The sequence below is a fragment of the Streptomyces violaceus genome, assembly GCF_036014075.1.
Taxonomy (GTDB): Bacteria; Actinomycetota; Actinomycetes; order Streptomycetales; family Streptomycetaceae; genus Streptomyces; species Streptomyces violaceus.
Window position 1 is genome coordinate 5923676 of sequence record NZ_CP107911.1, and the last position, 918954, is coordinate 6842629.

Genomic DNA, 918954 nt, shown 5'->3' on the forward strand with positions numbered 1-918954 from the left:
CACTGTCATCGGTTACGTCTGGGCCAACGACGAGGACGATGCGGCTGGCTGGGTCGTGCCGCCGGGGCTGTCGGCCAACGCCGTAAATGCCGGCGGTAGGTGGGTGCGGGCTCTGCGCGCAGGCAAGGACCGGCAGCTCGCTCCCACTGCCCTACTCGCCGAGCTGGCGCGCGGCGTGAAGGACGGCAAGCAGAGCCACGCAGTTCCGGGCTCTCTCTCTGAGGCCCCGACGCTTGCCGTTCTCAAGGAGCAGGCCTCTGGTGGCTGAGCCCGGCCGGTAAGGACGACGCCGCTGCTCATGAACTGCGGAACCCTCTGGATCAGCCGGTCGACGAGGGAAAAAGACACACCGGCCTTCGTCGAGACGTACGGCAACCTCCAGCCAGGCCCGAGCGCCGCTGCCAGCAATTCCCTTGCGACGGGCGACCAGCTGACCCGCCCGCTTCCGGATGAGAACCCATGAGACAACAGCGTGACCAACCCCGTGCACTACATCGCCGTCACCGCCCTCGACGGAGAGGTGATCGGATATGCCTGGGCGGACGCGGACGCCGGTGACGTCGAGTGGATCAACCGCAGTGCCAGCAGCACCAGTGCCTACGAAGCGGGCATGGAGTGGTACCGCCGGATCCGCGAGGCCCGTGACCGCGGGCTCACGCCCCTCGGCGTCCTCCACCTGCTCAGCCACGAACCCGGCGTCGGACCCGTCACCGAAGCCCTCGGCGCCGAAGCCGTCGAGGAACTCGCCCGCATCGTCACCCCGGCCGACGACCAGCGTCTCCTCACTCAGCTCGACCGTGACGACCCCGAGGCGTGGCGGGAACTTGCCGACGCCTTCGACGCGCTCACGGACGAGGACCGGGACGTGCAATGGGGCGGTGGGCAGAAGTCGCCGAGCGGTGCCCTCCACGTGCCGTTCCCCAAATACAGCAAGGGGGTGGACCGGGCCGTCCACGCCCTCCATCGCGTCGGTGCCGTCACGCCCGAGCACCGGTGGATGGACAACCCCATGCCCACGCTCCCGCCGCAGGGCGGACTGCGGCCCGCCGACGCCGTGCGGGCCGCCACCGCCGTGGTGCGCGGGGAGAAATTCTGCGACGGGATCATCGACAAGGCTCTGCAGAGCGGCCTCCTGGACGCCGTCGCCCATTCGCTGCGCGCCTGGTACACGGACCCTGCCGCCGCGCAGCCCCCTTCCCGGGTCGACGCGCCGGCGCCCGACATCGGCCAGGTCCGCCGCCTGCCGCATCCGGACCTTCCGGAACCCCCGGATCCGGCCCTCCCGATGTGCAGGTTCTGCGGAGGTTCTCCCGCCGCGGACGTCGCTTTCCGCGCTCACCGAGGCCTCGTCGTCCTCATGGGCTTCCGGAAGACGGACGGCCCGATGTGCATGACGTGCGGGCTGGCCGTGTACCGGGCGCTGACCGCTCACACCCTCGCCTGGGGCTGGTGGAGTCCCCTCTCCCTCTTCGTCTTCGCGCCGTTGACGCTGCTCCGCAACGTCCTCGCAGTGCGGAAGGTGAAGAAGCTCCCCGCGCCGGGACCGGGCACGCTCGGCCCGCGCTACGACCCCGGCGTGCCGGTACGCCGACGACCCCGCGCGTACATCGCCCTGATCCCTGTGCTGTGGGTGCTCTTCATGATCGTGACGGGGCTGTCCGGAGGGGTGTGAGAACACTCGGGGGCCCGTTGCACCCCGGTTGTACTCGCGCCACGTTCATGTCCTATGTTGCGAAAGCGAAGCTAGGGGGATCGGCATGCAGCAGATGATGGGTCTCGACGAGGTCGAGGCCGTCGCTCGCGCCGCGCACGCCGGACAGACGGACAAGGCCGGACGGCCGTACGCCGAGCATCTGTCGGCCGTCGCCGAGGGCGTTCGTGCCCGGGGCGGAAGCGACGAGCTGGTCGCCGCCGCCTGGCTGCACGACGCGCTGGAGGACGGCGTCCTCAGCGAGGAGTGGCTCGACGCGGCCGCGCTCACGCAGCACACCAAGGACGTCGTACGAGCCATGACCAAGCGGCCGGGTGAGGAACCGGAGGCGTACGCCCGCCGGATCCTGGCCACACCGGGCGCCCGGCTGGTCAAGTCGGCCGACCTCGCGCACAACGCCGACCCCCACCGCCTCGCCGCACTCGACGAGCACACCGCCCGGCGGCTCACGCAGAAGTACGCCGCCATGCGGAAGCACCTCGGTCTGGCCCCGGCCGACTGACCACGCACCAACAGAGCACAGGACGACTGAATGGCACGGGACTACGACAGCCAGCTGCTGGAGTCGGTGGCGGTGCGCCGGCGCCGGATGCGCGACGCACTGCTGTTCGGTGCGCAGCGCGCACGGCGGACGGCGGACGAGCGGTTCGGCAAGATGTTCGCGGGCATCGCGATCGCCGCCGTACTGTGCGCCGGCTGTATCGGCTGGTCCTTCCTGCAAGCCACGCTGGCGAAGCAGAAGGCGGAGGAGAGGAAGCAGCAACAGCAGCAGGAGCAGCTGTACAACCCGACGCCCAGCGCCTCCGCGAGCGGTGCTGGCGGCAAGGGTGCGGAGAAGCAGTGAACGGGGTGGGTGCGGTCGGCGCGACCGGATCGGAGCGCGGCCGTGGCCGAAACGACGCGATGATAGGTTCCGGCGAGTGGTGAGTGCAGCAACGATGTCCCGGACCCAGCTGAGCCGGGTCACCCTGATCGGCGAGCGACGACGAGCCGACCTGGTACTCCCGTCCGACACGCCGATCGGCCAACTGCTTCCCGACATACTCCAGTTGCTGGACGACCGGGCCGCCGCCCGGCCGACCACCCGGCAGCTGATCACCTCCGACGGCTCGGCGCTGCCCCATGACGCGACGCTGTCCTCGGCCGAGGTGCCCGACGGCGCCGTGCTCCGCCTCGTGCGGGCCCATGCCGCGCCGCCGGCTCCGGTCGTGCACGACGTCACCGACCAGGTCGCGGACGACCTCGACCTGCGGACCTGGCGCTGGCGCCCGGCCGCCCGCCGCATCAGCGCCGGCGTGGCCACCGTGGTGTTCGCCGTGGCCGCGGCCGTCCTGGCCCGGCAGGAGTTCTCACTGGAGTCCCTCACCACGGGGCTCGCGGTCGTCACCGTGCTGTTCCTTGTCGCCGGTGCGGCCATCGCCAGGATCGGCGACGGCAACCAGGGCCTGGCCACCGCTCTGCTGCTGGCCTCCGGCGGGCTCGGCCTGCTCACCGCCTGGACCGCCGCCGACGCCTACGACTGGGGTGGAACGGCCCGGCTGGCCGGGGTCGCCGCCGCACTCGTGATCACCCTCGTGCTGCTGTCCTACTGCTCGCCGCTCGGCAAGGGCGGGCTGATCGGGGCCGGGGCGATCGTGGTCATCGCCCTGGTGTGGGAGGCGGTCGCCCTCCTCCAGGACCGGGCGGACCGGATCGGCGCCGTGATGGCTGTGGTCTCCATCATCCTGCTCGGGCTGCTGCCCCGGTTCGCACTGATGGCCTCCGGACTCACCGCGCTGGACGACAAACGCTCAACGGGGACGTCCGTGAGCCGCCACCAGGTCGCCAACGCCCTCGCCGCCACCCACCGCGGGCTCGCCCTCGCCACCATCGTCACCGCGGCGTCGGCCGCCCTCGGCGGCTGGATGCTGACCACCGCGAAGGAACCGACGGTCTGGACGGTCGGCCTCGCCTCCCTCGTGGCCGTCGTGCTGCTGTCCCGGGCCCGGGCCTTCCCTTTGGTCGCCGAGGTCGTGGCGCTTTTCGCTGCGGTGGCGGTCCTCGTCGTGCGCCTCGCGGTGCTGTGGCTGGACCATGCCGGGGGCGCCGGAGCCCTGGTGCTGCTGGGTGCCGCGGCACTGTTGCCGCTGCTGGTTCTCGGCATCGAGCCGCCCGATCACGTACGGGTCCGGCTGCGCAGGTTCGCCGACCTGATCGAGTCCCTGGGCGTGATCGGGCTCTTCCCGCTCGCCATCGGGGCGTTCGGCATCTACGGGCAGTTGCTCAACAAGTTCTGAGGCTGCGAAGACCAGACGCGCACCAGCTGTCGCTCCCGCGGAACGGCAAGGCGGGGTGTGGCAGGAGAGAAGGGCGACATGCCGAGCGGGGACAACTGGCAGAACGACGTGCTGCGCGACCTGAGGGGCGGCCCGCCTCAGCAGCGTGCCGTGCAAGAGCGCGGACAGACACCACAGGCGACCCAGGAAGCGCAGGACGGCGCGGCCGGTCAGTACCCCCAGGGGCAGGGGCAAGGACCGACACCGGCCTACGGCTACCCGCAGCAGTACCAGCAGCCCGTCCCCTCGGACCAGCAATACGCGCAACAGCCGATGTACGCCGAGCAGTACGCCGCTCAACAGCAGGGCTACCCGCAGCAGGGCCGGCAGCCGTACCCCGACCAGGCTTATGCCCACCAAGCCCATGCGCAGCAGCAGGCCTACGCCGAACAGCAGGCCTACGCCGAGCAGTACGCCGCCCAGCAGCAGGCCTCCGGCCAGACGCAGACGCAGTCCGCTCAGCAGAACCCGAACCACAACCACAACCAGCCGCAGCAGTACGCGGAGCCTGCCCCCGCCCCGCGCGCCCGCACTTCACGCTCCGCCCCCGACAGCCGCCCGGTCGTCGAGAAGAAGCTCCTCGGCGCGGACAAGGGGCCCCGGCGCGGAGAGCCGTTCGCCGCCCGCGCCCTGCGTGCCGTACGCCGTATCATCGCGTCCTCGGCGTCCCGTGAGGTCGCCGAGACCACCGCCACCGCCGAGACACTGCAGCAGCCGGTCACCACCGGGCGGCAGATCGCGGTGACCTCCATCCGCGGTGGCTCGGGCAAGACGACGGTCGCCGCGCTGCTCACAGCTACCTACGCCCACTACCGCCAGGATCCGGTCCTCGCCATCGAGGCTGATCCCGCGCTCGGCTCGCTGCCCCTGAGGCTCGGCGCGGAGAGCCTGCGCTGGACCACCGGCGATCTCGCCGATGTCGTCGAGCCCCAGATGACGCTCCTCGACATCACCGGATACTTGGTGCAACTCCCCGAGAACGCCTGGCTGTTGCCCGGCAGTCAGGGGCAGGTCGGGGCCATGCTCGACACCAAGGGGTACGAGCGGATCATGGTGGCGATGCGCCGCTACTTCGGCGTGACCGTGGCCGACTGCGAGACGCTGCCCGCCGAGGTCGCCCGCACTGCCCTGTCCGCCGCCCAGGCCCGCATCCTGACCATGCCCGCGACACTCGAGGGAATCGCGAGCACGCACGCGGTCCTGGAATGGATGCGCGGCCTGCCCCGGGACATCACCACTTCCACCGTCGTCGTGCTCACCGAGACCGTGCCGCACACCGGAATCGACCTGGAGAAGGCTGCCGAGCAGCTGAAGGCGACCGGGGCGAGCGTACGGATCCTGCCCTACGACCGGCATCTGGCCGCCGGCGGCACCATCCGCACCGAGCTGCTCGCGCGAGACACCCGGGAGGCCGCCGCCCGCCTGGCAGCGGAGGCTTTCCAGCTCTCCCACAGGCGCCGCTGAAGTCTCCCGCGCACGAAGGGAACCCGAGGACTCAGAGGACAAGGCAACAACGATGAGCACCCGACTGATCCACCGGCCGGCCCGCACCACACGGCCCCCGGCCGCCCCCGAAGCGCGCACCATCGAGGCGCCACCCAACCTGCCGGACGGCAAATCCGGCTCGATAGCGACCGCGCTGCTGCCCGTCGCGGGTGTGATGTCCTCCGTCGTGATGATGACGGTCGTGCGCAACAGCCAGTTCGCGGGGCTGGGCGCGATCATCCTCGTCGTCACCATCCTCGGCTCCCTCGTCATGGTCTTCTCCCAGCGAGGAAAGGCCCAGCGCACGCGCCGTACCCACCGCGAGGCCTACCTCTCCTACCTGGAGGACCTGCGAGAGGAGCTGTCGAAGGAGGAGCGGGAGCGGCGTGAGAACACCCAGGTGCTCAGCCCCCCGCCGGACGCGCTCTACGACATCGTGCGTGACCCGGCCCGGTTGTGGGAGCGGCGCCGAACGGACGCGGACTTCCTGCGGGTACGCGTCGGCACCGGCGAGATGCCGGTGCGCGATCTGAAGGTGGCCCCGCCGGGATCGTCCGTGCTCACCCCGCCCGACGAGTTCATGCTGAACGAGGCATCCGCCCTCGTCGCCCGCTTCGGGAACGGAACCGAACTCCCGCTCACCGTCCCGCTCGACCGCGTCGGCAGCATCACCGTCATCGGCCACCGCGAGGACACCCTCCGGGTCGCCCGCGCGCTGATCGCACAGGCCGCGGCGACCCACGCGCCCGACGACGTGGCCATGGCGCTGGCCGTACCCGGCGACCGGATCGGCGACTGGGAATGGGTCAAGTGGTTGCCGCATCTGCTCGAAAGCGAGCAATTCGACGGCCCCGTCGCCGCTCGCCGGATCGCGCCCTCCCTGCCGCAGCTGGCCCGGCAGATCGGCACCGAACTGCGCCGCCGTGCCTCGTACGCGGCCGAGGTGCGCCGTGGCCTGTCCGACAAGGACGCCCTGGCCATGACCTCCCGGCTGCTCGTCGTGGCCGACGCGCACGGCGGCGACGCCGTGGACCTGCCGCGACCCGACGACGCGGTGGGCCTGCGCGATATGAGCGTCACCGTGCTGCACCTGCTCGACCAGCGCGTGCAGGAGCCCGGCAGCGTCGGTGTCCGCATCACGGTCGACGGCGAGCGCGTCGTCATCGAGGACCTGCGCGCGAAGGAGCCCATCAGCGCGCACGGGACGGTCGACGAGATCGGCGTCCCCTTCGCCGAGGGACTGGCCCGGATGCTCGCCCCGCTCCGCCTGTCCGCGGAGTCGATGGCCGACGCACCGCTCTCCGGCCCTGTCGACTTCGCCGAACTGCTCGGTATCGACGACGTCGCCGGACTCGACCTGAGCCGCCTGTGGGCCCCGCGCGGTGAACGGGCCTTCCTGCGGGTGCCGATCGGCGTGAGCGACGCCAAGGAACCGGTGCTCCTCGACCTGAAGGAATCCTCCGAACTCGGTATGGGACCGCACGGCCTGTGCGTCGGCGCCACGGGCTCCGGCAAGTCCGAGCTGTTGCGCACGCTGGTCCTGGCCCTGGTCGCCACCCACCCGCCGGAGGACCTGGCCATGGTCCTCGTCGACTACAAGGGCGGCGCCACCTTCGCTCCGTTCGCGAACCTGCCGCACGTCTCCGGCGTCATCACCAACCTGGAGAACCAGGCCGGCTTGGTCGAACGCGTCCACGCCTCCCTCGCGGGCGAGGTCAAGCGCCGTCAGCAGGTGCTCAAGGACGCGGGCAACGTCGCCGACATCGGCCACTACGCCGCGCTGCGCGCCGAGAGGCGTCCCGACCTGGAGCCGCTGCCCCACCTCTTCGTCGTGATCGACGAGTTCGGCGAACTCCTCACCGCCAAACCGGACTTCATCGACCTGTTCCTGTCCATCGGCCGTATCGGCCGGTCCATCGGCGTGCACCTGCTGCTCTCCAGCCAGCGCATCGAGGCGGGCAAGCTGAAGGGGCTGGAGACCTACCTGTCGTACCGGCTGGGCCTGCGCACCTTCTCCCCGGACGAATCGCGCACCGTCCTGGACACCATGGACGCCTTCCACCTGCCCCCGCTGCCCGGCTTCGGCTACCTCAAGGTCGACACCAGCCACTACGAGCGGTTCAAGGCCGGCTATGTCTCCGGCGCCTACCGAGGCCCCGTCCGGCGGGAGACCGAGGACACCGGGCCACTCGTCCTGGAGTACGAGGCCTACAACACGCTCGGCCGGGAGGACAGCGCCTCCCCCGAGGAGCCGCAGATGCGGCGCCGGGAGACCGGCCCCACGGAGATGGGGGTGATGATCGACCAGCTGGAGCGCTCCGGTGCCCGCTCGGTCCGCCAGATCTGGCTTCCGCCGCTGCCCGCCGCGGTCCCGCTCGACAAGGTCGCCGGTGCCGTCGAGGTGGGTCCGCGCGGCATGCAGTTCGCCCAGCGCCGCGGCCCGCTCCAGGTGCCCCTGGGCGTCCTCGACGACCCGACCAAGCAGTGGCAGGGCCAGTGGTACCTGGACCTGACGCTCGCCGGCGGCCATGCCGCGATCATCGGCGGTCCCCAGTCCGGCAAGACCACCCTGCTGCGCACACTCGCGCTCTCCCTGGCCATGACCCACACACCTCAGGAGGTGGGCGTCTACGGCCTCGACCTGGTCGGCGGCGGCCTGCAGGCCCTGTCCGGGCTGCCGCACGTCGGCGGGATTGCGGGCCGCGCGGACCGGGAGCGCGCCGCCCGCACCATCGACTCGGTGCGCGCCATGCTCGACCAGCGCGAGGAACTGTTCCGGATGCACGGCATCGACTCGCTGGAGCAACTGCGCCCCCTGCGGGCCGCGGGCCGGCTGCCCGAACTGGCCAGCACCGAGATCGTGCTGCTCATCGACGGGTTCGGCGCGCTGCGCGACGACTTCGAGGACCTCGACGACCCGGTCGTGGACATCCTCAAGCGGGGCAGCGGCTACGGCATCCACGTCGTCGCCGGCATGCTGCGCTGGAACGACGTGCGTATCGCCACCCAGTCCCAGTTCGGCACTCGAGTGGAACTGCGCCTGAACGACCCGGGCGAGTCCAGTATCGACCGCAAGCTCGGCGAGACCCTCTCACCCGAAGAGAAGGGGCGTGTCCTCCTCGACCGCAAGCTCTTCGCCCAGGTCGCCCTGCCCCGCACCGACGGCCTCGCCGACACCGCCGACCTCGGCGCGGTCCTGGAGACCACCGCCCGCACGATCCGGGCCACCTGGACCGGCGAGGTCGCCCAGCCCGTTCGCGTGCTGCCGCACGTCCTGGAGGCGCGCCAGCTGCCCGGCCCCGCCGCCGAACCGCGCCGCGTCCCGATCGGCCTGGACCAGACGAAGCTTGCCCCCGTCCTGCTCGACCTCTTCCACCGCGACCAGCACCTGCTGATCATGGGCGACAGCGAGTGCGGCAAGACCAACCTGCTCAAGGTGATCGCCCGGAGCCTGATCGAGCGCTACGGCGACCACGAACTGGTCTTCGGCGTCTTCGACCCGCGCCGTGGCCTGCGCGGCGTCATCCCGGAGGAGTACCGGGGCGGTTACGCCTACAACACCAAGCTGTGCGCCGGCCTCGCCGCCGGCATCGCCGCCGAACTGGAGAAGCGGCTACCCGACGAATCCGCCGACGGCGCCGACCTGGAACCGGGCAGCTTCTCCGGCCCGCGGATCGTGATCCTCGTCGACGACTACGACGTCCTCACCACCGCAGGGCAGCAGCCGCTGGCGCCCTTCGTGCCGTACATTCCGTCGGCCGTCGACATCGGACTGCACTTCGTCCTCACCCGCCGGGTCGCGGGGGCCTCCCGGGGCATGTACGAGCCGTTGCTGCAGGGTCTGCACGAGTCCGGCGCCTCGGCGCTGGTGATGGCGGGGGACCGCAGCGAGGGGCAGCTCTTCTCCGGCGTGTACGCCAGTCACCAGCCGCCCGGCCGCGGCGTGCTGGTCCGCAGGGGCGAACCGAGTCGGCTCATCCAGACCGTCTACGAGGGGACGAGGTAAACGCGTGACGAAGGATGTCATCGCCCTCACGAAGAAGATGCCCGACCCGCTCAGTGTCCTCGCGGGCCTGCTCTCCGGCGGCCCCGATCTGCTGGTGGGTACCGAGGGCGAAGGGGCTGTGGTGCAGCTCTGCGACCCACAGGGCCGGCCGCTCGTCTCCGTCGAGGCGCCGCTGCTCGTGCAGGTCAGGGGAGAGGCCGAGCGGCTGCTCGGGGCGCGCGAGCCCGAGGTGCCGTACTGGTGGACCGAGGCCCGTGCCACGACCGGGGTCAAGGAGGCCGAGGAGCTCGCCGGAACGTTCGCCGCCCGCATCGCCACGCTGGTCGGTGGCACGGCCTGGCCGCCGCAGACCGCGTGGTCGCTGGCCGTGGTCAAGACGGACGGGATGACGGTGGCGCCGGCTCCGGCCGCCGCCCAGCCCGCCGTGGACGTGCTCACCGACAAGGTCGCCGTCGTCATCCAGGACCGCCCCGTGGTCGCGATGACGGCCTGGCTGTCGGATGCCTTCCGGGCTGTCGCGAACGCAGGCCTAGGCCTGCAGATCGTCACCCCGGCGGGCACCCGCCTCTCCCCGGCGGTCCGGGGCAGCCTGCCGGGCTGGCCCTCCCGCTGGGTGGTGCAGGACGAGCGGGACGGCTACTACGACGGTCTGACCGGAGCGGTCCTGCGGTGGAGCAACGGCCTGTTCGTGACGGCCGATTCGCCGGAGGCCACCCCCGAGGATCCGCGTACGCCCATCGCCGCGTCCTTCCAGCAGGGCACCGGTGACACGGGTGAGCGCCAGCTGGCGATCTCCTTCCGCGCGGTCCACCCGGCCGACGACCGGCTCGTTCTCGGCGGTGCCGTGGAAGCCGTCTGGCAGGAGGTCACCGGTGAGCCTCCGGCCGGCTGGGGCACCGAGGAGCCCGCCAACCTCCCATGGTCCCTGCGGCAGTTGACCGATGTGGCCCATGAGCGAGCACCCGAGCCGACCTGGCTGGTGGTCGTCGGTACCCCGGAACGTCCCGGTCTCGCGACGGTTCGCGTCACCCGGACGCAGGCCGGTGTCGAAGAGGACGTCACGATGGTCTTCGGTTACGGACCGGGCGAGCAGGTCCCGACGGACGCCGTGGTCGCCGCTGCGGAGGCCCTGGCCACCCGGCACGATCTGCAGTCCATGCTGGTCCAGATCCGCCGGGCGCGCCGGGACCTGTCCGTCCCACCCCGCTTCGAAGGCCCCGGCGTGCCCTACGCCTTCGTCCTGGGCGCCGAGGAGGTCCGCGAGATGCCGGGCGACCGGGCCCGCCGCACCCCCCTTGCCCTGGCCCCGCGGGAGCTGGGCCCGAAAACGCGTCCTGCTCTGTACTACGCGTTTCCGGGCAACCCGTCCGACCTGTCGGGCTGGCAGGACTTCGAGCGCTTGATGAGACACCTGAAGGGCAGCTAGCTCCTCCGCCCCGCTATGTCGGCAAGCAGACGGCCCCGCACTCTCCGATGAGTGCGGGGCCGTCCGTACGTGGACAGGTGGGGTCAGCCCACGGCCACCTTCTCGCGCTCGCGCCGCTCGGCGCCCTGGCGCTCGCGGGCCAGCTCGGCCGCGTCCCGCTTGAAGGCCCACGCCATCTTCGGCTCCATCGCGAACCGGAACATGCGCTGCACCGGCTTGGTGCACAGCACCGTCACGACGGCGGCCGCGAGGACGGTCACGGCGATCTGCCCGGCCGGCTGGTGGAACCAGCTCGCCTCGAACCAGCCCTGGTAGTCGCCGGCCTTCACGAGGAAGCCGTGCAGCAGGTAGCCGTAGAGCGTGCCCGCGCCGAGCGCGGTGAACCACATGTGGCGACGCGGCACCCAGGCGAAGAAGCAGGCGGTCAGCACCAGGGAGCAGCCGAACATCGCGAGCACCATCACCGGGCCGGCCCACCACGGCGCGCCCAGCTCCTGCGCGGCGTCACGGTGGTAGAACCACGCGGTATTCATGCGCGGCACGGCCCACCAGCTGAAGGCCAGGGCGGCGGCGAACACCGGCACCGAGGCGATCCGTACCGAACGGCGGCGCACCATGTGGAAGTGTGCGGGCTTCATCACCAGGCCCAGCACGAAGAACGGCAGGAACTGCAGGACGCGCTGGAGGTCCAGGTCGTCACCGATCTCCGGGGTGACGGTGGCCAGCATCGCGAGGCCGAGCGCGAGCGGCAGCGGCCAGCGCACCATGTTCCAGATGGGGGTGGTCAGCCGCCAGATGAACAGCGCGACCAGGAACCAGGTCAGGTACCACGGGTCGAGGAGGCTGATGTCCTGGCCCGGGTCGTCGTCGATCCACCGCTTGAAGAGCGGGTAGGCCGTCTCGAAGATGATGTACGGCACGGCCACGCCGGTGATCAGGCGCTTGAGCCGGTCGGGCCGCATGTCGAAACTGCGCGAGAAGTAGCCGGAGATGAGGATGAACGCCGGCATGTGGAACGCGTAGACGACCTGGTACGCGGCCTCGAGTATCCGGCTGTCGCCCTTGAGCGGCTCCCAGGCGTGCCCCATGGCCACCAGCACGATCGCGAGGTACTTCGCGTTGTCGAAGAACGCGTCGCGCTGCTTGCCGTTCTGCTTCTTCTGGGGGCTCTGCGGCGAGCGCGGGCTCGGCACTCCGCCGGCCGGCGACTGTGCCGGGGGAAGTGGCGCCTTGCGGTCGCCGTTCGGTCGCAGCGAGTTCGTCACAGACCCTCCCACCAGGAACTCGGGGAGACGATCCGGGACCTCGCTGCGCTTGCGGGGGACGAGGCAGCGTGGAACATCTGAGGCACCCTAGCCTTCCCTGCGGCTATTCGTAAAACGCCGGACGTGATTCCTGGCTATTCGCTGTGGGTACCCCGGATTTCAGGTAGTTGACGTCACTGTCGGCGTGATGACCAACACATCTTCGATACCGGGTTGCGTCCGTCACAGGTGCCCTGCTTGTCGGGATACTTCCGGACTAAGCAGTGCATAAGACCAGCAGGCGACTCCAGTGGAATGTCCGCTTCCAGCGCTCTTCGGGAGCCTCTCCACAGGGTTGTTGAGGAGCCTTGGGCAATAATTCGAATTAGCTGCGAACGCGTTGTGTGGAGACGGAAACGATCCGGACGAATTCCCTGTGCGGGTGGCACTTCGAATTGCCGTACGAGTCACCGCCGTCGGGTCCCCTCCCGCACGCGACGTACACGGGCCCGGACGACACCGGGGCGGTCGATGCGTCACCGGCCGCATAGCCCGGCCTCGTTGGTGGCACGATGGTTCTGGCGGGGTGCGCGCAGTGGCGCCCCCGGCCGGTAGAGCGGACCGACCGAGGGTGTGATCAGTTGTGGCCATTTCACTGTCTGTGGTGCTGCTGTTGGCGATCATCCTTGTGGTGTTGCTGAGAGGGGGATCCATCAAGGCAGGCCCCGCGATCGTGGCGATCCTCTTCGGCTTCTTCCTCGCCTCGACCGGCATGGCCCCGTCCATCCAACGCTTCCTCAACTCGATAGCGGAGACGGTCAACTCCATCAGCTTCTGAACGGCCCGGAAACGCCCCTCCTGGGCCGGTGCCACGGGCCCGAGGGGGATGCGGATACCCTCCTCCCGACGGGGCAGTGCGTGACGGGGGGAACGTACGGGGATGGCGTTGCGCGATTCTGACCCGGCGGAGGTGGGCGGCTACCGCATCGAGGACCGCCTCGGCTCCGGCGGCATGGGTGTGGTCTACCTGGCCCGCTCGGCCTCCGGCCGTCGCCTCGCCGTCAAGGTGGTGCACGGCCAGTACGCCGACGACGACGAGTTCCGCGCCCGTTTCCGCCGCGAGGTGTCCGCGGCCCGACAGGTCAGCGGTGCCTTCACGGCCCCCGTCGTGGACGCCGACGCCGACGCGTCGCGCCCCTGGATGGCCACGCTCTACATACCGGGCGCGGACCTCGGCACCCACGTCCGCGAGCACGGCCCGCTCTCCGCACCCCGCCTGCGGGAACTCGCCGCCGGCCTCGCCGAGGCGCTGCGCGACATCCACCGCGCCGGAGTCGTCCACCGCGATCTGAAGCCGGCCAACGTGATGCTCGCCGAGGACGGCCCCCGCGTCATCGACTTCGGCATCTCCCGCGCCGCCGAGTTCGCCGCCGCCGACGTCCTCACCCAGACCGGGCGTGTCATGGGCACCCCGCCCTTCATGTCCCCGGAGCAGTTCTCCTCCCCGCAGGACGTCGGCCCGGCCGCCGACGTCTTCTCCCTCGGCTCGGTCCTCGCCTACGCCGCCACCCGCCGCGGCCCCTTCGACAGCCCGAGCCCCTACGAGACGGCCGTCCGGGTCGTCGAGGGCGAACCGGCCCTCGCCGGCGTACCGGACGAACTGCTCCCCTTCGTACGCCTCTGCCTGGAGAAGCACCCCAAGTCCCGCGTGAGTGCCGACGAACTCCTGACCCTGCTGCGCGACGGGGGCCCGGCCGCCCCGCCCCCGGCCGCCGACGAGCCGAGGACCGTTCCTCCCCGGCGTGTCCCCGCGGCCACGTCACCGCGCGACACCCCGCTCGCCGACCCGCCCCCCGAGCCCACCGGGCCGCGCGGCGCACGCAGACGCCGCTACCTCCTCACCGCGGCAGCCGGGGCGGCCGTGGCCGCCGTACTGGCCGCCACCACCGTGGTCCTCACCGTCGCCCTCTCCCGCGACAGCGATCCCGGCCCCTCGGCAGCGGCCCGCAGCGACCTCCCCGACGGCTGGAAGCCCTGGGCCACCGCCGCGAAGGCCCCCAAGGGCAGCGAGCGCATCCTGGGCGGCACCGGCAGCGCTCTCGCGGGCTGCGCGGCCGTCGACACCTCTCTCGTATGCGCCGGCTCCGGCCTCATGGCGACCCGCTTCGATCTCGCCGACGGCCGCACCACCTGGGACCGGCCCGTCGACCCCACACCCGACGGCTCCTCCAGCAGCAGCGAGGGCGCGCTCATCGGCACCACCGACGCTCACGTCTACGCCTACGAGGCCGAGGAGGGGGAGACGGCGGCCGGCCCCCGGTTCAGCTACACGGTGTACGCCCTGGCCGCCGACACCGGCAAGGAGCTCTGGCGGACCCGTACGGGCACCGGCGAGTCGGCGTCCGTCCCCGACAGCACGCAGGACGCCGCCACGGCCGTCCCCGAGGGCGTCGTCACCTTCTACGGCTCCCAGGGCGACCAGTACGCCCTGCTCGACGCCGAGACCGGCGACGTCCGCTGGAAACAACCGAAGCCGCACGCCCCCGACGCCCCGGCCGACTGCCTGCTGCGCTCGGCGGCCGACCACGCCTACCTCCTCTGCGTGATCGGCCTGTCGGAACGAGGAGCCTCCCGGACCACCGTTTCCCAGATCGACGCGGCCACCGGAAAGGCCGACTGGACCGTCGAGGCCAAGGGCGCCCAGTACCTGCTCGGCCGGCACGACGGACGCCTCGTACTCGCGGACACCTTCTCCACGGACCGCGGCCTGACAATGATCGACGTCTCCTCGCGCGTGGTCACCGTGCGACGGCTCGCACAGCCCCGGCCTGAGGACGCGCAGGCGTACCTGGTCCGCGGCACGGTCTACTTCACGCGCGAAAGCGGCGGCGTCCGCGCGGTCTCGCCGCGCACCGGCCGGACGCTGTGGGAATCCAACTCCACCGTGGAGCAGCAGGGGCCGCCGACCGCCTCCGCCACCCACGTGTACGTCGCGTCCCCCAGCGGCCGTCTGGCCGCCCTGGACGCGAGCACCGGCGAGGTCGAGGCCACCCGGGACGGCCGCGACGACGGCGGCAGAACCGACAGCATGCTCGTCACCACGGGCGCACCGCTCGTCCTGGTCGGCGACGCCCTGTACGTCCCGTACGGCGTCCGCTCCGTGTACACGGTGGACGTACGCGACCTGTCAACTACCCGTCGCTAAAGCATCGCTCAAGCGACGGGTTTGCTGCTCGGGTTCACCGATGGCTTCGGTGGTCCCGGCTGCGTCCAGCTCTCACACTCGTTGGTGTCGCCGGTCAGGCGATGAGGGTGAGGGCAGGGGCCTGTGACTGGGCCCCGCGGACCCACGCGTACCAGCCGCGGTGGCTGATGTTGTGGGACGAGTTGCGGTCGGCGTGCTCAGCGAAGCCGCAGGACCGGCAGATGAATACGGCTTGGGAGGGCCGGTTGGCTTTCTCGATGTGGTGACAGCGGGAGCATTCCCGGCTGGTGTACGCCGGATCTACGTACACCACCGGGAGCCCGGCGCGTTTCGCCTTGTAGGCGATGAACGCGGCGAGCTGGTGAAACGACCAGGAGTGAAGCGTGACGCGCTGGGGCTTTCTCAGCCGTGCCCGTTCGCGGATGCCCGTCAGGTCTTCCAGGGCGATTCCGCGACCGGTGCGTTGAGCCTCCGCCCGCGCTGCTCGTGCTGCCAGGACAGCATCCGGTCGTCATAGGGCTGCGCGGCGTCCGCGCGGAAGGTGACCGGCTTGCCAGCCGCCTTCTCGTACAGCGTGGAGCCGGGCTTTCCGCAGTTTCCGTTACGGAGGTTGGCACGCAGCGTGGTGTAGGCGTCGCAGGTCTTCTTGATCGCGTGCTGGGCGGCCTGCGCACCCAGATTCCACCGGGCCTTGATCTGCTGGTAGGTGTGCTTGCGCAGGGCCAGAGGTTTAGCCGCCTTCTCCTCGAAGGCCACGTGGGCGGCCCAGGTAGCGGCCTCGTTGCAGGCATGCAGGTTCGCCTCAAGTGCCGCCGCCTGCACGGGCGTCGGCAGGAGTCTGATCCGCACCACCAGCTTCATGACCACGAACGTATACACCCGTACGAGCAGCCACTATGCGTTCCCCTCGCCTCACCCGAACGAGCTACCAGCCCCGTCCCACGGCCACAGCGCCAAGCACGGCCCGGCCCGCCCCCAAGTCACCTGGCCGCTGCGCGGCCCTGTCGCCTCCGGCCCGATTCCGAGGTGCTCCGCACCGCCACCACCAGTTGCGGTTCCTCCCGGGGGTGAACTGAAGACCCGGGGTTCCTGGATCTTCGAATTCAGTGGGGGTGCGCCCGTCGACTCCGCCGAGTGGTTGCGCAGCGTGAGCGCAGGTGTTGGTTCTCTCGGTTCCTGAAGCAAGATCCAAAGCTGAAGGGGTACGTAGGGGACACGACGGACTGAACACAGCCCCAAGAAACGATCAGGGCCAGGCGGAGGAATGATCCTCTGACCTGGCCCTGATTCGTATGGAGCGGGCGACGGGAATCGAACCCGCGTAGCTAGTTTGGAAGACTAGGGCTCTACCATTGAGCTACGCCCGCACGGTGCGCGCCGCAGGTCGGGTGACCTCGGCACGCAAGCATCGTAGCGGGTTGTGGCCCCTCGTCGCACACCGCATTCGCATCCGGACCTTCCCGGCGCCGACGCAGCGGAAATGCGGCGGCCGTACGGCCTTGCGCCATGTACCCTACGTGTCGCACCAGACGGGGTGTGGCGCAGCTTGGTAGCGCGTCCGCTTTGGGAGCGGAAGGCCGTGGGTTCAAATCCCGCCACCCCGACCAGTCATCCGGTCATCTCGAGTCACATGAGTGATCGTCTCCCGGTCACTCACGTGATCGTCTTTTGGGCGGTGTAGTCGCTGCCGTTACTATGCAAGCTGCCGTCCGTGTGTCTCAGCGTCTGCAGTCCTCCGGACGGCGAAATCCGCCGGGCCGCTCTGGCCCCGGCAGAACCCAAGAAGTCAGCCACAAGGAGACCGAACCGTGAAGAGCGCCGTGGAGACCCTGAACCCGACTCGGGTTCGGCTCACTGTCGAGGTGCCCTTCGAGGAGCTCAAGGACAGCCTCGACGCGGCGTACAAGAAGATCAACCAGCAGGTCACGGTGAAGGGCTTCCGTAAGGGCAAGGTCCCGGCCCGCGTCATCGACCAGCGGTTCGGCCGTGGTGCGGTGCTGGAGGAGGCCGTCAACGACGCGCTGCCGAAGTTCTACACCGACGCGGTCAACGAGGCCGAGCTGAACCCGCTGGGCCAGCCCGAGGTCGACATCACGGAGCTGAAGGACGGCGAGACGCTGAACTTCACCGCCGAGGTCGACATCCGCCCCTCGATCGAGATCCCGGACTACTCGGGCATCGAGGTCGAGGTCGACGCGGTCGAGGTCACCGAGGAGGACGTCGACAAGGCGGTCGAGGAGCTGCGCGAGCGCTTCGCCTCCACCGCCCCGGTCGAGCGTGCCGCCGAGGACGGCGACGTCGTGACGATCGACCTGGAGGCCAAGGTCGAGGGCGAGATCCTCGAGGACGGCGTCGCGGACGGCGTCTCCTACACCATCGGCTCCGGCGAGCTGCTGGACGGCATCGACGACGCCGTGAAGGGCGTGGAGGCCGGTGGCGAGGCCACCTTCACCTCCGAGCTCAAGGGCGGCTCGGCGGCCGGCAAGGAGGCCGAGGTCACCGTCAAGGTCACCCAGGTCGCCAAGCGTGAACTGCCCGAGCTGGACGACGAGTTCGCACAGCTCGCCTCCGAGTTCGACACCATCGAGGAGCTGCGGGCGGACAGCCGTAAGCGCCTGGAGAACATGAAGCAGTACGACCAGGCCACGCAGGCTCAGGAGCGCGTCCTGGAGAAGCTGCTCGAGCTGGTCGAGGTACCGGTCCCCGACAAGCTGCTCGAGGACGAGGTCAACACCCGCAAGCACAACCTCGAGCACCACCAGCTCGGCCAGATGGGTCTCGACCTCGAGAAGTACCTCGAGATCCAGGGCAAGACGGTCGAGGAGTTCGACGCCGAGACCAAGGAAGCCGCGGTCAAGGGCATCAAGACGCAGTTCGTGCTCGACGAGCTCGTCAAGCAGGAGAAGCTGAACGTCAGCCAGGAGGAGCTCACCGAGCACCTCATGCGGCGCGCCGCCTCCTCCGGCATGTCCCCCGACCAGTTCGCCCAGGCCGTCGTCGAGGGCGGCCAGGTTCCGCTCCTGGTCGGCGAGGTCGCCCGCGGCAAGGCCCTGGCCGTCGTGGTCGAGAAGGCCGCGGTCAAGGACACCAACGGCGAGGTCGTCGACCTGGACGACGAGGACGAGGAGACGGAGGCCGCTGAGGCCCCCGAGACCGAGGCCGCCGAGTCCGCCGAGGAGAAGACCGAGGGCTGAGCCCCCGGCACCGACTAGGTCGTAGGAAGGCCCTGGGGTACGAACCCCAGGGCCTTCTTGCCGCCCGCGGGGGCAGCCCACCTCAGGGGCGCGGGGCTGTATCGATGTGCGGCTCCGCCGCGTGGGCGCGACAAGCCCCCACGGGCCCGCGGCCGCCCACAAGAAGGTCCACCCGCGGCGAGACCGTACGGCCCCCGGCGGGGCCCGTCGCGCTACGCCCCCGGCGAACACTCCCGTCTCCGGGATTCCCCGAAGGGACCCGCGCGTTAGGGTCCATGAATACGAGGGCAGTGGAGTCTGCGAACGGCTCCAGCCCCGCAGGGAAACGTGAGACGGCCCGGCGCCGTCGTAAGACGAGCAGGTGGATACGTGACGAATCTGATGCCTTCAGCCGCCGGCGAGCCTTCCATCGGTGGTGGCCTCGGTGACCAGGTCTACAACCGGCTGCTCAACGAGCGGATCATCTTCCTCGGCCAGCCGGTCGACGACGACATCGCGAACAAGATCACCGCACAGCTGCTGCTCCTTGCCGCGGATCCCGACAAGGACATCTACCTCTACATCAACAGCCCCGGCGGTTCGATCACGGCCGGCATGGCGATCTACGACACGATGCAGTTCATCAAGAACGACGTGGTGACGATCGCCATGGGGCTCGCGGCCTCGATGGGACAGTTCCTGCTCAGCGCGGGCACCCCCGGCAAGCGCTTCGCGCTGCCGAACGCCGAGATCCTGATCCACCAGCCCTCCGCCGGCCTGGCCGGCTCGGCCTCCGACATCAAGATCCACGCCGAGCGGCTGCTGCACACCAAGAAGCGCATGGCCGAGCTCACGTCCCAGCACACGGGGCAGTCGGTCGAGCAGATCACCCGCGACTCGGACCGCGACCGCTGGTTCGACGCCTTCGAGGCCAAGGAGTACGGCCTCATCGACGACGTCATCCCCACGGCCGCAGGTATGCCGGGCGGCGGCGGCACCGGGGCCTGAGAGGTCCCCACGGGGCCTGTGGCGCCCCGTGAGGCCCCCGGAGCCCTCCCGGGCCCCAGCGACCCCAGACAGCCCCAGCCGACCGCCTCAGCCCTTTTCAGGAGACACCGTGAACCAGTTCCCCGGCAGCGGGATCTACGACCGTATGGACGCCGTGCAGGACATGAGCGGCTCGCAGGGCCGCTACACCGGCCCGCAGGCCGAGTCCCGCTACATCATTCCGCGCTTCGTCGAGCGCACTTCCCAGGGCATCCGCGAGTACGACCCGTACGCGAAGCTCTTCGAGGAGCGCGTGATCTTCCTCGGCGTCCAGATCGACGACGCCTCCGCCAACGACGTCATGGCGCAGCTGCTGTGCCTGGAGTCGATGGACCCCGACCGTGACATCTCGGTGTACATCAACAGCCCCGGCGGCTCCTTCACGGCGCTCACCGCGATCTACGACACGATGCAGTACGTGAAGCCGGACATCCAGACGGTCTGCATGGGCCAGGCCGCCTCCGCCGCCGCCGTCCTGCTGGCCGCCGGCACGCCGGGCAAGCGAATGGCCCTGCCGAACGCGCGCGTGCTGATCCACCAGCCGTACAGCGAGACCGGCCGCGGCCAGGTGTCCGACCTGGAGATCGCCGCGAACGAGATCCTCCGGATGCGGTCGCAGCTAGAGGAGATGCTGGCCAAGCACTCCACCACGCCGGTCGAGAAGATCCGCGAGGACATCGAGCGCGACAAGATCCTCACGGCCGAGGACGCGCTGAGCTACGGCTTGATCGACCAGGTCATCAGCACCCGGAAGATGGACAACTCGAGCCTGCGCTGAGGCGAGAGGCTGTATCGTCTGCCGCCCCTTGGCACGGTTTGGCACGGTCCACGTCAAAGTGAACCGCGCCAAGGGGGGCCCGGACGAGGGGCCCGGCAAGGTACCGTCGGACATAAGGCAGCACCAGGAGCCGTTGGACTCGACGTCCAGTCGTCTCCCAGGCGAAGGGGAAGCACACCGTGGCACGCATCGGTGACGGCGGCGATCTGCTCAAGTGCTCGTTCTGCGGCAAGAGCCAGAAGCAGGTCAAGAAGCTCATCGCAGGGCCCGGTGTGTACATCTGCGACGAGTGCATCGACCTCTGCAACGAGATCATCGAGGAAGAGCTGGCGGAGACCAGCGAGGTCCGCTGGGAGGAACTCCCGAAGCCCCGCGAGATCTACGAGTTCCTCGAGGGGTACGTGGTCGGCCAGGAGGCCGCCAAGAAGGCCCTGTCCGTAGCGGTGTACAACCACTACAAGCGCGTCCAGGCCGGTGAGAACGGCGGGGCGAACGGCCGTGACGACGCCATCGAGTTGGCGAAGTCCAACATCCTCCTCCTCGGCCCCACCGGCTCCGGGAAGACCCTCCTCGCGCAGACCCTCGCGCGCATGCTGAACGTCCCCTTCGCGATCGCCGACGCCACGGCGCTCACGGAGGCGGGCTACGTCGGCGAGGACGTCGAGAACATTCTCCTCAAGCTGATCCAGGCCGCCGACTACGACGTCAAGAAGGCCGAGACCGGGATCATCTACATCGATGAGATCGACAAGGTCGCGAGGAAGAGTGAAAACCCGTCGATCACGCGCGACGTGAGCGGCGAGGGCGTCCAGCAGGCCCTGCTGAAGATCCTGGAGGGCACCACGGCCTCGGTCCCGCCGCAGGGCGGCCGTAAGCACCCCCACCAGGAGTTCATCCAGATCGACACGACGAACGTGCTGTTCATCGTGGGCGGTGCCTTCGCCGGACTGGAGAAGATCATCGAGTCCCGGGCGGGTGCCAAGGGCATCGGCTTCGGCGCGCAGATCCGCTCCAAGCGCGAGATGGAGTCCAAGGACCAGTTCCAGGAGGTCATGCCGGAGGACCTGGTCAAGTTCGGCATGATCCCCGAGTTCATCGGCCGTCTGCCGGTCATCACCTCGGTCCACAACCTCGACCGCGAGGCCCTGCTGCAGATCCTCATCGAGCCGCGCAACGCACTCGTCAAGCAGTACGAGCGTCTCTTCGAACTGGACGGCGTGGAGCTGGACTTCGAGCGCGAGGCCCTCGAGGCCATCGCCGACCAGGCGATCCTCCGCCAGACCGGCGCGCGTGGCCTGCGGGCCATCATGGAGGAGGTCCTCCAGGGCGTGATGTACGAGGTCCCGTCCCGCAAGGACGTGGCCCGGGTCGTCATCACGGCGGACGTCGTCCAGTCGAACGTCAACCCGACGCTGATTCCGCGGGATGCGCGGGGGCGGGGGCCGGGGGAGCAGAAGACGGCCTAGTCATCACCGACTGCACGCGAAGGCGCCCGGCACACTTGCCGGGCGCCTTTGTCGTTGCGGGTGTCAGGCCGCGACGCGGATTTCCGGGCGGAGCTTGGTGGTGATGTCGATCGCGACGTCCTTGGAGATGCTCCCGCTGACCTCACCCGGCGACACCATGGCGACCGTGCTGTAGTCGGCCCAGGCACAGAACCAGTCGGTCTTCTCCTTCTTGGTCGCCAGGTTCCGGCCCTTGGCCGCCTGGCACTTCATGACCGCGCCGTCGAGCTCCGCCTCCTCGGGCTCGCCGATCAGCTCGGTCTTGCTGCCGCTGCTGCCGGAGGAGCCCTCTTCCGCCGACTTCTTGAAGTTGGCGAAGAACAAGTCAAGCGCCGCCTCGGGGTCGGAGACCTCGCCGTAGACGCCGAGGAACGTGACGCCCTTGGCCGTTGCCATCTGGGCGGCGGAGGACGGGTCGTCGGGGTCGTACTTGCTCAAGTCCGCCGTGGAGTAGGCGCCCACCACGGACTTGCCGTTCTTGACGCCGCTCTTCTCCAGCTCCTTGGTCGTGTCGTCGCCGACGGTCTGCCCGTCCTTCGTGGTGCGCTTGTACTCGCTGAGCACCTTCGCCGGAGTGGCCAGCTTGTGCGGCCCGTCGTCCTCCAGGCCGCCGCCGGCCCCGCCGATCACGAAGTACGCGCCCACGCCGATGGCCGCCACCACGGCCACCGCGCCGAGGATGATGCCCGTCTTCTTCTTGCCGCCGCCCGGCGCCGGGGGCTGCGGGACGCCGTAGGGGGCCTGGCCGTAGGGCGGCTGCGGCTGCTGGCCGTACGGGGGCTGCTGGCCGTAGGGGCCGGGCTGCTGGGGCGGGACGCCCTGCGGGGCCTGCTGCGGGTAGCCGTAGCCGGGCTGGGGCGGAGGGGCCTGCTGGGGGTAGCCGTAGCCGGGCTGGGGCGCCTGCGGCGGCTGGCCGTACGGACCGGGCTGGCCGTACGGTCCGGGCTGCTGGGGCTGCCCGCCGTACGGGCCCGGCTGGTTGTAGCTCATGTTCTGGGTTCCCCTCCAGATGCTTATGTGTTCCAGACATCCTGGCGCAGACCCGTCGTGTGCATGGCATCGGGGCCCCCACCGTTACAAAGCAAACGCGTTTCGGGACAGGGGAGTGACACCTCTAAACTGACCCCCGTGACCGAGAACGCTCAGCAGCAGCCACCAGCGCCCAGCACCGACCTGCCGACCCAGTACGCGCCGGCCGACGTAGAGGGGCCGCTGTACGAGCGCTGGGTAGAGCGGGGCTACTTCGAGGCGGACGAGAAGAGCGACAAGCCGCCGTACACCGTCGTCATCCCGCCGCCGAACGTCACGGGCAGCCTGCACCTCGGGCACGCCTTCGAGCACACCCTCATCGACGCGCTGACGCGTCGTAAGCGCATGCAGGGCTTCGAGACGCTCTGGCAGCCCGGCATGGACCACGCCGGTATCGCCACGCAGAACGTCGTCGAGCGCGAGCTCGCGAAGGAGGGCAAGTCCCGGCACGACCTGGGCCGTGAGGCCTTCGTCGAGCGGGTCTGGCAGTGGAAGGGCGAGTCCGGCGGCCAGATCAGCGGCCAGATGCGCCGCCTCGGCGACGCCGTCGCCTGGTCCCGTGAGCGCTTCACCATGGACGAGGGCCTGTCCCAGGCCGTCCAGACCATCTTCAAGCGGCTCTACGACGACGAACTCATCTACCGCGCCGAGCGCATCATCAACTGGTGCCCCCGGTGTCTGACGGCCATCTCGGACATCGAGGTGGAGTACCAGGACGACGACGGCGAGCTCGTCTCCATGAAGTACGGCGACGGGGACGACACCATCGTCGTCGCCACCACCCGCGCCGAGACCATGCTCGGTGACACGGCAGTCGCCGTTCACCCCGAGGACGAGCGGTACAGGCACCTGATCGGCAAGCTGGTCAAGCTGCCGCTGACGGACCGCTCCATCCCGGTCGTCGCCGACGAGCACGTCGACCCGGAGTTCGGCACGGGCGCCGTCAAGGTGACCCCGGCGCACGACCCGAACGACTTCGAGATCGGCCAGCGCCACGACCTCCCGGCCTTGACGATCATGGACGAGCACGCGGTCATCACGGCGCACGGCCCCTTCCAGGGCCTGGACCGCCTGGAGGCCCGCTCGGCCATCGTCGCCGCGCTGCGCGCCGAGGGCCGGATCGTCGCCGAGAAGCGGCCGTACGTCCACTCGGTCGGCCACTGCTCGCGCTGCAAGACCACCATCGAGCCGCGCCTGTCCATGCAGTGGTGGGTCAAGGTCGGTCCGCTCGCGAAGGCCGCCGGTGACGCCGTCCGCGACGGGCGCGTCAAGATCCATCCGCAGGAGATGGAGAAGCGCTACTTCGACTGGGTCGACAACCTCCACGACTGGTGCATCTCGCGGCAGTTGTGGTGGGGCCACCGCATCCCGGTCTGGTACGGGCCGAACGGCGAAGTCGTCTGCGTCGGCCCCGACGAGGAGCCGCCCGGGACCGAGGCCGAGGGCTGGCGTCAGGACACCGACGTCCTCGACACCTGGTTCTCCTCCGGCCTGTGGCCGTTCTCCACGCTCGGCTGGCCCGAACAGACCGAGTCGCTCGCGAAGTTCTACCCGAACTCCGTCCTGGTCACCGGCTACGACATCCTCTTCTTCTGGGTCGCCCGGATGATGATGTTCGGCCTCTACGCGATGGACGGCACCCCGCCGTTCCACACCATCGCCCTGCACGGCATGGTCCGCGACCAGTTCGGCAAGAAGATGTCGAAGTCCTTCGGCAACGCGGTCAACCCGCTGGACTGGATGGACAAGTACGGCAGCGACGCCCTGCGCTTCACCCTGGCCCGCGGTGCCAACCCCGGCGTCGACGTCCCGATCGGCGAGGACTGGGTCCAGGGCTCCCGCAACTTCGCCAACAAGATCTGGAACGCGACGCGCTTCGCGATGATGAACGGCGCGACGGTGGACGGCCCGCTGCCGGACCCGGCGAAGATGTCGTCGACCGACCGCTGGATCCTGTCCCGGCTCAACACGGTCGTCGCCGAAGTCGACGCGTTCTACGAGGACTACCAGTTCGCGAAGCTGTCCGACGCCCTGTTCCACTTCGCGTGGGACGAGGTCTTCGACTGGTACGTCGAGCTGTCCAAGACGACGTTCCAGGCGGGCGGCGAGGCGGCCGAGGTCAGCAAGCGGGTCCTCGGTGAGGTCCTCGACGTCACGCTGAAGCTGCTGCACCCGGTGGTTCCCTTCGTCACCGAGACCCTGTGGACCACCCTCACCGGCGGCGAGTCGGTCGTCATCGCCGACTGGCCGAAGGACAGCGGCTTCCGGGACAACGACGCCGAGCGCGAGATCGAGAGCCTCCAGTCGGTCATCACCGAGGTCCGCCGCTTCCGCGCCGACCAGGGTCTCCAGCCCGGCCAGCGGGTTCCGGCCCGGCTGTCCCTGGACGGCACGCCGTTCGCGACCCACGAGGCGGCCATCCGCCAGCTGCTCCGGCTCCAGCCGGAGGGCGACGCCTTCACGGCGACGGCGACCCTCCCGGTCGCCGGCGCCGAGGTCGCCCTCGACCTCTCCGGCACGATCGATGTCGCGGCGGAGCGGAAGCGGCTGGCGAAGGACCTCGCGGCGGCTGAGAAGGAGAAGGCGCAGGCGACGGGGAAGCTCGGCAACGAGGCGTTCCTGGCGAAGGCCCCCGACCACGTCGTGGAGAAGATCCGCACGCGCCTCGCCAAGGCCGAGGAGGACATCGCGCGGATCCAGGCGCAGCTGGAGCGGCTGCCGCAGGGTTAAGGGTTCGTAGGTTCGTCAAGGCCCCGGTGCTGGTCGGCGCCGGGGCCTTGACGCAGTTCAGGGGCGCGGGGAACTGCGCGAGCAACCCCCACGGACCCGCGGTCGCCCATGGGCGCAAGCCACCGCAAGCAATGTCAGTCGGTCTCCGTAGACTGGGCCCCGTGAGCGAGCTCCCTCCAGACCACAGCGACGACCAGCCCGACCCCCTCGACAACTTCGACGAGATCATCGCGGAGGAGACCACCCGCGACCCCGACCTCGCGGTCATCGAAGCCGGCAGCCGAACCCTCCGCACCCAGGGCGGCCCGCCCGAGGCCGACATCCCGACCCGGCCCGCCGACCCCGAGGTGGACAAGGCCCTGCGCGAGGTCGAGGCGGAGCTCGCCACGCGCTGGGGCGAGACCAAGCTGGAGCCCTCCGTCAGCCGGATCGCCGCGCTGATGGACGTGCTGGGGGACCCGCAGCGGTCGTACCCGTCGATCCACATCACGGGGACGAACGGCAAGACCTCCACCGCCCGCATGATCGAGGCCCTGCTCGGCGCCTTCGAGCTGCGCACCGGCCGCTACACCTCGCCGCACGTGCAGTCGATCACGGAGCGCATCAGCCTCGACGGCGCCCCCATCTCCGCCGAGCGGTTCATCGAGACGTACCAGGACATCAAGCCGTACATCGAGATGGTCGACGCGCAGCAGGAGTACCGGCTGTCCTTCTTCGAGGTGCTCACCGGCATGGCCTACGCGGCCTTCGCCGACGCGCCCGCGGACGTGGCCGTCGTCGAGGTCGGCATGGGCGGCTCCTGGGACGCCACGAACGTGATCGACGGTGACGTCGCCGTCGTCACGCCCATAGACCTCGACCACACCGACCGGCTCGGCTCCACGCATGCCGAGATCGCCACGGAGAAGGCCGGCATCGTCAAGCAGGGCGCGACCGTCATCCTGGCGCAGCAGCCGGTCGAGGCGGCGCAGGTGCTGCTGAAGAAGGCCGTCGAGGTGGACGCGACCGTGGCCCGGGAGGGTCTGGAGTTCGGCGTCGTCGACCGGCAGGTGGCCGTCGGCGGGCAGCTGGTGACGCTGCGTGGCCTCGGCGGTGAGTACCCGGAGGTGTACCTGCCGCTGCACGGCGCGCACCAGGCGCACAACGCGGCCGTCGCGCTCGCCGCCGTCGAGGCGTTCTTCGGGGTCGGCGCGCAGCGGGCCGAGGCGCTGGATCTGGACGCGGTCCGCAAGGCGTTCGCCGCCGTGGCCTCGCCGGGGCGGCTGGAGGTCGTACGGCGGTCGCCGACCGTGGTGCTCGACGCCGCCCACAACCCGGCCGGTGCCCGGGCGGCGGCCGAGGCGGTCGGGGAGGCCTTCCAGTTCAGCCGCCTCATCGGGGTCGTCGGCGCGAGCGGCGAGAAGAACGTACGGGGGCTGTTGGAGGCCTTCGAGCCGGTGTTCGCCGAGGTCGTCATCACGCAGAACTCCAGCCACCGCGCGATGGACGCCGACGAGCTGGCCGGTATCGCCGTCGAGGTGTTCGGCGACGACCGCGTGCAGGTCGAGCCGCGGCTGCCCGACGCGCTGGAGGCCGCGATCACGCTCGCCGAGGAAGAGGGCGAGTTCGCGGGCGGCGGTGTGCTCGTCACCGGTTCCGTCATCACCGTCGGCGAGGCCCGACTGCTTTTGGGGAAGGGCTGAGACTTGTGCGTACGCTCTGTTCTTCGACCCTGATCGGCGAGTTCTTCGTCATCGGCTTCGCCGGTCTGGTCGCCATGAAGGACCCCGATCTGTCCATGGCGACGGTGTGGACGGTCAGCGGTGTCGCGATGTTCCTGTGCCTGGTGCTGTGCGGACTGGTGACGCGCCCCGGCGGGGTCGTGCTCGGCTGGGCGCTGCAGCTCGCGCTCATCGCGTCGGGCTTCGTCGTGCCGACCATGTTCTTCCTGGGCGCGATCTTCGCGGCCCTGTGGTGGGCATCCGTGCACTACGGGCGGAAGGTGGACGAGGCGAAGGCGAGGTTCGCGGCCCAGGCGAGCTCCTCCACACCTGACGCTGCGTAACAGGCGCCCCGACACGCCGGGTAATCTCGTCTTTCCGTAAAACCTTGACGCATAAGGAGCCCGTCGTGACCCAGCGCACCCTCGTCCTGCTCAAGCCCGACGCCGTCCGGCGTGGCCTGACCGGCGAGATCATCGGCCGCATCGAGCGCAAGGCGGGCTGGCGGATCACCGCGCTGGAACTGCGCACCCTGGACCAGGACACGCTGGAGCAGCACTACGGCGAGCACAAGGGTAAGCCCTTCTACGAGCCGCTGGTGGAGTTCATGGCCTCCGGCCCGGTCGTGGCGCTGATCGTCGAGGGCGAGCGTGTCATCGAGGGACTGCGCGCTCTGGCCGGCCCGACCGACCCGATCGCCGCGGCCCCCGGCTCCATCCGCGGCGACTACGGCGTCATCGTCCGCGAGAACCTGATCCACGCCTCGGACTCGGAGGAGTCCGCCGAGCGTGAAGTGAAGATCTTCTTCCCGGGTCGCGCCTAAAACGCGAAGGGCGAGCAAAGTCCGGGAGCGGCGCTCCCGGACTTTCCTGGCATATACGTGCCGATCGAGGGAACGATCGCCCCCGAACGCCCGTCTCCACAAGCGAACCCGCACAGCATCTGCTGACATTGGCGGAGACCCTCCCGCAGTGTTCGCGAAGGCGCGTCTACGATGGAAGCCTTCACGTCACAGCACCCACCTTTGCCTACCTGAAAAGCCCTCAAAAGCTAGTGGGAAGGCCAGACGAATCCTGATGGGGAACTCAATGTCGTTCATCGGCCGTGACATGGCTGTCGACCTCGGGACCGCCAACACGCTGGTGTACGTCAGGGGTCGCGGGATCGTACTCAACGAACCGTCCGTCGTCGCGATCAACACCAACACCGGTGGCATCCTCGCGGTCGGGGCCGAAGCGAAGAAGATGATCGGGCGCACGCCCGGCAACATCGTTGCCGTACGTCCTTTGAAGGACGGTGTGATCGCCGACTTCGAGATCACCGAGCGGATGCTCCGCTACTTCATCCTGAAGATCCACAAGCGGAGGTATCTGGCTCGTCCGCGGGTCGTCGTCTGTGTGCCCTCGGGCATCACGGGCGTCGAGCGCCGCGCCGTCATCGAGGCGTCGTCCCAGGCCGGCGCCCGCCAGGTGCACATCATCGAGGAGCCCATGGCCGCGGCCATCGGCTCCGGCCTGCCGGTCCACGAGGCCACGGGCAACATGGTGGTCGACATCGGCGGCGGCACCACGGAAGTCGCGGTCATCTCCCTCGGCGGCATCGTCACCGCCCAGTCCATCCGCGTGGCGGGCGACGAACTGGACAACGCGATCATCCAGCACATCAAGAAGGAGTACTCCCTCCTGCTGGGTGAGCGGACGGCCGAGCAGATCAAGATCACGATCGGTTCGGCGTACGACCTCGACTCCGACGAGCACACCGAAATCCGCGGCCGGGACCTGGTGTCCGGGCTGCCGAAGACCGTCGTCATCTCCGCCGGCGAAGTCCGCAAGGCGATCGAGGAACCGGTCAACGCGATCGTCGACGCCGTCAAGACGACCCTCGACAAGTGTCCGCCGGAGCTGTCCGGCGACATCATGGACCGGGGAATCGTTCTGACCGGCGGCGGGGCGTTGCTGCGGGGCCTGGACGAGCGGCTGCGCCGGGAGACCGGCATGCCGATCCATATCGCCGAGGATCCGCTGGACAGCGTGGCTCTCGGTTCCGGTAAGTGCGTCGAGGAGTTCGAGGCGCTCCAGCAGGTGCTGGACGCCCAGCCGCGCAGATGACATAACTCTTCGATTCCGCCGTACGGGACGATCTCCTCTCGTGCGGCGGATCGTTGATATTGAGGCATAAGCTCCCACAAAGCAGCCCCTTGGGTTTCCCTGGGGCTCCCCGAATTCCTATGAGGAAGGGCACGGCCGCCGCACGTGAGGGACACACGAGAGAGTCGGCTGCTCCTGGTGCTGCTGATCGCCATCGCGTTCGCTTTGATCACGGTGGACATCCGCGGTGGAGAGGACTCGCCTGTCGACGGGGCCCGGCAGGGCGCGGCGACGGTCTTCGGCCCGATCGAGAGCGGTGTCTCGGCCGCGGTCGACCCGGTCGGCAACGCGGTCTCCGCCATCCGTGAATCCGGCGAACGGCACGACCGGCTCGCCGTGCTGGAAGAGGAGAACGCGGCCCTGAAGGCGAGACTCGGCAGCGACGATCGCAGCCGCAGCCGCCTCAAGCAGCTCGACAAGACGCTGAAGGTCGCAGGCACGGGCCAGTACGGCATCAAGGGCGCCCAGGTCATCGCCATCGGAGCCGCGCAGGGCTTCTCCTGGACCATCACCATCGACGTCGGCGCCAACGACGGCATCAAGCGCGACATGACCGTCCTGAACGGGGACGGGCTCGTCGGCCGGGTCACCACCGTCGGGCCCAACACCGCCACGGTCCTGCTCGCCAGCGACCCCGACTTCACGGTCGGTACGCGGATGGAGGCCGGCGACGAGCTCGGCTTCGCCTCCGGGCAGGGCGACCGCCCGCTGCGCGTGGAACTCCTCAACGGCAAGGCCGAGGTGAAGAAGGGCGACCGCCTGGTCACCTTCGGCTCGCAGGCCGACCGGCCGTTCGTGCCCGGCGTGCCCGTCGGCGTGGTCTCCCGTGTCGACCCCTCCGGCGGCGGCCTGACCCGCACGCTCTATGTCACGCCGTACGCGAGCTTCACCAAGCTCGACATCGTCGGTGTCGTCGTCGAGGTCCCGAAGAAGGACCCGCGCGACACGGTGCTCCCGCCCAAACCCAAGCCCACCCCCAGGCCGACGGTGACGGTGACCGTGACGCCGTCCGCCGAGGCACCCGCAGACGGCCAGAACCAGCAAGAGCAGTAGGAGCTGTCACCTCATGCGCGTCAACCGGATCCTGCTCTCCTCCGCCCTGGTCGTCGTCGCCCTGGTGATCCAGGTGAGCGTCCTCGCCCGCCTGCACCTGCCGGGCGCCGTGCCCGACCTGATGCTCCTCACCGTCCTCGGCCTCGCCCTGGTGTACGGCCATACGGGTGGCGCCCTCGTCGGCTTCGGCGCCGGCCTGCTGGCCGACCTCGCCCCGCCCGCCGACCACGCCGCCGGGCGGTACGCCCTCGTGCTGTGCGTCATCGGCTATCTCGCCGGCCTGGCGAAGCCGGAGTCGGGCCGGCTGAAGTCCGCCACCGGCCCCATGGTCGTGGTGGTCGCCGCCGCCATCGGCTCGACCCTGCTGTACGCCGGGGTCGGCGCCCTCGTCGGTGACACCGCCGCCCGCCATGTGGGCCTGGGCAGCCTGCTGTTCACCGCGGCCCTGTACGACCTGCTGCTCGCCCCGTTCGTCGTGCCGGGGATCATGGCCCTGGCCCGGCGCGCCGAGAACGATCCGCTCGCCGATTCCGGCTCCGGTGCCAAGGCCACCGACATCTCCTCCGGCTGGCTCTCCGGCGGCACGGGCCTGAAGATCGGCAGCCAGCGGAACGGGCTGCGGGTCAAGGCGGCCCGGGCGCGGATGGCGCGGGCCGGGCGCATCAAGGGGGTCAAGCGGCTGTGAACGCAGGGGACTTCATCCCGTCATCACCGACACCGTCATCACGGACGCGTACGCGTACGCGTAGGGAGAGGGGGAGGCAGCACCCGTGACCAACATTCCCGAGACCGGCCGGAACACCCGGGTCCAGATCCGGCTCGTCGTCATCCAGGTTCTCGTCCTCTCCCTCCTGCTCACCCTCGGCGGACGCCTGTGGTACCTCCAGATCCGTGAGGGCGCGGCGTACGCCAAGGAGGCGTCGGGGAACCACGTCCAGCAGGTCGTCCAGCCCGCCGTCCGCGGTTCGATCCTGGACGCGCGCGGTGTGGCCCTCGCCGACAACGAGACCCGGCTGGTCGTCTCCGCCTCCCGTACCGACCTGCTGAAGATGCCGGACGACGGCAAGGACGTCCTCGCCAGGCTCGCGAAAGTCCTGGGCATGACGCCCAAGGAGGTCCAGGCGAAGGTCCGGCTGTGCGACTCCGAGACGCCCCAGCCCTGCTGGAACGGCTCGCCGTACCAGCCCATCCCCATCACCGACGAGGCCACCCCCAAGCAGGCCCTGCAGATCCGCGAGCGCGCCGAGGACTTCCCCGGCATCACCGCCGAGCCGGAGGCCATGCGCCGCTACCCGAGCCCCGGCAAGGCCAACACCGCCCAGGTCCTCGGCTACCTCTCGCCGGTCACCGACGAGGAGATCAAGCAGGCCCAGAACACCAACTCGCCGTACCTGCGCTCCGACCAGGTCGGCCGCTCCGGGCTGGAACGCCAGTACGACAAGCAGCTGCGCGGCAAGGCCGGCGTCACGCGCTACGAGGTCGACAACCTCGGCCGCGTCATCGGCCAGGCCGAGGCCGACCCGGCCCACCCCGGCGACAACCTCGTCACCAGCATCGACTCCCGCGTCCAGCGGATCGCCGAGTACCAGCTGAACGAGGCCATGAAGGAAGCCCGCAAGCAGCACGACCGGAACACCGGCACCAACTACAAGGCCGACTCCGGTGCCGTCGTGGTGATGGAGGCCAAGACCGGCCGGGTCGTCGCCATGGCGTCCAACCCGAACTACGACCCGAACGCCTGGGTCGGCGGCATCTCCGCCAAGGACTACGCGCGGCTCACCGGCAAGAGCTCCAACTACCCGCTCCTCAACCGCGCGATCCAGGGCCAGTCGGCGCCCGGCTCGATCTTCAAGGTCATCCCGACGGCCGCCGCGATCAACGCCGGCTACTCCTTCGACGGCCCCTACCAGTGCTCCAGCTCGTTCAACCTCGGCGGCCAGGTCTTCAAGAACTTCGAGTCCAAGGGATACGGCCCGATCAGCCTCGGCCGCGCCCTTGAGGTCTCCTGCGACACCGTCTTCTACCGGCTCTCCCACGAGGAGTGGAAGCGCGACGGCGGAGCCAAGCCGAAGAAGAAGGCCAACGACTGGTTCTACAAGACCGCCCACCAGTTCGGCCTCGGCAAAGAGACCGGCATCGACCTGCCCAACGAGGTCACCGGCCGCGTCCCCGACCGCCAGTGGAAGCTGGACTACTGGAAGGCCAACAAGGACGCCTGGTGCCGCACCGGCAAGCGCAACGGCAGCTACGCCGAGAAGATCGCCTACGAGAACTGCCTCGAAGGCAACCGCATGCGCGCCGGTGACTCCGTCAACTACTCCATCGGGCAGGGCGACACCCTCGTCACCCCGATCCAGATGGCCACCATCTACGGGGCCATCTCCAACGGCGGCACCCTCTACGACCCCTCCGTCGGCAAGGCCGTCATCAGCGCCGACGGCAAGACCGTCACGCCGATCAAGCCCACGTCGCACGGCAAGCTGCCGATGTCGAAGACGACGCGCGACCGGATAGACGATGCCCTCGCGGGAGTCGCCACCCGCGGTACGGCCGCCTGGAGGTTCGGCGGCTGGCCACAGGACAAGATCCCGATGCACGCCAAGACGGGTACGGCCGAGGTCTACGGCAAGCAGACGACCTCCTGGTTCGCCACCTACACCAAGGACTACACGGTCGTCATGACGATCGCGCAGGGTGGTACGGGCTCCGGCGCCTCGGGCCCCGCCGTCCGCAACATCTACAACGCGCTGTACGGCGTCTCCGAGGACGGCGAGATCAACAAGAAGAAGGCCCTGCTGCCCACCCCGCAGCAGGCCCTGCCGAAGGTCAGGACCGACGGCACCATCTCCTCCCCAAAGGTCTCCAAGGACCCGGCCAAGGACCAGCGGGCGAAGAAGAAGGACCCGAACGCCCCGGCCGACCCGAGCCAGCCGGCGACGGCGGCCCCGCCGACGCCGGAGAACCGTGACACCCGAAGGCGGCGGCGCCGGCGGGGAAGCCGGAGGTGGGCGGCATGACCGGCGGTGTGAACAGCTTCCAGGTCTCCGGCTACGGGCCCGAGCGCTCCGGCTGGACCCGGCTCCTGGCCCGTGACTCGGTGGTGCGGCGGCTCGACTGGCCGATCCTGCTGTCGGCACTGGCCCTGTCGCTGCTCGGCACGCTCCTCGTCTACTCGGCGACCCGCAACCGCACCGAGCTCAACCAGGACGACCCGTACTACTTCCTCGTCCGGCACCTGCTGAACACCGGCATCGGCCTCGCCCTGATGGCCGGCACGATCTGGCTCGGCCACCGCGCCCTGCGCACGGCCGTGCCCGTCCTGTACGGCCTCTCGGTCCTGCTGATCCTGCTGGTGCTCACCCCGCTCGGCTCCACGATCAACGGCGCCCACTCCTGGATCAAGCTCCCCGGCGGCTTCTCGCTCCAGCCCTCGGAGTTCGTGAAGGTCACGATCATCCTGGGCATGGCGATGCTGCTGGCGGCCCGGGTCGACGCGGGCGACAAGCAGTACCCCGATCACCGCACGGTCGTACAGGCCCTGGGCCTGGCCGCCGTGCCCATGGTGATCGTGATGCTCATGCCCGACCTCGGGTCGGTCATGGTCATGGTCATCATCGTGCTCGGCGTGCTGCTCGCCTCCGGGGCGTCCAACCGGTGGGTGTTCGGCCTGCTCGGCGCGGGCACCCTCGGCGCGGTCACCGTCTGGCAGCTCGGGGTGCTCGACGACTACCAGATCGCCCGCTTCGCCGCCTTCGCCAACCCCGAACTCGACCCGGCCGGCGTCGGCTACAACACCAACCAGGCCCGCATCGCCATCGGCTCCGGCGGCCTGACCGGCTCCGGCCTCTTCCACGGCTCGCAGACCACCGGCCAGTTCGTGCCCGAGCAGCAGACCGACTTCGTCTTCACCGTGGCGGGAGAGGAGCTGGGCTTCCTCGGCGGCGGCCTGATCATCCTGCTGCTCGGCATCGTCCTGTGGCGGGCCTGCCGTATCGCCCGGGACACCAGCGACCTGTACGGCACGATCGTGGCCGCGGGCATCGTCGCCTGGTTCGGCTTCCAGACCTTCGAGAACGTCGGCATGACGCTCGGCATCATGCCGGTCACCGGCCTGCCGCTGCCCTTCGTGTCGTACGGCGGTTCGTCGATGTTCGCCGTGTGGATAGCGGTCGGGTTGTTGCAGTCGATCCGGGTCCAGCGGCCGATGTCGGCGTGAACACGGGCGGGGCGGCACCCTGCCGCCCCGCCGCCGGGCCGACTAGATTCAGTTCATGGCGGACAGCAAGCGCGAGATCGAGCGCAAATACGAGTCCGAGGACAGCGGGCTTCCCGACCTGACCGGTGTCGCCGGGGTCGCGGCCGTTGCCGACAAGGGTGTCGCCCACCTCGACGCCACCTACTACGACACCGTGGACGAACGCCTCGCCGAGTCGTCCGTCACCCTGCGCCGCCGCACCGGCGGTTCCGACGCGGGCTGGCACCTGAAGTTCCCGGTGGCCCCGGGCGTCCGCGACGAGCTGCACGCCCCGCTCTCCGACACCCTCCCCGACGACCTCGCCGGGCTCGTCCGCTCCCGCGTCCGAGGCAGTGAGCTGCTGCCCGTGGTCCGGCTGCGCACCGACCGTGACGTACGCCACCTCCTCGACGCCGACGGCGAACTGCTCGCCGAGGTCGCCGTCGACGCCGTACACGCCGAGCGGCTCACCCCCGGCGGCGGCGAGACGCAGTGGACCGAGATCGAGGTGGAACTCGCCGACGGGGGCGATCCGGCCCTGCTCGACAAGGTGGAGAAGCGGCTGCGCAAGGCGGGTGTACGGCCGTCGGCGTCGGCATCGAAGCTGGCCCGTGCCCTCGCGGAGACGGCGCCGGCCAAGAAGCGCCCGTCCGCCTCCGCCGGCAAGCCGGTGACCGCCGGGGACCATGTGCTCGCCTACGTGCGCACCCAGCGCGACGCGATCGTCGAGCTCGACCCGGCCGTCCGCCGGGACGCCGAGGACTCCGTGCACAGCATGCGCGTGGCCACCCGCCGGCTGCGCAGCACCTTCAAGTCGTTCGGCAACGTCCTCGACCGGGCCGTCACCGACAAGATCGGCGACGAGCTGAAGTGGCTGGCCGGTGAGCTGGGCCTGGACCGGGACCGCGAGGTGCTCACCGAACGCCTGACGGCGGCCCTCGACGAGGTGCCCGCCACCCTGGTCCGCGGCCCGGTGTCCGAGCGGCTGCGCTCCTGGTCGAGCGCCGAGCACGGCGGCGCCCGCGGCCGCCTCCTCGGCGTCCTGGACTCCCACCGCTATCTCGCCCTGCTCGACACCCTGGACGCGCTGATCGCCGACCCGCCCCTGCGCAAGGCGGCCGCCAAGAAGCCCCGCAAAGTGATCGCCAAGGCCGTGAAGAAGGACTTCCGCAAGGTCACCGGGCTGGTCCAGCAGGCACGGGAACTGGAGCCCGGCACCGACCGGGACGTCGCGATCCACGAGGCCCGCAAGAAGACCAAGCGCACCCGCTACGCGGCCGAGGCGGGCGGACCGGCCCTCGGCAAGCCGGCCAAGAACCTGGTCAAGTCCATGAAGGCACTGCAGAACCTGCTCGGCGAGCACCAGGACAGCGTGATGACCCGGGGGACCCTCCGCGAACTGTCGGCGGTCGCCCACGCGGCGGGGGAGAGCGCCTTCACCTACGGCCTGCTCCACGAGCGAGAGGAGCAGCGGGCCCTGCGCGTGGAGGCCGAACTGCCCGGGTTCTGGGACGGGATCAAGGACCGGGCGGCGAGCCTCTGAGCCTCGGGCGTACGGAGACGCCCCGCGGTCGCGTTAGTCTGGATGGTCACCCCTGTCAGTACAGTCCAGCTCACGAAGGTGCGCGACATGCCTGCCGAAGTCGCTGCGTCGGTCTTCCCGCAGCTCGAAGCTCTGCTCCCGCACGTGCAGAAGCCGATCCAGTACGTCGGCGGAGAACTCAACTCCACGGTCAAGGACTGGGACTCCTGTGACGTCCGCTGGGCGCTCATGTACCCGGACGCCTACGAGGTCGGTCTGCCCAACCAGGGCGTCATGATCCTCTACGAGGTCCTGAACGAGCAGCAGGGCGTCCTCGCCGAGCGCACCTACAGCGTGTGGCCGGACCTGGAGGAGCTCATGCGGGAGCACGCCGTCCCGCAGTTCACGGTGGACAGCCACCGGCCGGTCAAGGCCTTCGACGTGTTCGGCCTGTCCTTCTCCACGGAGCTCGGCTACACGAACATGCTGGCGGCCCTGGACCTGTCCGGCATCCCGCTGGAGTCCAAGGACCGCGGCCTGGACGACCCGATCGTCATGGCCGGCGGGCACGCCGCGTTCAACCCCGAGCCGATCGCGGACTTCATCGACTGCGCGGTGATCGGCGACGGCGAGCAGGCGGTCCTCGAGGTCACCGCGATCATCCGCGCCTGGAAGGCGGAGGGCCGCCCGGGCGGCCGCGAGGAGCTGCTGTTCCGCCTGGCGCGGACGGGCGGGGTGTACGTCCCCGGCTTCTACGACGTCGAGTACCTGCCGGACGGCCGGATCGCCCGTGTCGTACCGAAGCGCAGCGGTGTCCCGTGGCGGGTCTCCAAGCACACCGTCATGGACCTGGACGAGTGGCCCTACCCCAAGCAGCCCCTCGTCCCGCTCGCCGAGACGGTCCACGAGCGCATGTCGGTGGAGATCTTCCGCGGCTGCACCCGCGGCTGCCGTTTCTGCCAGGCCGGCATGATCACCCGCCCGGTCCGCGAACGCTCCATCACGGGCATCGGCGACATGGTCGACAAGGGCCTGAAGGCGACGGGCTTCGAGGAGGTGGGCCTGCTGTCCCTCTCCTCGGCGGACCACACGGAGATCGCCGACGTCGCCAAGGGCCTGGCGGACCGCTACGAGGAGGACAAGATCGGTCTGTCCCTCCCCTCCACCCGCGTGGACGCCTTCAACATCGACCTGGCCAACGAACTGACCCGCAACGGCCGCCGCTCCGGCCTCACCTTCGCCCCCGAGGGCGGCTCGGAGCGCATCCGCAAGGTCATCAACAAGATGGTCTCCGAGGACGACCTGATCCGCACGGTCTCCACCGCGTACGGCAACGGCTGGCGCCAGGTGAAGCTGTACTTCATGTGCGGCCTGCCCACGGAGACCGACGACGACGTCCTCCAGATCGCCGACATGGCGACCAAGGTCATCGCCAAGGGCCGCGAGGTCTCCCGCTCCAACGACATCCGCTGCACGGTCTCGATCGGCGGCTTCGTCCCCAAGCCCCACACCCCCTTCCAGTGGGCCCCGCAGCTCTCCGCCGAGGAGACGGACGCCCGGCTGCAGAAGCTGCGGGACAAGATCCGCGGCGACAAGAAGTACGGCCGCTCCATCGGTTTCCGCTACCACGACGGCAAGCCGGGCATCGTCGAGGGCCTGCTCTCCCGCGGCGACCGCCGCATCGGCGCGGTCATCCGCGCGGTCTACGACGACGGCGGCCGCTTCGACGGCTGGCGCGAGCACTTCTCGTACGACCGCTGGATGGCGTGCGCCGACAAGGCCCTGGAGCCGTTCGGCGTCGACGTCGACTGGTACACCACCCGCGAGCGCACCTACGAGGAGGTCCTCCCCTGGGACCACCTCGACTCCGGCCTGGACAAGGACTGGCTCTGGGAGGACTGGCAGGACTCCCTCGACGAGACGGAGGTCGAGGACTGCCGGTGGACTCCTTGCTTCGACTGTGGGGTGTGTCCGCAGATGGACACGGAGATCCAGATCGGCCCGACGGGGAAGAAGCTCCTGCCCCTGTCGGTCAAGAACGCCGGCCCGGCGCCTGCTTCGAGTGGGCACGCGCACTGAGTGTGTCCTCGGCGGCTGCCTCCGCCAGCAGGAGGTAGCCGGCGGCGGTCCAGGTGTAGGCGCGGTCGCGTAGGCCCGTGCCGGTCAGGGCGTCGAAGTTCTCGGCGAAGCCGTGGGTCTCGCACAGGGTGCGGAAGCGGGTGCTGATGTCGGCTGCCAGTCGGTGGTGGCCGGCACGGCGCAGGCCGTCTTCGATGAGGACCGTGGCGGGGGCCCAGATCGGGCCGCGCCAGTAGCCGTCGGAGAGGTAGTGCGGTGAGGCCGGCAGCTCCGTGGCCAGGCCGTGGGGGGTCAGGTGGGCCGCGATGCGGTCGGCCAGCTGTGTGCTGATCTCGGGCGGGAGGTGCTCGCCCAGCACGATGGGCATCAGGTCGAGAAGGCTGGAGCCGGCCCAGGTGTTCCCGCTGTGGACGCCTCGGGTCGTGAATCGGTCGCCGGTCCAGAGTTCGTCCAGCAGGGCCGCCTGGGTCGCCTCGGCGGTTCGTGTCCACCGTGCGGCGTCGTCGGGTCTGTCCAAGTGTGCTGCCAGGGCGGCGAGTTCGTGCAGCTGGAGGATGAGGAAGGCGGCCAGGTCCGCGGTGACGACCACGCGTTCGGGGTCGAACGTGGTGGCGTTGTCCCAGCCGCTGTCGTTGCCGTGGTGGTAGTGGGGGAGCGCCGCGCCGGGGGTGCGCCGGGCGGTGAGCCAGAAGGTCGTCCAGCGTTCCAGCCGGTCGTATGTGCTTGCCAGTTCCGTGCGGTCGGGGGGTGTGGGCAGGCGGCGGCGCAGGTGGCCCAGGGTCCAGCCGTGGATGGGCGGTTTGACGAAGTTGTGCAGGACCTCGGAGTGGGTGACCGAGTCGGGCAGGGCCCCGGTCTCGTCCTGGTGGTCGAAGGGCAGCTGGTACTGGTCCCAGGCCAGTCCGGGGCGGCCGGGGGCCAGGGCCAGGGCGTTGAAGCAGTGGTCCCAGCTCCAGACCTTGTCCATCCAGTGCTTGGACATCAGGACGGCGGGCCGGGGGACCAGCCCCGCCGGGCGTACGGTCGCGGACCACACGACGTAGGCGGCGAGTTCGGCGGCCGGGGTGGCCGAGGAGCGCCAGGGGGCCACCGCGTCGACGAAGTCCGCGAAGGCGTTCTGCGCCGCTTCGACGATCATGCCGAAGAGTGACGTCGATACGTAGGGCGGGCGGGCCGTGTCGAGTTCCTCGACCGCGATCTCCCAGGAGTCGTCCGGGTCGGCGGTGACCGTGAGGCCGCGGTCGGCGGTGCCCAGGGTCTGGTCGCCGTGGGTGTGGGTCACCGTGCCGGACAGGACGGTGACGCGGTAGTGGCGGCCGGTCTCGTACGAGGTGAAGACGTAGGCGTCGGTGGCCGCGTCGCGGAAGAAGTACGTGCCGCTGAAGGGGGTCAGGGTGCGGGCCGCCGCACAGACGCGCAGCGGCAGTGCCGTGCCGCGCAGGCGTACGGTGTCCGGCGACTCGTAGGCGAGGTCGACGCGGCCGGGACCGCTGACGCCGATCCAGCTCAGCAGGCCCGGGGTGGCCTCCACCCGGGTCCCGGCACGCTCGCCCGTCGCCCGGTCGAGCGGCGTCAGGCTCAGGACGGCGTGCATGCCGTTCTGGTGCGAGACGAGGTGGAGGTCTTCGGCGTACGTCTTCTCCGCCACCACGGGGGAGATGTCGAACCAGGACCCGTACGTGCTGAACGGGATGTCCTGGACGGAGAAGGCCGGGCCGGAGCGGTCGGCGGTCATGAAGGGGCACTCGTTTCTCGAGCAGGGATCGTGTGGAGGTCGGTCCTTGACCGCACTGGGGCAGTCCTTGGCCACACCGGGTCAGTCCTTGACCGCGCCGGCTGTCACGCCGGCGGCGACATAGCGCTGGGCCAGGACGAGGATGACCGCGGCCGGCAGCGAGGCCACGACGGCGGTCGCCATGATGGCGTTCCACTCCTGGTTGTTGTTGCCGATGTAGTGGTAGATGCCGAGGGTGATCGGCTCCCGCGCGCCGCCGTTGACCAGGGTGCTCGCGAAGACGAAGTCGGACCAGGACCACAGGAACGCGAACAGCGACACGGTGACGACGGCGTTGCGGCTCATCGGCAGGACGATCGACCGGAAGGTGCGCCAGGGTCCCGCACCGTCCGTCCGCGCCGCCTGGAGCAGTTCGTCGGGGATGCCGGACATGAACGCGGTGAAGATGAGTACCGCGAAGGGGACGGCCAGGGTGGAGTCGGCGACGATCAGGCCGGGGACGGACTGGAGCAGGCCGAGCTGGAGGTAGATGGCGTAGAAGCCCATCGCCATGATGATGCCGGGGATCATCTGGGCGGCGAGCAGGACGAAGTTGAGGATGCCGCCGCCGCGTGGGCGCAGCTTGGCCAGCGCGTAGCCGGCGGGGGCGGACAGGGCCACGGTCAGGGCGACGGTGCCCAGGCCGATGACGAGGCTCGTGCCGAGGTAGGGCAACTGCTCGGCGAGGACGGTGCGGTAGCCGGCCAGGGTGCCGTGCACGGGGAACAGGCCCGGCGGACTCTTGCGCAGGTCCTGGGGACGGGTGAGGGACACGTTCAGCATCCAGTAGACCGGGAAGAGCATGATCCCGGTCAGCAGGACGCCGAGGGCCGTCTTTCCCGCTGTGGTCGCCCCCGTGCGCTTGCCGTTCCGGCTCATGAGAGTGCCTGCTTTCTCTGCACCCGGACGTAGACCAGGCCGAACACCAGGGCGGCCACCACCAGCAGGTTGCCGACGGCCGCGCCCGGGCCGAAGGCGGGCAGCAGATTGCCGAAGCCGAGTTGGTAGGACCAGGTGGCGAAGGTCGTGGACGCTCCGGCCGGGCCGCCCTTGGTCATGATCCAGATGATGTCGAAGACCTTGAGCGTGTAGACCAGCCCGAGCAGCAGGGTGATCGCGGACACCGGCCGCAGCAGCGGGAAGGTGATGCTCCAGAACCGTCGCCAGGGGCCCGCCCCGTCGAGGGCGGCGGCCTCGTACAGGCCGGCCGGAATGGACTGCAGGCCGCTGTACAACACGACCAGGTTGAACGGGATGCCGATCCAGATGTTGGCGATGATCACGGAGGTGAGCGACCAGGACGGCGAGGTCAGCCAGTTCACCGGGTCCATGCCGACGGCGTTCAGGAAGGCGTTGACCACCCCGGAGTCGCTGTTGAGCATCCAGGACCAGGTGGAGGCCGATACGATCAGCGGCAGCAGCCAGGGCACCAGGAACAGGGCCCGCAGGGTGGCGGAGAGCCGGAAGTGCTGGTTGAAGAAGACCGCGAGTGCCAGGCCGATGACGTACTGGAAGACCAGGCACACGGCGGTGAACACCACGGTGTGGAGCAGGGCGGGGGTGAAGGCCGGGTCGTCGAAGACGGTCCGGTAGTTGTGCAGGCCGGTGAAGGGCGCGTCACCCTGGACGAAGGAGCGGACGGTGTAGTCGCGCAGGCTCAGGTCGATGTTGCGGTAGAGCGGATAGGCGTAGAAGAGGACGAGGTACAGCGTCACGGGGGTGAGGAAGGCCCAGGCGGCCCACTGTCTCGTGTGGATCGTCACAAGACTCCGGTCCATGGTCACTCGGCCGCGGACTGGGCGGTGGTGAGCGCGTCCTTCGGTGACTTGGAGCCGCTGAGGGCGGACTGCACGGCCTTCCACAACTGCTCGGAGATCTTGGGGTACTTGGTGCCGAGGTCGTCACTGGTGCGGCCCTTGGCCGACTTGACCGCGTCCACCCATGGCTTGAGTTCGGGGTCGGCCGCCACCTGCTTGTCCTGGACCTCGCTGGTGGGCGCGACGTAGGAGAGGGTGGTGTCGGTGTCGTACAGGTTCTTGGTGCTGGTCAGGCAGGTCGCGAGCTTGCGTGTGGTGGTGTAGCGGCCGGTGTCGCCCTGTACCGGGACGGTGACGAACTCGCCGCCCGTCGGGGCCGCGGCGCTGCCTCCCTTGGATGCGGGGACGGGCAGGACACCGAAGTCGAAGCCGGCCTTCTTGGCGGCCGCGAGCTGCCAGGTGCCGTTCTCCGCGAAGGCGTAGTCGCCGGTCGCGAACTCCTGCCAGCTGGTGGTCTGGGTGTTGTTGAGCACCGAGTTGGGGGCGTAGCCCTTGTCCAGCCAGTCCTTCCAGAGGGAGAGCGCGGAGACGGCCGCGGCCGAGTCGACGTCGGTCAGCTCGGCGCCGGAGCCCCAGAACCACGGCAGGAACTGGAAGCTGCCCTCCTCGGTGCCGATCGCGGAGAAGGTGATGCCCTTCTTCCCGGCCCGCTCGACCTTCGCCAGCGCGGCCGTCAGCGACGTCCAGTCCTTGACGGTGGCTATGTCCACCCCGGCTTCCTTCAGGACCTTCTTGTTGTAGTAGAGGGCGAGGGTGTTGGCGCCGATCGGGGTGCCGTAGGTCTTGCCGCCCGACTGGCCGGCCGCGAGCAGGTTGGGGTCGACGCCCGAGGTGTCGAGCTTGCTGTCGTCGGTGGTGGTGAGCACGCCCGCCTCGGCGAGGGTCGACACCACCGGGTTGTCGACGATGAGGACGTCGGGGGAGTTGCCCTGCTGGGCGGCGAGCAGCGTCTTGTTGGCCAGGTCGCTGGTGTCGAAGCCGGTCCGCTTTATCTTCACTCCGGCCTCGCTGCCGCAGGCGTCCAGCAGCTTCACCCAGGCGGAGCCCTTGGCGAACTGCGGGTACGGGTCCCAGATCGTGTACGTGCCGTCGTCCGCCGCCTTCGTCCCGGTGCCCGCCGAGCCGGATCCGCAGGCGGTGGCGCAGGTGGCGACGGCCAGGGCGGTCAGGGCCGCGGCGGTCAGGCGGCGCCGTCTGGAGAAGCTGTTCATCGCGGGGTCCTTCGTGTCGGGCATGCGGGTGCCGGTGTGGCGGGCATGCGGGTGCCGAGGCATGCGGTGCTGAGGCTGTTTCCGGCATGGGGATGCCGAGGCATGTGGTGCCGAGGCGAGGGCGTCGCCGGGGGAGCGGGCACGCCGGACGGCACCGCCGTCAGGGCGTGTGACGGGATGAGGAGAGGTGGGTGTTGATCAGGGCGTGCCCACGGTGGGCGGGACACCCGCGGGCCCGGTACTGGCCCGCAGGGAGATGGGCGGGGTGAGGAGGTGGTGCCGGGGCGGGGCGCCGGGGTGGTCGAGCCGCTCCACCAGCAGGTCGACGGCGAGCCGGCCCAGGTCGGCTGCGGGTACGTCCGCCGCCGTGAGCTGCGGGGTCATCGTCTCCGCCCAGCGGGCGGCCACGACCCCGGTGACGGAGAAGTCGCGCGGCACATGGCGGCCGGCCTGGGCCAGCCCCCGGTACAGGCCGCCCAGCGCGGCCTCGTTCAGCGTGACCAGGCCGGTGGTGGCCGGGTCGTCGTGCAGGATCCGTTCCACACAGGTCTGGCCCGAGGCGGCGTCGTCCCCGCAGCAGTAGGTGCGGACGGTCAGTCCGCGCTCGGCCGCGGCCTTGGTGAATCCGTCGAGGCCGCGGTGAGCGGACTCGTACCCGGCCCGCAGCAGCTGCTCCGGACGGTTGACGAAGGCGATCCGGCGGTGGCCGAGATCCGCCAGGTGATGGACGCACGCCTCCACGAGCGCGACGTGGTCCAGGCCCACCCACCAACTGCCCTCGGGGCGAGCGGTACGGCCGATGGCGACGGACGGGAAGTCCAGGGCGGCCAGATGGTCGGCCCGGTCGTCCTCCAGCCTGATCTCCATCAGGATGGCGCCGTCGACCCGCCGCTCACCCAGCAGCCGCTGGAAGGAACGGTCGCTGTCCACGCCGCTGGGGGACAGCAGCACGTCGTAGTCGTAGACCGCGGCGGCCTCCACCACGCTGCCGATGAAGTCCAGCTGCATCCCCGTGTAGTGGTTTCCGGCCGGCGGGAAGACCAGGCCGAGGGTGCTGGTCCGCCCGTTGGCCAGGGCGCGGGCACTGGCGCTGGGCCGGTACCCGAGTTCGTCGACGACCTGCTGGATCTTCCGGCGGGTGTCGTCCGACACGGGTCGCTTGCCGCTCAGCGCGTAGGACACGGTGCTCCGCGAGACACCGGCCCGGCGGGCGATCTCACCGATGTTCACGGCAACTCCTTGCTCGAACGTGCTCGAACCGGTTCGTCGCTGACCGGTCGTCGTCGAACCGGTTCGCATGGAGGGAACGTAGGAACTGCCCGGACGCCTGTCAACACCCGGACCGAACTTCGCAGGCCGGGCGCGGCAGCCGACAAGATCCCGGTGTCGAAGGGATTGCTGGCCCGAGGTACCGGTGCTAGCTTCCCGAACCGGTTCGACACGGCGATCCCGTTTCCTCAGGCCTGCCCTCCCTCTCCCCGAGCCCACCACCGTCACCCCCGCCGCGTCTCTACGCGCAGCCTGAATCGAACCGGTTCGACGATCCCCGACGATTGAGGACGCCATCCATGCCATCCGCTGACAGATCCACACGGCGCCGGGCCCCGGCCGCCGTGGCGCTGACCCTCGGTGCGGGCCTGCTGGCCGCACCGGTCGCCCCCGCGCACGCGGCGGAGCCGCCCCGGCCCGCCGCCCGGTACACCTTCGACCAGGACGACATGGCCTCCGGGAAGATCGCCGACAGTTCCGGCAACGGCCTGACGGCGGACCTGGTGAACGCCTCCACCGCCCGGTCCGTCGAGGGCACGGCCGGGGGCAAGGCCCTCGCCCTGCCCGGCGGTGCCGCCGACTCCAGCGGCGCGTACGTCCGCCTGCCCCGTGACGTGGTCGGCGACGCGGCCGACCTGACGGTCTCCGCGCGCGTGAAGTGGAGCGGCGGCAAGTCGCCCTGGCAGCGGATCTTCGACCTGGGCACCAACACCACCAAGTACCTCTTCAGCACCCCGTACAACGGCAGCGGGCTGCTCCAGACCTCCGTGACCACCGGCGGAGGGGGAGCGGAGGCACAGGTCCGCGGTTACGCGCCGCTCCCGGCGGAAGAGTGGCGGACGGTGACGGTCACCCTCGACACCTCCGCGGGCCGGCTCACCACCTACCTCGACGGCGCGGCGGTCTCCTCCGCCGAGACCGGCATCAAGGCCAAGGACCTGCTGGAGAGTTCGGCCACCGCCGCGGGCTACATCGGCAAGTCCCTCTACCCGGACCCGCTGCTCAAGGGCGCGATCGACGACTTCACCGTGTGGCACGCGGCACTGAGCGCCGAGCAGGTGGCCGGTACGGTCGGTGCCGTGCCGACCGTCCAGGAGCTCTCGAAGACGTCCTTCGAGGTCCGTACCACCACCGGGACCGCCCCGTCCTTCCCGGCCGCCGCCCGCGCCTCCTTCTCCGACGGCTACGACCGCGACATACCGGTCACCTGGGACGCCGTACCGTCCGAGAAGTACGCGAAGCCCGGGACGTTCACCGTCGCCGGGACCGCGGCCGGACGCGCGGTGCGGGCCACCGTCACCGTGGTCCGCGAGGGACAGCTCACCGTCGACCTCGGCTCGGACACCGGCGCGTTCCACGGCGGCGCCTCCGGCACCCTCTACGGCGTGTACGGACCGGACGTGCCCACCAACAACCTCATGGAGGGCATGGGCCTGCGCACGGTCTCCACCAAGGCACAGGACGGCCCGCAGCACCCCGGTGCCGACGCGCTGGAGGTGGTCAAGCCGCTGGCCGACTCCACCGACGGCGATGTGTACATCTACATGACCGACATCCACCGCGGCTTCCCGTACCAGTGGCCGGGCGACACGCCCGAGGAGAAGCTCAAGCTCTACCGGGAGAAGGTCGCCCAGCAGGTAGACCAGGTCCTGAAGCTGCCGAAGCAGTACCAGGACAACGTCGTCTTCGTGCCGTTCAACGAGCCCGAGGGCAACATGTTCGGCACCGGCGAGTGGAGCTACGACAAGGTCAGCTGGCTCGACGATCCCGACGACTTCTTCGCCGCCTGGGACGACTTCCACAAGCTCATCAAGGGCAAGATGCCCGAGGCCCGCATCGCCGGCCCCAACACCAGCGTCCTGTACGACCAGGTGAAGGGCTTCCTCACCCACACCCTGGCCGCCGGCACCCTCCCGGACGTCATCACCTGGCACGAGCTGAGCCACCCGGAGGCGGTGCGCGACAGCGTCGCCAAGTACCGGGCGTGGGAGAAGGAGCTGTTCAAGGGCACCGACAAGGCGGGCACCGAACTGCCCGTCAACATCAACGAGTACGCCTTCAACTACCACACCTCGGTGCCCGGCCAGATGATCCAGTGGGTGTCCGCGATCGAGGAGTCCAAGGTCGACGCCGACATCGCGTACTGGAACATCGACGGCAACCTCTCCGACTCCGCGGTGCAGTCGAACCGCGGCAACGGCCAGTGGTGGCTGCTCAACTCGTACGCCTCGATGAGCGGGCACACGGTGAAGGTGACCCCGCCGTTCCCGGGCGAGAACTACACCATGCAGGGCGTCGGCACGCTCGACGAGAAGCGGAAGCAGGCCCGGCTGCTCTTCGGCGGCTCCACCGGCAAGGGCCACATCACCTTCGCGGGCGTCCCGAAGAAGCTGTTCGGCGACCGAGTGCACGCCTGGGTGAAGGAGATCGAGTGGAGCGGGCAGGTGGGCGACCACTCCGGCCCGAAGCTGCTCGCGGAGCAGAACCTGAAGGTCGCTGACGACGGCACGGTGGTGGTCGACTTCGGCGACGGCGCGCTGCCGAAGCTCAAGGAGTCCTCGGCGTACGAGATCGTCCTCAGCCCGGCCGGGAAGGCGAAGGGCACCCAGTCCCCGCCCGTGCGCTGGCAGGGTTCGTACGAGGCGGAGGACGCCGCCCACACCGGGTCCGGCTGGTCGAAGAACGGCCCGGAGGGCTCGCCCCGCGACGTGTCGAAGTTCTACACCTCCGGCGGCTACGACGTGGGCGGTCTGCGCACCGGCTCGGACGTCACGCTGGACTTCACCGTGGACGTGCCCGAGGACGGCACCTATGACCTGAGCGTCTTCGCCAACTCCCTCAACACCTTCGACAAGGTGAAGGAACAGGGCCCGACCAATGTCTTCCTGCGCGTGGACGGCAAGGCGGACAGTGAGCGGCAGCTGCACTTGCCGCTCGGCTACAAGTGGGTCGTCTGGGACCACACCGACGCCAAGGTGAAGCTCACCAAGGGCAAGCACACCCTGACGCTCGCCGCGAAGAGCCTCGACGGCAAGCGCGCCACCCAGGGTGACGCCATCGTCGACCGCCTCACCCTGTCCCTGCCGGACGCCTCGGCCCGCACCCAGGTGTACGAGGGCGAGCTGGCCTGGCCGGCCGGCGGGGCACGGCCCGTCCACGACCTGCCGAAGCAGTCGGGTTCGGGCGCGCTCCGGCTCGCGAAGGGCCAGACGGCCACGTTCTGGGTCTACTCGCCCGCCGACCGCGAGGCCACCCTCAGGGCCGACACCCTCGGCGGCACGGGCGCCCGGCTCGCCGTCAACGGGCACGACGTCCTGCGCCTGGCCGGGAACCGGAGCAGCGTGGCCGTATCCCTCTCGGGCGGTGTCAACAAGGTGACCGTGACCGGCGGCCAGGCCACGACCCTCCTCGACCGTCTGACGGTCACACCGACCGAGGGCAAGCTGCCGACGCGTACCTACGAGGCCGGCGACGCCAGGCTCGCGGGCTCGGCCACGCTCACCCCGCTCTCCCTGGCCACCGACGGGACGGCGATCACGGGCATCGGCGGCGACCCCGGCAACGGCAACACCGCGACGTTCACGGTCACGGCCGACCGGGCCGGCCTGTACGCGCTGCGCGTCCGCTACTCCAACCCGGAGCAGTCGGAGGCCACGCACTACAACCCGGACCCGCTCGCCCGCCACGCCGACATCAGCGTCAACGGCGGCGCGCCGCGGCGCGTCGGCTTCCCGCACAGCTTCCACCAGAACAACTTCTGGGAGCTGACCGTCCCGGTGCACCTCAAGAAGGGGAAGAACACGATCGGCTTCCGCTCCGAAGAACTGCCGAACTACGACGGCACCACCTACGCCTCGGACACCTTCCCCGGGGTGCTGCTCCGCTCCCGCTACGCGCCGCTGATCGACCGGATCACCGTCGTGCCGTACGCGCGAGAAGACTGAGCGGACCGAGGGGTGAGACCGTTCCTCCGGGGGACCCGCTGAGCAGGCGGGGTCGGTGACGCTCCCCTGGGGGACCGGCCCGGCCCAGGTTCCCCCAGTTCAGCCATGTGCTGGGGGAGCCGTCAGGCGAGGCGGCCCTCATCGCAGACCCGCCGGGCCACCTCGCGGAGCTTGATGTTCTTCTCCTGGGAGAAGCGGCGCAGCACGTCGAAGGCCTCCTTCTCGGTGAGGTGGTGGCTGCCCATGAGGATGCCCATGGCCTCGCCGATGACGTGACGGGTGGCGACGGCCTGCTCCAGTTGGGCGTGACTGCGGGCGCTGGAGAAGGCGACGGCGGCGTGCGAGGCCAGCAGCCAGCCCGCCGTCTCGCTGTCCTCCGTGAAGGCCCCCGGGCGGCTGGAGTAGAGATCGAGGGCGCCGAGTTCCTCGTCCTCGGTGTACAGCAGGAAGCCCATCATGCTGCCCACGCCCAGGTCACGGGCCTGCTCGGCGTACGCGGGCCAGCGCGGCTGCTCGTCGGTGAAGTCGGTGATGCGGAAGACCCGCTCCGCCGTGCCGCTGCGGGCCGCGTCGAAGCAGGGGCCCTCCGCCAGGCGCTCCTGCAGCTGGTCGCTCTTGACGACCAGGTCGGAGGTGGGAGCGAGCGTCTCCACCCGTTTTCCGTGCAGGAGGAGGATGCCGGCCGCGTCGCATCCCGCCACGAGCTTCGTGGCCGAGTCGGTGATGTGCTCGAGGGTGGCGTCGACCGACTGCTGAGCGAGCAGGTCCCGTGCCATGGAGGCCATCTGCTGCGCGAACACGCGCCATTCCACAGTGGTTCTCCCTCGGTCGTCGCCTCGGCGTGCTCTCTGCCCACGTTGCCACGTTTCCCCGGGCAGAGCCGCTCCGTTGCGTCATCTATCGAGTTTCGATAGATTTCCATCGTAGCTCGATCGAGGGAGTGGTAATGGGGAAGCTGGCCGTGGCGACGTTGCGTGGAGTGCTCGTGGTGCTGCTCGCCGGGTCGCTGTTCGTGCAGGCGGTGATGGTGCCGCTGCTGGCCGTCGATCTGGACGGCCTGAACCCGGATCACGCGTACCTCCGCACCCCGATCCTCGTGATCACGATCCTCGGTATCGTGACGGCCCAGGTCGTTGTGGTCTGTGTGTGGCGGCTGGTGACGATGGTGCGCCGCGGGACGGTGTTCTCCACCGCCGCCTTCCGGTACGTGCACATCGTGATCGGCGCGTTCGTGGCGGCCGCCCTGCTGGTCTTCGCCCTCGCGGTCGTTCTCGCGCCCGGCGAGGCCGTCGCTCCCGGGGTGGTTCTGCTGCTGTGCGGGGTCGTCGTGGCCGTGCTGGGCGTCGCGCTGGTCGTGCTCGTGCTGCGCGTGCTGCTCGCGCAGGCCGTCGCACGGGACATCGAGGCGGCCCGGATGCGGGCCGAGTTGGAAGAGGTCATCTGATGGCGATCGCCGTCGACATCGACGTGATGCTGGCCAAACGGAAGATGTCCGTGGGCGAGCTCGCGGAACGCGTCGGCATCACCCCCGCCAACCTGGCGGTCCTCAAGAACGGCCGCGCCAAGGCGGTCCGTTTCTCGACACTCGCCGCGCTCTGCGAAGTACTGGAGTGCCAGCCGGGGGACCTGCTGCGCTGGGAGGCGGACGGGGCCGCCGACCCGACAATGTCCTGATGGAGAACATCAGCGTCCGCCCGGCCCGGTCCGGCGAACTGGCCTCCGTGGCCGCACTCCGATGGGACTGGCTCGTCGAGAACGGCGGTGAGACCGTCGGCGAACGCGAGGAATTCGTCCGGCACTTCGTCGGCTGGGCCGAGGAGAACGCCGGGTCGCACCGGTGCATGGTGCTCGTGCGTGACGACGTGGTCATCGGCATGGCCTGGCTCGTGGTGGTGCAGCGGGTGCCCACGCCGCGGGCGCCGAGGAGGGCCTCCGGTGATGTCCAGTGCGTGTACGTCGTACCCGAGGCACGGGACGGCGGGCTCGGCGGGCAGCTCATCCAGGCGGTTCTGGACCGGGCCCGGGAGCTCGGGCTGGAGCGGGTGACCGTGCACTCCAGTTCGCGGGCGATTCCCGCGTACGCCCGGCGTGGTTTCCAGGAGTCGCCCCGGCTGCTGCAGGCTCGGGTCGCGAGCGGGTGACTCGTATGATCATGGCGCCAGGTGGAGGATCTGCGGGAGAACGGGGCGGGACTGTGCGGTGCTGGATCCGGACGGGCTGCTGAGGCGTCTTCGACGGTATGGATGTGGAGAAGCCGGCCCGCGAGGGTTCCGAGGCGCGGGTCGACCTGCGCAAAAGGGCGCCCGAACCGTCGGCGCCGCCTGTACGTGAGGGCACCGCGCCCGAGGGGTGCCTCGCCGTCGCGATCCGGATTCCCGTGCGGATCGTGGTGCTCGTGCTGGTCGTCCCCGTGCGGATGGTGTGGGACGCGCTCGTCGTGGCCGGGCGCTTCCTGAACGACGTGCTGTTCCGGCCGGTGGGGCGGGCGCTGCTGTGGCTCGGGCGGGCGGTGTTCGTCTGGCCGTTCGTGGGGCTGTGGCGGTACGTCGTCGTGCCGGTGGGCAAGGCCCTCGGGTGGCTCGGGAACGTACTGGTGGTCGTGCCCCTGGTGTGGCTGTACCGGTATGTGCTGACGCCGGCCGGGCACGCGATCGCGTGGGCTGCCAAGGGGGTCGGGGCCGCGCTCGGCTGGGTGTACGCCCACCTGCTCACGCCCGTCGGGCGTGCCGTGATGTGGATGCTCAAGGGGCTCGGCGCCGTGCTCGCCGCGATCGGGATCGGCGTGTGCACGGTCCTGGCATGGCTCGCGCGGTACCTCGTCGTCGTACCCGCCCTGTGGCTGTACACCTGGGTGATCGCACCCGTCGGGCGCGCGATCGCCTGGTGCGGCAAGGGGCTGGTGTGGCTGGTGAGCGCGATCGTCACCGGCATCGGAACGGGCCTCTACTGGATCACCCGGATCCTGCTCGTCCTGCCCGCGCTCGCCCTCTGGCGCTGGGTTCTCGCCCCCGTCGGGAGGGTCCTCGCCGTCATCGGACGAGAGATCTGGGACGCCCTCGGGCACGCGTGGCGCGTCGCCGGGTACATCTCGCTCGCCGTCGGGCGGTTCCTCGGCACCCTCTTCCGGTGGATCTTCGTCGAGCCGGTGCGGTGGGTGTACCGCAGCGTGCTGACACCGGTCGGACACGTCGTGCGTGACACCGTCCTGCGGCCCGTCGCCGAAGCCGCCCGCAGCGTGGGGCGCGCCACCCGGCAGGCCCTGGCCGCCGCCCGGGAGTCCGTACGGCAGGCGCGTGCCGACTTCCGGCGAATGCTCTTCGGCGAGCCGAGGCAGCCGCGGCCGGTCGACCGCGGGGAACCTTCGGGGCGCGAGACACGTACTCTTGGTAGCAGTACGACCGCTCTCACGAAGGACTGAACGACACTGGGCAAGCGACAGCCCGAAGGCCCGCCGCCCGCACCCGCGGTGCAGCGCATCCGACTGCGCTACACCAAGCGCGGCCGCCTCCGGTTCACCAGCCACCGTGACTTCCAGCGCGCCTTCGAGCGTGCGTTGCGCCGTGCCGAGGTGCCGATGGCCTACTCGGCGGGCTTCACACCGCACCCGAAGGTGTCGTACGCCAATGCCGCACCCACCGGCACGGGCAGTGAGGCGGAGTACCTGGAGATCGCGCTCACCGCACCGCGCGATCCGGAGCAGCTCAGGGCCCTTCTCGACGCGTCGATGCCCACCGGGCTCGACATCGTCGAGGCGGTCGAGGCCCGCACCTCGGGACTCGCCGACCGGCTGACGGCTTCCGTGTGGGAGTTGCGGCTGGACGGTGTGCATCCGGAGGAGGCCCGCCGCGCGGCGGACACCTTCAAGGCGGCCGAGACCGTCGAGGTCCAGCGCCAAGCCAAGAACGGCGTCCGCACCTTCGACGCCCGCGCCGCCGTGGTGAGCCTGGAGATCCCAGACCTCACGGAAACGCACAGTTCCCAGGCTGATAGGCCGACCGACCAGCCCTGTGCGATACTGCGGCTGGTTGTTCGGCACGTGACGCCTGCCGTACGACCCGACGACGTCCTGTCCGGTCTCCGCGCCGTGGCCGACCTGGCGCCGCCGGTCCCCGCAGCGGTGACCAGGCTGGCGCAGGGGCTGTTCGATGAAGAGACCGGCACGGTGACCGACCCGCTCGCGCCCGACCGCGAGGCAGCGGAGGCCCTCTCAACGGCCGAACCGACTGCCGCCGCGACGGCGCCGGCGTAAGGAAGGTTCCGCGAAGGGACGGACGTCGTAGCGCCGCCCTCGGACTCGGGAGCCACCTGGGTCGGGCAGCGTACCGACCAGAAGACTTTCGCCAGGCCGTACGCATTCGGCGTACGGAACCGGCGAGACAGGACACAGAGAGCTCCCGTGCGGCGCCCGCGCCCCGGACGGCGGCGACGCGCACAGCGCGAGCCGCGGACGTCACCGGCATCGCCGGACCAGGCGCGGCGCCCGGGAGCCTGACGGGAGAAAAGCCCGCATGCTCGAACCGACCGAACCCATCGAGGGTTCCGAACAGAACACTCCCAGCGACACCCTGCCGCCCCGTCGGCGGCGGCGTGCCGCGTCCCGCCCGGCGGGTCCCCCCGTCGGCGGCACCTCCGACGCCCCGGTCGAGACCGTCGCGCCGGCCATACCGGCCGCCGATCCCGACGAACTCGCGGCCGAGGTCGTAGACGCCGGCGAGGAAGCCGCGGACGAGACGTCCGAGGCCGCGCAGACCGCCGAAGCCGTCGAGAGCGCCGAAGAGGCCGCGCCCGCCGCTCGCAAGCGGCGCCGCGCGGTCCGTCGCGCATCCGCACCTGCCGGGACTCCGGAGGCCACGGAGGCCGCCGAGACCGTGGTCCCGGTGACCGCCACCGCTCCGGCCGACTCCGAGGCGTCGGAGCAGGCCGAGGTCTCCGCCCCCGCCGCGTCCGCCGCGGTGTCCGAGGACGCCGCTCCCCGGCGTACCCGGCGTCGTGCGACGCGCACGGTGACCTCGCCTGCTGCGGCTCCGGCGGAGACGTCCGGGACGGCGTCGGCACCGGCCGCGTCCGGTGACGCGGAGCCGGGGGCCGCAACCGGTGGGCCCGCCGAAGAGGCCGAGGCCGCCGCATCCGCCGAGGTCTCCGAGGACGCCGCTCCGCGTCGGACCCGTCGCCGTGCCTCGAGGCGGGCGTCCGCGCCCGCCGGGGCGCCGGAAGGCAACGCCGAGGAGGCGAAGGCACCTGTGACCGAGAACCCCGCCGCCGAGCCCGCCCGCGCCACCGAGGCCCCCGCCTCCGAGGCCGCGCCCGCGCCCGAGGCCCCCGCCGAGGCCACCCCTGCCGCGGAACCCGCCGAGGCCGCCGAGGACGCCGCCCCGCGGCGTCGTCGTCGGGTCGCCCGCAGGGCCGCCGGCGGTTTCGCCGAGCCTGCCCAGACCTCCAAGTCCTCCAGGTCCTCGAAGTCCGCCGCCGCGGCCACCGACACGGCCGCGGGTGAGAGCGAGTCGGCCGCGCGCCCCGCGCGTCCGGCCGTCGCCGTGTTCCAGGCGCCCGTGTTCACCGAGCCCCAGTTCCAGACGCCGGAGCGGGCCGCTGCCGCTGCCGCCGCCGAGGCGGCCGTGACCGAGGAGCCCGAGGAGCCCGAGGAGTCAGCGTCGGCTGAGGCCCCCCGGGAGGAGCAGCCCGGCGGGTCGCGCCGCCGGCGTCGCCGGCGGGGTGCAGGCGACGAGCCCGAGGCCCCGGCCGTCGAGGCCGCTGCCGCGCAGAGCGCCGACGACGAGTCGGAGGACGCCGAGGACTCCGCCGACGGCGATGAGCAGGACGAGTCCGAGGGGAGCGGCTCGCGCCGCCGCCGTCGCCGGGGCGGTCGCCGCCGTCGGCGTGGCGACTCCGCAGACTCCGACGAGAGCACGGACGACGAGTCCGAGCAGGCCACCGGCCAGGACGCCGAGGACACGGCCGAGGAGGACGAGGAGTCCGACGAGGCCGCCGACCGTGACGAGTCGTCCGGCGGGGGCGGCTCCGCCAGCAGCCGCCGTCGCCGTCGCCGCCGTCGCCGTGCCGGTGACAGCGGCACCGAGGCCGAGCCCTCCGAGGACGACCCGGAGCGCACGGTCGTCAAGGTCCGCGAGCCCCGTCCCCCGCGGGAAAGGGGTGCGGAGCCGTCCGACGAGGTGCAGTCCATCAAGGGCTCGACCCGTCTGGAGGCCAAGAAGCAGCGCCGCCGCGAAGGCCGCGAGCAGGGCCGCCGGCGCGTCCCGATCATCACCGAGGCCGAGTTCCTGGCCCGGCGCGAGGCCGTCGAGCGCGTGATGGTCGTCCGCCAGCACGGCGACCGTACGCAGATCGGCGTCCTCGAGGACAACGTGCTCGTCGAGCACTACGTCAACAAGGAGCAGTCGACCTCGTACGTCGGCAACGTCTACCTGGGCAAGGTCCAGAACGTGCTGCCGTCGATGGAGGCCGCCTTCATCGACATCGGCAAGGGCCGCAACGCCGTGCTGTACGCCGGTGAGGTCAACTTCGAGGCGCTGGGCATGGCCAACGGGCCGCGGCGCATCGAGTCCGCCCTGAAGTCCGGCCAGTCCGTGCTCGTCCAGGTGACGAAGGACCCCATCGGACACAAGGGCGCCCGTCTGACCAGCCAGGTCTCCCTCCCGGGCCGCTACCTCGTGTACGTCCCCGAGGGCTCCATGACCGGCATCAGCCGCAAGCTGCCCGACACCGAGCGGGCCCGGCTGAAGACCATCCTCAAGAAGATCGTCCCCGAGGACGCGGGCGTCATCGTGCGCACCGCCGCCGAGGGCGCGAGCGAGGACGAGCTGCGCCGGGACGTCGAGCGGCTGCAGGGGCAGTGGGAGGACATCCAGAAGAAGGCCAAGAACGGCGGCAGCTCGAACGCACCGTCGCTGCTGTACGGCGAGCCGGACATGACCGTCCGGGTCGTGCGCGACATCTTCAACGAGGACTTCTCCAAGGTCGTCGTCAGCGGTGACGAGGCCTGGTCGACCATCCACGGGTACGTCTCGCATGTCGCCCCCGACCTGGCCGAGCGGCTGTCGAAGTGGACCTCCGAGGTCGACGTCTTCGCCACGTACCGGATCGACGAGCAGCTCGCCAAGGCCCTCGACCGCAAGGTCTGGCTGCCCAGCGGCGGCTCGCTGGTGATCGACCGGACCGAGGCGATGATCGTCGTCGACGTCAACACCGGCAAGTTCACCGGTCAGGGCGGCAACCTCGAGGAGACCGTCACCAGGAACAACCTGGAGGCGGCCGAGGAGATCGTGCGCCAGCTGCGGCTGCGCGACCTCGGCGGCATCATCGTCATCGACTTCATCGACATGGTGCTGGAGTCCAACCGGGACCTGGTGCTGCGGCGCCTGCTGGAGTGCCTGGGCCGGGACCGGACCAAGCACCAGGTGGCGGAGGTGACCTCGCTGGGGCTCGTGCAGATGACCCGCAAGCGGGTCGGGCAGGGGCTGCTGGAGTCCTTCTCCGAGAGCTGCGTCCACTGCAACGGCCGCGGTGTCATCGTGCACATGGAGCAGCCGACGGCCGTCGGTGGCGGCGGCAAGCGCAAGAAGCGCGCGCGTGCCGGTGCCGCCGAGCAGCCGCACGTGCACGAGGCGGCGGCCGTCGAGACCGCCGAGCAGGAGGCGGAGACCGAGGCGGAGGTCGGTGCCGAGATCGCCGAGCCGATCGCCCTGCCCGAGCCGTCCTTCGAGCCCGACGAGGAGCTGTTCAGCAGCGCCGCCGAGGCGGAGGCCGCGGCCTCGCGCGGGCGTACACGGCGCCGGGCCAGCCGGCGGGCATCCGCTCCGGCGGGTTCGCCGCGCGGTGAAGCGGCGGAGCCGCAGGCCAGGAAGGGCAGGAACAAGGCCGAGCAGGCCGAGGCCGAGGTGCCGACGGCTCAGGACGTGACCGTCGCCGAGGAGGTCGTACGTCCGGTGCAGCCCGAGCCGGCCGCCGAGGCGCAGGCCGAGCCGATGGCCGTCGAGGACCCGGTCGTCGAGGCCCCGGCCGCCGAGGAGGCCGCGCCCAAGGGCCGTGGCCGTCGGCGGGCGACGCGCAAGGTGTCCGCGCCGGCCGGTTCTCCGGCGGGGGCGGAGGCGACCGTGGTGACGGTCTCCGAGACCGCACCCGCCGCGCCCGAGGCCACGGAGGCGCCCGAGCAGGACGGACAGCCCGAGGCGCCCGCCGAGAGCGCCGCCCCGGCCCGCCCGCGGCGCCGTGCGGTGCGCAAGCCCGCCGCGTCCACCGCGTCCGAGGAGACGGCCGTCGTGGTCGTGTCGTCGGCCGCGGAGGAGCCGTCGGACGCCGGAGCCCCGGCAGCCGAGGCGACCGCGGAGACCGCCGAGGCCGCCGAGGAACCGGCTCCGGCCAAGAAGACGGCCCGCAAGACGGCCAAGAAGGCCACGGCGAAGAAGGCCGCCACCAAGAAGACCGCGGCGAAGAAGACCGCGGCCAAGAAGACGACGGCCAAGAAGGCGGCGACCACCAAGACCGCCGCCAAGAAGACCGCGTCGAAGAAGACCGTGGCGGCGGAGCAGTCCGTGTCCTCCGCGGCCTCCGTCTCGGCCTCCACCGACGAGGGCTGACATCCCGCCCCTGTGCGACCGGCGTGACCGGTCGCACAGGCGGCGGACCGGCCTCGGTTTGACCCCCTTGGCCGGGGCCCCGTAACCTTGACCGTCGGCGTGTCGACTGACACGTCACATCCCCGTAAACCTCATCCTCCGGGCGCCCGGCGCCCAGGAGAGGCTGCTCGCTGAGTCGGGCGGCTGGCCTGCGGGGGTGCCGTTTCCCGAGCGAGAGAGAGTTCCGCGTGTACGCCATCGTGCGCAGCGGTGGTCGCCAGCACAAGGTTGCTGTCGGCGACATCGTTGAGGTTGACAAGATTTCCACTGCCCAGGTTGGCGACACGGTCGAGCTCTCGACCCTGCTCGTTGTCGACGGCGACTCCGTGACCAGCGACCCGTGGGTGCTGGCCGGCATCAAGGTCCAGGCCGAGGTCGTGGACCACCACAAGGGCGTCAAGATCGACATCCTTCGCTACAAGAACAAGACCGGCTACCGCCGTCGTCAGGGCCACCGCCAGCAGTACACGGCGATCAAGGTCACTGAGATCCCCGCGGCTGCGAAGTAAGGGACTGAGGAGACATGGCACACAAGAAGGGCGCATCGTCCACCCGGAACGGTCGCGACTCCAATGCCCAGCGGCTCGGCGTGAAGCGCTTCGGCGGTCAGGTCGTCAACGCGGGTGAGATCCTGGTCCGCCAGCGCGGCACGCACTTCCACCCCGGTTCGGGCGTCGGCCGTGGCGGCGACGACACGCTGTTCGCGCTGAACGCCGGTGCGGTGGAGTTCGGTACCCACCGTGGCCGCAAGGTCGTGAACATCGTTCCGGTCGCCTGACCGGAACGCTTTCGCGAGGCGGACCTCACTTCCCTCACGGGAAGCGGGTCCGCCTTTCGCGTGTTGGCCAGAGAACAACCCCGTACAACCCGTACGGATACGTACGCACAATGGAGGCACACACCATGACCACCTTCGTGGACCGCGTCGAGCTGCATGTCGCCGCGGGTAACGGAGGCCACGGCTGTGCCTCCGTCCACCGCGAGAAGTTCAAGCCGCTGGGCGGACCGGACGGCGGTAACGGCGGTCGCGGCGGGGACGTGATCCTCACCGTCGACCAGTCCATCACCACGCTTCTCGACTACCACCACTCCCCGCACCGCAAGGCCACCAACGGCAAGCCCGGCGAGGGCGGCAACCGCTCCGGCAAGGACGGGCAGGACCTGGTGCTGGCGGTGCCGGACGGCACGGTGGTGCTGGACAAGGCGGGCAACGTCCTCGCCGACCTGGTCGGGCACGGCACGTCCTTCGTCGCCGCGCAGGGCGGCCGGGGCGGGCTCGGCAACGCGGCGCTGGCCTCCGCCCGGCGCAAGGCGCCCGGTTTCGCGCTGCTCGGCGAGCCGGGGGACCTGCGGGACGTCGTCCTGGAGCTGAAGACGGTCGCCGACGTGGCGCTCGTCGGGTATCCGAGCGCCGGTAAGTCGTCCCTGATCTCCGTGCTGAGCGCCGCCAGGCCGAAGATCGCCGACTACCCCTTCACCACGCTCGTGCCGAACCTCGGAGTCGTCACGGCCGGTTCGACCGTGTACACGATCGCCGACGTGCCCGGGCTGATCCCCGGGGCCAGCCAGGGCAAGGGGCTGGGCCTGGAGTTCCTGCGGCACGTGGAGCGGTGCAGTGTGCTGGTGCACGTCCTGGACACCGCCACGCTGGAGTCGGACCGCGACCCGGCCTCCGACCTCGACATCATCGAGGAGGAGCTGCGGCAGTACGGCGGGCTGGACAACCGCCCGCGGATCGTCGTCCTGAACAAGACCGACGTACCGGACGGCAAGGACCTGGCCGAAATGGTGCGGCCCGACCTGGAGGCGCGCGGGTACCGCGTGTTCGAGGTGTCGGCCGTGGCGCACCTGGGGCTGAAGGAGCTGTCGTTCGCACTCGCGGAGCTCGTGGCCAAGGGCCGGGCGGCGAAGCCGAAGGAAGAGGCCACCCGGATCGTGATCCGGCCCAAGGCCGTGGACGACACGGGCTTCACCGTGACGCGCGAGGACGACGGCCTGTTCCGGGTGCGCGGTGAGAAGCCCGAGCGGTGGGTGCGGCAGACCGACTTCAACAACGACGAGGCCGTCGGGTACCTGGCGGACCGGCTCAACCGGCTCGGTGTCGAGGAGGCGCTGGTGAAGGCGGGCGCCCGGGGCGGCGACGGCGTCGCCATCGGGCCCGAGGACAACGCGGTCGTCTTCGACTGGGAGCCGTCCCTGACGGCCGGGGCGGAGATGCTCGGCCGACGGGGTGAGGACCACCGGTTCGAGGGGGAGCGCCCGGCCGCGCAGCGCCGTAAGGACCGGCAGGCCGAGCGCGACGAGGCGCAGCAGGAGTTCGACGACTTCGAGCCGTTCTGAGTTAACAAAGAGCAAATTCGCGACCGACTTTGATGCAACCAAGTCGCTCGTCAGTGAGTCGTACAGGGCAGCGCGGATGAGGATCTTGTGCCTCGTCGCGCAGTAACTGCCCATGCGATCAACGGAGTTGACGTACGTGCCCCAGTCCACGAGCAAGCGCGGGATCGGCCGAGGCATCGGAGTCGTGGCGGCGATCGCCGTCGCTGCCGCCGTCACCGCCCCGGTGGCCGCCCAGGCCGCCGGGGCGGCCGACGCCACCCCGGCCGCCTCCTCGAAGCTCCACGACGACTTCAACGGCGACGGCTACGCCGATCTCGCCATGGCCGCCCCGACCGCGACCGCCGGCGGCAAGAAGGGCGCCGGCCATGTCGCCGTGCTCTACGGCTCGGCGAACGGGCTGAGCACGACGAAGAGGCAGGTGTTCAGCCAGAACACGGCCGGCGTGCCCGGCACTGCCGAGACGGACGACGCGTTCGGCAGCGCGCTCTCCACCGCCGACCTCGACCGCGACGGGTACGCGGACCTGGTGGTGGGCGTGGGAAGCGAGGACACGGCCGACGGCGGTGAGGAGTCCGGACTGGTCGAGGTCCTGTGGGGCGGTGCGAAGGGCCTGTCCGGCGGGGCCGTCCTGGCCACCGGGAAGGCGTACGACCGGCTCGGCGCCCAGGGGCGTCTGACGGTCGGGGACATCGACGGCGACGGCGCCGAGGACCTGGTGACCGTGGAGAACCAGTTCAATCTGCGCGTGCTGAAAGGCCCGTTCGGCAGGGACGGCTCCACGGCCAACGGCGAGCAGCTCGTGACGGACGAGTTCGACAGCCGCTACCTCGACCTGGCCACCGGTGACGTCAACGGCGACGGTGTCACAGACGTGGCAGCCACCCAGCACGACGGCGACGAGTTCGACGCCCGCCGGGTCGTGTACTGGCTGGGCACCGAGCAGGGACTCACGCCGTACACCACCGTGAAGGGCGCCGACGGCTACCGGCTCCAGGGCGGCGAGAGTCTCGACATCGGGGACGTCGACCAGGACGGGGTCGACGACATCGTGGTCGGCCGGGCCGTCACCGGGTACGACAGCGACCTCGACACCCCCGCCGCGAAGGGGGGCCGGGTCACCTGGATCCCGGGCACCTCGGACGGGCCGGACGGCACCAAGGCCACACACCTCAACCAGGACAGCCCCGGCGTGCCCGGCAGCGCCGAGGCGGGCGACGGCTTCGGGACCGATGTCCGGGTCGCCGACGTCAACGGTGACGGATACCCGGACGTGGCGACCGGGCTGCCCGGTGAAAACCTGGGCAGTGTGGCCGACGCGGGCGCGGTCGTCGTGCTGCGCGGCAGCGCGAAGGGGCTCACCGGCACCGGCGCCCAGGTGGTCACGCAGAACACGCCCAACGTGCCGGGCGCCGCCGAGAAGGGCGACGCCTTCGGCAAGGCCGTCCACCTCGCCGACGCCAACCACGACGGCCTGGCCGACCTGGCCGCCGGCGCGCCGGGGGAGAACGGCAACGCCGGGTCCGTCTGGTACTTCAGGTCCGGCCCGACGACCGTCGTGAGCCCGAACGGCACGACGGCCTTCGGCAACACGCTGCTCGGCACCACCCCCACGGACGCTCGGCTCGGTAGCGTTTTCGCCGACTGATCATCCGTCAGACCCGTCCCGGCAACGGCTTGTTCCGGTGCTGGCGGCGGGTCTCTTTTTGTCTGCTTAGTTGTCATGTACGTGAACCCCGACGTTCAGCGGGCGGACCGCCCGCGAGCGTGAAGCTTCCCAGTGTCCAAGTGGCCAGCGAGGTAAGGGAGTCAGCCGATGACAGCAGGATCGCCCGATCGACGACGCTTTCTGACCGCCGGCGCCGCGGTGCTCGGTGCCGCCGCCTCCGCCCAGCTCTGGCTTCCGGCCGCCGCCCGCGCGGCCGAGACGCCGCTGCCCGATGGTGTGTTCAGCCTCGGCGTCTCCTCAGGTGACCCGCTGCCGGACGGCGTCGTGCTGTGGACCAGGCTCGCCCCCGACCCGCTGAACGGCGGCGGCATGCCCGACCGGGTGGTGCCGGTGGAGTGGCAGGTCGCGGAGGACCACCGGTTCAGAAAGCTCGTCCGCCGGGGCACCGCCCAGGCCCGGCCCGAGTACGGGCACAGCGTTCACGTGGACGTACGCGGGCTGCGCGCGGACCGTACGTACTGGTACCGCTTTCGCACCAGCGGGCAGCTCTCGCCCGTCGGCCGCACCCGCACCGCGCCCCACCCCTACAGCCCCGGTGGCTCCCTGCGCATGGCCCTCGCCTCCTGCCAGAACTGGCAGCACGGCTATTTCACGCCATACGCAGACATGCTGGATCAGGACCCGGACGTCGTGGTGTTCGTCGGCGACTACATCTACGAGTCCACGCCGTCGGCGACGGGCGTACGGCGGCACGAGGGGGCCGGTGAGCCCTTCAGCCTCGCCCAGTACCGCAACCGGTACGCCCAGTACCGCACCGACCCGGACCTCGCGGCGATGCACGCGAACGCGCCCTTCGTGGTGAGCTTCGACGACCACGAGGTGGACAACGACTTCGCGGGCGAGATCCCGCAGGACCCGGACAAGCAGTCGCACGACGCGTTCGTGGCCAGGCTGACGGCGGCCTACCAGGCGTTCTACGAGCACATGCCGGTCCGTGCCACCGCCGTCCCGAACGGCCCGCACATCCGGATGTACCGCCGCCTGGAGTTCGGCCGGCTGGCCCGGCTCAACGTCCTGGACACCCGGCAGTACCGCAGCGACCAGGCCAAGAGCCAGGCCGGTGCCCAGGACCCGTCGCTGACCATGCTGGGCGCGGGGCAGAAGCAGTGGCTGCTGAACGGGCTGCAGGACTCGCCAGCCCGCTGGAACCTGATCGCCTCGCAGATCATGATGGCCGAGACGGACCTCCAGGTCGGTGAGGGCAAGCTCTGGTTCTACGACGCCTGGGACGGCTACCAGGCCGAACGCAACCGTTTCCTCCAGGAGTTCAAGCAGGTCCGCAACCCGGTGGTGCTCTCCGGCGACCGGCACCTGACGATGATCAGCGACCTCAGGGAGGACTACGCCGACCCGGACTCCGCGGTCGTCGGCGCCGAGTTCGTCGGCACGTCCATCTCCAGCAACGGCGACCAGGACCAGGAGGCGTTCCGCAGGGAGTGGGACCCGCGGCGCCCGGACAACCCGCACTGGAAGCTGCTCGACGCGCACCGCGGCTACCACCTCTTCGACGTCCGCCGTGACGGCATCGACGCGCAGGTGAGGGTGGTCGACACCGTACGGCAGCCGACCTCGACACCGAGCACGGTGGCCAAGCTGCGGGTGGAGGCGGGCCGGCCGGGCGTCGAGGTGGTCTGACCCCTTTCCGTACGATGCGGCCCGGGACTCGACGAGTCCCGGGCCGCATCGCGTGCGTTCCGCACCCGGCCAATCGCTCTCTTGCTCCGACCGAGACCGAAATGCTGCGCAATCTTTACCGCGAATTCCGCGGCAATGGGCGGCTGAGTGAGCGGTATTCAGGACGTGCCCGCGACGGCGCGGCGACGCTTATGAAGAACGCGTGCCGTCCCGTGCCCGGGGAGGTGAAGAGCGGCCCGCGGTCAGCGGTCCGTGACGACTGCCACGGCGATCGGGCGCCACGCGACACGACCAAGGCGCGTACCGTGCACCAGACATCGTCCCAGACATCGTCCGAGGAACTGGTGAAGGCCCCGGCCGCCGCTGTCACACGCGGCTCCGACGTCGCTGTGCTTCTGTGGAGTTACTCACAGCGCATTTCGAGGGCGTTCACGGAGTCGTCTCACCAATCACCCGCACCCCCAGGTGAATGACAGGTTGCGCGCACATATGTGGCGAAGGTCGCTCACCTTGCACTGCGGTAACCACAAGTGGGACCATTTCCAAGTTCCCTGTTGCCCCGAGGTAGGTCACCTGTGTCCCAGCACATAGCCAAGCCCCGTACCACCGCAGTGATCCTGGCTGGTGGTACCGGTCAGCGCGTGGGTCTGTCGATCCCCAAGCAGCTGCTGAAGATCGCCGGCAAGGCAGTCATCGAGCACACGCTGACCACCTTCGAGAACGCCGACTCGATCGACGACGTCATCGTGCTGATGGCGCAGGGCTACGTGCCCGACATCGAGAAGATCGTGGCGAAGGCCGGATTCAAGAAGGTCTCGAAGGTCATCGAGGGCGGCTCCACGCGGAACGAGACCACCGAGCGCGCCATCGCCGCGCTGGGCGAGGGCCTGGCCGAGGGCGAGGACGCCAACGTCCTCTTCCACGACGCCGTGCGCCCCCTGCTGTCGCAGCGCGTCATCGACGACTGCGTCGTCGCGCTGGAGCGCTTCCAGGCCGTCGACGTGGCCATCCCGTCCGCGGACACCATCATCGTCACGCGCACGCACGGCGAGGACGGCGAGTTCATCACCGAGATCCCGGACCGCTCCCGGCTGCGCCGCGGCCAGACCCCGCAGGCCTTCAAGCTGTCCACGATCAAGCGTGCCTACGAGGTCGCCTCCAACGACCCCAACTTCCAGGCCACCGATGACTGCTCCGTCGTGCTCAAGTACCTGCCGGACGTGCCGATCCACGTCGTCGCGGGTGACGAGTACAACATGAAGGTCACGCAGCCCGTCGACGTCTTCCTCGCCGACAAGCTCTTCCAGCTCGCCTCGACCGCCGCGCCGGAGCAGGTCTCCGAGGAGGCCTACCGCGAGCTCCTCACCGGCAAGACGATGGTCGTCTTCGGCGGCTCCTACGGCATCGGCAAGGACATCGGCGAGCTCGCCGAGTCCTACGGCGCCAAGGTCTACGCGCTGGGCCGCTCCACCACCGGCACCCACGTGGAGAACCCGGAGGAGGTCGACGACGCCCTGTCCAAGGCGTACGCCGAGACCGGCCGCATCGACTACGTGGTCAACACCGCCGGCGTGCTGCGCATCGGCAAGCTCGCCGAGACCGACAACGCCACCATCGAGGAGGCGCTGAAGGTCAACTACCTGGCCCCGGTGCAGATCGCCCGGTCGTCGTACAAGTACCTCTCCGAGACCAAGGGCCAGCTGCTGCTGTACACCTCCAGCAGCTACACCCGCGGTCGCGCCGAGTACAGCCTGTACTCCTCGACCAAGGCCGCGATGGTGAACCTCACCCAGGCCCTCTCCGACGAGTGGGCCGGCGACGGCGTCCGCGTCAACTGCATCAACCCCGAGCGCACCGCCACCCCCATGCGCACCAAGGCTTTCGGCCAGGAGCCCTCGGGTTCCCTGCTGTCCTCCGAGGCCGTGGCCCGCACCTCGCTCGACGTGCTGCTGTCCGAGCTGACCGGCCACGTCATCGACGTCCGCCAGCAGGACCCGACGGCCGGCGCGGCCCGGGCTTCGGGCTTCGAGCAGGCGCTCGCCACGGTTCTGGACCGGCAGGACGGCGTGTAATAATTGGCGCCAAATAGACTCCGGTAATTCAGGCCTCTGCGCTCTCCCGTTAACGAAGTTCGTCAACGGGAGTGTTCGCAGGGGCCTGAATCCATACCGTCCCGCGAAATATTCACAGACCAGCCGCAATTCCGAACCAGACCGGCACACCCCTCCCAAGAGCAGGTTTCTCCGTGATATCCACCGCTATTCGCGTCGCCCGGGTGGGCAGTGCGGCCCAGCTGGCCGCGGCGGTCCTCATGATGGCGGGCTACCCCGCCCTCATGCTGGCCGCGCTCGTCCCGAGCGTTCCCGCCTTCGCGGCAGCGGCCGCCGTGACGTACCTGGCGGACCACTATCTGCACCGCAAGGGCAGCTACCTGATCAACCGTCTCAGCAAGGTGCGGGCCGGCCTGTCGATCCGCTTCCTGATCAGGCAACTGCTCCTCGTCCTGCTGCTGGCCCGGCTGTCCCTCGCGGACAACCTGATCTACTACGGGGCGATCGCCTGCTTCATCGCCTTCTACGGTCTTCAGGCCCCGCACGGCGCGCTGGTCCAGCTGATCCGCAACCGCCGCCGCATGCCGGTCGCCACCCGCAACGTCGACCTGAAGTCGCGCATCCGCATCCCGGACGCCCCGCCGCGCAAGCTGCTGCACCGCTCCGCCGAGAAGATGCTCCACATCGACCTCTTCGCGGTCGCCGGCATCCTGCTCGCCGCGCAGGTGAAGTCCGCCCTCGTCGGCTTCGTCGGCATAGGCGTCACGGTGGCCCTCGGCACGCTGTACGTGCTGGCGCTCGTGCCGTACGTGCGCGGCCGGAAGATCCCGCCGAACGCCGAGCGGGTCCTGGCCGCCGTCGACGACTGGCTGGGCGAGTACCAGCCGGAGACGGTCCTGTACTTCTCCGGTTCGAAGGACTCCGCCTACCAGGTCAACATGTGGCTGGACACCATGGAGAAACTGGACTCCAAGCCGCTGATCATCCTGCGTGAGCGGGCCATCCTGAACAACCTGGCGCCCACCACGGTCCCGGTCATCTGCGTGCCCGGAGGGGTGCACCTGATGAACATGGACCTGTCCACGGTGCGTGTCGCGCTCTACGCGGCCAACGTCGGCAAGAACATCCACATGCTGCGCGTGCCCACGATCAAGCACGTCTTCATCGGCCACGGCGACAGCGACAAGCTCGCCAGCGTCAACCCGTACAGCAAGGTCTACGACGAGGTGTGGACGGCAGGCCGCGCGGGCCGCGACCGCTACGCCATCGCCGACGTCGGTGTCCGCGACGACGACATCGTCGAGGTCGGCCGCCCGCAGCTCGCCCCGATCCAGACCTGGCAGGGCGTGCCCGACGGCCGGATCCCGACCGTGCTCTACGCCCCCACCTGGGAGGGCTGGGACGGCAACCCGGGCAACACCTCGGTCGTGCTGGCCGGCGAGAACATCGTGGAGCAGCTCGTGCAGGCCGACCCGCCGGTCCGCGTCCTGTACAAGCCGCACCCGTTCACCGGCAACGTCAGCAAGGAGGCCGGCGCCGCCCACCAGCGCATCACCGCCCTGGTCCGCAAGGCCGCCGCCGAGCGCGCCATCGACACGCGCTTCGTCGCCGACACGGCCGTTCAGGCCGACGCCAAGACCGAGCTGGCCCGTATCGAGGCCCGGCTCGCGCAGCTGTCCGGCTCCGGCGGCGAGCGGCGCGACGAGGCCGAGGCCACCCGTGACGGCCTGGTCGACGTCGCCCGGCACGAGGAGGTCGCCCGGCTGCGCGCCGAGTGGAACGACGCCTACTGGCGTTCCTTCCCCGCCTGGGAGCACCGGGTCATCACCGGCGCCGACCCGCGGCTGTACGACTGCTTCAACGTCTCCGACGCGATGGTCTCCGACATCTCCAGCGTGGTCTCCGACTTCATCGCGAGCGGCAAGCCGTACGCGGTCACGGACTCCGCCGAGGTGGGCGTCGAGGAGTTCAAGCGGAACAACACGGCGGTGCGTGCCGCGGTGATCCTGTCCAACAGCGCGGCCGAGCTGGGCGAGTTGCTCGGCGCCGTCCGCGACCAGGCCGCCGATCCGCTGGCCGAGGACCGCAAGGAGCTCAAGCGGTACCTGCTGGGCCCGGACGAGCCGACCTCACTCGTCCAGTTCAACACCGCCGTCGCGAATCTCGCGCTCAAGGCCGAGACGCGCAACGTCGGCCAGGAGTCACGGGTGGCGGCCGCCCTGGCCGATGCCGAGGTCGACGCCGAGGCCGATGCCGAGCTGGCGAACGCCGTGCCCGGGCAGCGGGCCGCCGCGGCCGGTGACACGGACGGTGTCGGCGCGGGCTGACCCGCCCCGCCTGATTCAGGGCTCGGCCCCCGAGGAGCGCCTTCCTCGGGGGCCGAGCCCTTTCGCGTGCCCGTTTCCTATCGATTCATTGTGTGACGTGTCCCACTAACACGTGTGTGTGAGGCAACCGCTTGCCTCGATCATCCGTCTACCAAGTAGCGAATGAGGCGATACGGGGGGAATATCCCATTGACTAGGGGGAAACGTGACCGTTGCGCAGCCTGATGTGAGTGTGATCATCGGGGCGTACGAAGCGATGCCGTATCTGATCGAGTGCCTCTCGTCCGTCGAGGCACAGACCATCGGTCCAGAGCGCGTCGAGGTCATCGCGGTGGACGACGGATCGACGGACGGGACGGGGGAGTACCTGGAGGAGTTCGCCGAGCGTGCTCCCATGCACGTCCTGGTGATCCGGCAGGAGAACTCCGGCGGCCCCAGCGGCCCGCGCAATGTCGGCCTGTCCAAGGCGACCGGGCGTTACGTCTTCTTCCTCGACGCCGACGACCGGCTGGGCCCCGAGGCCCTGGAGCGGATGGTCGCCATGGCCGACCGCGCGGGCACGGACGTCGTCCTCGGCAAGGTCGAGGGCGTCAACCGCTCGGCACCGAAGTCCATGTGGGGCAAGACGGTGGAGCGGACCGACGTCTTCTCCTCCAACATCAAGTTCACGCTCAGCGCGCAGAAGCTGTTCCGCCGCGAGTTGCTGGACCGGCACGGCATGCGGTTCGACGAGTCGCTGTTCACCGGCGAGGACGCGCTGTTCACCATGGAGGCGTACCTGCGGGCGAACGGCGTCTCCGTGGTCGCCGACCACACCTGCTACTACCTGGTCGGCCGCGACGACGGCAAACACGTGACGAAGAGCGGCAGTTACGCGCTGCGGTTCGACTCGGCGCGGGCCCTGATGAACCTCATCGCCGAGCACGTCCCCGCGGGCGGCCGGCGAGACCAGCTGATGGTCCGGCCCTTAACCGTCACGCTGCTGCCGCAGTTCGGGCCCAAGTACCTCACGGACAGCGAGGAGGTACGCCGCCACAAGTTCGAGCTGGCCAAGCCCCTGCTGGACGCCCACTGGACCGAGGGCGCCGCCCAGCGCCTCAGGGTCCACGAGCGGCTGCGGCTGCACCTGGTCGCCGAGCAGCGACCCGAACTCCTCATCGAGGTCGTGAAGTTCGTCAAGGCCAAGAAGCAGGCGGCGGCTCTCCTGGAGAGGAAGGGCCGCCGCGTCTATCTGGCCTACCCGCACTTCCGCGACCGGGCCGCGGGCATCCCCGACTCGGTGTACCTCGCCGAGCCGCGCGAGGCCCGCGCCTTCCCGGGCTACCGCGAGGGCGGCACCCACACCTTCGTACGCCGGGCGGTACGCAAGGCGCGGCGGGTGCTGACGTCGCGTGAGGTGCGGTCGGCGGCGTGAACGCGGGCGCGGGGGCCGGCTTTCGCACGGCCCCCGCGTTCGTCCCCCCTGTACCGCCGCTCAGCGCGGTGCGGTCGCTCAGCGCGGTGCGGCCGGGAGCGCCGTATCCGTGCGCTGGCCGGGCAGATCCGCGGCAGGCCGCTCCGCCGTCAGCCGTTCCGCCACCCGTGCCCGGTGTTGCCGGGCCGTCTCGCACAGCTCCCGTACGGCCGTGTTGAAACGCTCCTGCGACGACGGCTCGGCCGGGCCCAGCAGACGCAGCTTCAACGCGGCGCGCGCCTCGGCCAGTTCGTCCTTCTCCGGGTGCCGTACCGCCTCCAGCAGGGCCGGCACCCCGGCGGCGTCCGGCGTCAGCACCGTCGCCGCCACCACCGTCGGGAACGCCGTACGGAACGCGTCCTCGCTCAGCCCGCTGGTGTTCGCCACCGCGTGCGGCTTCTCGCTCGCCAGGAAGTCGCTGATCACGCTCGACACATCACTGACCAGCAGGTCGGCCACATCGAAGCAGGAGTACAGCGCGGGCCGGACGTCCGTGATGATCTGGTGCTCACCCTCCGGCAGCGAGGCCCAGTACGCCTCCTCCCAGGCCGCCGTCGCCCGTGCCACCGCCTCGGCCCGGCCCGGCTCCGGCGCCGACTGCACCCGCATGCGCTCCACCGTGTCGGCCCCGGCGCGGAAGTCGGCCGTGGTGAGGCGGTCCAACTCCTTCGTGAGGCGGTCGAGTTCGGCGGCACTCGAGGGGCGCGCCCCGGTCCGCTCCCGGTTCGCCGCCCGGACCAGCTCCCGGATCCGCAGATCGGCCGCGCCCGCGCGCGGGTCCACCGACCCCGTCAGCGGATGCGGCTTGTACAGCAGCCGCACGCCCGGGTCGGCGAGCAGCGCCCGCACCAGGTTCTCGCCGGCCGCGATCACCGAGGTGTTGCCGGGGTTGCCGTCCCAGCCCTCCCAGGTCGGCGCGTACAGCACGGTCGTCCACACACCGGTCGGCGGGCCCGTGTACGGCCGTACGGCGTCCAGCTGCGGGCGGCCGGTCTCCACCACGTCCTTGTCCTCGACTCCGACCTCGGCCAGCGCGTACCGCTCGCGCGCGGCTGGCCCGGCCACCCACACCTCGTCGTAGGCCTTCGCGTACGGGTTGCACGAGGACAGCTTGTCGCTCTCGCCGTGATTGACGAAGGTGTGCTTGATCGTGGGGATGCGCAGCACCTGGGAGGTCTTGCCGGAGTTCGACGGGTGGACGAGGACCTGCAGCGTGGAGTGCTCCAGCCGCATCAGCGTCGACACCTTCGGCAGGCAGACGATCGGGATGTCCGTCGCCGCGATCTTCTGCACCATGAACCGCTCGCGCAGCACGATGACCGGCCGGCCGTCCACCCGCGCGAGCGGCTCCAGCCACATGTTCGCCTGGTAGGCCGAGGCGGCGCCACCGGAGAAGTACAGGCCGACGGTCGGCCGGTACGCGGCCAGCCACGCGTCGAACCACTCGAGCACCTCCTGCTCACCGGCCGGGCGGCGGCCAGGCAGCAGCCGGAGCAGCAGCGCGCCGAGGCCGGTCAGCGCGAGGGCGAGGGAGAGCGCGATGCCCGCCGCCGCGTACACCGGCTCGTCGCCCAACGCGGCGGCCAGCAGCCCGGCCGTGGCGGGCAGGCCGAACGCCAGCAGCCGGTGGCCGGGGCGGCGCAGCAGCACGGCCGGGGCCGGGGAAAGCCGCAGCACCGAGGCGTCGATGTTCCGGGTCACCACCGGCAGGGTGCGGGTACGGCGCACCAGTACGGAAACCGCCTGGATCGCGCAGTGCAGGACGTAGAAGGCGAGCAGCCCGGCCACCAGCGGGGCGTACACCGTCTCCCGGTCCTGCTCGCCGAGCCGCAGCAGGCCCACGACCAGCAGCAGATCGCGCAGGACGTGCCGCACGGTGATGTCCGCGTGCGACTTGGCGAACAGCGACAGCACCCCGCGCTGCCACCGGTACAGGGCGCCCTCGGTGGCCAGGGAGACGGCGGTCGCGGCGAGCAGCAGCGGTACGTGGGGCAGCAGCGCCGCGACCGCCTGAGCGGCGAACGCGGCGGCCAGGACGACGGTGACCAGCCCCTTCAGCAGGGCTGGTGGACGGGGAAGAGGTACGGGCACTGCGGTCACTCCAGGAGCGTCGGGTGTCGGCGCAGGTCGGCCGTCCGGGTTAACGCGCGGCGACCTCCTGACGACACGCGCGTGTCGTCAGGGTGTGGGGGCGGCTGCCGTCCCGTGTGCCGTCGGACCGTAGCGGAAGATCGCGTTCCTGTCTTGGGGCGGGACAGAACTGCGCACGACCGTCGTCCGTGACGCGGGCGGCACCGTCCGTAGCGTGGACCGGCGCCGTGTCGGGCCTCGCCGTCCCGTAGATTTCCTGGTGAGGGACCGAATCGACGCGAGGGGCGGACGGGACGTGGCAGGGGCAAGGCAGGCCGTGGGCGAGGCCCGCAGAATCGTCGTCAAGGTCGGTTCCTCCTCGCTGACCACCGCCTCGGGCGGCCTGGACGCGGACCGCGTGGACGCGCTGGTCGACGTGCTCGCGAAGGTCCGCAGTGGCGGGGAGCGCGAGATCGTCCTCGTCTCCTCCGGCGCCATCGCCGCCGGCCTCGCCCCGCTGGGCCTGCGCCGCCGCCCCAAGGACCTTGCCCGGCAGCAGGCCGCCGCCAGTGTCGGCCAGGGCCTGCTCGTCGCCCGCTACACCGCCTCCTTCGCCCGCTACGGCGTCCGCGTCGGCCAGGTGCTGCTGACCTCCGACGACATGAGCCGCCGCGCCCACCACCGCAACGCCTCGCGCACCCTCGACAAGCTCCTCGCGATGGGCGCCTTCCCGATCGTCAACGAGAACGACACCGTCGCCACGGACGAGATCCGCTTCGGCGACAACGACCGCCTCGCCGCCCTGGTCGCCCACCTCGTCCACGCGGACCTGCTGGTCCTGCTGTCCGACGTGGACGGCGTCTACGACGGCGACCCCGCGAGGCCCGGCACCTCCCGCATCGCCGAGGTGCGCGAGCCGTCCGACCTCGCGCACGTCGAGATCGGCAGCGCGGGCAAGGCCGGCGTCGGCACCGGCGGCATGGTCACCAAGGTCGAGGCCGCCCGGATCGCGGCCGCCGCCGGTGTCCCCGTCGTGCTCACCAGCGCCATCCACGCGGCCGACGCCCTGACCGGCCAGGACACCGGCACCCACTTCCACCCCACCGGCAAGCGCTCCGCCGACCGGCTGCTGTGGCTCCAGCACGCCTCCACCCCGCAGGGCGCGCTGACCCTGGACGACGGTGCCGTCCAGGCCGTCGTGGACCGCCGCAAGTCGCTGCTGCCGGCCGGGATCGCCGCCGTCGAGGGCGAGTTCAGCGCCGGCGACCCGGTCGAGCTGCGGGACGGCACGGGACGGGCGGTGGCCCGCGGGCTCGTCAATTTCGACGCCAAGGAGATCCCCCGGCTGATCGGCCGCTCGACCCGCGAACTGGCCCGCGAACTCGGCCCCGCGTACGAACGCGAGGTCGTACACAGGGACGACCTGGTGGTCCTCCACCCGTAATGGGCCGAAACATCCGCCCGCGGTGGTGGACGTTCCGCAAAACCGCCACGCGATCCCTTGCGGCCTGCTGAACTTTGTCTCAGGGCAATATTCCGCAGGAGCACCACTGTGCAAAGGAGGCCGTCGTGAGACGAGTGCGCCCTGGGGCCACGGCGTCCCGTGGTGGTGCCGGCTCCCGCGCGGCCGGTGACGAGCGCGCCCTGACCAGCGTGGCGGCCGGGGACCGGTTCCAGGGCGAGGAACCCGGGGACATCCCGCGCCTTTGGCACGTCACGCTCAGCGTCTCCGGCCGGGAGGCCCCGCTCACCGAGGTCCGGCGCGCCCTGGAACAGCTCGCCCACGACCACCCCTTCCTCCTGACCAGCCGCTACGCGGTCGACCACGCGGAGATCCGCTACTGGGAGGAGGCCCGCGACCTGCACGACGCGGCCGCCGTCGCCCTGCGCCTGTGGGGCGAGCACCGGCAGACCGCCGGGCTGCCGCCCTGGGAGATCGTCGGCCTGGAGGTCATCGACCGCGCGACCTACCACCAGCGCATCGCCGAGGGGTACGGACCGCCACCGGCGTCCCCGGTCGGAGTTCACCCGTTCTGACTCCGCCCGGGGAGTGTCTCGGGGGTGTGTCGGGGGTGTCTCGGGGTGTGAAACGAACGATGAACGGACCCGCCCGGCGCACTACGCTTCTTTCATGACCACGCTTTCGCCGTACGACTCGATGTCCCCGGTCACCGAGGCCGCCTACCGCGCCAAGGCCGCTGCCGCGAGCCTCGCGCCGCTGCCGCGGGCCGACAAGGACGACGCGCTGCTCGCCATCGCGGACGCGCTGGAGGTCCGTACGAGCGAGATCGTCGAGGCCAACGCCAAGGACGTCGCCAAGGCCCGTGAGGCCGGCATCAGCGAAGGCATGATCGACCGGCTGACACTCACCCCCGAGCGGGTCCGCGCCATCGCCTCCGACGTGCGCGACGTCGCCGCGCTGCCCGACCCGGTCGGCGAGGTCGTCCGCGGCTCCACGCTGCCCAACGGCATCGACCTGCGCCAGGTCCGCGTGCCGCTCGGCGTCGTCGGGATCATCTACGAGGGCCGGCCGAACGTCACCGTCGACGCCGCCGCCCTCTGCCTGAAGTCCGGCAACGCGGTCCTGCTGCGCGGCTCCTCCTCGGCCTACCAGTCGAACAGCGCCCTCGTGCGCGTCCTGCGCGACGCCGTGGGCGGGGCGGGGCTGCCCGCCGACGCCATCCAGCTGGTGCCCGGCGAGAGCCGCGACAGCGTGCGCGAGCTGATGCGTGCCCGCGGCCTGGTCGACGTGCTCATCCCGCGCGGCGGGGCCTCGCTGATCAACACGGTTGTGCAGGAGTCGACCGTCCCGGTCATCGAGACCGGCACCGGAAACTGCCACGTCTACGTCGACGCCGCCGCCGACCTCGACATGGCCGTCGAGATCCTGATCAACTCCAAGGCCCAGCGGGTCGGCGTGTGCAACGCCGCCGAGACCCTCCTGGTCCACCAGGGCATCGCCGCCGAGTTCCTGCCCCGCGCGCTGGAGGCCCTCGCCGGCGCCGGGGTGACCGTGCACGCCGACGAGCGCGTGCTGGCCTTCGCCAAGGACTCCAAGGCGACCGTCGTCGAGGCGACGGCCGAGGACTGGGAGCGGGAGTACCTGTCGTACGACATCGCCGCGGCCGTGGTGGACTCCCTGGACAAGGCAGTCGAGCACATCCGGCTGTGGACCTCCGGCCACACCGAGGCCATCGTCACGACCTCCCAGCAGGCCGCCCGCCGCTTCACCCAGCTGGTCGACTCGACCACCGTCGCCGTGAACACCTCCACCCGCTTCACCGACGGCGGCCAGTTCGGCTTCGGCGCGGAGATCGGCATCTCCACACAGAAGCTGCACGCCCGCGGCCCGATGGGCCTGCCGGAGCTGACCAGCACGAAGTACATCGTGACCGGGGACGGGCACGTGCGCCGCTGAGCGCCTGCCGCGTGAGTATGGGAAGCGGCGCATATGCGTGCGGCAGGGGCGGACCGGCCGGGCGTGCGCCGTGCGCAGCCCCGTGAACGCCGTCTCAACCAGCGGATGAATTTCCATACCGTCTGCCCAAAATGACCCCCCAGGTCTACTCTGGATCCGTGCCGGAGGACGTGGGGGGCACGCCGTTTCCGGACGGCCGGGAGCCCGACGACGACCACGACCGCGGGGTGTCGGACGAAGAGTTCGCCTCCGTGGTCTTCGACGAGGCCTTCGTGAGCGCGGCCGTGGTGCACGAGCCGACCGCCGTGGAGCGCCTCCTTGCCGCCGCACAGGCGAGAGCCGAAGCCTCCGAAGCGGAGGCGCGCCGCGCCCACCCCAGACGCGAGCGCTACGACGACGGGTACGGCCCCGAGGGGCACGGCGATTTCGGTCATGATCCGGACCTCGACGAGCTGGACGACCCCGACGTCCTCGAGGACCGGTACGGCGGCACGGGCCCGTACGGCAAGCAGATCCGCTGGCACCGCCCCGTCGCCTGGCTGCTCGCCCTCGTGATGGGCATCGGCATGGTCGCGCTGGCCTTCACGGCGGTCTACCGGGGCGCGTCCTCGAACCGCCAGGAGCCGGTGCCGACGCCCACCTCGACCGGGCTGGAACAGAGCGGCGGCCCGACCCCCTCCGCGTCCGCCGACTACACCGGGCCCGCCGTCTCGGTGATCCCGCGCACCCCCTGACCGGAACCCGCCTGTCCTGGTGAGAACCTGTCAGAACTTGTCATGGAGTGGGGCGTTTACCTGACCTTCCGGCGACCTACCCTGAAGATATGGGCGGGCCTGGCGACCCACCTGAGGGGCCCCACGAGGGCGCTTCCGGAGGTGGAGAGGACGAGTATCGATCCGTCGTCTTCGACGAATCGTTCATTCGTGCTGCCCGCCTCCAGGAATTCTCCGCCCAGGAGCGCATCGCCGACCACGCGCCCGCGGTGCGCCGCCGCCCGCCGCTGCGCCGGGGCCTGTCCCGGCAGGCACTGGTCCTGGTCCTGCTGATCGCCATCGCCTTCGGCACCGCGATCTACATGGGTGTACGGCACCCCTACCAGACCCCCGCCGCCCAGGAGCCCGCCGAGCCGCTGCGGATGACCGTCATCCCGCTCGCCCCCGAGAGCAAGGTGCCCGGCACGGCCGACACGGCCTATCTGTACGAGCACAGCCCCGCCGCACAGTTCAAGAGCGGCGCGGAGGGCGTGCCGCTGCCCGCCTCGCGGCGCACCGCGCACTTCTCGGACAGTCAGGTCGTGACCGCCCTGTCCACCGCCAAGGACTACATCGTCCGGTCCGCCCTCGACCCGGACGTGCTCACGGGCGGTGAGGTCCGCGCGGTCCGCGTCCTGCTCGACCCCGATCAGCTGGGTCAGTTCGACCAGAGCTTCTCCCGTCCCACCGCGGACGGACGCCACGCGCCCACCGGCTGGCTCGTCCGCTTCGATCCCTCCCGCGCGGAGCTGGCCGACCGCAAGGTGCGGGTGCAGGGCACGCTGCAGGCGGCCGAGGCCGACTCGTCCACGCTCGAGGTCACCGCGGACCACACGTTCGTGTACGCGCTGCGGCCGGCCGGGGCCGACGGCAAGGACGAGGTGTCCCTGTTCACCGTCCGGCGAGAGCTGCACTTCCGCTTCGACCGCGACGACCTGCGCCTGCACCAGGGCCAGCTCGTCGTCTCCTACGTCCAGGCCGGACCGCTCTCCTGCGCCGAGGACTCCACGAACCACCTCCGCCCCCTCCTGGCCGGCCAGACGGCCAAGGAAGGCGGCCCCGCCGGCACGGACCCCTATGCCACGGGCAGTGCGACGGCCCTGTGCGGGTCCTTGGCGACGAGCGCGCAGCCGAAGGTGTGAGACGGCGTCCCGGGTGCCTCAGCCGTTGTCGCGCGGCGGCTCGTCGTCACCCGTGGAGTCCGACGTGCCCGGTGTCTCCGGGCCCTGGGGCGGCTCCGGGGACGAGTTGGTGAAGCCGCCGAAGCCGCGGCGGACGCGGTCGCCCAGGTCACCGGCGCCGCCGGCGAGGTCCGTGACCAGCTTCATCAGCGGGTCCTTGGAGCTCTTCACATGGGTCGTGTAGTGGTTCGCCGAATCCCGCCAGGAGTCCCTGACCGAGGTGTCCTTGTCCTCGTCGCGCCGCGGGTAGTGGCCGTCCATGATCCGCTGGTAGTCCCGCGACTCGGCCCACTTCTTGAGCTCGGCCGCCCGCACGGTGGTGAACGGGTGGGAGCGGGGCAGCACGTTCAGGATCTTCAGCACGGAGTCCCGCAGGTCGCCCCCGGCCTCGTACTCCTCGGCCTGCGCGAGGAACGCGTCCACGTTCATCTCGTGCAGATGGTTGCCGCCCGCGATCTTCATCAGGCCCCGCATGGAGGCCGTCAGGTCCTGTCCGACCAGCAGGCCCGCCCGGTCCGCCGACAGCTCCGACTTGCGGAACCACTCCCGCAGCCCGGTCACGATCGCCATGATCGCGAGGTTGCCCAGCGGGATCCAGGCGACCCGGACGGCGAGGCTGGTCAGGAACAGCAGGATCGTCCGGTAGACCGAGTGGCCGGACAGCGCGTGGCCCACCTCGTGCCCGACGACCGCCCGCATCTCCTCCTCGTCGAGCAGCTCGACGAGCCCGGTCGTGACGACGATGATCGGCTCGTCCAGGCCGATGCACATCGCGTTCGGCTGCGGGTCCTGGTTCACGTACATCGGCGGGACCTTCTCCAGGTCCAGGATGTAGCAGGCGTCCCGCAGCATCACGTTCAGATGGGCGAACTGCTGGTCCGAGACCCGCACCGAGTCGGACAGGAACAGCAGCCGGAGACTGCGCTCGGGCAGCAGACCGCTGAGCGCCTTGAACACCGTGTCGAAACCGCTCAGCTTGCGCAGCGCCACCAGGGCGGAGCGGTCGGCGGGATGCTCGTACGTACGCGAGGAGATTCCGGGGAAGCGCCTGCGCTGCCTGCTGGGCACGTGCTCGTGCCCGCTGTGCTCGTGGCCGTCGGACATGTCTTCCCCCATGCGTCTGTGTGACCTTTGCGGCCCCTTGTGCGGCCTTTTGCTTCCCCGAGGCAGAGCCCAGCCTAGGCGGAGTTACGGTGGTCGGGCAGTACAGCGAAGGGAACCACCGTCATGGAGCACCACCCCGCGTCCACCTGGCTCGCCGAGGCCGCGAGCGCCGCCGAGCGGCAGGGACCGGGGATGCTCCGGATCGTCCTCGTCGTGATGATCCTGGGCTGTGCGCTGACCGCGTGGTTCCTGCTGCGTGGCTACAGACGGAAGGACGACTGAGGCACCGGGAAGGTTCCCCGCCGGGCCCCCGGGACCGGGTCCGGCGACGGCACGCGCCGCCTCCGCGTCACGAACATGCGGAGTCGGGGTGATCGCGCTCGGGGCGCCCGCTTACGATGAGCCGACGTCTTTTATGCCGCCCACACGCGATAGGTCCTGCCGAAGATGAGCTTCCACAGCACCGCTGCCCAGTTGGTCACCCTCGCCGCCGAGGGCGAGGAGCACGGCGGAAACCACGAGAGCCTCAGCCCCTACATCACCGGTGGCGCCGCCCTCTTCATCCTGCTGCTCCTGCTGTGGATCACCACCCGCTTCAACCGCGACCGCTGAGCCCGGCAGGGTGCCCCGCGCAGGGCATCCCGGGGATCACGGGGGCGGCCGGAGCCCTCAGGCAGGGCCGGTAGGGTCTGCACGCATGGGAGAGCAGGACATGCCTACCGGTCCGGCGAACGAGACGCCGCGCGACCCGGCACAGGACACGGCGAGCGGCACCGAGCGACACTCGGAGCCCCGCCGTGCCGCCACTGAGCCCCGCCAGGCCGCCTCGGAGCCCCGCGGCGCCGACGGCCCCGGGGACGGCCCGTCGCGGCCGGGCAAGCGCCGCCTCGGCGTCATGGGCGGCACCTTCGACCCGATCCACCACGGGCACCTGGTCGCGGCCAGCGAGGTCGCCGCGGCGTTCCACCTCGACGAGGTGGTCTTCGTCCCGACCGGCCAGCCCTGGCAGAAGAGCCACCGCAGCGTCTCCCCGGCCGAGGACCGCTATCTGATGACGGTCATCGCGACCGCCGAGAACCCGCAGTTCTCCGTGAGCCGCATCGACATCGACCGCGGCGGTGCCACCTACACCGTGGACACCCTGCGCGACCTGCGCGCGCTCAACCCGGACACGGACCTCTTCTTCATCACCGGCGCAGACGCGCTCGCCCAGATCCTCACCTGGCGGGACAGCGAGGAGCTGATCTCCCTCGCGCACTTCATCGGGGTCACCCGGCCGGGCCACCACCTGAACGACCCCGGGCTCCCGGAGGGCGGCGTCTCCCTCGTCGAGGTCCCCGCCCTCGCCATCTCCTCCACAGACTGCCGTGCGAGAGTCGCCAAGGGCGACCCGATCTGGTATCTGGTGCCGGACGGAGTCGTGCGCTACATCGACAAGCGCGAGCTGTACCGCGGCGAGTGAGCCGAGAGGGGCACCGGTGAACGACCGATACGACCCGGGGTACACGGGTGACCAGTACGAGCTCGTCGGCTACGACGAGTACGGCCGGCCTGTCTACCGCCAGGTCCCGGCACAGCAGACCCAGACCTACGACCCGTACGCCCAGCAGGGACAGCAGGGGCAGCAGGGACAGCAGCAGGGCTACGGCTACGACCCGTACGCGACGGCCGGGCAGCAGCCTCCGTCGTACGACTACGGGACCGGCCGGCAGCAGCCCGGCCCCTCCTACGGCTCCTTCGACCCGTACGCCACCGGCACCCACCAGGGCGGCCCCGCGGCCCACGATCCCTACGGCCAGAACGCGGCCGGCGCCGGCACGGCCCAGCAGCCCCGCGTCGCCGAGCAGACCGCGCACATCCCGCAGCAGGCGGGCCCGGCCGACGAGGAGGCCCCCGGCCGGCCGGAACCGGAGTACCACACCGAGCAGTTCGCCTTCGTCGAGGAGCCCGACGGCAACTCCGAAGACGTCATCGACTGGCTGAAGTTCACCGAGAACCGCACCGAGCGCCGTGAGGAGGCCCGGCGCCGCGCCCGCAGCCGGATCGTCGCCCTGGTCGTCGTCCTCGCGCTCGCCGCGGCCGGCGGCGTCGGCTACCTCGGGTACGCGGGGAAGCTGCCCAGCCTGTCCTCCGACGACTCCACGACGGGAACCGCGACGGCGGCGGGCGCCCAGAAGCGCGACGTGATCGTCGTCCACCTGCACGACACCAACGGCGGCGCCACCTCCACGGCCCTCCTCGTGGACAACACCACCACCAAGCGGGGCACCACCGTCCTCGTGCCCAACTCCCTGGCTCTGACCAGCGACGACGGCACCACGACGACACTCGCGAAGTCGGTCGAGGACGACGGCTCCGACGGCACCCGCGCCGCGCTCGACTCGGCCCTCGGCACCGACATCCAGGGCACCTGGCGCCTGGACACCCCCTATCTGCAGAACCTCGTCGACCTCGTCGGCAACGTCGACGTCGACACCGACACCGACGTCCCCGACCCCGGCGCCAAGAAGAAGGGCACGGCCCCCCTGGTCAACAAGGGCCAGGACCAGACGCTCAGCGGCAAGATGGCCGTCGCCTACGCCACCTACCGCGCCCCCGGCGAGGCCCAGAACGCCCAGCTGGAGCGCTTCGGACAGGTCATGCAGGGCGTCCTGCGCAAGGTGTCCTCCGACCCGCAGGCCGCGACGACCACGATCCAGACCCTCGCGCAGATCCTGGACCCGTCCCTGACCGACAAGGACCTCGGCTCCTTCCTCGCCGGGCTCTCCGACCTCGCCAAGGGCGGCGACTTCAAGACGGACCTGCTGCCCGTCCAGAACGACGGCACGCTCAGTGCCCAGGCGAGCGCGGGCGTGGTCAGGAGCGTCCTCGGCGGCACCGCCAAGAGCCCCGACAAGGACGCCGCAGTCAGCGTCTCCGTCCAGAACGCCACCGGTGTGAAGGACGACACGGAAAAGGCCCGCGTCGTGCTCCTCAACGGCGGCTTCACCTTCTTGGAGGGCGGCACGGCCGGCGCCGCCCAGGCCACGTCCAAGGTCGTCTACGCCGACGCCGGCGACAAGGCGAACGCCGCCGAGGTCGCCAAGACCCTGGGGCTGCCCACCAGCGCCGTCGGCAAGGGCAAGATCTCCGCGAACGCCGACGTCGCCGTGGTCCTCGGCCAGGACTACAAGCCGTAGTCAGACCAGGAGGCAGGGCTCCGCCCCCCACGTGATCCCCGTAATCACGTGGGGGGCCCACGGCGGTCCGTGAGACCCTTGGTGGCAAGTGTCCGCCGATCGAAAGCCTTGTAGTGACCGCGACCGACCGCTCTCACGAGCTCATCATCACCGCCGCCCAGGCGGCCGCCGACAAGCTGGCGCACGACATCGTCGCCTACGACGTCAGTGACGTGCTGTCCATCACGGACGCCTTCCTGCTGGCCTCGGCTCCCAACGACCGTCAGGTCAAGTCGATCGTCGACGAGATCGAGGAGCGGCTCCAGAAGGAACTCGGCGTCAAGCCGGTGCGCCGCGAGGGCGACCGCGAGGCCCGCTGGGTCCTGCTCGACTACGTCGACATCGTCGTCCACGTCCAGCACAGCGAGGAGCGCGTCTTCTACGCCCTGGAGCGGCTCTGGAAGGACTGCCCCGAGCTCGAACTGCCCGAGGACGCCAAGGCCACCCGAGGCAAGGCCGAGGAGCACGCCAAGCTGCAGGCGGACGAGGAGGCGGCGGAACTGGACGGAGACTGGCGGTGAGTTCCTTCAGTGAGGCCGGCAGGCCGGGCCGGGGCCGCCGCGTCATCCTCTGGCGGCACGGCCAGACCTCGTGGAACGTGGAGCGCCGCTTCCAGGGCACCACGGACGTCGAGCTCACCGAGACCGGCGTCGCCCAGGCCCGCCGCGCCGCCCGGCTGCTGGTCGCCCTGAAGCCGGACACGATCGTCGCCTCCGACCTGAAGCGGGCCGCGAACACGGCCGCCGAACTCGCCGCGCTCACCGGCCTCGACGTGACCCACGACGAGGCCCTGCGCGAGACCTACGCGGGCGTCTGGCAGGGCCTGACGCACGAGGAGATCATCAGCCGGTACGGCGACGAGTACGCCGCGTGGAAGCGCGGCGAGCCGGTGCGCCGCGGCGGAGGCGAACTGGAGACCGAGGTCGCCGACCGCGCCGCTCCCGTGGTGCTCCGGAACGCCGAGAAGCTCCCGGAGGACGGCACGCTCGTCGTGGTCAGCCACGGCGGCACGATCCGGACCACCATCGGCCGCCTTCTCGGCCTGGACCCCCGGGACTGGGAGAGCCTCGGCGGGCTCTCCAACTGCTGCTGGTCCGTCCTCGGCGAAGGCGCCCGCGGCTGGCGCCTGCTGGAGCACAACGCCGGCACCCTGCCGGAACCGGTGCTCGGCGACGACGACTGACCTCGGATTTCACTTTCCGGCAGGTCGCAGGCTAAAGTTCTTCTTGTTCGCCCCGCCAGCGGGGAAGGAACATGAGGGGCTATAGCTCAGTTGGTAGAGCGCCTGCATGGCATGCAGGAGGTCAGGAGTTCAATTCTCCTTAGCTCCACGTCAAGATCCCGTTCCCGTCCTGGGGGCGGGATTTTTCGTGCCCCGGGTTGAGTCACTCGAGCCTGCTGAGGCGTATACCTCTACGGCCACGACGCCTGCCGTGTCCGGACTGGTGCTGAGGCGTCGCTGACCGTATTGGTCCGGCCGTGGCAGAATCATACGGCCGGAAGGGAGCGCGGCCCGACGGGAGGAGTAGCGATGCCTGCGAGCATCCTCGAGGAGGTCGACCACCTCCTCGGAGCAGCGTTGATACGGCAGATGTCCACCCGCCTCAGCTGCCCTTCCTGCGGTTCCGGGCATGTGGCCCAGATGCTCGGCGACAACGGCGGGATCTCCTACGTGTGCACGGCCTGCGGCCACAGCTGGAGCTGATCGATGGGTGCACACAGGCGGAAGTGCGACTGGTGCGGGAGCGGGACTCCGATCGTCCGTGACATGGAACCGATCAATCCCGACTACCAGTACTGGTGCGAGGAGTGCGCGCGGGCGCTGATCATAAAGGGCGACCCGATCGAGACGTACCGCGAGCTGGAGGGCGAGCCGATCTACGGCCGGCTTCTGGAGGAGCACTGCACGCTCAAACGGTTCTATTCGTTCGTCACGGCCTGAGGCTCGCACAGTCGGTACAAAACCGGCATCGTGGGCATCTCTGTACGAGGTGAAATCGATTTGGTGTTGGGCCCTGAGGACCAGTAATGTTGGCGTCGCCGCCAGGGAAACCCGGCGGAAACGTCACACGGGGCTATAGCTCAGTTGGTAGAGCGCCTGCATGGCATGCAGGAGGTCAGGAGTTCAATTCTCCTTAGCTCCACAAGAGATGAGAAGGCGGGCCATCCGATCGGATGGCCCGCCTTCTTCGTGTATCCGTGACGTCAGCATGCCTACGGCGGGCCGCCCCTAAAGGGGAGGCCCGCCGTACGGGTTCTCAGCGGCCGAGAGCGCGCCGTCCGCGGCCCTGGGAGAGGACCGGGAGGTTGCGGGACGACGGCGCGCCCTGGGAGCGGGTGTCCTCCTCCAGACGCAGGGCCAGCGCCGGGCAGCGGCGCACCGCGCGTAGAGCCTTGGCCTCGGCGTACCGCGGTACCTGCGCCTGCGCCACGGTGGGGAAGCCGTCGGCGCCGAGCTGGAACACCTCGGGGAGGATGTCCGCGCACAGGCCGTGGCCCCGGCACAGCGTCCAGTCGACGTAGATCTTCTGGCGGCTGGGGCCGTTCTCCTCGGACTCGCCGCCGCCCGGGATGCCCGTAGGGGCCCTGCCACCCTCGAAGAGCGGCAGAACGCCCTCCACGGGCCTGCCGCAGCCGTTGCCGAGGACATGGGCGGCCAGGTCGTCCGTGAACGCCTTGATGGTCGACTCGAGGAACATCGCGGAGCCGTCCGGGTGCGAGCACGCGCCGCGCCGCTTCACGTTCTTGGCGACCTGCTTGACCGCCTCCAGGGCGGCCGGTCCGCCGCCGTTGAGGATGTCCTCCAAGCCGCGTGCGGCGGCCGGCAGGCCGAGGTAGCAGGGGCCGCACTGCCCCGCGCTCTCCTCGGCCAGCCACTGGGCGACCCGCAGCGACTCGCCCAGCGGGCAGGTGTCCTGAGTGATCGGCAGGATCGCTCCGGCGCCGAGCGCGCCGCCCACCGCGTCCAGGGAGTTGCGGGAGACGATCGCCTCGTTGACCGTCGCCGCGTCGATCCACTTGCCGTGGTAGCCGCCGGTGAGCACGCCCTGCGGCACCGGCGGTGCGCCGGCGAGCTGCAGGACGTAGCGCAGCGGCACGCCCGTCGGGACCTCGATCACCATGGGGCGGGCCACCGCCCCGGAGACCGTGAGCATGACGGTGCCCGGCTCGTCGTACAGGCCGGTGTTGCCGTAGCGCTCCGGGCCGATGCGGGCGGCGATGGCCAGCTGGGCGAAGGTCTCGGCGTTGGACAGCAGCGTGGGGGCGCCGCCGACGCCGTTCTGCGAGGCGCTGACCTTGCGGCCCGGAGGGACGGCCGGGCCGCCGTCGATCGAACGGATCAGCGACGCGGCGGCACCGGTGACCATACGGACGGGGTTGCGCTGCACACGCGCGCGTAGTGCCGACCGGCGGCCGTTGTTGAGACCGCGTTCGGCGAGCGCGGCCTCCATGGAGCGCTGTGTCGACTCACGGGTGACCCCCACCACGAGCGTGCGGGCACCCAGAGCTTCCGCGCACAGCAGCGCGCCGTCCAGGATCAGATGCGGGGCACGGTTGATCAGCACCGTGTCCTTGCGGCAGGCCGGCTCGTCCTCGCTTCCGTTCACGACGACGACCGGCCGGATGCCGCGCTTGATCGCCGACTCGGCGACCGAGCGCAGCTTTTTGTGGAAGGGGAAGCCCGCGCCGCCGCGGCCCTTCAGGTTGATGCGTTCGGCGAGTTGCGCGAGCTGCTCGCCGCCCATCGGCTCGAGCGGCCCGTGCACCTTCAGATGCATGGGCAGATCGAGCCGATCGACAAGGTCGAAGCCCGACGTGAGCTGAGGAAGTCCGACTACACGGACTTCGGGTACGTCGGGCAGAGCCTCGTTCACTTAAAGCCTCCGGAAGGCGTGTTCCAAGGTTCGCCCGATCCCGGTGCGTCGAAGTCGTAGGACGCACCGGGCAGTGTTTCAGTGGCGGGACCGCTGTTGTACGTGTCGTTCGGGTAGTACGTGTCGAAGGCGGCATTCGACTCACCCGTGTCGTACACGTCACTCGATCCATAGCCGGAGGAGCCTGGATTGCCATAGGCCGGGATGCTTTGTCCGGTGTCCTGGAGGGGGTCGTAGGGCGGGATGTTGAAGCCTGTGTCCTGGAGGGGGTCGTAGGCCGACGGCGGGGCCTCGCCGACCGGGGGCGGGGACGGGATCGGCCAGTTGCCCGAGGTGCTTGAGGGGCCGTCCACGAACGGGATGCTCTCGGTGGGCTGCATGTCCAGCGGCAGTTCCATGCGGGTGCTCGGCCCCGGCGCGAAGGCCTGCTGGCCCGATGGAGGGCCCGAGACGGCCCGGTAGGCGGCCGCGAATCCGTTGGCGGGCTCCTTTGCCGCGGGGCGTTCCGCCTTCTCGTACAGCGGCCCCGACGGGGACGCCGCGGCCCCCCGGGGCGCGTCCCGGCTCTCGTAGCCGGGCAGCGTGGCGCCGCCGGTCGCCCGGGCCCGGCTCTCCTCCAGGTCCCTGCGGGCCGCGGGCTCCCCGGGGCCTATGAGGCCGGCGAACTTGTCGGCGATCTTGCGCTTGACCGGGCGCGGAGCGGCGCGCAGGGCGAGGGCGCCGGCCACTGCGACCAGGGACAGGCAGTACAGGATGACGAAGATCGGCTTGGCCGCGCGACCCGCGTAGAGCCCGTGGACCAGGGCGGCGCACCAGGCCGGGTAGGCCAGCATGTGCATGGCCCGCCAGCGGGCGGCGACGGGGGCGGGGGAGGCGAAGCGGTTACGCAGTGCGCCGGTGACGCCCACGAAGATCATGAGCATGCTGGCCAGGGTGCCGAGGCCGATGAGGAACGCCCTGCCCGTGACGGCCTCTTCACCGGTCAGGAGCAGCCCGAAGGGGACCACTGCGGCGACCCAGGAGGTGTGGGACAGCGCCAGCTTCACCCCGATGTGCACCAGGAGGAAGACGATCGAGGCGACCGCCGTGGTCCGGTGCACGGCCTGCGCCAGGATGCGCCTGCGCGCGTCGAGGAGGACTCGGTCCTGGGCGACCAACCCCCAGATCACCGAGCAGGAGAGGCACACGAGGGACAGCACGCCGGCGCCGAAGTTGAGGAACTCGGCGAACGAGTCGTCCGCAGTGGAGTCATAGGGGTTCACGGCCTGCCTCCCCACATCCCGGCGACCGGGGGTAGCGAGGTGTTACTGCGATGAGGGTTCATGGGGGCAACTCCGAGCGGTTCGGGAAAGCGGTCCCGCTGCCGCACTCTAAGCGGAGCCATACCGATGGGTACGAGGTTTGAGTTATTGCGTTGTTATCAAAGGACAATATGGATGTTGTGATGTCCCTTAGTGACTATTACGCGAAGTAACCTTTGACCCTGGTTCAGCTTTTCGGGCACCGAGCGGCCCTCCAGAAGCGCGTCGCGGCTTGCTGGGGGCCTGCGGTACCCTAACGCCATGCGTGCCGTACGCCTTCTGCTTAGCGGGCCGCGCTGATCAGTCCCGGCCACCGGACGAGTCGAGTGGCCGGAATCGGCGCGGCGTCCCCTCCTGTGCGAGGGGATTTTTCGTTTCTCGAACCCACAGCCGCAGGCAGAGACGATCGATGGAGCTTTGAGGATCATGAGCGAGACGAACCCCGCTGCCGCCGCCGAGGTGGCGGCGCCGCACCGCTACACGGCCGCCATGGCAGCCGAGATCGAGGCACGCTGGCAGGACATCTGGGACGTCGACAACACCTACGGCGCGCCCAACCCGAAGGGTGACCTGGCGGGCGAGACGGAGACCGTCGCCAAGCCCAAGAAGTTCATCATGGACATGTTCCCGTACCCCTCCGGGGCGGGCCTGCATGTCGGTCACCCCCTGGGCTACATCGCCACGGACGTGTTCGCCCGCTTCCAGCGGATGACCGGCCACAACGTCCTGCACACCCTGGGCTTCGACGCCTTCGGCCTGCCCGCCGAGCAGTACGCGGTGCAGACCGGCACGCACCCGCGCGTGTCCACCGAGGCCAACATGGAGAACATGAAGTCCCAGCTGCGCCGGCTGGGCCTGGGCCACGACAAGCGCCGGTCGTTCGCCACGATCGACCCGGACTACTACAAGTGGACCCAGTGGATCTTCCTGCAGATCTTCAACTCCTGGTACGACCACGACGCCGGGCGGGCCCGCCCCATCGCCGAGCTGATCGAGCTGTTCGCCTCGGGTGAGCGGCCCGTTCCGGGCCACACGCGCGCGTGGAGCGAGCTGAGCGCCGCCGAGCAGGCCGACGTCCTGGGCGAGTTCCGGCTGGCCTACGCCTCCGACGCGCCGGTCAACTGGTGCCCCGGGCTGGGCACCGTGCTGGCCAACGAGGAGGTCACCTCCGAGAACCGCTCCGAGCGCGGCAACTTCCCGGTCTTCAAGGCCAAGCTGCGCCAGTGGAACATGCGCATCACCGCCTACGCCGACCGGCTGCTGGACGACCTGGACGCGCTGGACTGGCCCGAGGCCATCAAGCTGCAACAGCGCAACTGGATCGGCCGCTCCGAGGGCGCGCGCGTCGACTTCCCCATCGACGGCGAGCGCATCACCGTCTTCACCACCCGCCCGGACACCCTGTTCGGCGCCACCTACATGGTGCTGGCCCCCGAGCACCCGCTGGTCGAGAAGTTCACCCCGGCGGCCTGGCCGGAGGGCACCCACGAGGTGTGGACCGGCGGCCACGCGGCCCCCGGTGAGGCCGTCAGCGCCTACCGCGCGCAGGCCGCCTCGAAGTCCGACGTGGAGCGGCAGGCCGAGGCCAAGGACAAGACCGGCGTCTTCATCGGCGCGTACGCCACCAACCCGGTCAACGGCGAGCAGGTCCCGGTCTTCATCGCCGACTACGTGCTGATGGGCTACGGCACCGGCGCGATCATGGCTGTCCCCGCCGGCGACCAGCGCGACTTCGAGTTCGCGCGCGCCTTCGAGCTGCCGATCCACTGCGTCGTCGAGCCGACCGACGGCCGTGGCACGGACACCTCGACCTGGGAGAACGCCTTCGGGTCGCACGACGCGAAGATCATCAACTCGTCGAACGACGAGGTCAGCCTGGACGGCCTGGGCGTCGCCGAGGCCAAGGCGCGCATCACCGAGTGGCTGGAGCGGTCCGGCACCGGCGAGGGAACCGTAAACTTCCGGCTGCGCGACTGGCTGTTCAGCCGCCAGCGCTACTGGGGCGAGCCCTTCCCGATCGCCTACGACGAGGACGGCATCGCCCACGCGCTGCCCGAGTCGATGCTGCCCCTGGAGCTGCCCGAGGTCGAGGACTACTCGCCGCGCACGTTCGACCCGGACGACGCCGACACCCAGCCCGAGACGCCGCTGTCCCGCAACGAGGACTGGGTCAACGTCACGCTGGACCTGGGTGACGGCCGTGGTCCGCGCAAGTTCCGCCGCGAGACCAACACCATGCCCAACTGGGCCGGTTCCTGCTGGTACGAGCTGCGCTACCTGGACCCGCACAACAGCGAGAAGCTGGTCGACCCGGAGATCGAGCGCTACTGGATGGGCCCGCGCGAGGGCCAGCCGCACGGCGGTGTCGACCTGTACGTCGGCGGTGCCGAGCACGCCGTACTGCACCTGCTGTACGCGCGCTTCTGGTCCAAGGTGCTGTACGACCTGGGGCATGTTTCCTCGGCCGAGCCGTTCCACAAGCTGTTCAACCAGGGCATGATCCAGGCCTACGTCTACCGCGACAGCCGCGGCATCGCGGTGCCGGCCGCCGAGGTGGAGGAGCGCGACGGCGCGTACTGGTACCACGGCGAGAAGGTCTCCCGGCTGCTGGGCAAGATGGGCAAGTCCCTGAAGAACGCGGTCACTCCGGACGAGATCTGCGCCGAGTACGGAGCCGACACGCTGCGCCTGTACGAGATGGCCATGGGCCCGCTGGACGTCTCCCGGCCGTGGGACACACGCGCGGTGGTGGGCCAGTTCCGGCTGCTGCAGCGGCTGTGGCGCAACATCGTCGACGAGGCGACCGGCGAGGTGACCGTCGTCGACGCGGAGGAGGCCGACATCGACGCGGAGACGCTGCGCGCCCTGCACAAGGCGATCGACGGGGTGCGCGGTGACCTGGAGGGCATGCGGTTCAACACCGCCATCGCCAAGGTCACCGAGCTGAACAACCACCTGACCAAGGCGGGCGGTGCCGTCCCGCGTCCGGTCGCGGAGGCCCTGGTGCTGATGATCGCCCCGCTGGCCCCGCACGTCGCCGAGGAGCTGTGGCGCAGGCTGGGGCACGCCGACTCGGTGGTGCACCACGACTTCCCGGTGGCCGACCCGCAGTACGTGGTCGACGAGACCGTGACGTGCGTCGTGCAGATCAAGGGCAAGGTCAAGGCGCGGCTGGAAGTCTCGCCGGCCATCTCCGACGACGAGCTGGAGAAGATCGCGCTGGCGGACGAGAAGGTCGTCGCCGCGCTGGGCGGGGCCGGGATCCGGAAGGTGATCGTGCGGGCACCGAAGCTGGTGAACATCGTCCCGGCGTAGGCGCGGGGCCTGACAGGCCTCCATCGGGGTGCTCCCCTACGGGCAGGTTCGGGGTTCTTCCGGAACTCCGGACCTGCCTGTTGCGTTTACCGTTGAAGAGCGACGTGAGGTGTGCCGCGATGTCCTGAGGAGGAGCCGGTGGAAGCAGTGATCGCAGTATTCGCCCTGCTTTTCGTGCTCTTTCTCGGGCTCGGCGTCTACGCGACGGTGAAGGTGGTCGGTGCCGCCAAGCGCGGTGTGGACCGCGGTCTCACCCAGGCCCGCCGCACCGTCGAGGACCACACGCTGCGGGCCAAGTCCTTCGCCCAGCCCGGCGCGGCGGGTGAACTCGCCCAGCTCCGGCTGAGACTGCGCACCTCGATGCGTGCCACCCAGGACGCGCTGCAGGCGGCCGTCGCCGAGGACGCGTCCCTGAAGGAGTCCATCGGCCTCTTCGAGCGGCTCAGCGCGCACGGCCACGAGCTGGACGCCGAGCTGAAGCGCCTGGAGGCCGAGCCGGACCGCGGTGCGCTGACCGAACGGCTGCCCGGGCTGCGCGAGCGCACCGAGCGCATCACGCAGTCCGCGGACGCTCTGCGCTGGGCGGCCCGAGACCGGTCCCGCCGCTTCGCCGAAGACGACCTGGACACCCTCAGCGCCCAGATCGACGTGGAGGCCGGGGCGCTGCGGCATTGGACGACGCCGGAGGGCGAGCCCGCCTCGCAGCCGTGGCCCGAAGCGCCCGCCGCCGATGCCGCCACAGCCGGGCAGACCTGGCCGGAAACCCCGCAGCCGAGCCCCGAGCAGGAGTCGGCACGGCCCGCCATCACCCCGCCGGGACCGCGCCCCACCTACTCCTGGCAGAAGAAGGCCCGCCCCGAGAGCACCACTTGATCCGGCCACTCGCGCCACGGGGCACAGGGGCCGGGCTGCCGCACGGGCACTACGGCAGGTAACCTCCAGCTCATGTCCCGCCATGTCGCGATCGTCACCGATTCAACGGCCTACCTGCCGGCCCGGACGATGGAGCGCCACGGCATCACAGCGGTACCCCTGACGGTGGTCCTCGGTGACCGGGCGCTCGAAGAGGGCACCGAGATCTCGACCCGCGCTCTCGCCCAGGCTTTGCAGAAGCGGCGCCCGGTGACCACCTCGCGGCCGAGCCCCGCCGTCTTCGAGGAGACGTACCGCAAGGTCGCCGAGTCCGGCGCCACCGGCATCGTCTCCCTCCACCTCTCCGCCGAACTCTCCGGCACCTACGACGCGGCCGTCGTGGCCGCCCGGCAGGCGCCGGTGCCGGTGCGGGTGGTGGACACCGGCATGATCGCGATGGCGCTCGGATTCTGCGCGCTCTCCGCCGCCGAGACCGCGGAGTCGGGCGGCACGGTGGACGAGGCCGTCACGGCCGCGGAGAAGAGGGCCGCCGGCACGTCCGCCTACTTCTACGTCGACACCCTCGACTACCTGCGCCGCGGCGGCCGTATCGGCGCCGCGCAAGCCCTGCTGGGCTCGGCGCTCGCGGTGAAGCCGCTGCTGCAATTGGCCGACGGCCGCATCGAACCGCTGGAGAAAGTGCGGACCGCGTCCAAGGCGATCGCCCGCCTCGAGGAGATCGCGGCCGACCGGGCGGGCAGCGCGCAGGTCGATGTCGCCGTCCACCATCTCGCCGCCCCGGACCGGGCGTCGGCCCTCGCCGACCGGCTGCGGACGCGGTTGACCGGGCTGGCCGATCTGCATGTCAGCGAGGTCGGGGCGGTGATCGGCGCGCATACGGGGCCCGGGCTGCTGGGAGTTGTGGTTTCGCCGCGGTGAACGTTGCTGCGGGGCTTTGAGCACCGGCTCCGATCACCCGTGTGAGTGGCGCAGTTGTCCACAGCCGGGCGGTTGTCCCCGGGAATCGACCAAGATCATCGCGAGTGGGCCGAGGTGGCCGATCCTCGTCGCATGGCACTTCGATCACGTTCACGTACAGCGACTGCGACCAGCGGCCCGGGGCGTGGCCCCATGTCCGACGGCCGCATCCGGCACCGTCGCCGCCGCCCGCCTGTCGCACGCGGCCGGGCCCGGCACCGCCACGCTTCCGCGGAGGAACTGCGCCGGCGGGCGGAGGTGCTGTTCGGAGAACATGGCGAACGGGCTGAGCGGGCTGAGCGAGTCGAGCCTGCCGAACGGGCCGGGGAGCGGCGGGAGTCGGGGCAGGGGCCGCCCGGCCGACGGCGGCCTTCCTGGGCGCTCGGGGAGACGGCTGTCGGGGATCGCGTGGGGGAAGGGCCCGATCGGCACGAAGCTGTGGTGGAGCCCGGAATGGAACCCGTCGCCGTCCCCGCCGGGCCGGACAGTGGGGTCGGCCGCGTCGAGGCAGGGGCCTGGCGGGAGCGGGCCGGACTCGCGCTGCGGGAGCGCTTGCCCGTGTGGTTGCAGGCCAGGTGCGGGCTGGAGCGGCGGAGCGTACTTGCTCTGACGGTCCTGCTCGTCGTCGCCGCGGGGTTCGCCGTGCAGCACTTCTGGACCGGCCGGACCCAGTCCGTGCGGCCGCCCGAGGTGGTGCGAGCGGCGGCGCCGTTCGGGGAGCGGGACCAGGGCGGACAGGTGCAGGAGGAGCGAGAGCCGGGCGCGCCCGCCGGGGCGGCGAGAACGGCAGGCGCCACGGGAGCGCCCGAGATCGTCGTGGACGTCGGCGGCAAGGTCCGTGATCCAGGGATCCATCAGCTGCCGGCCGGCTCGCGGGTCGCGGACGCCCTGCGCGCGGCGGGCGGCGTGAAGCCCGGGACGAACACCGACGGTCTCAACCGTGCCCGCTTCCTCGTGGACGGCGAACAGGTCGTCGTCGGCGGACCGGCCCCCGTCGCGGGAAACGGGGCGGGCGGTACGGCCGCCGGAGGCACGGCCGGTGGGGCGGCGGGCGGCGCGATGCCGGCGGCTCCGGTCTCCCTCAACACGGCCACCAGCGACCAGCTCGACACCCTGCCGGGAGTGGGCCCGGTGCTGGCGCAGCACATCATCGACTACCGCACCCAGCACGGCGGTTTCCGTTCCGTGGACGAACTGCGCGAGGTGAACGGCATCGGCGACCGCCGCTTCGCCGACCTGCGGAATCTCGTACGGCCATGAGGGCGGCCCCTGACCCGCCGGTGCGGCGGGACGACGCCGTTCCCGGGGCCGGCCTCGCCGTGCCGGGCGGCGAAAGCCCGGCCGCGCGGGGAGGGGCCGGCGCGCCTGAGCCGGCCCGGTCGTCCGTACACGCCTCCTCCGGGCAGCGGCTCGGCACCGCCCGCCCACGGCAGGAAGGGCCCACGGACCTGCGGCTCGTGCCCCCCGCCCTCGCGGCCTGGGGCACGGCGGCGCTGGCGCTGGGCGCATCGCCGTGGTGGGCCGCGGGCATCGTGGCCGGCTGTCTGCTCGCCGTCGGCCTGCTGCCGCTGGCTCGGAGTTCCGGAACGGCGTCGTGGCCGCGCGCCTCGGCCGCCGCCGTGCTGCTCTGCGTCGCCGCTGCCGCCGCGTCGGCCGGGCTGCACGGGGCGGATCTGCGCCGAGGGCCCGTGCCCGGCCTGGCGCGGGAGTACGCGACGGTGACCGCCGAGGTCGAGCTCACCTCCGACCCCCGGCTGACCCGTCCCAAGGTCCGGGGCGATCACGTGGCTCCCACCGCCGTACTGGTCGATGCCGAGGTGCGGCGGGTCCACGAGGCGGGTGGCACGACAGTGGTGACGCGGGCGCCGGTGCTGATGATCGTCGACGTGAGGTCGGCCCGTGGGGGCACCGGGGGTGGGCTGCCGCGGTCGGCGGCCGGCGAGCGGGTGCGGTCGCCGTGGCTCGGGCTGCTGCCGTCGACGCGGCTGAGGGTGAGCGCGCGGCTGGCTCCCGCGATGACGGGCGGTGACCGGGTCGCGGCCGTGCTGCGCGTCCGCGATCAGGGCGTACCGGAGGTGGTGGGAGAGCCCTCGGGAGCTCAGCGGCTCGCCGGGCGGCTGCGTGCCGGGCTGCGGGAGGCGACCAGCGGGCTGCCGGCGGATGCTCGGGCCCTGTTGCCGGGGCTGGTCGTGGGGGACACCTCGCGGATCACCCCGGAGCTGGAGGAGGCCTTCAAGGAAACCGACCTCACGCACACGCTCGCTGTGTCAGGGGCCAACTTCACGATCCTCCTCGCCCTGTTGCTCGGGCCGCCGGGCCTGGCGCAGCACGTCGAGCGGCGGGGCCTCGCGCCTCGTCTCGGTATCTCCCTGCGGGGGACGGCGGTGCTCGGGGGTGCGCTCTCCCTCGGGTTCGTCGTGGTCTGCAGACCGGATCCGAGCGTGCTGCGGGCGGCGGCCTGCGGAGCCGTCGCGCTGCTCGCCCTCGCGACCGGCCGGCGGAGGTCGCTGATCCCGGCGCTGGCGACGGCGGTCCTGCTGCTGGTGCTGTACGACCCGTGGCTGGCGCGGAGTTACGGGTTCCTGCTGTCCGTCGTGGCCACCGGGGCGTTGCTCACGCTCGCGCCGCGGTGGAGCGCCGGGCTGCGGCGGCGCGGGGTGCCGCCCAGGCTCGCCGAGGCGCTGGCCGCCGCTGCCGCCGCGCAGGCGCTGTGCGCGCCCGTGGTCACCGTCCTGTCGGCGCGGGTGAGCCTGGTCGCCGTGCCGTGCAATCTGCTCGCGGAGTTCGCGATCGCGCCCGCCACCGTGCTGGGCTTCGCGGCACTGGCCACGGCACCGGTGGGGATGCCGGTGGCCAAGGCCCTGGCGTGGTGCGCGCAGTGGCCCGCCGAGTGGATCGCGGAGATCGCCCGGACCGGAGCGGCGCTGCCGGGGGCGGGGGTGGACTGGCCGGGCAGCTGGGCGGGCGCGGCGCTGCTCGCGGCCGTGACCCTGGTGGTGCTGCTCGTGGGGCGGCGGCTGCTCGGACATCCGTGGTGGTGCGGGGTCTGCGGGCTGCTGCTGGCGCTGGCGGTGGTGCAGCCGCCGCCGCTGACCCGGGTGATCACGGGCTGGCCGCCGCCGGGCTGGCGGCTGGTGATGTGTGACGTGGGGCAGGGCGACGCCATGGTACTCGCGGCGGGTGAGGGCGCCGGAGTGGTGGTGGACGCCGGGCCCGATCCGCAGCTCGTCGACCACTGCCTGCGCGCGCTCGGCATCACCAGGATCGCGCTGGTCGTGCTCACCCACTTCCACGCCGATCACGTGGCGGGGCTGCCCGGTGTGCTGCGCGGACGGGCCGTGGGCGCGATCGAGACGACGGGCTTCGAGGAGCCCGCGGACCAGGCCGCGTTCGTGCGGAGACAGGCGGAGGCCCGGCGGGTGCCCGTGACCAGCGCCGCCGCCGGGGAGCAGCGCCGCGCGGGCGGGTTGTCCTGGCAGGTGGTGTGGCCGCCACCGAGCCCGCCACCGCCGTCAGCGAGCTCTCCACCGGGCTCGCATCCGCAGGTGCTCCCGGCCCACCCGGTGCCGGAGGGGCCGAACGACGCCAGTGTGGCCATGCTGGTCCGGTCGGCGGGGTTGCGGCTGCTGCTCCTCGGGGACCTCGAACCCCCGGCCCAGCGGGCGCTGGCCAGGTCGCCGGCGGCCGAGATGCTGGAGGGCGTGGACGTGCTGAAAGTCGCTCACCACGGCTCGGCCTACCAGGACCCCGGTCTCATACGCCGGGCGGCTCCGCGGCTGGCCCTGATCAGCTGCGGGGCGAACAACACCTATGGGCATCCGGCGCCCGGCACGGTGGCGGCGCTGCGCGCCGGGGGTGCGACGGTGCTGCGGACGGACCGGGACGGCGCACTCGCGGTCGTAGGAGGGGGCGGGGAGCTGAGGGTGGCGCGAGACTGAGGCATGAACACAGCACAGGTTGATGCCTATCTCCGCCGCCTGGGGGCCGAGCCCCCGGCGTGGCCCACCGTGGACGCGCTGCGCGAGCTGCACCTGCGGCATCTGCGGACCGTGCCGTTCGAGAACCTCTCGATCCATCTCGGCGAGGAGATCGTGCTGGAGGAGAAGCGGCTGCTGGACAAGGTGGTGGGCGCCCGGCGGGGCGGGTTCTGTTACGAACTCAACGGAGCCTTCGGGGCGTTGCTCGCCGCACTGGGCTACGAGGTGGCGCTGCTCGCGGGGCGGGTCTACGGGGACGAGGAGCGGCTCGGGATCCCGTACGACCATCTCGCGCTGCGGGTGCGGACGGTGGACGGGGGCGACTGGCTGGCCGACGTCGGGTTCGGGGCGCACAGCCACCTTCCGCTGGAGTTCGGGGAGCGGGGAGAACAGGAGGACCCGGGAGGCACGTTCCGGATCGTGGAGGCGGGGCCGGACGTGGCCGGGGTGCGCGGTGGACACGACACGGTGGAGGCGGCGGACCTGCACGTGATCCGTGACGGCAGACCGCAGTACCGCCTGGAGGTGCGGCCGCGGGCGCTCGGTGACTTCGTGGCCGGGGCCTGGTGGCACAGCACGTCGTCGGTGTCGCACTTCACGCGGTCGCTGGTCTGTTCGCGGGTCACGGAGGACGGAGGAAGGATCACGCTCAGCGGACGCAAGTTCACGGTGACGGCGGCCGACGGGACGCGGGAGGAGAGGGAGCTGGGGACGGACGAGGAGGTGCTCGGGGTGTACCGGGAGCGGTTCGGGATCGAGCTCGGCGCGGTGCCGGTGGTCCGGGGCACCGGCCGGGAGAGCTGATCCGGCCCGGCCGGTAGGGCTGATCCGGACCAGAAGGGGCACATCGTCCACACATGGTTCACATGGTTCTACTGGTGCGTAGTCCCATCACATGTGCTGGATTCCCGTGATGTGGTCGCGTGTTGCCTCGAAAGCCTCATCGGTGGTCGAATGCGTCCTCGGTGAACAGTGATCAAACCGCTGACTTCGAGTCGCACGAGGGGTCCAGATGATCGGCCGCTGGCTGGGAAGCCGAACCAACCGGGTGCAACGGGCGAGCCCCCTGGCGGCGGTGCCGACGCCGCCGAGTGCGGGGGTACTGAGCTGCCGGGTGCTCGACCCGGTCAACGAGCCGGTCAGACACGCTGAGTTCGCGGTCACCGACGCCATGGGGCGTTCCGTGGTCAGCGGGGGAGCGGATCCGTTCGGGTCGTTCGTGACGACGGTGCCCGCGGGGGAGTACCGGCTCGCGGTGTCGGCGGAGGGGTATACGCCGTACCGGGCGACCACACAGGTCGCCGAGAACACACTCGCCTCGCTCGGCGACGTGACGTTGCAGGTGGCCCGGCCGCCGGAGCTGCCCGAGCCCGGCGACTGGGAGATCGAGTCGGCGCACTCATCGCTCGCCTTCACCGCACGGCACATCGGACTGGCCCGGATCCATGGGCAGTTCAAGTCGTTCGCGGGTGTCATACGGGTCACCGACCCGCTGGAGCGGTCGGCGATGCATGTGGTGATCGACGCGGCGTCCATCGACACCAATGTGAAGATGCGTGACGACCATCTGCGGTCGGCGGACTTCCTGGACGTCGCGAAGTTCCCGACGCTCGAGTTCTACAGCGACCGGTTCGTGCACAAGGGTGCGAACCGGTGGGCCGTGACGGGTGCGCTGTCGCTGCACGGCGTCACGCGGACGGTCACGCTGGACACGGAGTATCTGGGGCTGGGCAACGGCATGGAGGGCGAGGTGCGGGCGGCCTGCCGGGCCACGACCGAGCTGCACCGGGACGACTTCACCGTGAGCTGGCAGACGATGCTGGCGCGGGGCATCGCGGTGGTCGGGCCGAGCATCAAGATCGACCTCGATGTGCAGGTCGTGCGCAAGGGCTGAGCCGGCGGATCCGGCGGCTCGGGCCGCGAGGCGGTGTCGGACAATGTCCGGCGTGAGTGATGTGCGACATGTGCTGGTGCTGCCCGATCGTGATGCCGCGGAAGAGGTGGTCGAGGCGCTCGGGGAGCGGTTCGGGGTCGGCGAGGAGCCGCGGCTCGTGCGGGACGCGCTGGCCGGTGAGGACGACGCCGAGGACGCGCAGTGGCTGGTCGTCCTGAGGGACGAGGACGGGCGGCTGGACGCGGGGGAGCTGGACCGGTTCGCCGGGGAGTGGGACGGCTGGCGGGAAGAGCCGTAGGGTCCCGGGCCGCTGTCGGCGTACGCCTCCGTCCGCGCACGCACCTGCCCGTCCGAGTACGCCTCCGTCCGCGCAGGCATCTGTCTGTCCGAGCCGGCCGCCGTCCGTCCGGCCCCGTTGTCAGTGCCGCGTGGGATGCTTGTCGCGATGGCCAGGAAGAATGCGAATGACGACCCTCTCGCCCCCGTGACGCTCGCCGTGGGCCAGGAGGACCTGCTGCTCGACCGCGCCGTGCAGGAGGTGGTGGCCGCGGCGAAGGCCGCCGACGCCGACACGGACGTACGGGACCTGACCTCGGACCAGTTGCAGCCCGGCACGCTCGCCGAGCTGACGAGTCCGTCGCTCTTCGCGGAGCGCAAGGTCGTGGTCGTACGCAACGCGCAGGATCTCTCGGCCGACACGGTCAAGGACGTCAAGGCGTATCTCGGGGCGCCCGCCGAGGAGATCACCCTCGTGCTGCTGCACGCCGGAGGGGCCAAGGGCAAGGGGCTGCTCGACGCGGCGCGCAAGGCCGGGGCGCGCGAGGTGGCCTGTCCGAAGATGACGAAACCGGCGGACCGGCTGGCGTTCGTGCGGAGTGAGTTCCGGGGGACGGGACGGTCCGCCACGCCGGAGGCGTGCCAGGCGCTCGTCGACGCGATCGGGAGCGATCTGCGGGAGCTGGCGTCGGCGGTCTCGCAGCTCGTCGCGGATGTCGAGGGGACGGTCGACGAGGCGGTCGTCGGGCGGTACTACACCGGCCGGGCCGAGGCGTCGAGCTTCACGGTCGCCGACCGGGCGGTCGAGGGGCGGGCGGCGGAGGCGCTGGAGGCGTTGCGCTGGTCGCTGTCGACCGGGGTGGCGCCGGTGCTGATCACCAGCGCGCTGGCACAGGGCGTCCGGGCGATCGGCAAGCTGTCCTCGGCGCGCGGAGGCCGGCCTGCCGATCTCGCGCGCGAGCTGGGGATGCCGCCGTGGAAGATCGACCGGGTGCGGCAGCAGATGCGCGGGTGGACTCCGGACGGGGTGTCGGTGGCGCTGCGGGCGGTGGCCGAGGCGGACGCGGGCGTCAAGGGCGGCGGAGACGACCCGGGGTATGCCCTGGAGAAGGCGGTGGTCGCCATCGCCCGGGCGGCCCGGTCCAGGGGACGAGGGTAGGGGCCCTCCTCAGCGGACGGGCTCGCCGATGCCCAGCATGTTTCCCTCGCTGTCGCGGAACCAGGCGCCGCGTTCACCCCGGGCGCCCTTGCTCGGATAGTTCCCCTCGATCTCGGCGATCCCGTCCCGCGTGCGGAAGCCGGGCAGGTCGACCTCCTCGAACACCACACCGCGCCCCTTCAGCTCGGCCACGGCGGCGTCGATGTCGTCGACCTCCAGCGCCATCTGGGTGAAGGTGCCGGGTGAGGCACCCGTCGAGCGGAACAGGACGAACTCCCCGCCGCCGCACCGGTAGAGCAGCCCGCCGGGCCGTTCGTCCACGGGCTCCAGACCGAGTTTCTCGGCGTAGAAACGCCGTGCCCGGTCCAGGTCCTGGGTGGGCAGCCGGGTCGCCACGCGTGCCCGGGCCAGCACGTCTGAGTCGTCTCCGTTCATCTCTCCACCATGCCGCGATCGACGGCCGGAGGGAGAATCGGAGGTATCAGCCGTACGTCGCCAAGAGACGGAGAGGTGGCGAAGGTCATGGCTGAACACCCGCACGCAGCGCTCGTCCGCAGGGGATTCGAGGCCTTCTCGCGAGGTGACATGGACACCTTGCGCGGACTGATCGCGTCGGACGCCACACACCACGTACCCGGAGATCACCCGTTGTCGGGTGACTTCAAGGGAGTGAACGCGATCATCGAGATGTACGAGCGGCTCGGCATGGAGACCAAGGGGACGATGAACGCCGAGCTGATCGGCATCTGTGTCGACGGCCGGGGCCATGCGGTCGGGATGACCCGCTTCACGGCCGAGCGCAACGGCAAGCACCTCGACGACACCGGCTGCATCATCTTCAGGATCGTCGGCGACAAGGTCACCGACCTCGACGAATGCGTCGAGGACATCGACGTGAACAACGCGTTCTGGTCCTGAACAGGCCGAAGGCCGGATGCCCTCCCATGGGGAACAGGAGAGGCACCCGGCCTTCGGTGCAAGCTGCTGGATCCGCGCCCGCGTGGCGAACGCAGGCCGCGCGCGGATCCGAGGGGTGCCGGAAGGGAGCGGATGAGAGAGGGCCCGCTCGATTCCCCCCGGCGTCACATCAGATGTCAGCCCTTGAGCGCGGCGACCTTCTGAGCCAGCGCCGACTTCTTGTTGGCAGCCTGGTTCTTGTGGATGACGCCCTTCGAGACGGCCTTGTCGAGCTGACGCGCGGCAACGCGCTGGTACTCGTTGGCCTTCTCGACGTCACCCGCGGCCGCAGCCTCACGGGCCTTGCGGATCGCGGTCTTGAGGGAGGACTTGACGGCCTTGTTGCGCAGCCGCGCCTTCTCGTTGGTCTTGATCCGCTTGATCTGGGACTTGATGTTCGCCACGAAGAGCCTTTTCAGGTTCTGGCACGGGACCGCACGGGACCCGCACCGATGATTTCTTGAGGTTGTGCCTCCTGCTGAGAGGGCATGAGGCACAGCCCCCCACGGTACCAGCGGGCCCATCCACGGCCCAAACCCGTCCATGCTCCCCACCCGTGGGACCATGGAGGCTACGTATCGATCCGACCCGAGACCGCAGACACTGCGGACGCCTCAAGAATCAGGACCCTGCGTGCCCGCGATCCCTAGCCATGTGCCCGAACCGAGCCGTACCGACCCGGCTCTGATCCGCAACTTCTGCATCATCGCGCACATCGACCACGGCAAGTCCACGCTCGCCGACCGGATGCTTCAGCTGACCGGAGTGGTCGAGCAGCGGCAGATGCGCGCTCAGTACCTCGACCGCATGGACATCGAGCGTGAGCGCGGCATCACGATCAAGTCCCAGGCGGTGCGTCTGCCGTGGGCTCCCACCGAGGAGCCAGGCAACACGCACATCCTCAACATGATCGACACCCCGGGCCACGTCGACTTCACCTACGAGGTCTCGCGGTCGCTCGCCGCCTGCGAGGGCACCATCCTCCTGGTCGACGCGGCCCAGGGCATCGAGGCCCAGACTCTCGCCAACCTCTACCTGGCGATGGAGAACGACCTCAAGATCATCCCCGTCCTCAACAAGATCGACCTGCCGGCCGCGCAGCCCGAGAAGTTCTCCGAGGAGCTGGCCAACCTCATCGGCTGTGACCCGGACGACGTGCTCAAGGTGTCCGCCAAGACCGGCATGGGCGTCGAGGCGCTGCTCGACCGGGTCGTCAGGGAGGTCCCGGCGCCCGTCGGAGTCAAGGACGCGCCCGCGCGCGCCATGATCTTCGACTCCGTGTACGACTCCTACCGCGGTGTCGTGACGTACGTCCGTGTCATCGACGGCCAGCTCAACAAGCGCGAGCGGATCCGGATGATGTCCACCGGCGCCACGCACGAGCTGCTGGAGATCGGCACCAACTCGCCGGAGATGAAGGCGGCCGACGGTATCGGCGTCGGCGAGGTGGGCTACCTGATCACCGGCGTGAAGGACGTCCGCCAGTCCAAGGTCGGTGACACCGTCACCAGCATGCACAAGGGCGCCGAGGAGGCGCTCGGCGGCTACAAGGACCCGAGGCCCATGGTCTTCTCCGGTCTGTATCCGCTGGACGGCTCGGACTACCCCCTGCTGCGCGACGCGCTGGACAAGCTTCTGCTCAACGACGCCGCCCTGGTCTACGAGCCGGAGACCTCCGCGGCCCTCGGTTTCGGCTTCCGCGTCGGTTTCCTGGGCCTGCTGCACCTCGATGTGATCCGCGAGCGGCTGGAGCGTGAGTTCGGCCTCGACCTGATCGCCACCGCGCCCAACGTGGTATATCGCGTGATCATGGAGGACGGCGTCGAGCACACCGTCACCAACCCGAGTGAGTTCCCCGAGGGCAAGATCAACGAGGTGTACGAGCCGGTCGTGCGCGCCACGATCCTCGCGCCGACCGAGTTCATCGGCGCGATCATGGAGCTGTGCCAGACCCGGCGCGGCACCCTGCTCGGCATGGACTACCTCTCCGAGGACCGGGTGGAGATCCGCTACACCCTTCCGCTCGCGGAGATCGTCTTCGACTTCTTCGACCAGCTGAAGTCCAAGACCCGGGGGTACGCCTCGCTCGACTACGAGCCCACCGGCGAGCAGACCTCCAGCCTGGTCAAGGTCGACATCCTGCTGCACGGCGACAAGGTGGACGCCTTCTCGGCGATCACCCACAAGGACCAGGCGTACGCGTACGGCGTACGGCTCGTCGCCAAGCTGCGCGAGCTCATCCCGCGCCAGGCCTTCGAGGTGCCCATCCAGGCCGCCATTGGCTCCCGGGTGATCGCCCGCGAGACCATCCGAGCCATCCGCAAGGACGTCCTCGCCAAGTGCTACGGCGGTGACATCTCCCGTAAGCGGAAGCTGCTGGAGAAGCAGAAGGAGGGCAAGAAGCGGATGAAGATGGTGGGTTCCGTGGAAGTTCCGCAGGAGGCGTTCATCGCCGTCCTGTCGAGCGATGACAGCGCGGGGTCGGGCAAGGGCAAGAAGTAATCACGGTTACCGTGGGTCACACCGCAAACCGGGTAGAACAGGGGCCCGCCGCGCGAAAGCGCGGCGGGCCCCTGTGCATACGGGGGGTAGCTCTCGGTACGAAGTGACAGGCCGCAGACCCTTACGCAGGGGGCGGTCGCCCTTTACTCTGATCCCTGCTCGATAGTTACTCGCGAGTTAAACAACGGCTCGCCAGTAAACCCAGCCGCACCTGAGCCAGCCGCCTGACGCGGGCCCCGGAGGATGTCGTGAGCGACACACAGACCCTGATCGAGAACCGTCCGCCGTCGGTGGCGGGCCTTTTCCTGGAGCGCGTGGCGGCCACGCCGGACGCCGAGGCCTATCGGTATCCGGTCCCATCGTCCTCCGGGCAGGGGCCGGAGGAGTGGAAGTCGCTGAGCTGGGCGCAGGCAGCCGAGCGGGTCTACGCCATCGCGGCGGGACTCATCGAGCTGGGCGTGCGGTCCGAGCAGCGCGTCGCGCTCGCATCGAGCACCCGGATCGAGTGGATCCTCGCCGACCTCGGCATCATGTGCGCCGGCGCCGCGACCACCACGGTGTACCCGCAGACCAACGCCGAGGAGTCCGCCTACATCCTGTCGGACTCCGAGAGCCGGGTGCTCATCGCTGAGAACGTCGACCAGCTGGCCAAGGCGAAGGAGAAGCGCGCCGAGCTGCCCGAGCTGACCCATGTCGTGGTCGTCGACCCGGCGGGTCTGGCGAACGAGGAGAGCGCCGACTGGATCCTCACCCTCGACGAGCTGGAGAAGCGCGGCGCGGCCCGCCTGGAGAAGGACCCCGACCTGATCAAGGAGCGGGTCGGCGCGATCACGAAGGACCAGCTGGCCACCCTCATCTACACCTCCGGCACCACCGGCCGCCCCAAGGGTGTGCGCCTCCCGCACGACAACTGGTCGTACATGGCGAAGGCGATCGCCGCGACCGGCCTGGTCAGCAGTGAGGACGTGCAGTACCTGTGGCTGCCCCTCGCGCATGTCTTCGGCAAGGTGCTCACCTCCGGCCAGATCGAGGTCGGGCACGTCACCGCCGTGGACGGCCGCGTCGACAAGATCATCGAGAATCTGCCGGTCGTACAGCCCACGTACATGGCGGCCGTGCCGCGCATCTTCGAGAAGGTCTACAACGGCGTCGCCGCCAAGGCCCGTGCGGGCGGCGGGGCCAAGTACAAGATCTTCCAGTGGGCGGCCGAGGTCGCCCGCGAGTACGCCAAGGTCGCGCAGGACAACTTCCGGCGTACCGGCACGATGTCCGTGCCGTTCGGTCTCGGCGCCAAGCACAAGGTCGCCGACGCGCTGGTGTTCGCCAAGATCCGTGAGGCCTTCGGCGGCAACCTGCGCGCCTGTGTCTCCGGGTCGGCCGCCCTCGCGCCGGAGATCGGGTACTTCTTCTCCGGCGCCGGCATCCACATCCTCGAGGGCTACGGCCTGACCGAGTCCTCGGCGGCTTCGTTCGTGAACCCGGGCGAGGCCTACCGCACCGGTACGGTCGGCAAGCCGCTGCCCGGTACGGAGGTGCGGATCGCGGACGACGGGGAGATCCTGCTGCGCGGCCCCGGCATCATGGAGGGCTACCACGGGCTGCCCGAGAAGACCGCCGAGGTGCTGGAGTCGGACGGGTGGTTCCACACCGGGGACATCGGGGAGCTGTCGGCCGACGGGTATCTGCGGATCACCGACCGCAAGAAGGACCTCATCAAGACGTCGGGCGGCAAGTACATCGCGCCGGCGGAGGTCGAGGGGCAGTTCAAGGCGGTGTGCCCGTACGTGTCCAACATCCTGGTGCACGGGGCCGACCGGAACTTCTGCACGGCGCTGATCGCGCTCGATGAGCCGGCCATCGTCGAGTGGGCGAAGGAGAACGGGCTCGGGGGGAAGTCGTACGCCGAGATCGTGGCCGCGCCCCGGACCGTCGAGATGGTCGACGGGTATGTGAAGCAGCTCAACGAGGGGCTTCAGCGGTGGCAGACCATCAAGAAGTTCCGGTTGCTGCCGCGGGACCTCGATGTGGAGCACGGTGAGATCACGCCGAGTCTGAAGTTGAAGCGGCCGGTTGTGGAGCGGGAGTACAAGCATCTGATCGAGGAGATGTACGAGGGCTCTCGCGAGGCGTAGGTGTGGTCCGGGAGCGCGGGCGGCCGCGGGTTGTTCGTGGTCGCTCGCGCCCACGCGGTGGAGCCGCAGATCGACACAGCCCCGCGCCCCTAGAGGGCATCGCCCACCCGGCGTCGCAAGTTCTGGATCTCCGTGCGCAGGCGTTCCACCTCTCTGCCCTTGCGGTAGAGGTCCAGGAAGACGCTCACCTTTGCCCGCAGGACCCATGGGTCGAAGGGCTTGGTCAAATAGTCGGCGGCGCCCGTCGCGTAGCCGCGGAAGGCGTAGCCCGAGTCGTCGTCCGCTCCTGTCAGGAAGATGATCGGGACGTCGCGGGTCTGGTCGAGGCGTTTGATGTGGGCTGCTGTCTCGAAGCCGTCCATGCCGGGCATCCGGATGTCGAGCAGGACCAGGGCGATCGGCTGCCGCAGCAAGGCCTTCATCGCCTCCTCGCCCGAACGGGCGCGCACCAGCGGTTCGTTGAGGGAGGCGAGGACGGCCTCCAGGGCGGTCAGGTTGTCCTCCATGTCGTCGACCAGGAGGATTCCGGCGCGGTCGGTGCTCATGACGGTCGGGTCTCCTCCGCCGGTTCCTCTGCGTCCTCTGCGTTCTCCGGGTCCAGCAGTTCGCATACGACCGTCAGCAGCCGGTCGATGTCCACCGGCTTGGGCACGTAGTCGTTGGCGCCGCGGGCGATGGACTTCTCCCGGTCGCCCGGCATCGCCTTGGCGGTCAGCGCCACAATCGGCAGGCCGGTCCAGCGGGGTGTGCGACGGATGGCGGAGATGGTCTCGTAGCCGTCCATCTCCGGCATCATGATGTCCATCAGGACCAGTTCGACGTCCGCGCTGCGCTCCAGGGTCTCGATGCCCTCGCGGCCGTTCTCCGCGTACAGCACGGTCATGCCGACCCGGCCCAGGACATGGGTGAGGGCGAAAACGTTGCGGATGTCGTCGTCGACGATCAGCACCCGGCGCCCGGCCAGGATCCGGCCCGGCCTGCCGGACGTCCACGCCTCCAGTTTCGTCGGCGCGGGCCAGGCGTCGTCCGTGTCGTGCGCGGCCGGGTACGGTCCCACCGTCGGCTGGAGGGGCAGAGGAAGCGCCGCGCGCTCCTCCGGGCCCGGAGGCGGCGCCGTGTGGCCGGGGCTGACGACCGGTACGTACAGGGTGAACCTGGAACCCCTGCCGGGCTCGCTCTCGGCGATGATCCGGCCGCCGAGCAGGCCCGCGATCTCCCGGCTGATCGACAGGCCGAGGCCGGTGCCGCCGTACTTGCGGTTGGTGGTGCCGTCGGCCTGCTGGAACGCCTCGAAGATCACCGGGAGTTTCTCCGGCGCGATCCCGATGCCCGTGTCGGACACGGCGAACGCGACCACGTCGTCGGTGTCCCGAATATGGCGGTGCTCGGCGTCCTGCACCCGGTCGACCCGCAGCTCGACCTTGCCCGACGCGGTGAACTTGATGGCGTTGGACAGGAGGTTGCGCAGGATCTGCTGGAGCCGCTGTTCGTCCGAGTACATCTCGCGCGGTACGTCCTCGCCGACCGCGACCTCGAAGGCGAGCCCCCGGTCGATGGTGAGGGGGCGGAACGTGGCGTGGACGTAGTCGAGCAGCTTGATGAGCGGGAGCCGCTTGGGCCGTACGTCCATCCGGCCGGCCTCGATCTTCGACAGGTCGAGGATGTCGTTGATCAGCTGGAGCAGGTCCGAGCCCGAGCGGTGGATCGTCGTCGCGAACTGCACCTCCTGGTCGGAGAGACGGCCGTCCGGATTGTCGGAGAGCAGCCGGGCCAGGATCAGCAGGGAGTTCAGCGGGGTGCGCAGCTCGTGCGACATGTTCGCCAGGAACTCCGACTTGTACTGGGAGGACGTGGCCAGCAGGGCGGCCTTCTCCTCCAGTTCGGCGTTGGAGCGCTGCAGCTCGCCCTGCTGCTTCTGGAGTTCGTCCGAGCGTTCCTGGAGCTGCATGGCGAGGCGCTGGGACTCGCCGAGCAGGGACTCCGTGCGGGAGTTGGCGATGATCGTGTTGATGGCGACACCGATGGTGTTGACGAACTGGTCGAAGAACGCCAGGTGCACATCGGAGAAGCGGGAGAAAGAGGCGAGCTCGATGACACCGAGGAGCTTGTCCTCGAAGAGGATCGGGATGATGACGATCGTCGTGGGAGCCGCCTCGCCCAGGCCGCTGTTGATCTTGATGTAGTCGGGCGGGGCGCCCTCCACCAGGATCCGCTTCTTCTCGCGGGCCGCCTGAGCGACCAGGCCGTGCACGGGGAGGGCACCGGTCTCGACGGTCGCGTCCTGGGCGGCGCCGTAGCCGGCGATGAAGGCCAGGCCCTTCGTCGGCACGGCGGTGCGCAGGGCCGCGCCGTCCTCGTCCGGGTCGGCCAGGTAGAACGCGCCGTACTGGGCGTTCACCAGCGGGGTCAGCTCGCGGAGTATCAGGTCGGCGACCTCCATCAGGTCGCGGTGGCCCTGCATCAGGGAGGCGAGGCGGGCCAGGTTGGACTCCAGCCAGTCCTTCGCGCGGGTCGTCTCGCGCAGGTTGGCCACCATCAGGTTGATGTTGTCCTTCAGCTCGGCGACCTCGCCGCGCGTCTCGACCGTGATCGAGCGGGACATGTCGCCCTGGGCCACCGCGGAGGCGACCTCGGCGATCGCGCGAACCTGGGTGGTGAGGTTGAGCGCGAGTTCGTTGACGTTCGTGGTCAGGCGCTTCCAGGTGCCGTAGACGCCCTCGACCCGGGCTTGGCCGCCCAGTTGACCCTCACTGCCGACCTCGCGGGCCACACGGGTGACCTCGGAGGCGAAGGAGGACAGGGTGTCGACCATCGTGTTGATCGTGGTCTTCAGCTCCAGGATCTCGCCGCGCGCGTCCACGTCGATCTTCCGGGACAGGTCGCCCTGCGCCACGGCCGTCGCCACCTGGGCGATGTTGCGCACCTGGGAGGTGAGGTTGTCGGCCATGTAGTTGACGTTGTCCGTCAGGTCCCGCCAGACGCCGGAGACGCCCAGCACCTGGGCCCGGCCGCCGAGCCGGCCGTCGGTGCCTACCTCGCGGGCCACGCGGGTCACCTCGTCGGCGAAGGCGCGCAACTGCTCCACCATCGTGTTGACGGTGTCCTTCAGCTCGAGGATCTCGCCGCGGGCGTCGACCGTGATCTTCTTCGACAGGTCGCCGTTGGCGACGGCGGTGGTGACCTGGGCGATGTTGCGGACCTGGGAGGTCAGGTTCAGCGCCATGAAGTTGACGTTGTCGGTGAGGTCCTTCCAGACGCCGGAGACGCCCCGGACCTGGGCCTGACCGCCGAGATTGCCTTCCGTGCCGACCTCGCGGGCGACGCGGGTGACCTCGTCGGCGAAGGCGGAGAGCTGGTCGACCATCGTGTTGATCGTGGACTTGAGCTCCAGGATCTCGCCCTTGGCCTCCACCGTGATCTTCTTGCCGAGATCGCCCTGGGCGACGGCGGTGGAGACGAGCGCGATGTTCCGCACCTGGGAGGTGAGGTTGTCCGCCATGAAGTTGACGTTGTCGGTGAGGTCCTTCCAGACGCCGGAGACGCCCCGGACCTGGGCCCGGCCGCCGAGGTTGCCCTCGGTGCCGACCTCGCGGGCGACGCGGGTGACCTCGTCGGCGAAGGCGGAGAGCTGGTCGACCATCGTGTTGATGGTCGACTTGAGCTCCAGGATCTCGCCCTGCGCCGCGACCGTGATCTTCTGGGAGAGGTCGCCGTTGGCCACGGCCGTAGTCACCTGAGCGATGTTGCGGACCTGCGAGGTCAGGTTCGACGCCATGAAGTTGACGTTGTCGGTGAGGTCCTTCCAGACGCCGGAGACGCCCCGCACCTGCGCCCGGCCGCCCAACTGGCCCTCGGTACCGACCTCGCGCGCGACGCGGGTGACCTCGTCGGCGAAGGCGGAGAGCTGGTCCACCATCGTGTTCACGGTCAGCTTCAGTTCCAGCAGCTCGCCGGTCGCCTCCACCGTGACCGTGCGGGTCAGGTCGCCGCGCGCCACCGCCGTCGTCACGGCCGCGATGTCCCGCACCTGGGCCGTCAGCCGGGACGCCATGGTGTTGACGGCCTCGGTCACGTCCCGCCAACTGCCCGACAGGCCCCGCACATTGGCCCGGCCGCCGAGCCGCCCCTCGGTGCCGACCTCGCGCGCGACCCGCGTCACCTCGCCCGTGAACAAGGAGAGCTGGTCCACCATCGTGTTCACGGCCCGGCCGAGGTGACGCAGATCGCCGCGTAACTGCCGGGTCCCGTCGTGCAGATCGACCCGCTGGGTCAGATCGCCGCCGGCCACCGCGTCCAGTACCCGCGTGGCGTTCGCCGCCGGGGCGACCAGGGCGTCGAGCAACTGGTTCACGTCGTTGACGCGGGAGGTCCACAGGCCCTGGCCCGGGCTGGCCGAGAGGCGCTCGTCGAGCCGGCCGTGCCGCACCAGCTCCCGTCTGACGCGCTGCACCTCGGTGGTGAAGTGGACGCTGCGGTCCATGATCTGGTTGAAGACCGCGGTGAGTTCGGCCACCATCCCGTGGCCGGTTTCCGGCACCTTGGTGAAGTCGCCGTCGCGTGCGGCGGTCATCGCGGCGAGCAGTGGACGCAGATCGGATGTACGAATCTGACCGTCTTCGTACCGGTCTTCGACCACAGGAGTAGCACTGTTCTCACTCATGGCGGCCCACTTCGGTAACTCGGCGCTTATGGGCGTGGTCAGTCTGTCACTCTGTCGGCATCGACTGTGGCGTATTCGTACGAACTGCCCGGGGAGCCGTCCATGGGGGCCATTCCGACGCAACGGGAGACCGCCTCCCGTGCCTCGCAGGCGCCTGCACACGCTTCGGAGACGCCTGCGTCCGGTGAGGACGAGCTTGTTTCCGAGGAGCCCGCACCGACCGCCGAGACGCTCACGCCCGACGCGGGCGCCCCGGCCTGCGCGGCGCCCGCCCCCATATCCCAGGCGCCCGCACAGGAGTGCGCGCGGGCGCACGCGACCCTGTCCGGCAGCTCACTCGCGCCGGGCACCGCACGCGCCCTTGTGCGCTCGGCGCTCGCAGAGTGGACCCGGCTCGGCCTGCCCGGCACCGAGCACCTCACCGACCGCCTCGCCGACGACGCCACGCTCGTCGTCAGCGAACTCGTCACCAACGCCGTCGTGCACGCCGGCACCGACATCGAGCTGGCGTGCCGGCTGGAAGGCGCCGACGGACTCGACGGCGACGACGGCGACGGCAACGAGACGGTCGCGCTCGTCGTCGAGGTCTGCGACCACCACCCCTCACGCGCCCCGCGCGGCGGCGAGCCGGAGACACCGCACGACATGCCCGAGTACGGGCGCGGCCTGCGGCTCGTCGGCGCGCTCTCCGAGGCCTGGGGCATCACGTACCGCACGGGCCGCAAGACCGTGTGGGCGCGGTTGCCCGCCAAGGGGTGCGCGGCGGGCGAGCAGATCGAGGCGTACGCCGAGGAGCAGGCGCTGGCGCGCGGGCTGCGGGTGGCGGAGATCCTGGCGCCGGAGCCCCGCAAGGGCCGGGAGGCCGGGGAGCCTGGTGAGGCGGACGCGGGAGAGTCGAGGGAGGCCGGACGGCGCCGGCGTGACGGGCGGGATCGGCAGGACGCACAGGACTCTCGCGGCCTACGGGACCGGCAGGGCCCACAGGCCTCCCGCGCCCTGGCGGACCGGCAGGACTCCCGCGGCCTACGGGACTGGCGTGACTGGAACGACGTACGGGACTGGCGAGACCGTTACGAGGGCGGTAGCGACGGATGCGACGGTGCCTGGCTGGGCCGCGGCGCCCTCTCCTTCCTCGCGGAGGCCTCCGACCTGCTCGCCGGGCAGCTCGACGAGGACCTGGTCGCCGCCCTCGCCGGGCAGCTGATCGTGCCAAGGCTGGCCGACTGGTGCGCGGTGTGGCTGGAGGACGAGGCCACCGGCGGCGGCTGGGGCGGCGGGGCCGGAGCGGGCGGGCCGCGCCTGGCCCGGGTCTGGCACGGCAGCGAGAACCGCATCGAGGAGCTGCGCCAGGCCCTGGAGAAGGACCCGCCACACCCGTCCGACCCGCCCGGGTCCTGGCCCGTCGACTACCCCTGGCCGGGCGAGGCGCTCGGTGACGCGCCGGGCGAGCCGGGGTCGGCACTCGCGTACCGGCTGGTCGCCGGGGGACGCCCGCTGGGCACCCTGGTCATCGGCCGGTCGGGGGCCGCCGGCTTCCCCGACGAGATCACCGGCCTCGTGGAGGACCTCAGCCGCCGCGTCGCCCTCGCCATCGGAGCCGCCCGCCAGTACGCCCGCCAGGCCACCATCAGCGCCGTACTCCAGCGCGGACTGCTGCCCGGCGCCGTCGCCGAGATCCCCGGGGTGCGCAGCGCGCTCGTCTACGAGCCGTACGACAAGGGCGGGCCCAGCGGCGATTTCTACGACCTGTTCCCGGCCGGTGACGGCCGCTGGTGCTTCGCCGTCGGCGACGTCCAGGGCAAGGGCCCCGAGGCGGCCGTCGTGATCGGCCTGGCCCGGCCCTGGCTGCGGCTGCTGGCCCGCGAGGGCTACCGGGTCGCCGACGTCCTCGACCGCCTCAACCAGCTCCTGCTCGACGACGCCACGGAGGCCGCCGACGCGGCGGCCCGGGCGCTGGTGGCGGCGGGCGCCCGGCCGACCCCGCCCGGCGACGGCCCCCAGACGCGCTTCCTGTCCCTGTTGTACGGCGAACTGGTCCCCTTCGACGGCGGTGTCCGCTGCACCGTCGCCTCCGCCGGGCACCCGCTCCCCCTGCTGCTCGGGGCGGGCGGCGAGGTCCACACGACAGCGCAGCCGCAGACCCTCCTGGGCGTCGTCGAGGACGCCACGTACACCAGCGACACCTTCGAGCTGCGGCCCGGCGACACGCTGCTGTGCGTCACCGACGGCGTGACCGAGCGTCGCTCCGGCACCCGCCAGTTCGACGACGAGGACGGGCTCGCGGCGGCGCTGGCCGGGTGCGCGGGGCTGGACGCCGAGCTGATAGCCGAGCGGATCAAGCGGTTGGTGCACGAGTTCGGGGCGCGGCCCCCGGCCGACGATCTCGCGCTGCTGGTGCTCCAGGCGGAATGAGCAGGCGGAGCGAGCGCGCGGGTGCTGGACAATGGAAGGCATGCCTTCCGCACTTCCCGACGGCGAGCCCGTCCCCGACGACGGCGCGCTCCCCGCGTCCGCGCTCGCCGGGGCCACCGGCCGTCCGCTCGGGTTCTATCTGCACGTCCCGTACTGCGCGACCCGCTGCGGCTACTGCGACTTCAACACCTACACGGCGACCGAGCTGCGCGGCACGGGCGGTGTACTGGCCTCCCGCGACAACTACGCCGAGACGCTGGTCGAGGAGGTCCGCCTGGCGCGCAAGGTGCTGGGTGATGATCCGCGGCCCGTTCGTACGGTGTTCGTGGGCGGGGGGACGCCTACGCTGCTGGCCGCCGGTGATCTCGTACGGATGCTGGGCGCGATCCGTGACGAGTTCGGGCTGGCGCCGGACGCCGAGGTCACGACGGAGGCGAATCCGGAGTCGGTGGACCCGGCGTATCTGGCCGCGCTGCGGGAGGGCGGCTTCAACCGGATCTCGTTCGGCATGCAGAGCGCTCGGCAGCATGTGCTGAAGGTGCTGGACCGTACGCATACGCCCGGGCGTCCCGAGGCGTGCGTGGCGGAGGCGCGGGCGGCGGGCTTCGAGCACGTCAACCTCGACCTGATCTACGGCACGCCGGGGGAGAGCGACGACGACTGGCGGGCCACGCTGAGCGCCGCGCTGGGCGCGGGGCCGGACCACGTCAGCGCGTACGCGCTGATCGTCGAGGAGGGTACGCAGCTGGCCCGCCGTATCCGCCGGGGCGAGGTGCCGATGACGGACGACGATGTCCACGCCGACCGCTATCTGATCGCCGAGGAGGCGCTGTCCTCGGCGGGCTTCGAGTGGTACGAGGTGTCCAACTGGGCGACCTCGGAGGCGGGGCGGTGTCTGCACAACGAGCTGTACTGGCGGGGGGCCGACTGGTGGGGGGCCGGGCCTGGGGCGCACAGCCATGTGGGCGGTGTGCGGTGGTGGAACGTGAAGCACCCCGGTGCGTATGCGGGGGCGCTGGCGGTGGGGCGGACGCCCGGTGCCGGGCGTGAGGTGCTGTCGGAGGAGGACCGGCGGGTCGAGCGGATTCTGCTGGAGCTGCGGTTGCGGGAGGGGGTGCCGTTGGCGTTGTTGCGGGAGGAGGGGCTGGCTGCGTCGCGCAGGGCGCTGTCGGACGGGCTTCTGGATGCCGGGCCGTATGAGCAGGGGCGTGCTGTGTTGACGTTGCGCGGGCGGTTGCTGGCGGATGGGGTGGTTCGGGACCTCGTGGACTGAGGGGCTCGGGGTTGGTGCTGAGGCCGGGGGGTTTCGCAGCCCGGCGTAGCGGGGTGCCTCTCCCACTCTCGGCTTCGCTCGAGCGGGGGGACCCCCCACCGCCCACCCGTGCCGCCCTGGGGGGCACCTCCCAGGCCCTTAAGGCACTGGGGGAGGCACGATTGCCCGCAGCTAGGACGTGACGAAGTCGATCAGTTCCTCAACCCTGCCCAGCAGCTCCGGCTCCAGGTCCCTGTATGAGCGGACCCCCGACAGGATTCGCTGCCAGGCCGCGCCTGTGTTCTGCGGCCAGCCGAGGGAGCGGCACACGCCTGTTTTCCAGTCCTGGCCGTGGGGGATCCGGGGCCAGGACTCGATGCCCAGGGACGTCGGCTTCACCGCCTCCCAGATGTCGATGTACGGATGGCCCACCACCAGGGCGTGCTCGCTCGTGACCGACTCGGCGATGCGCCACTCCTTGCTGCCCGGGACCAGGTGGTCCACCAGGACGCCCAGGCGGGCGTCCGGGCCGGGGGCGAAGGACTCGACGATCGACGGCAGGTCGTCGACGCCCTCCAGGTACTCCACGACCACGCCCTCGATGCGCAGGTCGTCGCCCCACACCTTCTCGACCAGCTCGGCGTCGTGCCGGCCCTCGACGTAGATGCGGCCCGCGCGGGCCACACGCGCACGTGCGCCGGGGACGGCCACCGAACCTGAGGCGGTGTGCGTGGGGCGGGCGGGGCCGGACGACGGGCGGACCAGCGTCACCGCCCTGCCCTCCAGCAGGAAGCCGCGCGGCTCCATGGGGAACACACGGTGCTTGCCGAAGCGGTCCTCCAGCGTCACCGTGCCCGCCTCACACCGGATCACCGCGCCGCAGAAGCCGCTTCCGGGCTCCTCGACCACCAGGCCCGGCTCCGCCGGAACCTCGGGCACCGGCTTCGGCTTCTTCCACGGCGGAGTCAGGTCCGGAGAGTACTGGCGCATTCGAATGACGATAGGAGAAGGCGTACGGCGATCACCGCGACACGCCGAAACGCGCCGCCAGCGCGTCCCGCTGGGCCCGGACGAACGCCGCGTCCACCACCGCTCCGTGACCGGGCACGTACAGTGCGTCCTCGCCACCCAGGTCGAGCAGCCGGTCGAGGGCGGCAGGCCAGTGGGACGGCACCGCGTCCGGCCCCGCCTGGGGCTCTCCGGACTCCTCGACCAGGTCCCCGCAGAACACCACCTCCGGATCACCGGGCACCAGCACCGCCAGGTCGTGCGCGGTGTGCCCCGGGCCGACGTTCGCCAGCAGCACCTGGCGGCCGCCGCCCAGGTCGAGCGTCCACTCGCCGGAGACCAGGTGGCCGGGCGGGACCAGCCGCTCCGCCGCCTCCTCGGCCGTGGACGCCGCCAGGCCCTGGCGCACCCCGTCCTCGCGCAGTTCCTCGCGGTCCCGCACCCGTGTCAGCAGCGCGTCCACGCCCACCGCGCCGAACACCTCGGTGTCCGAGAGCGCCGCGGCGCCGAAGACATGGTCGAAGTGTGGGTGGGTCAGCGCGAGATGTGTCACACGGTGACCGGTGAGTGCCCGTGCCTGCGCGTCCAGTTTCGCGCCCTCGGCGAGGCTGGACCCCGCGTCGATCATGAGGACCGCGCCCTCGCCGGCGACGAGCCCGATCGTGCAGTCCCACACCGGCAGCCGGCACCGCCCCACACCGGCGGCCACCCGCTCCCACCCGAGCTCTTCCCAAGTCACGTTCATACGGCGACGCTAGCGGTGACACTCGTTCTGAGCACGACAGCGCACGACCAGCCTTGCCGGGGGTGCACCCCACCGCCGTACACTGGGCCGGGGAATGCTGGCACTCGCACGCGCAGAGTGCCAGGCCGGACAGACAGGGCAGCAGGCGGACGACATCTGGAGGTGTGCGCGATGCTCAGTGAACGCAGGCTTCAGGTGCTGCGCGCCATCGTCCAGGACTATGTCGGCACCGAGGAGCCCGTCGGCTCCAAGGCCCTCACCGAGCGGCACAGCCTCGGCGTCTCCCCGGCCACCGTCCGCAACGACATGGCGGCCCTCGAGGACGAGGGGTACATCGCCCAGCCGCACACCAGTGCCGGGCGCATCCCCACCGACAAGGGCTACCGGCTGTTCGTGGACAAGCTGGCCGGCGTCAAGCCGATGACCGCGCCCGAGCGGCGCGCGATCCAGAACTTCCTCGAGGGCGCCGTCGACCTCGACGACGTCGTGGCGCGTACGGTACGGCTGCTCGCGCAGCTCACGCGCCAGGTCGCCGTCGTGCAGTATCCGTCGCTGACCCGGTCGACCGTGCGGCATGTGGAGTTGCTCTCCCTCGCGCCCGCGCGGCTGATGCTCGTGCTGATCACGGACACCGGCCGGGTCGAGCAGCGTGTGGTCGACTGCCCGGCGCCCTTCGGCGAGGCCTCGCTCGCGGATCTGCGCGCCCGGCTCAACAGCCGTGTCGCGAACCGCCGTTTCGCGGATGTGCCGAGTTTGGTGGAGGATCTGGCGGAGGCGTTCGAGCACGAGGACCGGGGTACGGTTTCCATGGTGCTCTCCACGCTTCTGGAGACGCTCGTCGAGGAGAACGAGGAGCGGCTGATGATCGGCGGCACCTCCAACCTCACCCGCTTCGGGCATGACTTTCCCCTGGTGATCCGGCCGGTGCTGGAGGCGCTTGAGGAGCAGGTCGTGCTCCTCAAGCTGCTCGGCGAGGCGAAGGATCCGGGCGTGACCGTACGTATCGGTCATGAGAACGCCCACGAAGGACTCAACTCCACGTCCGTCGTGTCGGTCGGCTACGGTTCGGGCGGCGAGGCAGTCGCCAAGCTCGGCGTGGTCGGACCGACCCGCATGGACTACCCGGGAACGATGGGAGCGGTACGCGCAGTGGCACGGTACGTCGGACAGATCCTGGCGGAGTCGTAGTGGCCACGGACTACTACGCCGTACTCGGCGTGCGCCGCGACGCGTCGCAGGAAGAGATCAAGAAGGCCTTCCGGCGGCTCGCACGCGAGCTGCACCCGGACGTCAACCCCGATCCGAAGACCCAGGAGCGGTTCAAGGAGATCAACGCCGCTTACGAGGTGTTGTCGGACCCGCAGAAGAAGCAGGTCTACGACCTCGGCGGCGACCCGCTCTCGCAGGCCGCCGGCGGCGGTGCGGGCGGCTTCGGAGCCGGAGGCTTCGGGAACTTCTCCGACATCATGGACGCGTTCTTCGGCACGGCGTCGCAGCGCGGTCCGCGCTCGCGCACCCGCCGCGGCCAGGACGCGATGATCCGTATCGAGATCGAGCTCGACGAGGCCGCCTTCGGTACGACGAAGGACATCCAGGTCGACACGGCCGTCGTCTGCAACACCTGCAGCGGCGAGGGTGCCGCGCCGGGGACGAGTGCGCAGACGTGTGACATGTGCCGCGGTCGCGGTGAGGTGTCGCAGGTCACCCGGTCGTTCCTCGGCCAGGTCATGACGTCCCGGCCCTGCCCGCAGTGCCAGGGCTTCGGGACCGTGGTGCCGACGCCGTGCCCGGAGTGCGCCGGTGACGGCCGCGTGCGCTCCCGGCGGACCCTGACCGTGAAGATCCCCGCCGGTGTCGACAACGGCACGCGCATCCAGCTCGCCGGCGAAGGCGAGGTCGGGCCCGGTGGCGGTCCCGCCGGTGACCTCTACGTCGAGATCCACGAACTTCCGCACTCCACCTTCCAGCGGCGCGGCGACGACCTGCACTGCACGGTGACGATCCCCATGACGGCCGCGTGCCTCGGCACGAAGGTGCCGCTGGAGACGCTGGACGGCATGGAGGAGGTCGACATCCGCCCGGGCACCCAGTCCGGCCAGTCGATCCCGCTGCACGGCCGGGGCATCACGCACCTGCGGGGCGGCGGACGCGGCGACCTCATCGTCCACGTCGAGGTCCAGACCCCGACGAAGCTCGACCCCGAGCAGGAGCGGCTGCTGCGCGAGCTGGCCAAGCTGCGGGGCGAGGAGCGGCCTACGGGGCAGTTCCAGCCGGGGCAGCAAGGGTTGTTCTCGCGGCTCAAGGACGCGTTCAACGGGCGCTGAGGCGGGTGGTCCGGCTGCTGCTGGGAGTCCGGGGGGCGGGCCCCCGGGCAGGCACAGTCAGCCGGGGCAGCAGGGGTTGTTCTCGCGGCTGAAGGATGTGTTCAACGCGCGCCGAGGCGGGTGGTCCGGCTGCGGTTGAGGGGCCGGGGGACTGCCCCCGGATGGGCCCAGTCCTCTGGTCTATGCCACACGGCAGGCCGGTTTCGGGGTTGTTCGGAGGACGTGACAACATGCGCTCATGTCCTCCGCGCTGACCGATCTCTTCCCGCACCCGATCGTGCAGGCCCCCATGGCGGGTGGCGTTTCCGTACCGCAGCTCGCCGCCGCCGTGTGCGAGGCGGGCGGGCTCGGATTCCTCGCCGCCGGGTACAAAACCGCCGACGGGGTGTACCAGGAGATCAAGCAGCTCCGGAGCCTCACGAGCAGGCCCTTCGGCGTGAACGTCTTCATGCCGCAGCCCGAGTACGCCGACCCCGCCGCCGTCGACGTCTACGCCCACCAGCTGGCCGGCGAGGCCACCTGGTACGAGGCCGAGCTCGGCGATCCCGACAGCGGCCGTGACGACGGCTACGAGACCAAGCTCGCGGTGCTGCGCGACAACCCTGTGCCGGTGGTGTCGTTCCACTTCGGCGTGCCGAGCCGTGAGGTCATCGACTCCCTGCACCGCGTCGGCACCTTCGTCCTGGCCGCCGCGACCACCCCCGACGAGGCCCGGGCCGTCGAGCGGGCGGGTGCGGACGCGGTCATCGCGCAGGGCGTCGAGGCCGGCGGCCACCAGGGCACGCACCGGGACATCCCGGAGCTGGACGGTTCGGGCATCGGGCTGCTGTCGCTGGTCGCCCAGATCCGGGAATCCGTGAACATCCCGATCGTCGCCGCCGGCGGTATCATGCGCGGCGGCCAGATCGCCGCGGTGCTCGCGGCCGGCGCGAGCGCCGCCCAGCTTGGCACCGCGTTCCTCGCGACGCACGAGTCGGGCGCGAACGCCCTGCACAAGCAGGCGCTGACCAACCCCCTGTTCGTGCGTTCGGAGTTGACCCGGGCCTTCTCCGGGCGGCCGGCGCGCGGCCTCGTCAACCGTTTCCTGCGCGAGCACGGGCCGTACGCGCCGCCCGCCTACCCCGAGATCCACCACCTGACCTCGCCGCTGCGCAAGGCCGCCGCCAAGGCGGGGGACGCTCAGGGCATGGCACTGTGGGCCGGGCAGGGTCACCGGATGGCGCGGGAGCTGCCCGCCGGACAGCTGGTGGAGGTGCTGGCCGGTGAACTCGCCACGGCACGCGCGGTGTTGTCGGGCGGGGGCATCCAGGGCGGGGGCGGCGTTCGATGACCGCGCCGGTGTTCGTGGTCGAGCACCTCGACGCGGGCGGCGGTGGCCGGTACGTCCTCGACGGCCCGGAAGGGCGGCACGCCGTCTCCGTGAAGCGGCTGCGACCCGGCGAGGACATCGTCCTCACGGACGGGACCGGCCGCTGGGCGGACTGCGTCGTGCTCGACACCGAGGGCAAGGACCGGCTGATCGTCCAGCTGGACTCGGTGACCGAGGAACCGGTGGAGCGGCCCCGGGTCACCGTTGTCCAGGCGCTGCCCAAGGGCGACCGTGGGGAGCTGGCCGTCGAGACGATGACCGAGGTCGGTGTCGACGCGATCGTGCCGTGGGCGGCGGCGCGTTGCATCACGCAGTGGAAGGGCGAGCGCGGGCTGAAGGCGCTGGGCAAGTGGCGGGCGACGGCCAGGGAGGCCGGGAAGCAGTCACGCCGCGTGCGGTTTCCGGAGGTCGCGGATGCGGCGACGACCAAGCGGGTCGCGGCGCTGCTGGCCGGTGCCGACTTCGCCGCCGTGCTCCACGAGAGCGGGGACGAGCCGCTGGCGACCGCCGAACTGCCGTCCTCCGGTGAGATCGTGCTGGTCGTGGGGCCCGAAGGGGGCGTGGCGCCCGAGGAGTTGGCGCAGTTCGAGGAGGCGGGGGCGAAGGCGTACCGCCTCGGACGCAGTGTGCTGCGCACCTCGACCGCCGGGACGGCTGCCGCTGCTGTACTCCTGGCCCGCACCGGCCGGTGGTCCTGAGCCCGATGCGGGGGTGCGCGTCTGCGCCTGGCGCCGGGTGGTGGGTCGGGGCCGCGCCGGGGGGTGTCCGTCCTCGGAACGGCGCGATGGGGTGAGACCAATTAACAAGCGCTATCCGGACTGCCGGCCTGTCGAGGGCAAGTGATCCGAAGTCTGTCCGCGCGGCGTCGTCCCTGCATAGGGTGATCGGGTGACTCAGTCCCCATCGCCTGCATACCTCCGGTTCCCCCACGTGCGCGGTGACCTGGTCGCCTTCACCGCGGAGGACGACGTGTGGCTCGCCCCTCTCGACGGCGGCCGGGCCTGGCGGGTCAGCGCCGACAACGTGCCGGTGACCCAGCCCCGTATCTCGCTCGACGGCACCACCGTCGCCTGGACCTCCACCCGCGACGGCGCCCCCGAGGTGCACATCGCCCCGGCAGACGGGGGCCCCGCCAAGCGGCTGACGTACTGGGGAAGTTCGAAGACCCAGGTGCGCGGCTGGACCCCGGACGGCGAGGTCCTGGCGATCAGCACCCAGGGCCAGGCGAGCCTGCGCCGCAGCTGGGCGCGTGCCGTTCCGCTCGACGGCGGTCCGGCCACCACCCTGCCGTACGGGCCCGTCGGTGACATCGCCTACGGGCCGAGTGTCGTCCTGCTGTCCGCGCCGATGGGGCGCGAGGCCGCCTGGTGGAAGCGGTACCGGGGTGGTGGCGCGGGCAAGTTGTGGATCGACCGGGAGGGGGACGGGGAGTTCGTACGGCTGCATGAGGAGCTGGACGGGAACGTCGAGTATCCGCTGTGGGTCGGTGAGCGCATTGCCTTTCTGTCCGATCACGAGGGCACCGGGGCGCTCTACTCCTCCCTCGCCGACGGGTCCGATCTGCGGCGGCACACGCCGCTCGACGGCTTCTACGCCCGGCACGCCGCGACCGACGGCACCCGGGTCGTCTACTCCAGTGCCGGTGAGCTGTGGGTGCTCGATGATCTGGACGGGGCCGAGCCGCGTCGGCTGGACGTGCGGCTGGGCGGGCAGCGCGTCGATCTTCAGCCGTTCGCGCTGAACGCCGCCCGGTCGTTCGGGTCGGCGTCCCCGGACCACACCGCGCGCGGCAGTGCCGTCTCCGTACGCGGCTCCGTCCACTGGGTCACCCACCGCGCCGGCCCCGCCCGTGCCCTCGCCGCGACGCCCGGCGTGCGGGCCCGGCAGCCGCGTGCCTTCCGCGCCGACGGTGAGGAGTGGGTGGTGTGGGTGACGGACGCCGAGGGCGACGACGCCCTGGAGTTCGCGCCCGCCACCGGGCTCGCCCCGGGGGCGACGCCGCGCCGGCTCGCCGCCGGGCAGCTCGGACGGGTGCTGGACCTCGCCATGGCGCCCGACGGCAGCCGCGCTGCCGTGGCCTCCCACGACGGGCGGCTGCTGCTCGTCGAGCGGGAGACGGGCGAGGTGCGGGAGGTGGACCGGAGCGAGGACGGTGATGTGTCGGGGGTCGTCTTCTCGCCCGACTCCGCCTGGCTGGCCTGGTCCCACCCCGGACCGCGCCCCCTGTCCCAGCTGAAGCTCGCCAACACCACCGACCTGTCGGTCACCGAGGCGACCCCGCTGCGCTTCCAGGACTACGCGCCGGCGTTCACGGTGGACGGCAAGCACCTCGCGTTCCTTTCGACCCGCTCCTTCGACCCGGTCTACGACGAGCACGTCTTCGACCTGGCCTTCGTGGAGGGCGCCCGGCCGCATCTGATCACGCTCGCGGCCACCACGCCCTCCCCGTTCGGGCCGCAGCGGCACGGCCGTTCCTTCGAGACGCCCGACCGGGAGGAGACCCCCGACAGCGAGGGCACCCCCACCACCCGCATCGACCTCGAAGGCCTCGCCGACCGCATCGTGCCCTTCCCGGTCGAGGCCGCCCGCTACTCCAACCTGCGCGCCGCCAAGGACGGCGTCCTGTGGCTGCGCCACCCGGTCGCCGGTGTGCTCGGCGCCTCCCGGGCCACCCCGGACGACCCCGATCCCAAGTCCGAGCTGGAGCGTTACGACCTCGCCCAGCAGCGGGTCGAGCATCTCGCCGTCGACGCCGACCACTTCGAGGTCAGCGGCGACGGCAAGCGGGTGCTGCTGTGGACCGACGGACGGCTGAAGGTCGTCCCCAGCGACCGGCGCGCCTCGAACGACGACGACAGCGACTCCAACATCACCGTCGACCTCGGCCGCGTACGCCAGTTCATCGACCCGGCCGCCGAGTGGCGGCAGATGTTCGACGAGAACGGCCGCATCATGCGGGACCACTTCTGGCGGCCGGACATGAGCGGCGTCGACTGGTCCGGCGTCCTCGACCGCTACCGCCCGGTCGTGGAGCGCCTCGCCACCCACGACGACCTGGTCGACCTGCTGTGGGAGGTCCAGGGCGAACTCGGCACCTCGCACGCCTACGTCACCCCGCGCGGCGGCTACGGCCGCGGCGCCCGCCAGGGCCTGCTCGGCGCGGACATCTCCCGCCACGAGGACGGGAGTTGGCGCGTCGACCGCATCCTGCCCTCGGAGACCTCCGACCCGGACGCCCGCAGCCCGCTGGCCGCGCCCGGCGTCGCGGTACGCCCCGGGGACGCCGTCCTCGCGATCGCCGGCCAGCCGGTCGACCCGGTCGCCGGCCCCGGACCGCTGCTGATCGGCACGGCGGGCAAGCCGGTGGAGCTGACCATCTCCCCGTCCGGCGGCGGCGACCCGCGGCACGCCGTCGTGGTCCCGGTCGCGGACGAGGAGCCGCTGCGTTATCACGCCTGGGTCGCCGACCGGCGTGCCTACGTCCACGAGAAGTCCGGCGGCCGCCTCGGATACCTGCACGTCCCGGACATGCAGGCGCCCGGCTGGGCCCAGATCCACCGTGACCTGCGTGTCGAGGTCGCCCGCGAGGGCCTGGTCGTCGACGTCCGGGAGAACCGCGGCGGCCACACCTCCCAGCTGGTCGTCGAGAAACTCGCCCGGCGCATCGTCGGCTGGGCCGTGCCCCGTGGCATGCGCCCCTACAGCTACCCCGAGGACGCCCCCCGCGGCCCCGTCGTGGCCGTCGCCAACGAGTTCTCCGGCTCCGACGGCGACATCGTCAACGCCGCGATCAAGGCCCTGGCCCTGGGCCCGGTGGTCGGCACCCGCACCTGGGGCGGCGTCATCGGCATCGACAGCCGCTACCGCCTCGTCGACGGCACCCTCGTCACCCAGCCCAAGTACGCCTTCTGGCTGGAGGGCTACGAGTGGGGCGTCGAGAATCATGGGGTGGACCCGGATGTGGAGGTCGTGCAGCGCCCGCAGGATTACGTGGCGGGCAGGGACGCCCAACTGGATGAAGCAATCCGACTGGCACTGGAAGCGCTGGAGGCAGTGCCGGCGAAAACGCCCCCAGGCCTGCCAACTTAAGGGGCGCGGGGAACTGCGCGACCAGCCCAAACGCACCCGCACCCGACGACGATACGATGCCCGAGTCGGACCCACATTCGGCCAACCCCCGGAGGAAACATGGCAGGGGAGCCCCAGGAAGACTGCCTGTTCTGCAAGATCGTCGCCGGCACCATCCCGGCGACCATCGTCCGCCAGACAGACACCACCGTCGCGTTCCGCGACATAAACCCCCAGGCCCCCACCCACGTCCTGATCATCCCCAAGGCGCACTACGAGAACGCCGCCGCCCTGGCCACCGCCAACCCCACCCTCACCGCTGACGTGGTCCGAGAGGCCCAGGCCGTCGCCGACGAGGAAAAGCTCGACAGCTACCGCCTCGTCTTCAACACCGGCAGCGGCGCCGGCCAGACGGTCTGGCACGTGCACGGCCACGTACTCGGCGGCCGCGGCCTCGACTGGCCCCCGGGGTAGTCCGCCTTGTCCGTACGTGAACTCGTGGTCCTCGGCACCGCCAGCCAGGTGCCGACCCGGCACCGCAACCACAACGGCTATCTGCTGCGCTGGGACGGCGAGGGCATCCTGTTCGACCCCGGCGAGGGCACGCAGCGGCAGATGCTGCGGGCCGGGGTCGCCGCGCACGACCTGAACCGGATCTGCGTCACGCATTTCCACGGTGACCACGCCCTGGGCCTGCCCGGGGTCATCCAGCGGATCAACCTCGACCAGGTCCCGCACGAGATCACGGCCCACTACCCGAAGTCCGGGCAGCGCTTCTTCGAACGGCTCCAGTACGCCACGCCGTATCGCGCGACCGTCCTCATCACGGAGGGTCCGGTCGCCGGGGACGGCGTGCTCGCGCAGACGCCGTCGTACACGCTGGAGGCCCGCAGGCTGTCGCACTCGGTCGAGACGTACGGCTACCGGATCGTCGAGCCCGACGGACGCCGCATGCTGCCCGAGCGGCTCGCCGCGCACGGCATCAAGGGCCCGGACGTCGGCCGGATCCAGCGCGAGGGCTCGCTCGGCGGGGTTCCCCTCGACGCCGTCAGCGAGGTGCGGCGCGGGCAGCGGTTCGCGTTCGTCATGGACACCCGGCTGTGCGACGGGGTGTACGCGCTCGCCGAGGGCTGCGACATGCTCGTCATCGAGTCGACCTTCCTCGACGAGGACGAGCAACTCGCCGTGGAGCACGCCCATCTGACGGCGGGACAGGCCGCGCGGGTGGCCCGGGACGGTGGTGTGCGGCATCTCGTGCTGACCCACTTCAGTCAGCGTTATACCGACCCGGACGAGTTCGAGCGGCAGGCGCGGGCCGCCGGGTACGAAGGCGAGCTGACCGTGGCACACGATCTACTGAGAGTGCCGGTTCCGAAGCGTCGGTGAAACGGCCGTACGATGAATTGATGTCCCTCCCCAAAGCCGAACTGCACCTTCACATCGAAGGCACCCTGGAACCGGAACTCGCCTTCGAGCTCGCGGCGCGCAACGGCGTCACGCTGCCGTACGCCGACACGGACGAGCTGCGCGAGGCGTACCGGTTCGAGGACCTGCAGTCCTTCCTGAATCTGTACTACGAGCTCATGGCCGTCCTGCGCACCGAGCGGGACTTCGAGGACCTGGCGAACGCCTACCTCGCCCGCGCCGCCGCCCAGGGTGTGCGGCACGCGGAGATCTTCTTCGACCCGCAGGCCCACACCAGCCGCGGGCTGGAGATCGGCACGGTCGTCGAGGGGCTGTGGCGGGCGCTGGGCAGCAGCGAGGCGAACCACGGCGTCTCGACCAGGCTGATCCTGTGCTTCCTGCGCGACGAGTCCGCCGAGTCGGCCCTGGCGACCCTGGACGCGGCCAAGCCCTACCTGGACCGGATCACCGGCGTCGGCCTCGATTCGGCCGAGGTCGGGCATCCGCCGGTGAAGTTCCGCGAGGTCTACGAGGCCGCCGCCGCGCTCGGGCTGCGGCGGGTCGCGCACGCCGGTGAGGAGGGGCCGCCGGAGTACATCACCGAGGCGCTGGACATCCTCGGCGTGGAGCGGGTCGACCACGGTCTGCGCTGTGTGGAGGACCCGGCACTGGTGGAGCGGCTGGTGCGGGACCGGGTGCCGCTGACGCTGTGCCCGCTGTCGAACGTCCGGCTGCGGACCGTCGACACCCTCGCCGACCACCCCCTGCCCGCCATGCTGGACGCCGGGCTCATGTGCACGGTGAACTCGGACGACCCGGCCTACTTCGGCGGCTACGCCGGAGAGAACTTCGACGCCGTGCGCGCCACCCTGGGCCTGAGCGAGGAGCGGCTGCGGGAGCTGGCCCGCAACTCCTTCCTCGCCTCCTTCCTCGAGGACGACGAGGAGCTGCGGGCGCGGTATCTCGCCGAGGTGGAGGCCTACGAGTTCCGCTGAGGCGCACACCACCTCACAGGGCCTCGGATCCCGCCTTGTCGTAGGCGCGCTGGGCCGGGACGGCCGCGGCCTCCACGGCGATCTGCACGACCGGCTGTTCCGGGGCGCCGATCTCGGGGACCGTGCCGGTGGGTGTGCCCGTGGCGGCGACCAGGGCGGCCGGGTGGCCGCCGCGGCGGCGGATCGCGCCGGGCAGCAGCGGGCGCCCGCCGGTGTGCAGGGCGACGGCGGTCATCGGCAGGGCGATCACCAGCAGACCGGCGCCGAGGACCGCGCCCATGGCCGGGAACCCGGCCTGCGCCGACAGCACACTGCCGGTGAGCGGTCCGGCGGCCGTGCCCAGCGAGGACGCCGAGCCGACGAGCACCGCCCAGCGGCCGCGCGGGTCGAGCGAGGCGGCGAGCCCGATCAGATACGACAGCACCACCGGGTACAGCGTGTTCCAGGCGATCTCGCCGGTCGCGAAGCTCGTCAGGTCGGTCGAGGAGGCGCTGAGCGCGATACAGCCGGCGATGAGGACCGTGCCGGCGCCGATGGGGACGGCACGTCCCAGCCGCGCGCCGAGCGCGCCCGCGGCAAGGACCCCGGTCAGTCCGGCGCCCAGTCCCAGGGCGAAGACGGCACCGACGGTGGCCTCGCTCAGCTGGGCCTGGTCAAGACCGATCCGTCCGCTCACGCCCCACAGGGAGTTCTGGGCGAGCGACCAGCACAGCATGGCGGTGGCCAGCACCAGTCCCGAACGGGCGTGCGGCAACCGGGCCTTGTGGTGCCGTGTGGGGGCGGCGGGCACACCGTCGGGGAGGCGGCCGGTCAGCGGCCAGACGACCAAGGCGGTGAGGGCGATCGCGGCCAGCGGCAGGCCGTGCCCCGGGCCGAGGCGCGGGACCGTCAGATACACGGCGCCCGCGAGGGCGGAGACGGTGAGCAGTCCGGCGGTGGAGGCCCGGTGCGGATCCCGCTGTCCGGCGATGAGGGTGGCGGCGACGGTGGTGGCCGTGCCGGATCCGAACCCGCCGAGGACGGCCCCGGCGACGACGGCCGGGACAGCGGTGGTGAGCGCGGCACCGCCGTAGCCGAACAGGGCCAGGGCGAGCCCGAACCGGGCGAGGGTGCGGGTCCCGATGCGTTCGACCCGTGAGGCCAGGACGAATCCGGCGGCGGCCGAACTCAGCAGCAGCGCACTGCCGACGGCGCCGGCTTGGGTGGCGGAGAGCGGAAGGCCCGAGTCGAGTCGGCCGACGGTGGTCGGCAGCAGATACGGGGCGAGGTACCCGGCCGTGAAAAGGGCGACGAGGGGCCAGGGGGTGGTGCGGGGGGCAGACACGGGCGTTCCCAGGGCATGCGAAAGGAGCGGAGAAGAGGGGGGATTGGGCGACGACCGTCGACGGACAGGAACGCGCGGGCAATTTGTATCAAGCAAGTAGTCGAACGCGTGAACCCAGAAGGTGTGATCTGGGGCACGTTGTGTTTGAGGCAGGGAAGGTCGGGTAGAGGTGCGCTTTTTGCTCACGCCGGTAGCCCCTCACCGGCGGGTTTCGGCTAACGCCAGTGCACCGATCCGGCGCCCGTCGGAACCGTCGCCTCGGCCTTCGCCCGGATCTCCCGCATCACGGCGACGATCCGCTCCTCGTGCTCCGGAGTGAGCCGGGCGACCGGAACCGAGCAGCTGATCGCGTCCAGAGCGGGGGAGTCGTAGCGCAGCACGAACCCGAAGCCGACGATCCCGCTCACGCCCTCCTCCCGGTCCACGGAGTGGCCACGGGCCCGGACCCGTGCGAGGTCGGCCGCCAGGGACTCCCGGCTCGTGTGCGAGTTCGGGGTCAGCGCCTCGTACGGCCCCTCGGGCAGCTCCTCGTCCGGGCGTTCCGCCAGCAGTGCCTTGCCCAGGGCTCCGGCGTGCGCGGGCAGCCGGCGCCCCACCCGGCTGATCGTGCGCAGGTACTCGTGCGACTCCCGCGTCGCCAGATAGGCCACGTCCCGGCCGTCGAGGCGCCCCATGTGGATGGTCTCTCCCAGCGCCTCGGACGCCTCGTCGAGATACGGCCGCACGGCCCGGACCCGGGGGTCGGAGTCGAGGTAGCCGGTGCCGGTGAGCAGGGCGTGGATGCCGATGCCGTACAGGGAGCCGGTGACGTCGGTGCGGACCCAGCCGCGCGAGATCAGGGTCTGGAGCAGCGCGTACATCGAGCTGCGCGGCACGCCGAGTGCGTCGGCCAGCTCCTGGAGCCGGGCCGGGCGGTCGCCGCGCGCCGCGAGGAGTTCCAGCAGCTCGACCGTGCGCGCCGCGGACTTCACTTCGCGGACGCCCCCTGTGTCTGACATGAGCCGATCTTGACGTGCTCTCTGGACTGAAGTCCAGGGATTCCGGCCTGGGTCGACTGACCCTTCCGGTGGCTTCCTGCTTCACAGCGCTGTGCGGGCACGTGTGCCCGTCTTACCGGCGCTCCACAGGCGTTTAGCGTCTCCGCCCGTCCGGCGGCGACGATACGGCGTCCTTCGACGAGGACGTTACGGGCTGCGTTGTGATCGCGGTCGTGCACGGTGCCACATCCGCTGCACGTCCATTCACGGACGTGCAGCGGCTTGGGACCGTCCCGGAATCCGCAGGCCGAACAGACCTGAGAGGACGGGAAGGCCCGGTCCACCTTGGCGAAAGTACGGCCGTGCTTGACCGCCTTGTACTCCAGCATCCCGACGAACGCGGACCATCCCGCGTCGTACACGGACTTGGCGAGCCGTGTGCGGCCGAGACCGGACACCGCGAGGTCCTCCACATACACCGCTTGGTTGTCGCGAATGATCTGTGTGGAGCCTTGTGGTGGAAGTCCCGGCGCCGGTTGGCCACCTTGGCGTGCTGGCGTGTGACCTTGATGCGGGCCTTGGCCCGGTTCTTCGATCCTTTGGCCTTGCGGGACAAATCCTGTTGAAGGCGCTTGAGTTTCTTCTCCGCCCGGCGCAGGAAGCGAGGGCTGTCGATCTTCCGCCCGTCGGACAGGACCGCGAAGGCGGACAGGCTCAGGTCGATTCCGGTTTCCGCCTCCACCTCGGGGAGGATGTTCGGCTCGGTGTCCACGACGAAGCTGAGGAAGTACCGGCCGCAGCTGTCCCTGGTGACAGTGAGGGACGTGGGTGCGGCCGGAAGCCGACGAGACCACGTGACCTTGAGGTTGCCGACCTTGGCCACGTATACCGTGCCGTCGCCAGGGAGGGAGAAGGCGGTGTCGAGGTCCCGCAGGGACTGTTGCAGGACGACCGCCGATACGTCGGCGAGCCAGGCGCGTTCGGCGGCGTGTTTGGCCTGGGTGACGCGCAGCCGGGACAACTCCGCCGACTTCACATACGGCAGCCCCGCCGCGTGCGCTTCCTTGCGGTCGCGCAGGCAGTCGTTCCACACCACGCGAGCGCATCCGAACGCCCTGGCCAGCGCGCGGCGCTGCGGGGCGTCCGGGTAGGCCCGGTAGTTGTAGCGGAGCTGCATGCCGATCACCGTGGGGATGCTTCATGGCCGCTCGCGGCGAAAGATCACATCCAACCGGAAGTGCAAGCGATGTGGACAAATGCGTTCGGGTCGACACTCGCGCCTGTACAAAGGCCGCCCTGAACTGCACGTCGGAGCGGCCTTGGGCCGCATTCATCCCCGGCGTGAACGCCGATCTTTCTATAAGGGTTCCGGTAATCGGGCGGCCTCGGGCGGTTGACGTTCGCGTATCCAACCGCCATTCTCATATATAGATGACGTCTACATAAGGAGATGACCGTGAGCGCTGGCGCTGGACCGGAGGCGGTCGCGCAGCGGCTGCGGGACGGCATGGCCGGTGGCGTGCTGTCGTTCCCGCTGACGAGCTTTTGCGACGACGGCACCCTCGACCCGGACGGCTTCCGCGCCTACGTCGCGCAGCGGCTCGCCGCCTCGCCCGGCGCCGTCTTCCCCGCCTGCGGCACCGGCGAGTTCTTCTCGCTGGACGAGGACGAGTACCGGCAGGTCGTCACGATCACCGTCGAGGAGGCGGCGGGCCGCGTACCCGTCGTGGCCGGGATCGGGTACGGCTGGGCGCAGGCCGTCCGGTTCGCCCGCATCGCCGAGGACGCCGGTGCCGACGCGCTCCTCGTGCTGCCGCACTACCTCGTCGCCGCCCCGCAGGACGGCCTGGTCGCCCAGCTGGAACAGATCGCCGCCCGCACCCGGCTGCCGCTGATCGCCTACCAGCGCGGCCAGGTCGCCTTCACCGCCGAGTCGCTCAGGCACATCGCCGCCCTGCCGAACGTCATCGGCCTCAAGGACGGCCACAGCGACCTCGACCGGCTGCAGCGCCTCACGTTCGCCGCCCCGGAGGACTTCCTGTTCTTCAACGGCGCCGCCACCGCCGAGATCCAGGCCCGTGCCTACGCCACCGTCGGCGTCCCCGCCTACTCCTCCGCCGTGCACGCCTTCGCCCCCGAGATCGCCGACGCCTTCTTCACCGCCCTGCGCGACGGCGACCACGGCACGGTCGACAAGCTGCTGCGCGACTTCTACGTCCCGCTCGTCGAACTGCGCGACCGCGTCCCCGGGTACGCCGTGTCGCTGGTGAAGGCGGCGGCCCGGCTGCGCGGCCACCGGGTCGGGTCGGTGCGCGCCCCGCTCACCGACCCCTCAACGGCCGACCTGGCGACCCTCAGGACCGTACTCACCGCCGGCCTCGACCTCGTGGGAGCCGCCCTGTGAACCTCGCCATCACGGACGTACGGCTGACGCCGATCCTGGTCGCGGACCCGCCGCTGCTGAACACGCAGGGCGTGCACCAGCCGTACACGCCCCGGCTGATCGTCGAGGTCGTCACGGCCGACGGGATCACGGGCGTGGGGGAGACCTACGGCGACGCCAAGTACCTGGAGCTGGCCCGCCCCTTCGCCGAGCGGCTGAAAGGGCACCAGGTCAGCGATCTGAACGGCCTGTTCACGCTCGCGGACCAGGTCGCCGTGGATCGCTCCCGGGTCGAGAACGCCGTCGACGTCGGCGGGCTGCGGGGCGTGCAGACCGCCGACAAGCTGCGGTTGTCCGTCGTCTCCGCCTTCGAGGTCGCCTGCCTCGACGCCCTCGGCAAGGCCCTCGGACTGCCCGTGCACGCGCTGCTGGGCGGCAAGGTGCGCGACGCCGTCGAGTACAGCGCCTACCTGTTCTACAAGTGGGCCGGCCACCCGGAGGGCGTCCCGGCCGAGAAGGACGACTGGGGCGCCGCCGTCGACCCGGCGGGCGTGGTGGAACAGGCCCGGCGGTTCAAGGAGCGCTACGGCTTCACCTCCTTCAAACTCAAGGGCGGCGTCTTCCCGCCCGACGAGGAGATCGCGGCCGTCCGGGCGCTCGCCGAGGCGTTCCCCGGCCATCCGCTGCGGCTGGACCCCAACGGCGCCTGGTCCGTCGAGACGTCCGTCAAGGTCGCCGGGGAACTCCGCGACGTCCTGGAGTACCTGGAGGACCCCGCACTCGGCACCCCCGCCATGGCCGAGGTCGCCGAGCGGACCGGCGTGCCGCTCGCCACCAACATGTGCGTGACGACCTTCGCCGAGATCAAGGAGGCGTTCACCAAGGGCGCCGTTCAGGTCGTCCTCTCCGACCACCACTACTGGGGCGGACTGCGCAATACCCAGCAGCTCGCCGCCGTCTGCCGCACCTTCGGCGTCGGCGTGTCGATGCACTCCAACACCCACCTGGGCATCTCGCTCGCCGCGATGACCCACGTGGCGGCCACCGTCCCGAACCTCCACCACGCCTGCGACTCCCACTACCCCTGGCAGTCGGAGGACGTCCTCACCGAGCGGCTGACCTTCGAGGGCGGCAAGGTCGCGGTGCCGGACGCGCCCGGGCTCGGCGTGGAGCTCGATGGCGAGCGGCTCGCCGTACTGCACCGGCGGTGGCTGGACGACGACGGCGCGCTGCGGGACCGCGACGACGCGGCGGCCATGCGGATCGCCGACCCGGAGTGGGTGACGCCTTCGATGCCCCGCTGGTAGGGCATGTCGGAGGGGGCGCGCGGGGCCCGGCGCGAGCTGACGGAACGGGTGGGTCCGGCGTGATCGGCGTCACGCTGTCGGTGGTGTGGTGCAGACTGGCCTGATCCGCACCACGTCAGGGAGCGCACCGTGATCGCGTCCACCGCCCCGGCCGGAAAGGGCCCGAGAAAGGGATCGCACCGCCAGACCCAGGTCGATCCCCTCGCCCCGCTGCGCGTGCCGGACGACCCGCCCTGGGACGTCTATCTCACCGGCACCGTCTTCCTCGACATCATCTTCACCGGGCTCGACTCCGCCCCGGTGCGCGGGACCGAGTCCTGGGCACGCGGGATGGGGTCGAGCCCCGGCGGCGTCGCCAACATGGCGACCGCGCTGGCCCGCCTCGGCCTCAGGACGTCCCTCGCGGCGGCCTTCGGCGACGACCACTACGGCGACTACTGCTGGGACGCCCTGGAGCACGGTGAGGGCATCGACCTCTCCCCGTCGCGCACGGTGCCCGGCTGGCACTCCCCGGTGACCGTCTCCATGGCGTACGAGGGGGAGCGCACGATGGTCTCGCACGGCCATGAGCCGCCCCCCGAGGAGCCCGCCCCGGAATGCCCGCCGCGCGTCCGTGCCGCCGTCGCCTCCCTCGCACCGGGCATGAGCGCGCCCTGGATCGCCGAGGCCGCGAGCAAGGGCACCCGGGTCTTCGGCGACGTCGGCTGGGACGACACCGGCGCGTGGGACCTGGCGGCACTGCCCGACCTGCGGCACTGCGAGGCGTTCCTGCCGAACGCGCAGGAGGCGATGCGGTACACGGGCGCCGACTGCCCGCGGGCCGCGGCGCACGCCCTGACCGAGTACGTGCCGGTCGCGGTGGTCACGCTCGGGGCGGACGGGGCGTACGCGGTGGACCGGCGTACGGGGGAGACCGCCGAGGTGCCGGCCATCGAGGTCGAGGCGCTCGATCCGACCGGGGCGGGGGACGTGTTCGTCGCCGGGTTCGTGACCGGGACGCTGGCGGACTGGCCGCTCGCGGACCGGCTGGCCTTCGCCGGGCTGACGGCGGCGCTGTCGGTGCAGGAGTTCGGGGGGTCCTTGTCGGCGCCGGGGTGGTCGGAGATCGCGGGGTGGTGGCGGAAGGTGCAGTCGGTCCAGGGGCAGTCGCCGACGGCGTTGCGGCGGTACGGGTTCCTGGCGGGGCTGGTGCCGGAGAAGTTGGTCAGGCCCTGGCCGTTGCGGCGTGCTGTCCCCACGATCGGCTTCCGGCGCTCGGCGTGACGTCCTGGCCGACCAGGGTGCTCCGCCCCCTGGACCGGACCTGTGCTCACCCACCACCCGAACCGGTCGGTCAAGGGGAACTGTCGAACCCGTTTCCAACCCCACCCCTAAAAGCCCTACGGCGTTGTCAGTCCCCCGTCGTACCCTTGGAATCGCGAGGCCGCCCTCAGCTACGCGGCCGTGACGAGGAGGAACCGCAGGCCTTAAGCGCCGGCCCATGACTCAGACACCCACAGCTCACACCCCCGCGCAGGAGCAGGCGAGAGCGCAGTTCACCGTCCCCGCCCAGCACCCCATGGTGACCGTGCTGGGGTCCGGCGACAGCCTCCTGCGCGTGATCGAGAAGGCCTTCCCGGCGGCCGACATCCATGTCCGGGGCAACGAGATCAGCGCGGTCGGCGACCCAGCGGACGTCGCCCTCATTTCGCGCGTGTTCGACGAGATGATGCTCGTGCTCCGCACCGGGCAGCCGATGACGGAGGACGCAGTGGAACGCTCGATCGCCATGCTCAAGGCGAGCGAGAACGGGGAGAGCGACGGCCAGGAGACCCCGGCCGAGGTGCTCACGCAGAACATCCTGTCCTCGCGAGGCCGCACGATCCGCCCCAAGACGCTCAACCAGAAGCGCTATGTGGACGCGATCGACAAACACACCATCGTCTTCGGCATCGGCCCCGCCGGCACCGGCAAGACGTACCTGGCGATGGCCAAGGCGGTGCAGGCCCTGCAGTCCAAGCAGGTCAACCGCATCATCCTGACCCGCCCGGCGGTCGAGGCCGGAGAGCGGCTCGGCTTCCTCCCGGGCACGCTCTACGAGAAGATCGACCCGTATCTGCGCCCGCTCTACGACGCGCTGCACGACATGCTCGACCCGGACTCGATCCCGCGGCTGATGGCGGCGGGGACCATCGAGGTGGCGCCGCTGGCGTACATGCGTGGCCGGACCCTCAACGACGCCTTCATCATCCTGGACGAGGCCCAGAACACGAGCCCCGAACAGATGAAGATGTTCCTCACCCGCCTCGGCTTCGAATCGAAGATCGTGATCACGGGTGACGTGACGCAGGTCGACCTCCCGGACGGCACGAAGAGCGGCCTGCGGCAGGTGCAGGAGATCCTGGAGGGCCTGGACGACGTCCACTTCTCCCGGCTGTCGTCCCAGGATGTCGTCCGGCACAAGCTGGTGGGCCGTATCGTCGACGCGTACGAGCAGTACGACACCAAGCACGGCACCCAGAACGGCGGGCACAAGAGCCGCGGCAAGTCCGTGCACAAGGGGAAGTAGACAAGCACCACACCATGTCGATCGACGTCAACAACGAGTCCGGTACCGAGGTCGACGAGCAGGCGATCCTCGACATCGCCCGCTACGCGCTCGCGCGGATGCGCATCCACCCGCTCTCCGAGCTCTCGGTCATCGTCGTGGACGCCGACGCCATGGAGCAGCTCCACATCCAGTGGATGGACCTCCCCGGCCCGACGGATGTCATGTCCTTCCCGATGGACGAGCTGCGCCCGCCGTCCAAGGACGAGGAGGAGCCGCCGCAGGGGCTGCTCGGCGACATCGTGCTCTGCCCCGAGGTCGCCACCAAGCAGGGCGCCGAGGCCGACACGCAGCACTCCATGGACGAGGAGCTCCAGTTGCTCACCGTCCACGGGGTGCTGCACCTGCTGGGCTATGACCACGAGGAACCGGACGAGAAGGCCGAGATGTTCGGCCTTCAGGCGGCCATCGTGGACGGCTGGCGCTCGGAGCGGGGCCTGACCGGCCCGTCCCCGGCACCGACGGTCTCGTAGAGTCACCGCCGATGAATCCGCAACTCGCCCTGGGCGCGGTCGCCCTGGTCGTCGTGGCCTGGCTCGCCGCCTGCGCGGAGGCGGGCCTCGCCCGGGTCTCCAGCTTCCGCGCCGAGGAGGCCGTACGCGGCGGCAGGCGCGGCAGCGCCAAGCTCTCCCAGGTCGCCGCCGACCCGACCCGCTATCTGAACGTGGCGCTGCTGGTGCGCGTCGCCTGCGAGATGGCCGCCGCCGCGCTGATCACCTACGGCTGCCTGATGGAGTTCGACAACACGACCGAGGCCCTCCTGATCGCCATCGCGGTCATGGTCCTCGTGTCGTACGTCGCCGTCGGCGTGTCCCCGCGCACCATCGGCCGCCAGCACCCGCTGAACACGGCGACGCTCTCGGCGTACGTCCTGGTGCCGCTGGCCAGGATCATGGGCCCCATCCCGTCGCTGCTCATCCTCATCGGCAACGCGCTCACCCCCGGCAAGGGCTTCCGCCGCGGTCCCTTCGCCTCCGAGGCGGAGCTGCGTGCGCTCGTCGACCTCGCCGAGAAGGAGTCCCTCATCGAGGACGAGGAGCGCCGCATGGTGCACTCGGTCTTCGAGCTGGGCGACACCCTCGTGCGGGAGGTCATGGTCCCGCGCACCGACCTCGTGGTCATCGAGCGTTTCAAGACCATCCGCCAGGCCCTCACCCTCGCCTTGCGCTCCGGCTTCTCCCGGATCCCGGTGACCGGCGAGAGCGAGGACGACATCGTCGGGATCGTGTATCTGAAGGACCTGGTCCGCAAGACGCACATCAGCCGTGACGCCGAGTCCGAGCAGGTGTCCACGGCGATGCGCCCGGCGTTCTTCGTGCCCGACACCAAGAACGCCGGCGACCTGCTGCGCGAGATGCAGAAGCAGCGCAACCACGTCGCCGTCGCCGTCGACGAGTACGGCGGCACGGCCGGCATCGTCACCATCGAGGACATCCTCGAGGAGATCGTCGGCGAGATCACCGACGAGTACGACCGCGAGCTGCCGCCGGTGGAGGACCTCGGCAAGGACCGCTTCCGGGTCACCGCCCGGCTCGACATCGGCGACCTGGGCGAGCTGTACGGCCTGGAGGCGTTCGACGACGAGGACGTCGAGACGGTCGGCGGCCTGCTGGCCAAGGCCCTGGGCCGGGTCCCCATCGCGGGTGCGTCGTCCGTGGTCGGCCTGCCCGACGGCCGGGAGCTGCGCCTGACGGCGGAGGCCGCGGCCGGCCGCCGCAACAAGATCGTGACGGTGCTCGCGGAGCCGGTGGAGCCGGCGGACGCCGCTCAGGAGGAGAAGCCGGAATGACCCCGCAGGAACTGCGCGCCTTCTGCCTGTCCTTCAACGCGGCCGTGGAGGACTTCCCCTTCAGCCCGGAGATCTCGGTCTTCAAGGTGCGGGGAAAGCTCTTCGCCCTCTCGCACCTGGACGCGCGTCCCCTGAAGGTCAACCTCAAGTGCGACCCGGACGACGCGATCCGGCTGCGCGGCGAGCACGAGGGCCTCGTCGTCCCCGGCTGGCACATGAACAAGCGCCACTGGAACACGGTCACGGCCGACGGCGGACTCCCGGACCGGCTGGTCCGGGAGCTCATCGAGGACTCGTACGACCTCGTGGTCGCGGGCCTGCCGCGGGCGGACCGCCTGCGCCTCGACCGTCCGTGACGCTTACGTATGCTCGGATCATGACCGACAGCAGCGCGCTCGACCCCGAGGACCGCAAGATCGTCACCCTGGCCCGTTCCGCGCGGGCCCGCAACGGCGTGCCCGAGGGGGCGGCCGTACGGGACGAGACCGGACGTACGTATGTCGCGGGGACCGTGGCCCTCGACTCGCTGAAGCTCAGTGCCCTTCAGACGGCGGTGGCGATGGCGGTGGCCTCGGGGGCGACGTCCCTGGAGGCGGCGGCGGTCGTGACCGAGGCGGAGACCGCGTCCGCGGAGGACCGGGCGGCGGTACGGGATCTCGGTGGAGCGGGGACGCCGGTGCTGGTGGCGGGGTTCGACGGGGTTGTCCGGCTGACGGTCTCCGCGGGCTGAGGACCTGGGGGCTGCGCCCCCAGACCCCCGTCGGCCAGAACGGCCTCGCCCTCGAACCGGACGGGCTGGTTGGTGCAGACCAGCCCCGTCCGCCGTCGGCGCTGGCCGAACTTCGCTGTAACCGGCGGTAATTAGGCCAGATTTCAACCTTGCCGCCGCCTGCCCCCCACGCATCAATGGAACCGTCAGTTCCGACGGACCGTCAGGTTCGACTCTCGGCAGTGTGTCCGCATCCAGGTGCCGAGCGGTCCATCCCCCCACGGAAACGGAGCCGGAATTCCATGAGATGCAAGCGAATCGGAGCAGGTGCGGCACTGGCGGCCGGGGCCCTCGCGGTCAGCGGGCTCGCCTTCGCCCCCACCGCTCTCGCCGTCACCCCCCAGGCGGCGACGATCAGCGCGGACTGCGGCACCTTCGGCAGTGGCGAGGCCACGCTCACGGCCACGCAGAACGGCACCGCCGCCACCGTCACCGTGAAGTCCTCGGCGATCACCGCGCCGATCGCGCTCGGAGAGGACTCGATCGCGTCCACGCTCACCCTGGTGAAGGCCGGCGGCGGCACCGTCGACTTCACCGGTACGGAGAACCCGGCGATGGCCGCCGGTGCCCCCGTCGAGGTCGGCCCCCTCAGCGGCACCGTGGCCTCCGGCGACAGCCTGGAGGCCTTCGGCGGCTCGCTGAAGATGACCGTCTTCGGCATCACCATCACCTGCACGGCGGCCGGGCCGCAGTCGCCGGGGCCGTTCGTGTTCGACTGAGACCGAAGCGACGCGGCCCCGGTGTCAGAGCGCGTCGGGGCCGCGCTCGCCCGTCCGCACCCGCACCACGGTGTCGACCGGCAGCGCCCACACCTTCCCGTCGCCGATCTTGCCGGTGTGCGCGGCCCTCACGACCGCGTCGATGACGGCCTCGGCGTCAGCGTCCTCGACGACGACCTCGATACGGACCTTCGGTACCAGGTCGACCTGGTACTCGGCGCCGCGGTACACCTCGGTGTGGCCGCGCTGCCGGCCGTAGCCGCTGGCCTCGCTCACGGTCAGGCCGTGCACGCCGAGTTCCTGCAGGGCGTTCTTGACCTCGTCGAGGCGGTACGGCTTGACGATCGCGGTGATGAGCTTCATGCCTGGGGGATGACCTTCTGGGCGTGGGGGACGACGGAGGAGGAGACCGGGGCGCCGTGGCCCAGGACCCCGTGATCGTAGGCCGTCTCGGCGTGCACCGTAAGGTCCAGGCCGGTCTGCTCCTGCTCCTCGCTCGCGCGGAAGCCCATGGTGACGTCGATCAGCTTGCCGATGCCGTACGTCACGGCGAACGCGTACACCGCCACCACGACCACGGCCAGCAGCTGCCTGCCGAGCTGGGCGAGGCCGCCGCCGTAGAGGAGGCCCTCGGCGCCGCCGGTCATCGACTCGACGGCGAAGACGCCGATGAGGAGCGTGCCGATGACGCCGCCGACCAGGTGGACGCCGACGACGTCCAGGGAGTCGTCGTAGTTCAGCTTGAACTTCCAGCTCACGGCGTAGGAGCAGACGGCACCGGCGGTGAGGCCGACGACCAGGGCGCCGAGCAGGGAGACCGAGCCGCAGGACGGTGTGATCGCGACCAGGCCGGCGACCGCGCCGGACGCGGCGCCCAGGGTCGTGGGGTGGCCGTCGCGCTTCTGCTCGACGAAGAGCCAGCCGAGCAGCCCGGTGCAGCCCGCGGCGAGGGTGTTGAGGAACGCGGCGGCCGCGAGGCCGTTGGCGCCGAGGGCGGACCCGGCGTTGAAGCCGAACCAGCCGAACCAGAGCAGACCGGCGCCCAGCATCACCATGGGCAGGTTGTGCGGGCGCATGGAGTCCTTCTTGAAGCCCATGCGCGGGCCCAGGACCAGGCACAACGCGAGTCCCGAGGCGCCGGAGACGATCTCGACGGGCAGGCCGCCGGCGAAGTCGAGGGCGCCGAGCTTCTCCAGGATCCAGCCACCCGGGCCCCACACCCAGTGCGCGACCGGAACGTATACGAGCAGCGCCCACACCGGCACGAAGACCAGCCAGGCCCCGAACTTCGCCCGGTCGGCGACCGCGCCGCTGACCAGGGCGGCCGTGATGATCGCGAAGGTGAGCTGGAAGGTGGCGAAGAGGAGGGTGGGGACGGTCCCCTGGACGCTGTCCGGGCCGAGGCCGCTCATCCCGATGTGCTCGAGCCCGCCGATGAGTCCGCCCGCGGCGTCCTCGCCGAAGGTGAGGGAGAACCCGGCCGCCAGCCACACCACCGTCACCAGGGCGATCGACACGAAGCTCATCATCAGCATGTTGAGCACGCTCTTCGTGCGGACCATGCCGCCGTAGAAGAGAGCCAGGCCGGGAGTCATCAACAGGACGAGGGCGGTGGCGGCGAGCAGCCAGGCGGTGTCGCCGGTGTCGGCGCTTGCGGCGGCCAAGGACACGGTGTCTCCAACGGGGTGGGGCTCCGGGGGCTCGTCAGAGGTTCACCGGCCCCCGTTTCCGGTTGCGTACGGGTGTGTTTCCGTGACGTTTCGTTGCGTGAGGGTTTCCGGGAGCTCACGCGCCGGCCGGTGTTCGGGCGCCTGTGCGGCGGGGCTCTGTGGATCAGGGAGAATGGCGCCATGAGCGTTCGTACCCAGTCATCCGAAGAGCCGGCCGAAGCTGTCCACAGGGCTGGCTTCGCCTGCTTCGTGGGCCGTCCCAACGCGGGCAAGTCCACCCTCACGAATGCTCTGGTCGGCCAGAAGGTGGCGATCACGGCGAACCAGCCGCAGACGACGCGGCACACCGTGCGGGGCATCGTGCACCGCCCGGACGCGCAGTTGATCCTGGTCGACACCCCGGGGCTGCACAAGCCGCGCACGCTGCTGGGTGAGCGGCTGAACGACGTCGTGCGCACGACGTGGGCCGAGGTGGACGTGATCGGCTTCTGCCTGCCGGCGAACGAGAAGCTCGGCCCCGGCGACCGCTTCATCGCGAAGGAACTGGCGTCCATCAAGAAGACGCCGAAGATCGCGATCGTCACGAAGACCGACCTGGTGGACGGCAAGACGCTCGCCGAGCAGCTCATCGCGATCGACCAGCTCGGCAAGGAGCTCGGCTTCGAGTGGGCGGAGATCGTCCCGGTGTCGGCGGTCGGAGACAAGCAGGTGAGCCTGCTGGCCGACCTGATCGTCCCCCTCCTGCCGGAGGGTCCGGCGCTCTACCCCGAGGGCGACCTGACCGACGAGCCCGAGCAGGTCATGATCGCGGAGCTGATCCGGGAGGCCGCGCTGGAGGGTGTCCGCGACGAGCTGCCGCACTCCATCGCCGTGGTCGTCGAGGAGATGCTGCCCCGCGAGGACCGCCCCGCCGACAAGCCCCTCCTCGACATCCACGCCTTCGTCTATATCGAGCGCCCCAGCCAGAAGGGCATCATCATCGGCCCCAAGGGCAAGCGCCTGAAGGACGTCGGCATCAAGTCCCGCAAGCAGATCGAGGCCCTGCTGGGCACGCCGGTCTTCCTCGACCTGCACGTGAAGGTCGCGAAGGACTGGCAGCGGGATCCGAGGCAGCTGCGCAAGCTGGGGTTCTGAGGAGCGGTAGCTGTCGCGTTTGCGCGTGCAGGGGTTCGGTATCGCGCGCCGTGAGGTGGACTGCTGGGGACTCCGGCCGCGCGGCGCTAGCCGCATATCGATGCAGCCTCGACCTGCACGTGAAGGTCGCGAAGGACTGGCAGCGGGATCCGAGGCAGCTGCGCAAGCTGGGGTTCTGAGGTTCAGGAGCGCGTGGGGCGCGTTATAACGGCGTCGCCAGGCTCGCCCACACGGCGTTGCCGCCCGTGAGGGTCGAGCGGGTGATGCCCCAGCTCTCCGCTATCTCCCGGACGAGCAGCAGGCCGCGGCCGTTCTCGTCGTCGAGGCCGGGGCGGCGGTCGGGGATGCCGCGGCCCGAGAGGTCGCCGTCGTGCACCTCGAGACGGAAGCGCTCGTCCCGCATCAGCCCGACGCCGCACAGGATCCGCTCACTGAGCGTGTGCAGCACGGCGTTGGTCACCAGCTCGGACACGAGCAGGACGGCGTTCGCGCACGCCTCGTCGGGCACCTGCCACGAGTCCAGCCGCGCGCGCATGGCATGACGGGCGCTTCTGACGCTGGTCCGGTGCGCCGGCAGTTCCAGCCAGTGGGTGCGGCCCGGGCGCACCGCGTCCAGGAACCGGGGGGTGGATGTCGTGTGGGGGGACACGGCAGTCGCCTTCCGTGGGGGGTGGGAAGGGGCGAGGCGGACAACGGACCGGCCGGAAAAGGGGAGTGGGGGGTTCCGGCACCCTGGTCACACAAGTAACTATGCTCGCAGAGCAGTTCACGCTGCAACCATCTCCCTGATAATTTCAAACGGAACGCATCGCCCCGCTTGGATGTCCGGCAGAACGATCAAGTCCGTGCCGACCTCGCGCCGGTGACGACCCCTCAGGAGGTACGGCGTGAACGACGCGCGATCAGGCACCGGCGCCGGCGCACCCACCGTTCTCCGCATGATCCTCGGCCGTCGGCTCCAGGAAGCGCGGCAGAGCGCGGGCCTGTCCCTCGACGACGCGGCCAAGACCCTGCGCGTGACCCCGCTGACCATCCGCCGCCTGGAAAAGGCCGAGGTCGGCCTGAGGATCCTCTACGTCGAGAAGCTGCTGGAGACCTACGGCGCCGGTCGGCAGGAGATCGACGAGTTCGTCACCCTGGCCGAGCGGGCCAACGAGCCCGGCTGGTGGCACCCGTACCGCGATGTGATGCCGTCCTGGTTCACCGCCTACGTGAGTCTGGAGAGCGGCGCGAGAACGCTGCGCACCTATGAGCCGCAGTACGTCACCGGCCTGCTCCAGACACCCGGGTACGCGGGTGCCGTGCTGGGCGGGGGCTTCCCGAACGACAACGAGGAGGACCTCCAGCGGCGCGTGGAGCTGCGGCTGCGCCGCCAGGCCCTGCTCACCAAGGAGGACGCGCCCACGCTCTGGGTGGTGATGGAGGAGGCCGTACTGCACCGCGTGGTGGGCGGCCCCGAGGTGATGCGGGAGCAGATCGACCGGCTCCTGGAGGCGTCCGAGCTGGAGCACGTCAGCGTCGACGTCGTGCCGTTCGCCGCGGGTGCCCACGTCGGGGCGTGCGCACCCTTCACCTACTTCCGGTTCGAGGAGCGGGAGCTGCCCGACATCGTCTACAGCGAGATCCTGTCCGCCTCCGTCTACCTCGACCAGCGTGCCGACGTGGTGGCCCACCTGGAGGCGCACAACCGGCTGTCTCTGAAGACCTCGTCCGCGGACAGCAAAGCGCTGTTGAACCGCATGCGGAAGGAGTACTCATGACCATCGCCGAGGGCACCGTCTACAACGGGATGCCCGCGTCGGACCTGGGGGAGCAGGGCTGGGAACGGCCCTGGAGCGGTCCGAACGGGGGGCAGTGCGTGGAGGCCAAACAGCTCGCCGACGGCCGCGTGGCGGTCCGGCAGTCCACGGATCCGGCCGGTCCCGCGCTGATCTACACGCCCGAGGAGATCACCGCGTTCGTCGCGGGGGTCAAGCAGGGCCTCGCCGACCATCTGACGGCGCACTGAAGACCTGGTCGCATCTCGCACCACCACCCCCCACCGAGAGGCACAGCATGACCCAGTCGCAGGCCGCGCGGGATATAGACACCAGCAGGCCCCACTCCGCCCGCATGTACGACTACTACCTCGGCGGCAAGGACCACTTCGAGGTCGACAAGCAGGCCGCCGAGCGGGTCGCCGAGGCCTACCCCGCCATTTTCGTGTGCGCGCGGGAGAACCGGTCCTTCATGCACCGGGCCACCCGGGTCCTCGCGCGCGAGCACGGCATCCGCCAGTGGCTGGACATCGGGACCGGCATTCCCACCGAGCCCAACCTGCACCAGGTGGCCCAGTCCGTGGTCCCCGACGCCCGGGTGGTCTACGCCGACAACGACCCCCTCGTCCTCAAGTACGCCGAGCGCCTGATGCGCAGCTCGGCCGAGGGCCGTACGACGTACATAGAGGCGGATGTCAACGACCCCCAGACGCTGCTGAACGCGCCCGCGCTGGCCGAGGTCCTGGACCTGAGCCGCCCCGTCGCGCTGTCCCTCAACGCCCTCATGCACTTCGTCACCGACGCCCAGGACCCCTACGGCATCGTGCGCCGCCTGCTGGACGTCCTGCCCTCGGGCAGCGCCCTGGCGCTGAGCCACTGCACGCCCGACTTCGACGCCCCCACCTGGCAGAAGGTCACCGACATCTACACCACGGCCGGGACCCCGGTGCGGTTCCGCTCCCGGGAGGACGTCGCCCGCTTCTTCGACGGCCTGGACCTGCTGGAGCCGGGCGTCACCGTGGGCCACCGCTGGCGCCCGGACCCCTCCGACGGCGACGCCCCGACGGACGCCGAGGTCAGCCTGTGGACCGGCGTGGGCATCAAGCCGTAGCGTCCTGGGCCTTCAGCAGCTCCCGGTACCAGCGGTACGACGACTTCGGGGTCCGCTCCTGGGTCTCGAAGTCCACATGGACCAGGCCGAAGCGGCGTGCGTAGCCCTCCGCCCACTCGAAGTTGTCGAGCAGGGACCAGACGAAGTAGCCGCGCACGTCGACGCCCGCCTCCAGCGCCCGGTGCAGGGCCCGGACGTGGCCGTCCAGGTAGGTGACGCGCTCCTGGTCGTCGACGCCCGGGTACGAGCAGCCGTTCTCGGTGATGACGACGGGCGGGAGCCGGTCGCCGTAGCGCTCGCGGAAGCCGGTGAGCAGTTCGGTGAGGCCCTCGGGTACGACCGGCCAGCCGAAGTCCGTGACCGGGTGGCCTTCGATTTCCCGGACGGAGAAGGGCAGTTCGGCGGGCATGGAGACGCCGCCGAACTCGATCTCCGTGCCCTGCGGGGCGCCCACCCGGGTCGGCGCGTAGTAGTTGACGCCGTACCAGTCGAGGGGCTCGGCGATCACCTTCAGGTCGGCCTCGACGTCCCCGGGCATCAGCTCGCCGATGCCATCCGGGTACCGGCCCAGCAGCAGCGGGTCCGCGAAGAGGCGGTTCAGCAGCAGGTCGTAGAACTCGGCCGCCTCCACGTCCGCCGCCTCGGTCGACGCCGCCCAGGTCGGGCCGTGCGAGTTGGCGACGCCGATGTCCGTGGCACCCGAGGCGCGCAGGGCCCGTACGGCGAGGCCGTGGGCCAGCAGCTGGTGATGCGCGACCGGCAGCGCGTCGAACAGCAGCTTCCTGCCCGGTGCGTGCACGCCCAGGGCATGGCCCAGCAGGGTGTGCTCGGCGGGCTCGTTCAGGGTGATCCACTTGGTCACCCGGTCACCCAGGCGGTCGGCGACCAGCGACACGTACTCGGCGAAGCGAGCGGCCGTGTCCCTCTCCAGCCAGTCCAGGTCCGCCGGCAGGTCCCAGTGGAACAGGGTCGGCACCGGGCGGACGCCCGCCGCGCACAGGTCGTCCACCAGCCGGTCGTAGAAGTCCAGGCCCTTCTCGGAGCGCACCCGCGGCCAGGAGACCGAGAAGCGGTACGCGTTCACGCCCAGCTCCGCCAGCAGCGCCACGTCCTCGGGGTGGCGGTGGTAGTGGTCGCAGGCCACCGCCGCCGTCGAGCCGTCCTTCACCCGTCCCGGTTCGGCCGTGAAGGCGTCCCACACGGACGGCTCGCGTGCGTCCGCCGCGCCCTCGATCTGGTGCGCCGAGGTCGACACGCCCCAGAGGAAGCCGGCCGGGAAGCGGGGGATCGGGTTGCCTGCGTCAGTCGCCATGCGCTGGATCATCCGTACCGGCGGTAACTCAAGTCAACAGGCCGCCGCCCGGGACCTGTTAAGCCCCCTCCTTCAGGACCCGCGAGATCAGCTTGCGCTGCTCGTCCGTCAGCCGGGGATCCGAGCAGTAGACCGTCTTGCCGTCCACCGTGATCTGGTAGCTGAAGCCGTCCGGCACCCCGATCGGCGGAGTGCCCCGGCCGGCGGCCACGGCCTGCTCGGCCAGGGCGTGCCACTCGGCGGCATCGGGGCGGCCCGAGGTGTCCACCTCGGCATGCCGCTCGATACCGGCGAACCCGCCTGTGCGCCTCACCTGAATCCGCATGGCACCTGTCTAGTACGGAACTACAGGGTCCGCACCCCGACCTGCTCCCAGGCCTTCGACACGGCGTCCAGTTCCTCCCCGTCGCCGAAGCGCTCCCGCGCGGCCTTGACGGTGAGCGTGGCGAAGTCGGTGAACATCGCCTTCTCCTTCAGCTCGCCGCCGGTCAGCACGTCGTACCAGACCTGTCCCGCGCGCTCCCAGGCGTGACCGCCGAGGGCCGTGGCAGCCAGGTAGAAGGCGTGGTTCGGGATGCCCGAGTTGATGTGGACACCGCCGTTGTCGCGGCCGGTGCGGACGAAGTCGTCCATGGTCGCGGGCTGCGGGTCCTTGCCGAGGACGTCGTCGTCGTACGCCGTGCCCGGCTCCTTCATGGAGCGCAGCGCCACGCCCGTCACCCGCGGGGCGAGCAGGCCCGCGCCGATCAGCCAGTCGGCCTCGGCGGCGGTCTGGCCGAGCGTGTACTGCTTGATCAGCGCGCCGAAGACGTCCGACACGGACTCGTTCAGCGCGCCGGGCTGGCCGAAGTAGGTGAGGTTCGCGGTGTACTGCGTGACGCCGTGGACGAGCTCGTGGCCGATGACGTCGATCGGGATGGTGAAGTCGAGGAAGATCTCCCCGTCGCCGTCCCCGAAGACCATCTGCTCGCCGTTCCAGAAGGCGTTGTTGTAGTCGCGGTCGTAGTGCACCGTCGCGTCCAGCGGCAGGCCGTTTCCGTCGATCGAGTCGCGCTGGTACGCCGTGAGGAGCAGCTCGAAGGTGGCGCCGAGGCCGGCGTAGGCGCGGTTGACCGTGGCGTCCTTGCCGGGCTTGTCGCCCTCGCCGCGGACCTTGTGTCCGGGCAGGTCGGTGCCGTGCCGGGCGTCGTGGATCGTGCGCTGCGGCCTGCCGTCGGCGACCGAGGCGACGGCGGTCGCGCCGAGGACCGTGGTGAGGCGGCGCTGGGTGCGCTCGAAGGCGTCACGCTGGAGGGTGCGGCGGGCCGGGCCGGCCAGCGCAGGGTCCTCGGCCTGGGAGAGCTTGTCGAGGACATGGGGCGGAACGATGGTGCAGAAGACGGGCTCGAAGCCCCCGTGCGTCGTCATGACCGGCACACTTGCACTGCGTGACGAGACTGTCACTAGTCGCCACCATGATTGGTGAAATACGGGGACAAGCGCCCTCACTCTTCGTGGCGAAGTGGTATGGCGCACTTTTTGTCCCGTATGTTCGCCCGGTCCCGCATACTGATACGGACCCGCGCACCTGAAGGGCCTCGGCTAGCATGCTGCGCATCATGCGTTTCGGGCTGCTTCTCCTTAGCTGCCGCGGCGAGGGCCTGTAGTCGAGGCCGACTCCCTCCCCGCGGAGCTTGGTGCTGCGTCGTCGGCCGTCCTTCCGGACATCCTGAGGAGCCCCCGCATCATGGCGAACCGCCAGCAGCCCAGTTCCATGCCGATCCACAAGTACGGCCGCTACGAGCAGGTCGACATCCCGGACCGCACCTGGCCGGCCAACCGGATCACCACCGCCCCCCGCTGGCTCTCCACCGACCTGCGCGACGGCAACCAGGCCCTGATCGACCCCATGTCGCCGGCCCGCAAGCGCGCCATGTTCGACCTGCTGGTCACGATGGGCTACAAGGAGATCGAGGTCGGCTTCCCGGCCTCCGGCCAGACCGACTTCGACTTCGTACGCTCCATCATCGAGGAGCCCGGGGCCATCCCCGACGACGTCACCATCTCCGTACTGACCCAGGCCCGCGAGGACCTGATCGAGCGGACCGTGGAGTCCCTGAAGGGCGCCAAGCGCGCCACGGTCCACCTGTACAACGCCACGGCCCCCGTCTTCCGCCGGGTCGTCTTCCGCGGCTCCAAGGACGACATCAAGCAGATCGCGATCGACGGCACGCGGCTGGTCATGGAGTACGCGGAGAAGCTGCTGGGCCCGGAGACGGAGTTCGGCTACCAGTACTCGCCCGAGATCTTCACGGACACCGAGCTGGACTTCGCGCTGGAGGTCTGCGAGGCGGTCATGGACGTCTGGCAGCCCGGCCCGGGCCGCGAGATCATCCTCAACCTGCCGGCGACCGTCGAGCGCTCCACGCCCTCCACCCACGCCGACCGCTTCGAGTGGATGGGCCGCAACCTCTCGCGCCGCGAGCACGTCTGCCTGTCCATCCACCCGCACAACGACCGGGGTACGGCCGTCGCCGCCGCCGAGCTGGCCCTGATGGCCGGCGCCGACCGCGTCGAGGGCTGCCTGTTCGGACAGGGCGAGCGCACCGGCAACGTCGACCTGGTCACCCTGGGCATGAACCTCTTCTCCCAGGGCGTCGACCCGCAGATCGATTTCTCCGACATCGACGAGATCCGTCGTACGTGGGAGTACTGCAACCAGATGGAGGTCCACCCGCGCCACCCGTACGTGGGCGACCTGGTCTACACGTCCTTCTCCGGCTCCCACCAGGACGCCATCAAGAAGGGCTTCGACGCCATGGAGGCCGACGCCGCCGCCAAGGGCGTCACCGTCGACGACATCGAGTGGGCCGTCCCCTACCTGCCGATCGACCCCAAGGACGTCGGCCGCTCCTACGAGGCGGTCATCCGCGTCAACTCGCAGTCCGGCAAGGGCGGTATCGCCTACGTCCTGAAGAACGACCACAAGCTGGAACTGCCGCGCCGGATGCAGATCGAGTTCTCCAAGCTCATCCAGGCCAAGACGGACGCCGAGGGCGGCGAGGTCACGCCGAAGGCCATCTGGGGGGCCTTCGAGGACGAGTACCTGCCCAACCCCGAGAACCCGTGGGGCCGGATCCAGGTCAAGAACAACCAGTCGACCACCGACACCGACGGCGTGGACACGCTGAAGGTGGAGGCCACGGTCGACGGCCAGGACACCGTGCTGACCGGCTCGGGCAACGGCCCGATCTCGGCCTTCTTCGACGCCCTGCAGTCCGTCGGCATCGACGTACGCCTGCTGGACTACCAGGAGCACACGATGAGCGAGGGTGCCTCCGCGCAGGCCGCCTCCTACATCGAATGCGCCATCGACGACAAGATCCTGTGGGGGATCGGAATCGACGCGAACACAACGCGCGCCTCGCTGAAGGCGGTCGTCTCGGCCGTCAACCGCGCGACGCGCTGACCAGTCGTAACGGGGATTGTGGGGCTCTGCCCGCCGTTGTCCGGCGGGTGGAGCCCCGTCACATACCGGCCAATCCCTGTGAGGGTCACGGAAAGGTCTCCTCCGGGGTGCTGACTCCTCCTCATGGATGTGGCTAACATCACGCAAGCGCGGCGACGCTGCCGTGCGGCGTGACGGAGGTGCGACGTGCTGCCAGGACGGGGACGAAACGGCCATGCCGCCAGGTTTTCCAGCATCCTGGGCACCCGTATCGCATGGACCGCCGCCGGTGACGGGGAGTTCTTCTGCCCCGGCTGCGGCGGCGACCGCAACTACCAGCGGCTGACCGGACAGCGCCGCTTCACCCTGCTCGGCCTGCCCGTGCTGCCGCGCGGCGAGACCGGCCCGGTCGTGGAGTGCGCCGCCTGCCGCCGCCACTTCGGCACGGACGTCCTCGACCATCCGACGACCACCCGCTTCTCCGCGATGCTCCGCGACGCCGTGCACACCGTCGCCCTCGCGGTACTGGCCGCGGGCGGCGCCGGTTCCCGTACGGCACTGGAGGCCGCCGTGCTGGCCGTGCGCGCGGCCGGCTTCGACGACTGCACGGAGGAACAGCTGGCCGCCCTCGTCGAGGCGCTGGAGGCGGACACCGGCCGGATCACCGGCGAGCCCTGCGGTGCCGGGCTGGCCATAGAGCTGCACGAGGCACTGGACCCGCTCGCGCCGCACCTCGCCACCGTCGGCCGCGAATCGATCCTGCTCCAGGGCGCCCGCATCGCCCTGGCGGACGGCCCGTACACCCCGGCCGAGCGGGACGTCCTCGCGACGGTGGGGGCGGCGCTGACCATCTGCTCGGACGACGTGACCCGGCTGCTGGCGGCCGCCGCGCGGACACCGTCGTAGGACACGTCCCCGCGTTACTCCCCGGGGAGTAGTCCGCGGCCCGGGCCGCCCCGGGCAGTACCCCTCAACTCGGTCTCGCGCCCGACGAACCCGCCCCCGCGCGCCGGGAGTCTGGAGAGCGTTCCAGACACCCGACCCGGAGGGAGCCCGGCTGATGGGGGACACAAGGACACGTACGGGGCGGCGGCGGGCCGTGCCCTGGGTGGTGGTCGGACTGTGGCTGGCGGCCCTCGTCCTGCTCGGGCCGCTCGCCGGGAAGTTCTCCGGCATCCAGCAGAACCGCGCGGTCGACTACCTGCCCGACAGCGCCGACTCCACCCAGGTGGCGCGCATCCAGGACCGGTTGCCCGGCGGGGAGTCGACCGACCTGGTGCTCGTGTACCACCGGGGCGGCGGTCTGACCGACGCCGACCGGCGCACCGCCGCCGACCAGGTCGACGAGGTGAGCGGCGCCTTCGACCTGACGGGTGAGACGCGGGGCGTCCCGTCCGAGGACGGCTCCACCCTGATGTACCCGGTCTCCAGCACCCAGCCGGGCCAGGACGAGGAGGCCCGGGACGCCTTCGTCGACGGGGTGCGCGACATCGCCGAGGGCGGCGGCGGGCTGAGCGTGGAGGTCGGCGGGCCGGGGGCGCTGAACACCGACATGAACAAGGTGTTCGGGACGCTCGACGCCACTCTGCTGCTCGCCACGCTCGGCGTCGTCACCGTGCTGCTCATCCTCATCTACCGCAGCCCCTTCCTGTGGCTGGTCCCGCTCGCCGTCGCGGGCGTCGCCGCCGCCACGGCCATGGCCGCCGGATACGGACTCCACGAAGTGTTCGACGTCACCGTCACCGGCCAGAGCGGCGGCGTGATGACCGTGCTCGTCCTCGGCGCCGGCACCGACTACGCGCTGCTGCTCATCGCCCGCTACCGCGAGGAACTGCGGCGCCACGAGCGGCCGTACGACGCCATGCGCACCGCCCTGCGCGGCTGCGGGCCGGCCATCCTCGCCTCCTCGGGGACCGTCGCGGCCGGGCTGCTGTGCCTGCTCGCCGCCGACCTCAACAGCAGCAGCGGCATGGGGCCGGTCGGCACGGTCGGGGTGCTCGCGGCGCTGGTCGCCATGACGACCCTGCTGCCCGCGGTGCTGGTCCTGCTCGGGCGGCGCGTCTTCTGGCCGCTGATCCCCGCGTTCGGGAGTGAGCCGAAGACCCGGCGGTCGCTGTTCGCCGCGATGGGCACCTCGGCGACGCGGCGGCCCGCCATGGTCCTGGTCGGTGGGGGCGTGCTGCTGGGTGCCCTCGCGCTCGGCACGCTCAATCTGTCCGGCAGCATCAAGCAGGAGGACTCCTTCACCGAGCGGCCCGGGTCGATCACCGCGATGCGGACGCTGGCCCGGGAGTATCCCGAGCGCAGCAGCCGGCCCGTCACCGTCATCGCTCCTGCCGACCGTGCTCAGGCGGTGCTGGACCGGGCCCGTGCGACCGACGGTGTCGCCGACGTGGCCCCGGGGCGCAGCGGGTCGGGCTGGACCGAGATCGCCGTCTTCACCAGCGCCGCGCCGGAGACCGCGGGTGAGACCCGGGCCATCGGGGCGCTGCGTGCCGGGCTCGACCCCACGGGCGCCTACGTCGGCGGGCCCAGCGCCCAGCGGATCGACCTGGCCGACAGCGAGTCCCGGGACCGCAAGGTGGTCGTGCCGTTGGTGCTCGCCGCCGTGTTCGTCATCCTGGTCGGCCTGTTGCGCAGCCTCGTCGCGCCGTTGCTGCTGCTGGCGGCGGTGGTCGCGGTGTGGGGTGCGGCGCTGGGCATCGGCGGGCTGGTGTTCGAGCCGGTGCTCGGGTTCGGCGGTACGGATCCGGGGCTCGGGTTGCTGTCCTTCGTGTTCCTGGTCGCCCTCGGGGTCGACTACGGCATCTTCCTGATGCACCGGATGCGGGAGGAGTCCGTGCGGGGGGCCGAGCCGGAGGCGGCCGCGCTGACCGCGCTGCGGATGACGGGTGGGGTCATTGCCTCTGCGGGGGTTGTGCTCGCGGCGACGTTCGCTGTGCTGACTACGCTGCCGATGGTCGGGCTGGTGGAACTCGGGTTCGTCATCGCGGTGGGGGTGTTGCTGGATACGTTCCTGGTGCGTACGTATCTGGTCACTACGGCGAGTGTGTTGCTGCGGCGCAGGGTTTGGTGGCCGGGGCGGCTCTCGCGTGCACCGGAACTGCCTGTTGAGGCTGAGGCGGGGCGGGTGCGCAGCCCGGCGTAGCGGGGTGCCTCCCCCACTCTCGGCTGCGCTCGAGCGGGGGGACCCCCACCGCCCACCCGTGCCGCCCCTAGCGGCACGACTGCCCGCAGCTGAGCCAACGAGGCGCCCTTCCTCTCCCGGAGGGCGCCTTCTGCGCCGAGGATGTGACCGTGCAGGCACCCACCACTGGCAACCGGATCATCGCGGCGATCAATCGCGATCCCCTGACCGCCCCTCACGCCCTCCGCAACGACGCGCTGCTCGCCGTTCTGACGGCCGCGCTCGCCGTCGCCCTCGCACTGCTCGTCGACGACGGCCGCAGGCCCGACGCGCTCGGCTGGGCCCTGCTGCTCGTCTCCCACGTGCCGCTGGTGTGGCGCCGCCGCCGTCCGGTGCTCGTCCTGCTCGCCGTGGTGGCCTGCGTCTTCCCCTACCACTTCCTCGGCTACACGCACACCGCGGCCACCCAGGCCGCGTACGTCGCCCTCTACACCGTCGCCGTCACCGGCCGGGCGCTGCGCACCGTCCTGGTCGGTATCGGCGTCATCACCCTGTCGGTGGGCGTGATGCTCACCATCAGCGCCCAAGAGGCGCTGGGGCTGCTGAAGGCATCCGGCTGGGTCGTCGCCGTGCTGTTCCTCGGCGTCGACGTGCGGTTCTACCGCCACTACGTCGCCTCGATAGTGGAGCGTGCCGAACGGGCCGAACGGACCAGGGAGGAGGAGGCCCGGCGGCGGGTCGCCGAGGAGCGGCTGCGGATCGCCCGGGATCTGCACGACCTGCTCGCCCACAGCATCACCCTCATCGGCGTGCAGACCTCCGTCGCCGCCCATGTACTGTCCGCCGACCCCGAGCGGCTCGACCGGGAGACGGTCGCCAAGGCCCTCGACGACATCGCCGAGACCTGCCGCAGCGCCCGCGGCGAACTCCGTACGACGCTGGAGGTGCTGCGCGAGCACGGCCCGCCGGAGGCCCGCGGCCCGCTGCCCGGCCTCGACGGCCTGCCCGACCTGGCTCAGGTCGCGCGGCTGGCCGGTGCCCGGGTCGAGCAGGCCGTACGGATACGGCACGCACCGCCCGCCGTCGGCGCCGCCGCCTACCGCATCGTGCAGGAGGCCCTGACGAACGCGGTCCGGCACGCGGGACCCGATGTCTCGGTCCGTGTGGAGCTGGAGGAGCGGCAGGGCGCACTGCATCTGTCGGTCAGCGACGACGGCACCGGACCCGCCTCGGGCGGCACCCCGGGCTTCGGACTCGTCGGAATGCGGGAGCGGGCCCGCAGTGTGAATGGCACACTCGACGCCGGACCGCGCCCCGGGGGCGGATTCGAGGTGGCCGCGGTCCTGCCGCTGACCACGACGGGGAAGAGGACCGGATGACCATCCGAGTGCTGCTCGCGGACGACCAGACGCTGGTGCGGGAGGCGTTCGCGATGCTCGTGGAGTCGGCCCGTGACATGCGGGTCGTCGGCCAGGCCGCCACCGGCCGTCAGGCCGTGGAGCTGGCCCGCACCGGGCGCGCCGACCTGGTGGTGATGGACATCCGCATGCCCGACCTGGACGGCATCGAGGCGACCCGGCTCATCGCGGCCGACGACGACCTCGCGGGCGTCCGCGTCCTGGTCCTCACCACCTACGACACCGACGAGTACATCGTGGACGCCCTGCGCGCCGGCGCCTCCGGGTTCCTGGTCAAGGACACCAGGCCGGCCGAACTCCTCGACGCCATCCGCACGGTCGCGGCCGGTGACTCCCTGCTGTCGCCCGGGCCCACGGCACGGCTGATCGAGCGGTTCCTGCGCAGCCCCTCGGCACCGGTGACCGGCGGCCCGGAGTGTCTGTCCGAGCGCGAGCGGGAGGTGCTCGCCCTGGTCGCGCGGGGCCTCAACAACACCGAGATAGCCGAGGTGCTGGGCCTGAGCCCGCTGACCGCGAAGACCCACGTCAGCCGCATCATGGGCAAGCTGTCGGCACGGGACCGGGCGCAGTTGGTCATCGTGGCGTACGAGTCGGGTGTCGTGACACCGGGGAGCATCTGACGGACAGGCACGGTCCGACGCCACCGTTTCAGGAGCAGGATGAGACGTCTCAACCGCACCCTCCTCGTCACCACGGTCCTCCTCACCGCCCTCACCGCGACGACCACCGCCTCGGCAGCCCCCGGCTGCACGTCCTCCGTCCCGTACGTCTCGGGCGTGGGCGGCTATGACACGTACCGCATCCCGGCCGCGATCACGTCCCGCGAAGGCACCGTCCTCGCCTTCGCCGAGGGCAGACGCGGCGGCGCGGGGGACACCGGCGCCATCGATGTCGTCCTCAGGCGCTCGGCTGACGGCGGCTGCACCTGGGGGCCGCTCACCGTCGTCGCCGCCGGGAAGGGCGACACCCGGGGCAACCCGGCGCCCGTCGTAGACCCGCGCACCGGCGCGGTCGTGCTCCTCACCTCCTACAACAGCGGAAAGGTGACGGAGGCCCAGATCATGCGGGGCGAGGTCACGCCCGAGCAGAGCCGCCGGGTGTTCGTGCAGCACAGCCGGGACGACGGCCGGCACTTCACCGCACCCCGTGAGATCACCGCGCAGGTCAAGCGCCCGTCCTGGCGCTGGTACGCGACAGGCCCCGGCCACGCGATCGCACTCACCCGGGGCCCGTACGCGGGCCGGCTGGTCGTCCCCGCCAACCACTCGGCGGCCCCGCCCGCAGGCTCCCCGGACACCGGCCAGGAGCCCCGCTACTACGGCGCCCACGCGCTCCTCAGCGACGACGGCGGCAGGACCTGGCGGACGGGCTTCGTCGACGACTCCTACGACGGCGTGAACAACGCCAACGAGTCGATCGCCGCCCAACTTCCGGATGGCAGGGTGTACTTCAACGCACGCGACCAGCACGGCACGAGCACCGGCAATCGCCTCGACAGCCATTCGCGCGATGGCGGCCGGTCCCTGGACCGGCCGTACACCGTGCAGCCCACCTTGAACGACGTGCCGGTCGTCCAGGGCAGCGTCCTGCAACTCTCAGGCCGCCACGGCCCGTTGCTGTTCTCCGGTCCGTCCGTCCCCACCGCCCGCCGGGCGATGGCCCTCTGGCGCAGCACCGACGGCGGCGCCGGCTTCACCAAGGTACTGACGCTCTCCCAGCAGCCCGCGGCCTACTCCGACCTGGTGCCGCTCGGCCGGAAGACGGTGGGAATCCTCTACGAGACGGGAGTCCAGGGAACCTACGAGACGATCGAGTTCCGCCGCCTGCGGACCGGCCGGCTCTAGAGCAGCCCGGCCGCCGCCAGGTACTTCCCCACCCGCTCCACCTCGTCCGGCGACAGCGGCACCTGCGGCTCCGCCGTCGCCGGGCAGTCGATCACGCCCCGCAGGTGCAGCGCGGCCTTGAAGGCGCCGATCGCCGAGGAACCGGGGCCCATACGGGCCGGGTCGCCGACCGTCACCATGCCGAACAGGGCGCACAGCCGCTCCTGTTCGGCACGGGCCTCCTTCCAGTCCCCGGAGCGGCACAGGCGGTCCAGGCGGACGTAGCCGTGCGGGTCGACGTTGCCGAGGCCGGGCACCGTCCCGTCCGCGCCGAGCGCGAGCGCCGCGTCGACGACCAGCTCGGAGCCGGTCAGCACGCTGAATCCGGTGATGCCCTGGTGGTTCCGGGCGCCGGTCAGGACCTGGCGGAAGGCGGCCAGGTCGCCGCTGGAGTCCTTCAGCCCGGCCAGGACACCGTCGGCCGCCAGTTCCAGGACCACGTCCGCGGGCAGCTTCGTGTGGACGGCGACGGGAAGGTCGTAGGCGATGACCGGGACCGGGCTGCCGGCCGCGACCACGCGGTAGTGGCGGGCGATCTCCGCCGGGTGGGTGCGGGCGTAGAACGGGGCGGTGACGACGACCGCGTCCGCTCCGGCCGCCGTCACCGACGCGACGTGGTCCAGGACCCGGGCCGTCGTCATGTCGATCGCCCCGGCCAGCACCGGGAGCTGTCCGCTCACGTGGGCCGCGACCGACTCGACCACCAGCCTGCGCTGCCGGTCCGGCAGATACGCCGCCTCGGACGTCGAGCCGAGCACGAACAGTCCGCTCACCCCGCCGGCCAGCAGATGGTCGACCAGCCTGAGCAGCGAGGGGACGTCCACCTCGCGGTCCGGTGTCAGGGGCGTGCACACGGGCGGGATGACACCGGTCAGCGGGGTGAGGGTCATGGAGCCTCCATCGGGTCGCTCTGGCGGACGAGGTCGCGGGTCGACTCGTCCTCCTGGACAGGATGGTGGCAGCGGAAGCGGTGCGCGGGGGCCGACGCGGCCGAGAAGTCCGGCATCGCCGCAGCGCAGGTCCCGTCCGCCTTCCAGCAGCGTGTGCGGAACGGGCAGCCGCTCGGCGGGCGGGTCGCCGACGGCACCGGACCGACCAGTGGGATGGGGTCGATCGGGTCGAGCAGGCCGGGCGTGGCGGAGAACAGGGCGCGGGTGTACGGGTGCCGGGCCCGGTCGGTGACCAGGGCGGCCGGGGACTCCTCCACGATCCGGCCCAGGTACATGGTGATCACGCGGTCGCTCATCCGCCGCACCGTCTGGATGTCGTGCGAGACGAACACCAGGGCCAGGCCCAGGCGTTCCTTCAGATCCAGCAGGAGGTTGAGGATCTGCGCCCGGACCGACACGTCCAGGGCGCTCGTCGGCTCGTCCGCCACGACCAGGTCCGGGTCGAGCGCCAGCGCCCGGGCGATCGCGACGCGCTGCCGCTGCCCGCCCGACAACTGGCCCGGCAGGGCGTCGGCGAGGGCCCGGGGGAGACCGACGAGTGACATCAACTCCCGCACACGATCCTCGCGTTGGCTCCTTGTGCCCCGGTCGTGCACGTCCAGCGGGTCCCGCAGGATCTGCCGGACGGGCAGGCGGCGGTTCAGGGCCGTCGACGGGTCCTGGAAGATCATGCCGGTACTGCCGCCGACGGCCCGCCGGCGCTCGGCGGCCGGCATCGCCCACAGGTCCCGGCCCCGGAACGACACCGTCCCCCGCGTCGGCCGCTCCACTCCCACCAGCACCTTCGCCAGCGTCGACTTCCCGCAGCCCGACTCGCCGACCACGCCGACGGTCTCGCCGGGCGCGATGGCAAGGTCGGCGCCGGTCAGGGCGTACACCCGGTCCCGGGTGAACAGGCCGCCGCTGCGGGCCTTGTGCACGACATGCGCCTGTGCCAGCTCCACCAGGGCGGGACCGGGCGGCTCGACCAGTTCGCTCATGACACCGCCTCGGTCTCGGTGACCGACAGCTCTATGGCCGGGTGATGGCAGGCCGCCGTGTGCGCCTCGGGGCCGGTCAGGACCGGAGCCGTCGTACGGCAGATATCGCTCGCGCGCGGGCACCGGTCGGCGAACCGGCAGCCCGCCGGGAAGTCGGCCGGAGACGGCACGACGCCCCTGATCTGCGTCATCCGCTCCTGCGCCGACTCCAGCGACAGCACACTGCCGAGCAGGCCACGCGTGTAGTGATGGGCCGGTGCCTCCACCAGGTCGGCGGTCACGCCCGTCTCCACGATCTGCCCGCCGTACATCACCACCACCCGGTCGGTGACGTCCGCGATCAGCGCCAGGTCGTGCGAGACGAGGATCAGCGCGAAGCCCAGCTCCTCGCGCAGCCGCAGCAGCAGCTCTATGACCTGGGCCTGCACGGTGACGTCGAGGGCGGTCGTCGGCTCGTCGGCGACGATCAGCTTCGGGTCGCGGGACAGGGCCATGGCGATCAGGACGCGCTGGCGCTGCCCGCCGGACAGCTCGTGCGGGTAGCTGCGCAGGGTGCGTTCGGGGTCGAGGCCGACCATCGTCAGCAACTCGGCCGGACCGCGCCGCCCGCCGCGCCGGACGACCTGCTTGAGCTGGGCGCGGATCGTCATCGCCGGGTTCAGCGACGACAGCGCGTCCTGGTAGATCATCGCCATCTCGTGGCCCAGGAGCCTGCGGCGTACGCGCATCGGCTCGGCGATCAGATCCCGCTGCTGGAAGCGCACCTGTCCGCTGACGCGCGCTCCCTTCGGCTGGAGGCCCATGACCGCCAGCGCGGTCAGCGACTTGCCGCAGCCCGACTCGCCTACCAGGCCCAGCACCTCACCGGGATGCACCTCGAAGCTGATGCCGTCCACGATGTCCACGCCGCCGTGCCGCTGGTCGAAGCCGATGGCGAGGTTCTCCACCGCCAGCACCGGCTGCCCGTCCCGGGGCAGACGGCGCGCCCGGGCCCGCAGCCGCCGGGCCGCCTCCGCCAGGCCGGGCAGCCGCACCACCTCCCCGCTGCCGGGCTCCGGCGCCTGGAGCCGGTCGTCGCCGGGCGCTTCCACCTCCCGCGCCGACGGGGCCGCCCACGCGTCGGACACGCCCTCGGACAGGATGTTCAGCGACAGCACCGTGACCAGCATCAGCAGCCCGGGGAACACGGTCGCCCACCAGCCCCCGGTCAGCACCATGTTCTTGCCGTCCGCGATGACACTGCCCCAGGACGGGTCGGGCGGCCGTACACCGGCCCCGATGAAGGACAGCGACGCCTCGAAGACCACCGCCTCGGCGACCTGGACCGTGCAGAACACCAGCACCGGCGCGGCACAGTTGATCGCGACGTGCTTCAGCACGATGTGCGGGGTCCGGGCGCCGATCACCCGTTCCGCCGTCACATAGTCCTCGCCGTACTGGTCGAGGACGTTCGCCCGGACCACCCGTGCCACCGGCGGGGTGAACAGGAACGCGATCGCGCAGATCAGCACCGTGATGCCACCGCCGAACACCGCCACCAGCACGGCGGCCAGGGCGATGCCCGGGAACGCCATCACGACGTCCAGACAGCGCATCAGCGTCTCGTCGACCGCCTTGCGCGAGGTGGCGGCGACGGCCCCGAGCAGCGCGCCGGCCACCAGCGCCAGACCGGTGGCGCCGAGCCCGATCGCCAGCGACCAGCGCGCCCCGTACATCAGCCGGCTGAGGATGTCCCGGCCGAGGCTGTCCTGGCCCATCCAGTGCGCGGCGGACGGATGCCCGGTGCCGTCGACCGGCGGCTGCTGGTCGAGCGGATCGTGCGGGGCGAGGACCGGCGCGAGCAGCGCCATCAGGACGACGACCGCCAGGAAGCAGACGGCGACCTTCGACAGCAACGGCAGCCGGCGCAGGCCGCGCAGCCGCACGCCGGGCCGGGACAGCGCCTCGGCGAGGCTCTTGCGGGACATCATGCGGGTCATCACGTGGTCGCATCCCTCAGTCGCGGGTTGACCAGCAGGTAGAGGACGTCGATGACGAGGTTCACGACGACGAACCCGGCCGCAGTGGTCAGGACGACGCCCTGGACGACGGCCGGATCGCCGTTCTTCACGGCGTCGATCATCAGCTTGCCCATGCCGGGCAGCGAGAAGATCGTCTCGATGACGACCGCGCCGCCGAGGAGATAGCCGACGCGCAGGCCGAGCACGGTGAGGGGGTTGATCAGGGCGTTCCGAAGGACGTTTCGCCCGACCACCACCCGCGGCGGCAGCCCGCTCCCGATCGCCGTCCGTACGTAGTCCTTGTCCAGTTCCTCCACCACGGCCGTCCGCACGATCCGGGTCAGCTGCGCCGCCACCGGAAGGGAGAGCGCGAGGGCGGGGAGCGTCATGGTCTTCAGCCAGCCGGTGAAGGAGTCGGCCGGGTTGATGTAGCCGCCGGTAGGGAACCAGCCCAGCTCGACGGCCAGGTACTGGATCATCAGCAGGGCCAGCCAGAAGCCGGGCGCGGCGACGCCGGTCAGCGACACCACCCGGATGATCTGGTCGGGCAGCCGGTCCCGGTAGATCGCCGCGGTCACCCCGCCCACCAGGGACAGGACGACCGCGACGCCCAGCCCCAGGAAGGTGAGCTGGAGGGTGAGCGGCAGCGCGGTGGTGACCTGGTCGATCACCGGCGCCCGGGTCAGCGCGCTGGTGCCCATGTCGCCGTGCAGCACGTCGGCGACGAAGTCGACGTAGCGCACGGGCAGCGGGTCGAGCAGGCCGTGTTCCTCCCGGAAGTCGTGCAGCTGCTGGGGTGTCGGGTTGGCGCCCTGGAAGAACGCGGACGCCGGGTCGACGTCCGAGAACCGCATCACCAGGAACACGAACAGCACGATGCCGAGCATCAGCGGCACGAGCAGGGCGATACGGCGGAGCAGAATCCGTACGACGGCGATCACGTGGCGAAGGCCCTCCTGTCCGTCAGGCCCACTTGGCCTGGAGGAGGTTGATGCCGGGGTACGGCTGTGGCCTTATCCCGCTGAGCCGCTTGGGGTTCCAGGCCGTCATCAGCTCGTTGTGGACGACCGGGTAGAGCACGGCCTGTTCGGCGACGACGTCGATGTAGTCCTGGACCATCGTCTTCTTCTTCCCGGCGTCCGGCTCCCGGGTGGCCCGGTCCATGTCCCTGAAGAGCGCCTTGGCGACGGAGTCGCCAGCCCAGCGTGTGTACTGCATCCACAGGTTCTCGGGCCCGTAGTTGTAGTGCATGATCAGATCGGCGTCGAGACCGAACTGGTTGGGGTTGGAGGCGGCGGCGACCACTTGGTAGTCCTGCTTCTGGTCCATCTTCGTGAAGACGGCCGTGGTCTCCTGCGGCGACAGGGTCGTGCGGACCCCGATCGCGTCCCAGGAGGACTTGATGGTCGGCAGGCAGTCCACGATCCAGCTGACGTTCACCGCGAGGATCTCGATGCTCAGCCCCTTGACCCCGGCGGCCTTGAGCAGCGCCTTCGCCTTGTCCGGGTCGTAGTCGTAGACGGCCTTGGCCCGGCGGTAGGACGGGTTGCTCTCGTCGAGGAAGGAACTCGCCGGCTTCCCCCGCCCCTTGAGCGCGACCTCCACCATCTTGCCGGTGTCGATGGCGTAGTGCAGGGCCTGGCGCACCCGTACGTCGTCGAAGGGCTTGTGCTTCGTGTTGAACATCAGGAACAGGTTGTTCATCCCGGCCCCGCCGGCGACGGTCAGACCGCCGCTCTCCAACTGCCCGATGTTGGCGTACGGGATGTTGTCCGCGATCTGGGCCCCCGCGCTCGACCCCGAGATCTTCGCGACGCGGGGCGCCGCGTCCACGATGGTCAGCCAGTTCATCTTCCGGAAGGCGGGCTTGCGCGGCCCGTTGTAGTCGGCGAACGCCTCGAAGGTGGTGTTCGACTTGGGGTGGTGCGCGGTCTGGCGGTACGGCCCCGACCCGACGGCCAGCCCCTTGATGGCCTCGTCCCAGCCGCCCGGCTTGGAGAACACGTGCTTCGGCATGATCTTGGCGAGCGTCAGCCGTGCGAGCCCGTCCGGGAACGGGAACTTGAGCACGAGCTCCACGTTCCGCGCGTCGATCTTCCGGACCTCCTTCAGCCAGCTCGCGAAGAAGCCCTTGGCGAGGGTCTGGGTGTCCGGGTCGAGGATCCGCTCGAAGACGAACACCACGTCGTCGGCGGTCACGGGCTTCCCGTCGTGGAACTTCGCACCGGCCCGCAGCGCGAACTTCCAGGACGTGCTGTCCGGGTCCTTGGGCACCTCGGTCGCCAGGGCCGCGTACGGCTCTCGGGAGATCGGATCGGTGTCCAGCAGACCCTCGTAGATGTGGTTGTTGGCGGCCATGCAGAACGCGGACGCCGTCTGGGTCGGGTCCCAGCTGCCGTCGTTGCCGTAGCCGATCACCGCGGTGAGCGTCGGGTTCTCGCCGTCGCCCCCGCCGGTCTCGTTGGTGGACTCCGGCCCGGACGAACAGGCCGACAGCGACGCGGAGACGGCGGCGGCAGCGCCCAGCGCGCCGGTGTACTTCAGGAACGTCCGGCGGTGCGGCGCCGGTACGTCATGGGTCACGTCGCGCACGGGTCCTCCAGAGGGAGAGGTCTGGAAAGGTGTGAAGGAGGGAGGGAGATACGACGTCCTACGTCCGGGCGGTCAGCGCGACGATAGGAGGGGGCGTGAGGGCGGTCAAGGGGTCGCACACGAATGGCGTATCTGCCAGAGGTCGCACCAATGGCACTGTGAAATGGCGTGAGTTGACGGCCTATCAGGGCGGGCCCGGCACTGGGTACCGCCAGAGGTGGGACGTGGGACGTCTGGGGCGCGTACGATGCGGCGCATGTCCGAGGAGCCCAGGACCAGCCGGATACAGCGCCAGGTCGTCCAGCTCATCCTCGACCGCAGACTCACCGCCGGCGCGCCGCTGCCCACCGAGGCCGAGCTGATGGAGACCCTCGGTGTCAGCCGCAACTCCGTCCGCGAGGCCCTCAAGGCCCTCCAGGCCCTCGACATCGTCGAGATCAGACACGGCTACGGCACCTATGTCGGCAAGGCCTCCCTCACCCCGCTCGTCGACGGCCTGACCTTCCGCACCCTGGCCCGGCACGACGACGACACCGGCGCCCTCGCCGAGATCCTTCAGGTCCGCGCGGTGCTGGAGGAGGGCCTGATCCGCCGGGTCGCCGCGACACTCACCGAGGCGGAACTGGACAACCTGGAGGGCGTGGTGACCCGCATGGAGTCCGCGGGCGGCACGGGCCGCATGGGCAGCACCTTCCCCGACCTCGACCGAGAGTTCCACGAGGCCCTGTACGCCTCCCTCGGCAACGCCCTCGTCCCCCAGCTCCTCGGCGCCTTCTGGACCGTCTTCCGGCGGGTCTCCGGCGCCCGCGGCTGGACCGACGACCCGACCCCCGAGATCACGGTCCGCCGCCACCGCGACATCGTCACCGCCCTGCGCGCCCGCGACGTGGAGGGCGCGCAGCGGGCGATGGCGGTCCACTTCCGGGGGATCGAGGCGCGGGCGGCGGAGGAGTCGCGGGGGGTGGGGTGATTCCGCTCCGGGGTGATTCGGCTCCCTGCCGAGCGGGCGCGGAGCATGATGAGGGGCGTGACCGAGCTGTGGAACGAGAGTGACGCCGGCGTCCTGAGACTGCCTTCCGGCCGGTTGGTCCGCGGGCGAGGCCTCCGCCGCCCCCTGGAACCCGGCGCGCCCGTACCCACCCACGGCGTCTACCTGCTCGGCAGGCAGCCGCCCGAGGTCCCCTGGGAGTCGGGCTGGATCCGCTGGCCCGACTTCCGCCTCCCGTCGGACCGGGCCGCCGCCCGCGCGGTGCTGGCCGACGCCTGGGAACGGGCCGCCGGGGAGCGCGTGGAAATCGCCTGCGGCGGCGGACGCGGCCGCACGGGCACGGCCCTGGCCTGCCTCGCCGTCCTGGACGGCGTACCCGCCGAGGAGGCGGTGGCGTACGTCCGCCGGCACTACGACCGGCACGCGGTGGAAACGCCCTGGCAGCGGCGGTACGTACGCCGGTTCGGCGAGGGACGGGCCTGACGGGCCTGACGGGCCTCTCCTTCGGCGCGGCACCTCATACCTTGGTCGCGCCGCCGTAGACCGACGGCCGACAGCGGACCCGGCACCCGCGTCGGCACAGTGAACGGCATGGAAGAGACCAAGGGGAACAAGCAGACGAACGGGATCAGCCGGGCGCGGTTCCTGGCCGGGGCGGCGGCGGTGGGGGTCGCCGGAGCGGTGGGCCCGGCGGGGCAGGCCCTGGCGACGGAAGCCGGGCACGGCCGGGGGCTGCGCCGGCAAGGCGTCGTCTACACCGTCGGGGCGGGGGAGACACCGGGCACCGCGTGGAGTGCGCGCCGGATGCGGGCGGATGTGCGGGCCATCCGTGACGACCTGCACGCCGACACCATCGACGTCACGGGGGACGGCGTCGAACGGCTCACCGCCACCGCCGCCGAGGCCGCCGAACGGGGGCTGCACGTCTGGCTGCAGCCGACCCTCGGGGACGCCCCGCAGCGGGACATCCTGGAACACCTGGCCGAGACCGGCCGGTTCGCGGAGCGGCTGCGGCGGCAGGGCGCGAGTGTCGACTTCAGCGTCGGCTGCGAGTTCTGGCTGTTCGTCCCCGGCATCCTGCCGGGCGAGACGGCCCTGGACCGCATCAGGCACCTCCAGAACGGCACGGTCGACTGGCCGCGTACGCTGCGCCGCCTCGCCGAGTTCACGGCGAAGGCCGCCAAGGTCGGCCGCTCCGTCTTCAAGGGCAACCTCAGCTACGCCGCCGCCCAGAGCATCGACGACCCGGACTGGAGCCTCTTCGACATCGTCGGCATCGACTACTACTCGTACTTCGAGAAGCGGTCCGACTACGTCCGGGAGCTGAAGCAGTACCTGCGCTGGGGCAAGCCGCTCGCCATCACCGAGTTCGGCACGTGCGCGTACGTCGGTGCCCCCGAGGCGGGCGGCATGGGCTGGGACGTCGTCGACTATGACAAGGAGCCGCCGGAGATCAAGGGGGACCTGGTCCGCAGTGAGCGCGTCCAGGCGGACTACGTGGGCGAACTGCTGGACGTCTTCGCGTCGATGGGCCTGTACGCGGCGATGACCTTCGAGTTCATCAGCGCGGACGCCCCGCACCGCCCGGACGAGCCCCGTCTCGACCTCGACATGGCGGCGTACGCCATCACCAAGGCGATCAAGGACCGTCCGGACGACCCCGCCTCCGGCTGGCACTGGGAGCCGAAGGAGGCGTTCCACGCGGTGGCCCGCCGTTACGCCCGACGCGCGCGGCCCGGGACGCGGAGGGACCATGGCTGAGGAGGTGCGCCTATGGAATGGACCCTCGAGGTGGTCGCCGTACCGGTCACCGACCTGGACCGGGCCAAGGCCTTCTACGTGGACCGGTGCGGTTTCCGCGCCGAGATCGACGCCTCGTTCTTCGAGGGCGTGGGCCGCTTCGTCCAGCTCACGCCGCCCGGCTCCCGCTGCTCCATCGTGCTGGAATCCGGCATGCCGGACGCACCGGGGCAGCCGCCCATGACCCCCGGGGCGCTGCGGGGTCTCCAGCTCTGTGTCACGGACATCGAGAAGGCCAGGGCGGAGCTGGTGGGACGCGGGGTGGAGGTATCGCCGGTCCTGCACGTGAGCGCGTCCGGCTGGGCGGAGGGCCGGGGCGAGGAGGGCTGGAACTCCTTCCTCTTCTTCCAGGACCCCGACGGCAACGGCTGGGCCATCCAGGAGGCCCCGGCACCCCTCGCCCAGCGTTGAACTAGGCGCAGTAGGTGTCCCGGTCCGGGCGCTCGCCCGTCGCCAGGAAGCGGGAGACGGTCCGGTCGCCGCAGGCGTTGCCGTTGGCGAGGTAGGCGTCGTGGCCGGTGGAGTTCACGGTGACCATGACGGCCCGGCCGCCGAGGGCCTGGCGCAGCTTCCGGGCTCCCGCGAGCGGGGTGGCGACATCGCGCTCGTTCTGCACGAGCAGGATGTTGGAGGGCCCGCGGTCGGTGACGCGTACGGCCGGTTCCTTCGGCTCGTAGGGCCAGGCCGCACACACCATCGGTCCGCGCGGCATGCCCGCGGTCAGCGGGTACTTGGCCCGGCTGTCGTCGACGCCCTTCTGGTACGCGGAGGCCGACTCGGGCCAGTCGACGTCATTGCAGATGGTGCCGACGCCGACCGCGGCGACGTTCTGGAGCACCGACTCGGGCGGGGCCTCGGGCACGGGTGGCACGGTGCCCTTGCGGGCGGCCAGGATGGTCTTGGCCAGGGTCGGGTAGTCGTCGGGGTCGTAGAGGCTGGACAGCATCGTCTGGCGCAGGACATTGCCGTCCAGCCGGTCCGGGTCGGCGCCGGGCCAGGGGAGGGGATGGCGGTCCAGCCGGGCGGCGAGGCGCAGGAAGCCGGAACGCACCTCGGCGGGCGTAGCGGCGACCCGATGCGGGTTGCCGGGCCTGGAAGCCCACTTGGCGAACTCCGGGAAGTTGTCCTCGACGCCGACCTCGAACGCGGCGAGCCAGTTGCGGGTCACCCGGGTGGGGTCGGGGTTGTTGTTGCTGTCCAGCACGATGCGGTCGGTACGGTGCGGGAACAGTTGGCTGTACACGGCGCCTACGTAGGTGCCGTACGAGACGCCCCAGGCGGACAGCTTGGTCTCGCCGAGGGCGGCCCGGACGCGGTCGAGGTCGCGGGCCTCGTTGGCGGTGCTGATGTGCCGGATGAGCTCTCCGCCCTTGCGTGCGCAGGCCTCCGCCGTACGCCGGGCGGTGGCCATGTTCTCGGCGACGGATCCGTCCGGGGCCGGCCAGGGAAGGAGCTTCGTCATGCCGAGGTCGGCGGGGTCGAGCTTACAGTCGGCGGCGGTGGAAGGCGCCATGCCGCGAGGCGCGAACCCGACGAGATCGTAGGCGTCCCGCACACTCTGCGGCAGCTTCCGCCCCTTGCCGGAGGGGTCGGCGAGACTGTCCCCACCGGGGCCACCCGGGATGAGTAACAGCGCGCCTCGGTGGGCCGAGGGCTTCTCACCGGGGATACGGGAGACGGCGATCTGGATCTTCCTGCCGTCCGGATCGGAGTAGTCCATGGGCACGTCGACGGTGGCGCACTGCTGACGGGGGTCGAGGCCGGTGCCCTCGCACTTGGTCCACTTGAGGGGGCCGGCGGGAGTGGCGGAGGCGCCGCCAGGCCCGGCCAGGCCGAGCACGACACCGACGGCGGCGGCCAGCGCCGCGTACTTCGTGATCTGCTTCATGTCCAGCAGCCTGGCGGACCTGGACACACGGTCACATCCGGGTAACTCCCCGATGTTCCAGGGGGATTACCCCCAGGGGGTCGCTCGCGGACTCTTGCCGGGCCGGCGCACCATGAAGATGTCGACCGGGTCCTGGGTTTCCACCGTGAAGCCGTGGCGTTCGTAGAGGCGACGGGCCGGGCTGCCTTGGAGGACGTTCAGGCGTACGAGTTCGGCGTCGGCGTCGGTTCGGGCCAACAGGGTTCGCAGGACCGCCGAACCAAGGCCTCGGCCCTGGACGTCCGGGCTGAGGTAGAAGTGCTCCAGCCAGTGGCCGTTCTCGGAGGGGCGCAGCGCGACGCTGCCTACGAGCGTGCCGTCGGCCTCGATGACCGACGTGTGCTCCGGGCAGAAGGCATCCCGTAGACGCTGCCTGACCCGGTACTCGTCGTAGCGGCCCAGCCGTTCCAGGTCCGGGCGCATGACCACGGCCCGTATCTCCACGATCGGCTCGAGGTCTGCCGGCTCGGCCGGGCGCATGGCCCATCGCGCGTCCACGGCCGGATTATGTCAGCGGCGGTGGTGACGTATGAACTCCGCCCAGGCGCTGGCCCCGACGAGGACGACAGGGCTGTCGGCCAGCTTGCTGTCGCGGACGGGGACAGCGCCGGGGACTCCGTCGGCGATCTCGACGCAACTGCCGCCCTCGCCGTTGCTGTAGCTGCTCTTTCGCCAGCAGGCGTTGCTCAGGTCGTCCTCGTGCATCGTCTGTAGTCCTCAGCCGCGGATTCGATCAGGGCCAGGGACGCCTCTGGAGACAGTGCGGCGACCCTGAGCAGATCGTAAGCGCGCTGTGCGTTCTTCACCACGCTCGGGTCGTCCACCAACGTCCCCGAAAACGACGTCTCTGTATAGGCGACGGGCGGTGCGTCGTCGAACCGCATGAGCGTCAGCATCCCACCCATGGAGGGGTGGGCACCTGCCGAGTACGGCAGCACCGTCACCATCACTTGACGCTCCCGCATCAGGCGGGCGATGTGGTCCAGTTGGGCAGCCATCGCCTCACGACCGCCGACCGGCATCCGCAGCACGTTCTCGTGCAGGATCACCCAATACTCGGGCCTTGTAGCGTCCGCGAGGATCTGTGCCCTTTCCAGACGGGCCGTGACCTTCTCCTCGATGTAGTCGTCTGTGACGAACGGGTTCGCCGCCACGGTGACTGCCCTGGCGTACCCGGCCGTCTGTAGAAGCCCCGGCACAAGCGTCGGTGCGAACTCGCAGATCTGCGCTGCCTGCCGCTCAAGCTCCACAACCCTCGCGAAATAATCCGCATACCGCTTATCGTCAATCAGCTTCCTGCACAGCCGCTCGAAAATACCGTCGGTTTGCAGCACCCCGTCGATGCGCTGCGCCACATCCAACTGCGGCTTGCGAATGGCCTGTTCGAACTGGCCGATGTATCCGCCGGAGACAAAAACCCGCGACCCCAGCTCCACCTGGGTGATCCCCGCGTCCTCCCTCCGCCGCTTGAGCTCCGTGCCGAAGAACTCCCATGCCGCCTGCCGAGAACCGTTGGCCATTGCCGAACCCCTTTGTGCTGCCCCGCAGTTGTAGGGCACAGACCTCTCCCGAGTGTAGGCGCGGAGCGTCACCGTAGGGATGCGAAGAGTGAAACTGCAAAAGGAAGGGGAGCACCGTGGAGGCACGACACTCGGCGCACTGCGTCGAAGAAGCGGAGGACGCGGTGAAAGAATTGCGGGCAGAACTCGCCAAGGCGGGAATTACCCTGCCGTCACTGGGTCTGGACCCGGTGAGTCTTGCGCGGGAAGCACCCTGTCCGCTCGTGGAATTGGGCCGGTGTTCCGTGGAGACCGCCCGGCGGCTCGCGGCGGTGCTGCGATGAAGCCCCCGGTCGGCGCGTATGTCGTGGACACCCGTAGCGGACGCATCGGCATCGTCATGGGGCATGAGGGGCCCTACGTGCAGCTGCGGCCGTACGGGGGCGGGAAGGAATGGGACGTGGACCCCGGTGCCGTCCGGCACGCCACCCCGGCCGAGCGGCTGAGCGCGGCTACGGCGTACGCCAACGCCCGCAGCAGGGGTGAGGTCCCTTGACCCGGGCGACCCGGTGACCCTGCGAGAATGACGTCATGAGTCTGTTCCGCGACGACGGCATCGTGCTGCGCACCCAGAAGCTGGGTGAGGCGGACCGGATCATCACGCTGCTCACACGCGGTCACGGACGAGTACGGGCCGTGGCCCGGGGCGTGCGCCGGACTAAGTCGAAGTTCGGTGCGCGCCTCGAGCCCTTCTCGCACGTCGATGTGCAGTTCTTCGCGAAGGGGAGCGAGCTCGTCGGGCGGGGACTGCCGCTGTGCACGCAGAGTGAGACCATCGCGCCGTACGGCGGCGGGATCGTCAGCGACTACGCGCGGTACACCGCCGGGACCGTCATGCTGGAGACCGCCGAGCGGTTCACCGATCATGAGGGGGAGCCGGCCGTGCAGCAGTATCTGCTGCTCGTCGGCGGGCTGCGCACCCTCGCCCGGGGAGAGCACGCCCCGCATCTCGTGCTCGACGCCTTCCTGCTGCGCTCCCTCGCCGTCAACGGGTACGCCCCGAGCTTCACGGACTGCGCGAAATGCGGGATGCCCGGGCCCAACCGGTTCTTCTCGGTCGCCTCGGGCGGTTCCGTCTGCGTGGACTGCCGGGTGCCCGGCAGCGTCGTACCCTCGCCCCAGGCCCTCGAACTCCTCGGCGCGCTGCTTACGGGAGACTGGGAGACCGCGGACGCGTGCGAGGCGCGGTACGTCCGCGAGGGCAGCGGGCTGGTGTCCGCGTATCTGCACTGGCACATGGAGCGCGGGCTGCGTTCCCTGCGGTACGTGGAGAAGTAGGCGCGCCCGTACAGACGTATTGCAAGCAAGCACGAGGAGCGAGAGACACATGGCCGTACGCGGGATCCTGGGGCGCCAGCGCCGGGAGTACAGGACGCCGGAGCCGCACCCGTCCGGCGCACGGCCGCCGAAGCTCGGAGAGCTCGTACCGAAGCATGTGGCGATCGTCATGGACGGCAACGGACGATGGGCCAAGGACCGGGGGCTGCCGCGCACCGAGGGTCACAAGGTCGGCGCCGAGCGGGTGCTGGACGTGCTCCAGGGCGCCATCGAGATGGGTGTCGGCGCGATCTCCCTGTACGCCTTCTCCACCGAGAACTGGAAGCGGTCGCCTGACGAGGTGCGCTTCCTGATGAACTTCAACCGGGACTTCATCCGCAAGACCCGCGACCAGCTCGACGAGCTGGGCATCCGGGTGCGCTGGGTGGGCCGGATGCCGAAGCTGTGGCGTTCCGTGGCCAAGGAGCTGCAGATCGCCCAGGAGCAGACCAAGAACAACGACCGGCTGACCCTGTACTTCTGCATGAACTACGGCGGACGGGCCGAGATCGCCGACGCCGCGCAGGCGCTGGCCGAGGACGTGAAGAGCGGGAAGCTCGACCCCTCCAAGGTCAACGAGAAGACCTTCTCGAAGTACATGTACTACCCGGACATGCCGGACGTGGACCTGTTCCTGCGCCCGAGCGGTGAGCAGCGCACCTCCAACTACCTGATCTGGCAGAGCGCCTACGCCGAGATGGTCTTCCAGGACGTGCTGTGGCCGGACTTCGACCGGCGCGACCTGTGGCGGGCGTGCCTGGAGTTCGCCTCGCGCGACCGGCGGTTCGGCGGGGCCATCCCGAACGAGGAGCTGCTGGCCATGGAGGGCAAGCAGGACTAGGTCCCACCGGCATCCCTGGGCCCGGCAGCCCCTCCGGTGGCAGCCGGGCCGTACCGCCGCTGTGCTGGTGGCATGGGTGTGGATTCCAGCGGCGTCGTCCCCCTCGCCTCCGCCGCCCTGTCGCTGCTCGAGAGCTGCTTCAAACGAAGCTGAACGCCACTGACCTCAGGGGCGCGGGGAACTGCGCGAACGACCACAGCGCACCCGCAGCCGACGACTCACCGGTCAGAAGCTGCACATTCCGCACAGGTCCCGAAAATCTCCACCGTATGAGCCACGTTCACATACCCGTGCTCCGCGGCGACGGCCTCCGCCCACTTCTCCACGGCCGGACCCTCGACCTCGACGGCCTTGCCGCAGGTGCGACACACGAGGTGATGGTGATGGTCGTCGGTGGAGCAACGCCGGTACACGGACTCACCGTCCGCGGTGCGCAGGACATCGACCTCACCGGCGTCGGCGAGGGACTGCAGCGTGCGGTAGACCGTGGTGAGCCCGACCGAGTCGCCCTTGTGCTTGAGCATGTCGTGCAGGTCCTGCGCACTGCGGAACTCGTCGACCTCTTCAAGGGCCGCCGACACGGCGGCCCGCTGCCGGGTGGCGCGGCCCTTCACGGACGGTCCAGCGGTCGTCACCGTTGCCTCCTCACGTCTGCCTTGCCCGGGTCATTGTGCCAGCCCGGGGTGGGGGCGGTCAGACGCCGACTTCGTCGGCCGCCCCCCGAGTACCCGGAATCGCGCACTCGGCGGGGTCATGGGCGGATTGCTCGGAAGCTCGGGCGCGGGCGCGGCGCCGGGTCAGCGGAGCCGCGAGTGCCGTCAGCACGATGAACGCGCCGATGGTCAGCAACACGATCGTCGCACCGGGCGGGACGTCCTGGTAGTACGAGGTGACCGTGCCGCCGATCGTCACGCTCACGCCGATGGCCACGGCGATCGCGAACGTGGCCGCGAAGCTGCGGCTGATCTGCTGGGCCGCCGCGACGGGCACCACCATCAGCGCGCTGACCAGCAGCAGGCCCACCACGCGCATCGCCACCGTCACCGTGACGGCCGCGGTGATCGCCGTCAGCAGGTTCAGGGCGCGCACCGGCAGGCCCGTCACCCGGGCGAACTCCTCGTCCTGGCTGACCGCGAACAGCTGCCGGCGCAGGCCGAGCGTGACCAGGACGACGAAGGCGGCCAGCACGCAGATCGCCGTGACGTCCGACTCGGACACCGTCGACAGGGAGCCGAACAGGTACGACGTCAGGTTGGCGTTGGAGCCCGTCGGCGCGAGGTTGATGAACATCACACCGCCGGCCATGCCGCCGTAGAACAGCATCGCGAGGGCGATGTCGCCGCGGGTCTTGCCGTACCAGCGGATCAGCTCCATGAGGACCGCGCCGAGGACGGAGACGAGGGTCGCCATCCACACCGGGGACCAGGTCAGCAGGAAGCCGAGGCCGACGCCGGTCATCGCCACGTGGCCGATGCCGTCGCCCATCAGGGCCTGGCGGCGCTGGACCAGGTAGATGCCCACCGCGGGGGCCGTGATGCCGACCAGGACGGCGGCGAGCAGCGCCCGCTGCATGAAGGCGTAGTCGAGGATCTCCATCAGCTCAGCAGTCCCGTGCGGATCGGTTCGTGGCCCGCGGGTGCGTGCGGGTGTACGTGGTCGTGGCCGGGCAGGGCGTGCTGCCCGACCGCCTTGGGGGGCGGGCCGTCGTGCACGACGCAGCCGTCACGCAGGACGACCGCCCGGTCGATGAGGGGCTCCAGGGGGCCCAGTTCGTGCAGCACGAGCAGCACGGTGGTGCCCTGGGAGACCTGCTCGCGCAGCGTGTGCGCGAGCACCTCCTGGCTGGCCAGGTCGACACCGGCCATCGGCTCGTCCATGATCAGCAGTTCCGGCTCGGAGGCGAGCGCGCGGGCTATCAGGACGCGCTGGTGCTGGCCGCCCGAGAGGGCGTCGACCGAGTCCTTGGCCCGGTCCGCCATGCCGACGAGCTCCAGGGCCGCGCGCACGGCCGCGTGGTCCGCCTTGCGCAGCACGCCGAAGCGGGCCCGGGACAGACGGCCCGAGGAGACCACCTCGGTCACCGTGGCGGGCACGCCTCCCGCTGCCGTGGTGCGCTGCGGGACGTAGCCCACGCGGTGCCAGTCGCGGAACCGCCCGCGGTCCGTGCCGAACAGCTCGATCTCGCCGGCGCCCGTCTGCACCTGGCCGATGATGCTGCGCACGGCTGTGGACTTGCCGGAGCCGTTCGCGCCGAGCAGCGCGACGACCTCACCGTGGTGCACGGTGAGGTCGATGCCGCGCAGGACGGGGCGCGAGCCCAGGTCCGCGCGGACGCCGCGCAGGGATACGACGGGCTCGTTCATGCCGTCCTCCGATGGGTCGATCACTTGGCTCCCAGGGCCGCCTGAAGGGCCTTGAGGTTGGCTTCCATGACCTGGAAGTAGTCGTCGCCGCGGGACTTGTCGGTGATGCCCTCGAGCGGGTCGAGGACGTCCGTCTTGAGCTTCGCGTCCTTGGCGAGGGTCTTCGCGGTCTTGTCGGAGACCAGTGTCTCGTAGAAGACGGTGGTGACGCCGTCGGCCTTGGCCTCCTGCTGGAGCTCCTTGACCCGGGCGCCGCTGGGCTCGCTCTCGGGGTCGAGGCCGGAGATGGCCTCCTGGGTGAGGCCGTAGCGCTCGGCGAGGTAGCCGAAGGCGGCGTGGTTGGTGAAGAAGACCTTGGTCTTGCTGTCCTTCAGGCCGTTCTCGAACTCGCCGTTGAGGCCGTTCAGCTTCTTGACCAGGGCCGCGGTGTTCTTCTTGTAGTCGGCGGCGTGGTCCGGGTCGGCCTTCTCGAAGGCCTTGCCCACGCCCTCGGCGACCTCGGCGTACTTCACCGGGTCCAGCCAGATGTGCGGGTCGCGGGCGTGCTCCTCCTCCTCGGCGTGCCCCTCCTCGCCCTCGCCGGCGTGCTCGTGCTCGGTGCTGCCGTGGTCCTCGAGGGTGGTCAGGCCGGCCGCGTCGATCTTCGTCTTGATGCCGGTCTGCGAGACGGCCTCGTCGACGGCGGGCTGGAGCCCCTTGAGGAAGAGCGCCGCGTCGGCCTCCTCGAGCTGGGCGCGCTGCTGGGTGCTGATCTCCAGGTCGTGCGGTTCCTGGCCGGGCTCGGTCAGACTGGTGACGTTCGCGTGGTCGCCGCCTATCTGCTCGGCGAGGAACGCCATCGGGTAGAACGACGCGACGACGTCGAACTTCTCCGTGTTGCCCGTCGCCGCGCTGTCGCTGGAGCAGGCGGTCAGAGAGCCGAGGCCGAGAGAGGCGGCCGCGGCGGCGGGTATGAGGCGTCGTCGTACGTTCATGACACTCATTTTCAACAAATATGGAAACCGTTGTCAACAAACGTCCTGAACGGGGCCCGGAGACAGGGCCCACGGCCCTCTGGCGGTCGCTCAGGGGGGAGCGATTTGATTGGAGGGGCGTCCCCGCCGGTAACCTGAATCATTCGCTGGAAGCAACTCGCTTCGTCGCCCGTCGTCGTAATGAAGAGAGCACCGTGGCCGCCGACAAGATCGACACCATCGTCAGCCTGAGCAAGCGCCGTGGCTTCGTATTCCCCTGTAGTGAGATCTACGGCGGTCAGCGCGCCGCCTGGGACTACGGACCGCTGGGTGTCGAGCTCAAGGAGAACCTCAAGCGCCAGTGGTGGCGCTACATGGTGACGTCGCGCGAGGACGTGGTCGGTATCGACTCGTCCGTCATCCTGGCCCCCGAGGTCTGGGTCGCCTCCGGCCACGTCGCCACGTTCACCGACCCCCTCACCGAGTGCACCTCCTGCCACAAGCGGTTCCGCGCGGACCACCTGGAGGAGGCCTACGAGGAGAAGAAGGGCCGCGCCCCGGAGAACGGGCTCGCGGACCTCAACTGCCCCAACTGCGGAAACAAGGGCACCTTCACCGAGCCCAAGCAGTTCTCCGGCCTGCTGTCGACCCACCTGGGCCCGACGCAGGACTCCGGCTCCGTCGCCTACCTGCGGCCCGAGACCGCGCAGGGTATCTTCACCAACTTCTCCCAGGTGCAGACCACTTCGCGTCGCAAGCCGCCGTTCGGCATCGCCCAGATGGGCAAGTCCTTCCGCAACGAGATCACGCCCGGCAACTTCATCTTCCGCACCCGCGAGTTCGAGCAGATGGAGATGGAGTTCTTCGTCAAGCCGGGCGAGGACGAGAAGTGGCAGGAGTACTGGATGGAGCAGCGCTGGAACTGGTACACCGGCCTCGGCATGAGCGAAGAGAACATGCGGTGGTTCGAGCACCCGAAGGAGAAGCTCTCCCACTACTCCAAGCGCACCGCCGACATCGAGTACCGCTTCCAGTTCGGCGGCAGTGAGTGGGGCGAGCTGGAGGGTGTCGCCAACCGCACCGACTACGACCTCGGTGCCCACTCCAAGGCCTCCGGCCAGGACCTCACCTACTTCGACCAGGAAGCCGGCGAGCGCTGGACGCCGTACGTCATCGAGCCCGCGGCCGGTGTCGGCCGGGCGATGCTCGCCTTCCTGCTCGACGCCTACCTCGAGGACGAGGCGCCCAACGCCAAGGGCAAGATGGAGAAGCGCACCGTGCTGCGCCTGGACCACCGCCTCGCGCCGGTGAAGGTCGCGGTGCTCCCGCTGTCCCGGAACCCGGAGCTGTCCCCGAAGGCCAAGGGCCTCGCCCAGGCGCTTCGCCAGAACTGGAACATCGACTTCGACGACGCCGGCGCCATCGGCCGCCGCTACCGTCGCCAGGACGAGATCGGCACGCCGTTCTGCGTGACCGTCGACTTCGACACGCTCGAGGACAACGCGGTCACCGTCCGCGAGCGTGACTCGATGAAGCAGGAGCGGGTCTCCCTCGACCAGATCGAGGGGTACCTGGCGGCCCGCCTGGTCGGCTGCTGATCGCTTCTCGCGTGCACGTCGGTGCCGGGTTCCTCTTCGGAGGGGCCCGGCACTGTCGCGTTCACGGGGGTGGTGCGAGGGCGAGTGGTCCTCCAGCGCCGCAGCCGATTGGACCTGTTTCCCGGGGTGGCGCCGCGCCAGGGTGAGCGCATGACCATCGCGTTTCTGCTGACCACCCTCGTCGTCGTCGCCACGCCCGGCACCGGCGTCGTCTACACGCTCGCCGCCGCGCTCTCCCGGGGCCGCCGCGCGAGTGTCGTCGCGGCCGTCGGCTGCACCCTCGGGATCGTGCCGCATCTGCTGGCCACGGTCACCGGCGTCGCCGCCCTGCTGCACGCCAGCGCGACCGCCTTCGAGGTGCTGAAGTACGCCGGCGTCGCCTATCTGCTCTACATGGCGTGGGCGACCGTGCGGGACAAGGAGGCGCTCGTGGTGGAGGAGCGGGCGGCTCCGATGTCGGCGCGGCGGGTGATCGTGCGGGGTGTGCTGATCAACATCCTCAACCCGAAGCTGACGATCTTCTTCTTCGCGTTCCTGCCGCAGTTCGTGAGCCCGGGGGAGCCGCACGCGGTGGTGCGGATGCTGGGGCTGGGCGGGGTGTTCATGCTGGCGACCTTCGTCGTGTTCGCCGTGTACGGGGTGCTGGCCGCGTCGGTACGCAGTCACGTCATCGGGCGGCCGCGGGTGATGGCGTGGCTGCGGCGGGGGTTCGCGGGGTCGTTCGTGGCGCTGGGGGCGAAGCTGGCGTTCACGGCCCGGTAGCCGGTAGCCGGTAGCCGGTACCAGGTGGGGGTAGCCGGTGGGGGGGTGACAAGTATTGACTGACAGATATTGAAATATGTCAGCTGTCATGGCATGGTGGTTGGCATGACGATGCGAACCCGCCCCCTCGGAACCACCGGCCCCCAGGTCTCCGCCCTCGGTCTCGGCTGCATGGGCATGTCCGCCCTGTACGGCGAGGCGGACCGGGCCGAGTCCGTCGCGACCCTCCACGCGGCGCTCGAAGCGGGCGTCACCCTGCTGGACACCGGCGACTTCTACGGCATGGGCCACAACGAATTGCTGATCGGAGAGGCCCTGCGCAGCGCTCCCGCCACCCGGCGGCAACAGGCCCTGATCAGTGTGAAGTTCGGCGCCCTGCGCGACCCGGACGGCGGCTGGTCCGGCTACGACGGCCGGCCCGCCGCCGTGAAGAACTTCGCCGCGTACTCCCTCCAGCGGCTCGGCGTCGACCACATCGACGTCTACCGCATCGCCCGCCTCGACCCGGACGTGCCGATCGAGGAGACGGTCGGCGCGATCGCGGAGCTGGTCGAGAAGGGCTATGTGCGGCACATCGGCCTGAGCGAGGTCGGCGCCGAGACCATCCGCCGGGCCGCCGCCACCGCGCCGATCTCCGACCTCCAGATCGAGTACTCCCTCATATCGCGCGGCATCGAGGACGAGATCCTGCCGACCACGCGTGAGCTGGGCATCGGCGTCACGGCGTACGGGGTGCTCTCCCGGGGCCTGATATCGGGCCACTTCACCGCGGACCGGCAGCTCGGCGCGGGCGACTTCCGGGCGATGTCGCCGCGCTTCCAGGGCGAGAACCTCCGGCACAACCTGAACCTCGTGGAGGCGCTGCGGAAGATCGCCGAGCAGAAGGGCGTCAGCGTCGCGCAGACGGCCATCGCCTGGGTGCTCTCGCGCGGTGAGGACATCGTGCCGCTGATCGGCGCCCGGAGCCGCGACCGGCTCACGGAGGCGCTGGGCGCGCTGGACGTGACGCTGGACACGGCCGACCTGACCGCGATCGAGGAGGCCGTGCCGGCCGGAGCCGCCGCCGGTGACCGCTACCCGGCGGCCCAGATGGCGCACCTCGAGAGCTGACTGGGCTCCGGGTACGGTCTGGGCATGGCACCGACCAGCGAGACCCTGACCGCCGAGCGTATCCTCGAGGCCACCGAGGAGGTGCTGCGGCGCCACGGCCCGGCCAAGGCCACCGTCGTGGACGTCGCCCGGGCGCTCGGTGTCAGCCACGGCAGCGTCTACCGCCACTTCCGGACCAAGGCGGCGCTGCGCGAGGCGGTCACCAAGCGCTGGCTGGACCGCACGTCCGGGGAGCTGTCCGGCATCGTCGCCGGCGGCAGCGCCCCGGAGGCCCGGCTGCGGGACTGGCTCGCCGCGCTGTTCGCCGCGAAGCGCCGCAAGGCCGGCGACGATCCGGAGCTGTTCGCCACGTACATGGTCCTCACGGACGAGGCCGGTACGGCGGTGGGCGAGCACATCACCGACCTCACCACTCAGCTGGCCCGCATCATCGAGGCCGGCGTGGAGACCGGCAGCTTCACCGCCACCGACCCGGAGGCCTCGGCCCGCGCGGTCTTCCAGGCGACGGGGCGTTTCCACGACCCCTGTTATGCGCGGGAGTGGGAGCAGCCCGGTGTGGAGGGGGAGTTCGAGGCTGTGGTGGAGCTGGTGGTGCGGGGGTTGCGAGCGCCCTGATGCCGGACGGCACTCACCCCGTAGTGCCGGTAAAGTGCTTGCCTCGCGGACCAGGTGGCTGGCGCGATGTCACTAGGGGGCCGCATGGTTCGACCCGGTCAACACGAGCGCCTGGGAAGAGCGGCGGAAGCCAGAGCCAGGGCGAGGGACGCGCTGCGCCGACGTCGCCGCCGCCTCATCATCGCTTCCTTACTTGTATGGGTTGCATCGGGGGTGGTGTTCTGGATTGCAGAGCCATGGAAGCTGGCACAACGCCCCCCTCCGTGTTATGACGGGGCGACATGCGGCCAGCCGCCGGCGAGCGGTATGGACGACGACTTCTTCCGCGAACTGGACCGTGCGCGGAAGCAGCTTTTCCAGGCGCGCCTGGAATACACCAAGCCGGAGAAGCTCCGCCTTACTGTCGGCCAGGCGGTCTACTTTCGCGCCGCGATTTATGGTCGCTGGAGTCACGTCGACAAGGAAACGGCAGGCGTGAGCGTGATGACCGGCGGCCAAGTCGTGGTGCGTCTTCACTGCTCAGGTGCTGTGACCTGCACTCCCATCTCCTCGAAACGGCAACATGTCACCAACAAGCTGACTGACCAAGCGGTGACCTGGGTCTGGGAAGTGCAGGCGAAGAAATCCGGCAAGGCGAACCTCGCACTCACTGTGACCTCGTATTTCGAGGACACGGAAACCGTGCTCTACGAGAAGCCACCGATCATCTCCCACGCCGAGGTGAAGGAAAAGCCCCAGGAGGAAGGGGGTTTCGCGTGGCTCGCGGACGCCTATGACTGGGCCACGAAGATGATCGAAGAGCTGGCCCTCATCGCCACAGCCCTGGCGGCCATCCTGGGCCTGGTGGTCGCGTGGAGGAACCGGAATCTTCCCGCCCCGACGGTTCAGCACTCCCCCCTCGCCCTGCCGCCCGGCGCGGCACAGCAGCACCAGCCCACGCAGCCACAGCATGACTCAAGCACCCCGCCCCTGGGCGGACCACCAGGCGGAAGCAGTACGACAGGCGGAAACAGCACGACGGTCTGATCTCGCACAGACTTCTGCAGGGTCTGGTTCACGGCATGGTGACGGTCAGGCGCCCGGCAGCAGCACCGAGGAATCCGGCTCCAGTCCGGCGGCGAAGTCGCCCACGACGGTGAACCGGTCCAGATCGACGACGGCGACCCGGTTCGTGCCCAGTTGGGACACGTAGGCCAAGGGCCTGCCCGGGTGCAGTGACACGGCGGACGGGGTTCCGTCGAGCTGGAGGGAGCGGAGCGGTCGCAGGTCGGTGCTGAACACGGTGAGGGTGTTGGCGACGATGTCCGTCACCAGCAGCCGTTCGTCGTCGAGGGTGTAGACCCGCAGCGGGTCTCCGCCGATCTTCCGGCTCCGCCGTACCTTCAGGGTGCGCGCGTCCATGGCGACCAGGGAGGAGCTCTTCCGGGCCCCGACGAACAGTGTCTTCTCGTCCCGGCTCAGACAGCTGCTCTCGGGCAATTGGCCGGGAGTGGCGAGGAGCGGTGGGGCGGAGGCGTCGTGGGGGCGCACGAGGCTCACCGTGTGGGACAACAACCCGGTGACATAGGCGCGTTCGCCGTCCCGGCTGAGAGTGAACAGATGGGTCTTCACCCCGTGCGTGGGCACCGCCCTGGACGGCGCCTGGTCCGTGGCGGGGGTGTCGAAGCCGAGCAGGACCGCCTTCTCCTCGCTCAGGGCGTACAGCCGGTCGTGGTGGTCGATGCCCATGCCGTGGACACGGTTGAACGGCCGGGTGTCGATGGTCCGGGCCAGGGACCGCTCGACGAGGTCGATGACGAAGACCGCGGCGCCGCCCTCGCCGACGGTGGAGGACATGCGCACTCCGTAGTGCCCGACGTAGGCGAATCGCCGGCGTGAGTCGACGACCATCTCGTGCGGGTAGTCGGGCAGTCCGACGGTCCTCAGACGCCGCCCCGAGGAGACGTCGTAAAAACTGACGGCGTGGCTGCTCTTCTCGACCACGACCAGGACGTCAGCGGCCTCAGCCGCCCGGGCGGCACCCAGGGCGGACGCGCTCACGCCGCCCGCTAACGCCCCCGCGCCCGCCGCCTTGATCACCGAACGACGCGTCACCACAGTTCCCTCACCTCGACTCTCGAGATCACGCTGCTGTCGGGTCCACCGTTGCCTGGTGGGCCTCCGCCAGATGCTCCTCCGCCTTCAGCCAGGGCAGGAACTGGGCACCTCTTCGCCAGCCGCAGGTGCCGCATCTGATCGTGCGCTGCACGCCGGTGCGCTCCACCCGCACCACGTGTTCGCGGCCGTGCTGGTCCCAACGGCTGACCTTGCTCGTGTCGATCTGCGCCATGACGCCTCCCGCGTCCAGGAATCCGGCGGATCCGGTCTGTTCCCAGCAAGGAGTGTGCAGCATGACCAACATCAACAGGGCTTCGCCCGGCAGCGAGTTATCCGGCTGTGAGGCACCTGGAAGCATGGTGAATGATGGGGACCCTACCGTTCGGGCAGGTCCGGCCAAGGCACACCGGTCCGGGCCCGGAACAGCCACCTAGGGCGTGTAGCGAAAGTGGCTGGTTGTGACTCTGTGGCCTGTGTTTCTATGCCCGAGTGAACATCGAGAACTCCGGGGTGCCTGACGAGAGGCCGAGCCGCTGGGTCCGGCAGAGGGTTGATGGCGATGTCGAGGAGTGCGTGCGGGTGCTCGCAGAGGTCCATGCGCGCGATGGCTATCCGGTGAACTGGCCGGATCAGCCCGGCGAGTGGCTGTCACGCGGTCCCCTGCTGGGCTCCTGGGTTGCCGAACTCGAAGGCGGCCTGGTTGGGCATGTCAGTTTGTCGCAAGGCGGCGAAGGCGATCTGGCCCCGAAGTTGTGGAGCGAGCGGAACGGGGCGACGCGGGATATGACCGCCGTGGTCAGCAGGCTGTTCGTTGCCCCGCAGGCGAGGGGACATCGGATCGGTGCACTGCTGATCGGTCAAGCAGTGGAGGAAGCGCGACGTCGTGGCCTGCATCCGATGCTCGACGTCGTCACATCCGATACCGCCGCGGCAGCCCTGTATGAGCGGCTGGGCTGGGAGCTGATGGCCACAGTCGAGCAGCAGTGGAGCCCGCACCAGACAGTGGCCATCCGCTGTTACGCAGCGCCATCGTGACGTGGCCGGTCATAGCCACTCGTTGATGGCCGCGACGAGGACTGTCGCCTCGTAGCGGACCGCGAGCTTGTCGTACCGGGTGGCCACGAAGGCGATTGATGCCGCACCCGGCCGCGTGCCGCGCCTCGTAGTCCCGCGGGGCGAACTTCGGTGGCCGGCCGCCGCGGAAGCCGCGTTTCTTGCGGTTGCGGGCCTGGTCGGCCCTGTCCGGAATGGTGCAGCGGATACCCGGTGCGGACCCGGAACCGTATGCCGTCGATCAGCTGCCAGCTAGCCCACGTCGGCGGCCGTCCGGGCTTCTTGCCCTTCGGCAACAGCGGTTCGACCACTGCCCATTGCGTGTCCGTCAGATCTCCACCTGCCGCAAATCAAGATCATCCCACGTTCAAGATCCAATTTCGGTACACGCCCTAGGCCCGCTCCGCAGCCACCACCACATCCCGTACCTCCGCCGACTCCAGCCGCTCGGCTGTCCGATCGGCCGTACGTCGCGCCCACTGTCCGCTCGTGACCGCCCCCAGCGCCAGCACCGCGAAGCCACATGCCGCGATGATCCACCAGCCCGGCCGGGCGGCAGGGACGAACAGCTCGCGGTACGAGGACGCGCCCACGCCGGAGGCGAGCACCGCTCCCACCACCGCGACCCCCAGCGTCTGCCCGAGCTGCCGGCTCGTGGAGGCCACCGCCGCGGCGACACCCGCCTGCGCACGCGGCATCCCGGACACCGCCGTGTTGGTGATCGGAGCGTTGACGAACCCGAAGCCGATGCCGAAGAGGACGTACCCGGCGAAGAGCGTGACGTTCGAGGTCTCGGCCTCGAACGCCGCGAAGAGGATGCCGCTCGCCGTCATCGCGCAGCCCGCGATCAGCAGGGACAGACGCGGGCCCCGGCTGCCGACCAGGCGGCCGGAGAGCGGGGCGCACAGGAACGTCGGGGCCGCCATCGGCAGCATCCACAGTCCCGCCTCCAGGGCGGTCAGGCCGCGGACGTTCTGGAGGTACAGGGTGGACAGGAAGAGGAACCCGCCGAGCGCGGCGAACGCGCTGACCGCGATGACCGTGGCCCCGCTGAACGGCGCCGAGCGGAAGAACCGCAGGTCGATCAGGGGCTCCGCCCGACGGGGCTCGTACCAGAGCAGGCCGGCTAGAGCGGCCAGGGCCACCACGGCCAGCGGGGCTGTCGAGGCGAACGGCGTGCTCGGCGCCTCGATGATCGCGTACGTAAGAGAGCCGAAGAGGGCGACCACCAGGAGCTGGCCGACCGGGTCGGGGCGGCGGGCCTTGGCGGCGCGGGACTCGGGGACGAAACGCAGGGTGAGCAGCAGGGCGGCCAGGCCCACCGGCAGGTTGATCCAGAAGATGGAGCGCCAGCCGACGGATTCGACGAGGAGGCCGCCGACCAGCGGGCCGGCGGCCATCGATATGCCGACGACCGCGCCCCACGCGCCGATCGCGCGGGCCCGCTCACGTGGGTCGGTGAACGTGTTGGTGATGATCGACATGGCGACCGGGTTCAGCATCGAGCCGCCCACCGCCTGCACCATCCGGAAGGCGACCAGCGCCTCCAGATTCGGTGCGAGGGAGCAGAGCACCGAGCCGAGGGTGAAGACGACAAGGCCCGCCATGAAGACGCGCCTGCGGCCGATCCGGTCGGCCGTGGAGCCCGCGAGCATCAGCAGCGAGGCCAGGACCAGGGTGTAGGCGTCGATCGTCCACTGCAGACCTGAGGTGCTCGCGTGCAGGTCCTGCTGCATGGAGGGCAGGGCCACGTTCAGGACCGTGTTGTCGAGGCTCACGATCAGCAGGCTCATGCAGCAGATCGCGAGCACCAGCATGCGGCGGCGGGGGCTGAGCTCGGGCATGCGGGCCATCGTACGCCGATTTCGATAGTGTGGCTAACTAATGAATTTACCGCCTCATTGCACGGCACAATGGAGGAATGTCCACGCCCCTCCGCATCGGCCCGCACACCGTCCAGCCCCCCGTCGTCCTGGCCCCCATGGCCGGGATCACCAACGCGCCCTTCCGCACCCTGTGCAGGGAGTTCAGCGGAGGGAAGGGCCTGTTCGTCAGCGAGATGATCACCACCCGGGCGCTGGTCGAACGCAACGAGAAGACCATGCAGCTCATCCACTTCGACGAGACGGAGCGGCCCCGGTCGATCCAGCTCTACGGCGTGGACCCGGCGACCGTCGGCAAGGCCGTCCGCATGATCGCGGAAGAGGACCTCGCCGACCACATCGACCTCAACTTCGGCTGCCCGGTGCCGAAGGTCACGAGGAAGGGCGGCGGCTCCGCGCTGCCGTACAAGCGGAACCTGCTGCGGGCCATCCTGCGCGAGGCCGTCAGCGGCGCCGGCGATCTGCCCGTGACGATGAAGATGCGCAAGGGCATCGACGACGACCACATCACCTTCCTCGACGCCGGCCGGATCGCCGTCGAGGAGGGCGTCACCTCCATCGCGCTGCACGGCCGCACCGCCGCCCAGCACTACGGCGGCACCGCCGACTGGGACGCCATCGCCCGGCTGAAGGAGCACGTGCCGGAGATCCCGGTGCTCGGCAACGGCGACATCTGGTCGGCCGAGGACGCGCTGCGGATGGTGCGCGAGACCGGGTGTGACGGTGTCGTCGTGGGGCGTGGCTGCCTCGGGCGGCCGTGGCTGTTCGCCGACCTGGTGGCCGCCTTCGAGGGGCGCACCCAGGACATCGCCCGCCCGGCGCTGCGCGAGGTCGCCGACGTCATGGTCCGGCACGCCACGCTGCTCGGTGAGTGGATCGGGGACGAGGCGCGCGGGGTCATCGACTTCCGCAAGCACGTCGCCTGGTACCTGAAGGGCTTCGCGGTCGGGTCCGAGATGCGCAAGCGCCTCGCGATCACCTCCTCGCTGGAGGAACTGCGGTCCGGTCTGGACGAGCTGGACCTCGACCAGCCCTGGCCCGCCGACGCCGACGGGCCCCGGGGCCGTACGTCCGGCAACAACCGGGTGGTGCTGCCGGACGGCTGGCTGAAGGACCCGTACGACTGCGCCGGGGTCGGCGAGGACGCCGAGCTCGACACCTCCGGCGGCTGATCAGCCTCCCGAGCGGTGCGGCGTGGAGCCGTACGCCTTGAGGAAGCGGTCGCGGAACGAGCTCATCTTCCACACCGGTGCGTCGCGGCCGGGCTTGAGTCCCTCCGTCCAGTTCCAGTCGGCGACCTTGTCGAGGACCTTCGGGTCCTTCGCGACGATCGAGACCGGCACGTCGCGGCTGGCGCGGGTGCCGCTGACCCGGGCCATGGGCTGGTGGTCGCCGAGGAAGACCAGGACGGTGTCGTCGGTGCCGTAGCGCTCCAGCCACTGGGTGAGGCTGGTGACCGAGTACTGGATGGACTTGCCGTACTCCTGCCGGGACCTGGCGGTGTCGGTGATGATGTCCGACGCCTTGTTGCCGGCCTTCTCGATGGCGTCGAAGCGTGAGCCGTCGCCGAGTTCGTCCCAGCCGACCATCTTCGGGAGGGGCGCCCAGGGCTGGTGGCTGGAGGTCAGGATGACGAACGACATCAGCGGCTTGTCGCGCTTCTTGCCGTGCACCCGGCGCTGGAACGCCTCCAGCGCGTACTGGTCGGGCATCGTCGACCAGCTGAACTTCGGGCCCTTGTACCCCAGGTCGTAGGCGTCGTAGAGCTTGTCGAGGCCGTACCACTTCTCCTCCGGCCAGCCCTTCTGCACGCCGGGCATCACGCCGACCGTGTCCCAGGCGCCGCTCTTGCGGAACGCCTTGGTGAGGGTGAGATGGTCGCCCGCGGTGACCGTGCGGTAGCGGCGCTGGTTGTCGATCCACAGGCCGGACATGGTCGTGGAGTGGCCGAGCCAGCTGCTGCCTCCGTAGGTCGCCGAGGTCAGCCAGCCGCTGCGGGCGGCGAAGCCGGCCTTCGCCAGGGCCTTGCCACTGGTGTCGAGGGTGCGGTCGACGCCGGGGGCCATGATCGGGTCCTCGACGGCGCTGCGGCCGTAGCTCTCGATGAACGTGAAGATCACGTCCTTGCCGCGCAGGTCGGGCAGCAGCTGGTCGGGCGGGGTGTTCCCGAAGGTGTCCGCCTGGGCGTGCTTCGCGAAGGCCGCCTCGTCGCGCAGGGACTCCACCGTCCGCTGAGCATGCACCCGGAGGGCTCCGGCGCCACGCTCGGAGGCGATCGGCCCGCCGAAGAGCGTCAGGCCCAGGGCGGAGCAGGTGATCCAGACGACGCCGGCGATCAGCGCGCCCCGGGCCGCCCGGGGCCGGTGGCGCACGAGCAGGTCGCTGAGCCGGACCGTCGCCGCGACCATGACGGCCGCCAGCAGCAGGACCAGCACGATCGCGCCGACGGCGGCGGCGGTCGCGACGCCCCCGCCCAGCGTGTCCCCGACGTACGCCTGGGCGTCGGGCAGCAGGTCCCAGTCGAGCGCGGCGTTGAAGCCCCGGCCCAGATACTCGTTGAACCCCATGTCGAGCAGGTTCACGGCGGTCAGCGCGGTCAGGCCGAGCCCGTACAGCACCGCCGCGACCAGCCGGGGCCGACGCGGCAGCCACAGCACCACGACGGCCCCGATGACCGCCTCGGCCGGTATGCGCGTGAAGCTCTTCGGCCCCACGGCGGGGAGGGTGTTGGGCAGCAGCAGGGCACCGAGGATCAGGGCGGCGGCGAGGGTGGTGGTCGTCCAGCGGAGGGTGCGGGCGGCGCGGGGGTGACGGGTGCGCCAGGTGCGGAGGCGGGTGAGGCGGGCGAGGCGGGATCTGCCGCCCGGCTCCCTCTTCCCCTCCCTTTCCTCTTCTGCTCTCTCGTCATGCCGTGTCTCGGGTTCGGCCTCGGACAGGCCGCCGACCGGCCGCGATGACTGGCGCAAGCGTGTGAAGACAGGCACCCGGAGGTCCTTCCAGTACGAAACCCGGTGGGGTGGCGGACCCGCGTGGGGGTGGCGAACAGCTGGGCGATGCAGGGCAGTAGAGCGTGACTCGGCACGCATATGTGAGTACCTGGGTGGTGGCAGGCACTGACCCCCGGGTGGGGAACGGGAGTTCTTATATCGAATGCGTGACCTTCGCCGGTGGTGGTCGTTGGATGTCGCGAGAAGGCTTGCTGCGGTACCGGGGCGGGGGGTGACAGGGTGGGTGGGCTGCGGGAGGTGGCTGCGCTGTTCGTGGTGCCCGGTCCCTCGGGGGTGGCGATCCGTACCCGCCTCAAGCACCTGAGCGGTGCGGACGAGACGGTTCTGCGCCTGGTCGGGGGCCATCTGGGCATGCTGGCTGCCCGTGATCTGAAGACGCGGTGTGCGGCCGGACTGGAACACGACAGTGAGCAGTGGGCGCAGCGCAAGCGCATCCTGACGCCAGAGTCTTCCTCCCGTTGGGCGGGGTCGGTCACGAAGGCCAGCCATGATCAGTGGGCGCTGGCCCGGCGCGGTCAGCACGCACACATCAAGAGCCTGCAGGCCGGGATCGCCATGATCACCCACCGGCTGTCGCTGCCGGTGGGTGAGAAGAGCAGCAAGCGGGCGCCCGGCGGCTACGGCTCCCGGCGGGAGTGGCATGCCAAGTCCCGCCGCCTGCACGTGCTTCAAGACCGGCTTGAGAAGGTGCGGGCCGACTGGGAAGCCGGGCGGGTACGCGTCGTGCGTGGCGGCAAACGGCTGCTGAACACCCGCCATCACCTGGACCAGGCTGGGCTGAGCGAGCCGGAGTGGCGCAAGAGGTGGCAGGCCGCACGCCGGTTCCTCCAGGCCGACGGCGAGTCCGGCAAGAAGTTCGGCAACGAGTCTGTCCGTGTCACACCCGACGGCGAGGTCTCGATCAAGTTGCCCGCGCCCCTGGCCCGTCTGGCGAATGCCCCGCAGGGCCGCTACGTCCTGGCCGGCCGGGTGAGCTTCGCGCACCGCGGCGAGCAGTGGGCCGACCGCGTCAGCGCGAACCGGGCTGTGGCCTACCGCATCCACGAAGACGTGCAGCGTGGCCGCTGGTACCTCACCGCGTCCTGGACCGTGCCCCCGGCCCCGGCTGTCCCCCTGGCGGCGGCCCGTGTACACGGCATGCTCGGCGTGGACACCAACGCCGAACACCTGGCCGCCTGGCGCCTCGACCCACACGGCAACCCCACCGGCGCGCCCCTGCGCTTCGGATACGACCTGTCCGGCACCACCACCCACCGCGACGCCCAGATCCGCCACGCCCTGACCAGCCTGCTCCACTTCGCCAAACGCCACTGCCTCGCCATCGCGATCGAGGACCTCGACTTCGGCGCAGAGAAGACCCGTGAGAAGCACGGCCGCCGCACCCGCTTCCGCAAGCTGATCTCCGGCATGCCCACATCCAGGCTGCGGGCCCGGATCGTCAGCATGGCCGCCGAACTCGGCATCACCGTCGTCGCGGTTGACCCGGCCTACACCAGCCGCTGGGGCGCCCAGCACTGGCGCAAGCCCCTCACCACCACAACCAGGAAGGCCACCCGCCACGACGCAGCCGCCGTGGCGATCGGAAGACGCGCCCTGGGCCACACGATCCGGCGACGGACGGCACCGCCCCGACACGACCGGTGTGATCGTGCGAGGCATCGGACCGTCCAGGCCCGACCGGGCACCCCAGGGCGTGAGGGACCCCGCCCCCGCATCCCCGGACCACGGACCCGATCCGTGCCGCCGGACGCGGAGCGAAAGCGGGCGACCAGGACACCCAACACCGTTCGGGATGTCCGCAGTGACCACGAATGGGTCCAAGACTCACTCCTGCCCACTGAATAGGAACGGTTCGGGTCCGCCTCAGTTCCGTACGGGGTGTCCTCCAGGTGCGTTCAGCTCGCCGGGCCAGCGCTCGGCAAACACCCGGCAAACGCTAGGTGTGCAGCCAGTCGGGGAACGCGTCGCGTCGTTCGCTCTCCTCGTCTGCGTGGACCTCGTTGTAGGCGAGGCGAGAGTGGTCGTCGAGCCGCAGGAACCGTGTCGCAACACCAGACATACCCCGCAACAAGTACCGCGGCCCGCTGCTGGGAACCGCATTCGTCCACACCGTCGTCGACGACCACTCCCGCGTCGCCTACGCCGAGATCCGCAACGACGAGACAGCCGACACCGCTGTCGATGTCCTGCACCGCGCGGTGGCCTGGTTCGCCGCCCGCGGCGTGACCATCGAGCGGGTCCTGACCGACAACGGCTCGGCCTACCGCTCCCGGCACTGGAACCGGGCCTGCACCGAACTCGGCATCACACCGAAGAAGACCCGGCCCTACCGGCCACAGACGAACGGCAAGGTCGAGCGCTTCCACCGCACCCTGGCCGACGGCTGGGCCCTCGGACGCTTCTACTCAAGCGAATCAGCCCGCCGCAAAGCCCTGTCAGCCTGGCTCCATCACTACAATCACCACCGCCCCACACCGCAACCGGCGGCAAACCGCCCGTCACCAGGTTGACCAATGTCCCTGGGCAGTACACCTAGGCCAACCGCCCCTCAGACGCCCCCGACCGCCGTGAGCAGCGCCAACGGGGCCGAGGCCGAACGGGATTCACGTACGCACGCGTGCGGGTACGGGACCGGCTCCGGGTGGGTGTCGCGGCCGTAGCCCGCGAGGACCTCGGGGAGCCGGTTGCCGGTCGCGGTCGCCGCGTCGACCAGGCCGCGGGCGATCGCGCGGGCCTCGTCGTGCAGTCCGTAGCGGGCCAGGCCCAGCGCGATCAGCGCGTTGTCGTGCGGCCAGACCGAACCGCGGTGGTAGGAGAGCGGGTGGAAGGCCGGCTGGCCGGCGGCCAGGGTGCGCACGCCCCAGCCGGAGAAGAAGTCCGGTTCGAGGAGGCGCCGGCCGACCTGTTCGCCGTACTCCTTGTCCAGCAGGCCCGACCACAGCAGATGCCCGGCGTCGGAGGCCAGGGCGTCGACCTGGTCGCCCCGGCCGTCGAGCGCGAGCGCCGGGAAGGAGTGCTCTTCCATCCAGAAGTCCCGCTGGAAACGGTCGCGCAGGTCACCGGCCGCCTGTTCCAGCAGGTCCGCGTACGTCCCGTCCTGCCACACCGTGCGCGCGAGCCACGCCGTGCGGCGCAGCGCGTCGTAAGCGTAGCCCTGGGCGCCCGCGGCCGTCACCGGCCCGTGGGGGCGGGTCCCCTCGGCGGAGCAGATGGCGCCGGGGGAGTCCTTCCAGTTCTGGTTGGCGAGGCCGCCCTGGTCGGCGCGGTAGACGAGGTAGCCGCGCGAGGTAAGGCCGCCGTGGTCCAGCATCCAGCCGACCGCGGCGCGGGCGTGGGGCTCCAGGCGGCGGGCCAGGCCGGTGTCGCCGGTCTGCTCCGCGTAGGCGCCGAGGAGGACGAGGAACAGCGGCGTGGCGTCGACCGAGCCGTAGTAGCGGCCGTAGGGGACCTGGCCGAAGTGGGCCAGTTCGCCGTGCCGCACCTCGTGGACGATCTTTCCCGGCTGGGCGACCTGGCTCGCGCCGGTGTCCGTGGCCTGGGCCGCGGCGAGCGCGGGCAGGGTGGCGGCGGCCAGCCGGGGCCGGTAGGGCAGTGCGAACAGCGACGTGAGCAGGGCGTCCCGGCCCAGCAGCGTCAGGAACCAGGGGGCGCCGGCCGCCGGGACGCGCAGTTCCTCGCCGTCCGGTCCCTTCGCCGGGACCTGGAGCGCGGCGAGGTCGGCGAGACCCCGGGAGCAGGCCGCGGCCAGGTCCGGCCAGCCGGTCGGGAAGGCCAGGCCCTCCACGAACTCGCCCTCCCGGGCCAGCAGTCGCTCCCTCACGGCGGCCGGGGAGCGGGGTACGCGCAGGGCCCGCTTCTCGCCGTGCGGGCGTGCCATGACCCGCAGGACCAGCTCGGCGGTGCCGTGCGGGGCGAGCTCCAGGGTCCACACCAGGCGGCGGGCGCCGGTGCCGGTCTCCTCCACGGCGTCCGGCTGGGGCTCGGCCGTCACGGTCGTACACGAGCGCCACTCGCCGCGCCGGTAGGTGAACTCCACGCCGTGGCCGAGGACCTGGCGGGAGCGGACGGCACCGGCCTTGGCGTAGGTGCGGTGGTCGGAGCGCAGCTCGAACTGGTCGGTGAAGTCGGCGTCGGCGGTGACCGCGAGGCGGACCGTCGTCGGCGCCGGGCGGTTGCTGGTGATGCGCAGCGACTCCACGAAGGAGGCGTCGCCGACGGCCTGTTCGCGGAAGAGGGTGTAGGCGGGCGGCTCGTTGCGGCCGCCGCGCGGGACGAGGACGCAGCGCGCGGTGTCCGCGTCGGCCACCGGCGTCAGCGTCTCGGGCACGGCTCCGTCCACGGTGAGCTGCCACCGGCTGAGATGCCGTGCGTCCCGTACGAACATGCCGTCCGGGGCGCTGCCGCCCCGGTAGCCGCTGATGTCGCCGCGGTCGCCGACGGCGGCGAACGTCCCGCCGTGCACTAGCAGATGATGCCGGTCCGTCATCGGGTGTTCCCTTCGTGGATACCCCGGTCTTCAGCCCGGGGAGGAAACGCTGCTTCTGCGGAGCAGGGCAGGGCGTGTAACCGCCACTGGCGACACCCGCCACTCACACGGGAGCTGATAGAATGTGAGGTGTGATGCAGCAGGTCAAGCGGGCGTTCAAGTACCGCTTTTACCCCACGGACGGGCAGGCAGCTTAGCTGTCGCGCACGTTCGGCTGTGTCCGTCTCGTGTACAACAAGGCGCTGGAGGAGCGCACGAGGGCCTGGTACGGCGAGCAGCGCCGCATCTCCTACGTGCAGTCGTCCGCCGCGCTGACGGAGTGGAAGAAGACCGAGGAACTCGCCTTCCTCTCGGAGGTGTCCTCCGTCCCGCTCCAGCAGGCGCTGCGTCATCTTCAGACGGCGTTCGGGAACTTCTTCGCCAAGCGCGCCAAGTACCCGCGCTACAAGTCGCGGAAGAAGTCCCGGGGGTCGGCCGAGTACACCCGCAGCGCCTTCAAGTGGTGCGACGGGCAGCTCACGCTGGCGAAGATGAGCGAGCCCCTGGACATCCGCTGGTCGCGCCCTCTGTCTGAGGGGGCGGAGCCAACGACGGTGACAGTGTCCCGTGACAGCGCGGGCCGCTGGTTCGTCTCGATGCTCGTGGAGGACACCATCACCCCGGCCCCCGCCACCACAGCGGCGATCGGCCTGGACGCCGGGATCACCTCCCTGGTGACCCTGTCCACCGGGGAGAAGATCGCCAACCCGAAGCATGAGCGCCGCGACCGCGCCCGCCTCGCGAAGGCACAGCCGGAACTCTCCCGGAAGGCGAAGGGTTCCGCGAACCGGGAGAAGGCCCGCCGCCGCGTGGCCCGCATCCATGCCCGGATCGCCGACCGGCGCCGGGACTTCTTGCACAAACTGACCACTCGGCTCGTCCGTGAGAACCAAACGGTCGTGATCGAGGACCTCACCGTCCGCAACCTGCTGAAGAACGGCAAGTTCGCGCGCGCCATCTCCGACGCGGCCTGGACGGACCTCCGCATGATGCTGGAGTACAAGTGCGCCTGGTACAGGCGCGAACTCGTCGTGATCGACCGATGGTTCCCCAGCAGCAAGCTGTGCGGAACCTGCGGCACGGTCCGCGAGAAGCTGCCGCTCAATGTCCGGGAGTGGACGTGCGACTGCGGCACCGTGCATGACCGCGACGTGAACGCGGCGCACAACATCCTGGCCGCCGGGCTGGCGGCGTCTGCCTGTGGAGACGGTGTAAGACCTCAACGGGAGTCCTCCCGGACGGGGCGGTCGTCGGTGAAGCAGGAAACCCAGCGGGCGACCGCTGGAATCCCCCGCCTTCAGGCGGGGGAGGAAGTCAACCCCGGTCCCCTCCCTTGATCGCCGTGACGCCGTTTCCGCCCCCTGCGGGCCGGTCGTGCAGCAGGTCGAGCGTGAGCGCGGCGGTCCAGCCGAAGCCGGTGGTGCCGCAGGCCTGTGCCGTGTACGGGTCGACGTACTCCGCGAAGCCGGAGGCGTCGGCGGTGTGCAGGATGCCCTTGCGCAGGGCGTCGGCCCGGCCGCGCTCGCCGTGCAGCCGCAGGCCGCCCTCCAGGAGCCAGTTGGTGTTGATCCAGGCCGGGCCGCGCCAGTAGCGGTGCGGGTCGAAGGCCTCGCCGAGCAGGTCGTAGCTGGGCACCAGGCGGGTCGTGCCGCCGAGGCCGAAATGCGGGCCGCACATCGTGCGGACCAGGGTGGCCGCGAGGTCGCGGGGCAGGGTCGGCAGCAGCAGGGGGATCAGCCCGGAGACACCGCGCTCGGGGATCAGCTCCCCGGCGCGCACGTCCCGGCACAGGAACATCCCCGCGGCCGGCTCCCACAGCCGCTCCACCAGGGCGGCGGTGAGCCGCTCGGCGCGGGCCTGCCGGGCCGTCGAAGCCGCGCCCAGCTCGTGGGCGATCCGGGCCAGGGCGTACTCGGAGGCGATGAGCAGCGCGTTGAACGCCGGGTCCTCCACGGCGAACTCCCCTGCCCCGTCGGCGTATCCGCGGTCCCGGTAGTCGCTCGCCAGCCGCACGTACCGCCCGTAGTCCAGATCCGTCGGACGGTCCTCGGGGGAGCCGTGGTCGAGGTCGGCGCGGCGGAAGGAGCGGGCCGGGGCCGGGGTGACCCGGGAGAGCGGACGGTCCCAGCAGGGGCTGTTGTCCATACCCTGTTCCCAGGGGTGCACGACGGAGACGAGACCGCCCTCGCCCAGGTCGCGCCGGTGCAGCAGATATCGGTGCCAGGCCGCGAGGCGGGGATACATCCGGGTGAGGAAGCCGTGGGCCCGCGACAGATCCGGGTCGGCCAGGTGCACCAGCCACGCGGCCAGCGCGTGGACCGGTGGTTGCACGATCCCGGAGGTCTGTACGGTGCGCGGGGCGCCCGCGGCCCGCCCCGCGGTCGAGGAGCGCCAGAAGTCGGGGCTCGGGAAGTACGCGTCGAGGGGGACGGAGGGGTTGAAGACGATGTGGGGGATCCGCCCGTCCGCCCACTGGGCCGCCAGCAGCGTGGCCAGTTCCGTCTGGGCGCGTAACGGCGAGACGTGCCGCAGGCCGATCGCGATGAACGCCGAGTCCCACGACCACTGGTGCGGATACAGGCTGCGCGAGGGCACGGTGGACGAGCCGGTCCAGCCGGCCTCCAGCACGGCGGCGGCCCTGACGTGCAGGGGCGGCGCGGTACCGGGCGCCGTACGGGACGGATCGTATGCAACGGTGCGTCCCGCGGGGCGGGGGGCGCGTTGGGCGGTGCGGTCCACTCGGGGCTCTCCGAAAAGACGTCCGGCCGGCCGGTTCGGCTGCGGCTACCGTGGGGTTACGTCTATTTAACACGCAAAACCCACTATGTAAGGCAAGGTTGAGAAACACAAGGGGGTGTGCATGACCGGACAGCCCGGAAGAACGGGACGAGGTGCCGGCCAGGCGAGCGCCGGCGAACTGCTCGAACTGGTGCGCAGTCGCCGCGCCGTGACCCGGGGTGCCCTGCAGCAGGCGACCGGACTGTCCCGGGCCACCGTCGGGCAGCGGCTCGACCGGCTGTTCCGCGCGGGCTGGCTGCGCGAGGGCGCCGGGGGGCCGGTGGACTCCCCGCTGGGCGGACGCCCCTCCATCACCCTGGAGTTCGACGACGAGCACGCGGTCGTCCTGGCCGCCGACCTCGACACCCGGCACGCGCGGGCGGCCGTGCTGTCGCTGAGCGGCGAGATCCTCGCCGAGCACTCCGGCACCCTGGCCGTCGAGGACGGGCCGGACGCCGTGCTCGGCGAACTCGGCCGCTGGTTCGCCGAACTGCTGGAGAAGGCGGGCTGCCCGGCCGAGTCGGTGTGCGGTGTCGGGCTCGCGGTGCCCGGCCCGGTCGACACCGAGACCGGCCGCGTCGTCCAGCCGCCGATCATGCCCGGCTGGGACGGCTACGGCATAAGGGGCCGGCTGGCCCGGGCGCTCACCGAGCACACCGGCGCCGCCGCCGTGCCCGTGCTGGTGGACAACGACGCCAACCTCATGGCGTACGGCGAACAGCGCACCGGCTATCCCGACTGCTCCGCCTTCGTGCTGGTCAAGGTCTCCACCGGCATCGGCGCCGGGGTCGTGGTGGACGGTTCGGTGTTCCGGGGCATCGACGGGGGCGCCGGGGACATCGGGCACATCCGGGTGCCGGAGGGCGCCCAGGCGCTGTGCCGGTGCGGTTCGTACGGCTGTCTGGCCGCCGTCGCGAGCGGTGGGGCGGTGGCGCGGCGGCTGGCGGAGGCCGGGGTGCCGGCGGCCTCCGGCTCGGATGTGCGGGACCTGCTGGCGTCCGGGCACCCCGAGGCGGTCGGTCTCGCCCGGGAGGCCGGGCGCCGGGTCGGGGACGTACTGGCGACCGTCGTGACCCTGCTGAACCCCGGCGTGCTGATGATCGCCGGGGATCTGGCCGGAACTCCCTTCCTGACAGGTGTGCGCGAACTGCTCTACCAGCGGGCGCTGCCCCGCTCCACGGCCCACCTGGACGTGGTGACCTCACGGCTGGGTGAGCGGGCGGGGCTGGTGGGAGCGGGTGCGATGGTCGTGGAGCATCTGTACGCCCCCGAGCGGGTCGAGGAGCGGCTGCGGGCGCTCGGCGTGTGACAGGGACATTTCGACCCCGAGACGCGTCCGCATGGTGAAATCCGGCTGGCTGTGGCAGCGTGATTCTCGCCACCCCTGATAAGGGTTGCGCTCAGATGAGCGGATCATGAGCGGCTGCACTTCTCCAAAGAGTGGCACTGAGTGCCACCCTTTGATCGTTCATCGAGCGAACTCAGGCGCGCCGAACGCCGCTCAGACGAGCGCTCAGAGCGCTCAATGGAGATTCATGCGTTCAAGAAGTGAAGACATGCGGCTGTGATTGCTTGCCAAGCCTTGACTTTCGATCCGCTGGCGGACGAGTGGTTACAGGCGCATGACGCGCGCATGGACGTACCCAGAAGCCTTTGATCTGGGTATGTTCCTCGCCGTCAGGGCAGCCACCGCGTCCTCGAGGAGTCGAGACCCGTGTCGGAAAACAAAGATCCCCACGTAGCTCAGCACGGCAAGAGCGTTGAGGGCGTGAAGTTCGTTTACGACTTCACCGAGGGCAACAAGGACCTCAAGGACCTCCTCGGTGGCAAGGGCGCGAACCTCGCCGAGATGACGAACCTGGGCCTTCCGGTCCCGCCCGGTTTCACGATCACCACCGAGGCGTGCAAGGTCTACCTCGACAGCGGCGAGGAGCCGGCGGCACTGCGTGACGAGGTGAGTGCGCACCTCGACGCCCTCGAGGCCCGTATGGGCAAGAAGCTCGGCCAGGCGGACGACCCGCTGCTGGTGTCGGTGCGCTCGGGTGCCAAGTTCTCCATGCCCGGCATGATGGACACCGTCCTCAACATCGGCCTCTCCGACAAGTCGGTGCAGGGCCTCGCCAAGCAGGCCGGCGACGACCGCTTCGCCTGGGACTCCTACCGCCGCCTCATCCAGATGTTCGGCAAGACCGTCCTCGGCGTCGACGGGGAGCTCTTCGAGGACGCGCTGGAGGCGGCGAAGGCGGCCAAGAAGGTCACGGTCGACACCGAGCTGGAGGCGGCCGACCTCAAGAAGCTCGTCACCAAGTTCAAGAAGATCGTCAAGACCGAGGCCGGCCGGGACTTCCCGCAGAGCCCGCGCGAGCAGATGGACCTCGCCATCCACGCGGTCTTCGACTCCTGGAACACCGACCGGGCCAAGCTCTACCGCCGCCAGGAGCGCATCCCGCACGACCTGGGCACGGCCGTCAACGTCTGCTCCATGGTCTTCGGCAACCTCGGCCCCGACTCCGGCACCGGCGTCGCCTTCACCCGCGACCCGGCCTCCGGCCACCAGGGCGTCTACGGCGACTACCTGCAGAACGCGCAGGGCGAGGACGTGGTCGCCGGCATCCGCAACACCGTGCCGCTGGCCGATCTGGAGCGGATCGACAAGAAGTCGTACGACCAGCTGATGCAGATCATGGAGACGCTGGAGAACCACTACAAGGATCTCTGCGACATCGAGTTCACCATCGAGCGCGGTGTGCTGTGGATGCTCCAGACCCGCGTCGGCAAGCGCACCGCGGGCGCGGCCTTCCGCATCGCGACCCAGCTGGTGGACCAGGGCCTGATCGACGAGGCCGAGGCGCTCACCCGCGTCAACGGCGCCCAGCTCGCGCAGCTGATGTTCCCGCGCTTCGACGAGGACGCGAAGGTCTCGCAGGTCGGCCGGGGCATCGCGGCCTCGCCGGGCGCGGCGGTCGGCAAGGCGGTCTTCGACTCCTACACCGCGGTGAAGTGGTCCCGCTCCGGCGAGAAGGTCATCCTGATCCGCCGCGAGACCAACCCCGACGACCTGGACGGCATGATCGCCGCCGAGGGCATCCTGACCTCGCGCGGCGGCAAGACCTCCCACGCGGCCGTCGTCGCGCGCGGCATGGGCAAGACCTGTGTCTGCGGCGCCGAGGAGCTGGAGGTCGACACCAAGCGCCGCCGGATGACCGTCCCGGGCGGGCACGTCGTCGAGGAGGGCGACGTCGTCTCCATCGACGGCTCCTCGGGCAAGGTCTACCTCGGTGAGGTGCCGGTCGTGCCCTCGCCGGTCGTGGAGTACTTCGAGGGCCGGATGCACCCGGGTGCCGACGACGCCGACGAGTTGGTCGAGGCCGTCCACCGGATGATGGCCTTCGCCGACCGCAAGCGCCGGCTGCGCGTGCGCGCCAACGCGGACAACGCCGAGGACGCGCTGCGGGCCCGCCGCTTCGGCGCCCAGGGCATCGGCCTGTGCCGCACCGAGCACATGTTCCTCGGCGACCGGCGCGAGCTGGTGGAGCGGCTGATCCTGGCCGACACCCAGACCGAGCGCGAGGAGTCCCTCAAGGAGCTGCTCCCGCTCCAGAAGCAGGACTTCGTCCAGCTCTTCGAGTCGATGGACGGCCTCCCGGTCACCATCCGCCTCCTCGACCCGCCGCTGCACGAGTTCCTCCCGGACATCACCGAGCTGTCCGTCCGTGTGGCCCTCGCCGAGTCCCGCCAGGAGCCGCACGAGAACGAACTGCGCCTGCTCCAGGCCGTGCACCGGCTGCACGAGCAGAACCCGATGCTGGGTCTGCGCGGGGTCCGTCTCGGCCTGGTCATCCCCGGCCTGTTCACCATGCAGGTCCGGGCGATCGCCGAGGCCGCGGCCGAGCGCAAGGCCGCCAAGGGCGACCCGCGCGCCGAGATCATGATCCCGCTCGTCGGCACGGTCCAGGAGCTGGAGATCGTGCGCGAGGAGGCCGACAAGGTCATCGCCGAGGTGGAGGCGGCCTCGGGCGCGCGGCTCAAGCTGTCCATCGGCACGATGATCGAGCTGCCGCGGGCCGCCCTGACCGCCGGTCAGATCGCCGAAGCCGCAGAGTTCTTCTCCTTCGGCACGAACGACCTGACGCAGACGGTGTGGGGCTTCAGCCGGGACGACGTGGAGGCCTCGTTCTTCACGGCGTACCTGGAGAAGGGCATCTTCGGCGTCTCCCCGTTCGAGACGATCGACAGGGACGGTGTCGGCTCCCTGGTGAAACTCGCCGCCAAGGCCGGCCGCGAGACCCGCCCCGACCTCAAGCTCGGTGTCTGCGGCGAGCACGGCGGCGACCCGGAGTCGGTCCACTTCTTCCACGAGGTCGGACTCGACTACGTCTCCTGCTCCCCGTTCCGCATCCCGGTGGCCCGTCTGGAGGCCGGCCGGGCGGCGGTCCGGTCCGAGGGCAGCGACCACCGGTAGGCCCATGGCCGGTGGCCCGTGCGGGGCCACTCAGGACCCGGAGCCGTCGTCGGTCCCCGACCCTCACCGATCGCGGCGGCTCCGGTGCACGGAGAAGAGCGGGGGCGGCACCTTGTGCGGAGGTGCCGCCCCCGTTTCTCGCACGTATGCGGGTATGCCGCCCTATTGGGGCAGGCCTTCCCGCAGGCATACGGCCGTGCCGGTCAGCGCGGCGGTGTGCAGGGCCGTCAGGGTCGGCAACTGGTTCGTCAGTGGAGTGGACTCCAGGTCGCTCAGGGCGAACAGGCCGTCGTCGTCGTGCTCCGCGCTGCGCCTGACGGACAGCTCGGTCGGGAGACGGCCGCCGTGGAAGTAGAAGTCGATCACCGGGCCCGTGCCGTTCACGTCGGCCCGGTGGTCGTAGCCGATGAGGCGGGGATCCCGGTCGAGGAGGATGCCGGTCTCCTCGTAGAGCTCCCGGCGCGCGGCACCGAGGGGGTCCTCTCCGTGGTCGAGCATGCCGCCCGGCAGCCCCCAGAGCCCGGCAGCGGGCTGGCACCCGGCGTAGCGCAGCAGCAGGATCCGGTCCTCGGCGTCGAGGAGCAGGACGCAGGACGCGACGATGGTCTGCGGCAGCGTCTTGACCCACTCGGCGCGCGGCAGCACGGGGTGTGCGTCGGGGGCGGGCACGGTCGTGTCCACGGTGATGTTCCTTCCGTCGGCCGGGCAGCCCGTACGAGCTGCCCAACCGGAGGAACGGCCGGACGCACCGATGGTCACCGGCCGGCCGGGTCACGTGTCGCAGGCGACCCCGTCGTTGTCACGGTCCAGGTGGGAGGCGTACCCGGGTTCGCCACGACTGATGGGCGCGGCGCCTGCGGCACGGACGGCACTGCAGTTGGCGTAGTAGACGTCCGTGTCGCCGGAACCGCTGCCGCCGGAACCGCTGCCGCCGGAGCCGCTGTCGTCGGAGCCGCCGCCCGCCGCCGGCCGGGCGGTGACGGTGGTGGTGGCCCTGACGGTCTTCGTGGCGGTGACCGTGGGGGCGGGTTCCGGCTTCTTCGCGAGCGGTGTCGCGGTGGTCGTCGCCGTCGCGGTGACCGTGACGGTCGGCTGCGGCTTCGCGGCCGCGGGCTTCGCGTCGGTGGTGGTCTCCCCGCCGCCGGCGCCGATTCCGGCGCCGATGAAGAGGGCCAGGCCGAGCGCGGGCAGTACGTAGCGCTTACGGGCCCAGCGGGGCGCCGGCCGCCCGGACCCCGGCATGGGCGGCGGGGCAGGGTACGGGTTGTTGTGCGGGCCGGTGTGCGGATTGGCCATGGTCATCCCCCCAGAGGTGGTACGTGAGGGGATGACCGTAGGACCACGCGGCCCTGGATGAGGGAGAGGTGACCATTTTGTGATGGTCACGTGAAGGCGGGCGGTGTGGCTACGAGCGGAACGGGCCCGTCACCTCGTACGTGATGCCGCCCGAGGAGCTGCCGGTGGTGCCGCGCTGGCTGGAGAAGTACAGGCGCGTACCGTCCGGGGAGAACGCCGGGCCCGTGATCTCCGAGCCCGACTGGCCGTCGATGCGCAGGAACGAGGCGACCACGTCGTCCGGGGTGATGACGCAGATATCCATGGTGCCGCCGTCCTCGGCGACGAAGAGGTCACCGGAGGTGGCGCCGGTGATGTTGTCGACGCCGGTGAGGGGGGCCGTGCCGTTGACGAGGGAGTCGTCGTAGGCCAGTTCGTACGTGTTGTTCAGCAGGTTGAGCTGCCAGACGCGGTTGTCGCCCTTGGTCGTGAACCAGACGGTGTCGTTCGCGTAGTGGCAGCCCTCGCCGCCGTTGAAGGACTTCGAGCCGGAGACCTGGGAGCGGGTGGCGGTGGGGGAGCCGTCCGGGTCGGGGACGTCCCTCCAGGTGAAGGAGCCGCTCGTGGCGCTGCCCGCGACCATCACCTGGAGCTTGCCGGACGACAGGTTGCCCCAGGTCGTCGGGACGAAGCGGTAGAAGCGGCCGTTGGTCTCGTCCTCGGTCAGGTAGATCACCTTGCGCACCGGGTCCGCGGCCGCCGCCTCGTGCTTGAAGCGGCCCATCGCCGGACGCTGCACCGCCGCGCTCGTGCCCCACGGGTCGGTCTCGTAGACGTAGCCGAGGGACACCTCCTCGCAGGACAGCCAGGTGTTCCACGGCGTCTTGCCGCCCGCGCAGTTCTGGCGGGTGCCGGACAGGATGCGGTACGCGCTCGTGATCGCGCCGGTGGAGGAGAACTTCACCGCGCTCGCGCCGCCCGAGGGATTGATCTCGGAGTTGGAGACATAGATCCAGCCCGTGCCGTCGGCGTAACAGGCGCCGCCGTCCGGGGCGTTGTGCCAGGTGTACGAGGTGCTCCCGACCCGCTGGCCGGAGCGGGCGATCACGCGGCTGGTGAAGCCGCTGGGGAGTCTGATGCCGTTGGCGTCCGGGGAGCCCAGCGCCCCGTAGGGGCCGGTGCCGGGCTGGGCCGGGGCCGCGTAGGCGGCGCCGCGCCACAGGGTTCCGCCCAACGCGGCCGAAGTGCCGCCGATGACGGCCGCACGCAGCAGGCTACGACGTTCCACTCTCACTCCAAGAGGTGCCGTACCGCCCTGCCGACGGTCGCCGGCAGGGTTGTGCGTGGGGGGAGGCGGAAGGAACGCTATGGGGGCAGTGTTGACGGGGCGTGGACAACTCGTGGCCGCGGGGCGGCGTGCTGGGTGCCGCCTGTGGGCCCGCCTCGCGATGCCGTCCGTGTGTCCGGCGATGCCGCTCGCGCGTTCTCACGCGGGCAGCGCCGGTGCCTCCCGTCTCGGCCTTCTCGACCGGTCGCCGCCCGGTCCGGGCCCCTCGACCGGCGGGCGCACGGACGGGAGGCGGATCACCACGTCCAGGCCGCCCGTGGCCGCCGCGTGCAGGGTCGCCTCGCCGCCGCTGGCATGGGCCAGCCGCTGCACCAGGGCGAGGCCGAGGCCCGTGCCGCCCTTGGGAGCGCCCGGGGCGCGCCAGAAGCGGTCGAAGGCGCGGGCGCGTTGCTCCTCCGTCATGCCCGGGCCCTCGTCGGTGACGTGCAGGTCGACCCAGCGGGGGCGGCTGTCCCGCAGGGCCCGGCGGGACGGGGCGTGCAGGCGCAGCTCGATGGTGACGGTGCTGCCGGCCGGGGACGCCCGCAGAGCGTTGGAGAGCAGGTTGTCCATGATCTGCTCGACGGCTCCCGGCACCGCGAGCACCGGGCCCACGCTCCCCGCGAAGAGCACGAGGGAGACGTCGTCCCGCGCGAACAGGGGCTGCCAGGTGCGGTGCCGTTCCGTGCAGACCGCGCCCAGGTCGACGGTGGCGGGGATGGCCGCGTGCTCCTCCAGCCGGGCCATCGCCAGCAGGTGCTCGACCATCCGGGCGAGCCGGTCCGTCTCCGTGACGGCGGCCGTGAGGCTGCCCCGGGCCCGGGCGGCGATGTCCGGCTCCAGGTTCTCCAGGCGCAGCCGCAGCGCCGCCAGCGGCGTCTTCAGCTGGTGCGAGGCCTCGCCCGCGAACGCCCGCTGGGAGGCGAGCAGATGGGCGAACCGGGCCGCGGTGTGGTTGAACGCGGCGGCCAGACTGCGGACTTCCGGCGGGCCCTTCGTGATCGTCACCGGGGTGAACCGGCCGCCGCCCTCGGCCAGCTCGTGTGTGGCGTTCTCCAGTTGGCGAATGGGGCGGCCAGCCCACCGGGCGAAGGCGAAGCCGACCACGGTGACCGCCGTCAGCACGGCGAAGCCGCCCAGGGCGAGCAGCAGCCACACGTGGTGGACGCGCTCGTGCACCATGCGCGTGGGCACCGTCAGCCACACCGCGCCCACCGGCCGCGCCTCCTGGCCGACCGGCGCCGCCACCGACAGGTACTCGACGCCGCCGATGGTGGAGGTGCGGACGTCCACCGTCGAGGTGCCCCGCAGTGCCGCCGCGATGCCCGGCCGAGCGGCCAGATTGCCGGACATCGCGGGGTCCGTCGGGTGGGAGGTGGCGAGTGACGCGCCCGAGGCGTCGACGATCACCACCTTCCCGCCGATGCGCTGCGCGCAGTGCGCCACCCGCGTGGGCAGATCCCGCTCCGCCCGCCCCGCCGCGAGGGACAGCGCGGCGTACGCGGAGACCGACTCGGCCTCGTCCTTCGCCGCGTTGACCACCCGCTCCCGCTCCCCGCGCGAGTAGACGAAGCCCAGCGGGATCTCCAGGCAGAGCAGCACCAGCGCGGCGAGGCTGAGGTAGCTGAGCAGCAGCCGCCGGGTCACGGAGAGGCCACCTGCGGGGCGTTCGGCCCGGTGTGCACGGACAGCCGGAAACCGACGCCGCGAAGCGTCCGGATCCACGCCGGATGCCCCAACTTGCGGCGCAGCGCGGCCACATGGACGTCCAGCGTCTTGGTCGGGCCGTCGTAGTGCGGGTCCCAGACGCGGTCCAGGATCTGCTGGCGTGAGTAGACCGCCCCCGGATCCTCGCTGAGGAGCGCCAGCAGGTCGAACTCCTTGGGGGTGAGCGGGACGGGGACCTCGCCGACCCAGACCTGGCGGGTGCGGCGGTCCACCACGAGCGGGCCCGGGTCGTGCGGGGGGTCGGGGGCGGGGTCGTACGAGGCTGCCGCGGGAGCTTCGTAGGACATGGCCGGGGCCGGTTCGTACGGGGGCGGCGGTGCGGGGGTGGGGTCGTACGAGGGCCGTGGCTGCTGTTGCTGCGGCCGTGTATCGGGGGTGCCCGGTGTGCCCGGTGCCTCGGGAAACGCCTGGTGGGTGCGTTGCGTGCGCCGGGTCACCGCCCGGACCCGGGCCACAAGCTCCCGTACGCTGAAAGGTTTCGCCAGGTAGTCGTCGGCGCCCAGTTCCAGGCCCAGTACGCGGTCGGCCTCCTCGCCGCGTGCGCTGAGGATGACGATGGGGACGTCCGAGACCTGCCGGATGCGCCGGCAGACGTCGATGCCGTCCATGTCCGGCAGCCCCAGGTCGAGCAGGACGACGTCGTTGTACGGGCCTCTCAGTCCGTCCGTGCCCGTGGCGACATGATCGACCGTCAGTCCGAAGTGGCCGAGGCCTTCGGTGAGCGGCTCGGCGATCGTCTCGTCGTCCTCGATGAGCAGCACTCGTATGCCCATACGTCCTGTCTCTCCGTGAGCCGGCATGAATCCGGGCAGCGCGAATTCCCATTCTCTGCCCTGGAGTTCACACGCTACAAGATGACCGTTGGTAAGGGTATGCCGACAAAGAATGTTCAATTCCTGGCCGGGCTCTGGAGTTCGCTTAACCTTCCGCTGTAGGTCGGCCGTCTACGGTGTGGTGCAGAGTAAGAAACACCAGTTCAGGAGGCGGAGTTGAAGACACTGCTCGATCGGGCCCGCACGTTCAGGACGCGCGTCGATTTTGACAGCGGCGAATACCGGAAACTGGCTGAAGGGCAATATCCGGAGGTGTTGTTCATCACCTGCTCGGATTCTCGGGTCATACCCGCACTGATCACCGGTGCGCGCCCCGGTGAGATATTCGAGCTGCGCAACGCGGGCAATATCGTGCCGCCCTACGGGCGGCCCGGGGCCTCAGGCGAGGCGGCCACCATCGAGTACGCACTGGAGGTGCTCGGGGTTCAGGACATCGTGGTGTGCGGTCACTCACACTGCGGTGCGATGGGCGCGCTGAAGTCCGGCGACGACCTGTCCGGACTGCCCGGCGTGGACGCCTGGCTCCGCATCGCCCGCCCGGAGCTGACCTCCGTACTGGAGACCGCGCCGGACGACCCGTCACTGCCGGAGGTGTCCCAGGGCAACGTCGTCAACCAGCTGGCCGCACTGCGGAGTTACCCGGTCGTACGGCAACGGCTCGACTCGGGCCGGCTGCGGCTGCACGGCTGGTACTACGAGGTTGACACGGGGTTCGTCTACGAACGCGGCGACGACGGCACGTTCCAGGTGCATGCCGCATGAGCGGGGCGCATGCGCGGGGACGGGCACGGGGTGCTGCCGCACAGGGTGGCCGGGCGGCCGGCCCGGGGGGAGGGATGGCGGACCGGGGGTCGGCTGGGGTCGAGGGGGGTGTCTCGGACTGGGGGGCCAGTGGTCCGGGGCAGGACACGGGGGGCTGGCGGTCGGGCGGGTCCGCGGAGAGCGTCGCTGACTGGGGCGCGAGCGGTCCAGCGGGGGGTGTCGCGGACTGGGGGTCCGGTGATCCGGGGCAGGACACGGGGAGTTGGCGCTCGGCTGGGTCAGCGGAGGCCGCTGCGGGCTGGGGTTCGAGCAGCCCCGGGGAGGACACGGGGAGTTGGCGGTCTGCCGGCCCTGCTGAGGCCATTTCTGGCTGGAGGCCGGGCGGTTCGGCCGGGGATCCTCCGGGCTGGGGGCCCGGTAGCCCCGGGGAGGGCACGGGGAGCTGGCGGTCCGCCGGGTCTGCGGACGCCGTCGCGGACTGGGGGGCGGGCGGTCGTTCCGAGGGTGGCGGCGGCGGATGGTCGGGTGACTCCGCAGGGGGTGCTGCCGCAGATTGGCGGGCCGGTGTGCTGGGCGGGCCGCCGGGAGGCGCGGCGGGGGAGCCCGGGGGCCGTCCGGCGGGTGGGCCTCCCGGAGGTCCGGCACGGGGCGGTCCTGCCCAAGGCCCGGCAGGGCGTGGCTCTGCCGCGGGTCAGGCAGAGCGTGCCGGCGAAGGTGTGCTGGGCGGGCTCGTCCGCAAGGTGACGGGTGGCGGGCAGGGGATGGGCGGCAAGGCCGGGGGCAAGGGACATCTCGCCACCGACGTCACCGCCTCGCTCGTCGTCTTCCTCGTCGCGCTGCCGCTGTGCATCGGTGTGGCCGTCGCCTCGGGGGTTCCGGCCGAGCTCGGGATCATCTCCGGGGTGATCGGCGGCCTGGTCGTCGGCGCGGTCAAGGGCAGTACGCTCCAGGTCAGCGGGCCGGCCGCCGGGCTCGCCGCACTCGTCGCGGAGACCGTCGCCGACGTCGGCGTGGCCATGCTCGGCGTGATCGTGCTGTTCTCCGGCATCCTGCAGATCGTCCTGGGGCTGGTGAAACTGGGCCGGATGTTCCAGGCCACCTCGGTCGCCGTCGTCCAGGGCATGCTGGCCGGCATCGGCGTGCCGCTGATGTTCAGCCAGGTCTATCCGATGGCCGACGCCAAGGCCCCCGGCACGGCGATCGAGAACATGGCCGGGATCCCCGGGCTGCTGGCCGGCATCCTGACGAACCCGCAGGCGATGATCGCCACCCTGCTCGGCATCGTCACGATCGTGCTCAGCTTCGTGTGGAAGAAGGTGCCGGGGCCGGCCGGGAAGATCCCGGCCGCGCTGGTCGCCGTCGGCATCGGCATGGTGGTCGCCTCGCTGCCCGGCGTGGACGTCAAGACGCTCCAGGTGGGCAACCTGCTCGCGTCCGTGAACCTGCCGGGAGCGACGCAGTTCGCCGCGCTCACCGACGGGGCGATCATCACCGCCATCCTCACCTTCACGGTCATCGCGTCCGCCGAGAGCCTGTTCACGGCCGCCGCCGTGGACCGTATGCACAGCGGCCCGCGCACCCGCTACAACACCGAGCTGATCGCCCAGGGCGCCGGCAACACCGTCGCGGGCATCCTCGGCGCACTCCCGATCACCGCGGTCGTGGCCCGCAGTTCGGCGAACGTCCAGGCCGGGGCCAAGACCCGGCTCTCCCGCACGCTGCACGGCCTGTGGCTGCTCGCGTTCGCGCTGCTGCTGCCGCAGGTGCTCGCGCTGATCCCGATCTCGGTGCTCGCCGGTGTCCTCGTGCACAGCGGCTGGAAGCTGTTCGCGCCCGCCGAGTTCCCGAAGATGTGGCGGCAGGACCGGGGCGAGTTCGCGGTGATGACGCTGACCACGCTGGTCATCGTGGCGACCGCGCTGCTGGAGGGCGTGCTGTTCGGTGTCGCCGCGGGGATCGTGCTGGCCGCGCTGCGCATGTCGCAGACCGTGATCCGCCAGCACCTGGAGGAGGACACGGCCAAGGTCGTCATGGCCGGCAACGCCACGTTCCTGCGCCTGCCGAAGGTGATCGAGGCGCTGGAGGCGGCCGCCGCGTCCGGAAAGCCGAGGATCCGGCTGGACCTGACCGGCGTGACCCACCTGGACCACGCCTGCCGCAACCAGGTCGAGGAGTTCACCGCCCAGCAGCGCGGACTGGGGCTCCGGGTGGAACTGCTGATGCCCGGGGAGGCCAAGCAGGCCGAGCCGGCCGGTTCCCGCACCGCCGCGCCCGTCGGGGAAGCCCCGGCTACGGCGCCGCTGCCCAGGCGCCCGGTCACCGCCATGGGGGAGGAGCCGGCCGGAGCGGGGGAGGCGTCGCCCTGGCCCACCGCCGACGCCGAGTGGTTCTACCTCGACACGCGGCCCCTGCCGGAGGAGCAGTCGCGCTCACCCCTCGTGGGCTGACGCCCCGCGCAGGACACGCCGCGGTGGCGTGCACGCCCGAGCAGGCGTGCACGCCACCGCGTTCCCGCTGACCGGGTGGGTCAGCCGCAGCTGCCCGAGATCCACTTGTGGGAGCGGACCTTGTACGTACCGGCCAGGTTGCCGCCGTGCTGCTGCCGGGTGCAGCCCACACGGTCGGTGTAGTTGGCGCCCTTGTAGTAGGCGACGCCGCTGTAGTCGCCGGTGCCGGCGTTCCACACCGACTTCACGTTGGTCGTGGCGGCCCAGGAACACTTGATGGCGCCGTTCTGCCAGTCGGGGTCGGCCGCGTCCCACGCGCACTTGCTGCCCGTGAAGTTGGCGCCGGTCCAGAAGCAGATGTCCCCGGTCGCGCAGTTCACCGCGGAGGGGGCGGCCGGTGCCGCCGTGGCGGAGGTGGGAACGGTCAGGACGGTGGCGACGGCGGCGCTGACCGCGAGAGCCGCGAACAGCGGCTTGGTGCGGTGGGGACGGCGTACGGAAAGGCGCATGGGCCTGGTCTCCTCGAAAGGTCGTGGGCCGGTCGTTCGGACGGCCCGACGCTGGCAAGGCACGACGTGGCCGGGCAAGGACGGCGGGGCCGGCTGGGATGCCGGGACGGGTGGGACGCCGGTCAACTGGCCCGTTCCGGAACCGTTGGGACGGCCATGGGACGCCTTTGGTGGCACAGTGGCGGTCCGAGACGCCCGACCAGCGTCCGTGGGGGTATCCGAGGGGGGAACCCGATGTCCGTATGCCCGGAAACGGAACGGTTCGCCGCGCTGTTGCGTGCGCTGAAGAGCCGGTCCGGGATGAGTTACGAGGCACTCGCCAGGAAGTCCGGCCTCGCCGGTTCGACACTGCACCGCTACTGCCGGGGCACGTCGGTGCCGCAGGACTACGGCAATGTCCACCGGCTGGCCACGGTCTGCGGCGCGACCCCGGAGGAGCTCCGCACCCTGCACCGCTTGTGGGCCCTGGCGGACGCGGCGAGAACCGCGGCGGCCGGGGCCGAGGAAGAGGCGGCGGCAGCGGAAGCGAGGCAGGAAGCCCGACAGGAAGCGGAACAGGCGGAAGAGGCGAAAGAAGCGGAAGACGAGGAAGAAGAGAAAGCGGAACCGGGGGGAGAGGGGCAAGCGGTCCCTGACATCGCCGGGGAGCCGGACCCCGAACCGGCCCCCCGGCCCGCCCCCCGGCTCGCCGGCCGGTCGCGCCGGCGCCGCCTTCGCACCTCCGTCGTCACCGCCGCGATCCTCGCGGCCCTCAGCGTCTCCGCCTGGGCGCTCTACAGCGCCCGGACGCCGTCCGGCAGCGGCGGTGGCGGGCGCGGTTCCGGTGACGAGCGGCCGTTGTTCTCGGCAAACTGCCCACCCGTGATCGCCATGGGCGAGCACGACGAGTGCGTGAAGGAGGTGCAGCGCCTGTTGCACGCCAAGGGCGCGGACATCGGCGTCGACGGGAGCTTCGGGCCGCAGACCCTGCGCCGCGTCACCGCCTTCCAGGTGCTCGCCGGGATCCAGCCCAACGGCGTCGTCGAGGAAGCCACCAAGAAGGCGCTGTACGCCTCGAGGGTCCGGATGAGCGTGTGGTCGCAGGAGAAGGTGCGGCAGCGGGTCCGTGAGGTGTTCCCCGAGGTACCGGACAAGGCGGTGGCCATCGCCGACTGCCAGTCCTTCCTCGACCCGCTGCACATCCTCCCCAACACCAACGGGACCCGGAACTGGGGCCTGTTCCAGATCTCCGACGCCCGGCTGCGCGAACTGGGCGGTACCCCGCGTCAGGCCCTGGACCCGGAGTGGAACATCCAGGCCGCGCGCCGGCTGTGGAGCCGGGACCGCGACTTCGGCGACTGGCCGCACTGCGCACGAGCCGCCGAAGCCACACCGCTCACAGCGACACGGCGACCGCGTTGAACGTCGTCTCCGGCGTCTGCGGGCTGGTGAAGCGGGCGTTGACAAGGTAGAGCCGGTTGCCGAAGCGGGCGGCGGTGGTGGGGACGTCGAAGCGGGGGTCGGTGATCGTCCTGCGCAGGGTCGCCGTGGTGGCGTTCCGGTCGAGGTCCCAGACAGTGATCTTGTTCAGGCGGTTCTGGACGACGTACAGGGTGCGGCCGAGACGCACCAGGCCGTCGCCGTTGGTCACGTCGCTCGCGCCCACCAGCGCGACCCTGGTGGCGTGACCGGTCCGGATGCCGACGTTGTACAACCGGCCCGCGTTGACGACGATCAGGCCGCGTCCGTCGGGGGTGGCGACCAGGCCGTTGGCGCTGTTGGTCCCGGCCGGCGCCTGTACCCACTCGCCGGTGAGCGGGAGGGCGCGGACCTCGTCCTCGCGGCCGCGCGGGACGCCGTAGAGGATCGCGGCGCGGGAGTCGGTGAACCAGGCGCGGTCCCGGTGCAGGACGACGTCGTTGATGAAGGGGGCGGCGTCCTGGGTGAGCTGGTACGTGGTGAGCAGCTCGCCGCTGCGCGCGTCGACGACCTTCGCGGTCCCTCCGGCGCCGCCCGCCACGTACAGCAGGCCGTCGCCGTCCAGCTTCAGACCGATCGACGCGAGGCCGGTGGCGCCCTCGTGCAGGACACCGCCCTCGCCGGTGCGCAGGTCGGTGCGGTAGATCGCGCCGTCGGCACGCGAGCCCATGTACGCGTACGGCCTGCTCCCTGTGGTGATCCCCTCGGGGAGCCACCCGTCGGGCAGCGGGAACTCGCTCGGCCAGGCGGCGGCCCCGGGAGCGGCCTGCGCCGTGCCGGTGCCGGCGACCGCGAGCGCGGCGACGGCCCCGCCGAGCACGGTCCGCCGGGACGGCTGGAAGTGGTTCCGAGTCATGATCGCGCCTCCGTGGGAGGGAAGGTGGGGGTGTGCCTCGATGAAACGCGAAGTACCCCGTGAACCGAACCCGGTTGGCGAACTCGACAGGAACCCGACAGAAGAAGCAGAGGAAACAGAAGAGACACCCCTCCGGAAGAGGGGTGTCTCGGTCCGACGCTCCTAGGCGGTGCGCACCTGGTACGCCGTCACACGTACCTCCTCGTCGTCCAGGCACTGCCCGGACGCCAGGTCGAAGCGCTGCTTCAGCAGCGGCGAGGCGACGAACGGGCGGCCCTGGTGGGTGCCGGTCAGGCCGCGGGAGAGGACGGCCGCGCCGGTGAAGGGGTCGCGGTTGTCGATGGCGAACAGTTCGCCGGAGCGGTCGCGGAAGATCGCGGCCTGGTGGCCGTCCGGCAGCAGTGCCGCCACCCCGCGGCCCGGGAGCAGCGTGCTCAGGTCGCAGACCGTGAACCAGTCGCCGTCCAGTGCGAGTTCGATCTTCAGGTCGGTGGTCTCGGGTGCCAGGGTCATCGCTGGGCGCTTCCTTCCAGAACGTCGGCGGGTCGCATACCGATGGACAGCAGCGGCAGGTCGGGCTTCATCTGGTCGCGCTCGGGCACGAAGGCGACGACCGGGTCCGGGGTGTCCGGCGCGTTCACGAAGGACACGAACCGGGACAGCTTCTCGGGGTCGTTGATGGTCTCGGCCCACTCGTCGCGGTAGTGCGCGACGTGCGCCTGCATCAGCTTCTCCAGCTCGTCGCAGATGCCGAGCGAGTCGTGGACGACGACGTCCCGTACGTGGTCGAGGCCGCCCGGGATCCGGTCCAGCCAGGTCGAGGTGCGCTCCAGGCGGTCGGCCGTGCGGATGTAGAACATCAGGAACCGGTCGATCAACCGGACCAGTTCGGCGTCCGACAGGTCCTGCGCGAGCAGGTCCGCGTGGCGCGGCGTGGCGCCGCCGTTGCCGCCGACGTACAGGTTCCAGCCGTTGGCCGTGGCGATCACGCCGAAGTCCTTCGACTGGGCCTCCGCGCACTCGCGCTGGCAGCCGGAGACCGCCGACTTGAGCTTGTGCGGCGACCTGAGTCCCCGGTAGCGCAGCTCCAGGTCGATCGCCATACGGACGGAGTCCTGGACGCCGTAGCGGCACCAGGTCTGGCCGACGCAGGACTTCACCGTGCGCAGCGACTTGCCGTAGGCGTGGCCGGACTCGAAGCCGGCGTCGACCAGGCGGGCCCAGATCACCGGGAGCTGCTCGACGCGGGCGCCGAACATGTCGATGCGCTGACCGCCGGTGATCTTCGTGTAGAGGCCGAAGTCGCGGGCGATCTCTCCGATCACGATCAGCTTCTCCGGGGCGATCTCGCCGCCCGGGATACGCGGCACGACCGAATAGGAGCCGTTCTTCTGCAGGTTGGCCAGGAAGTGGTCGTTGGTGTCCTGCAGCGAGGCCTGCTCGCCGTCCAGGACGTAGCCGCTCGCGCCGATCGTCGGGGCGAGGGAGGCGATGATCGAGCCGACGGTGGGCTTGCAGACCTCGCAGCCGTCACCGCCCCGGGCCTCCTCGCGGCCGTGGCGGTCCAGCAGGTCCTGGTAGGTGGTGATGCGCAGGGCGTGGACGATCTCGTACAGCTCCTCGCGGGTCTGCCCGAAGCAGCCGCACAGGCCCTTGTCGACCTCGATGCCACTGGCCTCCAGCTCGGCGTTGACGAGCTGGCCGAGAACCTTGACGCAGGAGCCGCAGCCCGTACCGGCCTTGGTGCACTTCTTCACCTCGGGCACGGTCGTGCACTGGTGGTCGGTGACCGCGCCGCGGATCGTGCCCTTGGAGACGTTGTGGCAGGAGCAGACGATCGCCTCGTCCGGCAGCGCGGACGGGCCGAGCTGGACGGACTCCCCGGCGCCGGCGGGCAGCACGAGCGACTCGGGGGAGACCGGCGGGACCGAGCCGGTGAACGCCTTCAGCGTGCCGTACGCGTCCGCGTCGCCGACCAGGATGCCGCCGAGCAGCGTGCCGTCGCGGCCGATGACCAGCTTCTTGTACAGGCCGGAGCGGGAGTCGGAGTAGACGACGTCCAGGCAGTCATCGGCGGTGCCGTGCGCGTCACCGAAGGACGCCACGTCCACACCGAGCAGCTTCAGCTTGGTGGACAGGTCGGCGCCGGTGAACGTCAGTTGCTCCGTCTCGTCCGCGGCGATGGTGGCGGCGGCCGTCTCGGCCTGCTCGTAACCGGGGGCGACCAGGCCGTACACCCGGCCGTCGGAGGCCAGCGCGCACTCGCCGATCGCGAACACGTGCGGGTCGTTCACCGTACGGCACTGCTCGTCGACCGTGATGCCGCCGCGCTCACCGACCGTCAGACCGCAGTCGCGGGCCAGCTGGTCGCGGGGGCGGACACCGGCGGAGAACACCACCAGGTCGGTGGCGAGTTCGGAACCGTCGGACAGCTTCATGCCGGTGACGGCGCCGTCCTCGCCGACCACGACCTCCTGCGTGCCCACGCCCGTGTGGACGCTCAGGCCCATCTCCTCGATGGTGCGCAGCAGGGCGGCGCCGCCGCCCTCGTCGACCTGCACCGGCATCAGGCGCGGCGCGAACTCCACGATGTGGGAGGTGAGCCCGAGGCCCTTGAGGGCACCGGCCGCCTCCAGCCCGAGCAGACCGCCGCCGACCACGGCACCCACCTGGGCGTTCTTCGCGTACTCCTCGATCGCGAGCAGGTCCTCGATCGTGCGGTAGACGAAACAGCCCTCGGCGTCCTTGCCCGGGACCGGCGGCACGAACGGGTAGGAGCCGGTGGCCAGGACCAGCACGTCGTAGTCGACGACGAGACCGGAGCGGGCGGTGACCCTGCGGGCCTCCCGGTCGACGGTCTGAGCCGGGTCGCCCACGTGCAGCTCGATGCCGTGGTCCTTGATGAACTCCATGTCCGTCATGGACAGGTCCTCGGGCGTCTTGCCCGAGAAGTACGAGGTGAGCTGGACGCGGTCGTACGCAGGGCGCGGCTCCTCACAGAGCACGACCACGCGGTGCGTGGCGGTCAGGCCGCGCTCGGCGAGCGCTTCGAGGAAGCGCTGGCCGACCATGCCGTGGCCGACGAGCACGATCGTGGGGGTGTCCGTGGACATCAGGAGCCTCCATCGTTGGTAAGCAGGTGGAGCAGAGGGCCGCCGTCGGAGGGGAGCGGCTCTGCTCCCTCCCAGGCGCGCGCGAGCGCGCCGACGGTGCCGAGTTCGCCGACGAGGACCCCGCCGACCAGGCGGTCGTCGCGGACGACGACCTTGCGGTAGGTGCCGCGGGTGGCGTCGGCGAGCTGGACGACGTCGTCGCCCGGGAGCGCCTCGGTCTCGCCGAACGCGGCGAGGTCGAAGGGGCTGTCGTGTCCCGTGAGCGTGAGCCGGGTCAGCGAACGCGTGCCGGTGTACCGGGCGGTCGCGTCACCGGCCAGCGACTCCGCGAGCGTGTCGGCCTGTTCGAGCGCCGGGGTGGCGAGGCCGTAGAGCACGCCGTCGTGCTGGGCGCAGTCGCCGATCGCGTGGATGTACGGGTCGGAGGTGCGCAGCTCGTCGTCGACGACGACGCCCTTGCGGACGTCGAGGCCGGCGGCCTGCGCGAGGCCCACCCGGGGGCGGACACCGCAGGCGACGACCACCAGGTCGGCGTCGAGCGCGTACCCGTCGGCCATCTCCACCGAGCGGACCGCGCCGCCGACGCAGCGCACGTCCCGTACGCGGCACTCGGTGTGCACTTCCACGCCCAGGTCGGTCAGGTGCCGCTTGACGAGCTTCGAGGCGGCCGGGTCGAGCTGGCGCTCCATGAGCCGCTCGGACTGCTGGGCGAGCACGACCTGGGCGCCGCGCAGGGCGAGCGCGCGGGCCGCGGAGACCCCGAGGAGCCCGCCGCCGATGACGACCGCACGCGCTCCCGGCCGGACCGCCTTGGACAGGCCCAGGCAGTCGTCCATGGTGCGGAAGGCGTGTACGCCCTCGGGCAGTTGGTGGTTCTCGGTGAACAGCCCGCGCAGCGGCGGCAGTACGGGGTTGGAGCCGGTGGCCAGCACCAGCCGGTCGTATGCGATCACCGCACCGTCCGCGCAGGCGACGGTGCGCGCGTCACGGTCGATGCCGGTGACCCGGCCGCGGGTCAGTTCCGTAGGCGCGGGCAGGGCGATCACCTCGGGGCTGTACCGTCCGGCCAGCACCTCGGCGAGCAGCACCCGGTTGTAGGGCCGGTGCTCCTCCTCGCCGATCAGCAGCGCGGGCGTGCCGAGCTCACCGAGCCGCCGGGCGAGCCGTACGCCCGCGAGGCCGGTGCCGATCACCACCACACGCTCATTCGAGGTCATGTCCTTGAGCGTGCGGTGCCGGTGTTACCCGGCAGCATCACGTCTGTTTCCCGCGGGGAACGCTGCCCTCAGCGGGGGCGGGGGGCGGATGTGAGGGTTCCTGGGGTGCGGCGACGATGAGCTGTGAGGGTGGCGTCGCACAGGCGTCGCATAAGGTCTCGATCATGCCCGACATATCGCTGACCATGATCGTCCTGCTCTGCCTCGCGGCGCTCGCCGCCGGATGGATCGACGCCGTGGTCGGCGGCGGCGGGCTCCTGCTGCTGCCGGTGCTGCTGCTCGGGCTGCCTTCGCACACACCCGCCGCGCACGCGCTCGGCACCAACAAGGCGGTCGCGATCGTCGGCACGACGGGCGCGGCGGTGACGTACGCCCGCAAGGCCCCGGTGGATGTGAGAACGGCCGTGCGCATCGGCCTCGCGGCCCTCGCCGGATCGTCCGCGGGGGCCTTCTTCGCGGCCGGGATGAGCACCGACGTCCTCAAGCCGGTGATCATGGTGGTGCTGCTCGCCGTCGCGGCCTTCGTGATCCTGCGGCCCGCCTTCGGCACGGCCCCCGCGACCGGACCGGCCACGCGCCGCCAGATCCTCGCGGCGATCGGCCTCGCGGGCCTCGGCATCGGCTTCTACGACGGTCTCATCGGCCCCGGCACCGGCACCTTCCTGGTCCTCGCCCTCACCGCGGTCCTCCACCTCGACCTCGTCTCCGCCTCCGCCACGGCCAAGATCGTCAACTGCTGCACCAACGCGGGCGCCCTCGCCACCTTCGCCTGGCAGGGCGCGGTCCTGTGGCAACTGGCCGCCCTGATGGCCGTCTTCAACCTGGCGGGCGGCACCCTGGGCGCCCACACCGCCCTGAAGAAGGGCAGCGGTTTCGTCCGCGTGGTGCTGCTGACGGTGGTGTTCGCCCTGGTGGCGAACCTGGCGTACGAGCAGTGGCTGGCCTGATCGGCAGCGCCCTACAGGGGTGCGGGGAACCGCGCGACCGGCCACGACGGTGCCGCAGACGAACGGCGGCACCGGCGAATCTGGCGTACGAGCAGTGGCTGGCCTGATCGGCAGCGCCCTACAGGGGTGCGGGGAACCGCGCGAACGGCCACGACGGTGCCGCAGGCGAACGGCGGCACATCGCGGCACTTCCAGCGGAGCGCTCGGCGCTGGACGCGGGGCCGGGCGCGCGCGTCACTCGCGCCGTCCCGCGCCGTCGGCGGCGAGACGGGCCTCGAAGCCGTCGAGGAGGGACCGGAGCCCGAACTCGAAGGTGCGGTCGGGTGCCGCGGCGTACTCCGTGGCGGCCTTGGTGCCGAGGCGTTCGCGCAGACGCGGGAACTCCATGGCGGTCTCGGTGGCGCGTGCCACGGCGTCGGCCAGCAGTTGCTCGGCGTCGGCGCCGTTCCTGCCCAGCCGGCGGTTCAGCGAGACCTGGGCGGCAGGGCCGAGCGTGCTGCCGAGCACGAAGGTGAACACGGTGCCGGCCGCCCGGTCCGCGTCGTCGGCGGCGAAGCCCGCCTTCTCGTAGACGGCCAGGCTGACGTCGTTGTACCGGGCCTGGCCGGGCCCGTACAGGAGATGGCTGCCGAACGCCTGGACGAGCCAGGGGTGCCGGGTGAGCATCGCGTGCATGCCGTCGGCGTGGGCGGTGGCGGCCGTGCGCCAGTCGGTGGCGTCGAGATCGGGCGGCTCGACCTCGTGCCAGACCGTGTCGCTGGCGAGCCGGACCAGGTCGTCCTTGGTCTTGATGTGCCAGTAGACGGCCGTGGCGGCCGAGCCGAGCCGTTTCGCCAGGCTCCTCATGTTGAGGCCGTCCAGCCCCTCTTCGTCGAGCAGCTCGATGGCCGCGTGAACGATCCGGTCTGCGGTGAGTGTGTCTCGCGGCATGGCCACCACCCTACTTGCACTTAGTTCATGAAGTTCCATGGCGAGCCTTGCACTTTGTTCAAGTCCGCCCTAGGCTCACACTCGTACTTAGTTCAAGTGCCCGGAGGGGGAGCCATGCCGCAGAAGAAGCTGTCGGATTTCGTCACCACGCAGGCCATGGAGTTCGGCGTTCCAGGTGTCGCCGTCGGGGTGCTCCTGGACGGTCAGGAGAGCTACGCCTCGCACGGCGTGACCAACCTCGGCAACCCGCTGCCGGTCGACGAGAAGACGCTGTTCCCGCTGGCGTCGGTGTCCAAGACCTTCACGGCGACCGCCCTGATGCGTCTGGTCGCCGAGGGGAAGGTGGACCTGGACGCCCCCGTACGGCGCTACGTGCCCGAACTGCGGCTGGCCGACGAGCGGGCCGCGGAGCGGATCACCGTCCTCAACCTGCTCAACCACACCGCGGGCCTCGACTGGAACCTGATCGACGACGGCGAGGGCGACCGCTCCCTGGCCGGGCTCGTGCGGAAGCTGCCCGCGCTGCCGCTGATCGCACCGCCCGGGACCCGGGCCTCGTACAGCCAGGCCGGATACAACCTGGCCGGCCGCGTCGTCGAGAAGGTCACGGGCCTGCCCTTCGAGCAGGCCATGGCCTCGCTCGTCCTGGAGCCGGTGGGCCTGCCCGACACCGTGTACGGGCTGTCGGAGGTGATGGTCCGCCCGTACGCCGTGGGCTACAACCGCGGCGACGACGGCGAACTGCGGGCGGCCCGGCCCTGGGGAGCCTTCAGGGAGGGCGCCCGTGCCGACAACCCCGGCGGCGGCCTCGCCTCCTCGGTGAGCGACCTGCTCCGCTGGGCGCGCTTCCAACTCGGCGACGGCGACGGCGTGCTGCCCGCCGCGGACCTGCGTCGCATGCGGGAGCAGACGGTCGCGCTGCGGGGCAGCACGCTCGGCGACGGCTTCGGCATCTGCTGGTTCCTGCACGACCTGGACGGCCTGCACGGCATCGGCCACGGCGGCTCGGGCAACGGCCACTTCGCCGAGCTGCTCATCGTGCCCGAGCGTGACTTCGCGGTGGTCTCCCTGTCCAACGTCGGCCCGGACGGCTACCCCTTCAACCAGTCCGTCGTGCGGTGGGCGCTCGAGCACTACCTCGGCGTCGTCGAGAAGCCGGTGGAGCCGCTCCCGTACGACGAGGGACGGGCCCGGCAGGTCGCCGGCCGCTACGAGATCGACGCCATGAACCTCGACCTCGCCACCGACGGCACCCGTCTCACCCTGGCGGTCGGCATCAAGCCGGAGATCCGCGAGGCATCGGACCAGGAGATGCCGCCGGACTACCCGGCCGCGGACATCGGCTTCCTCCCCGGCGACGGCGACGAGTACATCGTCACCGAAGGCGGCCTCAAGGGGCAGCGCGGCTACTTCTCCCGCGACGAGGGCGGCGCGGTCACGGGCATCGACCTCGCGGGGCGGCTTTTCAAGCGGATGCCGGGGGCGTCCTGAGCCGGCCGCGGCAGGGGGCGGACCTCGAACGGCCAACGGCCGCCCCGCCGCCCCCGCCGCCCCCGCGAACCAGTCGTGCCCGCGCGCCGGATCTCAGAATCCCCCCTGAGCCAGCAGCTCGACGATCCCCGTCCCGTCCTCGTCGCCGTGCCCCTGGGCGAGCCGCCGCTCCATCAGGGCCATGTACGGGGTCAGCAGCTCCGGGCTGACCCGCTGCTCCTCGGCCGTGCGCAGCAGTGTGGTGTTGCCCGCGACCTGCATCGCGAGGTTGGAGACGACGTTACTGGTGTAGTCGCCGCTCTCCAGCTGGTCGGCCGTCTGGTGCGCGGCCGGCGCCATCGCGGTCAGCCAGTCCACGAGCAGCGGCGCGAAGTCCTTCGGCGCGATGTCCTCCGGGCGGATCAGCGCGAAGGCGTGCGTGATGCCCGCGAACATGCCGCTCATCGCGCTCAGCAGCGCCACGTCGTGCAGCGCGGCGAAGCCCGGATCGGCCCCGGCCCAGCGGGTGCCGACCGGGACGGCGAGGGTCTCCCGGTGCTCCTCGAACAGCTCGTAGGAGCCGCTGTAGAAGACAAAGCCTCCTGATTCCGGCTGCCCCACCATCGGCGGTACGGCCATGATCCCGCCGTCCAGGAAACGGGCGCCGCGGGCTCGGGCCCAGGCGGCGCGGGTACGGCCCTGGGCCGGGGTGCCCGTGGTGAGGTTCACCAGGTCCCGCCCCGCCAGGTCGGCTCCTTCCAGGGCCGCGCCCACGGAGGCGTCGTCGAGCAGGCAGGCGACCACGAGGCGGTTCGCGGCCACCGCCTCGGCGGCACTCGCGGCCACTGTCGCGCCCTCGGCGGCCAGGGCTCGGGCGCGGGCGGGGGTGCGGTTCCAGACGGTCACCGGGTGACCGGCGGCGAGCCAGGCCCGGGCGAGGGTGGTGCCCATGGCGCCGGCGCCGAGGAGGGTGAGGGGCGTACGGGGAACAACGGCGTTGTCAGTCATGGCGTTTAGGCTCGTCGGAAGGAACGGCCTGCTCAAGTACGTACTTCGGAGTGGGTGGTTACCTCGGGGGAAGCGTGCAGGCGGCAGCAGGGGAAAGGGCTCGGGCATGGGGACGACGGGGCGGCGGCCGGGGGCGTACATCTGCGGGATCGACGCGGCGATGGACGTGATCGGCGGCAAGTGGAAGGTGCTCATCCTCTGGGCGCTGAACGAGCGGCGCTGCCGCTTCGGCGAACTGCGCCGGGAGCTGCCGGGCGTCACCGAGAAGGTCCTCGCCTCGCAGCTGCGGGAGATGGAGGCCGACGGCCTGGTGCATCGCGAGGCGTACGACGAGGTGCCGCCCCGCGTGGAGTACTCGCTGACGCCGCGGGGCGTGTCCCTGAACGAGGCCCTGGAACCGCTGGGGGCCTGGGGGAAGGCCAACGTCCTGGGCGGGTCACCGACTCCCGGTCAGGTGCGCGAAGACGACCACGTTGCCCTGATAGCCGGTGGTCCGTGAGTAGCCGCCGCCGCAGGTGATGACCCGCAGCTCGGGGCGGCGGGCGGGGCCGTAGACCTTCCGGTCGGGGAAGTCCTTCGCGGCGTACGCCTCGACGGCGTCCACGGTGAACACGGCGATCCTGCCGTCGCGCCGGTCCACCTCGATCGTGCTGCCCTTGGTCAGGGCGCCCAGGCCGTAGAAGACGGCGGGGCCGTCGGCGTTGTCGACATGGCCGGCGACGATCGCGGTGCCCCGCTCGCCGGGGGTGGTGCCGGCCTCGTACCAGCCGGCGAGGTTCCCGCGCGCGGCGGGCGGTGCGTCCAGGCTTCCGGTCTTCGTCAGGCCGAGCCCGGTCAGGGGCGCGTTCACGCGGATCGCCGGGATGCGGATGCGGTCGGGCGGCGAGGGCGGCAGCGCGGGCGCGGCATGCCGCTCACCGGCCCGGCCGGCCTGCCCGGCCCGGCCCTCCTGTCCGTCTCGCCCCTCCTGCCCGTCCTGCCCGTCCTGACCCGCGCGGGCCTGCGCGATGGACGGCTGGGGCGGGGCGTGCGTCTCGGCGCCGTTGCGCAGCAGCCACGCCCCGGAGCACAGGGCGAACACCGTGACGGCCGCCATGGCGGCGTTGGCCGGGTTGCCGAACGTGCTGCCGTACCTGGGGAATCTGCGCATGGCCCACCCTTTCCTGTCTCCCCTCGGCGTTCCAGGAGCCCCACGGGCGCCCCGTACCCCCCTCCGGGCCGCGAGGGGCGTCGGACCCGGAGGGGGAGGGGACATGCGGTACCGGCGACGGACAGCGGAGGGTGTCCGTCAGATCCCGTCGCCTCTCGCCCGGCGATGCAGGAGCCAGGTACCGCCCGCGGCGGCGACGGCGAGGGCCGCCACACCGGCCGCGGTCTGCACGGGATCAGGGCCCAGGGCGCCGCCGACCCCCGTCTTCACACTCCCCCTGGGATGTACCCGCTGGCGCACGGACGTCAGCGTGACCACCAGGTCACCCGTGACCAGCCGGCCGCTCCCGGTGCACGTCGCGGTGATCTCGTACGTCCCCGGCTGCGCGCTCGGCGGCACCCTGAACCGCCCGGTCGCGTCCTGGTCGTCCGGGCGCGGTGCCAGGCTGAGGGAACCGGCCCCGACCGCGCTGGCGTCACCCGTCGCCGTGCCGCCGTCGCCGCAGGCCGCCGTGCGCACGGTGACCTGCCCGCCCGGGACCACCGACGAGGGGGAGACCTCCAGGCCGCCGGCGGCGCCGTACGCGGGGGCCGCGGCCAGGGCCGCGGCGGCGACGGCGAGCGCGGTGCCGGTCAGCGGCCGGGCGGTACGTCGCATCGGTGCTCCTTCGAGCGGTTCGTTCGTGCACCTGCCCTTCCGAGGTAACGGGCAGCGCGCCGACCGCGCTTTCTGAGGGAGCGTCAGAATTGGGGTGAATGGGTGTCAGGGGGTACTTGGCCCGACGGCCTCTCGGGGGTGTTTGGGCAGGTCAAGGGCTTTCGATGAGGAGGTCCCGGAAAAGCCTGACGAGCGCGTGTGAACGGGTGACCCGGCTACGGAGCATGTCCGGGCTTGACCTCAACATAAGTTGAGGTATGAGGCTGTGCCGCATGAACACAGCCGCTACTCACGCACCCACCGCTGCCCGGTCCGCGACCGAGCCGCTCCATGTGACCCTCGTCGTCGGCAGCAACCGCCACGGCCGCTTCGGTCCCGTCGTCGCCGACTGGCTCCTCGGCCATCTCCGGGACCGGGACGACCTGGTCGCCGATGTCGTGGACGTCGCCGAGGCCGAGCTGCCGACATCCTTCGAACCGACCCCCGAGGCGACCGCCGCACTCTCCGGCATCACCCCGAAACTGGCCCGCGCGGACGCCTTCGTCGTCCTCACCCCCGAGTACAACCACTCCTTCCCGGCGGGCCTGAAGAACCTCGTCGACTGGCACTTCGCCGAGTGGCGGGCCAAGCCGGTCGCCCTCGTCTCCTACGGCGGACTGTCCGGCGGTCTGCGCGCGGTGGAGCACCTCCGCCAGGTCTTCGCCGAACTCCACGCCGTGACGGTCCGCGACACCGTCTCCTTCCACAACGCCGGCGCGTCCTTCGACGACGAGGGCACCCTGCGGGACCCCGCGGGCCCGGACGCCGCGGCGAAGACCATGCTGGACCAACTGGTGTGGTGGGGCGAGGCGTTGCGGGAGGCGAGGGCAACCCGCCCGTTCGCGGACTGACGGGCCGCCGCTACCGACCCCGGGGCGTGACCTGCCTCGGCGCCCTTGCAGCGCGTGCCGCACCCGTCTGCCCCGCTGCTGCCGAGGCCGCCGCGCTCTCGCCGCGCCCAGGGGTCCATCCGCGTGCGCGGCCTGTCTTGGGCGGGCTGCCGACTCCGGGCCGGTGATCGCGACTGGCCTCGGCGCCCTTGCAGCGCGTGCCGCACCCGTCTGCCCCGCTGCTGCCGAGGCCGCCGCGCTCTCGCCGCGCCCAGGGGTCCATCCGCGTGCGCGGCCTGTCTCGGGCGGGCTGCCGACCCCGGGCCGGTGATCGCGACTGGCCTCGGCGCCTGGATGGCTGCATCGCCCGCGTCGGCCCGCCCATGCCTCCGGGCGCTGCGGTCGCGACCCGCCCGGCGCCGCCCGACTCGCCTGCGATGGGCCGTGTGCGGCGCGGTCTCGACCTGCCTCGGGGTTCGTTCGTGTCCGCGGCCTGCCTCATGCGCTGCCTGCGTCCGACCCGCTACCGCGCCATGGGCGTCGCGGCCACGACAGGCCCCGGTGTCTGCGCGCCCATCTCGCCTGTGTCGGCCCGCCGCTGTCCTTGGGAGTCGCGGCCACGACAGGCCCGGCGTCTGCGTGCCCACCTCGCCTGCGTCGGCCCGCCGCTGCCCCTGGGCGTCGCGGCCACGACCCGCCCGGCGCCCTCACCCTCGCGCCGTCGCCCGCCTCCGCCCGCTACCGACGGAGGACATCGCGGCCACCGCCACCCCGGCGCCCCCGCACATCCACCGCCCGCATCCCTTCACCCCCGCCCCCGCCAATCCCCGCCCGCGATCCGCCTCCCCCCGGCCCGGAGCCGCGAGGTCACGGCCGGTCCGGCGACGTACACCCAGGCCCGGACCGTCGCCCCGTCCGCGTTCCTCACGATCTTCCGTTCGACGCGTACATACAGGCTGCGGGGATCCCCCGGTACATAGTCCTCCAGCCGGTCCAGCTCCCCGAGCAGCGCCCCGTACGACTCCGGCAGCGCGGTGACCAGCTCCCCGTTCACCTCGCCGCCACCCGGCTCCTCGACCGCGTAGGGATAGCCCGGCCCGGCGTACAGCACCGCGTCCGCGAGCCGTCCCGGTTCCTCGGAGCGGGTGCGGCCGCGCAGGAAGAGGTCGTGGTTGACCTCGCCGGGGCGGAGCGTGCCGTAGACGAAGAAAGGCAGGGTCACAGGAACGATTCTGCACCCACACACACCTGCACAACGGGCCTATGGACACGCCAGGTCCGAGCCGCATTAACTCGCGGTCAACATCAACGCCGCCCCCGGTCGACCCCACGCGACCGGGTGCGCCCGTATGAGGAGACCGATGAGTCGGATACGTCCCGTCCGAGGTTCCCGTCTCGCCACCGCAGGCGTGGCCGCCACCGGCATCGGCGCCCTGGTGGCCGCCGTACTCTCGCCCACCGCCCAGGCGGACGACCGGCCGGCCCGGTCCGACGCGATCGAGAGTGCGGAGACGGTCCTCGCCGACCGGGCCGCGGAACTGGGCCTCGGCTCGGCCCAGGAGACGAAGGTCCGGGACGTGGTCGTCGACAAGGACGGTACCCAGCACGTCCGTTACGACCGCACCTACCACCGACTCCCGGTCCTCGGCGGCGACTTCGTACTCCACCTGAACCCGGACGGCACGTACCGCGGCGCGAATCGCGCGACGAAGTCCGCGCTCTCCATAGCCGACGTCACCCCGAAGGTGACCGCCCCGAAGGCCGCCGACCTGGCCGCGAGCCTGCTGCGCGCCGCACACCTCGGCGAGACCCTGAAGAAGCTGACCGCCAAGCCGCGCCTGGTCGTCGACGCCCTGCACGGCACCCCGAAACTGGCCTGGCAGACCGACGCGGTGGCGCACGACGAACTCGGCAACCCCGTCGGCCGCACGGTGCTGACCGACGCGACCACCGGCGACCGGATCGACGCCTGGGACACCCTGGAGTCGGCGTCGGGCGACGGCAAGTCCCTCTACGGCGGCACGGTTCCGCTGGACACGACGAAGTCCGGGTCGTCGTACCAGCTGAAGGACGCGACACGCGGCGGTACGTACACGGGCGACGCGGAGAACAAGACGGACAAGTGCCTGCTGACGGTCTGCCTGACCCGCGCCCCCGCGACGCTCTTCACCGACGCGGACAACCACTGGGCCACGGGCACGACCTCCGACCGCGCCACGGTGGCCGTGGACGCGCAGTACGGCACGGACGTCACCTGGGACTACTACAAGAACGTCCACGGCCGGAGCGGCATAGCCGGCGACGGCAAGGGCTCGTTCAACCGCGTCCACTACGGCAAGAACTACAACAACGCCTTCTGGGACGACAACTGCTTCTGCATGACCTACGGCGACGGCGACGGCAAGCAGCTCGGGCCGCTGGTGTCGCTGGACGTGGCCGGGCACGAGATGTCCCACGGTGTCACCTCGAAGACGGCGGCACTGACGTACTCGGGCGAGTCCGGCGGACTGAACGAGGCCACGTCGGACATCTTCGGCACGCTGGTGGAGTTCCACGCGAACAATTCCAAGGACCCCGGTGACTGGCTCATCGGCGAGAAGGTCGTCCGCTCCGGGCTCGGCCGTGAGTCCCTGCGCCGCATGGACAAGCCGTCGAAGGACGGCAAGTCCGCCGACTGCTGGAACGAGAAGGTCGCCGACCTCGACGTGCACTACTCCTCGGGCGTCGGCAACCACTTCGCGTACCTGCTCGCGGAGGGCAGCGGCGCCAAGACGATCAACGGCGTCAGCCACACCTCCCCGACCTGCGACGGCACCACGGTCAAGGGCATCGGCAAGGCCAGGCTGGGCAAGATCTGGTACCGCGCCCTGACGGTCTACATGACCTCCTCGACCGACTACGCGGCCGCCCGCAAGGCGACCCTGAACGCGGCGAAGGACCTCTACGGCAGCGGCAGCACGGAGCAGAAGGCGGTGGCCGCCGCCTGGAGCGCGGTCGACGTGGGCTGAGCCGCCCCTCACGACCCTCGGTGGTGTCCGCGGTTCGGGTGCGGACACCACCGAGGCCTGTCTCGGAGCGTCCCGCTCCGTTACTCCCAGACCACCACGTTTACTCCCAGACCACCACGTTGCGCCGCACCGGCACGGACGAGGCACCGGTGGCGAATAGCTCGGGCGAATGGGCCCGGATGCGCTCGATGTCGCTGAAGACGGCGCGCAGGTGCGTACGCATGGCGGTGCGGGCCAGTGCGAGGTCGCCGCTGACGACCGCGTCGAAGATCTCCTGGTGCTGGTCGGCGAAGACCGCCGGGGAGACGTTCTCGTGCAGGCCCAGCCGCCGGGCCCGGTCCAGGTGGCCCTTGGCCGCGGCGACCGTGGTCCACACGTTGCCGTGGCCGCCCAGCCGCATCAGGCCCTGGTGGAAGGCCTCGTCCAGTTCGAAGAACTCCTCCAGGCTCAGCCGCGTGCGCTGCTGACGCCCGAGGTTGTCCCGCAGTTCCGCCACGACCGACGCGTCCAGCTCGGACGGCAGGGCGTCCAGTGAGGCCAGCTCGACGGCCTCCCGCAGGAACTGCGCGTCCGCGACCTGCGCCGGGTCCACCCGGGACACGAACGACCCGATCTTGGGGAAGATCTGCACCAGCCCGTCCTGGGCCAGCAGGATCAGGCTCTCCCGTACCGGCGTGCGGCTCACCCCGAGGGACGCCGCCAGCTCGTTCTCCGACAGAGCGGCGCCCGGGGGGAGTTCGAGGGTCAGCACCATCTGACGGAGCTTCAGGTAGATGGAGCGCCGGCTGGGCCGCCGGTTCGTCTGGGTCATGTGCACATCCTACGTATCGAAGCGAGGGTATTGCTCCCCTGCGCGACAAGTGCTTGTATACAAGCACTGCACGACAAGGGCCGTCGCCGTCCGCCACCGTCACCGCCCCGGTCCGAGCCGCCGTAAGGAGAGCCCTCAGTGAGCACCATCGAGCGCGTCGAGGTCTTCGTTGCATCCCCGGGCCGCACGTTCGTCACCCTGCGCATCACCACCTCGGACGGGGTGACCGGGCTCGGCGACGCCACGCTCAACGGGCGCGAGCTGGCCGTGGCGAGCTATCTGCGCGACCACCTCGCCCCGCTGCTGATCGGCCGCGACCCGGCGCGGATCGAGGACACCTGGCAGTACCTCTACAAGGGCGCCTACTGGCGGCGCGGCCCGGTCACCATGACGGCCATCGCCGCCGTCGACACGGCCCTGTGGGACATCAAGGGCAAGACCGCCGGACTCCCCGTGTACGAGCTGCTCGGCGGCCGGTCCCGGGACGGCGTCCTGGTCTACTCGCACGCCAGCGGCACGGACGTGCCCTCCCTCCTCGACGACGTCGAGCGCTATCTGGAGCTCGGCTACAAGGCCGTGCGCGCCCAGGCGGCGGTCCCGGACGTCGGCGGCACGTACGGCGTCCGCAAGGGCAAGGTCTACGAACCGGCCGCGACCGACCTGCCCGACGAGCAGCCCTGGGACACCGAGGCCTACCTCGGCTTCGCCCCGACCTACCTGGAGGCCGTACGGGAGCGCTTCGGCTTCGGCTTCCACCTCCTGCACGACGTGCACCACCGGCTGACGCCGATCGAGGCGGCCCGCTTCGGCAAGAGCGTCGAGGCCTGCCGGCTGTTCTGGATGGAGGATCCGACGCCCGCCGAGAACCAGGAGGCGTTCCGGCTGATACGGCAGCACACCACGACGCCGATCGCCGTCGGCGAGGTGTTCAACTCCGTCTGGGACGTCCAGCACCTCATCACCGAGCAGCTCATCGACTACGTGCGCACCACCGTGGTCCACGCGGGCGGCATCACCCACCTCCGCCGGATCTTCGACCTGGCCGCGCTCTACCACGTACGCACCGGCTCGCACGGCGCCACCGACCTCTCCCCGGTGAGCATGGCCGCGGCCGTGCACCTCGACCTCGCCGTGCCGAACTTCGGCATCCAGGAGCACATGGGCCACCCCGACGAGGCCGCCGAGGTGTTCCGCACGGGCGTCACCTTCGCCGACGGCATGCTGCACCCCTGCGACGAGCCGGGCCTCGGGGTCGAGTACGACGAGAAGGCCGCCGAACGCTTCCCGTACCAGCGCCGCTATCTCCCGGTCGCCCGCCGTCTCGACGGCTCGGTGCACGACTGGTGAGCGCCGTGAACCAGCTGAACCGCGCCGCGCTCGACGCGCTCCCGCCCGCCTCGCGCCCCCGTGTCGACCCCGCCGGACTCCGCACTCGCGTCGTCCACTTCGGCATCGGCGCCTTCCACCGGGCCCACCAGGCCGTCTACACCGAGAACGCCGTCGCGCACTCCGGCGAGCCCTGGGGCATCGCCGCCGTCGCTCCCCGGTCGGCGGCGACCGTCGACGCCCTGCGCGCCCAGGACTGCCTGTACTCGGTGACCGAGCGCCGTGACGAGGGCGGCGTCCCCCGGGTCGTCGGCGCGCTGACCGGCGCGTACGCGCTCGGGCGGGACGGGGCGGCCGTCGACGCCCTGCTCACCGACCCCGAGGTGACGCTGGTGACGCTGACGATCACGGAGAAGGGCTACCGGACCGCCGGGCCGGACACGGTCGTCGGGCGCCTCGCCGCCGGGCTGGCCGCGCGGATGCGCTCCGGTGCCGCCCCGATCACCGTCGTGTCCTGCGACAACATGGCGGACAACGGCGCCGTGCTGCGGACCGCGGTCCAGGACGCCGTGCGCGCCGCCGGCGGGCGCGACCCGGATCGGACCCTGGACCTGCTCGACCGGCATGTGGCCTTCCCCGCCACCGTCGTGGACCGGATCGTCCCCGCCACCGCCCCGGGAGATCTCACCGCGACGGCCACCGCGCTGGGCGTCCACGACGCCCTGCCGGTGAGCGGCGAACCGTATCGGCAGTGGGTCCTGGAGGACCGCTTCGCGGCCCCGCGTCCGCCGTGGGAGCTGGACGGCGCCCTCCTCGTGCCCGATGTCGCCCCCTACCAGCTCACCAAACTGCGGCTCCTCAACGGCTCCCACTCGGCCCTGGCCTTCCTCGGGATCGCCGTGGGCCGCACCACCGTCGCCGACGCGATGGCCGACGGCTGGGGCGAGCGGCTCGTCAGGTCCCTGTGCGCCGAGGTCGCGCCCACGCTGCCGGACGGCGGCCCGGACCCCGGCCGGTACGCCGACGACCTGGTCGCCCGCTTCCGCAACCCGGCCATGCACCACCTGTTGCGGCAGATCGCCTCGGACGGCTCGCTGAAGATCACCGAGCGCTGGCTGCCCGCCCTGCGCGTCCTGCGCGAGCGCGGGGCCGCCACACCGGTGTTCGAACTCGCCCTGGCGGGCTGGGCGCACCTCACCCGGGACCACGACATCCCGGACCCCGCGCGGGACGAGCTCACCGCCTGCTGGCGCACCGGAGCGGACGACACGGCCGTCGTCCGCGCGCTCCTCACCACGGTCGGCGCGTCCGACCTCGCCGGCGACTCCGGGCTCGTCACCGCCGTCGTACGGCGGCTCCCGGCGCTGCGTGCCGGACACGTGGACATCTGAGCCCGTCCACTCCACCCGTCCCCGGAACAACGGAGTTCGCGATGAAGGACACCACAACCACGGCCGAACAGGCCGGCGGCGTGCGCCGCACCACCCGTGACCTGACCAAGGCCGCCGTGTCCGGCTGGCTGGGCACGGCCATGGAGTTCATGGACTTCCAGCTGTACTCGCTGGCGGCCGCGATCGTCTTCAACAAGATCTTCTTCCCGGATGTCAGCCCCGCCATCGGCCTCATCGCCGCGATGGCCACCTACGGCGTCGGCTATGTCGCCCGGCTCGCCGGCGCGGTCTACTTCGGGAGAATGGGCGACCGGCTCGGCCGCAAGAGGGTCCTGACGATCACTATCCTGCTGATGGGCGCCTCGACCACCCTCATAGGCGTCCTGCCCACCTACGCGACCATCGGCATCCTGGCGCCCGTCCTGCTCGTCGTCCTGCGGCTCGCCCAGGGCTTCGGCGCGGGCGCGGAGATCGCGGGCGCGACCGTGATGCTCGCCGAGTACGCCCCGACGAAACGGCGCGGACTGGTCGCCTCGCTGGTGTCGCTGGGCACCAACTCGGGGACGCTGGCCGCCTCCGGGCTGTGGGCGGTGCTGCTCGCCGTGCTCAGTGAGGACCAGCTGCTGTCCTGGGGCTGGCGGCTGCCCTTCCTGCTGAGCTTCGGGCTGCTGCTGTTCGCGGTGTGGCTGCGGCGCAACCTCAAGGAGAGCCCGGTCTTCGAGGAGCGGCCCGACGTCGTGGACGGCGTGGCGATGAGCCGGCGCGAGGTGGAGACGGCCGTCACGAAGGGGGCGGACGACGACGCCGGGCTGCTGGAGGCGGGCCTGAAGCAGCGCAAGGGCAAGGCGTTCTTCCTGGCGCTCGGGCTGCGCTTCGGGCAGGCCGGCAACTCCGGGCTGATCCAGACGTTCCTCGTCGGCTACATCGCCACCGAACTCGCGGCCGAGCGCTCCGTGCCCACCGACGCCATCGTGTACGGGTCACTGCTGGGCTTCCTCACCGTGCCGGCCATCGGCATGCTCGGCGACCGCTTCGGACGCCGCCGGATGTATCTGGCGCTCACCTCGCTCACGGCCCTCACCGCCTTCCCGCTCATGATGCTGATCACCTCGGGCAGCACGCCCGCCCTGATGCTCGGCATGGTCCTCAGCCTGAACCTCGGCGTCCTCGGACTGTTCGCGCTGGAGAGCGTGACCATGGCCGAACTCTTCGGCTCCCGCACCCGGTTCACCCAGCTCGCGCTGTCCAAGGAGATCGGCGGGGTCCTCGCCACCGCGATCGGGCCGGTCCTCGCGGCGAGCCTCACCGCCGCCACCGGAAGCTGGTGGCCCATCGCGGCGATGCTCGTCGCCTACTCCCTCATCACCCTCGTCAGCGCGCTGCTCTCGCCCGAGACGCGCGGACGCGACCTGGTCCGGCTGGAGGACGCCGCATGACCCCTGTGACCGCTATGAAGGCCGTCGTCGTGCACGGCGCGGGCGACGTCAGGATCGACGAGCGGCCCCGGCCCGAGCCCGGGCGCGACGAGGTGCTGCTCGCCCTGGAGTGGGGCGGCATCTGCGGCTCCGACGTCGCGTACTGGAAGAAGGGCGCCTCCGGCACGGCCGCCCTCGCCCATCCGCTGGTCCTCGGCCATGAGTTCGCCGGCCGGATCGCGGCGCTGGGCTCCGGGGTGACCGGCCTGTCGGAGGGACAGCCCGTCGCCGTCCACCCGGCCCAGCTCATCGGCGAGCCCCCCGAGCGGCTCGCCGGGCGCACCAACCTCCACGCGCGGGTCCGCTACTTCGGCTCGGCGGCCCTCACCCCGCACACCGACGGCGGCTTCAGCGAGTTCCGTACGGTCCGTGCGGCCCAGGTCCGGCCGCTGCCCGAAGGCGTGGACACCGAGTCGGGGGCCCTCGCGGAGCCGCTGGCGGTCGCCCTGCACGCCGTGGGCCGGGTTCCGGCGCTGCGCGGCCGTACGGTCCTGGTCAACGGAGCCGGTCCGATCGGCTCGCTGGTCGTCGCGGCCGCGAAGCACCACGGCGCGGAAACGGTGTGTGCCGCCGACCTGTCCTCCGCGTCGCTCGCCGTGGCCCGTCGGATGGGCGCGGACGCGACGGTCGACGTCTCCCGGGGCGAGGAACTGCCCCACGACGTCGACGTCGTCTTCGAGGCGTCCGGCGCACCGGCCGCGCTGGGGGCGGTCCTTCGGGCCACGGCCCGCGGCGGCACCGTCGTACAGGTCGGGAACCTGCCGGGCACGGCCGCGCCCGCCGTCCTGGGCGACCTGGTCACCCGGGAGATCGCCTGGATCGGCTCCTACCGTTTCGTCGACGAGATCGACGACGCCCTGACCGCCCTGCGCGACGGCCTGGACATCTCACCGGTCATCAGCCACCGCTTCCCGCTGGAACAGGCCGAGCAGGCCCTCACGGTCGCGGCGGACCCGGCGAGCGCGAGCAGCAAGGTGATGCTGCGGCTCGGCGGGGGAGCGCCGGTCACGGCCTGACAGCACACCTGTAGCCCCACCGTTCCTGTGTCCCACCGTTCCTGCAGGAGAACTCCGTGCCCGACTCGACCGCCGTATCCCCCGAGCACCCGCCCGCGGACGTCGTGTGTCTCGGCGAGACCATGGCCGTGCTCAGCCCGCCGGACGACCGGCCGCTGGCCGACCAGGCCGCGCTCCGCCTCTCCGTCGGCGGCGCCGAGTCCAACGTGGCCTGCGGACTGGCCGCGCTCGGGCATCGCGCGGCCTGGCTGAGCCGGGTGGGCGACGACGCGTTCGGGCGGCGCGTCCGCGCCGAACTCGCGTCCCGGGGTGTCGAGGTGGGCGCCGTCGCCGTCGACCCCGCGCATCCGACCGGCGTGTACTTCAAGGACCCAGGCCCGGACGCCACCCGGCCGCTGTACTACCGGAGCGGATCGGCCGCCGCCCACATGGGACCGGAACTGGCCGGCGCGCCCGAGTTGCGAGGGCCGCGGATCGTGCACGTGTCGGGCATCACAGCGGCGCTGTCCGGCAGTTGCGCCCGGCTGCTGGAGGAGATCGTCGTACGCCGCACCCCGTGGGGCGCGGCGGGGCGTCGGCCGATCGTCTCCTTCGACGTCAACCACCGCCCCGCCCTGTGGAGCGGGCGGAACGCCGACGCGGCGGCGGCGCTGCGGGACCTGGCTCGTGCCGCGGACCTCGTGTTCGTCGGGCGCGACGAGGCAGAGGCCCTGTGGGGCACCGCCCACCCCGACGACATCGCGAGCCTGCTCGCCCCCGCGCCGCTCGTCGTCGTCAAGGACGCCGAGCACGGCGCCACGTCGTACGCGGCGGGCGAGGCCACCTTCGCCCCCGCCCCGGCCGTCGAGGTGGTCGAACCGGTCGGCGCGGGCGACGCCTTCGCCGCCGGGTACCTGTCCGGTGTCCTGGCGGATCTCGACGAGCCGTCCAGGCTGCGCCTGGGCCACCTGACGGCGGCGACGGCGCTGCGCAGCCGGGACGACATCCCCGACCTGAGCGAGTCCCTGGCCCTGACCCGGCGCTAGCACTCGGGTGCTCAGGGCCGCACGGCCTCCAACCGCACCGCGCAGGCCTTGAACTCCGGCATCCGGGAGGTCGGGTCGAGCGCGGGGTTGGTGAGGGTGTTGGCGCGGCCCTCGCCCGGCCAGTGGAAGGGCATGAAGACGGTGTCGGGGCGGATGGCGTTCGTGATCCTCGCCGGCGCCACGGCCCGGCCCCGCCGCGACACGACGGCGACCGGATCCCCCTCGGCCGCCCCGAGCCGCGCCGCCAGCCGCGGATGCAACTCCACGAACGGCCCGGGCGCGGCGGCGTTCAGCTCCGCCACGCGCCGCGTCTGCGCCCCGGACTGATACTGCGCCACGACCCGTCCGGTGGTCAGCAGCACGGGGTACTCGTCGTCCGGTTCCTCGGCGGCCGCACGATGCGAGACGGGAACGAACCGGGCACGTCCGTCGGGGGTGGCGAACCGGTCGAGGAAGAGGCGGGGGGTGCCGGGGTGTGCCACGTCGGTGGTGTCACCCGTGACGGTCGGGCGGCGGGTCGCGCTCCGTTGCGCGACCGCGCCCCCTGCCGCGGCTTCGGGTGTGGCCGGGCCTGCCGTTGCGTGTTCGGGTGCGCCCGGGCTACCCGCCGTCGCGCCGGGCGTGCCGCCCGCCGGGCTTCCCGGCGCCGTTGCCGTTGCCGTCGCCGGGTCAGTGGCCGGATCCCCGGACTCCGTCGCCGATGCCGGGGCGTCGACCCGCACCTCGCCCTCCGGCTCCACGGCCTCCGCACCCCCCGGGCAAGGCCAGAACACCCCGTCCTCCTCAACCAGCCTGCGGTACGTGATCCCCGAGTAGTCCGCCGGGCCGCCCGCGCTCGCGCGGCGGAGTTCCTCGAAGACCTCCTCGGGGTCGGTCGGGAAGCCCTTCTCCACGCCCAGGCGGGCCGCCAGCTCGTGGAGGACCTCCAGGTCGCTGCGGATGCCCTCGGGCGGGGTGATCGCCCGGCGGCGGAGCAGGACCCTGCCCTCGAGGTTCGTCGTCGTACCCGTCTCCTCCGCCCACTGCGTGACCGGCAGGACCACGTCCGCGAGCGCCGCCGTCTCCGACAGCACCACGTCACACACGGCCAGGAAGTCCAGCGACCTGATGCGCTCCTCGATGTGCGCGGCACGCGGCGCCGACACCACCGGGTTGGAGGCCATCAGCAGCAGGGACTTGATGTCCGTGCCCAGCGCGTCCAGCAGCTCGTACGCACTGCGCCCCGGGCCGGGCAGCGACTCCGGGTCCACGCCCCACACCTCGGCGACATGCCGCCGCGCCGCCGGATCGTCGAGCTTGCGATAGCCCGGCAACTGGTCGGCCTTCTGCCCGTGTTCGCGTCCGCCCTGCCCGTTGCCCTGCCCGGTCAGGCAGCCGTACCCGGACAGCGGACGGCCGGCCCGGCCGGTCGCCAGGCACAGGTTGATCCACGCGCCCACCGTGTCGGTGCCCTTGGACTGCTGCTCGGGCCCGCGCGCCGTGAGCACCATCGCCGACTCCGGCTCGCAGAACAGCCGTACGGTCTCCCGCAGTTCGGGAACGGACACCCCCGTGATCCGCTCCACGTACTCCGGCCAGTGCGCCATCGCCGCGGCCCGCGCGTCCTCCCAGCCCGTCGTGCGCTCCTGGACGTACTCCGCGTCCACCCGCCCCTCGGCGATCACCAGGTGCAGCAGGCCCAGGGCCAGGGCCAGGTCCGTGCCCGGCCGGGGCGCCAGGTGCAGGTCCGCCTGCTCGGCGGTCTTCGTGCGGCGCGGGTCGATCACGATCAGCGTGCCGCCGTTCTCCCGCAGCTCGTTGAAGAAGCGGAGCGACGGCGGCATGGTCTCCGCGAGATTCGACCCGACGAGGATCACACAGCCCGACTTCGGGATGTCCTCCAGCGGGAACGGCAGGCCCCGGTCGAGCCCGAACGCCTTGATGCCGGCGGCGGCCGCCGACGACATGCAGAAACGGCCGTTGTAGTCGATCTGGGACGTGCCGAGCACGACCCGCGCGAACTTGCCGAGCGTGTACGCCTTCTCGTTCGTCAGACCGCCCCCGCCGAACACCCCGACCGCGTCCGGCCCGTGCTCCGCGCGCGTACGGCGCAGTCCCGCGGCGATCCGGCCCAGCGCCTCGTCCCAGGAGGCGGGCACCAGCTCGCCCCCGGAGCGCACCAGCGGCGAGGTCAGACGGACGTTGGAGGCCAGCACCGCGGGTGCCGTACGGCCCTTGCCGCACAGCGCGCCCCGGTTCACCGGGAAGTCCGCGCGCTCGCTCACCTCGACGGTCCCGTCCGGCGCGGGCGTCAGGTTCATCCCGCACTGCAGGGCGCAGTACGGGCAGTGCGTGGGCGTGGCGGTGTTCTGCATACCGTTCAGCGTGCTTCGGCCGTGTTACGCGCGGCACGGTTCCCTGTTACGCGGCCGGGACGGGGACCTCCCCGCCGCCGCCCGGGCCGCGTGAGGCACACGGGCCCGTCCGCGTGAGGCACACCGGCCCGGCCGCGTGAGGGACACGCCTGCCCGCCTTCAGGTCGCCGCCGACCGGCACGGACGTTGCCTGTGTGACGAAAAACGCCACATGTGGCTCATTGCGTTCCTTTCTTGTCCGATCTTCCCTTGTTGAGAGTTGAACCAGCCGCACTACGCTCTCGCTACGCGCAGCGCTCGCACGACTCCGCACGGCGTTCGACACCCGGGCATGCCCGCCACTCACGGCTGCATCCACCTGCGGCTCCGCCGCCGGTGGCAATCCGACACTCGAAACAGCCAGGAGGCCACCCGATCATGCCTCTGCGCCACTTGAGCCCCCATGACCAGCACCTCTTCCGCCAGTTCGGCCGGGGCCCGACCGTCCCCGTCCCCGACCCGCTCCTGCACCACGCCGTCGCCCGGCACGCCGCCGCCACCCCGCACGCCGTGGCCGCCGAACACCAGGGCGCCCGCCTGACCTACGGCGAGCTCGACCGGTACGCCGACGCCCTCGCCACCCGCCTGATCCGCGAGGGCGTACGCCCCGGCGACCACGTCGGCCTCTTCGTCCGCCGCTCCATCCCGATGCTCGTCGGCCTGCTCGGCATCCTGAAGGCCGGCGCAGCCTACGTCCCCCAGGACATCGGCCTCGCGCCCCCGGCCCAGCTCACCCACGTCATCCGCACCGCCCGCACCCGGGTCGTCCTCACCGTCGCCGAACACGCCCACCGCGTACCGCTGCCGGCCGGCCACCTGCTGCTCCCGCTCGACGACCTGCTGATTCCGCTCGACGAGCCACTGCCCCACGCCCCGGCCCCGCGCCCGCGCGTCACCGGCGACGACGGCTGCTACGTCCTGTTCACCTCCGGCACCACCGGCCGCCCCAACGGCGTGAAGGTCACCCACCGCAACGTCGCCAACCTCCTGCTCACCGAACCGGGCGGCCTCGGCATCCGCCCCGGCGACCGGGTCGCCCAGCTCCTCAGCATCGCCTTCGACATGGCCGCCTGGGAGATCCTCGGCTGCCTCACGCACGGCGGCACCCTCGTCATCCGCGGCAAGGACATCGCCGCGGCGGCCCGCACGGCGGACGTGATCATCGCGACACCGACCGTGCTGTCCGGCCTCGACCCCGCCGCCTGCCCGCGCGTGCGCACGGTGGCCGTCGCGGGGGAGCCCTGCCCGCGTCCGCTGGCCGACCGGTGGGCCCGGCAGGCCGCCTTCCACAACTGCTGCGGCCCGACCGAGACCACGATCGTCAACACGATGAGCCGCCACGACCCGCACGCCCCGCTGCTCACCATCGGCCGCCCCACCCCCAACAACACGGTCTACGTCCTCGACGCCGACCGCCGCCCCCTGCCCGTCGGCGAGACCGGCGAGATGTGGGCGGGCGGCGACTGCGTCTCCGCGGGCTACCTCGGCAACGACGCGCTCAACGCCGAGCGCTACGCCCCCGACCCGTTCCTCGGCGGCGGCCGCCGCATGTTCCGCACCCGCGACCTCGGCCGCTGGACCCCCGACGGCCGGCTCGAACACCTCGGCCGCACCGACGACCAGGTCAAGGTGCGCGGCTTCCGCGTCGAGCTGGACTCCGTCTCCTCCGTGCTGGAGGCCGCCGGCTGCACCCGCGCCGTCACCCTCAAACGCGACGCCCGCACCCTGGTGTCCTTCGTCTGCCCGGCGGACGTCGACCCGGACGCGGCCCGCCGCGCGGTCGCGGACGCCCTGCCGTACTACTGCGTCCCCGAGCAGGTCCTGCCGCTCGCCGACCTCCCCGGTACCGACCGCGGCAAGGTCGACAAACAGGCGCTGCTGCGCATGATCGAGGAGCGCCTGGCGGTGGCCCGATGACCACGTCCCCGCCCCGCACCCACCAGGACACGGGCGAGCTCCCGCCGCTCCTCCCCGCACCCCGCCGTCTGCTCAAGCACCCCCGCCTGATGCACTACAACCGCCTGGCGGCCCTGGTGCTGCTGTCCAACTCGGCGTTCCTGTGGGCCGCCTGGCCCCTGGCCGCCCCCACCCTCGGGCACGCCGCGCTCGCCAACCTCGCCCTCGCCGTCGTCGTACGCCAGCAGTACGTCATCAACCTCTTTTTCCGGCTGGCGACCTCGGCCCCGACGCACTGGCCGCTGAAGGTCCGCTGGGCGCTCGGCAAGGTGTACCACTTCGGCGGACTGCACGTGGGCGGGGCGCTGGCGGGAACGGCCTGGTTCCTGGCGCTGACGATCACGACACCGAACGGCCCCCTCATGGCCGTCGGCTGGGCCCTCCTGGCGCTCCTCGCGCTCATCATCGCCACCGCCCTGCCGCCCTTCCGCTCCCGCCGTCACGACCACTTCGAGAAGATCCACCGCTTCGGCGGCTGGAGCGCCCTCGCGCTCTTCTGGACCCACACCCTGCTCTCCGGCCAGGGCCCGGTCCCGCTCGCGGTCCTCGCGGTCGTCACGTTCAGCGTGGCCCTGCCCTGGCTGCGGCTGCGCAAGGTGGACGTCCGCACCGAACGCCCCTCGCCGCACGTGGCACTGGCCCGCTTCGACTACGGCGAGACGCCCTTCGCCGGCTCCTCGACGGCGATCAGCCGCAGCCCGCTCAAGGAGTGGCACTCCTTCGCCAACGTCCCCGCCCCCGGCCGCTCCGGCTTCCGGCTCACCATCTCCCGCGCCGGGGACTGGACCGGCTCGTTCATCGACGACCTGCCCGAGCGGGTGTGGGTCAAGGGCATCACCACGGCCGGAGTCGCCAACATCGAGGTCCTGTTCAAGAAGGTGGTGTATGTGGCGACCGGCAGCGGAATCGGCCCCTGCCTGCCCCATCTGCTCGCCGCCGAGGTGCCCTCCCGCCTGGTCTGGGCGACCCGCGACCCCCGGGCCACCTACGGCGACGCCCTCGTCGACGAGATCCTCGCCGTCCAGCCGCACGCCCTGGTCTGGGACACCTCCCGGCACGGCAAGCCCGACATGGTGCGCCTCGCCCACGACGCCTACCGCGACTTCGGGGCGGAGGCCGTCATCTGCATCTCCAACAAGCGGCTGACCTGGCAGGTGGTGCACGGCCTGGAACGGCGCGGCATTCCGGCGTACGGCGCGATCTGGGACTCGTGAGCCCGCCTCGTAACCCTCCTGAAGGAGACGGAAGATGAACAACCTGAAGGTCGAGCGGGACGGCCGTGTGGTGACCGTCCGCCTGCACCGGCCGCACGCCCTCAACGCGCTCAGCTCGGAGCTGCTCGCCGAACTCCTCGGGGTGCTCGGCCCGTTGGACCACGACCCGGACGTGGGCTGCGTCGTCGTCACCGGCTCGGAGAAGGTCTTCGCGGCAGGCGCGGACATCAAGGAGATGGCGGCGAAGTCGGTCGTCGACATGCTGTCCGAGGACTACTTCGCGGCCTGGGAGGACTTCGCGGACCTGCGCACCCCGAAGATCGCCGCCGTCAACGGCTACGCGCTCGGCGGCGGTTGTGAGCTGGCCATGATGTGCGACCTCGTCGTCGCGGGCGAGTCGGCCCTCTTCGGCCAGCCGGAGATCAAGCTGGGCGTGATACCCGGCATCGGCGGCACCCAGCGGCTGACCCGCCTGGTCGGCCGGGCCAAGGCCATGGACCTGGTGCTCACCGGCCGCACGATGGACGCCCGGGAGGCCGAGCGCTGCGGCTTGGTCTCCCGTGTGGTCCCCGACGACCGGGTCCTCGCCGAGGCCCTGGGAGCGGCGGCGGCCGTCGCCTCCTACGGCCGTACGTCGGTCAGGGCGGCCCGCGAGTGCGTCGACCGCGCCTTGGAGACGGGCCTCAGGGACGGCATCCGCTTCGAACGGCGGGTGTTCCACGCCCTGTTCGCGACCGACGACCAGAAGGAGGGGATGGCGGCGTTCCTGGGGAAGCGCACGCCGCGCTTCCACGGAAGCTGACCGCTACGGGAAGGGCCGGGGACGGGACACGCGGAGCGCGCCGGCCGCGCTTCCGTCCCCGGCCACGTTCAGGGGCTGTGCCTGGTCAGGGCACGGCCCCGGTCAGCACTCGTACGCGTAGTACGGCTCGTCGCCCACGTCCAGACCGATCCTCCCGACCCCGCTGGGGCCGATCTGGATACACGAGGGGTCGAAGCCGTCGACTTCCACGCTGGCGGAGATGGTGTGCCCGCACACGTTGTGGATGTCGGCCCACCACTGGCCGGAGGCGCCGAGCTTCGCGCAGCCCGGCTCCGGGGCCTTGACCGCCGCGGCGGCCACGGGCGCCGCCGAAGCGGTCCCCATGGCGGCCGGCACGGCCAGCAGCGCGCCCGCGGCGGCCATCACCAGCGCGGTGCGAAGTCGAGTCATCAGATGTCCCTTCCCCCAGTTCGCGGCGGCGGCCCGATCCGCCACCGCACGGAAAAGACACCAAGCGTGTCCGCGTGAACATGGAGAGCGCCCAAGCCGCATTTCATACCCTGGGGTGAAATGTGCGCGTCAAACCCACTCCGGCGGAACGTCCTGATTCATCCGACAGGCTATTCGGCCGTGGCCAACGCCCTTTCCACGCCCGGCTCTTGAGGCCCGAGGAACCGGGGATCCGGCCGGAACACCGCGTCCAGCGCCGCCTTCCCTGCGGCGAAGATCTCCCGGGCACCGCCGTAGTACCAGGTCGCGTCGTGCACCGCGTCCACCCCGACCCCGTACGACTCGACCCCCGCCGCCTGGCACAGCGCCACCGCCCGCCGGATGTGGAAGCCCTGGCTGATCAGCACGGCCTCGTCCACACCGAAGATCTTCTTCGCGCGCACGCAGGAGTCCCATGTGTCGAACCCCGCGTAGTCGCTGACGATCCGCCCGTCGGGCACCCCGTGCCGCGTCAGATACCCGCGCATCGCGTCCGGCTCGTCGTAGTCCTCGCGGCTGTTGTCCCCGGTGACGAGCACCACCTCGACCCGCCCCGTCCGGTACAGCTCCGCCGCCGCGTCCAGCCGGTGCGCGAGGTACGGCGAGGGCTCCCCGTCCCACAGCCCCGCCCCGAACACCACGGCCACATCGGTACGCGGCACGTCCGCCGCCGTACGCAGCCGGTCACCCGCCACCGCGTACATCCAGGTCGCCGGAAGCAGCGCGAGCACGCACCCGGCCATCACGGCCTGAACCAGCCGCCGCTGCCCCCGGCGGGTACGCGGCAACCTCGGTCTGCGGAACTTCGGAGCACGCATCGGACAGGTCCTTCCCCAGGTCGGTCTGACATTCGAGGACGTCCGATCAGCCCGTCCGGTTCACCGTACGGAAGGTGACCAGCTTCACGCGCGACCCCGAATCCCCAGGTCAAGGGCGCTCACACCCGCCGTGTCCCCCATGGTGAACCGCCGGAAAACACCTGTGACCCCCACGCAACGGGGAGGCAACGTGCTGCGGCGACCATCGGTACATGCCCAGCCAGCTCAGCCTCGTCCCGCCGACCGCGGCCCGCCGCCCGGTCCCGCCCGCCCTCGTCGTGGTGGCGCACGGCAGCCGCGACCCGCGCGCGCTGAGCACGGTCCGCGCCCTCCTCGACCGGGTCCGCGCGCTGCGCCCCGGCCTGCCGGTGCACCTCGGGCACATCGAACTGAACGCCCCCCTGCTCCCCGACACGCTCGCCGCCCTCGAGGACAGTGAAGCGGTCCTGGTCCCGCTCCTCCTCAGCCGCGGCTACCACGTCAAGCGGGACATCCCCGAGATGGCCGCGGCGGCCCGGGCCCGCACCCACGTGGCGGCCCCTCTGGGCCCGCACCCCCTCCTGGTGGACGCCCTCCAGTCCCGCCTGACGGAGGCCGGCTGGGGCCGCACACCCCGCAGCAGCAGCGCGGTCGTCCTCGCCGCGGCGGGCTCCCGCGACCCGGACGCGAAGAGGGACACCGCCCGCACGGCCCACCTCCTGGCGGCCCGCCTGGGCGTCCCCGTCCTCCCCGCCTACGCCTCCGCCGCGACCCCCACGGTCCAGTCGGCCGTCCGCACCCTCCTCGCCAGGGGCCGCCGCCACATAGCCCTGGCCTCCTACTTCACGGCCCCCGGCCGCTTCGCCACGGAGTCCACCCAATCGGCCCCCTGGATCGCCGCATCCCCCCTCGGCACCCACCCGGCGATGGCCCAGCTCCTCCTCCACCGCTACGACGAGGCCTTGACGACGTCGCCCGCTGTACCGGAGCTGGCTTCGGCCTGAAAAGGGGCAGTGGGGCTATGCCCTAAGGGGCACGGGGAACTGCGCGACAAGCCACACTCCACCCGCACACGCCCGAAATCAGAACCCGGCACACGCAGACGCGCTTACTGTCGTCACATGGACGGCACCGCACAACACCCCCCGGCCTACGACCCGACGTCAGTCGACCGCTGGGCCCAGGAACCAGACAAACGCCCCGGCCGCACCGCCTTCCAACGCGACCGCGCCCGAGTCCTGCACTCCGCCGCCCTCCGCCGCCTCGCCGGCAAAACCCAAGTGGTGACGCCCGGCACCATGGGCCCGGCCTGGGACGCCAGCCCCCGCACCCGCCTCACCCACTCCCTCGAATGCGCCCAGGTCGGCCGAGAGCTCGGCGCGGCCCTCGGCTGCGACCCGGACCTCGTGGAAGCCGCCTGCCTCTCCCACGACCTGGGCCACCCGCCCTTCGGCCACAACGGCGAACAGGCCCTCAACGCCTTCGCCGCGGACTGCGGCGGCTTCGAGGGCAACGCCCAGTCCCTCAGACTCCTCACCCGCATCGAGCCCAAACGATTCACCCCCGAGGGCTCCGTCGGCCTCAACCTCACCCGCGCCGCCCTGGACGCCGCCACCAAGTACCCCTGGCCCCGAGGCGCCCACCCCACCGACCCGGCATCACCCAAATTCGGTGTCTACGAGGACGACCGCCCCGTCTTCGACTGGCTCCGCAAGGACGCCCCCGGCACCCGCACCTGCTTCGAGGCGCAGGTCATGGACTGGTCCGACGACGTGGCCTACTCGGTCCACGACGTGGAGGACGGCCTGCACGCCGGCCACATCGACCCGAACTGCCTGCACGCCGACCCCGAACGCCACGACGTCTTCGAGGTCGCCCGCGGCCGCTACGTACCGTCCGACACCGATCCCGCCGAGCTCGCCGAGGCCCTGGACGGGCTCCTCGCCCAGGAGTGGTGGCCGCACGGCTACGACGGCACCGCCGTCGCCCAGGCCCGGCTGAAGGACGCCACCAGCCAGCTCATCGGCCGCTTCTGCCTGGCCGCCGAGACCGCGACCCGCGCCGCGTACGGCACCGGACGGCTCACCCGGTACGCCGCCGAACTGGTCGTGCCCCGCCGGGCCCGGATGGAGTGCGCCGTCCTCAAGGCCGTCGCCGACCTCTACGTCATGCAGCGCGCCGAGCAGGAACGCCTGCGCGCTGACCAGCGCATCGTCGTGGCCGAACTGGCCGAGGCGCTCACCGCCCGCGCCCCGGACGGTCTGGACCCGCAGTTCCGCGCCCTGTTCGACCAGGCGCCGGACGACCGTGCGCGCAAGCGGGTGATCGTCGACCACATCGCCTCCCTCACCGACACGTCGGCCCGTTCGCTTCACGCCCGTCTGACGGGGCAGGCATGAGACTGACGCGACGCTCGGGACCTGAGCACCCTCGAATGTGACCCTCCGTGGCCTGATCGGGTCACTCCCTCTTCCCCCATCACGCTCCGTGCGGGACGCTCGCAAGTGGCGACATCGTTACGAGGAGGCATCAAGTGGTCGACGCGGATCAGACATTCGTCATCGTCGGAGGCGGACTGGCAGGCGCCAAGGCAGCCGAGACGCTCCGCACGGAGGGTTTCACCGGGCGCGTGATACTGATCTGCGACGAGCGTGACCACCCCTACGAGCGCCCGCCCCTGTCCAAGGGCTACCTCCTGGGCAAGGAGGAACGCGACAGCGTCTTCGTGCACGAGCCGGCCTGGTACGCGGCGAACGACATCGAGCTCCACCTCGGCCAGACCGTCGACGCGATCGACCGCACGGCGAAGACCGTCCGCTTCGGCGAGGACGGCACCGTCGTCCGCTACGACAAGCTGCTCCTGGCGACCGGCGCCGAGCCCCGCCGCCTCGACATCCCGGGCACGGACCTGGCGGGCGTGCACCATCTGCGCCGCCTCGCCCACGCCGAGCGGCTCAAACACGTCCTGACCAACCTCGGCCGCGACAACGGCCACCTCGTGATCGCGGGCGCCGGCTGGATCGGCCTGGAGGTCGCGGCGGCGGCCCGCGAGTACGGCGCGGAGGTCACGGTCGTCGAGCACGGGCCGACCCCGCTGCACGGCGTTCTGGGCCCGGAGCTCGGCGGGCTCTTCGCCGAGCTGCACCGCGAGCACGGCGTCCGCTTCCACTTCGGCCGGCGGCTCACCGAGATCGTCGGCCAGGACGGCATGGTCCTCGCGGCCCGCAGCGACGACGGCGAGGAGCACCCGGCGCACGACGTCCTGGCCGCGATCGGCGCGGCCCCCCGCACCCACCTCGCGGAGGCGGCCGGCCTGGAGATCGCCGACCGTGCCCACGGCGGTGGCATCGTCGTCGACGAGCGGCTGCGCACCTCCGACCCCGACATCTACGCGGCCGGCGACGTGGCCTCCTTCCACCACGCCCTCTTCGAGACCAGCCTGCGCGTGGAGCACTGGGCCAACGCGCTGAACGGCGGACCGGCGGCCGCCCGCTGCATGCTCGGTCGCGAGGTGACGTACGACCGCGTGCCCTACTTCTTCAGCGACCAGTACGACCTGGGCATGGAGTACTCCGGCTGGGCGCCCCCGGGCACCTACGACCAGGTGGTGATCCGCGGGGACGCGGGCAAGCGCGAGTTCATCGCCTTCTGGGTGAAGGAAGGCCGGGTCCTGGCCGGGATGAACGTCAACGTGTGGGACGTCACAGACAAGATCCAGCACCTGATCCGCACCAAGGCCCAGGTGAACACGGAGTCGCTGGCCGACCCGCACGTGCCGCTGGACAGCCTCGTCTCCTAGCTGTCAGGGCTGTCGGTCCGCCCCCGTAGAATTCACGCGTGGCAGGACGGATCAACGACGAGGACGTGAAGGCGGTACGGGACGCGGTCCCGATCGACGCCGTGGTGTCCGAGTACCTCCAGCTGCGCAACGCGGGCGGCGGGAACCTGAAGGGTCTGTGCCCGTTCCACGACGAGAAGTCGCCGTCCTTCCAGGTCAGCCCCAGCAAGGGGTTTTTCCACTGCTTCGGCTGCCAGGAGGGCGGCGACACCATCACGTTCGTGATGAAGATCGACCACCTCTCCTTCTCGGAGGCGGTCGAGCGCCTGGCAGGCCAGGCGGGCATCACCCTGCGCTACGAGGAGGGCGGATACAACCCCTCCCACCAGCGCGGCGAACGGATCCGCCTGGTCGAGGCCCACAAGATCGCGGCGGAGTGGTACGCGGAACAGCTCGCGACGTCCCCCGAGGCCGACACCGGCCGGGTCTTCCTCGCCGAGCGCGGCTTCGACCAGGCGGCCGCCGTCCACTTCGGCGTCGGCTACAGCCCGCAGGGCTGGGACCACCTCACGCGCTTCCTGCGCGGCAAGGGCTTCACCGACAAGGAGATCCTCCTCTCCGGCCTTGCCCAGGAGGGCCGCCGCGGCCCCATCGACCGCTTCCGCGGCCGTCTGATGTGGCCCATCCGCGACATCGGCGGCGAGGTCGTCGGCTTCGGCGCCCGCAAGCTCTACGAGGCGGACAACGGACCCAAGTACCTCAACACACCCGACACGGCGATCTACCGGAAGTCCCAGGTCCTCTACGGCATCGACCTGGCGAAGAAGGACATCGCGAAGTCGAGCCGCGCGGTGGTGGTCGAGGGCTACACGGACGTCATGGCCTGCCACCTGGCCGGCGTCACCACGGCCATCGCCACCTGCGGCACGGCCTTCGGCGGCGACCACATCAAGATCCTCCGCCGTCTCCTCATGGACAACGGCTCGGCCCGCGTCATCTTCACCTTCGACGGCGACGCCGCCGGCCAGAAGGCGGCCCTGCGCGCCTTCGAGGACGACCAGAAGTTCGCCGCCGAGACGTACATCGCGATCGCCCCGGACGGCATGGACCCCTGCGACCTGCGCCTCGCCAAGGGCGACGAGGCCGTGGCCGACCTGGTCGAACCGCGCACCCCGCTCTTCGAGTTCGCCCTCCGCCAGATCGTCGCCCGCTACGACCTCGACACCCCGGCGGGCCGCGCCGCCGCCCTGGACGAGGCGGCCCCCATCGTCGCCCGCATCAAGAACAGCGGCGCCCAGCACGAGGTCGCCGTCCAGCTCGCCGGCATGCTCGGCATCCTCGACACGCAGTTCGTGGTCAAGCGCGTGGCCCAGCTGGCCCGCTGGGCCCGCGACCGCGGCGGCAAGGGCCCGGCCCCGGACCGGCACCAGGCGTCACAGCAGTACGCCTCCGCCCAGCCGTCCGCCGCCCCCCGCGGCCCGGCCCTCAACCTCCGCAACCCCGTCTACGCCACGGAACGCGAACTCCTCAAACTCGCCCTCCAGCGCCCGGAACTGGTCTCCCCGGCCTTCGACGCCTACGGAGCCGACGAGTTCACCGCCCCGCCCTACGCCGCCGTACGCCTGGCCATCCAGGACGCGGGCGGCGCCGAACTGGGCGTCGCGGACCCCCAGGACTACCTGGTCAAGGTCCGCGAGGCCGCTCCCGACGACGCGGTCCGCGCGATGGTCACAGAACTGGCCGTCGAGGCGATCATGCTCCGCAGAGCGGTCGACGAGCCCTACGCCGGCGCCCAGCTGGTCACCGTCCGCCGCCGCGCCGTGGAACGCCGCATCCGAGACATCACCGGCCAGCTCACCCGCCTCGGCACCCAAGGCGACCCGGCCCAGCTGGCCGCCGTACAGAACGAACTCTGGGTCCTCCAGCAGTACGACCAGACCCTGCGCGAACACGGCGCCGCCGCGCTCTGACGTCACCACCCGGTGACGTCCCGGACGCAAAAAGTCATCGCACGCCCCTCGTGGCGACGATGTGTCTTCCCCCACACTGGGTTGCGGTGCCTGAGTCCTCGGAGCGCGGCCGATCCGTCACCGACGGGTCCCAGACCCCCGCGGTTCCGCTCATCGCGTACGGGACGGAATGCGGCGAGGCCGTCGACTCCGCCCCCGAAGTACCGCTGCCGCACACCTTGGCAGCGATCATCCTGGAGGTCGCCCCCGTGCAGACCCAGACCCTCACCCAGACCGACGCCGGTGCCGCGCCGGACGCGGAGGCCGACACCCTCCCAGCGGTTCCGGCACAGAGCCTCGTCGCGCACCACCCCGAGACGGAACCGGAGCCGGAGGAGCCGCCCGCCGAGGCCATCGAGACGGCCGAGGCGCCCGAAGTCGTCGTACGGCCGCCGGCCCGCACCGACACCGGCAGTCCCTCCTCGGACCTGTTCCGCCAGTACCTGCGGGAGATCGGCCGCATCCCCCTGCTGACCGCGGCCGAGGAGGTCGAACTCGCCCGCCGTGTCGAGGCCGGCCTGTTCGCGGAGGAGAAGCTGAGCAACGCGCCCGATCTGGACAGCCAGTTGGCGCTGGACCTCGACCGGCTCGTCGTCATGGGCAGGGTGGCCAAGCGCCGGCTCATCGAGGCCAACCTGCGGCTCGTCGTGTCCGTGGCGAAGAGGTACGTCGGGCGCGGGCTGACCATGCTCGACCTCGTCCAGGAGGGCAACCTTGGCCTCATCCGGGCCGTCGAGAAGTTCGACTACGCCCGCGGCTACAAGTTCTCCACCTACGCCACCTGGTGGATCCGCCAGGCCATGTCCCGCGCCCTGGCCGACCAGGCCCGCACCATCCGGGTCCCCGTCCACGTCGTGGAACTCATCAACCGGGTCGTGCGGGTGCAGCGGCGGATGCTCCAAGAACGGGGGTACGAGCCGACGCCCGAGGAGGTCGCCGCGCAACTGGACCTGACGCCGGAGCGGGTCAGCGAGGTCCTGCGCCTCGCCCAGGAGCCGGTGTCGTTGCACGCGCCCGTGGGCGAGGAGGACGAGGTCGCCCTCGGCGACCTCATAGAGGACGGCGACGCGACCAGCCCCGTGGAGTCGGCCGCGTTCCTGCTCCTCAGGGAGCACCTTGAAGCGGTCCTGTCGACCCTGGGGGAGCGGGAACGCAAGGTCGTCCAGCTCCGCTACGGGCTGGCGGACGGCCGCCCCCGCACCCTGGAGGAGATCGGCCGCATTTTCGGTGTGACGCGGGAACGGATACGGCAGATCGAGTCGAAGACCCTGAACAAGCTCAGGGATCATGCCTTCGCGGATCAACTGAGGGGCTATCTGGACTGATGCCGTCCGCGGGCCCGGTGGGGGCCGATCGCGCAGTTCCCCGCGCCCCTAAAGGGGCGCGAGCTGCACGTCCTTAAGGGGCGCGGGGCTGTATCAATGTGCGGCTCCGCCGCGTGTGCGCGACCAGCCGCAACGGACCCGCAGCCTCAGTCCACTTCCGCCACCGCCTGCGCGAACTGCGCCTTGTACAGCCGCGCGTAGGCCCCGTCCGAGGCCAGCAACTCCCCGTGCGTCCCCTGTTCCACGATCGCCCCGTTCTCCATCACGAGAATCGCGTCCGCGTCCCGGATCGTCGACAGCCGATGCGCGATGACGAACGACGTACGCCCGTGCGCCAGCTTCGCCATGGCCTTCTGGATCAGCACCTCGGTCCGGGTGTCGACCGAACTGGTCGCCTCGTCCAGCACCAGGATCACCGGGTCGGACAGGAACGCCCGGGCGATGGTGATCAGCTGCTTCTCGCCCGCGCTGACCCCGGCCCCCTCGTCGTCGATCACCGTGTCGTAGCCGTCCGGCAGCGTACGGATGAACCGGTCCGCGTGCGCGGCCCGAGCCGCCTCCTCGATCTCCCCCCGGGTCACCTCCCGGGACGCCCCGTACGCGATGTTCTCCGCGATCGTGCCGCCGAACAGCCAGGTGTCCTGGAGCACCATGCCGATCCCGGCCCGCAGTTCGTCCCGGGACATCCGCGCGATGTCGACTCCGTCGAGGGTGATGCGCCCGCCGGTGACCTCGTAGAACCGCATCAGCAGATTCACGAGCGTCGTCTTCCCGGCGCCCGTCGGCCCGACGATGGCCACCGTGTGCCCGGGCTCGACCTTCAGCGACAGGTCCTCGATCAGCGGCGTGTCGGGGTCGTAGCGGAACGACACGCGCTCCAGCGCCACCAGCCCGCGCAACTCCTCGGGCCGAACGCCCGGCACCGGATCGGCACCCTGCTCCTCCGCGTCCAGCAACTCGAAGACCCGCTCCGCCGAGGCGACACCCGACTGCACCAGGTTCGCCATGGACGCGACCTGCGTCAGCGGCATCGAGAACTGCCGCGAGTACTGGATGAACGCCTGCACGTCGCCGATGGACAGCGAGCCGGAGGCGACCCGCAGGCCGCCGACGACCGCGACCAGCACGTAGTTGAGGTTCGACACGAACATCATCAGCGGCTGCATGACCCCGCTGTTGAACTGCGCCCGGAACCCGGCCTCGTACAGCGCCTCGTTCTGCTCGGCGAACTGCTGCGCCGACTCCTCCTGCCGCCCGAACACCTTCACCAGGGTGTGCCCGGTGTACATCTCCTCGATGTGGGCGTTCAGCTTGCCCGTCGTACGCCACTGCTGCACGAAGTGCGGCTGCGACCGCTTGCCCACCCGCGTGGCGATGACGAACGACAGCGGCACGGTCACCAGCGCGACCAGCGCCAGGATCCAGGAGACCCAGAACATCATCGCGAGGACACCGATGATGGTCAGCACCGAGTTGATGAGCTGCCCCATCGACTGCTGGAGCGTCTGCCCGATGTTGTCGATGTCGTTCGTCGCCCGGGACAGCACCTCCCCGCGCTGACGCTTGTCGAAGTACGACAGCGGCAGCCGCGACAGCTTCGTCTGCACGTCCTCGCGCATGCGGAACATGGTCCGGTTCACGGCCCGGTTCACCAGCCGCGTCGCCACCGCCATCAGCAGCCCGGCCACCGCGAACACGCCCAGCGCCAGCAGCAGCACGTTCCCCACGGCCGTGAAGTCGATGCCCTTGCCCGGGGTGAAGTCGGTGCTGCGCAGCATGTCGGCGACGTCACCGTCCCCGCGCTGCCGCATGGAGTCGAGGACCTGCTCCTTGCTCGCCCCCTGAGGCATGCCCCGCCCGACGATGCCCGCGAAGACCAGGTCGGTCGCCTTGCCGAGGATCTTCGGCCCGACGACGCTGAGGCCCACGCTCAGCACCACGCACAGCAGCAGCACATAGATGGTCAGCCGCTCCGGCCGGAACCGCGCGACCAGCCGTTTGCCCGACCCCTTGAAGTCCAGCGAGCGCTGATCGGGGCCGCCCCCGGCCATCATCCGCCCCATCGGCCCCGCCATCAGGCAGCCTCCGCTTCCGTGAGCTGGGAGAGCACGATCTCCCGGTAGGTCTCGTTGTCCGCCATCAGCTCGTGGTGCCGGCCGGTGCCGACGACCCGGCCCTCGTCGAGGACGATGATCCGGTCGGCGTCCCGGATGGTCGCCACCCGCTGGGCGACGATCACGACGGTCGCCTCGGCGGTCTCCTGCGCCAGCGCGGCCCGCAGGGCGGCGTCCGTGGCGTAGTCGAGCGCGGAGAAGGAGTCGTCGAAGAGATAGATCTCGGGCCGCTGCACCAGGGTCCGGGCGATGGCGAGGCGCTGCCGCTGACCACCGGAGACATTCGTCCCGCCCTGCGCGATCGGCGCGTCGAGCCCGCCCTCCAGACGCTCGACGAACTCCTTGCCCTGCGCCACCTCCAGCGCGTGCCACAGCTCCTCGTCGGTGGCGTCCGGATTGCCGTAGCGCAGGTTGGTCGCCACCGTGCCCGCGAACAGATACGGCTTCTGCGGCACCAGCCCGACGGTCCGCGCGAGCAGCACCGGATCGATCTCCGCCACCTCGACGCCGTCCACGAGCACCTGCCCGTCGGTCGCGTCGAACAGCCGCGGCACCAGCCCGAGCAGCGTGGACTTGCCGCTGCCCGTCGAGCCGATGACGGCGGTCGTCTCACCCGGCCGCGCGAGCAGGTCCACGGCCCGCAGCACCGGCTCCTCGGCACCCGGATAGCGGAAGCCCGCCCCGCGGATCTCCAGATGCCCGTGCCGGCGCAGCTCCCGTACGGGCGAGGACGGCGGCACGACGCTGGAGGAGGTGTCCAGCACCTCCTGGATGCGCTCGGCGCACACCTCCGCGCGCGGCACCATCATGAACATGAAGGTGGCCATCATCACGGACATGACGATCTGCATCAGATAGGCGAGGAACGCCGTCAGGTCACCGATCTGCATCCCGCCGCTGTCGATGCGGTGCGCGCCGAACCACACCACCGCGATCGACGACAGGTTCACCACCGTCATGACGATCGGGAACATCAGCGCGAGCAGGTTGCCGGTGCCCAGCGCGAAGTCCGTGAGATCGGTGTTGGCCTTCCGGAAGCGCTGCTGCTCGTACTCGTCCCGGACGAAGGCGCGGATGACGCGGTTGCCGGTGATCTGCTCCCGCAGCACCTGGTTCACCGTGTCCAGCCGCTCCTGCATCGCCCGGAACAGCGGCCGCAGCCGCCGCACGATCAGCGTCACGCAGATGCCCAGCACCGGCACGACCGCCACCAGCACCCCGGACAGCGGCACGTCAAGGCCGAGCGCCAGCACGATGCCGCCCACACACATGATCGGCGCCGACACCAGCAGCGTGAACGTCATCAGCGCCAGCATCTGCACCTGTTGGACATCGTTCGTCGTACGGGTGATCAGCGACGGCGCCCCGAACTGACCCAGCTCACGCGCGGAGAACGACTGCACCCGGTCGAACACGGACGCCCGCACGTCCCGCCCGAGCGCCGAGGCCGTACGGGCGCCGTAGTACACGGCACCGATGTTGGTGACGACCTGGACCAGCGAGATGCCGATCATCAGGCCGCCGTAGCCCACGATGTAGCCGGTGTCGCCGTTCACGACACCCTGGTCGATGATGTCCGCGTTCAGCGTGGGCAGGTAGAGCGTGGCGCAGGTCTGCAGGAACTGCAGCAGCACCAGCAGGGCTATGGGTTTCTTGTAGGGCCTGAGATAGGTCCGCAGAAGTCGTATGAGCACGCTGCTTCTCTCGGAGTGGGCGAGGGGGGCGGTTGGTTGCCCCTGGCCCCTATCGTCGAACACTCCACCCGCGTTACCTCAACTGAATTAACCCAACAGGCGGTCAAAACGCCCGGGGCTCCATCGGATCTTCAAGACCCGCCGCTACTGCCGCAGCGCCCCCGGATGGGTCTGTTCCCGTACCGCCACGAACTGCTGTCGCACCGCCTGCCCCACGGCCAGGTCCTCCCCGGGCTCCAGCACCTGGGCGACCGCCCCCTGCCAGGCCGGCGGGGTCCGCGCGTCGAGCGCGCCCTGCGACGCGCCGAGCGCCCAGGCGGCCTGGCGGGCGGCGCCGATCGCGGCGTAGTCCGCGGGCTGCGGCACCACGACCTGCGTCCCGAACAGCGAGGGCGCGGCGGCCTGCACGGCGGGCAGTTCGGCGGCCGACCCGAGCAGGAAGACCCGCCGCACCTCCACACCCCGGCCGCGCAGTACGTCCAGCGCGTCCGCGAGCCCGCACAGCATGCCCTCGAACGCGGCCCGCGCCAGATGCTCCGCCTTCATCGACTCGCGCCTCAGCCCCGCCAGGGTCCCGGCGGTGTGCGGCAGATTCGGCGTCCGCTCACCCTCCAGATAAGGCAGCAGCACCAGCCCGTGCGACCCCGGCGTCGACTTCATCGCCAGGTCGGACAGGCTCTCCAGATCGGGCAGCCCGAGCAGCTCGGCGGTCCCGCGCAGCGTCCGTACGGCGTTCAGCGTGGTGACGACCGGCAGGTGCATGCCGGTCGCGTCGGCCAGCGCGGTGATCATCCCGGAGCCGTCGACCAGCGCCTCGGGGTGTACGGCCATCACGGACCCGGTCGCGCCCAGCGACACGACCGCGTCGCCGAGGCCGATGCCCAGGCCGAACGCCGCCGCCATGGTCTCGCCGGTCCCGACGGAGATCAGCAGCCCCTCCGGCGTCCTGCCGGCCGCGTCCGCCGGGCCGATCACCTCCGGCAGCATCACCTGCTGCCCGAGCGCCAGCTCGACGAGATCGGGCCGGTAGCCGCCGGTCGCCGCCGACCAGTACCCGGTGCCGGACGCCCCGCCCCGGTCGGTGGTTCTCCTGACCGGCCGGCCCAGCAACTGCCACACCAGCCAGTCGTGCGCCTGCAAGAGGATCGCGGTGCGCTGCGCGTTCTCGGGCTCGGTGCGGGCCAGCCAGCGCAGCTTCGTCACCGGCTGCGCGGCCTGCGGCACACAGCCCACCGCCTGCGCCCACGCCTCGCGCCCCCCGAGCGCGTCGACCAGATCGGCCGCCGCGACCTGTGTCCGCTTGTCGCTGCCGACCATCGCCGGACGCACGGTGTTGCCCTGCGCGTCCAGCGGCACGACGGCGTTCTGCTGCGCCGACACGCCGATGGCCTGCACGCCTTCGAGGAGCCCGCCGCCCGCCGCCTCGCCCAGGGACAGCAGCCAGGCCTGCGGATCGACGTCGGACGGCCGGCCGCCGCCCTCGGGGCTCTCCACCGGATGCTGCGCATATCCCTGCCTGAGCACGGCTCCGGAGTCCGTGTCACAGACGACGATACGAGTGAAATCGGGCGAACTGTCCAACCCGGCGACTATCCCCATGGCCAAAATTCTGCCGTACCGCTGCGCTGGCTGGGGCCGTGGGCGCCTTGGGGGTGTGTCGCCGGGTGTCGGGTGCGGGTGTGCTGCGGCTGGTCGCGCAGTTCCCCGCGCCCCTTGAGGGGCGTTGCCGTGCTCGACATCAGAAGATCACGTGTTGGTGGTTCCCCAGTCGTCTTCACCGCCGTTGTGGGTGGCCCGGTCGCGGAGGTGGCGGACCCGGTCGGCCACCGACTCCGGGACGCGGTCCCCGACCTTGTCGCTCACCACGTGGTACGCCTTGCCCGCGAACTCACGGCCCTGGTGGGCCGCCGACTCGGCGGTGTTGCGGACGGCGGGGTTCTGCGCGAACTGCTGGGCCGTCTTCTTCAACTGTTCGTAGCGCTCGCGTCCGGCCTTCGTGCCCAGCACGTAACCCAGCACGACTCCGGCGACGAACGTGAGCCGGTAACGCATGGCGGCCACCCTTCTCTTGCGTAGGTCTCCGGTGGGGTGTTGGCGCCCCGCCGGGTACCGATTGGCGGAGCACCCCCCTGCTTGCGCTAATGTATGTGTCGCAGCGAGCGAGCGCCCCCTGGCGAATACCCAGGTAGGTACGTTCGATGCAACGAGGCATTCCTCGGTAGCTCAATTGGCAGAGCAGCCGGCTGTTAACCGGCAGGTTACTGGTTCGAGTCCAGTCCGGGGAGCTCGGTCCTCCGTAGCTCAATTGGCAGAGCAGCCGGCTGTTAACCGGCAGGTTACTGGTTCGAGTCCAGTCGGGGGAGCATGGTGAACGAGGACCCCTCTCAGGGGTCCTTTTTCATGTCTGTTCCGATGTCCTGGGAACCGCGCGGAGCCCGGCGAAGTCCTCATGGTCACGAAGGCCGTGCGAAGCCGACCATCCGAAGCAGGAGATCGTATGAGCGGCTATGCTGCGGCAGACGGCGCGCACACATGTACGCGACACGCCGCTATGGGGCGGTAGCTCAGCCGGTTAGAGCAACGGACTCATAATCCGTCGGCCGTGGGTTCGAGTCCCACCCGCCCCACCACGCGCTACCCGCGCAGGAACGATCTGACCTGCGGAGAGGCCAGTGTCCTGAGGGTACCGCCGCGTTGTTCGCCACACGGACGCCACACCGTGACCCGTACGGTTTCTTCCGCCCGGCCAGTCCACTCGACCCCAGGCGAACCCGCCGCCGCAGCCGGGCTGCTTCGCCGGCGTGGGCGTGCACGCGCGGGCGGCGCAGGGGGACGATGGGATAGCCGGGATGCCGGCGCCGGCACATGGTCCGACCCGGCAGGACGGCAGCCTGACCGGCATCCGGAAGGAGCCTGGGTATGGGTGCGACCGAACCCTTCCGGGGCGGGCCCGGCACGGCGGGTGTGGTTGCGTCCACGCCGGGTGGTCTGCTGGAAGTACTGAACGTGGCGGCAGTACTCCTCAACGCCGAGGGTAGGATCGACCTCTGGAGCCCGCAGGCCGAGATCCTTTTCGGCTACAGCGCCGAGGAGGCGCTGGGCCGGCACGCGGGTTGGCTGCTGATCGACGAGGAGCACCTCGACACGGTGCTGGCGCTGTTCGACCAGGTCATGCGGGACGGCAAGAGCTGGGCCGGGGTCGTTCCCGTCCGGCACAAGGACGGCAGCTCGCGCATGGTGGAGTTCCGCAACATGCGGCTGCAGGACGACCAGCGCGACTTCTGGGCACTGGGTCTGGCCACCGACCAGGCGACCCTGCGGCAGGTGGAGCGGAACCTGGCCCTGTCCGCCCAGCTGGTGTCCCAGTCGCCGATCGGGCTGGGCATGCTGGACACCGATCTCCGGTACATCTCCGTCAACCCCGCGGAGGAACGGATGAACGGCGTGCCGGCCGCCGAGCACATCGGCCGCCACATCCATGAGGTGCTGCCCTTCCTGGACCAGTCCTTCGAAGGCGCCATGCGTGAGGTTCTGGCCTCCGGGACACCGGTAGTGGACCAGTACGTCGTCGGCCGCACAGCGGCCGACCCGGACAACGATCACGCCTGGTCGATCTCGTTCTACCGGCTCGAGTCCCCAAACGGGAAAGTGCTGGGTGTGGCCACCTCCAGCGTCGACGTCACCGACCGGCACCGTGCCGTGGAAGAACAGCGTCGCACCGCCCTCACACTCCAGCGCAGCCTGCTGCCCCACCCCCCTCCACAGCGACCTGGTCTCGAAGTCGCCTGCCGCTACCGCCCCGCCCAGGCCACCATCGAGATCGGCGGCGACTGGTTCGACGTCATCCCCCTGAGCGGCGACAAGACCGCCCTCGTGGTCGGCGACGTCATGGGCAGCGGCGTCACGGCCGCGGCCACCATGGGACAGCTGCGCACCGCCACCAGAACCCTGGCCGATCTGGATCTGCCCCCCGACCAGGTCCTGCACCACCTCGACCACATCACGGACGGCCTCGACACCCTCGCCACCTGCGTCTACACCGTCTTCGATCCCCACACCGCGCGATGCCGCGTCTCCCTCGCCGGGCACCTGCCCCCCGTCCTCCTCCGCCCGGACGGCACACGCGAGCTGCTCGACCTGCCCACCGGCGCGCCCTTGGGAGGCTGCGGCATTCCCTTCGACTCCACCTCCATCGGCTTCGGACCGGGGGACCAGCTCGTCCTCTACACCGACGGCCTCGTCGAGACCCGCGACCAGCCGATCGACGCCCGCCTGGACGCCCTCCTCGATGCCCTCGACGACCCCGGTCGCCCCCTCGACGCCACCTGCGACCTGCTTCTGCACTCCCTGCGCGCCGAGGGAGACCTCGACGACGTGGCCCTGCTCATCGCCCGGGCCGGATGAACGGTACTGACCGTGCATTGACGCCCAAAATGGATCAAAATAGTCGAAAGGTACGCCAAAACGCGGAGGCGTGGCGATGGGCGGCAACTCCGAGAACGACGAGGGCTCCGTCGAGGAGTACGAGGGGTACGACGACGAGCACGGTGACGCACTCGACGCCGAGGACAGTGACGAGTACGCCGATGCCGAGGCCTACGACGAGGACGACGCGGACGGTGCGAGCCCTGACGTCTTCCTCGACGTTCCGGTCCTGAAGGTCGACGAGATCGACCTGGACGTCGAGGACCTGCGGGCGCATGTCTCGCTGCAGGCCGAGGTGCTGGACCTGCTCAAGCTGAATGTGGGCGCCGACGTCACGCTCGGCCGGGTGCACCTGGGTATCTCGGGCGTCGAGGCACAGGCCCAGCTCAAAGTGCGTCTCCACCACGTCGCGAAGATCATCGACCGAGTGCTCACCACGCTCGACCGCAACCCGGAGATCCTGCACGAGCTGGCCCGTGGAGTCGGGTCCGCCGTGCAGGATGTCGGCGGCGGAGCCCGTCAGGCCGTGGGGGAGCTGGGTACGGGTGCCGGAAGGGCCGTTCAGGAGGTCGGCCAGGGGGCGGGGACCGCCGTGCGGGACGTGGGCCAGGGTGCCGGAGCCGCCGTCCAGGATGTGGGGCAGGGCGCCGGGGCCGCTGTCCAGGACGTGGGCAAGGGCGTCGGCTCCGTGGCGCAGGATGTCGGTCAGGGAGCCGGGCGGGCCGTTCAGGACGTGGGCGGTGGTGCCGGGCGCGCGGTGGAGGACGTCGGCCAGGAGACGAGCCGAACCGTCGGACGCGCCGGCGAGGGGGTGGGCGGCACCGCCGGAAGGGTGGCCGAACAGGCCGCGGGAGTGACGGAAGCGGCAGGTGACACGGCACGGGGCGGCGGCCACGCCGTAGCGGGCGCCGCGGAGACGGCGAAGGCCACCGCGGAAGGGGCCGAGCCGGCCGAGCCGCGTGCGGCCCGCAAGGGCGCGGAGGGAGAGCGGGGCCGAGCCGCCCGGAGCCAAGGCGGCACCCGCAAGCGCCGGGTGCGCGGGGAGGACGGGAAGCTGCCACGCAGGTCCAGTCGCCCTCATGCCGCCAGGGAGCCGGAGGAGCCGCCCTGAACGGGGGACATCTCGTTCCGGTCGACGGTCCACGCCGAACGGCTCCGCTTCACGGAGGAACCCCGGACAGCCGTTCGCTTCTCCGGCACCGGGGAGCGACAGTCGACGAGCCTCAGCGAGCGCACCCATCTGCCGGACCCGGTCGTCCCCGGACGGGACTACGAGGACGTCACCGTCGCCTACCGCCTTGCGGCCCGGCTCACCGGGGAGCCGGAGTCGTGCCGTGGCGGCGTTGGCGGTGGGTGTAGGTGGTGACGGCCTGCCAGAGGTCACGGCGGTCGGTGTCGGGCCAGAGGCCGGGGGTGAAGTGCAGTTCGGCGTAAGCCGTGTGCCAGGGCAGGAAGTTGGAGACGCGGTGTTCGCCGCCCGTGCGCCAGAGCAGGTCCACGTCCGGCAGGTCCGGGCGGGGCAGGTGCCGTGCGAAGTCGTCCTCGGTGATCAGGTCCGGATCCAGGTGGCCGGCCCGGGTACGGCGGGCCAGGGCGGCGGCCGTTCGGGTGAGTTCGTCCCGGCCGCCGTAGTCGATGCACATCGTCAGCGTCAGACCCGTGCGGGTGCGGGTGGTGCGCTCCCGGAGGTGGAGGAGGTCGACCAGGTCGGGCGGCAGGCGGCCGGCGCGGCCGTGCCAGCCCAGCCGGACGTCGAGGTCGCGGAAGGGGTCGTCGACCAGTTCACGGCGCAGGAGGTCGATGATCGCCTCGACCTCCGCGGCGTCGCGGTGCCAGTTCTCGGTCGAGAAGGTGTACAGGGTCAGGTGTCGTAGGCCGATGTCCAGGGCGCCGTGGACCACCTCGCGGAAGGCGGTGGTGCCGGCGCGGTGGCCCTCGTGCCGGGGGAGGCCCCGCTGCCGGGCCCAGCGGCCGTTGCCGTCCATGATCACGGCGACGTGGGCGGGCAGGTGGGCGGACGGGATCTCCGGTGGCCGCTCGCCGCTGGGGTGGGGCGGCGGGGAGCGGAAGGCCGCGGTGTGGGCCGGGCGGGTGAGGGCGGGGCGTCTGCCGTGGGCGTGCTGGTGTGCGGGCGGCACCGTCAGCGGGGTCAGGCTCCAGGCCAGGGTCGCGCGGGCCCGGGCGGGGGCGAGGATCCGGGCGCGGGTGAGGGGCGCGGGCCGGGGCGGGGCCTGGAGCAGGGCCGGCCCGGCGGTGTCGATGGCGTCGAGCTGGGCGCGCAGCAGGGCCGCCATCGTGTGCAGGACGGTGGCGGGTCCGGGGTGCATGCCGCGACTGAGGGTCTCCTGGGTCACCCATTGGCGGGCCAGGCCCGTCAGGTGCGTGATCAGGGCGGACACGGCGGGGCTCCAGCGGGCGTGCGCCAGGTCGGCGGCGGACCCGGGGTGGTTGTCGAGGGCCTCGTCGGGCAGGAGCAGGTCGCCCTGGGCGAGGTCGGCGGACAGGTCGGTGAGGATGTCCGTGAGCCGGACGCCGTCGAGGAACTCCTCGTAGGTCTCCCGGGTGTCCAGCCGGAGCGCCACGGGTACGCCGGCCCGGTCGAAGAGGGTGCGGACCTGGCCGAACCAGGGCAGCAGGTTGTCCCGGCCCCAGGTGCGCCACGCGGTCCAGTCGGTGAAGTGCCTGCCGTGGGTGTCGTCCTGGACCTGGGTCATGGCGGCGTCCAGTTCGGACAGGTCCAGGCGCCAGCGGGCCGCGGTGTGCACGAGGGCGTGGCGGATGGGGTCCGGGCTGGTACCGGTGGGCAGTTCGCGGTGCAGGGCGGTGATCCACTCCTCGACGCGGTTGGCCCGTTCGGCGGCGGGGGCCGTGCGGTCGTCGCCCAGGTCGTCGAGGGCGTTGGCGGCCGCCCACAGGGCGTGCAGCGCCGGGCGCAGCGGGGCGGGCACCAGCTGGATCAGGGCGTACTCCGCGGGGTCCTGTCGCCTGGTCCGGAGCCGGCACAGTCGGTAGGCCGCCCGCAGTGCCGGGTCGTCGCCGATCACCGCCCGTGCGGTGGTCGTGCGTCGGTCTGCCGGGGCTGGGGTCGCGGGAGGCACATCGCTGACAACGAGAGCGGTACGTCCAGCGTATTGCGCTGATCAAGTGGGTTGCCTCGGGGCAGAGGGGCGCCGGGGTGGTGCCTCCTGTCGGCGGCGTCGGAGGCCGGCCGGAGCGCGGTCCGGCTGTGCCCGGCCGAGTACCCCGGTGGGCTGCGGAAGAGTGGGGCCGGGGCGGTCCGCGGCGTATCGCCGGTGGGGCGTTCGCCCTGCGCTCGGTGCCACTGGCCGGCCGCCCGGCAGGGTAAGGGCGATCCTCGACTGAGGCCGGCGGGGCCGCCGCCGAGGCCGCCCGGGCCCGGCGCCTCACCCGCCGCCCTGCCTCGAGCCGCATCCGGGCGGCTCCGGATCGTCGGCCGGCCGCCGCCCGGAGTCGTGCCCGGGCAGCCCCGAGCGGACGGGTCCGGTGCCTCGGGTCGCCGGAATCGTGCCCAGGCAGCCACGAAGGGGAGGGTTCCGGTGACCTCAGGGGCGTGCCCGGGCCGGCGGTTCAGCTGTGGTGGCGGCGGGCGAGGGCCTTGTTCAGGGCCGTGCGCAGTTCGGGAGGCGGAGGAGGGCCGTCGGATTCCGCGCTGGCCGTGACCGCGGCGGCCACGTCGCGGAGCTTGGTGTTGGAGAGCTGGGACGTTTCCCGGAGGATGTGCCAGGCCTGGTCGGAGGTGCAGCCGTGGGTGGCCATGAGGATGCCGCGGGCCTGGTCGATGACCGGGCGGGAGGCGATGGCCTGGCGGAGCTGCTCGACCTCCGACTGGAGGACGTGCAGACGCTCCGCGCGTTCCAGGGCGACCGCCGAGGCGGCGGCCGGGGCGGGGTCGTGGTCCGCGGGGCGCAGCGGATCCGTGGTGTCCAGGCCCGCCAGCTCCAGGATCCGGCGCGGCTGGCCGTTCCAGTTCGTGGTCGTGACCGTCGTCGCACGCTCCCGGCCGTAGTCGCCCAGGACGTCCAGGAACCGCAGTCCGGCCGTGTCCATGAAATGCACGCCCCCCATGTCCAGGTCGACCCGGGTGATCGTGGCCGGCAGCTCCGCCAGGGTTCTGGCCAGGATGTCCGCGCAACCGTGAACGAGCTCACCACGCGGGGTGAGCTCGGCACGGTCCGCGTCGACGCGGCCACTGATGACCAGGGTGTTCAACCCTCCTGTGAGGTGTGGTGATGCCGCTGACGTCATGTCACCGCCTTGTCGGTCCTCGTCGGTCGTCATCGGTCCCAGCCGGACTGCGCAACGCTCACGTCGCCCCCCGGTGGACGTCGGTGTGAGGTGCGCCTGCCCGCCTTACGGCGTACTACACCCGATTCGGGGGAATGAGCTTTTCCCGGGCGGGTACGAGCGCTGTGGTCCGCAAGCGTGGGGAGAGGGGCTTGAACACTCGATATCAGGTGCCGGCCGCGGGGCCCCGCGTGCCGGGCCTGGCGGTGTTTCCGCTGGCCGGGCGGCAGGGGGTCCGGGCGGCGGGAGAAGTCGGCCTGACGACCCGTGTGATCTGGGAAGGCGTACTTGAGCAGGCTGTTCGCGAGGATGAGGACGTGTACTACCTGGAGCTGTCCGACGTGACGTTCGTCGACGTCGCGGGCGCCGGTGCGCTCGCGGCCGCGGCCGGGCAGCTCCGGGACGGCCGGCGGTTCGTGGTGCGCCGGCCGCCGCCGGCCCTGCGAAGGACGCTGGATCTGCTGTGGCCGGACCAGGCGGGGATCGAGGTGTCGACATCATGACCTCTGCCGTGACCGAGCCCTTCGGGCCCCTCGACCCCTTCGTCCACCCGGCGCTCTTCTACCGGGACGAGCAGGAGTACCTCGACGTCACCGTGCCCTTCGTGCGCGACGGCCTGGCGGCCGGCGAGCCCGTGGCGGTCGCGGTGCCCGGCAAGAACCTCGCGCTGATCCGGGACGCCCTGGGCGACGCGGCGGGTGCCGTGAAGCTCATGGACATGCGGGAGGCAGGGCGCAACCCCGGTCGGATCATCCCCGGCGTGCTACGCGCGTTCGCCGACGCCCAGCCGTCCGGCCGTCGGGTGCGGATCATCGGCGAGCCCATCTGGGCCGGGCGCTCCGACACCGAGTACCCCGCCTGCGTCCAGCACGAGGCGCTCATCAACGCCGCCTTCCGGGGCCGTACGGCGACCATCCTGTGTCCGTACGACGTCGAGCGGCTTCCGGAGCACGTCCTCGCCGACGCGTACGCCACCCATCCCACCGTCATCCCCTCCGGCTCCCGGGCGGAGCAGAGCAGCGACGCGTACGCCCCCTGGGCCGTCGTCGACCGCTACAACGAGCCGCTGCCGCCCGTGCCGGACGCGCTGACGTTCCCCTTCGACTCCGACTCGCTCTCCCCGGCCCGGCATGTGGCCGTCGGTGAGGCGGCACGGCTGGGTCTCACCGGCGTCAAGCTGGACGACCTGGCCCTGGCCACGGCCGAGCTCACCACGAACAGCGTGGTGCACGGGGGTGGTTCGGGTGTGCTGCGGATGTGGACCGAGGACGGGTACGTGGTGTGCGAGGTGCGCGACGAGGGGCGGCTCGCGGACATCCTGGCCGGGCGCCGGCCCGTGCCCCGCGACCAGCGCGGTGGGCGCGGGATCCTGCTGGTCAACCTGATCGCCGACCTGGTGCGGGTGCACCGGAGCGACGGCGGGACGACGGTGCGCTGCTGGTTCGCTCGCTGAGGGCCTCGCCCCCCCGGGCGGCTCAGGCCCCCAGTCGATCCAGCGCCAGCGGTTCGATCTTGCCCTCCAGCATGGCGCCGAGGCCCTGTACGGCGCACACGTCCGGGCGCTCGGCGATGCGCACGGGCATGCCGGTCGCCTCGCGCAGCATCTGGTCAAGGCCCGGCAGCAGGGCGCTGCCGCCGACCATCATGATCCCCCGGTCGGCGAGGTCGGCGACCAGGTCGGGCGGGCAGTCCCGGAGTACCTTGCCGATGCCGTCGAGGATGGCGGTGAGCGGCGTCTGGATGGCGTCCCGCACGGCGGCGGTGTCGACCTGGACCGAGCGGGCAAGGCCCGTGGCGACGTCCCGGCCGTGGATCTCCGTCGAGGCCGGGCCGTGCGGGGTGAGGCCGTTGCCGGACAGGGCGAGCTGCAACGGCCGTACCGACTGGCTCGGCAGCATCAGCTCGTGCTCGTGACGCAGGTGCTGCACGATCGCGTGGTCGACGGCCTCACCGCCCACCGGGATGCGCTCGGCGGTGACGATGGAGCCGAGGGACAGCACGGCCACCTGGGTGGCCGCCGCCCCGCACACCATGATCATCGTGGCCTCGGGCTGCTCCACGGGCAGCCCGCAGCCGACGGCGGCGGCGATCAGCGTGTCGACCAGTTCCACACGGCGGGCCCCGAGACCGACCAGCGTCTCGATCGCGGCGCGCTGGGCCAACGGGTCGGCGTCGTGCGGGGTGCAGGCCGCGGCGCGCAGGATCGGCTTGCGGCGCAGGCTGCGGCGCATCTTGTCGCCGAGCAGGTGCCGCAGCATGCGCTGGGCCATCTCGATGTCCACGACCGTGCCGCCGGACACCGGCCGTACCACCCGGATGTAGTCCGGCGTACGACCCGTCATCTTCTCGGCGAGTTCGCCGACCGCGATCAGCGCGCCGGTGCGGGTGTTCACGGCGGCGGCGGACGGCTGGTCGACGACGAGCCCGGCGCCCTTGACGAAGACGCGGGTGCGGGCCGCCCCCAGGTCGACGGCGAAGTGGCAGCGGCGCAACTGCTCCAGACTGGCGGTCATGGCAGGTCCTCCCGAGAGCACAGACCGTGGAGGGCCGCCAGATGGCGGGCCTCCCTCGCATCGTGCGCGGGAGGGCACGGAGCCGCCTTTCCAAGGGGGCCGGGTGGGGGGCCGCCGAACGGGGGTTCGGCGGCACCGGCTAGGACGGGAGCGAGCGTGCGGCCTCCAGTAGGGGGGCCAGGGATGTGACGGTGGTCTCGCAGCCCGCCTCGCGGAGTTGCCGGGCGGCGGTGGTGTTGCGGGCAAGGCCGATGAAGCGCAGGCCGGCCTGCTGGGCGGCGGTGAGTTCGGCGACCGTGGAGCCGATGAGTACGCCGGTCGCGGCGGCGGCGCCGGAGGAGTGCATCGCGCGCAGGAGGCAGTCGGGGTGCGGGGTCAGCAGGGCGAGGTCCTTGCCGCGGCCGTGGACGCCGGCCAGGGGGAGGCCGTAGGGCTCCAGGTAGCGGTGGACGGCCGGTGTGCCGACGTCCGTGACCACGCTGACACGGCGTCCGGAGTCGTGCAGGGCGCGGACCAGCGGCACGCAGTTGTGCGTCGTCGGCGCGGCGGGGAGCGCCAGCAGTTCGAGTGTCTCCAGGCGGTCCCGGAGCAGCGGGCCGAGCCGGTCCTGGGCGAACGCCCGCAGGACGTCCAGCGGATGGACGAACGTCTCCCGCCCCGCCGCGGCCACGGTGTCCTGCGGCTCGCGGTGCTCGGCGACCAGGGCGAGCAGGTCGAGGGCGGCCTCGCGCGCGGTGGTCGCGGAGAACAGACGGGCCACCGGGCCGTCGAAGCCGAGCAGCACGGTCTCGGCGTCGCCGAGGAGACCGGACGGCGGGCGCGCCGACGGGGCCGGGCCCTGCGGTCCGGGAAGGGGCGCCCCTTCCGGGGCCAGCCGCACCGACGCCGTCACCGACAGCCCCGGCACGGGCCACCGGCGCAGCCCGGCGTTGACCGCGCGCTGGGCCGCGCCCGCCCGGCGCAGCGGATGCCGGCGGGTGATCCGGGCCGCCTCCTCCAGCAGATGGCCGAGCAGCGGCTCGGACACCCGGGCGACCTCACCGCGGACGAAGGCGACCGGGTCGTCCACGTGCCAGGACAGCTCGACCGCGGCGGCGAAGGCGCCCTTGCCGGAGCTCGGCAGGGAGACCCGGTGGTGGGACTGGTGCGTGGTGAGGTCCACCTCGTAGTACGTGACGTGCCGCGGCGGCCCGTCGCCGCGCGGCTGGGCGGGGTTGAGGAGGGTGAGCGGGCCGTCCGGCTGGGTGTGGACGACGGCGGTGCGGCCCGGGGCCGGTATGCCGAGCCGGCGCAGATCGTTCGTGATGAGGGGCCCCCGCACCAGGTCGCGGACCTCGGGTTCGGGGCCCGTGGAGGGGGACAGCGGGCAGTACCAGGCGACGGGCGGGGTGTCCGTGGCGCCGCCCTGGTAGAGGGGCTGGAAGCGCTGCGGCCCCTGGGCCGCCGAGCTGCCGGCGAACTGCTCGTACACGGCCGGGGAGACGATCACCTGGACGTCGGCGGGCACGGGCGCCGCCACCGCCGGCGGGGTGGGCCGGTCCCAGAACGTCACGGTGAGGGGCGGCGGGTCCACGAGCCCGGTCAGCACCTCGGGGAGCCCGCGCACCACCGCGACCAGCACGGGGAGGACGTAGGTGCCGGGCTCGGTGTGGACCACGTACCCGTTGCCGCGGACCCGGACGTCGAACCGGTGGGCGGCGAGGGCGCCGCGGGAGAGCATCTCGTGCACCGCGTATTCGAGGGTGATGCGTGCCTCGGGGTGGCCGGTGAGGTCGTCGGCCTCGAAGAGGATCGTGGGGCCGGCGGCCTCTTCGGACGGCCTCCGGTCCTGCTCGGCCAGCGTGGTCTCGAGGTCCAGCCTGAAGGCGCGCAGGCGGTCCCGGGTGGCCGCGGCGGCGGGGCCGGGGATGCCGTCGAGGGGGTCGCCGTACCAGAGGTCGAGGACCTGCCGGAGCTCAGCGGGCCCGCGCATCGTGTCGCCGAGGAGTTCCTCGCAATGGAGCACGTCGACGTACACGTCCGGCATGTGCACGGCGTAGGCGTGCGAAAAGGAGACGAGCCCGCCTGGGGGCAGCACGGGCCGCACCTCCGCCGCCAGGCGCTCGAGGCGGCCGGCGGCCTCGTTCTCCGGCAGCGGCTCCTCCCACAGGCCCCTGGCCAGCTCGGTGTGGGTCACGCGCCGTCCGTGGTCGAGGAGCAGCATGCACAGCAGCGCCTGGGCGTACGGTGAGGGAGGCTCGATGGGGTCCGTGCCGTCGCTGATGCGCAGCGGACCGAGCAGGGTGACGTGGCGCGGCGACGGCCACGAGGCCATCGCGAGCAGGCGTGCGGCGTGGTCGGCGGCTTCGGACAGCCGGTGCTTGTCGACCAGGTCGAGCAGGCGGCCGTGCTCGACCGGAACCGACATGCCCGCGGTCAGCTGCTTGAGCAGCCACCGGAACTCGGCGACGTCCGACTCGGGGTCCTTGCCGTAGGACTCCTCGCCCAGGGCGAACCGGCTCAGCAGCACGGTGCCGTCGGGCCGCAGCAGCAGCCCCGCGGGGCCGCGCTCCCCGCGCACCAGACCCTCCGTGTGGAGGGCTTCGAGGCCGGCCAGCCCCTGGCACACCAGGCGGGCGAACGTCCGGAAGGAGATACCCGACAGCACTTCGGACAGCGACAGGCCGTCCACGAACTCCGTCACCACGTACGGCGCGTCGTCCTCCACCCCGAAGTCGAGCACCCGCACCACATGCGGATCGTCGATCCCGGCCAGCGCGCGCGCCTGCCTCAGGAACCGCTCGTGCGGAGCGCGCTGGTCGCGGTACCGGCGGACGACCACCCGCTGGCCCGTGCGGACGTCCACGGCGATCGCCATCCGCCCGTTCCACCCTCGCCGCCCGGCCAGCCGGTACCGCCCGGCGAACAGAGGCTCCGGCTGTCCCTCCCCGCCCAGCCGCCGTACCGTCTCCTCGCTCACCGTCGCGAACGCCGGCCCCGAGCCGTTGCCTCCGCCGTCCGTCTCGGCCCGGAACTCCCCGGCCGCGAGCCCCGCCCGCTCGTCGATCAGACCGCCGACCCGTTCGAGGAACTCCCGGGTCCGTCCTCGGGCCGTGCGGGGCAGGGAGCGCAGCAGCAACTCCCTTACGCCGGGCCGGAATTCATAGGAGCCGGGAGGCCCGGGAGCTGCGGCGAGCATGCCGCTGAGGATCACCTCGGCGAGGTGCCGGGGGTGCGGGTCGCGGTCCACGGTGCGCTGGACGAGGCGCATCACCGGGACCGAGGGGACCGCCAGGGCGAGATGCCCGGCGAGGCGGAAGGCCTCCGGGGACGCGGTCGCGCGAAAGCGCAGCACCAGATCCTCCGGGGACACCGAGGCCAGGTCGGGGACCGGTTCGGCGGGTGGTGCGGGGGCGGGCGGCAGCCAGGCCGCCGCGCCCGGAGTGCGGGCGCCGCCCGGGTCGGAGACCAGGGCCGCCCAGTGGGCGAGCCAGGGGGCGCCCGGTTCCAGGACCGGCAGGGGCAGGGCCCGGTCGGGGGGTGGCGTGGCTTCGTACGGGGCGAAGCCGAGTGCCGCCGAGGGCGCCGCCGTGGACGGGGCGGTCAGCAGGCCCGGTTCGGCGGGGAGCGCTGTGGTGGGCCAGAGGTGTTCCGGCAGGGGCTGGACCACGGCGAGCGGCATGTGGCGGGCCCAGTGGCGCAGGGTGCGGTACCAGCGCTCGCCCGCCTCGCCCGGGCGCCACTGCGGGCCCATGCAGTCGCTGACGACGAGGGTGACCGTACGGCCGTCGTCGAGGACGGGGACCTGGCGGGCCCGGCCGTCGGGCGTGGCCGGATGCAGGGTGACCGTACGGAAGATGCCCGACTGGGCGAGGGCCGTGTGCAGTTCGCTCACCAGGGGGCGCCAGACCGGCATGGTGGGGCCCGTGTCGTGCACGAGGTTCAGCCGCAGCCAGCGCTCGGGGGCCGGGCGCAGCACCGGGAGCCACGCGTCGGGGTGGGCGCCGAGCCGCGCGATCCGGTCGGCCGTCGCCCGTTCGTCCAGCACCCGCAGCTGCGGGGAGGGCACCTTGCGCTGCAGCGGGCGCAGGGCGCGCTGGAGTGCGAGGGGGTGGGTCAGCATCGGGGGCGCGGGGGCGAGAAGGGGGGAACCGCCGCCTGCCGCTTCTCCCTCGGTGTGGCCCGGGGAGCGTGGTGCGGGCAGGCGCAGGGGGACGCGGTCGGGTGTGGGCGCCGGGGCCGTCGGAGGCGGCACGGGAGCGGCCGGGGTCTCGCCCTCGGACTCGGTTCCCTCCTCGCGGGTGTCCCGAACCTCCTCCTCTGGCGTGAGGGTACGGCCGGGCCGGGGCCCCGCCGCCTGCGGCTGCTCCTCGTCCGCCTCCAACCGGCCCGCCAGCCACAGCAGTTCCGCCAGCTCCCGGGGTGTCGGCGACGCACCCGCGGCGGACAGCGCCGCGGCCAGGCGGGCGACGGGGGACTGCCCTGCCTCGCGATCAGTGTGTGCGTGTCGGGCCCCGGCCGCGCGGCGGCTGATCGCCGGCAGGCCGCCACCGGGGGCGTTCGAGTCGGCGTCGTCGGCCGACGGCGCGGCGGCCGGGGGGACGCGGCCCGCGCCGCGAGCGCCTGCCCGGTCTGCCCGAGGGCGCTCCCACTCGTGATCAGAAGCCATCGCCGTCGGCCGTCGTGCTGAGGTACGGCATCAGCTGCTCGGCGAGGTCGTCGCGGGACTCGGCGTCCAGGCCGGAGACTCCGGTGAGGTAGAGGGCGTTCAGGAGCTGGTCGGTGGCCAGTTCGCCGCCGCCCGCCCGCTCCAGGAAGCGGGTGATCAGACGGTCCGCGGCGGCGTCCGGGGTGTCGAGGTGGGCGCGGACGATGTCGGTGAGCTGGTCGCGGTCGGGGCGGCGCAGCTTCAGCCGGACGCAGCGGCGCAGGAAGGCGGGCGGGAACTCGCGTTCGCCGTTGCTGGTCAGGACGACGAAGGGGAAGGCCCGGCAGCGGACCCGGCCGCGGTGGACGGCGACCGGGGTGTCCGTGCCGTCGGCCAGGACCTCGGCCGCGCTGTCCTCCGAGTGGCGGGCGGCGCGTACCAGTTCGGGGATCTCGTACTGGCCCTCCTCCAGGACGTTCAGCAGGTCGTTGGGCAGGTCGAGGTCGCTCTTGTCGATCTCGTCGACGAGCAGGGCCCGGGGCCGGTCGTAGGGGAGCAGGGCCGTGCCGAGCGGGCCCAGGCGCAGATGGTCCTCGACGTCGCCGGCGGCCGGCCGGTCCGGCCGCTCCCGGGCCGCGTACAGCCGGGACAGCGGGTCGTACTGGTAGAGGCCGTCGGCGAGAGAGCTGCGGCTGGTGATGTTCCAGCGCAGCACCGGGCCGAGGCGCAGCTCGCGCGCCACCGCGTACGCCAGTGAGGACTTGCCGGTGCCGGGCGGGCCGGTGACGAGCAGGGGGCGGCGCAGGCAGAGCGCGGCGTTGACGAGCCGGACGCTCTCCGGGGTGGCCACGTACGACTTGGCCCGGTGCACGCGGTCGGGTGAGACGGCCGTCGCGTCGTCGGTGTCGCCGGGCGGCGGCAGGGCGGGCCCGCCGTCGAAGGCGCGCCAGGGCGGTGGGACGGGGAGGTCGTCGATGCCGTCGTGCGGCTCGTTCCTGCCGGTGTAGACCGACCAGTGCGGCATGGGGGGTCTCCGCTCTCCGTTTTCGTGCTGGTGTTTCTCAAGGCGCCCCGGACCGCGTCCGGGTGGTCAGGACACCGGCGACCCGGCGTGCGCGGCGACGACCGCGTGCGGGTCGGCGAAGACGCGCGGGTCGTCCCACAGCAGCTGGATGCCGTGGGCCCAGTGCTCCTCCTCCGCGTCCGCCTCCTCGCGCAGGGCCAGGATGTGCCGCGGGAGTTCGGCGGGCGGTACGGCCGCCACACAGGCGTCGAGCGCGTCGAGGAAGGCCTTGCCGGTGCAGCCGTCCGCTCCGGCGCACTCCTCCTGCCCGGAGTCGCAGCCGCCGCGCGACCACACGATGACCGGGGCCGGCGCGGTGAGCGAGGTGTCGAAGTGCGGTCGGGTGCGGGAGGCGGCCGGGGCGGTGCCGAACCCGGCGAGGCAGGCGTCGGGCCGCCGCAACCGCATCCGCAGCCGCCCGGGTTCCTCCGGGCCGCCGCACTCCACGCGGTGTATGGGCGCGCCCGGCAGGGAGTCCAGGCGCTTCCACGCCCGGGTCAGGAGGTGCCGGGTGCTGGCCTTGCGGCGGGCGTGGTCGGTGACGACCAGCGGGTAGACGCAGCCGAGCGGGGTCGGGTCGTCGGGGGCGCTCGCCCAGAGGTCCACGGGCCAGTCCAGCCAGTCCCGGGGCAGCGCGAACGCGACGAGCTCGTCGGCGCCGGGCGTCAGATACCGGAAGGCCGCCTCGATCCGGTCCCGCACATAGGCGTGCAGCCGGTGCTGTTCGACCGTGCCGGAGTCCACCGGGTGCCGTCGGCCCTCGCTGTACGCGGACACCTCGACACGGACCAGGCCGTCGCCCGCTCCGCTGTGCCCCAGTTCGACGAGGATGGGCGACCAGTCGGGCGCCGACGGCTCCACGGCCGGGGTGTGCAGCAGGGCTTCGAGCCGGTCGGCGAACCGGGACACGGTCCGCGCGGCGCCCGGGCCGTCGAGTTCGCACAGCACGAACAGGGCCGCCGACCACAGCGAGTCGAACCCCTCCTCGGGCGGCGGCGGGTCGAACGGGTCGGCGGCCGCGGTGTAGAGCCGGACCGGGTCGCAGTCCACGCCCACCCGGGCCGCCCTCTCGACCAGGGCGCGCAGCCGGGCCCGGTCGGCGCCGGCGTGGTCCGAGGTGGGGACGAGGCTCTGCAGGTCCGGCCAGTAGCGGGCCATGACCTGGGTGGGCATCATCCGGCCGTTGCGCACGTCCCGGCTGCCGGCCGCCGCCGTGACCATGCCGACGACCTCGCCGGTGTCGGCCAGGGTGACGGCCGCCCCGCTGAAGCCGGGGGCCAGGGCCTGGCCTGCCGGGTGCCAGGCCTCCAGCTGGAGCCACTCCCGTTTGATCAACTGCGGTGCGGTGACGCGGTACTCGGCGAGGGTGCCCTCGTCGAAGCCGGCCGGGAAGCCGTAGACGACGAGCTTGCGGGGGCTCGTGCCGAGTGCGGCGTCGACGGGCGCGAGCGCGGCCGGGGCGATGGGCATCTCCCGGTCCAGTTCCAGCACGGCGAGGTCACCGAGGTCGGTGCTGGAGCCGGACCAGCCGCCGTGGGCGACGACCCGGGCGGGCACCGCAGGGGAGCCGGGCCGCTCCGTGAAGGTCACCATCGGTCCGTCGCCGTCCTGGACGACATGGGCGCAGGTCAGCACCGTGCGGGGGGCGACCAGGAAGCCCGCTCCGGCCACCTGGCCGCGTAACTCGATCCGGGCGTGCCACTCGGCGCTGTTCATGAGACTGTGCCGGCCTCCGGCGCGGACGGGGACCAGGACAGCTTGACCACCAGGTGGCCCTCGGCGGTGCCCTTGGCGATGAACGCGCCCGTCTCGGCGGACAGTTTCACCCCGAACTCGATCTCCACGCCGTCGGGCTTCAGCGAGCCGTCCCGGAAGACGCGCAGTGCGGACTCCGCTGCGGCGCGCACTCCGTCCAGGGCGCCCTCGAAGGTGCGGGTCGCCTGGACCGTCCCGTCGCCGCGGGAGACCAGGCGGGAGCCGGAGCGCTCCTCCACCCCCTCGACCGCGACCACGGCACCGTCACCGGTCCTGAATTCGACCAACCCGTCCACGGCACCCCCGTCGTCCCACTGCACTGAGCATTTCCGTTGTTACGGAAGGTACTTGATGTTGCGTGGGGCATCCACCGGACTCACGGTTGTACGGTCCCCCGGATCACCCCCAGCTCCACCAGATCCTGCGGCCGGATGCGGAGCTGGTCCGCCGTCGGCTCCACCTCGCGCGGCGGCCGCTTGAGGATGGCCGCGGCGAGTTCCGGGGCGATCACCGAGAAGTAACTGTCGGCAGTGGCCCAGGTGTTGCCGGGCGCGGCCAGGGCCAGCGCTCCGCCGGAGCCGCCCTCGCCGATCACCAGCGTCGTCACCGGCGTACGGGCGCCCGCCACCGACACGAACAGGTCGGCGATCGCCGCGCCCGCGCCCTGCCGCTCCGCCTCGGCGTCGTTGGCGGCGCCCGGGGTGTCGACGAGGGTCAGCACCGGGATGCCGAGCCGGTCCGCGAGGCGGATCAGACGGGCGGCTGTGCGGTAGCCGGCGGGGCGGGTCGCGGTGCCGGTCTGCGCCGCGTACGCGACCGTACGGCCCTCGTGCTCACCGAACCCGCACAGCATGCCGTCCGGGTCGGTGCCGCCGCAGCGGTCGCCGCTGATCGCGACCCGGTGGGTGAAGTAGGCGTCCAGGTAGGCGGCGGCGCGCGGGCGCCGGGGCGAGCGGGCCCGCCGGACGGCGTCCCAGCCGGTGCCGGGCAGACCCGCGCTGTCGCCGAGCGGTTCGGGCGGCGGGGCTGGCGTGCCGGACGGGGACGTCAGCAGCGGCAGCCACCGCGCCAGCGCCTCGCGCAGCTCCTCCGGCCGTACGACCGCGTCCACCGCCCCCGCCGCCAGCTGCGCCTCGGCCGTGTAGGCCGCCGGGTCCGCGTCCGCCGGCCGCACCCGGGAGCCGGCGAAGCCGATCTGCGCCCCGGGCAGCGCGAGGACCACGTCGGCGCCCGCCCCCAGGGTGGCCCAGCCGCCCCCGGTCGTCGGGTCGCGCACCACGGCGACCTGGGCCAGCCCGGCCTCCCTGGTGAGCGCCGACTGGCGGGCCACCCGCTGGAGCTGGGTCAGCGCGAGCATGCCCTCCTGCATCCGGCTGCCGCCGGTCGCGACCAGCGGCACGACCGGGAGGCGGTGCTCACGGGCGTACGTGTACGCCGCCTCCAGCAGGTCGCCGGTGCGCTCGCCGAGGGAGCCGCCGAGGAAACCGAACTCGAACGCGATCAGCACGGCCCGGGCGCCGCCGATCCGGGCGGTGCCGCAGACCACGGACTCCTGCTCGCCGGTGCGTTCGGCGGCTCGGGCGCGGGAGGCGTCGTAGCCCGGCCACGCGAGCGGGCCGTCAGGCCTGGGGTCCCTTATGGATGCGGGGAGTTCGGCGAAGGTCGAGTCGTCGGCGACGAGGGCGGCGATCTCGCGGGCGGAGTGCCGGTCACTCATGGGTCAGCGCCCGCTTCATGATCTTCCCCATGTCGTTGCGGGGCAGCGCGTTCAGGTGGTGCACGACCCGCGGGCGCTTGTGCGGTGCGAGGCGCTGGGTCACGTGATCGGCCAACTCGGCAAGGGCGGGCGGTGACTGGGGATCCGCGGGCACGATCCACGCCACGATCCGCTCGCCCAGGTCGGGGTCCGGCTCCCCGGTGACCGCGGCCTCCCGCACCCCCGGGTGTTCGAGGAGCGCGTTCTCGATCTCACCGGCCCCGATCTTGTAACCGCCGCTTTTGATCAGGTCGGTGGCCTTGCGGCCGACGATCCGGACGTAGCCGTCGGGGTCGCGCACCGCCATGTCGCCGGTGCGGAACCAGCCGTCGGCGGTGAAGGCGGCGGCGGTGGCGTCGGGCCGGTTGAGGTACTCGGTGAACAGGTTCGGGCCGCGCACCTGGATCTCGCCGACGGTCTCCCCGTCGTACGCGGTGACCTCCGAGCCGTCCTCCTCGACCAGCCGCAGCTCCACGCCCGGCAGCGGCACGCCGACCGTGCCCGGGCGTGCCTCGCCGTCGGCGCGGACGCTGGTGTTCATCAGCGTCTCCGTCATGCCGTAGCGCTCGATCACCCGGCGTCCCGTCGCGGTCGCGATCCGCCCGTGGTCGTGCACCGGCAGCGCGGCCGAACCGGAGACCAGCAGCCGTGCCCCGGTCAGTGCCTTCACCAGATCCGGGTCACTGGTCACCACCTCCGCGATCCGGTGGTACATCGTCGGCACGCCGAACAGCATGGTCGCGCCGCCGGCCAGCTCACGGGCCACGCCCTGCGTGCTGAACCGGCCCAGGTGCCGGACCGACCCGCCGCGCCGCAGCGGGCCGAGCGTGCCCAGGACCAGGCCGTGCACATGGAACAGCGGCAGTCCGTGGACGAGGACATCGTCTCCGGTCCACTGCCAGGCGTCGGCCAGCGCGTCCAGGGTCGAGGTGATCGCCCGGCGCGGGATGACGGCACCCTTGGGCGGGCCGGTGGTGCCGGAGGTGTAGACGACCAGGGCCGGGTCGGCGTCGTCGCCGTGGTCCTCGGGGAGGGGACCGGTGGCGTGCACATCGACGTCGAGGCGCGGCAGGTCCCCTACGGGAGCGGGGAGTTGGTCGTCGGGAGCCGTGAGCACCAGGTCGGGGGCACTGTCGGACAGGATGTGCCCGAGTTCCTTCTCGCCCGACTTCGGGTTGAGCGGCACGGCGGGCACGCCGGCCAGCAGCGCGGCGACGACGGCGACGGCGGTCTCCATCGTGGGCGTCGCCCAGACGGCGACCCTTCGGGCACTCCGGATGTGTCCGGCGGTCGCGCCGGCCGCGGCGGCGAGTTCTCCGTACGTCAGTGAGCGCTCGCCGAACCGCAGGGCGGGCCCGTCGGCAGGGCCGCTGGTCAGGGCCGGGAAGAGAGAGGTCACGCGTCACATCTCCTTAGCTTCTTGCATGTCCACGGGGCGTCGGCCGGCTATCCCCAGCCGGGCACGACCATCACCAGCCACGCCGCCGCCGGCACGACCGCCACCACGATCCCTCCGTACACCATCAGCTGCCGGAAGAAACGCTCGCGGTCGACGTCCGGCGCGGCGGCCAGGACCAGGGCGCCGTTCGTGGAGAACGGGCTCACGTCCACGACGGTCGCCGATACGGCGAGTGCGGCCACCATGCCGATCGCGCCGATCTCGCCTCGCTCCAGGAAGGGAACGGCCAGGGGGATCAGTGCGCCCATGATTCCCACGGAGGAGGCGAAGGCGGAGACGAGCGCGCCGATGTAGCAGAGCAGGACGGCGGCGAGGAGGGGGATGCCGATGCCGCCTACGCCCTCGCCGGCCCAGGTGATGGTGCCCATTTCGTCGAGGACGCCTACATAGGTCAGTACGCCGCAGATCAGCAGGACGGTGGGCCATGCGATCTCGCCCACGGCCTTGCGGCTGTCGTCCGGCCAGGCGGTGCTCAGGACGACGGCGAGGGTGATGGCGGTGAGGCCTGCGTCCAGGTCGAAGACGAGGACGGCGACGACGAGGGCGAGGAGGGAGGTGAGGGTGGCTATGCGGGAGGGGGTGAGGCTGGTGGTTTCCTCGCTCAGCGTGGGGGTCGCTGTGGGGGCGGTCCGCAGCTCGGCGGAGCCAGGTGCTGCTGCGCCCACCCGTGCCGCCCCAGCGGCACGATTGCCCGCAGCTGAGTCCGAGTCCGCTCCCTGCGCCCACAGCTTGAGACCCCCGCACACCACGAACACCACCCCGGCGATCACCAAGTTCGCCGCCAGCGATGCCAAGAAGAGGACGAGTTCGTTGCCGGGGAGTTTTTCGCGTTCCACGAGGCCGTTGACGATCGAGCCGTAGATGCTGATCGGGGAGAAGCCGCCGGCCTGGGCGCCGTGCACCACCATCGCGCCCATCAGGAGCGGGCTGATCCCGTATCGCGTCGCGAAGCTCAGTGCGATCGGGGCGACGATCGCGACCGCGGCCGGGCTGACCGCGCCGATCGCCGTGAGCGCGCCGGTCAGCGCGAACATCACCCAGGGGATGAGCGCCACCCGCCCCCGCACGAGGCGGACGGCGGCGTGCACCAGCCAGTCGGTGGTGCCGTTGGCGCGGGCGATCGCGAAGAGGTACGTGACGCCGACCAGGACGACGAACAGGTCACCGGGGAAGCCGGCGAAGATGCCGTCCGCGTCGAGATCGGCGACGAGCCCGCCGACCCCGAAGGCCGCGGCGAAGGCGAGCGCGCCCATGTTGACGGAACGGGTGGTGGCGATGACGAACACCACGACGAGGACGAGGATCGATATGAGTTCGGGGGACATACGGGCTCCCGTCGTTGGGCCCCGGAGCGGCTGGGAGCACCTGGAAGTGGCCGAGTGGCTGAGCCACTTTGAGGTGCGTTGGCTGAAAGAGTGGGTGCGGCCCGGCCGCCCGTCAAGGGGTCGCGCGAGAATTGGTTCAGCCACTCGGCCATGGGGAAGGCCGGTGTTACGCTCCCGGCGAGAGGGGGACTCCGTGACCGACGCCCTGCGTCCCATGACGAAACAGCGCCTCTACGAACAGGTGCTGGAGCGGCTGCGCCAGTACGTCGTCGAGGGCGGGCTGCGCGCCGGCGACCGGCTGCCGCCCGAGCGTGATCTCGCCCAGCGGCTCGGGGTCAGCCGGGCCTCGGTGAAGCAGGCGATCGTGGTGCTGGAGGTCCAGGGCCTGGTGGAGGCCCGGCACGGGGGCGGTACGTACCTCGTGCGGGACAGTCTCGACACCGAGCCAGTGGAGCGGATGGTCGAACGCCGCCGGCGCTTGCCCGACGTACTGGAGGCCCGGGAGGCGCTGGAGACGAAGCTCGCCGAACTGGCCGCCGAGCGGCGCACGGAGGACGACCTGGCGGCGATGCGCTCGGCGCTCGCGCACATGGCGGAGGAGATCGAGGCGGACGGTCATGGTGTGGAGGGCGACCGCTTGTTCCACGCGGCCGTGACGGCGGCGGCCCACAGCAGTCTGCTCGCGGAGTTCATGCGCTCCATCGCCGAGCAGATCGCCGAGAGCCGCACCGAGTCCCTCCGCCAGCCCGGCCGCCCGTCCCGCTCCCTCTCCCAGCACCAGGCCATCCTCGACGCGATCGCCGCGGAGCAGCCCCGCCAGGCGGCCACGGCCATGCGCCGCCACGTCCGCACGGTGGCGAAGGTGCGGCTGCTGGACTGGGAGCCGGGCGAGGACGAGTAGGGCGGGTCAGGCGGCTGCCCGCTCCACCACGTCCGCGACGACACAGCTGACGTTGTCCGGTCCGCCGGCCTTGTTCGCCGCGCCGACCAGGGCCTTGACCGTCTCGTCCGGGCCGATCGGCGAGGTGAGCAGGTCGTGGATGCGGTCCTCGGGGACCACACTCGACAGGCCGTCGGAGCACAGCAGGTAGCGGTCGCCCGGGTGGGCGTCGTGCAGGCGGAGGTCCGGGACCACGGTGGCCCCGCCGCCCGTCAGGGCCTTCAGGAGGAAGGCGCGCTGGGGGTGGGAGACGGCCTCCTCGGTGGTCAGACGTCCCTCGTCGATCATCGACTGGACGACCGTGTGGTCGTGGGTGATGAGGAACAGTTCGCCGTCGCGCAGCAGATAGGCGCGGGAATCGCCGATGTGCACCAGGGCCAGCCGCGAGCCCGTCCACAGCAGGGCGGTCAGGGTCGTGCCGTCGTCGGCGTCGCCGGCCACGTCCTGGACGGCCTGGGCCGCGCCCCGCACCGCGTCCTCCAGCAGGTTGAGGACCCCGCCGGCCGGGGTCTCGTCCGTGTCCAGGAAGCGCAGTGCCTCCACGGCGGCGCTGCTCGCGGGCGCGCCGGCCGGTCCGAAGCCGTCGGCGACGGCGAGCAGCCGGGTGCCCGCGTAGGCGGTGTCCTGGTTGGCGGGGCGGACGCGTCCGGTGTCCGAGTGGGCGGAGTAACGCAGTTCCAGCATGGTGGTGTCCTTTCCTGGCTCTCGCGAGTCCGTCGTCAGGTGATCGACCAGGAACGCGGCGAGGTCCCGCCGTACCGCCGTCTCCGCCTCGATGCGCGCCCAGTAGGCGCGGATCTCCCGGGCGGCGGCCGTCGAGTCGCGGTCGTACAGCCGGCCCACCTGACGGATCTCGGCCAGCGGCATGCCCAGCCGCCGCAGCCACGCCACCAGCCGGGCCTGCTCCAGCTGGGCCGCCGCGTAGTACCGGTATCCCGTGTCGGGGTCCACCCGGGCGGGCCGCAGCAGGTCCAGCTCGTCGTACAGGCGCAGTGCCTTCGGCGAGAGCCGGCACGCCTTCGCGAACGCGCCGATCGTCAGCATGTCCATGCGTCCCCCCGCCTTCCCCGCGCTCGTCACGCTCGTCGCGCTCCTCGGTTCCGCCACCGATGCTGGGGCTTCACCGAAGGTGAAGGTCAAACAGGGTGTCGCGGTTCCTTCGAGGATTGTTAGCCTGCGCCGGACCGGATTTCGATCGTTCGTGCGAGACATTCGTACGGGAAATGGAGTCGCCGTGGCTCGCACCCCGCGCATCGCGCTCGTCACCTACGACCCCGGTGGCGAGGTGAGCAAGGACCGGGATCTGCCGGTGCTGGCGGACGCGCTGCGGGAGGCCGGGGCCGAGGCCGCCGTCGTCCACTGGGACGACCCCGAAGTGGACTGGGCCGGGTTCGGCCTCGTCGTCATACGGTCCACGTGGGACTACAGCTGGCGGGCCGAGGAGTTCACGGCGTGGGCCGAGCGGTGCGCGAAGGCGACACGGCTCGCCAATCCGGTGGACATCGTGCGGTGGAACGCCGACAAGAGGTATCTGGGCCGGCTCGCGGAGGCCGGAGTGCCGACCGTGCCCACCCGCTACTTCGCGCCCGGCGACCCCGTCGACCTGCCCGACGACCACGAGTACGTCGTGAAGCCCACCTCCGGCGCCGGCGCCCGGTACGCCGCCCGCTACCCGGCCGGAGAGCGGGACGCCGCCTCGCGCCAGGTCGAGCGGATGCACGCCGAGGGCTTCACCGTCATGCTCCAGCCCTATCTGACCAGCATCGACACGCACGGGGAGCGGGCCCTGCAGTTCTACGGCGGACGTCTGCTGCACGCCAGCCGCAAGGGCGCCGTCCTCGCGCCGGGTACCCCGTACGACGCCGACAAGGTCGCCCACCCGGATCTCCAGCCCTGGGAGCCGACCCCCGCCGAACGGGCCGTCGCCGAGCGGGCCCTGGCCGCCGTGCCCGGTGGCCGGGAGCTGCTGTACGCGCGCGTGGATCTCGTCACCGGGCCGGACGGGGAGCCGTGCGTGATGGAACTGGAGCTGATCGAGCCGAATCTGTTCCTGTGGCTGCACCCGGATTCCGTGCCGAGGGTGGTGGAGGCGGTTCTCGCCGCCGCCGGCTGATCGCGGCGAAGCGTGGGCATACGTCCCGCGGTGAGGCTTTTGGTGTACTGGTAGGGCCATGCCCTCCGAGCGACGGTCCTGGGCACCGCTGCTGGCGGTGTGTGCCGGGTACTTCATGGTGATCCTGGATGTGACGGTCATCAACGTCGCCGTGCCGGTGATCGGGCGGGAGCTGTCGGCCTCGCTGACCGGCATCCAGTGGATCACCGACGGGTACACCCTGGTCTTCGCCGGGTTCCTGCTGACGGGCGGAGCGCTGGGGGACCGGCTGGGCAACCGGCGGGTGTTCTGTTCGGGCGTGGCGGTGTTCACCGTGTCCTCGGCCGCGTGCGCGCTGGCGCCCAGTGCCCCGTTCCTGGTGGTGGCCCGGCTGGTGGAGGGGCTCGGCGCGGCGCTGATCGTGCCCGGTTCCCTGGCTCTGCTCCAGCAGGCCTATCCCGAGCAGGCCGTACGCTCGCGGGCCTTCGGGCTGTGGGGCTCGATGGCGGGCATCGCGGCCTCCGCCGGGCCGCTGCTGGGCGGGCTGCTCGTCTCCACGGTGGGCTGGCGCTGGGTGTTCCTCATCAACCTGCCGGTCGGCGCGGCCTGCCTGGCGCTGACCCTGCGGCACGTCGGCCGCTCGCCCCGGCGCGCCGACCGGCCCCTGGACTGGCCGGCGCAGTGCGCGGTCGTGGCGTCGGTGGCCCTGCTGACGGGGGCGCTCAACGAGGCCGGACGGCGCGGCTGGTCCGACCCGGCCGTGCTCGCCGGAGTGGGCCTGGCCGTACTGGCCGCCGCGGCCTTCGCGCTGCGCGAGCGGCTGGCCCGCTCCCCGGTGCTGCCCCTAGGCCTGCTGCGCTCCCGCGCCATGAGCGGCGGAGCCGTCATCGGCCTGCTGTTCAACTTCGGTTTCTACGGCATGGTGTTCACCGCCAGCCTGGAGTTCCAGCACCAGCGCGGCTTCAGCGCCCTCGGCACCGGGCTCGCGCTGTTCCCGGCGGTGGCGATGACCATGTTCGCCTCCGTCCTGTCCGGCCGGATGACCCGCCGCACCGGGGATCGTCCGCTGGTGGTCTCCGGCATGCTCCTGGCCGCACTCGGGCTGGCCGGCTGGGCCGCGGCGGGCGCCGACCCCGCCTACGCGCTGCTGGTGCTCCCGATGATGGCCGCGGGATTCGGTACGTCCTTCGCCCTCACCGGCTCGACCGCCACCGTGATGGGTGCCGCCCCGGAGGCGTACTCGGGGGCCGCCTCCGCCCTGTTCAACACCACCCGCCAGGTCGGCAGCGCCACCGGCGTGGCACTCGGCGGCAGCCTGCTCGCCTCGGCCGGCGACTACGGCACCGGCATCCGCACCAGCATGTTCATCGGCGCGCTCGCCTATCTGGCCGCCGCGGTCCTCGCGTGGCGGTGCGTGCCCGCGAAAGGCGCGGCCCCGGGGCCGGAGCCCTTCAGCTCCGACGGCCGGTGACGGCCACCCGCTGCAACAGCCCCCACGTGAACTCCGCGACGGCCTCCCGCCGCACACCCGCCGCGTCCGGCGCCGTGAACGCCAGCCCCCACCGGGTCGGAGCCGTGCCCTCCAGGGGGCGGGCCGGGGCGAAGGCGCGGGCCGCCTCGTCGACCGTGCAGGACCAGGGGGTGAGATCGTCGAGGGTGTGCAGCTCGGGGACCTCGGCGCCCGGGGCGCGGACCAGCCACTCGTTCCACACGGCGCCGTTCGGGGCGGTCAGGACCTCGAAGCGCAGGGCGGGCCAGAGCGGGACGGGCCACAGCCACGCCTCGCAGTCGAGGTCGCCGATCCGGCGGGGCGTACGGGACTCCGCCGCACCGAGGACCGACCGGTAGCGGGACAGGGGCGGGCGGGAGCGCGGGGAGCGGAGCATCGCCTGCCAGCGCTTGTTGACCTCGCGCATGTCCGCGAGGGAGACTCCCAGCTCGTGCCGGGCGTCCTCCACCAGGCCGGGATTGTGGTCGGCCATACGGCGCAGCAGCACCAGCTGGAAATCGAGCGGGGTGAAGGGGCTAGCGGGGCGCTTTCCGGAAGGCATGGGAACCATCGTCGCCCACCGGGGCCTTGCCGGGGCGGCGGCCGTCGGGCAGGAACAGCACCGAGTTGACGTAGCGCGGCCCCCTGAGCAGGGGGGAGGGCAGGACACGGCGGAGCAGGCCGTGGGAGACGACGTAGGAGGCGTTGGCCTGGTGGTCCTCCAACGGGAACTTGGCCAGGGGCACCCAGGTGTCGCCGGGCAGCACCCAGCCGTCGTAGCCCAGCAGGGCCAGATAGGTCACCACCGGGGCGATCGGCTGGATGCGGGACTCCAGCTCCACGAACAGGGCCGGGCGGTCGCGGGCCAGCAGGCCCGTCGCCCCGCGCAGGACCGCCGGCTCGTTGCCGTCCACGTCGATCTTGATGAAGCCGACGTCGCGCAGCCCCAGTTCGTCCAGCGTGACGCAGGGGACGTCCAGCGCCCGGCCATGGATGTCACGGCGGACCAGCGAGGACACGCCCCGGTCGCCCGAGTCGTCCGACGGCAGCCACAGGCGGGCGAGGCCCGGGCGGTCCGAGGCCGCCGCACGGATCACGCGCACGTTCGGCGGGGTCGCGGCGGCCAGCAGCCGGGCCAGATGGGGCACCGGCTCGATCGTCACGACGTGTTCGGCGCGGCCGGACAGGCGGTGCGTCCAGGGCCCGTACCAGCCGCCGACATCCACCGCCGTACCGCAGTCCGGCGGGCACAGTTCGGCGAGCCGGGCCAGCTCCGGTTCGAACCGGGGATACAGGGCCCGGGCCGTCGCGGCCACCAGACGGGTGGGCAGGAGGGGAGCGAGGCGGGCTGCCAGGCTGGTCACGGTGCCATCCTCTTGAGCAGTTCCTCGTGCTCGTCGTCCGGCACCTGTTCCCCGGACGAGGGCAGCAGCTGCGGAATGCCGTCGAGGATCGGATAGCGGCGGCGCAGCCGCGGGTTGTACAGGGCCTCCTCCTGCTCGGCCTCCTCGGCCAGCAGATGCAGCGGGCCCTTGTCGAGCGGGCACGCCAGGATCTTCAGCAGTGGGTCGTCGGGCTTCATGGGGATGCCAACTCCTTGGCTGGGGCAGGCTCTTGGGGAGCGGAGTCGTGTTTGGGCATGGTGAGCAGTACGGCGACGGCCAGGGTCGTGCCCGCCACCCGCAACGCGAGCCGCAGTGGCTCGTCCGGCAGGGCCTCGCCGAACGACAGCGTGCCGAGCACCGCTGTGAACAGGCAGGTCACGGTCGTGCACACCGGCACGATCAGCGAGGCCCGGCAGCGCTGCAGCGCCGCCTGCGACATCACCAGGCCGAACGCACCGGTGAACAGCAGCAGATACGGATACGGGGAGCTCAGCAGGTCCAGGACCGCACCGCCGATCCCGCTGGTCGTGAGGTGGCTCGACACTCCCTTGATGGCCAGCGAGCTGACGCCGTACAGCAGGCCCACCGCCACGCCGTACTCGACGCCGGTCGTCGGACGCCGGTGCCGGTTGCGGGCGCGCCGCTCGGCGGAGCCGTACAGCCAGACCCCGGCCGCCAGCGACGGCACGCACACCAGCAGGATCAGCGGGTAGGGCGCCTCCTGGCTGACGGAGTCCGAGCCCTCGCGCAGGGACAGCACCACCATCAGCAGCGCGAGCAGGATCGCGCCCAGGGCGTACCGCTCCCGGCCGGTCGTCTCCTCGCCGAGCAGCCGGGCCGACAGCAGCACGAGCAGCACCAGGCCGGAGACGAAGATGCCTTGGGCGGCGGCGATCGGCAGCGTCCGGTACACGGCGAGCTGGGCGGCGAACCCGGCCGCGAGCGAGAGGGAACCGCCGATCCACAGCGGGCTGCCGAGCACCAGGCGCAGCAGCCGTGCGGGCTGCCGGATCGTCACTTCCGGCAGGGCGGCGAGCGCACGTTTCTCCAGGACGAATCCGGTGCTGTACAGGACGTTCGCCAGCAGGGCCGCGGTCACTCCCCACCACATGGGCTACGTCCTCCTGGCGTGCAGCAGCAGGATCGACGCCAGCGGTGGCCGGGCGCAGGCGAGCCGGTCCAGCGGGCGCAGCGGGCGCGGTACGCCGTGGAAGGGAGCGCCTTCGAGCCGTACGACCGTGAATCCGGACGCGGCGACGAACTCCCTGAGCGCGCGGGCGGTGTAGAGGCGCAGGTGTCCCACGACCTCCTTCCCCGGACGGCCGTGGATGCCGCGCAGGCTGACCTCCGAGAAGACCGGCTGCACACCGGCGAGCAGCAGGGCGCGGTTGTACCAGGCCGCCAGGTTCGGGGTGGACAGCATGAGATGCCCGCCGGGCCGCAGGATCCTGCGGATCTCGTCGAGTGCGGCGTCCGGATCGACGAGGTGCTCGATCACCTCGCTGAACAGCACGGCGTCGGCCGACTCGGAGCCGAACGGCAGCCCGCCGTCGGTGAGTTCGCCGCGGACCGCGTACGGAATGCGGGTGCGGGCGCGTCTGAGGGCGTCCTGGGACCAGTCGACGCCGATGACGCGGTGGCCGGGCAGGAGGGGCGCGGCGGTCGCGGCGGCGGTGCCGTCGCCGCAGCCGATGTCGAGGACGGTGCGGGGGTGGCCGGCGGCCGGTCCGAGGGCTCGGGCCAGCATGCGGGCCTGGCGGAGGCTGCGCGGGGTGCCGGACGCCACGGGGACGGCGGGGTTCTCGTAGAAGTCGCGCAGGTCGCGGGGCGGGGATGCGGGGGTGGTGGTCGTCGTGGGCGTCGGCGTCACGGGGTCACCTCCGTGGTGTGCAGATAGTGCTCGAAGAGGTCGCGGAGGTGGGCGCCGTCGCTGTGGCTGAGCAGGGCCCGGGACCAGCGCAGGGCGAGGTGGAGGCGGCCGGCCGTGGAGGCGGTGGTGACGGTCAGGCCGCGCGGCATCCGGGCCGGGGCCGAGAACCAGACCGCGTGCGCGCGGCCCGCCTCCTCGCCGAAGTCCAGCGGGTACGGGATGCGGCCGATGTTGCTGAGCAGGGTCGTCGACGTCCAGGGGGCGGCGGCCCTGCGCAGGGCGCGGGTGAGGGCGGCGCGGGCGGCGACCGGGGCCCAGGGGGTGGTCAGGAGCGCGGCCCCGTGGCCCAGTTGGGGGCGGGGCAGGGCTTTCAGCGCGCGGGTTCGCTCTGCGGTCCGGCGGAGCAGGGTGGGCATCTCCGCCTTCAACTCCCCTGGTGTGAAAGGTACTTCGACCAGACGGGTGCCGTTGCCGATGGGCATCGTGGTGTCGCGGGGGCGGTCGTCCACGGGCATGGTGATGCGAAGGGGGCGAGGGCGTGCGCCGTGTTCCCTGTTCCAGTGGGCGATGGTCAGGGCCGTGGTGACCATGAGCTGGTCGTTGACGGTGTAGGGGGAGCCCTTGGGGCGGTGCGGGAGGGGGAGTTCGGTGACGAGCATGCCGTTGCCGGGGGAGGGGTCGGGCGTGCCTTGCGCTACCCGCGCGGGGGGCGACCAGGTGGTCGGGGTGTCCGGGGGCTCTTGTGCGGGTTCCGCGGGGCGGGTCGGGGGTGCGGCGGGGTTGTTGTCCCTGCCGCCGTAGAGCTCCGCGGCGGTGGCGAGTATGCGGAGGCAGGCCGGGCCGTCGAGGGCGGTGTGGTTGATGGTGAGGAGGAGGACTGTGCCTTGGGCTGTGCGGGCGTGGGTGTCCGGGGCGGGTGGGGTCGCTCGCCGGCGCCGGCCGGGTGCCGCTGCGCCCACCCGTGCCGCCCCAGCGGCACGAATGCCCGCAGCTAGGCCAACTGCTTCAAGCCGTATCGGCGGCGACAGCGACAGGGGTGGTGCCTCTGCGAGCGCCCTCGTCCTGGCGTCCTGCAACGCCCTCGGGCCCGCCGGCGTGAAGGTCACCACCTCCGTGTCCGGCTCGCCCGTCAGCTCCCACTCGTAGCGGCGGCGGAACCACGGCCCCCCTGCCTCCCGCATCAGGATGCGGGGATGCCGGTGCAGGGCCTCCGTGAAGGCCTTGCGCAGGCGGGGCTCGTCGAGGGGGCCGGGGAGGTGGACCTCGATGTGGACCGTTTCCGGTTCCTCCTCCTGGAGGCAGTGCCGGGACACCTCGTCCACCACCGGGAACGGGATGCGGGTCGGACGGGTCATACGGGCTCGGTCCTCTCCGGGGCGGGCTCGCGCCGGCTCACCAGGCCCGCGAACAGGCCGATCAGTGCCAGCAGTTGGGCAAGACGGCCGAACGCCCCCGCGCCCGCGCCCACCGGCTCCCCGGCCCCGATCGCGGCAGCGACCCCCGCTCCCGCCAGCGCCACGAACGCGATCGGCACCAACAGGGCGTGCCGTCGCGAGGCCAGCAGCGCCAGTACCGGGACCAGCAGCGCGAGCCAGCCCGCGATCACCGCTCCGACCAGCGTCAGCGCCACCGTGCCGAGCCACAGCCCGGGCAGCGGCGGGACCGGCTGAGGCGCGTCGGGGTTGGGGGCGCGGCGGCGCCAGAGCGCCAGGCCCAGCAGCACCGCGATGCCGGCGCCGCTGCCGATCAGCCCGGCGTCGTACGTGGTGGCCGGTTCGTACGACAGCTTGACCGCGCCGCCCGCTCCGGCCGGGACCCGCCAGCCTTGCTGCCAGCCGTCCAGCCGCACCGGGGTCAGCTCCTTGCCGTTCAGGGTGGCCTTCCAGCCGTCGTTGAAGTTCTCGTACGTGGTGAAGTACGAGGCGGCGCCCGAGCCGACCGTCACCTCGCGCCGGTCGCCCAGCCAGTCCCGTATCTCCAGCTCACGCCCGGCCGCCGCGGCCTCCGGGACCGTCCCGCGGGTCAGAGTCACGTCCGTGAGCGCGAGCGGGCCCGCGTCACCGCCCTCCAGCCGGTGTTCGCCGGCCGGGAGCCGCACCTCCGAGTCGCCCCGGCCCTCCTGGCAGAGCGTCACCGCCACGCCCCGCCGCTCCACCAGATCCCGCACCGTCCCCTTCACGCTCGTCTGGTACAGCTCGCCGTCCAGTGCCACGTCCGGCCCCTTCCCGCACGGCAGCGAGAACTTGCGGGTGCCGTCCGGCTGCGGGGTGCGGTACTGGTCGAGGGCCGGGAGGTACGCCTCCGTCAGGCCCACCGGGAGGCGCAGGTCCTCGTCGGCGACCGGGTTGTGCAGGGTCAGCGGGGCGGTCTCGGTGACCGTGATGTCGAGCCGGTCCGTGGTGATCGGTGGGAAGCGGACCCAGCCGTTCTCGTCGACTCCGGCGATCGTCGCGCCGTCCGGCGAGCTGATGTGCACCTGGGAGGCGCGGCTGGACAGACCACCCGCGGGGGCCAGCACCAGCTCGCCCACCGCCTGCTTGCCCTCCCAGCTCAGGTGGATCGCCGGCCGGTCGCCCGCGATCCACGCCGTCGTCAGATCGCCGTCGGTGAGGTTGCGCGCCGTCAGGCCCGCGCCGAGGCTCGCCGTGGAGTCGGCGGTGGCGACGATCCTGGTCTGCTGTTCGGGCGCGACCTCGTAGAGCAGCCGGTCGAGTTCCTCGCCCGGTACCGGCACCGCGCTCGCCTTCACCTCGTAGGTTCCGGCGGCCGGTGTCGTGAAGCGGCGGTGCAGGCCGGCCTCCGTGCCGGCCGCGGACAGGCCGGTCGGGTCGGAGGCGCGGTGCAGGGAGACCATGGTGGCGGGCGCGGTGGCGTTGTCCGCGTCCGTCGGCAGCTTCAGCAGCCGGGTCACCTGGATGTCCGGCAGGTCGATCTCGGAGAAGCCCGCACCCGTCAGACCGGCCCGGCGCTCCACCGAGTCCACGATCGTCAGCTTCATCCACCGGCTCGTGCCCTCGGGCGCCTTGATCCGCTGCGTCTTGCCGTTCGGCTGGAGGAAGCTCGTCTTCGAGCCCTTCTCGGTCTCCACCCGCACCTTCGTCGCCGCCGCCCGCACGCTCTCCTGCGGCAACGGCGTGACCTTGAAGGAGGACGGCATCTCGTAGGGGCCGGTGAAGCCGACGCGCAGCCACTGCCCGTCCGGTGTGTCCGGCGCGCCCTCCGCCCACGCGGTGTCCGGGTTGCCGTCGAAGGCGTTCACCGGGTCGTACTGCGGCAGGTGGAAGAGCCAGTTACCGTACGACGACGCCGTCACCGAACGGGCGCCGCGAAGTTCGGCCACGGTCTGGTGGTCGGTTCCCTCGGAGGGCAGGATCTGGCGCGGCCGCTCGCCCGGGTCCTGCTGGGCGTCGGGCGCGTTGCGCTCGTCGCGCGTGTACGTGTACGACGTACCGGCGTTGACCAGGCCGAACCGGGTGTCGGCGCGCCGCATCCCGTCGCCCACCACCTGCACGGCGGGGGTGCCGAGCCCGGGATGGTTGTCGCCGGTCAGGACGGCCGCCCGCCCGCGCAGCCGGGACGCCAGCGGCAGCAGCGCCTCCGGGCCACCGGACACCACGGCCGTGTCGGAGACCGGGGTCAGTCCCGCCTGCCCGGGCCGGAGCACGTCGTCCCCGGCCGGCCGGTAGATCTCCACCGCCCGCTGCCGCGCGTACAGGCCCTCGACCTGGAGCGGGGCGTCCTGCGCGATCCGGCCGCCGGTCATCACAGGACCGAGCCCCGTCACCCGCTCGTACCCGGACTGCTCCAGCGTCCGCTTGACCGTCGCGGTCGGCACATGACCGATCTGGTCCGGATCCAGATCGTTCCGTACGACGACGTAGTACAGCCCCGCCCGGCTCAAGTAGTCGGCGAGGCCCGGCACTTCGGACCCGGACAGCAGCGCCTGCTCGACGGCGTCCATCGCACGCCGGTTGCCGGGTGTGCCGAAGGGAACGTAGTCGCGCTGCGCCCAGCGCGACTCGGCGAGCACGTCGAGCGGCTGGTCGATGGGGGAGCCCCAGGTGTACATGCCGTGCGCGGTGGCCGGGACGACCAGGGCACGGGAGTCGGGGGAGTACTTCTCCAGCCAGTCGGCCGTGGCCTGCCAGTAGGTCGGAAGCTTCTGGAAGGAACCCGGGTTGAGGATCGAGCCGTTGAGGTACGGCAGCAGCAGCCCCGGCAGGATCAGCACCGCCGCGACCAGCGGGGCGAGGCGCCGGCCGCGCACCGGGCGGGCCCCGCGCGGCTCGGCGGCCACACCCACCAGATGGACCAGGCCCAGCACGAGCGCCAGCGCCATCCCTGCCTGGAACTTGTAGATGTTCCGGAACGGCGACAGCCACCCGTCCAGCCAGCCCTGCACGACCCCGTGGAACGGCGCCCCGAACGCCCCGCCGTACCCGGCGAGCAGCACCAGCGCCGCCACGAGCACGGTCAGCACGAGCCAACGCCGCTCGGGCAGGTCCCGCCGGGCGAGTCCGGCGAGCCCCAGCCCGGCCGCCAGGGCCGAACTCACGATCACGACGACCGACGAGGCCACGGCCCAGCCCGCGGGCAGCCACGCCTCACCGAAGTGCAGATAAGCGACCCAGTTCCCGGCACCCCGCAGTGCCTCGGTCGCCGACATGGTGTCCGTCGTGGTCTGCGCGGTCTCGATATAGGGCAGGAAGTTCTCGCCGTAGACCCCGAGAAGCAGCAGCGGCACCCACCACCAGGCCGTCACGACGATCACGGCCGGTGTCCACCAGGCGATCAGCTTGCGCTGCCGGGGCCCGGGCGGCCGGGACAGCAGATAGAGCCCGACCGGCAGGAGTGAGGCCAGGGTCGCCGAGGCGTTGACCCCGCCCATGAACGGCACGAGCAGCGCCGAGCGCAGAGCCGCGACCCGGGCGGCGTACCGCTCGTTCGTCAGCGGCAGCAGCACCCACGGCAGGAACGCGCCGGGCAGCGCGGCGGCCGACGTCGACCCGATGACGGTCGTGAACACCGGCCACAGCGCATACGCCACGGCCCCCAGCAGCCGGGAGGTGCCACTGCCCACCCGCAGCCGCTCGACCAGCCGCAGCGCACCCCAGAAGGCGACCGACACGACGACCGAAAGCCACAGCCGCTCCGCCAGCCACACCGGCAACTGCACGAGGTCGCAGAGCCAGTAGAACGGCAGCATCGGCCACAGATAGCCGACGTACTGGTCCTGGATCCCGCCGAACCCGGCCCGGTCGTGCCACAACTGGCCCAGATCGGCGAGGAACTGCCCCGGGTCGACCGTGACGCCGAGCTTGGTGTCGAATGTCTGCCGCCCCGGCTGCACCACCAGGAACAACACGAACACCACGGCCCAGAAACCCAGCAGCCAGCGCCGCGACCGCGGGCCCTCGGGGGGACCCGCCGCGGTGGCGGTGGTGGGAACGGCTGCCGGGGGAGGAGCCTGGACCGTGGTTGTCATGTAGGACACCGCCGCAGAATGAGGAGGAGGTTCCAGGTGGCGAACTCGCGGATCCCGGGCGCCTTGACGACGGTCTCCGCGAGGAAGGGCCAGTAGCGGGAGCGCGCCGAGACGACCGTGACGTCGTCGCGGGCACGCACCTGCCGCAGGGTGGAGCCGATGTGCACCGCGAACAGGTTCTCGCCGAGCGTGTGCTTGGCGGGCCGGCCGGTCCGCCGCAGATAGCGGGCCCGGGCCCGCTCGGCACCGAAGTAGTGCCACGGGGCCCACTCGTGCCCGCCCCACGGCGACAGCCAGTTGGTGAACGACACATAGATCAGCCCGCCCGGGCGCGTCACCCGGGCCAGCTCACTGAGAAAGGTCTCCGGATCGGCCACGTGCTCCAGCACGTTGGAGGAGAAGGTGACGTCCGCGATGCCGTCCCGCAGGGGCAGCAGATACCCGTCGGCGACCACCGCGCTGTCGGGCGGCTTCTCACCCAACTCGGCCATGTCCGGCTCGAACAGATAGGCCTGGGCACCGCGGCGCCGGAACTCCTCGGTGAAGTAGCCGCTGCCGCCGCCTATGTCCAGGACGGTACGCCCGGCGACAGGCCCGTCGTAGGCCTCGACCTGGTCGACGGCGTCACGGGCGAGCAGCGAGTAGCAGGCCTCGGGATCGTCCTGCTCATGGAGAAAGGCCTGGAACAGCGCAAGAGATCTTCGAAACGAGGGGTCCCTCAACGTAGCCAAGGGGCGCGGGGCTGTGACATGTGCGGCTCCGCCGCGTGGGCGCGACAAGCCACGACGGACCGTACGCCGCCTCACGGCCCCCAGCCCCTCACCGCCTCCGCGGCCACCACCCGAAACTGCCGCACCGTCCGATCCCACCGAAACTGCGCGGCCCGATCCCGAGCGGCCTTCCCCATCAACTCCCGCTCCCGCCCGGCCAGGGCCAGCGCACACCACGCCGCGGCGAACGAGGACTCGCCCTGTGCGAGCACCCCGGTCTCACCATCCACCACGGAGTCCTTGAGCCCGGGCACATCGAAGGCCACACTCGGCGTCTCCCGGGCCGCGGCCTCCGTGACGACCAGGCCCCACCCCTCCACGGCGGAGGGATGCAGCAACAACCAGGCCGCACACAGCAGCCGGTGCTTCTCGGCCTCGGAGACATACCCGGTGAACTCCACACCGGGCCCGGCCAGCCGCTCCAGCCGCTCGCGCTCCGGCCCGTCCCCGACGATCACCAACCGCCCGCCGGTCACCGGCCGCACCCGCTCCCACAACCGCAGCAGCAGATCGATCCGCTTGTACTCGACGAGCCGCCCGACGGCGACGAACAACGGCTCGGCCGAGCGCTCGGCTCTGGGCCCCGGCTCCTCGACCCCGTTGTGCACGACCCGGATACGGTCCCGCTCGACCCCGATCGCATGCAGCGCGTGGGCCGTCGAGGAGGACACGGCGACCATCAGGCTCCGCTGCTGCGCACCGGTCAGCGCCCAGTGTTCGAGTCTTCGGCCGATCCGCGCCGCCGGGGCCAGCGGCCCGCCGAAGCGCATCTTCCACAGATCCGTATGGACGTGGTTGACCAGACACAGGGTGGGACCGCGATGCCACAACGGCGCCAGGTACGGCATGCCGTTGCACACCTCGACCAGCAGATCGCAGTCGCCGACCTGGCGGGCGAAGGCGGAACGGGCGCGCAGATAGTGCCCGTACGGGCCGCCCGCCGACACGACCCGGTAGTCACGGAAGGCCGCGGGGCCTCCGCACAGCAGGGTCACCTGGTGGCCCAGCCGGGTCAGCCCGTCGGCGAGCTTGTCGACCAGCAGCTCGGAGCCGCCGGCGGACGGGTTGTCCAGGTCACGATGGGCGAGGAAGACGATCCGGCGCGGATGTGGGGGGAGCGCCGGAAGGGGTCGCTGCGCGCCTTGGGACGCGGGGCGCAGCGAGGACGGTACGTGCTGGGGCATGGGTGCTCCAACTCGTCTCGGGGTGCGGAACTCAGCGTGGGGAAAAACGTGGGGGTCTGTCCGAAGGGGAGTCTGAGGGGAGTCTCGGAAAAGTCGGCCTGTGGGGGGCCTGAGCTCTTCCTGGGAGGGGAGTGTGGACGGGATGTGCTCGGGTGGGGTTGGACAGTTTTCGCCCGGACGTTCGCCACGGCTACTCACCGGCGTGACAATTTCGGGCTTTGTTAGAGCTGACGTCACATCACATCGTGAGGGTGGGCTGGGGTGTATCGGGCGTTTCGGATGGAACAGGCTGCTCCGGCTCCTTCCGCCCACGCGCCACGAGAACACCACCCACCACCACGAGCACAAAGCCGGATATCGCCGCCCCGATCGGCAACGTCTCGCCCACCAGCCGCAGTTGGCCGCTGTCCCGCTTGGCCTGCCGCACCGCTTCCTTCTGGGTGGCGGTCGTGAACGAGACCTTCCGGCTGTCCAGCAGCACCGCCGCGTCCTTCTTCCCGCCCGGCGCCCGCAGGGTTCGCCTGGGCCCGGTCTGCGCGTAGATCACGCGGCCGGTGGCCTGGTCGACGACCAGCTCGAACCCGTGGTTGGAGTACCACTCCTCGGCCAGCACCTGCGGGCGGTCCGGCTGGTCGACGATGCTGCCGGGCACCATCCGCGTTCCGGTCCTGGTCGGCGGCACCGAGCCGGTGAACTTGTAGCCCGTGTAGCCCTGGACCTTCTGGGTGCCCCGGTAGCGCAGGACGACGGTGTCGCCGAGGGTGTTGTCCCACCACTGGTACGAGCGTTTCTGCACGTTGAAGGGGAACTTCAGATAGGCCTCGCCCTCGATGTACGGCTTCTCCCCGCAGCAGTGCACCGGCCGGGTGGTCTTCCGGTCCATCACCCAGCGGTGCGGCGTGAAGTCCAGCGCGTCGTGCGGATCGGCGGCCGGCAGCGACTTGTCGGTGTCGACCGTGGTGATCACGTCCCAGACGGCCTTGCCGCTGCGTTCGCTGTCCTCGACATTGCCCCGGACCCGCTGGGTCACGGTGATCTTCCGGTCGGGCACCGTCTCGATCCGGTCAGTGTCGAAGACGCTGCCCCGCCCGGTGTAGACGGCGGTCGTGTCGATGTCGGTCGGATTCACCGCGGCACGCGGCTGCACGTACCAGGCGAGCAGGGGCGCCAGCACCAGCAGGAACGTGCCGAGACCCAGCAGGACCAGGGAAAACGGAGAGGTTGTACGGCGCATCCGGGCACTCCAGTGGCTTGGGACGGCTCGACGTACGAGAGGGCCGGCACGGCGGAGAAAACAGCGCGTGCGGCTGGGCCGGGAACCGTAGGCGCCTCTTGACGGGGTGTCAATGCTTGTTGAAACTGGGCGCGACAGGCAGGGACGGGGTGCCGGGGTGGGGAAACCTCCGGACGATCTCCGGACGAATCCGGACAGAGAGGCTGACCCTGCGATGTCGAGACTGCTCGCTGCCGCGCTGACCGTCGCGCTCGCCGCCGCCCTTGCCGTGGGCGCCGCGCTGGGCGTGGTCGCGCTGCTCCAGGCCACACCCGACCAGCCGAACACACCCCTGATCACGTACGAGCAAGCGGACCAGGGGAGTTGACGGTGACGGCCGCCCGCACCGGAACCGTCACCACGCGCTCGGCCTGGCACGACGTACCGCGCTTCCAGGTGCGCCGGTTCGCGGCGATCGCCATGGCCGAGGCACCCGCGCTCGCCGAGGAGATCCTCTGCGAGATACAGCGCGAGTACCCCCATCTGCCCGTCGTCCTCGACGACTCCGGCGAGCCCATGGCCCTGGTCGGCATCCGCCGCGCCATCGAGGTCTTCGTGCAGCACCTGGAACACTCGGAGGGGCGGCCCACCGTCCCGCCCGGCGTCTTCCAGGACTTCGGCCGCGGCGAGGGCCTGAACGGCCGCTCGCTCGACTCCCTCCAGGCCATCTACCGCATGGGCGTACGCCTGGCCTGGCGCCGCTTCGCCGACATCGGCCAGCGCGTGGAGATCCCGCCCCCGGCGATGTACGAACTCGTCGACGCGGGCTACGAGTACCTGGACGGCCTCGTCGACCAGTCCGTGCGCGGCTACGCCGAGGCGGCGGCCCGCCAGGCCGGTGAACGCCTGCGCCTGCAGCGCCGGTTGATGGAACTGCTCCTCGCCGAGCATCACCGCGGCGACCCCGCCGAGGCCCTCACCGAACGGGCCGCCCGGATCGGCTGGCCGCTGCCGGCCAAGGTCGCGGTCGGAGTCCTGCTGCGCCCCGCCCGGGAGGCCATGGCCCCCGCGGTCGGCCAGGGCGTGCTGCTCGACATGGAGTACGAGCAGCCTCGCATGGTCGTGCCCGACCCGGGCGCGGCAGGCCGCCCCGAGCTGCTGCACCGGGCCCTGGCCGGCTGGTCCGGCGCGATCGGCCCGCCCGTACCGCTCGCCGACGCTGCGAAGTCGCTGCGCTGGGCCGAGGCGGCGGTACGCCTGATGGAACGGGAGCTGCTCCCCTCGGGCGAGGTCCTCTACTGCACCGAGCACACCGAGGCGCTGGTCCTCCTCCAGCCGGAGGAACTCATCGAGGACCTGGCCCTGAGATGCCTGGCCCCCCTGACCCACTGCGGCCCCACCCACGGCCGCCGCCTCGCGGAAACGCTCCTGGCCTGGCTGGAGACCAGGGGCGGAGCCCCGGAGGTCGCGACCCGCCTGGGCGTCCATCCCCAGACGGTCCGCTACCGCCTGCGCCAGATCCGGGAACTGTGGGGCGACGAGATCGACAACCCCGACCGCCGGTTCGAACTGGAACTGGTGCTGCGGGCGCAGCGGCTGCGAGGGCAGTTGGGGGCGATGCGCGGGCGACGGTGAGCCCTCCGGGCGGCACACCCGGCGATGACGACCGCCGCCCGGCTCTCACACCGCGGCCCGCTCCTTCGCCGCCGTACGCCCGGATGCCGGAGCGTCCAGGTGGACCACCACGGAGGAGTGGAACCGCTGCACGGCGTCGTCGACACTGCGGATGAAGCCGGACTCGGCGCTGCCCCGGCCGCTGCCCATGCCCCGAAGCGTGCTCCCTCGTAGCGGCTCGCGGCCACGACGATCCGCTCCACATCGGCCGGGACCGCCGTCAGGTCGAAGCTGATCCGGTCCTCGCTGCCGTCCCCCGTCGGCTCCTTGCCCAGGAGCTGCACGCTGCCGTCGGCCGCCACCGGGTTGTTGTAGAAGTAGAAGTCGGCGTCGCTGCGTACCTTGCCGCCGGCGTCCAGCAGCAGGACGGACACATCGGCGTCGCCCTCCCCGGTCGGGCTGGACCAGCCCAGGCTGATGATCGCGGAGCTCACGTTCTCGCTCAGGGCCGACAGGGACGCGTTCGAGCCCTTGGTCATGTCGCGCACAGATATCCCCCCGCCTCTGCGGCACCTGTGACGTGCCGCACATACGGCACTTTAATGTGCACGCAACGTGCTCGTGGGGTGCTCGTGGGTATCCGCCCGCTGTGCCTCTGCCTTGTCTGCCCATTGCCCGGCCAAACCTCTATGGCTAGCCTGTGTTCGTCATGCCGATCGCCTGTTGAAATCTCGAACACAGGCGCCTGAGACACATAGGGAGGGGCCGGTCGTGGGACGACTCGTACCAGCCGTGACCCGGGCTCTCGACATTCTCGAGCTCTTCCTCGACGGGGACGGGACGCTCTCCGCCCCCGACATCGTGCGCAAGCTGCAGCTGCCGCGTACCACCGTGCACGAGCTGGTGACCACGCTCGCCGCCCGGAAGTACATCGTCCCGGTGCCCGGCCAGCCGGGACGCTACCGGCTCGGCGTACGCCCGTACCAGCTCGGCGCCCGTTACGCCGAGCAGCTCGACCTCGCCGCCGAGGGGCAGCTGGTCGCCCGGTCCGTCGCCGAGACCTGCGACGAGACGGTACACGTGGCGATCCTCGAGGACACGGACGTCATCTACATCGCCAAGGTCGACTCCACGCACGCCGTGCGGATGGTGTCGGCGGCCGGCCGCCGGCTGCCCGCCCACTGCACCTCCGTCGGCAAGATGCTGCTGGCCTCCCTTCCCGAGCAGGAACTCGCCACGCGGATCCCCGACAACGCCGCGCTGGTCGCGATGACTCCCAACAGCATCACCGACCCGGCCGCCCTGCGCGAGGCCCTGACCGAGATCCGTGAGCGGGGCCTCGCCGTGGAGAGCCGCGAGTCCAACCCGGACGTGAGCTGCGTGGCCGCGCCGGTCCGCGACCGCACCGGCCAGGTCGTCGCCGCCCTGTCGATCTCCGTGCCCATGATCCGCTGGAGCGAGGAGCGCCGCGCCGAGCTGGAGCAGCTCGCCGCGAAGGGCGCCGCCGAGCTGTCCGAGCACCTCGGCCACCGGAGCGTGGCATGACGACGAAGCCGTACGAGGTCGCCGTACGGGCCGAGGCCGAGCTCGGCGAGGGCCCGACCTGGGACGCGGCGACCGGCCGCCTCCTCTGGATCGACATCCTCGGCTCCCGGGTGCACACCTACGACCCGGCCACCGGCCGCCGCACGGTCCGCCGCACCGAACAGCACGTGGGCGCGGTCAAGCCACGCGCGGGCGGAGGGCTGGTGCTGAACCTGCGCGACGGCATCGGCCTCCTCGACGGTGACGCCGACGGCGGGTTCCGCTGGCTGCATCACGAGCCCGTGCCCGGCCGCCGCGCCAACGACGCCGCCGTGGCGCCCGACGGCACGCTCTGGGCCGGCACGATGCGCTACGACGAGGCCCCGGGCGGCGGCACGCTGTCCCGCGTCGGCGGTGACGGCACGGTCGACGTCGTCCTGGACGACGTGGCCGTCAGCAACGGCACGGGGTGGAGCCCCGACGGGCGGCTCCTGTACTACATCGACTCCCCGACCCGGCGGGTCGACGTCTTCGATCACGCGGACGGTCGGCTGTCCGGCCGGCGGACCCTCGCCGAGATCGAGGACGGCGCGGGCTTCCCCGACGGGCTGACGGTCGACGCCGACGGTTGTGTGTGGGTGGCGCTGTGGCAGGGCTCGACGGTACGGCGGTACACGCCGGACGGTGAGCTGGACCGGGTGATCGAGCTGCCGGTGCCGTTGGTGACGGCGTGCGCGTTCGGCGGGGCCGGGCTGAGCGACCTGTACATCACGACGGCTCGTGTGGGCCTGACGGAGCCGCCCGCGCTGGCGGGGTCGGTGTTGGTGGTGCCGGGGGCGGGGAAGGGCATGGCCCAGCCCGCGTTCGCCGGCTGACGAGGGACAGGGGCGGCGACAGACGGGGGACAGGGGCGGGCGACAGACACGGCGGGACGGGGGCGGGCGACAGACAGGGCGGGACGGGGGCGGCCGGCCCCCGAGACGCCCGCACGTGAGTACGCCGACGGGGCGCGGACCGGACCCGGTCGCCCCTGTCTCAGCGTCCCGTCCGGTCCAGCCGCCGCAGGACCGTCCGCTCATCCTCCGTCAGCGGCGCCCCCACCGCCGTCGGCAAAGGCGGCCCGCTCAGCGTCGCCAGTACCGTCGAGGGCCGTAGCAGCCGCGTCGGCCCCGTCGTCATGCTCATCACGTCCCAGACCGCCGTCGCCGCCGTGTACGAGCCGGTCGCCGTGCGGATCATGCGGCGGGTGTAGGCGGTGACCAGACGGTTGGCGACCCCGGGCGAGCCTCCACGCGTCCCGGGGTACCAGACGTCCTGGCTCACCGCCATCGTCCACGCGGCCTCCACCGGTCTGGCCGCCCGCCGCTGCACACGCCGGGCGAGCCCGGGCTCGCCGAGGCCGGACCTCCGCAGCTCCCGGCCCAGCTCTCGGGCGCCCAGCGCGGCCACCGACATGCCTTGTCCGTAGGCGGGGTTGAACGTGGCCAGCGCGTCACCGAGGACGACGAGGCGGTCGGGCCAGGAGCGAACACTCTCCAGGTACCGGCGGTGATTCCTGGTACTGCGGCTGACATGGACCTCCGTGAGCGGTTCCGCGCCGGAGATCAGCCGGCCCACTATGGGGTCGGGCAGGTCCAGGGTGTACCGGAGGAACGCGTCCGGGTCGGACGGCGGTTCACCGCCGCCCCGCGTGCCGGCGAGACTGACCATCCAGCGGTCGCCCTCGATCGGCAGCACCATGCCGCTGCGGCCGGGCCGTCCCTGATACGGATCGGCCTGCACCATGGTCAGGGGGAAACGCCCGGCTCCCTCGGGAGTGCGGTAGAGACGGGTGGCGTTCACCAGGCCGGCGTCCACCGTCTTCTCGCGCACGTCGTCGACGCCCAGCCGCTCCAGCCAGGTCGCGATCCGCGAGCCGCGTCCGCTCGCGTCCACCACGAAGTCGGCGGCGAGTTCCTCCTCCCCGGCGGCGGTCGAGAGGCGAACCCCGGTCACCCGCTGCCGCGACCCCGTCAGCTCCAGCACCCGCGCCTTACGGATCACCACCCCGGTGTTGTCCAGCACAGCGCCCCGCACCGCCCAGTCGAGCAGTGCCCGGGTGCAGGTCAGCATCCGCGGTCCGGGGTGACGCCAGCGCCGGAGCCAGCCTTCGGGCGTGAGGGCGACCATGCCCGAGCCGAGCGGGATCTCGTGCGCACCGGCGGCGAGCAGATGCTTGCGCATGCTCACGCCCGGCACCAGGTCCTCCATGGAGGCCAGGCCGCCGGCCATGAGGAGATGCGCGTGACGTCCCTGCGGCAGGCCCTTGCGGTGTTCCGGCCCCTCGGGCAGATCGTCGCGGTCGAGCACGACCACCTCGTCCGCGACGGCGGACAGTGCCGCCGCGGCCAGCATGCCGGCCAGACCGGCACCGATGACGACAGCTCTACGCGACATGCGACTCCTCGCACTCAGCCATGAAGGCTCCCCCGCCCTGAGGGCTTTCCCCGACGTCCGGCCACAGCCGTGCGGTGGACAACACCGGCCGCCGGCACCGGTTTCGAGCCATGCGGGCCTCGTCCCGGACGGCTCTCACCGTACCTTCACGTACCGTGCCCGTGGCCCCCCGCGCGGGTCTCGTCCGCGAATCGGCCGGGCGCGACGGGCACAGGCCGCGCTGGGCACGGCACCCGTGGCCGCCGGGGGCAACCCCGGGGACATCAGCCGGTGAGCGACTTGCCGTCCGTGTGGTCAGGTGCCAGGGCGCGGATCGCCCGGAGGTCCTCCGTGCGGCGCAGGGCCCGGGACACGGCGCCGATCTCGCGCAGCAGGTCCGTGGTGTCACGGGCACCGGTGCCGTCGTCCTCCCGTGTCCGGTTCCTGGCGTCGATCGCGTCCAGGATCGCCGCGGTGGCGCCGAGTGCCCTCGCCAGGTCGGGCGGGTGGCCGAGGGCGAGGGCGGCGTCGTGGAACCGTTCGCGCCGGTCCTCGTCGATGTGCCGGGCGAGCGGCAGCAGCACATCGCGGATGAACGTCTCCCGGCGGACCAGTCGCAGCTCCGGCGTCGCACGCAACAGGAACGGGACCCCTGTGCCGTTGACCGTCTTCATCAGCAGGTACAGCGGCCGCAGTTCGTGGTGGGCGAGCCGGACGTGCCAGCGGCCGTGCAGGTACTGCCCGGCGTGCGGGAGGATGAAGCCGACCGCGATGAGCACGGCGGACAGGCAGGCGAGCGGCGGGGCGACGGCCGTGCTCAGCCAGTCCACATTCCGCCCGGACCAACGGGCCGCCACGGCGCTGATCTTGGCGGCGTCGAAGAACAACTGCGCCGTGTAGCCCACGCCGAGGAACTTCAGCCCCCAGCGCAGCAGCGAGTCGAGCCCGTCCGTGCGGACCCAGTTCCAGATCAGCCCGTTGGTGACCAGTGCGGCCACGGTGTGCGCGAGCAGGTAGAGCACGATCACTTCGCGCATGTACGGGGTGTTCGCGTAGTACGTGTCGAGATCCCGCAGCCGCTCCACCGGCACGTCCGCGAGGGTGAACAGCACCCACATCGCGACGACCACACCCGAATAGACCGCCACGACCCCGCGCATCGCCCGCCGGGTGCGGTCCGAGCGGTCGGACAAGCCGTTGCGCCAGGAGATGATCAGCAGCAGGCAGAAGGCGCAGAACGCGGTGAGCAGCGAGTAGACCCAGGGGCCGGAGAAGTTCGCCACCCCGGTGAGCCGGTTGACCCGGGCGATCGTCGACGGCGCCACGAAGACGAACACCGCGCAGGCGAGCAGCAGCAGTCCGCCGACCGCGCGCAGCATCGGGTCCTTCCAGAGCCGGATGATGCTCGGCAGCTTGATGGCCAGGGCGGCGGCCAGGACCCCCGCGGGGATCCACCAGAAGTTCGGATAGAACTGGTTGACGAACTCGACCGGGGTCAGCGCCACCGTCGTCACGGTGCCGCACCTCCTCGGGGCCCCCGATAGCCCAGCGACCGCTGCACGGGTTCGAGGGGTACGTCCGGCCCGCGCCCACCCGGCAGCAGTGCCCGGCACCCCGCCGCCAGCCGAAGTCCGAAGGCATCGGCATCGGCCTCGTCCCGTTCCCGGGAGCCGTTGCGGGCCGCCATCGCCAGCGCGCCGTCCTCCCACCCCGGCCGGTCGGCGAAGGCATGGGCCGCCGCCGCACCCGCCCCCTGGTGATGCCCGTGACCCGCGTGCAGATGCCACAGCTCATGACCGAGGATCACCAGTTGCTGCACCGCCTCGGCCCGCTCCTCGACGATGACGAGGTCGAAGTCCTGGAACTCGACCCACAGTCCGGTCACTTCGATCTCGTCGGGAAAGCGCTCGAAACGCAGCTCGACGGGACGCCCGCCGCGCCGCGCGCTCATCTCCTCGCACAGCGCCCGGCACAACGACCGTACGTCGGTGGGGGACTGCTCTCTCGCCCGGACCTTGGCGGCGAGCTCGGTGGCCAGGCCGCGCATCGCGGAACCTGTGCGCGAGCGCCTCAGCGCGGCCCTGACTCGGGCGGCCCTGATCCGCGCGCCCGCGATGTCCATCGCTCCCCCTTCTCACCGCCGGCCGACGGCTTGGCAGCGGTCCGAGACTAGCCGCCCGAAAGTGTTCGCGTCATGCGATCCGAGGGCCGTTGTTCAACGGAGAACGACCGTTCTTGCCCGGAACATCGTGTCCAAAGTCCGGCCACACCATTGACGCGGAAGCGCTTCGATTTTACGGTCCCGTTCGAAGTAACGAGCATCTTTCGAAATACCGAACATGCACGCCGAACATGCCGACCACTGGACACCGACAGCAAGGGCAGGGAATGGGACGACCTGGCCTGAATCGCAGGCAGCTTCTGGGCGGGCTCGGAGGACTCTCCGTCGCGGGCGGCTTCGGCTTCGCCGCACTCGGCACCGGCGCCGACGCACTCGCCTCCAGCGCGAACACCCGCGTCCGGTACTGGAACCTCTTCAGCGGCGGCGACGGCTCCAACATGATCGCCATGCTGGACGCCTTCCGTAAGGCCAACCCGGACATCGCGGTGAAGGACTCCACGCTCCAGTGGGGCAGCCCCTTCTACACCAAGCTCGCCATGGCCGCCGCGGGCAACCGCGCACCCGACCTCGGCGTCATGCACCTGGGCCGGGTCACCGGCTTCTCGCCCGGCCGCTTCCTGGACCCCTGGGACGTCGGACTGCTCGCCCAGTACGGCGTACGGGAGGAGGACTTCAACCCCGCCCTGTGGAAGCGCGCCGTCATCGACGGCAAGCTCTACGCCCTCCCGCTCGACATCCACGTCCAGCTCTGCTTCTACCGCAAGGACGTGCTGAAGAAGGCGGGCCTGCTCGGCGACGACGGCCGGATGGTGCCGGTCACCTCCCCCGACGAGTGGTTCGACGTGCTGAAGGAGGCGAAGCGGGCCACGAAGAAGGGCCTGCAGACCATCGGTATGTGGTCCAGCGACCAGAACTTCCAGTGGTGGTTCTTCGTCGCCTTCTACACCCAGCTCGGCGGCACCTGGTTCAACGGCCCGAACACCGAGGTCACCTTCGACACCGACAAGGCCACCCAGGTCCTGGAGTTCCTGCGCCGCCACATCGCCGACGGGTACGCCAACCCGGGCTTCGCGGGTGCGGCGGGCGCCGAACAGTTCGTCAACGGCGCGCCCTTCGTCTGGGAGGGCAACTGGTCGGTCCCGGTCTACTCCGGAGCGAAGCTCGACTACGGCGCGACCCCGCTGCCACCCGTCTTCGGCAAGCAGGCCACCCACGCCGAGTCGCACGCCTTCGTCCTGCCGCACCAGTCCGACCGCGGCGGCGCCACGAACGAGGCCGCACACCGACTCGCCGCCTACGTCGTCACCCACGCCCGGCAATGGGCGGCCGGCGGCCACATCCCCGCCTACACGCCGACCCTCTCCACCACCGCGTACAAGGACCTGAACCCGCAGAGCGAGTACGCGTCGGCCATGGACCACCAGGCCACCGAACCGAAGGTCTGGTTCGCGGGCTCCACCGGCATCCTCGCCCAGCGCGTCGGCCCCATCGTCGTCTCCTCGACGATGGGCTCCAGCAAGCCGGAGACCGCCGCCCGCCGGATGAAGAGCGCGCTCACCCAGCTGCTCGCCATGAAGAACCCCATGGACGGCCGGACCGCCGCACAAGGAGGTGCGGCCGCATGACGGCGACCAGCGCCCAGACCATCGCCGCACCCGCACGTGCGAAGACCGCCGCCGCCAGCGCCGGCCTCCGCCGTGGGCAGGGCTTCCAGCACGGCGGCTGGTTCGTCGCCCCGTTCCTGGCGCTCTTCACCCTGTTCGTGATCTGGCCGCTGCTGCGCGGCGTCTACCTCAGCTTCACCGACGCCAACATCTCGGGCGAGGGCGCGAGCTTCGTCGGCCTCGACAACTACCGCGAGGCCCTCAAGGACCCGCTGGTGTGGGACTCCCTCGGCCACAGCGCGTACTTCACGCTCCTGGTCGTCCCCTGCATCACGGTCCTCGCGTTCCTCCTCGCGATGCTCGCCCACCACATCGAGCGCGGCAAGTGGCTGTGGCGGCTGTGCTTCTTCGCCCCCTTCCTGCTGCCCTCCACCGTCGCGGCCAACCTGTGGCAGTGGCTGTTCAACCCCGGCACCGGCATGATCAACCACGTCTTCGGCATCGAGACACCCTGGCTGACCGACAAGTCCTACGCGATGCTCGCCATCGTCATCCAGACCCTCTGGTGGACGGTCGGCTTCAGCTTCCTGCTCTACCTCGCCGCGCTCCAGGGCATCCCCGGCCACCTCTACGAGGCCGCCAGACTGGACGGCGCGAACGCCTGGCACCGCATGGTCCACATCACCCTGCCGATGCTGCGCAACATCACGGGGCTCGTCATCGCGCTCCAGATCCTGGCCTCGCTCCAGGTCTTCGACCAGGCCGTCGTGATGATGGACTTCCTCCCCGGCCCCGAGGGATCGACCCGCACCTTCGTGCAGTACACCCTCGAAGAGGGCTTCACCAGCTACCGCGTGGGCTACGCCTCCGCGATCTCCGTCATCTTCTTCGTGATCATCGCGGCCGTCGCCCTCGCCCGGATGTGGCTGCTGCGCAACCGTGAGGAGGCCGCCCGATGACCACAGCCGCGCACCCCCGCAAGCCGTGGACGCCCAGCCAGATCGTGCTCACCCTCCTCGGCACCGCCGTCTCCGCCGTCTTCCTGGCCCCCTTCGCCTGGGGCCTGTTCACCTCGCTCAAGTCGGAGACCGAGGCGGTGGAGGTCCCCCCGCACTGGCTCCCAAGGGACTGGACGGGCCAGGCCTGGAATGCCCTCTTCGAGACCGGCAACATCACCAACTGGTTCGTGAACTCCCTGGTCGTCTCGGTCTGCGTGACATCCGTGGTCCTCCTGACGAGCGCACTCGCCGGATACGGCTTCGCCCGCACCGAGTTCCGCGGCAAGAACGCCCTGATGGGCCTGGTCATGGCGGGCCTGATGATCTCCCCGGCGGTCCTCGGCGTGCCGCTGTTCACCACCGTCCAGCAGATGGGCATGGTGGACACCTACTGGGGCATGATCCTGCCGCAGTGCGCACCCGCCGCGATGGTCTACATCCTCTACAAGTTCTTCCAGGGCATCCCGCGCGAACTGGAGGAGGCCGCGTTCATCGACGGCGCGGGCCGCTGGCGGGTCTTCTTCACCATCGTCCTCCCGCTCTCCCGCCCGTCCCTCGCGGCGGTCGGCATCTTCACCTTCATCGCCTCGTGGAACAACTTCCTCTGGCCCTACATGGTGACCAACAACCCGGACCTGATGACCATGCCGAACGGCATCGCGACCGTCATGAACTCCTACGGCATCCAATGGGCCCAACTCATGGCCGGCGGCCTGATGGCGGGCCTGCCCCTGATCATCGTCTTCGTGTTCTTCCAGAGGCAGATAGTGGCGGGCGTCGCCCATACAGGCCTGGCAGGGCAGTAAACGCCCCTTCTTCAGGGGCGCGGGGAACTGCGCGACCAGCCCCCACGCACCCGCAGCCGCCACCGAACAGAACGACCCACCCCGAAAGGCGAAAATGCAAAAGGCCCGCTTCACCCTCGACCCCGCATTCACAGTCGGCGAGGTCAACCCTCGCCTCTTCGGCAGCTTCGTAGAACACCTCGGCCGCTGCGTCTACACCGGCGTCTTCGAACCCGGCCACCCCACAGCCGACGAAGCCGGCCTCCGCCAGGACGTCCTGGACCTCGTGAGGGAACTCGGCGTCACCGCCATCCGCTACCCCGGCGGCAACTTCGTCTCGGGCTACAAGTGGGAAGACTCGGTCGGCCCGGCCGAATCCCGCCCCCGCCGCCTCGACCTCGCCTGGCACTCGACGGAGTCCAACCGCTTCGGCCTCTCGGAGTACATCGCCTTCCTCCGCAAGGTCGGCCCGCAGGCCGAACCCATGATGGCCGTCAACCTCGGCACCCGCGGCGTCGCCGAAGCCCTCGAACTCCAGGAGTACGCCAACCACTCCGAGGGCACCGCCCTGTCCGACCTCCGTGTCTCCCACGGCGACAAGGACCCCTTCGGCATCCGGCTCTGGTGCCTCGGCAACGAGATGGACGGCCCCTGGCAGACCGGCCACAAGACGGCCGAGGAGTACGGCCGGGTCGCCGCCGAGACGGCCCGCGCCATGCGCCAGCAGGACCCGAAGGTCGAACTGGTCGCCTGCGGCTCCTCCAGCCAGTCCATGCCGACCTTCGCCGAGTGGGAGGCGACGGTCCTCAAGGAGACGTACGACCTCGTCGACTACATCTCGCTGCACGCCTACTACGAACCGCACGACGGCGACATCGACTCCTTCCTCGCCTCCGCCGTCGACATGGAGTCCTTCATCGAGAACGTCGTCGCGACCGCCGACCACGTGGGCGCCCGGCTGAAGTCCAAGAAGAAGATCAACCTCTCCTTCGACGAGTGGAACGTCTGGTACCTCTCCCGCTGGGAGGCGCACGCCAAGACCTTCGAACAGGACGACTGGCCGGAGGCCCCCCGCCTGCTGGAGGACAACTACAGCGTCATGGACGCGGTCGTCTTCGGCTCGCTCCTCATCGCCCTGCTCCGGCACGCCGACCGCGTCACGGTCGCCTGCCTCGCCCAGCTCGTCAACGTCATCGCGCCGATCATGACCGAGCCGGGCGGCCCGGCCTGGCGGCAGACCACGTTCTTCCCGTTCGCGCAGGCGAGCCGGTACGGCCGCGGCCAGGTCCTCGACGTCCGCGTCGACTCACCGACGTACGAGACGAAGAAGTACGGCGAGGCCGACCTGCTGCACGCCACCGCCGTACGTGCCGAGGACGGCACGGTCACCGTGTTCGCCGTCAACCGCAGCCGCACCGAGGCGCTTCCGCTCGAGGTCTCCCTGAGCGGTCTCGGCCTGTCGTCGGTCGTCGAGCACAGCGCCCTCGCGGACGCCGACCCCGACGCCCGCAACACCCTCGAAGACCCCGAGCGGGTCGCCCCGCACCCGGTCGAGGGCACGGCTCTCCAGGACGGCACGCTGAGCACCCTCCTGGAGCCGCTGTCCTGGAACGTGATCCGGCTGGCGTAGAAGAGCCGGACAGGTCAGCGTTCGATGCGGGGCAGGGCGGACGAGGATGGCGAGGTGGACGTCGTGCCGACCGCCCAGTAGCCGCCCGAACCACCTGAACCGGGCACGGACGCGATGGCGTTCATGACGACGGGGGTCGTGGCCACCGGCCCCCGCTCGCTCACCCAGGCCGTGCCGTCCCACCGCAGGTAGTGGGCCCGGGTCTGGTCCCAGAAGTCCCAGCCCGCGATGCGGTCGGGGCGGCCCCGCGCGTCGCCCACGATGCCGGTCAGCATGCCGACGCCGAACGGTGCCGTCACGCTCTCCCAGCCGTTGCCGTCCCCGTGCAGCAGCCGGACGCCCGGAGGCTTGCCGGGCGGGCCGCCGACGCCGTAGTCGTAGCCCGTCAGCCAGATGTCGTCCGGGGCGACCGGGAGCAGCCCGGTGAAGGAGGCACGGATGCCGCCGGGCGCCGGCAGCACGGTCCAGGCCCCACCGGCCCAGCGGGCGACGAGCTCATGGCCGTAGACGTAGAGGTCGCCGCACGGTGCGCGGTGGACGCCGGTCGGTGCGACGGTGGTCGTGGCCGGGGGTGCCGGCAGCCAGGTCCAGCGGCCGTTGTCGCCGTGCAGCAGCACCGAGCCGTCGCTGTTCCGGCCGGAGACCCAGACCTGGCCCGAGGGGCCGGTCGCGACCCCGGTGAGGGAGGTCCCGGCCGCCCCGCGCCCGGGGAAGCCGGCCTCCTGCCAGGCCGTGCCGTTCCAGGCGAGAAGCCGGGCGGTGCCCGCCGTATCGGTGCCGACGGCCCAGGCGGAGCCGTCGGGCGTGGCGGCGACGGAGCCGAGATGGCCGCCGAAGCCGGGGCCGGTGCGCCGCCAGGACGTGCCGTCCCACAGCAGGGCCAGCGCCGTCCCCCGAACGCTGCCGCTGCGGCCCTCCTCGCCCACGGCCCAGGCCAGTGAGGGCCCCGAGGCCGCCACGTCGATCAACTGCGCGGCCCCGGTGGCCTGCGGGGCGGTGACGGCCCCCCACTCTCGTGGTGCGCCGCTGTCCCGGACGCTCGCGGCGGCCGGCCCTGCCGAGGCGAGTCCGAAACCCGCCCCGGCCCCCACTAATCCGCTGATGAAACGCCGTCTTCGCACGAGGTTCCCCTCCCTCTTCGGCGGATGCGGTGCAACACGTTGGCCCAGCCCGCCGGAGAAGGCAATGCGCGCGGACGCCTCGATCCGGTCACACCGGGGTGACCGGCACCCCTCCGGCAGCCGCGCCCAGCAGGGTCAGCCGCACATCCCCCGGACCGGAAGGCGTGGTGCCGTCCGACAGCACCGCCAACGCCAGTGTGTTGGCACCACGTGTGCGGAGGATCCCGTTCGGCAGCACGAAGGTGTGCTGCGGCCCCACGTCGTTGATGTACTGACCCAGGTTCCAGCCGTTGAGGAAGATCTGCGCGCGGTAGGCCCGGCCCGGGTCGTCGTCGAGGACGAGCCCGATCGAGGCGTCGACGCCCGGGTCCACGTCCAGCCGGAAGTCCGTCCGGTACCAGGTGACGCCCTGCCGCCGGTCGGCCCGGGGGAGCGCGGCGTCCTTCCAGTCCTCGTCGTCGTGCTCGGGCAGATGCCAGCCCTCGCGCTCCCCGTGCAGCCCGCCGTTGTTCATCGGCCCGCGCACGGAGTCGGGCGTGGACGCGCCCTGGACGCGCCACTTCACCTTCGGGGAGGCGCCTTCGAAGGTGACGGCGGTCAGGCCGCGCGCCGCCTTGTGTGTGTCGAGCGCCTTGCCGTCCATGTCGTGCTGCATCGGCCGGACGAGCACGGACAGGACGTGCCGGTCACCGCTCTCGCGGTCCTCACGGAACTTCTTCCGCAGTTTCTCCGGCAGGGCGAAGACGGCCTTCGCCGTCCACGTCCCCTGCCGCGCCCGGCTCTTGTCCGGTACCGGCATCCGGTGCGTGCCCAGCGGCTCGCCGTCCAGCCAGGCCATCAGCAGGCCCTGTGTGCCCGTGCTGTACGCGAGGGACACGGAGCCCAGGCCGTTCGCGTCCGTCCACTCGCCCCGGTACCAGACGTCGCCGTAGTGGAAGCCGTAGTCGTCGGCGAACAGGACGGGCTGCCCGTCGGGCACCGGCGTCGTGCTGAACGAGGTCGTCTTGTCGGCCGCCGTCCAGCCGGAGTCGTCGAATCCGGGCTCGGCCTCCGGGTTCTCGGTCCGCCGCCGCCAGCCGTCGAGCGCGGGCAGGGCGGGCCGGGTCACCCCGGGGAGCGGCCGGAGCGCCAGCAGGCTGCCGGAGGCGCTGAGCCGGACGGGCACCGGGCGCCCGTTCCAGGTGACGTGGGTGATCCCGCGCGGCCCCCACACCTCGAGGCCGGTCGCGCCGGTGGTGTCGCCGGTGAGGTGGACCGTGGAGCCGCGCAGGGTCGCCGACCGCAGCAGGGCGGGACCGTAGACGAGGAGCGCGCCGGACGGCGTCTCGTAGGGCCACAGCCGCAGGGCGGTCGCGTCGTCGGCGAACAGCACCAGCATCGGCGTGTCCACGCCGTCGCCCTCGACCCGCACCCGGCTCAGCCCGCCGGCGCCGAGCGGAGCGGTGATGTTCAGCTTGTTGAGGTTCCAGGACCATGCGGGCTCCGCGTCCAGCCGCATGGGCGTCGGCTCGTCGGGGCAGTCCAGTACGACCTGCGCGAGATCGCCCCGCCGGCCCGCGAACACGGCGATGTCCTGCCGCCCGGCGGTCAGGCTCAGCATCGGCTGCACGGTGGCGTGCACCAGCGTCCGCTTCCCGAGCCTCAGATCGGCGGCGATCAGCTTGGCGTCCCGCGCCGGGACCATGACCGGCACATCGATCCCGGCGTCCGGCAGCGTCACCGAGACCGCCTCTGCGGAGTCGTTGCGCAGGACGTAGAAGTGGGCGCCGGTGTCGGGGTTGGTCAGGGGGTAGACCTTGACCCGCTTGTCGGTGGCGCGCACGGCCTTCGCCCGGTTCAGCTTGGCGAGGTCGGGCAGGTGGCGCACCAGCTGCCCGATCTGGTGCATCGGGGCGAGCTTGGGGGTGGCGTTGCGGGCCTCGTCGAAGGCCGCGCCGTAGTCGTACGACGTGTAGACGGCCGGCGCGGGCAGCCAGCCCCAGGAGGTGCCGCCGAACGTCATGTAGACGTTGTGCAGCGTGATGCCGTTGGCGAGGTTGGTCAGATAGAAGCGCCGCTCGTACGCCGCGTCCCGGGTCCGGCGCGACTCGGCGTACCCCTTCCCGCCGAACCAGGACCCGCCCCACGGGTCGAACCAGCCCCCGCCGAACTCGGGCACGAACCCGGGCGTCCGAGGACTGGCCGTGGCCCCGCCCTTCGCCCCGCCGGGCCCGAAGTGCCCCCAGTCGGACGGCACTTCGGCCGGCTCCGGATACCCGTCGAACCCGTACAGCCAGCGCCCCTTCTCCCCGCCGGTGCCGAACGAGCCCGGGGCCCAGTGCCCGTTCCGCCCCTTGTCGTTGTGGAACAGCGGTACGTCGATGCCGTCGGCGCGGACCTTCTCGTACAGGTACGACATGTAGGCGCGCCCGGCCGGCTCGTCGACGTGCGCGTCGTACTCGTTCTCGATCTGGTACAGCAGGACCGTGCCCGTGCCCCGGGTGAACAGGCGCTTGGCGACGATGGCGTTGACGGCGGTCAGCCACTCGTCGACATACTTCAGATACGTCGGGTCGGACGTCCGGGCCGTGCCCTCGGTGGCGGTCAGCCAGCCGGGGAAGCCGCCGGCGTCGACCTCCGCGTTGATGTACGGGCCGGGCCGCAGGATCACGTACAACCCGGTCTCGGCGGCCATCCGCAGGAACAGGTCCAGATCGCGCACCCCGGTGAAGTCGTACCGGCCGGGGGCGGCGGAATGGTAGTTCCAGGCGACGTACACGCTGACGGCGTTGTAGCCATGAGCACGCATCTTCTCCAGCACGTCCCGCCACAGGGACGGGCTCGGCAGCCGGAACGGGTGCATCTCGCCCGACCAGAGCACCAGGCGGCGGCCGTCGACCAGCAGCGAGTACCGGTCGAAGCCGATCCGGTGCCGCTTGCCGTCGGCGCTCGGCACCGGTGGCGGCGGGCCCGTGGGCGCGGTCCGTGCCGTATGGGCGGAGGTCGGCGACCCGCTGCCGGTCAGCGCGAAGCCGAGCGCCGCCGTGCCGGCGAGAGCGTGGAAGGTACGCCTGCTGAGCTCCAAGGGAGCGCCTCCTGTTGTGCTGCCGTGCCGTGCGTGGTGCTTACGTGTGCGTGGTGCTGACGTGGTGCCTGGGTGGTGCTGTGCGTCATTGTCCACAGCCCGACCGCGACAATGGTCCTATGAGGATCTCGGCACGTGCGGACTACGCGGTACGAGCGGTCGTGGAGCTGGCCGCCCGCCAGGAGGAAGGGCCCGTCAAGGCGGAGGCCGTCGCCACCGCGCAGGACATCCCCCACAAGTTCCTGGAGGGGATCCTCGGCGATCTGCGGCGCGGGGGTGTCGTCGACAGCCGGCGGGGCGGGGGCGGCGGCTACCGGCTGGCCCGGGAGGCCTCGGAGATCACGGTCGCGGACGTGATCCGGGCGGTGGACGGACCGATCGTCTCGGTGCGCGGCGAGCGGCCGACCGGCCTCGCCTACAGCGGCACCGCCGAGCCGCTGCTGCCGCTGTGGATCGCCCTGCGGGCCAATGTGCGCAGGATCCTGGAGGGCGTGACGGTCGCCGACCTCGCGGCCGGCGCGCTGCCCGAGCAGGTGGAGCGGCTGGCGGCGGAACCGGCGGCCTGGGAGAACCCCTGACGGTCCGCGGCCGCGCGTGGTCCGGGGGACGGGTCCCTGCGTGATCCTCATCGCGTCCTCGGGGTGTCCTCGGTCTGACGCTCTGGTACCGCACCTTATGCGTCCGCCGGTGCCCGGTGCGAAATCCCGCCACTGTGAATGGCCGGAGGGCGCCCTGGCCGACCTCTCCCGCCCTGCGTACGATGCGACCGCTCCCGACCTTCACAGCAACTCCATGGAATGGTCACAGGCCGGGGGTGCGTGCGCGGTCACGTACTGTGATCTTGACATGCGCATGCCCATTTCATGATCCACCCCCCACGAACCGATGGGAGAACCATGGCCGGTGGCCTGCTCCTGAGCGGCGCGGTAGCCGCGCTCCTCACCAGCGCACTCCCCGCAACATCCCCGTCCTCCGGGTTCGACGACCCGCCCCCGGACAAGATCATCATCCAGGTCGCCACGGTGAACGGCTCCGGCTGTCCGCAGGGCACGGCAGCGGTCGCCGTCTCCGAGGACAACACCGCCTTCACGGTGACCTACAGCGACTACCTCGCCCAGGCCGGCGGGAACTCCGACCCGACCGCCTTCCGCAGGAACTGCCAGCTCAATCTGAAGGTCCACGTCCCCGGCGGCTTCACCTACGCCATCGCGAGCGCGGACTACCGCGGCTTCGCCGCCCTCCAGCGCGGCGCGAGCGCGTCCCAGCGAGCCTCGTACTACTTCCAGGGCTCACCGAGCACGGTGTACAAGAACCACCCCTTCACCGGCCCCCTCAACGACAACTGGTCGGCCACCGACGAGACGGACTGGGCCCAACTGGTCTACGCACCCTGCGGAGTCCAGCGCAACTTCAACATCAACACCGAACTCCGGGTCAACGCCGGCAGCCAGTCGGCCGACAAGGTCAGCTTCATGACGATGGACTCGACGGACGGGGACATCAGCACGGTGTACCACCTGGCGTGGAAGGAATGCCCGTAGTCCTGACGGGGTGAACGGGGGCGGCCTTCCGGCCTGGCGGGCCGCCCCCGGAGCCTCAGTCGCGGCGGCCCGTGCCGGCCCCGGCCAACGCCGTACCGAGAAGCACGTATGCGGCGAGGGCCAGTACCGGTATGTGCCCACCGGCGCGGTCGATGTTGTCGGTGAAGTATCCCGAGACTCCCACCCAGACCAGCCCGCCGACGACGACGAGCACGGAGTTGCCGGTCTCCCGCAGCACCAGCATGCCGAACCACAGCAGCAGGGGCATCAAAGCCCACGAAGCGGCCATGGTGAAGAGGAACTCGAAGGCGCCGGAGAACATCGAGTCCCCGCTCGCGCGTGCGCTGTCGCGGGCCCACGCGTAGCCGCCGGACATGACGGCGTGACAGGCCGCCGTGGCGGCGACGACGGTCAGGGCGCCCTTGGCATGTCGTACGTACCGAATGACGGAACTCCTCGCTCTCGCAGGCCGATGGGCCCCAACACGGCTGTGTTGGGGCCCACGGATGTGTGCGGACGGTGACCACGGAGTGGCCGGTCCTTCAGGTGCTACAGGGAGCGCTCCAAGGCGTTGGCGTAGAGCCGGGCGCCGGAGATCTTCGGGTGGAACGACTTCATCGACGGGGCGGGCGAATCGTTGTCCGCCTCGGACCGGCCGTCGGTGACGATACCGTGGATCGATTCGGGGTCACCGCAGATCGCCTTGTCCTTGAAGTCGGACGCGGGGTCGACGAACGTGGCTCCCGCCGACGTCGCGGCGGCCTTCATCTCCTGGCTCAGCTTCGGAGCGACCTCGTCGTTCAGCCACGGCGCCTCCTCGGTTCCGATACCCGGGATGCACTGGCCGTTCCCGGACAGCAGCGGCGGGTAGCCCACGAGGTAGACCTTGGCGTTCGTGGCACGGGCCTTGATCTGGTCGAGCACCTTGGCGATCCGCGGCTTGACCTGGTTGGCGAGCCAGCTGGGCATGAAGTCCTTGAGCGGACCGGTCATCTCGCCGGTCTTGTCGCCCGTGTCAGGGTTCCGCTTCTCGATCTCGGCGTTCTGGCAGAGCTTCAGGCCGGCTGCCCAGACGCATTCGTTGAACACGTCCGTGAACAGGGAGTCGTTACCGCCGATGGCGATGGTCACGATGTCCGTGTTCTGGTCGAGGTAGCCGAGGTCCATCTGCGGCAGCGAGTTCCACTGGTTCTTGCCGCCCGTCCAGATGTTGTAGGTGCGGGCGCCCGAGCAGGCGATGAAGCTCAGGTCGACATTGCCGTGGTCGTCGGAGATCGTACCGATGGACTGGGACCTGCCGGGCAGGGTCGCCTGCCGGATCCAGGCCTGCTTGGAGCGGTGGCACTTGTTGAGGACCTCGCTGTCGCCGAGGTCCTCCTTGTAGTCCGTCTCCCGGAAGTAGTCCTTGCCGCCCTCGTTGTCGGCGCCTTCGCCGGAGGCGAAGGAGTCGCCCATGCCGACCACGTGCGTGGGGTTGGCGCCGAGCGTCTGGAAGGCGACGGCGTCCCAGGCGATGTCGACGCCCGGAGCCTCATCGGTGATGTTGGACAGGGCCACCGACGGGGTTCCGGTGAAGTTGAAGACACCGAGCGAGCGCCACTCGTTGCTGCGGATCCGCTGCGGGGCGACACGGTGCGGAGAGGTGCTGTTGGTTCCCGACACCGTGTACTTGGCCTGCTGGGACCGTGCGGCCACGTTCGGCATGTGGACCAGGACCCGGGTCCAGCCCTTGACGGCGCTGGGGCCGGTCCAGGTGCCGGTGGCCTTCAGCCGCTGGTCCGTCCCCGGGGAACTGGCCTTACGGGTGGTGGAGAACCACGTGTGGTTGCCGTACCCCACACCGAGTTGATGGGTGTCCATCTTGGCCGAGGGTGTGGCGAAGTCGAACTTGAACGATCCGGCCGACTGGCCGGTGTCGAAGCAGCGTCTGCCGTCCTTGCCCGCGATCCGCTGACCGGAGTTCACGTTGTCGACGATGTACGTGCCGCTCGGGAGACCGGAATCGCAGCGGGGCGGGTGGGAGTTGCCGTCCGCCTCCTCCGGGTAGGTGTTGTTGAAGCGGAAGATCTCGTTGCCGCAGGCACCGGCTGGGCAGTTCTTCCACTCCACCTTCTTGTTCCACCAGCACCGGAAGTCCGAACGCTGGCAGGGACCCGACGCGGGCGAGTCGTTCGACGCGCCTTCCTTGATCTTGCCCGGGTCGCACTCGATGGAGCCGTCACAGAACAGTGCGACCGGCGGCTTGGCCAGGGTGCGGAACATGGGCTCGGTCCACCAGGCCGGCCGGAAACCGTGGACGAGGGTGCCCGGCGCCTCCAGGGCCTCCAGCGGGCGCGCGGCCCACCCGATGACCTTCTCCGGGTACGGCCAGAACTGCGGCTTGGCGGCGTGGGAGTAGTCGTCGCCGCCGTTCTCGTTCTCCAGGAACGGAGTCCGGTTCGGCTTGTAGGTGGGGTTGGCCGGGTTGTTGGCCCAGCCCACGCCCCACTTGCCCGCGTTCTTGCCCGCGTCCGCCTGCGGGTAGAACCCGGAGTTGTAGGCCCACAGGGCGAAGAACCAGTTCTCGATGCCCTTCGGGTCACCGTTGTTCACGGTGAGGCCGGCGTTGCGGGTCTGGTTCCACTTCTCGGCGAGGATGTTCACGCCGGCCGCGACGTTCGCGGTGTAGTCCAGCGCGACGGCGTCCTGGTAGGCGCGCGGCTTGGACGGCCGCACCTCGCCGTTCTGGTACGGCTTGCCGGGCAGCCGCATGCCGTCGGTGACCTGGGTGATGCCGTAACCGCAGTCCGCGGCACGCCAGTTGATGGCCCAGGGGTCGTCGACCTGGCCGTGCTCGTCGTGGACGAGGCCGTAGTAGTTGCCGATGAGGCTGTTGGCGGTGGTGCCCGGTGCGGCGAAGCGGGTGGCCTGCCACATGTTGGATTCCTGGGCGGTGATGCCGAGGAACACCTGGGCCGGGATGCGCCCGCCGCCGGACAGCGGGGTGAGGCCGCCGATGAGGGCCTGCGGCGAGTAGGCGCCCATGCCCATGTTCTTCCAGTTGGCGGCCCGCTTCACGTGCTGGTCCATGGTGCCTTCGATGGCCCGGTTGACCGCCCACTCGATCTGGCGCGGCTTGGGCTGGAAGGCCTGCTTCTGCGGGTTGCCCCGCTCCACGGCGCAGGTGCGCTCCGACTCCGGCTCGGCGATGTTCAGCAGCGACGTCTTCTTGCCGCCCACGGTGCCACCGCTTGTGGTGGGCGCGGCGCCGAGGGCCGGGGAGCGGTTCGCGCCCTCGGCCGGGTCCGAACCGACCGGGGACGCGGCCGGGTTGGCCTCGAACACGGGCTTGCTGCCGGTCGGCAGGTGCTTCATCTCGATGCGGGCCGTGCGCGCCGTCTCGTATTCGGAGGGCCGGATACGGGTGTCCTTGCCGTCGGCCCACGCGGCGTTCACGACGGCCCGGGCCTTGGTGGAGACGGTGGCGTCCTTGTCGATCCCGCCCGGGTTGCGCACGTCCTCGGGCAGGGTGCCGACGCTCCTGGCCACGCCGGTGACGACCGCGGTCCCGTCGGCGGCGCGGGTGAGGTCCATGCCGGTCAGGTCGCCCTCGGTGACCGTACGGGCCTTGACGGCCTTGCCCTTGAGCTGGCCGCCGGTCAGGTACTTGACCGCGGAGGTGGTGCCGGCCGACGCGACCTCGGCGGGCTTCGCCTTGGCGGCCCGGGCCCGCACGTCCTTCGCGGCCCGGGCGCTGTAGGCGCGGTCCAGGAAGGCGATGCCGCCGTCCTTGGTGACGGACAGGCTGTAGGGCGCGTTGTCCGTACGCGTGACCAGCTCGGTCTTCCCGCCCGCGGTGACCCGGACGATCGCGTTGCCCTGCGCGGCGACGATGCCGCCTCGGGTCGGGACCGCGGAGGTGACCTGGCCCTTGACCGTGATCTTGTTCTTCGTCTTACCCGTGCGGGCATCGACGGTGATCAGGCGGGTCTCGTTCCGGTCCGACATGTTCTCGTCGGTGAACTGCGACAGCACCGCCTGCTCGCCGTCGCCGCAGCCGGGCGAGAAGTACGCGAGGCTCGCCTGGAACGGCAGCTTCGTGACCTCGCCCGAGTTGAGATCCACGGCGGCGGCGAACGCGCCCCGGGCCATCAGGTCGGGCTTGTTGGTGAAGGTGCGCGGCGCATAGGCGACCAGGGCGCGGTCACCGGAGGCGGTGACGCAGGCGTTGCCGATCCAGGTGTCGGTGTCGGTGAACCCGGGTTCGACGAGGGTCGCGGCGGTCTTCCAGCGGTAGCCGTCGGCCTCGTCGGCGGTCATGAGGTGGAAGCCGGTGGCGTCACCGATGGTGGTCCACGAGGTGTCGGAGGACTTGGCGTAGCCGCTGCCGAGCACCTTGCTGCGCTTCTTGGCGGGAACGCGGTCCTTGTCGCCGTTCTCGTCCGCCTTCATCCGGGGCGCGGCCGGGTCGGACCACCCGTCAGCCGCGTTCGAGGGCGGCGTCGGTGCCTGCTGCGGGGCGGTGTGCGCCTGGGTCGCGGTTCCGAACGCGATCGCGGTGGCGATGGCGCAGGTTATGGGAACACGCGCGTACGTGTGTCTGCTGGCCCGTCTCAAAGAACGTCTCCATGAGTGAGAGGTGGGGGCATGCTCGTGCGCGGGCGCAACGGAGCCCGGCACGTGGGTGGATGCGTTGAAGGGGGCGGAAGCGACCGCGACGGCAGAGGAAAACGGCACACCGGCGTGCCCATCGCTCTGTCGTGTCGCAGTGGGAGTCGTCGACCGTCGCTGTGCTCGGTCGGAGAATGAGCCAGGCTCTCTACGGCTCAGAAGTGCTGTGCGCGGCGGACTCGATGGCCGAAACAGCGCAGGCCACAGTGGCGGCCCTCGCAGCAGACGTCAGACATTCCGGTTCCTCCCCCGTTTCGACGCGACGGGAAGAACCTGGTCATACGGGTGCTGTGGCAACAGCACCTGCTCCCCCCGAGCGGCACACGGAGACCGGGTGATGAGACCAGGTCGCCTGAGTGCGTGGTCACTGTAGACGCAAGGCACCGCCAGAAATAAGCACTGATCGGGGACATGGCAAAAAGAAGGTCATCTCCGGGAGGCCGCTGGGCAGGGCGTGCCGTCTCCTGATCTGTGAATTTCCTGAGGAGCCGGAACGGGTGACCGAAGGGAGGGGCTCGGCGTGTTGGCTGATTCCCGACCCCCGCGCTGACATGCAAAAACCTTTGCCCGCTTGCGTGTGCGATGCGCTACGGTCTGTGCGACACGATCATCCGACCGTCACTCATAGGGGGAAATTGTGAAGACCGGGATGCGTCTGACCGGCGTCTGTGCCGTCCTGCTGGCCGCGACGGTGGTGACGCCCACCGCGTCGGCCGTCGACCAGACCGACCTGAAGGCGAGCGCAACGATCCAGACCGTGGACGTCAAGGGAGTCAAGGTCGCCAAGGAGGCATCGGCCGAGACCCGGCGGATCATCGAGGCCGAGGCGGGAATTGCCGCGGCCGCCGCGAACGTGTGCGGGGCCGGCTACACCATCTCGACCGGGGCCGCCCGCTACGGCACCAACGGCACGACCTACACGTGGACCAACGGCACCACCTCGGGCGACCGGTACTACGACAAGCCGATCTGCGCGGTGTTCTTCAACGACACCGGGTCCGCGCGCTACATGGGCATCCGGCTGAAGGACAACTACACCGACACCCCTCACACCGAGGACTTCGGCACGTTCAGCACCTACGCCGGACCCGTCTACCAGAAGCGCGGCTACTGCGGCGAGGCGTACTCCTACATGAAGTCCGGAAGCAAGGTGGTCGTCGACAACATCCTCACGGTGGGGTCCTGCAACTGACGCCATCCCGCAGCGCGTTGCGCCCGCACCATGCGGGCGCAGCACTGCTTTCGGTCCGGGTCGCGGTCGGTGAGGGCCGGTCAGTCCAGCGGTGCGAGTGCCGCGGCTGTGGCTTTCACGAAGGCCTCCGGGTTGTCCAGCATGATGTTGTGGCCGCAGTCGGGGATCCCGACGACGGAGACGCCTGACTCCGTGAGGGCGTCGGTGCCCGGGAGGGGGCCGTCGGACTCGGGGAGCAGGAACGTGCGGGGGACCTCCAGGTTCAGGAGGAGTTCGCGCATGGTGGGGGTCGTGCCGCGGGTGAGGTGGAACGCGCTGCGGTGCAGGGCCTCGCGGCCGGCCAGGCGCATCGTGGACCACCAGTGCGGACCGACCCGGTCGCGGACCTCCTCCCATCCGCCCGCGAGGAACTCCTGCTCGGAGTAGGAGGCGATGCCGCTGCTGCCCGATGAGCCGGGCGTGCGCGGGACCGGGTCAAGGTTGGCGTCGATCAGCACCAGCCGGGAGACCAGGCGGGGGTGGCGGGCGGCCAGGACGATCGACACGGAGCCGCCCATGCTGTGCGCGATCAGTTCGGCGCCCTCGGCACCGGCGTGGGTCAGGACGGTGGCGAGAGCGTCGGCGTGCGATTCCAGCGTGTAGTCGAAGTCCGTCGGCCGGTCGCTGATGCCGTGACCCAGCAGGTCGACCAGCAGTGACCGGCGTCCGGCCAGCAGCGGATCGACCGCGACGTGCGTGAAGTAGGCGGGCGATGTGGCTCCCAGCCCGTGCACGTAGACGCGCGACGGCTCCTGCCCCGGCAGCTCGACCCAGCGGATGTGATCGCCCTGGGGCGTTACGGCGACGCTGCGCACGGTGGGTCCTCCTGGGGTCACGAATCGGTGGAGAGACGAGAGTAGCCAGCGGTTGTCGTGGCTGAGCTGGAAGGGTCTGGGGCCATGGAGTTCTTCTGTTATCACCGTGATCGGGTCGGCTCCCTGCCCTTGCGTAGGGAGCTGGGGGAGGCGCACTGGGCCTATATGGACCAGTACGAGGCCGAGTTGATCGCCCGTGGGCCGACCTTCGCGGCTGATGGGGAGACGCCCACCGGCAGCGTGCACATCGTCGACCTCCCCGATTCGGCCGCAGCTCGGTCCTTCGCCTTCGACGAGCCCAACTACCAGGCGGGGGCGTACCGGGACGTGCTGTTGCGGCGGTGGCGGAATCTGCTGGGGCGGACCATGTGGGAGTTTCCCGGCGGGCGGACGGACGGCAACCGCTACCTCGTGATCGGCCTCGGCCCGGGCCCGGAGGCGGATCTCCAGATTCCCGACGACCAGGACGAACTGATCGCGTACGGGCCGCTGCTGTCCGACGACGGTGAGGTGTGGCTGGGCACGGCGGCGCTGGTGCGGATGCCGGAGGTGGAGGCGGCTCGTGGGGTTCTGACGGAGGGACGGTACGCGGACATCGAGGTGCATGCGTGGGAGTTCGGCGGACGGAGGTGACCTGCGGCTCCGATGAGAGCCGTCACGGCGCACCCCCGCCCGGCGGCATTCGCCGTCGAGCGGGGATGCGGTGGTGAGGGAAGTCGTCGGCTCCCTCAGGCGATCGTCCTGATCGCCTGCCAGCCCCCCTTCCCGACCACGACGGGCGGACCGTGCAGGCCGGTCTTGCGGCCCGGCACGAACTCCAGGCCTGCCGTGGTGTTCGACGTCGTGGTCCACAGGTCGGGGACGCCGTCGCCGTTGGAGTCGCCGGACGCGGTGAGCAGCGGGCGAGCGGCCGGGGTCCAGCCGGTGGCGTACGCCGTGCGGTTGGCGGGCGATGCCAGCGACGCCGGGTCGGTGCCGCCGTCCGGGATCCCGTCGGCGTCCGCGTCACCGGCGCTGCGGCCGTGATACAGCCAGACCTGACCGGTGCTGCTGTCACGGGCGATCAGGTCGGTGAAGCCGTCGCCGTCGACGTCGCCGGGGGAAGCGAGGTGCATCTTGCTCCACCCTGCTGTGCCGATCAGATAGCCCGATTCGAGGGTCTGGCCGAAGTACCCGGGCAGGAACCAGAGTTGATCCCCGATGACCGCGACGAAGTCTGGGTAGCTCGCCTCGGAGTCGTTCGTGATGTCCCCGACCGAGACGATCTGGTCGATCTCCGTGGTGTTGGTGACGCCACCCGTCTCGGCATCGCCGAGAACCGCCACCTCTTGCCGGGTGTCGTCGGTGAACTCGCCCTGGCCGTTGTTCGGGTAGAACCACAGCTTGCCGTCACGCAGGGCCACCAGATCCTCGTACAGGTCCTCGTCCCAGTCGCCCCGGTGGGTCAGCCGCGCGCCGCTCCAGCCGCCGCCGGAGGACAGCGGCACCATCGTCGCCACCGCACCGCTGCCGGTCCCGCCGTACAGGCGCAGGTTGTCGGCGCCGTCGACGGCGAGCATGTCAGGCTGGCCGTCGCCGTTCACATCGCCAGGCTTGTCGGTGACTCCGGGGCTCTTGACGTAGAAGCGGTAGGGGTAGACCGGCCCGGGGTTGCCGCCCACGTCGTAGGCCCGCACGTAGAGCGTGTGGGGTCCGGGTGTGAGCGGTGTGATCCTCTGCTTCACCGAGCCGCCCTTGACCGGGGTGTCGTCCGTCGGCATGCTCGGCGGGGTTCGGTCCAGGCCCCAGGTGTACCTCACCGTGTCGGTCACGCCGTTGGCGCTGAACTCGAACACGGCCTCCGTGCGGGCCAGAGCGCCCTCCACCGGCTCGTCGCCGGGCGGCGTCTCGGGGTACAGGCCGTCCGCCGAGGTCACCTTCGGCATCACCGTCGGAGCCTGCGGGTCGAAACCGAAGCGGCACCCGGCCGCGCCCATGGTCGGGGTCCAGTCCGAGGCCAGCGAAGCGTCGGTGGTGTCCTCTGCCTGTGCCTTCCAGGAGAACTGTCCGTTGCTCACGCCCTTGTACGGCAGCCGCACGCTGTACTTCGGTGAGGCGGAGCTGACGGTCAGTGCCGACAACATGACGGCGAAGGCGGAACGCTTCTACGCACACCCCGACGGCATGACCACGGTCCGGGCGACCGGCGGCGTACGCGAGCTCATGATCTCCGACCACCACGGCACGTCCCACACGGTCGTGGACATGGTGGACCCGGCCATGGGTGTCACGCGCCGCAAGTCGATGCCGTTCGGTGAGGCACGGGGGCAACAGCCCACCGACTGGCCGGGGCAACGGGGCTTCGTCGGTGGCACGGTCGATCCGGACACGGGGCTGACCCGTCTGGGCGCCCGTGACTACGACCCGGTGACGGGCCGGTTCGTCTCGGTCGACCCGATGGTCGACTACGGCCAGCCGGCCACGATGAACCCGTATGCCTCCAGCAACAACGCACCGGCGACCTTCTCCGACCCGACGGGCGAGTTCTTCCCGGTCCTGATCGGCATCGCGGCGCGTATCGCCATCCAGGCGGCTATCCGTGCGGCCGCTCGGCGTGCGGCGATCATCGCGGCACGCAAGGCGGCCCAGGCCGCGGCCCGGCGGGCGGCGGCACTGGCCCGCAAGCGGGCGCTCGAGGCCGCGAAGCGCGCGGCGGCGAAGGCCCGCCGGGAAGCGGCGAGGAAGGCTGCCGCAGCCAAGCGGGCGGCGGCGAAGAGAGCGGCGGCCCGTGCTGCTGCGAAACGCGCGGCTGCCCGTCGCGCGGCGGCGCAGGCTCGTGCCCGCGCGGCACGTGCGGCGGCCCGCAAGGCGGCAGCTCGCCGAGCGGCGGCCCGCAAGGCGGCGGCCCGGCCGAAGCCCCGTGCCAAGCCGCGCTCGCAGCCGAAGGCGCGTCCGAAGCCGTCGCAGGTGAAGCGGGCGGTGAAGAAGGTCGCACGGGAAGTACGCGACGAGGCCAGGGAAACCGTCAAGGACGAGGCGCAGAACATCGGCTGCGAGTCGGCGAACAGCTTCGTACCCGGCACCCGCGTCCTGATGGCCGACGGCTCGACCAAGCCGATCGAGAAGGTCGAGGTCGGCGACAAGGTCGTCGCCACGGACCCGAAGACGGGCCGTACGTCGGTCCAGACGGCTACGGCCACGATCCTCGGCAAGGGCACCAAGCGGCTGGTGAAGGTGACGCTGTCGATACACGACGGCTCGTCAAAGTCCTCCACCAAGACGACCACGATCACAGCAACCGCGGGCCACCCCTTCTGGGTCCCGTCCCTGCGGGAGTGGATCGACGCCGGCGAACTGAAGCCGGGGCAGTGGCTCCAGACGTCCTCGGGGACGTGGGTGCAGGTCGGGGCGGTGGAGGCTTGGACTGCCGCTGGGGCGACGGTTCACAACCTGACTGTCACTGAGTCACACACCTACTATGTGCTCGCGAGGACCACTACCGTCCTCGTCCACAACTGTGGTGATGCCCAGGCTCTGGCGGCACGTGCATCCGAGATCCATGGCCAGGCTGGAAGCGACATGGCTAGGGAGAAGTCGACTGTCGCCGTGGTGAGTGCCCAGACCCCTCGGGGCGTGGTTCACGTGGTTGCGGGCAGCGGTCGTGGCCTGAATAGGGCACAGAAGGCGATGCTCAGTGGGGTGGAGTTGCCTGCTCGTAACATCCCCGGCGCCCATGCGGAACAGAATGCGCTCCTGTTCATCAATCAAATGGGGTGGTCTCCAATTGCGGGAGGGGCCTCTAGGAGCGTGTGCAGCCATACATGTGCGCCGCTCATTCGGGCAAGTGGTGGTAGAATCACGGGCCGTGCGTACCAGAATGAATCGGGGACAAAGGTGAGGACGTTCAAATGGTGAGCCCCGAGCCAGTCATCGCTGAGTTCATTCAGAGGGCGAGTTCAGGTCAGATCCGGGCCTTCGTTGCATCGTGCGCGGAGCGGATGGCCCAGCTCTTCACCGGCGTTGTCGGGACGGACGTTACGCGATCACAAGATGTGGACTCGGCGATTCACTGCTTGGACCTGCTTTGGCAATCGCAGCCTCAGGTCTCCTGGGGAGAGATTGTTGCAGACCTCGGTTCCTTGCCGGAGTTGGCAGGTGACGAGGAGCCACCAGGATTGCTGGCGTACGCGTATGACGCAGCGGCCACGTTGTACTACGCGGCAAGGTACAGGGAGACTGGAAGCGTGGTGGATGCGGTCAGCTGCTCAAACCATGCACTCAACTCCGCCGAATACATCTCCGAAGAGCTGGCTGACGGGATCGACAGGTACGACCTCGAGCTCGGAAACCAGCGAGCCGACATCGTCGCTGTGACTGGGACTGGCGACCCCGGTGACCGCGATCTCGTTCAGTTTCTGAGGGCGCGTGCGCAGAAACAGGCACGAGCAAGGCTGGCTGAACTAACTTCGGCGTGATTTCCTGCTGGTGTTGATCGCGACCTGTGACAGGAGAGGTCTTTGCCAGCACTGACTGAATGACAGCAGATGCCCCACTGGGATCCATGGTGGGGCATCTGCCGCTTTAGTGGCAGGCGCTCAGGCTGAATGTTGGACTACCCAGTGTGGTACGCAAGCAGTGGGGTTAGGCCGGATCATTGCCAATGACTTCTTCGTGGCGGGCTGTGCGGAGCGGATGGTGCAGCTCTTCACGGGCTTGTCCGGCCCTGACCCCACGCGAGTCAGTGACGTCGACACCGTCGTCCGACTCCAGGAAGATCTGTGGAACCTCGATACTCCGGCCGATTATTTCCAAGAGGTACGTCGACTGTCTGGAGAGCTTCCAAGAACTCCTGCCGTCCGACGAATAGCTTGCCGATGTGGCGGGAATCTATTCCTTCTATTCAGTGCTCTCGCTGCGCTACGCTGCCCTGTACCGCTGCAGCCGCCTCGCCCTGCGACAAGGGCCGCCCGTTGGGCGAGCGGCCCCTGCGATACCTGCTCGACGTCAGCCCTGTTCCACGCCCAATGTCAGCGTGCCGGCGTAGCCGGACGATGCCGTGCTTCCGAGGGGTGTCAGGGTGAGAAGGCCCGAGGCCGCGCCTCCCTCGTCGTAGATGGAGTCCTGGGCCAGGGTGGTGCGGGGGACCGTGTTGACCGCGTACTGGGAGAGTCGCGCGACCTTGGCCGTGATGGTCTCGCTGAAGAAGAGCTGGCCGGTGTGGAGTTCCTCGCCGCCGGTGAAGGAGCCGTCGGGGGTCAGGGTGACGTTTGTGTGGACCTTGATGTGGATGTGGACGCAGCGGCCTCGGTACCAGCCGGGGTAGATGGTGGTGATCTTCGCGACGCCGTTGGAGCCGGTGAGGACGCCGCCGCGCAGGAACGTGCCGTTGTCCGGCTCGTCGTGGCCGTTTTCGCCCACGAAGCCGGAGTACTCGCCGAGCGCGTCCGAGTGCCAGATCTCGACCAGGGCGCTCTTGAGCGGGACGCAGGTGTCGTCGTCCACGACCGTGAGCGTCAGGTTCAGGGGGATGCCCGTCTTGTCCTCGCTGATGTCGGAGCGGACGTACTGCCCGTCTAGGTAGTACGGGCCTTCGGTCAACTCCTTCGTGAGGGTGCAGACGGCGGCTGCGGCCACGGGGGCCGTGCTCGGGCCGGTGGCGGTCGGGGTGTCCTGTGCGGCTGCGCCTACGGCCAGGGCAGCTGCGGTGGCACCTCCCGCCAGCAGTACGGTCCGGCGGCCGACGGGGTTGAGTGTGTGTTCCTTCGGTGTGTCTGTCATGAACACGGCACCGTAAGGAGGCTTGCTGTTGGAGAGCTGTGTGTTCGGTAAAATGACGAGTCGTCAAGTGCGTTGTGAGACACCGGATTCACCTGGTGCTGTCGGGGCCGCCCGCTTCTTTGCAGTGTCGTGCTTCCACGGCCTGCCTCAAGGGCGCTTCGCGTCGCCTTCGGCGATCGGCCTGCGGCCGCCCCTTGACTCAGTCCGTTCCAGCACGGGAGAGAAACGAGCGAGCGGCCAGGGAGGAACGGGTGGCCAGGGGCGTCGGCCCCTTCGGCCGGCGGCGTGGTTGTTCGGCGTTGCGGGACGCGCGAGGGGAGTGGCGGCACGCCGGGCGGGCTTAGCGGCCACCGGCCGGTGGGTGGGTGTGCGGGCGCGCCGTGTGGTGGTCGGGGTGGGCGGGGTGGCTTGAGTGTGGCGATTGGAGCACTTGGGTCGCCTGTGAGGAGCAATGCCCAGGTCAGGTGCCTCGGAGTGGGGCGCGGGAGTGCCCAAACGCTCCACTGGCAGGCGGTGCTCCTGTGGAAGGGGTCAGGTCCCACCGGCCGGTGGTCGCTTGGCTCGCCCGGCGTGCCGCCTACCCGCTGGTGCGTCCCGCACCGCCGGATGGCCATGGAGTCGGACCGAAGGGGCCGACGCCCCTGGCCACCCGTTCCTCCCTGGCCGCTCGCTCGTTTCTCTCCCGTGCTGGAACGGACTGAGTCAAGGGGCGGCCGCCAGCCGATCGCCGAAGGCGACGCGAAGCGCCCTTGAGGCAGGCCGTGGAAGCACGACACTGCAAAGAAGCGGGCGGCCCGACAGTTGCTACTTGGTGGCGTGGGTGAGGAAGGCTGCCTACCGCATCTGGAGCATGCTGACCACCTTTTCGGTCAGCGATGAACTGCCCGCTTTCCTGCCCTTCGCAGTACGCGAACCACTTGTTCTCCGGGGTCTCCAGCAACTGCATGGGTCCGTCCAGTCCCGCGTGTGTGTCCTGCTCCGTCGGCATGATCTGGATCTCCACGTTACGCAGTTCGGCGATCTCCAGCACGTGGTCGATGAGTTCCCGCGTGACCTCCACTCCGCCAGTGCGCCGCCGGAAGAGGTGCTCTTCCAGGATGAAGCCAAAGGCCGTGTTCGGCGTTTCGCGCAGCAGCCGTTGCCGCTCCGCCCGAGCCACCCACTGCGCCTCGATCTGCTCGTCGCTCAGTGGCGGGAGCTGGTTCGTGAACAGCGTTCGCGTGTACGTCTCGGTCTGCAGCAGGCCCGGCACCAACCGGCATTCGTACGTGTACAGCGTGATAGCCATGGCCTCCAGTCGAGCCCACCGCCGAAACCAAGCCGCCAACCCCGGCTGCCGCTCCAGACACCCCGCTGCCTTCCGCAACGCCCCCGTCCTCCCGAACACCTCCTCCGCCCGCGTCACGAACTCCGGATCCGGCATCCGCCTCCCGAGCTCCACAGACGCCACCGTGTGCTTGGAGAACCGCACCAGCTCGCCGAACTCCTCCCTGCTCAGCCCCGCATGTTCGCGTAAGCCCTGGACCACCGCCCCGAACGTCCGCAGACTGTCCGACGACTCCGGCTCGCCATCGACCATGGTCGATCACCTCCCGGAGGAATGGTTACGGGCCGTCACCAGTACTGTCCATTCCGTCACCGCGTACGCTCCGGCAGCGTACGCGGCGCCGGCCTGGAGAACTCCGTCTCCGACCCGCCACATTGGGCGCATGACAGCACCGACCGCCTCCACAACCCCCCAGCACCCGGTCACCGTACGTGTGTTCAGTCAGCCCCTCAGTGCCACCCCGCGCGCCCGCCTCGCTCGGCGCCTGGCCGCTCACCAGCTGCACGACTGGGGCGTCCCCCACGGCACGGACGCCTCCGATTCCGTCGCCCTGATCGTCGCCGAGCTGGCCGCCAACGCCGTGACACATGGCCGCGTACCGGGACGGGACTTCGAGCTGCGGCTCACTCTCGTCACCGGTGGCGTGCGCATCGAAGTCAGTGACGCGCGTGCCGGGTCGCACCCGCCCGGGCCGGGAGAAGTGCACCCCCCATGCTCTCTCGACGAAAGCGGTCGCGGCCTCCTTCTCGTCGACGCGCTCGCCGACCGCTGGGAAGTACTCCGGAGGCAGCCCGGCAAGACCGTTCGCGCCGAGGTCGATCTGCCGGCCACCCCGGCCCCGTAGCCGCTCAACATTTCCTCAATCCCCCTTCCACGCGAGCGGAGAAGAGTCCTCCCGCAAGACGCTCCGCACGTACTCATGGGGATTGCAGGATCAATGAGCAAGTCATCCACCGAAGCCCGCGGCACGTCGTTCGACGAGGTGTTCTGCGGGATGTTGCCCAAGCTGTACGCCCGCGCGGCCGCCCTCAGCGGGGCCGCGCAGGGGGGTGAGGACGCCGTTCACGAGGTGTATCTGAAACTGGCCTCGCGGCCGCGAAGGTTCCTCGAGCATCCGGAACCGGCCGCGTACGCCTTCTCCGCGCTGGCCAGTACGACCCGCGACACCTGGCGGCGTGAGCGCAGGCAGGTGCCGACCGCAGAAGAGGGAGGCGACCCGCACCGGAGCGCCCTCGGCGTCTGGGACGGCGGCGTCGAGCAACGGACCGCCGAGATCGAGGCCGTCCGGCTGCTGGATCAACTGCCGCGCCAGCAGGCCAGCGTGGTGATCCTCGTCGATCTGGACGGTTACACGACCGAGCAGGCGGCGCGGATTCTCGGGATAGGGCGGGGGACAGCGGCCCGGTACCGGACGCGGGCCGTACGTCGGCTCCGTCGGCTGCTCGGCCGCGACGCCGGCACCGGCAGGCGCCTCACGAGTGATGGGCGTCACAGCAATGCCTGACATGCGGGGCGGCGGCCCCATTCGTGTACCCGGTGAAAGCCCGACACGACTACGGGGAGCTGAACATGATCAAGCGTCGGATTCTGACTGGAACCCTTGCCGCCGTCGCGGTGGCGGGTCTGGCGACCCCGATGGCCGCGGCCGCGCCGTCCTCGGCGCAGGCCTCCGCACCGCAGACGAAGGTGAAGGCCTGCGAGCTGTACGCCGACAACGTGGTGCAGACCGGAAACGACCTCTCCGGCGCGGGAGGCCGCCGGGGCTGTGCCGGTGACGACTCCCAGACCGTCACGGTGACCACGTACAAGTGGGTCAACAACGGATCCGACGTGAAGGTCGGCTCCGCCACCCAGTCCGCCGCCAACGTCGATCTGACCGCGCGCGGCACCTGCAAGGGCAAGGGCTTCTACTACACCTACACGCAGGACAGCGCGGGCGGTGAGAAGTACAGCCCTCGCGTCGAGATGTGCTGATCGGCCGGCGGCAGCCGACAGGGGTGGTGGCTGGTGCCGCCGCCCCCACCGGCGTCACATGAGGTCGTCGGGCGGGCGGGCGCCGGTGTCGAGGTAGATGGCCCGGGCCCGCCGCCGCACCGAATCGGCCATGGGGTCGTCGACGGCGCGCAGGGCGCGGGCGAGGGCGACCAGGGCTCTGGCTTCGCCCAGGCGGTGGCCGGTGCGGCGGTTGAGGGAGAGCGCGGAGTGGGCCCGTGCCCGGGCCGGGGACGGGTGTCCGCGCGCGGTGTGGACGGCCGCGAGCTCCGTAAGTGTCCTGGCCTTGACGACATCGAAGCCGCCCCGGTGGGCGAGGGCCAGCGCTTGGCGGGCGCAGTCCAGCGCCTCGCGGTGGCGCCGGCGTACGCGGTGGGCCTCGGCGAGGCCGAGCAGGGTCTCGGCCTCGGTGCGCTGGTTGCCCACCTCGCGGGCGATGGACAGGGCGCGCGCGTGGGTGCGCGCGGCTTCCTCCGCGTGGCCCGTCCGCAGATGGGCGTCGGCCAGCGTCGTGAGGGCTATCGCCAGTAGCCGGCGCCGGCCGGTGTTCTCGGCGAGGAGGAGCGAGCGCTCGGCGTACGTCAGGGCCTTCTCGTGGTGGCCGAGGTCCAACTCGATCCGGGCGGCGATGTCGAGAGTGGTGGGGTTGGCGTTCCGCGGCTCGGAGAGCACCGCTCCGGAGTCCCCGGCGTCCCCGTCCTCCGCCGCACCCAGCGCCCTCGCCGCCTCCCGGAGCCTGCCCTGCTCCCAGTACACCGCGCTGAGCGCGGGCAGGCGGTGGGTCTCGTCACCGGCACCGGCCCTGCGGAGGGTGCGCAGCGCCTCCTCCAGGTGCCCGGCGGACAGCTCCAGCCGACCGCGGTCCCGGTATGCCAGGCCCAGGCCGATCAGGGCCTGGGCCTCGGCGTCCAGGCGACCGGCCTCGCGGGACAGTTGGAGTGCCTCGGTGAAGTGCTCCAGGGCGTCGTCGAGGCGGGCCGCCTCCGCGTCCACCAGGCCCAGTCCGCCCAGGGCCAGGGCCTGGCCGAGTGGATCGCCGGTCTCGCGGTGCAGCCGCAGGACACGGGTGTGGTGGTCGATGGCCTGGGGATGGTGGCCCATGTCCCAGTGGGCGATGCCCAGGCTGCGGTGCATGGCGGCCTGGCCGAGCTTGTCTCCGTCGGCCTGCGCCGCTCGCAGTGCGGCTTGGGCGGCGGACTGCCAGACGCCGCGCGGCAGGTCGAGCCAGCAGTAGCGCAGGAGTGCGGTCATGAGGCGCCAGGCGAAGGGGCGTGTGCCGGAGTCGGCGGTGTGCTCCACGGCCGCCAGCAGGTTGGCCCGTTCCGATTCCAGCCGGTTCCGGGCTTCGGTGATCTCGTCCGGCGTGGCGGCGGGGGCTCCGTCCGGGCCGGCCGGGTCCTGGGGGAGCTGGGGGTACTGCCAGGGGAGGGCGCCGCCCGCCGTCTCGGCGGTGCGGAGGTAGGAGGTGAACAGCCGCTCCTCGGCCGTCGCCCGCTCCGGCGGCGGCTCCTCGGCGGCGGCGCGCTCACGGGCGTAGTCGCGCAGCAGGTCGTGGAAGAGGTACCGGTCGGGTGCGGGGGACTCGATCAGGTGGGCCGTCGCCAGGGTGGTGAGGAGGGCCCCGGCCCGGGACTCGGAGGTGTCGAGGAGCGCCGCCGCGGCAGGGCGGGTGAGGTCGGGGCCGGGGATCAGGCCGAGGAGGCGGAAGAGCCGTTGGGCATCCGGGGCCAGGGCGCGGTAGGAGAGGTCGAAGGCGGCGCTCACGGCGGAGGAGCGGTCGTCGTCCAGCTCCAGCGTGGCCAGCCGGTCGCCGTCCGCCAGCTCGGCGACGAGGCCGGCGAGGGGCCGGTGTTGGTCGCCGAGCAGGTGCGCGGCGGCCACTCGCAGGGCCAGGGGCAGCAGCCCGCACCGGCGGGCCAGTTCCTCGGCAGCCTCCGGCTCGGCGGCCACACGCTGCTCGCCGAGGACAGCGGCCAGCAGCGCCCGTGCCTCGTGCGGGGCGAGGACGTCGAGGCGCAGCGGCTCGGCGCCGTTCTGAGCGACCAGGCCGGTCAGCCGGTGGCGGCTGGTGACCAGCACGCGGCAGGTCGGGCTGCCGGGCAGGAGCGGGCGGACCTGGCGGACGGAGGCGGCGTTGTCCAGCATGATGAGCATCCGCCGCCCGTCCAGCAGGGAGCGGTAGCGGCGGGCCTGCTCGTCGGGGTCGGAGGGGATCTGCTGAGGCGTCAGGCCCAGGCTGCGCAACAGCTGGCCGAGCGCCTGCTGTGGGTCCATGGGTGCGCTTTCGTGGTCGTAGCCGCGCAGGTTGACGTACAGCTGGCCGTCGGGGAACCGGTCCCGCACCCGGTGGGCGACGTGCACGGCCAGCGCGGTCTTGCCGACCCCCGCCGCGCCGCTGATCACCGAGATCACGACCGACGCCCTGGCCGGCTCGTCCCCCGCCAGCAGCGCGGCCAGCCGGTCCATCGACTCCCCGCGACCGCTGAACCCCGCCACGTCGTGGGGCAGTTCGGCGGGCACCACGCGGGAACCGCCGACGGGATCCGGCGGTTCGGCCGGTCTCTGGAGGATCTGCCGGTGCAGGGTCCGCAACTCCGGTCCGGGGTCGACGCCCAGCTCCTCGGCCAGCCGGCGGCGGGTGTCCTCGTACGCCTCCAGCGCCTCGGCCTGGCGGTCGCCGCGGCAGAGCGCGGTCATCAGGTGCCGTACGACCCGCTCGTCCAGCGGATGCGCGGCGGCCAGGTGCCGTAGCCGCTCCAGTGCATGGGGGTGACGGTCCAGCCGTAATCCGAGTTCGTGGTACTGGAGTTCCGCCGTGAGGTGCTCGTCGCCCAGCCCGGCCCGGGCTTCCTCCGCCCAGGGACCGACCAGGCCCGACAGGGCCTCCCCGTGCCACAGGCCGAGGGCGTCGCGCAGCAGGTCGGCGGCCTGACCGGCGTCGGCTGTGTGACGGGCCTCGGCCACCAGCCGGCGGAAGCGGTGGACGTCGACCGACTCGGGGTCGATGTCGAGCAGATAGCCGCCGGAGCTGCGCGCCAGGCGGACACCGCGGGCCCCCGCGGCGCGCAGGGCCGTACGCAGCCGGCCGACGTACCCCGACAGGATGTTGCGGACCGAGCCCGGCGGGTTCTCGCCCCACACCCGGTCGATCAGCCGCTCCGCCGAGACCACCAGGCCAGCGTCGTACAACAGCACGGCCAGCACGCACCGTTGCTTGGCATGGCCGAGATCCGCCGGACGCGCACCCAGGTGGGCCTCCACGGTCCCGAGCAACCGGAACTCCACAGGGCGTCCTCCCTTCGCGCCGAAGCCCTGGTCTCCCCCTTCCCGTACTCCAGTCTGCATGCGCTGTATTGCGGTGGACACAGGTGGGGACGGGTACGGCCACCGCGTGATCGTCATCGGCGGCTCCGCACCGAGTCCGGCTCCCTGATCGACGGGATCGTCCGCCGGAGGCCGGGGCGGGCACCGCCGCCGATGCCCGGCCGGGAGGGGCGCCCGGTACCGCTACGGGTGCCGGCTGCCGACGGTGGGATCGCCCAGCAGATCCTCCAACCCGGCCGAAATCCCGGCTATGAGATCACGCCGCGGGTCGATGAGCCACTGGAGCTGGAGCCCGTCCCACATCGCGACAAGAGCCGCCGCGATCAGTTCGGGGTTCCTCCGGTTCGAGATGCGACCCAGGTCCTGGTCCCGGCGTACCGCGGTCGTGAAAGCGGTGACGACCCGCTCGTACCTGTCACGGAACCAGTCGTGCGCAGGATGGTCGGTGGCCGAGGCCTCCGCGGCCAGCAGGGCGAGGAGCCGCAGCATCTCCGGTCGTGCCAGATTGCGGCGGACGTACTGCAGGACCGCGTAGGCCACACCCTTTCCCCGGCTGTCCGACTCGAAGGAGTCGATGCTCGCAGAATCGGCGTTCTCGAGGACGGCCACGAGGAGCGCGCTCTTGCTGGGGAAGTGGTGCACGACGCTGGTCAGGCTCATGCCGAGCTGTTTGGCGATCTCCCTCAGAGATCCTCCGCGGTAGCCGCGCGCCGCGAACACGGCGGTCGCCGAGGCGACGATCTCGGCCCTGCGCTGTGCGCTCTTGGCATAGGGGCCTCGGCGAGTGGCCGGACGGGCTGCCGTCTCTTCGGTCATACCCCCAGCCTATGCATGCCCCCGAGCCCAGATGGGCGGTGTGCGGTGCGGCCACTCGCCCGACGGCACTGCCCTTGCTGAAACTATGGCATGTGTTCTGTTTTCGCTGTACGGTCTCGCTCACCCACACCGCAGCGTGCGGTAGAGCCGCTCACCATCCATCGGGTGGAGAGGAGACGGACAATGATGTTCCGCTCATATATTCCCAAAGCACTCATCGGCGGCCTGGCCGTCACACTGCTCCTGACCGGGTGCGGCCGGTCCGATACACGAAAAGGCGGGGACGCCGCGGGCGCTCCCGTCGGCACCTCACAGGCCAAGGGCCACATCAGCGTCTGGGCCATGGGCACCGAGGGCGAGCGCCTGCCCGAGTTGGCCGCCCGCTTCGAGAAGGCAAACCCGGACGCGAAGGTGCAAGTCACGGCCATCCCGTGGCAGGACTACCCCAAGAAGGTCGAAACGGCGATCGCCTCCAAGGACACGCCCGATGCCACCCTCGTCGGAGCCGCCGACCTGACGAACTTCGCCTCGACGGGCGGACTCGAGCAGGTGCCGGCCGGTCTCGTCGACACCTCGTCCTTCTACCGGGGCGCGGCCCGGAGCACCACCTTCGACGGAGGAACGTACGCCGTCCCCTGGTATGTGGAGACGCGCTCCCTCTTCTACCGCAAGGATCTGGCACGGGCTGCCGGAGTGTCCGCGCCGAAGACCTGGCAGGAGTACGGCCCGTTCCTCAAGGCCCTCCAGAAGGAGGGTGCGAAGTGGGGCCTGTCGCTGCCCACGGGCGTGGCGCAGAGCTGGCAGAGCGTGCTGCCCTTCATGTGGCAGGCCGGTGCGCACCTCATGAACGAGGACGGCACCGAATTCACCCTCACCACGCCCGAGGCCCTCGAGGGGATGAAGTTCTACCAGTCGTTCTTCACGTCGAAGACCGCGAGCCGCAACGGGCCGGTGAGCCTCGGGGAGATCGAGCCGCAGTTCGTCGACGGTTCCACCGCCGCACTCATCGCGGGCCCCTGGGAGACGGCCCTGCTGAAGGAGGCGGGCGGAGCGGACTTCGTCAAGGACAAGGTGGGGGTCGTCGCGCTCCCGAAGGGGCCGGAGTCCAACGCCGGCTACATCGGGGGAGGGCACTGGTCGGTCTTCAAGGAGGCGAAGAACCGCGACGGTGCCTGGAAGCTCATCCGGTGGCTCTCCCGGCCCGACGTCCAGCAGGACTGGTACGAACTGTCCGGGGACCTTCCCGCCGTGCAGTCGGCCTGGAGTGAGGGGAAGCTCAAGTCGGATCCGACGCTGGCCGTCTTCCGGTCCCAGCTGGAGACCGCGCTGCCCACCCCGAGCGTCACCACGTGGAAGCAGGTCACCGCGGTCCTCGATGCCGAGATCGAGAAGGTGGCCAAGGGTGTCTCATCGCCCGAGGCGGCTCTGGAACGGGTCCAGGCGAAGGCGTCTTCGATCGGAACGGGGCAGCCTCGATGACCACGACCACCTCCGTGGAACCCGCACGCGAGAGGTCTTTCACCAGGCGGCGCCCCCGGGGGCCGAGGGGCGGTTCCGGACGCCTGCGGCGCACACTGGTCGCCTGGGCCTTCTGCTCGCCCTTCGTCCTGCTGTTCGCCACCTTCGGCCTCTGGCCGGTCCTCTCGTCCCTGTCGATGAGCGTCACCGACATCACCAGCAAGGACGTGGAGACGCCCTTCAGCGTGAACTTCGTCGGCCTGGAGAACTACGCCACGCTGTTCGCCGATCCCACCTTCGTCCGCGCCGTTCTGAACACGCTCTACTTCGTCGCTGTGGGCATCCCTCTGACGATGGTGATCTCCCTTGCGATCGCCGTCGCACTCAACTCCGGGATCCAGCGGGCGAAGGGCTTCTTCCGGGTCGCCTACTTCGCCCCGGTCGTGACGAGCATCGTGGCGATAGCGGTCGTATGGAGGTATCTCTACAAGCCCGACGGGATGATCAACTCGGTCCTGTCGGTCGTAGGGGTCTCGGGGCCGGACTGGCTGAACGATCCCAACTGGTCCATGCCGGCCCTCATCCTCATGGCGGTCTGGCGGCACTTCGGCATCCCCATGGTGATCTTCCTGGCCGGACTGCAGTCGATACCTCCCGAGCTGCACGAGGCGGCCGTTGTGGACGGCGCGTCCCCCTGGCGTGCCTTCCGCAGCGTGACCTTGCCGCTGCTGCGGCCCACCACGCTGGTCGTCGCCGTTCTGCTCAGCATCAGCTACCTCCAGTTCTTCGAGGAACCGTTCGTCATGACGAGCGGCGGCCCCTTGGACAGCACGACGTCGATCAGCTACTACGCCTACGAACAGTTCGGCTTCGGGAACTACGGAATGGCCTCGGCCGCGTCCTATGTGCTGGTCACCGCGATAGCTCTGCTGAGCCTCCTGCAGTTCCGCATCTTCCGAGCGAAGGCCTGACATGACCGCCCCCACCGCAACGACCGCTCCGTCTTTCCGGGACCGGCGTCCGTCCCGGCGCGTCCCTACGGCTCGTATCGTCCTCTACTGCGCCCTCGTGCTGGGGCTCCTCGCGACGCTGGCGCCGTTTGCCTGGATGTTCCTCGGCTCGGTGAAACCGACGGGTGAGATCGTCGCCCATCCGAGTTCCTGGCTCCCCCGGTCCGCGACCCTCGCCAACTTCGAACAGCTGCTGTCGAAGCAGAACTTCGGACTGTACTTCCTGAACAGCACACTCGTCGCGGTGGCCTGTGTTCTGGGAAATCTGCTGTTCTGCTCGATGGCCGGATACGCCTTCGCGAAGATCGAGTTCGCGGGGAAGCGTCTGCTGTTCGGCCTCGTCCTCACCATGCTGATCATCCCCGGCGTCACGACCTTCGTCCCCCTGTTCGTGCTCGTCAGCAACATGGGCCTGGGCAACTCCTACCTCGGACTCGTCCTGCCCTTCCTCGTGACACCGTTCGGCGTGTTCATCATGCGGCAGTTCATCCGGGACATCCCTGACGCCCTCGTCGAGGCGGCACGCCTCGACGGTGCGGGCGAATCCCGGATCTTCTTCAGGGTGATCCTCCCCCTGACCCAGCCCGCGCTGGCGACGCTGGCGATCCTCACCTTTCTCGCGCAGTGGAACAACTTCCTGTGGCCGCTGGTCGTCGCGCAGACCGAGGACTACTACACGCTGCCCGTCGCCCTAGCCCTCTTCTCCGTGGGAGCCAACGGCACCAACTACGGCCTGCTGCTGGCCGGGGCGGTCACGGTCGTCACTCCGATCATCCTGCTCTTCCTCGCCCTGCAACGGCACTTCATCCAGGGCATCGCCAACACCGGTATCAAGTAGACCTTTTCGACCGTCGCGTCTTCGACCGTCGCGTCGACACGCACACAACGAATTCGGGAGAACCAACCATGCTTCGTCCTCAGGACGGTCCCACTCGTGAACGCCGATCCTTGAGCGGCCTGTGGAGCTTCCGCCTGGACGCGGAGGGCGTCGGCCGTACCGAGGGCTGGTGGAGTTCGGCACTCGCGGGCGCCGTGGACATCCCCGTGCCGGCCAGCTACAACGACATCTTCCCGGACGTGAACGTCCGTGACCACGTCGGCGACGTCTGGTATCAGACGCACGTATGGGTTCCCGCCCGGTGGGCGGGGGAACGGACGGTACTCCGCTTCGACGCCGCGACGCATCGCGCCACCGCCTGGGTCAACGATGTGGAGGTCGCACGGCACGAAGGCGGCTACACCCCCTTCGAGGCCGACGTCACGGCGCACATCCGGCCGGGTGCGGAGAACCGCGTCACCGTCGTGGTCAACAACGAACTGACCTGGGCGTCGATACCCCCCGGCCAAGTGGAGGAACGCGAGGACGGCCGCCGGGTGCAGAAATACTTCCACGACTTCTTCAACTACGCGGGCCTGCACCGGCCCGTGTGGCTGTACACCACGCCCCCCGCCCACATCACCGACATCACCGTCACCACCACCTTCGAGGACACGACCGGCCTCGTCACCTACCGCGTGGACGGCACCACGCAGGCCGAGGAGCACGAAGTGCGGGTGTCGCTGCGCGATGCCTCCGGGGTCGAGGTCCAGACCGCCACCGGGGCGGCGGGGATCCTCAGGGTCGCGGACGTGCACCCCTGGGCGCCTGGCGACGGCTATCTCTACGAACTCGAGGCCACGCTGTGGAGCGGCTCCGGCGAGCTCGTCGACAGTTACCGGCAGTCCGTGGGCGTGCGCACGGTGGAGGTACGGGGCACAAAGTTCCTGATCAACGGAGTTCCGTTCTATTTCAAGGGCTTCGGCAAACACGAGGACGCCGCCGTGCGCGGCAGGGGTCACGACGACATCCTGATGGTGCATGACTTCGCCCTGATGGAGTGGACCGGCGCGAACTCGTTCCGCACCTCGCACTACCCGTACGCCGAGGAGGTCCTGGACTATGCGGACCGACAGGGCGTGGTGGTCATCGACGAGACCGCGGCCGTCGGCCTGAACCTCAACATCGCGGGAGGTGTCTTCGCCTCCGGCCGGAAGGTCTCCACGTTCTCGCCCGACACCGCGAGCGAGAGCACCCTCAGTACGCACCTGCAGGCGGTGAGGGAGCTCGTGGCGCGCGACAAGAACCACCCGAGTGTGGTGCTGTGGTCCATCGCCAACGAGCCCGACAACGTAGCGCCGGAGGCGCGCGACTACTTCGCACCGCTGGCGACCGAGGCGCGCCGGCTGGATCCCACCCGGCCCGTCGCCTACGTCAACGCGCTCATGGGGGACCCGGACCAGTGCGTGGTCAGCGACCTGTTCGACGTTCTGCTCCTCAACCGCTACTACGGCTGGTACTTCGGCCCCAACGACCTGGGTGGGGCCGAGACGAACCTGGAAGCGGAACTGCGGCAGTGGGCCGCGTACGACAAGCCCATCGTCATCACCGAGTACGGAGCGGACACCTACCCCGGACTGCGCAGCGTCGTATCCAGCCCGTGGACCGAGGAGTACCAGACGGAGCTGCTCGACGTGTATCACCGGGTGTTCGACCGTGTCGACGCGGTCGTCGGCGAGCAGATCTGGAACTTCGCCGACTTCGCCACGGCGCCGGGAGTCTTCCGTGTCGACGGGAACAAGAAGGGAGTGTTCACCCGCGAACGCCGGCCGAAGAGCGCGGCGTTCAGTCTGCGCGCCCGGTGGTGTAAGACCGGCTAGTCCTCGCCGGACGCACCTGTTGCTGCGCGGACCATTGACGCGCAAGGGGTTCGATTCTACGGTCCCGTTCGAACTTGCGATCACTGTTCGAGATATCGGTCAGTGCTCTCACCCCCACCGCAAGCCCCCACCGCAAGGAGGACCCGCATGAGTCGCTCCACCCTGCGCAAGAGAACCGCCCTGCTCGCCCTCCCCGCCGCGTTCCTGCTCGCCCTCATCCCGGGCACGGCGTCCGCGTACCCCAACCCCGGCCGCGTCACCGGCGACATCGTCACCCATGACCCGTCGATGATCCGCACCTCGTCAGGCCAGTACCTGCTCTACGCCACCGGCGGCGGCATCAGCAACAAGACGTCCGGTGACCGCACCGCCTTCAGGAACGGCGGCGACGCCTTCTCCAGCAGGCCGAGCTGGTGGCGGAACTACTCCTCCGTGCCGGAGGCCTGGGCGCCGGACATCTCGTACCACGGCGGCAAGTACCTGATGTACTACTCCGTCTCGAAGTTCGGCTCGAACACGTCCGCCCTCGGCCTCGCGACCTCCAGCACCGGCCAGCCGGGCAGCTGGACCGACCAGGGGACCGTCTACACGTCGAACTCCGCCAGCGACTTCAACGCCATCGACCCGAACCTCTTCGTCAACGACGACGGCAAGTGGTGGCTGTCCTTCGGTAGTTGGTGGACCGGGATCAAGATGATCCAGATCAACCCGTCCACCGGGAAGCAGCTCTCCTCCAACACCACCCGCTACTCGCTCGCCTCCCGCCCCACCGGGACCAAGGCCGTCGAGGCGCCCTTCATCGTGAAGCGGGGCGGGTACTACTACCTCTTCGCCTCCTACGACACCTGCTGTGCCGGCACCAGCTCGACGTACAAGGTCAAGGTCGGGCGTGCCTCCAGCGTCACCGGGCCGTACCGCGACAAGAACGGCGTCGACCTGATGAAGAACGGCGGCACGCCCGTCCTGGAGTCGCACGGCAGCGTCATCGGCCCCGGCGGGCAGTCGATCATGAACGACGTCGACGGCGACCTGATCGTCTACCACTACTACGACGGCAACGACAACGGCACACCCAAGCTGGGCGTCAACCTCCTGAACTGGAGCAGCGGATGGCCCGTGGCCTACTGACCCTGTGATCGGCCGTCAGGGGCGCGGGGCTGTGTTTGACGTGCGGCTCCGCCGCGTGGGCGCGACCAGCCACAACGCACCCGCACCCGCCGCACTACCCGGCCTGCCCCATCCCCGCCGCGTTGGGCCAGGCCGCCTGCGCCCCCGGCCACCCCGTAGCCGGCGCGGGCGAAAGCCCGTTCGTCCCCCTGACCTGCGCCGCGGTCAGCCCACCCCGGGCGGGAACACCCGGCGGGGTGGGCCCGGTGGCGGCAGGCGCCGGGGCAGGAGTGGGCATGGGAGCCGGCGCCGGAGCAGGGACCGGCGCCGGGGCTGGGGCCGGCGTGGGGAACGGTGCCTGGGCCACAGGCGCCAGCGGCTGCTGCGCCGGCGCGGCCATGCGCTGCGGAGCGGGCTGCGGCACCGGCTGGGGCACGGCCTGCGGCATCTGCTGCGGCAGGCCCTGCGGCACAGCTTGCGGCATCTGCTGCTGCCCCATCTGCCCCATCTGTGACATCTGCGCTGCCGCCGGCATCGGCATCCCACCGCCTGGCCCCGTGGGCACGGCACCCGCACCCGCCGGCACGGCGGACGCGGCGGCGGGGAGCGGCATGCCGGTGCCGGCGGCAGCCGGGGCCGCGGCGGGCACCGGACCACCGAAACCGGTGGCCTGAGCGGCGAGCCCCCGCATGCCCGACCCGTTGGTCTCGCTCACCAGACGGTCCACGGCCGCCGTACCCGAGCTGTAGCTGGTCCCGTTGCCCAGCTCCGGTACGGCGGCTCCCCTCCTGGACGTCCCGTAGAGCACCTGTTCCAGGCCGGACACCAGGCGACGCACGTCCACCTGGGGGCGCACCACGAGACGCAGGAAGCGGCTGGACGAACCGATCTTGTTGCCGCACTCGCGGACCAGGATCCGGTGCTCGGTGAGCATCCGATCCCGGACCACGGTGCCCTCGGCGCCCACGGGGAGGCGCACGAAGAGGAAGTTGCCCTGCGACGGGTAGACCGTCAGCCCCGGCAGGGAGGAAAGCTGGCTGGCCATGTCGAGCCGGTCGCGGCGCACCTGCTGGAGGCTCTGCGCGTACTCGGAGCCGTGCTCCTTGAGCATGAACACCACGTGCTCGGCGAAGGAGTTGAGGTTCCACTTCGGCAGCATCGACCGGACGCGGCCCGCGAGCGCCGGGTTGGCGACGAGGTAGCCGAAGCGGATGCCGTGCAGGCCGAAGTTCTTGCCGAGGCTGCGCAGCACGATGACGTTGGGCCGCAGCATGGCCTCCTGGACGACGGACGGTTCGGCCTCGGCGTCCGCGAACTCCAGGAAGGACTCGTCGATGACGACCAGGTCGAGGTCGGCCATGGCGTCCATGAACTGCACGATGGCGTGCTTGTGCAGAAAGCCGCCGTCGGGGTTGTTCGGGTTGCAGATGACCGCGACGCGCGTGCCCCGGGCGCGGATGAACTCGGCGTACTGCGCGAGGTCGAGGGCGAAGCCGCTGGACTCCTGGAGCGGGAACATGTCGACCCGCTTGCCGGTCTCCATGGGCTGGTCGGTCCAGCGGCCGAAGGTGGGGACGGGGATGGCGAGGGACTCGCGGACCAGCAGGTGATCGATCCAGGTGATGAGCTCGGTGGAACCGTTGCCCATGGCCACGCACTGCGGGGGCAGCTGGAGCAGGCTGCACAGTTCGGCCGTGATGGTGTCGGCGCCGCTCGGGTAGTACGTGATGATGTCGCGCAGTCTGGCCGACATGTCGTCGAACATGGCCGGGGTGGGGAAGTACGGGTTGCAGGGGATACAGAAGTCCACGGGCCCGGCGCCTTCGCCGCCCTCACGTGTCAACGCCGCCATCGACGGGCTGTGCGCCGCGGTGCTGCGGAACAGCGACGTGACGTTGTCGGCCATGGAACCTCCGTATGAGGCGGGTCCGTTGGGGGCGGCCGGACCCGACGTTTAAGGGCGGCCCGCGCGGGGGAGCGCGGGCCGCCCATACATACGGAGACTGTGGTGACACTGTTCAACCGTTGGGAACCCGGTCAGAACTTGTGTTCCACCTGTGAAGACTTGTCACCGGTCCAATCTTCAGCAGCCGAACGTGTGGATCGTCGTCGTCCGGTACGTCTGCCCGGGCCGCAGCACCGTCGACGGGAACTTCGGCTTGTTCGGCGAGTCCGGGAAGTGCTGCGTCTCCAGGCAGAGCGCGTCGCCCTGCCGGTAGGTGCGGCCGGACGGGCCGGTCAGCGTGCCGTCGAGGAAGTTGCCGGAGTAGAACTGCAGGCCCGGCTCGTTCGTGGCGATCTTCATCGTGCGGCCGGAGGCCGGGTCGCGCAGGGTGGCGACGTGCTCGGGGCGGGCGGTGATGCCCTTGTCGAGGACCCAGTTGTGGTCGAAGCCCTTGGCGGTCACCAGCTGCGGGTGCGAGACGCGGATGTCCCGGCCGATCGGCTTGGCCTTGCGGAAGTCGAAGGGGGTGCCCGCGACCTTGGCCAGCTCGCCCGTGGGGATCAGGCCCGAGTCGGTGGGCGTGTAGCGGGAGGCCGCGATCTGGAGCTCGTGGTCCTCGATCGTGCCGCTGCCCTCGCCGGCCAGGTTGAAGTAGACGTGGCTGGTGAGGTTGACGACGGTGGCCTTGTCGGTGGTGGCCTCGTAGTCGACGCGCCAGTCGCCGTGCCGGGTGAGCGTGTACGTCACCTTCGTCTTGAGCGTGCCCGGGTAGCCCATCTCGCCGTCGACGCTCGTGTAGTACAGGTGCAGACCGACGTCGGAGCCCTTGGTGAACGGCTCGATGTCCCACACGCGCTTGTCGAAGCCCTTGGCTCCGCCGTGCAGGCTCTGCTCACCGTCGTTGACGGAAAGCTGGTAGTCCTTGCCGTCGAGGGTGAACTTGCCCTTGCCGATGCGGTTGCCGTAGCGGCCGATCAGGGCGCCGAAGTACGGGCTGCTGGCGACGTAGTCCTCGACGTTGTCGAAGCCCGCGGAGACGTTGGCGTAGCGGCCGCGGCGGTCGGGGATCTCCAGGGACTGGACGATGCCGCCGTAGGAGAGGACCTTCAGGCGGGTGCCGCCGTTCTCGAGGGACCAGCTGTAGATCTTGGTGCCGTCGGCGAGCTTGCCGAAGAGCGTCTTCACCGGCTTCCTGCCTCCCGTGGCGTGCGCCGTGCCGCCGAGGGTGGTGGCGGCTATGCCCGCCGCCGCTGCTCCGGCGATGACCGTGCGTCTGTTCAGTTCCATGCGTGCGGCTCCCGATAAGGAGAGGGCCCCGCCTTTCCGGCGGGGCCCCGATCTGACTTACGAACCGACCTTGCGCTTGTTCCACACGTCGAACCCGACCGCCGCCAGCAGCACCATGCCCTTGATGACCTGCTGCCAGTCGGTGCCGATGCCGACGAGGTTCATACCGTTGTTCAGCACGCCCAGGACCAGGCCACCGATGATCGCGCCGAGCACGGTGCCGACACCGCCGCTCATCGACGCACCGCCGATGAACGAGGCCGCGATCGCCTCCAGCTCGAAGTTGAGGCCGGCCTTGGGAGAGGCCGCGTTGAAGCGGGCGGCGAAGACCAGACCCGCCAGGGCCGCGAGCATGCCCATGTTCAGGAAGACCAGGAAGGTGACCTTCTTGTCCTTCACACCCGACAGCTTGGCCGCGGGCAGGTTGCCGCCGATCGCGTAGATGTGGCGGCCGATGATCGCGTTGCGCATCACGTAGCCGAAGCCGACGAGCAGCACGCCCAGGATGAGCAGCACGATCGGGGCGCCCTTGTAGCTGGCCAGCAGCATCGTCAGCGTCAGCACGGCGGCGCCGATCGCGACCAGCTTCAGCAGGAACAGCTTGGCGGGCGGGACGTCCAGGTTGAACTCCTGCTGCCGCTTGCGGTCACGGACCTCCTGGAAGATCACGAAGGCGATCATCGCGAAGCCCAGCAGCAGGGTCAGGTTGTGGTAGTTGGTGTTCGGGCCGACCTCGGGCAGGAACCCGTTGGCGACCTTCTGCAGGCCCTCCGGGAACGGGCCGAGCGTCTGGCCCTCCAGGAAGATCTCGGTCAGACCGCGGAAGATCAGCATGCCCGCCAGGGTCACGATGAACGACGGTATGCCGCCGTACGCGATGAAGAACCCTTGGACGGCGCCCGCGACCGCGCCCACGGCCAGGCACAGCAGCACGGCGAGGGGCCAGGGAATGTCCTGTTTGACCATGAACACGGCGGCCATCGAGCCGACGAACGCCGTCAGCGAGCCGACCGAGAGGTCGATATGGCCCGCGATGATGACCAGCATCATGCCGATCGCGAGGATCAGGATGTAGCTGTTCTGCAGCACCAGGTTGGAGACGTTGCGCGGCAGCAGCAGGTCGCCGTCGGTCCACACGGCGAACAGGACCACGATCAGGCCGAGGGCGAACAGCATGCCGTACTGCCGCATGTTGCGGCGCATACCGTCCAGCATCAGCTGCAGCAGTCCGGTGCCGGTGGCCTCCCCTCCCTTGCCGGTCGGCGCCGGGGCCGGCGTCTTAGCGGTCACGTCCGTGCTCATCGGGATACCTCTTTGTCCTTCGTCATCTGACGCATCAGCGATTCCTGGGAGGCCTCGGCCTTCGAGAACTCACCGGTCAGCCGCCCCGCGGCCATCGTGTAGACGCGGTCGCACATGCCGAGCAGTTCGGGCAGCTCGGAGGAGATGAAGACGACCGCCTTGCCCTGGGCGGCCAGCTGGTCGATGACCGTGTAGATCTCGTACTTGGCGCCGACGTCGATACCGCGGGTCGGCTCGTCCAGGATCAGCACGTCCGGCCCCGAGAAGATCCACTTGCTGAGGACGACCTTCTGCTGGTTGCCGCCGGACAGCTTGCCCACCGGCTCGAAGACGGTCGGCGCCTTGATGTTCATGGACTTGCGGAAGCCCTCGGCGACCTGGCGCTCCTCGTGCTCGTCGACCACACCGCTCTTGGCGACCTTGCCCAGGGCGCTCAGCGAGATGTTCCGGTTGATGGTGTCGATGAGGTTGAGGCCGTAGTGCTTGCGGTCCTCGGTGACATACGCGATGCCGTGCTTGATCGCCTCGGGAACGGTCTTGGTACGGATCTCGGTGCCGTCCTTGAGGACCGTGCCGGCCGCGTACCGGCCGTACGTCCGCCCGAAGACGCTCATCGCGAGCTCGGTGCGGCCGGCGCCCATCAGGCCCGCGATGCCGACGATCTCGCCGCGCCGGACCTGGAGGGACACGTCGTCGACGACCTTGCGCTGCTGGTCGATCGGGTGGAACACGGTCCAGCCCCGGATCTCCAGGGCGGGCGCCACGCCCTCCTCGGGCTGGTGCGGCGACCGCTCCGGGAAGCGGTGCTCCAGGTCGCGGCCGACCATGCCGCTGATGATCCGGTCCTCGGTGGTCTCCGGGGCCTTCACATCGAGGGTCTCGATGGTCTGGCCGTCGCGGAGGATCGTCACCGAGTCGGCGACCTTGCGGATCTCGTTGAGCTTGTGGGAGATGATGATCGAGGTGATGCCCTGCTTCTTCAACTCCAGTATGAGATCCAGGAGTTTGCCGCTGTCCTCGTCGTTCAGCGCGGCGGTCGGCTCATCCAGGATGAGTAGCTTCACCTTCTTCGACAGGGCCTTCGCGATCTCCACGAGCTGCTGCTTGCCCACGCCGATGTCGGCGACGCGGGTGTCCGGGTGGTCGGTGAGACCGACCCGGCGCAGCAGGTCGGTGGCGTGCCGCAGGGTCTCGGTCCAGCTGATGATCCCGCGGGTGGCGTGCTCGTTGCCGAGGAAGATGTTCTCCGCGAGGGAGAGGTAGGGCACCAGGGCCAGTTCCTGGTGGATGATCACGATGCCGCGCTCTTCGCTGGCTCGGATGTCCTTGAACTGGCAGACCTCTCCCTCGAAGAGGATGTCGCCCTCGTAGGTGCCGTGCGGGTGGACGCCGGAGAGGACCTTCATCAAGGTCGACTTGCCGGCGCCGTTCTCCCCGCAGATGGCGTGGACCTCGCCCTGCCGGACGTTCAGCGTGACGTCCGAGAGCGCCTTGACGCCGGGAAAGGTCTTGACGATCGAGCGCATTTCCAGGACGGGTCCCGCCATGGTCGTGCCTTCCAATCAGTGGTGAATCGTCGGTCGGTGGCGGGGACTACTTGACGTCGCTCTCCTTGAGGTAGCCGGAGTCGATGAGCTCCTTCTGGTAGTTGCTCTTGTCGACGGCGACCGGCTCCAGCAGGTAGGCCGGGACGACCTTCGAGCCGTTGTCGTAGGTCTTGGTGTCGTTGACCTCGGGCTTCTTGTCCTTCAGCAGCGCGTCGACCATGTTCGAGGACACCTTGGCGAGCTTGCGGAGGTCCTTGAAGACGCTCATCGACTGCTGGCCGGCGATGATCGACTTCACCGAGGCGACCTCGGCGTCCTGGCCGGTGACGATCGGCAGCGGCTTGCTCTTGGAGCCGTAGTCGTCCGACTTCAGCGCCGACAGGATGCCGATGGAGATGCCGTCGTAGGGGGAGAGAACCGCGTCGACGCGCTCCCTCTTGTAGGCCGAGGTCAGGATGTCGTCCATGCGCTTCTGGGCGGTGCCGCCGTCCCAGCGCAGGGTGGTGACCTGGTTGAGCTTGGTCTGCTTGGAGCCGACGACGAGCTGCTTCTTGTCGATGTAGGGCTGGAGGACCTTCATCGCGCCGCCGAAGAAGTAGCGGGTGTTGTTGTCGTCGTTGGAGCCGGCGAACAGCTCGATGTTGAACGGGCCCTTCTTGGAGCCGTCCTTCAGGCCGAGCTTCTCGACGATGTAGGTGCCCTGGAGCTCGCCGACCTTCTCGTTGTCGAACGACGCGTAGTAGTCGACGTTCTGCGTGCCGAGGATCAGGCGGTCGTAGGAGATGACCGGGATGTTCGCGTCCTTGGCCTGCTGGAGCACGTTGTTCATCGACTTGTTGTCGATGGCGGCGACGATCAGCGCCTTGACGCCCTGCGTGATCAGGTTCTCGACCTGCGATACCTGCTGGTCCGGGTCGTCCTCGCCGTAGACCAGCTTGGTCTTGTAGCCCTTGGACTCCAGCTCCGTCACGACGTTCTTGCCGTCGGCGATCCAGCGCTCGGAGGACTTGGTCGGCATCGCGATGCCGATGGTGCCTCCCTTGGCGTCCCCATCGCTCTCGTTGCTGCCGCCCTCGCTGTTCTGGCCGCAGGCGGACAGGGTCAGGGCGAGGGACGCGGCTCCGGCTATGGCGGCGAGAGCGGCTCTGCGGTTACGCATATTGATCATCCTTGATCTGTGTGCAGGGCTCGGTCTGGGAGGCGCGAAGTCGCTCCGGGTGGTCGTGCCGGAAAGACCGAGAAGAGATGTGTCGGATTGTGGTCGGCTGTGTCTTCTTTTGTGAAGCCGAGTTTCCGGAACGTTATGCCGAGATTTCGAACCGTTGTAGATCGCCCGGCAGTCGCGAGCCGAGCGGCGCCATGTCGCCGTCCGCCCCGTGGCGCGCCAGGAGGTCCAGGGCGAGCCGGCCGCGGCGCACGCGTTCCTTGGCGGTGGCCAGGGTCAACTCCCGCATGTGGTGCCCGTAGGGGTAGATCCCGGGCGCCTTGGACAGGCCGAACTTCAGGTACAACGGGGCGCCGCGCCGGATGAGTTCGGCGACCTCGTACATCCGGACGTAGCCGCCGAGGTCGTCGGGGGCCTCGATGTACATGTCCATGGGAGCGCCGGACACCCGGCGGATCTCGGTGAGATGATCGAGCGTCAGGTCGCTGGGCACGTTGATCGAGTCGGCGCCCAGGTTCTCGTACACCGCGTACGCCGCCGGGTTGACCGGCCCGATGAGCGCACTCACCTTGAGGGTCGTGTCGGCCGGGATGATGCCGGCCGCGCGCGCCCGGTGCAGGGTCCACAGCACGCCCTCGTCGGCGACGAGCAGGCACTTGACGCCCAACTCCGTGGCCCGGACGGCGTCTTCGACACATCCGGCGACGGCGTCGTGGCCGCGGGCTCTGAGGCCGCCGCCGCGCGAGTCGGTCCGGGTCGAGCCGCCGATGTCCCAGGTGCCGCGCGGGCCGGTGAACAGGCAGAGCTCGATGTCGCGTTCGCCGGTCGACTCGACCATCTCGGTGATCTCGGCGTCGGTCAGCATCCAGACGCCGCTGCCCTGGCTGATCCGGTGGATCGGCACGTCCAGCCGCGAGGCCTCCTTCAGGACCACCGCCAGCGCCTCGGGACCCTCGCAGGAGGGGATCTCGGTGCGCCAGCGGCCGCCGCCGGGGAAGGAGTGCGGCGAGGCGTCGGCGGGGTCGAGGGCGGGCGCCTTCAGGCCGAGGTCGGCGAGCGCCTGCTCACCGGGCCTGCGGGCTGCCGTGGCGGAAGCGTCGGTCACAGGAATGTCCTTCGGTTCGATATTTCGGACGAGGTTCGCGGCTCTGGGTACGGCAAGGTGAGGTCGAGGTGGGGTACGCCGGTACGGGAGCCGTCAGGTTGCCCCCGTACCGGCGTACGTCTACGGGCGGAGCAACACCTTGCCCACCTTCGGATCGCCGGCTCCCACCAGCTCGATGGCCTGCGAGAACTCGGCGAGCGGCAGCTCGTGCGTCACCAGCGGCAGCGGATCGAGCAGACCGGCGGCGAACACCCGCACCGTGTACGCCCAGGCGTCCGGCGGAGCACCGAAGACGGTGTGCACCTCCAGCTGCTTCACGACGAGGTCGGTCGGGTCGAGACCGTCGGCACCCGGGGCCGGGATGCCGGTCAGGGCCAGTCGGCCGCCCCGTCGCAGTAGGGCCGCGGAGATCCGGGCGGCGTCCGCGGACCCGGCCGTCTCGATCACCACGTCGATGTCGTCCGGGAGTTCCTCGTCCTTCGTCCGGAAGTCCGTCGCGCCGTACTGCCGCGACAGCGCCTCACGGTCCCGGCGGGTGCCGACGACCAGCAGCTCGGCCGGCGAGTTCGCCTTCAGGAACTGCACGGCGAACATGCCGAGCGTGCCGGTGCCGACCACGGCGACCCGCTCGCCGGGCTGCGCGTTCGCCTTCAGCGCGGCGGCCGCGATACACGCGGCGGGCTCCAGAAGGGCCGCGGCGGTGAGGTCGCAGTCGTCGGGGAGGGTGTGGAGCAGACGGGCGGGGAGCGTCAGTGTCGTCGCCATCGCGCCCGGCTGGGTGAACCCGGTCTCCTCGTAACCGGCCGTGCACAGCGTCGTGTCGCCCGCGTGGCAGCGGTCGCAGACCTGGCAGTTGCGGAAGCCCTCGCCCACGACCTTGCGGCCGACGAGGGCCCCCGGGACACCCGCGCCCACGGCCTCGACCGTCCCGGACCACTCGTGGCCCGGCGTGAGCGGGTAGCGCACATAGCCCTCGGGGCGGTTGCCCTGGTAGACCTCACGGTCGCTGCCGCAGATGCCCGAGGCGTGGACACGGACCAGCGCCTCGCCGGCCTCGGGCTGCCGGGGCTCGTGCGGGACGAGGCGGTGCTCGCCCGGGGCGTCGATGACTACCGCGGTGCTCACGTCGCTCCTCCGGTTTTCGAAGGTTTCGGTTGCCGGTTCCGGGTTTCCGGGGGTCGGACGGTCACTGGCTGCCCTTGGGCTTGCGCTGCTCCCAGCCCTCCGCCCAGAGGTCGAAACGGGCCTGCTGCTGCGGGAACTCGGCAGCGGCGTCCACGTCCAGCTCGACACCCAGTCCGGGGGCGTCGGAGAGGTGGAAGCAGCCGTCCTCCGGGTTCACCTGCGGGGCGCCCTTGACGACCTTCTTGATCTCCGCGTCCGCGAAGTCGTTGAAGTGCTCCAGGATCTTGAAGTTCGGGGAGGTGAAGCCGACCTGGAGCGACGCGGCGGTGAGGACCGGGCCGCCGACGTTGTGCGGGGCCACCAGCACGTAATGGGTCTCGGCCGTCGCCGCGAGCTTCCGGGTCTCCCAGATTCCACCGATATGGCCGACGTCCGGCTGGATGATGTCGACGGCCTGGCTCTCGAACAGCTCGCGGAACTCGATCCGGTCGTGGATGCGCTCACCGGTGGCGACGGGCATGTCGACCTTGGTCGCGACCTTCTCCAGCGCCTTGAGGTTCTCCGGCGGGACCGGCTCCTCCAGCCACGCCGGGTTGAACGGGGCCAGCTCCCTGGCCAGGCGTACGGCCGTGGCGGGGGAGAAGCGGCCGTGCATCTCGAGCATCAGCTCGGCCTCGGGGCCGATGGCGTCCCGGACCGCCTCGATCAGGGAGACGGCGTACAGGGTCTGCTGGTGGTCCAGCTCGAAGTGGCCCGTGCCGAAGGGGTCGATCTTGAGCGCCCGGTAGCCGCGCTCCATCACGCCCTGAGCGGCCTTGTGATACGCCTCGGGCGTGCGCTCCGTGGTGTACCAGCCGTTGGCGTACGCCTTGACCTTGTCGGTGACCTTGCCGCCCAGCAGCTGCCAGACGGGGACGCCGAGAGCCTTGCCCTTGATGTCCCAGCAGGCCATCTCGATCACGGCGATACCGGACATCACGATCTCGCCCGCGCGGCCGTAGTCGCCGTACTTCATGCGCTTGACGAGGTCCTCGACAGCGAAGGGGTCGGAGCCGAGAATGTGGTTGGCCTCGGCCTCCCTCAGGTAACCGAGCAGGGCGTCGGTGTGTCCCAGCATCCGGGTCTCGCCGACTCCGGTGATCCCCTCGTCGGTGTGCACCTGGACGTACGTCAGGTTGCGCCAAGGCGTCCCGACCACGTGTGTGCTGATTCCGGTGATGCGCACGGCGGTTGTCCCTCGCTGCTTCGTCGGCTCAGTTCCGTCAGTCATTCGGTTCAGTTCGACGTGTTCGAGATTTCGGCACACGTTCGAAATGCTGGCGTGACAGTAAGGACGGGGCGGTCGGGGTGTCAATGGGTCGCGCGCATAACGGTTTCGACAGTTTCGAAACCAGGGGTGTGGCGGGTTCGTGCAGAACCTTCACAGCTGGATCTAGGAACGTGACCGGCGTGGAACTTAATCTTCCCGCGTCATGGACTACTGCGACCCGTGCCGACGGCACCTCAACGGCGCGCTGGCGTGCCCGGGGTGTGGCACCTCGGCGGATGCGCTGCGCTGGCGTGAGCGTGAGTACGGCGATCACGATGACTCCGGCGAGTTGCGTGGGTCGGGCGAGTCGCACGGGTCTGGTGGGTCGGGTCAGTCCGACGGTGAGCGTGACGACTACGACGATGGTGAGCCGCTGGGGCGTGCCGCTCGTCGGCGTGGACGCGGGCGTGAGCACGGGCCGGTCGCTGACGGTCCGGGCGGGGCGAGCCGGCGGGACCGGAAGGCGGCCGCGCATCGCCGGCGGCGGCGTCGGGTCCTGTTCGTCGCGGCGGGGTTCGTGCTCGCGGCGGGTGGGCTGAGCCTCGCCGAGCTGGGCATGGACGCACCGAAGTCGACGTCGAAGCCGGCGGAGGCCGAGGGTGAGCCGGCGGAGGCGGGCGAGACGGTCCGCCCCGCGGGCGACAAGGCCGGGGTCGAGGGAGCGTCGAGGTCCCCTTCCCCAGGGGCGTCTGACTCCCCGTCGGCTTCCAGATCCCCGAAGGACGAGAAGTCGAAGGACGACGAGCCGACCCGGTCTCCCACGGCTGAATCCTCCCCGAGCCGCCCGACCTCGGCCCCCACGGCCGCCCCTCCGGCCCCGGCGCCGACACGAACCGCGGACCCGACGACCCCGGCGCCGACACCGACGCCGGAACCGCCCCCGACGAAGACGTGCAACCGCTTCCTGTGGTGGTGCGCGTAGCGCGCCTACGCGGTGGGGGGTGGGTCGGGGCCGCGCCGGGGGGTGTCCGTCCTCGGAACGGTGCGATGGGGTCTCACGCCGACTAGCTGTTCGTTGACGCGCCAACCGCTGCGGGCGGACACCCCCCGACACGTCCCCTTCCGTGCGTCGGCGGCTGCGGGTCCGCCTAGCTGCGGGCATGCGTGCCGCTGGGGGCGGCACGGGTGGGCGCAGCGGCACCCCGCTACGCCGGGTTGCGCACCCCACCCGGCACCGGCACCGACGCCGAGCACCTCGCCGCGCCGAGCTGTGCAACGCCCCGGCCTCAGCGGAAACCCCGAGCACCGATCCGGATCAGCTCGTCACACAACCCCCAGCATCCCCCTCAGCGCATCCCGCAACGCCACCCTCTCCCCCTCCGAGAGCCCGGCCAACGGCTCCCGCGCGAACCGCAGGGACTCCCGCAGGCTCCGAGCCACCCGCCGCCCCTCACTCGTCGCCGCCGCCACCTTCACCCTCCGGTCCGCGGGATCCGGCCGCCGTTCCACCAGCCCCCGCGCCTCCAGTCGGTCCACGATCCCCGTGACATTGGACGGCTCGCACTTCAGCCGCCGGGCAAGTCTCCGCATGGGCAGCGGCTCGAGGCACAGCAGGCTCAGCAGCCGCGCCTGCGCCCCGGTGAGGGAGTGTTCCGCCGCCGCCTCCTCGTAGTCCTCGTGGAACCGGGCCACGACCTCCCCGATGAGCTCGACGACCTCGAGGGTCAGCGCGTCGGGGTGGTGGGACTCCGGGGGCGATGTGGTGGAAACCATGGAATCGAGGGTACCCGGTTGTTTGACAACCTCAAATATTGAGGAGCATGGTTGTTTCAGTTACTGAAGCACCCCGCGAGCCAGTGAGGACAGGCGCATCATGACCGACACCCCCACCCTCCCCGCCGTCAGCCGCGAGTGGCACCTGGCGAGCCGCCCCGTCGGCTGGCCGAAGCCCGAGGACTTCGCCTTCGTCGAGGCGGAGGTTCCGCAGCCGGGCGAGGGGCAGGTCCTCGTGCGGAACAAGTACCTCTCCGTGGACCCGTACATGCGTGGCCGCATGAGTGACGCGAAGTCCTACGTCGCCCCCTTCGAGCTGGGCAAGGTCATGCAGGGCGGTGCCGTCGGCGAGGTCGTGGCCTCCAATGTCGAGGGGCTGGCCGTCGGGGATCACGTACTGCACTTCCTCGGGTGGCGTGAGTACGCCGTCGTGGCCGCGAAGAACGCCGTCAAGGTGGACCCGGACGCCGCGCCGCTGTCGACGTACCTCGGTGTGCTGGGCATGACCGGGCTCACCGCCTACTCGGGTCTGCTGCGCGTGGCCTCCTTCAAGGAGGGCGACACCGTGTTCGTGTCCGGTGCCGCCGGTGCCGTGGGCGGCCAGGTCGGGCAGATCGCCAAGCTGAAGGGCGCCTCCCGGGTCATCGGGTCCGCCGGGTCCGACGAGAAGGTGAAGCTGCTCGTCGAGGAGTACGGCTTCGACGCCGCCTTCAACTACAAGAACGGCCCCGTGGGCCGGCAGCTGCGCGACGCCGCCCCGGACGGGATCGACGTGTACTTCGACAACGTCGGTGGTGATCACCTGGAGGCCGCCCTGGGGTCCCTCAACGAGGGTGGGCGGATCGCTGTATGTGGGATGATCTCCGTCTACAACACCACCGAGCCCGCTCCCGGTCCGAAGAACCTCGCCCGGCTGATCGCGACCCGCGGTCGTATGGAGGGCTTCCTCGTGAGCGATCACTACGACCTTCAGCCGGAGTTCGTGCGCGAGGTCGCCCCCTGGGTCGCCTCCGGTGAGCTGAAGTACCGCGAGACCGTCGTCGAGGGCATCGAGAACAACCTCGAAGCCTTCCTGGGTGTGCTGCGCGGTGACAACACCGGGAAGATGATCGTCAAGCTCTGACGCCTTCTGTTGGTTTCCGACATGCGGTAAGTTTTTTCCGAATCCGCTCGGCCCGGGCGCGAGCCGCGGCGGACGACCGAAGGAACACAACCGCATGCCGATCCAGCAGTCCGACGTCCTGTACACCGCCGTCGCCACCGCCGAGAACGGGCGCGACGGGCGCGTGGCCACCGATGACGGCCGGCTCGACGTCGTCGTCAATCCGCCGCAGGCCATGGGTGGCAGTGGCGCCGGCACCAATCCCGAGCAGTTGTTCGCCGCCGGCTACAGCGCCTGCTTCCAGGGGGCCCTCGGTGTCGTCGCCCGTGAGGTGGGGGCCGACCTCACCGGGGCGACCGTCACCGCCAAGGTCGGTCTCGGGAAGAACGGGGACGGGTTCGGGATCATCGTCGAGATTTCCGCCGACATACCGAAGGTGGACCGGGGTGCCGCGCTGTCGCTCGTCGAGAAGGCCCACGAGGTGTGCCCGTACTCGAAGGCGACCCGCGGGAACATCACCGTGACTCTGGTCTGACCACAGTCGTTGCGTACGCGGAGGCCGCACCCTTGGACGTGGGGTGCGGCCTCCGCTCGTGCCCGGGGTCAGTGGGCGAGCGCCGCCCTGTGGATGGCCTGCGCCAGGCGGTTGTTCTCCGGGGCCGCCCCGCCCGGGAAGGCGAACCGGCGGCGTGTGTAGCCGTAGGCGAGGCCGCTCCACGGGTCCGCGAAGGACTGCGAGCCGCTCGCACCGCTGTGCCCGATCGTCCCGGCGCCGAGGAACGGGTGCCACGTGTCAGCCGTCGTCTGGAAGCCGAGGCCGAACGACTTGTGGGCACGTGCCACCAGGTCGTAGCCGACCGAGTGGAACTGGCCGAACTCCGCCACCGTGTCCGGCTTCAGCAGCGGCGCCTGCTCGCCCACCCCGCTGATCGCCGCCGCGTACATCCCGGCAAGACCCCGCGCGGACGCCACTCCGCCCACCGACGCCGGGCCCTTGGCACGGATCAGCGGCATGTTGGGGAGTGTGGCCAGGTCGGTCGGTTCCGCCGCGTTGCGGTTGAAGGCGATCGAGGTGAGCGTGTGCGGGCCCGTGGGTGTGGCGTCGAGGAGGGTCTGCTGGTCCGGGGTCGGGGTCATCGGCTGGGTGCTGCGGAAGCGGAATTCCTGGGGAGCGGGCAGGCCGAGGTGGAAGTCCAGGCCGTACGGGGTCCGGACACGCTCCTGGTAGATCTCCTGGAGCGTGCGGCCCGTGGCGCGGCGTACGACCTCGCCGGTCAGGGCGCCGCTGACCAGCGCGTGATAGCCGAACGCCGTGCCGGGGCGCCAGAACGGCCGCTGGTCGGCGAGGCGTTCGGCGAGCTGCCGGTCGTCGGCCAGCTCCGCCAGGCTGAAGCCGGTGTCCGTGCCGACCACACCCGCCCGGTGCGCGAGCAGATCGCGCAGGGTCAGGTTGCCCTTTCCCTCGGCCCCGAACTCCGGCCAGTAGTACGTCACTTTGCGGTCCAGCTCGAGCGTGCCGTCCTGGACGAGGAGAGCCACGACCAGGTAGGCGGCGCCCTTCGTGGAGGAGAACACGCCGTAGAGGGCGTCCGCGTCCGTGCCCGCCCACAGGTCGACGACCTTGCGGCCGTGGACGTAGGCGCACAGCTGGCCCTCGTAGTCGGGGCGTTCCCCGGCCACGAACGCGGCGAACTCCTCGCGCACCCCCTCGAAGCCGTCGGCTACGGTGCCGTGGATCTCTTGCGTCATCCGCTCTCCTCATCTGAACCGCTGTGTGCCACTGTGAACAATGCCCTCGCCACCTGCGGGAATTCCCCCTTCGGATGGTCCCGGAAGAGGGGTTCGGTGCCGAACAGGACCGTCCTGCCGCCGCTGACCACCGAGGCCTGTCCCGCTGCCGCCGCGGGGCCGCCGGTGCCGCCCCCCAGAGGGCGCCAGTGTCCGGAGACGAGCGGGTTCCCGATCGCGTACGACTGCTCCTCGCGCACACCGGGGCCGAGGTCCGTGAACCACAGCGGGGCGTAGACGAAGGCGTGGGCGGGAGCGTCGTGCGTGATGCGGCCCGTGTTCCTTGTTCGTACGACGCCGTTGGCGTCCGGGTTGCCCTCGACCGGCTTGACGGCCAGCAGATCCGCCGCCGCGTTCAGAGCCGCTCCCGTCGCGCCCCGGCCGACCAGGCCGTGATCGTCGAGGAAGGCGTCCATGGCCTTGCGGGCGGGGGCCGTGAGGGAGGCGTGGTCCAGGCCGACGGAGACGAACAGCACGTCCGTGCCGGACCAGTCGAAGCCCGCGTTCAGCACGGCCGTCGAGACCGGCGTGACGTCGAAGCCCATCTCCCGCAGGGCGAACAGCTCACCCGGGGTGACGGCGGCGGCGACGCGGAGGCGGTGCAGGGGCGTGCCGCCCTTGAGCCGCGTCGCCGTGAAGGAGACGTCGTGCGTGCGGGCGGCTGAGAGCGCCTTGCGGCGTGCCGACGACGGCACGATCGCGCTGCCGTCCGGTGCCTGCCGTACCGCAACTCCCTGCCGGAGGAGGGTGTTGAGGGCCGCGATCTCGCGTGGGTCGGTCAGGCGCAGGCGGAGGTTGCCGTGATCCGCCACCCGGGCGACGGGTGCGGCCTCGGCGACCGGGCGCAGGGGCGCGCCCCGCAGGCTGCCCGAGGTCACCTGCTCGACCGTGGCGCCCCACAGACGGCCCAGGCTCCAGCCGGAGATGTCGTACATCACCGACACCTTGTCGCTGATGTCCCGGCCGTCGGCCAGCAGGACGTTCGCCATGCCGCGCTTGGGCTGGTGCAGGTCGACGACGTACGCGCCCTTGGGGTACGTCCGTCCGGCGAGGCGGAAGGTGCGGGTGGCGCGGGTGACGCGGACGTCGTTGGCGAGGAGGTGGTCGACGAGGCGGGCGGCGGCCGGGGCCGAGCGCTGGGTGCGCGAGCCGCCCGGCGGGATGACGTAGGCGCGGGGGAAGCGGGTCGTGTACACGTCCTCCGGGCCGATGCCGGGGACGCCGGGGACCGTCCGCGGTGACACCGGCACCTGCGGGGCGCCGGCCGAGCCGCGGCGGAAGGCCTCGATCTGGTCGGCGACGAGGGCGGTGCGGTGCTCGCGGACGTGGTTCAGGGTCGCGCGGACGGCGGCGCCCGCCACGGCCGTGTTGACCGCCGAGCGGCGGCGCAGCTCCGGGACGGGGAGCGTGTCGTACTCCTCGTTGTTCACCGCCAGCGGGATCTCCACCGTGTGCGCGGCCACCGTGCCGTGGAAGGCCGCGTACTGCGGGGTGAAGATCGGCGGCCAGTCGTCCCAGCCCTCCTCCTGGTCCCGGAACGGGATCTGGGCCGGCTCCACACCGTCCTTCGCGGGCGTGTAGCCCAGGGCGTTGACGGCGGACTCCATGCCGAGGGCGTTGGCGTAGGAGTTCTTCAGGAAGAGGTCGTACTCGTAGTTCTCGCCGTGCGGGGGAGTGGTCGGCTCGATGAGCGTGCCGTTGACGTAGCCGTGCAGGTCGAGCAGGACGGTCGGCTGCTTGTCGAGCTGGATCTGCCGCATCGCGCGGGTCTCGGGCTGAGAGGCCGTCACGAAGTCGCGGTTGAGGTCGAAGCCGTTCGCGTTGGCGCGGGTGCCGGCGATACGGCCGTCCGGGTTGGCCGTGATGTTGAAGTACAGGCGGCTGTGCGCGAGGAGGTCCCTGGTCCTCGCGTCCTTGGCCTTCGCGAGCTGCTCGATGAGCTTGAGGGAGGCGTCCGTGCCCTCCCACTCGTTGCCGTGGATGTTGTTGTTGACGAAGACCGGTGCTTTGTACGTGTGCTTGATCTCGCGGGACTTCGCGGCGGACGCGGGCGCGTTCTCGATCAGTTCGCGCATCCGCTCCTGGGCGCGGGCCTGGCGGGTGGTCTCCGGGGCGGTGACGGTGACCAGGTAGAGGCGGTGGCCGCCGGCCGAGCGGCCGGTCACCTCCACACTGACGCGGTCGCCGAGGCGTTGCAGGGTGTTCAGCTTCGGGGCGATCGCGTGGTAAGGGGTGAGACCCAGCTTCAGGGACTTGTCGCCCGGGTTGTGCGGGTCGGGGGAGAGGACCTGGCGGCGGGGGTAGCCCCGGGTGGGGGTCGCGGGGCCGGTGGAGGTCTCGGCCGTCAGGGCGCGCCTGGCCGCGCTCTCGGGTGCCCGGGCCGCGCGGTCGTCGACGGCGGCGCCCTCCCGGGTGACGGGCTTCGGGTCCGCGCCGGCGGTGTGCGGGGTGAGCAGGAGTAAGCCCGCCGTCGCGAGGCTGAGGGTGACGATCAGTACAGGTCTCGCGGGAACGGTTCTCGTGGTGCGCACGCGTACCTCCTCGGGCTTCCTGAGATCGGTACGGCGAGGTGTACCGGTTCGACTCAACGGCAACAAGGCCGCGTTGGTGTCACCGGTGACCCGGATGGCCCCGTACCGGCCTGGTTCTGCCTGCACCGATAGGGTTTGCCCATGCGCGATCTCGGGGCGGGGTTCCGGTACCTCCTGAAGGGCCAACGGTGGGTGGCCCGGCACGGCAAGCAGTACGGCTTCGGGCTGGTCCCGGGCCTGATCACCCTGGTCCTGTACGCGGCGGCGCTGGTCGCGCTGGCGCTGTGGGGCGAGGACGCCGTCACCTGGGCGACGCCGTTCGCCGACGACTGGTCGAGCCCGTGGCTCGGGCTCTTCCGCGGCTTCCTGACCGCCGTGCTGTTCGCCCTCGCCCTGCTCCTCGCCGTCGTGACGTTCACCGCGGTGACGCTGCTGGTCGGGCAGCCCTTCTACGAGAACCTCTCGGAGAAGGTCGACCGGGACGTGTCCCCGGACGGCCACGCCCCCGAGTCGGGCCTGCCGCTCTGGCGCGAACTGTGGATCTCCGCCCGCGACAGCCTCCGCATCGTCGTGCGCGCCGCCCTGTGGGGCGTGCTGCTGTTCGCGTGCGGCTTCATCCCGGTCGTCGGCCAGACGGCCGTACCGGTGCTCGGGTTCTTCGTCACCGGGTTCTTCCTGACCGAGGAGCTCACCGCCGTCGCCCTCCAGCGCCGCGGCGTCGACCTGCGCACCCGCCTGACCCTGCTGCGCTCCCGCAAGACCCTGGTCTGGGGCTTCGGCACGCCGCTGGCCGTGGCCTTCCTGGTCCCGCTCGTCGCGGTGTTCCTGATGCCGGGCGCGGTCGCGGGCGCCACCCTCATGGCGCGTGAACTGCTCGGTGAGGAGATCCGAGAGGGTGGCGAGGACGGCGAAGGGGCCGTCACCGCTGTTCCGCAGCCGCCTTCAGGATCGCCCGCACCTGGGCGATGATGTCCAGCCGGTTCCGCATGAACTCCGGGTCGGTGACCTCGGTGGTGTTCCCGGCGCCGAACTGGAGCACGGGCGTGTGCACATGCCCGCCCGGCAGCCGGTCGTGCAGCCCCAGCCGGTCCCGCAGCAGCGTCGCGCGGTAGGCGATCTCGTTGGAGAGGTAGTCCCCGCCGCCGCCCTGCCGTGCGGTCGAGCCGGGGGTCGGCCCGTCCGGGCGGACGACGGACTCGGTGCCGCCCGCCGGGATCTCGGTGACGCTGGTGTTGTCGTACACGGGGAAACGGCCGGTGTCCGCGGCGACGATCGCCCGGTACGGCAGCGTGGTCGTCGTCCACTGCGGCTGGGAGGCCGGGTCGGTGACGGGGACGGTCTCGGTGCGGCCGATGTTGTCGTTGTCCCCGAAGCCGCCCCGCCAGGCCCCGTTGGTGCGCTCGATGTCGAACCGCCCGACCCGGCCCTGGCTGACCGTGGTGAACAGGTCGACCTTCGGCAGATACGGCCTTAGCGTGCGCTCCACCGTGCCCTGAGTGAAGTCCTGCCAGCGCACCGGGAACACGGCCGTCTCGATCCGGGCCGGACCGTCCGCCGTCTCGATCACCGTGCCGTCGAGGGCCAGTGCGGTGGCGCCGGACGGGTTGGAGATCCGGATGTCCCGGTCCAGGGTGAACGGGTCGAAGCCGGTGAGCAGGATCCGCTTCAGGCCCTTGCCGTGCGGATATCCGATGGCCGTCTGGCCGCGCGAGGTGCGCTCCAGTTGGTCGAGCAGCGCGGCTCGCTGTCGGGCCGTCAGGCCGAAATCCGGCTCCCAGGTGCGCACTTCACGCGTCATGCCGAGTCGCGCCCAGTACAGGGGGCGGTCGTCGTCCCGGCTGAGGTCACCGCCCGCCGGTCCACGCCCCTGCGCCCGGTCCACCGCACGGCGCCACAGCCGCGCCCCCTCCTGCGCGACGGCCTGGCGGGCCTCCCCGTAGGAACGGGCCGCGTCCAGTGCCCGGGCCAGCCGCGGGGCCACGGTGTCGAACCCGGAGCGGCGCAGTATCTCCTGGGGGGCGGCTCTGTCGAGCCGCTGCTCCTCGACGGTGGGGGAGGGGGCCTTCTCGGCGGCGCTCGCCGGGGTGGGAGTGGTGAGGCCCGTCAGCAGGGCGAGGCCGAGGACGCCGAGGCGAACACGTATGGAGTTCAAGGAGGTTCAGGCCTTCCGTCGCGGTGGGGGGTGCTGCGGTGACGTGGTGCCGGACGGCGGCAGTATGGCCTGACAGGAGCGATCTACGCCATGGGGGCTCAGTCGGGGCTCTCGCCGAGCAGGGTCAGGAAGTCCCGGAAGGCGGACGCCATGTCCACCGACTCCGGGTCCAGCAGCCACTGGTACTGGAGGCCGTCCAGGATCGCCACCAGAAGGGGCGCGGCCCGCTCGGGCGTGAGGCCGCTCGGCAGGCGGTCGCCGTACTCGGCGCGCAGCACCTCGGCCATGCCGGCGCGCACCTCGACGTAGCGTTCCGTGAAGTACGCGCGGGCCGGATGGTCCTCCGTGACGCTCTCGCCGAGCAGTGCCGAGAAGGTCTGGATGATGGCGGGCCGCATCGCGTTGTACTCGACCAGCGAGGCCAGCAGGTCCAGCCGCAGCCGCCCGGCGGGCATCGCGTCCCAGCGGTCCCGATCCTGGAGCACCGCGACCAGCAGCGCCTCCTTCGTCGGGAAGTGGTGCAGCAGCCCCTGCTGGGTGAGCCCCACCCGCTCGGCGACCGCGGCCAGGCTCGCTCCCCGGTAGCCGCGCTCGGCGATCACCTCCAGCGTGGCCCGCACGATCTCCGCGCGCCGTTCCCCGCTTCTCGCCCTGGCCGTCATGGCGTCACCGTACGACATGACGAGCGATCGATTGTTTCGAGAAGATAACGAAACCTACCGCATTACAGGTAACGCGGGCACGATGTCAGCATCCAGCGGCTTTCGACGTGGAGGTGCCGACGTGACGGAGACAGCGGAAGTACGGCGTGAGGCGGCGGTCGAGGCGGCCCTCGGCAAGCTCGACCTGGACGCCAAGGCACGGCTGCTGGCCGGCCAGGACATGTGGAGCCTGCCCGCCCTGCCGGAGGCCGGGCTGGCGTCGCTGGTCATGTCCGACGGCCCGATCGGCGTCCGCGGGGTGAAGTGGAGCGCCGACGACCCCTCCGTCGCCCTGCCCTCACCGACCGCCCTCGCCGCCACCTGGGACCCCGCACTCGCGCACCGGGCAGGCGTGCTGCTGGCCCAGGAGGCCCGCCGCAAGGGCGTCCACGTCCTGCTCGCCCCCACGGTCAACCTGCACCGCTCCCCGCTCGGCGGCCGCCACTTCGAGGCCTACAGCGAGGACCCGTACCTCACCGGCCGGATCGGCGCCGCGTACGTGCGGGGCGTCCAGTCCGGCGGTGTCGGCACCACCGTCAAGCACTTCGTCGCCAACGACGCCGAGACCGACCGCCTCACGGTGAACAACCTGGTCAGCGAACGCGCCCTGCGCGAGCTGTATCTGGCCCCCTTCGAGGCGATCGTCGAGAACGCCCACCCCTGGGGCATCATGACCGCCTACAACTCCGTCAACGGCCCGACCATGACCGAGCACCACTACCTGGTCAACGAGGTCCTGCGCGGCGAATGGGGCTTCGACGGGATCAACGTCTCCGACTGGACCGCCGCCCGCTCCACCACCGGCGCCCTCGCCGGCGGCCTGGACATCGCGATGCCCGGCCCGCGGACCGTCTACGGCGAGGCCCTCGCACAGGCCGTCCGCGACGGCGAGGCCGACGAGGCCCAGGTCGACGAGGCCGTCCGCCGCGTCCTGCGCCTGGCCGCCCGGGTCGGCATCCTGGGGGGCGCCGAACCGGTCGTCACCGCACCGCCCGCGACCGTCGACGGCGAGGCGCTCGCCCGCGAGATCGCCCGCCGCTCCTTCGTCCTCGTCCGCAACGAGAACGGCGCGCTGCCGCTGAAGCCCGGCCGCATCGCGCTGATCGGCGCCGCCGCCCGCGACGCCCGCGTCCTCGGCGGCGGCTCCGCCACGGTCTTCCCCGCCCATACCGTCTCCCCGCTCGACGGCCTCACCGCCGCCCTCCCCGACGGCAGCCTCAGCTACTCCCTCGGCGCCGACCCGAACACCGAACTCCCCGTCGCCGACCCGGGCTTCGAACTGCGCGCCGTCTGCCGCGACAGCGCGGACCACGTCCTCGGCACCCGCTCGGCCCCCAACGGCCACATCCAGTGGATGGGCGACGACCTGCCCGACGGCGTCACCCACGACACCCTGCACAGCGTCGAACTGACCGGCACCTTCACCCCGCGCGAGACCGGCACGCACACCTTCGGCTTCAAGGGCCTCGGGCCCTTCAAGCTGACCGTCGCGGGCACCACGTACTTCGACGACGTCCAGCGCCCCGCCGAGGACGGCGACCCCTTCGCCGCCTTCTTCGGCGCCCCGGTGCCCCACGCCCGCGTCGAACTCACCGCGGGCGAACCGGTCGAGGTCTCCCTCACCTACACCGTCCCGCCGCCCGACGGCCACCCCATGCGGGTCATCGGCTTCACCCTCGCCCACCAGGACCCGCAGCGCGACGCCGACGAGCTGATCGCCGAGGCCGCCGCTGCCGCCCGCGCCGCCGACACGGCCGTCGTCGTGGTCGCCACCACCGACCGCGTCGAGTCCGAGGGCTTCGACCGCACCGACCTGCGCCTGCCCGGCCGCCAGGACGACCTGGTCCGCGCGGTCGCCGCCGCCAACCCCCGCACGGTCGTGGTGGTCAACTCCGGCTCCCCGGTGGAGCTGCCGTGGCGCGACGACGTCGCCGCCGTGCTCCTGAGCTGGTTCCCCGGCCAGGAGGGCGGCGCGGCCATCGCGGACGTGCTCACCGGCGCTCAGGAGCCGGGCGGCCGCCTGCCCACCACCTGGGGCTCCCTGACCGATGCCCCGGTCACCCAGGTCGTCCCGGAGGGCGGCGAACTCCCCTACGAGGAGGGCGTCTTCATCGGCTACCGCGCCTGGGAGAAGCAGGGCCGCACCCCCGCCTACCCCTTCGGCCACGGCCTCGGCTACACCGACTGGGCCTACGAGTCGGTCGAGGTCGCCGGGAGCACCGAGGAGACCACCGCGAAGGTCCGCCTCCGCAACACCGGCGACCGCCCGGGCCGCGAGGTCGTCCAGCTCTACCTCGCCCCGAGCGAGCCCGACCCCACCCGCCCGGCGCGCTGGCTGGCCGGCTTCGCGAGCGTCGAGGCCGCACCCGGCGAGACCGCCGAGGCGACCGTCGAACTGCCGCGCCGGGTTTTCGAGATCTGGGACGAGGCGACGGCCTCGTGGTCGTTTGTGAAGGGTTCGTACGAGATCCAGGTGGCGCGCTCGATCACCGACTGCAGGATCACCGCGACGATTAACGTCTGAGCGGGACGAGTTCCCCACTGAGCAGCCCCGGTCCGGGACCTGACCCCTGGACCGGGGCTCGTGGGTTTACGGGCCCGCGACTCAGCGCGTGCCGAACCCGTACACCGTCTCCGAGCGGAACACCTCTCCCGGGCGCAGCACCGTCGTCGGGAAGTCCGGCCGGTTCGGGGAGTCGGGGAAGTGCTGGGTCTCCAGGGCGATGCCGTCGCCGGGCGCGAAGGGCTCGCCCAGGTGGTCGGCGGTGTACAGCTGGAGTCCGGGCTCGGTCGTCGCCACCGTCAGCACCCGCCCGGACGCCGGGTCGTGCAGTTCGGCGACCTCCACGGGGACGTCCGCCACGCCCTTGTCGAGCACGAAGTTGTGGTCGTAGCCGGAGCCGACCTTGCGGGCCTCGCGGAAGTCGAAGCGCGTGCCGGTCACGTCGTCCGGGCCGCCGGCCGGGATCAGGTCCGCGTCGACCGGCGTGTACCGGGAGGCGGCCAGCCGCAGTTCGTGGCCGCCCGCGTCGCCGGAACCGCCCAGGTTGAAGTAGCTGTGGTTCGTCAGGTTCACCACGGTCGGCGCGTCCGTCACTGCCTCGTACGCGATCCGCAGCGCGCCGCTCTCCTGGAGCGTGTACGTCGCCGAGACCTCCAGCCGCCCCGGGAACCCCTCCTCGCCGTGCGGACTGACCCGGGTGAGCCGCACACCGTGCTCGACCGGGGCCGCGTCCCACACCCGCTTGTCGAAGCCGTGCGCTCCACCGTGCAGCGAGTTCGGCCCGTTGTTCGGTTCCAGGGCGTACGTCCGACCGTCCAACGGGAAACGGCCGCCGGCGATCCGGTTGGCGTACCGCCCGACCAGGGCCCCGAGGTAGGGACCGGGGTGGGCGAGATATCCCTCGAGGTCCGGGAACCCCAGCACCACATTCCCGGCCCGGCCCGCCCGGTCCGGCACCTCGACGGACTGCACGATCCCGCCGTACGACAGCACCCGCACCCGCACGCCGGCCCGCTCCAGGGTCCAGCGGTGCACCGGCGTGCCGTCGGAAAGTGTGCCGAAGAGTTCGTTCATGTGCGGAACTCTAAGTCAGGGGCCCTTCGCCGTGACGGTGCGGTACGCGATCTCCGCCAACCGGGCCTGTCCGTTCACGCTGGGGTGGAAGTAGTCCCAGCGGCTCAACTGAGCCGTGCCGAAGCGGTAGTCGTAGACCGCGCCCCCGTCGTACCGGCACCGCTTGTCCTGGGCGCAGACCTCCTTCAGGACCTTGTTGTAGTCCTCCACCCGCTTCTGCACCGTGTCCCGCCTAAGGGTCGCCGCCGAGTCCAGGGCGTCCGCGTCGCCCAGCATCGACGGGCAGATGCCCAGCTGCCACACCTGCTTGCCCAACGGGCTGTTACGGCCCTGCGACCACAGCCGCTTCAGGTTCGGCACGCTTGCCACGAACACCTGTGCCTTGGGCAGGGCCTCGCGCAAGGTGCGCAGCGCGTCCTCGAAGTCGCTGCGGAAACCGGAGACCGGGGTCATCGCCGCCGTAGAGGCCCGGCACGCGTCGTTCGCCCCGGCCATCACCGTCACCAACTGCGGTTTCCGCCGCACCGCCTGGGTCATCTGCCCGGGCAGATCGGCCATCCGGGCCCCGGTCACGGCGTAGTTCCAGCTCCGTTCGGCGGCCTTGGCCCGCCCCAGCAGCCGTACCGCGAGAGAGTCGACCTCGGGGCTGGCGCCGGTCGCCCAGGACGCCTCCGGACAGTCCGTCAGCACGTCACACGCGTCGAAACCACGCGTGATGGAGTCCCCCACGGCCGCGACGGAGCTCGGGCTGCGATCCCACAGCGGCGTGGGCCTGGGCGACGGCTCGGCGCTGGCGGACGGGGCGGGGGAGTTGTCCCCCACGGCATCACATCCGGCGACACCCAGGGCGGTCGCCACGGCCACGGCAACAACGACTCGTGAGCGGTGGCTTCGCTTCCGCATGCCTGTTCCATCTCCTCGCCGCGCCGTGACTGTCTCCCCATCCCATAACAACGCACGAGGGTTCCCGGCCGATCAGGTGCAACGGCTCACACCCGTACAAGCGTCCCCCTGGGTGAATGACGAGCGATTCCCGGCACCGGGACCGACCGTACGTCACACTCCTCGCCCCACCGCACGGTAGCCTCGCCATCAACGTGACCCTCCCGGTCACAGCCGTTCCGCCCGTTCAAAGATGGTCCGCTCTGCCCGGAGGTTCCGGTGACGACACGTGGAGTTCTGTACATGCACTCCGCGCCGCGCGCGCTGTGCCCGCACGTCGAGTGGGCCATCGCCGGGGTGCTCGGCACACGCGTCAGCCTGGACTGGATCCGCCAGCCGGCCGCACCGGGCACCTGGCGCTCTGAGTTCTCCTGGCAGGGCCGACCGGGCACGGCGTCGAAGCTGGCCTCGGCTCTGCGGGGCTGGCACCTGCTGCGCTTCGAGGTGACGTCCGAGCCCTGCTCCACCGCCGAGGGTGAGCGCTACAGCTGCACCCCCGACCTGGGCATCTTCCACGCCGTCACCGGCATCCACGGCGACATCCTCATCCCCGAGGACCGCCTCCGCGCGGCCCTGCAGCGCTCCCAGCGGGGTGAGACCGACCTGGAGGCCGAGCTCAACAAACTCCTGGGCAAGCCCTGGGACGACGAACTGGAACCCTTCCGCCACGCAGGCGAAGGCGCCCCGGTCCGCTGGCTCCACCAGGTGGTGTAGACGCCTTCAGGGGCGCGCCCCCAGGGGCGCGGGGAACTGCGCGACCAGCCAAAGGCGACCCGCACCCGCCCCACAACGCGACACAAAACGGCGAATGGCCCGAACCCCACCCAGGGAGTTCGGGCCATTCAAACGCTCAGCGATCAAACCGTCCGGAACGCCAGCACCACGTTGTGCCCACCGAACCCGAACGAGTCGTTCAGCGCAGCGATACGCCCATCGACCGGCAGCTTCCGAGCCTCACCACGAACGACATCGGCATTCGCCTCGGCCTCCGGGTCCAGGTTCTCGACGTTGATGGTCGGCGGAGCGACCCGGTGGTACAGCGCGAGCACCGTCGCCACCGTCTCGACACCACCCGCACCACCGAGCAGATGCCCGGTCATCGACTTCGTCGCGGACACCGCGAAGTGGTCGGCGTCGTCACCGAACACCTTCCGCAGCGCCTTCAACTCGGCGATGTCACCGGCCGGCGTCGACGTGGCATGCGCGTTGACATGCACGATCTCCGCCGGGTTCAGGTCGTTGCGCTCCAGCAGGTGCTGCAGGGCCTGCGAGATGCCACGCCCCTCCGGCTCCGGCTGCACGATGTCGTGGCTGTCGGCCGAGATGCCCTGGCCGACCGCCTCGGCGTACACCCGCGCACCGCGCTTCGCGGCGTGCTCGGCGGACTCCAGGACGACGACACCGGCGCCCTCACCGAGGACGAAGCCGTCGCGGGCCACGTCGTAGGGGCGCGACGCACCCTGCGGGTCGTCGTTGTTCTTGGACATCGCCATCATGTTGCCGAACGCGGCGATCGGCAGCGGGTGGATCGCCGCCTCCGTGCCACCCGCGACGACGACGTCGGCGCGGCCCGTGCGGATCATCTCGATGGCGTAGCCGATGGCCTCGGCGCCCGAGGCGCAGGCGGAGACCGGCGTGTGCACGCCCGCCCGGGCACCCACGGCCAACCCGACGTTGGCCGACGGGCTGTTGGGCATCAGCATGGGCACGGTGTGCGGGGAGACGCGGCGAACGCCCTTCTCCTTGAGCACGTCGTACTGGTCGAGCAGGGTTGTCACGCCGCCGATGCCGGAGGCGATGACCGCGCCGAGCCGGTCCGGGTCGACGTTCGGGTCCTCGTCGGCGCTCGCTTCGAAACCGGCGTCGGCCCAGGCCTCCTTGGCCGCGATCAGCGCGAACTGCGCCGAGCGGTCCAGACGGCGGGCCTGCGGCCGGGGGATGACCTCGGTCGGTTCCACGGCGACCGGGGCCGCGATACGGACCGCCTGCTCGGCGGCCCACTCCTGCTCCAGGGGCTTGACGCCGGAACGTCCGGCGATCAGGCCCTCCCAGGTAGAGGCTGCGTCGCCACCCAGCGGTGTGGTTGCGCCGATACCGGTGACGACCACGGTGCGATTGGTCGGGCTCACGGGAATTCTTTCTCCAACGGATACGAGGATTAAGCGGCGCCACCGCCGGGTGGCGGGGCAGTCGGCCCAGGGGCTGGTCGGTCGATCAGCCCTGGTGCTTGAGGATGTAGTCGGTCGCGTCGCCGACGGTCTTGAGGTTCTTGACGTCCTCGTCCGGGATCTTGACGTCGAAGCGCTCTTCGGCGGCGACGACGACCTCGACCATGGACAGCGAGTCGACGTCCAGGTCGTCGGTGAAGGACTTGTCCAGCTGGACGTCCTCAACCGGGATGCCGGCGATCTCGTTCACGATCTCGGCGAGACCGGCGACGATCTCTTCCTGAGTGGCGGCCATGTTGGCGCTCCTTCGTAGATATCCAGAGGGTGTGGCAGGTGTTTCCTCCCGTGCCGGACGCTTGATCCGGCACGGAGTGCCTAGGGGAGGGTAACGACAGTCGCGGCGTAGACGAGACCCGCCCCGAAGCCGATGACGAGCGCGGTGTCGCCGCTCTTCGCCTCGCCGGTCGCCAGGAGCCGCTCCATCGCGAGCGGGATCGAGGCGGCCGAGGTGTTGCCGGTGGTGCGTACGTCACGTGCGACCGTGACGGACTCCGGCAGCTTGAGTGTCTTCACCATCGAGTCGATGATCCGCTCGTTGGCCTGGTGCGGAATGAAGACGTCCAGGTCCTCCGCGGAGATGCCGGCGGCGTCCAGCGCCTCCTTGGCGACCTTCGCCATCTCGAACACGGCCCAGCGGAACACCGCCTGGCCCTCCTGCGTGATGGCGGGGAACTTGGCGACCTCGCCGGAACGGTAATCCGTCCACGGCACGGTCTGCTTGATCGTCTCGGACTTGTCGCCCTCGGAGCCCCAGACCGTGGGGCCGATGGCGGGCTCCTGGGCCGGGCCCACGACGACCGCGCCGGCGCCGTCGCCGAACAGGAAGGCCGTCGCGCGGTCCTCCAGGTCGGTCAGGTCGCTCAGCCGCTCCACGCCGATCACCAGGACGTACTCGGCGGAGCCCTCGACGATCATGCCCTTGGCGAGCGTGAGGCCGTAGCCGAAGCCCGCGCAGCCGGCCGAGATGTCGAAGGCGGCCGCCTTGTTCGTCCCGAGCTTGTCGGCGATCTCGGTGGCGACGGCCGGGGTCTGCTTGAAGTGCGAGACGGTCGAGACGATCACGCCGCCGATCTGCTCGGCGGAGATCCCGGCGTCGGCGATCGCCTTGCCGGACGCCTCGACCGACATCGCGGCGACGGTCTCCTCGTCGTTCGCCCAGTGCCGGGTCTCGATGCCGGAGCGCGAGCGGATCCACTCGTCGGACGAGTCGATCGTCTCGAGGATCACCTCGTTCGGCACGACCCGGGTCGGGCGGTACCCGCCGACGCCGAGGATGCGCGCGTACGGGGCGCCCTTGCTGGGCTTGATCTTCGCCATGCGGACGGCTCCTTGGGGGCGGCGGTCAGGCGTGCTCGGCGATGAGCTCGCGAGCCGCGTCGAGGTCGGCGGGGGACTTCAGTGCCAGCGTCTTCACACCGGGCAGAGCACGCTTGGCGAGACCGGTGAGGGTACCGCCCGGGCACACCTCGATCAGGGCCGTCACGCCGAGCTCCTTGAAGGTCTCCATGCACAGGTCCCAGCGGACCGGGTTGGCGACCTGACCGACCAGACGGTCCAGCACCTCGGTGCCGGCGGCGACGGACCGCCCGTCCTTGTTCGAGACGTAGGTGACCTGCGGGTCGCCGGGCGTCAGGGCCTCGGCCGCCTTCGCCAGCGTGTCGACCGCGGGGGCCATGTGGTGGGTGTGGAAGGCGCCGGCGACCTTCAGCGCGACGACCTTGCGCACGCCCTCGGGCTTGTCCGCCTCCAGCGCGGCGAGCTGCTCCTTCGTGCCGGCCGCGACGATCTGGCCCGCGCCGTTGATGTTCGCCGGGGTCAGGCCCAGCTTCTCCAGGTGCGGAACCGTCACTTCCGGGTCGCCGCCGAGAAGGGCCGCCATGCCGGTCTCGGTGACGGCGGCGGCCTCGGCCATGGCGAGCCCGCGGGTGCGGACGAGGCGGACGGCCTCCTCGTGCGGGAGCACACCGGCGAGCGAGGCCGCGGTGAACTCGCCGACGCTGTGCCCGGCGATGGCGCCGACCTTCCGCGGCAGCTCGGCCGGGTCGTCGAACAGCGTGTACGTGGACGCCAGTCCGGCCGCGACGAGCAGCGGCTGCGCCACCGCGGTGTCGCGGATCTCCTCCGCGTCGGCCTCGGTGCCGTAACGGATCAGGTCGAGGCCCGCGGCGTCGGACCATGCCTCGAGGGCACCGCGGACACCGGGGAAGTCGAGCCATGCGGACAGGAAGCCGGGCGTCTGGGCGCCCTGGCCGGGAGCGACGAGTACGAGCACTCTCACACTCTCTCTTGGAGACGGGCACGGCCGCCCGTGGGGACAGGGACGAAGAACACGAGGGGGTTTTGTCGGGCTCCGACAAAACCTTAGGGCTGGAGATCTCCATCGACCAGACGCCCCAGGATCAGAGCGATCCGCAGCGTGAAGGCAGAGCGTACATCGGAGGGTGACCAGCCGGTGACGTCAGTCACACGTCGAAGCCGGTAGCGGACGGTGTTGGGATGGACGAACAGCATGCGGGCCGCGCCCTCGAGACTGCTCGCCTGTTCGAGATAGACACTGAGGGTCTCCAGGAGCGCGGCCCCGGCCTCCTCCAGTGGTCTGTAGATCTCCTCCACCAGTTGCTCACGGGCCGAGGGGTCACCGGCGATCGCGCGCTCCGGGAGCAGGTCGTCCGCCAGGACCGGGCGCGGGGCGTCCTGCCAGGCAGAACCCGCCTTCAGTCCCGCCGCCGCGGCCTGCGCGGACCGGGTCGCGGCCAGCAGGTCCGGCACCACCGGGCCCGCCACGACCGGCCCGGCCGCGTACGGGCCGATGAGCGACTTGGCGACGGCCAGCGGGTTGTCGCTGCCGCCCGCGATGACGACGAGCCGGTCCCCGAGCACACCGGTCAGCACCTGGAGCTTGGCGTGCCGGGCGGCCCGCCGGATCGCCTCCACGGTCAGTTCGGAGTCGCCGTCGGGCGCGGTGCCGAGCACCACGCACACATGCTCGGGCGAGTTCCAGCCGAGGGCGGCGGCGCGGGACACGGCGCCCTCGTCGGCCTCGCCGCTGAGCACGGCGTTCACGACCAGGGACTCCAGCCGGGCGTCCCAGGCACCGCGTGCCTCGGCGGCCTGCGCGTACACCTGGGCGGTGGCGAAGGCGATCTCCCGGGCGTAGACGAGCAGCGCCTCGCGCAGCACCCTCTCGTCGCCGGGGGCCGCGACCTCGTCGATCGCGCTCTCCATGACCTCGATGGTGGTGCGCACCATCTCCACGGTCTGCCGCAGCGTGATCGCCCGGGTCAGCTCGCGCGGCGCGGTTCCGAACACGTCGGTGGAGATGGCCTGCGGGGCGTCCGGATGCCGGAACCACTCGGTGAAGGCGGCGATACCCGCCTGCGCGACCAGGCCGATCCAGGAACGGTTCTCCGGTGGCATGGCCCGGTACCAGGGCAGCGTCTCGTCCATCCGCGCGATGGCCTGCGCGGCGAGCGATCCGGACGATTCCACCAGGCGCTTCAGCGTCGCGGCATGGGGGTGGACGTCGTGTGCTGGGGCTGCGTTCTTGCTGGTTTCGGGTTCGGGCACGGGGACAAGACTGCCTTATCCGGACGGGAGGGTGCGTCGCAGGGCCTACGGTGGACCTCGTGATGGACGTACGGCGCGCTCACGAGCGCTACCCCGGAGGGGAACCGGCCGCGGGGATCGAGACCTGGCACGCCTTCTCCTTCGGGCCCCACTACGACCCGGACAACCTCCGCTTCGGCGCGGTGATCGCCTGCAACGAGGAGCGGTTGGACCCGGGGGCCGGCTTTGACGAGCATCCGCACAGCCACACCGAGATCGTGACGTGGGTCGTGGAGGGCGAGCTGACGCACCGGGACTCCACCGGGCACGAGTCGGTGGTGCGCCACGGGGACGTGCAGCGGCTCAGCTCGGCGGGTGGGGTTCGTCACGTGGAGCGCAACGACGGCCCCGATCCTCTGACGTTCGTGCAGATGTGGCTGGCCCCGCTCCGGCCCGGCGGCGACCCCTGCTACGAGGTCGTCCACGGCATCGCCGACTCGACGCCGTACGCCGTCCCGGAGGCCGGCGCGATGCTGCACGTGAGGCGCCTGGGCGCGGGGGAGCGGACGGCGGTGCCGGACGGGGCGTACGCGTACGTGCACGTCGTACGGGGTGACGTACGCCTCGACGGCGAGGAGCTGGGTACGGGCGACGCGGCCCGCATCACGGACGCCAAGGGCCTTGAGGCGGAAGGCGTGACGGAGTCGGAGCTGCTGATCTGGGAGATGGCCTAGAACTCCGCGAGTACGGCGTCGGTGAACGCCGGCCACGCCTCGACCGCCCACGGCCCGAACGCCCGGTCCGTCAGTGCGACGCACGCGGCACGCGCGTCGGGGTCGATCCACAGGAACGTGCCGGACTGCCCGAAATGCCCGAACGTGCGCGGTGAGGACGAGGACCCCGTCCAGTGCGGCGACTTGGAGTCGCGGATCTCGAAGCCGAGCCCCCAGTCGTTGGGGTTCTGGTGGCCGTACCCCGGCAGGACGCCCTTGGTGCCCGGATAGTGCACGGTCATCGCCTCGGCGACCGTGCGGGGATCCAGCAGACGCGGTACCTGCACCTCGGCCGCGAACCGCAGCAGGTCCTCGACCGTGGACACCCCGTCCTTGGCCGGAGAGCCCTCCAGGGTCGTCGAGGTCATCCCCAGCGGCTCCAGCACGGCCTGCCGCAGGTACTCGCCGAAGGGAATGTCGGTCGCCTTCGCGATGTGGTCGCCCAACTGCTCGAAACCGGCGTTCGAGTACAGCCGCCGCTCCCCGGGCGTCGCCGTGACCTTGTGCTCGTCGAAGGCGAGGCCCGAGGTGTGCGCGAGCAGATGCCGGACCGTCGACCCGGCCGGACCGGCGGGTTCGTCGAGCTCCACCGCCCCCTCCTCGTACGCGACGAGCACCGCGTACGCGGCGAGCGGCTTGGTCACCGACGCGAGCGGGAACCGCCGCCCGGCCGGTCCATGGGTGCCGAGGACGGTGCCGTCCGCCCGTACGACGCCCGCCGCAGCGGTGGGAACCGGCCAGTTCTCGATCAACGCGAGGCTCTTGAGCGACATGCGTTCGACCCTATGCGCTCAGAGCGTCAGCTCCAGCAACGGGTCGGGCTTGGGCCGGAAGCCCAGGGAGACGTACAGCGGCTCGGCCTCCGGTGAGGTGGTGAGCTGTACGCGCCGGGCGCCTCGTGTGCGGAACCACTCCAGCAGGGTCTGCATGCACGCCCGTGCGTACCCGCGGCGCCGGGCGTCCGGGTCGGTGGCGACGCTGAACACGAAGCCCACCTTGCCCTGGGGGTCGCCCGGCTTCCCGATGCGGTAGTCGATCGTCCCGGCCACCAGCGAAGCCAGCGCCCCGGGCCGATCCGGGTGGTCCACGACGAACGCCACGAAGTCCGCCTCCGGCTCGCCGAGTTTGGTTTTCAGCGTGGGGAGGGACTCTCCGTGCCAGCGGGTGGACGGGTCGCTTGCGAACAGCGAGTCGATCATGATTTGGCGCAGCCGCAGGACTTCCTCGGCGTCCTCGGGCAGGGCACGGCGTACAGAACTCATGACTCCGTACGCTAACCAGACGGATCAAGAAACGTCCTGCCCATTTCTTACCGTCGGAGCTTGCTTGGAGTGCACTCCAAGGTTCTAGCGTTGGGGCCATGACGGTGATGGAAACCACGGGGACCAGGACCGACACCTGCGCCGGCCCTCCGCAGTACGACCGGCGCCCGGACGGTGAGGACAGGTACACGATCAGCGAGGTCGTCGCCTTCACCGGCCTGACCGCGCACACCCTGCGCTGGTACGAGCGCATCGGCCTGATGCCGCACATCGACCGGTCCCACACCGGCCAGCGCCGCTACACCAACCGCGACCTCGACTGGCTCGACCTCGTCGGCAAACTCCGCCTGACGGGCATGCCGGTCGCCGACATGGTCAGGTACGCGGAACTGGTGCGCGAGGGCGACCACACCTACGGCGAGCGCTTCGAGCTGCTCAAGACGACCCGTGAGGACGTCCTGGCCAGGATCGACGAACTCCGCGACACGCTCGCCGTGCTCGACCGGAAGATCAGTTTCTACGCGGACGCCGGGCGTGCCCTGGCGTCGGAGAGGTCCCGATGACGGACGGCAGGATCACAACGGCGAAGCTGGGCGACGACGGCCCCGAGGTGGGCGTCCAGGGCCTCGGCTGCATGGGCATGAACTTCGGCTACGGCCCCTCGGACGCGGACGCCTCCCGGGCGACCCTGGAACGGGCACTCGAACTCGGCGTCACCCTCTACGACACGGCCGACGCGTACGGGGCGGGCGAGAACGAGCGGTTCCTGTCGCCGTTCTTCAAGGCCCACCGCGACGAACTCGTCATCGCGACCAAGTTCGCCCTGTCGATCCCCCCGGATGACCCGACACGCCGGGTCATCCGCAACGACCCGCCCTACATCCGCCAGGCCGTCGAGGCGAGCCTGAAGCGCCTGGACGTCGACGTGATCGACCTCTACTACATGCACCGGCGCGATGTGAACGTGCCGATCGAGGAGAGCGTCGGCACCATGGCCGAACTGGTCCGCGAGGGCAAGGTCAAGCACCTCGGCCTGAGCGAGGTCACGGCCGACGAACTCCACGCCGCCCACGCCGTCCACCCCATCGCCGCCCTGCAGTCGGAGTGGTCGCTCTTCAGCCGCGACATCGAGACGAACGTCGTCCCGGCGGCCCGCGACCTCGGCGTGACCCTCGTCGCGTACTCGCCGCTGGGCCGCGGCTTCCTCACGGGCTCCTTCGCCAGTGCCGAGGACCTGTCGTCAGGCGACTTCCGCCGCCAGCAGCCCCGCTTCACCGGGGACAACGCCGCCGCCAACGGCGCCCTGCTGGAGCCCATCCGCGCAATCGCCGAGACGCACGGCGCGTCCGTCGGCCAGATCGCCCTGGCCTGGGCCCACCAGCAGTCGTCGGTCCACGGCCTGCCGGTCATCCCGATCCCGGGCACCCGCAAGCCGTCCAGGGTGGAGGAGAACACGGCGGCAACCAGGATCGTCCTCACCGACGACGAGCTGGCCCTCCTGGACCCGATCGCGGCCAAGGTGGCGGGCGACAGGTACGCGGACATGACCTTTACTTCCGCCGGACGGGAGTGAAGCTGGCATAAGGGGCGCGGGGCTGTGTTGATATGCGGCTCCGCCGCGTGGGCGCGAACAACCACGCACAACCCGCGCCCGCCAACGCATCGATCCCGGCAGACGCTAAAGCTCCGCCAACAACTCAGCCTTCTTCACAGAGAACTCCTCATCAGTCACCAGCCCGGCCTGATGCAACTCCCCGAGATGCCGAATCCGCTCGGCGATATCCGCAGGGTCACGGCGGGGCCCGCCCGCCGTGACGGCCGCCACCGGACTGGACGTCCGCACCGCGGCCAGCACCGCCGCCGCGAACGGCAGCGACTCGTGCACGGGCCCGTACCCCAGCCCGAACACCACCGCGGCCGGATCCTGGTCGGCCTGCGCGGCCGACGCGCCCGTGTCCCGGTGCAGCAACCGCAGATGCCCTTCGAACACCTCGGGCGAGCGCCACTCGACCCCGTTCAGCTCCCCGACGGGGAAGTTCTGGTCCCCGGCCTTCCACTTCGCCGACGACGCCCCCGTCCAGAACCACCGGAAGTTTACGGTCCGCCCGTCGAACGAGGCCTTGCCGTCGTACGCCTTGAACGACAGCGGTCCCTTCGGCGGCTCCACGAGGAACCGATCCGCCGGTCCGGACTCCGTCAGCAGCGCCCGCAGTTCGTCGGCGTAGTACTCCGCGAGAACCTCGCGTTCGGCGGGCAGCACCAGCCGGTAGGGATCGCCGCTCTCCTTCAGCTGCCCGGCGGCCGCCTCCATCAGAGGGTCCGCACCGGGCCGCGGCTCGACGCGCAGCACGACCGTGCCGCGTTTCCCGCGCGTCAGCGTCACCCCGGCGATCGCGTCCAGGGGGACCCGGCGTTCCCCCAGCGCCTGAAAGAGCTTAGGTGTTCGAATCCCCCGTTCGTAGCGGATGAGCACGGAGTCGGACTCGAACTCCCAGGCGGCATGAAATCCGGCCAGTACGTCACCCATGCGGCTCATCGTATGCGGCACGCGCTCCTCCGTCCCCCTCCCGAGCAGACCGCAATTTCTTCGCCTCTACGCGCGTCAGGCGGCCGCCGTGCCGGACAAACCGGTCCGGCAGACGCCGTCTTCGTGCGCGCAGTGCACCGAGCGGTATGCGCCAACGCCGATCTCTGCGAAATTCATCAGACTTGCCGTACCCGGCTCGAAGTAGCCGGCGTGCCCCTTCGCGCCCTGCGCCGACAGCACTCGCGCGCCGAACCCGGCGGACACCGGGTCGGCCCCGTGGCCAAGACCGCCGACCTCCAGGTACGGCACGTCCTGGATCCAGTCGTCGGCGTCCCGCATGGCCCACACCCGGGCGGTGGTGTGCAGTTGGGCGGCCTTCTCGACGCGCATGCCGGGGCTGCCGGCCACCGCGATGTCGGCCACCCGGTCCGGCAGCGAACGCGCCGCGACCCCGCACACCACGGAGCCGTAGCTGTGGCAGAACAGCGAGACCGGCTTGTCGCCGGGCAGCGCCCGCACCAGCGTGTTCAGTCGTGCGGCACCTTCCACGGCGCGCATCGCCGTGGCCGAGTCGATGCCGAGTCCGCTGGGTGCCGTGTAGTCGGCCCAGGCGATCACGGCCGTACGGGTCGAGGGGCTCGCCGCCCGCTCGGCCGCGTGCAGCGCCTCGGCCATGCCGACGGGCGCCGAGTACTTGCGCTGGGTGCGCTGGAAGGTGAGCAGGTCGGTGTCCACGCCGGGCACGACGACCGAGACCCGGTCCGCCCTGCGCAGATTGCCGAAGACCTCCGCCACCCGGCCCGAGCCCTCCGGGTCGAACGCGAGGATGTGGCGGCCCTGCTCCATGAGGTCTTCGAAGCGGTGCATCCTTCGGCCGGCCTCTTGCTTCCCGGCCGCGGTGAGGCGGCTGTCGCGCATGCGTTCCCGCTCGACCTTGCGTGCCTGGTCGAGCGCGACACGGTTGGCGCGATAGCGCAGCTCGGGCGGGGCGCCGTTCATATTGCCGAGCGCGAGCGGATACTTGCGGACCAGGCTCGAGCGGTCCTGCGCGGTGAGGGAGGCGAAGAAGCGGGCCAGCTTCGTCGGCTGGGCCTGCGGGTCCGGCAGTCCGTGACCGCCTATCCGGCCGTGCTCCCAAGCGGAGAGCGAGGCCTGGAGCGGCGTGTCGCCCCGCTGATTGCGCAGGGCCGTCCAGCCGGTGGTCGCCAGCATCACGAACACGACGGCCAGAGCGAGCAGTGCGCGCCAGACGTTCAATTGCGGGGAGGTGTCGAAGGAAGTCACTGAAAGGACACACTAGGAGAACGAGAGGGTCTCGCGTTAACCAAGTGACCGGGATCACGTTTTGGTGGATGTGTTAGGGGGACTGTTCTGCACGCCAGTTCCCGGCCAGCGCCGGACCCACCTGATCCAGGTATGTCGTGGTCAGTTGGCGCATTCCCGCGAGGCTGAGTTCATCGCCCGCGGACCACAGTCGCTCGGTGACACGAATCACGCCGCCGAAGAGGGCCACGACGATCCTCGGCCGCGGATCCGCGTCCACGTCCAGCCCCTCGCGCTCGGCGATGATGCGCGCGAGCTGCTCCTCCAGTTCCGCCGACCGCCGCAGATGGGCGGCGAACAGCGCGGGCGTCGACTCGATCACCCGGTAGACGCGCAGATGGAGGTCGATCGGCACGATCTCCTCGACGGCCTCGCTGATCGTGTCCCAGCTCTCCAGCACGGCCCGGCGCAGCGCCTCCAGCGGGGCCTCGTCCGGCGGGCGCACCTGCAGGGCCTGGACGACGAGACCCTCCGCGAGCCGCGGCACGAAGAACGCCGTCTCCTCCTTGCCGGCGAAGTAGCGGAAGAAGGTGCGCTGCGAGACGTCGACGGCGGCGGCGATGTCGTCGACGGTGGTCTCGTCGTACCCGCGCGTGGCGAACAGTTCGAGGGCGGCGCGCAGCAGCGCGTCCCGGGTGCGCTGCTTCTTGCGTTCACGCAGGTTCAAGCGGCTCTCTCTCCTCCGACTCTCTTCCGACTGTTTTCGCAGTTCAGGCTATATGAGGTTGTCCTGTCAGTTACCGACTTGTGAATTGGTTTGTCAATTGTCAGTGGCTGTCATTAGCCTCGGGCGCATGACTAGTCAGACCACCATCGACACGACGGGGTCGGGGGGCAAGGCGCCGGCGGCGCCGTCGGACGCGACGCCGGGCAAGGGGCTGCGGGGACACCCCTGGCTCACCCTCATCACCGTCGCTGTGGGGGTCATGATGGTGGCCCTCGACGGCACCATCGTGGCCATAGCCAACCCGGCCATACAGAAGGACCTCGGCGCCACCTTCGCCGAGGTCCAGTGGATCACCAACGGATACTTCCTCGCCCTCGCGGTCTCCCTGATCACCGCGGGCAAGCTCGGTGACCGCTTCGGCCACCGGCAGACCTTCCTCATCGGCGTCGTCGGCTTCGCCGCCGCCTCGGGCGCCATCGGCCTGTCCGACAGCATCGCGTTCGTCGTCGTCTTCCGCGTCCTTCAGGGCCTGTTCGGCGCGCTGCTGATGCCGGCCGCGCTCGGCCTGCTGCGGGCCACCTTCCCGGCCGAGAAGCTGAACATGGCGATCGGCATCTGGGGCATGGTCATCGGCGCGTCCACCGCGGGCGGCCCGATCCTCGGCGGCGTGCTCGTCGAGCACGTCAACTGGCAGTCGGTGTTCTTCATCAACGTGCCGGTCGGCGTCCTCGCCGTCGTCCTCGGCGTGCTGATCCTGCTCGACCACCGCGCCGAGAACGCCCCGCGCTCCTTCGACATCCTGGGCATCGCCCTGCTGTCGACGGCCGTGTTCTGCCTGGTGTGGGCGCTCATCAAGGCCCCGCCGTCCGAGTGGGGCTGGGGCGACGCCAAGACGCTGTCGTTCCTCGGTGCTTCCGTGCTGTGCTTCGTGCTGTTCGCCTTCTGGGAGACGAAGGTGAAGGAGCCGCTGATCCCGCTCGCGCTGTTCCGCTCCGTGGCGCTGTCCGCGGGTGTCGTGCTGATGGTCCTGATGGCCATCGCCTTCATGGGCGGCCTGTTCTTCGTGACGTTCTACCTCCAGAACGTGCACGGCATGAGTCCGATCGACGCGGGTCTGCACCTGCTGCCGCTCACCGGCATGATGATCGTCGGCTCGCCGCTCGCCGGCGCGATGATCACCAAGTTCGGTCCCCGTGTCCCGCTCGCCGGCGGTATGGCGCTCACCGCGATCGCCATGTACGGGATGTCGACCCTGGAGACGGACACCGGCAGCGGCATCATGTCGCTCTGGTTCGCCCTGCTCGGCCTCGGCCTCGCGCCGGTCATGGTCGGCGCGACCGAAGTCATCGTCGGCAACGCCCCGATGGAGCTCTCGGGCGTGGCGGGCGGTCTTCAGCAGGCCGCCATGCAGATCGGCGGCAGCCTCGGTACGGCCGTGCTGGGTGCGGTGATGGCCTCCAAGGTCAACAGCGACCTCGCGGACAACTGGACGAAGGCGGGGCTTCCGCCGCTGACGCCGGAGCAGGAGCACCAGGCGTCCGAGGCGGTCCAGGTCGGTGTCCCGCCGCTGGCGCCGGGTACGCCGGACGCGATCGCCGCGAAGATCACGGGCGTCGCGCACGACACGTTCATCTCCGGGATGAGCGCGGCGTCCCTCGTGGCCGCCGGGGTCGCCGTGGTCGCGGTGCTGGTGGCGTTCCTCACCAAGCGTGGTGAGAACGCGGAGGCCGGCGCGGGAGCGGCGCACATCTGACGGCCCCTGACGGGGCGTTCGCCTATCAGGGTGAACAAGACCGTCGACCCCTCCCCTCCGGCGGGCCTCGCAGGTCACAGTGGGTCAAGTCCTCCGCAGGGCATGGGGGACGGACGCTGCGGCGCGCTGCCGGAGGGGGGCAGCGCGCAGGCAGCGTGATTGAAAGCCGCATGAGGGGTACTCGCCAAGCCGTATCCGAACCGAACCCCAACCGATCGAGGGTTTACGGGAGTTGAGATGGCGAGCTTCGGACACGGTACGCGCAGGCACCCCCGCTCACGTGGCCGGACGTGGTCACGGACCGGGCCGGATCGCGCGACGCTCGGAATCATCGGAGTCATCTGCGCTGTCGCCGGATTCTTCGCGCTGGGGATCATCCTCGGCCCCGTGGCGATCGTCTGCGGCTGGCTCGCCATGGGCCGCACCTGGGCGGGTTCCCGCCCCATGACGGCCGTGGTCGCACTGGTTCTGGGTGCCATCGACACGCTCCTGGCCATCATCTGGCTGTCAGGAGCGGCCACACCGGGCGTGGGCATGTTCTGACCCGGGTGGAGTGAGGGAAGGGCCTTTGGCGGTCAAGCCGGAGGCCCTCCTTCTTGTGCCGGCACTACTCGACCGGCGTCCCCTTCAGCGCCGCCAACTCCCCCCGCAGCGCCCGCACCTCCTCCGTCAGCTCCCGTATCGCCTCCGTCTGCCGGCGCTCCTCCACGTCGTCCTTCTCGAACCGGGCTATGAACCACGCCGCGATGTTCGCCGTCACCACACCCAGCAGCGCGATCCCGGAGAGCATCAAGCCCACCGCCAGCATCCGTCCCAAGCCGGTGGTCGGCGCGTGGTCCCCGTAGCCCACGGTCGTCATCGTCGTGAAGGACCACCACACCGCGTCACCCAGCGTCCTGATGTTCCCGTCCGGTGAGTCCCGCTCCACCGACAGCACCGCCAGGGAGCCGAACATCAGCAGCCCGACCACCGCGCCGGCGACATACGTCGTGAGCCTTATCTGCGAGGCCATCCGCGCCCGCTGCCCGACCAGCAGCAGGGTCGACACCAGCCGCAGCAACCGCAGCGGCTGAATCGCCGGCAGCAACACCGCGCCCAGGTCGAGCCAGTGCGTCCGTACGAACCTCAGCCGCTGCTCCGCGAGCGCCAGCCGGATCAGGTAGTCGAGCGCGAACGCCCCCCACACCACCCACTCCACCGCGGTGCACACCTCCACCACGTCCCGGCTCGCGTCCGGCCGGACGATCGGCACGGCGTAGGCGACGGCGAAGGCCAGGGCCAGGCCCAAGAGGGGCCGCTGCGTGTGCTGTTCCCAACGGAGTCGGGCCGACTGCTGCTGCATGGCCGCATCGTAGGAAACGTGAAGGGGTGGTGTGCCCACGGTGTACCCGTGATGCGCACCACCCCTTGACAGGATGCGGCAGGTTTCCGGGTGCTACGCGTCGCCGCCCGCGGCCCCCGGGTCGGCCGCCGCCACGTCGAGCAGCTGGTACCGGTCGATGGCCTGCTTGAGTACCGACCGGTCGACCTTGCCCTCACGGGCCAGCTCGGTCAGCACCCCCACCACGATCGACTGCGCGTCGATGTGGAAGAACCGGCGGGCCGCGCCACGCGTGTCGGCGAAGCCGAAGCCGTCCGCACCGAGCGACTGGTACGTCTGCGGCACCCAGCGCGCGATCTGGTCCGGAACCGATCGCATCCAGTCGGACACGGCCACGACCGGCCCCTGCGCGTCGGCCAGCTTCCGCGTCACATACGGCACCCGCTGCTCCTCCTCGGGGTGCAGCAGGTTGTGCCGCTCGCAGTCCACGGCCTCGCGCCGCAGCTCGTTCCAGGAGGTCGCCGACCAGACGTCGGCCTTGACGTTCCAGTCCTCGGCCAGGATCTTCTGCGCCTCGACCGCCCACGGCACCGCGACACCGGACGCCATGATCTGCGCCGGGATCGAGCCGCCCGTGCCCTCGCTGAAGCGGTAGACGCCCTTGAGGATGCCCTCGACGTCCACGTTCGCCGGCTCGGCCGGGTGCTGGATCGGCTCGTTGTAGACGGTCAGGTAGTAGAAGACGTCCTCGCCGTGCGGGTGCTCCTCGGAGCCGCCGTACATCCGGCGCAGGCCGTCCTGCACGATGTGGGCGATCTCGAAGCCGAACGCCGGGTCGTACGCCACACAGCCGGGGTTCGTGGAGGCCAGCAGCTGGGAGTGGCCGTCAGCGTGCTGGAGGCCCTCACCGGTCAGGGTCGTACGGCCCGCGGTCGCACCCAGGACGAAACCGCGCGCCAGCTGGTCGGCCATCTGCCAGAACTGGTCGCCGGTGCGCTGGAAACCGAACATCGAGTAGAAGACGTAGACCGGGATCAGCGGCTCGCCGTGGGTGGCGTAGGCCGAGCCGGCCGCGATCAGCGAGGCCGTGCAGCCCGCCTCCGAGATGCCGTCGTGCAGCATCTGGCCGTTCGGCGACTCCTTGTAGGCGAGCAGCAGATCACGGTCGACCGACTCGTACTGCTGGCCGAGCGGGTTGTAGATCTTCGCACTCGGGAAGAACGAGTCCATGCCGAAGGTGCGGTACTCGTCCGGCGCGATCAGCACGAACCGCTTGCCGAGCTCCTTGTCCCGCATGAGGTCCTTGAGGAGCCGGACAAAGGCCATCGTCGTCGCGATGGACTGCTGGCCCGAACCCTTCTTCACGGTCGCGTACGTCTTGTCCTCAGGTAGAGGCAGAGGCTTGGACCGGACGACACGTGTCGGGACGTAACCGCCGAGTCCCTTGCGGCGGTCGTGCATGTACTGGATCTCCTCCGAGTCCCGGCCCGGGTGGTAGTACGGCGGGGCGCCGGACTCCAGCTCCTTGTCCGGGATCGGCAGGTGCAGACGGTCGCGGAAGCGCTTGAGGTCGTCGACCGTGAGCTTCTTCATCTGGTGCGTGGCGTTGCGGCCCTCGAAGTTCGGGCCCAGCGTCCAGCCCTTGATCGTCTTGGCGAGGATCACCGTCGGCTGGCCCTTGTGCTCCGCCGCCGCCTTGTACGCCGCGAAGATCTTCTTGTGGTCGTGACCGCCGCGCCCCAGGTGCAGGACCTGGTCGTCGGTCATGCCCTCGACCATGGCGCGCAGCCGGTGGTCGTCGCCGAAGAAGTGGTCGCGGATGTACGCGCCGGTCTCCGTGGCGTACGTCTGGAACTGTCCGTCGGGCGTGGTGTTCATCTTGTTGACCAGCACGCCGTCGCGGTCCTGGGCGAGCAGCGGGTCCCAGCTGCGGTCCCACACCAGCTTGATCACGTTCCAGCCGGCGCCGCGGAAGATCGACTCCAGCTCCTGGATGATCTTGCCGTTGCCGCGCACCGGGCCGTCGAGGCGCTGCAGGTTGCAGTTGACGACGAACGTGAGGTTGTCCAGGCCCTCGCGGGCGGCGATGGACAGCTGGCCCAGCGACTCCGGCTCGTCCATCTCGCCGTCGCCGAGGAAGGCCCACACCTGCGACTTGGAGGTGTCGGCGATCCCGCGCGCGTGCATGTAGCGGTTCATCCGCGCCTGGTAGATCGCGCCGATCGGGCCGAGGCCCATCGACACCGTCGGGAACTCCCAGAAGTCCGGCATCAGGCGCGGGTGCGGGTACGACGACAGGCCGTAGGGCGCCTTGGACTTCTCCTGGCGGAAGCCGTCCAGGTGCTGTTCGCTGAGCCGGTCCAGCATGAAGGCGCGGGCGTAGATGCCCGGCGAGGCGTGGCCCTGGAAGAAGACCTGGTCGCCGCCGTCGCCCTCGTCCTTGCCGCGGAAGAAGTGGTTGAAGCCCACGTCGTAGAGCGAGGCGGAGGACGCGAACGTCGCGATGTGGCCGCCGACGCCGATGCCGGGGCGCTGGGCCCTGGAGACCATCACGGCCGCGTTCCAGCGGGTCGCGTTGAGGATCTTCCGCTCGATCTCCTCGTTGCCCGGGAAGAACGGCTCGCTCTTGGTCGGGATGGTGTTGACGTAGTCCGTGCTGCGCATCTCCGGCACGGCCACGCGCTTCTCGCGGGCCCGCTCGATCAGCCGCAGCATCAGATAGCGGGCGCGCTCCCGGCCGCGCTCGTCGACAGCGGCGTCGAGGGAGTCGAGCCACTCCTGCGTCTCTTCGGGGTCGAAGTCAGGAACCTGACTCGGAAGGCCGCCAATGATGATCGGGTTGCGATCGGATGCGGAAGCCACGCTGTTCCTTACCTGTCGGAGGGCCGTGCCGGGGCCGCTGCTTCGCTGGGGTCGCTGGGCGATGTCGCTGGGCTGCGCCGCCACCCATGGTCTACCTCGGGGCCGTAAACGTCATCTCTACCGAGCGGTAACGCGGGAGGGAGATCGACTCCATGGCGACTCCGTGACGTATGGGGTGAATACATTCGAGTCTCGTACCCACAGACGATTCCCAAACGCCCAAACAGGGCAGAAAGGTGTGGTGTGCGTCACCTCGGACCATGATGGTGTGCCTGGAGTTGCGGTGACACCGCCAGGATCGTCACCGTTTCGGCGGTCTGAACGGCCGGGTACTTGCGCGATCCGTCCCGCCCGTGTGGACTACGGCCAATGCTTCGCGCACGCGCGTGGCTGAGACATTCCCAAAACATGATCAGGAGGCAACCCGTGAGCGCGACCGCGGACCACGCGGAGGAGCGGACGAACCCTGCCGCCAGGCTGGGGTTCCAGCCCGGGCAGGTGGTCCAGGAGATCGGCTACGACGACGACGTGGACCAGGAACTCCGCGAGGCCATCGAAGGCATTGTGGAGAGCGACCTGGTGGACGAGGACTACGACGACGTGGCCGACGCCGTTGTGCTGTGGTTCCGTGACGACGACGGCGACCTGACGGACTCGCTGGTCGATGCCACCACGTACATCGAAGAGGGCGGCGCGATCCTGCTCCTCACGCCGAAGACCGGCCGTTCGGGCTATGTGGAGCCGAGCGACATCTCGGAGGCCGCCACTACGGCGGGTCTGACGGCGTCCAAGAGCGTCAGCGTCGGAAAGGACTGGAGCGGCAGCCGGCTGGCCACGCCGAAGGCCGCCAAGTCCAAGCGTTAGTCGTTCGGACGGGGCGGGCCGACGCTGTCGGCCCGCCCATCGGCCTGTCCCGGTGCCTGCGTAGGGTGGTCCCACCCGTAAGGACCCCTAAAGCCGCACGAAGGGACACCCACCACGATGGCGATCCAGGTCGGCGAGAAGGCCCCCGACTTCGAGCTCAAGGACAACCACGGCGCGACCGTGCAGCTGTCCGACTTCCGCGGCGAGAAGAACGTCGTGCTGCTCTTCTACCCCTTCGCCTTCACCGGCGTGTGCACCGGCGAGCTGTGCGAGCTGCGCGACAACCTGCCGCAGTTCTCCGACCGCGACACCCAGCTGCTCGCCGTCTCCAACGACTCCATCCACACGCTGCGTGTCTTCGCCGAGCAGGAGGGGCTGGAGTACCCGCTGCTGTCGGACTTCTGGCCGCACGGCAACGTCTCGCGGGCCTACGGCGTCTTCGACGAGGACAAGGGCTGCGCCGTGCGCGGCACCTTCGTCATCGACAAGGAGGGCGTCGTGCGGTGGACCGTCGTCAACGGCCTGCCGGACGCGCGCGACCTGAACGACTACGTGAAGGCGCTCGACACCCTGTGACGCCGGTCGGGCGTCATGCGCCCGACACCCGCTGAATTCCCGGCTTCAGGGCCTGGGTGGTGCGGGAACCCGTCACTAGGATCGACTCGTTGATCCGACATCCGAGCACAACGGGGCATCCCGCCCCAGAACACCAATGGAGGACTCGTGGGAGTCAGCCTCAGCAAGGGCGGCAACGTATCGCTTAGCAAGGAGGCGCCGGGCCTGACCGCGGTCATCATCGGTCTGGGGTGGGACATCCGCACCACGACCGGCACCGACTTCGACCTGGACGCCAGTGCGCTGCTGCTGAACAACTCCGGCAAGGTCGGCAACGACCAGCACTTCATCTTCTTCAACAACCTCAAGACGCCGGACGGCTCCGTCGAGCACACCGGCGACAACCTCACCGGTGAGGGCGAGGGCGACGACGAGCAGATCAAGGTCGACCTCGCCACCGTCCCGGCCGACGTAGAGAAGATCGTCTTCCCGGTCTCGATCTACGACGCCGAGACCCGCCAGCAGTCCTTCGGCCAGGTGCGCAACGCGTTCATCCGCGTCGTGAACCAGGCCGGCGGCACCGAGATCGCCCGGTACGACCTGAGCGAGGACGCCTCCACCGAGACCGCCATGGTCTTCGGTGAGCTCTACCGGCACGGCGCGGAGTGGAAGTTCCGCGCCATCGGGCAGGGCTACGCCTCGGGCCTGCGCGGTATCGCGCAGGACTTCGGCGTGAACGTCTGAGCCGACCTCAAGGCCTCACCATCCGGCGCCGCACGGTTTACGTGCGGCGCCGGACGCGCAGGACAGCAGAGAAGTATCACTTCGGGGAGGGACAGCATCATGGGCGTCACGCTCGCCAAAGGGGGCAACGTCTCCCTGTCCAAAGCCGCACCGAACCTCACTCAGGTGATGATCGGGCTCGGCTGGGACGCGCGCTCCACCACCGGAGCCCCCTTCGACCTCGATGCCAGCGCCCTGATGTGCAGCGGCGGGCGCGTGCTCGGGGACGAGTGGTTCGTGTTCTACAACCAGCTCAAGAGCCCGGACGGCTCGGTGGAGCACACCGGTGACAACCTCACCGGTGAGGGCGACGGCGACGACGAGTCGCTCCTGATCGACCTCTCCAAGGTGCCGCCCCAGTGCGACAAGATCGTGTTCCCCGTCTCCATCCACATGGCCGACGAGCGCGGCCAGACGTTCGGCCAGGTCAGCAACGCCTTCATCCGCGTCGTGAACCAGGCGGACGGCCAGGAACTCGCCCGCTACGACCTGAGCGAGGACGCCTCCACGGAGACCGCGATGATCTTCGGTGAGGTCTATCGCTACCAGGCCGAATGGAAGTTCAGGGCGGTGGGACAAGGGTACGCGTCGGGCCTGCGCGGCATCGCGCTGGACTTCGGGGTCAGCGTTTCATAACGCGATATGAGCAAAATCCGGGGCCCGGTGGGGTATGGAGGGGGCCGGACTAGACTTCGGCTTCAAAAGTTCGTAAAGCCGGGTACGGCGCGGGGGAGCCCCGTACACACACGATTGGGTAGCCAGTGGTTCTGAAAACCTTCGGGTGGTCGTTCGCGGTCACCGCGCTCGGCCTGGTCGCAGCGGTTCTCTACGGAGGGTGGACCGCGTTCGGCGTCGTAGCGATCCTGTCCGTCCTCGAGATCTCGCTGTCCTTCGACAACGCGGTGGTCAACGCCGGGATCCTGAAGAAGATGAATGCCTTCTGGCAGAAGATCTTCCTCACGATCGGCATCCTGATCGCCGTCTTCGGTATGCGACTGGTCTTCCCCGTCGTGATCGTCGCGCTCAGCGCCCAGCTCGGACCGCTCGAGGCCGTCGACCTCGCGCTCACCGACAAGGACCAGTACCAGCAGTACGTCACCGACGCCCACCCGTCGATCGCCGCCTTCGGTGGCATGTTCCTGCTGATGATCTTCCTCGACTTCATCTTCGAGGACCGGGACATCAAGTGGCTCGGCTGGCTCGAGCGCCCGCTGGCCAAGCTCGGCAAGGTCGACATGCTGTCGGTCTGCATCGCCCTGATCGTCCTGCTGATCTCCTCGATCACCTTCGGCGCCAACGCCCACCAGCACGGTGGCACCCACGCCGACAAGGCGGAGACCGTCCTGCTCGCCGGTATCGGCGGTCTGATCACCTACATGATCGTCGGCGGCCTCTCCGGCTACTTCGAGGACAAGCTCGAAGAGGAGGAGGAGCGCGAGCACGAGGCCGAGGAGAAGGCCGCCCGCGAGGGCAAGCCCAAGTCGGCGGTGAAGCTGGCCGGCAAGGCCGCGTTCTTCATGTTCCTCTACCTCGAGGTCCTGGACGCGTCCTTCTCCTTCGACGGCGTGATCGGCGCCTTCGCCATCACCAACGACATCGTCCTGATGGCCCTCGGCCTCGGTATCGGCGCCATGTACGTCCGGTCGCTCACGGTCTACCTGGTCCGCGAGGGCACCCTCGACGACTACGTCTACCTGGAGCACGGCGCGCACTACGCGATCGGCGCGCTCGCCCTGGTCCTGCTCGTCACCATCCAGTACGAGATCAACGAGTTCATCACCGGCTCCATCGGCGTCATCCTGATCGGCGCCTCGTTCTGGTCCTCCGTGCGCCGCAACCGCGCCATCGCGGCGGCCGAGGGAAAAGCCGGCTCGGACGAGAAGACTGAGGTCTCGTCCGGGGTGTGACACCCCTCCGGGTGAGGAACGCTCTGTGCGGGGCGGCTGCCGAGGCGAGTCCTCGGAGCCGCCCCGTCGGTCGTCAAGGCCGTGGGTCATGCGATGACCTGCGGTCTCCAAGTGAACGTGGGGGGCGGAATGGGCCTGTTCGACGGACTTCGGCGCGGGCACGATGTGCAGTTCGACTCGGGCCACGCGGCGACGAACGCGATCGAACTGACCAAGCGGCGCGCACAGATATCACTCACCAAGCAGGACGCGGCCACCGGCCATCTGCGCGTCAACCTGAGCTGGCGGATGCGCACCTCCGACATCGGCGGTCCGCAGCGCGAGAGCCTGCTGCGGCACCCCTTCCGGGCCCTCAAACCACCGGAGGTCGTCGGCCACAGCCAGAGCATGGTCAACGTCGACCTCGACCTGGGCTGCCTCTACGAGCTCCAGGACGGCACCAAGGGCGTCGTCCAGCCCCTCGGCGGCTACTTCGGCGACGTCAACGCCGCGCCGTACGTCAAGCTCAGCGGCGACGACCGCTTCGGCTCCGGGTCCGGCGAGACGATGTACATCAACCTCGACCACCGCGAGAACATCAAGCGGCTCCTGGTCTTCGTCTACATCTACGACCAGACACCCGCCTTTGACCGCACCCACGCCAGCGTCACCCTCTACCCGAGCAGCGGCCCGCGCATCGAGATCCACCTCGACGAACGCCAGCCGCAGGCACGCTCCTGCGCCGTCGTCATGATCGAAAAGATCAAGAACGACGAGATCATCGTGCGCCGCGAGGCGAAATTCGTCTACGGGTTCCAGGCCGAGCTGGACCGGCTGTACGGGTGGGGGCTGCAGTGGGGGCGGGGCTACAAGACTAAGGTCGAGCGCTGAGGGGCCGCCCTTGCGGGTGTGGGCCCGAGGCTTCTCACCGTCCGATGAACTGCGGGCCCTGCGGGGGCAGGCGGAAGTCCGGGTCGGGGGCCGCGGTGACCGGCGGCGGGTAACCGTAGCCGCTCTGCGCCCCCGTGACGCCCGCCGCGGCCGGAGCCTGGGGGTAGCCGTACGCGGGCTGGCCCGCGGGCTGCGGGTAGCCGTACGCCGGCTGGGTCGGCGGGGGCTGCTGGGGCGGATAGCCGTACGCGGGCTGTGCGGGGACCACGGTCGGCTGCTCCGGAGGCAGCGGCCGGGACACCTCGGGGGAGGGCTGAACCGTGGCCGTGGGCTGCTGCGTGGTTCCGGCCGTGGTGGGCAGGCCCGTCGTCTCCTGGGCGGCCTCCGACTCGTCCACCGAGATGCCGTAGTCGGTCGCGAGCCCCTGCAGCCCGTTCGAATAGCCCTCGCCCAGGGCCCGGAACTTCCAGCCCTCGCCGCGCCGGTACAGCTCGCCGCAGATCAGCGCGGTCTCCTCGCCCGTCTCCGGCTTGACGTCGAAGTACGCCAGGGCTTCCGCCTCGGTGCCCGCCGCGTCGTACAGCAGGATGCGCAGCGCCTGTACGCGGTCGAACGGGACGCCGTCCGCCGATGCGACCAGCAGAATCCGGCTGACTCCCGACTCGACACCGGTGAGCTCTGTCTGGATCGTGTCGGTCAGGCCCTCGGCGACCCGCTTCTTGCCGAGCCGCCACACCTTCCCGGAGGGGTGCCGGGGCTGGTTGTAGAAGACGAAGTCCTCGTCGGAGCGCACACGACCGTCGGGGCCGAGGAGCAGCGCGGAGGCATCGACGTCCGGAACCCCCTGTCCGGTTGTCCAGCGCAGCACGGCGCGCACCGTGGTGGCTTCCAGCGGGACGTTCGACCCCTTCAGCATCGCGTGCGTCATGCGGTCATCCTGCCTTCTCGGTCCTGCTCACGACAACGCGGGGGCCGGGGGCCACGAGCGGCGCCGACGGCCGTCGCGGACTACCGTCGTCATGGCCGGGCCTGGCTGTGCTTGCCCGCGTTACCTGAAATTCATGCCTGACGGGAACCTCTGCCATGGACTTCTACGTACTATTACCGGCCACCTTTCGACGATTCGCAGGCAGCACGACCACCACGGGGGAGTTCCATGCGTCATTTCGGGCAGATCGCCCCTGAGACGCGGAAGCGTCTTTTCCACCGCGAGCCGTGCGTGTTCACGCCGGGCTCCCCGGCCCGGCTGCTCGCGGCGGCCCTGGGCGCCACGCTCTACAGTCCGGCCACCCGGCCGCGCCTCGCCGACGATGTCCTCAAGCAGGCCGGGCGCGGTGTGGTCTCGATGGTGGTGTGCCTCGAGGACTCGATCGACGACGCGGACGTCGGCCCGGGCGAGGAGAACCTCGTCCGCCAGTTCAGGACCCTCGCCGACCTCCCGGACACGGACCTGCCCCTGCTGTTCATCCGGGTCCGCGTCCCCGAGCAGATCCCCGACCTCGTGCGGCGGCTCGGTCCGTCCGCCCGGCTGCTGTCCGGATTCGTACTGCCGAAGTTCACCGAGGAGCGGGGCATCCCCTTCCTCGAGGCGCTGGCGACCGCCGAGGCCGAAAGCGGCCGCCGTCTTTTCGCCATGCCGGTGCTGGAGTCGCCGGAGCTGCTCTACCGGGAGTCCCGCGTGGAGACCCTGGAGGGCATCTCCCGGGCCGTCGACAAGTACCGCGACCGCGTGCTGGCCCTGCGCCTCGGCGTGACGGACTTCTGCTCCTCCTACGGGCTGCGCAGAGGCCCCGACATGACGGCGTACGACGTGCAGATCGTCGCCGCCGTGATCGCCGACGTGGTGAACATGCTGGGCCGCGCCGACGGGACCGGCTTCACCGTGACCGGGCCGGTGTGGGAGTACTTCCGGGTCCAGGAGCGCATGTTCAAGCCGCAGCTGCGGCAGAGCCCCTTCCTTGAGGTGCAGGCCGCGGAACTGCGCGAGAAGCTGATTGAGCACGCCATGGACGGCCTGCTGAGGGAGATCTCCCTGGACCACGCCAACGGCCTGCTGGGCAAGACCTGCATCCACCCCTCCCACGTGCTTCCGGTGCACGCCCTGTCGGTCGTCAGCCACGAGGAGTTCTCGGACGCCCAGGACATCCTGCGCCCCGAGCGGGGCGGCGGGGGTGTGCTTCGATCGGCGTACACGAACAAGATGAACGAGGTGAAGCCGCATCGGGCCTGGGCCGAGCGGACCCTGCTGCGTGCCGAGGTTTTCGGCGTGGCGAACGAGGACATCGGCTTCGTGGAACTGCTCGCCGCCGGTCTGCCCGGCTGAACGCACGGCATCCTAAGAATTCGAACGGTTGGTGGAGAAGGCAGTGAACGAGGGGGTGCACGGCGAGGTGCGCGACGAAGCCGGCGGTGTCTGGTCCGGCAGCTGGGTCGCGGAGCGGCTCGGCGTCGAGCTCGTCGGCGAGGACCGGCTGACCGACCTGCTGGGGCTGGCGCTGCGGCGCAATCCCAAGCGGGCCCATCTGCTGGTGTCGAACGTGCTGGGCAAGCACGTGCCGCAGTCGCCGTCCGTCGTCTACGGCCACGGCGTCGAGCTCGGCCGCCGGGTGCGGGAGCTGCTGGGCGCCGAGGAGGCGGGCCGGGCCGTCGTCCTCGGCTACGCGGAGACGGCGACCGGCCTCGGCCACTCCGTCGCCGACGGGCTGGGCCTCGCGCCCTACCTGCACTCCACCCGCCGCCCCGTCGCCGGTCTCGCGGCGGCCGGCGGCTTCGAGGAGGCCCACTCGCACGCGACCTCGCATCTGCTCCTGCCGGAGGATCCCGCGCTGCTGACCGGGGACGGGCCGCTGGTCCTGGTCGACGACGAGTTCTCCACGGGGAACACGGTGCTGAACACCGTGCGGGATCTTCATGGGCGGTATCCGCGGCGGAGGTATGTCGTGGTGGCGTTGGTCGACATGCGGTCGGCGGCGGATGCCGGCCGGCTGGAGGAGTTCGCCCGCGAGATCGGGGCCCGTGTGGACCTGGTCGCGGCGGCCTCGGGGACCGTGCGGCTGCCTGAGGGGGTGCTGGAGAGGGGGCAGGAGTTGGTGGCGCGGTACGAGGCCGAGAGTGCGGCGGAAGGTCGTACTTCGGCTGTGGCGCCGTCGTGGCCCGTCGCGCAGTTCCCCGCGCCCCCAAACAGCGGCGTTGCCGTCGAAGCCGACCAGGAGGCCAGCTCCCTAGGGGCGCGGGGAACTGCGCGACCGGCCCCCACCGGCCCGCACCCGGACGACAACCGGATAGACCTGCACTGGCCCGCCGACCTGCCGGACGGCGCCCGGCACGGGTTCACCCCGGCCCATCGGGAGCGGCTGGAGGCCGCTCTGCCCGGCATGGCCGCCCGGATCGCCGACGCGCTGCCCACAGACGCACGCCGCGTGCACCTCCTGGGCTTCGAAGAGCTGATGTACGCCCCGCTCAGGCTCGCCCACGAGCTGGAGCGGACCGCCGGCGTCGAGGTCCGTTACTCGACCACCACCCGCTCACCCGTCCTGGCCGTGGACGACCCCGGCTACGCGATACGTACCCGCCTCGCCTTCCCCGCCCATGACGACCCCGCCGACGGCCCCGGCGAGCGGTACGCCTACAACGTCGCCGGCGCCGGATTCGACGCCGTCGTCGCGGTGGTCGACTCGGCCGGGGACACTCCCGCGCTGCACGCGCCCGACGGTCTGCTGGCCCGGCTCGCCGCGCACACGCCGCGGGTCCTGCTCGCCGTCATACCGTCGTACGCCCCCGAAAGGCCCTCCATGCTGCCCGAGCCCCTGCGCGGCCCCGCCTTCTCCTCGTACGCGCCCGAGGAGGTCGGCTGGCTGCTCCAGGACCTCTCGGACGTGACACTGGAGGCGCCGACCGAGGAACGCGAGGAGGCGATCCAGAGCGGCGGCGCGCACTACGCGGAGTCGCTGCCCGTGGAGTACCAGCCGAACGAGCGGTACCAGGAGCTCTTCCACGCCGCGCTGGACGACTCGGCGGCCCGTATCGCCCAGGCGACCGGCGTGGTCACGGAGACGGTCCTCGCCGAGCGCGGCCCCCGCCCGGTCCTGGTCTCCCTGGCCCGCGCGGGAACACCCGTCGGCATCCTCATGCGCCGCTGGGCCCAGCACCGGCACGGCCTCGACCTGCCGCACTACGCCGTGTCGATCGTCCGCGGCCGGGGGATCGACGCCAACGCGCTGCGCTGGCTCGCCGCGCACCACGACCCGAGGGACGTCGTCTTCGTCGACGGCTGGACCGGCAAGGGCGCCATCACCCGCGAACTCGCCCAGGCCCTGGAGGAGTTCGAGAAGTCCGACGGCATCACCGGCTTCAGCCCCGAGATCGCGGTCCTGGCCGACCCGGGCTCCTGCGTACGGACCTACGGCACCCGCGAGGACTTCCTCATCCCCTCCGCCTGTCTCAACTCCACCGTGTCCGGCCTGATCTCGCGGACCGTGCTGCGGGCGGACCTGGTCGGTCCGCACGACTTCCACGGCGCGAAGTTCTACCGCGAACTCACCGGCACCGACGTCTCGGTGACCTTCCTGGACGCCGTGTCCGCCCGCTTCCCCGAGGTCGAGGACGCGGCCTGCGCCCAGGCCAAGGAACTGCTCGCCGCCGACCGCTCGCCCACCTGGGAGGGCTGGGCCGCCGTCGAGCGCATCTGTGCGGAGTACGGCATCCACGACGTGAACCTCGTCAAGCCCGGCGTCGGCGAGACCACCCGGGTGCTGCTGCGCCGCGTGCCCTGGAAGATCCTGGCCCGTGCCGGAGCGGGCAGCGACCTCGACCACGTACGCCTGCTGGCCGAGCAACGCGGCGTGCCCGTCGAGGAGGCCGCCGGCCTGCCCTACACCTGCGTCGGGTTGATCCACCCCAAGTACACCCGGGGCGCGACCGGCGCCGACGGCAAGGCGGTGTCGGTCTGATGCCCGCACTCGTCGCGAGCGACCTCGATCGCACCCTGATCTACTCCGCCGCCGCCCTGGCGCTGACCATGCCGGACGCCCGGGCGCCCCGGCTGCTGTGCGTGGAGGTGCACGAGAGCAAGCCGCTGTCGTACATGACGGAGACGGCGGCCCGGCTCCTCACCGATCTGGGCGACGCGGCCGTGTTCGTGCCGACGACGACCCGGACGCGCAAGCAGTACCAGCGCATCAACCTCCCGGGCCCCGAACCCACCTACGCGATCTGCGCGAACGGCGGCCACCTCCTGGTGGACGGGGTCTCCGACCCCGACTGGCACGCCCAGGTGACCGCACGGCTGGCCGACCAGTGCGCGCCGCTGGCCGAGGTGCAGGAACACCTGCTGAGGGCCGCCGACCCGGTCTGGGTGCGCAAACACCGCGTCGCCGACGACCTCTTCGCCTACCTCGTCGTCGAGCGGGAACTGCTCGACGAGGACTGGGTGAAGGAACTCGCGGTGTGGGCCGAGAACCGCGGCTGGACCGTGTCCCTCCAGGGCCGCAAGATCTACGCGGTTCCCAAGCCGCTCACCAAGAGCGCGGCGATGCGGGAGGTCGCCCGGCGGACCGGGGCCGATCTCACGCTCGCCGCGGGCGACTCCCTGCTCGATACCGACCTGCTGCTCGCGGCGGACCAGGGCTGGCGGCCCGGCCACGGGGAGCTGGCCGACACCGGCTTCACGGCTCCCTCGATCAGGGTGCTTCCCGACCGGGGTGTCCTCGCCGGGGAGCGGATCCTGCGGGAGTTTCTGGGGGCAGTAGGGGGCGCCTGAGGACTCGGGTGTCCTGGTCCTCGTGCGGGTGCGGCGTTGTCGTGGCCGTTCGCGCAGTTCCCCGCGCCCCTTGGGGGCCTCGTAGCAGCCGCACGGCGATGAACGCCACCACCGCCACGGCCGCCACGGCGAGGACCACCTTCGAGTAGGTGGAGACGATGTCCGACACCTGGTGCCAGTTCGCGCCGAGGAAGTAGCCCGCGAGGACGAACACCGCGTTCCAGATCGCGCTGCCCAGGGTGGTCAGCCCCAGGAACACCGGCAGCCGCATGCGCTCGACACCCGCCGGGACGGAGATCAGGCTGCGGAAGATCGGAATCATCCGGCCGAAGAACACGGCCTTCGTGCCGTGCCGCAGGAACCACGCCTCGGTCCGCTCGATGTCCGAGATCTTCACCAGCGGCAGACGGCCCGCCAACGCCACCGTCCGGTCACGGCCGAGCAGCGCACCGATCCCGTACAACGCGAGGGCGCCGATCACCGAGCCGGCCGTCGTCCACAGCAGGACGGCGAGCAGGCTCATCCGCCCGCTGCTCGCGGCGAACCCGGCGAGAGGCAGGATCACCTCACTCGGCAGGGGCGGGAACAGGTTCTCCAAGGCGATGGCGAGACCGGCACCCGGCGCGCCCAGCGCGTCCATGAGGTCGTTGACCCACTGCGGTCCGGCGTCCGCAGCAGCTGCGATGGCTGTCATGCCGCAACGCTAGGAAACCGAAGCTGAAGAACTCCTGAGGAAGGGCGTCAGCCGCAGCAGCCGCCACCGCAGCAACCGCCGCCACCGCCCGCGCGGGGTGCCGGGGCCGGGGCGGAGGCCGAGCCGGCCACCGCGACCGTGGAAAGGAGCTTCACCGTGTCGTCGTGACCCGACGGGCACGCCGCGGGAGCGGAGGACTCCACCATGGGACGGCTCAGTTCGAAGGTGTCGCCGCAGGTCCGGCAGCGGTACTCGTAGCGAGGCATGCGAACAGACTAATCCGCGGCAAGGGAAATACCGGCCTTCGCGATTGCTTTGGATCATTCTTGCCCGAACCAGTGTGGAGGAAATGTAAAGGTCGCTGGTAACTTTCGATCGTCGCGAGGAGCCGTGAGGCCGGGGGAATGTGGGGCGCGCTGCCGTTGACCGCGGCAGCCATGCCCTTCCGCGCGAGCACCACAGTGAGCGGGGAGGGGAGACGCAGCCGTGACCGAGGCTGGGTGGGAGCCGGACGAGACCGTGCAGTTGAAGGTTCCCGCTTCCTTACACGCGGACGAGACCATGCAATTGCGCATGGCCGAGGTGGCCGCATCCAACAGCGCGGACACGTGGTCCGGTACGGCCTCAGGCAGGCATGGATCCGGCGGGTCGCGCCGCCGGCGCAGGGCACCCCGTCCTTCCCTCCTGTCCCGTCTCCGCGCCGCCGGCGGCCCCCGGCTGATCCCGCTCATCGCCCGCGTCGCGCCCTACGCCCGCTGCCTGCGGCCCCGGTACCCGCACCCCGGCCGCACCGGCTGGCGCCGCTGGGCACCCTCCTGGCGGCAGTGGCTCGGTGCCGCGCTGACGTGCACCGGCCTGGCCCTCGGTTTCCTGGGCGTCGCCTACGCCGCGACCGACATCCCGGGGAACCTCAACTCGTACGCCACCCAGCAGGACAACGTCTACTACTGGTCCGACGGGACACCCATGGCACGCACCGGCTGGGTGCGGCGGCAGGCGATGCCGCTGAAGGACATTCCCGAGGACGTCCGCGACGCGGTGCTGGCGGCGGAGAACGCGAGCTTCTACAGCGATCCCGGCATCTCCTTCAGCGGCCTCACCCGCGCCCTGTGGCGCACCGTCGGCCAGGGAGACACCCAGGGCGGGTCCACCATCACCCAGCAGTACGTCAAGAACGTCTACCTCAACCAGGACCGCTCGGTCGGCCGCAAGTTCACCGAGGCCATGCTCGCCCTCAAGCTCGACAACGGGATGAGCAAGGACGACATTCTCGAGGGCTACCTCAACACGAGCTGGTTCGGCCGCGGCACCTACGGCATCCAGCGCGCCGCCCAGGCCTACTACGGCAAGGACGTCGGCGAACTCGACGTCGGCGAGGCCGCCTTCCTCGCCTCCCTCCTCAAGGGCGCGGGGCTCTATGACCCGGCCCTGAGCAAGGCCAACCACGCCCGGGCGGTGGAACGTTGGTCATGGATCCTCGACCGCATGGTCGAGAGCGGCACGCTGTCGAAGTCCGAGCGGGCCCACTACAAGCAGTTCCCGGAACCGCTGAAGCAGGCGCCGGGGTACGACACCGGCAAGCAGAGCGACTACCTCGTGGAGTTGGCCGCCCAGTACGCCAAGAAGGCCGCGCGCATCTCGGCCAAGGAGTTCGACCTCGGCGGCTACCAGATCTACACGACCTTCGACCGCAAGCAGGAGGCCGCGCTCACCGACGCCGTGGCCAAAGCCCGCGAGCGGGCGCGGAAGGACGACGCCGCCAAGGCGAAGACCCTGCACTTCGGCGCCGCCTCGGTGGACACCGACGGGCGGATACTCGCCGTCCACGGCGGCCCCGACCACCGCACGCAGGGCTACAACGAGTCGAACGCGACCACCGTGCCCGCCGGTTCGGCATTCCTGCCGTTCGTCTACGCCGCCGCCCTGGAGAACGGCGTGCGCAAGACCCGTGAGGGCGCCGCGACCGAGGTCACCCCGCAGACGCTGTACGACGGGGACGACGGCATCCCCGTCATGACACCCGAAGGGCCCTACTGGGACCGCAGCGGCAAGCAGGTCACCGCCCACAACGACGGCAGGAGGTCCTACGGGCGGATCAGCCTGAGCCGGGCGCTCGCCCTGTCGGTGAACGCGCCGTTCATGCAGCTCGGCATGGACACCGGCCTGGACGAGGTGCGGGACACCGCTCAGGCGGCGGGCCTGCTCTCCTCCAGCTTCGGCCCGCAGGCGCCCGGGATGTCTCTGGGCAGCGCCACGCCCAGCGCGATCCGCATGGCGAGCGGATACGCCACGTTCGCCGCCGCCGGCACGCATGTCGAGCCGTACTCGGTGGCCAGGATCACCCGCAACGGCTCCGAGACCACGCTGGCGGAGCCCGCGTCCCGCCGTGCGGTGAAGGCGAGCGTGGCCGAGGCGGTCCAGTCCGCCCTCACGGACGCCTTCCGCATCGCCCACCCCGAGGTGGACGCGCCCGCCGAGGTGGCCGGGAAGGCCGGCACCGTGCAGAACGACACCGCGGCCTGGTACGTCGGCACGGCCACCTCCGTGTCGACAGCCGTCGTGGCCTACCGCATCGACCTCACCAAAAGCCTCGAACCACTGCCGTTGCAGGGGATCGCGGGCGACAGCGTCGCGTACGGCATCTGGTCCGGTGCCCGGGGCCTCGGCTGACCTCCGCGCCCGGCACCACCCCGACACCCCCACCCCCTCGCAGAATGAGCCGCGCATGAAGTCACCGTCCGGCCGCCGCCGCCGACCCCGCGCATCCCGCCGCACCACGGCCCCGGGGATGCTGACCCTGGCGGCCCTTCTCGTCGTCGCATCCCTGGTCGGGGGCTATCTGGTCCTCACACGCCCGGACACCACCACCCCCACCGCCTCCTCCGGGGCGCGCAAGGGACCCTCCGCGAAGCCGAACCAGGAACCCCGGTGGGACGGCAGGGCGAAGGTCCTCGGGGACGGCTCCACCTCCTACACCGGCCCGCAGAAGGGACAGCTGAAGCCGGTGCCGCTCAGACCGGGCGAGAAGCCGCCCCAGTTCGTGGTGTTCTCCTGGGACGGCGCGCTGCAGGGCGATGACGGGCTCTTCCGGCACTACCGGGAACTGGCCGAGGAGTACGACGCCCACATGACCTTCTTCCTCACGGGCATCTACCTGCTGCCCAAGAGCAAGAGGGACCTCTACTCCCCGCCCCGCCACCCCAGGGGCTCGGCGGCGATCAGCTTCGCCACCGACGAGCACATCCGCACCACGCTGGAGCAGCTCGGCAGGGCGTGGCAGGACGGGAACGAGATCGGTACCCACTTCAACGGCCACTTCTGCGGCAAGAAGGGCGGCGGCGACTGGAGCGTCGCGGAGTGGAAGAGCGAGATCGACCAGTTCTACGACTTCGCCGAGAACTGGAAGACCAACACCGGCTTCCAGGACGTCGACCCGCTGCCGTTCGACATCAGGAAGGAGGTCACGGGCGGCCGTGCGCCCTGCCTGGAGGGCCAGGAGAACCTGCTGAAGGCCGCCAAGGGCTACAGCTGGCGCTACGACGCCAGCTCCGCGGGTGACTTCCAGATATGGCCCGGCAAGAAGAACGGCATCTGGGATTTCCCGCTGCAGCTGGTCCCGTACGAGGGTGGCAAGTACCAGGGCCTGTCGATGGACTTCAACTTCCTCTACAACCAGTCAGACGGCGAGACCGAGGGAGACCCGGCGAACTACCCGCAGTGGGAGCAGCAGACCGTCGCCTCCTACATGTCCGGCTTCAACCGCGTGTACTACGGCAGCCGGGCCCCGCTGTTCATCGGCAACCACTTCGAGGACTGGAACGGCGGCATCTACATGAGGGCCGTCGACGAGGTCATCAAGAGCGTGTGCACGAAGAAGGACGTCAAGTGCGTGTCCTTCAGGGAGCTGGCCGACTGGCTCGACGTGCAGAAACCCGAGACGCTGCAGTGGCTGCGCACCCTGGACCCGGCGCAGTCGCCTGCCTGGTCGACGGTCGTGGAGTAACAGGAGCAACACTCTTCACAACAGCCACACATTTCATGCGAAGATCTCCTACCCCCGCAACTCCTGGCGGGGGCAAGAGGGGAAAACATCAGTGAAATCAAGGAAGTTGAACGGGACCCGACGCCGTCTCCCGATACTCGGCGCCGCGGCGACCTCGGTCGTCGCCGGAGTCGCCCTGCTGCCCAACTGGAGCGCCGGCGCGGCGGTTCTCGACGGCCCGACGGTGGACGCGCAGACCGAGGCCACGTTCCAGCGGCTGGCGGACGCGGTCTTCACCGACCGCACCGACGCCTTGGTCGACGGCGGCCAGGGTGATCGGGACAAGCCGCTGACCGACGGCTTCTCCGGCGACGTCAAGCTGTCCTCCGGCATGGCCCGCGCCGAGGACGCCACCCTGTCCGCGCTGGAGCAGCGCAAGGAGAAGCTGGCGAAGGCCGGCGAGAGGTACAGCAAGGCCGGCACCACTGTCACCCTGAACGACACGCGGGTGACGGGCCGTACGGCCAAGGTGGCGGTCACCGAGACCACGACTCTGACCTACGCCCGGGCCCGTGGCGACGCGCCGAGGACCACCGGCTTCCAGGCCCGGCACGAGCTGACCTTCAAGGCCGACCGGCAGGGCGACTGGCAGCTGACCGCCATCCGAGACACCGAACCGGGTGGGCTCGCGGTGAACACGCTCTCCAGGCCGGCCCCCGTCAAGGTGACCACCGCCGACGACACCATGCCGAACGCCCCGCGCGCGGCGACCACCCGCAACCCGGCCGCCGTCCCGAAGACCGCCACGACGTACGACTACAAGGCCATGGCGGCCTACGCGGAGAAGCACTGGAACGTCTACAACAAGGACTACCCGGACTTCAACGGCCAGGGCGCCGGCGGCGACTGCACCAACTTCGTCAGCCAGGCCCTGAAGGCGGGCGGCTGGAAGCACGTCCCCGGCTACGTGTACGACTACACCAGGTGGTTCGGCAACGCCGACATCCAGTCGCACTCGTTCATCGGCGTCAACGAGTGGTCCTGGTTCGCCCAGAACTCCAAGCGGACCAAGCCGCTCGCCAACGTCTACCAGCTCGAGGTCGGTGACGTCCTCCAGGTGGACTTCGACAAGGACGGGTCCAAGGACCACACGATGATCGTCACGTACAAGAGCGGCGGCGTGCCGTACGTGACCTACCACTCGAACAACACTCTCCGCAGGTCGGTGGCGAGCCTCGTCGCGTCGTACCCGAACGCGTACTACTACGCCTACCGCTCCTGAGGCCGGACGGGGGCCGGGCTCAGTGGCCGGCCCCCCGTTCCTCGCGGATCCGGTCCACCACACGCGCCACCGACTGCCGGATCGCTTCCGTCTCCGTGAGGAAGTGCCAGTAGTCGGGGTGGCGGCCGTCGAGGGTGGCGATGGCGCGTTCCAGGCGGGACACGGCGTCGTCCAGGGGCCGGGCGTGCTGCGGGTCGGGGGTGTTGCGGCCGGCCATGGCCAGGCGCTGGGCGTCGCGGATGGCGAAGCGCGTGCGCTCGATCTCCTGCCGGCGGTCCTTCTGCACCGCGTTCAGGCGGTGCAGGCGGTCGCCGGCGGCCGAGACGGCCTCGTCGGTGCTGTTCAGCAGGGCCCGAACGGTCGACAGCAGGGCCGTCGCGTCGGCCCAGCGCTGCTCGACGCGGGCGGACTGGGCCTCGGCCAGCTTGGTCTCGGCCTGGCGGACGTGCGCGGCGGCGTCCTCGGGGACGCGCTGGAGGTCCTGCCAGCAGGCCGCGGTGAAGCGGCGGCGGAGTTCGCTCAGGATCGGGTCCACCTGCTCGGAGCGGGTGGTGAGGGCCTGCGCGCGGGTGCGCAGGGAGACGAGACGGTGGTCGATCTCGGCGGCGCGGTCCGGCAGCCGCTCGGCCTCCACACGGATCGCCTCGGCCTCGCGTGTGACCCGTTCGGCCCGCTCCAGGGTCTCCGGCACGCCATGCCGGCCGGCGCCCTGGTTCAGCTTGGTCAGCTCCGGGGAGAGGGCGGCGAGACGGGCGGCGAGGTCGTCCGCCTTCAGATTCGACGCTCGTACGGCGTCGAGGGCGTTGGAGGCGGCGAGCAGGCCCTGGCGGGCGCGTTCGACGGCGGGTGCGAGGCGGGCCAGCTGGGTCTCGGCCTTGCCGAGCAGGGGACCGAGGCCGTCGGTGAACCGGTCCAGCTCCTGCTTGACCCGGTCGAGTTCCTCCTTGGCGGCGGTCAGCTCGGTGCGGGCACGGGAGGCGGTCGAGGCCTCCAGGTCGTCGCGGTCGAGGTCGTGGGCGTCGACGGCGTTGATGTACCGGTGGCTGACCTCGTCGATGCGGCTGCCCAGGGCGTCGAAATCGGCGACGGCGCGCCGGGCGGCGGGGGAGTCGTCGACAGCGGTGATCGTCTCTATCGAGATGCGCAGGTCGCGCTGGGCGGTGTCCAGCTCGTAGAAGGCGGCTGCCGCGGCGTCCTTCGCCGCCTGGGCCTCGGCCCGCTGGTTCTCGGCACGGCCGCCGAACCAGCGCCGGGTGCCCCCGCCCGCGAAGGCGGCGGGCAGCGCCAGCGCGGCCACCAGCGGCAGCACCATCAGGGTGAGCGCGTCCCGGAGCGGACGGCCCGGGGTGCGCAGGAGGGGGCGACGCGGGCGATGTGCGCGCGGAACCGACGGCGAGTACGGCTGCCCTGGTGTCGCCGTCACATCCCTCTCCCGTGCTGTTGTCCACCCTGCCCGGTCTCATTCTCCCACCGGTTAAGGACGAACACACGGGCTGGTCAGTTCGCTGTTCGGACCGTCACTTTGCCGTCGCCGGTCCGGGCGGACACCACATGGGAGCTGCTCTCGTCGCGGGGCACGGACACATCCACGCCGCCATCGCCGGTCTGGGTGGTCACGCGGTAGGTGGCCTCGGGCAGCGCGATGGTCACGGAACCGTCGCCGCTGCGGGACTCCACGCGGTCCGGTACGACGCCGATTTCGAGGCGGGCCGAGCCGTCGTCGGTGTGGGTGCGGATGTCACGGGAGGAGACCTCCGCGCGGATGGACCCGTCGCCGGTGCGCAGCTCCAGGGGCCCGGTGGTGTCGGTGACGCGGACGGAGCCGTCGCGGGTACGAATGCTCAGGGGGTCCCGGAAGCCCCGGGCGCGCACGCTGCCGTCGTCGTCCCGGACCTTCACGGTGACGCCCCGCGGTACCTCGATGCGGTGCTTGGCCGAGCAGTCGACGACGACGCCGGAGCACTTCAGCCGCAGCACCAGCCGGTCGTCCCGCATGGACCAGGTGGCCTTGGGGTCCTTGCCGACGACGACCGAGCCCTGGAACCACCGGGTGACCTCGATCTTGCCCGCCCGGTTCTTGTCGGCGGCGACGATCTCGAGGGCGGAGTCGTCGGAGTCGACGGTCAGGGTGCGGCCCTGGAGGCCGAAGGACCGGTGGTCGGGGTCGGTGTCGTCCCCGGCGGACGCCCCGCAGGCGCTGAGCCCGGCGACGAGAACGGCCACGGCACCGGCGACGGCGATCGCGCGGGTGGAAGCGGTGCGGGTGGTGCCGGTGGTGCGGATGGTGCGGGCCATGACGGTCTCCCCCTGGGCCGACGACGGGCGCTCTCGTGCGCTCTACGACCGTATGGTTCCGGGGCCCGCCGGGGGATCCGGGCCACTCCCGGATCAAGGGTGGGGTTATCCCCCGGGCTGACCCACGGACCGGGGTTTGCGGGACGGTGCCCCGGGCGATGTAGGCTGTCGACTCGTCCTGGGCGCGTGGCCTGGGAGCCGGGTGCGTAGCTCAGGGGTAGAGCGCCTGCCTTACAAGCAGGATGTCGGCGGTTCGAAACCGTCCGCGCCCACCGGATCATCGAAAAACGCCCCGGGCCCATATCGGCCCGGGGCTTTCTCTACGATGGGCACCGTGAACAGCCCCGTCCAGCGCGCCTCGCGACCAGCCGTTCGGCGGTGGCGTGTGTGGTGTGTGCTGGGGCTGTTGGCGGGTTTGCTGGGGATGCACGGGCTGGCGCCCGGTGGTGGTGTCCCGCAGGGGACGCACGGGCAGCAGTCGCACTCCTCCCACAGTCACGTAACCCAGACGCACTCCCAGGTCATGCCGTACGGGCACTGCGGTGGCGGGTCCGTTCAGCATGCCGACGCGACCTGTGCTTCGGGTGCCCTGAGCGGGGGGCCGGTGTTGCCTCCGCTTGTTCCCGACCCGGTCCCCGGGGGCGTAGGGGAGGGCGTCGTACGGGTGTTGGCGGTCGCGGAGGCGGAGGACGCGCGTGCCCCGCCTTCCCTCGCCGAGCTTCAGCTTCTGCGGATCTAGACACCGCGCACGCATCGCGCCGGGGCCGAGGCCCCTACCGGTGTGGTGCGTCGACGTGTCCGGAATCCCATTTTCTCTCCTTGCAGAAGCAGGAGTTCACGCATGAACAGCACGAAAAGCACGAAAAGCGCGACCAGCACGACCAGCACGTACAGCCTCCGCACCCTGACCCGCCGGGCCGCCCTCGTGGCGGTGGCTGGTGCCGCCGCGTTCGTCCTCGCCGCGTGCGGCGGCGACGGTGACGGCACAGACAGCGGCAGCGGTGCGCACAACGCCCAGGACGTCTCCTTCGCGCAGGGCATGATCCCGCACCACCGGCAGGCGCTGGAGATGGCGCGGCTGGCTGACGGCCGGGCCGCCTCCGAGGCGGTCAAGGACCTGGCGGCGCGGGTCGAGAAGGCCCAGGACCCGGAGATCAGGACCATGACCGGCTGGCTGGAGCAGTGGGGTGAGGACGCCCCCGAGTCGGCGGACGGCATGGACCACTCAGCAAGCCACTCCGGTATGCCCGGGATGATGGGCGGCGAGGACATGGCCGAGCTGGAGAAGTCCGAGGGCAAGGCCTTCGACACGAGGTTCCTGGCCCTGATGGTCGAGCACCACGAGGGTGCCGTGAAGATGGCCGGTGTCGAGAAGAGCAAGGGCCGTTACGGCCCGGCCACGGCCATGGCCGATGACATCGTCACCGCGCAGAACGCCGAGATCGGCGAGATGAACAAGCTCCTGGGCAAGAGCCGCGGCTGACGCCCCCGCGGCTACGAGGCTCCGTCGGTCTCCTCCGGCGGAGCCTCGTGCGCGTGTTTCAGCCGGGAGCGGGCCGTCACCCGCTCGGGGCCGGTGAGTTCGGCCCAGTAGCGGTGGGTACTGACGAACACCGCGAGTTCGTGCTCCCGCCGGCGGAGCTTCTCCACCTCGGCCTGTTCGTCGGCGCTCCAGCCGGGGGAGGCGGGGCGCTCGACCTTGCGCCAGCCGTTGTCGTCGCTGAAGCCGTCCACCGGCTCCACCGACCAGGGCAGCCGCTTCAGCAGGGCCGACAGCTCGGCCCGGACCTGATGGAGTTCCTCCTGACCGGCGAGGAGGTCACTCGGAAAGTCATAGGTCGTAGCCACGACCCAATGATACGCCTGTTCGAATTTGAGTAGCGAGTCTCTTCCCGTGGTTCACGCGAACGTGTGTTCCCTCTCCAGAGCGCCCACCACCCGCGCCGTCACCGGGGCCGACACCCCGTGCCGCTCGGCCGCGCGGAGCAACGCGCCTCCGATGGCGTCCAGTTCGAGCGGGCGGCCCGCCTCGGCGTCGCGTTGCATCGACGACTTCGTCCGCGGCGGGAAGGCGTCGTAGCGGGCGAGGGACTGGGCCGGGTCGGCCGGGCCGCCGCACGCGCGGCTGATCGCGGCCGTCTCCTCCACCAGGGCCGTCAGTTCGTCGCGGTGGCGGGTGCGGATCTCGCCGAGGGGGAGGGAGTGGTGCGTGGTGAGCAGGGCGAAGGGGGCCAGGAACGACATCTTCGCCCACAGGGTCGCCGTCTCGTCGTCCTGGACGCGGGTGGCCGGCCCGGCGGCGGTGAGGGCCTCGGCGAGGGTGTCGAGGCGGGGCCGGGGTGCCGCCGTGCCGGTCAGGTCGATCTCGGCGAAGGGGCTGCCGTGCTCGATGACGCCCGGGGCGACACGGGTCGACTCGACGCGGATGACGGCGGGGGCGACGCGGTCGGGGCGGTAGCGGGCGCGCAGGGCCGCCGGGTGTTCGACGCCGTTCAGGAACGGCACGAGGAGGCCGTCGGCCAGCGCGGTCGCGGGGACGCGCGCCAGGGCGGCGTCCAGGGTGGTGTGCTTGACGGCCACCAGGCACGCGTCGACCGGTTGGCGCAGCTGCGTGTCGGCCTCGACCGGGGCCGTGAAGTCGCCGAAGGGTGTGCTGCGGACCCGGATGCCCTCCGTGCGCAGGGTCCGGGCCGTCTCCTCACCGGACAGGCAGATCACGCGGTGGCCGGCGCGGGAGAGCAGCGCGGCGAGCAGGCCGCCCACGCCGCCGGGGCCCAGGACGGCCACGGTGAGTTCGTTCCCCATGTCTGGTTCCTCTCGTCGGTCGGCCCCACAGTGGTGGCCGCCTCGTGGAGATCATGGCAGTCGTCGCTGTCGCACGGGAGCCGAAAGGGTGAGACTGGGGGCATGTGCCGGAGTATCAAGACGCTTCGTCCCCCTGCGATGGCCGAAGAGGCCACGGCGGACGACATTCGGGCTGCCGCGTTGCAGTACGTGCGGAAGGTTTCGGGATTCCGTGCCCCCGCCGCTCACAACCAGGAGGTGTTCGACCGCGCTGTGGAGGCCATCGCGCGGGCCACGGAGGAGTTGCTGGACGGGCTGGAGATCCGTGGAGCCGCCAGTCGCCGAGCTGAGGCTCCAGCTCCTACGACGTAGCTGCCACGACCTAGCTGCCACGACATGGCTCCTACGACGCCTCCGACGCCCGCGGCTCTCTCCGCATGACGTAGGCCGCCCCCGCCCCCGCCCCGAACAGCGCCCCCACCGACACCGCCGTCGCCAGCCAGCTCGCGCCCAGCCAGTGGGCGCCGAACCAGCCGAGGGCGACGCTGTACGCGGCCCAGGTCAGGCCGGCCAGGGCCGACCAGGGGAGGAAGTCGCGGGCGCGGCGGTGGGCGGCGCCCGCGCCGAGGGAGACCACCGAGCGGCCGGCGGGAGCGAAGCGGGCGAGAACCACGAGCGCGCCGCCGCCCCGCGCCAGCGCCGCGCCGAGACGTTCCTGCGCGGTGGTCAGGCGCCGGGAGCGGGAGATCGCCCGGTCCAGACGGGCGCCGCCGCGCCAGGCGAGGCGATAGGCGACCAGGTCACCCAGGACGGAGGCGGTGGCCGCGCAGAGGGTCAGCGCCAGGATGTCGGGCACATCGGTCGCCGAGCCCGCGGCCGCCGCCGTGGCCACCGTGATCACCAGGACGCCGCTGGGCAGCACCGGCAGAAACACGTCGAGCAGGATGGACAGGGCCACCACCGCGTAGATCCATGGGCTGCCGACCAGCGACCCCACCTGCTCCAGCACCGCGACTCCCCGTGATCCCCCGTGGGCCAGACCGTGCCGCGATGTCGCGCGGGGAGCGGCAGGAGAGGCCATGACAGCCATACAGCGTACGCCTGGGGTGTGACGGGCGGTTCACGGGGGGCTCGTATGTTCGGTACCGACTGTTCACGTCGTGTCTCAGCTCGTCTCCTCTCGTCCCGAGTCGTCACTTCGCCCGAGCCGTCACCCGGCTGCCGTGTCCCGGAGGGCGGTGGGCGCGGGTGTCCCGTAGCAACAGAAGGGGCTGAATCAGACACAAGGTGAGGAACGGTACACACCATGCTGGCAGGAATCTGCGCGAGCGCCGTCGCGACCGCTTTGTTCGCCGGTGGTCCGGGCGGTGTCGAGGCTGTCGAGAGCCACTCCGTGCGGGCGGAGGCCCGGTTCGACGTGCCCGGGGCGGCGGACCGATCGGCGGCGCTGACGTACGACAGGAGGCTTGTCCCGGTGGGCTCGTGGATCGAGGTTCGCCAGCACACCGCGCCCGGTGGCGCGACGACCGTACGGCTGAAGGTGGCCGGCATGAAGCCCGGGCACGCCTACGGCGTCCATGTGCACCAAAAGCCCTGCGGTGCCGACCCGGAGGCCGCCGGCGGGCACTACCAGCACCGGCCGTCGAGCGATCCGCGCCACGTCGGCCCGGACAACGAGGTCTGGCTGGACTTCACCGCCGACCGGCGCGGTGCCGGTGCGGCGAGTGCCCGGCACGACTGGGGTTTCCGGCCGGGTGAGGCGTCCTCGGTCGTGATTCATGACGTGCCGGGCGGCGCGGGGGCGCGGGCGGCCTGTTTCACGGTGCCGTTCGGGCCGGTGGACAGGGACGAGTAGGCGCGCCCCACGCGCCGGGCAGCGGAACGGCGCCTCCCCGAGGCAGGGAAGGCGCCGTTCTCCGTGGTGGTGTCCGGGCGGCTCAGGCAGCCACCGGCGTCTGCTCCGTGGACCGCTGCCCCTGTGCGGAGGTGCGCCGCGCCAGCAGCCGGTCCACGCCGAACGCGCCGGAGCCCGTGAAGATCAGCAGGAACATGGACCAGCAGTACATGGCCGCGCCCTCGCCGCTGTTCTCGATCGGCCACAGGCCCTGGGGCTGGTGGACCTTGAAGTACGCGTAGGCCATCGCGCCGGAGGAAATGAACGCCGCGGCGCGGGTGCCCAGGCCCAGCAGCACCAGGATGCCGCCGACGAGTTCGATGACGGCCGCGTACCAGTTCGGCCAGGCGCCGGTCGCCGCGGTGCCGCCCTTGCCGTCCACACCGCCGAGGACACCGAAGAGCGCGACGGCGCCGTGGCAGGCGAACAGCAGCCCGATGACGATCCGGAACAGTCCGAGAGCGTACGGCTGGGCGCCGTTGAGTCGTGCGGTCATGTGGGGGACTCCTTCGGGCGGCCGGCCAGGGGAAGGCCGGTCGGGGGACAGAACCGATGAGTAACCACGTTAGGTGCGCCTAATTGATGCTTGCAAGTTCAACATTTGGCCACTGGTTTACCTCTGCTTGGGTGACTTCTTCGGCCACAACCGCACGTAGAGCGGCTCTCGCCACCGCATCCGCGTCCGAAAGCGTGACCGAATCCACACCTGGCCGGGCCCCCGCCGCGGTCACCCAGTGCACGCCTTCTGTCGGCACTCCGAACGCGAACCGCCTTGTGTGTGCAACTCCTTGACGGTCGATCAGATGATACGGGCGTTCCGTGACGTCCAACCCCCCTGTCTCGTAACCATCGGCGGTGTGCGGGCGGCACTGGCCCGTCCGCAGCAGCCCGGCGAGGAGCCCGTCGGCCGTGCTCCGCAAGTCGGCTTCCGGCAGGCGGGCCTCTATGAGGGTGGTCACACGGACGACCGAGCCCGGCACCTCGGGTGAGCAGGCCGCCCAGGCTCCGTCCTCCTCCGCCACCTCCAGGCCCGGCCCGAGCACCTGCACCACACCCGCCTCCATCAGCGCCGCGAGCTCCTCGATGCGACGCCGTGGCGGGCCGATGGACAGGAAGGCGTTGAGCGGGGTGTACCAGCGGTCCAGGTGGTCCCGGCGGGAGGCGCCGGCGAGGCCCCCGTGGTCGACGATCATCCGGAGTTCGTTGCGCAGGTCGCGCAGCACGTCGAGGGCCGCCTTCAGCGGGCCCCGGACATTGCCCAGGGCGGCCTGCGCGGCGTCCTCGCGCAGATACGACAGCAGCCAGTCGCGCCACTCGCCGAGATGCGCGAAGTCCCGTCCCGCGTGCGGGCGGGACACCCGCTCCCAGCACCAGCGATCGGCGCCGGGCACCCCGAACTCGTCCAGCAGCGCCGCCTCTCGGGAGTCGCCGTGCGGCACCGCCAGGAAGAGATCGGTGAACTCGCGGCACCGTCCCGCGAAGTCCGTGGGGTCCCCTGCCCGGAGCAGCGTGGAGTAGTAGACCGTCTCGACCTCCTTCGCCACCAACGGCCATATCTCCGCGAGGAAGTCGGGCGCCTCCCCGGAGTCGGCGCGCTTGCGGAAGCCCGCGATCGTCTCCGGCGTGAGGACGAGCGGGACGTGCCGCCCGAACGGCCCCTTCGCGTTGTCGCCGCGCGCCTGGTACGGGATGCCGCGCCGCGAACCGGCGTACAGCCGTGGTTCCCGGCCGGAGGGGAGATAACGCAGGCCGCCCCGGGGGCCCCGGACGAAACGGCCGCCGCGGCTGGTCGTCAACAGGGCCGTGTGGTCGAAGAAGTTGAGGCCGAGGCCACGCAGCAGGACGGGCTCGCCCGCGGGGATGGAGGGCAGGTCGGCATCGGCCGGGTTGGCGGGCGGGATGTGGCGCAGGCCGTGACGGGCGGCGTGGGCCGCGAGGCGTCGCTGGGCCGGGTCCGCGGTCGTCGGCAGGTGGCCCTGTGCCAGCACTACCGCGGACAGGCCGGTCAGGGTGTGGCCGTCGTCGAGGGTGAGGGCCTGGTGGCCGCCCGGCGTGTCGTCGAGCCGGACCGCGCGGGCCCGGTGCGTCTCGACGCGCACGTTCGGCGGCGCGTCCCGTACGGCCCTGGCGAACACCCACTCCAGGTAGCGGCCGTAGTCGGCCCGGGTCGGGTACTCGTCCGGGTCCAGCGTGCCGCGCGCCCACTCGTACAGGCTGGGCCCCGGGCGGATCGGGCCCGAGCAGTCCACGCTGTCGTCGGTGAACAGGGTCACCTGGCAGGCCACGGTGTTCATCAGCAGCTCGGGCGACTGGGCGGTGCGCCAGACACGGCCGGGTCCTGGCGGGTGCGGGTCGATCACGTGGACCGTCAGCCGGGCACCGGGAGGGAGGAGTTCCGGGGCGGAGGCGCAGAGGCGTTCCAGGACGCTGGTGCCCCGTGGCCCGGCGCCGACCAGGGCGACGGAGACCGGTGGGGGTGTCTCGGCCGGTGCGGGTTCCTCGGTCGACGCAGACAAGGGTGGTACTCCCGGGCGTGTGGGGCGCGTGTCGGCGGTCCGCCGGGTGGAAGCGGACGGTCCGCCTCATCATGCCGTCGCCGGGAGCGGGAACCGAGGCTCGTGGGGAAGGATTGACGCTCGCTGTGGGATGCGTCACTGACATCGCGGGACACGCCGGTCACAAAGGGGTGGAACGGGTGTGTTGCGGGGCAAGTTCGGAGTCCTGGAGCGTGGTCAGACGGGGGCCCGCCCCCTGCCGTGCCTTGGCCTGCTCCAGGCGCAGCCGGGCCGAACGGCCGTGCAGGGTCAGGGTCATGAGCTGGTTGCCGAACCAGGGGCCGCCCGTCTTGCGCCAGGTGACCGGCGGGCGGGGGAGGCGGCCGTGCCGGGCGAGGCAGCGTCCGAGGGTGCGCGCCACCGCGGTCCAGCCGATCCGGAAGCCCATCCGGATCGACAGCGGGACGGAGTTGTGGACGGGGGAGCAGACGAGCTGCACCACCCGGGCGTCGGGCCCGCGGCCGGGCCACGAGGGCTCGGCTACGTAGGCGTGGTGCACATCCCCGGACAGCACGCACACCGTCGCGGGCGCGTCCCGCCCCGAGCCGGCCTCGGCGATCAGCTCCGCCAGCCCGGCGAAGGACTCGGGGAACGCCGACCAGTGCTCCAGGTCGGCGGCCCGCCGCACCTTCTCCCCGACCCGCGCCCAGCGCTCGCCCCGTTCACCCCGGCACAGCGCCGCGTTCCAGCCCTCGGCGTCGTGCACCAGATGCGGCAGCAGCCAGGGCAGCGAGGTGCCGATGAGGAGGTGGTCGTATGCCTCGGGTGTGTCCCGTACCTGCTGGCGCAGCCAGGCATCCTCGCCCGGGTCGAGCATCGCGCGGCTGTCCTCGGCGAGGACGCGGGCCGCCCGGCTGTCCACCATCAGGATGCGTACGCGCCCGAAGTCGCGCCGGTAGCTCCAGCGGGCCGTGGTCGCGTCCTCGTCGGCCCGGGCGGCGAAGGCGCGCAGCACGTCGGTGCCGTCGGGGACCTCGCGGACGCCCGCGTACACCGGGTCGGCCGCCAGCTCCTCGAGGGACAGGTTGCCCAGGTGCTGGTGGACCCAGTACGACATCAGGCCGCTCAGCAGCCGCTCCTGCCACCAGTCGGTGGCCCGCATGTCGGTGAGCCAGGCGGCGGAGGTGTTCCAGTCGTCGATGACGTCGTGGTCGTCGAAGATCATGAAACTGGGCACGGTGGACAGCAGCCAGCGGATGCGCGGGTCGAGCCACGACTCGTAGTAGAGGTGCGTGTATTCCTCGTAGTCCGCGACCCCGTTGCCCGGCGGTTCGTTCAGGTCGCGGCGGGCCGCCAGCCAGCGCTCGGTGCTGTCGGAGGTCTCGTCGGCGTACACCTGATCGCCCAGCAGCAGCAGGACGTCGGGCCGCTCACCCTCCGGGTCGGCCGCGAGACGGGTGGCGAGCGCGTCCAGGGCGTCCGGGCCGACGGGGTCGTGCCCGCCCGCGGGTGGTGCGGCCCAGCGGCAGGAGCCGAAGGCGACACGGAGGCCGTCCTCCGGGCCCGGCGCGTGGATCGCCGAGGGCGGGAAGGGGGAGCCGGGCAGCGGCCACACGCGGGTGCCGTCGAGGAGGACCTCGTACGTCGTGGTCGTACCGGCCGTGAGGCCGGTCACCGGGATCAGCGCGTAGTGGTGGCCCGCGATCTGGAAGGTGCGGGCCGAGCCTCCGGCGCCGTCGGCGCAGCGCACCTCGGTGGAGCACGGACGGCTCGTCTCGACCCATACGGTCGCGGACGAGCCGTCGGTGTACCTCAGCAGTGGTCCGAGGCGCAGTCCGGCCATGGTGTTCCCCTCTCCGTCGCCCCGTACGGTACGGAACGACGGAGGTCAGCGGGGAGATCCTGGCCGGAAATACCTGGTGTCAGCAGCTCGCGAGATAGTTCTGGAGCGCGGACTTCTCGGCGGAGTCGACCGAGAGGCCGTAGTAGTACTTCACCTGGACCCAGGCGCGGACGTAGGTGCAGCGGTACGCCGTCCGGGAGGGCATCCAGGTGGCCGGGTCCTGGTCGCCCTTGGCCTGGTTGACGTTGTCGGTGACCGCGATGAGCTGCGGGCGCGTCAGGTCGTTGGCGAAGGACTGGCGGCGGGAGGTCGTCCAGGAGTCGGCGCCGGAGTCCCAGGCCTCGGCCAGCGGGATCAGGTGGTCGATGTCGACGTCGGAGGCGGCGGACCAGGTGGCGCCGTCGTAGACGGAGTACCAGCTGCCGCTGGTGGCGGCGCAGGAGGAGTCCTGCTGGACGTTCGAGCCGTCGCGTTTGAGGACGACCTCGCGGGTGTTGCAGGCGCCGGACTGGGTGATCCAGTGCGGGAAGAGGTCACGGTTGTAGCCGGTGCGGTCCTCGGTGGCCACGGTGAGAGAGGCGAGGTAGGTGCGGGCCGTGGAGGCGCTCACGGGGGTGGGGAGGGCGGCGGAGGCAGCCGGACCGTTGATCAGTCCGGCCGAGGCTATGAGGCCGGTGAGGCCCGCGAGTATGCTGAGCCGTCGACGCGCGTAGAACTTCGGCATACGAACTCCCTTGTGGGGTGGGGGTGTTGGGCGGCGAGCGGGAGAATGCTCGCCGCGCCGTGTTGCGGGGAGATGTGCGTGAGGTGAGAAGGTAGTGACGAGTTCATGACATGACAAGGGTTCGAGGCGGAACTGCCGGTTCGGGGGCGTCGCGTACGATGGACGGCGCAGAAGGGGAGTAGCTCTTCGCCGGACCGTCGACATACTGCTCAGCTCGCCTGAGCCGGCGCCCGGAGGCAGGTCCTTTCCCGGACCGGCCAGCGAGACCTTCGGCAAGCAGTGCACGCCCGTGCCGTACGGCACGGGTGCCGCGTGTGCTGCCGTGCCGAGGTGTGTCGCGTGAAGGTTCAGCACTCTCGGTGGGGCAGCCCCGACCGATTGAGGAACCCTTGATCAGCCTGACCGTGACGGCCGTCGTCTTCGGCGTCGTCTTCCTCGCCGAACTGCCGGACAAGACCGCCCTCGCCGGCCTCGTCCTCGGCACCCGCTACCGCGCCTCCTACGTCTTCGCCGGTGTCGCCGCCGCCTTCGCGCTGCACGTCGCGCTCGCCGTCGCGGCGGGCAGTGTGCTGACGCTGCTGCCGCAGCAGATCGTGCAGGCGCTGACGGGCGTGCTCTTCCTGGGCGGGGCCGCGGTGCTGCTGCTGAAGAAGGCCGAGGACGAAGAAGAGGTCCGCAAGCCGGAGAACCAGTCCTTCTGGAAGGTCTCGGGCCGGGGCTTCATGCTCATCCTGGTCGCCGAGTTCGGCGATCTCACCCAGATCATGACGGCCAACCTGGCCGCCCGCTACGACGACCCGCTCTCCGTCGGTCTGGGCGCGGTGCTCGCGCTGTGGGCGGTGGCCGGGATCGGCATCGTCGGCGGAAAGGCGCTGATGAAGAAGGTGCCGCTGCGGCTGATCACACAGATCGCGGCGCTGGTGATGCTGGCGCTCGGGGTGTGGAGCCTGTGGGAGGCCGTGAGCGGATGAGCCGGGGCGAGCTGAACGGTGGATGAACGTCTGCCGGGGGGTCTGGCGCGAAGCGGGGATTGTTTTGTACCGTGGGGGAACAAAGTGGCCCTCGCCCGTTTTCCCTGACCGGCGGGCGGGGCCGCCTTGTCCCTCCGGGGGCGACGGACGCGATCCGTCGTCTGCCCCCTCTTCCGCGCTTGACGTGCCGGAGGCGCAGGCCGCGTCTCTCACGCCCTGAGCCTTGGAGCAGCCGATGACGGCCACCGCCGTGCTCACCGCCCGCGCCCTCCTGCTGGACATGGACGGCACCCTCGTCAACTCCGATGCCTCGGTCGAACGCGTCTGGCGGCGCTGGGCCGAGCGGCACGGGCTCGACGGGGACGAGGTCATGAAGGTCGTCCACGGGCGGCAGGGCTACGCGTCGATGGCGCTGTTGCTGCCCGGCCGGCCGATGGAGCAGAACTACGCCGACAACGCCCGGATGCTCGCCGACGAGACGGCGGACACCGACGGTGTCGTCGCGATCCCCGGGGCGCCGGAGTTCCTCGCCTCGCTGCGCGGGCTGCCGCACGCGCTCGTGACCTCCGCCGATGTTCCGCTCTCGACGGCGCGGATGGCCGCGGCCGGTCTTGAGCAGCCCGAGGTGCGGGTGACGGCGGAATCCGTCGGGGCGAGCAAGCCCGACCCCGAGGGCTTCCTCAAGGGCGCCGCCGAGCTGGGCGTGGCGCCCGCGGACTGTGTGGTGTTCGAGGACTCCGGGGCCGGGATCGCGGCGGGGCGCGCGGCCGGGATGACCGTGGTGGGCGTCGGGCCCCGGGCCGCGGCCCACGAGCCGGACGTGGTGGTGGAGGACCTCACGCGGGTGCGTGTGGAGGCGGTCGGGGACGGGACGGTCCGCCTCCACGTCGGGTAACCGGCCCTGGGACTGGTGAACTCTCGCATGTTGAGGTGTCGCGTCATCCCGGACGGGTGCGGGTCGCCGTCAATCTGAGTCGACCACACTCATTCAGATCGGCGCGTTCCGGCTCGGGCGGCTGCGGTCGGCGCGGATCCCGCCGGACCGACCCCGCCGGACCCATCCCGCCGGACCGGTCCCTCTGCCTGGCCCGGACGTCGTAGGGCTGGACGACGCTGACGGCGGCCGTGAGGACTGAGCCGCGCTTGGGCCGACGTCGGTCATCGATGACGCAGCCGGGCGGCAGCGGCCAGGATCGGGGTGGTCACGGCGGTAGCGGCGGCGCCGAGCGTGGTGTCGGTGGCCAGGATCAACCGGACCGTTCTCATGGCAAGGCCGAGGACCTCGCTGCCGCGCCGGCGCATGCCCGCCTCGAATTGGTTCACGGCCTCGGCCGTCGTCGTATCGCCGTCAGTGACGTTGCCCAGGTGCTGAAGCAGGGCGGCAGCATCGCGGATTGCCGCGCCGGCCCCCATGCCGGCGGTGGGTGGTGTCGCGTGGACGGCGTCGCCGAGCGCGGTGATGCGGCCCGCAGGCCATGGCGCGAGCTCGGTGGCACGGGTCGAGGCGGCGTTGAAGCGGTACGCGGCCACGCTGCGCGGGTCGGCGCGGGCGATGACTTCAAGTGTGTGCTCGGCCCAGCCCTGCTCGCGGAACCGTCTCGACAGCGCGGCCTGCAACGCGCTGTCGCGTAAGGCGCGCAGGGAGTCGGTCGCGGGGGATTCGGGGAACATGGCGCCCCAGATGTAGGTGGGACCGGTGGTGATGGACATCCGCAGCTCGGGGGCGTCGAGCGCGACGTTGCCGACCGGGTCGAGGAAGCCGATGTACAGCGCCGCACCCCGTGGGCCGATCGCCAGCCCTGATCGTGGTCCGAGCCGTTCCTGTTCACCGGGACTCAGGTCAGTGCGGAGGGTACGGCCGGAGAACCCGGTGATGCCCGCCGGGCTGTTGGTCCGGCCTCCCGCCAGGCGCTGGGCAACCAGGGAGTGGGTGCCGTCCGCGCCCACCACCAGATCCGCCGAGACAGGTGCGGCGTCGGTGAACAGCACTCGGGGTGCGCCGTCCTCGCCCTGGCTCACGTCGGACACCGTCCGCCCCAGATGCAGGGCATCGCCGACCTCCTCGGCGAGCAGCATGCGCAGGGTGATGCGATCGACATCGATGCCGGCGTCGCCGCTGAGATCCGGCCCACGGCCGAGCAGCCGGCCGCGACGGTCCCAGAACGCGTCGCGGTCGCGCAGCCGAAGCGCAGAGGCCGACGCCAGCAGCCGCCGCATGGTCTCCGGGGCCACCATCCCCCGCAGCGCCGACTGAGCCCGCTCGTCCAGGGTGATGTGGTAGCCGCCTGTCGCCGCCACGTCGGTGTCGCGGTCGAACACCGCCACCTCCCATCCCCTGCGGCGCAACCCCGCCCCCAGCGCGAGTCCACCGATCCCGCCACCGACCACGACAACACGCATACTTGTCCGTCCTTTTCCGCCGTTTCTTGCCTGCACGGGCATTTCAACAGTGGCACCGGTAGTGGTCACCGAGTGGCCATTACCGGGCATGATGGGGCGATGGCGAGCACCTCACGACGGGCATTGCGGCTGCTGTCCCTGTTCGGATCGCGCCGCCGGTGGCCACTGCGCGAGCTCGCCTCCGGGCTTGGGGTCAGTGAGCGCACCGTCCGCCGTGACATCGAGACCCTGCGCCAGCTCGGATACCCGATCACCACCGTCCACGGGCCCGATGGCGGTTACCAGCTCGGCACGGGGCACACCCTCCCTCCGCTGGTGTTCGACCACGATCAGGCCCTTGCGGTCGCGGTGGCCCTCCAGGCCGCGCCCAGCACGGTGTCAGGCCTGAGAGACGACGCGGCGCGGGCGCTGGTCACCCTGGAACAGGCCATGCCCGCCGCGCTGCGGGAATCGATGAAGTCCCTGCGCCTGACCAGGTTGCGGAACTACTGGGAGTTCCCGGCGCCCCCCATCGACTCGACCGCGCTCACCGCCGTGGGGGCCGCGGTGCGCCACCGCCACGTGCTCGTCACCGAAACGCTGCGTGCCGACGGCTCACGCCCCGAAAGCGGCGATGACGACTTCCTGCCCGCCCGCCGCATCGAGCCCCACCATCTGGTCGTCTGGGCCGGCCGGTGGTACCTGGTCGCCTACGACCTCGCAGACCACCAGTGGCGAGTGCACCGTGTCGACCGGCTCCGCCCTCGCCCCACGACACACCGCTTCAGTCCGCGCGAACTCCCCTACGACGACCTCGCTCACTTCGTCATGAGCAGTCACGATCGCGGCGACACCCCCGCCGCCTGGCCGTGCACCGGCACAGCCCGACTCAACCTGCCGGCCGGCGTCGTCGCCCGCTGGGCACCAGGCGGTTCGGTCGTCGAGCACCTCGACACCGAGCATTGCCGCATCACCCTCGGCGCCTGGTCCTGGGCCGGTGTCGCCGGGATCCTCGCCACCTTCGATACCGAACTCGCCGACCTCCACCCACCCGAACTCGCACACGCTTGCCACCGAATTGCTGATCGATTGGCCGTCGTCTCGGACACCGAAGGAAGACCGTAGAGGACGCCTGGGCCGGTCCCCCCGGGGCCGGCAGGTCAGCCGATGTGGGCGGCGATGGTGCGGGCGCACTCCAGGGACTCGGTGTGTGTCGTGTCCACCTCCAGGTCGTACCTCACGCCCTCGTGCACGAGCTGTGCCTGTGCCGCGGCCATGCCCCGGACCCGGTCTCCCCGGGCGATCTCACGGGCCGCGGCGACCGCGCTGTCGCACCTGACGCCGACCCACAGCACGGCGAGTCCGGCCAGGGCCTTCTGCCACCGCTGCTGGGACGCCGGTCCGCCGAGGAAGACGTCGTCGATGATGACCCTGGCGCCGGCGCGGGCCATGGCGGCGACGCCCTCGGTCCAGGCCGCGTCCAGGGCCCGGAAATCCGCGCCCACGTTCACGCCGCCGTCGGGCGCGAAGGTGATCCCGCCGTCCGCGCCTTTCATCCTCGCGGGCAGCGCCTCGACGAACGAGTCGACGCCGAAGGCCGGCCATGGATCCGGCAGCACCTCTTGCAGGCACCGGACGAGTCCGGACTTGCCGGAGCTGGAGCCGCCGTTGAGAACGATCACCTGAGTTGTCACGGCGTCACCGTACGGCGCGCGGGTGGTCTACGGCTCCTGGGTTTCCGACTCCAGCTTCGCTCGGGTGTCCCGGTCGTAGACGCCGAGGTCGTCGACCTGGATGCCGCGTGAGTACTGGTAGTTGCGGACCGCGTCCTGGAGCCGGTCGTCGAAGGTGCCGTCGGTGTCGTCGTCGTAGAGGAACAACTGGCGCAGGCGCGACTGGAGTTCGGTGACCTCCGGGCCGCGGTCGCCGAGGCGCAGGACGGTGGGGCTGCCGTTCTGGCGGGAGTTGTCCGGCGGCGACTTCCCGGGGCCGGTCGCCGTCGCGGACGTCTCGGGCGCCGACGGGGAGGCCGTCTGTGAGGGGCTCGGCGAGGCGCTCGGCGCGGACGGTGACGGGGAGGCCGACGGGCTCCCGGTGCGGGACGGGACCGGCGGCGGTGCCGCGGGGGCCGACGGTGTGGCCGGTGCGCTCCGCGTCGGTGACGAGGACGCCGGGCTGCTCGACGGGGCGTCCGGCACGCTCGCCCGGATGCCGTCCGGCAACGCGGTGTTCCGGGAGGGCCCTTCGTAGAAGAACAGTCCGCTCGCGTACCCCGCCGCCGTCACCACGGCGACACATGCCCCGGCCGCGGCGAGCAGGACGATACGACGCCGCCGACGGGGCCTGCCGCCGGACTCGGACTCGAACTCGGCCGACTCCGGCCTGCCCGGTGCCACGGCCGACGTCCCGGTGCTGTCGAACAGCCGCAGATCGGTCACGCTCGGCAGGGCCCCGTCGGGGGCCAGGGGCGTCGGGAGCACGGAGGTCGCGTCCGGCGCGGGGGCGGAGGCGGGAGCGGCTGGGACGGCCGGCAGAACGGTGGTCGCGTCCTGATCCGAGGCGGCCGCGTCCGGGCCTGGGGTGACCGGCGGCACGGTGGTCGAGTCCGCGGCCGGGGTGGTCGGCGGCACGGTGGTCGCGCCCGTGGTCGGGGTGGTCGGCAGTACGGTGGTCGCGTCCGGGTCCACCGGGCGCAGGGGCATGGTCGTGTCGGCGGGGGAGGGCGGCGGGGCTACGCTCCCGGAGCGCGGGGCCTGAGCGTGCGTGCGTGCGGGCGGGGCGTCGGGCGCGGGCGGTTGCGGGGCGGCTCCCGCAGGGTCCGTGAGCCGCCGGCGCGGGGCGCCGTCGGATGCCTGGGCGGGGGCTCCGGCATGCGGGGGCGTGGTCGGCGTGGCGGGCGAGGGCAGCTGCGCGGCCCCCGCGGTGTGCGAGGTCTCCGCCGGGTTCGTCCCGGGCTGCCGCGGGGCCCTGTCGGACGGCCGCGCGGGGTTGCCGATGGCGTGCGGGGGCGCGGTCGGGAGGTCGGGGGAGGGCGGCTGCGAAGCTCCCGCAGGGTCCGTGAGTGGCTGTCGCGAGGCGCCGTCGGCCGCCTGTGTGGGACCTCCGGGGTGCGGGGCCTGGGCGAGCGGGCGGACGGTCGGAGTGCTCGACGGGGGCGGTTGTGCGGCCCCTGCGGTGTGCGAGGTCTCCGCCGGGTTCGTCCGCGGCTGTCGCGGGGCCCTGTCGGGCGCCTGTGCGGGGCCTCCGGGGTGCTGGGCGAGCGGGCGGACGGTCGGGGTGACCGCCGAGGGCGGTTGCGTGGCTCCCGTGGTGTGCGGGGCCTTCGCCGGGTCCGTCCGGGGGTGTCGCTCGGCCTCGTCGGGCGCCTGCGGGGGGTTTCCGGTGTGCGGGGCCTGCGTGGGCGGGGTGTCCGGCGAGGCCGGTTGCGCCGCTCCCGCGGTGCGCGAAGCCCCCGTGCGCAAAGCTCCCGTGCCCGGAACCCCCGTGCCCGGAACCCCTGTACGTGAAGCTTCCGTGCCCGGAACCCCCGTACGTGAAGCCCTCGCGCCCGGAACCGCCGCAGGGTCCGTCAGACGCCCTCGCGGGGTGCCTTCTGGCTGGGGAGTCGTCGCCGGTGTGTCCTGCCCGGCCGGGTCCTCGGGCCCCGAGGGACCGGCTCCGCCGTCGAGTTCGACGTACGGGCGGATCCGTAACGGGTCGAAGTCCTCCGCCGCCGCGGCCTGGGCCGTGCGGGCGTCGCGCAGGGCCTCGGCGGCTCGGTCGGTGCAGGCGCAGGAAGGGGACTTGTCCCGCTGTCTGGGCGCGCCGCACTCCGGGCACGGGTGGCCATTAAGCGGTTCCACGCGTTCCTCCCTCCCCTCGCGAACTCCAGAGATTATCCAGATCTTCTCCACAGTGCGGTCGAGGAGCCCCCGGAATGAACGCTTCCAAAAGGACTCGGCAGGCCATACCCCGTCACACCGGTCACGATGGAAAATGTCACAGGACCCTCGGGAGGTCTCATGGCCGGGGATGTGCACGACACAACACCCTCACCCGCGGAAACCCTCGCCCCGGAGCAGGTACCCGGGAACGTACTGGTCTCCATCGGTGCCCTGCTCCTCGGCATGCTGCTCGCCGCGCTGGACCAGACCATCGTGTCGACCGCGCTGCCCACCATCGTCAGCGACCTCGGTGGCATGGATCACCTGTCCTGGGTCGTCACCGCCTACCTGCTGGCCGCGACCGCCGCGACCCCCCTGTGGGGCAAGCTCGGCGACCAGTACGGCCGCAAGAGGCTGTTCCAGACGGCGATCGTGATCTTCCTCGTCGGCTCCGCGCTGTGCGGCACGGCGCAGGACATGACCCAGCTCATCGCCTTCCGGGCCCTGCAGGGACTCGGCGGGGGCGGGCTGCTGGTGTTGTCGATGGCGATCGTCGGGGATCTCGTGCCGCCTCGCGAACGCGGTCGGTACCAGGGGCTGTTCGGGGCCGTGTTCGGCGCGACCAGTGTGCTCGGGCCGCTGCTCGGCGGGCTGTTCACGCAGCATCTGAGCTGGCGTTGGGTGTTCTACGTCAATCTGCCCGTCGGCATCGTCGCGCTCGCCGTGATCGCGGCCGTCCTGCACATCCCGCGCCGGTCGCGACGGCACGTCATCGACTACCTCGGCACCTTCCTCATCGCGGCCGTCGCCACCTGCCTGGTGCTGGTCGCCTCCCTCGGCGGTACGACCTGGGGGTGGGGGTCCGCGCAGCTCGTCGGGCTCGCCGTCCTGGGCGTCGTCCTCGCCGTCGTCTTCGTGGCCGTCGAGCGGCGCGCCGCCGAACCCGTGCTGCCGCTGAAACTCTTCCGCGTCCGCACCTTCACGCTCGCCGCCGTGATCAGTTTCGTCGTGGGCTTCGCCCTGTTCGGCGCGATGACCTACCTGCCGACCTTCCTCCAGGTGGTGCAGGGCGTCAGCCCGACCATGTCCGGCGTGCACATGCTGCCGATGGTGGCGGGCCTGCTGCTGGCCTCGACGGCCTCCGGGCAGATCGTCAGCCGCACCGGCCGCTGGAAGGTGTTCCCGATCGCCGGCACCGGCGTCACCACGCTCGGGCTGCTCCTGCTCCACCAGCTCGACGAGAACAGCTCCACCCTCGAGCTGAGCGGTTTCTTCCTGGTCTTCGGGCTGGGCCTCGGCCTGGTGATGCAGGTCCTCGTGCTCATCGTGCAGAACGCCGTCCCGTACGAGGACCTGGGCGTCGCCACCTCCGGCGCGACCTTCTTCCGCTCGATCGGCGCCTCGTTCGGCGTCGCCGTCTTCGGCACGATCTTCGCGAGCCGGCTGGGTGACCAGCTCACCGACGCCTTCCGGGGCGCACAGCTGCCGCCCGGCGTCTCCGTGGGCGCGCTGGAGGCCGACCCGCGCGGCATCGCCGCCCTGCCGCCCGGCCTGCGCCCACCGGCCCTGCACGCCTACGCCGTCTCCATCACGGACGTCTTCCTCTACGCCGCCCCGGTCGCGCTCGTCGGCTTCGTACTGGCCTGGTTCCTGAAGGAGGACCGGCTGCGCGGCTCGGTCACCGCGCCCGACGTCACCGAGACCCTGGCCAGCAACCCCGTCGAGCGGTCCTCGCGCGACGAGGTGTGCCGTGCGCTGTCGGTGCTCGGCACCCGCGCGGGGCGGCGCGAGATCTATCGGAAGATCACCGACCGGGCGGGCTACGACCTGCTGCCCGCGGCGAGCTGGCTGCTGCTGCGGATCCGGAGGTACGGCGAGGTCGAGCCGGCCATGCTGGCCGAGAGCATGCCCGTGCCGCTGACCGTGATCATCGAGGCCGCCCGCCAGGTCGAGGAGCGGCGGCTCGCCGTGCGCGAGGGCCTCGGCCTGATCCTCACCGACCGGGGGCGCGAGGTCGCCGATCGGCTGGCCCAGGCCCGCGAGGAGTCCCTCGCCGAACTGCTCGGCGACTGGTGGGGCCCCGACCGGCCGACCGATCTGGTCCAACTCGTGCGGGAGTTGAACGGCGAACTGTGCGGGTCGCGGCGCGAGCGGCCGTACGGCGAACGGCCCTACGAGGAGCGGCGGGCGGCGCGGACGGGCTGAACGGGGGCCGTACGTCCGGTGGTTCAGGTGACGTGGTTCAGGTGAGGGACTTGGCGAACCAGTGCTCGGCGTACTGGTCGTCGTTGTACGGCTCGGTCTCCGTGTAACCGAGCCGGGCGTAGAGGGCACGGGCCTCGACGAGGTCGCCGCGGGTGTCGAGGATCAGTCGTGCGGCGCCGAGCGCGCGGGCGGCGTCCTCGGCGGCCCGGACCAGGAGCGGGGCGCCGCCTCTGCCGCGCATCGGGCGGTGCAGGAACACCCGCTTGAGCTCGGCGGTCGTGCCGTCGTACAGCCGTACGCCCGCGGTGCCGACCGGCTCACCGCCGTTCCGGGCGACCAGCAACCGCCCGCGCGGTGGCGCGAGGTCGGCACCCGGCTGGGCGGCGATCTCCCGCTCCAGCTCGTCCGGGTCGGTGCGGCGGCCCTCGTGCAGCAGGTACCAGCGGTCGCTGACCTCGGTGTAGTACGCCCGCCACAGAGCGGCGGCGACGGGGGAGTCGTACGGTTCCGGGGTCACGGTCCAGGTCATGAGCGCATTCTCGGCGGGTGCCCTACCGCGCCCGCAACCGGATATGTGTGACCGCCGTGTGCCGTTTGGGGGCGGGTTTCCGGGCTACCCGGTCGGCGAACCGGCTCGCGAGGAAGGCCGGTTGGGCCGAGAACCCGGAAGGCATCCATGTCCACTGGCCTGATCATTGCTCTGATCGTGATCGCGGCGGTCGTCGTCATCATCGCGGCAGCCATGACCCTGCGCGCCCGCGGGCCTCGTCGCGGCCCGAGCCTGAAGCGGCGCTTCGGACCCGAGTACGACCGGGCCGTCGCCCGCCACGACGGCGACGCCAAGGCCGCCGAGCGTGAACTCACCGAGCGCGTGCACCGCCACGGCGACCTGCGCGAGCGGGCGCTGGAACCGGCGCAGCGCGAGCGGTACGAGGCGCGCTGGACGGCCGCCCAGGAGCGGTTCGTCGACTCGCCGCGGGAGGCGGTCGCCGAGGCGGACCGGCTGCTCGCCGAGCTCGCCGGCGCCCGGGGCTTCCCGGACGGCGGCCAGTACGAGGAACAGCTCGCCGCGCTGTCCGTGCACCACGCCCCGCACGTCGACGGATACCGGCGCGTGCACCGTGCGGCACATCTGCGCGCGGAGGACGCCCGCGACGGCGGCACCGGTACGGAAGACATGCGGGAGGCCATGGTGGCGGCCCGCGCCCTGTTCGAGGAACTGATACGGCCGGCCCGCCACGACGGCGGAGCCGGACGGCACGAGGACCGACGGCACGAGGACCGACACCGCCGTGCCGGACTGAACGGCGGCCGCAAGGCCGCGACCACCCGCGGCGGGCACATGCCGTGGGCGATCAACCGACGTCAGGCGAAGGAGAGTTGAGACAATGTCCGACGTGACCCGACCGCCCGGCGAGAACACCGCCGCCGCCCCCGACGCCCGAGGCGAGAGCGCCCTGGGCACCGGCCACGGCACGCCCCCGCGCCCGGCCCGCACCGAAACGGGCCTCACCGAAACGGCCCGCGGTGACGCGCCCGGCACCGGCGCCGACGCCGAGCGCGCGACCGGCACGAACGCCCTCGGTGCCGAAAACGCGACCGGCACGAACGCCCTCGGTGCCGAAAAGGGGACGTCCGCCGGCGCCCGAGCCCACCTCTTCCCCCACGAGGAGACCGACAAGCTCGGCCTGCGGCTGCAGCACGCCGTCGCCGGGTTCGTCGACGGGCCCCGGGCCTCCGTCGAGGAGGCCGACCACGTGCTGGAGGAGATCGCGGCCCGGTTCACCGAGGCCGTGGCGCAGCGTCGCCGCACCCTGCGCCACTCCTGGCAGTCCGTCGAGAGCGGCGAGGGCAAGCCGGTGTCGAGCGCCGACACCGAGCAGCTCCGGCTGGCCCTGAAGGACTACCGCGAGCTGGCGGAGCGGCTCCTGCACGTGTGAGCGGCCCCGTTCACAGATCCGCCCGGCGCTCCCGCCACTGCCGTACGACGTCCTCGACGTCGTACGGCTTCTTACCGAGCGGGGGGCCGGGCGGCGGCTTGAACATCATCTCGCGGATCTTGTCGTTGATCTCCGTGATGATCTTCCGCGTGATCCGTTCCGAGGGCGCCGCGAGGGCCGCGGGCAGCGCGTCCTCGACCTCCTTGCGCAGCGCCAGTGCGGGTGGCAGGACGGAGAAGCCCTCGCGGGCCATCTTCCGCTTGATCCACCACAGTTCGTCGTAGGTGGCGTCCACGTCGGCCGGCAGCGGCTTGCCCGCCCCCGGCAACCGTTCGAACTCGCCGCGGGTCTCCGCATCGCGGATCTGTCTGTCGACCCAGGACTCGAAGTCGACGCCGGGAGGCTTTCGCTCGGTCATGAGGCCATTGTGCCGGACAGCGCGCAGTCGGGCGTTCTATCATGCGGCGGGCTCGGTGCCTGTCTGACACACAGGCCCTGACAGACCCACCAGGAACGTCTCAGGAGGAGCGCACGTGCTCGAACTCACCATGGCCGCCGTGTCCCCGGCGGAGGAGGGTGCCACGGCCGGCATGCTCATGGCCGACGCGCCCAGCGAGCCGGGTGCCGTGCTGCGGGTGGGCCGCGACAAGTCGGTGTGCCGGCTCTCGACGCCGGACGACTGGCTGTTCGTCTCCCGCGTCCATCTGGAGTTCCTGTGCGGACCCGAGGGGGCCTGGCAGCTGACCTGGCTGCGCGGCTCCCAGCCCGACCCGTCCTCCGAAGTCCGGCTGACGGTCGGGGAGTACGCCCAGCCCCTCGCCTACGGCGGCACCGTTCCGCTCCCCAGGGGCGGCAGCGGCGAGGTCATCATCCATGACCGCACCGCCCCGCGCAGCGTCAACGTGGGCTTCTACCACGAGGTCTGACCACGCCGAGAGGCCCACCCGAAGAAGGGCCTACGCCAGCACCCGCGCCACCGCGAACCCGTCGTAGCCCTTCGTGCCGACCGTCTGGATCGCCGTCCCGCTCAGCCTCGGATGGCTGCCGATCAGTTCGATCGCGGCGCGGGTGCCCACCACGTCCGAGGCCGTGCTGCCGGAGTCGGTCACGCGGCCGCCGCGGACGACGTTGTCGAGGACGATCAGGCTGCCCGTGCTGGTGAGCTTCACGGCCCACTCGACGTAGTGCGGGTTGTTGGCCTTGTCGGCGTCGATGAAGACCAGGTCGAACGGGGGCGGGTTCTCGTCGGCCAGCTTGGGCAGCGACTCCAGGGCCGGGCCGACCCGTACCTCGACCAGCTGGTCCAGCCCGGCGCGGGCGATGTTGCGGACGGCGACCTCGGCGTGCACCGGGTCGTACTCCAGGGAGACCAGCCGCCCGTCGGCGGGCAGGGCGCGGCCCAGCCAGATGGTGCTGTAGCCGCCGAGCGTGCCGATCTCCAGGATGTGGCGGGCGCCCTGGATCTGGGCGAGGAGCTGGAGGAGCTTGCCCTGGTTCCCCGCCACGTTGATGTGCGGAAGCCCGGCGGCGTCGCTGTCGCGCAGCGCCGCCGCCAGGTCTTCGTCGTCCGGGGCGAGGTGGGTGGTGAAGTAGGCGTCGACCTCGTCCCAGACGTGCGACTCGCTCATGCGCCACTACCTTTCGTACGCATAGTTAGATTCCCTAACTACTGGCGCTGTCGAAGATAGTTGGTGCGACGATCCGCTGCCAGGGGGATCTCACCCGGCGTGTCTCATCCCGCCACGGACGGTGCCGAGCCCGGCAGCGGGCGCCCCGCCGACTCCGTCATGCGCCACACCGCGAAACCGCCGATCACGGCCGCGGCCATCATGTAGTACGCGGGCATCATCATGTTCCCGGTCGCGCCGATCAGGGCCGTCACCACCAGCGGGGTCGTGCCGCCGAACAGCGACACGGAGACGTTGAAGCCGATGGAGAGCGAGCCGTAGCGGACCCGGGTCGGGAACAGCGCCGGGAGCGCCGAGGGCATCGCCGCCGTGAAGCACACCAGCAGCATGCCCAGCGCGCCCATGCCGAGCCCGACCGCGAGCAGACTGCCCTCGCGGATCAGCAGCAGGGCCGGTACGGACAGCAGCAGGAAGCCCGCACACCCGGCGGCGATCACCGGGCGGCGGCCGACGCGGTCGGTCAGCGCGCCCATGAACGGCTGGGCGATCATCATCAGCGCCATCACACCGAGGACGACGAGCAGACCGTGTGTCTCGTCGTAGTGGAGCTCGCTGGTCAGGTAGCTCGGCATGTACGACAGCAGCATGTAGTCGGTGACGTTGAAGACCAGCACCAGGCCGACGCAGAGCAGCAGCGCGCACCACTGGCCGGTGATCATCTCGCGCAGCGGCACCTTGGGCCGGTTCGTCTCGGCCTTCTCGACCTCGGCCGCGAACGCCGGGGTCTCCTCCAGGCGCATCCGCAGGTAGAGGCCGATGATGCCCATCGGGCCCGCGATCAGGAACGGGACGCGCCAGCCCCAGGAGGTCAGGTCGTCGGCGGAGAGCAGGGCGGTCATCAGGGTGACCAGGCCCGCGCCGCCGATGTAGCCGGCGAGGGTGCCGAACTCCAGCCAGCTGCCGAGGAAGCCGCGCCGCTTGTCGGGGGCGTACTCGGCGATGAAGGTGGAGGCGCCCGCGTACTCGCCGCCGGTGGAGAAGCCCTGCACGAGGCGGGCCACGAGGAGCAGGATCGGCGCGCCGACACCGATCGTCGCGTACGACGGGATCAGACCGATCGCGAAGGTGCCCGCGGCCATCATGATCATGGTGAGCGCGAGGACCTTCTGGCGGCCGACGCGGTCGCCGAGCGGGCCGAAGACCATGCCGCCGAGGGGGCGGACCAGGAAGGCCGCGGCGAAGGCGCCGAACGTGGAGAGCAGCTGCGCGGTGGGGTTGCCCGACGGGAAGAAGACCTTGCCCAGGGTGACCGCGATGTAGCTGTAGACGCCGAAGTCGAACCATTCCATCGCGTTGCCCAGCGCGGCCGCCTTCACGGCGCGCTTGACGAGCGCGGGGTCGGTGACGGTGGTGTCGTGGGCCTTCGCCGTGCGGCTCTTGAGCGCGGACGTGGGAGCAATGACTGAGGCAGTCACAAGACTCGCTCGCCTACCTTTCGACGGGGACGGGGACACGGTCCGCGCGGCGGCGCTGTCGAACGGGCCGAAAAAGCGACGATAGGCGGAAAACGCCCGCTCACGGGCGGTACGCCTTTCGTTGCAGGGGGCATCTAAATGCCCTGTACGCAGGCACGTATGCCTGGCTGGGAGCGGTCCCCGCGTGATCTTGATGTGATCCTTCTCGCGTCCACGAGAGGCAACCGCGCGTCTCGCGCACTATCGTCAACCGGATAAAGGGGGCATACAGGGTAAAGGCCGACGAGGCGTGACGAATGCGGAGCGCAGCGGACGACCGACGGAAGCCTTCGGAGCGACAGCCGTCGGCAGACCTCACGCACGCCTGCGCGTGGTGTGCCTCGGGCTGTGGCTGATCGTCGCCGTCCTCGCCGCACGGCAGGTGGCCGTCGTCCTCGGCACCCCGCGCGGGGAGCGGCTGACGGACCTGGAGACCTGGGTCGGGCCGAACGGCGTCCTGCAGGTGAACGGCTCGCTGTACGACTCGACCCGCTTCACCGGCACCCCCTTCCACGGGCTCGTCCTCAAGCCCCTCGCCCGTTCGGCCGAAGAGGCCCTCGGCTGGGGCTGGACCTTCGGCACGCTGCTGCTGGTCGCCGCCCTCGGCCTGATCGCCGCCCGCGCCCTGCCCCAACCCATCGGCCGCCGCACCGCACTGCTGGCCGCGCCCGTCGCCATCGGCCTGCTCATGCTGTCCCTGCCGGTCCGCAACACCCTGTGGCTCGGCCAGTCCAGCATCATCCCGGTCCTGCTCGTCCTGCTGGGCTGCTTCGTCGCCCACGGCCAGCGGACCAGCGGCATGCTCATCGGTGTCGCGGCGGCGCTCCAGCCCACACTGCTGCTCTTCACCCCCCTGCTGTGGTTCACCGGCCGCAGACGCGCCGCGCTCTCCGGCGGCGTCACCTTCGCCGCCTGCACCGCGCTCGCCTGGGCGGCGATGCCGCACGACTCCTCCGTCTACTGGGTCCACCACCTCGCCGGTGCCGGCCTCGGCGGCCGGGCCGGCGACCTCGGCAACCAGTCCCTGCACGGCGCCCTGCTGCGGCTCGGCCTGAACGGCCCCCTGGAGGTCGCGCTCTTCCTGGCCCTCGGCGCCGCCGTCGCCGTCCTGGCCCTGCGCCGCGCCGTGCGGTTCTTCGCCGACGGCCAGCTTCTCCTCGCCGTCGCGATCACCGGCTGCGCCGCCATCGCCGTCTCACCCACGGCCTGGCAGCACCAGCTGCTGTGGGTGCTGCTCGCGGTCGTCGGCCGGGCCGGCAGACGCGCCCGTGACCGGTACGTATGGCCCGTCGCCGTCGTCCTGGTCATGACCCTGCCGAGCAGGATGCTGCTGCCGGACATGGCGTCGCTGGACCCGCTGCGCACCGACCTCGTCCTGCTGGCCGCCCTGGCCGCCGCCGTGGCCGTTCCGTTCCTGTCCCGCGCCTCGCCCACCTACCAGTCGCCGATACCGACCGAGTACGCGCCCGCCGCCCCGGCCCGCTTCCGGCACGTGCCGCTGGTGCCCTTCCTGCGCCGGGTCCTCACCCGGCCGAACCTCCTTCTGGAGCTGCTCCTCCTCCGGGTCGCCTACGCCGCCTACTCCCAGGTCCGGCTCGCCGCCACCGGCGGCAGCGTCTCGGCCGGCCGGGCCGAGGCCGAGGAGCACGCCTGGCAGATCCTCGGCCTGGAACGCGCCCTGCACCTCGACATCGAGCACTGGGCCAACCACGCCGTGGTACGGACCGACTGGCTGCGGGCCTTCTCCGACTTCTACTACGAGTCGTTGCACTTCGTCGTCCCGCTGGCCGTCCTCGCCGTCCTGTACTGGCGCCGCCCCGCCGAGTACCGCTGGGCCCGCTCCGCCATCGGCTTCGCCACCCTGCTCGCCCTGGCCGGCTTCTGGCTCTACCCGCTGGCCCCGCCGCGGCTGATGCCGACGCTCGGCTTCATCGACACCGTCCACGGCGTCCAGGACTTCTCCCAACCCGACTACGGCACGCTCACGGACGTCACCAACCAGTACGCGGCCATGCCGTCGCTGCATTTCGGCTGGTCGCTGTGGTGCGGCGTCGTGATCGCCGTCCTGGCGCGCCGGTGGTGGACGAAGGCGCTCGGTCTGCTGCATCCGCTGCTCACCGGCTCCGCGATCGTCGTGACGGCCAACCACTGGGTGCTGGACGCGGCCGGGGGAGCGGTGGTGGTCGGGGCGGGCTTCGCGCTGACGTATCTGCTGTCCGGGCCCAGGGCGGCCACCGCCGTGCGCCGGGCGTCCCGGGCGGCGGATCCGAGCACCGGCCGCTCGGCCAGTTCCGTCGGCTGACGCACCGCACCGGCCGGATCAGCGTGTCGGAAAACCGTCGAAAGCGCCCTCCGCATGTCGGTTTTCCGCACCCGGGCGGGCCCTGGCTGGCTCTCGGCGGCGTGTGGCTGAAAGGTGTGCCTCGCTGTCCACCCGAACATCGACATGGAGGGTTTTGTGAACCTGGCAACGACGGCTGACGGACCTCGGCGGAGTCCGAAAGCCACACTCCTGATGGCCTGCATCGGGGTGTTCGTCGCCTACCTGCCGGTCACCACCGTCTCCGTGAGTCTCCCCGCGATCCAGCGGGACCTGCACGCCTCGACCTCCCAACTGTCCTGGGTCTCGGACGCGTTCGTGCTGCCCATGGCCGCGCTCATCCTGACGGCCGGGGTCGTCGGAGACGTGCACGGCCGCAAGAAGGTCTTCCAGGCCGGCCTGCTCTTCTCGGCCGCCGGGGCCGCCGTCGCGATGAGCGCGCAGTCCGTCCAGGTGCTGTGGGCCGGCCAGGCGCTGGCCGGGACGGGCGCGGCGGCGCTGCTGCCCACCACACTGGCGCTGATCAGCCACGCGGTGCCCAACCCCCACGAACGCGCCAAGTTCGTCGGACTGTGGGCCGCCGCCCTCTCGCTGGCGCTGGCCGTCGGCCCCCTCATGGCGGGCGTGATCCTCGACCACACCGCCTGGCACTGGATCTACCTGCCCGCCATACCCGTGGCCCTCCTCACCATGGCCCTCGCCGTGCCGCTGGTCGCCGACTCGCGGGCCCCCGGCTCGCGCAAGCTGGACTGGCCCGGCCAGTTCACCGCCGCACTGACCATCACCGCGCTCGTCTACGGCGTGATCGAGGGCGGCGCACAGTCCTTCTCCGAGCCCGAAGTCATCGTCGCCCTGGCCCTCGCGGCCGTCGGCGCCCTCGCCTTCGTCCTGGCCGAACGGTGCAGCCCCAGCCCGATGCTGGACCTGACGCTGTTCCGCAGCGCCGCGTTCAGCGCGACCACGCTCATCGCGATGATCAGCTTCCTGGGCCTGATCGGCTTCTTCTTCGTCCTCAGCCTCTACTTCGGCATGGTGCAGCGGCTCGACACCCTGGACGCGGGCTACCGCATGCTGATGGTGACGGCGGTGAGCCTGCTCGTCGGAGTCGTCGTCGGACCGCTGATGCGGCGCATCCCGGCCCGCGCCCTGATCACCACCGGCCTCCTGGCCGCCACGGCCGCGCTGCTGTCCCTGACCGCGCTCGACGCGCACACCGCGTTCGGGCCGCTGGCCTGGCGCCTGGCCCTGCTCGGCCTCGGCATGGGCCTGGTCATCACCCCCATGACCGCCACCGCCGTGGCGTCCGTGCCGCATCACCTGGCCGGTATGGCGGCGGCGGGCAACAACGCCTTCCGGCAGGTCGGCGGCGCCCTCGGCCCCGCCGTCCTCGGCACGTTGCTGACCACCAGGGCCACCGACGCTCTGCCCGGTCACCTCGCCGACGCCGGCGTGAACGGAGCGACGGCCCATCAGGTCACCGCCGCTGTGGACGCCGCCGGACTGGGGGCGGTGGCCCAGCTGGACCTGGGAGCCGACACCGGCCGCGCCCTGGGCGCCCTGTCCGAGTCCTTCCTCGACGGCCTCCAGCTCTGCCTGATCGTCGCCGCGTCCCTGGCGCTGCTGGCGGCGCTGGTCGGGGCGGTGCTGCTCCGCAAGCCGAAGCCGAAGCCGAAGCCGGAGCCGGTGTCCGAGCCGGAGCCGGTGTCCGTGCCGGAGCTCGCGTCCGAGTCCGCGTCCGAGTCCGCGTCCGAGTCCGCGTCCGAGTCCGCGTCCGTGTCCGGGCCCGCGCATGCCGCCGCGCACGGCCCGATGGTCACCGGCCGGGTGAGCGACGGCGCCGGTAACGTCATGGAAGGCGCCACGCTCACCCTGATCTCCCTGGCCGGGCGCCAGGTCGGCCGGGCAGTGGCCCACGACGCCGGCCGCTACCGGCTGACCGCCCCCCGGGCGGGTTCGTACGTCCTGATCGCGGCGGCGGACGGTCACCAGCCCCAGGCCACCACGCTCACGCTCGGCGAGGAGCCGCTGCCCCACGACGTGGTCCTGTCCGGCGGCAGCGGCCTCGCGGGCACGGTGGCCACGGCCGACGACAGGCTGCCGGTGGAGGGCGCGACGGTCGTCGTGACGGACATCCGCGGCGACGTCCTGGCCACGGCCATGACGGACATGACCGGCGCGTTCGGCTTCGGCCACCTGCCCGCCGGCGACCTCACGATCGCCGTGAACGCCCCCGGCTACCGCCCGGCCGCGCTCCCCGTGATGTCCGGCGCCCCGACCACCGGCCTCGAGGTGCTGCTGCAACCCGGCGCGCGGTTGCAGGGCGTCGTCCGCGCGGGGAACGGCAGCAACCCCGTGGCCGACGCCCGCGTCACCCTCGTCGATGCCGCCGGGAACGTCGTGGGCACCGCCATCACCGGCACGGACGGCGCCTACGCCTTCACCGACCTGGACGCGGGCGACTACTCCCTGATCGCCAGCGGATACGGGCCCGTCGCCACGACCGTCACGGTCGACGGACGGAGCCCGAACGACGTCCACCCGCAGCTGGCTCATCAGGACAACTGACGGCGTCTCTGGTTACTCCCTGGCCGGGCGGCGTTTCCGGGTCCGGTCATGGCCGGGCACGGACGCCGGAATCCGTTGTCGGGTGCTTCCCGGCACGGAAGTCTTCTCCCCTGTGACCAGTGCAGAGGTTGAAGAGGCCATGCGTGCCCCGCTCATACGTTCCTTCTCGCAGCTCGGCTCCCTGGACCCGGACCGCCCCGTCGTGACCCTGTTCAGCGGCGGACTCGACAGTTCGTATCTGCTGCTGCGGCTGCGGCGGATGGGCATCCGCGAGGTGCACGCCGTGAGCGTCGACATCGGCGAGGACGAGTCCAGCACCTACAAACGCCAGGTGGCCGAAGCGCTCGGCGCGACGATCCACATCCTCGACCGGCGTGCCGAGTTCGCCGACCGGTACGTGGCTCCCGCGATCGCCGCCCAGGCCGTCTACCTCGGTATCCACCCCGTCAGCTCCACGCTGAGCCGCCCATTGATCGCCCACAGCGCGGTCGGACTGGCCCGTGCGCTCGGCGCGCAGGCCGTGCTGCACACCGCCAACCGCTCCCAGAACACCCTGCGCCGCCTCAACGGGGCGCTGGCGCTGCTCGGTTACAAGGGCGCGTTCGGCAGCCCGTACGATCTCGATCCCGTCACTCGCGACGACAAGCTCGTCGAACTGCGCGCCGCCGGCATCGATCTGCTCGCCGGGCGGATCGTCAGCGGCGACTCCAACCTGTGGTGCCGCGAGTTCGAGTCGGGCATCCTCGACGACCCCGAACTCCACGAGGTCCCCGAAGAGATGTACACCTGGAGCCGGCCGACCGCCCGACCCGGCGACACCGACACCCTGACCGTCACCTTCGAACACGGGCTGCCCGTCGCGCTCGACGGCGAACCGCTGCCGCTGACCGGGCTGGTCGAGCGGCTCAACCGGCGGGTCGGGGCGTACGGACTCGGCCGCTACTCCGGCCTCGAGCACCTCGATCACGGCGAGAAGGTCCTCGAGATCCGTGAGATGCCCGCCGCCTGGCTCCTGCTCAGCAGCTACCGGCACATCGAGAGCGCCTGCCTGGACGCCGAACTCATCCGCGAGAAGCGGCATCTGGAACAGGTCTGGACGCGGGAGGCCCTCGAGGGCCGCTGGTTCGGCGAACTTCGGCTCGCGACCCAGGTGTTCATCGACGCCTGCGCCGCCCGCACCACCGGGTCCGTGACCTGGCGGCTGCGCACCGGAGGCGCCGACACGCGCTCCATCGCCGTCGGATCACCGCTCTATCTGCGTGACCGGGAGCAGTGGGAGGAGCGGGCGATCAGCGCGGAGTCGGCGCCGTTCGTCCCTGCGGCGGAGTCCGTTCTCGCCACCGTCTGAGTGCCCTCCCGCCCTTCTCATCATCTCCCCCTCCCCGCCTCGTCCCCTCGTCCTCTCTCCTCCCATGGAGTACGCCATGACCACTGCCGCCATCCATCACCCCGCCGCCGTCGATGCCGTCAACGCCCTTGCCGGGCCCGGCGGTCATCTGATGCCCGCCGCACAGCTCTCCGCGCTGGCCGGTGTCGGCGCCGCCGACTGGGCGCGCTTCGCCGCCCACTGGGACGAGCTCACCCTAGACACGTACATGGCCGACGGAGGCACCTACCGGTTCCGTCGCTACGGACAGTTCGAGCTCGACCCTGCCGAGGGCGAACTCACCCTGCTGCCGCACGCGCCGTACCGTCAGGAGTCGGACATCAATCCGCTCAACGGCGGCGTCGAGCGCGTATTCGACCCGCTGACCGAGTCCTTCGCCGGTGACCCGCTGTTGCGCTCCGTCCTCGTCGAACTCGGCCGGATCTTCACCGCAGTCGACGGCACAGCGTCGTGGAACGTGAAACTGCACCCGTACCGCATCAGCGCCTCCACGGACCAGCAGGGCCAGCCGGCGCCCGAGGGCCGGCACCGTGACGGCGTCACCTTCATCACCTCGCTGCTGATCGGCCGCAGCAATGTCACCGGCGGTGAGAGCGGCGTCTACTCCGACGAGGGTGAACACCTGCTCACGGTTACCCTGTCCGAGCCCGGTGACCTGCTGCTGGGCGACGACCGCCGCACGCTGCACTCGGTGACCCCGGTGCAACCGGTGGACCCCGAACTCGCCGCTCACCGCGACGTCCTGGTGATCGCCTACACCGCGCGCTGAGCCCGCTCCAGCCCCACACCTCATCGTCCGCCGCCCTAGGAGTCCCCATGACCGTCAACGCGGCCCGCCGCGCCTGGCTGACCGATCTGCCCGTCCTGCTGGTCGCGGTGGTGTGGGGCTCCAGTTATCTCGCCGCCAAGGACATCACCACGACCCAAACCGTCCTGGCCGTGCTCGTTCTGCGGTTCGGGGTGGTGCTGCCGGTCCTGGTCGTCACCGGGTGGCGCAAGCTGCGGGCGCTCGACGGGGCACAGATACGGGGCGCCGGCGTCCTCGGGCTGATCCTGTCCGGGATCTTCCTCCTGGAGACGTACGGCGTCGTGCACACCTCTGCGACCAACGCCGGTCTCATCATCAGCCTCACCATGATCTTCACGCCGCTCGCGGAGAGCCGGCTCACCGGCACCCGGCCCTCCCGGTCGTTCGCCGCGGCAGCGGGGCTCTCGGTGCTGGGTGTCCTGCTCCTCACCCAGGGCGCCGGGTTCAGCGCACCGTCCCTCGGCGATCTGCTGATGCTGGGCGCGGCCGTGGCCCGTACCGTGCACGTCCTGGCGATGTCGCGCATGCGGTCGGTGCAGGGTGCGGATGCGCTGTCGATGACCACGGTGCAACTGGGCAGCGCGGTCATGGTGTTCGCGCTGTTGTTCGCGGCGCCCGGTACCGGAAGCACCCCGTGGGCGGCCGCGGCGGACTTCGACACCGGGGACTGGCTCGGACTGCTCTACCTGTCGGCGTTCTGCACCCTGTTCGCGTTCTTCGTGCAGATGTGGGCCGTACGCCGGACATCGCCCTCCCGGGTCAGCCTGCTGCTCGGCACCGAGCCGGTGTGGGCCGCCGTCTTCGGAATCGCACTCGCCGGGGACCGGCCCGGATGGCTGGGGCTGCTGGGCGCGCTCCTCGTGCTCGCGGGCACGGCATGGGGCCGCAGCGCGGCCGCCGTGCGGCAGACGTCAGTCGTCGAGCCAGCCGAGCCGGACGGCGCAGACACCGGCCTGGAATCGGCTGGCCGTTCCTAACCGTTCGGTCAGTTCGGAGACGAGGCGGCGGACCGTGCGCTCGGAGACCCCGAGCTTGCGGGCCATCGCCTCGTCGGTGAGTCCGCCCCCGAGCATCCGCACCAGCTCGCGGTGGCGGCCGGTCGGGTGCCAGTCGCCCTCGGGGCTGTCGGTCGCGGACTCGGTCAGCACGGTGGCACTGGCCCAGCAGTGCTCGAAGATCCCCCGGAACACCCCGACCAGCGTCTCGCCGCGCAGCACTACGGCGGCGATCTCCCCGTCCGATGTCTGGGACGCGGGCACGATCGCCAGCGAGCGGTCCACCACGATCAGCCGCAGCGGCAGGGTGTGCGCGGTGCGGACCTGGGCGCCCGCGCCGTTCAGCCGCCGCAGATAGGCCGTCATGTGCGGAGCGGTGGCCGCCGAGCTCAGATGGATCGTACGCATCCGTACGCCGCGGCCCAGTACGATCCGGTCGCGTTCGAGTCCTGCCTCGACCATCCCGGCGGGCAGCGCGCGGCCGGGGTGCAGCGAGAGAACCTCCTCCTCCGCCCGCCGCGAGGCGTCCTCCAGGACCGCCGACACGTTGGCCATACCATTCACCACCTCCATCTGCGCGGAGGCCAGGTCACGGGCGTGCACCGGCTGGAAGTCCGCTAAGACCTGGGCGAGCGAGGAGCGTGTCTGCCGGACGGTGGTCAGCAGGGCGTTCGTGTGCTGTTCCTCGTCGAGGAGCAGCTTGCGCAGCGCCGTGTCCGGGGCGAGCGCCGTCCAGCCGTTGCGGTTGTCCGAGGACGGTACGAACAGGCCGAGTTCGCCGAGCAGCCGGAGCGCCTCGGCGAGTTCCGTCCCGCTCCAGCCGCGGTTCTCGGTGAGAGTCTCCGGGCGCCAGGCCGCGTTGTCGAGAGCGAGCCGGTAGAGCTCCTGTGCTCGGGCGCGTGCGTCCACGTGGAATCGTCCCCCTACTGATTCACGAGCGCCATCCCCCTGACGCTCCGTCGGGGATCTTAAGAACGGTTCCGCCCATCGGAAAAGCCGCGGTCCGCTATACGGACAGCCGGAGGGTCCCACGCCGTGCCCCGGCCGTCGTCCGCCCCTGGCCATGGCCGGTCCCGGAACTCCCCTCGCCGTAGCCGCGAACGGCCTCGCCACAACATGCTGAGCCCCCGGCGTTCGCCGCCGACCACACACCCGACGACCGTCGAAAACGACGACCTTTCGGACGACAATCCAGGGGGACCCTCATGTCTGCTCCTTCTCACCTGCTCCGTGGCCTGTTCGCGGTGCTCGCCACGGCCCTCGTCCTCGGTGGCGCGCCGAGCACCACGACGAACGGCACCGAGGCCGTGGCCGCGAGCAGCGACTCGCTGATCTGGGGATGAGCCGATGGCCGGACCGAGAGTCGCCGTCGTCGCACCGCTGACCGGTCCGCGTACGGACTGGGGAGCGGCCCTTCTCGGCCATCTGGAACGGGTCAGAGCGGCCCGCCCGGACGCCGCCGAGTGGCATGTGTATGACGAGGCGCCGGAGGTCGCCCGTACTGTCGCCGCTGCCGGTTATGCGGCGGTCGTCGGTCACGCCGACGCGGAGGGGGCCCGCCGAGCCCTGCCGGTCTACCAGGCCGCGGGGCTGACCTGTCTGCTGCCCTTCGTACGGGTCGGGGCGCCCGCACTGAGCTGGGCACCCGACGGGGACGCGCTGGCCCGCAGGATCGTCGAGGGAGCGCTGGCCCTGGGGGTGGACGCGCTCGCCGTCGCCCAGGACGAGGAGCCCGGCTGGGCGGCGCTCGGGCTCGCGGTCGGCGAGGAGGCCGGGCGGGCGGGGCTCGCGCCGGGCCCCGGTGGCGCGCTGGCGGTGCTGGCACCACAGGACCGGTTCGCGCGCTTCGCACAGGGCGCGGGTCCCGTCCTCACCCCGACGGACTGCGGGCTGGTCTCCTTCGCTCAGCTGCGCCACGCGGCATCGGACCGCGAGGTGTGGGCCGTCCACCCCCAGATGTGCGCGGCACGCCGGGTCAGAGCCGCCGTCACGGCACTCGCGCAGGCACTGTCCGAGGCTCCAGCGCTGCGCGGTAGAGCACTGATGGATGCAGTACGAGTCCGCTCGGGAACCCTGCTCAGCGCCGAGGGAGCCCCTCTGGGCGACGGCTGGCTGATCTCCCGGCTGCCGTGGGCGTGCAGGGCGGGTACCCCGCTCTGACCCGGCACGGGGGCCTGCTCGGGATACACTGCGCCGCTCCACCCTGACTGGAGGTCACCTGAGTGTTCCCCGCACGGGTACGTGCCGGTGCTCCGTCGGCTCTGGCGATTCTCGCCCTGTCCGGCTGCTCTGCCGCCTGGGGCTGCACCGACACGACTGCGGAGCGCGGTGAGGCCGGTGTCAGGGTGCAGGTCGAGGACACGTCCGGGCGGCTTCTCGGCGTCACCGCCGAGGTCGTCGACTGGCGTCTTGAGCCCCACCCGCAGGTGCCCTCCGGGGGAGACCAGGTCCACTTCCGCTACCGCTTCGACGGCGCCGACGAGATGTCCCTTGCTGCGGTGGACGCCTGCGCGGTCGATGAGGAGCGCGTGGCGTTGGGGTGTCAGACGGTCTATTCGTCCGAGGCGATCGGGCCGGTCGGTGACCTCAGGGGCGACGACTGGCTCGCCGTCGAGCACCCTGAGCGGGTTGCCGAAGTGCTTTTGATCCCCAATGACCAGTCCTACGTCGGACGAACCTGCGAGCAGGACATCAAGGACGGTGGTGGGCTGCATCCTCCGGAACCAGCCGGCGTGGGGGACCAGCTGTAAGCCGTCCTTCAGTTGGTGAGCCGGCGGTGGCATTGGAGCCCCTCTGTTCCGCACTCGAACCACACGGTCTTCCCGCCCTCACTCCACACCGACACGCCCCACTTGTCGGCCATCGCGTCCAGCAGGAGCAGTCCCCGGCCGTTCTCGGAGTCAGGATCCACTCGGGGCGGGGAGACGGGCAGTCGGTTGCTGCCGTCCGTGACCTCCACCCGTACGCCCGTCGGCTGCCGCAGCAACAGCAGCGCGCAACGCCGGTCCGGGACATGCCGTACGACGTTCGCGAGCAGCTCGGTCACGCCGAGTTCGACGGCGTCGGACAGCTCGGGCATGCCCCACTCGCCGAGGAACGAGCGGACGATACGGCGGATGTGCCGAGCGGCGTGCGAGCCGACGGTGAGGCGGATCGTGTACTGGGCGGAAAAGTATTCGTTCACAGGACAAGGCTGACGTGCGGTGACTACTCTCGGCTACGGAACGGATACAACCGGTCTTGTAGTGGGCCGTGTTGCGTGAGAGGGGCTTCTGCCGTGACCCACATCAACGCCCTTGACCCGGGTGCGTCGCCGCTCGACTACTACGGCTTCGAGTTGCGGAGATACCGGGAGGCCGCCGGGCTGACACAGAAACAGCTCGGGGAGATCCTCAACTACACCGGCTCGCTCGTCGGCCAGATCGAAACGGCCCGGAAGCTTCCGACGCCGGAGTTCAGTCAACGGGCGGATGCGGCGCTGGAGACGGGAGGGCAGCTGTACCGGCTGGTCGATCTGGTGTTGCGTAGTCAGCTTCCGGCCTGGTTCCAACAGGTGGCGGAGTTGGAGGCGCGGGCCACCGAGATCTGTACGTTTCAGACTCACGTGGTGCATGGGCTCCTCCAGACGCGGGAGTACGCACGTGCCGTGCTCGGTGTGCTGGATCAGGCCGACCTCGACGACCGCACGGCCGTCCGGCTGGCCCGCCAGCGCATCTTCGAGAAGGAGGAGCCGCCGGTCCTGTGGCTGGTCATCAGTGAGGCGGCCCTGTACCAGGAGATCGGTGGCTCAGAGACCATGCGAGGTCAACTGGCCCATTTGTTGTCCTTCGCGCACAACCCTCGGATCAACATCCAAGTGCTCCCATTTTCCGCCGGGGCGCACGCGGGTCTCCAAGGCGCATTCAACCTCTATCGGTTCGATCGCGACCCGGACATTGTCTATACCGAGGGGTATGGCAGCGGGCATCCGACCGCGAATCCGGACACCGTCAAGGACTGCTCGCTCCGTTACGATCATCTTCAGGCCGCCGCGCTCTCCCTCAGGGATTCGGCGGAGTTGATCCGGCGACTGATGGAGGAACGCTATGGCGAGCAACGCGGTTCCGGAGGGGATCCTGTGGCGTAAGTCCAGCTACAGCGGTGACCAGGGCGGTGATTGTGTAGAGGTCGGCGAAGCCTCTGCCACCGTCGCTATACGCGACTCCAAGACCCCGGCGGGACCGATCCTCACCCTCGACCCCGCCACATTCACCACCTTCATCAACTGGACGACGACTACAACCGCTGAATGATCGTGCCGGTGGCCAAACCGCCCCCCGCACACATCGTGATCAGCGCGAACTCCTTGTCCGCGCGCTCCAGTTCATGAAGCGCCGTCGTGATGAGCCGGGCCCCGGTGGCTCCCACCGGGTGCCCGAGCGCGATCGCGCCCCCATTCACGTTCACCTTCTCCAGGTCCTGCTCGAAGACCTGCGCCCAGCTCAGCACCACGGACGCGAACGCCTCATTGATCTCGACGAGGTCGATGTCCTTGAGGGACATCCCGGCCTTGCCCAGCACGGCGTTCGTCGCGTCGATCGGTCCGTCCAGGTGGAAGTGAGGGTCGGAACCGACCAACGCCTGTGCCACGATCCTGGCCCTGGGCCTCAGCTTCAGGGCCCTGGCCATCCTCTTCGACGCCCACATGATCGCCGCCGCCCCGTCGGAGATCTGCGACGAGTTGCCGGCCGTATGCACCGCCGTCGGCATGATCGGCTTCAAGGAAGCGAGCGCTTCCGGCGACGTGTCGCGCAGACCCTCGTCCTTGTCGACCAGCCGCCACATGCCCTGCCCGGCGTGCTGTTCCTCCTCGGTCGTGGGGACCTGGACGGCGAAGGTCTCTCGTTTGAAGCGTTCCTCCGCCCAGGCGTGCGCGGCTCGTTCCTGGGAGGCGAGGCCCAGCGCGTCGACGTTCTCCCGGGTGAGGCCACGGTGGCGGGCGATCCGCTCGGCCGCCTCGAACTGGTTCGGCAGGTCCACGTTCCACTCGTCGGGGAACGGCTTCCCGGGCCCGTGCTTCGAGCCCGACCCCAGCGGCACCCGGGACATCGACTCCACGCCGCACGAGATGCCGACGTCGATCACTCCGGTGGCGACCATGTTGGCCAGCATGTGCGAGGCCTGCTGCGACGACCCGCACTGTGCGTCGACGGTCGTCGCGGCCGTCTCGTACGGCAGCCCCATCGTGAGCCAGGCCGTGCGCGCGGGGTTCATGGACTGCTCGCCGGCGTGCGTGACCGTACCGCCGACGATTTGTTCGACGCAGTCGGCGGGGATGCCGGTGCGGCCGAGGAGTTCGCGGTAGGTCTCGCCCAGCAGGTAGGCGGGGTGCAGTTGGGCGAGCGCGCCGCCGCGCTTGCCGATGGGCGTGCGTACGGCTTCGACGATCACGGGTTCGGCAGCCATGGGTGCGGGTCCTCTCCGGGAGGCTACGCGGAACTAGTACGCGTTCTAGTTCTGCCAGCAGTGTGCTGACGGTCACTCCGTGACCGCAAGGGTTGTGCGGGCAATTGGGGGGCCCATGCCTCTTGCTAGTTGTAGAACCCGTTACTACCGTCACCGCAACTCCGCACAGCTGATGGGCCGTCAGAACAAGAGTCGGTACGAGTGGTGGGAGCCGCCCATGCCCTGTCCCGCGCTGCCCGACGGGTTCGACTTCACCGACCCGGACCTGCTGCATCAACGCGTGCCCCTGCCGGAGTTCGCCGAGCTGCGCCGGGTCGAGCCGGTCTGCTGGGTGCCGCAGTCGGCCAATGTCGCCGGTTTCCAGGACGAGGGGTACTGGGCCGTCACCCGGCACGCCGACGTCAAGTACGTCTCCACGCACCCGGAGTTGTTCTCGTCGTACCTCAACACGGCGATCATCCGCTTCAACGAGCACATCGACCGGGACTCCATCGACGCCCAGCGGTTCATCCTGCTCAACATGGACCCGCCGGAGCACACGCGGGTCCGGCAGATCGTGCAGCGCGGGTTCACGCCCCGGGCGATCCGCGCCCTGGAGGAACGGCTGAGGGCCCGGGCCCTCGCGATCGTCGCGAACGCCCGCACGCACACCGGGCCGTTCGACTTCGTCACCCAGGTCGCCTGCGAACTGCCCCTCCAGGCGATAGCGGAGCTGATGGGCGTCCCGCAGGAGGACCGGGACAAGATCTTCGACTGGTCCAACAAGATGATCGCGTACGACGATCCCGAGTACGCCATCACCGAGGAGGTCGGCGCCGAGTCGGCCACGGAGATCATCGCCTACGCGATGAACATGGCCGCCGACCGCAAACAGTGCCCCGCCCATGACATCGTCACGCAACTGGTCGCGGCGGAGAACGAGGGCAACCTCAACTCGGACGAGTTCGGCTTCTTCGTGCTGATGCTGGCCGTCGCGGGCAACGAGACCACCCGCAACGCCATCACCCACGGCATGCACGCCTTCCTCACCCACCCCGAGCAGTGGGAGCTGTACAAGAGGGACCGCCCCTCGACGACGGCGGAGGAGATCGTGCGCTGGGCGACCCCGGTCGCCGCCTTCCAGCGCACCGCCACCCAGGACACCGAGCTGGGCGGCAAGCGGATCCGCAAGGGTGACCGGGTGGGGCTGTTCTACGCCTCGGCCAACCACGATCCCGAGGTCTTCGACGAGCCGGACGACTTCGACATCACCCGCGATCCCAACCCGCACCTCGGTTTCGGCGGGGGCGGTCCGCACTACTGCCTGGGCAAGTCCCTCGCCGTGCTGGAGATCGACCTGATCTTCAACGCCATCGCCGACGCCATGCCGGGGCTGCGGCTGGTCGACGACCCGCGCCGGCTGCGGTCGGCGTGGATCAACGGTGTGAAGGAACTCCGCGTGAGCACGGGCTGACGAGGCTCGGCGGGCAGGGCGAAGGCGACGGCCCCGGGGATCAGGGGGCCGCCGCCTTCGGTCTTGGGGGGTGGGTCCGGCTCAGTACGAGTGGTTGGACTGCCAGTGGTCCCAGGCGCCGCAGGCGCTGCCGTAGCGGTCCTTCATGTAGTCCAGACCCCACTCGATCTGGGTGGCCGCGTTGGTCTTCCAGTCCGAGCCTGCCGAGGCCATCTTGGCGCCCGGCAGGGCCTGGACCAGGCCGTAGGCGCCGCTGGAGGCGTTCCGGGCGTTCACGTCCCAGTCGCTCTCGTGCTCGACGATCTCGGAGAAGCACTGGTACTGGGCGTCGTCGCCGATCATCTTCTTCGCGACCGCCTTGGGCGAAGAGGCCTGTGTCGTCGCACCCTGGGCGGGCGCGGCGGCGATCAGGGTGCCACAGGTGGCCGCGGCCAGGGCGGTACCGGCGAGAGCGTTCTTCGGGGTGGCGGCACGGCGGAGGACGGAAGCGGCGGACACGCGTGACCTTTCGTCGTGGACGGGGCAGTCGCCCACAGAAACAGTCTTCGTGGATGCCCGCAATGCCCCCTTTTACTAGGTGTGGCCGCATGTGGGGCGACGGTCCGCCCCGTGACCGGGGGCGGTCCCTACGGCCTCGCTTCGTATGTGACCTGAGTCACGTGGGGCGCCTCACGGTCGGTGAGGTGTCGAACGTGACCGGCGTCTCGAAGGCCGCCCGGCGCGTGGCGCGGCGCAGCGCCCTGAGCACCGCCGGACCGAGGGTCAGCGTCAGGACGACCGTGACGACGGCCCGGCCCAGGTCCCAGCCGAGCGAGGTGGCCAGGCAGTACGCGAGGAAACGGGCCAGGTTGGCGGGGGCCGCCGCCTGCGGGTCGAAGGCGACGTTCGAGGCGAGCGCGCTCATGAAGGGCCAGCCCGCCATGTTCATCACCGTGCCGTAGGCGAAGGCGGCGAGGAAGCCGTAGCCGGCGAGCATCACCAGCTCCGTACGGCCGCGCAGCCGGTCCGGGCCCGGCAGCAGGCCCGCGCCCATCGCGAACCAGCCCATCGCCAGCATCTGGAACGGCAGCCACGGGCCCACCCCGCCCGTGAGCAGCGCGGACGCGAACATCGTCACCGAGCCGAGGACGAACCCGAAGCCCGGGCCGAGGACCCGGCCGCTCAGCACCATCAGGAAGAACATCGGCTCGATCCCGGCGGTACCGGCGCCGATCGGCCGCAGGGCGGCCCCCGTGGCGGCCAGCACGCCGAGCATCGCCACCGCCTTCGGGCCGAGCCCGGACTCGGAGATCGCCGCGGCCACCACCGCCACGAGCAGCACCAGCAGGCCCGCGAAGAGCCAGGGCGCGTCCTGCGCGTGGGCGCTGAGCTGCGAGGTGGGCGGTGCGAGGAAGGGCCAGGTGAAACCGACGACACCCACCGCACTGACCAGGGCCAGGGCGGCGAGGGAGCGGGGGCCCATGCGGACGGCGCGGGCCTGGCGCTGTGCACCGGTCATGAGCCGGCCCCGGGGTGGAGGGCCGCGCGGACCTCGGAGACCGTGAGCCAGTGCTGCGGGGCCAGGATCTTGGTGACCTGCGGGGCGAAGGACGGCGAGGAGACCACGACCTCCGCGGTCGGGCCGTCGGCGATCACCTCGCCCTCGGCCAGCAGCACCACGCGGTGGGCGATCTCGGCGGCCAGTTCCACGTCATGGGTCGCCAGTACGATGGCGTGTCCCTCGGCGGCCAGTTCGCGCAGCAACCCGACCAGCCGGGCCTTCGCCGCGTAGTCCAGGCCGCGGGTGGGCTCGTCCAGCAGGAGCAGTGGGGGCCGGGCGGTCAGCACGACGGCCAGGGCGAGGGCGAGGCGCTGGCCCTCCGAGAGGTCCCGGGGGTGCGTGTCGTCGGTGACGCCCGGGAGCAGCTCGGTGACCAGGGCACGGCAGGTGCCGGGCTTGGCTCCCGCGTCCTGGTCGGCCGCCGTGCACTCGGCGGCGACGGTGTCGGCGTAGAGCAGGTCGCGGGGTTCCTGGGGGACGAGGCCTACCTTGCGGACGAGGTCCTTGGGGGCTGTGCGGTGGGGTGTGGCTTCGCCGAGTCGGATGGTTCCGGAGGTGGGGGTGACCAGGCCGACGAGTGCGTTGAGGAGGGTGGATTTTCCGGCGCCGTTGCGGCCCATGAGGGCGATGGTTTCGCCGGGGGTGATGGTGAGGTTGATGTTGGTCAGGGCTTGGATGCGGGCGCGGGTTACTGAGAGCGCTTGGACTTTGCCTAGGGGGGTGGGGGGTGTGGAGTGTTGGCGGGTGCGGGTTGTTTGTGGCTTGTCGCGCAGTTCCCCGCGCCCCTTTAGGGCGATGCCCTCTTGTGCCTCAAGTCGTTGCCGTAGGTCTGTGGCCCGGCGGCGGGCGTCTCGGACCGTCAGGGGCAAGGGCGTCCAGCCCGCCAGGCGGCCCAGGGCCACCACCGGGGGGTATACCGGGGACACCGTCATCACCTCTGCCGGGGTGCCCAGGATCGGAGGCGCGCCCGGGGCCGGGAGCAGGGCGACCTGGTCGGCGTACTGGATGACGCGTTCAAGGCGGTGTTCGGCCATGAGGACCGTCGTACCGAGGTCGTGGACCAGGCGCTGGAGGACCGCCAGGACCTCCTCCGCCGCTGCCGGGTCGAGGGCGGAGGTCGGTTCGTCCAGGACGAGGACGCTCGGGTGCGGGGTGAGGACCGAGCCGATCGCGACGCGCTGCTGCTGGCCGCCGGAGAGCGTGGCGATCGGGCGGTTGCGCAGGTCGGCGAGGCCGAGGAGGTCGAGCGTCTCCTCTACGCGGCGGCGCATCACGTCCGGGGCGAGGCCCAGGGACTCCATGCCGTAGGCGAGTTCGTCCTCGACGGTGTCGGTGACGAAGTGGGCGAGCGGGTCCTGCCCCACCGTGCCGACGACGTCGGCGAGTTCGCGCGGCCTGTGCGTGCGGGTGTCGCGTCCGGCCACCGTGACCCGGCCGCGCAGGGTGCCGCCGGTGAAGTGCGGCACGAGTCCGCAGACAGCGCCCAGGACCGTGGACTTGCCGACGCCGGACGGGCCGGCCAGCAGGACGAGCTCGCCCTCCGGGACCTCGAAGTCGACGCCCTGGACGGTGGGTTCGCGGGCTCCGTCGTACGTCACGGAGACATCCTCGAAGCGGATCACGACGGCTCCTTGGGGTCGGGGGCGACGAACGCGGGCAGCAGACCGAGGAGGATCGCCGCCGCGGGCCAGACGGGGAGTGTGGGGGCCACGAGCGGCACCACGCCGGGGTGCAGGGCCGTGGGGTCACGGACGGCGGCGAGCACGAGGAGCGCGGCGACCGCCACACCGGAGGCGACGACCAGCAGGGCGCGTACGTCCCAGCGGTCCGGGCGGTACCGGGTGCGCAGTGACCGCCGGCCGCCGAGCCGGAGACCCGCGAGGGCGGCGACGAGGCCGACGAGCAGGACCGGGAAGCCGTAGGTGGCGCCCTCGGCGGTGAGTAGCCCGTACGTTCCGGCGCACACACCGAGCAGGCCGCCGAGGGTGAGGGCGGCGGTGGTACGGCGGACGGCGGCCGGGACCTGGGCGGTACGGCCGTAGCCGCGGGCGTCCATCGCGGCGGCCAGGGACACCGAGCGCTCCAACGCGCCCTCCAGGACCGGGAGACCCACCTGCAGCAGGCCCCGGACGCCCTTGTCCGGACGGCCGCGCAGACGGCGTGCGGCGCGCAGACGCTGGACGTCGGCGATGAGGTTCGGCGCGAAGGTGAGGGCGACGACGACCGCGACACCCATCTCGTACAGGGCGCCCGGGAGGGACTTGAGGAGTCGGGAGGGGTTGGCGAGGGCGTTGGCGGCGCCGACGCAGACGAGCAGGGTGGCCAGTCTCAGACCGTCGTACAACGCGAAGGTGAGGGCCTCGGCCGTGACCTCGCCGCCGAGGCGGAGGCCCTGGGCCCAGTCGGGGAGGGGCACCTCGGGGAGGGTGACGAGGGTGTGCGTGCCGGGGATGGGGGAGCCGAGGACGATCGCGAAGAGGAGCCGGATGAGCAGGACGGCGAGGGCGAGTTTGACGAAGGCGCCGTAGGAACGGGACCAGGGAGTCGGGCGGCGGCAGGTCGCCACGACGTAGGCGGAGACCGCGATGAGGAGGGAGAGGAGCAGGGGGTTGGTGGTACGGGTGGCCGCGGTGCCGAGGGAGAGGGACCAGAGCCACCAGGCGCCGGGGTGCAGGGCTGCCCGGCGCGGGCGTTGGGGGCGTGCCTGCCCCTGGCTGGGCCGGTCCACGCTGCGGAGATCCATCGAAAGGCCCCTAAGCCTGGTCACGCCGCCGTACCTGCCAGATCGCCGCCGCCCCCAGTGCCGTCACCACGGCGATGCCCGCCAGCAGGCCCAGGGACGGGCCGTTGTCGTCGGACGTGTCGTCGTCGGAAGTGTCCTTCTGCGCTGCCGGTGCCGACTCAGTCGACTTATGGGAGCTCGCCACCTGCTCTCCGCAGCCCTTCTCCGGGTACCCCGCGATCGCGCACAACAGGGCGTTCGTGTCGTAGCGCAGGGGCTTGGCCACCGTCGCGAGGGCCTCTGCCGTGGTCGCGTCGGGGGAGACCCGGGCGCAGGCCGTCCGGGCAGGGGCCGGGGTCTCGCCCTGGGGGGCGTCGGCCTTCGTGCCGGAGTCGATGACGAGAGCCACCCGCTTCTCGCCCTCCCGCGCGGGCGTCTTCGCGCAGATGGTCCCGAAGTCGGCCGTGCCGCGCGGCCGGGCCGCCTCGGAGGAGTCCTCGCTCACCGCGAAGCGGAAGCCCTGCACGTCGCCGTCCGAGGGACGGGCCATGGACGGGCCCTGGGTGGCGTAGACCCAGCGGTCGCCGTCACGGTCCCAGAACGACCAGTACCGGTAGCCGGCGGCCTGGGCCTGGCCCGCGCCCGCGCACAGCAGGAGCGAGGCCAGGAGGAGAACGGCCCGGCGGATCACGACTGCTGCCTCTTCTTGCGGCCGGTGAAGAGGAAGCCGATGCCGATACCGGCGACGAGGCAGACCCCGACGTACCACCAGACGCCGAAGAAGCCCGACTCCGAGTCGTCCTTCTCGTCGGTCGCCGAGGGCTGTTCGGGGGCCTTCGGGGCCGGGCCCGTCGCGATGAGCTGCTTCACCAGGTCCGTGCCGCCGAAGTCACGCGGGTCCGTGCCCGTCGCGTGCGCGGCGAAGATCAGCTGGGCGTAGGCGGCGGGGCCGCCCTGCTCGGCCCAGGTGGCGGAGTTCTTCTCCAGCCACCGCACGGCCTTACCGGCCTGCTCCGTGTCGCCCTGCGCGGCGAGCGCCACGACCGCGTCGGCGGTGTTGCCGTGGTCGGGCTGGGGGTCCGAGCCGGCGAGGGCGGACGTGAGGTGGTCGTCGTCCTTGGCGAGGGTCTGGGTGAGGTAGGCGGCTCCGTTGGCGGCGGCCTGCTGCGGCGTGGAGGGATCCTCCGTGCACGTGGCGTCGGACTTCTTGCCCGCCTCCACCACCATGCCCTGGCCCAGGGCGCCGAGGACACCGGCCGCCGTGGCGTCCGCGTTGGCGGTCAGCTCGCCCTTCTTGTCGGGCTGGAACGCGAAGGCGCCGTCGTCGTCCCCGCTGCAGGGGAGGGCGAGCTTCAGCAGGGCGTCGTAGGGCGACTTTCCGCCCTTCTCGACCTGGTCCGGCTTCGCACCGGCGGCGGCGAGCGCGCCGATGACGACGGAGGTGGAGTTGGCGTCGGTGGGGCCGCCGGGCGCGTAGCCCCAGCCGCCGTCCTTGTTCTGGACGGACTTCAGCCAGCCGACGGCCTTGTCGGCGACGGCGTCGTGCCCGCCGAGCGCGGCGAGGGCCTGGACGGCGGCGGCCGTCTGGTTGCTGTCCACCATGGTCTTGGCGTCGCACGCCGTGGCCGGATCGGCACGGTAGGGGGCGAACCCGCCGTCCGCGCACTGCTGCCGGACCAGCCACTCCACGGACTTGGCGGCCGGCTTCTCACCCACCGTGTCCTGGGCCAGCAGGGCGAGCGACTGGCGCCAGACGCCGTCGAACTTGGGATCCTTGTCCCCGTACAGAGCGGAGGGGAACGCCTGGGACGGCGAAGGAGACGGCGCGGCGACGGCCGGCGTGGCGGCGCCGATCACGGTGACGGCGGCCAGGACCGCGGCGCTGCGGCGGACGTTCATGATCGGCGAGTGCCTCTCCCTGTGAGGGAGCCGGGCAGCACGGGACACCCCGGCGGCTCGGCTCCGTATACCTCGACGGTGCCGTGCACCGGCGGGCGCCGGGCACGTGAGCCGGTCACGATCCGTACGGGGCGATCCGGCTCACCGCCTGCCTCGGCGGGCGGTTCACGGTTGCGGGTCAGCGCCGGAATTGCACCGGCTTCTCCCTGTACGGGTGATGACGACCCGCCTACTGTACCCGCACGTAGGAAAACGCCCGGGAGCGGTTCCCGCCCTCCGAGGACGGGCCGGGTGGAGCGCTGACCTACTGGCCTGGTGAGAAGTCGAACTGCTCCACCACGCCGAGGAGTTGATCCTGTCCGTGGGGCAAACCGGTTAACGTGAAGCTCCACGACCACACGCAGGAGCGTCCATGACTGACCAGGTGGAGAACTCCGAGCAGGAGCCGCTCTCCAAGATCGATACCTCGGTTCCGCACTCGGCCCGGATCTGGAACTACTGGCTGGGCGGGAAGGACAACTACGAAGTCGACCGTGTGGCCGGTGACGCGTTCCGCGAGATCTTCCCCGGTATCGAGACCGGGGCCCGCGCCGCCCGCTACTTCCTCGCCCGCGCCGTCCGCCATCTGGCCGCCGAAGAGGGCATCCGCCAGTTCCTGGACATCGGCACCGGGCTGCCCAACGTGGACAACACCCACCAGATCGCCCAGCGGGTGGCCCCGGAGAGCCGGATCGTCTACGTCGACAACGACCCGCTGGTGCTGGCCCACGCCCGCGCGCTGCTCACCAGCACACCGGAAGGCGTCACCAACTACGTCGACGCCGACCTGCGCAAGCCGAGCACGATCGTCCGGGAAGCCGGGAAGACGCTGGACTTCGACCAGCCCGTCGCGCTCATGCTGATGGGCATCCTCGGCCACATCGAGGACCACGACGAGGCGCGCTCGATCGTGTCGCAGCTGGTGGACGCCCTGCCTCCCGGCAGCTATCTCGTCCAGTACGACAGCACCGACACCAGTGAGGACTACGTCAGGGCCATCGGGCAGTACAACGACGGCGGCTCGATCCCGTACATCCTGCGCAGCCCCGAGCAGATCGCCCGCTACTTCGACGGTCTGGAGCTGCTGGAACCGGGCGTCACGTCCTGCTCGCGCTGGCGTCCCGACGCCGAGGCCCTGGGCCTGCCCGCCGAGGTGCACCAGTACGGCGGTGTCGCCCTCAAGCGCTGAACCTCCCCGGGAGCCCCGGGGGTCCTCGCTCAGGTCTCCTGAAGTATGCGGTGCAGGATGGTCGGAGTCTCGTCCGGTGACTCGGCTTCGACCACCAGCCGGTTCATGGCATCCCAGTAGCGCTCGATGTCGGCCGGCCGGTCGGGATAGAGCGCGGTGGTGAGCTGCTCGAGGTAGACCACGTCGGGCAACTGGCCGCCGGGCAGCCGCAGGATGGTGACCGGACCGCCCTCCGCGGCATGCCCGCCGGAGAGGAACGGCAGGATCTGGACGGTGACCTGCGGCAGCCGGCAGATCTCGATGAGATGTCTGAGCTGGGCGCGCATCACGGCCGGCCCGCCCACCGGGCGCCGCAGCGCCGCCTCGTCGATCACGGCCCAGAGCTGGGCCGTGCCCGGCTGCCGGTGCAGGATCCGCTGCCGGGTCATCCGCAACGCCACCCGGCGGTCGACCTCGCGTGCGCCGGCGTCGACGTGGGTGAGCTGGACGGCGGCACGCGCGTAGTCGGGGGTCTGGAGCAGCTCGGGAACGCGCTGTATCTGGAAGCAGCGGATGACGCTCGCCGCCTGTTCCGCACCGAGGTAGGACTGCGTCCAGGAGGGCACCACGTCGCTGTAGTACTGCCACCAGGCGTGGGTGTTGGCCTGTTCGGCCAGCGCCAGCAACGTGGCGCGTTCGGCCTCGTCCGTGACGCCGTAGAACGTGAGCAGGTCGGCGACGTCCCGCAGTTTGAACCCGTGGCGGCCGGCCTCCATGCGGCTGATCTTGGAGGGGGAGGCGCGGATGACATGACCCGCCTCCGCCCTGCCGATGCCGCGCGCGTCCCGCAGCCTGCGCAGCCGGGCCCCCAGCGCCAGCCGAGGCACCATGGGCCCGGCCGACCTCCCGTCCAGGACTCCGCTGAAGGGCGACGTTCGAGCGGCCTCTTCGGTGCCCATGGGCATGTCTCCTTGCGGTGGTACGCAGCACCGCACGCGTGGGGGCGTCACGGCTCGTTCATCCTAGAGGCCCTGCCCTGACCCCATCCGGCTTATGCCGAAGGCGAGTTCGGCCGCGGAGTGGGACCGCCGCAGAGTGCCCGGCCCGGACAGCCGTGTACGCCACCTACGCGGCCATGTACGCCACCTACACAGCCACGTACGTCACCGGTTCGCTCCCCGGCACCGCCTCCGCCCGGCCCAGCTTGACCAGGCGGCGCAGATGGGCCTCGGCCTCCGAGACCGCGATGTTCCGGGAGCCGTACGGGATCTGCTCCCAGGGGCGGTTCCACTCCATGCGTTCGGCGAGCTGCCAGGGCGTGAGCGGCTCGGCGAGGAGAGCCCGCAGGGCGGTGAGGCGGGCCTCGTGGTGGGTGAGCAGCTCGCGCACACGGGCGGCGGCGTCCGGGAACGGGTGCTGGTGGGCCGGCAGCACCTCAGCGGGGGTGAGGCGGCCGACGCGTTCGAGGCTGTCGAGGTAGTCGCCGAGGGGGTCGGTGACGGTGGCGTCGTCCGGATCCTCGTAGAGGCCGATGTGCGGGGTGATCCCGGGCAGCAGGTGGTCGCCGGAGAACAGGCGGCCGTGGCCCGGGAGTCGGGTGGGGTGGGTCTCCTCCAGGTGGAGGCAGACGTGGCCGGGCGTGTGCCCCGGGGTCCAGATCGCGCGCAGGCGGCGCCCCGCGAGGTCGAGGAGTTCGCCCGGGACGATGTCGCGGTCGGGCAGGGCGGGGGAGAGGCCGGGCAGGGCGCGGGGCCGGGGTGTACGCAGCGGGGCGACGTGCTCCTCGGGCGCTCCGGCGGCGGTGAGCTTGGCGGTCATGTACGAGAACCAGCGCTCGGGCCGGGCCTGACGGGTCCGTCGTACGACCGCGGTGTCCGCCGCGTGCATCGCGATCCAGGCGCCCGACGCCTCGCGGACCCGGCCGGACAGGCCGTGGTGGTCCGGGTGGTGGTGGGTGATGACCACGCCGTGGATCTCGGCCACCGAGGTGCCGCACGCCGTGAGGCCGTCCGTGAGGGTGTCCCAGGACTCCGGGTCGTCCCAGCCGGTGTCGATGAGGACCGGCCCCCGGTCGGTGTCGACGACGTACACGAGGGTGTGGCCGAGGGGGTTGTCCGGGATGGGGACCCGGAGGGAGCGGACGCCTCCGCCGTGGTCGTGCACGGGCCCGTTCTGGCTGCTCTTCATCTGTCCTCCGCCCGCACGCCCCACGGCCATTGCCCACTATAACTAGAACTGGTATCAGTTCTGAAATACCGTCAGGAACGGGCCCCGTCCCCGGGAGGCATGCGCCATGACCGAACTCGTGGAACACGGACAGCTGTTCATCGGCGGGGAGTTGACCGACCCCCTGGGCGAGGACGTCATCGAGGTGGTCTCACCGCACACGGAAGAGGTCATCGGACGCGTCCCGCACGCCTCGGCCGCGGATGTGGACCGGGCGGTGGGGGTGGCGCGGCGGGCTTTCGACGAGGGGCCCTGGCCGCGCATGAGCCTCGACGAGCGGATCGAGGTCGTGAGCCGGATCAAGGACGGGATCGTCGCCCGGCACGAGGAGATCGCCCGCGTGATCTCCGGCCAGAACGGCTCGCCGTACTCCTGGAGCGTCCTCGCCCAGGCCTTCGGCGCGGTGATGGTCTGGGACTCGGCGATCACCGTCGCGCGGAACTTCACCTACGAGGAGCGCCGGGACGGCGTGCTCGGCCGCATCCTCGTGCGGCGCGAGCCCGTCGGGGTCGTCGCGGCCGTCGCCCCCTGGAACGTCCCGCAGTTCGTCGCCGCCGCCAAGCTCGCCCCCGCCCTGCTCACCGGCTGCACGGTCGTGCTCAAGCCGTCGCCCGAGTCGCCGCTGGACGCGTATCTGCTCGGCGAGATCGCCCGGGAGGCCGGGCTGCCCGAGGGCGTGCTGTCGATCTTGCCCGCCGACCGGGAGGTGAGCGAGTACCTGGTCGGGCACCCCGGCGTCGACAAGGTGTCCTTCACCGGGTCGGTCGCGGCCGGGAAGCGTGTGATGGAGGTGGCCGCCCGCAACCTCACCCGTGTGACGCTCGAACTGGGCGGCAAGTCGGCGGCCGTCGTCCTGCCCGACGCGGACGTCGAGACGGCCGTGGCGGGCATCGCCCCCGCGGCCTGGATGAACAACGGCCAGGCCTGCGTCGCCCAGACCCGCATCCTGCTCCCGCGCTCCCGCTACGACGAGTTCGCCGACGCCCTCGCCGCGGCGGCCGGCGCGCTCGTGGTCGGCGATCCGCTCGACCCCGCCACCCAGGTGGGCCCGCTCGTGGCCAGGCGGCAGCAGCAGCGCAACCTCGACTACATCCGCATCGGGCAGGAGGAAGGCGCCAAGATCCTGACCGGCGGCGGCCGCCCGGCCGGCCTGGACCGCGGCTGGTACGTCGAGCCCACCCTCTTCGGCGACGTCGACAACTCGATGCGCATCGCCCGGGAGGAGATCTTCGGCCCGGTCATCTGCCTGCTGCCCTACGACGACGAGGCCGACGCCGTGAAGATCGCCAACGACTCCGACTACGGACTGAGCGGCAGCGTCTGGACCGCGGACGTCGAGCACGGCATCGAGATCGCCCGGCAGGTCCGCACGGGCACGTACTCGGTCAACACCTTCAGCCTGGACATGCTGGGCCCCTTCGGCGGCTACAAGAACTCGGGCCTGGGGCGGGAGTTCGGGCCCGAGGGGTACGGGGAGTACCTGGAGCACAAGATGATCCATCTCCCGGCGGAAGCGTAGCGATGGGCGACCGCTGGCACGTCGAGGTCGACCGCTCCCTGTGCATCGGCAGTGCCCAGTGCGTTCACCACGCCCCGGACGGCTTCCGCCTGGACCCGGCCCGCCAGTCCCATCCGGTCGCCCCGGACACGGACGCGAACGAGCGCGTACTGGAGGCGGCGGAGAGCTGTCCGGTGGAGGCGATCGTGATCACGCTGGGGGGTGGCGGCGAGGCGGTGTTCCCGCCGGAGGAATAGTGCCCGAAAAATAGTGTTTCCGGGGGGTTCATTCCCGGCCGAATGTTCTATTCTGGAAGTCGGCCTACGAGGCGAGTGAGGGAGTCCGACCGGAGTAGCCGACGGTGGCAGGAAGCCGGAAGTCTCGGTTTCCGCCGGTGCCGACTGCGACGGTAGGGCTGAGAGGCCGGAAGGACGCAAGGCCGAAAGGCCGGGCGACCGGAAGGCGACCCCCAGCACCTGATCCGGACCATGCCGGCGAAGGGAACCCGTCTCGTAGGTCCTACTTCTGCCCGTCCGGCTTCTGCCCCTCCGGTTTCGTCAGGGCGATCAGCCGGCACACCGTCTCGATGTCGATCCGCACCTGGGCGATGGAGGCCCGGCCCGACAGCCAGGTGATCAGCGCCGAGTGCCAGGTGTGCTCGATGACCCGCACCGCCGAGAGCTGCTCCGGGGTCGGGTCCTCAAGCCCCATCGCGTCCAGGATGATCGCCGTCGTCTGCCGGGAGACCTGGTCGACCTCCGGGCTCACGCTGCGGTCGGCGAAGGTGAGGGCGCGGACCATCGCGTCGGCCAGATGCGGTTCGCGCTGCAGGGCGCGGAAGGCCCGCATCAGCGTCTCCGCGACCCGCTCGGCCGCCGACTCGCCCTGCGGTGGCTTCTTCCGCAGCGTGCCGTGCATGTGCTCCAGCTGGTCCTGCATCGTGGCGACCAGCAGATGGATCTTGGAGGGGAAATAGCGGTAGAGGGTGCCGAGCGCCACCTGTGAGGACTCCGCGACCTCGCGCATCTGCACGGCGTCGAAACCGCCCCGGCTGGCCAGTTGCGCGCTCGCGTGCAGGATGCGGCGACGGCGGGCCTCCTGTCGCTCCGTGAGGGGAGGGGAGGCGGGGGCTGCGGCTCTGGCTTCCACCTTGGCCACTGTGTTCACCTTGGCTTCCGCGGGCATGGGTCCCGTTCCGTGACGGTCCGTGAGGGTAAGTGATCAGACAGCATGGCACGGCACCGGCCGTGGCGTGAATCACCTGATCCACTGGTCACAGCGCCCCTACCTGCCGGTAGATTCAGAGCCTCCGAACGATCAAGTCTGAAACTTGTTCTAGATTAGCGTCCCGGCGTAATCTCGCGGGACAGTGCAGGGAGAAGGGGGCCAGAGTGACCGCTGAGGCCAGGGAGGCCGGGCCCTCGGAGGACCCCGCCGCCGACGGCTTGCGACCGCTCCACATCGCGCTCCTCACCTATAAAGGGAACCCGTTCTGCGGCGGCCAGGGCGTCTACGTCCGGCACCTCTCGCGCGAACTGTCCCGCCTCGGCCACCGTGTCGAGGTCATCGGTGCCCAGCCCTACCCCGTCCTCGACGAGGGCTACGACGGCCAGAGCCTCACCGAGCTGCCCAGCCTCGACCTCTACCGCCAGCCGGATCCTTTCCGCACGCCCGGGCGCGACGAGTACCGCGACTGGATCGACGCGCTCGAAGTGGCGACCATGTGGACCGGCGGCTTCCCCGAGCCCCTGACCTTCTCGCTGCGCGCCCGCCGCCATCTGCGGGCCCGCCGCGGCGAGTTCGACGTCGTCCACGACAACCAGACGCTCGGGTACGGGCTGCTGGGAGACGTGGGCGCGCCCCTGGTGACCACGATCCACCACCCCATCACCGTCGACCGGCAGTTGGAGCTGGACGCGGCGGACGGCTGGAAGCGGCGCTTGTCGGTGCGCCGCTGGTACGCCTTCACGCGCATGCAGAAGCGCGTCGCCCGCCGGCTCCCCTCCGTGCTCACCGTCTCCGGCACGTCCCGCCAGGAGATCGTCGACCACCTCGGTGTACGCCAGGACCGGATCCACGTGGTCCACATCGGCGCCGACACCGACCTGTTCTCGCCCGATCCCTCGGTGCCGGTCGTGCCGGGCCGGATCGTGACGACGTCCAGCGCGGACGTGCCGCTGAAGGGCCTGGTCCATCTGGTCGAGGCGCTCGCCAAGGTGCGCACGGAGCAGCCCGGCGCGCACCTCGTCGTCGTCGGCAAGCGGCCCACGGAGGGGCCCGTCGCCCAGGCGATGGAGCGGTACGGCCTCGCCGGCGCCGTCGACTTCGTCAAGGGCATCTCCGACGCGGAACTCGTCGACCTGGTGCGCTCGGCGCAGGTCGCCTGCGTGCCGTCGCTGTACGAGGGCTTCTCCCTGCCGGCCGCCGAGGCCATGGCGACGGGCACGCCCCTGCTCGCCACGACCGGTGGCGCCATACCCGAGGTCGCGGGCCGTGACGGGGAGACATGCCTGGCGGTGCCCCCGGGGGACGCGGGCGCGCTGGCCGCCGGTCTGAGCCGGCTGCTGGACGACGCCGAACTGCGGGCACGGCTCGGCGCGGCCGGGCGCGAACGCGTGCTGCGGCACTTCACCTGGGCCAGGGCCGCGGAAGGAACGGTGGCCAGGTACCGCGAGGCGATCGCCAGGTCCGAGGGCGCCGCCACGGGCCGCTCCACGGCGGGCGACGGCCGCTCCGCGGCCTCGACAGGCGCTGAGCCCGCGGCTGTCACGGGTGCTGTGTCCGCAGCCGCGGCCCCCACAGATGTAGAAGGCGTCAACTCCGAAAGCAGGGCCACGTGCTGACCGTCGACTTCTCCCGGTTCCCGCTCGCCCCGGGCGACCGCGTCCTGGACCTCGGATGCGGTGCCGGCCGGCACGCGTTCGAGTGCTACCGGCGTGGCGCACAGGTCGTGGCGCTGGACCAGAACGGCGAGGAGATCCGCGAGGTCGCCAAGTGGTTCGCGGCGATGAAGGAGGCCGGCGAGGCGCCCGAGGGCGCCACCGCGACGGCCATGGAGGGCGACGCCCTGGCGCTGCCCTTCCCCGACGAGTCCTTCGACGTCGTCATCATCTCCGAGGTGATGGAGCACATCCCGGACGACAAGGGCGTCCTCGCGGAGATGGTGCGGGTGCTCAAGCCCGGCGGGCGCATAGCCATCACGGTCCCGCGGTACGGCCCCGAGAAGGTCTGCTGGACCCTGTCCGACGCCTACCACGAGGTCGAGGGCGGCCACATCCGCATCTACAAGGCCGACGAACTCCTGGCGAGAATCCGCGAGGCCGGCCTCAAGCCCTACGGCACCCACCACGCCCACGCGCTGCACTCGCCCTACTGGTGGCTGAAGTGCGCGTTCGGCGTCGACAACGACAAGGCGCTGCCGGTGCGGGCGTACCACAAGCTCCTCGTCTGGGACATCATGAAGAAACCGCTGGCCACCCGGGTCGCCGAGCAGGCGCTGAACCCGCTGATCGGCAAGAGCTTCGTGGCGTACGCGACCAAGCCGCACCTGCCGCGTCTCTCCGCCACCGGGGCGGACGCCCAGTGACCACTCCCCGGACGGAACATCTGGTCCTGCCCGGGGTCCTCACCGCAGGGCAGGCCGCCGCGACCGTCGCCGGCATCCTCGCCGTGCAGCGCGAGGACGGTGCGATCCCGTGGTTCCGTGGGCACCACCTCGACCCGTGGGACCACGTCGAGGCGGCCATGGCCCTCGACACCGCCGGCGAGCACGAGGCCGCCGAGCGGGCCTACCTGTGGCTGGCCCGGCACCAGAACGAGGACGGCTCCTGGTACGCGGCCTACGCCGACGGGGAGTTCGGCGACGTCACCGACCGGGGCCGCGAGACCAACTTCGTCGCCTACATCGCCGTGGGCGTCTGGCACCACTACCTCTCCACCGGCGACGACACGTTCCTGGAGCGGATGTGGCCGGCGGTCTACGCGGCGGTGGAGTTCGTGCTGCGCCTGCAGCAGCCGGGCGGCCAGATCGGCTGGCGGCGCGACGACGACGGCACGGACACGGCGGACGCCCTGCTGACGGGCAGCTCCTCGATCCACCACGCGCTGCGCTGCGCGCTGGCCATCGCCGAGCAGCGGGAAGAGGCACAGCCGGACTGGGAGCTGGCGGCGGGTGCGCTGCGGCATGCGATACGGCGGCATCCGGAGCGGTTCCTCGACAAGAACCGGTACTCGATGGACTGGTACTACCCGGTGCTGGGCGGTGCGCTGACCGGGGCCGAGGCCAAGGCCCGTATCGAGGAGGACTGGGAACGGTTCGTGGTGCCCGGGCTCGGGGTGCGGTGCGTCGTGCCCAACCCGTGGGTGACGGGTGGGGAGTCGGCCGAACTCGCCCTCGCGCTCTGGGCGATGGGCGAGTCCGACCGGGCGTTGGAGGTGCTGCAGTCGATCCAGCATCTGCGGGATGCGGAGAGCGGACTGTACTGGACGGGGTATGTCTTCGAGGATGACGCGATCTGGCCGCGGGAGCTGACCACGTGGACGGCCGGGTCGTTGTTGCTGGCCGTGGCCGCGCTGGGTGGGCATGAGGCCACGTGCCAGGTGTTCGGTGGGGATGAGTTGCCCAGTGGGCTGGACTCGGACTGCTGCGCCTAGGAACTCGGGGCGTTCGGCGGTTTTGCGGGCGCGGGTTGTGTGTGGCTTGTCGCGCCCACGCGGCGGAGCCGCATGTCGACACAGCCCCGCGCCCCCGAAAAAGTCAGTGACGGTGGGCCCTGTTGGCTATCGCGTGGCCCACGAACAGGTAGACGACCGCTGCCAAGCCGTAGCCGCAGACCACTCGGGCCCAGGCCTCGTCGAAGGTGAAGAGGTCGTGGGACCAGCCGGCGAGCCAGCGGGCCGCGTCGTGGATGAACTGGACGAAGCTGTTCGCCTGGTTGGCGTCCAGCAGGTACATCAGGATCCACAGACCCAGGATGAGAGCCATGATGTCGGCCACGACCGCGACGATCGTGCCGGCCTGATTCGCACCGTTGCGATATCGAGGGGACATGTCCTTCGGGTTGCCCTTGAACTCTGGATGAAACCCGGGGATTCGCTCAGGCGTTCAACTCGGCGAGTACGCGCAGCGTGTGGCGGTCGGGGCTGAGCACCAGCAGGTCCGTCACCGGCCCCTTGCGCCACGACTCCAGTCGCTCCGCGATCCGTTCGCGCGGGCCGACCAGGGAGATCTCGTCGGCGAAGGCGTCCGGGACGGCGCGGACGGCCTCCTCGCGGCGACCAGAGAGGAACAACTCCTGGATGCGGCGGGCGTCTTCCGCGTAGCCCATGCGGGCCATCAGGTCGGCGTGGAAGTTGCGGGCCGCGTGTCCCATGCCGCCGATGTAGAAGCCGAGCATCATCTTGACGGGCAGCAGGCCCTCGGCGACGTCGTCGCAGACCCGGGCCTGGGCCATCGGCGCGACCAGGAACCCTTCGGGCAGGTCGGCCAGGGCCGGGCCGTAGACCTCCGGCCGGGTCGGCGACCAGTACAGCGGCAGCCAGCCGTCGGCGATCCGGGCCGTCTGGGCGACGTTCTTCGGCCCCTCCGCCCCGAGCAGGATCGGCAGGTCCGGGCGGAGCGGATGCGTGATCGGCTTGAGGGGCTTGCCCAGGCCCGTGGCGTCCGGGCCCTGGTACGGGTGGGAGTGGAAGCGTCCGGACAGTTCGACCGGGGCCTCGCGGCGGAGCACCTGCCGTACGACGCCGACGTACTCGCGGGTGGCGGTGAGCGGCGACGCGGGGAACGGGCGGCCGTACCAGCCCTCCACCACCTGCGGGCCGGACAGTCCGAGGCCCAGCATCATGCGGCCGCCGGAGAGGTGGTCCAGCGTCAGCGCGTGCATCGCGGTCGTGGTCGCGGAGCGGGCCGCCATCTGGGCAACCGCCGTGCCCAGGCGGATCGTCGAGGTGTGCGCCGCGATCCAGGTGAGCGGTGTGAACGCGTCCGAGCCCCAGGACTCCGCCGTCCACACGGAGTCGTAGCCCAGCCGTTCGGCCTCCCGCGCGAGCGGCACGTGGTCGGGGGAGGGGCCCCGGCCCCAGTAGCCGAGTGCGAGACCGAGCCGCATACCTGCCTCCTGACGGTACGTCAGCTAACTGGGGCGACGACTGTACGGCAACGGCCCCCCGCCCGGAAGGGCGAGGGGCCGTGAAGGAGGCGTGGGCTCAGCCGCGCTGGATGCCCGACGTGTCCTGGAGGACACCGCGGCGGCCGTCCTGCGTCTGCGCGACCAGGGCCGGGCCGCGCTGCTCGACGGCCAGGTACCAGGTGCCCGGCGCGAGTTCGGCGATCGGCGTCGGCGAACCGTCCTCGGCGAACAGCGGGCGCGGCACCGGCACCGCGAACCAGAACGGCGAGAAGTCCCCGGCCGGGGCCTGCGGCGCCTGCGCCTGCTGCGGCTGGGGCTGACCGCCGAACGGCTGCCCCTGCTGGGGCTGTCCGGGCTGACCCGGCTGCCCGGGCTGCGGGTGACCGTAGCCGCCGGGCTGCTGGGCGCCCGGGTAGCCGTAGCCACCGGGGGGCTGGGCGCCGTAGGGCTGCGGGGCGGCCGGGCGGGGTGCCGGGAGGAGGGCGCCCTTGAGGACCGGGACGAGGGGGGTGGCGACGGCGGCTGCGGCCATGAGCAGCGTGGCGACGAGGGCGAGGATCAGGCCGATGCCGGGGCTCGGGGCGCCATCGCTCGCGTTGTCACCGATGTTGTCGAAGCCACCCGGCACGTCGACGATGTTGCCGAGCGCGCTCCACGCGGCGAACACCGTGAAAGCGGCGCCGAACTGGCCGAGGTCGATGCCCGCGACCTTCGGGGCCTGCGGCAGGCCCCGGGCGACGACGACGAGCGCGGCACCGATGACTCCGGCCAGCACGACGCTGAACACGACCGGGCCGCTGCCCCACAGCATGGGGAGGTCGACGCTGTCGGGGACATTGTCGAACGAGTAGAGGTCGAGGAACGACGCGATGAACAGCAACACCGCTGCTCCGATCACCACGCCGTCGCCTCGAGTGAGGGAGCGGATATTCACTTCAGGTCCTTCGTAGGTCGTCTCATCGTCGGTAGAGGCGTCGCTGTCACCATGTCGGCTTCCGGACTCGGTGTGAAAGCGCGGGGGTGGCCCCTCATCGTAAGGAGGACCCTATCGTCCGGCCTATCAGGGTGTCCGCCGGGATCAGCCGGTCCGGAACTACCCGCGCAGGAAACTCACGATTCCCTCAGAGATCCCTTGCGCCGCCTTCTGTCGCCATGCGCCGCTGGTGAGCAACGCCGCGTCCTTGCTATCGCGCATGTTGCCGCACTCGATGAACACCTTCGGAACCGTTGACAGATTGAGACCGCCCAGGTCCTTACGCGTGACGAGGCCGGAGCCGTCGCCGATGTAGTTGGACGGCGCGCTGCCGGTGACGGCCACGAAGCGGCCCGCGACGCGCTCGCCGAGATCGCGGGAGGGGGCGACGATCGCGCGGGTGTCGGCGGAGCCCGCGTGGACCGCGCCGGGCAGGATCACATGGAAGCCGCGGTTGCCGGCGCCCGAGCCGTCCGCGTGGATCGAGACCACGGCGTCGGCCTTCGCCTCGTTGCCGATCCGGGCCCGCTCGTCGACGCACGGGCCGTACGGCCGGTCGCCGTCCTGCGTCAGCTTCACCGTGGCGCCCTGCTCTTCGAGGAGCGTGCGCATCCGGTGCGCGACGTCCAGGGTGAACTTGGCCTCGGTGTAACCGTCGTTGCTGGACGTACCCGTGGTGTCGCACTCCTTCCAGTTCGTCCCGATGTTCACCTTGCGGTTGATCTCGGACGGGTGCTGGAAGTTGTCCGGGTTGTGCCCGGGGTCGATGACGACGACCTTGCCCTTGAGCGGGCCGGAGGCGGCGGGCGCGGAGGTCGAGGACGCGGTGGGCGTGGGGCCGGCGCCCGGCTTCTTGCCGTCGTCGGTGGCGTCGTCGGCGGACGGGCTCGACGCGGCGGGCGGGGAGGACCGTACGGTCGCCTGATCCGAGCCGCCTCCGTCCCCCGAGCCGCCCACGGTCGCGTACACCAGCCAGCCGAGCAGTGCCCCCGGCACCAGCGCGGCGAGCGCGACGGTCAGGGGGCCGCGGCGGGAGCGGCGGGGCTGGGGAGGTTCGAAGTCAGGGCCTACGTACGACACGTCAGCCACCCTAGCGGCCGTCCCGGGGCGGCAGCGGGCCGAGGACGGCCGGGCGGGTGGCGGCTACCTGTCGTTCCCGTCGGGGTCCTCGCGCTGTACCGCCTCCTTCACCTCCGCCTCGACCTCCTGGCGGGGTGTGTCCTCCTGCCTCGCGTACGCGGTCACCGCCGCCTGCAGGTCACGGGCGAGGTCGCGCCAGGCGCGCCAGGCGGTCTCCCACGTCGTGGTCTGCTGGTCGCTCCACTTGGTCTGGGTGGGCGGACCGTAGGCGTCCCGCAGTTTCCGCATCCGGGCGTGCGCCTCGTCCGCCGCGCGCTGCTTCTCCACGAGCTCTGCGAAGGTGTGTGCCACGCGGCCGGATCCTCGGGCAGCGGCCGTCGCCCGCCGACTCGCCACGCCGCCCGTGGGCCGACCGGGAGGGGTGGAGGGGGTGCGGTTCACCCGGCCGGCCGTTCTCCTAGATGCCCGGGCCGGTGCGCCGCAGCACGCGCAGTGAGTGCGTCGCCGAGACCTCGGTGAACGCGCCGGAGGCGAGGGCGCGCAGGTAGAGGCGGTACGGGGCCTGGCCGGTGAACTCGTCCCGCGGGTCGGGGAAGACGTCGTGGATGACGAGCAGGCCGCCCTCCGCGACATGCGGGGCCCAGCCCTCGTAGTCGGCGGTGGCGTGCTCGTCGGTGTGGCCGCCGTCGATGAAGACCAGCCCCAAGGGCGTGCCCCAGACCGCCGCGATCTGCGGGGAACGGCCGACCAGGGCCACCACATGGTCCTCAAGACCCGCCTTGCGCAGGGTGCGGCGGAATGTGGGCAGCGTGTCCATCAGGCCGATCTCGGGGTCGACCGTCTCGGAGTCGTGGTACTCCCAGCCCGGCTGCTGCTCCTCGCTGCCGCGGTGGTGGTCGACGGTCAGCGCGACGGCCCCGGCCTCGCGGGCCGCGTCGGCGAGCAGGATCGTGGACCGGCCGCAGTACGTGCCTACCTCCAGCAGAGGCAGCCCCAGCCGCCCGGCCTCCACCGCCGCCGCGTACAGGGCCAGGCCCTCGTCCACGGGCATGAACCCCTTCGCCGCCTCGAACGCGGCCAGGATGTTGGGCTTCGGGTCTATGGGCATGGGGTTCCTTCCGGACGGTACGGTTCGGCGCCCATGCTGCCGTACCGTTCCTGGAGACTGAGCTGGAGTGAGTTCTGTTGCCAGAGCTCATGCTCAGCCGGACGCTCCGAACGGTGTTGGGCGTCCTGGTCCCCCGGGGGCATCGGACCGCCCAGGCCGGTCAGGCGGGAACCGTCGCGCCCGGCAGCGGCAGGTCCAGGTCGACCGGGCGGTCGTCGCCCGCGTGGGTCGCGGACGAGGCGAGCGGGGCGTGGCCCGGGGCCCGGACGGCCACGACGTAGGAGCCCTGGGAGGGGACGGTGAGCGCGTAGCCGCCGTCCTCGGCGGAGAGGGTCGCGCCGGCCTGGCGGCCCCGGCGGTCGATCAGCGTGACCTTGGCACGGGCGACCGGGGCGCCGTCCGCGTCCAGGACCCGGCCGCGGAAGCCGCGCAGGACCGCTTCCGCGTGCTCCAGGTTGGCGTCCTCCTCGCTGCTGGCCCGCAGCTGCGGGTGGGCGGCCGGGCGGCGGCCCGGCAGGAAGAGCGCCAGGAGCAGGCCCACGGCGACGGCGGCGGTCGCGATCAGGAAGGAGACCCGGAAGCCGTGCATGGTCGGGATCGCGACCCCGCCGACGTTGTTCGCGGTGTTGGCCAGCACCATGCCGATCACGGCGCTCGACACCGACGTACCGATGGAGCGCATCAGGGTGTTGAGGCCGTTCGCCGCACCCGTCTCCGAGGCCGGCACCGCGCCCACGATCAGCGCGGGCAGCGAGGAGTAGGCGAGGCCGATGCCCGCGCCCAGCAGCACCGAGATGACCAGGCTCTGCCAGGCGGCGCTCATCAGGCCGAGGCCGGCGCCGTAGCCGATCGCGATGATCAGCAGACCGAGGATCAGGGTGACCTTGGGGCCGTACTTCGCGGACAGCCGGGCGTAGACGGGCGCCGTGAACATCATCGTCAGGCCGAGCGGCGCGACGAGCAGACCCGCGACGACCATCGACTGGCCGAGGCCGTAGCCGGTGGACTTCGGCAGCTGGAGCAGCTGCGGCAGGACCAGGGAGACGACGTAGAAGGAGACGCCGACCATGATCGAGGCGAGGTTGGTGAAGAGGACGGCCGGGCGGGCCGTGGTGCGCAGGTCCACCAGGGGGGCCTTGACGCGCAGTTCCATCACGCCCCACAGGAGCAGGACGACCGCGGCGGCGCCGAACAGGCCGAGCGTGGTGCCGGAGGTCCAGCCCCAGTCGCTGCCCTTGGTGATCGGCAGCAGGAACAGCACGAGGCCGGCGGACAGGCCGAGCGCGCCCAGCAGGTCGAAGGAGCCCTCGGCGCGCATCGGGGACTCCGGTACGACGAGGAGGGTGAGGGCGATGGAGAGCACACCGAGGCCGGCGGCGCCGTAGAAGAGGGCGTGCCAGTCGGCGTGCTGGGCGACCAGGGCGGCGGCGGGCAGGGCGAGGCCGCCGCCGACGCCTATGGAGGAGCTCATCAGGGCCATCGCCGAGCCGAGTCGTTCCCGGGGCAGCATGTCGCGCATGAGGCCGATGCCGAGCGGGATCGCGCCCATCGCGAAGCCCTGGAGCGTACGGCCGGTGATCATGAGCAGCAGATCGCTGGTGAGCGCGCTGACCAGGGCGCCGACCACCATCACCGCGAGGCTGAGGATCAGCATGCGCCGCTTGCCGTAGAGGTCGCCGAGGCGGCCCATGATCGGGGTGGCCACGGCACCCGAGAGAAGGGTCGAGGTCAGGACCCAGGTCGCGTTGCCGGGGTCGGTGTCCAGCAGTTGCGGCAGATCCTTGATGACCGGGACGAGCAGGGTCTGCATCACCGCGACAACGATGCCCGCGAAGGCGAGCACCGGGACCACGGACCCGCTCGCTCTGCCGGCGGGACGGTCTGTCGTCGTCTGCGTCATTGAGAGGGGCCTCCAGGCCGGGAAGGTATGCGGGAGCTATGGATCACAGGGTTACGTGGTCCCTGAACCCGTATGTGCAGGCAACTATTCCGTTGCTTTGGCACTCTAACGAATTCTTGACCTTCTCTTGGGGGAGGGGCCTGGGAGACATGGGGGGCCTAGGCCCGTCCGCGCCAGGCCCTAGGCCGAAATCCCGATGCCAGGAGCGTGGATTGGTTGAGAGCATGACACCCATGCTCGAAACCGCCGAAAGGACCCGTACCCCGCGCCGTGCGGCGCCGCCCACCTGGCTCGTGGTGACGCTCACGTGTGCCGGGCAGTTTCTCGTCGTGCTGGACGTGTCCGTCGTCAATGTGGCGCTGCCCTCGATGCGGACCGGGCTCGGGCTGAGCGAGCAGGGCCTGCAGTGGGTGGTGAACGCCTACACCATCGCCTTCGCCGGTTTCATGCTGCTCGGCGGGCGGGCCGGAGACCTCTACGGCCGCAAGCGGATGTTCCTCGTCGGGCTCGGTGTGTTCACCCTGGCCTCACTGGCGGGCGGACTGGCGCAGGACGACTGGCAGTTGCTGGTCGCACGGGCCGTGCAGGGGCTGGGGGCGGCGGTGCTGGCGCCCTCGACGCTGACCATCCTCACATCGTCGGTGCCGGAGGGCGCGGCCCGGGCCCGGGCCATAGGGACCTGGACCGCGGTCGGGGGCGGTGGCGGCGCGGCGGGCGGTCTGGCCGGCGGCCTCCTGGTGGAGACGCTGTCCTGGCGGTGGGTGCTGCTGATCAACGTGCCCGTGGGGGCCGCGCTGCTCTGCGCCGCCGCCTGGTTCCTCGTCGAGGGCCGGGCCGGGGACAGGCGGCGGCTCGACCTGCCGGGCGCGCTCCTCGTGACGACCGGGCTCGGCACGCTCGCCTACGGCATCTCCCAGACGGAGGCGGAGGGCTGGACGGCGGCGGCCACGCTGCTGCCGCTGCTCGCCGGGCTCGCGCTGATCGCCCTGTTCCTCGCGGTCGAGGCCCGCACCGCGAGCCCGCTGATGCCGCTCGGGCTGCTGCGCCTGCGGTCGGTCGCCTCGGCGAACGTCTCGATGTTCCTGTGCGGCTTCGCGATGTTCTGCATGTGGTTCTTCATGACCCTGTACGCGCAGAACGTCCTGGGGTACACGCCCCTGGAAGCCGGACTGGCCCTGGTTCCGAGTTCCCTGGCCGTGGTCCTCGGCTCCAAGCTCGCGCCCCGGCTGATGCGGGCGGCCGGCCCGCGCACCGTGGCGGTGCTGGGCACGCTGGTCGCCGTGGCCGGCTTCGCCTGGCAGTCCAGGATGACCGCCGAGGGCTCCTACGCGACGACGATCCTCGTCCCCGGCGTCCTCATGATGCTCGGCGCGGGCCTCGCGTCGACACCGCTCGCCGCCCTGGCCACCTCCGGCGCGGCCCCCGGGGAGGCCGGTCTGGTGTCCGGCCTCGTCAACACCTCCCGCACGATGGGGGGTTCACTGGGCCTGGCCGTCCTGTCGACCCTGGCGGCGGCGCGGACGGCGGGGAGCGGGTCGCCGGAGGCGCTGACTGAGGGCTACGCGCTGGCGTTCCGGGTGGGGACCGGGGTGCTGGTCGCGGGTGTGCTGCTGATGTGGGTCTGGCTGCCGCGGACGCCGCGGCAGCGGTAGGGCCGTCAGATGCCTGCCGACGGCGGGAATCAGCGCGGGTCGCGTTGCCGGGGGTGGGGGCGTCGTGGCCCCCTGACGGCGTCCCGCCGGTGTTTCGGACGGGGGGTGAAGTGGGGGGTCGGCGGGGTGTTTCCCGGTGGCACTGAGGGCCGCTGAGGGCGGTTCGCCGATGCCCGGAAACCTGCTCTGACCTGGGGTTTTGCTACGTCCCGGCGTACGATTGGCGAATGCGGAAGGAGGGCCGGATGGACCGGAACACACGTACCGTCGACGACGTACTCGCCCTGCTCGACGGGCTGTTCGCACCCGAGGCCGATCGGTGGACGAGCCAGGGTGCCGACTGGTGGGACGGCTTCTACGCCGACCGTTCCCGGCCGGTGCCGTTCTTCGTGGCGAAGCCGGACGAGAATCTGGTGAGTTGGGTGGAACGGGGGGTGGTCAGCGCGGGGCGTGCGCTGGAACTCGGGTGCGGTCCGGGGCGCAACGCGCTGTATCTGGCGGCTCAAGGGTTCGCGGTCGACGCGGTCGATCTGTCACCGGCAGCCGTCGACTGGGCCGGGGAGCGGGCCCGGGAGACGGGAGTGGAGGGCGTGCGATTCCACTGCGGTGACGCGTTCGCGCTCGCCGGTACGGAACTGACCGGGCCGTACGACCTCGTCTACGACTCCGGCTGCTTCCACCATCTGCCTCCGCACCGGCGGGTCAGCTATCTGGCGCTGCTGGAGAACGTCCTGGCTCCCGGGGGCCTGTTCGGGCTCACGTGCTTCGCCGCCGGTGCCGGGGGGATGGGGTCGGAGCTGTCCGACGCGGACTTCTACCGGGAGGCGACGGCCGGACTGCGGGGCGGACTCGCGTACACGCCCGAGTCGGTGCGGGGGATCTTCTCGGGCCTCACCGAGGTCGAGCTGCGGAGGATGCGGGACGAGCCGGAGGAGTCGGGGTGCTTCGGGGAGAGCTTCCTGTGGACGGCCCTGTTCCGCGGGGCAGGGGCTCGGGGCTCACAGCAAGCCCTGGCCGCGGGCCTCGCGTAGGGCCTCCATGCGGTTTCGGGTGCCCGTCTTGCCGATGGCGGAGGAGAGGTAGTTGCGGACCTTCACGACCTCGATGTCGTCCTCCATGCCGAGCAGCAGCGCGAGCGCGCCGCGCATCATGCCCTGGTCCTCCGCGAGCAGCACGCGGATGGGTCTGCCGGTCACGCGCCCAGGGTAGGGCGGGAGGTGGCGAGCAGCGAGGCCAGCGTCTCGGTGAAGGCCGCCGCCGAATGGTCGGCGTGCTCGCGGATGCGGCTCGCGACGGTGTCGGCCCCGCCGCCCTCCACGAGCCGCACGATCCGGTCGACGTCCTGCCCTTGCCCTTCCCGGGTGGAGAGATAGAAGTCCGTCGCGTCGTACGCCATGTGGAAGACGTGCTTCTTCACATCGCTCAGCGTCAGGTAGTCGTCGTGCGTCTTCGGGGTCGGCTCGGGCGCGCCGACACACACCGCCGGGGTGCCGGCGCCCCAGGCGTTGACCGCCAGGTGGTAGGTGTCCGTGATGACCAGCCGGTAGCGGGGGAGGACCCCCACCAGGTCGCCGATGGTGTGGTCGCCTGGGCGGGCCGCGATGTGGCCGACCGGAGCGGGGACGTCCCGGTCGAACCAGGGCAGCCACTCCAGCGGAGCGCCCAGGCGGTCGGACAGCTCCTGGCAGGAGGCGGGCAGCCACGCGGGGACGGGCGTACGGGCGCCGAGGAACACACCGATCGCACCGCCGTCCGGGACCGACCGGGACCAGTCCGTGGTCGGGAGGTGGTCGAGGTCGCCCGGGCGGGACAGCAGCGCCGCGTCCGAACCGAAGTGGTCGGTCGTACGGTCCCCGCGCAGGTGCGCGATCTTCGCCGCGGAGAGCGGGTCGCGCACCCAGGTGCGGTGGCCGCGCGTCACCAGACGTGAGAACAGGGGGCCGTACTCCTTGTCCTCGTAGTCGGACTGCGTGTTGTGCAGGATGGTCCCGCCGTAGCTGAGGGTCCGCGCGAGGAGCTCGTCGGGCTGGTCCGCGAACAGCAGGGTCCGGTTCAGCAGGTTCCGGGCGGCGTCACGGTCCGCGGCGATGCCGAAGTCGAGCAGACGGTTCGTCGCGTCCTGCGCCAGATAGTGCCGGGTGTGCAGGAAGTCGCCCCAGAAGACGACCGCGTCGTGGTCGCGGAGCGTGTCGAGGTGCTCGGCCAGCGGATGGAAACGGAACGGGAAGTCGGTGCCTTGCGCGCACTCGCGCAGCGGCACGGTCTCCGGCGTGTGCAGGGTGAACCAGGTGGCGTCGACCTCGTCGCCCCCGGTGGTCATCCGCCGCCGCAGGGACTCGAACGCCAAGTCGACGGTCAGCATGCCGGTGTTGCGGTACCCGATGTTCGGCGCGGTGATGACGGCGACGCGTGCCATGTGCTCCATTTCCCCCAGCCGTTGCCCACGCCGCCGAGGTACGGCGCGACCCCCCGGCCAACGTACACGGCGCCGTCCCGCCGCAGAGGTCCCGCCCCCTGAGGGCGGAGGGGGCGGTGGGCGGCTGGTCCCGGACCCTCCCGAACCCCGTGATCTGACATGGCGTCAGGAGGCTTCACAAGTGTGGGGGCCTGGGCTATACAGAGGGCGCGGGACTGGAACGCGTTCCAGTTGGATTCGGTCCGTTCCGGTCCGGTCCCAGACGGCCTCGGTGCGGCCGACGGTGCGGACGGCCGTGCCGAGGTCTTCCCACGGCGATCAGGAGCCCCATGCCCATCGACGCAGCCAAGGCGCTCGCCGCCGAACCCCGGACCGGCGAGATCACCTGGGACCACAAGGACGTGCAGCTCTACCACCTCGGCATCGGCGCGGGCATCCCAGCCACCGACCCCGACGAGCTGCGCTACACCCTGGAGTCCCGGCTGCACGTCCTGCCGAGCTTCGCCACCGTCGCGGGCGCCGGAAAGCCCGGGGTGACCGGCGGGCTGTCCATGCCCGGCATCGACGTCGACCTCGCCCGTGTCCTGCACGGCGGCCAGAGCCTCGTCCTCCACCGGCCCATCCCGGCGACGGGCACCGCCACCGCGACCAACCGGATCGCCGCCGTGTACGACAAGGGCAAGGCGGCCGTCCTCGTGCTGCGTACCGAAGTCGGCGATGCCGACGGCCCGTTGTGGACCAACGACGCCCAGATCTTCATCCGCGGCGAGGGCGGCTGGGGCGGCGACCGCGGCCCGTCCGCCCGGCTCGATCCGCCCGCCGGTGAGCCGGACCGGGTCGTCGAGCGGCACGTCCGCGAGGACCAGGCCCTCCTCTACCGCCTCTCCGGCGACTGGAACCCCCTGCACGCCGACCCCGAGTTCGCCAAGGTCGCCGGGTTCGAGCGGCCCATCCTGCACGGGCTGTGCACCTACGGCATCACGCTCAAGGCCGTCGCCGACGCACTCCTCGGCGGGGACGTGACCCGGGTGCGGTCCTACGCCACCCGGTTCGCCGGGGTCGTGTACCCGGGCGAGACCCTGCGCATCCGCATGTGGCACACGCCCGAGGCCACCAGGGTCGCCGTCAGCGCGGAAGAGCGGGACGACGCGCCCGTCCTCGCCGACACCATCGTCGAACACACCTGAGTCCCAGAACGCCGTACGAGGGGAGCCGCACCATGCGCGCAGCCGTACTGCACGAGATCGGCCAGGACAAACTGGAGGTCCTCGACGACGTCGAGGCGGTGGGGTTCGGACCCGGCAAGGTGCGGGTCAGGGTGCGCGCCACGGGGCTGTGCCACTCGGACCTGTCCGCGATGAGCGGGGTGCTGCCGCAGCCCGCGCCGTTCGTGCCCGGGCACGAGGGGGCGGGGGAGATCGCCGAAGTCGGCGAGGGTGTCGCCCACTTGAAGGCCGGTGACCGGGTCGTCGTGTGCTGGCTGCCCTCCTGCGGCGCCTGTCCCGCCTGCAAGCGCGGGCAGACCGAACTGTGCCTCGCCGGGTTCATGAACGCCGGCACACCCAACTTCAAGCGCCCCGGCGGAGACGTCTTCGGTTTCGCCGGCACCGGCACCTTCACCGAGGAGGTCGTCGTCGACGCCGGCTGCGCGGTGCCGATACCCGACGACGTGCCCTTCGACATCGCCGCCCTCATCGGCTGCGGCGTGACGACCGGGCTGGGTGCCGCGCTCAACACGGCGGATCTGGAGGCCGGTTCGTCCGTGGCGGTCATCGGGTGCGGGGGCGTCGGCATCTCCGTGATCCAGGGGGCCCGGCTGCGGGGCGCCGCCGAGATCGTCGCCGTCGACCCCATCGCCTCGCGCCGCGAGAGCGCGCTCAAGTTCGGCGCCACCAAGGCCGTCTCCCCGGACGAACTGCCCGACGCCAAACAGCAGGTCACCGCGGGCGAGGGCTTCGACTACGTCTTCGAGGTCGTCGGCAAGTCGGCCACGGCACGGACCGCGTACGACACCACCCGGCGCGGCGGCACCCTCGTCGTGGTCGGCGCGGGCGCCATGGACGACTTCCTCCAGCTCAACATGTTCGAGCTGTTCTTCGACGAGAAGCGAATCCTGCCGTCCATGTACGGCGGCGGAGACGTCCTGCGCTCCTACGAACGCACCATCGCCCTGTGGCGCGCGGGCCGGGTCGACCTGGCCGGCCTGATCACTCACCGGGTCCCGTTCGCCGACGTCAACGAGGCCCTGGACCAGATGCGGACCGGGACAGCCCTGCGTACGTGCATCGAGATGTGAGGACACACACCATGCCGCTGCCTCTCCAGGGACTGTCCGCCGTCGTCACGGGCGCGGGCCGCGGGCTCGGCCGGGCCGAGGCGCTGGAACTCGCCCGGCTCGGCGCGGCCGTGGTCGTCAACGACTACGGGCAGGCCGGCCGCGACGGCAGCGGCGAGGCGTCCGCCGGGCCCGCCGAGGAGGTCGCCGCCGAGATCCGGGCGGTGGGCGGGGCCGCCCTCGCGCACACCGGGGACGTCTCCGACTTCCGGCAGGCGGGCGAACTGGTCGAGTCGGCCGTCGCCGAGTTCGGCAAGCTCGACATCCTCGTCAACAACGCGGGAATCCTGCGCGACCGCATGGTGTTCTCGATGGCCGAGGAGGAGTGGGACGCCGTGCTCCGGGTGCACCTCAAGGGGCACTTCAACACCACCCGGTTCGCCGCCGCCCACTGGCGGGAGCGGTCCAAGCGGGCCGGGGAGCCGGTGTTCGGGCGGATCGTGAACACCTCCTCGGAGGCGTTCCTCGCGGGTTCCGCCGGGCAGCCCAACTACGCGGCGGCCAAGGGCGGGATCGTCGGCCTCACCACCTCCACGGCCCTCGCCCTCGGCAAGTACGGCGTGACGGCCAACGCGATCTGCCCCCGCGCCCGCACCCGGATGACCGAGGACGTCTTCGCGGGCGTCGAGCGCGGTTCGGGAAACGGCCTCGACCCACTCGCCCCCGAACACGTCGCCCCGCTCGTCGGCTATCTGGCCTCACCCGCCGCCGCCCACGTGAACGGACAGCTCCTCGTGGTGCACGGCGGGATGGTCGCCGTCGTCGAACGGCCGCGGGTCGCCGCCAAGTTCGACAGCAAGCAGGAGACCTTCACGTACGACGAGCTGGAAGCCGTCCTCGGGCCGTACTACGCGGACCGGCCGGACGGGGAGACCTTCGCGGCGGCGGAGGTACTGGGGCTGAAACGCGGCTGAGGAACGCTGAACGGCCCTACCCGTCGTGCGAGGGGTGGGGCCGTTCGCTGTTCGGCCACTGACGTTCCGTCAGGCCGCCGTCTCGGTCTGCTCGCTCTCCGCCGCCGGTTTACGGTGGCGGCCGCGCGGAGCCGTCTCGCCGTCGTGCGTGGAGACCTCGCCGCGGTGCCGGCCGTGGCCGGTGGAGGTCTCCTGGACGTCGGCAGCGTGCAGCTGGTTCGTGCTGGCGTCGCTCATCGGATGGAATTCACCCCGTCAACATGATCTTTTTTACAGCCGGGTGAGTGTATCCGGCACCCCGCACCCGGCATCCAGGCGGCCACGCCAACCGGCACTAGTTCGTTACAAGCCGTCCCAATGGCGCTTGCTGCAGGGGGACCGGACGCGGGGCGGAGGGGGTCGGGGGCGCTGGATCCGCCGCCCGCTCCGGTTCCGGTTCCGGTTCCGGTTCCGGTTCCGGTTCCGGAGGGTGCCCCGGTGCGGCGGTCGTGCCGGCGGTACGCGCGTCCGCCTCCCGCCCTGTCTCCTGCCCCGCCTCCTTGCCCGGCTGTGGACAGGGCGGCGGCGCTGCGCCGGGATCCGGCACCGCGGCCGCCGGCGGGCTCAGCTGTGCCACGCCGCACGGTACGACCTCCGTCGCGTACGGCAGCCGCAGCACCCCGTCCGGTGTCCACAGGCCGGTGCCCGCCAACCACCCCTCGGGCGCCGGGAGATGGTGCACCCGCCGCTCGGCCGGCCGCCACACGGCGACCCAGCTGCCCGCAGGCCCGTCCACCCGCAGGGCCACCGCGCAGCTCTCCGGTGTCAGCACCTGCCCCGGCTGGATCGCGAACGGCGTGACCGCACAGTCCCGCAGCCGCAGGCACTCCGGGAAGCGCACCGGAAGGGTGCTGCCCAGGACACCCCAGCCCAGCCGGTCCTGGCCCGGCGAGGGCGCGTCCGAGCGGACGATCAGCAGCCCGCTGTCGTGGTCGGCGAGCAGCAGCCGGTCGTCGCTGTCGGCGGCGATCTGCAGCAGCGGCGACACCTCGCCGCCGCGCTCCAGATCCACCACGACGGCCTTGGTGCGCCCGCCGGCCTCCCGGTCCAGGGCCAGTAGCCGCCCCGTCGGGTCCAGCCAGACCCCGCCCGAGCAGCGGCCGGGCAGCTCGGCCAGCTGCTCGGGCCCGAAGGGGCCGCCCGCCACCAGCCACACCGCCGTCGAACGCCGGCCGACCGCCAGGGCATACGCCCGCTCGCCGCCGGGGGCGGGCGGCAGCAGCCGCATCCGGGCGGCCACGTCCGGGCACTCCACCGCGCCCAGGGGTACCTCGCCGGTGCCGGGCCCGGTCGGATAGAGCAGCGAGAAGGCGTGCCGCCCGGCCACCCGACGGTGGATGAGGACCCGCCCGTCGGCCATCGGCTGCACCTCGGTGCCCGGCTCCTCCGGCTGGTTGCGGGGCAGCGGCACCGCGTACGGCTCGGGGCCGTCCAGGGTCCAGCGCTCCGGGAACCAGGAGTCGCCGGCCGACGCCAGGCGTGCGGCGTAGGCACCGTCCGCGGAGAGGGCGCAGCCCGCCGGCCCCGCACCGTCCCCGTCCTCGTGTCCCGCCGAAGGCTCGATCGCACAGGCAGTCATCGTTCGGTCACCTCCAGTGACGAACGTAGTTTTCGCACGCACAGGCGGGGAGGCCGCACGCTCCGGCTTCACGCATAAGGGTGTTCCAGGAACGATTCGCCTGAGGAAAAGGGTGCATTTGTGCTCGGCGGGGCGACAGGTGGCCGCCGGGGCGGTGGCAGGGGTGGGGGCGGTGACGGTGGCGGTGGCAGGGGCAGTGGCAGTGGCGGTTCAACGCCACAGATCAGACGGGTAGCCTTGCTGTCGTGCCCCGTCTGTCTGAAGTCATCGCCGCGCTCGAGAAGCTGTGGCCCGCCGAGCGGGCCGAGTCCTGGGACGCGGTCGGCACCGTCGTGGGGGACCCGGACCAGGAGGTCACCCGGGTCCTGTTCGCCGTCGACCCGGTCCAGGAGATCGTCGACGAGGCGGTGAAGCTGGGCGCCGGCCTGCTCGTCACCCACCACCCGCTCTATCTGCGGGGTACGACGACCGTCGCGGCGACGCACTTCAAGGGCCGTGTCGTCCACACCCTCATCAAGAACGACATCGCGCTGCACGTCGCCCACACCAACGCCGACACCGCCGACCCGGGTGTCTCCGACGCCCTCGCGGGCGCCCTGGACCTGCGCGTCACCGGACCGCTCGTCCCCGACCCCACCGACCCCGAGGGCCGCCGGGGCCTGGGCCGCGTCTGCGCGCTGGACCCCCCGCTGACCGTCCGCGAGTTCGCCGCCCGCGCCGCCGAGCGGCTGCCCGCCACCGCGCAGGGCATCCGCGTCGCCGGCGACCCCGAGGCGCTGCTGCGCACGGTCGCCGTCAGCGGCGGCTCCGGCGACAGCCTCTTCGACCAGGTACGCGCGGCGGGTGTCGACGCCTTCCTGACCGCGGACCTGCGCCACCACCCGGTCTCCGAGGCCCGCGCCCACAGCCCCCTCGCGCTGCTCGACGCGGCGCACTGGGCCACCGAGTGGCCCTGGTGCGAGCTGGCCGCGAGCCAGCTCGACGAGATCTCCGACCGGCACGGATGGGACCTGCGCGTCCACGTCTCGAAGACGGTCACCGACCCCTGGACCGCGCACGCGGCCTCAACCACTTCTGACCCCCTGGGAGCCCCGAACTGAACGCCGCGCCCGCCGACCAGATCCGACTCCTCGACCTCCAGGACCTCGACGTCCGCCTCCAGCAGCTCGCGCACAAGCGCAGGTCGCTGCCCGAGCACGCCGAGATCGAGTCGCTGACCAAGGACCACACCCAGCTGCGCGACCTGCTCGTGGCCGCGCAGACCGAGGAGAGCGACACCGCCCGCGAGCAGACCAAGGCCGAGCAGGACGTGGACCAGGTGCGCCAGCGCGCCACCCGCGACCAGCAGCGCCTGGACTCCGGTGCCGTCACCTCCCCCAAGGACCTGGAGAACCTCCAGCGCGAGATCGCCTCCCTCGCCAAGCGGCAGGGCGATCTGGAGGACGTGGTGCTGGAGGTCATGGAGCGCATGGAGTCCGCGCAGGAGCGGGTGGCCGAGCTGACCGAACGGGTCACCTCCGTCCAGTCGAAGATCGATGACACGACCGCACGCCGGGACGCGGCCGTCGAGCAGCTCGACGGCGAGGCCGCCACGGTGGCAAAGGAGCGCGAGGTCATCGCCGGGTCGGTGCCCGCCGATCTGCTCAAGCTCTACGAGCGGCTGCGCGAGCAGCAGGGCGGCGTCGGCGCGGCGAAGCTGTACGCGCGCAGCTGCCAGGGCTGCCGGCAGGAGCTCGCCATCACGGAGCTGGCCGAGATCCGCAAGGCGGCGCCCGACACGGTGATCCGCTGCGAGAACTGCCGTCGCATCCTGGTGCGCACGTCCGAGTCGGGTCTGTAAGGGGCGACAGGGGCGGTGGCCGTGCGGGAGTTCATCGTCGAGGCCGACGGCGGGTCGCGGGGCAACCCGGGGCCCGCGGGCTACGGGGCCGTGGTGAGCGACGCGGCGACGGGGGAGACCCTGCGGGAGGCGGCCGAGTACATCGGCGTCGCCACGAACAACGTCGCCGAGTACCGGGGCCTCCTCGCCGGCCTGCGCGCCGCCCATGAACTGGACCCGGCCGCGACGGTCCACGTCCGGATGGACTCCAAGCTCGTCGTCGAGCAGATGTCGGGCCGCTGGAAGATCAAGCACCCCGACATGAAGCCCCTGGCGGCAGAGGCGGCACGGGTGTTCCCGCCGGGCCGGGTCACGTACGAGTGGATCCCGAGGGAGCGGAACAAGCACGCGGACCGACTGGCCAACGAGGCGATGGATGCCGGGGCCAGGGGAGAACAGTGGTCGGAGTCCGCGTCGACGGCTGAGCTGGACACTTCTGCCGGGGCCGCTGCCTCGTCCGGGCCGCCCGGGGACGCGGCGGCCGGGGCGGCGCGCGTGCGCGGGGCTCTGGCGGAGGGGCGTGCTGCGGCGGGGGCTGATCATCTCGCCGAGGCGGCCGATACCGACACGCCTGCCGCGCAGGCCGAAGCCGATACACCGGGCGTCCGTGCCGCCGCCGGTGCGCAGGGCGTCCGAGCCGACGCCGAGGCCGACGCACGCTCGGTGAAGGCTGAGGCCGACGCTCGCGCCGCCAAGGCCGACGCCGACACCCGCGCCGCCAAGGCCGACGCCGACGCTCGCGCCGCCAAGGCCGACGCCGACACCCGCGCCGCCAAGGCCGACGCCGACACCCGTGCCGCCAAGGCCGTTGCCACGCCCGGCTGGGCGCCCGCCGACATGGGTGCCCCCGCCACCTTCGTACTCCTGCGCCACGGCGAGACCCCCCTCACCCCGCAGAAGCGCTTCTCCGGCAGCGGCGGTACCGACCCCTCCCTCTCCGACGTGGGCCGGGAACAGGCCGAGCGCGCCGCCGCACTGCTGGCCAGGCGCGGCACGATCCAGGCCGTCGTCTCGTCGCCCCTCACCCGGACGCGGGAGACCGCCGGTATCGTCGCCGCCCGGCTCGGGCTCGACGTGAGTGTCGACGACGGGTTGCGCGAGACCGACTTCGGCGCCTGGGAGGGACTCACCTTCGCCGAGGTGCGCGAGCGCCACCCCGACGACCTGAACGCCTGGCTGGCCTCCCCGGACGCCGAACCCACCGGCGGCGGCGAGAGCTTCGCGGCGACGGGCACCCGGATCGCCGCCACCCGCGACAAGCTGGTCGCGGCGTACGCGGGCCGCACGGTCCTGCTCGTCACCCACGTGACCCCGATCAAGACGCTCGTCCGGCTCGCCCTCGGGGCCCCGCCGGAGTCCCTGTTCCGCATGGAACTCTCGGCCGCGTCCCTGTCGGTCGTGGCGTACTACGCGGACGGCAACGCCAGCGTCCGCCTCCTCAACGACACGTCCCACCTGCGCTGAGCCCCGCCGCCGCACGGGCCAGCGCCTCGACACGCCCCCAGTCGCGGGCCGCGACCGCCTCCTGCGGGAGCATCCAGCTCCCGCCTACGCACCCGACGTTGGGCAGCGCGAGGTAGTCCGGTGCGGAGGCCGGACCGATCCCGCCCGTCGGGCAGAAGCGGGCCTGCGGCAGCGGCCCGGCGAGCGACTTCAGATACGCCGTACCGCCGGCGGCCTCGGCCGGGAAGAACTTCATCTCCCGCACCCCGCGCTCCAGCAGCGCCACGACCTCCGACGTGGTCGACACCCCCGGCAGGTACGGCACTCCGGACACCCGCATCGCCTCCAGCAGTACGTCCGTCCAGCCGGGACTGACCAGGAAGCGGGAGCCCGCGGCCACCGACTCCTCGACCTGCCCGGGACTGATCACCGTCCCGGCACCCACCACCGCCCCCGGTACCTGCCCCGCGATCTCCCGGATCGCATCCAGCGCCGCGGGCGTCCGCAGCGTCACCTCGATCGCGGGCAGCCCGCCGGCCACCAGCGCCCGCGCCAGCGGTACGGCGTCGCTCGCATCCTCGATGACGACGACGGGGATGACGGGCGCGAGGTCCAGCACGGAGGCGGGCAGGGGAGAGACCATGGCGGTATCCTGCCGCCGAACCAGCAACATGCGCAAAGCTCATTGCGTATGCTGCAACGCGTGACGAGCAACGTGTGACGTGTGGCGTCGTCCGCTGGTCAGTGAACCTCGTCCACCAGCACGTCCAGAGCCCACGCCTGCCCCGCCTTGTCCGGCGCCTCGGCCTCCACGACGTACCCGAGCTCCCGCAAGGCTGTGACCAGCTCGGCCGGGCCCTTCGGATCGGCCCCGGCGGTCAGCAGGCCGCGCACGATCCGCCCCTTGGTCGCCTTGTTGAAGTGGCTGACCACCTTCCGCGTCGGCGCGTGCAGCACCCGTACCGACGCCGTCCGTCCGGCGATCTCGCCCTTCGGCTTCCAGGCGGTGGCGTACGCGGCGGACCGCAGATCCAGCACCAGCCCGTCCCCGGCCACCTCGGGAAGCACCGACGCCATCGGAGTACGCCAGTGCGCGCCCAGCGCCCCGAGCCCCGGCAGCTTCACCCCCATCGAGCACCGGTAGGACGGAATCCGGTCCGTCACCCGCACGGCACCCCACAACCCGGAGAACACGAGCAGCGAGCGCGCCGCCCGCCGCTTGGCGGAGGCGTCCAGGGTCGCCAGGCCGAGGGCGTCGTAGAGCACGCCGGTGTAGATCTCCCCGGCCGGCCGCGCTCCCGCCGTCCGCAGCTCCGCGTTCTTGGCGACCTCGCCTCGCAGCCCCTCACTGAGGCCGAGCACCTCGCGTGCCTTGTCCTCGTCGCCGGCGCACAGCTCGACCAGCTCGGTGAGGACGGCCTCCCGGGCGGCGGTCAGCCCCGGCAGCGACAGCGACTCCGGCTTCAGCGGGGCACCGCGGCCGGAAGAGGCCTTGCCTTCGGACGGCGGCAGCAGGACAAGCACGCGTACTCCTTCGATCGAACTCCGCCGACAGCGTACGGGGACCCGCGTCGACCTCAGACTCGCGCCCGGCCGAGGGCGCGGACGAGGTCGTCGGCGTCGTCGGCGTGAAAACGGACGACACGGACCGGGCGCCGGCGCCCGAAGAAGCCGAGATGGGTGACGGGTTCCGTGAGTTCGATCGTGACGGTCGTCTGGGAGCCCACCTCGACATCGAGCTCGCCGTCGGCCCGCTCGTGCGTCATCCGCAGCTCGCGCCGCACCGAGGCGATCCGCTCCAGCGGCACACGCAGATCGACATGGACGTACCGCCGGATCCGCAGCTCACCACCGACCGGATCCAGTACGTGCGGACGTACGACGGACGAGGCGTGCAGCCCGACGACGAAGACGACGCTGTACACGTCCAGGAAGAGGAAGACGGCGTGCACGGTCGGCCAGTCCCGCAGCAGCACGGACAACGCGACCGTCTCGATGAGGCACACGAACGCGAAGCCGAACATCATCGCGCCCTGCCCGCGCGCGTACCCGAACGCCTGACCACCCCTGGCCCCGTGCGTACGCCGTGCCACCCACAGCACGAGACTCTCGAGCAGGCGCACCTCGTGCCGGACCAGCAGCCGCGCGATCCTCACCTTCGCTCCTCGGTGACGAGACGCGCCAGCGCCCACACCTCAGGCCGGACCAGCAGCCAGGGGATCCTCATCGTCGCTCCTCGGTGAGAAGGTGCAGCGTCCGGCGGATCGCCTCCGCCTGGGCCGGGGCCAGGTCGGCGTAGAAGGCGCGCAGGACGCTGTCGTCGTGGTCGAGATCCCCGACCTCCGGGAACAGCCCCGGGGGAATGCAGTCGGCCAGGGCCCGGGCGGCCTCGGCGACGCGCGGATCGTCCGGCTCCGCCTCGGCGAGCGCGTCGAGCAACGCGTACGCCTCATGGGCCCGCGCCACGGCCTCGGGCGCGCCGAGCACCTCACCCAACGACGACACGAGCTGCTTCCGTGCCTCGTCCGGCATGGCCGTCTCCAGGAAGGCCATGATCTCGCGGTCCTTGGCGGCCATGGGCGAGTCCGAGAGCCGGGCCGACCCGGCGAACAGCGCGGCCAGCTCGGGCGACACGGGCCCTTCGGCGGGCAGCCCGCCCTCCGCCTCCAGCAGAGTCCGCAACCGCCCCCGCCGCTCCCGGATGGCCTCCTCCTGCCGCGCCAGATCCTCGTCCAGCTCGGTCAGCACCTCGACCAGGTCCTTCCCGGCCTCGTCCGCCAGCACGTCCCGCACCTCCGCGAGCCCGAGCCCCAGCTCGGTCAGCCTCCGGATCCGCGCCAGCACGACAGCGTGCCGAAGGCCGTACTCCCGATACCCGTTCGCCCGCCGCTCCGGTTCGGGCAGCAGGCCCAGCTGGTGATAGTGCCGCACGGCCCGCGTGGTGACGCCGACGGCGACGGCGAGTTCTCCGATCCGCATGGGACCAGTGAAGACGTTGACGTCGCGGCAAGGTCAAGCTCCTAAGCCCTGGACACCACCGGCTTCCTCTGGTCCCCTGTGCGCCGGGGGGTACGAGGTGAGCACGCAAGCGCACATGAGAGAACAGGCCCGCTGGACCAGGGCACGGCTGGGCCGCTGCGGCCCGCCCCTCGACCTCCTCACCGCCCACTTCGACCGGCACGTCTACGCGCCGCACGCACACGACGAGTTCACCATCGGCGTCACGGTCGGCGGCTCGGAGGTCATCGCCTACCGGGGCGGGCGGATCCACTCCTACCCCGGCTCGATCGTCGTCCTGGAGCCGGGCGAGATGCACACCGGCGGCCCGGCCGCCTCCGAGGGCTACGCCTACCAGGCGCTCTACACCGAGCCGTCCCTCCTCACCGACGGCACGCTCGGCGGTCTCCCGCACTTCCGGGACGCCGTCCTCCACGACCCGGAGCTGGCCACCGCCCTCCGCCGCGCCCACACGGACATCAGCGCCTGCCCCGACCCCCTGGAGGCCGAGTCCCGGCTGCCCTGGCTGCTCACCGCCCTGGCCCGCCGCCACTCCACGGCCCGCGCGAGCGACGACACACTGCCCGGCGCCGACCACATCGCCAGGGCCGTACGCGACCGCCTCGCCGACGAACTGCTGGACCCTCCCTCCCTGGCCGCCCTCGCCACCGACCTCGGCCTCTCCCGCTACCAGCTCCTGCGCGCCTTCCGCACGACCACGGGCGTACCGCCGTACGCCTGGCTCGCCCAGCACCGGGTAGCCAGGGCCCGCGGACTCCTGGACTCCGGCCTGCGCCCCGCCGAGGTCGCCGGACTCGTCGGCTTCGCCGACCAGGCGCACCTCACCCGCTGGTTCCGCCGGGTCCTGGGCGTGACCCCGGCGGCGTACCGCAACAGCGTTCAAGACACGGCGGGGTGAGGCGGCCGAGACTCGCCACATGACTGCACGCGGCTGGTTCCTGTTCTCCCTGATGGGAGTGATCTGGGGCGTCCCCTACCTGATGATCAAGGTGGCGGTGGACGCCGTGTCCCCGTCCATGGTGGTGTTCACGCGCTGCGCGCTGGGCGCCGCACTCCTGCTCCCCTTCGCGATACGCCAGGGCGGCCTGCCCGGCATCGTGCGGACCCACTGGCGCCCGATGCTGGCCTTCGCGTGCATCGAGATCATCGGCCCTTGGTGGACCCTGACCGACGCGGAACGCCACCTCTCCAGCTCGACGGCGGGCCTGCTGATCGCCGGCGTCCCGATCGTGGGCGTGGCCCTGGCCCGCTTCTTCGGCGAGACGGAGAGACTGGGGATGAGGCGGATGACCGGACTCGCCCTGGGCCTGGCCGGCGTAGGGGTCCTCACGGTCCCGCACCTGACGGGCGGCGACGCGAAGTCGCTGGCCGAGATCCTGGTGACGGTGGTGGGCTACGCGACGGCGCCCCTGATAGCGGCCCGCCACCTGAAGAACGTCCCGACCCTCCAGCTCATCGCCCCCTGCCTGGCCCTGGCGGCGCTGGTCTATGCCCCGGCGGCGGCGATGACCTGGCCGTCGGCCATGCCCTCCCCCTCGGTCCTGGCCGCGCTGGCGGCCCTGGGCGCCGTCTGCACGGCCATCGCCTTCGTGGCCTTCCTGGAGCTGATCAAGGAGGCGGGCCCGACCAGGGCGACGGTCTTCACGTACGTCAATCCGGCGGTCGCGGTGGCGGCGGGCGCGATCTTCCTGGACGAGCAGCTGACGGCGGGCATCGTGGCGGCGTTCACGCTGATCCTCGCGGGCTCGGTGCTGGCGACCGCCGCCGGTCCGCGGCCCCGCTCACGCCCGGTACCATGGTCGACACGGCAGACGAGCCGGGCGGACGGCCGCGTGGAGTCCCCCTGACGGGGAGCTTCCCGAGGAACGTCCGGGCTCCACAGGGCAGGGTGGTGGCTAACGGCCACCCGGGGTGACCCGCGGGACAGTGCCACAGAAAGCAGACCGCCGGGGACCTCGGTCCTCGGTAAGGGTGAAACGGTGGTGTAAGAGACCACCAGTGCCCAGGGTGACCTGGGCAGCTAGGTAAACCCCACCCGGAGCAAGGTCAAGAGGAAGCACCTCGGTGCTTCTGCGCGGACGACCGAGGGCTGCCCGCCCGAGTCCGCGGGTAGACCGCACGAGGCCGGTGGCAACGCCGGCCCTAGATGGATGGCCGTCGCCCCGGCTCCCGCGAGGGAACCGGGGAACAGAACCCGGCGTACAGCCCGACTCGTCTGCCTCTTCCTGCGGCTTTGCCTGAGAAAGGGCCTCTGATCTGGGACGGAGGCCCTTTCCTGGCTTTCAGGGGCTCGCCGCTGTCGGCCCGCCATGAGGCGAGGGCGTCTCGCACGTGTGCTCCGAAGTCGGTGGTGAGGCGGTGGGTGCGGTGGTCGTAGGCGTAGCGGGCGATGGTGCCCGGGGAGAGCGGCGAGTTGTTCGCTGGTGCGGGCTCCGGTGTTGCGCCAGTGCCGGAAGGGGCCGTTCATGTCGAGGAGCAGGCCGCTGATCTGGTTGGTCATGGGTGTCAAGCTCCTGGGCGGTGGCGTAGGGCGGTGAGGTAGTGGTCGGCCGTGCGGTCCAGCTGTAGGTGTCTTCGACGTGTGTGCGTGCGTTGTCGGCGCGGTGGGTTCGCTGGGCTGTGTCGCGGAGGGCGGTGGTGAGGCTGTGGGCGAGGGCGTCCGGGCCGTCGGGTGGGACGAGCCATCCGGTGGCGGTGGCGGTGGCGGTGGCGATGGGCGGGACGGCGCAGGCCATGGCTTCGATGTAGACATCCCGATGGGCTCGTTCACGGCCGGGGCGACCATGAGGTCGGCGCGGTTCAGGCCGGTGGAAAGTTCGTCGTGGCCACGCCAGCCGATGAAGAACACGTCGTCATGGATGCCGAGTTCGGCGGCGAGGTCTACGGGGGCGCCTTCGCATTCGCCGGGGCAGTCGCCCCACATCAGCAGGGCGGGGGCGGGGTCGATCTGGGATCGGGCGGCGGCGAAGGCCCGTAGCAGGACGGGGACCTTCTTGAAGGCGAGGTAGCGGTGAGCTTGTTCCGCTTTGACGGAGACCATTGGTGTGGTGGTCAGGCTGCGAGTGGGGTCTCGTATTCGGCGGGACTGCGGTAGCCAAGGCTGCTGTGCAGTCCACAACCGAGCTGGTGCGCGGTGATGGGGACCACCGCGTTTCAGTGATCCCGACGAAACGCCGGCGGCCGGGACGAGGGCAGTCCGGGTACCGGTCAGACAGTGGCTTCGGGCTGCTGAGGGCTGAGGTAGTGGACGCCGGTCCGCTCAGCGTGGGGAGCGAGCAGGGCGATCAGCTCCTCGGCCGCGTTCTTCAGCAGGCCGCCGTCCTCGGTGGCGCGCAGGGTCTCCAGAGCGAAGGCGACGCGGGTGGAGTCTTCAGTGACACGGGTCTGGTGAGCGTCGCGATGGTTCCAGTGGCGCGTCAGGACGACATCGGCATCGGCGTAGATGATCTCGTCGGCCCTGGGAGTCTCAGTCGTGCCGGGCTCGCCGAGCGGGGTGAACTCCTCACTGCCGTTCGCGTGGCGCAGGTCGACGTCGCCAGTGACGTTGTCGAGGTCGAAGGCGCCCGCGGGCAACCCGTGACGGACGGACACGGCGTTGTAGGAGTCGACAGCCGGATTGATGCGCGGCAGCGTGCCCTTCTTGGCCATGCGCCGGCCGAGGGCATCGACGCTGGGACGAATGCGGCGCGGGTTGGTCCCGAAGGAGCGGTAGGCCGTGTGCCACGCCTCGATGCGCGGGTCACTCTCGTCGGCCGGGGACCAGCTGCCGTCGGCCAGCCGTTGTTCGAGGTCGGTGAGCGCCGCCGTGGTGGCGGGCCAGGGCTCGTGCCCCCGCAGGCCGGTGGCTGTCACCACGGCGATGAGGGTGTCGGGAAAAGCGGCGGCGATGGCGGGCGCGATGCGAAGGGTGGTCATGAGAAGGGTCCGTTCCCGTTCGGTCCGGTGCTGGTGGGTGGGGTTCAGGGGGGGGGCAGGGGTGCGGGGCCATGCGAGCCGGGAGGCCGCACTGCCGACGTTTCGCGGGTCGCGCTACCCGACGGGCTCGTGACCGTCGTACCTGAACTTGGCCTTGGCCTCGGTCACGTTCAGAATCAGGCCGCGGACTCCGGACAGCAGGCGCGCATACGGCGGCTGGTCGGCCGCGGCAGAGCCGTGGCTGCCGTCGGGCCGAAAGTGGGCCGTCTGCCGGCGCAACAGTGCCGCCTTGTCCTCGGGACCGTCGACGATGTGGGCTTGGCAGGTGAACTGGACAACCGCGTAATCGCCGCTGGGCCCACCGTCGGTGGGCTCGATGCCGGTGGCCGCGTGCCAGGGGCCGGGGGTGCTGTCGCCCAGCACCGTGAAGGTGACGTTCGGGTCGTACTCGAGCACGGCCCAAACCGGGTTAGGGCGGGCCAGTTGTATCAGGAGCCGACTGCCGTCTGCGACGAAGTGGGTGGGCATGGTCGTGGGCGCGTGCCCGAGCAGCCCGTTGACGCTGAGCAGCCCGACGTCGTGCCCATCGGCGATCCAGCGCTGCCAGTCGGCCTCCTCCAGGACCGCACCCCAAAGCTGGCTGAACATGCGCGTCTCCTTGTCTCCTCATGGGAAGGGAGTTCAGACAAGCATGAGGAGACCGATGGCGATCGCGGCGGCCTCAGGCCCATCAACTGCCCCTGCTGGATGCGCTCGGAGGGTACACCGCAGGCGCCCGCCCGCTGCCGGTCGGGTGGGTCCCGTCTCCGGGCCAGCCCTTGGCCCCGACGCACCGGTGAACTTGGCGAAACGTCTCCGTGCGCCCAGCACGAACACCCTCCCCGTCCCGCGATCGCACCGGACCCCGAGTACCCTGAGATGTCTCCCGGTAATGCCTTGCAGGTCTGGGAACGCCACGGAAAGAATGCAGCTCATGGGACATCTTGAGGTTGCGCACGTGGAGCACTACCTGCCGGATGGGAGGCTGCTGCTGGGCGACGTGTCGTTCCGTGTCGGCGAAGGGGCAGTAGTGGCCCTGGTGGGCGCCAACGGAGCGGGCAAGACCACCCTGCTCCGGCTGATCTGCGGGGAGATCCAGCCGCACGGCGGGTCGGTGACCACGAGCGGTGGCCTGGGCATCATGCCTCAGTTCGTCGGGTCGGTGCGCGACGAGCGGACCGTACGGGACCTCCTGGTTTCGGTGGCCCAGCCGCGCATCCGCGAGGCCGCCCTGGCCCTGGACGCCGCGGAGTTGGCGATGATGGAGCGGGACGATGAGGCCGCGCAGATGTCCTATGCGCAGGCGCTCAGCGACTGGGCGGAGGCGCACGGGTACGAGGCTGAGGCGCTCTGGGACATCTGCACCGCGCAGGCCCTCGGCATTCCGTACGAGAAGGCCCAGTGGCGCCAGGTGCGGACACTGTCGGGCGGTGAGCAGAAGCGGCTGGTACTGGAGGCGCTGCTGCGCGGTCCCGACGAGGTGCTGCTGCTCGACGAGCCGGACAACTACCTCGACGTACCGGGCAAGCGATGGCTCGAGGAGCAACTCAAGGAGACCCGTAAGACCATCCTGTTCGTGTCCCACGACCGCGAGTTGTTGAGCCGGGTCGCGGAGAAGATCGTCAGCATCGAGCCGAGCCCGGCCGGGTCCGACGTGTGGATGCACGGCGGCAGTTTCGCCACCTACCACGCGGCGCGTGCAGAGCGGTTCGAGCGGTTCGAGGAGCTCCGGCGGCGCTGGGACGAGAAACACGCGCAACTCAAGCGCCTGGTCCTCGACATGCAGCAGTACGCGTCGCGCAGCGACGAGATGGCCTCGCGCTACCACGCCGCCAAGACGCGGCTGCGCAAGTTCGAGGAGGCCGGCCCGCCGCCCGAGCCGCCGCGCAAGCAGGAGATCACCATGAAGCTGCGCGGTGGCCGCACTGGCGTAAGAGCCCTGACCTGCGAGGGGTTGGAGCTCTCAGGGCTGATGAAACCCTTCTCGCTGGAGGTCTTCTACGGAGAGCGGGTCGCGGTCCTCGGTTCCAATGGATCGGGCAAGTCGCACTTCCTACGCCTGCTCGCGGGCCAGGAGGTGGGCCACACCGGTCTGTGGAAGCTGGGCGCACGCGTGGTGCCGGGGCACTTCGCGCAGACCCACACACACCCCGAGCTGCTGGGGCGCACCCTGGTTGACATCCTGTGGACGGAGCACGCGAGGGACCGCGGCGGCGCGATGTCCGTGCTGCGTCGCTACGAGCTGGAACGGCAGGGCGACCAGCGTTTCGAGAAGCTGTCCGGCGGCCAGCAGGCCCGGTTCCAGATCCTGCTCCTGGAGCTGGAAGGCACCACGATGCTGCTGCTCGACGAGCCCACCGATAACCTCGACCTGGAGTCGGCGGAAGCCCTCCAGGAGGGTCTGGCGGCGTACGAGGGCACAGTGCTCGCTGTCACCCACGACCGCTGGTTCGCCAAGTCCTTCGATCGGTACCTGGTGTTCGGCGCGGACGGCGTGGTCCGCGAGACGCCCGAGCCCGTGTGGGACGAGCGGCGGGTGGCACGCGTCCGCTAGCCGGCCGTTGCCGTCGTGTGGTGGGGCGCGCTGACCGACACACCACGACGGGTGGTCCCTCCCAGCGGGAGGGACCACCCGTCGACAGGGGGCCCGGGTGGATCAGGAGGTGGCCGAAGCGAACAGGTGCGGGAGCGCCCGGTGAGCACGCAGAAGCTCGACCACTTCGGACACGTCGCCGGCCACCGAGATGTTGTCCAGATAGCGCCGGTGGATGAAGCCCTCGACGGCGGCGTGGCGCAGGAACGCGAGCAGCGGCTCGTAGAAGCCGGCCGTGTTGACCAGGGCACACGGCTTGTCGTGGAAGCCGAGTTGGGCCCACGTGGCCACCTCGAAGAACTCCTCGGCGGTGCCCATTCCGCCGGGCAGGCTGACGAAGGCGTCGCCCAGTTTGGCCATGAGCGCCTTGCGTTCGTGCATGGAATCGACGACGTACTGACGGGTCAGACCCGGATGCGCGACCTCGTGGGCGACGAGGTCGCGGGGGATGACGCCGATGACCTCGCCGCCGTGGGCGAGTACCGCGTCGGCCAGCGTGCCCATGAGGCCGGTGGAAGCGCCGCCGTAGATCACACCGATACCGCTCGTGGCAAGGCGTCGGCCCAACTCGGAAGCCGCGCGGGCGTATTCGGGGCGGGTGCCGTCGGAGGCCCCGCAGAAGACGGTGATGCGTCGCATGCGAGGCTCCTCAGTCTCCGTACGGGGCCGAGGTGACACCGAAGTGCCTGCGGCCGGTGGAAACGCCGAGGTCCTGGACCGCGAACGCTGTCATGTAGTACGCCTGCGCGGGCGTGTCCGAGTGGACCGTGACCTTGAAGGAGGCCTCGACCTCCTTGCCGGGGACGGCCTTCACCTTCTGCCGGTCCGGCTCGATCGTGCAGTCCGAGCGCAGGTAACGGGGAACGAACAGGCTGATGCCGACCGGTGCCCTGCGTCCGGCCCGCACCCGGACCCGCACGTCGAGGGTGCCGCCTGCGGCGACCTCGTCGGCTGCCTCGATCCAGACCTCGGGCGAGCCGGGCACCTGGAAGGACACGTCGCCGCAGCGCAGACAGATCACCGTGACCGTGTCGAGTGCGGTGTGGACGAGCGCCTTCTTGGTGAACTCCTGGGCGGGACGGCCGCAGTTGCACTCGACAGTGCGCACCGACGCCGGGTCGAGGACACTGCGGACGCCGAAGTACCCCGGGTAGTCAGCGAGTTCGTTCTCCGGATCGTTGGCGAGCGCAGTGGCGATGGTGTGGTCGAGTGACTGGAGGTCGGCGGTGAGGTCGCTCATGATCCGCTCGGGGCCGCGGGCGACGGGCTCCTGGCGCGCCACCCACTGCTCGACCTTGTGGGCGAGCTTCTCCAGTCGGGGGCGCAGCACGTTGTTGTGCGGCAGCAGATCACTCGCCAGGTAGGCGGTGAGACGCGCGGACGTGGTGAGCAGCAGCGGATCGGGCTGCTGGGGCACCTGCTCGGGTGCGGCCCCCGGGTCATCGGCGAGACCATAGTGCAGGAACGCCGGGTAGGGCTGGGCAGTGCCGATGCTGGCGTTCAGGGTCGGGGTGGAGGGCGCGCCGGCGAGGACGGCGCGCATCCAGGCGTCGTTCTCCGGGCGGTCGGAGTCGTGCACGGTAAGGGCGGCGACGACGTCCTTGGCAGTGCCGTCGATCGCGTTCAGCATCAGCTGGTACTTGGGGTCGTAGACGACCGCGTCGGCCAGCGGGGCGCTGTTGCACGAGCTGAGCACGATCTCGGCGGCGCGGACCTCGTGCAGCGGGATCAGCTTGTCCTTGGGCTTGTAGCAGTCGGGCCCGTAGGCACAGCGCGGCCCGAGCAGGTCGGGGTGGCGCGGGGCCGCCTCGCTCAGGCCGCACAGCGTGAACTCGGCGAGGTTGATGGAGTCGTCCTTGCCGTGGCCCTGAAACATCACCCGGCGCCACAGCGGGTCGAGCACCTGCGGCTGGATGTCCTCGGCTTCCAGGCGGCGTTCGTCGAAGACCCGCACCCCCTCGATGGCGACCGGCCGGTCGGTGGCGGTGAACAGGCCGAGCTCGGCAACACCGGGAGCGGTGACCGCGTATTGCTTGGCCGTGAACCAGGCGAGCGAGGCGGCGTCGCGGCCGGTGAGCAGGGCGAGGTTGAGGCCGGCGTGAGCATGGGCGGCCAGCGCGGTGTCGCGGACGTGCTCCAGCGTCAGCTGTTCGTAGAGGCCCACGATCAGCAGTGAGCGGGGCCCGGGGTCGGTGGCGAAGAGTTCGGGGCCCAGCGTGTCGGCGGGCAGCCACTCGGAAGCGAGCGGTCGGATCAGTTCGACGAGCCCGGCGGGCAGGGCGTCCGCGCCGAGCAGCACACCGCGGGTGTACGGGGTGGGTCTGGCGACCGTCGTGTAGAGCGCGGAGGCCTGCTCGGCGGAGGCCGCCAGATCCGCACGCGAGCTGACCCAGACCGGGACGGCCGTGGGTGTCCCGGCCCCGAGAAACGTGCCGACGGCGGCTTGGTAGTCCGCCTCGTCGGAGTGAACGGAGAAGACCGGGGGGCCAGATGGCGCGGAGGACATGGTGGAGCTGCTCCTAGAAAAGTGGGTGGGGCGACGGCAGGACGGTGCCGGGCGCGATCGATCCGCCTGCCACCACCCTGCCGATCCTGCGGGTCACAGCTGGCGTAGCACCTCGGCCAGCGCCTTCGCGGCGGCTTCCTGCTCGGGGACCTCCAGTTCCGGGGAGAGCGGAAGGCACAAGATGCGGCCCATGCGCTCACGGGTGGCGGCGAAGTTGTCCCGGCTCAGGAAGCGAGGGCTGTCCTCGCCTGCCAGGTTCCACGGGAAGTTGTCGCCGTACAGGGAGCGGCGACCGGCCAGCACGGGGTGCGCGGGCAGGTCGTACTTGTCGAGGGTCCAGCTGGATATCCCGGCCTCGGTGACGGCCTTCAGCGCGCGGTCGCGAAGCTCCCGCGAATCGAAGCTGACACGGATGCTGACCCGGGTCTCGCCGTCACGGCGCGGCAGGACCACCATGTCGGGCCGCTCGGTGATCGCCTCGGCCGCGTACCGGTAGTGGCGCTCCAGACCGGCGAGGATCTCGTCGAGGTGGCGGAACTGCTGGAGCTGGATCGCGGCGATTCCCTCGCTGGTCACGAAGTTCTCGCCGTAGAAGGCGTCTTCGCCCCAGATCGGATAGCGGCCGGGAATCCGGATGGAGCCGTGGTCGTGGTAGGAGCGCATGACCTCGTACGCCTGCTCGTCATTGGTGGTGAGCAGACCCCCTTCGCCAGAGGTGAGGACCTTGGCGTGGTGGAAGCTGAAGGTGCCCGCGTAGCCGACGGTGCCCGCGTGGCGGCCGTCGGGCAAGCGGGCGCCCATGGCCTGCGCGGTGTCCTCGATGACGTACGGGACGTGCTCGGGGACATCGGCGACCGAGCCCTCCATGTGCGCGACGATGACGCGCTGGGCGTCGGCGGGCAGCAGACTCGTGTCGAGCATCAGGCGCTCGTCCACATCGACGGGGACGGGGATGAGGCCGCAGGACAGGACCGCGCCGGCCACCGCGACGAAGGTGACGGCCGGGATGTAGACGAGATCGCCGGCGGACGGCCGGGTGGAGATGAGGGCGAGGCGCAGCGCCTCGGTGCAGTTGTGCACGCCGAGCGTGCGGGCGGCGCCGAGGCGCTCGCTGACGGTGCGCTCCAGGGTGACGGCGACCGATTCGGTCTCCGTCTGGTAGCGGAAGAGGATCCCGTTGTCGATGGCCTGGCGCAGCTCCGACATGTCGGCCCAGTTGAGGTAGTTGGCGCCGAAGGGGAGCATGCGCAGCCCAAGCCGCTTCTCAAGACTACTCACGACGTTCACATTCCTTATGTACGAAGAAGCGAGTGCGGTACCGGAACGAGCCGAGGCGATCAGACCGGGGCCAGGACCAGTTGGCGGAGCTTGCGGGCGACACGCTGGGCGCCGCTGAGGTCGTCGTCGGAGTCGGCCACGGCCCACTCGATGCCGGCGGCGGGCGCCCAGGTGTCCGGTGCGTCGAGCACCGGCACCGGCGCCGCCTTGATGACCCGCTCGAGCAGGTTCTGCTGTGCGTCGTCCAGCGCGGGCAGCAGCGTCAGGGGGGCGTTGCGGGCACGAGCGGTGGTGAGGGCTGCGAGGGTGGGGGTGGCGAGAAACACCCGGCACGCGGAGTGGAGTTCGTCCAGACCCGCGTCGGTGGCCGCGAGCACGGTGGTGCCCTCGACCGCGCCGAGCAGTTCGCCCAGGGCGTCGACCGGACCGTCCGTGAGAACGGTGACGGGGCCGTCAGCGGCCTCCGCGACAGACGGCAGCAGGGGCAGCAGGGTGTCTCGTGCCGAGGCCAGGACCGTGTCGGTGTCAGCGGTGCCGGTACCGAGGGCGACGAGGGCCCCCCGGCCCTTTCCGGTCCAGCCGCGGCGGGCCGGGGCGAACGACGCCACCGGGATGACGCCGCGCGGCAGTCCGGCCTCCTCCTCGTACCACTGCGGTCGGTGCGCCATCCTCAAGTCGGCGTCAACGAGAGGGACGTGAGGAACCACGGCTTCGGTGTAGGCGTGCAGGACCGGGATGCCGGCGGCGCGCAGCTGGTTTGTTGCCCACGCCTCGTCGCAGACGAGCGCGGCGCCCACCTGGTGGCCCTCGGTGGCCGCCCGCAACTGCTCGAGCCCCTCGGCGTTGACCGAGGCCACCTCCATCTCGGTGATGTGGACCGCTGCTCGGCGCGCCGCGGTCTGCCCGTCCAGGCTGCGTCCGGCGACGACCAGGACCTTCCACGGGGACGCCGCCCCGTTCGAGCCCGGTGTGTTCAGTGGCGTGCTCATGATTCTCCGACTTCTCGCTGCGCGCGGGCCGTGGTTCAGAACTGCCACTCGGGCACGTTGCCGAGGCGGGCGACGTCATCGCTGTAGCCGGCGGCGGTGGTCGAGCAGCCGGTGCAGACCGTGGGACCTTCGGTACGGAAGTAGTCCTGGTGCTTGCGGAACCGGGGGCTGTCCAGCCACACCGTTCCGTCCTCCTGGACGACCGGGGCGCCGCCCATGACCTCGTCCTCGGAGCGGTGCGGCAGGCAACTGCAGCCGAAAGCACGGTTGTTCTTGGCGTCGAGATAGATCACGTCGTCCACGAGGTGGCACAGCGGCTCGCTGGCGCGCGGGGTGACGGAGGAGTTGAAGTAGCGTTCCTGCTCCTCGGCGTTGTCGCCGTAGAAGCGCCGCCCGAGCGGGATGAGGTGAGTTGCGGGGTCGGCCTCGTAGATCGGGTCGCAGACCTTGCGCACGTCGTCGGGGTCGGGATAGGCGATGTGCCGGTTGAGCTTGATGGCAGAGAGTTCCCACTGCTTCACACCGGCCTCGGTGAGGGTGGCCTGAAGGCGGGGCATCTCGGCGTAGTTGTGCGGGCCGACCACGGTGTTCACGCGGGGCAGAATGCCCAACTCGGCGGCCATTCGCAGGCCTTGGAGACCGTTCTCGAACATTCCGGGGCTGCGGCGGAAGACATCGTGGGTTTCCGCGGACGCGCCGTCGAGACTCACGATGACCTGGGCGAGCCCGGCCGCGTGCAGTTCCTCGATCTTTCGCGGGAGTTGCATGCCGTTGGTGATGATCGACATTTTCATTCCGTGCTCGGTGCCGAGCCGGACGAGTTGCACCACATCGGCGTGCATGAGGGGCTCGCCACCAGTGAAACGGACGTAGCCGATACCCGCCCTCTTTGCCTCCGGGAGGATCTCGGCGAAACTCTCGACGGAGTAGCGGAAGCGGTCGCGAGAAAGCCCGTATTCACACATGAAACAGTCCGCATTGCAGGCTTCGAGAATGCGGATAAAAAGATATCGGTCACGCCCAGACAAAGTGCTGCCCTCCACGGAATAAGGCAGGCGAATGACGCCCTACTGGTACTCTGCGAATCCCCCGGCGCGAATAACAATGAACGTTGAGCGCCCCCGGGGGCCGTCGGTTGACACACCTCTGAACGGCCCCGTCGATCCAGCGACGCTATCCCTTCGACCCGACGGGAGGCAAGGTCTTGAACCGGTTCAGGCTTTCGTCTAACGTGCAGCGGGTCCTGCCTGGAGTTGCCGGCGTTCCGGCCAGATCAGGCGGGACAACGGGGGGATAGCACACAGGCGCCGGACGAATTGAGTGACGGCCGTCTGCCGTTGCGCGCCCCATGTCAGAACCCGTTTTGGCAGTGGAGGCGATTTGATACCGCACGAACATCGGGTGGTAAGACCTAAAACGCCTGGCGAACTGCACTCCGCCTTTGCTATGGGAGCGCGGGTCATCGGGGGCGGCGCCGGGATCATGTCGGCAGCGATGCCCGCCGAGCCGCCCGCGCTGGGCATGGACCTCGGAGCCCTGGGCCTGCACACGGTCGCATCCGATTCGGGCCGGGTGGGCGCGCTGGTCCGCCTCGCGGAGCTCCAGCGCACCCGCCTCGACGGCCACAACGCCGTCGCCGCGGCGCTGGCCGCGACCGCGACACCCGCCGTACGCCGGGTCATCACCGTCGGCGGAGTGCTCGGTGCCCGGATGCACCGCAGCGACCTCGTGCCGGCGCTCGCCGTGCACGGGGCGCGAGCCCACGTGGTCACCGCCGCCTCGCCGGAGCCCCGCTGGCTTCCGGTGCTCGGCCTGTGGGACCTGACGGACGCTTTCGCCGTGCTGCACGTGGACCTCGGGGCGCCCGGCCACAGCGCGTTCCGACGGCTCGCCGGGCATCAGACCGTGGCACCCGCCCTGGTCACGGCGGCGGGGCTGCGCAGAGCGGACGGGAGCCTCGTCGTGTGTCTGGGCGCGGCCACTCCACGTCCCGTACTGCTCGACGCGGACCAACTGCCGCCCGCCGGTTTCTTCTTGGAGGACCACCGGGCGTCGGCGCAGTACCGCAGGGAGATGGCGGCGGTGCTCGTCGCCGAACTCGCAGAGGAACTCAGCGTTGTGGAGGCGGCGTGACCGAGCCCGTCCGGCCCCGGTCCATTGAGGTCGACGGGGAGCGCGTGGAGGTCACCGCGCCCCCCTGGGAGCGCACGGCCTGGTGGCTGCGCGACCGGGGACACACGGAGGTGAAGGTCGGCTGCGAGGAAGGGGTCTGCGGCGCCTGCATGGTGCTGGTCGACGGCGTTGCCACCCCGTCCTGTCTGCTGCCCGTCGGCCGACTGGCCGAGGGAACCCGCATCTCCACAGCACGAACACTGCACAACTGCCCGGAGGGTGCCCCGCTGGTCGACGCGCTGGCGGAACACTCGGCCGTCCAGTGCGGCTTCTGCACCCCCGGGATTCTGGCCAGTTGCGTCGCGGCGCATCGCGACGGACAGGATCTGGGCGACTCCGAAGTGGTACGGGACGTGCTCAGCTCGCACATCTGTCGCTGCAGTGGCTACACCGGCCTGGTCAGGGCCATCACGCGGAAAGGTACCGCGGCAGTGTCCCAGCAGAAATGAGCGACCAATCATGTCGGCGACTGACTCCGCCGCTGCGTCCCCGAGCCACAGCGGCGAACACCCCCGGAGCCGGGAGACCGCCAGGAAGGCGGCGGGCGAGCCCCTGTTCGTCCTGGACCGGCTGCCCGACGACGTCCTGTACGCGCGACTGCTGCGGGCCCGTGGCCCGCACTCCACGGTCCGGGTGGACCGCGACCTGCTCGCCCTGATGCCCGGGGTGCTCGCGGTACTCGGCCCCGAGGACGACCCCGGGGTGCGCTACACCGCCAACCCGCACGGAGGGCGCGAGGACATGGCGGTGTTCACCGCCGAGGCCAGGTTCGCCGGGGACGTGGTCGGTGCGGTGGTCGCGCGCACCCGGACCGAGGCCCGCGCCGCCGCAGCGGCGGCCGGAGCCGTTCTCGAAGAAGAACTGCCAGCCGTTCTGACGGTCAATCAGGCCCGGGCCGGCGGCGCACCCCCCGCCCACCGGGACTTCGCCGCGGAGGGCAATCTTCTGGCCGCACTCGCCTTCGGCGTACCGGAGGAGCAGGTCGAGGCGGCGCTGGCCGCCAGCGCGCATGTCTTCGACGCGACGTACCACTCCGACGCCACGGCCCACGCCTTCCTCGAACCGGTGGCCGCTGCCGCCGAGTTCACTGCGGACGGCCGCTGCCGGGTGTGGTCCAACACCCAGTGCCCGGTCCTCAGCCGGGGTATCCTCGCCCGCCTCCTGGGCCTTGCCGACGACGACGTCCACTACGAATCGGTCGCCATCGGCGGCTCGTTCGGAGGCAAGGAGGAGTTCCTCGTCGATGCCGTGGCCGGACTCTGCAGCCGCGCGGTCGGCGGCCGGGCCGTGGTGGTGGAGACCGACCGGGCGGAGATGACCGGAGCCTTCCGGCTGCGCCACCCCTTCGCGGTGCGCGTGGTCACCGGCTGCGACCGGGCCGGACGGATCACCGCCCGGCGCATCCACGCGGTTTCCGAGGGCGGCCCCTACTCCCTGCACAGCCCCGCCGTACTGGCCAACGGCCTGACTCTGGCTCTGTCCATGTACCCCGTTGCCGACGCGCGCGCCACCGGCGAGTGCGTGACCCTCAACCGGACGCCGGGAGGCGCCTACAGGGGCTACGGCGCCCCCCAGGTGATCTTCGCCGTCGAGTCGCAGCTGGACGAGATGTCGTCTGCCCTCGGGATCGACCCCGTCACACTGCGGGAACGCAACTCCCTGCGGCCGGGCGGACTCGACCCTGTGCACGGCTGGCCCGCCGCGTCCTACAACGTACTCGGATGCCTGGCCGAGGTCCGGGCGCTGCCACCGCTGGACCGGCGCACCGACAGCCCACGGCTTCGGCGTGGCCGCGGGGTCGCGTCGCTCGCCAACGTGTCTGGTGTGACCGGCGCCGCGGGCATCGACGAGGCCACCGCGCGCTGTTCGGTGCGCGGTGGACGCCTGGTCGTGACAACCGCCTGCCCGGACGTGGGCCAAGGCCTGCACGCCCTGCTGGCGGGAGTCGCGGCGGAGGAGACCGGGGTGCCCCTCGCCCTGGTGGACGTGGAGCTTGATGCCCGCGGCCGGGACCGCGGCATCTACGCCTCACGCGGAACCTACCTCAGCGCCAACGCCGCCGCGCTCGCTGCCCGCGAGCTCATGTACCAACTCCCGCAAGCGACAGGCCCGATGAAGTTCGTGCCCGCCGAGTGGGAGGGCTACTGCGCCGAGGCCACCTTCCGGGCACCTGACAACGCGCTGGTAGCCGGGGCCCAGGTCGCCGACATCGAGGTGGACACCGCGACCGGGCGGATCCGCGTGCTCAAGGTGACCTCCGTGCACGACCTTGGCCGGCTGATGCAGCCGGATGCGGCGCGTGAACAGGTCGTGGGCGGGGTCGTGCAGGGACTGGGCAGCACGCTCACCGAAGCCCTCCCGTTCGCCGCCGACGGTTCCCCGTGCGAGACGACGCTGTTCGGGCTCGGAGTGCCTACAGCGACCTGGCCCGTCGAGGTCGACGCCGTCTTCCCACAGGAACCGCACCACCCGTCAGGCCCACTCGGAGCCAAGGGCGTCGGCGAGTCACCGCTCATCGGAATCGCCGCGGCCGTCTCGGCGGCCGTGTACGACGCGGTGGGTGTACGGCTGCGGCAGACCCCGTTCACACCGGAGAGGATCTGGCGCGCCCTGCGCGAACAGGACCCGACCGCCTCGCCGGGGGCCCGGGTGGCCGACCGTACGGAAGAGACAGGTGCAGGGAGTATGGAAACAGTGCGGCGCAAGCCGTTCGGTCTGGTCGTCCACGGCAACCCGTTCGGCTGGGGCAGCATGGGCAAGATCTGCCATGTGCTCGACCGGCTGCCCGAGGCGCGGGCGGTACTGCTCGGAGAGAGCCTGGGCCACGAGATCGTCCGGGAGGGCGCCCTCGAAGGCTCGTACCCCGGAGTGAAGGATCTGGGCGGGCCCGACGCGGCAGAGATCCTGGCGCGCCACGACATCGATGTGGCGCTGGTCGCCAACGATCCCGAAGGCGCCGACCGGCTGGCCTCTCTGGGGATCCCCGTGGTGTTCATGGACAGCCTGCCGTTCCTGTGGACGGCGGCGGATCCGATGCCCGCGAAGGCCGCCGCGTACTGCGCGCAACAGACCCTCGAACTGCCTGTCGCCGCCGGGGAACCCCTGCGCCGGGTCCAACCCATCCATTGGGTGGGAGCGATCCTGCCGAGCAGGTCACGCACGGTGGAACGGGACCCGGACCGGGTCGTCATCAATGTGGGCGGCCTGGAGTCGCCGTTCGGCAGCAACCTCGGCCACAGCTATCTGCGGGCCGTTCTGCCACCGTTGCTTGAGGCGCTGACCGAGCAGTCGGACACCGCCGAGATCCACCTGTGCGGCAACGTCAGTTGGGAAGGGCTCAAGACCCTCGGGATCAGCACCGACCGTCTCACCTCGGTGGGCATCCGCACCGCCGACGAGTTCGACCGACTGGTCGCGGGCAGCGGACTCGCGATCACCTCGCCCGGGCTGACGACCCTCCTCCAGCTGCTCGCACACGGCACACGCGTGGTGACGCTGCCGCCGCAGAACGTCAGCCAGGTTCTCAACGCCCGTACGTTCTGGACCGGTCAGCCCCGCTCGTGCCACATGAACTGGGCCCAGGGCGTCATCGACTGGCCCCGCTTCCAGGACCTGCGCGCCCAGGGCGAGGAGGCCACGGTCCGGTACATGTACGAGCGGATCCGCGCCGCCGCCGACGACTTGTCCCTGCACCCGCTCCTGAGCACAGAGGCCCACAACGCGGTGCGCGCCGCCCAGTTGGGCGCCCCCGAGCCGCTCCTGCTCGACCTGCTCGGGGCCGAGGGCGCCACCGAGGTGGCCGACACCATCCGGGCTCAGGTGGACGCCACCCGGAGCAGCCGCACCCCATGAAGCCCACCCGTCGCGACGCCCGAGCAGGGGCCGGTGCCCAGGTACCGGCCCCTGCCCGGGGTGCCACCGTATGGCTAGGTCCGGTCGTCCTTCGCCTCGGCGGCCTCTTCCGCCTCGGTGCCGGACTCCTCCGCTTCGGCAGCGGCCTCATCCTCTTCGGCGGCGGGCGGTTCCACGAAACGATCGCGGACCAGGTGCCCGAAGACGGTCACGGCCAGGGCAGCCACCGCTGCCGTGCCGAATATCGCCGAGGTGCCCAGAGGCTCGGCCATGAGTCCGGCCACCTGGCTGCCGGCCGCCATGCCGATGGCGTTGGCAGTCATCACCCAGGTGAAGGCCTCGGCCAGAGTCCGCTTCGGCGCCAGCCGGCCGACCAGCATGAACTCCATGGCACTCAGCGGCGCGATGGAAACACCGCCGACCGCCAGGGCCACGCCCAGGCTCCAGTTGTCCCACGCCAGAGCGGCGATCCCGAGGCCCACCGCGAAGGCGAGCAGACCCCAGGTGAGCTGGTGCTCGACGGGAGCGGTGAACTTGCGCCGCCCGTACCAGACCCCGCCGAGCGCGCTGCCGATGCCGGAGCAGGCGTACAGCACACCGGCGGCGTTCGCGGAGCCGTAGTCCTCGGCAGCCGCCGGAACGGCCAGGTTGAACATGCCGAGGGCGAACGTACAGCCGGCGAGGACCACGAAGAGCAGAACAAGACTGCGCGATCGCAGCGGTCCCGCCCAGTCGCGTTTGACGTCACCAGTGACGGCCAACTCCCTTCCGGCCTTGGTGAACGAGAGGCCGACCGCACCGAGGCAGGCGATCACGGCGCCGACCAGGATGGCGGTGCCCGCGGAGAAGTAGGCGATCAGCAGGCTCAGCAGCAGCGGGCCGGTGATGACGAACACCTCGGCGAGCACCGCCTCCATGGCGTACGCCGCCTGGCGCTCGGACTCCTTGGTCAGCCATGTCCCCCACAGCGCCCGGATCGCGCCGCTGACCGGCGGGATGGCGCCGCCCGCGAGCAGCGCCCACACCAGCGTCACGCCGATGCGGTCGGGCAGGCTGTACACCAGGCCGACGAGCAGCACGGGGAACAGCACACCGGTGATGGGCAGGACGATGCGCTGACCGCGCCGGTCGACCTCGCGCGCGATGAACGGGCCGAACGCGGCGCCACCGACGGTATAGGCGGCGAGGACCAGACCGGCCGTGGCGTAGCTGCCGGTGCGGTCGGCCACGTAGAGCACCAGGCCGAGACTGACGAGGTACAGCGGCATGCGGCCCAGCGCACTCCACACGACCGGGGCGCGGACGTCAGGGTTGCGGAAGAACGCCGCGAACCCGGCCGACTTCTGCCCTTTTTCTGTGTCGCTCATGGGGCTTTCTCTACCTCGAATTCGAATTCGCCGAGCACGTTCTCCATGCGGCTCGCGGTCTCCTCGACGGTTTCACCCTCCACATGCACATACCCTGATGACGCATTGGATGCACGGCGTGGATCGACAACATCACCGACGGCGAACCTGAGCTTTCCGCCGAGGACACCGGGCATGCGTTTCAGTTCGTCCAGTCCCGTCATACGGGTAATACGTCCTGCCGAGATGGGGAGCAGCAGGTCACCCACACAGCGCTTCTGCGTGTAAGGAAGTTCCGGCGAGCGCCCCAGATAAGTGTCAAGTGTGACAGAGAAAATGTCGAAGCCGTGCGACAATCCGTGATTGGTCGGAATCTCGCAACCCGCCAGACGGGCTCCTATTTCACTCATGTGGAAAGAGCCGTCCATGGAGAGGAAAAACTCCATGTGTAGATAGCCGTGATCGATACGCATGCCATCGACCAACTTCTGGGTGATTCTCTTGACATCCACCGGAAGTTCGGTCGGCTCCGCTATCGTCACATTCGCATTCATGGCGCCGGCCACGGTCTCCAGCAATGCGGCAGGCGTCCACGAAGGCCATGCATCGAGCACCACGCCACCGGCGACCACGGCACAGAGCTGGTATTCCTTGCCGGTCAGGAACTCCTCGACCATCCATTCCCGTCGCCCCAGATCGGGCAACTGCGACAACTCCTCCGGCGTTTCCAGCTTGTAGGTGTCGATGGACGCGAAGGAATCGACCGGCTTCACGATGAGCGGCCAGCCGTACTCCTCCCCGAACGCCTCGATCTGCTCGAGTGTGGCGACCTCCCGGTACTGCGCACAGGGGATCCCGAGCTCCTGGAAACGTGCCTTCATCTGCGGCTTCCTCCGGACCCATCCGACCTGCAGGTCGTCAAGGTGCGGCAGCCCGACCAGGCCGGCAAACCGCTGGGAGACCTCCTGGAGCGGTTCATGAGGATTGCAGAAGTAACCCGGAGGGCGCTCTTGAGTTACGACCCATGAGCGATAGCGAGCGGCTTCCTCCTCCAGCGGAACATCCGCCCGCACGACGAAAGTCGGCAGATGTTTCGTGCCATCGAGATAATCCTTCGGCAGGGCGTCTGCCCACGGCTCGAAACGCAGCAGGAAGACATCCACATCGGTGCGCGAGATGACGTAGTCGGTAAAGCTCCCCGGGCGGTCGTCCACGAGCAGCAGACCCGGTCTTCCGATGGCTAGTTCGCCCATTACCCCCTCCTTCTCACTCGCCATCCGTCAGCAGTCCTGGCGAGCATCAGCACATTCTGCCCGACCCTACCGGAGATTGTCACCCTCCAATCCACGCGCCCGATGTGGTGGAATTCTGGGACGACTTGGACATCCGGCGGTACAGCCCTCCACGCGCACGAGGTACGACCCCATCCGGAGCGATAAGTCAACCCTTGCCGAGAGGGCTTTGTGGACGTATCTTGACATCGCTTCCCGCCGCTTCCGCGGGACGGCGGGCGCGCCGCAACCGACGAAGAAGTCAGGTTCAAGATTTCTGGGGGGATCGAAAGTGCCGCAGCATGCTGCCGTTATAAACTACGACCTTTCAAGCGCTGAGGTCACGCAGATAGAAGAGCTCGTTGCGGACTTGATCAGCGACGGTTCCGCCCCAGCGTCACCCGAATTCAATGACAATATCTGGCGCCACATTAACTGTCTCCCTGACGGGCTCCGTCAATTCTTGCAGAACTTCCGGCGCAACGAGCCGGCCGCAGCCTGCATCGTGGACGGCTTCCCCGTGTCCGATGTCGCGGTCGGACCCACCCCCCTGCACTGGCGCGACGCCGCGGCCGGCGACTCCACTCGCCGCGAGGAGTGCTACCTCGCCCTGCTGACCGCCTGCCTGGGCGATGTCTTCGGCTGGTCCACACTCCAGGCCGGTCGGCTGCTGCACAACGTGCTCCCCGTCCCGGGCGAAGAGAGCCAGCAGAGCGGCCACGGCAGCGACGTGCTCCTGGAGTGGCACACCGAAGACGGGTTCCACCCGTACCGCTGCGACTATTTGGGCCTGTTCGGCGTGCGCAACCACGACAAGGTGCCCACCACCTTCGCGTGCGTCACGCACGTGGAAATCTCCGAGGCGGACCGCGCCGTCCTGTTCGGCAAGCGCTTCCTGATCCTTCCCGACGAGGAGCACCTGCGGCAATTGGAACAGACCGACCCCGACTCGGCCGCGCTGCGCCGACTGCGCACCATGCGGGACGAACCGGAGCCGGTGGCCGTCCTGTTCGGCGCAGAGGACGATCCGTACCTGCGGATCGACCCGTACTTCATGTCGTGCGTCAGCGGGGACGACGAGGCCGAACAGGCCCTGAAGCGGCTGGTCGCCGAGTTGGAACGAGTCCAGCAGGACATCGTGGTGACCGCGGGTGCCACCCTGTTCATCGACAACTACCGGGCCGTGCACGGCCGCAGATCCTTTGTCTCGCGCTACGACGGCACCGACCGCTGGCTCAAGAAGTCAGTCTCGACGAGAGACTTGCGCCGCTCGCGCGACATGCGCCGCTCGGTCACCGACCGCGTCCTGGCCTGACCCCCGGCCGCCCCATCCCGACGTCTTTGTGAGGCCCCACAGTGCTGCCCGACTGGACCGCTTGGCACGACGACTGGAGCGCCCCCGGTGCGACCGCCTCGGCGACCTTCCGCGGGCTGCTCGCCCTGGTCGTCCTGCTGGCCGCCTTTGAACCGGTCAAGGAGCTCAACCCGCAACTGAGCTGGCGCGAAGGCACATTCGGGTTTCGCTTCGGTCGGCGGATTGTCACTCCGGGAGCACGGGCCGCGCTGGCCTCCGTACTCGTGGTCGCCGCCGCGCTGTTCACCGCGGACCTGTTCACGGTGGCCGCACTGGTGGTGATCACGGCCGTGTTCACCGTCCTCGCGGTGGTCTACCTCTCGCAGGAGTTCGCAGGGTACGTCACCGAAGAGGACGACGGCACCAAGAAATTCAAGGTGCACCACCATCTGCACCTGCTGGGCATGGCGTTGCTCTCGGCAGCCGCCTGCGGCGTCGTGGCGCTGCTCGAGGGCCACGCAATGGAGCCCCGCATCGTCACCCTGCGGATCGCGCAGGGCATGTGGGGAGCCATCGCGGCGCACTACTTCGTCTCCGCGGTGTCCAAGGTCCGCAAGCGAGGCCTGCGGTGGCCCGACCGCAGGCTCTTCCCGTTCTACATCACACTGTTCGCCCGCTACCGGGCCGGCGACGGCAAGTCCGTCGAGGAGAAGGGGCTGCCCTGGTTCCTCGTGCGCAACCCCAAGTGGGGCGTGCTGCTGCTGTGGATCGCGCTCCTGATGGAGTTCAGCACCCCGCTCATCCTCCTGGGGTCCGGGCCACGCCTGGTCCTGTGCGCCTGCCTGGTGCTGTTCCACCTCAGCACACTGTGGTTGCTCGCGGTCGACTTCCGCGAGAACGCGATGATCGCGGCGGTGGCCCTGCTACCGGTCCCGTACCTCGCCGACAGTCTTACCAGCCTGAGCCTGGCCCCGTTGCCCTGGGCGGTCTTCGCCGTGTGCGTCGTGCTGTCGCTGGCCTTCGACGACCGGATCTATCCGTTCTCCAACCTGCCGATGTTCGCCGCGGCCTACCGGCCGATCTCGGTGGTCACGCTGCGCTCGGCCGACGGCAGCGTTCGCTACGACACACCCAAGTACGCACACTGCCCCACCACGGGCCTGTCCCGCGAGTACGCGGCGGCCGAATCCGAGGGACAGGGGCTCGGCGAGTTCCTGGAACGGGTGCGCGAGCGAACCGCGCACCAGAATCCGCCGCTCCCCGCCGACGCCTTTCTGTGGGCCGAGGTCGTTGACGTGACTCCGACAGGCCGGGTCGTCACCTCTGAGGCACCTCTGACACGAGTGCAACCCGAAGCCCGTGCCCACTAGGCACGGGGCGACACAACTGGCTTCTTGGCCCTGCGGTTCGTGTTCGGCCCCTGCGGCTACTGACAAGAACTGTCGTGTGACGACTCAGGACTTCCTTGGCGTGGCGTTCTCGGGACAGTCCCGCCTGTGGGGTCTCCTCGGCTCTGCGATCGTGGCGAGGGGCGGGGATGGCCGGCGGCTAGGACCGGCTGGTCGACCAGCGGAACTGGTGGTCGAGGTCGCCGGGTGGGACAGGGCGCGTCAGTCGATCTACGCGTGGAAGGACAGGCATGCCGTAGGGCATTGGGTGCCGGCCTAGCGTAATGGACCGTCTTGTAATGGACAGATTCCGCTACTGAATTTATGGCGTATTTGTGGCCATTTTTAGGAGTATCTTCCGGGCCAGGGGATGCGCTTCTGAATCCCAAGCCTCCGAGCGTCAGACCGCGTTCGAGATCTGGCGTGCCAGGTGGGTGCGTGGTCGTTGAGCCTCTCGTGAGCGGTGCTGGGGGAGAATTATCCGTCGGACTTGACGGACGGGCAGTGTGGGCGTTGAACCCCGGATACCGCGCCCGCTCCACCTCCACCGCGACGGACCCACCGCCCTCCCCCGTAGAGCAGACGACAGAAAGCTCACAGGGAGGGGAGAGCAGGAAGTGGCAGGGCACAGGGGCGGGCGTGTCAGAGGTGCGGCGGCCGCAGTGGTGGCGATGGTGGCGCTCACCGCGTCGCAGGCGCCGGGGGCGGTGTCGGCGCGGGCCTCCGTACCGGCGGCCGGTCAGGCGCTCGCCGAGGACGGACCGAGCGTGTCCGGGGACGCGCCGTACCAGGCCGAGCTGCCGCCGCTGCGGACCGGGAAGCGTGCGGGAGCCGAGGCGGCGGCGCAGGAGGTGGGCGGTGCGCTGCCTGCGAGCGTGTTCGCCGCCTATCGGCGGGCCGAGGAACGGCTCGCGCGCGAGGCGCCCGGCTGCCGGCTGCGCTGGCAGCTGCTGGCGGCGATCGGGCAGGTGGAGTCGGGGCAGGCGCGCGGTGGCAGGGTGGCGTCGGACGGTACGACCGTCGCGCCGATCCTCGGGCCGCGGCTGGACGGCGTGGCCTTCGCGTTGATCCGGGACACCGACGGCGGCGCCCACGACGGGGACTCGGCGTACGACCGAGCGGTCGGGCCGATGCAGTTCATCCCGTCGACCTGGGCCCGCTGGGGCGCGGACGGCAACGGCGACGGGCGTACGGATCCGAACAACGTCTTCGACGCGGCACTCGCCGCCGGACGGTATCTGTGTGCCGGTGGCCGGGACCTGTCCGTTCCCGCCCAGCTGGACAGCGCGATCCTCGGCTACAACCACTCGGCGGCCTATCTGCGCACGGTCAGGGCCTGGTACGCGTACTTCCTGGAAGGACACCGGGTGGTGCCGGACGGCTCTGCCGGGGCCGTCCCCGGGTCCTCCTCCGCGCGGCCTGAGCCGTCGCGGTCCCCCTCGGAGTCGAAGGAGCCCTCGCCGACACCCTCCGCCCGGCCGAGTGCCCCGCCGTCTCGCACTCCGGCGACCCCTGCCTCCCCGGCTCTGACCAGAACCCGCCCGGCCACCGACCCCGAGAAGCCGGACGAGCCACGACTCCCCGCCCCCGACCCGGACTTGGAGCCCCCCCGCCCCCGACCTGCTGCCCAGCGGCGCCCCGCTCACCAGTAACAGCGCGGACTCGATGACCGTCTCCCCCTCCACAACCGCCGATACTGGGCGGTAATGTCGCCCCCCGCCGGACAGCACGAGACCGGTGGGCGAGCGGCGAAGGGGCTCTCATGGCGACGGACATGCCTGTGGACATGGCCGCAGAGACACCTGCGGAGGTGACCGCGGCCGACGAGCGGTGGCGGCGCATGTGGAGTCACCGCGAGCACTTGCTCAAGGTGGCCCGGCGCAGGTCGATGAGCCCGGAGGATGCCGAGGACGCGGTGCACGAGGCGATGCTGCGCGCCGCCGAGCGGCCCGACCTGGACGAGGAGCGGCTCGCGGCCTGGCTGACGACGGTGACGATGCGGCTGTGCGTCGACCGCTACCGGCAGGTGAACCGCGAGGCCGAGGTGCGCACCAGCCCCACGCTCATCGCCCCCGGTCCGGTGCCCGTCGAGGAGGCGGTGTGCGACCGGGCCGAGGCGAAATGGCTGGCGGTGCGCAGTGGTGAGCTGCCCGCGCGGCAGGCCGAGGCGCTGCGGCTGAAGTCGGAGGACCTGGACGTCGGACAGGTCGCCGTCCGGATGGGGCTCAGCTACCGGACCGTCGAGTCGCTGCTGGCCCGGGCCCGGCGGACGCTGCGGCAGTCGCTGTCCGCCACGCTCGGGTTCGCGCTGTTCCTGATCGGGTGGGGACGGCCGCGCGGAGTCGGCAGGGCGCAGACCGTGGCGGTCGCCTCGACGGCGGCGTCCCTGGCGGTGGCGGGGTTCGTGCTGCCGTACGCCCTCGACGGCAGCGGAGGCGGGGGCGGTGCGGCGCCTCGGCCCGCCGTCGCCTCTCCGGGTGCGGAGGCGGTGCGGCCGGACGGGAGTGGCGGGGATCGTACGCCTCGGGGGGAGGGCCCCACGGCTGCGGCAGCCGAGCGCGGAGCGGCCGAGGCCCCCGCTGGCGAATCGTTCCTCCCACTGTCGGTCCCGTCGGTCCCGTCGCTGCCGGAGGTGCCGGGCGTTCCGGAGGTCCCAGTGGCGCCGCTGCCCGCGCTGTCCGCGCCGGAGGTCCCGCACGTGCCCGGCCTCCCGACGCCGCCCGACGTCACCGACCTGCCGGTGGAGCCCTCCGCCGTGTCGACGGACACGGCGGTCCCGGCGCCCCCGGCGGTCCCGGAGACCCCGGCGTCTCCGGACGCTCCCGCCACACCGTCCCCCTCGCTCCCCGTACCCACGCCGAGCCCGCTTCCGTAGCGCCCGGAAACTCGCCCGGAGACCTGTCCGGCAACCCACCCGGAAACCCGCCCGAAAAAAATCCCCCACTCGAGCGACGGACCCCCCACCCCTCCCCGTAGAGCAGATGTCAGAGCTGCTGGAACTGCTCCACGGGCTGAAGGGTGGACCGGATGGGTGTCGAGATCTGTGTGGAAGGGCTGACCAAGTCCTTCGGTCACCAGGTCATCTGGCAGGACGTCTCGCTGACGCTGCCCGCCGGGGAGGTCTCGGTCATGCTCGGCCCCTCCGGCACGGGCAAGTCGGTGTTCCTCAAGACGCTCGTCGGCCTGCTCAAGCCGGAGCGCGGCTCCATCACGATCCAGGGCCGGGACATCACCAGGCTCCGCGAGCACGACCTGTACGAGGTGCGCAAGCTGTTCGGCGTGCTGTTCCAGGACGGGGCGCTGTTCGGCTCGATGAACCTGTACGACAACATCGCCTTCCCGCTGCGCGAGCACACCCGTAAGTCCGAGAGCGAGATCCGGCGCATCGTGCTGGAGAAGATGGACATGGTCGGGCTGATCGGCGCGGAGGGGAAGCTGCCCGGCGAGATCTCCGGCGGGATGCGCAAGCGCGCCGGGCTGGCCCGGGCCCTCGTCCTCGACCCGGAGATCATCCTCTTCGACGAACCCGACTCGGGCCTCGACCCGGTCCGCGTCGCCTACCTCAACCAGCTCATCGTCGACCTCAACGCCCAGATCGACGCGACCTTCCTGATCGTCACGCACGACATCGCCTCGGCCCGCCAGGTGCCGGACAACATCGGGCTGCTGTTCCGCCGCGAGCTGGTGATGTTCGGGCCGCGCGAGGAACTGCTGGCCAGCGACGAGCCCGTCGTACGGCAGTTCCTGAACGGCCGGATGCAGGGCCCGATCGGCATGGCGGAGGAGAAGGACGCGGCGCAGGTCGAGCAGGAGCTCGCGCAGATCGACGACAGCGCGCCCGTTCACGAGCCGGCTCCACGCCTGCTGCCGGGGCCGGGCATCTCCCGATCACCCCGCTGGGAGGCCATCGCCCGGCGCGAGGCGGCGCTGCTCCAGAAGGAGGTGGCCGGCGCGTGAGCCTGTCACCGGTGGGAGCGCTGCGGCACTCGGGCAGCCTCTTCGCGATGGCGCTGGACGTTGTCCGGACGATTCCGCGACGGCCCTTCCAGGCGCGGGAGTTCATCCAGCAGACGTGGTTCGTCGCGAGCGTCACCATCCTGCCGACGGCCCTGGTGTCGATCCCCTTCGGAGCGGTGATCGCGCTGCAGATCGGCAGCCTGACACGGCAGCTCGGCGCCCAGTCCTTCTCCGGGGCCGCCTCCGTGCTCGCCGTGCTGCGCGAGGCCTCGCCGATCGTCACCGCGCTGCTGATCGCGGGCGCCGGCGGCACGGCGATCTGCGCCGACCTCGGGGCGCGGAAGATCCGCGACGAGATCGACGCGATGCAGGTGCTGGGCATCGACCCCATCCACCGCCTCGTCGTCCCCCGTGTGCTGGCGTCGATGCTGGTGGCGGTGCTGCTCAACGGCCTGGTGTCGGTGGTCGGCGTGGCGGGCGGCTACTTCTTCAACGTCGTTCTCCAGAACGGCACCCCGGGCGCCTACCTGGCCTCCTTCACCACGCTCGCCCAGCTCTCCGACCTGTGGGCGGCCGAGGTCAAGGCGCTGGTGTTCGGCGCGATCGCCGGGATCGTCGCCTCCTACAAGGGGCTGACCGCGAAGGGCGGACCCAAGGGTGTGGGCGACGCGGTGAACCAGTCGGTGGTGATCACCTTCATGTTGCTGTTCGTGACCAACTTCGTGATGACCGCGGTGTACTTCCAGGTCGTCCCCCAGAGGGGTTAGCCGATGAGACTCGTCGACCGCCCACTGAAGTCCCTGGAGGCGCTGGGCAGCCAGCTCTCCTTCTACGGCCGCTCGCTGGCCTGGACCGGCCGCACGCTGCGGCGCTACAAGAAGGAGATCCTGCGGCTGCTCGCCGAGGTGAGCTTCGGCCGGGGCGCGCTCGCCGTCGTGGGCGGCACGGTCGGGGTGATCGCCTTCCTGTCGTTCTTCACCGGCACGGAAGTGGGGTTGCAGGGCTACGCCGCGCTCAACCAGCTCGGCACCTCCAACTTCGTGGCGTTCCTCTCGGCGTACTTCAACACCCGTGAGATCGCCCCGCTGGTGGCCGGGCTCGCGCTCTCCGCGACCGTCGGCGCCGGGTTCACCGCCCAGCTCGGCGCGATGCGCATCAGCGAGGAGACCGACGCGCTGGAGGTCATGGGCGTGCCCTCGCTGCCGTTCCTCGTGACGACGCGGATGATCGCCGGGTTCGTGGCCGTCATCCCGCTGTACGTGATCGGCCTGCTGTCCTCGTACCTGGCCGCCCGCACCATCACCACCGGCTACTACGGGCAGTCCACGGGCACCTACGACCACTACTTCCAGCAGTACCTGCCCCCGGTGGACGTCCTGTGGTCCTTCGGGAAGGTGCTGGTCTTCGCCGTTCTGATCATCCTGGTGCACTGCTTCTACGGCTACTACGCGAGCGGCGGCCCGGCGGGCGTCGGCGTCGCGGTGGGCCGTGCCGTGCGCACCTCGATCGTGGCGATCAACGTCCTGGACTTCTTCCTGTCGCTGGCGATTTGGGGCGCCAGCACGACCGTACGGATCGCGGGGTGAGCCGCCATATGAGGGTGCTGAGACTGCGGTTGTACGGCGTCGTCTTCCTCGCCGTGCTCGCGTTGCTGCTGTCCCTGTCCGTCGCCGTCTACCGCCAGGCGTTCACGCCGGTCGTGCGGATCACGCTGGAGGCCGACAGCCTCGGCAACCAGCTCGATCCGCGCGCCGACGTCAAGCTGCGCGGGCTGCTGGTCGGCGAGGTGCGCGAGGTGCGGGCCGATGGCAGGAAGGCGACGCTCGGCATCGCGCTCAAGCCGGAGCACGTCGCCCACATCCCGTCCGACGTGCACGCACGCCTGCTGCCCAAGACGCTGTTCGGCGAGAAGTACGTCGACCTGGTCGCACCCGCGGGCACTGAGCGGTCCTCGGCCCGCCCGATCCGTGCCGGTGACGTCATCACCCAGGACCGCACCCGCGTCGGCATCGAGGTCCAGCAGCTGCTGAACGACCTGCTGCCGCTGCTGCGGACCGTGCAGCCCGGCAAGCTCAACGCCACGCTCTCCGCGTTCGCCACCGCCCTCGACGGACGCGGCGACCGGATCGGCGACAACCTCACGCGAGTGGAGGCCTACCTGCGCCGCCTCAATCCCCACCTGCCGTCCCTGAAAGAGGACATCGCACGCTTCGCCGACGTCGCCGAGGTCTACGGCGACGCGGCGCCCGACCTGATGGAGATCCTGCGCAACACCGTCACCACCAGCCGCACGATCGTCGAGGAGAAGGACCGGCTGGCCGCGGCGCTGAAGAGCACGGCCACCGTCGCGGGCACCGCCGAGGACTTCCTCGACGCCAACGGCGACCGGCTGATCACCCTCGGCCGGGTCTCCCGCCCCACGCTGGAGCTGTTCGCCCGCTACTCACCCCAGTACCCCTGCCTGCTGGCCGGCCTGGTCCGGCAGGAGAAGGCGTCCGAGGAGGCGTTCCGGGGCGGCAAGATGCACATCACGCTGGAGGTCGTACGGGCGCAGGGTGCCTACGAACCGGGTGAGGAACCGCGCTACGGCGAGCGGTCGGGCCCGAACTGCCGTGATCTGCCGCATCCTCCGGTGCCGGCGCCCGGCGCCCACCTCAACGACGGTTCCACGGCTGCGAGTTCGACCTCGGGCGGTCCGCTCGGCGCCTCCGCCACCCGGGCCGAGCAGCGGGCCGTCGGCTCGCTCGTGGCGCCGGTGCTGGGCCTGCCCGCGGACGAGGTGCCGCCGGTCGCGACCCTGCTGTTCGGGCCGATGGCGCGCGGGACGGCGGTGAGCGTCGCATGAGCACCACAGGAGCCCGGCAGACCGCCGCCCCGCTCATCAAGTTCAGTCTCTTCGCACTGGTGACGGTGGTGGCGACGGCCCTGCTCGCCGCCACCATCGTGAACATCTCCTTCACCCCCGAGCACGAGTACCGCGCGGTCTTCAGCGATGTCACCGGCCTGGAGGAGGGCGACGACATCCGGGTGGCCGGAGTGCGGGTCGGCGAGGTCGAGGGCATCCGGATCAAGGACCGGACGCTGGCCGAGGTCACCTTCACGGCCAGCCAGGACCGGCCGCTGCTCACCAGCACGGGCGCCGTCATCCGCTACCGCAACCTGGTCGGGCAGCGGTACGTCGCGCTGACCGAGGGCGCCGGTGACGGCACCCGGCTGCGCCCCGGCGGCACGATCCCGCTCGCGCGCACCCAGCCCGCCCTCGACCTGAACGCGCTGCTGAACGGCTTCAAGCCGCTGTTCGCCGCGCTCAGCCCGAAGGACGTCAACCAGCTCGCCACCGAGATCATCAAGACCCTCCAGGGCGAGGGCGGCACGGTCAACAGCCTGCTGACGCACACGGCGTCGCTCACCACGACGCTGGCCGGCCGCGACAAGCTGATCGGCTCGGTGATCGACAACCTCAACACCGTGCTGGAGACACTCGACAAGCGCGGCGCCCGCTTCTCCGGACTGCTCAAGCAACTGCGCCGGGTCATCTCGGGCCTGTCCGCCGACCGCAAGCCCATCGGGAAGTCGCTGGTGAGCATCGGCGATCTGACGGAGGCCACGTCGGGCCTGCTGAAGGACGCGCGTCCGCCGCTCAAGGACGACATCGCGGAACTGACCGACCTCACCGGGACGCTGAACGACAACGAGAAGACCGTGGAGGGCGTGCTGAAGCGGCTGCCGAACAAGCTCACCGAGCTGACGGGGACGGCGTCCTACGGCTCGTGGTTCAACTTCTACCTGTGCGACTTCGACGGCCGCATCGTGCTGCCGAAGACGAAGCAGGTGCTCACGCCCGAGATGCACGTGGCGAGGGCGAGGTGTGGGGCATGAGCCGCCGGAAGCCTCCGGAGCCGCTGTTCAAGGTGCGGGTGGAGCCGCCGAAGCTGCCTCGCGTGCGACTGCCGGAGGTGCGGCTCCTGCCGCGCCGCAAGCCGCGTCCGCAGCCGCTGGTCAAGGTCCGTGTCGAGCCGCCGAAGCTGCCGAGGATACGGCTCCGCCGTCCGCGCCTCGGCCCCTTCCGCGAGCGGAACCCGATCGTCATCGGCGCCGTCGGACTCACCGTCCTCGCGCTGCTGACCGTGGCCGCGTTCAACGCCGACCGCCTGCCGGTGATCGGCGACGGCGAGACGTACAGCGCCGCCTTCGCGGAGGCGGGCGGTCTCAAGCCGGGCGACGAGGTGCGGATCGCCGGGGTCAAGGTCGGCAAGGTCGAGGAGGTCGACCTGGACGGCGACCACGTCAAGGTCGCCTTCAAGATCAAGGATGAGCCGGGGTTCGGCACCGGGACCGGCGCGTCGATCAGGGTCAAGACGATCCTCGGCGCCAAGTACCTCGCCCTGCACCCCAAGGGGCCGGGCCGGTTGGAGCCCGGCAGCGAGATCCCGCTGCGGCGGACCGTCCCCGCGTACGACGTCGTACAGGCGTTCAGCGATCTCACCACCACGTCGGAGAAGGTCGACACCGACCGGCTGGCGAAGGCCCTGGACACCATCTCGACGACCTTCGAGGACTCACCGGAAGAGGTACGGGCGTCCATCAAGGGCCTGTCGAAGATCTCCCGGACGGTGGCCTCGCGCGACAAGGCCCTCAGGGAGCTCCTCGACCACGCGAACGGCGTGACGGGCGTACTCGCCGACCGGTCGGGCGACTTCACCGCCCTGGTCGAGAACGGCGACAAGCTGTTCAAGGAGATCAGCAAGCGGCGTGCGGCGATCCACAAGCTGCTGAAGACCTCCGCCGCGCTCGGCATCCAGCTCTCCGGCCTGGTCCAGGACAACGAGAAGGAGATCGGGCCCGCGCTCAAGGGCCTCAACACCGTGGTGAAGATGCTCGAACGCAACCAATCAAGCCTGGACCGGAGCATCAAGCTCCTTGCCCCCTACGTGCGGGTCTTCACCAACACCCTCGGCAACGGCCGCTGGTTCGACTCCTACGTCCAGAACCTGGTCGCCGCCCCGGTGGTGCCGCGGACGCGGACGGGAGGCGCGCAGTGAGCAACCGTTGGAAGAAGGGCGCTTCCCTGCTGACCGCCCTGACCCTGGTCGCCGCGCTCACCTACGTCCTGTGGCCGCGGACCGAGCCGGCCCGCGTCACGGCGTACTTCCCGCGCACCGTCGGCATCTACCCAGGCTCGGACGTCCGCGTGCTGGGCGTGCGGATCGGTGAGGTCAAGAAGATCACGCCGGAGGGCGGCCGGGTGCGGGTGGAGCTGGAGTACGACGCGGACCGCAAGGTCCCGGCGGACGCGCAGGCCGCGATCATCAACTCCTCGGTGGTCAGCGACCGTTACGTGCAGCTGCTGCCGGTGTACCGGAGCGGTCCGGTGCTGCGGGACGGCGACGAGATCCCCGAGTCGCGTACGGCCGTACCGGTCGAACTGGACCGCGTCTTCGACAGCCTGCACACCACGGCCGAGGCGCTCGGCCCCGAGGGCGCCAACAAGGACGGCGCCCTGTCACGGTTGCTCGGCGTCAGCGCCGACAACCTCGACGGCCAGGGCGGGAACCTCCACCGGACGGTCGAAAACCTCTCGGAGGCCGTCACGACTCTCTCCGACGGCCGCACGGACATGTTCGGCACGGTCCGCAACCTTCAGGTGTTCACGGCGGCGCTGGCGGCGGACGACAAGAGTGTGCGGTCGTTCAACAGCAGCCTCGCCAAGGTCGCCGAGCAACTGGCGGGCGAGCGCAAGGACCTGGCGGCCGCGCTGAAGCACCTCGGCACGGCGCTCGGTGACGTGTCCGCCTTCGTGAAGAGGAACAAGAAGTCGCTGACGTCGAACGTGGAGGGCCTGAGCAAGGTGACCAAGGTGCTCGTCACCCAACGGGCCGCGCTGGAGGAGCTGCTGGAGGTCGCGCCGACGGGCATGTCGAACCTGAACAACGCCTACAACCCCTCCGCCGGCACCCTCGACACCCGCAACAACCCCGACCATCCGCAGGACCCGGCCTCACTGTTGTGCTCGATCCTGAAGACAACCGGGGAGAAGAGCGACTGCAAGGACCTGAGGGACCTCTTCGACTCCCTGCCCGAAGTGCCCGAAGTACCCGACGGCACCGCGGTCACCGGCACGGTCGACCGCACCCTCGGCGGGATCCTGGGGGCGAGCGCATGAGGTCACTGCGCAAGGGTGGGGCCGTCGCATGGGCGGCCGTCGGGACGCTGCTCCTGTCCGGCTGCGAGGTCAACGGCTGGTACGACGTCCCGCTCCCCGGCGGAGCCGCCGCCGACGGCCACGCCTACCACGTCACCGTCGAGTTCCGCGACGTCCTCGACCTGGTGCCGCAGTCGGCGGTCAAGGTCGACAACGTCACCGTGGGCGCGGTGGAGAAAGTCGAGCTGGAGGGCTGGCACGCGAGGGTCCGCCTCCGGGTCGCCGACTCGGTGAGGCTGCCCGCCAACGCCATCGCCGAACTGCGGCAGACCAGCATGCTCGGCGAGAAGTACGTGGCGCTGTCCAGGCCGCCGGAAAGCACACCGGTCGGCCGGCTCCGCGACGGTGATGTGATCCCCCTGTCCCGCAGCGGCCGCAACCCGGAGGTCGAGGAGGTTCTGTCCGCGTTGTCCGCCCTGCTCAACGGCGGCGGCGTCGCCCAGCTCAAGACCATCACCACGGAGCTGAACAAGGCCCTGGAGGGCCGGGAGAACCGGGTCAAGTCCCTGCTCAAGGAACTCGACACCTTCATCGGCGGCCTGGACGACCAGCGCCAGGACATCGTCCGCGCGCTGAAGGCCGTGGACCGGCTGGCCAAACGGCTGGGCAAGGAGAAGAGGACGATCGCCGAGGCCGTCGACGCCATGCCGCCCGCCCTGAAGGTCCTGGCCGACCAGCGCCGTGACCTGACCAAGATGCTCACCGCCCTGTCCAAGCTGGGAAAGACCGGCACCAAGGTGGTCAACGCCTCGCACGACGACACGGTCGCCAACCTCAAGCAGCTGCGGCCGATCCTGCGACAGCTCAACAAGGCGGGCAGCGACCTGCCCAACTCCCTCGAGCTGCTGACGACTTACCCGTTCCCGCGCAACGTGGTGGACGCCATCAAGGGCGACTACGTCAACCTGCACATCACGGCGGACCTCGATCTGGCCGGGATCTACGGCAACCTGACGGGCAAGCCGGGCGGCGGGAACGGCGGGGACAGCGGGCCCGGGCTTCCCGAGACCCCGGACGTGTCGGACGTACCGGACCTCCCGGACGTGCCGGAGCTCCCGGACGCACCGCGCGTGCCGAAGCCCACCGCGCTGCCGAGCGGTCCGAGTGTGACGTCGTCCCCGTCGGCCCCTGCTGGCGACGGCGACCCGCTGTGCCCGCCGGTGTGCACCGCCGGCTACGGCTCCCACGGCTACCGCACCGGGGGCGACTGGCCCGAGGGGATCGACCTCGAACTCGCCGAGCTGATGCTGAAGGGGGTCCAGCCGTGATCACCCGTACGGTCAAGGCGCAACTGATCGCCTTCGCCACCCTCACCGCCGTGGGTGTGTCGTACGTCGGCGCCGAGTACACGGGCCTGGTGGACGAGGTCCTGGACCGCGGCTACACCGTGAAGGCCGACTTCGCCGACTCCGGGGGCGTCTTCCCCGGCGCCGAGGTCACGTATCGCGGGGTGCCGGTGGGCAAGGTCGGCGCACTGCGCCTGGCCGGCCCGGACGGGGTCTCGGTCACGCTCGACATCGAGGACGGGGCGCCGCGCATCCCGGCGGACACGCTGGCCGTGGTGGCGAACCGTTCGGCGGTGGGCGAGCAGTACGTCGACCTTCAGCCCCGCACCTCCCACGGCCCGTACCTGCTGAACGGCAGCACGATCCCGCGCGGGAGCACGCGGGTGCCGCTGTCGACGACGGACATGGTCCTCAGCCTGGACCGCCTGGTGAACTCGGTCGGCAAGGACGACCTGCGGGTCACGGTCGACGAGTTGGGCCAGGCCTTCGCCGGCACCGGCCCGAACCTGAGCCGCCTGGTGGACTCGGGCAACACCCTGGTCGAGTCGGCGTCCGAGGCGCTGCCGGAGACGATCGCCCTGATCGAGGACTCGCGGAAGGTCCTGAAGACGCAGGCCGACCAGGGCTCGTCGATCAAGTCGTTCGCCCGCGATCTGGCGGCGCTCTCGGCCCAGTTGAAGACCAGCGACGGGGACCTGCGCAAGCTGATCGGCAACGCGCGGCCGGCGGCGCAGGAGCTGAACTCGCTGCTGAAGTCGACCGGGCCGGAGCTGTCGGTCCTGCTGGCCAACCTGATCAGCGGCGGCCAGGTCACGCTGGCCCGCCTCCCCGGCGTGGAACAGGCCCTGGTCACCTTCCCGCTGATGGTCGCGGGCAGTTACACGGTCGTCCCGGGCGACGGCACCACCCACTTCGGCCTGGTGCTGAACGCCGACGACCCGCCGGCCTGCACCCAGGGCTACGGCACGGCACGCCGCGACCCCGCGGACACCAGCACACGCGAGGCGAACACCGACGCCCGCTGCACGCTCCCGCGCGGCAGCGAGTCGTCGGTACGGGGCGCGCAGAACGCCCCGGGCGGGTCGAGCACCGACGGCGGCGCGAACCAGGCGACGTACGTCACCCCGTACGACCCGGAGACCGGCACCACCACCGGCCCGGACGGAAAGAACGTCGAGATCGGCTCGACGGGCGGCCAGCAGGCCGTGTTCGGAAAGGAATCGTGGCAATGGCTGCTCGTCGGCCCCATGGCATGAAGCCGGTGCGACCCGCAGTGCTGACGGCGGGACTCGTCGCGGCGACCGTCCTCACCACAGCACTGACACTCTGGCTGGCCCTCACCCTCCACGAACAGCGCGAGGCGGACCAGCGACGCCAGGGCATCCTGGCCGCCGCCCGCCAGTCGGCGCTGAACTTCACGTCCCTCGACTACCGGCACTACGACCGCGACAGCGCGAACGTACTGGCGGGCGCGACCGGCGACTTCAAGAAGCAGTTCACCGCACAGACGGACCAGTTGACGCAGCTGGTGGCCCAGAACAAGTCCGTGTCGCAAGGCCAGGTCCTGGAGGCGGGCATCGTCCGCTCCGACGAGGACTCGGCCCGTGTGCTGGTGGTCGCCGACAGCAAGGTGACCAACACCGCCGCGCCCGAGGGGGAGGCGCGCACGTACCGGCTCCAGCTCGACCTCGTGCACAAGGACGGCCGCTGGCTGACGTCCGACGTCGAGTTCGTCGGCTGATCCACGGGCCGATCCGCCGACCGACAAGCACCGACGAGGAGTACGAGGAGTACCACCATGCCGAAGACGACCACCGGCCGCGCCCCCGGTCCCGGCACCCGCCGCACCATGACGGCGGCCGCCCGCGCGGCGGCGAAGCGCGCGGAGCGCGGCCACCGCGAAGCGGGCGCGGCGACGGCCACGGCCACGTCCGGCGACGAGGAGTCCCCGCGCCGGTCCGAGCGGCCACGCGCCGGACGCACCGTCCTCGTCGAGGCCCCGAAGGACGGCTGGGACGACCCGCCGGAGCCGTCACCGGAGTCGTTCGAGGAGGACGGGCCGCGAGAGCGGAGCCAGCCCGGCCCCGGCGGCCGCCGGAGGCTGCTCACCTCGGTCCTGGCCGTCCTGCTCGTCGCCGGCCTGGTCGCGCTCGCCGTCCTGGGATGGCAGTACCGCGACGGCCGCCTGACGGAGACCGCCCGGACCGAGGCGCTCGCGGCCGCGCGCAAAGCGGCGCCGATCGTCCTCTCCTACGACTACCGCCACCTGGACAAGGACTTCTCGACGGCCCGCGCCCACCTGACCGGCGACTTCCGCGACGAGTACGGCAAGACCACGAAGACCGTGGTCGCCCCGACGGCCGGGAAGTACCGCGGCGTGGTGAAGGCCACGGTCGCCGCCCCCGGCTCCGGTGCCGCCCCGGCCGCCTCCGTCGTCTCGGCCTCCCCCGACAAGGTCGTGGTCCTGCTCTTCGTCAACCAGGTCACCGAGAGCACCCAGGTGTCGGGGTCCCGCGTAGACCTGAACCGGGTGCGGATGACGATGGACCGCGCGGGCGACGGGTGGAAGGTGAGCGCGGTGGACGCGCTGTGATGGCAGCTCCGCGCTACCGAGACGGACTGAACGACGGCGCTGATGGTCTGTGCCGTTCTCAGGCCCCGCTGATCCTCCGCCCGCGACGTTCCGCCCCCAGGCGGGCGTAGTACTCGACGAGCTCGGGAGCGTCCACCGCCGCCCGGTTGACGACCTGCTCGGCGGGCGCGCCCTGGAGGAGGCGTTTGACGGGGACTTCCAGTTTCTTGCCGGTGCGGGTGTGCGGGATGGCCGGTACCTCAAGGATCTCGTCGGGGAGGTGGCGCGGGGAGGCGCCGGCGCGGATCGCCGTCCTGATCTTCTCGCGGAGGGTTTCGTCCAGAGTCACCCCCGCCGCCGGCACCACGAACAGCGGCATCCAGTAGCCGCCGTCCGGTTCCTCCGCGCCGATGACCAGGGCCTCGGCGATCTCCGGCAGGCGTTCGACCACGTCGTGGATGTCTGCGCTGCCCAGGCGTACGCCGTTGCGGTTGAGGGTGCTGTCGGAGCGGCCGTGGACGATCACCGAGCCGTGAGCGGTGAGGGTGATCCAGTCGCCGTGGCGCCAGACGCCGGGGTAGGAGGAGAAGTAGGCGTCCTGGTAGCGGGTGCCGTCGGGATCGTTCCAGAAGTGCAGTGGCATGGAGGGCATGGGGCGGGTGATGACCAGTTCGCCTACCTGGCCGGTGACCGGGAGGCCATCGGCGTCGTACGCCGTCAGGGCCACGCCCAGGTGGGGTGCGGACAACTCGCCTGCCCAGACGGGGGTGGTGGGCGCGCTGCCGGCGAAGCCGGAGACGACGTCCGTGCCGCCGCTGATGGAGGCGAGCAGGACGTCGCCGCCCACGTGGTCGCGGACCCAGGGGTAGGCCGAGGCCGGGAGGGCGGAGCCGGTGCAGCCCACCACGCGGACGGACGACAGGTCGTGGGCCGTCGGGTCGATGCCGAACTTGGCCATGCCCAGCAGGTATTGGGGGCTGGTGCCGAAGACCGTGACCCGGTGGCGGGCGGCCAGTTCCCACAGGATGTCGGGCTTGGCGAACGGTGCCGGGCTGCCGTCGTAGGTGCAGGTCGTGGCGCCGGTCAGCAGCGTCGAGGCGACCAGGTTCCACATCATCCAGTGCGTGGTGGTGTACCAGAGGAGGCGGTCGCCGGGACTCAGGTCCGAGTGCAGGCTCAGGGTCTTGAGGTGTTCCAGCAGGACGCCACCGTGGCCGTGGACGATGCCCTTGGGCAGGCCGGTGGTGCCGGAGGAGAAGACGACCCACAGGGGTTGGTCGAACGGCACTGGAGTGCAGACCAGTTCCTCGGTGCGGGTGGACGCGTCCTTCCACGGGATCGCCAGGGTGGTGTGGCCGGTGTCGGGCCAGGGCAGGCCCACGTGGTCGACCAGGAGGGTGGCCTTCAATGTCGGGAGTGATGCGGCCAGTTCATCGGTGGCTTCGCGGCGGTCGTGGGTGGTGCCGTTGAAGAGGTAGCCGTCGGCGGCGATCAGGACCGTGGGTTCGAGCTGGGCGAACCGGTCGGCGGCGGCTTGGGGCGCGTAGTCCTGGCCGCACAGCGACCAGACCGCGCCCAGGCTCGCGGCGGCCAGGAACGCGACGATCGCGTGCGGGGTGTTGGGCAGGTAGCCGACCACCCGGTCGCCCCGTCCCACCCCCAGGTCGCGCAGGGTCGCGGCGAGCGAGGCCACGTGGGCGCGTAGCCGCTGCCCGGTCACCTCGTATCCGGAGCCGGTCTCGTCCAGGGCGATGATCGCCACGTCGTCGTCGGTGAGGTTGCGCAGGGCGTGGTGGGTGTAGTTGAGGGTGGCCCCGGGGAACCAGCGGGCACCCGGCATGGTCTCCTCGGCCAGCACCTGCTCGTACGGGGTCTCCGCCTCGATGTCGAAGTACTCCCACACCGCGCCCCAGAAGCCTTCCAGGTCGGTGACCGACCAGCGGTGCAGGGCGGCGTAGTCGGCGTCGGCCGCCAGGTCCCGGTGCCGGGCCGCCGCCCAGCGGGTGAAGTCCGCGATGCGGCTGGTCGCTGCGGTCTTCGGATCGGGGGTGAAGAAGGGGTCCGGGTACTTCATCTCGGTGCTCCTCAGCGGGCTTCGCGTAGTGGTGGTGTGCGTGCGGTGTGCAGCAGGGGCGACCAGGCCGTGGTTGCCGTGAACTCGACGCCCCCGCGCGGGACCACGTCCATCACGACCCGGTCCGGTCGCAGGAGTACGGCGTCCGCCCGCCCCGCGCGCAGCCAGGCCGCGAGTCGGCCGTCGTCGCCGAGACCGGTCAGGGGTCCGGTCACGAGCACGGTCCGGGCGCCTAGGGCTTCGGCGATCGCCCGGAGGGAGGGGGAGGGTGGACCGGCCGTCAGGACCGCGAAGGAGTCGCCCAGCATGTCGTCCAGGCGGGTGCGGTGTCCCTGGGGTCCGGCCGTCACCCACGGCTGCGGGCAGAAGCGGCCCACGAGACGACGGCCCGCACCGTGGGCCCGGCGGCAGACGAGCGGGCCCGCGGTCAGGGCCGGGCTGAGGTCGCGGGCGGCGGCCGTACCCAGCCCGGGGATGCGGACGGCCGCGTTCAGGGCACCGCGCCGGAGTGCCGCGGCGCCGTCCTGGCCGCCGGTCATCGCCCAGCCCATGGCGACCGCGAGCCGGATCATGTGGCGGGCGTGCGGCTTGCGTTCGCTCTCGTACGTGTCCAGCAACCGCTCGTCCGCGCCCCGCCGGAGGACAGCGGCGAGCTTCCAGGCCAAGTTGTGGGCGTCCCGCAGGCCCGCGCACAGCCCCTGCCCGATGAACGGCGGGGTGAGATGGGCCGCGTCGCCCAGGAGAAAGACCCGGCCCCGGCGCCAGCGGTCGGCGATCCGTGCCCGGAAGGTGTACTGAGCTTGGCGCAGCACCTCGAAGTCGGCGCCGGGCGCCAAGTCCACCCATGGGGCGACCAGTTGCCGGAGACGCTCGGGGGTCGGCTCCGTGTCGTCCCTCAGGCGGAACTCCCAGCGGTAGCGGTCCTCGCCGACGCGCATGAACGTCGCCGGCCGCCGTGGATCACAGATCTGCTCGACGCCTTCCCAGCAGCGGACCGGGAGGCTCGTGCGGACGTCGACGACGGTCCAGCGTTCCTCGAAGCGCAGGTCCTGCCAGGTGGCGCCGATGGCGTCGCGCGTGAGGCTGTTGGCGCCGTCGCAGCCGAGGACGGCGTCCGCCCGCAGCCGGTGTTCGCCCGTGTCGCCGCGGTAGGTCACGTGGACCGGACCGTTGGCGTCCTGCTCTACGCCGACGACCTCCACCCCGCCGCGCAGCTCGCACTCCGGCGTGCGGGCCAGGGCCTCGCGCAGGACCCGTTCCAGCTCGGGCTGGTCGAACATGCTGGTCTGCGGGAAGCCGTGGGCGCCCAGCGCGGCGCGTGGGAACTCGGCCAGCACCCGGTGCCGGGCGTCCAGCAGCCGTAGCCCGCGTGCGGGGCGGGCGATCGCGGCGAACTCCGCCTCGACTCCGGCGGCTTGGAGTATGCGGCGGACCTCGTCGTCGGTGGCGACGGCACGAGGCAGGGGGTAGACGCCGTGGTGGCGTTCGAGGACGACGGTACGCACGCCGCGCCGGGCCAGGAGGAGGGCGGCGGTCACGCCCACGGGTCCGGCTCCGACGATCACCACGGGTACGTCGGCCGAGATGTGCTCGACGGTCATGTGCGGCTCATTCAGGTCTCAGGGCTGAGCAATCAGGTCTGGGGAGGGGGCGGTTCGCGCGGTCATTCCGCGTGGGACACGGGCGTGCGCTGCTCTCCGAGGTCGATGCGTCCGTCCGGGGTGGCGATGGTCGCGGTCACCACGTCGCCGTGGCGCAGGTAGCGGGGGTTCTTCGCCTGGCCCTTGAAGAACGCCTTCCACTTCATCGCGGGCGGCAGCAGCGCGGCGATCTTCTCGACGGGCTTCGGCGGGGCCTTGAGGGCGGTGCCGCCGGGTGTGCCGGTCAGCAGCAGATCGCCGGGATCGAGGGTCTGGAACCGGGAGAGCAGGGTGAGCGCCCGCGCCGGACGGACGATCATGTCGGCGAGGGTGCGGTCCTGACGCGGCTCGCCGTTCACCGACAACCTCAGCCGCAGGTCGGGGAGATGGGCGAAGTCCTGCGGCTCCAGCAGGCAGAGGACGGGGCCGGTCGGTGTGAAGGTGGGGTACGACTTGCTCTCGTAGAACTGTGTCCTGGTCAGCTGTACGTCCCGGGCGCTGACGTCGTTGGTGATCACGAGCCCGGCGATGTACGACGGCAGGTCGCCTTCCTCGACGACGGTGCCCACGGGCAGGGGCGCACCCATGACCAGGCCGAGCTCGATCTCGTAGTCGAGGAGCCGCACATGCGGCGGCCTGACGATGGTCTCGTGCGGGCCGCTGACCGACCCGGACGCCTTGCGGAAGAAGGCGGGCGGGATGTCGCCGGTGAAGCCCGAATCGCGGGCGTGACTGCGGTAGTTGACCATCTGGGCGACCACCCGGCAGGGGATGGTGACCGGGGAGAGGGGCGCCAGGTCGGCGACGGGTGTGCCCGCCTCACCGGAAAGAGCCGCCTCGTGTACGGCGGCCCGGTCGGCCAGCAGTTCGGCCGTGGTGACGGCCTTGGTGTCCACGGGGACGGCGCGGTCGCCGAGGACGACCCACCAGCCGTCGGCGGTGCGCAGGACGTTGGTGCTCATATCGGTTGCCTTTGGTGAGAGGAGGGTTCAGGGGAGGGGTGGTCAGGAGTTCGTGGCCCTCAGCAGGCCCAGCAGGCGTGCCGGGTCCAGCTCGTTGTCGCCCCGCAGGGCCTGGACGACATCGCGGACCCGTTGCGGGGAGGGGCTCGCGCCGAGGAAGTCGCGGGTGGCCGGCGGGCCCCACTGGGCCAGGCCGCTCGTCGACATGGGCGCCCAGCCGGGCTCGATGTCGCAGGAGAACAGGTCGCCGTCGGCGTAGTGCTCCAGCATGAAGCGGTCGGGGTCGCGCCAGTAGTCGAAGAGCTGGCTGCCCTGGATGTGCCGGCCGATGCCCCAGCTGCGCCGGTAGCCGCGCTCGGCCAGGTACTCGCCGCCGGCGGCGATCGAGTCCAGGTCGGTCACCTGGTAGGCGGAGTGGACGTAGCCCGTGCCCGGCCCCAGATGCATCGCCAGCGTGTGGTGGTCCACGGCCAGGCCGCCCTGGTCGCAGCGTATGAACGCCATGGTCGGCCCGCGGCCGCGCTGCCCGTCCAGGAACAGGAAGTCGGACACGATCATGCCGAGCGTGTCCAGGTACCAGTTCAGGGCCCGGGTGAACACGCGGGTCTCCAGGACCACATGGCCCAGCCGCTGGATCCGGGACGGTTCGCGCGGGGGCCGTTGCGTGGCGTTCGTACGGTGGCGCCCGGTGCCGGAGTTGAGGAGGAGCGGCCGCTGCTCGGGCAGTGCCGGCAGCTCGTCGCCGCAGTGCACCACGCGCACGGGGAAGCCCGAGGGGTCGAGCAGATCGACCGCCCTGCCGCCGCCGGGCACATCGGTGTCCCGTACGGCCGTGCCCGTCGCCCGGGCCAGCCGGTCCAGGTCGGCCCGCTCCGCCGTGCGGAAGGCCGGGCCGATGAAGCGGGACGTACGACCGCGCCGGATCACCATGCACGGTGAGCCCGCGAAGGTGCCGCGCAGCCACAGCTCCCGCTCGGTGCGGGAGGCGATGGCGAAGCCGAAGTCCCGGGCGAAGACCTCGGCGCGGTCCAGGTCGGGCTTCTCGAACTCCAGCCAGGCCAGGTCGGCCACCTTGATCACCGGGTTCCGGGAGCGACCGGGGTGCTCGCCGCGTAGGGCGCCCTGCTCGCTGTGGAGCTCCTGATGAGCCGTCTTGGACATGACGTCCTCCAAGCAACATCGTCGTATTGAGGAAATCATCAGCTTTGACTCTTCGATCGTCAATAGCCGGCCTCAGGTAAACTGAAGATTTCATCAGGACTGGAGGGACGTTGCTAGAATCACGCCCATGCCGTCGTCAGCCCCGCCCCGTAACCGCTTCGAACGGCGCCGTGCCGAGACCCGTCAGGCACTCGTCCGCGCGGCGCGGCAGATCCTCGCCGAGACCGGGGACACCAGCGCGAGCATCCAGCTGATCGCCGAGCGCGCGGACGTCGGCTTCGGCTCCTTCTACAACCACTTCGAGTCGAAGACGGAGCTGTTCGACGCGGCGGTGCGGGACGCCCTCGAAGAACTCGGCCAGGCCTTCGACGAGCATCTGCGGGGCGTCGACGACCCGGCGGAACTCGTCGCGACCGGCTTCCGCCTCAGTGCGCGCCTGGCCGACTCCCGGCCCGAGCTGATGCAGGTGCTGCGCCACCGCGGCCTCGGACACATCCATTCGGAATCGGGCCTGGCGCCGCGCGCGGTGCGTGATCTGGAGGCCGGTATCGCCTCCGGCCGGTTCGCCATCGCCGATCCCACCGTCGCCGTGACCGCCCTGGGAGGCTCGCTGCTGGCGCTGGTGGAACTGCGGTTCGCCCGGCCGGAGCTCGACGGCGACGAGGCCGCGTCGAACCTGGCCGAGATGCTGCTGCGCATGCTGGGAGTGCCGCCCGAGGACGCCCGTGACGTCGCCCGCCGCCCCCTGCCCGACCTCGACTGACAGGGGCTTGAGTGCCATGACCAAACCCGTCGTCCGCGAACCGCTGCGCCGCAACTCCCGCTCCAACCGGGCCCGCATCCTCGCCACCGCCCGGCAGGAGCTCGGCCGGAACCCCGATGTGACCCTGGAGGAGATCGCCCGCGCCGCCGGGGTGGTCCGCCGTACGCTCTTCGGGCATTTCCCGGGGCGCGCGGCCCTGCTGGAGGCGCTCGCCGAGGAGGCGTCCGAGACCCTGCGCGGCATCGCGGCCGGAGTCCCGGACACCGAGGGGGCACCGGAGCGGGCTCTCGCCCGCTTCGTCCTGTCGATCTGGCCTGTCGGCGACCGCTACCGGCTGCTCCTCGCGCTCGCCCGTCAGGATCTGGGCACGCAACGGGTGTCCGAGACCCTCGCCCCGGCCCGCGACGAGGCCACCGCGATCCTGGAGCGCGGCCAGCGCGCGGGCGTGTTCCACGACCATCTGCCGGCGGCGGTGCTCAGCGCGGCGCTGGAGGCCGTCACGCTCTCCCTGCTGGAGAGCGTCAACTCGGGCGCGTGGGAGGACGACGGGACCCGGACGGCGGTGGCCACGCTGGTCGCCGCGGGTGTGTCGGACGAGGCTGCGACGTCGATCGTCGGGGACGTGGCGTCCCAGATGCGGGCCGAGACCTCCGACGGCTGATCGGGACAGTGCTGGTAAGTCGTTGACCTGCGTCTGAGGCGGCTCGCTCACGCGGAGGGGCTCGCTGTCCTCGCGGTCACGCGCTGCGCGGAACCTCCGCTCCCACCGCGATCAGCGCCGCCCTCGCGCTGCGTGTGCCGTCGTCGCTCCAGGTGCCGGCGTTCACGCAGTCCAGGAGGGCCAGGAGGAGTTTCTCCAGTGCTCTGCCGAGCGGGGCCGGTGGGATGCCCGTGCGGAAGACGCCCTGCCGCTGTCCGTGTTCGATGATCGCCGTCGCCATGTCGCGGGCGGGGGCGAGGATCTCGTCGACCTGTGCCGCCTCCAGGTCCTGCGGCGCGAGTCTCAGCAGGATGCGATAGCGGTCACCGACGGGCCAGAGCGCCAGGACGAAGCGCCGTAGAGCGGTGGCGGCGTCGTCGGGACCGGGTACCGCCACCGCCGTCAGGGCGTGGCGCAGCGCCTCCGCGGCCTCCGTGGCGAGGCCTTCCACCAGCGCGGACCGGCCTGCGAAGTGGGCGTAGACGGTGCGTCGCACCACCCCGGCGGCTTCGGCGATGTCCGTGAGGCTGCTGTCGGGGTCGCGGCTGAGTTCCCGTCTCGCCGCTTCCAGGATGCGGGCCCTTGTGGGTCGTGCCGGGCGGCGTGGACGGGTCATGCGGATCGGACCTCCGGTCGACGGGGGAGGGTGGCTCGATATTTGCACACCGGTGGGCAATAAACTAGTCTGCACATCGATGGGCAATTAACTGCCCCCGTCGCTTCGCCCCCCGAGGAGCCTCCGATGCCGCTGCTTGCCGACACACCCGCCGAGAAGATGACAGCTCCCTATCCGCGGCGCTGGTGGGCCCTGCTGGTGCTCTGCCTGAGCCTGCTGATCGTCGTCATGGCGAACACGTCGCTGATCGTGGCGGCGCCGGACATGACGAAGGACCTGGGTTTGACCAGCAGCGACCTGCAGTGGGTCGTCGACGGCTACACCGTTCCCTACGCCGCGCTGATGCTCGTCCTGGGCGCGATCGGCGACAAGTACAGCCGTCGCGGGGCACTGATCCTCGGTCTGCTGATCTTCGCGGGCGGCTCGGTGATGGGCGGCATGGTCGACGAGACCACGCTGGTCATCACCGCCCGCGCGATCATGGGCATAGGCGCCGCCGTCGTCATGCCGGCCACCCTGTCCCTGCTGGTCGCGATTTTCCCGAGGGCAGAGCGGGCCAGGGCCATCACGGCCTGGAGCGCCACCTCGGGCCTCGCCATCGCCGCCGGCCCGCTCGCCGCCGGCTGGCTGCTGGAGAACCACGCCTGGGGCTCCACCTTCCTGATCAACGTCCCCATCGCGGTCCTCGGCGTCGTCGGCGCCCTGCTTCTCGTACCGCCGTCCAAGGCGGAGCGGATGGGCGCGATCGACTACGTCGGCGGCCTGCTCTCCATCGTCTCCATCGGCTCCCTGGTCTACGCGGCCATCGAGGGCCCGCACTTCGGCTGGGGCACCGGCCCGGTCGCCGCGGCCGTGGTCGCCGGCGCGGGCCTGCTCGCCTTCGTAGCCTGGGAGCTGCGCCACCCCAACCCCATGCTGGACGTGCGCAAGTTCAGGGAGCGCCCCTTCAGCGGGTCGATGCTCGCGGTGCTGTTCTTCTTCTTCGGCACCTTCGGCTCGATCTACTACTCCACCCAGTTCCTGCAGTTCGTCCTCGGCCACAGCGCGCTGGAGACCGGCGTACGGCTGCTGCCGCTGGCCGGAGCCGTCTTCGCCGGTGCCGCGGTGACCGGCCGGCTGGCCCCGAGGCTGGGCGTGAAGCTGGTCGTGGGTACCGGGATGGCACTCGGCACGGTGGGCGTCCTGCTGCTCACGCGGATCGAGTCGGGCTCCACGTACACCGACTTCCTGGCGCCGCTGCTGCTGCTCGGCTTCGCGATCGGCCTGAGCCTGTCCCCGGCCACCGACACCATCATGGGCTCCTTCCCCGAGTCGGAGCTGGGCGTCGGGGGCGGCGCCAACGACACCGCCCTGGAACTCGGCGGCGCCCTCGGTATCGCCGTCCTCGGCTCGCTCCTCGCCACGTCCTACAAGGACAAGCTGACCGACCTGGCCGGCGGCCACCTCCCGGCCACCGCGATGGACACCGCCCAGGACTCGGTGGGCGGCGGCCTCGAGGTCGCCGGGCAGGTCGCGAAGACCCCCGACGGCGGCGCCCGGCAGGCCCAGGCCCTCATCGACGCGGTCCACGAGTCCTTCGCCCACGCCATCGCCCAGACCAGCCTCGTCGGCGCCCTCATCATGGCCGCCGGAACCATGATCGTCATCGCCGTGCTGCCCGGCCGCAAGGCCACGGGCAAGCCCGGCGACGACGAGCCGGCGGCGGAAGCCGAACGGGCCGAGGAGTACGCGGAGTCGGCCCAGCGGTGACGCCGCCCGGCGGTCACGCCGGGCCTACCCCCGCAGGAACCGGGTGAAGGACCTGGCCCACCCCTCGACGGTCTCCCTGGTGAACAGGTCCGTCGAGTACTCGAAGGTGATCGTGAGGGTGTCGGCCTCGGGGGCGATCACGACGTACAGCTCGTTGCGCGCCACGCCCTCGAGGGGGAGGGCGCGTACGGCCGTCGACACGCCTTGGAGGTCCAGGGCCGGTGGCTCCGTGGTGACCACCGTGAACAGGACCGTGGGGAACAGGGCGCCCTTCAGGTCGGGTGACACCAGGGACACCACGTCCGTCAGGGGGAGTTCCTGGTGGTCGAGGGCCGTGAAGAGGGAGGCGCCCAGCTGCGTGACCAGATCGGCGAAGGTCTCGGCCTCGCCCAGTCGGGCCCGCAGCAGCACGGCATCACCCAGGATGCCGACGATCTCCGAACGGTCGCGCCGGACGCGGTTCGCGCTGGACGCCGCCAGGACGATGTCGTTCCCCTCGCCGCACAGGTCGCCCAGCCACCTGGCGAACATGGCCGCGAGGACCGTGTAGGTGGTGGTGCCCAGGCGGGTCGCGGTGTCGGCCAGGATGGCGGGGGTGTCGTCGTCGATGACCCAGGTGTGCAGGGCGCCCCGGCCGGACAGCGTGCCGGGGCGCGGATGGTCGTAGGGGAGGGACGGGCGCAGGGGGACGCCTTCGAGTTCCGAGCGCCAGAAGCGTTCCAGGGCCGTCCTGCGTTCCTCCGGCAGTGCGTGTTCCGATCGGGCGAAGTCGGTGAACTGGGAGATTTCAATGGGCAGTTGTGGAGTCCTTCCCGCCCGTCGGGCGTTGTACAGCTCCGCCAGGTCGCGCCGGATGATGCCCAGGGACCAGCCGTCGCAGACCGCGTGGTGGAAGACCGTCACCAGGATCCAGTGGTCGGGGGCGACCTTTGCCAGACGGAAGCGGTGCAGTGGGGCTTGGTCCATCGCGAACGGGGTGGACACCTGCTCGTCGCACCAGCGGTCCACCGCGTCCGCTGCCGCCCTCGTGAGGTCGGTGAGCGGCAGCGGCACCGGGATCTCCGCCAGGACGTCGACCTCGTAGCGTCCGTCCGGCCTGCGTACCGGGCGGCTGCGCAAGGCGTGATGGCGGGCCACCAGGTCGGTGAGGCCTTGGTGCAGGGCACGCGGGTCCACATCGCCGCGCAGGTCCATGCGGTGGGCGATGTTGTAGACGCTCGGGTCGGTGAGCGCGTGGTGGCGGCGCCACAGACGGCGCAGGGTGGACGGCATCGGTGCGGTGTCCACGACACGGCTCCGTGCGGCGATGCCCCGGATGGTCGGATCCAGGAAGAAGCCGGCCATCGTGAGGTCGACGCCGGCCTCGTCCCGCATGCGGTTCAGCAGCCTGATCGCGCTCAGGGAGTGGCCGCCCAGTTCGAAGAACGACGTGGTGACCGGGACCGGGTCCGCGTCCAGTTCCTCGCACCACAGATCGTGCAGCGTCTTCTCCAGGACCGTGGCCGGCACGGCGGCCGGCGTCGCGTCGGAGCCGTCGCCCGGCTCGGGCAGGGCGGTGCGGTCCAGCTTGCCCGAGGCGTTCACCGGGAGGCGGTCCAGGGGCACCCAGCGGCGGGGCACCAGGTGGTCGGGGAGGTCGGCGGCGAGCGCGGCCCGCAGGGGATCGAGGCCGCTCGTCGGGTCGGTGGGGACCACGTACGCGACCAGTTCCGTGTCGCCGTGGCGGTCGCGGCGGGGGATCACCGCCGCGTCCCGGACCCCGCGCATCGCCGTCAACGCCGCCTGGATCTCGCCGGGTTCGACCCGGTAGCCGCGGACCTTGACCTGGTCGTCCGCCCGGCCCAGGTAGTCCAGGGTGCCGTCCGTACGCAGGCGACCCAGGTCGCCCGTGCGGTACAGCACCCCGTCCGTGCCGTCGTCGAGGAAGGCCGCGGCGGTCTCGGCGGGGCGGCCGTGGTAGCCGTACGCCACCGGGACCCCGCCCACGTGGATCTCGCCGACCGCTCCGACCGGGACCTGCCGGCCCGTGCCGTCCAGCAGCAGGACGCGCGCTCCCGGCACCGGGGTGCCGATCGGCGGCCACTCCTCGCCGTCCGGGTCGACGCGGTGCGAGGTGACGATGACCGAGGTCTCCGTGGGGCCGTACTGGTTGTACAGCGTGCAGTGCGGGTGCGTGGCGAGAAAACGCCGGAAGGCGGTGGTGAGCTGGAGCGCCTCGCCGGCCGAGAACAGCTCGCGCAGGGACGGCAGTTCGGGGGCGGTCTCCATCAGGTACTTCAGCGGGGTGCAGGGCATGAACATCCGCCGCACCTCATGGCGGCGCACCGCCTCGGCCACCGCCGCCGGGTCGTGCCGTACGGCGTCGTCGACGAGGACCAGCGCGGCTCCCGAGGCCAGCGTCGTGAAGATCTCCTGCACGCTGACGTCGAACGCCGGTGACGTCCACTGCAGGGTACGCAGGGCCGGGTGGCGGCTCAGATGCCCCTGGACCAGGTTCGCGGGGCCCCGGTGGGGTACGACGACGCCCTTCGGGCGGCCGGTCGATCCCGAGGTGTGGATGCAGTACGCCGGGTCCTCCGGCCGGGCTCCCTCCGGTACGGGGCCGGTGGGGAGCGTCTCGTCCACCTGTTCCACCCGCTGGACGGGCAGCCCCGTCGCCAGCTCCGGGTGCCCGGCCAGGGCGGCGTCGGAGGTGAGCAGGACGACGGGTGTGCCGTCGGCAAGCAGCAGTGAGAGACGGGGGGTGGGCAGGGACGGGTCGAGGGGGAGGTAGGCCGCCCCGCTCTTGAGCACCGCGAGCAGGGCCGTGATCAGGTGCGGGCCGCGCGGCAGGAGCACCGCCACCCGTTCCCCGCGTGCCGCGCCCCGGGCCCGGAGCTGCCGGGCGAGGCGGTCGGCCGCCGCGTCCAGGTCCGCGTAGGAGAGCCGCTGTTCCCCGCTGATCAGCGCTACGGCGTCCGGGGTGCGGCGGGCCTGCCGCTCGAACAGGCCGTGCAGGGTGCCGGGGGACGACGCGTCGTCCACGCCGGCCGGGTGCTCCCAGCGGGCCAGGATCTCGCGGTCGGCGGCGGTGAGGGCGGTCAGTTCGGGGAGTGGCGCGTCGGGGGCGGCCAGGGCGCGGCGCAGCGCCTGCTCGACGTAGTCCACGAAACGGCGCACCGTGGTCTCGTCGAAGAGAGCCGTGTCGTACTCGACCATGAACCGGACGCCGCCCGCGTGATGGGTGAGGTAGACGCTCAGGTCGAACGGGGCGCGGGCGCTCGGCACGTCGAGCAGGGTGGCCGTCAGACTCGGCGGGTCGAAGGGGACCTCGCCCTCGTTCTCGTACTCCACCATCACCTGGAACAGCGGATTGCGGCCCGGGTCGCGACGCGGGTTGAGCGCGCCCACCAGCTCGTCGAAGGGGACGCCCCGGTGTTCGTACGCCGAGGTGCTGCTCTCGCGGACCCGGTGCAGCAGGGCCGGGAAGTCCGGGTCTCCGGTGAGGTCCAGACGCAGCGGCACGGTGTCGAGGAACAGGCCCACATGGTCCTCGGCGCCGACGGGCCGCGCGGCGACCGCGGTACCGATCACCATGTCCCGCTGCCCGCTGAACCGGCCGAGGACCGCGCCGATCGCGCTGGTCAGCGTCATGAAGAGGGTGGCGCGCTGCCGGGCCGCGAACGCCCGCAGCCCGCCGGTCAGTTCGGCGTCGAGGGCGTGTGTGAGGCTCGCGCCCGCTCCCGACCTGACCGGCGGACGGGGACGGTCGGTGGGCAGGGCCAGCTCCGGTGCGCCGTCGAGTTGCCGTCGCCAGAAGTCGAGCGACGCGGGATCCGGCACGGCGGCCGTCGGCGGTTCGGACAGGGGACCCGGTGCGGAACCTCCGCCCCGCCGGGCGCGGTAGTACGCGGCCAGGTCGCGGGCCAGGACGGCCGTGGACGACGAGTCGAAGACGATGTGGTGCGCCATGAGGAAGAGCAGGTGGTGGTCCGGAGACAGCCGGAGCAGGCGGGCCGCGACCAGAGGGCCCGAGGCGAGGTCGAGTCCGTGGTCCGCCGCGAGCGTCGCCCGTAGCGCCTCGTCCTCCGTCGACCCCGTGTGGTCCTCCACCGGGCAGTCGAGCGGCATACGGTCGCGTATCTCCTGGTACGGGACACCGGCCGTGTCACCGAAGACCGTGCGCAGCGCCGGGTGCCGGTCCGTGACGCGGTACAGCGCCCAGCGCAGCGCCGGTACGTCCAGGGGGCCGTCCAGCCTGATCGCCTTGGGCTCGTGGTACATGGCGGTGCCCGGGTGCAGCTGCTCCAGGAACCAGATACGGCGCTGGGCGGGGGTGAGGGGGGTGCGGGACGTACGGCGGGGCTCGGGCAGGGCCCGCGCTGCCGTCTTGGGTGTTGTCCGCCTCACCCGGTCCAGGACCGGCAGCGCCGCCAGCACCTTCTCCTTCGGTACGCCGAAGTCCACGAAGCAGGCGATCTCGTCCGCTCCGGCGGCCAGCAGCCGCGCTACGGTCTCCGCCGCCGTGTGCTCGTCGCCGATCAGCGCCCGGGAGTCGCAGTAGCGCTCGTAGGCGCGTCCGAGGAGGAACTCCACGTCCTCCTCCGGGGTGTTCTCCAGGTCCACCTGGAAGCCGAGACTGTTGGTGACCTGGTCGAAGAGGGAGAGGGAGGACCGCAGATACGACAGGAACGGCCGGTACGCCTCGGCCCGCGCCCGCTCCGCGTCGTCCTCCAGGTACGTGTGCACGAGCACCACGACCCGCCCCGCCGCCGGGTCCAGGCCGTGCTCGGCACGGCAGCGCCGGTACAGCGCGATGTTCTCGGCCAGTTGCTCCACCGTCTGCGTCATCAGATTGGTGACCACGCCGAGGTCCTCGGCGGCCGCCCGGCGGTAGCTGTCCGGGTTCCCGACGACGGCCACGTACATCGGCGGCCGTTCCTGTACGGGCCGCGGGTGCAGGCGGATCTCCACCTGGGTGCCGTCGCCCGCCGTCGTCTTCAGCGCCTGTCCCGACCACAGCTCCCGTACGGCCGCCAGGTGCTCGTACATCACCTCACGGTGCCGGCCGAAGTGCTGTGGGGCGAGCGCGAAGTCGGTGGCGTGCCAGCCGCTCGCGAAGCACAGGCCCGCCCGGCCGCCGGAGATGTTGTCGACGACCGACCACTCCTCGGCTACCCGGGCGGGATGGTGCAGCGGCAGCACCACCGAACCGGCGTGCAGCCGGACCCGGCTGGTCCGGGCGGCGAGGGCCGCGGCCAGGACGGAGGGGTTGGGGAAGAGCGCGCCGAAGGAGTTGAAGTGCCGTTCGGGGAACCACAGGGCGTGGAAGCCGTGCTGGTCGGCGAAGTCGGCGGCGTCCATGATCAGGCCGTATTTGTCGTGGTCGGTCTGCTGGGGGTAGTCGCCGAAGAAGTAGAGGCTGAAGTCGACGGCTCCCGAGGGGGTGGGCTCGGGGACGAGGCGCGTCGGCACCTGTTCCGGAGCGGCTGGTGCCGTCGTGGTGCCGGTCGCTGTCGCGAGCACGTCCAGCTGGCGGGAGATCATCTCGCCCACCTGGCCCACCAGTTGCTCCGCCAGCCGTAGCTGCTGACCGAACAGGGCGTGGAGGTCCGGGGAGGCCGCCTGGGGAGCGGCGGGCGCCGCCGGTTCCTGGGCCGGGGGTTCCTGGGCCGGGGGTGCCTGGACCAAGGGTGCCTGGACCGAGGGTGCCTCTGGTGCCAGGACCGCGGGTTCTGGCACCAGAGGCGCGTCGCCCCGCAGTCGCGCGACCCGTTCCGCCAGCCGACGCGGTGTGTCGGCCGAGTCGAACACCTCCCGGACCGGGACACGGACGCCGTACCGCTGTTCCAGCTCCGTGGTCATGCTCATCAGGGAGAGTGAGTCGGCGCCGAGTTCGAAGAAGGAGCTGTCGGGGGTGACGTCGGCGACCGAGTGGCCCAGCTTGTCCGCCGTCAACTTCCGTATCGTGTCCACGACTTCATCAGCGCGAGGTTCCGGCCTCTCAGGTGTCGCCACTGGGGCTTCGGTACGGTACGGCACCCTGCTCCGCCGCAGGGGATGCCCGGGCAGCGGCACCCGGCCACCGTCGTCGCCGGTGAGCGTCCGCCAGTCCAGGTCGGCACCCCCGCGGTACAGCGAGCCGAGGGCCGTCAGGAACCCGTGGGCCTGCTCGGCGGCCCCGTCCCCTTCGCCCTGCCCGCTCAGCCAGCGGCTGTCGGGAACGCAGTGCCGGCCGAGCCCGGTGAGGGTCCGCCCGGCGCCGATCTCCACGAAGTCCCGGAACCCCTGTGCGGCGGCCGTGTCCATGGCGAGGTCGAAGCGGACCGGCTGCCGGGCCTGCCGGCAGAGGTAGTCCACGTCGACCGTCCAGCCCACCGGGCGCGGCTCGCCGTCGGCCGTGGTCACCAAGGTGGTGTGCAGCGGCCGGTACGTCACGTCACGCGCCCGGGTCCGGAACTCGTCCAGGGCGCCGGCCATGTCCGCGGAGTGGAACGCCCGGTCGACCGGCAGCGCACGCCACCGCAGGCCGTCCAGGTCGAGCAGCCGTGCCGCCTCCCTCAGAGCCTGAGGCGGGCCCGAGAGCACCTGGGCGCGCGGGCCGTTGACCGCGGCGAGTTCCGCACCGGCGGCGTCCGCGACGCGTCGGGCGGTGGCCTGGTCGGCCCGGACGGCGAGCATGCCTCCGGCCGGGCAGCGGTCCTGCATGAGACGCCCGCGCCAGGCGGTGAGCCGCAGCCCGTCCTCCAGGGTCAGGGCGCCGGCCGCGTACAGGGCGGCGTACTCGCCGACGCTGTGGCCGATCAGAAGCCCGGGGCGTATTCCGGCGGCCCGCCAGGCGTCCGCCAGCGCCGCCTGATGGGCGAAGAGGGCGGCCTGCGCGGTCTCGGTGGACCAGATGCAGTCTTCCGTGGCGAGGCCGGCGACATCGGCGAGATCTGTGAGATCGGTGAGGCCGGGGGCGGCCAGGAGCGGTTCCAGCAGGCTGCCGCCGAACTCCCCGGCGTAGAGCTTCTCGCACCGGTCGAGCGTGGTCCGTGCGGCCGGGTGCGTGGCGTAGAGGCCGCTCGCCATGCCGCGGCGGGCGCTGCCCTGGCCCGGGAAGGCGAAGGCGACCGGGCCGGGAGGGGAGGCCTCGGGGCGGTTGTCTTCCTCCAGCGCGCGGGCGAGTTCGCCGGCCGTGCGGCCGACCACGGCGGTGCGTGCCGCGCGGTGCGGCCTGCCGAGGGCCAGGGTGGCGGCCACATCGGCGGCCTGGAGGTCCGGCCGGGCCAGCAGCCGGTCGCGGAGCGCGGCCGTCAGCTCGGCGAGGGCCTCGGTGTCGCGAGCCGACACGGGGACCAGGACCGGCGGCTCCTCAGCGGAACGCGGGCGAGCGAGCGGGGCCTCCTCCAGCACCACATGGGCGTTGGTGCCGCCGACGCCGAGCGCGCTGACCCCGGCCCGGCGGGGCGCACCGTCCGGCACCGCCCAGGGCCGCAGTTCCATGGCCAGAGTCAACGGTCCGTCGGCCAGCGGGAGTTCCGGGTTGGGCCGGGTCAGATGCGGTGTCGGCACCAGGGTGCGGTGGCGCAGCATCAGGACCGTCTTGATGAGCCCGGCCATTCCGGCACAGCTGTCGAGGTGCCCGATGTTGGGCTTCACCGAGCCGACGACACAACCGCCGGAACGGCCCGAGCGCCCCGCGCCCTCGCCCAGCACCCGGGCCAGCGCCGTGAGTTCCACCGGATCGCCGAGCCGCGTCCCGGTGCCGTGCGCCTCCACGTACGAGATCGTCTCCGCGGGTACGTCGGCCCTGCGCAGGGCCTGCCGTACGACGTCGGCCTGTCCGTCGACGCCGGGGGCGCTGAAGCCGACCTTGGCGGCGCCGTCGTTGTTGACCGCGGAGCCCAGGATCACCGCGTGCACGGTGTCGCCGTCGGCCAGTGCCCGGTCGAGGCGCTTGAGCAGGACGGCGGCCACGCCGTTGCCGCCGACCGTGCCGTCGGCCTCCGCGTCGAAGGCGCGGCACCGTCCGGTGGGGGACAGGATCGACCCGGGGTGGCTGTGATAGCCGCTCTCCTGGGGCAGATGCACGGCCGCGGCGCCCGCCAGCGCCAGGTCCGTGTCACCGGTCAGCAGCGCCTGGACCGCCAGGTGCACCGCGACCAGCGACGTGGAACAGGCCGTCTGCACACCGATCGCCGGGCCGGTGAGACCGAGCCGGTAGGCGACCCGCGTGGCGAGGAAGTCCGGCTCCTGCCCGATGGCCGTCTGCATTCCGGCGGCCGGGTCGGCCGGGTCGTACGGCGAGCTGTCGGCGGAGGGCTGCTGGTGGTCGTAGAGGTTCATGCCCGACCCGGCGAACACCCCGACCCTGACGCCCGGCGCGGTCGCCGCGTGGCCGCCGTCCTCCAGCGCCTGGTGGCAGCACTCCAGGAACAGCCGGTGCGCGGGATGCGTGAGCCCGGCCTCCTTGGGGCTCAGCCCGAAGAAGTCCGTGTCGAACTCCTCGACGCCGTCGAGGACTCCGGCGACGGGCACGTGGCCGGATGCCATGAGCTGCGGCTCGCCGAAGACCCGGACGCTGTCCACGCCGTCCCGCAGATTGGCCCAGAACTCCTCCGCCGAGTTCGCGCCGGGGAAGCGCAGCGCCAGTCCGATGACGGCGACCCGTTGATCGGGGGATGTGGACAGGGTCGTGCCGTGGTAAGTCTCCGTGTCCGGCGCGGCTGCCGCCGCCGGCCGGCTCGTGAGATGCGCGGCGAGCGCCGTGACCGTCGGATGCTCGAAGAACGCGGTCTGCGCGATCGGCATGCCGAGACGTTCCGCCAGCCGGTTCCGCAGGCGCACCAGCAGTACGGAGGTCAGGCCGAGTTCGTAGAACGGCACGTTCACGTCGACCGGGAGGCCCAGCACGGCGCCCAGTTCCTCCCGGACAGCGTGGGCCACGGTGTCCGCGTCCGGCCCGGCATCAGGGGCCGTGCCGCCGAAGCCGCCGTCGATCAGCCTGCTCTGGAGTTCCGCGCGGCGCACCTTGCCCGCCGGCGTGCGCGGGAACTCGTCCACCGGCACGGGCAGGACGTACGCGGCGGTGAGCCTGAGGCGGGTGAACAGCGCCGCCTTCAGCTCCGTGGCGATCCGGGTGTCCTCGGGAGCGCCGCGGCTGACGAAGAACACCGCGAGTTCCTCCGTGCCCCGCTCCGGATGCGGGATGCCGCAGGCGGCGATCTCGCCCTGCCGGACGCCGTCGACGGTGGTGGCGGTCTCCTCCACCTCGTGGCAGTACACGTTGTGGCCGTTGAGGATGATCAGGTCCTTGCGCCGGCCCGTGATGACGACCTGGCCGGAGTCGAGGAAGGCCAGATCGCCCGTGTCCAGCCAGTCCCGCCCGGCGGGGTAGGCCGCGGCGTCGGCCTCGGGGTTGTCGACGTAGCCGGGGGTGAGCCGCGCGGGGGAGTGGACCTGGAGCCGGCCGATCCGGCCCGGCGGGGCGAGGTCGCCGCGGTCGTCGACGACGCGCAGGGTGACGCCGTGCGCGGGATAGCCGGACGCGACGAAGGTGACGCAGTCGGCGTCCGGGGCGTCCGCACCGGCCGGGACCAGGTCCTCGCCCAGGCTGCTCTTGAGCAGGCGGTGCACGGTCCCGGGCCGGTCGAGCCGGCCGTAGGTGACGGCCGTGACCGTCTCGGCCATGCCCCAGACCGGGGCGATGTGCTCCTCGCGCACCCCGTACGGGGCCGTCGCGTCGAGGAAGCGGCGCAGCACCGGCAGCACGACCCGCTCGCCCCCGCACAGCAGGGACTTGAGGCCGCCCAGGTCCCAGTGGCCGTCGGGCCGTTCGGCGAGCGCGTCCGCGACCAGCCGGTAGGCGAAGGTCGGTGCCCAGCTGTGCCGCGCCCGGTGTTCGTGGAGGAGGTCGAGCCAGCGCAGCGGGTCGGCGAGCACCCGCTCGGTGGGTGCGTGGACGTTGGTGCAGCCGGTGAAGACCGCGAGCAGGTGGTAGAGCAGGAAGGCGCCGCTGTGGTCGACCGGCAGCCAGTTCACCATGGTGTCGTCCGGGCGGACGTCGAGGATCCGCCGGCTGCTCGCCGCGAAGTCGGCGAGCCCGGCGTGCGTCAGCCGCGCCGCCTTCGGTACGCCGGTGCTGCCCGAGGACAGCATCAGCAGGGCGGTGTCGGACGGGTCCGGCTCGACGTGGTCCTCAGAACCGTCCTGGTCGTCCGCGTGCGGCGCGTTCAGGCAGTCCCCGGCGAGGGCGACGCGCGGTGCGGGCGTGGCGTGGGCGAGCGCCGCGGCGCCGGACGCGTCGGTCAGGACCAGTGGCCGGTCGAGTAACGCGCAGGCCTGCCGCAGGCGTTCGAAGGCCGGGGAGCCCGGCGCGGGATGCTCGGCGATGGCCACCGGCAGGGCACCGCCGAGCACACAGGCCCAGAAGGCGGGGAAGAACTCGGCGAGCGGCAGCCCGCACAGCACCACCGTGTCGCCGCGCCGCAGCCCGTGGGCCCGCAGGCCGGTGAGCATACGGCGGGCCGCGTCCAGCAGTTCGGGATACGACCGCGAGGTCGTCGGGCCGTCGGCGGCGACGGTGACGACGGCTCCGCCGGAAGCGGACCGGGCGGCGCTCAGCAGCGCCCGCACGGCGTCGACCGGATCGTCTTCGGTGCGTTCGGGTTCAGGGCCCTGGCAGACGACTTGCCCCCGTAGACGTTCCATGCGTGTCCTCTCCCTTGTCTCCGCCGGTGGACGAACGGTCTTCTCCGGCGGCGGACGAACGGTCTGCTCCACCGGTGGACGAACGGTCTGAACGGTCCTCGGCGCTACGCGCGTCGCGCCGCCGGACGGTGAGCAGCAGCAGAACCAGCGCCCCGCACGCCGCGGCCCCGTGGAAGACACCCACGACGGCGAGCGCCGGCAGGGCCTCGAGCGCGGCCGCGGCGGCGATCGTGCCCAGGGCGAACCCGGACTGCTCGGCGGTGGCGGACAGTCCGAACAGCCGGCCGCGCTGCCGGTCGGGGGCCGCCTGGAGGCGCGAGGTGTAGACGATCTCGGTCCAGCCGTCCGCGAACCCGGCCGCCACGGCCGCCGCGATCAGGGCAGGGGCGGGCGGGCCGGTGAACGCGGCCACGAAGCAGAGCGACATCGCGCAGGTGCCGACGGCGAACGCGCGCTCGCCCCAGGACGTCCCGTGTGACCGGCGTTTGAGGACCTGGTGGGCGAGCAGGGTGCCCACCGCCCACGCCGCCCAGAACCGGGCCATGAACACCGCCGGATCGGACGGCTCGGCCGCGTGCGCCGCCAGCGGAAGGGCGACGTTGTGCGACGCGGACGCCAGCGCGTCGAGCCCCCGCAGCGCGATCAGGCCGAGCAACGGGCCCGCGAGGCCCGCCACTCGGCGCCGCAGTCGCCCGCCACGCCCTGGTGAGGACCCCTCCCCGCCGACCTCCGCGGCCCCCGGGTAGCTCACCGCGTCGCCGCCGGTGTCGCCGTCGCGGTCCGTGTCGCGGTCGGTGTCCGTGCGCGGCCGGAGCACCAGCACCGCGGCGGCGGACACCGCGAAGCTCGCGGCGTTGACCCCGAACGCGACACCGAAACCGCCGAGAGAGATGACCGGCGCGGCCGAGGCGAAACCCAGCACCGTGGCGACGGACCGGGCCGTGACCAGCACCCCGTTCGCCCGGGCGCGGTCGTCCTGCCCGACCATGACCGGAACCGCGCTGCGCAGGGCGACGTTGAAGAACGTGTTCCCCGCGCCCAGCACCACCACCGCCCCAAGCAGCACCCACAGCGGCGTGCGCGACGCCCAGAGGGCGAGCACCACCATGGCGAGGGTCTGGGCGAGGTCCGTCACCACCATGAGGGTCCGGCGCGTGAGCCTGGCGGTCACGGCCCCGGCGGCGAGACCGGCCGTGACGCCGGACAGCAGCCGCACCGCCATCACCGCACCCACGCCCAGGGCGCTACCGGTGACCTCGTACGAGAACAGGCTGAGCGCGATCAGATTCAGGTAGGTCCCGTAGGCCGACACGGCGTGCGCGACCACCAGGGACCGGAACCTCCGGTCCACCCCCGTCACCGAACTCCTCACCCCTGGCCGGGCCAGGCTTCGGCCGTTCGGCGTCTCCGTCGCAGCGTAGCCTGACGTGGTCAAGTCATGTGGGGCGTTCGGATCAACGCGGTGCCGAGGCCAGCGACCGCTTTGTCACCCGCTCCAGATGCCGCCCGAACACCTCCCGCGCCTCCGGCGTCAGCGTCCGCAGGGCCACCAGCGCCGTGATGACGACGTCGCACAGCTCCGCCTGCACGTCGTCCCAGGTGTGCGTCACACCCTTGCGCGGGTTCTGCCCCGTCGCGCCGATCACCGCCTCGGAGACCTCGCCGACCTCCTCGGAGAGTTTCAGGATGCGCAGCAGTACGCCCTCGCGGCCCTCGACCGGGCGGTTGGCGTCGAGCCACTCCCACAGGGTGTCGATGGTGGCCCACAGTTCGGGTGCGGGGGCATGCGGCGTGTGATCGGTCATGGGGGCGCAGCCTGCCACGTGGGTCTGACATCGCCCCGCCCGCTACTCCAGGTACTCCTCGTCGAACAGCGGGTCCTGCTCGCCTTCCTTCGCCTTCCGCAGGCGCTTGTTCCGCGCCCCCACCACCAGCGCGGTCCCGGCCGCCGTCGCGGCGAACGCCGCCGGAATCATCCAGCCCCGGTTCACCGCGTGCCCGAGCAGATGGTCCAGGGAGAGCCGCCCCGGGCCGGTGACGGCCAGGCCGGCGGCCGTCAGGCCCAGCGTCGCCGCGTACTCGTAGCCGCCGCCCTGGTTGAAGAACCCGTTCGGTGTGTGCACCGCGGCCGCCCCCGCCATCGCACCGGCCGCCGCGGCACCGGCAGCGGGAGTGGCCAGGCCCAGGGCCAGCAGTGTGCCGGCGCCGCTCTCCGCGAGGCCCGCCGCCGTCGCGCTCACCTCGCCCGGGACGTAGCCGACGGACTCCATGAACTGCCCCGTGCCCTCGATGCCGCCTCCGCCGAACCAGCCGAACAGCTTCTGCGTGCCGTGGGCGGCCAGCACACCGCCCGTCCCCAGCCGGAGCAGCAGCAGGCCCAGATCACGTCGGTCGTAAGGCCTCACGTCGTCTCCCGGAGCAGGCAGCAGGAACTTCGAGGGCTCTCCTCGTCGCGCTTCCACCGTCGCACCCCCGACCTCCCGCGACACCCGGCGGAGCCGCCCGGGACGCCGTTCGGGTGGTACGGGTGGCGTGGCCCGCCGACCGGTACGAGGCTGACTGGCATGACGATTCAGACCACGCGCCTCAGCGACCCGGCCGTCCGAGCCTTCGTGACCGCCGTGAACAACCACGACCGCGAGAGCTTCATGGAGCTCCTCGCGCCGGGCGCGACCATGGCGGACGACGGCTCCGACCGCGACCTCGCCGACTGGGTGGACCGGGAGATCTTCCTGTCCCACGGCCATATGCAGGTCGACAGCGAGTCCAACGACGGCCGTTCCCTCGTCGCCCACTACAACAACGACACCTGGGGCGAGATGCGCACCCGGTGGAGCTTCACGGTCGACGACGACGGCAGGATCTCCCGCTTCGAGACCGGCCAGGCCTGAAACAGCGCACTCCGGGGGTCTTGCCTTCGAGTGGACTCCAACTCGTAGCGTCCCCGGGCATGGACACCACACGCACACTGGGACGCAGCGGCATCGAGGTGAGCGCCCTGGGCTTCGGCTGCTGGACGATCGGCGGGGAGTGGCAGGCGGCCGACGGGCTGCCGCTCGGCTGGGGGAAGGTCGACGACGAGGAGTCGGTGCGGGCGGTGCGGCACGCCCTCGACCTGGGCGTCACCTTCTTCGACACGTCCGACAACTACGGCACCGGGCACAGCGAACGCGTGCTGGGCCGGGCCCTCGGCAAGCGCAGGGCCGACGTGGTCGTCGCCACCAAGTGGGGCTACCTCTTCGACGAGCGGACGCGGACCGCCGACGGCAGCGACGACTCCCCGGCCCACCTGCGCCGCGCCCTGACCGCGTCCCTGCGCCGCCTCGACACCGACCATGTGGACCTGTACCAGTTCCACATCGGGGACGCCGACCCCGAGCACGCCGCCCTCCTCCGCGATACCTGCGAGGACCTGGTGCGCGAAGGGCTGATACGCGCCTACGCCTGGAGTACCGACGACCCGGCCCGCGCCGCCGTGTTCGCCGAGGGCCCGCACTGCGCCGCCGTCCAGCACGCCCTCAACGTCCTCCAGGACGCGCCCGACATGCTCCGGCTCTGCGAGGAGAGGGGCCTGGCCAGCATCAACCGGAGTCCGCTCGCCATGGGGCTGCTCGCCGGGAAGCGCCGGGCCCGCCAGCCGCTGGAGAGCGGGGACATCCGCAGCAGGCCGCCGGCCTGGCTCCAGGGTTTCGGTGACGGATCGGGCGCCGACCCCGAGTGGCTCGCCCGCGTCGAGGCCGTCCGCTCCATCCTCACCAGTGAGGGCCGGACCCTCGCCCAGGGCGCCCTGGCCTGGCTGTGGGCCCGCAGCCCCGCCACCGTCCCCATCCCGGGCTTCCGCTCGGTCGCGCAGGCGGAGGAGAACGCGGGTGCGATGGCGAAGGGAGCACTGACCGGCGGGCAACTGGCCGAGATCGACCAGCTGCTCGGGCGGTGACGGGGTCGATCTACGCGGCAGTCGTTCCACGCACCGGTGCGTACTCCGCGGTCCCTCGCGGGGTCCACCCCCACCCGGTCCGTGGAACGACTGCCGCCTCCCCCCAGAAGGTGGCCAATGGAAGCTCTTTGCTCCAACTGTGAAGCTTTGGTGTAGGAGATTTGAGCATAAGCGCCCTACCGGCCGCAATAGTGCGGACGTTGCAATTCCGCTTGTGCAGGTTGAGGAGTTGACGACCGCGGGCTCGGCGCTCAGCCGCGCCCGACGTACGGCATCGCCGTAGCGAGTACGGTCGCGAACTGCACGTTCGCCTCCAGCGGCAGCTCCGCCATGTGCCGCACCGTGCGGGCCACATCGGCGACGTCCATCACCGGTTCCGGAGCCACCTCCCCGTTCGCCTGAAGCGCTCCCGTCTGCATACGGGACGTCATGTCGGTCGCCGCGTTGCCGATGTCGATCTGCCCCACCGCGATCCCGTACGGCCGCCCGTCCAGCGACAGTGCCTTGGTCAGGCCGGTCAGCGCGTGCTTGGTCGCCGTGTAGGCCACCGAGTGCGGCCGGGGTGTGTGCGCCGAGATGGACCCGTTGTTGATGATCCGCCCGCCCCGCGGATCCTGCTCCTTCATCTGCCGGTACGCCGCCTGCGCGCACAGGAACGCCCCGTTGAGGTTGGTGTCCACCACGTGCCGCCACGCCTCGTAGGGCAGCTCCTCGACCGGAACGCCGCCGGGGCCGAACGTGCCCGCGTTGTTGAACAGCAGGTCGACCCGCCCGAAGCGCTCGACGGCGGAGGCGAAGAGGGCGGACACGTCCTCCGGCCGTGAGACGTCCGTCCGTACGGCGAGAGCCGCGCCCTCGGGCGCCAGGGCCGCCGTCTCCTCCAGTGCCTCGACGCGCCGGCCCGCCAGCGCCACCGACCAGCCCGCGCGGAGCAGTTCCACGGCGACCGCCCGGCCGATGCCGGATCCGGCCCCGGTCACCACCGCGACTGCATTTTCCTTGGCATTCATGGGCCCGCAGCGTACGGGAGGCCCCGCCATGCGGAACTCATCCGTCCGTCACGTGCGTGCGGTGTTCACGTCGACCAGGTGTCGCCCCCGGCCACTCCAATGCCCCGTGCAGCCATTCGCCAGGGGAGGACCGGATGACACCCGCAGCACGCCCGTCCCAGCACGCCCCCGAACTCCGCGCGGCCGCCCGGCACATCGGCCGACGCCGCTTCCTCACCACCACCGGAGCCGCCGCCGCGCTGGCCTTCGCGACCAATCTGCCCTCGGCCGGAGTCGCGGCCGCCGCCGAACTCGACGCCGCGCGGATCACCGAGAACCCGTTCACGCTGGGCGTCGGCTCCGGCGACCCCCAGCCCGGCTCCGTGATCCTGTGGACCCGCCTCGCACCCGCCCCCTTCCAGGCCGACAGCGGACTGCCCGCCGAGCGCGTCACCGTCCAGTGGGAGCTGGCCCACGACGAGCGGTTCCGCCGCATCGCCCGGCGCGGCACCGCCACCGCGCACCCCGAGTTCCACCACACCGTCCACGTCGAGGTGGGCGATCTGGACGCCGGCCGCGTCTACTACTACCGCTTCCGCGTCGGCCGTTGGGTCAGCCCGGCCGGCCGCACCCGCACCGCCCCGGACCCCGGCAGCCGCGTCTTGGGCCTCACCCTCGCCGCCGTCTCCTGCCAGGCCTACCACGACGGCTACTACACGCCGTACGCCCATCTCGCCGACGACGACGTCGACCTCGTCTTCCACCTCGGCGACTACCTCTACGAGTACGCCGTCAACTCCGCCGGCGGCCAGCGCAAGTACACCGACCGCACCCTGCCCGACCTGTTCAACCGCGAGACGCTGACCCTGGAGGACTACCGCCTTCGGTACGCCCTCTACAAGTCCGACCCGGACCTGAGCGCCGCACACGCCGCGCACCCCTTCGTCGTCACCTGGGACGACCACGAGACCGAGAACAACTACGCCGACGAGATCCCCGAGAACGACGTCCCGCCGGAGGAGTTCCTGCTGCGCCGCGCCGCCGCCTACCGCGCCTACTGGGAGAACCAGCCGCTGCGCAGCCCGCAGCGCCCGGCCGGCCCGGACATGCGGCTCTACCGCCGCCTGCGCTGGGGCCGGCTCGCCCAGTTCGACGTCCTGGACACCCGCCAGTACCGCTCCGACCAGGCCTACGGCGACCAGGCGCACGTCCCGGGACCCGAGTCCGACGACCCGGCGCGCACCATGACCGGCGCGACGCAGGAACGGTGGCTGCTCGACGGCTGGCGCTCCTCGCGGGCGCTGTGGAACGTCGTACCGCAGCAGGTCATGTTCGCCCGGCGGCACATGGACGCCACCACCCCGTCACGGGTGTCGATGGACGCCTGGGACGGCTACAGCGCCTCACGCCGGCGCGTCCTCGACGGGGCGAAGGCCGCCGGCGTCGAGAACCTGATGGTGCTCAGCGGCGACGTCCACTCGGCGTACGCCTTCGACATCAAGGACGACTTCGACGACCGGTCCTCGGCGACGCTCGGCACGGAGATCGTGGCCACCTCGATCTCCAGCGGCCGGGACGGCGCCGACAAGCCCGCGACCTGGGACACCTACATGTCCGCCAACCCCCACCTGAAGTTCTTCAACGGGCGGCGCGGCTATGTGACGGTCGCGCTGGGGCAGGAGTCGGCACGGGCCGACTTCAAGACCGTGCCGTACGTGACCACGCAGGGGGCGCCCGTCACGACGGCCGCGTCCTTCGTGACGGAGGTGGGGGAGCAGGGGCTCAAGCCGGCGTGAGGTGCGGCTCGCCCGTCTCGCCGGGGTGCCCGTCCGTCTCGCCGGGGTAGCTGACGCCGACGCGGTCCCGGATCGCGTCGAGCGTCCGCATCACGGCGAGCGTGCCGTCGAGCGGGACGAGCGGGGACTCGGTCTCGCCGGCGCGCAGGGCGCGCATCACCTCGGCGGCCTCGTGGCGCAGGCTGTTGCGCGGCCCGTCCCCCGGATCGGCCGTGAACTCCTCGGCGTCACGGCCGTCCCGGTGCAGCACGAAACGGTCCGGGAAGAAGAACCCGTCCGGGATGTCGATACGGCCCTGCGAGCCGGTGACCGAAGCGGAGGTCGCCGTACCGCCGACGATGGAGCAGTGCACCGAACCAAGAGCGCCGCTCTCCCAGGAGAGCAGTGCTCCTGTCTGGAGATCGACGCCCTCCTCGGAGAGCACCGCTCGCGCCGCGATGTCCGACGGCTCCCCGAGCAGCAGCTGCGCGAACGACACCGGATACACGCCGAGATCCAGCAGCGCGCCCCCGCCCAGCTCCGGGTTCCGCAGCCGGTGCGACGGCGGGAACGGACCGGCCAGCCCGAAATCGGCCTGCACACTGCGCACTTCGCCGATCACGCCGTCGTCCACCAGCGACTTCAGCCGCCGCACCAGCGGATTGCAGTACATCCACATCGCCTCCATCAGGAAGCGCCCGTGCTCCCGCCCCAGCGCCACGAGTTCCGCCGCCTCGCCGACGTTCAGCGTGAACGGCTTCTCGCACAGCACGTTCCGCCCGGCCGCCAGACAGAGGCCGGCGGCGGTCCGGTGCGCCGTGTGCGGAGTGGCGACGTAGACGACATCGATGTCCTCGTCCCGCGCCAGCGCGTTCCAGTCGCCGTACGCCCGGGGTATCCCGAACCGCTCCGCGAACGCCTTCGCCGACTCCTCGGACCGCGACGCCACCGCCACGACCTCCGCGTCCGGCAGGTCGATCAGATCCGCCGTGAACGCGCCCGCGATCCCACCGGTCGCCAGGATGCCCCACCGCACCGTGTCCGCCGTCATTACCGCCCCGCCTTCACCTCGTGACCCCGAGCAGTCCGTACGAGCTGAGAGCATAGGGGGCGATCGAATCGAACAGGGAGGGACTCATGCCCGAGGGTGGGGCGTCCATATCGAACACCGAGCAGGGGGCCGCAGCAGTCGAGGAGGGGGAGCGGCCCGACCTCACATCGCACCGCCGCACCGGGCTCCTGGTCACCTTCCTCCTCGGGAGCCTGACGGCCGTACCGCCGCTGGCGATGGACATGTACCTCCCGTCGCTGCCTGAGGTCACCCGCTCCCTGCACGCGCCCGCCGCGACCGTCCAGCTCACGCTCACCGCCTGTCTGGCCGGCATGGCGCTCGGGCAGCTCGTCGTCGGGCCGATGAGCGACCGCTGGGGGCGCCGCCGCCCGCTGCTCGCCGGGCTCGCCGTCTTCGTCGTCGCCACCGTCCTGTGCGCCCTCGCCCCCACCGTCGAGCTCCTGGTCGCCTTCCGGCTGGCCCAGGGCCTCGCGGGCGCCGCCGCGATCGTCATCGCCCGGGCCGTCGTCCGCGACCTCTACGACGGCATGGCCATGGCCCGCTTCTTCTCCACCCTCATGCTGATCTCCGGGGTCGCCCCGATCGTGGCGCCGCTGATCGGCGGACAGGTCCTGCGCGTGACGGACTGGCGGGGCGTGTTCGTCGTCCTCACCGTCATCGGCATCGCGATCGGCGTCCTGGTCTGGACGAAGCTGCCCGAGACCCTGCCGCCCGCCGAGCGCCACAGCGGCGGCGTCGGTGAGGCACTGCGCGCGATGCGCGGCCTGCTCGCCGACCGGCCCTTCGCCGGCTACACCCTCACCGGCGGCTTCGCCTTCGCCTCGCTCTTCGCCTACATCTCGGCGTCCCCGTTCGTCATCCAGGAGATCTACGGAGCCTCCCCGCAGACGTTCAGCCTGCTGTTCGGCGTCAACTCCGTCGGGCTGGTCCTCGTCGGCCAGATCAACGGCAAGATCCTGGTCGGCCGGGTCAGCCTGGACCGGGTGCTGGGCATCGGACTGACGATCGTCATCACCGCCGCGACCGCGCTGCTGCTGATGTCCACGGGCGTGTTCGGCGAGGTCGGTCTCGTGCCCGTCGCCGTCGCGCTCTTCGTGCTCATGTCCGCGATGGGCATCACCCTGCCCAACACCCAGGCCCTCGCCCTGATGCGCACCAAGCACAACGCCGGCTCCGCGTCCGCCCTGCTCGGCACGTCGTCGTTCCTCATCGGCGCGATCGCCTCCCCGCTGGTCGGCGTCGCCGGCGAGGACACCGCCGTCCCGATGGCCGTCGTCCAACTGGCCGCCGCACTGGTGGCAGTGGCCTGCTTCATGGGAATGTGCCGACCTTGGAAGGTCTCGAAGGACTCGAAGGCCTCGAACACCTCGAAGACGGAGAGCAGGACCGCGAGCGCGGAGGGAGCGGACAGCTGAGCGCACCGAGACTGCGCGACGGCACGCCGGAACGGGCCGGACTCGACCCCGCGGAACTGCGTCATCTCGTCCGGGAGGTCCACGTCCTCACCACCGGGCAGCGCCCCTGGGCGCCGGGTGCGGTCCTGGTCGTCGGGCGTGGCCCGGTGATCGCGGTGGAGGAGGCGGCGGGCTGGGCCGTGCGCTACGCGGCCTACGACGAGGACGCCGACGCCGGTGTGGAGCTGCCCGCCGAGGACCGGGTCCCGATGACCGTCGGCACACCCTTCGACCTGGCGTCCCTGACGAAACTGTTCACGTCCGTGGCCGCCGTGCAGCAGATAGAGCGCGGCACGCTGGGCATCGACGCGAGGGTGGGGGCGTATCTGCCCGACTTCACGGGGGTGGCCCGGCACGGCGTCACCGTGCGGCAGCTGCTCACCCACACCTCCGGGCTGCGGCCCGAACTCCCGCTGTACGACTGCGCCGACGCCGCGCACCGGCTGGCGATGCTCCAGGCGGAGCCGCCGGTCGGCGTGGCCGGCTCGTACTGCTACTCCGACCTGAACATGCTGCTCCTCCAGTACGTCCTGGAACGCGTCACAGGCCGCACGCTCGACGTCCTCTTCCGCGACGGCATCACCCGGCCGCTGGGCATGACGGCGACGGAGTTCGGGCCGTGCCCCGGGGCGGCGGCCACGGAGGACCAGCGGCGGCCGTGGGCCAAGGCGGACCGGGGGATGCTGCGGGGCGAGGTCCACGACGAGAACGCCTGGGCGCTGGGCGGCGTGGCGGGCCACGCGGGCCTGTTCTCCACGGGCCGGGACCTCGCGGTGTTCTGCCGCACCCTCCTCGCCGGCGGCTCCTACGGTCCCGCCCGCATCCTCGGGCCCGACTTCGTCGAGCTCCTCTTCACCCCGCCCGGCCTCGGCTTCTCCCTGGACCAGCCGTGGTTCATGGGCGACCTGGCCGGCCGGGGCGCGGCCGGCCACACGGGCTTCACCGGCACGTCCCTCGTCCTCGACCCGGCGACGGACACGTTCCTGATCCTCCTCACCAACACGGTCCACCCACGCCGCCGCCGCCCGGACAACGCGCCCAGGGCGGCGGCGGGGGCGCGGGTGGCCCGGGCGGTACGGGGGATCTGAGAGCGCTGCTCTCCCAAGAGGGCAGAACTCTCGGTGGCGAGCGGCGCTCTCTCCCTCGCCCCCTCGTAGAATCGCCGGGTGAACGCCCCCGCACTCCCGGCCGAAACCCTCCGCGCCGCACTCGCCGGTCTGCTCGACGGGCTGCCGCCCCGGCAGGCCTCGCGGGCGGTCGAGCGGCTGATCGCCAGCTACCGCGGGGCCACCCCCACCGACGCTCCCATCCTCCGGGACCGGGCCGATGTCGCCGCCTACGCCGCCTACCGGATGCCCGCGACCTTCGAGGCGGTGCGGTCGGCGCTCGAGGCGTTCGCGGACGCCGTGCCCGGGTGGGCGCCCGGCGGGCACCTGGACCTCGGTGGCGGTACGGGCGCCGCGGCCTGGGCCGTGACCGCGACCTGGGACGGGGAGCGGCCCGTCACCGTGCTCGACTGGGCCGAGCCCGCGCTGGCCCTCGGCCGGGAGATCGCCGCGGCCAACCCGGCCCTGCGGAACGTACAGTGGCAGCGCTCTCGGATCGGAGCGGCGCTCACCCTCGAGAGCACTGATCTCGTCACGGTCTCCTACGTCCTCAACGAGCTGACCGCCCCCGACCGCACCGCCCTCGTCGACGCCGCCGCGGCCGCCGCCCGGGCCGTCGTGATCGTCGAACCCGGCACCCCCGACGGCTACGCCCGTGTCATCGAGGCCCGCGACCGGCTGATCGTCGCCGGCTTCCACATCGCCGCCCCCTGCCCGCACAGCGCGGACTGCCCCATCGTCCCGGGCACGGACTGGTGCCACTTCTCCGCCCGGGTCAGCCGTTCCTCCCTGCACCGCCAGGTCAAGGGCGGCTCCCTCCCTTACGAGGACGAGAAGTTCAGCTACGTCGCCGCCGCCCGCTTCCCCGCCGAACCGGCCCCCGCACGCGTCGTACGCAAGCCCCAGATCCGCAAGGGCCAGGTCCTCCTCGACCTCTGCGAGACCGAACCGTCCCTGAGCCGCGCCACCGTCACCAAGCGCCACGGCGACCTGTACAAGGCCGCACGTGACGCGGACTGGGGTGACGCCTGGCCGCCCGCACCCTGATCACCGGCCTCCTGTCAGGTACGCCTAAGATCAACTCGCGCACCAAGTCGACCATCCTGCGCCTCTGGTACAAGGGCACCAAGGGCTGTGACATCAAGGGTGTCGACGGCGGCTCGTACAAGAACGCCTGCGGGATCAAGAGCTACCACTACTGGCGCAAGGTCAACTACCGCGGCACCGTGGGCTACGTGCCCAACGTCTGCGTGAAGTACTCCTGACCGGCCCAGCGGGACAACGTGTCCTCCGCCGACGCCCGGTCGGTGGGGGACAGGTTCGCGATGTCGACGCTGTGATTGCCGCCCGGCACCCACAGGAGCCGTGAGTCGGCGCCCCCGGGCCGGAAGTGCTCGGCCACGGCCGGGTCCTGGGCGCCGTTGACGAACAGCATCCGGCTCCCGCGACGGCGGACCCAGCGGTCGATGTCCGGCATGGCGGTCGTGTCGAAGGCCATGGGGATGTCCCGGGGGACGAAGTTGCGCGCCGCGATGCCGTCCGGGTGGCGCAGCAGGTCCGCCACATGGGCGGTGGGGACCTCGCCGTACCCCAACTGCGTGCCGATCTGGTACCAGTACGGGATGAACCGCCCGGCCGTCGTGTCGGCGTACAGGGACAGCCCCGCCCAGCGGTCCAGCCACGTGTACAGCTCTTCGGTCGTCGCCTCCGGGCCGGGGATCGCGCCGGTGTCGGCCGGCGTCGCGCGCTGCCAGAACATGAACAGCACACGCAGCACGGCGATTTCGAATGCCTTGTCGGCGCTGCCGATGATGCGGAAGGTGTCACCGGTGGCGGACGCCCAGGCCTCGTAGCGGGCGACCAACTCGGCCCGGTGCAGCAGCATCCGGCGCTGGGCGGCCTTGACGGCCTCGCGGTCGGGGGCGGAGCCGACCGTCTCCAGGAAGCGCAGGCAGGCGGAGTCCTCGCGGTCGTCGACGTTGTTCGGGGCCGAGTAGACCACCGTGCCGTCCACGTCACCGGGGTGGAAGCGGCGGTGGTAGACGCTCGTCATGCCGCCCTTGCTGCTGCCGGTGGAGAGCCACGCGCCGGGGTAGACCCGGCGGAAGAGACGGACGACGCGGTGATGGTCGTCGGCGGCCTGGCGGATGGTGAGGTGGGTGTAGCCGGAGCCCGCAGGGCGTGAGGTGCCGAAGTAGCGGTGTTCCACCTGGAGTTGGTTGGCGCCCAGCAGTGTTGCCGGTTCCGTCCGCCGCGGGGTGGGGGCGGCGTGGTAGCCGGTGCTGAACAGCACCGTGGGCCGGTCGGCGGCGGTGTGGAGCAGGGTGAGGCGCTGCTCGAAGGTGCCGGCCGCGGGGTCGGTGTGGTCGACCGGCTGGCGCAGGCCCAGGACGAAGTGGCGGTACCCCGGTTCGGCGTCCTGCCGCTCCTCGATCAGCCGCAGTCCGGGCAGCGCCCGCAGGATGTCCGCGATGTCGGCGTCCCCCGGCCGGGGCCTTCCGGCCGCCGCCCGCGCGGGTACGGCCGCCGTGGCGGCGAGTCCCGCCGCAGAGACCGCCGAGGCCGCCGAGGTGAGCAGCCGTCGTCTCGTCCACACGCTCATGGTGTTTCCTCCCGGGTGTCCGTCGGTGGCGGTTCCGTCGCGGTGTCACGACCGCTTCAGTACATCCGCCGGACGTCCCGGGAGGATCCCGCGCGCGAGGGGACGGTCTCCCCCGGGCGGGGGAGGCTCACGACGACCGGTCGGTCGTACCGCCCTCCTGTCCTTCCCGTTGCTGCTCCCGCTTCTCCTGGAGCTTGCGCAGCAGCTCGCGCTTCTGGGCCTGCGGATCGAGACCGCCGCCGATCCGGCCGCCCCGGCCGCCGCCGCGCAGCGCGTTGCGGCCGAGGTTCTTGCGAGCTCCGCCGACACCCAGCATGTTTCCGGCTCCGCCTCGGGTCATTGCCGGGACTCCTCTCGTGAGTGTGATGATGCGACGAGACGTTTCGTCTCGTTCCTTCCTCCATACTGTCCGACGAGACGCACCGTCTTGTCAACCTGATAAGTTCGAGCCATGAGCCTGAAAAAGTCCGCGCAGCCCGCCCCCGACTCCACCCGGCGCAGCGAGAGGTCCCGTCGCGCCATCTACGACGCCGCCCTCACGCTCGTCGCGGAGGTCGGCTACCCCAGGACCACCATCGAGGGCATCGCCGCCCGGGCCGGTGTCGGCAAGCAGACGATCTACCGCTGGTGGTCCTCCAAGGCCGACGTCCTGCTGGAGGCCTTCCTCGACCTGAGCGAACAGGCCTCCCGGGACGCGGGCCCGGAGTACGAGTTCGCCATCCCGGACACCGGCGACCTCGCCGCCGACCTCAAGGCCGTCCTGCGCCTCACCGTCGACCAGCTCCGGGACCCCCGCTTCGAGGGCCCGTCCCGCGCCCTGGCCGCCGAGGGAGTGGTCGACGAGCAGCTGGGCCGCATCGCCGTGGCCAAGCTCCTCGAACCGTCGCTCCAGATGTACGCCGACCGGGTGCGCTCCGCGCAGGAGGCCGGCCAGGTCCGCCCGGACGTCGACCCGCGCATCGCCCTCGAACTCTGGGTCTCCCCCCTCGCCCAGCGCTGGCTCCAGTACACCGGCCCGATCTCCTACGAGTACACCGACACCCTCGTCGACTACGCCCTCTACGGCCTCGCGCCCCGCTGAGCGGCCCGCGCCAGCCGCCCCGGCGTGTCCGTGATGACCCCGGTGCACCCCAGCGCCAGCACCCGGTTCCGCTGCGCGTCCGTCACCACCGTGTGCGCCCACACCCGCGCGATCCCCGAGTTCACCGCCCGCACCAGGTCCGCGTCGCGCGCCCGGTGGTCCACGTCCAGCAGGTCGACGTACGACCGCCAGCGCTCCGGGCGGTCCGTGCGCAGCTGCCGCGCCGAGCGCCACACCTGTGTGAGCAGGCCGAGGCGGTGGGCGCGCCGGGCCACCCCGGGGTCGTTGGAGTTCACGAAGACCGAGCGGGTCAGGCCACGCGCCCGGATCAGGCCGGCCAGCCGGTCCAGACTCCGCGGATCCTTCGCCTCCAGCATCAGCACGATCCGCCCGCCGAAACGGTCCAGGACCTCCGCGACCGTCGGCGGTCGCTCGGACCGCCAGCTCCCGGGCAGTACGTCCCTCGGGCGCAGCCGTACGCCCTGCCACTCCAGGGCGTCCAGGCGGCGCACCTCGCCGCCCAGGTAGGTGGTGCGGTTCAGGGTCTCGTCGTGGAACACGACCGGCGTGCCGTCGCGCAGCAGCCGCGTGTCGAAGTCCAGTACCTGGGCCGTACCGCGCCGGTAGGCGGTCATCAGCCCCGACATGCTGTTCTCGGGGACCTCGTGGGCGCCGCCGCGGTGCGCGACGTACGTGATCCGGGGGAGTGCCGCCACCGTCAGCGGGCCGCTGCCCCACTCGAGCGGCATCGGGGCGGTGCCGTGTCCCGTGAGGGTCAGCGCGACCACGGAAGCCGCGGTGGCCAGGCCCGTCAGCGCGATCGTTGTGACCATGGCGATACGGTAGGGCGCCATGTCAGGTCAAAGCGGGCAATGACACCGATCTCGGTGCGGCATATGCCTCGCTCGCCCCACCGGTACCCGTCTCATAGCTCCTGCCCCGGATGTGGGCACTGGCCCCCCGGTGCGAGGGAAGATGGGACCATAGGGCATGCTGTTCCGCACGACAGCGAGGCGAGGGGATAGATGAGCGCGGAGTTCGGCGGTCGGACCGGCCTGCAGGGCAAACTCACCCAGTGGCTGCGCGCCGGGCGCCGGCCGAAGGAGACCGCCGGTGACGGCGGGCGTGAGGCCCTGCTGCTCGCCGCCGCCGGCGCGGGACTGCCCCTCGCGCCCGCGGCCCACCCGGCCGGCTACCGCTGCTCCTGCGACCGCGTCGGTTGTCCCACCCCGGCCCGGCACCCCGTGTCCTTCGCCTGGCAGACGCAGTCCACCACCGACCGCGCCCAGATCGAGCGCTGGGCCCGCCACCAGCCCGAAGCCAACTTCATCACCGCGACCGGCATGGTGCACGACGTCCTCGACGTGCCCCTGGATGCCGGTCGCGACGCGTTGGAGCGGCTGCTCGCGGAGGGTGTCGAGGTCGGGCCGGTCGCCGAGAGCGACGACGGCCGCATGCTCCTCTTCACCCTCACCCGCGGGACGCCCGAGGACGAGGACGAGTGGTGGCCGTGCGAACTGGACTGCCACCCCGAGACGGCGGACGAGCACCCCGGGCTGCGCTGGCACTGCCGTGGCTCCTACGTCCTCGTGCCGCCGGCCCGGCTGCCCGGTGACGGCCGGGCGGTGCGGTGGGTGCGCGGGCCGGAGCATGAGCTGCCGGACCCGTTGAGCCTGCTGGAGGTGCTCACCGAGGTCTGCGGCCGGTACGTCGACGCCGACTCCGCGGGGTCGGCGTGGCCTTCGCGGCGCTGAGGCCCTGAGCCGGTCGCGGCTTTGAGCTGGCCGGGGCCCTGAGCTGGCCGGGGCTTGAACTACGAGCCCTCCGCGGAGGTCATTCCCTGGATCCGGCCCAGGATCGTCACCTTGCCCTGGCCCTTCGGGTCCAGCGCCACCTCGTTGGAGACGAACTCCAGCATGAGGGACTGCTTGATCTCGCCCTTCGTGAGGGCGAGCACGTCCTTGTTCGGGGTCGGGAACGTCGTGCCCGCGTAGGCCGTCTGCTTCTCGTAGTGCCGCGTGGTGAAGAACACCAGCGCCCCGCCGTCCGCCGTGCGCAGCGCCAGCGGCCCGTAGTCGCCGTTCGTCAGCGGCTCGTCGATGTACTGGGTGACCAGGCCCGGCCTCTTGGTGTTCTTCTCGCGCAGGGCACGCCACTGGCTGGTGTGCGGGCCGTCCGCGAAGGCGGCCCCGCCGTTCTTCAGGTACGTCGTGTAGGTCTGGCTCAGGTCGCCGGGCTTCGCCGCCAAGCTCGTCGAGTTCACGGGGACCGACTCGGCCCAGCCGTCCGCGTCCTTCTTGAACTCCGGGACCTTGCCGGGGGCGACGAGGGTCAGGTACGCGACCTGGAACGGGTCGTCGAGGCTGCTGCGGGTGAACACGAGCAGCCAGCGGGCGGTGCCGCCCTTGTTGCCGGCGGCGTCGACGACGAACCAGCGGGGCCAGCCGGCCTTCTTCGGGATCGTGAACTTCGCGTCCGTCAGCTTCAGCGGCGTGTGGTTCGGGTTGCCGCCCGGGTTGTTCTTCTGGCCGGCCTCAAGACGAGCCGAGTCGATGTCGGCGAGGGCGCCGGTGGTGTGCTCGGCGTCCAGGGAGGCGTCGTAGGCCTTGTCGGCGTCGTTGTACGCGGTCGTGAACTCCTGGAGGGCCTTGGCGGCTTCGGCGCGGGTGGTCGACGGGAGGATCTCCCGTTCGCCGTGCACGACGACGCATCCGCTGGCCGTCAACGACAAAGCGGTCACCGAGGCCGATATGAGGGTCCTCCGGCCAAGCGTGCGGAGTGTTCGAGGGTCGCGATCCCTGATCATCGGGTGCCTTCACCTTCCCCTTTCCGGAGGCGAACCCTACCGGGTGCCTCCGGCGGTCGGGGCGGGGTGGGTGCGCCTGCTCGCCGGTGGTGGTGGGTCGGGGCCGCGTCGGGGGGTGTCCGTCCTCGGAACGGCGCGATGGGGTTGCATACCGACTAACTCCCCGTTGACGCGCCAACCGCTGCGGGCGGACACCCCCCGACACGTCCCCTTCTCGCCGTACGCGGGTGCGGGCGCGTTCCGCCCCAGCTGCGGGCATGCGTGCCGCTAGGGGCGGCACGGGTGGGCGCAGCGGCACCCCGCGCCGCCGGGTTGCGGACCCACCCGGCACCGGCACCGACGCAGAGCACCCCGTCGCGCCGAGCTGTGCAACGCCCCGGACTCAGCTGTCGCTGGTCGCCGTTGTCGGTGTCCGGCGTTGTCCGAGGCCGGTCGGTGCCAGGAACAGCACCAGGGTCGGGATCAGGTACAGGAGCCACACCGTCACCTGGAGGACCGTCGGGTCCGGCTGGAAGTTGAACACGCCCTTGAGGAGCGTGCCGTACCAACTGTCCGGAGGAATCGCGCCGGAGATGTCGAAGGCCTTGTTCGTGAGGCCGGGCAGAAAGTCGGCCTCCTGGAGGTCATGGAAGCCGTACGCCAGTACGCCCGCGGCCACGACCACGAGCATGCCGCCGGTCCACGTGAAGAACTTCGCCAGGTTGATGCGCAGCGCGCCCCGGTAGAACAGCCAGCCCAGAGCGACCGCCGTCGCAAGACCCAAACCCACGCCCACCAGCGGCCGCGGCGTGCCGTCGCTCGCCGCCTGGACCGAGGCCCAGACGAACAGGGCCGTCTCCAGGCCCTCCCGGCCCACGGCCAGGAACGCCGTGGCGACCAGCGCCCCCGTGCCCATCGCCAGGGCCGCGTCCAGCCTGCCGTGCAGCTCCGACTTGAGATGGCGGGCGGTGCGGCGCATCCAGAACACCATCCAGGTCACCAGACCGACCGCGAGGATGGAGAGGGAGCCGCCCAGCGCCTCCTGGGCCTGGAACGTCAGCTCCTGGGAGCCGAATTCGAGCGCGCAGCCGAAGCCGAGCGCGAGGGCCACGGCCACGCCGATGCCGGTCCAGATCGGCTTCAGGGCGTCCCTGCGGTCCGTCTTGACCAGGTAGGCGATGAGGATGCAGACGACCAGGCTCGCCTCCAGCCCCTCGCGCAGGCCGATCAGGTAGTTGGAGAACATCGGGTCTACGCCTCCCCGGAGAACAGCGCCCGGCCCCACCAGTCGTCCTTGTCGCGGACGCCCGGCGGGATCGCGAAGAGCGCCGAACCCACGTGCTGGATGTACTCGTTGAGCGCGTCCGCCGCCAGGCTGCGCTGGATCGGGATGAAGCCCTCGCGGACGTCCCGCTGGTAGGCCAGGAAAAACAGGCCCGCGTCCAGGCGGCCCAGGCCGTCCGTGCCGTCGGTGAAGGAGTAGCCGCGGCGCAGGATCGTCGCCCCCTGGTTGGAGTCGGGGTGCGCGAGCCGGACGTGCGCGTCGGGCTTCATCGCCTTCAGGAACGGCTTGTCGCGCTCCTTCGCCTTGCCGACCGGGGCGCCTTCGCCCTTGTCGCGGCCGAAGATGTCCTCCTGCTCCTGGAGGGAGGTGCGGTCCCACGTCTCGATGTGCATGCGGATGCGGCGGGCGACGAGGTAGGAGCCGCCTGTCATCCAGGCCGGGCCGGCCTTCTCGGACACCCAGACGTGCTCGCGCAGGCGGTCCGTCTCCGTGCCCGCTATGTTGCGCGTACCGTCCTTGAAGCCCATCAGGTTGCGCGGGGTCTGTGCCTCGGGCGTCGTCGACGACGTCTTGCCGAAGCCGAGCTGCGACCAGCGGATGACCACCTTGCCCATTCCGATGCGGGCCAGGTTGCGGATGGCGTGCACGGCCACTTGCGGGTCGTCCGCGCAGGCCTGGACGCACAGGTCGCCGTCGCTGCGGGTGTGGTCGAGGTTGTCGCCCGCGAACTTCGGCAGGTCGGCCAGGGCTTCGGGCCGGTGGTCCGCGAGGTCGAACTTCCTGAAGAGGGACGGGCCGAAGCCGACCGTGAGTGTCAGGCGGGAGGGTTTGAGGCCCAAGGCCTCGCCCGTGTCGTCGGGGGGTGCCTCGGGCAGGCCGCCGTAGGCGCCCTCGCCCACCGGGTGTCCGGCCGTCATCCGCCGGGCGGCCTCCGTCCAGTCCTTCAGCAACTGGACGAACTGCGGGCGGTCGTCGGTCGTCACGTCGAACGCGGCGAAGTGCAGGCGGTCCTGCACAGGGGTGGCGATGCCCGCCTGGTGCGCGCCGTGGAAAGGGACCGCGGCTCCGGCGCCTGCCGGGGCTTCGTCGTCGCCGCGGGCCATCGCGACCGCTCCGCCGGCCGCGGCGGCGCCGAGCGCGAGGCCCGCGCCGCCCCAGCCGAGCAGCGAACGGCGGGAGGGGGAAGGCGAGTTGGTGTCCGTCATGGTGCCGTCCTGCTACTTCGCGACCGCTGCGGCGAGCTTGGACAGGGGCTCCGCCAGGGCGTTCACCGCGTCCGAGAGTTCCTTGCGGTCCGCCTTGCCGACCTTGTCGTACGAGGTGAAGTCGTAGGACGTGGTGTTCGGGCGGTACTTGTCGAGCAGGGTGTTGAGGGCGGCGAACTGCTTGTCCAGTTCGGTGACGAGGGCCGCGTCGTTCTCCTTGGCGACCGGCTTCAGCAGCTCGTACGACTGCTGCGCGCCCTCGACGTTGGCCTTGAAGTCGACCAGGTCGGTGTGCGAGTAGCGCTCCTCCTCGCCGGTGACCTTGCCGGTGGCGACCTCGTCGAGGAGTTCCTTGGCGCCGTTGGCCATGGAGGTGGGGGTGATCTCGGCCTTGCCGACCCGCTTCTGCCAGTCGTTCAGGTCGGTGATGAGCGTGCCGGCGAGTTCCTTCTCGCGGTCGCCGATCTTCATGTCCTGCCAGAGGGCCTTCTCCAGGCGGTGCCAGCCGGTCCAGTCGGTGGCCGGGTCCTGGCCGTCCTCCAGGCCGTCCTCACGGACGTCGACCTTCGGGTCGATGTCGCCGAAGGACTCGGCGACCGGCTCGGTGCGCTCCCAGCCGATGCGGGAGGGGGCGTACGCCTTCTTCGCGGCGTCGAGGTCGCCGTCCTTGACGGCCTGGGCGAACGCCTCGGCCTTGGGCAGCGTCTCGTCGGCCTGAGCCTGGACGTAGGCGCGGTAGGCCGCCACGGCCTTGTCCAGGCGGGGGTCACGCTTGACGGTCTTGCCGCCGGTGGCCTTGACGGCCTGGCGGATGCCCTTGCCCTTCATGCCGGGCTTGCAGGCGATCTGGTAGTCGCCGGCCTTCACCTCGGCGGTGACGCGCTGCTTGGTGCCGGGGCCTATGTTCTCCCGCTCGGTGACCACGCGGTCGTCGGGGAAGAGGATGTAGACCTCGGTGACTTTGGAACCCTTGTTCTCGACGGCCAGCTCGACGTGTCCGGCCGGGAACTCCTTCTTCGACACCTCGCACTTGTCGTCCGTCGCCGTGACGTGGACGACGTGGTCGCCGTCCTTGGCGTTGCTCTTCTCGGTGCAGCCGGTGACGGCGGTCAGGGCCGCCGCGACGGCGATCGCGAGGGAAGCGGGTCTGGCGGGTCGCATGAGGGCTCCAGGGAAGGGAAGGTGAGGCTCACCTAAGGGCCACACAAGGATGACCTGAGTGGCTCAAAATCGCCGTCACGAATGAGTCAAGGAGGGGTCAAGGCTCCCGTAGTGGGTGCACCAGAAGCGCTCCCGTCCTGGGATGCGGGAGGGCCTCGACTGGCTGGTCGTAGACCTCGGACAGCAGTCGTTCGGAGAAGACCTCGGCGGGCCGGCCGTCCGCTGCGACGCGACCGGCGCACAGAAGCGCGACCCGGTGCGCGTAGGCCGCGGCAAGCCCCAGGTCGTGCACCACCATGACCACCGCGTCACCGGCGTGCGCCCTTGGCCGGCACAGTCGCAGCACCAGTTCCTGGTTCCGGAGATCGAGCGCCGCGGTCGGTTCGTCGAGCAGGAGGAGAGGGGCGTCACGGAGGCGAGGACATCAGCGACCGGGACGGGATAGCGCCGGTGTCGGCGGCGACCGGGGCCAGGACGAGAGGGGCTGCGACCAGTACCGCGGTCAGCAGCCACGTCGTCGTACGGCGTCTTCGGGGCGGGCTCTTCGGCCGGGGCGCTCGTGGTGGGCCTCTCCAGGACGGTCATCCAGCCTTGCCTTCGCTCTCTGGCGGTCGTCGTGGCGGTGAGGAGTTCAAGGCAGAATGCCCTCGTGACTGACTACGACGTACTCCGTGTCTTCTGCGGGCCGCGCGGTGGATACGGCAATGAACTCGGGGTCGTCCGCGAGGGTTCGGTGCTGCCCGAGGAGAGCGAGCGGCAGGAGTTCGCCGCGAAACTCGGCTTCAGCGAGACCGTGTTCGTCGACGATCCCGAGCGCGGCGTGATCGACATCTACACACCGACCCTGCGGCTGCCCTTCGCCGGGCATCCCTGCGTCGGGACGGCGTGGCTGCTCGACGTGCCCGAACTGGTCGTCCCCGCCGGGACGGTCGGCGCCCGGCAGGACGGCGAGTTCTGCTGGATCGAGGCGCGTGCGGAGTGGGTGCCGCCGCGCACCCTGCGGCAGTACGGCAGTGCCGCAGAGGTCGACGATCTGGCGGTACCGCCGCCGGGGGAGTGGGTCTACGCCTGGGCCTGGGAGGACGAGCCCGCCGGCCGGGTCCGCGCCCGGGCCTTCCCGGGCCGCGGCGACGGCATCGACGAGGACGAGGCCACCGGGGCGGCTGCCCTGCTGCTCACCGACCGGCTGGGCCGGGCCCTCAACATCACCCAGGGCGCCGGCTCCCAGCTGCTGACCGCGCCCCAGCCGGGCGGGTGGACCGAGGTCGGCGGCCGGGTGCACCTTGAGCGCTGAACCAGGCGGTGGCCTCCGGGCTCACGCCGACAGCGGGAACTCCGCGCCCAGCGCCTGGAACACCGCGTTGTTCAGCGCGTACGCCCGCTTGCACTCGGCCACGGCCCGCTGCCGCTCCAGCTCGTCACCGGGCACCGCGTCCAGCAGTGCGCAGTAACTCCGCTTGAAGGCGGCCGGGTTGGGGATCTGCTCGAAGACGTAGAAGCGGACCCCGTCGCCCTTCTTCGTGAAACCCCACGCCTTCTCGGCCGTGTCGCGGATGATCTGCCCGCCGGAGAGGTCGCCGAGGTAGCGGGTGTAGTGGTGGGCGACATAGCCGGCCGGCCAGGCGCGGGCGCACTCGGTGATCCGCTCCGCGTACTCCAGCGTGGCGGGCAGCGCGCTGATGCCCGACCGCCAGCCGGGGCCGCGCAGATACTCCAGGTCCTGCTCCAGCGAGGCCATACGGAACAGCTCCGGGCGGACGAACGGGCCGGCCACCGGGTCCGCCGCCAGCCGCGCGGCCCCCGACTCCAGCGCCCCGTACACGAACCACAGCTGCTCGGTGTAGCGCGCGAACGCGTCGACGCCCAGTTTGTGCCCCAGCAGGTCGCTCATGAAGGTCGAGCCCCTGACCTCCTCGTGCTGCTCTCGGGAAGCGGTCCGAATGAGGGTCGAGAAGGATTCCATGGCGACACTTTCTATGGTTAGGCTAACCTAAGTCAATGCTCTTTCCGACCTGTTGTCGGTAAACTTCCCGACCTGGTGTCGGTAAAAACCTGCCCCGAGGATCCCGTGCGGAGTCCGGATCCGAAAAAGCGGCCCGCCCTCCGAGGAGAGCGGGCCGTTCGACGGTGTGCGTGCGGTGGTGCTACGGCAGCGTGAGGATCTCCGCGCCCGTGTCCGTCACCACCAGCGTGTGCTCGAACTGGGCCGTCCGCTTGCGGTCCTTCGTGACGACCGTCCAGCCGTCGTCCCACATGTCGTACTCGTGCGTCCCGAGCGTCAGCATCGGCTCGATCGTGAACGTCATCCCGGGCTGGATGACCGTCGTCGCGTGCGGGCTGTCGTAGTGCGGGATGATCAGGCCCGAGTGGAACGAGCTGTTGATGCCGTGACCGGTGAAGTCCCGGACCACCCCGTAGCCGAAGCGCTTGGCGTACGACTCGATGACCCGGCCGATGATGTTGATCTGCCGGCCGGGCCGGACCGCCTTGATCGCGCGCTCGAGGGACTCCCGCGTCCGCTCCACCAGCAGCCGCGACTCCTCGTCGACGTCGCCCACCAGGTACGTCGCGTTGTTGTCACCGTGCACGCCGCCGATGTACGCCGTCACGTCGAGGTTGATGATGTCGCCGTCGCGCAGGACGGTGGAGTCCGGGATGCCGTGACAGATGACCTCGTTGACCGAGCTGCACAGCGACTTCGGGAAGCCGCGGTAGCCCAGCGTCGAGGGGTAGGCGCCGTGGTCGCACATGTACGCGTGCGCCACTCTGTCCAGCTCGTCCGTGGTCACCCCGGGGGCGATCAGCTTCGCGGCCTCCGCCATCGCCCGGGCGGCGATCCGGCCCGCGACGCGCATCGCCTCGATCGTCTCGGGGGTCTGCACCTCCGGTCCGGTGTACGGAGTCGGCGCGGGCTTGCCGACATACTCGGGGCGGCGGATGTTTCCGGGCACGGAACGGGTGGGGGACAGCTCCCCCGGTGCGAGCAGCGACTGGCCAGACATGCCAGCGAGTCTAACCAGCGCCCACGGGGGAACATGTCGGTGGCGAGAGGAGCTGGTCATGGCCCTGTTCAAGAAGCGCACGGTCGGCAAGCCGGGTGAGTGGTACTACTGCCTGGAGCACAAGAAGGTCGAGGAGGGGCCGGAGTGCCCCAACAAGGACCGGTTCGGGCCGTACGCCTCCCGCACGGAGGCCGAACACGCGATGGCGACCGCCCGGGAGCGCAACCTCCAGTGGGAGAACGACCCCAAGTGGCACGACGCCCCGGCGGGCGGCCGGGACGAGGACTGATCACGCCTCGGCGGCCAGAGCGGCGGCTGCGCGTTTCTCGCGCAGCCGCACCGCGTGCTCGTTGCTCCGCACGTCGTACGTCATGAGCCTCGGCAGGCACACCGCCAGCAGTGCCACCGCGCCCACGCACAGCAGCCCGCCGGACCAGACCGAGGTCCGCACCCCCAGCCAGGCCGCGAAACCGCCGCTGCGCATCTGACCGACCGTCGGTCCGACCGAGTACGACAGCAGCTCGATCCCGGCGAGACGGCCGCGCAGCTCGTCCGGGATCGTCTGGTTCCACATGGCCGCGCGGAAGACACCGCTGACCATGTCGGCGCCGCCGGCGAGAGTCAGGAACAGCAGCACCAGCCACACGTCGCCGACGACCCCGGCGCCCGCGATGGCCAGACCCCACAGAGCGGCCGCCAGCACCACCATCCGGCCGTGCCGGTGCACCCGCGAGGTCCATCCGCTGGTCAGGCTCACCAGCAGGGCCCCCGCCGGGACCGCCGCGTACATCAGCCCCAGTGACCACTCGGCGTCCAGCTCGCCCGCGAGGAACGGCAGCAGGGCGAGCGGCATCGCCAGGAACATCGCGGCCAGGTCGACGGCGTAGGTCCCGAGGAGTTCCTTGCGGCTCCACGCGTAGCGGGCGCCCTCGGCGATAGCCCGCAGCGAGGGCTTCACCGCCTCGTGGGAGGCCGGGGAGGCCGCGATGCGCGTGATCAGCACCACGGACACGACGAACGTGGCCAGGTCGGCGCCGTACGCCCAGCCGACGCCGGCGTAGGCGACCACCACACCTGCGAGGGCCGGGCCCGCGACGCCGCCGACCGTCCAGCGCAGCGAGTTCAGGGAGGCCGCCGCCGGCAGGTGGTCGTAGGCCACGATCCGCGGCCACAGCGAGTCGAGCGCGGGCCGTTGCACGGACACCAGGGCGGAGGACAGGGCGGCGACGACGTACAGCGGCCAGACGGCGGGCCGCGGAAGCAGTGCGTTGGCCAGCAGCACCACGCTGAGCAAACCCTGCCCCGCCTCCGTCCAAAGGATCAGCTTCCGCTTGTCCCACGCGTCGGCGAGAGCCCCGCCGTACAGACCGAACACGACCAGCGGCACCAGTTCCACGGCCCCGATGGCCCCGACCGCCGCGGCCGACTCCGTCAAATCCTTCAACTGCACGGGCAGTGCGACGAACGTCAGGAACGTCCCGAAGTTGGAGATCAGCCCCGAGATCCACAGCCGCCGGAAGTCGGCGGAGGCCCGCCACGGGGACAGGTCGGGGAGCATGGCACGGAGGCCGGAGGAACGTTCGGGGATGTCGTCGGTCACGAAGGGTCATGGTCGGGGGAGGGGTGGAGGCGGGCAACTGCTTTTCGGCACCGGAGGGCCGGTGCCGTGGCGGTGGCCGCTCAGGCTTGGCTGCTCATCCGCGGGATCGTCACCAGCGTGCCGGAGGGGGCGCCGTCAGGTCGTCCGCCAGCCGGGACAGCCTGTCCCTGAGACGCCGGCGTCCGCGCGCGGGAGCCGGCAGCGCGTTCTCCCCGGCCGCCGCGCTGACCAGGTGCTGGACCGTGTCCAGGTCCAGTTCCGAACCGGCGGGGACGGCCAGGGACTCGTGGGCCATCGCCGGCAGTTCCCCCGCGCCGGGGCCGAGGGCGAGGACCGTCGCCCCGGCGCGCCGGGCGTCGTACACCCGTTCAAGGAGTGGCGCGGCAGGGCCCTCGGGGGACACCACCAGCAGCGTCTCGCCCCGCCGGGCCGCCTCCAGCCGCCCGAGGCCGACCGCGAGATGCGCCGGGTCGCAGGGGCGCGCGTCGTGCCGTACCAGCGTCGGGGCCAGCTCCGGCGTGCCCGACCACGCGGCCTCGTCCACCAGGTGCGCCGCCAGATGCCACGGCTCGTACTGCGGCGTGCCGACGAGCAGCAGCCCGCCCCCGTGTGACACCACCGATCCCCGCAGCGCCACGGCGAACCGCCGCGTGGCGCCCAGCCACTCGGTCCCGGCGAGCACTTCCCGCAGCAGCGCGACCCGTACGGCATCCATGCGACCGCATCCTGCCCGAGCCGGTCGCGGGTGAGGAGGAAGTCTCTACGGAATCGCCCGGCCCGGGCAGTTGGGTCGCTCACCCGTGCCATGAGGGAACGGCTGGGGGAGACATCGGTGCCACCGGCGCGGACGTAGAGTCGGGGCCATGACCTCTACCGACAGTGCTGCCACCGACAACGCCCAGAAGGCCCCCGCCAAGGACCCCTGGGACCTGCCCGACGTCTCCGGACTCGTGGTCGGGGTGCTCGGCGGAACCGGGCCGCAGGGCAAGGGCCTGGCCTACCGGCTCGCCCGGGCCGGCCAGAAGGTGATCATCGGCTCGCGGGCCGCCGAGCGCGCCCAGGCGGCGGCCGGGGAACTCGGCTACGGCATCGAGGGCGCCGACAACGCCGAGACCGCGCGCCGCAGCGACATCGTGATCGTCGCCGTGCCGTGGGACGGCCACGGCAAGACCCTCGAATCCCTGCGCGAGGAACTGTCCGGCAAGCTCGTCGTTGACTGCGTCAACCCGCTCGGCTTCGACAAGAAGGGCGCCTACGCGCTCAAGCCCGAGGAGGGCAGCGCCGCCGAGCAGGCCGCCGCCCTGCTGCCGGACTCCCGCGTCACGGCCGCCTTCCATCATCTGTCGGCCGTGCTGCTCGAGGACCCGGAGATCGACCAGATCGACACCGACGTGATGGTGCTCGGCGAGGTCCGGGCCGATGTCGAGATCGTCCAGGCGCTGGCCGGCCGTATCCCCGGGATGCGCGGCATCTTCGCGGGGCGGCTGCGCAACGCCCACCAGGTGGAGTCGCTGGTGGCGAACCTGATCTCCGTGAACCGCCGCTACAAGGCGCACGCCGGGCTTCGCGTCACCGACGTGTGAGCGGGTGAGGCGGATGGGGGACACTGGTCGTCGTAGCAGTGTCCCCTGACAGGAGTCGACCGAAATGCCCCGCCTTGCCGTTTACGCCCTGATCGTCTGCGTCCTCGCCGTGGCGGCGGCCGTGGTCTCCTTCGTGGAGGGCAGCTGGCTGGGGATCGTCTGGGTCCTGCTCGCCGGGCTGTCGTCCAACATGGCCTGGTACTACCTCAAGCGCGCCAAGGCGCGGAAGTCGGTCACGGGCTGACCGAGCAGAACTCGTTGCCGCCCTGCCAGAAGCGGTACAGCTCCTGACCGCAGTACGTTTCGAAGTCGCTGATCTGGAGCGACTTCAGGATCGTGTCGATCACGTCGAAGAACACGCCGTTCACCGCGGGCAGCCACAGCAGCGCGAACACGAACAGCAGGCCGAAGGGCGCGAACGGCTCCACCTGGCGCCGGATCTTGTACGACAGCCACGGCTCGATCACGCCGTAGCCGTCCAGGCCCGGCACCGGCAGGAAGTTCAGCAGCGCGGCCGTCACCTGGAGCAGGGCGAGGAAGGCCAGGGCGAACCGGAAGTCGCTCGGCACGCCGTCCAGGGCGTCCAGCCAGAACGGAGCCGTGCAGACGATCGCGAACAGTACGTTCGTCAGCGGACCCGCAGCCGAGATCAGACTGTGCCGCCAGCGTCCCTGGATCCGCCCCCGCTCGATGAACACCGCGCCGCCGGGCAGGCCGATCCCGCCCATGATCACGAAGATCACCGGGAGCACGATGCTCAGCAGCGCGTGCGTGTACTTCAAAGGGTTCAGGGTCAGATAGCCCTTCTCCCCGACCGAGAGGTCGCCGCTGTGCAGGGCGGTGCGCGCGTGCGCGTACTCGTGCAGACACAGGGAGACGATCCAGGCCGCCGTCACGAAGAGGAACACGGCGACGCCGGGCTGCTCCGCGAACCCGGTCCAGGTCGCCCATCCCGTGACCGCCGTCACGGCCAGAATCCCGACGAACACGGGACTGATCCGGCGCTCACTGTGGCGGCTGGTGGCGGTGGTCATGGGACTCCCTGCACTCTTCGGACACGCGGTGGGACTGCCCGACCGTACCGGGCGCACCGGGAAAACGTCTCGCGCGGGGCGGTCGGTTCCGGAGAGGGTGGGGGCATGGGGCTCTGGCACGTGTTCTACGCGGACTGGCAGATGGAGTGCTGCGGCACGCCGCGGCTCCCCGGGCCCGGCGACCCGGCCGGCCACGGCCCGGCCGCCCAGCTCGGCGGCCGGGCCAGCCGGCCTCGGCCCGGCCACCTCATCCCGGCCACACCGTCCCGGCCACCCCGGCCAGCCGCCCGCCGCGCCGTCGAACGTCGTGACCCGTCCTCGTACCACCGGAGACAATGGACCCCGTGCGCTACCGCATCCTCGGCACCACGCAAGCGCTCCGCACCGACGGCACGGTCGTTTCGGTGGGCGGGGCGCGGTTGCGTGCGCTGCTGACCGTGCTCGCTCTGCGGGCCGGCCGTACCGTTCCCGTGCGGCTGCTCGTCGACGAGGTGTGGGACGGTGCCCCGCCCGCCGACGGGCCGGCGGCGCTGCAGGCGCTGGTCGGGCGGTTGCGGCGGGCCCTCGGGGCGGACGCGGTCGCCTCCGTCGAGGGCGGGTACCGGCTCAAGGCCGCGCCCGACGACGTCGATCTGTACCGGTTCGAGCGGCTGGCCGGCGAGGGACTGCGGGCCCTGGCCGACGATGATCCCGCCAAGGCCGCCGTGATCCTCGACGACGCCCTCGCCCTGTGGCGCGGCCCGGCCCTCGCCGACCTCCCCGACCGCACCGCCGAGGCGGCCCGCCGGGACACCCGCCGCCTGGACGTCCTGCGTGCCCGCCACACCGCCGCCCTCGCCCTCGGCCAGGCCGAGCAGTCCCTGCCGGAGCTGACCGCCCTGTGCGACAGCCACCCCCTGGACGAACCCCTCCAGACCCTGCGCCTGCGCGCCCTGCGTGACACGGGCCGCAGGGCGGAGGCCCTGGACGCCTACGAGGAGGTCCGGCGGCTGCTCGCCGACCGGCTGGGGGCCGACCCGGGGCCGGAACTGCGTTCCCTGCACGCGGAGTTGCTGAGTCCGGGGGACAGGCCCGTAGCCCCGTCGGCCGCCGAGTCTCAGCCCGTCGGCAACCTGCGGGCCCGGCTCACCTCCTTCATCGGCCGCGAGAGGGACATCGAGACCATCCGCGGCGATCTCACCACCGCCCGGCTGGTGACGCTGCTCGGGCCCGGCGGGGCCGGCAAGACACGGCTGTCGCAGGAGGCCGCCGAGACCGTACGGCCCACCATGGCCGGAGGTGTCTGGCTGGCCGAACTCGCCCCGGTCGACGACCCCGCCGCCGTCCCGGAAGCCGTGCTCACCGCCGTCGGCGCCCGCGAGACCGTGCTGTACGGCGCGGGCGCCGAGGGCATCCGGGCCGCCGTCGCCGACCGGCTCGACGACCCCGTCGAGCGGCTCGCCGAGCACTGCTCCAGACCCCGCATGCTGCTGATCCTCGACAACTGCGAGCACGTCGCCGACGCCGCCGCCCGGCTCGCCGAGGAACTGCTGGAGCGCTGCCCGGGACTCACCGTTCTCGCCACCAGCCGTGAACCCCTGGGCGTGCCGGGGGAGTTGCTGCGGCCCGTGGAGCCGCTGCCCGAGCCGGTCGCGCTGCGGCTGCTCGCCGACCGTGGCGCGGTGGCCCGGCCCGGCTTCCGCGTCCAGGACGACCCCGAGGCGTGCGCCGAGATCTGCCGGCGCCTCGACGGCCTGCCCTTGGCCATCGAACTCGCCGCCGCCCGGCTGCGGATGCTCACGCCCCGCCAGATCGCCGACCGGCTCGACGACCGCTTCCGTCTCCTCACCTCCGGCAGCCGCACGGTCCTGCCCCGCCAGCAGACCCTCAGAGCCGTCGTCGACTGGTCCTGGGACCTGCTCGACGAGGACGAACGGGACGTCCTGCGGCGGCTGTCGGTGTTCGCGGGCGGCTGCGACCTCCCCGCCGCCGAGGCGGTGTGCGGGCCGGTCGCCCTGGAGGCGCTCGGCTCGCTCGTCGACCGGTCCCTGGTCGTGGCCGCCCCGCCCGGCGAGTCGGCCGGCGGCGGGATGCGCTACCGGCTGCTGGAGACCGTCGCCGAGTACGCCGCCGAGCGGCTGGACGAGGCCGGACAGCGCGCCGAGGCCGAGCGCGCTCACCTGACGTACTTCCGCGAACTCGCCCGCGTCACCGACCCGTTGCTGCACGGGCCCGGTCAGCTCGCCGCCATCCACCTGCTGGAGCGGGAGTACGAGAACCTGCGCACCGCCCTGCGCCACGCCGTTGCCCTGCGCGACGAGCAGGAGGCGCTGTGCCTGGCGCTGTCCCTCGTCTGGTACTGGCAGATGCGCGACCTGCGCATCGAGGCCCGCAACTGGTGCCGCGAGGTCATGGCCCTCGGACCCGACCCCTTCACCGAGCCCGTCCGCCGCGCCACCCCGGTGTGGCGGCGCTGCACCGACGCCCCGCCCCCGATGACCGGCGAGGTCCTTCTGGAGGCCCGGCGCGGGATCCACCTGGCCCACCTCGCCTGCATGGACACCGAACTGGACGCCTGGCAGACCCCGCGAGCCCAGCAGAAGCTGCAGATCATCGCCGAGACCTACGAGCCCGGCCTCCCGCAGAACTGCCGGCTCCCCGGCATGCTCTGGTTCTTCGCCGTAATGCTGACCGGCGACATGGACCGGCTGCGCCTCGTCATGGAAGCGTCCATCCGCACCTGCCGGGAGACCCCCGGCTTCGAGTGGGAACTGGCCTCCGGTCTCCAGATGCGGGCCAACTTCCTCGCCAACCGCACCGACTGGGCGGGCGACGCCGCCCGGGACGCCGACGAATCGCTGGAGATCTACCTGAGCCTCGGCGACGCCTGGGGCACCGCGGAGGCCCTCTCCGCCCGCGCCGAGACCCACGAACGCAGGGGCGCCTACGCCCTGGCCGCCGCCGACTACGAGGCGGCCATCGCGCACGCGGAACACCTCGGCGCCCACGGTCAGACGGCCGTGCTCAGCGCCCGGCTCGGCAACGCGCTGCTGGAAGCCGGCGAGGCCGAGCGCGGCGAGCGGCTGCTGCGCGAGGTGATCGCCGAGCGCGGGGACTCGATCAGCGAGGCCATGCCCGCCGCCCGCCTCTTCCTGGCCGTCTGGCTGGGCTTGACGAGCCGTGTCCCCGAGGCACGCGAGCAACTGCGGCGGCTGCGCCAGGACTTCCGTATCGCCCACTTCATCGTCTTCGACGCGTTCATCCTCGGTGCCGAGGCCTGGCTGTACGCCGTGGAGGAGCGTCACGCGGAGTGCCTGGACCTCATTCGAAAGGCGCTGGAGCGCGCCGCCGACCCGCGCTCGCAGGTCATCGCACCCCATATGCGGTCGGTGTACCTGACCATCGGGGCCGGAGCCCTGGCCTGCCTCGACGGCGGGCACCGCGCCGGGGACGCGGCCCGCTGCCTGGGCGCCGCCGACCGCCTCCTGCCGCCCGGCCATGTCGCCGCGCGGCAGGAGCGCGAGAACCGCGAGCGGGCGGAGCGGCGGGCCCGGGCGGTGCTCGGCGACCGGGCGTACGAGACCGCGTACGCGGAAGGCGGCGGTCTCTCTCCCGAGGAGGCCACCGCCCTGGTCTGACGCGAAGGCGACCCCTCCGGTCAGCTCTTGGTGCGGAACTTGTGGATCGCGATGGGCGCCATCACCGCCGTGATCGCCACCGACCAGCCGAGCGTCACCCACAGATCGTGCGCGACCGGTCCGCCGACCATCAGACCGCGTGCGGCGTCCGCCAGCGTGGACAGCGGGTTGTAGTCGGTGAAGGCCTGCAGCCAGCCCGGCATCGAGGTCGTCGGCGCGAAGATCGACGAGCCGAACTGGAGCGGGAACAGCACCAGGAAGCCCATCGCCTGCACGGACTGCGCGTTCTTCATGATCACGCCCAGGGTGAGGAACACCCACATGATCGACGACGCGAACGCGGTGGACAGGGCCACCGTCGCGAACAGACCGGGCCAGTTGGTGATGTCGAACCCGACCGCGACGGAGACGATCATCAGCACGGTGGTCGCGAACAGCATCCGCAGCAGCTCCACCGAGATCTTCGCGAAGAGCACCGAGCCGCGGCCGATCGGCAGGGACCGGAAGCGGTCCATGACACCGGAGTTGAAGTCCTGGCTGAATCCGGTGCCGACGCCCTGGGACAGCGTCATGCTCATCATCGCGATCATGCCGGGGATCACGTACTGCACGTACTGGTCCTGCCCGCCGCCCAGCGCCTGCCCGATCGAGCCGCCGAACACGAACACGAACAGCAGGGTGAAGATGACCGGCATCAGCAGCGCGTCGGCCATCGACTCCGGGTCCTTGCGGATCCACAGCAGATTGCGGCGTATCAGGGCCCCGGTGTGGCGCAGGTGGGCGCGCGGCGAGATACGGGCGTCCGCCTCGGCTGCGTGGACGGTTGCGGTGGCGGCGCTCATACGGCGACCTCCTGACGGTCGTCGGCGGGCGTGGTGTCCTGCGGGGCACTGGCCCGGTGGCCGGTGAGGGACAGGAACACCTCGTCCAGGCTGGGCAGTTCGGTGGTGATGGAGGAGAGCGTGATGCCGCGCGAGGTGACCGCGCCGACCACGGCGGTCAGCTGCTCGTCGCTGAGGATCGGCACGAGGACGTCGCCCCGGTCGGTGTCCACGGTCGTGGTGGCGAGCCCGGTGATCCCCAGCTCGTCCAGCGCGGCGGCGAGGGGCCGCAGGTGCACCGGGTCGGCGGGGCGTATCCGCAGCGCACGGCCGCCGACCTTCGCCTTCAGCTCCTCGATGGCACCGCCCGCGATGACCTGTCCGCGGTCGACGACCGTCAGCTCGGTGGCGAGCTGCTCGGCCTCCTCCATGTACTGGGTGGTGAGCAGCACGGTGACGCCGTCGCCGACCATGCGCTTGACCTCGTCCCACACCTCGTTGCGGGTGCGCGGGTCGAGCCCGGTGGTCGGCTCGTCCAGGAAGAGCACGGCCGGCCGGCCGATCATCGACGCGGCCAGGTCCAGACGCCGCCGCATGCCTCCGGAGTACGTCGCCGCGGGCCGCTTGGCGGCCTCGGTGAGCGAGAAGCGCTCCAGCAGTTCGTCGGCCCGGGCCCGGGAGCTCTTGCGGGGCAGGTCGAGCAGCCGCCCGATCATGTACAGGTTCTCCCAGCCCGAGAGCTTCTCGTCCACGGAGGCGTACTGTCCGGTGAGCCCGATCACCCGGCGCAGCTGCCGGGGCTGCCGTACGACGTCGTAGCCGACGACGGTGGCCCGGCCCGTGTCGGGAGCGAGCAGCGTGGACAGGATCCGCACCAGGGTCGTCTTGCCGGCCCCGTTCGGGCCGAGCACCCCCATGACGGTGCCTTCCCGTACGTCCAGGTCGACCCCGTCCAGTGCCTTGGTCTCGCCGTAGTGCTTCACCAGCCCCCGCACGGTGACCGCGGCGCCGCCGGCTTGTGTGTCGATTCGCGTCATGAGACAGAGAGTCTCAGGGCCCACCGACAAACCACCGACAAGCCACCGACAGACCGTGCCGGGGCCTCGACACGGGAACGGCCCGCCGACTGGGGGAAGGTCGGCGGGCCGTCCGTGGTACCGCTGTGGCTCTAGTGGACGGAGTGCTCCTCCTGCGGGAACGTTCCGCCGACCACGTCCTCGGCGAACGCCTTCACCGCGTCGCCCATGACCTCACGCAGGTCGGCGTACTGCTTCACGAACTTGGGAACGCGCCCGCCGGTCAGACCCAGCATGTCGGTCCACACCAGCACCTGCGCGTCGGTCTCGGGCCCCGCCCCGATCCCCACCGTCGGAATGTGCAGCACCCGCGTCACCTCGGCCGCCAGCTCCGCCGGAACCAGCTCCAGCACCACCGCGAACGCACCCGCGTCCTGTACGGCCTTCGCGTCCCGCAGCAACTGCTGGGCCGCCTCCTCGCCCCGCCCCTGCACGCGGTAGCCCATCGCGTTGACGGACTGCGGGGTCAGGCCGATGTGCGCCATGACCGGGATGCCGGACTCGACGAGCAGCCGGATCTGCTCGTGCGACCGCTCGCCCCCTTCCAGCTTCACGGCCTGTACGCCCGCCTCCTTCACCAGCCGGGTCGCCGAGCGCAGCGCCTGCACCGGACCCTCCTGGTAGGAGCCGAAGGGCAGGTCGCCGACGATCAGGGCGCGCGAGGTGCCCCGTACGACCGCCGCCGACAGCATGGTCATCTCGTCGAGGGTGACGGGCACGGTCGACTCGTACCCCAGGTGGCAGTTGCCCGCCGAGTCGCCGACGAGCATGACCGGGATGCCGGCCTCGTCGAAGACGGACGCGGTCATCGCGTCGTAGGCGGTGAGCATGGGCCACTTCTCGCCCCGCTCCTTGGCGGCGGCGAGGTCGCGCACGGTGATACGGCGGGTGCCCTTGCCCCCGTACAGCGTCCTGCCGCTGTCGGAGGTCTTCTTCTGAGCAGTCTGGGCAGCCGGAAGCTGCGTCATTGCACGGCTCCTAACACGTCATCTCGAGGCGCCCTGACGGCGTCCCCGGACCACGTCCATGGTGGCACCTCGTGTCATCCAGGGCTAGGGGAGCCCCTGTGAGTTCCGCCCGGATGCCCCGAAGCGCGGCGTGCGTAAGAGCTCGGTAAAGGTATTCCGATACGAGACGGTCTCGTATCGAAATTGTCCTACGCTCGACGCCATGACTACTCCTGCCGACCGCGCCGCCCCCGCCGGCCCCCGGATACCGGAAGCGGTGCACCGGCGCCGCTGGGCGATCCTCGGTGTGCTGATGCTGAGCCTGCTGATCGTCGTCCTCGACAACTCGATCCTGAACGTCGCCATCAAGACGATCTCCACCCCGGCCCCGACCGGCCTGGGTGCCACGCAGAGCGAGCTGGAGTGGGCGATCAACGCCTACACCCTCGTCTTCGCGGGCCTGCTGTTCACCGCCGGGCTGCTCGGCGACCGGATGGGCCGCAAGAAGGTGCTGCTCGGCGGCCTCGCGGTGTTCGGCATCGGCTCCGCGCTCGCCGCGTTCTCCGGCTCGCCGGGGGAGCTGATCTCCTTCCGGGCCGTGATGGGCCTGGGTGCCGCGTTCGTCATGCCCGCCACCCTCGCCGTTCTCATGAACGTCTTCGAGCGCGAGGAACAGCCGAAGGCCATCGGTATCTGGGCCGGCGGCGTCGGCCTCGCCATCGCCATCGGACCCATCACCGGCGGCGTGCTCCTCGACCACTTCTGGTGGGGCTCGGTCTTCCTCATCAACGTGCCGATCGTGCTGCTGGCCCTCGCACTGATGCTGTGGCTGGTGCCCGACTCCCGCGACCCGAACCCGGGCCGCCTCGACCCCGTCGGCGTCGTGCTGTCCGTCGTCGGCCTGGTCCTCCTCGTCTACGGCATCATCAAGGGCGGCCAGCTCGCCGACTTCACCGACGCCACCGTGCTGTCGACGATCGGCGCGGGTCTCGCCGTCCTCGTCGCCTTCGTGGTGTTCGAGAAGCGCAGCGACCACCCGTCCATCGACGTCACGTACTTCAAGAACAAGGTCTTCTCGGCCGCCATCGCCGCCATCGCGCTGGTGTTCTTCGCACTGATGGGCGTGACCTTCTTCTCGGTCTTCTACACGCAGAGCGTGCGCGGCTACTCGCCGCTGCAGACCGGCCTGCTGATGCTGCCGCTGGCCGCCGCCCAGCTGATCTTCGCGCCGCGGGCCCGGCTGCTGGTCGACCGCTTCGGCAACAAGGCCACCACGACCGCAGGAATGCTGGTCATCGCCGCGACGCTGGCCGCCTTCGCCACCCTGGACGCGGACACGCCCATCTGGATCCTCGAGGTCATCTTCTTCCTCATGGGCACCGGCATGGCGCACATCATGACCCCGGTCAGTGTCGTCATCATGCAGGCCCTGCCCCGCGAGAAGGCCGGCTCCGCCTCCGCGCTCAGCAACACGTTCCGGCAGGTCGGCGGCGCCCTCGGCATCGCCGTCCTCGGCTCGGTGCTGTCCACGGCGTACCGCACCGGCATCGAGGACAAGCTCGGCCCGCTGCCGCCCGCCCTCCGCAACACCGCGGGCGAGTCCATCGAGGCCACGCTCGGCGTCGCGGCGAAGCTCGGCCCGCAGGGCAAGGCCCTCGTCACCCCCGCCTACGACGCCTTCCTGCACGCGATGCACACCACCGCCCTGTGGGGAGCGGGCGTCGCGCTGATCGGCACGGTCGTCGTGGCACTGTTCCTGCCCGGGAAGCCCCCGGCGCCCCAGCAGGGGGAGGAGGAGAAGGAGTTGTCGGACGCGCGGTCGTGACCCTGCGCGACAATGCATCTCACCAGCCCGGCCACGGGCAGCCCAGCAAGGGACGGAGCGACGTGAGCCTCGCCGAACGGCACCCCCAAAACGACGGCCCCCCGAGGGGCCGCCCCAGAAGCGAGGCCGTCGAACGCGCCATCATCGAGGGCGTGATGAGGCTCCTGGAGGAGGGCGTGCCCCTCGCGGAGCTGTCCATCGAGCGCGTCGCCCGCACCGCCGGCGTCGGCAAGGCCACCATCTACCGCCGCTGGAGCGGCAAGGAGGAACTCTTCGTCGACGTCCTGCGCTCCGCCGAACCCCCCGACCCGCCGCTCCCCGGCACCTCCATGCGTGACGACCTCGTGGTCCTGCTCGAGCAGGTGCGGCGGCGCGGCCTGGCCAGCCGCTCCTCGGCGATCCTGCACAACGCGCACGCCCAGATGAAGAGCAGCCCGAAGATCTGGGCGGCGTACCACTCCACCGTCGTCGCACCGCGCCGCCGGCTCGGACTGGAGGTCCTGCGCCGCGGCCAGGAGAACGGCGAACTGCGCACGGACGTCGACCTCGACCTGCTCAACGACCTGTTCGTCGGCCCCCTGCTCCTGCGCGCCGTCCTGCACCCGGACGCCGACCTGCCGGAGGGCCTCGCCGAACAGGTCGTCGACACCCTGCTCGAAGGGCTGCGTCCCGGCAGCTCATCGCCCGTCAGTTCGGTAGCGCGGCCGTCCTAGTGTGCGCGTTTCGTCACAGCACGCGCTTTCACCGGCGGTGACCGGAACTCGCCGCGCGGACTCGATCGTCCTCGCCCCCGTACGGCCGTCGACGGACGGCGGGGACGGAACGGATCATCCCCTAGGGTCGTAATGACACGGGGGCGATGGTGTGCACGGCAGGCAGTGAGGCGACGGTATGGCGCAGCAGGCATACATGACGGAGACGGACAACGGCGGCTCGGGGCCCGAGCGCCGGGGAAACCGGCTTCGGCGCCTGTTCGACCGTATGGCCGACGGCCGGCGGGGTGACCCGCGGATGTGGCGGCGCGGTCTGTTCGTGGCCATGTGCGCGGTGCTGCTGGCCGTGGTCATGCTGGTGCACTCGCACATCCCCAACACCGTCGGCAACCTGGGCAGCCTCATCGAGACGTTCCTGCCCTGGCTGGGGCTCCTCGTCCCGGTGCTGCTCCTGCTCGCCTTGGTCCGCAGGTCGCCGACCGCGCTGATCGCGCTGCTGCTGCCGTCGCTGGTCTGGCTGAATCTCTTCGGCGGCCAGCTCAGCGACAAGACCGCCAGCGGCGGCGACCTCACCGTGGCCACGCACAACGTCAACGCCGACAACCCCGACCCGGTCGGCACCGCCCGTGACGTGGCCGCCTCCGGCGCGGACGTACTGGCCCTGGAGGAGCTGACGGCGTCCGCCGTCCCGACGTACGAGAAGGCGCTGGCGTCGACGTACCCCCACCACTCGGTGGAGGGCACGGTCGGGGTATGGAGCAAGTACCCGCTGACCGACGTGCGGTCCGTCGACATCAAGCTGGGCTGGACGCGAGCGATGCGCGCCACCGTGACCGCACCGGCCGGGCAGGTCGGGGTGTACGTCGCCCATCTGCCGTCCGTGCGCGTGAAGATGGAGGCCGGGTTCACCGCCCGGCAGCGCGACAAGAGTGCCGACGCGCTGGGCGAGGCCATCTCCCACGAGCCGCTGAGGAACGTCGTGCTGCTCGGCGACCTGAACGGCACCATGAACGACCGCGCGCTCAACGCCGTCACCTCCCAGATGCGCTCCACGCAGGGCGCGGCCGGCAACGGCCTCGGGTTCAGCTGGCCGGCGTCGTTCCCGATGGCGCGCATCGACCAGATCATGGTCAGGGGCGCGAAGCCGGAGAGCTCCTGGACCCTCCCGCAGACGGGCAGTGACCATCTGCCGATCGCCGCACGTGTGAAGGTCGCCACAGAGGGCTGAGGAAAGCAGCAGGTCAGGGCCATTCGGGCAGATGTCGGCAACCGAGCCTTCACCTCTCGGCGACCTCGTGGAATAGTCGGCCTGCGAGACTTTGTTCCGTACTTGAACATACACGTACGGATCTCCAAGCAAGTCTCGAAAGGCTCCCTCATGCCCCTGGCCCTGCTCGCCCTCGCCGTGGGCGCCTTCGGCATCGGTACCACCGAGTTCGTGATGATGGGGCTGCTGCCCGAGGTCGCGGACGACCTGCACATCTCGATACCCAGCGCCGGCCATCTGGTGTCGGCGTACGCGCTGGGCGTCGTCATCGGCGCCCCACTGCTGGCCGCGGTCACGGCCCGGATGTCCCGCCGCACGGTCCTGATCAGCCTGATGGGACTGTTCGTCGCGGGCAACGCCCTGTCGGCCCTCGCGCCCGACAACGGCTGGCTGCTGGCGGCCCGCTTCCTCAGCGGCCTGCCGCACGGCGCCTTCTTCGGCGTGGGCGCCGTCGTCGCGACGAACATGGTCGCCCCGGAGCGCAAGGCGCGCTCGGTCTCCCTGATGTTCCTCGGCCTGACGGTCGCGAACGTCGCGGGCGTGCCCGTGGCGACCCTCATGGGCCAGAACCTCGGCTGGAGGGCGACCTTCCTCGGCGTCAGCGCCATCGGCCTGGCGGCGATCGCCGCACTCGCGTTCCTGATCCCGCACGACCACGAGCACACCACCGCACAGGGCCTGCGCGGCGAACTCGCCGCCCTGCGTTCCCTCCCGGTCTGGCTGTCGCTCGGCACGACGGTCGCGGGCTTCGGCGCCCTCTTCTCGGCGTACAGCTACATCACGCCGATGCTCACGGACGCCGCCGGCTACGCCGGCGCCAGCGTGACCCTGCTGCTGGCGCTGTTCGGCGTCGGCGCGACCGCCGGCAACCTGCTCGGCGGCCGGCTGGCCGACCACTCCCTGCGGGGCACGCTGTTCGGCGGCCTGGCCTCCCTCGTGGTGGTGCTGGCGCTCTTCCCGCTGCTGATGCGTACGGAGCTGACCGCGGCCGTGGCCGTGATCCTGCTCGGCATGGCGGCCTTCGCCACCGGCTCCCCGCTCCAGCTGATGGTCATGGAGAAGGCCGCCTCGGCCCCCTCCCTGGCCTCCTCCGCCAACCAGGCCGCCTTCAACCTGGCCAACGCGGGGGGCGCCTGGATCGGCGGCCTCGCCCTGGCCGCGGGCTTCGGGGTCACCTCCCCGGCCCTGGCCGGCGCGGCCCTGGCCGTCCTCGGCCTGGCCGTGGCGGCGCTGGCGTACACGGTGGACCGGCGCAGGGTGCCCGCGGCCGGACGCGAGCGGATCGTGGCGAGCCACGTCCCGCAGGAGGCGGAAGCGGTGCACCACTGACGGTTGCCGGTGCCGGCGCGGTGACTCGGGCGGCAGTCCGTGGGGCGGTCCCACGGACTGCCGCTCTGTTCATCGAGGGTCTGGCGCCGCGCCGCGACGACCACCGAAGCGAACGAGGTGGTCAGTCGGCCGACGGGGTGAAGTGGGACGCGGCTCTTCTCGAACCCGGCTCGTCTCGAACCCGGCCTCGGCGGCGAGACGCTCCGCGAGTGCGGCAACCGCGTCAAGGCGGCGGCCTATCGGGCTCGGAGACGAGGTGCCGGGTAGGGCCGACCCGAAGGTGGATTCGGGGTGACAGCCCCGGTGATCTCGGGCTCGAAGAACGCTGAGGTTTCCTCAACGCTCTGCACCGAGGAGACCCCTGATGCGTTCAGCAAAGCCACGACCGTGGAAGTCGACAGGACGACGAGGCGTGCCCGCAGCCGCCACAACCGTGCTCACCGCGCTCGTCGCTCTCGGCGGCAGCCGTGGCACACGGGGACACACGGCAGCAGCCGCGCGCCGCCGAAGGCCCGGCTAGGACGGGGGCGTTGGGCTCGCCATCGCCTCAGCCGTGGACCTCGACGCCCTCTGACCCTTCCGTCAGACCGACTCCCGCCACCCGTTCGTGATCGGCAGCCGTCGGTCCTTCCCGAAGCCCTTCGCCGAGATCTTCGTGCCCGGCGGGTACTGGCGCCGCTTGTACTCCGCCGTGTCGACCATGCGCAGCGTCTTCGTGACCAGCTCCCGGTCGAAGCCGGCCGCCACGATCTCGTCCGCGCCCTTGTCGTGGTCGACGTACAGATCGAGGATCGCGTCCAGCACCGGGTAGTCGGGGAGCGAGTCCGTGTCGACCTGGCCCGGGCGGAGTTCCGCGCTCGGCGGCTTGGTGATGGAGTTCTCGGGGATCGGCGGGGTCTGGCCGCGCTCCTGGGCGGCCCTGTTGCGCCACTCGGCCAGGCGGAAGATCGACGTCTTGTACACGTCCTTGATGGGGCCGTACGCCCCGACGGAGTCGCCGTAGAGCGTCGAATAGCCGACCGCCAGTTCCGACTTGTTGCCGGGGGCCAGGACGATGTGGCCCTCCTGGTTGGAGATGGCCATGAGGAGCGTGCCGCGCAGGCGTGACTGGAGGTTCTCCTCCGCCAGGCCCGTCAGGCCCAGCGAACCCATGTACGCGTCGAACATCGGCTCGATGGCCACGGTCCGGAAGTTCAGGCCCGTGCGGTGGGCCATCTCCGCCGCGTCGTCCTTGGAGTGCTCCGAGGAGTACTTCGACGGCATCGACACGCCGTACACGTTCTGCGCGCCCACCGCGTCGCACGCGATCGCCGCGACCAGCGCCGAGTCGATGCCGCCCGACATGCCGATCAGGACCGACTTGAAGCCGTTCTTCGCGACGTACGCCCGCAGGCCCACGACCAGCGCCGAGTAGACCTCCTCGTCGTCGTCCAGGCGGTCCGCGTAGCCACCGGGCAGCTCCCGCTCGTAGGGAGCGAGCGGCTCCTCCGACAGGACCACCCGGTCGATCCGCAGGCCGTCGTCCACGACACCGGTGGGCGCGTCCGCCGACGCCGCCGGCAGGTCCAGGTCCAGGACCACGCAGCCCTCGTCGAACTGCGGCGCCCGCGCCACGACCTCGCCGTCCTTGTCCACGACGATCGAGTCGCCGTCGAACACCAGCTCGTCCTGGCCGCCGATCATGGCCAGGTACGCGGTCGTGCAGCCGGCCTCCTGGGCCCGCTTGCGGACCAGTTCCAGGCGCGTGTCGTCCTTGTTGCGCTCGTAGGGGGACGCGTTGATCGAGACCAGCAGGCCCGCCCGCGCCGAGCGCGCCGCCGGGACCCGGCCGCCGTCCTGCCAGAGGTCCTCGCAGATGGCCAGGGCGACATCCACGCCGTGGACGCGCAGGACCGGCATGCTGTCGCCGGGCACGAAGTAGCGGAACTCGTCGAAGACGCCGTAGTTCGGCAGGTGGTGCTTGGCGTAGTTCAGAACCACCTCGCCGCCGTACAGCACCGCCCCCGCGTTCTGCGGCGCGCCGGCCGGCTGGCCGTACTTCGGCTGTGCGGTCGCGCTGCGGTCGAGATAGCCGACGATCAACGGCAGCTCGCCGAAGCCCTCGTCGGCCAGGCGGGTGGCGAGGCCGCGCAGCGCCGCCCGGGAGGCTTCCACGAAGGACGACCTGAGGGCCAGGTCCTCGACGGGATACCCGGTCAGCACCATCTCGGGGAACACCACGAGATGCGCTCCCTGCTCGGCGGAGTGCCGGGTCCAGCGGACGATCGACTCGGCGTTCCCGGCGAGGTCGCCGACGCTCGAATCGATCTGGTTCAGGGCGAGACGTAGTTGAGGCACGGGCCCAGTGTAATCGTCAGAGCGACGCAATGGGGTGGCCTGGGTCACGCCCAGGCCACCCCGATCCCCTTGCGGTGGTCAGCGGCGCCGGTACGACTCGACGTAACCGTTCGCGGGCGTGCCCACGCCGGTGACGTCGTCGTAGCCCTTCACGGCCGCGAGCGAGCTGTCCTTGCCCAGGCCGCGCACGGACGTGGCCAGACCGTCCGTCGTGTCGTAGCCGTTCACGAAGTCGACGCGGGCCACGGCGAGGCCGGAGCCCGTCGGGTTGTCGGTGACGTCGTGGTAGACCTTCGAGCCGGCCTTGGCGTAGATCGCCGGATTGGCGAAGCCGATCGGCTTGCCGCCCCCGGCCTCCTGGGCCAGTGCCTGGATGGCCGCGACGGTCGGCGCGGCGAGCGAGGTGCCGCCGATGCGGTACTCGCCGTACGCCTGCGTCCTCCCGTCCGGCTGGGTCTGCGTCTGGCCGACCAGGAAGCCGGTGTTCGGGTCGGCGATCGCCGCGATGTCGGGGACGACACGGTTGCCGGCCGCGTTCTCGGCCTTGGCCAGCGCGTCCGGTACGACGCCCCGCTGGTAGTCCGGCTCCGCCACCGTCTTGCTGGTGCCGCCGCCCGCGCCGGAGGTGAAGGCGCCGGGGAAGTCCGTCCAGCTCTTGCCGTCGGCCGACAGGCCGGCTTTCTCGGTGCCCCAGCCCGTCTCCCAGAGGTACTGGTCGCCCTTGCCGACGGCCAGCGAGGTGCCGCCGACGGCGGTCACCCACGCCGAGTTGGCCGGGGAGTCGACCTGCTTCGTCCCGGAGCTCGCGACCTCGTCGCCGTCGTCGCCGGAGGAGAAGTAGAAGCCGATGCCCTCGACCGCGCCCAGCTGGAAGACCTGGTCGTAGGCCGCCGCGAGGTCGGGAGTCTGCGCGGCCTCGACCTCGCCCCAGGAGTTGGACACGAGGTCGGCCAGGTGGTTGTCGACGACCTTGCCGAGCGCGTCGAGCAGGTCGGCGTCGGTGCAGGAGGCGGCGCCCACGTAGGTGACGTCCGAGGCGGGCGCGACCGCGTGCACGGCCTCGACGTCCAGGGTCTCCTCGCCGTACCAGCCGGAGGCCGAGCAGTCCTTGGTGTTCGCGTAGTGCTCGGGCAGCACCTGGTGCAGCTGACCGGCCTTCCACGCCGCGTCGCCGTTGCGCTTGGCGTAGGTGCCGGCGTCGTAGGCGATGGCCGGCGAGGCGTACGCGTCCGTGATGGCGACCCGGACGCCCTTGCCGGTGCGCGTGCCCGCGCCGTAGGCGGCCCGCAGCTGCTTGCCGGTGTAGCCCTTGACGGCGTACGGGATCTTCGTGCCGTAGGCGTCCGGCAGCGTGCTCGCGGTCTTCGAGCCGTAGTACGAGGAGAACGGCCCGGCGTTGCGGAACACGGTGTCCGGAGGCGGCAGCTGGTCGTCGTGCGTGACCATGTGCGGCGCGTTGTCCAGGCCGGTGACGGTGAGCACGGCGTCGGCCAGGCTCGCCGGGACGGAGGCGGTGCTCGCCGGGGCGCGGTAGGTCTTCGCGCCCTGGGCGAAGTTGTGGAGCTGGGTGCCGAAGGCCTGCTCGGCGGCGGCCACGTCACCGGTGACGGAGACGTAGTGCCGCGTGACGCCCGTGACCTTCAGGTCGGCGGCCGTCAGCCAGGCCTTCACTGCCGCCACCTGGGCCTTGGTCGCGCCGAAGCGGGCCTGCGCCTGCTGGGCGGTCAGGTACTTGCCGTACGAGGCCGACACCGGGTCGGACACGGCCTTCGCGTAGGCGGCGAGACCGGCGGCGTCGCGGCCTCGGAGATACACCCGGGCCGACATCCGGGCGCCGTCGGAGGTGGCGCCCCTGTCGGCCTTGGCCGTGGCCCAAGCGGGCCGGGTCCCGGCCAGCAGGTCGCGGAGCGGGTGGTCGGCGGCGTGCGCCGCGGGTATGCCGAGCGCCAGCGCACCGGCGAGCATCGGCAGTGTCGCCGCGATGCTCACACCAGCGCGCACCTTGGCGCGGTTGGATCTCATGGAACCCCCTGTGCGGTTCGTCGCGAGTGGATCACTCGACGGTCGCCACTCTCGCGACGAACCGTTCATGTCAGGGGAATGCGCAACCCAAGAAGCGCCCTGCACAGGCCAAGAAGTGCCCAAGGCGCCGTAAGACAGGGCGCTTTGAGGCTTACGCCCCAAGGGGTTCTGCACTAGGAGCGCGGCGCGGCGCCCCGCTCCTTCAGCAGGTCCGTCATCAGGCCGATCTCCGACTGCTGCGCTTCCACCATGCCCTGGGCGAGCCGCTTCTCGACGCCGACCGTGCACTTCTCCACACAGCCCTCGGCCATGTGGACGCCGCCCTTGTGATGGCCCGTCATCAGCTGGAGGTAGAAGATCTCCGCCTTTTTGCCGTTCAGCGTGCCGAGCTTCTTCAGCTCGGTGTTGGTCGCCATGCCCGGCATCAGCGCGCCGTCCTCGCCGGAGGCCATGCCTCCCATGTCCATCCAGGCCATCGGCTCGGAGGACACCTTGGGCAGCCCCCACAGATCGAGCCAGCCGATCATCATGCCGCGCTGGTTGGCCTGCGTCTGTGCGATGTCGTACGCGAGGCGCCGCACGTCCTCGTCCTCGGTGCGGTCGCGCACGATGTACGACATCTCCACGGCCTGCTGGTGGTGCACCGCCATGTCCCGCGCGAACCCGGCGTCCGCGGACTCGGCGGAGGGGGTCCGGCTGCTGCCGTCGTCCCCGGCGACGGCGTAGGTGATCGCACCGGCCGCGACGAGCGCCGTCGCCGCGGCCCCGGCGATCAGACCGACATGCCTCACTGCGACAGCCCGTTCGTGCAGGCGGCACCCGGCTCGGGTGTCTGCTCGCCCTGCACGAACTTCTCGAAGAACGCGTCGACGTCCGGGTCGCTCGCGCCCTTCACCGTGCGCTGGTGGCCCCACGCCGAGAGCATGATCGGGTCCTTCTGGTCGTCCATCGGGCTCATCAGCGTGTACGGCGTCTTCTTCACCTTCGCCGCGAGCGCGTCGATGTCGGCCTTCTTCGCGTCGGCGTTGTACGTCACCCACACAGCGCCGTGCTCCAGCGAGTGCACGGCGTTGGTGTTGTCGAGCTCATCGGTGTAGACGTCGCCGTTGCAGTTCATCCAGGCCTGGTTGTGGTCGCCGCCGACCGGGGGCTCGGAGGCGTACTTCACGGCCTTGGTCACGTGGTTGCGGGCCAGCTTCCCCTGCCAGGTCCTCACGCCGTCCTTGCCCGTGACGAACTTCCCCTTGGCCGAGGAGTCGCTCGCCGCGGTGTCACTGCCGCCGTCGTCGGACTGGGACCGCACGAGCACGACACCGCCGACGACCAGACCGCAGACGATCACCACGCTGGCCGCGATGGTGAGGATCCGGTTGCGGCGCTCACGGGACTGCTCGGCGCGCCGCATCTCCTCTATTCGCGCCTTGCGAGCCGTGCTGTCCTTCTTGGCGGAGCCCATGAGGTGTCCTTCGTGGGAAAGGTGGGACGGTCGGGTCGCCTGATCGTAATGGGGGGAACGGGGCGCCTCGTAGAGCGGCGGCGGGAATGGGCTGAATCGATACGGCACCGACAGGTGCCCGACAGCTTCGAGTCCGTTCCCCCCTCCTCCCTCCGGATAATTTGAACCGCGGATTCCCATTACCTACGCTGCGTACATGCGGCTGCTGCGCTCCACCGACCTCGCCCTGCGGGTCCTCATGCGGCTCGCCGTCGCGGGCGAGTCGAGTCCGACGACCCGGGAGGTCGCGGACGGCATGGACGTGCCGTACACACACCTGGCGAAGGTCGTCGCCGAGCTCCAGCACATGGGGCTGCTCGACGCCCGCCGCGGCCGCGGCGGCGGCCTCACCCTGACGGAGCAGGGCCGCACGGCGTCGGTGGGCGCCGTGGTGCGCGCCTTCGAGGGCGACGGCGACGTCGTCGACTGCGAGGGAGCCACCCCCTGCCCCCTGAACTCCGCCTGCCGGCTGCGCGGCGCCCTGCGCCGGGCCCAGGAGGCGTTCTTCGCCTCACTGGACCCGGTCACGGTCGGGGACATCGTGGCGGAGCCGACCGGGGCGCTGCTGCTGGGGATCTCGAGGGGAAGCTAGGGGGCTTCCCCTAGGACCGCCCCGCCAGCCACAGGTCCGGCCCGAACACCTCGTAGTGGATGTCGGCCGGGGCCACGCCCTTCGCGATCAGCTGGGTCCGTACCGCCCGCATGAACGGCAGCGGCCCGCACAGGTACGCGCGCGTGCCCGGCGGGACCGGGACGCCGGCGAGGTCGACCAGCCCGGAGTGGGTGCCCGCCGGGGCGTCCTGCTCGTACCAGAGGTGGACGGCCGAGTCCGGCAGCTTGGCCGCGTAGGCCTCGTGGTCGGTGCGCAGGGCGTGGCCGGCGGGGGAGCGGTCGCCGTGTACGACGGTGACCGGGGCGCGGTGACCCGAGCCGGCGAGGTGCGCCAGCATCGCGGTCATCGGGGTCACGCCGATGCCCGCCGAGGCCAGCAGCAGGGGAATGTCGCGTTCGGCGTCCAGGACCAGGTCGCCGTACGGCTCCGACAGCTCCAGGACGTCACCCTCCCGCACGCGCGCGTGGAGGTGGTTCGAGACCTCGCCGTCGGGAGCGCCGTCCCCGTGCACGCGCTTCACGCTGATCTGCCGGAGCGGTCCCGCCGCGCCGGAGAGGCTGTACTGCCGTATCTGCCGGGCGCCGTCCGGGAGGGCGACGCGGACGGAGACGTACTGGCCCGCGAGGAAGTCCCGCACGGGAGAACCGTCGGCGGGCCGCAGCCGGAAGGTGACGACGTCCGCTGTCTCGGTGACGCGCTCGACGACCTCCCAGGCCCGCCAGCCGGGCCCGCCGCTCTCCTCGCGCAGCCGCTTCTCGACGGCGATCAGGGCGTTCGCCATCAGCCAGTAGACCTCGTCCCAGGCGGCGGCGACCTCGGGCGTCACGGCCTCGCCGAGCACCTCGGCGATGGCGGCGAACAGGTGCTCGTGGACGAGGTGGTACTGCTCGGGCGTGACGCCGAGCGAGGCGTGTTTGTGGGCGATGCGGTGCAGCATCGCGTCCGGCCGCTGCTCCGGATGGTCCAGTAGGTGCGTCGCGAAGGCGGCGACGGAACCGGCGAGCGCCTGCCGCTGGGTGCCGGCGGCCTGGTTGCCCCGGTTGAACAGGTCGCGCAGCAGCTCGGGGCGGGCCGCGAACAGGCCCGCGTAGAAGCGCTCGGTGATCGCGCCGAGGGCCCCGCCGACGGCGGGGAGTGTGGCGCGGACGGTGGCGGCGGACTGCTCGGACAGCATCGGGGCTCCTCGGTGCTCGATTGCGTGCACGATATTTAAAGTTGCATCTGAGATGCAAATTAAGCGGGTGGGGCAGCGAAGCGGACCGGCCGTTACGGATGTCGCCGCGAGCAGGCACTATGGGCGGAAGAGCAGTTCACCTGCCGTACGTGAGGCGTTCGGCCCCGGGCCCGCCGGGCGATCATGGTGCGCAACGCGTACGAAATGGTGGTGTGGTGGGATGCTCAGGTGCCCGACCGCCTCCCGTGGTACGGAAGAGAAGGCGGCCTGACCAGCAAGGATGGGGAAGCGGAAGATGGACAAGCAGCAGGAGTTCGTGCTCCGGACGTTGGAGGAGCGCGACATCCGGTTCGTACGCCTGTGGTTCACGGACGTGCTGGGCTTCCTCAAGTCCGTCGCCGTGGCCCCGGCCGAGCTGGAACAGGCCTTCGACGAGGGCATCGGCTTCGACGGCTCCGCGATCGAGGGCTTCGCCCGGGTCTACGAGTCCGACATGATCGCCAAGCCGGACCCGTCGACCTTCCAGATCCTGCCCTGGCGTGCGGAGGCCCCGGGCACGGCCCGGATGTTCTGCGACATCCTCATGCCGGACGGCTCCCCGTCCTTCGCCGACCCGCGCTACGTCCTCAAGCGCGCCCTGGCCCGCACCTCCGACCTGGGCTTCACGTTCTACACCCACCCGGAGATCGAGTTCTTCCTGCTGAAGGACCGGCCGCTGGACGGCAGCCGTCCGACGCCCGCCGACAACTCCGGCTACTTCGACCACACCCCGACCAACGTCGGCATGGACTTCCGCCGCCAGGCGATCACCATGCTGGAGTCGATGGGCATCTCGGTCGAGTTCTCCCACCACGAGGGCGCCCCGGGCCAGCAGGAGATCGACCTGCGGTACGCCGACGCGCTCTCCACGGCCGACAACATCATGACGTTCCGCCTGGTCATGAAGCAGGTGGCGCTGGAGCAGGGCGTCCAGGCGACCTTCATGCCGAAGCCGTTCTCCGAGCACCCGGGCAGCGGCATGCACACCCACCTCTCCCTCTTCGAGGGCGACCGCAACGCCTTCTACGAGTCGGGCTCCGAGTACCAGCTCTCGAAGGTGGGCCGCTCCTTCATCGCGGGCCTGCTGCGGCACGCGGCGGAGATCTCCGCGGTTACCAACCAGTGGGTCAACTCCTACAAGCGCATCTGGGGCGGCGCGGAGCGCACGGCCGGCGCGGGCGGCGAGGCCCCGTCGTACATCTGCTGGGGCCACAACAACCGCTCGGCGCTGGTCCGCGTCCCGATGTACAAGCCCGGCAAGACCGGCTCGGCCCGGGTGGAGGTCCGCTCCCTGGACTCGGGCGCGAACCCCTACCTCGCCTACGCCCTCCTCCTCGCCGCCGGTCTCAAGGGCATCGAGGAGGGCTACGAACTCCCGCCGGGCGCCGAGGACGACGTCTGGGCCCTCTCCGACGCCGAGCGCCGTGCGATGGGCATCGAACCCCTCCCGCAGAACCTCGGCGAGGCCCTGACCCTGATGGAACGCAGCGACCTGGTCGCCGAGACCCTCGGCGAGCACGTCTTCGACTTCTTCCTGCGCAACAAGCGGCAGGAGTGGGAGGAGTACCGCAGCGAGGTCACGGCGTTCGAGCTGCGGAAGAACCTGCCGGCGCTGTAGGGGCGACTCAAAACCGCAGGGGGCCGACGGTCGCGGACCGTCGGCCCCTCGGCCGTTCCTGCGGCGCCCGGCAGCGTCAGGCCCCCTGTCGCTTCAGTTCCGCCAGAAGCAGGTGCAGCGGCTTCTCCGCCCGCTGCCGGTACTCCTGGATCGCCCAGCCGTTGCCGTCCGGGTCCTGGAAGTGCATGAACGTGGCGCCGTCGTCCGGCGCGTACTGGACCGGCTCCGAGACGTCGAGGCCGCGTTCGACGAGCTCCGCGTGGGCCGCCTTGATGTCGGCGACGCACAGTTGCAGGCCCTGGTAGGAGCCGGGGGCCGGGGTGGGGCCCGGGGTCATCTCCCAGATCGACTCGCCGAGGGCGATCGAGCAGCCGGAACCCGGCGGGGTCAGCTGGATGATCCGCATCCCGGGCATGACCTCCTGGTCGATGTCGACGTGGAAGCCGACCTTGTCCCGGTAGAAGTCCCGGGCACGGTCGATGTCCGTGACGGGCAGCGGGATGACTTCGAGGGTGAAGTCCATGGCGTGACTCCTTCGTCGGGCATGGGACCGTCGGGCATGGGACCGTCGGGAATCGGACTACGGCTCAGGCGAACCGCCACCTCGTCTGGCTGAACGGCTCCCCCTTACCGAAGCCGAAAACCGTGCGCGGCGCCACCGCGTAGACAGCCGCGTGTCCCGCACCGTGGTGGAAATACCCCTCCTGTACCTCGAAGTGCCAGAAGCTGCCGTACTTCGCCTCCCACGCGGCGGCCAGTTCGCGTAGGCGGGCGTCTTCGCTCACGCGCGTCGCCTCGCCCTCCACCACCAGGTCGTAGCCCTTGTTCCAGGTGTTCGTGCCGGTGGTGAGCACGACGTGCGGGTTCTCCGCGAGGTTCCTCGCCTTGCGTTCCTCCGGGCCCGTGCAGAAGTGCAGGGCGCCGTCCGACCAGATCGCCGGCAGCGGGGTGACGTGCGGGCGCCCGTCCGGTCGTACCGTGGTGATCCAGAACAGCTCCGCCGCCGTGAGCCGCGCTTCGGCCTCCTGCCAGTCGGTCGCGGTGGCCGTCTCGTCGCTGTAGCGGCGGTCCAGCCTGGTGTCGGGTCGCATGGTGGTCATCAGCCGTCCTCCTGAACTCTCGCCTGACAGAGCGCCCCGAGCGCCCCTACAGGACAGACCCCGTCCGCCTGCCGAACTCATCGGAGCCCGACCGGAGGTCTGCGACTAGGCTCGAGGCCGTACGACCTTGATCCGAAGAAGTCCTAAGCAGTACGAAGCACGTCCGAGGCGAGTCCGAGGGAGGCCCGGGATGACGGCGGCGCCGGGGCGCAGGAGCAGTACCTTCACACGGCTGCTGCGGCACGGTTTCACCGACGCCTCCGCCGCCGAACGGCTCCTGGACAGTGCCGAGCTCGTGCTCCTGCGCGACGACCCGGTGCTGCTGGAAGCGCTGGGCGGGACCGCCGACCCCGATCTCGCGCTGCTCGGGCTCGTCCGGCTGCTGGAGGCCCAGCCGAACCCCGGCGCCCGCCGGGAACTGCTCGACACGCTGATCGCGGCCAAGCCGCTGCGCGACCGGCTGCTCGGTGTGCTCGGCGCCTCCACCGCCCTCGCCGACCACCTCACCCGGCACCCGGACGACTGGCAGGCGCTCGTCATGTACGAGGCGTACGACCTGCACCCCGGGGTGGAGGAGTTCGAGGCCGGCCTCGCGGAGGCCACCGACCCGGTCTCCCTGCGCGTCGCCTACCGGCGCTGTCTGCTGTCCATCGCCGCCCGGGACGTGTGCGGCACGACCGGCGTCGCCGAGTCCGCGGCCGAGCTCGCCGACCTCGCCACCGCCACCCTGCGCGCCGCCCTCGGCCTCGCGCGGGCCGCCGCGCCCGCGGACGCCGCCCTGTGCAGGCTCGCCGTCGTCGCGATGGGCAAGTGCGGCGGCCACGAGCTGAACTACGTCTCCGACGTGGACGTCATCTTCGTGGGGGAGGCCACCGAGGGGGCCGACGAGACCAAGGCCGTGCGGGCCGCGACCCGGCTCGCCTCGCACATGATGCGGATCTGCTCGGAGACCACGGTCGAGGGCTCCATCTGGCCCGTGGACGCCAACCTCCGGCCCGAGGGCAGAAACGGTCCGCTCGTACGGACCCTCTCCAGCCACCTCGCCTACTACCAGCGCTGGGCCAAGACCTGGGAGTTCCAGGCGCTGCTCAAGGCCCGCCCGGTGGCCGGCGACCTCGACCTCGGCGCGGAGTACGTCGCCGCCGTCCAGCCCCTGGTGTGGAAGGCCGCCGAGCGTGAGAACTTCGTCCCCGACGTGCAGAAGATGCGCCGCCGGGTCGTCGAGAACATCCCCCTCGCCGAGGTCGACCGCCAGCTGAAGCTGGGCCCGGGCGGCCTCAGGGACGTCGAGTTCGCCGTGCAGCTGCTCCAGCTGGTGCACGGCCGGACCGACACCTCCCTGCGCAGCGGCACCACCCTCGACGCGCTCAAGGCCCTCGCCGCCGGCGGCTACGTCGGCCGTGCCGATGCCGCCCAGCTCGACGAGGCCTACCGCTTCCTGCGCTCCATGGAGCACCGGATCCAGCTCTTCCGGCTGCGGCGGACCCACCTCGTCCCCGAGGACGAGGCCGAGCTGCGCCGCATCGGCCGCTCCCTCGGCCTGCGCGCCGACCCGGTCGCCGACCTGCACCGCGAGTGGCGGCGGCACGCCACGGTCGTACGCCGGCTGCACGAGAAGCTGTTCTACCGTCCGCTGCTCGACGCGGTCGCCCAGCTCGCCTCTGGAGAGGCCCGGCTCAGGCCCGAGGCGGCCCGGGAGCGGATGGTCGCCCTCGGCTACGCCGACCCGGCCTCCGCCCTGCGCCATCTGGAGGCGCTGGCCTCCGGCGTCACCCGCAAGGCCGCCATCCAGCGCACCCTGCTGCCCGTCCTGCTGGGCTGGTTCGCCGACTCCGCCGACCCGGACGCGGGCCTGCTCAACTTCCGCAAGGTGTCGGACGCCCTCGGCAAGACGCCCTGGTACCTGCGGCTGCTGCGGGACGAGGGCGCCGCCGCGCAGAACCTCGCCCGTGTGCTGTCCGCCGGGCGGCTCGCGCCCGACCTGCTGATGCGCGCCCCGGAGGCGGTCGCGCTGCTCGGCGACGGGGACGGCGGCGGTCTCGAACCGCGCTCCCGGGCTCATCTGGAGCAGGAGATACTGGCCGCGGTGAAACGGGCCGACGGCGCCGCCCAGGCGGTCACCGCGGCGCGCGGTGTGCGCCGCCGAGAGCTGTTCCGTACGGCCGCCGTCGACATCGTCGGCTCCTACGGCACCGAGGAGCAGCCCGCCGAGGCCGACCAGGGCGCGCTGGTGGACCGGATCGGCGGCGCGGTGTCGGACCTGACGGCCGCGACGCTCGCCGGCACGCTCCGGGCCGTGGTGCGGGAGGGCTGGGGGGACAGTCTGCCCACCCGGTTCGCGATCATCGGCATGGGCCGTTTCGGGGGGCACGAGCTGGGCTACGGCTCCGACGCGGACGTGCTGTTCGTGCACGAGCCGCGTGACGGCGTCGACGAGCACGAGGCCGGGCAGGCCGCCAACAAGGTCGTCTCCGAGATGCGCCGCCTGCTCCAGATCTCCAGCGCCGACCCGCCCCTCCTCATCGACGCCGACCTGCGCCCCGAGGGTAAGTCCGGGCCGCTCGTACGGACCCTCAACTCGTACGCGGCGTACTACCGCCGGTGGTCACTGACGTGGGAGTCGCACGCGCTGCTGCGGGCCGAGCCCGTCGCCGGGGACGAGGACCTGGGCCGCCGGTTCATCGAGCTGATCGACCCGCTGCGCTACCGGGCGGACGGGCTCGACGACGAGGCCGTCCGCGAGATCCGGCGGCTCAAGGCCCGGATGGAGTCCGAGCGGCTGCCGCGCGGCGCCGACCCCAAACTGCACGCCAAGCTGGGCCCGGGCGGCCTGTCCGACGTGGAGTGGACCGTGCAGCTGCTGCAACTGCGGCACGGCTCGGCGGAGCCGGGCCTGCGCACCACCCGCACCCGTGAGGCCCTGGCCGCCGCCCGCACGGCCGGGCTCATCACGGAGGAGGACGCCGCGACCCTGGACGAGGCCTGGGTCCTGGCGACCCGCGTCCGCAACGCGGTGATGCTGGTCCGTGGCCGGGCCGGTGACACGTTCCCCACGGAGTCCCGAGAACTCGCTGCCGTCGGCCGCTACCTGGGATACGGCCCCGGCCACGCGGGCGACATGCTCGACGCGTACCGGCGCACGGCGCGCAGGGCGCGGGGCGTGGTGGAGGAACTGTTCTACGGGGTGGCGGAGCGGTAGGCCGACGGCCTGCCGCCGGTCCGTACGGGCACGCGGTGCCCGGGCGAGGTCAGGGTCTCGCCGGCACCAGGCGCGGCAGCGCGTATGGCTGTGTGCCGTACCAGAGCCTCGCCACCGCGAATCCGAAGGCCAGGCAGAGCATGCCGCCCACCGCGTCCAGCCAGAAGTGGTTCGCGGTGGCGACGATGACGACCAGGGTCAGCGTCGGGTACAGCAGGCCCAGCACCCGCACCCAGGGGATCGTCGACAGGGCGAAGATCGTCAGGCCGCACCACACGGACCAGCCGATGTGCATCGACGGCATCGCGGCGTACTGGTTGGACATGTGCTTCAGGTCGCCGGAGGCCATCGATCCCCAGGTCTGGTGGACCATGACGGTGTCGATGAAATCGCCGCCGTTCATCAGCCGCGGGGGCGCCAGCGGATACAGGTAGTAGCCGACCAGGGCGACGGCGGTGGTCGCGAACAGCACCAGCCGGGTCGCCGCGTACCGGCCGGGATGCCAACGGAACAGCCACACGAGCACACCCAGCGTCACCACGAAGTGGAGCGTCGCGTAGTAGTAGTTCATGCCGATGATCAGCCAAGTCGCCGCGTTCACGGCGTGATTGATCGACTCCTCCATGGCGATGCCCAGATGGTGCTCGGCCTTCCAGATCCAGTCGGCGTTGCGCAGCGCCTCGGCCCTCTGCTCGGGTACGGCGTTGCGGATCAGCGAGTACGTCCAGTAACTCACCGCGATCAGCAGGATCTCGAACCAGAACCGGGGCCGGCGCGGGGCGCGCAGCCGGTGAGGTGAACCCGGGCCGCTCTCGGCCGTAACGGTCTGCGGAAGGGCCGATTCCCGGCCTTCCGGCTTCGTCACGGTCGTGTCACTCATAGGCGCAAAGTCTGCCAGAAAAGGACTTCCCCACCGATCATCCCCCGGCGGGGCCCGGGCCGCATGTTCTCCCTACGGCTAGATCAGGCCACGACGTCAGGAACGAGTGCGTTCCCCGGGTGCCGAAGCGGTCGAACCGCGCACCACCAGCTCCGGCATGAACACGAACTCGCTGTGGGGGGCCGGTGTCCCGCCGATCTCCTCCAGCAGCGTGCGAACGGCGGCCTGGCCCATCGCCGGGACCGGCTTGCGGATCGTGGTCAGCGGCGGGTCGGTGAAGGCGATCAGCGGCGAGTCGTCGAAGCCGACGACCGAGACGTCCTTCGGCACGTCCAGGCCCAGTTGCCGCGCCGCCCTGATCGCGCCCAGCGCCATCATGTCGCTGGCGCACACCACGGCCGTGCAGTTCCGCTCGATCAATGCCGTGGTCGCGGCCTGGCCGCCCTCCAGGGTGTACAGGGAGTGCTGGACCAGCTCCGTCTCGACGGCCTCGGCGCCCAGGCCCAACTGGTCCTGCATCGTGCGCACGAACCCCTCGATCTTGCGCTGCACCGGCACGAACCGCTTCGGCCCCAGGGCCAGCCCGATCCGCTGGTGCCCCAGGGACACCAGGTGCGTGACCGCCAGGCTCATCGCGGCGCGGTCGTCGGGGGAGATGAACGGCGCCTGCACCTTCGGCGAGAAGCCGTCGACCAGCACGTACGGCACGCCCTGCGCGCGCAGCCGGTCGTAGCGCTGCATGTCGGCTGTGGTGTCCGCGTGCAGCCCGGAGACGTAGATGATGCCGGCGACCCCACGGTCGACGAGCATCTCCGTGAGCTCGTCCTCCGTGGAGCCGCCCGGCGTCTGGGTGGCGAGGACGGGCGTGTAGCCCTGCCTGGTCAGCGCCTGGCCGATGACCTGGGCCAGGGCCGGGAAGATCGGGTTCTCCAGCTCCGGGGTGATCAGGCCCACCAGGCCCTCGCTGCGCTGGCGCAGGCGCACCGGGCGTTCGTAGCCCAGCACGTCGAGGGCGGCCAGCACGGACTGGCGGGTGGTGGCGGCGACGCCCGGCTTCCCGTTGAGGACGCGGCTGACCGTCGCTTCGCTCACCCCCGCCTGAGCGGCGATGTCGGCAAGCCGTGTGGTCACAGCACCGGACTGTAGCGGCCGGGGATCTCCTTGCACACCGACGGGACGCCTGGTGCGTGCCGTCGCACGGCCGGCTGCGGGCTGCTGGGTCATCGCGGTCCCCAAAATGTCGAGAAAGGGTCGTGGACGGCGTCCGATCCGCAACGGATGATTCCCCCGACGGAAGCGGATGGCAAGTGCTTGCAGAGTCTTGCACAGCTGTCCGACTCCCCGTCGAACAGCCGGAAATCAGGGCTGCGGGGCGGTCGAGGGGAGGTCACGGCGGGATAACCATCGGCACCGCTTGCAACTTTTTGCTGCAAGGTCTTTCGCAAGTCCTTACAGCGCGGCTAATCTCACCGACGCCCGGCGGCCAACGGCGCAGTCGGCAGCACGAACGGGCTTTCACCCTCAAGGAGAACTCATGCGGCGTGGCATAGCGGCCACCGCGCTGGTGGCGTCCCTCGCCCTGGCGGCGACGGCGTGCGGCGGGAGCGACAGCGGCGACGAGGCCGACGGCCCGGTCACCATCACCTGGTGGGACACCTCCAACGCGACCAACGAGGCGCCGACGTACAAGGCCCTGGTCAAGGAGTTCGAGGCCGCCCACAAGGACATCAAGGTCAACTACGTCAACGTCCCCTTCGACCAGGCGCAGAACAAGTTCGACACCGCCGCCGGTTCCAAGGGCGCCCCCGACGTGCTGCGTTCCGAGGTCGGCTGGACCCCGGCCTTCGCCAAGAAGGGCTTCTTCGCGCCGCTCGACGGCACCGAGGCCCTCGCCGAGCAGGACAAGTTCCAGCCCAGCCTGATCGAGCAGGCCAAGTACGACGGCAAGACCTACGGTGTCCCCTTCACCACGGACACCCTCGCCCTCGTCTACAACAAGGCCCTGTTCAAGAAGGCCGGCGTCGAGGCCCCCAAGACCTGGGACGACCTGAAGAAGGCCGCCGCCACCATCAAGGACAAGACCGGCGTCGACGGCTACTGGGGCTCCACCCAGGCCTACTACGCGCAGAGCTTCCTCCACGGCGAGGGCGCCGACACCGTCGACGTCGACGCCAAGAAGATCACCGTCGCCTCGCCCGCCGCCAAGAAGGCCTACGGCACCTGGCAGGGCCTCTTCGACGGCAAGGGCCTGCACAAGGCCGACACCACCGCGGACGCCTACGCCCACATCCAGGAGGCCTTCGTCAGCGGCAAGGTCGCCTCGATCGTCCAGGGCCCGTGGGAGATCACCAACTTCTACAAGGGCTCCGCCTTCAAGGACAAGAACAACCTCGGCATCGCCACGGTCCCGGCCGGCTCCAGCGGCAAGGCGGGCGCCCCGACCGGCGGCCACAACCTCTCCGTCTACGCCGGCTCCGACGCGGCCCACCAGAAGGCCTCGCTGACGTTCGTCAACTTCATGACCTCGGCGAAGGCCCAGGAGACCATCGCGCTGAAGAACTCCACGCTCCCGACCCGCGAGGACGCCTACACCGCCAAGGTCAAGGCCGACCCCGGCATCGCCGGCTACCAGGGCGTGCTGTCCTCCGCCCAGCCGCGCCCGGCGCTGCCCGAGTACAGCTCCCTGTGGGGCCCGCTGGACGACGAGCTGATCGAGATCGCCGGCGGCAAGGAGTCCCTGGACAAGGGCCTCGGCGACGCCGAGACCGCCATCACCAAGCTGGTGCCCGACTTCTCCAAGTGACCGCCGCGTGGCCGCCGGATCCCCCTGGCACGGGCAAGGGGATCCGACGGCCACCGGCCCGCGCCTGCGCCTGAACCCGGGCAGCTCCCCTTGACCTCCTTGAACCTCCAGAAGGTGTCGAACCATGACAGTCGTCATCGACCGAGCGACCGGCAAGCGGCGCGGTGAGCGGGAACCGCGCCCCGGGCCGGCCCAGCGGCTGAAGAACGGCTTCCACAAGCACTGGTACGCCTACGCGATGATCGCCCCGGTGGCGATCGTCCTCGGCGTCCTCGTGCTGTACCCGCTGGCGTACGGCCTGTACCTCACGCTCACCGACGCCACCAGCCTCAACACCGCCCGCACGATCGGCGTCAACGAGATCGACGCCACCTACAAGTTCATCGGCCTGGACAACTACGCCGACATCCTGTGGGGCCCGACGGCGTACGACCGCTTCTGGTCGCACTTCCTCTGGACGGTCTTCTGGACGGCGGCCTGTGTCGCCCTGCACTACGGCATCGGCCTCGGCCTCGCCCTGCTGCTCAACCAGAAGCTGCGCGGCCGCACCCTCTACCGGATGATCCTGGTCCTGCCCTGGGCGGTGCCGACCTTCGTCACCGTCTTCGGCTGGCGGTTCATGCTCGCCGACGGCGGCATCATCAACTCCGGCCTGGACTTCCTCCACCTGCCGACGCCGCTGTGGCTGGAGGACACCTTCTGGCAGCGGTTCGCCGCGATCATGGTCAACACCTGGTGCGGAGTGCCGTTCATGATGGTCTCGCTGCTCGGCGGACTGCAGTCGATCGACGCGAGCCTGTACGAGGCCTCCGAGATGGACGGCGCGGGCGCCTGGCAGCGGTTCCGCTACGTCACCCTGCCCGGCCTGAGGTCCGTCAGCACCACCGTCGTCCTCCTCGGCGTCATCTGGACCTTCAACCAGTTCGCCATCATCTTCCTGCTGTTCGGCAACACCGCCCCCGACGCCCAGATCCTCGTGACCTGGGCCTACCAGCTGGGCTTCGGGCAGCAGCCGCGCGACTACGCCCAGTCCGCCGCCTACGGAATCCTGCTCCTGTCCCTCCTGATCGTCTTCACCTCCTTCTACCGCCGCTGGCTGAACCGCAACGAGCAGCAGCTCGCGATCTGAGGCAGGAGCAACCATGAGTACGACCACCGTCGAGACCTCCGCCGCGGCCACCGAGCGGCGACCCGCGGGCGACCCGCGCAAGGTCCGCCGCCGTGGCGAGCAGAGCCGCGCGGGCTCCCTCGCCTCGCACGCCGTGCTGATCGGCGCGAGCCTGACCGCGCTCTTCCCGATCGCCTGGCTGGTCTTCCTGTCCCTCGGCCCGGACAAGGACGACTACCTCCACCCCGGGCGCATCTGGAGCAAGATGACGCTCGACAACTACGCGTTCGTCCTGCAGGACACGGGCTTCTTCGACTGGCTGAAGAGCACGCTGGTCGTGGTGCTGGGCACGACGCTCATCGGCGTCATCGTCGCGGCGTCCACCGGCTACGCGGTCTCCCGCATGCGCTTCCCGGGTTACCGGAAGCTGATGTGGGCGCTGCTGGTCACCCAAATGTTCCCGATCGCGGTACTGATCGTGCCGATGTACCAGATTCTCTCGGATCTCCAGCTCATCGACAGCTACCTTGGTCTCATCCTTGTCAACTGCACCACGATCGTGCCGTACTGCGCCTGGCTGATGAAGGGCTATTTCGACACCATCCCGTTCGAGATCGACGAGGCCGGGCGCGTCGACGGGCTGACCCCCTTCGGCACGTTCGCGCGGCTGATCCTGCCGCTCGCCAAGCCGGGCCTCGCGGTCGCGGCGTTCTACAGCTTCCTCACGGCCTTCGGTGAGGTCGCGTTCGCCTCGACGTTCATGCTGAGCGACGACAAGTACACCTTTGCCGTCGGTCTGCAGACCTTTGTGAGCGAGCATGACGCTCAGCGGAACCTGATGGCCGCGACGGCTGTGCTGATCGCGATACCGGCTGCCGTGTTCTTCTATCTCGTGCAGAAGAACCTGGTGACCGGGCTTACCGCCGGTGGCACGAAGGGGTGACCCTCGTTTCGGCCTTCGGCTGCGGCTTTCGTCGTGGCCGGTCGCGCAGTTCCCCGCGCCCCTGACCGGGCGGCCGTGGTGCCCATCCGACCCCGCTGTGCCGCGGCCGCCCCAACACCCCACCCACGCCTTCCATGACCGACATCCTGTTACGCATCAAGGACGACATGAGCCAGCAGCACTCCGCCGCCCCTGCCATGACCCCCACCGCCGCCAAGCGCCGCGACTGGTGGCGGGACGCGGTGATCTACCAGGTGTACCCGCGCAGCTTCGCCGACAGCAACGGCGACGGCATGGGCGACCTGGAAGGTGTCCGCACCCGTCTGCCGTATCTGCGCGACCTCGGCGTGGACGCCGTGTGGCTCAGCCCCTTCTACGCCTCGCCGCAGGCCGACGCCGGCTACGACGTCGCCGACTACCGGGCCGTCGACCCCATGTTCGGCAACCTCCTGGACGCCGACGCGCTGATCCGCGACGCCAAGGAGCTGAGCCTGCGGATCATCGTCGACCTCGTGCCCAACCACTCGTCCGACCAGCACGAGTGGTTCAGGCGGGCCGTCGCCGAGGGCCCGGGCTCCCCGCTGCGGGAGCGCTACCACTTCCGCCCTGGCAAGGGGGAGAACGGCGAACTGCCGCCCAACGACTGGGAGTCGATCTTCGGCGGCCCGGCGTGGACACGGGTGCCGGACGGTGAGTGGTACCTGCACCTCTTCGCCCCTGAGCAGCCCGACTTCAACTGGGAGCACCCGGCGGTCGGCGATGAGTTCCGCTCCATCCTGCGCTTCTGGCTGGACATGGGTGTCGACGGCTTCCGTATCGACGTCGCCCACGGTCTGGTGAAGGCGGAGGGCCTGCCCGACCTTGGATCCCACGACCAGGTGAAGCTGCTGGGCAACGATGTCATGCCGTTCTTCGACCAGGAGGGCGTGCACGAGATCTACCGGCAGTGGCGGCTCGTCCTCGACGAGTACGCGGGGGAGAGGATCTTCGTCGCCGAGGCCTGGACGCCGACCATCGAGCGCACCGCCCACTACGTCCGCCCGGACGAGCTGCACCAGGCCTTCAATTTCCAGTACCTCAGCACCCACTGGGACGCCGAGGAGATGCGCGAGGTCATCGACCGCACCCTGGACGCCATGCGCCCGGTCGGCGCACCCGCCACCTGGGTCCTGTCCAACCACGACGTGACCCGGCACGCCACCCGCTTCGCCAACCCGCCCGGCCTCGGCACCCAGATCCGTCTGGCCGGCGACCGGGCACTGGGCCTGTGCAGGGCCCGGGCCGCGACCCTGCTCATGCTGGCGCTGCCTGGCTCGGCCTACGTCTACCAGGGTGAGGAGCTCGGCCTGCCCGACGTCGTCGACCTGCCGGACGAGGTGCGTCAGGACCCGGCGTACTTCCGGGGCGCCGGCCAGGACGGCTTCCGCGACGGGTGCCGGGTGCCGATCCCGTGGACCCGGACCGGGTCGTCGTACGGCTTCGGTGACGGGGGAAGCTGGTTGCCGCAGCCGGACGGATGGGGCGAGCTGAGCGTCGAGGCGCAGACCGGCGACCCCGCCTCGACCCTGGAGCTGTACCGCGCCGCGCTCGCCGTGCGCCGCGAGCAGCCCGACCTGGGTGCCGGCACGTCCGTGGAGTGGCTGCGGGCGCCCGAGGGCGTGCTCGCCTTCCGGCGCGGGGAGTTCGTGTGCGTCGCGAACACCACCGGGGAGTCGGTGGCGATGCCGGCCTACGGCAGGGTGCTGGTCGCGAGCGGCGAGATCATCGAGGTCGACGACGAGGCGAAGGTGCCCGCCGACACGACGGTGTGGTGGACCACCGCGGTCACGGCCTGATTTTTCCTTTGAATTTCGTACGGCCCGCTGCCCTTTCGGGTGGCGGGCCTTTAGCATCTGCGTCACCGCAAGATTTCTGAAGCTTGCAGCAAGAACCTTCAACGAAGAAGGAAACCCCACATGGCACGCAGACACCTCTCCGCCGCCGTCGCGCTCGCCGCGACTGCGGTTGTCATGAACCCGACGAGCGTGCAGGCCTCCCCACCTGGCACCAAGGACGTCACCGCCGTCCTCTTCGAGTGGAACTTCGCCTCCGTCGCCCGCGAGTGCACCAACACCCTCGGGCCCGCCGGCTACGGCTACGTCCAGGTCTCCCCGCCCGCCGAGCACATACAGGGCTCCCAGTGGTGGACGTCGTACCAGCCGGTCAGCTACAAGATCGCCGGCCGGCTCGGCGACCGCACGGCCTTCCGGAACATGGTGAACACCTGCCACGCGGCCGGTGTGAAGGTCGTCGCCGACACGGTCATCAACCACATGTCGGCGGGCAGCGGCACCGGCACCGGCGGCTCGTCGTACAGCAAGTACACCTACCCCGGCCTCTACTCCGCGCCCGACTTCGACGACTGCACGAGCCAGATCGGCAACTACCAGGACCGCTGGAACGTGCAGCACTGCGAACTGGTGAACCTCGCCGACCTCGACACCGGCGAGAACTACGTCCGCGGCGCGATCGCCGGGTACATGAACGACCTGCTCTCCCTCGGCGTCGACGGCTTCCGCATCGACGCGGCCAAGCACATGGACGCCGCCGACCTGGCGAACATCAAGTCGCGTCTGAGCAATCCGTCGGTGTACTGGAAGCAGGAGGTCATCCATGGCGCCGGCGAGGCCGTCCAGCCCAGCGAGTACACCGGCAACGGCGACGTCCAGGAGTTCCGCTACGCGTACGACCTCAAGCGGGTCTTCAACAACGAGAACCTCGCCTATCTGAAGAACTACGGCGAGGGCTGGGGCTATATGAGCAGCGGTGTCTCCGGCGTCTTCGTCGACAACCACGACACGGAACGCAACGACAGCACACTGAACTACAAGGACGGCGCGAACTACACGCTGGCCAACGTGTTCATGCTCGCTTGGCCCTATGGTGCCCCTGACGTCAACTCCGGCTACGAGTGGTCCGACACGGACGCGGGTCCGCCCAACGGTGGGACGGTCAGCGCCTGCTGGCAGGACGGCTGGAAGTGCCAGCACAACTGGCCGGAGATCAAGTCGATGGTCGCCTTCCGCAACGCCACGCGCGGTGAGTCGGTCACCAACTGGTGGGACAACGGGGGCGACGCCATCGCGTTCGGGCGGGGGAGCAAGGGCTTCGTGGCGATCAACCACGAGTCGGGATCACAGACCCGGACGTACCAGACGTCGCTGTCGGCGGGGTCGTACTGCGACGTGCAGAACAACACGACGGTGACCGTGAACTCCGGTGGTCAGTTCACCGCCACCCTCGGAGCGAACACCGCTCTCGCCCTCCATGCGGGCCGGCCCAACTGCTGAGCGCCCTGAACGCTGTTCAGTATCTGGAACACTCGCCCCTCGGAAACCCCGAGGGGCGATCTCTTGAAAGTTCTTGCCGACTGTTTCAGGACTCTTGCTGTAAGCGTTTCGGCGGCGATACGGTCGCGCGGGGTCGGACCCGTGAGAGCCGCAATCGCAAGGAGTCCACGTCAGTGATACCGAGATGGCGTGCGCCCTCAAGGCGCCGAACCTCCCGTGCCGGACGGGTCGCCGCGGTCACCGCCACCGCGCTGGCCGCAGCACTCGTCCAGCCTCTCGCCGCCGGAGCGGCCACCCCACCGGCGCCCCCGTCCGACGCGAGGCTCGCCGCCGAGCCCGCCCGGCACGACGCCACCCGTGAGCAGTTCTACTTCGTGCTGCCGGACCGTTTCGCCAACGGTGACGCGCGCAACGACAAGGGCGGCCTGACCGGCTCCCGCCTCGCCACCGGATACGACCCCACCGACAAGGGCTTCTACCAGGGCGGCGACCTCAAGGGCCTGATCAAGCGGCTCGACTACATCAAGGGCCTGGGTACCACTGCCCTCTGGATGGCTCCGATCTTCAAGAACCAGCCCGTCCAGGGCACCGGCGCCAACGCATCGGCCGGTTACCACGGTTACTGGATCACGGACTTCACCCAGGTCGACCCGCACTTCGGCACCAACAAGGACCTCGAGACCCTCATCGACAAGGCCCACGCCAAAGGCATGAAGGTCTTCTTCGACGTCATCACCAACCACACGGCCGATGTCGTCGACTATGAGGAGAAGTCGTACGACTACCTCTCCAAGGGCGCCTTCCCGTACCTGACCAAGGACGGCAAGCCCTTCGACGACGCCGACTACGCGGACGGGCGGCGGGACTTCCCCGAGGTCGACCGCGACTCCTTCCCGCGCACGCCCGAGGTCACGCGGAACAACAAGGTCCCGTCCTGGCTCAACGACCCGACGATGTACCACAACCGCGGTGACTCCACCTTCGCCGGTGAGAGCTCCGCGCACGGCGACTTCTCCGGCCTCGACGACTTGTGGACCGAGCGGCCCGAGGTCGTGCGGGGCATGGAGAGGATCTACCAGCGCTGGGTGCGGGACTTCGACATCGACGGCTTCCGGATCGACACCGTGAAGCACGTCAACATGGAGTTCTGGACGCAGTGGGCCACGGCCCTCGACGCCTACGCGGCCAGGCAGGGCCGTGACGACTTCTTCATGTTCGGCGAGGTCTACTCGGCCGACACGGACGTCACCTCCCCGTACGTCACCCAGGGCCGCCTCGACGCCACCCTCGACTTCCCCTTCCAGGACGCGGCCCGCCAGTACGTCTCCCAGGGCGGCAGCGCGCAGAAGCTCGCGGGCGTCTTCGACGACGACTACAAGTACACGACCGGCAAGGCCAACGCGTACGAGCAGGTCACCTTCCTCGGCAACCACGACATGGGCCGGATCGGGTACTTCCTGAAGCAGGACGACCCGAAGGCCACCGACGCCGAACTGCTCAAGAAGGACACGCTCGCCAACGAGCTGATGTTCCTCAGCCGCGGCAACCCCGTCGTCTACTACGGCGACGAGCAGGGCTTCGCCGGCGCGGGGGGCGACAAAGACGCCCGGCAGAGCATGTTCGCCTCGCGCACCGCCGACTACCTCGACGACGACCGGATCGGCACCGACCGCACCCACGCCGAGGACGCCTACGACACGAGAGCACCGCTCTACCGCCAGATCAGTGCTCTCGCCAAGCTCCGCAAGGCCAACCCCGCGCTCACCGACGGCGTCCAGCAGGAGCGGTACGCGGCCGACGGCCCGGGCGTCTATGCCTTCTCGCGCACGGACGCGAAGCGCGGCACGGAGTACGTCGTCGCCTTCAACAACGCCGCCGACAAGAAGACCGCGACCTTCGCCACCGGCTCGGCGGACAGGGCCTTCAAGGGCGTCTACGGCACCGACGACTCCCTGAAGAGCGACGGTGACCGAAAGCTCACCGTCACCGTCCCGGCCGGCTCGGCGATCGTCCTCAAGGCGGCCGGCAAGCCCGCCCGGCCCGCCACCGAGCCGACGATCACCCTCAAGTCCCCGGCGGCAGGCGCCACGGGCACCGTGGAGCTCTCCGCCGACGTCGACGGTGGCCGGCTCAACCGTGTCGTCTTCGCCGCCCAGACCGGCAACGGCAAGTGGCGGACCCTCGGCTCCGCCGACCACGCCCCGTACAAGGTCACCCAGACCATCGCCGCGGACGTCCCGCCCGGCACCGCGCTGCGCTACAAGGCCGTCGTGGTCGACTCGGCCGGCCGCATCGCGAGCGCCCTGGCCGCCTCCACCACCGGCACCCCGCCCGCCGAGGAGCCGCCCAGCGCCTCCTCCCGGGACCACGCGATCGTCCACTACAAGCGAGCCGACGGGAACTACGCCGACTGGGGCCTGTACGCGTGGGGCGACCTGGCCGACGGCGAGGCCACTCCATGGCCCGAAAGTCACCCCTTCACCGGCCGGGACGCCTACGGCGCCTTCGCCTACGTCAAGCTCAAGCCGGGCGCCTCGAACGTCAGCTTCCTGGTCATCGACAAGGACGGCGACAAGGACGTCTCCGCCGACCGCACGATCGACGTCACGAAGACCGGCGAGGTCTGGATCGAGCAGGGCGAGGAGACCGTCCGCACGGAGAAGCCGGGCGCCGACTACCCGGTTCCGGACAAGACCAAGGCCGTCCTGCACTACCACCGCGCCGACGGGAACCACGACGGCTGGGGCCTGCACGTCTGGACCGGTGCCGCGAACCCCACCGACTGGTCGAACCCCCTCAAGCCGGTGAAGACTGATACCTATGGTGCGGTCTTCGAGGTACCGCTCACCGACGGTGCCACCAGCCTCAGCTACATCCTCCACAAGGGCGATGAGAAGGACCTGCCCTCCGACCAGTCGCTCGACCTCAAGGCGAACGGCCACGAGGTGTGGCTGTTGAGCGGCCAGGAGAAGTACCTGCTCCCGCAGCCGGTGGGTGCCGCTGCCGCGCTCGACCTGACCACGTCCAAGGCGGTGTGGATCGACCGGAACACCCTCGCCTGGAACGGCTCCGACGCGGCCGCCTCCACCCAGCTGCTCCACGCCCGCGACGGCTCGATCGAGGTGAAGGACGGCGCCCTGACCGGTGACGCCAAGTGGCTGCGCCTGGCGAAGACGGAGCTCACCGACGCCCAGAAGGCCAGGTTCCCGCATCTGAAGGCGTACGACGCCTGGACCGTCGACCCGCGTGACCGCGACCGGGTGCGCGAGGCCCTGCGCGGCCAGGTCGTCGCCACGCAGCACGCCGGGACCGGTGCCGTGCTCGCGGCGACCGGCGTCCAGATCGCCGGTGTCCTCGACGACCTGTACGACGCCACGAAGGCCGAGCTGGGGCCCACGTTCTCCCGGGGCCGCCCCACGCTGTCCGTCTGGGCACCGACCGCGCGGCGGGTGTCACTGGAGATCGGTGACTCCACCGTGCCGATGAAGCGCGACGCCGCCACCGGCGTCTGGTCCGTGACCGGTCCGAAGTCCTGGAAGGGCGAGCCCTACCGGTACGTCGTAGAGGTCTGGGCCCCCAGCGTCCGCAAGATCGTCACCAACAAGGTCACCGACCCCTACTCCCTGGCCCTCACCGCCGACTCGGAGCGCAGCCTCGTCGTCGACCTGGACGACAAGGCCCTCGCGCCGAGCGGCTGGAGCTCTCTGAGGAAGCCGAAGGCCGTGCCCCTCCGGGACGCCCAGATCCAGGAGCTGCACATCCGGGACTTCTCCGTCGAGGACCGCACGGCGAAGCACCCCGGCAGCTACCTCGCCTTCACCGACAAGGACAGCGACGGCTCGAAGCACCTGCGCGAGCTGGCGAAGGCGGGCACCTCGTACGTCCACCTCCTGCCCGCCTTCGACATCGCCACCATTCCGAAGCGCAAGGCCGACCAGGCGAGCGTCGACTGCGACCTCGCCTCCTACCCGGCCGACTCCGACCAGCAGCAGGAGTGCGTCGGGAAGATCGCCGCGAAGGACGCCTACAACTGGGGCTACGACCCGTACCACTACACCGTCCCCGAGGGCTCCTACGCCACCGACCCGGACGGCGCGGCCCGCACGGTCCAGTTCCGGAAGATGGTGAAGGCGCTGAACGACGACGGCCTGCGGGTCGTCATGGACGTCGTCTACAACCACACCGCGGCGAGCGGCCAGGAGAGGACGAGCGTCCTCGACCGGATCGTGCCCGGCTACTACCAGCGGCTCCTCGCCGACGGCTCGGTCGCGAACAGCACCTGCTGCGCCAACACGGCCACCGAGAACGCCATGATGGGCAAGCTGGTCGTCGACTCGATCGTCACCTGGGCCAAGCAGTACAAGGTCGACGGCTTCCGCTTCGACCTCATGGGCCACCACCCGAAGGCCAACATCCTCGCGGTCCGTGAGGCCCTCGACGCGCTGACCGTGGAGAAAGACGGCGTCGACGGCAAGAAGATCGTCCTCTACGGCGAGGGCTGGAACTTCGGGGAGATCGCCGACGACGCCCGGTTCGCGCAGGCCACGCAGGAGAACATGGCCGGCACCGGCATCGCCACCTTCTCCGACCGCGCCCGCGACGCCGTGCGCGGCGGCGGCCCCTTCGACGAGGACCCGGGCGTCCAGGGCTTCGCGTCCGGCCTGTACACCGACCCCAACTCCTCGCAGAACAACGGCACTCCGGCCGAGCAGAAGGCCCGCCTGCTGCACTACCAGGACCTGATCAAGGTGGGTCTCTCCGGCAACCTCGCGGGTTACCGGTTCACCGGCACCGACGGCAAGGAGGTCACCGGCGCCGAGGTCGACTACAACGGCCAACCAGCCGGCTACGCCGACGCCCCGGGCGACGCCCTCGCCTACGCCGACGCGCACGACAACGAGTCGCTCTTCGACGCCCTCGCCTTCAAGCTGCCCGCGACGACGAGCGCGTCCGACCGCGCCCGTATGCAGGTCCTCGCCATGGCGACGGCCACCCTCTCCCAGGGCCCGGCCCTCTCCCAGGCGGGCACGGACCTGCTGCGCTCCAAGTCCCTGGACCGCAACTCCTACGACAGCGGCGACTGGTTCAACGCCGTCCACTGGAACTGCGCCGACGGCAACGGCTTCGGCCGCGGTCTGCCGATGGCGGCCGACAACAAGGACAAGTGGCCTTACGGAAAGCCCCTGTTGAGCACGGTCAAAGTCGGCTGCGAGCAGATCGAGGGCACCTCGGCCGCGTACCGGGATCTGTTGCGGATCCGTTCGACGGAGCCGGCGTTCTCCCTCTCCACGCCCGACCAGGTTCAGTCGAAGCTCTCCTTCCCGCTGTCCGGCAAGGACGAGATCCCCGGCGTGATCACCATGCGGCTCGACGACCTCGTCGTCGTCTTCAACGCCACACCCGAGCGGCAGGAACAGCGGGTCACCGCGGTCGCCGGGACCGGCTACCGGCTGCACCCGGTGCAGGCGGCGGGGGCGGACCCTACCGTCAAGTCGTCCTCCTACGCGGCTGAATCGGGCACGTTCGCCGTTCCGGGGCGCACGGTCGCCGTCTTCACCCGGGCCGCCGAATAGCGCACTACGTTGGATGGGGCGGGCCGCGACCGACGGTCCGCCCCCACCACGTAGGCCCCGAGGTGCTCCTCGAGATGAACGGCAACGGCACGCAGCACACCCCCGGCACCACCGTGCTGGTCGTGGACGACGTCGCGGCCAGCCGGTACGCCATGGGCGCGGTGCTGAGCCGGGCCGGCCACCAGGTCGTGCCCGTCGCCAGCGGCGGCGAGGCGCTCGTCGAACTCGATGTCCGGCTCCGCGACGGCGCCCTGCCCGACGTGGCCCTCGTCGACGTGGGCCTGCCGGACATGAGCGGCTTCGAACTGTGCCGCCGGCTCCGGGCCCTGCCGCCCATGGCCGCCCTGCCCGTCGTGCACTTCTCGGCCGCCGCGACCGCGCCGGGCGACCGGTGCCGGGGGCTGGACGCGGGCGGCGACGCCTACCTGACCGTGCCCGCCGAACCGCTGGAGATCCAGGCCGTCGTCCGGGCCGCCGTGCGCGGAGCGCGCCGCACCACGGGCGCCGAGACCGTCGTCCACCGGCTGACACTGCTGTCCGAGGCCATCATCACGGTGCAGACGGCGCGCTGCCCCCGGGAACTCGCCACCGCGGCCGCCGAAGGCACCGCCCGCCTCACCGGCTCGCCCGCCGTGGTGTTCGTGATCACCCCGGACGGCGAGCCCTACCAGGGGACGGCCCGAAGCCGCCCCGCACCGGCGGACGACGGCGCGCACCAGGCGGCGGCCCGCCTGGCCGCCCGGCTCGCGGAAGGCCGTACGGGCGTGCACAGCACCGTCGTCCCCGCGCCGCTGTGGCCGGCCGGGATCTTCCGGGCGGGCGTCGAGGAGGACGCCCTCCTGACCGTGGCGACGGCCCAGGACGGCCGCACGGCCGTGTGCCTGGCCACGCCCGTACGGCGTGCGGCGATCACCGGCCCCGCGGACGACGGGCTGCTCGCCCGGCTCGCCCAGGCCGCCGCGCTCGCCGCCGAACCGCTGCTGCGGTACCAGGTGGAGCGGCACGTCGCCCTCACCCTCCAGCACAGCTTCCTGCCCCGGCCGCACAAGCTGCCCCACGTGCCCGGCGTCGACATCGAGGTCCGCTATGTGCCCGCCTCCCGCCAGACCGAGATCGGCGGTGATTTCTACGCCGCCCTGCGCACCGGCGACGGGGTGCTCACCGCGGTCGGGGACGTGGTCGGGCACTCGCTGGACGCCGCCACCGTCATGGTCGAGATACGGCACGCGCTGCGCGCCTACTGCGTGGACGAGAGCGACCCGGTCGTGCTGGCGGCACGGCTCGACCGGATGCTCCAGCGGTACCACCCCGACATCACGGCCACCGTGTGCCTGGCCCTGGTCGACCCCGGCAGCGGCCGGGTGAAGATCGCCAACGCCGGTCACATTCCGCCGCTGATCCTGCGCGACGGGGGCGGCGCGCGGTACGTCGACGCGTGCGGTCCGCTGCTCGGCCTCGGCCTGGAACGCCCCCCGGCGACCGAGCACCACCTGACCCCCACCGACCGCCTGCTCATGGTCACCGATGGCCTCATCGAAACCCGTGGCATCCCCCTGGAGACCTCCCTGGAACAACTCCGCACAGCCGCCGCCGACGCCCCCACCGCCCTGGACACCCTCTGCGACGTGCTGCTCGGCTGCTTCGGCCATGACAGGGAGGACGACATCGCCATGCTGGCCCTGCGGTTAGGGCCTGTCTAAGGTGATCCCGTTGGCCGCCCAGGACTGGAGTACTGATGCCGCAGATCACCGTCGACTATTCCGCCGACCTCGCGGACGGCTTCGACCGGTCCGGATTCGCGAAGGCGCTGCACGAGGCGACCGTCGAGATCGCGGCCGCCAAGCCGCCGGCGTGCAAGAGCCGGTTCCGCCCGACCGAGGACATCGTGGTCGGACCCGACACCGAGGGACATGCCCATGTGCACGTCCACATCGCGCTGCTCGCCGGCCGCACCGAGGAGACCAAGGCCCGGCTCACCGAGGCCGCGCTGGAGTTGCTGCGCACGCACCTGAAGACCGCCGACGGGATCGTGGTGCACGCCTCCGCCGAGGTGCGCGACCTGGACGCCTCCTACCGGAAGTTCGAGGGCTGAGCAGGCTGAGCAGGCTCAGCTCGCCAGCGTCAGGAGCCGGCCGGCCAGGTCGGCGAACGGGCCGTCGGCCGGCTCCTCCTTGAAGACGCGGCGCAGCAGGGCACCCATCTCCTCGTCGTAGGCGGCGCTCACGGAGGCCAGCGCGGCGAAGTCGTGCACGAGCTGGCTCTCCAGCTCCGCCCGCGGGATGCGCCGGCCGTCCAGCCAGATCAGCGCCGTCGACTCGGCGAGCGAGATCCACGAACGGACGACCAGTTCCAGACGCGCGGGCGGATCGGTCACGCCCAGGTGCGAAAGGATCTGGACATAGGCGGCCTGCCGTACGGAGTCGATGAGCGCGTTGGTCGTCGAGACGGTGCTCATCGAGCAGGTTCCGCCCGCGGGGACCGCGGGCCCGCCGCGCATGAGGGCGGAGAAACCCGGCCCGTGCTCGTCCACGAAGTCGAAGTAGCGGCCCATCACGCGCAGCAGCCGCGCTCCCAGCGGACCCTCGTGCGGCTCCACGAACCGAGCCGCGAGATCGTCCGCCGCCCGCTGCAACGCGGCCTCGTACAGGCTGAGTTTGCCGGGAAAGTAGTGATAGACCAACGGGCGTGAAATGCCCGCGGCCGACGCTATCTCGTCGATGGAGACCTCGTCGGGCGAGCGGCGGCTGAACAGTTCGAGGGCGACGCCGATCAACTGCTGCCGCCGCTCCTCGACTCCCAATCTGCGGCGAACCCCGGTAGTCATGCGAACACCTTACCGATCGATTCCAGCCTCGAACGGACCGGATCGATCGCGGACGTTCACTCGGGTTCACCGGGCGGGCACGAGAACGGGCCGGTCAGCGCAGCCCGCCGAGGGAACGCCCGTCCCGCAGTGTCCCCTTCAGCTCGGCCCGCGCCCCCTGTTCGGCCGGCACGGTCAGCACACTGCTCCGCGCCGACCCGCTGACCCCGCCCGTCGCCCGGATGGAGGCGGTCTCCCGGCTGCCGGCGGCCAGCAGATACCAGTCGCCCGCCTCCGACTTCCACAGCACCCCGGTCAGCACATGAGGGTCACGCGCCCCGCACGCCGGGACGTTCTCGGCCTTCGCGGCCACCGCTCCGTACCGCGCGCCCGGCGTGTGGAACTGCGCCAGCACCCGCGCCCCGCCGCCCCGCCAGGTCTCGGCCCGCGTGCACACCCACGCCGCCGACCCGCCCCCACCCTGCGGGCGGGGGGACCCCCATCTCGCTTCGCTCGCGTCCGGCAGCGGCTGCTCGTTGAACGCCCAGGCGTTGACACTGCGCACGCCCGCCGAGCGCACCGTGCCCAGCGAGCAGGCGTACGGCTGCCAGGTGCGCAGCGCCTTCGCGCCGGACGCCTCTCCCGGCGAGCCGGGCCGGCCGCTGGTGAGCCGGGCCGGGACCAGTTCGCCGAGGTCGCTCAGCAGCCGGGTCCGCTTGCCGTCGGCCAGTTGCAGCACGTTCCACGACGTGCACGGACCGGACCGCAGGGCCGGGCTGGCCAGCGGCGCGGTCACACCGTCGGTGAGGGCGAGGTCCATCGCCCCGGAGCCCGGCTTCAGCAGATCCCGCTCGCCCGCCTTCGACACCCAAGGGGCCGTCAGATAGCGGACGTTGCCGTCGGTCCGGCCCAGGACCACCGCGCTCGCCTCGGCCCGGCCGGCGCCGTCGACCCGGGCGAAGTCGAGGGCGGCGGCGTGCGTGCCGTCCTTGGGCTCGGCGTACCGGGCGATGCGCAGACCGTCGTAGAGGAGCACCACGCGCGCGGCGTCGACCGTCCCCGCGTACAGCAGCTGGGGCGGTCCGGCCGGGCCGCCGGACAGGGTGCCGGGCGTCGCCGACACCTGGACCCTCTCGCCGGGGCGGGCCCAGACGGCCAGGGCGCGGCGCAGCAGGGCCCTGTCGCCGGTGAGGTCGCCGCGGGCCGGCCACACGGAGAAGTCGATGCGCGCCGAGCTCTGCCACGCGGCGGGATCGACCCGGGTCAGCTTCGCCGGGTCGAGGGCGGCCTGGGCGGCCGGATTCCGTGCGTACGGGGGTGCGGCGGCGCCGTCGGGACCCCAGCCCTCGCCGGGCAGACCGAGCAGTGCCCCGCACACCAGCAGCGCCGCCCCGGCGGCCAGCGCGGCCTTCAGGTGCTGGCGGCGCCGCATCAGATCGGTGGGGCGGGCCTGGAGCGAGCAGGGATCGAACTCGGGGGAGTCGAGCAGCCCGTACTGCGCGGCGACCCCGTCGGCCTCCAGCAGCGCGCCGTCCGCGTCGGCGACACCCGCCCCCGTGAGCGCCTCGCGCACCCCGTCGTCCGCGAGTCGCTCCAGGCCGCGCAGCGCGTACGCGGCCCGCGCCGGTCCCGACAGGGTGGACAGCCGCTGGTCCAGGGCGAGTTCGTCGGCGCCGCCGGACCGCGGGAACAGCTTCAGGCCCCACACCTGCGGCAGCAGCGGCGGCAGCTGGGACCGCTTGGGCCATGCCCTGCGCCGCAGCGGCAGCCCCGCCTCCAGCGCCGTGCGCAGCACCTGGAGGCGGACCAGGGCGTAGCCCGGGTCGCCGTCACGCCCGGTCGACTGGGCCGGGATCACCGGTGCCGGTGTGCGGTTGCGGGGGAGTGCGCGCTGGGTGAGGGCATGTGCGGTCACGACGCGCCTGCTGCGGCCCAGGCCCGGTGGCAGCACCAGGTAGGCGAGCCGCACGAGCCGCGGGTAGTGCTCGACGAGCGCGGCCTCGGCCTGCTCGACGTCGACGACCGGTCCGGCGGGGGAGGAGGGTGCGGGGCGCTGGGCGACATCCTGTGACTGCACGTTCAGCAGAACGAGCGAATGGTTGGATGGTCACCTGACCACGGAGCTCACGCCCGCGGCTGCTCCTGCGGCTCCACGAGCAGCCGGGCGTAGTTCGCGATCGATCGCTGGTAGCGGGGCAGGTGCGGGGCCAGGGCGCCCAGGGCCAGCGACAGTCCCTCCCGGTCGCGGCCGAGGCTGGACAGGCAGAGCGCGAGCGTCGCGCGTACGGGGTCGTCCAGCTCGTCGGACGGGGCCACCAGCTCGGGCGCCAGCAGCGCGAGGCCCTCCTCGGCCCGGCCGATGTTCCGCAGCGAGCTGGCCAGCTGGATCTTCGTCCGGCGGGCCTTGTAAGGGCTGGCGTCGGCGAGTCCGCGCCGCAGCGCCTCCCGGTAGAGCGGGACCGCCTTGTCCGAGCGGCCCGTGGAGTCCCAGGCGCAGGCCTGCTCGAACGGTCCGAGCGGGCTGCCGTCCGGCAGCTCGGCGACGAGGGCGTCGACCTCGGCACGGAAGCGCGCCTCGTCCGCTTCCTCTTCGGCGTGGTCGTCGAAGCGGGCCCACAGAGCGGCTACGCGATCTTCCCAGTCCTGGTTCACCGTGCCACCCTCGCACAGGCGTGCCTGAGGAGGCAGCGGAATTTGAGCGCTATGGGCTCCGCAGCCGTATCGAAGGCGAGAGCCCTTGCCGGGGCTCCGTGCGGCATGCGTCCGGACCGTGCCGTGACAAGGACCGGAGGAACAGATGAGGGTGACCCGACCGATGCTCGCGCTGAGCGGCGCGGTGGCGATACTGGCGCTGGCCGGCTGCGGATCCGGCGGCAAGGACGAGGCGGCCGTGCCCGAGGCGGTGACCGGCAGCCTGGAGCACATCGCGGCCGAGGCCAAGTGCAAGCCGAACATGCAGACCGACGCCGACGAGATCCGCCAGGCCCTCTGCAAGAAGGGCAAGGAGAAGTACGTCCTCGCGACCTTCTCCACCGACCGCGGCCAGCGCGAGTGGCTGAACGGCGCGAAGGACTACGGCGGCTACTACCTCGTCGGCCGCAAGTGGGTCGCCGTGGGCCAGCAGAAGACGGTCACGGCGCTGCAGAGCAGCCTCGGCGGGACCATGGAGGAAGGGTCCGAGCACATGAACCCCGGCGGCAGCCACAACAAGGGCGGTCACGACGGTGGCAGCGGCCACCACGGCTGAACCACGCGGGGCCGGACAGAGACGGACAGACGAGAAAGCCGGCGGTGGGAATTCCCACCGCCGGCTTTCTGCTGGCTGAGAACTACTGGCAGTTCTCGCCGTTGTTGATGCACTGGACCATCTCGTTCATCGTGTTCTCGTCGAAGAAGTTGATGAAGTCGTTGTGGTCAGTGATCGGCTTGTGCAGCTGCTCCGGGAAGGAGTCGACCGCGAACGCGCCCTGCACCTGCCCGTTGTTGATCTGCGGCGCCGGGATGTTGTCGTAGACCAGCTTGACCTGGAGCTGGGGGATGGCCTGGAAGCCGTTCGAGCAGCTGCCGTCCGCCTCCACGAAGTCCACGTGGGTGCGGTGGTTGGCGCTGTCGGTGTTCTGGCCGTCCCAGCAGCTCTGGAAGTTGCTCGTCCGGACGATGCTGCTGCCCTCGGGGCAGATCGGGTACTTGTCCGTGGCCTGCCTGTCCTCGAAGCCGGTGCAGCTCCAGGAGGTGTTGGCGTTGTTCAGGCCGTTGGTGAAGGACTTGGCGTCACCGGTGATGATGCGCAGGGCCTCCGGCATCGCGACGACATCGCTCGTCCGGTTGCCGACGAACTTCAGCTCCGCCTGGCTGGGCGCGACGATCTTGCCGACGTTGCCGTCCTGACCGCCACCGGGCTGACCCTGGTCGGCTTCCTGCGTGCCGTCCTGGATCCGGAGGACCGGCCAGAAGTAGGTCGACTTGTCGCCCTGGTTCTGGCAGCTCGTCTGGCCGTTGGCCAGGTCCTCGTCGCTGGCGAAGGCGTTGTTGTTCTGGTTGCCGACGTAGTCGTGCATGTGCTGCGCGCCGTTGGAGACGCCGGGCGCCGCGATCACGTTGTCCGAGTTGCGGTTGCCGTTCTCGTTGGTACCGCAGTTCGTGGTGAACGTGCCCGTGGAGCCGCCGTCGCCGTTCGCCGCCAGACCGTTCGGCAGGTTACGGGAGTTGGGCTGGACGTCCTCGATGTTGACGAAGTCCGCGGCTGCCGGGCCGTTGCCGCCCTGACCGCCGTTGCCGCCCTGGCCCTGGTCCTGACCGCCCTGGTCCTGGCCGTCCTGGCCGTCCTGGTTCTGGCCGTCCTGGTTCTGACCGTCCTGGCCGTCCTGGTTCTGGCCGTCCTGGTTCTGATCGCCCCCGGCCTGGCCGTCGTTGGTGTTCGCGTCGGCGGCCATGCCCTGGCACTCGGCCATCTCGGCGAGGTTGTCCGGAGCCTGGCCACCAACCCGCTTGATGTTGATGCCGATCCGGTCAATGACCGCGGTCCGCTTCGACTTCAGCGGGCCGAGGATGGCGTTGTTGACGAAGCCGGAGTCACCGGCCTGGGCCTGACGCGTGGAGGCGAGCCGGGTGTAGGCCTCGCTGATCTGCTTGTCGAGGTTCGCCAGCTCCTTGTCCACGCCCTGGCGCGCGCCGTCCGGCACGTCGGTCAGGCTCTGTCCTACGTCCGGGCACTGGATCGTGGCGACCTGCGCACCCGCGGACTTCGTCTGGTTCGCCGAGTTCTCCTCATGCGCCGAGGCATAGAAGTTTGCCCAGATCAGCCCGCCCCCACCGAGCGCTAGGGCCGCCGATGCGGCTATGGCCTTGGTGGCCATCGGCGTCCGGCGTTTTCTTGTGTTGCGTCCCATGGAACTCCTCTGACTTCCTTTTTCGGGGGCATCGAGGCGCCCGACAGGAGTGAAGCGGCTCCCATCCATACGGAGGTGGTCCCACGGGTGTTCAGAGGTCCCGGAAATTGATGCGAGATTCGTGAGAGCTCTGTGTTCTCAACCACCCATTTCGTACCAGGAGTTGTTGATCCCCGACGGTCGGTGAACCGGCGAGTCCGGTTTCACCGGCCGTGGTCGAGATATGCCAGAACCGCCAGCACGCGGCGGTTGTCGTCGTCCGAGACCTCCAGTCCCAGTTTGGCGAAGATGTTCGCGGTGTGCTTGGCGATGGCCCGCTCCGTCACGACCAGCCGGCCGGCGATCGCCGCGTTGGTCCGGCCTTGCGCCATCAGCTCCAGCACCTCCCGCTCCCGGGGCGTCAGCCGCGCCAGCGGCCGGTCGTCGCCCGACCGCCGCGCCAGCAGCTGCTGGATGACCTGCGGATCCATCGCCGTACCACCGGCGGCGACCCGCCGTACGGCGTCCACGAACTGCTCGGCGTCGAACACCCGGTCCTTCAGCAGGTACCCGACCCCGCCGCTGCCGTCGGCGAGCAGCTCTCGCGCGTACAGCTGCTCCACGTGCTGGGAGAGCACCAGCACCGGCAGACCGGGCCGCTTCCTGCGGGCGTCGAGCGCGCACTGGAGCCCCTCGTCGGTGTGTGTGGGCGGCAGGCGTACGTCGACCACGGCGACGTCCGGTTCCAGTTCGGCCAGCGCTGCGGCCAGTTCGGGACCGGACTCGACGGCCGCCGCGATCTCGAAGTCGTGCGCCTGCAGCAGCCGGACGAGCCCGTCGCGCAGCAGGAAGAGGTCTTCGGCTAGGACAACGCGCAAGGGATCTCCATGGTGACCATGGTGGGACCGCCCGCGGGGCTGCTGACGGCCAGGACGCCGTCGAATGTACCCAGCCGCCGTTCGACCCCGGCCAGCCCTGAACCGGCCTCGATCACCGCACCTCCCTTGCCGTTGTCGGTGACGGACACCCGCAGCATCCCGTCGGCGTGGTGCAGGTCGGCCCAGATCCGGTCGGCTCCGGAGTGCTTCACCGCATTGGTGAGCACCTCGCTGACGGCGAAGTACGCGGCGGACTCCACGGGCGCCTCCGCCCGCCCGGGCAGGTCCACGCTCACCTCGGTGGTCACCGGCAGCCGCAGCGCCAGGGCCCGTACCGCGTCGCCGAGGCCGCGCTCGGCGAGGACCGGCGGATGGATGCCGCGCACCAGCTCGCGCAGTTCGGCCAGGGCCTCGACCGAGGACGTGCGGGCCTGCGCGATCAGCTCCTTGGCCTTGGCCGGGTCCTTGTCGAGGAGCGCCTCGATGGTGCCCAGGTCCATGCCCACCGCGACCAGCCGGGCCTGGGCCCCGTCGTGCAGGTCCCGCTCGATGCGCCGCAGTTCGGCGGCGGAGGTGTCGACCGCGTCGCGCCGTGTCTCGGTCAGGACCCGCACCCGCTCGGCCAGTTCGCGCTGGCCGGAGCCCAAAACGGCCTGGGTGAGCCGGAAGTGGACGTCCAGCAGCCGCGGGGTGAGGAAGTGCGCGAAGAAGAGGAGGACCAGGCCCAGCGCGGCGGCACCGAGCGCGGAGCCCTGCCCGGTGACCTTGACGAACCCGTACCAGTACCCCTCGGGGAAGACCCGCCACAGCCCGGCCGCGAGCGCGAAGCCCTCCAGCGGGTACAGCCACAGCGCGGCCGGCAGCAGCGCGGTGAGGAAACCCGCCGTCATGTCGACCGGCAGCCACATCAGGTCCCGCCAGGTCGCCGGGTCGCGCAGCATCCCGAACGTGGCCGCCCACGGATTGGCGTCCTTCGGCAGCGGCCGGTACGCCGGCGGGATCCGCACCCCGCCCCACTCCGCCGCGAGCACCCGCCGCCAGTTCGCGAACGTCCGCACCCCCCTCAGTACGTACGGCGTGGTGACGAGCCCGATCCCGATCGGGATGAGCGCCATGGACACCAGGGACAGGGTGAAGCACAACACCGCCCCCGGTAACGAGACGAGGGCCACCCCCAGCCCCCGTAGCGCGGCGAGCGCGACGCCCCGCCCCTTCGCTGCCCTGTAGCCGCTCTTCGTTTCGATGGTCATGGCGTCAGTCTCGCCGAGCGGGGGTGCGGGGTCACTGGGCCGGGACACCCGGTCAGGGGGTGGTGCTACGTACACCCTGGAGCCGATGCGGCGGTGCGGTGGTTCACACGCCTCCGCCGGCCGCGAGTACCTTCGCCTCCACCTCCGGGTCGAGCCCCGAGCGTGGCCGGTCCGGCCGCTGGGGTGCCGTGCCGCCGATGTCCTGGAGCCAGCTCCAGGTGTCGGCCACGGTCTCCGCGACGGGCCGGCAGGCCAGCCCCGCCTCCACCGCCCGGGAGACGTCCGCGCTGTGCAGCGCGTCGTGCAGGTCGCTGCCCGGCGGCACCCACACCGGCAGCTGGGTCCACGGCTCGACGCCCGCCTCCAGGATCACCTCGGGCTCGGTCCACCGCAGTTCGGCCGCACCGCCGGTGACCCGCGCACACGCCTCCAGCAACGCGCCCGTCGTGGTGTGCCCCTGCGGACTGGCCAGGTTGTACGGCCCGCTCAGCTCCCGCTCGGCCGCGTGCAGGATCCACTCGGCCAGGTCACGGACGTCCACGTACTGCAGGGGCAGCTCGCGCGGGCCCGGGGCGAGCACCGGCCCACCGCGCGCCGTACGGCCCAGCCACCAGGGCAGCCGGCCGATGTTCTCGTACGGGCCGAGGATCAGCCCGGCCCGGACCAGCACCGACCGGTCCTCGCCGAACGCGTCCAGCACGGCCAGTTCACCGCCGCGCTTGTCCTGCGGGTACGCGGTCTGCTCCGCGTCGGCCGAGGCGCCCTCCACCAGGGGCGCGTCCTCGCCGTACCCGGCTGGCGGGGCCCACGCGTACACCGAGCAGCTCGACACGTACACGTACCGGTGGGCGCGGCCCCGCAGCAGCCGCGCCGTGTCGCGCACCGCGCTGGGCGCCGCCGACCAGGTGTCGACGACGACGTCCCACTCGCCCGGGGCGTCGGCGAGGGCGGCGAGACCTTCGGGCGCGGTGCGGTCGCCGAGCAGCGACCGCACGCCCTCCGGCGCCTCGTGCCGCCCTCGGTGGAAGACGGTCACGTCCCAGCCCCGCCCCAGGGCCGCCTCCACGACGGCCCGCCCCGCGAACTCCGTACCACCCAGCATCAGAAGCCTCATGCCGCTGACTCTGCCGGGTGGGGCGGCGGTACGGAACGGGGATCTGCCGTCAGCAGAACCGTCAGCGGAGCCGCTGATCCGTCGCCGGACGGGTGGGGACCAGAGGCTCAGTGGCCCACGGGAGGCACGTACTTGTATCCGACCCGGCGTACCGTCCGGATCGTGTCGCGGTGCTCCGCGCCCAGCTTGCGGCGCAGCCGGGCGACGTGGACATCGACCGTGCGGCCGTCACCCACGTGCCCGTAGCCCCACACCGTGCCGACCAGCTGGTCACGGGTGTGCACCCGGCCCGGGTGCGCCACCAGGTGGGCGAGCAGCTCGAACTCCAGATACGTGAGGTCGAGCGGCCGGCCGGCCACCCGGGCGGTGCGCTGCACGGTGTCGACGCGGATCAGCTGCTCGCCGCCCGGCTCGGCGCCGGCCTCGGGGCCGGCGGGCTCCGGCCGGTCCGGCACCGCCACCGGGAACGGCGGCTGCTGGTCGGCCGGGACGAGCACCAGATAGCCGATCATCGGCGGCCGGCCCGGCAGCGTGGGCAGCGTGTGCTGCGGCGCCGGCAGCCAGGTGGCACCCGGCGGCAGCAGATCCGCGACGGTCACCACCTCGTCCCGGTCGACGGCACGCAGCCGATGCCGGGCGGTGTTCGCCGGAGGGGTGTCGAGGGCGGCGGTGGACAGAGAACGAGTGGTCGCCATGAGAGGTCAGCTCTTTCGCGCGAGGAGTTCGTCGGAGAGGTCGACGGCCGCGAGTTCGTGGTCGGGGTCGCCGAGGGACGTACGCGGTTCGCGCTGGCCGAAGGCCGGGGTGTACGGCGTTAGAGGGCCGGCGCGTTCGTCGCGCGGCAACACACCCGGTCGAAGTCGTGGTCCTGACGGGACGGCCAGAAGGGCTCGAGGTCATGACGACCCGTCGCGGTGTACTTCTGGTAGCTGGCCATGGGCCCATTGAAGCAGACCTGATCCCGCGAGGGGACCCTCCTCTCACTGCGTGGACACGTGCCCTGAAGGGGCGCGGGGAACTGCGCGACAAGCCACGACGTCGCGGCAGACGAAAGGGGGCGCCCACCGCGAACGGTGAGCGCCCCCTCAGGAACTCGCGGGCGGATCAGACCTGGCCGGCCTTCTCCAGCGCCGAGCAGCAGGTGTCGACGAGCAGACGGGTCACCACGTACGGGTCCACGTTGGCGTTCGGACGGCGGTCCTCGATGTAGCCCTTGCCGTCCTTCTCGACCTGCCACGGGATACGGACCGAGGCACCGCGGTTGGAGACGCCGTAGGAGTACTCGTTCCACGGGGCGGTCTCGTGCAGACCGGTCAGGCGGTCGTCGATGCCGGCGCCGTAGTTCTTGACGTGGTCGAGCGGCTTGGAGCCCTCGCCGAGCGACTCGGCCGCGGTGATGATCGCGTCGTAACCCTCGCGCATCGCCTTGGTGGAGAAGTTGGTGTGCGCGCCGGCGCCGTTCCAGTCGCCCTTGACCGGCTTCGGGTCGAGGGTGGCGGCGACGTCGAAGTCCTCGGCGGTGCGGTAGAGCAGCCAGCGGGCCACCCACAGGTGGTCGGAGACCTCCAGCGGGGAGACCGGGCCGACCTGGAACTCCCACTGGCCGGGCATGACCTCGGCGTTGATGCCGGAGATCGCGAGGCCCGCCTTCAGGCAGTTGTCCAGGTGCGCCTCGACGACGTCACGGCCGAAGATCTCGTCCGCGCCGACACCGCAGTAGTAGCCGCCCTGCGGGGCCGGGAAACCGCCCTTGGGGAAGCCGAGCGGGTAGCCGTCCTGGAAGAAGGTGTACTCCTGCTCGATGCCGAAGATCGGCTCCTGAGCGGCGAACCTTTCCGCGACCTCGGCCAGCGCGGCACGGGTGTTGCTGGCGTGCGGGGTGAGGTCGATGTTCAGGACCTCGCACAGCACCAGGATGTCGTCGCCGCCGCGGATCGGGTCCGGGCAGGTGAAGACCGGCTTGAGGACGCAGTCCGAGGCGTGGCCCTCGGCCTGGTTGGTGGACGACCCGTCGAAGCCCCAGATCGGCAGCGCGTCGAGACCGGCGGGCGAGCCCGCGATGATCTTGGTCTTGGAACGCAGTTTGGCCGTCGGCTCGGTGCCGTCGATCCAGATGTACTCAGCCTTGAAGGTCACGGGCCACATCCTTCGGGGTGTGTCTGGGCGCGTATCGCGGGTGCTGCGGCGCTGCGGCACCGGTGCGCCGCGTCAACTGTCCGGCAGCCTGTCAACAGGCGATTTCCCGGCCATTGCTCGAATGTGAACCCCGTGTTACCTGGTGTGCCCGTGGCGTGGTTCACGCCGAGAGGTGTTTCCGCCCGGGGACGGGGCCGGTCACCGGCTTCCCTCCGTCAAGCCGGTGACCGGCGCCCGCGTCCCGGACGTGCCGGTCCTGCTGCTCCTGGCCGGGAGCAGCAGGACCGGTGACACGTACGAGGGGGCGGCCGAGGGGTGGGCCGCCGCCTCAGTGACCCGTTCGGCCGTCCGGCATCACCCCACCTTCTCGATCACGGCCCGGCGGATCAGGAACTTGCCGGGCTCACGGACCTGTTCGAAGGCCGCGTTGTTGAGCAGCGCACAGCTGCCGGAGACCGAAGTGACCTCCACCGTCGTGGACTTGTCGTTGTCCAGGTTGGTGACCTTCAGCTTCGTGCCGACCGGGAACTGGTTGCTGGACGCGGCAGGCGCACCGCCCTCGCCGGAGAGCGTGACGGTGGAGCCGTTGCACACCTGCTGCCCGGAGGCCGCCGCACCGTCGCCGGCATTTCCCGCGGGGGCGGACTCGGCGGGCTCCGACGCCTCCGCCGACTGAGCGGGATCGGAAGGCGCGGCCGACTCAGCGGGCTGCGACGGCTGTGCGGTCTGGGAGTCCTGAGCCGACTCCCCGACGACGCACCCCGACGCCTCCTGCTTCCGCTCGATCTCCGCGACGACCGCCTCGCGGTTGGCGATCCGCGCCTCGGACTGAGCGTCGGGCTTGGCCCGCTGGTCCGCGATGAACTTCTGGTTGTTGGACAGGGCGGTGGCGAGCCCCAGGCAGACCGTCGAATCCGACGCCGACTTGGGAGTCGGCGCGGCGTTCGACGTGGTCGCCATGACGAAGGCCCCGCCTCCCGCCACCGCCGCCGCGCTCACCAGCAGCGCGATCTTCTTCGTTGTGCCGAGAGTTCTCCTACGCGACATGCGCGCCTCCTGAAGAGGTAGGGGAGCGTACGCCGCTATGTACGAGATACCGAACGAAGTTACTCAGCGGTTACAGGAGTCATCGAAGTGACCTGTGCCACATGCGCTGAGGGTGGTGGTCAGCGCGACAGGGCGTCGCGAACGGCCTCGTCGGTGCGTCCCACCACGGCCGTGCCGTCGTCCGCGGTGATGATCGGGCGCTGGATCAGCTTCGGGTGCTCGGCGAGCGCCTTGACCCACCGGTCACGCGAACCGGCGTCCCGCGGCCACTCCTTGAGCCCGAGCTCCTTGGCGGCCGCCTCCTGGGTGCGGGTGATGTCCCAGGGCTCGAGACCGAGGCGCTCGAGAACCCCGCGGATCTCGTCCTCGCTCGGCACGTCCTCCAGATAGCGGCGGACGGTGTAGTCGGCCCCCTCGGCGTCGAGCAGCGTCATGGCGCTACGGCACTTCGAGCAGGCCGGATTGATCCAGATCTCCATGCGTCCCACGGTACGCGCTGCCGCCGTTGTTCGAATTTCTGCCGACTCACACGTCCCTCGCGGACCTGTCGTGTCTCGACGCCAATTTCCTTCTTCACCTGGGCATTTGCCGGACTGGGAAGCCTCCCCGTTGTCAGTGCCCGGCGGTAGACTGTAAGCAGTGTTCGAGGGTGGCGCCGGGGTCGCAGAGGACTCCGGTGAGCGCCCGATCGCGACAGGAGGATGCCTGTGCCCGCTGCCGCTCTGAAGTCGAAGCCGTTGCCCACCCAGTCCACCGCGAAGCGTCCCGTCCTGCTCGACCTGCCGTACGCGCCCGTGGAGAAGCGGCCGCTGCCGCCGGGCCGGCCGCGCGAGTGGTACGTCACGCACAACCGTCGCCTCAAGGCGATGCGACTCGCCATCGCCCTGCTCGACTCCGGCGTCTACATGCCGAACCAGGCCCGCAACGAGACGATCCGCGGCGCGGCGGAACAGATCGGCGTCCACCCGCCGTCGGACACGACGTGCCACATGGTGAGGGCGTTCATGCGCTACGCGCGCTGAAGCCGTCCCACCGGTGTTCCCGGCGCGGGGAACACCGGTGGGTTCAGCCGGGCGAAGCCCTCCTGGCGCTGACCCGCCCTGCCCCGGGATCGCCCGCGCCCGGCCTGCGTGCCTCAGGCGTACCGTTCCATCAGCCCCGTCACATACGCGTCCAGGCGCCCGGCCAGCAGCTCCGGCGTCAGGTCGGTTCGCCCCAGCTCCCGCCAGGGGACCGCCAGTTTCGCCGCGTCGGGGACGTAGGCCAGAGCGTCGAGCAGCCGCCAGTACAGATGGTCCGGGCCGTCGGCCAGGTGCCGGCCGCCTTGTGTCTCGTAACGCTCACGGAAGCCGAGGCCGTACTCCGGGCCGTACAGCAGCGCGAGCGCCGTCGAGCAGTGGGCTACGTCCAGGTCGGCGGGACCCCACGAGGTCTCCACCCAGTCGACGACACCGCCGATCCGCAGACCGGTCCCCGAGCCCGTGAACAGCACGTTCCCGGGGTGGAAGTCCCGGTGCAGGAAACAGCCCTCGTACGGCGGGGGATCGCGGCGGATGAAGTCCACGGCCCGCTCCCAGCCCGGGGGGACGCCCGTCGGCGACGTCCACGCCTGGTACGCACGCGGACGCTCCTCGGGGACGACCCGGTGGATCGCGGCCAGTTGAGCCGCGAGCAGCTCCACGCGAGCGTCGAGGTCCTCCGCGTCGACCCGGACCCGCCCCGGCAGTACGGACATCAACAGGGACGGGTGGTCACAGCGCTCGGCGGTCGCGTCCACGCCGATCAGTTGGGGGGCCGGCACGCCCTCCTGCCCGGCCAGCAGCGTGAGCACGTCCGCCTCGCGGGCCAGCAGCCCGGGGGCGTGCCGCCGGAAGAAGGGCTTCACGAAGGTCCGCAGGGCGAGGGCGGTGCCGTCGTCGAGGGTGAGCCGCCGCATCTGAGCGCTCCAACCACCTTGCAAGAAAGACGACTTGTCGACCGTACGGCCCTCCGGGAGCTGCTTGGCCACCCACGCGCGGGTCGCCGTCCAGCCCTGCTCGCCTAGCCCGGTCAGCACGGCGGTGACGAACGCCCGCCGGTCGTCGGGACGCTCGCGGAACCACAGGCCCAACCGGTGCTCCGCCTCGGGAAGTTCCCAGTGCGTGAACTGGGCGCGCCGGGCCAGCGCCTCCGAGACGGCCTCCGTCACGGCGGGCGGGATGACCTCGTCCGTGCCCGGCACCGCGAGCACCGCCCGTCCTTCGTACGCCCGCAGCACGTCGAGCGCGGGCGACGCACGCCAACTGCCGGGCCGGCGGATGATCTCGCTGAACCGCCCGTCACCCTCCCCGAACGGCACGTCCCACGCCTCGGCCGCGTACACCGCGGGCGCGCACAGCCCCAGGGCCACCACCCGGCCCCCGTAGTGCCGGGCGAGATCGGCGACCGTCTGACCGCTCATGCTGAACCCGACCAGGACCAGCGGCCCGTCCCCGCGCGCGTGCGCGTCGATCACGGACACGGCCTGCTCGAAGCGGCGGCGCAGGCTCAGCTCCCGCAGCAGGCCGGTGCTCTCCCCATGACCCGAGAAGTCGAAGGCGAGGGCGTGGCAGCCATGTGCGGCGAACTCCGACAGCAGGGGCACCAGCCGCTCCTTGCTGCCGTTGCCCGCGCCGTGCAGGACCACGGCAGTCGCTCTCGCCGACGCGCCGGCTCCGCCGTACAGCCCGCTGAGTCGTTCACCGCCGATGGTGTGCGTGAAGTCGGTGATGTGCGTGAAGTCGATGGTGTGCGTGAAAGGGATCAGCTCACTCATACGGTCATTCACTCACGCGGCGCAGGCCCGTGAGGGGTGGTCCGTGAGGGGTGATCAAAGACCGGGCGCTCCCCACACCGGGAACCAGCGGCCCAGGTCCTGTTCGATCCGCAGCTCGTCGGCGAGCGCCGCCCGCACCTGGAGTTCCAGCGCGTTGTCGCGCCGTTGCGCCTCGCCCGGCAAGGGCCCGAACGGGTAGAAGGTGCCGCGTTTGTAGAGGTAGACCAGGGCGAGCCGCCGGCCGGCCCGGTCCCGGAACCCGGCCAGGGAGCACAGCAGCTGCGGGCCGAAGCCGTTGACCTCCATCTGGCTGTTCACGGCATGCAGGTCGGTCACGAGCGCGTGCAGCTGGTCGGGGGCGCGGTGCGAGACCAGCCAGGAGTAGCCGTAGTCGTCCTGCCGCAGTTTTACGGGTGGACCGTCGCGGCCGGTGTCGGCGTCCAGCAGGGCCTGCACCTCGCGGTGGGTCTGCTCGAAGGCCGCGCCCTCGACCGTGGCGAAGCACACCGCGCCCTGCCCGGTCGGGGTGAAGCCCGCCGCGGCCTCCAGGGTCACGGCGGCCGACGGCAGGGCGAACAGCCGGTCGAGATCCGCCACGACCGGCTTGGTCCGGCCGAGCAGGATGTCCAGCAGCCCCATGTTCACACCCCTCCGGGTGTCGCCGCCTCGCCCAGCTCGGCGGAGATCCGGCCCAGTTGGTCGAGGCGCTGTTCCAGGCTCGGGTGGGTCGAGAAGAGCCGTGCGACACCGGGCTCGCGGCCCAGCGCCGGGGTGAAGTAGAAGGCGTTGAAGGCCTGGGCCGTGCGCAGGTCCTTGGTCGGGATGCGGGCGATGTCGCCGGAGACCTTGGTGAGGGCGGAGGCGAGCGCCGAGGGCCGGCCGGTGAGCAGCGCCGCCGCCCGGTCGGCGGCCAGTTCCCGGTACCGGGACAGAGCCCGGATCAGCAGGAAGCTCAGCGCGTACACGGCCGCCGACACACCCATCACCGCCGCGAAGATCACCGCGGTGTTCTGGTCCCTGCGGCCCCCGCCGAACAACTGCGAATAGAAGGCGAACCGCACGATCAGCCCAGCGATCACACCGAGGAACGAGGCGACCGTGATCACTGCGACGTCCTTGTGCGCCACGTGCGACAGCTCGTGCGCGAGGACCCCCTCCAGCTCGGCCGGCTCCAGCCGCCGCAGCAGCCCGGTCGTCACACAGACCACGGCGTGGTCCGGGTTCCGCCCGGTCGCGAACGCGTTCGGCATGTCCATATCGGACACGGCCACCACCGGCTTGGGCATGTCCGCGAGGGCGCACAGCCGGTCCACGACCCCGTGCAGCTCGGGAAACGCCTCCCGCTCCACGACCCGCCCGCGCATGGCGTACAGCGCGATCCGGTCCGAGAACCAGTACTGAGCCCCCAACAGCCCCGCCGCGACCACCACGACCAGCACCCAGGACTTCAGCAGCACGATCAACGCTGCCACGAACCCCACGTACAGCAACCCGAGCAGGAACAGTGTGATCCCCATACGGGTGGTCAACCGCCGGTCACTCCGGAAGCGGCTGTGCATCTGCATCACCCCGCAGTCAGGCACTCGTCCCACTGCCAGTGTGCACCCGGCCCCGCCCATGAACGGGTCGTGATCGACCCCAGGACAAGCAAAGACGTCAGCCCCCCGCACTCACCGCGAACCCGGGCACGGACGGCCACCGGACGGCCAGCACTCCTCCTCCGCGACCACAAACGGGGGGCAATGGATCACCCCGACCCGCTCTCCGGGTAACGTCGAGGTATGAGTCATCCGCACCCCGAGCTCAAAGCCGCCCCGCCCCTTCCCGCAGGAGGGCTGCGGGTCGTCGCCCTGGGCGGTCTGGGTGAGATCGGCCGCAACATGACCGTCTTCGAGCATGCGGGCAAGCTGCTCATCGTCGACTGCGGCGTGCTGTTCCCCGAGGAGACCCAGCCCGGCGTGGACGTCATCCTGCCGGACTTCACCTCCATCCGGGACCGGCTGGACGACATCGTGGCCGTGGTGCTCACCCACGGCCACGAGGACCACATCGGCGGCGTGCCGTACCTGCTGCGCGAGCGGTCCGACATTCCCGTCGTCGGCTCCAAGCTGACGCTGGCGTTCCTGGAGGCCAAGCTCAAGGAACACGGCATCCGGCCGCGCACGGTGCGGGTGCGGGAGGGCGACCGGCGCGGCTTCGGGCCCTTCGACTGCGAGTTCGTGGCGGTCAACCACTCCATCCCGGACGGCCTGGCGGTCGCGATCCGTACCGGAGCCGGGATGGTGCTGCACACCGGCGACTTCAAGATGGACCAGTTCCCTCTGGACGATCGCATCACCGATCTACGCGCCTTCGCCCGCCTCGGCGAGGAGGGCGTGGACCTGTTCCTCACCGACTCCACCAACGCCGAGGTCCCCGGCTTCACCACCTCCGAGCTGGAGCTGAACCCGGCGATCGAGCAGGTGATGCGCACCGCGCCACGCCGGGTCATCGTCTCCAGCTTCGCCAGCCATGTGCACCGCATCCAGCAGGTCCTGGACGCCGCTCACCAGCACGGCCGCAAGGTCGCCTTCGTCGGCCGCTCGATGGTCCGCAACATGGGCATCGCCCGCGACCTGGGCTATCTGAAGGTCCCCTCCGGTCTGGTGGTGAGCACGAAGGAGCTGGAGAAGCTCCCGGACCACAAGATCACTCTGGTGTGCACCGGCTCCCAGGGCGAGCCGATGGCGGCTCTGTCCCGGATGGCCAACCGCGACCATGTGATCCGCATCGGCAAGGGCGACACCGTCCTGCTCGCCAGCTCCCTCATCCCGGGCAACGAGAACGCCATCTACCGGGTGATCAACGGGCTGACCCGGTGGGGCGCCCATGTCGTCCACAAGGGCAACGCCAAGGTGCACGTCTCCGGGCACGCCAGCGCCGGCGAACTCGTCTACTGCTACAACATCGTCAAACCCCGCAACGTCATGCCCGTGCACGGCGAATGGCGCCACCTGCGGGCCAACGGTGACCTCGCCATCCGTACCGGCGTCGACCCCGACCGGGTTGTCATCGCCGAGGACGGCGTCGTCGTCGACCTCGTCGACGGGCGCGCGTCCATCACCGGCAAGGTCCCCGCCGGCAACGTCTACGTGGACGGCATGGAAGTCGGCGGCGCCACCGAAGCGTCTCTCAAGGACCGCCTCACCCTCGCGGAGGAAGGCGTGGTCACGGTGGTGGCGATCGTCGACGCGGACACCGGCGCCCTCGCCGAAGCCCCCGACTTCCTGGCCCGGGGCTTCGTCCACGACGACACCACCTTCGAGCCGGTCATCCCCGTCATCGAGAAGACCCTGGCCACCGCGGCCGAGGAAGGCGTCGGGGACGCACGCCAACTCGAACAGCTGCTCGCCCGCGCCGTGGCGAACTGGGCGTTCCGGACCCACCGCCGCAAGCCCCTCATCATCCCCGTCATCATCGACGCCTGAGCCACAGCCGGGCAGGTAGGCGTTCTCTTCGAGGGACGGCAACGGGGGGCGCGCCGTCGCCGGGCGTCATCGGATGTGCTTCGCCGGCCTGGTGGCGGCGTTGAGCAGATACTCCAGAGGGCCGCGGCGGAAGAAGCGGGACCAGATCGCGGCGAAAAGGATCGCCCCGAGGACGAACATGAGCAGCGGCACCGAGGACTGCTGGCTGCTCTTCCCGGTCGGTATGGACAGCGCGGACTGGGGGACGAAGTGGCCGACGTAGGCCGTCAGGGACATGGTGCCCACGGCGATGACCGGTTCGGCCAGGCGGCGCAGTCGCGGCAGGCGGTCGTCATCGCGGTCGGCTCGATGTCACTGACGGCATACGTCTACCACATCGTCGCCATCTGGCTCCTGAACACCGAGGAACTGACCGTCCCGCCCCTGTTCATCCTGCTCGGCTTCATCGCGTCCGTCACCGTCCTCGCCACCATCTGGTCCCGCTTCTTCCAGCGGGGTCCGCTCGAATGGCTGATGGGCAGGGCGACGGGGATCGCCCGGCGCATTCAATGAGACGCAAGACACACCGTCGTGCTACGGCGCCCGGAAGTTGATGTACCCGAGCAGCACGATCACCGCCGCCACACAGCCGAACACCACGGCTGTGGAGATCCACGACGAGCGGGAGCGGCGGCCGGACGAGCGGTGGTCGGGATCGGGGCGGAACGGCACGGGACCGGGAGGGTTGTGCTTCCAGCGCGCGGCGAGCATACGGGCCCGGGCCGAGGGCTCCTTGTGCTCGGCGTCGTCCGCCCATCTGAGGTCGAACTCGCGCTCCTGGCCGTCTTGTTCGTGCTCGGACATTCCCACTCCACCCCCGTGCGGTCCTGCCAGCAGAATAGAACATACGACCGCGCCCCCGCTGCCGGTACGGCAGCGGGGGCGCGGTCGTGATGCCTCGATCAGGCGTCGATCACACGTCGAAGTACAGCTCGAACTCGTGCGGGTGCGGACGCAGCTGCAGCGGCGCGATCTCGTTCGCGCGCTTGTAGTCGATCCACGTCTCGATCAGGTCCGGCGTGAAGACGTCGCCCGCGAGCAGGAACTCGTGGTCGGCCTCCAGGCGGTCGAGGACGGCCGGGAGGGAGGTCGGGACCTGCGGGACGCCGGCGTGCTCCTCGGGGGCGAGCTCGTAGAGGTCCTTGTCGATCGGCTCGGCCGGCTCGATCTTGTTCTTGATGCCGTCCAGGCCCGCGAGCAGCAGCGCCGAGAAGGCCAGGTACGGGTTGCCGGAGGAGTCGGGCGCGCGGAACTCGACGCGCTTGGCCTTCGGGTTCGAGCCCGTGATCGGGATACGCATGGCCGCGGAACGGTTGCGCTGCGAGTAGACGAGGTTGACCGGCGCCTCGAAGCCCGGCACCAGACGGTGGTACGAGTTCACCGTCGGGTTGGTGAAGGCCAGCAGCGACGGGGCGTGCTTGAGGATGCCGCCGATGTAGTAGCGGGCGGTGTCCGACAGGCCCGCGTAACCGGCCTCGTCGTAGAAGAGCGGCTGGCCGCCCGTCCACAGCGACTGGTGGACGTGCATGCCCGAGCCGTTGTCACCGAAGATCGGCTTCGGCATGAAGGTCGCCGTCTTGCCGTTCTGCCACGCCACGTTCTTCACGATGTACTTGAAGAGCTGCAGGTCGTCGGCCGCGGCGAGCAGCGTGTTGAACTTGTAGTTGATCTCGGCCTGGCCGGCGGTGCCCACCTCGTGGTGCTGGCGCTCGACCTGCAGGCCGGCCCGGTCCAGCTCCAGGGAGATCTGGGCACGCAGGTCGGCGAAGTGGTCGACCGGCGGGACCGGGAAGTAGCCGCCCTTGTAGCGGACCTTGTAACCACGGTTGTTCTCGAGGGCGCCGGTGTTCCAGGCGCCGGCCTCGGAGTCGATGTGGTAGAAGGACTCGTTCGCGCTGGTCGCGAAGCGGACGCTGTCGAAGACGTAGAACTCGGCCTCCGGACCGAAGTACGCCGTGTCGGCGATCCCGGTGGAGGCGAGGTAGGCCTCGGCCTTCTTCGCCACGTTGCGCGGGTCACGGGAGTACTGCTCACCCGTGATCGGGTCGTGGATGAAGAAGTTGATGTTGACCGTCTTGTCGCGGCGGAACGGGTCGACGCGCGCGGTGGACAGGTCGGCGCGGAGCGCCATGTCGGACTCGTGAATGGCCTGGAAGCCGCGGATGGAGGAGCCGTCGAAGGCGAGCTCCTCGGCCGGGTCGAAGGCCGTGGCGGGGATCGTGAAGTGCTGCATCACGCCCGGCAGGTCGCAGAAGCGGACGTCGATGAACTTGACGTCCTCGTCCGCGATGAACTTCTTGGCCTCGTCGGCGTTCTGGAACATCCAGCTCCTCCTACTCCCGACCGTCCCGCCGGGGTGGTAGTTCGTTCGTGCTGCCAGTGCGGGTGGCACACGCTGACGTAAACCCTAGGGACGGGTGGTTTCTCTGGCGTGACTCATTTGTTTCGCACAAGTTAACCGGCTCATCCACCACCGTAGCCCGACCACACCCCGCCGTGCCCTGGTCATTTAGGGGCGCAGTACCGTGGACGGGTGGACAACAGGCAAGCACTCGGATCGTGGCTTTCCGGGCCCCGCGCGGCCGCGGAAGAGGCCGGTGTCGACTTCGGATACCGGGGCGAGCAGCTCGGTCTGCCCGAGGAGGGACCCGGCTCGATCGCCCGTCCGGGGCGTCGGCTCGGCGCCCTCGCCGTGGACTGGGGTCTGAGTCTCCTGATCGCATACGGTCTTATCACGCAGAGCTACAACGAAGCGGCACAGATCTGGGCGCCGCTCATCCTGTTCGCCCTCATGGTCCTCACGGTCGGTACGGTCGGCTTCACCCCGGGCAAGCGGCTCCTCGGCCTGCGGGTGCTCGCCCTGGACACCGGCCGCGTCAGCCCCTGGCGCACACTCCTGCGCACGGTCCTGCTCTTCCTCGCGATCCCCGCCCTGATCTGGGACCGCGACGGCCGCGGTCTGCACGACCGGCTGGCGGGCACGGTCGAGGTCCGCATCTAGCCACCCGATGAGCATGCGCTGACGACGAAGGGGCGCCCGGTGATCCGGGCGCCCCTTCGTCGTCAGCGTGTGTGGGGTGTCAGCGGGCCTTCGGCCCGCCCTTCGGCAGCTTCATGCCCTTCGGCATGGGCCCCTTCGGCAGCGGCATGTTGCTCATCAGGTCGCCGAGGGCGCGCAGCCGGTCGTTCGTCGCCGTGACCTGCGGGCCGGTCAGCACGCGCGGCAGCTTCAGCATCGTCGTGCGCAGCTTCTTCAGATCGACCTGGCCCTCGCCCGTGCCCACGACCAGGTCGTGCACGGGCACGTCCGCGACGATGCGGTTCATCTTCTTCTTCTCGGCGGCGAGGAGGGACTTCACCCGGTTCGGGTTGCCCTCGGCGACCAGGACGATGCCGGCCTTGCCGACCGCGCGGTGCACCACGTCCTGGTTGCGGTTCATCGCCACCGCGGGGGTCGTCGTCCAGCCCCGGCCGACGTTGTCGAGCACCGCCGCAGCGGCGCCGGGCTGTCCCTCCATCTGCCCGAAGGCGGCCCGCTCGGCCCGGCGCCCGAACACGATCGCCGACGCGAGGAAGGCGAGCAGGAGGCCCAGGATGCCGAGATAGATGGGGTGACCGATCAAGAAACCGATCGCGAGGAACACACCGAAGGTGACAATTCCGACTGCCGCGAGTACAAGACCGATCTTCTTGTCGGCCCTGCGGGTCATCTTGTAGGTCAGAGCGATCTGCTTCAGTCGCCCGGAGTTCGCAGCGTCCGCTGCAGGTTCCTTCCTCGCCATGGCACGAAGTCTACGTGGCCCCACAAGCGCCGACGACGGCAGTGCCCGCGGGGGCCCATGGGGGAGGGGCCCGGGATCAGGGACGGACGGAGACGGACCGGGAAACCGACTGGTCGAGGACGCGCTGCGTCTCGACCCGGTCCTTGGCGCGACGGCGGTCCTCCAGCACGGAGGTCCACGCGTTGCGGCGGGCGGTGCGCTGACCGCTGCTCATCAGCAGCGACTCGACGGCACGCAGGGCGGTGGTGACGGACGGGATCGCGGTGGCGCGAACGGGCGCGGCCTGCATGGGTGAGGTCCCCCCTCGGTAAGGGTGTACGTGCTGTGAGTTCAGCGTCACTGATTGGTGTTACCAGGGCATGACCGGCCGGTCAAACACCCATGAAGCCCCGGCGGGGACTGGTGAAACGCCGACGCGGTCCTGACATGTGCCCTCATCTGCGAGGACGGTCAGGACCGCGTCAAATCGGCCGCTACTGGCGGGTAGCGTCTTGTGCGGGAATTCACACGCTTGTCCCGCCCGCTGGCGGGCGGGGTGGTGACGATGTGTCAGACGGCCTGGGCCGCGATGCGCGCGTCCCGCTGCTCCATGGCCATCCGGTAGAGGCGCCCCGCGCGGTACGAGGAGCGCACCAGCGGGCCGGACATCACACCGGAGAAGCCGATCTGCTCGGCCTCCTGCTGCAGCTCCACGAACTCGTGGGGCTTCACCCAGCGCTCCACGGGGTGGTGGCGCACGGAGGGCCGCAGGTACTGCGTGATGGTGACCAGCTCGCAGCCCGCGTCGTGCAGCTGCTTGAGCGCGTCGCTGACCTCCTCGCGGGTCTCGCCCATGCCGAGGATCAGGTTCGACTTGGTGACGAGGCCGTAGTCGCGGGCCTCGGTGATGACCTTCAGGGAGCGTTCGTAGCGGAAGCCGGGGCGGATGCGCTTGAAGATCCGCGGGACCGTCTCGACGTTGTGCGCGAAGACCTCGGGGCGGGAGGAGAAGACCTCCGCCAGCTGTTCGGGGACGGCGTTGAAGTCGGGCGCGAGCAGCTCGACCTTCGTCCGGCCGTCCTCGCGGTCCGCCGTCTGCTGGTGGATCTGGCGGACCGTCTCGGCGTACAGCCAGGCGCCGCCGTCCTCCAGGTCGTCGCGGGCGACGCCGGTGATCGTGGCGTAGTTCAGGTCCATCGTGACCACGGACTCGCCGACCCGGCGCGGCTCGTCGCGGTCGAGCGCCTCGGGCTTGCCGGTGTCGATCTGGCAGAAGTCACAGCGCCGCGTGCACTGGTCGCCGCCGATGAGGAAGGTCGCCTCGCGGTCCTCCCAGCACTCGTAGATGTTGGGGCAGCCGGCTTCCTGGCAGACCGTGTGCAGGCCCTCGCTCTTCACGAGGTTCTGCATCTTGGTGTACTCGGGACCCATTTTCGCCCGGGTCTTGATCCACTCGGGCTTGCGCTCGATGGGGGTCTGGCTGTTGCGGACCTCCAGGCGCAGCATCTTGCGTCCGTCGGGTGCGACTGCGGACACGACCGGCTCCCTAGCGATTGATTCTTCGGCGCCCTCTAGGGTACGCCCGTGGATTTGAATGCCTGTGTGGGTGCTAGCCCCTCCACGGGCCGATTTATGCCGCCGGAGTTTTCTCGATCTCCCTCGGCTTCAGCTCGGCGTTCTCCAGTACGTCCCTCAAGTGCCGCTCCACCACCGGCAGTACCTCGGCGATCGTCACGTCGCGGCCCAGTTCATCGGCCAGGGACGCGACGCCCGCGTCGCGGATGCCGCAGGGGATGATCCGGTCGAACCACTTGTTGTCGGGGTTCACGTTGAGCGCGAAGCCGTGCATGGTGACGCCCTTGGCCACGCGGATGCCGATCGCGGCGATCTTGCGGTCCTCCCGGCGCTGGCCCGCGTTGGACGGCGCGTACTCCGGGCCGTTCATGCGCGGGTCGAACTCCTCGTCCTGCAGTCGGGGGTCGAAGTCCAGGGCCAGCCCGCCGAGGGCGGGGCGCTGTTCGACCGGGTCGCCCAGGACCCACACGCCGCTGCGGCCCTCGACCCGGGAGGTCTCCAGGCCGAACTCCGCGCAGGTGAGGATCAGGGCCTCTTCGAGACGGCGTACGTGCGCCACGACGTCCACCGGGCGGGGAAGCTTCTGGATCGGGTAGCCCACCAGCTGGCCGGGACCGTGCCAGGTGATCTTGCCGCCGCGGTCCACGTCGACGACCGGCGTGCCGTCCAGGGGCCGCTCGTCGTCCGCCGTACGCCGTCCCGCCGTGTAGACCGGGGGGTGCTCCAGGAGCAGGACCGTGTCGGAGATCTCGTCGGCGAACCGCGCCGCGTGCACCCGGCGCTGCTCGTCCCAGGCCTCCCGGTACTCGACGGCCTCGTCACCGAACCCCATGCGGACGAACCGCAACCCACTCACGGCAAGCGCCTCCCTCGGACGGGTGTGTCAGGCACGTATCGCGCCCAAGCCACTGTACGTCCGGCCCGAACGCGTCAGTCCCGGGGTCAATCCTCACACGATCGGATGAATGTTCGTGGAACTGTGTGATGGGGTGCTTACTCTCCGCTACATTCGCGCCGTCCAGCAAGCCAAAAGGCCTGCTCACACGCAATCCGGCACATCACCAACACCGGAAGGCAGGAGACCGCACCGCACCATGACGGAACGACCCGCGCAGCGCACCCCCAACCGACAGCTCGCCGCGCTCATCGCAGAAGCGGGGTTCTCCAACGCGGGACTCGCCCGTCGCGTGGACCAGCTCGGTCTCGAACACGGGCTCGACTTGAGATACGACAAGACCTCCGTCACCCGGTGGCTGCGCGGCCAGCAGCCCCGAGGCACCACGCCCGCGCTCATCGCCGAGGTCTTCACCCGGCGCCTGGGCCGCCGCCTCTCCGCCCAGGACCTCGGCCTGGACGCCTGCGCCCCGGTCTACGCCGGGCTGGAGTTCGCGGCCGCCCCCGAGGAGGCCGTCGACATCGTCAGCGGGCTGTGGCGCAAGGACTCCGGCAGCCACGCCGAGCTGCGCAAGATCGCCTTCACTCCGGCCGGGCTCGTCGTGCCGAGCCGGGACTGGCTGATCGGCCGGGCCGACGAGAAGGTCGCCCGGGGCGAGCCGCCCGCCGCCCGCATCCCGGCGCAGGGCCGCGCCCCCGTCCGTCTCCCGGCGACGGCCGAGCCGGGCGTATCCCTGCCCCGCCAGCGCGGCCAGGCCGAGCGCGGACCCGGCCAGAAGGTCACCGGCGGCGACATCGCCGCCCTCCGCTCGGTCGGCGAGCTCTTCCGCACCCTCGACGACGCCTACGGCGGCGGTCACGCCCGCCAGGCCCTGGTGCGCTATCTGGAGCACGAGTGCGAGCCGATGCTGCGCGGCACCTACGGCGAGCAGACCGGCCGCCGGCTGTTCGCGGCCGCCGCCGACCTGACCCGGCTCGCGGGCTGGACGTCGTACGACATCGCCGCGCACGGACTCGCCCAGCGCTACTTCGTGCAGGCGCTCCGGCTCGCCCAGGCGGCCGGGGACCGGACGTACGGGGCGTATGTGCTGGTCACCATGAGCCGGCAGGCCGTCTACCTCGGGCACGGGCGGGAGGCCGTGCAGCTCGCCCGCGTGGCACAGCAGGGCGTCGGTACCTCGGCCCCGCCCGTCGTGCAGACGCTGCTGCACGCCTCCGAGGCACGCGGGCACGGGGTGCTCGGCGAGGTCCGGGCCTGCACCGCTGCCCTGGTCCGCGCCGAGCGCGCCCTGGAGACGGCCCGGCCCGGGGACGACGTACCGCACTGGGCGAAGTTCTTCGACGAGGCCCAGCTCGCCGACGAGTTCGGCCACTGCCACCGCGACCTGCAGCAGTTCCGCGCCGCCGCCCAGCACGCGGAACGCTCCCTGCAACTGCGCGCCCCCTCCTACGCCCGCAGCCGCCTCTTCTGCCGCGTGGTCCTGGCCACCGCCCGCCTGGGCCTGGGCGAACTCGACCAGGCCTGCCAACTCGGTGCGGAGGCCGCCGGCCAGGCCGCTGAGATGCGTTCGGTAAGGGCGGTGGAGTACGTGAGGGACTTCGAGCGAAGGCTGGAGCCGTACAAGGACGCGGCCCCGGTGCGGAGTTACCGCGACAAGGTAGCGGCCCTCGGCTGAGGTTCCTTGCTTCCAGGGGCGCGGGGCTGTGTCGATTTGCGGCTCCGCCGCGTGGGCGCGACAAGCCACACCGCACCCGCACCCGACAAAGCACCTACGCAGCCCGAGGCACAGTAGGCAGCGGATCGGCCACATGCATGGACCGCCCCGCCCCCAGGTCCGCCAAAATCGCCGCAGAGGCCCGATGCCCAGAGTGCAAAGCGCCCTGAACAGTACTGGTGTCGCGGTGATCCCCACACACATACAGCCCGGCGATCAACCGCACCGGCCGCCGCAGATCATGCGGCGGCCGCATCGCCGGCACCGCCTCCACCGTCCGGTGCACGGCCAGCGTCTCCCACCGAGCCGTCGGCATCCCGTACAGCCGCGCCAAGTGCATCCGCACCGCCGTGTCGACATCCCCCGGCGGCCGCCCCAGAACGGTCGAAGACACCAGCGCCCGCCCCGCCGGCGCCCGGGACGGATCGACACGGCTCACCACCGCCGTGTGCGCGACCGGCCCACCGAGATCCGCGTCGAGCAGCAGCGACGCCCCGGTCTCCGGCGGTTCGTCGGTCGTGTGGTGCACCACCGTCACCGGGTGGAACTCCGGCACCCGCAGCCCGGGCAGCAGCTCGGCGGCGGCCCGGGCATCGGTCGCCACCAGAACCGCCCGGCAGCGGATCTCGCCGTGCTCGGCGGTGGTCACCGAGGTCGTGGAGACGGAGGTGACGCGCACGCCGGTGTGCACGGTGCCCGGCGGCAGCGTGCGGGCCAGCAGCTCCGGCAGGGCCTCGGCGCCGCCCTCCGGCACGCAGAGCCGGCCGCTGGCGAAGGCCCGCAGCGCCAGGTCCGCGCACCGGCTGGACGTGGTCAGGTCCGGGTCGCACAGCAGGGCGGCGAGCAGCGGACGCAGGAAGCCGTCGATCGTACGGGCGGGCAGCCCGCGCGCCGCCAGGGCCTCACCGGCGGGCCGCTCCGGGCGGGCCAGCAGCCGTTCGGCCGGTGTGCTCGCCAGCCGGGTGAGAGCGGCACCCAGACGGGCCTGGTCGACGGCCGTGCCGAGCGGGGCGCCGGAGCGGCTCCGGGGTACGGAGACCTGCCGGCCCGGTACCGCCACCGGCCTCCTGGGAGGCCTGGGCGCGACCGGCGACCGGGGAGCGCTCGCCAGAGCGCGCACCGCGTGCAGTGCGCCCCGTGCGCCCCCTGCGCCCGCCTGGACGCCCGCGCGATGGTGGCGTCCGTCGCCGTGCAGCAGGACACCGGGCGCGAAGGGGCGCAGCACCAGCCCGCCCAGGCCGGGTGTCAGTCGTAGTTCCGGATACGCCGTGGACAGCAACTGGCCGATCCTGTCGAGCCGGAAGCCGTCTACCTTCTCCGTCGCCATGCGGCCGCCGACGCCGTGGGCGGCCTCCAGGACCATGGTCGTCACTCCTGCGCGGGTGAGCCGGTTCGCGGCCGAGAGTCCGGCGACCCCGGCCCCCACGACGACCACGTCCGCCTGGTACGCGGGCTCAAGCACGTGCCCCTCCTCGAGGTTGCGCGGGCGCTGGAGACGTCATGCCCTCAACAGGCCGCAGGGATACGCGAGTTCTGGTCGAGGGTAGGACTGTGATCGGTCAAAGGGAGTCGCGCATCAACAGGGCACGGTCGCACGACGGTCGCATACGGATGCCTTATGGGCATGAAGTGGTCGAAGAAGGCTTGTGGGCGACTCGAGGAGCTGTCCCGGAACGGCCGGGACCGGCACCGGACCCGTCACAGCGCCGCCCGGATCGCCCCCTCGATCTCCGGGAAGGCGAAGCGGAAGCCCGACTCCAGCAGCCGCGTCGGCAGCACCCGGGCGCTGCCGAGCACGTCCCCGGCCATCTCGCCGAGCACGCTCCGCAGGACGGGCGCGGGCACGGCGAACAGCGTGGGGCGGTGCAGCACGCGTCCCATCGCCGCGGTGATCTCACGGTTGGTCAGGGGATTCGGGGCGGTGAGGTTGAACGGCCCGGACAGACCGTCCGTCTCGATGAGGTGCCGGATCGCGGCGACCTCGTCGTGCAGCGCGATGAACGACCAGTACTGCCGCCCGTCGCCCATCCGCCCGCCGAGCCCCGCCTGGAACAGCGGGAACAGCCGCCCCCACGCACCGCCCTCGCGGGACACGACCAGGCCGGTCCGCGTGAACACCGTGCGCACACCGGCCTCCTGGGCCGGTGCCGCGGCGCCCTCCCACTCCACGCACAGCGAGGGCAGGAAGCCCTCACCCGCCGGCGCGCTCTCGTCGACGGTCCGGTCCCCGGTCTCGCCGTAGTAGCCCATGGCGCTGCCGTTGACGAAGACCCGCGGCCGGTCCTTCTCGTCCAGCGCGGCGACGGCCTCGGCGAGCGCCGCCGTGCCGTTCACCCGGCTGTCGCGGATCCGCCGCTTGTAGGCGTCCGTCCAGCGGCGGTCGCCGACCCCGGCCCCCGCCAGGTTCACCACGCCGTGGCACCCGGCGAGCCCGGCAGCGTCCACACGCCCGCCCTCCGGGTCCCAACGGACCTCGTCCGCCGCCCGGGGCTCATGGCGCACCAGGCGCACCACCTCCCGCCCGTCCGCGGTCAGGGACCGCACCAGAGCGCTGCCGATCAGACCGGAGGCGCCGGTCACCGCGATGCGTCGCATGGCTCAATCTTGCCGGTCGCGTACGTAAAAGCCCCGTCGGGAACCGCCATCGCCGACGTAACGTGACCGCCATGCCGACTCCGCACATACGACCCGCACGGCTCGACGACGAGGAGGCGCTCGGGCTGCTCGACCGCGCCGTCTGGTCGCATCTGCACGCCGTCCAGCCCCGCCCCGAGCAGCCGTACGAGCCCTTCTTCTCCGAGCGGGACCCGGCGCAGGACTGTCTTGTCGCCGAGCTCGACGGGGTCCTGGCCGGCTATCTCCGGCTGGGGACCGCGACGTCGCTCGCCTGCAACGCCCATGTGCGCATGATCCGAGGGCTCGCCGTCGCGGAGGAGGCGCGCGGTCACGGCGTCGCCCGGACGCTGCTGCGGGCGGCGGGGGAGGAGGCGCGACGGCAGGGGGCGCGGCGCATCACCCTGCGCGTCCTCGCGCACAACACGGCGGCCCGCAAGCTCTACGAGTCCGAGGGGTTCGTGGTGGAGGGGATCCTGCCGGAGGAGTTCTTCCTCGACGGCGCGTATGTCGACGACGTCTTCATGGGGCGCTCCCTGCCGGCCGTCTGACCGGGCGTCATGACGCGGCGAGATCCCCCGTGTCCACCGGAGCCGTCGCGTCCGCCGCCTGCCGCGCGTCCGAGGCGACCTCGGCCGCCGTCAGGACGTAGCCGGTCTCGGCGTCCGAGGTGGAGCGGGCGAAGACCACGCCGTAGACCCGGCCGTCGGTGGTCAGGAGAGGGCCGCCGGAGTTGCCGGGGCGGACGGTGGAGCGGATCGAGTAGATCTCGCGGGTGACCGTCCCGTCGTTGTAGATGTTCTGGCCCGTCGCCCGCACCCGGTTCGCGACCGTCGCCCCCTGGAGATTCAGGTCGCCGTCCTGCGGATAGCCCGCGACGACCGCCGAGTCGCCGCGCTTCGCCGCGTCGTCGAACCGCAGCACCGGGGCCTTGAGACCCGGCACGTACAGCACGGCCACGTCCTTCTGCGAGTCGAAGAGCACCACCCGCGCCTCGTACGTCCGTCCCACCCCGCCGATCTGCACGGTCGGCTCGTCGATGCCGGCCACCACATGGGCGTTGGTCATCACGTGCTCCCGGGAGTACACGAACCCGCTGCCCTCGCGGCCCTGGGTGCCGGCGACGCCCTCGACCTTCACCGTGCTCCGCTTGGCGGCGTTGGTGGCGGCCGCCGTGACGCTGTCACCGGAGGGCGCGGCGACCTCGGCGGTCGACTCGTTCTCGAACGGGTTGAAGACCTGCGGGAAACCCGCCTGGGTCAGCGCGGACGTCGCCCCCGAGAACCAGTCCGGCGTGGTGTCCGGCATCGTCCGCTGCACGGCGTCGAGCAACCGCGAGTCCCGGATCGCCGAGGTGACCACCGGCGAGGAGGACACGCCCAGGACGCTCGCGGCCACCCACGCCACGATCAGCACGGCGACGGCGTTGGCCACGGCCCCGCCGACCCCGTCCGCCACCCGGAGCGGCCCTCTGTCCAGCTCCCGCCGCAGCCGCAGCGCGAGGCGCCCCGCCAGCTCGTGCCCCACCACCGCCGGGAGCAGCACCGTGAACACCGCTGTCAGCGTCGCTTCCGTCGTCCCCGGCGTCACCAGGTCCATCACCCACGGCAGGACCCACACGCCGATGACCGCGCCGCCCACGAAGCCCGCCAGAGACACACAGCCGGCCACCAGCCCGCGCCGGTACCCGGACGCCGCATAGGCCAGGACGACCAGCAACAGCAGGATGTCGAGCAGGTCCACGCACGCCGCCTTTCATTCGGAACCCCTTAGTACGTGGGGGGAGGGCCCGGTGATCAGTCACACGCGCGTGGATGATCAGAACCGGCCACGCGTCCGTGCACCCGGAAAAACGTCGCGGACCGTGACGATGGTTCCACCGGGTGGCACATCACACATCGCGGACGGACCGGTTCGGGTCGACAGTGAGCACATGCGTGTCTTCCGAAGACGGCAGGGTGCGCGCAGGCACCGCGCAGCCAGGACACCCGGCATAACCGGGCTGCCGCGCGCCGCCCGGGTGGGTCTCGGCTGCCTGCCGGGCCTCTCCGCCGCCGTCGCGCTGGTGCTGTGCGCCTACGGCGTCGAGAACGCCGCCGAGACCACCCCCCGGCCGGCCGCGGCCCGCCCCACCGCCAAGCCCTACACCGCCCCCCGGCCGCACATCGTGCTCAGATCGCACTGGCTGGGCGACGCCGCCCGCAAGCAGCCGCGCCCCCGCTACGACGACCGGGTCGCCGCCGTGTTCGTCCACCACACCGACTCGCCCAACGGCTACGACTGCGCCGACGCGCCCCGCATCATCCGGGACCTGTACACCGGCCAGACCGGCTCCCGCGACTGGGACGACATCGGCTACAACTTCGTCGTCGACCGCTGCGGCACCATCTACGAGGGCCGCGCCGGCGGCGTCGAGCGTGCCGTCACCGGCGCCCACACCCAGGGCTTCAACCACGGCACCACGGGCATCGCCGCGCTCGGCACCTTCACCGCGGGCATGCCCGTACCGCGGGCCATGATCCACGCCATCGCCGCGCTGTCCGCCTGGAAACTGGGTCTGGTCGGCACCGACCCGCGGGCGAGCGTCCGCCTGGTCTCCAGCAACGGCCTGAGCCGGTACGCGGCCGGCACCACCGCGAAACTGCCCGCCCTCGCGGGCCACAACGACGGCTACATGACCAGCTGCCCAGGCGCCGCCCTGCACGCTCGCCTGCCGGAGATCAGACAGCTGGCGGCCCGTCTGCAGCACCGGCCCAAGGACCCACAGCAGGGCCACAGCCGGCGCGCGGTGTCCTCAGATCCCGGCTCCCTACGGTCACCCTCACAGGCAGCCGACCGGAGGTGGGGACGATGAACTACGGCCGTACGAAGAGCCCGCACACCTGGAGCGCGGCCACGCGCGGCCCGCGCGGCCCCTGGGCGGTGCTCCGCGCGGTCGTAACCGTCGTCCTGGGCCCGGCGGCGGCCACCGCGTCCGCCCTCGACCAGGCCAACGCGGCCCCGCTGCACCACGCGGTGAAGAGCGACACCCGGAGCCTGGCGGTCAGCCCCTGAAGCGCTCCCACAGACGGGGATAGCGCTCGGCGAGAAGCCGCTCGTTCTCGAAGTCGAGCGACGTCCCCTCCGGTTCCGGGGGCGCGGGCGGGATCTCCAGATCCGGGGCGACCACGCCGGTGAGCTGCTCGTAGGCCTCGTCCGCCGCGTAGCCGAGTTCCTCGCCGTCGCCGTCGATCTCCTCGTCGAACTCGTCCAGCAGCTCGGCGAGCGAGTCCGGGTCGTGCACGGCGCCCTCGAAGACATGGCGGCCCTGGCCGATCAGCCAGCAGCGGAAGAAGTCGAAGGCGTCGTCGCTCGCCCCGTCGAGCATCACCCAGGCGGCGCCCCACAGGTCCCACTGGTAGGCGCGGTTGTAGCGCGACTCGAAGTGACGGGCGAAGTCCAGGACCGAGTCCGGGTCCAGTTGCGAGAGCCGCTCCACGAGCAGGTCGGCCTGTTCCTCCGGGTCGCCTTCGGCGGCCTCGCGAGAGTCGTCCACCAGCTCCCAGAACTCCGTCTCGTCCATCACGGGTCAAGCATCGGCCCTGGGGCACACGGGCGCACCCGGAGTGCGCGGGATCGTTATGCGCCGTCCCGGGGGTGGTGCCCGGGGTGGTACAGCCCGGCCAGCCGCAGTGCGTCCCCCGCGAACCGCTCGCGCAGGCCCTCGGGCGCCAGCACCTCCACCTCCGCGCCGAGCGCCGTCAGCTGGGTGTGGGCGACCTCCTCGGACTCCACCGGCAGAGCCACCGTCACCCATCCCTCGGTGTCCGGATCGTCCGCGTCCGCCAGGGCCTCCCTCGCGGACAGCGAGTCGAGGGCGTAGGGCAGCGCGCGCACGCCGTCGGGGGAGAGCCGCACCACCACCCGCGCCCGCAGGATGGACCGGGCGAACTGCTCCGCCCGCTCCTCCCAGAAGGCGGGCAGCTCGAACTCCGGCTCCCGCTCGAAGCGCTCCTCGCCCGGGTCCACCGCCGTGAACCGGTCGATCCGGTACACCCGGAAGGACCCGCCCCCGGCCACCCGCGCGCACAGGTACCAGACGCCCGCCTTCAGCACGAGCCCGTACGGCTCCAGCTCCCGGACGACCTCGTCCTCCCCGCGCCGGTAGCGTGCGACGATCCGCCGGTCGTCCCACACCGCGTCGGCGACGGCCGGCAGCAGCGTGGGCGTCTTCGGCTCCTTGAACCAGTTCGGCGCGTCCAGGTGGAACCGCTGCGCCGCCGTCTTCGAGGCGTCCCGCAGGGACGGCAGCAGGGCCGCGGACACCTTCAGCTGTGCGGCCGAGGCAGCGTCCTCCAGGCCCATCTCGCGCAGCGCCCCGGGCACCCCGGACAGGAACAGCGCCTCCGCCTCGCCGCGGTGCAGCCCGGTCAGGCGCGTCCGGTACCCGCCGACCAGCCGGTATCCGCCGGCCCGGCCCCGGTCCGCGTACACCGGAACGCCCGCCTCCGACAGCGCCTGGGCGTCCCGTGTCACCGTCCGCTCCGACACCTCCAGCTCACGGGCGAGCTCGGCGGCCGTCATGGCGGGCCGGGACTGCAGGATCAGCACCATCTTGATGAGCCGGGCAGCACGCATGGGCACATCATGCAGCAGGCCCCCGCCACGGCGGGGGCCTGCTGATCACCGGCTGCTGATCACCGGTGGCTGATCACCGGTTCTTACAGACCGTACTTGGCGCGCGCTTCCTTCACGGCCGTCGCCTTGACCTCGCCGCGCTTGGCGAGCTGGGCCAGGGCCGCGACGACGATGGACTCGGCGTCCACGCCGAAGTGGCGGCGGGCCGCCTCACGGGTGTCCGAGAGGCCGAAGCCGTCGGCGCCCAGCGAGGACCAGTCCTGCTCGACCCACTGCGCGATCTGGTCCGGGACCTGGCGCATGTAGTCGGAGACCGCCAGCACCGGGCCCTCGGCGCCCTGGAGCGCCTGCCGCACGAACGGCACCCGCTCCTCGCCGCGCAGCAGCGCCTCGTCCGCCTCCAGCGCGTCCCGGCGCAGCTCGCCCCAGGACGTCGCCGACCACACGTCGGCCGCCACGCCCCACTCCTCGGCGAGCAGCTGCTGCGCCTTCAGCGCCCAGTGGATCGCCGTACCGGAGCCGAGCAGCTGGATCCGCGGGGCGTTGGCCGGGGGCGTGATGCCCGCCGACTCCGCCGTGTTGAAGCGGTACAGGCCCTTGACGATGCCCTCGTCGACCCCGTCCACGGACGGCTTCGCCGGCTGCGGCATCGGCTCGTTGTAGACGGTCAGGTAGTAGAAGACGTTCTGGTCCTCGCCCGGGGCCGCCTCGCCGTACATGCGGCGCAGACCGTCCTTGACGATGGCCGCGACCTCGTAGGCGAACGCCGGGTCGTACGACAGGGCCGCCGGGTTGGTCGCCGCGATGACGGGGGAGTGGCCGTCGGCGTGCTGGAGGCCCTCACCGGTCAGGGTGGTGCGGCCGGCCGTGGCGCCGACGAGGAAGCCGCGGCCGAGCTGGTCGCCGAGCTGCCACATCTGGTCGGCCGTGCGCTGCCAGCCGAACATCGAGTAGAAGATGTAGAACGGGATCATCGTCTCGCCGTGCGTCGCGTACGACGTCGAAGCGGCGATGAAGTCGGCCATCGAACCGGCCTCGGTGATCCCCTCGTTGAGGATCTGGCCGTTCTTGGCCTCCTTGTAGTACATCAGCTGGTCGCGGTCGACCGGCTCGTACGTCTGGCCCTTGGGCGAGTAGATGCCGAGCGACGGGAAGAGGCTCTCCATGCCGAAGGTGCGCGCCTCGTCCGGGACGATCGGCACCCAGCGCTTGCCCGTCTCCTTGTCGCGGACCAGGTCCTTGACCAGGCGGACGAACGCCATCGTCGTCGCCACGTTCTGCGAGCCGGAGCCCTTGTCGAAGGACGCGAACGCCTTCTCCGCCGGGGCGGGCAGCGGGGCGACCGGGTGCACGCGACGGGCCGGGGCCGGACCACCGAGGGCGGCGCGGCGCTCCTGGAGGTAGCGGACCTCGGGGGAGTCGGCGCCCGGGTGGCCGTAGGGCACCACGCCGTCGGTGAAGTCGCTGTCCTTGATCGGCAGCTCGAGCAGGTCGCGCATGTTCTTGAACTCGTCCACCGTCAGCTTCTTCATCTGGTGGTTGGCGTTCTTCGACGCGAAGCCCTCGCCGAGGGTGTGGCCCTTGACCGTCTGGGCCAGGATCACGGTCGGCGCGCCCTTGTGCTCGACGGCCGCACGGTAGGCGGCGTACACCTTGCGCGCCTCGTGACCACCGCGCGACAGGTGGAAACACTCGAGGATCTTGTCGTCGCTCAGCAGCTTCGCCAGCTCCACGAGCGCCGGGTCGGCGCCGAAGAAGTCCTGGCGGATGTAGGCCGCGTCGCGCGTCTGGTACGTCTGGATCTGCGCGTCCGGTACCTGACGCAGGCGGCGTACGAGCGCGCCGGTGGTGTCGAGCTGGAACAGCTCGTCCCAGGCCGTGCCCCACAGCGTCTTGATCACGTTCCAGCCGGCGCCGCGGAACTGGGCCTCCAGCTCCTGCACGATCTTGAAGTTGGCGCGGACCGGGCCGTCGAGGCGCTGCAGGTTGCAGTTGATGACGAACGTGAGGTTGTCCAGCTCCTCACGCGCGGCGAGCGCGAGGGCCGCCGTCGACTCGGGCTCGTCCATCTCGCCGTCGCCGAGGAACGCCCACACGTGCGAACCGGCGGTGTCCTTGATGCCGCGGTTGGTGAGGTAGCGGTTGAAGCGCGCCTGGTAGATGGCCGACAGCGGGCCGAGGCCCATCGAGACCGTCGGGAACTCCCACAGCCAGGGCAGGCGGCGCGGGTGCGGGTAGGACGGCAGGCCGTCGCCGCCCGCCTCGCGGCGGAAGTTGTCGAGCTGGGCCTCGTTCAGGCGGCCGTCGAGGAAGGCGCGGGCGTAGATGCCGGGGGAGGCGTGGCCCTGGATGTAGAGCTGGTCGCCGGAGCCGTCGGCCTCTTTGCCTTTGAAGAAGTGGTTGAAGCCGGTCTCGTAGAGCCAGGCCGCGGAGGCGAAGGTGGCGATGTGGCCACCGACGCCGTACTTGCTGCCTCGGGTCACCATCGCGGCCGCGTTCCAGCGGTTCCACGCGGTGATCCGCTGCTCCATCGCCTCGTCACCGGGCACGCCGGGCTCGGCGGCGGTGGGGATGGAGTTGACGTAGTCGGTCTCGAGGAGCTTGGGCAGCGCGATGCCGGCGCCCTCGGCACGCTCCAGCGTGCGCCGCATCAGATATGCGGCACGGTGCGGCCCGGCCGCCTCGGTCACCGCGTCCAGGGAGGCCTGCCATTCGGCGGTCTCCTCCGGGTCCCGGTCCGGGAGCTGGTCGAGCTCGCTCGGCTGGATGGCGTTGGGGTCGGTCATGTCGCCGCCTTCCTCAGTCGAAGGGGGTTCCCTCATCGGTAAGGGTTCGGGGGTGCCCTTTTGTCTTTGGCAGGACAGGGCGCGGGGCTTGGGTGGAAGCCCGTCGGCGACTGTAACCCTCTGATCGATGATCGATCAAAGGGTTGAGGCGTAAAACCTCTTGATCACGAGAAAGTAGGCACGCGGTGCCTCCAGCGGTGGCACGCGGTGACGGTGTTTCTGGTGGTTTCCGCAGGTCGGAGGCTTTTGAGCAGGGGTGCGCTCGGGTGTCACGCCCGGGGCGCGCAGCCCAGGACATGGGCCTTCACGAGTTCGGCGATCCGGGGGTCGCGGCGCTTGAAGGCGGCGACCAGCTCCTCGTGCTCCTCCGCGTACGACTGCTGCTGGGTGCCCAGCCAGCGGATCGACAGGGCCGTGAACACCTCGATGCCGAGGCCTTCCCAGGTGTGCAGCAGGACGGAGTTGCCCGCCGCACGGACCAGTTCGCGGTGGAAGGCGACGGTGTGACGGACCTGGGCCGTGCCGTCCGACCTGCGGTCGGCCTCGTACAGGGCGTTGACGTGGGGTTCCAGCGCCGAGCAGTCCTCCGCCAGGCCCTGGGCCGCCAACTCCGCCGCGATGGCCTCCAGGCCGGCCCGGACCGGGTAGCTCTCCTCCAGGTCGGCGGCGGTCAGGTTCCGTACGCGCACGCCCTTGTTCGGAGCGGACTCGATCAGGCGCAGGGATTCCAGTTCGCGCAGGGCCTCGCGGACCGGGGTCTGGCTGACCTCCAGCTCCGTGGCGATCCGGCGCTCGACGATCCGCTCGCCCGGCTGCCAGCGTCCGCTGATGATCCCCTCCAGGATGTGCTCGCGGATCTGCTCGCGCAGCGAGTGGATGACGGGCGCGGTCATGTGGGCTCCTTAGGCGGGATTGACGTTTAGACAATACGGCCGGTTCGCTCCGCGGGTGGGGTGGCTGGGGGCGCTTTGGTGCAGGTGAGACGAGACTTACACGGGGGGTGTGGGGTTGTCGTTTTGGCTGACGGTTGTGTGTGGTTGCTCGCGCAGTTCCCCGCGCCCCCGAGATGCGCAGTTCCCCGCGCCCCCGAGATGCGCAGTTCCCCGCGCCCCCAAAGCAAAAGGCCGGTGCCCCCGCCCGGAGAATTCCGGACGGGGGCACCGTTCAGCCGTGAAGGACGGTCAGAGGCCGAGCTCGACCTCGAACTCGCCGGCCTCCAGGATGGCCTTGACCGCCGTCAGGTAACGGGCCGCGTCGGCGCCGTCCACCAGGCGGTGGTCGTAGGACAGGGTCAGGTACGTCATGTCGCGGACGCCGATGACCGTGCCCTCCTCCGTCTCGATGACGGCGGGGCGCTTGACCGTGGCGCCGATGCCGAGGATGGCGACCTGGCCCGGCGGCACGATGATCGTGTCGAAGAGCGCGCCGCGCGAACCGGTGTTGCTGATGGTGAAGGTCGCGCCGGACAGCTCGTCCGGAGTGATCTTGTTGGCACGGACCTTGCCCGCGAGCTCCGCCGTGGCCTTGGCGATACCGGCGAGGTTGAGGTCACCGGCGTTCTTGATGACCGGGGTCATCAGGCCCTTCTCGGAGTCCACCGCGATACCGACGTTCTCGGTGTCGAAGTAGGTGATGGTCCCCTCGGCCTCGTTGATCTTGGCGTTGATGGGCGCGTGCGCCTTCAGCGCCTGGGCCGCCGCCTTGACGAAGAACGGCATCGGGGAGAGCTTCACGCCCTCGCGGGCCGCGAAGGAGTCCTTGGCCCGGGCGCGCAGCTTCATCAGGCGGGTGACGTCGACCTCGACGACCGAGGACAGCTGGGCCTGCTCCTGCAGGGCCTTGACCATGTTGTCGCCGATGACCTTGCGGATCCGCGGCATCTTGATGGTCTGGCCGCGCAGCGGCGACGCCTCCAGCACCGGGGCCTTCTTCGCAGCCGACGGAGCGGCCGCGGCCGGAGCCGGGGCAGCGGCGGCGGCCTTCGCGGCCTCGGCGGCGGCGATGACGTCCTGCTTGCGGATACGGCCGCCGACGCCGGTGCCCTTGACGGTGGACAGGTCGACGCCGTTCTCGGCGGCGAGCTTGCGCACCAGCGGGGTGACGTAGGCGCCGTCGTCGGCCGGCTGGGCGGCGGCCGGAGCGGCCGGGGCCTGGGCCGGAGCCGGGGCGGGCGCCGGAGCGGCCGGGACCGGGTCGGGAGCCGGGGTGGTCTGCTGCTGCGGGGCCGGAGCCGAGGGCGCCTGCGGGGCGGGAGCCGGAGCGGCCGGAGCCTCGGCCGCGGGGGCGGCCGGGGCGGGGGCCTCGGCGGCCGGAGCCGGGGCGGCGGGAGCCGGAGCAGCGGACGGAGCCGCGCCCGCGACGCCGATGACGGCGAGCTTGGCGCCCACCTCGGCGGTCTCGTCCTCGCCGACCACGATCTCCAGCAGGGTGCCCGCGGTGGGCGCCGGGATCTCGGTGTCGACCTTGTCGGTGGAGACCTCGAGCAGCGGCTCGTCGGCCTCGACGCTGTCACCGACCGACTTCAGCCAGCGGGTGACGGTGCCCTCGGTGACGGACTCGCCGAGCGCGGGCAGGACGACGTCCGTGCCCTCGGCGGAGCCGCCGCCGGCGGCGGCGTCGGCGGTGGGAGCGGGCGCCGGGGCGGCCTGCTCGGTGGACGGGGCGGCCGGGGCCGGCTCGGGAGCGGGCTCGGCGACCTGCTCGGCCTCCGGGGCCGGGGCGGCGGCGGGCGCGCCGCTGCCGTCGTCGATCAGGGCCAGCTCGGCGCCGACCTCGACCGTCTCGTCCTCGGCGACCTTGATGGAGGCCAGGACACCGGCTGCGGGCGAGGGGATCTCGGTGTCGACCTTGTCGGTCGAGACCTCGAGCAACGGCTCGTCGGCCTCGACGCGCTCACCCTCGGCCTTCAGCCAGCGGGTGACAGTGCCCTCGGTGACGCTCTCGCCGAGCGCCGGAAGGGTTACGGAAACCGCCATGGTTTCGGTTGCTCCTTACGGAAAGTGCGGAAGTCTGTGTCGTCGCTTCTCGACCGAGGGGGTCAGTCGTGCGAGTGGAGGGGCTTGCCGGCCAGGGCCAGGTGGGCCTCGCCGAGCGCCTCGTTCTGCGTCGGGTGGGCGTGGACGAGCTGCGCGACCTCGGCCGGCAGCGCCTCCCAGTTGTAGATCAGCTGGGCTTCGCCGACCTGCTCGCCCATGCGGTCGCCGACCATGTGGACGCCGACCACGGCACCGTCCTTGACCTGGACGAGCTTGATCTCGCCCGTGGTGTTCAGGATCTTGCTCTTGCCGTTGCCCGCGAGGTTGTACTTCAGAGCGACGACCTTGTCCGCGCCGTAGATCTCCTTGGCCTTGGCCTCGGTGATACCGACGGAGGCGACCTCCGGGTGGCAGTACGTCACCCGCGGGACACCGTCGTAGTCGATCGGAACGGTCTTCAGACCGGCCAGACGCTCCGCCACCAGGATGCCCTCGGCGAAGCCGACGTGCGCGAGCTGGAGGGTCGGGACCAGGTCACCGACGGCGGAGATGGTCGGGACGTTGGTGCGCATGTACTCGTCGACCAGCACGTAGCCGCGGTCCATGGCGACGCCCTGCTCCTCGTAGCCGAGACCGGCGGAGACCGGGCCGCGGCCGACGGCGACCAGCAGGACCTCGGCCTCGAACTCCTTGCCGTCGGCGAGGGTGACCTTGACACCGTCCTGGGTGTACTCGGCCTTCTCGAAGAACGTGCCCAGGTTGAACTTGATGCCGCGCTTGCGGAAGGCGCGCTCGAGCAGCTTGGAGGAGTTCTCGTCCTCGACCGGGACGAGGTGCTTCAGGCCCTCGATGACCGTGATGTCCGCACCGAAGGACTTCCAGGCGGAGGCGAACTCGACGCCGATGACACCGCCGCCGAGGACGATGGCCGACTTCGGCACACGGTCCAGGACGAGGGCGTGGTCGGAGGAGATGATGCGGTTGCCGTCGATCTCCAGGCCGGGCAGCGACTTCGGCACGGAGCCGGTCGCGAGGAGGATGTGGCGGCCCTGGACACGCTGGCCGTTCACATCGACGGAGGTGGGGGAGGACAGCTTGCCCTCGCCCTCGATGTACGTCACCTTGCGGGAGGCGACGAGGCCCTGCAGACCCTTGTACAGGCCGGAGACCACGCCGTCCTTGTACTTGTGGACGCCGGCGATGTCGATGCCCTCGAAGCTGGCCTTCACACCGAACTGCTCGCTCTCGCGGGCCTGGTCGGCGATCTCGCCCGCGTGCAGCAGAGCCTTGGTGGGGATGCATCCCCGGTGCAGGCAGGTGCCGCCGACCTTGTCCTTCTCGATCAGGGCGACGTCCAGGCCCAGCTGCGCCCCGCGCAGGGCCGCGGCGTAACCACCGCTGCCACCGCCGAGGATCACTAGGTCGAAAACGGTGCTGGCGTCGTTCGCCACGTCACGTCCTCCATGCATGTGCGCCGTACGCCGGTCTTCACTGACCGGCAGGCGGCTGGTGTCCGGCCGCTCGTTCTTCGGCCCTTCGGTGGGGCCCTGTCCTGCCGAGCCCCATCTTCGCACTTGTCGACACACAAAGAGACGCCGGGCTGCTGTGTGAGACGCCCCACGTTCATATGAGCCGCCCCGGGGACGTCGCCTTCAGGGCCCCGGGGCTGTGTTCGATCTGCGGCTCCGCCGCGTGGGCGCGAGGGCAACAGACCCAAGGGGCGCGGGGAACTGCGCGACCAGCCCCCACGCCCCCGCACTCGCCACACAACGGACGAGACCGAACTCTCAGGCGAAGGTCAGCCCAGATCCCCGGCGGCCGTCAGCTCGGCGATCCGCACCAGCGTCCGCACAGCCGTCCCCGTGCCACCCTTCGGCGTGTACCCGAAAGGCCCGCCCTCATTGAACGCCGGCCCCGCGATGTCGAGGTGCGCCCAGGTGATCCCCTCGCCCACGAACTCGCGCAGGAACAGACCGGCGACCAGCCCGCCGCCCATCCGCTCGCCCATGTTCGCGAGGTCGGCCGTGGGCGAGTCCATGCCCTTGCGCAGATGCTCCGGCAGCGGCATCGGCCACGCCGGCTCGCCGACCTCCTCCGCCGCCTCGTGCAGCGCCGAACGGAAGGCGTCGTCGTTGCCCATGATCCCGAACGTCCGGTTGCCCAGCGCCAGCACCATCGCCCCGGTCAGCGTCGCGACGTCCACGATCGCGTCCGGCTTCTCCTGGGAGGCCGCCCACAGCGCGTCGGCCAGCACCAGGCGGCCCTCGGCGTCGGTGTTGAGCACCTCGACCGTCTTGCCGCTGTACATCCGCAGCACGTCACCCGGACGGGTCGCGGAACCGGAGGGCATGTTCTCGGCCAGGGCGAGCCAGCCGGTGACGTTGACCTCCAGGCCCAGCCGGGCGGCGGCGACGACCGCGGCGAACACGGTGGCCGCGCCGCTCATGTCGCACTTCATCGTCTCGTTGTGACCGGCCGGCTTCAGCGAGATGCCGCCCGAGTCGTAGGTGATGCCCTTGCCGACGAAGGCGAGGTGCTTCTTCGCCTTGGAGGAGGTGTACGACAGCTTCACCAGGCGCGGTCCCGCCGCCGAGCCGGCACCGACGCCGAGGATGCCGCCGTAGCCGCCCTTCTCCAGGGCCTTCACATCGAGCACCTGCACCTTGATGCCGTGCTCCTTGGCCGCGGCCTGCGCGACGGCGGCGAACGCCTCGGGGTTCAGGTCGTTCGGCGGGGTGTTGATCAGGTCGCGGGCGCGGTTGAGCTCCTCGGACACGGCGGCGGCACGCTCGATCGCCGCCTTGTACGCCTTGTCGCGGGGCTTGCCGCCGAGCAGGGCGACCTCGGCGAGGGGGGCCTTGCCGTTCTTCGCCTTGGGGTCCTTGCCGTTGTCCTTGTAGGCGTCGAAGGAGTACGCGCCGAGCAGCGCGCCCTCGCCGATCGCGCCGGCGTCGGCGGCGTCCGTCAGGGGCAGCGCGAACGCGGCCTTCTTGGTCCCGGCCAGGGCACGCGCGGCGACGCCGGCGGCCTTGCGCAGGGACTCGGTGTCGTAGTCGGCGTCCTTCTCCGGCACCGCACCCAGGCCCACCGCCAGTACGAGCGGTGCCTTGAAGCCGGACGGTGCCGGCAGCTTCGTCATCTCGCCCTCGGCACCGGAGGCGCCGAGAGTCTCCAGGACGCCGGCGAGCTTGCCGTCGTACGCCTTGTCCACGGCCTCGGCGCCCGGTGCGACGACCGGCCCCTTGGCACCCTTGGCGACACCGATCACGATCGCGTCGGCCCGCAGACCGGGCGCCGCGGCGGTGCTGAGAGTGAGAGCAGTCACGGTGGTGAAATCTCGCTTCCGATGTGAAGTTGCGATGGTCGAACGGTGTGGGTCGACCGGGCCCGAGCCGACCCTATTCCGACCTCAGGGCCTGGCGATCACGGGGCCTTCCCCGGTACGGCGAACACTCGACGACGAGACTACGCGCGTGGTCGCGTTCGCTCATTACTGCGGGTGTTCACCTGCCGGTCGCGTAGTAGCCATTTCTTGATCCTTCATGGCGGTGAACTCGGTCACACTCCCTCGGATCCGGTGAGAGTCCCGCTCGCCGCTTTGCATGATTTTCACTGATCCTCCTCTGTTCGGCCTCTGTTCGACCGCAAGGGGAGTTCTGGGATCTTCTGGGGGAGGAACCATGGCGCAGCGTGCGCGCAGGTGGAGAAACACGGCCGCCGCGATGACGGCGGCAGGCATCATCACGGCCGGGGCGGTGGCGCCCGGGGCGGCGGCCGCGGAGGAGCCGCGCATCGATCTGAAGGTGCTCGTGGTGGACAACGGCGACAGCCCCGTCAAGGCCGTCACCGCCCAGCTCAGGAGCACGGGCGTCCCGTACACCACCGTCGACCTCAACGACTCCGGCCGCCCGAAGATCACCGAGGCGTTCCTGAGCGACACGGTGAACGGCAGGCCCCGCGCCAAGTACCAGGGTGTCGTCCTGCCGAACGAGGCCCCGTTCGGCGCGGGCTCCGCCGAGCAGACCGCCCTGGAGGCGTACGAGCGGACGTACGGCATCCCGCAGGTCGACGCCTACACCTGGGCCCACCCGGAGGTCGGCCTCGACTACACCAGCGAGGGCGGCTGGGCCGGCCCCCTCGACGGACGCGAGGCATCCGTCACCGCGGCCGGGAAGGCAGGCCGGTTCGCCTACCTCGAGGGCGCGTTCCGGTTCGAGGACAACGCGCCGGGCGTGCAGGAGAGTTACGGCTACGCGGCCCGGCCCCGCGCCGGCTTCACCAGCTACGTCGACATCGCCGTGCCCGGCGGCACCGGCCGCGGCAGTCTCGTCGGCGAGTACGCCCATGACGGCCGCCGCGAACTCGTCGTGACCTTCGCGTACAACGGCAACCAGCAGCAGTTCCGGCTGCTGGCCCGGGGCATCGTCGAGTGGCTCACCCAGGGCGTGCACCTGGGGCAGACCCGTAACTCCTTCGCGGTGCACATCGACGACGTGTTCGCCCCGGACAGCCGCTGGGACACCGAACGCGACTGCACCCCGGGCGACTTCGACTGCGCGGGCGGTGACGGCGAGGGCACCACGCCGATCCGCATGACCGCGGACGACGCCGCCTACGCCGCCCAGTGGCAGCGCGAGCACGGCTTCACGATGGACATGGTCTACAACGCCGGCTCCGGCGAGGAGTGGAAGGCCGAGCACGGCGGCACCGACGCCCTCACCGACCGGCTGCTCGCCGACAAGGCGCAGTACCGCTGGGTCAACCACACCTACACGCACCCGTTCCTGGGCTGCGTCCAGGACACCTCGAGCGTGCCGTGGAGCTGCGCGAAGAACGCCGACGGCTCGACCAAGTACATGAGCCGCGCCGAGATCGCCGCGCAGATCCGCGACAACCACAACTGGGCCGTGAGCAAGGGCCTCCCGGTCGACCGCGCCGAGCTGGTCACTGGTGAGCACTCGGGCCTGAAGACGCTGCCCCAGCAGCCGAACGACAACCCCAACCTGTCCGGCGCGCTCGCCGACACCGGCGTCAAGTGGATCGCCTCGGACAACTCCCGCGAGCCCGGTCAGCGGGCGATCGGCAACGCGCTGACCGTCCCGCGCCACCCGATGAACGTGTACTACAACGTGGGCACGGCGGCCGAGATGGCCGACGAGTACAACTGGATCTACACCTCGCGCGCCGACGGCGGCAGCGGCGTCTGCGAGGACAACCCCACCTCGACCTGTCTGGACGAGCCGCTCGACACCACCACCGGCTACGCCGAGCACATCGTCCCGCAGGAGGCACGCACCGCCCTCGGACACGCCCTCGCGGGCGACCCCCGGCCCCACTACGCACACCAGTCCAACCTGGCCGAGGACCGGCTGCTCTACCCGGTCATGGAGAAGGTGCTCGCCGACCACCGGGCGCTCTTCGCCGACAACACCCCGCTGGAGAACCCCCGGCACAGCGCCATCGGCACCGAGGTGCAGCGCCGCGCCGCCTGGCAGACCGCCCTGGCGAACGGACGGGTGACGGCGTACCGCATCGGAACCACCGTCACCGTCACCGCGCCGTCCGGCACGCAGATCCCGGTGACCGCCCCGGAGGGAACCAAGAAGCAACTCCTGCTGGGCACCAGCGCCTTCGGTACCCCGTACGCGGGAGCCCGCTCGGCCTGGACGACCCCGGCGGCACTCCAGTCCGCTCTCACGCTGAAGCTGCCCTCTTAGGGGCGCGGGGCCGTATCCGACCGCGGCTCCGCCGCGGGGCGCGACCAGCCACACGCTGCCCGCACCCGGCATCCGGACAGCAGCTCCCCGCACACATCGCACTACAGGGGGAAACACGCATGCGGCGAACAGGCCGTCACGTCACCATGCTCACGGAAGGCACCTACCCACACGTCCACGGCGGCGTCAGCACCTGGTGCGACCAACTCGTCAAGGGCATGCCGGAGGTCGACTTCCACATCGTCTCCCTCACCGGCAGCGGCCGCGAACCCGTCACCTGGGACCTGCCGCCCAACGTCTACGCACACACCTCGGTCCCCACCTGGGGCCCGCGCCCCGGCCGCGGAAGGCCCCCCTACGGCAAGGCCCGCCGCCGCTTCACCGACACCTACGAGCGTTTCCTGCTCTCCTTCCTCGACCCCGGCTCGCCCACCGACTTCGGCACGTGCCTGAACGAGCTGGCCGAACTCGCCCGGGACGGACGCCTGCCGGCCGCGCTGCGCACCGAGTCGGCGCTGCGGTCGCTGATGTGGATCTGGACGATGCCGCATCTGCCGACCGCCGCCGCACGGCCCACCGTGCACGACGCGCTGACCGCGACCGACCTGCTGGAACACGCCCTGCGCCCGCTCGGCGTCCGCATCCCCGAGGACTCCGTCGCACACGCCGTCAGCAGCGGCCTCGCGACCCTGCCCGCGCTCGCCGCCCGTCACCTGGACGGCGTACCGTTTCTGCTCACCGAGCACGGCATCTATCTGCGCGAGCGCTATCTCGGCTACCGCCGCGACGCCCAGCGCTGGCCCGTGAAGGCGTTCATGCTCGGCTTCTACCGCGAGCTCAACTCCTACGGCTACCGCGCCGCCGACCTGATCACTCCGTGCAACCAGTACAACCGCCGCTGGGAGGAACGCGGCGGCGCCGACGCCGGCAAGATCCGCACCGTCTACAACGGCGTCGACCCGGCCGCCTTCCCGCACGCCGGCCCCGAGCCCGAGGTCCCCACCCTGTCCTGGTGCGGCCGGATCGACCCCATCAAGGACCTGGAGACCCTGATCCGCGCCTACGCGATGGTGCGCGCCGAGATCCCCGCTACCCGCCTCCGGCTCTTCGGCCCGGTCCCGCCCGGCGGCGAGGCCTACCGCACCCGCCTGGAGAAGCTCGCCGCCGAACTGGGCGTCACCGACGGCCTGACCTTCGAGGGCCGTATCACCGAGGTCTGGCGGGCCTACGCGGCCGGCCACGTGGTCATGCTGTCGTCGATCTCCGAAGGCTTCCCGTTCTCCATCATCGAGGCCATGTCCTGCGGCCGTACGACGGTGTCGACGGATGTCGGCGGGGTGCGCGAGGCCGTCGGCGACACGGGCCTGGTCGTGCCCCCGCGCGAGCCGGAGAAGATGGCCACCGCCGCCCTGACGCTGCTCAAGGACGACCGACGCCGCCTCGAACTGGGCGAGTTGTCGCGCCAGCGTGTCATCGACCGGTTCACGCTGCGCCGCTCGGTGGACGCCTTCCGCACCGTCTACAAGGAACTCGCGGGCGAGGACGAGGTGTACGAGCCCACGCTGGAGACGGTCGCCGACTGGACCCTGGAACTGCGCGACCCCTGGTACGCGGCCGTGGCCACGGAAGGGGCCGACTGGTGAGCGGAAGCGTCTGGCTCCCCCCGGGCTCCCGCCCGGACACCCTGCCCTACATCCCCCGGCAGCGTGCCACCCCCAGCTGGGCCCGGCCCGACCCCGTCGACGAACTCGCCGCCCGGCTGGAGGACTTCATCGCCGCGGCCGTCCACCCGGACGAGATCGCCGCGCTGCTGGAGTCCGACGGCCTCTCCGACGACCAGATACGCGAGCGGTACGGCCTCAAGAACTCCTTCGCGCTCGCCGAGACCCTCTACGAACGCGTCGAACGCCGCTACCCCGAGCCCGCCGGCCCGGCGCCCGACCCCTGGCAGACCGGCCTGCTCGGCTGCCTGCTGCGCGGTGTCGTCTTCGCCCTGCCCGGCCTCGCCTACGTCCTCGGCGCACCCCTGTTCGCCGGCCCCGGCGACTTAGGCCTCCCCGCGGGCACGGTCCCGCTCCTCGCCGGCGCCCTGTGCGGCTGGACGTGGAACCAGGGCCTTGCCCACCGGGCGTACGCGTGGCTGGGGCTGGGCGACCGGACCGCCGCCCGGCGCGCCCTGCTGCTCGGCGCCCCGGCCGGCGCCCTGCTCGGCTCCGTGGTCGCCCTGGCCTGTGCCGCCGGCGCCGCCCCGGCCGTGGTCGCCTTCGCCGCCGGGCAGTCCTGCTATCTGGCGGCGGCGACCGTCCTGCTGGTGATGGGCCGCGAACGGCTCCTGCTGCTCGCCCTCGCGCCGATGGCGACGGGCGCGGTCCTGTCCCTGGCCGGCCCGCTGCCCGAGGCCGTGAGCCCCGCCCTGCTGCTGGGCTCACTCGCGGCGGTCGCGGCACTCGCGGTCCGGGAGGTGGCACCAGCCCTCAAAGAACCCGGCTGGAACGCCGGCCTCGTCGCCCTGCTGCCGTTCGGCGGGCTCGGCACGGCCCCGGCGCAGAGCCGCCCCGCCGGCCCCCGGCTCACGAGCTCGCTCCCGTACGCCCTGTTCGGGCTCGCCACCGGCGTCCTCGTGCTGTACGCGGCCCTCGGCGACGTCCTCGCCGGCGAGGAGCACAGCGCGGTCGCCGCGCCCGCCGCCGTGGCGCTCACCCTCAGCATGGGCCCCGCCGAGTGGCTGCTGTACCGCTTCCGCGGCGACAGTCTCGCCGGACTGCGCTCCAGCGGCACCGCCCGGGACTTCCGGCGGACCACGCTCCTGACGGTCGTGCAGTGCCTGGCCGCCTACCTCGCCGCCCTGCTCGTACTGAGCCTCGCCGCCTCCGCCCTGTGGCCGCACTCCCCGGTCCCCGGCGGCGTCCGGCTGGCCGGACTGCTCCTGCTCGGCGTGGTGCTCTGGACGGGCCTGCTGCTCCAGTCGTTCGGCGCGGTGAGCGGCGCGACGGCGGTGTGCTGCGCCGCGGCCCTCGCCCAGACCCTGCTGCTCGTCACACACACCGGGGATCCGCACACAGCGGGCCTGGCCGTGTACGGCACGGCGGCCGTCGTCCAGGGTGCCCTGGTGTGCGCCCTGCTGGGGAGGGCAACCGCCCACCGATGAGCACTCTCCTGGTCCCGTACTACGAGCACCCGTCCGAACGCCCCGCCGAATGGGAGGCGATCGTCGCGGCCGCGCCCCGCCTCTACGGGGTCGTCCTCAACCCGGCCAGCGGCCCCGGCGACCGCCCCGACGCGGCCTTCGCCGAGGTCGCCGCCCGGCTGCGGGCCGCGGGCGTGCGCGTCCTCGGGTACGCCGACACCGACTACGGCCGCCGCGCCACCACCGACATCGTCCGCGACCTCACCCGGCACCGCGACTGGTACGGCACCGACGGCGCCTTCCTCGACCAGGTCCCGTCGGGGCCCGAGCAGTTCGAGTACTACCAGCGACTGGCCGTGGCCGCCTGGGGCGTCGGCTGCGGCACCCTCGCCCTCAACCACGGCACGGCACCGCATCCCTGCTACGCCCGCATCGCCGACGTCCTCGTCACCTTCGAGGGCACCTGGGCGTCGTACCGCGCGCTGCGGCCCGAGCCGTGGCCCGGCGGCAGCGACGTCCGGCTGTGCCACCTGGTGTACGACGTACCGCCCGATGCCGACCCGGAGGGTCTGGCCAGGGCGCGGGGCGCGGCGGTGCATTGTGCGGTGCCCGGCACCGGCGATCATCCTTGGGGCACCCTGCCGTACACCCTGCACCACCCGGAGAACACCCCGTGAGACGCACGTCCTTGCTCGTCGCCCTGCTCGTCCTGCTGCTCGCGGGCTGCATCCGGGAGGCCGACGACACACCAGGCCCCCGCTGGCAGCCCCGGCCGGGCACCGCCTGGCAGTGGCAGCTCAGCGGGCGCCTGGACACCTCCGTCGACGTGCCGGTCTACGACATCGACGGCTTCGACCACTCCGAGGCCACCGTCACGCGTCTGCACCGCGAGAACCGCAAGGTCATCTGCTATCTGTCCACCGGCGCCTGGGAGGAGTTCCGTCCGGACGCCGCGAAGTTCCCGAAGGCCGTCCTCGGGCGCGGCAACGGCTGGAAGGGCGAACGCTGGCTGGACATCCGCCGCACCGACGTCCTGGAGCCCCTCATGGCGGCCCGGATCGACATGTGCCGCGACAAGGGCTTCGACGCGGTGGAGCCCGACAACATGGACGGCTACCGCAACGACACGGGCTTCCCGCTGAAGGCCGCCGACCAGCTCCGCTACAACCGCCTCATCGCCCGCCTGGCCCACGACCGGGGCCTGGCCGTCGGCCTGAAGAACGACCTGGACCAGATCCCGGACCTGGTCGGGGACTTCGACTTCGCGGTCAACGAACAGTGCGCCCAGTACGGCGAGTGCGCGGCCCTGAAGCCGTTCGTCGACGCGGGCAAAGCCGTCTTCCATGTCGAGTACGAGGTGCCCACCGGCCGCTTCTGCGCCGAGTCCCGCCGCCTGAAGCTGAGTTCGCTGCTCAAGAAGTACGAACTAGGGGTGTGGCGACAGGCCTGCTGAACCCGACGCTTGAGACCGCCGTGCCCGCCACCCGGTCGGCGAGGGACCGCCGGCCGGTGAAGAGGACCGGCAGCGCGTTCAGCAGGAACAGCCCCACCGCGACCGCCCACACCAGCACCGACAGCACGACCTGGCCCTCGACCAGCAGCACGCAGGCCACCGCGTACACGGCGACGTCCGCGGTGGTGGTGACGGCGGCCCGCCGCACGGCCCGGCGCCCCAGCCGAGGGCTCACCCTCAGCCCGACCAGGGCCTTGCCGACCGTGCGCCCGGCCAGCGCCAGGCACGCCCACTGGTAGAGGAACACCGTCAGCACCAGCAGCCCGAAGGCCTGCTCGACGTACAGCACCGACTTGTTCCACAGCGAGAGCCCCAGGTCCTGGGAGGCGTCGAGCATGTCGCCGCGCGAGGTCAGCAGGTCCAGGCCGCCGCGGGTGGCGAGTTCGGGCACGTCGGTGACGAGCGCGGAGATCCGGTGGAAGGTGAGCACGGCGAGCGCCGAGGCCAGCGCCACCACCAGTGCGAAGTCGACGAACCAGGCCACGGCACGGCGCAGCTTCGGCATGAACATCCCCCGATCACTTGTGCGTTCGGGGGACGAAGCTAGCGGCCGGGCGGCCGGCGCAGGAGAGGGACGAGGAGATCGTTTCAGCCCAGTGACAGAACGACCAGCGCCGTCGTCGCCGCCGTCTCCGCGAGCCCGCCGAACACGTCCCCGGTGACCCCGCCGAAGCGGCGCGTGCAGTGCCGCAGCAGCGCTTCGGCGGCGACCAGGGCGAGGACGACCGCGCACACGGTCCGGACCACGTCGTACGGCCCGAAGACGGCACTCCCCGCTGCCGCCGCCCCCGCGACGGCGAGGGCGGTGAGCAGCGCTCCGCGCGGCGGCACCACGCCCGCGACCGCCGCCCCCAGCCCCTCCGGCCTGGCCGCTGGCACCCCGGCCCGGGCCGCCAGGGTCAGAGCCAGCCGGGCGGCCGTCGCGGAGACGACCGCGGCGAACGCGCCCCGGGCCCAGGAGGCGTCGTAGGCCTGGGCGAGCGCGGCGATCTGCGCGAGCAGGACGAAGACGAGGGTGATGACCCCGAACGGCCCGATGTCCGACTGCTTCATGATCCGCAGCGCGTCCTCGGCCGGCTTCCCGCTGCCCAGCCCGTCGGCGGTGTCCGCGAGCCCGTCGAGATGCAGCCCCCGGGTCAGGGCGGCCGGTACGGCGGCGGTGGCCACGGCGGCGAGCAGAGCGCCCGCACCGAGGAACAGCGGCACCAGCCCGACGGCGGCGGCAGCGGCACCGACAGCCAGCCCGGCCAGCGGAGCGCACAGCATGCCCCCGTGCGCGGCCTCCCGGTCCCACCGGGTCACCCGGACCGGGAACACCGTGAGCGTGCCGAAGGCGAAGCGGAGACCGTCGAGGGGCGAGGTTCTGGGCACCGGCGCAGGCTACCGGCCGGTCAGGAGAGGGGGCACGGCGGCCGAGGATAAAGTTCGCATATGGGATGGTTCGAGCGGAACATCATGGAACCCGGCAAGCTGCCGCTGCTTCTCGCTCTCGTCTCCTTCGTGCTGACCTTCGTGATCACCCGGGGCATCACCCGCCTCATCCGGGCGGGCAAGGGGCCCTTCCGCAACATCAGCGGCAGCGGAGGTGTGCACGTCCACCACGTGGTTCCCGGCGTCATCCTGACGATCATCGGCGGCTTCGGCGCGGTCGCCGGCGGCCAGTACGGCTTCGGCTCGGCGCTGGCCGCGGTGATCTTCGGCATCGGGGCGGGCCTCGTCCTGGACGAGTTCGCCCTGGTCCTGCATCTCGCCGACGTCTACTGGACCCCGGACGGACGCAAGAGCGTCGAGATGGTCGTCCTCACCGCGTCCCTCGTCGGCCTGCTCCTGCTCGGCTTCTCGCCGCTGGGCGTCGACGACCTCTCGGAGGACCAGCAGCAGAACCGCGCCGTCGTCCTCGGGAACGTCGTCGTGAACTTCGGGTTCGCCCTCATCGCCCTGTTCAAGGGCAAGGTCCGCATCGCGGTCCTGGGCGTGATCATCCCCCTCGTCGCCCTGGTCGGCGCCGTACGGCTGGCCCGTCCCACCTCGCCGTGGGCCAAGCGGTTCTACCGGAACCGCCCCCGCGCCCGCGCGAAATCCGGTCTGCGGGCCTACCACCACGACCGCCGCTGGGTGGGCCCCCGGCGCAGGTTTCAGGACTGGATCGGCGGCGCGCCCGACCCCGAGCCCGTCCGGTCCCTCGAACGCCGCTGACGCGGCGCACCGGCCGCGCACAGCACCAGCACGGCCGCGATCGCCGCCAGGTGCTCCTTGCCCGCGAGGTTCTCCCTCAGTACGACCTCGACCACCATGGCCACGATCACCGCCGCCGCCGTGACATACGCGCGGTAGCGCAGGCCCAGGTAGACGGCCAGGCCCACCACGGCCGCCGACGGCCCGGTGTCCACGACGCGCGCGTCCGAGGCGGGCAGGCCCAGCGGGGAGTCCGGGCCCAGCCAGACGCCCAGGCGGGCGTAGAGCGTGCCCGCGAGCGTCGCCAGGTAGGCGATGAGCAGGGCCCGCCGCCATCCCAGGCAGATCTCCGCGATGCCGAACACCAGCAGGATCTGGGCCAGCGCACCCCACACCGGCAGATCCAGCGCGGGCACGAACAGCGACAGCGGCGTCCGCAGCAGCGCGAGCCACAGCGGGTCCTCGGCCCGTACGGCACCGATGTCCTGAACGAACCGGTAACCCCACGACTGGTTGTGCACGAAGTGCAGCACCGACGTCAGGCACACGGCCCCGGCGGCCATCGGCACCGCACGCAGGCGCCGCTCCCGCAGCGGCCCGCGCACCGCGGCGTACAGCCGTCCCCATTCGGCGCGGGCCCAGCGGGCGAGCGTGGTCATCGGGTCGTCCTCGTCCGTGGGCCGGTGCGGCAGCGGGTGTGCGCGGTGTCCGTGGCTCAGTCAAACCGACACCACACGCGAAGACCGACCGGAACGGGACGAAGTTGAGCCAGGTGTGCGTGACCTGGATCTCCCGGTTGCTACTCCTCTGCGGGAACCTCGGGGTCCTCCGTGACCTCCGGTTTCTCCGGCTGCTCGGATTCCTTCGGCTTCTCGGGCAGCTCCGCCGCCAGCGCCGCCGCGGCCTGCACCAGGGGGAGTGCCAGCAGGCCGCCGGCGCCCTCACCGACGGTCACACCCTGGGTCAGCAGCGGCTCCAGGGCCATCCGGTCCAGCGCCTTCGCCTGCCCGGGCTCGCCGCTGTCGTGCGCGGCCAGCCACCAGTCCGGTGCCCGGAACGCGATCCGCTGCGCGACCAGCGCGCACGCGGCCGTCACGACCCCGTCGAGCACCACGGGCAGCTTCCGCACCGCGCTCTGCAGCAGGAAGCCCGTCATCGCCGCGAGATCGGCCCCGCCCACCGTCGCCAGCAGCTGCAACTGGTCCCCGAGCACCGGCCGGGCCCGGCGCAGCGCGTCGCGGATCGCCGCGCACTTGCGCATCCAGGCCAGGTCGTCGATCGCCAGCCCGCCACGCCCGGTGACGACCGACGCGTCGACCCCGCACAACGCCGCGACCAGTACGGCCGCCGCCGTCGTCCCGCCGACGCTCACATCGCCGAGCACCACCAGATCCGTACCGGAGTCGGCCTCCTCGTCGGCCACCGCGACCCCGGCCCGGAACGCCGCCTCGGCCTCCTCCAGGGTCAGCGCGTCCTCGACGTCGATCCGCCCGCTGGAGCGCCGCACCCGATGCCGTACGACGTCCTCGGGCAGGGCCTCCGGGTCACAGTCCAGACCCATGTCGACGATCCGCACCGGAACGCCGAGCCGCCGCGCGAGCACCGAGACGGGCCTGCCGCCCTCCAGCACCTCGCGCACCAACTCCCCGGCACCGCCCGCCGGCCGGGCCGAGACGCCCAGTTCGGCGACGCCGTGGTCACCGGCGAAGAGCACCACCCGCGGTCGTTCGACCGGCCGCACCGGCACCGCGGACTGCGCCGCCGCCAGCCACTCACCCAGGTCGTCGAGCCGGCCCAGCGATCCTGGCGGCACGATCTGCCGCTCCCGGCGTGCCTCGGCGTCACGGCGGATCCCGCCGTCCGGACGCTCGATCAGATCGGTGAAGTCGTCGAGATTAAGCGAGCTCATTCGCCGAACAGTACCGGCACCGATCGAACAGGACGGCGCCACATCGCGACTCCGTCACGGCGACGTCGTTGCACCCAAGATCGGCATCCCATACGTTCCCGTTTGCAGCGGATTGTCGTACGTCCCTGCCGTACGCCTCGCGCCCGGGAGCCGCCCATGCCCGAACTTCCCACCCCCTCCGTCCCCCAGGCGACCGCGCCGGTCCACGAACCGCGCCGCGAGGACTGCCCCTGGTGCGGCTCCGGCCGGCTGCGCAACCGGCTGCGCACCGGTGACCTGCGGCAGTACAAGCCGGGCAACTTCACCGTCGACGACTGCCGCGACTGCGGCCACACCTTCCAGAACCCCCGCCTCACGGCCGAGGGCCTCGCCCACTACCGCCGGACCGTGTGCGGAGCGCCCAGGGACCCCACGGCCGACGCCCTCGTCGCACTGCGCGCCGGCCGGCACCGTCACCGGTCGGCCGCCCGGGCCATGCGGCCGTTCGGGGAGCCCGAGAGCTGGCTGGACGTGGGAACAGGCCACGCGCGCTTCCCGGCGACGGCCCGGGAGTTCTTCCCGTACACCTCCTTCGACGGCCTGGACGACACCCCGAGCGTGGTCCGGGCCGTCTCGGCCGAACGCGTCGAGGAGGCCCACGTCGGCCGTCTGTCGGACCCCCGGATCTCGGGCCCGCTGCGCGCCCGCTACGACGTGGTCAGCATGCTCCACCACCTGGAGGGCGCCCCCGACCCCCGCGCGGAACTCCACGCCGCCCTCCGCGTCCTGCGCCCCGGCGGCCACGTGCTCATCGAGACCCTCGACCCCCGCAGCGTCTTCGCCGCGCTACTGGGCCGCTGGTGGCTCCCCTACGACCAGCCCCGCCACCTCCACCTGATCCCCCCGCGCAACCTCCGGGCCGAACTGGAGACGACCGGCTGCACGGTCCTCACCCTCGACCACCGCCCCACGCACATCCCCCACGACCTCTCCGGCGCGACGTCCCTGGCCCTCTCCCACGCCCTCCCGGCTCCGGACACCCCCTGGCGAGCCATCCCCCCACCCCCCTTGCGCCGCCACGCCCGCGAGGCCCTCCTGCGAGCGGGCCTCCCGCTGGTGGGGGTGGCGGCCCTGGCAGACCACCTACTGGCCCCGATCGCCCGCCGCACACGCCTGGCGAACACGTACAGAGTCATCGCCCGCAAACCCATTTAGCCGCGAGCCCCAGCTGCGGGCATGCGTGCCGCTAGGGGCGGCACGGGTGGGCGCAGCGGCACCTCGTCGCGCCGAGCTGCGCACCCACCCCGCCTCAGCCCCCGCCCACAGCACCGCTCACCCCCGCAGCACCATCGCCTGCCCCGCCACCACCAACAGCACCTGCTCACACTGCTCCGCGAACCCCGCGTTCAACCGCCCGAGTTCATCCCGGTACCGCCGCCCCGACGCAGTCGACGGCACGATCCCCGACCCCACCTCGTTCGACACGGCCACAACGGTCCGCCCGCTCGAACGCACCGCCTCCGTCAACTCCCGCACCCGCTCCCGCAACGCCTTCTCCCCACGCTCCGCCCACACCGCGTCGTCCCACGCCCCGACGGAGTCCATCGCATCCGTCAGCCACAACGACAGACAGTCGACCAGCACCGGCGGCCCCTCCTCCGCCAGCAGCGGCACCAGATCGCAGGTCTCCACCGTCCGCCACGACCCCGGCCGCCGCTCCCGATGCGCGGACACTCGCGCCGACCACTCGGTGTCCCCGTTGCGCGACCCGCCCGTCGCCACGTACAGCACGTCGGGAAAGGCCTCCAGCCGGCGCTCGGCCTCCACCGACTTGCCCGACCTCGCCCCGCCCAGCACCAGGGTCCGCCGCGGTACGTCCGGCACGTCCTCGTACACCCCGACCGCCAGCGTCGCCCCGTCCGGCACCGCCCGCGCGCCGGCCGCCGCGAGCCGCCGCCCGAGCTCCGGCCCCGGCGGCACGTCGTGGTCCAGATGGACGGCGACCACATCGGTGGTCGGCCCCACCGCACCCACCGCCCGCAGTTTCGCCAGCGCGTCCGGCCGCCCCACGACATCCGCGAGGAGCATGTCGTACGACTCGGCCGGCTCCTCCAGCCCCGCCGGCGCCCCGCCCGGCGGCAGGTACAGCAGTCGCTGCCCCTCCGGGCCCGTCACCGCGTACCCCGTGCCCGGCGCGTCCATCGCCACCGCCCGCACCCGGTGCCCCGTCAGCAGCGTCAACTCCTGCCTGTCCGGCACCCGTCCGGGCTGCGGCACCCCGGCCGGCACCTCGACCGCGGGCCCGTCGTGCGGATGCGACAGCAGCGCCTGCCGTACGCCGGTCAGGGAACGGCCCGCCCGCGCCGCGGCGAACGCCGCTCCGGGCGTCAGGTCGAGCAGCAGCACGCCGTCCAGGAGCAGCGCGGTGGCCGCCCGCGCGTCCGGGCCGAGGGCGACCGCACAGGCCGCGCAGGGACAGTCGGGGCGGGGGAGCCCCGCGGGAGCACCGGTGCCGAGCAGAGTAAGTTCCACGCCCCGATTCTCACCCGCCGCGATCTGACATGCGTGACGGAGACGCCCCCAAAAGGGGCGCGGGGAACTGCGCGACCAGCCCACCACAACCCGCACACGCCCAACCACCCGCACTCCTGGGACGCCTATCCCGCCCCACCCAGCGGAGCGCATAGGCTCTGGACGGAAGCCGGACCAAGATCCGGCTTCCGCTGTGCAGTGTGCTCACACACATGGGAGGCGTACATGGCGGCATGGACGTGGCGGTTCGAGAAGACCGACGGGACTGAGGTCCAGCCCGCGGTGCCGCCGGAGGATTTCCCCACCCAGGGGGATGCCGAGTCCTGGATCGGGGAGCACTGGAAGGCCCTGCAGGAAGGCGGTGCCGACCAGGTGTGGCTGTTCGAGGACGCCACGGAGATCTACGGGCCGATGAGCCTGCACGCGGCCGAGGCGTGAGCCCGGGGCGGGGGCCGACGGCCCTCGCCCCCTTCCGTCAGCCCCGCACACCGCACAGGTGCAGCAGCGCCGCCACCCCGCGGTACGGATCGGTCCGCCCGGCCTTCTCCTCCACCGCGAGCAGCGTCTGGGCGTCGCCCGGGACCTCCGCGCCGTCCGCCGCCGTGTCCGTGAACACGCGCACCCCGTACCAGGCGTGCAGCGGCGCCCCGATCCCCGCGAGCGTCGACGTCAGGTCCTTCAGCCGGTCGGCCCGTACGTCGAGCCCCAGCCGGTTGCGGTAAGCGGTCGTGTCGAAGGCGGTCAGCGCGTCGGCCCAGGCGCCGGACAGCCCCGGCCTCAGAGCGAGCGCGTCCCCGTTGCGCACGAGCAGGGACAGCAGTCCGCCGTGCGCGAGCATCCGGGCGAGACCCGCCAGCAGCGGGTCGGGCTCCTCCACGTACATGAGCACGCCATGACACAGGACCACGTCGAAAGCGCCCGGCAGGAAGTGCACACCGGTGTCCCGGCCGTCGCCCTCGATGATCCGCATCCGCTCCCGGATGCCCTCGGGTTCCCCCGCGAGGGACTCCCGGGCCACGGCGATCATCTTCGGGTCCTGCTCCAGACCGGTCACCTGGTGCCCGGCCCGGGCCAGCCGCAGCGCCTGCGAGCCCTGGCCCATGCCCACGTCGAGCACCCGCAGCCGCTTCCCGACCGGGAACCGCCCGGATATCTGCTCGTCCAGCTGCCGGGCGACCAGCTCCTGCCGGACCACATCGCGCAGCCCGCCCAGCCCACTCACCCAGGCATCCGCCGCGCTCTCGGAAAACGGCGTCGTGGTCAGGGCCGCTCTCCGCGCTTGACCTGCGGCTTCGGCAGCCGGAGCCGGCGCATCTGGAGGGAACGCATCAGGGCGTAGGCGACCGCGCCACGCTTGTTCTCGCCGGCGAACCGCTCGGCCAGCTGCTTCTTCAGACGGAAGGCCGACACGAACGAGTCGAGCACGATCAGCACGATCACCACGAGCCACAGCAGCAGCGCGATGTTCTGCAGCGAGGCCACGCGCACCATGCTCAGCACGAGGATGACCACGGCCATCGGCAGGAAGAACTCCGCGATGTTGAACCGCGAGTCGACGAAGTCGCGCGCGAACCGGCGGACCGGTCCCTTGTCGCGGGCGGGCAGATACCGCTCGTCGCCGCTGGCCAGAGCCTGGCGCTGGCGCTCCATCGCGGTACGGCGCTCCGCGCGCTGTCGCTTGGCGGCCTCCTTGCGCGTCGTCGACGTGTTGGCCACGCTGCGGCGCTGGGACTGGGCCTGGCTGCGCTTGGGCGTGGGACGGCCCTTGCGGGCCTCGGGGTGACGGGGCTGACTGGAGTCGGTCTCCGGCGCCTTCACGGCGGCCTGGGCCTTCTCATCCTTCGCACGGCTACGGAACACAAAACCCAAGGGTAAGGGCTTCCCGGGCATGGACCCCAGTCCCGTGGGGAACGATCCGGCAACACCAGTCGTCTGTATGGGGACAGAGGGGACGTTGTGTACGGCTCCGGTCGTTCCCCGGGATGTACGCCTCCGGTAACCCCGGGGATCACCTACTCCCTACGCCGGAGCAAGGCCGTCCACAGTCGTCCTTGGGGATGAGCGCATCCGTCCCCGAACAGTGCGGTAATGGATGCAGGGCCCGTACTGTGGGTTCTGTCGCAGGAGCTGCAGCCGGAGTCGGTCAGAAGGGGGCGCGCGAAGCCCATGAGCGGTGTCATGAAGCGTATGGGGATGATCTTCCGCGCGAAGGCGAACAAGGCCCTTGACCGGGCCGAGGACCCGCGCGAGACCCTCGACTACTCGTACCAGAAGCAGCTGGAGCTGCTCCAGAAGGTCCGCCGCGGCGTCGCCGACGTGGCGACCAGCCGCAAGCGACTGGAGCTGCAGCTCGCCCAGCTGAACAAGCAGTCCTCCACGCTGGAGGACCAGGGCCGCAAGGCGCTCGCGCTGGGTCGTGAGGACCTGGCCCGTGAAGCGCTGTCCCGCCGGGCCGCCCTCCAGCAGCAGGTGACCGACCTGGAGACGCAGCACGCGACGCTCCAGGGCGAGGAGGAGAAGCTCACTCTCGCGGCCCAACGGCTCCAGGCCAAGGTCGACGCCTTCCGTACGAAGAAGGAGACGATCAAGGCGACGTACACGGCGGCCCAGGCGCAGACCCGGATCGGCGAGGCCTTCTCCGGCATCTCGGAGGAGATGGGCGACGTCGGCATGGCGATCCAGCGCGCCGAGGACAAGACGGCCCAGCTCCAGGCCCGCGCCGGCGCGATCGACGAACTGCTCGCCTCCGGGGCGCTGGACGACCAGTCCGGCATGCACAAGGACGACATCCAGGCCGAGCTGGACCGGCTCTCCGGTGGTACGGATGTAGAGCTGGAACTGCAGCGGATGAAGCAGGAGCTGGCCGGCGGCCCGGCCGCCGACCAGCAGGCCATCGAAGGTGGCACGAGCCAGTCGCAGCAGCAGGACCGGCAGCAGCCGCAGGACACCCCGCGCTTCGACAAGCAGTAGGGGCCCACGCCTAGGAGGGCGACATGATCGTACGGATCATGGGGGAGGGCCAGGTGAGGCTGGCCGACAGCCACCTCACCGAACTGAACAAGCTGGACGACGAGCTCCTGGCAGAAATGGAGAACGGCGACGGCCCCGCCTTCCGCCGTACCCTCCAGGCCCTGCTGACCAAGGTCCGTGACCTCGGCGAACCCCTCCCCGACGACTCCCTGGAACCATCGGAACTGATCCTCCCGTCCCCGGACGCGACCCTGGAAGAGGTCAGGGACTTCCTGAGCGACGACGGCTTGATCCCGGGCTGACCCAGCTGCGGGCATGCGTGCTGCCAGGGGCGGCACGGGTGGGCGCTGCGGCACCTCGCACCGCCGAGCTGCGGACCCACCCGGCCCGAGCCTCGACGCCGACGCCGAGCACCTCACACCCGCCCCGTACCCCCGCACACCTCGCCCAGCTACCGTAAACAGCCGTGAGCACACTCGCGCGGGCCAAAGTCCAGGCCAAGGCGCACCCCCTGGCCGTGGACGCGGTCCTGGCCGCCGGCGTCCTGGCCTGTATGGTCGCCGGCTCCTTCGTGGAGCCCCGGCACCGCGACACCGTCAGCTGGGCCCTGCGCACCCCCGACCCTCTCAGCCTCGTCCTCATGGTCCTCGGCGCCGCCGCACTGGTCTTCCGCCGCCGGGCCCCCATGACGGTCCTGGCCCTCACCGGTACCGTCTCCGTCGTGGAGTCCGTCACCGGCGACCCCCGCACCCCCGTCGCCATGTCCGCCGTCATCGCCCTGTACACCGTCGCCTCCACCACCGACCGCCCCACCACCTGGCGGGTCGGGCTGCTCACCACGACCGTGCTGACCGGCGCCGCCATGGCCGCCGGCCCTCTGCCCTGGTACGCCCAGGAGAACCTCGGCATCGTGGCCTGGGCCGGCATCGGCGCCACCGCCGGCGACGCCGTCCGCAGTCGCCGCGCCTTCATCCAGGCCATCCGGGAACGCGCCGAACGCGCCGAACGCACCCGCGAGGAGGAGGCCCGCCGCCGGGTCGCCGAGGAACGCCTGCGCATCGCCCGCGACCTGCACGACGTCGTCGCCCACCACATCGCCCTGGTCAACGTCCAGGCCGGGGTCGCCGCCCACATCATGGACAAGCGCCCCGACCAGGCCAAGGAGGCCCTCGCCCACGTCCGGGAGGCCAGCCGCTCCGCCCTCAACGAGCTGCGGGCCACCGTCGGCCTGCTCAGACAGTCCGGCGACCCGGAGGCCCCCACCGAACCCGCCCCCGGCCTGGACCGCCTCGACGAACTCGCCGGCACCTTCCGCAACGCCGGCCTGCGCATCGAGGTCGCCCGCACCGACCAGGGCAGCGCCCTGCCCGCAGCCGTCGACCTGGCCGCCTACCGGATCATCCAGGAGGCCCTGACGAACGTGCAGAAGCACGCCGGGCCGCACGCCAAGGCCGAGGTCAGCGTCGTACGGGTCGGACCGAACATCGAGATCACCGTGCTCGACGACGGCAGCGGCGACGCGGACCCGGGCAGCGGCGGCGGACACGGCCTGCTCGGCATGCGGGAGCGCGTCACCGCCCTGCGCGGCACCCTCACCACCGGCCCTCGCTACGGCGGCGGCTTCCGCATCCATGCGATCCTGCCGGTCAAGAACCGCACACCGACCGGGGAGGACCCCGCATGACCATCCGTGTCCTGCTCGCCGACGACCAGGCGCTGCTCCGCAGCGCCTTCCGTGTGCTCGTCGACTCCGAGCCCGACATGGAGGTGGTGGGCGAGGCGTCCGACGGCGCGGAAGCGGTGCGGATGACGAAGGAGCAGCACGCCGACGTCGTCCTCATGGACATCCGGATGCCCGGCACCGACGGTCTCGCCGCGACCCGCATGATCAGCGCCGACCCCGAACTCGCCGACGTCCGCGTGGTCATCCTGACGACGTTCGAGGTCGACGACTACGTCGTGCAGTCGCTGCGCGCCGGCGCCTCCGGCTTCCTCGGCAAGGGCTCCGAGCCCGAGGAACTGCTGATCGCCATCCGCACCGCGGCCGGCGGCCAGGCCCTGCTGTCCCCGGCGGCCACCACGGGCCTCATCGCCCGCTTCCTCGCCCAGGACCCGGCCGACGACGGCGACCGCGACCCGGCCCGCGCCGAGCGGCTCGACTCGCTCACCGGTAGGGAGCGCGAAGTGCTCGTCCAGGTCGCCGGCGGACACTCCAACGACGAGATCGCCGAGCGTCTCGAGGTCAGCCCGCTGACGGTGAAGACGCATGTCAACCGGGCCATGGCCAAGCTGGGCGCCCGGGACAGGGCCCAGCTCGTGGTCACCGCGTACGAGTCCGGCCTGGTCCGCCCAAGGGTGGAGTGAGCCCGACCCGGGTGTACTGCGGCGGGAGTATGCGCCGCATAAGGAACTGGACCTGGGGCCTACGAAACCCCGGTCCCCCATGGCTCAGGGTGTAGGGGCGGGTGCTCGTCTGCGCGCTCGCTGCCGCTTCTGCCGCTAACAGAAGAGAGACCCTCACCCATGTCCTGGCTGTCGAAATTCAGCCTCGCGCAACGGGCCCTGATAGGGCTGATGTCGATCATCGCGCTCGTCTTCGGGGCGATCGCGATACCCCAGCTCAAGCAGCAGCTGCTGCCCACCATCGAACTGCCCATGGTGTCCGTGCTGGCGCCGTACCAGGGCGCGTCACCGGACGTGGTCGAGAAGCAGGTCGTCGAACCCATCGAGGACAACCTCGAATCCGTCGACGGCATCAGCGGCGTCACCTCCACCGCCAGCGAGGGCAACGCCGTGATCATGGCGTCCTTCGACTACGGCAACGACACCAAGCAGCTCGTCGCCGACGTCCAGCAGGCCGTCAACCGGGCCCGCGTCCAGCTCCCGGACGACGTCGACCCGCAGATCGTCGCCGGGTCCACGGACGACATGCCGACCGTCGTCCTCGCCGTCAGCTCCGAGCGGGACCAGCAGGCCCTGGCCGACCAGCTCGACAAGACCGTCGTACCGGACCTCAAGAGCATCGACGGCGTCGGCCAGGTCACCGTCGACGGTGTGCGGGACCTCCAGGTCGCCGTCACCCCCGACGACGCGAAGCTCGCGAAGGCGGGCCTCACCCCGCAGTCCCTCATGCAGGCACTCCAGGCGGGCGGCGCCACCGTCCCGGCCGGCTCCTTCGACGAGGACGGCGCCAACCGCACGGTCCAGGTCGGCGGCGGCTTCACCTCGCTGAAGCAGATCCAGGACCTGATGGTCACGGGCGAGCCCGGCAAGGGCGAGCCGGTGCGCCTCGGCGATGTCGCCACCGTGAAGCAGCAGGAGGCCCCGGCCGACTCCATCACCCGCACGGACGGCAAGCCCAGCCTCTCGGTCGCCGTCACCATGGACCGCGACGGCAGCGCGGTCGCGATCTCCGATGCCGTCCGGGACAAGCTCCCGGACCTGCGCAAGGACCTCGGCTCCGGCGCGAGCCTCACGGTCGTCAGCGACCAGGGCCCGGCGGTGTCGAAGTCCATCAAGGGCCTGACCACCGAGGGCGCGCTCGGTCTGCTCTTCGCGGTCCTGGTGATCCTGGTCTTCCTGGCCTCGATCCGCTCCACCCTCGTGACGGCGGTGTCCATCCCACTGTCCGTGGTCCTCGCCCTGATCGTGCTGTGGACACGCGACCTGTCGCTGAACGTCCTGACGCTGGGCGCGCTGACGATCGCCATCGGACGTGTCGTCGACGACTCGATCGTGGTCCTGGAGAACATCAAGCGGCACCTCGGCTACGGCGAGGAGCGTCATTCGGCGATCCTCCAGGCCGTCCGTGAGGTCGCGGGCGCGGTGACGTCCTCGACGCTCACCACGGTCGCGGTGTTCCTGCCGATCGGCCTGGTCGGCGGCATGGTGGGCGAGCTGTTCGGCTCGTTCAGCCTGACGGTGACGGCCGCGCTGCTGGCGTCCCTGCTCGTCTCCCTGACGGTCGTACCGGTCCTGTCGTACTGGTTCCTGCGTCCCCCGAAGGGCACCCCCGAGGACGCGGACGAGGCGCGCCGGATCGCGGAGGAGAAGGAGGCCAAGAGCCGCCTTCAGCGCATCTACGTCCCGGTCCTGCGCTTCGCGACCCGCCGCCGCCTCACCAGCGTGGCGCTCGCGATCGTCGTCCTCGTCGGCACGTTCGGCATGGCGCCCCTGCTGAAGACGAACTTCTTCGACCAGGGCGAGCAGGAAGTCATCAGCGTCAAGCAGGAGCTGAAGCCCGGCACCAGCCTGGCGGCGACCGACGCCCAGGCGAAGAAGGTCGAGCAGCTGCTCGCCGACACCAAGGGCGTGAAGGACTACCAGGTCACGATCGGTTCGTCCGGCTTCATGGCCGCCTTCGGCGGCGGCACGGACAGCAACCAGGCCTCGTACCAGGTGATGCTGGACGACTCCGTGCCGTTCGAGGACGTGCAGGACAGCATCGAGAAGGGCCTGGCCGGTCTCAAGGGCATCGGCACGACCACCATCGCCGCCGGTGACGGCTTCGGTGCCCAGGACCTCAGCGTCGTGGTGAAGGCCGCCGACGCCGATGTCCTGCGTACGGCGTCCGAGGAGGTCCGCAAGACGGTCGCCTCGCTCGACGACGTCACGGACGTCACCAGCGACCTGGCGCAGAGCGTGCCGCGCATCTCGGTGAAGGCCAACGACAAGGCGGCCGCGGCCGGCTTCAACGACCAGACCCTGGGCGCCGCCGTCGCACAGGCGATCCGCGGCACCAACGCGGCCAAGGCGACCCTGGACGACAGCGAGCGCGACGTCGTCATCCGCTCGGCCGAGCCCGCGCGGACGCTGGAGCAGCTTCAGGACCTGCGCCTGGGCGCGGTGAAGCTCGGCGACATAGCGACGGTGAAGCAGATCGACGGGCCGGTGTCCATGACCCGGATCGACGGTCAGCGCGCGGCCACCATCTCCGCGAAGCCGACCGGTGACAACACGGGCGCGGTGAGCACCAAGCTCCAGTCCGAGATCAGCGCGCTGAAGCTCCCGGCGGGCGCCACGGCGTCCATCGGCGGTGTCTCCGAGGACCAGGACGAGGCGTTCGCCAACCTGGGCCTGGCGATGCTGGCGGCCATCGCGATCGTCTTCATGCTGCTGGTCAGCACCTTCCGGTCCCTGGTCCAGCCGCTGATCCTGCTCGTCTCCATCCCGTTCGCGGCCACGGGCGCGATCGGCCTGCTGATCGCAACCGGCACCCCGATGGGTGTCCCCGCGATGATCGGCATGCTGATGCTGATCGGCATCGTGGTGACGAACGCGATCGTGCTGATCGACCTGATCAACCAGTACCGCAAGCAGGGCTACGGCGTCGTCGAGGCCGTGGTCGAGGGCGGTCGGCACCGGCTGCGCCCGATCCTCATGACCGCCCTGGCGACGATCTTCGCCCTGCTGCCGATGGCCCTCGGCATCACCGGCGAGGGCGGCTTCATCGCCCAGCCGCTGGCCGTGGTCGTGATCGGCGGCCTGGTCACGTCGACCCTGCTGACCCTGCTGCTCGTGCCGACGCTGTACGCGATGGTCGAGCTCCGCAAGGAGCGCCGGGCGAAGAAGCGGGCGGCCAAGAAGGGCCTTCCGGCCCAGCGCACGGAGACGGCCGAGGAGCCGGAGCCGGCTCAGGTCTGACAGCCGTACGCACGACGAGGGGCGCCCCGTGAGCGTGAGCCACGGGGCGCCCCTTCGTTTTCAGCGGGGGAGGGTGTCCTGGCCCTTGAGGCACGTGACGAACGCGTCCCAGGCGGTGGCCGGGACGCAGGATGAGCCCGGCGGGTGGTCAGAACTGCGGGGGTGGCGGGCGGAAGCGGGGTTTGCGCAGGTGGGTGCCGGACTGCTGGTAGCGGAGGCTGAGCGGTGCCTGTCGAGGTACGGAGCGTGCCTCCGGACCGATGAGGAAGTGCGCCTCGGGGATGCGCCCAGCGCCGGTGTGCAGCGTCGGCGGGCTCGCGCAACCGGCGAGGTCCAGCATCATGCGGGCGGTCGCGTGGGCCTTGGTCACGGACTCGCCTCCGGCGAGATTGCGGTGGAAGACCCGCGCGTAGCCGCGTGCGTGAACGTCGGCGACCTCGGCCTGCCAGCCGATGGCGGCGGGAACCGCGTCGCTGAACTCCTTGGCCAAGTGGGCGGTCCAGCAGGCGTTCAGGACGACCAGGTGGAGGCCGTTCGCGCCGGCAGCGGTGACACAGCGGCGCAGGCCGTCCAGGGCCACCGAGGACTCGCCGCCGTCGTCGGTGACGAACCGGGGGCCGCCGCCGGGTGTGCCCCGCCCCGCGAAGTGGAGTACATGGGGTGTGGTGTCGGCCAGGTACTGGGCCAGGTCGTCCCAGCGGGCGGCTGGGAGGGTGTCCAGCCGGACGGTGTGGCCGTAGCGGGAGTACGTGATGCTCTGCTGGACGTCGCGGTGCTCCTCCAGCACGTTGGGCGCGTTCGGAAGGGAGGGGGCGGCGGCCAGGACCAGGCAGACGACGTACACCGGTGTCATGGGCGGGTCTGGGTAAGGGCTTGGACCAGGCGGAACCAGTGGGCGGTGTGCTGCGGATCGGGGGAGCGGGTGGCGAGGGCCGCCAGTTCGGAGGTGAGCCGGTTGCGGGTCTCCGGGTCGGCTTCGGACGCCGCCTCGGCGAGGGCGTCCAGGTCCAGGGACTCCGGGTCACCGGCGAGGAGGAGGGCGGCCTGGTGGTGGGTGGCGGAGGAAAGCTCGTCGTCGAAGACCAAGCCTTCGACGGCGGCGACGTACGCGAGTGCCTGGGCGTCACCGTCGTTCAGAGCACGGAGAACATGCCGCTGGAGGGCGTCTCGGTTCTGGACGCACTGGAACGCGGTGTCGATGTCTTCGGCGCGGGCGATGCGCAGGAGGGCCGCGTGAACCGCGATGCCGGGGGTGACGTCGTCGTTTTCGGTGAGGGTGTTCTCGGCGGACTCGTCGAGGAGCAGTTCGCTGTGCTCCTGGAGAAAGCGCTTCGAGTCGTCCCAGTTCTCGCACGCCAGCCAGCCGGAGAGCGTGTCACGGAGGATCAGGGCCGGAAAGACGGCGTTCATGCCTTCGGAGAGGACCAGTTCCCTGATGCGCTGGTGCTGCTCGGCGACCGGCCAGGCGAGCGCGAACTCCGCCAATGCTGTCGAGGCTTCGTCGGCGCCGAGGGCGTCGGCGTGGCGTGACCAGAAGGTCCGGCTGTCCGTCCAGGTGGGCGTGTTCACCCACTCGACGACCAGGCTCAGGGTGTCCTCTGACAGCGACAGCCAGTCTGGGACGGCGGTGTCTGTCTCCTGCCGCCAGGTCTGCTTCAGAGACTCGTGACTGTCACGAGATGTGAGGGCGTGGGCCCGGAGCGTTTGCCGGGCGCGCAGGACGATCTCACCGGGTTGGTCGGCCGACTCGTCGTTGACGATGCGGATGAGTTCCAGGAGACCGGACGCGCGCGTGGGCTCGGGACGTCCGAGCTGGAAGGCCGCACGCTCGTACTCGATCGCGCGTGTGGCGGCCGGATGGGCCTGAGCGAGCCCGGCGGCCGTGTCCGTGTAGGCCTGGATGGCGGCTGGTTCATCTCCGGTCTCGGCGAGGTGGTTGGCCAGGTTGTTGAGTGATGTGGCGAGGTTGGGGAGGTAGGCGGCGGGGTTGGTGTGGGCGAGTTGGCGTCGGATGCGTACGGCTTCGTGTGCGGGTTCGAGGGCCCCTTGGCGGTCTCCGGTCTCGGCCAGGCGGTTGGCCAGGTTGTTGAGCGATGTGGCGAGGTCGGGGAGGTAGGCGGCGGGGTTGGTGTGGGCGAGTTGGCGTCGGATGCGTACGGCTTCGTGTGCGGGTTCGAGGGCCCCTTGGCGGTCTCCGGTCTCGGCCAGGTGGGCGGCGAGGTTGTTGAGTGATGTGGCGAGGTCGGGGAGGTAGGCGGCGGGGTTGGCGTGGGCGAGTTGGGTGTAGTGGCGTACGGCTTGGTGGGCGGGTTCGAGTGCGCCTTGGCGGTCTCCGGTGGCGGCGAGGTGGTTGGCGAGGTTGTTGAGTGATGTGGCGAGGTCGGGGAGGTAGGCGGCGGGGTTGGTGTGGGCGAGTTGGGTGTAGTGGCGTACGGCTTGGTGGGCGGGTTCGAGTGCGCCTTGGCGGTCTCCGGTGGCGGCGAGGTGGTTGGCGAGGTTGTTGAGCGATCCGGCGAGGTTGGGGAGGTAGGCGGCGGGGTTGGTGTGGGCGAGTTGGCGTCGGATGCGTACGGCTTCGTGGGCGGGTTCGAGTGCGCCTTGGCGGTCTCCGGTGGCGGCGAGGTGGTTGGCGAGGTTGTTGAGTGATGTGGCGAGGTCGGGGAGGTAGGCGGCGGGGTTGGTGTGGGCGAGTTGGCGTCGGATGCGTACGGCTTCGTGTGCGGGTTCGAGTGCGCCTTGGCGGTCTCCGGTGGCGGCGAGGCGGTTGGCGAGGTTGTTGAGTGCCATGGCGAGGTCGGGGAGGTAGGCGGCGGGGTTGGTGTGGGCGAGTTGGGTGTAGTGGCGTACGGCTTCGTGTGCGGGTTCGAGTGCGCCTTGGCGGTCTCCGGTCTCGGCCAGGCGGTTGGCCAGGTTGTTGAGCGATCCGGCGAGGTCGGGGAGGTAGGCGGCCGGGTTGGTGTGGGCGAGTTGGCGTCGGATGTGTAGGGCTTGGTGGGCGGGTTCGAGTGCGCCTTGGCGGTCTCCGGTCTCGGCGAGGGTTGCGGCGAGGTTGTTGAGTGCCCCGGCGAGTTCGGGGAGGTAGGCGGCGGGGTTGGTGTGGGCGAGTTGGGTGTAGTGGCGTACGGCTTCGTGTGCGGGTTCGAGTGCGCCTTGGCGGTCTCCGATCTCGGCCAGGGTTGCGGCGAGGTTGTTGAGTGATGTGGCGAGGTCGGGGAGGTAGGCGGCCGGGTTGGTGTGGGCGAGCTGGGTGTAGTGGCGTACGGCTTCGTGTGCGGGTTCGAGTGCGCCTTGGCGGTCTCCGGTCTCGGCGAGGTGGTTGGCGAGGTTGTTGAGTGCCCCGGCGAGGTTGGGGAGGTAGGCGGCGGGGTTGGTGTGGGCGAGTTGGGTGTAGTGGCGTACGGCTTCGTGTGCGGGTTCGAGTGCGCCTTGGCGGTCTCCGGTCTCGGCCAGGCGGATGGCGAGGTTGTTGAGTGCCATGGCGAGGTTGGGGAGGTAGGCGGCGGGGTTGGTGTGGGCGAGTTGGCGTCGGATGTGTACGGCTTCGTGTGCGGGTTCGAGTGCGCCTTGGCGGTCTCCGGTCTCGGCCAGGCGGTTGGCGAGGTTGTTGAGTGCCATGGCGAGGTCGGGGAGATAGTTCGTGTCTCTGTCAGCCAGGTCCCTGTTGATGTCGGTCGCCTCGCGAGCGAATTCCACGGCAGCCGTATGACGCGCGTTCCCCGACAAGGCGGCGGAGACCTCGAGCAGCGCCTCCGCCAGATGCGGCAGGGCGTTCTCCCGGTCCCACAGCACAAGGTCGCGCAGCACGTCGATGCCCGGCCCCGGGACGCTGGCCCACGCCGCGTGGCGGGGCAGCCAGGTCCGTACGTATGGATCGACCCGCTCCCAGCCTCCGGCCTCGGCCTGCCGCTTGAGGAGGTCCACCACCGCCCGCAGCACGACCACCTCGGCGGCCGTCCTCTCGGGCCCCTCGCGCCTCCTCAGATGTGAGACGAACTCCCGGTGGTACAGCCGGTACACGGCCTGGGTGCCCGCACCGTCCTCGACGATGTAGCGGCCGTAGGCGGACAGGACCCAGTCCACGTCGCCCTCGTCGTAGACGACACCCTGCCCGCCGAGCGCCGAGGCCACCGCCTCCCAGACGCCGCCCGCGGGCATGCCCCGGCCGGCGGCCCACGCGAGCGCCGTGAGGAGGTCCCGCGCCGCCGAGGGGAGTTCGGTGCCGTCGTCGCGCTTCAGCCGTGGGCCGGAGCGAAGGTCCTCCTCGAACGCGGCCTCCACGGAGTCGGGCAGCCCGGCGAGCAGGTCCTCCGTGTCCCGGAGGCCCCCGAGCTCTCGGAGCCGTGCGACCAGGAAGCCGGTGACCAGCCGGGCGAAGAGGAACCCCCCGTCCTGTGCCGTCGCGCGGTCCGCCAAGGCCTCGGCGACCCCGGCCCCATCGACCTCGGCGGCCACGCAACGCCGCCGTACGTACTCGGCGATGTCCTGCCGGGTGTCCGGCTCGGCCTCCAAGTCCACCGTCGTGACGCTGTCGCCGATGTGGCGGACCAGGGCGTCCGGCAGGGTCTCGCCCTCCTTCAGCCTGCCCCGGAAGGGCCGTTCCCTGGAGCCGACCAGCACCGGGAGCATCCGGCTCAGCGGAAAGACCAGCTCCTCGATCACGCCCTGGGTGTGCTCGGCCGGAACCTCGTCGAGACCGTCGAGGACCAGGACGGGAGGCGTCGGAAGCTCGCGCAGCTCGGCTCTCAGGGCGTCCGCGTTCCTCGGCTCGGGCAACCCCAGCCGGGCGGCGAGTTCGGCGGCGGCCTGTGTCGCGTCGAGGCCCCGCAGGTGCACGGCCGCGAAGGTCCGGGCGTCCCGTACACCCGGGTCCGGGTCACCTTCCCGGAGCGCTCCCTGCCGCTCGGCCTCCTGGCGCTGCTCGGGGTCCGCGAGCGTCGCGACGCGCCCGAGCACCGCCGACTTGCCGCACCCTGCGGGCCCGGTGACGAGGAAGAGACCGGGAGCCGCTGCCTCCATCCACGCGGTGATCTTCCCGAGCACCTGCCGCCGTCCGCTGAAGAACCAGCCCTCCTCCCGGTGGCCCACGCCGCGCGCGGCGAGCACCAGGTGCTCCACGAGGGCCGGCGCTGTCCCCGGCCGGGCGAGGGGGTTGGGAAACGCCGGGCGTTCGTCGCCCACGGCGGCGCGCGCGGGCCGCTGGCCCTCCGCCTCCCATCTGGTCGGCAGCGCCGCCAGCAGGTCGACCCCACTGACGAGCTCGTTGTGCGCGCTCCACGCACTGAGGTACTCGTCCGCCCGCGGGCCCTCCCGCAGCACCGCCGCCAGTGCCCGCAGCAGCGGGCCGTCGCCGTCCGAGGGCTCGTTGCGCTGGCAGCTCGCCATGCTGCCGAGCCACTTGGTCCGGCCGGGCGGAAGGGAGATCTCGGACCAGTGTTTCAGGGCGGTCCGGACGCCGTCCCCGACCCCGTCGCCCGCATAGCAGGTGTCGACGACCACCAGAATCTGATCGGCCTCCGAGGAGACCGCGTATCCGATCAGCTCCTCGGTGGACACGCCCTGCCTGCGTATCCGGACCTTCCGCGTCCCCACGTGGTCGCCGGGCTTCAGATCGCTGAGGACGAGCCGCAGTTCGTCGTCGGCGAGGACACCGTGCCCCGACCAGAGGATCAACGCGGGCTTACGGCCCCCCGACCGCCGCCAGCCCTCGCTCCACTCCTCGACCTCCCGGTCGAAGGCAGCCCGGTCCGGGTTTCCACCGCCCACCAGCCGCACGTCGAAGCCCAGCCCTTCGAGGAGGCCGGCGATCTCCTCCATCTGGGCCTTGGCGCCCACCAGTTGAGGGAAGGTCCGAGAGTCGTCGTACGACTCGCACACCACGCACAGCGCGGTGGCCTTGAACTCCGAAGCCTCATTCACCCCTGGTGCCCTCTTCCCCCTCGTGCTCCATCACCAGCGTCAACGCCGTCACCGAGGCCTCCGGGGCGTGCCGTGCGCCGACCCGCAGCCGGTGCGCTCCGGGGGCGAGACCGGTGAGCGGAGCGGTGTAGCGCCCGTCGCCCCGGTTCCGCAGCGAGTGTTCGGGGCCGTCGTCCACGCTCAGGGCGAGCGCCAGCTCGTCGTGCCCGGGGACGTCCCGGGGGACCGACACCTCGACCTCCGCCGCCTCGCCTGCCGCCAGCACCTCCGGCGCGCGCACTCCGAGCGGCCTCGCCGCCGCGTCCTCCAGGCCCCGGTGCACCGGCAGCTCAGGTGTGAGCCACCCCCACAGCGCCCAGCGGACGGCGGAGTTGTTCTGCAGCGAACCGTGCTGTTCCCACGGGGTGTACGCGGGGCGCCGTACGCCCGTGAGGTGGGCGCTGGACAGACGGGGCACGCGCCCGTCGCCGCCCTCATCCGCGTCACCGATGGTGAGCAGCGGCGAGAGCCGGCCGTCGTCTCCCGGCCGGGCCGTGGTCGGAGTGGGCTGCAGGACCCCGCTGACCGGCAGGTACTCCACCCCGTAGGCGGCTGACGTGCGGGACTCGCGCAACGCCGAATGGAACAGCGCCGCGTCCTTGAGCAGGGCCTCGTCGACCCCCGGCAGCCCGGTGACCTCACGCGCGTACCGGAGGTTCTCCGCGTCCGTGCCGCCACCCACCAGACACGCGTAGTCCGGGGTGAGCTGATGCAGGGACGGCAGGCTGCGTGCGAACCGCGCCAGATCCAGCCGAAGCGGGCCGAACCCCGGCCGCAGCCCGTTCACCAGGTACAGCAGAGCGTCCAGCGACCCCCGGTACGGCGTCCCGAGCGTGATCACCCGCCGGGTGACCTCCGCGCCGCCGCCCAGCTCGACGTACTGCCGGGTCACCAGTCCGCCCATCGAGTGGCACACGAACACGACCCTGGCCTCCGCCCGCCCGGCCGCAGAGGCCCGCCAGCGGCCGAGTTCCTCCTCCACCCGTTCGCCGAGCCGTTCGGCGTTGTACCGGCAGGAGAGCCGCCAGTCGTACGAGAAGTCCACCAGGTTCACCGGTGTGCCAGGGGCGTCGCCAGGCAGCCGCCGTCGCAGGGTGAAGTGCCGCTCCAGCCAGTCCAGCAGCCCGTTGTAGCCGTCGACGAGCGGCCCGACCCCGGGCAGGGCATGCAGATCGGGCATCGGTCCGGCGGGCCGGACGCCGTCACCGGGGTGGCCGTCTCCCAGGTCGGACGGGAGGACCAGCCGGGTCACGGACCTCCCGAAGGTCCTGATCCCTCGTAACAGGGCCTTTCCCGAGAGCCCCCACAACTCGTTCCCGTCCGCGTCCGTCAGCCGGCTGCCCATGATCCCCGGAACCACGACCACGAGATCGTCGACCCGGCCGCGCTGTGTCGTCATGCCGCCCCTGTATGTGCGCGTCGTGCTGTGAGGGGTCAGCGTAATGACGGCGGAGTGGGCCGGACATGAGGAATGCGGAACTGTCCGCACGAAACATGAAATGCGCTCTGGCCTGCGTCCTGCGTGGAGAAGGGGTGACGCCGGCCACGGTGGGCGTCACCCCTTCTCGTACCCGCTACGGCAGCGCCAGCATCCGCTCCAGCGCCAGCTTCGCGAACGCCTCCGTCTCCTTGTCCACCTCGATGCGGTTGACGAGGTTGCCCTCGGCCAGGGACTCCAGGGCCCAGACCAGGTGGGGGAGGTCGATGCGGTTCATCGTCGAGCAGAAGCAGACCGTCTTGTCGAGGAAGACGATCTCCTTGCCCTCGGGCGCGAAACGGTTCGCCAGGCGGCGGACCAGGTTCAGCTCCGTGCCGATGGCCCACTTGGAGCCGGCCGGCGCGGCCTCCAGGGCCTTGATGATGTACTCCGTCGAGCCGACGTAGTCCGCCGCGGCGACGACCTCGTTCTTGCACTCGGGGTGGACCAGGACGTTCACGCCCGGGATGCGCTCGCGCACGTCGTTCACCGAGTCGAGGCTGAAGCGGCCGTGCACCGAGCAGTGGCCGCGCCACAGGATCATCTTGGCGGCGCGCAGCTCGTCGGCCGTCAGACCGCCGTTCGGCTTGTGCGGGTTGTAGAGGACGCAGTCCTCCAGGGACATGCCCATGTCCCGCACGGCGGTGTTGCGGCCAAGGTGCTGGTCCGGCAGGAAGAGCACCTTCTCGCCCTGCTCGAAGGCCCAGTCCAGGGCCCGCTTGGCGTTGGACGAGGTGCAGATCGTGCCGCCGTGCTTGCCCGTGAACGCCTTGATGTCGGCGGACGAGTTCATGTACGAGACGGGCACGACCTGCTCGGCTATGCCGGCCTCGGTCAGCACGTCCCAGCACTCGGCGACCTGCTCGGCCGTCGCCATGTCGGCCATCGAGCAGCCGGCGGCGAGGTCGGGCAGGACGACCTTCTGGTCGTCGGACGTCAGGATGTCCGCGGACTCCGCCATGAAGTGCACGCCGCAGAACACGATGTACTCCGCCTCCGGGCGGGCGGCCGCGTCCCGGGCCAGCTTGAACGAGTCACCGGTCACGTCAGCGAACTGGATGACCTCGTCGCGCTGGTAGTGGTGGCCGAGCACGAAGACCTTGTCCCCGAGCTTCTCCTTCGCCTTGCGGGCGCGCTCCACCAGGTCCGGGTCGGACGGCGAGGGCAGGTCGCCGGGACACTCCACACCGCGCTCGCTCTTCGGGTCGGCCTCACGGCCGAGGAGCAGCAGGGCGAGGGGCGTCGGCTGTACGTCGAGCTCCTGGGTCTGGGCGGTGGTCACGGCACGCACCCTTTCTGTTTCTGCGACTTTTCGTCGATTTGACGCTATCTATCATAACCGCTTCACGTCACGTTGACGATGGCCATAGCGTCTGTGTGACGTGAATCCCGGTGAGCCGCCGTTCATTCCCGGGAAGACCGGGAAAGAGCCGTTTTCCGGTTCCCGGCGGGTGTGCGAGCATGAAACGGAGCCGTAAATCGAGCGCCCGGCCCGGAATGAATCCGCGGCCCCGCCGGTTGGACCCGTCGGCAAGCAGTCTCCGTACAACCCGGGAGAGATGTAGATGTCCGTATCGGACGAGACCACCACCGTCAGCGACGGCATCATCCTGACCGACGCCGCCGCGGACAAGGTCAAGACCCTGCTCGACCAGGAAGGCCGCGACGACCTCGCGCTGCGCGTCGCCGTCCAGCCCGGCGGCTGCTCCGGCCTGCGCTACCAGCTCTTCTTCGACGAGCGTTCCCTCGACGGCGACGTGGAGAAGGACTTCGGCGGTGTGAAGGTCGTCACGGACCGCATGAGCGCTCCGTACCTGGGCGGTGCCACGATCGACTTCGTGGACACGATCGAGAAGCAGGGCTTCACGATCGACAACCCGAACGCGACCGGCTCCTGCGCCTGCGGCGACTCCTTCAGCTGAGCCTGCCGGGCCGCCAGCGGCGGCAGCGAACATGACGAAGGCGGCGGCCCCCTCCGTGGGGGCCGCCGCCTTCGCGCTGGGTGCCTACCCCGGTATCACCGCTCCCGCGTCGGGGGAGCCGGCAGCCGTGCACCCTCCTTGGCCAGCGGGACCGCCTTGCCGTCCGAGTCCACGACCGCACGGTCGCCCAGCGGCTCGTCGAGTCGCACGGTCTCCTGGAACTGCTTCGCGATCATGATGCAGACCTTGTCCGGCCACGCGGTCGAGGTCACCGTGACCGTCACCTCGTCCCCCTTCTCGCTCGCCTTCACGTCGTAGTCGGCGCACACCCCGCCCCCGAAGGTCACGGTCAGCTCCGAACCTTCGGCCCGGTATCCGTCCACCTGGACGTTGCGCGGCTCGGGTGCCGAGGTCGGCTTGTCACTCGGCTCGCTCGGCGCGGAAGAGGCCAGATACTTCGGGTCGACCGCCGGGTACGTCACCGTGAACGGGTCCTTCGCACCCGGCGCCGTCACCTCGAACAGCCAGGACGGCACCAGCGCCTGGCGGCCGTCCACGAAGTGCGAGGCCAGTCCGAACACCGCGTTCTCGACCGTGACCGCGTCCTGCTCGGGAGCGCCGCTCGCCGACGATCCGCAGGGCTGCTCCTGCCGGTCCTTCAGCGGCACGGGGCTCGCACAGCCGCCGATGCCCATCCGGTGGTCGCTCTTCGGCCGGGTCTCCATCAGCTCCAGCGCCTTCTTGGCGCTGACCACGGGGTAGGTGTCCCCCTTCGCCGGCGCCTTCAGCTGACCGCTGCCGCCGACGACCTCGCCGTCGGAGCCGACCGTCACTCCGGTGGTCCAGCCGTGCGTCGGCAGTCCGCCGACCTCGGGAGCGGCGTTCACCACCCGCTGGGCGCCCATGATCTGGCTCGCGTCGAGCTTCGCGTCGTCCTGACCCACCGCCTTCAGCACGGGCGCCGCGGCCTTCTGCGCCACCGCCTCGCTCACCGGCGTGCCGCCGGACTGCGGAGCCGTGCAGGTGTCGGTGCCCTTGCAGTTGTCGGTGCCCGGGGCGTAGCGGTTGAACGTCCACGCTCCCGGCGCCTGCTTGTTCACCTGGAGGCTCGGCCCCGAACCGTCCTGACCGGCCCCGACCTTCCAGGCCTCGCCCTGGGCCACCGGCGACCCCTCGATTCCGAGGACCTTCGCCAGCCGGGCCACGTCCTCCTTGGTGACCTCGCCCTGAGCCCGGTACACCGGGGCTTCGCCGGGTCCGTCCGGCAGCGTGCCGCCGAGCCGGTAGGTGGCGCCGTAGGGGTTGGGCTCACCGGGTGCGATGCCGTTCTCGCCGCCCGCCGTGGATTCCGAGTACCCGTCGAGCGGGAGCGGCGGGGGAGTGTCGTCCCCACCCGGCGCGCCGGACGTCTGTCCACCGCCGGACCCGCCGGCCACGTTGGTGGCGAGCCAGGCCCCGCCCCCGCCGATCAGCAGCACGGCCGCGGCGACGGAGGCGATGATCGCGGGCGTACGGGGCCGCCCGCCGCCCGAGTGGACCAGGTCCTCCTCGTCGCGGGGCAGGTCGCTGTCCGGCACCTCGGTGGCTGCCGCGCCTGCTGCCCGGTCCGGGGCCGGGCCGGCTTCGTCGGCGCCGGTGCTCTCGGTGCCGGCTTCGGGTTCCGGTGCCGATGCGGCCTTCGCCGTGTCGTCGTCCTCGCTGGCGTCGGAGGCTTCAGGAGCCTCAGCTGCCTCAGGAGCCTCAGCGGCCTCAGGAGTCTCAGGGGCCTGGTCGGCCTCAGGGGCCTGCTCCGTCTCGGCGACCTCGGGCGTGTCGGCCTCACGGGACTCGGCGTCCGGAGTCTCCGAACCCTGGCCGGCCTCGGCCTGGACGTCGTCGCCGGAATCAGTGGACCCGGCGACCTCCGCCCCGACTCCGGCGTCTGCCGAACCCGCGTCCGTCGAACCCGCCTCCGTCTCGCCCCGCGTGTGCGCCGAACCCCGTTCACCGTCGGAGACGCCCCCGATGTCCCGGGCAGGGTCGGCGGCTCCGGCGCCGCCCGCTTCCCTGGCGTCGTCGTCGTTGTCGGGTCGCTCGGTGTTCACCGCATCGCTCCTTCGGCTGCACAGCTGTCCCATGGGACCCGGACCGGTCACACACGGGCCGCTGGTGGGTCGTATCCCGCCTCCCCTTTACGGGGGACAGCGATGGGACGCAGCGGGGGAGCACACGGTTCCCGCAGGGGCCCGCTCAGTCCCCGTAGTCCGACATGGCGTCGAGCAGCCGGGCCGACGCAGGGGGTACGGTCACACCGTGGATCAGGGCCGGGGAGACGGGCCGGGAGGCGATCCGGTCGGGAGCCGCCCAGTGCGGAGCCATCCGCGCCCCGTCACCCGGCAACGACGCCAGATCGCCTTCGAGGTCGACCGGAACGGGTGTCTGGACCTTGAGGTTCGTCATAGCGGCACCGTAGGCACGCTCGAGCTCGCGGAGAAAGATCTACTATCGGGTAGTTTCGATGCCTTCAGTGCTACCCCGCCCACCCGATAGCGTGAAGTGTCAAGGCCCGCCTCCCTCAGGAGAATCCACGCCGTGCGCATCGCAGTCACCGGCTCCATCGCCACCGACCACCTCATGACCTTCCCCGGCCGCTTCGCCGACCAGCTCGTCGCGGACCAGCTGCACACGGTCTCGCTGTCGTTCCTGGTCGACAAGCTCGACGTCCGCCGCGGCGGCGTCGCCGCGAACATCGCGTTCGGCATGGGACAGCTCGGCACCCGGCCGATCCTGGTCGGCGCCGCGGGCGCGGACTTCGACGAGTACCGCGCCTGGCTCGACCGGCACGGCGTCGACACCGACTCCGTCCGCATCTCCGACACGCTGCACACCGCCCGCTTCGTGTGCACGACCGACGCCGACCACAACCAGATCGGCTCCTTCTACACGGGCGCCATGAGTGAGGCCCGCCTCATCGAGCTGAAGACCGTCGCCGACCGGGTCGGCGGACTCGACCTGGTCTCCATCGGCGCGGACGACCCGGAGGCGATGCTCCGCCACACCGAGGAGTGCCGCTCCCGGTCCATCCCGTTCGCCGCCGACTTCTCCCAGCAGATCGCCCGGATGGACGGCGAGGAGATCCGCATCCTGCTGGACGGGGCGACGTACCTCTTCTCCAACGAGTACGAGAAGGGCCTCATCGAGACCAAGACCGGCTGGAGCGACGCGGAGATCCTGTCCAGGGTGGGCCACCGGGTGACCACCCTCGGCGCGCGCGGCGTCCGTATCGAGCGGGTCGGCGAGGACCCGATCGAGGTCGGCACGCCGGACGAGGAGCGCAAGGCCGACCCCACGGGCGTCGGCGACGCCTTCCGCGCGGGCTTCATGTCGGGCCTCGCCTGGGGGGTCTCCCTGGAGCGGGCCGCGCAGGTCGGCTGCATGCTGGCGACTCTCGTCATCGAGACGGTGGGGACGCAGGAGTACCAGCTGCGGCGGGGGCACTTCATGGAGCGGTTCACCAAGGCGTACGGGGATGAGGCGGCGACGGAGGTTCAGGCGCACCTCGCCTGATCGTTGCCGCGTGCGGGCGCGTGGGGGCTGGTCGCGCAGTTCCCACGCCCCTGAGAACAGGGCGTTCAGCTCACCCGGCGGACCGTGTACGCCGTTCCCTGTTCCGCCGGTTCCTCGCCGACGTACTCCTGGCCCCGCATCTCGCACCACGCCGGGATGTCCAAGCGCGCCGCCTCGTCGTCGGCGAGGACCCGCACCAGGCCGCCCACCGGCACATCGCCGATGACCTTGGCCAGCTCGATGACGGGGATCGGGCACCGTTTGCCCAGGGAATCCACGACGAGGACGTCCGCCTCGCGTACCACCGCCCCGGGGACCGGAGCGCCCAGCTTCTCCCGCACAGCGGCCACAGCCCGGGGGAGCACCTCCAGGAAGCGCTCCACATCCTCCTCCGCCGCCCCCAGCGGCAGCGACACCCGCACATTGCCCTCGCTCAGCACGCCCATCGCCCGCAGCACATGGCTCGGCGTCAGCGTGCTGCTCGTGCAGGACGATCCGGACGAGACGGAGAACCCCTCCCGGTCCAGCTCGTGCAGCAGCGCCTCTCCGTCGACATAGAGACAGGAGAAGGTGACGACCCCGGGCAGCCGGCGCACCGGATCCCCGACCACCTCGACGTCGGGCACCAGCCCCGGCACCCGAGCCCGGATCCGCTCCGTCAGCTCCCGCAGCCGCGCGGCCTCCCCGGCCGCCTCCGCCCGTACGGCCCGCAGCGACGCCGCCGCGGCCACGATCGCCGGGATGTTCTCGAAACCGGCCGCCCGCCCCGACTCCCGCTCGTCCACCGGCCCTTGCGCCGAGAACCGCACACCCTTCCGCACCACGAGCAACCCGACCCCCGAGGGCCCGCCCCACTTGTGGGCACTGGCCGCGAGCAATGACCAGTCCCCTGCCACCGGACCCCACCCGAGCGACTGCGCGGCATCCACCAGCAACGGCACCCCGGCCTCCCGGCACAGCTCGGCCACCGCCGCGACGGGCTGCTCCGTCCCCACCTCGTGATTGGCCGACTGGAGACAGGCCAGCGCCGTGTCCCCGCGCAGGGCATCGCCGTACGCCGCCGGATCCACCGCCCCGCCCCGGTCGACCGGCACCTGGGTGACGGACCCACCGTCCGCCTCGTGCACCTCGGCCGAATGGAGTACCGAAGAATGTTCGACCGCTGACACGATCAGGTGGCGCCCGGATCGCCGCCGCCCGGCCAGCGCCCCGGCAACCCCCGCATGCACGGCACGCGTTCCGGACGAGGTGAACACCAGCTCGTCCGCCCGGCACCCCACCGCCTCGGCAGCAGCCTCCCGAGCGGCGTCCAACAGCATCCGGGCCCGCCGCCCCTCCCTGTACAGCCGCGCGGGATCCGCCCACCCCTCATCAAGGGAGGCCAGCAGAGCCTGCCGGGCAACAGAATGAAGCGGAGCAGCGGAAGCAGCATCAAAGTAGGCCACACAGCAACGCTAAATCGTCCGGTAGGGAGACGCCCCAAAGGGGCGCGGGGAACTGCGCGACCAGCCACAAACAACCCGCAGCCGCCAAACCAGCGAACCACCCCACCTCATAGGCACCCCTCCTCGAGAACCCCCGGAGGGCGTCGGCTAGGGTTTGGTCCGCATAAACATCCAAACCCCTGCCCGACGCAGGGCGGCGACCGACCAGCGAGAAGGCCAGGCCGCAGCCGATCCGCGCGGGCGAGACTCTCGGGAAGGCGCTACGTGAGTCCCAACGGCTCCGACCGCTCGCCGCGGCGCCCGATGCGGCGGAAGCTGCTGCAGGCACTGACCGCGGGCCTGGTCTTGGCGACAGCCACCGGTTGCTCGTACAACTGGGAAGACTTCCCCCGCCTTGGTATGCCCACCCCGACCACGGAAGAGGCTCCGCGGATCCTCTCCCTGTGGCAGGGGTCCTGGGCGGCTGCGCTCGCCGTTGGCGTGCTGGTGTGGGGTCTGATCCTGTGGAGTGCTTTCTTCCACCGGCGCAGCCGCACCAAGGTCGAAGTTCCCCCACAGACCCGGTACAACATGCCCATCGAGGCGCTGTACACCGTGGTCCCGCTCATCATCGTCTCGGTGCTGTTCTACTTCACCGCCCGCGACGAGTCCGAGCTGCTCAGCCTCAAGAAGAAGCCCGACGTCACGGTCAACGTGGTCGGCTTCCAGTGGAGCTGGTGCTTCAACTACGTCGAGCCCGTCGCGGGTTCCACCGGTGACGCCAAGACCTCCAAGGACCTGGACGCGATCCCGGACCGGTTCAAGGAGGACTTCCCGGCCAACGCCGGCGGCGCCTACGACTGCGGTACCCCCGGTACGCGGAACCCGCAGACCAACAACCCCGGTCCGACGCTCTGGCTGCCCAAGGGCAAGACGGTCCGCTTCGTGCTGACCTCGCGTGACGTCATCCACTCCTTCTGGGTCGTGCCGTTCCTGATGAAGCAGGACGTCATCCCGGGCCACACCAACGCCTTCGAGGTGACCCCCAACAAGGAGGGCACCTTCCTGGGCAAGTGCGCCGAGCTCTGCGGCGTCGACCACTCTCGGATGCTGTTCAACGTGAAGGTCGTCTCCCCCGAGCGCTACGAGCAGCACCTCAAGGACCTCGTGGACAAGCAGCAGAACGGTTACGTTCCTGCCGGCATCGCGCAGACGAGCCACGAGAAGAACCGGGAGACGAACAACCTGTGAGCATCCTCAACGAACCCCAGGGTGCCGCGGCAGCAGGGTCCCACTACCAGGACGAGCTGCCGGTCAGGCGCCAGAACCGCGGCAGTGTCGTGGTCAAGTGGCTGACGACGACGGACCACAAGACGATCGGCACGATGTACCTGATTACATCGTTCGCCTTCTTCGTCATCGGTGGCGTGATGGCGCTGTTCATGCGCGCCGAGCTGGCCCGGCCGGGTCTGCAGATCATGTCGAACGAGCAGTTCAACCAGGCGTTCACGATGCACGGCACGATCATGCTGCTGATGTTCGCGACGCCGCTGTTCGCCGGCTTCGCGAACTGGATCATGCCGCTGCAGATCGGCGCGCCCGACGTGGCGTTCCCGCGGCTGAACATGTTCGCCTACTGGCTGTACCTGTTCGGCTCGCTCATCGCGGTCGGTGGCTTCCTGACGCCGCAGGGCGCGGCCGACTTCGGCTGGTTCGCCTACAGCCCGCTCTCGGACGCCGTCCGCTCCCCGGGTATCGGCGCCGACATGTGGATCATGGGTCTGGCCTTCTCGGGCTTCGGCACGATCCTCGGCTCGGTCAACTTCATCACCACGATCATCTGCATGCGCGCTCCGGGCATGACGATGTTCCGCATGCCGATCTTCGTGTGGAACGTGCTGCTGACCGGTGTGCTGGTCCTGCTCGCCTTCCCGGTCCTCGCGGCCGCGCTGTTCGCCCTGGAGGCGGACCGCAAGTTCGGCGCCCACATCTTCGACTCCGCCAACGGCGGCGCGTTGCTGTGGCAGCACCTCTTCTGGTTCTTCGGGCATCCAGAGGTGTACATCATCGCGCTGCCGTTCTTCGGCATCATCAGTGAGGTCATTCCGGTCTTCTCCCGTAAGCCGATGTTCGGTTACACGGGTCTGATCGGGGCGACGATCGCGATCGCGGGTCTGTCCGTGACGGTGTGGGCCCACCACATGTACGTCACCGGCGGTGTGCTGTTGCCGTTCTTCTCCTTCATGACCTTCCTGATCGCGGTACCGACCGGTGTGAAGTTCTTCAACTGGATCGGCACCATGTGGAAGGGCTCGTTGTCCTTCGAGACACCGATGCTGTGGGCGACCGGCTTCCTGATCACCTTCACCTTCGGTGGTCTGACGGGCGTCATCCTGGCCTCGCCGCCGATGGACTTCCACGTCTCCGACTCGTACTTCGTGGTGGCGCACTTCCACTACGTCGTCTTCGGCACCGTGGTCTTCGCGATGTTCTCCGGCTTCCACTTCTGGTGGCCGAAGTGGACCGGCAAGATGCTCGACGAGCGCCTCGGCAAGATCACCTTCTGGACGCTGTTCATCGGCTTCCACGGCACGTTCCTGGTCCAGCACTGGCTGGGTGCCGAGGGCATGCCGCGTCGTTACGCGGACTACCTCGCGGCCGACGGCTTCACCGCGCTGAACACGATCTCGACGATCAGCTCGTTCCTGCTCGGCATGTCGATCCTGCCGTTCTTCTACAACGTGTGGAAGACGGCCAAGTACGGCAAGCCGGTCGGCGTCGACGACCCGTGGGGCTACGGCCGCTCCCTGGAGTGGGCCACCTCCTGCCCGCCGCCGCGGCACAACTTCATCACCATGCCGCGGATCCGCAGTGAATCCCCGGCGTTCGACCTGCACCACCCGGAGATCGCTGCTCTCGACCAGCTCGAGAACGTGGGCCACGGCGACAAGGCCCTCGCTGGCGGCAAGGAGGCCGGCAAGTGAAGATCCAGGGCAAGATGTTCATGTGGCTGAGCTTCTTCGTCCTCGTCATGGCGGTCGTCTATGGCGTGTGGTCGAAGGAGCCGGCCGGTACCACGGCCCTCTTCCTGACCTTCGGCCTGTGCATCATGATCGGCTTCTACCTCGGCTTCACGGCCAGGCGGGTCGACGTGGGCGCGCAGGACAACAAGGAGGCGGACGTCGCGGACGACGCCGGCGAGGTCGGGTTCTTCAGCCCGCACAGCTGGCAGCCGCTCTCCCTGGCCATCGGTGGCGCCCTCGCCTTCCTGTCGGTCGCCATCGGCTGGTGGCTGCTGTACTTCTCGCTGCCGATCGTCCTGATCGGCATCTGGGGCTGGGTCTTCGAGTACTACCGCGGTGAGAACCGCACCCAGTAACACGCGCCGAGCGATTCAGAGGCCCGGACACTCCGCGAGGAGCGTCCGGGCCTCTGCTTTCTGCCGCAATATGTGTCACTCGTACGAGTCTCTCGGCGTGCCGCTGTTGACGGGGCTTCCTAGCGTGAGGTCATGAGCCACACAGCGATATCCCGGCCCCGCACCGTCGTCAGTTGCACGCTGCTGGTGATAGCCCTCTGCGCGGGCGTCACCGCCTGCGGCTCGGACGGCAACCCGCTCTCCCACCGCCCCTACGACGCGGCGGACCAGATCTCCTTCAACGGCCCCTCCGAGGGCCGTAAGAAGGCCGACCCGGACAAGCCCCTGGAAGTGGTCGCCGAGGACTCCGACGGGCGCATCACGGACGTCACGGCCTACGACGCCGCCGGACGCTACCTGGCGGGCGAACTGGCCGCCGACGGCAGCCGCTGGCACAGCACCGCACCGCTCGCCGCCAACGCCGGCTACACGGTCCGTGTGAGCACCGAGGACGAGGACGGGGCCCCCGGCCGCAAGGTCCTCACCTTCGACACCGGCAAGCCCACCACCAAGAAGCGCCTGGACGTCGCCTTCGGCCCCAAGGCGGGCACCTACGGCGTCGGCCAGCCCGTCACCGCCGAGCTGAGCCGGCCCGTCAAGGACAGGGCCCAGCGGGCCGTCGTCGAACGCGCGCTCAAGGTCTCCTCCATGCCCGCGGTGGACGGCGCCTGGCACTGGGTCGACGACAAGAAGCTCCACTACCGCCCGAAGGACTACTGGCCCGCACAGGCCACCGTCCAGGTCCGCAGCAACCTGGAGGGCATCAAGATCGGCGACCGTCTGTGGGGCGGCGGCAAGGCCAAGCCGCTGACGATCAGCACCGCCGACAAGCTGATAGCCGTCACGGACGCCTCGGCCCACCAGATGACGGTCTACAAGAACGACGAGATCATCCGCCAGATACCGGTCACCACGGGTATGCCCGGCTACGACACCCGCAACGGCGTCAAGGTCGTCCTGGCCAAGGAAGGCACCGTCCGCATGACCAGCGCCAGCATCGGCGCCGCGGACTTCTACGACCTGATCGTCCACCACTCCGTGCGCGTCACCAACAGCGGCGAGTACGTCCACGCCGCCCCCTGGTCGGTCGGCTCCCAGGGCGCGGCCAACGTCAGCCACGGCTGCACCGGCATGAGCACCGAGAACGCCGCGTGGTTCTACGACACCGTACGCGAGGGTGACATCGTCAAGGTCATCAACTCCGGCGGAGACACCATGACCCCCTTCGGCAACGGCTTCGGCGACTGGAACCTCGACTGGACGAAGTGGCGCACGGGCAGCGCCCTCCTCGGCGGCACCCCGGACGGCCCGGCAGCGGCCGACAGGGCCCGACTGCGCCCACAGAGCGTCTGAACGCCCTCAGGGCATCGCCTCAGGGGCGCGGGGAACTGCGCGAACAACCCCCACGGCCCGCAGCCGCCACACAACCCTCAGGTCCCGAGCCCCTAGGCGTTCAAAGCCTTCTTCTCCCGCAGCAAAGAAGCCAGGGCGGCCGCGAACTCCACCGGCTCCACCGGCAGGGTCACCGCACTCTCGGCCCGGCTCCAGGTCGCGAGCCACGCGTCCTGCGGCCGCCCGATCAGCAGCAGTACCGGCGGGCAGTCGAACACCTCGTCCTTGATCTGCCGGCAGAGCCCCATGCCCCCCATCGGCACGGCCTCACCGTCCAGCACACAGACATCGATCCCACCCCGGTCCAGCTCCTTGAGCACCGCGGCCGGAGTCGCACACTCCAGGAACTCGACCACAGGGACGTCCGGCGCCGGCCGCCGTCCCGTGGCGAGCCGCACCTGCTCGCGGGTGTTGGAGTCGTCGCTGTAGACCAGCACCGTGGCGGTCGGCTGCATTGTTCCTCCGTGACGTCAGCGTCGTAAGGACAGGCCCGATGGGCGGGATGCTACTCCCTTGAACACCACGTCAACACCGGTACGACAGGCGAAGACACTCCGAACGGCACCCCCCGGAGTGAGGGCGGGATAAGCGACCGACATAATGTCGGTCGTGGCGACAGCAACGACAGCAGAAACCGGGCACGCGCACCCGTCGGTCAACCGGCCGAACCTCACCAGCGTCGGAACCATCATCTGGTTGAGTTCCGAGCTGATGTTCTTCGCGGCCCTCTTCGCGATGTACTTCACCCTGCGATCGGTGACGGGTCCTGATCACTGGAAGGAGATGGCTGCCCATCTCAACTTCCCGTTCTCGGCGACGAACACCACCATCCTGGTGCTCTCCTCGCTCACCTGCCAGCTCGGCGTCTTCGCCGCCGAGCGCGGTGATGTGAAGAAGCTCCGGATGTGGTTCATCGTCACCTTCGTGATGGGTGCGATCTTCATCGGCGGTCAGGTCTTCGAGTACACGGAGCTGGTCAAGGACGCGGGCCTGTCCCTGTCCTCCGACCCGTACGGCTCGGTGTTCTACCTGACCACCGGCTTCCACGGCCTGCACGTGACGGGCGGTCTCATCGCCTTCCTGCTGGTCCTCGGCCGGACCTACGCCGCCAGCAGGTTCACCCATGAGCAGGCGACCGCCGCGATCGTCGTGTCCTATTACTGGCACTTCGTCGATGTCGTCTGGATCGGCCTCTTCGCCACGATCTACATGATCAAGTAGCAGGGCCCGCATCCACGCGTGCTCGACGAAGCGCGCATCCCAGAAGCATCGACGCAGAAGATCCTGACACCGGGGTAATCCGTGAAAAAGCTCTCCGCACGACGACGCCACCCGCTGGCGGCGCTCGTCGTCCTACTCCTCGCGCTGGCATGCACCGGGGGGCTGTATGCCGTGTTCGCACCGACGAGCCCGGCGAAGGCCGACGAAACCGCCCAGTCCCTCACCATCGAGGAGGGCAAGAAGCTCTACTCGGTCGGTTGCGCCAGTTGCCACGGCACCGGCGGTCAGGGCACCTCCGACGGGCCGAGCCTGGTGGGTGTGGGCGCCGCGGCCGTCGACTTCCAGGTGGGCACGGGCCGCATGCCGGCCGCCACCTCGCAGGGCCCGCAGGTCCCGGCGAAGAAGAACATCTACTCGCAGGCCGAGATCGACCAGCTCGCGGCGTACATCGCCTCGCTGGGCGCCGGTCCGTCCGTCCCGACGGAGGAGCAGTACGGCCCCGAGGGTGCCGACATCGCCGAGGGCGGTGAGCTGTTCCGCACCAACTGCGCGCAGTGCCACAACTTCACCGGCAAGGGCGGCGCGCTGACGCACGGCAAGTACGCGCCGACCCTCGAGGGCGTCTCCGCGAAGCACCTCTACGAGGCCATGCAGACCGGCCCGCAGAACATGCCGTCCTTCCCCGACACCACGCTGTCGGAGGAGAACAAGAAGGACATCATCGCTTACCTCGACGCGGTCAACAGCGACAAGACCGAGAGCCCCGGCGGCCTCGAGCTCGGCGGCCTCGGGCCGGTCAGCGAGGGCCTGTTCGGCTGGATCTTCGGTCTCGGCGGACTGATCGCCGTCGCCGTGTGGGTCGCCGCCCGGACCGCAAAGGCCAAGAAGTCATGAGTAGCCAAGACATTCCAGAAGAGAACCTGCCCGCCGAGCACGCGGGACGTGACGAGCACGGGCACGACGCGGTGAGCGTCCCGGACGACAAGCACCCGTTCGCCGACCCGGGCCTGCCTCCCCACGAGCACCGGGTCCAGGACGTCGACGAGCGGGCCGCCAAGCGGTCCGAGCGTTCGGTCGCCCTGCTGTTCACGATGTCGATGCTGGCCACCGTCGCCTTCATCGCCGCGTTCGTGGCGATCCCGGTCGACAAGTCGGTCTTCATCTTCCCGCTGGGTCACATCAGCGCGCTGAACTTCGCGCTGGGCATGACGCTCGGCATCGCGCTGTTCTGCATCGGCGCGGGCGCCGTCCACTGGGCGCGCACCCTGATGTCCGACGTGGAGGTCGCCGACGAGCGGCACGCGATCGCGGCGACGCCCGAGGTCCGCGAGAAGGTCTTCGCGGACTTCAAGCAGGGCGCCAAGGAGTCCGCGCTCGGCCGCCGCAAGCTGATCCGCAACACCATGCTCGGCGCGCTCACGCTGGTGCCGCTCTCCGGCGTCGTGCTGCTGCGCGACCTCGGCCCGCTGCCCGGCACCAAGCTCCGCCACACGCTGTGGTCCAAGGGCAAGCTGCTCGTCAACATGAACACGAACGAGCCGCTGCGTCCGTCCGACGTCGCGGTCGGCTCGCTGACCTTCGCCAAGCCCGAGGGCCTGGAGGAGCACGACCACGAGTTCCAGAACGAGATCGCCAAGGCCGCCCTGATGATCGTCCGGATCCAGCCGGAGAACATCAAGGACAAGCGCGAGCTCGAGTGGTCGCACGAGGGCATCGTCGCGTACTCGAAGATCTGCACCCACGTCGGTTGCCCGATCTCCCTGTACGAGCAGCAGACGCACCACGTGCTCTGCCCCTGCCACCAGTCCACCTTCGACCTCTCCGACGGTGCCCGAGTGATCTTCGGTCCCGCCGGTCACGCCCTGCCGCAGCTCCGCATCGGCGTGAACGACGAGGGCTACCTCGAGGCGCGCGGCGACTTCGAAGAGCCCGTCGGCCCTGCTTTCTGGGAGCGCGGATGAGCACTGCACAAGAACGACGCAAGGCGCCCGCGGGTGAGCGGGTCGCCGACTGGGCCGACGGCCGCCTCGGGATCTACTCCCTGGCCAAGGCCAACATGCGCAAGATCTTCCCGGACCACTGGTCCTTCATGCTGGGTGAGATCTGCCTCTACAGCTTCATCATCATCATCCTCACGGGTGTGTATCTGACGCTGTTCTTCCACCCGTCGATGAACGAGGTGGAGTACCACGGCAGTTACGTCCCGCTCCAGGGGCAGCTGATGTCGGAGGCGTTCGCCTCCACCCTGGACATCAGCTTCGACGTCCGCGGCGGTCTGCTGATCCGGCAGATCCACCACTGGGCGGCGATCATCTTCCTCGCCGGCATGTTCGTGCACATGATGCGCGTCTTCTTCACCGGCGCGTTCCGCAAGCCGCGTGAGATCAACTGGATGTTCGGCTTCCTGCTGTTCGTCCTGGGCATGTTCACCGGTTTCACCGGCTACTCGCTCCCGGACGACCTGCTCTCCGGCACCGGTGTCCGCTTCACGCAGGGCGCGATCCTGTCCGTGCCGATCGTGGGCACGTACATCTCGATGTTCCTGTTCGGCGGGGAGTTCCCGGGCACCGACTTCGTCGCCCGGTTCTACTCGATCCACATCCTGCTGCTGCCGGGCATCATGCTCGGGCTCGTGGTCGGCCACCTGATCCTGGTCTTCTACCACAAGCACACCCAGTTCGCGGGTCCCGGACGGACCAACAAGAACGTCGTCGGCATGCCGCTGCTGCCGGTCTACATGGCCAAGGCCGGAGGCTTCTTCTTCCTGGTCTTCGGTGTCATCTCGGCCCTCGCCGGCATCGCGACGATCAACCCGATCTGGGTCCTGGGCCCCTACCGTCCCGACCAGGTGTCGACCGGCGCCCAGCCCGACTGGTACATGGGCTTCGCCGAGGGCCTGATCCGTGCGATGCCGGGCTGGGAGGTCAACTTCTGGGGTCACACGCTCGTCCTGGGCGTGTTCATCCCGCTGGTGCTCTTCGGTGTCTTCCTCGGGATCATCGCCCTCTACCCGTTCATCGAGTCGTGGGTCACCGGGGACAAGCGCGAGCACCACATCCTGGACCGGCCGCGCAACGCCCCGACCCGTACCGGTGTCGGTGTCGCGTGGGTCACCGGTTACATCATCATGCTGATCGGCGGTGGCAACGACATCGTCGCCACGCACTTCCATCTGTCGATCAACACGGTCACCTGGTTCGTCCGGATCGGGTTCTTCCTCGGACCGGTCGTCGCGTTCATCGTCACCAAGCGCATCTGCCTCGGCCTGCAGCGCCGGGACAAGGAGAAGGTGCTGCACGGCCGCGAGTCGGGCATCATCAAGCGCCTTCCGCACGGTGAGTTCATCGAGGTGCACGAGCCGCTCAGCCAGGAGCAGATGTACACGCTCACCGCGCACGAGCAGTACCAGCCGGCCGAGATCGGCCCGACGGTCGACGAGAACGGTGTCGAGCGCAAGGTGAAGGGCTCCGAGAAGCTGCGCGCCAAGCTCAGCGAGTCCTACTACGGCGAGGGGGCCCAGATCCCCAAGCCCACCGCCGAGGAGTACCGGGAGATCACGAGCGGCCACGGCCACCACTGATCACTGCTTCGCCACGCCACAGAAGGGCCTCGTCCGGTGTTCGGACGGGGCCCTTCGTGGTGCCCGGGGCTGGATAGGGTGGGACCACTGCTTTTACGCGACGTACGACGACCCAGGAGCGGCTGATGAGCGCTGTGACCCCCGCTGGAGGCGACACCGCGGCGGGCCGCTCCTGGCCCGCCCTGCTGAACGGCCTGCTGGACGGCAGGCACCTGAGCGCGGACGACACCGCCTGGGCGATGGACCTGATCATGCGCGGCGAGGCGACCGAGGCGCAGATCGCGGGCTTCGTGGTGGCCCTGCGGGCCAAGGGCGAGACGGTCGAGGAGATCAACGGCCTCGTCCGGACGATGTACGAGCACGCGAACGTGATCGAGGTGCCCGGGGCGACGGTCGACATCGTCGGCACGGGCGGTGACGGCGCCAAGACGGTCAACATCTCCACGATGTCCTCGATCGTCGTCGCCGGCACGGGCGCGAAGGTCGTCAAGCACGGCAACCGGGCCGCGTCCTCGGCGTCCGGGGCCTCCGACGTGCTGGAGAAGCTCGGGGTCAATCTGGAGCTCCCCCTGCACCGGGTCGCGGAGGTCGCCGAGGAGGCCGGGATCACCTTCTGCTTCGCGGTGAAGTTCCACCCGGCCCTGCGCCACGCGGGCGCCGCTCGCGGCCAGCTGGGCATCCGTACGGTCTTCAACGCGCTCGGCCCGCTGACCAACCCGGCCCGGGTGCGGTCCCAGGCCGTCGGCGTGGCGGACCCGCGCATGGCGCCGATCGTGGCGGGCGTCTTCGCCGAGCGCGGCAACTCCTCCCTGGTCTTCCGGGGCGACGACGGCCTGGACGAACTGACCACCACGGCCACGTCCCGGGTGTGGATCGTCCGGGACGGCACGGTGACCGAGGAGCCCTTCGACCCGCGTGACGTGGGCCTCGAACTGGTCCCCGTGGAGGCCCTGCGCGGCGCGGACGCCTCCTACAACGCCGAGGTCGCCCGCCGCCTGCTGGAGGGCGAGACCGGGCCGGTCCGCGACGCGGTCCTGCTGAACTCGGCGGCCGCGCTGGTGGCTCTGGAGCCGACGGCGGCACCCCTGGCCGACCAGGTCCGTGCCGGGATGGCGAAGGCGGCGGAGTCGATCGACTCGGGGGCGGCGAAGCGGACCCTGGAGCGCTGGGTGGCCGCGAGCAACACCTAGCGGATCCCGTACGGCGTCCCGCGATCCGGACTCGGGTTGCGGGACGCCGATCTTTTCGCGTACTTTCCTGATCAGGTCATGAGTGACAGTCACAAGGCCCCGGCCGACTGTCCGGCAACCCTCCGTCCGTGGCGGGGTGCCCCGGGTGAAGACCGGGCCGCAGGCAGCGAGGTCTGTGGCAAGCGCGTGACGAGGAGTCTCCCGTGAACCAGCGAATGCGATAGGGCCGCAGAGCCCCGCCTCCGCACCCCCTTCTTCCTTCACCCCCGCTTGTAGCCGTGCGTGCTCGCGGGCGGATTCCACCTGCCTTCACGGGAGTTCACCCATGTCCGTCTCCACCGCTGTCGCCGATCAGTCCGTTTGTGCCTCGCTGCCCGTTCTCGGCCGGGATGTCACCGTGCCGCTCGTGACCGGGGGCGAGGTCACCTACGCCGCGCTCGACTACGCCGCCAGCGCCCCGGCGCTCCAGCGCGTCTGGGACGACGTCGCCGCCTACGCGCCGTACTACGGCAGCGTCCACCGCGGTGCCGGGTACCTGTCCCAGCTGTCGACCGACCTCTTCGAGAACGCCCGGCGGACCGTCGCGGAGTTCCTCGGCTGCCGGGACGGTGACCAGGTGGTGTTCACGCGGTCCACCACCGACTCCCTGAACCTCCTCGCCGCCGCGCTCCCGGCCGACTGCCAGGTCTTCGTCTTCGAGACCGAGCACCACGCCTCCCTGCTGCCGTGGCGGAACGCGCGCGTCACCTACCTCGACGCCCCGAGCAGCCCGCGGCAGGCCGTCGAGACCCTGGAGCGCGCCCTCGCCGACCGGACTGTGCCGATTGAGGGGGACTACGGACCGGCCCTCGTCTGCGTCACCGGCGCCTCGAACGTCACCGGCGAGCTGTGGCCCGTACGGGAACTCGCGGCGGCCGCGCACGCCCACGGCGCCCGGATCGTGCTGGACGCCGCCCAGCTGGCCCCGCACCACCCGGTGTCCGTCGCGGACCTCGACGTCGACTGGGTCGCCTTCTCCGGGCACAAGCTGTACGCGCCGTTCGGTTCCGGGGTCCTGGCCGGGCGCGCCGACTGGCTGCGGGAGGCGGACCCCTACCTCGCGGGCGGCGGTGCCTCGCGGAAGGTGGCGCGGCGCAGCGACGGCGGCGTCGACGTGGAGTGGCACGAGAGCGCCGCCCGTCACGAGGCCGGCTCCCCGAACGTCATCGGCGCCTACTCCATCGCCTCCGCCTGCACGGCGCTCACCGAGGCCGGGTTCGACAACCTGGTCGCGCGCGAGCAGTACCTGATCGAGAAGGTGCGTACGGGCCTCGCCGAGGTGCCCGAGGTCCGGATCCTCTCCCTCTTCGGTGACGACGCCCCGCGGGTCGGCGTCATCTCCTTCGTCGTCGAGGGCTGGAACAGCTCCCACTTCGCCGCCGCCCTCTCCGCCGAGTACGGCATCGGGGTGCGGGACGGGCTGTTCTGCGCCCACCCCCTCCTCCGGACGCTGCTGGGCAGCGACCCGCAGACCCAGGGCGAGTGCGGCGCACCGGAGGCGGCTCCCGGCGAGAAGTCCCTCAACGCCATCCGGGTGAGCTTCGGCGCGGGCACGCCCGACGAGCACGTCGAGCGGTTCGTCGACGCCGTGCGGGAGCTGGTCCAGGACGGCGCGCGGTGGAACTACCGCACGGAGGACGGCCGTTGCGTCCCGGACACCTCCGCGTGAGCCGGTAGCCGGGCACCCAGCAGGATCATTCCCAGGGCGCGTTCGGTCGCGTCCGTGAGGAGTTCGGAGGCCCGCACCAGGGCCTCCGCCAGGGCCATCGGCGCCGGCAGGATGCCGCTGAACGCGTCCACGCCCGGCACCTCGTGCGCGCCCTCACCGAGCGTGCCCGCCAGGGCCAGCACAGGACGGCCGTAGAGCTTGGCCCGGCGGGCCACCTCGGCCGGGACCTTGCCGCGCGGTGTCTGGTGGTCCAGGGCGCCCTCGGCGGTGACGACCAGGTCGGCGCGGGCGAGGCGGGTGTCCAGGTCGAGATGGTCCAGCAGCACGTCGAAGCGGGGGAGGAGACGGGCGCCGAGGGCGGCGAGGCCGGCTCCCAGACCGCCGGAGGCTCCGGTTCCGGGACCGGAGCGGAGGTCGGTGTCCGGGACGGCGACATCGCGGGTGAGGACGAAGGCCCAGTTCTCCAGGCCGGCCGACAGCTCCTCGACCTGGACGGGCGTCGCGCCCTTCTGTGGGCCGAAGACCCGGGCGACGCCCCGCTCGCCGCACAGCACGTTGTAGGGGTTGCAGGCGACGAGGAGCTCCACGTCGGTGAGGCGGGTGTCCAGGCCGGTCGGGTCGATGCGGTGCAGGCGCGTCAGCTCCCGGCCTCCGGCGGGGAGTTCCTCGCCCTGCTCGTCCAGGAGGCGGGCCCCGAGCGCCTGGAGCGCGCCCGCGCCGCCGTCCGAGGTGCCCGAGTCGCCGCAGCCGACGAGGATCCGCCTCATGCCCCGGTCGAGCGCGGAGCGGATCAGTTCGCCGACGCCGTACGTGGTGGTGGCGCCCGGGTCGCGCAGGTCGCGCGGGACGAGGGAGAGGCCCGCGACCGCCGCCATCTCCACCACCGCCGTGTCCCCGGAGCCCAGCAGGGCGAAGTGGGCGCTGATGGTCTCCCCGATCGGGCCGGTGGCGGGCACGGTGACGAGCCGGCCCCCGGTCGCGGCGGCCAGGGCGACCGCCGTGCCCTCGCCGCCGTCCACCAGCGGGACGAGGTCGATCTCGGCGTCGGGCAGGACACGGCGGACACCCGCGGCGATGGCGTCGGCCGCCGCCTCCGCGGACAGGGACTCCTTGAAACCGCTGGGGGCTACGACGACACGGGTCAGCATGAGGGCTCCTTAACGGGTGACGGACACGCCGAGCAGCGGCCACACCGCGACGGCGAAGAGCAGGACCAGCGCGGCGGTCAGCGGGGCCAGGAAGGCGGACAGCCGCAGCAGGTCGCGCGGGGTGTAGGTGGGCGTGCCGGGGATCTGCGCGAAGAGCGTGACCGGCTTGGCCGAGGCGGGCAGGGTGTGGCAGAAGCCCGCGGCGGCGGTGGAGGCGAGTGCGGCGGCGACCGGGTTGACCCCGACGCCGAGGGCGGCGGCCACGACCAGCGGGACCAGGACCGACGAACGCGCCGAGCGGGACTGCAGGACCAGGTGGGCCGCCGTACTGACGGCGATCACGATCACCAGGAACACCACCGGCGATTCGCCCGTCGGCAGCCCGGAGACCAGCCACTTCGCCGCTCCCGAGTCGGCGAGCGCGACGCCCATCGCCATCGTCGCCGCCATGAACAGCAGCAGCGACCAGGGGACGGTCTTCAGCGCGTCCTTCAGACGGACGGTGCCGAGTGCGGGCGAGGAGGCGATGACCGCGCCGATCAGCGCGACCAGCGCGGGCGGCACCCGGTGCAGCGGCTCACTGCACCACAACAGCACCACCGTGGCGAGGAGCAGGGTGCAGCGCTTCTCGGCCTGGCTCCAGGGGCCGGTCACCGGCTGCTCGCTGTGCTCCTGGATCTGCTCCGGGGTGATACTGACGGGGCCGCGGCGGACCGCCCGGCGGGTCGTCGTCAGCATCACCAGCTCGGCGGCCAGATGGGACGAGGCCACGGCCAGCGGCAGGCCCAGCAGCAGCCACTCCGTGAAGCCGATGTGCTGCCCGGTCGTCTCCCACAGCACCGACACGGTGATCAGATGTGCGCCCGCGCCGATCAGTGTCGCCACCGCCGACAGAAGGATCACGGTCGGAAACAGCAACGCCAGCATCACGACCAGTCGCTTCCGGTCGGCGAGGACCTTGGCGAGGGCGAGGAACACCGGCAGCGCGAGCGCGGCCCGGCCCGAGGTGGCGGGCACCGCGAACGCCGTGACGACCAGGGCGGCCGTCGTGAGGTGCACGAGCTGCCGTACGGTCCGTGCCCCGCTGACCAGGAACACCGCCGCCCGGCCCGCGAGCCCGGTCCGGCTCACCGCGGCCGCCAGCACGAACGCGCAGATCAACAGCCACACCGTCGCATCGCCGAGCGTGCCGAACAGCGTGTCGCTGCTGATCACCCCGGTCACCGTGAGCGCGAGTCCGGCGCCCAGCGCGATATAGGTGTCGTCGATCGACGTCCCGATCCAGGCACAGGTCGCGAAGACGAACACGGCGAGCGTGAAACGGGCGTCCGCACCGAGCTCGGGGAAGTTGCCGGGGACAGCGAGCAGCGCACACAGGGACAGGGCCCCGCACAGGGCGGTGGCGGAGCGCAGATTCAGGGTCACGCCATCGACGATCGGCGAGAGCGGTGAGCCCTCCATGAGCCTCACATGAAGGAGTTTTCACACGCCTTCAGGGGCGCGGGGCTGTATCAATATGCGGCTCCGCCGCGTGGGCGCGAACAACCACAACGAACCCGCACCTCGCAACGGCGCCCGAGTGGCACTACGGCAACCGATACCCCATCCCCCGCACCGTCTCCACCCGCTCCGCCCCCAGCTTCTTCCGCAGCGTCCGCACATACACATCCACGATGTTGGACCCCGGATCGAAGTCGTACCCCCACACATGCGACAGGATCTGCTCCCGCGACAGCACCTGCCCGGGATGCCGCAGGAACAGCTCCAGCAGCACGAACTCACGCGCCGTCAGATCGACCGTCCGCTCCCCGGAACGGGCCCGGCGCGTGCGCAGGTCCAGGCTCAGGGAGCCCGACCTGAGCACCGTCACCTCCGGCGCCCGCGCCGCCGTACGGAGCCTCAGCCGTACCCGGGCGAGCAGCTCCTCGAAGCGGAACGGCTTGGTCATCCAGTCGTCGGCACCGCCCTCCAGGCCGGCCACCGTGTCCCGTACGGAGTCCCGCGCGGTCAGCACGATCACCGGTACCGACACCCGCGCCTCGCGCAGCTCGCGCAGGATCGTGAAGCCGTCCCGGCCGGGCAGCCCGATGTCCAGGACGACGAGGTCGAAGCCGCCGGTCAGGGCGTACTCGTATCCCGCGTCGCCGTCGGTGACGACGGTCGTGGTGAAGCCGTTGGAGCGCAGGCCCTTCTCCACGAAGGAGGCGATGCGCTCCTCGTCCTCGACGATGAGGATGCGGTTCACGTGGGGTCCCCTTCCGGTGCCCGGGGTGCGTGCAGAACGAGGGCGAAGCCGGCGCCGCCACCGGGCGTTTCGTAGAGCCGAACCCGGCCCCGGTGGCCCTCGGCGATCGCCTTGACGATGGACAGCCCGAGGCCGGCGCCGGAGCCCCGGGCGCCGCGGCGGGACGTGCCGCGCCGGAAGCGTTCGAAGATCACCTCGGTGTCCTGGGGCTGCACACCGGGCCCGGAGTCGGCGACGTACAGCTCCAGCTCCGGGCCGTCGGTGCGGGAGCCGATGCGGATGGTCTGGCCGGTCGTGGTGTGCTGCACGGCGTTCTGCGCGAGCTGCACCATGGCCTGGGTGATCCGCTGCGGATCCAGCTCGGCCTCCAGATCGGCGACGCCGGTGAGCTGCCAGTCGCGGTCGCCCAGGGTGCGGGCCTTGACGTAGACGTCGGCGGTGAGTTCGGCGACCTGGACCGGCTCCGGGGTGACGAAGTCGGGGCGTTCGGCCTTGGCGAGCAGCAGCAGGTCCTCGACGATGCGGCTCATCCGGTCCAGCTCGTCGGTGACCAGCCGGACCGTCTCCTCGCGTTCGGCCGGGTCGTCACCCATGAGTTCCAGATGGCCGCGCACGATGGTGATGGGGGTACGCAGTTCGTGCCCCGCGTCGTCGACGAACTCGCGCTGGGCGGCGAAGGCCCGCTCCAGCCGGTCGAGCATGCCGTTGAACGTCTCGGCGAGGGCGGCTATGTCGTCGTTGCCGTGCACCGGGATCCGGCGGGTGAGGCCCTGCTCGGTGAGCTGAGCCGCCGCGGTGCGCACCACCCGCACCGGTTTGAGGATCCGCCCGGCGACCGCCCAGGCGATGCCGACGGTCAGCAGCAGGGCGACCCCGGAGATGACGAGCAGCGTGCGGAACATGTCGTTCACCCGCGCCTGCTCGCGTTCCGGGTGGAAGGCGACGACGAATGCGGCGTCCGGCTCCCGGCCCTGCCGGGACACGGTGACCTTCGCCCAGCGGATCTCGCCCTGCGGCCGCTGGAGCACCCCGGAGGACTCGGGCGAGTCGAAGACGGCGCGCTTGGCGCCGGGATCCCGGTGCAGGGGCAGGGCGACGGGCAGGTCGTGCTGCTGGCGGATCTGCCGGGGGCCGCTCCCCGCCCGGCCGACCAGGCCGATCAGCTCCTCGTCCGCGTCGGGGTACTGCCGTTCCAGGAACACCGTCAGCAGCCGGTTCGCGTCGGTGAACGGGCGGCCCGTCTGCGGATCCCCGCCCCGTTCCTCGAAGTTGGCGAACTCGCCGGTCTCCTGGGTGAGCAGGCGGTTGATCCGGTTGTCGACGTCCCGCAGCAGGAACGAGCGGGTGGTCATGGCCACCGAGGCGAGTGCGACCGCCATCACGAGCAGCAGCCAGAGCAGGATGCGGACCCGGGCGGAGACGCGCCGCCGGCCGGGGTCAGTTGTCGGAGCCGGGTCCGTCGTCACCCGGTCCGTCGTCTCCGTCGCCCTGCCCGCGGTCGTCGTCATCATCGTCACTCGCTGAGCTGTCGGTCACCGGAGGCCGCGAGACGACCTCGTCGTCCGGCGTGGGCTTCGGGCTGGGGTCGAGCGTGGAGGTGGGGGTCGGTGTGCTGCTGTCCAGCTCCACCCGCTGGGACGGGACCTTGGGCGACTGAGGGCTGTCCGCGAGGGCGTAACTGGTCGCGGCGATGCCCAGCGGGATCAGCACGACCGCGGAGAGGGCGGCCATACGACGGGAGAATGCCATGGGCCTGATCCTGCGGACGGAACCCGGAGCGAATGATGAACCCCGGATGAAGAACTCTTCATCCGGAGCCCGGAAGGCTGGACAGGCCCTAGTTGTCCAGCCCGATCGAGAACGCCGCCTCCAGGTCGTGCTGCGAGTAGGTACGGAACGCCACGTGCGTGTCCGTGCCCTCCACGCCGGGGATCTTGCTGATCCGGCCGGGGATGACCTCGGCGAGGTCCTCGTGCTGCTTCACCCGGACCATCGCGATGAGGTCGTAGGTGCCCGTGACGGAGAAGACCTCGCTGACGCTGTCCAGCGCCGCGATCGACTCCGCGATCTCGGGGATCCGGTCCACGCTGGTCTTGATGAGGACGATCGCGGTGATCACGGCTGGTTCTCTCCCTCGGGGGCCGGAGCAGGGGCGGTCTTCACTCTAGTGGGGCCGGTGGGACGGCCGTAGCGGACCGAGGCGTAGCAGAAGCCCAGACCGAAGCCGACCAGGTGGGCGAGGTAGGCCACCCCGGGCCCGTCCGGGGCCCGCCCCGCCGCCAGCCACTGCAGCGCCGCCCAGAACGGCAGCACGACCCAGGCCGGGAAGCGCACCGGCAGGAAGAAGAGGAACGGCAGGAGACTGGTCACCCGGGCACGGGGGAACAGGTACAGGAACGCGCCGAGGACCGCCGAGATCGCCCCGGAGGCACCGACCAGGGGCTGCTCGGAGTCCGCGTTGGCGACGGCGTACCCGAGCAGGGCCAGGTAGCCGCAGCCGATGTAGAAGAGGGTGAACTGCACCCGCCCCATCCGTTCCTCGGTCATCGCCCCGAAGACGTAGAGGAAGAGCATGTTGCCGAGCAGGTGCACCCAGGTGCCGTGGACGAAGAGCGCCGTCGCCGGGGTGAGGGCCGACCCGGGGGATGCCTCGAACAGTTCTGCGGGGATCACGCCCCAATGCCGGAAGTAGGCCCGCTGAGCGGCGAGCAGATCGTCACCCGAGCCGTACGCCGGGCCGATGCCCGAGGCGGGCCCGGCCAGGAAGACCGTGCAGCACAGGGCGATCAGTGAGTACGTCACCGGCGCCGACGCCCCCCTGATCGATCCGCTCACCCGGCCGATCGACGCGCTCCACTTGCTGATCATGGATACAGAGCATGACGTAACCGGACGCAACCGCCCAGACCGCCTCGCCGCCATGGACACGCAGGCGACGATGACCCAGCAGGCCGTAGGGTTACGAGCCACACGCACCGGGGAAGCCCGTGGCGTCACGGACACTAGAAGGAAAGAGAACAGGCCACGATGACGGTTCCCCTGCCGACCGCCGAGACGCGGTGGCGCTGCACCCTCTGCGGCAACCTCACGCGCTTCGACGTGACCCGCTCGTCGAAGGTCGTCGAGTACGTCCACCTCGACCTGGCCGGAGAGGCGAAGGTCGAGGAGCGCGAGGTGCTCAGTGAGACCATCGAGTCGGTGCGCTGCCGCTGGTGCAACGCGGTGGACCAGGTGGAACTCGTGGACAGGCCGGGCGCCGGCTCCTGAGGGGAGCAGGGCCCCCGCACAGGCATTGGGGTGTGACGGATGGTGGAGACCGCAGGCGGGGGGCCGGGCGACGGCGCCGCCGAGGTGCTCGACCGTCCGCTGCCCGACGGCGTGCGCCGCAAGGTCGTGCAGATCGTCTCCGACGGCTTCGGATCGCTGACGGTCGGCGAGCTGCCCGCACAGCTCAGGCAGTACGCCCGGTTCGCCCCGAACCGCAGAGCCAAGTTCGCCGGCAACGCCATGGCCTCCGCGCTGGAGACCGACCCGCTGTTCCGGCAGCGCATCGGTGAGAAGCTCAGAGAGGCCCAGCCGGAACTCGCCGGCGCCCTCGACTCAGGCTCTCCGCCCCCGGCCGCGGACCCGCTCGACGTGGCGGCCGCGGCCTACGTTCTGCGGCCGACGGACTGGGTGAAGCTGGTGACCGCCGCCGGCGAGGAGGCCCAGCGGGCCGACGCCGAGCGCGCCGACGAGGAGAGCCGGGCCGAGCTGGAGCGGCTGCGCGCCGAGCTGGCCCGGGCCCGTGACCACACCAGGGCCGAGACCGAGCGGCTGCGCACGGAGCTGGAATCGGCCAAGAGGGAATCCGAGTCGCTGCACCGCAAGCTCCGCGCCGCCCTCAGTGACGTCAAGCGCGGCGAGGCCGCCCTGCGCAAGGCGCACGGCGAGATCGAGGCCGTCCGCGCCGAGGGGCACGCCCAGGTGTCCGCCGCCGAGAGCGAGGCCCGGCGGCTCAAGGCCCGGCTGGGGGAGACCGAGGCGGCCCTGGAGGCCACGCGCCGGGCGGCCCGCGAAGGCCGCAGCGTCGAGGACATGCGGGTCCGGCTGCTGCTGGACACCCTGCTGGACGCCACTCAGGGGCTCCGGCGCGAACTGGCCCTGCCGCCGGTGTCGGTACGGCCCGCCGAGACCGTGGACGCCGTCGAGCCCGGCCGGATGTCCCCGAAGGACATCGCCGCCCGCGCGCTCTCCGAGAACGACCCGCAGGTCCTCGACCAACTGCTGGCGCTGCCGCAGGCCCATCTGGTCGTCGACGGCTACAACGTCACCAAGACCGGCTATCCGCAGATGCCGCTGGAGAAGCAGCGCCTCAGGCTGCTGGGGCAGCTCTCGCAACTGGCGGCGCAGAGCGGCGCCGAGGTGACGTGCGTCTTCGACGGGGCCGAACTGGCCGCGCCGGTCCTGCTGGCGCCGCCGCGCGGGGTACGGGTGCTGTTCTCGAAGCCGGGCGTCACCGCCGACGAGCTCATCCGTCAACTCGTGCGCGCCGAACCACCCGGAAGGCCGGTCATCGTGGCCTCCACCGACCGGGAGGTCGCCGACGGGGTGGCCCGGGCCGGCGCCCGCCCGGTGGCCTCGGCGATGCTCCTGAAGCGTCTTTCGCGGGGCTAGGCATCCGTACGGGCGATGCGTAACGTCCGGGCGTGATGCCCGAATTGATGAGACCTGTGGGCCACGTTAAGTCAAGTGAGTCTCACCGCCTGTGAGTCCAGGGGAAAAGTTGGCTCACTGTGATGCAATTTTTCATCTGAGGATTTGAACTGATCACAGGAAGGTCACTAGGGTCAGGCTCCGAAACCTCCGCTCGGGTGATCACTCATCGGGAGAGACGGCGGAGGGGGCAGAAGGAGCTTTCACCCGTGGCGTCCCACCGTCGTCCGAAGCAGCCGAGCCGCGCACGTGTGACCGTGCTGACCACCGCCGCCGCCGCTGCCGTCGCCTTCAGCTCGCAGGCCGCCAACGCGGCCCCCAGCGAGAAGCCGAGCAAGGACGAGGTCAAGGCGAAGGTCGACAAGCTCTACGAAGAGGCGGAGCAGGCCACCGAGAAGTACAACGGGGCCAAGGAGAAGCAGGAGAAGCTCCAGAAGGAGATCTCCACCATCCAGGACAACGTCGCCCGCGGCCAGGAGGAGCTCAACGAGCTCCGCGACAGCCTGGGCCTCGCGGCCGCGTCGCAGTACCGCACCGGCTCCATCGACCCCTCGGTCCAGCTCTTCCTCTCCTCGAACCCGGACGACTACCTCGACAAGGCATCCACGCTCGACCAGTTGAGCAGCCAGCAGGTCGAGGCGCTGAAGAAGGTCCAGGAGAAGCAGCGCGAACTCGCCCAGGAGCGCGCCGAGGCCTCCGAGAAGCTCAAGGACCTCGCCTCCACCCGCACCGAACTCGGCAAGAAGAAGAAGGAAGTCCAGGGCAAGCTCGGCTCCGCTCAGAAGCTGCTCAACAGCCTCACCGCCGCCGAGAAGCAGGCGCTCGCCGCCGAGGAGGACCGCGCCAGCCGCGACAGCGCGCGCGACGCCCTCACCGGTAACGTCCCGCCGGGTTCCGGCCGGGCCGCCGCGGCCTTCGCCTTCGCCCAGAGCCAGCTCGGCAAGCCCTACGTCTACGGCGCCACCGGCATGAGCTCCTACGACTGCTCCGGCCTCACCTCCCGGGCGTACGCCGCGGCCGGCGTGCAGATCCCGCGCACCTCCGAGGCCCAGACCGGGGCCGGCACCAAGATCTCCTCGGTCAGCCAGCTCAAGGTCGGCGACCTGGTCTTCTTCTTCAACGACCTGCACCACGTCGGCCTCTACGCCGGCAACGGGCAGATCATCCACGCCCCGCGCACCGGCACGGTCGTCCGCTACGAGTCGATGGACACCATCGGCGGTCCGTTCATGTTCGGCGTCCGCGTCTGACGTCTTCAAGATCAGGACTCCGTGTCCGCCGTTCGGGGGAATCACGTAAGCCTCGAGTAAGCCCACGCCCCGCCGGTGACCTGCGTCAGCGGCGGGGCGTCGTGCCGCATACCCACGGATGGTCGTTGGCTGCCCCCGGTCGCGGGGCTACTGTCTGCCGCGTTTCCAAGTCCGCCAGCGGAAGGAGAGCGGCTTCCCGTGGGGTCCCATCGCCGACTTGCACCGTCCGGGTTCGACCGGGGCGCCGGTGCCGCGGTCGGTTTCCTGTCCGTCGCGGCCACCGCCCTGTGCGCGGTACCGGCCGCGTCCGCACCGTATGACGACACCCGGGCCGAGGTGGACCGGCTCTACGAGCAGGCCGAGAAGGCCACCGAGGCCTACAACAAGGCCGACGAGCGTGCCGACGAGCTGCGCGAGGAGGCCGGTACCGCCCGGGACCGGATCGCCCGGCAGCAGCAGCGCATCAACTCCATGCGGGAGTCGCTCGGTTCGCTCGCCGGAGCCCAGTACCGCTCGGGCGGCCTCGACCCGTCCCTCGCCCTGCTGCTCTCCGACGACCCGGAGGACTACCTCGACAGGGCCGCCCGGCTGGACCGCGTCACCGCCCGCCAGGCCGGTGAGCTGAAGAACCTCCAGGACGCCATGCGCGAACTCGCCCAGGACCGCGAGGAGGCCGCCGGGAAGCTCCGCGAACTGGAGAAGAGCCGCAAGACGGTCGCCGTCCACAAGAAGTCCGTCGAGCGGAAGCTCGCCACGGCCCGGCGGCTGCTCAACTCCCTGCCGGAGGCCGAGCGCGCCGCCTACGACCGGGCCTCCCGCTCCGGCCGCGGCGACCTGCCCCACCTCGGGAACGCCACCGCCGCCTCGGGGCGCGGGGCCGCCGCTGTCGCCGCCGCCCGCAGCGTGGTCGGCAGGCCCTACGTCTGGGGCGCCAACGGTCCTTCCGGCTTCGACTGTTCGGGCCTGACGCAGTGGTCGTACGCGCAGGCCGGGGTGTCCCTGCCGCGCACCTCGCAGGCCCAGCGGTACGCCGGCAGGCAGGTCCCGCTGTCCGAGGCGCGCCCCGGTGACCTGGTCGTCTACCGGGACGACGCCAGTCATGTCGGGATGTACATGGGCAACGGCCAGGTCATCCACGCGCCCTACCCCGGCGCACCCGTGCGCTACGACCCGGTCGGGATGATGCCCGTCTCCTCGGTCACCAGGGTCTGACCGGCGCGGCCCGGCGCCCGTACGATCGGGAACGTGGCTGGTCGAAGGTCGGGGTCCGCGGTGGTGGCGCTCGTCGTGCTGCTCGCCGCCCTGGTCGGGTGCGGCGGGCGGTCCGCCGCTGACAGCGCCACGGCCGATGTCCAGCGGCTCCTGGACCGGCGGGCCGCCGCGGTCCTCGACCGCGACGAGCGGGCCTACGAACGGACGGGCACGGGGGCTGATTTCGCCCGTCTGCGCGCGGTGCCCCTGGCCGCCTGGTCGTACCGGGTGACCGAGCTGCGCCGCACCGGCGACACCGCCACCGCCGACGCCGAACTGCGCTACCGCGTCGCCGGGTACGACCGGGCGCCGGTGACCGCGGGCCGCACCCTGCGGCTGAGCCGGGACGCGGACGGGCGGTGGTCGGTCGACGCCGACCGGCCCGCCAGGAAGTCCGCGCAGCAACTGTGGGACCAGGGGGCGGTGCAGGCCGTCCGGGGCGCCCGCAGCCTCGTCCTCGGCGTCGGGCAGTCCGGCCGGTCGCTGCGCGACTTCGCGGACCTGGCCGACCGTGCGGTGCCCGCCGTGTCGCAGGAGTGGGGCACGGACTGGTCCCGGCACGTGGTCGTGCTCGTGCCGAAGTCCCTGGAGGGGATGGCGGGGCTGCTCGGCTCGCCCGCCTCCTCCTACCGCGGGATCGCGGCGGTCACCACCGGCGAGACGGGTGCGCCGGCCCGGGCACCGGCGGACCGGATCATCGTCAACCCGGACGCCTTCGCGCTCCTCGGCGGCCTCGGCGAGCAGGTCGTCGTCACCCACGAGACCACCCATGTCGCGACCCGCGCCCACACCTCGGCCGCCACGCCCCTCTGGCTGTCCGAGGGGTATGCCGACTGGGTCGGCTACCGCGCCACCGGCGGCGTTCCCTCCGAGGCCGCGCCGGAGCTGTCCCGGGCGGTGAGCCAGGGGGAGGTGCCGGCCGCGCTGCCGGAGGACAAGGACTTCGGCTTCACCGGCGACGCGAGCCGCCTGGCCCGGGCCTACGAGAGCGGCTGGACGGCGTGCCGGCTGATCGCCGACCGCTGGGGCGAGTCCCGGCTGGGCGAGTTCTACCGGGCCGTCGGGGAGCACCGGAAGCGGGAAGGGGCGGTGGCGGACGCGATGCGGGAGGTGCTGGAGACGACGCCGGAGGCCTTCACGGAGGAATGGCGGGAGTATCTGCGGGCTCAGCTCGGCTGATCGAGCAGCGCGACGGTCTCCCGCAGCCAGGCCCGTTCCGCCTCGCCCGTCGCTCGCGCGACCCGGAGCATGCCCTGGCGGAACAGGTCGTCCGCCTCCTCGGCGCGGACCGGCTTGCCGGACGCGTAGAAGAAGCTCGTCGGGGTCTGAAGGAAGTCCAGCCGGCGGCGCAGCACCGCGGCCTGCTCGTGCCGGTCGGGCAGGTGGCGCAGGAACGCCAGGACCGTGTTGAAACGGACGTGGTCGGTGATCTCGGTCTGCTTCGGCCGGCGCAGCCGCTCCAGCAGTTCCTCGCGGCCCCGGTCGGTGAGGGCGAGGATCCGGCGCGGGGCCGCGCTCGCGCCCGGCTCGGTGTGCTGGTCGAGCAGGCCCGCCCCGACCAGGCGCGTGATCGCCGGGTAGAGCGCGCCGTCGCTCACCGGCCGTACATGGCCGGTCAGCGCCTTGATGCGTTCCTTTAGCTCATAGCCGTGCAGGGGTTGCTCGGCCAGGAAGCCCAGGATCGACAGCTCCAGCATGGTCCTCCTTCGGTCCTCCTTGCGGGTGACGTGTGACGCATGCTACCTCTTAACGCGGTACCTCGATCCGAGGTAGCACGGTCCGACATTGCTCGTTAAGCGATAGCTCGTATCGAGGGTCATGGGGACTCAGGGCAGGGGGACAGTCACGGTGAACGCGCATCGCAAGCACCTCCTCCTGCTCGCCGGCCCCGTCTACCTCTCGCTCCTCGCCTCTGTCACCGCGGGGATCATCAACACCGTCTGGGTCGCGCGGCTGGGCGGCCCGGCCGTGGCCGCCGTGGCCGTGGCGACCAACACGGAGAACGTGCTGCTCGGCATCGCCCTCGTCTTCGGCTCAGGTACGACCGTGCTGGTCGCACACGCCCGGGGCGCCCGCGACCCCCTGGCCGTACGGGCGGCCGTGCGCGGCGGATGGGCGCTGTGGGCGCTGGTGACGCCACTGGTCGTGGCGGGGGGTCTGCTGGGACGCGAACCGCTGGCCCGGCTGGTGCTGGGCGGGGCCGACAGTGCCGCCCTCCCGCTCGCCGTCGCCTACTTCACACTCTCCCTGCCGGGCATGGCCGTCTTCTTCGCCCAGCAACTCGTCGACGGCCTCCTCAAAGGCACCGGTGACACGAGAACCCCGCTGCGGCTCGCCCTGCTGTCCAACGGCCTGCTCCTGGCCCTCGACCCGCTCTTCATCCACCTCTACGGCGTCCAGGGCGCCGCCGCCGCCACGGTGCTGTCCCGGTCCGTGGCGCTCGGGGCGGGACTCGTCGCGGTGCGGCGCAACGCGCTGCTGCGGACGGCACGCGAGGCGGAGGCGGTCGAGTCCGTGGCCGTCTCCCTGCGCCGGACGCTGACGACCGGTCTGCCCATGTCCGCCGACTTCACCGTGCGGCAGACGGGCGCCCTGGTCCTGGTCGCGATCGTGGCGCGGCTCGGGGTGACGGCGGTGGCCGCGTACGCGATCGCCTACAAGCTCATGTACGTGGCCACCATGGCTTTCTACGCCGTCCGCCAGGCCGTCGCCATCCACACCGCGCACACCCGAGGCGCGGGGGAGGACGAGCGGCGGGCGATCGCGCGACAAGCCGTGCTCGTCTCCGTCGCCCTCGGCCTCACCGCGGCCGTACTGCTGGCCGCCGGTGCCCCGTGGCTCATGGCCGCCTTCGGCGCCGGGCCCGGGGTCGCGGGCCAGGGTGTGCTGTTTCTGCGCTGCGTCGGGCCCTACCTGCTGCTGATGGCCTGTCTCATCGCGCTCGGCGGGGTCTTCGAGGGCAGCGGGGGCGCCTCGGTGCTGCTGCGGGTGACCGTGCTCGGGACCGCGGTCCAGCTGTCGCTCGCCTACAGCCTGACGGGGCTCGGGCTGCCGGGGGTGTGTCTCGCGCTGGCGCTCGCGACGGCGGTGCAGTGCGTGCTGGCGGGCCTGCTGTTCCGGCGGGCCCCGGCTCAGGAGGAGACGGGGGTCTCCCCGGCACGGGCGGCCGGCTGAGGCGGCAGGGGAGCGGGGACCGTGCGCGGCACCGTCGCCTTCCACAGGGCGCGGGCCGCGAGGAGGGTGGCGGCCACCAAGAGGCCGTTGCGCAGGAACAGCAGGGTGAGGCCGAGGCCGTCGCTGGCCACCACGTTGGCGAAGTAGAGCGGGAACTCCAGTACCGTCACGAAGCACGCGACGAGGACGAGGCCGACCGGCAGCCGCATCCGGCTCCCGGGGAAGCAGAGGCACACCGCGGCCAGCCCGACCAGCCACACCATGTACTGCGGGCTGATCACCCGGCTGGTGGTCGTGAACATCAGCACCGCCACGAAGGCCGCGTCGGCGAGCGTGTGCTCCTCGAAGCGCCGGGCCAGCAGCCGCCACAGCACCAGCCAGCCGAGGGCCGCACCCGTCAGGAACAGCGCGCCCGTGCTCACCTCGCTCACGTACGGCCCGAGGAACTCGATCGAGCCGTAGTTCAGCCGCACCTCGCCCTGCCAGCCGAAGTGCCGGGCGACATGGAAGACGAGCGCGCCGAGCGACTCCACCTCGGTGCCGCGGTCGCGCTGGAAGGTGAGGAAGGCGAACCCGCCGGGCATGGCCAGGGCGAAGGCGCCCGTCACCGCGATGCCGGTCACCAGGGCCGACATCCAGGCGCTCCGCCGGCGGGCGGCCAGCAGGAGCATCGCCGGCCAGACCTTCAGCAGCGCGGCGAAGGCCGCCAGCGCCCCCATCGTCTTCGGGTGCCGGGCCCCGGCGAGCAGCGCGGCCACCGCCACGGCCGTGACCATCACGTCGTAGCGCGCGTACACCGTCGGACCCAGCAGCGGCACGCCCGCCACCCAGACCCAGGCGCCGCGCAGGGTCCGGCCGGGACGCCGTCCGGCGTACGCCAGCAGGGCCAGGACGGCCAGGTCGGTGACGCAGGCCAGGACGAAGAACGCGGTCGCGTAGTGCAGGAAGGGCAGCAGCGCGGGGGAGAGGACCGCCAGGGCGGCGGCGGGCGGGTACTGCCAGGTGACGTCGTTCTGAGGGAACGTTCCGGCGCGCAGGACGTCGTACCAGCCCTGGTAGATGACGTGCACGTCGCTCGTCACGTCCGGGCCCGGGAAGACGTACACCTTCATCACGAACAGCAGCAGCGCCAGCCTCGTGAGACACCAGATCACCGGCAGCCACGCCAGGGACCGCCTCGCGCCCGTCCTCTTCACCTGATCCCTGCCCGTCCGCGTGCTCCGTCGATGGGGTCATGATGTCCCGGACAGCTGTGAGCGTGCCATAAGAGCTGCCCCGCACGGCTGCGAGGGTCGGGTTCGGTAGGGTCGGCGGCGTGCGCAAGACCCTGATCGTGACCAACGACTTCCCGCCCCGGCCCGGTGGCATCCAGGCGTTTCTGCACAACATGGCGCTGCGGCTGGACCCCCAGCAGCTGGTCGTCTACGCGTCGACGTGGAAGCGGGGCCGGGAGGGCGTCGAGGCGACCGCCGCGTTCGACGCCGAGCAGCCCTTCATGGTCGTACGGGACCGTACGACCATGCTGCTGCCGACGCCAGCCGTCACCCGGCGTGCCGTCGGGCTGCTGCGGGAGCACGGCTGTACCTCGGTGTGGTTCGGGGCGGCGGCGCCGCTCGGCCTGATGGCACCGGCGTTGCGCGGCGCGGGCGCCGAGCGGCTGGTGGCCACCACGCACGGGCACGAGGCCGGCTGGGCCCAGCTGCCCGCGGCCCGGCAGCTGCTGCGCCGGATCGGGGACTCCACGGACACGATCACCTACCTCGGCGAGTACACGCGCTCGCGGATCGCAGGCGCGCTGAGCCCGCAGGCGGCCGCGCGGATGGCGCAGTTGCCGCCCGGGGTCGACGAGAAGACCTTCCACCCGGACTCGGGTGGCGACGAGATCCGGGCGCGGCTCGGGCTGACGGACCGGCCGGTGATCGTGTGCGTGTCCCGGCTGGTGCGGCGCAAGGGGCAGGACACGCTGATCCGGGCCATGCCCCGGATTCTGGCCGCCGAGCCGGACGCCGTACTGCTGATCGTCGGGGGCGGCCCGTACGAGGGTGACCTGCGCAAGCTGGCCCAGGAGACCGGAGTCGCCGCCTCCGTACGCTTCACCGGTGCCGTGCCCTGGTCCGAGCTGCCCGCCCACTACGGCGCCGGGGACGTCTTCGCGATGCCGTGCCGCACCCGCCGGGGAGGCCTGGACGTCGAAGGGCTCGGCATCGTCTACCTGGAGGCCTCCGCGACCGGCCTGCCCGTCGTCGCCGGCGATTCCGGCGGCGCGCCGGACGCGGTCCTCGACGGCGAGACCGGCTGGGTCGTCCGGGGCGGCTCTCCGGCGGACGCGGCCGACCGCATCATCACCCTCCTGGGAGACATCGAGCTGCGCCGCCGGATGGGGGAGCGCGGCAGAGCCTGGGTCGAGGAGAAGTGGCGCTGGGACCTGCTGGCGGAGCAGCTGAAGAACTTGCTGTAGTGCGGTTGGCTTTCTTGGGGGGCGCGGGGCTGTATCCATGTGCGGCTCCGCCGCGTGGGCGCGATCAGCCACATCGAACCCGCACCCGCCCACGACGAATACCGGGCACCCCACTAGGCGGAACCCAATAATCCGCCCATGCTGCGCACATGACAGCAAACCTGATACAGCGTCAACTGACAAGACGTCAGATCCTCGGAATGGCGGCCCTGCAAACCGCGGCCGCCCTCGGCTTCACCCGCATCGGCCTCCGATCGGCCCACGCCGCCCAGCCCGACGCGGTCGACAACGCCCCGGCGATCGTGGTCGGTTCCGGCTACGGCGGCGCCGTGGCCGCCCTCCGCCTCGGCCAGGCCGGCATCCGCACCCTCGTCCTGGAAATGGGCCGGCTCTGGAACACCCCCGGCCCCGACGGCAAGATCTTCTGCTCCACCCGCACCCCGGACCAGCGCTCCATGTGGTTCCGCACCCGCACCGAGGCACCCCTGGGCACCTTCCTCTGGCTCGACGTCGTCAACAGGGACATCGGCCGCTACCCGGGCGCCCTGGACCGGGTGCACTTCGCGCAGATGTCCGTCTACGTCGGCCGGGGCGTCGGCGGCGGCTCCCTGGTCAACGGGAGCATGGCGGTCACCCCGCCCCGCGCGTACTTCGCCGAGCAGTTCCCCACCGTCGACGCCGACGAGATGTACGGCACGTACTTCCCGCGCGCCCGCGCCGCCCTCGGCGTCAACTCCGTCGACCCCGCCTGGTTCGAGTCGACGGAGTGGTACCGCTTCGCCCGCGTCTCCCGCAAGCACGCCGAGAAGGCCGGCCTGCGGACCACCTTCGTGCCCAGTGTCTACGACTTCGGCCACATGCGGCGCGAGGCGGCCGGCACGGCCCCGAAGTCGGCGCTCGGCGGTGAGGTCATCTACGGCAACAACCACGGCAAGCGCAGCCTCGACAAGACCTACCTCGCCGGCGCCCTCGGGACCGGCAACATCACCATTCAGACCCTGGAGAAGGTGCGCGCGATCAGCCGGGCCCCGGACGGGACCTACGTCCTGACCGCCGACCGCATCGACGAGATGGGCCGGATCGTGGAGACCAAGGAGTACGGCTGCACGTACCTCTTCCTCGGCGGCGGCAGCCTCGGCACCACCGAACTGCTCCTGCGCGCCCGGGAGACGGGCGCCCTGCCCGACCTGGACGCCAGCGTCGGCACCGGCTGGGGCACCAACGGCAACGTGATGCTCGGCCGGGCCAACCACCTGTGGGACACGGTCGGCGCGAACCAGTCGACCATGCCGGTCATGGGCATCGACGACTGGGCGAACGCCTCGAACCCGGTGTTCGCCGAGATCGCCCCGCTGCCGACCGGCCTCGAGCACTGGGTGAGCCTCTACCTGGCGATCACAGGCAACCCGGAGCGGGCGTCCTTCTCCTACGACACCGGCTCGGGCGAACTGCGGCTCGGCTGGACGAGCGCTCACAGCGCGGCCTCCGTGGCCATGGCCAGGAAGCTGTTCGACCGGATCAACGAGGCCAACGCGACGATCTACCGGTACGACCTGTTCGGGTCCCCCAGCAAGGTCTTCGCCGACGACTTCACGTATCACCCGCTGGGCGGCTGCGTGCTCGGGAAGGCGACGGACGACTACGGGCGGGTGAAGGGCTGCTCCAGGCTGTACGTCACCGACGGCTCGCTGGTGCCAGGGTCGCTCGGGGTCAACCCCTTCGTGACCATCACCGCGCTCGCCGAACGCACGATGGCGCGGGTCCTCGCCGAGGACACCGCGCCATGACGCCGTTCGCGCACTACTTGGCGTAGATCGCCTCGACCTCGTGCGCGTAGTCCTTGGCCACCACGTTCCGCTTCAGCTTCAGTGAGGGGGTCAGGTGGCCCGTCTCCTCCGTGAACTGGGAGGACAGAATGCGGAACTTCCGCACCGATTCCGCCTTCGACACCGCGGCGTTGCCGTCGTCGATCGCCGCCTGGATCGCGGCCAGCAGGTCCGGGTCCTCGCACAGCGACGCCGCGGTGGAACCCGCGGGCTTGCCGTGGTCCGCGCACCAACGGCCCAGGAACTCCTCGTCGATGGTGACCAGCGCGCCCACGAACGGCCGCCCGTCGCCCACCACCATGCACTCCGCCACCAGCGCGTGCGCCCGGATGCGGTCCTCGATCACGGCCGGGGCGACGTTCTTGCCGCCCGCGGTGACGATGATCTCCTTCTTGCGGCCGGTGATCCTGAGGTAGCCGTCCTCGTCGAGGGTGCCGATGTCACCGGTGTGGAACCAGCCGTCGGCCAGCGCCTCCCCGGTCGCGCCGGGGTTGTTCCAGTACTCCTTGAACAGGTGCTCGCCGTGCAGCAGCACCTCGCCGTCGTCGGCGATCCGGACCACCGAGCCGGGCAGCGGCTGGCCGACCGTGCCGATCTTCTGCCGGTCCCAGGGGTTGAACGCGGTGGCCGCGCAGGACTCGGTCAGGCCGTAGCCCTCCAGGACCGTGAAGCCGATGCCGCGGAAGAAGTGGCCCAGGCGCTCGCCCAGCGGGGCGCCGCCGGAGATGGCGTACTCGCCCCGGCCGCCGAGGACCGCGCGGAGCTTGCTGTAGACGAGTTTGTCGAACGTCTTGTGCTTGATCTTCAGGCCGAAGGACGGGCCCGAGGGAGTGTCCAGCGCCTTGCTGTAGGCGATCGCGGTGTCGGCGGCCTTGTCGAAGATCTTGCCCTTGCCGTCGGCCTGCGCCTTGGCGCGCGCCGAGTTGTAGACCTTCTCGAAGACGCGCGGCACCCCGAGGATCAGCGTCGGGCGGAACGAGGCCAGCTCGTCGGTGAGGTTCTTGATGTCCGGGACGCAGCCGAGCTTGATCGGCGCCATCATCGGCGCGATCTGCACCAGCCGCCCGAAGACGTGCGCGAGCGGCAGGAAGAGGAGCACCGAGCAGTCACCCGTGCGGAACAGCGGACGCAGCCGCTCCACGATGTTGCCGCACTCGGCGAAGAAGCTGCGGTGGGTGAGCACACAGCCCTTGGGGCGGCCGGTGGTGCCCGAGGTGTAGACGATGGTCGCCGGGTCGTCGGCCTTGGCGATCGAGCCGCGCTCCTCGACCGTCCGGTCGGTGACGTCCTGCCCGAGCCGGCCCAGTTCGTCGAGACCGCCGCCCTCGATCTGCCACACGTGCTTCAGCGCCGACAGCCGGTCGCGCACCGACTCGACGGCGGCCGTGTGGGCGTCCGTCTCCACGATGCACGCGGTGGCGCCCGAGTCACCGAGGATCCACTGCACCTGCTCCGGCGAACTGGTCTCGTACACCGGCACGGTCACCGCGCCCGCACTCCAGATCGCGAAGTCCAGCAGCGTCCACTCGTAGCGCGTGCGGGACATCAGGCCGACCCGGTCGCCCGGCTGGACACCGGAGGCGATCAGCCCCTTCGCTGCCGTGTGCACTTCGGCGAGGAAGGCGGTGGCCGTGACGTCCTGCCAGGTACCGCCGATCTTGCGGGCGATGACGGCGACGTCCGGGTGCTGCGCGGCGTTTCTGCGGACGATGTCGGTGAGATTTCCGTCCGCAGGGACCTCGTACAAAGCCGGAAGGCTGAACTCGCGCAAGACTGCTGCTCCTCATAGGGCGCCGGCGCCACGACGTTGTGTGCTGCGACGGTGCGGTCCAAGGCTCGGGCGGGTACTCAGGCATTCACTTGTTGAAATGCAGAGCACGACTGGACGGCCCGGACGTTACCCGCCGGTATGGCCTGTGCGACAGGGGGTCCTGTCGAGATGTTCGCTGCGTCACACAGTTGGGTATTCCTTCGCGCACAGTAGTCCAAGCACTAACTGACTGGCCAGTAACCGCAGGTAGGGCCGCCACTGTTCACAAGGACAGCGCTCGGCCTACTCTTGATCGCCATGGCATCCACACCAGCCGGAGACCACAGGACACGCGTGCACGTGGTGAGCGACGTGCACGGCAACGCCCGTGACCTGGCCAGGGCCGGCGAGGGCGCCGACGCCCTGATCTGCCTGGGCGATCTCGTCCTCTTCCTCGACTACGCCGATCACTCCCGCGGCATCTTCCCCGACCTGTTCGGCGTCGAGAACGCCGACCGCCTCGTGGCGCTGCGCACCGCCCGCCGCTTCGAGGAGGCGCGGGAGCTCGGGGCCCGGCTGTGGGCCGGGGTCGGCGAGGACCGGGCCTCGGTCATCGAGCAGGCGGTGCGCAAGCAGTACGCCGAGATGTTCGCCGCGTTCCCCACCCCTACGTACGCGACCTACGGCAACGTCGACATGCCGCCGCTGTGGCAGGAGTACGCCGGGCCCGGCACCACCGTCCTCGACGGCGAGCGCGTCGAGATCGGCGGCCGGGTCTTCGGCTTCGTGGGCGGCGGCCTGCGCACACCGATGCGGACGCCGTACGAGATCAGCGACGAGGAGTACGCGGCCAAGATCGAGGCCGTGGGCGAGGTCGACGTGCTGTGCACGCACATCCCGCCCGAGGTTCCAGAGCTGGTCTACGACACCGTCGCCCGCCGCTTCGAGCGGGGCAGCCGCGCCCTGCTGGACGCCATCCACCGCACCCGGCCCCGGTACGCCCTGTTCGGGCACGTGCACCAGCCGCTCACGCCGCGGATGCGGATCGGGGCCACCGAGTGCGTGAATGTGGGGCACTTCGCGGGGACCGGGACGCCCTGGGCGCTGGAATGGTGAGGCCGTCCCAGGTCGGGTGAGATCGGCGGGTCCTGTGCGCGGTAGCCTTCACGCTGCACACACGTGCGCACGACGACGTCTTACCGGCCCGTATCTGGAGGAGCCACGGCGATGGCGGAACACACCAGCTCGAGCATCACCATCGAGGCAGCCCCGGCCGACGTCATGGCGGTCATCTCCGACTTCGCCCGCTACCCGGACTGGACCGGCGAGGTGAAGGAGGCGGAGGTCCTCAAGACCGACGAGCAGGGCCGCGCCGAGCAGGTCCGCCTCGTCATGGACGCGGGTGCGATCAAGGACGACCAGGTGCTCGGATACACCTGGACCGGCGAGAACGAGGTGTCCTGGACGCTGGTGAAGTCCCAGATGCTGCGGTCTCTGGACGGCTCGTACCTCCTCAAGCCGGCCGGGGCGGGGGGTACGGAGGTCACGTACGTGCTGACCGTGGACGTCAAGATCCCGATGCTGGGGATGATCAAGCGCAAGGCCGAGAAGGTCATCATCGACCGGGCGCTGGCCGGGCTGAAGAAGCGGGTCGAGTCTGCGTGATCGCGCCGCCGGGGTGCCGGTAAGCGGCCGCGTGCGGGTGCGTTGTGGCTGGTCGCGCCCACGCGGCGGAGCCGCATGTTCAACGCAGCCCCGCGCCCCTGAGGGCGACTCGGTTACCGTTCATTCCCATGCGCACCATCCTGATCACCGGCCCCGGCGGTAGCGGTCGTACCACCCTCTCGGCCGCGACCGCCCTGGCCGCGGCGGCGAAGGGCACCAACACCCTCGTCCTCAGCGCCGACCGCACCGACACCCTCGGTGCCGCGCTGGGGATCGGCACGGGCCCCACCCCCGTCGAAGCCGCACCGAGCCTCACCGCCTGGCGGCCCGACCCCGCGCAGGATTTCCGCAGGGACCTCACCGCCCTTCAGGACCGTGCCTCCTCCGCCCTGGACCTTCTCGGCGCCTCCCGGCTGGACCCCGAGGAACTCACCCCGCTGCCCGGCGCGGAGGAACTCGCCCTGCTGCGCGCCCTGCGCGACGCGGCCCTGTCGGAGTCGTACGACCTCCTCGTCGTCGACCTGCCGCCGGCGCCGCAGGCCCTCGCCCTCCTCGCCCTGCCCGAGGAACTGCGCCGCTACCTGCGCCGTCTGCTGCCGCCCGAACGGCAGGCCGCCCGCGCCCTGCGCCCCGTCCTGGGACGGCTCGCCGGCGTCCCCATGCCCGCCGAGTGGCTGTACGAGACGGCAGGCCGCTGGGATCTGGAGCTGGCGGCCGTGGAGGCGGTCGTCGCCGACCGCGACACCGTCGTACGGCTGGTCGCCGAGCCCGGCCCGGCCGGTGCCGACGCCGTCCGTACCGCCGCCCTCGGCCTCGCCCTTCGCGGCCTGCGCACCGACGTCGTGGTCGCCAACCGCGTCCTGCCCGAGGTGTCCCCGGACACCTGGCTCGCCGGGCCGGTCGCCCAGCAGCGCAAGACACTGGAGGAGTGGCGGGAGGCGTACGACGTACGCGCCGTCGCCCATCTCGGACGCGACCCGCGCGGCGCCGACGACCTCACCGCCCTCGCGGTGCCCGGCGCCGGGGACGCCGGCTCCCCGGCCGAATGGCCCGTGACCGACCGGCTCGGCGAGGACGGTGTGCTCGTCTGGCAGATCCCGCTGCCCGGCGCCATACGCGAGGAACTGGATCTCGTCCGGCGCGGCGACGAACTGGTCGTCACCGTGGGACGGTTCCGCCGTATCGTCCCGCTGCCCTCCGCGCTGCGCCGCTGCACCGTCGACGGGGCGGCCCTGCGCGAGGGCGAGCTGCGCATCCGCTTCGCACCCGACCCGAAACTGTGGCCGCAGGCACGATGAGCGCGGTACGCCCGTTCGGGTAACGTCGTAGAGACGAACCGTAGTCAGGAGTCCGTCATGAGCGAAGAGCTCCCCCCGTCCGACGCCGCCCGCGAAGAGGCCGTGGACGAGGTACGGGCGACCGACGCCGACGCCTGGGCGACCGCGTGCGCCGAGGACCTCGAGGCGGAGAAGGCCCGCCGCCGTGCCGAGTACGGCCCGCCGTCGGGCTCCGCGGCCGAGGAACTGAAGAAGCTCGTCGACGCCGTCGCGGACAAGCTGTCCGGCATCGAGTCACCGCTGTTCGGCGCGGTCGCGGGGCCCGCCGCCCAACAGGTCGTCCGGCAGGTCGTCCAGCAGGCCAAGGACGCCGTGGAACCCGTCATCGAGCGCAACCCGGACGTCTTCGACCACCTGGCGGCGGCCGGGAACGAGCTGCTCGCCGCCTACCGCTCCGCCGTGCAGGCCCAGGAGCGGCGCTGGACTGGCCGCGAGGACGACGCCGATCCCCGTGACCTGGACGAACGCCGTGACCGGGGCGACGACGACGGCCCCGGAGAGCGCATCGACCTGGACTGAGCCCCCGGCCGAGCCCCCGACCTCGTACGAGCGGCGATCGGCGGGATGCCGCCGGGCGTGCCCAGGGGCCGGACGACCGGCACCCGAGGGCAGTGCCTCGGGTACCGTTGGCCGTAGCGGGGCTCGACCGAAACTGAGGGATTCATGGGACTCACCATCGGCGTCGACATCGGCGGCACGAAGATCGCGGCCGGCGTGGTCGATGAGGAAGGCAACATCCTCTCGACCCACAAGGTGCCGACCCCGGGCACGGCCGAGGGCATCGTGGACGCCATCGCCTCGGCGGTGGAAGGCGCCCGCGTCGGGCACGACATCGTCGGCGTGGGCATCGGCGCCGCCGGTTATGTGAACCGGCAGCGCTCCGAGGTCTACTTCGCGCCCAACATCCACTGGCGCAACGAGCCGCTCAAGGAGAAGGTCGAGGCCCGCGTGGGCCTTCCGGTGGTCGTCGAGAACGACGCGAACGCCGCGGCGTGGGGCGAGTACAAGTTCGGCGGGGGCAAGGGCCACCGCAACGTCATCTGCATCACCCTGGGCACCGGCCTGGGCGGCGGCATCATCATCGGCAACAAGCTGCGCCGCGGGCACTTCGGCGTAGCCGCCGAGTTCGGCCACATCCGCATGGTGCCGGACGGCCTGCTGTGCGGCTGCGGCTCGCAGGGCTGCTGGGAGCAGTACGCCTCGGGACGCGCGCTCGTCCGGTACGCCAAGCAGCGCGCCAACGCCACCCCGGAGAACGCCGAGATCCTGCTCGGCCTCGGCAACGGCACGCCCGAGGGCATCGAGGGCAAGCACATCTCCATGGCCGCCCGCCAGGGCGACCGCGTGGCCGTCGACTCCTACCGTGAGCTGGCCCGCTGGGTCGGCGCGGGCCTCGCGGACCTCGCCTCACTCTTCGACCCCTCCGCGTTCATCGTGGGCGGCGGCCTCTCCGACGAGGGCGAACTGGTCCTCGGCCCGATCCGCAAGTCCTACAAGCGCTGGCTGGTCGGCGGCAACTGGCGCCCGGTGGCGGAGGTAAGAGCGGCGGAACTGGGCAACAAGGCGGGCCTGGTGGGAGCAGCGGACCTGGCCAGGGAACCCGACCCGATCATGTAACGCCCTGTCTTTTGTCTTGAGGGGCGCGGGGAACTGCGCGATCAGCCACATACGACCGGCACTCGCGCACAATCCTCGCGCCCCGAGCTAGTGGGCGTAAATTGACCAGCATGGCGCCGCTCCCCAACTCCCGTACCGAACCCAACGGTTCCGCGGTCATCAGGGTCCTCAGCTACAACATCCGCTCGATGCGCGACGACACAGCCGCCCTGGCCCGTGTCATCAGGGCGTGCGAACCCGACCTGGTCCTCGTCCAGGAAGCCCCCCGCTTCTTCCGCTGGCGCAAGAAACTCGCCCGCCTGGCCCGCGCGGCCGACCTCGTCATCCTCACCGGCGGCGCCACAGCCGCCGGCCCGGCGATCCTCTGCTCGCTGCGGGCGACGATCGAGCGCACGGAGGACGTCCTCCTGCCCCTCACCCCCGGCCTGCACCGCCGCGGCTTCGCCACCGCCGTCGTCCGGTTCGCCGGCGCCCGGCTCGGCGTCCTGAGCTGTCATCTGTCGCTGCAGAAGGACGAGCGCTACGAGCAGGGCGGCATGCTCCTGGACCGGCTCGCCGGGATGGGCGTGGAGCACGCGATCGCCGGCGGTGACCTGAACGAGCGCCCCGACGGCCGCACCTTCCGCCGGCTGACCGACGGTCTCACCGACTGCTGGGCCGCCGCGCCCTGGGGCGGAGAGCACACCTGGACCCCCGCCGACCCCTACCAGCGCATCGACGCGATCTTCGCGACCAAGGGCATCGAGGTGCTGGGCTGCGGCGTGCCGGCCGATCACCCCGGGGTGACCGGGCCAGACCTGAGGGCGGCCACGGACCACCTGCCGGTCCTGGCCGCCCTCAAGGTGCCGGCAAGTTAGACGACCGCCCCGCGCCCCGGGTCCTCGTCGTCCTCGTCATCATCCGTCCGCATCCGCATCACCAGCGTCGCGAACCCGCCGAGGAACCCGCCGATCCCCGCCGTGGCCAGCCACCAGGTCATGTCCCAGCCGAGCACCACGGCCAGCAACAGCAGGACCGGCCCGCCTAGCACACCCAGCCAGGCGAACTTCGCGGTGACGTCGGCCTCCGGCAGCGGGGGCGGTTCCGGCGGCACGAAGTGGCCTTCGTCGTCCTCGTCGAAGTCGTCCTCGGCGGGCTCGGGCGCGGAGTAGTCGCGCGGGCCGACGCCGGGTGCGAAGGAGACGGAGCCGCCCAGCGGCGTGGCCGGGGCGGCCGGGGTGGCCGGCTTGTCCCCGGCCCCCTTGGCTTCCGGTCCCTCGGGCTCAGCGGGCTTCGCGGCCTCACCGGCCGTGTCCACCCGGTCGTCGTTGGTCGGAGACTCGAGCAGCGCCAGGTCCTCGATCGACTTGAACGGCTTGGCGCCCGGCGGGTCCGGCGGCTCGTCGCCGTACGCGGCGACGATCGCGGCCCAGGCGGCCTCCTCGTCGAACGGGACGCCCTGCTCGTCCGGCTCGCGGTCCTCGCGGTCCGAGTCGTGCTCAGCCACCTGCGGTCGTCCCTTCCTTGCCGAGACCGGGCTCGCTGCCGAGGCCGGACGTGAGCCGGCCGATGAACTCGACGCTCTCCTCGAAGATCCGGCCCGCGTCATGGTCCAACGTGGCGACGTGGTAGCTCTGTTCCAGGACGACCTCTTTCACATCGGTCGACGAGATGCGGCTGAGGATACGGGCCGAGTCGGCCGGCGGCACCACATGGTCCTGCGGGCTGCGCAGCAGCAGCACCGGCTGCGTGACCTGCGGCAGCTCGCGGTCGGTGATCTGGAAGAACTGGCGCAGGGAGTGCGCCGCGTGCAGCGGGACCCGGTCGTAGCCCAGCTCCCGGCTGTCCGGCTTGGCGATGTCGCTGGCGATGCCCTTCGTCGCGGGGACGAGGTGGCGGACCACCGGGAGCGCGTGCGCGGCCAGGCCGTGCACCTTGTTCGCGGGGTTGACGACCACCACGCCGCTGACGGCGTCGCCGTGCTTCGCGGCCAGGCGCAGGGCCAGGGCGCCGCCCATGGACAGACCGGCCACGAACACGTGCTCGCGGCGCTCGCACAGGAGGCGCAGCTCGCGGTCCACCTCCGCGTACCAGTCCTGCCAGCCGGTGATCCGCAGGTCCTCCCAGCGGGTGCCGTGCCCGGGCAGCAGCGGCAGGGAGACGGTCAGGCCGCGCTCGGCGAGATGCTCCGCCCAGGGCCGCAGCGACTGCGGTGATCCGGTGAAACCGTGGCAGAGGAGGACGGCGACCTCCCCGCCCTCGTGGCGAAACGGCTCGGCTCCGGAAAGGACCGGCACCTTCGGCCTCCTGGTCGTGAGAAGGGACTGACACGATCACGGAATGTCACGGAACGTCATGGAAGGGGTCGCACGTCGTTCGCGGGACCTTCACCGTACGCGACCGCACTGACACCGACCAGGGCCGTCGGCGCCTTTGACGGCGCCCCGGGTTAAGGTCTGAGCGACACATACAGGAGGCACTCGGTTGTTGTACGGCGCGATGAAGGTCGCTGTTGGGGGACCGCTGAAGGTCGCCTTCAGGCCCTGGGTGGAAGGCCTGGAGAACGTTCCCGCCGAGGGCGCCGCGATCCTGGCGAGCAACCACCTGTCCTTCTCGGACTCGTTCTTCCTGCCCGCGGTCCTGGACCGCAAGGTCACGTTCATCGCGAAGGCCGAGTACTTCACCACCCCCGGGGTGAAGGGCCGGCTCACGGCCGCCTTCTTCAAGGGCGTCGGCCAGCTGCCCGTGGACCGCTCCGGTGCGCGCGGCGCGGGTGAGGCCGCCATCAAGAGCGGCATAGACGTGCTGGAGCGGGGCGAGCTGTTCGGTATCTATCCGGAGGGGACGCGCTCGCCCGACGGGCGGCTCTACCGGGGCAAGCCGGGCGGCCTCGCGCGCGTGGCCCTCGCCACCGGCGCCCCCGTCCTCCCCGTCGCCATGATCGACACGGAGAAGATCCAGCCGCCCGGCAAGGTCATGCCGAAGCTGATGCGCCCGGGCATCCGGATCGGCAAGCCCCTGGACTTCAGCCGCTACCAGGGCATGGAGCACGACCGTTTCGTGCTGCGCGCGGTGACCGACGAGGTCATGTACGAGATCATGAAGCTCTCCGGCCAGGAGTACGTCGACATGTACGCGACGGCCATGAAGCGGCAGCTCGCGGACGCGGCGAAGGCGGAGAAGGAAGCCGAGAAGGCGGCGAAGGCCGCACTCGCGCGGGCGGAGAAGGAACAGGCCGCGAAAGAGAAGGCCGAGCGGGAACGGGCCGAGCGGGAACAGGCCGAGAAGGACCAGACGGAGCAGCGGCGGACCGAGCCCTAGTCGGGGCTTGAAGCCGGGGGCGGGGATATGGCCAAGCGCGAGCGAGTCATGAGGATGTCGGTCGAGCAGCCGCTGTGGCGTGCGCTGACCGCCTATCGCGTGCTCACGATGCTGTACGCGGTCGGCCTGTTCGCCACCGCCTACGAGGAGTTCGCCCGCCCCTGGGTCGCCGTCGCCTACTACGCCGTGCTGGGGGCCTGGACCCTGGCCACACTGCCCCGGGTCGCGAACGCCGCCCGCTGCACCAAGCGGTTCCTCGCCGCCGACCTCACGGTCGCCATCACCGGCATCCTGCTCACGCCCGTCGCCGACGCCCACGAGCGGGTCCAGGCGGGCGGCCCGACCCTGCCGTCGATATGGACCGCCGGTGCCGTCCTCGCCTTCGCCGTCAAGGGCGGCTGGCGCTGGGCGGCCCTGGCCTCCGGCCTCGTGGCCGTCGCCAACCTGGTCGAACGCGGCACCCCGGCCCGCGACACCGTCCACAACGTCATCCTCGTCTGCATCGCCTCCATCGCCATCGGCTACGTCGTCGAGGTCGCCCGCGCCTCCGAGCGCACCCTCGCCCGTGCCCTGGAGATCGAGGCCGCCACCAGGGAGCGGGAGCGGCTCGCCCGGGACATCCACGACAGCGTGCTCCAGGTGCTGGCGATGGTGCAGCGGCGCGGGGCGGTGATCGGCGGCGAGGCGGCCGAGCTGGGCCGGATGGCCGGCGAGCAGGAGGTCGCGCTGCGCACCCTGGTCTCCGGCGGGCTCGTGCCCGTCTCCCGGGTCTCGGAGGACGCCGCCGAGGGAGCGGTCGTCAGGTCCGTCGACGAGGAGCCGCCGCAGAGCGGACCCGTCGACCTGCGCGCCCTGCTCGCGCCGTACGCCGGGGCCAAGGTCAGCCTCGCCGAGCCCGGCGCGCCCGTGCCGCTGGCCCCGGTCGCCGCCCGCGAGGTGGCAGCGGCCGTCGGGGCCGCCCTGGACAATGTCCGCAGGCACGCCGGGGAGCAGGCGCGTGCGTGGATCCTGGTCGAGGACGAGCCGGACGAGGTGATCGTCACCGTCCGGGACGACGGACCCGGCATCCCGCAGGGCCGGCTCGCCCAGGCCGAGGGCGAGGGCCGGCTCGGCGTCGCCCTGTCGATCCGCGGCCGGCTGCGCGACCTCGGCGGCAGCGCGGACCTGATCTCGGTGCCGGGCCAGGGCACGGAGGTCGAGCTGAAGGTACCGAAGGACGTGACGGACGCACGGGGGAAGGCGGAGCAACGATGACGGAGACCACGGAGAACCTGGGGGACCCGGCCAAGGACCCGATCAAGGTCATGGTGGTCGACGACCACCCCATGTGGCGCGACGCGGTCGCCCGTGACCTGGCCGAGTCGGGCTTCGAGGTGGTCGCCACCGCCAGCGACGGCGACCAGGCCGTGCGCCGTGCCAAGGCCGCCGCACCCGACGTCCTCGTGCTGGACCTGAACCTGCCCGCCAAGCCCGGCGTCCAGGTCTGCAAGGAGGTCGTCGCCGCCAATCCCGCGCTGCGCGTCCTCGTGCTGTCCGCCAGCGGTGAGCACGCCGACGTCCTGGAGGCCGTGAAGTCCGGCGCGACCGGCTACCTGCTGAAGTCGGCTTCCACCGGGGAACTCCAGGACGCGGTGCGCCGCACGGCCGTCGGCGACCCGGTCTTCACCCCCGGCCTCGCCGGGCTGGTCCTCGGCGAGTACCGCCGCCTGGCCTCCGAGCCCGCCCCCGCTCCCGACACCGACGAACCGAAGGCGCCCCGGCTCACCGACCGCGAGACCGAGGTGCTGCGCTTGGTCGCGAAGGGCCTGAGCTACAAGCAGATCGCCGAACGCCTGGTCATCTCCCACCGCACGGTGCAGAACCACGTCCAGAACACCCTCGGCAAGCTCCAGTTGCACAACCGCGTGGAGCTGGTCAGGTATGCGATAGAACGCGGCCTCGACGACGAGTGAGACGCGCGCCACACTGACCCTTCGTCAGGCACCTGCTGCGAAGGGACATTCCATGCGGGTCGGAGTACTGACCGGAGGCGGCGACTGCCCCGGGCTCAACGCCGTCATCCGGGCGATCGTCCGCAAGGGCGTGCAGGAGTACGGCTACGACTTCACCGGCTTCCGGGACGGCTGGCGCGGTCCCCTGGAAGGCGACACCGTCCGTCTCGACATCCCCGCCGTGCGCGGCATCCTGCCCCGCGGCGGCACCATCCTCGGCTCCTCCCGGACCAATCCTCTGAAGGAGAAGAACGGCATCCGCCGTATCAAGGAGAACCTCGCCGAACTGGAGGTCGAGGCGCTCATCGCCATCGGCGGCGAGGACACCCTCGGCGTGGCCGCCCGGCTGTCCGACGAGTACGACGTGCCCTGCGTCGGCGTCCCGAAGACGATCGACAATGACCTGTCCGCCACCGACTACACCTTCGGCTTCGACACCGCGGTCGGCATCGCGACCGAGGCGATCGACCGGCTGCACACCACCGCCGAGTCCCATATGCGGGTCCTGGTCGTCGAGGTGATGGGCCGGCACGCCGGCTGGATCGCCCTCCACTCGGGCCTGGCCGGCGGCGCGAACGTCATCCTCATCCCCGAGCAGCGCTTCGACGTCGAGCAGGTCTGCGCCTGGGTGACGTCCCGCTTCAAGGCGTCGTACGCGCCGATCGTGGTCATCGCCGAAGGGGCGATGCCGAAGGACGGCGACATGGTCCTCAAGGACCAGTCGCTGGACTCCTTCGGGCACGTCCGCCTCTCCGGCGTCGGCGAGTGGCTGGCCAAGCAGATCGAGAAGCGCACCGGCAAGGAGGCCCGCACCACGGTCCTGGGCCACGTCCAGCGCGGCGGCACGCCCAGCGCCTTCGACCGCTGGCTCGCCACCCGCTTCGGCCTGCACGCCATCGACTGCGTCCGCGACGGCGACTTCGGCACGATGGTCGCCCTGCGCGGCACGGACATCGTCCGGGTCCCGATCGCCGACGCGACGGCCCGCCTGAAGACGGTGGACCCCACGCTGTACGAGGAGGTCGGCGTCTTCTTCGGCTGACCGGGAAACGGACGTCCGGGGGCGCCGGCCCCCGGACGGCTACACGGTCGTGTTGCGCAGCTGCCCGACCAGCTCCCGCACGACCGCCGCGCCGTTCAGCGTCAGGATCGACTCCGGATGGAACTGCACACCGGCGAACCCGGGCGCGCGCATCGCGTGCACCTCTCCGTTCGCGGCCCGGCTGACCTCGACGCCGTGCGCGGCCAGCTCCTGGAGTGCCTCTTCGTCGCAGCGCGCCACGAAGCTGTTGTAGAAGCCGACGGTCTCGCGCCGCCCGAACAGCTCGATCTCCGTCTGCGCGCCCTGGTACGGCACGTCCTTCCGTACGATCTCCAGCCCCAGCTCGGCCGCGATCAGCTCGTGCCCGAGGCAGACGCCGAGCACGCCGTGCGGATGGCCGCGGAGGACCTCGGCGGTGAGGTTCCGCAGGATCCGCATCTTGGGGTCGGTGACATCGGCGGGGTCACCCGGGCCCGGCCCGAGCACGACCGGCCCCTCGTGCGCGAGCACCGCCTCCCGCAGCCCCTCCTCGTCGTACCGCCGGACGGTCACCTCCAGACCGCTCGACCGCAGCACATGCGCGAGCATCGCCGTGAAGGTGTCCTCGCCGTCGACGACCAGGGCGTGTCCGGCGAGCCCCTCGGACCGCTCCCGCATCCGCAGCCAGAACGGCGCCAGCGACGCCCGGCGCCCGTCGAGCGCGGCACGCACGCGTGGATCGTCGTCCAGCTTCGGCCGTACGGACTCCGCACGCGGCCTGCCCGGCCGTACGCCCAGGGCCGCCAGCACGCCCGCCGCCTTCGCGTGCGTCTCCGCGACCTCACTGTCCGGGTCGGACCCGCGCACGAGCGTGGCGCCCACCGGAACCCGCAGCCCGCCGTCCGCATCGATGTCGGCGGTACGGATGAGGATGGGGGAGTCCAGGGTCTGCGCCCCGCCGGAATCCCGCCCGAGCAGCGCCAGCGCCCCGGCGTAGTAGCCACGCCCCCCGACCTCGTGCCGCTCGATCACCCGGCAGGCGTTCTGCACCGGCGAGCCGGTGACGGTCGCCGCGAACATGGTCTCCTTCAGCACCTCCCGCACATCCAGCGAGGACTTCCCGCGCAGCTCGTACTCGGTGTGCGCGAGGTGCGCCATCTCCTTCAGCCGGGGCCCGACCACGACCCCGCCCATGTCGCCGACGGTGCACATCATCTTGAGCTCCTCGTCGACGACCATCGACAGCTCCTCGATCTCCTTGCCGTCGGCGAGGAAGCCGAGCAGATGCTCGGGCGTGGGCCCCTCGGCGGGATAGCGGTACGTACCGCTGATCGGGTTCATGACGACCGTGCCGCCGGACATCCGGACGTGCACCTCCGGGCTCGCCCCGACCAGCGTCCGGTCCCCGGTGTGCACGACGAACGTCCAGTACGCGCCCCGCTCGCCCTCCAGGAGCCGCCGGAACAGCGCCAGCGCGTCGGCGCGGCCGAACCCGGGGATCTCGCCCTCGTACGTCCGCCGGATCACGAAGTTCGCGCCCTCGCCCCGCCCGATCTCCTCCCGCAGCACGCGCCCGACGATCTCCGCGTACTCCTCGTCGGCCACGTCGAAGCCGCCGCCCTCGACCCGCACGTCATGCCCGGGGAGCTGTTCCAGGGCGTCGGCCAGCGGGATCTCGTACGACTCCTCGGGCGTCAGCACCGCCAGGGGCGTGCCGTCGTCGCGGACGTCGAAGCCGCGCTCGCGGATCTGCCGGAAGGGGACGAGCGCGAGGCCCTCGTCGGGGAGGTCGGCGAGACGGTCGTACGTGGCGACCGGGCCGATCAGGACCTCGACCCGCTCGTGGTCCTGGCCCGGGGTGCGGCGGCGCAGCAGGGCGAACGGGCGGGAGTCGTCCGGCAAGCCGAGCAGGTTCATGGGTCCGTGCTCCTTCTCCGAGGATCCAGCGCGGGATCCGGTGGGATTCAGTGGGAGAGGAGCGACCCCGGGAAACACCGAAGGCCGCCCCTCGGGCGGCCTTCGCGAAGTCAGTCGTACGCGCAGTCAGTGGGCCGCCGGATGAGCGGTCCACCACCAGGTCTGGATCGAGTGCGCGAACATGCGAGGCACCTTATCCCAAGTCCGAGGGGTGTACACCGTGTCTCAATTGCTGGGCATGGGTCAGGACGCCCGACACGACCCCGTAATGTTGAGGTCGTGACCGTGAACGCTAAGACCAGCGCGAGTGCTGGCAACACCTGGCGAGACCTGCCCGCGGCGCAGCAGCCCGAGTACCCCGACACCGAGGCTCTGCGCGCAGTCGTTGCGGAACTCGAGTCGTATCCGCCGCTCGTCTTCGCGGGCGAGTGCGACCAGCTGCGCGCCCGGATGGCGGCCGTCGCCAAGGGAGAGGCGTTCCTTCTCCAGGGCGGCGACTGCGCCGAGGCCTTCGACGCCGTGTCCGCGGACCACATCCGCAACAAGCTGAAGACGCTGCTCCAGATGGGCGCCGTGCTGACGTACGCCGCGTCCGTGCCCGTGGTGAAGGTCGGCCGGATCGCCGGCCAGTACTCCAAGCCGCGCTCCAAGGGCACCGAGACCCGCGACGGCGTGACCCTGCCGACCTACCGCGGCGACTCGGTCAACGGCTTCGACTTCAACGAGGCCGCCCGTATCCCGGACCCCGAGCGCCTGAAGCGGATGTACCACGCGTCCGCCTCCACGCTGAACCTGGTGCGCGCCTTCACCACCGGCGGCTACGCCGACCTGCGCCAGGTGCATGCCTGGAACCAGGACTTCGTGAAGTCGTCCCCGTCGGGGCAGCGTTACGAGCAGCTCGCCCGCGAGATCGACCAGGCGCTGAACTTCATGCACGCCTGCGGGGCCGACCCGGAGGAGTTCAAGACGGTCGAGTTCTACGCCTCGCACGAGGCGCTGCTGCTCGACTACGAGTCCGCCCTGACCCGGGTCGACTCGCGCACCGGGCAGCTGTACGACGTCTCCGGGCACATGGTGTGGATCGGCGAGCGCACCCGGCAGCTGGACCACGCGCACATCGAGTTCGCCTCGAAGATCCGCAACCCGATCGGCATCAAGCTGGGTCCGACGACCACGGCCGAGGACGCGCTGCAGTACATCGAGCGCCTCGACCCGGAGCGTGAGCCGGGTCGGCTGACCTTCATCGTCCGCATGGGCGCCGACAAGGTCCGCGACAAGCTCCCGGAGCTGGTCGAGAAGGTCACCGCCTCGGGCGCCACCGTGGCCTGGGTGACCGACCCGATGCACGGCAACACCTTCGAGGCGGCCTCCGGGCACAAGACCCGCCGCTTCGACGACGTGCTCGACGAGGTCAAGGGCTTCTTCGAGGTCCACAAGGCGCTCGGCACCCACCCGGGCGGCATCCACGTGGAGCTGACCGGCGACGACGTCACCGAGTGCGTGGGCGGCGGCGACGAGATCTTCGTCGACGATCTGCACCAGCGCTACGAGACGGCCTGCGACCCGCGGCTCAACCGCAGCCAGTCGCTCGACCTGGCGTTCCTCGTGGCCGAGATGTACAGGGACCAGTAACGGGATCGCCTGTTACCCGGGCATGGACTGGGGCGCGGATCACACGATCCGCGCCCCTCTCCACTTTTGTGGCTCCCACCCGGCGGGTAAGGTTAGGTTAGCCTCACCGATTAACGGGACGGCGCCAGAAAACGAACCCTGCCGGGAGGTGAGCCGCGTGTACATCTGCAGTTGCTTCGGGATCACCGAGCAGCAGGTCAAACAGCACGCGGACAGCGGCGCCTGCACTCCCCGCCAGATAGCCTCCGCCTGCAAGGCGGGCACGGACTGCGGGTCGTGCGTACGCCGTATCCAGGCGCTCCTCGGCAGGGGTGCGTGTCCTCGCCGCGACCTGGCCGACCGGGGCGAGCAGGTGCTCTCGGAACTGGAAGACGCCGCCTAGGCAGGCGCTAGCTCGGCTGCTCGATCTGCTGTGCGAGGTACAGCGCCTCGCCGAGCTGCTCGATGAGTTCGAGCTGCGTGTCCAGATAGTCGATGTGGTGCTCCTCGTCCTCGAGGATCGACTCGAAGAGGTTCGCGGACGTGATGTCGCCCTTGGTGCGCATCACCTCGATACCGCGCTTGAGGCGGTCGATCGCCTCGACCTCGACCTGCCGGTCGGCCTGGAACATCTCGGTGACCGTCTGGCCGACCCGGACATGGAAGAGCCGCTGGTAGTTGGGCAGGCCGTCCAGCATGAGGATGCGCTCGGTGATCTTGTCCGCGTGCTTCATCTCATCGATGGACTCTTCACGCGTGTACTTGGCGAGCTTGGTCCAGCCCTTGTTGTCCTGGATCCGGTAGTGCAGCCAGTACTGGTTGATCGCCGTCAGCTCGCCGGTCAACTGCTCGTTCAGGAATTCGAGGACCTCGGGGTCGCCCTGCATAGCAGAGGCTCCTTCCACGCGTAAGAACTGGCAGGTTGCGCCGCATGATTCCACCGCGGAAGAAGATCGTCCAGTAAGTCTTCACTTAGTAAGTAAGGGCATGCTTAGTTCTAAATGCCCTGATTTGGAATGGCCCGGGTCAGGGGCATGACCCGAGGTCTGTCAGGATGGACACATGGGTCAGCCGGTGGGACGTGAATCGGGAGAAGGGCGCGATTCAGCAGGAGCGACGCAGCCCGGGCTTCCGCCGGGACAGCGATTGCAGCGCGGCTGGCCGGTCACGCACTACGGGCCCGTCCCCAAGTTCCGGCCCGAGCGCTGGGAGTTCAGGGTCTTCGGCGCCACCGCCGGCGGCGGCAAGCACTGCTGGACCCACGAGGAGTTCACGGCCCTGCCGTACACCACCGTCGTGGCCGATCTGCACTGCGTCACGAAGTTCAGCATGCTGGGCGCCGAGTGGGGCGGGGTCCCCGCGCGCACCATCCTCGACATCGCTCCGCCCGCGGACGACGTCACCCATGTGATGGTGTGGGCCGAGTACGGATTCAGCTCCAACCTCCGGCTGTCCGACTTCGCCTCCGAGCAGGCCTTGTTCGCCACCCACAAGGACGGCGAACTCCTCACCGCCGAGCACGGCTTCCCGCTGCGACTGATCGTGCCCCACCTGTACGCCTGGAAGGGCCCCAAGTGGGTGCGCGGCGTGGAGTACATGACCGCCGACCGGCGCGGTTTCTGGGAGGAGCGCGGCTACCACAACCTCGGCGACCCGTGGCAGGAGCAGCGCTACTCGTATCAGGAGGGGCCCGGGGACGGCCCGGACCTCTGATCTGAAGCCGTCAGCAGTCGCGCAGCTTCTTCAGCCGCTCCACGTCCGCCGCGTGCCCCTCCTTGCCGCCCGGCGTCTCGATGATCAGCGGCACGCCCTCGGTCGCGGGGTGCGTCATCAGGGCCCGGAAGGGGTCCTCCCCGATGTGGCCCACGCCGATGTTCTCGTGCCGGTCCTTGTGCGCGCCCACCACGTCCTTGGAGTCATTGGCGTGGATCAGCTTCAGCCGGCCCTCGCCGACCGTGTCCACCAGCAGGTCCAGCGTCTGGTGCATGCCGCTCGGGCCGGTCAGGTCGTGCCCGGCGGCGAAGATGTGGCAGGTGTCCAGGCACACGCCCAGCATCGGATGGGCGTCCAGCGCCTCGAAGTACGGGCCGAAGTCCCAGGTCCGTGAGCACAGGGAGGCGCCCTGGCCGGCGGTCGACTCCAGCAGCAGATACGGGTCGTCGTCGTGGGTCAGCTCGTCGAGCAGCGGCAGCAGCTGCTCCCGTACCTGCTTCAGCGCCACGGACCGCCCCCTGCCGCCGGTCGCGCTGCCGGTGTGCACGACCACGCCCAGCGCCCCGATCTCCCGCCCGCGGCGCAGCGAGTGCCGCAACGACTCCACCGACCGCTCCACCGTCGCCTCGGTGTGCGAGCCGAAGTTGATCAGGTAGGGAGCGTGGACGTACGCCGGGACCGACTCGGCCTCGCACGCCGCGCGGAACGCCTCGTCCTGCTTCGGATTGCCGGCCGGTGTGGCCCAGCCGCGCGGATTGGCGACGAAGACCTGAACGGTCTCGGCCTGGAGATCACGGGCGTACGACAGGCCTACGGAGTTGAGCCCACCGGCCACGGGAACGTGGCCGCCCACGGGGTTGCGGGAGGGGCCGGACAGCTGATTGTTCACCCGTTCAGGGTGTCATGCGGCCGGCCCTGCCCCGTCCACGGGCTCCCTGCCCGCGCTGGTCACCTGATCTTGATGGTGATCGTCGAACCCTTGGGCGCGGTCTGGCCGCCCTCGACGGACTGCCCCTTGACCTCGTCGCCGAACAGGCCGAGCAGACCGCGGTCCTCGTCGACCTGGAACCCGGCGCTCTCCAGCGTCCGCGTGGCGTCGTCGACGCTGTCGCCGGTCACGTCCGGGACCTCGATCATCTCGGGGCCCTTGGACAGCGTCAGCGTCACCGTGTCGCCCTCGGCCGCCCGGCCGCCGGCCTTCGGGGTCTGCTGGGCGACCTGGCCCTTGTCGAACTCGGAGGAGTTGACCCGCTCGGTGGCGACCTTCACCTTGAGCCCGGCGTCCTGCAGCTGCGCCCGGGCGTCGGCTTCGTCCGCGCCGGTGACGTCGGGGATGTCGATGGGGCTGCCCTTGCTGACGACGAGCGCCACGGCCGTGCCCGCGCGCACCTTCGTGCCGTCGGCGGGCCGCGCGGAGATCACCGAGCCCCTCGGCACGTCCTCGCTGAACTCCCGCGTGACCATGCCCGGCTCAAGACCGTCCGCCTTCAGCTGGGCCCGCGCCTTGGCCAGCTTCTGGCCCTCCAGGGCGGGCACCCGCACCGTCTCGGGCCCGTCGGAGACGGTGATGCTCACCGAGTCGTTGCCGCGGATGCGCGTCCCGGCCTTCGGGTCGGAGCTGATGATCTGGCCCCGCTCCACGGTGTCGCTGTAGGCGTGCTCGACCTTGCCGAGCTCGAGCCCAGCGTCCTCCAGCCGGCTCTCGGCCTGGGTCTGGGTCTTCGCCAGCAGCGGGGGGACCTCGGTGAACTGGCCCGAGTTGATGTACCAGATGCCGGCGCCGAGGCCGAGCACGAGCAGGACCGCGGCGACGATCGCCAGCGGGCCGCGCCGGGACCCCGGGCGGCGCCGGGACGGCGGGGGCGGCGGGGACTCGAAACGGCTGGTGCGGTTGAGCGCCGCCTCGGAGGTCTCGTCGTCCTCGTTGACCGGCAGCGGGCGAAGTGTGGCCAGCGCGCGCGGGATCACGCTCGTACGGTCGTCGGCGCCGTCGTGCTCCGCGGTGAGGGCCTGCGGGGGCACCACGTCCAGCTGCTCCGCGCTCAGCCCGGCGCGCCCGTCGCGGACCTGCGCGAGCAGCGCCACCGCGTCGTGCGGGCGGATGTCCGGGGTGCGGGCGGTCGCCGAGGCCACCATCTCGTCCAGCTCGTAGGCCAGACCGGGCACGGCGGCCGACGGCGGCGGGACGTCCTCGTGCAGATGCTTGTACAGGATCACGGCCGGGGAGTCCCCGTCGTGCGGCTTGTCGCCGGTCAGCATCTCGAACAGCATCACCCCGCACGCGTACACGTCGACGCGGGGGTCCGCGGTGCCGTTCTCTATCTGCTCGGGCGCGAGGTAGGCGACCGTGCCGAGCACGGTCCCTGTGGTGTTCGTCACCGTGTCCACGGCACGGACCAGTCCGAAGTCGGCGACCTTCACCCGGCCGTCGTCCCCTATCAGGACGTTCTCGGGCTTCATGTCCCGGTGCACGAATCCGGCGCGGTGGGCGGCGCCCAGGGCGGCCAGCACCGGCTCCAGGATGTCCAGGGCGGCGCGCGGCTGCAGGGCCCCGCGCTCGCGCAGCACGTCCCGCAGGGTGCAGCCCGCGACGTACTCCATGGCGAGATAGACGTACGAGCCGTCGGTGCCCTGGTCGAAGACCTGCACCACGTTCGGATGGGCCAGCCGGGCGACGGACTTCGCCTCGCGGATGAACCGCTCGACGAACGAGACGTCCGCCGCGAGCGAGGGGTGCATCACCTTGAGCGCGAGAACGCGGTCCAGCCGGGTGTCCACGGCCCGGTAGACCGTGGCCATCCCGCCGACCGCGATCCGCGCGTCGACGCGATACCGGGCGTCGAGCACCTGCCCGACCAAGGGGTCCTGAAGGGTCGTGTCCACGCAGGCGAGTGTACGAGCCACGACCGACAGCCACTCGCCGCGTCCGCTATCGGGGCGGGACTGAAGCGGACCTGTGACGTGTGCCCTACCTGCCTGGGCTGAGGGCAGGCGTGCCTCCCCCAGTGCCTCAAGGGCCTGGGAGGTGCCCCCAGGGCGGCACGGGTGGGCGCAGGCGGCACCCCGCATCGCCGGGCTGCGGACCCACCCGACCCCAGCGACCTCGCACAGTTACTGAAAAGCAGGCCGCTCAGGATCCAGCACAGCCATGCCCTCACCCGGCGACGACGCCTCCGCGAAATGTCGCCGCGGAATGCGCCCGGCCCGGTACGCCAGCCGTCCCGCCTCCACGGCATGCCGCATCGCGTCGGCCATCAGGACCGGTTCCTGCGCCCGTGTCACCGCCGAGGCGAGCATCACACCCGCGCAGCCCAGCTCCATCGCCAGCGCCGCGTCGGACGCCGTACCGGCGCCGGCGTCCAGGATCACCGGCACGCGCGCGTGCTCCACGATCAGCTGGAAGTTGTGCGGGTTGCGGATGCCGAGCCCGGAGCCGATCGGTGAGCCGAGCGGCATGATCGCCGCGCAGCCGGCGTCCTCCAGCTTGCGCGCCAGCACGGGGTCGTCATTGGTGTACGGCAGCACCGTGAACCCGTCGTCGACCAGTGTCTCGGCCGCCTCCAGCGTCTCGATCGGATCGGGCAGCAGCGTGCGCTCGTCGGCGATGACCTCCAGCTTGACCAGGTCGGTGCCGAGGGCCTCGCGCGCGAGACGGGCCGTGAGGACGGCCTCTCCGGCGGTGAAACAGCCCGCCGTGTTGGGCAGCACCCGGATGCCGAGCCGGTCGAGGACGGACAGCACCGAACCCTGCACCGAAGGGTTCACACGGCGCATCGCGACCGTCGTCAGCTCGGTCCCGGACGCGGCCAGCGACCGCTCCAGCACCTCGAGGCTGGGCGCCCCGCCCGTACCCATGATCAGGCGGGACGTGAAGGACGTACCACCGAGGACAAACGGATCGTCGGCCATGGTCAGCCTCCTTGGACGGCGGTGAGGACTTCCACGCGGTCCCCCTCGGCGAGGGACGTGGACGGCCACTGTGCACGCGGGACGACGGTTTCGTTGAGTGCGGCGGCCACCCCGGAGGGCGAGGCGGTGAGCGACGTCACGACGGTGTCGAGAGCCGTGCCGGGCCGGACGTCCCGGGGCTCCCCGTTGACGGAGATGTTCATGCGGGCTGCTCCGTGAGTGCGGTGGCGGTACTGAAGCGCTGCGGGGTGAAGGGGCGGGCCTCCTCGGGGAGTTCGCCCGTCGACAGGAGGTGCGCCATGGCGTCGCCGGTCACCGGCGTGAGCAGGACGCCGTTGCGGTAGTGCCCGGTGGCCAGCAGCAGTCCCTCGAGACCGGTCGGGCCGAGCAGCGGCGCGTTGTCGGGGGAGCCGGGCCGCAGCCCGGCCCGGGTCTCGGTGAAGGGCAGCTCGGTGATGCCCGGGACCAGCTCGTGCGCGTCGCGCAGCAGCTCGTACACGCCGCCCGCGGTCACGGTGGTGTCCCAGCCCATCTCCTCGCTGGTCGCCCCGATGACCAGCTCGCCGCTCTCGCGCGGCACCAGGTAGACGTGGCTGCCGCGCACGACCGCGCGCACGGTCCGGCTCAGGAAGGGCCCGTGCCGCTGCGGCATGATCAGCCGTACGACCTGCCCCTTCACCGGCCGCACGGGCGGCAGCACGTCCTCCGGGACGCCCGCGAGCCGCCCGCTGAGGCTGCCCCCGGCCAGCACCACCCGCCCCGCGTCCAGCGCGGTCCCGTCGGCCGTGACGACGCCCGCGGCCCGGTCCCGTACGACGGTGAGCCGCTCCGCCCACGCCCGGTGGAAGACCACTCCCGCCCGCTCGCACGCGGCCACCAGCGCCCCGGCCAGCCGCCGCGGGTCGATCTGGTGGTCGCCGTCGACCCGCAGCCCGCCGCGCACGCCCGGCGCGAGCATCGGCTCCAGGCGACGGCACTCCCGCCCCGACAGCCACTGCGACTCCAGGCCCGACTGCTGCTGCAGGGCGTGCAGTTCGCGCAGATGAGCCCGGTCGTCGGCGTCCAGGGCCACGGCGAGCGTGCCGCAGCGGCGGTAGCCGAGGTCGTGGCCCGTGAGGTCGGTGAGTTCGGCCGCGAAATCCGGATAGCGCCGGGCGGAGACGAGGTTCAGGCCGAGCAGGGTCTGCTCGCCGTAGTGCAGTTCCGTGACGGCGGCCAGCATGCCGGCCGCCACCTGTGCGGCTCCGCCGCCCGGATCGGGGTCCACCACGGTTGTGGCGAACCCGCGTTGCGCGGCCCGCCACGCGGTGACCAGGCCGATGATCCCGCCCCCGATGACGAGGACGTCTGACGTTGGCGTACGCGGCATGGGCGTCCAGCCCCTCCCTTCGCCGGCATGACCCGGATCAGGTTCGTACGGTCGGAGGCCGCCAGCCTCCCTCTCAGCCCGGTGCGTCCGGGCTCCCGCGAGTGCTCTACGTTGGCCACCCTAGCCCGATGGCGTATGTCGCAGTAAGGGAGCCTCCGTCCATGGCCCGATCCCTCGACGGTCTTCTCCTCGCCCCGGTCGCCGACCAGGCGCCGGGCCAGGTGGGGACCCGCACCCGGTTCACGTACCACGAGAAGGACGGCGAGATCTGGGCCGAGTACACGGGCGGCGACGTCGTACGCGGCCACCTCGTGGGTACCCGGGAAGGTGACAGGCTGGACTTCCGTTATGTACAGCTCAAGCAGGACGGAACCACATCTTCCGGGCACTGTGTGTCGACGGTCGTGGAGCTGCCCGACGGGCGGGTGCGGCTGGAGGAGAGCTGGGAGTGGGAGTCACAGCAGGGCAGCGGGACGAGCGTTGTGGAGCAGGTCACTGCGCATGAGCGCTGACTGACGAAATGTCAGTTGTCTATGGTGATCAGGTGAGCGAGCAGACGCAGGAACCAGGTTCGTCCGCGCCGCGGCGCGTGGTCGTGGCGGGCGCGGGCATGGCCGGTGTGCAGACCGCGGTCGCCCTGCGGGAGCAGGGCTTCACCGGCACCGTGATCCTGATCGGCGCCGAGCCCCACCAGCCGTACGACCGGCCCCCGTTGTCCAAGGCCGTCCTGCTCGGCAAGGCCGAGGGCTCCGCCTTCGACCTCGACTTCGAGGCCCTCGGCATCGAACTGCGACTCGGCTGCGAGGTGTCGGGTCTGCGCCCCGGCGATCACGAGCTGGACACCGAGGACGGGCCCGTGCCGTACGACGTCCTCGTCGTGGCGACCGGCGCCGAACCGGTCCGGCTGGCCGGCGCGGAGGGTGTGCCGGGCGTGCATCTGCTGCGCACCCTGGACGACGCCGAGCGGCTGCGGCCCGTGCTGGCCCGCAAGCACGACATCGTGGTCGTCGGCGCGGGCTGGATCGGCGCGGAGTTCGCCACGGCCGCGCGCGAGGCGGGCTGCGCGGTGACCGTCGTGGAGGCCGCCGAAGGGCCGCTCGCCGGGGCACTGCCCGCCGAGGTCGCGGCCCCGATGGCCGGCTGGTACGCCGAGGCGGGGGCGGTGCTGCGCACGCACGCGCGCGTGGAGCGCGTCGAGCCCGGGGCGGTGCTTCTCGACGACGGCACGCGGCTGCCGGCGGGCGCGGTCGTGGTCGGCATCGGCGCCCGCCCCGCGACGGCGTGGCTGGCCGGCTCCGGAGTGGAGCTCGGTGCCCAGGGCGAGATCGTGTCCGACCAGCACCTGCGGACGTCGGTGCCGGACGTGTACGCGGTCGGCGACTGTGCCTCCTTCCCCTCGGGGCGATACGGCGAGCGCCTGCTGGTGCACCACTGGGACAACGCCCTCCAGGGGCCGCGCACGGTGGCCCTGAACATCGTCAACCGGGCCTCGGGGGAGCCTCCGGCGGTGTACGACCCGGTGCCCTACTTCTGGTCCGAGCAGTTCGGGCGGTTCGTCCAGTACGCCGGGCACCACGCGGCCGCCGACACTGCTCTGTGGCGGGGTGACCCGGCCGGGCCGGCCTGGACGGTGTGCTGGCTCCGCGGCGACCGGCTGGTCGCGCTGCTGGCGGTGGGTCGTCCCCGGGACCTGGCGCAGGGGCGTCGTTTGATCGAGTCGGGCGCCGCCATGAATCCGGTGCTGCTCGCGGACCCGGCCAGGCCGCTGAAGGCGGCGACGGCGTAGCTGTCGAGGAGGACGTTGTCCGCCGAGGTGGGCCGGGCTGACTTCCGACTGTCAGTGGCGGATGGCAGGCTGGTTTCCGTGACCGAGATTGACGCAAAGATCGATGCTCTCGTCCCCGCCTGGCTCACCCTCCCCGACATCGCCGAACAGTTCGGTGTCGAGGTGACGCGTGTGCGGCAGCTGGTCAAGGACGGCCAGCTCATCGCCGTACGCCGCGGTGAGAACCGCGCGCTGCACGTCCCCGCCGCTTTCATCGACGGGGACAAGGTCGTCAAGGGCCTGTCCGGGACCCTGACGCTCCTGCGGGACGACGGCTTCACGGACGAGGAGATGCTGGAGTGGCTCTTCACCCCCGACCCGAGCCTGCCCGGCACCCCGGCGCAGGCACTGAGTGAGAATCGCGGCACGGAGGTGAAGCGCCGCGCCCAGGCGCTCGCGGTCTGACCCCGCCTCGACGGAACAACCGTCCGGTGCCGTGCGAGCGGGGCCGGACCTGAACAACTGCCCGGAGTAAGGGCCGCGGCCCGTGGGGCCACGGTCCCGGGGTGGCTCGCGCCCGCTCGGGGCGGGGGCCACCCGGGCTGCGGCTGCCTTGTCCGCACCGGCACGGGGCGCTCCGGCGCTTTGGTCGCGCCCCGTCCGCAAGGGTGCTTCGGCCGCCCACCCGGCACAGACGCCGGCACGGGCGTCCCGGCGCCCGGTAATCCCACAGGCTCGGGTGCGTCTCGCACCCGTACGCCACCGCCACCGGCACGGGTGTCCGCACCCGTACGCCACCGACACCCAGGGGGACACGCATGCCCGACACCGCCGCCACCACCGCACGGGCTCAGCTCCCCGACGCCCGGGTCTACCTCTGCACCGACGCCCGCAAGCGGCAGGGCGATCTCGTGGAGTTCCTCGATGCCGTGCTGGCCGGTGGGGTCGACATCGTGCAGTTGCGGGACAAGGGCATGGAGGCGGGCGAGGAGCTGGAGCGGCTGGCTGTCTTCGCCGACGCCTGTGCCCGGCACGGGAAGCTGCTCGCGGTCAACGACCGCGCTGACGTCGCCCACGCCGCCGGCTCCCACGTGCTGCACCTCGGCCAGGGCGACCTCCCGGTCCCGGCCGCCCGCGCGATCCTCGGCGACGACGTCCTGATCGGCCGGTCCACGCACGCCGAGTCCGAGGCCGCCGCGGCCGCCGCGCAGGACGGCGTGGACTACTTCTGCACCGGCCCGTGCTGGCCCACCCCCACCAAGCCCGGCCGCCACGCCCCCGGCCTGGACCTCGTCCGGTACACCGCCGCCCTCGGCACCGACCGCCCCTGGTTCGCCATCGGCGGCATCGACCTCGGCAACCTCGACCAGATCCTGGAAGCGGGCGCCCGGCGCGTCGTCGTCGTACGGGCGATCACCGAGGCCGACGACCCGGGCGCGGCGGCGGCCGAGTTCGCGAAGAGGCTGCGGGAGAAGTAGTCCGCCGGTTGGCCGGTTTGTCCAAGGGGTGGACAACAAGTGCACAAATCGGGCAAATATCGATGCCCGGTTGGGGGACCGACCGCCCCTGGCTAACCTGCCCGTATGGCCCTCGGCACCGCATCCATCAGGTCGGACCACGCCCGCACCGTCCGCGACATGCTCGCGACCGGCAAGACGACGTACTCGTTCGAGTTCTACGCGCCAAAGACCCCGAAGGGCGAGCGGAACCTGTGGAACGCGCTGCGCCGGGTTGAGGCGGTGGCGCCCGACTTCGTGTCCGTGACCTACGGCGCGGGCGGTTCCACCCGTGCGGGCACGGTGAAGGCGACCGAGGCGATCGCCTCCGACACCACCCTCACCCCGATCGCGCACCTCACGGCCGTCGACCACTCGGTCGCCGACCTGCGCAACATCATCGGCCAGTACGCCGACGCCGGGATCCGTAACATGCTCGCCCTGCGTGGCGACCCGCCCGGCGATCCGATGGGCGACTGGGTGCCGCACCCCCGCGGTCTCGCCTACGCCGCCGAACTCGTCGAGCTGATCAAGGCGTCCGGCGACTTCTGCGTGGGCGTCGCCGCCTTCCCGGCGATGCACCCGCGTTCCAGCGACTGGGACGCCGACGTCCGCCACTTCGTCGACAAGTGCCGCGCGGGCGCGGACTACGCGATCACGCAGATGTTCTTCCAGCCGGAGGACTACCTGCGGCTGCGTGACCGGGTCGCGGCCGCCGGCTGCGACACCCCGATCATCCCCGAGATCATGCCGATCGCGAGTGTGAAGTCGCTGGCGCGGATCCCGTCCCTCACCAATGCCGCGTTCCCGGACGCCCTGAAAGAGCGGATCCTCACAGCAAAAGACGATCCGGCCGCTGTACGCTCCATTGGGATCGAATTCGCCACGGAGTTCTGTGCGCGGCTGCTCGCCGAGGGCGTGCCCGGCTTGCACTTCATCACGCTCAACAACTCCACGGCGACCCTGGAAATCTACGAGAACCTGGGCCTGCACCACTCATCGCAGGCCTAGACCGTTCGCACCGGTATACGACACACTGCGTAGCGGCCACTGGGAGAGGGGCGTACATGGGCTGGGCGGTCCTCTACATCGCGTTCGGCATCGTCGCGCTGTGGCTGCTGGGCGAGGTGCTGCTGCAGTACAAGGCGCGGCTGCGCTGGCGGCTGCTCGCCTTCGCCGGCTTCCTCGGCGTCGTCGTCGGTGTCCTGATCCCTTCGGTCGTCGTGATCGGACTGGGCGCGGCCGCCTTCGCGGTCGGGCAGACCTACGTCACCCTGTCGTTCCGCAGCGGCTTCGCGGCCGGCTGGGCGATGAACGCCCCGATGCTGGGCGGCAGCAAGCGCCGCCGCGGCGAGCGCGGCCGCCAGGAGCCGACCCTCGAGGTCTCCGGCATGGAGGCGGCGGGCGGCGGCTACGGCGACGAGGGCGGCGACTACCGCCGCGACACCGCCTCCTACGGCCAGGGCGACGACTACGACCGCGACGACGTCTTCACCCCCGCGCGCCCGGTCCATCCGACGGCCGCCGAGACCACCGCCGTCTACGAGCCGCAGCCCATCCCGGACGACACAGGCTCCTACGGCGTCTACGGCGACACCGGGTACCACCAGGGCTCACCCCACGACCAGTACGCCGCCACGGCCCAGGGCACCGACCAGTCCTACGCCTACGACTACTCGGACTACGGCCAGCAGCAGGGCTACGACGCCGCGGACCAGCAGCAGTACGCCGCCTACTCCGACCCGTACATCGGCAATCCGAACTACGGCGCGACCTCGTACGACACCGGCTACGGCGACCAGCAGTACTACGGCCAGCAGCAGGGCTACGGCCAGGACCAGTACGCCGGCACCTACGGCGGCGAGAGCCCGCCCGGCGGTGTGTGGGTCCCGCAGCAGCGCACCGACGAGTACGGGCAGGAGCTGCCGCCGGAGCAGCCGTACCCGTACCAGGGCAACGAGCAGCAGGCGCAGGGCAACGGCTTCGACGAGCAGTACCGTTTCTGAAGCCTGAATCCCGCCGGGGGCGGTGGGCTCACTGGGAGCCCCGGAACCCCGGCCCCTCCACGACCAGTCCCGCGACCAGCGCGCCCGACATGCCGGCGTGCGGCAGTCCGCCGCCGGGGTGCGCCCAGCCGCCGACGGTGAACAGGCCGGGCACACGCGTGCTGTTGGACGGGTGCAGCAGCCGCCCGTCGGCCGCCGCCAGCGCCTGCGCCGGCACCGCCCCGCCCTCCGCGCCGGTCGCCTCGGCGATGTCGGCCGGAGTGCGCACCTCGTGCCAGAGGAGACGGTCGCGCAGGTCGGGTATGGCGCGTTCGGCGACGCTGATCATGGTGTCGGCGAGGGCGGCGTAGACCTCGCAGCGTTCATCGGGCCGGGCGGGCACCACCGTCGTGAGGGTGACCGCCTCGTGATCCCGGTCCGGGACCAGCGCCGGGTCGTCGGGCCGCAGGACCGTGACCGTGGGCTGCGGATTGGCCTGAGCCGTGCCGAACAGGGCGTCCAACTCGGCCTCCCGGTCCGCCGCGTGCACCACCGTGCGGTGTGCCGTGCCCTCGGGGCGGGCGCCGCGCAGGCCCAGCAGCACCGTGAGCCGACTGGCCGACGCGGGCTGCGGCGGCACCTCGCCCGCACCCCGCACCACCGTCCCCGCCGTCAGCCGGTCCAGTGTGCCGGGCGCGATACCGGCGACCACGAAGTCCGCCTCCGCGACCGTCCCGTCGGCGAGTTCCACTCCCGATGCCCGGCCGTCCTTCTCCAGCACCCCGGTCACGCCGGCGCCGAAACGGAACTCGACCCTGCGGGCCACGCACCGCTCGTACACCGCCCGCGCCAGCTCGCGCAGGCCTCCACGCACGTACCAGACGCCGAAGGCGTGCTCCATGTACGGGAGTACGGCCGCGCTCGCCGGGGTGACCCGGGGGTCCAGGCCGTGGGTGAGGGCGTGGCTCTCCAGGAGTGCGGCGAGCCGGGGGTCACGCAGCTCCCAGGCGCCGATCTCGGCGAGCGTGCCGGCCCGGCGGGTGCGCAGCAGCCGCTTGTGGGGCACCGCCGGGTAGGGCTCGCGCTCGGCCAGCACCTGCCAGTTCGGCCACAGTGGCTCCTCCAGGAGCGGGCGGCGGGTCCGGTCCCAGGCCTCGCGGGCCCGGACCAGGAAGTCGCCCCACCGGTTCCCGGTGCCCGGGCCGAGACCCTCGTCCAGGGCGGTGACGACGCCCGCGCGCGAGGCGTTCGGCAGGGACACCCGGGTGCCGTCCGCGAACACGTGCCGGGACGAGGGGTCGACCTGGACCAGTTCGACGCACGCCTCCAGCGGCTCCTTGCCGGTCTTGACGAACAGATCGCGATAGACGGCCGGCAGGGGGAGCAGGCCGGGGCCCGTGTCGAAGGAGAACCCGTCACGCTCGAAGCGGCGCAGCGCTCCGCCGTACGTGTCCGTCCGCTCGTACACCGCCACCCGGTGGCCCGCGACGGCCAGCCGGGCGGCAGCCGTCAGCGCGCCCATCCCGGCGCCGATCACCGCAATCCGTGCCATGCCAAGGACTCTATCCGCCCCCACCGACAGCCCTGCTGACAGCGCCTTCTGGTGCCGCGTGCGCAGGGCTGAGTACCAGTACCTAGTGGGGGAGTTGAGTACGTGCGCGGATGGGGGAGTACCGGCGGGAACGAGAGAGTGGAGACACGGAAAGGGGCACGGCTCCGGCACCGGCGACACGGGGCGCCGGAACGGGGCCGGCCCGCGATCCGCTCCTTCCGCCGACCGCGTCGGCGGGAGCGAGGCACGGGGGAGAACCGGGGGACGACCGAACGGGGGTCCTGCGGGGACGCACGGGGGAGCAGGAAAACGGGGGAGCAGGGAAGGCGCCGGTTCGAGGTGGCCCGCGGGGGACGCGGCCACAGCGGACCGGCGCCTTCACGTCTGCGCCGGGTGCGCCCTCAGCGGCAGCCGCTCACCCTCCCCTGGAGCAGCCGGGACAGGGCCGCGTGCACATCGTCCAGGGAGCGCTCCGGCTGGAAGGACTTCCAGTCGAGCGCGGCCACCAGGACCATGCCGACCAGCGCGGACGCGGTCAGCGGGACGTCGATCTCCTCGCTGAACTCGCCGCCCGCGACGCCCTCGCGCAGTGCGTCCTCCACGACCGCGACGGCCTGCTGCCTGACCACCATCAGCGTGGACTGCCAGGTCCGGTTGGTGCGCCACAGCTCGGCCACGTACAACTGGGTGAAGGCCGGGTAGCGGTCGATGAAGACCAGACCCGCGCGGATCATCGCGTCCAGGGCGTCGACCTTGGTGCCGCCCTCCCGGGCGGTCCGCTCGGCCGCTTCCCGGAGGGAGGCGGTGAGGAGGCCCACTCCGTGTCGCAGCAGTTCCTCGAACAGGACGGACTTGCTCGCGAAGTTGTAGTAGACCGTGCCCTTCGCGACTCCGGCACGCTCGGCGATCTCGTCCACGGTCGTGGCGGAGAAGCCCTGCTCGGCGATGAGCGTGACGGCCGCCTCGTAGAGCTTCTGCCGGGTGGCCTCGCGGCGCGTGCTGCCGCCCGACGTTGCACTGCTGCTTTCCATGGCCCTGATTGTCACAGGAACCTTTCCTGGAGGGGTGACGGTAGGGCTCACAGGCTCAGCTCCGGGTGCAGCCGGTCCAGCGTCCACACCTGGCGGCGCCGGGCCGCCACGGCGGTCAGCGCGAGGGCGCCCGCGGTGAACGCCGTCAGCACCATGCACGCGTGCCACACGGGTTCCAGGCCGCCGCCCGTGATGAGCCTCCTGAGGGCCTCCACGACGTAGCTCATCGGCAGGAAGGGGTGGAGCGCGTTGAAGAAGCCGGGGCTGGTCTGCACGGGGTACGTGCCGCCCGCCGACGTGAGCTGGAGCATCAGCAGGGCGAGGACGAGGATCCGGCCCGCCGCCCCGAAGCGCGCGTTCAGCCACTGCACGATCGCCGCGAAGCACGCCGTCACCAGGAACAGGAAGCCCACCGTCCCGGCCGCCCGCGCCATCTCCAGGCCGACCGCCCAGTGCAGCACCGACATCAGGGCCACCGTCTGGAGCACCCCGATCGCCACCACCGGCAGCCAGCCGGCCAGCGCGATCCGCCACGCCGAGGCGCCCGCGGCGAGTGCGCGCCGGTTCATCGGAGCGATCAGCATGTACGCCACCATCGCGCCCACCCACAGCGACAGCGGGATGAAGTACGGGGCGAAGCCGGTGCCGTAGTTGGGCGCCTTGTGCAGGTCCTGGGAGGCGAGCCGTACGGGGTCGGCCATGACCTCGGTGCGCCGGTCGCGGTCCTGCTTGCCGTAGTCGGGGATCTGCTCGGCCCCGTCGTGCAGTCCGCCGGCGAGCTTCCCGGAGCCGCCGACGAGCTTGTACATGCCGCCGTTGAGGTCGTCCGCGCCGGTCTTCAGATCGCCGACACCCTTGTCGAGGTCGGTGGCACCGGTCTTGGCCGTGCCGATCCCCTTGTGCAGTTTCTTCGCACCCGCGGCGACCTCGGCCGCCCCGTCGTTCAGCTTGTTGATCTTCTTGACGGCGTCGTCGAGGTCCTCGGAGAGGTGCGGCGCGCGGTCGGCGAGGGCCTGGGACTGCTTCTGGAGGGTGGCGAGGTGCTTGTCGAGCTTCGTCAGGTCGCCGTTCTGGTCCGCGATCAGCTTGTCGAGGTCGTCGGCGACGGTGGCCACGTCGGCGGCCGCGTCCTTGGCCTTCTTCAGGTCGGCGCAGGCGGCGTCGGGCAGCACGGGGTCGTCGCAGCGCCTGGCGTAGACGCCGTTCAGGGTGTCCGACGCCGTACGGGCGCCCTTGGCGGCGGCCGGGGCCCGCTCCGCCAGGGTGTCCAGGTGCTTGCGGATCGCGCCGGAGGAGTCGGCGACGAGCTGGGCCGTGTCGCCGATGGTCTTCTCGTTGCCCTTCAGGAAGGGGCCCACCTTGCCGGCGTTCGTGTTGACCTTGTCGGCGAGCCTCTGCGTGCCTTCGGCGACCCGCTTCGTGCCGTCCGCCACGGCGCCCGCGCCCTTGTTGAGCTTCTTCAGGCCCGTGGACAGCTTCCCGCTGCCGTCCTTGGCGTCCTTGAGGCCGTCGGCGAGGTCCTTGGAGCCCTTCTCGGCCTTGCCGATGCCGCCCTTGAGCTTGTCGGCGCCCTTCGCGGCCTTCACGGTCTCGCCGTGGATGTCGGAGAACGACACGAAGATCTTGTCCAGGAAGGACCGCGACGTCTTCGTGGACGCGGCCTGGCGCACCTCGCTGAACACCGTCCGGGAGATCTGCCCGACGATGTAGTTGTTCGCGTCGTTGGTGCGTACCTGGAGGGCGCCGGTCTCCGGGGACTTCCCGGAGCTGGAGGCGATCCGCTCACTGAACTCCTCGGGCATGGTGAGCGACAGGTAGTAGGTGCCGTCCTCGACGCCCCTGCGGGCCTCGGCGGCGCTCACCTCGCGCCAGTCGAAGGTCTTGCTGTCGCGCAGCCTCTCCGTGATGTCGTCGCCCGCCGTGACCTTCTTCCCGTCGGCGGTCGCCCCCTTGTCGGCGTTCACGAGCGCCACGGGGATACGGTCCAGCCGGCCGTAAGGGTCCCAGAACGACCACAGGTACAGCGCGCCGTACAGCAACGGCAGCACCAGCAGCGCGACCAGTGCGGCGCGCGGCAGCTTCCCCCGGCCGAAGCGGCGGAGCTCAAGCGCGGCCAGTTTCGGCGAGCGCATCGGCCTTCTCCTTGTCCTCGCTCTGATGGGTGCCCTCATGGGTGCTCTGCCGGGTGGACACCTTGACGGCGCCCTCGGGGGCCTCGGTGCACACCGCCACGACCGTCGTCCCGGCGTCGGCGAGGGACCTGAGCAGGGTCCAGACCTCGTCCCGCTCGCCGTCCGAGAGCTTGAGGTCGATGTCGTCGACTCCGAGCAGCCGCGGCCGGGCGACGAGGGCGAGGGCGACCGACAGCCGCAGCGCCTCCAGGCGCTCCAGATCGCGTACGGCCGTACGGGGACCCTTGGGCAGCGCCTCCAGGTCGAGTCCGGCCGCGGCCAGCGCGGTGTCGACCCGCAGCCGGGCCTCGGCCGCCCGCTCGCCGCGGGGCCGCAGCAGCCCGCGCAGGGAGTCGCCGAACCGCTTTTGGAGCAGGGCCCGTTCGCGCAGGTGCTCGCCGACGGTGAGAGCCGGGTCGAGGTCGGTGACCCCGGGCACGTGGGCCAGGGCGCTGACGCGGCGCACCGCCGACACCTGCTTGGGGAGTCTGGTGCCGCCGACGGCCGCGGCGCCCTCCGTGATCTTCATCCGTCCCGTCAGCGCGAGCAGCAGGCACGTACGGCCGGACCCGGACGGGCCCTCGACCGCGATGAGTGATCCCGGCTCGGCGTCGACGGACATCCCGCGGAACGCCCACCCGCGCGGCCCCTTGATCCCAAGGCCGTCGGCGGCGACCCGCACCCCTCCCGTTTGTTCCCCCACGGGGCTCCCCTGAATGTGAGCATGAATTTGAACTGACTGGTCAGTGCAAAAACTACTCCGAACCTACGATCGAAGCAAAACCGCAGGTCGGAACGGATTGTCAGTGCCATACCTCACGATGGGTCACATACGGCACTCCGTGGGAGGAGCCGCCGTCACACGACGACAGGAGGTTCGTCATGGCCAGCTACCACGCAGCAGCCGCCCGCCGGCGCCGCGCCACCGGCCCTGCCCCCTCACTGACCGGCCCGGCGAGCGACGTACACCCCGTGCTGCGCCGGGCCACGGCCCCGCCCGCCGCCCTCGACCTTCTCGCCCAGGCCCGCTCCGGTCTCGACGAGGCCACCGCCCTGGACACACCGAACGAGCGCTACGCGACGGCCCATCTCGCCGCCCTCCGCACCGCCGCCGCCGTCCTCGCCGCCCGGGGGAGGCCCGAGACCTCGACCCGGGCCCGGACCAAGATCCGGAGCGCCTGGGAAGTGCTCCCCGAGATCGCACCCGAACTGACCGAGTGGAGCGCGCTGTTCGCCGCCGGCGCCCGGCGCCGGGCCCGCGCCGAGGCGGGCATCCAGGGCGCGGCGAGCGTCCGGGACGCCGACGACCTGATACGGGACGTGTCGATGTTCCTCCGCCTCGTCGAGCGCATGCTGGTCCTCCAGCCGGTCCTCCCGCAGCCCCGCCCGGACCAGGACCGGCCGGAGGATCCCGGCGCGGGGAGGGGCATGCCGGACGCCGGCTGACCGGGTACCGGCGCTGCGGATCCGCCCGGCCGGCACCGGCTCAAGTCCATGCCGGGACCGCTCATGCGGGCTGCCCCGTCCGAGGCAATAGGGTGGGAGACGCCTGAAGTCTTCCCTCCCCGCAGCCGGGGCCGGGGGAGGCACCCCGTTTCGCTCCGCCGCGCAAGAGGCGGTGCCGCGCCGAGGAGTCAACTGCCGTGTCGGACCCGATGCGCCCACCCGTCTCCCACCACCACCCTGAACCGACATCGCTGCGCCCCGGCCCTTCTCGATCTCGCGCCTCACTCCGTACCGCCGTGGTCTGGGAAGTGCTCCAGGAGGCCCTGGAGCGCCGGGTCAAGGCCACGGGCCGGGAGTCGCTGGACGTCCTCGACACCGGAGGCGGCAGCGGCAACTTCGCGGTGCCCGCAGCCCGCCTCGGCCACCGGGTCACCGTCGTCGACCCCAGCCCCAACGCGCTGTTCGCCCTGGAGCGCCGCGCCGCCGAGGCCGGCGTCGCCGACCGGGTGAAGGGCGTGCAGGGCGACGCCCATGGCCTCTTCGACGTGGCCGAGCGCGGCGGCTACGACGCGGTGCTGTGCCACGGCGTCCTGGAGTACGTGGACGACCCCGCCGAGGGCGTCCGCAACGCGGTGGCAGCCCTGCGCCCGGAGGGCGTCCTGAGCCTGCTCGCCGCCGGTCTCGGGGGTGCCGTGCTCGCCCGCGCCCTCGCCGGTCACTTCAAGGAGGCCAAGCAGGCGCTCGACGACCCGAACGGCCGATGGGGCACGGGTGACCCCGTGCCGCGCCGCTTCACCGCCGAGCAGCTCACCGGACTCGTCGAGGGCGCGGGCCTGCGGGTCGGCGCCGTGCACGGCGTGCGGGTCTTCGCCGACCTCGTGCCCGGCGTCCTCGTGGACACCGAGCCCGGAGCCCTGGAAGCGCTGCTGAAGCTGGAGGAGGCCGCGGCCGAGCTGTCGGCCTTCCACTCGGTGGCCACGCAGCTGCATGTGCTGGGTGAGACCGGCGGGGCCGCCGAGACCAGTGAGGCCGGCGAGACCGGTGGGGCAGTCGAGGCCTGAGCCGCTTCGTGGGGTACCACCCCTGATCAGCGCCTTGACTGTGCATGGAGTACGCCACAGGCCCCCCGAATGGGGGCTTGGCGCCGTATGATCGAGGGAGACCGTTCCGGCATGACGGGTCGGCCGCCGGGGAATGGAAGCCTCAGCGAGCCAGGGCCGTCCATGGCGGATTCCGGTTGGTCAGTTGGCGCAGAGGGGCGGGTTTCACGGGGGCGATTCCCTGCCTATCCTGAAGAGACCCCCCGGGTCGCCCCGGCGACTGCACGATGAGGAGGACTCCGTGCCGCTCTCGGAGCACGAGCAGCGCATGCTCGAGCAGATGGAGCGAGCGCTGTACGCCGAAGATCCCAAGTTCGCGACGGCGCTCGAGGGAAGCGGGCTGCGTACGTACACCCGGCGACGGGTCTACCAGGCGGTCGCGGGCTTCCTCGTAGGTATTGCGCTCCTCATGGCCGGAATGGTCGCCAAGCAGGTCTGGCTCAGCGTCGTGGGCTTCCTCGTCATGCTGGGCTGTGCGGTGCTCGCCGTGACCGGCTGGCGCAAGGCCCCCAAGCCGGGCGAACAGGCGGCAGGCGCCGCCGGACCGCAAGCCCGCCGCCAGGGCGGCCGGCAGCGGCGCTCCATGATGGACCGCATCGAGCAGCGCTGGCAGAAGCGCCGCGACGAACAGGGCGGCCACTAGCCCGGAGCGCAGCTCTCGGGGACTACGCGAAGACGTGAGTCAGGGGGTGACCACCGACCAGGTGGTCACCCCCTGACGCATGCCCTTGACGCATGCCATGGGTTCAGCGGGTTCAGCCCTGCTGCCCCGATGCCTTCCGCCACGTCGGCCGCATCGCCAGGACGCGTTCCCGCACCCCGGACCACCAGGCCGACGCCGCCCAGACCACGCGCACCGTGGAGCGTGGGGCGAGGACCGCGCGGAGCCTGGCACCCCTGCCGACCGCGGCGCTCAGACCCGCTGCCGCACGGCGGACGTCGTCCGCGATGCCTGCCGTCGGCCGGGGCTGGGGCGCGTACAGGACTTGTTCCACCGCGTTGGCCACCCGGTGCACCGAGGTCGCGGCCGGCCCATCGAGCCCGCCCAGTCCGACGATGCGGGCGGCCGCCTTGCGCGGGGTCTGTGACTCGTCCGGCGTGATGCCGAAGTCCCACGCGGTGTCGGTCAGCTCCTGCCAGACGGCCAGCGTGTACGGCGCCGCGTCCGCCTCGCCGCGGCCATGTGCCCCCAGCCGAACCGTGCGCGTCCGCAGGCGCCACAGCATCGGGGCCAGGGGGAGTGCCAGGGCGGCGAGACCCGCCAGGGCCCAGGCCAGGATCGCGTACCACTTCGGGCCGCCGTCGTCCGTGGGCAGCGCCGCCTGCGGGGACTCGCTCGCGCACCCGCCGTCCAGCTTCTTCTGCTCCGGTGTGCAGCTCTCGCTGGCGGAGGGCGTCGCGGACGGCGCGGCGGACGAGGTCTCGGTCGGGCGCGCCGCGTCCGGCACCGAGCTGCCCGGGTCGTCCGGCAGGGTGTACGACGGCATCGAGCCGCGGTTCGGAGTCGGCTCGAAGCGGGTCCAGCCCACGCCCTCGAAGTACAGCTCGGGCCAGGCGTGCGCGTCCCGAAGCCCCACCGACACCGAGCCGTCCGCCTGCGGGGAACCGGGTGCGAAGCCCACGGCGACCCGGGCCGGTATGTCCAGGGAGCGGGCCATCGCCGCCATCGCGAAGGAGAAGTGGACGCAGAAGCCCTGCTTGTCCTTCAGGAAGCGGGCGATCGCCTGCGAGCCGCTGCCGACCTGCACCTGGGTGTCGTACTCGAAGCCGCCGGTCACGGCGAACCAGTCCTGGAGCTTGACCGCCTGGTCGTACGGGTCGGCCGCGCCCTCGGTGACCTTGCGGGCCGTGCTCGCCACCACCGAGGGCAGCGAATCGGGCAGCTTGGTGAAATCGCGCTCGATGGACGTCGGCGGCCGTGGCGCCGAGGCCAGCTGCTCCGCCGTCGGCTGCACGTCCAGGCTCTTGACTTGGTACGTCAGGCCTCGGGTGTTCTGGCCGTGATCGCCGACCAGCGTCATGCCAAGGGGCTCGTAACGCCAGTTGCCCCGGATGTTCACCCCGCTCGGCGGATACGGCATCGGCAGCCAGTCCTGGGCGTACCAGTCGGCCGCGGAGATCGTGGTGTCGACCTCCGTGCGCTTCACGTCCGGGCCGAGGCCGACCGGCGTCGGGAACGTGCCGTCGGGGAGGGCGGTGATGGACCGGCGGGACGGCTTCCAGGTGGTGCCGTCGAAGTCGTCCAGGGACACGATCCGCAGATACAGGTCCGAGACGTCCGGCATCTTGGTCTTCACGGACAGGACCTGCTGGTCCTCGTCCGCGTTCAGGCTGTCCCGCAGCGACACCAGCGGGTTCACGGCGGAGATCGTGCCCCCGCCGCCCGCGCCGCCCCCGGCGCCCGCGCCCACCGAGTCCAGCAGGCCGCCGTTCATCGCGGGCAGGCCGATCGGAACCACCAGGGCGATGCCCAGCGCGACCACGCCGATCCGACGGCCGGTGCGGACCGGGGCGACCGCGCCGCTCTGCTCCCCTCCGGCCGTGCGCGAGGAGGCCCCGCCGAAGACCCGCCCCCACTGCGAGAGGCGGTCCCGCCCCTCGGCCAGGAGCAGCATCAGATAGCCGGCAGCCGCGACCAGGAACCACAGCCAGTCCGTGCCCCCGTCGGACAGCCCCGCGGCCACGGAGTACAGCGCGAGCAGCGGCAGCCCGGCCGGTGCGGCGCTGCGGAAGGTCACCGCGAGGGTGTCCACCAGCAGCCCGATGACCAGGACCCCGCCGATGAGCATCAGCCGTATGCCGTCGGACTCCAGAGGGGCCGGGATCGCGTACCGCGCGACGTCGTCCCCGCCCTGCCGGAGCAGGACCGCGAAGCGTTCGAGGGCCTCCGGCCCCGGGACCAGACCGGCGAGGGCCTGTTCACGAACGAACACGAACGTCAGCAGAAACACCGTGACCACGGCCTGCGCCGCGACCGTGAGCGGCCGGGCCAGCGGCACCCTGCGAGCCGCGGCACCCACGCCCGCCTGCACGCCCAGCAGGAAGGCCGCCTGCACGATCCACGTGGCCGGTTTGACGAGGGGCAGCAGGGCGCACGCGGCCATCAGCGTGGCCGCCCACGCGCCCAGCGTCAGTCGTATCCGCCCGCTCATCACGGCCCCTCCCCGCCGCCGGCCACGGCCACGCCCCTGCGCTCCCGGTCCGCCTGTCGCCACAGGTCGTCCAGGGAGGCCCCCCGCGGCACGCGCAGAGTCGTCCAGCCCGCCTCGCGCAGCATGCGCAGCCGCTCCTCGCTCCCGTCCAACGGACCGGGCACCTCACTCGGTTCCCGCATCCAGGTCTCGCTGTCCAGCACGAACGCGACCGCACCTCCGCCGCGCTGCCGCATCCTGGCCACCACGGCCGCCTGCTCCTCGTCCAGATCGCCGAGGAAGGCCACCAGCAGCCCCTCGTTCCCGCCGCGCAGCACGTCGTAGGCCAGGGACAGGCCCGCGCCGTCGGAGTGGTCGATCACCGCGAGGGTGTCCATCATCAGCCCGGCCGCGTCCGCCGACCCCTGGCTCGCGCCCGCGAAGCCGTCGCCGCCCTCGCCGGGCACCGCGCTGCCGGTGTCGGTCAACAGCCGTACCGAGAAGCCGCGTTCGAGCATGTGCACCAGCACGGACGCGGCGCCCGCCACGGCCCACTCGAAGGCCGCGTCCGGGCCCGCGCCCTGGAAGGCGATGCCCCGGGTGTCGAGCAGCACCGTGCAACGGGCGCGCTGCGGCTGCTCCTCGCGGCGCACCATCAACTCGCCGTAGCGGGCCGTGGAGCGCCAGTGCACCCGGCGCAGATCGTCGCCGTAGCGGTACCCTCGCGGGATCACGTCGTCCTCGCCGGCCAGCGCGAGCGAACGCTGCCGCCCGTCGCCGTACCCCTTCGCCTCGCCGCTGAAGCGCACGGGAGCCAGCGGCTCCACGCGCGGGATCACCGTCAGGTTGTCGTACGTCGAGAAGGACCGGGTCAGCTCGCACATGCCGAACGGGTCGGTCAGGCGCAGCTGGAGCGGGCCCAGCGGGTAGCGGCCGCGCAGGTCGGAGCGCACCCGGTAGGACACCTCGCGCCGGCCGCCCGCCTCCACCCGGTCCAGCACGAAGCGCGGCCGGGGGCCGAGCACGTACGGCACCCGGTCCTGGAGCATCAGCAGGCCCGTGGGCAGCCGCGAGACGTTGTCCATCCGCAGGTGGACCCGGGCCTCGCTGCCGGCGGGCACACGCGCGGGGGAGAGCCGGCGGCTGCCGGCGACCCGGTAGCGCGTGCGGTACAGGACCGTCGCGCACACCAGCGGCAGCACCGCCAGCAGCAGACCCACGCGCAGCAGGTCGCTCTGCCCGAGCACGTACGAGCAGACGGCGGCCGCGACGCCGGCGGCCAGGAAGGAGCGTCCGCGGGTGGTCAGACCGGCCAGGGCGGTGCGGATGCCGCCCTTCTCGTCCCGGTCGGCCTCCGTGTGCCCCGTCCCCGCGGTGGTCATCACAGCCTCCGCGGCGGCTGCTGGGGATACGCCGGCACACCGCGGTCCAAGCCGCCGAAGCCGCTCTGCGGATGCGGCGCCGCCGGAACCGGCGTGCGCTGCAGGATCTCCTCGACGACCTGCTCGGAGGTGCGGCGGTTGAGCTGAGCCTGGGCGGTGGGCAGCAGGCGGTGGGCCAGGACGGCGACGGCCAGGGCCTGCACATCGTCCGGCAGCGCGTACTCCCGGCCGCTGAGGGCCGCTGACGCCTTCGCCGCGCGCAGCAGATGCAGCGTCGCGCGCGGGGAGGCGCCCAGTCTGAGGTCGGGGTGCGTGCGCGTGGCGCCGACCAGGTCCACCACGTAGCGCCGGACCGGGTCGGCGACGTGCACGCCGCGCACCGCCTCGATCAGCTTGAGGATCTCGTGCGCGTGGGCCACGGGCTGGAGGTCCTCCAGCGGCGAGACGCCGCCGTGCACGTCCAGCATCTGCAACTCGGCCTCCGCGCTCGGGTAGCCGACCGAGACCCGGGCCATGAAACGGTCGCGCTGGGCCTCCGGCAGCGGGTAGGTGCCCTCCATCTCGACCGGGTTCTGCGTCGCCACCACCATGAAGGGGCTGGGCAGTTCGTAGCTGCTGCCGTCGATGGTGACCTGGCGCTCCTCCATCGACTCCAGGAGCGCGGACTGCGTCTTGGGCGAGGCGCGGTTGATCTCGTCGCCGATCACGACCTGCGCGAAGATCGCGCCCGGCTTGAACTCGAAGTCACGGCGCTGCTGGTCCCAGATGGACACACCGGTGATGTCCGACGGCAGCAGGTCGGGCGTGAACTGGATACGCCGCACCGAGCAGTCGATGGACCGCGCCAGTGCCTTGGCGAGCATCGTCTTGCCGACGCCCGGGACGTCCTCGATCAGCAGATGTCCCTCGGCCAGCAGTACGGTCAGCGAGAGCCGTACGACCTCGGGCTTGCCCTCGATCACGCCTTCCACCGACTCCCGCACCCGCTCCACCACGGCGGTCAGATCAGTGAGGCTCGCTCGATCGTCATAGGTCGTCACCCGGCCCTCCTCGGCCTTTCCCGTGCTCCCAGGGAGCACGGGATACCCCATTTTCCCGGGTCGACGCCGCATGACGCGCGCCGACCCACCCCGAACCACGGACACCACGCGTGAAACGCTCAGCGTGACGTCACTCCCGCATTCTTGCTGCCGTTACCGATTCGTGTCACTCGACTGTGGATAACTGGCCGCGATATGTCGGCCTTGCGACCTTTCGAACGCGTGACTGACAGGTTTTCGACAGCTGCGGCGGGCCGGCTCCGGGGTGGTGACCAGGGACGGGTGACCAGGTCAGGAGGCGGGGTCGATCTCCCGCAGCAGGCCCGTCCCGACGTCGTAGACGAACCCGCGGACGTCGTCGGTGTGGGGCAGGAACGGCGAGGTGCGCACGCGCCGCATCGACTGCCGTACGTCCTGGTCGACGTCCTGGAAGGACTCCACCGCCCAGGCCGGGCGCTGGCCGACCTCGGCCTCGAGGTCGCTCCGGAAGTCCTCGGTGAGGGTCTCCATGCCGCAGCCGGTGTGGTGGACGAGGACGACGCTCCGCGTCCCCAGCTTGCGCTGGCTGATCGTGAGGGAGCGGATCACGTCGTCGGTGACGACGCCGCCGGCGTTGCGGATCGTGTGGCAGTCACCGAGCTGGAGGCCGAGCGTGGCGAGCGGGTCGAGGCGGGCGTCCATGCAGGCCACGACGGCCACGTGCAGGGCGGGCTTGGCGTCCATCCCGGCGTGGCCGAAGTCGGCCGCGTACCTGGTGTTGGCGTCGACGATACGGTCCGTGACGGTGCCGCTTCCGGCTATGGCGCTCTCCGAACCCAGGGGAACTGATGCAGAAGTCGTCATATCCATGACGGTACTGGTCACGACTGTTCCGGGCCCGCTGTGAGAGAGGACAAAGAACGCCATCGGGCCTTGGAGTGAGGTAACCCACAAGGGTGGTGTGCCTGCCGCTCGCGACGCGCAGGCCGGTTGATTGACCGGGAGACACGGTGGACTAAAGTGACGCGAAGCGGGAGGCGAGACTCTCCCCGCTGGACTGATTTCCCCGGAGACCCGGCGACGCCCGGCGATCTCCCCACGTGCGCGGCGCGTACGTACGGCTCGGCCTCCTCCCGCTCCCGGTCGGCTGACGCTTCCGGCGCCGGCAGGCCTCCCCTTCAGCAGCGGGCGGGGACCCGGCGGTGCGTGGGCCCGCGCCGGATCTGAGAGGCCCCCTTGAGCTCTAGTCGACACGTCCCGGTGATGCTCCAGCGGTGCCTGGACCTGCTGGCACCCGCCCTGGAGGGCCCGGAGCCGGTGGTCGTCGACTGCACCCTCGGCCTCGGCGGCCACAGCGAGGCACTCCTCGAGCGGTTCCCCGAGGCCCGGCTCGTCGCCCTCGACCGCGACAAGGAGGCGCTGCGCCTGTCCGGCGAGCGTCTCGCGCCCCACGGAGAGCGCGCCACCCTCGTCCACGCGGTGTACGACGAACTGCCCGAGGTGCTGCGCAAGCTCGGCATCGCGCGCGTGCAGGGCGTCCTGTTCGACCTCGGCGTCTCCTCCATGCAGCTCGACGAGGCCGACCGCGGCTTCGCCTACGCCCAGGACGCGCCGCTCGACATGCGGATGGACCAGACGACTGGCGCCGGCGCCGCCGAGGTCCTCAACACCTACCCGCCGGGCGAACTCGTCCGAATCCTCCGCGTGTACGGCGAGGAGAAGCAGGCCAAGCGGATCGTCTCCGCGGTCGTGCGCGAGCGCGAGAAGGAGCCGTTCAGCAACAGCGCCCGGCTGGTCGAGCTGATCCGGGACGCCCTGCCACAGGCCGCCAAGCGCACCGGCGGCAACCCGGCCAAGCGCACGTTCCAGGCCCTGCGCATCGAGGTCAACGGCGAGCTCGCCGTCCTGGAGCGGGCGATCCCGGCCGCTGTGAAGACGCTCGGCGTGGGCGGGCGGATCGCGGTGCTGTCGTACCACTCGCTGGAGGACCGGCTGGTCAAGCAGGTGTTCGCGGCGGGCGCCGCCACCACCGCGCCGCCCGGACTGCCCGTCGTGCCCGAGCGTTACCAGCCGCGGCTCAAGCTGCTCACGCGCGGTGCCGAACTCCCCACGGAAGAGGAGATCGCCGAGAACCGGCGGGCGGCACCGGCGCGGCTGCGCGGGGCGCAGCGCATCAGAGAGGACGTCGAGTGAGCCACGTGCAGGGGCGGCCTGGGGTTCCGGACCCGAGGGAGCGTGCGTGAGCAGTAAACCCGAACTGAAGGGGAGGGCGGCACGTCTCGCGCGGCTCTTCCCGGCCGGCACCGCGCGGGCGGCCCGCATGCCGTTCGTGCTCCTCGTGGTCCTCCTCCTCGGCGGCGGTCTCATCGGCCTCCTGGTGCTGAACTCGGCCCTCAGCGAAGGCGCGTTCAAGCTCGACGACCTCCAGCGCGAGACCAAGAGCCTCACCGACGAGGAACAGGCCCTCCAGCGGGACATCGACGCCTACTCCGCCCCGGAGGCCCTTCAGCGCCGCGCCCGCGAGCTCGGCATGGTGCCCGGCGGCGACCCCGCCTTCCTCGACCGCGACGGCACCGTCAAGGGCGTCCCCAGCGCCGCCCCCGGCGCCTGGCAGAGCGCCGCGCACATCCCCTTGGTCCTCGCCCCCGAGGCCATGCCCAACGGCCCCGCTCCGACCCCCGGCAGGTGACGGAAGTGTCCGACAGGGAACCCCCGCGCCGCCGGGTACCGGGCCCCGCCGGGCCCGGCTGCCTCCGTGATCTTGGTGTTCGTCCGGCCCTCGGCGAGGCTTCCGCTCGCGGGCTCGCGGCGGCTCGGGTCCTCGGCCGGGCGGCTCGGGTGTCCGTCAGGCGGTCGCCGCTGTGCGCCGCCGGCCCCCAGGCGGCGTCCCGGCCCCGGGGCCCGTCCGGCCCGGCGGCCGTCCCCCAGGCCCGGTGCCGGCCCGGCCGTGCGCCCGCCACCGTGTCCGTCAGCCCCCAGACCGCTCCGACCCCCGGCAGGTGACGGAAGTGTCCGACAGGGAACCCCCGCGCCGCCGCGTGCCCGGCCCCGCCAGGCCCGCTCGGCCCGATGCCCGGCGGCGTCCCGGCCCCGGTGCCCGTCCGGCCCGGCGGCCGTCCCAGGCCCGGCCGGGAGCGTCCCGGCCCCTGCGGCTGGGCAGCCCCCGCCCCCGGCTGCGCCTGGTCGGGCTCGCGCTGACGCTGGTGATGATCGCCTTCGTCGTACGGCTGTTCCAGGTGCAGGCCGTCGACGCGAGCACCTACGCCGCCAAGGCCGAGCAGAACCGGTACGTCGGGCAGGTGCTGGCCGCGGACCGGGGCGAGATCACCGACCGGTCCGGTGTGGCCCTGGCGACCAGTGAGGACGCCTACGACATCACGGCCGACCCCACGATGTTCGCCCCGGACCACCTGAAGATCGGTGACGGGCCCGAGCAGGCCGCCGCGCTCCTCGCGCCGATCCTCGGCCAGGACCAGGAGGCCCTGGTCAAGAAGCTGCGGCCGAAGAACAAGTCCCTGCGCTACACGAAGCTGGCCTCCCGCCAGACCCCGCAGGTCTGGAAGCAGATCAAGGACCTGAAGTCCGCGCTGGCCAAGAAGTCGGAGACGGAGAAGAACACCCACAACGTCCTCGCGGGCGTCTTCTCCGTCGGAACCAGCAAGCGCGTGTACCCCAACGGCGACCTCGCCGCCGGGATACTGGGCTGGGTCAACGGCGAGGGCAAGCCCGGCGGCGGCATCGAACTCCAGCTGGACAAGCAGCTGGCCGGCAAGGACGGCAAGATCCGCTACGCCCAGTCCGGCGGCCGGCTCGTCCCCACCGTGGGTTCCACCGAGACACCCGCCGTGCCCGGCACCGACGTCGAGCTCACCATCGACCGCGACATCCAGTGGGCCGCCCAGAAGGCCATCACCGACCAGGTGAAGGAGTCCGCGGCCGACCGCGGCTACGTCATCGTCCAGGACACCCGCACCGGCCAGATCCTGGCCATGGCCAACTCACCCGGCTTTGACCCCAACGACCTGTCCGACGCCGACTCGGCCGCGCTCGGCAACGCGGCCGTCCAGGACGCCTTCGAGCCCGGCTCCACCGCCAAGGTCATGTCGATGGCCGCGGTCCTCCAGGAGAACACCGCCACACCGATGACCCACGTCGTCGTGCCCAACCGGCTGCACCGCGGCGACCGGCTCTTCAAGGACGACATCGACCACCCGACCTGGTACCTGACGCTCAACGGCGTCCTCGCCAAGTCGAGCAACATCGGCACCATCCTCGCCACCGGCCAGCTCGGCAAGACCCAGGCCCAGTCCAACAAGGTCCTCTACGACTACCTGCGCAAATTCGGCCTCGGCAGTTACACCGGCCTCGGCTTCCCCGGCGAGACCAAGGGCATCCTCGCCCCGCCCGACAAGTGGTCGACCTCGCAGCAGTACACGATTCCTTTCGGCCAGGGCGTCTCCATCAACGCCATGCAGGCGGCGTCCGTGTACTCGACCATCGCCAACGGCGGCGTCCGCGTCGAACCCACGCTCGTCCGCGGCACCAAGGGCCCCGAAGGCCGCTTCACCCCGGCCCCCGAGCCGAAGAAGACCCGGGTCGTCAGCGCCAAGACGGCGAAGACCCTCGCCCAGATGCTGGAGTCCGTCGTGGACGACGAGGAGGGCACCGGCACCAAGGCGCGCATCCCCGGCTACCGCGTCGCGGGCAAAACAGGCACGGCCAACCGCGTGGATCCGGCCACCGGCAAGTACCACGGCTATACCTCGTCGTTCGCCGGCTTCGCGCCCGCCGACAAGCCCCGCGTCACCGTCTACTGCGCCATCCAGAACGCCACCCAGGGCAGCTACTTCGGCGGCCAGATCTGCGGCCCCGTCTACAAGCAGGTCATGGAGTTCGCACTGAAGTCCCTCCAGGTCCCGCCGACCGGAGCCAAAGCGGCGAAGCTGCCCGTCTCCTTCCAGAACTGAACCCCGAGCCCTGATCAGCACCGAGCACCACCGAGCCACCAGGACCGCCCCGTGACAACGATCACCCCCGACCCCGGGAACCAGAGCGCTGCCGCCACCTCACTTCGCCCGGAGGCGGGTACGCCCGGTACGCTCACCGCCGTGCCACACGCTGATCAGTCCCAAACCACCCAGAAGGGGCATCCCGTGACATACCCCGGGCCGCCCAGGCCGGTGCAGGTCTCCGCCACACCCCTCGCGGAACTCTCCGATCAGCTGGGTGCCCCCGCGCCGGAGAGCGCCGCCGAGGTCACGGGCATCACCCACGACTCACGCGCCGTGCGCCCCGGCGACCTCTACGCCGCTCTCCCGGGCGCCCGGCTGCACGGCGCCGACTTCGTCACGCAGGCCGCCGGCCTCGGCGCGGCCGCTGTGCTGACCGACCCCACCGGCGCGGAGCGCGCCGCGGAGTCCGGGCTGCCGGTCCTCGTCGTCGACGACCCCCGCGCGCGGATGGGCGAGCTGGCCGCCACGATCTACGGCCACCCCGGCCGGGGCCTGCTCCAGATCGGGATCACCGGTACCTCCGGCAAGACCACCACCGCCTACCTCGTCGAGGGCGGCCTGAAGACCGTCAGGTCCACGGACGAGGGGGGCCGGCGCGTAGCGCCGTCGGTTGAGGGCGGTGGTGGGCGACGGGTGGGCCTGATCGGCACGGTCGAGATGCGCATCGGCGACGAGCGCATCAAGTCCGAGCGCACCACCCCCGAAGCCACCGACCTCCAGGCCCTGTTCGCCGTCATGCGCGAGCGCGGCGTCGACGCGGTCGCCATGGAGGTCTCCAGCCACGCCCTGGTCCTCGGCCGGGTCGACGGCTGTGTCTTCGACATCGGCGTCTTCACCAACCTCAGCCCGGAGCACATGGAGTTCCACTCCGGCATGGAGGACTACTTCCAGGCCAAGGCGCAGCTCTTCACGCCGAAACGCGGCAAACTCGGCGTGGTCAACGTCGACGACGAGTACGGCCGCAGGCTGGCGAAGGAAGCCACCGTCCCGGTCGTCACCTACTCCGCGGAGGGCCACCCCGACGCCGACTGGCGCGCCGAGGACGTCGAGGTCGGCCAGCTCGACTCGACGTTCACCGTCATCGGGCCCAAGGGCGAGCGGATCAGCGCCAAGTCACCGCTGCCGGGCCCCTTCAACGTGGCCAACACCCTCGCCGCGATCGTCGCCCTCGCCGCCGCCGGCCTCGACCCGCAGGCCGCCGCCGACGGTGTCGCCGCCGTACCCGGCGTGCCGGGCCGCCTGGAGCGCGTGGACGCCGGACAGCCCTACCTCGCGGTCGTCGACTACGCCCACAAGACCGACGCCGTCGAGTCCGTGCTGCGCGCCCTGCGCAAGGTCACCGAGGGCAAGGTGCACATCGTCCTCGGCTGCGGCGGCGACCGCGACAAGACCAAGCGCGAGCCGATGGGGGCCGCGGCGGCCCGGCTCGCCGACACCGCCACATTGACCTCCGACAACCCCCGCGGCGAGGACCCCCTCGCGATCCTCGCCACGATGCTCCAGGGCGCGGCCTCCGTGCCCGCGCACGAGCGCGGCGAGGTGCAGGTCTTCGAGGACCGGGCCGCCGCGATCGCCGCCGCCGTCGCCCGTGCCGAGCCCGGAGACACCGTGCTGGTCGCGGGCAAGGGCCACGAGCAGGGCCAGGACATCGCCGGGGTGGTCCGTCCCTTCGACGACCGCCAGGTGCTTCGCGAAGCCATTCAGAAGACCCAGGGATGAAATCCCGCATGATCCAGGGGATGAACTTGTGATCGCCCTCTCCCTCGCCGAGATCGCAGAAGTCGTCGGCGGGCAGACGCACGACATACCGGATCCGTCCGTCCAGGTCACCGGCCCGGTCGTCCGTGACTCCCGCGAGGCGGTGCCGGGCAGCCTGTTCGCCGCCTTCGCCGGTGAGCGCGTGGACGGACACGACTACGCGGCGGCGGTCGTCGAGGCGGGAGCGGTGGCCGTGCTCGGCACCCGGCCCGTCGGCGTGCCCGCGATCGTCGTGGACGACGTCCAGACGGCCCTCGGCGCCCTCGCGCGGCACGTCGTACGACGTCTGGGTGCCACCCTCGTCGCCCTCACCGGCTCGGCGGGCAAGACCAGCACCAAGGACCTCATCGCGCAGGTCCTCCGGAGCAAGGCACCGACGGTGTTCACGCCCGGCTCGCTCAACAACGAGATCGGGCTGCCGCTGACCGCGCTCAGCGCCACCGAGGAGACCAGGTTCCTTGTCCTGGAGATGGGCGCCCGCGGCATCGGGCACATCAGCTACCTCGCCGGTCTGACGCCTCCGAAGGTCGGCCTCGTCCTCAACGTCGGCAGCGCCCACATCGGCGAGTTCGGCGGCCGTGAGCAGATCGCTCAGGCGAAGGGCGAACTCGTCGAGGCCCTGCCGTCCGAGGCCGAGGGCGGGACTGCCGTCCTCAACGCGGACGACCCCTACGTACGGGCCATGGCCGCCCGTACGAAGGCGAAGGTGATCTTTTTCGGAGAGTCCGGCGAAGCGGACGTTCGCGCCGAGAACGTGCGACTCACGGACACCGGGCAGCCCTCGTTCAGGCTTCACACACCCTCCGGTGCAAGTGACGTGACCATGCGCCTGTACGGTGAGCACCACGTGTCGAACGCGCTCGCCGCGGCCGCCGTCGCCCACGAACTGGGCATGTCCGCAGACGAGATCGCCGTGGCGCTCTCCGAGGCGGGCTCCCTCTCCCGCTGGCGGATGGAGGTCACCGAGCGCCCGGACGGCGTGACGATCGTCAACGACGCCTACAACGCGAACCCCGAGTCCATGCGAGCCGCTCTGCGCGCGCTCGCGGCGATGGGCAAGGGGCGGCGGACCTGGGCGGTGCTCGGCAAGATGGCCGAGCTCGGGGACGAGGCTCTCGCCGAGCACGACGCGGTCGGACGGCTCGCCGTCCGGCTCAACGTCAGCAAGCTCGTCGCGGTCGGTGGCAGGGAAGCCGCCTGGCTGCAACTGGGCGCATATAACGAGGGTTCGTGGGGTGAGGAGTCGGTGCACGTGTCCGACGCACAGGCGGCGGTCGACCTGTTGCGCAGCGAGTTGCGCCCGGGGGACGTCGTACTCGTGAAGGCGTCCCGTTCGGTCGGTCTCGAGAGCGTGGCGCAGGCGCTCCTCGAGTCCGGTGCCGAGGGTGAGGTTTCCGCCCGATGATGAAGCAGATCCTGTTCGCAGGAGTCATTGGCCTCTTCCTGACCCTGGTCGGCACCCCGCTGCTGATCAAGCTGCTCGCCCGCAAGGGCTACGGCCAGTACATCCGCGACGACGGCCCGCGCGAGCACGCCAGCAAGCGCGGTACGCCGACCATGGGCGGTATCGCCTTCATACTGGCGACGGTCGCCGCGTACTTCCTGGCCAAGGTGATCACGGGGTATCTGGACCCGGAGGCCGACGCGGCACCGACTTTCTCGGGTCTGCTGGTGCTCGGCCTGATGGTCGGCATGGGCCTGGTCGGCTTCCTCGACGACTACATCAAGATCGTCAAGCGGCGTTCGCTGGGGCTGCGGGCCAAGGCGAAGATGGCCGGCCAGCTGACCGTCGGTATCGCCTTCGCGGTGCTGTCGCTGCAGTTCGCGGACAACCGCGGCAACACCCCGGCGTCCACGAAGCTGTCGTTCATCACGGACTTCGGCTGGACGATCGGACCCGTGCTGTTCGTGGTCTGGGCGCTGTTCATGATTCTCGCGATGTCGAACGGCGTGAACCTGACCGACGGTCTGGACGGTCTGGCGACCGGCGCCTCGGTGCTCGTCTTCGGCGCCTACACCTTCATCGGCGTCTGGCAGTTCCAGGAGTCCTGCGCCAACGCGCAGACCCTGACCAACCCGGGCGCCTGCTACGAGGTGAGGGACCCCCTCGACCTCGCCGTGGTCTCCTCGGCGCTGATGGGTGCCTGCCTCGGCTTCCTGTGGTGGAACACCTCGCCGGCCAAGGTCTTCATGGGGGACACCGGTTCGCTCGCCCTCGGCGGTGTGCTCGCCGGCCTCGCGATCTGCTCCCGCACCGAGCTGCTGATCGCCATCCTCGGCGGCCTCTTCGTCCTGATCACCATGTCCGTGGTGATCCAGGTCGGCTCCTTCCGCCTCACCGGGAAGCGCGTCTTCCGGATGGCGCCACTCCAGCATCACTTCGAACTCAAGGGCTGGTCCGAAGTGCTCATCGTGGTCCGATTCTGGATCATCCAGGGCATTTGTGTAATCGTCGGACTGGGCCTCTTCTACGCAGGATGGGCAGCGGACAAGTGACCTCCTCGGAGCCTTTCGACTTTCAGGGCAAGCACATCACCGTCGCCGGGCTCGGCGTCTCCGGCGTCCCGGCGGCCAAGGTGCTGCACGGCCTCGGCGCGATCGTCACGGTCGTCAACGACGGCGCCGACGAGCGCGCCCGGGCGCAGGCGGACGAGCTTGAGGCGCTCGGCATCACCGTGCGCCTCGGCGACGGCGACACCCTGCCCGAGGGCTCCGAACTGATCGTCACCGCGCCCGGCTGGAAGCCGGACAAGCCGCTGTTCGCGGCGGCCGGGCAGGCGGACGTCCCCGTCTGGGGCGACGTCGAACTGGCCTGGCGCCTGCGCGGCCCCGACGCCGCTCCCTGGCTCGCCGTCACGGGCACCAACGGCAAGACCACGACCGTCCAGATGCTCGCCTCGATCCTGAAGGCGGCGGGTCTGCGCACGGCCGCCGTCGGCAACATCGGCGTCTCGCTTCTTGACGCGGTGCTCGGCGAGGAGCGGTACGACGTCCTGGCCGTGGAGCTGTCCAGCTACCAGCTCCACTGGGCGCCGTCGCTGCGCGCCCACTCGGCCGCCGTACTGAACCTCGCCCCCGACCATCTCGACTGGCACGGCTCCATGGAGGCGTACGCCGCCGACAAGGGCCGTATCTACGAGGGCAATCGGATCGCCTGCGTCTACAACGCCGCCGACAAGGCCACCGAGGACCTGGTCCGCGAGGCCGACGTCGAGGAGGGCTGCCGGGCCGTCGGCTTCACCCTCGGCACGCCCGCGCCCTCCCAACTCGGTGTCGTGGAGGGCATCCTGGTCGACCGCGCCTTCGTCGAGAACCGGCAGAAGAACGCCCAGGAGCTCGCCGAGGTCGCCGACGTGAACCCGCCGGCCCCGCACAACATCGCCAACGCCCTCGCGGCGGCGGCCCTCGCCCGGGCCTACGGCGTGCCCGCCAAGGCCGTACGGGACGGTCTGCGGGCCTTCACCCCGGACGCCCACCGCATCGCGCACGTGGCCGACGTGGACGGCGTCGCGTACGTCGACGACTCCAAGGCCACCAACACGCATGCGGCGGAAGCCTCGTTGGCTGCCTACGAGTCGATCGTGTGGATCGCGGGCGGGCTAGCGAAGGGTGCCGTCTTCGACGAGCTGGTCGCCAAGTCGGCCCGGAGGCTGCGCGGGGCCGTGCTGATCGGCGCGGACCGCGCGCTCATCCGGGAAGCCCTCGCGCGACACGCCCCGGAAGTACCCGTCGTCGACCTCGACCGGACCGACACTGGGGCGATGCTCCAGGCCGTCCAGGAGGCGCGGCGGCTCGCACAGCCCGGCGACACGGTGCTGCTGGCCCCGGCCTGCGCCTCGATGGACATGTTCACCAACTACAACAAGCGTGGTGACGCGTTCGCGGAGGCGGTTCGCGAACTCGGCGCAGGCACCTGACGGTCGGTCTCGGCCACGACGGGTGCTTCGGGACCCATGGAGGGACGCGTGACTCGGATGTGGCCCGAGACGAACCGGCGGACATCCGCCGCCGACCGGGGGCCGGCGCCCCCACCCCTCCCACGCGCTCTCGCAGGAGCCGTTCATGCCCGGTAGCCGTACCGGAGGGCCGCCCGCGCAGCGGCCCGTGCGCAGGCCCGCTGCGCCCCCGGCGTCGCGCGAGAGCGGCGTCCTGGCCCTGTACCTGCGGGCGCGCAGGGGCTGGGACCGGCCGCTGACCGCCTACTACCTGATCTTCGGCGGCAGCCTGCTGATCACGGTGCTGGGGCTGGTGATGGTCTACTCGGCCTCCCAGATCACCGCGCTGCAGATGTCGCTGCCGGGCTCGTACTTCTTCCGCAAGCAGCTGCTCGCGGCGGTGATCGGCGCCGGTCTGCTGTTCGCCGCCTCACGGATGCCGGTGAAGCTGCACCGGGCGCTGGCCTACCCCATCCTCGCGGGCGCCGTCTTCCTGATGACCCTGGTGCAGATCCCGGGGATAGGAGTGTCGGTCAACGGCAACCAGAACTGGATCGCGGTCGGCGGCTCCTTCCAGATCCAGCCCAGCGAGTTCGGCAAGCTCGCCCTCGTGCTGTGGGGCGCCGACCTGCTCGCCCGCAAGCAGGACAAGAAGCTGCTGACCCAGTGGAAGCACATGCTCGTCCCGCTGGTGCCGGCCGCCTTCATGCTGCTCGGGCTGATCATGATCGGCGGCGACATGGGCACGGCGATCATCCTCACGGCCATCCTGTTCGGCCTGCTCTGGCTGGCCGGCGCGCCCACGAGGCTGTTCGCCGGTGTGCTGTCGATCGCCGCCGTGCTCGGCCTGATCCTCATCAAGACCAGCCCCAACCGCATGGCCCGCCTGCAGTGCCTCGGCGCCACCGAACCCCAGTCTGGTCCCGTCGACTGCTGGCAGGCCGTACACGGAATCTACGCCCTGGCCTCGGGCGGAATCTTCGGTTCCGGGCTGGGTGCGAGTGTGGAGAAATGGGGCCAACTCCCCGAAGCCCACACCGACTTCATCTTCGCCGTCACCGGTGAGGAACTGGGCCTGGCGGGGACGCTGTCGGTACTCGCCCTCTTCGCGGCTCTAGGCTATGCGGGTATCCGCGTGGCCGGACGCACGGAGGACCCGTTCGTGAGGTATGCCGCGGGAGGCGTGACCACCTGGATCACGGCCCAGGCCGTGATCAACATCGGTGCGGTGCTCGGTCTGCTGCCGATCGCCGGCGTCCCCCTCCCGCTGTTCTCCTACGGAGGATCCGCCCTGCTGCCGACCATGTTCGCCATCGGGTTGCTGATCGCCTTCGCGCGCGACGAGCCCGCTGCGCGGGCGGCGCTTGCGATGCGGCAACCCCGCTTTGGTAGAAAGCGGGGGGCTGGGGGCACCGGTTCCATTCGGAGTCCCCGGAGATGGAACACGATGCGACGGCGCGCCTCGGCGGCGCGCTCGTCCGGAGAGCGGTGAATTTCGGTGCATGTCGTACTCGCCGGCGGAGGAACCGCGGGCCACATCGAGCCCGCGCTCGCCCTCGCGGACGCCCTGCGCAGGCAGGATCCGAGCGTGGGCATCACGGCCCTGGGAACGGAGCGCGGCCTCGAGACACGTCTCGTACCCGAGCGTGGGTACGAACTCGCGCTGATCCCCGCCGTGCCGCTGCCGCGCAAGCCCACCCCCGAGCTGATCACCGTCCCGGGCCGGCTGCGCGGCACGATCAAGGCCACCGAGCAGATCCTGGAGCGCACCAAGGCGGACGCCGTGGTCGGCTTCGGCGGCTACGTCGCCCTGCCCGGCTACCTCGCGGCCAAGCGCCTGGGCGTGCCGATCATCATCCACGAGGCCAATGCCCGCCCGGGCCTGGCCAACAAGATCGGCTCGCGGTACGCCAGCCAGGTCGCCGTCTCCACCCCGGACAGCAAGCTGCGCAACTCCCGGTACATCGGCATCCCGCTGCGCCGCTCCATCGCCACCCTGGACCGCGCCGCCGTACGCCCCGAGGCCCGGGCCGCCTTCGGTCTCGACCCGAACCTGCCCACGCTGCTGGTCACCGGCGGGTCCCAGGGCGCCCGCCGCCTGAACGAGGTCGTCCAGCAGGTCGCGCCCTGGCTCCAGCAGGCCGGAATCCAGATCCTGCACGCGGTCGGTCCGAAGAACGAACTGCCGCAGGTCCACCAGATGCCGGGAATGCCCCCCTACATCCCGGTAAGTTACCTGGACCGGATGGACCTCGCGTACGCCGCGGCGGACATGATGCTCTGCCGCGCGGGCGCGATGACCGTCGCCGAACTCTCCGCCGTCGGGCTCCCGGCCGCCTACGTCCCGCTGCCCATCGGCAACGGCGAACAGCGGCTCAACGCCCAGCCGGTGGTCAAGGCCGGCGGCGGTCTGCTGGTCGACGACGCGGAGCTGACCCCCGAGTGGGTCCAGCAGAACGTCCTGCCCGTGCTCGCCGACCCGCACCGGCTGTACCAGATGTCCCGCAGTGCCGCCGAGTTCGGCCGCCGGGACGCCGACGACCTGCTCGTCGGCATGGTGTACGAGGCGATCGCCGCCAGTCGTGCACACCGCTAGGACTGTATGACGGAAGGCAGGGGAGCGTGGCCGGATCGACCACCGCCGAGCGCGGTGAACGCCAGCAGAAGTCGTCCGGCCCGCCGCCCCGCCCGCGGTCGAGGCGGGCCCGGCTTCGTGTGATTGTCATCCTGGGTCTCGCCCTGGTCTTCCTCGGCTTCCCGACGGTATGGCTGTTCTACGGCTCCGACTGGCTGCGTGCCGAGCGTGTCTCCGTGTCGGGCACAAGGGTCCTGACACCGGCTCAGGTCCGGGCCGCCGCCGACGTTCCCCTCGGGAAGCCGCTGATTTCCGTCGACACCGAAGCGATCGAGACGCGACTGCGCCGGAAAATGCCCCGAATTGACTCGGTTGACGTGGTCCGTTCCTGGCCCACTGGAATCGGGCTGAAAGTGGTCGAGCGGACTCCGGTTCTGATTGTCCAGAAGGGCGGAAAGTTCGTCGAAGTGGACGATGAAGGTGTCCGTTTCGCCACGGTATCCGAGGCGCCGAAAGGCGTGCCCGCACTGGAATTGACGCTGTCCCGGTCCAGCTCCGCCGCCGCGAGCCTGCGCCGCTTCGGCGAGTCCCGGCTGGTGCGCGAGGCGGTCGTCGTCGCCCGTGCCGTTCCGGCCGACGTCGCCCGCGGCACACAGACCGTCAAGGTCCGTTCCTACGACGACATCTCGCTGGAGTTGAGGGACGGCCGCACGGTCGTCTGGGGCAGCAGCGAGAAGGGCGCGGTCAAGGCCCGTACGCTCACCGCCCTGATGAAAGCCTCGCCCGGCGCGCGTTACTTCGACGTGAGTGTTCCCACCGCGCCCGCGTCATCAGTGAGTTGACGCACATACGCGCAGGCCAGCACCCTGGTTGGGCAGTGCTACGGCTGATCACATAGGGTGAAAAGAAAAACGGGAGGTTCGGCGTGTTCGTTGAACGTGCGCCACTTGTCGACTTAGTGTCCTGTTCAGAAGACTCCAAGGAACAGACACACTGGTAACCCTAAACTTCAGGGTTAGGGTTCGGGTCGGCGATACGGACCGTCCCATTCGGCATCAGTCGTCGGGTCGCGGGGCGCAGCGCGTCACGGTGATTCGGCGACACGTAACTCGAGGCGAGAGGCCTTCGACGTGGCAGCACCGCAGAACTACCTCGCAGTCATCAAAGTCATCGGTGTCGGCGGCGGTGGTGTCAATGCCATCAACCGGATGATCGAGGTCGGTCTCAAGGGCGTCGAGTTCATCGCCATCAACACCGACGCGCAAGCTCTGTTGATGAGCGACGCCGACGTCAAGCTGGACGTCGGCCGTGAACTCACCCGCGGACTCGGCGCCGGAGCCAACCCGGCCGTGGGCCGCAAGGCCGCCGAGGACCACCGCGAGGAGATCGAGGAGGTCCTCAAGGGGGCCGACATGGTCTTCGTGACAGCCGGTGAAGGCGGCGGCACCGGCACCGGCGGCGCGCCCGTCGTGGCCAACATCGCCCGCTCGCTCGGCGCTCTCACCATCGGTGTGGTCACGCGTCCGTTCACCTTCGAGGGGCGGCGCCGCGCGAACCAGGCCGAGGACGGCATCGCCGAGCTCCGCGAAGAGGTCGACACCCTCATCGTCATCCCGAACGACCGGCTGCTGTCCATCTCGGACCGCCAGGTCTCGGTGCTGGACGCCTTCAAGTCGGCCGACCAGGTCCTGCTCTCCGGTGTCCAGGGCATCACCGACCTCATCACCACCCCGGGCCTCATCAACCTCGACTTCGCCGACGTCAAGTCGGTCATGTCCGAGGCGGGCTCGGCGCTGATGGGCATCGGCTCGGCGCGCGGCGACGACCGTGCGGTGGCCGCCGCCGAGATGGCGATCTCCTCGCCGCTGCTGGAGGCGTCCATCGACGGCGCCCGCGGTGTGCTGCTCTCCATCTCCGGCGGTTCCGACCTCGGCCTGTTCGAGATCAACGAGGCCGCCCAGCTGGTGAGTGAGGCCGCTCATCCCGAGGCCAACATCATCTTCGGTGCGGTGATCGACGACGCCCTCGGCGACGAGGTCCGGGTCACCGTGATCGCGGCCGGCTTCGACGGCGGTCAGCCGCCGTCCAAGCGGGACAACGTCCTCGGCTCGTCCTCGGCCAAGCGCGAGGAGCCGACCCCGGCACGGCAGACCGAGAGCCGCCCGTCCTTCGGCTCGCTCGGCAGCGTGACCCCGAAGGAGGACCCGGAGCCCGCTCCGGAGCCGGTCAACGACATCCCGGTCGCCCCGCCGGTCCCGCCGGCGCCGCGGACCTACTCGGACAGCGCGGCCGAGGAACTGGACGTACCGGACTTCCTTAAGTGATCCTCCTGACGTGATAGGACAGCGCGAGAGCGTGGGCGGCGCCCACTTCGGCTTCACCGACCGGTGGGGCGGAGTGAGCGCCGCTCCGTATGAGGAGCTCAATCTCGGCGGAGCGGTCGGCGACGACCCCGACGCCGTACGCACCAACCGGGAGCTGGCCGCCAAGTCCCTGGGCGTCGAGCCGGACCGGGTGGTCTGGATGAACCAGGTGCACGGGTCCGACGTGGCGGTGGTGGACCGGCCGTGGGGATCTTCGTCCGAGATCCCGTCGGTCGACGCGATCGTCACGGTGAAGCGAGGGCTCGCCCTCGCCGTGCTCACCGCGGACTGCGTGCCGGTCCTGCTCGCCGACCCGGTCGCCGGGATCGCCGCAGCGGCTCACGCGGGCCGGCCCGGCATGATCGCCGGGGTCGTTCCGGCCGCGCTACGCGCGATGACGGAACTGGGCGCCGAGCCCTCCCGGATCGTCGCCCGCACCGGGCCCACCGTCTGCGGCCGGTGTTACGAAGTGCCCGAGGCGATGCGCGCCGAGGTGTCCGCCGTCGAGCCGGCGGCGTACGCCGAAACCAGTTGGGGCACTCCGGCGGTCGACGTGAGTGCCGGAGTGCACGCCCAGCTCGAACGGCTCGGGGTGCGCGACCGGGCGCAGTCTCCGGTGTGCACGCTGGAGTCGGACGATCACTTCTCGTACCGCGGCGACCGCACCACCGGTCGGCTCGCGGGCTATGTGTGGCTGGACTGATGGGGCATGACTGACCGCAAGGACGAACTCGCCGCGAATCTGGCGAATGTTGAGCGGCGCATCGCCGACGCATGCGCGGCCGCTGGTCGGGGACGCGAGGAAGTGACCCTGATCGTGGTCACCAAGACCTATCCCGCGAGCGATGTGCGCGTGTTGTCGGAACTCGGGGTGCGGCATGTCGCCGAGAACCGCGACCAGGACGCGGCCCCCAAGGCCGCCGCCTGCGCGGATCTGCCCCTTACGTGGCATTTTGTCGGTCAGCTCCAGACCAACAAGGTGCGATCGGTGGTCGGTTACGCGGACTTCGTGCACGCCGTCGATCGTTCCAAGCTCGTCACAGCTTTGTCGAAGGAAGCGGTCCGGGCCGGGCGCGAACTGGGGTGTCTGCTCCAGGTCGCGCTCGACGCCGGGGAGAGCGCGAGGGGCGAGCGGGGCGGCGTGGCCCCCGGCGGGATCGAGGAGTTGGCCGGCCTCGTGGCCGAGGCGCCGGGGTTGCGGCTCGGCGGACTGATGACCGTCGCACCGCTCACCGGCGAGTACGCGGGACGCGAACAGGCGGCGTTCGAGCGGTTGATGGTTTTGTCGACCGACCTGCGCCGGAGTCATCCGACTGCCACCATGGTCTCGGCAGGGATGAGTGCGGATCTCGAACAGGCTGTGGCGGCCGGAGCGACACATGTGCGCGTCGGCAGCGCGGTACTCGGAGTCCGCCCCAGGCTCGGGTAACGTCGCCAAGAAGTCGGACCACAGCAGAAAATATGGTCATTGCCGCCGAAAGGCGGACTCAAGGACCTCGTGGATCGCAGGCACTTGGCAGTCGTCAGCAGATCCACCACAGAGCGGAGGACTCAGAGCATGGCCGGCGCGATGCGCAAGATGGCGGTCTACCTCGGCCTCGTGGAGGACGATGGGTACGACGGCCGCGGATTCGACCCCGACGACGACTTCGAACCCGAACTGGACCCGGAGCCCGAGCGGGACCACCGACGGCATGAGCCGTCCCATCAGCCGCACGTCTCACATCAGCCCCAAAGGGACGAAGAGGTACGAGTCGTACAGCCGTCCGTGCCTCGCGAACCGGCCCCTCGTTCCGCTTCGCTCCCCGCGGAATCCGGCCGCCCGGCGCGCATCGCGCCCGTGGCATCCATCACACAAGAACGCGCAAGTCTGGAGAAGAACGCACCGGTGATCATGCCCAAGGTCGTGTCCGAACGAGAGCCTTACCGGATCACCACACTCCACCCACGGACCTACAACGAGGCCCGTACCATCGGGGAACACTTCCGTGAAGGCACTCCGGTGATCATGAATCTGACTGAGATGGATGACACAGACGCGAAGCGACTTGTCGACTTTGCGGCTGGTCTGGTGTTTGGTCTTCACGGCAGTATCGAGCGGGTGACGCAGAAGGTGTTCCTGTTGTCGCCTGCTAACGTCGATGTCACGGCGGAGGACAAGGCCCGCATCGCAGAGGGCGGGTTCTTCAACCAGAGCTGAGACGCACCACCGGAAACAGCAGTACCCAGCAGGCACAGGGGAGAGGGAAGCGCAGGTCATGAGCGTGGTTTTGGATGTTGTCTACATCGCGCTGATGTGCTTCCTCATCGTGCTCATCTTCCGGTTGGTCATGGACTATGTCTTCCAGTTCGCCCGCTCATGGCAACCCGGCAAGGCGATGGTGGTCGTTCTGGAGGCCACCTACACTGTCACTGATCCACCGCTCAAGCTTCTGCGGCGGGTCATTCCGCCGCTGCGTCTCGGGGGCGTGGCGCTAGACCTGTCCTTCTTCGTACTGATGATCATCGTCTACATCCTGATCTCGATCGTGAGCCGGCTGTGATGAGCGATGTGACCTACCGTCTTGCCGAATGCCGACGACTACGTTGAGGTGAAGAGATGCCGTTGACCCCCGAGGACGTGCGGAACAAGCAGTTCACGACCGTCCGCCTCCGAGAAGGCTATGACGAGGACGAGGTCGATGCCTTCCTCGATGAGGTCGAAGCCGAACTGACCCGCCTGCTCCGCGAGAACGAGGACCTGCGCGCCAAGCTGGCCGCGGCCACGCGCGCTGCTGCCCAGAACCAGCAGAACATGCGCAAGCCTCCGGAGCCCCAGCAGGATCAGCAGCAGCAACAACAGCAACAACAGCAGCAGCAGGGCATGCGCGGTCCGGGTGGTCCCGTACCCGCCGGCATATCGGGCCCGCCGCAGCAGCAGATGGGTGGCCCCATGGGTGGTCCGCCCCAGCTGCCGAGCGGTGCCCCGCAGCTGCCCGCCGGTCCCGGCGGTCAGGGTGGTCCGCAGGGTCCCGGTCCGATGGGCCAGGGTCCGGGCGGTCCGGGCCCCATGGGTCAGCCCCCGATGCAGCAGCAGATGGGTGGCCCGATGGGCGGCCCCATGGGCGGTCCGATGGGCGGCCCCGGTCAAGGAGGCCCCGGTGGCGACAGCGCCGCCCGTGTCCTCTCGCTGGCCCAGCAGACCGCCGACCAGGCGATCGCCGAGGCCCGTTCCGAAGCCAACAAGATCGTCGGGGAAGCGCGTTCGCGTGCCGAGGGTCTGGAGCGTGACGCCCGTGCCAAGGCCGACGCCCTGGAGCGGGACGCGCAGGAGAAGCACCGCGTGGCGATGGGCTCCCTGGAGTCCGCTCGCGCCACGCTGGAGCGCAAGGTCGAGGACCTGCGCGGCTTCGAGCGCGAGTACCGCACGCGCCTGAAGTCGTACCTGGAGTCGCAGCTGCGCCAGCTGGAGACTCAGGCCGACGACTCGCTGGCTCCGCCGCGCACTCCGGCTGCCGCGTCCCTCCCGCCGTCCCCGGCGCCTTCCATGGCTCCGGCCGGCGCGAGCGCCCCGTCCTACGGTGGCGGCAACCAGACGATGGGCGGCCCCCCGTCGCAGTCCGGTCCGTCCTACGGCGGTCAGCAGCAGATGTCTCCGGCGATGACCCAGCCGATGGCGCCGGTGCGTCCGCAGGGCCCGTCGCCCATGGGCCAGGCGCCCTCGCCCATGCGGGGCTTCCTGATCGACGAGGATGACAACTGACGGCCTGATGGCCAGTAGTACGGCGTAGACATCGGCAGCGTTCAGGGCGAGGCCCCGGGTTGATCCCGGGGCCTCGCCCTTTTGCCATGCCTGTGCCCTGCCCTTGCCATGCCTGTTCGTGCGTGCGCAACCGCGTTCGTGCGTACGCAACGCCGAAGGCCCGGTCCCACCAAGATCTTTGGCGGGACCGGGCCTTCGGACTGAGCGTTACGCCTTGCGCAGGCGGAACGTCAGGGACAGACCCTCGTCGGTGAAGGGCTCGCCGTACGTGTCGTCCGCCTCGCCCTGCGCGAAGTCCGTCGCCAGGACCTCGTCGGCGATCAGGCCGGCGTGGCCGTTCAGGGCCGCGACCGTCGCCGCGTCCGTGGCCGTAAAGCGCAGCGCGATGCGGTCGGCCACGTCGAGGCCGCTGTTCTTGCGGGCCTCCTGGATCAGCCGGATCGCGTCACGGGCCAGGCCCGCACGCCGGAGTTCCTCCGTGATCTCCAGGTCGAGGGCGACCGTGGCACCCGAGTCCGACGCCACCGACCAGCCCTCGCGCGGCGTCTCTGTGATGATCACCTCGTCGGGAGCGAGCGTGATGGTCTCGCCGTCGACCTCCACCGACGCCGTGCCTTCGCGCAGGGCCAGGGACAGGCCGGCCGCGTCCGCGTTCGCGATCGCCTTGGCCACGTCCTGGACGCGCTTGCCGAACCGCTTGCCCAGCGCGCGGAAGTTGGCCTTGGCCGTGGTGTCGACGAGGCTGCCGCCGACATCGCTCAGCGTCGCGAGCGACTCGACGTTCAGCTCCTCCGTGATCTGTGTGCGGAGTCCGGAGTCGAGCGCGTCGAAGCCCGACGCGGCGATCAGGGCGCGGGACAGCGGCTGACGCGTCTTGACGCCCGACTCCGCGCGCGTGGCACGGCCCAGTTCCACGAGCCGGCGCACCAGCACCATCTGCTTCGACAGCTCCGGGTCGATGGCCGTGAGGTCCGCCTGTGGCCAGGAGGACAGATGGACCGACTCCGGGGCGCCCGGGGTGACCGGAACGATCAGGTCCTGCCAGACCCGCTCGGTGATGAACGGGGTCAGCGGGGCCATGAGCTGCGTCACCGTCTCGACGACCTCGTGCAGCGTGCGCAGCGCCGCCTTGTCGCCCTGCCAGAAGCGGCGACGGGAGCGGCGCACGTACCAGTTCGACAGGTCGTCGACGAACGCGGACAGCAGCTTGCCGGCGCGCTGGGTGTCGTAGGCGTCGAGGGCCTGGGTGACCTGGTCGGTGAGCGCGTGCAGTTCGGACAGCAGCCAGCGGTCCAGGACGGGGCGGTCGGCCGGGGCCGGGTCGGCCTCGGACGGGGCCCAGTCCGACGTACGGGCGTACAGGGCCTGGAAGGCGACCGTGTTCCAGTAGGTGAGGAGCGTCTTGCGGACGACCTCCTGGATGGTGCCGTGGCCGACGCGGCGGGCCGCCCAGGGGGAGCCGCCGGCCGCCATGAACCAGCGGACCGCGTCGGCGCCGTGCCGGTCCATGAGCGGGATGGGCTCCAGGGTGTTGCCCAGGTGCTTGGACATCTTGCGGCCGTCCTCGGCGAGGATGTGGCCGAGGCAGACCACGTTCTCGTACGACGACTTGTCGAAGACCAGGGTGCCGACCGCCATCAGCGTGTAGAACCAGCCGCGGGTCTGGTCGATGGCCTCGCAGATGAACTGCGCCGGGTAGCGGGCCTCGAAGGTCTCCTTGTTCTTGTACGGGTAGCCCCACTGCGCGAACGGCATCGAACCCGAGTCGTACCAGGCGTCGATGACCTCGGGCACGCGCGTGGCCGTCCGGCCGCACCCGTCCTGCGGGCAGGCGAAGGTGACCGCGTCGATGTACGGGCGGTGCGGGTCCAGGCCCGACTGGTCGGTGCCGGTCAGCTCGGTCAGCTCGGTGAGGGAGCCGACGCAGGTGAGGTGGTCGTCCTCGCAGCGCCAGATCGGCAGCGGTGTGCCCCAGTAGCGGTTGCGGGACAGCGCCCAGTCGATGTTGTTGTCCAGCCAGTCGCCGTACCGGCCGTGCTTGACCGTGTCCGGGAACCAGTTGGTGTTCTCGTTCTCCGTGAGGAGACGGTCCTTGATCTCCGTGGTGCGGATGTACCAGGACGGCTGCGCGTAGTAGAGAAGCGCGGTGTGGCAGCGCCAGCAGTGCGGGTAGCTGTGCTCGTACGGGATGTGCCGGAAGAGCAGGCCGCGGCCCTCGAGGTCCTCGGTGAGCTTCTCGTCGGCCTTCTTGAAGAAGACGCCGCCGACGAGGGGGACGTCCTCCTCGAAGGTGCCGTCCGGGCGGACCGGGTTCACGACCGGCAGACCGTAGGCGCGGCAGACCTTGAGGTCGTCCTCACCGAAGGCGGGGGACTGGTGGACGAGGCCCGTACCGTCCTCGGTCGTGACGTAGTCGGCGTTGACGACGAAGTGCGCCGCCTCCGGGAACTCGACCAGCTCGAACGGGCGCTGGTACGTCCAGCGCTCCATCTCGGCGCCCGTGAAGGTCTGGCCGGTGGTCTCCCAGCCCTCGCCGAGGGCCTTGGCGACGAGCGGCTCGGCGACGACCAGCTTCTCCGCGTTCTCCGGGCCCTTCGTCGCGACGACGTAGGTGACCTCGGGGTGCGCGGCGACGGCCGTGTTGGAGACCAGGGTCCAGGGCGTGGTCGTCCACACCAGGAGCGCGGCCTCACCGGCGAGCGGGCCGGAGGTGAGCGGGAAGCGGACGAACACGGACGGGTCGACGACCGTCTCGTAGCCCTGCGCCAGCTCGTGGTCGGACAGGCCCGTGCCGCAGCGGGGGCACCAGGGGGCGACGCGGTGGTCCTGGACCAGCAGGCCCTTGTTGAAGATCTCCTTGAGCGACCACCAGACCGATTCGATGTACGCGGGGTCCATGGTGCGGTAGGGGTCGTTGAGGTCGGTCCAGAACCCCATGCGGGTCGTGAGCTCTTCGAAGGCGTTGGTGTGCCGGGTCACCGACTCGCGGCACTTCGCGTTGAACTCGGCGATGCCGTACGCCTCGATGTCCTGCTTGCCGGAGAAGCCGAGCTCCTTCTCCACCGCCAGCTCCACCGGGAGGCCGTGGCAGTCCCAGCCGGCCTTGCGGGCCACGTGGTAGCCGCGCATGGTGCGGAAGCGGGGGAAGACGTCCTTGAAGACGCGGGCCTCGATGTGGTGGGCGCCCGGCATGCCGTTGGCGGTGGGCGGGCCCTCGTAGTACACCCACTCGGGGCGGCCCTCGGACTGCTCCAGGCTCTTGGTGAAGATCTTCTGCTCGTCCCAGAACGTGAGCACGGCGTGCTCGAGGGCGGGCAGGTCGACCTGGGCGGGCACTTGGCGGTACGTCGGCGATGTCATCAGCGGGCTTCCTCCGGCGGACTTGCTGCCTTCCGTCCGGAGGGACGAGAGCTACGTCATTGCCTGCGCCGACTTCGGCGCGCTCCCGCGGTACCACCCTCCTTGGCCCTCCGGTGCGGGGTGTGCGCCGGTGAGCCCCCTCATTGGGGTCGCGATGCCGGTTCTACCGGCCGCTGCTGTTCGGCTGCGGCTTTCTTCCGGCGGCTCCGGGGTGATCTTCACGTCGCGCTCGCCCCCGGGCTTCCACCGTCCCCGGGTCGCTCTGGGCTGCGTACGCCGCTACTCGTCCCCATCCATGCTTTTCGCTCCGCCCAGTGTACGGCGCCGGGCGGACAGCGGCCGACCGCTTTTCGGGGCCGCTGGGGACGGGGGGACGCGAGAGGTGCCGTTTGGGTTTGATGACCCGAATGGCGAGGTATGGGTGTTCGGATCCTGGGACGTCCGGCTCGGCGGATTACCGGGCGGGGAGCTGGGCACAACGGATGCAGGTTCGCCGCGCGGCATGCGCGAGGCGGGCGAATCGGGCGGTGTGCCCCGTTGCCGCGGGACTCAAGTCGATTTATCGTCCCAGCACGATTCGCGAGCAAGGTCACAATATGTGAAGGGGCCGCGGCCATGGTGGCGAAGAAGACCGCCGTACAGCAGCCGGCGTCCGGCAGGTCCGCGGAGGCCTCCGGCGGTGCGCCCAAGGACCCGGGCGGGAAGAAGACCACCCAGGGAGGCTCGGCGGGACGGGCGACCGAGAAGGCGACCGAGGGGACGAAGGCGGCTGTCACCAGGACCAAGGCGGCGGTCAGGAAGGTGACGGCCAAGAAGACCGCGGCGGGAAAGGCCGTGGCCAGGAAGGTCACGGCCAAGACGGCAGTGGCCAGGGGGCCGAGCGAAAAACCTGAGGCCGGGAAGGCTGCGGTCGAGAAGACTGAGGCCGAGAAGACTGAGGCCGAGAAGACTGAGGTTGAGAGGACTGCGGCTGAGAGGACTGCGGCCAAGAAGTCGGCGGCCAAGAAGCCAGCAACCAAGAAGACGGCGGTCAGAAACGCGACGGCCAAGAAGCCAGCAACCAAGAAGACGGCGGTCAGAAAGGCGACGGCCAAGAAGGCCGCGGCCGGGAAAGCTGCGGGCGCGAAAGCCGCGGCCGGGAAAGTCGCCGGCAAGAAGACGGCGGCCGAGAAGGCGGCTGTCGATGAGACGGCGGAGCAGAAGACGGCGGCCAAGAAGGCGGCCGCCGAGGAGACAGCGGAGCAGAAGGCCGCGGGCAAGAAGGCGGCTGCCGGCGGGACGGCGGAGAAGAAGGCCGCGGTCAAGAGGGCGAAGGCCGCCAAGGCCGTCGCCGCTGAGAAGGGCGTCGGGGCCGAGGGCGTGCGCGCCGGAGGCAAGAGCACCACCACGAAGAGCGCGGCCGGGAAGGGCACTGCCCGCCCCGGCGCGGTCACACAGGACAAGGCCGGGAACAGCACGGCCAAGAAGGCGGACGCGGCCGAGGCCGCGACGCAGACGGGAGCGACCACGGTGGGTGCTAAGAAGACTCCTGGCACGGCGACGGCGGCCAAGACCGCCGTTCCGAAGGCACGGGTCGCCGCGGCGGAGCCCGGTGAGCTCGCGGTACGCCCGGGGGAGGACCCCTGGACGGAGGCGGAGGTCGAGGAGGCGCGTGCCGAGCTGACGTCCGAGGAGACCCGGCTGCGGGAGGAGATCACGTCGTCGGAGCGCTCGCTCGTCGGTCTGATGCGCGACTCCGGGGACGGCGCGGGCGACGACCAGGCGGACACGGGAACCAAGAACATCACCCGCGAGCACGAGCTGGCCCTGGCCGCCAACGCGCGCGAGATGCTCACCCAGACCGAGCGCGCGCTGGACCGCCTGCACTCCGGCACCTACGGCCTGTGCGAGAACTGCGGCAACCCCATCGGCAAGGCCCGGATGCAGGCCTTCCCGCGGGCCACGCTGTGCGTGGAGTGCAAGCAGAAGCAGGAGCGCAGGTACTGACCGGCGGCCGAATGCCTCCTGAGCACGTGGGGCCCGCAGGGCGTGCCGTACCCTCGTCCTCAGTCAGGCACCTAGGTTGAGGGACTCACGTGGCAGAGGCGGAGCGCATCATCGGTACGCCGGACACACCGGATGCTGCCGGGGACGGGCGGGAGCGGCCCGAAGACGCGGCGTCGGGCGAGCGCGCCGACTCCGAGGGCACCCGGGCCACCGGAGAGCCCGGCACGGGTGAGCAGGAGCCCACGGCCGCGCAGCCCAGGGGCAAGCGCCGTATCGCGGTCCTGTTCGCCGTCGCCCTGTTCGCGTACGCCCTCGACCTGAGCACCAAGATGATCGTGGTGGCCAAGCTGGAGCACCACCCGCCCATCGAGATCATCGGGGACTGGCTGAAGTTCGAGGCGATCCGCAACGCGGGTGCGGCCTTCGGCTTCGGCGAGGCCTTCACGGTGATCTTCACCATGATCGCGGCGGCGGTGATCGTGGTGATCGCCCGGCTCGCCCGCAAGCTCTACAGCCTGCCCTGGGCGCTCGCGCTCGGGCTGCTGCTCGGCGGTGCGCTGGGCAACCTCACCGACCGGATCTTCCGGGCGCCGGGTGTCTTCGAGGGCGCGGTCGTGGACTTCATCGCGCCCAAGCACTTCGCCGTCTTCAACCTGGCCGACTCGGCGATCGTGTGCGGCGGCATCCTGATCGTGCTGCTGTCGTTCAAGGGGCTCGACCCGGACGGCACCGTCCACAAGGACTGACAGGCGCCGGTCGGGACTGTCGGAGCCGTCCGGCATACTCGACGGGTGAGCACGATTCCCGAGATCCGCACCCTGCCCGTGCCCGACGGACTGGAGGGCGAGCGCGTCGACGCCGCCATCTCCCGCATGTTCGGCTTCTCCCGGACCAAGGCGGCCGAACTCGCCGCCGCGGGAAAGGTCGCGGTCGACGGGTCGGTGGTCGGAAAGTCGGAGCGTGTGCACGGCGGCGCCTGGCTGGAGGTCGAGATGCCGCAGGCACCCGCGCCGGTGCAGGTGGTGGCCGAGCCGGTCGAGGGCATGGAGATCGTGCACGACGACGATGACGTGGTCGTGATCGTCAAGCCGGTGGGCGTGGCCGCTCACCCGTCGCCGGGCTGGACCGGGCCGACCGTCATCGGGGGCCTGGCCGCCGCCGGGTACCGGATCTCCACCTCCGGGGCCGCCGAGCGCCAGGGCATCGTGCACCGACTCGACGTCGGCACGTCAGGGCTGATGGTCGTGGCCAAGTCGGAGTACGCGTACACGTCGCTGAAGCGCCAGTTCAAGGAGCGCACGGTCGACAAGCGGTACCACACGCTCGTCCAAGGCCACCCCGACCCGACCAGCGGCACCATCGACGCGCCCATCGGCCGCCACCCCCACCACGACTACAAGTGGGCGGTCACCGCCGAGGGCAAGGCGTCCGTCACGCACTACGACCTCATCGAGGCCTTCCGTGCGGCGTCGCTCCTCGATGTGAAGCTGGAGACCGGCCGCACCCACCAGATCCGCGTCCACATGGCCGCCCACCGGCACCCCTGCGTCGGCGACCTGACCTACGGCGCCGACCCGACCCTCGCCAAGCGCCTCGGCCTGACCCGCCAGTGGCTGCACGCGGTGCGCCTCGGCTTCGAGCACCCCGGGGACGGACAGTGGGCGGAGTTCTCCTGCGACTACCCGGAGGACCTGCAGAAGGCCCTGGACCAGGTCCGGGAGGAGACGTACGCATGACCACCCCGCGGTATGCGGTGCGCGTCGCGGAGGACCCCACCGACCGTGAGGCGTGCTTCGCGGTGCGCAAGGAGGTCTTCGTCGGCGAGCAGGGCGTGCCGGAGGACCTCGAGTACGACGCGTACGACGCGGCGGCCGTGCATGTGCTGGCCGTCCGGGAGGACGGCGTGCCGCTCGGGACCGGGCGGCTGCTGTACGGCGAGGCAGCCGTGGCGCAGACCGGAGCCGGCCCGTCCGTGGGTTGCCTCGGCCGGCTCGCCGTGGCCGGCCAGGCGCGCGGCCTCGGTGTCGGGGGCGCCCTGGTGCGGGCCATCGAGGACGCGGCACGCGCGCGGGAACTCGCGGCCGTGGACCTGCACGCCCAGACGCACGCGCTCGGCTTCTACGAGCGGCTCGGCTACGAGGCGTACGGGCCGGAGTACCTGGAGGCCGGTATCCCGCACCAGGAGATGCGTCGTTCGCTGTAGCCGCTCGCCGCGGGTGCCGAAACGGTTTGTCATTGGAGTTGCGTGGCAGGCTTGAGTTCAGTCGTATGACCGTCTGACCTCCCGGAGCGCTGACCGTGGATCAGTTGGCCCTGTTGTTCGTGCTGCTGCTCGGGGCCGTGATCAGCGTCCCGGTCGGGGACCGGCTGCGGGTGCCCGCGCCGGTGCTGATGACGCTCCTGGGCATAGTCCTCGCGCTGCTCGACTTCGTACCGAACGTCGAGATCCCGCCGGACCTCATCCTGCCGCTGCTGCTGCCGCCCCTGTTGTACGCCGCCGTGCGGCGCACCTCATGGCGGCAGTTCGCGGCTAACAAGAGACCGATCTTCCTGCTGGCCGTGGCGCTGGTGTTCGTCACCATGGCCTGCGTGGCCGCCGCGGCCGACGCGATCGTGCCGGGGCTGCCGCTCGCCGCGGCGTTCGCGCTCGGTGCGCTGGTGGCGCCGCCGGACCCGGTCGCGGCGACCGCCGTCGCCGGGCAGCTGGGGCTGCCGCGCCGGCTGGTGTCGATCCTGGAGGGCGAGGGGCTGTTCAACGACGTGACGGCCATCGTCCTCTACCACGTGGCGATCGCCGCCGCCGTCAGCGGGACGTTCTCGCCCTGGCAGGCCGGGCTCGATCTGGTGCTGTCGGCAGTGGTGGGTGCGGCCGTGGGCATCGCGCTGGGCTGGGGCGCGAACAAGCTGATGGATCTGCTCGGGGACGCGACCCTGCAGATCGGGCTGACCCTGCTGGTGCCGTACGCCTCGTACGTCATGGCCGAGGAACTGCACGGGTCCGGAGTGCTCGCCGTGCTCACCACCGCGGTGTTCCTCGCGGAGTACGGGTCCGACGCCGACGACGTCATGACACGGCTGGCCGGACACACGTTCTGGAACATCGTCGACACGCTCGTCACCGGCGTCGCGTTCGGGCTGGTCGGTCTCGAGCTGCACAACGCCATTCGCACCGCGTCCGGCCGGTGGGGCGAGCTGCTCGGCTGGGCGGCGGTGGTGGTGGTCGTCGTCGTGTTCGTACGGCTGCTGTGGCTGCTGCCGGCGACCTGGCTCACCAAACGGCTGCACGCGCGGCGGGACTACGACGAGGACATCCCGGTGAGCTGGCGCGAGACCGTGGTGATGTGGTGGTCGGGGATGCGCGGGGTGGCCTCGGTGGCGTTGGTGCTGGCCATCCCCTTGGAGACGGACGCGGGGGCGCCGTTCCCCAACCGGGACGAGCTCATCTTCATCGCGTTCGGGGTGATCGTGGCGACGCTGGTGGTGCAGGGGCTGACGTTGCCGTGGCTGGTGCGGCGGCTGGGCGTGAAGGCCGACAGGGACCAGGAGAAGGAACTCGCGAAGGAACTGGCGATCCGGGCGTCCAAGGCGGCGAAGCGGAGGCTGCGCGAGATCGAGGAGCAAGAGGAGCTCCCGGAGGAGTTGTCCGAGCAGATGTTGCGGCGGGCCTTCGACATCGGGGTGCGGATCAGTCCCGAGGTCGCGGAGGATGAGCGGCGGGAGGCCTCCCGGGAGCGCGCGCGGCGGCTGAAGCGGGTGCGGCGGATCCAGCAGGAGATGCTGAGTGCGGCGCGGCACGAGGTGCTGGCGGCGCGGAGTGAGCCGGGGGCCGATCCGGAGGTCGTGGACCGGGTGTTGCGGCATCTTGATGTGCGGTCGATGCGGTGAGTTGTTCCCGGCGGGGTCTTTGCCGTCGGCGTCTGACGGGTCGTAGGGTCGTCGTATGGTTCGGAATGTTGTGATCAGTGGTGGAGGGACCGGGATCGGGCTCGCGGCGGCTCGGGCGTTCGCCGCGGGCGGGGATCAGGTCCTGTTGCTCGGGCGGCGGGCCGATGTGCTGGAGAAGGCCGGAGTGCCGGGGGCGCGGACGTATGCGGCGGATCTCACCGAGCCGGCGGACGTGCGGGGTGTGGCCGCGTTCGTGGAGCGGGAGTTCGGAGCCGTGGACGTGCTCGTGCACAGTGCCGGAGGCAGTGGGCTGCTCGAACCGGACGCCGGCGGTGACGATCCGCTCGAAGCCGTCGCGCACAACTGGACCGTGAACTTCCGGCTCAACACCCTGACCGCCGTATTGCTCACCGAGGCTCTGAAGCCGCGGCTCGCCGAGCCCGGCGGGCGGGTGCTGTTCCTCGGTTCCATCGCCGCCTACCGGGGATCCGGGAGCGGGGCGTACGCGGCGGCCAAGGCCGGCCTGCATCCCTACGTCCATGACCTGGCCCGGGAGCTGGGGCCGCGGGACATCACCGTGAACGTGGTCGCGCCCGGCTATGTCGAGGACACCGAGTTCTTCGGGGACGCCATGGGCGAGGAGCGGCGGGCGCGGCTCGTCGGCGAGACCTCGAACGGGCGGGCCGGGACCCCCGGGGACGTCGCCGAGACCCTGCACTGGCTGGCCTCCTCGGGTGCCGGGCACATCACCTCCCAGATCATCCAGGTCAACGGCGGCGCCGAACGGGGTCACTGACCGCCGGGAAGGGGGCTGCCCGCGGTACGGGCAGCCCTCTTTGTCAGCTTGCTTGTCGGCGTCCTCAGCGCTCCGGCCTCGCCGAGCCGTGGTAGCGGCGCTGCTGGGGCGGGACGCCGTCCTGCGACGGTCGGTGGCCGTTCCAGGACGGCGGCAGGAGCGCGTCCGCCGTGTTGACCCGGGGGAGGGCGTACGGGTGCTCGTCGGCCAGCCAGCGGACCATCTGCTCGCGGACCGCGACCCGCACCGTCCAGATGTCGTCCGCGTCCTTGGCCGTCACCAGGGCCCGCACCTGCAGGGTGCTCGGGGTGGTGTCCGTGACGCACAGGTTGTAGGCGCGGCCGTCCCAGGCCGGGCACTCGCGCAGGATGTCGCGGAGCTTCTCGCGCATCGCGTCCACGGGGGCCGTGTGGTCGACGTGCCAGAAGACGATGCCGGTCATCTGCGGGGTGCCGCGCGACCAGTTCTCGAACGGCTTGGACGTGAAGTACGAGACCGGCATGGTGATCCGGCGCTCGTCCCAGGTGTGGACGGTCAGGAACGTCAGCGTGATCTCCTCGACCGTGCCCCACTCGCCGTCCACCACCACGGTGTCCCCGATGCGCACCATGTCGCCGAAGGCGATCTGAAACCCCGCGAACATGTTGCTCAGCGTGGACTGGGCGGCGACACCGGCGACGATGCCGAGGATGCCGGCCGAGGCCAGCAGCGAGGCGCCCGCCGCCCGGAACGCCGGGAACGTCAGCAGCATGCTCGCCGCGGCCACCACGCCGACGACCGCGGACACCACCCGCATGATCAGCGTCACCTGGGTGCGCACCCGGCGGACCCTGGCCGGGTCGCGGTGGGCCCGGGCACTGGCGTACCGGCTGTACGACGTCTCGACGATCGCCGCCGCGATACGGATCACCAGCCAGGCGGCCGACCCGATCAGCACCAGGGTCAGTACCCGGCCGACGCCCTCGTCGCGGCTCTGAAGCAGTTGCGCCTCGTCGTACAAGCCTCTCAGCAGGGCCGCGCAGAGCACGAGCTGGTAGGGGATGCGGCCGCGGCGGAGCAGACCCCACAGCGGGGTCTCGTGGTGCCGTTCGTCGGCCTTGCGCAGCAGGAAGTCGGTGGCCCAGGCGATCACGAGCGTGAGCACGACCGAGCCACCGACCACGATCAGCGGTCGCAGCAGGTTTTCCATGCCCCCGAACCTAACCGGCTCACGGCAGGCATGAACATGTGACTTCCGTCCGGTCGTGGGTACTGCCGCGATCTGGCGCTGTCACACCTGGCTGGCACCATGGCTCCATGAACATCATGCTCTTTCACTCGACCCAGGGGCTGCGGCCCGCGGTGCTCCAGGCCGCTGACCGGCTGCGCGCGGCCGGACACGAGGTGTGGACGCCCGACCTCTTCGAGGGGCGCACGTTCGAGGCGGTCGAGGAGGGCATGGAGCACCAGGAGAAGATCGGCAAGGACGAGCTGCTGAAGCGGGCCGTGCTGGCGGCCGCGCCCTACTCCGAGCGCGGCCTGGTGTACGCGGGATTCTCGCTCGGCGCCTCGATCGCCCAGACCCTCGCCCTCGGCGACGACAAGGCGCGCGGGCTGCTGCTCCTGCACGGCACGTCGGACATCGCGCCGGATGTCACGGCGGACGAGCTGCCGGTCCAGCTGCATGTGGCGGAGCCGGATCCCTTCGAGACGGACGACTGGCTCAGCGCCTGGTATCTGCGGATGGGCCGGACCGGCGCGGACGTCGAGGTGTACCGGTACGCCGGGGCCGGCCACCTCTACACCGACCCCGACCTGCCGGACTACGACGAGGAGGCCGCCGAGGCCACCTGGCGGGTGGCGCTCGGCTTCCTCGACAGTCTGTAGGCGACGGTTACCCGGGGCTCACACCGGGTCGTGGACCCGCTCGAGCTTCTGTGTGCCGCTGCGGGTGCGGTAGGAGCGGGCCCACTTGGCGGTCGCGTCGCGTTTCGCGCGGTCGGACAGGACGTAGTAGTCCATCTGGGCGCGCTCGGCCGTGATGTCCAGGACGCCGTAGCCGTGGCGGTCGGTGTCGACCCAGTGGACGTGCCGGTTGGCGGCGCGGATGACGGGCGAGGCGATCGCGGAGACCGTGCCCTCCGGGACCTTGACGATGTCGTCGAGGTTGTCCGAGGTGACCGAGGTGACGACGAACTCCGTGGCGGCGGACGGGGACAGCGGATACGTGCCGGCGTCCACCGGTACGTCGTTGGCCCAGGCCATGTGGATGTCGCCGGTGAGGAAGACCGTGTTGCGGATGGCGTTCGCGCGCAGGTGGGCGAGGATCTCGCGGCGGTCGTCGGTGTAGCCGTCCCACTGGTCGGTGTTGAGGGCCAGGCCCTCCTGCGGCAGGCCGAGCAGCTTGGCGAGGGGCTTCAGCAGGTCGGCGGAGAGCGAGCCGATGGCGAACGGCGAGATCATCACCGAGTTGCCGACCAGCCGCCAGGTGGTGTCGGACGCCCGCAGTCCCGCCTTGAGCCAGTCGAGCTGGGCGCGGCCGGTGAGCGTGCGGTCCGGGTCGTCGACCTCGCCGTTGCCCACCTTGACCTGCTGCGAGCGGAAGGACCGCAGGTCCAGCAGCGAGATGTCGGCCAGCTTGCCGAAACGCAGCCGGCGGTAGGTGGTGCCCGCGATCGCCGGACGCACCGGCATCCACTCGAAGTAGGCCTGCTTGGCGGCGGCCTGGCGGGCGGACCAGGCGCCCTCCGCCCCCTCCGTGTGGTTCTCGGCACCGCCCGGCCAGGCGTCGTTGGCGAACTCGTGGTCGTCCCAGATCGCCACGACCGGGGCCGTGGCGTGCAGGGCCTGGAGGTCCGGGTCGGTCTTGTACCGCGCGTGCCGGATGCGGTAGTCGGCGAGCGTGACGATCTCGTGGGCCGGGGCGTGCGGGCGTACGACCGTGCCGCGCGTGCCGTACTCGCCGGTGCCGTACTCGTAGACGTAGTCGCCGAGGTGCAGCCAGGCGTCCAGGTCGCCGCGGGCCGCGAGATGGCGGTACGAGGAGAAGTAACCGGCTTCCCAGTTGGCGCAGGAGACCACGCCGAAGCGGAGGTTCGTGACGGCCGCGTCGGCCGCCGGGGCGGTGCGGGTGCGCGCGGCGGGGGAGTCGGTGCCGCCGGAGGAGAAGCGGAACCAGTAGTCGGTGGCCGGCCTGAGGCCCCGGATGTCGGCCTTCACCGTGTGGTCGGAGGCGGCCGTCGCGGTGGTGGAGCCCTTGGCGACGATCGTGGTGAACGCCCGGTCCTCGGCGACGACCCAGCTCACCTCGGTGTCCGGGCCCAGCCCGGAGCCGGGTATCGCCTCCGGGACGGGGGTCACGCGGGTCCACAGCAGGACGCCCTCCGGCAGGGGGTCACCGGAGGCGACGCCGTGCAGGAAGGCGGGAGTCTGGTCGGCGGCGCGCGCGGGCAGGGAGGCGGCGAGCGGCCCGGCCAGGACAGCGGTCGCCGCCGCGGCCTTGACGACCGTACGGCGGCGGGGGGTGAGGGAGTTGATGCCCTCGGACGTCTTCGATGATCTGTATCGACTGGTCACGGACGATCAGGTTACTGATCGGTATGCACCAGAGCGGGCGAACTCCGGAAGTTCGCCCGCTCTTCACGGTGTGGCCCGTACCGGACCCGCCGTCACTTCTTGAGGGCCTCGCCGACCACCCTGTTGAAGTCGGCCACGGTCATCAGCGGCGTGCCCTGGCTGTCGGCGGTGAGCTGCTTGCCGTCCATGCTGAAGCCCGGAGTGCCCTTCACGCCCTCCTTGTTGTCGTCGAAGGTCTTCGACATGGCCATCGCCCAGGCGTCGTAGGTGCCCTTCTCGACCGCGTCCTGGAACTTCTTGTTGTTCTTCAGCTCGGGGACGGTGTTCGCGACCTTGATGAGGTAGCTGTCGTCCTTGAACTCGTCGGTCGTCTCCTCGGGGTGGTACTTCGCCGAGTACAGCGCGGCCTTGTAGTCGAGGAACGCGGCGTCGCTCACGTTCAGCGCGGCACCCAGGGCGCTCAGCGCGTTCTTGGAGCCCTCGCCGTTGTCCTTGTTGTCGATGAACGTGGCGCCGACGAACTGCATCTTGTACTTGCCGTCGTCGATGTCCTTCTTCACGGTCGGGCCGACGGTCTGCTCGAACTGGGCACACACGGGGCAGCGCGGGTCCTCGTAGACCTTCAGGGTCTTCTTGGCCGAGTCCTTGCCGATGACGACCGTGGTGCCCTTGGCGCCCGTGGTGTTGGCCGGCGTGACGACCTTGGCGTCCTTCTGGCCCTCCCAGTAGCTGGGCTTGTTGGCCTGGACGACCGCGTAGCTGATGCCGCCGGCTATCGCCAGGACGCCGACGATGGAGCAGGCGACGACGATCTGCCGCTTGACCTTCGCGCGCTTGGCCTCGCGCTCGCGCTCGGCGCGCAGCCGCTCGCGGGCCGCCGTCTTCGCCGCCTGGCTGTTCCGCTTGCTCATGGTGATGTTCTCCGTAGGGGGACGCGCACACGCGGTGTGCGGAATGTGTAGGGGGACTGCCTGTGCTCGAAAGGTGCGGGAGCGCCTCAGACGAAGGCGGGCGAGCACGGCGGTCCACGCCGTCCCAGGGAGTACGCGAGAATCCGGTCGCGGGCGCTGGGCGTGCGGTCGGCGGCGCGCGACGGCAGACACCGCCCGGCCGGTGCCCGCTCCACCGCGACCGCGGCGACTGCCAGCAGCAGCGGCCGGACCCCTGTGGAGACCGCCGCCGCCACGGCCCGCAGCAGCCGGGCCAGCGCCCGCTCGCCGCGGCGCAGCCAGAAGGCGGCGACCAGGCCCACGCCGATGTGCGCGCCGAGCAGCAGCCAGGCGGTGGCCGGGTCGGCGTGCGCGACCGCGGCCGCGAGCCGGTCGGTGCCGGTGGCCCCGGCCATCCGCGCCAGCGGGGTACCGACCTCGCCGCCCCCGCACAGCACGTCCAGGCCGACCGAACGCAACGGACCGGCGACCGGGCCGCCCGCTCTGCCGTAACAGGCGTGCTGACCTGTGGTGAAGACCGTGTCGGCGGCCAGTTCCAGCGGGATCAGCAGGGCCGCGATCCTCCCGAAGGAGCGCTCACGGCCCGCCAGGGCGTACGCGATCACGAACACGGCGGCGGCGACCGCGGCCACCGTGCCCAGCGGGAGCGGGACCTGGGACAGCAGCACGTGCGACGCGGTGCTGAGCGTCACGACCACTGCCGTGAACAGCGCCGCGCGTACGGCTCTGAGCTGGATCCCGGATATGTCCATAGCGAAGGGAGAGTCTGTCATGGGGGCCTGTAAGGGACCCCTAAAGGATGCCTGTGGGTGAGCGGATGGCAAAAGCCCCGGCTACAGGCCCGGGATCCGGCCGTTGCGGAACAGGTCCACGAAGGTCTGGTGGTCGGCACGCGCGCGTGCGCCGTAGCCGTGCGCGAAGTCGACCAGCAGTGGCGGGAAGCCGTCCTCGTCGGCCGCGATCGCCGCGTCGATGGCCCGCTCCGTGGAGAACGGCACCAGGGACTCCCCGGACTGGTCGTCCGCCGCCGAGTGCATCGTGGCCGTCGCCCGGCCGAGGTCGGCCACCACCTGGGCGATCTCCTCCGGGTCGTCGATGTCGCCCCAGTCGAGATCCACCGCGTACGGCGAGACCTCGGCGACCAGCTGGCCCGAGCCGTCCAGCTCCGTCCAGCCGAGCCACGGGTCGGCGTGGGCCTGGAGGGCGCGCTGGGAGATGACCGTGCGGTGCCCCTCGTGCTGGAAGTAGTCGCGGATCGACGGGTCCGTGATGTGCCGGGAGACGGCCGGGGTCTGGGCCTGCTTGATGTAGATCACGACGTCGTTCTCCAGGGCGTCGCTGTGGCCCTCCAGGAGGATGTTGTACGACGGCAGCCCCGCCGAGCCGATGCCGATGCCGCGCCGGCCGACGACGTCCTTCACGCGGTAGGAGTCCGGGCGGGCCAGCGAGCTGTCCGGCAGCGTCTCCAGGTAGCCGTCGAAGGCGGCGAGGACCTTGTAGCGCGTGGCCGCGTCCAGCTCGACGGAGCCGCCGCCCGGCGCGAAACGGCGCTCGAAGTCGCGGATCTCCGTCATCGACTCCAGCAGGCCGAACCGGGTCAGCGAGCGGGCGTCACGCAGCGCGTCCAGCAGCGGGCCCTGCGCGGTGTCCAGCGTGAACGGCGGCACCTCGTCGCTCTTCGCACCCGTGGCCAGGGCGTGGATCCGCTCGCGGTAGGCGACCGCGTAGATCGTCACCAGCTCGGAGATCTGCTCGTCGCTGAGCGCCTTCGCGTACCCGATCAGGGCGATGGACGCGGCGAAGCGCTTCAGGTCCCAGGTGAAGGGGCCGACGTAGGCCTCGTCGAAGTCGTTGACGTTGAAGATCAGCCGGCCGTTCGCATCCATGTACGTGCCGAAGTTCTCCGCGTGCAGGTCGCCGTGGATCCACACGCGCGAGGTGCGCTCGTCCAGGTAGGGTCCGCCCCGCTTCTCCGCGTCGAGGTCCTTGTAGAAGAGGCACGCCGTGCCCCGGTAGAAGGCGAAGGCCGAGGCCGCCATCTTCCGGAACTTCACACGGAACGCGGCGGGGTCGGCGGCCAGCAGCTGGCCGAAGGCGGTGTCGAAGACGGCGAGGATCTCCTCACCGCGGTGCTCGTCGTCGAGCGGCGGGAACGACATCGCTGGGTGCCTCCTGGTGCAGATTTCAGGGCGGTGGTTCCGCCCCTTGACTAACGTGCGGCGGGCAGCGGGAGTGCCCGCGAACCCTCGCTCGAAGGTACGCGGGTCAGCCCTCGGAGTGTCAGTGCCGAGGCATAGACTTCGACGCTGTCCCCCCAGACTGTGCGCAGCCTGTCGGGCCCCATTCGACCGAAGTTCTCCCTGGAGGCCGAAACCGTGTCAAAGCCGCCGTTCACGCACCTGCACGTCCACACCCAGTACTCGCTGCTGGACGGTGCCGCGCGGCTGAAGGACATGTTCAACGCGTGCAACGAGATGGGCATGTCGCACATCGCCATGTCCGACCACGGCAACCTCCACGGGGCGTACGACTTCTTCCACACGGCGCAGAAGGCCGGGGTCACGCCGATCATCGGCATCGAGGCGTATGTCGCGCCCGAGTCCCGACGCAACAAGCGCAAGATCCAGTGGGGCCAGCCGCACCAGAAGCGGGACGACGTCTCCGGTTCCGGTGGTTACACCCACAAGACGATGTGGGCGGTGAACGGCACCGGCCTGCACAACCTCTTCCGGCTGTCCTCCGACGCGTACGCGGAGGGCTGGCTCCAGAAGTGGCCCCGGATGGACAAGGAGACCATCTCCCAGTGGTCCGAGGGCATCGTCGCCTCCACGGGCTGCCCCTCCGGCGAGGTCCAGACCCGGCTGCGCCTCGGACACTTCGACGAGGCCCTCAAGGCCGCCGCCGACTACCAGGACATCTTCGGCAAGGAGCGCTACTTCCTGGAGCTGATGGACCACGGCATCGAGATCGAGCGCCGGGTCCGCGACGGCCTGCTGGAGATCGGCAAGAAGCTCGGCATCCCCCCGCTGGTCACCAACGACTCGCACTACACCTACTCGCACGAGGCGTCCGCCCACGACGCCCTGCTGTGCATCCAGACCGGCAAGAACCTCTCCGACCCCGACCGCTTCAGGTTCGACGGCACCGGCTACTACCTGAAGTCCACCGACGAGATGTACGCCATCGACTCCTCGGACGCCTGGCAGGAGGGCTGCGCCAACACCCGGCTGGTCGCCGAGATGGTCGACACCACGGGCATGTTCGAGAAGCGCGACCTCATGCCCAAGTTCGACATCCCGGAGGGGTACACGGAGGTCAGCTGGTTCCGCGAGGAGACCCTGCGCGGCATGCAGCGCCGCTTCCCGGACGGCATCCCGGACGACCGCATGAAGCAGGTCGAGTACGAGATGGACACCATCATCTCGATGGGCTTCCCGGGCTACTTCCTCGTGGTCGCCGACTTCATCATGTGGGCCAAGAAGCAGGGCATCGCGGTCGGCCCCGGCCGAGGCTCCGCGGCCGGCTCGATCGTCGCCTACGCCCTCGGCATCACCGACCTCGACCCCATCCCGCACGGCCTGATCTTCGAGCGGTTCCTCAACCCCGAGCGCATCTCCATGCCCGATGTCGACATCGACTTCGACGAGCGCCGGCGCGTCGAGGTGATCCGGTACGTGACGGAGAAGTACGGCGCCGACAAGGTCGCCATGATCGGCACCTACGGCACCATCAAGGCCAAGAACGCGATCAAGGACTCGGCGCGCGTGCTGGGCTACCCGTACGCGATGGGCGACCGCCTCACCAAGGCCATGCCCGCCGACGTCCTCGGCAAGGGCATCAACCTCGACGGCATCACCAACCCCGAGCACCCCCGTTACTCGGAGGCGGGCGAGATCCGGGGGATGTACGAGAACGAGCCGGACGTGAAGAAGGTCATCGACACCGCCAAGGGCGTCGAGGGCCTGGTCCGTCAGATGGGTGTGCACGCCGCCGGCGTGATCATGTCCAGCGAGACGATCACCGACCACGTCCCCGTCTGGGTCAGGCACACGGACAAGGTCACCATCACCCAGTGGGACTACCCGAGTTGTGAGTCGCTCGGCCTGCTGAAGATGGACTTCCTCGGCCTGCGCAACCTGACGATCATGGACGACGCCGTCAAGATGGTGAAGTCCAACAAGGGGGTCGACATCGACCTCCTGAGCCTCCCGCTCGACGACCCCACGACCTTCGAACTGCTCCAGCGCGGCGACACCCTCGGTGTGTTCCAGTTCGACGGCGGCCCGATGCGCTCGCTGCTCCGGCTGATGAAGCCGGACAACTTCGAAGACATCTCCGCCGTGTCGGCCCTGTACCGCCCGGGCCCGATGGGCATGAACTCCCACACGAACTACGCCCTTCGAAAGAACGGCCAGCAGGACATCACGCCCATCCACAAGGAGCTCGAGGAGCCCCTCAGGGAGGTCCTGGACGTCACCCACGGCCTGATCGTCTACCAGGAGCAGGTGCAGAAGGCCGCCCAGATCATCGCCGGCTACTCGCTCGGCGAGGCCGACATCCTCCGCCGCGTCATGGGCAAGAAGAAGCCCGAGGAGCTGGCGAAGAACTTCGTCCTCTTCCAGGAGGGCGCCCGCAAGAAGGGCTTCAGCGACGAGGCCATCCAGGCCCTGTGGGACGTGCTGGTCCCCTTCGCCGGCTACGCGTTCAACAAGGCGCACTCCGCCGCGTACGGCCTGGTCTCGTACTGGACCGCGTATCTCAAGGCGAACCACCCCGCCGAGTACATGGCCGCCCTGCTCACCTCGGTGAAGGACGACAAGGACAAGTCGGCCGTCTACCTCAACGAGTGCCGCCGCATGGGCATCAAGGTGCTCCCGCCGGACGTCAACGAGTCGATGTCCAACTTCGCGGCCCAGGGCGACGACGTGATCCTGTTCGGCCTCTCCGCCGTCCGCAACGTCGGTACGAACGTCGTCGAGTCGATCATCAGGTGCCGCAAGGCCAAGGGGAAGTACGTCTCCTTCCCGGACTACCTCGACAAGGTGGAGGCGGTGGTCTGCAACAAGCGCACCACCGAATCGCTGATCAAGGCCGGTGCCTTCGACGCCATGGGCCACACCCGCAAGGGTCTGACCGCGCACTACGAGCCGATGATCGACAACGTGGTCGCGGTCAAGCGCAAGGAGGCCGAGGGCCAGTTCGACCTCTTCGGCGGCATGGGCGAGGCCGAGACCAGCGAGCCCGGCTTCGGGCTTGACGTGGAGTTCTCCCCTGACGAGTGGGACAAGACCTATCTGCTCGCCCAGGAGCGGGAGATGCTCGGCCTGTACGTCTCCGACCACCCGCTGTTCGGTCTGGAGCACATCCTGTCCGACAAGGCGGACGCGGGCATCTCCCAGCTGACCGGCGGTGACTATTCCGACGGCTCTGTGGTGACCATCGGCGGCATCATCTCGGGCCTGCAGCGCAAGATGACCAAGCAGGGCAACGCCTGGGCCATCGCCACCGTCGAGGACCTCGCCGGTTCGATCGAGTGCATGTTCTTCCCCGCGACCTACCAGCTCGTCTCGACCCAACTCGTCGAGGACGCCGTGGTGTTCGTCAAGGGCCGCCTCGACAAGCGGGAGGACGTGCCGCGGCTCGTCGCGATGGAGCTGATGGTGCCGGACCTGTCGAACGCGGGTACCAACGCGCCCGTGATCCTCACCATCCCTGCCACCCGGGTCACCCCGCCGCTGGTCAGCCGCCTCGGCGAGGTGCTCAGTCACCACAAGGGCGACAGCGAGGTCCGGATCAAGCTCCAGGGGCCGACCAAGACCACCGTGCTGCGTCTGGACCGGCACCGGGTGAAGCCGGACCCGGCGCTCTTCGGCGACCTGAAGGTGCTGCTCGGGCCGTCCTGCCTGGCCGGCTGAGACAGGGGCTTCAGGGAGCGGGCCGACGGAGGGCTCCCGATGCGCGTGAGGGGCGTACCCGGTACCGGGTACGCCCCTCACGCATATGCGCAAGCCGGTGGGTCTCAACGACCCGTCACGCAGATGTCAGTTGTGGCCGAAGCTGCGCTTCCGCTTACGGGTCGCCATGTCGCCGGGGGCGGCCACCTCGACCTCGAGCTGGGGCTCCGTCTGCGCCGCGGGGCTGCGGTCCGCCCGCTGGCCACGCTCGGTGGGACGCTGCTTGCGTTCACGGTTCTTGTTCTTGGCCATGGTGGTGCCTCCTGTGGGGGATCTAGGGGCCAGGGCCGGGACCAGATTCACACAGGCCGACAACGATCGCATGTCGGACAATTACCGTGCGTGACAGGGCTGGTCGGAGCGGGAACTCCCGAAACGCCACGCCGAAGATCGAGTTCCGGCCGTTAACCTCCGCGCCGTCGGGCAGACTCGAAGCAAGCCCGAAGCAAACCTCCTGGGAAGAGGGTGAGTCGTGTGGACCGCTGCATCGTCCTGGTGGACGCGGGGTATCTGCTGGGAGCCGCGGCGAGTCTCCTCGCCGGCGAGCCCTCCCGGTCCCGCATCACCGTCGACCACACGGCCCTCATCCAGGGGCTGCGCGAACGCGCCGAGTCCGATACGCAGCAGCCCCTGCTGCGCATCTACTGGTTCGACGGCGCCCCCGACCGCGTCCCGCAACCGGAGCACCGCAGGCTGCGCGTGATGCCCCGGGTCACCGTCCGGCTCGGCGCACTGACCCGCAGCGACGGCCGCTGGGCGCAGAAGGGCGTGGACGCCGCGATGCACGCCGAGCTCACCGAGCTGGCCCGCAACCGCGCCTGCTCCGACGTCGTCCTCGTCACCGGCGACGGCGACCTGCTGCCCGGCATGATGGCCGCAAAGGAGCACGGCGTCGCCGTGCATCTGTGGGCCGTCCAGGCCGCCGACGGCGACTACAACCAGTCCGAGGACCTGGTGGCCGAGGCCGACGAGCGGCGCGTCCTGGACCGGACGTGGATCACCAAGGCGGTCCGCGCCAAGGAGTACCCCGGCGTGTGCGCGCCGCAGCCCGTGCCCCGGCCCGAGATCGCCGCGATCCTCTCCGCGCCGCTGCCCGAGTCCTCGCTCGCCGCCACGGCCGAGCGGCCCGCCCAGCCGACCCCGCACCCGGCGGCCGGCCCCGGGCAGAACGGCACCGAGGAGCGGGTCCCCGCCCCCAAAGGCGTCCCCACACCCAAAGACCTGGCGGCCCTGCGCGCCCCCGGAACCCAGCCCGCCCAGCCCCCCGCCTCCGCCACCCTCCGCTGGTCCTCCGACAAGGGCTGGGTCGACCGGCCCACGGCCGAGCCCCCAGAAGCCGCCTCGATGCCGACGCTCGCCCAGCTGACCACGGCCGAGCAGCGGTGGGCCGACCGCGAGGAGGACATCACCACGGTCGGCGGCGACCCGTACGAGGTGGGGCAGGTCTTCGCGCGGCGCTGGGTGGAGCGCCTCGGCGACCAGGGTCACCTGCCGAAACTCTCCGGGATGTACCCGCGCATCCCGCACCGGGTCGACGGTGAGCTGCTGCGCTACGCCGCCCGCTTCGGCCTGCTCGCCCACAAGGACGACCAGATCGACGAGCGGGACCGGTACGCCATCCGGGCCGGTTTCTGGCGGGAGATCGGCGTGCGCACGGGCGTGGAGCACACGCCCGTCGGCGACTGAGATCCTTGCGAGCGGATTTCCCGGAATGGACCGACCCGAGAGCCGGCCGGGCTTCCCGACCCCGTAGTCTCGTCCCTTGTGAGTAAGCGCGCGGCACAGGCATTTCGGCACGATGGTGACGTCGTGTGCGCGGTCCGCGGGCTGACCAAGACCTATCCGGCGGTCCGGGGCCGGCGCGGCGCACCGGGAACTCCCGAGGTCCGGGCCACGGACGACGTGGGGCTGGACATCCGGCGCGGCGAGATCTTCGGCCTGCTCGGGCCGAACGGCGCCGGCAAGTCCACCCTCGTACGGCAGCTCACGGGGCTGATGCGGCCCGACCGCGGCAGCGTGGAGATCCTCGGGCACGACATCGTGCGCCACCCGGAACGGGCCGCACGCATCCTCGCCTACCTCGGGCAGGAGTCGACCGCCCTCGACGAGCTGACCGTGTCGCTCGCCGCCGAGACCACCGGGCGGCTGCGAGGCCTGGACGTACGGGCCGCGCGGGCCGAGCGGGACGACGTACTCGACGAGCTGGGCCTCGCGCCCCTGGCAGGAAGGCCGCTGAAGAAGCTCTCCGGGGGCCAGCGGCGTCTGGCGTGCTTCGCCGCGGCGCTGGTGGGGGAGCGGTCGCTGCTCGTGCTCGACGAGCCGACCTCCGGCATGGACCCGGTGGCGCGGCGGGCCGTGTGGTCCGCCGTCGACCGGCGACGGGCCGAGCGCGGGACGACCGTGCTGCTCGTCACCCACAACGTCATCGAGGCCGAGACGGTGCTGGACCGGGTGGCCGTCCTCGACCGGGGGCGGGTGATCGCCTGCGACACCCCGGCCGGGCTCAAGGAACAGGTCGCCGGTGAGGTGCGGGTGGACCTGCTGTGGCGGGACGCGGCGCCGCTGCACGTCCCCGAGGTGGCCGCGCTGCGGGACCGCGTCGTGGAGTCGGGCCGCCGCTGGACGCTCCGGCTCGGACCCGAGGAGGCCCGGGCGGTCGTCGCCACCGTCACCGGCGGGGCCGCCTTCGCCGCCCTGGACGACTTCACGCTGGCCATGCCGAGCCTGGAGGACGTGTACCTGGCCCTGGGCGGTGCCGTGCAGCAGGGGCTGGTGAAGGCGTGAGGAGTACCGGGGCCCTGGGGGCGGGGGGCTTGAGTACACAGGCCGCCGCATACGTACCGAACAGGGCGACTGCCGCAGTGGACCCGAGCGAAGGGGAGCAGCGCGACGTGAGTGTCGTACCCGCCGATGTCCTGCCGGGCAGTGCCCTGGCCGTGGAGGAGCCCGCCGCGTGCGCGGCCGAGCTCGGGCCCAGGGCACGGCTGTGGCCCTCGCTGGCGGCCGTGTACCGGGCACAGCTGTCCCGGGCGCGGGTAGCGCGGATCCCGCTGCTGTTCGTGGCGACCTTCCAGTCGATCGGGATCATGATCCTGATGCGCGGGGTCGTGGACGACGGCGCCGAGGCGCAGGCGGTCGTCGCCGGGTCGTCGGTCCTGGTCGTCGCCTTCGTCGCGCTGAACCTGCTCGCGCAGTACTTCGGGCAGCTGCGGGCCAGCGGCGGACTCGACCACTACGCGACCCTGCCGGTGCCGCCGGCCGCGGTGGTGCTGGGCGCGGCGGGCGCGTACGCCTCTTTCACCGTGCCGGGGACCATCGTGACGGCGGTGTTCGGCTGCGCGCTGTTCGGGCTGCCGCTGGCCCATCTGTGGGTCCTCCTGGCCGTGATCCCGCTCGCGGGCGCCGCGCTCGCCGGACTGGGGGCGGCGCTGGGGCTGCTCGCGCCCCGGCCGGAGCTGGCCACGCTGCTCGGACAGCTGGGCATGTCGGCGGCGCTGCTGCTGGGCGTGCTGCCGGCGGACCGGATGCCGGAGGTCGTGCGCTTCGCGCGGGATCTGCTGCCGTCGACCTACGGGGTCGAGGCCTTCGCGCGGACGTTCGGGCCGCATCCCGACTGGGCCTTCGTGCTCGGTGACCTCGCCGTGTGCGGGGTGGTGGGCGTCGTCTCGCTGGCCGTGGCGACCTGGGCGTACCGCCGGGCGGCCGTCCGGTGAGCGCGGAGCGGTCGTCCGGTGACGCGCCGCGCAGGCGGGACTGGCACGATGGCAGGGTGACCGCACCGCTGACTCCGCCACCGCCACCGCATGAACGTTCCGCGCAGGATGCGTGGCCGCCGCCGGCCTCCGGGCCCGGGGCGAACGAGCCCCAGGCTCCCGGGTCTCAGCACGCCGAGTACGCCGGGCACGGCTGGTACGGACAGGACGGCCCCGGCATGAAGACCGAAGTGCGGGAAGCCGCCGTGATCTCGCTGGCCGTCGCGCTCGGCGGAGTGCTGCTCGGAGTGCTGTGGTGGTGGCTCGCGCCGCACGTGCCGCTGATCGGTGACGTGGTCGAGGGCAACTGGGTCGTCTACCTGAAGGACACCGAGGGCGAGCAGGGCGTAGGGGTCGACGGCACGTTCACCCTGCTCGGGCTGGGGTTCGGGGCCGTCAGCGCGCTGGCCGTGTTCCTGCTGCGGCGGCGCGGGGGTGTGCCGCTGGTGGTGGGGCTGGCTGTCGGCGGGCTGCTCGGGTCGTTGCTGGCGTGGCGGCTCGGGGTGTGGCTCGGGCCCGCGGAGGATGTCATCGCGCGGGCGAGGGATGCGGGGCGGGGTGTGACGTTCTCCGCGCCGCTGAAGCTGGGCGCGAAGGGGGCGTTGCTGGCCTGGCCGCTTGCCGCGCTGGTGTTGCATCTGGGGCTCACGGCGCTGTTCGGGCCCCGGGATCCGGAGCCGGAGTTCGAGCACGGGCACGGGCCTTATGAGGCACCGCCTGCCGCGTAGGTGCTCGGCGTTGGTGCTGGGGCGGGTGGGTCCGCGGCCCGGCGTGGCGGGGTGCCGCCTGCGCCCACCCGTGCCGCCCCAGCGGCGCGATTGCCCGCAGGCTAAGCGCGCGAGACAGGAGCGAGGACCGCTTCCGTCAGCTTGGCCAGGGCCTCCGGTGCCAGTTCCACCTCCAGGCCCCTCCTGCCCGCCGAGACGCAGATCGTCGGGTGGGACGAGGCCGACTCGTCGAGGACCGTCGGGAGCCTCTTGCGCTGGCCCAAGGGCGAGATGCCGCCGCGGACGTAGCCCGTCGTGCGTTCGGCCAGTGTCGGGTCGGCCATGGTCGCGCGTTTGCCGCCGACGGCCGAGGCCAGGGCCTTCAGGTCCAGTTGGCCCGCCACCGGGACCACGGCGACCGTGAGTGTGCCGTCGACGTCCGCCACCAGGGTCTTGAACACCCGGTCCGGTGAGACGCCCATCGCCTCGGCCGCCTCCTCGCCGTAGGAGGGGTGGGCGGGGTCGTGGTCGTAGGAGTGGACGGTGAAATCCACGCCCGCCGTCGTGAGCGCGACCGTGGCGGGCGTGCCCCCGGGCTGCTGTTGCTTCTTCGACTTCTTCGCCATGCCGGTCCGCTTCAGTTGAGGCTCATCGGGCCGCGCGTCAGTTCCGACGCCGGCAACGACGGCAGATTACGGATGATGGCCGTCTCCGAGCGAAGGAGTTTCAGCTCGTCGCGCAGGCGGGACGCCGTGTCGGGGGCCTGGAGCAGGCGTTGCTTGGACGGGGTGTCCAGCATCATCGCCGCCGCCACCAGGTACGACACCACGCCCGGCTCGTCGGGCAGCTCGGCACCGGTCGCCAGGGAGCGTTCCCGCGCGCCGGCCAGCCGCTTCTGGTACTGGCGGAAGGACCGCAGCACCCCCTCGGCCAACGGCGCGGCCTCGTCGCCGGGCTCCTCGGGCAGCGTCTCCAGCTCGGCCGTCAGGAAGGGGCCGGAGGCGTCGACGGACAGCAGCCGCACCCGGGAGGTGCCGGTCGCCAGCACTTCGAAGGAGCCGTCGGTACGCTCCCGGATCGTCGCCGCGTCCGCCACACAGCCCACCTTGTGGAACGCCTTGACCGGGTCCGCGCCGAAACCGGCCAGGGGGCCCCGTTCGGGCACGGCCGTCGGGTCGGGCATGCCGGGCGCGCTCGGGGCCACCTCGTGGCCGTCACGGATCGCCACGACGGCGAATCGGCGCGGCTCGTCCTCCGGGGTCTTCAGCAGCTCGCGCATCATGGCGCGATACCGCTCCTCGAAGACGTTGAGCGGGAGCACGAGCCCCGGGAACAGCACCGAGTTCAGGGGGAAGAGGGGGAGCCGGACGGTGGTCACGACGCAAAAGCCTAATGGTCGCCGGAGCGGACTCGTCCGCCCCGTTCACTCCGTGGATGCCAGGACGGCTGACCTGCCGTCGCGGCCCGGACGTCGTCGCGTACCCGCAGGAAGTGTCCGAGCGGGTCGTCCGACACCTGGTCCCAGGGGAACGAGGTGGCGTACGGGCCGTTCAGCCGCAGTTGCTCGGTGGCGTCCGGCCAGCGCTCCAGGCACACCAGGACGAAGATCAGCAGGTTCCGCATCCGGGCGGGCCAGGGGTCGGCCGCCGGCAGCAGCGGGGACAGCGCGATCGCCCGGTCGGCGGCCGCGTCCAGCCGCGCGCGCGGCACCTCGGGCCCGCAGCCGTCGGTCAGGTAGCCGAAGGCCGCCCACAGCGGGAGAGCCTGGGCGAGCGCGTCGGCGGGCGCGTCCTGTGCGGCCCGGTCGGCGAAGTCGAAGCACTCCTGGTGCGAACCGTGCCAGGAGGCGGCCAGATAGCGCAGGGCCGCCACATGACAGCCGTAGTGGTGCGGGGCACGGCGTACGGCCGCCGCCCACAGCTCCTCGAAGTACTTGTGCCCGGCCTGCGCGCCCCGCGCGTGGTCGAGCGCGAGCCGCCACGGCACCGGGTCCCGCCGGTCGCCCCGGGCCGAGGCCGTGAGCAGCGGGCTCACCTCGCGCAGCAGCTCGGTACGGGCCGGTGAGAGCCAGGCGCGGTCCACCGCCAGCTGGGCCCCGAGCAGCAGCGCGTCGGGGTCGTGCGGGGCGGTGGCGAGCCAGGCGTCCAGCCATTCGGGGCGCGAGCGGGCGAAGGCGGCCAGCCGGGTCACGTACCGGTCGCGCCGCTCCCACTCGGATGCCGCGCGGGTGGCGAGGAGCAGCGCGGCGGCCGGTCCGTGGTCGCCGCGGGCGGCGGCGACCAGTGCCGGACTCAGCCGCGCGTCGGGCGCGTCGAGCAGCACCTCGTCGTCGGCGGACGGCCCGCTGACGGGGTGGGAAACGGTCCTTGTCATCCGGCTCGCGCGGATGAACGGCAGCTGCAGAGCCATGGTGTCGACCATTGAAAGTCCGCTGGTCACAGCGGCGCCAGATGGTTCGGGGAACTCGCCGAAAGTTGTACGCCTCATGGTCAAGAGAAGGTAAAAATGTGACAGTTCAACAACTGTGGTCACACCCGCAACATCAGTTGCGCCGCAGCAACCGTGTGGCCCCCGCCGCCACCGTCGTCGCCAGGATCCAGCCCAGCAGGATCATCGCCGTCGCCAGCCACTGCCAGCCCCCGCGCAACTGCCAGAAACCCACCTGGCCCAGGTCGATGACCGGCAGCAGCAGATCGAGCGTGAAGAGCGCGGGGCTCCACTCCGGATGCTCGCCCCGCTTCAGCGGCGGATGGCCGGCCTGCGCGAAAGCGAGCGAGCCCGCTGCCCACAGCACCGCCATCCATACGGCGGCCCGGCCCGGCCGGTACCCGTAGGCGACCGTCCAGTCCTGAACATAGCCCCACAGCTTGGCCGCCGGCGGGAGGCTCTCGCGGTGCCGGCGCTGCTTGGCCAGCAGCACCTCGCGGGCGTCCTCGTCCTCCCCGCCGGCCCGCAGCACGGACGCGAGACGCTCGTACGGCTCCGGGTTGTACTCGGCGGTCGCCGCCGCCACCCAGTCCAGCCGCTCGGCCAGCGGGAACGGGCCGCGCGGCACGAGGTTCTCGTAGGCGAAGCCGCCCATGTGCAGCCGCCCCGGGCCGGGCCAGGCGTCCGCCCGGTCCATCAGGTTGATGATCTTCGCCCCCGACAGCACCACCCGCCCGCGCTCCGGATGCTCCCCGAGGAACCGCAGCTCGGGTGTCTGCACCCGGCGCAGCGACAGCTCCTGGTCGTCGGTGAGGGCGAACCGGGCCCGCTCGAAGTCGACGGCGTCTCCGAACCGCCCGTCGTCGAGCCGTATCCCGCCCTCGCACTCGAACCGCTGGATCCGTGTGCCGCGCGCCGGGGTCATCCCGCTCATCGCCTGGGCGCCGACCCCAGCCGGGGTCAAATACAGGCTGCGCTCGACGGTCAGCTGCGGGGCGTTCATCGCGAGCCGCTCGTAGGGGTTGGCCAGGCGCGCCCCGCGCAGGCTCAGCGAGACGCCGATGGTGGCGGCGCGCAGGCTCAGCTCGCCGTGCGACTCCAGCAGCTCTGCCTGTAAGTCCTGGCCGACTGTCAGGCCGTCCGCGGCGATCGACCGGCCGCTGCGGTCCCGGTGCACGATCGCCTGGTTGAGCATCAGGTCCGTGCCGATCTGCGCGTCCGTGAGCCGGATGCCGCGATGGAAGCGGCAGCGCGGCAGATGCAGATCGCCCTCCGTCTGCACCCGGGCCGCCTCGAGCCGCGGCACCGAGCAGTCCACCATCCGTACGGTCGTGAAGCGGGCCTCCGGCAGCAGCACGTCCTGCTCGAACCGGCACTGTCGCATCTCGACGTACGGCACCACCGTGCCCCCCGCGAGATCCAGCGAGCCGCTGATGCGTATGCCGGCCAGCTTCAGCGCCGACACCCGGCCGGCCAGGGCGGGCGGGCCGTCGAGGAGCAGCCAGCAGACGACCCGGGCCCGCACGGTCCGCTCCTCGCCCCACGGCCGGCCGCCGTGCGGATCGTCCACCAGCGGGTCGCCGCTGCTCAGGTCGTACACGCTGCCGTCGCGGAAGGCCTGCCACATGCCGGCCTCGACCGCGGTCAGGTCTTCGGGCACATCCCCGGCACGCACGCCGGCCCCCTCGGTCACGTCGTTCCCTTCCTCCCCGGGTACTCGCGGGTTGGTTCCTTCATACAACTGTTCATGCCCGCTGAGTAACGCCCCGAACGCGAAACGTGAAGGGGATCCTCCGGCTTTCCGCGGCGTTCTGTATCAGCCATTGATACGCGCGGACGACGCCTGACCCGGGTCTGAGAGAATTGAGCACGTGATCTCCCGAATCGATCTGCGCGGCGACGCCCTCCCCGAGGGCACCGCCCTGCGTGACCTGCTGCCCCGAGCCGAATTCGACGTAGCGGCCGCCCTGGAGAAGGTGCGTCCGATCTGCGAGGACGTGCATCATCGGGGCGACGCGGCGCTGATCGATTTCACCGAGCGGTTCGACGGGGTCAGGCTCGACCAGGTGCGGGTGCCGGCCGCCGCTCTCACCCGCGCGCTGGAGGAACTCGACCCGGCCGTGCGCGCGGCCCTGGAGGAGTCCATCCGCCGCGCCCGGATCGTGCACCGCGCGCAGCGCCGCGACACGCACACCACCCAGGTCGTGCCCGGTGGCGCCGTGACCGAGAAGTGGGTACCGGTCCAGCGGGTCGGGCTCTACGCGCCCGGCGGCCGCTCCGTGTATCCGTCCTCCGTGATCATGAACGCCGTGCCCGCGCAGGAGGCCGGCGTCGAGTCCGTCGCGCTCGCCTCTCCCGCCCAGGCGGAATTCAACGGCCTGCCGCACCCGACCATCCTCGCCGCGTGCGCGCTGCTCGGCGTCGACGAGGTGTACGCGGCCGGCGGTGCCACGGCCGTCGCGATGTTCGCGTACGGCACCGAGTCCTGCGCGCCCGCCGACATGGTCACCGGCCCCGGCAACATCTGGGTCGCCGCCGCCAAGCGCTACTTCACCGGCAAGATCGGCATCGACGCCGAGGCCGGCCCGACCGAGATCGCGGTCCTCGCCGACGACACGGCCGACCCGGTGCACGTCGCCTCCGACCTGATCAGCCAGGCCGAGCACGACCCGCTGGCCGCCGCCGTGCTCGTCACCGACTCCGTCGAGCTGGCGGACGCCGTGGAGAAGGAGCTGGAGCCGCAGGTCGCGGCCACCAAGCACGTCGACGACCGGATCGTCCCGGCCCTGTCCGGCAAGCAGTCCGCGATCGTGCTGGTCGACGGTGTCGACGAGGGCCTGAGGGTGGTCGACGCGTACGGCGCCGAGCACCTGGAGATCCAGACGGCCGACGCCGCGGCGGTGGCCGACCGGGTCCGCAACGCCGGCGCGATCTTCATCGGCCCCTGGGCCCCGGTCTCCCTCGGCGACTACGCGGCCGGCTCCAACCACGTCCTGCCCACCGGCGGCTGCGCCTGCCACTCCTCCGGCCTGTCCGTCCAGTCCTTCCTGCGCGGCATCCACATCGTCGACTACACGCGGGACGCGCTGGCCGAGGTCGCGCACCATGTGGTGACGCTGGCGGAGGCGGAGGACCTGCCCGCGCACGGCGCGGCGATCAAGGCACGGTTCGGTTGGAAGGTACCCGAGAGCAAGTGAGCGACGTACGTATCGACGATCTCCCCGTACGGGACGAGCTGCGCGGCAAGTCCCCCTACGGCGCGCCCCAGCTGGACGTCCCCGTACGGCTGAACACCAACGAGAACCCCTACCCGCTGCCCGAGCCGCTGGTCGAGCGCATCGCCGAGCGGGTCCGTGACGCGGCCCGCAACCTCAACCGCTACCCGGACCGGGACGCGGTCGAGCTGCGCACCAGGCTCGCCGAGTACCTGACGGACACCTCCGGCCACGAGGTCGGCCTGGCCAACGTCTGGGCGGCCAACGGCTCCAACGAGGTCATCCAGCAGCTGCTGCAGACCTTCGGCGGGCCAGGCCGTACGGCGATCGGCTTCGAGCCGTCGTACTCGATGCACGGGCTCATCTCACGCGGCACGGGCACGGCCTGGATCTCCGGTCCCCGGAACGAGGACTTCACGATCGACGTCGCGGCCGCCGAGAAGGCGATCGCCGAGCACCGCCCCGACGTCGTCTTCGTCACCACCCCCAACAACCCCACGGGCAACGCGGTCCCGCCCGAGACGGTCCTCGCGCTGTACGAGGCCGCGCAGACGGCGAAGCCGTCGATGGTCGTGGTCGACGAGGCGTACATCGAGTTCAGCCACGGCGACTCGCTGCTGCCGCTGCTCGACGGGCGCCCGAACCTCGTCGTCTCGCGCACGATGTCGAAGGCGTTCGGCGCGGCGGGCCTGCGCCTCGGCTACCTCGCCGCGCACCCGGCCGTCGTGGACGCCGTCCAGCTCGTCCGGCTGCCGTACCACCTCTCGGCCGTCACGCAGGCGACCGCCCTGGCCGCCCTGGAGCACACCGAAACGCTGCTGGGCTACGTCGAGCAGCTCAAGGCCGAGCGGGACCGGCTGGTGCGCGAACTGCGCGCGACCGGCTACGAGGTCGTCGAGTCCGATGCCAACTTCGTGCAGTTCGGCAGGTTCGAGGACTCGCACACGGCCTGGCAGGAGATCCTCGACCAGGGCGTTCTGGTCCGGGACAACGGCATCCCCGGGTGGCTGCGGGTGTCAGCCGGGACCCCCGAAGAGAACGACGCGTTCCTCGACGCGGTCCGTGCACTGAAAAAGGAGCAGAGTCAATGAGCCGCACCGGACGCGTGGAGCGGACGACCAAGGAGACCACGGTCCTCGTCGAGATAGACCTCGACGGCACCGGCAAGACGGAGATCTCCACCGGCGTCGGCTTCTACGACCACATGCTCGACCAGCTCGGCCGGCACGGTCTCTTCGACCTGACCGTGAAGACCGAGGGCGATCTGCACATCGACTCGCACCACACCATCGAGGACACCGCCCTCGCGCTCGGCGCCGCCTTCAAGCAGGCCCTCGGCGACAAGGTGGGGATCTACCGCTTCGGCAACTGCACGGTCCCGCTGGACGAGTCCCTCGCGCAGGTCACCGTCGACCTGTCCGGCCGCCCCTACCTCGTGCACACCGAGCCCGAGAAGATGGCGCCGATGATCGGCGAGTACGACACCACGATGACGCGGCACATCCTGGAGTCCTTCGTGGCCCAGGCCCAGATCGCGCTGCACGTGCACGTGCCCTACGGGCGCAACGCGCACCACATCGTGGAGTGCCAGTTCAAGGCGCTGGCCCGGGCCCTGCGCTACGCGTCCGAGCGCGACCCGCGCGCGGCCGGCATCCTCCCGTCCACGAAGGGCGCCCTGTGAACGGCATCTCGACCCTGCTGATCGTCGTCGGCCTGTTCCTCGTCGGCGGGATCTACTCCTTCGTCAAGCAGAAGATGCCCAAGGGCCTGATCGTGCTGCTGTCGATCGGTGCCGCGATGTGCCTGGCGGCCGGCGTCGTGCGGCTGGAGGTGTGGAATTGAGCGCCCCTCAGCAGACACCGAAGACGCGGAAGAAGGTTGTCGTCTTCGACTACGGCTTCGGCAACGTCCGCTCCGCCGAGCGTGCCCTCGCGCGCGCGGGAGCCGACGTCGAGATCACGCGTGACTACGACAAGGCCATGAACGCCGACGGGCTGCTCGTCCCGGGCGTAGGCGCCTTCGCCTCCTGCATGAAGGGCCTGCGCGAGGTGCGCGGCGACTGGATCGTCGACCGCAGGCTGTCCGGCGGCCGCCCGGTCATGGGCATCTGCGTCGGCATGCAGATCCTCTTCGCGCGCGGCATCGAGCACGGCGTGGAGACCGACGGCCTCGACGAGTGGCCGGGCTCGGTCGAGCCGCTCCAGGCCGACGTCGTGCCCCACATGGGATGGAACACCGTGGAGGCCGCGGCCGGCTCGCGGCTGTTCGCCGGCCTGGACACGGACGCGCGCTTCTACTTCGTGCACTCCTACGCCGTCCACGACTGGTCGCTGGAGACCCACAACCCGACTCTCGAGCCCCCCAAGGTGACCTGGTCCACGCACGGCAAGCCGTTCGTCGCGGCCGTCGAGAACGGCGCCCTGTGGGCCACGCAGTTCCACCCCGAGAAGTCCGGCGACGCCGGAGCGCAGCTGCTGAACAACTGGATCGGAACCCTCTGATGCCCCCGAAGTCTCCCGCGAAGCTCGAACTCCTCCCCGCCGTCGACGTCCGTGACGGCCAGGCGGTCCGCCTGGTGCACGGCGAGTCCGGCACGGAGACCTCCTACGGCTCCCCCCTGGACGCCGCCCTCGCCTGGCAGCGCTCCGGCGCCGAGTGGCTGCACCTGGTCGACCTGGACGCCGCGTTCGGCACCGGGAACAACCGTGAGCTGATCGCCGAGGTCGCGAAGGCGATGGACATCAAGGTGGAGCTGTCCGGCGGCATCCGCGACGACGACACCCTCGCCGCCGCCCTGGCCACCGGCTGCACCCGGGTGAACCTCGGCACGGCCGCCCTGGAGACCCCCGAGTGGGTCGCCAAGGTCATCGCCGAGCACGGCGACAAGATCGCCGTCGGTCTCGACGTACGCGGCACGACCCTGCGCGGCCGGGGCTGGACCCGCGACGGCGGCGACCTCTACGAGACGCTGGCGCGCCTCGACAAGGAGGGCTGCGCGCGGTACGTCGTCACGGACATCGCCAAGGACGGCACGCTCCAGGGCCCGAACCTGGAACTCCTGAAGAACGTCTGCGCGGCCACCGACCGCCCGGTCGTCGCCTCCGGCGGCGTGTCGTCGCTGGACGACCTGCGGGCGATCGCCGGTCTCGTCCCGGCCGGTGTCGAGGGGGCCATCGTCGGGAAGGCCCTGTACGCGAAGGCGTTCACCCTGGAAGAAGCCTTGGAGGCTGTGGCGTCATGACATCCGAAGCCGTACGGCGCGTGCAGAGCGGAAGTCCCTGGGAAGAGTCCTTCGGTTTTGCACGGGCCGTGGCGGCGGGTGACCGTGTCATCGTGGCGGGCACGACCGCCTTCAAGGGCGACGTGCTGTACGGCGACGGTGACCCGTACGAACAGACCAGGGTGGCCTTCGCCAGTGCGGTCGAGGCGATCGGTGAGTTCGGGCTCGGCATCGAGTCCGTGATCCGGACCCGTGTGTGCCTGGCACATTCGCGCGATGTCGATGCGGTGGGCCGCGCCCACAAGGAGCTGTTCGACTCCGTACGCCCGGTCACGACCCTGCTGGTCGTGGAGGGCTTCATCGACTCGCGGGTCCTGGTGTCAGTCGAAGTGGAAGCGTATAGAGGAGCCGTGGATTCATGACCCTGGCGGTCCGAGTCATCCCCTGCCTGGACGTGGACAACGGCCGGGTCGTCAAGGGCGTCAACTTCCAGAACCTGCGCGACGCGGGCGACCCCGTCGAGATGGCCAAGGTGTACGACGCCGAGGGCGCCGACGAGCTGACGTTCCTGGACATCACCGCCTCGTCGGGCAACCGTGAGACGACGTACGACGTGGTGCGCCGCACGGCCGAGCAGGTGTTCATCCCGCTCACGGTCGGCGGCGGTGTGCGTACCGCCGAGGACGTGGACAAGCTGCTTCGCGCGGGCGCGGACAAGGTGGGCGTCAACACCGCCGCCATCGCGCGTCCCGAGCTGATCCGCGAGATCGCCGAGCGCTTCGGCCGGCAGGTGCTGGTCCTCTCGGTGGACGCCCGCCGCACCGAGTCGGGCTCCTTCGAGGTGACCACCCACGGCGGCCGTCGCGGCACCGGCATCGACGCCGTCGAGTGGGCACACCGGGCCGCCGAGCTGGGCGCGGGTGAGATCCTGCTCAACTCGATGGACGCGGACGGCACGAAGGACGGCTACGACCTGGAGATGATCCGGGCCGTACGCAAGCACGTGACCGTCCCCGTCATCGCCTCGGGCGGCGCCGGCCAACTGACCGACTTCCCCCCGGCCGTCGGGGCGGGCGCGGACGCGGTGCTGGCCGCGTCGGTCTTCCACTTCGGGGACCTGCGCATCGGAGAGGTCAAGGAGACGCTGCGGGAGGCGGGTCACCCGGTGAGGTGACCTCCCTTCAGAGCCCTGTCACAGCCCCGGCCGCCCAGTGCGGCCGGGGCTCTTTCACCACTTGCGCGCTCCTCGCTGAGCAGGTCGTCTCAGATGCCCAGCTGCTTCGTCTCGTGCAGCTTCGCGATCGCGTTCTCGTCGCCGTCCAGGTCGACCTTGGCCGCGCTCTGCCGGCCGTAGGAGAACAGGACCAGCTCGGACGGCTCGCCGGTCACCGTGACCACCGGTGTGCCGCGCTGGGCGACCGTCGTCTGGCCGTCGGGGCGGCGCAGGACCAGGCCCGTCGGGAGGCCGCGGCCCATCAGCCGGGCGGTGCGCTCCAGACGGGACCACAGGGCGTCCTGGAAGACCGCGTCGAGCTCGCGCACGGACCAGTCGGGCTGGGCGCGCCGGACGTCCTCCGCGTGGACGTAGAACTCGATGATGTTCGACATCTCGTCGACCGGCTTGAGGGAGAAGGGCGAGAAACGCGGCGGGCCCGTACGGATCAGCTGGATCAGCTCCTCGTACGGCTTGTCGGTGTACTCCGCCATCACCCGGTCCAGGCGCGACGCGAGCTGCTTGATCAGTATCCCGCCGGCGGCGTCCGGGCGGCGCTCGCGCACCACCACGTGCGCGGCGAGGTCCCGGGTCGTCCAGCCCTCGCACAGGGTGGGCGCGTCCGGGCCCGCGGTCTCCAACAGATCGGCGAGGAGAAGTCGTTCACGCTTGGCATGGGTCGACATGGGGCCAGCCTACGACCGTGTTCTCGGTCCGCCCACCCGTCACCCGACCGCCACCCCCCATTGAGACGCTTCGCGCCGCCTTTTCCAACCAGTGGACACTCCACCGTGCCTGTCAGTGGCGCCCGGCACAATGGAACCCATGACCAGCACGCCCAGCCGCCTCGACCCGGAGATCGCCGCGCGCCTCAAGCGCAGCGCCGACGGCCTCCTGCCCGCCATCGCCCAGCAGTACGACACCGGAGAGGTGCTGATGCTCGGCTGGATGGACGACGAGGCACTGCATCGCACCCTGACCACCGGCCGCTGCACGTACTGGTCCCGCAGCCGCCGGGAGTACTGGGTCAAGGGCGACACCTCCGGCCACTTCCAGTGGGTCAAGTCCGTCGCCCTCGACTGCGACGCCGACACCGTGCTCGTCAAGGTCGACCAGGTCGGCGCCGCCTGCCACACCGGAGCCCGCACCTGCTTCGACGAGGACGTGCTGCTCAAGGACGGCGGTTCGGACGCCACCGCCGCGGATCAGTAGGGTCAGCCGCCATGGACCTCGAGACGTTCCGCAAGCTCGCCACCGACCGGCGGGTCATCCCGGTCACCCGCAAGCTCCTAGCCGACGGCGACACCCCGGTCGCGCTCTACCGCAAGCTCGCCGCCGAGCGCCCCGGCACCTTCCTGCTGGAGTCCGCCGAGAACGGCCGCTCCTGGTCCCGGTACTCGTTCGTCGGAGTCCGCAGCGCCGGCACGCTGACCACGCGCGACGGACAGGCGCACTGGCTCGGCACCCCGCCCGTCGGCGTCCCCACCGACGGCGACCCGCTCGCCGCCCTGCGCGCCACCATCGAGGCCCTGCACACCCCGCACCAGGACGGCATGCCGCCCTTCACCGGCGGCATGGTGGGCTATCTCGGCTACGACATCGTCCGCCGCCTGGAGAAGATCGGCCCCGGCGAGCGCGACGACCTGAAGCTCCCCGAGCTGACCATGCTCCTCACCAGCGACCTCGCCGTCATGGACCACTGGGAGGGCTCGGTCCTGCTGATCGCCAACGCGATCAACCACAACGACCTCGACACCGGTGTCGACGAGGCGTACGCGGACGCGATCGCCCGCCTCGACGCCATGGAGGCGGACCTCTCGCGCGCGGTGGCCCAGCCCCCCGCCGTCCTGCCGCCCTCCGAGCTCCCCGAGTACTCCGCGCTCTGGGGCGGCCCCGACTTCCAGGAGGCCGTCGAGGACATCAAGGAGCGCATCCGCGCGGGCGAGGCCTTCCAGGTCGTCCCCTCCCAGCGCTTCGAGACGCCGTGCACGGCGAGCGCGCTGGACGTCTACCGGGTCCTCAGGGCGACCAACCCGTCCCCGTACATGTACCTGTTCCGCTTCGACGGGTTCGACGTCGCCGGCTCGTCCCCCGAGGCCCTGGTCAAGGTCGAGGACGGCCGGGCCATGGTCCACCCCATCGCCGGCACCCGCTGGCGCGGCGCCACCCCGCAGGAGGACCAGGCCCTCGCCGACGAACTCCTCGCCGACCCCAAGGAGCGCGCCGAGCACCTCATGCTCGTCGACCTGGGCCGCAACGACCTGGGGCGGGTCTGCGAGCCCGGCTCGGTCGAGGTCGTCGACTTCATGTCCATCGAGAAGTACTCGCACGTCATGCACATCGTCTCGACGGTGACGGGCCGCGTCGCCCCGGGCCGCACGGCCTTCGACGTCCTCACCGCCTGCTTCCCGGCCGGCACCCTCTCCGGCGCCCCGAAGCCCCGAGCCATGCAGATCATCGACGAACTCGAACCGTCCCGGCGCGGGCTGTACGGCGGCTGCGTCGGCTATCTCGACTTCGCGGGCGACTCCGACACCGCCATCGCCATCCGTACGGCCCTGCTGCGCGACGGCACCGCCTACGTCCAGGCGGGCGCGGGCATCGTCGCCGACTCCGACCCGGTCGCCGAGGACACGGAGTGCCGCAACAAGGCGGCGGCGGTCCTGCGGGCCGTCCACACGGCGAACCGGCTGGGAAAGGCCTGAGATGAGCCCCGGGTGACGGTTCGCCCGGGGTTCAGGCGATAGTGGGGTACGTGACTGCCGTACCGCACCCACGTTCCCAGGCCTCCGGATCCCCCCGGGCCGGCCGCCGTAGCCTCGCCGTCGCGCTGCTGTGCGGCGCGCTCGGCGCGGCGGTGGCCCTGCTCGCCACACGGCAGCAATGGGCGGAGGGCACCGCGACGGTGGCCGGTGGCGCCTTCCCCCTGACCGCCACGGGCAGCGACGTCACGGGCGTCCCCGCGGCGCTCGCCATCGTGGGCCTCGCCTCGCTCGTCGCCGTCTTCGCCGTCCGCCGGAGCGGCCGCGTCATCGTGGCCGCCCTGCTGACGCTCTCCGGCGCGGGCACCGTCGCCGCCGCCGTGCTCGGCGCCTCCGACAGCTCCGCACTCGACGAGAAGGCGGCCGAGGCCTCCGGCGACACCTCCGCCTCCGTGGCGGCCCTCAGCCACACCGCCTGGCCCTACGTCGCCGCCGTCGGTGGCGTCCTGCTCCTCCTGGCCGGACTGCTCGCCCTGCGCTACGGCCGGCTGTGGCCCGCGATGTCCGGCCGCTACGAGCGGGACGGCACGCCCCGGCCGCGCCGCAAGGCCCCCGCCGTCGACCCCGACCGGCCCGAGGACCTGTGGAAGGCCCTCGACCGGGGCGAGGACCCGACCGGGGCGTAAGGACCCCTGAGCCGCACGGGTGCACACGGTACGAGAAGCGGAGGGAGTACCCCCGCTCACCGGACGCGCGCACGTGCGGGACAATGGGCGCGAGCGTCCTGCTCAGACACGCATACAGCAACAAGGAGCAAGCAATGGCGGGCAGCAGCCACGGTCACACCCCGGCCGCCTGGACCGGTGTCACGATCGCCTTCATCGGTTTCTGCGTCTCGGGCGCGTTCATGGTGTTGGACCAGCCGCTGGGCTTCTGGGCGGGCATGGTGGTCGTGCTGCTCGGCGGTGTCGTCGGCGCGGTCATGCGGGTGATGGGCATGGGCCAGCCGAAGGACCTGCACCAGCCGCACGCGATGACCGGCGACCGCGAGCCGGCGCGCGCCGAGGGCTGATCCCCGGAACACACCGCGTTGTCGCGTGAGGGGCGGCCGGCACTCGGATGCCGGGACCGCCCCTCACGCGCGTGCGGGGCACAATGCATACCGTGAACGCCGACAGCCGAAGGGTGACGCGCAGCGTCCCGAGCCGCCTGGCCGCCCCCGCAGGGGTGCTCGCGGCCGTGGCCGCCGCCTTCGCCTACGTGGGCGCGGTGGACCCCAACGAACCCGGCCACTACCCCGTCTGCCCGCTGCTGCACTACACCGGCCTGTACTGCCCCGGCTGCGGCGGACTGCGCAGCGCGCACGCCTTCGTGCACGGCGACGTCGCGGCGGCACTCCAGGGCAACGCGCTCGCCGTCCTCGGCTATCTGGGCTTCGCCGTACTGTGGACCGTATGGGTGGTCCACGCGGTCCGCGGGCGCCCGCTGCGGATCGATCCCCGGCCGGCGCAGGTGTGGACCTTCGGCGCGTTGCTGCTGGTCTTCACGGTTGTCCGGAACCTGCCCTTCGGTGGCTGGCTCCACCCTTGATCAACTGGCAGACGTCCAGTACGGGGGCACCTCCCGTCCGAGCATGCGAAGCTGGTTCGAGGGTGGGGGAGGGACCGGCGTCAACCGGATGTGAGGCCTACGCCCCGCTGCGGATACCATCGCAGTGACCATCGGTTTTCGACTGGTCGCTGGAACTGTCAACCGTCTGGAAGGGGGCCGCTCGCGTGAGTGTGCTCGACGAGATCATCGACGGAGTCCGTGCCGACCTCGCGGAGCGGCAGGCGCGCGTCAGCCTCGACGAGCTCAAGGAGCGCGCGGCGAAGGCTCCCGCGGCCAAGGACGGCGCGGCGGCACTCCGCGGCGACGGCGTCAAGGTCATCTGTGAGGTCAAGCGCTCCAGCCCGTCCAAGGGCGCGCTGGCCGCGATCGCCGACCCGGCCGGGCTCGCAGCGGACTACGAGGCGGGCGGCGCGGCCGTCATCTCGGTGCTGACGGAACAGCGGCGCTTCGGGGGCTCGCTCGCCGACCTCGAGGCGGTCCGTGCTCGCGTCGACATCCCCGTCCTCCGCAAGGACTTCGTCGTCACGTCGTACCAGCTCTGGGAGGCCCGGGCCTACGGCGCCGACGTCGTCCTGCTGATCGTCGCGGCCCTCGACCAGCCCGCCCTGGAGTCCCTCATCGAGCGTGCCGAGTCCATCGGGCTCACCCCGCTCGTCGAGGTGCACGACGAGGACGAGGTCGAGCGCGCGGTCGACGCGGGCGCACGCGTGATCGGTGTCAACGCGCGCAACCTCAAGACCCTCGAGGTCGACCGCGGCACCTTCGAGCGCCTGGCCCCGGAGATCCCCGACCACATCATCAAGATCGCCGAGTCCGGCGTCCGCGGCCCGCACGACCTCATCGCCTACGCCAACGCCGGCGCCGACGCGGTCCTGGTCGGCGAGTCCCTCGTCACCGGCAAGGACCCCAAGACGGCGGTCTCGGACCTGGTGGCAGCGGGCGAACACCCCGCACTCCGGCACGGCCGGGGCTGATCTCCCGCTAGGCTTGCCCCGATGACTCTCACCATGACGACCGTGGACCGGTACGCCCGCCTCGCGCGCGGCTGCCGCCCCCGCGGCTGCCGCGCCCCGGCCCGCCGGGTACACGGCCGCCGGGTCCGTTACGTCATCGGTGACGAACCCGGGCAGGTCAACGGCATGCGATGGCAGCGCCCCTTCCTTTAGGGGCGCGGGGAACTGCGCGACCAGCCACGGCCGGTCCGCAGCCAACAGTCGAACCCCGCCCCCACGGCGATTAGTGCATTCCCACACACTCACCGTGAGGTTTCCGCATGCCCAGTCAGTTCTTCATCCCCGACCCCGAGGGTCAAACCCCCAGCCCCGAAGGCTACTTCGGGGCGTTCGGCGGCAAGTTCATCCCGGAGGCCCTCGTCGCCGCCGTGGACGAGGTAGCCGTCGAATACGACAAGGCCAAGCACGACCCCGAGTTCGCTCGCGAGCTCGACGACCTCCTGGTCAACTACACCGGCCGCCCCTCGGCGCTCACCGAGGTCCCCCGCTTCGCCGCGGAAGCGGGTGGCGCACGGATCTTCCTGAAGCGGGAGGACCTCAACCACACCGGCTCCCACAAGATCAACAACGTGCTCGGCCAGGCCCTGCTCACCAAGCGCATGGGCAAGACCCGCGTCATCGCCGAGACGGGCGCCGGCCAGCACGGCGTCGCCACGGCCACCGCGTGCGCACTCTTCGGCCTCGAGTGCACGATCTACATGGGCGAGATCGACACCCAGCGCCAGGCCCTCAACGTCGCCCGCATGCGCATGCTCGGCGCCGAGGTCATCGCCGTGAAGTCCGGCAGCCGCACGCTGAAGGACGCCATCAACGAGGCCTTCCGCGACTGGGTCGCCAACGTCGACCACACGCACTACCTCTTCGGTACGGTCGCCGGCCCGCACCCCTTCCCGGCCATGGTCCGCGACTTCCACCGGGTCATCGGCGTCGAGACCCGCCGCCAGCTCCTGGAGCGCGCCGGACGCCTCCCCGACGCGGCCGTCGCCTGCGTCGGCGGCGGCTCCAATGCCATCGGCCTCTTCCACGCCTTCATCCCGGACACGGACGTACGCCTCATCGGCTGCGAGCCGGCGGGCCACGGCGTCGAGACCGGCGAGCACGCGGCCACCCTGACCGCCGGCGAGCCCGGCATCCTGCACGGCTCCCGCTCGTACGTCCTCCAGGACGACGAGGGCCAGATCACCGAGCCGTACTCGATCTCGGCCGGTCTGGACTACCCGGGCATCGGCCCCGAGCACTCCTACCTCAAGGACTCCGGCCGTGGCGAGTACCGCGCGGTCACGGACGACGCGGCCATGCAGGCCCTGCGCCTGCTGTCCCGTACCGAGGGCATCATCCCGGCCATCGAGAGCGCCCACGCGCTGGCCGGCGCCCTGGAGGTCGGCAAGGAGCTGGGCAAGGACGGGCTGATCGTGGTCAACCTGTCCGGCCGCGGCGACAAGGACATGGACACCGCCGCCCGCTACTTCGGCCTCTACGACACCGACGCCGAGGTCGCCGCCGACGCGGACACCGACACCGCCGAGATCGAGGGGGACGCCAAGTGAGCGGCAACCTGCAGCTGTTGAGCGACACCCTCGCCGCGGCGAAGTCCGAAGGGCGTGCGGCGCTCATCGCCTACCTCCCGGCCGGGTTCCCGACCGTGGACGGCGGCATCGAGGCGATCAAGGCCGCCCTCGACGGCGGCGCCGACGTCGTCGAGGTCGGTCTGCCGCACAGCGACCCCGTCCTCGACGGCCCCGTCATCCAGACCGCCGACGACATCGCCCTGCGCGGCGGCCTGAAGATCGCCGATGTGATGCGCACGGTCCGTGAGGCCCACCGGGCCACCGGCAAGCCGGTCCTCGTCATGACGTACTGGAACCCCATCGACCGCTACGGCGTCGAGCGCTTCACCGCCGAACTCGCCGAGGCGGGCGGCGCCGGGTGCATCCTGCCCGACCTGCCCGTGCAGGAGTCGGCGCTGTGGAGGGAGCACGCGGAGAAGCACGGGCTCGCCACGGTCTTCGTCGTCGCCCCCAGCAGCAAGGACGAGCGGCTGGCGGACATCACCGCCGCGGGCAGCGGCTTCGTCTACGCCGCCTCCCTCATGGGCGTCACCGGCACCCGCGCGACCGTCAGCTCGCAGGCCGAGAACCTGGTGGAACGCACCCGGGCCACCGGCACCGGCCTGCCGGTCTGCGTGGGGCTCGGCGTCTCCAACGCCACCCAGGCCGCCGAGGTCGCGCGCTTCGCCGACGGCGTGATCGTCGGCTCGGCGTTCGTCAAGGCCATGCTGGACGCCCCGGACGACGCGGCCGGTGTCGAGGCGGTCCGCGCGCTCGCGGGTGACCTCGCGAAGGGCGTGCGCGGACAGGCGTAAGAAACCGGGAAGTCATACCGGTCCCTCGTAAGGGTGGACCTGGGGCCGGGGAGGCGCGGTGCGCCTCCCCGGTTCGTTTCCGGGGTGTGAGCGAGAAGAACCGTGAGGGAAAGCGCACCGCCCGGGAGAAGCTGGCGGTCGAGCGCGAGAAGCAGAAGTCCGCGGACAAGCGCCGGCGCGCGCTGATCGTGGGCGGGGCCGTCGTCGCCGTCCTGGGGCTCGCGGCGGTGATCGGCGTCGTCGCCGCCAACGCCGGCAAGGACGACGAGAGCGAGGCGTCGGGCCCGGTCGTGGCCCCCTCGGGAGCACAGGGCAAGGACGGCCTCGCCATCCCGGTCGGCAAGGACAGCGCCAAGTCCACGCTCACGGTGTGGGAGGACTTCCGCTGCCCGGCCTGCAAGTCCTTCGAGACGAGGTACCGGCCGGTGATCCACGAGCTGACCGAGGCCGACGAGCTGAAGGTGGAGTACCACCTGGTCACCCTCATCGACGGCAACATGGGCGGCACCGGCTCCCGCAACGCGGCCAACGCCGCGGCCTGCGCCCAGGACGCCGGGAAGTACCCCGCGTACCACGACGTGCTCTTCGACAACCAGCCCCCCGAGGTCGACGACGCCTACGCCGACAACGACAAGCTGATCGAGCTGGCCGGCAAAGTCGACGGCCTGGACACCCCCGCCTTCCGCAAGTGCGTGCAGAACGGCACGCACAACGGCTGGGTCGCCAAGTCCCACCAGGCCTTCAACAAGGGCGGCTTCTCGGGCACGCCGACCGTGCTGCTCAAGGGCGAGAACATCTACCAGGACCGGGCGATGACCCCCGCGAAGCTGAAGAAGATGGTGCTGGAGGCGAACAAGGGGTAAGGGCTTTTCTCACGCCCCCGTTATGGACCCGTAGCCGGGCTGCCTGCCGTGGGCCCGGTGCGGCAGGGTAGCGTCGACCTTGCCATGGAACTTGCCTTCATTCCCAGCCCGTCGCGCGGGGTGCTGTACCTCGGCCCCATTCCGCTGCGCGGCTACGCGTTCTGCATCATCATCGGTGTCTTCGTTGCCGTCTGGCTCGGCAACAAGCGCTGGATCGCCCGGGGCGGGCGGGCCGGCACGGTGGCCGACATCGCTGTCTGGGCCGTGCCCTTCGGCCTGGTCGGCGGCCGGCTCTACCACGTGATCACGGACTACGAGCTGTACTTCAGCGAGGGCCGTGACTGGGTGGACGCCTTCAAGATCTGGGAGGGCGGTCTCGGCATCTGGGGCGCGATCGCGCTGGGCGCGCTCGGCGCGTGGATCGGCTGCCGCCGCCGGGGCATCCCGATGCCGGCCTACGCCGACGCCGTCGCCCCGGGCATCGCCCTCGCACAGGCCATCGGCCGCTGGGGCAACTGGTTCAACCAGGAGCTGTACGGCAAGCCGACCGATCTGCCGTGGGCCCTGGAGATCACGTCCTCGGCGGACGGGCGGGTGCCGGGCACCTACCACCCGACGTTCCTGTACGAGTCGTTGTGGTGCATCGGCGTCGCGGTCCTGGTCATCTGGGCCGACCGCCGCTTCCGGCTCGGACACGGGCGGGCGTTCGCGCTGTACGTCGCCGCGTACTGCGCGGGCCGTGGGTGGATCGAGTACATGCGCGTCGACGACGCCCACCACATCCTGGGACTCCGGCTGAACGTGTGGACCGCGATCTTCGTGTTCCTCCTCGCGGTCGCCTACCTGGTGGTGTCGGCGAAGAAGAGCCCCGGCCGGGAAGCCGTCGTGGAGCCCGGTGCGGAGGCCTCCGGCGGTGAAGCCGACGGTGGCGAGAAGGCCGACGCGGCCGATGACGCCGCCAAGGACGACGCCGACAAGGACGACGAGGCCAAGGACGACGAGGCCAAGGACGGGGCCGGGTCGGCGAAGAAGACCTGACCTTCTGCCGTACATGACTGAGGGCGCCCGGACATGTCCGGGCGCCCTCGGCGTGTTTCAGCGGCGGCGGGCCAGGGACAGCGTGCGCTGGGCCGCCGTGACCACCGCCGCGTCGACGAAGCGGCCGTCCGGGAGGGCCTGAGCGCCCTGGCCCGTCGCCGCCGCTTTGAGGATCGTCTCCGCCTGCTCGGCCTCCTCCTCGGTGGGCAGGTAGGCGCGTTCGATGACCGGCAGCTGACGGGGATGGATCGCGGCGCGGCCCAGGAAGCCCAGGGCGCGGCCGTGGGCGCAGGAGGTGGCCAGGCCCTCCAGGTCGCGGATGTCCGGGTGCACCGACTGCGCCGGCGGGGGCAGGCCGGCCGCGCGGGCGGCCACGATCACCCGGGAGCGGGACCAGTCGAGGCCCGCGTCGTCACGTACGCCCAGGTCGGCCCGTAGGTCCGCCTCTCCGAGCGCGATGCCCCGCAGGGACGGGTGGGCCGTGGCGACGGTGTACGCCTGTTCCACGCCGAGGGCCGTCTCGAGCAGGGCGTACAGGTCCGTCGGCCCGGTTCGGCGCGCGAGGCGGATGACCTCGGCGGCGGAGGTCACCTTGGGCAGTCGCAGCCCGGACAGGCCGGGGGCCGGGACGACTGCCGCGATGTCCTGTTCGGCCCAGGGGCTGTCCAGGGCGTTGACGCGGACCTGGACCCGGACCGGTGACGGGTCGCCGAGCAGGTCGGCGGTGGCGGCGCGGGCGTAGGCCTTCCGGTCCGGGGCGACCGCGTCCTCCAGGTCGATGACGACGACGTCGGCGCCGGAGGTGAGGGCCTTCGCCACCACGTGCGGACGGTCGCCCGGGGCGTACAGCCAGGTGAGCGGGAACGCCGCCGTCACAGGGCGCCCTCCGCGCGCAGTGCCGTGAGGTCGGCCGGGGACAGGCCCAGCTCGGTCAGGACCTCGTCCGTGTCCGCGCCGTGCGGGCGGCCGGCCCAGCGGATCGCGCCGGGCGTGGCGGAGAGACGGAAGAGGACGTTCTGCATGCGCAGGGGGCCCAGTTCCGGGTCCTCGACCGTGGTGATGGTGTTCAGGGCCTGGTACTGGGGGTCCGCCATCACGTCCCGGACGTCCTGGACCGGGGCCACCGCCGCCTCCGCCTTCTCGAAGGCCGCGAGGACGTCCGTGCGGGTGCGCGCGGCGATCCAGGAGCCGACCGCCTCGTCCAGGAGGTCGGCGTGGCGGGCGCGGTCGGCGCCCGTGGCGAACCACGGCTCGTCGATCAGTTCCGGGCGGCCCACCAGGTGCATCACGCGCTCCGCGACCGACTGGGCCGACGTCGAGACGGCGACCCAGGTGCCGTCCGCGGTGCGGTAGACGCCGCGCGGGGCGTTGTTGGGGGAGCGGTTGCCGGTGCGGGGCTGGACGTGGCCGAGCTGGTCGTACCAGAGGGGCTGGGGGCCGAGGGCGGCCAGGATCGGTTCGATCAGTGCCATGTCGACGACCTGGCCCTCGCCGGTGCGCTCGCGGGCCGCCAGCGCCGTCATCACGGCGTACGCCGTCGTCAGGCCCGCGATGGAGTCGGCCAGGCCGAACGGCGGGAGGGTCGGGGGCGCGTCCGGTTCGCCGGTGATCGCGGCGAAGCCGCTCATCGCCTCGGCGAGGGTGCCGAAGCCGGGGCGGTGCGCGTAGGGGCCGAACTGGCCGAAGGCGGTGACGCGGGCCAGGACCAGGCGGGGGTTGGCGGCCGACAGCTCCGGCCAGCCCAGGTCCCACTTCTCCAGGGTGCCGGGGCGGAAGTTCTCGATGATCACGTCGGCGGTGGCGGCGAGGCGCAGGAGGGTGGTGCGGCCGCCGGGCTTCGACAGGTCGAGGGTGATGGTGCGCTTGTTGCGGCCGAGCGTCTTCCACCACAGGCCGACGCCGTCCTTCGACGGGCCGTGGCCGCGGGAGGGGTCGGGTTTCGACGGGTGCTCGACCTTGACGACCTCGGCGCCGAAGTCGCCGAGCAGGGTGGCGGCGAGCGGGCCGGCGAAGAGGGTGGCGAGGTCGAGGACGCGGAGGCCGGTGAGGGGAGCGGTCATGGCAGCGGTCATGGGCGGTGGGTCTCCCGGTGGGTGAGGTGGGCGAGTGCGTCGAAGCCGATGCCGTCGAAGTCGCCGACGGACGTGGCGAGACGGTTCTTCAACGGAGCCGTCCAGCGGTCGGGGAGTGCCGCGGGGTGCCCGGCCAGCAGGCCGGCGATGCTGCCGGCCGTCGCGCCGTTGGAGTCGGTGTCCCAGCCGCCGCTCACGGCACGGCAGACGGAGCCGGAGAAGTCGCCGTTCGCGTGGGTGAGGGCGGCGGCGATCAGGGCGGTGTTGGGGACGGCGTGCACCCAGTGGTGGGTGTCGGCGTAAGTGGCGTGGAGTGCGTCGACGACCGTGTCGAAGTCGCTGTGTTCCTGGGCCAGTCGGACGGCGTGGTGGACGGCTCGGGCGAGGCGGGAGCGTGGGGGTACGACGGTGAGGCCGGTGCGCAGGCAGGTATGGATGTCGTGTTCGCCTGTCGCGGCGGTCGCGAGGGTGGCTGCCGCGAACATCGCCGCGTAGACGCCGTTGGCGGTGTGGGTGAGCGTGGCGTCGCGGTGGGCCTGTTCCGCGGCGGCGGCCGGGTTGCCGGGGTGGGTCCAGCCGTGGACGTCGGCGCGGATCAGGGCGCCGATCCATTCACGGAACGGGTTGCGATGGCGGGCGGTGTGCGGGGGTTCCAGGCCGGAGAGGAGGTTGCGGTAGGCGATGCGCTCGGCGGTGAAGGTGCGGCCGGCGGGGAGTTCGTCGAGCCAGGTGCGGGCCACGTCCGTGGTGGTGAAGGTGCTGCCGTGGCGTTGCAGGACGAGGAGGTTGAGGAGCGGGTAGTTGAGGTCGTCGTCCTCGGGCATGCCGTCGGTGTTCTCGGCGAGGGAGGTATGCGCCGAGCGGCGGTTCCAGGGGTGCTTCCGGAGGAGGTCCTCGGGGACGCCTCGGGCCGTGAAGTAGGTGGTGAGGGGCCAGTTGCCGGTGGCTCTGGCCAGTTGGCGGATGGCTTCGAGGGGGAGTTTCTCGACGGGTTTGCCCAGGAGGCAGCCGGTGGCTCGGCCCAGCCAGGCGGCTTCCAGGCGCAGCGGCGTCCCGACGGCACGACTGCCCGCGGGCTCTGGCCAGTTCGGGCAGAGGAGCCTGATCCTCTCCAGGTCCGTCGGTTCGTCGTCGGTCAAGGCGCTCGGCAGGTCCGCCAGTTCGTCCAGGAGGTCTCTCGCCAGCTGGCGGAGGTAGCGGGACGCGGGAGCCGGGGACGCGCCTGCGGTCAGGGGGGCCTCCTGGCCGCCCGCCGCCTTCCAGCGGGCCGCGATCGCCTTCGGCTCGCGGCCGTCCTGGGACGCCTGGCGGAGTTCGTGGCCGATCAGGTCCTCCGGCTGGACCCAGGTCAGTCGGAGCATTCCGGGCCTCCGAGGGACGCGAAGGCCTGTTCGTGGGTGCGGCGGCGGGATACGTCCCGGGCGAAGATCTCGCGGGTCACGGCCGTGAGGGTCGTAGCGGGTTCCCAGAGGTCCAGGCGGCTGGCCTCCGCGACCGTCTTGGTCCAGTCCTGGGGGACCGGCGAGCCGAGGGCGCCGGCCATGGCCCCTGCCATCGTGGCGATGGAGTCGCAGTCGCGGCCGTAGTTGACCGCGCCGAGGACCGCGTGGCGGTAGTCGCCCCGGGCCACGAGCAACATGCCCAGGGCTACGGGGAGTTCCTCGATCGCGTGGAGGCGGGAAGGGCGGCGGGCGCCGAGGGAGGGGGACCGGTAGTCGGGGCCCACCGTGTCGTAGGGGGTCACCGCCTCACGCAGGGGGCGCAGCGCCGACTCGAAGTCCGTGTGCCGGGAGGCCTCCTCGCAGACCCGCTCGATGGCGGTGCGGGTGCCGTCCTTCGCCAGGGACAGACAGGCCGAGACGACCGAGTCCGGCGTCGCCCCCGGGGTGCACGCCGCCGCCACCGCCGCGGCCAGGACGCCCGCCGCCTCACGGCCGTACGACGACTGGTGCGCGCCGGCGATGTCGAGTGCCTCGGCGTAGGCCGCCTGCGGGTTGGCCGCGTTGACCAGGCCGACCGGGGCCATGTACATCGCCGCGCCGCAGTTGACGATGTTGCCGGTGCCGGCCTCGCGCGGGTCGGCATGACCGTAGTGGATCCTCGTCACCAGCCATTTCTCGGCCAGGAAGATGCGTTGGAGGGGGAGGGCCTCGGTCTCCAGTTCCGGGATCCAGCGCGGCTCGGTCATCAGGTCGGGGACGAGGTGGCCGGCGACCGCGTAGGCGTCCAGGTGGTCGCGGACCCGGGCGTAGACGCGGATCAGGGCGTGGGTCATCAAGGTGTCGTCCGTGACGTGGCCGTCGCCCTTGTGGTAGGGGGCGAGGGGGCGGGCCGTGCGCCAGGCGTCGCCGTGCCAGGGGCCGACGATGCCGTGGACGCGGCCGCCGTGGCGTTCGAGGATCTGCTCGGGTGAGTAGCCCTCGACGGGGCCGCCCAGGGCGTCGCCGACGGCGGCCCCGATCAGGGCACCGGAGATCCGCTCGTCCAGTGGGGCGTTTTGGTGTGGTTTGGGGTTCATGGCCGCATCATCCACCTGGGTGGGCCGGTTGTGCGGCTTCCAGGAGTTCGGCGAGTTCTACGAGGTCGGTGCCGGTGAGTCGGGGGAGGACGCAGCCGGAGAGCGTGCGGCAGGTCTCCCTCCAGGACGCGGGGATCGCGGCGCCGCCGCCCAGCGCGCCGGTGAGGGCGCCCGCCAGGGCCGGGGCGGAGTCCGCGACGCGGGACAGGCAGGCCGCGGCCGGGACCGCCTCCGCGATGCGGCCGCGGGCGGCGGTGGCCAGGGCGAGGGCGACCGGGACCGTTTCCGCGGCGGCGATGCCATAGCTGTAGACGTGGTCGACGATCTGGTGTTCCAGGGGAGGGACCAGGGCGAAGGCGCTGTCCGCGGCGGCGGCGAGGTGCAGTGCGTGCCGGGCGTTGCGGCCGATCTCCGTCTCCTCGGGGAGTTCGGCGAGGGCCGCCGTGACGCAGGCGTCGACGTTCGCCCCGGCCAGGGCGAGGGCGAGGGCCGCCGCCATCGCGCGGGCGCCGTGCACGCCGTCGCCGTCCTGGGTGTAGCGGGCGTCGAACTCGGCGAGGGCGGCGGCGCGGCCCGGGTCGCCCGGGTGGGCCATGGCCAGGACGCACGCGCGTACGCAGGCCGCGTCGTCGAAGTAGTGCGGGTTGTCGTGGCCGGTGGCGGGCGGTCGCAGGCCGGTGGCGAGGTTGCCGAGGCCGGCCCGTACGGAGATGCGGGCGCGCAGGGGGAGGACGGCGGACTCGATCTCGGGTGCGCGGTGTGCTGCCGCGGCGACCTCGCCGGCGATGGCGTTCCAGGTGAGGTCGATGGCGGCGCGGGTGCGGCGTTCCCGGCTGAGGTCGTTCAGGACGGTGTCGTCGCCGGCGCGGAGGAGGGCTTCTGCGGCGAAGGCTGCCCATTCGGCGTCGTCGGAGGGGCCGAGGCGGAGGGGCTCGGGGGGTTGGTTCAGGGCGATGGGGACGGGGAGGGTGGTCGTGGCGTTCTGTTCGGCGAAGGTGTCCAGTTCGCGGGTGAGGCGGCGGGTCCAGTCGGGCATGCGGGCGGCTCTGTGGCGGGCGGCGGGCCAGCCGGCGGCGTCTCCGGCGGCGAGTCCTAGCAGGAGGCCTTCGGCCCTTCTCTTGGCCTCGGCTTCGCCTTCGGCCCTGTTGTCTCCCACCCGCGCACCGCCCGTAACTGTCACCCGAGGGGTCCTGGTCTCCCGTGGGGCGCCTTCGCCGTCGGCGGCCTCGGGTGGTGGCCCCTGCGGGTGCTTCTCACCGTCGGCGGCTGACGGTGCCAGGGGGGTCATGCCCGTACCTCCGTCTCGCTGTCCGCTGCCAGCAGGTCCGCCACGTCCAGGACGTGGTAGCCCGCCATCGCCGGGAGGCAGCTGCCGCGGACCGGGCCGATGGGGGTGGCCCAGGACTGCGGGATCGCCCCGACACCTTGCGTCGCGCCCGCAAGTGCCCCCGCCACCGCTGCCGTCGTGTCCGCGTCGCGGCCCATGTTCACCGCTGTGAGGACGGACTGCTCGAAGTCGCCGTCGGCCGCCGCGTACGCGCCGAAGGCCAGGGCGACCGCCTCGGGGGCCAGGTCGGTCCAGGGGTAGCCGCCGATGACGACCGCGGAGCGGACCGCTCGTTCGCCGCGGTGGGCCGCCGTCACAGCGCGGCGCAGGCAGCGTGCCGTCCACGAGTCGTCGGGCACGACCGCGAGGGCGGCGGCTACCACCGCGATCGCCGGGGCGCCCGCCATCGCCGCCGCCACGCCCGCCGCCACCGCCTGTCCGCCGTAGATGCCCTCGCCGTCGTGGCTCACCGAGCCGTCGATCGCGACCAGGCGGGCCGCCTCTGCCGGGCGGCCCGCCGCGAACACGCCGAAGGGGGCCGCGCGCATGGCCAGGCCGTCGCTCCAGGCGTGCCGGTGCTGGGCGGAGATCGGGGCGGCCAGGCCCCTGCGGAGGTTTTCCAGTGTGCCGCGTTCGCTGAAGCCGGCGCCCCGGAAGGGGCCTTCGTCGCGGTCGGCGATCCACTCGTGCCAGGCGGCCTCCACATGCGCCGGGGTGAGTGCGGAGCCGTGCCGGGCCAGGAGGAGACCGGAGAAGATCGCGTACTCGGTGTCATCCGTGCCGGACGGGTTATCGGTGACGTAGCCGGTGATGCGGCCCCACCGGGCGCGGATCTCGGAGGGCTTCATGTTCTCGGCGGGGGCGCCGAGGGCGTCACCGACGGCCAGGCCCAGCAGTGCGCCCCGGGCCCGTTCGCGGTGCTCGGCGGCGTCCCCGGGCGCCGGGACGGAGGGGATGCAGGCGATCGATGCCATACGGCATGTGTCCCACTCCGGCGTCCGCCCCGAGCCTCGGGAGCCACAGCATCACCCGGTCGACATCTGTGCAGGGTCATGATCAAGTGAGCGGAAGAAGGTAAAACCGCAGGTTAGCCCAGCCTTTCCTTGCTGGCGACGCCGGAATTCACGGCGTACTTTGGGTGTTGTAAAAATCTGGAACTCGTCCAAAGAAGCCGTTGAAACAGGGAATCGGGGATCTTTCATGGCCATCATCGAGACCGAGGCGACGCTGCACGAGGCGCACCGGGACAACCACACGCACCGGGATGTGAACGGCGGCTGGCTGCGTCCCGCGGTGTTCGGCGCGATGGACGGCCTCGTCTCCAACCTGGCCCTGATGACCGGTGTCGCGGGCGGGTCCGTGAGTCAGCAGACCGTGGTCCTCACCGGACTCGCGGGTCTGGCCGCCGGCGCCTTCTCCATGGCCGCCGGCGAGTACACCTCGGTGGCCTCGCAGCGCGAGCTCGTCGAGGCCGAGCTGAACGTGGAGCGGCGCGAGCTGCGCAAGCACCCGCAGGACGAGGAGGCCGAGCTCGCCTCGCTCTATGAGGCGAGAGGCGTCGAGCCGCGGCTGGCCCGGGAGGTCGCCCGGCAGCTGTCGAAGGATCCCGAGCAGGCGCTGGAGATCCATGCCCGGGAGGAGCTGGGTATCGACCCCGGCGATCTGCCCTCGCCGACCGTGGCGGCGGTGTCGAGCTTCGGCTCCTTCGCGCTGGGCGCGCTGGTCCCCGTACTGCCGTATCTGCTGGGTGCGAGCACCCTGTGGCCCGCCGTGCTCCTGGCGCTGCTGGGGCTCTTCCTGTGCGGTGCGGTGGTGGCCAGGGTGACGGCCCGCACCTGGTGGTACAGCGGGCTGCGGCAGCTGTTCCTGGGAGGCGCGGCGGCCGGTGTGACGTACGCCCTGGGCACCTTGTTCGGAACGGCCGTAGGATAGCTCGGCTCGGACTTATGCGCGGGGCCGTATAAGTAGCCGTTACTCGTTGGTTTCGAACGCGCAACCACGGGGCATGAGCCGTAAGCGCTGCGGGCAATGAGGCTCGCCGCGCACCCCAGCGGGATGGGCGAAGGCGCCCGTTCCCGCCATCGGGCCCGACGGGCATCGATCTCACCCGGTCGTTCCGTGCTGGCCCCCATAGCTTCCACCGTCGGCGCGGAACCCCCGCCGCGCACCCGCGGTGTCCGCATGTTGGAACGGATTATCCCGCTTCCCGAGAACCGCTCCATCATGTAACCTGCACGAAATTTTGCGATCACGCAGAGGGCCAACGTCGTCCCTCGGCACCTTGCTCCCCCAGTGCCTTAAGGGCCTGGGCGGTGCCCCCAGCCACCTGACGACGACGGGAGAGCCGATGCGTACGCCGCGCCAGCCGTCCCAGCACTCCGCGAATGGCCAGAACTGGTCGTTCATGGATGCTCGCCCTGCTGCGCAGGGTATGTACGACCCCCGCAACGAGCACGACGCCTGCGGCGTCGGCTTCGTCGCCACCCTCACCGGCGAGGCGTCCCACACCCTGGTAGAGCAGGCTCTGACCGTCCTGCGCAACCTCGAACACCGCGGTGCCACCGGCTCCGAGCCCGACTCCGGCGACGGCGCCGGCATCCTGTCGCAGGTCCCGGACGCCTTCCTCCGTGACGTGGCCGGATTCGAGCTGCCCGAGGCCGGCGGCTACGCCGTCGGTATCGCCTTCCTGCCGGAGGACTCCACCGCCGACGCCGTCTCGAAGATCGAGACGATCGCGTCCGAAGAGGGCCTCACCGTGCTCGGCTGGCGCGAGGTGCCGGTCGCTCCCCAGCTGCTGGGTGCCACCGCCCGGTCGACCATGCCGGTCTTCCGCCAGATCTTCGTCGCGGACGGTGCCTCCACGGGCATCGCCCTGGACCGCAAGGCGTTCGTGCTGCGCAAGCGCGCCGAGCGCGAGGCCGGCGTGTACTTCCCGTCGCTGTCCGCGCGGACGATCGTCTACAAGGGCATGCTGACCACCGGCCAGCTGGAGCCCTTCTTCCCGGACCTGTCCGACCGCCGGTTCGCCTCCGCGGTCGCGCTCGTGCACTCCCGGTTCTCGACGAACACGTTCCCGTCGTGGCCGCTGGCCCACCCGTACCGCTTCGTCGCGCACAACGGTGAGATCAACACCGTCAAGGGCAACCGCAACTGGATGGTCGCCCGCGAGTCGCAGCTCGTCTCGGACCTGTTCGGTTCGGACGACAAGGCCATAGAGCGGATCTTCCCGGTCTGTACGCCGGACGCCTCCGACTCCGCCTCCTTCGACGAGGTCCTCGAACTCCTGCACCTGGGCGGCCGTTCCCTGCCGCACTCCGTGCTGATGATGATCCCGGAGGCGTGGGAGAACCACGACTCCATGGACCCGGCCCGGCGCGCCTTCTACCAGTACCACTCCACGATGATGGAGCCCTGGGACGGCCCGGCCTGTGTCACCTTCACCGACGGCGTCCAGGTCGGCGCGGTCCTCGACCGCAACGGCCTGCGCCCCGGCCGCTACTGGGTCACCGACGACGGTCTCGTCGTCCTCGGCTCCGAGGTCGGCGTCCTGGACATCGACCCGGCCAAGGTCGTCCGCAAGGGCCGCCTCCAGCCCGGCCGTATGTTCCTCGTCGACACCGCCGAGCACCGCATCATCGAAGACGACGAGATCAAGGCCGAGCTCGCCGCCGAGAACCCGTACGCGGAGTGGCTGGAGGCCGGCGAGATCGAGCTCTCCGACCTGCCCGAGCGCGAGCACATCGTCCACACCCACGCCTCGGTCACCCGCCGCCAGCAGACCTTCGGCTACACCGAGGAGGAGCTTCGCGTCCTCCTCGCGCCGATGGCCAAGGCCGGTGCCGAGCCGATCGGCTCGATGGGCACCGACTCGCCGATCGCCGCGCTCTCGGACCGCCCGCGGCTGCTCTTCGACTACTTCACCCAGCTGTTCGCGCAGGTCACCAACCCGCCGCTGGACGCGATCCGCGAGGAGCTCGTCACCTCGCTGCGCTCCGCGCTGGGCCCGCAGGGCAACCTGCTCGACCCGAACGCGGCCTCCTGCCGCAGCGTCCTGCTGCCCTTCCCGGTCATCGACAACGACGAGCTGGCCAAGCTCATCCACATCAACGCCGACGGCGACATGCCCGGCTTCAAGGCCGCGACGCTGTCCGGCCTGTACCGGGTGCACGGCGGCGGTGACGCGCTGGCCGCGCGCATCGAGGAAATGTGCGCCGAGGCCGACGCCGCGATAGAGAACGGCGCCCGGCTGATCGTCCTGTCGGACCGCCACTCGGACGCCGAGCACGCCCCGATCCCGTCGCTGCTGCTCACCGCGGCCGTCCACCACCACCTCATCCGCACCAAGCAGCGCACCCAGGTGGGCCTGCTGGTCGAGGCCGGTGACGTCCGCGAGGTGCACCACGTCGCCCTGCTCATCGGCTACGGCGCTGCCGCGGTCAACCCGTACCTGGCGATGGAGTCCGTCGAGGACCTGGTCCGCGCCGGCACCTTCCTGCCCGGCATCGAGCCCGAGAAGGCCATCCGCAACCTCATCTACGCCCTCGGCAAGGGCGTGCTGAAGGTCATGTCCAAGATGGGCATCTCGACCGTCGCCTCCTACCGCGGCGCCCAGGTCTTCGAGGGCGTCGGCCTGGACGAGGCCTTCGTCGAGAAGTACTTCAACGGCACGGCCACCAAGATCGGCGGCGTCGGCATCGACGTCATCGCCAAGGAGGTCGCCGCCCGCCACGCCAAGGCGTACCCGGCCTCCGGCATCGCCCCGGCGCACCGCGCGCTGGAGATAGGCGGCGAGTACCAGTGGCGCCGCGAGGGCGAGCCGCACCTGTTCGACCCGGACACGGTCTTCCGCCTCCAGCACTCCACGCGCTCCGGCCGCTACGACATCTTCAAGAAGTACACCGAGCGCGTGAACGAGCAGTCCGAGCGGCTGATGACGCTGCGCGGTCTGTTCGGCTTCAAGTCGGGCCGGCAGCCGATCTCCATCGACGAGGTCGAGCCGGTCTCCGAGATCGTCAAGCGGTTCTCCACGGGCGCCATGTCGTACGGCTCCATCTCCCAGGAGGCGCACGAGACCCTCGCCATCGCCATGAACCAGCTGGGCGGCAAGTCCAACACCGGTGAGGGCGGCGAGGACCCGGAGCGTCTGTACGACCCGGCCCGCCGGTCGTCCATCAAGCAGGTCGCCTCCGGCCGCTTCGGTGTGACCTCCGAGTACCTGGTCAACGCGGACGACATCCAGATCAAGATGGCCCAGGGCGCCAAGCCCGGCGAGGGCGGCCAGCTGCCCGGCCACAAGGTCTACCCGTGGGTCGCCAAGACGCGTCACTCGACGCCGGGCGTCGGCCTCATCTCGCCGCCCCCGCACCACGACATCTACTCCATCGAGGACCTGGCCCAGCTGATCCACGACCTGAAGAACGCGAACCCGCAGGCGCGGATTCACGTCAAGCTGGTCTCGGAGGTCGGCGTCGGCACGGTCGCCGCGGGTGTCTCGAAGGCGCACGCGGACGTCGTCCTGATCTCCGGCCACGACGGTGGCACGGGTGCCTCGCCGCTGACGTCGCTCAAGCACGCCGGTGGCCCCTGGGAGCTCGGCCTCGCCGAGACCCAGCAGACGCTGCTGCTCAACGGCCTGCGCGACCGCATCGTCGTCCAGACCGACGGCCAGCTGAAGACCGGCCGTGACGTGGTCATCGCCGCGCTGCTCGGCGCCGAGGAGTTCGGTTTCGCGACCGCGCCGCTCGTCGTCTCCGGCTGCGTCATGATGCGCGTCTGCCACCTGGACACCTGCCCGGTCGGCATCGCCACGCAGAACCCGACCCTGCGCGAGCGCTACTCCGGCAAGGCCGAGTACGTCGTGAACTTCTTCAAGTACATCGCCGAAGAGGTCCGCGAGATCCTCGCCGAGCTGGGCTTCCGCTCCATCGAGGAGGCCGTCGGCCACGCCGAGGCCCTCGACGTCACCCGCGCGGTCAACCACTGGAAGGCGCAGGGCCTGGACCTGGAGCCGCTGTTCCACGTGCCCGAGCTGCCCGAGGGCGCGGTCCGCCACCAGCTGATCGCCCAGGACCACGGTCTGGAGAAGGCGCTCGACAACCAGCTGATCAAGCTGGCCGCCGACGCCCTGTCCGCCTCGGACGCCACCGAGGCCCAGCCGGTGCGCGCCCAGGTGCAGATCCGCAACATCAACCGCACGGTCGGCACCATGCTCGGCCACGAGGTGACGAAGAAGTTCGGCGGTGCGGGCCTGCCCGAGGACACCATCGACATCACCTTCACCGGCTCCGCCGGCCAGTCCTTCGGCGCGTTCGTGCCGCGCGGTGTCACGCTGCGCCTGGAGGGCGACGCCAACGACTACGTCGGCAAGGGCCTCTCCGGCGGCCGTGTGATCGTCCGCCCGGACCGCGGCGCCGACCACCTCGCCGAGTACTCGACGATCGCGGGCAACACCATCGCCTACGGCGCGACCGGCGGCGAGCTGTTCCTGCGCGGTCGTACCGGCGAGCGGTTCTGCGTCCGCAACTCCGGCGCCACGGTCGTCTCCGAAGGCGTGGGCGACCACGGCTGCGAGTACATGACCGGCGGTCACGCGGTGATCCTCGGCGAGACGGGCCGCAACTTCGCGGCCGGCATGTCCGGCGGTATCGCGTACGTCATCGACCTGGACCGCGACAACGTCAACGTCGGCAACGTGGACGCCGTCGAGGCGCTGGACGACACCGACAAGCAGTGGCTGCACGACGTGATCCGCCGCCACCAGGAGGAGACGGGCTCGACCGTCGCCGAGAAGCTCCTGGCCGAGTGGGACACCGCCGTCGAGCGGTTCAGCAGGATCATCCCCAGCACGTACAAGGCAGTGCTCGCCGCCAAGGACGCCGCCGAGCGAGCCGGTCTCTCCGAGACCGAGACCCACGAGAAGATGATGGAGGCGGCGATCAATGGCTGACCCGAAGGGCTTTCTGAACCACGGCCGCGAGGTCGCCAAGTCCCGCCCGGTCGAGGAGCGCCTCAAGGACTGGAACGAGGTCTACGTCCCCGGCTCCCTGCTGCCCATCATCAGCAAGCAGGCCAGCCGCTGCATGGACTGCGGAATCCCGTTCTGCCACAACGGCTGTCCGCTGGGGAACCTCATCCCCGAGTGGAACGACTACGCCTACCGCGAGGACTGGGCCGCCGCCTCCGAGCGGCTGCACGCGACGAACAACTTCCCGGAGTTCACGGGCCGTCTGTGCCCCGCTCCCTGTGAGTCGGCGTGTGTGCTCGGCATCAACCAGCCGGCCGTCACCATCAAGAACGTCGAGGTCTCGATCATCGACAAGGCGTGGGAGACCGGGGACGTCGCCCCGCAGATCCCGGAGCGCCTGTCCGGCAAGACGGTCGCGGTCATCGGCTCGGGCCCGGCCGGTCTGGCCGCCGCCCAGCAGTTGACCCGGGCCGGCCACACGGTCGCCGTCTACGAGCGCGCGGACCGCATCGGAGGCCTCCTGCGCTACGGCATCCCCGAGTTCAAGATGGAGAAGCGGCACATCAACCGCCGTATCGAGCAGATGCGCGCGGAGGGCACCCGCTTCCGTACGGGCATCGAGATCGGCCGCGACCTGAAGGCGACGGACCTGAAGAAGCGGTACGACGCGGTGGTCCTGGCCGTCGGCGCGACCACGGCCCGCGATCTGCCGGTGCCCGGCCGTGAGCTCAAGGGCATCTACCAGGCCATGGAGTACCTGCCCCTGTCCAACAAGGTCCAGGAGGGCGACTTCGTGGCGCCCCCCATCACGGCCGAGGGCAAGCACGTCGTGGTCATCGGCGGTGGCGACACCGGCGCGGACTGCGTGGGCACCGCCCACCGTCAGGGCGCGGCCTCCGTCACGCAGCTGGAGATCATGCCCCGCCCGGGCGAGGAGCGGAACACGGACTCCCAGCCGTGGCCGACCTTCCCCATGCTGTACAAGGTCACGTCCGCGCACGAGGAGGGTGGCGAGCGGGTCTACTCCGTCTCGACGACCCACTTCGAGGGCGACGAGGACGGCAACGTCCAGTGGCTGCACCTCACCGAGGTGGAGTTCATCGACGGCAGGCTGACCCCGAAGCCGGGCACGGAGCGCAAGATCCCCGCCCAGCTGGTCACCCTCGCCATGGGCTTCACCGGCACCGACCGGGAGAACGGCCTCGTGGACCAGTTCGGCCTGGACCTCGACGAGCGCGGCAACATCGCCCGTGACGACGACTACCAGACCAACGTGCCGGGCGTGTTCGTCGCCGGTGACGCGGGCCGCGGCCAGTCGCTCATCGTGTGGGCGATCGCGGAGGGCCGCTCGGCAGCGCGCGGGGTGGACCGCCACCTCACGGGTGTCAGCGAGCTGCCGGCCCCGATCCGCCCGACGGACCGGGCGCTGATGGTCTGACAGCACCTCGATAATCGTCCCGTACAAAGGCGTGCGGAACACAGATGGCGCCTGTCCCACAGTCCCCGACCGGACGACCGGGCAGGCGCTGTCGCATGTCCTCAGCCGTTCCCGTTCCTGTTCTCATCGGGCCACACCTGGATGTGGTCCTCCTCCAGTTCCAGCAGCACCCGGTCCGCCATGCCCAGTGCCGTCGTGTACTCGTCCGGCAGCTGAAGGCGGCCCGCGCGGTCGAGCATCGCGTATTCGCGGGCCACCAGGGACTCCTCGCCCGCCTCGTCGACCTCCGTGCGGCGCAGTACCTCCGTCGAGGTGCGGCCGTCGCGGATCGCGACCGTGCGGCGGACCTCGCCGGCGACGGCCTGGTCGTGCGTGACGATGACGATCGTCGTGCCGAGCTCCTCGTTGGCCCGGCGGAACGCCGCGAAGACCTGCTGCCCGGTCGCCGAGTCCAGTTCGCCGGTCGGCTCGTCGGCGAGCAGTACGGCGGGTGCGTTGGCCAGGCCGACGGCGATCGCGACGCGCTGCTGCTGACCGCCGGACATCTGCCGCGGACGCCGGTCCCGGCAGTCGGCGACACCGAGCATGGCCAGCAACTCTTCCGCCCGGCCGACCCGTTTCCCGCGCGAGCGGCCCGCCAGCTGCATGGGCAGGGCGACGTTCTGCACCGCCGTCAGATACGGCAGCAGGTTCCGTGCCGTCTGCTGCCAGACGAGGCCGACCACCTCACGCCGGTATCGCAACCGCGCCTTCGCGTCCATCGCCAGCAGATCGCGGCCCGCGACCTTCGCGGCGCCCGCGGTCGGGACGTCCAGGCCCGCGAGGATGTTCATCAACGTCGACTTGCCGCTGCCGGACGCCCCCACCAGCGCCATCAACTCGCCCTCCCGCACCAGGAGATCGAGCCCCTGGAGCGCCTGTACCTCCATGGCGTCCCCGCCACCGCGCTTGGCGAAGATCCGCACCAGCCGGTCGCAGGCGATCAGGGCGTCGTGCCCGTACGCGGGCCGGTCGCGGTGCCGTGCCACCTGTCGCTCCAGCTCCGCGAGCGACTCCGTCGTACCGCTCATCGCATGTCTCCTGCCCTGAGGTGAGTGATCGGTGTCCGGCGTCCCGCCCACCAGGCCTGCGCGACGGCCACCGCCCCCGCCAGCAGCACCGCGCCCGCCGCGGGCAGGGCCAGCGACCACACATCGGCGCGCAGCGCGGCACCCCCCGGCGCCGTCACGCCGGACGCGTCGGGCAGAGCCAGCCGGTCCAGGTCGATGCCGGGGGCGAGCAGCCCCACGGTGGCCCAGCCGACGGCCATGCCCCCGCCGGCCGCCAGCAGCGCCAGGGGCAGCGCCTCCAGGCCGAGCAGCCGCCGCCCCTGGCGGGTCGTCAGACCCAGGGTGCGCAGCCGGGCCAGCAGCGCGGCCCGTTCCGGCGCGGACCGCAGCAGGCCGAGCACCAGGGCGAGCAGGGCGTACCCCGCGCCCGCCACGACGGCCCAGACGTAGATCCGCTCGGCGCCCGCCTGCAACGGCGAGTCGGACAGCGCCGCGCGTTCCTCGCCGCGCAGCGTCACGGAGAGATCCGCACCGGCGCCGCTCACGGCCTCCCGCAGTGCTTTCGCGTCGAGCCCGGCACCTGCCGCCAGCAGGATCGAGGGACCGCCGAAATCCTTCAGCCCCGCCGCGTCGACCAGCAGGAACTCGCCCTCGGGGACGGCCGGGGTGCGGGGACGCACAGCGGTGATCCGCACCGTGACGGCTCCGCCCGCCAGCACGATCCGGTGCGGCGCCCGCCCGAGCCGCTCGGCGACCTCGGGGGAGGCGACGGCGTCCAGCACCCCGCCCCTGGCTCCCAGCGACTCGGCGGCGAAACCCCCGAGTCCCGTCTGCCGGGCCAGCCCCGCGTACGAGTCCGGCCGGACCCCGACCACCGGCAGCGACTGCGTCTCGTCGGACGCGCGCTCCGCGGCGTACTCGATTCCCACGGCCGTGACCTGCCGTACGCCCGCCACCTCCCGAACCGCCCGCGCGAGACCCGCCGGGAGCGGGGAACCGTCGGCCGTGGAGATCCGCACGTCCGCGCCCGTCTCCAGCAGCGCGGCCCGGTCCCGGGCGTCCGCCACGCCCGCCAGCACGGACCCTCCGAACGCGGCCGTCGTCAGGGCCGTCAGCAGGGCGAGCAGCGGCAGCGTGGCGACCGCCGCCGGTGAGCGGCCCGCGCGGGCCAGCGACAGGAACCCGACCACGCCGCGCAGCCGCCCGGCCGGGCCGGCGGCCCACCGCAGGGGCAGCGGATACAGCCGTACGAGGACCAGCGCGGCGACCAGACCGACGAGCACCGGGGCGGCGCTCACCAGCAGATCGCCCGCCCCGGCCGTACCGCGGCGGCGCAGTGCCGCGACCGAGCCGACGGCCAGCACCAGCAAGGTCAGTTCGGCGACGGTCCGGCGCCCGCCGGGCCTGGCGTGGGCGAGGTCGTCGCGCTCCTGGTGCGCCCTCGGCCTGCGATGCGCCACGGCCGCGCGCACCGGCAGCCCGGCACAGGCGAGCAGGGCCACGGCGCCCGCCCCGAGCACGGCGGGCAGCGGCCGGGCCTCGTCCACGACGAGCACGGCGAGCAGCAGACCCGAGGCCGCGGCGGGCACCGCCGGCACCGCGGTCTCGGCCAGCAGCCGCCCGGCGATGCCGCGCAGGGAGCCGCCCCGGGCCCGCAGCAGGGCGAGTTCGACGTCCCGGCGGGCGGCGGCCACCCCCGCGCTCATCACCAGGACGACGACGGCGACCGCGGCGATCCCGAAGGCCGCGACGGCCACCACGGGCGTGATCGCGTCACGGGTCGCCGTGTAGGAGTCGACGACCTGCTCCAGGCCGGTGGACAGCTGCGCCGTCGGACCGGCGGCCCCGCGCATCCGCACCAACCCGGGCCCGTTCTCCAGGGAAGCGACGCCGTCGACGAGCGCAGGGACGTCCCCCGCGGTGAGCCCCCCGGCCGCGGGCGCGAACCGCCAGTACTTCTCCGGCTCGCCCTGGCCGCCGAGCAGCGCCGGTGCCGCCCCGGGCGCCAGCAGGACACCCGCCTCCCAGTAGTACAGCGGGGGACGGCTGCCGGTGGCGGCCAGGGCCGGTGTGCGCAGGACCGGTTCCGCGGACCAGTAACTCCGCTGCGGATGCCGGGGATCGAGGATGCCCGTGATCCGCACGGTCAGCGGCCCGTGGGGGAAGCCGGCGAGGGTGAGCTCGGAGCCGGCCCGCAGCCGCAGCGTGCGGGCGGTCTCGGCGGTCACGGCTCCTTCCACCACCCTGGTGTCCACGGTCACCGGTGTGCCGACGGTGGGCAGCCGGCCCTCCCGCACGGTGGCGTGGCCGGCCGCTCCCGACTGCGCGAGCAGGGTGAACCGGGGCGGCAGCCCGTCGGGCCGGGGCAACGACGCGTCCAGTGCCTCCAGGCTCTTGCCCGTGCGCACCCCGTACGCCGACTCGGCCGGGTCCGCCCGCAGCGGCTCGGGCAGCAGCGCCCGGGCCGAGCCCTCGACCGCCGCGAGCGCCTGAGGCAGCACCGCGTCCGCACGGGCCTCCTCCGGCTTCTCGAGACCGGGCTGCGGCGCCTTCAACTCCAGCACGGTGGACTCGGGAGAGGCACCGGCGAGGGCCTGGCGCAGCCCGTCCGTCTCGTACGCCTCGACGGCCCGGGGCAGGACGGCGGCGAGGAACGCCGTGACCAGCACCAGCAGACCGAAGGCGACAGCGGACACGGGCGCGGTCCGCAGCCGGGTCCGCACCCAGGGCGCGCCCTGTTCCTTCGGCATCTCAGTCCTCCCCCTGATGGCGGAGCGCGACGGCCGGCTCGGCACGGCGCAGCGCCGACGCGGCGGTGATCAGCAGCAGCGGGGCGGCTACCCCCGCGAGGAGCAGCGCCACCCGGAACGGCGGCAGTTCGACGAGGACGGGTGGCACCGGCCGCGTCGCGTCGGAGGTCAGCACGATCAGCGGGACGACGGCCCTGGTCAGGACGGCACCGAGACCGAGCCCGGCGAGCAGACCGACGCCGATGAGCAGGCTCTGCTCCGTCGCGACCAGCCGCGCGAGATCCCGGCGGGGCGCGCCCAGGGCGCGCAGCACGGCGAACTCCGCGGACCGCTCGCGCCGCGCACCGGCGGCACTCACCGCGAAACCCCCGGCGGCGAGGAGAGCGGCGGCCACCGCCACCGCCGTCAGCGCCGAGCGCGGCCCGGCGCCGAGCGGATCCCGCAGCAGTTCGGCCGCGGTCTCGTCCCGCACCAGCACCTGGTTCGGCTGGAGGTCGGGGCGCGCCCGCAGCGCGGCGGTGACCTCGGTGGCCTTGCCCGGGGCGGGGCTCACCCACCATTCGGTGGGGGAGAGCGGCGCACTGGCCCGCTGGGCCAGCACGGCGTCGACGGCCCGCAGATCGAGCAGCAGCGCCCCGCCGGTCATGGTTTCTCCGGCCAGGTCGGTGGCGGCGGTCGGCAGCTCCTCGACCGGCCGTACGATCCGCACCCGCAGCTGTTCCCCGGACAGCGGTACGTCGACGGTGTCGCCGGGTTCGGCTCCCGCCGCCCGCAGGAAGTCCCGGGTGGCGACGGCGGCGAGGGTCCGCGGTGCCCCGCCCCCGGCGGTGCCGACGCGGACGGTGTAGATCGACGGGGCTGCGTAGCTCTCCTCGCGGCCGGCGCCGGTGCCGTACGACACGGCCAGCGGCGCGTTCCCCGACACGGCGGGCTTCGCGGCCTTACGGGCGACGACCTCGCCGTTCTCCGTCACCACCCCCTCGCCCCGCCAGCGCGTTCCGGCGGGCACCGGGACGGGCCGCGCGGAGCCGTCGCGGCCGGTGACGAGCAGCCGTTCGACGGTGAAGCGGTGCTTTTCGGAGCGGCCGACGGGAGAGGCTTCGTCGAGCTGAAGCCCGGTCAGCCGCAACGGTCCGGCCGGGGCGGCGCGGCGGCCCGTCGTCGTCACGTCCAGGTCGAGCGTGAACCGGTGGACCCGGCCGTCCACCGGGACATTCCCGGCGCCCAGCCGGTACCCGATGCCGTACCGGTCCTCGACGACCACCGTGAGCTGGGGCGCGCGGCCGGAGGGGGAGCGTCTCGTCCGGGCCCCTGTGTCGGTGATCCGCACGTCGAGGGCGAGCCGCCGGGTGTCGCCGGGGAGCCGCACGGGCCGGTGGGTGTCCGGCGCGGGCGGGGCCAGGGCCCGCAGCAGCTTCTCCGGGGGCACGTCGGCGAGATCGCCGCGCATCAGCATCCCGTCCCCGGCGTGGGCCGTGTCCAGGGCGAGGACCGTCGCCTCGCGGCCGCCGGAGAGGCCCAGGGTGGCGCGATGCGCGGGAGCGACGTCCCGGGCCCCGGGCAGTGCGGCGTAGAGACCGGTCTGCCCGGGGCTGCCCGGCCTGTAGTCGAGGACCCGGACGGGGGCGCCCGTCCTGAAGTCGGCCTGGTCGTCCTGCGACCGGTCCCAGGACGCGCCGTGTCCGATCGCCAGCATTCCGGTCGCCACGGCGATGACCAGCAGCAGCACCGGACCCGCCCCGCGCAGCGGACGCCGGCTGAACTGCCACCCCGCCAGCGCCGCCGGCAGCCCGCGCCCGCCGGCGGACCGCCGTTCCGCGAGCCGGGCCGCGAGGGGCAGCAGACGCAGCGTCAGGACCGTGCCCGCCAGCAGCGCCAGCGCGGGTGCCGCGACCAGCAGCGGGTCGATGCCCAGCTCCCCGGCCCGGTCCCGGCTGAGCGCCCCGCCGCCGGTCGCGTCGGTCTGCCGGTCGAGCTGCCAGTACGCCACGCCCGCGATCAGCAGCAGCGCGACATCGGCTCCGGCCCGCACGGGCGCGGCCGACGTCGCGGCACGGACCCGCCGTAGCCGTACGGGCGTGCCCGCCGTCGCCGCCAGCGCGGGCGCCACGACCGCCACCGCGCACGCCGCCGCCACCCCGCCCGCGACCAGCCAGACCCGGCCCGCCGGGACGGTATCGAGCCGCAGCCCGATCCGGTCGAGCGAGGACCACCGGGCCAGCAGCCGGGCCAGCGGGCCGGACAGCAGCGCGGCACAGACGGCGGCCGGTACCGCGAGCAGCAGCGCCTCCAGCGCGGCGAGTCCCGCGATCCGGCCGCGTGATCCGCCCCTGGCCCGCAGCAGCTCGGTCTCACCCGCCCGCTCGCCGTCCAGCAGCCGGGCCACCAGCAGCAGCGCGTACCCGGCGAGCAGCACCAGCTGCACGGAGACGATCATCAGCGTGGACCGGGCCACCAGCAGGGCCCGCCCGGTCCGGTCGAGCACCTCGGGAAGTTCGGTGCGTACGTCCGCGTCGCCCCCGAGTGCCGGGTCCTCGCGCAGCGTCCCGGCCGCGCGCACGGCCGCCGCGCGGAGCGCGCCGATGCCGTCGGTGGTGACGGTCCGGTAGTCGGCCGTCGCCACCCAGCCGGTGCCGTCCGCGGAGGCGCGGCCGGAGGCGAGCACCGACGCGTCGGCCAGCAGCGGCCCGAACGTGGTGAAGTCGACGGTGCGCACGCCCTGGCCGCCGAGGGCGTCCGCCTGCCAGTAGGGATCGGAGCCGTCGGCCGCCCGGTACACGCCGGTCACCCGTACCCGGAGCGGTTCGCCGCCCAGCCGGTCGGTGAGCGTGACGCGCGCCCCGGTCCGCAGCTTCAGCCGGTCGGCCGCCGCCTCGGGCAGGGCGACGGGCACGGCGGCGGTGCGTGCCGCCGCAGCCGGGCCCGGCAGACTGCCCGCGACCATCCTGATCCGCGACCGGTCGAGGGCGGCGAGGTGCGTGAGATCGGGCTGCCCGGCGCGGGCGTCGGCGTCCTGGAGGGAACGGGGCAGCGCGTACGGCCCGGACCGCTCCAGCGCCCGCACGGTCACCGGCAGCCCGCCGAACGCCTCCCGCGCCCCGCGCACCACCGCCCGCCGCGCCGCGTCCCGCCGCTCCCGGGGCACGTCCGCCTCCACGACGAGGGAGGCGGAGGCCGCGGCTCGTCCGTCCAGGACAGCGCGCAGCGCCGCGTCCCCGACGGAGCCGGAGAAGGCCGTGAGGGTGGCGAGCACCGAGGTGGTCAGCAGTACGGTGAGCAGGGCGGCCACGAGGAGCAGCCGGTGCGCACGCAGGCGCAGCAGCAGTAAGCCCGTCACGCTTCCCCCACCCGATGGCCGAACCGCTCTTCCCCCAACCCGGCATGCATATCACGGAGTTACCGGCCCTGCGCATGAGTTCGAATGCGGGTTGTTCCGCTCTTGACCATCCGGACCGGTTCCGTATGGGATGCGGTGATGACCGAGAACACCAGCCCGGGGTCCGGTGCCGCCCTCGCCGACGACGCGTCCGACGAGCCGATGCTGCGGGTGGCGGACCTGCACCACTCCTACGGCACGGGTGCCGCGACCGTGCACGCGCTGCGCGGGGCCTCCTTCGCCGTCCGGCGCGGGGAACTGGTCGCCCTCAAAGGCCGCTCGGGCTCCGGCAAGACGACGCTGCTCCACATGATCGGCGGCCTCGACTCCCCGCAGAGCGGCCGTGTCGTCGTGGGCGGCACCGACCTGTCGGCGCTGAGCGGGAGCGAGCTGCTGGAACTGCGCCGCGACCGGATCGGTTTCGTCTTCCAGTCCTTCGGGCTGATCCCCATCCTCACCGCCGCCGAGAACGTGGGTGTGCCGCTGCGGCTGCGCCGGGCCGAGCCGCGCGAACGCGAGGAGCGGGTGGCGCTGCTCCTGGCCCTGGTGGGCCTCGCCGGCCACGAGACACAGCGGCCCGCCGAGCTCTCCGGCGGACAGCAGCAGCGGGTCGCCATCGCCCGGGCCCTCGCCAACCGCCCGGCCCTGCTGCTCGCCGACGAACCGACCGGCCAGCTCGACGCCGCCACCGGCCTGGCGGTGATGGAACTGCTGAAGGCCGTGGTCCGCAGCGAGGGCGTCACGGCCCTCGTCGCCACCCACGACCCCCAACTCCTCGGCCTGGCCGACCGGGTGCTGGAACTGAGCGACGGAGTGGTCGTCGAGGAGTGAGAGGGTGAGGCCATGGTCGCGATCAGTCTGAGCAAGGTCCAGGAGACCGCTCCCGCGCTGGTGAACCTCTACAAGAGCGCCGGGGTGACCCTCACGAAACACGGCCTCGACGGGCTGCGGGCCGCGGTCTACCTCGTGGTCGATTACTCCGGCTCGATGAGGCCGTACTACCGGGACGGCAGCGTGCAGGCGCTCGCCGACCGGGTGCTCGGACTGTCGGCGCACCTGGACGACGACGGCACCGTGCCGGTCGTGTTCTTCTCCACCGACGTCGACGCCGAGACCGGGATCGCCCTGGCCGACCACCAGGGGCGGATCGACCGGATCGTCGCCGGGCTCGGGCACATGGGCAAGACCAGCTACCACCTGGCCATGGACGCCGTCATCGACCACTACCTCGACAGCGGTGCGGCCGAGCCCGCCCTCGTGATCTTCCAGACCGACGGCGGCCCTATCAGCAAGCTCGCCGCCGAGCGGTATCTGTGCAAGGCGGCGAGGCTGCCGATGTTCTGGCAGTTCATCGGCTTCGGCGACCCGGGCAGCAAGCAGTTCGACTTCCTGCGCAGGCTGGACGAGCTGGCCGTGCCGGGCAAGCGGATCGTCGACAACGCCGGGTTCTTCCACGCGGGTGAGGATCCACGGAGGGTGCCGGACGCCGAGCTGTACGACCGGCTGGTGGGCGAGTTCCCGAAGTGGCTGGTGGCCGCCCGGGCCCAGGGGATCGTGCGGCCGGCCTGAGACCGGCCCGGTCACCCGCTCGTCCCCTTGGCCTATCCGTCCTTACGCCCCATTTGCACCGCCGCGAGGCCGTGCCACGCTGGGAAGGATCCGACGGGGAGGCGACGACGTATGGGCGACGACGGCGCACGACGGGTGTACGGGACGGACTCCGCTCGCCGGAGCCCCCCTCCCGGCAAGGGCGAGAGGCTCGCCGACTGGGCGGACGGGCGGCTCGGGCTCTTCGGGCTGGCCAAGGCCAACATGCGCAAGGTCTTCCCTGACCACTGGTCCTTCATGCTGGGCGAGGTCACCCTCTACAGCTTCATCGTGCTGATCCTCACGGGCGTCTACCTCACCCTGTTCTTCGAGCCGAGCATGCAGGAGGTCGTCTACAACGGCTCCTACACGGAGCTCAACGGCGTGCTCATGAGCAAGGCCTTCGAGTCCACGCTGGACATCAGCTTCGACGTGCGCGGGGGGCTGCTGATCCGGCAGATCCACCACTGGGCGGCGCTCGTCTTCATCACCGGCATGATGGTGCACATGATGCGGGTGTTCTTCACCGGCGCCTTCCGCAAGCCGCGCGAGCTCAACTGGGTCTTCGGCTGGACCCTGCTGATGCTCGGCATCATCACCGGCCTGACCGGCTACTCGCTCCCCGACGACCTGCTCTCCGGCACCGGCATCCGCTTCGCCCAGGGCGCGATCCTGTCGATCCCGATCGTCGGAACGTATCTGTCGTTCTTCCTCTTCGGCGGGGAGTTCCCGGGCGAGGACATCATCTCGCGGCTGTACCCCGTCCACGTTCTGCTGCTGCCCGGGATCATGCTGGGCCTGGTCGCCGCCCATCTGATCCTGGTCTTCTACCACAAGCACACTCAGTTCCCGGGCCCCGGACGCAAGGAGCGGTCGGTCGTCGGCATGCCCTTCCTGCCGGTCTACATGGCCAAGGCGGGCGGCTTCTTCTTCCTCGTCTTCGGCATCCTGACGGTGATGGGCGCGGTCGCCCAGATCAACCCCGTGTGGGCCTTCGGCCCCTACCGCCCCGACCTGGTCACCACGGGCGCCCAGCCCGACTGGTACCTCGGGTTCTCCGAGGGCCTGATCCGGGTGATGCCGGGATGGGAGATCAACCTCTGGGGTCACACGCTCGTCCTGGGCGTGTTCATCCCCTTCTCGCTCTTCCCCCTGATCCTGCTCGCCCTCGGCGTCTATCCCTTCATCGAGGCGTGGATCACCGGTGACAAACGCGAGCACCACATCCTGGACCGGCCGCGCAACGCGCCCGTGCGCACCGGCCTGGGTGTGGCCTGGCTGACCCTGTACGCGGTGCTGCTGATCGGCGGCGGCAACGACATCGTGGCCACCCATCTGCATCTGTCCATCAACGCGATCACCTGGTTCGTGCGGATCGGTGTCTTCGTGCTGCCGGTCGCCGCCTTCATCGTCACGAAGAAGATCTGCATGGGCCTCCAGCGCCGTGACCGCGCCAAGGTGCTGCACGGCATGGAGACGGGCACGATCAAACGGCTGGCCAACGGCGAGTACATCGAGATCCACGAGCCCCTCTCGCAGGCCCGGCTGTTCACCCTCACCCAGCACGAGCAGCGGCCGCCGTACGAGGCCGGGCGCGAGATCGACGCGGGGGGTGTCCGCCGCAAGGTCAAGCGGTCCGAGCGGCTGCGGGCCCGGCTCGCGAACGCCATGTTCGGGCCCGACGCGCGGATCGAGAAGCCGACGGCGGAGGAGTACCGGGAGATCACCAGCGGCGATCACCAGCCGCACTGACGACCAGGGCCCGGCACTCCTGGGGGCCGCCCCAGGCGGTGCGCAGGGCCCGGGCCTTGGTCAGCCACAGGGACAGGTCGTACTCCGCCGTGTAGCCGATCGCGCCATGCAGCTGCAGCGCGGTACGCGCGGTGCCGTACGCCGCCTCGCACGCGGCGACCTTGGCGGCGGCGACATCGGCCGGACGCATGGTCAGCGCGGCGCCGAACACCAGCGGGCGCGCGAACTCCAGGGCGATCTTCGCGTCGGCCAGCCGGTGCCTGACCGCCTGGAACGAGCCGACGGGCACCCCGAACTGGCTGCGCTGCTTGACGTACGCGACGGTTCTGTCGAGCAGCGCGAGGCCCACGCCGAGGGCCTGGGCGGCGGTGGCGAGCCGGGCCCAGACGAGGGCTTGTTCCGTGGTGGTGTCGACGACGTCGCCGCCGGGGGTGAGGGGGGTGAGGCGACGGGCGGGGTCGAGGGAGGGACGGACGGGGCCGTGGCCGGGGGAGAGGCGGATGCCGTCGGGCGCCCAGGAGAGCCTGAGGCCGGCCGCGTCGCCGTCCAGCGCGTACGACGCCCCCTCGGGTGCCACCGTCGCCATCGTCCCGCCGGACGCCAGCGAAGGCAGCAGCCGCTCGGCGATGCCCGGGCCGGCCCCCGACAGCAGCACCGCCGCCGTGACCGTCTCGACCAGCGGGCCCGGTACCGCATGGCGGCCCAACTCGACGAACGCGACGGCCAGTTCGACGGGGTGCCGGCCCAGACCCTCGTACGCCTCAGGGACCGCCAGCGCGAACGTGCCCGCCTGCGCGACACGGGACCACAGCGCCCGCCCGCTCGCATGGTCGCCCCGGCTCCAGTCCCGCACCACCGCCGGTGTGCCGGCCGCCGTCAGCAGGGCGTCCAGGGAGGCGGCGAAGGCCCGCTGCTCGGCGTCGAGGAGGAAACGCATCAGCGGCGCCCCTTCGGCAGGCCGAGCAGGCGCTCGGCGATGATGTCGCGCTGGATCTCGTTCGTGCCCGCGTAGAGGGGACCGGCGAGTGCGAAGACGTACCGCTCCGCCCAGTCGGTGTCCGCCATCTCGCCCTCCGGGCCGAGGAGGTCGAGGGCCGTCTCCTGCAGGGCGATGTCCAGTTCGGACCAGAAGACCTTGTTGAGACTCGACTCCGGGCCGACCGCCTCGCCGTCCAGGAAACGGGAGGCCGCCGCGTACGTGAAGAGCTGGTAGGCCCGCGCGCCGATCAGGGCGTCGGCTACCCGGTCCCGCACGGACACCGGACCGCCCCGCTCCCGCCACAGCCCGTTAAGCCGCCGCGCGGCGGCGAGGAACCGGCCGGGCGAGCGGAGCATCAGCCCCCGTTCGTTGCCCGCTGTCGACATGGCGATCCGCCAGCCCTGGCCGGGCTCGCCGATCACGTCCTCGTCGGGCACGAAGACCTCGTCCAGGAACAGCTCCGCGAACGCCGGCTTGCCGTCGAGACGGGCGACCGGGCGGACCGTGACGCCGGGGGCGCGCAGGCCGAACATGAGATACGTCAGGCCCTGGTGTGGTTTCGGGGCCTTTGGGGCGCTGCGGAACAGGCCGAACGCGCGGTCGGCGAACGCGGCGCGCGAGGACCACGTCTTCTGGCCGCTCAGCAACCAGCCGCCGTCCGTGCGCACGGCCTTCGCCCGCAGCGACGCCAGGTCCGAACCGGCCTCGGGCTCCGACCAGGCCTGCGCCCAGATCACCTCGCCGGAGGCCATCGCGGGCAGCACCCGGGCCCGCTGCTCCTCGGTGCCGTGGTCGAGGAGGGTCGGGGCGAGCAGATGGATGCCGTTCTGACTGACGCGTCCCGGGGCGCCCGCCGCGTAGTACTCCTCCTCGAAGAGCAGCCAGCGCAGCAGACCGGAGTCCCGTCCGCCGTACGCCGAAGGCCAGTTGACCACCGACCAGCGGTCCGCGGCCAGCTCCGCCTCCCAGGCGCGGTGCGCGGCGAAACCCTCCGCCGTCTCCAGGGAGGGCAGCGGCGCGCACGGCACATGCGTCTGCAGCCACTCCCGCACCTCGGTGCGGAACTCCTCGTCCGCCGGGGAGAACGCGAGGTCCACGACCGCTCTCCTTCCCTAACAAGTGTTTGGTAGGTTAGCGTGAGCCCATGACAGACGTCGAGAGTCCGTCGTACGTGCCCGGTCACGGCCTGCTGACGGGCCGGACCGCTGTCGTCACCGCGGCAGCCGGCGCGGGGATCGGCGGGGCCACGGCGCGGCGCCTCCTGGAGGAGGGCGCACGCGTGCTGATCAGCGACGCGCACGGGCGGCGGCTCAAGGAACACGAGGCGGAGCTGGCCGCCGAGTTCGGGGAGGCCTCAGTCACCGCCGTGCCCTGCGACGTCACCGACGAGACGCAGGTGCGCACGCTCTTCGAGACGGCCGCGCGGGAACACGGGCGCCTCGACGTCGTGGTCAACAACGCCGGGCTTGGCGGCACCGCGCATCTCGTCGACATGACCGACGACCAGTGGTCCCGCGTCCTGGACGTCACGCTGAACGGCACGTTCCGGTGTGTGCGGGCCGCGCTCCGTCATATGAAGGACACCCGTGGCGGCGTGATCGTCAACAACGCCTCGGTCGTCGGCTGGCGCGCCCAGGCCGGACAGGCCCACTACGCCGCCGCGAAGGCCGGCGTGATGGCGCTGACCCGCTGCGCGGCCATCGAGGCGGCCGACTACGGGGTGCGGGTCAACGCGGTGGCACCCAGCCTCGCCATGCATCCCCACCTCGTGAAGGTGACCACCCCCGAGCTGCTCGCCGAACTGACCGCACACGAGGCCTACGGGCGGTACGCCGAGCCCTGGGAGGTGGCCAACGTGATCGTGTTCCTCGCGTCCGGCTACTCCTCGTACATGACGGGAGAAGTGGTGTCCGTCAGCAGCCGGCATGCCTAGGACGACAATGGACCTGTGCCTCCTACGAAGAAGAAACCCCAGGTGACCGTCCCCGCCCGGCGCAGCGAACTCCTCGGCACCGCCGCCGAGGTCTTCGCCGAGCAGGGCTACAACGCCACCACCGTCCGCAAGATCGCGGACCACGCGGGCATGCTCGCGGGCAGCCTCTACTACCACTTCGACTCCAAGGAGTCGATGCTGGAGGAGATCCTGCGGACCTTCCTCGACGAGCTGTGGGACGGCTACGACGCCGTACTGGGCGCCGGGCTCGGCCCGCGCGAGACGCTTCAGGCCCTGGTCACCGAGTCGTTCCGGGAGATCGACCGGCATCGCGCGGCCGTCGCGATCTACCAGAAGGAGAGCAAGCAGCTCGTGGCGCAGGAGCGGTTCGCGTTCCTGGCCGAGTCGCAGCGCAGATTCGAGAAGGCGTGGCTGTCCACCCTGGAGCGCGGCGTCGCCGAGCGGGCCTTCCGCGCCGACCTCGACGTCCGGCTCACCTACCGGTTCGTGCGCGACACGGTCTGGGTCGCCGCGTCCTGGTACCGCCCGGGCGGACAGCACAGCCCGGAGGAGATCGCCCGGCAGTACCTGTCGATGGTGCTGGACGGGATCGCCGTACGCGAATAGCCCTTATCTGTGAGGGAGTTGTCATGGCCGAGGCCTACATCGTCGAAGCGGTCCGCACGCCCGTCGGGCGGCGCGGGGGAGGACTGAGCGCGGTCCATCCCGCCGACCTCGGCGCGCACGCGCTGGGGGAGCTGATGCGCCGCTCGGGCGTCGACCCGGACGCCGTGGAGGACGTCGTCCTCGGCTGTCTGGACACCGTGGGGCCGCAGGCCGGGGACATCGCGCGGACCTGCTGGCTGGCGGCCGGGCTGCCCGAGGAGGTGCCGGGCGTGACCGTCGACCGGCAGTGCGGCTCCTCGCAGCAGGCCGTGCACTTCGCGGCGCAGGCCGTGCTGTCCGGCACGCAGGACCTGGTCGTCGCCGGCGGTGTGCAGAACATGTCGATGATCCCCATCGCGTTCGCCACCCGGCAGGCCGCCGAACCCCTGGGGCTGACCCAGGGGCCGTTCGCCGGCAGCGCGGGCTGGCGGGCGCGGTACGGGGACAAGCCCGTGAACCAGTTCGTGGGCGCCGAGATGATCGCCGCCAAGTGGGGGATCAGCCGGCGGGACCAGGAGGAGTTCGCCCTGCGCTCCCATCAGCGCGCGGCCCGGGCGATCGACGAGGGCCGCTTCGACCGCGAGACCGTGCCGTACGGGGAGGTGACGACCGACGAGGGCCCGCGCCGGGACACCTCCCTGGAGAAGATGGCCGGGCTCAAGCCGGTCCTCGACGGCGGCACGATCACCGCCGCCTGCTCCTCGCAGGTCTCCGACGGGGCGGCGGCGATGCTGCTGGCCTCCGAGCGGGCGGTGCGCGACCACGGCCTCACCCCACGCGCACGTGTGCACCATCTCTCGGTGCGCGGCGAGGACCCGATCCGGATGCTCACCGCCCCGATCCCGGCGACCGCCCACGCCCTGAAGAAGACCGGCATGGCCATCGACGCCATCGACCTCGTCGAGATCAACGAGGCCTTCGCCCCGGTCGTCCTGGCCTGGCTGAAGGAGACCGGAGCGGACCCGGACAAGGTCAACGTCAACGGCGGTGCCATCGCCCTGGGCCATCCGCTCGGCGCCACGGGCGTGAAGCTGATGACCACCCTGCTGCACGAACTGGAGCGCACCGGCGGCCGGTTCGGCCTGCAGACCATGTGCGAGGGCGGCGGACAGGCCAATGTGACGATCATCGAGAGGCTGTGAGACGCCGGCAGGTGTCCTCGGCCTCCTTCACCATCCGTTCCACCAGTTCCGCGCAGGAGGGCAGGTCGCCGATCACCCCGGCGACCTGCCCGGACGCCATCACCCCCAGATCCGTACGGCCGTCCACCATGGATGCCCTGAGCAGCATCGGTGTGTTCGCGGCCAGCAGGACCTGGCTCCAGGTCAGGTCCTTGCCGTGCTTGAGCGCACGGCCGTCCCGGAGCATGCGGCGCCAGCTCGTGCCGGACAGCTTCCGGTAGCCCGCCGCCCTGCGGACCGCCTGGAGGGCACCCCGCACCCGGCCGGAGCGCTCCAGCGCGTCGACCAGGTCCGTCCGCAGCATGCGGTGCGGCAGTCCGTCCACGGCCCTGGTGACCGTGACGTCCCGTACGGTCGCCGCCAGATACCGCGCCTTCACCGCGTCCGGCACGGTCGAGTCCGAGGTGAGCAGGAACCGCGTCCCCATCGCCACACCCGCCGCCCCGTAGGCGATGGCCGCGACCAGCCCGCGTCCGTCGAAGAACCCGCCCGCCGCCACGACCGGTATGTCCACGGCGTCGACCACCTGCGGCAGCAGCACCGTCGTGGCCACCTCGCCGGTGTGCCCGCCGCCCTCCGTGCCCTGCACGAGCACCGCGTCCGCGCCCCACGCCGCCACCTTCTCGGCGTGCCGCCGCGCCCCCACGGTCGGCATGACGACCACCCCGGCCTCCTTGAGCTCGCCGATCAGCTCCCGGGAGGGGGCCAGGGCGAAGGAGGCGACACGGACGCCCTCCTCGACCAGGATCCGGACGCGGTCGCCCGCGTCCGCCGCGTCGGCCCGCAGGTTCACCCCGAACGGCGCGTCGGTACGGGCCCCGACCTCCCGTACGGCCGCGCGCAACTGGTCGAGCGTCATCGTCGCGGAGGCCAGGATGCCGAGGGCGCCCGCGTTCGCCGTCGCGGAGACCAGGCGCGGGCCCGCCACCCAGCCCATCCCGGTCTGCACGACGGGATGGCGGACACCGGTCAGCCGGGTCAGCGCCGTCTCCATCACGAGGCGACCTCCCGGGCACGGGTGCCGGCCGGGTCGACGACCTCGCGGATCAGCCGCAGCTCCTCAGCGGTCGGTTCACGCGTCGGCGGCACCACGTCCGGGACGGTCAGCTCGAAGCCCGTCGCCTCCCTGACCTCCTCCACCGTGACCCCCGGGTGCAGCGAGGCCAGCCGCATCGAGCGGTCGGGGGTGGCGAAGTCGAAGACGCCCAGGTCGGACACGACCCGTGGGATGCGGTGGTGCCGCGCCCCGGCCGCACGGTCGTACCCGACGCCGCAGACCATGTCGACCCGCTCGACGAAGACCCGCCGGGAGTGCCTCGGGATCCAGTAACTGGTCGGGTTGTTGAGGGTGTTGACCGGTGCGCCGCGCACCCCGAGAAGCTGCCGTCTCGGCCGCTCCCAGTCGCCGATGCAGGAGATGTTCTGGTTGCCGAACCGGTCGATCTGGCTCGCGCCCATCATCACGTGCCGCCGGCCGCCCGTGACCCAGGCCAGGTGCTGCCGGTACGGCAGCCAGCCCTCCGCCGTCCCGTCCGGGCGGACGAGCAGCGCCTCGCCGTCGGTCAGCAGCAGGTCCGGCGCGAAGGTGAGCCGGGCGAGCCGGGCACCGACGGAGGGGATCAGCCCCATGGGACTGGCGAGCACCTCGCCGTCGTCCCGCCAGGCATCGGCGCACGCGATCACGCAGTACTCGGCGCGAGTGATCACGCGGTGATCGGCGCGCCCGGCCCCCGTCATGTCCCCTCCTCGACGGCCGGCCGGCAGGCCCGCTCGTCCTCGACGGCCGACCGGTACGCCTGCTCGTCCCCGGCGAGGAACCTGGCCGCGAACTCCGGCCAGGGAGTGGTCGCGTAGGTCTTCTGGAAGGCCTCGTCCCGGCCGTAGTCGGGCGCGCAGGACGTGAAGTGCGCCCCGTTCGGGGCCTCGACGACGCCGGTCACCCGGTGCCGTTTGACCAGCAAGGTCTGCGGTGCCGCCGCCTTCGTCAACTCGGCCGTGTCGACGATCCGTTCGCAGCTGACGTACGCCGTGTCGGCCGCCTCGCAGAACAGGTCGTCGAAGTAGGGGTCGGGGCCCAGGTACTGGCCGTTGCCCAGCCGGTCGGCGCGGCTCAAGTGCACCAGAGCCGCGTCGAGCCGCAGGGCGGGCATCGCGACGAACGTCTCCCCGTCCTCGTACGGCGAAGTCACCGTCCGCAGACCGGGGTTGACCCGCATCACGTCCGAACCGAGCCCGGCCCGCACCGGCAGGAACGGCAGCCGGTTCGCCGCGGCGTGCAGCCCCCACATGAACATCGCCTCGTCGACCTCCGTCAGTTCGAAGGCGCCCCGCTCCCGGGCCGCGCGGTAGTGCGGCTCCAGGGGGATCGAGTCGAGGGTGACGAAGGCCGTGATCAGCCTCCGGACGCGCCCGGCGGCGGCCAGCATGCCCACGTCCGGGCCGCCGTACGAGACGACGGTCAGATCGGTGATCCCGGACCGGAGCAGTGCTCTCACCAGGGCCATCGGCTTGCGGCGCGAGCCCCAGCCGCCGATGCCGAGGGTCATGCCGCTGTGCAGACGGCAGACGACCTCGTCGGCGGTCATCGTCTTGTCGCTCACCTACGCACCCTCCTTCTCCTTCCCGAAGCCGGCCCGCACCCGGTCGGCCACCCCGCTGAGGCCCGCCTCGAAGGTGAAGCCCTGCTCGAAGCGGTAGCTGCGGCGCACGTCGACCGGATCGATGCCGTTGATGGCGGCCTTGGCCAGGCGCAGCAGCCGCCCGTCCTTCGCCGCGATCTCGCGCGCCAGCTCCATCGCGGCGGCCGGCAGTTCCTCGCGCGGCACGACCCGCCACACCGAGCCGTGCGCGTGCAGCTCGGCCGCGCTCGCCGTGCGCGAGGTGTAGTACAGGGCGCGCATCAGGTGCTGCGGGACCAGCCGCGCCAGATGCGTGGCCGCGCCCAGGGCGCCCCGGTCCAGCTCGGGCAGTCCGAACACCGCGTCCTCGCTCGCCACGATCGCGTCCGCGTTCCCCACCAGGCCGATACCGCCGCCCAGGCAGAAGCCCCGCACCGCCGCCACGACCGGCACCGCGCACTCGTACACCGCCGCGAAGGCCTCCGCGCAGGCGCGGTTGGCGCCGATCAGCGCGCCGTTCCCGTCCCGCTGTATCTCCTTGATGTCCACGCCCGCGTTGAACCCGCGCCCCTCGGCCGCCAGCACCACGCACCGCACCTCCGGGTCGCGTCCCGCTGCGCGCACCGCGTCGGCCAGGGCGAACCAGCCGGCCACCGGCAGGGCGTTCACCGGCGGGAAGTCGACCGTGACGACGGCGATGGCTTTTCCCGCGTCGAGGCCTTTTTCCGGGAACGAGGTGGAGACACCCATGGCCGCATCAGCTACCTTTCCACCAAACGTTTGTTAGGTGGAAAGGTAGCAGCGCATGGAGCTGGACGGGAAGGTCGCCGTCGTCACGGGCGGCACCCGGGGCGTCGGTGCCGGCATCGCGCGTGCCCTGGTACGGGCGGGTGCCCAGGTCGTGGTCTGCGCGCGCCGGGCCCCGGAAGTACCGCGGCCCGGGACCGAGTTCGTGCCGCTGGACGTCCGTGACCCCGAGGCGGTCCACCGCGTCTTCGCCGACCTGCCCCGGATGGACGTCCTGGTCAACAACGCGGGCGGCGCACCGCACCGGCTGCTCACCGCGGCCGACGCCGAGCGGCACGCGCGCGTGGTGGAGCTCAACCTGGTGGCTCCCCTGACCGTGTCCCTCGCCGCGTACGACCACCTGCGGCGCGCCAAGGGCTCGATCGTCATGATCGGCAGTGTCAGCGGGGGCCGCCCCTCGCCCGGCACCGCCGCCTACGGTGCCGCCAAGGCGGGCCTGGAGAGCCTCGCCCGCTCGATGGCCGTGGAGTGGGCGCCCGACATCCGGGTCAACACCCTCGTCGTGGGCATGGTCCGCACCGAACTGTCCCACCTCCACTACGGCGACCGGGACGGCATCGCCGCCGTCTCCCGCACCGTCCCGCTCGGCCGTCTCGCCGAGCCGTCCGACATCGGCGCGGCCGCGGTGTTCCTCGCCTCCGACGCGGCCGCCTACATCAGCGGGGCGAGCCTGCTCGTCCACGGGGGCGGGGAGCGCCCCGCCTTCCTGGACTCCGCGACCGCGAACAAGGAGCTGTGAGATGAGCGCACTCTGCGACGGACGGGTCGTCGTCGTCACCGGCGCCGGGCGGGGGCTCGGCCGCGCGCACGCCCTCGCGTTCGCCGCCGAAGGCGCGCGGCTCGTCGTCAACGACCTCGGCGTCGGCCTCGACGGCACCCCCGGAGCCGACGGCGCACCCGGCCCCGGCAGCCCGGCCGCCCGGGTCGCCGAGGAGATCCGCGCGGCGGGCGGCGAGGCGGTGCCGCACGGCGGCGACATCGCCACGACCGAGGGCGCCGCCTCGCTGATCCGGACGGCCCTGGAGGCCTACGGCCGGCTCGACACGCTCGTCAACAACGCGGGCTTCCTGCGCGACCGGATGCTGGTCAACCTCGACGAGGACGACTTCGACGCCGTCGTACGCGTCCACCTCAAGGGCCACTTCCTGCCCCTGCGGCACGCGGCCGCGCACTGGCGGGCCGAGGCCAAGGCGGGCCGCCGGCCCGAGGCCCGCATCGTCAACACCAGCAGCGGCGCCGGCCTGCTGGGCTCCGTCGGACAGGGCAACTACAGCGCCGCGAAGGCCGGGATCGTCGCCCTGACGCTGGTCGCCGCGGCCGAACTGCACCGCTACGGCGTCCAGGTCAACGCGATCGCCCCCGCCGCCCGGACCCGGATGACGGAGCGCACCTTCGCCGACACCATGGCGGCACCCGACGCGGGCTTCGACACGATGGCCCCGGAGAACGTCTCCCCCCTGGTCGTCTGGCTGGGCTCGGCGGCGAGCGCGGGGGTGACGGGCCGGGTCTTCGAGGCGGAGGGCGGCCGGATCACGGTGATGGAGGGGTGGAGGCCGGGGCCGACCGCGGACAAGGGCGGGCGATGGGAGCCGGCGGAGGCGGGGGAGGCGGCACGGAAGCTGCTGGCGGAGGCCGGGGCGCCAGGGGCCGTCTACGGGGCCTAGGGGACGCGAGAGCGCCTCTTGCTCGGGTGCTTCGGGCCTGGCGAGAGTTCCTCTTGCCCAACCGATTCGGGCGGCGGGAGCATAGGTAGGGGGTCTGGGGGGCGGAGCCCCCCAGCACACACCCCCCGCGCAAACCTACGTGTCGCACTCCAACACGCTCCTGCACAACGCACACCGCGCCCGAACCCGCCCCCGCACCGGCACCCTGATCCGCTGATGACAGGTCGGACAGGGAAAAGAAACCCGCAACCGACCGCCCCCGTCGGGAGTGAACGCGTACCGCACGCCCGACTGCGGCCCGGAAGACGCATGCCGCCGGTCCCGGGCGTACCGCCGCCGCCCCGCCCACCCCGCCGCGGTCAGCGGCGGCTGCTGCTCATCGCGCCGGGCCAGCTCCATCCCCTTCACATACGCCGTGTACGCCTGAGCACTGGTGAACCACACCGACGGATCCTCCCCGAAGACCAGCGCCCGCTTGGCCAGCACGTACCCGAACTCCTCCGGCGTCAGATAGCCCAGCTTCTGCGACGACGCCCCGTCCTCCCGGAACGCGTCCAGCAGCAGCCAGCCCGCCCCCAGGTACGTCGTCGCCGTGTCCGTCAGGATCTCGTTGTCCCGGACGCCGGGGAAGGACAGGTCCAGGCGGTGCAGGTACACATGCATCACCTCGTGGGCGAGGGCCGCCCCGATGTCCCGCCGATGCGTACGGAACCGGTCGTTCAGCTCCACGAAGTACTCCGGCCCGGCCGCGAGCTCGACGTTCGCCGCGTGCCGCATCTCCCGGAAGCTCACGATCATCCGGGCGTCCGGAAGCCGGTAGTGCCGCACCAGCTCGTGCGCCACCCGCTGCGCCCCCAGATGCAGGTCGTCGGTGTCGCAGAACGCCACATCGGCGGGGACCACGCTGGTCGCGAACGTCTGGATCGTGTCGTACGACAGACGCCTGTACAACGCCGTGATGGCGGCCCGCACCGTCTCCAGATGCGGGTAGCCGTGCTCGACCGGCCCGTCGTTCGCCACGCCTCACCCCCAAGACGCCCCTGAACCCGGTTCCACTGTACGAAAGTGTGACGGCCTCGGGGCCGCGCCACCGCCGCGAAAACCGGTCGTCCCGCCCGGGCCCCGCTGGCAGAATCCGCGCCGTGACCAGCGAACAGCGCACCGTCGCCGCGCTCCGGGTGGGCGGCCAGGACGACGACCTCGAAACGCGGCTCGACGAGGAGCTCACCGCCTTCAACACCGCCGCCGCCGACGGCGCCACCACCGAGCCCCTCTCCGTCCGCGTCACCGACGCGACAGGCGCCCTGATCGGCGGACTCACCGCCTGGACCTGGGGCACCCTGTGCTCCGTCGACATGCTCTGGGTGCGGGAGGACCAGCGGCACGCCGGCTGGGGCAGCCGGCTGATGCGCGCGGCGGAGACCGAGGCGATCCGGCGCGGCTGCACCGACATGATCGTCTCCACGTACAGCTTCCAGGCGCCCGGCTTCTACCCACGGCTCGGCTACCGGGAAAGGGCCCGTATCCAGGGCGTGCCCGGCGGACACGAGGACGTCCACTTCCACAAGCGGCTCAGCGCGGCCGAGGTGTGAGACGACGTGCGGCAGCCCGGCCCCCTCCCCGTAGGCTGACGCCCCATGACCACCAGCAACACCGGCACCGGTGACGTGGACGCCGCCGTCCGCGAGGAGCTCTCACGGCTGCGCGACAGCATCGACAACATCGACGCGGCCGTCGTCCACATGCTCGCCGAGCGCTTCAAGTGCACCCAGCAGGTCGGCCACCTCAAGGCCAGGCACCAGCTGCCGCCCGCCGACCCGGCCCGCGAGTCCCGCCAGATCGCCCGGCTGCGCACGCTCGCCGAGAACGCCAAACTGGACCCGGCCTTCGCCGAGAAGTTCCTGAACTTCATCGTCGGCGAGGTCATCCGCCACCACGAGCGCATCGCCGACGAGACACTCAACGGCTCCGCGCCCGGCGGCAACTGACCTCCGACGACCGCCCTCCAGGGGAGTGACACGGCGGCCCGCGCGGGGCATGCTGCGCTGTGCACAGCATGTCAGCTGACGAGCACTGCGCGTCAGTGTCCCGGACTTACTCTGGTCCTCCACGAGGGAGGGGCGTCGGGCCATGCCGTCGGATACCAGGATCCTCATCGTCGACGACCACGAGGACACGCTGTACGCACTGGAGAGCGCCCTGGCCCCGCTGGGCTACCTGCTCGGCCGGGCCACCAGCGGCGACGAGGCGCTCAAGCAGGTGCTCCGCGGCCAGGTGGGCCTGCTGCTGCTCGACGTGCGCATGCCCGGCGTCAGCGGCCTCGAAGTGGTGCGCTACATGCGGCGCGTCGAACAGACCCAGTCCATCCCCGTGGTCCTGCTCACCGGCTTCGGCGCCGACCACGAACTGACCACCGCCGCCTTCCGGCTGGGCGTCGCCGACCTCGTCATGAAGCCCGTGGACCCCTGGATCCTGCGCACCAAGGTCCGCTACCTCTACGACGCCCAGCAGCGGCACCTCGCCCTGGAGCGGGAAGTGCGCCGGCTGCGCGCCCTCGTACGGGAGCACACCGAAGCCGTCGCGCACCCCACGCGCCCCGCCCTGCCACATCCCGACGCGCGCGTACCGACCCAGCGACCCATGGGGGCGCACGCCGGGGAGCTAGAAAAAGACCGCACCTAGACCGGACATTGGGCACGTACCGATCCGCCTCTGTGCGTTGCCAGTGCCATCAGGCAGCATGTCACGCATGTCCGTACTGACGCGCGACGAAGCGCAGACCCGAGCAGAGCTCCTCGACGTGCACCGCTACACGATCGAACTCGACCTGACCACCGGCGACGAGACCTTCGACTCCCGCACCCTGATCAGGTTCAGCGCCCGCACCGACGGAGACAGCTTCGTCGAGGTCAGGCCGGACGAGCTGCGCTCCGTCACCCTCGACGGACACCCCCTGGACCCGGAAGCCCTGGACGGCAACCGGCTCCCCCTGAAGAACCTCACCGCCGGCGAGCACGAGCTGCGCGTGCACGCGCACATGCGCTACTCCCGCACCGGCGAGGGCATGCACCGCTTCACCGACCCCACCGACGGCGAGACGTACGTCTACACCCAGCTGTTCATGGACGACGTCCAGCGCGTCTTCGCCGCCTTCGACCAGCCCGACCTCAAGGCCGTCTTCGAGCTGTCCGTCCAGGCCCCCGAGGGCTGGACCGTCCTCGCCAACGGCATCACCCAACAGGCCGAAGGCGTATGGAAGGCGGCACCCACACCGCTGATCCCCACCTACCTCGTCGCCGTCGCCGCCGGCCCCTGGCACTCCGTGCGCACCGAGCACCGCGGCCTGCCCTTCGGCCTCCACTGCCGCCGCTCCCTCGCCCCCCACCTGGACGCTGACGCCGAAGAACTCTTCGACATCACGCACGCGTGCTACGACCGCTACCACGAGAAGTTCGACGAGCCCTACCCCTTCGACTCCTACGACCAGGCCTTCGTCCCCGAGTTCAACGCGGGCGCCATGGAGAACCCCGGCCTGGTCACCTTCCGCGACGAGTTCGTCTACCGCTCCGCCGTCACCGACACCGAGCGGCAGACCCGCGCCATGGTCATCGCCCACGAGATGGCCCACATGTGGTTCGGCGACCTCGTCACCCTCAAGTGGTGGGACGACATCTGGCTGAACGAGTCCTTCGCCGAGTACATGGGCTACCAGACCCTCACCGAAGCCACCCGCTTCCATGACACCTGGACCGACTTCGGGGTCACCCGCAAGTCCTGGGGCTACGACGCCGACCAGCGCCCCTCCACCCACCCCGTCGCCCCCGAGGCCGTCGACGACACCGCCTCCGCGCTGCTCAACTTCGACGGCATCTCCTACGCCAAGGGCGCGAGCGTACTGCGGCAACTGGTCGCCTGGCTCGGCGACAAGGACTTCCTCGCCGGCATCAACACCCACTTCGCCCGGCACAAGTTCGCCAACGCCACCCTCGCCGACTTCATCGACTCCCTCGCCGGCGCCACCGAACGCGACGTCCACGCCTGGGCCGACGCCTGGCTGCGCACCACCGGCGTCGACACCCTCACCCCCCAGGTCGCCCCCGGCGAGAACGGCACCTGCGCCCTCACCGTCGACCACGCCGGCAGCCGCCCCCACCACATCGCCGTCGGCCTGTACGACCGGGACCTCGGCGACGACGGCGGGCACCTCGTCCTGCGCGAACGCCTCCACCTGGACCTGCCGCGGAACGGCGCCCACCCCATCGGCAAGCGCCCGGCCCTGCTCCTCCTCAACGACGGCGACCTGACCTACGCCAAGGTCCGCTTCGACCCCGAGTCCTTCGAGACCATCCGCAAGGAGCTGTCCGGCCTGCCCGAACCGCTCACCCGCGCGGTCGTCTGGAACGCCCTGCGCGACGCCGTCCGCGACGGCGAACTGGCGCCCGCCGCCTACCTGGAGACCGCCCGGGCCCATCTCCCGCTCGAGACGGACCTCGCCGTCGTCCAGGGCGTACTCGCCTTCGCGTCCAGGTACATCGCCGACCACTACCTCACCCCCGAGGAGCGGCCCGCCGCGCTCGCCACCCTCTCCGACCTGTGCCGCGACCTCATCCGCCGCACCGAGGACGGCGACAACCCCGGCCTGCGCCTGATCGCCGTACGCCACCGCATCGACGTCGCCGCACACCCCGACACCATCGCCGCCTGGCTCGCCGACGGAACCGTCCCCGGCGGCCCGGAGCTCGACCCCGAACTGCGCTGGCGCGTCCTCGCCCGGCTCGCCGTCCTCGGCGCCACCGACGAGGCGGCCATCGCCGCCGAACTGGAACGCGACCCGAGCGCCACCGGCCAGGAGGGCGCCGCACGCTGCCGGGCCGCGCTGCCTGACCCGGACGCCAAGGCCCGCGCCTGGCAGGCGATGTTCGGCTCCGACGACCTGTCCAACTACCTCTTCACCGCCACCGCCCGGGGCTTCTGGCAGCCCGAACAGGCCGACCTGGTACGCACGTACGTGCCGCGCTACTACGCCGACGCGGTCGACGTCGCCGCCCGACGCGGCCCCGCCATCGCCGACGCCGCGGGCCACTGGGCCTTCCCCGCCCACGCCGTCGACGCGGAGAACCTCCGCCTGGGCGAGCAGTGCCTGCGCGACGCCGGACCGATCCCGGCGCTGCGCCGCAAGCTCGTCGACCAACTGGACGACCTGGCAAGGGCGTTGCGGGTGCGGCAGGGCAAGGAGATCTAGGACCGGCGACGTAGGGCGCGGGCGGGGCGGCTGGTCCCTTTCGCCGATGCGGCGGGCCGGCCGCCTTTCCTAGCCTCAGGCAGGCAAGGACGATCAAGCCCGAGGAGCCCTTCGTGATCGCAGTGACCGGTCCCACCGGAAACGTCGGCCGTGCCCTGGTCGAACGCCTCGTCGCCGCCGGGCGGCCCGTGCGGGCGCTCACCCGCGACCCGCGACGCGCCCGCCTGCCCGCCGGCGCCGAGGCGGTACGACTCAGCCTCGACGAGCCGGCCACCCTGTTCGAGGGCGCGACCAAGCTGTTCCTGTACGCTCAGGCAGGCGGCGACCACACACCCCGCCTCCTGGCGGCGGCCCGTGCCGCCGGAGTACGTCACGTAATCCTGCTGTCCTCCGGGATCATCGACTCCGGCGCCGACGAGAACCACCCCATCCACGTCATGCACGCCACCGCCGAGCGGGACGTCCGCGACAGCGGCCTGACATGGACCTTCCTGCGTCCCAACGCGTTCGCCGCCAACGCCTTCCAGTGGGCCCCGCAGATCCGCACCGGCGACACCGTCCGCGGTGTCTTCGCCGAAGGACAGACCGCCCCGATCCACGAGGACGACATCGCCGCCGTCGCCGAACGCGCCCTCTTCGACGACGGCCACGACGGCGCCGCCCACCGCCTCACCGGACCGGAGGCCATCACCAACGCCGGGCAGGTCGCGGCGATCGGCCGGGCCCTCGGCCGCGAGCTGCGCTTCACCGAGCTGTCACCCGACGAGGCAGGACCCGAACTCTTCCCGCACATCCAGCCGCACATGCTCCCCGCCCTGCTGAAGACGTTCGCCGCTTCGGTCGGCACACCCCCGGAAATCACCGACACGGTACGGGAGACCACCGGCCGTCCGGCCCGCCCCTTCGCGGCCTGGGCCCAGGACCACACGGACGACTTCAAGGGCTGAGGCGGGGCCCGGACCCCCACAGGATTCCCCGCACGGAAGTACCTCCACCCGGGTCCGGTCGTTGGGCATTCCGGGGCGCGTCGCCCCGCGCCCCGGAGGAACGCCCATGAGCACGCCGCCCCTCGCCTCAGGTCCCGAAGCCCCGCACGCCCTGCGGCCCCTGCTCGACACCGTGCTCGAAGCACTGGACTCCGGCGCCCGGGCGCGCGGCGGGCCACTGCCGGCGGGTGGGCCGGAGACGGTCGCGGCGCGCGTACGGGAGGCGGTGGGGGAGGTCCTCCCCGACCAGGGAGACCAGCACGCCCTGCGCTCCCTGGTCCACGCGTTCGCCGAGGGCGCCGCCGACCCGGCACACCCCCTGTGCGCCGCCCACCTCCACTGCCCGCCCCTGGCCATCGCCACAGCCGCCGACCTCGCCGCCTCCGCCCTCAACCCCTCCCTGGACTCCTGGGACCAGGCACCGGCGGCGTCGGAACTGGAGATGCTGGTAGCGGGGGCGCTGGCCAGGGAGATCTACGGTGACGGGCAGCGTGCTGCGACCGAAACCCCCGACTCCCTCATCACCACCGGCGGCACCGAGTCCAACCAGCTCGCCCTCCTCCTCGCCCGCGAGGTGTACGGAGGGTCCGTGCGGCTCGTGTGCGGAGCCAACGCCCACCACTCGCTCGCGCGGGCCGCCTGGCTGCTCGGGCTGCCCGAACCCGCCGTCGTACCCGCCCCGGCCGGCACACTCGATCCCACCGCGCTCGACGAGACCCTCACCCGCCTGCCCGGCCCGCTCCTCGTCGCCGCCACCGCCGGCACCACCGACGCCGGCCTCATCGACCCGCTGCCCGAGATCGCCGCCCGCTGCGCGGCCCACGGCGCCCGGCTGCACATCGACGCCGCCTACGGCGGAGGCCTCCTGTTCAGCACCCGGCACCGCGCCGAGCTCACCGGGCTCGACGCCGCCGACACCGTCACCCTCGACCTGCACAAACTCGGCTGGCAGCCGATCGCCGCAGGCCTCCTCGCCGTCAAGGACCCCCGCGACCTCACCACCCTGCGGCAGCGCGCCGACTACCTCAACGCCGCCGACGACACCGAAGCCGGCCTCCCGGACCTGCTCGGCCGGTCCCTGCGCACCACCCGCCGCCCCGACGTCCTCAAGCTCGCCGTCACCCTCAAGACCCTCGGCCGCAGCGGCCTCGGCACGCTCGTCGACCAGGTCTGCGCCCGGGCCCGGGAGTTCGCCGCCCTCGTCCACGACCACCCCGGCTTCGCACTCCACGCCCCACCCGTCATCAGCACCGTGCTGTTCCGGCCCGCGGGCGCCACCGACGACACCGTGGCCGCGGTACGCCGCGCGCTCCTCACCGACGGCCGTGCCGTCCTCGGCCGAACCCGCCTCGACGGCCGGCTCTGGCTCAAGGCCACCCTCCTCAACCCCGCCACCGGGCCCGACGACCTGGCCGCCCTGCTGCACCTCGTGGCAGCGCGCCGAGCCACACTCGTGGAAGGACACACCCCCCGATGAACCCCACGCCCACCCCCGAACCCACCCCGACAACCCACCCCCACCACGAGCCCGACGCACCCCGCGACCTCGTCGGCATCGGCATCGGCCCCGCCAACCTCTCCCTCGCAGCCCTCGCCCACCCGCTCGGCGACCTCGACACCGCCTTCTACGAACAGCGCCCCGCCTTCGGCTGGCACTCCGGCCTCCTCATCGAGGGCGCGACCATCCAGGTCCCCTTCCTCGCCGACCTGGTCAGCCTCGCCGACCCCACCAGCCCCTGGACCTTCCTCAACTACCTCAGGTCCCGCGAGCGGCTCTTCCCCTTCTACTTCGCCGAGCGCTTCCACATCCAGCGCGCCGAGTACGACGCCTACTGCCGCTGGGTCGGCGAGAACCTCCCGGACCTCCACGTCGGCCACCAGGTCGACGCCGTCCGCTGGAACCCCGAACGCGACCTCTTCGAGGTCGACTTCACCCAGCTCGACACCGACGGAGAAGCCGAGGCCCTCGGCCGCACCTACACCCGCAACGTCGTCCTCGGCATCGGCACCGAGCCCCACATCCCCGAACCCCTCAAGCCCCTCGCCCAGGCACCCGGCGTCCCGGTCGTGCACTCCGCCGACTACCTCGACCACCGCGCCGCCCTCCAGGCCGCCGAACACGTCACGGTCGTCGGCATCGGACAGTCCGGCGCCGAGATCTTCCTCGACCTGCTGCGCAACAGACCGGCCGGCCAGGAGAAACTGCACTGGCTGGGCCGCACGGAGGCCTTCGCACCCATGGAGTACTCCAAGCTCGGCCTGGAACACTTCACCCCCGACCACACCCGCTACTTCCACGCCCTGCCCGAGACCACCCGCGACCGGCTCGTCGCCGGCCAGTGGCAACTGCACAAGGGCATCGACGCCACCACCATCGCCGCCATCCACGACGAGCTCTACCGGCGCACCCTGCACGGCGGCTGGCCCGACGCCGTCCTCACCCCCGGCGTCCACGTCCGCACCGCGGGCCGCGTCGCCACGACCAAAGTGGAACTGCACCTGGAGCACGGCCGGCAGGACAGCCGCTCCCGACTCACCACCGACGCCGTCGTCCTCGCCACCGGCTACCGCGAACGCCCCCTCGACCGCGTCCTCGCCGGCCTCGACCCCTACCTGCGCCGCGACAGCCAGGAGCGCCCGCGCATCGACGAGGACTACCGCCTCGTCCTCGACCCGTCCGTCACCGGCACGGTGTACGTCCAGAACGCCGAGACCCACACCCACGGCGTCGGCGCCCCCGACCTCGGCCTCGCCGCCTGGCGCAGCGCGATCATCCTCAACTCCCTGACGGGCAGGGAGGCATACGCCCTCCCGAGCCGCACCGCCTTCACCACCTTCGGCCTCACACAGCGGCAGCAGGTCCCGCCGGCCCGTGAGGCACCGGCGCTGACCCCACTCGTGGACCGAAGGTGACGCGGCCCCCGGGAACGAACAGCACTCAGAAGACGGGCGTGCCGTTCCGCGTGAGCTTCCAGTCCACCACCGCGAACTCGGCCGGGTCGACGGCCCCCTTCGCCTTCACCCAGGCGATCATGGTGTTGCGGATCTCGTCCGAGTTCGACCACAACAGCCGCGAGGCAGCGACATGCGGGAAGTTCCCGCCGCCGTTGGCCCGGTAGTTGTTCACCGCGAACACGAACTTCGCGTCGTCCGCGAGCGGCTGCCCCTCGAACCGCACATTCGTCACCCGCGAACCGGCCGGCTTCGCGATGTCGATCTCATAGGCCAGCCCGCTCACCACGTCGTAGTTGTAGTCCGGCGTGCCGTTCGCGTTCGTCAGCTTCGCCGGATCCACCTGCGCGCCCGGCGCCGTCTGCACGAAGTAGTTCGCCGAGAACTCCAGATACGCCTTCATCTGCGCACCCGTCATCAGACGCGCCTCCAGCGTGTTCTCGAAGACGTACAGACCCGCCACGTCCCGGATCGTCACCTCGCCCGCCGGGATCCGGGCACTGCGCGAGAAGCACGCCGCCTGCGACAGCACCGGCAGCGACGCGTGCTCCGTGCCCGCCAGCGCCTGCCTCACCGTGTCCGCCTGAATGTGGTTGATCAGGTCGATGATCGGCACGTCCTTGTACGGCGCCTCGGCCGACGTCATCTCCGCCGCGTTCGTGCCGATGACCTGGTTGACGTACGCCACGACCTTCTCGTGCTCGTCGACGAGCAGCTTCGTGATCTTCGGATCCTCCTCCACCGTGTTGGAGTTGAGGACCTTCGCGCCCACCTTCTCGACCTTCCAGCAGCCCTTCGCCCAGACCAGCTCGAAGTCGAACAGCGTCAGCCGCTGCCCCCACTTCAGCGGCTCGGACAGCACAACCTGCTTACCGGTCTTCTTGTTGGTGACGAAGTACTCGGCGATCTCCGTGTGCGCGTGCCCCACCAGGATCGCGTCGATCCCCGGCACCTGCTCCGCCACCAGACCCGCCGCGTTCTCGATGTACGGCAGCTGGTCACCGTAGGACGACGTCCCCGACGAACCGCTGTGCGCCGACACGATGACGACGTCCGCACCCATCGACCGCAGCCTCGGCACCCACTTCGCCGCCTGCTCCTCCAGACCAGGGAACGTCATCTTCCCCTGCACGTTCGCCTTGTCCCAGATTGCGATCCCCGGGTTGGTCAGACCCAGCACCGCCACCTTCACATCCCGCCCGAACGGCGTGCGCAGCCGGTGCATGCTGTACGGCGCGAAAGCCGGCCGCAGCGTCTTGGCATCCAGCGCGTTCGCGCCCAGCAGCGGAAAACGGCACTGCTGCTCGAACTTCCGCAGCACCGGAATGCCGTAGTTGAACTCGTGGTTGCCGAGCGCCGCCGCGTCGTAGTCCATCGCGTTCATCGCCTGCGCCATCGGATGCACCGGGCCGCCCTCGGCGGTGATCGGGTCGACCTTGGCGTAGTAGTACGACAGCTGCGTGCCCTGGATCGTGTCGCCCGCGTCGATGAGCAGCGTATTGCGGCGGCCCTTCTCCTCACGGACCCGGTTCACCAGGGTGGAGATCTTCGCCAGACCGATGTCGTTGTGGTCCTTGTCGTCGAACTCCTTGTCCGTGAAGTAGTCCCAGTTGAAGACGTTGCCATGCAGGTCCGTCGTCCCCATCACGGTGAACGCGTACCGCTTCACGCCCCGCTTCGCCTCACCCCGCCCCTCGGCCGCCTGAGCACCCGGCGCCGTGACCGCACCGGCCAGCGCCACCCCCGCCCCGGTCACAGCGGACTTCCCCAGGAACTTCCGGCGGTTCAACGGCATGTCTGGCTCCCCTTGCGGAATCTGTGAACGACGCGCGTAGATAACGCGCGTAGATTCTGACCCGTTCATGACCGACCGCAACAGCCCCGGCAGGTTGCGATCTGATGACTCAGCCCGCCAACTCCACGCCTCCAGCCAGCCAACACATGACAGAGTGGGGCGTATGACCGCGCCCACCGGAGACGCCACCCAGCCCGCAGTCCCCTACGGCACACCCGACGCCCCCCGCATCGCCGTCCGCGGCGAAGCCCGCCTCGAAGTCGACCCCGAGATCGCCCGCATCGGCATCACCGTCGCAGCCCGCGGCCGCGACCGCCGCAGCGCCCTCGACGACCTCACCCGCCGCAACGCAGGCGTCCTCGACCTGGTCAAGACCTACGGCGACGCCGTCGAACGCCTGGAGACCGGCGCCTTCTCCATCACGCCCGAACTCACCAAACACGGTCGCGGCGAACGCATCCGCACCTACCACGGCCGCGTCCACGTCACCGCCGAACTCACCGACTTCACCGCCCTCGGCGAACTCACCACCCGCCTCGCCGACCTCGAACTCACCCGCGTCGACGGCCCCTGGTGGGCCCTGCGCCCCGACTCACCCGCCCACCGCGAGGCCAGGAAGAAGGCCGTACGAGAAGCCGTCCAACGCGCCCGCGAGTACGCCGAAGCACTCGACACCACCCTCTCCGCCCTCGTCGAACTCGCCGACATCGGCGCCGAGAACACCACGCCGCCCCACCCCCAGGCCCCCGGCCGCATGCGCTCCGCGGCCTACGGCGCCGCCGAGGACACCACGGCGGCCCCCCTCGACCTCGAACCCCAACGCCAACGGGTCCACGCCCAGATCAACGCCCGCTTCACGATGGTGCCGCCACGGCTCTAGCCGGCCTTTCCGCAGGGCGATTTCGAAAGCGCGACCGAGACCTCTCAATGCTCATCGGAGCACCCCGCCGCACAATTAAACACTTGGCCACAGCGCTTCATTCAAAGTCTGTTGAGTAGACACTCACGACCAATTCTCTACCGGTCGGTAACTCATAGGCTCACCCTTATGCGCCGAGCAAAGATCGTCTGCACACTGGGCCCCGCCACCGACTCGTACGACCAGATCAAAGACCTGGTCGACGCCGGAATGGACGTCGCCCGATTCAACCTCAGCCACGGCAGCCACGCCGAGCACGAGGAGCGCTACCACCGGGTACGGAAGGCCGCCGACGAAACCGGCCGCAGCGTCGGCATCCTCGCCGACCTTCAAGGCCCGAAAATCCGGCTCGGCCACTTCACCGAAGGCCCCGTACTCCTCGAACGCGGCGACACCTTCACCATCACCGTCGAAGAAGGCATCGAAGGCGACCGCAACACCTGCGGAACCACCTACGCCGGCCTCGCCACCGACGTCACCCCCGGCGAACGCATCCTCGTCGACGACGGCAAAGTCTGCCTCGAGGTCACCGACATCGACGGCCCCCGCGTCCACACCACGGTCATCGAGGGCGGCGTCATCTCCGACCACAAAGGCCTCAACCTCCCAGGCGTCGCCGTCTCCGTCCCCGCCCTCTCCAAAAAGGACGAGGACGACCTCCGCTGGGCCCTGCGCACCGGCGCCGACGTCATCGCCCTCTCCTTCGTCCGCACCGGCCGCGACATCCAGGACGTCCACCGCATCATGGACGAGGAAAACCGCCGCCTCCCCGTCATCGCCAAGATCGAAAAACCCCAGGCCGTCGAGAACATCGAAGAAATCGTCGCGGCATTCGACGCCATCATGATCGCGCGCGGAGACCTCGGCGTCGAAATGCCACTCGAACAGGTACCCATCGTCCAAAAGCGCGCGATCAAACTGGCCAAGCGCAACGCCAAACCCGTCATCGTCGCCACCCAAATGCTCGACTCGATGATCGACAACGCCCGCCCCACACGCGCGGAAGCCTCCGACGTCGCCAACGCCGTCATCGACGGCACCGACGCCGTGATGCTGTCCGGCGAGACAAGCGTCGGCAAACACGCGATCGAAACGGTCCACACGATGGCCCGCATCGTCGAAGCGGCGGAGGAAGACATCCTGGCGAAAGGCCTCCCACCGCTCACCGAACACAACAAACCCCGAACCCAGAGCGGAGCGGTCGCCCGAGCCGCAGCCGAAATGGGCGACTTCCTCGGCGCCCGCTTCCTGGTCGCCTTCACCCAATCCGGCGACACCGCCCGCCGCCTCTCCCGCTACCGCTCGCCCATCCCCCTCCTGGCCTTCACCCCCGACCAGGCGACGCGCTCCCAGCTCAGCCTGACGTGGGGTGTCGAGACGTTCCTCGGCCCGTACGCGGACTCCACTGACGCGATGGTCGACCAGGTCGACGAACTGCTCCTGAAGTACGGCCGCTGCCGGAAGGGCGACACGGTCGTCATCACAGCAGGCTCCCCTCCCGGAGTCTCCGGCTCGACGAACCTGGTCCGCGTCCACCACATCGGCGAGGACGACAGCCCGAAGTAGGGCGTCAGTACTTGGGGCCTACGTGGGTGTCCATGAGGGCTACGGAGGCCTTGCGGGCGACAGAGATGTTGAACGGGTTGCCGTTGCGGGTGCAGTGCGTCCACTCGACGCCGAGCTTGTCCAGGGTGTCGGTGTAGAGCCGCCGGATGTCATCGGACACGTTGGTGAAGAAGTACCGGGGATACTCGTAGCGCTTGCGCTCACCGGCGACCAGGCGGGTCGTCCAGTTGGTGACGCGGCAGCCGTCGGAGTGGATGAGCCCGCGGATGAACTGCCAGGGGTGGGCGTCGACGATTTCCTGCTGCCAGGGTTCGAGGACGATCCGGCGCTCATGCTTCTTGCCGGGGCCGTGCTGAGGGAACATGCAGGTCCAGTGCTTCGTGTACGACTTCACCTCGACACAGCCGGGCTTGTAGCGCTGCTTGACGCTGGGCAATGGCATCACCTTGCGCATGGCGTCTTCGGCGGCAGAGATCAGGCCGGTCTGCATGGCATTGCAGAAGACGGACAGGTGGTGCTGCTTGCGCTTCGAGATGATGTGGCCGTCGCCGAGGTAGAGCCCGAGCAGGTAGGCGTATGCGACCTGGTCGAACTCGCGGCCTGTGCACCGGGGGCAGTCGGTCGGTTGCTCGTAGGTCTCGCCGCGCGCTCTGCGGTCTTCGCTACGCCACCAGCCGACAGTGCCTCGCGGGACGTTTAGGCGCTCCGCGACTGTGCGGTTCGGTACGCCCTGGCGCATCAGTGCGACGGCTTGAGCTCGAATCGAAGGGCTGTGCTGCTCCATGGGGTAACTCTGCGCCACTGATCGTGACTGCGTGCAGCAAAAAGCGGAGGACCACGCGAACGTGATCCTCCGCTTTTGATGTTGTGCCCGGTGTGGGATTCGAACCCACATGCCCAAAGGGCACGGCATTTTGAGTGCCGCGAGTCTGACCAGTTCCTCCAACCGGGCAGGTCTGGGGACCGACCAGCAGTGTACCGGTTCACCCCGTGCCCTTGCTGCTAGGTACGCTCTGGGGAGCAGACCGGCCTGCCCCGTACCAAGGAGCCCACGTGAGCGCCCCCGAGTCGCCCCAGCCTGTTGACGTGCCCGATGACGACAAGTCGCACGTGCCTCCGCTGACGACCCGTGTCGTCATCGCCGAGGACGAGGCCCTGATCCGGCTCGATCTCAAGGAGATGCTGGAGGAGGAGGGGTACACCGTCGTCGGTGAGGCCGGGGACGGTGAGCAGGCCGTGGAGCTGGCTCGTGAGCACCGCCCGGACCTGGTGATCCTGGACGTGAAGATGCCGAAGATGGACGGTATCTCCGCGGCCGAGAAGATCGCCGAGGAGAGTATCGCTCCGGTGCTGATGCTGACCGCGTTCTCGCAGCGCGACCTCGTGGAGCGGGCCCGGGACGCCGGTGCCATGGCCTACCTGGTGAAGCCGTTCAGCAAGAGCGATGTCGTGCCGGCGATCGAGATGGCCGTGTCGCGCTTCACGGAGCTGAAGGAGCTGGAGAAGGAGGTCGCGGACCTCACGCTGCGGCTGGAGACGCGCAAGCTGGTGGACCGGGCGAAGTCGATCCTGCAGACGGAGTACGGGCTGACGGAGCCGAACGCGTTCCGGTGGATCCAGAAGACGTCGATGGACCGGCGGATGTCGATGCAGCAGGTGGCGGAGGCGGTCATCGAGGACGCCGAGGAGAAGAAGGCCAACAAGGGCTGATCACGATCATCCGACACGAACGAGGCCCGCGTCCCCTCCGGGGGAAGCGGGCCTCTTCGTGTGTCCGGCCTTCGTCAGTCCTCGCCGAGGTACGCCTTGCGGACGGACTCGTCGTGCAGCAGGTCCTGGCCGGTGCCGGAGAGGACGATGTTGCCGACCTCCATGACGTGGCCGTGGTCGGCCAGGGAGAGGGCGGCCTGGGCGTTCTGTTCCACGAGGAGGATCGTCGTGCCCTGGGACTTGAGTTCCGAGATCGTTGCCATGATCTTCTGCATCATGATCGGGGAGAGGCCCATGGAGGGCTCGTCGAGCATGAGGAGCTTGGGCTGGGACATCAGGGCGCGGCCCATGGCGAGCATCTGCTGCTCACCGCCCGACAGGGTTCCGGCCGCCTGCTTGCGGCGTTCGCCCAGGATGGGGAAGAGGTCGTAGGCGCGCTGGATGTCCTTTTCGATGCCTTCCTTGTCCTTGCGGAGGAAGGCGCCGAGCTGGAGGTTCTCCGCGATGGTGAGGCGGGGGAAGATGTGCCGGCCTTCGGGGGAGTGGGCGAGGCCGAGGGCGACGATCTTGTGGGCGGCGACGCCGGTGAGTGGCTTGCCGTCGAAGGAGATCTTGCCTGATGTCGGCTTCAGCAGTCCCGAGAGGGTGCGCAGGGTCGTGGTCTTGCCGGCGCCGTTGGTGCCGATGAGGGTGACGACCTGGCCGGCTTCGACGCTGAAGGAGATGCCTTTGACGGCTTCGATCTTGCCGTAGGAGACCCGGAGGTCTTCGACCTCGAGGAGTGCGGTCACTTGGCTTCTCCCTTGGTGCTGCTGGTGGTGCTGGGTGCCGCCTCCGCGGCGGCTTCGGCGGCTTCGACCTCCGCGGCTTCGGCTTCGCCGGGGTCGCCTTCGAAGGGTTCGCCGAGGTAGGCGGCGATGACGCGTTCGTCGGCCTGGACGACCTCGGAGGTGCCCTCGACGAGTTTTTCGCCCTGGACGAGGACGGCGACGCGGTCGGACAGGTTGAAGACGAAGCGCATGTCGTGCTCGATGAGGAGGACGGCGACGCCCTTGTCGCGGATGGCGAAGACCAGTTCCTCGGTGGCTCGCGTCTCCTGGGGGTTCATGCCGGCCGTCGGCTCGTCCAGGAGCAGCAGTCCGGGTTCGCTGGCCAGCGCCCGCGCGATCTCCAGTTTGCGCTGTTCGCCGTACGGCAGATTCCGCGCCAGGTGGTCGCGCTTGTGGGAGAGGCCGATGAACTCCAGGAGTTCCATGGCCCGTTCCTCGCTGTCTCGCTCCGCCTTCTTGAAGCCGGGGCCGCGCAGCAGGGCCGACCACAGGCCCTCCTTCGTCCGCGTGTGGCGGCCGACGAGGACGTTTTCCAGGACAGTCATGTTGGCGAACAGGCGGATGTTCTGGAAGGTGCGGGCGATGCCGGCCTGCGTTACCAGGTGGGGCTTGGGCGGCAGGACCGTGCCCTTGTAGGAGACGGTGCCCTCGGTGGGGACGTACAGGCCGGTCAGGCAGTTGAAGAAGGTGGTCTTGCCGGCGCCGTTGGGGCCGATGAGTCCGACGATCTCGCCGGCGTTGACGGTGAAGTCGACGGAGCGTACGGCGGTGAGTCCGCCGAAGCGCATCGTGACGTCGCGTGCTTCGAGTACAGGTGTCGTCATGATTCTTACGCCCCCGCCTTGGTGACGGCCGGTTCGTCGGTCAGCGTGGTCTGTTTGGGTACGTCGAGTTGGCCGGTCTCGTGGAATTCGAGCTGGCGCCGGCGGTTGGCGATGATGCCTTCGGGGCGGAAGCGCATCAGCAGGATGAGCGCGATACCGAAGGCGAGGAGCGACTTGTCCTGGAGGAAGACCAGCTTCTCGGGCAGCAGGTAGAGCAGGGCCGCGCCGAGGAGGGGGCCCGCGACCGTGCCCATGCCGCCGAGGACGACCGCGGCCAGGAGGAACGCGGAGTTCGGGGGCGTGGAGCCGGCGAACTGGTACGGCGTGGGGACCACGCTGTAGGTGACGTGCGCGCTGACGGTGCCGGCGAGGCCGGCCAGGGCGGCGCCGAGGGCGAAGGCGACGAGCTTGACGCGGAAGCCGTTGATGCCCATGGCGGTCGCGGCGGTCTCGTCCTCGCGGATGGCGATCCAGGAGCGGCCGATACGGGAGTCGGCGGCGCGCGTGTAGACCAGGACCACGATGGCCATGATCAGCACCATGAGCAGGTAGTAGTTGGCGAACCGGCCGAGGGTGAATCCGCCGATGTCGTGGGCCTGGCCGAAGTTGAACCCGAGGAGGTTCAGGTCGGGGATGTTGGCGATGCCGTTCGGGCCGTTGGTGACGTCGGGTCCGGAGTCGCCGTCCATGTTGTTGACGGCGATGCGGAAGATCTCACCGAAGCCGAGGGTGACGATGGCGAGGTAGTCGCCGCGCAGCCGCAGGGTCGGGGCGCCGATGAGGACGCCGAAGACCAGGGAGGCGGCGGCGCCGGCCAGGGCGGAGGCCCAGAACGGCAGGTGGACGCCGGAGATGGTGGAGAACTCGGAGCCGGAGACGAGGGCGGCGGTGTAGGCGCCGACGCCGAGGAAGGCGACGTATCCGAGGTCGAGGAGGCCGGCGAGGCCGACGACGATGTTCAGGCCGAGGGCGACGGTCCCGAAGATCAGGATGTTGACGCCGATGTTGGCGTAGTGGTCGTCGGTCTGGGTGAAGGGGAAGGCGATGGCCGCGGCGAAGCCCATGGCGAGGGTGAAGCTGCGGTTGCCGGCCACGAGCGCCGAGAACCGGTCCATGAGGCCGGCGGTGTGCACGGCCCACATGGCGAATGTGACCACGAAGAGGTAGCCGATGAACAGTTCGCCGTATTCGGTGTCGATGCCGTAGGTGAAGACACCGAGACCGATCACGGTGACCACGGTGATCAGGGCCCGCTGGACCCAGGGCGCGGTGGCCTGGGGGGCGGGGATGTGGTCGGGTTTGGCGATATAGGCCTTGAGGGCTTCCTTGGTGCCGTCGGTGCCGGTCTTCTCCTGGGGGAGGGCGAAGGCGCCGAGGAGGGGCAGGAGGGAGGCGATGGCCGCGATCCAGCCGCCGGGTTCGAGGTTGACGACGCCGCCGAGTTCGGCACTGATGGCGATGACGGTGAACCAGGTGACGGTGAAGCCGCCGAGGGCGGTGAGGACGAGCGGTGCGTTGTTACGGGCGGGCAGCAGCCAGCCGAGTCCGCGCGGTCCGTAGGAGGCGAGGGCGAACAGGGCGGTGAGGACGCCGGCGGTGAAGGTGAGCCATTGCAGGCCGCCGGGGTAGCCGTAGAAGGTGAGGGCGCCGGGGAACTCGTTGGTCCAGGTCCAGGCGAGGAACGCGGAGGCCGCGGTGGCGATGCCGCCGGCGAGGAGCAGGGCGCGGGCGGCTGCGGCGGGCAGCGGTATGAGGCCGCGCGGTGCGGGCGGGGCGGGGACGGCGTCCGGGGCGGGGTTTTTGGTCGTCTCGGTCATGTGATCACGCCCTGTCCGCGACGCGCTCGCCGAGCAGGCCTTGTGGCCTGAAGAGGAGCACGAGGATGAGGAGGCAGAAGGCCCACACGTTGGCCCAGCTCTGTCCGCCGAGCTGGTTCATGCCGGGGATCTCGTCGATGTAGGCCGAGGCGAGGGTTTCGGCGATGCCGAGGACGACGCCGCCGAGCATGGCGCCGTAGATGTTGCCGATGCCGCCGAGGACGGCCGCGGTGAAGGCCTTGAGGCCCATCAGGAAGCCCATGCGGTAGTCGACGTTGCCGTACTTGAGTCCGTAGGCGACGGCTGCGACGGCGGCGAAGAAGCCGCCGATGGCGAAGGCGATGACGATGATGCGGTTGGTGTCGATGCCCATGAGCTGCGCGGTGTCGGGGTCCTGCGCGGTGGCTTGCATGGCGCGGCCGGTGCGGCTGCGGCGTACGAAGAAGGCGAGGGCGGCCATGCAGAGGACGGCGGCCAGGATGAGGAAGATGTCGGCGTCCTTGATGGTGACGGAGCCGATGTCGTGGGTGGCGTCGAGGCCGGGGAAGGCGCGGGCGCGGTCGGCGCCGGGGTAGAAGTTGCGGACGACCTCCTGGAGGGCCAGGGAGAGGCCGATGGCGGTGATGAGCGGTGCCAGTCGTGGTGCTCCGCGCAGTGGCCGGTAGGCGAACCGTTCCGCTCCGACGGCGATGAGGATGGCCACGAGGGCGCCGCCGAGAAGCATCAGGGGTACGGCGAGGGCCATCGAGGTGCCGTCGGGGAGTATGTAGAAGTAGACCGTGAGGGCGCCGAACGCTCCGGTCATGAAGATCTCGCCGTGCGCGAAGTTGATGAGCTGGACGATGCCGTACACCATCGTGTAGCCGATGGCTATCAGCCCGTACATCGAGCCGAGAAGCAGCCCGTTGGCCAGCTGCTGCGGCAGGGTGTTCACCGCGTGGCCTCCATGTCGCTGGTGGTCGTGTGCACTGGATGCGTGCGTGGTCGCGTGCTGTGTGGGGGTGTGAAAACGGGCCGCGCGGTCGGGGTCCTCCTCCCGCGCGGCCCGTGGTGCGGCTAGTGGGGCCGGAACTACTGGAGGTCGTCGGGGGTGCCGGTCTCCACGGCCTTCCAGGCGCCCTTCTCGACCTGGTACACCGTCAGCTGCTTGTTGGTGGTGTCGCCGTACTGGTCGAAGGAGACCTTGCCGGTGAGGCCTTCGAAGTCGGACTTCTGGACACCGTCGACGACCTTGGAGCGCAGGTCGTTGATGTCGCTGGGCACCTTGCCGCCGTTGGCGTCGGCCGCGGCCTTGACGGCCTTGATGATGGCCGTGGTGGCGTCGTAGGCGTAGGCGCCGTAGGCGCCGTAGTCGCCCTTGTACCCCTTGTCCTTGTACGTCTGGATGAACTGCTTGGCCGCGGGCAGCGTGTCGGCGGGGACACCGATGGCGGTGACGAGGTCGCCCTCGGCGGACTTGCCGGCGGCCTCGATGTACGTGGAGGCGAACATGCCGTCGCCGCCGAACAGCGGGATCTTGACGCCGGCGTCCTTGAGCTGCTTGGTGATCAGCGCGGACTCGTCGTACTGGCCGCCGTAGTAGAGCAGGTCGGCACCGGAGTTCTTGATCTTCGTGACGAGGGAGCCGAAGTCCTTGTCGCCGGTGTTGACGTGGTCGGTGGCGACGACCTTGCCGCCGAGCTTCTTGAACTGGCCGTTGAAGATCTTCGCGAGGCCGGCGCCGTAGGTCTGCTTGTCGTCGACGACGAAGGCCTTCTTCTTCTTGAGGCCGTTGTACGCGTAGCCGGCCGCGAAGCTGCCCTGGAGTTCGTCGGTGGTGGCGGTACGGAAGTACGTCTTGAACGGACGCTTCTTGTCCGTCTGCCAGTTCTTGCCCTGGGTCAGCTCGGGGGCGGTGTTCGCCGGGGAGATCTGGACCATGTTGGCCGAGGCGAAGACCTGCTGCATGGTCTGGGCGACGCCGGAGTTCAGCGGGCCGACGGCGCCGACGGCGGTCTTGTCGCCGGTGAAGGTGGTGGCGTTGGACTGGCCGGTGGCGGGCTGCGCCTTGTCGTCCAGGGCCTTGAGCTTGAACTTCACGCCCGGGACCCAGTTGTTCTTGTTGGCGTCGTCGACGGCAATCTGGGCGCCGTACTGGATACCGAGGCCGGTGGTGGAGTTCTCACCGGACAGGGGGGCGTCGACGCCGATGGTCAGCGTGGTGCCGTCGCCGCTGTCTCCGCTCTTACCGCTGTCGTCTCGGGAGCCGCAGGCGGTGAGAGTCAGAGCTCCGGTCGTCAGAACGGAGGTAAGAATCACCAAGGAACGCTGTCGCACGATCAGTCCTTTCACAGGCAGGCCCGCCCTGTTCGGGGGGTGAGTGCCGCGCTGGTACCGAACTCCCGATGGAGCGGTGACTGGCCGTGACTCTAAGCCCGGTGTGGAGGCAGGGTCAGTGGCGTGGGACGGCTTGTGACTTTCTTGTTATGACGTGATGGATGCCCGGCTTCTCCGACGGACCATTTAGGCGGGTTTGGCCGACTTTCTCCGAAGTCCGCATTCTGAGAACCCGCACTTCCGGTTGGCCATGGCCGAGATCGTGCGGTTGACGTGGCGCAGGCGAGGAGGGCGGGATCGGAAAGGTCCCCGGGTCGGGCGCGGTCGAAGGGGAGGCCGCGGTGTTGTATTGCGCGCGCATTACGGAGCGTTACGTCAGGGAAGCGGCGGCCCGTGTCCAGGGGGCGTTCCGAACGATTGGGAACAGTTAATTTCACGGTGATGCCGTGGGTGGTGGCGGACGGCGCGGTGAGGGTGCGGCTCTCGGCGGTCGTCGCGAACCGGAAGCCGCCTGTTTTTCCAGAGGAGTTGAGGGGCCGGTGTGTCTACGCGCGGATGCCGCCGCTCGGGTGTTCCCTCGCGGCGGCGTCGGGCCGGAATGTGTCGTGCGGCCGGGTCAGCGTGCGGCGCGGATCAGTTCCTCGTCGCCCGGGTTCACGTCGCGCAGCATGCAGGTGAGCCGGGCCGTACACACCCTTTTGTCACTTTCGTCTGTGATGACGATTTCGTAGGTGGCGGTCGAGCGTCCCCGGTGCACGGGCGTGGCCACGCCGGTGACGAGGCCGGAGCGTGCCCCGCGGTGGTGGGTGCAGTTCAGGTCGACGCCCACGGCGATCTTGGAGCTGCCGCCGTGCAGCATGGATCCGACCGAGCCGAGCGTCTCGGCCAGCACGGCGGAGGCCCCGCCGTGGAGCAGTCCGTAGGGCTGGGTGTTGCCCTCCACCGGCATCGTCCCGACGACCCGGTCCGCCGACGCCTCGAGGATCTGGACGCCCATCCGGGTCCCGAGGTGACCCGCGGAGAACAGGGCCAGGAGGTCCACGCCGAGCGCGGCGTACTCGTCGATGACCTCTTGCGGGAACTTCACATGCTGCTGCTCACCCATGGGGCCGGGCTCCGTTCGTCCTGATCGCTACGGCTACCTCTAATACCTGAGCAAACGCTCAGTCGGTCGCCGATTGTTCCAGACGTACGACGACGGACTTGCTGGCCGGGGTGTTGCTGGTGTCCGCGGTGGCGTCCAGCGGCACCAGCACGTTGGTCTCCGGGTAGTACGCGGCGGCACAGCCCCGGGCCGTCGGATAGTGCACGACCCGGAAGCCCGGCGCCCTGCGCTCCACGCCGTCCTTCCACTCGCTGACCAGGTCGACGTACGAGCCGTCGGTCAGCTGCAGTGTCCGCGCGTCCTCGGGGTTGACCAGCACCACCCGGCGGCCGTTCTTGATGCCCCGGTAGCGGTCGTCGAGGCCGTAGATCGTGGTGTTGTACTGGTCGTGCGAGCGCAGCGTCTGGAGCAGCAGGCGGCCCTCGGGCAGCTCCGGGTACTCCACGGGCGCGGCGGTGAAGTTGGCCTTGCCGGTGGCGGTGGGGAAGCGGCGCTCGTCGCGCGGGGCGTGGGGGAGGGCGAAGCCGCCGGGGCTGCCGGAAGCACCCGTCACGCGCGCGTTGAAGTCCTCGAAGCCGGGGATCACGCGTGCGATCCGGTCCCGGATCGTCGCGTAGTCCTTCTCGAACTCCTCCCAGGGCGTGCGGCTGTTCTCGCTCAGCACAGCGCGGGCCAGGCGGCAGACGATGGCCGGCTCGGACAGCAGGTGCGTGCTCGCGGGCTCCAGCCGGCCCCGGGAGGCGTGCACCATGCCCATCGAGTCCTCGACCGTCACGAACTGCTCGCCGCTGCCCTGGAGGTCGCGTTCGGTACGGCCGAGCGTCGGGAGGATCAGGGCACGCGCGCCCGTGATCGCGTGCGAGCGGTTCAGCTTCGTCGACACGTGCACGGTCAGCCGGGCCCGCCGCATCGCCGCCTCGGTGACCTCCGTGTCGGGGGACGCCGAGACGAAGTTGCCGCCCATGGCGAAGAAGACCTTCGCCTCGCCGTCGCGCAGGGCGCGGATGGCCCGTACGACGTCGTAGCCGTGCTCGCGCGGCGGCGCGAAGCCGAACTCCTTCTCCAGGGCGTCGAGGAACGCCGGGGCGGGGCGCTCGAAGATGCCCATCGTGCGGTCGCCCTGCACGTTCGAATGGCCGCGCACCGGGCAGACGCCCGCGCCCGGGCGGCCGATGTTGCCGCGCAGGAGGAGGAAGTTGACCACTTCCCTGATCGTGGGGACCGAGTGCTTGTGCTGGGTGAGGCCCATGGCCCAGCAGACGATGGTGCGCTCGGAGGCGAGGACCATGCGCAGGGCGTCCTCGATCTCCTTGCGGGTCAGTCCGGTGGCCGCGAGCGTCTCGTCCCAGTCGGCGGCGCGGGCGGCCTCGGCGAACTCCTCGTAGCCGTGCGTGTGCTCCCGGACGAACGTCTCGTCGACCGCGCCCTGCGTGTCGAGGATCAGTTTGTTGAGGAGACGGAACAGGGCCTGGTCGCCGCCGATGCGGATCTGCAGGAACAGGTCGGTGAGGGCGGAGCCGGTGGTGAGGCCCTTGGGGGTCTGCGGGTTCTTGAAACGCTCCAGGCCCGCTTCGGGCAGCGGGTTGACGCTGATGATCTTCGCGCCGTTGTCCTTGGCGTTCTCCAGGGCGGACAGCATGCGCGGGTGGTTCGTCCCCGGGTTCTGGCCCGCGACGATGATCAGGTCGGCCCGGTGCAGGTCCTCCAGCAGGACGCTGCCCTTGCCGATGCCGATCGTCTCCGACAGGGCCGAGCCGGACGACTCGTGGCACATGTTCGAGCAGTCGGGAAGGTTGTTCGTGCCGAGCTCCCGGGCGAACAGCTGGTAGAGGAACGCGGCCTCGTTGCTGGTGCGCCCGGAGGTGTAGAAGACGGCCTCGTCCGGGGAAGCGAGGGCGGCGACCTCCTCGGCGATGATGCCGAAGGCGCGCTCCCAGGTGACCGGCTCGTAGTGCGTGCCCCCTTCGGGGAGGTACATGGGGTGGGTGAGCCGCCCCTGCTGCCCCAGCCAGTAGCCGCTGCGGCCGGCGAGATCGGCGACCGGGTGCGCGGTGAAGAACTCGGGCGTGACCCGGCGCAGCGTGGCCTCCTCGGCGACCGCCTTCGCGCCGTTCTCGCAGAACTCCGCCCGGTGCCGGTGCTCCGGCTCGGGCCAGGCGCAGCCCGGGCAGTCGAAGCCGTCCTTCTGGTTCACGCTCAGCAGCGTCAGCGCGGTGCGCTTCACGCCCATCTGCTGCTGGGCCATGCGCAGTGTGTGCCCGATCGCGGGGAGGCCCGCTGCCGCGTGCTTCGGCGCGGCGACCTGCGGCGCGTCCTGGACCGGATCACTTTTGGGCGGCTTGGTCGCCATCGCACGCTCCCCTTCGACTGCGCTGTGAGACAGGCCCTCGATCCTCGCACGGGGTGGTGACATCTGGTGGGGGCGGGCTCGGGGCGATGTCCCGTCTCGGAGCCCGCGGGGCCGGGGCCGGGGCCGAGTGTCAGTGGGGCGTGGCAGGATCGGGGGCGTGGCAGAGACAGCATCGAAGACGACCGACAAGACCTCCGGCGGCAGCCGTCCGCGACTGATGCTCATGGACGGGCATTCGCTGGCCTACCGCGCGTTCTTCGCGCTGCCCGCGGAGAACTTCACCACGGCGACGGGCCAACCGACGAACGCGATCTACGGCTTCGCGTCGATGCTGGCCAACACGCTGCGCGACGAGGAGCCCACGCACTTCGCGGTCGCCTTCGACGTCTCCCGCAAGACCTGGCGGTCCCAGGAGTTCACGGAGTACAAGGCGAACCGCTCCAAGACCCCGGACGAGTTCAAGGGCCAGGTCGAGCTGATCGGCGAGCTGCTCGACGCGATGGGCGCCGCCCGCTTCGCGGTGGACGGCTTCGAGGCGGACGACGTGATCGCCACCCTCGCCACCCAGGCTGAGGCCGAGGGCTTCGAGGTGCTGATCGTCACCGGCGACCGCGACTCCTTCCAGCTGGTCAGCGAGCACACCACGGTGCTGTACCCGACCAAGGGCGTCTCCGAGCTGACCCGCTTCACCCCGGAGAAGGTGTTCGAGAAGTACGGGTTGACGCCCGCGCAGTACCCCGACTTCGCGGCCCTGCGCGGCGACCCCTCCGACAACCTCCCCGGCATCCCCGGCGTCGGCGAGAAGACCGCCGCGAAGTGGATCAACCAGTTCGGCTCCTTCGCGGACCTCGTCGAGCGCGTCGAGGAGGTCAAGGGCAAGGCCGGCCAGAACCTCCGCGACCACCTCGAAGCGGTCAAGCTCAACCGCCGGCTCACCGAGCTGGAGCGCCGGGTGGAGCTCCCCAAGGGCGTCACCGACCTGGAGCGGACCGCCTACGACCGCACGGCCGTCGCGGTGGTCCTGGACACCCTGGAGATCCGCAACCCCTCGCTGCGCGAGCGGCTCTTCGCCGTCGACCCCGGCGCCGAGGAGGCCGAGACCACCCCGGTCAGCACGGAGGGCGTGCAACTGGACGGCACGGTGCTCGGCACCGGCGAGCTGACCGGCTGGCTCACCGAGCACGGCACGCAGCCCCTCGGTATCGCCACGGTCGACACCTGGGCGCTCGGCACCGGCTCGGTCGCCGAGGTCGCGCTCGCCGCGCCCGGCGGACCGGCCGCCTGGTTCGACCCCTCCCAGCTGGACGAGGCCGACGAGACGGCCTTCGCCGCCTGGCTCGCCGACGCCGACCGGCCCAAGACCTTCCACAACGCCAAGGGCGCCATGCGGGTCTTCGCCGAGCACGGCTGGAGCGTCGAGGGCGTCACCATGGACACCGCGCTCGCCGCCTACCTGGTCAAGCCGGGCCGCCGCTCCTTCGACCTGGACGCGCTGTCCCTGGAGTACCTGCACCGCGAGCTGACCCCCGCCGCCGCTGCCGACGGCCAGCTCGCCTTCGGCGCGGACGAAGGCGCCGAGGCCGAGGCCCTGATGATCCAGGCCCGCACCGTCCTCGATCTGGGCCAGGCCTTCGAGAGCCGCTTGGAGGAGGTCGGCGCCGCCGACCTCCTGCGCGACATGGAGCTGCCCACGTCCGCGCTGCTCGCCCGCATGGAGCGCCACGGCATCGCGGCCGACCGGTCCCACCTGGAGGCCATGGAGCAGATGTTCGCCGGCGCCGTCCAGCAGGCGGTGAAGGAGGCCCACGCCGCGGCCGGGCACGAGTTCAACCTGGGCTCGCCCAAGCAGCTCCAGGAAGTCCTCTTCGGCGAGCTGGCCCTGCCCAAGACGAAGCGGACGAAGACCGGCTACACGACGGACGCCGACGCCCTCGCCTGGCTCGCCGCCCAGACGGACAACGAGCTGCCGGTGATCATGCTCCGCCACCGCGAGCAGGCCAAGCTCCGCGTCACCGTCGAGGGCCTGATCAAGACGATCGCCGCCGACGGCCGGATCCACACCACCTTCAACCAGACGGTCGCCGCCACCGGCCGCCTGTCCTCTACTGACCCGAACCTGCAGAACATCCCGGTCCGTACGGACGAGGGCCGCGCGATCCGCCGCGGCTTCGTCGTCGGCGAGGGCTTCGAGTCCCTGATGACGGCCGACTACAGCCAGATCGAGCTGCGCGTGATGGCCCACCTCTCCGAGGACGAGGGCCTGATCGAGGCCTTCACCTCGGGTGAGGACCTGCACACCACGGCCGCCTCACAGGTCTTCGCGGTCGAGCCGACCGCGGTGGACGCCGAGATGCGCCGCAAGATCAAGGCCATGTCGTACGGCCTGGCCTACGGACTGTCGGCCTTCGGCCTGTCCCAGCAGCTGAACATCGAGGCGGCGGAGGCCCGCGCCCTGATGGACGCGTACTTCGAGCGGTTCGGCGGCGTACGGGACTATCTGCGCCGGGCGGTCGACGAGGCCCGGGCGACGGGCTACACGGCGACGCTCTTCGGGCGCCGCCGCTACCTCCCCGACCTCAACAGCGACAACCGCCAGCGCCGCGAGGCGGCGGAGCGGATGGCCCTCAACGCGCCCATCCAGGGCACGGCGGCCGACATCGTGAAGATCGCCATGCTCAAGGTGGGCGACGCGCTGAAGGAGGCCGGGCTGGAATCCCGGATGCTGCTCCAGGTGCACGACGAAGTCGTGCTGGAGATCGCCCCGGGCGAGCGCGCGGCCGCCGAGGAACTCGTCCGCCGCGAGATGGCGAACGCCGTTCACCTCCGTGTCCCGCTGGGCGTCTCGGTGGGCGCGGGGGCGGACTGGGAGTCGGCGGCACACTAGGCGCTGCGCTGCTTGGGCCGGACAGGGCCGGGCAGGGAGCAGGGGTACGGGGTGGTGCTTCGGCGCCGGGGCTCGTTGGGCGGCCGGAGAAAGCCGCCACAGCCCCGTCCCGCCTACCGAGCTACCGGCCCCCGGCCCAGTCCCACCCCGGCCCCGATCCCATCCGGGCACCCGTCCCGGCTGAGCCCGGCCGCCCCGGGCCCACCCCCACCAGAATCATCACTCGCGTGGCCCCCGTGAAGGCGCCCCCGCCCCCGACCGTCGCAAGGATGCGGGCATGGGTATACGCACGCTCCTCAGCCGCACGGCACCAGGCGTGGCACTCCCGCCGGTCCGGGTCCACGCGGCCGACGCAAGCACGCTCCGCGTCCCCGCGACCCTCACCACGGCCCTGCGCCGGCCGACGGCGGATCTCCGTAACCGCCTGGCCCCAGGCCGCCGGCGCACCGACTCCGCCGGCCCCGGCGGCCTGCCCGCCACCGGCCCCACCAGCCCCTCGGACACCGGCGACCTGCCCGGCAGTCCCGAGACACCCGGCGAAACCGGCAGAATCGCCCCCCGCCGGGCCTGGGCCGACCGGGCCCGCGGCTACCTGACCCTCGTCCTCACGCTGCTCCCACGGCCGCGCCCCGCGCACACCACCATCACGGTGTACATCGCGACCACCGAGCGCCTCAGCGAGCGGCCGGACGGCTCGGCTCCGTATCGCCGGCACGGTCAGGACCGCCGGGGGCCGGAACCGGGCGCCGCGCCCTGACCACGACGGCGTACAACAGCAGCGCCGGGACGAGCCCCGCCCCCGCGCCGAAGCACACCGTCGGAATGATCTCCCACGGCTTCGCGGCCGACCCCCAGTAGGCCCACCACCGCGCCGCCCGCTGCACCGCCCCCACCAGCGCGAAGCCGCCGATCACGGCACCGGCCGCCCAGCGGTCCCGTGCCGCGAGCACCGGGATGCCCACCGGTTCGCGCACCGGCGCCCGCCGCAGCGCCCGCACCACGAACACGGCGATCACCACAGCGGCCACCGCCGAACCGCCGTACTGCAGGTACCAGTACAGGGGCGAGCCCGCCACCTCACGGCCCAGCACCGGAAACAGCCGCATCCCCCACCGGTCGAGATGCGTGAAGGCGTCCCACACGACGTGCGTCAGCGCGCCGAGCACCGCGGACACGTACCACCGCACCACCAGCGAGGGCGTCACACGCGCGCGTGGCGCCCCGCATCGCACCAGGGCCGCCACCCGCCCCTGCCGAGCCCGTGGCAGCAGCGCCACCAGCGGCTCGCGCATCAGCAGCCACAGACCCACCAGCGCCCAGGCGATGAGCACATCGACCGTGAACACCCCCGGGAACGCGTGCGTGACGTCACCGAACTCCATCGCCCCGGACAGCACGCTCGCCGCGTAGTAGGTCATATCGGGCGCGAAGGAACCCGCCACGAGGACGGCGGGCACCAGCGGGCCCCGGCCGGTCCCGTCGGCGCGCACGGCGGGCAGTACGGCTGCCGCGTGGCTCAGCGTGAACGGCAACTCTGCTCCTGGTGACGGTCGTTGCCCGGGCGATCGGACCGCCCGGTATTCGGACGGCCCAGTATGCGGGATGCCGAACACCGGCCGCCCGCCACGCTCGCCCCATGACCAACCGGTGAAAACCGGGCACGAACGGGTGCCCGAGCAAAGCAAGTTGCCGTAGGGTCGCCAGGGTCACCGTGCCGGGGGCGAGAGACAGGCCTGTCGGAGGGCAACCACTCGGGCCCGTCGATCGTCACAACAGAGCGAACGCAACAGAAGAGCGCGAACGCAACAGAAGTGCGCGACAGGCAGAGACGGGCGCTGGGGCGCCCACGGGAGGGGTTCACTCTATGGCGGCGCAATTCGGCAGGAGGCTGCGCAAGGGGGCGGCAACCACCGCCGTGGCCGCGGTAGCGGTCGCGGCGCTGTCCGCCTCCCAGGCTCCGGGCGTGAACGACCACGGCAGACAGGCCGCGGCGGACGCCACGCCCTCACCCGACACGAGTGCCTCCGACGGCAGCGCCACCGGCAACTCGCCGTACTACACGGACCTGCCGCCGCTCAAGAGCCCGAAACCGTCCCCGAGCACCGGAACCGGCACCGCCGCTCCCGGCACCACCGAGGCGGGCATCCCCGCGACCGTCCTCGACGCCTACAAGAAGGCCGAGGCCGCGCTGAACGAGGCCAAGCCCGGCTGCAACCTGCCCTGGCAACTCCTCGCCGCCATCGGCCGGGTGGAGTCGGGCCAGGCCCGAGGCGGCCGCGTCGACGCCGACGGCACCACCATCTCGCCCATCCTCGGCCCGCAGCTCGACGGCAACGGCTTCGCCCTCATCAGGGACACCGACGACGGCGCCTACGACGACAACAGCTCCTACGACCAGGCTGTCGGGCCCATGCAGTTCATCCCGTCCACCTGGAAGTGGGCCGGCCGCGACGGCAACGCCGACGGCAAGAAGGATCCCAACAACATCTACGACGCGGCGCTCGCCGCCGGGTATTACCTGTGCCGCTTCGACTGGGACCTGTCCGACCAGAAAGACCTCGACCGGGCGATCCTCAGCTACAACAACTCGCGGGAGTACCTGAACCTGGTCATGCGCTGGGTGGAGTACTACCGCAAGGGCACGCACGAGATCCCCGACGGCACCGGCACGCTGCCCGGCAACCGCAGCGACGACGGGGCCGGGGCGAGCCCTTCGCCCTCCACGCCGAACACGCCGAACACGCCGAACACGCCGGCTCCGGGCGGCTCGAAGCCCAAGCCCAGCCCCAGGCCCGAGAAGCCCGGCGGCGGCACGACGCCCCCGAAGCCGCCCACCGACCCCGGCTCCACCCCGACCACGCCTCCGTCGACGCCTCCCACGAACACCGACACGGTGGACCACCTGGAGGACGCCGGAACCGCGAAGCTCACCGCCATGGCCGGCGACGCGTTCACCAAGCGGATCAGCACCCGCGCCGAGACGAAGGCCGGCAAGGCCGTGAGCAAGGTCAGGGTCCGCTTCACGATCATCGGCGACACGGACACCACCTTCACCGGCGGCGAGAACGTGGCCACCGTCGCCACCAACAGCTCCGGCGTCGCCGTCGCTCCCGCCCTGCAGGCGGGGGAGAAGACGGGTGGGGTCACCGTCCGCGCCACCGTCGTGGGCCGCACGGTCGCAGGCCTCGACTACACGGCCACCGTCACCGAGCGCGCCGCCGACGCCCTCGTCCGCACCGGTGACGCCGCGCTGACCTGCACCCCGGGCGGCGAGTTCGCCAACCAGGTCGAGGTGAAGGCCACGTACGGGGGCGCCGTCGCCGACGGCGTCGCGGCCACCGCCACGCTGATCAAGTCGGCGGACGACCCGGCCGTCGCCGACAAGGGCCCCTACTTCAAGGACGCCGACGGCAAGCCCGTACGCACCCTGAAGGCCCTGAAGACGGATGCGAAGGGCCTGCTGAAACTGCCGAAGCTGTACGCGGACGACACCACCGGCACGTTCCTGCTCCGCATCAGCACCGCGGGCGGAGCGACCCTCACCGTCGAACTGACGGTGGCGGCGGCCGAGACGTCCTCGCCGAGTCCGTCCACGAGCCCCAGCGCGTAGTTCTCAAGTAGTACGGACGACGCCCCTCCTGCAGGAGGGGCGTCGTTGTGTGTGCAACGTGTTCTCATCTCCGCCGCGCGTTGCTACGGTGCCGAGAAACCTGACGGTGTATCAGCTCGACCGTGGGGAGGCCCCCGTATGCGCACCCTCGTCGCCGCCGCCACCGGTATCGCCGTCGCGTTCGCCGTGGTCCTGACGCTGACCGCCCTCGGCTCACCGTCGGGCGGGACGTCCCCGAAGCCGCTGCTGACGACGGTGCCCGCACACCCCTGACCGCCCGCCCGGGAGGGAGGCCGAGATGCGCCGCAAGGCCGGCCTGGTCCTGCTCGCCCTCGCCGTGTTCTTCGCGGCGCTGTCCCCGCTGCTGCGCTGGTACGCCTTCCCGCGCCTGGCCAAGGTCCCCGCGAACCAGTACCAGGACATGGTCCTGGAGGCTCGCGACGCCACCCTCCTCGACTACGCCACCATGCGGGCCAAGAAGGTCCCCAAGGTCACCATCGTGCAGACCCTCAAGGGCAACGTCGAGGCCTCCGAGAGGATCGAGGAGTCGGCGGGCCGGGACGTGGTCGTCTGGGACGGCCTGTCCTATGTCGTCGGTCCCGACGGCGAGATGGTGTCGAAGATCCCCGAGCGCTACATCTTCGACGCCCACACCCAGGAGCCCGTCCACGCCACCGGCGAGACGGTCGACGGCGACCCGGTGCGCCGCGAGGGCATCGAGTTCAAATGGCCGTTCCTCACGGAGAAACGGGCCTACCAGTACTTCGACGCCCAGGCCCGCGTCACCGCCCCCATCCACTACCAGGGCACCCAGAACTTCCGCGGCCTGGAGGTCTACTACTTCGAGCAGACCATCCCCTGGACCAAGGTGAAGATCCCGAAGACCCTGCCCGTGGAGGGGCTCACCCCCGAGTCCGTCGCCCGGACCGGCACGACCCGCTGGTACACCACGGTCCGCAGGTTCTGGGTCGAGCCCCTCACCGGCGCCCCCGTCTACGGCGAGGAGATCCACAAGGAGGAACTGCGCGGCGGCGCGCTCCTCGGCGACCGCGACAAGGTGACCGCGTTCGCCGGTCACGTGAAGATGCGCGAGGACTACATCACGCACACGGTCGACCTGGTGAAGTCCCAGCGCCTGCTCATCCTGCTGATGACGTCCTACCTGCCGTGGGGCTCGCTCACCCTCGGCGTCCTCCTGCTGGCCCTCGCGCTGTACCTGGAGGCCCGCGGCCGCCGCCCCTCCGGCCCGGCCCCCACAGCGTCGCAGGAGCCGTCACAGGTCAGCGCCTGAGCCGGGCGCTGGTGTACCGGGTCGGCTCGGCACCCGCCGGGTCCTCGGGCCACGGATGCTTCGGATACCGCCCGCGCAGCTCCGCCCGTACGCCCTTGTAGCCGTCCCGCCAGAACGAGGCGAGGTCGGCGGTGACGGCGGCCGGCCGCCCGGCCGGGGACAGCAGATGCACGAGCAGCGGCACCCCGGCGACCCTGGGCGACTCCTGCAGCCCGAACATCTCCTGCAACTTCACCGCGAGCACAGGCTGCTCGGGCCGGGAGTAGTCGACGCGGATCCTCGACCCGCTCGGCACGGCCATCCGCTCCGGGGCGAGCTCGTCGAGCCGCCCGGCCGCCCCGGAGGCCCAGGGCAGCAGCCGGGCGAGCGCCTGACCGGCGTCGATCCGGCCCAGATCGGCCCGCCGCCGCGCCCGGCTCAGCTCCGGCTCCAGCCACTCCTCCACGCGCGCGTGGAGCGCGGCGTCGGAGACCTCGGGCCAGGGCTCACCGAGGTGCAGCCGCAGAAAGGCGAGCCGCTGCCGCAGGACATCGGCATCCGCCGACCACCGCAGCAAGCCGAGCCCTTCCCGCCGCAGCCCGTCCAGCAGCGCGGCGCGCACGAGCCCGAGATCGGCGTCCTTCAGCGACCGCACGGCCAGCTCCACCGCCCCCAGCCGCTCCACCCGCCGCGCCACGACGTCCCCACCGTCCCAGCACACCTCGTCCCGCTCGTCCAGCAACGCCCCCGCGGCGAGCCGGGCCGTCCCCTCGTCGACCACGGCCCCCGACTGCACGCGCGCGTGCCCCTTGCCGACGGGCCGGTCCGCCACGGCGACGGCGACCCAGCCGGCCCCTCGCAGCCCGCTGCCCTCGCCGACCTCGGCCCGGGTCCCGGACACCATGAGGCACGACCCACCGTCGACCCGGGCAACGCGCTCGGGAAAGGCGAGAGCGGCGACGAGCCCGACCTGCCGGTCCTCCGCGGCATCCGCCCACCCCCCTGCCTCTGCCTCTGGAGGGCGGTTACGGCTGGGTGGGTGGGAGATCTCAGAGCCGACGGCCCGCAGTCGCCGGACTTCGCGACGCCACCGCGTGGCATAGGCGTCACCCTCACGCCGAGCACGACGCAACGCACCCGCCAGATCATCGCCGTACTCCCGAGGCGCCTCCTCACTCAACAAGGCGACCACCTCCGAGGCCCGATCGACCCCCACGAACGGCACGGAGTCGAGCAACGCCCGCCCCAGCCGCGGATGCAGCCCCAGCCGGGACAGGGCGACACCCCGCTCAGTCGCCCGCCCGACGGAGTCGACGGCCCCGACAGCGCCCAGCACCTCCCGCGCCGCCGCCATCCCCCCGGCGGGCGGCGCATCCAGCAACGCCAGCCCGGACGCGTCAGGATCCCCCCAGCACGCCACCTGAAGCGCGAACGCCGTCAGGTCGGCCACCTTGATCTCCGGCGAAGGAAAGCGCGGCAGCCGCGCATCCTCGGCCTCCGTCCAGCAGCGGTACACCGCCCCCGGCGCCTCACGCCCGGCCCGCCCCGCCCGCTGCCGCCCGGCCGCCTGCGACGCCCGTACCGTCGTCAGCGCGCTCAACCCGCGCGCGTGGTCGACCCGCGGCTCGCGCGCCAGCCCCGAGTCCACGACGACCCGCACACCCGGCACCGTCAACGACGACTCCGCCACGGACGTGGCCAGCACGACCCGCCGCCGTTCACCGGGGGCCAGCACCGCGTCCTGCACGGCGGCCGGTGCCCGCCCGTGCACCTGCAGCACATCGACGTCCCCAGGCCCTGCGAGATCCCCGAGCTGCCCGGCCACCCGGGCGATCTCGCCCACGCCCGGCAGAAAACACAGCACATCCCCGTCCCGCTCGTCCAGTGCCCGCCGCACCACCGACGCCACATGCGTCAGCAGCGCCGGATCGACACGCATCCCGTGCGGCGGCCGTACGGGCCGCACCGGCGGCGCCCACACCACCTCCACCGGATACGCCGCCCCCTGGGCCGCCACCACCGGCGCGTCGCCCAGCAGCGCGGCCCACCCCTGCGCGTCGGTCGTCGCCGAGGCGGCCACCAGCCGCAGCTCGGGCCGCAGGGTCTGCCGCACGTCCCACAGGAACGCCGCCGCGGTGTCAGCGTCGAGATGCCGCTCGTGGCACTCGTCGAGCACCACCACGTCGACACCGGCCAGCTCCTGGTCCCGCTGCAAACGCTGCACCAGCACACCGGTCGTGACGACCTCCACGCGCGTGTGCCGCCCGACGACCCGTTCCCCGCGCACGGTGTAGCCGACGCTCCCGCCGGGCTTCTCGCCCAGCAGCCACGCCATCCGCCGGGCCGCCGCCCGGGCCGCGATCCGCCGCGGCTCGGCCACGATCACCCGCCGCTCGGGGCCCTCCCCGAGCAGTCCCGCCAGCGCCAGCGGCACCAGGGTCGTCTTGCCGGTGCCGGGCGGCGCCACGAGGACGGCGGTTCCGTGCCCCTCCAGGGCGTCGTCGAGGGCGGGCAGGGCACCACGTACGGGCAGGGCGTCCAGAGCGTCGTAGCGGATCACGCACTCAGTCTCGTACGCACACGAAGATCGCCGTACCCGGGATCAGGTTCCCGCGCAGCGGTGACCACCCGCCCCATTCGGACGTGTTCCAGGCCGGCCACTCCGGCTCCACGAGGTCCACCAGCCGGAAGCCCGACGTCGCGACGTCCCGCACCCGGTCGCCGAGCGTCCGGTGGTGCTCGACGTAGACCGCGCGGCCCTCCTCGTCCTGCTCGACATAGGGCGTGCGGTCGAAGTACGACCCCGACACCGACAGCCCCTCAGGCCCCGGCTCGTCCGGGAAGGCCCAGCGGATCGGATGCGTCACCGAGAAGACGAGCCGGCCCCCGGGCCGCAGCACCCGGCGCACCTCCCGCAGGACCAGGCGCGGGTCTGCCACGAAGGGCAGCGCCCCGTACGCCGAGCAGACCAGGTCGAACGAGCCGTCCGCGAAGGGCAGCGCACCGGCGTCGGCGCACACCAGGGGGACCGGTCCGCCGATACGCAGCGCGTGCTGCAACTGCCGGTGCGAGATGTCCAGGGCGACCGGCCGGGCACCCTGGCCGGCCAGCCAGCGCGAGCACTGCGCCGCGCCCGCGCCGATCTCCAGGACGTCCTTGCCCTTCAGCTCCTCCGGCGGGCCGAGCAGCTCGGCCTCCACCTCGTCGAGGCCCTCGGGCCCCCACACGAATCGGTCGTCGCCGAGGAACGTGCCGTGCTCGACCTGGTACTCGTCCGCGTTGCGGTCCCACCAGCCACGATTGGCGCGGGAGCTCTCCGCGACATCGGCGGCACGCCGGGTCGCCTCGGGTTCGGACGCGTCGGGCTCTTGGATGATCGGCTCCCTCGTCATACTCTTCCGTCCAGCCTGTTCCGGTGGCTTCACGAAGGGGTCCAGTAGGGCCCGCGTGGCCTCGGAGGACAGGACTTGTGCCGGTTATGCGGCGATGCGCCCCGGGTGGGCGGCTTCGCGCATTGACCCTGCCCGGCTGCCCCCGTATGCTACAAGTTGCGCTGCGAGCCTGCGTACCTCAGACGTAGCAGGTTGCGCTCGCATCTGTATGTATGTCCCCTCGGTTGTCGAGGCGCCACCGTTTTTCTGTGGCGCTTCCTTGGCTGTCCGGCCGTCTGCAGAGCGAAACTGGCTCCGGCGTAGCAGTACCTACGACTTCAATGTCCGTACCGGAGCCCTTTCCCACATGACGAGCAGCACCGAGACCACCGCAACGACCCCGCAGGTTGCGGTCAACGACATCGGTAACGAGGAAGCCTTCCTCGCCGCGATCGACGAGACGATCAAGTACTTCAACGACGGCGACATCGTCGACGGCGTCATCGTGAAGGTCGACCGGGACGAGGTCCTGCTCGACATCGGTTACAAGACCGAAGGCGTTATCCCGAGCCGCGAGCTCTCGATCAAGCACGACGTCGACCCCAACGAGGTCGTCGCCGTCGGTGACGAGATCGAAGCCCTTGTTCTCCAGAAGGAGGACAAGGAAGGCCGCCTGATCCTCTCGAAGAAGCGCGCCCAGTACGAGCGTGCCTGGGGCACCATCGAGAAGATCAAGGAAGAGGACGGGATCGTCACCGGTACCGTCATCGAGGTCGTCAAGGGTGGTCTCATCCTCGACATCGGCCTCCGTGGCTTCCTCCCGGCTTCCCTGGTCGAGATGCGCCGCGTCCGCGACCTCCAGCCCTACGTGGGCAAGGAGCTCGAGGCCAAGATCATCGAGCTGGACAAGAACCGCAACAACGTGGTCCTTTCCCGCCGTGCCTGGCTGGAGCAGACCCAGTCCGAGGTCCGCCAGACGTTCCTCACGACCCTCCAGAAGGGTCAGGTCCGTTCCGGCGTCGTCTCCTCGATCGTCAACTTCGGTGCCTTCGTGGACCTGGGTGGCGTCGACGGTCTGGTTCACGTCTCCGAGCTCTCCTGGAAGCACATCGACCACCCGTCCGAGGTTGTCGAGGTCGGCCAGGAAGTCACCGTCGAGGTTCTCGACGTCGACATGGACCGCGAGCGTGTCTCCCTGTCGCTGAAGGCGACGCAGGAAGACCCGTGGCAGCAGTTCGCCCGGACCCACCAGATCGGCCAGGTCGTGCCCGGCAAGGTCACGAAGCTAGTTCCGTTCGGTGCGTTCGTCCGCGTGGACGAGGGCATCGAGGGTCTGGTCCACATCTCCGAGCTGGCCGAGCGCCACGTGGAGATCCCGGAGCAGGTCGTCCAGGTCAACGACGAGATCTTCGTCAAGGTCATCGACATCGACCTCGAGCGTCGTCGCATCAGCCTCTCGCTGAAGCAGGCCAACGAGGCCTTCGGTGCCGACCCGTCCACGGTCGAGTTCGACCCGACCCTGTACGGCATGGCCGCGTCCTACGACGACCAGGGCAACTACATCTACCCCGAGGGCTTCGACCCCGAGACCAACGACTGGCTCGAGGGCTACGAGACCCAGCGCGAGGCGTGGGAGGGCCAGTACGCCGAGGCGCAGACGCGCTTCGAGCAGCACCAGGCCCAGGTCATCAAGTCCCGCGAGGCCGACGCCGCTGCTGCGGCCGAGGGCGGCGACGCCGCGGGTGCGGCTCCGGCCGCGAGCGGTGGCGGTGGCGGTGGCGGTTCGTACTCCTCCGAGGGCTCGGACAACTCCGGTGCGCTGGCCTCGGACGAGGCGCTGGCCGCGCTTCGCGAGAAGCTTGCGGGTGGGCAGAGCTGAACGCCCACTGAGCTGTAGCTCCTGACTGAGGGGCCGTACCTTTCGAGGTGCGGCCCCTCAGCGCTGCTCCGGAGCGGCGCTCGGGTGCCGGCTGCCGGGCCGGTGGGGGCTTGCCGCGCAGTTCCCCGCGCCCCTTGAGGGGCTGTCCATCCCGGCAAGATCAAAAATCCCCTCCTCGGGAATGCCCGCCCCCGCAAGGGTGTTGTGCAGTATGAACACGAGGAGGAGCGGTCACTGTGCTTGATCCGCAGGGTTTGTACGCATGGGAGCCGAAGGGCCTGGCTGTCGTCGACATGGCGCTCGCCCAGGAGTCGGCCGGTCTTGTCATGCTCTACCACTTCGACGGATACATCGACGCGGGGGAGGCGGGCGACCAGATCGTCGACCGGCTGCTCGACTCGCTGCCCCACCAGGTCGTCGCCCGCTTCGACCACGACCGGCTCGTGGACTACCGAGCCCGCCGCCCGCTGCTGACGTTCAAGCGCGACCGCTGGAGCGACTACGAGGAGCCCGCCATCGAGGTGCGGCTCGTGCAGGACGCCACCGGAGCGCCGTTCCTGCTGCTGTCCGGCCCCGAGCCCGATGTGGAGTGGGAGCGCTTCGCCGCGGCCGTGAAGGAGATCGTGGAGCGGCTCGGCGTCCGCCTGTCCGTGAACTTCCACGGCATCCCCATGGGCGTCCCGCACACCCGGCCCGTCGGCCTCACCCCGCACGGCAACCGCACCGACCTGGTCCCGGGCCACCGCAGCCCGTTCGAGGAGGCGCAGGTCCCCGGCAGCGCCGAGTCCCTCATCGAGTACCGCCTGCTCCAGGCCGGACACGACGTCCTCGGTGTCGCCGCCCATGTCCCGCACTACATCGCCCGCTCCCCGTACCCGGACGCGGCCCTGACGGTCCTGGAGGCCATCACGGCGGCGACCGGACTGGTGCTGCCCGGTATCGCCCACGCCCTGCGCTCCGACGCCCACCGCACCCAGACGGAGATCGACCGGCAGATCCGCGAGGGCGACGACGACCTCACCGCCCTCGTCGAGGGCCTGGAGCACCAGTACGACGCCGTCGCGGGCGCCGAGACCCGCGGCAACATGCTCGCCGAGCCGGTGGACATCCCGTCGGCCGACGAGATCGGCAAGGAGTTCGAACGCTTCCTGGCGGAGCGAGAGGGCGACACCTGACTGGAACCGCGCCCCGGCAGGGGCGCGGGGAACTGCGCGCCCAGCCCCGGACGGCCCGCACTTTCCGCACCGACTCCCGAACCGTCCCCCAAGCGGAGCGTCTAGGCTTCCAGGCATGTTGAAGGTTGGCCTGACCGGCGGCATCGGCGCCGGCAAGAGCGAGGTGTCACGGCTGCTCGTCGCATGCGGGGCCGTGCTGATCGACGCGGACCGTATCGCGCGGGAGGTCGTCGCGCCGGGGACCCCGGGTCTCGCCGCGGTCGTGGAGGCCTTCGGCGAGCAGGTGCTCGCCCGCGACGGCAGCCTCGACCGCCCCAAGCTGGGCTCCATCGTCTTCGCCGACGCGGCGAGACTCGCCACTCTCAACTCGATCGTGCACCCGCTGGTGGGCGCCCGCTCCCGCGAGCTGGAGGAAGCCGCCGCCGAGGACGCCGTCGTCGTCCACGACGTCCCGCTCCTCACGGAGAACGGCCTCGCACCGCTGTACGACCTCGTCATCGTCGTCGACGCGACCCCCGAGACCCAACTCGACCGGCTCGTACGACTGCGCGGCATGACCGAGGAGGACGCACGCGCGCGGATGGCCGCCCAGGCGACGCGCGAGCAGCGCCGGGAGATCGCGGACGTCGTCATCGACAACGACGTCCCGCTGGAGGAACTGGAGCGCCGCGTGAAGGAGGTGTGGGCCGAGCTGGCACGCAGGTCCCACGCGTCCCGGCCGGACCCTCAGGGCGGACCGGCCTCTCAGGAATAGCGGCACCCCGAGGGGGCGTTGAACCTTTCCAGTGAGGGAAGGACTCTGCCGTGCCCGAGACCAGCGGTTCCACCGGACGTACCCCGGAGACGCACGTCATCGACTTCCGCGCCGCCGAGCACCTGCTCGCGGCGCGGGACCCGCGGGGCGCGGTGAAGCTGCTCGACGGAGTCATCGCCGCGCACCCGGAGAACACCGCCGCGCGACTGCTGCGCGCGCGGGCCTTCTTCGCCGCGGCGCAGTTGCGGCCGGCGGAGCTCGAATTCTCGATCGTCCTGGAGCGCGAACCGGACAACGCGTTCGCGCACTACGCGCTCGCCCGGACCTATGAGCGGCAGAACCGTCCCGACCAGGCGAAGCGCCATTTCCGCCTGGCGGCCGCGCTGGACCCGAACCCGCAGTTCCAGAAGGCCGCGCGCTTCGACTCGTGAGCGGCCGTCCCCGTCTGCCTCGTCTGCCTCGTCTGCCTCAGGGGTGGTCCTTGGGTGGCCGGTAGGGCGGGACGTCGGGGCCCGGCTGCCAGTGCGGGCCCTGGCGGATGTGCCTGAGGACGACGGCCAGGTCGATCGTGACGATCAGCAGCAGCACACCGCAGGCGATGGCCCAGCCTGGCCGCCCGGCGAGCGTGAACGCGACCGTCCCGAAGAGCGCCCAGACCAGCCCCCACACACTCAGCCAGAAGCGCGCCCGCAGGGCACTGCGCGCAGTCGCCGGTTCACTGCCTGTACGCATCGCGATCTCCACTCCTGATTGCAACGTACTCTTCGCCGGCGATGCGGACCACCAGGGGGAGCCGGGGCTCGTGCGGGACGGTTTCCGGTCCCGTGCGGGGCCCAAGGTGCGGACCGTGCGGGACATCGTTCACCCGGTCGGGTGAAGGCGGCCAGGACAGGAACTGGCGTGCGGACGTGGCCCGTTGGACCGGCATGGAGATGAAAATGCGTGAGGGATACGAGGGGACGGGACCCGGGGCCATCACCCCGGACGGCTGCGCGGTGGAGTTCTACTCGCGACTGCCCGTCGGGGACGAACCGGACATCATCGCCGCAGTGGTGCCCAAGGGCGCGCGCATCCTGGAGCTGGGCAGCGGGGTCGGTCGTATGACCCATGGACTGCTGGAGCGCGGATTCACGGTCACAGCGGTGGACGAGTCCGCCGAGATGCTGGAGCGCGTGCGCGGGGCGCGGACGATATGCAGTCCGATCGAGGACCTGGACCTGGGTGAGACGTTCGACGTGGTGCTGCTCGCGTCGTTCCTCGTGCACGCGGGGGCCGTCGAGGTGCGGCGGGGCTTACTGCGCACCTGTGTGCGCCATGTCGCGGAGGGCGGCAGCGTGCTGATCCAGCGGGAGGGCGCGGACTACCACACGAACGTGCCCCGCGAGCGCGTGGACCCCAGCGGCTTCACCGTGCGGATCGTGTCGGCGGAGCCGGTCGGCGACGGGGTCAACTCGGTGCGCGCGGAGTACGAGTTCCCGGACGCGGTCTGGACGCAGACGTTCCGGGCACGACCGCTGACCAAGGACCAGTTCGAGGAGGCGCTGGAGGAGGCGGGCCTGAAGGTGGACCGGTATCTGACGGAGGACGGGATATGGGTGAGGGCAGTGCGGGCTTCGGGGTGAAGTCGAGCTGGAAGGACAGGAATTTCGCTGGGCGGCGATGAGTTCGCGGGCGAGCGGCGGTCTACCTCCTCGACACCACCACGGACCGCTTCCCACAGGAGACCTTCATGTCCGAGACCACCGCTCCCCTCACCGTCGCCTCCGCTCCCGCCGGCGCCGTCGTCGCCGAGTCCGCGACCTCTCGCGGGCGGCGCGCCCGGATCGCCCTGCGCGGTCTGCAGGTGCTGCTCGCCCTCTTCTACGCGATCCCGAGCGCCCTCCCCAAGCTGATCGCGCACCCGTCTGCCGCCGAGTCCTTCGAGAAGCTCGGCTGGGGCAGCGCGGGGATGTACACCATCGGGGCGCTCGAACTGGCCGGAGCGATCGCCCTGTTGATCCCGGTGGTCCAGTCGGTGGCGGCGATGGCGCTGAGCGCGTTGATGGTGGGCGCGTTCATTGTGCAGGTAGCCGTGTTCGACGGGCAGTACGCGGCGACGCCGCTCATCCTGATCGTGCCGCTCGCCCTCATCGCCTGGGCACGGCGGGGGCACAACGCGGATCTGATGCGGCTGCTGCGGCGACGGGCGTGAGCGGTCGACACCGTGTCACGAGCGACGCCGGCGGCGTCCGGGTGGGCCGAGGGGCTCGTCCCGGGCGCCGACGCGTGGTGGGGGCGTCAGCTGCGGGGGCCGGGCCGGGCAGGGCTCTTCCGGGGGCTGGGCCAGGGCGGCTGCCATGCTCCGCGGCTCGTTGTGTACGTCGGGAGCGGCCCATCGGGTCTTGTTGCAGGGGGAGTTGGTTCGTCGGGACCGGATCCGCCGGGACTGGATCCTTCGGGACCGATTCCTTCGGGACCGGATCCTTCCGGACTGGATCCTTCGGCTCCGTGTCCATCGGCTCCATGTCCGTCGGGACGGTCTGCTCACGGCGTGGGTTTGCCGATGTCCTTACCGATGTCGCTGCCGAGACCGTCGCCGTCACCGGGGCCGGTCAGTCCGCGCAGGCGTTCCATTTCGCGGCGGTCCCGCTTCGTCGGGCGGCCCGTGCCGCGGTCGCGGATGCCGGCCGGGGCGACGGCCTCGCGGGGCGGGGGCGGCGGAGAGTTGTCGATGTAGCACTGGACGGCCACGGGGGCCCCGACCCGCTTGCGGATCAGCCGAGTGACGATGACGACTCGCTCCCGGCTCTCGTGCCGCAGGCGTACCTCGTCGCCGACGCGTACGGCGTGTGCGGGTTTCACGCGGTCGCCGTTGACACGGACGTGCCCGCCGCGGCAGGCGGTGGCTCCCATGGAACGGGTCTTGACGAGACGTACGGACCAGATCCAGCTGTCGACGCGGACGGTCTCGCCGCTCTGCGGCCCGGCCGCGTCGGCGGCGGCGATCGCCTCGGCGATCTTCGGGTCGAGGGCCTTCGCGTCTCCGCTACCGGAGTTGTTCGCCGCACCTTGTGAAGCCATGTCCCCGACCTTAGTCCTCCGAATGGTCCGATCGGGCGGGTAATTCTCCTCCGACGGCATCTACAAAACAAGTTTTGCAAAATGTCTTTTGCTGAATGGTCGCGGCGGCCTACCCTCCCGGCATGGACAGCGACGAGCACAAACGCGTACTCGACCCTGAGCACGACACCGCCGCCCTGAAGGCCCTCACCCACCCCCTGCGTATTCGGCTGCTCGGGCTGCTGCGGCAGGACGGGCCCGCCACGGCCAGTGAGCTCGCCGCGCGGACGGGGGAGTCGTCGGCGTCGGCCAGTTACCACCTGCGGGTGCTGGCGAAGTACGCCTTCATCGCCGAGGCCGAGCATCGTGACGGGCGGGAGCGGCGCTGGCGGGCGCTGCACACCGTGACGTCCTGGAGCAACGAGGCGATGGAGTCCTCCGAGGCGGGCCGGGCCTTCGTCAGCCTGGCGCGGCGGCGGCAGTTGGAGCACCTGGAGTCGTCTCTCGCCCGGCACGAGGCGGACATGGCCGGCGGGCGACTCGGTCAGGAGTGGGTGGAGGCGTCCGGGATCAGCGACCTCATGCCCCGGCTGACAGCCGGGTCGCTCGCCGAGCTGTGGGAAACGATCACCGGGAAGCTGGAGGAGCTGACCGCCCGGGACGCGGACGACCCGCGCGCCGAACACGTGGTGCTCCTCACCGCCGGCCTGCCGCTCGCCCCGCAGGGCAGTGAGGGCGTAGATCAGCAGGACCGTGAGGACGCAGACCGGCAAGGCCGTGAGGACGCAGACCTGGAAGGCCGTGAGGACGCAGACCTGCACAGCCGTGAGGGCGGGACCCGCGAGGAGGGCACCTCATGACGCACCTCGTTGCCGAGGCGCCCGGGGTACGGACCGCTCGCCGCCGCTACGTCACCGTCTGCGCGCTCTTATGGCTGCCGCCGGGCCTCGGTATGGCCTCGATGGTCCTCCTGTTCAGCGAGCGCGGGATGTCGCTCGCCGCGGTGGCGGGCCTCTTCGCCGCTCACTCACTGACCGTGGCCGCGCTGGAGCTGCCCACCGGCGGGCTCTCCGACGTCCTCGGGCGCCGGCCGGTCCTGGCCATGTCCGGTGTGCTCAACCTCGTCGCCGCGCTCCTGGCCGGCCTCGGCACCACCGCCTGGGTGCTCACCGCCGGCATGGTGCTCATGGGCGTGGCCCGGGCCTTGGCCAGCGGTACCGCCGAGGCCTGGTACGTCGACACCGTGCAGGAGGTGGCCGGCCCCGACGCCGAGCTGCGGACGGGACTGGCCCGGGGCGGATCCGCGACCTCCGCCGCGCTCGCGGTCGGCCTTCTGCTCGGCGGAGCCCTGCCCTGGCTGCTCGGCGTCGGACCCGACCTCGGTGCCGGGCTGCGCGAGGCGACGTCCGGGGCGGTGCCGCCCTTGGCCGTTCCCGTGCTGCTCGGAGCCGCGGTCAGAGTCGTGTTCGTCTGCTATGTGCTGGCTGTCCTGCGGGAGCCGCCGCGACCGCAGGCCACCCTGCGTTCCGTGCTGCGCGGCGTGCCGGTCACCGTCCTGGGCGGGCTGCGGCTGGGCGGACGGGACGCGCTGGTCCGTCGGGTCATTCTCAGCGCCGCGGCCGCCGGAAGTGCCGTGGCCGTCATCGAACTGCTCATACCGGGCCGTACCGTCGCGCTGATCGGGGCGACCGGGTCCGGGGCGCTGGTCTACGCCGTGCTCGCCTGTGCGGGTTTCGTCTGCTCCGGTGTCGGCAGCCACCTCGCCCCGTTCGCCGCCCGGGTCGCGGGCAGCGGCGAGCGGGCCGTGCTGGTCTGCCTCGGGGCCGGGGCGAGCGGCCTGCTCCTGCTCGGTGTCACCGCGTCCGCCCTACGCCCGGTGGCCACGACCCTCGCGGTCGTCGGCTTCTGCCTGATCTACCTCGGTCTCGGCGCGGCGGGCCCGAACGAGAACGAACTGCTGCACCGACGCGTCTCCAGCGAGGGCCGCGCCACCGCCCTGTCCGTCCAGTCTCTCGCCCAGCAACTGGTCGGCGCGCTCACCGGCCTGGCCGCCGGGATGCTGCGGCCGGGCCCGCTGCCCTGGCTGCTCACGAGTGCCGTGCTGCTGTCCGGAGCCCTGCTCTGGATCCGCCGCGGCGGCGAACGGGCCCCGCAGGCGCCTGCGTCAGAGTCCGGCGCACCGGCCTAGCCGGACGGTCCCGCGGATCATGGCCCCGGACCCCGGGACGGCCGCGACCCCCACCCGCGCCTACCGTGGAGTGATGGACGCCAGCGGCCTTCCTCTCCTCGACCGGCGCATCGCGGACTGCCGGGCCTGCCCGCGGCTGGTCTCCTGGCGTGAGGAGGTGGCCCGGGCCAAGCGAGCCGCCTACGCGGACTGGACGTACTGGGGCCGGCCGGTTCCCGGGTTCGGGCCGGCGGACGCCCGGCTGCTGATCGTAGGGCTCGCCCCCGCCGCCCACGGCGGCAACCGCACCGGGCGGATGTTCACCGGCGACCGTTCCGGGGACGTCCTGTACGAGGCGCTGTACGACGTCGGCCTCGCCTCCCAGCCGACTGCCGTGCACGCCCACGACGGCCTGGAGCTGTACGGCGTGCGCGTCACCTCGCCCGTGCACTGCGCCCCGCCCGCCAACAAGCCCACCCCCGAGGAGCGGGACACGTGCCGTCCCTGGCTCGTGCGGGAACTGGGGCTGCTGCGTCCGACGCTGCGGGCCGTCGTCGTGCTCGGCGCCTTCGGCTGGCAGGCCGCGCTGCCGGCGTTCGCCGAGGCGGGCTGGTCCGTGCCCCGGCCACGCCCCGCCTTCGCTCACGGGGCCCGTTACGTCCTCGACGGCTTGGAGCTCTTCGGCTGCTTCCACGTCAGCCAGCGCAACACCTTCACCGGCCGGCTCACCCCCGCGATGCTGCGCGACGTACTGCGGACGGCCGCGGAGGCGGCGGGGCTTCCCCAGGCCGAATGAGATTCGACGGGAGGGCGTGAGGTTCTGCGGTAGGACGATGGGGTTCTACGGGAGGGCGATGGGGTTCTACGGGAGTTCTTCGTCCCCGAACAGGTGCCGCACCGTGGAGCTGTAGTTGGTCCGTACGTGCGTGAGCGCGTGCGCGCGGGCCCGGTCCGGGTCGCCCGAGGCGATCGCCTCGTACAACTCGCGGTGCTCGACGAGGAGCTGGGGCCACTCCTCGTTGCGCCGGGTCATCCAGCGCAGCCGGCCGGCGACCGGATCCAGGGCCTCGGCCAGCAGGCTGTTGCCCGCCATCGCCACGATGCGGTCGTGCAGGCGGCTGTTGACGTCCGTGATCACCTCGGCGTCCTCGGCCTCGGTCGCTGCGGCGGCGCGGTCGAGGAGTTCCTGGACCTCGGCCAGGTCCTCCGGGGTCGCGCGGGAGGCGGCGAGTCCGGCGGCGTAGACCTCGAGTGCCTCGCGCAGTTCGAACAGTTCCTTGACGTCGGTCGGGGTGAGGCGGCGTACGACCGTACGGCGCGGGGTCTCGAAGTGGACGAAGCCCTCGGTGACAAGTGCCCGGATCGCCTCCCGGACCGGAACGCGCGAGACGCCGAGGCGCTCCGCCAGCTCGCGTTCTACCAGGCGGTCGCCGGGGCGGAGGCTGCCCGCGATGATCTCCTGCCGTAGCTCGGAGGTGACGCGTTCGCGCACTGCGCCCAGGGGTTCGATCTTCGTCATGCAGTCCATCTTCGCCGAGGCGAGGGGTCTTTTACGGAGCGTTAACAACAGCGACATCGGTCAGAACGGTTGACGGGGAGACCATGAGCGCAGTTTGGTATACCAAATGCCCACCCGTTGAGCAGTCCCCACCGAACAGTTGCCATCGAGCAGCCCTCCGTCGTCCCCTTGCTCATGGAGGCCCCCGTGTCCCTCGCCGACCGTGCCGCGACCACCGGCACCCCAGCGTTCGTCCCCGATCCCCGGCTCACCAACGAAGACCTCGCGCCCGCGAAGAAGCGCAACTGGAAGGTCTTCGACCTCTTCGCCATGTGGATGTCCGACGTCCACAACCTCGGCAACTACACCTTCGCCGCCGGACTGCTCTTCCTCGGCATGAACGTCTGGCAGATCTTCACGTCCCTGCTCGTCGGCTTCGTGATCATCTACATCGGCATGAACTGGATGGGGAAGATCGGGCAGCGCCACGGCGTCCCCTTCCCGGTGGTCAGCCGTATCGCCTTCGGTGTCTGGGGCGCCAACATCCCGGCGCTGATCAGGGCCGTGATCGCCATCATGTGGTACGGCATCCAGACCTACCTGGCCTCCGTGGCCGTCAACGTGATGCTGCTCGCGGCCTGGCCGAGCCTGGAGTCGTGGACGCACAACTCCTTCCTGGGGCTCGACGCACTCGGCTGGGTCTCCTTCATCGCCCTGTGGCTGGTGCAGGCGGCGATCATCAGCCGGGGTATGGAATCGGTCCGGAAGTTCCAGGACTTCTGCGGCCCGGCGATCTGGCTCGTGATGATCGCGCTGGCCGTGTGGATCCTGGCCAAGGCCGGCTGGACGATCTCGCTCACCTCGACCCCGCACCCGGTCTCCGTGGGCGAGCAGTGGCGCCAGTGGTTCGGCGCCATCGGCCTGGTCCTCGCCACGTACGGCACGCTGATGCTCAACTTCTGCGACTTCTCCCGCTTCTCGCCCGACTACAAGACGGTCAAGCGCGGCAACTTCTGGGGCCTGCCCATCAACTCCACGGCCTTCGTGATCGTGTCGGTCATCGTCACCGCCGGGGCCTTCGAGGTCTTCGGCAAGGAGATCACCGATCCGGCCTACCTGGTCGCCGAGATCGGCAACACCTGGGTGCTGGTGGTGGGCGCGCTGACCTTCGCCATCGCCACCATGGGCGTCAACATCGTCGCCAACTTCGTCTCGCCGGCGTACGACCTCGCCAACGTCTGGCCGCAGAAGATCACCTTCAAGGTGGGCGGCATGATCAGCACGGTCGCGGCCCTGCTCGTCACCCCCTGGAACCTCTTCTCCAACCCGACCGTCGTGAACTACTTCCTCGGCGGCCTCGGGGCCTTCCTGGGTCCGCTGTTCGGCGTGATCATGGTCGACTACTACCTGGTCAAGCGCGGCCGTGTGAACGTGGACGAACTCTTCGACGCGACCCCCGGCTCCCGTTTCTACTACCGCAAGGGCGTCAACCCCAAGGCGCTGTGGGCGTTCCTGCCCGCGGCCGGTGTCGCCGCCGTCCTCGCGCTGGTGAAGACCTTCAGCGATGTGGCGCCGTACTCCTGGTTCATCGGCACGGCACTCGCGGCCGGGCTGTACGCGGCCCTGTGCCGCAGCGAACGCACCGCCGAACGCACCGCCGAGCGCCCTGCCATGGAGGTCTGAGCGACGTGCGGATCGTCGTCACCAACTGCAACACCACGCAGGAGATGACCGAGGAGATCGTACGAGGTGCCCGGGTCGCCGCAGGCCCGGGCACCACCGTGACCGGACTGACTCCCGCCTGGGGGCCCGAGTCCGCGGAGGGATGGCTCGACAGCTACCTGTCCGCCGCGGCCGTCCTGGACGCGCTGCGGACCTACGACGGACCGTCGTACGACGCCGTGGTCATGGCCGGCTTTGGGGAGCACGGGCGGGAGGGCGTGCGGGAGCTGGTGGACGTACCCGTCGTCGACATCACCGAGGCCGCCGCGCATCTCGCCTGCCTGCTGGGCCGCCGCTACGGCGTCGTCACCACGCTGGAGCGGTCGCGCGGCCAGATCGAGGACAGCCTGGAGACGGCGGGCGTGGTGCGGAACTGCGCCGCGGTCGTCGGCACGGGCCTGAAAGTGCTCGACCTCGGCGACGACGAGCGCACCGAGACGGCCTTCCTCGCCGCCGCCGAACGGGCCTGTGCGGCCGGAGCGGAGGTGCTGGTGCTGGGCTGCGCCGGGATGACCGGGTTGCAGCGGGCGGTCGGGGAGAAGCTGGGCCTGCCGGTCGTCGACGGGGTCGCCGCGGCGGTCAAACTGGCGGAGTCGCTGGTGGCCCTGGGGCTGACGACGAGCCGGGTGGGGAGCTATGCGGAGGCGCTGCCGAAACGGAGGGTGTGGGGGAGGCCCGAACGGGGGTAGCTCATGACGGGCCGTCCAGGGTGACGTCGTCGCCATGGGCCCCGTAGAACGCCACCTGGCGGGCCATGACCTCCCGCATCGACGTGCCGCGCGGGATGCCGTACACCGTGCCGGGGAAGTCCAGCGCCTCCTGGATCTGCCACAGTTCGTCGTGCTCGCCGGGGGCGAAGAGCCGGGCGCGGGGTGCTCCCGCCGCGATCCAGCCGATGGGCAGGACCGTGCCGGGCGGCAGCACGGAGTTGACGTGCAGCACACTGTGGATCCGCAGCTCGGAGCCGGTGCTCGCGACGGCCCCCGGGAAGACGCAGGCGCCGGTGGCCACGAAGACCTCGTCCTCGAGGGTCGCCCCGTTGACATGGGCGTGCGGGCCGACGAGCACCGCGTCACCGATCACGGCGGGGTGCCCGGCCCGCCCCCGCACCAGCGCGTTCTCCATCACGACGACGTCCGAGCCCGCCCGCACCTCCCCGTCCTCGGCGGTGAGCACGGCCCCGTGCAGCACGCGGCTGCGCTCACCGAGGACGACCGCCCCGCACAGGACGGCGGTCGGAGCGACGTACGCGGACTCGGGGACCACGGGGCGCCGCCCGCGGTGCTCGATCAACATGGCGATCCTCCTGGCTGTCGGCTGTCGGCTGTCGGCTGTCGGCTGTCGGCTGTCGGCTGCCGCCGGCCGGCTGCTGCTACGGAACGACGGCTGTCGCCGTAATCTCCACCAGCTGCCCCGTGTACCCGAGGCACGCCACGCCGATCAGCGTCGACGAGTGCGGACCCGCACTGAGCCCGGACGCCTCGACGACCTCCCAGACGGCGGACAGCACGGTCGGCTCACTGCTCACGACGTACACGTCGGTCGCCACGACGTGCGGCAGGTCGCTGCCCACCGCGTGCAGTTGGGCTTCGAGATTGGCGACCACCTGCTCGGCCTGACGCACCGGGTCGCCCGCGCCGACGAGGTTGCCGTCGGCGTCGAGCGGCACGGAGCCCGCGAGGAAGGCCAGCTCGGTACCGGCCTCCACGACGGAGGCATGGGAGTAGGCGGGGGGCGGGAACAGGGTCGGCACGGTGACGCGGCGGATCACGAGGGCTCCGATCTGAGGGGGCTTGAATCCGCTGATCATGCGGGTTCCGTCGAGTCGCCGCACGCGAATTTCGTTGCACCCCGTCCGAAGGACGGTCGTACGCTGCACCGGACTTCACCCTCCCATCTGCCAGGAGCCGCACCCGTGCCCACCCTCCCGGACCAGGCCTTCCTCGACACCACCGCCGACCGCCTCGCCGCCCTTCCCGCCGTCGAGGCCGTCACCCTCGGCGGCTCCCGGGCCCAGGGCACCGAACGGCCCGACAGCGACTGGGACCTCGCGGTCTACTACCGCGGCGCCTTCGACCCGGCCGATCTCCGCGCCACCGGCTGGGAGGGCGAGGTGTCCGCGATCGGCGCGTGGGGTGGCGGTGTCTTCAACGGAGGTGCCTGGCTGACGATCGACGGCAGGCGCGTGGATGTCCACTACCGCGATCTGGACGTCGTCGAACACGAGCGGGCGGAGGCCGAGGAAGGCCGCTTCCGCGTCGAGCCGCTGATGTTCCATCTGGCGGGCATCCCGACGTATCTGCTCGTCGCCGAACTCGCGATCAACAAGGTGCTGCGGGGCACACTGCCACGCCCCGGCACCTACCCACCGGCCCTGCGTGAGACCGCCCCGGCCCACTGGTACGGCATGGCCACCGCCACCCTCGCCTACGCCAGGGCCGGCCACGCCCCGAAAGCCGCCACCACCCAGGTGGCGGGAGCGATCGCCCTCGCCGCGACACAGACCGCGCACGCCGTGCTGGCGGCGCGTGGGGAGTGGGTCACGAACGAGAAGGGGCTCGTCGCGCGGGCGGGTCTGCGTGACGTGGACGAGCTCGTCCGGAGCCTGACGGGCGACCCGGGCGCGCTCGCCCGGACGATCACCGACGCGGAGACACTCCTCGCCCGGACCCTGGAGGCGGCGCGGAGCTGACCGTCGTCGCCGATTGCGTTCATAAAGAACCCGGCTCTCCCGCACTCCGTCACGTTCCGGAAACCTTTCCTCCAGGAACCCCGCTTACCGTGGACACCCACACCCCGCCCCGGCCACCGTCGCCCGAAGGCCCACCCCTGCCCTCGATGAGACGACAGGAGCCCTGTGTCCCGGTCCCGCCGTTTTTCCCTTGCGTTGCCGCCCTGGCTCGCGCACGCCCTGCGCGCTCAGCGTGGGCCGGTGCCCTGGAGCGCGGTGACGCGGGGGGCCTTGTCCGCCGGGCCGTTGTTGCTGGTGGCCGTGGAGACGGGGCGTACGTCTCTCGGTGTCGTCGCCGCCATCGCCGCCATGCTCGCCGGGATCAACGACCGGCCCGGGAGCCGGCGGGTCTCGGTCAAGCGGCTCGGGGTGCCCGCGCTGGGCGGTGCCCTGGGGCTGGTGATCGGGACGTATGCCGGGGACGAGACCGGCGCGGTCGTGCTCACCGTGGTCCTCACGGTCGTCGGGCTCGTCGCCGGGGGGATGAGCGCCGTGGGGCCCGTCGCGTCGGCCTCCGGGACACAGTTGCTCGTCGGCGCGGCGATCGGCGCGGGGATGCCCCTGCCCGAGGCGGGGTGGGAGCGTGCGCTCGCCTTCCTCGCCGGGGCCGGCTGGCTGCTCGTGCTCCGGCTCGTGCTGCCCACGCCCGGCTCCCTCGCCGGTGACTTCCGCTTCGACGGGGAGCGGGCCGCCGTGGCCGGCGTGTACGACGCCGTCGCCGAGCTCCTCGACGCCGTCGGCGGGCCGGACGCCATTCGCCGTCGTGCCGCGCTCACCGCCGCCCTCGACCACGCCCAGGACGCGCTCGCCGGGCCCCGGCTGCGGCGGTACGCCTCCTCCTCCACCGAGCGACGGCTGCACGCGCAGTACGCCGCCGCGCTGCCCCTCGCCGAGGCCGCCACCGCGCTGGCCTGGGCCGAGGAGGCCGTGTCCGAACGGGCTTCCGAAGGTCCCCGGCGGCTCGCCGCCGCCGTACGCGACAACACCCACACCGGGCCGCTGCCCGCCCCCTCTCGCTCGGCGCCCGCGCTGCGTGCCCTCGACGACGCCCTCCTGGAGGCCGCCGAGGTGTTCGACCAGGGCGGGGGCGGCGATCTGCACACCCGGCCCCGTACCGCCAGGGACCGGCTGCGCGCCGCCTTCGGGACCGCCGGACGCGAGTACGGACTGCGGGTCGCCCTCTGCTTCGGGGCCAGTTCCGCGGTCGCCCAGGCGCTGCACCAGACCCAGTGGTACGGGGAGCACGAGCACTGGTACTGGCTGCCCGCCACCGCCGTCTTCCTCGTCAAGCCCGACCTGGGGCCGCTGGCCTCACGGGTGCTGAACCGGGCCGCGGGGACCGTCCTAGGCGCTCTCCTCTTCGCCGGGTTCGCCGTCGTCCTGCCCCGGCCGGAAGGGCTCATCGCGCTCGTCGCGCTCAGCGGGGCGCTGATACCCGTCGCCACCCGGCACTTCGCCGCCCAGACCGCCGTCGTCACCGTTCTCGTCCTCGCCCTGGTCATGGTCGGCGGCGAGGCACAGGCCTCCGCGGGCCGGATCGGCGAAACACTGCTGGCTTGCGCGATCGTGCTGATCGTCGGGCACCTTCCGATGCCCGGCCAGCGGGGCGGGGGAGTGCGCGCCAGGCTCGCGGCGGCGAGCCGAGCCGCGTACGCCTACCTCACCCATGTCCTCGACGAGGCCGACGCCCCGCGCATCGGCGGCTCCGGCACCCCCTCCGACCACCGCGCCACCCGCTGGACCCTGCGTCGCGAGGCCTACCGCACCCTCGCCGAGGCCCGCACGGCCATCTCCCTCTCCGCGCACGAACTGCCCGCCCTCGCCCGGCACACCGAGGGCGCGGACGAGGTGGCCGACCTCCTCGAACGCCTCGTCGACACCACGACCGCCTGCGCCGTGCACCTCGACGACACGGGCCGGATCGGCCCCCGCCACACGGAACGCCTCGCCGCGGTCCTCGACGAACTCGACGGACCCGGGGAACGGGTGGGGCTCCGACTGCCCCGGACCCCCCTCGCCGGATAGCGCCCTCGTCGTACGTTGGCGTGATGACGCCTTCTGCCGCGGACAGTCCCGCCGACCTCGTCATCAGCGCGTGCACCGTCCTCGTGCACGACGACCAAGAGCGGATCGGCTTCGAGGAGGACGCCGCGATCGTCGTACGGAACGGGATCGTCGAGGCCGTCACGAGTACCTCGGCGGTCGCGGACCTGGCCGCCGCCGAGCGGCTCGACGCCCGTGGCCAGGTCGCCCTGCCCGGCCTGATCAACTGTCACACGCACGCGCCGATGGTCGCGCTGCGCGGCATCGCCGAGGACCTGCCCACCGAGGAGTGGTTCAACGACGTCGTCTGGCCCGTCGAGTCCAACCTCACGCCGAAGGACGTCGAGCTGGGCGCGCGGCTCGCCTGTGCCGAGATGATCCGCGCCGGCGTCACCTGCTTCGCCGACCACTACTTCGCCATGGACGCGGTCGCCGCGGTGGTCGCCGAGTGCGGCATGCGGGCGCTGCTGGGCGAGGCCTACTTCTCCTCGCAGGGTCCCGAGGGCCGGGAGCGGTCACTGGGGTTCGCGCTGCGGCACCGCGGCTCGGCGGACGGCCGTATCACCACCGCGCTCGCGCCCCACGCCCCCTACACGGTCGACGACACCGACCTCGCCGCCACCGCCGAACTCGCCCGCGAGCACGGCCTGCCCGTGCACCTCCACGCCGCGGAGAACCGGAACCAGACGGACACCAGCCTCGCCCGCCACGGCGTCACCCCGATCGAGGTCCTGGCCCGCACCGGGATCCTCGACACGGACGTGCTCCTCGCCCACGGCACCGGCATCACCGACCGCGACCTGCCGGTCCTGGAGCGGGCGGGCGGTCGTACGGCCGTCGCCACCGCGCCCCGCGGCTACCTCAAGTTCGCCTGGCCCGACACCACACCGGTCCGCGCCCTGCGCGACATCGGCGTCCCCGTCGGACTCGCCACCGACGGCGCCGCCTCCAACAACTCCCTCGACGTGTGGGAGTCCATGGCCCTCACCTCGCTGGTCCAGAAGTCGGCCGAGGGCGATCCCCGCTGGCTGACCTCCCGCCAGGCCCTGCACCACGCCACCCTGCAGAGCGCCCGTGCCGTGGGGCTGGGGGACAGCGTCGGCAGCATCGTGCCGGGCCGGAGGGCGGACATCGTCCTGGTCGACCTCACCGGCCCGCACACCCGGCCCGTCCACGACCTCGCCGCCACCCTCGTGCACAGCGCCCGCTCGTCCGACGTCCGCACCACGATCGTCGACGGACGGATCCTGATGCGCGACCGGACCCTGCTGACGATCGATGTGCCCGCGGTGGCAGGGGAGTTGGAGGAGCGCCTGCCCGGGCTCGTGGACCGCGGTCACGGCCGGCGCATCCAGGAGTACGACACCTGATTTTCCAGGCTGGCCCGCATGGATCCAGCCCACGGCCTCCTCGAGAACCCCCACGACGTGTACCGGCGCCTGCGCGAGAGCGCGCCGGTGCACCGCACAGCCGGCCCCGACGGCAGTCCCGCCTGGCTCGTGACCAGGTACGAGGACGTCCGCGCGGCCCTCGCCGATCCCCGCCTCTCCCTGGACAAGGCACGAGCGAAGGAGGGTAGCTACCGGGGTCTGGCCGCGCTGCCGGTGACGTACGCGGAAAAAACCTCGTGAGCCGGCGATGAGTTCCGCCCCTCCCACCGGTCACCACCCCGGACGGACCGTTGCCACAGGAGGGGTTCATGTCGCTTCCGGAGATCGCCTCGCGCGAGCAGTGGCGCGAGGCGCGCGCCGAACTGCTGGTCAAGGAGAAGGCCGCCACCCGCGCGCGGGACGCGCTGGGCGCCGAGCGGCGCGGACTGCCCATGGTGGAGGTCGACGAGGAGTACGTGTTCGAGGGCGGGGACGGCAATGCCACGCTGCTCGACCTGTTCGAGGGGCGGAACCAGCTCGTCGTCTACCACTTCATGTTCGCGCCCGAGTCGGAGGCAGGCTGCCGCAGCTGCTCGGGTTTCCTGGATCAAATAGGGCATCTCGCCCATCTCAAGGCTCGTAGCACGTCGTTCACGGCCGTCTCCCGGGCGCCTTTCTCGAAGATCCTGCCCTTCAAGGCCCGGATGGGCTGACGGTGCCCTGGTACTCGTCGTACGGGAGTGGCTTCAACCGCGACTTCGAGGTGACGCTCGAACGCGAGGGGGAACTCGTCGAGCGGCCCGGCCTCAGCTGCTTCCTGCGGGACCGCGACCGGGTCTTCCACGCTTACTCGACGTACGAGCGCGGCCTCGACGGCCTCGGCTCGACCACCAGCCTGCTGGACCTCACCGCGCTGGGCAGGCAGGAGGCGTGGGAGGAGCCCAAGGGGCGCTCGTCGGCTCTTGGGGCGCCTGCGGGAAGCGAGCGCATCCGGTATCACGACGAGTACGACGACTGATACACAAAGTGAGCACATCCGCCAAGAGGCTGAGAGGTTGGTCACACTTGGCGGTGAACGAGTGTCAACTACGTCTCAGAACCGTCACTTCGCGAGCCGTTCACCCCATGGTTGGCGTTTAACTCTACGAGTACAGCGCGACATGGAGGTGCAGGGTGAACGGGCGAACGGTGCTCGAGAGCTTTCCCGCCGGTGGGCCGCGTGGCTCCTGGCCGGCGGAGGAGTTCGCGCAGGCGCGGCGTCTGGAGGGCCTGCCTGCCGAGGTTGTCATGGACCTCGCGACAGACATGTTCCTGGTGATCGTGCGCAGCGGGGACAGCGCCGACGCCACGGCCTGACGGACGGCCCGGGAAGGCGTGGCTCAGCCCGCCTTCGGCGCAGGCACCTTCGTGACCGGCACGACCGGCGGAGCCGTCGTGGGTGGCGTGACCGTCGTAGGTGGCCTGGTGAACTGCTCCGCCTGGAGCGCGTACAGCTCGGCGTAGAGCCCGCCGGTGGCCAGCAGCTCGTCCGGCGTCCCGGACTCCACGAGCCGGCCCTGGTCCAGGACGTGCACCAGGTCGGCATGGCGGACGGACGCCAGCCGGTGCGTGATCAGCACGACCGTCTGGCCGCTGTCGGCCAGGGCGCGGATCCGCTCGAACACCTCCAGCTCGGCCCGTGCGTCCAGGGCCGCCGTCGGCTCGTCCACGATCAGGATGCTGCCTCTGCGGTAGGCCGCCCGGGCGATGCCCAGCCGCTGCCACTGGCCGCCCGACAGTTCGTGGCCGCCGCTGAAGTTGCGGGCGAGCAGCGTGTCGAGCCCGCGCGGCAGGTCCGCGACCACCGTCTCCGCTCCGGCCTCGGCGATCGACGCGGCCAGCCGCTCATCGCACACGGGCGCCGACGTACGCCCCAGGGCGACGTTCACCCGGGCCGTGAAGGGCCACCGTTTGAAGTCCTGCGCCACCATCGCGATCCGCTCGGCCAGCCGGTGCCGGTCGGCGGTCGCCGCGTCCACGCCGTCCCACAGGATCCGCCCCCGCTCCGGGGTGTACAGCCCGGCGAGCAGCTTGACCAGGGTGGTCTTGCCGGAGCCGTTCTCGCCGACCAGCGCCACGATCCGGCCCAGCGGGAGGGCGAGCGTCACGTCGTCGAGAGCGGGGCGGGCCGAGTCGCCCGGGTAACGGAACGTGACGTTCTCGAAGCGGATCTCGCGCGGGTCCTCCGGCAGCGCCAGGCCTCCCGCCGGGATCGCGCGCTGCGCCGCCTCCGTGTACAGCCGTTGCAGGTCGCCGACGAAGAGCGCCTCCTCGTGCAGCGCGTTGACCTCCACCACGAGCGTGTCGAGGCTCTGCGAGCCGGTCCGGATCGCGATCACGGCCGTACCCGCCACCGACAGAGCCATCGAACCCGCCAGCAGCAGTGCGCCGAGCGTCGCGTACGTCGCCACCGTCGCCAGGCCCGTCCACGCCGCCGCGATCAGGCCGGTACGGGCGGCGAGCCCGGCCAGGCGGGCCTGCTCGGCCTCGGCCGTCTCCGACATCGCCCGGAAGTGCCGCAGCAGGAACGCCCCCACACCGTGCACCCGGATCTCGGGGGCCGCCTCGGGTTCGATCAGCAGGTTGCCCAGCAGCCGGCCCGCGCGGGCATGCTGCACCCAGGCGTGGAAGGACTCGTAGCGCCGCCGGGCCACGGTCAGGGCGCTCCAGGCGCTCGGCAGCGTCATCGTCACCAGCAGCGGCAGCAGGGCCGGATGCAGCACGGTCAGCACACCGGCCGCCGCGACCAGGGAGATCATCGCGTTGATCACACGCGTCCCGTACATGATCATCCGGCGGGCGGAGGCGGCGCCGTACTGCGCGGTGTCCAGCAGTTTGTGGAAGGCGTGGTCCTCGATCGCGGCCAGTTCCACGGTCGCGGCCCGCTCCAGGTACCGCTCGGTCGCCACCCGCTCCACCTTGGGCTCCAGGCGGCCGGTGGCGTAGGTGCTCGCGGCCCGCAGCAGTGCCGCGATCAGCATCACGAGGGCCACCGTGACCAGTGCGGGGACGGCTCCGCGCAGCCGGTCGTCGATCGGCCCGCCGCCCATCAGCCGGGCCAGCACGCTGTTGACCGCGAGCAGGCTCACCGCCTGGGCCGCGCCCCGGCCCGCCTCGGAGGCCAGCACGATCCGCGCGGCGCCCCGGTCGGCCTGCCGGGCGAGCCGGAGGCTGGACGACAACAGGGACGGCAACCGGGTGATCATGGCGCGGAAGTTCAGCTCCAGGAACGCGTCGGCGTGCTGGTTCCAGCCCATGTCGTAGCGCAGCGGCCCGCCGAAGAGTAGCCGCTCCGACTCGGACACCTCCGGCGCGGTCCGCTTCTTCCCCACCGTCGACCGACCTCCCCGCTCAGGCCCCGCTCGTGAACGAACGGCCACTATCGCGGGGGCGGAGCCCGCCCGGGCAGGGCGCAGCCCGGGGCGCCGGATGCGCGCGGGCGCACGACCGGACCGGGGGAGGCGTGGGGCGGCGCGGGGTCGTGGGGGTGGTGCGTATGCCTCGACCGGGATGTGCCCGGTAGGTCCTACGCGCCGGGCGAGTCATGCATGGTGGGTCCTGCGTGTCGGCCGGGTTGTGCTTGGTGGGTCCTGCGTGTCGGCCGGGTTGTGCTTGGTGGGTCCTGCGCGTCGGAGGGTTGTGCTTGGTTGGCCCTGCGCGCTGACCGAGTGGTGTTCGCCAGGCTCTGAGCGCTGACCGGCCCGTGTGCGACAGCCCCGCGCCTCGGCTGAGTCATGCTCGACAAGCCCTACGCGCTGACCGGCCCGTGTGCGACAGCCCCGCGCCTCGGCCGAGCCGTGCTCGGCTAGCCCTACGCGCTGACCGGCCGTGACCACGCCGGTGCGGTCCCCGTCACGCGGCACAGGGCCAGGTACAGCGGTATCGGCGGGGTGTACGGAAGCTTGCCGTTCGGGCGGTGGATCAGTTCGGGGATCTCCGGGACGTCCGGGACGACCGCGCCGGTGGCGTACCGCGCGGGGGACGGCCATTCCAGGGCGTGGTCGGAGTCGGCCGGCACCAGCCACCACCAGTGCGTCGCGTCGGCGTAGACGCAGCCCGCGCGGGGCAGCCGGGGGATGACCAGCCGGCCGAGACGGGCGGGGACCGCGACCGCGTCGCAGCCGAGCGGTGCGGTCATGCCGTCGGGCACGGGAAGGCGCAGGGCCGGACCCGGCGTACGCAGCCCGCGCCGGAGGCGGGCCAGGCTGTCCAGGTTCAGTACGCGGCCACCGTGCGCGGACGTCATGCCGCCCCCTGCTCTCGGGGTCGCCCCTGCGCGGGGACCTCCGGCGCGCTCCTCGCGTGACGCGCCTCGTGGGTTCCGTCCGCGTCGCCGCCCGGGTCGTCGGACGGACCCGGCTTCGGGCGGGCGCCCCAGCCCAGGTCGTTCCGGGGCTCCGACGGGTCACACGGGGTGTCCGCCGTGCGCGGCAGCTCGGCCCAGACCAGCAGCCCGGGGCCGTGCTCATGGGCACCCCAGGCTTCGCAGAGGGCATCGACGAGAAGCAGTCCCCTCCCGTGCTCCTCCTCGGGCCGCGTCCGGCCGGCCGCGTGGGGCTGGCCGGGGGCGCAGCCCTCGTCACGCACCGCTATCCGCACCAGGTCGTCGCCGTCGTGCAGCTCGCACACTATGTGTGCGCTCGCCGTGTGCACGATGGCGTTGGTGACCAGCTCGGTGACCACCAGGGCCGCGCTGTCGCACGTGTCCTCGCACACCGACCAGCCGGCCAGCCGGGCCCGCGTCAGGCGTCTGGCCTGTGCGGGGGAACCCGGATGTGCGGCCAGCTCGAAACGGAACCGGCGCTCGGCAGCGGCCCCGGCGGGGCCGACTCCGGCGGTACCGATGCCGGGAGGGCCTGCGGCGGCTGTTCCTAAGGGCGCGGACGGAATCACGCTTGCCACTATCGCCCCGGCGTGAACACTTGGCAAGTGTCACTCTGAAAATTGCAGAGTGCGCTGTGACGGTCTGAAAGGCCGTGGCACACTGCATCGCAACAGCACCCAGCGCGGCGCCAGTTGAGATCGTCGAAGATTCGTTCGAAACGTCAGTTCGGATCAGCTCTTCGAAAGGTCTTCGCATGGCGCCGCCGGGCTGTCAGCGTTCTTTTGTGGCCGGCTCGTCAGAACTCTTCGTGGAGGTGGAGCGTGAGCGAACCGCGGTCCGCGCCGACGGTAGGCCAGGTCGTCCTCGGCCGACGCCTGTTGGACCTGCGGGAGCGCGCCGGGATGAAGCGCGAGGAGGCCGCCCGCATCCTCCGCGTCGCCCCCGCCACGGTCCGTCGTATGGAGATGGCCGAGGTCGCGCTCAAAATCCCGTACCTGCAACTGCTTTTGAAGGCCTACGGAATCTGCGACGAGGAGGCCGACGCCTTCGTCCAGCTGGCCGAGGACGCGAACAAGCCCGGTTGGTGGCAGCGTTTTCACGACATCCTGCCCGGCTGGTTCTCGATGTACGTGAGCCTGGAGGGCGCGGCCGGCGTCATCCGCAGTTACGAACCCCATTTCGTCCCCGGCCTGTTGCAGACCGAGGATTACGCGCGCGGAGTGCTCCGCTCCGGCGCGATCGGCCAGACCCGGCCCGACGACATCGAGCGCCATGTCGCCCTGCGCATGCAGCGTCAGGACCTGCTCACCCGCGAGGACGCGCCCCGGCTGTGGGTCGTGATGGACGAGACCGCGCTGCGGCGCCCGGTCGGCGGCCCGGAGGTGATGCGTGCCCAGATCGACAGACTGCTCGAGGCCACGAAGCTGCCCAACGTGACGCTCCAGGTCGCCCCGTTCGCCAATGGGCCGCACCCGGGCACGTACGGGCCGTTCGTGCTGTTCCGATTCGCCATGCCCGAACTGCCGGACATGGTCTACAGCGAGTACCTGACCGGCGCGGTCTATCTCGACGCGCGCACCGAGGTGGCGACCCACCTCGAGGTCATGGACCGCATGGCGGCGCAGGCCGCTACGGCACATCGCACGAAGGAGATCCTCCGGGATCTCCGCAAGGAGCTGTAATGGATCGCATCAAGCCGCGCAAACAGGTCTACAACGGCATGCCCGCGCGTGACTTGGGCAGCGAAGGCTGGCACAAACCGTGGAGCGGCGGGAACGGCGGGAACTGCCTGGAGGCGATGAAGCTCGCCGACGGCCGGATCGCCGTCCGTCAGTCCACCGACCCCGACGGTCCGGCGCTGATCTACACCACCGACGAGATGACGGCCTTCATCGAGGGGGCGAAGGCCGGGGAGGCGGACTTCCTGCTGTCCTGACCTGATTGCCTTTGCTGACGCTCGACTCTCTGATGCTCGACTTTTTGACGCTGGTGCTGAATTGACCACCCTTTGTGCCTTACGGAGTGCCTCATGACCGGGCAGGACCCCACGACGGCCGTCCAGATCGACACGACCAGACCCCATCCCGCGCGGATGTACGACTGGTACCTCGGTGGCAAGGACAACTACCCGGTCGACGAGGAGATGGGCCGGCAGATGCTCACCCTCGACCCGAGGGTGCCGGTGATGGCGCGCGTCAACCGCGCCTTCATGCACCGGGCCACGCGCTGGCTGGCCCAGAACGGCGTACGGCAGTTCCTGGACATCGGCACCGGCATACCGACCGAGCCCAACCTCCACCAGGTCGCCCAGGCGATCGCCTCCGACGCCCGGGTCGTCTACTGCGACAACGACCCCATCGTCCTGGCCCACGCGGCGGCCCTGCTGCGCGGCACGGACGAGGGCACCACCGAGTACCTCCAGGCCGACGTGCGCGACCCGGACGCCATCCTGGAGGGCGCGCGGAAGGTCCTGGACCTCACCCGGCCCGTCGCGCTGTCGCTCATCGCGCTGCTGCACTTCGTCTCCGACGAGGACGGCGGGCACGACCTGGTCCGCCGCCTGCTCGCCGAACTGCCCTCCGGCAGCTACCTGGTGATCACCCACGCCACGGCCGACTTCACACCGGAGGAGTCCAGGGCGGCGACCGAGAAGCTCCGCGCCGCCGGCGTCACCCTGGCCCTGCGCTCCCGCGAGGAGTTCACCCGCTTCTTCGACGGCCTCGACCTCGTCGAACCCGGTGTCCAGGTGCCCCACCACTGGCACCCCGAGCTGGGCGAGCCGGTGCCCGGGCAGGACGACGGGGTGATTCCGGGGTACGGGGCGGTGGCGCGCAAGCCTTGAGGGGCTTCCGACGGGCCGGTCACGGCAGCGGCAGCGCGCCGCACAGTGCTTCCAGTGCCGGCCCGTAGGCATGCTCGGAGGGAGTCGCGTATCCCACGACGAGGCCGTCGCTCACCGGCATGTCCGTGTCCGGGTGCCGGAACGCGGCGAGGCCGTCGAGGGCGATGCCCCGCCAGGCGGCGGCCTTGACGGCGGAGGCCTCGGTGCCGGGCGGCAGCCGCAGCACCGCGTGCAGCCCGGCCGCGACGCCCGTGACCTCGACCTGAGGCGCGTGCTCGGCGAGCGCCGCGACGAGCCGGTCCCTGCGGCTCCGGTACCGCTGCCGCATCCGCCGTACGTGACGGTCGTACGACCCGGAGACGACGAAGTCGGCGAGGCTCAGCTGGTCGAGGACGCTCGCCCACGCCTCGCGCTCGCCCTTCACGGCGAGAACGTCCTCTACATACCGCTCCGGGAGCACCATCCAGCCCAGCCGCACCGCCGGTGACAGGCTCTTGCTGACCGAGCCGATGTGGATCACGCGCTCGGGGTCGAGCCCCTGGACGGCGCCGACCGGCCGGCGGTCGTAGCGGAACTCCCCGTCGTAGTCGTCCTCCAGAACCAGCCCGCCACGCGCGCGTGCCCAGTCGATCACGGCGGCCCGGCGTGCGGGGTGCAGCGGCCCGCCGGTCGGGAACTGGTGCGCCGGCGTGAGCAGCACGGCACGCTCGCGCCCCAACCGGTCGACCTGGGCGCCGTGTTCGTCGAGGGGGAGCGGCACGGTACGTACCCCGGCGCTCGCGAGGACCTCCCGGTGGAATCCGAGCCCGTACGCCTCCACCGCCAGGGGCCCGCGCAGGACGCCGCCTCCGAACAGCAGCCGCAGCGCGTGCGCGAAGCCGGAGCAGATCACGATCCGGCCGGGCTCGGTCCGCACGCCACGCGCGCGGGCCAGGTACTCCGTGAGCGCCTCCCGCAGTTCGGCCCGGCCTGCGGGGTCGCCCGGGCCGAACACCTCGTTGGGCGCCTGCTGGAGCGCCCTCCTGTAGGAGCCCAGCCAGGGCGCGCGCGGGAACGCCGAGATGTCCGGCGTGCCCTGCAGCAGGTTGTGCCGGGGGCCACGCGCGCGTGGAGGTGCCTTCTTGGGCACGCGAGCGGCGGGGCGCAGCGGCTCGGCCCGCTCCGCCACCCGGGTGCCCGAGCCCTGACGGGCGGTGAGCCAGCCCTCCGCGACGAGTTCCGCGTACGCGTCGGCCACTGTGTTGCGGGCGACACCGAGGTCGGCCGCGAGCGAGCGGTACGGCGGCAGCCGCGTGCCCGGAGCCAGCCGCCCGTCGCGTACGGCCTCGCGCAGCGCCCGGATCAGCGCCGTGCGCCGGCCGCCCGGCCCGGACAGCTCCAGATGCAGGTCGGACCCGATCCGTTCCGCGGAATTGACCCATGAACCCGCCATGGGAATGCACCCTACAGCAGGTCTTTGAGGCTCGTAGGTTGAGGGACATGACGACGAACACGAACACGACGCGGGCGCACTCGACAGGCACGGCCCGGCTGGAGTTCGCCCAGTCCGCCCCGAAGGCCTTCAGGGCCCTCATCGCCTTCGACGCCGCCGCCCGTGAGGGCCTCGACCCGGCCCTCGTCGAACTGATCCAGATCCGCGCCTCGCACCTCAACCACTGCGCGTACTGCCTCCATATGCACACCAACGACGCCCGCAAGGCCGGCGAGAGCGAGGACCGGCTGCACATGGTCGCCGTCTGGCGCGAGGCCCGCCACTTCTTCACCGAGCGGGAACAGGCGGCCCTCGCCCTCACGGAGGCGATCACCCTCGTCGCCGACGCGGGGGTCCCGGACGATGTCTACGCGCAGGCCGCGTCCCTCTTCGACGAACGGGAACTGGCCCAGGTCCTCGCCCTGGTCTGCACGATCAACACCTGGAACCGGGTGGCGCTGTCCACGGCGAAGGTGGCGGGCACGGACGAGCGGTGATCACCTTCCGAGCGGTCGTCTTCTAGACCACCATGGGCCGGTCGTACGGCCCGATCGGTGACGGCAGCCGCGAACTGCCCGTCAGATGACGGTCGACCGCGGCTGCCACGGCCCGTCCCTCGGCGATCGCCCAGACGATGAGCGACTGCCCCCGGGCGGCGTCACCCGCGGCGAACACGCCGGGCACGTTGGTGGCGAAACCGGCGTCACGCGCGACGGTGCCGCGGGGTTCCATCGCCAGCCCCAGCTGGTCGACGAGCCCGTCCTCGCGGTCGGGCCCGGAGAAGCCGAGGGCGAGCAGCACGAGGTCGGCGGGGAGCGTCCGCCCGGTGCCATCCACCGGGCGGCGCCGCGCGTCCACCTCCACCAGGTGCAGCGACCGCACATGCCCCTCCGCGTCGCCGTCGAAGCGCAGCGTGGACGCCGCGAACAGCCGCGCGTCCGCGTCGGCGACCGGAGCGGTCCGCAGATCACGGGCCTCCTCGTGCGCGGCGGACAGCCGGTAGATCCGTATCGGATACGTCGGCCAGGGCTCGGCGTCCTCGTCGCGCTCCGCCTCCGGCAGCGCGTAGATGTCCAGCTGGGTCACGGACGCGGCACCCTCCCGGACGGCCGTGCCCAGGCAGTCCGCCCCGGTGTCGCCGCCGCCGACGATGACGACGTGCTTCCCGGCGGCCGACAACGGGGACGCCTCCAGATCGCCCGCGCACACCCGGTTGGAAAGCGGAAGGTACTCCATCGCCTGGTGAACCCCCGCCAGTTCCCGCCCCGGCACGGTCAGTTCACGCCACGCGGTCGCCCCCGTGGCGAGCACCACGGCGTCGTATCGGGTCCGAAGCTCATCGGCCCCGATGTCCCGTCCGACCGACGTCGACGTACGGAACTTGGTCCCCTCGGCCAGCATCTGCTCCAGCCGCCGCTCAAGATGGTGCTTCTCCATCTTGAACTCGGGGATGCCGTACCGCATCAGCCCGCCCGGCCGGTCGGCCCTCTCGTACACGGCGACCGTGTGCCCGGCCCGGGTCAGCTGCTGTGCCGCGGCCAGCCCGGTGGGCCCCGAACCGATCACCGCGACCGTCTTGCCGGACAGCCGCTCAGGCGGCCTCGGCGGCGCGAAGCCCTCCTCCCACGCCCGGTCGGCGATCGCGCACTCGACGTTCTTGATGGTGACGGCCGGCTGGTTGATCGCCAGCACGCACCCCGCCTCGCACGGCGCCGGGCACAACCGGCCGGTGAACTCCGGGAAATTGTTCGTGGCGTGCAGCCGGTCGGCGGCCGCCCGCCAGTCCTCCCTCGACACCAGGTCGTTCCACTCGGGGATCAGGTTGCCCAACGGGCAGGCCTCGTGGCAGAAGGGGATGCCGCAGTCCATGCAGCGATCGGCCTGCTTGCTGATGATCGGCAGCAGCGCCCCGGGGACGTAGACCTCGTCCCAGTCCCGCACCCGCTCCTCTACCGGCCGCCGCGGCCAGTCCTGGCGGGGCGTGGTCATGAAACCCTTGGGATCGGCCATGGCCGTCTTCCTTGCGTGCGCGTGTGACAGGCCGTGCGTCGTCGGGCGGTACTCCTCCGGCCACGATACGTCCGCCTCCGGTTCGGTGCCTGTCGCCGCGAGCCGTCAGGTGATCGCCAGCACGTACGCCAGCGCCGCCCCGGCCGAGGCGGCCGTGCGGACGTGGTTCCACATCGTCCACTCGCGCACATACGCCGGCCAGTACGCGGCCGCCTCCGAGGTGCCCGGCTCCAGCTTGAGCAGCGCGTCGTTGCGCGGCACGTTCGCGACCATGGTGAGCCCGAACGAGCCGAACAGATACAGCGCGCTGCCCACCAGCAGCTCCACCGTCCCCTCCTCCGGCCACAGCACGAACGTCACCACGGCGATCACCGCGCACAGCACCGCCGACCCGAGGAACGCGGCCATGAAGGGCGGCGTCACCGCGGCCACGTTGATCGCGTTCATCGCGGCGACCCCCTGCGCGGGCGGCAGCGTGGCGAGGCCCCGCATGACGAAGGTCGAGAAGCCGCAGAACACCCCGGCCACCAGACCGGTCCCGAGCACACCCAGCACCGTCAGCACGAAGTACGGTCCGTCGATCATGTCAGCATCTCCCGCCCGTCGAGCCGGGATACTGCCCGGCGCACTTCCTCACCACAAGTGAATTCCCGTACGAGCACAGTGACCATGGCCGAGCGGCGCGGGGCCATAAGCGAACGTCCACGATCCCCCGGACGGCCGTGTCCACCGAACAGCCGGGTCCACCGGACGGCCGTGTCCACCGAACAGCCGGGTCCACCGGACGACACGGGTCCACCGAACAGCCGGGTCCACCGGACGACATGTGGCCGCCGGACGACATGTGGCCGCCGGACGGCACGGGGCCCCGGGACGGCACGCTCTCGCGGCGATCCGCCGAGCAGGCGAACCCCAGGCCGTGCTCGGCGCCCGCCGACGCCCGGCCGGGTCACCCGGCGGAACCGAGCCCCGCCTCGGTCCACCCCCTCAGCACCGTCTCCACCGCCGCCGCGATCCGCCGCCGCGCCTCGTGTCTCGGCACCCCGCTCATCAGCAGCCGGTCGTACGGCGTGTCCAGATGCCGCACGGACGCCACGACCGCCGAGGTCACCGCTCCCTCGGTCAGCGCCCGTCCCGCCGCACTGCGGCCCACCCGCCCGCTGCCCCGCTCCGAGGCGTGTGCGGCGATGGCGCGCGCCCGGCCGGCGGGGCATCCGGGATACAACCGCCGTATCTCCGCCGCGAACGTCAGAGCGAACAGCTCGTCCTGAGCCGCCCGATGCCGCGCGTCCCGCACCCGGCGCCGCCGCCGTGCCTCGGCGTCCGCGAGACACCGCTGCTCGGCCCTCGCCAGCGCCGCCTCCTCGACCAGAACGCCCTGCCGTTCGTAACGGCTCTTGCGCCGGTTGAACCGCACGACCACCGCCGACAGCGTGCTCTCCTCCCGCGACCTGCGCGTCAGCGCGGTGTCGCCGCTCGGCAGGAACACCAGATGCCCGAGGTCGGCACAGTCGAGGCAGCGCGGGGCGCCGTCCTCCAGGGCGAGCAGCGGCAGCGGCCCTAGCCGGCACTCGGCGCAGTAGCGGCGCTTCAGAGGCTGGAAGACGAGGAGCCCGGTGAGGGGCGGAAGCATCGCGCGGGGGACCATACGTGGTTCATTCCCTGTGACGACGGGACGAACTACGTCCGCCACGACAGACCCCGGCCATCTCGACGCCTCCCTGCGGCCTGTCCCTCTCCGCCGTCCGAGGAGCCCGCGAGCGTGACAGCTCCTGCCTCGGCCTGACGCATCATGGGCCGTGTGCGACTCGAAGCGATCACCTGGGACCGGCTCGGCGACCTGCTCGCCGAGCGCCTCCTCGACCTGCAGCCCGCCGACGGCGCTCCCTGGCCTCGCATCGCCTTCGACGGCGCCCCGGCCGCCCGCCCCGGGGATCTCGCCCAGCGCGTCTCCGAGGCGCTGCGCGTCCGCGGCCGCCCGTCGCTCGTCGTGGGCACAGAGGGCTTCCTGCGCCCCGCCTCGGTGCGACTGGAGTACGGCCACCGGGACGTGGAGGCCTATTACAACGGCTGGTACGACACCGGCGCCCTGTGGCGCGAGGTGTTCGGCCCTCTCGAAGCCGGCGGCGACGGCCGCGTCCTGCCCGACCTCTGGGACCCGGCCGCCGACCGCGCCACACGCAGTCCCTATACCCAACTCCCGCCGGGTGGCGTCCTGTTGCTGCACGGACCCTTCCTCCTTCGGCACTGGTTCCCCTTCGACCTGAGCGTCCACGTCCTGCTTTCGCCGGGCGCCCTGCGCCGCCGCACGCCCGAGGACGAGCACTGGACCCTCCCGGCGTTCGAGCGCTACGAGCACGAGACGGACCCGGCCGGCACGGCCGACGTCCTGGTACGGGCCGACGATCCGCGTCATCCGGCGTGGAGCGGTTGAGCGGCTGCTCACTGTCGGGCGGGCGCGGACGGGTTCCGTGTGCGGGCATCCGGTGGCGCGGCGAGAATGAAGGGCGTCGGGACTCGCGGTGCGTCCCGCGCCGCGCCGGCCGTCCGGCATCGGGAGGTACTTCATGACCACCGCCGGAGACATCATGCACCGGGGCGCCCAGTGGATCCCCGCGCACGAAACCCTCGAACGCGCCGCCCAGCTCATGCGTGAACTGAACGTCGGTGCCCTGCCCATCAGTGACGAGAACGAGCGGCTCTGCGGCATCCTCACCGACCGCGACATCGTCGTCGGCTGCGTCGCCATGGGGCACGACCCCGCCAGGATCACCGCGGGTGAGATGGCCAAGGGCACCCCGCGCTGGATCGACGCGAACGCCGATGTCGGCGAAGTGCTCCGCGAGATGCGAGAGCACCAGATCCGCAGGCTGCCCGTGATCCAGGACAAGCGCCTGGTCGGCATGATCAGCGAAGCCGACCTGGCCCGGCACCTGGCGGACGACCAGATCGCCTCCTGGGCCGAGAGCGTCTACGCCACCACCACACGCTGACCCCGCGGGGTAACCGGAGGTCCCGCCCGCAGGTCACCCCCCCCGCGCGTCACGGCCCGCGTCAGAGCCAGCCGCTGCGCCGGAACGCCCGGTACAGCGTCACGCACGCGACGGATATGACGCCGATGACCATGCCGTAGCCGTACCGCCAGTGCAGCTCCGGCATGTGCTCGAAGTTCATGCCGTACACCCCGCAGACCATCGTCGGCACGGCGATGATCGCGGCCCACGCCGTGATCTTCCGCATGTCCTCGTTCTGCGCGACCGTGACCTGCGCGAGGTGCGCCTGCAGGATGGAGTTGAGCAGTTCGTCGAAGGCGGCGATCTGCTCCTTCGCCCGCAGCAGATGGTCCGAGACATCGCGGAAGTACGCCTGTATCTCCGGGTCGACCGCTCGGATCGGCCGGGTGGCGAGATCCTCGAGCGGGCGGCTGAGCGGCACCACGGCCCGCTTCAGTTCGAGGAGTTCACGCTTGAGCTGGTAGATGCGCCCCGGGTCGGCGCGTGCACCGGTCTCCGCGAAGACATCCGTCTCGACCTGGTCGATGTCCGCCTGCACCGAGTCCGTGACGGTCAGGTAGTCGTCGACCACGTGGTCCGCGATCGCGTGCAGCACCGCGGACGGGCCCTTGGCCAACTGGCCGGGATCGGACTCCAGCTCTTCGCGCAGCGGACCCAGCGAGCCGTGTCGACCGTGCCGCACGGTGATCACGAAGTCCTCGCCGACGAACACCATGATTTCGCCGGTGTTCACCACCTCACTGGTGGCCGTGAGTTCCTCGTGCTCGACATAGCAGACCGTCTTGAACACCGCGAAGAGCGTCTCCCCGTACCGCTCCAGCTTGGGGCGCTGGTGGGCCTCGACGGCGTCCTCGACAGCCAGCGGGTGCAGGTCGAAGAGCTCGGCGATGCCCGCGAACTCCTGGTCGGTGGGCTCGTGCAGCCCGAGCCAGACGAAGCCCTCTCGGCGCTTGCGCACCCGCTCCACGACATCCACCAGATCCCCGCGCGCGGGGGTGCGGACACCGTCCCGGTACGTCACGCAGTTCACCACCGAGGAGCCCAGCGGGGAGCGGGCCGGGTGACTCAGGTCGACGCGCGGGCGCCGCCTGGCCAGCCGGGCCACCTTGCGAAGGCCGTCGACCCCGCCGAGGCTCGTGACCTTCCGCAGATTCCCTGCCATGGACATCCGGATCTCCTTGTGTGAACTCCTCGCGCCGTTCCTGCGCCTTGGCGCGCCAGTCTGCCAGGCCCACGTGAGCTGCGGGTAAGCCTGTGGAAACGACTCATTCCGCTTTGTTCCCGGCTGTGGACGAACGACTCGCCGGTGCCGTTGTTCTGAGACATCGACGCGTGCCGGCGCGGTGCGGTTCTTCTCACCGGAGCGTCGACCATTACGGATAAGTCGGACAACTGGGATGATCGCCGCATGATGCGAACCGATGGGCACCTCCTCGACAACCGGCAGACCGAGGCGGCAGAGCATTTCAGCGCCTTCGCCGCTCTCTTCGACCCCACGACGTTCCGGCATCTCGAAGCACTCGGCGTCGGATCCGGCTGGCGGTGCTGGGAGGTCGGCGCCGGCGGCCCGTCCGTCGTGTCCTGGCTGGCGAAGAGGGTCGGCCCGACCGGACGCGTCGTCGCGACCGACACCGACACGTCACGGCTCGCCCGGGGCGCCCGGCCGCCCGTCGAGGTCCGCGTCCACGACCTCGGCGCACAGGACCCGCCGGGGGAGGGCTTCGACCTGGTGCACGCCCGCCTCGCCCTCGTCCACGTCACCGACCGGCAACGGGCGTTGCGGTCCATGGCCGGCTCTCTGCGCCCCGGCGGGCGCCTCCTCGTCGAGGACGTCGACCCCGCCCTCCAGCCCCTGCTCTGCCCCGACGAGTACGGCCCCGAGCAGCAGCTCGCGAACCGGCTGCGGCACAGCTTCCGCAAACTGCTCGCCGACCGCGGGACCGACCTCCCCTGCGGCCGCACCCTCCCGCGCCTGCTCCGGGAGGCCGGCCTGACCCGCGTCCACGCCGACGCCTACTTCCCCCTCGCCTCACCGGCCTGTGCGGCCCTGGAGTCCGCCACGATCCGCCAGATCCGCGACCAGTTGGTCACCGCGGGCCTCGCCACGGACCAGGACATCCAGCGGCACCTCATGAACGTCACGTCCGGCGCGCTCGACCTCACGACGCCACCGATGATCTCGGCGTGGGGACGCAAGCAGTAGCCGGGGGCGGCACGGGCGTGGGACATCAGCCGCGCAAGGGCGGCCTGCTCCGCATGAGCCGCGCAAGGGCGGCCTGCTCCGCATGAGCCGGGCAAGGGCGGCCTGCTCCGCTTGAGCCGGGCAGAGGCGGCCTGCTCCGCTTGAGCCGGGCAGAGGCGGCCTGCTCCGCATCAGCCGGGCAGAGGCGGCCTGCCGCCCACTCGCTCCACTGCCCGCGCACCCGCCCGGCAGCCCTCCGCCGCCGCCTCCTCCGGCTCGGCGCCCGCGAGCAGGGCGCCGAGGAACGTGCCGGTGAAGGCATCACCGGCGCCCGTGGTGTCCCGCGGCGTCGCCGGCGCGGCGGGAACGCGGGCGCACACCTTCCCCGAGCGGGCCACGAGTGCTCCCTCGCGCCCCAGCTTGGCGACGACCAGCGGGATGCGCAGGCTCAGCTCGGCCGCGGCGTCGGCCGGGTCGGCCAGCCCCGTCAGCAGGCACGCCTCGTCCCGGCTGGGCAGCAGTACGTCCACGCCCTCGACGAGCGCCAGGAAACGCTCGACGCCCAGCTCGGTGAGGAACCCGGCCGACGCCGGGTCCATACTCACCGGCACGCCACGCGCGCGTGCGGCCTTCAGGGCCACCGTCACCAGGGCGCGACTCCGTTCGGAGAACAGGAGGTAGCCCGACAGGTGCAGCCGGGCCACCCCGTCGAGCAGCGCGTCCGACCAGTCGGCGGGTTCGAGCCGCAACGAGGCGCCGCTGTCGGTGAGGAACGTCCGTTCCGCCGAAGCGTCCCGGTCCACCAGACAGATCACCGTGCCGGTCGGCGCCCGCGGGTCGACGACGAGCTGCGGGCATACGCCGTGGGCCGCCAGCTCGCGCTCGTGCCAGGCGGCCGCATCCGCGCCCACGCGCCCGAGCAGCCGTACCTCCGCCGCACCCCGGTGCGCCGCCCAGCACGCCACGTTGGCTCCGGCCCCGCCCGGCACGGTCCGGATCGAGGCAGCCGTGTCCGTGCCCGCCGCGAGCGGCCCCCGGTGCCGCGCGACGACATCGGTGATGACGTCCCCGACGACCAGCAGCGCCGCGCCCTCCACGGAGCGCTCCTCACGGCCTGTGGGGTGGCCGGCCCCGGTCCCGGTCACCCCCGGGCCCAGGCCGCCGCGATCCGCGCCGCCAGGCGTACGTTGCCGCGGACCGCCGCCAGGTTGGCGCTAAGGGAGGCCCCGTCGGTGTGCCTTACCAGATAGTCGAGCAGGAACGGTGTGACCGCCTGGCCGGTGACCCCCTCCTCATCGCACGCCTGCAGCGCGTCCGCGAGCACGCGCGCGTGCAGCTCCGGATCGAGCTGCTCCTCCTCCGGGACGGGGTTGGCGACGATCAGTGCCGACTCCGGCTCGGCGAGCGCGTCCTGGGCCCGCATGACGCCCGCCACCTGCTCCGGCGTCCGCAGCGTCCAGTCCACCGGATGCCCCGAGTCGGACAGATAGAAGCCCGGGAACCGGTCGGTGCCGTAACCGGCTACCGCGACACCCAGCGTCTCCAGCCGCTGCAGGGTCGCCGGCACGTCCAGGATCGACTTCACCCCGGCACACACCACGGTGATCCGTGTCCGCGCCAGTAGACCCAGATCGGCCGACTCGTCCTGCGTCACCGTCCATTCCCGGTGCACCCCGCCGAGCCCGCCTGTCGCGAACACCCGGACGCCCGCCCGCGCCGCCAGCAGCGCGGTAGCCGACACCGTGGTCGCGCCGCTCGCCCCGACGGCCACCGCGAGCGGCAGATCGCGGTGGCCCAGCTTGCGGATCCCGTCCTCGTTCGCGACCCGCTCCAGCTGCTCCTTGTCCAGTCCGACATGGGGCCGCCCGTCCAGCACGGCGATGGTCGCGGGCACCGCCCCCTCCTGCCGCACGGCCGTCTCCAGCTCCAGGGCCACCTGGAGGTTGCGCGGCCGCGGCAGCCCGTGGGCGATGATCGTGGACTCCAGGGCCACCACGGGCTGCCGCGCCTCGAGCGCCGCCCGCACCTCTTCCGACATCACCAGCACCACGCGCCTGCCTCCTGTCAGTCGGTCCTCCCTCATCTCTGGCGGGCGGCGCGCCGGGCCAAACCCTTGCGGACTGTCGAGGACGTCACGAGCCTGGAGGCATGACGGACCACGCAGCACGTCTCGACCACGTCGTCCTCTGGGTGCGCGACCCGGTCGCCGCCGCCGACTTCTACGAGAAGGCCGTCGGCATGGAGCCGCTCAGGCTCACCGAGTTCGCCGCGGGCCAGGTGCCGTTCCCCTCCGTGCGCGTCAACGACGAGACCATCCTCGACCTCATGCCGCTGACCTTCGCGGAACGCATGACGATGCTGCCCGGCGCGGCCGACAGCGCCGGCCACCCCGTCAACCACGTCTGCCTGTCCCTGCCCCGCGGCGACTTCGACGCCCTTCTCGGCCGCCTCGAGGAACGCGCCGTACCGGTGTCCGAGCTCTCGTACGACTCCTTCGGAGCCCGGGGCAAGGCGACCCGCAGCTTCTACTTCCGGGACCCGGACGGCAACGTCTTCGAGGCGCGGCATTACGACTGACCAGGCCCGAGACCTCAGAAGAGAGGCTCGGGCAGCACCCCTTCCAGGGCGAGAAGCTTCCGCTTCGTCTCCAGACCGCCCCCGAAGCCGCCGATACCGCCGCCGTTCTCGACGACCCGGTGACAGGGCACCACCACCGGCAGCGGATTGGCGCCCATCGCCATGCCCACGGCCTGCGCGGCGCCCGGCTGACCGACCCGCCCGGCCAGATCGCCGTACCCCACGACCGTGCCGTACGGCACGCCCGAGGCCAGTTCGCGCAAGACCTCCCGGTTGAAGCCGGAGATCAGCGACCAGTCCAGCGGCAGGTCGAAGTCGCGTCGCTCACCCGCGAAGTACGCCCCGACCTGACGTATCGCCTCGGCCAGCAGCGGGGAGCCGGGCGCCTCGACGGGCTCGGTGCCGAGGCGCGACGCCAGCCGCTCGACCGCCCGGTCCCGCACCGCGTCCGTGGCATGGAACACGACGCTGACCAGGCCCTCGCGGGTCGCGGCCAGCAGCAGCGGACCGATGCCGCTGTCGACGACGCACCACACGACCCACTGCTCAACCTGCCCATGGCTGTCCATGCGCCCACCGTACGACCCGCCACTGACAACGCCGCCGAGGGAAGGCCGGCAGGCGGCTGCCGTCTGCCGGCCGACGGGGCGACGGATCACCCGCCCACGGCCTCCCGCACCACATCCGGCTTGTTCGTGATGATCCCGTCGACGCCGTACCGGGCGACCCGCTGGGCCGTGGCCGCGTCGTCGACCGTCCAGGTGAAGACCTCCAAGGGCGTGCCGTGCGGTCCGTCGAACTCCTGGACGGCGGAGACGTACTCCGTGGAGAGCGAGCCGTACGACGGGTTGATCTGGTCGGCGAAGTCGGCGTAGGCCGACAGGTCCGACACCGGCGGCGTCCCCAGGAAGCCGGTCTTCACACCGGGCTTCAGCCCGTGCACCGTCCGCACGCTGTCCGCGCTGAAGCTCTGCACGATCAGCCGGCCCGCCAGATGCGACTTGTCGAGC

Annotated in this window: 783 protein-coding genes, 9 tRNA genes, 1 other RNA gene, 15 pseudogenes and 3 riboswitches (2 of these 811 only partly in view); of the genes and pseudogenes, 445 read left to right on the forward strand and 363 right to left on the reverse strand. The window is 71.1% G+C overall.

What is annotated here, in order from left to right; all coding sequences use genetic code 11:
• From OG542_RS26745 to OG542_RS26780, 8 genes are all read left to right on the forward strand, one after another.
• A protein-coding gene (locus OG542_RS26745) for a hypothetical protein (RefSeq protein ID WP_328413983.1) crosses the window boundary here: on the forward strand, positions 1-268 show its 3' portion. It extends 131 nt beyond the left edge of the window; only the last 268 of its 399 coding nucleotides appear in the window; its start codon lies off the left edge, out of view; it ends in the stop codon at positions 266-268.
• 204 nt (positions 269-472) lie between these two features.
• Complete coding sequence (locus OG542_RS26750) at positions 473-1672, forward strand: DUF6508 domain-containing protein (protein ID WP_328413985.1); 1200 nt, start codon at positions 473-475, stop codon at positions 1670-1672.
• An 85-nt stretch (positions 1673-1757) separates the two neighbouring features.
• A complete protein-coding gene (locus OG542_RS26755; protein WP_328413987.1) occupies positions 1758-2213 on the forward strand; it encodes an HD domain-containing protein in 456 nt (151 codons plus the stop codon).
• A 30-nt stretch (positions 2214-2243) separates the two neighbouring features.
• On the forward strand, positions 2244-2555 hold the full coding sequence (locus tag OG542_RS26760) for a hypothetical protein (protein ID WP_328413989.1): 312 nt from the start codon (positions 2244-2246) through the stop codon (positions 2553-2555).
• Between the two features lie 94 nt (positions 2556-2649).
• Complete coding sequence (gene eccD, locus OG542_RS26765; RefSeq protein ID WP_328418118.1) at positions 2650-3987, forward strand: type VII secretion integral membrane protein EccD; 1338 nt, start codon at positions 2650-2652, stop codon at positions 3985-3987.
• Between the two features lie 78 nt (positions 3988-4065).
• Positions 4066-5490: an AAA family ATPase gene (locus tag OG542_RS26770; RefSeq protein WP_328413991.1), complete on the forward strand. Its 1425-nt coding sequence runs from the start codon at positions 4066-4068 to the stop codon at positions 5488-5490.
• 52 nt (positions 5491-5542) lie between these two features.
• On the forward strand, positions 5543-9517 hold the full coding sequence (gene eccCa / locus OG542_RS26775) for a type VII secretion protein EccCa (protein WP_328413993.1): 3975 nt from the start codon (positions 5543-5545) through the stop codon (positions 9515-9517).
• A gap of 4 nt (positions 9518-9521) precedes the next feature.
• Entirely contained in the window at positions 9522-10943 is a 1422-nt protein-coding gene (locus tag OG542_RS26780) for a DUF6177 family protein (protein WP_328413995.1), read from the forward strand.
• Positions 10944-11026: 83 nt separating this feature from the next.
• On the opposite strand, the gene OG542_RS26785 is transcribed toward OG542_RS26780, so the two are convergent.
• Positions 11027-12208 (reverse strand): acyltransferase family protein, encoded by a 1182-nt coding sequence (locus OG542_RS26785; RefSeq protein ID WP_328413997.1) that lies wholly within the window; start codon positions 12206-12208, stop codon positions 11027-11029.
• A gap of 622 nt (positions 12209-12830) precedes the next feature.
• Between OG542_RS26785 and OG542_RS26790 the strand changes: the two genes are divergently transcribed.
• Positions 12831-13025, forward strand: coding sequence for a hypothetical protein (locus tag OG542_RS26790; protein ID WP_142163958.1), 195 nt, complete (start codon positions 12831-12833; stop codon positions 13023-13025).
• A gap of 102 nt (positions 13026-13127) precedes the next feature.
• On the forward strand, positions 13128-15392 hold the full coding sequence (locus OG542_RS26795) for a serine/threonine-protein kinase (RefSeq protein WP_328414001.1): 2265 nt from the start codon (positions 13128-13130) through the stop codon (positions 15390-15392).
• Positions 15393-15486: 94 nt separating this feature from the next.
• Here OG542_RS26795 and OG542_RS26800 read toward each other — a convergent pair whose 3' ends face one another.
• The 3 genes from OG542_RS26800 to OG542_RS26810 all read right to left on the reverse strand — a co-directional run bounded on the left by OG542_RS26800 (position 15487) and on the right by OG542_RS26810 (position 16759).
• A complete protein-coding gene (locus OG542_RS26800; protein WP_328418120.1) occupies positions 15487-15888 on the reverse strand; it encodes a transposase in 402 nt (133 codons plus the stop codon).
• Entirely contained in the window at positions 15822-16253 is a 432-nt protein-coding gene (locus OG542_RS26805; RefSeq protein WP_328414003.1) for a hypothetical protein, read from the reverse strand. The genes OG542_RS26800 and OG542_RS26805 overlap by 67 nt, the downstream gene beginning before the upstream one ends.
• 432 nt (positions 16254-16685) lie before the next feature.
• A tRNA-Gly gene (locus OG542_RS26810) sits at positions 16686-16759 on the reverse strand.
• Positions 16760-16922: 163 nt separating this feature from the next.
• Between OG542_RS26810 and OG542_RS26815 the strand changes: the two genes are divergently transcribed.
• From OG542_RS26815 to clpX, 5 genes are all read left to right on the forward strand, one after another.
• Positions 16923-16999 (forward strand) — tRNA-Pro (locus OG542_RS26815).
• 201 nt (positions 17000-17200) lie between these two features.
• On the forward strand, positions 17201-18586 hold the full coding sequence (gene tig / locus OG542_RS26820) for a trigger factor (RefSeq protein ID WP_328414005.1): 1386 nt from the start codon (positions 17201-17203) through the stop codon (positions 18584-18586).
• A 381-nt stretch (positions 18587-18967) separates the two neighbouring features.
• Positions 18968-19573: an ATP-dependent Clp protease proteolytic subunit gene (locus tag OG542_RS26825; protein ID WP_030818448.1), complete on the forward strand. Its 606-nt coding sequence runs from the start codon at positions 18968-18970 to the stop codon at positions 19571-19573.
• 109 nt (positions 19574-19682) lie between these two features.
• Positions 19683-20390, forward strand: coding sequence for an ATP-dependent Clp protease proteolytic subunit (locus OG542_RS26830; RefSeq protein WP_311125685.1), 708 nt, complete (start codon positions 19683-19685; stop codon positions 20388-20390).
• Between the two features lie 179 nt (positions 20391-20569).
• Positions 20570-21856 (forward strand): ATP-dependent Clp protease ATP-binding subunit ClpX, encoded by a 1287-nt coding sequence (gene clpX / locus OG542_RS26835; RefSeq protein WP_184592647.1) that lies wholly within the window; start codon positions 20570-20572, stop codon positions 21854-21856.
• Positions 21857-21919: 63 nt separating this feature from the next.
• Here the strand turns inward: clpX and OG542_RS26840 are convergent, their stop codons facing one another.
• On the reverse strand, positions 21920-22885 hold the full coding sequence (locus tag OG542_RS26840; RefSeq protein WP_328414008.1) for a hypothetical protein: 966 nt from the start codon (positions 22883-22885) through the stop codon (positions 21920-21922).
• Between the two features lie 138 nt (positions 22886-23023).
• Between OG542_RS26840 and OG542_RS26845 the strand changes: the two genes are divergently transcribed.
• The 11 genes from OG542_RS26845 to OG542_RS26895 all read left to right on the forward strand — a co-directional run bounded on the left by OG542_RS26845 (position 23024) and on the right by OG542_RS26895 (position 38389).
• Positions 23024-25654 carry a valine--tRNA ligase gene (locus OG542_RS26845; protein ID WP_328414010.1) on the forward strand — a complete coding sequence of 877 codons (2631 nt, stop codon included), beginning with the start codon at positions 23024-23026 and terminating at the stop codon, positions 25652-25654.
• Positions 25655-25815: 161 nt separating this feature from the next.
• Positions 25816-27336 (forward strand): bifunctional tetrahydrofolate synthase/dihydrofolate synthase, encoded by a 1521-nt coding sequence (folC, locus tag OG542_RS26850; protein WP_311125682.1) that lies wholly within the window; start codon positions 25816-25818, stop codon positions 27334-27336.
• A 5-nt stretch (positions 27337-27341) separates the two neighbouring features.
• Positions 27342-27698, forward strand: coding sequence for a DUF4233 domain-containing protein (locus tag OG542_RS26855; RefSeq protein WP_193478054.1), 357 nt, complete (start codon positions 27342-27344; stop codon positions 27696-27698).
• 65 nt (positions 27699-27763) lie between these two features.
• The gene (ndk, locus tag OG542_RS26860) at positions 27764-28177 is read left to right on the forward strand and encodes a nucleoside-diphosphate kinase (protein WP_184592637.1); all 414 of its coding nucleotides are present in this window, start codon (positions 27764-27766) and stop codon (positions 28175-28177) included.
• Between the two features lie 265 nt (positions 28178-28442).
• Positions 28443-29462 carry a rod shape-determining protein gene (locus OG542_RS26865; protein ID WP_121888712.1) on the forward strand — a complete coding sequence of 340 codons (1020 nt, stop codon included), beginning with the start codon at positions 28443-28445 and terminating at the stop codon, positions 29460-29462.
• Between the two features lie 144 nt (positions 29463-29606).
• On the forward strand, positions 29607-30554 hold the full coding sequence (mreC, locus tag OG542_RS26870; protein WP_261681148.1) for a rod shape-determining protein MreC: 948 nt from the start codon (positions 29607-29609) through the stop codon (positions 30552-30554).
• A gap of 13 nt (positions 30555-30567) precedes the next feature.
• Entirely contained in the window at positions 30568-31239 is a 672-nt protein-coding gene (mreD, locus tag OG542_RS26875; RefSeq protein ID WP_193478052.1) for a rod shape-determining protein MreD, read from the forward strand.
• An 85-nt stretch (positions 31240-31324) separates the two neighbouring features.
• Positions 31325-33571 carry a penicillin-binding protein 2 gene (mrdA, locus tag OG542_RS26880; RefSeq protein WP_328414013.1) on the forward strand — a complete coding sequence of 749 codons (2247 nt, stop codon included), beginning with the start codon at positions 31325-31327 and terminating at the stop codon, positions 33569-33571.
• The gene (gene rodA / locus OG542_RS26885; protein ID WP_311125680.1) at positions 33568-34770 is read left to right on the forward strand and encodes a rod shape-determining protein RodA; all 1203 of its coding nucleotides are present in this window, start codon (positions 33568-33570) and stop codon (positions 34768-34770) included. The genes mrdA and rodA overlap by 4 nt, the downstream gene beginning before the upstream one ends.
• A 55-nt stretch (positions 34771-34825) precedes the next feature.
• Entirely contained in the window at positions 34826-36331 is a 1506-nt protein-coding gene (locus tag OG542_RS26890) for a CYTH and CHAD domain-containing protein (protein WP_328414015.1), read from the forward strand.
• A gap of 87 nt (positions 36332-36418) precedes the next feature.
• On the forward strand, positions 36419-38389 hold the full coding sequence (locus OG542_RS26895; RefSeq protein WP_311125678.1) for a TIGR03960 family B12-binding radical SAM protein: 1971 nt from the start codon (positions 36419-36421) through the stop codon (positions 38387-38389).
• On the opposite strand, the gene OG542_RS26900 is transcribed toward OG542_RS26895, so the two are convergent.
• From OG542_RS26900 to OG542_RS26920, 5 genes are all read right to left on the reverse strand, one after another.
• Complete coding sequence (locus OG542_RS26900; protein ID WP_328414017.1) at positions 38343-40124, reverse strand: amylo-alpha-1,6-glucosidase; 1782 nt, start codon at positions 40122-40124, stop codon at positions 38343-38345. The genes OG542_RS26895 and OG542_RS26900 overlap by 47 nt on opposite strands.
• Before the next feature lie 81 nt (positions 40125-40205).
• Positions 40206-41042, reverse strand: a complete 837-nt coding sequence (locus tag OG542_RS26905; RefSeq protein ID WP_311125676.1) for a carbohydrate ABC transporter permease — start codon at positions 41040-41042, stop codon at positions 40206-40208.
• Entirely contained in the window at positions 41039-41926 is an 888-nt protein-coding gene (locus OG542_RS26910) for a carbohydrate ABC transporter permease (RefSeq protein ID WP_328414019.1), read from the reverse strand. The genes OG542_RS26905 and OG542_RS26910 overlap by 4 nt, the downstream gene beginning before the upstream one ends.
• Positions 41927-41943: 17 nt before the next feature.
• Positions 41944-43191: a sugar ABC transporter substrate-binding protein gene (locus tag OG542_RS26915; protein WP_328418122.1), complete on the reverse strand. Its 1248-nt coding sequence runs from the start codon at positions 43189-43191 to the stop codon at positions 41944-41946.
• Positions 43192-43389: 198 nt separating this feature from the next.
• Entirely contained in the window at positions 43390-44421 is a 1032-nt protein-coding gene (locus OG542_RS26920) for a LacI family DNA-binding transcriptional regulator (protein ID WP_328414021.1), read from the reverse strand.
• A gap of 338 nt (positions 44422-44759) precedes the next feature.
• Between OG542_RS26920 and OG542_RS26925 the strand changes: the two genes are divergently transcribed.
• The gene (locus OG542_RS26925) at positions 44760-48404 is read left to right on the forward strand and encodes a LamG-like jellyroll fold domain-containing protein (RefSeq protein WP_328414023.1); all 3645 of its coding nucleotides are present in this window, start codon (positions 44760-44762) and stop codon (positions 48402-48404) included.
• A 122-nt stretch (positions 48405-48526) separates the two neighbouring features.
• Here OG542_RS26925 and OG542_RS26930 read toward each other — a convergent pair whose 3' ends face one another.
• A complete protein-coding gene (locus OG542_RS26930) occupies positions 48527-49216 on the reverse strand; it encodes a GAF and ANTAR domain-containing protein (protein WP_328414025.1) in 690 nt (229 codons plus the stop codon).
• A 134-nt stretch (positions 49217-49350) separates the two neighbouring features.
• Between OG542_RS26930 and OG542_RS26935 the strand changes: the two genes are divergently transcribed.
• The 14 genes from OG542_RS26935 (at position 49351) to OG542_RS27000 (ending at position 68530) form a co-directional block, all read left to right on the forward strand.
• Positions 49351-49848 (forward strand): DUF2975 domain-containing protein, encoded by a 498-nt coding sequence (locus OG542_RS26935; RefSeq protein ID WP_193478042.1) that lies wholly within the window; start codon positions 49351-49353, stop codon positions 49846-49848.
• Entirely contained in the window at positions 49848-50078 is a 231-nt protein-coding gene (locus tag OG542_RS26940; RefSeq protein ID WP_184592611.1) for a helix-turn-helix domain-containing protein, read from the forward strand. The genes OG542_RS26935 and OG542_RS26940 overlap by 1 nt, the downstream gene beginning before the upstream one ends.
• Positions 50078-50545, forward strand: coding sequence for a GNAT family N-acetyltransferase (locus OG542_RS26945; RefSeq protein ID WP_328414028.1), 468 nt, complete (start codon positions 50078-50080; stop codon positions 50543-50545). Before OG542_RS26940 ends, OG542_RS26945 begins: the two co-directional genes overlap by 1 nt.
• Positions 50546-50643: 98 nt before the next feature.
• Positions 50644-51822 carry a phage tail tape measure protein gene (locus OG542_RS26950; protein WP_328414030.1) on the forward strand — a complete coding sequence of 393 codons (1179 nt, stop codon included), beginning with the start codon at positions 50644-50646 and terminating at the stop codon, positions 51820-51822.
• 48 nt (positions 51823-51870) lie between these two features.
• A complete protein-coding gene (locus OG542_RS26955) occupies positions 51871-52653 on the forward strand; it encodes a TIGR03936 family radical SAM-associated protein (protein ID WP_328414031.1) in 783 nt (260 codons plus the stop codon).
• 259 nt (positions 52654-52912) lie between these two features.
• A complete protein-coding gene (locus OG542_RS26960) occupies positions 52913-56998 on the forward strand; it encodes an Rne/Rng family ribonuclease (RefSeq protein WP_328414033.1) in 4086 nt (1361 codons plus the stop codon).
• A gap of 227 nt (positions 56999-57225) precedes the next feature.
• Positions 57226-57546 (forward strand): 50S ribosomal protein L21, encoded by a 321-nt coding sequence (gene rplU, locus OG542_RS26965; protein WP_184592603.1) that lies wholly within the window; start codon positions 57226-57228, stop codon positions 57544-57546.
• Between the two features lie 14 nt (positions 57547-57560).
• The gene (gene rpmA, locus OG542_RS26970) at positions 57561-57815 is read left to right on the forward strand and encodes a 50S ribosomal protein L27 (RefSeq protein ID WP_019063244.1); all 255 of its coding nucleotides are present in this window, start codon (positions 57561-57563) and stop codon (positions 57813-57815) included.
• Between the two features lie 125 nt (positions 57816-57940).
• Complete coding sequence (gene obgE / locus OG542_RS26975) at positions 57941-59377, forward strand: GTPase ObgE (RefSeq protein WP_311125666.1); 1437 nt, start codon at positions 57941-57943, stop codon at positions 59375-59377.
• Between the two features lie 112 nt (positions 59378-59489).
• Positions 59490-61022 carry an FG-GAP and VCBS repeat-containing protein gene (locus OG542_RS26980; RefSeq protein WP_408057796.1) on the forward strand — a complete coding sequence of 511 codons (1533 nt, stop codon included), beginning with the start codon at positions 59490-59492 and terminating at the stop codon, positions 61020-61022.
• 168 nt (positions 61023-61190) lie between these two features.
• Positions 61191-62738, forward strand: a complete 1548-nt coding sequence (locus tag OG542_RS26985; RefSeq protein WP_328414038.1) for an alkaline phosphatase D family protein — start codon at positions 61191-61193, stop codon at positions 62736-62738.
• Positions 62739-63313: 575 nt separating this feature from the next.
• Positions 63314-64810 (forward strand): bifunctional cytidylyltransferase/SDR family oxidoreductase, encoded by a 1497-nt coding sequence (locus tag OG542_RS26990; protein WP_328414040.1) that lies wholly within the window; start codon positions 63314-63316, stop codon positions 64808-64810.
• Positions 64811-65013: 203 nt separating this feature from the next.
• Positions 65014-67116 (forward strand): hypothetical protein, encoded by a 2103-nt coding sequence (locus OG542_RS26995; protein WP_328418124.1) that lies wholly within the window; start codon positions 65014-65016, stop codon positions 67114-67116.
• A gap of 205 nt (positions 67117-67321) precedes the next feature.
• Positions 67322-68530 (forward strand): glycosyltransferase family 2 protein, encoded by a 1209-nt coding sequence (locus tag OG542_RS27000; protein ID WP_328414042.1) that lies wholly within the window; start codon positions 67322-67324, stop codon positions 68528-68530.
• A gap of 78 nt (positions 68531-68608) precedes the next feature.
• Here the strand turns inward: OG542_RS27000 and OG542_RS27005 are convergent, their stop codons facing one another.
• The gene (locus tag OG542_RS27005) at positions 68609-70660 is read right to left on the reverse strand and encodes a hypothetical protein (protein WP_328418126.1); all 2052 of its coding nucleotides are present in this window, start codon (positions 70658-70660) and stop codon (positions 68609-68611) included.
• A 316-nt stretch (positions 70661-70976) separates the two neighbouring features.
• On the opposite strand from OG542_RS27005, the gene proB reads away from it, so the two are divergent.
• From proB to OG542_RS27030, 5 genes are all read left to right on the forward strand, one after another.
• On the forward strand, positions 70977-72083 hold the full coding sequence (proB, locus tag OG542_RS27010) for a glutamate 5-kinase (protein ID WP_328418128.1): 1107 nt from the start codon (positions 70977-70979) through the stop codon (positions 72081-72083).
• Positions 72084-72217: 134 nt separating this feature from the next.
• Positions 72218-72676: a hypothetical protein gene (locus tag OG542_RS27015; RefSeq protein ID WP_229845472.1), complete on the forward strand. Its 459-nt coding sequence runs from the start codon at positions 72218-72220 to the stop codon at positions 72674-72676.
• Between the two features lie 94 nt (positions 72677-72770).
• The gene (locus OG542_RS27020; protein WP_328414044.1) at positions 72771-74057 is read left to right on the forward strand and encodes a glutamate-5-semialdehyde dehydrogenase; all 1287 of its coding nucleotides are present in this window, start codon (positions 72771-72773) and stop codon (positions 74055-74057) included.
• Positions 74058-74215: 158 nt separating this feature from the next.
• On the forward strand, positions 74216-74791 hold the full coding sequence (locus OG542_RS27025; RefSeq protein WP_456243533.1) for an SCO2584 family spore wall biosynthesis protein: 576 nt from the start codon (positions 74216-74218) through the stop codon (positions 74789-74791).
• 89 nt (positions 74792-74880) lie between these two features.
• Positions 74881-75951: an SCO2583 family membrane protein gene (locus OG542_RS27030; protein ID WP_328414048.1), complete on the forward strand. Its 1071-nt coding sequence runs from the start codon at positions 74881-74883 to the stop codon at positions 75949-75951.
• An 18-nt stretch (positions 75952-75969) separates the two neighbouring features.
• On the opposite strand, the gene OG542_RS27035 is transcribed toward OG542_RS27030, so the two are convergent.
• Positions 75970-77094, reverse strand: coding sequence for a M48 family metallopeptidase (locus OG542_RS27035; RefSeq protein ID WP_193478029.1), 1125 nt, complete (start codon positions 77092-77094; stop codon positions 75970-75972).
• Between the two features lie 123 nt (positions 77095-77217).
• On the opposite strand from OG542_RS27035, the gene OG542_RS27040 reads away from it, so the two are divergent.
• The 10 genes from OG542_RS27040 to OG542_RS27085 all read left to right on the forward strand — a co-directional run bounded on the left by OG542_RS27040 (position 77218) and on the right by OG542_RS27085 (position 82456).
• Entirely contained in the window at positions 77218-77376 is a 159-nt protein-coding gene (locus OG542_RS27040; RefSeq protein WP_311125658.1) for a hypothetical protein, read from the forward strand.
• A 165-nt stretch (positions 77377-77541) separates the two neighbouring features.
• Positions 77542-77706: a hypothetical protein gene (locus tag OG542_RS27045; RefSeq protein ID WP_184592582.1), complete on the forward strand. Its 165-nt coding sequence runs from the start codon at positions 77542-77544 to the stop codon at positions 77704-77706.
• Positions 77707-77791: 85 nt separating this feature from the next.
• Positions 77792-78556, forward strand: coding sequence for a nicotinate-nucleotide adenylyltransferase (gene nadD, locus OG542_RS27050; protein WP_328414054.1), 765 nt, complete (start codon positions 77792-77794; stop codon positions 78554-78556).
• A 16-nt stretch (positions 78557-78572) separates the two neighbouring features.
• Entirely contained in the window at positions 78573-80273 is a 1701-nt protein-coding gene (locus OG542_RS27055; RefSeq protein ID WP_328414056.1) for an LCP family protein, read from the forward strand.
• 113 nt (positions 80274-80386) lie between these two features.
• The gene (rsfS, locus tag OG542_RS27060; RefSeq protein ID WP_328414058.1) at positions 80387-80833 is read left to right on the forward strand and encodes a ribosome silencing factor; all 447 of its coding nucleotides are present in this window, start codon (positions 80387-80389) and stop codon (positions 80831-80833) included.
• Positions 80824-81495: a histidine phosphatase family protein gene (locus tag OG542_RS27065; protein ID WP_193478453.1), complete on the forward strand. Its 672-nt coding sequence runs from the start codon at positions 80824-80826 to the stop codon at positions 81493-81495. Before rsfS ends, OG542_RS27065 begins: the two co-directional genes overlap by 10 nt.
• 75 nt (positions 81496-81570) lie before the next feature.
• Positions 81571-81643, forward strand: a tRNA-Ala gene (locus tag OG542_RS27070).
• 200 nt (positions 81644-81843) lie between these two features.
• Complete coding sequence (locus tag OG542_RS27075; protein ID WP_184592574.1) at positions 81844-82017, forward strand: IS1 family transposase; 174 nt, start codon at positions 81844-81846, stop codon at positions 82015-82017.
• A gap of 3 nt (positions 82018-82020) precedes the next feature.
• Positions 82021-82254: a hypothetical protein gene (locus OG542_RS27080; RefSeq protein WP_006136074.1), complete on the forward strand. Its 234-nt coding sequence runs from the start codon at positions 82021-82023 to the stop codon at positions 82252-82254.
• A 129-nt stretch (positions 82255-82383) separates the two neighbouring features.
• Positions 82384-82456: transfer RNA gene (locus OG542_RS27085), tRNA-Ala, on the forward strand.
• Between the two features lie 114 nt (positions 82457-82570).
• Here the strand turns inward: OG542_RS27085 and OG542_RS27090 are convergent.
• Together OG542_RS27090 and OG542_RS27095 are read right to left on the reverse strand one after the other, a co-directional pair.
• Positions 82571-84187 carry an NADH-quinone oxidoreductase subunit NuoF family protein gene (locus tag OG542_RS27090; protein WP_189723533.1) on the reverse strand — a complete coding sequence of 539 codons (1617 nt, stop codon included), beginning with the start codon at positions 84185-84187 and terminating at the stop codon, positions 82571-82573.
• Entirely contained in the window at positions 84184-85449 is a 1266-nt protein-coding gene (locus OG542_RS27095; protein WP_328414060.1) for a cytochrome b/b6 domain-containing protein, read from the reverse strand. The genes OG542_RS27090 and OG542_RS27095 overlap by 4 nt, the downstream gene beginning before the upstream one ends.
• A 465-nt stretch (positions 85450-85914) precedes the next feature.
• On the opposite strand from OG542_RS27095, the gene leuS reads away from it, so the two are divergent.
• The 9 genes from leuS to holA all read left to right on the forward strand — a co-directional run bounded on the left by leuS (position 85915) and on the right by holA (position 97939).
• A complete protein-coding gene (gene leuS / locus OG542_RS27100) occupies positions 85915-88803 on the forward strand; it encodes a leucine--tRNA ligase (RefSeq protein WP_328414062.1) in 2889 nt (962 codons plus the stop codon).
• Positions 88804-88941: 138 nt separating this feature from the next.
• Positions 88942-89676 carry a hypothetical protein gene (locus tag OG542_RS27105; RefSeq protein ID WP_328414064.1) on the forward strand — a complete coding sequence of 245 codons (735 nt, stop codon included), beginning with the start codon at positions 88942-88944 and terminating at the stop codon, positions 89674-89676.
• Between the two features lie 72 nt (positions 89677-89748).
• A complete protein-coding gene (locus OG542_RS27110; protein WP_311125651.1) occupies positions 89749-90594 on the forward strand; it encodes a DegV family protein in 846 nt (281 codons plus the stop codon).
• Between the two features lie 132 nt (positions 90595-90726).
• On the forward strand, positions 90727-91893 hold the full coding sequence (locus OG542_RS27115) for a ComEA family DNA-binding protein (protein ID WP_328414066.1): 1167 nt from the start codon (positions 90727-90729) through the stop codon (positions 91891-91893).
• Positions 91890-94571 carry a ComEC/Rec2 family competence protein gene (locus tag OG542_RS27120; protein ID WP_328414068.1) on the forward strand — a complete coding sequence of 894 codons (2682 nt, stop codon included), beginning with the start codon at positions 91890-91892 and terminating at the stop codon, positions 94569-94571. Before OG542_RS27115 ends, OG542_RS27120 begins: the two co-directional genes overlap by 4 nt.
• A gap of 3 nt (positions 94572-94574) precedes the next feature.
• Complete coding sequence (locus tag OG542_RS27125; protein WP_328414070.1) at positions 94575-95414, forward strand: arylamine N-acetyltransferase family protein; 840 nt, start codon at positions 94575-94577, stop codon at positions 95412-95414.
• A 208-nt stretch (positions 95415-95622) separates the two neighbouring features.
• Positions 95623-96504 (forward strand): YceI family protein, encoded by an 882-nt coding sequence (locus OG542_RS27130; RefSeq protein WP_311125647.1) that lies wholly within the window; start codon positions 95623-95625, stop codon positions 96502-96504.
• A gap of 52 nt (positions 96505-96556) precedes the next feature.
• Positions 96557-96802 carry a hypothetical protein gene (locus OG542_RS27135; protein WP_193478015.1) on the forward strand — a complete coding sequence of 82 codons (246 nt, stop codon included), beginning with the start codon at positions 96557-96559 and terminating at the stop codon, positions 96800-96802.
• A 147-nt stretch (positions 96803-96949) separates the two neighbouring features.
• Positions 96950-97939, forward strand: a complete 990-nt coding sequence (gene holA / locus OG542_RS27140) for a DNA polymerase III subunit delta (protein ID WP_328414073.1) — start codon at positions 96950-96952, stop codon at positions 97937-97939.
• 9 nt (positions 97940-97948) lie between these two features.
• Here holA and OG542_RS27145 read toward each other — a convergent pair whose 3' ends face one another.
• On the reverse strand, positions 97949-98374 hold the full coding sequence (locus OG542_RS27145) for a VOC family protein (protein ID WP_311125645.1): 426 nt from the start codon (positions 98372-98374) through the stop codon (positions 97949-97951).
• 87 nt (positions 98375-98461) lie between these two features.
• Between OG542_RS27145 and OG542_RS27150 the strand changes: the two genes are divergently transcribed.
• On the forward strand, positions 98462-98857 hold the full coding sequence (locus tag OG542_RS27150) for a nuclear transport factor 2 family protein (protein ID WP_328414075.1): 396 nt from the start codon (positions 98462-98464) through the stop codon (positions 98855-98857).
• 176 nt (positions 98858-99033) lie between these two features.
• Here OG542_RS27150 and rpsT read toward each other — a convergent pair whose 3' ends face one another.
• Positions 99034-99300 (reverse strand): 30S ribosomal protein S20, encoded by a 267-nt coding sequence (gene rpsT, locus OG542_RS27155; protein WP_311125643.1) that lies wholly within the window; start codon positions 99298-99300, stop codon positions 99034-99036.
• A 229-nt stretch (positions 99301-99529) separates the two neighbouring features.
• Between rpsT and lepA the strand changes: the two genes are divergently transcribed.
• Together lepA and OG542_RS27165 are read left to right on the forward strand one after the other, a co-directional pair.
• A complete protein-coding gene (gene lepA / locus OG542_RS27160; RefSeq protein WP_261680988.1) occupies positions 99530-101398 on the forward strand; it encodes a translation elongation factor 4 in 1869 nt (622 codons plus the stop codon).
• Between the two features lie 248 nt (positions 101399-101646).
• Positions 101647-103530, forward strand: coding sequence for an AMP-dependent synthetase/ligase (locus OG542_RS27165; protein ID WP_328414078.1), 1884 nt, complete (start codon positions 101647-101649; stop codon positions 103528-103530).
• 89 nt (positions 103531-103619) lie between these two features.
• Here OG542_RS27165 and OG542_RS27170 read toward each other — a convergent pair whose 3' ends face one another.
• Together OG542_RS27170 and OG542_RS27175 are read right to left on the reverse strand one after the other, a co-directional pair.
• Entirely contained in the window at positions 103620-104075 is a 456-nt protein-coding gene (locus tag OG542_RS27170) for a response regulator (RefSeq protein WP_311125641.1), read from the reverse strand.
• Positions 104072-108190, reverse strand: a complete 4119-nt coding sequence (locus OG542_RS27175; RefSeq protein ID WP_328414080.1) for a HAMP domain-containing protein — start codon at positions 108188-108190, stop codon at positions 104072-104074. The genes OG542_RS27170 and OG542_RS27175 overlap by 4 nt, the downstream gene beginning before the upstream one ends.
• A 102-nt stretch (positions 108191-108292) precedes the next feature.
• On the opposite strand from OG542_RS27175, the gene OG542_RS27180 reads away from it, so the two are divergent.
• Entirely contained in the window at positions 108293-110602 is a 2310-nt protein-coding gene (locus OG542_RS27180; RefSeq protein WP_328414081.1) for a SpoIIE family protein phosphatase, read from the forward strand.
• A 40-nt stretch (positions 110603-110642) separates the two neighbouring features.
• On the forward strand, positions 110643-111875 hold the full coding sequence (gene hemW, locus OG542_RS27185) for a radical SAM family heme chaperone HemW (RefSeq protein WP_328414082.1): 1233 nt from the start codon (positions 110643-110645) through the stop codon (positions 111873-111875).
• 171 nt (positions 111876-112046) lie between these two features.
• On the opposite strand, the gene OG542_RS27190 is transcribed toward hemW, so the two are convergent.
• Together OG542_RS27190 and OG542_RS27195 are read right to left on the reverse strand one after the other, a co-directional pair.
• Complete coding sequence (locus tag OG542_RS27190) at positions 112047-112844, reverse strand: DUF3097 domain-containing protein (RefSeq protein ID WP_328414083.1); 798 nt, start codon at positions 112842-112844, stop codon at positions 112047-112049.
• A 31-nt stretch (positions 112845-112875) separates the two neighbouring features.
• Positions 112876-113607: an MBL fold metallo-hydrolase gene (locus OG542_RS27195; RefSeq protein WP_328414085.1), complete on the reverse strand. Its 732-nt coding sequence runs from the start codon at positions 113605-113607 to the stop codon at positions 112876-112878.
• Between the two features lie 171 nt (positions 113608-113778).
• Here OG542_RS27195 and hrcA point away from each other — a divergent pair, with 171 nt between their 5' ends.
• The 8 genes from hrcA (at position 113779) to OG542_RS27235 (ending at position 123767) form a co-directional block, all read left to right on the forward strand.
• Complete coding sequence (gene hrcA, locus OG542_RS27200) at positions 113779-114795, forward strand: heat-inducible transcriptional repressor HrcA (RefSeq protein ID WP_184592529.1); 1017 nt, start codon at positions 113779-113781, stop codon at positions 114793-114795.
• Entirely contained in the window at positions 114795-115931 is a 1137-nt protein-coding gene (dnaJ, locus tag OG542_RS27205) for a molecular chaperone DnaJ (RefSeq protein ID WP_189723487.1), read from the forward strand. Before hrcA ends, dnaJ begins: the two co-directional genes overlap by 1 nt.
• A 238-nt stretch (positions 115932-116169) precedes the next feature.
• Positions 116170-117261 carry a nitronate monooxygenase gene (locus OG542_RS27210; protein WP_328414088.1) on the forward strand — a complete coding sequence of 364 codons (1092 nt, stop codon included), beginning with the start codon at positions 116170-116172 and terminating at the stop codon, positions 117259-117261.
• Entirely contained in the window at positions 117258-117998 is a 741-nt protein-coding gene (locus OG542_RS27215) for a 16S rRNA (uracil(1498)-N(3))-methyltransferase (protein ID WP_328414090.1), read from the forward strand. The genes OG542_RS27210 and OG542_RS27215 overlap by 4 nt, the downstream gene beginning before the upstream one ends.
• 244 nt (positions 117999-118242) lie before the next feature.
• A complete protein-coding gene (locus OG542_RS27220) occupies positions 118243-121389 on the forward strand; it encodes a S41 family peptidase (protein ID WP_328418130.1) in 3147 nt (1048 codons plus the stop codon).
• Between the two features lie 99 nt (positions 121390-121488).
• Entirely contained in the window at positions 121489-121842 is a 354-nt protein-coding gene (locus OG542_RS27225; RefSeq protein WP_193478000.1) for a histidine triad nucleotide-binding protein, read from the forward strand.
• 6 nt (positions 121843-121848) lie between these two features.
• Complete coding sequence (locus OG542_RS27230) at positions 121849-122754, forward strand: ribonuclease Z (protein WP_328414092.1); 906 nt, start codon at positions 121849-121851, stop codon at positions 122752-122754.
• A 20-nt stretch (positions 122755-122774) separates the two neighbouring features.
• Positions 122775-123767: an adenosine deaminase gene (locus OG542_RS27235; RefSeq protein WP_184592521.1), complete on the forward strand. Its 993-nt coding sequence runs from the start codon at positions 122775-122777 to the stop codon at positions 123765-123767.
• A 13-nt stretch (positions 123768-123780) separates the two neighbouring features.
• On the opposite strand, the gene OG542_RS27240 is transcribed toward OG542_RS27235, so the two are convergent.
• From OG542_RS27240 to OG542_RS27250, 3 genes and pseudogenes are all read right to left on the reverse strand, one after another.
• Positions 123781-125091, reverse strand: coding sequence for an MFS transporter (locus OG542_RS27240; protein WP_328414094.1), 1311 nt, complete (start codon positions 125089-125091; stop codon positions 123781-123783).
• 215 nt (positions 125092-125306) lie between these two features.
• On the reverse strand, positions 125307-126089 hold the full coding sequence (locus tag OG542_RS27245; protein WP_311125629.1) for an IclR family transcriptional regulator: 783 nt from the start codon (positions 126087-126089) through the stop codon (positions 125307-125309).
• Positions 126059-127245, reverse strand: a pseudogene (locus OG542_RS27250) (RNA-guided endonuclease InsQ/TnpB family protein). Before OG542_RS27250 ends, OG542_RS27245 begins: the two are co-directional and overlap by 31 nt.
• Positions 127246-127518: 273 nt before the next feature.
• On the opposite strand from OG542_RS27250, the gene OG542_RS27255 reads away from it, so the two are divergent.
• The 9 genes from OG542_RS27255 (at position 127519) to OG542_RS27295 (ending at position 135622) form a co-directional block, all read left to right on the forward strand.
• On the forward strand, positions 127519-128472 hold the full coding sequence (locus OG542_RS27255; protein WP_328414096.1) for a 5-dehydro-4-deoxyglucarate dehydratase: 954 nt from the start codon (positions 127519-127521) through the stop codon (positions 128470-128472).
• The gene (locus OG542_RS27260; RefSeq protein WP_311125627.1) at positions 128469-129758 is read left to right on the forward strand and encodes a glucarate dehydratase family protein; all 1290 of its coding nucleotides are present in this window, start codon (positions 128469-128471) and stop codon (positions 129756-129758) included. The genes OG542_RS27255 and OG542_RS27260 overlap by 4 nt, the downstream gene beginning before the upstream one ends.
• Before the next feature lie 129 nt (positions 129759-129887).
• Positions 129888-131021, forward strand: a complete 1134-nt coding sequence (locus OG542_RS27265; protein ID WP_328414098.1) for a carbohydrate kinase family protein — start codon at positions 129888-129890, stop codon at positions 131019-131021.
• A 217-nt stretch (positions 131022-131238) separates the two neighbouring features.
• Positions 131239-132306 carry a PhoH family protein gene (locus tag OG542_RS27270; RefSeq protein ID WP_184592509.1) on the forward strand — a complete coding sequence of 356 codons (1068 nt, stop codon included), beginning with the start codon at positions 131239-131241 and terminating at the stop codon, positions 132304-132306.
• A gap of 14 nt (positions 132307-132320) precedes the next feature.
• On the forward strand, positions 132321-132818 hold the full coding sequence (gene ybeY / locus OG542_RS27275; protein ID WP_193477990.1) for an rRNA maturation RNase YbeY: 498 nt from the start codon (positions 132321-132323) through the stop codon (positions 132816-132818).
• Positions 132819-132829: 11 nt separating this feature from the next.
• Entirely contained in the window at positions 132830-134134 is a 1305-nt protein-coding gene (locus OG542_RS27280) for a hemolysin family protein (protein WP_328414100.1), read from the forward strand.
• Positions 134131-134490 carry an MmcQ/YjbR family DNA-binding protein gene (locus OG542_RS27285; protein WP_328414101.1) on the forward strand — a complete coding sequence of 120 codons (360 nt, stop codon included), beginning with the start codon at positions 134131-134133 and terminating at the stop codon, positions 134488-134490. The genes OG542_RS27280 and OG542_RS27285 overlap by 4 nt, the downstream gene beginning before the upstream one ends.
• Positions 134491-134510: 20 nt before the next feature.
• Entirely contained in the window at positions 134511-134864 is a 354-nt protein-coding gene (locus OG542_RS27290; protein WP_328414103.1) for a cytidine deaminase, read from the forward strand.
• Positions 134865-135145: 281 nt separating this feature from the next.
• Positions 135146-135622 (forward strand): hypothetical protein, encoded by a 477-nt coding sequence (locus OG542_RS27295; RefSeq protein ID WP_328414104.1) that lies wholly within the window; start codon positions 135146-135148, stop codon positions 135620-135622.
• A gap of 24 nt (positions 135623-135646) precedes the next feature.
• On the opposite strand, the gene OG542_RS27300 is transcribed toward OG542_RS27295, so the two are convergent.
• On the reverse strand, positions 135647-135985 hold the full coding sequence (locus tag OG542_RS27300) for a P-II family nitrogen regulator (protein WP_114252339.1): 339 nt from the start codon (positions 135983-135985) through the stop codon (positions 135647-135649).
• Positions 135982-137292, reverse strand: coding sequence for an ammonium transporter (locus OG542_RS27305; protein WP_328414105.1), 1311 nt, complete (start codon positions 137290-137292; stop codon positions 135982-135984). The genes OG542_RS27300 and OG542_RS27305 overlap by 4 nt, the downstream gene beginning before the upstream one ends.
• Before the next feature lie 180 nt (positions 137293-137472).
• Here OG542_RS27305 and era point away from each other — a divergent pair, with 180 nt between their 5' ends.
• Positions 137473-138426: a GTPase Era gene (gene era, locus OG542_RS27310; protein WP_328414107.1), complete on the forward strand. Its 954-nt coding sequence runs from the start codon at positions 137473-137475 to the stop codon at positions 138424-138426.
• 202 nt (positions 138427-138628) lie between these two features.
• On the opposite strand, the gene OG542_RS27315 is transcribed toward era, so the two are convergent.
• Positions 138629-139075 carry an ATP-binding protein gene (locus tag OG542_RS27315; RefSeq protein WP_328414109.1) on the reverse strand — a complete coding sequence of 149 codons (447 nt, stop codon included), beginning with the start codon at positions 139073-139075 and terminating at the stop codon, positions 138629-138631.
• Between the two features lie 238 nt (positions 139076-139313).
• On the opposite strand from OG542_RS27315, the gene OG542_RS27320 reads away from it, so the two are divergent.
• The 3 genes from OG542_RS27320 to OG542_RS27330 are packed head-to-tail and all read left to right on the forward strand — an operon-like array spanning position 139314 to position 141294.
• The gene (locus OG542_RS27320) at positions 139314-140186 is read left to right on the forward strand and encodes a helix-turn-helix domain-containing protein (protein WP_328414111.1); all 873 of its coding nucleotides are present in this window, start codon (positions 139314-139316) and stop codon (positions 140184-140186) included.
• Positions 140183-140434 (forward strand): DUF397 domain-containing protein, encoded by a 252-nt coding sequence (locus OG542_RS27325; RefSeq protein ID WP_189723446.1) that lies wholly within the window; start codon positions 140183-140185, stop codon positions 140432-140434. Before OG542_RS27320 ends, OG542_RS27325 begins: the two co-directional genes overlap by 4 nt.
• Before the next feature lie 47 nt (positions 140435-140481).
• Complete coding sequence (locus OG542_RS27330; protein ID WP_311125618.1) at positions 140482-141294, forward strand: SAM-dependent methyltransferase; 813 nt, start codon at positions 140482-140484, stop codon at positions 141292-141294.
• On the opposite strand, the gene OG542_RS27335 is transcribed toward OG542_RS27330, so the two are convergent.
• Genes OG542_RS27335 through OG542_RS27345 form a run of 3 tightly spaced genes read right to left on the reverse strand, consistent with a single transcriptional unit; the run spans position 141284 to position 144013 of the window.
• Positions 141284-142606 (reverse strand): GH1 family beta-glucosidase, encoded by a 1323-nt coding sequence (locus OG542_RS27335; protein ID WP_328414114.1) that lies wholly within the window; start codon positions 142604-142606, stop codon positions 141284-141286. The genes OG542_RS27330 and OG542_RS27335 overlap by 11 nt on opposite strands.
• 58 nt (positions 142607-142664) lie before the next feature.
• On the reverse strand, positions 142665-142931 hold the full coding sequence (locus OG542_RS27340; protein WP_184592473.1) for a protealysin inhibitor emfourin: 267 nt from the start codon (positions 142929-142931) through the stop codon (positions 142665-142667).
• Positions 142932-142951: 20 nt separating this feature from the next.
• Positions 142952-144013 carry a M4 family metallopeptidase gene (locus OG542_RS27345; protein ID WP_328414118.1) on the reverse strand — a complete coding sequence of 354 codons (1062 nt, stop codon included), beginning with the start codon at positions 144011-144013 and terminating at the stop codon, positions 142952-142954.
• Positions 144014-144332: 319 nt separating this feature from the next.
• Here OG542_RS27345 and leuA point away from each other — a divergent pair, with 319 nt between their 5' ends.
• The 6 genes from leuA to OG542_RS27375 all read left to right on the forward strand — a co-directional run bounded on the left by leuA (position 144333) and on the right by OG542_RS27375 (position 152422).
• A complete protein-coding gene (gene leuA / locus OG542_RS27350; RefSeq protein ID WP_261677594.1) occupies positions 144333-146054 on the forward strand; it encodes a 2-isopropylmalate synthase in 1722 nt (573 codons plus the stop codon).
• A 186-nt stretch (positions 146055-146240) separates the two neighbouring features.
• On the forward strand, positions 146241-146939 hold the full coding sequence (locus OG542_RS27355; RefSeq protein WP_193477972.1) for a TerB family tellurite resistance protein: 699 nt from the start codon (positions 146241-146243) through the stop codon (positions 146937-146939).
• A gap of 154 nt (positions 146940-147093) precedes the next feature.
• Complete coding sequence (locus OG542_RS27360) at positions 147094-149181, forward strand: MMPL family transporter (protein WP_328414121.1); 2088 nt, start codon at positions 147094-147096, stop codon at positions 149179-149181.
• A 143-nt stretch (positions 149182-149324) separates the two neighbouring features.
• Positions 149325-150539 (forward strand): sensor histidine kinase, encoded by a 1215-nt coding sequence (locus OG542_RS27365; RefSeq protein ID WP_328414123.1) that lies wholly within the window; start codon positions 149325-149327, stop codon positions 150537-150539.
• A complete protein-coding gene (locus OG542_RS27370) occupies positions 150536-151198 on the forward strand; it encodes a response regulator transcription factor (protein WP_328414125.1) in 663 nt (220 codons plus the stop codon). Before OG542_RS27365 ends, OG542_RS27370 begins: the two co-directional genes overlap by 4 nt.
• Before the next feature lie 39 nt (positions 151199-151237).
• Positions 151238-152422 (forward strand): sialidase family protein, encoded by a 1185-nt coding sequence (locus tag OG542_RS27375; RefSeq protein WP_328414127.1) that lies wholly within the window; start codon positions 151238-151240, stop codon positions 152420-152422.
• Here the strand turns inward: OG542_RS27375 and OG542_RS27380 are convergent.
• Genes OG542_RS27380 through OG542_RS27400 form a run of 5 tightly spaced genes read right to left on the reverse strand, consistent with a single transcriptional unit; the run spans position 152419 to position 158983 of the window.
• Entirely contained in the window at positions 152419-153351 is a 933-nt protein-coding gene (locus OG542_RS27380; RefSeq protein WP_328414129.1) for a dihydrodipicolinate synthase family protein, read from the reverse strand. The two genes, OG542_RS27375 and OG542_RS27380, sit on opposite strands and share 4 nt — an antisense overlap.
• Positions 153348-154391, reverse strand: coding sequence for an ABC transporter ATP-binding protein (locus tag OG542_RS27385; protein WP_328414131.1), 1044 nt, complete (start codon positions 154389-154391; stop codon positions 153348-153350). Before OG542_RS27385 ends, OG542_RS27380 begins: the two co-directional genes overlap by 4 nt.
• Positions 154388-156361 (reverse strand): dipeptide/oligopeptide/nickel ABC transporter permease/ATP-binding protein, encoded by a 1974-nt coding sequence (locus tag OG542_RS27390; RefSeq protein ID WP_328418132.1) that lies wholly within the window; start codon positions 156359-156361, stop codon positions 154388-154390. Before OG542_RS27390 ends, OG542_RS27385 begins: the two co-directional genes overlap by 4 nt.
• An 8-nt stretch (positions 156362-156369) precedes the next feature.
• Positions 156370-157332: an ABC transporter permease gene (locus OG542_RS27395; RefSeq protein WP_311125609.1), complete on the reverse strand. Its 963-nt coding sequence runs from the start codon at positions 157330-157332 to the stop codon at positions 156370-156372.
• 22 nt (positions 157333-157354) lie between these two features.
• Entirely contained in the window at positions 157355-158983 is a 1629-nt protein-coding gene (locus OG542_RS27400; RefSeq protein WP_328414133.1) for an ABC transporter substrate-binding protein, read from the reverse strand.
• 247 nt (positions 158984-159230) lie between these two features.
• On the opposite strand from OG542_RS27400, the gene OG542_RS27405 reads away from it, so the two are divergent.
• The 4 genes from OG542_RS27405 to OG542_RS27420 all read left to right on the forward strand — a co-directional run bounded on the left by OG542_RS27405 (position 159231) and on the right by OG542_RS27420 (position 162182).
• Complete coding sequence (locus tag OG542_RS27405) at positions 159231-159953, forward strand: FadR/GntR family transcriptional regulator (protein ID WP_311125607.1); 723 nt, start codon at positions 159231-159233, stop codon at positions 159951-159953.
• 48 nt (positions 159954-160001) lie between these two features.
• Complete coding sequence (locus OG542_RS27410; RefSeq protein WP_328418134.1) at positions 160002-160454, forward strand: protein-tyrosine phosphatase family protein; 453 nt, start codon at positions 160002-160004, stop codon at positions 160452-160454.
• Positions 160455-160562: 108 nt separating this feature from the next.
• A complete protein-coding gene (locus tag OG542_RS27415) occupies positions 160563-161732 on the forward strand; it encodes an abortive phage infection protein (RefSeq protein ID WP_328414136.1) in 1170 nt (389 codons plus the stop codon).
• A gap of 12 nt (positions 161733-161744) precedes the next feature.
• Positions 161745-162182 (forward strand): VOC family protein, encoded by a 438-nt coding sequence (locus OG542_RS27420; RefSeq protein WP_328414138.1) that lies wholly within the window; start codon positions 161745-161747, stop codon positions 162180-162182.
• A gap of 1 nt (position 162183) precedes the next feature.
• On the opposite strand, the gene OG542_RS27425 is transcribed toward OG542_RS27420, so the two are convergent.
• The 4 genes from OG542_RS27425 to OG542_RS27440 form a co-directional block, all read right to left on the reverse strand.
• Complete coding sequence (locus OG542_RS27425; RefSeq protein WP_328414140.1) at positions 162184-163659, reverse strand: alpha/beta hydrolase; 1476 nt, start codon at positions 163657-163659, stop codon at positions 162184-162186.
• A gap of 66 nt (positions 163660-163725) precedes the next feature.
• The gene (locus OG542_RS27430; RefSeq protein ID WP_328418136.1) at positions 163726-164178 is read right to left on the reverse strand and encodes a GNAT family N-acetyltransferase; all 453 of its coding nucleotides are present in this window, start codon (positions 164176-164178) and stop codon (positions 163726-163728) included.
• 30 nt (positions 164179-164208) lie between these two features.
• Positions 164209-164403 carry a DUF397 domain-containing protein gene (locus tag OG542_RS27435; RefSeq protein WP_328414141.1) on the reverse strand — a complete coding sequence of 65 codons (195 nt, stop codon included), beginning with the start codon at positions 164401-164403 and terminating at the stop codon, positions 164209-164211.
• The gene (locus tag OG542_RS27440; protein WP_328414142.1) at positions 164385-165218 is read right to left on the reverse strand and encodes a helix-turn-helix domain-containing protein; all 834 of its coding nucleotides are present in this window, start codon (positions 165216-165218) and stop codon (positions 164385-164387) included. Before OG542_RS27440 ends, OG542_RS27435 begins: the two co-directional genes overlap by 19 nt.
• 116 nt (positions 165219-165334) lie before the next feature.
• On the opposite strand from OG542_RS27440, the gene OG542_RS27445 reads away from it, so the two are divergent.
• Genes OG542_RS27445 through OG542_RS27460 form a run of 4 tightly spaced genes read left to right on the forward strand, consistent with a single transcriptional unit; the run spans position 165335 to position 167415 of the window.
• Entirely contained in the window at positions 165335-165541 is a 207-nt protein-coding gene (locus tag OG542_RS27445) for a hypothetical protein (RefSeq protein ID WP_229845541.1), read from the forward strand.
• The gene (locus OG542_RS27450; RefSeq protein ID WP_189723394.1) at positions 165538-165753 is read left to right on the forward strand and encodes a hypothetical protein; all 216 of its coding nucleotides are present in this window, start codon (positions 165538-165540) and stop codon (positions 165751-165753) included. The genes OG542_RS27445 and OG542_RS27450 overlap by 4 nt, the downstream gene beginning before the upstream one ends.
• Positions 165754-165788: 35 nt before the next feature.
• The gene (recO, locus tag OG542_RS27455; protein ID WP_003990109.1) at positions 165789-166535 is read left to right on the forward strand and encodes a DNA repair protein RecO; all 747 of its coding nucleotides are present in this window, start codon (positions 165789-165791) and stop codon (positions 166533-166535) included.
• A 49-nt stretch (positions 166536-166584) separates the two neighbouring features.
• Positions 166585-167415 carry an isoprenyl transferase gene (locus tag OG542_RS27460; protein ID WP_261677570.1) on the forward strand — a complete coding sequence of 277 codons (831 nt, stop codon included), beginning with the start codon at positions 166585-166587 and terminating at the stop codon, positions 167413-167415.
• Positions 167416-167633: 218 nt separating this feature from the next.
• Here OG542_RS27460 and OG542_RS27465 read toward each other — a convergent pair whose 3' ends face one another.
• Genes OG542_RS27465 through OG542_RS27480 form a run of 4 tightly spaced genes read right to left on the reverse strand, consistent with a single transcriptional unit; the run spans position 167634 to position 170752 of the window.
• A complete protein-coding gene (locus OG542_RS27465; RefSeq protein WP_261677569.1) occupies positions 167634-168050 on the reverse strand; it encodes a Fur family transcriptional regulator in 417 nt (138 codons plus the stop codon).
• 58 nt (positions 168051-168108) lie between these two features.
• Positions 168109-169011 carry a metal ABC transporter permease gene (locus OG542_RS27470; protein ID WP_328414143.1) on the reverse strand — a complete coding sequence of 301 codons (903 nt, stop codon included), beginning with the start codon at positions 169009-169011 and terminating at the stop codon, positions 168109-168111.
• Complete coding sequence (locus OG542_RS27475) at positions 169011-169778, reverse strand: metal ABC transporter ATP-binding protein (RefSeq protein ID WP_328414145.1); 768 nt, start codon at positions 169776-169778, stop codon at positions 169011-169013. Before OG542_RS27475 ends, OG542_RS27470 begins: the two co-directional genes overlap by 1 nt.
• Before the next feature lie 20 nt (positions 169779-169798).
• Positions 169799-170752: a metal ABC transporter substrate-binding protein gene (locus OG542_RS27480; RefSeq protein ID WP_328414147.1), complete on the reverse strand. Its 954-nt coding sequence runs from the start codon at positions 170750-170752 to the stop codon at positions 169799-169801.
• Between the two features lie 194 nt (positions 170753-170946).
• Between OG542_RS27480 and OG542_RS27485 the strand changes: the two genes are divergently transcribed.
• The 5 genes from OG542_RS27485 (at position 170947) to OG542_RS27505 (ending at position 175842) form a co-directional block, all read left to right on the forward strand.
• The gene (locus OG542_RS27485) at positions 170947-172329 is read left to right on the forward strand and encodes a glycine--tRNA ligase (RefSeq protein WP_184592422.1); all 1383 of its coding nucleotides are present in this window, start codon (positions 170947-170949) and stop codon (positions 172327-172329) included.
• Positions 172330-172479: 150 nt separating this feature from the next.
• Positions 172480-173091 carry a LysE family translocator gene (locus OG542_RS27490; protein ID WP_328414149.1) on the forward strand — a complete coding sequence of 204 codons (612 nt, stop codon included), beginning with the start codon at positions 172480-172482 and terminating at the stop codon, positions 173089-173091.
• A 105-nt stretch (positions 173092-173196) separates the two neighbouring features.
• A complete protein-coding gene (locus tag OG542_RS27495; RefSeq protein ID WP_328414151.1) occupies positions 173197-174201 on the forward strand; it encodes an aldo/keto reductase in 1005 nt (334 codons plus the stop codon).
• Between the two features lie 24 nt (positions 174202-174225).
• A complete protein-coding gene (locus OG542_RS27500) occupies positions 174226-174816 on the forward strand; it encodes a TetR family transcriptional regulator (protein WP_328414154.1) in 591 nt (196 codons plus the stop codon).
• A 306-nt stretch (positions 174817-175122) separates the two neighbouring features.
• Positions 175123-175842, forward strand: coding sequence for a hypothetical protein (locus OG542_RS27505; protein ID WP_328414155.1), 720 nt, complete (start codon positions 175123-175125; stop codon positions 175840-175842).
• A gap of 45 nt (positions 175843-175887) precedes the next feature.
• Here OG542_RS27505 and OG542_RS27510 read toward each other — a convergent pair whose 3' ends face one another.
• The gene (locus OG542_RS27510; protein WP_328414157.1) at positions 175888-176910 is read right to left on the reverse strand and encodes a YncE family protein; all 1023 of its coding nucleotides are present in this window, start codon (positions 176908-176910) and stop codon (positions 175888-175890) included.
• Between the two features lie 28 nt (positions 176911-176938).
• Positions 176939-177145: a hypothetical protein gene (locus tag OG542_RS27515; protein WP_184592415.1), complete on the reverse strand. Its 207-nt coding sequence runs from the start codon at positions 177143-177145 to the stop codon at positions 176939-176941.
• Between the two features lie 341 nt (positions 177146-177486).
• Here OG542_RS27515 and OG542_RS27520 point away from each other — a divergent pair, with 341 nt between their 5' ends.
• Positions 177487-177948, forward strand: a complete 462-nt coding sequence (locus OG542_RS27520; RefSeq protein ID WP_328418138.1) for a GNAT family N-acetyltransferase — start codon at positions 177487-177489, stop codon at positions 177946-177948.
• Positions 177949-177957: 9 nt separating this feature from the next.
• Here OG542_RS27520 and OG542_RS40855 read toward each other — a convergent pair.
• The 3 genes and pseudogenes from OG542_RS40855 to OG542_RS27530 all read right to left on the reverse strand — a co-directional run.
• Positions 177958-178177 (reverse strand): annotated as a pseudogene (locus tag OG542_RS40855) (IS5 family transposase); the annotation flags it as partial.
• A gap of 52 nt (positions 178178-178229) precedes the next feature.
• Positions 178230-178277 (reverse strand): annotated as a pseudogene (locus OG542_RS40860) (hypothetical protein); the annotation flags it as partial.
• 81 nt (positions 178278-178358) lie between these two features.
• Positions 178359-179810: an MFS transporter gene (locus OG542_RS27530; RefSeq protein WP_328414160.1), complete on the reverse strand. Its 1452-nt coding sequence runs from the start codon at positions 179808-179810 to the stop codon at positions 178359-178361.
• Between the two features lie 77 nt (positions 179811-179887).
• On the opposite strand from OG542_RS27530, the gene dusB reads away from it, so the two are divergent.
• Positions 179888-181021 (forward strand): tRNA dihydrouridine synthase DusB, encoded by a 1134-nt coding sequence (dusB, locus tag OG542_RS27535; RefSeq protein ID WP_311125589.1) that lies wholly within the window; start codon positions 179888-179890, stop codon positions 181019-181021.
• Here the strand turns inward: dusB and OG542_RS27540 are convergent, their stop codons facing one another.
• A complete protein-coding gene (locus tag OG542_RS27540; RefSeq protein WP_328414163.1) occupies positions 181022-182833 on the reverse strand; it encodes a sulfatase-like hydrolase/transferase in 1812 nt (603 codons plus the stop codon).
• A gap of 243 nt (positions 182834-183076) precedes the next feature.
• Between OG542_RS27540 and OG542_RS27545 the strand changes: the two genes are divergently transcribed.
• Positions 183077-184702 (forward strand): transposase, encoded by a 1626-nt coding sequence (locus tag OG542_RS27545; protein WP_328414165.1) that lies wholly within the window; start codon positions 183077-183079, stop codon positions 184700-184702.
• 91 nt (positions 184703-184793) lie between these two features.
• Here the strand turns inward: OG542_RS27545 and OG542_RS27550 are convergent, their stop codons facing one another.
• Positions 184794-184916 carry a hypothetical protein gene (locus OG542_RS27550; protein WP_328414167.1) on the reverse strand — a complete coding sequence of 41 codons (123 nt, stop codon included), beginning with the start codon at positions 184914-184916 and terminating at the stop codon, positions 184794-184796.
• Here OG542_RS27550 and OG542_RS27555 point away from each other — a divergent pair.
• Positions 184891-185393, forward strand: a pseudogene (locus OG542_RS27555) (integrase core domain-containing protein); the annotation flags it as partial. The gene OG542_RS27550 and the pseudogene OG542_RS27555 sit on opposite strands and share 26 nt — an antisense overlap.
• A gap of 12 nt (positions 185394-185405) precedes the next feature.
• On the opposite strand, the gene OG542_RS27560 reads toward OG542_RS27555, so the two are convergent.
• Positions 185406-187343, reverse strand: coding sequence for an amylo-alpha-1,6-glucosidase (locus tag OG542_RS27560; RefSeq protein WP_328414169.1), 1938 nt, complete (start codon positions 187341-187343; stop codon positions 185406-185408).
• 131 nt (positions 187344-187474) lie between these two features.
• Here OG542_RS27560 and OG542_RS27565 point away from each other — a divergent pair.
• Positions 187475-188719, forward strand: a pseudogene (locus OG542_RS27565) (RNA-guided endonuclease InsQ/TnpB family protein).
• Here the strand turns inward: OG542_RS27565 and OG542_RS27570 are convergent.
• Positions 188697-190121: an MGH1-like glycoside hydrolase domain-containing protein gene (locus tag OG542_RS27570; protein WP_328414171.1), complete on the reverse strand. Its 1425-nt coding sequence runs from the start codon at positions 190119-190121 to the stop codon at positions 188697-188699. The pseudogene OG542_RS27565 and the gene OG542_RS27570 sit on opposite strands and share 23 nt — an antisense overlap.
• A gap of 121 nt (positions 190122-190242) precedes the next feature.
• Between OG542_RS27570 and OG542_RS27575 the strand changes: the two genes are divergently transcribed.
• Together OG542_RS27575 and ppdK are read left to right on the forward strand one after the other, a co-directional pair.
• The gene (locus OG542_RS27575; RefSeq protein WP_328414173.1) at positions 190243-191469 is read left to right on the forward strand and encodes an ROK family transcriptional regulator; all 1227 of its coding nucleotides are present in this window, start codon (positions 190243-190245) and stop codon (positions 191467-191469) included.
• A 405-nt stretch (positions 191470-191874) separates the two neighbouring features.
• Entirely contained in the window at positions 191875-194622 is a 2748-nt protein-coding gene (gene ppdK / locus OG542_RS27580) for a pyruvate, phosphate dikinase (RefSeq protein ID WP_408057797.1), read from the forward strand.
• A gap of 162 nt (positions 194623-194784) precedes the next feature.
• On the opposite strand, the gene OG542_RS27585 is transcribed toward ppdK, so the two are convergent.
• From OG542_RS27585 to OG542_RS27605, 5 genes are all read right to left on the reverse strand, one after another.
• On the reverse strand, positions 194785-195303 hold the full coding sequence (locus tag OG542_RS27585) for an NUDIX hydrolase (protein WP_328414177.1): 519 nt from the start codon (positions 195301-195303) through the stop codon (positions 194785-194787).
• Between the two features lie 90 nt (positions 195304-195393).
• Positions 195394-195918, reverse strand: coding sequence for an excalibur calcium-binding domain-containing protein (locus OG542_RS27590; RefSeq protein ID WP_328414179.1), 525 nt, complete (start codon positions 195916-195918; stop codon positions 195394-195396).
• Positions 195919-196027: 109 nt separating this feature from the next.
• Entirely contained in the window at positions 196028-197185 is a 1158-nt protein-coding gene (locus tag OG542_RS27595) for an alkaline phosphatase PhoX (RefSeq protein WP_328414181.1), read from the reverse strand.
• A 198-nt stretch (positions 197186-197383) separates the two neighbouring features.
• Positions 197384-198871, reverse strand: coding sequence for a sensor histidine kinase (locus tag OG542_RS27600; RefSeq protein ID WP_311125580.1), 1488 nt, complete (start codon positions 198869-198871; stop codon positions 197384-197386).
• Positions 198868-199725 (reverse strand): response regulator transcription factor, encoded by an 858-nt coding sequence (locus OG542_RS27605; RefSeq protein WP_328414183.1) that lies wholly within the window; start codon positions 199723-199725, stop codon positions 198868-198870. The genes OG542_RS27600 and OG542_RS27605 overlap by 4 nt, the downstream gene beginning before the upstream one ends.
• Positions 199726-199941: 216 nt before the next feature.
• Between OG542_RS27605 and OG542_RS27610 the strand changes: the two genes are divergently transcribed.
• Together OG542_RS27610 and OG542_RS27615 are read left to right on the forward strand one after the other, a co-directional pair.
• Positions 199942-200547, forward strand: a complete 606-nt coding sequence (locus OG542_RS27610; protein ID WP_328414185.1) for a carbonic anhydrase — start codon at positions 199942-199944, stop codon at positions 200545-200547.
• A 761-nt stretch (positions 200548-201308) separates the two neighbouring features.
• Entirely contained in the window at positions 201309-202994 is a 1686-nt protein-coding gene (locus OG542_RS27615) for a SulP family inorganic anion transporter (RefSeq protein WP_328418140.1), read from the forward strand.
• Between the two features lie 80 nt (positions 202995-203074).
• Here OG542_RS27615 and OG542_RS27620 read toward each other — a convergent pair whose 3' ends face one another.
• Positions 203075-203503, reverse strand: a complete 429-nt coding sequence (locus tag OG542_RS27620; protein WP_261684141.1) for a peptidase inhibitor family I36 protein — start codon at positions 203501-203503, stop codon at positions 203075-203077.
• 234 nt (positions 203504-203737) lie between these two features.
• Here OG542_RS27620 and OG542_RS27625 point away from each other — a divergent pair, with 234 nt between their 5' ends.
• Positions 203738-204904 (forward strand): helix-turn-helix domain-containing protein, encoded by a 1167-nt coding sequence (locus OG542_RS27625; protein ID WP_328414187.1) that lies wholly within the window; start codon positions 203738-203740, stop codon positions 204902-204904.
• On the opposite strand, the gene OG542_RS27630 is transcribed toward OG542_RS27625, so the two are convergent.
• From OG542_RS27630 to OG542_RS27645, 4 genes are all read right to left on the reverse strand, one after another.
• Positions 204879-205817, reverse strand: coding sequence for an SMP-30/gluconolactonase/LRE family protein (locus OG542_RS27630; RefSeq protein ID WP_328414189.1), 939 nt, complete (start codon positions 205815-205817; stop codon positions 204879-204881). The genes OG542_RS27625 and OG542_RS27630 overlap by 26 nt on opposite strands.
• 162 nt (positions 205818-205979) lie before the next feature.
• Positions 205980-206330 carry a nitrite reductase small subunit NirD gene (nirD, locus tag OG542_RS27635; protein ID WP_311125576.1) on the reverse strand — a complete coding sequence of 117 codons (351 nt, stop codon included), beginning with the start codon at positions 206328-206330 and terminating at the stop codon, positions 205980-205982.
• The gene (gene nirB, locus OG542_RS27640; protein WP_328414191.1) at positions 206327-208930 is read right to left on the reverse strand and encodes a nitrite reductase large subunit NirB; all 2604 of its coding nucleotides are present in this window, start codon (positions 208928-208930) and stop codon (positions 206327-206329) included. The genes nirD and nirB overlap by 4 nt, the downstream gene beginning before the upstream one ends.
• Complete coding sequence (locus OG542_RS27645; RefSeq protein ID WP_328414193.1) at positions 208930-210147, reverse strand: NAD(P)/FAD-dependent oxidoreductase; 1218 nt, start codon at positions 210145-210147, stop codon at positions 208930-208932. The genes nirB and OG542_RS27645 overlap by 1 nt, the downstream gene beginning before the upstream one ends.
• Before the next feature lie 164 nt (positions 210148-210311).
• Between OG542_RS27645 and OG542_RS27650 the strand changes: the two genes are divergently transcribed.
• On the forward strand, positions 210312-211094 hold the full coding sequence (locus OG542_RS27650) for a sulfite exporter TauE/SafE family protein (protein WP_189725029.1): 783 nt from the start codon (positions 210312-210314) through the stop codon (positions 211092-211094).
• 234 nt (positions 211095-211328) lie between these two features.
• On the opposite strand, the gene OG542_RS27655 is transcribed toward OG542_RS27650, so the two are convergent.
• Positions 211329-212024 (reverse strand): TetR/AcrR family transcriptional regulator, encoded by a 696-nt coding sequence (locus tag OG542_RS27655; protein WP_328414195.1) that lies wholly within the window; start codon positions 212022-212024, stop codon positions 211329-211331.
• Between the two features lie 114 nt (positions 212025-212138).
• Here OG542_RS27655 and OG542_RS27660 point away from each other — a divergent pair, with 114 nt between their 5' ends.
• Complete coding sequence (locus tag OG542_RS27660) at positions 212139-213515, forward strand: serine hydrolase domain-containing protein (protein ID WP_328414197.1); 1377 nt, start codon at positions 212139-212141, stop codon at positions 213513-213515.
• A gap of 93 nt (positions 213516-213608) precedes the next feature.
• Here the strand turns inward: OG542_RS27660 and OG542_RS27665 are convergent, their stop codons facing one another.
• The gene (locus OG542_RS27665; RefSeq protein WP_328414199.1) at positions 213609-214502 is read right to left on the reverse strand and encodes an NAD(P)-dependent oxidoreductase; all 894 of its coding nucleotides are present in this window, start codon (positions 214500-214502) and stop codon (positions 213609-213611) included.
• 106 nt (positions 214503-214608) lie between these two features.
• Here OG542_RS27665 and OG542_RS27670 point away from each other — a divergent pair, with 106 nt between their 5' ends.
• Positions 214609-215001: a winged helix-turn-helix transcriptional regulator gene (locus tag OG542_RS27670; RefSeq protein ID WP_328414201.1), complete on the forward strand. Its 393-nt coding sequence runs from the start codon at positions 214609-214611 to the stop codon at positions 214999-215001.
• On the opposite strand, the gene OG542_RS27675 is transcribed toward OG542_RS27670, so the two are convergent.
• Together OG542_RS27675 and OG542_RS27680 are read right to left on the reverse strand one after the other, a co-directional pair.
• Entirely contained in the window at positions 214939-215652 is a 714-nt protein-coding gene (locus OG542_RS27675) for a class F sortase (RefSeq protein WP_328414203.1), read from the reverse strand. The genes OG542_RS27670 and OG542_RS27675 overlap by 63 nt on opposite strands.
• 138 nt (positions 215653-215790) lie before the next feature.
• Complete coding sequence (locus tag OG542_RS27680) at positions 215791-216309, reverse strand: hypothetical protein (RefSeq protein ID WP_328414205.1); 519 nt, start codon at positions 216307-216309, stop codon at positions 215791-215793.
• Between the two features lie 272 nt (positions 216310-216581).
• On the opposite strand from OG542_RS27680, the gene OG542_RS27685 reads away from it, so the two are divergent.
• Positions 216582-217199, forward strand: a complete 618-nt coding sequence (locus OG542_RS27685) for an NADPH-dependent FMN reductase (RefSeq protein WP_328414206.1) — start codon at positions 216582-216584, stop codon at positions 217197-217199.
• Positions 217200-217983: 784 nt separating this feature from the next.
• Here OG542_RS27685 and OG542_RS27690 read toward each other — a convergent pair.
• A complete protein-coding gene (locus OG542_RS27690) occupies positions 217984-218400 on the reverse strand; it encodes a gamma-glutamylcyclotransferase family protein (protein ID WP_328414208.1) in 417 nt (138 codons plus the stop codon).
• Positions 218401-218539: 139 nt separating this feature from the next.
• On the opposite strand from OG542_RS27690, the gene OG542_RS27695 reads away from it, so the two are divergent.
• On the forward strand, positions 218540-220186 hold the full coding sequence (locus OG542_RS27695) for a M4 family metallopeptidase (protein WP_328414210.1): 1647 nt from the start codon (positions 218540-218542) through the stop codon (positions 220184-220186).
• A gap of 100 nt (positions 220187-220286) precedes the next feature.
• On the opposite strand, the gene OG542_RS27700 is transcribed toward OG542_RS27695, so the two are convergent.
• Complete coding sequence (locus OG542_RS27700; RefSeq protein ID WP_311125565.1) at positions 220287-220997, reverse strand: GntR family transcriptional regulator; 711 nt, start codon at positions 220995-220997, stop codon at positions 220287-220289.
• A gap of 138 nt (positions 220998-221135) precedes the next feature.
• Between OG542_RS27700 and manD the strand changes: the two genes are divergently transcribed.
• From manD to OG542_RS27725, 5 genes are read left to right on the forward strand one after another with little or no spacing between them, the layout of a single operon-like run.
• Positions 221136-222344 carry a D-mannonate dehydratase ManD gene (manD, locus tag OG542_RS27705; protein ID WP_328414213.1) on the forward strand — a complete coding sequence of 403 codons (1209 nt, stop codon included), beginning with the start codon at positions 221136-221138 and terminating at the stop codon, positions 222342-222344.
• Positions 222345-222349: 5 nt separating this feature from the next.
• A complete protein-coding gene (locus OG542_RS27710; RefSeq protein WP_328414215.1) occupies positions 222350-223714 on the forward strand; it encodes a mannitol dehydrogenase family protein in 1365 nt (454 codons plus the stop codon).
• Positions 223715-223755: 41 nt separating this feature from the next.
• Entirely contained in the window at positions 223756-225150 is a 1395-nt protein-coding gene (locus OG542_RS27715) for an MFS transporter (protein WP_328414217.1), read from the forward strand.
• Positions 225147-226205, forward strand: a complete 1059-nt coding sequence (locus OG542_RS27720) for an L-idonate 5-dehydrogenase (protein ID WP_328414219.1) — start codon at positions 225147-225149, stop codon at positions 226203-226205. Before OG542_RS27715 ends, OG542_RS27720 begins: the two co-directional genes overlap by 4 nt.
• A 56-nt stretch (positions 226206-226261) precedes the next feature.
• A complete protein-coding gene (locus tag OG542_RS27725) occupies positions 226262-227230 on the forward strand; it encodes a sugar kinase (protein WP_328414221.1) in 969 nt (322 codons plus the stop codon).
• Between the two features lie 11 nt (positions 227231-227241).
• On the opposite strand, the gene OG542_RS27730 is transcribed toward OG542_RS27725, so the two are convergent.
• Positions 227242-229584 carry a molybdopterin oxidoreductase family protein gene (locus OG542_RS27730; protein ID WP_328414223.1) on the reverse strand — a complete coding sequence of 781 codons (2343 nt, stop codon included), beginning with the start codon at positions 229582-229584 and terminating at the stop codon, positions 227242-227244.
• 417 nt (positions 229585-230001) lie between these two features.
• On the opposite strand from OG542_RS27730, the gene OG542_RS27735 reads away from it, so the two are divergent.
• Genes OG542_RS27735 through OG542_RS27745 form a run of 3 tightly spaced genes read left to right on the forward strand, consistent with a single transcriptional unit; the run spans position 230002 to position 233595 of the window.
• A complete protein-coding gene (locus tag OG542_RS27735; protein WP_328414225.1) occupies positions 230002-231540 on the forward strand; it encodes an amino acid adenylation domain-containing protein in 1539 nt (512 codons plus the stop codon).
• On the forward strand, positions 231537-232793 hold the full coding sequence (locus OG542_RS27740) for a ferredoxin reductase domain-containing protein (protein WP_328414226.1): 1257 nt from the start codon (positions 231537-231539) through the stop codon (positions 232791-232793). Before OG542_RS27735 ends, OG542_RS27740 begins: the two co-directional genes overlap by 4 nt.
• 34 nt (positions 232794-232827) lie before the next feature.
• Positions 232828-233595 carry an enoyl-CoA hydratase-related protein gene (locus OG542_RS27745; protein ID WP_328414228.1) on the forward strand — a complete coding sequence of 256 codons (768 nt, stop codon included), beginning with the start codon at positions 232828-232830 and terminating at the stop codon, positions 233593-233595.
• Positions 233596-233697: 102 nt separating this feature from the next.
• Here the strand turns inward: OG542_RS27745 and OG542_RS27750 are convergent, their stop codons facing one another.
• Together OG542_RS27750 and OG542_RS27755 are read right to left on the reverse strand one after the other, a co-directional pair.
• On the reverse strand, positions 233698-234006 hold the full coding sequence (locus OG542_RS27750) for a hypothetical protein (protein WP_328414230.1): 309 nt from the start codon (positions 234004-234006) through the stop codon (positions 233698-233700).
• Between the two features lie 170 nt (positions 234007-234176).
• Positions 234177-234863: a SanA/YdcF family protein gene (locus OG542_RS27755; protein WP_311125554.1), complete on the reverse strand. Its 687-nt coding sequence runs from the start codon at positions 234861-234863 to the stop codon at positions 234177-234179.
• 212 nt (positions 234864-235075) lie between these two features.
• On the opposite strand from OG542_RS27755, the gene OG542_RS27760 reads away from it, so the two are divergent.
• The 5 genes from OG542_RS27760 (at position 235076) to OG542_RS27780 (ending at position 241954) form a co-directional block, all read left to right on the forward strand.
• Positions 235076-235846 (forward strand): sirohydrochlorin chelatase, encoded by a 771-nt coding sequence (locus OG542_RS27760; protein ID WP_328414233.1) that lies wholly within the window; start codon positions 235076-235078, stop codon positions 235844-235846.
• 117 nt (positions 235847-235963) lie between these two features.
• Positions 235964-237241, forward strand: coding sequence for a deoxyguanosinetriphosphate triphosphohydrolase (locus OG542_RS27765; protein WP_328414235.1), 1278 nt, complete (start codon positions 235964-235966; stop codon positions 237239-237241).
• Between the two features lie 134 nt (positions 237242-237375).
• The gene (locus tag OG542_RS27770) at positions 237376-238641 is read left to right on the forward strand and encodes an NAD(P)/FAD-dependent oxidoreductase (protein ID WP_328414237.1); all 1266 of its coding nucleotides are present in this window, start codon (positions 237376-237378) and stop codon (positions 238639-238641) included.
• Positions 238642-238679: 38 nt separating this feature from the next.
• On the forward strand, positions 238680-240590 hold the full coding sequence (gene dnaG, locus OG542_RS27775) for a DNA primase (RefSeq protein ID WP_193477900.1): 1911 nt from the start codon (positions 238680-238682) through the stop codon (positions 240588-240590).
• Between the two features lie 86 nt (positions 240591-240676).
• Positions 240677-241954, forward strand: a complete 1278-nt coding sequence (locus tag OG542_RS27780) for an RNA polymerase sigma factor (protein WP_311125550.1) — start codon at positions 240677-240679, stop codon at positions 241952-241954.
• A gap of 146 nt (positions 241955-242100) precedes the next feature.
• On the opposite strand, the gene OG542_RS27785 is transcribed toward OG542_RS27780, so the two are convergent.
• The 4 genes from OG542_RS27785 to OG542_RS27800 all read right to left on the reverse strand — a co-directional run bounded on the left by OG542_RS27785 (position 242101) and on the right by OG542_RS27800 (position 247814).
• A complete protein-coding gene (locus OG542_RS27785) occupies positions 242101-244029 on the reverse strand; it encodes an ABC transporter ATP-binding protein (protein WP_311125549.1) in 1929 nt (642 codons plus the stop codon).
• Complete coding sequence (locus OG542_RS27790; RefSeq protein ID WP_328414241.1) at positions 244029-245762, reverse strand: ABC transporter ATP-binding protein; 1734 nt, start codon at positions 245760-245762, stop codon at positions 244029-244031. The genes OG542_RS27785 and OG542_RS27790 overlap by 1 nt, the downstream gene beginning before the upstream one ends.
• A 144-nt stretch (positions 245763-245906) precedes the next feature.
• On the reverse strand, positions 245907-247361 hold the full coding sequence (locus tag OG542_RS27795) for a xylulokinase (RefSeq protein ID WP_311125547.1): 1455 nt from the start codon (positions 247359-247361) through the stop codon (positions 245907-245909).
• A 147-nt stretch (positions 247362-247508) separates the two neighbouring features.
• Positions 247509-247814, reverse strand: coding sequence for a YtxH domain-containing protein (locus OG542_RS27800; RefSeq protein WP_193477896.1), 306 nt, complete (start codon positions 247812-247814; stop codon positions 247509-247511).
• A gap of 160 nt (positions 247815-247974) precedes the next feature.
• Between OG542_RS27800 and OG542_RS27805 the strand changes: the two genes are divergently transcribed.
• The 5 genes from OG542_RS27805 (at position 247975) to OG542_RS27825 (ending at position 251298) form a co-directional block, all read left to right on the forward strand.
• Positions 247975-248047, forward strand: a tRNA-Asn gene (locus OG542_RS27805).
• A 5-nt stretch (positions 248048-248052) separates the two neighbouring features.
• Positions 248053-248125, forward strand: a tRNA-Asn gene (locus OG542_RS27810).
• Between the two features lie 190 nt (positions 248126-248315).
• A tRNA-Ile gene (locus OG542_RS27815) sits at positions 248316-248392 on the forward strand.
• Positions 248393-248681: 289 nt separating this feature from the next.
• Positions 248682-250166, forward strand: coding sequence for a SpoIIE family protein phosphatase (locus tag OG542_RS27820; RefSeq protein ID WP_328414244.1), 1485 nt, complete (start codon positions 248682-248684; stop codon positions 250164-250166).
• Between the two features lie 76 nt (positions 250167-250242).
• Positions 250243-251298, forward strand: coding sequence for a collagen-like triple helix repeat-containing protein (locus OG542_RS27825; RefSeq protein WP_328414246.1), 1056 nt, complete (start codon positions 250243-250245; stop codon positions 251296-251298).
• A gap of 199 nt (positions 251299-251497) precedes the next feature.
• Here OG542_RS27825 and uppS read toward each other — a convergent pair whose 3' ends face one another.
• Positions 251498-253231 carry a polyprenyl diphosphate synthase gene (gene uppS / locus OG542_RS27830; protein ID WP_328414248.1) on the reverse strand — a complete coding sequence of 578 codons (1734 nt, stop codon included), beginning with the start codon at positions 253229-253231 and terminating at the stop codon, positions 251498-251500.
• A gap of 544 nt (positions 253232-253775) precedes the next feature.
• Complete coding sequence (locus tag OG542_RS27835) at positions 253776-254453, reverse strand: ANTAR domain-containing protein (RefSeq protein ID WP_328414250.1); 678 nt, start codon at positions 254451-254453, stop codon at positions 253776-253778.
• 191 nt (positions 254454-254644) lie between these two features.
• On the opposite strand from OG542_RS27835, the gene OG542_RS27840 reads away from it, so the two are divergent.
• Positions 254645-254995: an STAS domain-containing protein gene (locus OG542_RS27840; protein WP_328414252.1), complete on the forward strand. Its 351-nt coding sequence runs from the start codon at positions 254645-254647 to the stop codon at positions 254993-254995.
• The gene (locus tag OG542_RS27845; RefSeq protein ID WP_311125542.1) at positions 254992-255945 is read left to right on the forward strand and encodes a sensor histidine kinase; all 954 of its coding nucleotides are present in this window, start codon (positions 254992-254994) and stop codon (positions 255943-255945) included. Before OG542_RS27840 ends, OG542_RS27845 begins: the two co-directional genes overlap by 4 nt.
• 22 nt (positions 255946-255967) lie before the next feature.
• Here the strand turns inward: OG542_RS27845 and OG542_RS27850 are convergent, their stop codons facing one another.
• The 8 genes from OG542_RS27850 to OG542_RS27885 all read right to left on the reverse strand — a co-directional run bounded on the left by OG542_RS27850 (position 255968) and on the right by OG542_RS27885 (position 268990).
• Positions 255968-257005 (reverse strand): rod shape-determining protein, encoded by a 1038-nt coding sequence (locus OG542_RS27850; RefSeq protein ID WP_311125541.1) that lies wholly within the window; start codon positions 257003-257005, stop codon positions 255968-255970.
• Between the two features lie 139 nt (positions 257006-257144).
• The gene (locus OG542_RS27855; protein WP_328414255.1) at positions 257145-261653 is read right to left on the reverse strand and encodes an SAV_2336 N-terminal domain-related protein; all 4509 of its coding nucleotides are present in this window, start codon (positions 261651-261653) and stop codon (positions 257145-257147) included.
• Positions 261643-262656, reverse strand: coding sequence for an AAA family ATPase (locus tag OG542_RS27860; RefSeq protein ID WP_193477811.1), 1014 nt, complete (start codon positions 262654-262656; stop codon positions 261643-261645). Before OG542_RS27860 ends, OG542_RS27855 begins: the two co-directional genes overlap by 11 nt.
• A gap of 66 nt (positions 262657-262722) precedes the next feature.
• On the reverse strand, positions 262723-264411 hold the full coding sequence (locus OG542_RS27865; RefSeq protein WP_328414257.1) for a VMAP-C domain-containing protein: 1689 nt from the start codon (positions 264409-264411) through the stop codon (positions 262723-262725).
• Entirely contained in the window at positions 264408-264746 is a 339-nt protein-coding gene (locus OG542_RS27870) for a CU044_2847 family protein (protein ID WP_328418142.1), read from the reverse strand. Before OG542_RS27870 ends, OG542_RS27865 begins: the two co-directional genes overlap by 4 nt.
• Positions 264747-264826: 80 nt before the next feature.
• On the reverse strand, positions 264827-266167 hold the full coding sequence (locus OG542_RS27875) for a carboxyl transferase domain-containing protein (protein WP_328414259.1): 1341 nt from the start codon (positions 266165-266167) through the stop codon (positions 264827-264829).
• Positions 266160-267605 carry an acyl-CoA synthetase gene (locus OG542_RS27880; protein ID WP_328414261.1) on the reverse strand — a complete coding sequence of 482 codons (1446 nt, stop codon included), beginning with the start codon at positions 267603-267605 and terminating at the stop codon, positions 266160-266162. The genes OG542_RS27875 and OG542_RS27880 overlap by 8 nt, the downstream gene beginning before the upstream one ends.
• A gap of 47 nt (positions 267606-267652) precedes the next feature.
• Positions 267653-268990 carry an SLC13 family permease gene (locus OG542_RS27885; protein WP_328414263.1) on the reverse strand — a complete coding sequence of 446 codons (1338 nt, stop codon included), beginning with the start codon at positions 268988-268990 and terminating at the stop codon, positions 267653-267655.
• Positions 268991-269183: 193 nt separating this feature from the next.
• On the opposite strand from OG542_RS27885, the gene OG542_RS27890 reads away from it, so the two are divergent.
• Entirely contained in the window at positions 269184-269891 is a 708-nt protein-coding gene (locus OG542_RS27890; protein WP_193477807.1) for a FadR/GntR family transcriptional regulator, read from the forward strand.
• Positions 269892-269897: 6 nt separating this feature from the next.
• Here the strand turns inward: OG542_RS27890 and OG542_RS27895 are convergent, their stop codons facing one another.
• Positions 269898-270980: a MerR family transcriptional regulator gene (locus OG542_RS27895; RefSeq protein ID WP_328418144.1), complete on the reverse strand. Its 1083-nt coding sequence runs from the start codon at positions 270978-270980 to the stop codon at positions 269898-269900.
• 184 nt (positions 270981-271164) lie between these two features.
• On the opposite strand from OG542_RS27895, the gene OG542_RS27900 reads away from it, so the two are divergent.
• Both OG542_RS27900 and OG542_RS27905 read left to right on the forward strand, forming a co-directional pair.
• The gene (locus OG542_RS27900; RefSeq protein WP_328414266.1) at positions 271165-272043 is read left to right on the forward strand and encodes an ATP-grasp domain-containing protein; all 879 of its coding nucleotides are present in this window, start codon (positions 271165-271167) and stop codon (positions 272041-272043) included.
• Positions 272044-272101: 58 nt separating this feature from the next.
• Positions 272102-273493: an MFS transporter gene (locus tag OG542_RS27905; RefSeq protein WP_328414268.1), complete on the forward strand. Its 1392-nt coding sequence runs from the start codon at positions 272102-272104 to the stop codon at positions 273491-273493.
• Here the strand turns inward: OG542_RS27905 and OG542_RS27910 are convergent.
• The 10 genes from OG542_RS27910 to OG542_RS27955 all read right to left on the reverse strand — a co-directional run bounded on the left by OG542_RS27910 (position 273474) and on the right by OG542_RS27955 (position 285439).
• Positions 273474-274082 (reverse strand): hypothetical protein, encoded by a 609-nt coding sequence (locus tag OG542_RS27910; protein ID WP_328414270.1) that lies wholly within the window; start codon positions 274080-274082, stop codon positions 273474-273476. The two genes, OG542_RS27905 and OG542_RS27910, sit on opposite strands and share 20 nt — an antisense overlap.
• Entirely contained in the window at positions 274048-274875 is an 828-nt protein-coding gene (locus OG542_RS27915) for an FkbM family methyltransferase (protein WP_328414272.1), read from the reverse strand. The genes OG542_RS27910 and OG542_RS27915 overlap by 35 nt, the downstream gene beginning before the upstream one ends.
• Positions 274872-275093, reverse strand: a complete 222-nt coding sequence (locus OG542_RS27920; RefSeq protein ID WP_184592281.1) for a Trm112 family protein — start codon at positions 275091-275093, stop codon at positions 274872-274874. The genes OG542_RS27915 and OG542_RS27920 overlap by 4 nt, the downstream gene beginning before the upstream one ends.
• Positions 275090-275995, reverse strand: a complete 906-nt coding sequence (locus OG542_RS27925; RefSeq protein ID WP_328418146.1) for a hypothetical protein — start codon at positions 275993-275995, stop codon at positions 275090-275092. Before OG542_RS27925 ends, OG542_RS27920 begins: the two co-directional genes overlap by 4 nt.
• A 15-nt stretch (positions 275996-276010) precedes the next feature.
• Positions 276011-276766 carry a class I SAM-dependent methyltransferase gene (locus OG542_RS27930; protein WP_328414275.1) on the reverse strand — a complete coding sequence of 252 codons (756 nt, stop codon included), beginning with the start codon at positions 276764-276766 and terminating at the stop codon, positions 276011-276013.
• Positions 276763-278121 (reverse strand): condensation protein, encoded by a 1359-nt coding sequence (locus OG542_RS27935; protein ID WP_328414277.1) that lies wholly within the window; start codon positions 278119-278121, stop codon positions 276763-276765. Before OG542_RS27935 ends, OG542_RS27930 begins: the two co-directional genes overlap by 4 nt.
• A complete protein-coding gene (locus tag OG542_RS27940) occupies positions 278118-282251 on the reverse strand; it encodes an alpha-(1->3)-arabinofuranosyltransferase (RefSeq protein ID WP_328414279.1) in 4134 nt (1377 codons plus the stop codon). The genes OG542_RS27935 and OG542_RS27940 overlap by 4 nt, the downstream gene beginning before the upstream one ends.
• Positions 282248-282973 (reverse strand): class I SAM-dependent methyltransferase, encoded by a 726-nt coding sequence (locus tag OG542_RS27945; protein WP_328414281.1) that lies wholly within the window; start codon positions 282971-282973, stop codon positions 282248-282250. Before OG542_RS27945 ends, OG542_RS27940 begins: the two co-directional genes overlap by 4 nt.
• Positions 282974-283053: 80 nt before the next feature.
• Positions 283054-284205: a glycosyltransferase family 4 protein gene (locus tag OG542_RS27950; RefSeq protein WP_328414283.1), complete on the reverse strand. Its 1152-nt coding sequence runs from the start codon at positions 284203-284205 to the stop codon at positions 283054-283056.
• A gap of 238 nt (positions 284206-284443) precedes the next feature.
• Positions 284444-285439, reverse strand: coding sequence for a DUF3068 domain-containing protein (locus OG542_RS27955; protein ID WP_328414285.1), 996 nt, complete (start codon positions 285437-285439; stop codon positions 284444-284446).
• Positions 285440-285653: 214 nt separating this feature from the next.
• Between OG542_RS27955 and OG542_RS27960 the strand changes: the two genes are divergently transcribed.
• Positions 285654-285806, forward strand: coding sequence for a hypothetical protein (locus OG542_RS27960; protein ID WP_184592273.1), 153 nt, complete (start codon positions 285654-285656; stop codon positions 285804-285806).
• A 2-nt stretch (positions 285807-285808) separates the two neighbouring features.
• Positions 285809-287053, forward strand: coding sequence for a PucR family transcriptional regulator (locus tag OG542_RS27965; RefSeq protein ID WP_184592272.1), 1245 nt, complete (start codon positions 285809-285811; stop codon positions 287051-287053).
• A gap of 45 nt (positions 287054-287098) precedes the next feature.
• On the opposite strand, the gene OG542_RS27970 is transcribed toward OG542_RS27965, so the two are convergent.
• Positions 287099-287242 (reverse strand): hypothetical protein, encoded by a 144-nt coding sequence (locus OG542_RS27970; protein WP_328418338.1) that lies wholly within the window; start codon positions 287240-287242, stop codon positions 287099-287101.
• Positions 287243-287244: 2 nt separating this feature from the next.
• Positions 287245-287571, reverse strand: a pseudogene (locus OG542_RS27975) (TerD family protein); the annotation flags it as partial.
• Positions 287572-287803: 232 nt separating this feature from the next.
• Between OG542_RS27975 and OG542_RS27980 the strand changes: the two are divergent.
• Together OG542_RS27980 and OG542_RS27985 are read left to right on the forward strand one after the other, a co-directional pair.
• Positions 287804-288577 (forward strand): IclR family transcriptional regulator, encoded by a 774-nt coding sequence (locus OG542_RS27980; protein WP_311125523.1) that lies wholly within the window; start codon positions 287804-287806, stop codon positions 288575-288577.
• On the forward strand, positions 288574-289431 hold the full coding sequence (locus tag OG542_RS27985; protein ID WP_328414288.1) for an SMP-30/gluconolactonase/LRE family protein: 858 nt from the start codon (positions 288574-288576) through the stop codon (positions 289429-289431). Before OG542_RS27980 ends, OG542_RS27985 begins: the two co-directional genes overlap by 4 nt.
• A gap of 160 nt (positions 289432-289591) precedes the next feature.
• Here the strand turns inward: OG542_RS27985 and OG542_RS27990 are convergent, their stop codons facing one another.
• The 3 genes from OG542_RS27990 to OG542_RS28000 all read right to left on the reverse strand — a co-directional run bounded on the left by OG542_RS27990 (position 289592) and on the right by OG542_RS28000 (position 293093).
• The gene (locus tag OG542_RS27990; RefSeq protein ID WP_328414290.1) at positions 289592-290992 is read right to left on the reverse strand and encodes an NAD(P)/FAD-dependent oxidoreductase; all 1401 of its coding nucleotides are present in this window, start codon (positions 290990-290992) and stop codon (positions 289592-289594) included.
• Positions 290993-291255: 263 nt separating this feature from the next.
• On the reverse strand, positions 291256-292485 hold the full coding sequence (locus OG542_RS27995) for a DUF6545 domain-containing protein (RefSeq protein ID WP_328414292.1): 1230 nt from the start codon (positions 292483-292485) through the stop codon (positions 291256-291258).
• Positions 292482-293093: a toxin-antitoxin system, toxin component family protein gene (locus tag OG542_RS28000; RefSeq protein WP_328414294.1), complete on the reverse strand. Its 612-nt coding sequence runs from the start codon at positions 293091-293093 to the stop codon at positions 292482-292484. Before OG542_RS28000 ends, OG542_RS27995 begins: the two co-directional genes overlap by 4 nt.
• 266 nt (positions 293094-293359) lie before the next feature.
• Between OG542_RS28000 and OG542_RS28005 the strand changes: the two genes are divergently transcribed.
• The 4 genes from OG542_RS28005 (at position 293360) to arfA (ending at position 298110) form a co-directional block, all read left to right on the forward strand.
• Positions 293360-294718, forward strand: coding sequence for an extracellular solute-binding protein (locus OG542_RS28005; RefSeq protein ID WP_328414296.1), 1359 nt, complete (start codon positions 293360-293362; stop codon positions 294716-294718).
• Positions 294715-295656: a carbohydrate ABC transporter permease gene (locus tag OG542_RS28010; protein WP_328414298.1), complete on the forward strand. Its 942-nt coding sequence runs from the start codon at positions 294715-294717 to the stop codon at positions 295654-295656. The genes OG542_RS28005 and OG542_RS28010 overlap by 4 nt, the downstream gene beginning before the upstream one ends.
• Positions 295653-296501, forward strand: a complete 849-nt coding sequence (locus OG542_RS28015; RefSeq protein WP_328414300.1) for a carbohydrate ABC transporter permease — start codon at positions 295653-295655, stop codon at positions 296499-296501. The genes OG542_RS28010 and OG542_RS28015 overlap by 4 nt, the downstream gene beginning before the upstream one ends.
• Positions 296502-296595: 94 nt before the next feature.
• Positions 296596-298110, forward strand: a complete 1515-nt coding sequence (gene arfA, locus OG542_RS28020; protein ID WP_328414302.1) for an arabinosylfuranosidase ArfA — start codon at positions 296596-296598, stop codon at positions 298108-298110.
• A gap of 14 nt (positions 298111-298124) precedes the next feature.
• Here arfA and OG542_RS28025 read toward each other — a convergent pair whose 3' ends face one another.
• Complete coding sequence (locus OG542_RS28025) at positions 298125-299201, reverse strand: NHL repeat-containing protein (protein WP_328414304.1); 1077 nt, start codon at positions 299199-299201, stop codon at positions 298125-298127.
• Between the two features lie 118 nt (positions 299202-299319).
• Positions 299320-302295: a glycoside hydrolase family 35 protein gene (locus tag OG542_RS28030; RefSeq protein ID WP_328414306.1), complete on the reverse strand. Its 2976-nt coding sequence runs from the start codon at positions 302293-302295 to the stop codon at positions 299320-299322.
• A 119-nt stretch (positions 302296-302414) separates the two neighbouring features.
• Here OG542_RS28030 and OG542_RS28035 point away from each other — a divergent pair, with 119 nt between their 5' ends.
• Both OG542_RS28035 and OG542_RS28040 read left to right on the forward strand, forming a co-directional pair.
• Positions 302415-302873 carry an RrF2 family transcriptional regulator gene (locus tag OG542_RS28035; RefSeq protein WP_184592257.1) on the forward strand — a complete coding sequence of 153 codons (459 nt, stop codon included), beginning with the start codon at positions 302415-302417 and terminating at the stop codon, positions 302871-302873.
• A 318-nt stretch (positions 302874-303191) separates the two neighbouring features.
• On the forward strand, positions 303192-303836 hold the full coding sequence (locus OG542_RS28040; RefSeq protein ID WP_261679260.1) for a DUF4360 domain-containing protein: 645 nt from the start codon (positions 303192-303194) through the stop codon (positions 303834-303836).
• A gap of 55 nt (positions 303837-303891) precedes the next feature.
• Here OG542_RS28040 and OG542_RS28045 read toward each other — a convergent pair whose 3' ends face one another.
• Both OG542_RS28045 and OG542_RS28050 read right to left on the reverse strand, forming a co-directional pair.
• On the reverse strand, positions 303892-304212 hold the full coding sequence (locus OG542_RS28045) for a hypothetical protein (protein ID WP_328414310.1): 321 nt from the start codon (positions 304210-304212) through the stop codon (positions 303892-303894).
• Positions 304213-304385: 173 nt separating this feature from the next.
• Positions 304386-308432, reverse strand: a complete 4047-nt coding sequence (locus OG542_RS28050) for a GDSL-type esterase/lipase family protein (protein WP_328414312.1) — start codon at positions 308430-308432, stop codon at positions 304386-304388.
• A 703-nt stretch (positions 308433-309135) separates the two neighbouring features.
• On the opposite strand from OG542_RS28050, the gene OG542_RS28055 reads away from it, so the two are divergent.
• Positions 309136-309678, forward strand: a complete 543-nt coding sequence (locus OG542_RS28055) for a hypothetical protein (protein WP_311125510.1) — start codon at positions 309136-309138, stop codon at positions 309676-309678.
• 80 nt (positions 309679-309758) lie between these two features.
• Here the strand turns inward: OG542_RS28055 and OG542_RS28060 are convergent, their stop codons facing one another.
• On the reverse strand, positions 309759-310532 hold the full coding sequence (locus tag OG542_RS28060) for an alpha/beta fold hydrolase (RefSeq protein ID WP_328414316.1): 774 nt from the start codon (positions 310530-310532) through the stop codon (positions 309759-309761).
• A gap of 84 nt (positions 310533-310616) precedes the next feature.
• On the opposite strand from OG542_RS28060, the gene OG542_RS28065 reads away from it, so the two are divergent.
• Positions 310617-311165 carry a YciI family protein gene (locus OG542_RS28065; RefSeq protein ID WP_328414318.1) on the forward strand — a complete coding sequence of 183 codons (549 nt, stop codon included), beginning with the start codon at positions 310617-310619 and terminating at the stop codon, positions 311163-311165.
• Positions 311166-311260: 95 nt separating this feature from the next.
• Here the strand turns inward: OG542_RS28065 and OG542_RS28070 are convergent, their stop codons facing one another.
• Positions 311261-312655 (reverse strand): FG-GAP repeat domain-containing protein, encoded by a 1395-nt coding sequence (locus OG542_RS28070; protein WP_328414320.1) that lies wholly within the window; start codon positions 312653-312655, stop codon positions 311261-311263.
• A 40-nt stretch (positions 312656-312695) separates the two neighbouring features.
• Here OG542_RS28070 and OG542_RS28075 point away from each other — a divergent pair, with 40 nt between their 5' ends.
• Positions 312696-314426 carry a polymorphic toxin-type HINT domain-containing protein gene (locus OG542_RS28075; protein ID WP_328414322.1) on the forward strand — a complete coding sequence of 577 codons (1731 nt, stop codon included), beginning with the start codon at positions 312696-312698 and terminating at the stop codon, positions 314424-314426.
• Complete coding sequence (locus OG542_RS28080; RefSeq protein ID WP_328414324.1) at positions 314420-314986, forward strand: Rieske (2Fe-2S) protein; 567 nt, start codon at positions 314420-314422, stop codon at positions 314984-314986. Before OG542_RS28075 ends, OG542_RS28080 begins: the two co-directional genes overlap by 7 nt.
• 529 nt (positions 314987-315515) lie before the next feature.
• Here the strand turns inward: OG542_RS28080 and OG542_RS28085 are convergent.
• Complete coding sequence (locus tag OG542_RS28085) at positions 315516-316289, reverse strand: intradiol ring-cleavage dioxygenase (RefSeq protein WP_328414326.1); 774 nt, start codon at positions 316287-316289, stop codon at positions 315516-315518.
• An 862-nt stretch (positions 316290-317151) separates the two neighbouring features.
• Positions 317152-317868: pseudogene (locus OG542_RS28090) on the reverse strand (helix-turn-helix domain-containing protein); the annotation flags it as partial.
• Positions 317869-317998: 130 nt separating this feature from the next.
• Here OG542_RS28090 and OG542_RS28095 point away from each other — a divergent pair.
• The 3 genes from OG542_RS28095 to OG542_RS28105 all read left to right on the forward strand — a co-directional run bounded on the left by OG542_RS28095 (position 317999) and on the right by OG542_RS28105 (position 319590).
• Entirely contained in the window at positions 317999-318460 is a 462-nt protein-coding gene (locus OG542_RS28095; protein ID WP_328414328.1) for an ATP-binding protein, read from the forward strand.
• A gap of 93 nt (positions 318461-318553) precedes the next feature.
• Entirely contained in the window at positions 318554-319120 is a 567-nt protein-coding gene (locus OG542_RS28100) for an RNA polymerase sigma factor (RefSeq protein WP_328414330.1), read from the forward strand.
• Between the two features lie 65 nt (positions 319121-319185).
• Complete coding sequence (locus OG542_RS28105) at positions 319186-319590, forward strand: hypothetical protein (RefSeq protein ID WP_328414331.1); 405 nt, start codon at positions 319186-319188, stop codon at positions 319588-319590.
• Between the two features lie 54 nt (positions 319591-319644).
• Here the strand turns inward: OG542_RS28105 and OG542_RS28110 are convergent, their stop codons facing one another.
• The gene (locus OG542_RS28110; protein ID WP_328414333.1) at positions 319645-322953 is read right to left on the reverse strand and encodes an AfsR/SARP family transcriptional regulator; all 3309 of its coding nucleotides are present in this window, start codon (positions 322951-322953) and stop codon (positions 319645-319647) included.
• Positions 322954-323115: 162 nt separating this feature from the next.
• Complete coding sequence (locus OG542_RS28115; protein ID WP_328414335.1) at positions 323116-323748, reverse strand: TetR/AcrR family transcriptional regulator; 633 nt, start codon at positions 323746-323748, stop codon at positions 323116-323118.
• A 183-nt stretch (positions 323749-323931) separates the two neighbouring features.
• On the opposite strand from OG542_RS28115, the gene OG542_RS28120 reads away from it, so the two are divergent.
• The 5 genes from OG542_RS28120 (at position 323932) to OG542_RS28140 (ending at position 330041) form a co-directional block, all read left to right on the forward strand.
• A complete protein-coding gene (locus OG542_RS28120; RefSeq protein WP_328414337.1) occupies positions 323932-325227 on the forward strand; it encodes a sugar ABC transporter substrate-binding protein in 1296 nt (431 codons plus the stop codon).
• Complete coding sequence (locus tag OG542_RS28125) at positions 325224-326177, forward strand: carbohydrate ABC transporter permease (RefSeq protein WP_328414339.1); 954 nt, start codon at positions 325224-325226, stop codon at positions 326175-326177. The genes OG542_RS28120 and OG542_RS28125 overlap by 4 nt, the downstream gene beginning before the upstream one ends.
• A 1-nt stretch (position 326178) precedes the next feature.
• Positions 326179-327054, forward strand: coding sequence for a carbohydrate ABC transporter permease (locus tag OG542_RS28130; protein ID WP_328414341.1), 876 nt, complete (start codon positions 326179-326181; stop codon positions 327052-327054).
• A gap of 68 nt (positions 327055-327122) precedes the next feature.
• Complete coding sequence (gene uidA, locus OG542_RS28135) at positions 327123-328913, forward strand: beta-glucuronidase (RefSeq protein ID WP_328414343.1); 1791 nt, start codon at positions 327123-327125, stop codon at positions 328911-328913.
• A gap of 147 nt (positions 328914-329060) precedes the next feature.
• Complete coding sequence (locus OG542_RS28140; protein ID WP_328414345.1) at positions 329061-330041, forward strand: arabinan endo-1,5-alpha-L-arabinosidase; 981 nt, start codon at positions 329061-329063, stop codon at positions 330039-330041.
• A gap of 94 nt (positions 330042-330135) precedes the next feature.
• Here OG542_RS28140 and OG542_RS28145 read toward each other — a convergent pair whose 3' ends face one another.
• The 8 genes from OG542_RS28145 to OG542_RS28180 all read right to left on the reverse strand — a co-directional run bounded on the left by OG542_RS28145 (position 330136) and on the right by OG542_RS28180 (position 340721).
• Complete coding sequence (locus tag OG542_RS28145; protein WP_328414347.1) at positions 330136-331926, reverse strand: pyridoxal phosphate-dependent aminotransferase; 1791 nt, start codon at positions 331924-331926, stop codon at positions 330136-330138.
• A gap of 177 nt (positions 331927-332103) precedes the next feature.
• Entirely contained in the window at positions 332104-333252 is a 1149-nt protein-coding gene (locus tag OG542_RS28150; RefSeq protein WP_328414349.1) for an aldose epimerase family protein, read from the reverse strand.
• Positions 333253-333309: 57 nt separating this feature from the next.
• A complete protein-coding gene (gene mmsB, locus OG542_RS28155; protein ID WP_328414350.1) occupies positions 333310-334554 on the reverse strand; it encodes a multiple monosaccharide ABC transporter permease in 1245 nt (414 codons plus the stop codon).
• The gene (gene mmsA, locus OG542_RS28160; protein WP_328414352.1) at positions 334551-336101 is read right to left on the reverse strand and encodes a multiple monosaccharide ABC transporter ATP-binding protein; all 1551 of its coding nucleotides are present in this window, start codon (positions 336099-336101) and stop codon (positions 334551-334553) included. Before mmsA ends, mmsB begins: the two co-directional genes overlap by 4 nt.
• Before the next feature lie 46 nt (positions 336102-336147).
• Positions 336148-337260: a multiple monosaccharide ABC transporter substrate-binding protein gene (chvE, locus tag OG542_RS28165; RefSeq protein ID WP_408057798.1), complete on the reverse strand. Its 1113-nt coding sequence runs from the start codon at positions 337258-337260 to the stop codon at positions 336148-336150.
• Between the two features lie 142 nt (positions 337261-337402).
• Positions 337403-338371, reverse strand: a complete 969-nt coding sequence (locus OG542_RS28170; RefSeq protein WP_311125492.1) for a hypothetical protein — start codon at positions 338369-338371, stop codon at positions 337403-337405.
• Positions 338372-338491: 120 nt separating this feature from the next.
• Positions 338492-339496, reverse strand: a complete 1005-nt coding sequence (locus tag OG542_RS28175) for a zinc-dependent alcohol dehydrogenase (RefSeq protein ID WP_328414357.1) — start codon at positions 339494-339496, stop codon at positions 338492-338494.
• A 61-nt stretch (positions 339497-339557) separates the two neighbouring features.
• Entirely contained in the window at positions 339558-340721 is a 1164-nt protein-coding gene (locus tag OG542_RS28180) for a mandelate racemase/muconate lactonizing enzyme family protein (RefSeq protein WP_328414359.1), read from the reverse strand.
• A gap of 247 nt (positions 340722-340968) precedes the next feature.
• Here OG542_RS28180 and OG542_RS40865 point away from each other — a divergent pair, with 247 nt between their 5' ends.
• Complete coding sequence (locus OG542_RS40865; protein ID WP_456243534.1) at positions 340969-341727, forward strand: SCO2400 family protein; 759 nt, start codon at positions 340969-340971, stop codon at positions 341725-341727.
• 341 nt (positions 341728-342068) lie between these two features.
• Here the strand turns inward: OG542_RS40865 and OG542_RS28185 are convergent, their stop codons facing one another.
• Positions 342069-342518: a MarR family winged helix-turn-helix transcriptional regulator gene (locus tag OG542_RS28185; protein ID WP_328414361.1), complete on the reverse strand. Its 450-nt coding sequence runs from the start codon at positions 342516-342518 to the stop codon at positions 342069-342071.
• 100 nt (positions 342519-342618) lie between these two features.
• Between OG542_RS28185 and OG542_RS28190 the strand changes: the two genes are divergently transcribed.
• Together OG542_RS28190 and OG542_RS28195 are read left to right on the forward strand one after the other, a co-directional pair.
• Positions 342619-343641: an NADP-dependent oxidoreductase gene (locus OG542_RS28190; protein WP_184592222.1), complete on the forward strand. Its 1023-nt coding sequence runs from the start codon at positions 342619-342621 to the stop codon at positions 343639-343641.
• Positions 343642-343735: 94 nt separating this feature from the next.
• Positions 343736-344155: an organic hydroperoxide resistance protein gene (locus OG542_RS28195; RefSeq protein ID WP_311125489.1), complete on the forward strand. Its 420-nt coding sequence runs from the start codon at positions 343736-343738 to the stop codon at positions 344153-344155.
• A 68-nt stretch (positions 344156-344223) separates the two neighbouring features.
• Here the strand turns inward: OG542_RS28195 and OG542_RS28200 are convergent, their stop codons facing one another.
• A complete protein-coding gene (locus tag OG542_RS28200) occupies positions 344224-345369 on the reverse strand; it encodes a serine hydrolase domain-containing protein (RefSeq protein WP_328414364.1) in 1146 nt (381 codons plus the stop codon).
• Positions 345366-347939: a M14 family zinc carboxypeptidase gene (locus OG542_RS28205; RefSeq protein ID WP_328414366.1), complete on the reverse strand. Its 2574-nt coding sequence runs from the start codon at positions 347937-347939 to the stop codon at positions 345366-345368. The genes OG542_RS28200 and OG542_RS28205 overlap by 4 nt, the downstream gene beginning before the upstream one ends.
• 141 nt (positions 347940-348080) lie before the next feature.
• Here OG542_RS28205 and OG542_RS28210 point away from each other — a divergent pair, with 141 nt between their 5' ends.
• Positions 348081-348908, forward strand: a complete 828-nt coding sequence (locus OG542_RS28210; RefSeq protein WP_328414368.1) for an EI24 domain-containing protein — start codon at positions 348081-348083, stop codon at positions 348906-348908.
• Here the strand turns inward: OG542_RS28210 and OG542_RS28215 are convergent.
• On the reverse strand, positions 348859-350091 hold the full coding sequence (locus OG542_RS28215; RefSeq protein WP_328414370.1) for a pyroglutamyl-peptidase I: 1233 nt from the start codon (positions 350089-350091) through the stop codon (positions 348859-348861). The genes OG542_RS28210 and OG542_RS28215 overlap by 50 nt on opposite strands.
• Before the next feature lie 98 nt (positions 350092-350189).
• Entirely contained in the window at positions 350190-350771 is a 582-nt protein-coding gene (locus OG542_RS28220) for a TetR/AcrR family transcriptional regulator (RefSeq protein WP_311125484.1), read from the reverse strand.
• A 64-nt stretch (positions 350772-350835) separates the two neighbouring features.
• On the opposite strand from OG542_RS28220, the gene OG542_RS28225 reads away from it, so the two are divergent.
• The gene (locus OG542_RS28225; protein ID WP_328414372.1) at positions 350836-353316 is read left to right on the forward strand and encodes a beta-glucosidase family protein; all 2481 of its coding nucleotides are present in this window, start codon (positions 350836-350838) and stop codon (positions 353314-353316) included.
• A gap of 81 nt (positions 353317-353397) precedes the next feature.
• Here the strand turns inward: OG542_RS28225 and OG542_RS28230 are convergent, their stop codons facing one another.
• Both OG542_RS28230 and OG542_RS28235 read right to left on the reverse strand, forming a co-directional pair.
• Positions 353398-354369, reverse strand: coding sequence for an aldose epimerase family protein (locus OG542_RS28230; RefSeq protein ID WP_328414374.1), 972 nt, complete (start codon positions 354367-354369; stop codon positions 353398-353400).
• Between the two features lie 15 nt (positions 354370-354384).
• Entirely contained in the window at positions 354385-355272 is an 888-nt protein-coding gene (locus OG542_RS28235) for an SGNH/GDSL hydrolase family protein (protein ID WP_193477755.1), read from the reverse strand.
• A gap of 258 nt (positions 355273-355530) precedes the next feature.
• On the opposite strand from OG542_RS28235, the gene OG542_RS28240 reads away from it, so the two are divergent.
• Positions 355531-356025, forward strand: a complete 495-nt coding sequence (locus OG542_RS28240; protein ID WP_261678453.1) for a DUF3145 domain-containing protein — start codon at positions 355531-355533, stop codon at positions 356023-356025.
• 143 nt (positions 356026-356168) lie between these two features.
• Here OG542_RS28240 and fabF read toward each other — a convergent pair whose 3' ends face one another.
• The 5 genes from fabF to fasR all read right to left on the reverse strand — a co-directional run bounded on the left by fabF (position 356169) and on the right by fasR (position 361106).
• On the reverse strand, positions 356169-357440 hold the full coding sequence (fabF, locus tag OG542_RS28245; protein ID WP_311125481.1) for a beta-ketoacyl-ACP synthase II: 1272 nt from the start codon (positions 357438-357440) through the stop codon (positions 356169-356171).
• An 85-nt stretch (positions 357441-357525) separates the two neighbouring features.
• Positions 357526-357774 carry an acyl carrier protein gene (locus tag OG542_RS28250; RefSeq protein ID WP_003989952.1) on the reverse strand — a complete coding sequence of 83 codons (249 nt, stop codon included), beginning with the start codon at positions 357772-357774 and terminating at the stop codon, positions 357526-357528.
• 80 nt (positions 357775-357854) lie between these two features.
• Positions 357855-358856 carry a ketoacyl-ACP synthase III gene (locus OG542_RS28255; RefSeq protein ID WP_328338245.1) on the reverse strand — a complete coding sequence of 334 codons (1002 nt, stop codon included), beginning with the start codon at positions 358854-358856 and terminating at the stop codon, positions 357855-357857.
• A gap of 25 nt (positions 358857-358881) precedes the next feature.
• On the reverse strand, positions 358882-359811 hold the full coding sequence (locus OG542_RS28260; RefSeq protein WP_193477751.1) for an ACP S-malonyltransferase: 930 nt from the start codon (positions 359809-359811) through the stop codon (positions 358882-358884).
• Positions 359812-359900: 89 nt separating this feature from the next.
• Positions 359901-361106, reverse strand: a complete 1206-nt coding sequence (gene fasR, locus OG542_RS28265) for a fatty acid biosynthesis transcriptional regulator FasR (RefSeq protein WP_193477750.1) — start codon at positions 361104-361106, stop codon at positions 359901-359903.
• 62 nt (positions 361107-361168) lie between these two features.
• On the opposite strand from fasR, the gene OG542_RS28270 reads away from it, so the two are divergent.
• On the forward strand, positions 361169-361819 hold the full coding sequence (locus OG542_RS28270; RefSeq protein ID WP_328418148.1) for a pirin family protein: 651 nt from the start codon (positions 361169-361171) through the stop codon (positions 361817-361819).
• On the opposite strand, the gene OG542_RS28275 is transcribed toward OG542_RS28270, so the two are convergent.
• Both OG542_RS28275 and OG542_RS28280 read right to left on the reverse strand, forming a co-directional pair.
• On the reverse strand, positions 361816-362631 hold the full coding sequence (locus tag OG542_RS28275; RefSeq protein ID WP_328414376.1) for a serine hydrolase domain-containing protein: 816 nt from the start codon (positions 362629-362631) through the stop codon (positions 361816-361818). The genes OG542_RS28270 and OG542_RS28275 overlap by 4 nt on opposite strands.
• Positions 362632-362649: 18 nt before the next feature.
• Positions 362650-363120, reverse strand: coding sequence for a GNAT family N-acetyltransferase (locus tag OG542_RS28280; RefSeq protein WP_328414378.1), 471 nt, complete (start codon positions 363118-363120; stop codon positions 362650-362652).
• A gap of 98 nt (positions 363121-363218) precedes the next feature.
• On the opposite strand from OG542_RS28280, the gene OG542_RS28285 reads away from it, so the two are divergent.
• Complete coding sequence (locus OG542_RS28285) at positions 363219-363683, forward strand: MerR family transcriptional regulator (protein ID WP_184592190.1); 465 nt, start codon at positions 363219-363221, stop codon at positions 363681-363683.
• Positions 363680-364693, forward strand: a complete 1014-nt coding sequence (locus OG542_RS28290) for an aldo/keto reductase (RefSeq protein ID WP_328414380.1) — start codon at positions 363680-363682, stop codon at positions 364691-364693. Before OG542_RS28285 ends, OG542_RS28290 begins: the two co-directional genes overlap by 4 nt.
• Before the next feature lie 105 nt (positions 364694-364798).
• On the opposite strand, the gene OG542_RS28295 is transcribed toward OG542_RS28290, so the two are convergent.
• From OG542_RS28295 to OG542_RS28305, 3 genes are all read right to left on the reverse strand, one after another.
• Positions 364799-365656 (reverse strand): DUF4429 domain-containing protein, encoded by an 858-nt coding sequence (locus OG542_RS28295; RefSeq protein ID WP_193478435.1) that lies wholly within the window; start codon positions 365654-365656, stop codon positions 364799-364801.
• A 66-nt stretch (positions 365657-365722) separates the two neighbouring features.
• Positions 365723-366931 carry an alpha/beta hydrolase gene (locus OG542_RS28300; RefSeq protein WP_328414382.1) on the reverse strand — a complete coding sequence of 403 codons (1209 nt, stop codon included), beginning with the start codon at positions 366929-366931 and terminating at the stop codon, positions 365723-365725.
• Positions 366932-367004: 73 nt separating this feature from the next.
• Entirely contained in the window at positions 367005-367637 is a 633-nt protein-coding gene (locus OG542_RS28305; protein ID WP_328414384.1) for a TetR family transcriptional regulator, read from the reverse strand.
• A 127-nt stretch (positions 367638-367764) separates the two neighbouring features.
• Between OG542_RS28305 and OG542_RS28310 the strand changes: the two genes are divergently transcribed.
• Positions 367765-369390, forward strand: a complete 1626-nt coding sequence (locus OG542_RS28310) for an MFS transporter (protein ID WP_311125475.1) — start codon at positions 367765-367767, stop codon at positions 369388-369390.
• Between the two features lie 237 nt (positions 369391-369627).
• Positions 369628-369933, forward strand: a complete 306-nt coding sequence (locus tag OG542_RS28315) for a small hydrophobic protein (protein ID WP_328414387.1) — start codon at positions 369628-369630, stop codon at positions 369931-369933.
• A 64-nt stretch (positions 369934-369997) separates the two neighbouring features.
• Here the strand turns inward: OG542_RS28315 and OG542_RS28320 are convergent, their stop codons facing one another.
• Together OG542_RS28320 and aceE (OG542_RS28325) are read right to left on the reverse strand one after the other, a co-directional pair.
• Entirely contained in the window at positions 369998-370732 is a 735-nt protein-coding gene (locus tag OG542_RS28320; RefSeq protein WP_328414389.1) for a potassium channel family protein, read from the reverse strand.
• Positions 370733-370825: 93 nt separating this feature from the next.
• Entirely contained in the window at positions 370826-373573 is a 2748-nt protein-coding gene (gene aceE, locus OG542_RS28325) for a pyruvate dehydrogenase (acetyl-transferring), homodimeric type (protein WP_311125473.1), read from the reverse strand.
• A 426-nt stretch (positions 373574-373999) separates the two neighbouring features.
• Here aceE (OG542_RS28325) and OG542_RS28330 point away from each other — a divergent pair, with 426 nt between their 5' ends.
• From OG542_RS28330 to OG542_RS28355, 6 genes are all read left to right on the forward strand, one after another.
• Positions 374000-374437 carry a DUF3052 domain-containing protein gene (locus OG542_RS28330; RefSeq protein WP_039932421.1) on the forward strand — a complete coding sequence of 146 codons (438 nt, stop codon included), beginning with the start codon at positions 374000-374002 and terminating at the stop codon, positions 374435-374437.
• A 117-nt stretch (positions 374438-374554) separates the two neighbouring features.
• Positions 374555-375013: a peroxiredoxin gene (locus OG542_RS28335; protein WP_311125472.1), complete on the forward strand. Its 459-nt coding sequence runs from the start codon at positions 374555-374557 to the stop codon at positions 375011-375013.
• 147 nt (positions 375014-375160) lie between these two features.
• Positions 375161-375736, forward strand: a complete 576-nt coding sequence (locus tag OG542_RS28340; RefSeq protein WP_184592174.1) for a TerD family protein — start codon at positions 375161-375163, stop codon at positions 375734-375736.
• A 99-nt stretch (positions 375737-375835) separates the two neighbouring features.
• Positions 375836-376411, forward strand: a complete 576-nt coding sequence (locus tag OG542_RS28345) for a TerD family protein (protein WP_311125471.1) — start codon at positions 375836-375838, stop codon at positions 376409-376411.
• A gap of 125 nt (positions 376412-376536) precedes the next feature.
• Entirely contained in the window at positions 376537-377682 is a 1146-nt protein-coding gene (locus tag OG542_RS28350; protein WP_193477741.1) for a DUF475 domain-containing protein, read from the forward strand.
• Positions 377683-377811: 129 nt separating this feature from the next.
• Positions 377812-378552 carry a TerD family protein gene (locus OG542_RS28355; protein ID WP_311125470.1) on the forward strand — a complete coding sequence of 247 codons (741 nt, stop codon included), beginning with the start codon at positions 377812-377814 and terminating at the stop codon, positions 378550-378552.
• A gap of 34 nt (positions 378553-378586) precedes the next feature.
• Here OG542_RS28355 and OG542_RS28360 read toward each other — a convergent pair whose 3' ends face one another.
• Entirely contained in the window at positions 378587-379480 is an 894-nt protein-coding gene (locus tag OG542_RS28360) for a TerD family protein (protein ID WP_311125469.1), read from the reverse strand.
• Between the two features lie 228 nt (positions 379481-379708).
• Between OG542_RS28360 and OG542_RS28365 the strand changes: the two genes are divergently transcribed.
• From OG542_RS28365 to OG542_RS28375, 3 genes are read left to right on the forward strand one after another with little or no spacing between them, the layout of a single operon-like run.
• Complete coding sequence (locus OG542_RS28365) at positions 379709-380875, forward strand: HpcH/HpaI aldolase/citrate lyase family protein (RefSeq protein WP_328414392.1); 1167 nt, start codon at positions 379709-379711, stop codon at positions 380873-380875.
• 31 nt (positions 380876-380906) lie between these two features.
• Positions 380907-383501 (forward strand): phosphoribosyltransferase, encoded by a 2595-nt coding sequence (locus OG542_RS28370; protein WP_328414394.1) that lies wholly within the window; start codon positions 380907-380909, stop codon positions 383499-383501.
• Positions 383501-384310: an HAD family hydrolase gene (locus OG542_RS28375; RefSeq protein ID WP_328414396.1), complete on the forward strand. Its 810-nt coding sequence runs from the start codon at positions 383501-383503 to the stop codon at positions 384308-384310. Before OG542_RS28370 ends, OG542_RS28375 begins: the two co-directional genes overlap by 1 nt.
• Here the strand turns inward: OG542_RS28375 and OG542_RS28380 are convergent.
• Positions 384231-385004: a DedA family protein gene (locus tag OG542_RS28380; RefSeq protein ID WP_328414398.1), complete on the reverse strand. Its 774-nt coding sequence runs from the start codon at positions 385002-385004 to the stop codon at positions 384231-384233. The genes OG542_RS28375 and OG542_RS28380 overlap by 80 nt on opposite strands.
• 47 nt (positions 385005-385051) lie before the next feature.
• The gene (locus tag OG542_RS28385; protein WP_328414400.1) at positions 385052-385270 is read right to left on the reverse strand and encodes an FmdB family zinc ribbon protein; all 219 of its coding nucleotides are present in this window, start codon (positions 385268-385270) and stop codon (positions 385052-385054) included.
• 253 nt (positions 385271-385523) lie between these two features.
• Here OG542_RS28385 and OG542_RS28390 point away from each other — a divergent pair, with 253 nt between their 5' ends.
• From OG542_RS28390 to OG542_RS28400, 3 genes are all read left to right on the forward strand, one after another.
• Positions 385524-387674, forward strand: coding sequence for a transglycosylase domain-containing protein (locus OG542_RS28390; protein ID WP_408057875.1), 2151 nt, complete (start codon positions 385524-385526; stop codon positions 387672-387674).
• 55 nt (positions 387675-387729) lie between these two features.
• Entirely contained in the window at positions 387730-389007 is a 1278-nt protein-coding gene (locus tag OG542_RS28395) for a polysaccharide deacetylase family protein (protein WP_328414402.1), read from the forward strand.
• 106 nt (positions 389008-389113) lie between these two features.
• Positions 389114-390268: an amidase domain-containing protein gene (locus OG542_RS28400; RefSeq protein ID WP_328414404.1), complete on the forward strand. Its 1155-nt coding sequence runs from the start codon at positions 389114-389116 to the stop codon at positions 390266-390268.
• Between the two features lie 19 nt (positions 390269-390287).
• On the opposite strand, the gene OG542_RS28405 is transcribed toward OG542_RS28400, so the two are convergent.
• Positions 390288-391691: a coiled-coil domain-containing protein gene (locus OG542_RS28405; protein WP_328414406.1), complete on the reverse strand. Its 1404-nt coding sequence runs from the start codon at positions 391689-391691 to the stop codon at positions 390288-390290.
• A 74-nt stretch (positions 391692-391765) separates the two neighbouring features.
• Entirely contained in the window at positions 391766-392563 is a 798-nt protein-coding gene (locus tag OG542_RS28410) for a DUF4097 family beta strand repeat-containing protein (protein ID WP_328414408.1), read from the reverse strand.
• Positions 392564-392763: 200 nt separating this feature from the next.
• Here OG542_RS28410 and OG542_RS28415 point away from each other — a divergent pair.
• The 3 genes from OG542_RS28415 (at position 392764) to OG542_RS28425 (ending at position 394046) form a co-directional block, all read left to right on the forward strand.
• A tRNA-Val gene (locus OG542_RS28415) sits at positions 392764-392835 on the forward strand.
• 53 nt (positions 392836-392888) lie between these two features.
• Complete coding sequence (locus OG542_RS28420) at positions 392889-393302, forward strand: DUF6153 family protein (RefSeq protein WP_328414410.1); 414 nt, start codon at positions 392889-392891, stop codon at positions 393300-393302.
• A gap of 102 nt (positions 393303-393404) precedes the next feature.
• Positions 393405-394046 carry a DUF305 domain-containing protein gene (locus tag OG542_RS28425; protein WP_328414412.1) on the forward strand — a complete coding sequence of 214 codons (642 nt, stop codon included), beginning with the start codon at positions 393405-393407 and terminating at the stop codon, positions 394044-394046.
• Positions 394047-394057: 11 nt separating this feature from the next.
• On the opposite strand, the gene OG542_RS28430 is transcribed toward OG542_RS28425, so the two are convergent.
• A complete protein-coding gene (locus tag OG542_RS28430; protein ID WP_328414414.1) occupies positions 394058-394411 on the reverse strand; it encodes a hypothetical protein in 354 nt (117 codons plus the stop codon).
• Positions 394412-394462: 51 nt separating this feature from the next.
• Positions 394463-395368, reverse strand: a complete 906-nt coding sequence (locus tag OG542_RS28435) for a ketopantoate reductase family protein (RefSeq protein WP_328414416.1) — start codon at positions 395366-395368, stop codon at positions 394463-394465.
• A gap of 102 nt (positions 395369-395470) precedes the next feature.
• On the opposite strand from OG542_RS28435, the gene OG542_RS28440 reads away from it, so the two are divergent.
• The gene (locus tag OG542_RS28440; RefSeq protein ID WP_328414418.1) at positions 395471-395719 is read left to right on the forward strand and encodes a DUF2277 domain-containing protein; all 249 of its coding nucleotides are present in this window, start codon (positions 395471-395473) and stop codon (positions 395717-395719) included.
• 31 nt (positions 395720-395750) lie between these two features.
• Here the strand turns inward: OG542_RS28440 and OG542_RS28445 are convergent, their stop codons facing one another.
• A complete protein-coding gene (locus tag OG542_RS28445; RefSeq protein ID WP_328414420.1) occupies positions 395751-396356 on the reverse strand; it encodes a DedA family protein in 606 nt (201 codons plus the stop codon).
• A 297-nt stretch (positions 396357-396653) separates the two neighbouring features.
• On the opposite strand from OG542_RS28445, the gene OG542_RS28450 reads away from it, so the two are divergent.
• The gene (locus OG542_RS28450) at positions 396654-397202 is read left to right on the forward strand and encodes a superoxide dismutase family protein (RefSeq protein ID WP_328414422.1); all 549 of its coding nucleotides are present in this window, start codon (positions 396654-396656) and stop codon (positions 397200-397202) included.
• Positions 397203-397284: 82 nt separating this feature from the next.
• On the opposite strand, the gene OG542_RS28455 is transcribed toward OG542_RS28450, so the two are convergent.
• The 4 genes from OG542_RS28455 to OG542_RS28470 all read right to left on the reverse strand — a co-directional run bounded on the left by OG542_RS28455 (position 397285) and on the right by OG542_RS28470 (position 402303).
• Entirely contained in the window at positions 397285-397737 is a 453-nt protein-coding gene (locus OG542_RS28455) for a DoxX family protein (RefSeq protein ID WP_189724821.1), read from the reverse strand.
• A gap of 79 nt (positions 397738-397816) precedes the next feature.
• On the reverse strand, positions 397817-399757 hold the full coding sequence (locus OG542_RS28460; RefSeq protein WP_328414425.1) for an FAD/NAD(P)-binding protein: 1941 nt from the start codon (positions 399755-399757) through the stop codon (positions 397817-397819).
• A gap of 160 nt (positions 399758-399917) precedes the next feature.
• Positions 399918-401579, reverse strand: coding sequence for an alkaline phosphatase D family protein (locus tag OG542_RS28465; RefSeq protein ID WP_328414427.1), 1662 nt, complete (start codon positions 401577-401579; stop codon positions 399918-399920).
• Between the two features lie 79 nt (positions 401580-401658).
• Positions 401659-402303 carry an HNH endonuclease family protein gene (locus tag OG542_RS28470; RefSeq protein ID WP_311125447.1) on the reverse strand — a complete coding sequence of 215 codons (645 nt, stop codon included), beginning with the start codon at positions 402301-402303 and terminating at the stop codon, positions 401659-401661.
• Positions 402304-402692: 389 nt separating this feature from the next.
• Between OG542_RS28470 and OG542_RS28475 the strand changes: the two genes are divergently transcribed.
• Entirely contained in the window at positions 402693-403274 is a 582-nt protein-coding gene (locus OG542_RS28475; RefSeq protein WP_328414430.1) for a TMEM165/GDT1 family protein, read from the forward strand.
• Positions 403275-403509: 235 nt separating this feature from the next.
• A complete protein-coding gene (locus OG542_RS28480) occupies positions 403510-404169 on the forward strand; it encodes an HAD-IA family hydrolase (protein WP_311125445.1) in 660 nt (219 codons plus the stop codon).
• Positions 404170-404432: 263 nt separating this feature from the next.
• Here the strand turns inward: OG542_RS28480 and OG542_RS28485 are convergent, their stop codons facing one another.
• Positions 404433-405674, reverse strand: coding sequence for an FAD-dependent oxidoreductase (locus OG542_RS28485; RefSeq protein WP_328414432.1), 1242 nt, complete (start codon positions 405672-405674; stop codon positions 404433-404435).
• A gap of 99 nt (positions 405675-405773) precedes the next feature.
• Here OG542_RS28485 and OG542_RS28490 point away from each other — a divergent pair, with 99 nt between their 5' ends.
• Positions 405774-406778, forward strand: a complete 1005-nt coding sequence (locus OG542_RS28490; RefSeq protein WP_328414434.1) for a helix-turn-helix transcriptional regulator — start codon at positions 405774-405776, stop codon at positions 406776-406778.
• A gap of 35 nt (positions 406779-406813) precedes the next feature.
• Here OG542_RS28490 and cpt read toward each other — a convergent pair whose 3' ends face one another.
• Both cpt and OG542_RS28500 read right to left on the reverse strand, forming a co-directional pair.
• Positions 406814-407347, reverse strand: coding sequence for a chloramphenicol phosphotransferase CPT (gene cpt, locus OG542_RS28495; RefSeq protein ID WP_328414436.1), 534 nt, complete (start codon positions 407345-407347; stop codon positions 406814-406816).
• Positions 407348-407374: 27 nt separating this feature from the next.
• Positions 407375-409114: a peptidoglycan-binding domain-containing protein gene (locus OG542_RS28500; protein ID WP_328414438.1), complete on the reverse strand. Its 1740-nt coding sequence runs from the start codon at positions 409112-409114 to the stop codon at positions 407375-407377.
• A 540-nt stretch (positions 409115-409654) separates the two neighbouring features.
• Between OG542_RS28500 and OG542_RS28505 the strand changes: the two genes are divergently transcribed.
• Positions 409655-411721: an MDR family MFS transporter gene (locus OG542_RS28505; protein ID WP_328414440.1), complete on the forward strand. Its 2067-nt coding sequence runs from the start codon at positions 409655-409657 to the stop codon at positions 411719-411721.
• Positions 411722-411758: 37 nt separating this feature from the next.
• On the opposite strand, the gene OG542_RS28510 is transcribed toward OG542_RS28505, so the two are convergent.
• Complete coding sequence (locus tag OG542_RS28510; RefSeq protein WP_328414442.1) at positions 411759-412250, reverse strand: GNAT family N-acetyltransferase; 492 nt, start codon at positions 412248-412250, stop codon at positions 411759-411761.
• 147 nt (positions 412251-412397) lie between these two features.
• Here OG542_RS28510 and OG542_RS28515 point away from each other — a divergent pair, with 147 nt between their 5' ends.
• Together OG542_RS28515 and OG542_RS28520 are read left to right on the forward strand one after the other, a co-directional pair.
• Complete coding sequence (locus OG542_RS28515; protein ID WP_328414444.1) at positions 412398-413105, forward strand: hypothetical protein; 708 nt, start codon at positions 412398-412400, stop codon at positions 413103-413105.
• Between the two features lie 4 nt (positions 413106-413109).
• Positions 413110-413661, forward strand: a complete 552-nt coding sequence (locus tag OG542_RS28520) for a hypothetical protein (RefSeq protein WP_328414446.1) — start codon at positions 413110-413112, stop codon at positions 413659-413661.
• A 10-nt stretch (positions 413662-413671) separates the two neighbouring features.
• On the opposite strand, the gene OG542_RS28525 is transcribed toward OG542_RS28520, so the two are convergent.
• Positions 413672-414079, reverse strand: a complete 408-nt coding sequence (locus OG542_RS28525; protein WP_328414448.1) for a DnaJ family domain-containing protein — start codon at positions 414077-414079, stop codon at positions 413672-413674.
• A gap of 115 nt (positions 414080-414194) precedes the next feature.
• Between OG542_RS28525 and OG542_RS28530 the strand changes: the two genes are divergently transcribed.
• Entirely contained in the window at positions 414195-414587 is a 393-nt protein-coding gene (locus tag OG542_RS28530) for a hypothetical protein (protein WP_328414450.1), read from the forward strand.
• Positions 414588-414617: 30 nt separating this feature from the next.
• Here OG542_RS28530 and OG542_RS28535 read toward each other — a convergent pair whose 3' ends face one another.
• Complete coding sequence (locus OG542_RS28535; RefSeq protein WP_328414452.1) at positions 414618-415289, reverse strand: O-methyltransferase; 672 nt, start codon at positions 415287-415289, stop codon at positions 414618-414620.
• A gap of 104 nt (positions 415290-415393) precedes the next feature.
• Positions 415394-416764: a glycine betaine/L-proline transporter ProP gene (proP, locus tag OG542_RS28540; RefSeq protein WP_408057799.1), complete on the reverse strand. Its 1371-nt coding sequence runs from the start codon at positions 416762-416764 to the stop codon at positions 415394-415396.
• A 289-nt stretch (positions 416765-417053) separates the two neighbouring features.
• On the opposite strand from proP, the gene OG542_RS28545 reads away from it, so the two are divergent.
• From OG542_RS28545 to OG542_RS28565, 5 genes are all read left to right on the forward strand, one after another.
• On the forward strand, positions 417054-419105 hold the full coding sequence (locus OG542_RS28545) for a bifunctional glycosyltransferase 87/phosphatase PAP2 family protein (RefSeq protein ID WP_328414454.1): 2052 nt from the start codon (positions 417054-417056) through the stop codon (positions 419103-419105).
• A 213-nt stretch (positions 419106-419318) separates the two neighbouring features.
• The gene (locus tag OG542_RS28550) at positions 419319-421688 is read left to right on the forward strand and encodes an MFS transporter (RefSeq protein ID WP_328414456.1); all 2370 of its coding nucleotides are present in this window, start codon (positions 419319-419321) and stop codon (positions 421686-421688) included.
• Positions 421689-421827: 139 nt separating this feature from the next.
• Complete coding sequence (locus OG542_RS28555) at positions 421828-423036, forward strand: argininosuccinate synthase-related protein (RefSeq protein WP_328414458.1); 1209 nt, start codon at positions 421828-421830, stop codon at positions 423034-423036.
• Positions 423037-423112: 76 nt separating this feature from the next.
• The gene (locus OG542_RS28560; protein ID WP_328414460.1) at positions 423113-423844 is read left to right on the forward strand and encodes a 2OG-Fe dioxygenase family protein; all 732 of its coding nucleotides are present in this window, start codon (positions 423113-423115) and stop codon (positions 423842-423844) included.
• 47 nt (positions 423845-423891) lie between these two features.
• Positions 423892-424860 carry a DMT family transporter gene (locus tag OG542_RS28565; RefSeq protein ID WP_328414462.1) on the forward strand — a complete coding sequence of 323 codons (969 nt, stop codon included), beginning with the start codon at positions 423892-423894 and terminating at the stop codon, positions 424858-424860.
• On the opposite strand, the gene OG542_RS28570 is transcribed toward OG542_RS28565, so the two are convergent.
• The gene (locus tag OG542_RS28570; RefSeq protein WP_328414464.1) at positions 424795-425787 is read right to left on the reverse strand and encodes a helix-turn-helix transcriptional regulator; all 993 of its coding nucleotides are present in this window, start codon (positions 425785-425787) and stop codon (positions 424795-424797) included. The genes OG542_RS28565 and OG542_RS28570 overlap by 66 nt on opposite strands.
• Positions 425788-426083: 296 nt before the next feature.
• Between OG542_RS28570 and OG542_RS28575 the strand changes: the two genes are divergently transcribed.
• The 3 genes from OG542_RS28575 (at position 426084) to OG542_RS28585 (ending at position 427628) form a co-directional block, all read left to right on the forward strand.
• The gene (locus OG542_RS28575; protein WP_328414466.1) at positions 426084-426221 is read left to right on the forward strand and encodes a hypothetical protein; all 138 of its coding nucleotides are present in this window, start codon (positions 426084-426086) and stop codon (positions 426219-426221) included.
• Between the two features lie 4 nt (positions 426222-426225).
• Positions 426226-427038: a hypothetical protein gene (locus OG542_RS28580; protein ID WP_328414468.1), complete on the forward strand. Its 813-nt coding sequence runs from the start codon at positions 426226-426228 to the stop codon at positions 427036-427038.
• Positions 427039-427100: 62 nt separating this feature from the next.
• Entirely contained in the window at positions 427101-427628 is a 528-nt protein-coding gene (locus OG542_RS28585; RefSeq protein ID WP_328414470.1) for a hypothetical protein, read from the forward strand.
• An 8-nt stretch (positions 427629-427636) separates the two neighbouring features.
• Here the strand turns inward: OG542_RS28585 and OG542_RS28590 are convergent, their stop codons facing one another.
• Positions 427637-428062 carry an ATP-binding protein gene (locus OG542_RS28590; protein ID WP_328414472.1) on the reverse strand — a complete coding sequence of 142 codons (426 nt, stop codon included), beginning with the start codon at positions 428060-428062 and terminating at the stop codon, positions 427637-427639.
• Positions 428063-428155: 93 nt separating this feature from the next.
• Here OG542_RS28590 and OG542_RS28595 point away from each other — a divergent pair, with 93 nt between their 5' ends.
• Both OG542_RS28595 and OG542_RS28600 read left to right on the forward strand, forming a co-directional pair.
• Positions 428156-429004: a helix-turn-helix domain-containing protein gene (locus tag OG542_RS28595; protein ID WP_328414474.1), complete on the forward strand. Its 849-nt coding sequence runs from the start codon at positions 428156-428158 to the stop codon at positions 429002-429004.
• Positions 428964-429170 (forward strand): DUF397 domain-containing protein, encoded by a 207-nt coding sequence (locus OG542_RS28600; protein ID WP_328414476.1) that lies wholly within the window; start codon positions 428964-428966, stop codon positions 429168-429170. Before OG542_RS28595 ends, OG542_RS28600 begins: the two co-directional genes overlap by 41 nt.
• Here OG542_RS28600 and OG542_RS28605 read toward each other — a convergent pair.
• Entirely contained in the window at positions 429154-430323 is a 1170-nt protein-coding gene (locus tag OG542_RS28605; protein ID WP_261679920.1) for a steroid 3-ketoacyl-CoA thiolase, read from the reverse strand. The genes OG542_RS28600 and OG542_RS28605 overlap by 17 nt on opposite strands.
• Positions 430324-430540: 217 nt before the next feature.
• Here OG542_RS28605 and OG542_RS28610 point away from each other — a divergent pair, with 217 nt between their 5' ends.
• Positions 430541-431776, forward strand: a complete 1236-nt coding sequence (locus tag OG542_RS28610; protein WP_311125430.1) for a cytochrome P450 — start codon at positions 430541-430543, stop codon at positions 431774-431776.
• Positions 431777-431857: 81 nt separating this feature from the next.
• Here OG542_RS28610 and OG542_RS28615 read toward each other — a convergent pair whose 3' ends face one another.
• From OG542_RS28615 to OG542_RS28640, 6 genes are all read right to left on the reverse strand, one after another.
• The gene (locus OG542_RS28615; RefSeq protein WP_328414481.1) at positions 431858-432274 is read right to left on the reverse strand and encodes an aggregation-promoting factor C-terminal-like domain-containing protein; all 417 of its coding nucleotides are present in this window, start codon (positions 432272-432274) and stop codon (positions 431858-431860) included.
• 157 nt (positions 432275-432431) lie between these two features.
• Positions 432432-433274 carry an ECF transporter S component gene (locus tag OG542_RS28620; protein WP_311125428.1) on the reverse strand — a complete coding sequence of 281 codons (843 nt, stop codon included), beginning with the start codon at positions 433272-433274 and terminating at the stop codon, positions 432432-432434.
• The gene (locus OG542_RS28625; protein WP_328414483.1) at positions 433271-434938 is read right to left on the reverse strand and encodes an ABC transporter ATP-binding protein; all 1668 of its coding nucleotides are present in this window, start codon (positions 434936-434938) and stop codon (positions 433271-433273) included. Before OG542_RS28625 ends, OG542_RS28620 begins: the two co-directional genes overlap by 4 nt.
• Positions 434935-436059, reverse strand: coding sequence for an energy-coupling factor transporter transmembrane component T (locus tag OG542_RS28630; RefSeq protein WP_328414485.1), 1125 nt, complete (start codon positions 436057-436059; stop codon positions 434935-434937). Before OG542_RS28630 ends, OG542_RS28625 begins: the two co-directional genes overlap by 4 nt.
• A 10-nt stretch (positions 436060-436069) precedes the next feature.
• Complete coding sequence (locus tag OG542_RS28635; RefSeq protein WP_328414487.1) at positions 436070-436729, reverse strand: SCO2322 family protein; 660 nt, start codon at positions 436727-436729, stop codon at positions 436070-436072.
• Positions 436726-437937 carry a prenyltransferase/squalene oxidase repeat-containing protein gene (locus OG542_RS28640; RefSeq protein ID WP_328414489.1) on the reverse strand — a complete coding sequence of 404 codons (1212 nt, stop codon included), beginning with the start codon at positions 437935-437937 and terminating at the stop codon, positions 436726-436728. Before OG542_RS28640 ends, OG542_RS28635 begins: the two co-directional genes overlap by 4 nt.
• 121 nt (positions 437938-438058) lie before the next feature.
• Positions 438059-438189: riboswitch (cobalamin riboswitch) on the reverse strand.
• Between the two features lie 160 nt (positions 438190-438349).
• Between OG542_RS28640 and OG542_RS28645 the strand changes: the two genes are divergently transcribed.
• Positions 438350-439165, forward strand: coding sequence for an SAM-dependent methyltransferase (locus OG542_RS28645; protein ID WP_193477700.1), 816 nt, complete (start codon positions 438350-438352; stop codon positions 439163-439165).
• Positions 439166-439194: 29 nt separating this feature from the next.
• Here the strand turns inward: OG542_RS28645 and OG542_RS28650 are convergent, their stop codons facing one another.
• Both OG542_RS28650 and OG542_RS28655 read right to left on the reverse strand, forming a co-directional pair.
• Positions 439195-440103, reverse strand: coding sequence for a helix-turn-helix domain-containing protein (locus OG542_RS28650; RefSeq protein WP_328414492.1), 909 nt, complete (start codon positions 440101-440103; stop codon positions 439195-439197).
• A gap of 187 nt (positions 440104-440290) precedes the next feature.
• Complete coding sequence (locus OG542_RS28655) at positions 440291-441331, reverse strand: MBL fold metallo-hydrolase (protein WP_328414494.1); 1041 nt, start codon at positions 441329-441331, stop codon at positions 440291-440293.
• Positions 441332-441437: 106 nt separating this feature from the next.
• Here OG542_RS28655 and OG542_RS28660 point away from each other — a divergent pair, with 106 nt between their 5' ends.
• Positions 441438-442889 carry an aldehyde dehydrogenase gene (locus OG542_RS28660; RefSeq protein ID WP_328414496.1) on the forward strand — a complete coding sequence of 484 codons (1452 nt, stop codon included), beginning with the start codon at positions 441438-441440 and terminating at the stop codon, positions 442887-442889.
• 2 nt (positions 442890-442891) lie between these two features.
• The gene (locus OG542_RS28665) at positions 442892-443125 is read left to right on the forward strand and encodes a ferredoxin (protein WP_184592076.1); all 234 of its coding nucleotides are present in this window, start codon (positions 442892-442894) and stop codon (positions 443123-443125) included.
• A gap of 262 nt (positions 443126-443387) precedes the next feature.
• On the opposite strand, the gene OG542_RS28670 is transcribed toward OG542_RS28665, so the two are convergent.
• Positions 443388-444053: a TetR family transcriptional regulator gene (locus OG542_RS28670; protein WP_184592074.1), complete on the reverse strand. Its 666-nt coding sequence runs from the start codon at positions 444051-444053 to the stop codon at positions 443388-443390.
• A 206-nt stretch (positions 444054-444259) separates the two neighbouring features.
• Between OG542_RS28670 and OG542_RS28675 the strand changes: the two genes are divergently transcribed.
• From OG542_RS28675 to OG542_RS28685, 3 genes are read left to right on the forward strand one after another with little or no spacing between them, the layout of a single operon-like run.
• Positions 444260-445711 carry a glycosyltransferase family 4 protein gene (locus tag OG542_RS28675; protein ID WP_328414500.1) on the forward strand — a complete coding sequence of 484 codons (1452 nt, stop codon included), beginning with the start codon at positions 444260-444262 and terminating at the stop codon, positions 445709-445711.
• Complete coding sequence (locus OG542_RS28680; RefSeq protein WP_311125413.1) at positions 445705-446454, forward strand: class I SAM-dependent methyltransferase; 750 nt, start codon at positions 445705-445707, stop codon at positions 446452-446454. Before OG542_RS28675 ends, OG542_RS28680 begins: the two co-directional genes overlap by 7 nt.
• Complete coding sequence (locus OG542_RS28685) at positions 446451-447521, forward strand: prenyltransferase/squalene oxidase repeat-containing protein (RefSeq protein WP_311125412.1); 1071 nt, start codon at positions 446451-446453, stop codon at positions 447519-447521. The genes OG542_RS28680 and OG542_RS28685 overlap by 4 nt, the downstream gene beginning before the upstream one ends.
• 103 nt (positions 447522-447624) lie before the next feature.
• Here OG542_RS28685 and OG542_RS28690 read toward each other — a convergent pair whose 3' ends face one another.
• The 7 genes from OG542_RS28690 to OG542_RS28720 form a co-directional block, all read right to left on the reverse strand.
• Positions 447625-447918, reverse strand: a complete 294-nt coding sequence (locus OG542_RS28690) for a hypothetical protein (protein ID WP_003989869.1) — start codon at positions 447916-447918, stop codon at positions 447625-447627.
• Positions 447919-447964: 46 nt separating this feature from the next.
• The gene (locus OG542_RS28695; RefSeq protein WP_328414503.1) at positions 447965-448975 is read right to left on the reverse strand and encodes an LLM class F420-dependent oxidoreductase; all 1011 of its coding nucleotides are present in this window, start codon (positions 448973-448975) and stop codon (positions 447965-447967) included.
• Positions 448976-449072: 97 nt separating this feature from the next.
• Positions 449073-449930, reverse strand: coding sequence for a DUF5336 domain-containing protein (locus OG542_RS28700; RefSeq protein ID WP_311125410.1), 858 nt, complete (start codon positions 449928-449930; stop codon positions 449073-449075).
• A gap of 159 nt (positions 449931-450089) precedes the next feature.
• Positions 450090-451049 (reverse strand): N-acetylmuramoyl-L-alanine amidase, encoded by a 960-nt coding sequence (locus OG542_RS28705; protein ID WP_328414505.1) that lies wholly within the window; start codon positions 451047-451049, stop codon positions 450090-450092.
• 63 nt (positions 451050-451112) lie between these two features.
• The gene (locus OG542_RS28710; protein WP_328414507.1) at positions 451113-451400 is read right to left on the reverse strand and encodes a hypothetical protein; all 288 of its coding nucleotides are present in this window, start codon (positions 451398-451400) and stop codon (positions 451113-451115) included.
• A 106-nt stretch (positions 451401-451506) separates the two neighbouring features.
• Positions 451507-452157 carry a class I SAM-dependent methyltransferase gene (locus tag OG542_RS28715; protein WP_328414509.1) on the reverse strand — a complete coding sequence of 217 codons (651 nt, stop codon included), beginning with the start codon at positions 452155-452157 and terminating at the stop codon, positions 451507-451509.
• A 160-nt stretch (positions 452158-452317) separates the two neighbouring features.
• Positions 452318-454057, reverse strand: a complete 1740-nt coding sequence (locus tag OG542_RS28720; RefSeq protein WP_311125406.1) for an MFS transporter — start codon at positions 454055-454057, stop codon at positions 452318-452320.
• Between the two features lie 233 nt (positions 454058-454290).
• Here OG542_RS28720 and OG542_RS28725 point away from each other — a divergent pair, with 233 nt between their 5' ends.
• Together OG542_RS28725 and OG542_RS28730 are read left to right on the forward strand one after the other, a co-directional pair.
• A complete protein-coding gene (locus OG542_RS28725; RefSeq protein ID WP_408057800.1) occupies positions 454291-455709 on the forward strand; it encodes an MFS transporter in 1419 nt (472 codons plus the stop codon).
• A 245-nt stretch (positions 455710-455954) separates the two neighbouring features.
• Positions 455955-456740 (forward strand): class I SAM-dependent methyltransferase, encoded by a 786-nt coding sequence (locus tag OG542_RS28730; protein ID WP_328414514.1) that lies wholly within the window; start codon positions 455955-455957, stop codon positions 456738-456740.
• 63 nt (positions 456741-456803) lie between these two features.
• Here the strand turns inward: OG542_RS28730 and OG542_RS40760 are convergent.
• Both OG542_RS40760 and OG542_RS28740 read right to left on the reverse strand, forming a co-directional pair.
• Positions 456804-456905 (reverse strand): annotated as a pseudogene (locus tag OG542_RS40760) (DNA-binding response regulator); the annotation flags it as partial.
• Entirely contained in the window at positions 456902-458125 is a 1224-nt protein-coding gene (locus tag OG542_RS28740; protein WP_328414516.1) for a hypothetical protein, read from the reverse strand. The gene OG542_RS28740 and the pseudogene OG542_RS40760, both read right to left, overlap by 4 nt.
• Positions 458126-458454: 329 nt before the next feature.
• On the opposite strand from OG542_RS28740, the gene OG542_RS28745 reads away from it, so the two are divergent.
• From OG542_RS28745 to OG542_RS28755, 3 genes are read left to right on the forward strand one after another with little or no spacing between them, the layout of a single operon-like run.
• Positions 458455-459312, forward strand: coding sequence for a MaoC/PaaZ C-terminal domain-containing protein (locus tag OG542_RS28745; protein WP_328414518.1), 858 nt, complete (start codon positions 458455-458457; stop codon positions 459310-459312).
• Positions 459313-459344: 32 nt separating this feature from the next.
• A complete protein-coding gene (locus OG542_RS28750) occupies positions 459345-460421 on the forward strand; it encodes a Zn-dependent alcohol dehydrogenase (RefSeq protein WP_328414520.1) in 1077 nt (358 codons plus the stop codon).
• A gap of 11 nt (positions 460422-460432) precedes the next feature.
• Positions 460433-461374 carry a 3-oxoacyl-ACP reductase gene (locus OG542_RS28755; protein WP_328414522.1) on the forward strand — a complete coding sequence of 314 codons (942 nt, stop codon included), beginning with the start codon at positions 460433-460435 and terminating at the stop codon, positions 461372-461374.
• 69 nt (positions 461375-461443) lie between these two features.
• Here the strand turns inward: OG542_RS28755 and OG542_RS28760 are convergent, their stop codons facing one another.
• Both OG542_RS28760 and OG542_RS28765 read right to left on the reverse strand, forming a co-directional pair.
• The gene (locus OG542_RS28760; RefSeq protein ID WP_184592043.1) at positions 461444-461611 is read right to left on the reverse strand and encodes a hypothetical protein; all 168 of its coding nucleotides are present in this window, start codon (positions 461609-461611) and stop codon (positions 461444-461446) included.
• A gap of 97 nt (positions 461612-461708) precedes the next feature.
• Positions 461709-462992 (reverse strand): hypothetical protein, encoded by a 1284-nt coding sequence (locus OG542_RS28765; RefSeq protein ID WP_328414524.1) that lies wholly within the window; start codon positions 462990-462992, stop codon positions 461709-461711.
• 245 nt (positions 462993-463237) lie between these two features.
• Between OG542_RS28765 and OG542_RS28770 the strand changes: the two genes are divergently transcribed.
• The 3 genes from OG542_RS28770 to OG542_RS28780 are packed head-to-tail and all read left to right on the forward strand — an operon-like array spanning position 463238 to position 466335.
• Positions 463238-464092 (forward strand): Nif3-like dinuclear metal center hexameric protein, encoded by an 855-nt coding sequence (locus OG542_RS28770; RefSeq protein WP_328414525.1) that lies wholly within the window; start codon positions 463238-463240, stop codon positions 464090-464092.
• On the forward strand, positions 464089-464832 hold the full coding sequence (locus OG542_RS28775; RefSeq protein WP_328418154.1) for a zinc ribbon domain-containing protein: 744 nt from the start codon (positions 464089-464091) through the stop codon (positions 464830-464832). Before OG542_RS28770 ends, OG542_RS28775 begins: the two co-directional genes overlap by 4 nt.
• Positions 464833-464853: 21 nt before the next feature.
• Positions 464854-466335, forward strand: a complete 1482-nt coding sequence (locus tag OG542_RS28780) for a bifunctional RNase H/acid phosphatase (RefSeq protein WP_328418156.1) — start codon at positions 464854-464856, stop codon at positions 466333-466335.
• On the opposite strand, the gene eda is transcribed toward OG542_RS28780, so the two are convergent.
• From eda to OG542_RS28800, 4 genes are all read right to left on the reverse strand, one after another.
• Positions 466310-466957 carry a bifunctional 4-hydroxy-2-oxoglutarate aldolase/2-dehydro-3-deoxy-phosphogluconate aldolase gene (eda, locus tag OG542_RS28785; RefSeq protein WP_328414527.1) on the reverse strand — a complete coding sequence of 216 codons (648 nt, stop codon included), beginning with the start codon at positions 466955-466957 and terminating at the stop codon, positions 466310-466312. The two genes, OG542_RS28780 and eda, sit on opposite strands and share 26 nt — an antisense overlap.
• A 98-nt stretch (positions 466958-467055) precedes the next feature.
• Positions 467056-467838 carry a peroxide stress protein YaaA gene (gene yaaA, locus OG542_RS28790; RefSeq protein ID WP_328414529.1) on the reverse strand — a complete coding sequence of 261 codons (783 nt, stop codon included), beginning with the start codon at positions 467836-467838 and terminating at the stop codon, positions 467056-467058.
• A 53-nt stretch (positions 467839-467891) separates the two neighbouring features.
• Positions 467892-468470: a hypothetical protein gene (locus tag OG542_RS28795; protein ID WP_328414531.1), complete on the reverse strand. Its 579-nt coding sequence runs from the start codon at positions 468468-468470 to the stop codon at positions 467892-467894.
• Between the two features lie 67 nt (positions 468471-468537).
• On the reverse strand, positions 468538-469293 hold the full coding sequence (locus OG542_RS28800) for a MerR family transcriptional regulator (RefSeq protein WP_311125393.1): 756 nt from the start codon (positions 469291-469293) through the stop codon (positions 468538-468540).
• A 115-nt stretch (positions 469294-469408) separates the two neighbouring features.
• Between OG542_RS28800 and OG542_RS28805 the strand changes: the two genes are divergently transcribed.
• The 3 genes and pseudogenes from OG542_RS28805 (at position 469409) to rnpB (ending at position 471550) form a co-directional block, all read left to right on the forward strand.
• Positions 469409-470230, forward strand: coding sequence for an AraC family transcriptional regulator (locus OG542_RS28805; RefSeq protein ID WP_328414535.1), 822 nt, complete (start codon positions 469409-469411; stop codon positions 470228-470230).
• 82 nt (positions 470231-470312) lie between these two features.
• Positions 470313-471029, forward strand: a pseudogene (locus OG542_RS40765) (DMT family transporter); the annotation flags it as partial.
• 115 nt (positions 471030-471144) lie between these two features.
• An RNA gene (rnpB, locus tag OG542_RS28820) (RNase P RNA component class A) lies at positions 471145-471550 on the forward strand.
• Positions 471551-472090: 540 nt separating this feature from the next.
• On the opposite strand, the pseudogene OG542_RS40770 reads toward rnpB, so the two are convergent.
• The 3 genes and pseudogenes from OG542_RS40770 to OG542_RS28830 form a co-directional block, all read right to left on the reverse strand.
• Positions 472091-472372: pseudogene (locus OG542_RS40770) on the reverse strand (glycosyltransferase); the annotation flags it as partial.
• Between the two features lie 167 nt (positions 472373-472539).
• A complete protein-coding gene (locus OG542_RS28825) occupies positions 472540-473247 on the reverse strand; it encodes a B3/B4 domain-containing protein (protein WP_328414539.1) in 708 nt (235 codons plus the stop codon).
• Positions 473248-473361: 114 nt separating this feature from the next.
• Positions 473362-473895 carry an FMN-binding negative transcriptional regulator gene (locus tag OG542_RS28830; RefSeq protein WP_328414541.1) on the reverse strand — a complete coding sequence of 178 codons (534 nt, stop codon included), beginning with the start codon at positions 473893-473895 and terminating at the stop codon, positions 473362-473364.
• Positions 473896-474220: 325 nt separating this feature from the next.
• Between OG542_RS28830 and OG542_RS28835 the strand changes: the two genes are divergently transcribed.
• A complete protein-coding gene (locus OG542_RS28835; RefSeq protein WP_328414543.1) occupies positions 474221-475840 on the forward strand; it encodes an ABC-F family ATP-binding cassette domain-containing protein in 1620 nt (539 codons plus the stop codon).
• A 102-nt stretch (positions 475841-475942) separates the two neighbouring features.
• Here OG542_RS28835 and OG542_RS28840 read toward each other — a convergent pair whose 3' ends face one another.
• From OG542_RS28840 to blsE, 5 genes are all read right to left on the reverse strand, one after another.
• Positions 475943-476518 (reverse strand): LOG family protein, encoded by a 576-nt coding sequence (locus OG542_RS28840; RefSeq protein ID WP_328414545.1) that lies wholly within the window; start codon positions 476516-476518, stop codon positions 475943-475945.
• A gap of 10 nt (positions 476519-476528) precedes the next feature.
• The gene (locus OG542_RS28845) at positions 476529-478385 is read right to left on the reverse strand and encodes a hypothetical protein (RefSeq protein ID WP_328414547.1); all 1857 of its coding nucleotides are present in this window, start codon (positions 478383-478385) and stop codon (positions 476529-476531) included.
• A 93-nt stretch (positions 478386-478478) separates the two neighbouring features.
• Complete coding sequence (locus tag OG542_RS28850) at positions 478479-479663, reverse strand: DegT/DnrJ/EryC1/StrS family aminotransferase (RefSeq protein WP_311125384.1); 1185 nt, start codon at positions 479661-479663, stop codon at positions 478479-478481.
• A gap of 59 nt (positions 479664-479722) precedes the next feature.
• A complete protein-coding gene (gene blsF / locus OG542_RS28855; protein WP_328414550.1) occupies positions 479723-480652 on the reverse strand; it encodes a CGA synthase-related protein in 930 nt (309 codons plus the stop codon).
• A gap of 35 nt (positions 480653-480687) precedes the next feature.
• Entirely contained in the window at positions 480688-481695 is a 1008-nt protein-coding gene (blsE, locus tag OG542_RS28860) for a cytosylglucuronate decarboxylase (RefSeq protein WP_328414552.1), read from the reverse strand.
• Between the two features lie 358 nt (positions 481696-482053).
• On the opposite strand from blsE, the gene OG542_RS28865 reads away from it, so the two are divergent.
• Genes OG542_RS28865 through OG542_RS28875 form a run of 3 tightly spaced genes read left to right on the forward strand, consistent with a single transcriptional unit; the run spans position 482054 to position 486676 of the window.
• Positions 482054-482785, forward strand: coding sequence for an FAD binding domain-containing protein (locus OG542_RS28865; protein WP_328414554.1), 732 nt, complete (start codon positions 482054-482056; stop codon positions 482783-482785).
• Positions 482782-483273 (forward strand): (2Fe-2S)-binding protein, encoded by a 492-nt coding sequence (locus tag OG542_RS28870; RefSeq protein WP_311125380.1) that lies wholly within the window; start codon positions 482782-482784, stop codon positions 483271-483273. Before OG542_RS28865 ends, OG542_RS28870 begins: the two co-directional genes overlap by 4 nt.
• A 10-nt stretch (positions 483274-483283) precedes the next feature.
• On the forward strand, positions 483284-486676 hold the full coding sequence (locus OG542_RS28875) for a molybdopterin cofactor-binding domain-containing protein (RefSeq protein ID WP_328414557.1): 3393 nt from the start codon (positions 483284-483286) through the stop codon (positions 486674-486676).
• Between the two features lie 74 nt (positions 486677-486750).
• On the opposite strand, the gene OG542_RS28880 is transcribed toward OG542_RS28875, so the two are convergent.
• Both OG542_RS28880 and OG542_RS28885 read right to left on the reverse strand, forming a co-directional pair.
• Positions 486751-488043 (reverse strand): MFS transporter, encoded by a 1293-nt coding sequence (locus tag OG542_RS28880; RefSeq protein WP_328414559.1) that lies wholly within the window; start codon positions 488041-488043, stop codon positions 486751-486753.
• Entirely contained in the window at positions 488040-489275 is a 1236-nt protein-coding gene (locus OG542_RS28885; protein WP_328414561.1) for an ATP-grasp domain-containing protein, read from the reverse strand. The genes OG542_RS28880 and OG542_RS28885 overlap by 4 nt, the downstream gene beginning before the upstream one ends.
• A 310-nt stretch (positions 489276-489585) precedes the next feature.
• On the opposite strand from OG542_RS28885, the gene gntD reads away from it, so the two are divergent.
• From gntD to OG542_RS28960, 15 genes are all read left to right on the forward strand, one after another.
• The gene (gene gntD, locus OG542_RS28890) at positions 489586-490608 is read left to right on the forward strand and encodes a guanitoxin biosynthesis L-enduracididine beta-hydroxylase GntD (RefSeq protein ID WP_328414563.1); all 1023 of its coding nucleotides are present in this window, start codon (positions 489586-489588) and stop codon (positions 490606-490608) included.
• A 41-nt stretch (positions 490609-490649) separates the two neighbouring features.
• Positions 490650-491957: a hypothetical protein gene (locus tag OG542_RS28895; RefSeq protein ID WP_328414565.1), complete on the forward strand. Its 1308-nt coding sequence runs from the start codon at positions 490650-490652 to the stop codon at positions 491955-491957.
• Positions 491958-492592: 635 nt separating this feature from the next.
• The gene (locus OG542_RS28900; protein ID WP_328414567.1) at positions 492593-493627 is read left to right on the forward strand and encodes a lytic transglycosylase domain-containing protein; all 1035 of its coding nucleotides are present in this window, start codon (positions 492593-492595) and stop codon (positions 493625-493627) included.
• A gap of 110 nt (positions 493628-493737) precedes the next feature.
• Positions 493738-494850, forward strand: a complete 1113-nt coding sequence (locus OG542_RS28905) for a sigma-70 family RNA polymerase sigma factor (RefSeq protein ID WP_328414569.1) — start codon at positions 493738-493740, stop codon at positions 494848-494850.
• A 152-nt stretch (positions 494851-495002) separates the two neighbouring features.
• Positions 495003-495932 carry an ABC transporter ATP-binding protein gene (locus OG542_RS28910; protein ID WP_328414571.1) on the forward strand — a complete coding sequence of 310 codons (930 nt, stop codon included), beginning with the start codon at positions 495003-495005 and terminating at the stop codon, positions 495930-495932.
• Entirely contained in the window at positions 495929-496699 is a 771-nt protein-coding gene (locus OG542_RS28915) for an MlaE family ABC transporter permease (RefSeq protein ID WP_010036858.1), read from the forward strand. The genes OG542_RS28910 and OG542_RS28915 overlap by 4 nt, the downstream gene beginning before the upstream one ends.
• Positions 496700-496702: 3 nt before the next feature.
• Positions 496703-497518 carry an MlaE family ABC transporter permease gene (locus OG542_RS28920; protein ID WP_328414573.1) on the forward strand — a complete coding sequence of 272 codons (816 nt, stop codon included), beginning with the start codon at positions 496703-496705 and terminating at the stop codon, positions 497516-497518.
• A gap of 8 nt (positions 497519-497526) precedes the next feature.
• Complete coding sequence (locus tag OG542_RS28925; protein ID WP_328414575.1) at positions 497527-498777, forward strand: MCE family protein; 1251 nt, start codon at positions 497527-497529, stop codon at positions 498775-498777.
• Positions 498774-499811, forward strand: coding sequence for an MlaD family protein (locus OG542_RS28930; protein WP_328414577.1), 1038 nt, complete (start codon positions 498774-498776; stop codon positions 499809-499811). The genes OG542_RS28925 and OG542_RS28930 overlap by 4 nt, the downstream gene beginning before the upstream one ends.
• Positions 499808-500974 carry an MCE family protein gene (locus OG542_RS28935; protein ID WP_328414579.1) on the forward strand — a complete coding sequence of 389 codons (1167 nt, stop codon included), beginning with the start codon at positions 499808-499810 and terminating at the stop codon, positions 500972-500974. The genes OG542_RS28930 and OG542_RS28935 overlap by 4 nt, the downstream gene beginning before the upstream one ends.
• The gene (locus OG542_RS28940) at positions 500971-502095 is read left to right on the forward strand and encodes an MCE family protein (RefSeq protein WP_328414581.1); all 1125 of its coding nucleotides are present in this window, start codon (positions 500971-500973) and stop codon (positions 502093-502095) included. Before OG542_RS28935 ends, OG542_RS28940 begins: the two co-directional genes overlap by 4 nt.
• A complete protein-coding gene (locus OG542_RS28945) occupies positions 502092-503402 on the forward strand; it encodes an MCE family protein (RefSeq protein WP_328414583.1) in 1311 nt (436 codons plus the stop codon). The genes OG542_RS28940 and OG542_RS28945 overlap by 4 nt, the downstream gene beginning before the upstream one ends.
• Positions 503399-504676: an MlaD family protein gene (locus OG542_RS28950; RefSeq protein ID WP_328414584.1), complete on the forward strand. Its 1278-nt coding sequence runs from the start codon at positions 503399-503401 to the stop codon at positions 504674-504676. The genes OG542_RS28945 and OG542_RS28950 overlap by 4 nt, the downstream gene beginning before the upstream one ends.
• On the forward strand, positions 504673-505161 hold the full coding sequence (locus OG542_RS28955) for a hypothetical protein (protein WP_328418161.1): 489 nt from the start codon (positions 504673-504675) through the stop codon (positions 505159-505161). The genes OG542_RS28950 and OG542_RS28955 overlap by 4 nt, the downstream gene beginning before the upstream one ends.
• A gap of 57 nt (positions 505162-505218) precedes the next feature.
• Positions 505219-506013 (forward strand): hypothetical protein, encoded by a 795-nt coding sequence (locus tag OG542_RS28960; protein WP_328414585.1) that lies wholly within the window; start codon positions 505219-505221, stop codon positions 506011-506013.
• Positions 506014-506071: 58 nt separating this feature from the next.
• On the opposite strand, the gene OG542_RS28965 is transcribed toward OG542_RS28960, so the two are convergent.
• The 4 genes from OG542_RS28965 to OG542_RS28980 form a co-directional block, all read right to left on the reverse strand.
• The gene (locus OG542_RS28965) at positions 506072-508066 is read right to left on the reverse strand and encodes an acetoacetate--CoA ligase (RefSeq protein WP_328414586.1); all 1995 of its coding nucleotides are present in this window, start codon (positions 508064-508066) and stop codon (positions 506072-506074) included.
• A gap of 11 nt (positions 508067-508077) precedes the next feature.
• Complete coding sequence (gene mhpA / locus OG542_RS28970) at positions 508078-509667, reverse strand: bifunctional 3-(3-hydroxy-phenyl)propionate/3-hydroxycinnamic acid hydroxylase MhpA (RefSeq protein ID WP_328414588.1); 1590 nt, start codon at positions 509665-509667, stop codon at positions 508078-508080.
• A 62-nt stretch (positions 509668-509729) separates the two neighbouring features.
• Positions 509730-510668, reverse strand: a complete 939-nt coding sequence (locus OG542_RS28975; RefSeq protein ID WP_328414590.1) for a fumarylacetoacetate hydrolase family protein — start codon at positions 510666-510668, stop codon at positions 509730-509732.
• A 42-nt stretch (positions 510669-510710) separates the two neighbouring features.
• Complete coding sequence (locus tag OG542_RS28980) at positions 510711-511829, reverse strand: VOC family protein (protein ID WP_328414592.1); 1119 nt, start codon at positions 511827-511829, stop codon at positions 510711-510713.
• A gap of 127 nt (positions 511830-511956) precedes the next feature.
• On the opposite strand from OG542_RS28980, the gene OG542_RS28985 reads away from it, so the two are divergent.
• Both OG542_RS28985 and OG542_RS28990 read left to right on the forward strand, forming a co-directional pair.
• Positions 511957-512592: a TetR/AcrR family transcriptional regulator gene (locus tag OG542_RS28985; RefSeq protein WP_193477657.1), complete on the forward strand. Its 636-nt coding sequence runs from the start codon at positions 511957-511959 to the stop codon at positions 512590-512592.
• A gap of 16 nt (positions 512593-512608) precedes the next feature.
• Entirely contained in the window at positions 512609-513253 is a 645-nt protein-coding gene (locus OG542_RS28990; protein WP_328414595.1) for a TetR/AcrR family transcriptional regulator, read from the forward strand.
• 76 nt (positions 513254-513329) lie between these two features.
• Here the strand turns inward: OG542_RS28990 and OG542_RS28995 are convergent, their stop codons facing one another.
• Complete coding sequence (locus OG542_RS28995; RefSeq protein ID WP_328414597.1) at positions 513330-513908, reverse strand: TetR/AcrR family transcriptional regulator; 579 nt, start codon at positions 513906-513908, stop codon at positions 513330-513332.
• Positions 513909-514034: 126 nt separating this feature from the next.
• On the opposite strand from OG542_RS28995, the gene OG542_RS29000 reads away from it, so the two are divergent.
• Entirely contained in the window at positions 514035-515657 is a 1623-nt protein-coding gene (locus tag OG542_RS29000) for an MFS transporter (protein ID WP_328414599.1), read from the forward strand.
• Between the two features lie 24 nt (positions 515658-515681).
• Here the strand turns inward: OG542_RS29000 and OG542_RS29005 are convergent, their stop codons facing one another.
• The 4 genes from OG542_RS29005 to OG542_RS29020 form a co-directional block, all read right to left on the reverse strand.
• Positions 515682-526331, reverse strand: coding sequence for a non-ribosomal peptide synthetase/type I polyketide synthase (locus OG542_RS29005; RefSeq protein ID WP_328414601.1), 10650 nt, complete (start codon positions 526329-526331; stop codon positions 515682-515684).
• Entirely contained in the window at positions 526291-527691 is a 1401-nt protein-coding gene (locus tag OG542_RS29010; RefSeq protein WP_328414603.1) for an MFS transporter, read from the reverse strand. The genes OG542_RS29005 and OG542_RS29010 overlap by 41 nt, the downstream gene beginning before the upstream one ends.
• A 94-nt stretch (positions 527692-527785) precedes the next feature.
• Positions 527786-528136, reverse strand: coding sequence for a MazG-like family protein (locus tag OG542_RS29015; protein ID WP_328414605.1), 351 nt, complete (start codon positions 528134-528136; stop codon positions 527786-527788).
• 42 nt (positions 528137-528178) lie between these two features.
• A complete protein-coding gene (locus OG542_RS29020; protein WP_328414607.1) occupies positions 528179-528736 on the reverse strand; it encodes a DoxX family protein in 558 nt (185 codons plus the stop codon).
• A 159-nt stretch (positions 528737-528895) separates the two neighbouring features.
• Here OG542_RS29020 and OG542_RS29025 point away from each other — a divergent pair, with 159 nt between their 5' ends.
• Both OG542_RS29025 and OG542_RS29030 read left to right on the forward strand, forming a co-directional pair.
• Positions 528896-529222, forward strand: a complete 327-nt coding sequence (locus OG542_RS29025; RefSeq protein ID WP_189724715.1) for a nuclear transport factor 2 family protein — start codon at positions 528896-528898, stop codon at positions 529220-529222.
• Positions 529223-529281: 59 nt separating this feature from the next.
• Positions 529282-530268 (forward strand): aldo/keto reductase, encoded by a 987-nt coding sequence (locus OG542_RS29030; protein ID WP_328414609.1) that lies wholly within the window; start codon positions 529282-529284, stop codon positions 530266-530268.
• A 251-nt stretch (positions 530269-530519) separates the two neighbouring features.
• On the opposite strand, the gene OG542_RS29035 is transcribed toward OG542_RS29030, so the two are convergent.
• On the reverse strand, positions 530520-531278 hold the full coding sequence (locus OG542_RS29035) for an SDR family oxidoreductase (RefSeq protein WP_328414611.1): 759 nt from the start codon (positions 531276-531278) through the stop codon (positions 530520-530522).
• Between the two features lie 134 nt (positions 531279-531412).
• On the opposite strand from OG542_RS29035, the gene OG542_RS29040 reads away from it, so the two are divergent.
• Positions 531413-533053 carry an alkaline phosphatase D family protein gene (locus OG542_RS29040; RefSeq protein WP_328414613.1) on the forward strand — a complete coding sequence of 547 codons (1641 nt, stop codon included), beginning with the start codon at positions 531413-531415 and terminating at the stop codon, positions 533051-533053.
• Here the strand turns inward: OG542_RS29040 and OG542_RS29045 are convergent.
• Entirely contained in the window at positions 533040-534083 is a 1044-nt protein-coding gene (locus OG542_RS29045) for a Gfo/Idh/MocA family protein (RefSeq protein WP_328414615.1), read from the reverse strand. The genes OG542_RS29040 and OG542_RS29045 overlap by 14 nt on opposite strands.
• A gap of 86 nt (positions 534084-534169) precedes the next feature.
• Here OG542_RS29045 and OG542_RS29050 point away from each other — a divergent pair, with 86 nt between their 5' ends.
• From OG542_RS29050 to OG542_RS29060, 3 genes are all read left to right on the forward strand, one after another.
• On the forward strand, positions 534170-535519 hold the full coding sequence (locus OG542_RS29050) for a multidrug effflux MFS transporter (RefSeq protein ID WP_328414617.1): 1350 nt from the start codon (positions 534170-534172) through the stop codon (positions 535517-535519).
• 11 nt (positions 535520-535530) lie between these two features.
• Positions 535531-536646 (forward strand): serine hydrolase domain-containing protein, encoded by a 1116-nt coding sequence (locus OG542_RS29055; RefSeq protein WP_328418163.1) that lies wholly within the window; start codon positions 535531-535533, stop codon positions 536644-536646.
• A 78-nt stretch (positions 536647-536724) separates the two neighbouring features.
• Positions 536725-537711: a small ribosomal subunit Rsm22 family protein gene (locus OG542_RS29060; RefSeq protein ID WP_328414619.1), complete on the forward strand. Its 987-nt coding sequence runs from the start codon at positions 536725-536727 to the stop codon at positions 537709-537711.
• Positions 537712-537895: 184 nt separating this feature from the next.
• Here OG542_RS29060 and OG542_RS29065 read toward each other — a convergent pair whose 3' ends face one another.
• Positions 537896-539266, reverse strand: a complete 1371-nt coding sequence (locus tag OG542_RS29065; protein WP_328414621.1) for a S28 family serine protease — start codon at positions 539264-539266, stop codon at positions 537896-537898.
• A gap of 127 nt (positions 539267-539393) precedes the next feature.
• Complete coding sequence (locus OG542_RS29070) at positions 539394-539606, reverse strand: DUF6243 family protein (protein ID WP_328414623.1); 213 nt, start codon at positions 539604-539606, stop codon at positions 539394-539396.
• Between the two features lie 111 nt (positions 539607-539717).
• On the opposite strand from OG542_RS29070, the gene OG542_RS29075 reads away from it, so the two are divergent.
• Positions 539718-540347, forward strand: coding sequence for a TetR/AcrR family transcriptional regulator (locus OG542_RS29075; protein ID WP_261682231.1), 630 nt, complete (start codon positions 539718-539720; stop codon positions 540345-540347).
• Here OG542_RS29075 and OG542_RS29080 read toward each other — a convergent pair.
• Positions 540326-541180 (reverse strand): glycerophosphodiester phosphodiesterase, encoded by an 855-nt coding sequence (locus tag OG542_RS29080; protein ID WP_328414625.1) that lies wholly within the window; start codon positions 541178-541180, stop codon positions 540326-540328. The genes OG542_RS29075 and OG542_RS29080 overlap by 22 nt on opposite strands.
• Before the next feature lie 192 nt (positions 541181-541372).
• On the opposite strand from OG542_RS29080, the gene OG542_RS29085 reads away from it, so the two are divergent.
• On the forward strand, positions 541373-542101 hold the full coding sequence (locus OG542_RS29085; protein ID WP_261682229.1) for a bifunctional DNA primase/polymerase: 729 nt from the start codon (positions 541373-541375) through the stop codon (positions 542099-542101).
• A gap of 59 nt (positions 542102-542160) precedes the next feature.
• On the opposite strand, the gene OG542_RS29090 is transcribed toward OG542_RS29085, so the two are convergent.
• The 5 genes and pseudogenes from OG542_RS29090 to OG542_RS29110 form a co-directional block, all read right to left on the reverse strand.
• The gene (locus OG542_RS29090) at positions 542161-543153 is read right to left on the reverse strand and encodes a hypothetical protein (RefSeq protein ID WP_328414627.1); all 993 of its coding nucleotides are present in this window, start codon (positions 543151-543153) and stop codon (positions 542161-542163) included.
• A gap of 382 nt (positions 543154-543535) precedes the next feature.
• On the reverse strand, positions 543536-544378 hold the full coding sequence (gene efeU, locus OG542_RS29095) for an iron uptake transporter permease EfeU (protein WP_328414629.1): 843 nt from the start codon (positions 544376-544378) through the stop codon (positions 543536-543538).
• Between the two features lie 5 nt (positions 544379-544383).
• Positions 544384-545622 (reverse strand): iron uptake transporter deferrochelatase/peroxidase subunit, encoded by a 1239-nt coding sequence (efeB, locus tag OG542_RS29100; protein ID WP_328414631.1) that lies wholly within the window; start codon positions 545620-545622, stop codon positions 544384-544386.
• A 12-nt stretch (positions 545623-545634) separates the two neighbouring features.
• On the reverse strand, positions 545635-546783 hold the full coding sequence (efeO, locus tag OG542_RS29105; RefSeq protein WP_328414633.1) for an iron uptake system protein EfeO: 1149 nt from the start codon (positions 546781-546783) through the stop codon (positions 545635-545637).
• Positions 546784-546880: 97 nt separating this feature from the next.
• Positions 546881-547189, reverse strand: a pseudogene (locus OG542_RS29110) (hemin ABC transporter ATP-binding protein); the annotation flags it as partial.
• A gap of 243 nt (positions 547190-547432) precedes the next feature.
• Between OG542_RS29110 and OG542_RS29115 the strand changes: the two are divergent.
• Complete coding sequence (locus tag OG542_RS29115) at positions 547433-548077, forward strand: PhzF family phenazine biosynthesis protein (protein ID WP_311125346.1); 645 nt, start codon at positions 547433-547435, stop codon at positions 548075-548077.
• A gap of 21 nt (positions 548078-548098) precedes the next feature.
• Here the strand turns inward: OG542_RS29115 and OG542_RS29120 are convergent, their stop codons facing one another.
• Together OG542_RS29120 and map are read right to left on the reverse strand one after the other, a co-directional pair.
• Positions 548099-548746 carry a biliverdin-producing heme oxygenase gene (locus tag OG542_RS29120; protein ID WP_328414636.1) on the reverse strand — a complete coding sequence of 216 codons (648 nt, stop codon included), beginning with the start codon at positions 548744-548746 and terminating at the stop codon, positions 548099-548101.
• Positions 548747-548927: 181 nt separating this feature from the next.
• Complete coding sequence (gene map, locus OG542_RS29125; protein ID WP_261683546.1) at positions 548928-549785, reverse strand: type I methionyl aminopeptidase; 858 nt, start codon at positions 549783-549785, stop codon at positions 548928-548930.
• A 58-nt stretch (positions 549786-549843) separates the two neighbouring features.
• Here map and OG542_RS29130 point away from each other — a divergent pair, with 58 nt between their 5' ends.
• Complete coding sequence (locus OG542_RS29130; protein ID WP_328414638.1) at positions 549844-550074, forward strand: hypothetical protein; 231 nt, start codon at positions 549844-549846, stop codon at positions 550072-550074.
• On the opposite strand, the gene OG542_RS29135 is transcribed toward OG542_RS29130, so the two are convergent.
• Both OG542_RS29135 and OG542_RS29140 read right to left on the reverse strand, forming a co-directional pair.
• On the reverse strand, positions 550075-551343 hold the full coding sequence (locus OG542_RS29135) for an MFS transporter (RefSeq protein ID WP_328418165.1): 1269 nt from the start codon (positions 551341-551343) through the stop codon (positions 550075-550077).
• Between the two features lie 151 nt (positions 551344-551494).
• Positions 551495-552100 carry a hypothetical protein gene (locus tag OG542_RS29140; RefSeq protein WP_328414641.1) on the reverse strand — a complete coding sequence of 202 codons (606 nt, stop codon included), beginning with the start codon at positions 552098-552100 and terminating at the stop codon, positions 551495-551497.
• 148 nt (positions 552101-552248) lie between these two features.
• Here OG542_RS29140 and npdG point away from each other — a divergent pair, with 148 nt between their 5' ends.
• Positions 552249-552968, forward strand: a complete 720-nt coding sequence (gene npdG, locus OG542_RS29145) for an NADPH-dependent F420 reductase (protein WP_328414643.1) — start codon at positions 552249-552251, stop codon at positions 552966-552968.
• Between the two features lie 64 nt (positions 552969-553032).
• Positions 553033-553212 carry a hypothetical protein gene (locus OG542_RS29150; RefSeq protein ID WP_328414645.1) on the forward strand — a complete coding sequence of 60 codons (180 nt, stop codon included), beginning with the start codon at positions 553033-553035 and terminating at the stop codon, positions 553210-553212.
• Here OG542_RS29150 and OG542_RS29155 read toward each other — a convergent pair.
• Positions 553202-554002, reverse strand: coding sequence for a site-2 protease family protein (locus OG542_RS29155; RefSeq protein ID WP_328414647.1), 801 nt, complete (start codon positions 554000-554002; stop codon positions 553202-553204). The genes OG542_RS29150 and OG542_RS29155 overlap by 11 nt on opposite strands.
• Before the next feature lie 335 nt (positions 554003-554337).
• Here OG542_RS29155 and OG542_RS29160 point away from each other — a divergent pair, with 335 nt between their 5' ends.
• Positions 554338-557619 (forward strand): BTAD domain-containing putative transcriptional regulator, encoded by a 3282-nt coding sequence (locus OG542_RS29160; protein WP_328414649.1) that lies wholly within the window; start codon positions 554338-554340, stop codon positions 557617-557619.
• Positions 557620-557639: 20 nt separating this feature from the next.
• On the opposite strand, the gene OG542_RS29165 is transcribed toward OG542_RS29160, so the two are convergent.
• The 3 genes from OG542_RS29165 to panB all read right to left on the reverse strand — a co-directional run bounded on the left by OG542_RS29165 (position 557640) and on the right by panB (position 560484).
• Positions 557640-558461: an ABC transporter permease gene (locus OG542_RS29165; protein WP_193477625.1), complete on the reverse strand. Its 822-nt coding sequence runs from the start codon at positions 558459-558461 to the stop codon at positions 557640-557642.
• On the reverse strand, positions 558458-559477 hold the full coding sequence (locus OG542_RS29170; protein WP_184596212.1) for an ATP-binding cassette domain-containing protein: 1020 nt from the start codon (positions 559475-559477) through the stop codon (positions 558458-558460). The genes OG542_RS29165 and OG542_RS29170 overlap by 4 nt, the downstream gene beginning before the upstream one ends.
• Before the next feature lie 131 nt (positions 559478-559608).
• The gene (gene panB, locus OG542_RS29175) at positions 559609-560484 is read right to left on the reverse strand and encodes a 3-methyl-2-oxobutanoate hydroxymethyltransferase (RefSeq protein WP_328414652.1); all 876 of its coding nucleotides are present in this window, start codon (positions 560482-560484) and stop codon (positions 559609-559611) included.
• A 202-nt stretch (positions 560485-560686) separates the two neighbouring features.
• Between panB and OG542_RS29180 the strand changes: the two genes are divergently transcribed.
• The 4 genes from OG542_RS29180 (at position 560687) to OG542_RS29195 (ending at position 565597) form a co-directional block, all read left to right on the forward strand.
• The gene (locus OG542_RS29180; RefSeq protein WP_328414654.1) at positions 560687-562288 is read left to right on the forward strand and encodes an MFS transporter; all 1602 of its coding nucleotides are present in this window, start codon (positions 560687-560689) and stop codon (positions 562286-562288) included.
• 62 nt (positions 562289-562350) lie between these two features.
• Positions 562351-563001, forward strand: a complete 651-nt coding sequence (locus OG542_RS29185) for a TetR/AcrR family transcriptional regulator (RefSeq protein WP_311125337.1) — start codon at positions 562351-562353, stop codon at positions 562999-563001.
• A 268-nt stretch (positions 563002-563269) separates the two neighbouring features.
• Entirely contained in the window at positions 563270-564229 is a 960-nt protein-coding gene (locus OG542_RS29190; protein ID WP_408057876.1) for an endonuclease/exonuclease/phosphatase family protein, read from the forward strand.
• Positions 564230-564379: 150 nt separating this feature from the next.
• Positions 564380-565597 (forward strand): MFS transporter, encoded by a 1218-nt coding sequence (locus OG542_RS29195; protein ID WP_328414659.1) that lies wholly within the window; start codon positions 564380-564382, stop codon positions 565595-565597.
• Between the two features lie 582 nt (positions 565598-566179).
• On the opposite strand, the gene OG542_RS29200 is transcribed toward OG542_RS29195, so the two are convergent.
• The 4 genes from OG542_RS29200 to OG542_RS29215 all read right to left on the reverse strand — a co-directional run bounded on the left by OG542_RS29200 (position 566180) and on the right by OG542_RS29215 (position 571412).
• A complete protein-coding gene (locus tag OG542_RS29200) occupies positions 566180-567934 on the reverse strand; it encodes an NAD+ synthase (RefSeq protein WP_328414661.1) in 1755 nt (584 codons plus the stop codon).
• 78 nt (positions 567935-568012) lie between these two features.
• Positions 568013-569956 (reverse strand): S53 family peptidase, encoded by a 1944-nt coding sequence (locus tag OG542_RS29205; RefSeq protein WP_328414663.1) that lies wholly within the window; start codon positions 569954-569956, stop codon positions 568013-568015.
• A gap of 173 nt (positions 569957-570129) precedes the next feature.
• Entirely contained in the window at positions 570130-570747 is a 618-nt protein-coding gene (locus OG542_RS29210) for a DUF305 domain-containing protein (protein WP_328414665.1), read from the reverse strand.
• On the reverse strand, positions 570744-571412 hold the full coding sequence (locus OG542_RS29215; protein WP_328414667.1) for a DUF3105 domain-containing protein: 669 nt from the start codon (positions 571410-571412) through the stop codon (positions 570744-570746). The genes OG542_RS29210 and OG542_RS29215 overlap by 4 nt, the downstream gene beginning before the upstream one ends.
• 196 nt (positions 571413-571608) lie before the next feature.
• Between OG542_RS29215 and OG542_RS29220 the strand changes: the two genes are divergently transcribed.
• Complete coding sequence (locus OG542_RS29220) at positions 571609-572043, forward strand: RrF2 family transcriptional regulator (protein ID WP_311125330.1); 435 nt, start codon at positions 571609-571611, stop codon at positions 572041-572043.
• A gap of 10 nt (positions 572044-572053) precedes the next feature.
• Here OG542_RS29220 and OG542_RS29225 read toward each other — a convergent pair whose 3' ends face one another.
• Complete coding sequence (locus OG542_RS29225) at positions 572054-573238, reverse strand: globin domain-containing protein (protein WP_328414669.1); 1185 nt, start codon at positions 573236-573238, stop codon at positions 572054-572056.
• Positions 573239-573533: 295 nt separating this feature from the next.
• Here OG542_RS29225 and glnA (OG542_RS29230) point away from each other — a divergent pair, with 295 nt between their 5' ends.
• Complete coding sequence (gene glnA / locus OG542_RS29230) at positions 573534-574895, forward strand: type I glutamate--ammonia ligase (protein WP_184596240.1); 1362 nt, start codon at positions 573534-573536, stop codon at positions 574893-574895.
• A 76-nt stretch (positions 574896-574971) separates the two neighbouring features.
• On the opposite strand, the gene OG542_RS29235 is transcribed toward glnA (OG542_RS29230), so the two are convergent.
• Both OG542_RS29235 and OG542_RS29240 read right to left on the reverse strand, forming a co-directional pair.
• Positions 574972-575418: a VOC family protein gene (locus OG542_RS29235; protein WP_328414671.1), complete on the reverse strand. Its 447-nt coding sequence runs from the start codon at positions 575416-575418 to the stop codon at positions 574972-574974.
• Positions 575419-575482: 64 nt separating this feature from the next.
• Entirely contained in the window at positions 575483-575995 is a 513-nt protein-coding gene (locus OG542_RS29240) for a pyridoxamine 5'-phosphate oxidase family protein (protein WP_328414673.1), read from the reverse strand.
• Between the two features lie 190 nt (positions 575996-576185).
• On the opposite strand from OG542_RS29240, the gene OG542_RS29245 reads away from it, so the two are divergent.
• Positions 576186-579194, forward strand: coding sequence for a bifunctional [glutamine synthetase] adenylyltransferase/[glutamine synthetase]-adenylyl-L-tyrosine phosphorylase (locus OG542_RS29245; protein ID WP_328414675.1), 3009 nt, complete (start codon positions 576186-576188; stop codon positions 579192-579194).
• Between the two features lie 49 nt (positions 579195-579243).
• Here the strand turns inward: OG542_RS29245 and OG542_RS29250 are convergent, their stop codons facing one another.
• Positions 579244-580074, reverse strand: coding sequence for a phosphatase PAP2 family protein (locus OG542_RS29250; RefSeq protein WP_328414677.1), 831 nt, complete (start codon positions 580072-580074; stop codon positions 579244-579246).
• 96 nt (positions 580075-580170) lie between these two features.
• Complete coding sequence (locus OG542_RS29255) at positions 580171-581205, reverse strand: LacI family DNA-binding transcriptional regulator (RefSeq protein ID WP_311125325.1); 1035 nt, start codon at positions 581203-581205, stop codon at positions 580171-580173.
• 403 nt (positions 581206-581608) lie between these two features.
• On the opposite strand from OG542_RS29255, the gene OG542_RS29260 reads away from it, so the two are divergent.
• The 8 genes from OG542_RS29260 to OG542_RS29295 all read left to right on the forward strand — a co-directional run bounded on the left by OG542_RS29260 (position 581609) and on the right by OG542_RS29295 (position 595922).
• The gene (locus OG542_RS29260) at positions 581609-582877 is read left to right on the forward strand and encodes an extracellular solute-binding protein (RefSeq protein WP_328414680.1); all 1269 of its coding nucleotides are present in this window, start codon (positions 581609-581611) and stop codon (positions 582875-582877) included.
• Between the two features lie 124 nt (positions 582878-583001).
• The gene (locus OG542_RS29265; protein WP_328414682.1) at positions 583002-584006 is read left to right on the forward strand and encodes a carbohydrate ABC transporter permease; all 1005 of its coding nucleotides are present in this window, start codon (positions 583002-583004) and stop codon (positions 584004-584006) included.
• A gap of 13 nt (positions 584007-584019) precedes the next feature.
• On the forward strand, positions 584020-584928 hold the full coding sequence (locus OG542_RS29270; RefSeq protein WP_311125322.1) for a sugar ABC transporter permease: 909 nt from the start codon (positions 584020-584022) through the stop codon (positions 584926-584928).
• A 167-nt stretch (positions 584929-585095) separates the two neighbouring features.
• Positions 585096-586763, forward strand: coding sequence for a glycoside hydrolase family 13 protein (locus OG542_RS29275; protein WP_328418167.1), 1668 nt, complete (start codon positions 585096-585098; stop codon positions 586761-586763).
• Between the two features lie 120 nt (positions 586764-586883).
• Entirely contained in the window at positions 586884-588257 is a 1374-nt protein-coding gene (locus OG542_RS29280; RefSeq protein ID WP_328414684.1) for an alpha-amylase, read from the forward strand.
• 173 nt (positions 588258-588430) lie between these two features.
• Positions 588431-593830, forward strand: coding sequence for a pullulanase-type alpha-1,6-glucosidase (gene pulA / locus OG542_RS29285; RefSeq protein ID WP_328414686.1), 5400 nt, complete (start codon positions 588431-588433; stop codon positions 593828-593830).
• A gap of 74 nt (positions 593831-593904) precedes the next feature.
• Positions 593905-595530 (forward strand): fused response regulator/phosphatase, encoded by a 1626-nt coding sequence (locus tag OG542_RS29290; RefSeq protein ID WP_328414688.1) that lies wholly within the window; start codon positions 593905-593907, stop codon positions 595528-595530.
• A gap of 35 nt (positions 595531-595565) precedes the next feature.
• Positions 595566-595922 carry a 5-carboxymethyl-2-hydroxymuconate Delta-isomerase gene (locus OG542_RS29295; protein ID WP_328414690.1) on the forward strand — a complete coding sequence of 119 codons (357 nt, stop codon included), beginning with the start codon at positions 595566-595568 and terminating at the stop codon, positions 595920-595922.
• Positions 595923-595937: 15 nt separating this feature from the next.
• Here the strand turns inward: OG542_RS29295 and OG542_RS29300 are convergent, their stop codons facing one another.
• From OG542_RS29300 to OG542_RS29310, 3 genes are all read right to left on the reverse strand, one after another.
• Positions 595938-596654, reverse strand: a complete 717-nt coding sequence (locus OG542_RS29300) for a TetR/AcrR family transcriptional regulator (protein ID WP_311125318.1) — start codon at positions 596652-596654, stop codon at positions 595938-595940.
• Positions 596655-596748: 94 nt separating this feature from the next.
• The gene (locus OG542_RS29305; protein ID WP_328414691.1) at positions 596749-598710 is read right to left on the reverse strand and encodes a hypothetical protein; all 1962 of its coding nucleotides are present in this window, start codon (positions 598708-598710) and stop codon (positions 596749-596751) included.
• A gap of 47 nt (positions 598711-598757) precedes the next feature.
• Positions 598758-599285 carry a tetratricopeptide repeat protein gene (locus OG542_RS29310; protein WP_184596274.1) on the reverse strand — a complete coding sequence of 176 codons (528 nt, stop codon included), beginning with the start codon at positions 599283-599285 and terminating at the stop codon, positions 598758-598760.
• 145 nt (positions 599286-599430) lie between these two features.
• On the opposite strand from OG542_RS29310, the gene OG542_RS29315 reads away from it, so the two are divergent.
• The gene (locus OG542_RS29315) at positions 599431-599880 is read left to right on the forward strand and encodes a hypothetical protein (RefSeq protein WP_311125316.1); all 450 of its coding nucleotides are present in this window, start codon (positions 599431-599433) and stop codon (positions 599878-599880) included.
• An 82-nt stretch (positions 599881-599962) separates the two neighbouring features.
• On the opposite strand, the gene OG542_RS29320 is transcribed toward OG542_RS29315, so the two are convergent.
• The 9 genes from OG542_RS29320 to OG542_RS29360 all read right to left on the reverse strand — a co-directional run bounded on the left by OG542_RS29320 (position 599963) and on the right by OG542_RS29360 (position 608405).
• Positions 599963-601522, reverse strand: coding sequence for a DUF1996 domain-containing protein (locus tag OG542_RS29320; protein WP_328414694.1), 1560 nt, complete (start codon positions 601520-601522; stop codon positions 599963-599965).
• A gap of 203 nt (positions 601523-601725) precedes the next feature.
• Entirely contained in the window at positions 601726-602379 is a 654-nt protein-coding gene (locus OG542_RS29325) for a LuxR C-terminal-related transcriptional regulator (RefSeq protein WP_184596280.1), read from the reverse strand.
• Complete coding sequence (locus OG542_RS29330) at positions 602364-603629, reverse strand: sensor histidine kinase (RefSeq protein ID WP_328414696.1); 1266 nt, start codon at positions 603627-603629, stop codon at positions 602364-602366. The genes OG542_RS29325 and OG542_RS29330 overlap by 16 nt, the downstream gene beginning before the upstream one ends.
• A gap of 103 nt (positions 603630-603732) precedes the next feature.
• Entirely contained in the window at positions 603733-604743 is a 1011-nt protein-coding gene (locus tag OG542_RS29335; RefSeq protein ID WP_328414697.1) for an SDR family oxidoreductase, read from the reverse strand.
• Positions 604744-604850: 107 nt separating this feature from the next.
• On the reverse strand, positions 604851-605438 hold the full coding sequence (locus tag OG542_RS29340; protein WP_328414699.1) for a winged helix-turn-helix domain-containing protein: 588 nt from the start codon (positions 605436-605438) through the stop codon (positions 604851-604853).
• Between the two features lie 6 nt (positions 605439-605444).
• A complete protein-coding gene (locus OG542_RS29345) occupies positions 605445-605588 on the reverse strand; it encodes a hypothetical protein (RefSeq protein ID WP_311125311.1) in 144 nt (47 codons plus the stop codon).
• A 259-nt stretch (positions 605589-605847) separates the two neighbouring features.
• Positions 605848-606879, reverse strand: a complete 1032-nt coding sequence (glnII, locus tag OG542_RS29350) for a glutamine synthetase (protein ID WP_311125310.1) — start codon at positions 606877-606879, stop codon at positions 605848-605850.
• A gap of 354 nt (positions 606880-607233) precedes the next feature.
• Positions 607234-607926, reverse strand: coding sequence for an RlpA-like double-psi beta-barrel domain-containing protein (locus tag OG542_RS29355; protein WP_328414704.1), 693 nt, complete (start codon positions 607924-607926; stop codon positions 607234-607236).
• A 119-nt stretch (positions 607927-608045) separates the two neighbouring features.
• Positions 608046-608405: an arsenate reductase family protein gene (locus OG542_RS29360; RefSeq protein ID WP_261680698.1), complete on the reverse strand. Its 360-nt coding sequence runs from the start codon at positions 608403-608405 to the stop codon at positions 608046-608048.
• Between the two features lie 228 nt (positions 608406-608633).
• Here OG542_RS29360 and OG542_RS29365 point away from each other — a divergent pair, with 228 nt between their 5' ends.
• Positions 608634-608948 (forward strand): hypothetical protein, encoded by a 315-nt coding sequence (locus OG542_RS29365; RefSeq protein ID WP_189724648.1) that lies wholly within the window; start codon positions 608634-608636, stop codon positions 608946-608948.
• 113 nt (positions 608949-609061) lie between these two features.
• Here OG542_RS29365 and OG542_RS29370 read toward each other — a convergent pair whose 3' ends face one another.
• The 3 genes from OG542_RS29370 to htpX are packed head-to-tail and all read right to left on the reverse strand — an operon-like array spanning position 609062 to position 612279.
• A complete protein-coding gene (locus OG542_RS29370) occupies positions 609062-610720 on the reverse strand; it encodes an alpha/beta fold hydrolase (protein WP_328414706.1) in 1659 nt (552 codons plus the stop codon).
• 54 nt (positions 610721-610774) lie between these two features.
• Positions 610775-611359, reverse strand: a complete 585-nt coding sequence (pspAB, locus tag OG542_RS29375; RefSeq protein WP_328414708.1) for a PspA-associated protein PspAB — start codon at positions 611357-611359, stop codon at positions 610775-610777.
• A 2-nt stretch (positions 611360-611361) separates the two neighbouring features.
• Positions 611362-612279, reverse strand: coding sequence for a zinc metalloprotease HtpX (gene htpX / locus OG542_RS29380; RefSeq protein ID WP_328414710.1), 918 nt, complete (start codon positions 612277-612279; stop codon positions 611362-611364).
• A 222-nt stretch (positions 612280-612501) separates the two neighbouring features.
• Here htpX and OG542_RS29385 point away from each other — a divergent pair, with 222 nt between their 5' ends.
• Positions 612502-614187, forward strand: coding sequence for a ribonuclease J (locus OG542_RS29385; protein ID WP_311125305.1), 1686 nt, complete (start codon positions 612502-612504; stop codon positions 614185-614187).
• A gap of 66 nt (positions 614188-614253) precedes the next feature.
• Here OG542_RS29385 and OG542_RS29390 read toward each other — a convergent pair.
• Positions 614254-614517, reverse strand: a pseudogene (locus tag OG542_RS29390) (DUF418 domain-containing protein); the annotation flags it as partial.
• On the opposite strand from OG542_RS29390, the pseudogene OG542_RS29395 reads away from it, so the two are divergent.
• Positions 614518-614739: pseudogene (locus tag OG542_RS29395) on the forward strand (DUF418 domain-containing protein); the annotation flags it as partial.
• 21 nt (positions 614740-614760) lie between these two features.
• Here OG542_RS29395 and OG542_RS29400 read toward each other — a convergent pair.
• Complete coding sequence (locus tag OG542_RS29400; RefSeq protein ID WP_261680690.1) at positions 614761-615030, reverse strand: SCO2583/SCO2584 N-terminal domain-containing protein; 270 nt, start codon at positions 615028-615030, stop codon at positions 614761-614763.
• 109 nt (positions 615031-615139) lie between these two features.
• Positions 615140-616549 carry a type I glutamate--ammonia ligase gene (gene glnA / locus OG542_RS29405; protein ID WP_193483675.1) on the reverse strand — a complete coding sequence of 470 codons (1410 nt, stop codon included), beginning with the start codon at positions 616547-616549 and terminating at the stop codon, positions 615140-615142.
• A 210-nt stretch (positions 616550-616759) separates the two neighbouring features.
• Here glnA (OG542_RS29405) and OG542_RS29410 point away from each other — a divergent pair, with 210 nt between their 5' ends.
• Positions 616760-617227 (forward strand): RDD family protein, encoded by a 468-nt coding sequence (locus OG542_RS29410; RefSeq protein ID WP_184596315.1) that lies wholly within the window; start codon positions 616760-616762, stop codon positions 617225-617227.
• Between the two features lie 79 nt (positions 617228-617306).
• Here OG542_RS29410 and OG542_RS29415 read toward each other — a convergent pair whose 3' ends face one another.
• From OG542_RS29415 to lipB, 4 genes are all read right to left on the reverse strand, one after another.
• On the reverse strand, positions 617307-618008 hold the full coding sequence (locus tag OG542_RS29415) for a DUF4191 domain-containing protein (protein ID WP_193483674.1): 702 nt from the start codon (positions 618006-618008) through the stop codon (positions 617307-617309).
• Positions 618009-618084: 76 nt separating this feature from the next.
• Positions 618085-618297 (reverse strand): SCO2195 family GlnR-regulated protein, encoded by a 213-nt coding sequence (locus OG542_RS29420; protein WP_193483673.1) that lies wholly within the window; start codon positions 618295-618297, stop codon positions 618085-618087.
• Positions 618298-618557: 260 nt separating this feature from the next.
• The gene (lipA, locus tag OG542_RS29425) at positions 618558-619523 is read right to left on the reverse strand and encodes a lipoyl synthase (RefSeq protein WP_215121926.1); all 966 of its coding nucleotides are present in this window, start codon (positions 619521-619523) and stop codon (positions 618558-618560) included.
• Positions 619524-619617: 94 nt separating this feature from the next.
• The gene (lipB, locus tag OG542_RS29430) at positions 619618-620418 is read right to left on the reverse strand and encodes a lipoyl(octanoyl) transferase LipB (protein ID WP_328414714.1); all 801 of its coding nucleotides are present in this window, start codon (positions 620416-620418) and stop codon (positions 619618-619620) included.
• 238 nt (positions 620419-620656) lie between these two features.
• Here lipB and OG542_RS29435 point away from each other — a divergent pair, with 238 nt between their 5' ends.
• A complete protein-coding gene (locus tag OG542_RS29435; RefSeq protein WP_328414716.1) occupies positions 620657-622132 on the forward strand; it encodes a regulator in 1476 nt (491 codons plus the stop codon).
• Between the two features lie 94 nt (positions 622133-622226).
• Here OG542_RS29435 and OG542_RS29440 read toward each other — a convergent pair whose 3' ends face one another.
• Both OG542_RS29440 and OG542_RS29445 read right to left on the reverse strand, forming a co-directional pair.
• Positions 622227-623633: an NAD(P)/FAD-dependent oxidoreductase gene (locus tag OG542_RS29440; protein WP_311125287.1), complete on the reverse strand. Its 1407-nt coding sequence runs from the start codon at positions 623631-623633 to the stop codon at positions 622227-622229.
• 236 nt (positions 623634-623869) lie between these two features.
• On the reverse strand, positions 623870-624766 hold the full coding sequence (locus OG542_RS29445; RefSeq protein WP_328414718.1) for a TIGR01777 family oxidoreductase: 897 nt from the start codon (positions 624764-624766) through the stop codon (positions 623870-623872).
• A 71-nt stretch (positions 624767-624837) separates the two neighbouring features.
• Between OG542_RS29445 and OG542_RS29450 the strand changes: the two genes are divergently transcribed.
• The gene (locus OG542_RS29450; RefSeq protein ID WP_328414720.1) at positions 624838-625335 is read left to right on the forward strand and encodes a GNAT family N-acetyltransferase; all 498 of its coding nucleotides are present in this window, start codon (positions 624838-624840) and stop codon (positions 625333-625335) included.
• 7 nt (positions 625336-625342) lie between these two features.
• Here the strand turns inward: OG542_RS29450 and OG542_RS29455 are convergent, their stop codons facing one another.
• Entirely contained in the window at positions 625343-626527 is a 1185-nt protein-coding gene (locus tag OG542_RS29455) for a MarP family serine protease (protein ID WP_311125284.1), read from the reverse strand.
• Positions 626528-626717: 190 nt separating this feature from the next.
• Here OG542_RS29455 and OG542_RS29460 point away from each other — a divergent pair, with 190 nt between their 5' ends.
• Complete coding sequence (locus OG542_RS29460) at positions 626718-627638, forward strand: peptidoglycan recognition protein family protein (RefSeq protein ID WP_328414723.1); 921 nt, start codon at positions 626718-626720, stop codon at positions 627636-627638.
• Positions 627635-627838, forward strand: a complete 204-nt coding sequence (locus OG542_RS29465) for a hypothetical protein (RefSeq protein WP_311125282.1) — start codon at positions 627635-627637, stop codon at positions 627836-627838. Before OG542_RS29460 ends, OG542_RS29465 begins: the two co-directional genes overlap by 4 nt.
• On the opposite strand, the gene OG542_RS29470 is transcribed toward OG542_RS29465, so the two are convergent.
• The 7 genes from OG542_RS29470 to OG542_RS29500 all read right to left on the reverse strand — a co-directional run bounded on the left by OG542_RS29470 (position 627828) and on the right by OG542_RS29500 (position 638487).
• Positions 627828-628349, reverse strand: coding sequence for a DUF4240 domain-containing protein (locus OG542_RS29470; protein WP_311125281.1), 522 nt, complete (start codon positions 628347-628349; stop codon positions 627828-627830). The genes OG542_RS29465 and OG542_RS29470 overlap by 11 nt on opposite strands.
• A gap of 53 nt (positions 628350-628402) precedes the next feature.
• Positions 628403-629401: a helix-turn-helix transcriptional regulator gene (locus tag OG542_RS29475; protein ID WP_328414726.1), complete on the reverse strand. Its 999-nt coding sequence runs from the start codon at positions 629399-629401 to the stop codon at positions 628403-628405.
• A gap of 83 nt (positions 629402-629484) precedes the next feature.
• Positions 629485-632187, reverse strand: a complete 2703-nt coding sequence (gene aceE / locus OG542_RS29480) for a pyruvate dehydrogenase (acetyl-transferring), homodimeric type (RefSeq protein ID WP_311125279.1) — start codon at positions 632185-632187, stop codon at positions 629485-629487.
• A gap of 269 nt (positions 632188-632456) precedes the next feature.
• On the reverse strand, positions 632457-633080 hold the full coding sequence (locus tag OG542_RS29485) for a GntR family transcriptional regulator (RefSeq protein ID WP_184596340.1): 624 nt from the start codon (positions 633078-633080) through the stop codon (positions 632457-632459).
• A 288-nt stretch (positions 633081-633368) separates the two neighbouring features.
• Positions 633369-635162 carry a 2-oxoglutarate dehydrogenase, E2 component, dihydrolipoamide succinyltransferase gene (sucB, locus tag OG542_RS29490; RefSeq protein WP_328414729.1) on the reverse strand — a complete coding sequence of 598 codons (1794 nt, stop codon included), beginning with the start codon at positions 635160-635162 and terminating at the stop codon, positions 633369-633371.
• A 62-nt stretch (positions 635163-635224) separates the two neighbouring features.
• Entirely contained in the window at positions 635225-636613 is a 1389-nt protein-coding gene (lpdA, locus tag OG542_RS29495) for a dihydrolipoyl dehydrogenase (protein WP_311125277.1), read from the reverse strand.
• Between the two features lie 347 nt (positions 636614-636960).
• A complete protein-coding gene (locus tag OG542_RS29500; RefSeq protein ID WP_328414731.1) occupies positions 636961-638487 on the reverse strand; it encodes a leucyl aminopeptidase in 1527 nt (508 codons plus the stop codon).
• Positions 638488-638842: 355 nt separating this feature from the next.
• Here OG542_RS29500 and OG542_RS29505 point away from each other — a divergent pair, with 355 nt between their 5' ends.
• From OG542_RS29505 to OG542_RS29525, 5 genes are all read left to right on the forward strand, one after another.
• Positions 638843-640879, forward strand: a complete 2037-nt coding sequence (locus OG542_RS29505) for a hypothetical protein (protein WP_328414733.1) — start codon at positions 638843-638845, stop codon at positions 640877-640879.
• A 119-nt stretch (positions 640880-640998) separates the two neighbouring features.
• The gene (gene pelF / locus OG542_RS29510; protein ID WP_328414735.1) at positions 640999-642522 is read left to right on the forward strand and encodes a GT4 family glycosyltransferase PelF; all 1524 of its coding nucleotides are present in this window, start codon (positions 640999-641001) and stop codon (positions 642520-642522) included.
• Positions 642519-644027, forward strand: coding sequence for a hypothetical protein (locus OG542_RS29515; RefSeq protein WP_328414737.1), 1509 nt, complete (start codon positions 642519-642521; stop codon positions 644025-644027). Before pelF ends, OG542_RS29515 begins: the two co-directional genes overlap by 4 nt.
• The gene (locus OG542_RS29520; RefSeq protein ID WP_328414738.1) at positions 644024-644683 is read left to right on the forward strand and encodes a spherulation-specific family 4 protein; all 660 of its coding nucleotides are present in this window, start codon (positions 644024-644026) and stop codon (positions 644681-644683) included. The genes OG542_RS29515 and OG542_RS29520 overlap by 4 nt, the downstream gene beginning before the upstream one ends.
• Entirely contained in the window at positions 644680-645459 is a 780-nt protein-coding gene (locus OG542_RS29525) for an endo alpha-1,4 polygalactosaminidase (protein WP_328414740.1), read from the forward strand. The genes OG542_RS29520 and OG542_RS29525 overlap by 4 nt, the downstream gene beginning before the upstream one ends.
• Here the strand turns inward: OG542_RS29525 and OG542_RS29530 are convergent.
• A complete protein-coding gene (locus OG542_RS29530; RefSeq protein WP_328414742.1) occupies positions 645419-646024 on the reverse strand; it encodes an RDD family protein in 606 nt (201 codons plus the stop codon). The two genes, OG542_RS29525 and OG542_RS29530, sit on opposite strands and share 41 nt — an antisense overlap.
• Positions 646025-646107: 83 nt before the next feature.
• The gene (locus OG542_RS29535; RefSeq protein ID WP_328414744.1) at positions 646108-646890 is read right to left on the reverse strand and encodes an adenosylcobinamide-GDP ribazoletransferase; all 783 of its coding nucleotides are present in this window, start codon (positions 646888-646890) and stop codon (positions 646108-646110) included.
• Between the two features lie 60 nt (positions 646891-646950).
• Here OG542_RS29535 and OG542_RS29540 point away from each other — a divergent pair, with 60 nt between their 5' ends.
• Positions 646951-647715: a hypothetical protein gene (locus OG542_RS29540; RefSeq protein WP_311125269.1), complete on the forward strand. Its 765-nt coding sequence runs from the start codon at positions 646951-646953 to the stop codon at positions 647713-647715.
• Here the strand turns inward: OG542_RS29540 and OG542_RS29545 are convergent.
• Together OG542_RS29545 and cobT are read right to left on the reverse strand one after the other, a co-directional pair.
• Positions 647655-648353 (reverse strand): hypothetical protein, encoded by a 699-nt coding sequence (locus tag OG542_RS29545; protein ID WP_328414746.1) that lies wholly within the window; start codon positions 648351-648353, stop codon positions 647655-647657. The genes OG542_RS29540 and OG542_RS29545 overlap by 61 nt on opposite strands.
• Positions 648354-648493: 140 nt before the next feature.
• Entirely contained in the window at positions 648494-649603 is a 1110-nt protein-coding gene (gene cobT / locus OG542_RS29550) for a nicotinate-nucleotide--dimethylbenzimidazole phosphoribosyltransferase (RefSeq protein WP_328414748.1), read from the reverse strand.
• Between the two features lie 156 nt (positions 649604-649759).
• Here cobT and OG542_RS29555 point away from each other — a divergent pair, with 156 nt between their 5' ends.
• Positions 649760-650797, forward strand: a complete 1038-nt coding sequence (locus OG542_RS29555; protein ID WP_328414750.1) for a class I SAM-dependent methyltransferase — start codon at positions 649760-649762, stop codon at positions 650795-650797.
• A gap of 117 nt (positions 650798-650914) precedes the next feature.
• On the opposite strand, the gene OG542_RS29560 is transcribed toward OG542_RS29555, so the two are convergent.
• Positions 650915-652114 carry a bifunctional adenosylcobinamide kinase/adenosylcobinamide-phosphate guanylyltransferase gene (locus OG542_RS29560; RefSeq protein WP_328414752.1) on the reverse strand — a complete coding sequence of 400 codons (1200 nt, stop codon included), beginning with the start codon at positions 652112-652114 and terminating at the stop codon, positions 650915-650917.
• A 225-nt stretch (positions 652115-652339) separates the two neighbouring features.
• Here OG542_RS29560 and OG542_RS29565 point away from each other — a divergent pair, with 225 nt between their 5' ends.
• Positions 652340-652552 carry a hypothetical protein gene (locus OG542_RS29565; protein ID WP_328414754.1) on the forward strand — a complete coding sequence of 71 codons (213 nt, stop codon included), beginning with the start codon at positions 652340-652342 and terminating at the stop codon, positions 652550-652552.
• Between the two features lie 37 nt (positions 652553-652589).
• Here OG542_RS29565 and OG542_RS29570 read toward each other — a convergent pair whose 3' ends face one another.
• Entirely contained in the window at positions 652590-653294 is a 705-nt protein-coding gene (locus OG542_RS29570) for a class I SAM-dependent methyltransferase (protein ID WP_311130272.1), read from the reverse strand.
• A gap of 80 nt (positions 653295-653374) precedes the next feature.
• Positions 653375-653974 carry a DUF3043 domain-containing protein gene (locus OG542_RS29575; protein WP_311125264.1) on the reverse strand — a complete coding sequence of 200 codons (600 nt, stop codon included), beginning with the start codon at positions 653972-653974 and terminating at the stop codon, positions 653375-653377.
• Positions 653975-654280: 306 nt separating this feature from the next.
• Between OG542_RS29575 and OG542_RS29580 the strand changes: the two genes are divergently transcribed.
• From OG542_RS29580 to OG542_RS29600, 5 genes are all read left to right on the forward strand, one after another.
• Positions 654281-655084 carry a PspA/IM30 family protein gene (locus OG542_RS29580; protein ID WP_184596376.1) on the forward strand — a complete coding sequence of 268 codons (804 nt, stop codon included), beginning with the start codon at positions 654281-654283 and terminating at the stop codon, positions 655082-655084.
• 23 nt (positions 655085-655107) lie between these two features.
• Positions 655108-655386: a PspA-associated protein PspAA gene (pspAA, locus tag OG542_RS29585; RefSeq protein WP_311125263.1), complete on the forward strand. Its 279-nt coding sequence runs from the start codon at positions 655108-655110 to the stop codon at positions 655384-655386.
• A gap of 164 nt (positions 655387-655550) precedes the next feature.
• Positions 655551-656768, forward strand: coding sequence for a sensor histidine kinase (locus tag OG542_RS29590; RefSeq protein ID WP_328414757.1), 1218 nt, complete (start codon positions 655551-655553; stop codon positions 656766-656768).
• Positions 656765-657448, forward strand: a complete 684-nt coding sequence (locus OG542_RS29595) for a response regulator (protein ID WP_193483646.1) — start codon at positions 656765-656767, stop codon at positions 657446-657448. The genes OG542_RS29590 and OG542_RS29595 overlap by 4 nt, the downstream gene beginning before the upstream one ends.
• A gap of 159 nt (positions 657449-657607) precedes the next feature.
• Positions 657608-660727: an efflux RND transporter permease subunit gene (locus tag OG542_RS29600; protein ID WP_328414760.1), complete on the forward strand. Its 3120-nt coding sequence runs from the start codon at positions 657608-657610 to the stop codon at positions 660725-660727.
• 148 nt (positions 660728-660875) lie between these two features.
• On the opposite strand, the gene OG542_RS29605 is transcribed toward OG542_RS29600, so the two are convergent.
• The 4 genes from OG542_RS29605 to nadA form a co-directional block, all read right to left on the reverse strand.
• Positions 660876-661580 (reverse strand): CHAT domain-containing protein, encoded by a 705-nt coding sequence (locus OG542_RS29605; protein WP_328414762.1) that lies wholly within the window; start codon positions 661578-661580, stop codon positions 660876-660878.
• Entirely contained in the window at positions 661577-666643 is a 5067-nt protein-coding gene (locus OG542_RS29610; protein WP_328414764.1) for a tetratricopeptide repeat protein, read from the reverse strand. The genes OG542_RS29605 and OG542_RS29610 overlap by 4 nt, the downstream gene beginning before the upstream one ends.
• A complete protein-coding gene (locus tag OG542_RS29615; protein ID WP_328414766.1) occupies positions 666636-668081 on the reverse strand; it encodes an esterase/lipase family protein in 1446 nt (481 codons plus the stop codon). The genes OG542_RS29610 and OG542_RS29615 overlap by 8 nt, the downstream gene beginning before the upstream one ends.
• A gap of 175 nt (positions 668082-668256) precedes the next feature.
• Positions 668257-669441 carry a quinolinate synthase NadA gene (gene nadA, locus OG542_RS29620; protein WP_311125256.1) on the reverse strand — a complete coding sequence of 395 codons (1185 nt, stop codon included), beginning with the start codon at positions 669439-669441 and terminating at the stop codon, positions 668257-668259.
• 283 nt (positions 669442-669724) lie between these two features.
• On the opposite strand from nadA, the gene OG542_RS29625 reads away from it, so the two are divergent.
• Positions 669725-670081 carry a HesB/IscA family protein gene (locus OG542_RS29625; RefSeq protein ID WP_003989692.1) on the forward strand — a complete coding sequence of 119 codons (357 nt, stop codon included), beginning with the start codon at positions 669725-669727 and terminating at the stop codon, positions 670079-670081.
• 95 nt (positions 670082-670176) lie between these two features.
• Here OG542_RS29625 and OG542_RS29630 read toward each other — a convergent pair whose 3' ends face one another.
• Together OG542_RS29630 and OG542_RS29635 are read right to left on the reverse strand one after the other, a co-directional pair.
• Positions 670177-672165, reverse strand: a complete 1989-nt coding sequence (locus OG542_RS29630) for a prolipoprotein diacylglyceryl transferase (protein WP_328414768.1) — start codon at positions 672163-672165, stop codon at positions 670177-670179.
• Positions 672166-672310: 145 nt separating this feature from the next.
• Positions 672311-672520 (reverse strand): hypothetical protein, encoded by a 210-nt coding sequence (locus OG542_RS29635; RefSeq protein ID WP_193483837.1) that lies wholly within the window; start codon positions 672518-672520, stop codon positions 672311-672313.
• 132 nt (positions 672521-672652) lie between these two features.
• On the opposite strand from OG542_RS29635, the gene OG542_RS29640 reads away from it, so the two are divergent.
• Positions 672653-673627: a carbohydrate kinase family protein gene (locus tag OG542_RS29640; protein WP_311125254.1), complete on the forward strand. Its 975-nt coding sequence runs from the start codon at positions 672653-672655 to the stop codon at positions 673625-673627.
• A 65-nt stretch (positions 673628-673692) separates the two neighbouring features.
• Here OG542_RS29640 and OG542_RS29645 read toward each other — a convergent pair whose 3' ends face one another.
• The gene (locus OG542_RS29645) at positions 673693-675072 is read right to left on the reverse strand and encodes a cysteine desulfurase/sulfurtransferase TusA family protein (RefSeq protein WP_328414770.1); all 1380 of its coding nucleotides are present in this window, start codon (positions 675070-675072) and stop codon (positions 673693-673695) included.
• A gap of 264 nt (positions 675073-675336) precedes the next feature.
• Here OG542_RS29645 and ctaC point away from each other — a divergent pair, with 264 nt between their 5' ends.
• From ctaC to OG542_RS29665, 4 genes are all read left to right on the forward strand, one after another.
• Entirely contained in the window at positions 675337-676302 is a 966-nt protein-coding gene (gene ctaC / locus OG542_RS29650; RefSeq protein ID WP_311125252.1) for an aa3-type cytochrome oxidase subunit II, read from the forward strand.
• Entirely contained in the window at positions 676299-678035 is a 1737-nt protein-coding gene (ctaD, locus tag OG542_RS29655; RefSeq protein ID WP_310851388.1) for an aa3-type cytochrome oxidase subunit I, read from the forward strand. Before ctaC ends, ctaD begins: the two co-directional genes overlap by 4 nt.
• Complete coding sequence (locus tag OG542_RS29660) at positions 678032-678430, forward strand: cytochrome c oxidase subunit 4 (protein WP_189729201.1); 399 nt, start codon at positions 678032-678034, stop codon at positions 678428-678430. Before ctaD ends, OG542_RS29660 begins: the two co-directional genes overlap by 4 nt.
• 132 nt (positions 678431-678562) lie before the next feature.
• Positions 678563-679822, forward strand: a complete 1260-nt coding sequence (locus OG542_RS29665; RefSeq protein ID WP_328414772.1) for a L,D-transpeptidase — start codon at positions 678563-678565, stop codon at positions 679820-679822.
• A gap of 92 nt (positions 679823-679914) precedes the next feature.
• On the opposite strand, the gene OG542_RS29670 is transcribed toward OG542_RS29665, so the two are convergent.
• Entirely contained in the window at positions 679915-680316 is a 402-nt protein-coding gene (locus OG542_RS29670) for a response regulator (protein WP_311125250.1), read from the reverse strand.
• Between the two features lie 145 nt (positions 680317-680461).
• Between OG542_RS29670 and ctaE the strand changes: the two genes are divergently transcribed.
• The 6 genes from ctaE to OG542_RS29700 all read left to right on the forward strand — a co-directional run bounded on the left by ctaE (position 680462) and on the right by OG542_RS29700 (position 687560).
• Positions 680462-681082, forward strand: coding sequence for an aa3-type cytochrome oxidase subunit III (ctaE, locus tag OG542_RS29675; protein ID WP_184596414.1), 621 nt, complete (start codon positions 680462-680464; stop codon positions 681080-681082).
• A gap of 81 nt (positions 681083-681163) precedes the next feature.
• Positions 681164-681976 carry a cytochrome bc1 complex diheme cytochrome c subunit gene (gene qcrC, locus OG542_RS29680; RefSeq protein WP_311125249.1) on the forward strand — a complete coding sequence of 271 codons (813 nt, stop codon included), beginning with the start codon at positions 681164-681166 and terminating at the stop codon, positions 681974-681976.
• Entirely contained in the window at positions 681973-683043 is a 1071-nt protein-coding gene (gene qcrA / locus OG542_RS29685) for a cytochrome bc1 complex Rieske iron-sulfur subunit (RefSeq protein ID WP_193480481.1), read from the forward strand. The genes qcrC and qcrA overlap by 4 nt, the downstream gene beginning before the upstream one ends.
• Positions 683040-684662: a cytochrome bc1 complex cytochrome b subunit gene (qcrB, locus tag OG542_RS29690; RefSeq protein ID WP_193480482.1), complete on the forward strand. Its 1623-nt coding sequence runs from the start codon at positions 683040-683042 to the stop codon at positions 684660-684662. The genes qcrA and qcrB (OG542_RS29690) overlap by 4 nt, the downstream gene beginning before the upstream one ends.
• A gap of 125 nt (positions 684663-684787) precedes the next feature.
• On the forward strand, positions 684788-685852 hold the full coding sequence (gene trpD / locus OG542_RS29695) for an anthranilate phosphoribosyltransferase (protein ID WP_328338035.1): 1065 nt from the start codon (positions 684788-684790) through the stop codon (positions 685850-685852).
• 74 nt (positions 685853-685926) lie between these two features.
• A riboswitch (SAM riboswitch) is annotated at positions 685927-686043 on the forward strand.
• A 134-nt stretch (positions 686044-686177) separates the two neighbouring features.
• Positions 686178-687560: an aminotransferase class V-fold PLP-dependent enzyme gene (locus OG542_RS29700; RefSeq protein ID WP_328414777.1), complete on the forward strand. Its 1383-nt coding sequence runs from the start codon at positions 686178-686180 to the stop codon at positions 687558-687560.
• Here OG542_RS29700 and OG542_RS29705 read toward each other — a convergent pair.
• From OG542_RS29705 to OG542_RS29735, 7 genes are all read right to left on the reverse strand, one after another.
• Complete coding sequence (locus OG542_RS29705) at positions 687515-688708, reverse strand: glycerate kinase (RefSeq protein WP_328414779.1); 1194 nt, start codon at positions 688706-688708, stop codon at positions 687515-687517. The two genes, OG542_RS29700 and OG542_RS29705, sit on opposite strands and share 46 nt — an antisense overlap.
• Positions 688709-688717: 9 nt before the next feature.
• Positions 688718-690133, reverse strand: a complete 1416-nt coding sequence (locus OG542_RS29710; RefSeq protein ID WP_328414781.1) for an SLC13 family permease — start codon at positions 690131-690133, stop codon at positions 688718-688720.
• Between the two features lie 160 nt (positions 690134-690293).
• Complete coding sequence (locus OG542_RS29715) at positions 690294-690953, reverse strand: response regulator transcription factor (RefSeq protein ID WP_062926395.1); 660 nt, start codon at positions 690951-690953, stop codon at positions 690294-690296.
• Positions 690950-692461: a sensor histidine kinase gene (locus OG542_RS29720; RefSeq protein ID WP_408057877.1), complete on the reverse strand. Its 1512-nt coding sequence runs from the start codon at positions 692459-692461 to the stop codon at positions 690950-690952. Before OG542_RS29720 ends, OG542_RS29715 begins: the two co-directional genes overlap by 4 nt.
• A complete protein-coding gene (locus tag OG542_RS29725; protein ID WP_311125243.1) occupies positions 692391-692702 on the reverse strand; it encodes a small secreted hydrophilic protein in 312 nt (103 codons plus the stop codon). Before OG542_RS29725 ends, OG542_RS29720 begins: the two co-directional genes overlap by 71 nt.
• An 88-nt stretch (positions 692703-692790) precedes the next feature.
• The gene (locus OG542_RS29730) at positions 692791-693072 is read right to left on the reverse strand and encodes an Lrp/AsnC family transcriptional regulator (protein ID WP_097216160.1); all 282 of its coding nucleotides are present in this window, start codon (positions 693070-693072) and stop codon (positions 692791-692793) included.
• A complete protein-coding gene (locus OG542_RS29735) occupies positions 693069-693821 on the reverse strand; it encodes a rhomboid family intramembrane serine protease (protein ID WP_328414787.1) in 753 nt (250 codons plus the stop codon). Before OG542_RS29735 ends, OG542_RS29730 begins: the two co-directional genes overlap by 4 nt.
• Before the next feature lie 159 nt (positions 693822-693980).
• Between OG542_RS29735 and OG542_RS29740 the strand changes: the two genes are divergently transcribed.
• The 5 genes from OG542_RS29740 (at position 693981) to OG542_RS29760 (ending at position 699328) form a co-directional block, all read left to right on the forward strand.
• Entirely contained in the window at positions 693981-694220 is a 240-nt protein-coding gene (locus OG542_RS29740) for a hypothetical protein (RefSeq protein ID WP_184596435.1), read from the forward strand.
• 39 nt (positions 694221-694259) lie between these two features.
• The gene (locus OG542_RS29745; protein ID WP_328414789.1) at positions 694260-695609 is read left to right on the forward strand and encodes an NYN domain-containing protein; all 1350 of its coding nucleotides are present in this window, start codon (positions 694260-694262) and stop codon (positions 695607-695609) included.
• Positions 695610-695857: 248 nt separating this feature from the next.
• Positions 695858-696898 carry a C40 family peptidase gene (locus OG542_RS29750; RefSeq protein WP_328414791.1) on the forward strand — a complete coding sequence of 347 codons (1041 nt, stop codon included), beginning with the start codon at positions 695858-695860 and terminating at the stop codon, positions 696896-696898.
• A gap of 198 nt (positions 696899-697096) precedes the next feature.
• Entirely contained in the window at positions 697097-698110 is a 1014-nt protein-coding gene (locus OG542_RS29755) for a C40 family peptidase (protein WP_311125241.1), read from the forward strand.
• A gap of 33 nt (positions 698111-698143) precedes the next feature.
• Positions 698144-699328, forward strand: a complete 1185-nt coding sequence (locus tag OG542_RS29760; protein WP_328414792.1) for a hypothetical protein — start codon at positions 698144-698146, stop codon at positions 699326-699328.
• On the opposite strand, the gene OG542_RS29765 is transcribed toward OG542_RS29760, so the two are convergent.
• Positions 699316-699846, reverse strand: coding sequence for a PadR family transcriptional regulator (locus tag OG542_RS29765; RefSeq protein ID WP_311125239.1), 531 nt, complete (start codon positions 699844-699846; stop codon positions 699316-699318). The two genes, OG542_RS29760 and OG542_RS29765, sit on opposite strands and share 13 nt — an antisense overlap.
• A 151-nt stretch (positions 699847-699997) precedes the next feature.
• On the opposite strand from OG542_RS29765, the gene OG542_RS29770 reads away from it, so the two are divergent.
• Entirely contained in the window at positions 699998-701323 is a 1326-nt protein-coding gene (locus OG542_RS29770; RefSeq protein ID WP_328414793.1) for an MATE family efflux transporter, read from the forward strand.
• On the opposite strand, the gene OG542_RS29775 is transcribed toward OG542_RS29770, so the two are convergent.
• Positions 701281-702519 carry a glycosyltransferase 87 family protein gene (locus tag OG542_RS29775; protein WP_328414794.1) on the reverse strand — a complete coding sequence of 413 codons (1239 nt, stop codon included), beginning with the start codon at positions 702517-702519 and terminating at the stop codon, positions 701281-701283. The two genes, OG542_RS29770 and OG542_RS29775, sit on opposite strands and share 43 nt — an antisense overlap.
• Before the next feature lie 119 nt (positions 702520-702638).
• Here OG542_RS29775 and OG542_RS29780 point away from each other — a divergent pair, with 119 nt between their 5' ends.
• Positions 702639-703781: a glycosyltransferase family 4 protein gene (locus OG542_RS29780; protein WP_328414796.1), complete on the forward strand. Its 1143-nt coding sequence runs from the start codon at positions 702639-702641 to the stop codon at positions 703779-703781.
• A gap of 149 nt (positions 703782-703930) precedes the next feature.
• Positions 703931-705568, forward strand: a complete 1638-nt coding sequence (locus OG542_RS29785) for a GMC oxidoreductase (protein WP_456243535.1) — start codon at positions 703931-703933, stop codon at positions 705566-705568.
• Positions 705569-705581: 13 nt separating this feature from the next.
• Here OG542_RS29785 and OG542_RS29790 read toward each other — a convergent pair whose 3' ends face one another.
• On the reverse strand, positions 705582-707378 hold the full coding sequence (locus OG542_RS29790) for an AMP-dependent synthetase/ligase (RefSeq protein ID WP_328414800.1): 1797 nt from the start codon (positions 707376-707378) through the stop codon (positions 705582-705584).
• A 339-nt stretch (positions 707379-707717) separates the two neighbouring features.
• Here OG542_RS29790 and OG542_RS29795 point away from each other — a divergent pair, with 339 nt between their 5' ends.
• The 6 genes from OG542_RS29795 (at position 707718) to OG542_RS29820 (ending at position 712833) form a co-directional block, all read left to right on the forward strand.
• Positions 707718-708473: a metallophosphoesterase family protein gene (locus tag OG542_RS29795; RefSeq protein WP_311130270.1), complete on the forward strand. Its 756-nt coding sequence runs from the start codon at positions 707718-707720 to the stop codon at positions 708471-708473.
• A 111-nt stretch (positions 708474-708584) separates the two neighbouring features.
• A complete protein-coding gene (locus OG542_RS29800) occupies positions 708585-709022 on the forward strand; it encodes an SRPBCC family protein (RefSeq protein ID WP_261680591.1) in 438 nt (145 codons plus the stop codon).
• Positions 709023-709150: 128 nt separating this feature from the next.
• The gene (locus tag OG542_RS29805) at positions 709151-710320 is read left to right on the forward strand and encodes an ArsA family ATPase (RefSeq protein ID WP_311125233.1); all 1170 of its coding nucleotides are present in this window, start codon (positions 709151-709153) and stop codon (positions 710318-710320) included.
• A gap of 57 nt (positions 710321-710377) precedes the next feature.
• Positions 710378-710878 carry a DUF5304 domain-containing protein gene (locus tag OG542_RS29810; RefSeq protein ID WP_193480500.1) on the forward strand — a complete coding sequence of 167 codons (501 nt, stop codon included), beginning with the start codon at positions 710378-710380 and terminating at the stop codon, positions 710876-710878.
• A 144-nt stretch (positions 710879-711022) separates the two neighbouring features.
• Positions 711023-711976: an ROK family glucokinase gene (locus OG542_RS29815; RefSeq protein ID WP_215121994.1), complete on the forward strand. Its 954-nt coding sequence runs from the start codon at positions 711023-711025 to the stop codon at positions 711974-711976.
• Between the two features lie 110 nt (positions 711977-712086).
• Positions 712087-712833: an endonuclease/exonuclease/phosphatase family protein gene (locus tag OG542_RS29820; protein WP_328414802.1), complete on the forward strand. Its 747-nt coding sequence runs from the start codon at positions 712087-712089 to the stop codon at positions 712831-712833.
• On the opposite strand, the gene OG542_RS29825 is transcribed toward OG542_RS29820, so the two are convergent.
• A complete protein-coding gene (locus tag OG542_RS29825) occupies positions 712830-713462 on the reverse strand; it encodes a hypothetical protein (protein WP_328414804.1) in 633 nt (210 codons plus the stop codon). The two genes, OG542_RS29820 and OG542_RS29825, sit on opposite strands and share 4 nt — an antisense overlap.
• Entirely contained in the window at positions 713455-714252 is a 798-nt protein-coding gene (locus OG542_RS29830; RefSeq protein WP_328414806.1) for an alpha/beta hydrolase, read from the reverse strand. Before OG542_RS29830 ends, OG542_RS29825 begins: the two co-directional genes overlap by 8 nt.
• 202 nt (positions 714253-714454) lie before the next feature.
• Between OG542_RS29830 and OG542_RS29835 the strand changes: the two genes are divergently transcribed.
• The 4 genes from OG542_RS29835 to OG542_RS29850 are packed head-to-tail and all read left to right on the forward strand — an operon-like array spanning position 714455 to position 718309.
• On the forward strand, positions 714455-715276 hold the full coding sequence (locus OG542_RS29835; protein WP_311125229.1) for a lysophospholipid acyltransferase family protein: 822 nt from the start codon (positions 714455-714457) through the stop codon (positions 715274-715276).
• A gap of 27 nt (positions 715277-715303) precedes the next feature.
• Positions 715304-716530: a MacS family sensor histidine kinase gene (gene macS / locus OG542_RS29840; RefSeq protein ID WP_328414809.1), complete on the forward strand. Its 1227-nt coding sequence runs from the start codon at positions 715304-715306 to the stop codon at positions 716528-716530.
• The gene (locus OG542_RS29845; protein ID WP_311125227.1) at positions 716527-717228 is read left to right on the forward strand and encodes a response regulator transcription factor; all 702 of its coding nucleotides are present in this window, start codon (positions 716527-716529) and stop codon (positions 717226-717228) included. The genes macS and OG542_RS29845 overlap by 4 nt, the downstream gene beginning before the upstream one ends.
• 52 nt (positions 717229-717280) lie before the next feature.
• The gene (locus OG542_RS29850) at positions 717281-718309 is read left to right on the forward strand and encodes a 6-phosphofructokinase (protein ID WP_193480507.1); all 1029 of its coding nucleotides are present in this window, start codon (positions 717281-717283) and stop codon (positions 718307-718309) included.
• 39 nt (positions 718310-718348) lie between these two features.
• On the opposite strand, the gene OG542_RS29855 is transcribed toward OG542_RS29850, so the two are convergent.
• Complete coding sequence (locus OG542_RS29855) at positions 718349-720205, reverse strand: anthranilate synthase family protein (RefSeq protein ID WP_328414812.1); 1857 nt, start codon at positions 720203-720205, stop codon at positions 718349-718351.
• A gap of 126 nt (positions 720206-720331) precedes the next feature.
• Positions 720332-720388 carry a trp operon leader peptide gene (locus OG542_RS40775; protein WP_082319877.1) on the reverse strand — a complete coding sequence of 19 codons (57 nt, stop codon included), beginning with the start codon at positions 720386-720388 and terminating at the stop codon, positions 720332-720334.
• A gap of 96 nt (positions 720389-720484) precedes the next feature.
• On the opposite strand from OG542_RS40775, the gene OG542_RS29860 reads away from it, so the two are divergent.
• A complete protein-coding gene (locus OG542_RS29860; protein ID WP_311125224.1) occupies positions 720485-721837 on the forward strand; it encodes a class II 3-deoxy-7-phosphoheptulonate synthase in 1353 nt (450 codons plus the stop codon).
• 148 nt (positions 721838-721985) lie between these two features.
• Complete coding sequence (locus OG542_RS29865) at positions 721986-722219, forward strand: (2Fe-2S)-binding protein (RefSeq protein WP_193480509.1); 234 nt, start codon at positions 721986-721988, stop codon at positions 722217-722219.
• A 7-nt stretch (positions 722220-722226) separates the two neighbouring features.
• Here the strand turns inward: OG542_RS29865 and bfr are convergent, their stop codons facing one another.
• A complete protein-coding gene (gene bfr / locus OG542_RS29870; protein ID WP_193480510.1) occupies positions 722227-722703 on the reverse strand; it encodes a bacterioferritin in 477 nt (158 codons plus the stop codon).
• Between the two features lie 175 nt (positions 722704-722878).
• Between bfr and OG542_RS29875 the strand changes: the two genes are divergently transcribed.
• Positions 722879-723529, forward strand: coding sequence for a sulfite oxidase-like oxidoreductase (locus OG542_RS29875; RefSeq protein ID WP_193480511.1), 651 nt, complete (start codon positions 722879-722881; stop codon positions 723527-723529).
• Between the two features lie 10 nt (positions 723530-723539).
• On the opposite strand, the gene OG542_RS29880 is transcribed toward OG542_RS29875, so the two are convergent.
• The 5 genes from OG542_RS29880 to thiO form a co-directional block, all read right to left on the reverse strand.
• The gene (locus tag OG542_RS29880; RefSeq protein ID WP_328414816.1) at positions 723540-724418 is read right to left on the reverse strand and encodes a deoxyribonuclease IV; all 879 of its coding nucleotides are present in this window, start codon (positions 724416-724418) and stop codon (positions 723540-723542) included.
• 59 nt (positions 724419-724477) lie between these two features.
• On the reverse strand, positions 724478-726412 hold the full coding sequence (gene pknB, locus OG542_RS29885; RefSeq protein ID WP_328414817.1) for a Stk1 family PASTA domain-containing Ser/Thr kinase: 1935 nt from the start codon (positions 726410-726412) through the stop codon (positions 724478-724480).
• A 228-nt stretch (positions 726413-726640) separates the two neighbouring features.
• Positions 726641-727438 carry a thiazole synthase gene (locus OG542_RS29890; RefSeq protein ID WP_328414819.1) on the reverse strand — a complete coding sequence of 266 codons (798 nt, stop codon included), beginning with the start codon at positions 727436-727438 and terminating at the stop codon, positions 726641-726643.
• Between the two features lie 2 nt (positions 727439-727440).
• Positions 727441-727641 carry a sulfur carrier protein ThiS gene (thiS, locus tag OG542_RS29895; protein ID WP_193480515.1) on the reverse strand — a complete coding sequence of 67 codons (201 nt, stop codon included), beginning with the start codon at positions 727639-727641 and terminating at the stop codon, positions 727441-727443.
• Positions 727638-728807: a glycine oxidase ThiO gene (gene thiO / locus OG542_RS29900; RefSeq protein ID WP_328414821.1), complete on the reverse strand. Its 1170-nt coding sequence runs from the start codon at positions 728805-728807 to the stop codon at positions 727638-727640. The genes thiS and thiO overlap by 4 nt, the downstream gene beginning before the upstream one ends.
• Positions 728805-728916, reverse strand: a riboswitch (TPP riboswitch). It overlaps the preceding gene by 3 nt.
• A 52-nt stretch (positions 728917-728968) precedes the next feature.
• On the opposite strand from thiO, the gene OG542_RS29905 reads away from it, so the two are divergent.
• From OG542_RS29905 to OG542_RS29930, 6 genes are all read left to right on the forward strand, one after another.
• Positions 728969-729319 (forward strand): hypothetical protein, encoded by a 351-nt coding sequence (locus OG542_RS29905; RefSeq protein WP_311125219.1) that lies wholly within the window; start codon positions 728969-728971, stop codon positions 729317-729319.
• 32 nt (positions 729320-729351) lie between these two features.
• Positions 729352-730593, forward strand: coding sequence for an NAD(P)/FAD-dependent oxidoreductase (locus OG542_RS29910; RefSeq protein ID WP_328414823.1), 1242 nt, complete (start codon positions 729352-729354; stop codon positions 730591-730593).
• Between the two features lie 78 nt (positions 730594-730671).
• Positions 730672-731037 carry an Rv2175c family DNA-binding protein gene (locus OG542_RS29915; protein WP_031131943.1) on the forward strand — a complete coding sequence of 122 codons (366 nt, stop codon included), beginning with the start codon at positions 730672-730674 and terminating at the stop codon, positions 731035-731037.
• 353 nt (positions 731038-731390) lie between these two features.
• Positions 731391-732050 (forward strand): thiamine phosphate synthase, encoded by a 660-nt coding sequence (gene thiE / locus OG542_RS29920; RefSeq protein ID WP_328414829.1) that lies wholly within the window; start codon positions 731391-731393, stop codon positions 732048-732050.
• 105 nt (positions 732051-732155) lie between these two features.
• Positions 732156-733079 (forward strand): methylenetetrahydrofolate reductase [NAD(P)H], encoded by a 924-nt coding sequence (gene metF, locus OG542_RS29925; protein WP_311125216.1) that lies wholly within the window; start codon positions 732156-732158, stop codon positions 733077-733079.
• Positions 733080-733135: 56 nt separating this feature from the next.
• Positions 733136-734074, forward strand: coding sequence for an SCO2102 family sporulation regulator (locus OG542_RS29930; protein WP_328414831.1), 939 nt, complete (start codon positions 733136-733138; stop codon positions 734072-734074).
• A gap of 28 nt (positions 734075-734102) precedes the next feature.
• Here the strand turns inward: OG542_RS29930 and OG542_RS29935 are convergent, their stop codons facing one another.
• The 4 genes from OG542_RS29935 to OG542_RS29950 all read right to left on the reverse strand — a co-directional run bounded on the left by OG542_RS29935 (position 734103) and on the right by OG542_RS29950 (position 739510).
• Positions 734103-735605, reverse strand: coding sequence for a phytoene desaturase family protein (locus tag OG542_RS29935; RefSeq protein ID WP_328414833.1), 1503 nt, complete (start codon positions 735603-735605; stop codon positions 734103-734105).
• A 401-nt stretch (positions 735606-736006) separates the two neighbouring features.
• Positions 736007-736636, reverse strand: coding sequence for a TetR/AcrR family transcriptional regulator (locus OG542_RS29940; protein WP_311125213.1), 630 nt, complete (start codon positions 736634-736636; stop codon positions 736007-736009).
• A 47-nt stretch (positions 736637-736683) separates the two neighbouring features.
• Positions 736684-738768 carry a YhgE/Pip domain-containing protein gene (locus tag OG542_RS29945; protein WP_328414835.1) on the reverse strand — a complete coding sequence of 695 codons (2085 nt, stop codon included), beginning with the start codon at positions 738766-738768 and terminating at the stop codon, positions 736684-736686.
• Positions 738740-739510 (reverse strand): ATP-binding cassette domain-containing protein, encoded by a 771-nt coding sequence (locus tag OG542_RS29950; protein WP_328414837.1) that lies wholly within the window; start codon positions 739508-739510, stop codon positions 738740-738742. Before OG542_RS29950 ends, OG542_RS29945 begins: the two co-directional genes overlap by 29 nt.
• Positions 739511-739689: 179 nt before the next feature.
• Here OG542_RS29950 and OG542_RS29955 point away from each other — a divergent pair, with 179 nt between their 5' ends.
• The 3 genes from OG542_RS29955 to OG542_RS29965 all read left to right on the forward strand — a co-directional run bounded on the left by OG542_RS29955 (position 739690) and on the right by OG542_RS29965 (position 741996).
• Positions 739690-740253, forward strand: coding sequence for an SAV_6107 family HEPN domain-containing protein (locus OG542_RS29955; RefSeq protein ID WP_311125210.1), 564 nt, complete (start codon positions 739690-739692; stop codon positions 740251-740253).
• A gap of 197 nt (positions 740254-740450) precedes the next feature.
• A complete protein-coding gene (locus OG542_RS29960; protein WP_328414840.1) occupies positions 740451-741314 on the forward strand; it encodes a methyltransferase in 864 nt (287 codons plus the stop codon).
• Positions 741315-741594: 280 nt separating this feature from the next.
• A complete protein-coding gene (locus tag OG542_RS29965) occupies positions 741595-741996 on the forward strand; it encodes a DUF3040 domain-containing protein (RefSeq protein WP_189729100.1) in 402 nt (133 codons plus the stop codon).
• 112 nt (positions 741997-742108) lie between these two features.
• Here OG542_RS29965 and OG542_RS29970 read toward each other — a convergent pair whose 3' ends face one another.
• The 4 genes from OG542_RS29970 to OG542_RS29985 form a co-directional block, all read right to left on the reverse strand.
• Positions 742109-744505 carry a transglutaminase TgpA family protein gene (locus OG542_RS29970; protein ID WP_328414842.1) on the reverse strand — a complete coding sequence of 799 codons (2397 nt, stop codon included), beginning with the start codon at positions 744503-744505 and terminating at the stop codon, positions 742109-742111.
• A complete protein-coding gene (locus OG542_RS29975) occupies positions 744505-745866 on the reverse strand; it encodes a DUF58 domain-containing protein (RefSeq protein WP_328414844.1) in 1362 nt (453 codons plus the stop codon). Before OG542_RS29975 ends, OG542_RS29970 begins: the two co-directional genes overlap by 1 nt.
• Entirely contained in the window at positions 745866-746906 is a 1041-nt protein-coding gene (locus OG542_RS29980; protein WP_328414846.1) for an AAA family ATPase, read from the reverse strand. Before OG542_RS29980 ends, OG542_RS29975 begins: the two co-directional genes overlap by 1 nt.
• A 291-nt stretch (positions 746907-747197) precedes the next feature.
• Positions 747198-747812, reverse strand: a complete 615-nt coding sequence (locus OG542_RS29985; protein ID WP_328414848.1) for a beta-class carbonic anhydrase — start codon at positions 747810-747812, stop codon at positions 747198-747200.
• Positions 747813-748121: 309 nt separating this feature from the next.
• Between OG542_RS29985 and rsmH the strand changes: the two genes are divergently transcribed.
• The 16 genes from rsmH to OG542_RS30065 all read left to right on the forward strand — a co-directional run bounded on the left by rsmH (position 748122) and on the right by OG542_RS30065 (position 766270).
• Positions 748122-749078, forward strand: a complete 957-nt coding sequence (gene rsmH, locus OG542_RS29990; RefSeq protein WP_328414850.1) for a 16S rRNA (cytosine(1402)-N(4))-methyltransferase RsmH — start codon at positions 748122-748124, stop codon at positions 749076-749078.
• A 46-nt stretch (positions 749079-749124) separates the two neighbouring features.
• Complete coding sequence (locus tag OG542_RS29995; RefSeq protein WP_261681870.1) at positions 749125-749574, forward strand: septum formation initiator family protein; 450 nt, start codon at positions 749125-749127, stop codon at positions 749572-749574.
• A gap of 319 nt (positions 749575-749893) precedes the next feature.
• Positions 749894-751852, forward strand: a complete 1959-nt coding sequence (locus OG542_RS30000; RefSeq protein ID WP_328414853.1) for a peptidoglycan D,D-transpeptidase FtsI family protein — start codon at positions 749894-749896, stop codon at positions 751850-751852.
• A gap of 186 nt (positions 751853-752038) precedes the next feature.
• Positions 752039-753616: a UDP-N-acetylmuramoyl-L-alanyl-D-glutamate--2,6-diaminopimelate ligase gene (locus OG542_RS30005; protein ID WP_328414855.1), complete on the forward strand. Its 1578-nt coding sequence runs from the start codon at positions 752039-752041 to the stop codon at positions 753614-753616.
• Positions 753617-753644: 28 nt separating this feature from the next.
• Complete coding sequence (locus tag OG542_RS30010; protein ID WP_328414857.1) at positions 753645-755060, forward strand: UDP-N-acetylmuramoyl-tripeptide--D-alanyl-D-alanine ligase; 1416 nt, start codon at positions 753645-753647, stop codon at positions 755058-755060.
• Positions 755060-756151 (forward strand): phospho-N-acetylmuramoyl-pentapeptide-transferase, encoded by a 1092-nt coding sequence (gene mraY / locus OG542_RS30015; protein WP_184596996.1) that lies wholly within the window; start codon positions 755060-755062, stop codon positions 756149-756151. Before OG542_RS30010 ends, mraY begins: the two co-directional genes overlap by 1 nt.
• Positions 756133-757572 carry a UDP-N-acetylmuramoyl-L-alanine--D-glutamate ligase gene (murD, locus tag OG542_RS30020; protein WP_328414859.1) on the forward strand — a complete coding sequence of 480 codons (1440 nt, stop codon included), beginning with the start codon at positions 756133-756135 and terminating at the stop codon, positions 757570-757572. Before mraY ends, murD begins: the two co-directional genes overlap by 19 nt.
• A gap of 145 nt (positions 757573-757717) precedes the next feature.
• A complete protein-coding gene (gene ftsW, locus OG542_RS30025; protein WP_328414860.1) occupies positions 757718-759082 on the forward strand; it encodes a putative lipid II flippase FtsW in 1365 nt (454 codons plus the stop codon).
• A 6-nt stretch (positions 759083-759088) separates the two neighbouring features.
• A complete protein-coding gene (gene murG, locus OG542_RS30030; RefSeq protein WP_184596549.1) occupies positions 759089-760186 on the forward strand; it encodes an undecaprenyldiphospho-muramoylpentapeptide beta-N-acetylglucosaminyltransferase in 1098 nt (365 codons plus the stop codon).
• A 26-nt stretch (positions 760187-760212) separates the two neighbouring features.
• Entirely contained in the window at positions 760213-761007 is a 795-nt protein-coding gene (locus OG542_RS30035) for a cell division protein FtsQ/DivIB (protein WP_328414861.1), read from the forward strand.
• 288 nt (positions 761008-761295) lie between these two features.
• A complete protein-coding gene (gene ftsZ / locus OG542_RS30040) occupies positions 761296-762489 on the forward strand; it encodes a cell division protein FtsZ (protein WP_193480540.1) in 1194 nt (397 codons plus the stop codon).
• A gap of 10 nt (positions 762490-762499) precedes the next feature.
• A complete protein-coding gene (gene pgeF, locus OG542_RS30045; RefSeq protein WP_328414863.1) occupies positions 762500-763231 on the forward strand; it encodes a peptidoglycan editing factor PgeF in 732 nt (243 codons plus the stop codon).
• Positions 763232-763237: 6 nt separating this feature from the next.
• Positions 763238-763957, forward strand: coding sequence for a YggS family pyridoxal phosphate-dependent enzyme (locus OG542_RS30050; protein ID WP_261681209.1), 720 nt, complete (start codon positions 763238-763240; stop codon positions 763955-763957).
• Between the two features lie 129 nt (positions 763958-764086).
• A complete protein-coding gene (locus OG542_RS30055; protein ID WP_184596554.1) occupies positions 764087-764728 on the forward strand; it encodes a cell division protein SepF in 642 nt (213 codons plus the stop codon).
• 58 nt (positions 764729-764786) lie between these two features.
• Positions 764787-765071, forward strand: coding sequence for a YggT family protein (locus OG542_RS30060; RefSeq protein WP_030248691.1), 285 nt, complete (start codon positions 764787-764789; stop codon positions 765069-765071).
• Between the two features lie 56 nt (positions 765072-765127).
• Positions 765128-766270, forward strand: a complete 1143-nt coding sequence (locus OG542_RS30065) for a DivIVA domain-containing protein (protein WP_193480542.1) — start codon at positions 765128-765130, stop codon at positions 766268-766270.
• Positions 766271-766477: 207 nt separating this feature from the next.
• Here OG542_RS30065 and ileS read toward each other — a convergent pair whose 3' ends face one another.
• A complete protein-coding gene (gene ileS, locus OG542_RS30070) occupies positions 766478-769630 on the reverse strand; it encodes an isoleucine--tRNA ligase (protein WP_328414867.1) in 3153 nt (1050 codons plus the stop codon).
• Between the two features lie 615 nt (positions 769631-770245).
• Here ileS and OG542_RS30075 point away from each other — a divergent pair.
• From OG542_RS30075 to OG542_RS30100, 6 genes are all read left to right on the forward strand, one after another.
• Positions 770246-771616: a histone H1-like repetitive region-containing protein gene (locus OG542_RS30075; RefSeq protein WP_328414869.1), complete on the forward strand. Its 1371-nt coding sequence runs from the start codon at positions 770246-770248 to the stop codon at positions 771614-771616.
• A gap of 89 nt (positions 771617-771705) precedes the next feature.
• Entirely contained in the window at positions 771706-772362 is a 657-nt protein-coding gene (gene lspA / locus OG542_RS30080; RefSeq protein ID WP_311125194.1) for a signal peptidase II, read from the forward strand.
• A 45-nt stretch (positions 772363-772407) separates the two neighbouring features.
• Complete coding sequence (locus OG542_RS30085) at positions 772408-773352, forward strand: RluA family pseudouridine synthase (protein WP_189729057.1); 945 nt, start codon at positions 772408-772410, stop codon at positions 773350-773352.
• On the forward strand, positions 773349-773819 hold the full coding sequence (locus OG542_RS30090) for a GNAT family N-acetyltransferase (RefSeq protein WP_328414872.1): 471 nt from the start codon (positions 773349-773351) through the stop codon (positions 773817-773819). The genes OG542_RS30085 and OG542_RS30090 overlap by 4 nt, the downstream gene beginning before the upstream one ends.
• 95 nt (positions 773820-773914) lie before the next feature.
• On the forward strand, positions 773915-775501 hold the full coding sequence (locus OG542_RS30095; RefSeq protein ID WP_311125192.1) for a Na+/H+ antiporter: 1587 nt from the start codon (positions 773915-773917) through the stop codon (positions 775499-775501).
• 55 nt (positions 775502-775556) lie between these two features.
• A complete protein-coding gene (locus OG542_RS30100) occupies positions 775557-776297 on the forward strand; it encodes an SDR family NAD(P)-dependent oxidoreductase (protein ID WP_311125191.1) in 741 nt (246 codons plus the stop codon).
• 64 nt (positions 776298-776361) lie between these two features.
• Here the strand turns inward: OG542_RS30100 and OG542_RS30105 are convergent, their stop codons facing one another.
• Positions 776362-777486: a mechanosensitive ion channel family protein gene (locus tag OG542_RS30105; RefSeq protein ID WP_193480550.1), complete on the reverse strand. Its 1125-nt coding sequence runs from the start codon at positions 777484-777486 to the stop codon at positions 776362-776364.
• 107 nt (positions 777487-777593) lie between these two features.
• Between OG542_RS30105 and OG542_RS30110 the strand changes: the two genes are divergently transcribed.
• Positions 777594-778163, forward strand: a complete 570-nt coding sequence (locus OG542_RS30110) for a dienelactone hydrolase family protein (RefSeq protein WP_328414875.1) — start codon at positions 777594-777596, stop codon at positions 778161-778163.
• Positions 778164-778181: 18 nt separating this feature from the next.
• Here OG542_RS30110 and OG542_RS30115 read toward each other — a convergent pair whose 3' ends face one another.
• From OG542_RS30115 to OG542_RS30130, 4 genes are all read right to left on the reverse strand, one after another.
• Entirely contained in the window at positions 778182-779852 is a 1671-nt protein-coding gene (locus OG542_RS30115) for an alkaline phosphatase D family protein (RefSeq protein WP_328414878.1), read from the reverse strand.
• 92 nt (positions 779853-779944) lie between these two features.
• Positions 779945-780763, reverse strand: a complete 819-nt coding sequence (locus OG542_RS30120; RefSeq protein WP_311125188.1) for a thioredoxin domain-containing protein — start codon at positions 780761-780763, stop codon at positions 779945-779947.
• 86 nt (positions 780764-780849) lie between these two features.
• Positions 780850-781554, reverse strand: coding sequence for a hypothetical protein (locus tag OG542_RS30125; RefSeq protein WP_311130269.1), 705 nt, complete (start codon positions 781552-781554; stop codon positions 780850-780852).
• Positions 781555-781635: 81 nt separating this feature from the next.
• A complete protein-coding gene (locus OG542_RS30130; protein WP_328337963.1) occupies positions 781636-782961 on the reverse strand; it encodes a DUF2252 domain-containing protein in 1326 nt (441 codons plus the stop codon).
• Positions 782962-783177: 216 nt separating this feature from the next.
• Here OG542_RS30130 and dnaE point away from each other — a divergent pair, with 216 nt between their 5' ends.
• Positions 783178-786717 (forward strand): DNA polymerase III subunit alpha, encoded by a 3540-nt coding sequence (gene dnaE / locus OG542_RS30135; RefSeq protein ID WP_193480851.1) that lies wholly within the window; start codon positions 783178-783180, stop codon positions 786715-786717.
• A 126-nt stretch (positions 786718-786843) separates the two neighbouring features.
• On the opposite strand, the gene OG542_RS30140 is transcribed toward dnaE, so the two are convergent.
• Entirely contained in the window at positions 786844-787008 is a 165-nt protein-coding gene (locus OG542_RS30140) for a hypothetical protein (protein ID WP_328414881.1), read from the reverse strand.
• A 222-nt stretch (positions 787009-787230) separates the two neighbouring features.
• Here OG542_RS30140 and OG542_RS30145 point away from each other — a divergent pair, with 222 nt between their 5' ends.
• From OG542_RS30145 to OG542_RS30160, 4 genes are all read left to right on the forward strand, one after another.
• A complete protein-coding gene (locus OG542_RS30145; RefSeq protein ID WP_311125186.1) occupies positions 787231-788442 on the forward strand; it encodes an NYN domain-containing protein in 1212 nt (403 codons plus the stop codon).
• A gap of 123 nt (positions 788443-788565) precedes the next feature.
• The gene (locus tag OG542_RS30150) at positions 788566-789540 is read left to right on the forward strand and encodes an ABC transporter ATP-binding protein (protein WP_328414883.1); all 975 of its coding nucleotides are present in this window, start codon (positions 788566-788568) and stop codon (positions 789538-789540) included.
• 107 nt (positions 789541-789647) lie between these two features.
• Positions 789648-790469: an ABC transporter permease gene (locus OG542_RS30155; protein ID WP_261682964.1), complete on the forward strand. Its 822-nt coding sequence runs from the start codon at positions 789648-789650 to the stop codon at positions 790467-790469.
• A gap of 56 nt (positions 790470-790525) precedes the next feature.
• A complete protein-coding gene (locus OG542_RS30160; protein ID WP_328414885.1) occupies positions 790526-791236 on the forward strand; it encodes an AAA family ATPase in 711 nt (236 codons plus the stop codon).
• A 101-nt stretch (positions 791237-791337) separates the two neighbouring features.
• On the opposite strand, the gene ybaK is transcribed toward OG542_RS30160, so the two are convergent.
• The 4 genes from ybaK to OG542_RS30180 all read right to left on the reverse strand — a co-directional run bounded on the left by ybaK (position 791338) and on the right by OG542_RS30180 (position 795335).
• Complete coding sequence (gene ybaK, locus OG542_RS30165; RefSeq protein ID WP_328414887.1) at positions 791338-791841, reverse strand: Cys-tRNA(Pro) deacylase; 504 nt, start codon at positions 791839-791841, stop codon at positions 791338-791340.
• 11 nt (positions 791842-791852) lie between these two features.
• The gene (locus tag OG542_RS30170) at positions 791853-792593 is read right to left on the reverse strand and encodes an LON peptidase substrate-binding domain-containing protein (RefSeq protein WP_311125182.1); all 741 of its coding nucleotides are present in this window, start codon (positions 792591-792593) and stop codon (positions 791853-791855) included.
• An 11-nt stretch (positions 792594-792604) separates the two neighbouring features.
• The gene (locus OG542_RS30175; RefSeq protein ID WP_311125181.1) at positions 792605-793636 is read right to left on the reverse strand and encodes a hypothetical protein; all 1032 of its coding nucleotides are present in this window, start codon (positions 793634-793636) and stop codon (positions 792605-792607) included.
• Between the two features lie 121 nt (positions 793637-793757).
• Positions 793758-795335: an oxidoreductase gene (locus OG542_RS30180; protein ID WP_311125180.1), complete on the reverse strand. Its 1578-nt coding sequence runs from the start codon at positions 795333-795335 to the stop codon at positions 793758-793760.
• A gap of 178 nt (positions 795336-795513) precedes the next feature.
• On the opposite strand from OG542_RS30180, the gene hisD reads away from it, so the two are divergent.
• From hisD to hisF, 8 genes are read left to right on the forward strand one after another with little or no spacing between them, the layout of a single operon-like run.
• On the forward strand, positions 795514-796839 hold the full coding sequence (gene hisD / locus OG542_RS30185; RefSeq protein WP_328414891.1) for a histidinol dehydrogenase: 1326 nt from the start codon (positions 795514-795516) through the stop codon (positions 796837-796839).
• Positions 796836-797948, forward strand: coding sequence for a histidinol-phosphate transaminase (locus OG542_RS30190; protein ID WP_328414893.1), 1113 nt, complete (start codon positions 796836-796838; stop codon positions 797946-797948). Before hisD ends, OG542_RS30190 begins: the two co-directional genes overlap by 4 nt.
• Complete coding sequence (gene hisB / locus OG542_RS30195; protein ID WP_030248649.1) at positions 797945-798538, forward strand: imidazoleglycerol-phosphate dehydratase HisB; 594 nt, start codon at positions 797945-797947, stop codon at positions 798536-798538. The genes OG542_RS30190 and hisB overlap by 4 nt, the downstream gene beginning before the upstream one ends.
• On the forward strand, positions 798535-798699 hold the full coding sequence (locus OG542_RS30200; protein WP_010039417.1) for a hypothetical protein: 165 nt from the start codon (positions 798535-798537) through the stop codon (positions 798697-798699). Before hisB ends, OG542_RS30200 begins: the two co-directional genes overlap by 4 nt.
• Positions 798696-799358, forward strand: coding sequence for an imidazole glycerol phosphate synthase subunit HisH (gene hisH / locus OG542_RS30205; RefSeq protein WP_328414895.1), 663 nt, complete (start codon positions 798696-798698; stop codon positions 799356-799358). Before OG542_RS30200 ends, hisH begins: the two co-directional genes overlap by 4 nt.
• On the forward strand, positions 799358-800098 hold the full coding sequence (gene priA, locus OG542_RS30210; RefSeq protein WP_328337951.1) for a bifunctional 1-(5-phosphoribosyl)-5-((5-phosphoribosylamino)methylideneamino)imidazole-4-carboxamide isomerase/phosphoribosylanthranilate isomerase PriA: 741 nt from the start codon (positions 799358-799360) through the stop codon (positions 800096-800098). The genes hisH and priA overlap by 1 nt, the downstream gene beginning before the upstream one ends.
• Positions 800095-800499: a RidA family protein gene (locus tag OG542_RS30215; RefSeq protein WP_184596613.1), complete on the forward strand. Its 405-nt coding sequence runs from the start codon at positions 800095-800097 to the stop codon at positions 800497-800499. The genes priA and OG542_RS30215 overlap by 4 nt, the downstream gene beginning before the upstream one ends.
• Positions 800496-801251: an imidazole glycerol phosphate synthase subunit HisF gene (gene hisF / locus OG542_RS30220; protein WP_328414897.1), complete on the forward strand. Its 756-nt coding sequence runs from the start codon at positions 800496-800498 to the stop codon at positions 801249-801251. Before OG542_RS30215 ends, hisF begins: the two co-directional genes overlap by 4 nt.
• 89 nt (positions 801252-801340) lie before the next feature.
• Here hisF and OG542_RS30225 read toward each other — a convergent pair whose 3' ends face one another.
• On the reverse strand, positions 801341-801976 hold the full coding sequence (locus OG542_RS30225) for a TIGR03085 family metal-binding protein (RefSeq protein ID WP_328414899.1): 636 nt from the start codon (positions 801974-801976) through the stop codon (positions 801341-801343).
• A gap of 139 nt (positions 801977-802115) precedes the next feature.
• Here OG542_RS30225 and hisI point away from each other — a divergent pair, with 139 nt between their 5' ends.
• The 11 genes from hisI to lgt all read left to right on the forward strand — a co-directional run bounded on the left by hisI (position 802116) and on the right by lgt (position 810879).
• The gene (gene hisI, locus OG542_RS30230; protein WP_311125175.1) at positions 802116-802502 is read left to right on the forward strand and encodes a phosphoribosyl-AMP cyclohydrolase; all 387 of its coding nucleotides are present in this window, start codon (positions 802116-802118) and stop codon (positions 802500-802502) included.
• 11 nt (positions 802503-802513) lie between these two features.
• A complete protein-coding gene (locus tag OG542_RS30235; protein ID WP_311125174.1) occupies positions 802514-803995 on the forward strand; it encodes an anthranilate synthase component I in 1482 nt (493 codons plus the stop codon).
• Positions 803996-804036: 41 nt separating this feature from the next.
• Entirely contained in the window at positions 804037-804678 is a 642-nt protein-coding gene (locus OG542_RS30240; RefSeq protein ID WP_328414901.1) for a TIGR02234 family membrane protein, read from the forward strand.
• Positions 804679-804812: 134 nt separating this feature from the next.
• A complete protein-coding gene (locus OG542_RS30245; protein WP_261681477.1) occupies positions 804813-805064 on the forward strand; it encodes an HGxxPAAW family protein in 252 nt (83 codons plus the stop codon).
• A gap of 83 nt (positions 805065-805147) precedes the next feature.
• Positions 805148-805582, forward strand: coding sequence for a DUF2752 domain-containing protein (locus OG542_RS30250; RefSeq protein ID WP_311125172.1), 435 nt, complete (start codon positions 805148-805150; stop codon positions 805580-805582).
• Positions 805583-805767: 185 nt separating this feature from the next.
• Positions 805768-806577, forward strand: a complete 810-nt coding sequence (trpC, locus tag OG542_RS30255) for an indole-3-glycerol phosphate synthase TrpC (RefSeq protein ID WP_193480575.1) — start codon at positions 805768-805770, stop codon at positions 806575-806577.
• A gap of 21 nt (positions 806578-806598) precedes the next feature.
• Complete coding sequence (trpM, locus tag OG542_RS30260; RefSeq protein WP_184596634.1) at positions 806599-806769, forward strand: tryptophan biosynthesis modulator TrpM; 171 nt, start codon at positions 806599-806601, stop codon at positions 806767-806769.
• A gap of 107 nt (positions 806770-806876) precedes the next feature.
• Positions 806877-808163: a tryptophan synthase subunit beta gene (gene trpB, locus OG542_RS30265; RefSeq protein WP_328414904.1), complete on the forward strand. Its 1287-nt coding sequence runs from the start codon at positions 806877-806879 to the stop codon at positions 808161-808163.
• A complete protein-coding gene (gene trpA / locus OG542_RS30270) occupies positions 808160-808978 on the forward strand; it encodes a tryptophan synthase subunit alpha (RefSeq protein WP_328414906.1) in 819 nt (272 codons plus the stop codon). The genes trpB and trpA overlap by 4 nt, the downstream gene beginning before the upstream one ends.
• 86 nt (positions 808979-809064) lie before the next feature.
• The gene (locus OG542_RS30275; protein ID WP_311125169.1) at positions 809065-809841 is read left to right on the forward strand and encodes a DsbA family protein; all 777 of its coding nucleotides are present in this window, start codon (positions 809065-809067) and stop codon (positions 809839-809841) included.
• An 84-nt stretch (positions 809842-809925) separates the two neighbouring features.
• On the forward strand, positions 809926-810879 hold the full coding sequence (gene lgt, locus OG542_RS30280; protein WP_328414909.1) for a prolipoprotein diacylglyceryl transferase: 954 nt from the start codon (positions 809926-809928) through the stop codon (positions 810877-810879).
• Between the two features lie 57 nt (positions 810880-810936).
• Here lgt and OG542_RS30285 read toward each other — a convergent pair whose 3' ends face one another.
• From OG542_RS30285 to OG542_RS30310, 6 genes are read right to left on the reverse strand one after another with little or no spacing between them, the layout of a single operon-like run.
• Positions 810937-811755 carry an HpcH/HpaI aldolase/citrate lyase family protein gene (locus OG542_RS30285; RefSeq protein WP_328414911.1) on the reverse strand — a complete coding sequence of 273 codons (819 nt, stop codon included), beginning with the start codon at positions 811753-811755 and terminating at the stop codon, positions 810937-810939.
• Positions 811752-812951: a CaiB/BaiF CoA transferase family protein gene (locus tag OG542_RS30290; protein WP_328414913.1), complete on the reverse strand. Its 1200-nt coding sequence runs from the start codon at positions 812949-812951 to the stop codon at positions 811752-811754. Before OG542_RS30290 ends, OG542_RS30285 begins: the two co-directional genes overlap by 4 nt.
• On the reverse strand, positions 812948-814312 hold the full coding sequence (locus tag OG542_RS30295) for an ADP-ribosylglycohydrolase family protein (protein ID WP_328414915.1): 1365 nt from the start codon (positions 814310-814312) through the stop codon (positions 812948-812950). Before OG542_RS30295 ends, OG542_RS30290 begins: the two co-directional genes overlap by 4 nt.
• Positions 814300-815469, reverse strand: a complete 1170-nt coding sequence (locus OG542_RS30300) for an ADP-ribosylglycohydrolase family protein (RefSeq protein ID WP_328414917.1) — start codon at positions 815467-815469, stop codon at positions 814300-814302. The genes OG542_RS30295 and OG542_RS30300 overlap by 13 nt, the downstream gene beginning before the upstream one ends.
• Positions 815470-815476: 7 nt before the next feature.
• Positions 815477-816757: an ADP-ribosylglycohydrolase family protein gene (locus OG542_RS30305; RefSeq protein WP_328414919.1), complete on the reverse strand. Its 1281-nt coding sequence runs from the start codon at positions 816755-816757 to the stop codon at positions 815477-815479.
• A complete protein-coding gene (locus OG542_RS30310; protein ID WP_328414921.1) occupies positions 816754-817770 on the reverse strand; it encodes an ADP-ribosylglycohydrolase family protein in 1017 nt (338 codons plus the stop codon). Before OG542_RS30310 ends, OG542_RS30305 begins: the two co-directional genes overlap by 4 nt.
• Positions 817771-817996: 226 nt before the next feature.
• On the opposite strand from OG542_RS30310, the gene OG542_RS30315 reads away from it, so the two are divergent.
• From OG542_RS30315 to OG542_RS30325, 3 genes are all read left to right on the forward strand, one after another.
• Positions 817997-818728: a VIT1/CCC1 transporter family protein gene (locus OG542_RS30315; RefSeq protein ID WP_328414923.1), complete on the forward strand. Its 732-nt coding sequence runs from the start codon at positions 817997-817999 to the stop codon at positions 818726-818728.
• A 415-nt stretch (positions 818729-819143) separates the two neighbouring features.
• Positions 819144-823742, forward strand: coding sequence for a glutamate synthase large subunit (gltB, locus tag OG542_RS30320; protein WP_328414925.1), 4599 nt, complete (start codon positions 819144-819146; stop codon positions 823740-823742).
• Complete coding sequence (locus tag OG542_RS30325; protein ID WP_193480588.1) at positions 823735-825198, forward strand: glutamate synthase subunit beta; 1464 nt, start codon at positions 823735-823737, stop codon at positions 825196-825198. The genes gltB and OG542_RS30325 overlap by 8 nt, the downstream gene beginning before the upstream one ends.
• Positions 825199-825299: 101 nt before the next feature.
• On the opposite strand, the gene OG542_RS30330 is transcribed toward OG542_RS30325, so the two are convergent.
• The 3 genes from OG542_RS30330 to OG542_RS30340 are packed head-to-tail and all read right to left on the reverse strand — an operon-like array spanning position 825300 to position 832334.
• A complete protein-coding gene (locus tag OG542_RS30330; RefSeq protein WP_328414927.1) occupies positions 825300-826268 on the reverse strand; it encodes an ABC transporter ATP-binding protein in 969 nt (322 codons plus the stop codon).
• Positions 826265-828997, reverse strand: coding sequence for an ABC transporter permease (locus OG542_RS30335; protein ID WP_328414929.1), 2733 nt, complete (start codon positions 828995-828997; stop codon positions 826265-826267). Before OG542_RS30335 ends, OG542_RS30330 begins: the two co-directional genes overlap by 4 nt.
• 1 nt (position 828998) lies before the next feature.
• Positions 828999-832334, reverse strand: coding sequence for an FtsX-like permease family protein (locus tag OG542_RS30340; RefSeq protein ID WP_328414931.1), 3336 nt, complete (start codon positions 832332-832334; stop codon positions 828999-829001).
• Between the two features lie 138 nt (positions 832335-832472).
• Here OG542_RS30340 and OG542_RS30345 point away from each other — a divergent pair, with 138 nt between their 5' ends.
• The 3 genes from OG542_RS30345 (at position 832473) to qcrB (OG542_RS30355) (ending at position 835712) form a co-directional block, all read left to right on the forward strand.
• The gene (locus OG542_RS30345; RefSeq protein ID WP_193480592.1) at positions 832473-833204 is read left to right on the forward strand and encodes an ABC transporter ATP-binding protein; all 732 of its coding nucleotides are present in this window, start codon (positions 832473-832475) and stop codon (positions 833202-833204) included.
• Between the two features lie 12 nt (positions 833205-833216).
• Positions 833217-833942, forward strand: a complete 726-nt coding sequence (locus OG542_RS30350; protein WP_328414933.1) for a vWA domain-containing protein — start codon at positions 833217-833219, stop codon at positions 833940-833942.
• Positions 833943-834053: 111 nt separating this feature from the next.
• Positions 834054-835712, forward strand: coding sequence for a cytochrome bc1 complex cytochrome b subunit (gene qcrB, locus OG542_RS30355; protein WP_311125151.1), 1659 nt, complete (start codon positions 834054-834056; stop codon positions 835710-835712).
• Here qcrB (OG542_RS30355) and OG542_RS30360 read toward each other — a convergent pair.
• Positions 835684-836649 carry an acyl-CoA dehydrogenase family protein gene (locus OG542_RS30360; RefSeq protein WP_328414936.1) on the reverse strand — a complete coding sequence of 322 codons (966 nt, stop codon included), beginning with the start codon at positions 836647-836649 and terminating at the stop codon, positions 835684-835686. The two genes, qcrB (OG542_RS30355) and OG542_RS30360, sit on opposite strands and share 29 nt — an antisense overlap.
• On the reverse strand, positions 836649-837788 hold the full coding sequence (locus tag OG542_RS30365) for an acyl-CoA dehydrogenase family protein (protein ID WP_328414938.1): 1140 nt from the start codon (positions 837786-837788) through the stop codon (positions 836649-836651). The genes OG542_RS30360 and OG542_RS30365 overlap by 1 nt, the downstream gene beginning before the upstream one ends.
• Before the next feature lie 47 nt (positions 837789-837835).
• Between OG542_RS30365 and OG542_RS30370 the strand changes: the two genes are divergently transcribed.
• From OG542_RS30370 to OG542_RS30380, 3 genes are read left to right on the forward strand one after another with little or no spacing between them, the layout of a single operon-like run.
• On the forward strand, positions 837836-838624 hold the full coding sequence (locus tag OG542_RS30370) for an SDR family oxidoreductase (RefSeq protein ID WP_311125148.1): 789 nt from the start codon (positions 837836-837838) through the stop codon (positions 838622-838624).
• 15 nt (positions 838625-838639) lie between these two features.
• A complete protein-coding gene (locus tag OG542_RS30375) occupies positions 838640-839251 on the forward strand; it encodes a TetR/AcrR family transcriptional regulator (protein ID WP_311125147.1) in 612 nt (203 codons plus the stop codon).
• Positions 839252-839274: 23 nt separating this feature from the next.
• Positions 839275-840432 carry an acetyl-CoA C-acetyltransferase gene (locus tag OG542_RS30380; protein WP_328414940.1) on the forward strand — a complete coding sequence of 386 codons (1158 nt, stop codon included), beginning with the start codon at positions 839275-839277 and terminating at the stop codon, positions 840430-840432.
• Here OG542_RS30380 and OG542_RS30385 read toward each other — a convergent pair.
• The 4 genes from OG542_RS30385 to OG542_RS30400 are packed head-to-tail and all read right to left on the reverse strand — an operon-like array spanning position 840416 to position 843839.
• On the reverse strand, positions 840416-841465 hold the full coding sequence (locus OG542_RS30385; protein ID WP_328418175.1) for an NAD(P)H-dependent flavin oxidoreductase: 1050 nt from the start codon (positions 841463-841465) through the stop codon (positions 840416-840418). The two genes, OG542_RS30380 and OG542_RS30385, sit on opposite strands and share 17 nt — an antisense overlap.
• Positions 841465-842208, reverse strand: a complete 744-nt coding sequence (locus tag OG542_RS30390) for a CoA-transferase subunit beta (protein ID WP_328414942.1) — start codon at positions 842206-842208, stop codon at positions 841465-841467. Before OG542_RS30390 ends, OG542_RS30385 begins: the two co-directional genes overlap by 1 nt.
• Entirely contained in the window at positions 842205-843071 is an 867-nt protein-coding gene (locus OG542_RS30395) for a CoA transferase subunit A (RefSeq protein ID WP_328414944.1), read from the reverse strand. The genes OG542_RS30390 and OG542_RS30395 overlap by 4 nt, the downstream gene beginning before the upstream one ends.
• Positions 843072-843839, reverse strand: coding sequence for an enoyl-CoA hydratase family protein (locus tag OG542_RS30400; RefSeq protein WP_311125143.1), 768 nt, complete (start codon positions 843837-843839; stop codon positions 843072-843074). It lies immediately after the preceding gene.
• 55 nt (positions 843840-843894) lie between these two features.
• Between OG542_RS30400 and OG542_RS30405 the strand changes: the two genes are divergently transcribed.
• Positions 843895-844635 (forward strand): SDR family oxidoreductase, encoded by a 741-nt coding sequence (locus tag OG542_RS30405; RefSeq protein ID WP_328414946.1) that lies wholly within the window; start codon positions 843895-843897, stop codon positions 844633-844635.
• A gap of 1 nt (position 844636) precedes the next feature.
• Entirely contained in the window at positions 844637-845560 is a 924-nt protein-coding gene (locus tag OG542_RS30410; protein WP_328414948.1) for an SDR family oxidoreductase, read from the forward strand.
• 135 nt (positions 845561-845695) lie between these two features.
• Here OG542_RS30410 and OG542_RS30415 read toward each other — a convergent pair whose 3' ends face one another.
• A complete protein-coding gene (locus OG542_RS30415) occupies positions 845696-846580 on the reverse strand; it encodes a hypothetical protein (RefSeq protein ID WP_261680769.1) in 885 nt (294 codons plus the stop codon).
• A 122-nt stretch (positions 846581-846702) separates the two neighbouring features.
• Between OG542_RS30415 and OG542_RS30420 the strand changes: the two genes are divergently transcribed.
• From OG542_RS30420 to OG542_RS30450, 7 genes are all read left to right on the forward strand, one after another.
• Positions 846703-847152, forward strand: a complete 450-nt coding sequence (locus OG542_RS30420) for a GNAT family N-acetyltransferase (protein ID WP_328414950.1) — start codon at positions 846703-846705, stop codon at positions 847150-847152.
• A 45-nt stretch (positions 847153-847197) separates the two neighbouring features.
• Positions 847198-847548: a chorismate mutase gene (locus OG542_RS30425; RefSeq protein ID WP_328414952.1), complete on the forward strand. Its 351-nt coding sequence runs from the start codon at positions 847198-847200 to the stop codon at positions 847546-847548.
• A 142-nt stretch (positions 847549-847690) separates the two neighbouring features.
• Positions 847691-848242, forward strand: coding sequence for a response regulator (locus OG542_RS30430; protein WP_311125138.1), 552 nt, complete (start codon positions 847691-847693; stop codon positions 848240-848242).
• A gap of 67 nt (positions 848243-848309) precedes the next feature.
• Positions 848310-850802 (forward strand): aminopeptidase N, encoded by a 2493-nt coding sequence (pepN, locus tag OG542_RS30435; RefSeq protein WP_328414954.1) that lies wholly within the window; start codon positions 848310-848312, stop codon positions 850800-850802.
• A gap of 113 nt (positions 850803-850915) precedes the next feature.
• Entirely contained in the window at positions 850916-851749 is an 834-nt protein-coding gene (locus OG542_RS30440; protein ID WP_328414956.1) for an NAD(P)H-binding protein, read from the forward strand.
• A 106-nt stretch (positions 851750-851855) separates the two neighbouring features.
• Positions 851856-853265 (forward strand): pyridoxal phosphate-dependent decarboxylase family protein, encoded by a 1410-nt coding sequence (locus tag OG542_RS30445; protein ID WP_328414957.1) that lies wholly within the window; start codon positions 851856-851858, stop codon positions 853263-853265.
• On the forward strand, positions 853262-854701 hold the full coding sequence (locus tag OG542_RS30450) for a lysine N(6)-hydroxylase/L-ornithine N(5)-oxygenase family protein (RefSeq protein ID WP_328414958.1): 1440 nt from the start codon (positions 853262-853264) through the stop codon (positions 854699-854701). Before OG542_RS30445 ends, OG542_RS30450 begins: the two co-directional genes overlap by 4 nt.
• A gap of 25 nt (positions 854702-854726) precedes the next feature.
• Here the strand turns inward: OG542_RS30450 and OG542_RS30455 are convergent, their stop codons facing one another.
• Positions 854727-856535: a bifunctional metallophosphatase/5'-nucleotidase gene (locus OG542_RS30455; protein WP_328414959.1), complete on the reverse strand. Its 1809-nt coding sequence runs from the start codon at positions 856533-856535 to the stop codon at positions 854727-854729.
• A 163-nt stretch (positions 856536-856698) separates the two neighbouring features.
• Between OG542_RS30455 and OG542_RS30460 the strand changes: the two genes are divergently transcribed.
• Both OG542_RS30460 and pyk read left to right on the forward strand, forming a co-directional pair.
• Positions 856699-857415, forward strand: a complete 717-nt coding sequence (locus OG542_RS30460; protein ID WP_328414961.1) for an SIMPL domain-containing protein — start codon at positions 856699-856701, stop codon at positions 857413-857415.
• A gap of 168 nt (positions 857416-857583) precedes the next feature.
• Positions 857584-859020: a pyruvate kinase gene (pyk, locus tag OG542_RS30465; RefSeq protein ID WP_328414963.1), complete on the forward strand. Its 1437-nt coding sequence runs from the start codon at positions 857584-857586 to the stop codon at positions 859018-859020.
• A gap of 4 nt (positions 859021-859024) precedes the next feature.
• On the opposite strand, the gene OG542_RS30470 is transcribed toward pyk, so the two are convergent.
• Positions 859025-859804: a helix-turn-helix domain-containing protein gene (locus tag OG542_RS30470; RefSeq protein ID WP_328414965.1), complete on the reverse strand. Its 780-nt coding sequence runs from the start codon at positions 859802-859804 to the stop codon at positions 859025-859027.
• A gap of 84 nt (positions 859805-859888) precedes the next feature.
• Positions 859889-859972: transfer RNA gene (locus OG542_RS30475), tRNA-Leu, on the reverse strand.
• A 101-nt stretch (positions 859973-860073) separates the two neighbouring features.
• Between OG542_RS30475 and OG542_RS30480 the strand changes: the two genes are divergently transcribed.
• Positions 860074-860730 carry an ANTAR domain-containing response regulator gene (locus OG542_RS30480; RefSeq protein WP_328337898.1) on the forward strand — a complete coding sequence of 219 codons (657 nt, stop codon included), beginning with the start codon at positions 860074-860076 and terminating at the stop codon, positions 860728-860730.
• Positions 860731-860804: 74 nt separating this feature from the next.
• Here the strand turns inward: OG542_RS30480 and OG542_RS30485 are convergent, their stop codons facing one another.
• The 7 genes from OG542_RS30485 to OG542_RS30515 all read right to left on the reverse strand — a co-directional run bounded on the left by OG542_RS30485 (position 860805) and on the right by OG542_RS30515 (position 869972).
• Complete coding sequence (locus OG542_RS30485; RefSeq protein WP_189728892.1) at positions 860805-861521, reverse strand: ABC transporter ATP-binding protein; 717 nt, start codon at positions 861519-861521, stop codon at positions 860805-860807.
• Positions 861518-862384: an ABC transporter ATP-binding protein gene (locus OG542_RS30490; RefSeq protein WP_311125129.1), complete on the reverse strand. Its 867-nt coding sequence runs from the start codon at positions 862382-862384 to the stop codon at positions 861518-861520. The genes OG542_RS30485 and OG542_RS30490 overlap by 4 nt, the downstream gene beginning before the upstream one ends.
• Before the next feature lie 5 nt (positions 862385-862389).
• Positions 862390-864201: a branched-chain amino acid ABC transporter permease gene (locus OG542_RS30495; protein ID WP_328414970.1), complete on the reverse strand. Its 1812-nt coding sequence runs from the start codon at positions 864199-864201 to the stop codon at positions 862390-862392.
• Positions 864202-864205: 4 nt separating this feature from the next.
• Positions 864206-865135, reverse strand: coding sequence for a branched-chain amino acid ABC transporter permease (locus OG542_RS30500; RefSeq protein ID WP_193480617.1), 930 nt, complete (start codon positions 865133-865135; stop codon positions 864206-864208).
• Positions 865136-865272: 137 nt separating this feature from the next.
• On the reverse strand, positions 865273-866502 hold the full coding sequence (locus tag OG542_RS30505; protein WP_328418177.1) for a branched-chain amino acid ABC transporter substrate-binding protein: 1230 nt from the start codon (positions 866500-866502) through the stop codon (positions 865273-865275).
• 631 nt (positions 866503-867133) lie between these two features.
• Positions 867134-867622, reverse strand: coding sequence for a PaaI family thioesterase (locus tag OG542_RS30510; RefSeq protein ID WP_189728884.1), 489 nt, complete (start codon positions 867620-867622; stop codon positions 867134-867136).
• Between the two features lie 58 nt (positions 867623-867680).
• Positions 867681-869972, reverse strand: a complete 2292-nt coding sequence (locus tag OG542_RS30515) for an FdhF/YdeP family oxidoreductase (RefSeq protein WP_328414974.1) — start codon at positions 869970-869972, stop codon at positions 867681-867683.
• A gap of 157 nt (positions 869973-870129) precedes the next feature.
• On the opposite strand from OG542_RS30515, the gene polA reads away from it, so the two are divergent.
• A complete protein-coding gene (polA, locus tag OG542_RS30520) occupies positions 870130-872856 on the forward strand; it encodes a DNA polymerase I (RefSeq protein WP_328414976.1) in 2727 nt (908 codons plus the stop codon).
• 277 nt (positions 872857-873133) lie between these two features.
• Positions 873134-873613: an MBL fold metallo-hydrolase gene (locus OG542_RS30525; RefSeq protein WP_328414978.1), complete on the forward strand. Its 480-nt coding sequence runs from the start codon at positions 873134-873136 to the stop codon at positions 873611-873613.
• Here the strand turns inward: OG542_RS30525 and OG542_RS30530 are convergent.
• A complete protein-coding gene (locus OG542_RS30530; RefSeq protein WP_328414980.1) occupies positions 873531-874388 on the reverse strand; it encodes a DUF4184 family protein in 858 nt (285 codons plus the stop codon). The genes OG542_RS30525 and OG542_RS30530 overlap by 83 nt on opposite strands.
• 332 nt (positions 874389-874720) lie before the next feature.
• Between OG542_RS30530 and OG542_RS30535 the strand changes: the two genes are divergently transcribed.
• The 3 genes from OG542_RS30535 (at position 874721) to OG542_RS30545 (ending at position 877757) form a co-directional block, all read left to right on the forward strand.
• Entirely contained in the window at positions 874721-876466 is a 1746-nt protein-coding gene (locus OG542_RS30535; protein WP_328414982.1) for a lytic transglycosylase domain-containing protein, read from the forward strand.
• A 138-nt stretch (positions 876467-876604) separates the two neighbouring features.
• A complete protein-coding gene (locus tag OG542_RS30540; RefSeq protein WP_261681280.1) occupies positions 876605-876739 on the forward strand; it encodes an SPW_0924 family protein in 135 nt (44 codons plus the stop codon).
• A 25-nt stretch (positions 876740-876764) separates the two neighbouring features.
• A complete protein-coding gene (locus tag OG542_RS30545) occupies positions 876765-877757 on the forward strand; it encodes a DUF3068 domain-containing protein (protein ID WP_328414985.1) in 993 nt (330 codons plus the stop codon).
• Here OG542_RS30545 and hrpB read toward each other — a convergent pair.
• Positions 877747-880296 carry an ATP-dependent helicase HrpB gene (hrpB, locus tag OG542_RS30550; protein ID WP_328414987.1) on the reverse strand — a complete coding sequence of 850 codons (2550 nt, stop codon included), beginning with the start codon at positions 880294-880296 and terminating at the stop codon, positions 877747-877749. The two genes, OG542_RS30545 and hrpB, sit on opposite strands and share 11 nt — an antisense overlap.
• A gap of 4 nt (positions 880297-880300) precedes the next feature.
• Complete coding sequence (locus tag OG542_RS30555) at positions 880301-881128, reverse strand: class I SAM-dependent methyltransferase (protein ID WP_328414989.1); 828 nt, start codon at positions 881126-881128, stop codon at positions 880301-880303.
• 346 nt (positions 881129-881474) lie between these two features.
• Between OG542_RS30555 and rpsA the strand changes: the two genes are divergently transcribed.
• The 4 genes from rpsA (at position 881475) to OG542_RS30575 (ending at position 885346) form a co-directional block, all read left to right on the forward strand.
• Positions 881475-882986, forward strand: coding sequence for a 30S ribosomal protein S1 (rpsA, locus tag OG542_RS30560; RefSeq protein ID WP_311125119.1), 1512 nt, complete (start codon positions 881475-881477; stop codon positions 882984-882986).
• Between the two features lie 236 nt (positions 882987-883222).
• Complete coding sequence (locus tag OG542_RS30565; RefSeq protein ID WP_311125118.1) at positions 883223-884161, forward strand: PAC2 family protein; 939 nt, start codon at positions 883223-883225, stop codon at positions 884159-884161.
• A 115-nt stretch (positions 884162-884276) separates the two neighbouring features.
• A complete protein-coding gene (coaE, locus tag OG542_RS30570; RefSeq protein ID WP_311125117.1) occupies positions 884277-884915 on the forward strand; it encodes a dephospho-CoA kinase in 639 nt (212 codons plus the stop codon).
• A gap of 50 nt (positions 884916-884965) precedes the next feature.
• On the forward strand, positions 884966-885346 hold the full coding sequence (locus OG542_RS30575; protein WP_184596742.1) for a tetratricopeptide repeat protein: 381 nt from the start codon (positions 884966-884968) through the stop codon (positions 885344-885346).
• A gap of 37 nt (positions 885347-885383) precedes the next feature.
• Here the strand turns inward: OG542_RS30575 and OG542_RS30580 are convergent, their stop codons facing one another.
• Complete coding sequence (locus tag OG542_RS30580; RefSeq protein ID WP_328414992.1) at positions 885384-885647, reverse strand: DUF6343 family protein; 264 nt, start codon at positions 885645-885647, stop codon at positions 885384-885386.
• Positions 885648-885853: 206 nt separating this feature from the next.
• Between OG542_RS30580 and OG542_RS30585 the strand changes: the two genes are divergently transcribed.
• Together OG542_RS30585 and OG542_RS30590 are read left to right on the forward strand one after the other, a co-directional pair.
• Positions 885854-886537 carry a class I SAM-dependent methyltransferase gene (locus OG542_RS30585; protein WP_328414997.1) on the forward strand — a complete coding sequence of 228 codons (684 nt, stop codon included), beginning with the start codon at positions 885854-885856 and terminating at the stop codon, positions 886535-886537.
• 107 nt (positions 886538-886644) lie between these two features.
• The gene (locus OG542_RS30590) at positions 886645-887106 is read left to right on the forward strand and encodes a DoxX family protein (RefSeq protein WP_328414999.1); all 462 of its coding nucleotides are present in this window, start codon (positions 886645-886647) and stop codon (positions 887104-887106) included.
• Positions 887107-887438: 332 nt separating this feature from the next.
• Here the strand turns inward: OG542_RS30590 and OG542_RS30595 are convergent, their stop codons facing one another.
• On the reverse strand, positions 887439-887975 hold the full coding sequence (locus OG542_RS30595) for an RNA-binding S4 domain-containing protein (protein WP_328415001.1): 537 nt from the start codon (positions 887973-887975) through the stop codon (positions 887439-887441).
• 122 nt (positions 887976-888097) lie between these two features.
• Between OG542_RS30595 and OG542_RS30600 the strand changes: the two genes are divergently transcribed.
• The 3 genes from OG542_RS30600 (at position 888098) to OG542_RS30610 (ending at position 890917) form a co-directional block, all read left to right on the forward strand.
• The gene (locus tag OG542_RS30600) at positions 888098-888814 is read left to right on the forward strand and encodes an ArsR/SmtB family transcription factor (protein WP_328415003.1); all 717 of its coding nucleotides are present in this window, start codon (positions 888098-888100) and stop codon (positions 888812-888814) included.
• The gene (locus OG542_RS30605; RefSeq protein ID WP_328415005.1) at positions 888811-890142 is read left to right on the forward strand and encodes an MFS transporter; all 1332 of its coding nucleotides are present in this window, start codon (positions 888811-888813) and stop codon (positions 890140-890142) included. Before OG542_RS30600 ends, OG542_RS30605 begins: the two co-directional genes overlap by 4 nt.
• Positions 890143-890215: 73 nt before the next feature.
• Positions 890216-890917 carry a uracil-DNA glycosylase gene (locus OG542_RS30610; protein ID WP_328415007.1) on the forward strand — a complete coding sequence of 234 codons (702 nt, stop codon included), beginning with the start codon at positions 890216-890218 and terminating at the stop codon, positions 890915-890917.
• 66 nt (positions 890918-890983) lie between these two features.
• On the opposite strand, the gene OG542_RS30615 is transcribed toward OG542_RS30610, so the two are convergent.
• Entirely contained in the window at positions 890984-891640 is a 657-nt protein-coding gene (locus tag OG542_RS30615; protein WP_328415009.1) for a GntR family transcriptional regulator, read from the reverse strand.
• A 186-nt stretch (positions 891641-891826) separates the two neighbouring features.
• Here OG542_RS30615 and OG542_RS30620 point away from each other — a divergent pair, with 186 nt between their 5' ends.
• Both OG542_RS30620 and OG542_RS30625 read left to right on the forward strand, forming a co-directional pair.
• Complete coding sequence (locus OG542_RS30620) at positions 891827-893302, forward strand: NCS1 family nucleobase:cation symporter-1 (RefSeq protein WP_193480636.1); 1476 nt, start codon at positions 891827-891829, stop codon at positions 893300-893302.
• Between the two features lie 5 nt (positions 893303-893307).
• A complete protein-coding gene (locus OG542_RS30625; protein WP_328415012.1) occupies positions 893308-894030 on the forward strand; it encodes an aspartate/glutamate racemase family protein in 723 nt (240 codons plus the stop codon).
• Position 894031: 1 nt separating this feature from the next.
• On the opposite strand, the gene OG542_RS30630 is transcribed toward OG542_RS30625, so the two are convergent.
• Together OG542_RS30630 and OG542_RS30635 are read right to left on the reverse strand one after the other, a co-directional pair.
• The gene (locus OG542_RS30630; RefSeq protein ID WP_328415014.1) at positions 894032-894637 is read right to left on the reverse strand and encodes a gamma carbonic anhydrase family protein; all 606 of its coding nucleotides are present in this window, start codon (positions 894635-894637) and stop codon (positions 894032-894034) included.
• Between the two features lie 76 nt (positions 894638-894713).
• A complete protein-coding gene (locus tag OG542_RS30635) occupies positions 894714-895151 on the reverse strand; it encodes a RidA family protein (protein ID WP_328415016.1) in 438 nt (145 codons plus the stop codon).
• A 105-nt stretch (positions 895152-895256) separates the two neighbouring features.
• Between OG542_RS30635 and OG542_RS30640 the strand changes: the two genes are divergently transcribed.
• The 6 genes and pseudogenes from OG542_RS30640 to OG542_RS30665 all read left to right on the forward strand — a co-directional run bounded on the left by OG542_RS30640 (position 895257) and on the right by OG542_RS30665 (position 900841).
• On the forward strand, positions 895257-896033 hold the full coding sequence (locus OG542_RS30640; RefSeq protein ID WP_328415018.1) for a nucleotidyltransferase domain-containing protein: 777 nt from the start codon (positions 895257-895259) through the stop codon (positions 896031-896033).
• 165 nt (positions 896034-896198) lie between these two features.
• A complete protein-coding gene (locus OG542_RS30645; RefSeq protein WP_328415020.1) occupies positions 896199-898097 on the forward strand; it encodes an FUSC family protein in 1899 nt (632 codons plus the stop codon).
• 23 nt (positions 898098-898120) lie between these two features.
• Positions 898121-899485, forward strand: coding sequence for an amidohydrolase (locus OG542_RS30650; protein WP_328415022.1), 1365 nt, complete (start codon positions 898121-898123; stop codon positions 899483-899485).
• 18 nt (positions 899486-899503) lie between these two features.
• Positions 899504-899719: pseudogene (locus tag OG542_RS30655) on the forward strand (cytochrome P450); the annotation flags it as partial.
• A gap of 95 nt (positions 899720-899814) precedes the next feature.
• Positions 899815-900503 (forward strand): annotated as a pseudogene (locus OG542_RS30660) (DUF899 domain-containing protein).
• 155 nt (positions 900504-900658) lie between these two features.
• Positions 900659-900841 (forward strand): hypothetical protein, encoded by a 183-nt coding sequence (locus OG542_RS30665; RefSeq protein WP_184596776.1) that lies wholly within the window; start codon positions 900659-900661, stop codon positions 900839-900841.
• A gap of 23 nt (positions 900842-900864) precedes the next feature.
• Here OG542_RS30665 and OG542_RS30670 read toward each other — a convergent pair whose 3' ends face one another.
• From OG542_RS30670 to OG542_RS30680, 3 genes are all read right to left on the reverse strand, one after another.
• Complete coding sequence (locus OG542_RS30670) at positions 900865-902856, reverse strand: ABC transporter ATP-binding protein (RefSeq protein WP_328415024.1); 1992 nt, start codon at positions 902854-902856, stop codon at positions 900865-900867.
• A gap of 479 nt (positions 902857-903335) precedes the next feature.
• Entirely contained in the window at positions 903336-903770 is a 435-nt protein-coding gene (locus OG542_RS30675; RefSeq protein WP_311125098.1) for a hypothetical protein, read from the reverse strand.
• A complete protein-coding gene (locus OG542_RS30680) occupies positions 903767-904417 on the reverse strand; it encodes an ATP-binding protein (protein WP_408057802.1) in 651 nt (216 codons plus the stop codon). Before OG542_RS30680 ends, OG542_RS30675 begins: the two co-directional genes overlap by 4 nt.
• 252 nt (positions 904418-904669) lie before the next feature.
• Here OG542_RS30680 and OG542_RS30685 point away from each other — a divergent pair, with 252 nt between their 5' ends.
• The 3 genes from OG542_RS30685 (at position 904670) to OG542_RS30695 (ending at position 906690) form a co-directional block, all read left to right on the forward strand.
• Positions 904670-905530, forward strand: coding sequence for a helix-turn-helix domain-containing protein (locus OG542_RS30685; RefSeq protein WP_311125096.1), 861 nt, complete (start codon positions 904670-904672; stop codon positions 905528-905530).
• Positions 905530-905784, forward strand: coding sequence for a DUF397 domain-containing protein (locus tag OG542_RS30690; protein WP_261682615.1), 255 nt, complete (start codon positions 905530-905532; stop codon positions 905782-905784). The genes OG542_RS30685 and OG542_RS30690 overlap by 1 nt, the downstream gene beginning before the upstream one ends.
• Before the next feature lie 93 nt (positions 905785-905877).
• Entirely contained in the window at positions 905878-906690 is an 813-nt protein-coding gene (locus tag OG542_RS30695; RefSeq protein ID WP_328415030.1) for an SAM-dependent methyltransferase, read from the forward strand.
• A 19-nt stretch (positions 906691-906709) separates the two neighbouring features.
• Here the strand turns inward: OG542_RS30695 and pdxR are convergent, their stop codons facing one another.
• A complete protein-coding gene (gene pdxR, locus OG542_RS30700; protein ID WP_328415032.1) occupies positions 906710-908122 on the reverse strand; it encodes a MocR-like pyridoxine biosynthesis transcription factor PdxR in 1413 nt (470 codons plus the stop codon).
• A gap of 47 nt (positions 908123-908169) precedes the next feature.
• Here pdxR and OG542_RS30705 point away from each other — a divergent pair, with 47 nt between their 5' ends.
• Complete coding sequence (locus tag OG542_RS30705; RefSeq protein ID WP_328415034.1) at positions 908170-908658, forward strand: carboxymuconolactone decarboxylase family protein; 489 nt, start codon at positions 908170-908172, stop codon at positions 908656-908658.
• Positions 908659-908680: 22 nt separating this feature from the next.
• Here the strand turns inward: OG542_RS30705 and OG542_RS30710 are convergent, their stop codons facing one another.
• The 3 genes from OG542_RS30710 to OG542_RS30720 all read right to left on the reverse strand — a co-directional run bounded on the left by OG542_RS30710 (position 908681) and on the right by OG542_RS30720 (position 911804).
• Positions 908681-910171 (reverse strand): glutamate synthase subunit beta, encoded by a 1491-nt coding sequence (locus tag OG542_RS30710; RefSeq protein ID WP_328415036.1) that lies wholly within the window; start codon positions 910169-910171, stop codon positions 908681-908683.
• A 105-nt stretch (positions 910172-910276) separates the two neighbouring features.
• Positions 910277-910756 carry an anthrone oxygenase family protein gene (locus tag OG542_RS30715; protein ID WP_328415038.1) on the reverse strand — a complete coding sequence of 160 codons (480 nt, stop codon included), beginning with the start codon at positions 910754-910756 and terminating at the stop codon, positions 910277-910279.
• Between the two features lie 364 nt (positions 910757-911120).
• Complete coding sequence (locus OG542_RS30720; protein ID WP_328415040.1) at positions 911121-911804, reverse strand: DUF2293 domain-containing protein; 684 nt, start codon at positions 911802-911804, stop codon at positions 911121-911123.
• A gap of 159 nt (positions 911805-911963) precedes the next feature.
• Between OG542_RS30720 and OG542_RS30725 the strand changes: the two genes are divergently transcribed.
• Together OG542_RS30725 and OG542_RS30730 are read left to right on the forward strand one after the other, a co-directional pair.
• The gene (locus OG542_RS30725) at positions 911964-912605 is read left to right on the forward strand and encodes a nucleoside/nucleotide kinase family protein (protein WP_328415042.1); all 642 of its coding nucleotides are present in this window, start codon (positions 911964-911966) and stop codon (positions 912603-912605) included.
• A gap of 133 nt (positions 912606-912738) precedes the next feature.
• Complete coding sequence (locus tag OG542_RS30730; protein WP_311125088.1) at positions 912739-913164, forward strand: CBS domain-containing protein; 426 nt, start codon at positions 912739-912741, stop codon at positions 913162-913164.
• A gap of 61 nt (positions 913165-913225) precedes the next feature.
• Here OG542_RS30730 and OG542_RS30735 read toward each other — a convergent pair whose 3' ends face one another.
• Positions 913226-914353 (reverse strand): magnesium and cobalt transport protein CorA, encoded by a 1128-nt coding sequence (locus OG542_RS30735; RefSeq protein ID WP_328415044.1) that lies wholly within the window; start codon positions 914351-914353, stop codon positions 913226-913228.
• 240 nt (positions 914354-914593) lie between these two features.
• Between OG542_RS30735 and OG542_RS30740 the strand changes: the two genes are divergently transcribed.
• A complete protein-coding gene (locus OG542_RS30740; protein WP_328415046.1) occupies positions 914594-915388 on the forward strand; it encodes a methyltransferase domain-containing protein in 795 nt (264 codons plus the stop codon).
• Between the two features lie 170 nt (positions 915389-915558).
• Here OG542_RS30740 and OG542_RS30745 read toward each other — a convergent pair whose 3' ends face one another.
• Both OG542_RS30745 and OG542_RS30750 read right to left on the reverse strand, forming a co-directional pair.
• Positions 915559-916512: a carbohydrate kinase family protein gene (locus OG542_RS30745; protein ID WP_408057803.1), complete on the reverse strand. Its 954-nt coding sequence runs from the start codon at positions 916510-916512 to the stop codon at positions 915559-915561.
• Positions 916509-917417 carry a pseudouridine-5'-phosphate glycosidase gene (locus OG542_RS30750; protein WP_311125086.1) on the reverse strand — a complete coding sequence of 303 codons (909 nt, stop codon included), beginning with the start codon at positions 917415-917417 and terminating at the stop codon, positions 916509-916511. Before OG542_RS30750 ends, OG542_RS30745 begins: the two co-directional genes overlap by 4 nt.
• Before the next feature lie 98 nt (positions 917418-917515).
• On the opposite strand from OG542_RS30750, the gene OG542_RS30755 reads away from it, so the two are divergent.
• Positions 917516-917944: a VOC family protein gene (locus OG542_RS30755; RefSeq protein ID WP_328415050.1), complete on the forward strand. Its 429-nt coding sequence runs from the start codon at positions 917516-917518 to the stop codon at positions 917942-917944.
• A 14-nt stretch (positions 917945-917958) separates the two neighbouring features.
• Here OG542_RS30755 and OG542_RS30760 read toward each other — a convergent pair whose 3' ends face one another.
• Together OG542_RS30760 and OG542_RS30765 are read right to left on the reverse strand one after the other, a co-directional pair.
• Positions 917959-918513, reverse strand: a complete 555-nt coding sequence (locus OG542_RS30760; protein ID WP_328415051.1) for a methylated-DNA--[protein]-cysteine S-methyltransferase — start codon at positions 918511-918513, stop codon at positions 917959-917961.
• An 86-nt stretch (positions 918514-918599) separates the two neighbouring features.
• Positions 918600-918954: the final stretch of a glycerophosphodiester phosphodiesterase gene (locus tag OG542_RS30765; protein ID WP_311125083.1), read on the reverse strand. 518 nt of this gene lie beyond the right edge of the window; the window shows 355 of its 873 coding nt (coding positions 519-873); the start codon falls outside the window, past its right edge; its stop codon occupies positions 918600-918602.

What these genes read in the sequence shown, in the direction of transcription:
- OG542_RS26755 (WP_328413987.1), top strand. Translation starts at nt 1,758, where the DNA reads ATGCAGCAGATGATGGGTCTCGACGAGGTCGAGGCCGTCGCTCGCGCC.
- OG542_RS26760 (WP_328413989.1), top strand. Translation starts at nt 2,244, where the DNA reads ATGGCACGGGACTACGACAGCCAGCTGCTGGAGTCGGTGGCGGTGCGC.
- eccD (WP_328418118.1), top strand. Translation starts at nt 2,650, where the DNA reads ATGTCCCGGACCCAGCTGAGCCGGGTCACCCTGATCGGCGAGCGACGA.
- OG542_RS26770 (WP_328413991.1), top strand. Translation starts at nt 4,066, where the DNA reads ATGCCGAGCGGGGACAACTGGCAGAACGACGTGCTGCGCGACCTGAGG.
- eccCa (WP_328413993.1), top strand. Translation starts at nt 5,543, where the DNA reads ATGAGCACCCGACTGATCCACCGGCCGGCCCGCACCACACGGCCCCCG.
- OG542_RS26795 (WP_328414001.1), top strand. Translation starts at nt 13,128, where the DNA reads ATGGCGTTGCGCGATTCTGACCCGGCGGAGGTGGGCGGCTACCGCATC.
- OG542_RS26805 (WP_328414003.1), bottom strand. Translation starts at nt 16,253, where the DNA reads ATGAAGCTGGTGGTGCGGATCAGACTCCTGCCGACGCCCGTGCAGGCG.
- OG542_RS26825 (WP_030818448.1), top strand. Translation starts at nt 18,968, where the DNA reads ATGCCTTCAGCCGCCGGCGAGCCTTCCATCGGTGGTGGCCTCGGTGAC.
- OG542_RS26840 (WP_328414008.1), bottom strand. Translation starts at nt 22,885, where the DNA reads ATGAGCTACAACCAGCCGGGCCCGTACGGCGGGCAGCCCCAGCAGCCC.
- OG542_RS26865 (WP_121888712.1), top strand. Translation starts at nt 28,443, where the DNA reads ATGTCGTTCATCGGCCGTGACATGGCTGTCGACCTCGGGACCGCCAAC.
- mreD (WP_193478052.1), top strand. Translation starts at nt 30,568, where the DNA reads ATGCGCGTCAACCGGATCCTGCTCTCCTCCGCCCTGGTCGTCGTCGCC.
- rodA (WP_311125680.1), top strand. Translation starts at nt 33,568, where the DNA reads ATGACCGGCGGTGTGAACAGCTTCCAGGTCTCCGGCTACGGGCCCGAG.
- OG542_RS26890 (WP_328414015.1), top strand. Translation starts at nt 34,826, where the DNA reads ATGGCGGACAGCAAGCGCGAGATCGAGCGCAAATACGAGTCCGAGGAC.
- OG542_RS26895 (WP_311125678.1), top strand. Translation starts at nt 36,419, where the DNA reads ATGCCTGCCGAAGTCGCTGCGTCGGTCTTCCCGCAGCTCGAAGCTCTG.
- OG542_RS26900 (WP_328414017.1), bottom strand. Translation starts at nt 40,124, where the DNA reads ATGACCGCCGACCGCTCCGGCCCGGCCTTCTCCGTCCAGGACATCCCG.
- OG542_RS26905 (WP_311125676.1), bottom strand. Translation starts at nt 41,042, where the DNA reads ATGAGCCGGAACGGCAAGCGCACGGGGGCGACCACAGCGGGAAAGACG.
- OG542_RS26915 (WP_328418122.1), bottom strand. Translation starts at nt 43,191, where the DNA reads ATGAACAGCTTCTCCAGACGGCGCCGCCTGACCGCCGCGGCCCTGACC.
- OG542_RS26925 (WP_328414023.1), top strand. Translation starts at nt 44,760, where the DNA reads ATGCCATCCGCTGACAGATCCACACGGCGCCGGGCCCCGGCCGCCGTG.
- OG542_RS26935 (WP_193478042.1), top strand. Translation starts at nt 49,351, where the DNA reads ATGGGGAAGCTGGCCGTGGCGACGTTGCGTGGAGTGCTCGTGGTGCTG.
- OG542_RS26940 (WP_184592611.1), top strand. Translation starts at nt 49,848, where the DNA reads ATGGCGATCGCCGTCGACATCGACGTGATGCTGGCCAAACGGAAGATG.
- OG542_RS26945 (WP_328414028.1), top strand. Translation starts at nt 50,078, where the DNA reads ATGGAGAACATCAGCGTCCGCCCGGCCCGGTCCGGCGAACTGGCCTCC.
- OG542_RS26950 (WP_328414030.1), top strand. Translation starts at nt 50,644, where the DNA reads ATGGATGTGGAGAAGCCGGCCCGCGAGGGTTCCGAGGCGCGGGTCGAC.
- OG542_RS26960 (WP_328414033.1), top strand. Translation starts at nt 52,913, where the DNA reads ATGCTCGAACCGACCGAACCCATCGAGGGTTCCGAACAGAACACTCCC.
- rpmA (WP_019063244.1), top strand. Translation starts at nt 57,561, where the DNA reads ATGGCACACAAGAAGGGCGCATCGTCCACCCGGAACGGTCGCGACTCC.
- obgE (WP_311125666.1), top strand. Translation starts at nt 57,941, where the DNA reads ATGACCACCTTCGTGGACCGCGTCGAGCTGCATGTCGCCGCGGGTAAC.
- OG542_RS26980 (WP_408057796.1), top strand. Translation starts at nt 59,490, where the DNA reads ATGCGATCAACGGAGTTGACGTACGTGCCCCAGTCCACGAGCAAGCGC.
- OG542_RS26985 (WP_328414038.1), top strand. Translation starts at nt 61,191, where the DNA reads ATGACAGCAGGATCGCCCGATCGACGACGCTTTCTGACCGCCGGCGCC.
- OG542_RS27020 (WP_328414044.1), top strand. Translation starts at nt 72,771, where the DNA reads ATGACCACGCTTTCGCCGTACGACTCGATGTCCCCGGTCACCGAGGCC.
- OG542_RS27030 (WP_328414048.1), top strand. Translation starts at nt 74,881, where the DNA reads ATGGGCGGGCCTGGCGACCCACCTGAGGGGCCCCACGAGGGCGCTTCC.
- OG542_RS27035 (WP_193478029.1), bottom strand. Translation starts at nt 77,094, where the DNA reads ATGTCCGACGGCCACGAGCACAGCGGGCACGAGCACGTGCCCAGCAGG.
- OG542_RS27040 (WP_311125658.1), top strand. Translation starts at nt 77,218, where the DNA reads ATGGAGCACCACCCCGCGTCCACCTGGCTCGCCGAGGCCGCGAGCGCC.
- OG542_RS27045 (WP_184592582.1), top strand. Translation starts at nt 77,542, where the DNA reads ATGAGCTTCCACAGCACCGCTGCCCAGTTGGTCACCCTCGCCGCCGAG.
- nadD (WP_328414054.1), top strand. Translation starts at nt 77,792, where the DNA reads ATGGGAGAGCAGGACATGCCTACCGGTCCGGCGAACGAGACGCCGCGC.
- OG542_RS27075 (WP_184592574.1), top strand. Translation starts at nt 81,844, where the DNA reads ATGCCTGCGAGCATCCTCGAGGAGGTCGACCACCTCCTCGGAGCAGCG.
- OG542_RS27080 (WP_006136074.1), top strand. Translation starts at nt 82,021, where the DNA reads ATGGGTGCACACAGGCGGAAGTGCGACTGGTGCGGGAGCGGGACTCCG.
- leuS (WP_328414062.1), top strand. Translation starts at nt 85,915, where the DNA reads ATGAGCGAGACGAACCCCGCTGCCGCCGCCGAGGTGGCGGCGCCGCAC.
- OG542_RS27110 (WP_311125651.1), top strand. Translation starts at nt 89,749, where the DNA reads ATGTCCCGCCATGTCGCGATCGTCACCGATTCAACGGCCTACCTGCCG.
- OG542_RS27115 (WP_328414066.1), top strand. Translation starts at nt 90,727, where the DNA reads ATGGCACTTCGATCACGTTCACGTACAGCGACTGCGACCAGCGGCCCG.
- OG542_RS27120 (WP_328414068.1), top strand. Translation starts at nt 91,890, where the DNA reads ATGAGGGCGGCCCCTGACCCGCCGGTGCGGCGGGACGACGCCGTTCCC.
- OG542_RS27125 (WP_328414070.1), top strand. Translation starts at nt 94,575, where the DNA reads ATGAACACAGCACAGGTTGATGCCTATCTCCGCCGCCTGGGGGCCGAG.
- OG542_RS27130 (WP_311125647.1), top strand. Translation starts at nt 95,623, where the DNA reads ATGATCGGCCGCTGGCTGGGAAGCCGAACCAACCGGGTGCAACGGGCG.
- holA (WP_328414073.1), top strand. Translation starts at nt 96,950, where the DNA reads ATGGCCAGGAAGAATGCGAATGACGACCCTCTCGCCCCCGTGACGCTC.
- OG542_RS27145 (WP_311125645.1), bottom strand. Translation starts at nt 98,374, where the DNA reads ATGAACGGAGACGACTCAGACGTGCTGGCCCGGGCACGCGTGGCGACC.
- OG542_RS27150 (WP_328414075.1), top strand. Translation starts at nt 98,462, where the DNA reads ATGGCTGAACACCCGCACGCAGCGCTCGTCCGCAGGGGATTCGAGGCC.
- OG542_RS27170 (WP_311125641.1), bottom strand. Translation starts at nt 104,075, where the DNA reads ATGAGCACCGACCGCGCCGGAATCCTCCTGGTCGACGACATGGAGGAC.
- OG542_RS27175 (WP_328414080.1), bottom strand. Translation starts at nt 108,190, where the DNA reads ATGAGTGAGAACAGTGCTACTCCTGTGGTCGAAGACCGGTACGAAGAC.
- OG542_RS27180 (WP_328414081.1), top strand. Translation starts at nt 108,293, where the DNA reads ATGGGGGCCATTCCGACGCAACGGGAGACCGCCTCCCGTGCCTCGCAG.
- hemW (WP_328414082.1), top strand. Translation starts at nt 110,643, where the DNA reads ATGCCTTCCGCACTTCCCGACGGCGAGCCCGTCCCCGACGACGGCGCG.
- OG542_RS27190 (WP_328414083.1), bottom strand. Translation starts at nt 112,844, where the DNA reads ATGCGCCAGTACTCTCCGGACCTGACTCCGCCGTGGAAGAAGCCGAAG.
- OG542_RS27195 (WP_328414085.1), bottom strand. Translation starts at nt 113,607, where the DNA reads ATGAACGTGACTTGGGAAGAGCTCGGGTGGGAGCGGGTGGCCGCCGGT.
- hrcA (WP_184592529.1), top strand. Translation starts at nt 113,779, where the DNA reads ATGCTCAGTGAACGCAGGCTTCAGGTGCTGCGCGCCATCGTCCAGGAC.
- OG542_RS27210 (WP_328414088.1), top strand. Translation starts at nt 116,170, where the DNA reads ATGTCCTCCGCGCTGACCGATCTCTTCCCGCACCCGATCGTGCAGGCC.
- OG542_RS27215 (WP_328414090.1), top strand. Translation starts at nt 117,258, where the DNA reads ATGACCGCGCCGGTGTTCGTGGTCGAGCACCTCGACGCGGGCGGCGGT.
- OG542_RS27225 (WP_193478000.1), top strand. Translation starts at nt 121,489, where the DNA reads ATGGCAGGGGAGCCCCAGGAAGACTGCCTGTTCTGCAAGATCGTCGCC.
- OG542_RS27235 (WP_184592521.1), top strand. Translation starts at nt 122,775, where the DNA reads ATGTCCCTCCCCAAAGCCGAACTGCACCTTCACATCGAAGGCACCCTG.
- OG542_RS27245 (WP_311125629.1), bottom strand. Translation starts at nt 126,089, where the DNA reads ATGTCAGACACAGGGGGCGTCCGCGAAGTGAAGTCCGCGGCGCGCACG.
- OG542_RS27255 (WP_328414096.1), top strand. Translation starts at nt 127,519, where the DNA reads ATGACCGTGAGCGCTGGCGCTGGACCGGAGGCGGTCGCGCAGCGGCTG.
- OG542_RS27270 (WP_184592509.1), top strand. Translation starts at nt 131,239, where the DNA reads ATGACTCAGACACCCACAGCTCACACCCCCGCGCAGGAGCAGGCGAGA.
- ybeY (WP_193477990.1), top strand. Translation starts at nt 132,321, where the DNA reads ATGTCGATCGACGTCAACAACGAGTCCGGTACCGAGGTCGACGAGCAG.
- OG542_RS27280 (WP_328414100.1), top strand. Translation starts at nt 132,830, where the DNA reads ATGAATCCGCAACTCGCCCTGGGCGCGGTCGCCCTGGTCGTCGTGGCC.
- OG542_RS27285 (WP_328414101.1), top strand. Translation starts at nt 134,131, where the DNA reads ATGACCCCGCAGGAACTGCGCGCCTTCTGCCTGTCCTTCAACGCGGCC.
- OG542_RS27290 (WP_328414103.1), top strand. Translation starts at nt 134,511, where the DNA reads ATGACCGACAGCAGCGCGCTCGACCCCGAGGACCGCAAGATCGTCACC.
- OG542_RS27295 (WP_328414104.1), top strand. Translation starts at nt 135,146, where the DNA reads ATGAGATGCAAGCGAATCGGAGCAGGTGCGGCACTGGCGGCCGGGGCC.
- OG542_RS27300 (WP_114252339.1), bottom strand. Translation starts at nt 135,985, where the DNA reads ATGAAGCTCATCACCGCGATCGTCAAGCCGTACCGCCTCGACGAGGTC.
- era (WP_328414107.1), top strand. Translation starts at nt 137,473, where the DNA reads ATGAGCGTTCGTACCCAGTCATCCGAAGAGCCGGCCGAAGCTGTCCAC.
- OG542_RS27325 (WP_189723446.1), top strand. Translation starts at nt 140,183, where the DNA reads ATGACCATCGCCGAGGGCACCGTCTACAACGGGATGCCCGCGTCGGAC.
- OG542_RS27330 (WP_311125618.1), top strand. Translation starts at nt 140,482, where the DNA reads ATGACCCAGTCGCAGGCCGCGCGGGATATAGACACCAGCAGGCCCCAC.
- OG542_RS27335 (WP_328414114.1), bottom strand. Translation starts at nt 142,606, where the DNA reads ATGGCGACTGACGCAGGCAACCCGATCCCCCGCTTCCCGGCCGGCTTC.
- OG542_RS27340 (WP_184592473.1), bottom strand. Translation starts at nt 142,931, where the DNA reads ATGCGGATTCAGGTGAGGCGCACAGGCGGGTTCGCCGGTATCGAGCGG.
- OG542_RS27345 (WP_328414118.1), bottom strand. Translation starts at nt 144,013, where the DNA reads ATGACGACGCACGGGGGCTTCGAGCCCGTCTTCTGCACCATCGTTCCG.
- leuA (WP_261677594.1), top strand. Translation starts at nt 144,333, where the DNA reads ATGGCGAACCGCCAGCAGCCCAGTTCCATGCCGATCCACAAGTACGGC.
- OG542_RS27360 (WP_328414121.1), top strand. Translation starts at nt 147,094, where the DNA reads ATGGGGGACACAAGGACACGTACGGGGCGGCGGCGGGCCGTGCCCTGG.
- OG542_RS27370 (WP_328414125.1), top strand. Translation starts at nt 150,536, where the DNA reads ATGACCATCCGAGTGCTGCTCGCGGACGACCAGACGCTGGTGCGGGAG.
- OG542_RS27375 (WP_328414127.1), top strand. Translation starts at nt 151,238, where the DNA reads ATGAGACGTCTCAACCGCACCCTCCTCGTCACCACGGTCCTCCTCACC.
- OG542_RS27380 (WP_328414129.1), bottom strand. Translation starts at nt 153,351, where the DNA reads ATGACCCTCACCCCGCTGACCGGTGTCATCCCGCCCGTGTGCACGCCC.
- OG542_RS27385 (WP_328414131.1), bottom strand. Translation starts at nt 154,391, where the DNA reads ATGAGCGAACTGGTCGAGCCGCCCGGTCCCGCCCTGGTGGAGCTGGCA.
- OG542_RS27390 (WP_328418132.1), bottom strand. Translation starts at nt 156,361, where the DNA reads ATGATGTCCCGCAAGAGCCTCGCCGAGGCGCTGTCCCGGCCCGGCGTG.
- OG542_RS27405 (WP_311125607.1), top strand. Translation starts at nt 159,231, where the DNA reads ATGCGGCGCATGTCCGAGGAGCCCAGGACCAGCCGGATACAGCGCCAG.
- OG542_RS27410 (WP_328418134.1), top strand. Translation starts at nt 160,002, where the DNA reads ATGAGGGGCGTGACCGAGCTGTGGAACGAGAGTGACGCCGGCGTCCTG.
- OG542_RS27415 (WP_328414136.1), top strand. Translation starts at nt 160,563, where the DNA reads ATGGAAGAGACCAAGGGGAACAAGCAGACGAACGGGATCAGCCGGGCG.
- OG542_RS27420 (WP_328414138.1), top strand. Translation starts at nt 161,745, where the DNA reads ATGGAATGGACCCTCGAGGTGGTCGCCGTACCGGTCACCGACCTGGAC.
- OG542_RS27425 (WP_328414140.1), bottom strand. Translation starts at nt 163,659, where the DNA reads ATGAAGCAGATCACGAAGTACGCGGCGCTGGCCGCCGCCGTCGGTGTC.
- OG542_RS27430 (WP_328418136.1), bottom strand. Translation starts at nt 164,178, where the DNA reads ATGCGCCCGGCCGAGCCGGCAGACCTCGAGCCGATCGTGGAGATACGG.
- OG542_RS27435 (WP_328414141.1), bottom strand. Translation starts at nt 164,403, where the DNA reads ATGCACGAGGACGACCTGAGCAACGCCTGCTGGCGAAAGAGCAGCTAC.
- OG542_RS27440 (WP_328414142.1), bottom strand. Translation starts at nt 165,218, where the DNA reads ATGGCCAACGGTTCTCGGCAGGCGGCATGGGAGTTCTTCGGCACGGAG.
- OG542_RS27450 (WP_189723394.1), top strand. Translation starts at nt 165,538, where the DNA reads ATGAAGCCCCCGGTCGGCGCGTATGTCGTGGACACCCGTAGCGGACGC.
- recO (WP_003990109.1), top strand. Translation starts at nt 165,789, where the DNA reads ATGAGTCTGTTCCGCGACGACGGCATCGTGCTGCGCACCCAGAAGCTG.
- OG542_RS27460 (WP_261677570.1), top strand. Translation starts at nt 166,585, where the DNA reads ATGGCCGTACGCGGGATCCTGGGGCGCCAGCGCCGGGAGTACAGGACG.
- OG542_RS27470 (WP_328414143.1), bottom strand. Translation starts at nt 169,011, where the DNA reads ATGGAGATCCTCGACTACGCCTTCATGCAGCGGGCGCTGCTCGCCGCC.
- OG542_RS27475 (WP_328414145.1), bottom strand. Translation starts at nt 169,778, where the DNA reads ATGAACGAGCCCGTCGTATCCCTGCGCGGCGTCCGCGCGGACCTGGGC.
- OG542_RS27480 (WP_328414147.1), bottom strand. Translation starts at nt 170,752, where the DNA reads ATGAACGTACGACGACGCCTCATACCCGCCGCCGCGGCCGCCTCTCTC.
- OG542_RS27490 (WP_328414149.1), top strand. Translation starts at nt 172,480, where the DNA reads ATGACCATCGCGTTTCTGCTGACCACCCTCGTCGTCGTCGCCACGCCC.
- OG542_RS27495 (WP_328414151.1), top strand. Translation starts at nt 173,197, where the DNA reads ATGACGATGCGAACCCGCCCCCTCGGAACCACCGGCCCCCAGGTCTCC.
- OG542_RS27500 (WP_328414154.1), top strand. Translation starts at nt 174,226, where the DNA reads ATGGCACCGACCAGCGAGACCCTGACCGCCGAGCGTATCCTCGAGGCC.
- OG542_RS27505 (WP_328414155.1), top strand. Translation starts at nt 175,123, where the DNA reads ATGGACGACGACTTCTTCCGCGAACTGGACCGTGCGCGGAAGCAGCTT.
- OG542_RS27515 (WP_184592415.1), bottom strand. Translation starts at nt 177,145, where the DNA reads ATGGCGCAGATCGACACGAGCAAGGTCAGCCGTTGGGACCAGCACGGC.
- OG542_RS27530 (WP_328414160.1), bottom strand. Translation starts at nt 179,810, where the DNA reads ATGCCCGAGCTCAGCCCCCGCCGCCGCATGCTGGTGCTCGCGATCTGC.
- dusB (WP_311125589.1), top strand. Translation starts at nt 179,888, where the DNA reads ATGTCCACGCCCCTCCGCATCGGCCCGCACACCGTCCAGCCCCCCGTC.
- OG542_RS27550 (WP_328414167.1), bottom strand. Translation starts at nt 184,916, where the DNA reads ATGTCTGGTGTTGCGACACGGTTCCTGCGGCTCGACGACCACTCTCGC.
- OG542_RS27560 (WP_328414169.1), bottom strand. Translation starts at nt 187,343, where the DNA reads ATGACGGACCGGCATCATCTGCTAGTGCACGGCGGGACGTTCGCCGCC.
- OG542_RS27575 (WP_328414173.1), top strand. Translation starts at nt 190,243, where the DNA reads ATGACCGGACAGCCCGGAAGAACGGGACGAGGTGCCGGCCAGGCGAGC.
- OG542_RS27590 (WP_328414179.1), bottom strand. Translation starts at nt 195,918, where the DNA reads ATGGCCAATCCGCACACCGGCCCGCACAACAACCCGTACCCTGCCCCG.
- OG542_RS27605 (WP_328414183.1), bottom strand. Translation starts at nt 199,725, where the DNA reads ATGGGCATACGAGTGCTGCTCATCGAGGACGACGAGACGATCGCCGAG.
- OG542_RS27615 (WP_328418140.1), top strand. Translation starts at nt 201,309, where the DNA reads ATGGGCGGCAAGGCCGGGGGCAAGGGACATCTCGCCACCGACGTCACC.
- OG542_RS27620 (WP_261684141.1), bottom strand. Translation starts at nt 203,503, where the DNA reads ATGCGCCTTTCCGTACGCCGTCCCCACCGCACCAAGCCGCTGTTCGCG.
- OG542_RS27625 (WP_328414187.1), top strand. Translation starts at nt 203,738, where the DNA reads ATGTCCGTATGCCCGGAAACGGAACGGTTCGCCGCGCTGTTGCGTGCG.
- OG542_RS27630 (WP_328414189.1), bottom strand. Translation starts at nt 205,817, where the DNA reads ATGACTCGGAACCACTTCCAGCCGTCCCGGCGGACCGTGCTCGGCGGG.
- nirD (WP_311125576.1), bottom strand. Translation starts at nt 206,330, where the DNA reads ATGACCCTGGCACCCGAGACCACCGACCTGAAGATCGAACTCGCACTG.
- nirB (WP_328414191.1), bottom strand. Translation starts at nt 208,930, where the DNA reads ATGTCCACGGACACCCCCACGATCGTGCTCGTCGGCCACGGCATGGTC.
- OG542_RS27645 (WP_328414193.1), bottom strand. Translation starts at nt 210,147, where the DNA reads ATGACCTCGAATGAGCGTGTGGTGGTGATCGGCACCGGCCTCGCGGGC.
- OG542_RS27650 (WP_189725029.1), top strand. Translation starts at nt 210,312, where the DNA reads ATGCCCGACATATCGCTGACCATGATCGTCCTGCTCTGCCTCGCGGCG.
- OG542_RS27655 (WP_328414195.1), bottom strand. Translation starts at nt 212,024, where the DNA reads ATGCCGCGAGACACACTCACCGCAGACCGGATCGTTCACGCGGCCATC.
- OG542_RS27660 (WP_328414197.1), top strand. Translation starts at nt 212,139, where the DNA reads ATGCCGCAGAAGAAGCTGTCGGATTTCGTCACCACGCAGGCCATGGAG.
- OG542_RS27665 (WP_328414199.1), bottom strand. Translation starts at nt 214,502, where the DNA reads ATGACTGACAACGCCGTTGTTCCCCGTACGCCCCTCACCCTCCTCGGC.
- OG542_RS27670 (WP_328414201.1), top strand. Translation starts at nt 214,609, where the DNA reads ATGGGGACGACGGGGCGGCGGCCGGGGGCGTACATCTGCGGGATCGAC.
- OG542_RS27675 (WP_328414203.1), bottom strand. Translation starts at nt 215,652, where the DNA reads ATGCGCAGATTCCCCAGGTACGGCAGCACGTTCGGCAACCCGGCCAAC.
- OG542_RS27680 (WP_328414205.1), bottom strand. Translation starts at nt 216,309, where the DNA reads ATGCGACGTACCGCCCGGCCGCTGACCGGCACCGCGCTCGCCGTCGCC.
- OG542_RS27685 (WP_328414206.1), top strand. Translation starts at nt 216,582, where the DNA reads ATGAACACAGCCGCTACTCACGCACCCACCGCTGCCCGGTCCGCGACC.
- OG542_RS27695 (WP_328414210.1), top strand. Translation starts at nt 218,540, where the DNA reads ATGAGTCGGATACGTCCCGTCCGAGGTTCCCGTCTCGCCACCGCAGGC.
- OG542_RS27700 (WP_311125565.1), bottom strand. Translation starts at nt 220,997, where the DNA reads ATGACCCAGACGAACCGGCGGCCCAGCCGGCGCTCCATCTACCTGAAG.
- OG542_RS27715 (WP_328414217.1), top strand. Translation starts at nt 223,756, where the DNA reads ATGAAGGACACCACAACCACGGCCGAACAGGCCGGCGGCGTGCGCCGC.
- OG542_RS27720 (WP_328414219.1), top strand. Translation starts at nt 225,147, where the DNA reads ATGACCCCTGTGACCGCTATGAAGGCCGTCGTCGTGCACGGCGCGGGC.
- OG542_RS27730 (WP_328414223.1), bottom strand. Translation starts at nt 229,584, where the DNA reads ATGCAGAACACCGCCACGCCCACGCACTGCCCGTACTGCGCCCTGCAG.
- OG542_RS27735 (WP_328414225.1), top strand. Translation starts at nt 230,002, where the DNA reads ATGCCTCTGCGCCACTTGAGCCCCCATGACCAGCACCTCTTCCGCCAG.
- OG542_RS27740 (WP_328414226.1), top strand. Translation starts at nt 231,537, where the DNA reads ATGACCACGTCCCCGCCCCGCACCCACCAGGACACGGGCGAGCTCCCG.
- OG542_RS27745 (WP_328414228.1), top strand. Translation starts at nt 232,828, where the DNA reads ATGAACAACCTGAAGGTCGAGCGGGACGGCCGTGTGGTGACCGTCCGC.
- OG542_RS27750 (WP_328414230.1), bottom strand. Translation starts at nt 234,006, where the DNA reads ATGACTCGACTTCGCACCGCGCTGGTGATGGCCGCCGCGGGCGCGCTG.
- OG542_RS27755 (WP_311125554.1), bottom strand. Translation starts at nt 234,863, where the DNA reads ATGCGTGCTCCGAAGTTCCGCAGACCGAGGTTGCCGCGTACCCGCCGG.
- OG542_RS27760 (WP_328414233.1), top strand. Translation starts at nt 235,076, where the DNA reads ATGCCCAGCCAGCTCAGCCTCGTCCCGCCGACCGCGGCCCGCCGCCCG.
- OG542_RS27765 (WP_328414235.1), top strand. Translation starts at nt 235,964, where the DNA reads ATGGACGGCACCGCACAACACCCCCCGGCCTACGACCCGACGTCAGTC.
- OG542_RS27785 (WP_311125549.1), bottom strand. Translation starts at nt 244,029, where the DNA reads ATGGCGGGGCCGATGGGGCGGATGATGGCCGGGGGCGGCCCCGATCAG.
- OG542_RS27795 (WP_311125547.1), bottom strand. Translation starts at nt 247,361, where the DNA reads ATGGGGATAGTCGCCGGGTTGGACAGTTCGCCCGATTTCACTCGTATC.
- OG542_RS27800 (WP_193477896.1), bottom strand. Translation starts at nt 247,814, where the DNA reads ATGCGTTACCGGCTCACGTTCGTCGCCGGAGTCGTGCTGGGTTACGTG.
- OG542_RS27820 (WP_328414244.1), top strand. Translation starts at nt 248,682, where the DNA reads ATGGGTGCGACCGAACCCTTCCGGGGCGGGCCCGGCACGGCGGGTGTG.
- OG542_RS27825 (WP_328414246.1), top strand. Translation starts at nt 250,243, where the DNA reads ATGGGCGGCAACTCCGAGAACGACGAGGGCTCCGTCGAGGAGTACGAG.
- OG542_RS27835 (WP_328414250.1), bottom strand. Translation starts at nt 254,453, where the DNA reads ATGACGTCAGCGGCATCACCACACCTCACAGGAGGGTTGAACACCCTG.
- OG542_RS27845 (WP_311125542.1), top strand. Translation starts at nt 254,992, where the DNA reads ATGACCTCTGCCGTGACCGAGCCCTTCGGGCCCCTCGACCCCTTCGTC.
- OG542_RS27850 (WP_311125541.1), bottom strand. Translation starts at nt 257,005, where the DNA reads ATGACCGCCAGTCTGGAGCAGTTGCGCCGCTGCCACTTCGCCGTCGAC.
- OG542_RS27855 (WP_328414255.1), bottom strand. Translation starts at nt 261,653, where the DNA reads ATGGCTTCTGATCACGAGTGGGAGCGCCCTCGGGCAGACCGGGCAGGC.
- OG542_RS27860 (WP_193477811.1), bottom strand. Translation starts at nt 262,656, where the DNA reads ATGCCGCACTGGTCGGTCTACACCGGCAGGAACGAGCCGCACGACGGC.
- OG542_RS27865 (WP_328414257.1), bottom strand. Translation starts at nt 264,411, where the DNA reads ATGAACAGCGCCGAGTGGCACGCCCGGATCGAGTTACGCGGCCAGGTG.
- OG542_RS27875 (WP_328414259.1), bottom strand. Translation starts at nt 266,167, where the DNA reads ATGAGTGACCGGCACTCCGCCCGCGAGATCGCCGCCCTCGTCGCCGAC.
- OG542_RS27885 (WP_328414263.1), bottom strand. Translation starts at nt 268,990, where the DNA reads ATGTCCCCCGAACTCATATCGATCCTCGTCCTCGTCGTGGTGTTCGTC.
- OG542_RS27895 (WP_328418144.1), bottom strand. Translation starts at nt 270,980, where the DNA reads ATGGACATGCTGACGATCGGCGCGTTCGCGAAGGCGTGCCGGCTCTCG.
- OG542_RS27905 (WP_328414268.1), top strand. Translation starts at nt 272,102, where the DNA reads ATGCCCTCCGAGCGACGGTCCTGGGCACCGCTGCTGGCGGTGTGTGCC.
- OG542_RS27910 (WP_328414270.1), bottom strand. Translation starts at nt 274,082, where the DNA reads ATGGTTCCCATGCCTTCCGGAAAGCGCCCCGCTAGCCCCTTCACCCCG.
- OG542_RS27920 (WP_184592281.1), bottom strand. Translation starts at nt 275,093, where the DNA reads ATGAAGCCCGACGACCCACTGCTGAAGATCCTGGCGTGCCCGCTCGAC.
- OG542_RS27935 (WP_328414277.1), bottom strand. Translation starts at nt 278,121, where the DNA reads ATGACCCGTCCGACCCGCATCCCGTTCCCGGTGGTGGACGAGGTGTCC.
- OG542_RS27940 (WP_328414279.1), bottom strand. Translation starts at nt 282,251, where the DNA reads ATGACAACCACGGTCCAGGCTCCTCCCCCGGCAGCCGTTCCCACCACC.
- OG542_RS27950 (WP_328414283.1), bottom strand. Translation starts at nt 284,205, where the DNA reads ATGCCCCAGCACGTACCGTCCTCGCTGCGCCCCGCGTCCCAAGGCGCG.
- OG542_RS27955 (WP_328414285.1), bottom strand. Translation starts at nt 285,439, where the DNA reads ATGCGCCGTACAACCTCTCCGTTTTCCCTGGTCCTGCTGGGTCTCGGC.
- OG542_RS27960 (WP_184592273.1), top strand. Translation starts at nt 285,654, where the DNA reads ATGTCGAGACTGCTCGCTGCCGCGCTGACCGTCGCGCTCGCCGCCGCC.
- OG542_RS27970 (WP_328418338.1), bottom strand. Translation starts at nt 287,242, where the DNA reads ATGGGCAGCGGCCGGGGCAGCGCCGAGTCCGGCTTCATCCGCAGTGTC.
- OG542_RS27985 (WP_328414288.1), top strand. Translation starts at nt 288,574, where the DNA reads ATGACGACGAAGCCGTACGAGGTCGCCGTACGGGCCGAGGCCGAGCTC.
- OG542_RS27990 (WP_328414290.1), bottom strand. Translation starts at nt 290,992, where the DNA reads ATGTCGCGTAGAGCTGTCGTCATCGGTGCCGGTCTGGCCGGCATGCTG.
- OG542_RS28000 (WP_328414294.1), bottom strand. Translation starts at nt 293,093, where the DNA reads ATGGACATCGCGGGCGCGCGGATCAGGGCCGCCCGAGTCAGGGCCGCG.
- OG542_RS28005 (WP_328414296.1), top strand. Translation starts at nt 293,360, where the DNA reads ATGGGACGACCTGGCCTGAATCGCAGGCAGCTTCTGGGCGGGCTCGGA.
- OG542_RS28010 (WP_328414298.1), top strand. Translation starts at nt 294,715, where the DNA reads ATGACGGCGACCAGCGCCCAGACCATCGCCGCACCCGCACGTGCGAAG.
- OG542_RS28015 (WP_328414300.1), top strand. Translation starts at nt 295,653, where the DNA reads ATGACCACAGCCGCGCACCCCCGCAAGCCGTGGACGCCCAGCCAGATC.
- arfA (WP_328414302.1), top strand. Translation starts at nt 296,596, where the DNA reads ATGCAAAAGGCCCGCTTCACCCTCGACCCCGCATTCACAGTCGGCGAG.
- OG542_RS28035 (WP_184592257.1), top strand. Translation starts at nt 302,415, where the DNA reads ATGAGGATCTCGGCACGTGCGGACTACGCGGTACGAGCGGTCGTGGAG.
- OG542_RS28040 (WP_261679260.1), top strand. Translation starts at nt 303,192, where the DNA reads ATGGCCGGTGGCCTGCTCCTGAGCGGCGCGGTAGCCGCGCTCCTCACC.
- OG542_RS28045 (WP_328414310.1), bottom strand. Translation starts at nt 304,212, where the DNA reads ATGTCCGGCGGCTACGCGTGGGCCCGCGACAGCGCACGCGCGAGCGGG.
- OG542_RS28055 (WP_311125510.1), top strand. Translation starts at nt 309,136, where the DNA reads ATGCGTCTGACCGGCGTCTGTGCCGTCCTGCTGGCCGCGACGGTGGTG.
- OG542_RS28065 (WP_328414318.1), top strand. Translation starts at nt 310,617, where the DNA reads ATGGAGTTCTTCTGTTATCACCGTGATCGGGTCGGCTCCCTGCCCTTG.
- OG542_RS28070 (WP_328414320.1), bottom strand. Translation starts at nt 312,655, where the DNA reads ATGTTGTCGGCACTGACCGTCAGCTCCGCCTCACCGAAGTACAGCGTG.
- OG542_RS28075 (WP_328414322.1), top strand. Translation starts at nt 312,696, where the DNA reads ATGACCACGGTCCGGGCGACCGGCGGCGTACGCGAGCTCATGATCTCC.
- OG542_RS28080 (WP_328414324.1), top strand. Translation starts at nt 314,420, where the DNA reads ATGGTGAGCCCCGAGCCAGTCATCGCTGAGTTCATTCAGAGGGCGAGT.
- OG542_RS28085 (WP_328414326.1), bottom strand. Translation starts at nt 316,289, where the DNA reads ATGACAGACACACCGAAGGAACACACACTCAACCCCGTCGGCCGCCGG.
- OG542_RS28095 (WP_328414328.1), top strand. Translation starts at nt 317,999, where the DNA reads ATGACAGCACCGACCGCCTCCACAACCCCCCAGCACCCGGTCACCGTA.
- OG542_RS28100 (WP_328414330.1), top strand. Translation starts at nt 318,554, where the DNA reads ATGAGCAAGTCATCCACCGAAGCCCGCGGCACGTCGTTCGACGAGGTG.
- OG542_RS28105 (WP_328414331.1), top strand. Translation starts at nt 319,186, where the DNA reads ATGATCAAGCGTCGGATTCTGACTGGAACCCTTGCCGCCGTCGCGGTG.
- OG542_RS28110 (WP_328414333.1), bottom strand. Translation starts at nt 322,953, where the DNA reads ATGCAGACTGGAGTACGGGAAGGGGGAGACCAGGGCTTCGGCGCGAAG.
- OG542_RS28115 (WP_328414335.1), bottom strand. Translation starts at nt 323,748, where the DNA reads ATGACCGAAGAGACGGCAGCCCGTCCGGCCACTCGCCGAGGCCCCTAT.
- OG542_RS28120 (WP_328414337.1), top strand. Translation starts at nt 323,932, where the DNA reads ATGATGTTCCGCTCATATATTCCCAAAGCACTCATCGGCGGCCTGGCC.
- OG542_RS28125 (WP_328414339.1), top strand. Translation starts at nt 325,224, where the DNA reads ATGACCACGACCACCTCCGTGGAACCCGCACGCGAGAGGTCTTTCACC.
- OG542_RS28130 (WP_328414341.1), top strand. Translation starts at nt 326,179, where the DNA reads ATGACCGCCCCCACCGCAACGACCGCTCCGTCTTTCCGGGACCGGCGT.
- uidA (WP_328414343.1), top strand. Translation starts at nt 327,123, where the DNA reads ATGCTTCGTCCTCAGGACGGTCCCACTCGTGAACGCCGATCCTTGAGC.
- OG542_RS28140 (WP_328414345.1), top strand. Translation starts at nt 329,061, where the DNA reads ATGAGTCGCTCCACCCTGCGCAAGAGAACCGCCCTGCTCGCCCTCCCC.
- OG542_RS28145 (WP_328414347.1), bottom strand. Translation starts at nt 331,926, where the DNA reads ATGGCCGACAACGTCACGTCGCTGTTCCGCAGCACCGCGGCGCACAGC.
- OG542_RS28150 (WP_328414349.1), bottom strand. Translation starts at nt 333,252, where the DNA reads ATGGAACTGAACAGACGCACGGTCATCGCCGGAGCAGCGGCGGCGGGC.
- mmsB (WP_328414350.1), bottom strand. Translation starts at nt 334,554, where the DNA reads ATGAGCACGGACGTGACCGCTAAGACGCCGGCCCCGGCGCCGACCGGC.
- mmsA (WP_328414352.1), bottom strand. Translation starts at nt 336,101, where the DNA reads ATGGCGGGACCCGTCCTGGAAATGCGCTCGATCGTCAAGACCTTTCCC.
- chvE (WP_408057798.1), bottom strand. Translation starts at nt 337,260, where the DNA reads ATGCGTAACCGCAGAGCCGCTCTCGCCGCCATAGCCGGAGCCGCGTCC.
- OG542_RS40865 (WP_456243534.1), top strand. Translation starts at nt 340,969, where the DNA reads ATGGACTACTGCGACCCGTGCCGACGGCACCTCAACGGCGCGCTGGCG.
- OG542_RS28185 (WP_328414361.1), bottom strand. Translation starts at nt 342,518, where the DNA reads ATGGTTTCCACCACATCGCCCCCGGAGTCCCACCACCCCGACGCGCTG.
- OG542_RS28190 (WP_184592222.1), top strand. Translation starts at nt 342,619, where the DNA reads ATGACCGACACCCCCACCCTCCCCGCCGTCAGCCGCGAGTGGCACCTG.
- OG542_RS28195 (WP_311125489.1), top strand. Translation starts at nt 343,736, where the DNA reads ATGCCGATCCAGCAGTCCGACGTCCTGTACACCGCCGTCGCCACCGCC.
- OG542_RS28200 (WP_328414364.1), bottom strand. Translation starts at nt 345,369, where the DNA reads ATGACGCAAGAGATCCACGGCACCGTAGCCGACGGCTTCGAGGGGGTG.
- OG542_RS28210 (WP_328414368.1), top strand. Translation starts at nt 348,081, where the DNA reads ATGCGCGATCTCGGGGCGGGGTTCCGGTACCTCCTGAAGGGCCAACGG.
- OG542_RS28220 (WP_311125484.1), bottom strand. Translation starts at nt 350,771, where the DNA reads ATGTCGTACGGTGACGCCATGACGGCCAGGGCGAGAAGCGGGGAACGG.
- OG542_RS28225 (WP_328414372.1), top strand. Translation starts at nt 350,836, where the DNA reads ATGTCAGCATCCAGCGGCTTTCGACGTGGAGGTGCCGACGTGACGGAG.
- OG542_RS28230 (WP_328414374.1), bottom strand. Translation starts at nt 354,369, where the DNA reads ATGAACGAACTCTTCGGCACACTTTCCGACGGCACGCCGGTGCACCGC.
- OG542_RS28235 (WP_193477755.1), bottom strand. Translation starts at nt 355,272, where the DNA reads ATGCGGAAGCGAAGCCACCGCTCACGAGTCGTTGTTGCCGTGGCCGTG.
- OG542_RS28250 (WP_003989952.1), bottom strand. Translation starts at nt 357,774, where the DNA reads ATGGCCGCCACTCAGGAAGAGATCGTCGCCGGTCTCGCCGAGATCGTG.
- OG542_RS28255 (WP_328338245.1), bottom strand. Translation starts at nt 358,856, where the DNA reads ATGGCGAAGATCAAGCCCAGCAAGGGCGCCCCGTACGCGCGCATCCTC.
- OG542_RS28270 (WP_328418148.1), top strand. Translation starts at nt 361,169, where the DNA reads ATGGACGTACGGCGCGCTCACGAGCGCTACCCCGGAGGGGAACCGGCC.
- OG542_RS28275 (WP_328414376.1), bottom strand. Translation starts at nt 362,631, where the DNA reads ATGTCGCTCAAGAGCCTCGCGTTGATCGAGAACTGGCCGGTTCCCACC.
- OG542_RS28280 (WP_328414378.1), bottom strand. Translation starts at nt 363,120, where the DNA reads ATGAGTTCTGTACGCCGTGCCCTGCCCGAGGACGCCGAGGAAGTCCTG.
- OG542_RS28285 (WP_184592190.1), top strand. Translation starts at nt 363,219, where the DNA reads ATGACGGTGATGGAAACCACGGGGACCAGGACCGACACCTGCGCCGGC.
- OG542_RS28290 (WP_328414380.1), top strand. Translation starts at nt 363,680, where the DNA reads ATGACGGACGGCAGGATCACAACGGCGAAGCTGGGCGACGACGGCCCC.
- OG542_RS28295 (WP_193478435.1), bottom strand. Translation starts at nt 365,656, where the DNA reads ATGAGCCGCATGGGTGACGTACTGGCCGGATTTCATGCCGCCTGGGAG.
- OG542_RS28310 (WP_311125475.1), top strand. Translation starts at nt 367,765, where the DNA reads ATGACTAGTCAGACCACCATCGACACGACGGGGTCGGGGGGCAAGGCG.
- OG542_RS28315 (WP_328414387.1), top strand. Translation starts at nt 369,628, where the DNA reads ATGGCGAGCTTCGGACACGGTACGCGCAGGCACCCCCGCTCACGTGGC.
- OG542_RS28320 (WP_328414389.1), bottom strand. Translation starts at nt 370,732, where the DNA reads ATGCAGCAGCAGTCGGCCCGACTCCGTTGGGAACAGCACACGCAGCGG.
- OG542_RS28335 (WP_311125472.1), top strand. Translation starts at nt 374,555, where the DNA reads ATGGCGATCCAGGTCGGCGAGAAGGCCCCCGACTTCGAGCTCAAGGAC.
- OG542_RS28345 (WP_311125471.1), top strand. Translation starts at nt 375,836, where the DNA reads ATGGGCGTCACGCTCGCCAAAGGGGGCAACGTCTCCCTGTCCAAAGCC.
- OG542_RS28355 (WP_311125470.1), top strand. Translation starts at nt 377,812, where the DNA reads ATGGGCCTGTTCGACGGACTTCGGCGCGGGCACGATGTGCAGTTCGAC.
- OG542_RS28360 (WP_311125469.1), bottom strand. Translation starts at nt 379,480, where the DNA reads ATGACGCACGCGATGCTGAAGGGGTCGAACGTCCCGCTGGAAGCCACC.
- OG542_RS28365 (WP_328414392.1), top strand. Translation starts at nt 379,709, where the DNA reads ATGCGTCATTTCGGGCAGATCGCCCCTGAGACGCGGAAGCGTCTTTTC.
- OG542_RS28375 (WP_328414396.1), top strand. Translation starts at nt 383,501, where the DNA reads ATGCCCGCACTCGTCGCGAGCGACCTCGATCGCACCCTGATCTACTCC.
- OG542_RS28380 (WP_328414398.1), bottom strand. Translation starts at nt 385,004, where the DNA reads ATGACAGCCATCGCAGCTGCTGCGGACGCCGGACCGCAGTGGGTCAAC.
- OG542_RS28385 (WP_328414400.1), bottom strand. Translation starts at nt 385,270, where the DNA reads ATGCCTCGCTACGAGTACCGCTGCCGGACCTGCGGCGACACCTTCGAA.
- OG542_RS28395 (WP_328414402.1), top strand. Translation starts at nt 387,730, where the DNA reads ATGAAGTCACCGTCCGGCCGCCGCCGCCGACCCCGCGCATCCCGCCGC.
- OG542_RS28410 (WP_328414408.1), bottom strand. Translation starts at nt 392,563, where the DNA reads ATGGCCCGCACCATCCGCACCACCGGCACCACCCGCACCGCTTCCACC.
- OG542_RS28420 (WP_328414410.1), top strand. Translation starts at nt 392,889, where the DNA reads ATGGGCACCGTGAACAGCCCCGTCCAGCGCGCCTCGCGACCAGCCGTT.
- OG542_RS28425 (WP_328414412.1), top strand. Translation starts at nt 393,405, where the DNA reads ATGAACAGCACGAAAAGCACGAAAAGCGCGACCAGCACGACCAGCACG.
- OG542_RS28435 (WP_328414416.1), bottom strand. Translation starts at nt 395,368, where the DNA reads ATGGGGAACGAACTCACCGTGGCCGTCCTGGGCCCCGGCGGCGTGGGC.
- OG542_RS28440 (WP_328414418.1), top strand. Translation starts at nt 395,471, where the DNA reads ATGTGCCGGAGTATCAAGACGCTTCGTCCCCCTGCGATGGCCGAAGAG.
- OG542_RS28450 (WP_328414422.1), top strand. Translation starts at nt 396,654, where the DNA reads ATGCTGGCAGGAATCTGCGCGAGCGCCGTCGCGACCGCTTTGTTCGCC.
- OG542_RS28455 (WP_189724821.1), bottom strand. Translation starts at nt 397,737, where the DNA reads ATGACCGCACGACTCAACGGCGCCCAGCCGTACGCTCTCGGACTGTTC.
- OG542_RS28465 (WP_328414427.1), bottom strand. Translation starts at nt 401,579, where the DNA reads ATGGCCGGACTGCGCCTCGGACCACTGCTGAGGTACACCGACGGCTCG.
- OG542_RS28470 (WP_311125447.1), bottom strand. Translation starts at nt 402,303, where the DNA reads ATGCCGAAGTTCTACGCGCGTCGACGGCTCAGCATACTCGCGGGCCTC.
- OG542_RS28480 (WP_311125445.1), top strand. Translation starts at nt 403,510, where the DNA reads ATGACGGCCACCGCCGTGCTCACCGCCCGCGCCCTCCTGCTGGACATG.
- OG542_RS28485 (WP_328414432.1), bottom strand. Translation starts at nt 405,674, where the DNA reads ATGCGTGTTGTCGTGGTCGGTGGCGGGATCGGTGGACTCGCGCTGGGG.
- OG542_RS28490 (WP_328414434.1), top strand. Translation starts at nt 405,774, where the DNA reads ATGGCGAGCACCTCACGACGGGCATTGCGGCTGCTGTCCCTGTTCGGA.
- OG542_RS28505 (WP_328414440.1), top strand. Translation starts at nt 409,655, where the DNA reads ATGGCCGGGGATGTGCACGACACAACACCCTCACCCGCGGAAACCCTC.
- OG542_RS28510 (WP_328414442.1), bottom strand. Translation starts at nt 412,250, where the DNA reads ATGACCTGGACCGTGACCCCGGAACCGTACGACTCCCCCGTCGCCGCC.
- OG542_RS28515 (WP_328414444.1), top strand. Translation starts at nt 412,398, where the DNA reads ATGTCCACTGGCCTGATCATTGCTCTGATCGTGATCGCGGCGGTCGTC.
- OG542_RS28520 (WP_328414446.1), top strand. Translation starts at nt 413,110, where the DNA reads ATGTCCGACGTGACCCGACCGCCCGGCGAGAACACCGCCGCCGCCCCC.
- OG542_RS28525 (WP_328414448.1), bottom strand. Translation starts at nt 414,079, where the DNA reads ATGACCGAGCGAAAGCCTCCCGGCGTCGACTTCGAGTCCTGGGTCGAC.
- OG542_RS28535 (WP_328414452.1), bottom strand. Translation starts at nt 415,289, where the DNA reads ATGAGCGAGTCGCACGTCTGGGACGAGGTCGACGCCTACTTCACCACC.
- OG542_RS28550 (WP_328414456.1), top strand. Translation starts at nt 419,319, where the DNA reads ATGGCCTGCATCGGGGTGTTCGTCGCCTACCTGCCGGTCACCACCGTC.
- OG542_RS28555 (WP_328414458.1), top strand. Translation starts at nt 421,828, where the DNA reads ATGCGTGCCCCGCTCATACGTTCCTTCTCGCAGCTCGGCTCCCTGGAC.
- OG542_RS28560 (WP_328414460.1), top strand. Translation starts at nt 423,113, where the DNA reads ATGACCACTGCCGCCATCCATCACCCCGCCGCCGTCGATGCCGTCAAC.
- OG542_RS28565 (WP_328414462.1), top strand. Translation starts at nt 423,892, where the DNA reads ATGACCGTCAACGCGGCCCGCCGCGCCTGGCTGACCGATCTGCCCGTC.
- OG542_RS28575 (WP_328414466.1), top strand. Translation starts at nt 426,084, where the DNA reads ATGTCTGCTCCTTCTCACCTGCTCCGTGGCCTGTTCGCGGTGCTCGCC.
- OG542_RS28580 (WP_328414468.1), top strand. Translation starts at nt 426,226, where the DNA reads ATGGCCGGACCGAGAGTCGCCGTCGTCGCACCGCTGACCGGTCCGCGT.
- OG542_RS28600 (WP_328414476.1), top strand. Translation starts at nt 428,964, where the DNA reads ATGGCGAGCAACGCGGTTCCGGAGGGGATCCTGTGGCGTAAGTCCAGC.
- OG542_RS28605 (WP_261679920.1), bottom strand. Translation starts at nt 430,323, where the DNA reads ATGGCTGCCGAACCCGTGATCGTCGAAGCCGTACGCACGCCCATCGGC.
- OG542_RS28610 (WP_311125430.1), top strand. Translation starts at nt 430,541, where the DNA reads ATGCCCTGTCCCGCGCTGCCCGACGGGTTCGACTTCACCGACCCGGAC.
- OG542_RS28620 (WP_311125428.1), bottom strand. Translation starts at nt 433,274, where the DNA reads ATGACCGGTGCACAGCGCCAGGCCCGCGCCGTCCGCATGGGCCCCCGC.
- OG542_RS28630 (WP_328414485.1), bottom strand. Translation starts at nt 436,059, where the DNA reads ATGGATCTCCGCAGCGTGGACCGGCCCAGCCAGGGGCAGGCACGCCCC.
- OG542_RS28640 (WP_328414489.1), bottom strand. Translation starts at nt 437,937, where the DNA reads ATGAACGTCCGCCGCAGCGCCGCGGTCCTGGCCGCCGTCACCGTGATC.
- OG542_RS28645 (WP_193477700.1), top strand. Translation starts at nt 438,350, where the DNA reads ATGACTGACCAGGTGGAGAACTCCGAGCAGGAGCCGCTCTCCAAGATC.
- OG542_RS28650 (WP_328414492.1), bottom strand. Translation starts at nt 440,103, where the DNA reads ATGGGCACCGAAGAGGCCGCTCGAACGTCGCCCTTCAGCGGAGTCCTG.
- OG542_RS28655 (WP_328414494.1), bottom strand. Translation starts at nt 441,331, where the DNA reads ATGAAGAGCAGCCAGAACGGGCCCGTGCACGACCACGGCGGAGGCGTC.
- OG542_RS28660 (WP_328414496.1), top strand. Translation starts at nt 441,438, where the DNA reads ATGACCGAACTCGTGGAACACGGACAGCTGTTCATCGGCGGGGAGTTG.
- OG542_RS28665 (WP_184592076.1), top strand. Translation starts at nt 442,892, where the DNA reads ATGGGCGACCGCTGGCACGTCGAGGTCGACCGCTCCCTGTGCATCGGC.
- OG542_RS28670 (WP_184592074.1), bottom strand. Translation starts at nt 444,053, where the DNA reads ATGCCCGCGGAAGCCAAGGTGAACACAGTGGCCAAGGTGGAAGCCAGA.
- OG542_RS28690 (WP_003989869.1), bottom strand. Translation starts at nt 447,918, where the DNA reads ATGTCCCCTCGATATCGCAACGGTGCGAATCAGGCCGGCACGATCGTC.
- OG542_RS28695 (WP_328414503.1), bottom strand. Translation starts at nt 448,975, where the DNA reads ATGCGGCTCGGTCTCGCACTCGGCTACTGGGGCCGGGGCCCCTCCCCC.
- OG542_RS28715 (WP_328414509.1), bottom strand. Translation starts at nt 452,157, where the DNA reads ATGCCCATAGACCCGAAGCCCAACATCCTGGCCGCGTTCGAGGCGGCG.
- OG542_RS28720 (WP_311125406.1), bottom strand. Translation starts at nt 454,057, where the DNA reads ATGACGCAGACGACGACAGACCGTCCCGCCGGCAGAGCGAGCGGGTCC.
- OG542_RS28725 (WP_408057800.1), top strand. Translation starts at nt 454,291, where the DNA reads ATGCTCGAAACCGCCGAAAGGACCCGTACCCCGCGCCGTGCGGCGCCG.
- OG542_RS28730 (WP_328414514.1), top strand. Translation starts at nt 455,955, where the DNA reads ATGGACCGGAACACACGTACCGTCGACGACGTACTCGCCCTGCTCGAC.
- OG542_RS28740 (WP_328414516.1), bottom strand. Translation starts at nt 458,125, where the DNA reads ATGGCACGCGTCGCCGTCATCACCGCGCCGAACATCGGGTACCGCAAC.
- OG542_RS28745 (WP_328414518.1), top strand. Translation starts at nt 458,455, where the DNA reads ATGCCCATCGACGCAGCCAAGGCGCTCGCCGCCGAACCCCGGACCGGC.
- OG542_RS28750 (WP_328414520.1), top strand. Translation starts at nt 459,345, where the DNA reads ATGCGCGCAGCCGTACTGCACGAGATCGGCCAGGACAAACTGGAGGTC.
- OG542_RS28755 (WP_328414522.1), top strand. Translation starts at nt 460,433, where the DNA reads ATGCCGCTGCCTCTCCAGGGACTGTCCGCCGTCGTCACGGGCGCGGGC.
- OG542_RS28760 (WP_184592043.1), bottom strand. Translation starts at nt 461,611, where the DNA reads ATGAGCGACGCCAGCACGAACCAGCTGCACGCTGCCGACGTCCAGGAG.
- OG542_RS28765 (WP_328414524.1), bottom strand. Translation starts at nt 462,992, where the DNA reads ATGACTGCCTGTGCGATCGAGCCTTCGGCGGGACACGAGGACGGGGAC.
- eda (WP_328414527.1), bottom strand. Translation starts at nt 466,957, where the DNA reads ATGGTCTCTCCCCTGCCCGCCTCCGTGCTGGACCTCGCGCCCGTCATC.
- OG542_RS28800 (WP_311125393.1), bottom strand. Translation starts at nt 469,293, where the DNA reads ATGCGGATCGGAGAACTCGCCGTCGCCGTCGGCGTCACCACGCGGGCC.
- OG542_RS28805 (WP_328414535.1), top strand. Translation starts at nt 469,409, where the DNA reads ATGAGAGAACAGGCCCGCTGGACCAGGGCACGGCTGGGCCGCTGCGGC.
- OG542_RS28825 (WP_328414539.1), bottom strand. Translation starts at nt 473,247, where the DNA reads ATGACCACCCTTCGCATCGCGCCCGCCATCGCCGCCGCTTTTCCCGAC.
- OG542_RS28830 (WP_328414541.1), bottom strand. Translation starts at nt 473,895, where the DNA reads ATGTTCAGCCAGCTTTGGGGTGCGGTCCTGGAGGAGGCCGACTGGCAG.
- OG542_RS28835 (WP_328414543.1), top strand. Translation starts at nt 474,221, where the DNA reads ATGGGACATCTTGAGGTTGCGCACGTGGAGCACTACCTGCCGGATGGG.
- OG542_RS28840 (WP_328414545.1), bottom strand. Translation starts at nt 476,518, where the DNA reads ATGCGACGCATCACCGTCTTCTGCGGGGCCTCCGACGGCACCCGCCCC.
- OG542_RS28845 (WP_328414547.1), bottom strand. Translation starts at nt 478,385, where the DNA reads ATGTCCTCCGCGCCATCTGGCCCCCCGGTCTTCTCCGTTCACTCCGAC.
- blsF (WP_328414550.1), bottom strand. Translation starts at nt 480,652, where the DNA reads ATGAGCACGCCACTGAACACACCGGGCTCGAACGGGGCGGCGTCCCCG.
- OG542_RS28875 (WP_328414557.1), top strand. Translation starts at nt 483,284, where the DNA reads ATGTCGGCGACTGACTCCGCCGCTGCGTCCCCGAGCCACAGCGGCGAA.
- OG542_RS28880 (WP_328414559.1), bottom strand. Translation starts at nt 488,043, where the DNA reads ATGAGCGACACAGAAAAAGGGCAGAAGTCGGCCGGGTTCGCGGCGTTC.
- OG542_RS28885 (WP_328414561.1), bottom strand. Translation starts at nt 489,275, where the DNA reads ATGGGCGAACTAGCCATCGGAAGACCGGGTCTGCTGCTCGTGGACGAC.
- OG542_RS28905 (WP_328414569.1), top strand. Translation starts at nt 493,738, where the DNA reads ATGGCGACGGACATGCCTGTGGACATGGCCGCAGAGACACCTGCGGAG.
- OG542_RS28910 (WP_328414571.1), top strand. Translation starts at nt 495,003, where the DNA reads ATGGGTGTCGAGATCTGTGTGGAAGGGCTGACCAAGTCCTTCGGTCAC.
- OG542_RS28920 (WP_328414573.1), top strand. Translation starts at nt 496,703, where the DNA reads ATGAGACTCGTCGACCGCCCACTGAAGTCCCTGGAGGCGCTGGGCAGC.
- OG542_RS28925 (WP_328414575.1), top strand. Translation starts at nt 497,527, where the DNA reads ATGAGGGTGCTGAGACTGCGGTTGTACGGCGTCGTCTTCCTCGCCGTG.
- OG542_RS28930 (WP_328414577.1), top strand. Translation starts at nt 498,774, where the DNA reads ATGAGCACCACAGGAGCCCGGCAGACCGCCGCCCCGCTCATCAAGTTC.
- OG542_RS28935 (WP_328414579.1), top strand. Translation starts at nt 499,808, where the DNA reads ATGAGCCGCCGGAAGCCTCCGGAGCCGCTGTTCAAGGTGCGGGTGGAG.
- OG542_RS28945 (WP_328414583.1), top strand. Translation starts at nt 502,092, where the DNA reads ATGAGGTCACTGCGCAAGGGTGGGGCCGTCGCATGGGCGGCCGTCGGG.
- OG542_RS28955 (WP_328418161.1), top strand. Translation starts at nt 504,673, where the DNA reads ATGAAGCCGGTGCGACCCGCAGTGCTGACGGCGGGACTCGTCGCGGCG.
- OG542_RS28960 (WP_328414585.1), top strand. Translation starts at nt 505,219, where the DNA reads ATGCCGAAGACGACCACCGGCCGCGCCCCCGGTCCCGGCACCCGCCGC.
- OG542_RS28965 (WP_328414586.1), bottom strand. Translation starts at nt 508,066, where the DNA reads ATGAAGTACCCGGACCCCTTCTTCACCCCCGATCCGAAGACCGCAGCG.
- mhpA (WP_328414588.1), bottom strand. Translation starts at nt 509,667, where the DNA reads ATGACCGTCGAGCACATCTCGGCCGACGTACCCGTGGTGATCGTCGGA.
- OG542_RS28975 (WP_328414590.1), bottom strand. Translation starts at nt 510,668, where the DNA reads ATGAGCACCAACGTCCTGCGCACCGCCGACGGCTGGTGGGTCGTCCTC.
- OG542_RS28980 (WP_328414592.1), bottom strand. Translation starts at nt 511,829, where the DNA reads ATGTCCAAGACGGCTCATCAGGAGCTCCACAGCGAGCAGGGCGCCCTA.
- OG542_RS28985 (WP_193477657.1), top strand. Translation starts at nt 511,957, where the DNA reads ATGCCGTCGTCAGCCCCGCCCCGTAACCGCTTCGAACGGCGCCGTGCC.
- OG542_RS28990 (WP_328414595.1), top strand. Translation starts at nt 512,609, where the DNA reads ATGACCAAACCCGTCGTCCGCGAACCGCTGCGCCGCAACTCCCGCTCC.
- OG542_RS28995 (WP_328414597.1), bottom strand. Translation starts at nt 513,908, where the DNA reads ATGACCCGTCCACGCCGCCCGGCACGACCCACAAGGGCCCGCATCCTG.
- OG542_RS29000 (WP_328414599.1), top strand. Translation starts at nt 514,035, where the DNA reads ATGCCGCTGCTTGCCGACACACCCGCCGAGAAGATGACAGCTCCCTAT.
- OG542_RS29005 (WP_328414601.1), bottom strand. Translation starts at nt 526,331, where the DNA reads ATGGAACGTCTACGGGGGCAAGTCGTCTGCCAGGGCCCTGAACCCGAA.
- OG542_RS29015 (WP_328414605.1), bottom strand. Translation starts at nt 528,136, where the DNA reads ATGACCGATCACACGCCGCATGCCCCCGCACCCGAACTGTGGGCCACC.
- OG542_RS29025 (WP_189724715.1), top strand. Translation starts at nt 528,896, where the DNA reads ATGACGATTCAGACCACGCGCCTCAGCGACCCGGCCGTCCGAGCCTTC.
- OG542_RS29030 (WP_328414609.1), top strand. Translation starts at nt 529,282, where the DNA reads ATGGACACCACACGCACACTGGGACGCAGCGGCATCGAGGTGAGCGCC.
- OG542_RS29035 (WP_328414611.1), bottom strand. Translation starts at nt 531,278, where the DNA reads ATGAATGCCAAGGAAAATGCAGTCGCGGTGGTGACCGGGGCCGGATCC.
- OG542_RS29040 (WP_328414613.1), top strand. Translation starts at nt 531,413, where the DNA reads ATGACACCCGCAGCACGCCCGTCCCAGCACGCCCCCGAACTCCGCGCG.
- OG542_RS29045 (WP_328414615.1), bottom strand. Translation starts at nt 534,083, where the DNA reads ATGACGGCGGACACGGTGCGGTGGGGCATCCTGGCGACCGGTGGGATC.
- OG542_RS29050 (WP_328414617.1), top strand. Translation starts at nt 534,170, where the DNA reads ATGCCCGAGGGTGGGGCGTCCATATCGAACACCGAGCAGGGGGCCGCA.
- OG542_RS29065 (WP_328414621.1), bottom strand. Translation starts at nt 539,266, where the DNA reads ATGAGCGTGTGGACGAGACGACGGCTGCTCACCTCGGCGGCCTCGGCG.
- OG542_RS29070 (WP_328414623.1), bottom strand. Translation starts at nt 539,606, where the DNA reads ATGACCCGAGGCGGAGCCGGAAACATGCTGGGTGTCGGCGGAGCTCGC.
- OG542_RS29075 (WP_261682231.1), top strand. Translation starts at nt 539,718, where the DNA reads ATGAGCCTGAAAAAGTCCGCGCAGCCCGCCCCCGACTCCACCCGGCGC.
- OG542_RS29080 (WP_328414625.1), bottom strand. Translation starts at nt 541,180, where the DNA reads ATGGTCACAACGATCGCGCTGACGGGCCTGGCCACCGCGGCTTCCGTG.
- OG542_RS29085 (WP_261682229.1), top strand. Translation starts at nt 541,373, where the DNA reads ATGAGCGCGGAGTTCGGCGGTCGGACCGGCCTGCAGGGCAAACTCACC.
- OG542_RS29090 (WP_328414627.1), bottom strand. Translation starts at nt 543,153, where the DNA reads ATGATCAGGGATCGCGACCCTCGAACACTCCGCACGCTTGGCCGGAGG.
- efeU (WP_328414629.1), bottom strand. Translation starts at nt 544,378, where the DNA reads ATGTTCTCCAACTACCTGATCGGCCTGCGCGAGGGGCTGGAGGCGAGC.
- efeB (WP_328414631.1), bottom strand. Translation starts at nt 545,622, where the DNA reads ATGACGGACACCAACTCGCCTTCCCCCTCCCGCCGTTCGCTGCTCGGC.
- efeO (WP_328414633.1), bottom strand. Translation starts at nt 546,783, where the DNA reads ATGCGACCCGCCAGACCCGCTTCCCTCGCGATCGCCGTCGCGGCGGCC.
- OG542_RS29120 (WP_328414636.1), bottom strand. Translation starts at nt 548,746, where the DNA reads ATGGAATCCTTCTCGACCCTCATTCGGACCGCTTCCCGAGAGCAGCAC.
- map (WP_261683546.1), bottom strand. Translation starts at nt 549,785, where the DNA reads ATGTCTGGCCAGTCGCTGCTCGCACCGGGGGAGCTGTCCCCCACCCGT.
- OG542_RS29130 (WP_328414638.1), top strand. Translation starts at nt 549,844, where the DNA reads ATGGCCCTGTTCAAGAAGCGCACGGTCGGCAAGCCGGGTGAGTGGTAC.
- OG542_RS29135 (WP_328418165.1), bottom strand. Translation starts at nt 551,343, where the DNA reads ATGCTCCCCGACCTGTCCCCGTGGCGGGCCTCCGCCGACTTCCGGCGG.
- OG542_RS29140 (WP_328414641.1), bottom strand. Translation starts at nt 552,100, where the DNA reads ATGGATGCCGTACGGGTCGCGCTGCTGCGGGAAGTGCTCGCCGGGACC.
- npdG (WP_328414643.1), top strand. Translation starts at nt 552,249, where the DNA reads ATGACCTCTACCGACAGTGCTGCCACCGACAACGCCCAGAAGGCCCCC.
- OG542_RS29150 (WP_328414645.1), top strand. Translation starts at nt 553,033, where the DNA reads ATGCCCCGCCTTGCCGTTTACGCCCTGATCGTCTGCGTCCTCGCCGTG.
- OG542_RS29155 (WP_328414647.1), bottom strand. Translation starts at nt 554,002, where the DNA reads ATGACCACCGCCACCAGCCGCCACAGTGAGCGCCGGATCAGTCCCGTG.
- OG542_RS29160 (WP_328414649.1), top strand. Translation starts at nt 554,338, where the DNA reads ATGGACCCCGTGCGCTACCGCATCCTCGGCACCACGCAAGCGCTCCGC.
- OG542_RS29165 (WP_193477625.1), bottom strand. Translation starts at nt 558,461, where the DNA reads ATGAGCGCCGCCACCGCAACCGTCCACGCAGCCGAGGCGGACGCCCGT.
- OG542_RS29170 (WP_184596212.1), bottom strand. Translation starts at nt 559,477, where the DNA reads ATGACGCGAATCGACACACAAGCCGGCGGCGCCGCGGTCACCGTGCGG.
- panB (WP_328414652.1), bottom strand. Translation starts at nt 560,484, where the DNA reads ATGACGCAGCTTCCGGCTGCCCAGACTGCTCAGAAGAAGACCTCCGAC.
- OG542_RS29180 (WP_328414654.1), top strand. Translation starts at nt 560,687, where the DNA reads ATGACTACTCCTGCCGACCGCGCCGCCCCCGCCGGCCCCCGGATACCG.
- OG542_RS29190 (WP_408057876.1), top strand. Translation starts at nt 563,270, where the DNA reads ATGGCCGACGGCCGGCGGGGTGACCCGCGGATGTGGCGGCGCGGTCTG.
- OG542_RS29195 (WP_328414659.1), top strand. Translation starts at nt 564,380, where the DNA reads ATGCCCCTGGCCCTGCTCGCCCTCGCCGTGGGCGCCTTCGGCATCGGT.
- OG542_RS29205 (WP_328414663.1), bottom strand. Translation starts at nt 569,956, where the DNA reads ATGAGATCCAACCGCGCCAAGGTGCGCGCTGGTGTGAGCATCGCGGCG.
- OG542_RS29215 (WP_328414667.1), bottom strand. Translation starts at nt 571,412, where the DNA reads ATGGGCTCCGCCAAGAAGGACAGCACGGCTCGCAAGGCGCGAATAGAG.
- OG542_RS29220 (WP_311125330.1), top strand. Translation starts at nt 571,609, where the DNA reads ATGCGGCTGCTGCGCTCCACCGACCTCGCCCTGCGGGTCCTCATGCGG.
- OG542_RS29225 (WP_328414669.1), bottom strand. Translation starts at nt 573,238, where the DNA reads ATGCTGTCCGAGCAGTCCGCCGCCACCGTCCGCGCCACACTCCCCGCC.
- glnA (WP_184596240.1), top strand. Translation starts at nt 573,534, where the DNA reads ATGGACAAGCAGCAGGAGTTCGTGCTCCGGACGTTGGAGGAGCGCGAC.
- OG542_RS29235 (WP_328414671.1), bottom strand. Translation starts at nt 575,418, where the DNA reads ATGGACTTCACCCTCGAAGTCATCCCGCTGCCCGTCACGGACATCGAC.
- OG542_RS29240 (WP_328414673.1), bottom strand. Translation starts at nt 575,995, where the DNA reads ATGACCACCATGCGACCCGACACCAGGCTGGACCGCCGCTACAGCGAC.
- OG542_RS29245 (WP_328414675.1), top strand. Translation starts at nt 576,186, where the DNA reads ATGACGGCGGCGCCGGGGCGCAGGAGCAGTACCTTCACACGGCTGCTG.
- OG542_RS29250 (WP_328414677.1), bottom strand. Translation starts at nt 580,074, where the DNA reads ATGAGTGACACGACCGTGACGAAGCCGGAAGGCCGGGAATCGGCCCTT.
- OG542_RS29260 (WP_328414680.1), top strand. Translation starts at nt 581,609, where the DNA reads ATGCGGCGTGGCATAGCGGCCACCGCGCTGGTGGCGTCCCTCGCCCTG.
- OG542_RS29265 (WP_328414682.1), top strand. Translation starts at nt 583,002, where the DNA reads ATGACAGTCGTCATCGACCGAGCGACCGGCAAGCGGCGCGGTGAGCGG.
- OG542_RS29270 (WP_311125322.1), top strand. Translation starts at nt 584,020, where the DNA reads ATGAGTACGACCACCGTCGAGACCTCCGCCGCGGCCACCGAGCGGCGA.
- OG542_RS29275 (WP_328418167.1), top strand. Translation starts at nt 585,096, where the DNA reads ATGAGCCAGCAGCACTCCGCCGCCCCTGCCATGACCCCCACCGCCGCC.
- OG542_RS29280 (WP_328414684.1), top strand. Translation starts at nt 586,884, where the DNA reads ATGGCACGCAGACACCTCTCCGCCGCCGTCGCGCTCGCCGCGACTGCG.
- OG542_RS29290 (WP_328414688.1), top strand. Translation starts at nt 593,905, where the DNA reads ATGAACGGCAACGGCACGCAGCACACCCCCGGCACCACCGTGCTGGTC.
- OG542_RS29295 (WP_328414690.1), top strand. Translation starts at nt 595,566, where the DNA reads ATGCCGCAGATCACCGTCGACTATTCCGCCGACCTCGCGGACGGCTTC.
- OG542_RS29300 (WP_311125318.1), bottom strand. Translation starts at nt 596,654, where the DNA reads ATGACTACCGGGGTTCGCCGCAGATTGGGAGTCGAGGAGCGGCGGCAG.
- OG542_RS29315 (WP_311125316.1), top strand. Translation starts at nt 599,431, where the DNA reads ATGAGGGTGACCCGACCGATGCTCGCGCTGAGCGGCGCGGTGGCGATA.
- OG542_RS29320 (WP_328414694.1), bottom strand. Translation starts at nt 601,522, where the DNA reads ATGGGACGCAACACAAGAAAACGCCGGACGCCGATGGCCACCAAGGCC.
- OG542_RS29330 (WP_328414696.1), bottom strand. Translation starts at nt 603,629, where the DNA reads ATGACCATCGAAACGAAGAGCGGCTACAGGGCAGCGAAGGGGCGGGGC.
- OG542_RS29335 (WP_328414697.1), bottom strand. Translation starts at nt 604,743, where the DNA reads ATGAGGCTTCTGATGCTGGGTGGTACGGAGTTCGCGGGGCGGGCCGTC.
- OG542_RS29340 (WP_328414699.1), bottom strand. Translation starts at nt 605,438, where the DNA reads ATGGCGACCACTCGTTCTCTGTCCACCGCCGCCCTCGACACCCCTCCG.
- OG542_RS29355 (WP_328414704.1), bottom strand. Translation starts at nt 607,926, where the DNA reads ATGTCGCGTAGGAGAACTCTCGGCACAACGAAGAAGATCGCGCTGCTG.
- OG542_RS29360 (WP_261680698.1), bottom strand. Translation starts at nt 608,405, where the DNA reads ATGGAGATCTGGATCAATCCGGCCTGCTCGAAGTGCCGTAGCGCCATG.
- OG542_RS29370 (WP_328414706.1), bottom strand. Translation starts at nt 610,720, where the DNA reads ATGAGTGAGCTGATCCCTTTCACGCACACCATCGACTTCACGCACATC.
- pspAB (WP_328414708.1), bottom strand. Translation starts at nt 611,359, where the DNA reads ATGGGGCTGCTGGACATCCTGCTCGGCCGGACCAAGCCGGTCGTGGCG.
- htpX (WP_328414710.1), bottom strand. Translation starts at nt 612,279, where the DNA reads ATGCACAGCCGCTTCCGGAGTGACCGGCGGTTGACCACCCGTATGGGG.
- OG542_RS29385 (WP_311125305.1), top strand. Translation starts at nt 612,502, where the DNA reads ATGAGTCATCCGCACCCCGAGCTCAAAGCCGCCCCGCCCCTTCCCGCA.
- OG542_RS29400 (WP_261680690.1), bottom strand. Translation starts at nt 615,030, where the DNA reads ATGTCCGAGCACGAACAAGACGGCCAGGAGCGCGAGTTCGACCTCAGA.
- glnA (WP_193483675.1), bottom strand. Translation starts at nt 616,549, where the DNA reads ATGTTCCAGAACGCCGACGAGGCCAAGAAGTTCATCGCGGACGAGGAC.
- OG542_RS29415 (WP_193483674.1), bottom strand. Translation starts at nt 618,008, where the DNA reads ATGGCGAGGAAGGAACCTGCAGCGGACGCTGCGAACTCCGGGCGACTG.
- OG542_RS29420 (WP_193483673.1), bottom strand. Translation starts at nt 618,297, where the DNA reads ATGCAGGCCGCGCCCGTTCGCGCCACCGCGATCCCGTCCGTCACCACC.
- OG542_RS29435 (WP_328414716.1), top strand. Translation starts at nt 620,657, where the DNA reads ATGACGGAACGACCCGCGCAGCGCACCCCCAACCGACAGCTCGCCGCG.
- OG542_RS29445 (WP_328414718.1), bottom strand. Translation starts at nt 624,766, where the DNA reads ATGCGACGCATCGCGGTGACCGGCGCCTCCGGTCTGATCGGCAGCGCT.
- OG542_RS29450 (WP_328414720.1), top strand. Translation starts at nt 624,838, where the DNA reads ATGCCGACTCCGCACATACGACCCGCACGGCTCGACGACGAGGAGGCG.
- OG542_RS29460 (WP_328414723.1), top strand. Translation starts at nt 626,718, where the DNA reads ATGCGTGTCTTCCGAAGACGGCAGGGTGCGCGCAGGCACCGCGCAGCC.
- OG542_RS29465 (WP_311125282.1), top strand. Translation starts at nt 627,635, where the DNA reads ATGAACTACGGCCGTACGAAGAGCCCGCACACCTGGAGCGCGGCCACG.
- OG542_RS29475 (WP_328414726.1), bottom strand. Translation starts at nt 629,401, where the DNA reads ATGCGTGCTGCCCGGCTCATCAAGATGGTGCTGATCCTGCAGTCCCGG.
- aceE (WP_311125279.1), bottom strand. Translation starts at nt 632,187, where the DNA reads ATGACCGACCCCAACGCCATCCAGCCGAGCGAGCTCGACCAGCTCCCG.
- OG542_RS29485 (WP_184596340.1), bottom strand. Translation starts at nt 633,080, where the DNA reads ATGACCGCGCCCGTCATCCACTCGCTGCGCGAGCAGATCCGCGAGCAC.
- sucB (WP_328414729.1), bottom strand. Translation starts at nt 635,162, where the DNA reads ATGGCGGTTTCCGTAACCCTTCCGGCGCTCGGCGAGAGCGTCACCGAG.
- OG542_RS29505 (WP_328414733.1), top strand. Translation starts at nt 638,843, where the DNA reads ATGGCGCAGCGTGCGCGCAGGTGGAGAAACACGGCCGCCGCGATGACG.
- pelF (WP_328414735.1), top strand. Translation starts at nt 640,999, where the DNA reads ATGCGGCGAACAGGCCGTCACGTCACCATGCTCACGGAAGGCACCTAC.
- OG542_RS29520 (WP_328414738.1), top strand. Translation starts at nt 644,024, where the DNA reads ATGAGCACTCTCCTGGTCCCGTACTACGAGCACCCGTCCGAACGCCCC.
- OG542_RS29530 (WP_328414742.1), bottom strand. Translation starts at nt 646,024, where the DNA reads ATGCCGAAGCTGCGCCGTGCCGTGGCCTGGTTCGTCGACTTCGCACTG.
- OG542_RS29540 (WP_311125269.1), top strand. Translation starts at nt 646,951, where the DNA reads ATGGGATGGTTCGAGCGGAACATCATGGAACCCGGCAAGCTGCCGCTG.
- OG542_RS29545 (WP_328414746.1), bottom strand. Translation starts at nt 648,353, where the DNA reads ATGACCACGCTCGCCCGCTGGGCCCGCGCCGAATGGGGACGGCTGTAC.
- cobT (WP_328414748.1), bottom strand. Translation starts at nt 649,603, where the DNA reads ATGAGCTCGCTTAATCTCGACGACTTCACCGATCTGATCGAGCGTCCG.
- OG542_RS29555 (WP_328414750.1), top strand. Translation starts at nt 649,760, where the DNA reads ATGCCCGAACTTCCCACCCCCTCCGTCCCCCAGGCGACCGCGCCGGTC.
- OG542_RS29565 (WP_328414754.1), top strand. Translation starts at nt 652,340, where the DNA reads ATGGCGGCATGGACGTGGCGGTTCGAGAAGACCGACGGGACTGAGGTC.
- OG542_RS29580 (WP_184596376.1), top strand. Translation starts at nt 654,281, where the DNA reads ATGAGCGGTGTCATGAAGCGTATGGGGATGATCTTCCGCGCGAAGGCG.
- pspAA (WP_311125263.1), top strand. Translation starts at nt 655,108, where the DNA reads ATGATCGTACGGATCATGGGGGAGGGCCAGGTGAGGCTGGCCGACAGC.
- OG542_RS29595 (WP_193483646.1), top strand. Translation starts at nt 656,765, where the DNA reads ATGACCATCCGTGTCCTGCTCGCCGACGACCAGGCGCTGCTCCGCAGC.
- OG542_RS29600 (WP_328414760.1), top strand. Translation starts at nt 657,608, where the DNA reads ATGTCCTGGCTGTCGAAATTCAGCCTCGCGCAACGGGCCCTGATAGGG.
- OG542_RS29605 (WP_328414762.1), bottom strand. Translation starts at nt 661,580, where the DNA reads ATGACACCGGTGTACGTCGTCTGCCTGGTCCTGGCCGCCGCCCCCTCC.
- OG542_RS29615 (WP_328414766.1), bottom strand. Translation starts at nt 668,081, where the DNA reads ATGACGACACAGCGCGGCCGGGTCGACGATCTCGTGGTCGTGGTTCCG.
- OG542_RS29625 (WP_003989692.1), top strand. Translation starts at nt 669,725, where the DNA reads ATGTCCGTATCGGACGAGACCACCACCGTCAGCGACGGCATCATCCTG.
- OG542_RS29635 (WP_193483837.1), bottom strand. Translation starts at nt 672,520, where the DNA reads ATGACGAACCTCAAGGTCCAGACACCCGTTCCGGTCGACCTCGAAGGC.
- OG542_RS29665 (WP_328414772.1), top strand. Translation starts at nt 678,563, where the DNA reads ATGAGCCACACAGCGATATCCCGGCCCCGCACCGTCGTCAGTTGCACG.
- OG542_RS29670 (WP_311125250.1), bottom strand. Translation starts at nt 680,316, where the DNA reads ATGCAGCCGACCGCCACGGTGCTGGTCTACAGCGACGACTCCAACACC.
- ctaE (WP_184596414.1), top strand. Translation starts at nt 680,462, where the DNA reads ATGTCGGTCGTGGCGACAGCAACGACAGCAGAAACCGGGCACGCGCAC.
- qcrA (WP_193480481.1), top strand. Translation starts at nt 681,973, where the DNA reads ATGAGTAGCCAAGACATTCCAGAAGAGAACCTGCCCGCCGAGCACGCG.
- qcrB (WP_193480482.1), top strand. Translation starts at nt 683,040, where the DNA reads ATGAGCACTGCACAAGAACGACGCAAGGCGCCCGCGGGTGAGCGGGTC.
- trpD (WP_328338035.1), top strand. Translation starts at nt 684,788, where the DNA reads ATGAGCGCTGTGACCCCCGCTGGAGGCGACACCGCGGCGGGCCGCTCC.
- OG542_RS29700 (WP_328414777.1), top strand. Translation starts at nt 686,178, where the DNA reads ATGTCCGTCTCCACCGCTGTCGCCGATCAGTCCGTTTGTGCCTCGCTG.
- OG542_RS29705 (WP_328414779.1), bottom strand. Translation starts at nt 688,708, where the DNA reads ATGCTGACCCGTGTCGTCGTAGCCCCCAGCGGTTTCAAGGAGTCCCTG.
- OG542_RS29720 (WP_408057877.1), bottom strand. Translation starts at nt 692,461, where the DNA reads ATGACGACGACCGCGGGCAGGGCGACGGAGACGACGGACCGGGTGACG.
- OG542_RS29725 (WP_311125243.1), bottom strand. Translation starts at nt 692,702, where the DNA reads ATGGCATTCTCCCGTCGTATGGCCGCCCTCTCCGCGGTCGTGCTGATC.
- OG542_RS29735 (WP_328414787.1), bottom strand. Translation starts at nt 693,821, where the DNA reads ATGATCAGCAAGTGGAGCGCGTCGATCGGCCGGGTGAGCGGATCGATC.
- OG542_RS29740 (WP_184596435.1), top strand. Translation starts at nt 693,981, where the DNA reads ATGACGGTTCCCCTGCCGACCGCCGAGACGCGGTGGCGCTGCACCCTC.
- OG542_RS29745 (WP_328414789.1), top strand. Translation starts at nt 694,260, where the DNA reads ATGGTGGAGACCGCAGGCGGGGGGCCGGGCGACGGCGCCGCCGAGGTG.
- OG542_RS29765 (WP_311125239.1), bottom strand. Translation starts at nt 699,846, where the DNA reads ATGCTGGAGCTGTCGATCCTGGGCTTCCTGGCCGAGCAACCCCTGCAC.
- OG542_RS29785 (WP_456243535.1), top strand. Translation starts at nt 703,931, where the DNA reads ATGACAGCAAACCTGATACAGCGTCAACTGACAAGACGTCAGATCCTC.
- OG542_RS29800 (WP_261680591.1), top strand. Translation starts at nt 708,585, where the DNA reads ATGGCGGAACACACCAGCTCGAGCATCACCATCGAGGCAGCCCCGGCC.
- OG542_RS29805 (WP_311125233.1), top strand. Translation starts at nt 709,151, where the DNA reads ATGCGCACCATCCTGATCACCGGCCCCGGCGGTAGCGGTCGTACCACC.
- OG542_RS29810 (WP_193480500.1), top strand. Translation starts at nt 710,378, where the DNA reads ATGAGCGAAGAGCTCCCCCCGTCCGACGCCGCCCGCGAAGAGGCCGTG.
- OG542_RS29815 (WP_215121994.1), top strand. Translation starts at nt 711,023, where the DNA reads ATGGGACTCACCATCGGCGTCGACATCGGCGGCACGAAGATCGCGGCC.
- OG542_RS29820 (WP_328414802.1), top strand. Translation starts at nt 712,087, where the DNA reads ATGGCGCCGCTCCCCAACTCCCGTACCGAACCCAACGGTTCCGCGGTC.
- OG542_RS29835 (WP_311125229.1), top strand. Translation starts at nt 714,455, where the DNA reads ATGAAGGTCGCTGTTGGGGGACCGCTGAAGGTCGCCTTCAGGCCCTGG.
- macS (WP_328414809.1), top strand. Translation starts at nt 715,304, where the DNA reads ATGGCCAAGCGCGAGCGAGTCATGAGGATGTCGGTCGAGCAGCCGCTG.
- OG542_RS29845 (WP_311125227.1), top strand. Translation starts at nt 716,527, where the DNA reads ATGACGGAGACCACGGAGAACCTGGGGGACCCGGCCAAGGACCCGATC.
- OG542_RS29850 (WP_193480507.1), top strand. Translation starts at nt 717,281, where the DNA reads ATGCGGGTCGGAGTACTGACCGGAGGCGGCGACTGCCCCGGGCTCAAC.
- OG542_RS29855 (WP_328414812.1), bottom strand. Translation starts at nt 720,205, where the DNA reads ATGAACCTGCTCGGCTTGCCGGACGACTCCCGCCCGTTCGCCCTGCTG.
- bfr (WP_193480510.1), bottom strand. Translation starts at nt 722,703, where the DNA reads ATGCAGGGCGACCCCGAGGTCCTCGAATTCCTGAACGAGCAGTTGACC.
- OG542_RS29875 (WP_193480511.1), top strand. Translation starts at nt 722,879, where the DNA reads ATGGGTCAGCCGGTGGGACGTGAATCGGGAGAAGGGCGCGATTCAGCA.
- OG542_RS29890 (WP_328414819.1), bottom strand. Translation starts at nt 727,438, where the DNA reads ATGGCCGACGATCCGTTTGTCCTCGGTGGTACGTCCTTCACGTCCCGC.
- thiS (WP_193480515.1), bottom strand. Translation starts at nt 727,641, where the DNA reads ATGAACATCTCCGTCAACGGGGAGCCCCGGGACGTCCGGCCCGGCACG.
- thiO (WP_328414821.1), bottom strand. Translation starts at nt 728,807, where the DNA reads ATGCCGCGTACGCCAACGTCAGACGTCCTCGTCATCGGGGGCGGGATC.
- OG542_RS29905 (WP_311125219.1), top strand. Translation starts at nt 728,969, where the DNA reads ATGGCCCGATCCCTCGACGGTCTTCTCCTCGCCCCGGTCGCCGACCAG.
- thiE (WP_328414829.1), top strand. Translation starts at nt 731,391, where the DNA reads ATGCCCGACACCGCCGCCACCACCGCACGGGCTCAGCTCCCCGACGCC.
- metF (WP_311125216.1), top strand. Translation starts at nt 732,156, where the DNA reads ATGGCCCTCGGCACCGCATCCATCAGGTCGGACCACGCCCGCACCGTC.
- OG542_RS29930 (WP_328414831.1), top strand. Translation starts at nt 733,136, where the DNA reads ATGGGCTGGGCGGTCCTCTACATCGCGTTCGGCATCGTCGCGCTGTGG.
- OG542_RS29935 (WP_328414833.1), bottom strand. Translation starts at nt 735,605, where the DNA reads ATGGCACGGATTGCGGTGATCGGCGCCGGGATGGGCGCGCTGACGGCT.
- OG542_RS29940 (WP_311125213.1), bottom strand. Translation starts at nt 736,636, where the DNA reads ATGGAAAGCAGCAGTGCAACGTCGGGCGGCAGCACGCGCCGCGAGGCC.
- OG542_RS29945 (WP_328414835.1), bottom strand. Translation starts at nt 738,768, where the DNA reads ATGCGCTCGCCGAAACTGGCCGCGCTTGAGCTCCGCCGCTTCGGCCGG.
- OG542_RS29955 (WP_311125210.1), top strand. Translation starts at nt 739,690, where the DNA reads ATGGCCAGCTACCACGCAGCAGCCGCCCGCCGGCGCCGCGCCACCGGC.
- OG542_RS29970 (WP_328414842.1), bottom strand. Translation starts at nt 744,505, where the DNA reads ATGAGCGGGCGGATACGACTGACGCTGGGCGCGTGGGCGGCCACGCTG.
- OG542_RS29975 (WP_328414844.1), bottom strand. Translation starts at nt 745,866, where the DNA reads ATGACCACCGCGGGGACGGGGCACACGGAGGCCGACCGGGACGAGAAG.
- OG542_RS29985 (WP_328414848.1), bottom strand. Translation starts at nt 747,812, where the DNA reads ATGGCGTTCTTTGTCCTCTCTCACAGCGGGCCCGGAACAGTCGTGACC.
- mraY (WP_184596996.1), top strand. Translation starts at nt 755,060, where the DNA reads ATGAAGCAGATCCTGTTCGCAGGAGTCATTGGCCTCTTCCTGACCCTG.
- murD (WP_328414859.1), top strand. Translation starts at nt 756,133, where the DNA reads ATGGGCAGCGGACAAGTGACCTCCTCGGAGCCTTTCGACTTTCAGGGC.
- ftsW (WP_328414860.1), top strand. Translation starts at nt 757,718, where the DNA reads ATGCCCGGTAGCCGTACCGGAGGGCCGCCCGCGCAGCGGCCCGTGCGC.
- OG542_RS30050 (WP_261681209.1), top strand. Translation starts at nt 763,238, where the DNA reads ATGACTGACCGCAAGGACGAACTCGCCGCGAATCTGGCGAATGTTGAG.
- OG542_RS30055 (WP_184596554.1), top strand. Translation starts at nt 764,087, where the DNA reads ATGGCCGGCGCGATGCGCAAGATGGCGGTCTACCTCGGCCTCGTGGAG.
- OG542_RS30060 (WP_030248691.1), top strand. Translation starts at nt 764,787, where the DNA reads ATGAGCGTGGTTTTGGATGTTGTCTACATCGCGCTGATGTGCTTCCTC.
- OG542_RS30065 (WP_193480542.1), top strand. Translation starts at nt 765,128, where the DNA reads ATGCCGTTGACCCCCGAGGACGTGCGGAACAAGCAGTTCACGACCGTC.
- ileS (WP_328414867.1), bottom strand. Translation starts at nt 769,630, where the DNA reads ATGACATCGCCGACGTACCGCCAAGTGCCCGCCCAGGTCGACCTGCCC.
- OG542_RS30075 (WP_328414869.1), top strand. Translation starts at nt 770,246, where the DNA reads ATGGTGGCGAAGAAGACCGCCGTACAGCAGCCGGCGTCCGGCAGGTCC.
- OG542_RS30090 (WP_328414872.1), top strand. Translation starts at nt 773,349, where the DNA reads ATGACCACCCCGCGGTATGCGGTGCGCGTCGCGGAGGACCCCACCGAC.
- OG542_RS30100 (WP_311125191.1), top strand. Translation starts at nt 775,557, where the DNA reads ATGGTTCGGAATGTTGTGATCAGTGGTGGAGGGACCGGGATCGGGCTC.
- OG542_RS30105 (WP_193480550.1), bottom strand. Translation starts at nt 777,486, where the DNA reads ATGGAAAACCTGCTGCGACCGCTGATCGTGGTCGGTGGCTCGGTCGTG.
- OG542_RS30110 (WP_328414875.1), top strand. Translation starts at nt 777,594, where the DNA reads ATGAACATCATGCTCTTTCACTCGACCCAGGGGCTGCGGCCCGCGGTG.
- OG542_RS30120 (WP_311125188.1), bottom strand. Translation starts at nt 780,763, where the DNA reads ATGAGCAAGCGGAACAGCCAGGCGGCGAAGACGGCGGCCCGCGAGCGG.
- OG542_RS30125 (WP_311130269.1), bottom strand. Translation starts at nt 781,554, where the DNA reads ATGGACATATCCGGGATCCAGCTCAGAGCCGTACGCGCGGCGCTGTTC.
- OG542_RS30130 (WP_328337963.1), bottom strand. Translation starts at nt 782,961, where the DNA reads ATGTCGTTCCCGCCGCTCGACGACGAGCACCGCGGTGAGGAGATCCTC.
- OG542_RS30140 (WP_328414881.1), bottom strand. Translation starts at nt 787,008, where the DNA reads ATGGCCAAGAACAAGAACCGTGAACGCAAGCAGCGTCCCACCGAGCGT.
- ybaK (WP_328414887.1), bottom strand. Translation starts at nt 791,841, where the DNA reads ATGGCGAAGAAGTCGAAGAAGCAACAGCAGCCCGGGGGCACGCCCGCC.
- OG542_RS30175 (WP_311125181.1), bottom strand. Translation starts at nt 793,636, where the DNA reads ATGGTCGACACCATGGCTCTGCAGCTGCCGTTCATCCGCGCGAGCCGG.
- hisB (WP_030248649.1), top strand. Translation starts at nt 797,945, where the DNA reads ATGAGCCGCACCGGACGCGTGGAGCGGACGACCAAGGAGACCACGGTC.
- priA (WP_328337951.1), top strand. Translation starts at nt 799,358, where the DNA reads ATGCCCCCGAAGTCTCCCGCGAAGCTCGAACTCCTCCCCGCCGTCGAC.
- OG542_RS30215 (WP_184596613.1), top strand. Translation starts at nt 800,095, where the DNA reads ATGACATCCGAAGCCGTACGGCGCGTGCAGAGCGGAAGTCCCTGGGAA.
- hisF (WP_328414897.1), top strand. Translation starts at nt 800,496, where the DNA reads ATGACCCTGGCGGTCCGAGTCATCCCCTGCCTGGACGTGGACAACGGC.
- OG542_RS30225 (WP_328414899.1), bottom strand. Translation starts at nt 801,976, where the DNA reads ATGTCGACCCATGCCAAGCGTGAACGACTTCTCCTCGCCGATCTGTTG.
- hisI (WP_311125175.1), top strand. Translation starts at nt 802,116, where the DNA reads ATGACCAGCACGCCCAGCCGCCTCGACCCGGAGATCGCCGCGCGCCTC.
- OG542_RS30235 (WP_311125174.1), top strand. Translation starts at nt 802,514, where the DNA reads ATGGACCTCGAGACGTTCCGCAAGCTCGCCACCGACCGGCGGGTCATC.
- OG542_RS30245 (WP_261681477.1), top strand. Translation starts at nt 804,813, where the DNA reads ATGGCGGGCAGCAGCCACGGTCACACCCCGGCCGCCTGGACCGGTGTC.
- OG542_RS30250 (WP_311125172.1), top strand. Translation starts at nt 805,148, where the DNA reads ATGCATACCGTGAACGCCGACAGCCGAAGGGTGACGCGCAGCGTCCCG.
- trpM (WP_184596634.1), top strand. Translation starts at nt 806,599, where the DNA reads ATGACTCTCACCATGACGACCGTGGACCGGTACGCCCGCCTCGCGCGC.
- trpB (WP_328414904.1), top strand. Translation starts at nt 806,877, where the DNA reads ATGCCCAGTCAGTTCTTCATCCCCGACCCCGAGGGTCAAACCCCCAGC.
- lgt (WP_328414909.1), top strand. Translation starts at nt 809,926, where the DNA reads ATGGAACTTGCCTTCATTCCCAGCCCGTCGCGCGGGGTGCTGTACCTC.
- OG542_RS30290 (WP_328414913.1), bottom strand. Translation starts at nt 812,951, where the DNA reads ATGACCGCTGCCATGACCGCTCCCCTCACCGGCCTCCGCGTCCTCGAC.
- OG542_RS30295 (WP_328414915.1), bottom strand. Translation starts at nt 814,312, where the DNA reads ATGCTCCGACTGACCTGGGTCCAGCCGGAGGACCTGATCGGCCACGAA.
- OG542_RS30300 (WP_328414917.1), bottom strand. Translation starts at nt 815,469, where the DNA reads ATGAACCCCAAACCACACCAAAACGCCCCACTGGACGAGCGGATCTCC.
- OG542_RS30305 (WP_328414919.1), bottom strand. Translation starts at nt 816,757, where the DNA reads ATGACCCCCCTGGCACCGTCAGCCGCCGACGGTGAGAAGCACCCGCAG.
- OG542_RS30310 (WP_328414921.1), bottom strand. Translation starts at nt 817,770, where the DNA reads ATGGCATCGATCGCCTGCATCCCCTCCGTCCCGGCGCCCGGGGACGCC.
- OG542_RS30315 (WP_328414923.1), top strand. Translation starts at nt 817,997, where the DNA reads ATGGCCATCATCGAGACCGAGGCGACGCTGCACGAGGCGCACCGGGAC.
- gltB (WP_328414925.1), top strand. Translation starts at nt 819,144, where the DNA reads ATGCGTACGCCGCGCCAGCCGTCCCAGCACTCCGCGAATGGCCAGAAC.
- OG542_RS30325 (WP_193480588.1), top strand. Translation starts at nt 823,735, where the DNA reads ATGGCTGACCCGAAGGGCTTTCTGAACCACGGCCGCGAGGTCGCCAAG.
- OG542_RS30330 (WP_328414927.1), bottom strand. Translation starts at nt 826,268, where the DNA reads ATGAGCGGTACGACGGAGTCGCTCGCGGAGCTGGAGCGACAGGTGGCA.
- OG542_RS30335 (WP_328414929.1), bottom strand. Translation starts at nt 828,997, where the DNA reads ATGCCGAAGGAACAGGGCGCGCCCTGGGTGCGGACCCGGCTGCGGACC.
- OG542_RS30345 (WP_193480592.1), top strand. Translation starts at nt 832,473, where the DNA reads ATGACCGAGAACACCAGCCCGGGGTCCGGTGCCGCCCTCGCCGACGAC.
- OG542_RS30350 (WP_328414933.1), top strand. Translation starts at nt 833,217, where the DNA reads ATGGTCGCGATCAGTCTGAGCAAGGTCCAGGAGACCGCTCCCGCGCTG.
- qcrB (WP_311125151.1), top strand. Translation starts at nt 834,054, where the DNA reads ATGGGCGACGACGGCGCACGACGGGTGTACGGGACGGACTCCGCTCGC.
- OG542_RS30360 (WP_328414936.1), bottom strand. Translation starts at nt 836,649, where the DNA reads ATGCGTTTCCTCCTCGACGCCGAGCAGCGGGCCTTCGCCGCCTCCCTG.
- OG542_RS30370 (WP_311125148.1), top strand. Translation starts at nt 837,836, where the DNA reads ATGACAGACGTCGAGAGTCCGTCGTACGTGCCCGGTCACGGCCTGCTG.
- OG542_RS30380 (WP_328414940.1), top strand. Translation starts at nt 839,275, where the DNA reads ATGGCCGAGGCCTACATCGTCGAAGCGGTCCGCACGCCCGTCGGGCGG.
- OG542_RS30385 (WP_328418175.1), bottom strand. Translation starts at nt 841,465, where the DNA reads ATGGAGACGGCGCTGACCCGGCTGACCGGTGTCCGCCATCCCGTCGTG.
- OG542_RS30390 (WP_328414942.1), bottom strand. Translation starts at nt 842,208, where the DNA reads ATGACGGGGGCCGGGCGCGCCGATCACCGCGTGATCACTCGCGCCGAG.
- OG542_RS30400 (WP_311125143.1), bottom strand. Translation starts at nt 843,839, where the DNA reads ATGGGTGTCTCCACCTCGTTCCCGGAAAAAGGCCTCGACGCGGGAAAA.
- OG542_RS30405 (WP_328414946.1), top strand. Translation starts at nt 843,895, where the DNA reads ATGGAGCTGGACGGGAAGGTCGCCGTCGTCACGGGCGGCACCCGGGGC.
- OG542_RS30410 (WP_328414948.1), top strand. Translation starts at nt 844,637, where the DNA reads ATGAGCGCACTCTGCGACGGACGGGTCGTCGTCGTCACCGGCGCCGGG.
- OG542_RS30425 (WP_328414952.1), top strand. Translation starts at nt 847,198, where the DNA reads ATGACCACCAGCAACACCGGCACCGGTGACGTGGACGCCGCCGTCCGC.
- OG542_RS30430 (WP_311125138.1), top strand. Translation starts at nt 847,691, where the DNA reads ATGCCGTCGGATACCAGGATCCTCATCGTCGACGACCACGAGGACACG.
- pepN (WP_328414954.1), top strand. Translation starts at nt 848,310, where the DNA reads ATGTCCGTACTGACGCGCGACGAAGCGCAGACCCGAGCAGAGCTCCTC.
- OG542_RS30445 (WP_328414957.1), top strand. Translation starts at nt 851,856, where the DNA reads ATGAGCACGCCGCCCCTCGCCTCAGGTCCCGAAGCCCCGCACGCCCTG.
- OG542_RS30450 (WP_328414958.1), top strand. Translation starts at nt 853,262, where the DNA reads ATGAACCCCACGCCCACCCCCGAACCCACCCCGACAACCCACCCCCAC.
- OG542_RS30455 (WP_328414959.1), bottom strand. Translation starts at nt 856,535, where the DNA reads ATGCCGTTGAACCGCCGGAAGTTCCTGGGGAAGTCCGCTGTGACCGGG.
- OG542_RS30460 (WP_328414961.1), top strand. Translation starts at nt 856,699, where the DNA reads ATGACCGCGCCCACCGGAGACGCCACCCAGCCCGCAGTCCCCTACGGC.
- pyk (WP_328414963.1), top strand. Translation starts at nt 857,584, where the DNA reads ATGCGCCGAGCAAAGATCGTCTGCACACTGGGCCCCGCCACCGACTCG.
- OG542_RS30470 (WP_328414965.1), bottom strand. Translation starts at nt 859,804, where the DNA reads ATGGAGCAGCACAGCCCTTCGATTCGAGCTCAAGCCGTCGCACTGATG.
- OG542_RS30490 (WP_311125129.1), bottom strand. Translation starts at nt 862,384, where the DNA reads ATGACGACACCTGTACTCGAAGCACGCGACGTCACGATGCGCTTCGGC.
- OG542_RS30495 (WP_328414970.1), bottom strand. Translation starts at nt 864,201, where the DNA reads ATGACCGAGACGACCAAAAACCCCGCCCCGGACGCCGTCCCCGCCCCG.
- OG542_RS30510 (WP_189728884.1), bottom strand. Translation starts at nt 867,622, where the DNA reads ATGGGTGAGCAGCAGCATGTGAAGTTCCCGCAAGAGGTCATCGACGAG.
- OG542_RS30515 (WP_328414974.1), bottom strand. Translation starts at nt 869,972, where the DNA reads ATGGCGACCAAGCCGCCCAAAAGTGATCCGGTCCAGGACGCGCCGCAG.
- OG542_RS30525 (WP_328414978.1), top strand. Translation starts at nt 873,134, where the DNA reads ATGGGTATACGCACGCTCCTCAGCCGCACGGCACCAGGCGTGGCACTC.
- OG542_RS30535 (WP_328414982.1), top strand. Translation starts at nt 874,721, where the DNA reads ATGGCGGCGCAATTCGGCAGGAGGCTGCGCAAGGGGGCGGCAACCACC.
- OG542_RS30540 (WP_261681280.1), top strand. Translation starts at nt 876,605, where the DNA reads ATGCGCACCCTCGTCGCCGCCGCCACCGGTATCGCCGTCGCGTTCGCC.
- OG542_RS30545 (WP_328414985.1), top strand. Translation starts at nt 876,765, where the DNA reads ATGCGCCGCAAGGCCGGCCTGGTCCTGCTCGCCCTCGCCGTGTTCTTC.
- OG542_RS30555 (WP_328414989.1), bottom strand. Translation starts at nt 881,128, where the DNA reads ATGACGAGGGAGCCGATCATCCAAGAGCCCGACGCGTCCGAACCCGAG.
- rpsA (WP_311125119.1), top strand. Translation starts at nt 881,475, where the DNA reads ATGACGAGCAGCACCGAGACCACCGCAACGACCCCGCAGGTTGCGGTC.
- coaE (WP_311125117.1), top strand. Translation starts at nt 884,277, where the DNA reads ATGTTGAAGGTTGGCCTGACCGGCGGCATCGGCGCCGGCAAGAGCGAG.
- OG542_RS30580 (WP_328414992.1), bottom strand. Translation starts at nt 885,647, where the DNA reads ATGCGTACAGGCAGTGAACCGGCGACTGCGCGCAGTGCCCTGCGGGCG.
- OG542_RS30585 (WP_328414997.1), top strand. Translation starts at nt 885,854, where the DNA reads ATGCGTGAGGGATACGAGGGGACGGGACCCGGGGCCATCACCCCGGAC.
- OG542_RS30590 (WP_328414999.1), top strand. Translation starts at nt 886,645, where the DNA reads ATGTCCGAGACCACCGCTCCCCTCACCGTCGCCTCCGCTCCCGCCGGC.
- OG542_RS30595 (WP_328415001.1), bottom strand. Translation starts at nt 887,975, where the DNA reads ATGGCTTCACAAGGTGCGGCGAACAACTCCGGTAGCGGAGACGCGAAG.
- OG542_RS30600 (WP_328415003.1), top strand. Translation starts at nt 888,098, where the DNA reads ATGGACAGCGACGAGCACAAACGCGTACTCGACCCTGAGCACGACACC.
- OG542_RS30605 (WP_328415005.1), top strand. Translation starts at nt 888,811, where the DNA reads ATGACGCACCTCGTTGCCGAGGCGCCCGGGGTACGGACCGCTCGCCGC.
- OG542_RS30610 (WP_328415007.1), top strand. Translation starts at nt 890,216, where the DNA reads ATGGACGCCAGCGGCCTTCCTCTCCTCGACCGGCGCATCGCGGACTGC.
- OG542_RS30615 (WP_328415009.1), bottom strand. Translation starts at nt 891,640, where the DNA reads ATGACGAAGATCGAACCCCTGGGCGCAGTGCGCGAACGCGTCACCTCC.
- OG542_RS30630 (WP_328415014.1), bottom strand. Translation starts at nt 894,637, where the DNA reads ATGTTGATCGAGCACCGCGGGCGGCGCCCCGTGGTCCCCGAGTCCGCG.
- OG542_RS30635 (WP_328415016.1), bottom strand. Translation starts at nt 895,151, where the DNA reads ATGATCAGCGGATTCAAGCCCCCTCAGATCGGAGCCCTCGTGATCCGC.
- OG542_RS30650 (WP_328415022.1), top strand. Translation starts at nt 898,121, where the DNA reads ATGACGCCTTCTGCCGCGGACAGTCCCGCCGACCTCGTCATCAGCGCG.
- OG542_RS30675 (WP_311125098.1), bottom strand. Translation starts at nt 903,770, where the DNA reads ATGACGTCCGCGCACGGTGGCCGCGTACTGAACCTGGACAGCCTGGCC.
- OG542_RS30690 (WP_261682615.1), top strand. Translation starts at nt 905,530, where the DNA reads ATGGATCGCATCAAGCCGCGCAAACAGGTCTACAACGGCATGCCCGCG.
- OG542_RS30695 (WP_328415030.1), top strand. Translation starts at nt 905,878, where the DNA reads ATGACCGGGCAGGACCCCACGACGGCCGTCCAGATCGACACGACCAGA.
- pdxR (WP_328415032.1), bottom strand. Translation starts at nt 908,122, where the DNA reads ATGGCGGGTTCATGGGTCAATTCCGCGGAACGGATCGGGTCCGACCTG.
- OG542_RS30705 (WP_328415034.1), top strand. Translation starts at nt 908,170, where the DNA reads ATGACGACGAACACGAACACGACGCGGGCGCACTCGACAGGCACGGCC.
- OG542_RS30710 (WP_328415036.1), bottom strand. Translation starts at nt 910,171, where the DNA reads ATGGCCGATCCCAAGGGTTTCATGACCACGCCCCGCCAGGACTGGCCG.
- OG542_RS30715 (WP_328415038.1), bottom strand. Translation starts at nt 910,756, where the DNA reads ATGATCGACGGACCGTACTTCGTGCTGACGGTGCTGGGTGTGCTCGGG.
- OG542_RS30720 (WP_328415040.1), bottom strand. Translation starts at nt 911,804, where the DNA reads ATGCTTCCGCCCCTCACCGGGCTCCTCGTCTTCCAGCCTCTGAAGCGC.
- OG542_RS30725 (WP_328415042.1), top strand. Translation starts at nt 911,964, where the DNA reads ATGGGCCGTGTGCGACTCGAAGCGATCACCTGGGACCGGCTCGGCGAC.
- OG542_RS30730 (WP_311125088.1), top strand. Translation starts at nt 912,739, where the DNA reads ATGACCACCGCCGGAGACATCATGCACCGGGGCGCCCAGTGGATCCCC.
- OG542_RS30735 (WP_328415044.1), bottom strand. Translation starts at nt 914,353, where the DNA reads ATGTCCATGGCAGGGAATCTGCGGAAGGTCACGAGCCTCGGCGGGGTC.
- OG542_RS30740 (WP_328415046.1), top strand. Translation starts at nt 914,594, where the DNA reads ATGATGCGAACCGATGGGCACCTCCTCGACAACCGGCAGACCGAGGCG.
- OG542_RS30755 (WP_328415050.1), top strand. Translation starts at nt 917,516, where the DNA reads ATGACGGACCACGCAGCACGTCTCGACCACGTCGTCCTCTGGGTGCGC.
- OG542_RS30760 (WP_328415051.1), bottom strand. Translation starts at nt 918,513, where the DNA reads ATGGACAGCCATGGGCAGGTTGAGCAGTGGGTCGTGTGGTGCGTCGTC.